At 71.1% G+C, this 896,925-nt stretch carries 863 protein-coding genes, 15 tRNA genes, 1 other RNA gene, 3 pseudogenes and 1 riboswitch (2 of these 883 cut by a window edge); of the genes and pseudogenes, 368 read left to right on the top strand and 514 right to left on the bottom strand.

Annotated features, from left to right (window positions below; genetic code table 11):
* The 3 genes in view from FHX33_RS06495 to tkt are tightly spaced (at most 27 nt apart) and all read right to left on the bottom strand, a layout consistent with a single transcriptional unit that may run on beyond the window.
* A protein-coding gene (locus FHX33_RS06495; RefSeq protein ID WP_183428282.1) for a glucose-6-phosphate isomerase crosses the window boundary here: on the bottom strand, window positions 1-687 show its beginning. The gene continues 924 nt to the left of window position 1, outside the view; the window shows 687 of its 1,611 coding nt (coding positions 1-687); its start codon is at window positions 685-687; the stop codon falls past the left edge of the window.
* The gene (gene tal / locus FHX33_RS06490; protein WP_021764447.1) at window positions 684-1,796 is read right to left on the bottom strand and encodes a transaldolase; all 1,113 of its coding nucleotides are present in this window, start codon (window positions 1,794-1,796) and stop codon (window positions 684-686) included. Before tal ends, FHX33_RS06495 begins: the two co-directional genes overlap by 4 nt.
* Window positions 1,797-1,823: 27 nt before the next feature.
* Window positions 1,824-3,917, bottom strand: coding sequence for a transketolase (gene tkt, locus FHX33_RS06485; protein WP_039923309.1), 2,094 nt, complete (start codon window positions 3,915-3,917; stop codon window positions 1,824-1,826).
* A 334-nt stretch (window positions 3,918-4,251) separates the two neighbouring features.
* On the opposite strand from tkt, the gene FHX33_RS06480 reads away from it, so the two are divergent.
* The gene (locus FHX33_RS06480; protein ID WP_021764445.1) at window positions 4,252-5,172 is read left to right on the top strand and encodes a heme o synthase; all 921 of its coding nucleotides are present in this window, start codon (window positions 4,252-4,254) and stop codon (window positions 5,170-5,172) included.
* Between the two features lie 77 nt (window positions 5,173-5,249).
* Entirely contained in the window at window positions 5,250-5,798 is a 549-nt protein-coding gene (locus tag FHX33_RS06475; protein WP_021764444.1) for a GNAT family N-acetyltransferase, read from the top strand.
* On the opposite strand, the gene FHX33_RS06470 is transcribed toward FHX33_RS06475, so the two are convergent.
* Entirely contained in the window at window positions 5,769-6,713 is a 945-nt protein-coding gene (locus FHX33_RS06470) for a COX15/CtaA family protein (RefSeq protein WP_021764443.1), read from the bottom strand. The genes FHX33_RS06475 and FHX33_RS06470 overlap by 30 nt on opposite strands.
* Window positions 6,714-7,037: 324 nt before the next feature.
* On the opposite strand from FHX33_RS06470, the gene sufB reads away from it, so the two are divergent.
* The 6 genes from sufB (at window position 7,038) to FHX33_RS06440 (ending at window position 12,784) form a co-directional block, all read left to right on the top strand.
* A complete protein-coding gene (gene sufB, locus FHX33_RS06465) occupies window positions 7,038-8,456 on the top strand; it encodes a Fe-S cluster assembly protein SufB (protein ID WP_021764442.1) in 1,419 nt (472 codons plus the stop codon).
* A 1-nt stretch (window position 8,457) separates the two neighbouring features.
* The gene (sufD, locus tag FHX33_RS06460) at window positions 8,458-9,639 is read left to right on the top strand and encodes a Fe-S cluster assembly protein SufD (protein ID WP_021764441.1); all 1,182 of its coding nucleotides are present in this window, start codon (window positions 8,458-8,460) and stop codon (window positions 9,637-9,639) included.
* Entirely contained in the window at window positions 9,639-9,965 is a 327-nt protein-coding gene (locus FHX33_RS06455) for a non-heme iron oxygenase ferredoxin subunit (protein ID WP_021764440.1), read from the top strand. Before sufD ends, FHX33_RS06455 begins: the two co-directional genes overlap by 1 nt.
* Window positions 9,966-9,970: 5 nt before the next feature.
* Window positions 9,971-10,765 (top strand): Fe-S cluster assembly ATPase SufC, encoded by a 795-nt coding sequence (gene sufC, locus FHX33_RS06450; protein ID WP_021764439.1) that lies wholly within the window; start codon window positions 9,971-9,973, stop codon window positions 10,763-10,765.
* A gap of 9 nt (window positions 10,766-10,774) precedes the next feature.
* Window positions 10,775-11,104: a metal-sulfur cluster assembly factor gene (locus FHX33_RS06445; RefSeq protein WP_021764438.1), complete on the top strand. Its 330-nt coding sequence runs from the start codon at window positions 10,775-10,777 to the stop codon at window positions 11,102-11,104.
* A gap of 81 nt (window positions 11,105-11,185) precedes the next feature.
* Entirely contained in the window at window positions 11,186-12,784 is a 1,599-nt protein-coding gene (locus FHX33_RS06440) for an ABC-F family ATP-binding cassette domain-containing protein (protein WP_039923306.1), read from the top strand.
* Between the two features lie 73 nt (window positions 12,785-12,857).
* Here the strand turns inward: FHX33_RS06440 and FHX33_RS06435 are convergent, their stop codons facing one another.
* The 3 genes from FHX33_RS06435 to FHX33_RS06425 are packed head-to-tail and all read right to left on the bottom strand — an operon-like array spanning window position 12,858 to window position 14,265.
* A complete protein-coding gene (locus FHX33_RS06435) occupies window positions 12,858-13,724 on the bottom strand; it encodes an SURF1 family cytochrome oxidase biogenesis protein (protein ID WP_021764436.1) in 867 nt (288 codons plus the stop codon).
* Window positions 13,721-13,963 (bottom strand): hypothetical protein, encoded by a 243-nt coding sequence (locus tag FHX33_RS21505; RefSeq protein WP_021764435.1) that lies wholly within the window; start codon window positions 13,961-13,963, stop codon window positions 13,721-13,723. The genes FHX33_RS06435 and FHX33_RS21505 overlap by 4 nt, the downstream gene beginning before the upstream one ends.
* Window positions 13,960-14,265: a DUF3099 domain-containing protein gene (locus tag FHX33_RS06425; protein WP_081704054.1), complete on the bottom strand. Its 306-nt coding sequence runs from the start codon at window positions 14,263-14,265 to the stop codon at window positions 13,960-13,962. Before FHX33_RS06425 ends, FHX33_RS21505 begins: the two co-directional genes overlap by 4 nt.
* A 64-nt stretch (window positions 14,266-14,329) precedes the next feature.
* Here FHX33_RS06425 and fabG point away from each other — a divergent pair, with 64 nt between their 5' ends.
* The gene (gene fabG, locus FHX33_RS06420) at window positions 14,330-15,040 is read left to right on the top strand and encodes a 3-oxoacyl-ACP reductase FabG (protein WP_021764433.1); all 711 of its coding nucleotides are present in this window, start codon (window positions 14,330-14,332) and stop codon (window positions 15,038-15,040) included.
* A gap of 270 nt (window positions 15,041-15,310) precedes the next feature.
* On the opposite strand, the gene serB is transcribed toward fabG, so the two are convergent.
* Both serB and FHX33_RS06410 read right to left on the bottom strand, forming a co-directional pair.
* Window positions 15,311-16,003, bottom strand: a complete 693-nt coding sequence (gene serB, locus FHX33_RS06415) for a phosphoserine phosphatase SerB (protein ID WP_021764431.1) — start codon at window positions 16,001-16,003, stop codon at window positions 15,311-15,313.
* Entirely contained in the window at window positions 16,000-17,244 is a 1,245-nt protein-coding gene (locus FHX33_RS06410) for a glucose-1-phosphate adenylyltransferase (RefSeq protein WP_021764430.1), read from the bottom strand. Before FHX33_RS06410 ends, serB begins: the two co-directional genes overlap by 4 nt.
* Before the next feature lie 46 nt (window positions 17,245-17,290).
* Between FHX33_RS06410 and glgA the strand changes: the two genes are divergently transcribed.
* The 3 genes from glgA to FHX33_RS06395 all read left to right on the top strand — a co-directional run bounded on the left by glgA (window position 17,291) and on the right by FHX33_RS06395 (window position 19,673).
* A complete protein-coding gene (gene glgA / locus FHX33_RS06405) occupies window positions 17,291-18,472 on the top strand; it encodes a glycogen synthase (RefSeq protein WP_021764429.1) in 1,182 nt (393 codons plus the stop codon).
* 24 nt (window positions 18,473-18,496) lie between these two features.
* Complete coding sequence (locus FHX33_RS06400; RefSeq protein WP_021764428.1) at window positions 18,497-19,297, top strand: ABC transporter ATP-binding protein; 801 nt, start codon at window positions 18,497-18,499, stop codon at window positions 19,295-19,297.
* A 124-nt stretch (window positions 19,298-19,421) separates the two neighbouring features.
* On the top strand, window positions 19,422-19,673 hold the full coding sequence (locus tag FHX33_RS06395) for a type B 50S ribosomal protein L31 (RefSeq protein WP_021764427.1): 252 nt from the start codon (window positions 19,422-19,424) through the stop codon (window positions 19,671-19,673).
* 96 nt (window positions 19,674-19,769) lie between these two features.
* Here FHX33_RS06395 and FHX33_RS06390 read toward each other — a convergent pair whose 3' ends face one another.
* From FHX33_RS06390 to treS, 3 genes are all read right to left on the bottom strand, one after another.
* Window positions 19,770-20,084 carry a DUF4190 domain-containing protein gene (locus FHX33_RS06390; protein WP_021764426.1) on the bottom strand — a complete coding sequence of 105 codons (315 nt, stop codon included), beginning with the start codon at window positions 20,082-20,084 and terminating at the stop codon, window positions 19,770-19,772.
* A gap of 56 nt (window positions 20,085-20,140) precedes the next feature.
* Entirely contained in the window at window positions 20,141-20,824 is a 684-nt protein-coding gene (locus tag FHX33_RS06385; RefSeq protein WP_183428281.1) for a 3'-5' exonuclease, read from the bottom strand.
* Window positions 20,825-20,890: 66 nt separating this feature from the next.
* Window positions 20,891-22,600 (bottom strand): maltose alpha-D-glucosyltransferase, encoded by a 1,710-nt coding sequence (gene treS / locus FHX33_RS06380; RefSeq protein ID WP_021764423.1) that lies wholly within the window; start codon window positions 22,598-22,600, stop codon window positions 20,891-20,893.
* A gap of 135 nt (window positions 22,601-22,735) precedes the next feature.
* On the opposite strand from treS, the gene FHX33_RS06375 reads away from it, so the two are divergent.
* Both FHX33_RS06375 and FHX33_RS06370 read left to right on the top strand, forming a co-directional pair.
* Complete coding sequence (locus tag FHX33_RS06375) at window positions 22,736-23,665, top strand: alpha/beta fold hydrolase (protein WP_039923302.1); 930 nt, start codon at window positions 22,736-22,738, stop codon at window positions 23,663-23,665.
* Complete coding sequence (locus tag FHX33_RS06370) at window positions 23,662-24,762, top strand: glycosyltransferase family 4 protein (RefSeq protein WP_021764421.1); 1,101 nt, start codon at window positions 23,662-23,664, stop codon at window positions 24,760-24,762. Before FHX33_RS06375 ends, FHX33_RS06370 begins: the two co-directional genes overlap by 4 nt.
* Here the strand turns inward: FHX33_RS06370 and FHX33_RS06365 are convergent.
* Together FHX33_RS06365 and FHX33_RS06360 are read right to left on the bottom strand one after the other, a co-directional pair.
* The gene (locus FHX33_RS06365) at window positions 24,743-25,342 is read right to left on the bottom strand and encodes a histidine phosphatase family protein (protein WP_021764420.1); all 600 of its coding nucleotides are present in this window, start codon (window positions 25,340-25,342) and stop codon (window positions 24,743-24,745) included. The genes FHX33_RS06370 and FHX33_RS06365 overlap by 20 nt on opposite strands.
* A 46-nt stretch (window positions 25,343-25,388) precedes the next feature.
* The gene (locus tag FHX33_RS06360) at window positions 25,389-26,234 is read right to left on the bottom strand and encodes a Sir2 family NAD-dependent protein deacetylase (RefSeq protein WP_021764419.1); all 846 of its coding nucleotides are present in this window, start codon (window positions 26,232-26,234) and stop codon (window positions 25,389-25,391) included.
* 80 nt (window positions 26,235-26,314) lie between these two features.
* Here FHX33_RS06360 and FHX33_RS06355 point away from each other — a divergent pair, with 80 nt between their 5' ends.
* Together FHX33_RS06355 and FHX33_RS06350 are read left to right on the top strand one after the other, a co-directional pair.
* The gene (locus FHX33_RS06355; protein WP_021764418.1) at window positions 26,315-27,139 is read left to right on the top strand and encodes a TrmH family RNA methyltransferase; all 825 of its coding nucleotides are present in this window, start codon (window positions 26,315-26,317) and stop codon (window positions 27,137-27,139) included.
* Window positions 27,140-27,158: 19 nt separating this feature from the next.
* On the top strand, window positions 27,159-28,415 hold the full coding sequence (locus FHX33_RS06350) for a D-alanyl-D-alanine carboxypeptidase family protein (protein ID WP_248616283.1): 1,257 nt from the start codon (window positions 27,159-27,161) through the stop codon (window positions 28,413-28,415).
* A gap of 21 nt (window positions 28,416-28,436) precedes the next feature.
* Here the strand turns inward: FHX33_RS06350 and FHX33_RS06345 are convergent, their stop codons facing one another.
* The gene (locus tag FHX33_RS06345; RefSeq protein ID WP_021764416.1) at window positions 28,437-29,228 is read right to left on the bottom strand and encodes an SGNH/GDSL hydrolase family protein; all 792 of its coding nucleotides are present in this window, start codon (window positions 29,226-29,228) and stop codon (window positions 28,437-28,439) included.
* Between the two features lie 139 nt (window positions 29,229-29,367).
* Between FHX33_RS06345 and FHX33_RS06340 the strand changes: the two genes are divergently transcribed.
* Window positions 29,368-31,149 carry a DEAD/DEAH box helicase gene (locus tag FHX33_RS06340; protein ID WP_039923312.1) on the top strand — a complete coding sequence of 594 codons (1,782 nt, stop codon included), beginning with the start codon at window positions 29,368-29,370 and terminating at the stop codon, window positions 31,147-31,149.
* A gap of 45 nt (window positions 31,150-31,194) precedes the next feature.
* Here the strand turns inward: FHX33_RS06340 and gdhA are convergent, their stop codons facing one another.
* From gdhA to FHX33_RS06305, 7 genes are all read right to left on the bottom strand, one after another.
* Window positions 31,195-32,544, bottom strand: a complete 1,350-nt coding sequence (gene gdhA / locus FHX33_RS06335; protein ID WP_021764414.1) for an NADP-specific glutamate dehydrogenase — start codon at window positions 32,542-32,544, stop codon at window positions 31,195-31,197.
* Window positions 32,545-32,630: 86 nt separating this feature from the next.
* Window positions 32,631-36,020, bottom strand: a complete 3,390-nt coding sequence (locus FHX33_RS06330; protein WP_183428280.1) for an error-prone DNA polymerase — start codon at window positions 36,018-36,020, stop codon at window positions 32,631-32,633.
* The gene (locus FHX33_RS06325) at window positions 36,020-37,573 is read right to left on the bottom strand and encodes a DNA polymerase Y family protein (protein WP_183428279.1); all 1,554 of its coding nucleotides are present in this window, start codon (window positions 37,571-37,573) and stop codon (window positions 36,020-36,022) included. The genes FHX33_RS06330 and FHX33_RS06325 overlap by 1 nt, the downstream gene beginning before the upstream one ends.
* Window positions 37,574-38,269 carry a hypothetical protein gene (locus tag FHX33_RS06320; protein WP_183428278.1) on the bottom strand — a complete coding sequence of 232 codons (696 nt, stop codon included), beginning with the start codon at window positions 38,267-38,269 and terminating at the stop codon, window positions 37,574-37,576. It abuts the gene before it with no gap.
* A gap of 107 nt (window positions 38,270-38,376) precedes the next feature.
* Window positions 38,377-39,213, bottom strand: coding sequence for a DUF3097 domain-containing protein (locus tag FHX33_RS06315; RefSeq protein ID WP_021761940.1), 837 nt, complete (start codon window positions 39,211-39,213; stop codon window positions 38,377-38,379).
* Between the two features lie 70 nt (window positions 39,214-39,283).
* Complete coding sequence (locus FHX33_RS06310) at window positions 39,284-39,574, bottom strand: DUF6504 family protein (protein ID WP_021761938.1); 291 nt, start codon at window positions 39,572-39,574, stop codon at window positions 39,284-39,286.
* A gap of 132 nt (window positions 39,575-39,706) precedes the next feature.
* On the bottom strand, window positions 39,707-40,045 hold the full coding sequence (locus tag FHX33_RS06305) for a helix-turn-helix domain-containing protein (protein WP_155828988.1): 339 nt from the start codon (window positions 40,043-40,045) through the stop codon (window positions 39,707-39,709).
* A gap of 356 nt (window positions 40,046-40,401) precedes the next feature.
* Between FHX33_RS06305 and FHX33_RS06300 the strand changes: the two genes are divergently transcribed.
* A complete protein-coding gene (locus FHX33_RS06300) occupies window positions 40,402-40,905 on the top strand; it encodes a DUF1707 SHOCT-like domain-containing protein (protein ID WP_183428277.1) in 504 nt (167 codons plus the stop codon).
* Window positions 40,906-40,916: 11 nt separating this feature from the next.
* Here the strand turns inward: FHX33_RS06300 and FHX33_RS06295 are convergent, their stop codons facing one another.
* From FHX33_RS06295 to FHX33_RS06280, 4 genes are all read right to left on the bottom strand, one after another.
* A complete protein-coding gene (locus tag FHX33_RS06295) occupies window positions 40,917-42,020 on the bottom strand; it encodes a VIT1/CCC1 transporter family protein (protein WP_021756756.1) in 1,104 nt (367 codons plus the stop codon).
* A 10-nt stretch (window positions 42,021-42,030) separates the two neighbouring features.
* Window positions 42,031-42,993 (bottom strand): helix-turn-helix transcriptional regulator, encoded by a 963-nt coding sequence (locus FHX33_RS06290; protein ID WP_021756754.1) that lies wholly within the window; start codon window positions 42,991-42,993, stop codon window positions 42,031-42,033.
* A gap of 40 nt (window positions 42,994-43,033) precedes the next feature.
* On the bottom strand, window positions 43,034-43,984 hold the full coding sequence (locus FHX33_RS06285; protein ID WP_039920861.1) for a cation diffusion facilitator family transporter: 951 nt from the start codon (window positions 43,982-43,984) through the stop codon (window positions 43,034-43,036).
* A gap of 155 nt (window positions 43,985-44,139) precedes the next feature.
* A tRNA-Leu gene (locus FHX33_RS06280) sits at window positions 44,140-44,224 on the bottom strand.
* A gap of 156 nt (window positions 44,225-44,380) precedes the next feature.
* Between FHX33_RS06280 and FHX33_RS06275 the strand changes: the two genes are divergently transcribed.
* Window positions 44,381-45,685 (top strand): M20/M25/M40 family metallo-hydrolase, encoded by a 1,305-nt coding sequence (locus FHX33_RS06275; protein ID WP_039922722.1) that lies wholly within the window; start codon window positions 44,381-44,383, stop codon window positions 45,683-45,685.
* 39 nt (window positions 45,686-45,724) lie between these two features.
* On the top strand, window positions 45,725-46,588 hold the full coding sequence (locus tag FHX33_RS06270) for an undecaprenyl-diphosphate phosphatase (RefSeq protein WP_021763676.1): 864 nt from the start codon (window positions 45,725-45,727) through the stop codon (window positions 46,586-46,588).
* Window positions 46,589-46,628: 40 nt separating this feature from the next.
* Here FHX33_RS06270 and FHX33_RS06265 read toward each other — a convergent pair whose 3' ends face one another.
* Window positions 46,629-47,570 carry a proteasome assembly chaperone family protein gene (locus FHX33_RS06265; protein WP_179702093.1) on the bottom strand — a complete coding sequence of 314 codons (942 nt, stop codon included), beginning with the start codon at window positions 47,568-47,570 and terminating at the stop codon, window positions 46,629-46,631.
* An 88-nt stretch (window positions 47,571-47,658) separates the two neighbouring features.
* On the opposite strand from FHX33_RS06265, the gene FHX33_RS06260 reads away from it, so the two are divergent.
* From FHX33_RS06260 to lnt, 10 genes are all read left to right on the top strand, one after another.
* The gene (locus FHX33_RS06260; protein ID WP_276325276.1) at window positions 47,659-48,369 is read left to right on the top strand and encodes an HAD family hydrolase; all 711 of its coding nucleotides are present in this window, start codon (window positions 47,659-47,661) and stop codon (window positions 48,367-48,369) included.
* Window positions 48,370-48,375: 6 nt separating this feature from the next.
* Window positions 48,376-49,389 carry a tRNA (adenine-N1)-methyltransferase gene (locus tag FHX33_RS06255; RefSeq protein ID WP_021761613.1) on the top strand — a complete coding sequence of 338 codons (1,014 nt, stop codon included), beginning with the start codon at window positions 48,376-48,378 and terminating at the stop codon, window positions 49,387-49,389.
* Between the two features lie 64 nt (window positions 49,390-49,453).
* Window positions 49,454-50,356 carry an FKBP-type peptidyl-prolyl cis-trans isomerase gene (locus FHX33_RS06250; RefSeq protein ID WP_039921639.1) on the top strand — a complete coding sequence of 301 codons (903 nt, stop codon included), beginning with the start codon at window positions 49,454-49,456 and terminating at the stop codon, window positions 50,354-50,356.
* A 19-nt stretch (window positions 50,357-50,375) separates the two neighbouring features.
* The gene (locus FHX33_RS06245; RefSeq protein WP_039921637.1) at window positions 50,376-51,410 is read left to right on the top strand and encodes a helix-turn-helix transcriptional regulator; all 1,035 of its coding nucleotides are present in this window, start codon (window positions 50,376-50,378) and stop codon (window positions 51,408-51,410) included.
* A complete protein-coding gene (locus FHX33_RS06240) occupies window positions 51,403-52,377 on the top strand; it encodes a helix-turn-helix transcriptional regulator (RefSeq protein WP_021761608.1) in 975 nt (324 codons plus the stop codon). The genes FHX33_RS06245 and FHX33_RS06240 overlap by 8 nt, the downstream gene beginning before the upstream one ends.
* A gap of 9 nt (window positions 52,378-52,386) precedes the next feature.
* Complete coding sequence (locus tag FHX33_RS06235) at window positions 52,387-52,740, top strand: hypothetical protein (protein ID WP_021761606.1); 354 nt, start codon at window positions 52,387-52,389, stop codon at window positions 52,738-52,740.
* Window positions 52,740-52,961 carry a Sec-independent protein translocase subunit TatA gene (gene tatA, locus FHX33_RS06230; RefSeq protein WP_021761604.1) on the top strand — a complete coding sequence of 74 codons (222 nt, stop codon included), beginning with the start codon at window positions 52,740-52,742 and terminating at the stop codon, window positions 52,959-52,961. Before FHX33_RS06235 ends, tatA begins: the two co-directional genes overlap by 1 nt.
* A gap of 43 nt (window positions 52,962-53,004) precedes the next feature.
* Window positions 53,005-53,757, top strand: coding sequence for a twin-arginine translocase subunit TatC (gene tatC / locus FHX33_RS06225; RefSeq protein ID WP_021761601.1), 753 nt, complete (start codon window positions 53,005-53,007; stop codon window positions 53,755-53,757).
* 9 nt (window positions 53,758-53,766) lie between these two features.
* Window positions 53,767-56,199 carry a DEAD/DEAH box helicase gene (locus tag FHX33_RS06220; RefSeq protein WP_021761599.1) on the top strand — a complete coding sequence of 811 codons (2,433 nt, stop codon included), beginning with the start codon at window positions 53,767-53,769 and terminating at the stop codon, window positions 56,197-56,199.
* A gap of 37 nt (window positions 56,200-56,236) precedes the next feature.
* Window positions 56,237-57,787 (top strand): apolipoprotein N-acyltransferase, encoded by a 1,551-nt coding sequence (gene lnt / locus FHX33_RS06215; protein ID WP_021761597.1) that lies wholly within the window; start codon window positions 56,237-56,239, stop codon window positions 57,785-57,787.
* A gap of 24 nt (window positions 57,788-57,811) precedes the next feature.
* Here lnt and FHX33_RS06210 read toward each other — a convergent pair whose 3' ends face one another.
* From FHX33_RS06210 to FHX33_RS06195, 4 genes are all read right to left on the bottom strand, one after another.
* Window positions 57,812-58,183: an RNA polymerase-binding protein RbpA gene (locus tag FHX33_RS06210; protein WP_039921634.1), complete on the bottom strand. Its 372-nt coding sequence runs from the start codon at window positions 58,181-58,183 to the stop codon at window positions 57,812-57,814.
* A 116-nt stretch (window positions 58,184-58,299) separates the two neighbouring features.
* Window positions 58,300-59,052, bottom strand: coding sequence for a glycerophosphodiester phosphodiesterase family protein (locus FHX33_RS06205; protein WP_183428276.1), 753 nt, complete (start codon window positions 59,050-59,052; stop codon window positions 58,300-58,302).
* Window positions 59,049-60,026: an SPFH domain-containing protein gene (locus FHX33_RS06200; RefSeq protein WP_183428275.1), complete on the bottom strand. Its 978-nt coding sequence runs from the start codon at window positions 60,024-60,026 to the stop codon at window positions 59,049-59,051. The genes FHX33_RS06205 and FHX33_RS06200 overlap by 4 nt, the downstream gene beginning before the upstream one ends.
* The gene (locus tag FHX33_RS06195) at window positions 60,023-60,541 is read right to left on the bottom strand and encodes an NfeD family protein (protein ID WP_021764637.1); all 519 of its coding nucleotides are present in this window, start codon (window positions 60,539-60,541) and stop codon (window positions 60,023-60,025) included. Before FHX33_RS06195 ends, FHX33_RS06200 begins: the two co-directional genes overlap by 4 nt.
* 115 nt (window positions 60,542-60,656) lie before the next feature.
* Here FHX33_RS06195 and FHX33_RS06190 point away from each other — a divergent pair, with 115 nt between their 5' ends.
* The gene (locus FHX33_RS06190; protein ID WP_021764636.1) at window positions 60,657-61,427 is read left to right on the top strand and encodes an SDR family oxidoreductase; all 771 of its coding nucleotides are present in this window, start codon (window positions 60,657-60,659) and stop codon (window positions 61,425-61,427) included.
* Between the two features lie 9 nt (window positions 61,428-61,436).
* On the top strand, window positions 61,437-63,434 hold the full coding sequence (locus FHX33_RS06185; RefSeq protein WP_183428274.1) for a S9 family peptidase: 1,998 nt from the start codon (window positions 61,437-61,439) through the stop codon (window positions 63,432-63,434).
* Between the two features lie 68 nt (window positions 63,435-63,502).
* Here the strand turns inward: FHX33_RS06185 and FHX33_RS06180 are convergent, their stop codons facing one another.
* Both FHX33_RS06180 and FHX33_RS06175 read right to left on the bottom strand, forming a co-directional pair.
* Entirely contained in the window at window positions 63,503-64,117 is a 615-nt protein-coding gene (locus tag FHX33_RS06180; protein WP_021765752.1) for an HdeD family acid-resistance protein, read from the bottom strand.
* Window positions 64,118-64,250: 133 nt separating this feature from the next.
* The gene (locus tag FHX33_RS06175) at window positions 64,251-65,342 is read right to left on the bottom strand and encodes a DUF998 domain-containing protein (protein ID WP_051337094.1); all 1,092 of its coding nucleotides are present in this window, start codon (window positions 65,340-65,342) and stop codon (window positions 64,251-64,253) included.
* Window positions 65,343-65,507: 165 nt separating this feature from the next.
* On the opposite strand from FHX33_RS06175, the gene FHX33_RS06170 reads away from it, so the two are divergent.
* From FHX33_RS06170 to FHX33_RS06160, 3 genes are all read left to right on the top strand, one after another.
* A complete protein-coding gene (locus FHX33_RS06170) occupies window positions 65,508-65,981 on the top strand; it encodes a hypothetical protein (RefSeq protein WP_039924462.1) in 474 nt (157 codons plus the stop codon).
* 63 nt (window positions 65,982-66,044) lie between these two features.
* Window positions 66,045-66,548 (top strand): hypothetical protein, encoded by a 504-nt coding sequence (locus FHX33_RS06165; RefSeq protein WP_021765749.1) that lies wholly within the window; start codon window positions 66,045-66,047, stop codon window positions 66,546-66,548.
* Window positions 66,545-67,090, top strand: coding sequence for a hypothetical protein (locus tag FHX33_RS06160; RefSeq protein ID WP_155829216.1), 546 nt, complete (start codon window positions 66,545-66,547; stop codon window positions 67,088-67,090). The genes FHX33_RS06165 and FHX33_RS06160 overlap by 4 nt, the downstream gene beginning before the upstream one ends.
* Window positions 67,091-67,917: 827 nt before the next feature.
* Here FHX33_RS06160 and FHX33_RS06155 read toward each other — a convergent pair.
* The 4 genes from FHX33_RS06155 to FHX33_RS06140 all read right to left on the bottom strand — a co-directional run bounded on the left by FHX33_RS06155 (window position 67,918) and on the right by FHX33_RS06140 (window position 70,855).
* Window positions 67,918-68,091: a hypothetical protein gene (locus tag FHX33_RS06155; protein ID WP_021765746.1), complete on the bottom strand. Its 174-nt coding sequence runs from the start codon at window positions 68,089-68,091 to the stop codon at window positions 67,918-67,920.
* Window positions 68,092-68,126: 35 nt separating this feature from the next.
* Complete coding sequence (locus tag FHX33_RS06150) at window positions 68,127-68,657, bottom strand: RHS repeat-associated core domain-containing protein (RefSeq protein WP_081704165.1); 531 nt, start codon at window positions 68,655-68,657, stop codon at window positions 68,127-68,129.
* Window positions 68,658-68,900: 243 nt separating this feature from the next.
* Window positions 68,901-69,407, bottom strand: a complete 507-nt coding sequence (locus tag FHX33_RS06145) for an RHS repeat-associated core domain-containing protein (RefSeq protein WP_021765743.1) — start codon at window positions 69,405-69,407, stop codon at window positions 68,901-68,903.
* Between the two features lie 215 nt (window positions 69,408-69,622).
* A complete protein-coding gene (locus FHX33_RS06140) occupies window positions 69,623-70,855 on the bottom strand; it encodes an RHS repeat protein (RefSeq protein ID WP_155829213.1) in 1,233 nt (410 codons plus the stop codon).
* A 963-nt stretch (window positions 70,856-71,818) separates the two neighbouring features.
* Here FHX33_RS06140 and FHX33_RS06135 point away from each other — a divergent pair.
* Window positions 71,819-72,427, top strand: a complete 609-nt coding sequence (locus FHX33_RS06135; RefSeq protein WP_051337093.1) for a hypothetical protein — start codon at window positions 71,819-71,821, stop codon at window positions 72,425-72,427.
* 46 nt (window positions 72,428-72,473) lie between these two features.
* Here the strand turns inward: FHX33_RS06135 and FHX33_RS06130 are convergent, their stop codons facing one another.
* From FHX33_RS06130 to FHX33_RS06120, 3 genes are all read right to left on the bottom strand, one after another.
* Window positions 72,474-72,737: a hypothetical protein gene (locus tag FHX33_RS06130; protein ID WP_021765737.1), complete on the bottom strand. Its 264-nt coding sequence runs from the start codon at window positions 72,735-72,737 to the stop codon at window positions 72,474-72,476.
* Window positions 72,738-72,799: 62 nt separating this feature from the next.
* Complete coding sequence (locus tag FHX33_RS06125; RefSeq protein ID WP_169730369.1) at window positions 72,800-73,543, bottom strand: L,D-transpeptidase; 744 nt, start codon at window positions 73,541-73,543, stop codon at window positions 72,800-72,802.
* A gap of 180 nt (window positions 73,544-73,723) precedes the next feature.
* Window positions 73,724-74,305: a hypothetical protein gene (locus tag FHX33_RS06120; RefSeq protein WP_155829211.1), complete on the bottom strand. Its 582-nt coding sequence runs from the start codon at window positions 74,303-74,305 to the stop codon at window positions 73,724-73,726.
* Window positions 74,306-74,751: 446 nt separating this feature from the next.
* Here FHX33_RS06120 and FHX33_RS06115 point away from each other — a divergent pair, with 446 nt between their 5' ends.
* On the top strand, window positions 74,752-75,837 hold the full coding sequence (locus tag FHX33_RS06115) for a linear amide C-N hydrolase (RefSeq protein ID WP_051337092.1): 1,086 nt from the start codon (window positions 74,752-74,754) through the stop codon (window positions 75,835-75,837).
* A gap of 24 nt (window positions 75,838-75,861) precedes the next feature.
* Here FHX33_RS06115 and FHX33_RS06110 read toward each other — a convergent pair whose 3' ends face one another.
* Window positions 75,862-77,232 (bottom strand): HupE/UreJ family protein, encoded by a 1,371-nt coding sequence (locus tag FHX33_RS06110; protein WP_021765733.1) that lies wholly within the window; start codon window positions 77,230-77,232, stop codon window positions 75,862-75,864.
* Between the two features lie 38 nt (window positions 77,233-77,270).
* A complete protein-coding gene (locus tag FHX33_RS06105) occupies window positions 77,271-78,470 on the bottom strand; it encodes a DUF3500 domain-containing protein (RefSeq protein ID WP_211235436.1) in 1,200 nt (399 codons plus the stop codon).
* A gap of 41 nt (window positions 78,471-78,511) precedes the next feature.
* On the opposite strand from FHX33_RS06105, the gene FHX33_RS06100 reads away from it, so the two are divergent.
* Window positions 78,512-79,093, top strand: coding sequence for a dihydrofolate reductase family protein (locus FHX33_RS06100; protein ID WP_039924448.1), 582 nt, complete (start codon window positions 78,512-78,514; stop codon window positions 79,091-79,093).
* Here FHX33_RS06100 and FHX33_RS06095 read toward each other — a convergent pair.
* The 3 genes from FHX33_RS06095 to FHX33_RS06085 form a co-directional block, all read right to left on the bottom strand.
* The gene (locus FHX33_RS06095; protein WP_021765730.1) at window positions 79,075-79,350 is read right to left on the bottom strand and encodes a hypothetical protein; all 276 of its coding nucleotides are present in this window, start codon (window positions 79,348-79,350) and stop codon (window positions 79,075-79,077) included. The two genes, FHX33_RS06100 and FHX33_RS06095, sit on opposite strands and share 19 nt — an antisense overlap.
* A 65-nt stretch (window positions 79,351-79,415) precedes the next feature.
* A complete protein-coding gene (locus tag FHX33_RS06090; protein WP_183428273.1) occupies window positions 79,416-79,721 on the bottom strand; it encodes a hypothetical protein in 306 nt (101 codons plus the stop codon).
* 62 nt (window positions 79,722-79,783) lie between these two features.
* Window positions 79,784-80,386 carry a TetR/AcrR family transcriptional regulator C-terminal domain-containing protein gene (locus tag FHX33_RS06085; RefSeq protein ID WP_021758084.1) on the bottom strand — a complete coding sequence of 201 codons (603 nt, stop codon included), beginning with the start codon at window positions 80,384-80,386 and terminating at the stop codon, window positions 79,784-79,786.
* Between the two features lie 128 nt (window positions 80,387-80,514).
* Between FHX33_RS06085 and FHX33_RS06080 the strand changes: the two genes are divergently transcribed.
* On the top strand, window positions 80,515-80,736 hold the full coding sequence (locus tag FHX33_RS06080) for a hypothetical protein (protein WP_021758085.1): 222 nt from the start codon (window positions 80,515-80,517) through the stop codon (window positions 80,734-80,736).
* A gap of 1 nt (window position 80,737) precedes the next feature.
* On the opposite strand, the gene FHX33_RS06075 is transcribed toward FHX33_RS06080, so the two are convergent.
* The 5 genes from FHX33_RS06075 to FHX33_RS06055 form a co-directional block, all read right to left on the bottom strand.
* A complete protein-coding gene (locus FHX33_RS06075) occupies window positions 80,738-80,956 on the bottom strand; it encodes a hypothetical protein (RefSeq protein ID WP_021758086.1) in 219 nt (72 codons plus the stop codon).
* A gap of 48 nt (window positions 80,957-81,004) precedes the next feature.
* The gene (locus FHX33_RS06070) at window positions 81,005-81,778 is read right to left on the bottom strand and encodes a CPBP family intramembrane glutamic endopeptidase (protein ID WP_021758087.1); all 774 of its coding nucleotides are present in this window, start codon (window positions 81,776-81,778) and stop codon (window positions 81,005-81,007) included.
* Window positions 81,779-81,821: 43 nt separating this feature from the next.
* Entirely contained in the window at window positions 81,822-82,304 is a 483-nt protein-coding gene (locus tag FHX33_RS06065; protein WP_021758088.1) for a DUF1801 domain-containing protein, read from the bottom strand.
* Between the two features lie 38 nt (window positions 82,305-82,342).
* Window positions 82,343-82,933, bottom strand: coding sequence for a hypothetical protein (locus tag FHX33_RS06060; RefSeq protein ID WP_021758089.1), 591 nt, complete (start codon window positions 82,931-82,933; stop codon window positions 82,343-82,345).
* A 70-nt stretch (window positions 82,934-83,003) separates the two neighbouring features.
* On the bottom strand, window positions 83,004-83,795 hold the full coding sequence (locus tag FHX33_RS06055) for an SDR family NAD(P)-dependent oxidoreductase (RefSeq protein WP_021758090.1): 792 nt from the start codon (window positions 83,793-83,795) through the stop codon (window positions 83,004-83,006).
* Window positions 83,796-83,902: 107 nt separating this feature from the next.
* Between FHX33_RS06055 and FHX33_RS06050 the strand changes: the two genes are divergently transcribed.
* Window positions 83,903-84,394, top strand: a complete 492-nt coding sequence (locus tag FHX33_RS06050) for a MarR family winged helix-turn-helix transcriptional regulator (protein ID WP_021758091.1) — start codon at window positions 83,903-83,905, stop codon at window positions 84,392-84,394.
* A 10-nt stretch (window positions 84,395-84,404) separates the two neighbouring features.
* On the opposite strand, the gene FHX33_RS06045 is transcribed toward FHX33_RS06050, so the two are convergent.
* Complete coding sequence (locus FHX33_RS06045; RefSeq protein ID WP_183428272.1) at window positions 84,405-85,031, bottom strand: dihydrofolate reductase family protein; 627 nt, start codon at window positions 85,029-85,031, stop codon at window positions 84,405-84,407.
* Window positions 85,032-85,185: 154 nt separating this feature from the next.
* Here FHX33_RS06045 and FHX33_RS06040 point away from each other — a divergent pair, with 154 nt between their 5' ends.
* A complete protein-coding gene (locus FHX33_RS06040) occupies window positions 85,186-86,079 on the top strand; it encodes a hypothetical protein (protein WP_021758095.1) in 894 nt (297 codons plus the stop codon).
* A gap of 10 nt (window positions 86,080-86,089) precedes the next feature.
* Here the strand turns inward: FHX33_RS06040 and FHX33_RS06035 are convergent, their stop codons facing one another.
* Window positions 86,090-86,998 carry an NADP-dependent oxidoreductase gene (locus tag FHX33_RS06035; RefSeq protein ID WP_183428271.1) on the bottom strand — a complete coding sequence of 303 codons (909 nt, stop codon included), beginning with the start codon at window positions 86,996-86,998 and terminating at the stop codon, window positions 86,090-86,092.
* A gap of 123 nt (window positions 86,999-87,121) precedes the next feature.
* On the opposite strand from FHX33_RS06035, the gene FHX33_RS06030 reads away from it, so the two are divergent.
* Window positions 87,122-88,552, top strand: a complete 1,431-nt coding sequence (locus tag FHX33_RS06030; protein ID WP_021763716.1) for an amidohydrolase family protein — start codon at window positions 87,122-87,124, stop codon at window positions 88,550-88,552.
* 10 nt (window positions 88,553-88,562) lie between these two features.
* Here the strand turns inward: FHX33_RS06030 and FHX33_RS06025 are convergent, their stop codons facing one another.
* Window positions 88,563-89,363, bottom strand: coding sequence for an MBL fold metallo-hydrolase (locus FHX33_RS06025; RefSeq protein WP_021763715.1), 801 nt, complete (start codon window positions 89,361-89,363; stop codon window positions 88,563-88,565).
* A gap of 99 nt (window positions 89,364-89,462) precedes the next feature.
* Here FHX33_RS06025 and FHX33_RS06020 point away from each other — a divergent pair, with 99 nt between their 5' ends.
* Window positions 89,463-90,722, top strand: coding sequence for an MFS transporter (locus FHX33_RS06020; protein WP_021763714.1), 1,260 nt, complete (start codon window positions 89,463-89,465; stop codon window positions 90,720-90,722).
* Here FHX33_RS06020 and FHX33_RS06015 read toward each other — a convergent pair.
* Complete coding sequence (locus FHX33_RS06015) at window positions 90,719-91,516, bottom strand: phosphotransferase enzyme family protein (RefSeq protein ID WP_021763713.1); 798 nt, start codon at window positions 91,514-91,516, stop codon at window positions 90,719-90,721. The genes FHX33_RS06020 and FHX33_RS06015 overlap by 4 nt on opposite strands.
* Before the next feature lie 182 nt (window positions 91,517-91,698).
* On the opposite strand from FHX33_RS06015, the gene FHX33_RS06010 reads away from it, so the two are divergent.
* A complete protein-coding gene (locus FHX33_RS06010) occupies window positions 91,699-92,208 on the top strand; it encodes a MarR family winged helix-turn-helix transcriptional regulator (protein WP_021763712.1) in 510 nt (169 codons plus the stop codon).
* On the top strand, window positions 92,136-92,702 hold the full coding sequence (locus FHX33_RS06005; RefSeq protein WP_021763711.1) for a YbhB/YbcL family Raf kinase inhibitor-like protein: 567 nt from the start codon (window positions 92,136-92,138) through the stop codon (window positions 92,700-92,702). Before FHX33_RS06010 ends, FHX33_RS06005 begins: the two co-directional genes overlap by 73 nt.
* Window positions 92,703-92,715: 13 nt before the next feature.
* Here the strand turns inward: FHX33_RS06005 and FHX33_RS06000 are convergent, their stop codons facing one another.
* Window positions 92,716-92,973: a hypothetical protein gene (locus tag FHX33_RS06000; protein ID WP_155829049.1), complete on the bottom strand. Its 258-nt coding sequence runs from the start codon at window positions 92,971-92,973 to the stop codon at window positions 92,716-92,718.
* Between the two features lie 201 nt (window positions 92,974-93,174).
* On the opposite strand from FHX33_RS06000, the gene FHX33_RS05995 reads away from it, so the two are divergent.
* The 4 genes from FHX33_RS05995 to FHX33_RS22080 all read left to right on the top strand — a co-directional run bounded on the left by FHX33_RS05995 (window position 93,175) and on the right by FHX33_RS22080 (window position 98,781).
* Window positions 93,175-94,125 carry an isoprenylcysteine carboxylmethyltransferase family protein gene (locus FHX33_RS05995; protein ID WP_039922746.1) on the top strand — a complete coding sequence of 317 codons (951 nt, stop codon included), beginning with the start codon at window positions 93,175-93,177 and terminating at the stop codon, window positions 94,123-94,125.
* A 55-nt stretch (window positions 94,126-94,180) separates the two neighbouring features.
* The gene (locus FHX33_RS22085; protein WP_183428270.1) at window positions 94,181-96,850 is read left to right on the top strand and encodes a LuxR C-terminal-related transcriptional regulator; all 2,670 of its coding nucleotides are present in this window, start codon (window positions 94,181-94,183) and stop codon (window positions 96,848-96,850) included.
* Window positions 96,851-96,940: 90 nt separating this feature from the next.
* The gene (locus tag FHX33_RS05985; RefSeq protein ID WP_021760490.1) at window positions 96,941-97,510 is read left to right on the top strand and encodes a DUF6790 family protein; all 570 of its coding nucleotides are present in this window, start codon (window positions 96,941-96,943) and stop codon (window positions 97,508-97,510) included.
* A gap of 50 nt (window positions 97,511-97,560) precedes the next feature.
* On the top strand, window positions 97,561-98,781 hold the full coding sequence (locus tag FHX33_RS22080; protein WP_021760488.1) for an alpha/beta hydrolase family protein: 1,221 nt from the start codon (window positions 97,561-97,563) through the stop codon (window positions 98,779-98,781).
* Between the two features lie 10 nt (window positions 98,782-98,791).
* On the opposite strand, the gene FHX33_RS05975 is transcribed toward FHX33_RS22080, so the two are convergent.
* From FHX33_RS05975 to FHX33_RS05965, 3 genes are read right to left on the bottom strand one after another with little or no spacing between them, the layout of a single operon-like run.
* Window positions 98,792-99,256, bottom strand: a complete 465-nt coding sequence (locus tag FHX33_RS05975; RefSeq protein ID WP_021760486.1) for a hypothetical protein — start codon at window positions 99,254-99,256, stop codon at window positions 98,792-98,794.
* A 25-nt stretch (window positions 99,257-99,281) separates the two neighbouring features.
* On the bottom strand, window positions 99,282-99,854 hold the full coding sequence (locus tag FHX33_RS05970) for a DUF1697 domain-containing protein (RefSeq protein ID WP_021760484.1): 573 nt from the start codon (window positions 99,852-99,854) through the stop codon (window positions 99,282-99,284).
* Window positions 99,851-100,726 (bottom strand): helix-turn-helix domain-containing protein, encoded by an 876-nt coding sequence (locus tag FHX33_RS05965; protein WP_183428269.1) that lies wholly within the window; start codon window positions 100,724-100,726, stop codon window positions 99,851-99,853. The genes FHX33_RS05970 and FHX33_RS05965 overlap by 4 nt, the downstream gene beginning before the upstream one ends.
* Before the next feature lie 128 nt (window positions 100,727-100,854).
* Between FHX33_RS05965 and FHX33_RS05960 the strand changes: the two genes are divergently transcribed.
* Complete coding sequence (locus tag FHX33_RS05960) at window positions 100,855-101,889, top strand: NAD-dependent epimerase/dehydratase family protein (RefSeq protein WP_021761342.1); 1,035 nt, start codon at window positions 100,855-100,857, stop codon at window positions 101,887-101,889.
* Window positions 101,890-101,916: 27 nt separating this feature from the next.
* On the opposite strand, the gene FHX33_RS05955 is transcribed toward FHX33_RS05960, so the two are convergent.
* Entirely contained in the window at window positions 101,917-102,612 is a 696-nt protein-coding gene (locus tag FHX33_RS05955; protein ID WP_021761345.1) for a hypothetical protein, read from the bottom strand.
* A 131-nt stretch (window positions 102,613-102,743) separates the two neighbouring features.
* Here FHX33_RS05955 and FHX33_RS05950 point away from each other — a divergent pair, with 131 nt between their 5' ends.
* The gene (locus tag FHX33_RS05950) at window positions 102,744-104,057 is read left to right on the top strand and encodes an acyltransferase family protein (protein WP_021761348.1); all 1,314 of its coding nucleotides are present in this window, start codon (window positions 102,744-102,746) and stop codon (window positions 104,055-104,057) included.
* 20 nt (window positions 104,058-104,077) lie between these two features.
* Here FHX33_RS05950 and FHX33_RS05945 read toward each other — a convergent pair whose 3' ends face one another.
* On the bottom strand, window positions 104,078-104,467 hold the full coding sequence (locus FHX33_RS05945; RefSeq protein WP_039921619.1) for a RidA family protein: 390 nt from the start codon (window positions 104,465-104,467) through the stop codon (window positions 104,078-104,080).
* A 264-nt stretch (window positions 104,468-104,731) separates the two neighbouring features.
* On the opposite strand from FHX33_RS05945, the gene FHX33_RS05940 reads away from it, so the two are divergent.
* Window positions 104,732-105,220, top strand: coding sequence for an FBP domain-containing protein (locus FHX33_RS05940; RefSeq protein ID WP_021761352.1), 489 nt, complete (start codon window positions 104,732-104,734; stop codon window positions 105,218-105,220).
* 22 nt (window positions 105,221-105,242) lie between these two features.
* On the opposite strand, the gene FHX33_RS05935 is transcribed toward FHX33_RS05940, so the two are convergent.
* From FHX33_RS05935 to FHX33_RS05905, 7 genes are all read right to left on the bottom strand, one after another.
* The gene (locus FHX33_RS05935; RefSeq protein WP_021761354.1) at window positions 105,243-106,085 is read right to left on the bottom strand and encodes a class II glutamine amidotransferase; all 843 of its coding nucleotides are present in this window, start codon (window positions 106,083-106,085) and stop codon (window positions 105,243-105,245) included.
* 91 nt (window positions 106,086-106,176) lie between these two features.
* Window positions 106,177-106,677 (bottom strand): universal stress protein, encoded by a 501-nt coding sequence (locus tag FHX33_RS05930; protein ID WP_021761356.1) that lies wholly within the window; start codon window positions 106,675-106,677, stop codon window positions 106,177-106,179.
* A gap of 13 nt (window positions 106,678-106,690) precedes the next feature.
* A complete protein-coding gene (locus tag FHX33_RS05925) occupies window positions 106,691-107,116 on the bottom strand; it encodes a VOC family protein (protein ID WP_021761359.1) in 426 nt (141 codons plus the stop codon).
* A 72-nt stretch (window positions 107,117-107,188) separates the two neighbouring features.
* A complete protein-coding gene (locus FHX33_RS05920) occupies window positions 107,189-108,259 on the bottom strand; it encodes a zinc-ribbon domain-containing protein (RefSeq protein ID WP_183428268.1) in 1,071 nt (356 codons plus the stop codon).
* 38 nt (window positions 108,260-108,297) lie between these two features.
* Window positions 108,298-109,053 (bottom strand): DUF1295 domain-containing protein, encoded by a 756-nt coding sequence (locus FHX33_RS05915; RefSeq protein WP_021763791.1) that lies wholly within the window; start codon window positions 109,051-109,053, stop codon window positions 108,298-108,300.
* Window positions 109,054-109,168: 115 nt separating this feature from the next.
* A tRNA-Val gene (locus tag FHX33_RS05910) sits at window positions 109,169-109,241 on the bottom strand.
* 40 nt (window positions 109,242-109,281) lie between these two features.
* On the bottom strand, window positions 109,282-109,755 hold the full coding sequence (locus FHX33_RS05905) for a peroxiredoxin (protein WP_021763792.1): 474 nt from the start codon (window positions 109,753-109,755) through the stop codon (window positions 109,282-109,284).
* A 225-nt stretch (window positions 109,756-109,980) separates the two neighbouring features.
* Here FHX33_RS05905 and aceE point away from each other — a divergent pair, with 225 nt between their 5' ends.
* From aceE to FHX33_RS05875, 6 genes are all read left to right on the top strand, one after another.
* The gene (gene aceE, locus FHX33_RS05900) at window positions 109,981-112,707 is read left to right on the top strand and encodes a pyruvate dehydrogenase (acetyl-transferring), homodimeric type (RefSeq protein ID WP_021763793.1); all 2,727 of its coding nucleotides are present in this window, start codon (window positions 109,981-109,983) and stop codon (window positions 112,705-112,707) included.
* 8 nt (window positions 112,708-112,715) lie between these two features.
* Entirely contained in the window at window positions 112,716-113,924 is a 1,209-nt protein-coding gene (locus FHX33_RS05895) for a PucR family transcriptional regulator (RefSeq protein WP_021763794.1), read from the top strand.
* 87 nt (window positions 113,925-114,011) lie between these two features.
* Window positions 114,012-114,932, top strand: coding sequence for an acyltransferase domain-containing protein (locus FHX33_RS05890; RefSeq protein ID WP_183428267.1), 921 nt, complete (start codon window positions 114,012-114,014; stop codon window positions 114,930-114,932).
* A gap of 10 nt (window positions 114,933-114,942) precedes the next feature.
* Window positions 114,943-115,947, top strand: coding sequence for a beta-ketoacyl-ACP synthase III (locus FHX33_RS05885; RefSeq protein ID WP_021765216.1), 1,005 nt, complete (start codon window positions 114,943-114,945; stop codon window positions 115,945-115,947).
* A gap of 55 nt (window positions 115,948-116,002) precedes the next feature.
* Window positions 116,003-116,254 carry an acyl carrier protein gene (locus tag FHX33_RS05880; protein ID WP_021765217.1) on the top strand — a complete coding sequence of 84 codons (252 nt, stop codon included), beginning with the start codon at window positions 116,003-116,005 and terminating at the stop codon, window positions 116,252-116,254.
* A 111-nt stretch (window positions 116,255-116,365) separates the two neighbouring features.
* Window positions 116,366-117,601, top strand: coding sequence for a beta-ketoacyl-[acyl-carrier-protein] synthase family protein (locus tag FHX33_RS05875; protein WP_021765218.1), 1,236 nt, complete (start codon window positions 116,366-116,368; stop codon window positions 117,599-117,601).
* Between the two features lie 97 nt (window positions 117,602-117,698).
* Here FHX33_RS05875 and FHX33_RS05870 read toward each other — a convergent pair whose 3' ends face one another.
* Window positions 117,699-118,202 (bottom strand): DUF3145 domain-containing protein, encoded by a 504-nt coding sequence (locus FHX33_RS05870; RefSeq protein ID WP_039923909.1) that lies wholly within the window; start codon window positions 118,200-118,202, stop codon window positions 117,699-117,701.
* Window positions 118,203-118,392: 190 nt separating this feature from the next.
* Here FHX33_RS05870 and FHX33_RS05865 point away from each other — a divergent pair, with 190 nt between their 5' ends.
* A complete protein-coding gene (locus FHX33_RS05865; RefSeq protein WP_021765220.1) occupies window positions 118,393-118,959 on the top strand; it encodes a PadR family transcriptional regulator in 567 nt (188 codons plus the stop codon).
* Between the two features lie 36 nt (window positions 118,960-118,995).
* On the opposite strand, the gene FHX33_RS05860 is transcribed toward FHX33_RS05865, so the two are convergent.
* From FHX33_RS05860 to FHX33_RS05850, 3 genes are all read right to left on the bottom strand, one after another.
* Window positions 118,996-119,844, bottom strand: coding sequence for a DUF1684 domain-containing protein (locus FHX33_RS05860; RefSeq protein ID WP_039923910.1), 849 nt, complete (start codon window positions 119,842-119,844; stop codon window positions 118,996-118,998).
* Between the two features lie 66 nt (window positions 119,845-119,910).
* Window positions 119,911-121,623: a bifunctional 3'-5' exonuclease/DNA polymerase gene (locus tag FHX33_RS05855; protein ID WP_183428266.1), complete on the bottom strand. Its 1,713-nt coding sequence runs from the start codon at window positions 121,621-121,623 to the stop codon at window positions 119,911-119,913.
* A 60-nt stretch (window positions 121,624-121,683) separates the two neighbouring features.
* Entirely contained in the window at window positions 121,684-122,154 is a 471-nt protein-coding gene (locus FHX33_RS05850) for a hypothetical protein (RefSeq protein WP_155829008.1), read from the bottom strand.
* 188 nt (window positions 122,155-122,342) lie between these two features.
* Between FHX33_RS05850 and FHX33_RS05845 the strand changes: the two genes are divergently transcribed.
* Entirely contained in the window at window positions 122,343-122,678 is a 336-nt protein-coding gene (locus FHX33_RS05845) for a 4-fold beta flower protein (RefSeq protein WP_021762860.1), read from the top strand.
* A gap of 15 nt (window positions 122,679-122,693) precedes the next feature.
* Here FHX33_RS05845 and FHX33_RS05840 read toward each other — a convergent pair whose 3' ends face one another.
* Window positions 122,694-123,152, bottom strand: a complete 459-nt coding sequence (locus FHX33_RS05840; RefSeq protein WP_039922093.1) for an NUDIX hydrolase — start codon at window positions 123,150-123,152, stop codon at window positions 122,694-122,696.
* A gap of 50 nt (window positions 123,153-123,202) precedes the next feature.
* On the opposite strand from FHX33_RS05840, the gene FHX33_RS05835 reads away from it, so the two are divergent.
* The 4 genes from FHX33_RS05835 (at window position 123,203) to FHX33_RS05820 (ending at window position 129,419) form a co-directional block, all read left to right on the top strand.
* Window positions 123,203-123,682 carry an NUDIX hydrolase gene (locus FHX33_RS05835; RefSeq protein WP_021762862.1) on the top strand — a complete coding sequence of 160 codons (480 nt, stop codon included), beginning with the start codon at window positions 123,203-123,205 and terminating at the stop codon, window positions 123,680-123,682.
* 66 nt (window positions 123,683-123,748) lie between these two features.
* The gene (locus FHX33_RS05830) at window positions 123,749-124,111 is read left to right on the top strand and encodes a hypothetical protein (protein ID WP_039922096.1); all 363 of its coding nucleotides are present in this window, start codon (window positions 123,749-123,751) and stop codon (window positions 124,109-124,111) included.
* Between the two features lie 44 nt (window positions 124,112-124,155).
* Window positions 124,156-128,106: a Pls/PosA family non-ribosomal peptide synthetase gene (locus FHX33_RS05825; RefSeq protein WP_021762864.1), complete on the top strand. Its 3,951-nt coding sequence runs from the start codon at window positions 124,156-124,158 to the stop codon at window positions 128,104-128,106.
* Entirely contained in the window at window positions 128,103-129,419 is a 1,317-nt protein-coding gene (locus tag FHX33_RS05820) for a M1 family metallopeptidase (protein ID WP_021762865.1), read from the top strand. The genes FHX33_RS05825 and FHX33_RS05820 overlap by 4 nt, the downstream gene beginning before the upstream one ends.
* Before the next feature lie 67 nt (window positions 129,420-129,486).
* Here the strand turns inward: FHX33_RS05820 and FHX33_RS05815 are convergent, their stop codons facing one another.
* From FHX33_RS05815 to FHX33_RS05785, 7 genes are all read right to left on the bottom strand, one after another.
* A complete protein-coding gene (locus FHX33_RS05815) occupies window positions 129,487-130,464 on the bottom strand; it encodes a zinc-binding dehydrogenase (protein WP_021762866.1) in 978 nt (325 codons plus the stop codon).
* 69 nt (window positions 130,465-130,533) lie between these two features.
* On the bottom strand, window positions 130,534-131,511 hold the full coding sequence (locus FHX33_RS05810) for an ABC transporter substrate-binding protein (protein WP_021762867.1): 978 nt from the start codon (window positions 131,509-131,511) through the stop codon (window positions 130,534-130,536).
* Between the two features lie 52 nt (window positions 131,512-131,563).
* Window positions 131,564-132,418: an ABC transporter ATP-binding protein gene (locus tag FHX33_RS05805; protein WP_183428265.1), complete on the bottom strand. Its 855-nt coding sequence runs from the start codon at window positions 132,416-132,418 to the stop codon at window positions 131,564-131,566.
* Entirely contained in the window at window positions 132,415-133,497 is a 1,083-nt protein-coding gene (locus FHX33_RS05800; RefSeq protein ID WP_183428264.1) for an iron chelate uptake ABC transporter family permease subunit, read from the bottom strand. The genes FHX33_RS05805 and FHX33_RS05800 overlap by 4 nt, the downstream gene beginning before the upstream one ends.
* The gene (locus FHX33_RS05795; protein WP_183428263.1) at window positions 133,494-134,546 is read right to left on the bottom strand and encodes an iron chelate uptake ABC transporter family permease subunit; all 1,053 of its coding nucleotides are present in this window, start codon (window positions 134,544-134,546) and stop codon (window positions 133,494-133,496) included. The genes FHX33_RS05800 and FHX33_RS05795 overlap by 4 nt, the downstream gene beginning before the upstream one ends.
* Before the next feature lie 106 nt (window positions 134,547-134,652).
* A complete protein-coding gene (locus FHX33_RS05790) occupies window positions 134,653-136,416 on the bottom strand; it encodes an ABC transporter ATP-binding protein (protein WP_183428262.1) in 1,764 nt (587 codons plus the stop codon).
* Complete coding sequence (locus FHX33_RS05785; RefSeq protein ID WP_183428261.1) at window positions 136,413-137,993, bottom strand: ABC transporter transmembrane domain-containing protein; 1,581 nt, start codon at window positions 137,991-137,993, stop codon at window positions 136,413-136,415. Before FHX33_RS05785 ends, FHX33_RS05790 begins: the two co-directional genes overlap by 4 nt.
* A 105-nt stretch (window positions 137,994-138,098) precedes the next feature.
* Here FHX33_RS05785 and FHX33_RS05780 point away from each other — a divergent pair, with 105 nt between their 5' ends.
* Window positions 138,099-138,860: a helix-turn-helix domain-containing protein gene (locus FHX33_RS05780; protein WP_183428260.1), complete on the top strand. Its 762-nt coding sequence runs from the start codon at window positions 138,099-138,101 to the stop codon at window positions 138,858-138,860.
* Window positions 138,861-138,910: 50 nt separating this feature from the next.
* On the opposite strand, the gene FHX33_RS05775 is transcribed toward FHX33_RS05780, so the two are convergent.
* The 3 genes from FHX33_RS05775 to FHX33_RS05765 form a co-directional block, all read right to left on the bottom strand.
* Window positions 138,911-138,984: transfer RNA gene (locus tag FHX33_RS05775), tRNA-Ile, on the bottom strand.
* 17 nt (window positions 138,985-139,001) lie between these two features.
* Window positions 139,002-140,252 carry a glycosyltransferase gene (locus FHX33_RS05770; protein ID WP_039921028.1) on the bottom strand — a complete coding sequence of 417 codons (1,251 nt, stop codon included), beginning with the start codon at window positions 140,250-140,252 and terminating at the stop codon, window positions 139,002-139,004.
* A 91-nt stretch (window positions 140,253-140,343) separates the two neighbouring features.
* Window positions 140,344-141,309 carry a DMT family transporter gene (locus tag FHX33_RS05765; protein WP_039921027.1) on the bottom strand — a complete coding sequence of 322 codons (966 nt, stop codon included), beginning with the start codon at window positions 141,307-141,309 and terminating at the stop codon, window positions 140,344-140,346.
* A gap of 40 nt (window positions 141,310-141,349) precedes the next feature.
* Between FHX33_RS05765 and def the strand changes: the two genes are divergently transcribed.
* Window positions 141,350-141,916: a peptide deformylase gene (gene def / locus FHX33_RS05760; RefSeq protein WP_021758020.1), complete on the top strand. Its 567-nt coding sequence runs from the start codon at window positions 141,350-141,352 to the stop codon at window positions 141,914-141,916.
* 42 nt (window positions 141,917-141,958) lie between these two features.
* Here the strand turns inward: def and FHX33_RS05755 are convergent, their stop codons facing one another.
* The 16 genes from FHX33_RS05755 to dusB all read right to left on the bottom strand — a co-directional run bounded on the left by FHX33_RS05755 (window position 141,959) and on the right by dusB (window position 159,166).
* Window positions 141,959-142,837, bottom strand: coding sequence for a sensor histidine kinase (locus tag FHX33_RS05755; protein ID WP_021758019.1), 879 nt, complete (start codon window positions 142,835-142,837; stop codon window positions 141,959-141,961).
* Window positions 142,838-142,912: 75 nt separating this feature from the next.
* The gene (locus tag FHX33_RS05750; RefSeq protein WP_021758018.1) at window positions 142,913-143,236 is read right to left on the bottom strand and encodes an SHOCT domain-containing protein; all 324 of its coding nucleotides are present in this window, start codon (window positions 143,234-143,236) and stop codon (window positions 142,913-142,915) included.
* A 140-nt stretch (window positions 143,237-143,376) separates the two neighbouring features.
* A complete protein-coding gene (locus FHX33_RS05745) occupies window positions 143,377-144,039 on the bottom strand; it encodes a response regulator transcription factor (protein ID WP_021758017.1) in 663 nt (220 codons plus the stop codon).
* Window positions 144,036-145,217 (bottom strand): sensor histidine kinase, encoded by a 1,182-nt coding sequence (locus FHX33_RS05740; protein ID WP_021758016.1) that lies wholly within the window; start codon window positions 145,215-145,217, stop codon window positions 144,036-144,038. The genes FHX33_RS05745 and FHX33_RS05740 overlap by 4 nt, the downstream gene beginning before the upstream one ends.
* Before the next feature lie 104 nt (window positions 145,218-145,321).
* Window positions 145,322-145,516, bottom strand: coding sequence for a hypothetical protein (locus FHX33_RS05735; RefSeq protein ID WP_021758015.1), 195 nt, complete (start codon window positions 145,514-145,516; stop codon window positions 145,322-145,324).
* A 141-nt stretch (window positions 145,517-145,657) separates the two neighbouring features.
* Window positions 145,658-145,733 (bottom strand) — tRNA-Asn (locus tag FHX33_RS05730).
* 88 nt (window positions 145,734-145,821) lie between these two features.
* Window positions 145,822-146,838 carry a D-isomer specific 2-hydroxyacid dehydrogenase family protein gene (locus tag FHX33_RS05725; RefSeq protein WP_081703875.1) on the bottom strand — a complete coding sequence of 339 codons (1,017 nt, stop codon included), beginning with the start codon at window positions 146,836-146,838 and terminating at the stop codon, window positions 145,822-145,824.
* 20 nt (window positions 146,839-146,858) lie between these two features.
* Window positions 146,859-147,707 carry an ATP-binding cassette domain-containing protein gene (locus FHX33_RS05720; RefSeq protein WP_021758013.1) on the bottom strand — a complete coding sequence of 283 codons (849 nt, stop codon included), beginning with the start codon at window positions 147,705-147,707 and terminating at the stop codon, window positions 146,859-146,861.
* 18 nt (window positions 147,708-147,725) lie between these two features.
* On the bottom strand, window positions 147,726-149,405 hold the full coding sequence (locus FHX33_RS05715; RefSeq protein ID WP_021758012.1) for a dipeptide ABC transporter ATP-binding protein: 1,680 nt from the start codon (window positions 149,403-149,405) through the stop codon (window positions 147,726-147,728).
* Window positions 149,402-150,481 carry an ABC transporter permease gene (locus tag FHX33_RS05710; RefSeq protein WP_021758011.1) on the bottom strand — a complete coding sequence of 360 codons (1,080 nt, stop codon included), beginning with the start codon at window positions 150,479-150,481 and terminating at the stop codon, window positions 149,402-149,404. The genes FHX33_RS05715 and FHX33_RS05710 overlap by 4 nt, the downstream gene beginning before the upstream one ends.
* Before the next feature lies 1 nt (window position 150,482).
* Entirely contained in the window at window positions 150,483-151,580 is a 1,098-nt protein-coding gene (locus FHX33_RS05705; protein WP_021758010.1) for an ABC transporter permease, read from the bottom strand.
* Window positions 151,581-151,656: 76 nt separating this feature from the next.
* Window positions 151,657-153,285: an ABC transporter substrate-binding protein gene (locus FHX33_RS05700; RefSeq protein WP_021758009.1), complete on the bottom strand. Its 1,629-nt coding sequence runs from the start codon at window positions 153,283-153,285 to the stop codon at window positions 151,657-151,659.
* Window positions 153,286-153,492: 207 nt separating this feature from the next.
* Entirely contained in the window at window positions 153,493-155,346 is a 1,854-nt protein-coding gene (dnaG, locus tag FHX33_RS05695; protein WP_021758008.1) for a DNA primase, read from the bottom strand.
* A gap of 59 nt (window positions 155,347-155,405) precedes the next feature.
* Window positions 155,406-156,620 (bottom strand): DUF4282 domain-containing protein, encoded by a 1,215-nt coding sequence (locus tag FHX33_RS05690; RefSeq protein WP_183428259.1) that lies wholly within the window; start codon window positions 156,618-156,620, stop codon window positions 155,406-155,408.
* Between the two features lie 70 nt (window positions 156,621-156,690).
* A complete protein-coding gene (locus FHX33_RS05685; RefSeq protein WP_039924396.1) occupies window positions 156,691-157,971 on the bottom strand; it encodes a deoxyguanosinetriphosphate triphosphohydrolase in 1,281 nt (426 codons plus the stop codon).
* 4 nt (window positions 157,972-157,975) lie between these two features.
* Window positions 157,976-159,166, bottom strand: a complete 1,191-nt coding sequence (gene dusB / locus FHX33_RS05680) for a tRNA dihydrouridine synthase DusB (protein ID WP_021765680.1) — start codon at window positions 159,164-159,166, stop codon at window positions 157,976-157,978.
* A 33-nt stretch (window positions 159,167-159,199) separates the two neighbouring features.
* On the opposite strand from dusB, the gene FHX33_RS05675 reads away from it, so the two are divergent.
* Window positions 159,200-159,718 (top strand): aminoacyl-tRNA deacylase, encoded by a 519-nt coding sequence (locus tag FHX33_RS05675; protein ID WP_021765679.1) that lies wholly within the window; start codon window positions 159,200-159,202, stop codon window positions 159,716-159,718.
* 386 nt (window positions 159,719-160,104) lie between these two features.
* On the top strand, window positions 160,105-160,773 hold the full coding sequence (locus FHX33_RS22075; RefSeq protein ID WP_183428258.1) for a DUF559 domain-containing protein: 669 nt from the start codon (window positions 160,105-160,107) through the stop codon (window positions 160,771-160,773).
* Between the two features lie 146 nt (window positions 160,774-160,919).
* Here the strand turns inward: FHX33_RS22075 and FHX33_RS05665 are convergent, their stop codons facing one another.
* The 3 genes from FHX33_RS05665 to recO are packed head-to-tail and all read right to left on the bottom strand — an operon-like array spanning window position 160,920 to window position 163,213.
* Window positions 160,920-161,591 carry a DsbA family oxidoreductase gene (locus FHX33_RS05665; protein WP_039924387.1) on the bottom strand — a complete coding sequence of 224 codons (672 nt, stop codon included), beginning with the start codon at window positions 161,589-161,591 and terminating at the stop codon, window positions 160,920-160,922.
* A 42-nt stretch (window positions 161,592-161,633) separates the two neighbouring features.
* Entirely contained in the window at window positions 161,634-162,443 is an 810-nt protein-coding gene (locus FHX33_RS05660) for an isoprenyl transferase (protein WP_021765675.1), read from the bottom strand.
* Window positions 162,440-163,213, bottom strand: coding sequence for a DNA repair protein RecO (gene recO, locus FHX33_RS05655; protein ID WP_039924386.1), 774 nt, complete (start codon window positions 163,211-163,213; stop codon window positions 162,440-162,442). Before recO ends, FHX33_RS05660 begins: the two co-directional genes overlap by 4 nt.
* Before the next feature lie 60 nt (window positions 163,214-163,273).
* Here recO and FHX33_RS05650 point away from each other — a divergent pair, with 60 nt between their 5' ends.
* Complete coding sequence (locus tag FHX33_RS05650) at window positions 163,274-164,038, top strand: trimeric intracellular cation channel family protein (RefSeq protein WP_338092003.1); 765 nt, start codon at window positions 163,274-163,276, stop codon at window positions 164,036-164,038.
* Window positions 164,039-164,128: 90 nt separating this feature from the next.
* Here FHX33_RS05650 and leuA read toward each other — a convergent pair whose 3' ends face one another.
* The 15 genes from leuA to hrcA all read right to left on the bottom strand — a co-directional run bounded on the left by leuA (window position 164,129) and on the right by hrcA (window position 181,996).
* Window positions 164,129-165,904: a 2-isopropylmalate synthase gene (leuA, locus tag FHX33_RS05645; protein WP_021763653.1), complete on the bottom strand. Its 1,776-nt coding sequence runs from the start codon at window positions 165,902-165,904 to the stop codon at window positions 164,129-164,131.
* A gap of 134 nt (window positions 165,905-166,038) precedes the next feature.
* The gene (locus FHX33_RS05640; protein ID WP_021763654.1) at window positions 166,039-168,609 is read right to left on the bottom strand and encodes a bifunctional lysylphosphatidylglycerol flippase/synthetase MprF; all 2,571 of its coding nucleotides are present in this window, start codon (window positions 168,607-168,609) and stop codon (window positions 166,039-166,041) included.
* The gene (locus FHX33_RS05635) at window positions 168,606-169,892 is read right to left on the bottom strand and encodes an alpha/beta hydrolase (RefSeq protein ID WP_021763655.1); all 1,287 of its coding nucleotides are present in this window, start codon (window positions 169,890-169,892) and stop codon (window positions 168,606-168,608) included. The genes FHX33_RS05640 and FHX33_RS05635 overlap by 4 nt, the downstream gene beginning before the upstream one ends.
* Before the next feature lie 102 nt (window positions 169,893-169,994).
* Window positions 169,995-171,428: an ABC transporter permease gene (locus tag FHX33_RS05630; protein ID WP_338092002.1), complete on the bottom strand. Its 1,434-nt coding sequence runs from the start codon at window positions 171,426-171,428 to the stop codon at window positions 169,995-169,997.
* Complete coding sequence (locus tag FHX33_RS05625) at window positions 171,425-172,177, bottom strand: ABC transporter ATP-binding protein (protein WP_021757112.1); 753 nt, start codon at window positions 172,175-172,177, stop codon at window positions 171,425-171,427. Before FHX33_RS05625 ends, FHX33_RS05630 begins: the two co-directional genes overlap by 4 nt.
* Before the next feature lie 82 nt (window positions 172,178-172,259).
* Complete coding sequence (locus FHX33_RS05620) at window positions 172,260-172,952, bottom strand: response regulator (protein ID WP_021757114.1); 693 nt, start codon at window positions 172,950-172,952, stop codon at window positions 172,260-172,262.
* Entirely contained in the window at window positions 172,949-174,829 is a 1,881-nt protein-coding gene (locus FHX33_RS05615) for a sensor histidine kinase (RefSeq protein WP_021757116.1), read from the bottom strand. Before FHX33_RS05615 ends, FHX33_RS05620 begins: the two co-directional genes overlap by 4 nt.
* 74 nt (window positions 174,830-174,903) lie before the next feature.
* Complete coding sequence (era, locus tag FHX33_RS05610) at window positions 174,904-175,797, bottom strand: GTPase Era (RefSeq protein ID WP_021757118.1); 894 nt, start codon at window positions 175,795-175,797, stop codon at window positions 174,904-174,906.
* On the bottom strand, window positions 175,794-177,140 hold the full coding sequence (locus FHX33_RS05605) for a hemolysin family protein (protein WP_021757120.1): 1,347 nt from the start codon (window positions 177,138-177,140) through the stop codon (window positions 175,794-175,796). Before FHX33_RS05605 ends, era begins: the two co-directional genes overlap by 4 nt.
* Window positions 177,141-177,148: 8 nt before the next feature.
* A complete protein-coding gene (gene ybeY, locus FHX33_RS05600; RefSeq protein WP_021757122.1) occupies window positions 177,149-177,610 on the bottom strand; it encodes an rRNA maturation RNase YbeY in 462 nt (153 codons plus the stop codon).
* A gap of 7 nt (window positions 177,611-177,617) precedes the next feature.
* Window positions 177,618-178,691 (bottom strand): PhoH family protein, encoded by a 1,074-nt coding sequence (locus FHX33_RS05595; RefSeq protein WP_021757123.1) that lies wholly within the window; start codon window positions 178,689-178,691, stop codon window positions 177,618-177,620.
* Between the two features lie 7 nt (window positions 178,692-178,698).
* Window positions 178,699-179,061, bottom strand: coding sequence for a histidine triad nucleotide-binding protein (locus FHX33_RS05590; RefSeq protein WP_039920889.1), 363 nt, complete (start codon window positions 179,059-179,061; stop codon window positions 178,699-178,701).
* Window positions 179,062-179,093: 32 nt separating this feature from the next.
* Window positions 179,094-179,822, bottom strand: a complete 729-nt coding sequence (locus FHX33_RS05585) for a 16S rRNA (uracil(1498)-N(3))-methyltransferase (protein ID WP_183428257.1) — start codon at window positions 179,820-179,822, stop codon at window positions 179,094-179,096.
* Between the two features lie 4 nt (window positions 179,823-179,826).
* Window positions 179,827-180,945 carry a molecular chaperone DnaJ gene (gene dnaJ / locus FHX33_RS05580; protein ID WP_183428256.1) on the bottom strand — a complete coding sequence of 373 codons (1,119 nt, stop codon included), beginning with the start codon at window positions 180,943-180,945 and terminating at the stop codon, window positions 179,827-179,829.
* A 31-nt stretch (window positions 180,946-180,976) separates the two neighbouring features.
* Window positions 180,977-181,996, bottom strand: coding sequence for a heat-inducible transcriptional repressor HrcA (hrcA, locus tag FHX33_RS05575; RefSeq protein WP_021757462.1), 1,020 nt, complete (start codon window positions 181,994-181,996; stop codon window positions 180,977-180,979).
* A 162-nt stretch (window positions 181,997-182,158) separates the two neighbouring features.
* Here hrcA and FHX33_RS05570 point away from each other — a divergent pair, with 162 nt between their 5' ends.
* Entirely contained in the window at window positions 182,159-182,641 is a 483-nt protein-coding gene (locus FHX33_RS05570) for a DUF4870 domain-containing protein (protein ID WP_021757460.1), read from the top strand.
* A 180-nt stretch (window positions 182,642-182,821) separates the two neighbouring features.
* The gene (locus FHX33_RS05565; protein WP_021757459.1) at window positions 182,822-183,145 is read left to right on the top strand and encodes a DUF4870 domain-containing protein; all 324 of its coding nucleotides are present in this window, start codon (window positions 182,822-182,824) and stop codon (window positions 183,143-183,145) included.
* Between the two features lie 9 nt (window positions 183,146-183,154).
* Here FHX33_RS05565 and hemW read toward each other — a convergent pair whose 3' ends face one another.
* Complete coding sequence (hemW, locus tag FHX33_RS05560; RefSeq protein ID WP_021757457.1) at window positions 183,155-184,384, bottom strand: radical SAM family heme chaperone HemW; 1,230 nt, start codon at window positions 184,382-184,384, stop codon at window positions 183,155-183,157.
* A complete protein-coding gene (locus tag FHX33_RS05555; RefSeq protein WP_021757455.1) occupies window positions 184,384-185,031 on the bottom strand; it encodes a DUF1990 family protein in 648 nt (215 codons plus the stop codon). The genes hemW and FHX33_RS05555 overlap by 1 nt, the downstream gene beginning before the upstream one ends.
* Before the next feature lie 119 nt (window positions 185,032-185,150).
* Between FHX33_RS05555 and FHX33_RS05550 the strand changes: the two genes are divergently transcribed.
* On the top strand, window positions 185,151-185,768 hold the full coding sequence (locus FHX33_RS05550; protein WP_021757452.1) for a dihydrofolate reductase family protein: 618 nt from the start codon (window positions 185,151-185,153) through the stop codon (window positions 185,766-185,768).
* 6 nt (window positions 185,769-185,774) lie between these two features.
* Here FHX33_RS05550 and lepA read toward each other — a convergent pair whose 3' ends face one another.
* Window positions 185,775-187,625: a translation elongation factor 4 gene (gene lepA / locus FHX33_RS05545; protein ID WP_039920925.1), complete on the bottom strand. Its 1,851-nt coding sequence runs from the start codon at window positions 187,623-187,625 to the stop codon at window positions 185,775-185,777.
* 43 nt (window positions 187,626-187,668) lie between these two features.
* Entirely contained in the window at window positions 187,669-188,889 is a 1,221-nt protein-coding gene (locus tag FHX33_RS05540) for an amidohydrolase (protein ID WP_039920927.1), read from the bottom strand.
* A gap of 76 nt (window positions 188,890-188,965) precedes the next feature.
* Here FHX33_RS05540 and FHX33_RS05535 point away from each other — a divergent pair, with 76 nt between their 5' ends.
* Both FHX33_RS05535 and rpsT read left to right on the top strand, forming a co-directional pair.
* Window positions 188,966-189,856, top strand: a complete 891-nt coding sequence (locus tag FHX33_RS05535) for an NAD-dependent epimerase/dehydratase family protein (RefSeq protein ID WP_183428255.1) — start codon at window positions 188,966-188,968, stop codon at window positions 189,854-189,856.
* Window positions 189,857-189,999: 143 nt separating this feature from the next.
* The gene (gene rpsT / locus FHX33_RS05530; RefSeq protein WP_021760447.1) at window positions 190,000-190,260 is read left to right on the top strand and encodes a 30S ribosomal protein S20; all 261 of its coding nucleotides are present in this window, start codon (window positions 190,000-190,002) and stop codon (window positions 190,258-190,260) included.
* Window positions 190,261-190,388: 128 nt separating this feature from the next.
* Here rpsT and holA read toward each other — a convergent pair whose 3' ends face one another.
* The 5 genes and pseudogenes from holA to FHX33_RS05505 all read right to left on the bottom strand — a co-directional run bounded on the left by holA (window position 190,389) and on the right by FHX33_RS05505 (window position 198,736).
* A complete protein-coding gene (gene holA / locus FHX33_RS05525; protein ID WP_248616233.1) occupies window positions 190,389-191,369 on the bottom strand; it encodes a DNA polymerase III subunit delta in 981 nt (326 codons plus the stop codon).
* Between the two features lie 335 nt (window positions 191,370-191,704).
* A pseudogene (locus FHX33_RS21905) lies at window positions 191,705-193,816 on the bottom strand (ComEC/Rec2 family competence protein); the annotation flags it as partial.
* Entirely contained in the window at window positions 193,816-194,472 is a 657-nt protein-coding gene (locus FHX33_RS05515; protein ID WP_183428253.1) for a helix-hairpin-helix domain-containing protein, read from the bottom strand. The gene FHX33_RS05515 and the pseudogene FHX33_RS21905, both read right to left, overlap by 1 nt.
* Before the next feature lie 122 nt (window positions 194,473-194,594).
* The gene (gene leuS / locus FHX33_RS05510) at window positions 194,595-197,183 is read right to left on the bottom strand and encodes a leucine--tRNA ligase (protein WP_021764967.1); all 2,589 of its coding nucleotides are present in this window, start codon (window positions 197,181-197,183) and stop codon (window positions 194,595-194,597) included.
* A 125-nt stretch (window positions 197,184-197,308) separates the two neighbouring features.
* The gene (locus FHX33_RS05505; protein WP_021764966.1) at window positions 197,309-198,736 is read right to left on the bottom strand and encodes an anthranilate synthase component I family protein; all 1,428 of its coding nucleotides are present in this window, start codon (window positions 198,734-198,736) and stop codon (window positions 197,309-197,311) included.
* Window positions 198,737-198,753: 17 nt separating this feature from the next.
* Here FHX33_RS05505 and FHX33_RS05500 point away from each other — a divergent pair, with 17 nt between their 5' ends.
* Complete coding sequence (locus FHX33_RS05500) at window positions 198,754-199,548, top strand: aminotransferase class IV (RefSeq protein WP_021764965.1); 795 nt, start codon at window positions 198,754-198,756, stop codon at window positions 199,546-199,548.
* Here the strand turns inward: FHX33_RS05500 and cydC are convergent.
* Genes cydC through FHX33_RS05480 form a run of 4 tightly spaced genes read right to left on the bottom strand, consistent with a single transcriptional unit; the run spans window position 199,523 to window position 205,284 of the window.
* Window positions 199,523-201,208 carry a thiol reductant ABC exporter subunit CydC gene (cydC, locus tag FHX33_RS05495; protein ID WP_183428252.1) on the bottom strand — a complete coding sequence of 562 codons (1,686 nt, stop codon included), beginning with the start codon at window positions 201,206-201,208 and terminating at the stop codon, window positions 199,523-199,525. The two genes, FHX33_RS05500 and cydC, sit on opposite strands and share 26 nt — an antisense overlap.
* Window positions 201,198-202,835 (bottom strand): thiol reductant ABC exporter subunit CydD, encoded by a 1,638-nt coding sequence (gene cydD / locus FHX33_RS05490; RefSeq protein ID WP_183428251.1) that lies wholly within the window; start codon window positions 202,833-202,835, stop codon window positions 201,198-201,200. Before cydD ends, cydC begins: the two co-directional genes overlap by 11 nt.
* Window positions 202,836-202,838: 3 nt before the next feature.
* The gene (gene cydB / locus FHX33_RS05485) at window positions 202,839-203,858 is read right to left on the bottom strand and encodes a cytochrome d ubiquinol oxidase subunit II (protein ID WP_021764919.1); all 1,020 of its coding nucleotides are present in this window, start codon (window positions 203,856-203,858) and stop codon (window positions 202,839-202,841) included.
* A gap of 13 nt (window positions 203,859-203,871) precedes the next feature.
* On the bottom strand, window positions 203,872-205,284 hold the full coding sequence (locus FHX33_RS05480) for a cytochrome ubiquinol oxidase subunit I (RefSeq protein WP_021764918.1): 1,413 nt from the start codon (window positions 205,282-205,284) through the stop codon (window positions 203,872-203,874).
* A 96-nt stretch (window positions 205,285-205,380) separates the two neighbouring features.
* On the opposite strand from FHX33_RS05480, the gene FHX33_RS21475 reads away from it, so the two are divergent.
* The 4 genes from FHX33_RS21475 to FHX33_RS05460 are packed head-to-tail and all read left to right on the top strand — an operon-like array spanning window position 205,381 to window position 208,004.
* On the top strand, window positions 205,381-205,749 hold the full coding sequence (locus FHX33_RS21475) for a BlaI/MecI/CopY family transcriptional regulator (protein ID WP_039923651.1): 369 nt from the start codon (window positions 205,381-205,383) through the stop codon (window positions 205,747-205,749).
* Between the two features lie 7 nt (window positions 205,750-205,756).
* Window positions 205,757-206,701, top strand: coding sequence for a M48 family metalloprotease (locus FHX33_RS05470; protein WP_183428250.1), 945 nt, complete (start codon window positions 205,757-205,759; stop codon window positions 206,699-206,701).
* 41 nt (window positions 206,702-206,742) lie between these two features.
* Entirely contained in the window at window positions 206,743-207,333 is a 591-nt protein-coding gene (locus FHX33_RS05465; RefSeq protein ID WP_021762836.1) for a TetR/AcrR family transcriptional regulator, read from the top strand.
* Window positions 207,330-208,004 (top strand): DedA family protein, encoded by a 675-nt coding sequence (locus FHX33_RS05460; protein ID WP_021762837.1) that lies wholly within the window; start codon window positions 207,330-207,332, stop codon window positions 208,002-208,004. The genes FHX33_RS05465 and FHX33_RS05460 overlap by 4 nt, the downstream gene beginning before the upstream one ends.
* A gap of 9 nt (window positions 208,005-208,013) precedes the next feature.
* Here FHX33_RS05460 and FHX33_RS05455 read toward each other — a convergent pair whose 3' ends face one another.
* The 5 genes from FHX33_RS05455 to FHX33_RS05435 form a co-directional block, all read right to left on the bottom strand.
* A complete protein-coding gene (locus FHX33_RS05455) occupies window positions 208,014-208,940 on the bottom strand; it encodes an ABC transporter substrate-binding protein (RefSeq protein ID WP_021762838.1) in 927 nt (308 codons plus the stop codon).
* Window positions 208,941-208,990: 50 nt separating this feature from the next.
* Entirely contained in the window at window positions 208,991-209,740 is a 750-nt protein-coding gene (locus tag FHX33_RS05450) for an ABC transporter permease (RefSeq protein ID WP_021762839.1), read from the bottom strand.
* On the bottom strand, window positions 209,737-210,423 hold the full coding sequence (locus tag FHX33_RS05445; protein WP_021762840.1) for an ABC transporter permease: 687 nt from the start codon (window positions 210,421-210,423) through the stop codon (window positions 209,737-209,739). The genes FHX33_RS05450 and FHX33_RS05445 overlap by 4 nt, the downstream gene beginning before the upstream one ends.
* Window positions 210,420-211,298: an ABC transporter ATP-binding protein gene (locus FHX33_RS05440; protein ID WP_021762841.1), complete on the bottom strand. Its 879-nt coding sequence runs from the start codon at window positions 211,296-211,298 to the stop codon at window positions 210,420-210,422. Before FHX33_RS05440 ends, FHX33_RS05445 begins: the two co-directional genes overlap by 4 nt.
* Before the next feature lie 194 nt (window positions 211,299-211,492).
* The gene (locus tag FHX33_RS05435) at window positions 211,493-212,149 is read right to left on the bottom strand and encodes a TetR/AcrR family transcriptional regulator (protein ID WP_021762842.1); all 657 of its coding nucleotides are present in this window, start codon (window positions 212,147-212,149) and stop codon (window positions 211,493-211,495) included.
* Window positions 212,150-212,360: 211 nt separating this feature from the next.
* On the opposite strand from FHX33_RS05435, the gene FHX33_RS05430 reads away from it, so the two are divergent.
* From FHX33_RS05430 to FHX33_RS05420, 3 genes are read left to right on the top strand one after another with little or no spacing between them, the layout of a single operon-like run.
* Window positions 212,361-213,428, top strand: coding sequence for an App1 family protein (locus FHX33_RS05430; protein WP_021762843.1), 1,068 nt, complete (start codon window positions 212,361-212,363; stop codon window positions 213,426-213,428).
* A 43-nt stretch (window positions 213,429-213,471) separates the two neighbouring features.
* Window positions 213,472-214,551 (top strand): winged helix DNA-binding domain-containing protein, encoded by a 1,080-nt coding sequence (locus FHX33_RS05425; protein ID WP_039922069.1) that lies wholly within the window; start codon window positions 213,472-213,474, stop codon window positions 214,549-214,551.
* A gap of 15 nt (window positions 214,552-214,566) precedes the next feature.
* Window positions 214,567-215,616, top strand: a complete 1,050-nt coding sequence (locus FHX33_RS05420) for an FUSC family protein (protein WP_039922087.1) — start codon at window positions 214,567-214,569, stop codon at window positions 215,614-215,616.
* 24 nt (window positions 215,617-215,640) lie between these two features.
* Here the strand turns inward: FHX33_RS05420 and FHX33_RS05415 are convergent, their stop codons facing one another.
* Complete coding sequence (locus tag FHX33_RS05415; RefSeq protein WP_021762846.1) at window positions 215,641-217,407, bottom strand: proline--tRNA ligase; 1,767 nt, start codon at window positions 217,405-217,407, stop codon at window positions 215,641-215,643.
* Window positions 217,408-217,451: 44 nt separating this feature from the next.
* On the opposite strand from FHX33_RS05415, the gene FHX33_RS05410 reads away from it, so the two are divergent.
* The gene (locus FHX33_RS05410) at window positions 217,452-218,903 is read left to right on the top strand and encodes an RNB domain-containing ribonuclease (RefSeq protein ID WP_021762847.1); all 1,452 of its coding nucleotides are present in this window, start codon (window positions 217,452-217,454) and stop codon (window positions 218,901-218,903) included.
* A gap of 21 nt (window positions 218,904-218,924) precedes the next feature.
* Here the strand turns inward: FHX33_RS05410 and ispG are convergent, their stop codons facing one another.
* The 5 genes from ispG to FHX33_RS05385 all read right to left on the bottom strand — a co-directional run bounded on the left by ispG (window position 218,925) and on the right by FHX33_RS05385 (window position 224,340).
* Complete coding sequence (ispG, locus tag FHX33_RS05405) at window positions 218,925-220,064, bottom strand: flavodoxin-dependent (E)-4-hydroxy-3-methylbut-2-enyl-diphosphate synthase (protein ID WP_021762848.1); 1,140 nt, start codon at window positions 220,062-220,064, stop codon at window positions 218,925-218,927.
* Window positions 220,065-220,152: 88 nt separating this feature from the next.
* Window positions 220,153-221,475 (bottom strand): M50 family metallopeptidase, encoded by a 1,323-nt coding sequence (locus tag FHX33_RS05400; RefSeq protein WP_039922074.1) that lies wholly within the window; start codon window positions 221,473-221,475, stop codon window positions 220,153-220,155.
* A gap of 66 nt (window positions 221,476-221,541) precedes the next feature.
* The gene (locus FHX33_RS05395; RefSeq protein ID WP_021762850.1) at window positions 221,542-222,231 is read right to left on the bottom strand and encodes a hypothetical protein; all 690 of its coding nucleotides are present in this window, start codon (window positions 222,229-222,231) and stop codon (window positions 221,542-221,544) included.
* Window positions 222,232-222,277: 46 nt separating this feature from the next.
* Entirely contained in the window at window positions 222,278-223,369 is a 1,092-nt protein-coding gene (locus FHX33_RS05390) for a 1-deoxy-D-xylulose-5-phosphate reductoisomerase (protein ID WP_021762851.1), read from the bottom strand.
* Window positions 223,369-224,340 (bottom strand): FKBP-type peptidyl-prolyl cis-trans isomerase, encoded by a 972-nt coding sequence (locus FHX33_RS05385; RefSeq protein ID WP_039922076.1) that lies wholly within the window; start codon window positions 224,338-224,340, stop codon window positions 223,369-223,371. The genes FHX33_RS05390 and FHX33_RS05385 overlap by 1 nt, the downstream gene beginning before the upstream one ends.
* 94 nt (window positions 224,341-224,434) lie before the next feature.
* Between FHX33_RS05385 and FHX33_RS05380 the strand changes: the two genes are divergently transcribed.
* A complete protein-coding gene (locus tag FHX33_RS05380; protein ID WP_039922077.1) occupies window positions 224,435-225,781 on the top strand; it encodes an aminotransferase class III-fold pyridoxal phosphate-dependent enzyme in 1,347 nt (448 codons plus the stop codon).
* A 10-nt stretch (window positions 225,782-225,791) separates the two neighbouring features.
* Entirely contained in the window at window positions 225,792-226,649 is an 858-nt protein-coding gene (locus FHX33_RS05375) for a hypothetical protein (RefSeq protein WP_021762854.1), read from the top strand.
* 31 nt (window positions 226,650-226,680) lie between these two features.
* On the opposite strand, the gene FHX33_RS05370 is transcribed toward FHX33_RS05375, so the two are convergent.
* Both FHX33_RS05370 and FHX33_RS05365 read right to left on the bottom strand, forming a co-directional pair.
* Window positions 226,681-227,307 (bottom strand): response regulator transcription factor, encoded by a 627-nt coding sequence (locus tag FHX33_RS05370; RefSeq protein ID WP_021762855.1) that lies wholly within the window; start codon window positions 227,305-227,307, stop codon window positions 226,681-226,683.
* The gene (locus tag FHX33_RS05365) at window positions 227,304-228,494 is read right to left on the bottom strand and encodes a sensor histidine kinase (RefSeq protein WP_183428249.1); all 1,191 of its coding nucleotides are present in this window, start codon (window positions 228,492-228,494) and stop codon (window positions 227,304-227,306) included. Before FHX33_RS05365 ends, FHX33_RS05370 begins: the two co-directional genes overlap by 4 nt.
* 170 nt (window positions 228,495-228,664) lie before the next feature.
* Between FHX33_RS05365 and FHX33_RS05360 the strand changes: the two genes are divergently transcribed.
* The 3 genes from FHX33_RS05360 to FHX33_RS05350 are packed head-to-tail and all read left to right on the top strand — an operon-like array spanning window position 228,665 to window position 231,223.
* Window positions 228,665-229,735, top strand: a complete 1,071-nt coding sequence (locus FHX33_RS05360; protein ID WP_183428248.1) for an ABC transporter permease — start codon at window positions 228,665-228,667, stop codon at window positions 229,733-229,735.
* A complete protein-coding gene (locus tag FHX33_RS05355) occupies window positions 229,732-230,445 on the top strand; it encodes an ABC transporter ATP-binding protein (RefSeq protein ID WP_183428247.1) in 714 nt (237 codons plus the stop codon). Before FHX33_RS05360 ends, FHX33_RS05355 begins: the two co-directional genes overlap by 4 nt.
* Window positions 230,426-231,223, top strand: coding sequence for a lysophospholipid acyltransferase family protein (locus tag FHX33_RS05350; RefSeq protein ID WP_169730355.1), 798 nt, complete (start codon window positions 230,426-230,428; stop codon window positions 231,221-231,223). The genes FHX33_RS05355 and FHX33_RS05350 overlap by 20 nt, the downstream gene beginning before the upstream one ends.
* 13 nt (window positions 231,224-231,236) lie before the next feature.
* Here the strand turns inward: FHX33_RS05350 and FHX33_RS05345 are convergent, their stop codons facing one another.
* The gene (locus FHX33_RS05345; RefSeq protein WP_021764780.1) at window positions 231,237-231,710 is read right to left on the bottom strand and encodes an OsmC family protein; all 474 of its coding nucleotides are present in this window, start codon (window positions 231,708-231,710) and stop codon (window positions 231,237-231,239) included.
* Between the two features lie 37 nt (window positions 231,711-231,747).
* Between FHX33_RS05345 and gabT the strand changes: the two genes are divergently transcribed.
* Window positions 231,748-233,103 carry a 4-aminobutyrate--2-oxoglutarate transaminase gene (gene gabT, locus FHX33_RS05340; protein ID WP_021764779.1) on the top strand — a complete coding sequence of 452 codons (1,356 nt, stop codon included), beginning with the start codon at window positions 231,748-231,750 and terminating at the stop codon, window positions 233,101-233,103.
* 8 nt (window positions 233,104-233,111) lie between these two features.
* On the top strand, window positions 233,112-234,107 hold the full coding sequence (locus tag FHX33_RS05335) for an asparaginase (protein WP_179702227.1): 996 nt from the start codon (window positions 233,112-233,114) through the stop codon (window positions 234,105-234,107).
* Between the two features lie 78 nt (window positions 234,108-234,185).
* Here the strand turns inward: FHX33_RS05335 and FHX33_RS05330 are convergent, their stop codons facing one another.
* The 4 genes from FHX33_RS05330 to FHX33_RS05315 all read right to left on the bottom strand — a co-directional run bounded on the left by FHX33_RS05330 (window position 234,186) and on the right by FHX33_RS05315 (window position 238,386).
* On the bottom strand, window positions 234,186-234,956 hold the full coding sequence (locus tag FHX33_RS05330; RefSeq protein WP_039923088.1) for an ABC transporter permease: 771 nt from the start codon (window positions 234,954-234,956) through the stop codon (window positions 234,186-234,188).
* 95 nt (window positions 234,957-235,051) lie between these two features.
* A complete protein-coding gene (locus FHX33_RS05325; RefSeq protein WP_021764136.1) occupies window positions 235,052-235,972 on the bottom strand; it encodes an ABC transporter permease in 921 nt (306 codons plus the stop codon).
* The gene (locus FHX33_RS05320; protein ID WP_021764137.1) at window positions 235,973-237,172 is read right to left on the bottom strand and encodes an ABC transporter ATP-binding protein; all 1,200 of its coding nucleotides are present in this window, start codon (window positions 237,170-237,172) and stop codon (window positions 235,973-235,975) included. It lies immediately after the preceding gene.
* Window positions 237,172-238,386 (bottom strand): ABC transporter substrate-binding protein, encoded by a 1,215-nt coding sequence (locus tag FHX33_RS05315; protein WP_039923087.1) that lies wholly within the window; start codon window positions 238,384-238,386, stop codon window positions 237,172-237,174. The genes FHX33_RS05320 and FHX33_RS05315 overlap by 1 nt, the downstream gene beginning before the upstream one ends.
* A gap of 361 nt (window positions 238,387-238,747) precedes the next feature.
* Here FHX33_RS05315 and ald point away from each other — a divergent pair, with 361 nt between their 5' ends.
* Window positions 238,748-239,863 carry an alanine dehydrogenase gene (gene ald, locus FHX33_RS05310; RefSeq protein WP_021764140.1) on the top strand — a complete coding sequence of 372 codons (1,116 nt, stop codon included), beginning with the start codon at window positions 238,748-238,750 and terminating at the stop codon, window positions 239,861-239,863.
* A gap of 221 nt (window positions 239,864-240,084) precedes the next feature.
* Here the strand turns inward: ald and FHX33_RS05305 are convergent, their stop codons facing one another.
* From FHX33_RS05305 to FHX33_RS05260, 10 genes are all read right to left on the bottom strand, one after another.
* A complete protein-coding gene (locus FHX33_RS05305; protein WP_021764141.1) occupies window positions 240,085-240,660 on the bottom strand; it encodes a zinc ribbon domain-containing protein in 576 nt (191 codons plus the stop codon).
* Window positions 240,657-242,972, bottom strand: coding sequence for a transglutaminase domain-containing protein (locus FHX33_RS05300; protein ID WP_183428246.1), 2,316 nt, complete (start codon window positions 242,970-242,972; stop codon window positions 240,657-240,659). The genes FHX33_RS05305 and FHX33_RS05300 overlap by 4 nt, the downstream gene beginning before the upstream one ends.
* Complete coding sequence (locus FHX33_RS05295) at window positions 242,969-244,312, bottom strand: DUF58 domain-containing protein (RefSeq protein WP_183428245.1); 1,344 nt, start codon at window positions 244,310-244,312, stop codon at window positions 242,969-242,971. Before FHX33_RS05295 ends, FHX33_RS05300 begins: the two co-directional genes overlap by 4 nt.
* A complete protein-coding gene (locus FHX33_RS05290; protein ID WP_021762983.1) occupies window positions 244,309-245,280 on the bottom strand; it encodes an AAA family ATPase in 972 nt (323 codons plus the stop codon). The genes FHX33_RS05295 and FHX33_RS05290 overlap by 4 nt, the downstream gene beginning before the upstream one ends.
* Before the next feature lie 76 nt (window positions 245,281-245,356).
* Complete coding sequence (locus FHX33_RS05285; RefSeq protein ID WP_039922205.1) at window positions 245,357-251,299, bottom strand: Ig-like domain-containing protein; 5,943 nt, start codon at window positions 251,297-251,299, stop codon at window positions 245,357-245,359.
* Window positions 251,296-252,735, bottom strand: coding sequence for a protein kinase domain-containing protein (locus tag FHX33_RS05280; protein ID WP_183428244.1), 1,440 nt, complete (start codon window positions 252,733-252,735; stop codon window positions 251,296-251,298). Before FHX33_RS05280 ends, FHX33_RS05285 begins: the two co-directional genes overlap by 4 nt.
* 140 nt (window positions 252,736-252,875) lie before the next feature.
* Complete coding sequence (locus FHX33_RS05275) at window positions 252,876-253,712, bottom strand: PP2C family protein-serine/threonine phosphatase (protein WP_021760290.1); 837 nt, start codon at window positions 253,710-253,712, stop codon at window positions 252,876-252,878.
* Entirely contained in the window at window positions 253,709-254,977 is a 1,269-nt protein-coding gene (locus tag FHX33_RS05270; RefSeq protein WP_183428243.1) for an FHA domain-containing protein, read from the bottom strand. The genes FHX33_RS05275 and FHX33_RS05270 overlap by 4 nt, the downstream gene beginning before the upstream one ends.
* Window positions 254,978-255,023: 46 nt before the next feature.
* Window positions 255,024-255,749: a cache domain-containing protein gene (locus FHX33_RS05265; protein WP_021764955.1), complete on the bottom strand. Its 726-nt coding sequence runs from the start codon at window positions 255,747-255,749 to the stop codon at window positions 255,024-255,026.
* The gene (locus tag FHX33_RS05260; RefSeq protein ID WP_183428242.1) at window positions 255,742-256,533 is read right to left on the bottom strand and encodes a GntR family transcriptional regulator; all 792 of its coding nucleotides are present in this window, start codon (window positions 256,531-256,533) and stop codon (window positions 255,742-255,744) included. The genes FHX33_RS05265 and FHX33_RS05260 overlap by 8 nt, the downstream gene beginning before the upstream one ends.
* A 91-nt stretch (window positions 256,534-256,624) precedes the next feature.
* Between FHX33_RS05260 and FHX33_RS05255 the strand changes: the two genes are divergently transcribed.
* The 3 genes from FHX33_RS05255 to FHX33_RS05245 are packed head-to-tail and all read left to right on the top strand — an operon-like array spanning window position 256,625 to window position 260,384.
* Window positions 256,625-257,821 carry a CaiB/BaiF CoA transferase family protein gene (locus FHX33_RS05255; protein ID WP_051337038.1) on the top strand — a complete coding sequence of 399 codons (1,197 nt, stop codon included), beginning with the start codon at window positions 256,625-256,627 and terminating at the stop codon, window positions 257,819-257,821.
* Window positions 257,818-258,984, top strand: coding sequence for an acyl-CoA dehydrogenase family protein (locus tag FHX33_RS05250; protein ID WP_183428241.1), 1,167 nt, complete (start codon window positions 257,818-257,820; stop codon window positions 258,982-258,984). Before FHX33_RS05255 ends, FHX33_RS05250 begins: the two co-directional genes overlap by 4 nt.
* Window positions 258,981-260,384, top strand: a complete 1,404-nt coding sequence (locus tag FHX33_RS05245) for an aldehyde dehydrogenase family protein (RefSeq protein WP_183428240.1) — start codon at window positions 258,981-258,983, stop codon at window positions 260,382-260,384. Before FHX33_RS05250 ends, FHX33_RS05245 begins: the two co-directional genes overlap by 4 nt.
* 97 nt (window positions 260,385-260,481) lie before the next feature.
* Here FHX33_RS05245 and FHX33_RS05240 read toward each other — a convergent pair whose 3' ends face one another.
* Both FHX33_RS05240 and FHX33_RS05235 read right to left on the bottom strand, forming a co-directional pair.
* Complete coding sequence (locus FHX33_RS05240; protein WP_021763304.1) at window positions 260,482-262,002, bottom strand: APC family permease; 1,521 nt, start codon at window positions 262,000-262,002, stop codon at window positions 260,482-260,484.
* Window positions 262,003-262,112: 110 nt separating this feature from the next.
* Entirely contained in the window at window positions 262,113-263,543 is a 1,431-nt protein-coding gene (locus FHX33_RS05235; protein ID WP_021763305.1) for a gamma-aminobutyraldehyde dehydrogenase, read from the bottom strand.
* 89 nt (window positions 263,544-263,632) lie between these two features.
* Here FHX33_RS05235 and FHX33_RS05230 point away from each other — a divergent pair, with 89 nt between their 5' ends.
* The 3 genes from FHX33_RS05230 (at window position 263,633) to FHX33_RS05220 (ending at window position 267,037) form a co-directional block, all read left to right on the top strand.
* The gene (locus FHX33_RS05230; protein WP_021763306.1) at window positions 263,633-264,115 is read left to right on the top strand and encodes an Lrp/AsnC family transcriptional regulator; all 483 of its coding nucleotides are present in this window, start codon (window positions 263,633-263,635) and stop codon (window positions 264,113-264,115) included.
* 2 nt (window positions 264,116-264,117) lie between these two features.
* Window positions 264,118-265,530, top strand: a complete 1,413-nt coding sequence (locus FHX33_RS05225) for an aspartate aminotransferase family protein (protein WP_021763307.1) — start codon at window positions 264,118-264,120, stop codon at window positions 265,528-265,530.
* 118 nt (window positions 265,531-265,648) lie between these two features.
* Entirely contained in the window at window positions 265,649-267,037 is a 1,389-nt protein-coding gene (locus FHX33_RS05220) for an NAD(P)/FAD-dependent oxidoreductase (protein WP_021763308.1), read from the top strand.
* A gap of 100 nt (window positions 267,038-267,137) precedes the next feature.
* Here the strand turns inward: FHX33_RS05220 and FHX33_RS05215 are convergent, their stop codons facing one another.
* The 7 genes from FHX33_RS05215 to FHX33_RS05185 form a co-directional block, all read right to left on the bottom strand.
* The gene (locus tag FHX33_RS05215; protein ID WP_021763309.1) at window positions 267,138-267,689 is read right to left on the bottom strand and encodes a YceI family protein; all 552 of its coding nucleotides are present in this window, start codon (window positions 267,687-267,689) and stop codon (window positions 267,138-267,140) included.
* 127 nt (window positions 267,690-267,816) lie between these two features.
* Window positions 267,817-268,992 (bottom strand): glycoside hydrolase family 3 N-terminal domain-containing protein, encoded by a 1,176-nt coding sequence (locus tag FHX33_RS05210; protein ID WP_183428239.1) that lies wholly within the window; start codon window positions 268,990-268,992, stop codon window positions 267,817-267,819.
* A gap of 16 nt (window positions 268,993-269,008) precedes the next feature.
* Complete coding sequence (locus FHX33_RS05205; protein ID WP_021765149.1) at window positions 269,009-270,004, bottom strand: carbohydrate ABC transporter permease; 996 nt, start codon at window positions 270,002-270,004, stop codon at window positions 269,009-269,011.
* Window positions 270,001-270,939, bottom strand: a complete 939-nt coding sequence (locus FHX33_RS05200) for a carbohydrate ABC transporter permease (protein WP_021765148.1) — start codon at window positions 270,937-270,939, stop codon at window positions 270,001-270,003. Before FHX33_RS05200 ends, FHX33_RS05205 begins: the two co-directional genes overlap by 4 nt.
* Window positions 270,940-271,009: 70 nt before the next feature.
* On the bottom strand, window positions 271,010-272,386 hold the full coding sequence (locus FHX33_RS05195; protein WP_021757613.1) for an extracellular solute-binding protein: 1,377 nt from the start codon (window positions 272,384-272,386) through the stop codon (window positions 271,010-271,012).
* A gap of 36 nt (window positions 272,387-272,422) precedes the next feature.
* Window positions 272,423-274,048: a glycoside hydrolase family 13 protein gene (locus FHX33_RS05190; protein WP_338092016.1), complete on the bottom strand. Its 1,626-nt coding sequence runs from the start codon at window positions 274,046-274,048 to the stop codon at window positions 272,423-272,425.
* A 306-nt stretch (window positions 274,049-274,354) separates the two neighbouring features.
* Window positions 274,355-275,356 carry a LacI family DNA-binding transcriptional regulator gene (locus tag FHX33_RS05185; RefSeq protein ID WP_021758159.1) on the bottom strand — a complete coding sequence of 334 codons (1,002 nt, stop codon included), beginning with the start codon at window positions 275,354-275,356 and terminating at the stop codon, window positions 274,355-274,357.
* A gap of 76 nt (window positions 275,357-275,432) precedes the next feature.
* Between FHX33_RS05185 and FHX33_RS05180 the strand changes: the two genes are divergently transcribed.
* A complete protein-coding gene (locus FHX33_RS05180) occupies window positions 275,433-276,269 on the top strand; it encodes a UbiA family prenyltransferase (protein WP_183428238.1) in 837 nt (278 codons plus the stop codon).
* On the opposite strand, the gene FHX33_RS05175 is transcribed toward FHX33_RS05180, so the two are convergent.
* Together FHX33_RS05175 and FHX33_RS05170 are read right to left on the bottom strand one after the other, a co-directional pair.
* Window positions 276,248-277,639 (bottom strand): MFS transporter, encoded by a 1,392-nt coding sequence (locus tag FHX33_RS05175; protein WP_021758203.1) that lies wholly within the window; start codon window positions 277,637-277,639, stop codon window positions 276,248-276,250. The genes FHX33_RS05180 and FHX33_RS05175 overlap by 22 nt on opposite strands.
* A 52-nt stretch (window positions 277,640-277,691) precedes the next feature.
* Window positions 277,692-279,005 (bottom strand): LCP family protein, encoded by a 1,314-nt coding sequence (locus FHX33_RS05170; protein WP_021758202.1) that lies wholly within the window; start codon window positions 279,003-279,005, stop codon window positions 277,692-277,694.
* 250 nt (window positions 279,006-279,255) lie between these two features.
* Here FHX33_RS05170 and FHX33_RS05165 point away from each other — a divergent pair, with 250 nt between their 5' ends.
* The 6 genes from FHX33_RS05165 to FHX33_RS05140 are packed head-to-tail and all read left to right on the top strand — an operon-like array spanning window position 279,256 to window position 285,569.
* Window positions 279,256-280,428, top strand: coding sequence for an LLM class flavin-dependent oxidoreductase (locus FHX33_RS05165; protein WP_021758201.1), 1,173 nt, complete (start codon window positions 279,256-279,258; stop codon window positions 280,426-280,428).
* Between the two features lie 13 nt (window positions 280,429-280,441).
* Window positions 280,442-281,776 carry an NtaA/DmoA family FMN-dependent monooxygenase gene (locus tag FHX33_RS05160; protein ID WP_183428237.1) on the top strand — a complete coding sequence of 445 codons (1,335 nt, stop codon included), beginning with the start codon at window positions 280,442-280,444 and terminating at the stop codon, window positions 281,774-281,776.
* A complete protein-coding gene (locus FHX33_RS05155) occupies window positions 281,773-282,876 on the top strand; it encodes an LLM class flavin-dependent oxidoreductase (protein ID WP_183428236.1) in 1,104 nt (367 codons plus the stop codon). Before FHX33_RS05160 ends, FHX33_RS05155 begins: the two co-directional genes overlap by 4 nt.
* On the top strand, window positions 282,869-283,285 hold the full coding sequence (locus tag FHX33_RS05150; RefSeq protein ID WP_183428235.1) for an SRPBCC domain-containing protein: 417 nt from the start codon (window positions 282,869-282,871) through the stop codon (window positions 283,283-283,285). The genes FHX33_RS05155 and FHX33_RS05150 overlap by 8 nt, the downstream gene beginning before the upstream one ends.
* Window positions 283,282-284,616, top strand: a complete 1,335-nt coding sequence (locus FHX33_RS05145; protein WP_338092001.1) for an amidohydrolase — start codon at window positions 283,282-283,284, stop codon at window positions 284,614-284,616. Before FHX33_RS05150 ends, FHX33_RS05145 begins: the two co-directional genes overlap by 4 nt.
* Window positions 284,613-285,569, top strand: coding sequence for an ATP-grasp domain-containing protein (locus tag FHX33_RS05140; RefSeq protein ID WP_021758919.1), 957 nt, complete (start codon window positions 284,613-284,615; stop codon window positions 285,567-285,569). Before FHX33_RS05145 ends, FHX33_RS05140 begins: the two co-directional genes overlap by 4 nt.
* On the opposite strand, the gene FHX33_RS05135 is transcribed toward FHX33_RS05140, so the two are convergent.
* The 6 genes from FHX33_RS05135 to FHX33_RS05110 are packed head-to-tail and all read right to left on the bottom strand — an operon-like array spanning window position 285,551 to window position 292,860.
* Complete coding sequence (locus FHX33_RS05135) at window positions 285,551-286,582, bottom strand: LLM class flavin-dependent oxidoreductase (protein ID WP_021758917.1); 1,032 nt, start codon at window positions 286,580-286,582, stop codon at window positions 285,551-285,553. The genes FHX33_RS05140 and FHX33_RS05135 overlap by 19 nt on opposite strands.
* Window positions 286,552-287,676, bottom strand: coding sequence for an LLM class flavin-dependent oxidoreductase (locus FHX33_RS05130; RefSeq protein ID WP_021758915.1), 1,125 nt, complete (start codon window positions 287,674-287,676; stop codon window positions 286,552-286,554). Before FHX33_RS05130 ends, FHX33_RS05135 begins: the two co-directional genes overlap by 31 nt.
* 15 nt (window positions 287,677-287,691) lie before the next feature.
* A complete protein-coding gene (locus FHX33_RS05125) occupies window positions 287,692-289,332 on the bottom strand; it encodes an ABC transporter substrate-binding protein (RefSeq protein WP_183428234.1) in 1,641 nt (546 codons plus the stop codon).
* A complete protein-coding gene (locus FHX33_RS05120; protein ID WP_021763423.1) occupies window positions 289,329-290,993 on the bottom strand; it encodes a dipeptide ABC transporter ATP-binding protein in 1,665 nt (554 codons plus the stop codon). The genes FHX33_RS05125 and FHX33_RS05120 overlap by 4 nt, the downstream gene beginning before the upstream one ends.
* Window positions 290,990-291,904: an ABC transporter permease gene (locus FHX33_RS05115; RefSeq protein WP_183428233.1), complete on the bottom strand. Its 915-nt coding sequence runs from the start codon at window positions 291,902-291,904 to the stop codon at window positions 290,990-290,992. Before FHX33_RS05115 ends, FHX33_RS05120 begins: the two co-directional genes overlap by 4 nt.
* Window positions 291,901-292,860, bottom strand: coding sequence for an ABC transporter permease (locus FHX33_RS05110; protein ID WP_021764828.1), 960 nt, complete (start codon window positions 292,858-292,860; stop codon window positions 291,901-291,903). Before FHX33_RS05110 ends, FHX33_RS05115 begins: the two co-directional genes overlap by 4 nt.
* 265 nt (window positions 292,861-293,125) lie before the next feature.
* On the opposite strand from FHX33_RS05110, the gene FHX33_RS05105 reads away from it, so the two are divergent.
* Window positions 293,126-293,653: a hypothetical protein gene (locus FHX33_RS05105; RefSeq protein WP_183428232.1), complete on the top strand. Its 528-nt coding sequence runs from the start codon at window positions 293,126-293,128 to the stop codon at window positions 293,651-293,653.
* 77 nt (window positions 293,654-293,730) lie between these two features.
* Here FHX33_RS05105 and FHX33_RS05100 read toward each other — a convergent pair.
* The 11 genes from FHX33_RS05100 to rplU form a co-directional block, all read right to left on the bottom strand.
* Window positions 293,731-293,803 (bottom strand) — tRNA-Ala (locus tag FHX33_RS05100).
* Window positions 293,804-293,918: 115 nt separating this feature from the next.
* Entirely contained in the window at window positions 293,919-294,209 is a 291-nt protein-coding gene (locus FHX33_RS05095) for a TFIIB-type zinc ribbon-containing protein (RefSeq protein ID WP_039922936.1), read from the bottom strand.
* A gap of 74 nt (window positions 294,210-294,283) precedes the next feature.
* Window positions 294,284-294,661 carry a ribosome silencing factor gene (gene rsfS / locus FHX33_RS05090; RefSeq protein WP_021763950.1) on the bottom strand — a complete coding sequence of 126 codons (378 nt, stop codon included), beginning with the start codon at window positions 294,659-294,661 and terminating at the stop codon, window positions 294,284-294,286.
* Between the two features lie 55 nt (window positions 294,662-294,716).
* Window positions 294,717-296,090: a hypothetical protein gene (locus FHX33_RS05085; protein WP_183428231.1), complete on the bottom strand. Its 1,374-nt coding sequence runs from the start codon at window positions 296,088-296,090 to the stop codon at window positions 294,717-294,719.
* A complete protein-coding gene (gene nadD, locus FHX33_RS05080; protein WP_021757217.1) occupies window positions 296,087-296,692 on the bottom strand; it encodes a nicotinate-nucleotide adenylyltransferase in 606 nt (201 codons plus the stop codon). Before nadD ends, FHX33_RS05085 begins: the two co-directional genes overlap by 4 nt.
* A gap of 11 nt (window positions 296,693-296,703) precedes the next feature.
* The gene (locus FHX33_RS05075) at window positions 296,704-296,940 is read right to left on the bottom strand and encodes a hypothetical protein (RefSeq protein ID WP_021757219.1); all 237 of its coding nucleotides are present in this window, start codon (window positions 296,938-296,940) and stop codon (window positions 296,704-296,706) included.
* Between the two features lie 54 nt (window positions 296,941-296,994).
* Window positions 296,995-298,263, bottom strand: a complete 1,269-nt coding sequence (locus FHX33_RS05070) for a glutamate-5-semialdehyde dehydrogenase (RefSeq protein ID WP_021757222.1) — start codon at window positions 298,261-298,263, stop codon at window positions 296,995-296,997.
* Window positions 298,264-298,272: 9 nt separating this feature from the next.
* Window positions 298,273-299,115: a glutamate 5-kinase gene (gene proB / locus FHX33_RS05065; RefSeq protein WP_021757223.1), complete on the bottom strand. Its 843-nt coding sequence runs from the start codon at window positions 299,113-299,115 to the stop codon at window positions 298,273-298,275.
* Window positions 299,112-300,668 (bottom strand): GTPase ObgE, encoded by a 1,557-nt coding sequence (gene obgE / locus FHX33_RS05060; protein WP_021757225.1) that lies wholly within the window; start codon window positions 300,666-300,668, stop codon window positions 299,112-299,114. Before obgE ends, proB begins: the two co-directional genes overlap by 4 nt.
* Window positions 300,669-300,750: 82 nt before the next feature.
* Complete coding sequence (gene rpmA, locus FHX33_RS05055) at window positions 300,751-301,008, bottom strand: 50S ribosomal protein L27 (protein WP_021757229.1); 258 nt, start codon at window positions 301,006-301,008, stop codon at window positions 300,751-300,753.
* Between the two features lie 30 nt (window positions 301,009-301,038).
* Window positions 301,039-301,347, bottom strand: coding sequence for a 50S ribosomal protein L21 (gene rplU / locus FHX33_RS05050; RefSeq protein ID WP_025155948.1), 309 nt, complete (start codon window positions 301,345-301,347; stop codon window positions 301,039-301,041).
* Window positions 301,348-301,610: 263 nt separating this feature from the next.
* Here rplU and FHX33_RS05045 point away from each other — a divergent pair, with 263 nt between their 5' ends.
* A complete protein-coding gene (locus FHX33_RS05045) occupies window positions 301,611-301,886 on the top strand; it encodes a DUF4031 domain-containing protein (protein WP_021757232.1) in 276 nt (91 codons plus the stop codon).
* Window positions 301,887-301,929: 43 nt separating this feature from the next.
* On the opposite strand, the gene FHX33_RS05040 is transcribed toward FHX33_RS05045, so the two are convergent.
* Window positions 301,930-304,488 carry an Rne/Rng family ribonuclease gene (locus FHX33_RS05040; RefSeq protein ID WP_183428230.1) on the bottom strand — a complete coding sequence of 853 codons (2,559 nt, stop codon included), beginning with the start codon at window positions 304,486-304,488 and terminating at the stop codon, window positions 301,930-301,932.
* Between the two features lie 302 nt (window positions 304,489-304,790).
* Between FHX33_RS05040 and FHX33_RS05035 the strand changes: the two genes are divergently transcribed.
* A complete protein-coding gene (locus FHX33_RS05035) occupies window positions 304,791-305,408 on the top strand; it encodes a vitamin K epoxide reductase family protein (protein WP_081703950.1) in 618 nt (205 codons plus the stop codon).
* A gap of 73 nt (window positions 305,409-305,481) precedes the next feature.
* On the opposite strand, the gene ndk is transcribed toward FHX33_RS05035, so the two are convergent.
* The 5 genes from ndk to FHX33_RS05010 form a co-directional block, all read right to left on the bottom strand.
* A complete protein-coding gene (gene ndk / locus FHX33_RS05030) occupies window positions 305,482-305,904 on the bottom strand; it encodes a nucleoside-diphosphate kinase (protein WP_021765697.1) in 423 nt (140 codons plus the stop codon).
* Window positions 305,901-306,338, bottom strand: coding sequence for a DUF4233 domain-containing protein (locus tag FHX33_RS05025; protein ID WP_183428229.1), 438 nt, complete (start codon window positions 306,336-306,338; stop codon window positions 305,901-305,903). The genes ndk and FHX33_RS05025 overlap by 4 nt, the downstream gene beginning before the upstream one ends.
* Window positions 306,335-307,711: a bifunctional folylpolyglutamate synthase/dihydrofolate synthase gene (locus tag FHX33_RS05020; RefSeq protein ID WP_021763810.1), complete on the bottom strand. Its 1,377-nt coding sequence runs from the start codon at window positions 307,709-307,711 to the stop codon at window positions 306,335-306,337. Before FHX33_RS05020 ends, FHX33_RS05025 begins: the two co-directional genes overlap by 4 nt.
* Window positions 307,708-311,046 (bottom strand): isoleucine--tRNA ligase, encoded by a 3,339-nt coding sequence (gene ileS / locus FHX33_RS05015; protein WP_021763809.1) that lies wholly within the window; start codon window positions 311,044-311,046, stop codon window positions 307,708-307,710. Before ileS ends, FHX33_RS05020 begins: the two co-directional genes overlap by 4 nt.
* A gap of 224 nt (window positions 311,047-311,270) precedes the next feature.
* Window positions 311,271-311,885 carry an acyl-CoA-like ligand-binding transcription factor gene (locus FHX33_RS05010; protein ID WP_183428228.1) on the bottom strand — a complete coding sequence of 205 codons (615 nt, stop codon included), beginning with the start codon at window positions 311,883-311,885 and terminating at the stop codon, window positions 311,271-311,273.
* Window positions 311,886-311,950: 65 nt separating this feature from the next.
* Between FHX33_RS05010 and FHX33_RS05005 the strand changes: the two genes are divergently transcribed.
* The 5 genes from FHX33_RS05005 (at window position 311,951) to FHX33_RS04985 (ending at window position 317,210) form a co-directional block, all read left to right on the top strand.
* A complete protein-coding gene (locus tag FHX33_RS05005; RefSeq protein WP_021762187.1) occupies window positions 311,951-313,273 on the top strand; it encodes an MFS transporter in 1,323 nt (440 codons plus the stop codon).
* Window positions 313,274-313,363: 90 nt separating this feature from the next.
* Entirely contained in the window at window positions 313,364-315,973 is a 2,610-nt protein-coding gene (gene valS / locus FHX33_RS05000; protein WP_021762185.1) for a valine--tRNA ligase, read from the top strand.
* Window positions 315,970-316,416, top strand: coding sequence for a GNAT family N-acetyltransferase (locus tag FHX33_RS04995; protein WP_021762184.1), 447 nt, complete (start codon window positions 315,970-315,972; stop codon window positions 316,414-316,416). The genes valS and FHX33_RS04995 overlap by 4 nt, the downstream gene beginning before the upstream one ends.
* Window positions 316,417-316,488: 72 nt before the next feature.
* Window positions 316,489-316,944 carry a GNAT family N-acetyltransferase gene (locus tag FHX33_RS04990; protein ID WP_021762182.1) on the top strand — a complete coding sequence of 152 codons (456 nt, stop codon included), beginning with the start codon at window positions 316,489-316,491 and terminating at the stop codon, window positions 316,942-316,944.
* On the top strand, window positions 316,944-317,210 hold the full coding sequence (locus FHX33_RS04985; RefSeq protein WP_021762181.1) for a hypothetical protein: 267 nt from the start codon (window positions 316,944-316,946) through the stop codon (window positions 317,208-317,210). Before FHX33_RS04990 ends, FHX33_RS04985 begins: the two co-directional genes overlap by 1 nt.
* A 30-nt stretch (window positions 317,211-317,240) precedes the next feature.
* Here FHX33_RS04985 and FHX33_RS04980 read toward each other — a convergent pair whose 3' ends face one another.
* From FHX33_RS04980 to FHX33_RS04965, 4 genes are all read right to left on the bottom strand, one after another.
* Window positions 317,241-317,429 (bottom strand): hypothetical protein, encoded by a 189-nt coding sequence (locus FHX33_RS04980; protein ID WP_021762179.1) that lies wholly within the window; start codon window positions 317,427-317,429, stop codon window positions 317,241-317,243.
* Entirely contained in the window at window positions 317,426-318,724 is a 1,299-nt protein-coding gene (locus tag FHX33_RS04975; RefSeq protein ID WP_021762177.1) for an MFS transporter, read from the bottom strand. Before FHX33_RS04975 ends, FHX33_RS04980 begins: the two co-directional genes overlap by 4 nt.
* Complete coding sequence (locus tag FHX33_RS04970) at window positions 318,721-319,359, bottom strand: ArsR/SmtB family transcription factor (protein WP_021762175.1); 639 nt, start codon at window positions 319,357-319,359, stop codon at window positions 318,721-318,723. The genes FHX33_RS04975 and FHX33_RS04970 overlap by 4 nt, the downstream gene beginning before the upstream one ends.
* A 104-nt stretch (window positions 319,360-319,463) precedes the next feature.
* Window positions 319,464-320,270, bottom strand: coding sequence for a class I SAM-dependent methyltransferase (locus FHX33_RS04965; protein ID WP_021762173.1), 807 nt, complete (start codon window positions 320,268-320,270; stop codon window positions 319,464-319,466).
* A 75-nt stretch (window positions 320,271-320,345) separates the two neighbouring features.
* Here FHX33_RS04965 and FHX33_RS04960 point away from each other — a divergent pair, with 75 nt between their 5' ends.
* Together FHX33_RS04960 and FHX33_RS04955 are read left to right on the top strand one after the other, a co-directional pair.
* Window positions 320,346-322,382, top strand: a complete 2,037-nt coding sequence (locus FHX33_RS04960) for a M3 family metallopeptidase (protein ID WP_021762171.1) — start codon at window positions 320,346-320,348, stop codon at window positions 322,380-322,382.
* Window positions 322,383-322,482: 100 nt separating this feature from the next.
* Window positions 322,483-323,790, top strand: coding sequence for an ion channel protein (locus FHX33_RS04955; RefSeq protein ID WP_039921701.1), 1,308 nt, complete (start codon window positions 322,483-322,485; stop codon window positions 323,788-323,790).
* An 18-nt stretch (window positions 323,791-323,808) separates the two neighbouring features.
* On the opposite strand, the gene clpX is transcribed toward FHX33_RS04955, so the two are convergent.
* The 6 genes from clpX to FHX33_RS04925 form a co-directional block, all read right to left on the bottom strand.
* The gene (gene clpX, locus FHX33_RS04950; RefSeq protein WP_021762167.1) at window positions 323,809-325,083 is read right to left on the bottom strand and encodes an ATP-dependent Clp protease ATP-binding subunit ClpX; all 1,275 of its coding nucleotides are present in this window, start codon (window positions 325,081-325,083) and stop codon (window positions 323,809-323,811) included.
* Window positions 325,084-325,278: 195 nt separating this feature from the next.
* The gene (locus FHX33_RS04945) at window positions 325,279-325,962 is read right to left on the bottom strand and encodes an ATP-dependent Clp protease proteolytic subunit (protein WP_021762165.1); all 684 of its coding nucleotides are present in this window, start codon (window positions 325,960-325,962) and stop codon (window positions 325,279-325,281) included.
* A 29-nt stretch (window positions 325,963-325,991) separates the two neighbouring features.
* Entirely contained in the window at window positions 325,992-326,588 is a 597-nt protein-coding gene (locus tag FHX33_RS04940) for an ATP-dependent Clp protease proteolytic subunit (protein WP_021762163.1), read from the bottom strand.
* A gap of 111 nt (window positions 326,589-326,699) precedes the next feature.
* Window positions 326,700-327,182, bottom strand: a complete 483-nt coding sequence (locus FHX33_RS04935; protein ID WP_183428227.1) for a tetratricopeptide repeat protein — start codon at window positions 327,180-327,182, stop codon at window positions 326,700-326,702.
* Between the two features lie 75 nt (window positions 327,183-327,257).
* The gene (gene tig, locus FHX33_RS04930; protein WP_183428226.1) at window positions 327,258-328,709 is read right to left on the bottom strand and encodes a trigger factor; all 1,452 of its coding nucleotides are present in this window, start codon (window positions 328,707-328,709) and stop codon (window positions 327,258-327,260) included.
* Between the two features lie 60 nt (window positions 328,710-328,769).
* Window positions 328,770-328,844 (bottom strand) — tRNA-Pro (locus tag FHX33_RS04925).
* A 98-nt stretch (window positions 328,845-328,942) separates the two neighbouring features.
* Here FHX33_RS04925 and FHX33_RS04920 point away from each other — a divergent pair.
* The 4 genes from FHX33_RS04920 to FHX33_RS04905 all read left to right on the top strand — a co-directional run bounded on the left by FHX33_RS04920 (window position 328,943) and on the right by FHX33_RS04905 (window position 330,343).
* Window positions 328,943-329,016 (top strand) — tRNA-Gly (locus tag FHX33_RS04920).
* Between the two features lie 20 nt (window positions 329,017-329,036).
* The gene (locus FHX33_RS04915) at window positions 329,037-329,408 is read left to right on the top strand and encodes a gamma-glutamylcyclotransferase family protein (RefSeq protein ID WP_021763902.1); all 372 of its coding nucleotides are present in this window, start codon (window positions 329,037-329,039) and stop codon (window positions 329,406-329,408) included.
* A complete protein-coding gene (locus FHX33_RS04910) occupies window positions 329,383-330,081 on the top strand; it encodes a response regulator transcription factor (protein ID WP_021763903.1) in 699 nt (232 codons plus the stop codon). The genes FHX33_RS04915 and FHX33_RS04910 overlap by 26 nt, the downstream gene beginning before the upstream one ends.
* A gap of 49 nt (window positions 330,082-330,130) precedes the next feature.
* On the top strand, window positions 330,131-330,343 hold the full coding sequence (locus FHX33_RS04905; RefSeq protein ID WP_039922913.1) for an antitoxin: 213 nt from the start codon (window positions 330,131-330,133) through the stop codon (window positions 330,341-330,343).
* Between the two features lie 81 nt (window positions 330,344-330,424).
* Here the strand turns inward: FHX33_RS04905 and FHX33_RS04900 are convergent, their stop codons facing one another.
* Window positions 330,425-331,798, bottom strand: a complete 1,374-nt coding sequence (locus FHX33_RS04900) for a sensor histidine kinase (RefSeq protein WP_246396873.1) — start codon at window positions 331,796-331,798, stop codon at window positions 330,425-330,427.
* Window positions 331,799-332,022: 224 nt separating this feature from the next.
* On the opposite strand from FHX33_RS04900, the gene FHX33_RS04895 reads away from it, so the two are divergent.
* Window positions 332,023-332,505: a Dps family protein gene (locus FHX33_RS04895; RefSeq protein ID WP_021763778.1), complete on the top strand. Its 483-nt coding sequence runs from the start codon at window positions 332,023-332,025 to the stop codon at window positions 332,503-332,505.
* A gap of 99 nt (window positions 332,506-332,604) precedes the next feature.
* Here FHX33_RS04895 and FHX33_RS04890 read toward each other — a convergent pair whose 3' ends face one another.
* From FHX33_RS04890 to FHX33_RS04875, 4 genes are read right to left on the bottom strand one after another with little or no spacing between them, the layout of a single operon-like run.
* Entirely contained in the window at window positions 332,605-334,059 is a 1,455-nt protein-coding gene (locus FHX33_RS04890; RefSeq protein ID WP_183428225.1) for an amidohydrolase, read from the bottom strand.
* On the bottom strand, window positions 334,056-334,694 hold the full coding sequence (locus FHX33_RS04885; protein ID WP_021764925.1) for an FMN-binding negative transcriptional regulator: 639 nt from the start codon (window positions 334,692-334,694) through the stop codon (window positions 334,056-334,058). Before FHX33_RS04885 ends, FHX33_RS04890 begins: the two co-directional genes overlap by 4 nt.
* Before the next feature lie 8 nt (window positions 334,695-334,702).
* The gene (locus tag FHX33_RS04880) at window positions 334,703-335,695 is read right to left on the bottom strand and encodes an Fpg/Nei family DNA glycosylase (protein WP_021764926.1); all 993 of its coding nucleotides are present in this window, start codon (window positions 335,693-335,695) and stop codon (window positions 334,703-334,705) included.
* Window positions 335,695-336,183, bottom strand: coding sequence for a ribose-5-phosphate isomerase (locus FHX33_RS04875; protein ID WP_021764927.1), 489 nt, complete (start codon window positions 336,181-336,183; stop codon window positions 335,695-335,697). The genes FHX33_RS04880 and FHX33_RS04875 overlap by 1 nt, the downstream gene beginning before the upstream one ends.
* Window positions 336,184-336,282: 99 nt before the next feature.
* On the opposite strand from FHX33_RS04875, the gene pepN reads away from it, so the two are divergent.
* The 8 genes from pepN (at window position 336,283) to FHX33_RS04835 (ending at window position 346,134) form a co-directional block, all read left to right on the top strand.
* The gene (pepN, locus tag FHX33_RS04870; protein ID WP_039923656.1) at window positions 336,283-338,829 is read left to right on the top strand and encodes an aminopeptidase N; all 2,547 of its coding nucleotides are present in this window, start codon (window positions 336,283-336,285) and stop codon (window positions 338,827-338,829) included.
* A gap of 97 nt (window positions 338,830-338,926) precedes the next feature.
* On the top strand, window positions 338,927-339,838 hold the full coding sequence (locus FHX33_RS04865; protein WP_039923655.1) for an ATP-binding cassette domain-containing protein: 912 nt from the start codon (window positions 338,927-338,929) through the stop codon (window positions 339,836-339,838).
* On the top strand, window positions 339,835-340,674 hold the full coding sequence (locus tag FHX33_RS04860; RefSeq protein ID WP_021764930.1) for an ABC transporter permease: 840 nt from the start codon (window positions 339,835-339,837) through the stop codon (window positions 340,672-340,674). The genes FHX33_RS04865 and FHX33_RS04860 overlap by 4 nt, the downstream gene beginning before the upstream one ends.
* A complete protein-coding gene (locus FHX33_RS04855) occupies window positions 340,671-342,014 on the top strand; it encodes a sensor histidine kinase (protein WP_021764931.1) in 1,344 nt (447 codons plus the stop codon). The genes FHX33_RS04860 and FHX33_RS04855 overlap by 4 nt, the downstream gene beginning before the upstream one ends.
* Complete coding sequence (locus tag FHX33_RS04850) at window positions 342,011-342,688, top strand: response regulator (protein WP_183428224.1); 678 nt, start codon at window positions 342,011-342,013, stop codon at window positions 342,686-342,688. The genes FHX33_RS04855 and FHX33_RS04850 overlap by 4 nt, the downstream gene beginning before the upstream one ends.
* Before the next feature lie 55 nt (window positions 342,689-342,743).
* Window positions 342,744-344,024 (top strand): mechanosensitive ion channel family protein, encoded by a 1,281-nt coding sequence (locus tag FHX33_RS04845; RefSeq protein WP_183428223.1) that lies wholly within the window; start codon window positions 342,744-342,746, stop codon window positions 344,022-344,024.
* Between the two features lies 1 nt (window position 344,025).
* Window positions 344,026-344,433 carry a globin gene (locus tag FHX33_RS04840; protein ID WP_021764831.1) on the top strand — a complete coding sequence of 136 codons (408 nt, stop codon included), beginning with the start codon at window positions 344,026-344,028 and terminating at the stop codon, window positions 344,431-344,433.
* A 33-nt stretch (window positions 344,434-344,466) separates the two neighbouring features.
* Window positions 344,467-346,134 (top strand): FAD-binding dehydrogenase, encoded by a 1,668-nt coding sequence (locus FHX33_RS04835; protein WP_183428222.1) that lies wholly within the window; start codon window positions 344,467-344,469, stop codon window positions 346,132-346,134.
* A gap of 31 nt (window positions 346,135-346,165) precedes the next feature.
* Here the strand turns inward: FHX33_RS04835 and FHX33_RS04830 are convergent, their stop codons facing one another.
* Entirely contained in the window at window positions 346,166-346,852 is a 687-nt protein-coding gene (locus FHX33_RS04830; RefSeq protein ID WP_021763804.1) for a DUF8185 domain-containing protein, read from the bottom strand.
* Window positions 346,853-346,891: 39 nt separating this feature from the next.
* Between FHX33_RS04830 and FHX33_RS04825 the strand changes: the two genes are divergently transcribed.
* The gene (locus tag FHX33_RS04825; RefSeq protein ID WP_081704013.1) at window positions 346,892-347,770 is read left to right on the top strand and encodes an acyl-CoA thioesterase; all 879 of its coding nucleotides are present in this window, start codon (window positions 346,892-346,894) and stop codon (window positions 347,768-347,770) included.
* A gap of 25 nt (window positions 347,771-347,795) precedes the next feature.
* Here FHX33_RS04825 and FHX33_RS04820 read toward each other — a convergent pair whose 3' ends face one another.
* On the bottom strand, window positions 347,796-348,500 hold the full coding sequence (locus FHX33_RS04820; protein WP_021763802.1) for an anti-sigma factor family protein: 705 nt from the start codon (window positions 348,498-348,500) through the stop codon (window positions 347,796-347,798).
* Window positions 348,497-349,009, bottom strand: coding sequence for a sigma-70 family RNA polymerase sigma factor (locus FHX33_RS04815; RefSeq protein WP_021763801.1), 513 nt, complete (start codon window positions 349,007-349,009; stop codon window positions 348,497-348,499). The genes FHX33_RS04820 and FHX33_RS04815 overlap by 4 nt, the downstream gene beginning before the upstream one ends.
* Window positions 349,010-349,150: 141 nt before the next feature.
* Between FHX33_RS04815 and FHX33_RS04810 the strand changes: the two genes are divergently transcribed.
* On the top strand, window positions 349,151-349,609 hold the full coding sequence (locus FHX33_RS04810) for a QcrA and Rieske domain-containing protein (RefSeq protein ID WP_021763800.1): 459 nt from the start codon (window positions 349,151-349,153) through the stop codon (window positions 349,607-349,609).
* Between the two features lie 6 nt (window positions 349,610-349,615).
* Window positions 349,616-350,134 (top strand): hypothetical protein, encoded by a 519-nt coding sequence (locus tag FHX33_RS04805; protein WP_021763799.1) that lies wholly within the window; start codon window positions 349,616-349,618, stop codon window positions 350,132-350,134.
* Between the two features lies 1 nt (window position 350,135).
* Here FHX33_RS04805 and FHX33_RS04800 read toward each other — a convergent pair whose 3' ends face one another.
* The 4 genes from FHX33_RS04800 to FHX33_RS04785 form a co-directional block, all read right to left on the bottom strand.
* Entirely contained in the window at window positions 350,136-350,612 is a 477-nt protein-coding gene (locus tag FHX33_RS04800) for an acyl-CoA thioesterase (protein WP_021763798.1), read from the bottom strand.
* Window positions 350,613-350,631: 19 nt separating this feature from the next.
* Window positions 350,632-352,314, bottom strand: a complete 1,683-nt coding sequence (ettA, locus tag FHX33_RS04795) for an energy-dependent translational throttle protein EttA (protein WP_039922833.1) — start codon at window positions 352,312-352,314, stop codon at window positions 350,632-350,634.
* Between the two features lie 103 nt (window positions 352,315-352,417).
* Window positions 352,418-352,948: a DUF6993 domain-containing protein gene (locus FHX33_RS04790; protein ID WP_183428221.1), complete on the bottom strand. Its 531-nt coding sequence runs from the start codon at window positions 352,946-352,948 to the stop codon at window positions 352,418-352,420.
* 10 nt (window positions 352,949-352,958) lie between these two features.
* Window positions 352,959-353,315, bottom strand: a complete 357-nt coding sequence (locus FHX33_RS04785; protein WP_051336881.1) for a single-stranded DNA-binding protein — start codon at window positions 353,313-353,315, stop codon at window positions 352,959-352,961.
* A gap of 194 nt (window positions 353,316-353,509) precedes the next feature.
* On the opposite strand from FHX33_RS04785, the gene FHX33_RS04780 reads away from it, so the two are divergent.
* Window positions 353,510-354,199: a hypothetical protein gene (locus tag FHX33_RS04780; protein WP_021755479.1), complete on the top strand. Its 690-nt coding sequence runs from the start codon at window positions 353,510-353,512 to the stop codon at window positions 354,197-354,199.
* A 94-nt stretch (window positions 354,200-354,293) separates the two neighbouring features.
* Here FHX33_RS04780 and nadE read toward each other — a convergent pair whose 3' ends face one another.
* Complete coding sequence (gene nadE, locus FHX33_RS04775) at window positions 354,294-355,136, bottom strand: ammonia-dependent NAD(+) synthetase (protein ID WP_021755477.1); 843 nt, start codon at window positions 355,134-355,136, stop codon at window positions 354,294-354,296.
* Between the two features lie 80 nt (window positions 355,137-355,216).
* On the opposite strand from nadE, the gene FHX33_RS04770 reads away from it, so the two are divergent.
* Window positions 355,217-356,434, top strand: a complete 1,218-nt coding sequence (locus FHX33_RS04770) for a cation:proton antiporter (RefSeq protein ID WP_021755476.1) — start codon at window positions 355,217-355,219, stop codon at window positions 356,432-356,434.
* 3 nt (window positions 356,435-356,437) lie between these two features.
* On the opposite strand, the gene FHX33_RS04765 is transcribed toward FHX33_RS04770, so the two are convergent.
* A complete protein-coding gene (locus FHX33_RS04765) occupies window positions 356,438-357,292 on the bottom strand; it encodes a LysR substrate-binding domain-containing protein (RefSeq protein WP_039920771.1) in 855 nt (284 codons plus the stop codon).
* A gap of 167 nt (window positions 357,293-357,459) precedes the next feature.
* Between FHX33_RS04765 and FHX33_RS04760 the strand changes: the two genes are divergently transcribed.
* Window positions 357,460-358,764 carry an MFS transporter gene (locus tag FHX33_RS04760; RefSeq protein WP_021755472.1) on the top strand — a complete coding sequence of 435 codons (1,305 nt, stop codon included), beginning with the start codon at window positions 357,460-357,462 and terminating at the stop codon, window positions 358,762-358,764.
* Window positions 358,765-358,908: 144 nt separating this feature from the next.
* Window positions 358,909-358,984: transfer RNA gene (locus FHX33_RS04755), tRNA-Arg, on the top strand.
* A 175-nt stretch (window positions 358,985-359,159) separates the two neighbouring features.
* On the opposite strand, the gene FHX33_RS04750 is transcribed toward FHX33_RS04755, so the two are convergent.
* Window positions 359,160-359,462, bottom strand: a complete 303-nt coding sequence (locus tag FHX33_RS04750) for a thioredoxin family protein (RefSeq protein WP_021755470.1) — start codon at window positions 359,460-359,462, stop codon at window positions 359,160-359,162.
* 95 nt (window positions 359,463-359,557) lie between these two features.
* Here FHX33_RS04750 and FHX33_RS04745 point away from each other — a divergent pair, with 95 nt between their 5' ends.
* The 3 genes from FHX33_RS04745 (at window position 359,558) to FHX33_RS04735 (ending at window position 361,129) form a co-directional block, all read left to right on the top strand.
* Window positions 359,558-360,373 (top strand): SGNH/GDSL hydrolase family protein, encoded by an 816-nt coding sequence (locus FHX33_RS04745; protein ID WP_021755468.1) that lies wholly within the window; start codon window positions 359,558-359,560, stop codon window positions 360,371-360,373.
* Window positions 360,374-360,383: 10 nt separating this feature from the next.
* Window positions 360,384-361,007, top strand: a complete 624-nt coding sequence (gene orn, locus FHX33_RS04740; protein ID WP_021755461.1) for an oligoribonuclease — start codon at window positions 360,384-360,386, stop codon at window positions 361,005-361,007.
* 49 nt (window positions 361,008-361,056) lie between these two features.
* Window positions 361,057-361,129: transfer RNA gene (locus tag FHX33_RS04735), tRNA-His, on the top strand.
* A 145-nt stretch (window positions 361,130-361,274) separates the two neighbouring features.
* Here FHX33_RS04735 and FHX33_RS04730 read toward each other — a convergent pair.
* Window positions 361,275-361,817: an ArsR/SmtB family transcription factor gene (locus FHX33_RS04730; RefSeq protein WP_081703856.1), complete on the bottom strand. Its 543-nt coding sequence runs from the start codon at window positions 361,815-361,817 to the stop codon at window positions 361,275-361,277.
* 75 nt (window positions 361,818-361,892) lie between these two features.
* Between FHX33_RS04730 and FHX33_RS04725 the strand changes: the two genes are divergently transcribed.
* From FHX33_RS04725 to FHX33_RS04710, 4 genes are all read left to right on the top strand, one after another.
* Window positions 361,893-363,143 (top strand): MFS transporter, encoded by a 1,251-nt coding sequence (locus tag FHX33_RS04725; protein WP_021755457.1) that lies wholly within the window; start codon window positions 361,893-361,895, stop codon window positions 363,141-363,143.
* A gap of 315 nt (window positions 363,144-363,458) precedes the next feature.
* A complete protein-coding gene (locus tag FHX33_RS04720) occupies window positions 363,459-364,229 on the top strand; it encodes an aggregation-promoting factor C-terminal-like domain-containing protein (protein WP_021755455.1) in 771 nt (256 codons plus the stop codon).
* Window positions 364,230-364,275: 46 nt separating this feature from the next.
* Window positions 364,276-365,340, top strand: a complete 1,065-nt coding sequence (locus FHX33_RS04715) for a hypothetical protein (RefSeq protein ID WP_021755453.1) — start codon at window positions 364,276-364,278, stop codon at window positions 365,338-365,340.
* 2 nt (window positions 365,341-365,342) lie between these two features.
* Window positions 365,343-365,696, top strand: a complete 354-nt coding sequence (locus tag FHX33_RS04710; RefSeq protein ID WP_420870872.1) for a metallopeptidase family protein — start codon at window positions 365,343-365,345, stop codon at window positions 365,694-365,696.
* Window positions 365,697-365,727: 31 nt separating this feature from the next.
* Here FHX33_RS04710 and FHX33_RS04705 read toward each other — a convergent pair whose 3' ends face one another.
* The 6 genes from FHX33_RS04705 to FHX33_RS04680 form a co-directional block, all read right to left on the bottom strand.
* Entirely contained in the window at window positions 365,728-365,994 is a 267-nt protein-coding gene (locus tag FHX33_RS04705) for a hypothetical protein (RefSeq protein ID WP_039920768.1), read from the bottom strand.
* Window positions 365,995-366,003: 9 nt separating this feature from the next.
* The gene (locus tag FHX33_RS04700; protein WP_183428220.1) at window positions 366,004-366,609 is read right to left on the bottom strand and encodes a nucleoside/nucleotide kinase family protein; all 606 of its coding nucleotides are present in this window, start codon (window positions 366,607-366,609) and stop codon (window positions 366,004-366,006) included.
* A complete protein-coding gene (locus FHX33_RS04695) occupies window positions 366,593-367,372 on the bottom strand; it encodes an energy-coupling factor transporter transmembrane component T family protein (protein ID WP_338092000.1) in 780 nt (259 codons plus the stop codon). The genes FHX33_RS04700 and FHX33_RS04695 overlap by 17 nt, the downstream gene beginning before the upstream one ends.
* Window positions 367,369-368,880, bottom strand: a complete 1,512-nt coding sequence (locus FHX33_RS04690; RefSeq protein ID WP_183428219.1) for an ATP-binding cassette domain-containing protein — start codon at window positions 368,878-368,880, stop codon at window positions 367,369-367,371. The genes FHX33_RS04695 and FHX33_RS04690 overlap by 4 nt, the downstream gene beginning before the upstream one ends.
* A 17-nt stretch (window positions 368,881-368,897) precedes the next feature.
* Entirely contained in the window at window positions 368,898-369,518 is a 621-nt protein-coding gene (locus FHX33_RS04685; protein ID WP_021765526.1) for an ECF transporter S component, read from the bottom strand.
* 36 nt (window positions 369,519-369,554) lie between these two features.
* Window positions 369,555-369,665, bottom strand: a riboswitch (TPP riboswitch).
* A gap of 14 nt (window positions 369,666-369,679) precedes the next feature.
* The gene (locus FHX33_RS04680; RefSeq protein WP_021765525.1) at window positions 369,680-370,009 is read right to left on the bottom strand and encodes a GerW family sporulation protein; all 330 of its coding nucleotides are present in this window, start codon (window positions 370,007-370,009) and stop codon (window positions 369,680-369,682) included.
* Window positions 370,010-370,114: 105 nt separating this feature from the next.
* On the opposite strand from FHX33_RS04680, the gene FHX33_RS04675 reads away from it, so the two are divergent.
* Window positions 370,115-371,032, top strand: a complete 918-nt coding sequence (locus FHX33_RS04675; protein ID WP_155829190.1) for an endonuclease/exonuclease/phosphatase family protein — start codon at window positions 370,115-370,117, stop codon at window positions 371,030-371,032.
* A gap of 9 nt (window positions 371,033-371,041) precedes the next feature.
* Here FHX33_RS04675 and dinB read toward each other — a convergent pair whose 3' ends face one another.
* Complete coding sequence (gene dinB / locus FHX33_RS04670; protein WP_183428421.1) at window positions 371,042-372,286, bottom strand: DNA polymerase IV; 1,245 nt, start codon at window positions 372,284-372,286, stop codon at window positions 371,042-371,044.
* 87 nt (window positions 372,287-372,373) lie between these two features.
* Between dinB and FHX33_RS04665 the strand changes: the two genes are divergently transcribed.
* Entirely contained in the window at window positions 372,374-373,378 is a 1,005-nt protein-coding gene (locus FHX33_RS04665; RefSeq protein WP_021764982.1) for an aldo/keto reductase family protein, read from the top strand.
* A 25-nt stretch (window positions 373,379-373,403) separates the two neighbouring features.
* Here the strand turns inward: FHX33_RS04665 and FHX33_RS04660 are convergent, their stop codons facing one another.
* The 6 genes from FHX33_RS04660 to FHX33_RS04635 form a co-directional block, all read right to left on the bottom strand.
* The gene (locus FHX33_RS04660) at window positions 373,404-374,060 is read right to left on the bottom strand and encodes a hypothetical protein (protein ID WP_179702311.1); all 657 of its coding nucleotides are present in this window, start codon (window positions 374,058-374,060) and stop codon (window positions 373,404-373,406) included.
* A gap of 50 nt (window positions 374,061-374,110) precedes the next feature.
* Window positions 374,111-374,647, bottom strand: coding sequence for a DUF1697 domain-containing protein (locus FHX33_RS04655; RefSeq protein WP_021764463.1), 537 nt, complete (start codon window positions 374,645-374,647; stop codon window positions 374,111-374,113).
* A 1-nt stretch (window position 374,648) separates the two neighbouring features.
* Window positions 374,649-374,969, bottom strand: a complete 321-nt coding sequence (locus FHX33_RS04650) for a hypothetical protein (protein ID WP_221209322.1) — start codon at window positions 374,967-374,969, stop codon at window positions 374,649-374,651.
* On the bottom strand, window positions 374,944-375,483 hold the full coding sequence (locus FHX33_RS04645) for a GNAT family N-acetyltransferase (RefSeq protein WP_021756652.1): 540 nt from the start codon (window positions 375,481-375,483) through the stop codon (window positions 374,944-374,946). The genes FHX33_RS04650 and FHX33_RS04645 overlap by 26 nt, the downstream gene beginning before the upstream one ends.
* A gap of 5 nt (window positions 375,484-375,488) precedes the next feature.
* A complete protein-coding gene (locus FHX33_RS04640) occupies window positions 375,489-376,262 on the bottom strand; it encodes a YidC/Oxa1 family membrane protein insertase (RefSeq protein WP_021756649.1) in 774 nt (257 codons plus the stop codon).
* A gap of 69 nt (window positions 376,263-376,331) precedes the next feature.
* Window positions 376,332-376,637, bottom strand: coding sequence for a DUF6412 domain-containing protein (locus FHX33_RS04635; RefSeq protein ID WP_183428218.1), 306 nt, complete (start codon window positions 376,635-376,637; stop codon window positions 376,332-376,334).
* Between the two features lie 86 nt (window positions 376,638-376,723).
* On the opposite strand from FHX33_RS04635, the gene FHX33_RS04630 reads away from it, so the two are divergent.
* Together FHX33_RS04630 and FHX33_RS04625 are read left to right on the top strand one after the other, a co-directional pair.
* Window positions 376,724-377,389, top strand: a complete 666-nt coding sequence (locus FHX33_RS04630) for an SDR family oxidoreductase (protein ID WP_039920673.1) — start codon at window positions 376,724-376,726, stop codon at window positions 377,387-377,389.
* Window positions 377,390-377,399: 10 nt separating this feature from the next.
* Entirely contained in the window at window positions 377,400-379,085 is a 1,686-nt protein-coding gene (locus FHX33_RS04625; RefSeq protein ID WP_021754704.1) for a long-chain-fatty-acid--CoA ligase, read from the top strand.
* 27 nt (window positions 379,086-379,112) lie between these two features.
* On the opposite strand, the gene FHX33_RS04620 is transcribed toward FHX33_RS04625, so the two are convergent.
* The 4 genes from FHX33_RS04620 to FHX33_RS04605 all read right to left on the bottom strand — a co-directional run bounded on the left by FHX33_RS04620 (window position 379,113) and on the right by FHX33_RS04605 (window position 382,886).
* Window positions 379,113-379,547: a PaaI family thioesterase gene (locus FHX33_RS04620; protein WP_081703851.1), complete on the bottom strand. Its 435-nt coding sequence runs from the start codon at window positions 379,545-379,547 to the stop codon at window positions 379,113-379,115.
* A 53-nt stretch (window positions 379,548-379,600) separates the two neighbouring features.
* A complete protein-coding gene (locus FHX33_RS04615) occupies window positions 379,601-381,334 on the bottom strand; it encodes an APC family permease (protein WP_021754708.1) in 1,734 nt (577 codons plus the stop codon).
* An 80-nt stretch (window positions 381,335-381,414) separates the two neighbouring features.
* Window positions 381,415-382,332, bottom strand: coding sequence for an oxygenase MpaB family protein (locus FHX33_RS04610; protein ID WP_183428217.1), 918 nt, complete (start codon window positions 382,330-382,332; stop codon window positions 381,415-381,417).
* The gene (locus tag FHX33_RS04605; RefSeq protein WP_021755725.1) at window positions 382,329-382,886 is read right to left on the bottom strand and encodes a YbaK/EbsC family protein; all 558 of its coding nucleotides are present in this window, start codon (window positions 382,884-382,886) and stop codon (window positions 382,329-382,331) included. Before FHX33_RS04605 ends, FHX33_RS04610 begins: the two co-directional genes overlap by 4 nt.
* A gap of 60 nt (window positions 382,887-382,946) precedes the next feature.
* On the opposite strand from FHX33_RS04605, the gene FHX33_RS04600 reads away from it, so the two are divergent.
* On the top strand, window positions 382,947-383,531 hold the full coding sequence (locus FHX33_RS04600; RefSeq protein ID WP_155828938.1) for a hypothetical protein: 585 nt from the start codon (window positions 382,947-382,949) through the stop codon (window positions 383,529-383,531).
* A 69-nt stretch (window positions 383,532-383,600) separates the two neighbouring features.
* Here FHX33_RS04600 and gatB read toward each other — a convergent pair whose 3' ends face one another.
* The 8 genes from gatB to FHX33_RS04560 form a co-directional block, all read right to left on the bottom strand.
* Complete coding sequence (gene gatB, locus FHX33_RS04595) at window positions 383,601-385,100, bottom strand: Asp-tRNA(Asn)/Glu-tRNA(Gln) amidotransferase subunit GatB (protein WP_183428216.1); 1,500 nt, start codon at window positions 385,098-385,100, stop codon at window positions 383,601-383,603.
* Window positions 385,100-386,647, bottom strand: a complete 1,548-nt coding sequence (gatA, locus tag FHX33_RS04590; protein WP_183428215.1) for an Asp-tRNA(Asn)/Glu-tRNA(Gln) amidotransferase subunit GatA — start codon at window positions 386,645-386,647, stop codon at window positions 385,100-385,102. Before gatA ends, gatB begins: the two co-directional genes overlap by 1 nt.
* A 2-nt stretch (window positions 386,648-386,649) precedes the next feature.
* A complete protein-coding gene (gatC, locus tag FHX33_RS04585) occupies window positions 386,650-386,946 on the bottom strand; it encodes an Asp-tRNA(Asn)/Glu-tRNA(Gln) amidotransferase subunit GatC (RefSeq protein ID WP_021765134.1) in 297 nt (98 codons plus the stop codon).
* 62 nt (window positions 386,947-387,008) lie between these two features.
* On the bottom strand, window positions 387,009-388,787 hold the full coding sequence (locus tag FHX33_RS04580; RefSeq protein WP_183428214.1) for an alkaline phosphatase family protein: 1,779 nt from the start codon (window positions 388,785-388,787) through the stop codon (window positions 387,009-387,011).
* A 28-nt stretch (window positions 388,788-388,815) separates the two neighbouring features.
* Window positions 388,816-390,072 (bottom strand): alpha/beta hydrolase, encoded by a 1,257-nt coding sequence (locus FHX33_RS04575; protein WP_248616278.1) that lies wholly within the window; start codon window positions 390,070-390,072, stop codon window positions 388,816-388,818.
* A 192-nt stretch (window positions 390,073-390,264) separates the two neighbouring features.
* Window positions 390,265-392,637: an NAD-dependent DNA ligase LigA gene (gene ligA, locus FHX33_RS04570; RefSeq protein WP_338091999.1), complete on the bottom strand. Its 2,373-nt coding sequence runs from the start codon at window positions 392,635-392,637 to the stop codon at window positions 390,265-390,267.
* 135 nt (window positions 392,638-392,772) lie between these two features.
* Window positions 392,773-393,873: a tRNA 2-thiouridine(34) synthase MnmA gene (mnmA, locus tag FHX33_RS04565; protein WP_183428213.1), complete on the bottom strand. Its 1,101-nt coding sequence runs from the start codon at window positions 393,871-393,873 to the stop codon at window positions 392,773-392,775.
* Window positions 393,874-393,918: 45 nt separating this feature from the next.
* Window positions 393,919-395,097, bottom strand: coding sequence for an aminotransferase class V-fold PLP-dependent enzyme (locus FHX33_RS04560; protein ID WP_183428212.1), 1,179 nt, complete (start codon window positions 395,095-395,097; stop codon window positions 393,919-393,921).
* 69 nt (window positions 395,098-395,166) lie between these two features.
* On the opposite strand from FHX33_RS04560, the gene glgX reads away from it, so the two are divergent.
* The 3 genes from glgX to FHX33_RS04545 are packed head-to-tail and all read left to right on the top strand — an operon-like array spanning window position 395,167 to window position 398,239.
* On the top strand, window positions 395,167-397,242 hold the full coding sequence (gene glgX, locus FHX33_RS04555) for a glycogen debranching protein GlgX (protein ID WP_021763243.1): 2,076 nt from the start codon (window positions 395,167-395,169) through the stop codon (window positions 397,240-397,242).
* Window positions 397,242-397,739: a Cys-tRNA(Pro) deacylase gene (gene ybaK / locus FHX33_RS04550; protein ID WP_021763244.1), complete on the top strand. Its 498-nt coding sequence runs from the start codon at window positions 397,242-397,244 to the stop codon at window positions 397,737-397,739. Before glgX ends, ybaK begins: the two co-directional genes overlap by 1 nt.
* The gene (locus tag FHX33_RS04545) at window positions 397,736-398,239 is read left to right on the top strand and encodes a GNAT family N-acetyltransferase (protein WP_021763245.1); all 504 of its coding nucleotides are present in this window, start codon (window positions 397,736-397,738) and stop codon (window positions 398,237-398,239) included. The genes ybaK and FHX33_RS04545 overlap by 4 nt, the downstream gene beginning before the upstream one ends.
* A 12-nt stretch (window positions 398,240-398,251) precedes the next feature.
* Here the strand turns inward: FHX33_RS04545 and FHX33_RS04540 are convergent, their stop codons facing one another.
* The gene (locus FHX33_RS04540; protein WP_183428211.1) at window positions 398,252-398,926 is read right to left on the bottom strand and encodes a helix-turn-helix domain-containing protein; all 675 of its coding nucleotides are present in this window, start codon (window positions 398,924-398,926) and stop codon (window positions 398,252-398,254) included.
* On the bottom strand, window positions 398,923-400,422 hold the full coding sequence (locus tag FHX33_RS04535; protein ID WP_338091998.1) for an APC family permease: 1,500 nt from the start codon (window positions 400,420-400,422) through the stop codon (window positions 398,923-398,925). Before FHX33_RS04535 ends, FHX33_RS04540 begins: the two co-directional genes overlap by 4 nt.
* Before the next feature lie 199 nt (window positions 400,423-400,621).
* Here FHX33_RS04535 and FHX33_RS04530 point away from each other — a divergent pair, with 199 nt between their 5' ends.
* The 3 genes from FHX33_RS04530 to FHX33_RS04520 are packed head-to-tail and all read left to right on the top strand — an operon-like array spanning window position 400,622 to window position 404,671.
* The gene (locus FHX33_RS04530; RefSeq protein ID WP_039923588.1) at window positions 400,622-402,124 is read left to right on the top strand and encodes an APC family permease; all 1,503 of its coding nucleotides are present in this window, start codon (window positions 400,622-400,624) and stop codon (window positions 402,122-402,124) included.
* Between the two features lie 13 nt (window positions 402,125-402,137).
* Window positions 402,138-404,141 (top strand): primary-amine oxidase, encoded by a 2,004-nt coding sequence (locus FHX33_RS04525; RefSeq protein ID WP_021764824.1) that lies wholly within the window; start codon window positions 402,138-402,140, stop codon window positions 404,139-404,141.
* Window positions 404,138-404,671, top strand: coding sequence for a hypothetical protein (locus FHX33_RS04520; protein WP_183428210.1), 534 nt, complete (start codon window positions 404,138-404,140; stop codon window positions 404,669-404,671). Before FHX33_RS04525 ends, FHX33_RS04520 begins: the two co-directional genes overlap by 4 nt.
* Before the next feature lie 76 nt (window positions 404,672-404,747).
* Here FHX33_RS04520 and glgP read toward each other — a convergent pair whose 3' ends face one another.
* Complete coding sequence (gene glgP / locus FHX33_RS04515) at window positions 404,748-407,321, bottom strand: alpha-glucan family phosphorylase (RefSeq protein WP_183428209.1); 2,574 nt, start codon at window positions 407,319-407,321, stop codon at window positions 404,748-404,750.
* A 58-nt stretch (window positions 407,322-407,379) separates the two neighbouring features.
* Between glgP and FHX33_RS04510 the strand changes: the two genes are divergently transcribed.
* Together FHX33_RS04510 and glgB are read left to right on the top strand one after the other, a co-directional pair.
* Window positions 407,380-409,506, top strand: coding sequence for an alpha-1,4-glucan--maltose-1-phosphate maltosyltransferase (locus tag FHX33_RS04510; RefSeq protein ID WP_420870867.1), 2,127 nt, complete (start codon window positions 407,380-407,382; stop codon window positions 409,504-409,506).
* A gap of 51 nt (window positions 409,507-409,557) precedes the next feature.
* A complete protein-coding gene (gene glgB, locus FHX33_RS04505) occupies window positions 409,558-411,765 on the top strand; it encodes a 1,4-alpha-glucan branching protein GlgB (RefSeq protein WP_183428208.1) in 2,208 nt (735 codons plus the stop codon).
* On the opposite strand, the gene FHX33_RS04500 is transcribed toward glgB, so the two are convergent.
* The 3 genes from FHX33_RS04500 to FHX33_RS04490 all read right to left on the bottom strand — a co-directional run bounded on the left by FHX33_RS04500 (window position 411,749) and on the right by FHX33_RS04490 (window position 415,491).
* A complete protein-coding gene (locus FHX33_RS04500; protein ID WP_183428207.1) occupies window positions 411,749-412,534 on the bottom strand; it encodes an SDR family oxidoreductase in 786 nt (261 codons plus the stop codon). The genes glgB and FHX33_RS04500 overlap by 17 nt on opposite strands.
* Window positions 412,535-412,583: 49 nt before the next feature.
* Window positions 412,584-413,561 carry a tetratricopeptide repeat protein gene (locus FHX33_RS04495; protein ID WP_021765709.1) on the bottom strand — a complete coding sequence of 326 codons (978 nt, stop codon included), beginning with the start codon at window positions 413,559-413,561 and terminating at the stop codon, window positions 412,584-412,586.
* A 70-nt stretch (window positions 413,562-413,631) separates the two neighbouring features.
* Entirely contained in the window at window positions 413,632-415,491 is a 1,860-nt protein-coding gene (locus tag FHX33_RS04490) for a DUF8094 domain-containing protein (protein WP_039924423.1), read from the bottom strand.
* Between the two features lie 184 nt (window positions 415,492-415,675).
* Here FHX33_RS04490 and FHX33_RS04485 point away from each other — a divergent pair, with 184 nt between their 5' ends.
* On the top strand, window positions 415,676-418,444 hold the full coding sequence (locus tag FHX33_RS04485; protein WP_183428206.1) for a DivIVA domain-containing protein: 2,769 nt from the start codon (window positions 415,676-415,678) through the stop codon (window positions 418,442-418,444).
* 20 nt (window positions 418,445-418,464) lie between these two features.
* A complete protein-coding gene (locus FHX33_RS04480; RefSeq protein ID WP_021763583.1) occupies window positions 418,465-419,502 on the top strand; it encodes an AI-2E family transporter in 1,038 nt (345 codons plus the stop codon).
* On the opposite strand, the gene FHX33_RS04475 is transcribed toward FHX33_RS04480, so the two are convergent.
* The 10 genes from FHX33_RS04475 to FHX33_RS04430 all read right to left on the bottom strand — a co-directional run bounded on the left by FHX33_RS04475 (window position 419,499) and on the right by FHX33_RS04430 (window position 427,969).
* The gene (locus tag FHX33_RS04475) at window positions 419,499-420,224 is read right to left on the bottom strand and encodes an alpha/beta hydrolase (RefSeq protein WP_021763582.1); all 726 of its coding nucleotides are present in this window, start codon (window positions 420,222-420,224) and stop codon (window positions 419,499-419,501) included. The genes FHX33_RS04480 and FHX33_RS04475 overlap by 4 nt on opposite strands.
* Window positions 420,225-420,259: 35 nt before the next feature.
* The gene (locus FHX33_RS04470; RefSeq protein WP_039922639.1) at window positions 420,260-420,571 is read right to left on the bottom strand and encodes a hypothetical protein; all 312 of its coding nucleotides are present in this window, start codon (window positions 420,569-420,571) and stop codon (window positions 420,260-420,262) included.
* Window positions 420,572-420,606: 35 nt separating this feature from the next.
* On the bottom strand, window positions 420,607-421,311 hold the full coding sequence (locus tag FHX33_RS04465; RefSeq protein ID WP_039922643.1) for an aggregation-promoting factor C-terminal-like domain-containing protein: 705 nt from the start codon (window positions 421,309-421,311) through the stop codon (window positions 420,607-420,609).
* 71 nt (window positions 421,312-421,382) lie between these two features.
* Window positions 421,383-421,925, bottom strand: coding sequence for a DivIVA domain-containing protein (locus FHX33_RS04460; protein ID WP_021763579.1), 543 nt, complete (start codon window positions 421,923-421,925; stop codon window positions 421,383-421,385).
* A gap of 12 nt (window positions 421,926-421,937) precedes the next feature.
* Complete coding sequence (locus tag FHX33_RS04455) at window positions 421,938-422,936, bottom strand: phosphatidate cytidylyltransferase (protein ID WP_021763578.1); 999 nt, start codon at window positions 422,934-422,936, stop codon at window positions 421,938-421,940.
* Between the two features lie 2 nt (window positions 422,937-422,938).
* A complete protein-coding gene (frr, locus tag FHX33_RS04450) occupies window positions 422,939-423,493 on the bottom strand; it encodes a ribosome recycling factor (protein ID WP_021763577.1) in 555 nt (184 codons plus the stop codon).
* An 86-nt stretch (window positions 423,494-423,579) separates the two neighbouring features.
* Window positions 423,580-424,293 carry a UMP kinase gene (gene pyrH, locus FHX33_RS04445; protein WP_021763576.1) on the bottom strand — a complete coding sequence of 238 codons (714 nt, stop codon included), beginning with the start codon at window positions 424,291-424,293 and terminating at the stop codon, window positions 423,580-423,582.
* Window positions 424,294-424,421: 128 nt separating this feature from the next.
* The gene (tsf, locus tag FHX33_RS04440; RefSeq protein WP_021763575.1) at window positions 424,422-425,252 is read right to left on the bottom strand and encodes a translation elongation factor Ts; all 831 of its coding nucleotides are present in this window, start codon (window positions 425,250-425,252) and stop codon (window positions 424,422-424,424) included.
* A 45-nt stretch (window positions 425,253-425,297) separates the two neighbouring features.
* Window positions 425,298-426,215: a 30S ribosomal protein S2 gene (gene rpsB / locus FHX33_RS04435; RefSeq protein ID WP_021763574.1), complete on the bottom strand. Its 918-nt coding sequence runs from the start codon at window positions 426,213-426,215 to the stop codon at window positions 425,298-425,300.
* 254 nt (window positions 426,216-426,469) lie between these two features.
* Window positions 426,470-427,969 carry a sugar porter family MFS transporter gene (locus tag FHX33_RS04430; RefSeq protein WP_021763573.1) on the bottom strand — a complete coding sequence of 500 codons (1,500 nt, stop codon included), beginning with the start codon at window positions 427,967-427,969 and terminating at the stop codon, window positions 426,470-426,472.
* A 209-nt stretch (window positions 427,970-428,178) separates the two neighbouring features.
* On the opposite strand from FHX33_RS04430, the gene FHX33_RS04425 reads away from it, so the two are divergent.
* Window positions 428,179-428,856, top strand: coding sequence for a murein hydrolase activator EnvC family protein (locus FHX33_RS04425; protein ID WP_246396871.1), 678 nt, complete (start codon window positions 428,179-428,181; stop codon window positions 428,854-428,856).
* Window positions 428,857-428,879: 23 nt separating this feature from the next.
* Here FHX33_RS04425 and FHX33_RS04420 read toward each other — a convergent pair whose 3' ends face one another.
* Window positions 428,880-429,785, bottom strand: a complete 906-nt coding sequence (locus FHX33_RS04420; RefSeq protein WP_183428205.1) for a tyrosine recombinase — start codon at window positions 429,783-429,785, stop codon at window positions 428,880-428,882.
* A 108-nt stretch (window positions 429,786-429,893) separates the two neighbouring features.
* Between FHX33_RS04420 and FHX33_RS04415 the strand changes: the two genes are divergently transcribed.
* Both FHX33_RS04415 and FHX33_RS04410 read left to right on the top strand, forming a co-directional pair.
* Entirely contained in the window at window positions 429,894-430,472 is a 579-nt protein-coding gene (locus FHX33_RS04415; protein ID WP_183428204.1) for an ABATE domain-containing protein, read from the top strand.
* Window positions 430,469-431,092 (top strand): LysE family translocator, encoded by a 624-nt coding sequence (locus FHX33_RS04410; RefSeq protein WP_021765079.1) that lies wholly within the window; start codon window positions 430,469-430,471, stop codon window positions 431,090-431,092. Before FHX33_RS04415 ends, FHX33_RS04410 begins: the two co-directional genes overlap by 4 nt.
* A gap of 11 nt (window positions 431,093-431,103) precedes the next feature.
* Here FHX33_RS04410 and dprA read toward each other — a convergent pair whose 3' ends face one another.
* The 8 genes from dprA to FHX33_RS04370 all read right to left on the bottom strand — a co-directional run bounded on the left by dprA (window position 431,104) and on the right by FHX33_RS04370 (window position 437,253).
* Window positions 431,104-432,363, bottom strand: a complete 1,260-nt coding sequence (gene dprA, locus FHX33_RS04405; protein ID WP_021765078.1) for a DNA-processing protein DprA — start codon at window positions 432,361-432,363, stop codon at window positions 431,104-431,106.
* Window positions 432,360-433,901 carry a YifB family Mg chelatase-like AAA ATPase gene (locus tag FHX33_RS04400; RefSeq protein WP_183428203.1) on the bottom strand — a complete coding sequence of 514 codons (1,542 nt, stop codon included), beginning with the start codon at window positions 433,899-433,901 and terminating at the stop codon, window positions 432,360-432,362. The genes dprA and FHX33_RS04400 overlap by 4 nt, the downstream gene beginning before the upstream one ends.
* Entirely contained in the window at window positions 433,901-434,257 is a 357-nt protein-coding gene (locus tag FHX33_RS04395) for a YraN family protein (protein ID WP_021758185.1), read from the bottom strand. The genes FHX33_RS04400 and FHX33_RS04395 overlap by 1 nt, the downstream gene beginning before the upstream one ends.
* Before the next feature lie 105 nt (window positions 434,258-434,362).
* The gene (locus FHX33_RS04390; protein ID WP_018190696.1) at window positions 434,363-434,686 is read right to left on the bottom strand and encodes a DUF2469 family protein; all 324 of its coding nucleotides are present in this window, start codon (window positions 434,684-434,686) and stop codon (window positions 434,363-434,365) included.
* 29 nt (window positions 434,687-434,715) lie between these two features.
* Window positions 434,716-435,378, bottom strand: a complete 663-nt coding sequence (locus FHX33_RS04385; protein WP_039921122.1) for a ribonuclease HII — start codon at window positions 435,376-435,378, stop codon at window positions 434,716-434,718.
* A complete protein-coding gene (gene lepB, locus FHX33_RS04380; protein WP_021758183.1) occupies window positions 435,378-436,124 on the bottom strand; it encodes a signal peptidase I in 747 nt (248 codons plus the stop codon). Before lepB ends, FHX33_RS04385 begins: the two co-directional genes overlap by 1 nt.
* Window positions 436,125-436,212: 88 nt before the next feature.
* On the bottom strand, window positions 436,213-436,560 hold the full coding sequence (rplS, locus tag FHX33_RS04375) for a 50S ribosomal protein L19 (RefSeq protein ID WP_021758182.1): 348 nt from the start codon (window positions 436,558-436,560) through the stop codon (window positions 436,213-436,215).
* A 195-nt stretch (window positions 436,561-436,755) separates the two neighbouring features.
* Window positions 436,756-437,253, bottom strand: a complete 498-nt coding sequence (locus tag FHX33_RS04370; RefSeq protein ID WP_021758181.1) for a hypothetical protein — start codon at window positions 437,251-437,253, stop codon at window positions 436,756-436,758.
* A 122-nt stretch (window positions 437,254-437,375) separates the two neighbouring features.
* On the opposite strand from FHX33_RS04370, the gene map reads away from it, so the two are divergent.
* Window positions 437,376-438,140: a type I methionyl aminopeptidase gene (gene map / locus FHX33_RS04365; RefSeq protein ID WP_021758180.1), complete on the top strand. Its 765-nt coding sequence runs from the start codon at window positions 437,376-437,378 to the stop codon at window positions 438,138-438,140.
* 27 nt (window positions 438,141-438,167) lie between these two features.
* On the opposite strand, the gene trmD is transcribed toward map, so the two are convergent.
* Both trmD and FHX33_RS04355 read right to left on the bottom strand, forming a co-directional pair.
* Window positions 438,168-438,854 (bottom strand): tRNA (guanosine(37)-N1)-methyltransferase TrmD, encoded by a 687-nt coding sequence (trmD, locus tag FHX33_RS04360; RefSeq protein WP_021758179.1) that lies wholly within the window; start codon window positions 438,852-438,854, stop codon window positions 438,168-438,170.
* A 10-nt stretch (window positions 438,855-438,864) separates the two neighbouring features.
* A complete protein-coding gene (locus tag FHX33_RS04355) occupies window positions 438,865-440,085 on the bottom strand; it encodes an MFS transporter (RefSeq protein ID WP_039921131.1) in 1,221 nt (406 codons plus the stop codon).
* Between the two features lie 89 nt (window positions 440,086-440,174).
* On the opposite strand from FHX33_RS04355, the gene FHX33_RS04350 reads away from it, so the two are divergent.
* Window positions 440,175-440,837 (top strand): GntR family transcriptional regulator, encoded by a 663-nt coding sequence (locus tag FHX33_RS04350; RefSeq protein WP_021758177.1) that lies wholly within the window; start codon window positions 440,175-440,177, stop codon window positions 440,835-440,837.
* Window positions 440,838-440,890: 53 nt separating this feature from the next.
* On the opposite strand, the gene rimM is transcribed toward FHX33_RS04350, so the two are convergent.
* Genes rimM through rpsP form a run of 3 tightly spaced genes read right to left on the bottom strand, consistent with a single transcriptional unit; the run spans window position 440,891 to window position 442,314 of the window.
* A complete protein-coding gene (gene rimM / locus FHX33_RS04345; protein WP_021758176.1) occupies window positions 440,891-441,601 on the bottom strand; it encodes a ribosome maturation factor RimM in 711 nt (236 codons plus the stop codon).
* 1 nt (window position 441,602) lies between these two features.
* The gene (locus tag FHX33_RS04340) at window positions 441,603-441,833 is read right to left on the bottom strand and encodes an RNA-binding protein (RefSeq protein WP_183428202.1); all 231 of its coding nucleotides are present in this window, start codon (window positions 441,831-441,833) and stop codon (window positions 441,603-441,605) included.
* 4 nt (window positions 441,834-441,837) lie between these two features.
* Entirely contained in the window at window positions 441,838-442,314 is a 477-nt protein-coding gene (rpsP, locus tag FHX33_RS04335; RefSeq protein WP_021758174.1) for a 30S ribosomal protein S16, read from the bottom strand.
* A 183-nt stretch (window positions 442,315-442,497) separates the two neighbouring features.
* On the opposite strand from rpsP, the gene FHX33_RS04330 reads away from it, so the two are divergent.
* The 3 genes from FHX33_RS04330 (at window position 442,498) to FHX33_RS04320 (ending at window position 445,200) form a co-directional block, all read left to right on the top strand.
* The gene (locus FHX33_RS04330; protein WP_021758173.1) at window positions 442,498-443,634 is read left to right on the top strand and encodes a glutamate--cysteine ligase; all 1,137 of its coding nucleotides are present in this window, start codon (window positions 442,498-442,500) and stop codon (window positions 443,632-443,634) included.
* A gap of 65 nt (window positions 443,635-443,699) precedes the next feature.
* A complete protein-coding gene (locus tag FHX33_RS04325) occupies window positions 443,700-444,407 on the top strand; it encodes an SGNH/GDSL hydrolase family protein (RefSeq protein ID WP_021758172.1) in 708 nt (235 codons plus the stop codon).
* An 88-nt stretch (window positions 444,408-444,495) separates the two neighbouring features.
* A complete protein-coding gene (locus tag FHX33_RS04320) occupies window positions 444,496-445,200 on the top strand; it encodes a GDSL-type esterase/lipase family protein (protein ID WP_183428201.1) in 705 nt (234 codons plus the stop codon).
* A 19-nt stretch (window positions 445,201-445,219) separates the two neighbouring features.
* On the opposite strand, the gene ffh is transcribed toward FHX33_RS04320, so the two are convergent.
* The 3 genes from ffh to ftsY are packed head-to-tail and all read right to left on the bottom strand — an operon-like array spanning window position 445,220 to window position 448,207.
* Window positions 445,220-446,788: a signal recognition particle protein gene (ffh, locus tag FHX33_RS04315; protein WP_021763463.1), complete on the bottom strand. Its 1,569-nt coding sequence runs from the start codon at window positions 446,786-446,788 to the stop codon at window positions 445,220-445,222.
* 32 nt (window positions 446,789-446,820) lie between these two features.
* Entirely contained in the window at window positions 446,821-447,321 is a 501-nt protein-coding gene (locus FHX33_RS04310; protein WP_021763464.1) for a DUF2004 domain-containing protein, read from the bottom strand.
* Between the two features lie 10 nt (window positions 447,322-447,331).
* Entirely contained in the window at window positions 447,332-448,207 is an 876-nt protein-coding gene (gene ftsY, locus FHX33_RS04305; RefSeq protein WP_021763465.1) for a signal recognition particle-docking protein FtsY, read from the bottom strand.
* Window positions 448,208-448,237: 30 nt separating this feature from the next.
* Between ftsY and FHX33_RS04300 the strand changes: the two genes are divergently transcribed.
* Window positions 448,238-449,008: a CHAD domain-containing protein gene (locus tag FHX33_RS04300; protein WP_021763466.1), complete on the top strand. Its 771-nt coding sequence runs from the start codon at window positions 448,238-448,240 to the stop codon at window positions 449,006-449,008.
* A 57-nt stretch (window positions 449,009-449,065) separates the two neighbouring features.
* On the opposite strand, the gene smc is transcribed toward FHX33_RS04300, so the two are convergent.
* The 6 genes from smc to FHX33_RS04270 form a co-directional block, all read right to left on the bottom strand.
* The gene (smc, locus tag FHX33_RS04295; protein WP_183428200.1) at window positions 449,066-452,620 is read right to left on the bottom strand and encodes a chromosome segregation protein SMC; all 3,555 of its coding nucleotides are present in this window, start codon (window positions 452,618-452,620) and stop codon (window positions 449,066-449,068) included.
* A 102-nt stretch (window positions 452,621-452,722) separates the two neighbouring features.
* Entirely contained in the window at window positions 452,723-453,436 is a 714-nt protein-coding gene (locus tag FHX33_RS04290) for an ABC transporter ATP-binding protein (RefSeq protein ID WP_021759837.1), read from the bottom strand.
* Entirely contained in the window at window positions 453,423-454,319 is an 897-nt protein-coding gene (locus FHX33_RS04285; RefSeq protein WP_021759835.1) for an ABC transporter ATP-binding protein, read from the bottom strand. Before FHX33_RS04285 ends, FHX33_RS04290 begins: the two co-directional genes overlap by 14 nt.
* The gene (locus tag FHX33_RS04280) at window positions 454,316-455,557 is read right to left on the bottom strand and encodes a branched-chain amino acid ABC transporter permease (RefSeq protein ID WP_021759833.1); all 1,242 of its coding nucleotides are present in this window, start codon (window positions 455,555-455,557) and stop codon (window positions 454,316-454,318) included. The genes FHX33_RS04285 and FHX33_RS04280 overlap by 4 nt, the downstream gene beginning before the upstream one ends.
* Window positions 455,554-456,561 carry a branched-chain amino acid ABC transporter permease gene (locus FHX33_RS04275; protein WP_021759831.1) on the bottom strand — a complete coding sequence of 336 codons (1,008 nt, stop codon included), beginning with the start codon at window positions 456,559-456,561 and terminating at the stop codon, window positions 455,554-455,556. Before FHX33_RS04275 ends, FHX33_RS04280 begins: the two co-directional genes overlap by 4 nt.
* Before the next feature lie 113 nt (window positions 456,562-456,674).
* The gene (locus FHX33_RS04270) at window positions 456,675-457,895 is read right to left on the bottom strand and encodes a branched-chain amino acid ABC transporter substrate-binding protein (protein ID WP_021759829.1); all 1,221 of its coding nucleotides are present in this window, start codon (window positions 457,893-457,895) and stop codon (window positions 456,675-456,677) included.
* Between the two features lie 229 nt (window positions 457,896-458,124).
* Here FHX33_RS04270 and FHX33_RS04265 point away from each other — a divergent pair, with 229 nt between their 5' ends.
* The gene (locus tag FHX33_RS04265; RefSeq protein WP_039921432.1) at window positions 458,125-459,204 is read left to right on the top strand and encodes a GNAT family N-acetyltransferase; all 1,080 of its coding nucleotides are present in this window, start codon (window positions 458,125-458,127) and stop codon (window positions 459,202-459,204) included.
* A gap of 24 nt (window positions 459,205-459,228) precedes the next feature.
* On the opposite strand, the gene FHX33_RS04260 is transcribed toward FHX33_RS04265, so the two are convergent.
* The 12 genes from FHX33_RS04260 to FHX33_RS04205 form a co-directional block, all read right to left on the bottom strand.
* Complete coding sequence (locus tag FHX33_RS04260; protein ID WP_021759825.1) at window positions 459,229-459,519, bottom strand: type II toxin-antitoxin system RelE/ParE family toxin; 291 nt, start codon at window positions 459,517-459,519, stop codon at window positions 459,229-459,231.
* Window positions 459,516-459,749 (bottom strand): type II toxin-antitoxin system ParD family antitoxin, encoded by a 234-nt coding sequence (locus tag FHX33_RS04255; protein ID WP_021759823.1) that lies wholly within the window; start codon window positions 459,747-459,749, stop codon window positions 459,516-459,518. Before FHX33_RS04255 ends, FHX33_RS04260 begins: the two co-directional genes overlap by 4 nt.
* Window positions 459,750-459,805: 56 nt before the next feature.
* Complete coding sequence (mutM, locus tag FHX33_RS04250; RefSeq protein ID WP_021759821.1) at window positions 459,806-460,717, bottom strand: bifunctional DNA-formamidopyrimidine glycosylase/DNA-(apurinic or apyrimidinic site) lyase; 912 nt, start codon at window positions 460,715-460,717, stop codon at window positions 459,806-459,808.
* Window positions 460,695-461,423, bottom strand: coding sequence for a ribonuclease III (gene rnc / locus FHX33_RS04245; RefSeq protein WP_021759819.1), 729 nt, complete (start codon window positions 461,421-461,423; stop codon window positions 460,695-460,697). The genes mutM and rnc overlap by 23 nt, the downstream gene beginning before the upstream one ends.
* Before the next feature lie 13 nt (window positions 461,424-461,436).
* Window positions 461,437-461,640 carry a 50S ribosomal protein L32 gene (rpmF, locus tag FHX33_RS04240; RefSeq protein ID WP_021759817.1) on the bottom strand — a complete coding sequence of 68 codons (204 nt, stop codon included), beginning with the start codon at window positions 461,638-461,640 and terminating at the stop codon, window positions 461,437-461,439.
* Window positions 461,641-461,642: 2 nt separating this feature from the next.
* Window positions 461,643-462,140 (bottom strand): YceD family protein, encoded by a 498-nt coding sequence (locus FHX33_RS04235; protein WP_051336915.1) that lies wholly within the window; start codon window positions 462,138-462,140, stop codon window positions 461,643-461,645.
* Window positions 462,141-462,217: 77 nt separating this feature from the next.
* On the bottom strand, window positions 462,218-464,482 hold the full coding sequence (locus FHX33_RS04230) for a transglutaminase TgpA family protein (RefSeq protein WP_183428199.1): 2,265 nt from the start codon (window positions 464,480-464,482) through the stop codon (window positions 462,218-462,220).
* On the bottom strand, window positions 464,475-465,782 hold the full coding sequence (locus FHX33_RS04225; protein ID WP_183428198.1) for a DUF58 domain-containing protein: 1,308 nt from the start codon (window positions 465,780-465,782) through the stop codon (window positions 464,475-464,477). Before FHX33_RS04225 ends, FHX33_RS04230 begins: the two co-directional genes overlap by 8 nt.
* 1 nt (window position 465,783) lies before the next feature.
* The gene (locus tag FHX33_RS04220) at window positions 465,784-466,845 is read right to left on the bottom strand and encodes an AAA family ATPase (RefSeq protein WP_179702370.1); all 1,062 of its coding nucleotides are present in this window, start codon (window positions 466,843-466,845) and stop codon (window positions 465,784-465,786) included.
* A 13-nt stretch (window positions 466,846-466,858) separates the two neighbouring features.
* Entirely contained in the window at window positions 466,859-467,341 is a 483-nt protein-coding gene (gene coaD / locus FHX33_RS04215; RefSeq protein WP_021763406.1) for a pantetheine-phosphate adenylyltransferase, read from the bottom strand.
* Between the two features lie 55 nt (window positions 467,342-467,396).
* Complete coding sequence (locus FHX33_RS04210) at window positions 467,397-469,619, bottom strand: ATP-dependent DNA helicase RecG (RefSeq protein WP_183428197.1); 2,223 nt, start codon at window positions 469,617-469,619, stop codon at window positions 467,397-467,399.
* Window positions 469,616-470,356 (bottom strand): tetratricopeptide repeat protein, encoded by a 741-nt coding sequence (locus FHX33_RS04205; RefSeq protein ID WP_021762546.1) that lies wholly within the window; start codon window positions 470,354-470,356, stop codon window positions 469,616-469,618. The genes FHX33_RS04210 and FHX33_RS04205 overlap by 4 nt, the downstream gene beginning before the upstream one ends.
* Window positions 470,357-470,420: 64 nt before the next feature.
* Between FHX33_RS04205 and rsmD the strand changes: the two genes are divergently transcribed.
* Window positions 470,421-470,993, top strand: a complete 573-nt coding sequence (gene rsmD / locus FHX33_RS04200; RefSeq protein ID WP_183428196.1) for a 16S rRNA (guanine(966)-N(2))-methyltransferase RsmD — start codon at window positions 470,421-470,423, stop codon at window positions 470,991-470,993.
* Window positions 470,994-471,125: 132 nt separating this feature from the next.
* Here rsmD and thiL read toward each other — a convergent pair whose 3' ends face one another.
* Window positions 471,126-472,127 carry a thiamine-phosphate kinase gene (thiL, locus tag FHX33_RS04195; protein WP_183428195.1) on the bottom strand — a complete coding sequence of 334 codons (1,002 nt, stop codon included), beginning with the start codon at window positions 472,125-472,127 and terminating at the stop codon, window positions 471,126-471,128.
* Window positions 472,128-472,153: 26 nt separating this feature from the next.
* Here thiL and FHX33_RS04190 point away from each other — a divergent pair, with 26 nt between their 5' ends.
* Entirely contained in the window at window positions 472,154-472,672 is a 519-nt protein-coding gene (locus FHX33_RS04190; protein ID WP_183428194.1) for a DUF3515 family protein, read from the top strand.
* A 121-nt stretch (window positions 472,673-472,793) separates the two neighbouring features.
* Here the strand turns inward: FHX33_RS04190 and FHX33_RS04185 are convergent, their stop codons facing one another.
* From FHX33_RS04185 to FHX33_RS04150, 8 genes are all read right to left on the bottom strand, one after another.
* The gene (locus tag FHX33_RS04185) at window positions 472,794-473,891 is read right to left on the bottom strand and encodes a D-alanine--D-alanine ligase family protein (RefSeq protein ID WP_021763043.1); all 1,098 of its coding nucleotides are present in this window, start codon (window positions 473,889-473,891) and stop codon (window positions 472,794-472,796) included.
* Window positions 473,788-474,936 (bottom strand): NAD(P)H-dependent glycerol-3-phosphate dehydrogenase, encoded by a 1,149-nt coding sequence (locus FHX33_RS04180; protein WP_039922245.1) that lies wholly within the window; start codon window positions 474,934-474,936, stop codon window positions 473,788-473,790. Before FHX33_RS04180 ends, FHX33_RS04185 begins: the two co-directional genes overlap by 104 nt.
* Window positions 474,929-475,678: a lysophospholipid acyltransferase family protein gene (locus tag FHX33_RS04175; protein WP_021763045.1), complete on the bottom strand. Its 750-nt coding sequence runs from the start codon at window positions 475,676-475,678 to the stop codon at window positions 474,929-474,931. Before FHX33_RS04175 ends, FHX33_RS04180 begins: the two co-directional genes overlap by 8 nt.
* A 58-nt stretch (window positions 475,679-475,736) precedes the next feature.
* Window positions 475,737-477,107, bottom strand: coding sequence for a UDP-N-acetylglucosamine 1-carboxyvinyltransferase (gene murA, locus FHX33_RS04170; RefSeq protein WP_021763046.1), 1,371 nt, complete (start codon window positions 477,105-477,107; stop codon window positions 475,737-475,739).
* Window positions 477,104-477,703 (bottom strand): 3-isopropylmalate dehydratase small subunit, encoded by a 600-nt coding sequence (leuD, locus tag FHX33_RS04165; protein WP_021763047.1) that lies wholly within the window; start codon window positions 477,701-477,703, stop codon window positions 477,104-477,106. The genes murA and leuD overlap by 4 nt, the downstream gene beginning before the upstream one ends.
* Window positions 477,703-479,193, bottom strand: coding sequence for a 3-isopropylmalate dehydratase large subunit (gene leuC, locus FHX33_RS04160; RefSeq protein WP_021763048.1), 1,491 nt, complete (start codon window positions 479,191-479,193; stop codon window positions 477,703-477,705). Before leuC ends, leuD begins: the two co-directional genes overlap by 1 nt.
* A 119-nt stretch (window positions 479,194-479,312) precedes the next feature.
* Window positions 479,313-480,068, bottom strand: a complete 756-nt coding sequence (locus FHX33_RS04155; RefSeq protein WP_021763049.1) for a PP2C family protein-serine/threonine phosphatase — start codon at window positions 480,066-480,068, stop codon at window positions 479,313-479,315.
* Window positions 480,065-481,153 carry a TerC family protein gene (locus FHX33_RS04150; protein WP_021763050.1) on the bottom strand — a complete coding sequence of 363 codons (1,089 nt, stop codon included), beginning with the start codon at window positions 481,151-481,153 and terminating at the stop codon, window positions 480,065-480,067. The genes FHX33_RS04155 and FHX33_RS04150 overlap by 4 nt, the downstream gene beginning before the upstream one ends.
* Window positions 481,154-481,364: 211 nt before the next feature.
* Between FHX33_RS04150 and FHX33_RS22070 the strand changes: the two genes are divergently transcribed.
* A complete protein-coding gene (locus tag FHX33_RS22070) occupies window positions 481,365-481,577 on the top strand; it encodes a KTSC domain-containing protein (RefSeq protein ID WP_021763051.1) in 213 nt (70 codons plus the stop codon).
* A 145-nt stretch (window positions 481,578-481,722) separates the two neighbouring features.
* Here FHX33_RS22070 and FHX33_RS04140 read toward each other — a convergent pair.
* From FHX33_RS04140 to FHX33_RS04130, 3 genes are all read right to left on the bottom strand, one after another.
* Window positions 481,723-481,798 (bottom strand) — tRNA-Glu (locus FHX33_RS04140).
* A gap of 80 nt (window positions 481,799-481,878) precedes the next feature.
* Window positions 481,879-482,781 (bottom strand): YegS/Rv2252/BmrU family lipid kinase, encoded by a 903-nt coding sequence (locus FHX33_RS04135; RefSeq protein ID WP_021763052.1) that lies wholly within the window; start codon window positions 482,779-482,781, stop codon window positions 481,879-481,881.
* 96 nt (window positions 482,782-482,877) lie between these two features.
* On the bottom strand, window positions 482,878-484,950 hold the full coding sequence (locus FHX33_RS04130) for a copper-translocating P-type ATPase (RefSeq protein WP_021763053.1): 2,073 nt from the start codon (window positions 484,948-484,950) through the stop codon (window positions 482,878-482,880).
* 90 nt (window positions 484,951-485,040) lie between these two features.
* Between FHX33_RS04130 and FHX33_RS04125 the strand changes: the two genes are divergently transcribed.
* Window positions 485,041-485,679 (top strand): MBL fold metallo-hydrolase, encoded by a 639-nt coding sequence (locus FHX33_RS04125; protein WP_021763054.1) that lies wholly within the window; start codon window positions 485,041-485,043, stop codon window positions 485,677-485,679.
* The gene (locus FHX33_RS04120; protein WP_183428193.1) at window positions 485,676-487,067 is read left to right on the top strand and encodes an FAD-binding domain-containing protein; all 1,392 of its coding nucleotides are present in this window, start codon (window positions 485,676-485,678) and stop codon (window positions 487,065-487,067) included. Before FHX33_RS04125 ends, FHX33_RS04120 begins: the two co-directional genes overlap by 4 nt.
* Window positions 487,068-487,119: 52 nt before the next feature.
* Here the strand turns inward: FHX33_RS04120 and FHX33_RS04115 are convergent, their stop codons facing one another.
* On the bottom strand, window positions 487,120-487,383 hold the full coding sequence (locus FHX33_RS04115) for a hypothetical protein (protein WP_021762013.1): 264 nt from the start codon (window positions 487,381-487,383) through the stop codon (window positions 487,120-487,122).
* A gap of 39 nt (window positions 487,384-487,422) precedes the next feature.
* On the opposite strand from FHX33_RS04115, the gene FHX33_RS04110 reads away from it, so the two are divergent.
* Window positions 487,423-487,605 (top strand): hypothetical protein, encoded by a 183-nt coding sequence (locus FHX33_RS04110; protein ID WP_021762011.1) that lies wholly within the window; start codon window positions 487,423-487,425, stop codon window positions 487,603-487,605.
* Between the two features lie 64 nt (window positions 487,606-487,669).
* Entirely contained in the window at window positions 487,670-488,431 is a 762-nt protein-coding gene (locus FHX33_RS04105; RefSeq protein ID WP_246396869.1) for a nuclease-related domain-containing protein, read from the top strand.
* Window positions 488,432-488,478: 47 nt separating this feature from the next.
* On the opposite strand, the gene FHX33_RS04100 is transcribed toward FHX33_RS04105, so the two are convergent.
* Window positions 488,479-489,354, bottom strand: coding sequence for an alanyl-tRNA editing protein (locus tag FHX33_RS04100; protein WP_183428192.1), 876 nt, complete (start codon window positions 489,352-489,354; stop codon window positions 488,479-488,481).
* Between the two features lie 47 nt (window positions 489,355-489,401).
* Between FHX33_RS04100 and FHX33_RS04095 the strand changes: the two genes are divergently transcribed.
* Window positions 489,402-490,598 (top strand): alpha/beta fold hydrolase, encoded by a 1,197-nt coding sequence (locus tag FHX33_RS04095; protein WP_338091997.1) that lies wholly within the window; start codon window positions 489,402-489,404, stop codon window positions 490,596-490,598.
* Here FHX33_RS04095 and FHX33_RS22065 read toward each other — a convergent pair.
* Window positions 490,588-492,303, bottom strand: coding sequence for an ABC transporter permease/substrate binding protein (locus FHX33_RS22065; protein ID WP_021764004.1), 1,716 nt, complete (start codon window positions 492,301-492,303; stop codon window positions 490,588-490,590). The genes FHX33_RS04095 and FHX33_RS22065 overlap by 11 nt on opposite strands.
* A complete protein-coding gene (locus tag FHX33_RS04085) occupies window positions 492,300-493,631 on the bottom strand; it encodes a quaternary amine ABC transporter ATP-binding protein (RefSeq protein WP_183428191.1) in 1,332 nt (443 codons plus the stop codon). The genes FHX33_RS22065 and FHX33_RS04085 overlap by 4 nt, the downstream gene beginning before the upstream one ends.
* A gap of 321 nt (window positions 493,632-493,952) precedes the next feature.
* On the opposite strand from FHX33_RS04085, the gene FHX33_RS04080 reads away from it, so the two are divergent.
* Complete coding sequence (locus FHX33_RS04080) at window positions 493,953-494,918, top strand: Dyp-type peroxidase (RefSeq protein ID WP_021761499.1); 966 nt, start codon at window positions 493,953-493,955, stop codon at window positions 494,916-494,918.
* Here FHX33_RS04080 and FHX33_RS04075 read toward each other — a convergent pair.
* Window positions 494,828-495,745 (bottom strand): DMT family transporter, encoded by a 918-nt coding sequence (locus FHX33_RS04075; protein ID WP_183428190.1) that lies wholly within the window; start codon window positions 495,743-495,745, stop codon window positions 494,828-494,830. The genes FHX33_RS04080 and FHX33_RS04075 overlap by 91 nt on opposite strands.
* 39 nt (window positions 495,746-495,784) lie before the next feature.
* Between FHX33_RS04075 and FHX33_RS04070 the strand changes: the two genes are divergently transcribed.
* Entirely contained in the window at window positions 495,785-496,294 is a 510-nt protein-coding gene (locus FHX33_RS04070; RefSeq protein ID WP_021764268.1) for a MarR family winged helix-turn-helix transcriptional regulator, read from the top strand.
* 373 nt (window positions 496,295-496,667) lie between these two features.
* Here FHX33_RS04070 and FHX33_RS04065 read toward each other — a convergent pair whose 3' ends face one another.
* On the bottom strand, window positions 496,668-498,572 hold the full coding sequence (locus FHX33_RS04065) for an FAD/NAD(P)-binding protein (RefSeq protein ID WP_183428189.1): 1,905 nt from the start codon (window positions 498,570-498,572) through the stop codon (window positions 496,668-496,670).
* 156 nt (window positions 498,573-498,728) lie between these two features.
* Here FHX33_RS04065 and FHX33_RS04060 point away from each other — a divergent pair, with 156 nt between their 5' ends.
* The 5 genes from FHX33_RS04060 to FHX33_RS04040 all read left to right on the top strand — a co-directional run bounded on the left by FHX33_RS04060 (window position 498,729) and on the right by FHX33_RS04040 (window position 502,447).
* Window positions 498,729-499,250: a GNAT family N-acetyltransferase gene (locus FHX33_RS04060; RefSeq protein ID WP_021765359.1), complete on the top strand. Its 522-nt coding sequence runs from the start codon at window positions 498,729-498,731 to the stop codon at window positions 499,248-499,250.
* Complete coding sequence (locus tag FHX33_RS04055) at window positions 499,247-500,248, top strand: amino acid ABC transporter permease (protein ID WP_183428188.1); 1,002 nt, start codon at window positions 499,247-499,249, stop codon at window positions 500,246-500,248. The genes FHX33_RS04060 and FHX33_RS04055 overlap by 4 nt, the downstream gene beginning before the upstream one ends.
* Window positions 500,245-501,003 carry an amino acid ABC transporter ATP-binding protein gene (locus FHX33_RS04050; protein ID WP_021763934.1) on the top strand — a complete coding sequence of 253 codons (759 nt, stop codon included), beginning with the start codon at window positions 500,245-500,247 and terminating at the stop codon, window positions 501,001-501,003. Before FHX33_RS04055 ends, FHX33_RS04050 begins: the two co-directional genes overlap by 4 nt.
* 40 nt (window positions 501,004-501,043) lie before the next feature.
* Window positions 501,044-502,063 carry a transporter substrate-binding domain-containing protein gene (locus tag FHX33_RS04045; RefSeq protein ID WP_021763933.1) on the top strand — a complete coding sequence of 340 codons (1,020 nt, stop codon included), beginning with the start codon at window positions 501,044-501,046 and terminating at the stop codon, window positions 502,061-502,063.
* A gap of 102 nt (window positions 502,064-502,165) precedes the next feature.
* A complete protein-coding gene (locus FHX33_RS04040; RefSeq protein ID WP_021763931.1) occupies window positions 502,166-502,447 on the top strand; it encodes a hypothetical protein in 282 nt (93 codons plus the stop codon).
* A 220-nt stretch (window positions 502,448-502,667) separates the two neighbouring features.
* Here FHX33_RS04040 and sufU read toward each other — a convergent pair whose 3' ends face one another.
* Together sufU and FHX33_RS04030 are read right to left on the bottom strand one after the other, a co-directional pair.
* A complete protein-coding gene (gene sufU / locus FHX33_RS04035; protein WP_021763930.1) occupies window positions 502,668-503,111 on the bottom strand; it encodes a Fe-S cluster assembly sulfur transfer protein SufU in 444 nt (147 codons plus the stop codon).
* Window positions 503,108-504,385: a SufS family cysteine desulfurase gene (locus FHX33_RS04030; protein WP_039922929.1), complete on the bottom strand. Its 1,278-nt coding sequence runs from the start codon at window positions 504,383-504,385 to the stop codon at window positions 503,108-503,110. Before FHX33_RS04030 ends, sufU begins: the two co-directional genes overlap by 4 nt.
* Before the next feature lie 138 nt (window positions 504,386-504,523).
* Here FHX33_RS04030 and FHX33_RS04025 point away from each other — a divergent pair, with 138 nt between their 5' ends.
* A complete protein-coding gene (locus FHX33_RS04025) occupies window positions 504,524-505,357 on the top strand; it encodes a DUF1684 domain-containing protein (RefSeq protein WP_021763928.1) in 834 nt (277 codons plus the stop codon).
* Here FHX33_RS04025 and FHX33_RS22260 read toward each other — a convergent pair.
* Both FHX33_RS22260 and FHX33_RS04015 read right to left on the bottom strand, forming a co-directional pair.
* The gene (locus FHX33_RS22260; protein WP_420870865.1) at window positions 505,243-506,106 is read right to left on the bottom strand and encodes a hypothetical protein; all 864 of its coding nucleotides are present in this window, start codon (window positions 506,104-506,106) and stop codon (window positions 505,243-505,245) included. The two genes, FHX33_RS04025 and FHX33_RS22260, sit on opposite strands and share 115 nt — an antisense overlap.
* A gap of 46 nt (window positions 506,107-506,152) precedes the next feature.
* Window positions 506,153-506,662, bottom strand: coding sequence for a hypothetical protein (locus tag FHX33_RS04015; protein WP_183428453.1), 510 nt, complete (start codon window positions 506,660-506,662; stop codon window positions 506,153-506,155).
* On the opposite strand from FHX33_RS04015, the gene FHX33_RS04010 reads away from it, so the two are divergent.
* Genes FHX33_RS04010 through FHX33_RS03990 form a run of 5 tightly spaced genes read left to right on the top strand, consistent with a single transcriptional unit; the run spans window position 506,643 to window position 510,487 of the window.
* Window positions 506,643-507,089 carry a hypothetical protein gene (locus FHX33_RS04010; protein ID WP_420870864.1) on the top strand — a complete coding sequence of 149 codons (447 nt, stop codon included), beginning with the start codon at window positions 506,643-506,645 and terminating at the stop codon, window positions 507,087-507,089. The genes FHX33_RS04015 and FHX33_RS04010 overlap by 20 nt on opposite strands.
* The gene (locus FHX33_RS04005; protein ID WP_179702419.1) at window positions 507,089-508,126 is read left to right on the top strand and encodes a dihydrodipicolinate synthase family protein; all 1,038 of its coding nucleotides are present in this window, start codon (window positions 507,089-507,091) and stop codon (window positions 508,124-508,126) included. Before FHX33_RS04010 ends, FHX33_RS04005 begins: the two co-directional genes overlap by 1 nt.
* Window positions 508,126-509,139, top strand: coding sequence for a hydroxyacid dehydrogenase (locus FHX33_RS04000; RefSeq protein WP_183428187.1), 1,014 nt, complete (start codon window positions 508,126-508,128; stop codon window positions 509,137-509,139). Before FHX33_RS04005 ends, FHX33_RS04000 begins: the two co-directional genes overlap by 1 nt.
* On the top strand, window positions 509,136-510,071 hold the full coding sequence (locus tag FHX33_RS03995) for a Gfo/Idh/MocA family oxidoreductase (RefSeq protein WP_021764007.1): 936 nt from the start codon (window positions 509,136-509,138) through the stop codon (window positions 510,069-510,071). Before FHX33_RS04000 ends, FHX33_RS03995 begins: the two co-directional genes overlap by 4 nt.
* Window positions 510,068-510,487: a GNAT family N-acetyltransferase gene (locus FHX33_RS03990; protein ID WP_021764008.1), complete on the top strand. Its 420-nt coding sequence runs from the start codon at window positions 510,068-510,070 to the stop codon at window positions 510,485-510,487. Before FHX33_RS03995 ends, FHX33_RS03990 begins: the two co-directional genes overlap by 4 nt.
* 25 nt (window positions 510,488-510,512) lie before the next feature.
* Here the strand turns inward: FHX33_RS03990 and FHX33_RS03985 are convergent, their stop codons facing one another.
* Window positions 510,513-511,370 (bottom strand): siderophore-interacting protein, encoded by an 858-nt coding sequence (locus FHX33_RS03985; RefSeq protein WP_039922980.1) that lies wholly within the window; start codon window positions 511,368-511,370, stop codon window positions 510,513-510,515.
* A 58-nt stretch (window positions 511,371-511,428) separates the two neighbouring features.
* Between FHX33_RS03985 and FHX33_RS03980 the strand changes: the two genes are divergently transcribed.
* Both FHX33_RS03980 and FHX33_RS03975 read left to right on the top strand, forming a co-directional pair.
* Window positions 511,429-512,355 carry a Ppx/GppA family phosphatase gene (locus tag FHX33_RS03980; RefSeq protein ID WP_039922975.1) on the top strand — a complete coding sequence of 309 codons (927 nt, stop codon included), beginning with the start codon at window positions 511,429-511,431 and terminating at the stop codon, window positions 512,353-512,355.
* A 173-nt stretch (window positions 512,356-512,528) separates the two neighbouring features.
* Window positions 512,529-512,804 carry a hypothetical protein gene (locus FHX33_RS03975; RefSeq protein WP_039922977.1) on the top strand — a complete coding sequence of 92 codons (276 nt, stop codon included), beginning with the start codon at window positions 512,529-512,531 and terminating at the stop codon, window positions 512,802-512,804.
* Between the two features lie 11 nt (window positions 512,805-512,815).
* Here FHX33_RS03975 and FHX33_RS03970 read toward each other — a convergent pair whose 3' ends face one another.
* The 8 genes from FHX33_RS03970 to FHX33_RS03935 all read right to left on the bottom strand — a co-directional run bounded on the left by FHX33_RS03970 (window position 512,816) and on the right by FHX33_RS03935 (window position 521,416).
* Window positions 512,816-513,502 (bottom strand): SDR family oxidoreductase, encoded by a 687-nt coding sequence (locus FHX33_RS03970; RefSeq protein WP_021764012.1) that lies wholly within the window; start codon window positions 513,500-513,502, stop codon window positions 512,816-512,818.
* 9 nt (window positions 513,503-513,511) lie between these two features.
* Complete coding sequence (locus tag FHX33_RS03965; protein WP_211235414.1) at window positions 513,512-516,043, bottom strand: lysozyme; 2,532 nt, start codon at window positions 516,041-516,043, stop codon at window positions 513,512-513,514.
* Window positions 516,044-516,184: 141 nt separating this feature from the next.
* Window positions 516,185-516,256 (bottom strand) — tRNA-Gln (locus FHX33_RS03960).
* A 58-nt stretch (window positions 516,257-516,314) separates the two neighbouring features.
* Window positions 516,315-517,268, bottom strand: coding sequence for an NAD(P)/FAD-dependent oxidoreductase (locus FHX33_RS03955; RefSeq protein ID WP_021764015.1), 954 nt, complete (start codon window positions 517,266-517,268; stop codon window positions 516,315-516,317).
* Window positions 517,269-517,277: 9 nt separating this feature from the next.
* Entirely contained in the window at window positions 517,278-518,795 is a 1,518-nt protein-coding gene (gene gltX / locus FHX33_RS03950) for a glutamate--tRNA ligase (protein WP_021764016.1), read from the bottom strand.
* Window positions 518,796-518,836: 41 nt separating this feature from the next.
* Window positions 518,837-519,604, bottom strand: a complete 768-nt coding sequence (locus FHX33_RS03945; protein ID WP_021764017.1) for a fumarylacetoacetate hydrolase family protein — start codon at window positions 519,602-519,604, stop codon at window positions 518,837-518,839.
* Between the two features lies 1 nt (window position 519,605).
* Complete coding sequence (locus tag FHX33_RS03940) at window positions 519,606-520,475, bottom strand: ketopantoate reductase family protein (RefSeq protein WP_183428186.1); 870 nt, start codon at window positions 520,473-520,475, stop codon at window positions 519,606-519,608.
* On the bottom strand, window positions 520,472-521,416 hold the full coding sequence (locus tag FHX33_RS03935; protein ID WP_183428185.1) for a LysR family transcriptional regulator: 945 nt from the start codon (window positions 521,414-521,416) through the stop codon (window positions 520,472-520,474). Before FHX33_RS03935 ends, FHX33_RS03940 begins: the two co-directional genes overlap by 4 nt.
* A gap of 81 nt (window positions 521,417-521,497) precedes the next feature.
* Between FHX33_RS03935 and FHX33_RS03930 the strand changes: the two genes are divergently transcribed.
* Window positions 521,498-522,538 (top strand): aminotransferase class V-fold PLP-dependent enzyme, encoded by a 1,041-nt coding sequence (locus FHX33_RS03930; protein ID WP_183428184.1) that lies wholly within the window; start codon window positions 521,498-521,500, stop codon window positions 522,536-522,538.
* A 133-nt stretch (window positions 522,539-522,671) separates the two neighbouring features.
* Here FHX33_RS03930 and FHX33_RS03925 read toward each other — a convergent pair whose 3' ends face one another.
* From FHX33_RS03925 to FHX33_RS03915, 3 genes are all read right to left on the bottom strand, one after another.
* Window positions 522,672-523,805: a branched-chain amino acid aminotransferase gene (locus tag FHX33_RS03925; RefSeq protein ID WP_021763163.1), complete on the bottom strand. Its 1,134-nt coding sequence runs from the start codon at window positions 523,803-523,805 to the stop codon at window positions 522,672-522,674.
* Window positions 523,806-523,843: 38 nt separating this feature from the next.
* Window positions 523,844-524,899 (bottom strand): 3-isopropylmalate dehydrogenase, encoded by a 1,056-nt coding sequence (locus FHX33_RS03920; protein WP_021763162.1) that lies wholly within the window; start codon window positions 524,897-524,899, stop codon window positions 523,844-523,846.
* A gap of 73 nt (window positions 524,900-524,972) precedes the next feature.
* Window positions 524,973-526,505, bottom strand: coding sequence for an MFS transporter (locus FHX33_RS03915; protein WP_021763161.1), 1,533 nt, complete (start codon window positions 526,503-526,505; stop codon window positions 524,973-524,975).
* A gap of 60 nt (window positions 526,506-526,565) precedes the next feature.
* On the opposite strand from FHX33_RS03915, the gene FHX33_RS21900 reads away from it, so the two are divergent.
* Window positions 526,566-527,117 carry a TetR/AcrR family transcriptional regulator gene (locus FHX33_RS21900; protein WP_021763160.1) on the top strand — a complete coding sequence of 184 codons (552 nt, stop codon included), beginning with the start codon at window positions 526,566-526,568 and terminating at the stop codon, window positions 527,115-527,117.
* A gap of 18 nt (window positions 527,118-527,135) precedes the next feature.
* Here the strand turns inward: FHX33_RS21900 and FHX33_RS03905 are convergent, their stop codons facing one another.
* The 3 genes from FHX33_RS03905 to serA all read right to left on the bottom strand — a co-directional run bounded on the left by FHX33_RS03905 (window position 527,136) and on the right by serA (window position 530,513).
* Complete coding sequence (locus FHX33_RS03905; protein ID WP_221209319.1) at window positions 527,136-528,386, bottom strand: sigma-70 family RNA polymerase sigma factor; 1,251 nt, start codon at window positions 528,384-528,386, stop codon at window positions 527,136-527,138.
* 34 nt (window positions 528,387-528,420) lie between these two features.
* The gene (locus tag FHX33_RS03900; protein ID WP_021763265.1) at window positions 528,421-528,786 is read right to left on the bottom strand and encodes a YciI family protein; all 366 of its coding nucleotides are present in this window, start codon (window positions 528,784-528,786) and stop codon (window positions 528,421-528,423) included.
* A 134-nt stretch (window positions 528,787-528,920) separates the two neighbouring features.
* Window positions 528,921-530,513: a phosphoglycerate dehydrogenase gene (gene serA, locus FHX33_RS03895; RefSeq protein ID WP_021763264.1), complete on the bottom strand. Its 1,593-nt coding sequence runs from the start codon at window positions 530,511-530,513 to the stop codon at window positions 528,921-528,923.
* Window positions 530,514-530,653: 140 nt separating this feature from the next.
* On the opposite strand from serA, the gene FHX33_RS03890 reads away from it, so the two are divergent.
* On the top strand, window positions 530,654-531,043 hold the full coding sequence (locus FHX33_RS03890; protein ID WP_021763263.1) for a DoxX family protein: 390 nt from the start codon (window positions 530,654-530,656) through the stop codon (window positions 531,041-531,043).
* A gap of 10 nt (window positions 531,044-531,053) precedes the next feature.
* Here FHX33_RS03890 and FHX33_RS03885 read toward each other — a convergent pair whose 3' ends face one another.
* From FHX33_RS03885 to otsA, 7 genes are all read right to left on the bottom strand, one after another.
* Window positions 531,054-531,791 carry a copper homeostasis protein CutC gene (locus FHX33_RS03885; protein WP_183428183.1) on the bottom strand — a complete coding sequence of 246 codons (738 nt, stop codon included), beginning with the start codon at window positions 531,789-531,791 and terminating at the stop codon, window positions 531,054-531,056.
* A gap of 114 nt (window positions 531,792-531,905) precedes the next feature.
* A complete protein-coding gene (gene ilvC, locus FHX33_RS03880) occupies window positions 531,906-532,934 on the bottom strand; it encodes a ketol-acid reductoisomerase (protein WP_021762445.1) in 1,029 nt (342 codons plus the stop codon).
* Window positions 532,935-533,006: 72 nt separating this feature from the next.
* A complete protein-coding gene (gene ilvN / locus FHX33_RS03875; protein ID WP_021762446.1) occupies window positions 533,007-533,519 on the bottom strand; it encodes an acetolactate synthase small subunit in 513 nt (170 codons plus the stop codon).
* Between the two features lie 5 nt (window positions 533,520-533,524).
* On the bottom strand, window positions 533,525-535,333 hold the full coding sequence (locus FHX33_RS03870) for an acetolactate synthase large subunit (RefSeq protein ID WP_021762447.1): 1,809 nt from the start codon (window positions 535,331-535,333) through the stop codon (window positions 533,525-533,527).
* Between the two features lie 53 nt (window positions 535,334-535,386).
* A complete protein-coding gene (gene ilvD / locus FHX33_RS03865) occupies window positions 535,387-537,081 on the bottom strand; it encodes a dihydroxy-acid dehydratase (RefSeq protein WP_021762448.1) in 1,695 nt (564 codons plus the stop codon).
* Between the two features lie 74 nt (window positions 537,082-537,155).
* Window positions 537,156-537,965, bottom strand: coding sequence for a trehalose-phosphatase (gene otsB, locus FHX33_RS03860; protein WP_021762449.1), 810 nt, complete (start codon window positions 537,963-537,965; stop codon window positions 537,156-537,158).
* A 43-nt stretch (window positions 537,966-538,008) separates the two neighbouring features.
* Window positions 538,009-539,454: an alpha,alpha-trehalose-phosphate synthase (UDP-forming) gene (gene otsA / locus FHX33_RS03855; RefSeq protein WP_021762450.1), complete on the bottom strand. Its 1,446-nt coding sequence runs from the start codon at window positions 539,452-539,454 to the stop codon at window positions 538,009-538,011.
* 222 nt (window positions 539,455-539,676) lie between these two features.
* Here otsA and FHX33_RS03850 point away from each other — a divergent pair, with 222 nt between their 5' ends.
* Window positions 539,677-540,477: a sugar phosphate isomerase/epimerase family protein gene (locus FHX33_RS03850; RefSeq protein WP_039921779.1), complete on the top strand. Its 801-nt coding sequence runs from the start codon at window positions 539,677-539,679 to the stop codon at window positions 540,475-540,477.
* 22 nt (window positions 540,478-540,499) lie between these two features.
* Here the strand turns inward: FHX33_RS03850 and FHX33_RS03845 are convergent, their stop codons facing one another.
* Together FHX33_RS03845 and FHX33_RS03840 are read right to left on the bottom strand one after the other, a co-directional pair.
* Window positions 540,500-541,369: an SGNH/GDSL hydrolase family protein gene (locus FHX33_RS03845; protein ID WP_183428182.1), complete on the bottom strand. Its 870-nt coding sequence runs from the start codon at window positions 541,367-541,369 to the stop codon at window positions 540,500-540,502.
* Between the two features lie 35 nt (window positions 541,370-541,404).
* Window positions 541,405-542,076 (bottom strand): TetR/AcrR family transcriptional regulator, encoded by a 672-nt coding sequence (locus tag FHX33_RS03840; protein ID WP_021765290.1) that lies wholly within the window; start codon window positions 542,074-542,076, stop codon window positions 541,405-541,407.
* 127 nt (window positions 542,077-542,203) lie between these two features.
* Here FHX33_RS03840 and FHX33_RS03835 point away from each other — a divergent pair, with 127 nt between their 5' ends.
* The gene (locus FHX33_RS03835; RefSeq protein WP_183428181.1) at window positions 542,204-545,104 is read left to right on the top strand and encodes an MMPL family transporter; all 2,901 of its coding nucleotides are present in this window, start codon (window positions 542,204-542,206) and stop codon (window positions 545,102-545,104) included.
* Window positions 545,104-547,077: a YhgE/Pip family protein gene (locus FHX33_RS03830; protein WP_183428180.1), complete on the top strand. Its 1,974-nt coding sequence runs from the start codon at window positions 545,104-545,106 to the stop codon at window positions 547,075-547,077. Before FHX33_RS03835 ends, FHX33_RS03830 begins: the two co-directional genes overlap by 1 nt.
* A gap of 30 nt (window positions 547,078-547,107) precedes the next feature.
* Here the strand turns inward: FHX33_RS03830 and FHX33_RS03825 are convergent, their stop codons facing one another.
* Window positions 547,108-548,262: an SLC13 family permease gene (locus FHX33_RS03825; protein ID WP_021757997.1), complete on the bottom strand. Its 1,155-nt coding sequence runs from the start codon at window positions 548,260-548,262 to the stop codon at window positions 547,108-547,110.
* A gap of 78 nt (window positions 548,263-548,340) precedes the next feature.
* Here FHX33_RS03825 and FHX33_RS03820 point away from each other — a divergent pair, with 78 nt between their 5' ends.
* Window positions 548,341-548,559, top strand: coding sequence for a hypothetical protein (locus tag FHX33_RS03820; protein WP_039921017.1), 219 nt, complete (start codon window positions 548,341-548,343; stop codon window positions 548,557-548,559).
* 98 nt (window positions 548,560-548,657) lie between these two features.
* Complete coding sequence (locus tag FHX33_RS03815) at window positions 548,658-549,119, top strand: hypothetical protein (RefSeq protein ID WP_021757995.1); 462 nt, start codon at window positions 548,658-548,660, stop codon at window positions 549,117-549,119.
* Window positions 549,120-549,131: 12 nt separating this feature from the next.
* On the opposite strand, the gene FHX33_RS03810 is transcribed toward FHX33_RS03815, so the two are convergent.
* Window positions 549,132-550,508, bottom strand: a complete 1,377-nt coding sequence (locus FHX33_RS03810) for a glucose-6-phosphate dehydrogenase (RefSeq protein WP_039921019.1) — start codon at window positions 550,506-550,508, stop codon at window positions 549,132-549,134.
* A gap of 29 nt (window positions 550,509-550,537) precedes the next feature.
* Between FHX33_RS03810 and FHX33_RS03805 the strand changes: the two genes are divergently transcribed.
* From FHX33_RS03805 to FHX33_RS03795, 3 genes are read left to right on the top strand one after another with little or no spacing between them, the layout of a single operon-like run.
* The gene (locus FHX33_RS03805) at window positions 550,538-552,313 is read left to right on the top strand and encodes a glycoside hydrolase family 15 protein (protein ID WP_021757993.1); all 1,776 of its coding nucleotides are present in this window, start codon (window positions 550,538-550,540) and stop codon (window positions 552,311-552,313) included.
* Window positions 552,310-552,612: an ATP-dependent Clp protease adapter ClpS gene (gene clpS, locus FHX33_RS03800; RefSeq protein WP_021757992.1), complete on the top strand. Its 303-nt coding sequence runs from the start codon at window positions 552,310-552,312 to the stop codon at window positions 552,610-552,612. Before FHX33_RS03805 ends, clpS begins: the two co-directional genes overlap by 4 nt.
* Complete coding sequence (locus FHX33_RS03795) at window positions 552,609-553,112, top strand: DUF2017 family protein (RefSeq protein WP_021757991.1); 504 nt, start codon at window positions 552,609-552,611, stop codon at window positions 553,110-553,112. Before clpS ends, FHX33_RS03795 begins: the two co-directional genes overlap by 4 nt.
* Here the strand turns inward: FHX33_RS03795 and FHX33_RS03790 are convergent.
* Complete coding sequence (locus FHX33_RS03790; RefSeq protein ID WP_021757990.1) at window positions 553,109-554,230, bottom strand: baeRF8 domain-containing protein; 1,122 nt, start codon at window positions 554,228-554,230, stop codon at window positions 553,109-553,111. The genes FHX33_RS03795 and FHX33_RS03790 overlap by 4 nt on opposite strands.
* Before the next feature lie 189 nt (window positions 554,231-554,419).
* Between FHX33_RS03790 and FHX33_RS03785 the strand changes: the two genes are divergently transcribed.
* From FHX33_RS03785 to FHX33_RS03745, 9 genes are all read left to right on the top strand, one after another.
* Entirely contained in the window at window positions 554,420-556,501 is a 2,082-nt protein-coding gene (locus tag FHX33_RS03785; RefSeq protein WP_183428179.1) for a hypothetical protein, read from the top strand.
* The gene (locus FHX33_RS03780) at window positions 556,498-557,523 is read left to right on the top strand and encodes a LacI family DNA-binding transcriptional regulator (protein ID WP_021762960.1); all 1,026 of its coding nucleotides are present in this window, start codon (window positions 556,498-556,500) and stop codon (window positions 557,521-557,523) included. Before FHX33_RS03785 ends, FHX33_RS03780 begins: the two co-directional genes overlap by 4 nt.
* A gap of 31 nt (window positions 557,524-557,554) precedes the next feature.
* Window positions 557,555-558,862: an extracellular solute-binding protein gene (locus FHX33_RS03775; protein ID WP_021762961.1), complete on the top strand. Its 1,308-nt coding sequence runs from the start codon at window positions 557,555-557,557 to the stop codon at window positions 558,860-558,862.
* 2 nt (window positions 558,863-558,864) lie between these two features.
* Window positions 558,865-559,821 carry a carbohydrate ABC transporter permease gene (locus tag FHX33_RS03770; RefSeq protein WP_021762962.1) on the top strand — a complete coding sequence of 319 codons (957 nt, stop codon included), beginning with the start codon at window positions 558,865-558,867 and terminating at the stop codon, window positions 559,819-559,821.
* Window positions 559,821-560,687, top strand: a complete 867-nt coding sequence (locus tag FHX33_RS03765; RefSeq protein WP_021762963.1) for a carbohydrate ABC transporter permease — start codon at window positions 559,821-559,823, stop codon at window positions 560,685-560,687. The genes FHX33_RS03770 and FHX33_RS03765 overlap by 1 nt, the downstream gene beginning before the upstream one ends.
* A 22-nt stretch (window positions 560,688-560,709) precedes the next feature.
* Entirely contained in the window at window positions 560,710-561,735 is a 1,026-nt protein-coding gene (locus tag FHX33_RS03760) for a glycoside hydrolase family 130 protein (protein ID WP_021762964.1), read from the top strand.
* A complete protein-coding gene (locus tag FHX33_RS03755) occupies window positions 561,732-562,808 on the top strand; it encodes a glycoside hydrolase family 130 protein (protein WP_021762965.1) in 1,077 nt (358 codons plus the stop codon). The genes FHX33_RS03760 and FHX33_RS03755 overlap by 4 nt, the downstream gene beginning before the upstream one ends.
* Window positions 562,809-562,880: 72 nt before the next feature.
* Complete coding sequence (locus FHX33_RS03750; protein ID WP_021762966.1) at window positions 562,881-563,987, top strand: AI-2E family transporter; 1,107 nt, start codon at window positions 562,881-562,883, stop codon at window positions 563,985-563,987.
* A gap of 88 nt (window positions 563,988-564,075) precedes the next feature.
* A tRNA-Lys gene (locus FHX33_RS03745) sits at window positions 564,076-564,151 on the top strand.
* A gap of 61 nt (window positions 564,152-564,212) precedes the next feature.
* Here FHX33_RS03745 and FHX33_RS03740 read toward each other — a convergent pair.
* Window positions 564,213-565,304, bottom strand: coding sequence for a fatty acid desaturase family protein (locus tag FHX33_RS03740; protein ID WP_021762967.1), 1,092 nt, complete (start codon window positions 565,302-565,304; stop codon window positions 564,213-564,215).
* 144 nt (window positions 565,305-565,448) lie between these two features.
* Entirely contained in the window at window positions 565,449-565,787 is a 339-nt protein-coding gene (locus tag FHX33_RS03735; protein WP_021762968.1) for a metalloregulator ArsR/SmtB family transcription factor, read from the bottom strand.
* Between the two features lie 67 nt (window positions 565,788-565,854).
* Between FHX33_RS03735 and FHX33_RS03730 the strand changes: the two genes are divergently transcribed.
* The 5 genes from FHX33_RS03730 to FHX33_RS03710 all read left to right on the top strand — a co-directional run bounded on the left by FHX33_RS03730 (window position 565,855) and on the right by FHX33_RS03710 (window position 570,787).
* Entirely contained in the window at window positions 565,855-566,754 is a 900-nt protein-coding gene (locus tag FHX33_RS03730; protein ID WP_021762969.1) for an NAD(P)H-binding protein, read from the top strand.
* A gap of 9 nt (window positions 566,755-566,763) precedes the next feature.
* Window positions 566,764-567,546 carry an inositol monophosphatase family protein gene (locus FHX33_RS03725; protein ID WP_021762970.1) on the top strand — a complete coding sequence of 261 codons (783 nt, stop codon included), beginning with the start codon at window positions 566,764-566,766 and terminating at the stop codon, window positions 567,544-567,546.
* A 142-nt stretch (window positions 567,547-567,688) separates the two neighbouring features.
* On the top strand, window positions 567,689-568,564 hold the full coding sequence (locus FHX33_RS03720) for an ABC transporter ATP-binding protein (protein ID WP_021762971.1): 876 nt from the start codon (window positions 567,689-567,691) through the stop codon (window positions 568,562-568,564).
* A 1-nt stretch (window position 568,565) separates the two neighbouring features.
* Window positions 568,566-569,807: an ABC transporter permease gene (locus FHX33_RS03715; RefSeq protein ID WP_021762972.1), complete on the top strand. Its 1,242-nt coding sequence runs from the start codon at window positions 568,566-568,568 to the stop codon at window positions 569,805-569,807.
* Window positions 569,807-570,787, top strand: a complete 981-nt coding sequence (locus FHX33_RS03710; RefSeq protein WP_021762973.1) for an NAD(P)H-quinone oxidoreductase — start codon at window positions 569,807-569,809, stop codon at window positions 570,785-570,787. Before FHX33_RS03715 ends, FHX33_RS03710 begins: the two co-directional genes overlap by 1 nt.
* Before the next feature lie 37 nt (window positions 570,788-570,824).
* On the opposite strand, the pseudogene FHX33_RS21455 reads toward FHX33_RS03710, so the two are convergent.
* Window positions 570,825-571,133: pseudogene (locus FHX33_RS21455) on the bottom strand (ribosomal maturation YjgA family protein); the annotation flags it as partial.
* A gap of 83 nt (window positions 571,134-571,216) precedes the next feature.
* Between FHX33_RS21455 and FHX33_RS03705 the strand changes: the two are divergent.
* From FHX33_RS03705 to FHX33_RS03695, 3 genes are all read left to right on the top strand, one after another.
* Entirely contained in the window at window positions 571,217-572,263 is a 1,047-nt protein-coding gene (locus FHX33_RS03705) for an adenosine deaminase (RefSeq protein WP_081703957.1), read from the top strand.
* On the top strand, window positions 572,260-573,090 hold the full coding sequence (locus FHX33_RS03700; RefSeq protein ID WP_183428178.1) for an alpha/beta fold hydrolase: 831 nt from the start codon (window positions 572,260-572,262) through the stop codon (window positions 573,088-573,090). Before FHX33_RS03705 ends, FHX33_RS03700 begins: the two co-directional genes overlap by 4 nt.
* A gap of 169 nt (window positions 573,091-573,259) precedes the next feature.
* Window positions 573,260-574,669 carry an APC family permease gene (locus FHX33_RS03695; RefSeq protein ID WP_021764343.1) on the top strand — a complete coding sequence of 470 codons (1,410 nt, stop codon included), beginning with the start codon at window positions 573,260-573,262 and terminating at the stop codon, window positions 574,667-574,669.
* A 90-nt stretch (window positions 574,670-574,759) separates the two neighbouring features.
* Here FHX33_RS03695 and ssrA read toward each other — a convergent pair.
* Window positions 574,760-575,154, bottom strand: a transfer-messenger RNA (tmRNA) gene (gene ssrA / locus FHX33_RS03690).
* A gap of 128 nt (window positions 575,155-575,282) precedes the next feature.
* Here ssrA and FHX33_RS03685 point away from each other — a divergent pair.
* Window positions 575,283-575,951 (top strand): SIMPL domain-containing protein, encoded by a 669-nt coding sequence (locus FHX33_RS03685; RefSeq protein WP_183428177.1) that lies wholly within the window; start codon window positions 575,283-575,285, stop codon window positions 575,949-575,951.
* Here the strand turns inward: FHX33_RS03685 and FHX33_RS03680 are convergent, their stop codons facing one another.
* The 6 genes from FHX33_RS03680 to prfB all read right to left on the bottom strand — a co-directional run bounded on the left by FHX33_RS03680 (window position 575,952) and on the right by prfB (window position 581,165).
* The gene (locus FHX33_RS03680) at window positions 575,952-576,545 is read right to left on the bottom strand and encodes a hypothetical protein (RefSeq protein WP_183428176.1); all 594 of its coding nucleotides are present in this window, start codon (window positions 576,543-576,545) and stop codon (window positions 575,952-575,954) included.
* Between the two features lie 85 nt (window positions 576,546-576,630).
* Window positions 576,631-577,371 carry a tyrosine-protein phosphatase gene (locus FHX33_RS03675; protein WP_021764026.1) on the bottom strand — a complete coding sequence of 247 codons (741 nt, stop codon included), beginning with the start codon at window positions 577,369-577,371 and terminating at the stop codon, window positions 576,631-576,633.
* 20 nt (window positions 577,372-577,391) lie between these two features.
* The gene (gene smpB / locus FHX33_RS03670; protein WP_021764027.1) at window positions 577,392-577,868 is read right to left on the bottom strand and encodes an SsrA-binding protein SmpB; all 477 of its coding nucleotides are present in this window, start codon (window positions 577,866-577,868) and stop codon (window positions 577,392-577,394) included.
* Between the two features lie 70 nt (window positions 577,869-577,938).
* The gene (gene ftsX, locus FHX33_RS03665; RefSeq protein ID WP_021764028.1) at window positions 577,939-578,844 is read right to left on the bottom strand and encodes a permease-like cell division protein FtsX; all 906 of its coding nucleotides are present in this window, start codon (window positions 578,842-578,844) and stop codon (window positions 577,939-577,941) included.
* Window positions 578,841-579,935 (bottom strand): cell division ATP-binding protein FtsE, encoded by a 1,095-nt coding sequence (gene ftsE / locus FHX33_RS03660; protein WP_183428175.1) that lies wholly within the window; start codon window positions 579,933-579,935, stop codon window positions 578,841-578,843. The genes ftsX and ftsE overlap by 4 nt, the downstream gene beginning before the upstream one ends.
* Window positions 579,936-580,046: 111 nt before the next feature.
* Complete coding sequence (gene prfB, locus FHX33_RS03655) at window positions 580,047-581,165, bottom strand: peptide chain release factor 2 (RefSeq protein ID WP_021762383.1); 1,119 nt, start codon at window positions 581,163-581,165, stop codon at window positions 580,047-580,049.
* Between the two features lie 70 nt (window positions 581,166-581,235).
* Here prfB and FHX33_RS03650 point away from each other — a divergent pair, with 70 nt between their 5' ends.
* From FHX33_RS03650 to FHX33_RS03635, 4 genes are all read left to right on the top strand, one after another.
* The gene (locus FHX33_RS03650) at window positions 581,236-582,501 is read left to right on the top strand and encodes an MFS transporter (RefSeq protein ID WP_021762384.1); all 1,266 of its coding nucleotides are present in this window, start codon (window positions 581,236-581,238) and stop codon (window positions 582,499-582,501) included.
* A gap of 88 nt (window positions 582,502-582,589) precedes the next feature.
* Entirely contained in the window at window positions 582,590-583,627 is a 1,038-nt protein-coding gene (locus tag FHX33_RS03645) for an LLM class flavin-dependent oxidoreductase (RefSeq protein ID WP_039921727.1), read from the top strand.
* Between the two features lie 18 nt (window positions 583,628-583,645).
* Window positions 583,646-583,727: transfer RNA gene (locus FHX33_RS03640), tRNA-Leu, on the top strand.
* Window positions 583,728-583,867: 140 nt separating this feature from the next.
* Window positions 583,868-584,575 (top strand): DedA family protein, encoded by a 708-nt coding sequence (locus FHX33_RS03635; protein ID WP_021762386.1) that lies wholly within the window; start codon window positions 583,868-583,870, stop codon window positions 584,573-584,575.
* Window positions 584,576-584,589: 14 nt separating this feature from the next.
* Here the strand turns inward: FHX33_RS03635 and FHX33_RS03630 are convergent, their stop codons facing one another.
* The 4 genes from FHX33_RS03630 to murI all read right to left on the bottom strand — a co-directional run bounded on the left by FHX33_RS03630 (window position 584,590) and on the right by murI (window position 587,745).
* On the bottom strand, window positions 584,590-585,492 hold the full coding sequence (locus tag FHX33_RS03630; RefSeq protein ID WP_021762387.1) for a cation diffusion facilitator family transporter: 903 nt from the start codon (window positions 585,490-585,492) through the stop codon (window positions 584,590-584,592).
* A gap of 69 nt (window positions 585,493-585,561) precedes the next feature.
* Window positions 585,562-586,152: an RdgB/HAM1 family non-canonical purine NTP pyrophosphatase gene (gene rdgB / locus FHX33_RS03625; protein WP_021762388.1), complete on the bottom strand. Its 591-nt coding sequence runs from the start codon at window positions 586,150-586,152 to the stop codon at window positions 585,562-585,564.
* A 5-nt stretch (window positions 586,153-586,157) separates the two neighbouring features.
* The gene (rph, locus tag FHX33_RS03620) at window positions 586,158-586,898 is read right to left on the bottom strand and encodes a ribonuclease PH (RefSeq protein WP_021762389.1); all 741 of its coding nucleotides are present in this window, start codon (window positions 586,896-586,898) and stop codon (window positions 586,158-586,160) included.
* A gap of 28 nt (window positions 586,899-586,926) precedes the next feature.
* Window positions 586,927-587,745, bottom strand: a complete 819-nt coding sequence (gene murI, locus FHX33_RS03615) for a glutamate racemase (protein ID WP_021762390.1) — start codon at window positions 587,743-587,745, stop codon at window positions 586,927-586,929.
* A 52-nt stretch (window positions 587,746-587,797) separates the two neighbouring features.
* Between murI and FHX33_RS03610 the strand changes: the two genes are divergently transcribed.
* On the top strand, window positions 587,798-589,108 hold the full coding sequence (locus tag FHX33_RS03610) for a nicotinate phosphoribosyltransferase (RefSeq protein WP_183428174.1): 1,311 nt from the start codon (window positions 587,798-587,800) through the stop codon (window positions 589,106-589,108).
* A gap of 37 nt (window positions 589,109-589,145) precedes the next feature.
* On the opposite strand, the gene FHX33_RS03605 is transcribed toward FHX33_RS03610, so the two are convergent.
* From FHX33_RS03605 to FHX33_RS03595, 3 genes are read right to left on the bottom strand one after another with little or no spacing between them, the layout of a single operon-like run.
* Window positions 589,146-589,424 carry a DUF3039 domain-containing protein gene (locus tag FHX33_RS03605; protein ID WP_021764578.1) on the bottom strand — a complete coding sequence of 93 codons (279 nt, stop codon included), beginning with the start codon at window positions 589,422-589,424 and terminating at the stop codon, window positions 589,146-589,148.
* A gap of 22 nt (window positions 589,425-589,446) precedes the next feature.
* Window positions 589,447-590,988 carry a hypothetical protein gene (locus FHX33_RS03600; protein ID WP_021764579.1) on the bottom strand — a complete coding sequence of 514 codons (1,542 nt, stop codon included), beginning with the start codon at window positions 590,986-590,988 and terminating at the stop codon, window positions 589,447-589,449.
* An 11-nt stretch (window positions 590,989-590,999) separates the two neighbouring features.
* A complete protein-coding gene (locus FHX33_RS03595) occupies window positions 591,000-591,944 on the bottom strand; it encodes an ABC transporter ATP-binding protein (RefSeq protein ID WP_246311608.1) in 945 nt (314 codons plus the stop codon).
* A 371-nt stretch (window positions 591,945-592,315) separates the two neighbouring features.
* Here FHX33_RS03595 and FHX33_RS03590 point away from each other — a divergent pair, with 371 nt between their 5' ends.
* From FHX33_RS03590 to FHX33_RS21340, 4 genes are all read left to right on the top strand, one after another.
* Window positions 592,316-593,008, top strand: coding sequence for a phosphocholine cytidylyltransferase family protein (locus FHX33_RS03590; RefSeq protein WP_039922356.1), 693 nt, complete (start codon window positions 592,316-592,318; stop codon window positions 593,006-593,008).
* A gap of 72 nt (window positions 593,009-593,080) precedes the next feature.
* On the top strand, window positions 593,081-593,947 hold the full coding sequence (locus FHX33_RS03585; RefSeq protein ID WP_039922359.1) for an ABC transporter permease: 867 nt from the start codon (window positions 593,081-593,083) through the stop codon (window positions 593,945-593,947).
* Complete coding sequence (locus FHX33_RS03580; RefSeq protein ID WP_021763207.1) at window positions 593,948-594,682, top strand: ABC transporter ATP-binding protein; 735 nt, start codon at window positions 593,948-593,950, stop codon at window positions 594,680-594,682.
* A gap of 139 nt (window positions 594,683-594,821) precedes the next feature.
* Window positions 594,822-595,139 carry a hypothetical protein gene (locus FHX33_RS21340; RefSeq protein ID WP_218876059.1) on the top strand — a complete coding sequence of 106 codons (318 nt, stop codon included), beginning with the start codon at window positions 594,822-594,824 and terminating at the stop codon, window positions 595,137-595,139.
* Between the two features lie 63 nt (window positions 595,140-595,202).
* Here the strand turns inward: FHX33_RS21340 and FHX33_RS03570 are convergent, their stop codons facing one another.
* A complete protein-coding gene (locus FHX33_RS03570) occupies window positions 595,203-595,505 on the bottom strand; it encodes a helix-turn-helix domain-containing protein (RefSeq protein ID WP_039922362.1) in 303 nt (100 codons plus the stop codon).
* Window positions 595,506-595,647: 142 nt separating this feature from the next.
* On the opposite strand from FHX33_RS03570, the gene FHX33_RS03565 reads away from it, so the two are divergent.
* Window positions 595,648-596,571: a hypothetical protein gene (locus tag FHX33_RS03565; RefSeq protein ID WP_021763210.1), complete on the top strand. Its 924-nt coding sequence runs from the start codon at window positions 595,648-595,650 to the stop codon at window positions 596,569-596,571.
* Between the two features lie 7 nt (window positions 596,572-596,578).
* On the opposite strand, the gene FHX33_RS03560 is transcribed toward FHX33_RS03565, so the two are convergent.
* The 4 genes from FHX33_RS03560 to FHX33_RS03545 form a co-directional block, all read right to left on the bottom strand.
* Window positions 596,579-597,463, bottom strand: coding sequence for a glycosyltransferase family 2 protein (locus tag FHX33_RS03560; protein ID WP_021763211.1), 885 nt, complete (start codon window positions 597,461-597,463; stop codon window positions 596,579-596,581).
* Complete coding sequence (locus FHX33_RS03555; protein ID WP_021763212.1) at window positions 597,456-598,274, bottom strand: CDP-alcohol phosphatidyltransferase family protein; 819 nt, start codon at window positions 598,272-598,274, stop codon at window positions 597,456-597,458. Before FHX33_RS03555 ends, FHX33_RS03560 begins: the two co-directional genes overlap by 8 nt.
* 2 nt (window positions 598,275-598,276) lie before the next feature.
* A complete protein-coding gene (locus tag FHX33_RS03550) occupies window positions 598,277-599,320 on the bottom strand; it encodes a glycosyltransferase family 2 protein (protein WP_039922364.1) in 1,044 nt (347 codons plus the stop codon).
* A gap of 119 nt (window positions 599,321-599,439) precedes the next feature.
* Entirely contained in the window at window positions 599,440-601,224 is a 1,785-nt protein-coding gene (locus FHX33_RS03545; RefSeq protein WP_183428173.1) for a S1C family serine protease, read from the bottom strand.
* A 166-nt stretch (window positions 601,225-601,390) separates the two neighbouring features.
* On the opposite strand from FHX33_RS03545, the gene FHX33_RS03540 reads away from it, so the two are divergent.
* Window positions 601,391-602,587: a pyridoxal phosphate-dependent aminotransferase gene (locus FHX33_RS03540; RefSeq protein WP_021762685.1), complete on the top strand. Its 1,197-nt coding sequence runs from the start codon at window positions 601,391-601,393 to the stop codon at window positions 602,585-602,587.
* A gap of 9 nt (window positions 602,588-602,596) precedes the next feature.
* Here the strand turns inward: FHX33_RS03540 and FHX33_RS03535 are convergent, their stop codons facing one another.
* The 7 genes from FHX33_RS03535 to FHX33_RS03505 are packed head-to-tail and all read right to left on the bottom strand — an operon-like array spanning window position 602,597 to window position 608,572.
* The gene (locus tag FHX33_RS03535; RefSeq protein WP_021762686.1) at window positions 602,597-603,403 is read right to left on the bottom strand and encodes a carbon-nitrogen hydrolase family protein; all 807 of its coding nucleotides are present in this window, start codon (window positions 603,401-603,403) and stop codon (window positions 602,597-602,599) included.
* Window positions 603,400-605,208 (bottom strand): sensor histidine kinase, encoded by a 1,809-nt coding sequence (locus tag FHX33_RS03530; RefSeq protein ID WP_021762687.1) that lies wholly within the window; start codon window positions 605,206-605,208, stop codon window positions 603,400-603,402. The genes FHX33_RS03535 and FHX33_RS03530 overlap by 4 nt, the downstream gene beginning before the upstream one ends.
* Window positions 605,205-605,591, bottom strand: a complete 387-nt coding sequence (locus FHX33_RS03525; RefSeq protein ID WP_021762688.1) for a response regulator transcription factor — start codon at window positions 605,589-605,591, stop codon at window positions 605,205-605,207. The genes FHX33_RS03530 and FHX33_RS03525 overlap by 4 nt, the downstream gene beginning before the upstream one ends.
* A complete protein-coding gene (locus FHX33_RS03520; RefSeq protein WP_021762689.1) occupies window positions 605,588-605,743 on the bottom strand; it encodes a hypothetical protein in 156 nt (51 codons plus the stop codon). Before FHX33_RS03520 ends, FHX33_RS03525 begins: the two co-directional genes overlap by 4 nt.
* Complete coding sequence (locus tag FHX33_RS03515; protein WP_248616250.1) at window positions 605,740-606,516, bottom strand: PHP domain-containing protein; 777 nt, start codon at window positions 606,514-606,516, stop codon at window positions 605,740-605,742. Before FHX33_RS03515 ends, FHX33_RS03520 begins: the two co-directional genes overlap by 4 nt.
* A complete protein-coding gene (locus FHX33_RS03510) occupies window positions 606,513-607,511 on the bottom strand; it encodes an ATP-grasp domain-containing protein (protein WP_021762691.1) in 999 nt (332 codons plus the stop codon). The genes FHX33_RS03515 and FHX33_RS03510 overlap by 4 nt, the downstream gene beginning before the upstream one ends.
* Complete coding sequence (locus tag FHX33_RS03505; protein ID WP_021762692.1) at window positions 607,508-608,572, bottom strand: response regulator; 1,065 nt, start codon at window positions 608,570-608,572, stop codon at window positions 607,508-607,510. Before FHX33_RS03505 ends, FHX33_RS03510 begins: the two co-directional genes overlap by 4 nt.
* Before the next feature lie 135 nt (window positions 608,573-608,707).
* On the opposite strand from FHX33_RS03505, the gene FHX33_RS03500 reads away from it, so the two are divergent.
* The 4 genes from FHX33_RS03500 (at window position 608,708) to FHX33_RS03485 (ending at window position 614,530) form a co-directional block, all read left to right on the top strand.
* A tRNA-Met gene (locus tag FHX33_RS03500) sits at window positions 608,708-608,781 on the top strand.
* 75 nt (window positions 608,782-608,856) lie between these two features.
* Window positions 608,857-610,404 (top strand): DUF3375 family protein, encoded by a 1,548-nt coding sequence (locus tag FHX33_RS03495; protein WP_183428172.1) that lies wholly within the window; start codon window positions 608,857-608,859, stop codon window positions 610,402-610,404.
* Window positions 610,401-611,105: a DUF4194 domain-containing protein gene (locus tag FHX33_RS03490; RefSeq protein ID WP_021758167.1), complete on the top strand. Its 705-nt coding sequence runs from the start codon at window positions 610,401-610,403 to the stop codon at window positions 611,103-611,105. Before FHX33_RS03495 ends, FHX33_RS03490 begins: the two co-directional genes overlap by 4 nt.
* The gene (locus tag FHX33_RS03485; protein ID WP_183428171.1) at window positions 611,102-614,530 is read left to right on the top strand and encodes an SbcC/MukB-like Walker B domain-containing protein; all 3,429 of its coding nucleotides are present in this window, start codon (window positions 611,102-611,104) and stop codon (window positions 614,528-614,530) included. Before FHX33_RS03490 ends, FHX33_RS03485 begins: the two co-directional genes overlap by 4 nt.
* A gap of 18 nt (window positions 614,531-614,548) precedes the next feature.
* On the opposite strand, the gene FHX33_RS03480 is transcribed toward FHX33_RS03485, so the two are convergent.
* Window positions 614,549-615,067 (bottom strand): isochorismatase family protein, encoded by a 519-nt coding sequence (locus FHX33_RS03480; RefSeq protein WP_021764756.1) that lies wholly within the window; start codon window positions 615,065-615,067, stop codon window positions 614,549-614,551.
* A gap of 81 nt (window positions 615,068-615,148) precedes the next feature.
* On the opposite strand from FHX33_RS03480, the gene FHX33_RS03475 reads away from it, so the two are divergent.
* A complete protein-coding gene (locus tag FHX33_RS03475; RefSeq protein ID WP_021764757.1) occupies window positions 615,149-616,288 on the top strand; it encodes an ROK family transcriptional regulator in 1,140 nt (379 codons plus the stop codon).
* 12 nt (window positions 616,289-616,300) lie between these two features.
* Here FHX33_RS03475 and FHX33_RS03470 read toward each other — a convergent pair whose 3' ends face one another.
* The 3 genes from FHX33_RS03470 to FHX33_RS03460 form a co-directional block, all read right to left on the bottom strand.
* Window positions 616,301-617,497, bottom strand: a complete 1,197-nt coding sequence (locus tag FHX33_RS03470) for an ROK family transcriptional regulator (RefSeq protein ID WP_021764758.1) — start codon at window positions 617,495-617,497, stop codon at window positions 616,301-616,303.
* Window positions 617,498-617,706: 209 nt separating this feature from the next.
* Window positions 617,707-620,631, bottom strand: coding sequence for a UPF0182 family membrane protein (locus tag FHX33_RS03465; RefSeq protein WP_248616288.1), 2,925 nt, complete (start codon window positions 620,629-620,631; stop codon window positions 617,707-617,709).
* Window positions 620,632-620,746: 115 nt separating this feature from the next.
* Window positions 620,747-621,883: a YlbL family protein gene (locus FHX33_RS03460; RefSeq protein ID WP_039923486.1), complete on the bottom strand. Its 1,137-nt coding sequence runs from the start codon at window positions 621,881-621,883 to the stop codon at window positions 620,747-620,749.
* Window positions 621,884-622,042: 159 nt separating this feature from the next.
* Here FHX33_RS03460 and FHX33_RS03455 point away from each other — a divergent pair, with 159 nt between their 5' ends.
* Window positions 622,043-623,386, top strand: a complete 1,344-nt coding sequence (locus tag FHX33_RS03455; protein ID WP_021764670.1) for a zinc-dependent metalloprotease — start codon at window positions 622,043-622,045, stop codon at window positions 623,384-623,386.
* 897 nt (window positions 623,387-624,283) lie between these two features.
* On the opposite strand, the gene FHX33_RS03450 is transcribed toward FHX33_RS03455, so the two are convergent.
* Both FHX33_RS03450 and nudC read right to left on the bottom strand, forming a co-directional pair.
* A complete protein-coding gene (locus tag FHX33_RS03450) occupies window positions 624,284-626,056 on the bottom strand; it encodes a UvrD-helicase domain-containing protein (protein WP_183428169.1) in 1,773 nt (590 codons plus the stop codon).
* Complete coding sequence (nudC, locus tag FHX33_RS03445) at window positions 626,053-627,072, bottom strand: NAD(+) diphosphatase (RefSeq protein WP_021758230.1); 1,020 nt, start codon at window positions 627,070-627,072, stop codon at window positions 626,053-626,055. Before nudC ends, FHX33_RS03450 begins: the two co-directional genes overlap by 4 nt.
* A 63-nt stretch (window positions 627,073-627,135) precedes the next feature.
* Between nudC and FHX33_RS03440 the strand changes: the two genes are divergently transcribed.
* Window positions 627,136-628,209 carry a phosphotransferase gene (locus FHX33_RS03440; protein WP_021758231.1) on the top strand — a complete coding sequence of 358 codons (1,074 nt, stop codon included), beginning with the start codon at window positions 627,136-627,138 and terminating at the stop codon, window positions 628,207-628,209.
* Here the strand turns inward: FHX33_RS03440 and FHX33_RS03435 are convergent.
* Together FHX33_RS03435 and FHX33_RS03430 are read right to left on the bottom strand one after the other, a co-directional pair.
* Window positions 628,140-631,427 carry an ATP-dependent helicase gene (locus FHX33_RS03435; protein ID WP_246397033.1) on the bottom strand — a complete coding sequence of 1,096 codons (3,288 nt, stop codon included), beginning with the start codon at window positions 631,425-631,427 and terminating at the stop codon, window positions 628,140-628,142. The two genes, FHX33_RS03440 and FHX33_RS03435, sit on opposite strands and share 70 nt — an antisense overlap.
* A 94-nt stretch (window positions 631,428-631,521) precedes the next feature.
* Window positions 631,522-634,677 (bottom strand): ATP-dependent helicase, encoded by a 3,156-nt coding sequence (locus tag FHX33_RS03430; protein ID WP_183428167.1) that lies wholly within the window; start codon window positions 634,675-634,677, stop codon window positions 631,522-631,524.
* A 126-nt stretch (window positions 634,678-634,803) separates the two neighbouring features.
* Between FHX33_RS03430 and FHX33_RS03425 the strand changes: the two genes are divergently transcribed.
* Both FHX33_RS03425 and FHX33_RS03420 read left to right on the top strand, forming a co-directional pair.
* Window positions 634,804-635,028 carry a DUF3107 domain-containing protein gene (locus tag FHX33_RS03425; protein ID WP_021764265.1) on the top strand — a complete coding sequence of 75 codons (225 nt, stop codon included), beginning with the start codon at window positions 634,804-634,806 and terminating at the stop codon, window positions 635,026-635,028.
* Window positions 635,029-635,037: 9 nt separating this feature from the next.
* Entirely contained in the window at window positions 635,038-635,340 is a 303-nt protein-coding gene (locus FHX33_RS03420; protein WP_021764264.1) for a hypothetical protein, read from the top strand.
* Between the two features lie 35 nt (window positions 635,341-635,375).
* Here FHX33_RS03420 and FHX33_RS03415 read toward each other — a convergent pair whose 3' ends face one another.
* Window positions 635,376-636,092: a ferritin-like fold-containing protein gene (locus FHX33_RS03415; RefSeq protein ID WP_039923158.1), complete on the bottom strand. Its 717-nt coding sequence runs from the start codon at window positions 636,090-636,092 to the stop codon at window positions 635,376-635,378.
* Window positions 636,093-636,215: 123 nt separating this feature from the next.
* Here FHX33_RS03415 and FHX33_RS03410 point away from each other — a divergent pair, with 123 nt between their 5' ends.
* Window positions 636,216-637,736: a DEAD/DEAH box helicase gene (locus FHX33_RS03410; protein ID WP_183428166.1), complete on the top strand. Its 1,521-nt coding sequence runs from the start codon at window positions 636,216-636,218 to the stop codon at window positions 637,734-637,736.
* Between the two features lie 70 nt (window positions 637,737-637,806).
* Here the strand turns inward: FHX33_RS03410 and FHX33_RS03405 are convergent, their stop codons facing one another.
* From FHX33_RS03405 to FHX33_RS03395, 3 genes are all read right to left on the bottom strand, one after another.
* Window positions 637,807-638,994: an aggregation-promoting factor C-terminal-like domain-containing protein gene (locus tag FHX33_RS03405; protein WP_183428165.1), complete on the bottom strand. Its 1,188-nt coding sequence runs from the start codon at window positions 638,992-638,994 to the stop codon at window positions 637,807-637,809.
* 78 nt (window positions 638,995-639,072) lie between these two features.
* Window positions 639,073-640,194, bottom strand: coding sequence for an aggregation-promoting factor C-terminal-like domain-containing protein (locus tag FHX33_RS03400; protein ID WP_021764063.1), 1,122 nt, complete (start codon window positions 640,192-640,194; stop codon window positions 639,073-639,075).
* Window positions 640,195-640,253: 59 nt separating this feature from the next.
* Complete coding sequence (locus FHX33_RS03395) at window positions 640,254-641,126, bottom strand: PHP domain-containing protein (RefSeq protein WP_039923014.1); 873 nt, start codon at window positions 641,124-641,126, stop codon at window positions 640,254-640,256.
* Window positions 641,127-641,150: 24 nt separating this feature from the next.
* Between FHX33_RS03395 and FHX33_RS03390 the strand changes: the two genes are divergently transcribed.
* Window positions 641,151-642,674, top strand: a complete 1,524-nt coding sequence (locus tag FHX33_RS03390) for an aminopeptidase P family protein (protein WP_021764065.1) — start codon at window positions 641,151-641,153, stop codon at window positions 642,672-642,674.
* A 47-nt stretch (window positions 642,675-642,721) separates the two neighbouring features.
* On the opposite strand, the gene dhaK is transcribed toward FHX33_RS03390, so the two are convergent.
* The 6 genes from dhaK to FHX33_RS03360 form a co-directional block, all read right to left on the bottom strand.
* Entirely contained in the window at window positions 642,722-643,717 is a 996-nt protein-coding gene (dhaK, locus tag FHX33_RS03385) for a dihydroxyacetone kinase subunit DhaK (protein WP_021764066.1), read from the bottom strand.
* 37 nt (window positions 643,718-643,754) lie between these two features.
* Window positions 643,755-644,402, bottom strand: coding sequence for a dihydroxyacetone kinase subunit DhaL (dhaL, locus tag FHX33_RS03380; protein ID WP_183428164.1), 648 nt, complete (start codon window positions 644,400-644,402; stop codon window positions 643,755-643,757).
* A 39-nt stretch (window positions 644,403-644,441) separates the two neighbouring features.
* On the bottom strand, window positions 644,442-645,218 hold the full coding sequence (locus tag FHX33_RS03375; RefSeq protein WP_183428163.1) for an HAD-IA family hydrolase: 777 nt from the start codon (window positions 645,216-645,218) through the stop codon (window positions 644,442-644,444).
* 4 nt (window positions 645,219-645,222) lie between these two features.
* Window positions 645,223-646,083: a class II fructose-bisphosphate aldolase gene (locus FHX33_RS03370; RefSeq protein WP_021764702.1), complete on the bottom strand. Its 861-nt coding sequence runs from the start codon at window positions 646,081-646,083 to the stop codon at window positions 645,223-645,225.
* A 103-nt stretch (window positions 646,084-646,186) separates the two neighbouring features.
* The gene (locus tag FHX33_RS03365) at window positions 646,187-648,013 is read right to left on the bottom strand and encodes a hybrid sensor histidine kinase/response regulator transcription factor (RefSeq protein WP_183428162.1); all 1,827 of its coding nucleotides are present in this window, start codon (window positions 648,011-648,013) and stop codon (window positions 646,187-646,189) included.
* A gap of 75 nt (window positions 648,014-648,088) precedes the next feature.
* Window positions 648,089-648,745, bottom strand: coding sequence for a YflT domain-containing protein (locus FHX33_RS03360; RefSeq protein WP_183428161.1), 657 nt, complete (start codon window positions 648,743-648,745; stop codon window positions 648,089-648,091).
* Between the two features lie 57 nt (window positions 648,746-648,802).
* On the opposite strand from FHX33_RS03360, the gene FHX33_RS03355 reads away from it, so the two are divergent.
* The 3 genes from FHX33_RS03355 to FHX33_RS03345 are packed head-to-tail and all read left to right on the top strand — an operon-like array spanning window position 648,803 to window position 651,780.
* On the top strand, window positions 648,803-650,125 hold the full coding sequence (locus FHX33_RS03355) for a magnesium transporter MgtE N-terminal domain-containing protein (protein WP_021764483.1): 1,323 nt from the start codon (window positions 648,803-648,805) through the stop codon (window positions 650,123-650,125).
* Window positions 650,112-650,645 (top strand): DUF1003 domain-containing protein, encoded by a 534-nt coding sequence (locus tag FHX33_RS03350; protein WP_039923341.1) that lies wholly within the window; start codon window positions 650,112-650,114, stop codon window positions 650,643-650,645. The genes FHX33_RS03355 and FHX33_RS03350 overlap by 14 nt, the downstream gene beginning before the upstream one ends.
* Window positions 650,638-651,780, top strand: a complete 1,143-nt coding sequence (locus FHX33_RS03345; RefSeq protein WP_183428160.1) for a P-loop NTPase — start codon at window positions 650,638-650,640, stop codon at window positions 651,778-651,780. The genes FHX33_RS03350 and FHX33_RS03345 overlap by 8 nt, the downstream gene beginning before the upstream one ends.
* A gap of 15 nt (window positions 651,781-651,795) precedes the next feature.
* Here FHX33_RS03345 and FHX33_RS03340 read toward each other — a convergent pair whose 3' ends face one another.
* Genes FHX33_RS03340 through FHX33_RS03330 form a run of 3 tightly spaced genes read right to left on the bottom strand, consistent with a single transcriptional unit; the run spans window position 651,796 to window position 655,023 of the window.
* The gene (locus FHX33_RS03340; RefSeq protein ID WP_183428159.1) at window positions 651,796-653,271 is read right to left on the bottom strand and encodes a pyridoxal phosphate-dependent decarboxylase family protein; all 1,476 of its coding nucleotides are present in this window, start codon (window positions 653,269-653,271) and stop codon (window positions 651,796-651,798) included.
* Complete coding sequence (locus FHX33_RS03335; RefSeq protein WP_021755806.1) at window positions 653,258-654,619, bottom strand: MFS transporter; 1,362 nt, start codon at window positions 654,617-654,619, stop codon at window positions 653,258-653,260. Before FHX33_RS03335 ends, FHX33_RS03340 begins: the two co-directional genes overlap by 14 nt.
* A gap of 47 nt (window positions 654,620-654,666) precedes the next feature.
* Entirely contained in the window at window positions 654,667-655,023 is a 357-nt protein-coding gene (locus FHX33_RS03330) for a twin-arginine translocase TatA/TatE family subunit (protein WP_183428158.1), read from the bottom strand.
* Window positions 655,024-655,100: 77 nt separating this feature from the next.
* Here FHX33_RS03330 and FHX33_RS03325 point away from each other — a divergent pair, with 77 nt between their 5' ends.
* Window positions 655,101-655,733, top strand: coding sequence for an O-methyltransferase (locus FHX33_RS03325; RefSeq protein ID WP_021764148.1), 633 nt, complete (start codon window positions 655,101-655,103; stop codon window positions 655,731-655,733).
* Between the two features lie 69 nt (window positions 655,734-655,802).
* Here FHX33_RS03325 and FHX33_RS03320 read toward each other — a convergent pair whose 3' ends face one another.
* From FHX33_RS03320 to dapE, 3 genes are all read right to left on the bottom strand, one after another.
* On the bottom strand, window positions 655,803-655,976 hold the full coding sequence (locus FHX33_RS03320; protein ID WP_021764147.1) for a DUF3117 domain-containing protein: 174 nt from the start codon (window positions 655,974-655,976) through the stop codon (window positions 655,803-655,805).
* 89 nt (window positions 655,977-656,065) lie between these two features.
* Window positions 656,066-657,316 (bottom strand): hypothetical protein, encoded by a 1,251-nt coding sequence (locus FHX33_RS03315; RefSeq protein ID WP_021764146.1) that lies wholly within the window; start codon window positions 657,314-657,316, stop codon window positions 656,066-656,068.
* A complete protein-coding gene (gene dapE, locus FHX33_RS03310; protein ID WP_021764145.1) occupies window positions 657,285-658,367 on the bottom strand; it encodes a succinyl-diaminopimelate desuccinylase in 1,083 nt (360 codons plus the stop codon). The genes FHX33_RS03315 and dapE overlap by 32 nt, the downstream gene beginning before the upstream one ends.
* 17 nt (window positions 658,368-658,384) lie before the next feature.
* Here dapE and dapD point away from each other — a divergent pair, with 17 nt between their 5' ends.
* Complete coding sequence (gene dapD / locus FHX33_RS03305; protein ID WP_021764144.1) at window positions 658,385-659,374, top strand: 2,3,4,5-tetrahydropyridine-2,6-dicarboxylate N-succinyltransferase; 990 nt, start codon at window positions 658,385-658,387, stop codon at window positions 659,372-659,374.
* A gap of 30 nt (window positions 659,375-659,404) precedes the next feature.
* Here the strand turns inward: dapD and FHX33_RS03300 are convergent, their stop codons facing one another.
* The 3 genes from FHX33_RS03300 to pdhA are packed head-to-tail and all read right to left on the bottom strand — an operon-like array spanning window position 659,405 to window position 662,885.
* Window positions 659,405-660,751: a dihydrolipoamide acetyltransferase family protein gene (locus FHX33_RS03300; protein ID WP_183428157.1), complete on the bottom strand. Its 1,347-nt coding sequence runs from the start codon at window positions 660,749-660,751 to the stop codon at window positions 659,405-659,407.
* On the bottom strand, window positions 660,751-661,761 hold the full coding sequence (locus tag FHX33_RS03295) for an alpha-ketoacid dehydrogenase subunit beta (protein WP_021764744.1): 1,011 nt from the start codon (window positions 661,759-661,761) through the stop codon (window positions 660,751-660,753). Before FHX33_RS03295 ends, FHX33_RS03300 begins: the two co-directional genes overlap by 1 nt.
* Window positions 661,758-662,885 (bottom strand): pyruvate dehydrogenase (acetyl-transferring) E1 component subunit alpha, encoded by a 1,128-nt coding sequence (gene pdhA, locus FHX33_RS03290; RefSeq protein ID WP_021764743.1) that lies wholly within the window; start codon window positions 662,883-662,885, stop codon window positions 661,758-661,760. Before pdhA ends, FHX33_RS03295 begins: the two co-directional genes overlap by 4 nt.
* Before the next feature lie 208 nt (window positions 662,886-663,093).
* Here pdhA and FHX33_RS03285 point away from each other — a divergent pair, with 208 nt between their 5' ends.
* A complete protein-coding gene (locus FHX33_RS03285; protein ID WP_021764742.1) occupies window positions 663,094-663,555 on the top strand; it encodes an Lrp/AsnC family transcriptional regulator in 462 nt (153 codons plus the stop codon).
* Window positions 663,556-663,695: 140 nt separating this feature from the next.
* On the opposite strand, the gene FHX33_RS03280 is transcribed toward FHX33_RS03285, so the two are convergent.
* Both FHX33_RS03280 and FHX33_RS03275 read right to left on the bottom strand, forming a co-directional pair.
* Window positions 663,696-665,990 (bottom strand): polyribonucleotide nucleotidyltransferase, encoded by a 2,295-nt coding sequence (locus FHX33_RS03280; protein WP_039923538.1) that lies wholly within the window; start codon window positions 665,988-665,990, stop codon window positions 663,696-663,698.
* A gap of 267 nt (window positions 665,991-666,257) precedes the next feature.
* Window positions 666,258-667,016: a fructosamine kinase family protein gene (locus FHX33_RS03275; RefSeq protein ID WP_338092015.1), complete on the bottom strand. Its 759-nt coding sequence runs from the start codon at window positions 667,014-667,016 to the stop codon at window positions 666,258-666,260.
* Window positions 667,017-667,057: 41 nt separating this feature from the next.
* On the opposite strand from FHX33_RS03275, the gene FHX33_RS03270 reads away from it, so the two are divergent.
* From FHX33_RS03270 to FHX33_RS03260, 3 genes are all read left to right on the top strand, one after another.
* Window positions 667,058-668,272 carry a GAF domain-containing protein gene (locus tag FHX33_RS03270; protein WP_183428155.1) on the top strand — a complete coding sequence of 405 codons (1,215 nt, stop codon included), beginning with the start codon at window positions 667,058-667,060 and terminating at the stop codon, window positions 668,270-668,272.
* A gap of 169 nt (window positions 668,273-668,441) precedes the next feature.
* Entirely contained in the window at window positions 668,442-670,025 is a 1,584-nt protein-coding gene (gene exaC / locus FHX33_RS03265) for an acetaldehyde dehydrogenase ExaC (RefSeq protein ID WP_021758811.1), read from the top strand.
* Between the two features lie 8 nt (window positions 670,026-670,033).
* On the top strand, window positions 670,034-670,420 hold the full coding sequence (locus FHX33_RS03260; protein WP_021758809.1) for a DUF779 domain-containing protein: 387 nt from the start codon (window positions 670,034-670,036) through the stop codon (window positions 670,418-670,420).
* Here the strand turns inward: FHX33_RS03260 and FHX33_RS03255 are convergent.
* Window positions 670,398-670,820, bottom strand: coding sequence for a VanZ family protein (locus tag FHX33_RS03255; protein ID WP_021758807.1), 423 nt, complete (start codon window positions 670,818-670,820; stop codon window positions 670,398-670,400). The genes FHX33_RS03260 and FHX33_RS03255 overlap by 23 nt on opposite strands.
* Before the next feature lie 18 nt (window positions 670,821-670,838).
* On the opposite strand from FHX33_RS03255, the gene FHX33_RS03250 reads away from it, so the two are divergent.
* The gene (locus tag FHX33_RS03250) at window positions 670,839-672,062 is read left to right on the top strand and encodes a low temperature requirement protein A (protein WP_246396865.1); all 1,224 of its coding nucleotides are present in this window, start codon (window positions 670,839-670,841) and stop codon (window positions 672,060-672,062) included.
* Between the two features lie 5 nt (window positions 672,063-672,067).
* Here the strand turns inward: FHX33_RS03250 and FHX33_RS03245 are convergent, their stop codons facing one another.
* Window positions 672,068-672,724 (bottom strand): lysoplasmalogenase, encoded by a 657-nt coding sequence (locus FHX33_RS03245; RefSeq protein ID WP_021758803.1) that lies wholly within the window; start codon window positions 672,722-672,724, stop codon window positions 672,068-672,070.
* Window positions 672,725-672,831: 107 nt separating this feature from the next.
* Between FHX33_RS03245 and FHX33_RS03240 the strand changes: the two genes are divergently transcribed.
* From FHX33_RS03240 to FHX33_RS03230, 3 genes are read left to right on the top strand one after another with little or no spacing between them, the layout of a single operon-like run.
* On the top strand, window positions 672,832-673,995 hold the full coding sequence (locus FHX33_RS03240; protein WP_021758801.1) for an inorganic phosphate transporter: 1,164 nt from the start codon (window positions 672,832-672,834) through the stop codon (window positions 673,993-673,995).
* Complete coding sequence (locus tag FHX33_RS03235; RefSeq protein WP_021758799.1) at window positions 673,992-674,312, top strand: hypothetical protein; 321 nt, start codon at window positions 673,992-673,994, stop codon at window positions 674,310-674,312. The genes FHX33_RS03240 and FHX33_RS03235 overlap by 4 nt, the downstream gene beginning before the upstream one ends.
* 58 nt (window positions 674,313-674,370) lie before the next feature.
* Entirely contained in the window at window positions 674,371-674,550 is a 180-nt protein-coding gene (locus tag FHX33_RS03230; protein ID WP_039921305.1) for a hypothetical protein, read from the top strand.
* A gap of 104 nt (window positions 674,551-674,654) precedes the next feature.
* Here FHX33_RS03230 and rpsO read toward each other — a convergent pair whose 3' ends face one another.
* Together rpsO and FHX33_RS03220 are read right to left on the bottom strand one after the other, a co-directional pair.
* Window positions 674,655-674,924 (bottom strand): 30S ribosomal protein S15, encoded by a 270-nt coding sequence (rpsO, locus tag FHX33_RS03225; RefSeq protein ID WP_021758795.1) that lies wholly within the window; start codon window positions 674,922-674,924, stop codon window positions 674,655-674,657.
* A 114-nt stretch (window positions 674,925-675,038) separates the two neighbouring features.
* A complete protein-coding gene (locus tag FHX33_RS03220; RefSeq protein ID WP_021758793.1) occupies window positions 675,039-675,803 on the bottom strand; it encodes a VOC family protein in 765 nt (254 codons plus the stop codon).
* An 86-nt stretch (window positions 675,804-675,889) separates the two neighbouring features.
* Between FHX33_RS03220 and FHX33_RS03215 the strand changes: the two genes are divergently transcribed.
* Window positions 675,890-676,930, top strand: coding sequence for an NAD(P)-dependent alcohol dehydrogenase (locus FHX33_RS03215; protein WP_021758791.1), 1,041 nt, complete (start codon window positions 675,890-675,892; stop codon window positions 676,928-676,930).
* A gap of 24 nt (window positions 676,931-676,954) precedes the next feature.
* Here the strand turns inward: FHX33_RS03215 and FHX33_RS03210 are convergent, their stop codons facing one another.
* Window positions 676,955-677,554: an acyl-CoA-like ligand-binding transcription factor gene (locus FHX33_RS03210; protein WP_183428154.1), complete on the bottom strand. Its 600-nt coding sequence runs from the start codon at window positions 677,552-677,554 to the stop codon at window positions 676,955-676,957.
* Between the two features lie 92 nt (window positions 677,555-677,646).
* Here FHX33_RS03210 and FHX33_RS03205 point away from each other — a divergent pair, with 92 nt between their 5' ends.
* Window positions 677,647-678,405, top strand: coding sequence for an SDR family NAD(P)-dependent oxidoreductase (locus tag FHX33_RS03205; RefSeq protein ID WP_021760525.1), 759 nt, complete (start codon window positions 677,647-677,649; stop codon window positions 678,403-678,405).
* 36 nt (window positions 678,406-678,441) lie between these two features.
* Here the strand turns inward: FHX33_RS03205 and pdxR are convergent, their stop codons facing one another.
* Window positions 678,442-679,869 carry a MocR-like pyridoxine biosynthesis transcription factor PdxR gene (pdxR, locus tag FHX33_RS03200; protein WP_183428153.1) on the bottom strand — a complete coding sequence of 476 codons (1,428 nt, stop codon included), beginning with the start codon at window positions 679,867-679,869 and terminating at the stop codon, window positions 678,442-678,444.
* Window positions 679,870-679,964: 95 nt separating this feature from the next.
* On the opposite strand from pdxR, the gene FHX33_RS03195 reads away from it, so the two are divergent.
* On the top strand, window positions 679,965-680,405 hold the full coding sequence (locus FHX33_RS03195) for a carboxymuconolactone decarboxylase family protein (protein ID WP_021762497.1): 441 nt from the start codon (window positions 679,965-679,967) through the stop codon (window positions 680,403-680,405).
* An 83-nt stretch (window positions 680,406-680,488) separates the two neighbouring features.
* Here FHX33_RS03195 and FHX33_RS03190 read toward each other — a convergent pair whose 3' ends face one another.
* Entirely contained in the window at window positions 680,489-680,863 is a 375-nt protein-coding gene (locus FHX33_RS03190) for an FKBP-type peptidyl-prolyl cis-trans isomerase (RefSeq protein ID WP_039921815.1), read from the bottom strand.
* A gap of 216 nt (window positions 680,864-681,079) precedes the next feature.
* Window positions 681,080-682,471: an FAD-binding oxidoreductase gene (locus tag FHX33_RS03185; RefSeq protein ID WP_183428152.1), complete on the bottom strand. Its 1,392-nt coding sequence runs from the start codon at window positions 682,469-682,471 to the stop codon at window positions 681,080-681,082.
* Between the two features lie 91 nt (window positions 682,472-682,562).
* On the opposite strand from FHX33_RS03185, the gene FHX33_RS03180 reads away from it, so the two are divergent.
* From FHX33_RS03180 to FHX33_RS03165, 4 genes are all read left to right on the top strand, one after another.
* Window positions 682,563-684,065, top strand: coding sequence for an AlkA N-terminal domain-containing protein (locus FHX33_RS03180; protein ID WP_183428151.1), 1,503 nt, complete (start codon window positions 682,563-682,565; stop codon window positions 684,063-684,065).
* Between the two features lie 35 nt (window positions 684,066-684,100).
* On the top strand, window positions 684,101-684,877 hold the full coding sequence (locus tag FHX33_RS03175; protein WP_338091996.1) for a glycosyltransferase family 2 protein: 777 nt from the start codon (window positions 684,101-684,103) through the stop codon (window positions 684,875-684,877).
* Between the two features lie 97 nt (window positions 684,878-684,974).
* Entirely contained in the window at window positions 684,975-685,850 is an 876-nt protein-coding gene (locus FHX33_RS03170) for a fumarylacetoacetate hydrolase family protein (RefSeq protein ID WP_039922525.1), read from the top strand.
* Between the two features lie 43 nt (window positions 685,851-685,893).
* Entirely contained in the window at window positions 685,894-686,805 is a 912-nt protein-coding gene (locus FHX33_RS03165) for an alpha/beta fold hydrolase (RefSeq protein ID WP_021763398.1), read from the top strand.
* Between the two features lie 11 nt (window positions 686,806-686,816).
* Here the strand turns inward: FHX33_RS03165 and FHX33_RS03160 are convergent, their stop codons facing one another.
* The 5 genes from FHX33_RS03160 to FHX33_RS03140 all read right to left on the bottom strand — a co-directional run bounded on the left by FHX33_RS03160 (window position 686,817) and on the right by FHX33_RS03140 (window position 692,454).
* Window positions 686,817-688,355, bottom strand: coding sequence for an aspartate ammonia-lyase (locus FHX33_RS03160; RefSeq protein WP_039922526.1), 1,539 nt, complete (start codon window positions 688,353-688,355; stop codon window positions 686,817-686,819).
* A 203-nt stretch (window positions 688,356-688,558) separates the two neighbouring features.
* Window positions 688,559-689,959, bottom strand: a complete 1,401-nt coding sequence (locus tag FHX33_RS03155) for an aldehyde dehydrogenase family protein (protein ID WP_021763396.1) — start codon at window positions 689,957-689,959, stop codon at window positions 688,559-688,561.
* A gap of 9 nt (window positions 689,960-689,968) precedes the next feature.
* A complete protein-coding gene (trmB, locus tag FHX33_RS03150) occupies window positions 689,969-690,652 on the bottom strand; it encodes a tRNA (guanosine(46)-N7)-methyltransferase TrmB (RefSeq protein WP_021763395.1) in 684 nt (227 codons plus the stop codon).
* 52 nt (window positions 690,653-690,704) lie between these two features.
* The gene (locus FHX33_RS03145) at window positions 690,705-691,034 is read right to left on the bottom strand and encodes a DUF4190 domain-containing protein (protein ID WP_021763394.1); all 330 of its coding nucleotides are present in this window, start codon (window positions 691,032-691,034) and stop codon (window positions 690,705-690,707) included.
* Window positions 691,035-691,128: 94 nt separating this feature from the next.
* Window positions 691,129-692,454, bottom strand: coding sequence for an NCS2 family permease (locus FHX33_RS03140; protein ID WP_021763393.1), 1,326 nt, complete (start codon window positions 692,452-692,454; stop codon window positions 691,129-691,131).
* On the opposite strand from FHX33_RS03140, the gene FHX33_RS21335 reads away from it, so the two are divergent.
* Window positions 692,444-692,614, top strand: a complete 171-nt coding sequence (locus FHX33_RS21335) for a hypothetical protein (protein ID WP_021763392.1) — start codon at window positions 692,444-692,446, stop codon at window positions 692,612-692,614. The two genes, FHX33_RS03140 and FHX33_RS21335, sit on opposite strands and share 11 nt — an antisense overlap.
* Before the next feature lie 93 nt (window positions 692,615-692,707).
* The gene (locus tag FHX33_RS03135) at window positions 692,708-693,985 is read left to right on the top strand and encodes a uracil-xanthine permease family protein (RefSeq protein WP_021763391.1); all 1,278 of its coding nucleotides are present in this window, start codon (window positions 692,708-692,710) and stop codon (window positions 693,983-693,985) included.
* Between the two features lie 136 nt (window positions 693,986-694,121).
* Here FHX33_RS03135 and FHX33_RS03130 read toward each other — a convergent pair whose 3' ends face one another.
* From FHX33_RS03130 to FHX33_RS03120, 3 genes are all read right to left on the bottom strand, one after another.
* On the bottom strand, window positions 694,122-694,463 hold the full coding sequence (locus tag FHX33_RS03130) for a hypothetical protein (RefSeq protein ID WP_021763390.1): 342 nt from the start codon (window positions 694,461-694,463) through the stop codon (window positions 694,122-694,124).
* Complete coding sequence (locus FHX33_RS03125) at window positions 694,460-695,674, bottom strand: inorganic phosphate transporter (RefSeq protein WP_179699380.1); 1,215 nt, start codon at window positions 695,672-695,674, stop codon at window positions 694,460-694,462. Before FHX33_RS03125 ends, FHX33_RS03130 begins: the two co-directional genes overlap by 4 nt.
* A gap of 132 nt (window positions 695,675-695,806) precedes the next feature.
* The gene (locus tag FHX33_RS03120; protein WP_021763586.1) at window positions 695,807-698,377 is read right to left on the bottom strand and encodes a DEAD/DEAH box helicase; all 2,571 of its coding nucleotides are present in this window, start codon (window positions 698,375-698,377) and stop codon (window positions 695,807-695,809) included.
* 73 nt (window positions 698,378-698,450) lie between these two features.
* Between FHX33_RS03120 and FHX33_RS03115 the strand changes: the two genes are divergently transcribed.
* From FHX33_RS03115 to FHX33_RS03080, 8 genes are read left to right on the top strand one after another with little or no spacing between them, the layout of a single operon-like run.
* Window positions 698,451-699,980, top strand: coding sequence for a molybdopterin-dependent oxidoreductase (locus FHX33_RS03115; protein WP_420870862.1), 1,530 nt, complete (start codon window positions 698,451-698,453; stop codon window positions 699,978-699,980).
* Window positions 699,981-700,029: 49 nt separating this feature from the next.
* Complete coding sequence (locus FHX33_RS03110) at window positions 700,030-701,238, top strand: molybdopterin molybdotransferase MoeA (protein ID WP_183428150.1); 1,209 nt, start codon at window positions 700,030-700,032, stop codon at window positions 701,236-701,238.
* Window positions 701,235-702,272 carry a bifunctional molybdenum cofactor biosynthesis protein MoaC/MoaB gene (moaCB, locus tag FHX33_RS03105; protein WP_183428149.1) on the top strand — a complete coding sequence of 346 codons (1,038 nt, stop codon included), beginning with the start codon at window positions 701,235-701,237 and terminating at the stop codon, window positions 702,270-702,272. The genes FHX33_RS03110 and moaCB overlap by 4 nt, the downstream gene beginning before the upstream one ends.
* On the top strand, window positions 702,269-702,691 hold the full coding sequence (locus tag FHX33_RS03100) for a molybdenum cofactor biosynthesis protein MoaE (protein ID WP_183428148.1): 423 nt from the start codon (window positions 702,269-702,271) through the stop codon (window positions 702,689-702,691). The genes moaCB and FHX33_RS03100 overlap by 4 nt, the downstream gene beginning before the upstream one ends.
* Before the next feature lie 40 nt (window positions 702,692-702,731).
* Window positions 702,732-703,136: a TOBE domain-containing protein gene (locus FHX33_RS03095; RefSeq protein ID WP_039922513.1), complete on the top strand. Its 405-nt coding sequence runs from the start codon at window positions 702,732-702,734 to the stop codon at window positions 703,134-703,136.
* Window positions 703,133-703,939: a molybdate ABC transporter substrate-binding protein gene (gene modA / locus FHX33_RS03090; RefSeq protein WP_021763382.1), complete on the top strand. Its 807-nt coding sequence runs from the start codon at window positions 703,133-703,135 to the stop codon at window positions 703,937-703,939. Before FHX33_RS03095 ends, modA begins: the two co-directional genes overlap by 4 nt.
* Window positions 703,936-704,766 carry an ABC transporter permease gene (locus FHX33_RS03085; protein WP_021763381.1) on the top strand — a complete coding sequence of 277 codons (831 nt, stop codon included), beginning with the start codon at window positions 703,936-703,938 and terminating at the stop codon, window positions 704,764-704,766. The genes modA and FHX33_RS03085 overlap by 4 nt, the downstream gene beginning before the upstream one ends.
* The gene (locus FHX33_RS03080) at window positions 704,763-705,788 is read left to right on the top strand and encodes a sulfate/molybdate ABC transporter ATP-binding protein (protein ID WP_183428147.1); all 1,026 of its coding nucleotides are present in this window, start codon (window positions 704,763-704,765) and stop codon (window positions 705,786-705,788) included. The genes FHX33_RS03085 and FHX33_RS03080 overlap by 4 nt, the downstream gene beginning before the upstream one ends.
* A gap of 11 nt (window positions 705,789-705,799) precedes the next feature.
* Here FHX33_RS03080 and FHX33_RS03075 read toward each other — a convergent pair whose 3' ends face one another.
* The 3 genes from FHX33_RS03075 to FHX33_RS03065 are packed head-to-tail and all read right to left on the bottom strand — an operon-like array spanning window position 705,800 to window position 708,271.
* Entirely contained in the window at window positions 705,800-706,045 is a 246-nt protein-coding gene (locus tag FHX33_RS03075; protein ID WP_021765502.1) for a MoaD/ThiS family protein, read from the bottom strand.
* The gene (gene moaA / locus FHX33_RS03070) at window positions 706,038-707,120 is read right to left on the bottom strand and encodes a GTP 3',8-cyclase MoaA (RefSeq protein WP_021765501.1); all 1,083 of its coding nucleotides are present in this window, start codon (window positions 707,118-707,120) and stop codon (window positions 706,038-706,040) included. The genes FHX33_RS03075 and moaA overlap by 8 nt, the downstream gene beginning before the upstream one ends.
* A 20-nt stretch (window positions 707,121-707,140) precedes the next feature.
* Entirely contained in the window at window positions 707,141-708,271 is a 1,131-nt protein-coding gene (locus FHX33_RS03065) for a ThiF family adenylyltransferase (protein ID WP_183428146.1), read from the bottom strand.
* 62 nt (window positions 708,272-708,333) lie between these two features.
* Between FHX33_RS03065 and FHX33_RS03060 the strand changes: the two genes are divergently transcribed.
* From FHX33_RS03060 to FHX33_RS03050, 3 genes are read left to right on the top strand one after another with little or no spacing between them, the layout of a single operon-like run.
* Window positions 708,334-708,927 carry a sulfite oxidase-like oxidoreductase gene (locus FHX33_RS03060; protein ID WP_021764355.1) on the top strand — a complete coding sequence of 198 codons (594 nt, stop codon included), beginning with the start codon at window positions 708,334-708,336 and terminating at the stop codon, window positions 708,925-708,927.
* A complete protein-coding gene (locus FHX33_RS03055; protein ID WP_021764354.1) occupies window positions 708,924-709,679 on the top strand; it encodes a ferredoxin reductase in 756 nt (251 codons plus the stop codon). The genes FHX33_RS03060 and FHX33_RS03055 overlap by 4 nt, the downstream gene beginning before the upstream one ends.
* Entirely contained in the window at window positions 709,676-709,975 is a 300-nt protein-coding gene (locus tag FHX33_RS03050) for a DUF6510 family protein (RefSeq protein ID WP_021764353.1), read from the top strand. Before FHX33_RS03055 ends, FHX33_RS03050 begins: the two co-directional genes overlap by 4 nt.
* 40 nt (window positions 709,976-710,015) lie before the next feature.
* Here the strand turns inward: FHX33_RS03050 and FHX33_RS03045 are convergent, their stop codons facing one another.
* Window positions 710,016-710,351, bottom strand: coding sequence for a hypothetical protein (locus tag FHX33_RS03045; RefSeq protein WP_021764352.1), 336 nt, complete (start codon window positions 710,349-710,351; stop codon window positions 710,016-710,018).
* An 82-nt stretch (window positions 710,352-710,433) separates the two neighbouring features.
* On the opposite strand from FHX33_RS03045, the gene FHX33_RS03040 reads away from it, so the two are divergent.
* From FHX33_RS03040 to FHX33_RS03030, 3 genes are read left to right on the top strand one after another with little or no spacing between them, the layout of a single operon-like run.
* A complete protein-coding gene (locus FHX33_RS03040) occupies window positions 710,434-711,954 on the top strand; it encodes an SDR family NAD(P)-dependent oxidoreductase (RefSeq protein WP_021764351.1) in 1,521 nt (506 codons plus the stop codon).
* Window positions 711,955-711,996: 42 nt separating this feature from the next.
* Window positions 711,997-714,000 carry an APC family permease gene (locus tag FHX33_RS03035; protein ID WP_021764350.1) on the top strand — a complete coding sequence of 668 codons (2,004 nt, stop codon included), beginning with the start codon at window positions 711,997-711,999 and terminating at the stop codon, window positions 713,998-714,000.
* Window positions 714,001-714,029: 29 nt separating this feature from the next.
* Window positions 714,030-714,437: a DUF1622 domain-containing protein gene (locus tag FHX33_RS03030; protein WP_021764349.1), complete on the top strand. Its 408-nt coding sequence runs from the start codon at window positions 714,030-714,032 to the stop codon at window positions 714,435-714,437.
* Between the two features lie 34 nt (window positions 714,438-714,471).
* On the opposite strand, the gene FHX33_RS03025 is transcribed toward FHX33_RS03030, so the two are convergent.
* Complete coding sequence (locus tag FHX33_RS03025; RefSeq protein ID WP_021764348.1) at window positions 714,472-714,693, bottom strand: PLDc N-terminal domain-containing protein; 222 nt, start codon at window positions 714,691-714,693, stop codon at window positions 714,472-714,474.
* Window positions 714,694-714,830: 137 nt separating this feature from the next.
* Here FHX33_RS03025 and FHX33_RS03020 point away from each other — a divergent pair, with 137 nt between their 5' ends.
* A complete protein-coding gene (locus FHX33_RS03020; RefSeq protein WP_021764347.1) occupies window positions 714,831-715,442 on the top strand; it encodes a hypothetical protein in 612 nt (203 codons plus the stop codon).
* 58 nt (window positions 715,443-715,500) lie between these two features.
* Here FHX33_RS03020 and FHX33_RS03015 read toward each other — a convergent pair whose 3' ends face one another.
* Both FHX33_RS03015 and FHX33_RS03010 read right to left on the bottom strand, forming a co-directional pair.
* Complete coding sequence (locus FHX33_RS03015) at window positions 715,501-716,784, bottom strand: alpha-hydroxy-acid oxidizing protein (protein WP_183428144.1); 1,284 nt, start codon at window positions 716,782-716,784, stop codon at window positions 715,501-715,503.
* A 16-nt stretch (window positions 716,785-716,800) separates the two neighbouring features.
* On the bottom strand, window positions 716,801-717,499 hold the full coding sequence (locus FHX33_RS03010) for a LysR family transcriptional regulator substrate-binding protein (protein ID WP_183428143.1): 699 nt from the start codon (window positions 717,497-717,499) through the stop codon (window positions 716,801-716,803).
* Window positions 717,500-717,532: 33 nt separating this feature from the next.
* Here FHX33_RS03010 and FHX33_RS03005 point away from each other — a divergent pair, with 33 nt between their 5' ends.
* Entirely contained in the window at window positions 717,533-717,931 is a 399-nt protein-coding gene (locus tag FHX33_RS03005; RefSeq protein ID WP_021765153.1) for a DUF5997 family protein, read from the top strand.
* Window positions 717,932-717,946: 15 nt separating this feature from the next.
* On the opposite strand, the gene FHX33_RS03000 is transcribed toward FHX33_RS03005, so the two are convergent.
* The 4 genes from FHX33_RS03000 to FHX33_RS02985 form a co-directional block, all read right to left on the bottom strand.
* The gene (locus FHX33_RS03000; protein ID WP_021765152.1) at window positions 717,947-718,354 is read right to left on the bottom strand and encodes a cupin domain-containing protein; all 408 of its coding nucleotides are present in this window, start codon (window positions 718,352-718,354) and stop codon (window positions 717,947-717,949) included.
* Window positions 718,355-718,363: 9 nt separating this feature from the next.
* Window positions 718,364-719,287 carry an NADP-dependent oxidoreductase gene (locus FHX33_RS02995; RefSeq protein ID WP_179699401.1) on the bottom strand — a complete coding sequence of 308 codons (924 nt, stop codon included), beginning with the start codon at window positions 719,285-719,287 and terminating at the stop codon, window positions 718,364-718,366.
* Between the two features lie 82 nt (window positions 719,288-719,369).
* Window positions 719,370-720,398 (bottom strand): 6-phosphofructokinase, encoded by a 1,029-nt coding sequence (locus FHX33_RS02990; RefSeq protein WP_021758361.1) that lies wholly within the window; start codon window positions 720,396-720,398, stop codon window positions 719,370-719,372.
* Between the two features lie 137 nt (window positions 720,399-720,535).
* Complete coding sequence (locus tag FHX33_RS02985) at window positions 720,536-721,165, bottom strand: CYTH domain-containing protein (protein WP_183428142.1); 630 nt, start codon at window positions 721,163-721,165, stop codon at window positions 720,536-720,538.
* 76 nt (window positions 721,166-721,241) lie between these two features.
* Between FHX33_RS02985 and FHX33_RS02980 the strand changes: the two genes are divergently transcribed.
* Entirely contained in the window at window positions 721,242-721,640 is a 399-nt protein-coding gene (locus tag FHX33_RS02980) for a DUF3224 domain-containing protein (protein WP_021764162.1), read from the top strand.
* 42 nt (window positions 721,641-721,682) lie between these two features.
* Complete coding sequence (locus FHX33_RS02975) at window positions 721,683-721,868, top strand: hypothetical protein (protein WP_021764163.1); 186 nt, start codon at window positions 721,683-721,685, stop codon at window positions 721,866-721,868.
* 81 nt (window positions 721,869-721,949) lie between these two features.
* Here FHX33_RS02975 and FHX33_RS02970 read toward each other — a convergent pair whose 3' ends face one another.
* The 5 genes from FHX33_RS02970 to FHX33_RS02950 all read right to left on the bottom strand — a co-directional run bounded on the left by FHX33_RS02970 (window position 721,950) and on the right by FHX33_RS02950 (window position 727,684).
* Window positions 721,950-724,112: a DEAD/DEAH box helicase gene (locus FHX33_RS02970; RefSeq protein WP_183428141.1), complete on the bottom strand. Its 2,163-nt coding sequence runs from the start codon at window positions 724,110-724,112 to the stop codon at window positions 721,950-721,952.
* 170 nt (window positions 724,113-724,282) lie between these two features.
* Window positions 724,283-724,630: a DUF6804 family protein gene (locus tag FHX33_RS02965; protein ID WP_021764657.1), complete on the bottom strand. Its 348-nt coding sequence runs from the start codon at window positions 724,628-724,630 to the stop codon at window positions 724,283-724,285.
* Between the two features lie 77 nt (window positions 724,631-724,707).
* The gene (locus FHX33_RS02960) at window positions 724,708-725,136 is read right to left on the bottom strand and encodes an RbsD/FucU domain-containing protein (protein ID WP_039923475.1); all 429 of its coding nucleotides are present in this window, start codon (window positions 725,134-725,136) and stop codon (window positions 724,708-724,710) included.
* Window positions 725,137-725,306: 170 nt separating this feature from the next.
* The gene (locus tag FHX33_RS02955) at window positions 725,307-727,463 is read right to left on the bottom strand and encodes a heavy metal translocating P-type ATPase (RefSeq protein WP_338091995.1); all 2,157 of its coding nucleotides are present in this window, start codon (window positions 727,461-727,463) and stop codon (window positions 725,307-725,309) included.
* On the bottom strand, window positions 727,460-727,684 hold the full coding sequence (locus FHX33_RS02950; RefSeq protein WP_021764666.1) for a heavy-metal-associated domain-containing protein: 225 nt from the start codon (window positions 727,682-727,684) through the stop codon (window positions 727,460-727,462). The genes FHX33_RS02955 and FHX33_RS02950 overlap by 4 nt, the downstream gene beginning before the upstream one ends.
* Before the next feature lie 59 nt (window positions 727,685-727,743).
* Between FHX33_RS02950 and FHX33_RS02945 the strand changes: the two genes are divergently transcribed.
* The 3 genes from FHX33_RS02945 to FHX33_RS02935 all read left to right on the top strand — a co-directional run bounded on the left by FHX33_RS02945 (window position 727,744) and on the right by FHX33_RS02935 (window position 729,909).
* Window positions 727,744-728,022: a metal-sensitive transcriptional regulator gene (locus FHX33_RS02945; protein ID WP_021764665.1), complete on the top strand. Its 279-nt coding sequence runs from the start codon at window positions 727,744-727,746 to the stop codon at window positions 728,020-728,022.
* 1 nt (window position 728,023) lies between these two features.
* On the top strand, window positions 728,024-728,551 hold the full coding sequence (locus tag FHX33_RS02940) for an O-acetyl-ADP-ribose deacetylase (RefSeq protein WP_179699407.1): 528 nt from the start codon (window positions 728,024-728,026) through the stop codon (window positions 728,549-728,551).
* An 80-nt stretch (window positions 728,552-728,631) separates the two neighbouring features.
* Window positions 728,632-729,909 carry a M20/M25/M40 family metallo-hydrolase gene (locus tag FHX33_RS02935; protein ID WP_051337022.1) on the top strand — a complete coding sequence of 426 codons (1,278 nt, stop codon included), beginning with the start codon at window positions 728,632-728,634 and terminating at the stop codon, window positions 729,907-729,909.
* Between the two features lie 15 nt (window positions 729,910-729,924).
* Here the strand turns inward: FHX33_RS02935 and FHX33_RS02930 are convergent, their stop codons facing one another.
* From FHX33_RS02930 to FHX33_RS02910, 5 genes are all read right to left on the bottom strand, one after another.
* Window positions 729,925-730,515 (bottom strand): GDSL-type esterase/lipase family protein, encoded by a 591-nt coding sequence (locus FHX33_RS02930; protein WP_039923163.1) that lies wholly within the window; start codon window positions 730,513-730,515, stop codon window positions 729,925-729,927.
* A 78-nt stretch (window positions 730,516-730,593) separates the two neighbouring features.
* Window positions 730,594-731,454 carry an aldehyde dehydrogenase family protein gene (locus FHX33_RS02925; RefSeq protein ID WP_021764271.1) on the bottom strand — a complete coding sequence of 287 codons (861 nt, stop codon included), beginning with the start codon at window positions 731,452-731,454 and terminating at the stop codon, window positions 730,594-730,596.
* Window positions 731,451-732,947 carry an aldehyde dehydrogenase family protein gene (locus FHX33_RS02920; RefSeq protein ID WP_021764272.1) on the bottom strand — a complete coding sequence of 499 codons (1,497 nt, stop codon included), beginning with the start codon at window positions 732,945-732,947 and terminating at the stop codon, window positions 731,451-731,453. Before FHX33_RS02920 ends, FHX33_RS02925 begins: the two co-directional genes overlap by 4 nt.
* 16 nt (window positions 732,948-732,963) lie before the next feature.
* Entirely contained in the window at window positions 732,964-733,986 is a 1,023-nt protein-coding gene (gene deoC, locus FHX33_RS02915; protein WP_183428140.1) for a deoxyribose-phosphate aldolase, read from the bottom strand.
* A 21-nt stretch (window positions 733,987-734,007) separates the two neighbouring features.
* The gene (locus FHX33_RS02910) at window positions 734,008-734,967 is read right to left on the bottom strand and encodes a sugar-binding transcriptional regulator (RefSeq protein WP_081704065.1); all 960 of its coding nucleotides are present in this window, start codon (window positions 734,965-734,967) and stop codon (window positions 734,008-734,010) included.
* A gap of 73 nt (window positions 734,968-735,040) precedes the next feature.
* Between FHX33_RS02910 and FHX33_RS02905 the strand changes: the two genes are divergently transcribed.
* Entirely contained in the window at window positions 735,041-735,991 is a 951-nt protein-coding gene (locus FHX33_RS02905; protein WP_021764623.1) for an ROK family protein, read from the top strand.
* A 98-nt stretch (window positions 735,992-736,089) separates the two neighbouring features.
* Here the strand turns inward: FHX33_RS02905 and FHX33_RS02900 are convergent, their stop codons facing one another.
* Genes FHX33_RS02900 through FHX33_RS02875 form a run of 6 tightly spaced genes read right to left on the bottom strand, consistent with a single transcriptional unit; the run spans window position 736,090 to window position 740,667 of the window.
* Window positions 736,090-737,307 carry an MFS transporter gene (locus tag FHX33_RS02900; RefSeq protein ID WP_183428139.1) on the bottom strand — a complete coding sequence of 406 codons (1,218 nt, stop codon included), beginning with the start codon at window positions 737,305-737,307 and terminating at the stop codon, window positions 736,090-736,092.
* Complete coding sequence (locus FHX33_RS02895; RefSeq protein WP_021763421.1) at window positions 737,304-738,245, bottom strand: bifunctional riboflavin kinase/FAD synthetase; 942 nt, start codon at window positions 738,243-738,245, stop codon at window positions 737,304-737,306. The genes FHX33_RS02900 and FHX33_RS02895 overlap by 4 nt, the downstream gene beginning before the upstream one ends.
* Complete coding sequence (locus FHX33_RS02890) at window positions 738,242-738,715, bottom strand: hypothetical protein (RefSeq protein ID WP_021763420.1); 474 nt, start codon at window positions 738,713-738,715, stop codon at window positions 738,242-738,244. Before FHX33_RS02890 ends, FHX33_RS02895 begins: the two co-directional genes overlap by 4 nt.
* Window positions 738,716-738,764: 49 nt before the next feature.
* On the bottom strand, window positions 738,765-739,133 hold the full coding sequence (locus FHX33_RS02885) for a hypothetical protein (protein WP_021763419.1): 369 nt from the start codon (window positions 739,131-739,133) through the stop codon (window positions 738,765-738,767).
* Entirely contained in the window at window positions 739,130-740,038 is a 909-nt protein-coding gene (gene truB, locus FHX33_RS02880) for a tRNA pseudouridine(55) synthase TruB (protein WP_021763418.1), read from the bottom strand. Before truB ends, FHX33_RS02885 begins: the two co-directional genes overlap by 4 nt.
* Window positions 740,035-740,667 (bottom strand): TetR/AcrR family transcriptional regulator, encoded by a 633-nt coding sequence (locus tag FHX33_RS02875; RefSeq protein WP_021763417.1) that lies wholly within the window; start codon window positions 740,665-740,667, stop codon window positions 740,035-740,037. Before FHX33_RS02875 ends, truB begins: the two co-directional genes overlap by 4 nt.
* 94 nt (window positions 740,668-740,761) lie before the next feature.
* Between FHX33_RS02875 and FHX33_RS02870 the strand changes: the two genes are divergently transcribed.
* On the top strand, window positions 740,762-742,267 hold the full coding sequence (locus tag FHX33_RS02870; RefSeq protein WP_246396862.1) for a DHA2 family efflux MFS transporter permease subunit: 1,506 nt from the start codon (window positions 740,762-740,764) through the stop codon (window positions 742,265-742,267).
* 67 nt (window positions 742,268-742,334) lie between these two features.
* Window positions 742,335-743,342: a 2-dehydropantoate 2-reductase gene (locus tag FHX33_RS02865; protein ID WP_183428138.1), complete on the top strand. Its 1,008-nt coding sequence runs from the start codon at window positions 742,335-742,337 to the stop codon at window positions 743,340-743,342.
* 4 nt (window positions 743,343-743,346) lie between these two features.
* Here the strand turns inward: FHX33_RS02865 and FHX33_RS02860 are convergent, their stop codons facing one another.
* Window positions 743,347-743,925, bottom strand: coding sequence for a nucleoside/nucleotide kinase family protein (locus FHX33_RS02860; RefSeq protein WP_021763789.1), 579 nt, complete (start codon window positions 743,923-743,925; stop codon window positions 743,347-743,349).
* A 42-nt stretch (window positions 743,926-743,967) separates the two neighbouring features.
* On the opposite strand from FHX33_RS02860, the gene FHX33_RS02855 reads away from it, so the two are divergent.
* Complete coding sequence (locus tag FHX33_RS02855; RefSeq protein WP_021763788.1) at window positions 743,968-744,837, top strand: HhH-GPD family protein; 870 nt, start codon at window positions 743,968-743,970, stop codon at window positions 744,835-744,837.
* Window positions 744,838-744,902: 65 nt separating this feature from the next.
* Here the strand turns inward: FHX33_RS02855 and rbfA are convergent, their stop codons facing one another.
* The 4 genes from rbfA to nusA all read right to left on the bottom strand — a co-directional run bounded on the left by rbfA (window position 744,903) and on the right by nusA (window position 749,668).
* Complete coding sequence (rbfA, locus tag FHX33_RS02850) at window positions 744,903-745,373, bottom strand: 30S ribosome-binding factor RbfA (RefSeq protein WP_021763787.1); 471 nt, start codon at window positions 745,371-745,373, stop codon at window positions 744,903-744,905.
* Between the two features lie 80 nt (window positions 745,374-745,453).
* Window positions 745,454-748,264 carry a translation initiation factor IF-2 gene (gene infB / locus FHX33_RS02845; RefSeq protein WP_183428137.1) on the bottom strand — a complete coding sequence of 937 codons (2,811 nt, stop codon included), beginning with the start codon at window positions 748,262-748,264 and terminating at the stop codon, window positions 745,454-745,456.
* 80 nt (window positions 748,265-748,344) lie between these two features.
* Window positions 748,345-748,620 (bottom strand): YlxR family protein, encoded by a 276-nt coding sequence (locus FHX33_RS02840; RefSeq protein WP_081703873.1) that lies wholly within the window; start codon window positions 748,618-748,620, stop codon window positions 748,345-748,347.
* A gap of 34 nt (window positions 748,621-748,654) precedes the next feature.
* Window positions 748,655-749,668, bottom strand: a complete 1,014-nt coding sequence (gene nusA / locus FHX33_RS02835) for a transcription termination factor NusA (protein ID WP_021758001.1) — start codon at window positions 749,666-749,668, stop codon at window positions 748,655-748,657.
* A 129-nt stretch (window positions 749,669-749,797) separates the two neighbouring features.
* Here nusA and FHX33_RS02830 point away from each other — a divergent pair, with 129 nt between their 5' ends.
* Window positions 749,798-750,580, top strand: coding sequence for a DUF1206 domain-containing protein (locus FHX33_RS02830; protein WP_021758000.1), 783 nt, complete (start codon window positions 749,798-749,800; stop codon window positions 750,578-750,580).
* On the opposite strand, the gene FHX33_RS02825 is transcribed toward FHX33_RS02830, so the two are convergent.
* The 4 genes from FHX33_RS02825 to FHX33_RS02810 all read right to left on the bottom strand — a co-directional run bounded on the left by FHX33_RS02825 (window position 750,577) and on the right by FHX33_RS02810 (window position 756,024).
* Window positions 750,577-752,553 (bottom strand): ABC transporter ATP-binding protein, encoded by a 1,977-nt coding sequence (locus FHX33_RS02825; protein WP_183428136.1) that lies wholly within the window; start codon window positions 752,551-752,553, stop codon window positions 750,577-750,579. The two genes, FHX33_RS02830 and FHX33_RS02825, sit on opposite strands and share 4 nt — an antisense overlap.
* Window positions 752,550-754,283, bottom strand: coding sequence for an ABC transporter ATP-binding protein (locus FHX33_RS02820; protein WP_021763460.1), 1,734 nt, complete (start codon window positions 754,281-754,283; stop codon window positions 752,550-752,552). Before FHX33_RS02820 ends, FHX33_RS02825 begins: the two co-directional genes overlap by 4 nt.
* A 10-nt stretch (window positions 754,284-754,293) precedes the next feature.
* Entirely contained in the window at window positions 754,294-754,977 is a 684-nt protein-coding gene (locus FHX33_RS02815) for a TetR/AcrR family transcriptional regulator (RefSeq protein ID WP_248616268.1), read from the bottom strand.
* A 75-nt stretch (window positions 754,978-755,052) separates the two neighbouring features.
* Window positions 755,053-756,024: an aldo/keto reductase gene (locus FHX33_RS02810; RefSeq protein ID WP_021763458.1), complete on the bottom strand. Its 972-nt coding sequence runs from the start codon at window positions 756,022-756,024 to the stop codon at window positions 755,053-755,055.
* A 141-nt stretch (window positions 756,025-756,165) separates the two neighbouring features.
* On the opposite strand from FHX33_RS02810, the gene FHX33_RS02805 reads away from it, so the two are divergent.
* A complete protein-coding gene (locus FHX33_RS02805) occupies window positions 756,166-756,660 on the top strand; it encodes a methylated-DNA--[protein]-cysteine S-methyltransferase (protein WP_021763457.1) in 495 nt (164 codons plus the stop codon).
* On the top strand, window positions 756,657-757,304 hold the full coding sequence (locus FHX33_RS02800; protein ID WP_021763456.1) for a DNA-3-methyladenine glycosylase I: 648 nt from the start codon (window positions 756,657-756,659) through the stop codon (window positions 757,302-757,304). The genes FHX33_RS02805 and FHX33_RS02800 overlap by 4 nt, the downstream gene beginning before the upstream one ends.
* A 288-nt stretch (window positions 757,305-757,592) precedes the next feature.
* Here the strand turns inward: FHX33_RS02800 and FHX33_RS02795 are convergent, their stop codons facing one another.
* The 13 genes from FHX33_RS02795 to FHX33_RS02735 all read right to left on the bottom strand — a co-directional run bounded on the left by FHX33_RS02795 (window position 757,593) and on the right by FHX33_RS02735 (window position 768,421).
* Window positions 757,593-758,411 (bottom strand): YaaA family protein, encoded by an 819-nt coding sequence (locus FHX33_RS02795; protein WP_021763455.1) that lies wholly within the window; start codon window positions 758,409-758,411, stop codon window positions 757,593-757,595.
* Window positions 758,336-758,941: a P-loop nucleotide/nucleoside kinase family protein gene (locus FHX33_RS02790; RefSeq protein WP_246396860.1), complete on the bottom strand. Its 606-nt coding sequence runs from the start codon at window positions 758,939-758,941 to the stop codon at window positions 758,336-758,338. The genes FHX33_RS02795 and FHX33_RS02790 overlap by 76 nt, the downstream gene beginning before the upstream one ends.
* A 1-nt stretch (window position 758,942) precedes the next feature.
* Complete coding sequence (locus FHX33_RS02785) at window positions 758,943-759,203, bottom strand: F0F1 ATP synthase subunit epsilon (RefSeq protein WP_021763453.1); 261 nt, start codon at window positions 759,201-759,203, stop codon at window positions 758,943-758,945.
* 2 nt (window positions 759,204-759,205) lie between these two features.
* Entirely contained in the window at window positions 759,206-760,669 is a 1,464-nt protein-coding gene (atpD, locus tag FHX33_RS02780) for a F0F1 ATP synthase subunit beta (protein WP_021763452.1), read from the bottom strand.
* A 40-nt stretch (window positions 760,670-760,709) separates the two neighbouring features.
* The gene (locus FHX33_RS02775) at window positions 760,710-761,609 is read right to left on the bottom strand and encodes a F0F1 ATP synthase subunit gamma (protein ID WP_021763451.1); all 900 of its coding nucleotides are present in this window, start codon (window positions 761,607-761,609) and stop codon (window positions 760,710-760,712) included.
* A gap of 33 nt (window positions 761,610-761,642) precedes the next feature.
* The gene (atpA, locus tag FHX33_RS02770; RefSeq protein ID WP_021763450.1) at window positions 761,643-763,280 is read right to left on the bottom strand and encodes a F0F1 ATP synthase subunit alpha; all 1,638 of its coding nucleotides are present in this window, start codon (window positions 763,278-763,280) and stop codon (window positions 761,643-761,645) included.
* A gap of 38 nt (window positions 763,281-763,318) precedes the next feature.
* Window positions 763,319-764,110, bottom strand: coding sequence for a F0F1 ATP synthase subunit delta (locus tag FHX33_RS02765; protein ID WP_021763449.1), 792 nt, complete (start codon window positions 764,108-764,110; stop codon window positions 763,319-763,321).
* Window positions 764,110-764,664: a F0F1 ATP synthase subunit B gene (locus FHX33_RS02760; protein ID WP_021763448.1), complete on the bottom strand. Its 555-nt coding sequence runs from the start codon at window positions 764,662-764,664 to the stop codon at window positions 764,110-764,112. Before FHX33_RS02760 ends, FHX33_RS02765 begins: the two co-directional genes overlap by 1 nt.
* Before the next feature lie 32 nt (window positions 764,665-764,696).
* Entirely contained in the window at window positions 764,697-764,918 is a 222-nt protein-coding gene (atpE, locus tag FHX33_RS02755; RefSeq protein ID WP_018190348.1) for an ATP synthase F0 subunit C, read from the bottom strand.
* A 51-nt stretch (window positions 764,919-764,969) separates the two neighbouring features.
* Window positions 764,970-765,767 (bottom strand): F0F1 ATP synthase subunit A, encoded by a 798-nt coding sequence (atpB, locus tag FHX33_RS02750; RefSeq protein WP_021763447.1) that lies wholly within the window; start codon window positions 765,765-765,767, stop codon window positions 764,970-764,972.
* A gap of 173 nt (window positions 765,768-765,940) precedes the next feature.
* Window positions 765,941-766,435: a Cg1360 family ATP-synthase-associated protein gene (locus tag FHX33_RS02745; protein WP_021763445.1), complete on the bottom strand. Its 495-nt coding sequence runs from the start codon at window positions 766,433-766,435 to the stop codon at window positions 765,941-765,943.
* A complete protein-coding gene (locus tag FHX33_RS02740) occupies window positions 766,432-767,700 on the bottom strand; it encodes an MraY family glycosyltransferase (protein WP_021763444.1) in 1,269 nt (422 codons plus the stop codon). Before FHX33_RS02740 ends, FHX33_RS02745 begins: the two co-directional genes overlap by 4 nt.
* A 4-nt stretch (window positions 767,701-767,704) precedes the next feature.
* Window positions 767,705-768,421: an L-threonylcarbamoyladenylate synthase gene (locus tag FHX33_RS02735; protein WP_039922575.1), complete on the bottom strand. Its 717-nt coding sequence runs from the start codon at window positions 768,419-768,421 to the stop codon at window positions 767,705-767,707.
* 64 nt (window positions 768,422-768,485) lie between these two features.
* Between FHX33_RS02735 and FHX33_RS02730 the strand changes: the two genes are divergently transcribed.
* Both FHX33_RS02730 and FHX33_RS02725 read left to right on the top strand, forming a co-directional pair.
* Window positions 768,486-769,118, top strand: a complete 633-nt coding sequence (locus tag FHX33_RS02730) for an HAD family hydrolase (RefSeq protein ID WP_021763442.1) — start codon at window positions 768,486-768,488, stop codon at window positions 769,116-769,118.
* Between the two features lie 3 nt (window positions 769,119-769,121).
* Complete coding sequence (locus FHX33_RS02725) at window positions 769,122-769,733, top strand: HAD-IA family hydrolase (RefSeq protein ID WP_021763441.1); 612 nt, start codon at window positions 769,122-769,124, stop codon at window positions 769,731-769,733.
* A gap of 19 nt (window positions 769,734-769,752) precedes the next feature.
* On the opposite strand, the gene FHX33_RS02720 is transcribed toward FHX33_RS02725, so the two are convergent.
* Window positions 769,753-770,541: an ABC transporter permease gene (locus tag FHX33_RS02720; protein ID WP_021763440.1), complete on the bottom strand. Its 789-nt coding sequence runs from the start codon at window positions 770,539-770,541 to the stop codon at window positions 769,753-769,755.
* Entirely contained in the window at window positions 770,538-771,419 is an 882-nt protein-coding gene (locus FHX33_RS02715; RefSeq protein WP_021763439.1) for a daunorubicin resistance protein DrrA family ABC transporter ATP-binding protein, read from the bottom strand. Before FHX33_RS02715 ends, FHX33_RS02720 begins: the two co-directional genes overlap by 4 nt.
* A gap of 135 nt (window positions 771,420-771,554) precedes the next feature.
* Between FHX33_RS02715 and FHX33_RS02710 the strand changes: the two genes are divergently transcribed.
* The gene (locus FHX33_RS02710; protein ID WP_183428135.1) at window positions 771,555-772,517 is read left to right on the top strand and encodes a TetR/AcrR family transcriptional regulator C-terminal domain-containing protein; all 963 of its coding nucleotides are present in this window, start codon (window positions 771,555-771,557) and stop codon (window positions 772,515-772,517) included.
* A 27-nt stretch (window positions 772,518-772,544) separates the two neighbouring features.
* Here the strand turns inward: FHX33_RS02710 and prmC are convergent, their stop codons facing one another.
* On the bottom strand, window positions 772,545-773,447 hold the full coding sequence (gene prmC / locus FHX33_RS02705) for a peptide chain release factor N(5)-glutamine methyltransferase (protein WP_021761424.1): 903 nt from the start codon (window positions 773,445-773,447) through the stop codon (window positions 772,545-772,547).
* A gap of 124 nt (window positions 773,448-773,571) precedes the next feature.
* On the opposite strand from prmC, the gene cysK reads away from it, so the two are divergent.
* Together cysK and epsC are read left to right on the top strand one after the other, a co-directional pair.
* Window positions 773,572-774,522, top strand: a complete 951-nt coding sequence (cysK, locus tag FHX33_RS02700) for a cysteine synthase A (RefSeq protein WP_021761422.1) — start codon at window positions 773,572-773,574, stop codon at window positions 774,520-774,522.
* Between the two features lie 17 nt (window positions 774,523-774,539).
* A complete protein-coding gene (epsC, locus tag FHX33_RS02695; protein WP_021761420.1) occupies window positions 774,540-775,094 on the top strand; it encodes a serine O-acetyltransferase EpsC in 555 nt (184 codons plus the stop codon).
* A 69-nt stretch (window positions 775,095-775,163) separates the two neighbouring features.
* Here the strand turns inward: epsC and prfA are convergent, their stop codons facing one another.
* From prfA to argS, 8 genes are all read right to left on the bottom strand, one after another.
* Window positions 775,164-776,240 (bottom strand): peptide chain release factor 1, encoded by a 1,077-nt coding sequence (prfA, locus tag FHX33_RS02690; protein WP_021761418.1) that lies wholly within the window; start codon window positions 776,238-776,240, stop codon window positions 775,164-775,166.
* Window positions 776,241-776,343: 103 nt separating this feature from the next.
* Window positions 776,344-778,542, bottom strand: coding sequence for a transcription termination factor Rho (rho, locus tag FHX33_RS02685; RefSeq protein ID WP_183428134.1), 2,199 nt, complete (start codon window positions 778,540-778,542; stop codon window positions 776,344-776,346).
* Window positions 778,543-778,783: 241 nt separating this feature from the next.
* A complete protein-coding gene (thrB, locus tag FHX33_RS02680; RefSeq protein WP_021763360.1) occupies window positions 778,784-779,746 on the bottom strand; it encodes a homoserine kinase in 963 nt (320 codons plus the stop codon).
* Entirely contained in the window at window positions 779,743-780,846 is a 1,104-nt protein-coding gene (gene thrC, locus FHX33_RS02675) for a threonine synthase (RefSeq protein WP_021763361.1), read from the bottom strand. The genes thrB and thrC (FHX33_RS02675) overlap by 4 nt, the downstream gene beginning before the upstream one ends.
* Window positions 780,846-782,201, bottom strand: coding sequence for a homoserine dehydrogenase (locus FHX33_RS02670; RefSeq protein ID WP_021763362.1), 1,356 nt, complete (start codon window positions 782,199-782,201; stop codon window positions 780,846-780,848). The genes thrC (FHX33_RS02675) and FHX33_RS02670 overlap by 1 nt, the downstream gene beginning before the upstream one ends.
* Complete coding sequence (lysA, locus tag FHX33_RS02665; protein ID WP_021763363.1) at window positions 782,198-783,622, bottom strand: diaminopimelate decarboxylase; 1,425 nt, start codon at window positions 783,620-783,622, stop codon at window positions 782,198-782,200. Before lysA ends, FHX33_RS02670 begins: the two co-directional genes overlap by 4 nt.
* Window positions 783,623-783,744: 122 nt before the next feature.
* Window positions 783,745-784,557: an LmeA family phospholipid-binding protein gene (locus tag FHX33_RS02660; RefSeq protein WP_021763364.1), complete on the bottom strand. Its 813-nt coding sequence runs from the start codon at window positions 784,555-784,557 to the stop codon at window positions 783,745-783,747.
* Window positions 784,558-784,561: 4 nt separating this feature from the next.
* The gene (argS, locus tag FHX33_RS02655; protein ID WP_021763365.1) at window positions 784,562-786,250 is read right to left on the bottom strand and encodes an arginine--tRNA ligase; all 1,689 of its coding nucleotides are present in this window, start codon (window positions 786,248-786,250) and stop codon (window positions 784,562-784,564) included.
* 141 nt (window positions 786,251-786,391) lie between these two features.
* Here argS and FHX33_RS02650 point away from each other — a divergent pair, with 141 nt between their 5' ends.
* From FHX33_RS02650 to rlmC, 7 genes are all read left to right on the top strand, one after another.
* Window positions 786,392-787,006, top strand: coding sequence for a hypothetical protein (locus FHX33_RS02650; RefSeq protein ID WP_021763367.1), 615 nt, complete (start codon window positions 786,392-786,394; stop codon window positions 787,004-787,006).
* A 66-nt stretch (window positions 787,007-787,072) separates the two neighbouring features.
* A tRNA-Arg gene (locus FHX33_RS02645) sits at window positions 787,073-787,145 on the top strand.
* Window positions 787,146-787,289: 144 nt separating this feature from the next.
* Complete coding sequence (locus FHX33_RS02640; RefSeq protein WP_039922501.1) at window positions 787,290-787,574, top strand: SAV_915 family protein; 285 nt, start codon at window positions 787,290-787,292, stop codon at window positions 787,572-787,574.
* A complete protein-coding gene (locus tag FHX33_RS02635; protein ID WP_021763369.1) occupies window positions 787,571-787,867 on the top strand; it encodes a hypothetical protein in 297 nt (98 codons plus the stop codon). Before FHX33_RS02640 ends, FHX33_RS02635 begins: the two co-directional genes overlap by 4 nt.
* Complete coding sequence (locus FHX33_RS02630) at window positions 787,864-788,988, top strand: hypothetical protein (RefSeq protein WP_021763370.1); 1,125 nt, start codon at window positions 787,864-787,866, stop codon at window positions 788,986-788,988. Before FHX33_RS02635 ends, FHX33_RS02630 begins: the two co-directional genes overlap by 4 nt.
* A 99-nt stretch (window positions 788,989-789,087) precedes the next feature.
* On the top strand, window positions 789,088-789,771 hold the full coding sequence (locus tag FHX33_RS02625) for a hypothetical protein (RefSeq protein ID WP_155829040.1): 684 nt from the start codon (window positions 789,088-789,090) through the stop codon (window positions 789,769-789,771).
* A 60-nt stretch (window positions 789,772-789,831) separates the two neighbouring features.
* Window positions 789,832-790,956, top strand: coding sequence for a 23S rRNA (uracil(747)-C(5))-methyltransferase RlmC (gene rlmC, locus FHX33_RS02620; RefSeq protein WP_021763372.1), 1,125 nt, complete (start codon window positions 789,832-789,834; stop codon window positions 790,954-790,956).
* 58 nt (window positions 790,957-791,014) lie between these two features.
* Here rlmC and msrA read toward each other — a convergent pair whose 3' ends face one another.
* Together msrA and msrB are read right to left on the bottom strand one after the other, a co-directional pair.
* Window positions 791,015-791,530, bottom strand: coding sequence for a peptide-methionine (S)-S-oxide reductase MsrA (msrA, locus tag FHX33_RS02615; protein ID WP_021763373.1), 516 nt, complete (start codon window positions 791,528-791,530; stop codon window positions 791,015-791,017).
* A 13-nt stretch (window positions 791,531-791,543) separates the two neighbouring features.
* Entirely contained in the window at window positions 791,544-791,990 is a 447-nt protein-coding gene (gene msrB, locus FHX33_RS02610; RefSeq protein WP_039922510.1) for a peptide-methionine (R)-S-oxide reductase MsrB, read from the bottom strand.
* Between the two features lie 228 nt (window positions 791,991-792,218).
* Between msrB and FHX33_RS02605 the strand changes: the two genes are divergently transcribed.
* On the top strand, window positions 792,219-792,947 hold the full coding sequence (locus tag FHX33_RS02605; RefSeq protein ID WP_021763375.1) for an alpha/beta fold hydrolase: 729 nt from the start codon (window positions 792,219-792,221) through the stop codon (window positions 792,945-792,947).
* 39 nt (window positions 792,948-792,986) lie between these two features.
* On the opposite strand, the gene FHX33_RS02600 is transcribed toward FHX33_RS02605, so the two are convergent.
* Window positions 792,987-794,192, bottom strand: a complete 1,206-nt coding sequence (locus FHX33_RS02600; protein ID WP_021763376.1) for a mechanosensitive ion channel family protein — start codon at window positions 794,190-794,192, stop codon at window positions 792,987-792,989.
* A gap of 116 nt (window positions 794,193-794,308) precedes the next feature.
* Here FHX33_RS02600 and FHX33_RS02595 point away from each other — a divergent pair, with 116 nt between their 5' ends.
* Complete coding sequence (locus FHX33_RS02595; RefSeq protein WP_021763377.1) at window positions 794,309-795,304, top strand: SDR family oxidoreductase; 996 nt, start codon at window positions 794,309-794,311, stop codon at window positions 795,302-795,304.
* Window positions 795,305-795,317: 13 nt separating this feature from the next.
* Here FHX33_RS02595 and FHX33_RS02590 read toward each other — a convergent pair whose 3' ends face one another.
* Window positions 795,318-795,857, bottom strand: a complete 540-nt coding sequence (locus tag FHX33_RS02590) for a COG4315 family predicted lipoprotein (protein ID WP_021763378.1) — start codon at window positions 795,855-795,857, stop codon at window positions 795,318-795,320.
* Window positions 795,858-796,036: 179 nt separating this feature from the next.
* Here FHX33_RS02590 and FHX33_RS02585 point away from each other — a divergent pair, with 179 nt between their 5' ends.
* The 7 genes and pseudogenes from FHX33_RS02585 to FHX33_RS02555 all read left to right on the top strand — a co-directional run.
* On the top strand, window positions 796,037-797,233 hold the full coding sequence (locus tag FHX33_RS02585) for an ROK family transcriptional regulator (protein WP_183428133.1): 1,197 nt from the start codon (window positions 796,037-796,039) through the stop codon (window positions 797,231-797,233).
* 69 nt (window positions 797,234-797,302) lie between these two features.
* Window positions 797,303-798,634, top strand: coding sequence for an ABC transporter substrate-binding protein (locus FHX33_RS02580; RefSeq protein ID WP_021762703.1), 1,332 nt, complete (start codon window positions 797,303-797,305; stop codon window positions 798,632-798,634).
* A gap of 1 nt (window position 798,635) precedes the next feature.
* Window positions 798,636-799,619: a carbohydrate ABC transporter permease gene (locus FHX33_RS02575; RefSeq protein ID WP_183428132.1), complete on the top strand. Its 984-nt coding sequence runs from the start codon at window positions 798,636-798,638 to the stop codon at window positions 799,617-799,619.
* Window positions 799,616-800,536 (top strand): carbohydrate ABC transporter permease, encoded by a 921-nt coding sequence (locus FHX33_RS02570; RefSeq protein WP_021765376.1) that lies wholly within the window; start codon window positions 799,616-799,618, stop codon window positions 800,534-800,536. The genes FHX33_RS02575 and FHX33_RS02570 overlap by 4 nt, the downstream gene beginning before the upstream one ends.
* A 4-nt stretch (window positions 800,537-800,540) precedes the next feature.
* Complete coding sequence (locus FHX33_RS02565) at window positions 800,541-801,812, top strand: 6-phospho-beta-glucosidase (RefSeq protein ID WP_039924088.1); 1,272 nt, start codon at window positions 800,541-800,543, stop codon at window positions 801,810-801,812.
* The gene (locus tag FHX33_RS02560; RefSeq protein ID WP_183428131.1) at window positions 801,800-802,804 is read left to right on the top strand and encodes an N-acetylglucosamine kinase; all 1,005 of its coding nucleotides are present in this window, start codon (window positions 801,800-801,802) and stop codon (window positions 802,802-802,804) included. The genes FHX33_RS02565 and FHX33_RS02560 overlap by 13 nt, the downstream gene beginning before the upstream one ends.
* Before the next feature lie 34 nt (window positions 802,805-802,838).
* Window positions 802,839-803,462: pseudogene (locus FHX33_RS02555) on the top strand (protein-L-isoaspartate(D-aspartate) O-methyltransferase); the annotation flags it as partial.
* 36 nt (window positions 803,463-803,498) lie between these two features.
* Here FHX33_RS02555 and FHX33_RS02550 read toward each other — a convergent pair.
* A complete protein-coding gene (locus FHX33_RS02550; protein WP_021763268.1) occupies window positions 803,499-804,239 on the bottom strand; it encodes a gamma-glutamyl-gamma-aminobutyrate hydrolase family protein in 741 nt (246 codons plus the stop codon).
* 144 nt (window positions 804,240-804,383) lie between these two features.
* Here FHX33_RS02550 and FHX33_RS02545 point away from each other — a divergent pair, with 144 nt between their 5' ends.
* The 7 genes from FHX33_RS02545 to FHX33_RS02515 all read left to right on the top strand — a co-directional run bounded on the left by FHX33_RS02545 (window position 804,384) and on the right by FHX33_RS02515 (window position 811,844).
* A complete protein-coding gene (locus FHX33_RS02545) occupies window positions 804,384-806,432 on the top strand; it encodes a TPM domain-containing protein (RefSeq protein ID WP_183428129.1) in 2,049 nt (682 codons plus the stop codon).
* Window positions 806,433-806,506: 74 nt separating this feature from the next.
* Window positions 806,507-807,277, top strand: coding sequence for a PspA/IM30 family protein (locus FHX33_RS02540; protein ID WP_021762434.1), 771 nt, complete (start codon window positions 806,507-806,509; stop codon window positions 807,275-807,277).
* Between the two features lie 7 nt (window positions 807,278-807,284).
* Entirely contained in the window at window positions 807,285-808,229 is a 945-nt protein-coding gene (locus FHX33_RS02535; RefSeq protein WP_179699465.1) for an arginase family protein, read from the top strand.
* Window positions 808,230-808,251: 22 nt separating this feature from the next.
* Window positions 808,252-809,037: a crotonase/enoyl-CoA hydratase family protein gene (locus tag FHX33_RS02530; protein WP_183428128.1), complete on the top strand. Its 786-nt coding sequence runs from the start codon at window positions 808,252-808,254 to the stop codon at window positions 809,035-809,037.
* 55 nt (window positions 809,038-809,092) lie between these two features.
* Window positions 809,093-810,544, top strand: a complete 1,452-nt coding sequence (locus FHX33_RS02525) for a dihydrolipoyl dehydrogenase family protein (RefSeq protein ID WP_021763663.1) — start codon at window positions 809,093-809,095, stop codon at window positions 810,542-810,544.
* Window positions 810,541-810,942: a hypothetical protein gene (locus tag FHX33_RS02520; protein ID WP_021763664.1), complete on the top strand. Its 402-nt coding sequence runs from the start codon at window positions 810,541-810,543 to the stop codon at window positions 810,940-810,942. The genes FHX33_RS02525 and FHX33_RS02520 overlap by 4 nt, the downstream gene beginning before the upstream one ends.
* Entirely contained in the window at window positions 810,939-811,844 is a 906-nt protein-coding gene (locus tag FHX33_RS02515) for an SDR family NAD(P)-dependent oxidoreductase (RefSeq protein WP_021763665.1), read from the top strand. The genes FHX33_RS02520 and FHX33_RS02515 overlap by 4 nt, the downstream gene beginning before the upstream one ends.
* Here the strand turns inward: FHX33_RS02515 and FHX33_RS02510 are convergent.
* Window positions 811,807-812,271 (bottom strand): SIP domain-containing protein, encoded by a 465-nt coding sequence (locus FHX33_RS02510; RefSeq protein WP_021763666.1) that lies wholly within the window; start codon window positions 812,269-812,271, stop codon window positions 811,807-811,809. The two genes, FHX33_RS02515 and FHX33_RS02510, sit on opposite strands and share 38 nt — an antisense overlap.
* A 117-nt stretch (window positions 812,272-812,388) precedes the next feature.
* Between FHX33_RS02510 and FHX33_RS02505 the strand changes: the two genes are divergently transcribed.
* The gene (locus FHX33_RS02505) at window positions 812,389-813,459 is read left to right on the top strand and encodes an ATP-dependent DNA ligase (protein WP_039922711.1); all 1,071 of its coding nucleotides are present in this window, start codon (window positions 812,389-812,391) and stop codon (window positions 813,457-813,459) included.
* A gap of 18 nt (window positions 813,460-813,477) precedes the next feature.
* Here the strand turns inward: FHX33_RS02505 and ligD are convergent, their stop codons facing one another.
* Window positions 813,478-814,497: a non-homologous end-joining DNA ligase gene (ligD, locus tag FHX33_RS02500; RefSeq protein WP_021763668.1), complete on the bottom strand. Its 1,020-nt coding sequence runs from the start codon at window positions 814,495-814,497 to the stop codon at window positions 813,478-813,480.
* Between the two features lie 95 nt (window positions 814,498-814,592).
* On the opposite strand from ligD, the gene FHX33_RS02495 reads away from it, so the two are divergent.
* Window positions 814,593-815,324 (top strand): endonuclease/exonuclease/phosphatase family protein, encoded by a 732-nt coding sequence (locus FHX33_RS02495; protein WP_021763669.1) that lies wholly within the window; start codon window positions 814,593-814,595, stop codon window positions 815,322-815,324.
* Between the two features lie 7 nt (window positions 815,325-815,331).
* On the opposite strand, the gene FHX33_RS02490 is transcribed toward FHX33_RS02495, so the two are convergent.
* The gene (locus tag FHX33_RS02490; RefSeq protein ID WP_021763670.1) at window positions 815,332-815,736 is read right to left on the bottom strand and encodes a sigma-70 family RNA polymerase sigma factor; all 405 of its coding nucleotides are present in this window, start codon (window positions 815,734-815,736) and stop codon (window positions 815,332-815,334) included.
* An 89-nt stretch (window positions 815,737-815,825) separates the two neighbouring features.
* Here FHX33_RS02490 and FHX33_RS02485 point away from each other — a divergent pair, with 89 nt between their 5' ends.
* Window positions 815,826-817,295: a lipase maturation factor family protein gene (locus FHX33_RS02485; protein WP_021763671.1), complete on the top strand. Its 1,470-nt coding sequence runs from the start codon at window positions 815,826-815,828 to the stop codon at window positions 817,293-817,295.
* Between the two features lie 6 nt (window positions 817,296-817,301).
* Here FHX33_RS02485 and FHX33_RS02480 read toward each other — a convergent pair whose 3' ends face one another.
* Together FHX33_RS02480 and FHX33_RS02475 are read right to left on the bottom strand one after the other, a co-directional pair.
* Window positions 817,302-817,934, bottom strand: a complete 633-nt coding sequence (locus FHX33_RS02480) for a hypothetical protein (protein ID WP_021763672.1) — start codon at window positions 817,932-817,934, stop codon at window positions 817,302-817,304.
* A 101-nt stretch (window positions 817,935-818,035) separates the two neighbouring features.
* Window positions 818,036-818,434 (bottom strand): DUF7144 family membrane protein, encoded by a 399-nt coding sequence (locus FHX33_RS02475; RefSeq protein ID WP_021763673.1) that lies wholly within the window; start codon window positions 818,432-818,434, stop codon window positions 818,036-818,038.
* A gap of 111 nt (window positions 818,435-818,545) precedes the next feature.
* Between FHX33_RS02475 and FHX33_RS02470 the strand changes: the two genes are divergently transcribed.
* The 5 genes from FHX33_RS02470 to FHX33_RS02450 all read left to right on the top strand — a co-directional run bounded on the left by FHX33_RS02470 (window position 818,546) and on the right by FHX33_RS02450 (window position 822,869).
* Window positions 818,546-818,848 (top strand): DUF1905 domain-containing protein, encoded by a 303-nt coding sequence (locus FHX33_RS02470; protein ID WP_021763674.1) that lies wholly within the window; start codon window positions 818,546-818,548, stop codon window positions 818,846-818,848.
* A 28-nt stretch (window positions 818,849-818,876) separates the two neighbouring features.
* Window positions 818,877-819,587, top strand: coding sequence for an IclR family transcriptional regulator (locus FHX33_RS02465; RefSeq protein ID WP_179699473.1), 711 nt, complete (start codon window positions 818,877-818,879; stop codon window positions 819,585-819,587).
* 135 nt (window positions 819,588-819,722) lie between these two features.
* The gene (locus FHX33_RS02460) at window positions 819,723-820,550 is read left to right on the top strand and encodes a molybdenum cofactor biosynthesis F family protein (RefSeq protein ID WP_021763914.1); all 828 of its coding nucleotides are present in this window, start codon (window positions 819,723-819,725) and stop codon (window positions 820,548-820,550) included.
* Window positions 820,547-822,217, top strand: coding sequence for an amidohydrolase (locus FHX33_RS02455; protein ID WP_021763913.1), 1,671 nt, complete (start codon window positions 820,547-820,549; stop codon window positions 822,215-822,217). Before FHX33_RS02460 ends, FHX33_RS02455 begins: the two co-directional genes overlap by 4 nt.
* A 58-nt stretch (window positions 822,218-822,275) precedes the next feature.
* Window positions 822,276-822,869 (top strand): TetR/AcrR family transcriptional regulator, encoded by a 594-nt coding sequence (locus FHX33_RS02450; protein ID WP_021763912.1) that lies wholly within the window; start codon window positions 822,276-822,278, stop codon window positions 822,867-822,869.
* Here FHX33_RS02450 and FHX33_RS02445 read toward each other — a convergent pair.
* Window positions 822,856-823,791, bottom strand: coding sequence for an MBL fold metallo-hydrolase (locus FHX33_RS02445; protein WP_183428127.1), 936 nt, complete (start codon window positions 823,789-823,791; stop codon window positions 822,856-822,858). The genes FHX33_RS02450 and FHX33_RS02445 overlap by 14 nt on opposite strands.
* A gap of 19 nt (window positions 823,792-823,810) precedes the next feature.
* A complete protein-coding gene (locus FHX33_RS22060; RefSeq protein WP_039922689.1) occupies window positions 823,811-824,800 on the bottom strand; it encodes a methyltransferase in 990 nt (329 codons plus the stop codon).
* A 118-nt stretch (window positions 824,801-824,918) separates the two neighbouring features.
* Here FHX33_RS22060 and FHX33_RS02435 point away from each other — a divergent pair, with 118 nt between their 5' ends.
* Complete coding sequence (locus FHX33_RS02435; RefSeq protein WP_021763638.1) at window positions 824,919-825,674, top strand: alpha/beta fold hydrolase; 756 nt, start codon at window positions 824,919-824,921, stop codon at window positions 825,672-825,674.
* Window positions 825,675-825,750: 76 nt separating this feature from the next.
* Here the strand turns inward: FHX33_RS02435 and FHX33_RS02430 are convergent, their stop codons facing one another.
* Genes FHX33_RS02430 through FHX33_RS02415 form a run of 4 tightly spaced genes read right to left on the bottom strand, consistent with a single transcriptional unit; the run spans window position 825,751 to window position 829,919 of the window.
* Window positions 825,751-826,728: a glycoside hydrolase family 43 protein gene (locus FHX33_RS02430; RefSeq protein WP_039922685.1), complete on the bottom strand. Its 978-nt coding sequence runs from the start codon at window positions 826,726-826,728 to the stop codon at window positions 825,751-825,753.
* A gap of 14 nt (window positions 826,729-826,742) precedes the next feature.
* Complete coding sequence (locus tag FHX33_RS02425) at window positions 826,743-827,645, bottom strand: carbohydrate ABC transporter permease (protein ID WP_021763636.1); 903 nt, start codon at window positions 827,643-827,645, stop codon at window positions 826,743-826,745.
* Entirely contained in the window at window positions 827,642-828,619 is a 978-nt protein-coding gene (locus tag FHX33_RS02420) for a carbohydrate ABC transporter permease (RefSeq protein WP_183428126.1), read from the bottom strand. Before FHX33_RS02420 ends, FHX33_RS02425 begins: the two co-directional genes overlap by 4 nt.
* Complete coding sequence (locus FHX33_RS02415; RefSeq protein WP_021765246.1) at window positions 828,609-829,919, bottom strand: ABC transporter substrate-binding protein; 1,311 nt, start codon at window positions 829,917-829,919, stop codon at window positions 828,609-828,611. The genes FHX33_RS02420 and FHX33_RS02415 overlap by 11 nt, the downstream gene beginning before the upstream one ends.
* A 158-nt stretch (window positions 829,920-830,077) precedes the next feature.
* On the opposite strand from FHX33_RS02415, the gene FHX33_RS02410 reads away from it, so the two are divergent.
* Window positions 830,078-831,088 (top strand): LacI family DNA-binding transcriptional regulator, encoded by a 1,011-nt coding sequence (locus FHX33_RS02410; RefSeq protein WP_155829135.1) that lies wholly within the window; start codon window positions 830,078-830,080, stop codon window positions 831,086-831,088.
* A gap of 76 nt (window positions 831,089-831,164) precedes the next feature.
* Window positions 831,165-832,991: a glycoside hydrolase family 2 protein gene (locus FHX33_RS02405; protein ID WP_246396858.1), complete on the top strand. Its 1,827-nt coding sequence runs from the start codon at window positions 831,165-831,167 to the stop codon at window positions 832,989-832,991.
* A gap of 86 nt (window positions 832,992-833,077) precedes the next feature.
* Here FHX33_RS02405 and FHX33_RS02400 read toward each other — a convergent pair whose 3' ends face one another.
* On the bottom strand, window positions 833,078-834,052 hold the full coding sequence (locus FHX33_RS02400) for an aldo/keto reductase (protein WP_021765243.1): 975 nt from the start codon (window positions 834,050-834,052) through the stop codon (window positions 833,078-833,080).
* Between the two features lie 99 nt (window positions 834,053-834,151).
* On the opposite strand from FHX33_RS02400, the gene FHX33_RS02395 reads away from it, so the two are divergent.
* Window positions 834,152-834,904: an SDR family NAD(P)-dependent oxidoreductase gene (locus FHX33_RS02395; protein WP_183428125.1), complete on the top strand. Its 753-nt coding sequence runs from the start codon at window positions 834,152-834,154 to the stop codon at window positions 834,902-834,904.
* Window positions 834,905-834,961: 57 nt separating this feature from the next.
* On the opposite strand, the gene FHX33_RS02390 is transcribed toward FHX33_RS02395, so the two are convergent.
* Window positions 834,962-836,425 (bottom strand): amidohydrolase, encoded by a 1,464-nt coding sequence (locus FHX33_RS02390; protein ID WP_338091994.1) that lies wholly within the window; start codon window positions 836,423-836,425, stop codon window positions 834,962-834,964.
* A 113-nt stretch (window positions 836,426-836,538) separates the two neighbouring features.
* Here FHX33_RS02390 and FHX33_RS02385 point away from each other — a divergent pair, with 113 nt between their 5' ends.
* From FHX33_RS02385 to FHX33_RS02365, 5 genes are all read left to right on the top strand, one after another.
* Window positions 836,539-837,660 (top strand): zinc-binding dehydrogenase, encoded by a 1,122-nt coding sequence (locus FHX33_RS02385; protein ID WP_183428123.1) that lies wholly within the window; start codon window positions 836,539-836,541, stop codon window positions 837,658-837,660.
* 19 nt (window positions 837,661-837,679) lie between these two features.
* Window positions 837,680-838,642 carry an aldo/keto reductase gene (locus FHX33_RS02380; protein WP_021765714.1) on the top strand — a complete coding sequence of 321 codons (963 nt, stop codon included), beginning with the start codon at window positions 837,680-837,682 and terminating at the stop codon, window positions 838,640-838,642.
* Between the two features lie 67 nt (window positions 838,643-838,709).
* A complete protein-coding gene (locus tag FHX33_RS02375) occupies window positions 838,710-839,684 on the top strand; it encodes an alpha/beta hydrolase (protein WP_183428122.1) in 975 nt (324 codons plus the stop codon).
* Entirely contained in the window at window positions 839,684-840,664 is a 981-nt protein-coding gene (locus tag FHX33_RS02370; protein ID WP_183428121.1) for an alpha/beta hydrolase, read from the top strand. Before FHX33_RS02375 ends, FHX33_RS02370 begins: the two co-directional genes overlap by 1 nt.
* Window positions 840,661-841,920 (top strand): multidrug effflux MFS transporter, encoded by a 1,260-nt coding sequence (locus tag FHX33_RS02365; protein ID WP_338091993.1) that lies wholly within the window; start codon window positions 840,661-840,663, stop codon window positions 841,918-841,920. The genes FHX33_RS02370 and FHX33_RS02365 overlap by 4 nt, the downstream gene beginning before the upstream one ends.
* Before the next feature lie 16 nt (window positions 841,921-841,936).
* On the opposite strand, the gene FHX33_RS02360 is transcribed toward FHX33_RS02365, so the two are convergent.
* The 6 genes from FHX33_RS02360 to FHX33_RS02335 form a co-directional block, all read right to left on the bottom strand.
* Window positions 841,937-842,338, bottom strand: coding sequence for a hypothetical protein (locus FHX33_RS02360; protein WP_021764975.1), 402 nt, complete (start codon window positions 842,336-842,338; stop codon window positions 841,937-841,939).
* Between the two features lie 123 nt (window positions 842,339-842,461).
* Window positions 842,462-843,757 carry a hypothetical protein gene (locus FHX33_RS02355; protein ID WP_183428120.1) on the bottom strand — a complete coding sequence of 432 codons (1,296 nt, stop codon included), beginning with the start codon at window positions 843,755-843,757 and terminating at the stop codon, window positions 842,462-842,464.
* A 138-nt stretch (window positions 843,758-843,895) separates the two neighbouring features.
* Complete coding sequence (locus tag FHX33_RS02350) at window positions 843,896-844,744, bottom strand: ATP-binding cassette domain-containing protein (RefSeq protein ID WP_021763611.1); 849 nt, start codon at window positions 844,742-844,744, stop codon at window positions 843,896-843,898.
* A complete protein-coding gene (locus FHX33_RS02345; RefSeq protein ID WP_021763612.1) occupies window positions 844,741-846,576 on the bottom strand; it encodes a dipeptide/oligopeptide/nickel ABC transporter permease/ATP-binding protein in 1,836 nt (611 codons plus the stop codon). The genes FHX33_RS02350 and FHX33_RS02345 overlap by 4 nt, the downstream gene beginning before the upstream one ends.
* Window positions 846,573-847,514 (bottom strand): ABC transporter permease, encoded by a 942-nt coding sequence (locus FHX33_RS02340; protein WP_021763613.1) that lies wholly within the window; start codon window positions 847,512-847,514, stop codon window positions 846,573-846,575. Before FHX33_RS02340 ends, FHX33_RS02345 begins: the two co-directional genes overlap by 4 nt.
* A gap of 98 nt (window positions 847,515-847,612) precedes the next feature.
* A complete protein-coding gene (locus FHX33_RS02335) occupies window positions 847,613-849,136 on the bottom strand; it encodes an ABC transporter substrate-binding protein (protein WP_021763939.1) in 1,524 nt (507 codons plus the stop codon).
* A gap of 301 nt (window positions 849,137-849,437) precedes the next feature.
* Between FHX33_RS02335 and hpaH the strand changes: the two genes are divergently transcribed.
* The 6 genes from hpaH to hpaD all read left to right on the top strand — a co-directional run bounded on the left by hpaH (window position 849,438) and on the right by hpaD (window position 856,108).
* Window positions 849,438-850,223, top strand: a complete 786-nt coding sequence (hpaH, locus tag FHX33_RS02330; protein ID WP_021763940.1) for a 2-oxo-hept-4-ene-1,7-dioate hydratase — start codon at window positions 849,438-849,440, stop codon at window positions 850,221-850,223.
* On the top strand, window positions 850,208-851,023 hold the full coding sequence (locus FHX33_RS02325) for an aldolase/citrate lyase family protein (RefSeq protein ID WP_021763941.1): 816 nt from the start codon (window positions 850,208-850,210) through the stop codon (window positions 851,021-851,023). The genes hpaH and FHX33_RS02325 overlap by 16 nt, the downstream gene beginning before the upstream one ends.
* Before the next feature lie 316 nt (window positions 851,024-851,339).
* Window positions 851,340-852,782: a fumarylacetoacetate hydrolase family protein gene (locus FHX33_RS02320; protein WP_021763943.1), complete on the top strand. Its 1,443-nt coding sequence runs from the start codon at window positions 851,340-851,342 to the stop codon at window positions 852,780-852,782.
* Window positions 852,764-853,453: a GntR family transcriptional regulator gene (locus tag FHX33_RS02315; protein ID WP_021763944.1), complete on the top strand. Its 690-nt coding sequence runs from the start codon at window positions 852,764-852,766 to the stop codon at window positions 853,451-853,453. Before FHX33_RS02320 ends, FHX33_RS02315 begins: the two co-directional genes overlap by 19 nt.
* Window positions 853,454-853,481: 28 nt before the next feature.
* Window positions 853,482-854,978, top strand: coding sequence for a 5-carboxymethyl-2-hydroxymuconate semialdehyde dehydrogenase (gene hpaE, locus FHX33_RS02310; RefSeq protein WP_021763945.1), 1,497 nt, complete (start codon window positions 853,482-853,484; stop codon window positions 854,976-854,978).
* 35 nt (window positions 854,979-855,013) lie between these two features.
* The gene (gene hpaD / locus FHX33_RS02305) at window positions 855,014-856,108 is read left to right on the top strand and encodes a 3,4-dihydroxyphenylacetate 2,3-dioxygenase (protein ID WP_021763946.1); all 1,095 of its coding nucleotides are present in this window, start codon (window positions 855,014-855,016) and stop codon (window positions 856,106-856,108) included.
* Between the two features lie 132 nt (window positions 856,109-856,240).
* On the opposite strand, the gene FHX33_RS02300 is transcribed toward hpaD, so the two are convergent.
* Genes FHX33_RS02300 through FHX33_RS02290 form a run of 3 tightly spaced genes read right to left on the bottom strand, consistent with a single transcriptional unit; the run spans window position 856,241 to window position 858,123 of the window.
* A complete protein-coding gene (locus FHX33_RS02300; RefSeq protein WP_183428119.1) occupies window positions 856,241-856,813 on the bottom strand; it encodes a hypothetical protein in 573 nt (190 codons plus the stop codon).
* A 38-nt stretch (window positions 856,814-856,851) separates the two neighbouring features.
* Window positions 856,852-857,397 carry a cysteine hydrolase family protein gene (locus FHX33_RS02295; RefSeq protein ID WP_021764644.1) on the bottom strand — a complete coding sequence of 182 codons (546 nt, stop codon included), beginning with the start codon at window positions 857,395-857,397 and terminating at the stop codon, window positions 856,852-856,854.
* Between the two features lie 48 nt (window positions 857,398-857,445).
* Window positions 857,446-858,123 carry a DUF1345 domain-containing protein gene (locus tag FHX33_RS02290; RefSeq protein WP_021764643.1) on the bottom strand — a complete coding sequence of 226 codons (678 nt, stop codon included), beginning with the start codon at window positions 858,121-858,123 and terminating at the stop codon, window positions 857,446-857,448.
* A 49-nt stretch (window positions 858,124-858,172) separates the two neighbouring features.
* Here FHX33_RS02290 and FHX33_RS02285 point away from each other — a divergent pair, with 49 nt between their 5' ends.
* From FHX33_RS02285 to thrC (FHX33_RS02235), 11 genes are all read left to right on the top strand, one after another.
* Window positions 858,173-858,583: a (deoxy)nucleoside triphosphate pyrophosphohydrolase gene (locus FHX33_RS02285; protein WP_021764642.1), complete on the top strand. Its 411-nt coding sequence runs from the start codon at window positions 858,173-858,175 to the stop codon at window positions 858,581-858,583.
* A gap of 137 nt (window positions 858,584-858,720) precedes the next feature.
* Complete coding sequence (locus tag FHX33_RS02280) at window positions 858,721-860,097, top strand: purine-cytosine permease family protein (RefSeq protein ID WP_021764641.1); 1,377 nt, start codon at window positions 858,721-858,723, stop codon at window positions 860,095-860,097.
* A 61-nt stretch (window positions 860,098-860,158) separates the two neighbouring features.
* The gene (locus FHX33_RS02275; protein ID WP_021764640.1) at window positions 860,159-861,712 is read left to right on the top strand and encodes a hydantoinase/oxoprolinase N-terminal domain-containing protein; all 1,554 of its coding nucleotides are present in this window, start codon (window positions 860,159-860,161) and stop codon (window positions 861,710-861,712) included.
* The gene (locus FHX33_RS02270; protein ID WP_183428118.1) at window positions 861,709-862,821 is read left to right on the top strand and encodes a DUF917 domain-containing protein; all 1,113 of its coding nucleotides are present in this window, start codon (window positions 861,709-861,711) and stop codon (window positions 862,819-862,821) included. Before FHX33_RS02275 ends, FHX33_RS02270 begins: the two co-directional genes overlap by 4 nt.
* Entirely contained in the window at window positions 862,818-863,936 is a 1,119-nt protein-coding gene (locus FHX33_RS02265) for a DUF917 domain-containing protein (RefSeq protein WP_021758072.1), read from the top strand. The genes FHX33_RS02270 and FHX33_RS02265 overlap by 4 nt, the downstream gene beginning before the upstream one ends.
* Window positions 863,937-863,998: 62 nt before the next feature.
* Window positions 863,999-865,027: an S-methyl thiohydantoin desulfurase domain-containing protein gene (locus FHX33_RS02260; protein ID WP_021758071.1), complete on the top strand. Its 1,029-nt coding sequence runs from the start codon at window positions 863,999-864,001 to the stop codon at window positions 865,025-865,027.
* Window positions 865,024-866,538 carry a helix-turn-helix domain-containing protein gene (locus FHX33_RS02255; protein ID WP_183428117.1) on the top strand — a complete coding sequence of 505 codons (1,515 nt, stop codon included), beginning with the start codon at window positions 865,024-865,026 and terminating at the stop codon, window positions 866,536-866,538. The genes FHX33_RS02260 and FHX33_RS02255 overlap by 4 nt, the downstream gene beginning before the upstream one ends.
* Window positions 866,539-866,551: 13 nt before the next feature.
* Window positions 866,552-867,586, top strand: a complete 1,035-nt coding sequence (locus FHX33_RS02250) for a zinc-binding dehydrogenase (protein WP_183428116.1) — start codon at window positions 866,552-866,554, stop codon at window positions 867,584-867,586.
* A gap of 141 nt (window positions 867,587-867,727) precedes the next feature.
* Entirely contained in the window at window positions 867,728-868,336 is a 609-nt protein-coding gene (locus FHX33_RS02245; RefSeq protein ID WP_183428115.1) for an HD domain-containing protein, read from the top strand.
* 33 nt (window positions 868,337-868,369) lie between these two features.
* Entirely contained in the window at window positions 868,370-869,251 is an 882-nt protein-coding gene (locus FHX33_RS02240; RefSeq protein WP_183428114.1) for a 3-methyladenine DNA glycosylase, read from the top strand.
* 54 nt (window positions 869,252-869,305) lie between these two features.
* Window positions 869,306-870,730 carry a threonine synthase gene (thrC, locus tag FHX33_RS02235; RefSeq protein WP_021760985.1) on the top strand — a complete coding sequence of 475 codons (1,425 nt, stop codon included), beginning with the start codon at window positions 869,306-869,308 and terminating at the stop codon, window positions 870,728-870,730.
* A 25-nt stretch (window positions 870,731-870,755) separates the two neighbouring features.
* Here the strand turns inward: thrC (FHX33_RS02235) and FHX33_RS02230 are convergent, their stop codons facing one another.
* Together FHX33_RS02230 and FHX33_RS02225 are read right to left on the bottom strand one after the other, a co-directional pair.
* Window positions 870,756-873,281 (bottom strand): penicillin-binding protein, encoded by a 2,526-nt coding sequence (locus tag FHX33_RS02230; RefSeq protein WP_039921585.1) that lies wholly within the window; start codon window positions 873,279-873,281, stop codon window positions 870,756-870,758.
* 99 nt (window positions 873,282-873,380) lie between these two features.
* Window positions 873,381-874,397, bottom strand: a complete 1,017-nt coding sequence (locus tag FHX33_RS02225) for a butanediol dehydrogenase (RefSeq protein ID WP_021760990.1) — start codon at window positions 874,395-874,397, stop codon at window positions 873,381-873,383.
* A 70-nt stretch (window positions 874,398-874,467) separates the two neighbouring features.
* On the opposite strand from FHX33_RS02225, the gene FHX33_RS02220 reads away from it, so the two are divergent.
* The gene (locus FHX33_RS02220; protein WP_221209318.1) at window positions 874,468-875,382 is read left to right on the top strand and encodes a substrate-binding domain-containing protein; all 915 of its coding nucleotides are present in this window, start codon (window positions 874,468-874,470) and stop codon (window positions 875,380-875,382) included.
* 95 nt (window positions 875,383-875,477) lie between these two features.
* Here the strand turns inward: FHX33_RS02220 and FHX33_RS02215 are convergent, their stop codons facing one another.
* Window positions 875,478-878,021 (bottom strand): ATP-dependent Clp protease ATP-binding subunit, encoded by a 2,544-nt coding sequence (locus FHX33_RS02215; protein ID WP_021765649.1) that lies wholly within the window; start codon window positions 878,019-878,021, stop codon window positions 875,478-875,480.
* 209 nt (window positions 878,022-878,230) lie between these two features.
* Here FHX33_RS02215 and FHX33_RS02210 point away from each other — a divergent pair, with 209 nt between their 5' ends.
* Complete coding sequence (locus FHX33_RS02210) at window positions 878,231-878,632, top strand: DoxX family protein (protein WP_021765648.1); 402 nt, start codon at window positions 878,231-878,233, stop codon at window positions 878,630-878,632.
* Window positions 878,633-878,725: 93 nt separating this feature from the next.
* Here the strand turns inward: FHX33_RS02210 and FHX33_RS02205 are convergent, their stop codons facing one another.
* The gene (locus tag FHX33_RS02205; RefSeq protein WP_221209317.1) at window positions 878,726-879,325 is read right to left on the bottom strand and encodes a TetR family transcriptional regulator; all 600 of its coding nucleotides are present in this window, start codon (window positions 879,323-879,325) and stop codon (window positions 878,726-878,728) included.
* Window positions 879,326-879,400: 75 nt separating this feature from the next.
* Here FHX33_RS02205 and FHX33_RS02200 point away from each other — a divergent pair, with 75 nt between their 5' ends.
* A complete protein-coding gene (locus FHX33_RS02200; RefSeq protein WP_021764177.1) occupies window positions 879,401-880,201 on the top strand; it encodes an SDR family NAD(P)-dependent oxidoreductase in 801 nt (266 codons plus the stop codon).
* 146 nt (window positions 880,202-880,347) lie between these two features.
* On the opposite strand, the gene FHX33_RS02195 is transcribed toward FHX33_RS02200, so the two are convergent.
* Entirely contained in the window at window positions 880,348-881,235 is an 888-nt protein-coding gene (locus tag FHX33_RS02195; RefSeq protein ID WP_021764178.1) for an aldo/keto reductase, read from the bottom strand.
* 105 nt (window positions 881,236-881,340) lie between these two features.
* On the opposite strand from FHX33_RS02195, the gene FHX33_RS02190 reads away from it, so the two are divergent.
* From FHX33_RS02190 to FHX33_RS02180, 3 genes are read left to right on the top strand one after another with little or no spacing between them, the layout of a single operon-like run.
* Entirely contained in the window at window positions 881,341-882,054 is a 714-nt protein-coding gene (locus FHX33_RS02190) for an alpha/beta fold hydrolase (protein WP_183428112.1), read from the top strand.
* Window positions 882,051-883,130 (top strand): FAD-dependent oxidoreductase, encoded by a 1,080-nt coding sequence (locus tag FHX33_RS02185; RefSeq protein ID WP_221209316.1) that lies wholly within the window; start codon window positions 882,051-882,053, stop codon window positions 883,128-883,130. Before FHX33_RS02190 ends, FHX33_RS02185 begins: the two co-directional genes overlap by 4 nt.
* Window positions 883,127-884,224: a DNA glycosylase AlkZ-like family protein gene (locus tag FHX33_RS02180; protein ID WP_021764922.1), complete on the top strand. Its 1,098-nt coding sequence runs from the start codon at window positions 883,127-883,129 to the stop codon at window positions 884,222-884,224. Before FHX33_RS02185 ends, FHX33_RS02180 begins: the two co-directional genes overlap by 4 nt.
* 289 nt (window positions 884,225-884,513) lie before the next feature.
* On the opposite strand, the gene FHX33_RS02175 is transcribed toward FHX33_RS02180, so the two are convergent.
* Window positions 884,514-885,293 (bottom strand): SDR family oxidoreductase, encoded by a 780-nt coding sequence (locus tag FHX33_RS02175; RefSeq protein WP_039923654.1) that lies wholly within the window; start codon window positions 885,291-885,293, stop codon window positions 884,514-884,516.
* A 101-nt stretch (window positions 885,294-885,394) separates the two neighbouring features.
* Between FHX33_RS02175 and FHX33_RS02170 the strand changes: the two genes are divergently transcribed.
* Together FHX33_RS02170 and FHX33_RS02165 are read left to right on the top strand one after the other, a co-directional pair.
* Window positions 885,395-886,234 carry a helix-turn-helix transcriptional regulator gene (locus FHX33_RS02170; protein WP_183428111.1) on the top strand — a complete coding sequence of 280 codons (840 nt, stop codon included), beginning with the start codon at window positions 885,395-885,397 and terminating at the stop codon, window positions 886,232-886,234.
* A gap of 10 nt (window positions 886,235-886,244) precedes the next feature.
* Window positions 886,245-887,153 (top strand): hypothetical protein, encoded by a 909-nt coding sequence (locus FHX33_RS02165; RefSeq protein WP_039923263.1) that lies wholly within the window; start codon window positions 886,245-886,247, stop codon window positions 887,151-887,153.
* On the opposite strand, the gene FHX33_RS02160 is transcribed toward FHX33_RS02165, so the two are convergent.
* Complete coding sequence (locus FHX33_RS02160) at window positions 887,150-888,751, bottom strand: SulP family inorganic anion transporter (RefSeq protein WP_021764383.1); 1,602 nt, start codon at window positions 888,749-888,751, stop codon at window positions 887,150-887,152. The two genes, FHX33_RS02165 and FHX33_RS02160, sit on opposite strands and share 4 nt — an antisense overlap.
* Before the next feature lie 70 nt (window positions 888,752-888,821).
* Window positions 888,822-889,520 carry a MerR family transcriptional regulator gene (locus FHX33_RS22055; RefSeq protein ID WP_183428110.1) on the bottom strand — a complete coding sequence of 233 codons (699 nt, stop codon included), beginning with the start codon at window positions 889,518-889,520 and terminating at the stop codon, window positions 888,822-888,824.
* Between the two features lie 37 nt (window positions 889,521-889,557).
* Here FHX33_RS22055 and FHX33_RS02150 point away from each other — a divergent pair, with 37 nt between their 5' ends.
* From FHX33_RS02150 to FHX33_RS02130, 5 genes are all read left to right on the top strand, one after another.
* Window positions 889,558-890,016 carry a DUF6194 family protein gene (locus FHX33_RS02150; RefSeq protein ID WP_021758223.1) on the top strand — a complete coding sequence of 153 codons (459 nt, stop codon included), beginning with the start codon at window positions 889,558-889,560 and terminating at the stop codon, window positions 890,014-890,016.
* Between the two features lie 75 nt (window positions 890,017-890,091).
* Window positions 890,092-890,562: an SHOCT domain-containing protein gene (locus FHX33_RS02145; protein WP_179699532.1), complete on the top strand. Its 471-nt coding sequence runs from the start codon at window positions 890,092-890,094 to the stop codon at window positions 890,560-890,562.
* Window positions 890,563-890,601: 39 nt separating this feature from the next.
* Window positions 890,602-892,311 (top strand): SulP family inorganic anion transporter, encoded by a 1,710-nt coding sequence (locus FHX33_RS02140; RefSeq protein WP_338091992.1) that lies wholly within the window; start codon window positions 890,602-890,604, stop codon window positions 892,309-892,311.
* A complete protein-coding gene (locus FHX33_RS02135) occupies window positions 892,298-893,506 on the top strand; it encodes an AI-2E family transporter (protein ID WP_021763870.1) in 1,209 nt (402 codons plus the stop codon). The genes FHX33_RS02140 and FHX33_RS02135 overlap by 14 nt, the downstream gene beginning before the upstream one ends.
* 3 nt (window positions 893,507-893,509) lie before the next feature.
* Complete coding sequence (locus tag FHX33_RS02130) at window positions 893,510-894,181, top strand: GAP family protein (RefSeq protein ID WP_021763869.1); 672 nt, start codon at window positions 893,510-893,512, stop codon at window positions 894,179-894,181.
* A 24-nt stretch (window positions 894,182-894,205) separates the two neighbouring features.
* Here FHX33_RS02130 and FHX33_RS02125 read toward each other — a convergent pair whose 3' ends face one another.
* Together FHX33_RS02125 and FHX33_RS02120 are read right to left on the bottom strand one after the other, a co-directional pair.
* A complete protein-coding gene (locus FHX33_RS02125) occupies window positions 894,206-894,763 on the bottom strand; it encodes a hypothetical protein (RefSeq protein ID WP_021763868.1) in 558 nt (185 codons plus the stop codon).
* Window positions 894,760-895,851: an ATP-binding protein gene (locus FHX33_RS02120; RefSeq protein WP_021763867.1), complete on the bottom strand. Its 1,092-nt coding sequence runs from the start codon at window positions 895,849-895,851 to the stop codon at window positions 894,760-894,762. The genes FHX33_RS02125 and FHX33_RS02120 overlap by 4 nt, the downstream gene beginning before the upstream one ends.
* Window positions 895,852-895,927: 76 nt before the next feature.
* Between FHX33_RS02120 and FHX33_RS02115 the strand changes: the two genes are divergently transcribed.
* On the top strand, window positions 895,928-896,080 hold the full coding sequence (locus FHX33_RS02115; RefSeq protein ID WP_021763866.1) for a hypothetical protein: 153 nt from the start codon (window positions 895,928-895,930) through the stop codon (window positions 896,078-896,080).
* 168 nt (window positions 896,081-896,248) lie between these two features.
* Window positions 896,249-896,440, top strand: a complete 192-nt coding sequence (locus FHX33_RS02110) for a hypothetical protein (RefSeq protein ID WP_021763865.1) — start codon at window positions 896,249-896,251, stop codon at window positions 896,438-896,440.
* On the opposite strand, the gene FHX33_RS02105 is transcribed toward FHX33_RS02110, so the two are convergent.
* Window positions 896,389-896,733 (bottom strand): hypothetical protein, encoded by a 345-nt coding sequence (locus FHX33_RS02105; protein ID WP_021763864.1) that lies wholly within the window; start codon window positions 896,731-896,733, stop codon window positions 896,389-896,391. The genes FHX33_RS02110 and FHX33_RS02105 overlap by 52 nt on opposite strands.
* 100 nt (window positions 896,734-896,833) lie before the next feature.
* Here FHX33_RS02105 and FHX33_RS02100 point away from each other — a divergent pair, with 100 nt between their 5' ends.
* On the top strand, window positions 896,834-896,925 hold the beginning of the coding sequence (locus tag FHX33_RS02100) for a DUF2252 domain-containing protein (protein WP_183428109.1). Its footprint extends 1,300 nt past the window's final position; only the first 92 of its 1,392 coding nucleotides appear in the window; it begins with the start codon at window positions 896,834-896,836; its stop codon lies off the right edge, out of view.

The raw sequence follows: 896,925 nt of genomic DNA, 5'->3' as shown, positions 1-896,925 counted from the left end.
CACGGCGAGCTCGATCGACGTGGCCTCGGCCTCGTCGAGCAGCTCCGCGATGTCCACGCCGGCGAGGCCGGACGGCACGAGGCCGAACGCGGTGAGCGCCGAGTAGCGGCCGCCCACGTTCGGGTCGGCGTTGAAGACGCGGTAGCCCGCTTCCCGCGCCGACTGGTCGAGCGGGGAGCCCGGGTCGGTCACGATGACGATGCGCTCGGTCGGGTCGATGCCGGCGTCGCGGAACCACTTCTCGTAGATGCGCTTCTGGCTGTCCGTCTCGAGCGTGGAGCCCGACTTCGACGAGATGACCACGGCGGTCCGGTCGAGGCGGTCGCGGAGGGCCGCGAGCACCTGGCCGGGGTCGGTCGAGTCGAGCACGGTGAGCTCGGCCTCGGCCGTCCGGGTGATCACCTCGGGCGCGAGCGAGGAGCCGCCCATGCCGCCGAGCACGATGTGGTCGACGCCGCGGGCGTGCAGCTCCTCGCGGAGCGCGACGATCTCGGCGACGAGCGGCCGCGAGATCGCGACGGCCTCGGTCCAGCCGAGGCGCTTCGACGCCTCGGCCTCCGCGTCGGGGCCCCAGAGGGCCGGGTCCTGGGCGGTGATGCCGGACGCGACCTTGTCGGCGACGAGCTGCGGGACGACGGACGCGACCGCGTCGGCGGCGGCGCCGGTGACGTGGATGCGGAACGTCACTTGGCCGCCTCCAGAGCCGTCTTCACGGTCTCGACGAGCTCCGACCACGACACGTTGAACTTGTCGACGCCCTCGCGCTCGAGGGTGGCGGTCACGTCGTCGTAGTCGACGCCGAGGCCGGCCAGCGCGTCGAGCACGCCCTGCGCGTCGGCGTAGTTGCCGGTGACGGTGTCGCCGGTGATGACGCCGTGGTCGAAGGTCGCGTCAAGCGTCTTCTCCGGCATCGTGTTGACCGTGTTCGGCGCGACCAGCTCGGTCACGTAGAGCGTGTCGGGCAGGCTCGGGTCCTTGACGCCGGTCGAGGCCCAGAGCGGGCGCTGCTCGTTCGCGCCGGAGGCCACGAGGGCCTTGGCGCGATCGGTGGCGAAGGCCTGCTCATAGACCTCGTAGGCGAGGCGGGCGTTCGCGATGCCGGCCTTGCTCTTGAGCGAGTTCGCCTCGTCGGTGCCGATGGCGGTCAGGCGCTTGTCGATCTCGGTGTCGACGCGCGACACGAAGAACGAGGCGACGGACTGGATGCCCGAGAGGTCGATCCCGGCGTCCTTGGCCTTCTCGAGACCGGTGAGGTACGCGTCGATGACGGCGCGGTAGCGCTCGAGGCTGAAGATCAGCGTGACGTTGACGCTGATGCCGGCCGCGATGGTCTCGGTGATGGCCTCGAGGCCCTCGACCGTCGCCGGGATCTTGATGAGAACGTTCGGCTTGTCGACCTTGGTGGCGAGCTTCTTGGCCTGCTCGATGGTGCCGGCGGCGTCGTGCGCGAGGCCCGGCTCGACCTCGATCGAGACGCGGCCGTCGGTGCCCTCGGTCTGCTCGTAGACATCGTGGAAGATGTCGCTGGCGGCGGCGACGTCGTCGGTCGTGATCTCGAAGATCGCGTCCTCGACGCTGGTGCCGGCGGCGGCGAGGCTCTTCACCTGGTCCGCGTAGGCCTCGCCCTTGGAGAGCGCGGCCGCGAAGATCGTCGGGTTGGTGGTCACACCGACCACGTTCTTCTCGGCGATGAGCTTCTGGAGGCCGCCCGTGGCGATCCGCTCGCGCGAGAGGTCGTCCAGCCAGATGCTGACGCCCGCGGCGGAGAGCTGTGCGGTGGGAGTGGTGTCGGTCATTTCTCTTCTATCTCCTCATGCCCGCGCTCAGAGCGACGCGAGCGATTCCTTCGCGGCGGCAACGGCGTGCTCGGTGGTCATGCCGAACTCACGGAACAGCGTCTTGTAGTCGGCCGATGCACCGAAGTGCTCGATCGAGACGCTGCGACCGTGGTCGCCGACGATCTTGTCCCAGCTGAGGGAGAGGCCGGCCTCGATCGAGACGCGGGCCTTCACCGACGCGGGGAGGACGTGCTCCTGGTACTCGGCGGACTGCTCGTGGAACCACTCGAGCGACGGGGCCGAGACGACGCGGGCGTTGATGCCCTCGCCGCGCAGGACCTCGCGGGCCTCGAGTGCGATCTGCACCTCGGAGCCGGTGGCGATGAACAGGACGTCCGGGGTGCCGTTCGGCGCCTCGGCCAGGACGTATGCGCCCTTGGCGACGTTCTTGGCGGACGCGAGGGTGTCGCCGCTGGCGTCGCCCTCACCGCGCTCGAACACCGGGATGTTCTGACGGGTCAGCGCGATGCCGGCCGGTCCCTTGCGACGCTCGAGGATGGTCTTCCAGGCGTAGGCGACCTCGTTCGCGTCGCCGGGGCGCACGACGTCGAGGTGCGGGATGGCGCGGAGGGTCGACAGCTGCTCGATCGGCTGGTGCGTCGGGCCGTCCTCGCCGAGGGCCACGGAGTCGTGGGTCCAGACGAAGATCGACGGGACCTGCATCAGCGCGGCGAGACGAACGGCCGGGCGCATGTAGTCGCTGAAGATCAGGAACGTGCCGCCGAACGGGCGGGTCGGGCCGTGCAGGACGATGCCGTTGAGGATCGCGGCCATCGCGTGCTCGCGGATTCCGAAGTGCAGCACGCGGCCGTACGGGTTGCCGGTCCACTCGTGGGTCGAGTGCTCGCTCGGGACGAACGACGCGCCGCCCTCGATCGTGGTGTTGTTCGACTCGGCGAGGTCGGCGGAGCCGCCCCAGAGCTCGGGCATGATCGGCGCGATGGCGTTGAGCACCTTGCCGCTGGCGGCGCGGGTCGAGACGTCCTTGCCGGGCTCGAAGACCGGGAGGACATCCTCAACGCCCTCCGGCAGCTCGCCGGTCAGCAGGCGGTCGAGGAGCTGCTTGCGCTCCGGGTTGGCGGCGGCCCAGGCGTCGAAGCCCTTCTGCCACTCGGCGCGCTGCTCGGCGCCGCGCTCGACGGCCTTGCGGGTGTGCGAGAGGACCTCGTCCGCGACCTCGAAGGTCTGCTCGGGGTCGAAGCCGAGCACCTCCTTGACGGCGCGCAGCTCGTCGGCGCCCAGGGCGGAGCCGTGGATCTTGCCGGTGTTCTGCTTCTTCGGGCTCGGCCAGCCGATGATCGTCTTGAGGATGATCAGCGAGGGCTTGTCGGTGACGCCCTGCGCCGCGACGATCGCGTCGTTGAGCGCCTGCACGTCCTCGGTGTAGACGCCGGTCTTCTTCCAGTCGACGACCTGCACGTGCCAGTGGTAGGCCTCGTAGCGGGCCTTGACGTCCTCGGTGAAGGCGATGTTGGTGTCGTCCTCGATCGAGATCTGGTTGCTGTCGTAGATCGCGATCAGGTTGCCGAGCTGCTGGTGGCCGGCGAGGCTCGAGGCCTCCGAGCTCACGCCCTCCTGCAGGTCGCCGTCGCCGGCGATCACGTAGACGAAGTGGTCGAACGGGCTGGTGCCCGCCTCGGCCTCGGGGTCGAACAGGCCGCGCTCGTAGCGGGCCGCGTAGGCGAAGCCGACCGAGGAGGAGATGCCCTGGCCGAGCGGGCCGGTGGTGATCTCGACGCCGTCGGTGTGGCCGTACTCCGGGTGTCCCGGGGTCAGCGAGCCCCAGGTGCGGAGCGCCTTGAGGTCGTCGAGCTCGAGGCCGTAGCCGCCCAGGTAGAGCTGGACGTACTGGGTCAGCGAGCTGTGGCCGGCCGAGAGGATGAAGCGGTCGCGGCCCAGCCAGTGCTGGTCGTGCGGGTCGCGGCGCATGACCTTCTGGAACAGGAGGTATGCGGCCGGGGCCAGGCTCATCGCCGTGCCGGGATGACCGTTGCCCACCTTCTCCACCGCATCGGCCGCGAGGACGCGAGCCGTGTCTACTGCTTTGTTGTCAATGGGATCCCACTGCAGAGCTGCCACGTGAAAACTGACCCTTCGTAGATGTGGTGAGGGTCGTCGTGAACCCGCACCGGTTGAGGTAGTGCGCGCCGTGGACGTCATCGGCGCCGGGCCCTCGTCTGCGTGATGAGTCCTACAAACGGCCGCACGGGAAACGGGCTCCGGCTGGCGAGCACCTCCAAGTATAGGTAACACGCACGAAACGTGGCGTCTTCCCTCAGCGGGTTGTGCGCCGGCTCCGAGCGGGGTAGCGCCGCAGAGGTGTCGTAGACTTGCTGAGGACTGCGATCAGAGAGCCGGATGCCCGCTCAGGGGCGCCGCCCGCAGCCGCACCGAGCGAACATCACGAGGAGCAATGGACGTCGCTGTAGAGAGCCGTGTCGATCCGGGCCGCATCGGCTTCGCACGCAAGGTCAAGGCGTACGTCTCGCTGACCAAGCCGCGCGTGGTGGAGCTGCTGCTCGTCACGACCGTCCCGACGATGATCCTCGCCGCAAACGGGATCCCGAACCTCTGGCTGGTCCTGGCGACCGTCGTGGGCGGCTACATGTCCGCGGGATCCGCCGGCGCGTTCAACTGCTACATCGACCGCGACATCGACCGCGTCATGCGGCGGACCAAGAACCGTCCGCTGGTCACCGGCGAGCTGAGCGACCGCGAGGCGCTCGTCTTCTCGTGGGCGCTGGGCATCGCGTCCGTCGTGGTGCTCGCGGTGTTCACCAACTGGCTGGCCGCGGCGCTGTCCGTCGTCGCGATCCTGCTCTACGTCGTCTTCTACACGCTCATCCTCAAGCGCCGCACCCCGCAGAACATCGTCTGGGGCGGCGTCGCCGGCTGCATGCCGGTGCTCATCGGCTGGGCGGCCGTCACCGGGTCGCTCGACTGGGCGCCGTTCATCCTGTTCGGCATCATCTTCCTCTGGACGCCGCCGCACTACTGGCCGCTGTCGATGAAGTACCGCGCGGACTACAAGGACGCGGGCGTTCCGATGCTCGCTGTCGTGCGCGGCCGTGCCGCGGTCGGCCTCCAGGTCATCCTGTACGCCTGGGCGATGGTCGCGTGCTCGTTGCTGCTCATCCCGGTGGCGCACATGGGCCTCTTCTACATCGCGGTCTCGCTGGTCGCGGGCGGATGGTTCATCTACGAGTCGCACCGGCTGTACAACCTCGCCATCCGGCACGAGTCGGTGTCGCCGATGCGCGTCTTCCACGGCTCGATCGCGTACCTGACGCTGATCTTCCTCGCCGTGGCGATCGATCCGCTGCTGCCGTTCTGATCGCGGGGGAGCACCGCGATACGGGTGCTCCGACACGGTCTGGTGCGTGCTGACGGCGCGCTGCTAGCGTCTGCAGCGTGCTCACCCTCCGGACGCCGCGGCTCGTGCTCGACGCTCCCCGGGAGAGTGACATCCCCGCGGTGTTCGCGGCCTGCCAGGACGAGCAGACCCAGCGCTGGGTGCCGTTGCCGCACCCGTACACGCGCGCCAGCGCCGAGTTCTTCGTGCGGAGCTACTGCCCGCACGGGTTGGCCGGCGGGCAGTACACCGTCTGGGCGATCCGCCCTGCCGAGTACGCCCCGCTGGTGGGCGTCGCCGAGGTGCGGCGCGACGAGGCCGCCGGTTCGGCATCACTGGGCTGCTGGCTCGAGCCGGGCTCCCGCGGACGAGGCGTGATGCACGAGGCACTCGTCGCCGTGACCGCGCACGCGCTCGCACCGGAGGGGCTCGGCTTCACGCGGCTGCGCTGGGAGTACCTCCCGGGCAACGAGCAGAGCAGGCGGCTCGCGGAGGGCGTCGGGTTCGGCTTCGCGGGCGCGACCCCGCACCGCGTCCGCTTCCACGACGTGGAGCGCGACGCCCTCGTGGGCGTCTTGCTACGCGGCGACGGCCCCGCTGACGGCTGAGCCCTCGGGCGCGGCCTCGTCGGCGACCGGGGCCTTGAGGGACATGATCACCGCGGTCATCGCGGCGGCGAGGGTCGCGGCGAGCATCATGTGGATGCCGACCAGGATGCCGGGGAGACCGGTGTTCGCCTGGATGAGGCCGACCGCGATCTGCAGCACCTCGACCGCGAGCAGGTACATCGTGTACCGGTGCACCCGGGTGGTGCGGATGCGCAGCGAGGCGATCACGAGCACGAGCGTGAGGGCGAAGGTCACGTACGCGGGGATCGCGTGCACGTGCTGGAGGATCTCGGGGTCGAGACCGTTGCGCGTCGCCTTGCTGTCGCCGGAGTGCGGTCCCGAGCCGGTGGTCAGGATGCCGACGACGATCGTGACGGCCACCACGAAGCTGGTCAGGTGGGCGATGCCGGCGAACCACCCGGGCACGGCGCGGACGCGCGGGCCGGGGACCGCGTACAGGCGGAGCAGGAAGGCGGTGCAGAGGGCGACCAGCACGGTGGAGATGACGAAGTGGAGGCCGACGACGTACGGGTTCAGGTCGGTCAGCACGCTGATCCCGCCGATGACCGCCTGCGCCGGGATGCCGAGGCCGGCGAGCAGGGTGAGCCAGAAGAGCTCCGGGCGCGACTTCCGCAGCTTGAGGATCATGAGGAACGCGACGATCGCGATCAGGCCGAGCAGCACACCGAGCAGTCGGTTCCCGAACTCGATGAACCCGTGGATGCCCATCTCGGGCGTGTTCACCAGGGAGGCGTCGGTGCACTTGGGCCAGGTCGGGCAGCCGAGGCCGCTGGAGGTCAGGCGGACCAGGCCGCCGGTGCCCACCAGCACGATCTGCCCGACGAGGTAGACCCACCCGATCACCTTCAGCCGAGTGTCGACGCGGTCGGGCAGCCAGGCGATGATGCGCTTCATGTCTTCCTTGGTGCTTTCTCAGTGTGAATCGGATACTCGGCCAACGCGCAGGGCGCGTCTCTACTTTTACCGGTCCGCACCTGTAGAATCGATGGGTTCGAGACGCGCGCTCCCTGTGCGCGTGTCCGCACTGCGCCCCTGCCGAGAACGGCAGTCCGACGCAGGGCGGCCAAGGGCACAGTCGCCCGTCGTCCTCGATCATTTTAGGTACGCACACCAGCCACCCGCACAATCAGGACGCCCGAACGGCAGGCGCATGCCGTCCGTCCGGGAGGAATGAGCCGGACTGATATCCGGTTACGAGTGGTAGGAAACGAGGTAGATATGTCAGACATCCTGATCGACCGGCCAGAACTCGCCAGCCTGGGGCAGTACGAGTTCGGCTGGGCCGACTCCGACGCGGCGGGCTCGTCCGCGCGTCGCGGCATCTCCCCACAGGTGGTGAAAGACATCTCGGACCTGAAGGGCGAGCCGGAGTGGATGCTCCAGCGCCGCCTGAAGGCGCTCCAGCTCTTCGAGCGCAAGCCGATGCCCACCTGGGGCGCCGACCTGTCGGAGATCGACTTCGACAACATCAAGTACTTCGTCCGCTCGACGGAGAAGCAGGCCCAGAGCTGGGAGGACCTGCCGGAGGACATCCGCAACACGTACGAGAAGCTCGGCATCCCGGAGGCGGAGCGTCAGCGCCTCGTGGCCGGCGTCGCGGCTCAGTACGAGTCCGAGGTGGTGTACCACCAGATCCGCGAGGACCTCGAGCAGCAGGGGGTCATCTTCCTCGACACCGACACCGCGCTCAAGGAGTACCCCGAGATCTTCGAGGAGTACTTCGGCACCGTCATCCCGTCGGGCGACAACAAGTTCGCCGCGCTGAACACCGCCGTGTGGTCGGGCGGCTCCTTCGTGTACGTGCCCAAGGGCGTCCACGTCGAGATCCCGCTCCAGGCCTACTTCCGCATCAACACGGAGAACATGGGCCAGTTCGAGCGCACGCTGATCATCGCCGACGAGGACAGCTACGTCCACTACATCGAGGGCTGCACCGCCCCGATCTACAAGTCGGACTCCCTCCACTCGGCCGTCGTGGAGATCATCGTCAAGAAGAACGCCCGCGTGCGCTACACGACGATCCAGAACTGGTCGAACAACGTCTACAACCTCGTCACCAAGCGGGCGACCGCGGCCGAGGGCGCGACGATGGAGTGGATCGACGGCAACATCGGCTCCAAGGTGACGATGAAGTACCCGTCGATCTACCTCATGGGCGAGCACGCCAAGGGCGAGACGCTCTCCGTCGCCTTCGCGGGCCCGGGCCAGCACCAGGACGCCGGCGCCAAGATGATCCACATGGCGCCGTACACGCAGTCGTCGATCGTGTCCAAGTCGATCGCGCGCGGCGGCGGTCGCGCCGGCTACCGCGGCGAGGTCCGCGTCGACGCCAACGCGCACCACGCGGCGAACACCGTCCGCTGCGACGCGCTGCTGGTCGACAGCATCTCCCGCTCCGATACCTACCCGGCGATCGACATCCGGGTGGACGATGTGCAGCTCGGCCACGAGGCCACGGTCTCGCGCGTCAGCGAGGAGCAGCTCTTCTACCTGATGTCCCGGGGCATGCCGGAGGACGAGGCGATGGCCATGATCGTCCGCGGCTTCATCGAGCCGATCGCTCGTGAGCTCCCGATGGAATACGCACTCGAACTCAACAAGCTCATCGAGATGGGCATGGAAGGCTCTGTCGGCTGATATGACGTCCAGCACCCCCACGATCGACCAGACGGCGGTCGCGCCCTCCCACATGCGCGCCCCGGTCCCCGTCCAGACCCGCTCCGAGCGCTTCACCTCGACCGACGTCACCGCCTTCCCGGCGGTGACCGGCCGCGAGGTCATGTGGAAGTACACCCCGGTGGCCCGCCTGAGCGAGCTGCTCACGGGTGAGCTCGACGGTTCCACGTACGCCTACGACACCGTCGAGGTGCCCGGCGTGACCACGTCGTGGATCGCCCGCGACGACGCCCGGATCGGCACCGCCGGCCTCCCGGAGGACCGCGTGTCCGCGAACGCGTGGTCGCGCTTCGAGCAGGCGCTCCTCATCGGCTTCGCCGGAACCGAGGACACCGAGGCGACGATCACCCGCTCCGCGCTCGGCAGCGGCCCCCGCGCCGCGCACACCGTGGTCGAGATCGCCCCCGGCGCCCGCGGCACGCTCATCCTGCAGAACCGCGGGTCGGCCCACCTCGCCGAGAACGTCGAGTTCCTCGTCGGCGCCAACGCCGACGTGACCGTCGTCTCGGTGCAGGAATGGGACGACGACGCCATCCACATCGCCGCGCACTTCGCCCGGCTCGAGGAGGGCGCACGCCTCAAGCACGTCGCCGTCACCCTCGGCGGCTCCGTGGTCCGGCTCAACCCGTCGGCGCACCTCGCCGGCGCTCGGTCCGACGCCGAACTGCTCGGCGCCTACTTCGCCGACGCCCACCAGCACCTCGAGCAGCAGGTCTACGTGCACCACGACGGCGCGGAGACCCGCAGCCGCGTCACCTACAAGGGTGCACTGCAGGGCGAGGGCGCGCGCACGGTCTGGATCGGCGATGTGCTGATCGGCCCGAAGGCCGTCGGCACCGACACCTACGAGCAGAACCGCAACCTCGTCCTCACGGACGGCGCCCGTGCCGACTCCGTCCCGAACCTCGAGATCGAGACCGGCGACATCGTCGGCGCCGGCCACGCCAGCGCCACCGGCCGGTTCGACGACGAGCAGCTCTTCTACCTCCAGTCGCGCGGCATCACCGAGGAGGAGGCGCGCCGACTGGTCGTGCGCGGCTTCCTGTTCGAGATCGTCCAGCAGATCGGCTCGCCCGCCCTGCAGGAGCACCTCCAGACGGCGATCGAGGCGGAGCTGACGGCGTCCGTCGTGGCGGCCGGCTGATGGCTGCGTCGCGCGTGCTCGCCGTCGCGGAGCTGGTGGAGAACCAGGCCTCCCGCGTCGTCGTCGACGGCGTTCCCATCGCGGTGGTCAAGGACTCCGCGGGCGACGTCCACGCGATCGGCGACACCTGCACCCACGGCGAGATCTCGCTGTCCGAGGGCTTCGTCGAGGGGGAGACCCTCGAGTGCTGGGCGCACGGCTCCCAGTTCTCGCTCCTCACCGGCAAGCCCCTCAACCTCCCGGCGTACGAGCCCGTCCCCGTCTACGCGGTCGAGCTGATCGACGGCGACGTCTTCATCGACCCGAACGTTACGAAAGAGATTTGAACACCATGTCTGTCCTCGAGATCCGCGACCTGCACGTCACCGTCGAAACGGACCAGGGAACCAAGCCCATCCTGAACGGCGTCGACCTGACCATCCGCGAAGGCGAGATCCACGCGATCATGGGCCCCAACGGTTCGGGCAAGTCCACCCTGGCCTACACGATCGCCGGCCACCCCAAGTACACCGTCACCGGCGGGAGCATCACGCTCGACGGTGAGGACGTCCTGGCGATGACCGTCGACGAGCGCGCCCGCGCCGGCCTCTTCCTCGCCATGCAGTACCCGGTGGAGATCCCCGGCGTCACCAACACCAACTTCCTCCGCACCGCGAAGACCGCCATCGACGGCCAGGCGCCCGCGATCCGCACCTGGGTCAAGGACGTCCGCGAGAGCATGGCCGCGCTGCGCATGGACTCGTCGTTCGCCGAGCGCAACGTCAACGAGGGCTTCTCGGGCGGCGAGAAGAAGCGCAACGAGATCCTCCAGCTCGAGCTGCTCAAGCCGAAGTTCGCCGTGCTCGACGAGACCGACTCCGGCCTCGACGTCGACGCGCTGAAGATCGTGTCGGAGGGCGTCAACCGCGCCAAGGCCAACACCGGTCTCGGCATCCTGCTCATCACGCACTACACGCGTATCCTCCGCTACATCAAGCCGGACTTCGTGCACGTGTTCGTCGCCGGCCGCGTGGCCGAGCAGGGCGGCCCCGAGCTCGCCGACCGTCTCGAGGAAGAGGGCTACGACCGCTACGTCGACGCCCCCGAGTCCGCCAGCGCCACCGCGGGCGACCTGGCCGAGGCGTAGGCTCCCACCATGGTCGCCACGCTCAGCCCGGCCCTCTTCGACCAGGTCGAAGAGGCGCTGAAGAACGTCATGGATCCCGAGCTCGGGATCAACGTCGTCGACCTCGGCCTGATCTACGATCTGGGCTGGGACGACGAGAACGACGCCCTCATCATCTCGATGACGCTGACCAGCGCCGGCTGCCCCCTCACCGACGTGCTGGAGGAGCAGACCGCCGAGTCGCTCGACGGCATCGTCGAGGCGTTCCGCATCAACTGGGTGTGGATGCCACCGTGGGGCCCGGAGCGGATCACCGACGACGGCCGCGACATGATGCGCGCGCTCGGCTTCGCCATCTGACCCGCACCCCACAACAACACCTGCATCCGCCCCGGACCCGTCGGTCCGGGGCGGATGACCTCTGAAAGAGAAGGATTCATCGTGCTCAGCGTCCAGGGCCTCGAACTGCGCGTCGGCGCCCGCCTCCTGATGGAGGATGTCAGCTTCCGCGTCGCCGACGGCGACAAGATCGGCCTCGTCGGCCGGAACGGGGCCGGCAAGACCACCCTGACGAAGGTGCTGGCCGGTGATCTGCTGCCGACGGCGGGGAAGGTCGACCGCAGCGGCGAGCTCGGCTACCTCCCGCAGGACCCGCGCTCGGGCAACCTGGACGATCTCGCGCGCACGCGCATCCTCGACGCCCGTGGGCTCGGATCGATCGTGCTCGGGATGCAGCAGTCGACGCTCGACATGGCGAGCGACGATGCGGCGGTGTCGGCCGCGGCGATGAAGAAGTACGGCCGGCTGGAGGAGCAGTTCCACATGCTCGGCGGGTACGCGGCCGAGGCCGAGGCGGCCTCCATCGCGAGCAACCTCAACCTCCCGGACCGCATCCTGGACCAGCCGCTCAAGACCCTCTCGGGTGGCCAGCGCCGCCGCATCGAGCTGGCGCGCATCCTGTTCTCGGACGCGCGCACGATGATCCTCGACGAGCCGACCAACCACCTCGACGCCGACTCGGTCGTGTGGCTGCGTGAGTTCCTGAAGGGGTACTCCGGCGGCTTCATCGTCATCTCGCACGATGTCGAGCTCGTGGGGGAGACCGTCAACCGCGTCTTCTACCTCGACGCCAACCGCCAGGTCATCGACATCTACAACATGGGCTGGAAGAACTACCAGCGCCAGCGCGCCGCCGACGAGGAGCGCCGCAAGAAGGAGCGCGCCAACGCCGAGAAGAAGGCGACCGCCCTCCAGCTCCAGGCCGCGAAGTTCGGCGCCAAGGCGACGAAGGCGGCGGCGGCCCACCAGATGGTGGCCCGTGCCGAGAAGCTGCTCTCCGGCCTCGACGAGGTGCGCCAGGTCGACCGCGTGGCGAAGCTGCGCTTCCCGACCCCCGCCGCCTGCGGTCGCACCCCGCTCACCGCCTCCGACCTGTCGAAGAGTTACGGCTCGCTGGAGATCTTCACCGCCGTCGACCTCGCGATCGACCGCGGGGCGAAGGTCGTGGTGCTCGGGCTCAACGGTGCGGGCAAGACAACGCTGCTCCGGATGCTCGCGGGCGTCGACAAGCCGGACACCGGCCAGGTCGAGCCCGGCCACGGCCTCCGCATCGGTTACTACGCCCAGGAGCACGAGACGATCGACGTCGAGCGCTCGGTGCTGCAGAACATGGTGTCGTCGTCGCCGAACCTGACCGAGACCGAGGCGCGCAAGGTGCTCGGCTCGTTCCTGTTCACCGGGGATGACGCGCACAAGCCGGCGGGCGTGCTGTCCGGTGGCGAGAAGACGCGTCTCGCCCTGGCGATGATCGTCGTCTCGGGCGCGAACGTGCTGCTGCTCGACGAGCCGACCAACAACCTCGACCCCGCGAGCCGCGACGAGATCCTCGACGCCCTGGCGCACTACGAGGGTGCGGTCGTGCTCGTGAGCCACGACGAGGGTGCGGTGGAGGCGCTGAATCCCGAGCGGGTCCTCATCCTTCCCGACGGCGTCGAGGACCACTGGAACAAGGACTACCTCGACCTGATCTCGCTGGCCTAGCCCCGCAACGATTCGTGCCGAATGTCGACTCTGAGACGCTCAGAGTCGACATTCGGCACGAATGTGCGCGGGGTCAGCGCGAGGAGGCGTCGAGCAGTTCGTCCTCGACGTCGGAGTCCGTGCGCTTGAGCGCCCGCTTGCGGTCGCGCTCGGCGGCGCGGGCCTTCTCCGCGGGGTCGTTCTCGTTGAGCTTGCGGTACTCCGTGCGCAGCGCGTAGCCGAGACCGAAGAAGCCGATGAGCGCGAAGATGATCCACTGGATCATGTACGACCAGTGCAGCCCCTCGTCCTGCGTGGGCGGCTCGGTGACGGTGGGGGTGGGTGCGGATGCCGGAGCGGGCTTCTCGCTGTCCAGGAGGCCGTACGCGCCCGTATAGACGGCACCCGTGTCCATCTTCTGCTTCACCACGGAGAGCTGGATGGTGCCGACCTGTCGGCCGACCGCCGTGCGCCCGTCGATGGCCGGCTCGCTGGCCTTGAGGCGCGCCACGACGGTGACCGTCCCGGACGGGGGAGCGGGGACGTGGTCGGGGTCGTCGGAGTCGTTGCCCGTCGGTACCCAGCCGCGATCGACGATGAAGAGCGAGCCGTCCGCGGTGCGCAGCGGCGTCAGGACCTCGAAGCCCGGGTTGCCGTTGAACGGCCGGTTGCGCGCGAGGAGCTGGAGGTCTGGCTCGTAGGTGCCGGTCACGGTGACGCGGGTCCACTCCTGGCCCTTCGAGTACGACGTGAGCGTCGGCAGCTCGCTGGTGAGCGGCACCGGTTTCGAGTCGAAGTTCTGGGAGATCAGGGCGTTCGCCGCCGCGGCCTCCTTGCTGCGGGCGAGCTGCCAGTTCGAGAGGAATCCGCAGGCGATCGCGAAGGCGATGGCGAAGGCGAGGTAGCCGAGCCAGCGCTTCGAGAAGGCGAACTTCCAGCCGCCGCCGTTCGCGCCGCTCACGCCGTCGTCCGTTCGCCCGAGGCGGCCGCCGTCTCGTCCACGGGCTTCACGGCCACGGGGAACTCCCGAGCCGCCAGGAACTCCCGGAGGAACTCCTCGTGCTCGTCGCACGCCAGCCACACCTTCACGCGGTCGGCGGTGTGGATCTTCGGGTTGCGCCATTCGATGCGCCAGGTCGCCGTCTCACGGCATCCCGCGCGCGAGCACGTCAGAGGATCCGGCTCTCCGAGTCCGATCACTGGCCCTCCTGCTTCGGGTCGCCGCCACCGGGCGGCGGAGGCGTCATGGGAAGGATATTGCCCGGACGCTGGGCTTCTCCTCGACGCGGGTCGGCGTGGACGTTCGCGAGGACCACGGCGATGTACGGGAGGAAGATCGCGGCGATGATCGGCACGGCCGCCCACCATCCCGGAACCAGCACGGCCACGATCAGGCAGACCACACGGATGCCCATCGCCACCGAGTATCTGATCATCCGGTGATGCCGTTCCTCGTCCGGCGAGAGGCCGAGGTTCGTGATCGTGGGGCGTGTGGTTTTCATGAGGATTCCCCTCAAGCGTACGTCCATAGACTGGTACCCGTTCGATTCGAGAGGAAATCACCACATGACCACGCAGCGCACCGTGCTCGTCACCGGCGGAAACCGCGGGATCGGCTACGCGATCGCCGAGGAGTTCGTGGCCCAGGGCCACCGCGTCGCCGTCACCGCCCGCTCGGGCGAGGGGCCGGAGGGAGCGCTCACCGTGCGCGCCGATGTGACCGACACCGCGTCGATCGACGCCGCGTTCACCGAGATCGAGCAGAAGCTCGGCCCGGTCGAGGTCGTCGTGGCGAACGCCGGCATCACCAAGGACACCCTGCTGATGCGCATGACGGACGAGGAGTTCGACAGCGTCATCGAGACGAACCTCGGCGGCGCGTTCCGCGTCGTCAAGCGCGCGAACAAGGGCATGCTGAAGGCCCGGTTCGGCCGTATCGTGCTGATCTCGAGCGTCGTCGGCCTGTTCGGCGGCGCCGGTCAGGTCAACTACGCCTCGTCGAAGGCCGGCCTGGTGGGCATGGCGCGCTCGATCACCCGCGAGCTGGGCGCCCGCGGCATCACCGCGAACGTCGTCGCGCCGGGCTTCATCGAGACGGACATGACGGCCGCGCTGCCGGAGACGCAGCAGGCCGAGTACAAGAAGAGCATCCCCGCCGGCCGCTTCGCGTCGCCGAGCGAGGTCGCGAAGGTCGTCGCGTGGGTCGCGGGGGACGACGCCGGCTACATCTCCGGCGCGGTCATCCCGGTCGATGGCGGCCTCGGGATGGGGCACTAGCCACTCGGGCGCCGTATGTTTCGAACGGAGGACGATCCGCCAGTTCACGGGCGGATCTCCTCCGTTCCCTGCGTTTCAGGCTCGCCACCCTGAAAACTCCTCCGTTGCCGGCGACGTGGGTAACGGAGGAAGCGTGGCGGGACACGCCCGGGAATCGCAGGTTACGGAGGAGATTCGCGGCGGAGGGCGCGACATGTCCTCCCTTCCCGGCGCGCGGTAGGGGGCGGGCCGAGGCTGCGAGTCCGGGGTGAGCCGGCCAGCGCCACTCGCTCAGCCGCGGAGGCCGAGCAGGGGGAGGACCTGGGCGAGGTCCTGACGGTCGACGACGAGGTCCGCCTCGGCGCGCACGCGCGGCTTGGCGTTGAAGGCGATCGAGAGGCCGGCCTCCGCCATCATCACGAGGTCGTTCGCGCCGTCGCCGATCGCGAGGGTGCGCCGGAGCGGAACGCCGGCGGCGTCGGCCCACTCGCGCAGAGCCTCGGCCTTGGCGGCGGCGTCGATGATCGGGCCCTCCACCTCACCGGTCAGGAGGCCGTCGCGCACGGCGAGCCGGTTGGCGCGCCAGTGGTCCAGGCCGAGCCGGGCGCCGAGCGGGTCGAGGAGTTCGTGGAAGCCTCCCGAGACGACGCCCACGCGTCCTCCGGCGGCCTGCACGCCCGCGACGAGCTCCGGGACGCCGTCGGTGACGCGGATGCGCTGACCGACGCGCTCGAACACCGACACGGGCAGGCCGGCCAGCGCGTGGACGCGCTCGCGCAGGCTCTGGGCGAAGTCGAGCTCGCCGCGCATGGCGCGCTCCGTGATCTCGGCGACCTCGGCGCGCGCGCCCGCCTCGTCGGCGAGGAGCTCGATGACCTCGTCGTGGATGAGGGTCGAGTCCGCGTCGAGGACGACGAGGAATCGTTGAGGACTCTCAGGAACGGACGGCCGGGGGGATTGCGGTTGTGTACGTGCGGACGTCATGGAACGACGTGGACTCCCTTGCCGACGACGGTGATGCCGGACTCCGTGACGGTGAAGCCGCGTGCGCGGTCCCTGGCCGGGTCGACGCCGATGCTGGCGCCCTCGGCGACCACGACGTCCTTGTCCAGGATCGCGCGGCCCACGAACGCGTTCGGCTCGATGACGGCGCGCTCGAACACGACGGAGTCGACGACCTTCGCCCCGGAGTCGACCTTCGCCCACGGCCCGAGCACGCTGCGCTCCAGGTGGGCGCCCGAGATCACAGAGCCGAGCGAGACGATCGAGTCGATCGTGGTGCCCAGGGATCCGCGGCCGTCGCGCACGATCTTCGCCGGCGGCGAGTTGAGCACCATGCTGAAGATCGGCCACTCGCGGTTGTACAGGTTGAAGACGGGGAGGGCCGAGATGAGGTCCTGGTGGGCCTCGAAGAACGAGTCGATCGTCCCCACGTCGCGCCAGTAGTAGCGGTCGCGGTCGGTGGATCCCGGCACGTCGTTGCGGCTGAAGTCGTAGACGCCCGCCTCGCCGCGCGCGACGAAGTCCGGGATGATGTCGCCGCCCATGTCGTGGTTGGAGTCGGGGCGGTCGCCGTCGCGGATGACGGCGTCGATGAGGGCGTCCGCGTCGAAGACGTAGTTGCCCATCGAGGCCAGGACCTCGCCGGGCGAATCGGGCAGGCCCACCGGGTCGCTCGGCTTCTCGCGGAAGGCCGCGATGCGGTCGGGGTGGGCCGCATCCACCTCGATGACGCCGAACTGGTCGGCGAGCGAGATCGGCTGGCGGATGGCCGCGACGGTGGCCGCCGCGCCGGAGTCGATGTGCGCCTGGATCATCTGCGCGAAGTCCATGCGGTAGACGTGGTCGGCGCCGACCACGACTACGATGTCGGGCTTCTCGTCGCGCAGCAGGTTGAGGCTCTGCAGGATGGCGTCGGCCGAGCCGCTGAACCAGCGCTTGCCGAGACGCTGCTGGGCGGGCACCGACGCGATGTACGAGTTGAGCATGCCGTCGAGGCGCCAGGTCTGCGAGACGTGGCGATCGAGGCTGTGGGACTTGTACTGGGTCAGCACGACCATCTGGCGCAGCTGGGAGTTGATGAGATTCGAGAGTGCGAAGTCGATGAGCCGGTACTGTCCGCCGAACGGGACGGCGGGCTTGGCCCGGTCGGCCGTCAACGGCATCAGCCTCTTGCCCTCCCCGCCCGCGAGTACGATGCCGAAGATCTTCCTGCCTGCTGCCATGCCACCACAGTAGAGGCAACCGGAGGGCTGTACTAGCGTTCAGGACATGCGCGTTGATCTTCTGACCCGGGAGTACCCGCCGGACATCTACGGCGGCGCCGGGGTGCACGTGACCGAACTGGTGCGCGCACTGCGCGCGGACATCGAGGTGGTGGTTCGCTGCTTCGGCGAGCCCCGCGATGCGCCGGACACGGTCGCGTACCGTGTGCCGGCCGAGCTGCGGGAGGCCAACGGCGCGCTGGCGACGCTCGGCGTCGACCTGCAGATGGCGCAAGACTGCGGGGGAGCGGACGTGGTGCACTCGCACACCTGGTACGCCAACGCCGGCGGCCACCTCGCCAAGCTGCTGCACGACGTGCCGCACGTGGTGACCGCGCACAGCCTCGAGCCGCTGCGGCCGTGGAAGGCCGAGCAGCTCGGCGGCGGGTACCGCGTGTCGAGCTGGGCCGAGAAGACCGCGTTCGAGGCGGCCGACACCGTGATCGCCGTGAGCGAGGGGATGCGGCGCGACATCCTGAACGCCTACCCGTCGCTCGACCCCGGGCGTGTCACCGTCGTGTACAACGGCATCGACCTGGAGCGCTGGACGCCGATCTCGGACGACGACCGCGCGCGTGCGCTGGGCATCGATCCGTCGCGGCCCGCGGTGGTCTTCGTCGGCCGCATCACGCGCCAGAAGGGCCTGCCGTACCTGCTGCGCGCGGCGCGCCTCCTGCCCCCGGATGTGCAGCTCGTGCTCTGCGCGGGTGCGCCGGACACGCCCGAGATCCTCGCCGAGGTGAGCGGACTCGTCGCGCAGCTGCAGGCAGAGCGCGACGGCGTCGTGTGGATCGACCGGCTGCTCACCAACGAGGAGCTGCGCGTCGCGCTGACCGCCTCCACGGTCTTCGTCTGCCCGTCGATCTACGAGCCGCTCGGGATCGTGAACCTCGAGGCGATGGCGTGCGGCCTGCCCGTCGTGGGCACTGCCACCGGCGGCATCCCCGAGGTGATCGTCGACGGCGTCACGGGCCGTCTCGTGCCGATCGAGCAGCTGCAGGACGGCACCGGGACCCCGACGGACCCGGAGGCGTTCGTGCACGATCTCGCGGCGGCGCTGACGGAAGTCGTGAGCGACCCCGAGCGGGCTGCCCGGATGGGCGAGGCCGGTCGGCAGCGCGCGGAGACGTCGTTCAGCTGGTCGGCCATCGCCGAGCAGACGCGCGACGTCTACCGGTCGGTGAGCTAGCGCCGAGTGGGTAGGCTAGGAGGCATGGCCAGCAGTGTTCTCCAGCTCTCAGACGTGTCCGTGACCCGGGACGGCACCGCCGTCCTCCAAGGAGTCGACTGGACCGTGGAGCCGGACGAGCGCTGGGTCGTGCTCGGCCCGAACGGCGCGGGCAAGACCACCCTGCTGCAGATCGCGGCCGCGGCCCTGCACCCGTCGTCCGGCGAGGCGATCGTCCTCGGCGAGACGCTGGGCCAGAGCGATCTCGCGGAACTGCGTCCGCTGCTCGGCTTCGCGTCGAGCGCGCTGGCCCGCCGCATCCCGCGCAACGAGACCGTGCTCGACGTGGTCATGACCGCCGCCTACGCCGTCACCGGCCGCTGGAACGAGCTCTACGAGGAGATCGACGAGCGCCGTGCCCTGCGCGTGCTCGCCGAGTGGCGCCTCGAGCACCTCGCCAAGCGCACCTTCGGCAGCCTGAGCGACGGCGAGCAGAAGCGCGTGCAGATCGCGCGGTCGGTCATGACCGACCCCGAGATCCTGCTGCTCGACGAGCCGGCCGCGAGCCTCGACCTCGGCGGCCGCGAGGAGCTCGTCCAGCTGCTCGGCGGCTACGCCAGCGACGCCAAGTCCCCGGCGATCGTCATGGTCACCCACCACGTCGAGGAGATCCCGCTCGGCTTCAACCGCGCGCTCCTGCTGAAGGACGGCCGGGTCACCGCGCACGGCCCGATCGGCGAGGTGCTGACGAGCGAGAGCCTGAGCGAGACCTTCGGGCTCGACATCGAACTCGTCGAGAGCGACGGCCGTTACACCGCCCGGGCGCGTCAGACGACCGCAGGCTGAGTCATCTGCTAAACTCGATAGCTGGCTCCCGAGTCATTCTGCCTCGTGGCGGCCGAGAGCTTTCCGCCCGTGCCTCTGGCGTGCGGGCCTGACCGACCGAAACCAACGCAACAAGGAAGTCCTGATGAAGACTGGCATCCACCCCGACTACGCTCCGGTTGTTTTCCGCGACCTGGCCTCGGGTGCGACGTTCCTCACCCGTTCCACCGTCTCGAGCGAGAAGACGATCGAGTGGGAGGACGGCAACAGCTACCCGGTGATCGACGTCGAGATCTCGTCCGAGTCGCACCCGTTCTACACCGGCAAGCAGCGCATCCTCGACTCGGCCGGCCGCGTCGAGAAGTTCAACTCGCGCTACAAGAACTTCGGCAAGTAGTCCGCACGGCTCCGGCCGTCGCGACCGAAGAGGCCCCCGTCACACGACGGGGGCCTCTTCGTGTCGATCCAGCGGGTCGATCCAGCGGGATGCGGGTCAGTAGTTGTTGTAGTTGGCGGCGGCGACACCCAGCGACGCGATGACGATGATCGTGATGATGATGCCGAGCACGATCTCCACCAGGCCGATGATGACGGCGGCGAGAGCGAGGCCGCGACCCTGCTCACCGGTGCGCTTGATCTGCGAGAGGGCGACGAAGCCCAGGATGACGCCGACGATGCTCACGAAGAAGGCGAGGATGAAGCCCACGATCGCCATCGTGTTGTAGCCGGGCTGCGCGGACGGCGCGCCGGCGTACTGCGGCTGCTGCTGCGGCGGGAGGGGCTGAGGGTTCAGGTTGGGATCGCTCATGCCGACGACACTAGCGTTCGGCGTGTCGGGGGAGAACCCCCAGCCCGGGAGGCGTGCTAGCGCAGCGGCCAGTCGCCGGAGGCGGTGAACTCGGGGTCGCGGACGCGCCGCATGTACTCCTGGAAGTCGGCGGCCTGCTCCCTGCACCAGTCGATCTGCTTGAGGTGCAGTTCGGCGGCCTCGATGGCGAGGTGCTCGGCATGCCGCTGGGCCATCGCCTGCGCGACCCGGCCGGCGGCGATCGCGTCGGCGCCCGCGTCGTGCGCGTCGATCAGCGAGACGCCGTAGTGGCCCGCCGCGACCGTCAGCGTGCGCTTGCCCGGGCGGAACTTGTCGACGGCGCGGTCGATGACCAGCGGGTCGATGATCGGGCCGGGGGAGTCGAGCGGCTCGATGCCGTGGCGCTTCGCCTCCCGGTCGAGCAGCGTGAAGTCATAGGGGGCGTTGTAGGCGACCACGGGGACGCCGCGGGCGAAGAGCCGGCGGAGCTGGTCCACGATCGCCGCGACGCCGGCAGGAGCCGCCATGCCCTTCTCCCGCGCGAGCTGGGTGGTGATGCCGTGCACGGCCGTCGCCTCGGCCGGGATCTCCATCCCGGGGTCCAGCAGCCAGTAGCGGCCGTGGACGACCTCGCCCTGCTCGTTCAGCAGGCCGACGTGCGCGGTGACGATGCGGGCCGTCTCGACGTCGATGCCGGTGGTCTCCAGATCGAAGACGCCGAGCTCGTGATGCCAACCCATGTGTTCAGGGTACGAGGAGCGGCCGACACCGCCCGGTCGCCACACCGGGCGGGTCGCCGACGCGCATCAGTCGTGACGCGGCTCGATGTGCAGCCAGTAGAAGTTCTGGGTGCCGAGCGTGAGCGTGAACCGGCCGTCCTCCGCGACGGTCGGGAACTCCGCGCCGCCGAACATGTCGTACAGGGTGCGCCCGGCGAGCTCCGGGGCGTCGAGCGTCACCGAGATCGGGTTGTGCGCGAACGAGAAGACGCAGAGCACGTCCTCCGGCTGGTCGCCGAAGTGCGTCCCGCTGCCCTCGTAGGAGCGCACGAACGCGAGCACGGACTCGTGGTCGGTCTCGAGCACGCGCATCGAGCCCAGGCCGAACACGGGGTGGGCCTTGCGCACGTGGATGACGTTGCGCACCCAGTGCAGGAGCGAGCGGGACTGCGCGAGCTGCGCCTCCACGTTCACCTGGTTGTAGTGGTAGACCAGCGACTGCACGATCGGGAGGAACAGCTTGCCCGGGTCGGCGGTGGAGAAGCCGCCGTTGCGGTCGGGCGTCCACTGCATCGGGGTGCGGGAGCTGTCGCGGTCGGGCAGCCAGATGTTGTCGCCCATCCCGATCTCGTCGCCGTAGTAGAGGAAGGGGCTGCCGGCGAGCGAGAAAAGCAGGGCGTGCGCGAGTTCGAGCTCGGCGCGCGAGTTGTCGAGCAGCGGCGCCAGGCGGCGCCGGATGCCGATGTTGGCGCGCATCCGCGGGTCGTACGCGTACCAGCCGTACATCGCCTGCCGGTACTCCTCGCTGACCATCTCGAGCGTCAGCTCGTCGTGGTTGCGCAGGAAGACGCCCCAGGCCGCGCCGTCGGGCGTGTCCGTCGTCTCGGAGAGCACGCGGACGAGCTCCGTCGCCTGCTGCGAGCGCAGCGCGTAGAAGATGCGGGGCATGACGGGGAAGTCGAAGGCCATGTGGCACTCGGGCTCCTCGTCGCTGCCGAAGAAGGCTGCGACCTCGCGGGGCCACTGGTTCGCTTCGGCGATCATCATGCGGCCCGGGTACTCGCGGTCGACCATGGCGCGGAGCTTCTTGATGAACTCGTGCGTGGGGGGCTCGCCCTCGCCGTTGCCCTCCTCCGACTCGTAGAGGTACGGGATGGCGTCGAGCCGGAAGCCGTCGACGCCGAGGTCGAGCCAGAACCGGACGATGTCGTACATCGCGTCGTGCACGGCCGGGTTCTCGAAGTTGAGGTCGGGCTGGTGCGAGAAGAAGCGGTGGAAGTAGTACTGGCGCCGCGCCTCGTCGAACGCCCAGTTGGAGTCCTCGGTGTCGACGAAGATGATGCGGATGTCCGGGTACTTGTCGTCGGTCTCGTTCCAGACGTAGAAGTCGCCGTACGGGCCTTCGGGGTCGGAACGCGACTGCTGGAACCACTCGTGTTGGTCGGAGGTGTGGTTCATCGGCAGGTCGATGATGATGCGCATGTTGCGCTCGTGCGCCTTGGTGACCAGGTCGCGGAACTCGTCGATCGTGCCGAACTCGGGGAGGATCGCCTTGAAGTCCGACACGTCATAGCCTCCGTCGCGCAGGGGCGACTGGAAGAACGGCGGAAGCCAGAGCGCGTCGATGCCGAGCCACTGCAGGTAGTCGAGCTTGGAGGTCAGCCCGGCGAGGTCTCCCGAGCCGTCTCCGTTGCTGTCGACGAACGAGCGGACCATGACCTCGTAGAAGACCGCGCGGCGGTACCACTGGGGGTCGAGGGTGAGCCCGGGCAGCGTGATGGGCGCGGTGAAACTCACGGTTCTCCTTCTGGCGCGAGGCCGTATGCAAGCGGTTACAACCAGTGAAGTCTAGGGGGTCTGCGCAGTGGCCTGTCCAGTCCGCTCTGGACATTCACGAAGTGGATGCCCGCGGCTTGCCTAGACTTGTCTGCGATGACCACCTCGACGAGGAACACAGCCTCACCATACGCCGACGCCCTCGATCGCATACCCGTGCGCCAGGGCGGGTTCGACCTCCTGGGCGGGACGACCCGGTACTGGGACTACGGCGACCCGGATGCGGCCACGACCGTCGTGGTCGTCCACGGGTTCCGCGGCGACCACCACGGCCTGGAGCCGGTGGTGGCGCAGCTTCCCGGGCTGCGGATGATCTCGCCCGACCTGCCGGGGTTCGGCGAGTCCACGGCGCTGACCGAGGCGGCGCACGACATCCCCGGCTACAGCCGCTGGCTGCGCGGCTTCGTCGAGGCGCTCGACCTGCCGGGCCGCGTCGTGCTGCTGGGTCACTCGTTCGGGTCGATCGTGGTGGCGGGCGCGCTGGCGACACGGGAGGCCGGCGATCCCTTGCGCCCGGAGTCGGTCGTGCTGGTGAACCCGATCGGTCAGCCGGCGTTGAAGGGCCCGCGCGGCATCCTCACGCGCCTGGCGATCTTCTACTACTGGCTGGCGTCCGTGCTCCCGGAGCGCCTGGGCTTCGCCCTCCTGCGCAACCGCCTGATCGTCCGCGTCATGAGCGAGGCCATGGCGAAGACGAAGGAGCGCGGGCTGCGCGCGTGGATCCACGACCAGCACCACCGCTACTTCTCCGCCTTCAGCGACCGCCGGGTCGTGCTGGAGGCGTTCCGCGCGTCCGTCTCGCACGACGTGAGCGAGTTCGCCGCGCGCATCCCCGAGCCGACCCTGCTCGTGGCCGCGGTCGACGACGACATCACGCCGATCGAGGCCGAGCGGCGCCTGCAGACGCTGTTCCCGGATGCGCGGCTCGTCGAGATCGCGGACGTCGGGCACCTGATCCACTACGAGAAGCCGCTCGAGGCGGCGGCGGCGATCCGGGAGTTCCTGGCCGGGGAGGACGCCGCGTGAAGGTCCTCTTCGACTGCCGCTACACCCGCATCGGCCGCCACGACGGGATCAGCCGGTACACCGCCGGCCTGGTGAGCGCCCTGGCGGAGCGTCACGCGGTCACCATGCTCATCAGCGACCGCCGCCAGCTCGAGATGCTGCCGGACCTGCCGTGGGAGCTCATCGGCTCGCCGACGGCCGTGGGCGAGCCGTGGATTGCGCGCCAGGTCAACCGGCTGGCGCCCGATGTGGTGTTCACGCCGATGCAGACGATGGGCGGCTTCGGTCGCCGCTACCGGCTCGTGCTGACCGTGCACGATCTCATCTACTACCGCCACCCGACGCCGCCGCGCGACCTGCCGGCGTTCGTGCGCGGGCTGTGGCGGCTCTACCACCTCTCGTGGTGGCCGCAGCGGATGCTGCTCAACCGCTCGGACGCCGTGGTGACGGTGTCGCAGACGACCAAGAAGCTCATCGCCGAGCACCGGCTGACGAAGCGCCCGGTGTACGTCGTGCCGAACGCGGCGGACATGCCCGCGATCCCGGAGGAGCGCGCCTCCCGCAGCGCGCCGGAGACGAAGAGCCTCGTCTACATGGGCTCGTTCATGCCGTACAAGAACGTGGACACGCTCGTGCGCGCCGCCGCCCTCCTGCCGGAGTACGAGCTGCACCTGATGAGCCGCGTCTCGGACACCGAGAAGGAGCGCCTCGCCTCCCTCGCGCCCGCAGCCCGCCTGGTCTTCCACGACGGCGCGAGCGACGAGGAGTACGCGGAGACCCTCGCGGCGGCGACCGCCCTGGTCACCGCGTCCCGCGACGAGGGGTTCGGCATCCCGCTGGTGGAGTCGATGACGCTCGGGACGCCCGTGATCGTCAGCGACATCCCGATCTTCCGCGAGATCGGGGGAGAGGCGGCGCTGTTCTTCGAGGCCGACTCCGCCGAGCAGCTCGCGCAGCGCGTGCGGCAGCTGGAGGAGGACGGCGTCTGGGCGTCGCGCTCGACGGCCTCCCGGGCCGAGGCGGCGCGCTTCACGTGGGAGGGGTCGGCGGAGCACCTGCTCACAGTGCTGACCGCCACGACAGCGCGGGCCGACCGCGTCACATCACGGAGGCGGTGAGCAGGTCGCGGTCCTCCGGGCCGAGGTTGAAGCGGTCGAGCCGGAGCACGCCGTCGTCGTAGACGAACCGGTGGACGGAGCCGTTGGGGATGACCTCGCCCGGGCCGGGCAGCGCGTGGTCGGTGACGTGGCGCACGAGCGAGCCGATGACGCCGCCGTGGCTCACCACGATGAGGCTCTCGTCGGGATGGGTCTCGCCCAGCTCCAGCAGGGCCGGGAGGGCGCGCCTCACGACGTCGTCGCGCGACTCGCGGCCGGGGACGGGCGTGCCCTCGGGCCAACGCTCGAGGATCTGGGCTCCGGTGAGCCCCTCCGCCTCGCCATAGTTGCGCTCGGCGACCGCGGGCAGCGCCCCGGGCTCGCCCAGCCCGAGGTGCGACGAGATGATGCGCGCGGTCTCGAACGCGCGGCCCAGCGGGCTCGCGTAGATCGCGTCGAACCGGCCGCCGGCGAGCGCGCGTCCGGTCGTCTCCGCCTGAGCGCGCCCGGTGTCGTTCAGAGGGATGTCGCTGGAGCCCTGGATGCGCTTGGCGAGGTTCCAATCGGTCTGGCCGTGCCGAACGAGGGAGATGAAGGTCACGCGCGTCCTTTCGCTGCAGGACGTGCCTCGGCGGCTGTGCGGAGTGCTAGGCCAGCCGCCGGGAGAGCTCGACGAGCGTCTCCGTCGTCCCGGCATCCAGCTTAATGGCCGCGCGCAGGTCGCCCTTGGTCTCGCCCCGGTTGACGATGACGATCGGCAGCCGCCGGCGCCGCGCCTCCTCCAGCAGGCGGATGCCCGAGTTGACGATGAGCGACGAGCCGGCGATCAGCAGCGCGTCCGACGCGCGGACCATGGCGCTCGCCTCGCGGTACTTCTCGGCCGGGATGAACTCGCCGAAGAAGACGACGTCGGGCTTGAGGTGGCCGCCGCACACCGTGCAATCGGGCACGACGAAGGAGTCGATGTCGGTGACGATCGCGTCGCCGTCGGGGGCGATCTCGACCGCGCCCTCGGTGTCGATCCACGGGTTGGCGGCGTCGATGCGCGCGGTGATGGCCTCGCGGGCGAAGACCTGGCCGCAGACCAGGCAGACCACGCGGTCCATCGAGCCGTGCAGGTCGACGACCCGCTGCGAGCCCGCCTGCTTGTGGAGGCCGTCCACGTTCTGCGTGATGACGCCGTTGGCCGCGCCCGCCGCCTCCAGCGCCGCCAGCGCGCGGTGGCCGGCATTGGGGCGCGCGGCGGCGAAGCGGCGGTAGCCGAGGTGACTGCCCGCCCAGTAGCGCTTGCGGTACCGGTCGTCGGCGAGGAACTGCTGGAACGTCATCGGCGTGCGCTTGGGCGCGCCCTCGCCGCGGTAGTCGGGGATGCCGGAGTCGGTCGACACGCCCGCACCGGTGAGCACGGCGAAGCGCCGGCCCGAGAGCAGGTCGACCGTCTCGTCGATCGCTCGCGCGAGCTCGGGCGTCAGCTCCGTCGTCAGCGTGTCCACAGGCACCTCCCGGTCGTCCCCTCCCGAGTCTAAACACCCCAGTTTTCCGAATTGTTTCCGGCGACTGGCAATCTTGAGGGGTGCAGATCCATCGTGTGACCGACCTGACGGCCGACGGCCTCGCCGACTACTCCCGTTTGACCGACGTCGCGCTGCGGCGCGTGAGCGAGCCGGAGGGCGGCCTCTACATCGCGGAATCGACCAAGGTCATCACGCGCGCTCTCGCTGCCGGGCACCGCCCTCGGTCCGTACTGCTGCAGGAGCAGTGGCTGCCCGACGTGGAGCCGTTGCTCGAGCAGTACCCGGACGTGCCCGTGTTCGTGGGCGAAGCGGGCGTGCTCGAGCAGCTCACCGGGTACAACCTGCACCGCGGCGCGCTCGCGGCGATGCACCGGCCCGTGCTGCCCGATCCGCGCGACCTGCTCCGCGATGCGCGCCGGGTCGTGGTGCTGGAGGACATCGTCGACCACACGAACGTCGGGGCGATCTTCCGTTCGGTCGCGGGCCTCGGTGCGGACGCGGTGCTCGTGAGCCCGCGGTGCGCCGACCCGCTCTACCGGCGCAGCGTGCGCGTCAGCATGGGGACCGTGCTCCAGGTGCCGTGGACGCGCATCCCGGAATGGGACGAGGCGACCGGGATCCTGCACGATGCGGGCTTCGACATCGCGGCCCTCGCCCTCGCCGACGACGCAGTCACCCTGGACGAGTACGCGGCCGCACCGCCCGAGCGCGTCGCGATGGTGCTCGGCTCCGAAGGGGACGGGCTCTCGCGCCGGGCGCTGGCCTCCGCGGACACGGTCGTCACCATCCCGATGCTGCACGGCGTCGACTCGCTGAACGTCGCGTCGGCCAGCGCCGTGGCGCTCTGGGCGTTGCGGGCGCGTTCTCAGGGGATGCCTGAGTAGTCACGCTTAGAATTCCAGCGTGTCCCCGCAAGTGCCTGTCGATCCGTCGCGCCGTGTGTCCCGGACGGTCTACCGCCGTCGTCGCTTCGTCGTGTTCGGGATCGGCGGGACGCTGCTGCTCGCCTTCCTCTACATCGCCGGCTCGCTGCTGACGCCCGTCCCGGCGACCGCGGCCTCGGTCACGCACGAGAAGTCGATCGTGCAGCCCGCCGCCCAGCTCGCCTGGCCCGGATACGGCTCGTCCGCCGTCACCGCACCCGACTACTCGGGTGCCACGATCTCCCACGGGAGCGACGCCAGCGTGCCGATCGCGAGCGTGACGAAGGTGGTCACGGCCCTCCTGGTGCTGGACGCGAAGCCGCTGAAGGGCGACGACCAGGGACCGACGATCGACTTCACGCAGAAGGACGTCGACATCTGGAACGAGGTCATCGCGGAGGGCGGCTCGTGGGCGCCGGTGCAGGCCGGCACGTCGATGACCGAGAAGGAGGCGCTCACCGCGATGCTGCTTCCCTCGGCCAACAACTACGCGATCTCGCTCGTGAACTGGGCGTACGGCTCCACCTCGGCCTACGTGGACGCGGCCAACAAGTGGCTCGCGGCCAAGGGCTTCACCGGCACGAAGATCGTCACGGCCGACGGGCTGGACCCGGGCAACGTGAGCACGACGAAGGACCTCCTCGGTCTCGGGCAGCTCGTGCTCGACTCGCCCGCGCTGTCGTCGATCGTCTCGCAGAAGACGGCGACGCTCCCCGGTGCGGGCGCGCAGGACAACACGAACACCCTCCTGGGCTGGGAGGGCATCGACGGACTCAAGACCGGCAACACCGACGAGGCGGGCAACTGCCTGCTGTTCTCGGCCGAGGTCGCCGTGGGCAAGTCGAAGGTGCGGGTGCTGGGCGTCGTGCTCGGCGCACCGACCCACGACGACCTGTGGGCGGGCGTCAAGGCGCTGCTGACCAGCGTGAAGGCGGGCTTCCACGAGGTCTCCGCCTCCACGAAGGGCCAGGTCTTCGGCTCGTACAGCACGCCGTGGAAGGCGAGCTCGGATCTCGTGGCCACGACCGCGACGACGTTCGTCGTGTGGTCCGATCAGCCGGTCGAGGTGGCGCTGGAGACGCGTCCGGTGCAGTCCGGTTTCGCCGGCGACGTCGTCGGCAAGGTGACGTTCACCTCCAACGGGAAAACGCAGACGACCGACCTGGCCCTCGCGAAGGACGTCCCCGACCCCGGATTCGGCTGGCGCCTGGCGCACCCCGGCGGGCTCGGGACCTGACCCGACGGGCCGGGAACGCGCTCAGTCCTCGGTGCGGATGAGGAAGGGCCCGGCTTCCGGCCGCTTGGGCAGCACGTGGTCGCCGGAGGACTGGTGGCGGATGCGCCGCACCACCCACGGCACGAGGTACTCCCGCGCCCACGAGATGTCCTCCGAGCGCGCCTGGCGCCAGGTGCGGGCGGGCAGCGGCTCGGGGTCGAGCGGCTGGAGGTCGTTCTCCACATTGAGGGCCGCGAGCACCATGCGCGCGACGGTGTGGTGGCCGAGCGGCGCGAGGTGGAGGCGGTCGGGGGCCCACATCCGCTGGTCCTGGATCTCGGTCAGCGCCCACTGGTCGGCCACGATGCAGTCGTACCGGGCGGCGACGGCGCGGACGTTCTCGTTGTAGATCGCGACCTTGCCGCGGATGCCGCGGAACACGGGGGAGAACCCGACATCGACGCCCGTGAACACCACGATGGTCGCGCCGTCCCGGCTGAGGCGGGCCACCGCCTGGTCGAAGAGCGCGGCGATCTGGTCGGGGTCGGTGCCCGGGCGGATGACGTCGTTGCCGCCGGCGGAGATGGTGATCAGGTCGGGGCGCAGGGCGAGCGCGGGCTCGACCTGGTCGTCCAGGATCTGCTTGATCAGCTTGCCGCGCACGGCCAGGTTCGCGTAGGCGAAGTCGTCGGTCTGGCTGCTCAGCACCTCGGCGACTCGGTCGGCCCAGCCGCGGTGCCCGCCGGGGCTGGCGGGCTCGGGGTCGCCGATGCCCTCCGTGAACGAGTCGCCCAGGGCGACGTAGCGGGACCAGGGATGCTGAGCTTCGACCATTCCTCCATTCTGCATCCGGTGGACCGTCCGTCCAGGCGGATGTCGGACGGAGCGGGTAGATTTGATCCACGTGGAAACGACAGCTGCACCCCTCCCCGGGTTCGAACCGGACGCCGAGTCCGGCGACGAGTCGGACGCCATCGGGGTACACGCGGGCAGCTTCGCGGCCGAGCATCTCTCGCCGTCGTTCCCGGAGCGCGCCGCTTGGGGAACCGCGGGAAAACTGCGCGCGTGGCAGGCCGAGGCGCTCGACACCTACTTCCGGGACGAGCCGCGCGACTTCCTCGCCGCGGCGACGCCGGGCGCCGGTAAGACGACCTTCGCCCTGCGCCTCGCGACCGAGCTGCTCAACCGCCGCGTCATCGAGCGCGTCACCGTCGTCGCCCCCACGGAGCACCTGAAGCGCCAGTGGGCGGAGGCCGCCTCCCGCGTCGGCCTCAACCTCGATCCGGACTTCAAGAACGCCGATGGCCGATACGCCCGGCACTACAAGGGCGTCGCGGTCACCTACGCGCAGGTCGCCATGCGGCCGAGCCTCCACAAGGACATCACCGAGTCGAGCCGCACCCTGGTCATCCTCGACGAGGTGCACCACGGCGGCGACGCGCTCAGCTGGGGCGACGGCATCCGGGACGCGTTCGAGCGCGCCACCCGCCGGCTCTCGCTCACGGGGACGCCGTTCCGCTCCGACACCGCACCGATCCCGTTCGTGACCTACCTGCCCGACAAGCAGGGCATCCGCACGTCGCTCACCGACTACAACTACGGCTACGGCCGTGCCCTGTCGGACGGGGTCGTGCGTCCCGTGATCTTCATGGTCTACGCGGGCCACATGCGCTGGCGCACCAAGACCGGCGACGAGATGGAGGCGCGGCTCGGCGAGGGCAACACCAAGGACATCACCTCGCAGGCCTGGCGGACCGCGCTCGACCCGAAGGGCGAATGGATCCCGGCCGTGCTCAGCGCGGCCGACCGGCGCCTGACCGAGGTGCGCGGCGCCATCCCGGACGCCGGGGGTCTGGTCATCGCGACCGACCACTACACGGCCCGGGCGTACGCCGACATCCTGCAGCAGATCACCGGCGAGTCCGTCACCGTCGTCCTCTCGGACGAGAAGGAGGCGAGCGACCGGATCGAGGAGTTCTCGAAGGGCACGTCGCGCTGGATGGTCGCCGTGCGCATGGTGTCGGAGGGCGTGGACGTGCCGCGGCTCGCGGTCGGCGTGTACGCGACCAGCGCCTCCACCCCGCTCTTCTTCGCTCAGGCGATCGGCCGCTTCGTGCGCGCCCGCCGCCGTGGCGAGACCGCCTCGGTGTTCCTGCCGAACGTGCCGATGCTGATGGCGCTCGCCAACGCGCTGGAGCTCGAGCGCGACCACGCGCTCGACCGGCCGACCGACGAGAATGCCGAAGGCGACCTGTGGAACCCCGAGGACGCGATGGTGGCCGAGGCCAACCGCGAGGAGCGGGCCTCGGAGGCGCTGACCGAGGAGTTCGCCTTCGAGGCGCTCGGTTCGGAGGCCAACTTCGACCGGGTCGTGTTCGACGGCAAGGAGTTCGGCAGCTACGCGGTGCCCGGCACCGACGAGGAGCACGACTTCATCGGCCTCCCCGGCATCCTGGAGCCCGACCAGGTGCACGAGCTGCTGCTTCAGCGGCAGCAGCGCCAGTCGCGGCGGTCGTCGGCGCGTCCCGCTGCGGCCGAGGGACACCCTCCCGCACCGCTGCACCGCACCCTGAAGGAGCAGCGCCAGCTGCTCAACAGCCTGGTCGGCCTGTACTCGAAGAACTCGGGGGAGCCGCACGGCCTCATCCACGCCGAGCTGCGCCGGGTCTGCGGCGGGCCGGCCGTCGCCCAGGCGAGCGTCTCGCAGCTGCAGGCGCGCATCGAGTACCTGCGCAAACGGCTCGGCCGGCACTGAGCCGACCGAGCCGTTGACCCGCGCGGACGCGGTGGGGTCTGAACGCTAGATGACGCCGAGCGCCAGCATGGCGTCGGCGACGCGCACGAAACCGGCGACGTTGGCGCCGAGCACGTAGTCGCCCGGCTCGCCGTACTCGGCCGCGGTCTCCGCGCAGCTGTCGTGGATGTTCGTCATGATGTCGGAGAGGCGCTGCTCGGCGTACTCGAACGTCCACGCGTCGCGCGAGGCGTTCTGCTGCATCTCGAGCGCGGAGGTGGCGACACCTCCCGCGTTCGCCGCCTTGCCCGGGGCAAACAGCACGCCCGCCGCGCGGAGCACGGCGACGGCCTCCGGGGTGCAGGGCATGTTGGCGCCCTCGACGACCGCGGCGACGCCGTGGTTCGCGAGGGTGGTCGCCGCCGTGGCGTCGAGCTCGTTCTGGGTCGCGCAGGGCATGGCGACGTCGACGTGCGTCGTCGCGGCGAGCGCCCAGATGTCGCCGTTCGGGAGGTACTCCGCGCCAGCGCGGCGGGCCGCGTAGTCGCTGAGCCGGCCGCGCTCGACCTCCTTGATCTGCCGCAGCAGGTCGAGGTCGATGCCGGCCGGGTCGTGCACGACGCCGGAGGAGTCGGAGCAGGCGATCACGGTGCCGCCGAGCTGGTGCACCTTCTCGATCGCGTAGATCGCGACGTTGCCGGAACCCGAGACGAGCACGCGCGCGCCGTCGAGGTCGCGGCCGCGGGTCGCGAGCATCCGCTGGGCGAAGAAGACCGCGCCGTAGCCGGTGGCCTCGGTGCGGACGAGCGAGCCGCCCCAGCCGACGCCCTTGCCCGTGAGCACACCGGACTCGTATCGGTTCGTGATGCGCTTGTACTGGCCGAACAGGTAGCCGATCTCGCGGCCGCCCACGCCGATGTCACCGGCCGGGACGTCGGTGTGCTCGCCCAGGTGGCGGTACAGCTCGGTCATGAACGACTGGCAGAACCGCATCACCTCGGCGTCGGACTTGCCCTTGGGGTCGAAGTCGCTGCCGCCCTTGCCGCCGCCGATCGGGAGGCCGGTGAGTGCGTTCTTGAAGATCTGCTCGAAGCCGAGGAACTTCACGGTGCCGAGCGTGACGCTCGGGTGGAAGCGCAGACCGCCCTTGTACGGCCCGAGCGCGGAGTTGAACTCCACGCGGAACCCGCGGTTGACCCGCACGCGACCCTGGTCGTCCGTCCACGGCACCCGGAAGATCAGCTGGCGCTCCGGCTCGGTGAGGCGTTCGAGCACCGCGGCCTCGGCGTAACGCGGGTGACGGTCGAGGACGGGACCGAGCGAGCCGAACACCTCCCGTGCCGCCTGGTGGAACTCCGGCTCCCCGGCGTTGCGCCGGAGGACGTCGTCGAGCAGGGAGATGAGAGCCGTGGTCAAACGCGTACCTTCTTTCGCACAAGGTTTCTGAGTCTACTCTCACGTTTCGTGCGTGTTACGCCTGCGCAGGCCGACCGCGGGCGGTCTCAGCGGAAGTCGCGGGAGGCCGTGCGGATGCCGGTCTGCAGCGGTTCCAGCCGGTCGGCGATCACGTTGACCACGCCCTCCTCGCTGCGCTCCAGGATGCCGCGCACGATCATCGCGGGCGCCTGCCGGGCGACCCGCCGGTAGCGGTTCCACACCCCGACCGGGCAGACCACGTTCACCAGCCCGGTCTCGTCCTCCAGGTTGAGGAAGGTCACGCCGGCCGCGGTCGCCGGGCGCTGCCGGTGGGTGACCACCCCGCCCACCTCGATGCGCCGCCCGGACTCCGACGTCGCGAGCATCGCCGCCGTGCGCACCCCGCGCGAGGCGAGCGCCGGCCGCAGGTAGCGGATCGGGTGGTCGTCGGTCGAGATGCCGGTCGCCCAGAGATCGCTCGCCAGCTGCTCCGCGGGGCTCAGCAACGGCAGCAGGGGCGGCTGCACGGTGATCGCGGTGCCGGCGAGGTACTCGGGCCGGTCCTGCGCCGCGTTGCCCGCCTCCCAGATCGCCTGCCGCCGGTCGAGGCCGAAGTCCTCGAACGCGCCCGCCGCGGCGAGCGCCTCCAGCTGGGCGACGGTCAGCCCGACCCGGCGCGAGAGGTCGGCGAGGTCCCGGTAGGGGCCGTCGGCCTCCCGCTCGGCCACGATCCGCTCGGCCAGCTTCTCGCCGATGGAGGTCACCCCGGCGAGCCCCAGCCGCACGGCGTGGCCGGCGTCGCGGCGATGCGCCGTGTAGTCGAGCGGAACGCGCTGGTCGAAGGGGGCGATGGGAGGCTGCTCCTCGGCCAGGCACGGGTCCATGCCGGTCGGGCCCGGGCGGGCGTCGTCGAGCGGCTCGAGCAGCGGGAACACGCCCGAGCGCTGGATGTCGGGCCGGTGCACCACCACGCCGTGCCGCCGGGCGTCGGCGGTGAGGGTGCGCGGCGAGTAGAACCCCATCGGCTGCGCGCGCAGCAGGGCGGCGAGGAACGCACCGGGGTAGTGCAGCTTCATCCACGAGCTCACGTAGACCAGCAGCGCGAAGCTGATCGCGTGGCTCTCGGCGAAGCCGAAGTTCGCGAACGCCTCGATCTTGGCGTAGATCGCGTCGGCGTCCTCGCCGGTGATGCCGTTGCCCGCCATCCCCGTGTAGAGCTTCTCGCGCAGGGCGCCGATCTTCTCCACCCCGCGCTTGGAGCCCATCGCCCGGCGCAGCAGGTCGGCGTCCTCCGCCGTGCAATCGCCCACCGCGACCGCCATCTGCATCAGCTGCTCCTGGAAGAGGGGGACGCCCAGCGTGCGCTTCAGCACCGGCTCCAGCGCCGGGTGCAGGTAGGTGACCTCCTCCTGGCCCAGCTTGCGCCGGATGTACGGGTGCACGGCGCCGCCCTGGATCGGGCCGGGGCGGATCAGCGCGATCTCGATCACGAGGTCGTAGAACGAGCGGGGCCGCAGCCGGGGGAGCGTGCCGATCTGCGCCCGGCTCTCCACCTGGAACACGCCGATCGAGTCGGCGCGGCAGAGCATGTCGTACACGCCCTGCTCCTCCTTCGGGATGGTCTCCAGCGTCCACTGCTCGCCGAGCGCCGACGCGATCGCGCGCATCGAGTAGTCGAGCGCGCTCAGCATCCCGAGCCCGAGCAGGTCGAACTTGACCAGGCCCATCCACGCGCAGTCGTCCTTGTCCCACTGCAGCACCGTGCGCCCCTCCATGCGGGCGTGCTCGATCGGGCACACCTCGCCGACGGGCCGGTCGGTGAGCACCATGCCGCCCGAGTGGATGCCGAGGTGCCGCGGGAACTTCAGCACCTGCTGCGCCAGCTCCACCACCTCGTCCGGGATGTCGTGGTCGTCGGTGGTCTGGACGTGCGACCACGAGTCGATCTGCTTGCTCCAGGCGTCCTGCTGGCCGGTGGAGTGGCCGAGCGCCTTCGCCATGTCGCGCACCGCGTTCTTGGGCCGGTAGGTGATCACGTTGGCGACCTGCGCCGCGTTGTGCCGGCCGTACTTGCTGTAGACGTACTGGATGACCTCCTCGCGGCGGTCGGAGTCGAAGTCGACGTCGATGTCGGGCTCCTCCTCGCGCATGCTGGAGAGGAAGCGCTCGAACGGCAGGTCGTACTTGATCGAGTCGACCGCGGTGATCCCGAGCAGGTAGACGACCGCCGAGTTCGCCGCCGACCCGCGGCCCTGGCACAGGATGCCCTGGCTGCGGGCGAACCGCACGATGTCGTGCACGATCAGGAAGTAGCCGGGGAAGTCCTTGGCCTCGATCACGTCGAGCTCGCGCTCGATGCGCTCCCGCTTCGCCGGGTTCTCGTCGAGGTCGCGGTAGCGCTCGGCCGCACCGCGCCAGGTGAGCTCGCGGAGCCAGCTCATCGGGGTGTGCCCCTCCGGGACCTCCTGCTTGGGCAGCCGCGGGCGGGCGCTGCGCAGCCGGAAGGAGAGGTCGTCGGCGACCTCCACGGTCCGCTCCACCGCGCCGGGGTAGCGGGCGAACCGTCTGGCCATCTCGGCGCCGCTGCGCAGGTGCGCGGCGGCGGACGCGGGCAGCCAGCCGTCCATCTCGTCCAGGCTGCGCCGGGCGCGCACGGCCGACACGGCGGTCGCCAGCGGGTACTGCGCGGGCGAGGCGTAGTGGACGTTGTTGGTCGCCACGACGGGCAGGCCGAGCCGGCCGGCGATCCGGGCGAGCGCGTCGTTGTCGGTGGTGTCGTGCGGGTTGCCCTGGTCGATCAGCTCGACCAGCACGTTGTCGTGGCCGAACAGCTCCGCCAGGCGCGCCACCTCGTGCTCCGCTGCGCGCTCGCCCTGCTCGGCCAGCGCCAGGCGCACGTCGCCCTTGCGGCAGCCGGTCAGCACCATCCACTCGCCGCCGGCCTGCTCGGCCAGCTCGGGCAGCCGGTAGACCGGGCGCCCCTTCTCGCCGCCCGCGAGCTGCCCGGCGGTGATCGCGGCGGCGAGCCGGTGGTACCCCTCCTGCCGGCGGGCGAGGACGACGAGGTGGCTGCCCTCCGGGTCGGCCTCGCCGTTCTGCGGGCGGCTGAGCGCGAGGGAGAGCTCGGCGCCGAACACCGTCTTCACCCGCTCGTACGCCTCGGCGGCCTCGGCCAGATGGACGACGCCGTAGAGCCCGTCGTGATCGGTGAGGGCGAGGCCGTGCAGGCGCAGGCGAGTCGCCTCCTCCAGCAGCTCCTCGGGCGAGCTCGCCCCGTCGAGGAAGCTGAAGTTGCTGTGCGCGTGCAGCTCCGCGTACGCGACGTGCCCGGTCTCCGGCTCCTCCGGGATGGGCTGCGGCACGTACTTCTGCCGCTTGCGCGAGGAGGGGCGCTCGACGGCCTGCTCGCCGGTGCGACGGCCGGAGAGCCGCCGCTCGAACTCGGCCCACGGGATGGGCGGGTTGTCCCAGCCCATCAGTCGTACCTCGCCTCGGCGAACCAGCCGCCGGAGGCCAGGCGCAGCAGCCAGGCCGTCCCGTCGGCGTCGACCAGCTGGAACCGGTGCATCGCCCGGGCGAGCGTGGCGTCCCACCAGCGCTCGCGCACCGGCCACGGCCCCGCCCACGAGCCCACTTCGCGGGCGTCGTGCGGGCGGCCGGTGGGGGAGAAGAGCGCGATCGGGGCGGTGAGGTCGCCGCGGTCGGTCACCTCGACGGTCTCGCCCTCGACGGTCAGCACCGCCACGGGACGCGGCACCTCGAAGACGGTGGAGGGTGCGGGCGCGGGCAGCGACCCGGGCCACGGCTGCTCGGCCCGGGAGGCGCCGACCGGCCGGTCGCCCCAGGGCACCAGCACCTGCCGCTCGGTGAGCCCGCGACCCCCGCCGATCGTGGCGGTGAGCACGGCCTCGTGCCCCAGCATGCTCTGCACGCGGGTGAGGCCGTGATGGATGCGCTCGTCGGCTCCGCCGCCCCACAGGCCGTCCTCGTGGTGGCCGATGTCGTCCACCGCTTCGGGCACCAGGCCCACCCGCACGATCGGCGAGGCGAGACCGGGGTCGAGGGCGCCGGAGCCCTGCAGCTGCCAGCGCACCCGGTCGACGACATCCCCCGCCGTGAACAGCCGCGGGTGCAGCCAGCTGCGCTCGCTGATGCGGCCGGCCTCGTCGGTCACCTCCACCCGGAGCGTGGTGCAGACCAGCCCGGCCTTCGTCAGGCCGCCGACGAACTGCTCGGCCGTGCCGCGCACCGCGAAGGTGACCTGGTCGACGCGGTCGAGGGGAGGCTCGAACTCGATGGTGCGGTCCAGCTGCTTCGGCGGGGTGCGCGGCACGACCGCGGCACCGTCGAGGCCGCCGGCCAGGTCGTGCGCGTGCTCGCCGCGCTCCCCGAACCGTTCGCGCACGTCGAGCCGGTCGAGGGCGGCGAGGTCGCCGAGAGTGTGCAGGCCGAGGCGGCGCAGCAGCGGGGTCAGCTCGGTCAGCCCGAGCTGGGCGACCGGCAGCGGGGCGAGGAAGGCGGCCGACCCGCCCGCCGGGATCACGCGCACGCGGGCGGCGCCGGTGGAGCGGGCGGCCTGCCCGGCGGCGAACGGCCCGTCGGCGATGCCGGCGCGCGCATCCGGCAGCCCCAGCCCCTCCAGGCAGCGCAGCAGCTCGGCTGCGGCCTGCTCCTCGCCGCCGTAGTAGCGCGCCGGTCCGCGCGCCCGCAGCAGGAAGGTGCCGGGGCGCAGCGGCTGCACGCCGGGCGCGAGCTCCTCGATGGCGGCCAGCACCGGCTCGAAGGCACGCTCATCGAGCACGGGGTCGTAGGGGAGCACCTCCAGCTGCGGGCAGCGGGACTGCGCCTCGCGCATCCGCAGACCGCGCCGCACGCCGTCGGCGCGGGCCGTTGCCGAGCAGGCGAAGACCACGCCCTTCTCCATCAGGGCGATCGGGGTGTCGTCGGCCAGGCCCGGATCCGCCCGGCGGGCGGCGATCACGGGCCAGTCCGGGCACCAGAGCACGATCGCGCGGGTGACCTCGCGCATCTAGCCCACCGCCTCCAGGCGCGTCGGGCCGGACGGGCGGAAGCTCTCGTCGGGCGCCGGCAGCCACAGCTCCGCACGCCGGCGCGGTCCCGAGCCGCCGCGCGGGGCGGACTCGACGGTCACGCGCCGGGACGAGAGGTAGCCCGCTCCGGTGCCGAGGCCGTCCCAACCGCTGCGCGCCACCGAGAGCGTCGCCTCGGCCTGCGGCCAGTCGCCCGCGACGATCAGCGTCGACTCCCGCTGCCGCAGCCGGGCGCCCAGCCGGGCGACGTCCCCGTCTTTCGCACGGGTCGGCGGGGCGACCGCCACGACCGCGAGCACGTCGACCACGGCCGCCGTCACGGTCAGCCACTGGTCGCCGGGATGCGGCACGAACACCAGCCGCTCCAGGTCGATCCCGAACCGGCCGGCCGCCTCGGCGCCGAAGTCGGGCATGCCGATCACCCCGCACCACGCGCCCGCCGCACTGGGGCCGGCGAGCAGCGCCATCAGCAGGGTGGTGGAGCCGTGCACCGCGTAGGCGGCGCCGGCCTTGAGCGCTCCGCCCGGCAGCAGCGGCCCGAGCGCGGGATGCGTCTCGAACGTGCGGCTCTCGAGCTTCGTCGCCTGCATCTGCCGGATGCGCGACTGCAGCTCGTGCACCTGCGCCCGGTCGACGACCGGGTCGGCGAAGGCGGGTGCGGATGCCGGGGACATGCATCCATTTTCGAACACATGTTCGAACAGCGCAAATGCATTCTGGGGTACAAACGCTGTGGGGTACAGGCGCTGTGGTGCAAACGCTGTGCCCCGGTGGACGGACCCTACGCCGGTTCGGTCACGAAGTCGATCAGGTGCTCCACCCGGCCGAGCAGCTCCGGCTCCAGGTCGGCGAACGTGCGCACCTGGCCCAGGATGCGCTTCCAGGCGCGCGCGATGTCGGCCTGGTTCTCGTGGGGGAGACCCAGCGCTGCGCAGATCCCGCGCTTCCACTCGATCGAGCGCGGGATCGACGGCCACGCCTCCAGGCCGACCCGGGCAGGCTTGACCGCCTGCCAGATGTCGATGAAGGGGTGACCGACCACGAGCACGTGCGCGCCGTACGGGCCGCGCGCGACCGTCTCGGCGATCCGGCTCTCCTTGGAGCCGGGGACCAGGTGGTCGACCAGCACGCCGATGCGGCGCTCCCGTGTGGGGGCGAACTCGCGCACGATCGCGTCCAGGTCGTCCACGCCCTCCAGATACTCGACGACGACGCCCTCGACGCGCAGGTCGTCGCCCCACACGCGCTCGACGAGCTCGGCGTCGTGCCGGCCCTCGACGAAGATGCGGCTCGCACGGGCGATGCGCGCCTTCTGCTCGCCGACCGCGAACGAACCGGATGCCGTGCGCCCCGGGCCACCCGCCGTGCGCTTCGGCACGACCAGGCGCACCGGCTCGCCGTCGATCAGGAACGCCGACCCGAGGGGGAAGACGCGCTTCTTGCCGAAGTAGTCCTCCAGCTCGACGGTCTGCGCCTCCAGGCGGGTGATCGCCCCGCAGAAGCCGGTGGCGGACTCCTCCACCACCAGGTCGCGCACCGCCTCGACGTCGGGCACGGGCTTGCGCCCGGCCGTCTTCCATCCGGGTGCCAGCACATCGGATCCGTAGCGGTCGTCCATCACCCCAGGAGGCTATGCGATGCGCCCGGGCGTCCGCGGGAGGCACGCCCGCCGCCCGGGAGCCGGCCGGTCAGTCGAAGACGCGCACCAGGCGCCAGGTGCGGTCGACGGCGTCGTGCCGCACGTCGAACACGTGGGCGTCGCCGGTGTCGCTGGTCGCCTGGAACCGCCAGCCGCCGATCTCGCGCGGCAGGGCGCCGACGTCGTAGCGGTGCTCGCCGAACGGCCGCCACCAGGCCGGCGCCGCCGCCCAGACGGTCGGCATGTCGCTCACCCGGTAGCGCGTCGACCGCCAGACCAGCCGCAGCGGGATGCCCTCCTCGGTCGTCCACACGGCGACCGCTTCGTCGACATCGGTCATCGCCGCCACCTCCTCGATTCGAACGGATGTTCGAATGCGAGTGTAGACCGATCCGGGGACAATTTCCGTCTCAGGACATCGGTGACACGTCGGCCCTGTCGGGAGTTGTGTCCGACTGCGGTGATGTGGCTCTCACCATGTGGCGGGATGCACGAAATCCGTTGCCGGCCTCCCCAGCCATTGCGTGAGCCGCATGGCGAGGTCCATGTCCGCGAGGCGGGCGGTGCGGAGGTTCGTCACGCGGCTCGGAGTGCATCCCAGCTGTTCAGCCAGGATCGCCCAGGTGAGTCCGCGATCGCGCCTCTGATCGTTCACGGCCTCATAAAGCTGAGGGAGATCCCAACGTAGGCGAACGTCGGCCCCGACAGCCGGCAGACGTGTGTCTCCCACCGCTCGACTCCGCCCGAACAGGAACTCCTCAGGAGAGCGGTCCAGCCATTGCAGCAGCATGAGCGCGTACTGGCAGGACATGGAGCCGCGTCTCACCGTCCGAACGAGCGCACCCGAGCACACTGCATGGTCGTTCAGCGCGGCCCTCAGGCCGGCCGACTGTTCTGTGAGCTCCTCCGCCAAAGCCGGCCACCCCAGGCCTAACCGGACTCGGCGGGAGTCGAGTTCAGAGACCAACGCGGCCCCGTTGAATATGGGAGCAATCGGCATACGTGAAGTGAAGCACGAGCTACAGATTCCGGGAAGAGCCAAGGCGCGCCCAGGAGATTTCAGCGCTGCCGTCGTCAACCACGACCGCCAATTGTCACCGATGTCCTCAGACGCGAACCGTCACGGATGTCCTGCGGCAGAACTCCTGCCCCTGGCATACTGTCCGCATGACCGACCTCAACGACCCTTCCGGCGCCTCGCTGCGCCTCAGCACGGACGAGCGGGAGCGCGCGGTCGCGGCCCTCCAGGCGCACGCGAACGCCGGGAGGCTCGACGGAGCGGAACTGCAGTCGCGCGTCGCCTCGGCGCGGTCGGCGGTCACGCGCGGCGACCTCGCGCCGCTCTTCGCGGATCTGCCCGGCGGCGTGCAGCTCGACGACCACGCGGGGCAGCCCGCGCAGCCCCTTCCTCCCGCGCAGCCGGTGCCGCCGGCAGGGGCGTACGCTCCCGGCCCGGCCGCAGCGCCGCCCGGCGATCCGTACGCGGAGCAGCGCTACCGCCCGAACAACCGCTGGGGCCTGCTCGTCGTCTCGGTGATGCCGTTCATCGCGGTCATCCTCTTCTTCGTCACCAGCGGGATCTGGGGCTACCAGTACAGCTGGCTGTGGTTCCTGCTGATCCCGCTCTCGGGCGCGCTGGTCTACGGCATCGACGGCCCGCGCCGGCGCTAGTCGCGCGGGGACTAGCCGAGTGCGGTCCCGAACAGCAGGCCGAGCACGTAGGTCGCCGCTGCGGCGCCGTAGCCGATCGCGAGCTGGCGCAGCGCGCGCTTGAGGGGCGACCCTCCCGAGAGCAGGCCCACGATGGCTCCGGTGGCGAGCAGCACGATGCCGACCAGCCCCGCGGAGACGAGCACCGCCGCCGTGCCGCCGAGGCCGAACAGGTAGGGGAGGATCGGCACGAGCGCGCCCGAGGCGAAGAAGCAGAAGCTCGACACGGCGGCGCTCCAGCCGTTGCCGACCGCCTCGTGCTCGTCCTCGACGGGAGCCGAGGCAGCGCCAGGCGTGGTGACGGGGATCTCGCTGGTGTACGCCTCCAAGGTCCGCAGTGTCTCGGAGGCGCGGGCCTGCGCGTCCGCGGGCGACATGCCGCGAGCGCGGTAGACGAGCGTCAGTTCGTTGGCGTCGACATCCAGATGCGGGAGGGCGGAGCGCGTCGCGGGGTTGGGGCTGGAGGCCTCCAGCAGCTCCCGCTGCGACCGCACGGACACGTACTCGCCCGCACCCATCGAGAGGGCGCCCGCGAGGAGCCCGGAGACACCGGTGAGGAGGACGACGTGGGTCGCGACGCCGCTCGCGCTCACGCCGAGCACGAGGGCGAGGTTGCTCACCAGGCCGTCGTTGGCGCCGAAGACCGCGGCGCGGAACGTGCCCGAGAGGCGCTGCCGGCCACGCGCGGCGAGGGCGCGCACGACCTCCTCGTGCACCTGCTCGTCGGCGGCCATCTGCGGCGTCGCGTCGGCATCCGTCGCGTACGGGGAGCGGGCCTCGGCGCGCTGCGCCAGCGCGAGCACGAAGACGGAGCCGAAGCGGCGGGCGAGGAAGCCGAGCATGCGCGTGCGGATGTCCCCGCGGAGCGGCTTGCCCACCTGGTCGCCGAGCAGGTCGAGCCAGTGCTGCTCGTGGCGGCCCTCGGCATCGGCGAGCGCGAGGAGGATCTCCCGCTCCTCGCCGGTGCGGCGCTGGGCGAGATCGCGGTAGACGGAGGCCTCCGCGCGCTCGTCGGCCAGGTAGCGCCGCCAGCGCCGGATGTCGGCGGGGGTGGGGGTGCGCTCGGTGCTCGTCATCGCGAGAAGTCTAGGCGACCCCCGTCGCGGCGTCGCGGAAGCGGTCGGCCCAGACGGCGGCGAGTTCGCGCACCGCGTCCGGCCCCTCGATGATGAAGGGTGCGCCGGCCGCAGCCAGCCCGAAGAGCGCCCACTCGGCGCTCTCGACGGTCAGCCGGACCCGGGAGGTCGCGTCGCCGGCGGGGGAGACCGTCGCCCAGCGGCCGATGGCCTCCTCCACCCGGTCGTAGGGCGCGCTGACGACGGCGTCGACGACGAGCGGAGCCGCCGCGGGGGAGAGGGAGGCGCGGACGTACTCGGCCGCATCCTCTGCGGGCAGCTCCCGCGGCCGGAAGCGCGCGCCGGTCACGCGCGGCTCGGTCAGCCGGTCGAGGCGGAAGCTGCGCCAGTCGAACCGGGTCAGGTCGTAGGCGACCAGGTACCAGCGGCGCCCGACAGAGACGAGCCGATGCGGCTCCACGGTGCGTCGCGTCTCCTCCCCGCCGCGGGCGACGTAGGTGAACTCGAGCCGCTCCTCATCCCGGCAGGCCTGGGCGACCGTCGTCAGCGTCGTGGCGTCGGCGACGGGGCCGCCGCGCATCGCCGTCGCGAGGGTCGCCACCCGCAGGGCGTCGACGCGACGCTTGAGGCGCGGCGGCATGACCTGGACCACCTTCGCGAGGGCACGCACCGACGCCTCCTCGACCCCCGCGATCCCGCTCTGCGCGGCCGTGCGCAGCCCGACGGCGAGAGCGACCGCCTCCTCGTCGTCGACCACGAGCGGAGGCAGGGACGCGCCCGCCGCGAGCTGGTAGCCTCCCGCGACACCACGGGTGGCATCGACGGGGTAGCCGAGGTCGCGCAGCCGGTCCACGTCACGCCGTAGCGTGCGCGGGGACACGCCGAGCCGCTCGGCGAGGTCGTTGCCGGGCCAGTAGCGATGGGTCTGCAGCAGCGAGAGCAGCTGCAGGGTGCGCGATCCGGTGCTTGCCATGCCTCCCAGTGTGCACCGGGATGCGGACGGATCGTGACCGCTATTGCGCCGCGTCTGGGAGGAGCGCCTCCGCCCCCGGCCGGGACAGCGTGAGGACCACCTCCGTGATGTGCTCGTCGCGCTCGAGATCGGCCTCCACCGCGGCGAGGTCCGCCGCGACGGCGGATTCCCGGTCGTCGCCCGCGAGGTCGATCGCGGCGACGACGAACAGCCGCTCGGGGCCGACGAACTCGAGGTGCAGGTAGGTGACCTTCTCGACCTCGGGATGCGCGAGGATCCTGGCGAGGAGGGCCTGCCGGGCGCGCTCGGGCGCCTGCTCGCCGAGCAGGAACCGGCGGTTGCGGTCGATGAGCACCACGGCCACGACCGCGAGCAGCACGCCGACCAGGATGGAGCCGAGCGCGTCGTAGACCGCCTGCCCGGTGAGCTGGTGGAGCAGGATGCCGGCGAAGGCGATGACGAGGCCGATGAGCGCGGCCGAGTCCTCCGCGAACACGGCGCGCAGGGTCGGGTTGGAGGTGCTGAGGACGTGCTCGACGGTGCTCGTGCCGCGCTCGCTGGCCAGCTTGTGCGCCTGCCGGTACGACTGGAGGAACGAGATCCCCTCGAAGACGAACGACACCGCGAGCACCCCGTACGCGATGGCATAGTCGGCCTCGCGCTCGTTCGACCCGAGCTCGGAGACGCCGTGCATGATCGACACGACCGCGCCGGCCGTGAACAGGCCGACGGCGGCGAACAGGCTCCAGACGTACGACTCGCGCCCGTAGCCTCCCGGATGGGCGGAGTCGCGCGGGCGGGCGGCCGAGCGCTCCGCCTGCAGCAGGAAGATCTCGTTGCCCGAGTCGGCCCAGGAGTGCGCGGCCTCGGCGACCATGGAGGCGGAACCGGTGAGCGCCGCCGCGATGGTCTTCGCGATCGCGACCAGCACATTGGCGCCGAGGGCGAGGATCACGGTGAAGACGCTGGACGATTCCCGCTTCGAGGCCATGGCGGCCACGATAGTCCCCGTTTCCGCCGCGCACATTCGTGCCGAATGTCGTGAATGCCAGCGCCATTCTCGACATTCGGCACGAATGTGCGCGAGGGGGGAGACGTCGCCGGGAACGACGAAGGCCCCGGTCGTTCGACCGGGGCCTTCCGCTGTGTCCGAGGGGGGACTTGAACCCCCACGCCCTATACGGGCACTAGCACCTCAAGCTAGCGCGTCTGCCATTTCCGCCACCCGGACGGGTGTTTGCGGCTTCCGGACGAACCGGCTGCCGAAGAAAGACATTAGCACGGATACCCGGCCCGGATTCACATCGGCCGAGCATCCCGGGCGTGGCGCGTCACTCGCCGTCACGACGGGGCGGTCGCAGGGGCTCCGCCGGGTAGCGTGGAGGTCATGACCGACGACTCCACGCTGGACGAGACCGCGATCATCGCCCGCGACCTGATCCGCTTCGACACGACGAACTACGGGGAGGGCAAGTCCAACGGCGAGAAGGACGCCGCCGAGTACGTCGAGGCGCGATTGAGCGCGCTCGGCCTGAAGCCGCAGCTCTTCGACTCCGACCCCGGACGCACCAGCGTCGTCGCCCGCGTGGCCGGACGCAACCCGGAGAAGCCGGCCCTCGTCGTCCACGGCCACCTCGACGTCGTGCCCGCCGACCCGCGCAACTGGAGTGTCGACCCCTTCGGCGGCGTCATCAAGGACGGCCTGCTGTGGGGGCGCGGCGCGGTCGACATGAAGAACATGGACGCGATGATCCTGACCGCGGTCGGCGACATCCTGAACGCGGGGGAGCAGCCCGAGCGCGACCTGGTCGTGGCGTTCTTCGCCGACGAGGAGGACGGCGGCCGCCGCGGCTCCCACCACCTCGTCGACAACCACCCCGAGCTCTTCGCCGGCGCGACCGAGGCGATCAGCGAGGTCGGCGGGTACTCCATCGACCTCGAGGGCCGTCGGGCCTACCTGCTGCAGACGGGGGAGAAGTCCCTCGTCTGGATCAAGCTGATCGCTCGCGGGAAGGCTGCCCACGGTTCGCGGCTGATCCGCGACAACGCGATCACCCGGCTCGCCGAGGCCGTCGTCGCGATCGGCCGCACCGACTGGCCGATCCAGCTGACCGCGACCACCACGCGCCTCATCGAGGAGCTGGGCCGGCTGCTCGACGTCGACCCCGAGCGCGTCGGCCCGGACGAGGTCGTCCTCCGCACCGGCACGGCCGCGGGATTCATCCTCGCGACGCTGCGCGCCACCACCAACCCGACGCTGCTCGAGGCCGGCTACAAGCACAACGTCATCCCGGACACGGCGGAAGCGCTGGTCGACATCCGTACGCTGCCCGGCGACGAGGACCGCGTGCTCGCCGAGGTGCAGCGCCTCGTCGGCGACGACGTGGAGGTGCAGATCATGCACCGCGACATCGGCCTGGAGGCGCACTTCGGCGGCGAGCTGATCGACGCGATCACCGGCACACTGGAGCGGCACGACCCGGGCGCGCCCGTGCTCCCGTACCTCCTCTCGGGCGGCACCGACAACAAGGCGCTCAGCAAACTCGGGATCACCGGTTACGGCTTCGCCCCGCTGCGACTGCCGAAGGATCTCGACTTCCCCGGCATGTTCCACGGCGTCGACGAGCGCGTCCCGCTCGACGCGCTAGTGTTCGGTAGAGCCGTGCTCCGGGACCTGCTCAGCAGCTACTGAGCCGCGGCCCCCGATCCACCGACCTGGCGAAAGCGACGCATGGAGTTCATCAACGCCCTCATCCTCGGGCTCGTCCAGGGACTCACGGAGTTCCTCCCGATCTCGTCGAGCGCGCACATCCGCATCGTCGGTGAGCTGCTCGGCACCGGGGGCGACCCGGGCGCGCGGTTCACCGCGATCATCCAGCTCGGCACCGAGGCCGCCGTCCTCCTGTATTTCTGGAAGGACATCACGCGGATCATCTCGCGCTGGTTCCTGGCGCTGTTCGGGAAGATCCCGCGCAACGACCCCGACGCCAAGATGGGCTGGCTGGTCATCCTCGGCAGCGTGCCGATCGTGGTGCTCGGCCTCTTCTTCCAGGACGCGATCGAGACGACCTTCCGCTCGCTCTGGATCGTGGCAACGACGCTGATCGTGTTCGGCATCCTGCTCGGCATCGCCGACTGGGTGGGCGCGAAGACGCGCCGCCTCAAGGAACTGACCTGGGGCCACGGCATCATCTTCGGCTTCGCGCAGGCGCTCGCGCTCATCCCGGGCGTGTCGCGTTCGGGCGGCACGATCACCGCCGGGCTCTTCATGGGCTACCAGCGCCGCGCGGCCGCACGCTACTCGTTCCTGCTGGCACTGCCCGCGGTGTTCGGCAGCGGCTTCTACCAGCTCTACAAGGCGATCAAGGAGCCGTGCACGGAGGCGCTGGCGAAGGCCGGGACCTGCACGGTCGAGGTCTTCGGGCCCGCGGAGACCGCCGCGGCGACCCTCGTCGCCTTCGTCGTCGGCCTGCTGGTCATCGCGTTCTTCATGGGCTACATCTCGCGCCGCAGCTTCCTGCCGTTCGTGATCTACCGCGTCGCGCTCGGCGTGCTGCTGATGATCCTGCTCGGCACGGGCGTGCTCGCCGCCTGACCCAGGCAGCCAGGCGCGGGCCGGCCTGAGCGGACCGCTCTCAGCCTCGGCGCGGGTCGTCCGGCGCGCGTCCGGCGGTCCCGCCGTCGCGGCCGTCCTTGCCGTCGCGGCGGCGCAGGTAGCGCTCGAACTCCTGGGCGATGGCCTCGCCGCTCGCCTCGGGGGAGTCGACGGTGTCGCGCGCTTGCTCCAGCTGCTGGATGTACGCCGCCATTTCCTCGTCGTCGGCCGCGAGCGCGTCGATGCCCGCCTCCCACGCGCCGGCCTCTTCGACCAGCGAGCCGCGCGGGATGGTCACGTCGACCATCTCCTCGAGCTTGTCGATGAGGGCGAGCACGGCCTTCGGGCTCGGCGCGTTGTGCACGTAGTGCGGCACCGACGCCCAGATCATGATGGTCGGGATGCCGACGTCCTCCGCGCCCTCGGCGAGCGCGCTCAGGATGCCGACCGGCCCCTCATAGCTGGAACGCTCGACGCCCAGCTGCGCGCGGACGGTCGCGTTCTCGCTCGACGCGAACACGGAGATGGGGCGGGTGTGCGGCACGTCGGCGAGCATCGCGCCGAGGAAGACGATCGCGCCGACGTCGGCGGCGAGCGCCACGTCGATGATCTCGGCGGTGAAGCTGCGCCAGCTGCGGGAGGGCTCCGTGCCGACCAGCAGGAAGATGTTGCCGGCGTTGTCGCCGGTCACGCTCAGGTCCGCGTCGTCGGCGAGCCCGTCCGGGACGTGCCCGGGGAGCGCGGGGCCGTAGACGATGGCGGACGGCCAGACCAGGCGGCGGCGCCCGTCGAGCTCCTCGACCACCGGCCGGTTGAACTGGAAGTCGAAGTAGAGCTCGGGGTCGACCTCGGCGATGGGCACGACGTCGAGCTGCTCCTTGAGCGTCTTCACCGCGCCGCTGGCCGCTTCGCCGGCGTCGTTCCAGCCTTCGAAGGCGACCACGAGGATGCGCCCGTCGAGAATGCTGTCTGCGTCAGTCACTTCAGCTGTACCTGGTCCTCTCCACGCGACCGTTCGACCGCCGTCCCTCCAGAATAGGCCCGAGTGCGTACGGATAGACTTGTGGCCCGTGACTGCACCGATCCCCGACACCGCCTCCGACCGCTCGCTCCTCCCGGCCGCCGTGCTCTGGGACATGGACGGCACGCTGGTCGACACCGAGCCCTACTGGATGGCGTCCGAGGAGGAGCTCGTCTCCTCGTTCGGCGGCACCTGGACCCACGACGACGCGCTCCTGCTCGTCGGGCAGGGCCTGTGGACGTCCGCGGAGATCCTCCGTTCGCACGGCGTCGACATGGAGGCGGACGCGATCGTCTCCTGGCTGACCGACCGGGTGCAGCAGAAGCTCGACACCGAGGGCGTCCCGTGGCGGCCCGGCGCGCGCGAGCTGCTGTCGTCGCTGCGCGAGCGCGGCGTGCGCACGGCGCTCGTGACGATGTCGGTGCGGAGGATGGCGGAGCAGGTCGTCGCCCACATCCCGTTCGACGCCTTCGACCTGATCGTCAGCGGCGACGAGGTCGAGCACCCGAAGCCCCACCCGGAGCCGTACCTGCGCGCCGCCGACCTGCTGGGCGTTGACCCGCGCGACGCGGTCGCCATCGAGGACTCGCTCGTGGGCCTCGCGTCCGCTGTCGCCTCCGGCGCGATGGCCATCGGCGTGCCGCACATCGTGCCGATCCCGGAGTCGGACGGGCACACCATCTGGACCACCCTGGACGGCCGCACGGCCGACGACATCGCCGCGGTCGTCGCGGCCCGCACGCAGACCCCGAAGGCGTAGACACCGATGAACGAGACACGACGCAGCTCCGGCCCCTTCCGCGCGGGCGACCGCGTGCAGCTGACCGGCCCCAAGAACCGCATGAACACCATCACGCTGGTGCCGGGCAAGCTGTTCCACAGCCACCGGGGCGTGCTGGAGCATGACGCCATCATCGGCCTCCCGGACGGCTCGGTCGTCACGAACAACGCCGGCGTTGAGCACCTGGCGCTGCGCCCGCTGCTCACCGACTTCGTCATGTCGATGCCGCGCGGTGCCGCGATCGTGTACCCGAAGGATGCTGCGCAGATCCTCGCGCTGGCGGACATCTTCCCCGGCGCGACCGTCGTCGAGGCCGGGGTCGGCTCCGGGGCGCTCTCGCTCTGGATCCTCCGCGCGATCGGCCCGGAAGGGCGCCTGCACTCGTTCGAGCGGCGCGACGAGTTCGCCGAGGTGGCGCGGGACAACGCGGCAACCTTCCTCGGCTCCGACCCGGAGAACTGGACGGTCACCGTCGGCGACCTGCAAGAGGCACTGCCCGCCGCCGTCGAGCCGGGCTCGGTCGACCGCGTGGTGCTCGACATGCTCGCCCCGTGGGAGACCCTCGACGCCGTGACGACGGCGCTCAAGCCCGGCGGCGTGGTCATCTGCTACGTCGCCACGGTCACGCAGCTCTCCCGTGTGGCCGAGGCCATCCGCGCGACCGGGAACTTCACGCACCCGCAGTCGAGCGAGACGATGGTCCGCGGCTGGCACGTGGAGGGGCTCGCCGTGCGCCCGGACCACCGGATGATCGCGCACACCGGCTTCCTCTTGACCGCGCGGAGGCTCGCCCCCGACACAGTGCTGCCGGAACTCAAGCGCCGCCCGTCGAAGAGCGACTACTCGGACGCCGACGTCGAGGCCTGGACGCCCGGCGCGCTCGGCGAGCGTCAGTCCAGCCCGAAGAGCCTGCGCAAGCGGGTGCGGGAGGCCGCGACGAGCGCCGAGCTGGCCAAGGCCCGCGACGAGGCGGACGAGGACGCCCCGACCGTCGACTAGCATGAGGAGGTCGTGAGGTCTCGTACCTCCGGCCTCCCCACCGATTCGCATCGAAAGAGGACCCGTGCGCAGAGCTACCGCACTCGTCGTGGCCGCCGGCCTGCTGGCCGTCGCGCTGACCGGCTGTTCGTCGAACCCGAACGCGAGCTGCGACGGGGCACTCCCGTCGGGCAAGGCCTCCGACCTGGTCTCCGCGACCGGCAAGATCGGCGGCACGCCCAAGATCGAGGTGCCGGCGCCGATCGACACCACGACCTCGCAGCGCACGATCCTCACCGAGGGCACGGGCGAGAAGGTCCAGCGCAACCAGATGCTCGAGGTCACGTACAGCGTGGTCAACGGCGAGACGGGCGAGGTCGCGGGCAGCAGCTCGTCGAAGCAGCTCTTCGCGACCGGAACCGACGCGATCAGCAAGGGCCTCCTCTGCGCCCCGGTCGGCTCGCGCGTGGCCATCGTGGTCTCCCCGAAGGACTCCGGCGCCGACGCGGGCTCCGGCTCCCCGTCGCCGGTCTACGTCATCGACGTCGTCAAGGCGTTCCTCCCGGCCGCGAACGGCGCCGTGCGCCCGTCGGTCTCGGGCTTCCCGACCGTCGTGCTCGCGCCGACCGGTCAGCCGGGCATCACCATCCCGTCGTCGGGCGGCGCGCCCACGAAGGTGCGCAGCGAGCTGCTCAAGCAGGGCGACGGCGCCGTGGTGAAGAAGGACAGCCAGGCCGTCCTCCAGTACACCGCCGTGGGCTGGGAGGAGAAGAACGTCGTCACGAGCAGCTGGACGACCTCGCCCGACCTCGTCGACATCGCGAGCGGCCAGAGCTCGCTCCAGAACCAGTCGAGCTCGGTGCTCCCGCAGGCGATGCTCAAGGAGCTCGTCGGGCAGAAGGTCGGTTCGCAGGTCGTCATCGAGACCCCCAAGGACAGCGCCTTCCCGGCCGCCGCGTGGGTCGTCGACATCCTCGGAGTCCGCTAGCCGCGACTAGGATGGACGGGTGCCGAAAACCTCGTCCTCGCCGTCGCGCGTCCCTGTCGAGGAGCGGTTGTTCAGCCTGGTGCTGGCACTGCTCGCGACGGAGACGGGGCTGACGAAGAACGAGATCCTGTCGACCGTGCAGGGCTACCGCCAGCGCTACGCCGCCCACGGCGACAACAGCAGCCTGGAGCGGCAGTTCGAGCGCGACAAGGACGACATCCGCGAGCTCGGCGTCCCGCTGGAGACCATCGAGTCCCCGGAGGCCTCCGGCAACAACCAGCTGCTGCGGTACCGCATCCCGAAGGGCGCGTACGACCTCCCGCAGGACGTCGTCTTCTCCCCGGAGGAGATCACGCTGCTCGGTCTCGCCGCGACCGTCTGGCGCGAGGGGTCGCTCTCGGGCGAGTCCCGTCGAGCGCTGATGAAGCTGCGCTCCCTCGGCGTGGAGGCGGACGAGCCGATCGTCGGTTACGCGCCGCGTCTGCGCGTGCGGGAGGCGGCGTTCGAGCCGCTGAGCCAGGCGCTGGAGCGGCACGCGATCGTGCAGTTCCCCTACCTCAAGCCCGGTGAGACCGCCTCGCGCCTGCGCACGGTCGCGCCGCTCGCGCTCGTGCAGCACCAGGGCCGCTGGCACCTGCAGGGCATCGACCAGGACGCCCAGGGGTCCCGCACCTTCCTGCTCTCGCGCATGGTCGGTCCGGTGAAGGTCACGAACCGCACGTTCGAGCCGGAGGGCGACGGGTTCGCCGAGCGCGCCCTGGCCGACCTCGACGCGATCTGGGAGGCGAACGTCGCCGAGATCCGCGTCGACGCCGGGACGGACGCCGCCACACGCCTGCGCAAGCGGTACGGCGACGCGGTGCCGGTTCACGGTGACGGCGAGGCCTTCACCCTGACCGTGAACTTCTCGGACATCAACATCCTCGCCGACCAGCTGGCGAGCTTCGGGCCCGAGGTCCTGGTGGTCTCGCCGCCGGAGCTGCGTCAGCAGGTGCTGGACCGGTTGCTCGCCACCGCGCGCGCCCACGGAGCAGGGGAGGAGCACGATGGCTGACCGCCGCCGGCCGATGCAGGCGCAGGACAAGCTCGCCTTCCTGCTGGCCCTGGTGCCGTACCTGATGGACCGCGACCGGGTGAGCGTGACGGAGGCCGCCGCGCACTTCGGCGTCGAGCCGGACCAGCTGCGCGACGCCGTGCGGCTGATCGCCGTCTCCGGCGTGCCGGGCGAGACGAACGCGTACCAGCCGGGAGATCTCTTCGACATCTCCTGGGACGACTTCGAGGACAACGACCGGATCGTCCTCACGCACCAGGTCGCCATCGACGACTCGCCGCGGTTCTCGGCGCGGGAGGCGGCGGCGCTGATCGCCGGCCTGCAGTACCTCACGGCGCTTCCCGAGAACGCGGACCGCGACGTGATCGGCTCCCTGATGGCGAAGCTCGCTCGCGGGGCCTCCGGTGCCCCCAGCGAAGTCGCGGTCGCGCGCTCCGAGACGGACGAGGCGCTGGCCGCGATCCGGGATGCGGTGATCGCCGGCACCCGCCTCGACTTCGACTACCGCAACTCCCGCGGCGAGCGGGAGCGCCGCAGGGTCGACCCGCTGCGCGTGGAGTCGATCGACCAGGACTGGTACCTGCGGGGCTGGGACCACGCGCGCACCGCGCTGCGGACCTTCCGGCTCGACCGCATCGAGAACCTCACCGCGACGGACGTGCCGATCGCGTACAGCCCGGGCGACGTCACCCTCCCGGAGACGCTGTTCGAGGGCACGCCGGACGACCAGCTCGTCACCGTCGAGGTGTCCGCCTCCGCGGTGCCGCTCATCGAGGACTACATCCCCGAGGGCGCCGAGCGCCGCGAGCACGACGGCGTCGTGCGCACCAGCGTGCGGGTGGCGCACTTCCACGGCCTCAAGCGGCTCGCCGGCGGCCTCTCGGGCGTGCTCACCGTGCTCGACCCGCCCGAGGCGCGTCGCGTCGTCGGCGAGTGGGCCGCCGCCGGCGCAGCGCGGTACCGGTAGGCTTCCGGCATGCCGTGGTGGTCGTGGCTCGTGATCTGGACCGTGCTGGTGCTCGGTCTGCTCGGCATGCTCGCCTACTTCGCCTGGAGCCTGTTCCGCAAGCTCATGGCGGCGGGCCGGGAGGCCACCGCGCTGATCGAGAAGGCGGAGATCCTGCAGTCCCGCGTCGACGACCTGCGGGAGGAGCCTTTCCATCCCGCCGTCTTCGCCGACGCCGCCGCGCTCCGCCAGGAGCGCACGCAGGCCCGCGCCGATCGGGAGTTCGCAAAGCAAGCTCGCAGGGATGCGCGCGTGCGGCGCGGTAAGCTACTGGTCAAAGCGGACCCCTCGCGCTTTGAATACGTGACTCGAAGGACTCCATAATGCTCGGTGGACTCACCGGATGGCATCTGCTCATCATCCTCGCAGTGATCCTGCTCCTCTTCGGTGCGCCGAAGCTCCCCGCGCTCGCGAAGAGCATCGGTCAGTCGATGCGCATCTTCAAGGGCGAGGTCAACGAGATGAAGAAGGACGGCAAGGACGCCGACGCCTCGTCCGAGCCGACCGTGACGGACTCGTCGGCCGAGACCAAGCCGAAGCCGTAACGCGGTGGCCTCCACCAAGCGAGGCAAGAACCGCGAAGGGCGGATGTCGCTCGCAGAGCACTTCGTCGAGCTTCGCAAACGCCTCTTCCGGTCGGCGATCGCTCTCCTCGTCGGCGCCGTCATCGGCTGGTTCCTCGCCGATTTCGTCATGGACGCCCTGCGCGGTCCGATCACGCAGATCGCCGAGCAGCAGGGCCGGGACGCGACCCTCAACTACGACAGCATCACGGGTGCCTTCGATCTGAAGATGCAGGTCGCGGTGACGATCGGCGCGATCATCTCCAGCCCCGTCTGGCTCTACCAGGTGTGGGCGTTCTTCGTCCCCGCGATGACCCGCAAAGAGCTGAAGTACGCCTTCGGCTTCTTCTTCACCGCCGTCCCGCTGTTCATCGCGGGCGGAGTGGTCGGCTGGATGCTGGTGCCGCACATCGTCAGCCTCCTCACGAGCTTCGCGCCCGAGCAGGACGCCGCCATCATCGGCGCCAAGACCTACTTCGACTTCATCATGAAGCTGGTCCTGGCGGTCGGGATCGCCTTCGTGCTGCCGGTGTTCCTCGTGCTGTTCAACTTCGTGGGGATCCTCAGCGCCAAGTCGATCATCGCGTCGTGGCGCTGGGCGCTCATCCTGATCGTGCTGTTCACCGCCATCGCCACCCCGGCGGCCGACGTGCTCTCGATGTTCCTGCTCGCGATTCCTATGGTGGGCCTCTACTTCGCCGCCTATGGCGTCGCGTGGCTGCACGACCGCCGCGTGGCGAAGGTCGCGGATCGGCTGGAGGCCGAGCTGGCGGCATAGTCTGGACGGGTGACCGACCAGCAGCTCTCCCCGGCCGAGCGTTTCGCCGCCTCGCGCCAGCGCGCCACCCAGCCGATCCTGGAGAACTTCCGGGCCGGGCTGCGCTTCGATCTCGACCCGTTCCAGCGGGAGGCGTGCGCGAGCCTCGAGGAGGGCCGGAGCGTGCTGGTCGCCGCCCCCACCGGTGCCGGAAAGACGATCGTGGCGGAGTTCGCGGTCTTCCTCGCGATGCGGGAGGCCAACGCCAAGGTCTTCTACACGACGCCGATGAAGGCCCTGAGCAACCAGAAGTTCCAGGAGTTCGTGGACGCTTACGGACCGGACTCCGTCGGTCTGCTCACCGGTGACACGAACATCAACTCGCACGCCCGCATCGTCGTGATGACGACCGAGGTGCTGCGCAACATGCTCTACGCCGACTCGGACCTCCTCTCCGACCTGGCGTACGTGGTCATGGACGAGGTGCACTACCTCGCCGACCGCTTCCGCGGCGCCGTCTGGGAGGAGGTCATCATCCACCTCCCGTCGGAGGTCCGGATGGTGTCGCTGAGCGCGACGGTGTCGAACGCCGAGGAGTTCGGCGACTGGCTGCAGGCGGTGCGCGGCGACACGGACGTGATCGTCTCGGAGGAGCGCCCGGTGCCGCTGGAGCAGCACATCCTCATGCGGTCGAAGCTGATCGACCTGTTCGACTCCTCGGGGCTGGCCGCGACCAACCGCGTGAATCCCGAGCTGGTGCAGATGGCGCGCTACGGCGGCCGCGTGCTCAGCAGCCGGCAGACGCGGGATGTCGGGCGCTATCACTCGCGCGGCGGCCGGCCGGAATCGTTCCGGATGGAGCGGGCTGCGTTCGTGGAGCTGCTGCGGGAGCGCAACCTCCTCCCGGCGATCTTCTTCATCTTCAGCCGCAACGGCTGCGACGCCGCCGTGCGGCAGACCTTGCGGTCCGGCCTCCGGCTGACCGAGAAGCACGAGCGCGACGAGATCCGCGCGATCGTGGAGGAGCGCTGCCGCACCCTGCTCGACGAGGACCTCGCCGTGCTCGGCTACTGGGAGTGGCTGGAGGGGCTGGAGCGCGGCGTCGCCGCCCACCACGCGGGCATGCTCCCGGCATTCAAGGAGGTCGTGGAGGAACTGTTCCGCCGCAAGCTCGTGAAGGTCGTCTTCGCGACCGAGACGCTCGCGCTCGGCATCAACATGCCCGCCCGGACGGTCGTGCTGGAGAAGCTGGAGAAGTTCAACGGCGAAGCGCGCGTGCCGATCACGCCGGGGGAGTACACCCAGCTCACCGGGCGTGCCGGGCGCCGCGGCATCGACGTCGAGGGGCACTCGGTGATCCAGTGGGAGGACGGCCTCGACCCGCAGTCGGTGGCCTCCCTCGCCTCCCGCCGCAGCTACCCGCTGAACTCCAGCTTCCGCCCGACCTTCAACATGGCGGTGAACCTCATCGACCAGTTCGGGCGACCGCGCACGCGCGAGATCCTGGAGTCGTCGTTCGCGCAGTTCCAGGCCGACCGCGCCGTCGTGGACCTCGCGCGCAAGGTACGGCAGCAGGAGGAGTCGCTCGCGGGCTACGAGCAGGCCATGACGTGCCACCTCGGCGACTTCCGCGAGTACTCGCGCATCCGCCGCGAGCTCACCGACCTGGAGCGCAAGGGCGCCAAGCTGGACAACACCTCCCGCGCCGACCGCGACAAGCGGCAGCGCCAGCTCGCCGCCCTGCGCAAGCGGATGAAGGACCACCCCTGCCACCGCTGCCCCGACCGCGAGAAGCACGCGCGCTGGGCGGAGCGCTGGTGGAAGCTGAAGCGCGAGACCGACCGGCTCAGCGCCCAGATCCAGTCGCGCACCGGCGCCGTGGCGAAGGTGTTCGACCGGGTGTCGGACGTGTTGCTGGAGCTCGGCTACCTCGTCGAAGAGGACGGCGGCACCGCCCTCACCGTCCACGGGCGCACGCTGAAGCGCATCTACGGCGAACGCGACCTGCTGGTCGCCGAGTGCCTCCGCCGCGGCGCGTGGAAGGAGCTGGACGCCCCGAGCCTCGCGGCGATGGCCTGCGCGCTCGTCTTCGAGCCGCGGCGCGACGAGGGGCTGGCCCACGAAAGGACGCTCCCGCGGGGCGCGTTCCGGCCCGCGCTCGACCGCACGATCGAGCTGTGGAGCAAGCTCGACGACCTGGAGCGCGAGAACCGGCTCTCGGGCAGCGAGCCGCCTTCGACCGCCCTCGCGCTGGCGATGTACCAGTGGGCGCGCGGCGCCGCACTGGACTCGGTGCTGCGGGAGGCCGACATGGCCGCGGGCGACTTCGTGCGCTGGACGAAGCAGACGATCGACCTGCTCGACCAGCTCTCGCTCGTCGCCCAGGGGAACGTCGGACGGACCGCGCGGCAGGCGCTGGACGCGATCCGTCGCGGCATCGTCGCGTACTCCGCGGTTGCCTGAGCGGGGTGCCGAGCCGGATGCTTTAGGCTCTCCCTTCGTGACCCGTACGCCCCGCGCCCCGCTGCCGCTCTGGCTCGCGGTGCTGCTGGCCATCGCCGCCGGACCGGTGCTCGACGCCGGGTTCCCGGACAAGGACTGGTGGCCGCTGACCTTCGTCGGGATCGCGATGGTGCTGCTCGCGCAGCGCGGCCGTCGCGCCGGCTCCGCCTTCCTGGTCGGCTGGCTCGCGGGGGAGTCGTTCTACCTGGTGCACGTCGCGTGGACGGCCCTCTACCTCGGTCCGGTGCCCTGGGTGGCCCTGTCGACCCTGGAGGCCCTGTTCTGGGGCGTGGGCGGCATCCTGATCACGCTGGCCTACCGCTGGGTTCCGCGCGCGTGGCCGGGCGTGTGGGGCCGCGTGGGACTGCTTCCCGTGATCGTCGCCGGGCTGTGGGTGCTGCGGGAGTACGTGACCGGCAACTGGCCGTACGGCGGCTTCTCGTGGGGCCGCGTCGCGGAGTCCCAGTCGCTGAGCCCGTTCGCGCCTCTCGTCGCGTGGCTCGGCATCTCGGGTCTGAGCTTCGTGATGGTGTGGCTCGTGGCGCTGATCGTCGAGCTGGCGTTCGCGATCGACCTCCGCGCCGCGTCCCGTGCCGGGCTCGCGATCGGCGCCGTGGCGCTCGTCCTGGTGATCCCGGCCTGGCCGACGCCGACGCACGGCACCACCCGCATCGCGGCCGTGCAGGGCAACGGGCCGGCCGGGTACTTCGACGATGCGCCGGTGGGCGCGGTGCTCGACGCGCAGGTCGCCGAGACGCTGAAGATCGCCGACCAGAAGGCCGACATCGTCGTGTGGCCGGAAGGCGCGGCGCTGCCCGACCCGACGCGCGATCCGGCCTCGGCCGCCATCCTCGATGCGCTCAGCCGGCGGATGGACGCGACCTTCGTCGTCGGGACCATCACGGCGCGCGACGGCAAGTACTTCAACTCCTCGCTGCAGTGGGTGGCGGGCAAGGGCGCCGTCGACTACTACGACAAGAAGCACCCGGTGCCGTTCGGGGAGTACGTGCCCGACCGGGCCTTCTGGCGACCGTTCGCCCCCGACTTGATCGACCTCATCGGCCGCGACTACACGCCCGGGACGCGGGACAACGTCTTCGACATCGACGGGGTGCGCGCCGGCATCTCGATCTGCTTCGACATCGTCGACGACCAGCTCCTGACGGACATGATGCAGGGCGGCGCGCAGGTCATCCTGGCGCAGACGAACAACGCCGACTTCGGTCAGACGGACGAGAACCAGCAGCAGCTCGCCATCGCGCGCCTCCGCGCGATCGAGGCGGGTCGTGCGCTCGTGAACATCTCGACCGTCGGCAGCAGCCAGATCATCGCGCCCGACGGCAGGACGATCTCGGAGATCCCGCCGTTCACGCCCGGGAACATGATCGCCGACGTACCGCTCGGCACCACGACGACGCCCGCGACCCTGCTCAGCCGCGGGATCGAGTTCCTGGTCGCCGGGCTGGGGCTGTTCGGGCTGCTGATCGCCGCGGGCGCACGGCGCAACCCGGCTCCGGACACGAGAAGGCCGCTCCCACCGGTGCGGTGAGAGCGGCCTCGAGTCGTGACGGGGTCAGGCGCTGTGCTTGCGCTCCCCGGTGCCGCGACGGGCACGCAGGTACTGCAGGCGCTCCTCCAGGAGCTCCTCCAGCTCGGCGCGGGTACGGCGCTCCAGGAGCATGTCCCAGTGGCTGCGCGGCGCCTTGACGTCGGAGTGGTCGACCTCGACGGGGGTGTCGCCGACCAGTCTCCGGGCCTCGTGTCCGCAGTGGCGGCACTCCCAGGTGTCGGGTGCCTCGGCCTCGGACGAGAACACGGTCTCGGTCTCGTTGCCGCACTCGGGGCACAGGTAGGTGTAACGGGTACGCGGTGAGTAGACGACGCCTTCTTCGCTCTGTAAGCTCTGGGCGCCGAGTCTCATTCCGCGCAAACTGCGATCTGCCATCGTGTGGTCTCCTCTTCGCGCGAATCCTCACAGTTATAAACCGTCAAGCTGGGGATTGTCTTTCCGGGGCGCCGGATCTCTCAGGACGCTCACAGCCTCCCAGAAGACTCCCAGCGTCAGACGGCGCGGGAGCGAGCCAGACCGACGAGCAGATCGCAGCGATCCGTGACGATCCCGTCGACGCCGAGATCGAGCAGCCGGGTCATGTCGGCGGGGTCGTTGACGGTCCACACGTGGACCTCGGCGCCGGCGGCCTGGATCGCGCGAACCGTGCGCGCGCTGACGACGCGGAGCGGCCCCTGGCGCTCGGGGACCTGCACCGCCGCGAAGCCGCGCAGCGCACGCCGCACCAGGGGAGCGAGACCGGCCTTGGCGGCGGCGAGGGCCGGTGCGAACTCGGGGACGGAAGGCGAGGTGGCGACGCCCGGCAGCTCGTCGACGACGGCCAGCCGTCGCGCTTTCGAGAAGCTCGTGATCAGCACGCGGTCGACGGCTCGCGCCTCCCGGATCGCGGCGACCGTGGAGGCCGCAGCGCGCTCGTCCTTCACGTCGATGTTGAACCGGGCCTCGGGGAAGGTGTCGAGCGCCTCCGCGAGGGAGCAGAACTGCTGGTCGTGGCCGAGCTCCACGCGCCGCAGCTCCCGCATCAGCATCCCGTCCACACGTCCGGGGCGGCCGGCGACGCGGTCGAGCTCGGGGTCGTGGCTGATGACGGCGACACCGTCGGCGGAGGCGTGCACGTCCGTCTCCAGGTGTGTGGCCCCCGCGTTCAGTGCTGTGAGAAACGCGAGCAGGGTGTTCTCCGGCGCGTCGATGGCCAGCCCGCGGTGCGCGATCACGCGCGGCCGCGGGCCGTCGAGGAAGCTCACGCCGGGGGAGCGGGCGGGGCGGCCGGGGGAACGGGCGTCGCGGTCCCGTCGGCGACGGCTGCGGCAGCGGCGGCGGCACCCTTCTCGCCGAACGCCTGGCCGATGCCCTTGAGCGCCTCGGTCAGCTCGCTCGGGATGATCCAGAGCTTGTTGGCCGGACCCTCGGCGATCTTCGGCAGGGTCTGCAGGTACTGGTAGGCGAGCAGCAAGTTGTCCGGGTTGCCCTTGTGGATGGCGCTGAACACCGTCTGGATGGCCTGCGCCTCGCCCTCGGCGCGCAGCACGGCCGCCTTGGCGTCGCCCTCCGCGCTCAGGATGGCCGCCTGTCGGCGCCCTTCGGCGTTCAGGATCTCGGACTGCTTGTTGCCCTCGGCGGTCAGGATGACGGCTCGGCGGTCGCGCTCGGCGCGCATCTGCTTCTCCATCGAGTCCTGGATCGAGAGGGGCGGGTCGATCGCCTTCAGCTCGACGCGCGAGACGCGGATGCCCCACTTGCCGGTGGCCTCGTCGAGCACGATGCGCAGCTGGCCGTTGATGTTGTCGCGGCTGGTCAGCGCCTGCTCGAGGTTCAGGCCGCCGACCACGTTGCGGAGGGTGGTGGTGGTGAGCTGCTCGACGGCGCCCAGGTAGTTGGCGATCTCGTACGTCGCCGCGCGCGCGTCGTTGACCTGGAAGTAGACCACCGTGTCGATCGAGACGACGAGGTTGTCCTCGGTGATGACCGGCTGCGGCGGGAAGGAGACGACCTGCTCGCGCATGTCGATGAGCGGCCGCACCTTGTCGACGAAGGGCACCACGACGTTCAGACCGGGGAGCAGCGTCTTGTGGTACCGGCCGAGCCGCTCCACGACGCCGGCGCGCGCCTGCGGGATGATGCGGATCGCTCGGAACAGGGTGACCAGCACGAAGATCACGATGACCGCGATGATCACGATGACCACGATGGTCGTGACGAGCTGACTCGAATCGTTCACGACGCACTCCTCTCGGTGATGCCGTCGGCGCCCGAGGGCACCGGGGCAGGGGTGACGACGGCGGTCGCACCCTCGATGGACACGACCACGACGTGCTCGCCAGGGACGAGTTCGGTGGCCGGGGACGCGACGACGGCGCCGTCGGCAGCGGTGGCGAGGCGAGCGGTCCACGTCTCGCCGATTGCGAGCTTCACCAGCCCGCCGGTGCGCGAGACGGTGGAGACGACCAGGCCGCCCATCCCGATCAGGGCCGCGACGTTGCTCTTGGCCGGATCGCCACCGCGCTTGAGCGCGCGGAGCAGCGGAGGCCGGATGAAGAACAGCAGGACGATCGAGAGCACCGCGGCGACGATCAGCTGACCCCACCAGGGGGTGCCGACGAGACCGGAGATCAAGCCGCCGACGCTGCCGATGGCGATCATGAGGAAGACCAGGTCGAGCGTGAGCATCTCGATGATGACGAAGATCAGGATCAGCACCAGCCAGGCGATCCAGGCGAAGGATGTGATGTCCATGATGGGCCCCCTTCCCTGCGCGTCCTGACTCGACGTTATCAGGTGCCCGACGCCTGTGGACGGAACCCACTTGGTAGTCTCAGGATGCAGTTTTCCGCACACGCAAGGAGTTTTCGTGTCCAACCCCCTCGCCCCCGGCTCGCTCGCCGGCAAGCGCGCCCTCGTCACCGGATCGTCCCGCGGCATCGGCGCCGACACCGCGCAGTACCTGGCCGAGGCCGGTGCGAGCGTCGTGATCAACTACCGCAACAAGGAGGCCCGCGCCGTTAAGCTCGCGGACGCCCTCCGCGCGAACGGGGCCACCGCACTGACGGTCGGCGCCGACCTCACCGACCCGGCCTCCGTGGCCGGGATGTTCGACACCGTCGGCAGCGAGTGGGGCGGCCTCGACATCCTCGTGCTCAACGCCTCCGGCGGCATGGAGTCGGGTATGGCCGAGGACTACGCGATGCAGCTCAACCGCGACGCGCAGGTCAACGTGCTGACGGCGGCCCTGCCGCTGCTCGGCGCCGGGTCCCGCGTCGTCTTCGTGACGAGCCACCAGGCGCACTTCATCCGCACGACGCCGACGATGCCCGAGTACGAGGCCGTCGCGCTGAGCAAGCGGGCGGGGGAGGACGCGCTGCGCGAGCTGCTGCCGACCCTGGAGGAGAAGGGCATCGAGTTCGTCGTCGTCTCCGGCGACATGATCGAGGGCACCATCACCGCGACGCTGCTCAACCGGCTCAACCCGGGCGCGATCGACGCCCGCAAGGAGGCCGCGGGCAAGCTCTACAACGTCAGCGAGTTCGCCGCGGAGGTGGCGGCCGCGGCCGTCGACCCCATCCCGGTCGGCCACACGCGCCTCGTGGGCGACGTCTCCAGCTTCACGCCGGTCGACGAGTAGGGGGCGGCCATGAAGGCGAGCGATCTCGACCTGCTGACCGGCGTCTCCGCCCCGACCGTGCACCCCGGGGGCGGGCGCGCGATCGTGTCGGTGACGCATCCCTCCCTGGCGGCGGACGCCTCCGTCGGCCAGCTGTGGAGCATCCCGCTGACCGGCCACGCCGCACCCCGGCGGCTCACCCGCGGGTTCCGTGACAGCGCGCCGCGGTTCTCGCCGGATGGACGGCTGCTCGCCTTCGTACGATCCGTCCCGAAGTCCGCGCCGCAGCTCTACGTGATGGACGCCGCGGGCGGCGAGCCGGTGCAGGTCACGGACCGTAAGCTGGGCGTGTCGCAGTTCGCGTGGTCTCCGGACGGGCGGTCGATCGCCTTCGTCAGCCGCGTGCCCGAGCAGGGCCGCTACGGCACCGTGGAGGGGATCGACGCCGGGAGCGAGCGGCCGCGCCGCTTCGACACTCTGAACTACCGGGCGAACGGCCTCGGCTACATCACCGACCGCCGCGCGCACGTCTTCCTCGTGCCGGTGCCGGATGTGTGGGCCGAGCCCGCCGTGACCCCGGTCGCCGAGGCCGACGGCTCGACCGAGCCTGCCCCGGCCGTCCCGGAGGCCGCGCAGCTGACCTCGGGCCCGTGGGACGACGGCCCGGTGGCGTTCTCGCCCGACGGCGCCACCCTTGCGTTCGTCTCGGCCCGCCATGAGTCGCGCGACGACGACCTGCGCGCGAACGTCTTCCTCCTCCCGGTCGACGGCTCGGGCGAACCGGTCGACGCGACCGGCGCCCACGGCGACTATTCCGTCGGCGAGCTCGCGTACGGACTCAACGGCGCGCTCTACTTCACCGCGCAGGACGTGGGGGAGAGCGGGCGCGACTTTGTCGGCCGCAACGCCGCGCTGTACGTCATCGAGGGCCAGGACGCCGCACCGCGCCCGCTGACGGATGCGGAGAGCCAGGACTACACCGAGTCGGACATCGTGGCGTACCGGGACGACTCCGTGCTCGTGCGCGACCGCAGCCGGGGCGCGCTCGTGCTCACCGAGGTGACGGCGGACGGCACGGCCACACGCCTGACCGACGACACCACCGTCGTGAACGGCGTCGGGGTGGCCGGGGACGTCGTGGTGCTGAGCATCGCGGACGCGGACACCGCGGGCGATGTCGCCTTGCTGACCGCGGGCGGCCTGCGCCGGCTCACCGACTTCTCGGCGCCGCTTCGTGCGACAGGCATCGTCGCGCCGCGGGAGATCACCGTCACGGCGCGCGACGGGTACCCGGTGCACGGCTGGGTTCTCGTCCCGGAGGGGGAGGGGCCGCATCCCGTGCTCCTCAACATCCACGGCGGTCCGTACGCGGCATACACCGGCGCGCTCTTCGACGAGGCGCAGGTCTACGTCGCGGCCGGCTACGCCGTCGTGATGTGCAACCCGCGCGGCGCCGCCGGCTACGGCCAGGAGCACGGCCGCGTCATCCGCCAGCGGATGGGCACCGTCGACCTCACGGACGTCCTCGACTTCCTCGACGGGGCCATCGCCGAGACGCCCGGACTCGACGCCGGGCGCGTCGGCATCATGGGCGGCTCGTACGGGGGCTACCTCACCGCCTGGACGATCGCGCACGACCACCGGTTCGCAGCCGCCATCGTCGAGCGCGGGTTCCTCGACCCGGAGGCGTTCGTCGGCACCAGCGACATCGGCAGCTTCTTCGGCGACGAGTACACCGGCACCGACCCGGAGCTGATGCGGTCGCAGAGCCCGCAGGCCGTGGTCGGGCAGGTGACGACGCCGACGCTCGTCATGCACTCGGAGGACGACCTGCGCTGCCCGCTGCCGCAGGCGGAGCGCTACTACGCGGCGCTGAAGCGCAACGGGGCCGAGGCCGAACTGGTGATCTTCCCGGGCGAGGATCACGAACTGAGCCGGGGTGGCCGGCCGCGCCACCGCCGGGAACGGTTCGACATCATCCTCGACTGGTGGGCGAAGCACCTCCCGTCGGAGGTCAACCGCCCGTAGCCGCCGATCCGCAGACGACGACGGCCCCGCCTCTTCCCGAGGCGGGGCCGTTCCGTTGCGCGCGCGGGCTACTTCGCGGCGGCCAGCACGTCGCGTCCGAAGGTGAACGCGCGAACGACGCCGATGATGCCGAGCACGATCAGCGCGATCGCCGAGAACAGGATGAGGAACGCGGCCGAGGACGCCGGCAGGACGAGCACGACGATGCCGGCCAGGATGCTCAGGATGCCGAAGGCGATCGCCCAGCCGGAGTTGGGCGTGCGGCCCGACTCGGCCAGCGCCATCACGCCGTCGATGATCCAGCCGACACCGACGAACGCGATGGCGAAGATCACGAGCACGGTCGCGGCGGTCGCGACGTTCTTGAGCGAGACGACGCCGGCGACGACCAGCAGCACGCCCAGCAGGATGTTCAGCGTGCGCAGGCCGCCGCCGATCCCCTTGCTGAAGATGCCGATCGCGAGGCGCATGACGCCGGCGACGACGAAGTAGATGCCGAGGAAAACGGCGAGGACGGCGATGGTCTTCACCGGCCAGAACAGCAGCACGATGCCGAGGATGAACGCCACGGCGCCGCTGATGCCGATCGTCGCGCGGATACCGTTGATCGCGGAGCGGGTGAGGTTCTTCGCGTCGAGGGAGAAGTCGTGCAGGACGGTGTCGACGGGATCGGTGGACGTCATCGTGGTGCCTTTCGGTGGAGGGGGCGCGCCATGCGTCCCGTGCACGACATTAGCGCCCAGGCGTCGCCGTGCGAAGGGGTGATCGCGTGCGGCGCGTCACCGCTGGGCCACGCGGATCTGAGGTGCCCCCGCCCTACGGCTCCGGCGCTCCGCCCGCCTGGGCGGCGCCGCTGACGCGGAGGTAGACGATGAGCCAGCTGAACACGAGGACGCCGGCCACCAGTTCGGCCGCCGTCAGGACGTAGTACCCGACGACGAAGAAGACGAGCACACCGACGATCGTGGCGAAGAACACGTAGCCCAGGACGAAGAACGCCGGGGGCGCCTGGGGGAGTGCGGCCCGCACCCAGAACACCAGGAGTGCGAACACCAGCACCATTCCGACCGCCGACACGTTGTGCAGGATCTGCGAGACGTTGAGGGGGAAGACGCCGACGCCCGCGAGCAGGATGCCGATCAGCAGCAGGCACACCCGCACCCGGACGAGCCCGTGGCGGCGACGGGGGTCGTCGACGTCGCGGAGATCCGTGGCGTAGCGGGCGATCGCCGTGACGATGACGCCCGTGACGATGAGGGTGAGGTTGAAGGTGAGGGAGGAGACGCTCGAGGTCATCCCGAGCGCGCTGAGATGCAGCCGCCACCAGTCGGGATCGGGCGCGCTGAGCATCGCGGTCAGGATGCCGACCACCGCGAACACGGCGAGGACCGTCGACAGCCGGAGGATGTCCATCCCGGCGCCGGAGAGGAACACCGCGTAGGCGGTCACGCCGGTGACGGCCGCGGCGAGGACCACGGCCGCCAGGAAGTACACGAGCGCGCCCTGGAAGGCATCGGCGAGCACGGCGCCGAGCACGATCCACAGGAGCAGCGCGATGACGCCGTGCGCGAAGGCGATCACGACCGTGTCGAAAACGTCGGCGCCGGAGGCGCGAGGGCGGGGTTCGCCTGGATCTCGGCGCCCGAACGGTGTGAGGCCTTCGCGTCGCCAGAGCCGCCCGACGGGATAGGCGAGGATCGCGAGCACGCCGGCGGCGATCGCAGTGAACTGCGAGATCGACCCCGGACCGGCGATCGGGAGGGTCTGGCCCCAGAACGACGGCAGCGCGACCAGTGCCGTCAGCACGAACCCGGCGGCGCCCGCGACGATCGCCGCTCCCTCCTCCCGGAGCGCAGGAGCGGACGGCGCCTCCGCCGACCTGGACGGTGTGCGATGCGCCTCGGTCATGGCGACCTCCCCATCGACGCTCCCGGTGCCGCTCACCGCGTCGACGGCCCGAGTATCGCCGCTGGCCGGTGGTTTGGGTAGTACGGGGCGGGGGAGGGAGGGATGCCGCGGGCGCTGTTCCCCGCTACGGTGTTCCCGTCGATCCCGATCCGAAGGAGTGGGCGCGTGGGTTACTTCATCCTGGTCATCGCACAGACGGTGGCGCTGCCGATCATCTCCGGCATTGTGGAGCTGGCGGTGGCCGGTGGCGATCCGGTGCTCGTCTTCGGCAAGTGGTGGGTGTTATGGGGGGTCGGGACGCGGCTGCTCGTCGCCGGGATCGCCCAGGTCTCCGGCAAGGGGCCCACGACCGAGATCCTCGGGGCCGCTGCGCCGACCGTGCCGGAGAAGCAACTCGTCCGCGAGCTCGGGATGGCGAACGTCGGGATGGGTCTCGCCGGGCTGCTGGCGCTGGTGCCGGGATGGGCGCTGCCGGCGGGCTTCGCGGGCGGGATCTTCCTGTTGATCGCGGGCGCGATGCACGTGCCGAAGAAGGGCAAGAACGCGCAGGAGGCGCTGGCGACCTGGACCGATCTGGTCGTCGGGCTGGTCGTCGTCGCGCTGGCGGTGGACGTGCTCGTGCGGGCCGTCTCCGGCTGAGTCACTCGTTCGCGCCCCCGGCGGACCTTGTCGCTCCCTCCGCGCGGCGGATAGTCTCCACGCATGGAGATGGGGGACGCTTCGGGAGCGACGCGGCCGCGGCCGCGCGGTCCGCTCGGGCTGTTCCTCGCCTACGGGGGAGTCGTCGCAACGCTGGCGGCCGGGCCCGCGATCATGTGCGTCGGGCTCGTCGCGGGTGCGGACTGGTGGATCCCGATGCTCGTCGGCGCGGCGCTCAGCGTGTTCGTCATCCCGTTCGCGCTCGCCAGGTGGCGGATGATCGGGCGTCAGCAGCGGGAGGCCGGGTTGCTTGGCGACCGGGGACGGCTCGCGCAGGGTGAGGTCGTGGCGATCGGGCCGGCGATGTTCGCTGACGAGGACGGCGTCACCCTCACGCTGCGCTTCGCGGACCTTGGCGTTCCCGCGTTCGAGATCGAGTACGTCTGCGCATCGGCGCGCGGGTACGAGGTCGGGGACCGCATCGAGGCGCTCGTCGATCCGGAGACCGGGCTGTTCGCCGTCCCGAGCGAGCGGCAGCGCCGCGCACTCCGCGGAACCGTCTCGTGACCGGAGCAGCAGATCCTGCCGCGGCTGACGCGGTGTCCGCCTTCCTCGACTACTACGCGCAGCAGCGTCCCGAGGAGGCGCGATTCGCCCGGCTGCTGCTCGACGACGGCGGCCTGGTGGTCTCCGCGTGGGGACCGGAGCAGATGGCCGTGTGGCACCTCGAGGTGCAGCGCGGCGACATGCTGGTGATGTTCCACAGCGAGCGCGGCTACGCGGAGTGGCCGCGCGTCGTTCGGTCCGCCGTTCCCCGGCCGCACTGGGATGAGTACCGGCCGATCGGCCTCGGCGTCTTCGCGTGGGCGCGTGCGCACGGAGTGCCGTTCCGCCTCGACGACCCCGACGACGTCGATCACGACCTCGTGGCCCACGGCCGGGACGCGCTCGACCGGCTGGACCGCGGTGGTGACGCGCCGTTGCAGCGGGTGTACCAGGCCTGGATCGGCGACCGGCTCACCCGCCGCGCGGGGGACGCTAGCCGGCCGCGGTCTCACGCGGTCGCCGCGATGGAGGCGGCGGCCGCCGGCGAGCATCTCGAAACCTGAGCGAAGATCAGGAAACGCCGAAGGGTGCACCCATAGGGGAGAGGGATTGCACACGGCCCCTCGTCACATCCACCGAGCCCCCCTGGCCGCGGCAGGAATACGATCGGCCGTGCGCAACTCGACCAAGTTTACGAGGCGGGACGGCTGGACGTGGGCCGGAGGCGTACATCCTTCGTGACAATCGCGACAGCGTCGTTATGTCAGCTTCGTGTCGTTCGTGCCAGGTGAGAGATGCGGTGCCGAGCTGGACGCCGGGTTCACGTTGGTGCGGTCGGTTGCCGGGCCGCCGCGGCGTTTGTGCCGCTGGCTGCTGACGCGATGAGTAGCTCGCCGACCGCGCGTCCCGTGACGATGGAGCGGTGTCGTCGCCGGGGCGAATGCAGGGACGAACCCCATCCCTTGCCCCGTGTATCGCGCCGCTGATAATGCACATTATGTCAGGTAGGTGCGCTTGACGCGCTCTAAGGGGCGCTTACCTACCACGCAAAGCCACCAGCCGCAGAACGCAGAAGGCCGTTACTACCCCGAACACGATCGTCAACACTATTCCGACTGCAGGCGCCGTGGCGAAGAAGATCGTTGCGGCGAGGAATACGGTGGCGATCGCGCCCAGTAGAGCTCCGAGGCTAAGGAACAATCTCTGGAACTGTATGTTGCCGCTCGATCGCCCAGCCATCATGATCCCTTCTCCATCAAGAGTTCTCATCAACATACGTGTCGATCAGTAGCTGCCCGGTGCGGCCGCTAGAACCGCGAGCAGCATCAGAAGCGGCGGAGCGGTACGACCGGTAGCCACCCCGTGGATCGGATCCCGGCGATTGCGGAAGTCACCGGCGTACTCGTAGCGCAGCGTAAAGGATCCCACCGATACCTGCCAGCGTCAGCGCGATCCCGACGACGATGACTAGCCACTGCAGGCCGTCCGGCGGAGGGGCAGCAACCCCGAGCGCGATGGCGCCGAGTCCGAAGATGAACGCGAACGAAATCTGGATGTACAACATCCCACCATTTCGACGTTGAGCCACGATTCGACTCCTCAAAGAAGCACGGCACCGGCGATATAGATGAGATCGATTCCGAGCGCGGTACTCTCTGCAGACTCGATTTCGTCACCATACTCTGTTCCTTCGTACACATCGCTGAGTATTCCGACGCCGCAGCCAACCACTCCCCCGATGAGCGATGAAGCTCCAGCTGTATCCGCGTCGCTAATGAGACCTGTTATTGCACCCATAGCCCCCTCTCTCGCGCAATCAAGGACTGCCTGGCCTCCGTCGGAGGTTCCCGCGGGGTCGTTGCCGTTGATGGGGTCGCCGCCCGCGTATGCGTATCGGTTTGCGTTGGCGGGGTCCAGGGGTGCGTCCAACGTGTCTTGTTGGGTCCATGTCCCGGTGGTGGGGTTGTACCAGCGCAACCCGAACTTCACGAGGCCGGTGGCGCGGTCTTGGATGCCCGCTTTGAACAGATAGTCGGCCTGAGCCTGATGGATTCGCCATGCTGCATCGACAGCCCTCTGGCTGGTGCCGGCGTAGGTGGAGGTGACTCCCCCGCTGACCGCCTGGGTCATCTGCTGGGCGCCGTTGTTTCTGTAGGTGGAGCCCGGGGAGCGGTGAGGTTGCCCGCCCCGTCGTGTCGGCTCCGAGCGCCGTGCCTACATCACGTTCGCTTTCGCGTGCGGTAGACCTGCAGTCCCCCGAGCGCAACGATCAGCACCCCGAAGATCAGGGACCAAGCGGAACCAAGAGCCATCCCGAGGATAACGAGAACGACCCCCACACAAATGGCCGCGATCGCTAGAGCCATTTGAACGTTAATCTGTCGACCCCAATCCACACTGAAGGTCGGCGTCGCCGACCGCGCTCGTGAATAGTATGACCGATCCGACAGTCGCCAACGTGTCCCCTCCTCCGGTAGCTATTTCTCCCCCAATCAGGGAAGCGAGAAGTAGGCCGGATCCGACGGTTGCCAGCACTCCGGTCACACATCCTCCAGCGTCGTGCCCGGTGGGGTCGTTGCTGTTGATGGGGTCGCCGCCGGCATACGCGTATCGGTTTGCGTTGGCGGGGTCCAGCGGCGCGTCCAACGTGTCTTGTTGGGTCCAGGTGCCCGTCACCGGGTTGTACCAGCGCAACCCGAACTTCACGAGGCCGGTGGCACGGTCTTGGATGCCGGATTTGAACAGGTAGGGGTTCTGTGCTGCCCCGTTGCCGGTGCCGCCGGCGGTGAGGTTGGCCGCCCCGTAGGGGTCGAAGGTGTACGTGTAGGAGCTCAGGGCGAAGTCGGTGATCAGGCCGACGGGGTTGCCGATGCCGTCCATCTGAGGGCCGGCTCACTGGCCCTGAAGGAGAAGGTAAACCCCGAATCCGATGGCCACGAGCATGAGCGCGCTCACGACGGCGACCGTGACTGGGCCACCGCGGTTGACACGGCCAGTTCTTGCTCGTTGCCTTCTGCCGAGCCCGCCCGTCACGAACCAACCGCCGGCGGTGAGCAAGAGGAGGAAGACGGGGACGAGGACCCAGGCCCAGCCGGTCACAAGGGAAACCGAGCTGCGAGGTTGAGGCCCAATTCGATGCCCGTAGCGCCGATGTCTGCGTCAGTTCCTTCGTACGAGTCGGTCGCCTCGTCGATGGCGGTGGATGCGACCCCTTGCGCACAGCCAATCGCAAACGCTGCGCCGAGCCCTACGCCCGTCCAGTCAGGTCCCACCAGTCCAACGAGCACGTCTACGCCACCACTGACCAAACAACTTCCCGCATAGTCACCCAGTGTGGCATCCAGTCCACCCGGGTCGTTGCCGTTGATGGGGTCGCCGCCGGCGTACGCGTATCGGTTGGCGTTGGCGGGGTCCAGCGGTGTGTCGAGGGTGTCTTGTTGGGTCCAGGTGCCCGTCACCGGGTTGTACCAGCGGAGGCCGAACTTCACCAGGCCGGTGGCGCGGTCTTGGATGCCGGATTTGAACAGGTAGGGGTTCTGTGCCGCCCCGTTGCCGGTGCCGCCGGCGGTGAGGTTGGCCGCCCCGTAGGGGTCGAAGGTGTACGTGTAGGAGCTCAGGGCGAAGTCGGTGATCAGGCCGACGGGGTTGCCGATGCCGTCCATGACGTAGAGGCAGTCCTGGTCGGCGCTGGTGGAGAGCATGATCGGTTGCCCGGTCTTGGGGTCGCTGAGCAGGTAGGCCTGGTTGCCGTTGACGTTGTAGCCCTCGATCACCGGGAGCCCGTTGCTGTCGGTGCGGCCGTAGGTGATCTTGTAGGTGCGGCCGGAGTACGACTCGGACGGGACCTGGTTCTGGCCGGCGCCGGCGTACGTGTAGGTGGAGGTGACTCCCCCGGTGACTGCCTGGGTCATCTGCTGGGCGCCGTTGTAGGTGTAGGCCGCTCCGGGGGCGGCGGTGAGGTTGCCCGCCCCGTCGTAGGAGTACCCGGTGGTGGTGATCTGGTTGGCGGCGTTGTAGGTCAACGTCTGCGAGGAGGGCGTGGCTCCGGTGACGACGGCGGTGAGCCGGTTGCCGCGGGCGTCGTAGGTGTAGGCGTAGGTGTTGTTCGCCGTTCCGCCGGTTTGGGTGGCCGACTGCAGGCGGCCGGAGCCGTCGTAGGCGTACGCGGTGACCTGTCCGCTCAGGTTGTCCTTCGACCATTGCAGCTGTGACCGGTCGGTGGTCGTGCCGGTGGCGCAGGTGGGCGCGGCCGATGCGGTGTTGTAGCAGTAGCTGGTGTCGAACACGGCGGTGACGGTGGTCGGTGCTGGCCCGGTTTCTGCCTTCACGTGGGTGACCCGGCCGGAGGGGTCGTAGTCGTAGATCTACGTGGATGCACAGCAGCTTGCTTCGCTCATGTTCATCGATGTCCGTCGGAAGAACCCCGGACGCGCTTTCGCCGGGCGGCAGCCAGCCACCCAATCTCAACCGTGACCGCCACGAGTCCGACGACGATCGAAGCTGTCTGAACCGGCCCACGGGTGAGAATGGCGCATATCGCGGCACCGATGGCGACGAGCGGAAGAGCAAGGAGCCGTACCAGAAGTCTCCCCGACGACTCTGATCTGTAGTCACGTCGCGGCTCGGGAGAGACATTCATCGAGCGATACTCCCGCAATTCCCACTCCCGCGCCAAACGTCGGTGCGGCAGAAGCAATCGATCCGAAGGCGTCCAGTGATGCCTCCACGACACCCGACACAACCAACGCCGCGCCGAATGCAATGTGGCGTCCGCTGTGACGCGGTCACCCGAGGTCTCTGGTGGTGAACTTCATCACGAAGATGGCTTACATCATCCCGGCGACCACGACGATCGCCGGGATGACGTATCGGAAGATGACCTTCACCTGATTCGCTCCCCGCCGGCTCTCCGGTAGGCGATGCCGGCGATCAGCCAGAGCAATATCCCCGCGATCATGAGCACCGCGGCCGCGATCGCAAGCCATAGGCCTGCGTGTACAAAGCCGATTACTCCCAGGGCAATGAGCCCGACCACGATGAGGATCGAAGCGACGTACATCGTCGGTCGAACCCAACTGGGCTGCTGATGAGCAGTCAAGCGCATCACCCTTCGCTCGCGGTCACCAGTTCGACTCCCCCGGTGCCTGCGGGACGGCAGCCTATCAGGCGAGCTGCCCGCGTTCAGAGAAGCGTCGCCACACGCCCGTTCGCGCGCTATCGTGTGCGGCGAAGCCGGAGCCCGAACTCCGGCAAGGACGGAGACGACGATGTCTGGACGTTCGCGTACACCCGTGGCAGTCGCCGGAGCGGGCGTGGCCCTCGCGGTGGCGTCGCTGACCGGTTGCACTTCCGGGCCGCCGGCCACACCGGCGACCGTGACGGTCACCGTCACCGCCGCCCCGGGCGGTCCCACCACGGTGACCGACGAGCAGCTGGAAAGCCTGACCGCCCCCGCGATGTGCGAACGCGATGCCGGGCAGCTGGTCGACGGGAGACTTCCGATCGACGAGTCTGAGGGGGCGACCATGCTCGCCACGGACGATGAGAACAACTATCTGTGGGATCAGTCCACGGACCCGAAGGGGAACCCGTCGTTCGCGGTCGCGTTCGCCTGCCACCTCGGAGGTGTGAACTGGCCGCACGTGCTCGGGTTCTACGGGCCCAGAGGCGACCTTCTCACCAGCTTCGACTTCGGCAGTTTCGACCACAACGAACACTCTGTCGTCACATCGATCCGGTACGCCGGCGGTGTCTTCCACATCGATTGGCTCACCTACGACGGTGCCGAATTCGGGCCGTGCAACCAGACCAAGCCGGATGAGATGTCAGCCGACTTCTACCTCTCCGACGGGAAGGTCGTCTGGGCCGACTACGAGGCGCCCTGCTCCCCCGGCGACTGACGAACGACTCGAAGCAACCGGGAGCGGGCCACGGATGCCTGATCGGTCACATGTCATTCGGATGGTCGATCGAGCGTCGCGCTCGTGTTCGCAGTGCCTGCGTGAACGTCAACCACGTCGCGGGCCAGGAGAACAACGGCCCCAGGATCGCCGCCACCAGATTGACCGGACGCAGTTCGAAGAACACCCCGAAGCCGAACGCCAGGAAGAACACCGACCCGATCATCTGAGGGATCCAGCCCCAGCGATGGAAGAGGCGCCTCGTGGCCGGCCCCATCAAGCGCTCTGCGAACTCGATGTCGGGCCTCATAGTGGCGCCACCACGACAGATACGCAGCGTGCGAAGGGGTACTTGTGCACGGGTGCTCCGTCCTACGAGACGATGATGATCGGGGTGCCGAGTGCCAACGCGTCGACGGCGGTGATGGCTTCCGCGCCGAGGCGGATGCAACCGTGAGAGATGGCGCCGGACGAGTCGGACTCGTAGTGGATGCCGATGAGCCCACCGTCCGAGCCGCCGTACGGCTCGTCCGCTGCCGTCGCGTGCAGCGAGCTGAGTTGGATGCGATGGGTGCTCTGGCCTTGGGCGGGGTCCAGATACTGCGCCTCGAGGTACCCGGTCACCCCGACGGGCGTCGGCGTTCCCGGAGCGCCGACCCCCACCGCGATCGTCTGTTCCGGTCGCCCGCCAGCATCGGTTATCGTCAATGACTGAGCGGAGACCGAGACGACGATGCGATTCCGCACGGTGGCGCCGGGAGTCAGCGCGTTCGTGGGCAGCCAGCCAGCGCTCTGAGCCGGCGCCGACTCCCCCGCACCCGCCTGCGAGGGCAGGAGCTGCCTGCTCGGCACGAGCACGAGGGACCACGGCCCGTCGACGGCGACCCTGACAACCACGGACGGCTCGCCCAAGAAGTCGCGAGACTCGAATCGGGCGATCGGAGCGGTCCGGTCGGCCCCGAATAGCGGGGTGTCGGACTGCAGCTCGAAGACCGACATCCACATCGCGGTGGGCGGCGCGGGCACAAGGCCCGGGATCACCGCCCGGTAGTCCGCCGGGGTGAGGGCGGCAACCTGATCGGCGCTGAGGATCGGAGGAGCAGGAGCCTGCGTCATCGGTGTCGTGGGCTGGGCCGCACCGGAGGGAGTCGAGGACGAGTGGGACGCGGACGGCAGGGAAGACGACCCCGTGGATACCGCGGGCCCAGAAAGCGCGACCGCGAGCACTCCGGCAACGGCGATGACAACGACGGAGGCGGCGACCGCGAGCGCGGCGCGCGTCCTACGCCTCATCGCTCAGCCGCTGACGACAGGAAGGGCACGCGCCGTCGGCTTTGCGACGGCCTCAGGATCAGACGTCCCGCCCTGACCACCTGGAGTAGTGGAACCGCCGATGGTCGGCCCGGTGATGGCCACAGTGGTGCCCCACTGCGAGGTTGCGCCGGCGGTCTCGATGACGACGCTTCCGGCGGCTGTGACCCCGGTGCGCACGTACTGCCACGCGACGGAACCGTACTTGTCCGCGACCAGCGACGCCGGCGCGGGAAGACGTGTGCCGTTGTAGACCGCCGAGAATGCGACGGTCTCACCCGGCGTGAATCCACTGGCCTGAACGAAGAGGCCGATGGCGGCATCCATGAACTGCGCCGTCGTCAGGGTCGGCGCATTCGTCTCAATGCCGGGCGTGCTGCGGACATCGAACGCCACCGCGTTCGATGTATCCCCGGAATCGCTCGTGGCCGAGAGGGTGAGAGTGGAATCGGCCCAGATGCCCGGCGCCATCGCGGGCACCCATCCGGTGACGGAGATGATGCCTGACGCGCTCGCGGGCGTCGTCCTGTCGCCGTAGTGCACCTTCGTCCCGTCGCTGTCGCGCACCCAGTCGATCGAGAGCGTCACCGTCGAACTCGGGGTGAAACCACCGCCGATGACATCGATTCCGCTTCCCCAGGAGTCCGAGTAGACGACCGGTACGGTCACCCCGATCGACGCGGTAGCCGCCTGCGCGGGAGCCGACACCAGTATGCCGCCGGTGACCAACGCTGCAACCGTTGTGACGAGTGCCCACCGTGAGCGCGCGGAACCGATCATGTATTTCCCCCCCGAGGTATGTGGCCCGAAGACGGGCGTGACAACCCTATGAGGGCTGATTGATCTCCGTCAACGAAATCTCGCCGCCCGTCGCCCCCATTTCAGGGGTGCGCCGCCGACCCGACCACTGCTCCCGAAATCACCTATTCGGTCCCGGCGGCAGTGCCTTCAGGATGGGGAGTGCCCGCCCCTCCGAATCGCCGAGGGGCGGAATGAGAGAACGGATGCGATGTATGTGCACACGAGTTGTCTGGCCCGACGCCAACGGATCGGTGATCGTCGGACGGAACATGGACTTCCACATGGACCTCCTGACGAACCTGTGGAAGCTACCGCGCGGCATCGAGCGCTCGGACGGCGTGAACGGCACTCTCACCTGGAAGGCGAAGTACGGCAGCGTCGTCGCCACCGCCTTCGACCTCATCGCGACCGACGGCATGAACGAGGAAGGCTTCGCCGGTCACATCCTGTGGCTCGCGGAGTCCGACTACGGAAAGCCGGACGCCGACGCCACCCAGCTGAGCCAGGCCGTCTGGCTGCAGTACTACCTCGACAACTTCGCGACCGTCGCCGAAGCCGTCGAATGGACAAACGCCTCGCAGGTCGGGATCGCGCAGCTCTTCGACCCCACCGGCCACATCGTGCCCACACTCCACCTCGCCATCAACGACGCCACCGGCGACTCGGCGATCATCGAGTACACCGACGGCAAGCCGACGGTCTATCACAGCCGCGACTACCTGGTCATGACCAACTCCCCCACGTTCGACAAGCAACTCGAGCTCGTCACGGAGGTCGAGGGACTCGGCGGTGACAAGCCGCTCCCCGGTTCGACGCTCGCGACCGATCGGTTCGCGCGTGCCTCGTTCTATGTCGCGCACCAGGTGCAGCCGAAGACGCAGATCGATGCGATGGCGGCCATGTTCAGCATCATCCGCAACGCCGCGCAGCCCTTCCGTACGCCCGAGCCGGGCAAGCCGGACGCGTCGCAGACGATCTGGCAGGTCGTGCTCGACCTCACCAACAAGCGCTACACCTTCGAGTCGACGACCCGGCCGAACATCGTCTGGGTCGACTTCGACAAGGTCAGCTTCACCGAGGGCACGAAGGTCCTCAAGCTCGACCTGGTCGGCCGGCTCGCGCTCGAGGGAGGCCTCACCGGTGACGCCAGCCACAAGTTCACCGACCCGGGCGAGGTGACGCAGGACCTGCTCGCGGTCGGGCTCGACGCCCTCGAACTCGTCGCGCGCAAGCAGGACGAGTTCGCCGCAGTCACGAAGGCGGTGCAGGAGCTGGTCGGCACGCATCAGGCGGCGTAGACGCGGGCGTGCCCTCGAACGCTCCTACATGTTTTCCGAGGGCCGCTGGCTGACAACCACCGCGGTGTCGGTCGGCGCGGCCGAGTTCGTCCCGGCCGATCGAGAACCGCGGTCGCCTCGTGCGAACCGCTCGATGATGTAGGCGGTGATCGCGGCTGCCCAGAGCCCGATGACGATCCACGGCGAGGCGAGCCCGAGTGTGTCTGCGGCTGCGCCGAAAACGTTCGGTACCCCGACCCGGGCGAGCAGCCAGCCGGTCGCCGCCGCCGCGGTCAGCACGGCTGCGGTCACGCGCAGCGGGGTGTAGGCCCGCGTCCGGGCGAGCAGGACCAGGGGCGGCAGCACGAGGAGGACGACGACCAGCTGCATGACCTCGATGCCGAGGTTGAACCCGAGCAGGCTCAGCACCAGCTGGCCGCCACTGAGGTCGAGGGCAGAGAGCGTCGCCGAGAACGCCATCCCGTGGATAAGCCCGAAGAGACCGGCGATCAGGGGTTCGCGTCCGGGGAAGAGCGGGCGGATGGCGTGAGCTGCGGCGATCAGGATGCTCACCGCGATCAAGGCTTCGACAGGCTGCTGCGGCACCGGGAGGCCGAGCGCGCCGAGGGCCAGCGTGATCGAATGCCCGATCGTGAACGCGATGGTGATGGCAGTGATCCTGCGCACCGCGCTCCTGGCCGGCGCGACTTCCTTCCACCGTCGGCCGACCGCGAGCAGGGGTGCCGGGAGCAGCAGCGTGAGCAGGAACAGTTGATGATCGGTGCCCTCGGCGATGTGCCCGATCCCGAGGGTCAGCATGCCGACGAACCCGTTCCACGGGCTGCCGTCCTCGAGGTCGACGGTGAGGGGCGGAACCGTGCCGGAGACGGTGTCGACCTGGATCGCCCCGAGAGTGCGCGCGCCCTCCACCTGCCCGGTCGCCCAGTCACTGTGGAGGATCACGTAGATGTCGGCGCTCTCGACCTGGTGGATGATCGCGTCGTAGTCCAGCGTGAAGGAGCGGAGGTCGGACGCGGCGGCCGGGGTGAGAGTGGCGGTGGCGGTGATCGCACCGAATGTCCCGGTCCCCCACTGTTCGGTGTCGGTCTCCGCGACATCGGCGACATCCACCGTCCAGTGATCGGTGCCGGTGGTGACAGCGAAGTGTTTTTCGAGGTACGACGAGACGGCGCGGGCCGCTGACGCGCCGACCGCGTCCGTGCTGGTGAGATCGGTCCCGCTGGCGGCGACCAGATCCTCTTTCGGCAGAGTGAGGGCGGCGGTGATGTCCGCTTCGTGCACATCCAGCTCGATCGTCGTCGAGGGGACGACGTGGGCCGAGGCCGGGGAGGCGCCGAGCAGCACGGCCGCGCCCGCGAGCAGCGCCGCGGACGCGACCATGATGCCCCGGCGCATCAGGACTTCGTTCCGCCGTAGTCGGTCACCTTGTCGCGCTAGACGGCGTGCGGGTGGGCGCCATCGAGCACGATGCCGTGCTGCATGGAGAACTCGATCCACACCGACGGGCCATCGATCCGCACGTAGTCGTCGATCTCGGTCACCGTCGTCGAGCCGGAGAAAGAGAAGTACGTGTCGTCGAGCTGAGACTTGTACTTCGCCAGGATCGTGGCGGCATCCGCGTCGTCGACGTCGTCCACGTACGTGTCGATGGCGGCCAGGACGAGAGCCTTCTGATCGGCGGTGAGGTCGGAGCCCTTGATCCCCTCGGATGTGGTGGGGAAGGCCCAGTCGTCTCCCGGCCCGAGCAGGATGTCGTTGTAGGTCTTCGAAAGCTTCGCCGCGGCCTGCTGCTCGGTGGTGAGTGAGGCGATGACGGCGGCGAACGCCTTCTGTTCCTGCTGCTCGGGCTGCACGGTCACGCCGTCCTGCGTGACCGTGGTGAACGGTTCGATCCCTCGGAACGACGGGGTCGCTCCAGCCAGCTCGCCGTCGGTGTAGGTGTTCGCGAGGGCGAGGTGGTGGCCGCCGAACTGCAGTTCCCAGGTGCCCGAATCAGACGGTGTGCCGAGGAACGCGATGTAGAAGTTGCCGCGGCCGTAGTCGCTCCCGCCTCCGTTTGCGGAGAGGTAGTCGTCGGCGGCGAGATGCTGGAGGATCTCGTCGAAGCCCTCGTTCGCGGCCGAGCCCGTCGCTGCTGCGATGAGGTTCTCCAGCGCCGACCACTGGGCGTCCGAGAGCGACGAGGTCTGGAGGCCGACGCGCCCGGTGGAGCTCTGCCCGCCGCCGGCGCCGCTTGGTGCTGCGCCTCCCGCAGGCGCACCGCTGGGTGCTCCCCCGCCGGGTGCTCCGCCGCCGGGGGCTCCCCGCCGAACCCGCCCCCGGTCAGCAATGCTTGCGGGAGGTTGGACCAGTCGGACGCATTCGCGAAGGTGTACTTCTGCTGAAGCTCGGTCGTCTGGTCGTCGCTCAGCGTCGCGGCGAAGGCTTTCGCGAGTGCGACGACATCGCCGCTCCCTGCCGTGGCGGTGCTGGTCATCGCCGACGTCGGCGACGCCGTGTCGGCAGCGGTGCAGCCCGCGAGCGCGAGAGAGATCGCGAGCGCCGAAGCGGTCCCGATCCAGAGCGTCCGTCGGCGTGCCGGAGTCGGCATCTGTGATTTCATACAGGTGAGTAGAGCAGTGCGTGCCTATCAATTGGCTCGATATCCGGGCCCCTGCGAGCGAAGGACCGATACGTGGGTCACGTCGTCATGTACGCCTCGGTGTCGGTGGATGGGTTCATCGCGGATGACCGCGACCAGCCCGGGGCGCTGTTCGACTGGTTGCTCGGCGGCGACGTCCCGCTGGATGAGAGCGGCGTGCTGAAGGTCTCGCAGGCCTCGTACGACTACGTGCGGCCGTACTGGGACCGGATCGGCGTGACCGTCGCCGGGCGTCGCGTGTTCGACCTGACCGACGGGTGGGACGGCACCCCTCCGAGCGGGATCGATCACGTGGTCGTCGTCTCGCACCGTCCGGCGCCCGACGGCTGGGATCCCGACGCGCCGTTCCGCTTCGTCGACGGGATCGCGGAGGCCGTCGCCGCCGCGCAGAACCTCGCGGGCGACCGGATCGTCGAGGTCGCCGCCGGGGATGTCGGAGGCCAGGCGTTCGCGGCGGGACTGGTCGACGAGGTGCGCATGGATGTCGTTCCCGTCGTGATCGGCTCCGGCATCCGCTTCTTTGGCTCCGTCGACGCGCAGCACCTGCTGGGCGGACCCGAGGAGGTCGTCCAGGGCGACGGAGTGCTGCACCTGCGCTATCGCGCGCGTCGCTGAGCGCGGCGTCGGCGCATCCGGGCGAGGCGCAGCCGGACGCGCAGTCGCCTGCGGGCGCGGCGCAGCTGATCGCGGAAGACCCAGACGAGCGCGAGGGACACGATCACCAGCGGCAAGAACTCCGGGGCGAGGATGAAGGCCCCGAAGACGATGTCCAGCATCTCGAAGCCGATCAGGGATCCGGCGGCGACCCAGGTCCAGCCGCTGAAGAGGGTGGCGCGCGTGTGCAGGCGTCGCCAGAGGGAGGTGTGGTGCATGGTGTCCGTCCGTGCTCAGAGGGAGATCGGTCGTCTGCCGATCGCTCTGCGGGCGGACGAGATCGTCAGAGCGCGCGCAGGGGCCGGCGGAGCACGTCGCCCGGAGCGCGCGGAGCCGGAAGCCCGGAGAGCGGGATGCGCCAGACGGCACCGGGCGGCGCGGGCGGAGTCGCTGCGAAGCGGCGCGCGGGAATCGTCGCCGTGACGGTCGTCGCGGCCGAACGGACCGCGGTCCGCGCCGCGCTCGCGATGACGACCGCAGCGAGGCCGAAGGCCACGAGCACGGTCGAGACCACGACGAGCGCCGAGACACGTCCGACCGGATCGGCCGACACGGCGAGCTCGAGCAGCGCCCATTCGATCGTCGCCATGCCCTCCCCCGTCGTCCGGCTTACCGTCGACCTCGAGCCTAGCCCGCGCAGTGGCCCGGCGTTCAGCCGCGCAGGATGAGCCGGATCTCGTCGTCGAAGAGGTCGTCGGCGGTGCGGCCGGGCTCGAAGTAGGCGATGATCGCCGCGGTCAGGTTCGGGAGGCGCGCCATGAGTTCTGGGGGGTCGACCTCCGCTCCCCCGTCATCCGGCGGTGCCGACTGCTCCTCCAGCACGTAGCCGACGGTGAAGCGCTCGACGGCCAGGACCGTCAGCCTCGCCTCGGGCAGGTTCACCCCGGCGCCGATCAGCGCGGTGACGGCGCGCTCGGAGAAGTCCGCGCGGCGGAGGGATGACCGGGCGCTGGCCACGATGCGGGCGCCGTCGGTGTGCGCGAGCAGGCCGGCGCGCAGACGGCGGGCGGCGTCCAGCATCCACGCGCGCCACTCGATTGTCTGATCGGGGATGCCGAGACTCGCGAGCACCTCGTCCATGATCCTGTCCCCCAGCGCGTCCAGCAGGTCGGCCTTGCTGCGCACGTGCGTGTACAAGGACGGTGCCTGAACACCCAGGGCCGCCGCGAGCGCGCGCAGGGTGACGGCCTCCGCGCCGTGAGCGTCGGAGAGCGTCAGGGCGGCGGAGACGACATCTTCTCTGCTGAGTGGCATCGGGCTCCTTGACATCGCAGCCTAACACCGTAAGGTTAACATCCTTACAGCGTTAGGACGGTGAACATGTACGCAGCTGTTGTCGAGGTCGTCGACGCCGCCGGCATCACCGAAGGAGAGCACCGACCATGATCAGCGAACGATTCCACACCCTCACCCACCGCATCCCGGGCGTGCCCGAACACGATGACAGCCGTCCCGCGCAGAACCGCTCCCGCACCGTCCGAGGACACCAGGGGCGCGGCAACCACCCGCACCAGCCGCACCAGCACACGGCGGAACCGCGGGTTCTCGTGCGCTGGCAGCGGTGGATCGCCTCCCTCGGGCCGCAGGGGCGGACGCACGAATGACCTACTGATCCCCTGCGCCGTCGGGATCGTAGGCGGGGTCGAACACCGGGTCGGAGCGGTACCAGAGCCCCCATCCCGCCGCGAATACTCCGGTGCCGGCGAAGAGCAGCAGTGCTCGTAACCAAGCGAGGTGGCTCTCCGGCGCGACGAGGTCGACCACGACCGCGCTGAAAGAGACGACAGGTCCGACGGTCCACGCGGCGACGGCGAAACGGCGCATCCGTCGCGTTCGACGCGGAATCTCCGGGTTCATTCGTTGGCCCCGTCCTCACGCGGTGAACGACAGCGCCAGCACGCCGACGATGGCGTTGTGGACCCCGTGAGTGACCACCGCGGGACCCAGCCGGCCTGTGCGCGTGGCGAGGTAGCCGGCGACGATCCCGAGCAGCAACGTTCGGAGGCCGAGGTTCGCGATGCCCGCGAGGGTGGAGACCTCGTAGAGGTGGGTCGCTGCGAAGATGACCGCCGAGATCAGCACGCTCGCGTGGATGGCTCGGGACGGTTGGGCCTCGGGTCGGCGCCGCACGATCCAGATCCGGATCCAACGCATCAGCAGACCGCGGAACAGCAACTCCTCCACCGGCGCGGCGACGATCGTGGGCAGCAGGAAGACCCTGATCGTGTCCCACACGTGGTCTCCGGTGAGGTGGACGTTGGTCTGCGGCGTGCCGAGCGCCCGAATAGCCGGCGCCATGACTGCCGCGAGGCCGATCAGCAGCACCGCAGCGGCCGCTCCGATCAGGATGTCGACGGGCTCGATCGTCCAACCGAAGTCCTTCTCGAGGGACTTCAGCCCGCGGACGCGCGACGCGACGACCAGGGTGGCCACCATCCATGCGTAGCTCAGCACGACGGTCGCGACGCTCACGGGAAGCGCGACAGGCTGCGGCAGCGCGACGGGCAGGACGCGGAAGAGGACGGTCAGAACGACCGGAAGTGCGCCGGCGGCGAGGAACCACCACCCATTCCACCGGATCGCGGCGGGCGGTCGGTACTGCGCGTCGGCGTAGGAGTCGCGCGTCGTCCCCCGGGTCCCGCTCATCGGGTCGCTCGGCGACACGGCTGCGGCGCGGATCCCCTCGGCGTCACCGCCTCCCGCCTCCGACGCCGGGCGCGGAGGTGACCTGCCGCATCCACTCGGCCACCTGCCGCTCGTCGAGGTCGTCGATCGAGGCCAGCTCAACCCCGCGGGTCGCCTTGCCCATCCCGATCGGGGTCACCGGCGGCACCGGGTCGAGGGCGGTGCCGTTGATGAACATGAGTTTGACGTGCCCGGCGAAGCCGCCGCTGGAGAAGCACCAGCCGTCACCGACCCCGTAGTACGCCATGCCCCATTTGACGGAGCGCTGGAGGTTCGGGAGGGTCGCCGCCGCCAGGGCGTCGACCGCCTCTGCGATTCCGCGCTGCGGCTGGGGCAGGCTCGCGATGTAGGCGAAGACAGGCTTGTCGCCGACCGCCGCCTTCGCCGGGCTCGCGCGACCGGTCATGGCCTCCGGCAGGGCGAAGTCCCCGCCTGACTGCTCGTCTGCGCCGGACTGCTCGTCCCCACCGGTCTGCTCAGCTGGCATGGCGCGATGCTAATCCGCTTGAGGCAGGGAGGCCAGGCTCACCCGAAGCCGAGATACGCCCCCGGTTTGCCGGGCTCGACGAGCTCGAACCGCAGGCGCAGGTCGCCGGCGCGCAGCAGCTCGGCCTGGTGCGTGAACCGCTCGCTCGCGACGAAGACCGGGTGCGCGACCCGCCATTCGTCGACGAGCCACGAGCGCAGGGCGGCGAGCAGCCGCGCGTCCATGCCCTCGGGGGTCCTGGCGCGGCGCGTCCAGAAGTAGACGACGAGCTCGACGTCCGCCCATACGGCGTCGCCGACCGGGGTGACGGTCGCCTTCGTCAGGAAGGTCGCGGTCGTCGGGAACAGGTAGACGCACCCCCAGCACTCCCCCGTCGCGGGCGCCAGGACCGTGTAAGTGAAGGCGCGGCCGGCGGCATGACGTTCCTCCAGCGACCGGAGGTCCTCCCGGTTCGCCTCGATGGTGAAGTCGTCCTCCGGCCACGAGGTCTGCTCCCAGAGCCGCAGGTCGTCCCGCGTGTCCATCACTGCTGCGTGGTCGTTCGCCGCATCGTCCGCGGTGATCGGACGCAGGACGAACTCCGTCGTCGACAGTCCGGCGGCCACGGGGCCCGCGTAGGTGTCCGGCACGTGCGCCTCCTTCGGTCCGCCCCTGACGGTACTCCTCCGGACGGGACGGACGACCTGGCGACGCGTGCCGTCAGAGCATCCCGGTGAGCACGCCGCCGTCGGCACGCAATGCGGCCCCGTTCGTCGCCGACGCCAGCGGGCTCGCGAGGTACGTCGCGAGACTCGCGATCTCCCGCGGTTCGATGAAGCGCTCCAGGAGAGTCGTGCCGTTCTGCCCGATGATGGCCTGCTTCATGGCCTCGGCCGGGAGGGACTGCGCCTCGGCGATCGCCTCGACCGTCGCGGCGACGCCGTCCGAGTAGGTGGGGCCGCCCAGGATGGCGTTCACCGTGACGGCCGTCCCGCGCGTTCGCTTGGCGAGACCGTTGGTGAGCGCGAGCATCGCGGCCTTGGTCACGCCGTAGTGCACCATGTCGGCCGGCACGTTCACACCGGACTCGCTGCTGATGAAGAGGATGCGCCCCCAGCCGCGCTCGAGCATGCCGCCGAGCAGATGCCGCGCCAAGCGCACGCCGCTCATGACGTTGACCTCGAAATAGCGGGCCCACTCGTCGTCGTCGACGTCCTCGAACGGGGCCAGGCCGAAAAGCCCGACATTATTGACCAGGATGTCGACGTCGCCGAGGGCCTCCAGCAGCCTCCCCACCTGCTCCGGAGAACCGAAGTCGGCGACGAGACCCGACGGCTCCGACCCCGGATGCTCGCGACGGAGCCGCTCGACCGCCGCGTCCACTCGCGCCGCGTCCCGGCCGTTCACAGTCACGCGCACTCCCTCGGCGGCCAATGCCGAGGCGATGGCGTAGCCGATCCCCTGCGTCGATCCGCTGATGAATGCGCTCCTGCCCTGCAATTGCAGTTCCATGCTCTCCCCTGGTCCGGATGGCGCCGAGTGCGCCATTCACTTGCTCAGGAAAGTGACTGTACGCGGCGTGACTTGCTTGAGCAAGTCAATCGCCCTACGCTGACGTCATGTCGAAGCCGTCGGAGTCAGCTGGATGGAGCGCGGAGAAGCTGGAGGTCTGGGCCGCCCTGGCCACGATGCTGGAGCGGTTGCCGGCGGCGCTGGACGCCCAGCTCCAGCGCGACAGCGGGCTCACGCACTTCGAGCACGGGGTGCTCTACGCCCTCGATACGGCGCCGGATCGCACGCTGCGGATGAGCACGCTCGCCGGCTACGCCAGCTCCACCCTCTCCCGGCTCTCCCGCGCAGTCACCCGGCTCGAGAAGAAAGGCTGGGTCCGCCGCGTCGTCGACCCGTCCGACGGACGGTTCACCCTCGCCGTGCTCACGGACAGCGGGCACGAGAAGGTCGAGGAGTCCTCGCCCGCGCACGAGGAGCTCGTCCAAAGGTTGGTCTTCGACGCCCTCACCCCGGCGCAGGCACGACAGCTCGGTGTCATCGCGCGCCGGATCTCACAGGCGGTCGACGGCACGCCCGCCTGGACCCCGCCCGTCCCGTGACGTCGCCGTCTCAGCGCGTGAACGTGACGTGGATGACGCCGCTCTCGGCGACCTCCGACGTCGCGGTGTAGCCGAGGTCGAGGTCGCTCAGACCGTCCCAGAGCCGGGTGCCCTCGCCGAGGATGATGGGCGAGACGGCGACGTGGATGCGGTCCACGAGCCCCGCGGCCAGGAAGGTGCGGACGACGTCCGCTCCCCCGCCGATTCGCACGTCGGCGTCGCCGGCCAGCGCCGTGGCGCGCTCCAGAGCCGCCTCGGGCGTCGTGGCGAGGAACTCGAAGCGCGTCCCGTTGGCGAACTCGATCGGGGGCCGCTCCCGGTGCGTGAGCACGAGCACGGGCGCCTGGAACGGCGGCTCGTCGCCCCACCAGCCGCGCCAGTCGGGGTCGTCGGGGTAGGTGTGCAGGCCGAACATCCCGGCGCCCATGATCTCGGCGCCGATGCCCTCGAAGTACGCGGCGGCGTAGCGGTCGTCCACACCCGTGGTCCCGGCGCCCGACGTGTCGTGGAACACGCGCTCGTGGAAGGTGCGGGTCGCGGTGTAGTGCTCGACCAGCCGTCCCCACTCCGCGCCCATCGGATCCTCCGGCACCACGACGCCGTCGAGGGAGATGTTGAGATCGACGCGAACGGTCATGTGAGCCTCCGGGGGTGAGCGGACGGAATCCAACCTGACAGACCGGAGGATGCCCGTCAACTGGCTGTTGCCGCGCGGCGCGCCGCGGGCTTAACGTGTCGCGCGAACGACCCGAGCCTGTTCGTGAGATGCACGCAGCTCTGTGGAGGTCCCCATGTCCAGCCAACCGGAGAACACGAGAACGGCGGAGGAGAAGCCGGACGAGCCGGAGGCGTCTCTGGCCCTCGACCGCTTGTTCGACCGTGAGGTGCGAAAGTCTCGCAACGCGTACCTCCGCGCGTCTCGCCGCGCCGAGGTGGTGGGCCAGGCGCTGCGCGGCGACGAGCGCATCGCGGAGCTGACGCGGGCGCTCGGACGCCTGGAGGCTCCCGTCGCCGTGCCGCGCGAGGTGCAGCCGTCCCCCGGCGAGCTGCACACGCTGAGCCTGGTCACCACGGGCACGAGCGACCGGCTCTCCTTCGCCACTCCGCCGTACGACGCGACCTGGACGACCTTCCAGCCGCCCGGTGCGGCCGGAACCGCGGCGCACGGTCCGAGCGTCTACAAGCAGCAGGCGAGCATGTTCATCGACCTCACCGAGACCTACGTCGACCGTCCGGTGGCCGAGGGCGGGTGGATGTATGCGGGCGCCGGTCTGGGGCTGTGGTTCAAGCCGAAAGCGCCCTCGACCTACGTGCGCGTCTCCGGACTGGTGGACTACGAGTACGACTGGGCCGACAGCTCGAGCCTGCAGGTCGCCCACAACCGCGCCCAGCTCTGCGTGATGGTGCAGCACCGCCGCGGGCCGGGCGACCTGGAGACGATCCTCGACACCCGCGACCAACTGTGGGCCGACGGCACCTCCTGGTACGAGGACCACAGCGACAGCGGAGGCGGCTACTGGCCGAACCAGAACTACTTCTGGGCGAGCAGCAACGACTGGTATCTCGTCTGGTTCTGGATGAACGGCGGCATCGACTTCTCGACCAAGGACACCTTCGGGTCGAGCAAGGCGTTCCAGACCTGGCACGCGCGCGTGCCGTTCATGGTCTTCGAGCAGTGGGCGTGAGTCGAGCCCGCTACACCAGGACGATCTTGTCGCGGGTCTCCCCGGATTCGAGGAGGCGGTGCGCCTCCGCCGCGTCGGCGAACGGGACGGAACGGTTGCGCTTCAGGCGCAGTGAGCCGTCCGCGAGCATCGGCAGTGTCACGGCCAGTGCGTCGGGGGCGCGGTCCGGGCTCGGGTTCGACATGGTCGCACCCGTGGCGGCGGCGCCGGCGTGATCGGCGAGCGTCACGACCCGCGAGGGGTCGCCGGTCGCCCGCACCGCCTCCGGGAGGCCGCCGTGCCCGGCGACGTCGACCACGGCATCCACACGCTCGGTCACAGCGGAGACCCGGTCGAACACGCCCTCGCCGTACGGGACGAATTCCGCGCCGAAGGAGGTGATCAGCTCCTCGTCGCGCGGGGATGCGGCTCCGACCACCCGGACACCCCAGGCGCGGGCGAGTTGCACGGCGATGACGCCGACCGAGCCGGCGGCCCCGAGCACGACGAGCGTGTCGCCCTCGGCGGCGCGGACCTGCCGCAGCACCCCGAGGGCGGCCTCCGCCGATGCGGGCAGTGCGGCTGCCTCCTGCCAGCTGACCTCTGCGGGCTTCGCGTGCCAGACCGAGGCGGCGACGAGCTCGCCGTAGCCGCCCTGACCGGGGAGGTACACCGCGACCTCGTCGCCCACCGCGACATCGTCGACGTCGGCGCCGAGCTGCTCGACCACTCCCGCCGCCTCGAACCCGAGGACGGATCCGGGGCCCTGCGGGAAGACGTTTGCCAGGTGACCGGCGCGGATGGCGAGGTCGGTCGGGCCGACGCCCGCGGCCTTCACCCGCACGAGGATCTCGCCCGGCCCGGCGGACGGCGTCTCCACCTCCCGCCACTGCAGGACCGCCGGCCCTCCGAATCCGGTGAGTACGACAGCGTGCGACATGGTGTCCCTTCGTTCGTCGACACCAGGCTACGGCTCGCTCGTCGCCCGCGCAGGATGGCGAGCCATACGGAGTAGCGTTCGTGGTGCTCCCCCGCCGTCATCCGTCCCAGTACTGGAGGAACGATGCGAGTCACCGGCCCACTGATCCTGCGCGGCGTCACCGTCGTCGACGTGCTCGCCGGCGGTCTGCGCCCGGAGGTCGACCTCCTCCTCCGCGACGGGGTGATCGAGCGCATCGCCCCGGCGGGCACGCTTGGCGACACTGACGCGGAGGTCGTCGATGCGAGGAGTAAGTACGTCGTCCCCGGCTATGTCGACGCCCACGCGCATCCGCTCGGGCTCGCCGACGCGGCGGCCGCCCTGGAGCTGATGGGTGCGTTCGGGATCACCGGGTTCCGTCAGATGAGCGGGTCGACCGCCTTGCTCGCGGAGCGGGCACGGTCCGCACTGGGTCTTCCCGACGGCGGGCCGGCGCTGCTCGCGCTACCCGGCGACCTGCTGATGCCGATGAACGCCGGCACGGTCGACGCCGCGCTGACGACCATCCGGCAGCAGAAGGACGCGGGCGCCGACTTCGTCAAGGTGGTCGCGGTGACGCCCGAGGTGCTGCTGGCGCTGCTGGACGAGGCGGCGGTGCTGGGCCTCCCGGTCGCGGGCCACCTGCCGAACGGCATCGACGTGCGGGAGGCGTCCCGCCACGGGATGCGCTGCATCGAGCACCTCGGCCCGGGCGTGGGGATCACCGCCGCGACGGCCGACGCGGAGTCGAGCATCCGCGCGGAGGCCGCGGCGGGGGCGCGCAGCCTGAAGGTCCCGTCCTTCACCTTCCCCGGAGCCGCGCGGCTGATGGGCCGGCTCCTGAAGAAGATCGTCATCAACCCGGTCACGATGAACAAGCCGCGGGACATCGAGCTGCTCGCGCGTGCCGACGACACCTTCGACGAGGCGAAGGCGCGCGCGGTGGCGGCCGTGTTCGTCCAGAACGAGACCTGGCAGTGCCCGACGCTCATCCGCGTGCGCACGCAGGAGCTGGCGGACGACCCGCGGCACACGGCCGACCCGGAGCTCCGCTACATCGCGGAGAGCACCGTCCGGTCGTGGAAGCGGGCGAACGCGAAGTATGCTGAGCAGGGTGAGAGTGCGCACGCGACCTACCGCCGCACGTACGACCTCCAACTGCGGCTGACGAAGATCTTCGAGGAGGAGGGCGTCAAGCTCCTCACCGGCACGGACTCGTGCGGAGCCGGTTGGGTCATCCCCGGTCATTCGCTGCACCAGGAGTTCGACGAGCTGGCGGGGGCCGGATTGTCGCCTCTGAGCGTCCTGCGGGCGGCGACCTCGAACGCGGCCGAGTTCTTCGGCACGACGCAGGACCAGGGGTCGGTCGACGAGGGAATGCGCGCCGACCTCGTGCTCCTGGAGGCGAACCCTCTCGAGAGCGTCGACGCGCTCCATCGGATCGCCGGGACGGTCCGGGGCGGCCGCTACCGGGATGCCGCCGAGCTCGACGCCGTGAAGTCCCGCATCGCGGGGACGCGCGCCATCACCGCCTGACCGGGCCCGGTCAGCCCGCGTTCGTCGCGCCCAGGCGAGCGACCTGTCCCGTGTGGACGTCGGCGACCCACTCCCAGCCCGGTTTCGCCGAGGGGCCGATCCGCGGGTCGTCCGGGGTGCGGCCGTCCCGCAGAGCGAGCAGGTACGCGTGGTCGAGCGCGATGCGTGTGCGCAATTCGCCGGCGTCTCCGACCGAGCCGTGCCCCGGGATGACGACCTCGGCGTCCGCTGCCGCGTTCTCGAGAAGATCGAGGGCGGCGAGGTACTCGCCGATCGGGTCGGCGGCGCTGTTCAGATCGAGCATCGGGATGAGGACGTCCGAGAGCATGTCGCCGGCGACGAGCACGGTTCCGTCCCCGATCAACAGCGCCGCGTGGCCCGGTGCGTGCGCGCGGTGCTCCACGATCCGGACGCCGGGACCCGCCCACGACAACTGCGTCGCGCCGTCCGGGACGCCGACCGTTCCCCCGAGCAGGCCGAGGGGTGCCTCCTCGGGGATCCCGAACCGCTTCGCATCGATCCCGCCGGCCAGTCGCTCGTGGGCCGTCGACGCGGCGACGGCCGTGGCGTAGCGGGGCGCGTCGCCGAGCGAGGCGTGCCAGAGTAGATGATCCCAATGCGGGTGCGTCGAGAACCCGGCGACGACCTCCTGCCCCGCCGCGGACAGATCGCGGGTGAGGCAGGCGAGCTCGTCCTCCAGGATGCCCGGATCGACGAGCAGCACCCCCTCCTCGCCCTGCACGACGATCGTGTTGCTCTGGCAGAACGTGCTCTCGTGGACCAGCACGCCCGGTGCGACCGTCGTCAGCATCCCGACCTCCCTCGACTCGTACCGGCATCGTCCCCCATGCGGCGCAAGGGAGGGAAGGGGTTTCGCTACTCTGGTCGGAAGAGCCAGCGAGGGGGCAGCATGCCGGATCCGGGGAGACGCGACGTCTTCCGGGTGCGCGGGTTCGTCGCCTTCTGGGCGTCGTACACCGTCTCGGGTTTCGGCACCTACGTCACGACGCTGGCGCTTCAGGTGCTCGTCCTCGCGGATCTCGGCGGCACGGCGATCGACGTCGGCCTGATCAACGCGGCACGGTGGCTCCCCTATCTTGTCCTCGGACTGGTCGTGGGCGCGCTGGTGGATCGGCGGCGCAGACGACCGCTCCTCATCGGGTCCGACCTCGGTCGTGCTGCCGTGCTGCTGCTGATCCCGCTGCTCTTCCTTCTCGGAGTGCTCGGCATTCCGGTGCTGCTGGGGATCGTCGTCGTGGTGGGAACGCTCTCGCTGGTGGGCGATGCCGCCTCGCAGTCGCTGGTGCCGAGGATCGTGCCGCGAGCGCAGCTCGTCGCCGCCCACGCCCGGACGGACCAGAGCGATGCCGTCTCCCAGACCGCGGGCCCGCTCGTGGCTGGCGCCCTCGTGTCTCTCGTCGGCGCCGCGGCCGCCATCGTGGTCGACGCGGCCTCGTACGTCTTCTCTGCGATAGCGATCTGGCGTGTCCGCGTCGAGGAGGCACCGGCACGATCCGTCCCGGCGTCCAAGCTGCGGGGCGAGATCGGCGAGGGCCTCCGCTGGGTGTACGGCCACCGGGTGCTCGGACCGATGTCCATCGGGACGCACGCCTGGTTCTTCTTCAACAGCATCCTGGGCACCGTCTTCACCACGTTCGCCCTGCTGGGACTGAACCTCACCGCGTTCCAGCTGGGTGTCGCGCTGGCGGGCGCCGGCATCGCCGCCCTGCTGGGGAGTTCCGTCTCGCTGCGGGCGGGCCGCCGGTGGGGCGCGGGACCGGTCGTGATCGCGAGCAACCTGGTCATGGTCGTCGGCTGGACGCTGATCGCGCTCGCGCCTGCCACGGCCGACCGGTGGGTGGTCGTCACGATCCTCACACTCGGGCAGGCGTTCTACGGTCTCGGGCTCGGCCTGAGCAATGCCAACGAGATGGGCTACCGGCAAGCGGTCACGCCCGACGCGTTGCAGGCGCGCACGAATACGACGATCCGTTCGGCGAACAGGGCGATGATCGTCCTCGGCGCACCACTGGGAGGGGTGCTCGCGACCGCCGCCGGCTATCGTCCGGCGCTGTGGGTCGCGATCGCCGGGATCCTGGCGGCGACGGCCTTCCTCGCGCTGTCCCCGTTCCGCACCGCGCGGCACGTGGAGGACGGGGTCAGCGACTAGGCACGTCCTCCTGCGCCACCACGCGGCGCCTCTCGGGGTGCGTGCACTTCGAGGGCGCGCCGCCAGACCTCTTCGTGCGCTGTGACGTACTCCGTCGCCGCGCGCCAGTGCTCGCCGTGCCCCTCGACGTACATGGTGCCCCACGGCTCGCGGCCGGTCTCGTGGGCGGTGCGGAGCAGCGAGTGCATCGCTGCCGTGCGCTCGCCGAGGGTGCGTGGCAGGGCTGCGCGTAACGCTCTGTCGGGACGGTAGCCGTCGAGGAAGGCGGCCAGGCGCGCGGCGGCCTCGGCCGGTGGCTCCGTGACGTCGTTCAGGGTGAAGGCCTGGGCCGCGTACGCGAGATCCCAGAGGCGGGTGCTCGGGCCCGCGCCGTCCCAGTCGATGAAGACCCAGCGCTCCCCCACGATGAGATTCCACGGGGCGAGGTCGTTGTGGCAGACGAGGTCCGCATCCGGTACCGGGATGAGCACGTCCCATTCGGCATCCGACGGTGGCGTGAACCCGGCCGCCGCATCGTGGATGCGCCGCACCAGTCGACCGACTCGAGCCAGGTCGTCGAGACCCAGCCGGTCGGAGTCCATCGCCAGAGGGCCGGCGACGAACTCGCTGACCTGACGCCCCCGGTCATCGCGCCCGAGCGGCCTCGGCACGTCGACTCCGTGCCCGCCCACCCACTCCGTGAAAGCGGTCACGGCGGGGCTGGCGGCTGTCCACGGCTTGCGCACGGTGTCGCCGACCCGCACGACACCGAGGGAGGCGTTCCCTCCTGCGAGCGGGATCTCGTCGGCAGGCATGGGGCCAGGCTACCGCCGGCACCGGCTCCGGCTCCGTCTGCGTGCGACTGCGGCGCCTCGGTACGTCTGCGCGGGCGCGCGCACGGGCAGATGTCCCTAGCGAGCGCAGACGCGCTCGCCGAGGCCGATGCTATGGTCTACTAAGCAATTAGTTCGGTCTACTAAGCAATCGGAGGTGCGGGATGGGCGCAGAGGTCGACGACGTCGGCGCCGAACTGCGGCGCGCGGTCACCCGGCTCTACAGCCGCTTCCGCTCGGAGCGGGTCGAGGGCGAGGTCTCCGAGGCGGCGCTGCTCGTCCTCGTGGTGCTCGGCAAGCGCGGGCCGATGAGCCTCAGCGACCTCGCCGACGCCGGCCGGGTCACCCTCGGCTCAGTGAGCCAGACCGTGCGGCGGCTCGAGGAGCTCGGCCACATCACGAAGGCACGCGCGACCGACGACCGGCGCAAGGTGATCTTCACCCTGACCGAGCAGGGCCGGGAAGCCGCCGACGCCTCCCGGCGCCACCGCGAGGACTGGCTCAACCATCGCCTCACCCAGCTGACCCCCGGGGAGCAGGACGACATCCGACGCGTCGCTTCGCTCCTCCTCCACATCGCCGACTCAGGAACAGGAACACCATGCATCCCGTCGAAGCCCTCTTCGTCCCGCTCGGCCGCGCGCTGCGCAAGCGCCGCCCCGACGAGGCATTGAGCATCGCCAACGCCCCCGAACTCACGACCGGCGGCCGGCTCACCCTGACGTCGCCGGCGTTCGCCGACGGCGGCATCATCCCGGCGAAGAACTGCGGCGCGCTGATCGGTACGAGCATCTCCCCCGCGCTCGAGTGGAGCGCACTGCCGGACGGGACGGTCGACCTCCTGCTCGTGTTCGAAGACCTCGACGTCCCGGGACCAGTGCCGGGCCTGCACACCGTCGTCGCGTTCCCGCCGACCGGCGGTGTCGAGGAAGGCGCCATCCGCGCCGACGATCCGCGCTTCCGCTTCCTTCCGCTCCGGCTCGGTGTCGCACGGTACGTCGGGCCGCGCCCCCTGCCCGGCCACGGCACGCACCGCTACCGGTTCCACCTCTACGCGCTCGACGCCCCGGTGGACCTCGCGGCACTCTCCTCCCCCGCCGAGCTTCCCGGTGCACTCGCCGGGCACGTGCTCGCCTCGGGCACCCTGCTCGGCACCCGCACGACCTGAGGACCGTCCGCCCTCACTGCCGAAGGTCTCCGTCGGCGGTGAGGGTCAGCCTCGCGCCCCATTGCCCGCAGCCGTCTGGAGCGACAGAGGCCGTCTTCACCATCGTACGGACGACGGTAGAACCACTGATCGCGTCGACCTCGACATCGACGGTGCTTCCCTGCTTGAAAGGAGTCGACGGCATCGCGCCGTCGACGGTCACCTCGTTGAACCCGACGGCGCACTCACCGCCGACGCAGACACGCACGTTGGTGTCGGGATGCTCGGTCACCCACGCCTTCACGGAGACGCTGACCTGCGGCCTGGGTGTGATCGCCCCTGCGCAGTTCCCCACAGTGGTGCACCCCGCGAGGCCCGTGCCGCACACCAGCACGGCGATCAGAACTCCTGCACTCCCCCAGCGGCGCATAGCCAGACGGTACCACCGCGTCCCTCCCGCGCACCGGTCGTGCCGCCTGCCAGAATGTGCTCGATGGGGGTCTCATTCGTTCTGCCGCGCCGCTGGGGCCGCGCGTACTTCGCGCTCCAAGCGCTGGCCGGCGCTGTCTGGTGGGTGGCCGTGTTCGCCTGGCCGCTGGTGCGGACGTCGACGCTGGGCGCCCTCGACCCGGTGCCGGTCGCGGCCGCCGACATCCCGCTGTTCGTGATCGCCTCGGCGATCGCGGCGGCAGGGGTACGCACCGCGGTCGTGATCGCGACGGTCTGGACGTGCGTCGTGAGCGTGGCGCTCGCCGTCTACGCCACCGTCAGCACCCTGGCGGGATGGGGAGTGCTGCTCATGCTGGCGGCGGCCGGCTGCTCGGTCGTCGCTCTCTGCGCGATGCTCCTGGGCAGGCTCCCGGCCGAGTGGATCGTGCAGGGGCCGTTCCGGTTCCGTCCGGCGTCTGCGCATCGATCGACGGCAGCCCACGTCGTTGCGACCTTCGGCCAGATCGTCGTCTTCTGGGGCTTCTTCCTCGTCGTCCTCCCGGTCGTGATCGCCCTCCTCGAGAGCCGTTGGGGCTTCCGCCTCGCCTTCCCGCCCGGAGCGGTCGCGCTCGGCGCCATGGTGCTGATCCTCGCCAGCGCGCTGGGCATCTGGTCGGCCATCTCGATGTCCACGCGGGGCGGCGGCACACCGCTGCCGGTGGCGATGCCGAACCGCCTTGTCGTCGCGGGCCCGTACCGCTGGGTGCGCAACCCGATGGCGCTGGCCGGCATCGTCCAGGCCGTCGCGGTCGGTCTGCTGGTGCAGTCGTGGATGGTCGTCGCCTACGCGCTGATCGGCTCACTGGTCTGGAACCACCTGGTGCGGCCGTTCGAGGAGGCCGATCTCGCCCAGCGCTTCGGCGACGCGTTCGAGGGCTACCGCCGCAGCGTGCGGTGCTGGCTGCCACGACTCTCCCCGTGGACGCCGGTCGGTGAATCGGTACAATCGCCCTGACGATGCGGCCGGAGGGGCGACCCGACCGGCCGGACGACAGCGGCGGAGGGCACGCGTGCACTGGTCGGCGGGGATCGAGGCGGCGGTCGACGACGCGGTCGCGCGCGCGACAGCGGGCATTCCGACCGTGCTCGACATCGAAGGGCAGGCCGGCTTCGGCAAGACCCAGCTCGCCCGCACGGTCGCCCAGCGGGTCCCCGCCGGAGCCGTGGTGCGAGCGACGGCGTACGAGGACACGCAGAGCGACCCGCTCGGTCTGCTCGATCAGCTCGGCGTCGAGACTGCGGGCCTGCCGTCGAACGCGCTGAGTGCCTCCCGGGCTCTCGGCGCCCACCTCGATGCGCTCGCCGGGGACTCTCCCCTCGTCGTCGTGCTGGACGACCTGCACTGGGCCGACCCCGAGTCGCTCGACGCCGTCGGCGTCCTCATGGAGCGCATGGCTGGCGACCGCGTGCTCCTGGTCGCCGCCCACCGCCCCGACGGTGCACGCCACGCGCGCTGGCGCTCGCGGCTCGCGGACATCCCGTCCGTCGTCGGCGTCGTGGTCGACGGGCTCGACGACGACGCGACCCTGGAGCTGATCCGGGAGGCCGCACCCGACGCGGGTCCGGGGCTGGCCCGGGCCCTCCGCGCGCACACCGGTGGCAGCCCGCTGTTCCTGCGCTCCCTGCTACACGAGCATGACGCCACCGAGCTGTCCGCGCTCGCCGAGCGCAACGAGCTCCCGGCGTCGAGCGACCTCATCGCCACGATGGGCGAGCGGCTCGCCCGACTCGACCCGGACGCGGTGGCCGCGCTCAGCGCGATCGCGGTGCTCGGTGGCGACGGCGCCGAGCCGTTCGTCCTCAGCGCCGTCGCCGACGTGCCCGACATCGGGCCGGCCCTCGACCTCCTGACGCGCGAGCGGCTGGTGGTCACCGATCGCACCGGCGCGACGCCACGGGCCCGCATCTTCCACGGTGTGGTGCGGGCCGCGGTCTACGACAACATCCCGCCCGCCACGCGCGAGCGGATGCACGCCGCCGCAGCGGCACGCGTCCCGTCGCCCGGCGACCGCCTGCGGCATCGGGTCGCGGCCGCCCGCGGATCCGATGACGGACTCGCGGCCGACCTGCGGATGTTCGCCGACGCACTCCACGAGCGCCTGCGGTACCGCGAGGCCGCGCGATTCCGCCGGTACGCCGCCCGCATGGCCGCCGGACCCGAGGATGCCGAGACGGACACGTTCGCGGCCGACTTCGAGTCGATCCTCGCCCTCGATCTGGAGGACATCAGCGTGCGGCAGGACGACGTGAGCCTCGAGCCCCGGGCCCGGTTCCTCGTCGGCGCGACGTTCGCCGCCGAGAAGCGCTTCGTCGCCTCGAGCGACGTGCTCGAGACGCTGACGGAGGAGGAGCTCGCCGCGGTCGACCCGCTGACGGCGTACCGCGCCCGGGTGCTGCGCGCCTGGTCGACGGTCGCGGCGGGGCGGTCGCCGCAGCGCGCGCTCCACGATCTCGACACGGCGAAGGAGGGCCCCGTCACCGACCCGGCCGTGCAGGGATACTTCGGTCTCGCCCACGGGCAGGCGGCGCAGCGCGCGGCTCCGGTCGACGAGCGCATGTCCATCCCCTCGCTCCTCTCCGTCGACCGGGCGCAGCTGGCCTCCACCCCCCTCGGGACGGTCAGCCTCGCGTGGCGTGGCGCGGTGATGTCGCTGACCGGGATGCCGGAGCAGGCGATCGGGGACCTCGGTCTCGTCACCTCCCGCTTCGGGGACGGGCTGATGGACTTCGGCGACGGTGTGTTCCACGCGCTGCAGGGGTTCGCCCACTTCGTCAACGGGCAATGGCCGCGCGCCGCGATGATGATCGATCTCTCGCGCGCCGGGACGCTGCGCAACGCGGCGCCGTTGACCGCGGCGATCGAGCCGTTGGCCGGGGTCGTCGCGGGCGATCCCGAGCGGGTCGGCGCAGCACTCGCGGAGGCCCGGCGCATCCGCGTCGCGGGCCCGCAGCCGGCCGCCGTGCACGCCGGGGACATCGTCGACGTGCTCGCGCTCGCCTTCGTGGGGACGGACGCCCAGCGGGCCGCCTGGCTCGAAGGCCGCATCCGCGACCTCGGCGATCCCGGGGATTGGGCCGAGGAGCAGGTCCCCCACCTCTGGTACGCCGCTCAGGCGATCGGGGCGGGATGGGCCGGTCGACCGGGGGACGCGCCCGGCTGGGCACACCTCCTGCGCACCGTGGATCCGCCGCCCTGGTCCGATGTCGTCGCCGACTGGCTGGAGGCGCGGGTCGACGAGTCGCCGGCCGGTACCGCGCGGCTGCTGGAGGTCGCCGCGCGCGGCATCCCGTCGCTTCCCGCCATCGACGCGCTCCTGCGATTCGACGTCGCCGCCCGCACTGCGGAGGACTCCCGAGGCGCGGAACTCCGGCGCTCGGCGGACTCCGCCTTGCGTGGCATCGGCGCCGACCTCCTTGCAGATCGGCTTTCGAGCGGCGCCGGACACGACGCGGGCACGCAACCGGAGCCGACGCATGCGCCCTCACTCTTCGCCGACCTGAGCGAGCGCGAGCGGGAGGTCGCGGCCCTGATCCTGGAGGGCCTGAGCTACACACAGATTGCGAAGGAGCTGTTCATCACCCGGTCGACCGTCTCGTTCCACCTCTCGCGGATCTACGCCAAGACAGGCACCGCCTCCCGGCACGAACTGGTGGAGGCCGCGCGCCGCAGCGGGGACTAGGCGCAGGACTGTGCACTTCGTACAGTCGGCCTCGACGGCGCGCTGGGAAGACTGGATGCATCATCCCGCTCCCCGTCCCGGAAGGACCCCATGATCGCGCACATCATCGCCGGACTCATCGGCAACTACATGACCACCCTCTTCGTCGTCGGCCTCATCGTGGCCCTGATCCGCGTGCTCGCGCACCGCGGCCCCCGCAGCGCCGAGTTCATCAGCGGCACGTTCCTCAACTCCTTCGTGATCTGGGCCGTCGGCGTCGCGCAGACCGTCAACTTCGTCATGCACTCCGTGTTCGGCGACTACGCCGCGAAGACGATCGGCTGGGCGCAGAGCCCCTTCCAGTGGGAGCTCGCCGTCAGCAGCCTCGGCGTCGGCGTGATGGCGTTCATCCTCGGCCGACGGAAGGCCCCCTTCATCGGCAAGGCCGCCATCGTGCTGGCGACGGTCATCTTCGGGCTCGGCGCTGCCGGCGGCCACGTTTACCAGATGATCGTCAACCACGACTACGCCGCCAACAACACCGGCCTGCTCCTGATCTCCGACATCGTCATCAACCTGATCGGCCTCGCCTTCGTGATCTGGCACGCCGTCGCGACCAACCGTGAGCCCGACACCACCGACGCCGAACTCGTCCGGACCGACGCCGTCCGCAGCGCCTGACCGCCGACTTCAACCGACTCAATCCGAAGCCCCGACCTGGAAGGACCCCCGTGAAGCACTCCATCGCCCCCTTCTCCCCCGACCCCGACCACGACTTCGAGATCCGCACCGCCCTCGGGCTGGCCGCGGAAGGCAGCACCGAGCCCGGCGAGGTGCTCGCGGCGACCGCCGGCATCCGTCGGGGCGACCACCAGGCATGGTTCGACGCCTGGAACGACCTCGCGACCCGGACGGCGGCCGTGGCCGAGGAGGCGGAGCAGGCCGGCCACCGGGTCAGCGCCGCCGAAGCCTCCCTCCGCGCCTCCACCTACTTCGGCGTCGCGGTCAACGCGCTCAGCGGCCTGCCGGACTCCGACGACCTGGTCGCCACTTTCCGCAAACAGCGGGCGGCGTGGGAATCGTTCGTGTCCCACTCGTCGACACGAGCGGAGCGCGTCGACATCCCGTTCGGTCTCGGCTCGCTGCCCGGCTACCTCTTCCGGCCGTCGCAGGATGCGCAGCCGACCGGCGCCACGCTGGTCGCCGTCAACGGGAGCGACGGATCGCTCGCCGCCCTCTGGGCGACCTGCGTGTCACCGGCACTGAAGCGCGGCTGGAACGTGCTGGTCTTCGACGGGCCGGGCCAGCAGTCGCAGCTGTTCGAGCGCAACACCTTCTTCCGCCCGGACTGGGAGAACGTGCTCACCCCCGTCTACGACTTCGTCGCACGCCAGCAGGGCGTCGACCCCTCGCGGATCGCCCTCTACGGCATCAGCCAGGCCGGCTACTGGGTGACGCGCGCCCTCGTCTTCGAGCACCGCTTCGCGGCGGCGATCGCCGACCCGGGCGTCGTCGACGTGTCGACGTCCTGGACCAGCCACCTCCCGAAACCGCTGCTGAAGGCGCTCGACGACGGCGAGACCGAGAAGTTCGACAAGGAGATGGCGCTGGGGCTGACGTTCGCCGGCGACACCGCCCGCACCTGGCACTTCCGCGCCCGGCCCTACGGGACGACGGGGTACGCCGAGACCATCGAGGCGGTGCGCACGTACCGCGTCACCGAGGAGCAGGCCCGGCAGATCACCACGCCCCTGTTCATCACCGACCCCGAGGGCGAGCAGTTCTGGCCCGGTCAGTCGGAGCAGCTGGCGCAGTGGACCGCGGGGGTCTCGACCCTCTCCCGCTTCACCGCGGCGGAAGGAGCCGACGGCCACTGCGAGCCGCTCGCCCGCACCGTGACGGCGCAGCGGATGCTGGACTGGCTCGATACCCGGGTCGCCGCATCCCGCTGACGCGATCCGGTCAGTACTCGCCCTTGATGACGAAGAACGAGCCGCGGATCTCCCCGGCGAGCTTCGACTTCTGCCGGGCGAACTTGAAGCGCTCGGCGAGCTCGGCCGGCACCTCCATGCCCTGCGAGAGCTTGAACCCGACCGCGCGTTTGCCCGCCGGGTCGAGCGCGTACATCACGTTGATCGCGAGGCCGGACTCGTAGAACACGTAGTCCATCCGCAGCCCGTCGACCTCGAACGTCGTCGCCTGCAGCGGCCGGGAGGCGATGTGGATGTCGCGCTCCTCGGCGAGCACGCGCGTCAGCCGCTCGACGGCCTCCGTCTCCTCCGCGGCCGGGCCGACCGCGAAGTCGTGGTCGTACTTGTTCTTGTAGTAGCGCGCCTCGTTGGCGCGCAGCCCCGCCAGCGCCTCCGCCACCGGGCTGGACTCCAGCCCCGCCGTGGACACGTTCACGAAATCGACGATCTCCCGCATGAGGCCTCCCAGCCGTCCGTTCCCCTCACGATAGCCGTCCGTCCGCGCCCGGCTCCTCCAGCCCGTCCAGCTTCTGGAGGAGGCGGGTCGTGGTCTTCCACGACCGGACGGTCATCGACTGGAACACCGGCATCGCCATCAACCGGGTGATGCGCGTCTTCGTGGCGAGGGCGGCGACCCGCGAGAAGTAGAGGGCGCCCGGTCCGGGGGCGACGGCATCCACGCCCTCCCTCAGCTCCGGAAGCTGGGCGAGGACCTCCTCGGCGGTCAGCGGCCGCTTGAGGAAGAACACCTCGCTTCGGAGTTCGGCGGAGCCGTGATCGCGCGGAGCGGCAGCGACCGTCGCGGCGAGTTCGTCGTGCGATCGGACGAGCGTGGGGATGGCGAAGCCGAAGCGTTCCGCGAGCCTGGTCTCCAGCGCCTCCTCCAGCCGCCCCGGTGTCGTGGACGGCGCCGCGAACAGGACGTTCCCACTCGCCGAGTGGGTGCTCACGTCCGTGTTCCCGAGCCCCTCGACGAGGGCGGCCAACTCCGTCATGTCGACGGCGTTGCGCCCGCCGACGTTGATCCCGCGGAGCAGCGCGACGTACGCGGTCACCGGGCCCGGCCCTCCCGCTCGACAGTGGAGGCCGGGTCGGCCGCCTCCGCGGCTCCCGCCTGCAGGGACCCGAGCAAGGCGAGCTTCTCCGCCGCCTCCGCAGTGGCCGGGTGGTACAGCACGAGCACCAGACCGTCGGTCCCCGTCACCTGCAGCTTCTCGCGGTGCACGCTCAGAGCACCGACGACGGGATGCTCGAACGTCAGCGTGCCGCCCTGCCGCTCGCGGACGTCGTGGCGGCTCCACAACCGACGGAACGTCGGGCTGGCGATCGACAGCTCGCCGACCAGCTCGACCACCCGCGCGTCGTCGGCGTCCGCTCCGACCGAGCGGCGGAACCCGGCGATCAGAACCGCCGATGCCGCCTCCCAATCGGGGAACAGCGCCTGCTCGGCCGGGTCGAGGAAGACGTCGCGCATCCGGTTGCGGCCCGCGACGAGCCGCGGCGAGAGCGCCGTGGCGAGTGCGTTCGCGGCCAGCACGTCGAGGTAGCGCCCCTCCACGAACGCGGGGAACGGCAGCTGCGGCACGAGGGAGGCGATGCTCGCCGGCAGCGTCTCGGCGCGCGGCCGCCGCGGACGACGCGGCCGCTCGTCGGCCCGGACGAGACCCAGGAGGTGCGCGGTGGCCTCCTCGTCGAGCTGCAGTACGCGCGCGACCGACCGGAGCACCTGACCCGACGGGTTGCGATCGCGGCCCTGCTCGAGCCGCAGGTAGTACTCGGCGCTGATGCCGGCGAGCATCGCGACCTCCTCCCGCCGCAGCCCCGCCACGCGCCGGGTGCCGTGCACCGGGATGCCCACCGTCTCGGGCGAGACCAGCTCGCGCCGTGCACGGAGGAACTCCCCCAACAGGTTCTGCTCGCCGTCCATGCGCCCACGCTACCCACCGCGCGTCCCGCTGTGCCTGTTCCTGCCGGTACCAGTGTCACGGGAGCACTGGCTCGTGTGCGGGCGGAGGACGACGATCGGACGGTCAGCACTCCACGAAGGGAAACACCATGTCGACCCAGCGCGTCCTCGTCACCGGCGGCTCCGGCTTCATCGCCGGTCACATCATCCTGCAGCTCCTCGACGCGGGCGCGTCCGTCCGGGCGACCCTCCGCTCACTCGACCGCGAGCCCGAGGTGAGGAGGGTGCTCCGCGACGCCGGCCTGACCCGCGACGACGCCCTCGAGTTCGTGGCGGCCGATCTGCTCGCCGACGCCGGATGGTCGGATGCGATGAGCGGCGTCGACGGCCTGCTACACGTCGCGTCGCCCGTGCACCTCGGCCCGGTCGAGGACGAGGAGGAGGTCATCGCTCCCGCACGGGAGGGGACCCTCCGCGCCCTCCGGGCGGCCCGGGATGCGGGGGTGTCGCGCGTCGTCGTGACCTCGGCGTTCCACGCCGTCGGCTTCGGCCACCCCCCACTCGACCGCGCCTTCACCGAGGACGACTGGTCGGTGCTCGACGGCCCGGGAATGGACGCCTACGGCCGCAGCAAGGTGCTCGCCGAGCGCGCGGCCTGGGAGTTCATCGCCGCGGAAGGCGGGAGCACCGAGCTGGTGACGATGCTGCCGGTCGCGGTCGTCGGCCCGCTCCTCGGCGACGGGCTCTCGGGCGCCAACCACCTGGTCCACCGCGTGCTGACCGGCGAGCTGCCAGGCTACCCCGACTTCGCGGTGCCGTTCGTGGATGTGCGGGATGTCGCCGCCGCCCACATCGCCGCCCTCACGGCGGACGACGCAGCTGGTGAGCGCTTCCTGCTCACCAGCCAGGAGGACGCGGTCCCCCTCGCCGACGTCGGAGCCGAACTGCGTTCCGCCCTCGGCGACCGCGCCCCGAAGGTGCCGACGGCGCTCCTTCCTTCCGACGCGGTCCGCGCGGCGGCCGAGGCCAACCCGGGGATGCGTCCGATGGCCGCCGAGCTGGGCTACCGCAAGAAGGTGTCGAGCGAGAAGGCGCGCCGCCTCCTGGGCTTCCGCCCGCGCACCTGGCAGGAGGCCGTCGCTGCCGCCGGCGAGAGCATGCTCGCGCACGGCCTCGGCGACTGAACCCCGCGGTCGCGCGCGTCGCCCCGCTCAGCCGATGAGCGAGACGGCCCGCGCGATCACCAGGGCGAGCAGCACGAATCCCGAGAACGACTCCAGCGCCATCAGCAGCTTCGCCCGGTGCGAGAGCGGCATCGCGTCCGTCGCGCTGAAGGCCATCGAGTTCGACAGTGAGCTGTAGAAGTAGTCGATGTAGTTGGGCACCCAGTCGAGGCTCTGGCTCGACCCGCGAGACACCTCCTCCACCGTGTCGCGGTCCTCGTCCTGCGGGAACCGGAAGTCCGCCAGCGGCAGGGCGTGGCGCGCCCGGGTCACGCGGGAGACCGGGCCGCCGCGGTCCATGACCCAGAAGACGAGGGCGAACGCGATGACGTTCGTCACCCAGACCTGCACGGAGGCGAGCAGGATCTCCGAGCCGTTGCCGCTCTTGTTCAGGAGGCGGATGACGGTCTCGACGAACGCCACCTGGTTCGCCACCAGGATGAGCAGCGCCAGCGCGAACTCCAGCCAGCGCGACCACCGCGACTCGCGGGACAGCCGATGCGGGTTGTAGACGACCAGCGCCACCAGCATCAGCAGGCACACCCCGACGACCAGGTACCGCTCGAGCGCGGGCACCACGCTCGGCAGGAAGGCGTAGGAGGCGAGCGCGAGGAGCGTCGCGATCACGGCGGGCCAGCGGTGCTCCGGCGCGACGTCGCGCGCTCTGCTGTCGTCTTCGTCCACCCGCCGACCTTACGCCGAACCGGCATCGCACCGTGCGCGGAACACGGTGCGCGGTTCCGTGACAGCACGGTGCCAGGGGTTCCGGACCGCCTCATAGGCTGACGCGAACGACCCTGAACCTGGAGGCCGCCGTGATCAGAACCGCCGCATCGACCCGTCCCCGCCGTTCCCGTCCCGCCGCCCCCGACCTGGCCGGCCGCGACCTCGCCGTCGACGGGGTGCGCGTCTTCTGCGTGCTGATGGTGGTCGTGGCGCACCTGCTCATGGTGGGTGTCGGCGTGGACGCCTCGGGCGCGCTGACGATCAGCAAGCCGGTGACCGAGCAGAGCTGGTTCCCGCTCGCCACGTGGTTCGGCCAGGTGATGCCGCTGTTCTTCGTGCTCGGCGGCTTCGCCTCGTTGACCGCGTGGCGGTCGTCCCAGCGCCGGGGCGCCACCGGGGCGGACTACGTGCGCAGCCGCCTCGTCCGCCTGATGCGCCCGACGGTGCCGGTCTTCGCGTTCTTCTCGGTCGTCATCATCGGCGCCCTGGTCGCCGGAGCGTCGGCGTCGCTGGTCGCCGGGGTCGCTCAGGGGGTCGGAACGCCGCTCTGGTTCCTCGCGGCGTACCTGCTCTGCCAGTGGTGCGTGCCACTGATGGCCCGGCTGCACGAGCGTGCACCGCTGCGGACCCTCGTCGCCCTCGCCGCCAGTGCCATGCTCGTCGACGCCGTGCGCGTGGCGACGGGCGTCGAGGCCGTCGGCCTGGTGAACGTGCTCTTCGTGTGGGTGTTCGTCCAGCAGCTCGGCTTCCTGTACGCCGACGGCGTGGTGCTGCGGGCCTCCCGCGGCGTGCTCGTGGGGATCGCGGCCGCCGCCCTCGCACTCCTCGGAGCGGGCGTCGCCACCGGCCTCTACTCCCCCGACATGCTGACCAATCAGTACCCGCCGCTGTTCGCCCTCGGCCTGCTCGGGATCGCGCAGCTGTGCGTCCTCGCGCTGCTCCATCCGGCGCTCACCGCCCTGATGCGCACGCGAGCGGCGCGCGCCCTGACGTTCGCGGTCGGCAGCCGGCTCATGACCGTCTACCTCTGGCACCTCACCTGCATCATCGCGGTGACGGGGATCTGCCTGCTGCTGCCGTTGCCCCTGCCTGCGCCCGGCAGCGCCGCGTGGTGGGAGACGCGGCCGTTGGTGCTCGCCGCCGCCCTCGTGCTCGTCGCGGCGCTCTCGCTGGTGCTGGCGCGCTTCGAGCGGGCACCGCGACCGGATCCGTCGCGCACCCGTCGTCCCGCGACCTGGCGCGTCCAGCTCGCGGTGCTGCTCGCCGCCACCCCGCCGTTCCTCATCATGTGCTTCGGCTTGGACGGCTCCCTCGCGGTGCTCGGGCTTATCGGCGCGGTCGGCGCGCTCCTGCTGTGCCGCTCGGGGCGCGTCACCGCGCCTTCCCTCAGCTCACGGGCGTAGACCGCCGACCGGCCGCTCGTTCAGCCGCGCAGCACGGCCACCGCCTCGATCTCGACGAGGGCGCCGGGATTCGCGGGGGCGACCGCGAGCACCGTCACGGCCGTGCGATGGTCGCCCCAGACCGTCCGGGTGGCCGCGTAGGCGTCGGTCGGGTCGATCGACGGGTCGAGGTGGATGGTGAGCTTCACGACGTACTCCGGGCCGGAGCCGGCGGCGTCGAGCACCGCGAGCACGTTGCGGAGCGCCTGCTCCGTCTGCGGGCCGAGGCCGTCGCGGAGGACGCCGTCGCCGTCGATGCCGTTCTGGCCGCCGACGTAGAGGGTGGGGCCGGCGGGGGCGATCATCCCCTGGGCGAAGGCCGGGCTGCGGACGAGGGCGGGCGGGTCGACGGGTGTGGGGAGCGCGGACATTCTGGTGAGTCCCTTCTCTCGATCGTTCTGGTCGATCGTTCTGGTGCCGGCCATCCTCCTCCCGACCGCCGACGGCGGCCAGGCTCTGGGCGTAGACTCGCGGTCGTGTCTTCCACTCCTCCCCTTCGGCCCATCGGGCGTCTGGAGGTCGTCGGCGCTCTCAGCGCCGGCGTGAGATAACCCTGTCCCCCACTCGGTGACCCCGGGTGCGCCGTTCCGCGCACCCGTTTTCAGGACAGAATTCTCGACACGATAGGCCTACCCATGCATCCCATCTCCGACGCGCGCATCCGCGCGTCCTTCGTCAACGCATCCGTCCGCGAGCGCAAAGAGCTCACCCTCCCCGACCTCGACGCGGTCGCCTGGGACGACATCGACTTCCTCGGCTGGCGCGACCGCAAGCTCCCGAACGTCGGCTACGTCGTCGCCGAGATCGACGGCGAGCCCGTCGGCGTGCTGCTGCGCCGCGCCGAGGGCTCCGTCCGCTCGCGCCCGCAGTGCTCGTGGTGCGAAGACGTGCACCTCCCCAACGAGGTCGTCTTCTTCATCGCGAAGCGCGCGGGCAAGGCCGGGCGCGACGGAAACACCGTCGGCACGCTCGTGTGCTCGGCCTTCGAATGCTCGGTGAACGCGCGCAAGCGCCCGGCGACCGCCTACATCGGCTTCGATGTGGAGGCGGCGCGCCGGCAGCGCATCGAGACCCTGCACGAGCGGGTCGACGCGTTCGTGCGGCGCGTGCTCGGCGACGCCTGAGCCGCGTCCCGCGCCCTCGCGCTCACTCGCCGTCGTCGAGGAAGTGCTCGTGGCGGTAGCCGGAGTCGTCCAGGATGGCGACGGTCGACTCCGGCACCTCCACGAATGCGCCGGGCAGGTCGTTGAGCGGTTCCGAGACGATGACCTTCGCGTGGTCTCCGAACAGGTGCAGCCGGTCCGCGTCCGGGTACATCTGGCGCAGCTCGGGGATGGCAGCCGAGTGGAAGAGCGTGCGTGTGCGGTGCGCCGTGGAGTAGCGGAAGGCCCAGAGGGTCGCCCCGTCGGAGAGGGCGATCGTCCCCTGCATCGGGAACGCGACCCCCTTCGCCTCGCCGACCTTCTCGATCTGCCGCACGGCGCGTCCCATCGCACCGATCGGGTCCTCCTCCAGACCGAGCGTGAGGGCGAGGTAGAACAGCACCTCGGAGTCGGTGGTCCCGCGGATGTCCAGGTACAGCGAGGGGTCGACCGCGAAGGTCAGGTCGCGCTTCATCGCCTCGAAGCCGCCGAGGAACCCGTTGTGCATGAACATCCAGTTCCCGTGGCGGAAGGGGTGGCAGTTCGTGCGCTGGATGGGTGGCCCCGCGGCGGCGCGCACGTGCCCGAAGAAGATCGGGCTGGCGATCGAGTCGGTCAGCTCCCGCAGGTTCTCGTCGTGCCAGGCGGGCTCGATGCTGTGGAACAGGGCGGGCACGCTCCCGGCGACGGAGCCCTCGGGGTACCACCCGAAGCCGAACCCGTCGCCGTTCACGGTCTCCGCCCCGAGCGGCGAGTTGAGGGACTGGGCGACCAGCGAATGCTGTGCGTCCAGGATGAGGACGGAGGGCTTGAGGGGCTCTCCGGAGTACGCGAGCCAACGGCACATTGCGACCACCTCCCGGTCGGGTCGGCTCGACCATAGCCCCGGCCCGGTGCCCGCGGGAATGCCCGGCGTCGGATGCGCCGGAAGTCCGGCCTCAACCGAGCAGGTCGTCGGCGCCGCCCGCGGGGACGGGGATCACGACGACGGGCCGCTGCTGGTCGTGTGCCAGCCGTGTCGCCACCGATCCCGACAGCAGCCCCTCGACGGCGTGACCGAAGCCATGTGGATGCGCTCCGACCACGATGAGTCGCGCATCCACCTCGGTCGCCAGACGGGCCAGCGCGTGCCGGGGGTCGCCGGCGAGCACCCGGAGGGTCCATTCGGGCGCGTCCGCGCCAAGCGCGTCGCCGACCGACCCGGCCAGCGCCAGCGCGATCGCGTGATCGTCGGAATCCATCCCGGCCGGATGCAGTGAACCCTGGTCGCGGCCGTCGGCGGGGTCCCATTCCTCGAGATAACTGTCGGCGGCGACCATCGCGCAGAGCAGCGCGCGCCCCAGCTCCTCGGCCAGGGCCGCCGCCTCCTGGACGACGACGCGATGCTGCCCGGCGTGCACGCCCACGACGACCGGGCCCGCTGCGGAGGCGGAGGTCACGGTGCGGCCTCGCTCAGCTCTGCGCGGGGGCTGCTCCCGCGATGTTCACGAGCCACTGCGTGCCGAACTTGTCGATCGCCATCCCGAAGCTGTCGCCCCACGGCGCCTTCGAGAGGGGCTCGAGCACGGTGCCGCCGTCGACGAGCTTGTCGTAGTAGCCGGTCAGCTCCGCCTCGTCGTCGCCGCTGAGCGAGATCGAGATCGTGGAGCCCGGCTTGAGGTCCATGTGCGAGGGCACGTCGGCGGCCATCAGCGTGAAGCCGGCCGTCGTCGTGATCTGCGAGTGCATGATCCACTCGGCTTCGGAGGGCTCCTGGCTGACCTGGAACTCGGCGAACGTGCTGCGGGTGACCTCGCCGCCGAACACCGAGGCGTAGAAGTCCATCGCCTCCCGGGCCTGGCCGCGGAAGTTGAGGTAGGGGTTGAGCGTCGATGACATCGGGATCTCCTTCGTCCGTCCGGTTCGCCTCCCAGGGTAGCCAGCGGGGCGCCCGTGCACGAGGGCGGAGTTTCAGCGCCGGTAGGCGGCGACGAGCAGCTCGCCGCGGATCTCGCCGAGCCTGTCCAGGATGCGGTCGACGACCGTCGCCGAGACTCCCCCGGCGACGATGTCGTACGGCCCGAGCGGCTGGAGCTTTCCGCAGCGCACCCGCACGACCTCCCAGCCCGCGGCGCGGAGCAGGCGGTCCTTGGTGCGGTCGGACGCCTCCCTGGGCCCGACGTGCTCCAGCCCGTGCCGGCCGGTGGTGTCGTACTCGATCGCCACCTGCAGCTCCGGGATGAGGATGTCGGGCCAGACCTCCAGATGCGAGTGGAACGGGCGCGCCACCCGCACCGCGTTGCGGCTCAGATCGACGTCGAGGCGCTCGGCGAGCCGCTGCTTCAGTTCGGGCTCGGCGGCGGAGGCCGGGGTCGGGGCGAACCGGCTGTGGAAGGCGGCACCCACGGGCAGCTGCCCCGCGCCCTCCTTGGCGTGCCGGCACACCGGGCAGCGGCGGCCGTCGATGATGCGCTCGATGCTCGCGCGGAACGCGGGATGCCCCTCCGCGCATTGCCAGGAGTGAGTCGCCGCCGAGCTGTTCTCGTTCGTCACCGCGACGCGCGAGCCCGGGGCGGCGAGGGCGACGAGCTGCTCGCGGGTCATGCTCGTGCGATCGAGGCGGCGGCAGAGCCAGCAGCGGTCGTCGTCCGGGTCGTGCTCCAGCCGGCGCGGATCCCGCGGATGCCCGCAGAGGTGGGGGCGCGCCTCCGGGTCGGCGGCCGGCCGCACGCGCCGGGGAGCCGCGGCCTCCGAGCAGAACGGGCACCAGGCGGAGCGCCGCCGGGTTCCGCCCGGACGTGCCCGCTGCTCCGCCGGCGTCGCGATGAACTGGTGCCCGGAGTCGCACTCCCACAACAGATAGACGTCCGCCCCGGGCGGCACCTGCGTCAGCACGATGCCGTGGTTGAGGTCGGGATGGTACTGGCGCACGAGCGTGGGATAGCGCTCCCAGTCGGGCCGGTAGCGTCCGACGGCATACGGAACCGCGGTCCCCTTGGACCACTGGCGGCGCGCCCACCACTGCTCGACGTTCTCCGGCACGCGGCCACCCTACGGGCGGCCACCGTCATCCGGACCCGTCAGAGCACGTACGGCAGCAGAGCGCGGCGGTCGGCCGGATAGTCCGGAAAGGAGTCGCGGTACCAGCGGTGGTTCGCCATCGCCCGCGGCGCGAGGTTCGCGATCGTGTAGAGGGCGAAGGAGGCTCCCGCCAGCGACCAGGTGGCGATCGCCCAGCCCGTCCACTCCACGATCTCGCCCAGATAGTTCGGGCTCGACACGAGGCGGAAGCCGCCGCCGTGCGGGATGCGGTAGCCGCTCGACCCGTCGCCGCGGAGCTTCCGGAGGATCCGGTCGGAGGACACGTTCAGCACGTAGCCGACCACGAACAGCACCACGCCGATCCAGAACCGCGGGTCCGCCAGCCACGCGACGGGATAGGACCCGTACTCGGAGATCCAGCGCGCGTTCACCCACGCGTTGAGCAGGTTGAACAGGATGGCGAGCAGCATCACCGCGACCGGCATCCGCGATCCCGACCGCATCAGCAGCGGGTAGATGAACGCGCGCTGCACGTAGTGCGCCTGCCACAGGAGCAGGAAGAGCAGCGGCACGAGCTCGCCGCGGTGCTCCCCCAGCAGGTAGAAGACGAGGAACAGGATCGACGCGGGCGCCTCCATGACGACCCAGCCGACCCGCGCCGGAACGGTCGGTCCCCATCCCGTACGCCCGTGGCGGCCGCCGTACGGCGCGACGATGAAGCAGAGCGCCACGAACGTGACGGCGGCGAGAACGAGCTCGGCGTAGACGAACCAGCGGTACGCTCCCTCGGGCATGCCGCGAGTCTAGCGAGGGCCTCCGCAGTGCCTCACATTCGGCACGAATCGCGGGAATGCGCGCCCCATTCCCGATATTCGGCACGAACGTGGACGGCGGTGGAGGTGAGGTGGGTGGGCCCTGCCGGGATCGAACCGACGACATCCACGGTGTAAACGTGGCGCTCTACCAGCTGAGCTAAAGGCCCTGGTGCCGGTCCAGCCTAGCGGGACGCGGCCGGGGCGGCGTCAGCCGACGTGGACGGGCAGCAGCTCCAGTGCGGCGCGGTAGGCCTCGATCGAGCGGGCCTCGCCGGGGGCGGTGATGAAGGAGGCGCGGATGATGCCCGACTCGTCGATGAGGAAGGTCGCGCGGTTCGCGAAGCCCTTCTCGGCCAGGAAGACACCGTACTCCTTGGCGATCTCGCCGTGCGGCCAGAAGTCGGCGAGGAGGCTGAAGTCGTAGCCCTCCTGCTCGGCCCACGCGCGCAGCGTGAACTTGGAGTCGACCGAGATGCCGAGCAGCTCGACGCGGTGGTCGTCGAAGAGGGCGAGGTTGTCGCGCAGGGCGCAGAGCTCGCCCGTGCAGGTGCCGGAGAACGCGAGCGGGAAGAAGACCAGCGCGACCGCCTTGCGGCCGCGGAAGTCGGAGAGCCGCACGGGCTGTCCGTGCTGGTTGAGGAGCTCGAAGTCGGGAGCCTGGGTGTCGTTCTCCAGAGCCATGAGGTGTGTGTCGTCCTTTCATCGCCTGCGTCGCTCTCGCAGCAGCAGAGCCTCGCGCCGGCGCACGAGGAGACAGCCTAGACCCGTCCGCTCCGAGTGCCAAGGACGCGGTCACGGGGAGGGCCGGAGTGAGGCTAGGCTGAACGATGGTGCCCGCTCGTTTGTCGTGAACCGACAGCGGTGCGAGCCGTCCACGATCCATCCGACACAAGAAAGAGGTCGAGGGTGACTGTAAACGACCAGGACCCGTACTCGGTGAACAACATCGACTCGGACCCGGAGGAGACCGCCGAATGGCAGGAATCCCTCGACGCACTGGTTGCGGCTCACGGCCACGAGCGCGCTCGTGAGATCATGCTGAGCCTGCTCAAGCGCTCCAAAGAACTGCACCTCGGTGTTCCGATGGTCCCCACCACGGACTACATCAACACCATCTCTCCCGAGAACGAGCCGGAGTTCCCCGGCGACGAGGAGATCGAGCGCCGCTACCGTGCGTGGATCCGCTGGAACGCGGCCATCCTCGTGCACCGCGCGCAGCGCCCCGGCATCGCCGTCGGCGGCCACATCTCGACGTACGCGTCGAGCGCGGCCCTCTACGAGGTCGGGTTCAACCACTTCTTCCGCGGCCAGGACCACCCCGGCGGCGGAGACCAGATCTTCATCCAGGGCCACGCCTCCCCCGGCACCTACGCCCGCGCGTTCCTCGAGGGCCGGCTCAGCGCCGACCAGCTCGACGGCTTCCGCCAGGAGAAGTCGCACGCCGGCGGCGGCCTGTCGTCGTACCCGCACCCGCGGCTCATGCCGGAGTTCTGGCAGTTCCCGACGGTGTCGATGGGTCTCGGCCCGATCAACGCGATCTACCAGGCGCAGCTCAACAAGTACGTCACCAACCGCGGCATCAAGGACGCCTCCGACCAGCACGTCTGGGCGTTCCTCGGCGACGGCGAGATGGACGAGGTCGAGTCGCGCGGTCAGCTGCAGGTCGCGGCGAACGAGAAGCTCGACAACCTGACCTTCGTCATCAACGCCAACCTCCAGCGCCTCGACGGCCCGGTGCGCGGCAACGGCAAGATCATCCAGGAGCTCGAGAGCTACTTCCGCGGTGCGGGCTGGAACGTCATCAAGGTCATCTGGGGCCGCGAGTGGGACGACCTGCTCGCCCGCGACGCCGACGGCGCGCTCGTCAACCTGATGAACCAGACGCCGGACGGCGACTACCAGACCTACAAGACCGAGAACGGCGCCTACGTGCGCGAGAACTTCTTCGGTCGCGACCCGCGCACCCTCAAGCTCGTCGAGGACTACACCGACGACCAGGTGTGGGGCCTCAAGCGCGGCGGCCACGACTACCGCAAGGTCTACGCGGCCTTCAAGGCGGCCGTGGAGCACAAGGGCCAGCCCACCGTCATCATCGCGAAGACCATCAAGGGCTACGGCCTCGGTCCGAGCTTCGAGGGCCGCAACGCGACCCACCAGATGAAGAAGATGACGCTGGACAACCTCAAGACGTTCCGCGACGCGATGCGCATCCCGGTGACGGACGCGCAGCTCGAGGAGAACCCGTACCTGCCCCCGTACTACAACCCGGGACCGCAGGACGAGGCCATCCAGTACCTGCACGACCGCCGTCGCGCGCTCGGCGGGTACCTGCCGGAGCGCCGTGCCAAGTACACGCAGCTCAACCTCCCGGACGACTCCGCGTACGCGATCGCCAAGAAGGGCTCCGGCACGCAGGAGATCGCCACCACCATGGCGTTCGTCCGCCTGCTGAAGGACCTGCTGCGCGCGAAGGACTTCGGTCACCGCATCGTCCCGATCATCCCGGACGAGGCGCGCACCTTCGGTATGGACGCGTTCTTCCCGAACGCGAAGATCTACAACCCGAACGGCCAGCACTACACGTCGGTCGACCGCGAGCTGCTCCTGGCCTACAAGGAGAGCCCGCAGGGTCAGATCATCCACGTCGGCATCAACGAGGCGGGCGCCCTCGCGGCGTTCACCAACGTCGGCACCTCGTACGCGACGCAGGGCGAGCCGCTCATCCCGGTCTACGTCTTCTACTCGATGTTCGGGTTCCAGCGCACCGGCGACGCGATCTGGGCCGCAGGCGACCAGATGGCGCGCGGCTTCATGATCGGCGCCACCGCGGGCCGCACCACCCTCACGGGTGAGGGCCTGCAGCACGCCGACGGCCACTCGCTGCTGCTCTCGTCGACGAACCCCGCGGTCCTGTCGTACGACCCGGCCTACGGCTACGAGATCGGGCACATCGTCCGCGCCGGCCTCGAGCGCATGTACGGCGGCAACCACCCCGACCCGAACGTCATGTACTACCTGACGGTCTACAACGAGCCGATCGTGCAGCCGGCCGAGCCCGAGGGCGTGGATGTGGACGGCATCGTCCGCGGCATCCACAAGCTCAGCGCGTCCGACGCGGCCGGGCCCAAGGCCCAGCTGCTCGCCTCCGGTGTCTCGGTGCCGTGGGCGCTCGAGGCCCAGCACCTGCTCGCGCAGGACTGGGGAGTGTCGGCCGACGTCTGGAGCGTCACCTCGTGGGGCGAGCTGCGCCGCGACGGCCTGGCGGCGGAGGAGCACAACTTCCTCTACCCGCAGCAGGAGAAGCAGGTGCCGTACGTCACCCGCAAGCTCGAGGGCTCCGACGGCCCGTTCGTCGCGGTCACCGACTACATGCACGCGGTGCCGGACCAGATCCGTCAGTTCGTCCCCGGTGAGTACGCCACGCTCGGCGCCGACGGCTTCGGCTTCTCGGACACGCGCGCGGCCGCCCGCCGGTTCTTCAAGATCGACGGTCCGTCGCTCGTCGTCCGCACCCTCGAGCTGCTCGCAGCCCGGGGTCAGGTGGACCCGAACGCGCCGGCCTGGGCGATCGAGAAGTACCTGCTGCACGACGTGAACGCCGGCACCACCGGCTCCGCGGGCGGCGAGTCCTGACGACTCCCGTGCCGAGTTCAGTCGAGAGGACCAAGGCCGAGACCCTTGCGTGGCTGCGCAAGATCTCGGGCGAGCTCGCCACGACCACGCTCAAGCGGCTCGAGGACACGCTCCCCTGGTATCGCGACATGCCGCCCGGCCGCCGCAGCGCGGTCGGGCTGGTCGCGCAGGCGGGCATCTCGTCGTTCATCTCGTGGTTCGACGACCCGCGCTCGACGCCCTGGATCGCGGCCGACGTCTTCGGGGCGGCTCCTCGTGAGCTGCTCCGGAGCGTCAGCCTCCAGCAGACCCTCCAGCTCATCAAGATCACCGTCGAGGTGGTCGAGGAGCGCGTGAAGGTCGGCGGAGGCGAGGCGCTGCGGGAGGCGATCCTGCTCTACTCGCGCGAGATCGCGTTCGCCGCCGCCGACGTCTACGCCCGCGCCGCCGAGGCACGCGGGCTGTGGGACGCGCGCCTGGAGGCCCTCGTGGTCGACAGCATCCTCACCGGCGAGTACGACGACGAGCTGCCTAGCCGGATCGCCGCGCTCGGCTGGCACGGGCACGGCGAGGTCAGCGTGCTGGTCGGCACCGCGCCGCGCATGCTCGACGTCGACCAGCTGCGGCGGACCGCCCGGCACATGTCGGCCGACGTGCTGATCGGCGTGCAGGGCAACCGGCTCGTCCTGGTGATCGGCCGCGCCTGGCCGAGCGACAGCGTCCCGGAAGATGCGATCGGCGCGACGCCGGCCGTCAGCTTCCTCGAGATCGCCCAGCAGCTGGAGCCGGAGTTCGGCGCCGGGCACCTGGTGCTCGGCCATGAGGTGACGAGCCTGGTGGACGCGTCCAAGAGCGCGAAGGCCGCCCTGGCCGGGTTCGCCGTGGCGAAGGCGTGGCGCAACTGCCCGCGTCCCGTGCACGCCGACGACCTCCTCCCGGAGCGTGCGCTGGCGGGCGACGGGCTGGCGCGCGCGACCCTGATCAGCCGCATCTACCGCCCGCTGCAGGCCCACTCGACCGAGCTGCTCACCACCCTGTGGTGCTACCTCGACAACGGGCGCTCCCTGGAGGCGACGGCTCGCGAGCTGTTCGTCCACCCGAACACCGTCCGCTACCGCCTGAAGCGCGTCTCGGACGTCATCGGCTGGGATGCGACGGGAGCCCGTGAGGCGCTCATCCTGCAGGCCGCGCTCATCGTCGGCTCGATCAACGAGCCGGAAGCGTCGCGTCGCACCTGAGTCTTTGTAGACTTCCACAGAGCTTCGTTCGATACTTCGTATCCATTCGACACATCCGCACGGCGGAAGATTGGCAGACTTAGTCAAGTGATTGTGATCGTGTGCCCGGGCCAGGGCTCCCAGACCCCCGGCTTCCTCGACCCCTGGTTGACGGAGACGGCCTTCCGCGACCAGCTGACCGGCATCTCCGACGCGGTCGGCATCGACCTCGTCGCGCACGGCACGGTGAGCGACGCGGACACCATCCGCGACACCGCGGTGGCGCAGCCGCTCATCGTCTCGGCCGGGCTGCTGACCCTGTCGGCGCTGCTGGCCGACGGCCGCCGCGAGAAGGTCGGCGGCATCGCCGGGCACTCGGTCGGCGAGCTGACGGCTGCCGCCGGCGCGGGCGTCCTGAGCGAGACGGACGCCGTGGCGTTCGTCCGTGAGCGCGGTGCCGCCATGGCCCGCGCCGCCGCCGAGACCCCGACCGGGATGAGCGCCGTGATCGGCGCCGATGAGGCAGAGCTGCTCGCGCAGCTCGAGACCCTCGGCCTCTCCCCCGCCAACTACAACGGCGGCGGCCAGATCGTCGTCGCGGGTGCCCTCGACGCGCTCGCGGCCCTGAGCGAGAACCCGCCGGCCCGTGCCCGCGTCATTCCGCTCCAGGTGGCCGGTGCATTCCACACGCGATACATGGCCCCGGCCGTGCCCGTGCTGGAGCAGTTCGCCTCCACCCTGTCCACGCAGGACCCGACGCTGCCGCTCTGGACGAACAAGGACGGCTCCCGCGTCACCGACGGCGCCGAGTTCCTCCGCCTGCTGGTGGGCCAGGTCTCCTCGCCCGTCCGCTGGGACCTCACCATGCAGTCGTTCCAGGAGGCCGGCGTGACCGGCATCATCGAGGTCGCCCCGGCCGGCGCCCTCGTCGGGCTCGCGAAGCGCGGCCTCAAGGGCGTGCCGAGCGTCGCCATCAAGACGCCCGACGACCTGCCCGCCGCGTTCGACCTCATCGACCAGGCCGCCTAGGAGGACCCGGATGACCCACCCCACTCTGCAGCAGTCGCACGGCCCGCAGTACACTCGCATCCTCTCGATCGGCGCGGCCCGCGGCGACCGCGTGGTGCCCAACGACGACCTCGTCGGCCCGATCAACTCGTCGGACGAGTGGATCCGCCAGCGCACCGGCATCATCACGCGCACCCGCGCCAGCCATGACATCGGCGCGGTCGACCTCGCGACCGAGGCGTCGAAGGAGGCCATCGCGAAGTCGGGCGTCGACCCGAAGCTGATCGACGCGGTCATCGTCGCCACGATCTCCAACCCGCGCCAGACGCCCTCGCTGGCCGCCGTGCTCGCCGACCGCGTCGGCGCCAACCCCGCCGCCGCGTACGACATGAACGCCGCCTGCGCCGGCTACGCCTACGGCATCGCCCAGGCCGACGCCCTCATCCGCACCGGCGTCGCGCACTACGCCCTCGTCGTGGGTGCCGAGAAGCTCTCCGACGTCGTCGACCCGACCGACCGCACCATCTCGTTCCTCCTGGGCGACGGCGCGGGCGCGGTCGTGGTGGGCCCGAGCGAGTACCCCGGCATCTCGAAGACGATCTGGGGCTCCGACGGCTCGAAGGCCGACGCGGTCGGGATGGACAGCACGCTCACCGAGTTCCGCGACGGCGAGAAGCCGTGGCCGACCTTGCGCCAGGAGGGCCAGACGGTCTTCCGCTGGGCCGTGTGGGAGATGGCGAAGGTGGCCAAGGAGGCGCTCGACGCCGCCGGCGTGACCCCCGACCAGCTCGCCGCGTTCATCCCGCACCAGGCGAACATGCGGATCGTGGACGAGTTCGCCAAGCAGCTCAAGCTGCCCGAGACGGTCGCGATCGCCCGTGACATAGAGACGACGGGCAACACGTCCGCCGCCTCCATCCCCCTCGCCACGCACCGGCTCCTCCAGGAGCACCCGGAGCTGTCCGGCGGTCTCGCGCTGCAGATCGGCTTCGGTGCCGGTCTGGTCTTCGGCGCGCAGGTCGTCGTACTGCCGTAGGCCCTGCCCTAGACTGATCAACGGTCAAAACGACACCCCTCAAGGAGATAACACCATGGCATTGTCCACCGAAGAAGTTCTTGCCGGCCTGGCCGAGCTCATCAACGACGAGACCGGCATCGCGACCGACACCGTCGAGCTGGACAAGTCGTTCACGGACGACCTCGACATCGACTCCATCTCGATGATGACCATCGTGGTCAACGCCGAGGACAAGTTCGACGTCAAGATCCCCGACGAGGAGGTCAAGAACCTCAAGACGGTCGGCGACGCGGTCGAGTTCATCGTCAAGGCGCAGGACGCCTAGGCCCCGCAAGAATCGTCCTCCGCGCGGGCGGCGCGCCCTCCGGCCGCCGCCCGCGCGAGTTCTCGTGCGCCCGCGCGAGTCCGACGTACCGAACAACGGAGAGTTGTCGTAATGACCAAGAAGATCGTCGTCACCGGCGTGGGCGCTACCTCCCCGCTCGGCGGCACCGCCCCGGAGAGCTGGCAGGGCCTGCTCGCCGGTGAGTCCGGAGCCCGCACCCTCGAACACGAGTGGGTCGAGAAGTACGAGCTGCCCGTCACCTTCGCCGCCGAGGCCAAGGTGCGCCCCGACACCGTGCTCGAGCGTCCCGTCGCCAAGCGCCTCGACCCGTCGAGCCAGCTCGCCCTCGTCTCCGCGATGGAGGCCTGGGCCGATGCGGGCTCGCCCGAGGTCGTCCCCGAGCGTCTGGGCGTCGACTACGCCACCGGCATCGGCGGCGTGTGGACCCTGCTCGACGCGTGGGACACCCTGCGCGAGCGCGGCCCCCGCCGCGTCCTCCCCATGACCGTGCCGATGCTGATGCCCAACGCCGCGTCGGCCGCGATCTCCATGCACTTCGAGGCCCGCGCGTTCGCCCGCACGGTCGCCTCCGCCTGCGCCTCCAGCACCGAGTCGCTCGTGAACGCGTACGAGCACCTGCAGGCCGGCCTCGCCGACATCGTGATCGCCGGCGGCAGCGAGTCCGCCATCCACCCGATCACGATCGCCTCCTTCTCGTCGATGCAGGCGCTCTCGCGCCGCAACGACTCCCCCACCACGGCCTCCCGCCCCTACAGCGTCGACCGCGACGGCTTCGTCATGGGTGAGGGCGCCGGCGCCCTGGTGCTCGAGACCGAGGAGCACGCCCTCGCCCGCGGCGCCCGCATCTACGCGGAGGTCGTCGGCGGCGGCGTCACCGCCGATTCGTACCACATCACCGCGAACGACCCCGAGGGCCGCGGTGCGAGCCGTGCCGTGCGGCTCGCACTGGAACAGGCCGGCGCTTCGCCCGACGAGGTCACCCACATCAACGCGCACGCGACCAGCACGCCCGTGGGCGACCCGGCCGAGTACGTCGCGCTGCGCGAGGTGTTCGGCGACCGGGTGCACAGCATCCCCGTGTCGGCCACGAAGGCGTCCACAGGTCACCTGCTCGGCGGCACCGGCGCACTGGAGGCCGTGTTCACGATCTTCGCGATGCGCGACCGCGTCGCCCCGCCGACGATCAACCTCACCGAGCAGGACCCGGCGATCCCGCTGAAGGTCTCGGGATCGGCCCAGCCGCTCGGCGACGGCCCGCAGCTCGCGATCAGCAACTCGTTCGGCTTCGGCGGACACAACGCCGTCGTCGCGTTCCGCTCGGTCTGATCCCGGCGCACGTGAGAAGGCCCCGGTCCATTGGACCGGGGCCTTTCCCGTTTCACCGCGGGCGGGCGGCGTTCGCCGGGCCCGCCGCGGGATCCTGTCAGCCGACCTTGTGCAGCCAGATGACCGAGGTGTTGTCGTGCGCGTGCCGGAACGGTTCGAGCTCCTCGTCCCAGGCCTGGCCGAGGGCGAGACGCAGCTCGCGCTGCAGCTCCTGCGCGTTGCCGCCCGCGAGCTCCATGGCGTAGCGGATGCGATCCTCCGGCACGACCATGTTGCCGACGGTGTCGGTCTGGGCGAAGAACACGCCGAGATCGGGGGTGTGCATCCATCGGCCGCCGTCGGTGCCGAGTCCGGCGTCCTCCGTGACCTCGAAGCGCAGGTGCTCCCATCCGCGCAGAGCGGTGGCGAGGCGCGCGCCGGTGCCCTGCGGGCCGTCCCAGAAGAACTCGGCTCGCTGGGCGCCCTTCAAGACCGGCTGCGTCTCCCACGTGAAGTTGACGGCGCGACCGAGAGCGCGTCCCGCCGCCCACTCGATGTGGGGGCAGAGCGCGCCAGGAGAGGAGTGCACGTAGAGCACTCCCCGACTTGCGTGACCCGTCATGGTTTCCTCCGATCGCTTGGTGCGTCTTCCCCAACGACCAACGAGCGGATGTGCCATGACTGCGTATGAAGTTTGCGGGCCCCACCGGGGCCTCTGCCACGATTATGCCGGACAACGCGCCGGAGTTACAAGATTGTGATTCGGCGATTCCCGCGTGCCGTGCGCGCCGAGGCGGAATAGCATACCGAGTATGTCCGTCCAGAATGGTTTCCTCGCCGTGCTGACGCAGGGCGCCGCGTACGGCTCGCAGCTGCAGAACGAGTTCCTGGCGCGGGCGGCCCACCGTCGCCAGCTCAACGCCGGACAGGTCTACTCGACCCTCGACCGCATGACCGACCAGGGGCTGATCGAGCCGGCGGGCGCGACGGAGGACGGCCTCCCGCTGCACGCGCTCACCGAGGAGGGCGAGGCGCAGGCGCGTGCGTGGCTGTCGACGGGACCGCGGGACACCGAGCCGGACTGGGACGAGATGCAGGATCAGGTGCTGATCGCGGCCTCCATCGCGGGCTCGGACCCCGCCGCGATCGTGGCCGATTACCGCGCGGCCTACGCGGAGCGCATCCGAGCGCTGACCCACGACGCCGACTCGCGTGCACTGCTCGCCGCCAACCGGGCCGCCGAGCTGGGGGCGAACGCGGCGATCGAGTGGCTCGACGAGGTCGCCGCCGCTCTCAGCGCGCACCCGGAGGTGCTGCTCCAGCCGCGTTCGCCGGAGCGTCCGCGTCGTGGACGGCGACCGGCGGCGGAGTCGGCCTGAACGCGATCAGCCGGACCAGTCGCAGCGCGACGCGCCTCAGTGGAGGAGCTCGCCCTCCTTGTTGAGCACGTTCTTCTCGCCCGCCTCGATCGGCACGGCGAACCGGTTCTGCGCGGGCGGCAGCGGGCAGTTGAAGTTGTAGCTGAACGCGCAGGGCGGCAGCACGGCGAGGTTGAAGTCGAGGGTGACGGTGCCGTCCTCGTTCGGGACGACGAAGAGGAAGCGCCCGACCGAGTAGGTGCTGTCGCCGTTGGTGCTGTCGGCGAAGACGAGCTGCAGCGCGCGACCGGCCTTGAAGGCGGCGAGGTTGTAGTCGACGCCGTCCTTGCTGAAGGTGATCTCGCCGGGGATGACCATCTCGCGGGTCTTGCCGTCGTCCTTCAGGTGCTCGAAGCCGACGGACTTGCCGCCCTCGATCGGGCTGAAGGCCGCCTGGATGATCCACTCGCGGTTGAACGGGAAGGCGTCGATGGAGCCGAACTCCTGGATCGCCTCGGAGTTCGCGTCCCAGACGCGGAGCGCGTAGTCGCCCTCTTCGCTGGCGATGACGAAGCCGCTGACAGTGTCGCTGAAGGTGATCGCGCTCGGGTTCGCGTCGTCCTTGCCGCGGACGATGGCCTCGCCGTCGACGAGCGTGCCGTCGACCGTGATGCCGTCCGCCGGGGTGGCGGTGACCTTCAGGCCGGACTGCCCGGCGGGGAGCGGCGACCACAGGCCGGGGACGCCCCAGACGGGCTGCGCGGGAGCCTCCGGGTCGCCGGTGATCCACTGCGTGTTGACGAGCGCGAGGTTGCCCTGCGGGGCGGTGACCACCTGCTCGCGGCGCTGCCGGTACCGGGCCAGGACGGCGTTGGGGTCGGTGGGGGCGGCGGCGGTGTCAGTCATGGTCTCCATCCTCGGTCAGGTCGCCACTGACAACCAACTCCGACACCCGGGAATTCCGCGCCGGCGTCACTTCGCTTCGGCGTACGAGTCGACGACGGCGGCGGTGACCGGGAAGTCGACGGGGAACGCGCCGAAGAGCAGCCGTCCCGCGAGCCGGGCGGATTCCTCCACGGCGGCCGCCGTCTCGGACGCGAGCTCGGCGGGCGTGTGGACGATCACCTCGTCGTGCAGGAAGTAGACGAGGTGCGGGGAGTCGGTCAGGGGCCGGCCGGGTGCGAGGGCAGTGAGGCGGTTGCGCAGCTCCGCCATCCAGCACAGCGCCCACTCCGCCGCGCTCGCCTGCACCACGAAGTTGCGGGTGAAGCGTCCCCAGTCGCGGGCCTGGCTGCGCGCGCGGCGCTCGTCGACGGCGGTCGAGTCGGCGGAGGAGGCAGCGGACTGCGTCGTGCGCCAGGCCGCACTCGGCGGCGGCGAGCTGCGGCCGAGGCGGGAGGTGACGATCGCACCGCGCTCCCCCGCCCGGGCGGCTTCCTCCACCAGCCGGATGGCGCGCGGGAAGGCACGGGTCAGGCGGGGCATGAGTCGCCCGCTCTCGCCGGTCGTCGCCCCGTACATCGCACCCAGCATCGCGACCTTGGCGTGCGCGCGTTCGTCGACGGCGCCCGACTCCACGATGCCGGCGTAGAGATCCTTTCCGCGACCGGCCGCGGCCATCGCGGTGTCGCCGGCGAGGCCGGTCAGGATGCGGGGCTCGAGCTGCGCGGCGTCGGCCACGACGAGCTTCCAGCCCGGGTCGGCCACCACGGCGCCGCGGACCTGCTTGGGCAGCTGCAGCGCGCCTCCCCCGCGCGTCGCCCAACGACCCGTGACCACGCCGCCCGGCACGTAGTCCGGCCGGAACCGGCCGTCGTGCACCCAGCTCTCCAGCCAGGTCCACCCGTTGGCGGTGAGCAGCCGCGAGAGCTTCTTGTAGCGCAGCAGGGGCTCGATGACGGGGTGGTCGAGCTCGCGGAGCTCCCACGAACTCGTGGAGGTCACCAGCATCCCGGCGCGCTGCAGGGCCTTGAGCAGCGCCGGCGGGCTGTCGGGGTTGAGGTCCGGGGCGTCGAGCTCCGCGCGGACGCGGGCGACGAGCTCCTCCAGGACCGCAGGACGGCCGTAGGCGGGTCGGGGGCCCAGGAGCCCGGTGAGCAGGTCGTCGTGCCGCTCAGCGCTGTACGGGAGGCCGCAGAACCGCATCTCGGCGGCGATGAGCGCACCCGCGGACTCCGCGGCGAGGAGGAGGCGCAAGCGGCCGGGGTCGGCGCTGCCGGCGATCGCCTCCTGCTGAGCGGCGAACTCGGTGACGGCGGAGAGCGCGTCAGCGTCACCGGCCGTCGATTCGTGCTCGAAGTCGAAGAGGGCCGAGTGGGTGGGCTCGGGGGCATCCTCCAGCACCGTCGCGGTGTCCCACGGCCCGACGGGCGCCGTGGCGAGGGCCGAGTCGGCGGTGAGCGCCGAGTTGCGGAGGATGGTGTGCGAGAGCGTCAGGTCGACGCAGCGCTCGACCCGCACGCCGGCCGCGAGGAGGGCCGGGTACCAGGCGCGTGTGTCGCTCCAGACCCAGCGGGGGCGCTCACCGTCGGCGGGCGCGTTCTCCCGGGCGGCGACGTAGTCCGGGAGGTCCGCGCCGGTCAGCTCGTCGGCCTCGCCCGTCGCGTGCCCAGCCTCCCCCGGAACGGGAGCGGGGACGGCGACCGCGCGGATGTCGCGGCCGACGCGTTCGAGGACGATGTGCACGGTTCCATTCTCCCGGGAGCGGGTGACATCCCCGCGCGTCGCTTGCCGCGGGCGAACCCCTCACGTCGCTCCGCGGTTTCGGCGCCGCGAAGCCTCGATGACGACTCCGACGCTCGCCACGACGACGAGTCCCGCGAGTATGGCCACCCCGAGCAGCACCCGGTGGAGCACGCCATGGTCGATGAAGAGCCCGGCGAGGAAGGACAAGACCCCGACGATGGCAGCAATCCACGCCACCGTCGACCAGCGTGGTCTGCCACTGCCACCGCCATCGCCACCATCGTTGCTCGACAGGTTCGCCCTCCCCTCCTCAGCGAGCGTGCGCCGGCTCCTCAACCATCGCGCTTGCAGGGCCACGAAGAGCAGGAACGATGCTGCCACGGCCGCGGCGGTGAGGACCGGCCAGTTCGGCTTCCCGAGCGCGCCCAGGACGCCGAAGTAGACCAGGCCTGCGCAGGCGACGGCGAAGGCGATCCAGACGATCGCCGCCAACACACGGGCCGCACCGCTTTCACTCGTGCTCGATGGCATCCCACTCCTCCCGACAGCAGCTCTCACGGAGGTGGGCGAACTCGGAGGGCTCAGCCGCCGAGTATGGACTCGCCGCTCCACCCCGCGCAAGCCACCCGCTGCGAATCCCCCTGCGCGTCGCTTGCCGCATCGCGCCATGGTGAGGATAATTCAACGGACGACGATGCCGACCCGAAAGGCGATCGACGATGACCGTATATCTGCACGACAGTCAGGGAGTCTGGATAGCGTTCCGCAGCGACCCGCGCGGGCGGTACCTGTTCAATCCCGACGGCGACTGGATCGGGTGGTTCCCGTGGGACGACGATGAGGTCGTGACCCCGAGCGGGAGCTACCTCGGGACGGTGCGTGGCGACCGGCTCTTCACCGAGGACGGGCACCGGTACCGCGGTGATCCGGGTTACCCCGGGGCGCCGGGCTACCCCGGCCAGGCGGCGTACCCGGGAGCGGCGTCGTTCGCGAGCCTTCCGGCCGGATGCCAGGACGTCGCCGGGGCATTGCTCTGGCCGCGCCTCGCCTCCTGAACCGTCGGGGCGGGGTCAGTCCGCCAGGCCGGACAACCGCGCGCGCAACTCGGGCCAGGAGGCCCCGAAGCCGGGGTGCAGCGGGAGGTCGGCGACCTCCCCTACCGGCACCCAGCGCAGCTCGATGCTCTCGACGTCGGCCATGCGCGCCTCGAACGGCCGCACCGCCTGCGTGACGACGGTCGTGTACGACCAGAAGCCGAGGTCGAGCACGCTCTCGAAGAGCACGCGCACGGCGTCGGGCGGCACGTCGGCCTCCTCGTGGGCCTCGCGTAGCGCGCCCTCGACGGCGGACTCCCCCTCGTGCCTCGCCCCGCCCGGCAGCCCCCAGGTGCCGCCGAAGTGGCTCCAGTCGGCGCGGTGCTGCAACAGGATGCCGCGCTGGAGATCGTGCACCAGCAGCCCGGCTGCGCCGAACCGTCCCCAGAAGCGTTCGCCCTGAGGGCCTTCAACCCACGCGTCACCCGAGTTCACGGTTCCACGTTAGCCGCCCGGACGAGCGGAGGCGGACGTAGGGTCGCACTATGACCGTCCGCAGCGCCGCCCTCCTGCTCCACCGCCGCTCGTCCACCGGGCCGGAGATCTGGCTCGGGCACATGGGCGGGCCGTTCTGGGCGCGCAAGGACGACGGCGCCTGGTCGCTGCCCAAAGGGATCGTCGAGGCCGGGGACACGGACGAGCTGGGCGCCGCCCGCCGCGAGTTCGCGGAGGAGATGGGCGTGGAGGCGCCGGATGCGGACTACCTGCCGCTGGGCGACTTCCGGACCTCCGGCAAGGTGATCGTCGTGTTCGCGGGTGCAGCCCCCGACTTCGAACTCACGGAGGTCCGGAGCAACACGTTCGAGCTGGAATGGCCTCCCCGCTCCGGCCGCACGCAGGCGTTCCCCGAGATCGACGACGCGCGCTGGTTCACGCTCGACGTCGCCGCCGAGAAGCTCACGAAGGGCCAGCGGCCCATTCTGGACGCGCTGCGCGAACTTCTCGCGACTGGGGAGGGCGCATGACCCCCGAGTGGACGTATGGTGAGCGCGACAGGGCTGTCCGGGATCCGAAACGCGCAAGGAGGAACCGTGAGCACGAAGAAGGCGGAGAAGGAGGCGGAGCGGTTGCTGGTCGCCGCCCGCGCCGCGGTGGACGAGGCCGAGCGAGCGGTGAAAAAGCTCGACAAGCGCTCCCGCAAGACGGCCGAGGAGCTCTCAGCCCGGCTGGAGCAGGCCGCGAAGGACGCGAAGAAGGCGGTCAAGCGCACCGAGAAGACCGCGCGTGCCGCAGCGGCCCAGGCCGATGCGGTGAGCAGCGGAGGCGTCGCCGCGACGCCGTCCAGCGGCATCCCGACGTTCCACGGGCTGCGCGACCGCGCCAAGGCCCAGGGCATCCAGGGGTACTCGCGCATGAACAAGGCGCAGCTGCTGCACGCGCTGGGCGAAGGCTGACCCGTTCACCGGCCGGTAACCGCACCGGCCTAGCGTGAACGCCCGTGACTGACCCCGACGGATCCGCCGCTCCCGGCCTGCTGCTGAGGTCTGCCCTCGCGCCGGCGCCCCGCACCCTGATCGACATCCTCCGCGCGTCGGTGGCCGCCGATCCCGAGGCCTCGGCGATCGAGGACGCGCGTGGCGCGCTGTCCTACCGGGAGCTGCTGGCGAACGTGCTCGCCGCCGCCGGTCGCCTGAGACTCGCGGGCGTGCGCCCCGGCGACCGCGTGGGCGTGCGGATGACGTCGGGAACGCGCGAGCTGTACCTGGCGATCCTCTCGGTGCTCGCCGCGCGCGCCGCGTACGTGCCGGTGGATGCCGATGACCCGCAGGAGCGCGCCGACCTCGTCTTCGGCGAGGCGGCAGTGCGGGGAGTGATCGGGGACGACGGCTATCGCGCCACCGGAGCCGACGAGGCCGTCCCGCTGTTCGGCGTGGATGCCCCGCACCCGAGCACCGCGGCCGTCCCGCTCGTCGACCCGCCGGTGCCCGACGACGACGCCTGGATCATCTTCACCTCCGGCTCGACGGGCACGCCGAAGGGCGTGGCGGTCCGGCATCGCTCGGCCGCCGCGTTCGTCGACGCCGAGGCGCGGGTCTTCCTGCAGGAGGAGCCGATCGGGTCGCAGGACCGCGTGCTCGCCGGGCTCTCGGTCGCCTTCGACGCGTCGTGCGAAGAGATGTGGCTGGCCTGGGGGCACGGAGCGTGCCTGGTGCCGGCCCCGCGCTCGCTCGTGCGCACCGGCATGGACCTCGGCCCCTGGCTGGAGGCGCACCGCATCACGATCGTGTCGACCGTCCCGACCCTCGCCGCGCTGTGGCCGGCGGAGGCGCTCGACAACGTGCGGTTGCTGATCTTCGGCGGGGAGTCCTGCCCGCCCGAGCTCGTGAACCGGCTCGCCATCGAGGGCCGCGAGGTCTGGAACACCTACGGCCCGACGGAGGCGACGGTCGTCGCGTGCGGCACGGCACTGACCGCGGGCGAGCCCGTGCGGATCGGCCTTCCCCTCGACGGCTGGGACCTTGCGGTCGTCGACGCCGACGGCGTCCCGGTCGGTGACGGCGAGACGGGCGAGCTGGTCATCGGCGGCGTCGGCCTCGCCCGCTACCTCGACCCGGCGAAGGACGCCGAGAAGTATGCCCCGATGCCGACGCTCGGCTGGGAGCGCGCCTATCGCAGCGGCGACCTGGTGCGCTTCGATCCCGCTGGGCTGTTCTACCTCGGCCGCGCCGACGACCAGGTGAAGGTCGGCGGCCGCCGCATCGAGCTCGGCGAGGTGGAGGCCGCCCTCCAGGCACTGCCGGGGGTCTCGGGTGCGGCCGCGGCCGTGCGGAAGAGCGCGGCGGGCAACGACATCCTGGTCGGCTACCTCGCCGTCCCCGAGCGCGACGCCTTCGATCGTGCGACGGCGCTCGCTCAGTTGCGGGAGGAGCTGCCCGCGGCGCTCGTTCCGCTACTGGCCGTGGTCGACGACCTCCCGGTGCGCACCTCCGGCAAGGTCGACCGAGCCGCCCTCCCCTGGCCGCTCGACGACACGGCCGACGGTCCCTCCCCCGCCGGCGACGACCCGGTGGCCGAATTGCTCGCCGCCGACTGGCGCAGCGTGCTCGGGCTGCCGGTGACCGGGCCCGACGACAACTTCTTCGACCTCGGCGGTGGGTCGCTCGCCGCCGCCCAGCTGGTCTCCCTGGTGCGTCACCGCCACCCCGACATCAGCGTCGCCGACGTGTACGCGCATCCGCGGTTCGCCGCGATGGCGCAGGCCCTCGCCGAGAGCTCGCCTCTGCCGTCGGCGGCCTCGACCCACGTGGTGCCGCGCACCCCGCGGCGCATGCAGGTCCTGCAGACCGTGCTCGGCCTCCCCCTCTTCATCCTCAACGGGGTGCGCTGGCTGCTCTACCTGCTCACGGCCGCGGCCATCCTGCGTCCGTTCGGCGGCTTCGACGCGCTGCCGGAGGTCGACCTCGTCTGGCTGATCGTCGGCCTCCTGATCTTCGTCACGCCCTGGGGCCGGATGGCGATCGCGGTCGTCGCCGCGCGCCTCCTGCTGGCCGGTGTGAAGCCGGGCGACTACCCGCGCGGCGGCGGCGTGCACCTGCGCCTGTGGCTGGCCGAGCAGGTGGCGCACCAGATCGGGGCCGCGAGCCTCGCCGGGGCCCCGTGGATCAGCTACTACGCGCGAGCACTGGGCGCGAAGATCGGCCCGGGCGTCGACCTCCACACCCTCCCTCCGGTCACCGGGATGCTGCGGATCGGCGCCGGCGCCTCCATCGAGCCCGAGGTCGACCTCGCCGGCTACTGGATCGACGGCGACCTCGTCCGCATCGGCGAGCTGCGCATCGGCGCGGGCAGCACCGTCGGAGCACGTAGCTCCCTCATGCCGGGGGCCAAGATCGGGCGCGGTGCGACCGTGGCTCCGGGCTCGGCCGTCTTCGGACGCGTCCCGGCCGGGCAGACGTGGGCCGGCTCCCCCGCCGTCCGGGTCGGCCGCTCGCACGAGTGGTGGCCGAAGGAGCGTCCGCCGCGCCGCACGCGCTGGGTCTTCGCCTACGCGGTCGCGTCGCTGGTCGTCTCTCTCGCGCCGGTCATCGCCTTCGCAGCGGGTGCGCTCGTGCTTGCAGCGGCGATCCGGGGCGCGGCGAGCATGGCGGACGTCGCCGGGCGCGCGTTCGCCGCGCTGGTCCCCGGCACGCTGGTCGCCGGGCTGGTGCTCGCGGGTCTCGTCGTACTGATGGTGCGGCTGCTCGGCATCGGCATCGAGGAGGGCGTGCACCCCGTGCGCAGTCGCGTCGGCTGGCAGGTGTGGTCGACGGAGCGGCTCCTCGACATGGCGCGCACCATCCTGTTCCCGCTGTACGCCAGCCTCTTCACCCCGGTCTGGCTGCGGATGCTGGGCGCGCGGGTCGGGACCGACGTGGAGGCGTCGACCGTCCTCCTGCTCCCCGCGATGACGCGCATCCGCGACGGTGCGTTCCTCGCCGACGACACGCTCGTGGCGTCGTACGAACTCGGCGGCGGCTACGTGCGCATCGCCCGGGTCGAGATCGGCGAGCGTGCCTTCCTGGGCAACTCCGGGATGGCGGGCGGCGGAAACCGCGTCCCCCGCGACGGTCTCGTCGCCGTGCTGTCGGTCGCGCCCCGCAAGGCCAAGGCGGGCTCGTCGTGGCTGGGGTCCCCTCCCGTCAAGCTGCGGCGCCGCGTGCAGGAGGCCGATGTCTCGCGCACCTACGCGCCCTCCACGGGCCTGCGGGTCGCCCGCACGACGTGGGAGCTGCTGCGCATCGTCCCGGTGCTCGTGACGTGCGCGATCGGACTCGGCGTCGTGCTGGGACTCGGTGCGATCGTCGAGGCGTGGGGCGTGTGGTGGGCCGTGCTGCTCAGCGGGCCCGTGCTGCTCGCCGCCGGAGCCGGGGCCGCCGCGATCAGCTCCGCCGCGAAGTGGGCGCTGCTCGGGAGGCTGCGCGCGGGCGAGCATCCCCTGTGGTCGTCCTTCATCTGGCGCAGCGAGGTCTCCGACACCTTCACCGAAATGGTCGCCGCTCCCTGGTTCGCGTGGGCCGCCGCGGGAACGCCCGCGCTCGTGTGGTGGCTGCGCAGCCTGGGAGCGCGGATCGGGCACGGCGTCTGGATCGACAGCTACTGGCTCCCGGAGGCCGATCTCGTCTCCCTCGGCGACGCGACGACGGTCAATCGGGGTTGCGTCGTGCAGACGCACCTGTTCCATGATCGAATCATGAGCATGGACGAGGTCATCATCGAGCGCGGCGGCACCCTGGGCCCGCACAGCGTCATCCTCCCGGCGGCCGCGATCGGCGCGGAGGCGACGGTCGGCCCGGCCTCCCTGGTCATGCGCGGCGAGACGGTCCCCACCGGAAGTCGCTGGAGCGGCAACCCGATCGGTCCCTGGCGCGAGGTCGTGGTGCGGCAGTACCAGACGCGGGCGGCCCGATGACCGGCGCCACCGCCGCGACGGTCCCGCACACCTACCTCCCGCGCTCCGGCACCGACGACTACGCGGTGCTCTCCTACGACCTGACGCTCGACTACCGGGTGACGACGAACCGCCTCGACGCGGTCGCCGTCATCACGGGCCGCGCCGCCGCGCCGCTCACCGCGATCGTGCTCGACCTGGTGCACCTGCGCGCCAAGAAGGTGCGCCTCGACGGGGAGAAGCGCACGAAGTTCTCGCAGAACCCGACCCACCTGCGCGTGACGCCCTCCACTCCGATCGCCGCGGGCGACGAGTTCCGCGTCGAGATCTCCTACGACGGCTCCCCCGCCCCGCGCCGCACCCGCTGGGGCACCCTCGGCTGGGAGGAGCTGACCGACGGCGTGATCGTCGCCGCGCAGCCGTCGGGCGCGCCGACCTGGTTCCCGTGCAACGACCGGCCGTCGGACAAGGCGTCGTACCGCATCCGGATCACGACGGAGGCGGCGTACACGGTGCTCGCCACCGGTGAACTGGTCGAGCACAGCGTCGGCGCCGGCCGCGGCACCTGGCTCTTCGAACGCTCGGAGCCGACCGCGACCTACCTCGCCGCCGTGCAGATCGGCCGCTACACGCTCGAGCCGCGACGCACCGGCGACGTGGAGGTCGTGCTCGCCTACCCGGCCGCGCTCGCCCGCCGCGTGCTCGCCGACTTCGCTCCGCTCTCCCGGATGCTCGACTGCTTCCAGGAGCGCTTCGGTCCGTACCCGTTCCCGTCGTACACGGTCGTCGTCACGGAGGACCCGCTGGAGATCCCGCTGGAGGCGCAGGCGATGGCCACCTTCGGCGAGTCGCACGTCGACGGCCGCGGCGGCTCCGAGCGCCTGATCGCGCACGAGCTCGCTCATCAGTGGTTCGGCAACAGCGTGGGCCTCGCGAGCTGGCGCGACATCTGGCTCAACGAGGGTTTCGCCTGCTACGCCGAGTGGATCTGGTCGGAGGCGTCGGGTGGCCCGTCCGCCAACGCACTGGCGCGGACTCATCACGCGCTGCTGCGGGTGAAGGCGCACGACCTCGTCCTCGGCGATCCGGGGCCGGACGCGATGTTCGACGACCGCGTCTACAAGCGGGGCGCGTGCACGCTGCACGCGCTGCGCAAGCGGATCGGCGACGAGCGGTTCTTCGACCTGCTGCGCGCCTGGTGCGCGTCGAACCGGTTCGGGACCGTCGACTCCGGGATGTTCGAGGAGCTCGCGGCCGAGTTCGCGGAGGAGCCGCTCGACGAGTTCTTCGACGCGTGGCTGCGCGGAACCCGCTTGCCGTCGCTCTCCGCCTGACGCTCGTGGCGGCCGCTGCAGGCGGGCGGTCCGGACGACGCGCGAGCGCCTCCCGGACCGCGTGACCTTACGGCTTCAGGAGCACCTTGCCGACACGGCCCTGGCGGTCGCTGGCGTGCACGGCGTCGTGGATGTCGTCGAACAGATAGACGCCCGCGACCGGCAGCGTGATGCCGCCGGAGATCGCGGCCGTGATGAGCTCGCCGAACAGGGCGTTCCGCTTGTCGGCGGGCATGGAAGCGCTGACCTTGCTGCCCCAGAAGCCCTTCACGGTCGCCTGCTTGAAGATGACGTCGCCCGACGAGATCGACATGGTGTCGGATCCCATCGCACCGAACGACACCAGCGTCCCGCCCTCGACGAGCAGGTGCAGCAGGTCGCCGCTGGACTCGCCGCCGACGGAGTCCACCGCGGCCGCGATCGGCGCCCCGCCGGTGAGCTCGGCGACGTGCGTGCGCCAGTCGTCGTGCGCGGTCGCGACCACGTTGCGGATGCCTGCCTCGGCGAGCACTGTCACGTCGGCCTCCCGCCGAACGAGCCCGATGACGTTGACGCCGCGGGTAGCGGCGAACTGGGCGAGCAGCCGGCCGACGGCGCCGTTGGCGGCGTTCTGGATGATCCAGTCGCCCGCCTCCACCTCGAGGAAGTCGAGGAGGCTGAGCGCACTGAACGGCATCGCCACGAGCTGGGCGGCGGTCTCGTCGCTCAGGGCTTCGGGCACGGGGATGAGTCCCGCGGCCTTCGCCACGAAGTACTCGCTCCACACCCCGAAGGTGCCGCCGGTGACGACGCGCTGGCCCACCGCCGGAGACTCGACGCCCTCGCCCAGCGCGTCCACGATGCCGACGGCCTCGGTGCCCGCCTGAGCCGGCAGTTCCGGCTTGAAGCCGTAGGTACCGCGGGCGGTCCATAGGTCGTGGTTGTGGATGGGCGAGAGCACGGTCCGCACACGGACCTGCCCGGGCCCCGGTTCCGGGAGCGGTCGCTCCTCCACACCGAGGACCCGGGCAGGGTCACCGAATTCGTGCTGGACGAGAGCGCGCATGGAAGCTCCTTGGCTCGGAAGGACAGGGTCCTCTCCAGCCTAGGCCGCGCACGCCGTGCGTCCGCTGGGCTACTTGAACGTCTTCAGGTTCTTCTCGATCGCGTCGATCACCCCGAGGGCGTCGGAGTACGAACCGGGCAGGAAGTCGGGGGTGCCGACCGCGTGGCCGCCGGAGACGGCTGCCAGGTCCTGGTAGCTCTGCAGGGCGAACAGCTTGTCGATGTTGTTCGCCGGCGTGCCGTCGTTGTTCGTGTAGTAGATCAGGGCGTCGGCGTCGCTCAGCAGGTCGGTCTTCTCGTACGAGACCGACTGGTTGTCGCCGGCCGTGGTGGCGGCGGTGGCCGAGGCGAACTGCGCGCCCAGCTCCTTCAGGATCGCGCCGACGGGCGACGTCTCGCTGTAGATCCAGTAGTTGCCGGCGTCGAAGCCGCCCTGGATGACATCCCACTTCACGGTCGCGAGCTGGGATGCGTAGGTGGAGGAGACGGACGTCACCCGGTCCTCGTACGTCGCCTTGAGTGCGTCGTATTCGTCGGTGACGTTCGCGAAGTCGGCGGTGTACTTCGGGTAGTCCTGCCAGGTGGCGTCGTCGTCGAACGGCGCGAACGCGGTCGGGGCGATCGCCGAGAGCTTCTTGTACGCCTCCTTGAGGTACGGCACGTCGACGCCGATGATCAGGTCCGGCTTCAGGGCCGCGATCTTCTCGAAGTCGATGGTTCCGCCGTCGGTGACCTTGTCGGTCTTCTTCCAGTCGGCGAGGTAGCGCTCGGGCACGTACTGCTCTCCGCTGTTCTCGACGCCGACCGGGGCCACGTCGAAGTCGAGCAGGGACTCCGTGGTCCACGAGTGCACCGACACGATGCGCTTCGGGTGCGTCGGGATCTTCACGGTGCCTTCGGGGGTCGAGACGCTCCGGGTGTCGGAACTGCTTCCGGAGTCGCCGGTGGCGGGGGCGCTGCAGGCCGCGAGGGCGAGCGCGAGGGCGGCGCCGGTGATGGCCAGTGCGACGCGGCGGAGTCCGGGACGGCGGTGGGGGTGCTGTGTCATGTGTCCTTCGATCGGTGGATGGAGCGGGTGGAGGTGGAGAGGGAGTAAGGGCTCAGCGCGCGGAGGTCGGGCGCGCGGAGGGCGGCGGCGCGTCGGCGAACACGCGGCCGGGCGGCCCGAGCGGCACGACGAGCGGGGTGCCCGAGATCGGGTCGGGCAGCACGTGCGCGGGCAGACCGAAGACGTCGTGGACGAGTGCGGCCGTCACGACGTCGGCCGGGGCGCCCTGGGCGACGATGCGGCCCTCGTTCATCGCGATGATGTGGGTCGCGTAGCGGCTGGCCTGGTTGAGGTCGTGGAGCACGGCGACGAGGGTGCGCCCCTCGAGGTTGAGCTCGCGGAACAGCTCGAGCAGCTCGAACTGGTGGGCGATGTCGAGGAACGTCGTCGGCTCGTCCAGCAGGAGGATGCCCGTCTGCTGGGCCAGCGCGAGCGCGACCCAGACGCGCTGGCGCTGCCCGCCCGACAGCTCGTCGACGCGGCGGCCGGAGAGCTCGGTGATGTTCGTGGCGCGCAGCGCGGCGGCGACGGCGGCCTCGTCCTCTGCACTCCAGGTGCGGAAGGCGCTCTGGTGCGGATGGCGGCCGCGCGCCACCAGGTCCGCCACCGTGATGCCGTCCGGTGCGAGCGAGGTCTGCGGGAGCAGGCCGAGTCGGCGGGCGACCTCCTTCGTGCGGTAGGCGTGGATGTCGCGCCCGTCGAGCAGCACCTGGCCGGCGGTCGGGCGCAACAGGCGGGCGAGGCCGCGCAGCAGGGTGGACTTGCCGCACGCGTTCGGCCCCACGATGACCGTGAAGGACCCGTCCGGGATCGCGACGTCGAGGCCCTCGGAGATGGTGCGCCCGTCGTAGCCGAGGGTGGCGCCGGTCACCGCGAGCGGCGCCACGGCAGGGGTGGTCTCGGTCATCGGCGTCGCCCTTCCGCGATCAGGAGCCAGACGAAGTAGCCGCCGCCGAGCACGACCGTGACGAGGCCGACCGGCACGGCCGCCGGGAGGGCGTGCTGCGCCACCCAGTCGGCGGCGAGGAGCAGCACGGCACCGGTCGCGGCCGACACACCCAGGGTCACGCCCGCGGTGCCGGCCAGGCGGCGAGCGATCTGCGGCGCGCTCAGAGCGATGAACGCGATGGGACCGGCGAGGGAGGTCACGGTCGCGCTCAGCGCGACGCCGACGATCGTGGCGGCCAGCCGCGTGCGCTCGACCGGGACGCCGAGCTGGGCGCCGGCGTCGTCGCCGAGCTCGAGCATCCCGAGTCCGCGCGCGAGGGCCGCGGCGCACGGGAACAGGACGATGAACACCCCGCCCGCGAGCAGCAGCTGCGGATACCCGGCGCTGTCGAGCGAGCCCGCGCCCCAGAAGGCGGCGCCGATGGCCTCCATGGTGTCCGTGTGCAGGAGCATCCAGGTGTTGACGGACGTCAGCATGGCGGTCACCCCGATGCCGACGACGATGAGGCGGAAGCCCTGCATCCCGCGCCGGTACGCCAGCGCGTAGACGACGCCCGCGGTCGCGAGGCCGCCGGCGATCGCTCCCCCGGTGACGGCCAGCGACGAGCCGGCGTGGAAGCCGAGCATCACGATCAGCGCGCCGGTGTACGCACCGGTGTCGAAGCCGATGATGTCGGGGCTGCCGAGCGGGTTGCGGGTGAGCGACTGGAAGATCGCGCCGGCCGCTCCCAGGGCGAGGCCGAAGAGCGCGGCGAGCAGGACCCGCGGCAGCCTCCACTCGACCACGATGGTGTGCACGATCCCGCTCTCGCGGCCGGTGAGGGCGCCCACCACCTGGTCGACGCCGAGTGCGTAGGAGCCGGTGGCGAGGGAGAGCAGCGCGATCGCCACGGAGACGGCCGTGAGCACCACGACCGTCACCACCGTGCGGCGCGGCAGCCGGAACGAGAAGCGCCGGCGGCGAACGACGACCTGGCGGGCGCCGAAGTCGACCGCGGCGTCGGCATCGGCTGCCGGGACGCGCGTGCCCGCGGTCACAGGGTCACCGCCCGCGACCGGCGCACGAGGGCGATGAGGACGGGCGCCCCGACGAACGCGGTGACCAGTCCGACCGGCAGCTCGGCCGGGCTCATCACGACGCGGCCGAGGATGTCGGCGCCGAGCAGCAGCACCGGACCGAGCACGATGGAGTAGGCCAGGATCCAGCGCTGGTCGGGCCCGACGATGGCGCGGGCGACGTGCGGGATCATCAGGCCGACGAACGCGATCGGACCGACAGCGGCCGTGGCCGCGCCCGCGAGCAGAGTGACCGCCACCACCGCGAGGGTGCGTGTGACGGCGGCGCGGCTGCCGAGTGACGCCGCCAGGTCGTCGCCGAGCGCGAGGGCGTTGAGCCCGCGGGTCGCGATGGCGGCCACGACCAACCCGACCAGCACGACCGGCGCTACGACCGCGGCAGCCTGCACCGGCTGTGCCACGAGGCTGCCGGCCGACCACCCGAGCATGCGCTGGAACGCGGTCGGGTTCGCCAGCTGGATGGCGGAGGTGATGCCGCCGAGCACGGCCGCGACGCCGATCCCGGCCAGTGTCATCCGGAGCGCGGTCGCCCCTTCGCGGGCGCTCATCCCGATCAGCGCGACGACCACGGTGGCGACGACCGCGCCGAGCAGCGCGAGCCACAGGTACTGGCCGATGTCGTGCATCCCGAGCACGGCGACGCCGAGCGTGACCGCGAGCGCCGCGCCGGCGTTGACGCCGAGGATGCCGGGGTCGGCCAGCGGGTTGCGGGTGAAGGCCTGGATGACGCCGCCCGCGACGCCGAGCGCGGCCCCCGCGAGCACGCCGAGCAGGGTGCGCGGCACCCGCAGGCCGGTGATCACGAGGTCGTCGTCGGAGCGACCAGGATGCAGCACTGCCGGGAGCACGTGGTCGAGCGGGATCGCCTTGGCCCCGACCGCGATGCTCGCGCCGAGCAGGACCACCAGGAGGGCGAGAGCGACGAGCAGCCAGCCCAGCCGCCAGGTCAGCGGCCGGGCGGTGCGCTCGCGTCGCGCCTCCGAGGGGGCGATGGGGGCGCGAAGGGACACGGGCGACTCTCTGAGGGGGGGCGACGTCGGGAGGCGGCTCGAAGTACTTAGGTAAGGCTAACCAAAGCGGCCAGAGGTCAGCGTATGTCACCGCGCGGGGTCCGCGCTATCGGGGATCCGACACGTCGTATCGCGAAGCCGCCACGTTCCACAGCGCGGCGAAGTGACCGCCGGCGGCGACGAGGTCGGCGGGAGACCCCGCCTCCACGATCGCGCCGCCCTCCATCACCACGATGAGGTCCGCCTCCGCGGCCTGCTCGAGGCGGTGGGCGACCACGATCGCCGTGCGTCCGGCGATGGCCGCGCGGGCCGCCGCGTCGAGGGTGCGCGCCACGTCGCTCCCCGCCTCCGCGGTGGCCTCGTCGAGCACGGCGACCGCCGGGTCGACCAGCAGCAGCCGTGCCAGTGCGAGGTGCTGCGCCTGCTGCGGGGTCAGCGGGTGGCCGCCCGCGCCGATCCGGGTCGCCGCGCCGTGGGGAAGCGCGTCGATCCAGGAGGCCGCGCCGGTCGCATCGAGCGCCGCTCGCATCTCCCGCTCCCCCGCCGTCGGTGCGCCGAGCCGCAGGTTGTCGGCCACCGTGCCGGCGAAGACGTGGGTCTCCTGTGAGACCATCGCGACGGTCGCCCCTCGGTCGGTGGGCGCGATCGCTCCGACGTCGACGCCGTCGTGGCGGACGCCGCCCGCGTCCGCGGAGCGCACGCCCGCGATGAGGGACGCGAGCGTGCTCTTGCCGCTGCCGGTCGTCCCGACCACGGCGACGTGCGTGCCGGCTGCGATGGTGAGCGAGACGCCCTCCAGCAGCGGGAGGCCGTCGTAGCCGAAGTGCACGTCGCGCAGCTCGACGGATCCACCACCGGGCGGCCGGGATGATCCGGCCACGGTGCGGGACCCGACGTCGACGACGCCCACCAGTCGCGCCAGGCTGGCCGACGCACGCTGGAGGTCGTCGGCGGTTCCGAGCGCGTCGTTGATCGGGTTGAACAGTCCGGCGAAGAAGAGGGCGGCGGCCGTGGCCTGCCCGATGTCGGCTCCGGCCGAGCGGACGAGCAGGAACGCCACGGCCAGGATCGCGCCGAGCCCGAGGAACTCCGCCAGGTTGAGGCGGCCGTAGAAGCGCGTCATCGTGCGCGTGGCCTCGAGCTCCACCTCCACCGCCTCCAGCGACGCCTCGTGTGCACGGCCCGCTCGCTCGCCGTGCAGCCCGAACGCACGGATGGTGGGCAGCGCGGCGAAGGTCTCCAGCAGAGTGGCGGCGCGGCGACCGGCCGCGCGCCGACCGTCCGCGTAGATGCGGCCCGAGCGGCGCAGATACCAGCGCACCGTCACCGCCTGCACGGGCACGGCCACGAGGGCCGCGAGGGCGAACCGGGGATCGAGCCCGGCCAGCCCGACGAGCGTCACCGCGATGGTCACAGCCGCGGTGAGCAATCGGCCCAACGCCCCCTGTGCGACCTCCGCCACCTGCTCCACGTCGTCGGTCACGCGGGAGACCAGGTCGCCCGACCCGGCCTCGACGTCGGCCAGCGGGAGGGTGGCGGCGGCCCTGACCACCTCCTCCCGGAGCCGGCCGAGCGGGGGCAGCACCGCGTGCGCGAGCAGGATCCCGGAGGCCCACGCCGCCAGTCCGCCGACGACCGCGCACCCGGCGAGCAGCCCGAGCGGCGCGACGAGCGCGAGCGGTTCTGCGCGATCGGTGAGCAGCTGGGCGATCCAGCCGATGCTGCCCGGGATGCCGAGACCGGCTGCCGCGCCGACGACGAGGGCGACCGCGGTTGCGGCCAGCGTCGAGCGCGAGTGCGCGAGGGCTGTGGCGGCGAATCGGCGCACCTCGCGCGGGGAGGCGACGGGGAGGAGCGTCCGCCGGCTCATCGTGCAGCCTCCATTCGGTCGCCGCCGTCGACGGGCACGACCTCGTCGCAGCGCGCCAGCCAGGCGGGCGACGAGGTCAGGACGACGGTGGTCCGCCCGTTCCGGAATGCGCGCACCCGCTCGGCGATGACGTCCTCGGTGGCAGCGTCGATCGCGGTGGTCGGGTCGTGCAGCACCAGGATCGGCGGATCCGCAGCGAGGGCGCGGGCCAAGGCGACGCGTTGCCGCTGGCCGCCCGACAACCGCAGGCCGCCCTCCCCCACCTCGTCGGCGACGATCTCGTCGGCGAATGCGGCATGGAGGGCCGGCCCGACCCGATCGGCGGGGCCGACGACGGCGACGTTGTCGCGAGGCGAGCCCTGGAAGAGCGCGGACTCGTGCGGCGCGATGAGGAGCCCGGGTCGGGACGCTCCCGCCTGCCGCAGCGCCGCGAGCATCGCGGCCGCGTCCGCCGCACTGGCGGTGGGGATGCCGACCATCGCGCCGCCCGGCACGGTGAAGGTACCGGCGGGCCCGTCGACGTGGAGCGCGGCGGAATGGTCTAGCGCCTCATCCCGCGCCGCCGCAGGTGCGGTGTGCGGGGCGCTCGCGTCGGCACGCAGCAGTCCCAGGATCCGCGTCGCCGAGGCACGTGCCCGGGCGGCCGCCGCCGGGACGGCCGCCAGCGTCTGCAACGGTCCCGCGAGGAACTGCGCGAGACCGAGGGAGGCGATCAGGCCGCCCAGGGACAGCGCCCCGCTCAGGGCGAGCCACCCGCCGACGCCGACCACCAGCAGCAGGTAGAGCCCTGTGGTCATCACGGTCACGCCGTCGCGCAGGGAATGCGCGCGCACGGCCCGCGTCGCGGCGCCTGTCGCCGACCTGCTCGCGTCCGTGTAGCGGCGGGAGGCCGTCGTCTCGGCCGCCAGACCCTTGACGACGCGCAGTCCGCGCACGAGGTCCTCCGCCAGTACCGCCGCGCGTCCCGCCTCTCGCTGCTCGTCCCCGCTGCGCGCCTCCACCCCGCGGGCGATCGCCGCGTTGGCGACGAGCACCGCGACGGTCCCGATCACGATCACCAAGCCCAGCAGCGGAGACGATGCCAACAGGACGACCGCGGCAGCGACCAGCGCGACGGCCGCAGCCAGCGCCGAGGCGATCACGCCGACGAAACCGCCCACCCGGTCGGCGTCGCTCGACGCGCGGGTGAGCAGCTCGCCCGGCGCGTGCTCGTCGACCGCGCCCGGGCGGGCGTCGAGGATGCTTTCGACTACGCGCATCCGGAGAGCATGACCGGCGTGCTGTTTCGCCCGGGCGCTGGCGCGAGCGCCGAAACGGTACGACGAGGAGAGAAGGGCGAAGTCCGCCGCGAGGACGGCCAGCCAGAACCCCAGTTCGAGCGGCGTCCCGCCGGCGATCGCCCCGCTCACGGTGGCGCCGATCACGACCGGCACCAGTGCTTCGCCCATCTGGTGCGTGCTGTAGAGCAGACACGCCAGAGCCATGTCCCGGCGGCGGGAGCCGACAGCCCACGTCAGCAGCGCGCGCGGCGAACGCGGGATCGGAGCCGGGCGAGCAGACGGAATGGAGCGTGGCACCCTCCGACCCTAGGCGCCGGGTCAGCTGACGGGTGAGCGCTATGCTGACAATGCATAGCGCGGAATCGCCACCCGTCCGGTTCCCGCACGAGAGGAGCCACGGGCGTGAGCACCGACGTCATCGAACTGCACCGCTTCGCGCTCGACCGCGGCGAAGGCTTCGAGCCGCACCGTCATGACGACCACCAGCTCATCTGGGCCTCATCCGGCGTCCTGACCGTCGAGGTCGAAGGCCGCTACTGGGTGCTCCCGACGACGCTCGGGCTGTGGATGCCCGCGGGCGTGCTGCACGCGCCGCTCGCCGTGCGCGATTCCGTGATGGAGGGCATCTACTTCGACCCCGAGCGCACGCCCGTCTCCTGGACCGCGCCGACCGTCGTGCGGATGAGCCCGCTCAGCCAGTACCTCGTCGCCTACCTCGGCGACGACCTCGGCGCCGAGGAGCGCGCCCGCGCCGAGCGCGTCCTCGTCGACACCCTGCGTCCGGTCGGCAAGCGCGCCATCGCCGTGCCCCTCCCGAGCGATCCCCGCGCCCGGGACGTCGCCCGCCTCCTGCTCGCCGACCCGGCCGACCGCCGCAGCCTGGACGAGTTCGGCCGCGAGGTCGGCGCCAGCGCCCGCACGCTCCTCCGGCTGTTCCAGGCCGAGACCGGCATGAGCTTCGGCACCTGGCGCACGCACGCCAAGCTCCAGGCCTCCGTCGCGCTGCTGGCCGAGGGCGAGACCGTCTCCCGCGTCGCCTACCGGGTCGGCTACAGCACGCCCAGCGCCTTCATCTCGGCGTTCCACCGCGTCGCGGGTCACACGCCGGGCGCCTACTTCGCGCCCGGAGCGGACCGCCCCGGCGAGGCGCGAGCGGAGCACTAGTCGCACTCGAGGCCGAGCGGTATCGGACCGCGACCGCAGTCCGTCTCCAGTAGGGCGGACGGGACTTGAACCCGTGACCGGCGGATTATGAGTCCGATGCTCTAACCAGCTGAGCTACCGCCCCGGTCGTGTGCCGCCCGGTCACTCCGGGGCGGGCACGCTGTCGGCCGCGTCCGTCACCGGGTCGGCCACCGGCTCACCACGATACAGGCTCTCGAAGGTCGAGATCGTGCGCTGGATGTCGTGCGAGGCGACGATGCGGAGCGACGCGTTCTTGAGCACGTCGAGCTGCTCCTGCGGCAGGGTGAGCACGCTCTCGAGCTTGTCGGCGAGGTCCTGCGCGTCGCCCGGGCGGAACAGGTGACCGTTCTCGCCGTCGTGCACCAGGTGCGGGAGTGCCATGGCGTCGGCCGCGACGACCGGGAGCCCGGAGGCCATGGCCTCCATCGTCGCGATCGACTGCAGCTCGGCGATCGACGGCATCGCGAAGACGGTGGCGCGCGTGTACGCGGCGCGGAGCTCCTCGTCGGTCACGTAGCCGAGGAAGTTCACCCGGTCGGCGATGCCGAGCGTCTCGGCCATGGCCTGGAGGTTCTTGAACTGGTCGCCGCCGCCGACGATCTCGAGCTGCGCGTCGAGGGAGGCCGGGAGCAGGGTGATCGCCTTCAGGAGCACGTCGATCTGCTTCTCGCCGGTCACGCGGCCCACGAAGAGGATGCGGTTGGCCGTGCGCGGGGTGAAGTCGGGGGTGTAGTTCTGCGCGTCGATGCCACACGATATGGCGTGCACGCCACGCAGGCCGGTGGCCTTCTCCAGGAAGTCCGCGGCCTTGCGCGTCGGCGTCGTGACGGCCTCGGCGCGATCGAAGCTCTTGCGCGCGTCCCGCCACTCGAGGGCGACGAGCACTCGCTGGAGGAACTTCGGGATGACCGTGAACTCCATGATGTTCTCGGGCATGACGTGATTGGTCGCGATGATGCGGATGCCGCGCTTCTGCGCCTCGTAGGCGAGGCCGCGGCCGACCACGATGTGCGACTGGAAGTGAACGACGTCCGGCTTCACCTCGTCGAGCACGCGGCGCGCGTTCGCCTTACTCATCCACGGCAGCGCGAAGCGGAGCCAATCGTGGGGATACCAGCGCCAGCTGCGCAGGCGGTGCGCGGTCATCTTCTGGCCTTCGTGCTCCTCGACCCACGTGCCGTGCTTGCGGCTCGCCGCGGGCGCGACGACGTGGACATCGTGGCCGTGCTCGACGAGGCCGGCGGAGAGCCGCTCGGCGAAGCGGGCGGCGCCGTTCACGTCGGGGGCGAAGGTGTCGCACCCCATGAGGATGGTCAGCGGCTTGCGGGCCGGGGCGGGCGGCGTGTCGTTCGTTCCGCTCGGATCTGGCACGTGGTTGGTCCCTACTGTCGTGGGCCGGGTCGGTGGTCCGGCGACGGTTTCGGCGTGCCGGGCGGTGGTCCGCTCCGGCCGATTCAACGGCTTAGTCTAGGCCGGATTCCGTCGAGGTCTCTGCGACGCGCGCGGCGGGCGGCGTCTCGGAGGAGGCCTGAGGGTGGTATTTCGCCAGCTGGAAGACGCCGTACATAGCGACCGCGCCGGTCAGCGCGAAGCCGACCATCGCCCACCAGGGGGCGCCGGCGGCCTCGTCGAGGACCACGATTCCGATGGTCACGGCGACGAGTGGATCGATGACCGTGAGGCCGGCGATGACCAGGTCCGGCGGGCCGGACGAGTACGCGTTCTGCACGAAGTACGCACCGAGCCCGGCCGCGGCGAGGAGGGCGACGATGCAGAGCACCAGCAGCCAGTCCCACTCGTTGTTCGAGACGCGGTCGATGACGACCTTCGCCAGCGTCGCCACGAAGCCGTAGAGGACGCCGGCGCCGACGATGTACATGATCGCCTTGAACCGGTGCCGCAGGAAGAAGAACAGACTCCCGAACACGAGCAGCACGAACGCCAGGATGATCAGGATGATGATCAGCGACCGGCTCGTGACGGGCACGTCCCGCGCGAACACCGCCGCGATCAGCACGAACGCGCCGACACCGCCCACGCAGAGACTGACGGCGACCACCGAGCGCCGGTTGAGGCGCACGCCGCTCACTCGTGCGTTCAGGATGCTCGTGATCACGAGCCCGACCACACCGAGCGGCTGGACCAGGATCAGCGGCGACAGCTTGAGGCTCACGAGCTGGAAGACGATCGCCAGGCCGAGCAGCAGCGTGCCGATCACCCAGGACGGCCGCGCGAGCAGCAGTCCGAGCTGGCGCAGGTTCAGGCCGGACGACGCGTCGCTGGTCTGCGACTCCACCTTGGCGACGCCGTGGTGCTGCAGCTGCGCGCCGATCGAGAGGAAGCACGCGCCCACGAGCGCGATGGGGATGCCGAGGAGCTGGCTCGGCTGGTACGTCAGCTCGAGCGCGTCCATCAGTTCCGTTCCCACCCCACGACCCTACCCAACATGCAGCCGATAGTCTTGCCGAATGGCCGTCCTCCCCATCCGGATCACCGGTGACCCCGTCCTGCACTCCCCCGCCGCACCCGTCACGGAGTTCGACGACGAGCTGCGACAGCTCGTCGAGGACATGTTCGAGACGATGGACGCGGCCCCGGGCGTCGGCCTCGCCGGCCCGCAGGTCGGCGTGCCGCTGCGCCTCTTCGTCTTCGGCTGGACGGACGACGACGACGTCCTGCACCGCGGCGTGGCGATCAACCCGGTGCTCTGGCAGAGCCCGCTCTCGATCGACGAACTGGACGAGGACGAGGAGTCCGAGGGCTGCCTGTCGTTCCCGGGCGAGCGCTTCCCGCTGCGCCGGGCCGAGTACGTCATCCTGCGCGCCGTCGATCTGACGGGCGAGCCGTTCGAGATCGAGGCGGACGGCTGGCTGGCGCGCATCTTCCAGCACGAGTTCGACCACCTCGACGGCGTGCTCTACGTCGACCGCCTCGCGCACCCGTACGCCAAGACCGCGGCGAAGACGCAGCGCAAGAACAGCTGGGGCGTGCCCGGACTCAGTTGGCTGCCGGGTCGCGACCACCTGGAGGACTGACCTCCGTCGGCTCCCGCCAGCGGCGTTCGGAAGCGTGGCCTCCTAGCGGCGCAGCTCCACGCCGTGCACGCCGTTGTGGTGGCGCAGGGCGGGGAACACGACCGCCAGGGTGAAGCCGACGCCGGGGACGGTCTTCGCATTCAGCACCCCGCCGAAGAGCGCGGCGCGATCGCGCAGCTCGTTCAGACCCGCGCCCTCGTAGTACGCGGTGACCGCTCGCAGGTCCTCCTCGATGGAGTACGCGGTCGCCGCATCCACTCCCTCGCGGTCGAGGCCCTGGCGCCGGGCGGCGGCGCGGATGCCGTCGTCCTCGACGCTCACCTGCAGGCCGTCCTGGGTCCAGACGAACGAGACGGAGACCCGCGTGCCGGGGCCGCCGTGCTTCAGCGCGTTCTCCAGGCTCGTCTGCAGGATGCGGAAGACGGCCAGCTCGGCGCCCTGGCGGAGGGCGAACGACTCGCCGGTCTCGGTGAACGTCACCTCGATGCCGGCGTCGCGCATGATCCGGAACAGGTCGCGGGCGGAGTGGAGGCGCGGCTGCGGCTGAGCGGCGTCCTGCCCTTCCCGCACGACGTTCTGGAGGCGGCGCAGGTCGCCGAGCGCATCCCGGGCGGCGGTCTCGAGCGCCGGAGTGGACCGGGCGGCGGCGGCCGGATCGGTGGAGGCGGCGTAGCGGATGCCCTCTGCCTGCGCCACCAGCCGGGTCACGGTCTGCACGGCCACGTCGCCCAGCTCGCCCGCGATGCGGAACCGCCCCGCCTGCTCGGCGAGCTCGAGTTCACGGTCGATGCGGTCCCACTCCGACTCCTCGCGGGAGTCGCGGAGGCGGCGGTAGCGGCGGTTCTCGAACAGCCAGAGGGTCAGGAGCGCGAGCGCCGCCACCAGCAGCACGGCGCCGATGATCAGAGCGAGCGGGGTCATCACGGTCCTTCCTCGGCCGCCTGCGCGGCCCGGAAGATCCTATCCCGGGCCGCGCGAGGGGGCTGCCGGCGCCGGTCAGACGCCGTCGGAGCGGTTCGCTCGCAGCACTTCGAGCCGCGCGCGGTACTCGACCTCGTCGATGTCGCCGTTCGCGTAGCGCTGGGCGAGCGTCTGCTCGGCGGAGCGGGTCGCGGAGTGGGCCCATCCGGGCCCGCCGAAACCACCGCGGGCGGCCGCGGCACGACGCCAGCGACGCCCGGCCAGGCTGAAGATGAGCACGAAGACGGCGATCCAGAAGAGGGGGATGAGGAGGAACAACCAGCCGAACCCGAAGCCGGGACCGGCCCAGACGGTGCAGGGAGCGGCGGCCAGTGCGGTCGCGACGGCGGAGCTGAACATGGTGGGTCCAATCGGTCGATGCCGCCCGCGGCTCTCGCGGACGGTGACTCCAGCCTCCGCGTCGCACCGGTTCCGCGAATCCGCCCCGGGGAGTGACCTGGCCTACTCCCCCGGGAGCAGCGTCGGCCCGAGGCTCGGCGTCACACCTGACCCGGCCGCACCAGGCCGGTCTCGTAGGCGAGCACCACGAGGTGCACGCGGTCGCGCGCGCCGAGCTTCGTGATGATGCGCGAGACGTGGGTCTTCGCGGTCAGAGGGCTCAGGTACAGCCGCTCGGCGATCTCCGCGTTGGTCAAGCCGTGTCCGACCAGGGCGAGCACTTCCCGCTCGCGCTCGGTCAGCACCGCGAGGCGCTCGAGGTCCGGCGCCGGCCCCAGACCGCCCGCGACCCGGGAGAGGAGGCGCCGTGTCGCGCCCGGGGACAGCAGGGCATCCCCCTCGGCGACGACACGGATGGCGCGCAGCAGTTCGACCGGCTCGGTGTCCTTCACCAGGAAGCCGCTCGCGCCCGCGACGATCGCCTGAGCGACGTACTCGTCCAGCTCGAAGGTCGTCACGATCACGATCCGGGTGCCCGCGAGGGCGGGGTCCCGCACGATCTCACCGGTCGCCCACAGACCGTCGCCGTCCGGCATCCGGATGTCCATCAGCACCACGTCGGGCGCGGTGCGGCGGATGACGTCGACCGCCTCTCGCCCTGTCGCGGCCTCCCCGACGACCTCCAGGCCGTCCTCCGCCTCGAGCAGAGCACGGAAGCCGGCCCGCACCAGATGCTGGTCGTCGGCCAGCACGACCCGGATCATGCGGCCTCCGCCGGTCGCGCCGGGAGACGCGCCTCGACGGTCAGGCCACCGCCGTCGGTCGCGCGCGTGCCGAACCGCCCTCCGAGCAGCTCGGCGCGCTCGCGCATCCCGAGCATCCCCTTGCCCTCGGTCACGGCGTCATCGGGCCGCCCGCGCCCGTCGTCGGCGATGGTGAGGACGTACCAGCCGTCGACCTCCGCGATGCGGATGTCGACGTGCTGCGCCTGGGCGTGGCGCCCGGCGTTGGTCAGCGACTCCTGCACGATGCGGTAGAGCGCGTGGCCCGTGGCCGCGGAGGCGCCGTGCGGCAGGGTGTTCTCGTACGTGACCTCGAGTCCCGCGCGGCGATAGGTCTCGACGAGCACGGGGATCCGCGAGACGTCGGGCTCGGGAGACCGGTCGGCGTAGCCGTCCGAGCGGAGGAAGCCGAGCACGCCCCGCACCTCCTCGAGCGCTTGACCGCTGGTCGTCTTGATCGCCTCCAGGCTCTCGCGCGCCTTCTCGGGCCGGGTGTCGAAGAGGTGGAGGCCGACGCCCGCCTGCACGCTGATCTGCGAGAGCGAGTGCGCGAGCACGTCGTGCAGCTCGCGGGCGATGCGCAGCCGCTCCGCCTCGGCCGCTGCCTCGCGGCGTGCGGCGAGGGTGCGGGACACCTCGCGGAAACGCTCGCGGCGGTTGCGCAGCGCCTCCCCCACGCCCAGCAACAGGACCAGCACGAGCGCGAGGATCAGCGGACGGATGATGGAGGTCGGCCGTGACGTCAGCAGGAACGCGGCGAGTGGCGCTGCGACCGCGAAGGCGGCCAGCGTCCACCAGGCCCACACGCGTGCGCCGCGGACCACGGCGCCGACCACGGCGAAGGCCAGCGGCAGGGCGCTGAGCGGCGGGCCGTTCGTCAGAGCGATCGCCGGCACGCACAGCACGGCGATGGCGACCACGACGGGTCCGGGATGCGCCCGGCCGAGCGCGAGCAGGCCCGACGAGAGGAAGGCGATCAGCATCGCGACCGCCGTGAGCGGGTGTCCCGCCGCGTCGAAGAACGCGATCAGCAGCCCGGGCAGCTGGAGCAGCGCCACGACGACCACCGGGAACCAGCGCGTGCCGCGCGGTCCTTCCCGATCCGTCCAGGGCGGCGTGCGCGTGCCGACGGGGGTCTCGTCACGCGGGGAGAGGGGCATCTCCCCATGCTAATCACGCGTCGGGCCGCGGTCGTGCGCCCGGGGGTGGCTGCCGGGTACTCCCGGCTACTCCCCCGGGAGTACGCGGCTCACGTACGGCCGCCTCACGGGTTGTGCTCGGCGTCGAACCCGCCGTCGTCCTGGACGGGTTCGAACAGCGTGCCGAACGCCGGTCCACCGAAGGCGGTCAGGCCCGCCTCCTCGACCCGCGCCGCCTGCGCGTCGTCGTCGTCCTCGAACTCCTCGTACGGCTCGTCGGGTTCCTCCGGCGTACCCGCATCCTCGCGTCCCTCGCTCATGGCGCCCTCCTCTGGTCAGAGCCGCTGCTCTAGGGTCGGAGGGTAGACCCGGATGGTGAACGGAGGATGTATTCCGTGCACGGCATGGAAAGCGAAAGATCCCGGTCACACCGCCCTGCTGGGCGGGTGACCGGGATCCGGTGGCTCCCCGACTTGGACTCGAACCAAGAACCTGCCGGTTAACAGCCGGCTGCTCTGCCAATTGAGCTATCGAGGAATGCTTGATCAGCGAAGCCACTGTAGCAAGGATTCGGGCCGGTTGAGAAATCGGGCCCGCATCTCGCGCGCGTCGCGTGCGTCGGCCGCTAGTAGCCGGCCTCCGGGTCCACCAGGCCGACGAAACGACCGTCTCCGAGGAACGCCGCGACGTTGAGCCGGACGCGCTCCGCGAGCAGCGGGGCGACCATCTCCGGGGTGTCCGCCTGGTGCGGCGTGATGAGGCAGTTCGGCTCGTCCCAGAGCGGATGCCCGTCGGGCAGGGGCTCCGGATCCGTCACGTCGAGACCCGCACCGGCGAGGCGGCCCTCGCGCAGTGCGGCGAGCAGGGCATCCGTGTCCACCAGTCCACCGCGGGCGATGTTGACCAGCACGGCCGACTTCTTCATCGCCGCGAACTCCTCCTCGCCCAGGAGGTGCCGGGTGCCGCCGGTGAGCGCGGCCGCCACGACCACGACGTCCGCGGACGGCAGCGCCTCGCCGAGCCGGTCGGTCGGCAGGGTCCGCTCCGCGCCCGCTACTGGATCGGACGAACGGCGCACGACCGTGATCCGCACGCCGAACGGCTCCAGGAGGCGGATGAGCTCGAGCGCGATGCCGCCGGCGCCGATGATCACCACGTCCATCCCGTAGAGCGAGCGGCCTTCCGGCTCGGTCGCCCAGCTACGCGCACGCACGCGCGTTGGGAGCACGCGCAGCAGCGCGAGTGTCAGGGTCAGGGCGTGCTCGGCGACCGGCTGGGCGTAGGCGCCCTTCGCGCTCGTCCAGATCAGCCCCGGTCGCGCTTCGGCGGCGATCGTGCGGGCGAACGCGTCCACGCCGGCGAACGGCAGCTGCACCCAGCCGATCGCGGGATGCGACTCCAGCGCCGCTGCGAACCCCTCGGGATCGCGATAGTCGAGCCAGACGAGGCCGCGGGTCGCGTCCGAGATCGGCTCGACGGCTCCTCCCGACGCCTCGACGGCATCGATGAACGCCTGCTCGGCGTGCGGGAGCACGGCGATCGGGCCCGGTTCGGGCCGCTGGTCCTCGGGCAGCGGCTCGGCCTCCACCGCGAGCACGGCGCGGTGCTGACCGGCCCCTCGGCCGGTGTTCGCTTCGGGCATGTCGGACTCCTGGTTCTTGATCAATCGGCGGTGTGCTGCGGGCGCCGTTCGGTGCGGCGCGAGGTGGTGCCGAGCGCGCGGGCGAGACCGGCGACGAAAGGGTGAGCGGGATCGGCGAGAACGTCTTCGATCGGGCCGTAGCCGACGGTCCGGCCGCCCTGCAGCACGAGGCAGGCGTCCGTCGCGCGGCGGAGCACCGCGGGATCGTGGCTGACGATGACGGCGGAGAAGTCGTCGTGTCCGCGCAGCTGGGCGAGCAGGTCGATCACGGCGTCGCGGACGGTCGCGTCGATCCCGGCCGTCGGCTCGTCCGCGACCAGTACGCTCGGGCCGAGCACGAGGGCGCGCGCGAGCGCCACCCGCTGTCGCTGCCCTGCGCTCAGCTCGTAGGGGTACTTCGCCAGCACGCTCAGCGGCAGGTGGACCGTGTCGAGGATGGTGGCTGCACGCTCCCCCGCCGCCCGGCGGGAGTAGTGCTGGTCGCGTTCGAAGATCGGCAGCGTGACGTTGTCCTGCACGCTCAACGACGGCTCGAGCGTGCTCGCGGCGTCCTGCGGGAGGTACCCGACGTGGAACGTGACCTCGGCGAGGTCGCGCTTGCGCGCCTTGCGCAGTGGGTGGCCGAGCACCGTGGCCTCACCGCCGCTGATCCGCGGACCGGGATCGGCCGAGCGCGCGGGCAGCACGTGCCCCGCCAGGACCTCGGCGAGCGTGCTCTTGCCGGAGCCGGTCTCGCCCAGCACGCCCAGGATCTGCCCCGTCTCCAACCGGAAACTGACCCCGCGCAGGGCGACGCACGACCGGCTGACGCCCCGCGCGGGGTACTCGACGGAAAGGTCGCTGACGAGGACGGCGGGATCGGAACTCACAGATCGACCCTAGGCGGTCTACCCCCGCAATGTGCGCAGCGCCTCGCGCCGCTCGGCCTGTTCGATCGGATCGGGCACCGGGAGCGACGCCAGGAGGCGCTGCGTGTACGGGTCCTGCGGGTCGCCGAGCACCTGCTCCCCCGTCCCCTCTTCCACCAGCAACCCGTGGTGGAGCACCGCGATCCGGTCGGCGAGCAGATCGACGACCGCCAGATCGTGGCTGATGAAGAGGGAGGCGAACCCGAACTCGCGCTGCAGCTCGGCGAAGAGCTCCAGCACGCGGGCCTGCACCGAGACGTCGAGCGCCGAGGTCGGCTCGTCCGCGATCAGCAGCGACGGCTCCAGCGCGAGAGCGCGCGCCAGGCTGGCGCGCTGCCGCTGACCACCGCTGAGCTCGTGCGGGAAGCGGTCGCCGTAGCTGCGCGGCAGCTGCACCGCCTCCAGGAGCTCGTCGACCCGCATGCGCGCATCCGCCGGGGAGTCGGCGCGGCCGTGCACCACCAGCGGCTCGGCCACGCAGTCCGCGATGGTGAGCAGCGGGTTGAAGCTCGACGCCGGGTCCTGGAAGACGAACCCGATGTCGCTCCGCACGGGCCGGAACTCGCGTTCGCGGACCCCGTTCATCTCGATCCCGAGCACCTTCAGCGACCCGCTGCTGACCTTGGTCAGCCCGGCGATGGCGCGTCCGATGGTGGTCTTGCCCGAGCCGGACTCGCCCACCAGGCCGAGCACCTCCCGCGGCCGGATCTGGAAGTCGACGCCGTCCACCGCCACGAACCCGGGGCGGCCGAGGCGGCCCGGGTACTGGATGCGCAGGTCCTGCGCCGTGACGACGGGTGCGACGTCGGGCGCCGCCTCCCGCGCCTCCGCACGCTCGCGCGTCTGCACGGCGCCTTGGCCGATCTTCGGCACGGCCGCGAGCAGCTTCTTCGTGTACTCCGCCTGCGGCGAGGCGAACAGCGTGCGCACGTCGGCCTGCTCGACGAGCTCGCCCTGGTACATCACCGCGACGCGGTCGGCCAGGTCGGCGACGACGCCCATGTTGTGGGTGATGAGCACGATCGCGGCCCCGAACTCGTCGCGGCAGCGGCGCAGCAGATCGAGGATCTCCGCCTGCACCGTCACGTCGAGGGCCGTCGTCGGCTCGTCCGCCACGATCAGGCCGGGGTTCAGCACGAGGGCCATCGCGATGACGATGCGCTGCTTCTGGCCGCCGGAGAACTGGTGCGGGTAGTACTTGACCCGCTTCTCCGGCTCCGGGATGCCGACGCGCTCGAGGATCTCGATCGCCTTCGCCCGGGCCTCCTTCTTGGAGATCCGGCCGTGGGCGCGCAGGCCCTCGGCGATCTGCCAGCCGACGGGATAGACCGGGTTGAGCGCCGTCGACGGCTCCTGGAACACCATCGCGACGTCGGTGCCGCGCACGGCCCGCAGCTGATGCTTGGTCAACGAGACGACATCCGCCTCGCTCGTCCCGTCCTTGCTCCGGAGCACGACGGCGCCCGAGGCGGTCGCCGTCTCCGGCAGCAGGCCCAGGATGGTCTTCGCCGTCACGGTCTTGCCCGAGCCGGACTCGCCGACGATCGCCAGCACCTCTCCCGGTCCGACCCGCAGGGTCACGTCGTCGACGGCCTTCACCGGTCCGGCGTCGGTCGCGAACGTCACCGACAGGTTGTCGATCTGCACCACGTCGCTCATGGCTTGACCTCGATTCCGTGCTCGTCGAAGGACTCGCCGCCCTCCAGTCCATCCAGCCCCGCAGGACCCGCGGTGAGCGGGCCTCCGGCGACCACCGACGTCTCGGCCACCAGGCCCGACGCCGCAGCCGCCCGGCGGCGCCCGCGCAGTCGCGGGTCGGCCAGGTCGTTGAGGCTCTCGCCGACCAGGGTGATGCCGAGCACCACGAGCACGATCGCCGCGCCCGGGAAGACCGAGGTCCACCAGATCCCGCTGGTCACGTCCGAGAGGGCCTTGTTGAGGTCGTAGCCCCACTCGGCCGCAGCGGTCGGCTCGATGCCGAAGCCGAGGAAGCCGAGGCCCGCCAGCGTGAGGATCGCCTCGGAGGAGTTGAGGGTGAAGATCAGCGGCAGTGTGCGGGTGGAGTTGCGGAGGACGTGACGGAACATGATCCGACCGTTGCTCGCTCCTACGACCCGCGCCGACTCGACGTACGCCTCCGACTTGATGCGCACCGCCTCCGCGCGGATCACGCGGAAGTACTGCGGGATGAACACGACGGTGATCGAGATCGCCGCCGCGAGGATGCCGCCCCACAGGCTGGACTGGCCGCCGCTCACGACGATGGCGACGATGATCGCAAGCAGCAGCGACGGGAACGCGTAGATCGCGTCGCAGATCACGACGAGGACCCGGTCGAGCCAGCCGCCGAAGTAGCCGGAGACGAGACCGAGGACGACGCCGGCGAAGATCGACAGGATGACCGCGACGATGATCACGAGCAGCGCAGTCTGCGCACCCCAGATCGTGCGGGAGAACACGTCGTAGCCGCCGACCGTCGTGCCCCAGATGTGCTGGGCGCTCGGCGGGTTCTGCGAGCCGAACTGACCGCCGGGACCGCTCAGCTGCGAGAAGCCGTAGGGGGCGATGATCGGCGCGAAGATCGCGACGAGGATGAAGACGCCGGTGATGACGAGACCGGCGATGAGCATCCCCCGCTGCAGCCCGACGCTCTGGCGCAGCTGGTGGATGACGGGCAGACGCGACCAGAAGGAGCGCTTCGGCGTCGGCTGGGTGGTGTGAGCGGTCTGAGTCATCTCAGTACCTCACTCTCGGGTCGATGAGGGCCGCGATGACGTCGACGATGAAGTTCGTCAGCGCCACGATGACCGCGAGCAGCGCGACCAGGCCCTGCACGGCGACGAAGTCGCGCGCCGACAGGTAGTGGAAGAGCTGGAAGCCGAGCCCCTTCCACTCGAACGTCTTCTCGGTCAGGATCGCGCCGCCCAGCAGGAGCGCGATCTGCAGGCCGATGACCGTGATGATCGGGATGAGCGCCGGGCGGTAGGCGTGCTTGCGCACGAGCCGGCTCTCCCGTACCCCGCGCGAACGCGCCGCGTCCACGTAGTCGGTCGACAGCGTCCCGATCACGTTGGTGCGCACGAGCCGGAGGAAGACGCCGGCCGTCAGCAGGCCGAGCGCGATGCCCGGGAGCACCGCGTGCGCGAGCACATCCCCCACAACCGCCGGATCGCCGGTCTGGATGGAGTCGATCAGGTAGATCCCGGTCTTGCTGTCCAGCGTCTGCATCTCGATCTCGGAACTGGTGGACGCGCGTCCCGCAACCGGGAGCCAGTCGAGCCAGACGGCGAACACGAGCTTCAACAGCATCCCGGCGAAGAAGACGGGCGTCGCGTAGCAGATGATCGCGAACACGCGGAGGACGGCGTCCTGGCCCTTGTCGCGGAAGTACGCCGCGACCATCCCGAGCGGGATGCCGACGATGAACGCGACGATGAGGGCGTAGAACGCCAGCTCCAGCGTCGCAGCGCCGTAGGTGATGAGCACCTGGGTGACGGGCTGGTGGTCCGTGAAGGTGGTGCCGAAGTCGCCCCGCAGGATCTGGCCCAGGTAGTCGAAGTACTGGACGATCAGGGGGCGGTCGTACCCGGCCTCGTGGATGCGGGCCTGCAGCTGCTCCGGAGGCAGCTTGCCGCCGAGGGCGGCCGTGATGGGGTCACCCGTCGAGCGCATCAGGAAGAAGACGACGGTGACGAGGATGAAGATCGTGGGGATGATGAGCAGCGCACGGATGATGAGATAGCGGCCGAGGCCGCCTCCCGATCGTCGCTTCGCCTTCGTGCGCTCCGGCCCGGGGGCGGTGCCCGGCGCCGGCGTGCTGACAGTCGCGGTCATGGAAGCCAATCGTGGTGGTTCGTAGGAGGGGGCGGCCCGCACTCGGCGGACCGCCCCCGGTTGCCAGAAGTCTGGCTCAGCCCTTGGTGAGGGCCGCGTAACGGAACTTGAACGACGCGTCGAGCGTCTTGTCGGCGCCCGAGACGCCCTTGCCGACGACCGCGACCTGCGCACCCTGCAGCAGTGGCAGCGTGCTGAGGTCGGCGCCCACCTTGGCCTGGATCTCCTCGATCAGCTTCGTGCGGGCGTCCTTGTCGGTCGTCCCGAGCTGCTGCTCGATCAGGGACTGGACCTCGGCGTTGTCGTAGTGGTTCGCCAGGAAGTTGTCCTTGATGAAGAACGGCGACAGGTAGTTGTCGGCGTCGGAGTAGTCCGGGAACCAGCCCAGCTGGTAGGCCGGGTACACGTCGGCGGTGCGGTCCTTCGAGTACTGCACCCACTCGGTCGACTGCAGGTTGACCTTGAACAGGCCGCCCTTCTCGAGCTGCTCCTTGACGAGCGCGTACTCGTCACCGGAGGAGGGACCGTAGTGGTCCGGGTTGTACTGCAGGCTCAGCGCGACCGGCGTCGTGACGCCCGCGGCCTCCAGGGTCTGCTTCGCCTTGTCGAGGCTCGGGCCACCGTTGCCGTCGCCGTACAGGTCCTTCAGCACGGTGGTGGCGCCGGTCAGGCCCTCCGGGACGAAGGAGTACAGCGGCGTGTACGTGTCCTTGTAGACCTGCTTGGCGATCGCCGCGCGGTCGACCAGGTCGGCCGCGGCCTGGCGCACGGCCAGTGCCTTCGCCGGGTCGGCCTCGGGGGTCGTGGCGCCGTACGGCTGCGTGTTGAAGTTGAACACGACGTAACGGATCTCGCCGCCCGGGCCCTTGATGACCTTGACGTTCTTGTCGCTCGACAGGCTGTCGATGTCCGTGGCCGAGAGGCTGCGGTACGCGACGTCGATCGAGTTCTTTTGGATGTCGAGCTTCAGGTTCGACGAGTCGGCGTAGTACTTGACGTTGACCTTCGACGTCGCCGGCTTGCCGAGCAGGCCGTCGTAGTTCGGGTTCGCCTTGTACGCGATGAGGTTGTTGAAGTCGTAGCTCGAGATGTCGTACTGGCCGGCGAACGCGTGGGCCTTGACGATGTCGGCGTCCGGCGTCACCTTGTCGGCCGAGAACACCTGCTCGTCGACGATGGGGCCGGCCGGGCTGGAGAGCACCTGCGGGAACGTCTGATCGTTGGCGACCTTCAGCTTGAAGACGACCGTCGTGTCGTCCGGGGCCGAGACGCTGTCCAGGTTCGCGAGCAGCGAGGCGGGGCCGTTCGGGTCGTTGATCTTGAGCTGGCGCTCGAAGGTGAACTTGACGTCCGAGGAGGTCAGGTCGTGACCGTTGGCGAACTTGAGGCCCTTCTTGAGCTTCACCGTGTACTCGTTCGGTGCGGTGAAGGAGGCGCTCTCGGCGATGTCCGGCTTGACGTCCGGGCTGCCGTACGGCGTGTTCAGAAGGAACGGGTAGACCTGGTTCATCACGGCGAACGAACCGTTGTCGTACGAGCCGGCCGGGTCGATCGACGTGATCTTGTCCGTCGTTCCGATGGTCAGCGTGCCGCCGCCGCCGGAGCTGCTGTTGCTCCCGGAGCAGCCGGCGAGCACGAGCGCCGACGCCGCGAACGCGGCCGAGACGGCGAGGATGCGCCGACCGCGGGTGTGTGCGGATCTCATATCCGAATACCTCTTCCTGGTGTGGGACAGCCGACACGGCGAGGCACACGAGAGCCTCGATGCCGAATCGCGTACCCATTTCCTAGCATGGATCGGGCGTCAGGCGGGCATCGAGGAGCGGATCGGACCGAATTCTTTACGTGCGCGCAACATTTCGCCGCTCATCCGCGCACAGCGGGACGGAATCCGTCGTGGGGCCCTGTGCGGCTATTCGGCGCGCAGGCGCATGCGCTCCTGGTCGATCGACGACAGCGCGATCTGGAGGGAGCGCCGGAGCTCGGCCTCCTTCTGATCGGTGCGCGCGAGCCGGGAGGTGAGCTCGGCCTTCTCGCGCAGCAGATCGCGATCGATCAGGCCGTCGAGGATCGACCGCGCGTAGCGGCCCATGTCTCCGCCGGCCTGCGGCAGCGCCGCGACGGCGAGGCCGTTGACCGTCGGCGCGTAGGCCGCCGGGACCTCGGCGAGCACGCGCTCCACCCAGCCCGGCTCGGTCATCGTGGTCAATTGGGTGGCGATGGCGTCGCGCACGACGGCATGGGTCGGGTTCACGAACGGCACCTGCACGGCGCGGGAGGCCCGTTCGGCGCCGATCTCCCCCGGCAGCTGGAGGAGCACCATCAGGCACTCGCGCTCCGTGCGCTGGGTGGGGTCGTTCGGGTCGGCGGCCGGGACGGGCATCGGGGCGTCGTCGCGACCCATCGTGTCCGCTGGGCCACGGCCCGGCTGGTCGCTGCGGGATCCGCGCTGTGCCGAACGGACGGCGCGCACCGCATCCTGGAGGTCGGCGCCGGAGAGCCGCGCCAGCTCGCGCATGTAGCCGTTCTGCGAGGCGGGGTCGCGGATCGTCGCGACGATCGGCGCGCCCGCGCGCAGCGCCCCGGACCGCCCCTCCACGCTGTCGAGGTCGAAGCGCTCGACCACCTGGCGGATCATGAACTCGAACATCGGCTTCTTGGCGTCGATCATCCGGCGCACCGCGTCGTCGCCCTTCGCCAGCCGGAGGTCGCACGGGTCGAGGCCGTCGGGACCGACCGCGACGTAGGTCTGGGCCGAGAACCGCTGCTCCTCGCCGAAGGCGCGGGCCGCGGCCTTCTGGCCCGCCGCATCCGGGTCGAAGGTGAAGATGACGGAGCCCTGGCTGGTGTCGTCGCCCATCACGCGGCGGATCACCTTGATGTGGTCGATGCCGAAGGAGGTGCCGCAGGTCGCGACGGCCGTCGTGATCCCGGCGAGGTGGCACGCCATCACGTCGGTGTAGCCCTCGACGACCACGACCTGGTCGTTGCGTGAGATGTCGCGCTTGGCGAGGTCGAGGCCGTAGAGCACCTGCGCCTTCTTGTAGACCGCCGTCTCGGGGGTGTTGAGGTACTTCGGACCTTTGTCGTCGTCGAGCAGGCGGCGGGCGCCGAAGCCGATGGTCTGGCCGGTGACATCGCGGATGGGCCAGACGAGGCGGCCGCGGAAGCGGTCGTAGACGCCGCGGTCGCCCTGCGACACCAGTCCGGCGGCGACGAGCTCGTCCTGGGTGAAGCCCTTGCCGCGGAGGTGCTTGGTCAGCTCGTCCCAGCTCTTGGGTGCGAAGCCGACGCCGAAGTGCGCGGCCGCGGCGGCGTCGAAGCCGCGCTCACCGAGGAAGCGGCGGCCGGGCTCCGCGTCGGGTGCGGTGAGGCGGTCCTGGAAGAACTCCTCGGCGGCACTGTTGGCGGCGAGCAGCCGTGCGCGGTTGCCGCCGCCGCTCTCGGCGGGGCCCCCGCCCTCCTCGTAGTGCAGCTGGTAGCCGATCCGGCCCGCGAGACGTTCGACCGCGTCGGTGAACGACACGTGGTCCATCTTGAGCAGGAACTCGTAGACGTCGCCGCCCTCGCCGCAGCCGAAGCAATGGTAGCGACCGACGCCCGGGCGCACGTAGAAGCTGGGGCTCTTCTCGTCGTGGAAGGGGCAGAGCCCCTTCAGCGCGCCGACACCGCCGGTCTTCAGGCTGACGTAGTCACCGATGATGTCGCCGATGTTGGTGCGTGACTTGACCTCTTCGATGTCGCTCTGTCGAATCCGGCCTGCCATACCTCGATTCTAGTGAGCCGCACCGACTCCGGTTCGCGGGAGCCGCGAACCGGGCCCGCTCAGTCGCGCGGCGGGCGCCGTCGGCCGCGCGTGTTCTGGGCGATCTCGATGATCGCGACGAACACCTCGATGCCGACCCTCAGCAGCAGGACGGCCATCACGGCCGCCACCAGCGTCACCAGCACACCCAGCAGGAACGCGAACGCTCCGGCCGGCGACTGCGTGGAGACCGCGATCGCGAGGCTCTGCGAGAACCCGACCAGGATGCCGAGGGCGATCAGCACGAGTCCCACCACGTACACGGGGCCGGCGAGGCGGCGCGTCACGTAGCTGGTGAAGGTGAAGTCGAACAGCGCCGAGAAGAAGCGGGAGTCGTCGAGGCGGTCGGCGAAGTCGACGACGGTGCGGCGCGGGCCCTCGGCTCCGCGGGCGTCGGCCTGCGGGGCTCCGGTCGGCGGGGCGTCGGCCTGCGGGGCGTCGGCCTGCGGGGCGTCGGCCTGTGGAGCCTCCGGCTGCGGTGCTCCTGTCGGCGGCACGTCTGCTCCTGGTACTTCGGTGACCGGTGCTTCCGTTCCCGGGAGCGCGCAGGCCGGGGCCGTTGCGGTTGCGGCCGGCGCCTCCTCCGTGATCACGGTGGCGGTCGCCGACTCAGCGGCGGGCGCGGCACCGGGCTGCACGGTCGCGCCGGTGCTGGTCGTCGCAGCCTCCACCGGGGCGGGTGCCTCGGGAGTCAGGGAGGCCGAAGAAGCGGGCGAGGCCGAAGAGGTCGCCGGGGCCGAGGGAGCGGATGCAGCCGAGGCGGGTGCCGCCTCCGCTCGCGGCGCCTGCGCTCCGGCCGTGTCCTGCGCGCCGGTCGTGCCCGCGAGCGGGGTCGACGTGCCGAGCGTCGCGTCCATGATCCCGGGGGCCTCGCCGACGGGCGACGGCGGCGCAGGCTTACTGGCGCGCTTGCGCGGCGTGGTCGTCCTCGGTGTCGTCGCCTTGGGCGTGGCCGACGTGGTCTTTGCTGCCGTGGTCTTCGCGGCGGTCGTCTTGGCCGGGGTCGCCTTCGCCGTGGCCGCGTCGGAGTTGCCCGTGCTCGTTGCGGGCGTCTTCCTGACGGGTGGCTTGCGCGGCGCAGGCCCCTTCTTCACGGCGGGCTCGGCCGCTGCGGCGGGCGTAGCCGCTGCGGCGGATGCGACATCGGGTGCTGCGTCCGCCGTCGGCTCGACGGGTGCGGACAGGTCTGCCTCGTCCGGGCGGTCTCCGCTCGACGGGGGCTGTGGGGTACTCATTGATGTCCTTCCGATGCCGTGACCTCAAGCATTCTGCACCGGCGACGGGTATACAAGCCCGCGCGCCGCGTCAGTGCTGAACGAGTCGTTCGAACCAGCTGAGCGCGGACTGGTCGGTCAGGCTCGCGACCTGGTCCACGACCACTCGTTTGCGCTCCGCGTCGCTGCCGGCGAGCCGCCAGTCCTCCGCGAAACCCGGGTCGAGCGCGGATTCCCCGCGCTCGTAAAGGGTGTCGGAGAGGGCCGTGAGGATCTCCCGCTGCTGCACGTAGATCGGCTGCCGGGTGTTGCGCGACATGACGAACGTCGCGACGATGCCCTTGAGCACCGCGATCTCGGCGCGGATCTCGTCCGGCACGACGACGTCGGCGCCGAACCGGATGAGCCCGCTGCTGCCGGAGGCCGCCTTCGTGGCGTGCACCGCCGCGTGCGCGAACCGGCCGATCAGCTGGCTGGTGAGGTTCTTGAGGTGCGCCTGCGCGCGCCGGCTGCCGTCCCAGGTGTCGATCCAGATGTCGAGGCTGTCGAGCCGGTCGAACGCCGCGATCAGGTCGTCGTGGCCGATCTCGCCGCCCACCCACTCGTACATCGAGCTCACGAGGTCGTCGTGGTCGACCCGGCTGCCGAGGGCGGCCACGTCGATGTACCCGTTGACGATGGCGTCCTCGAAGTCGTGCACCGAGTAGGCGATGTCGTCCGAAAGGTCCATGACCTGGGCCTCGATGCACTGCTGACGCGCGGGAGCCCCCTCCCGCAGCCAGGCGAACACCGGCTCGTCGTCGGCGTAGAAGCCGAACTTCGCGCGACCGCTCGGGTCGGCGACGGAGGAGGTCGCCGGCCACGGGTACTTGCAGCTCGCGTCGAGGCTGGCCCGCGTCAGGTTCAGGCCGTAGGGGCGGCCGTCCCGGCCGAACACCTTGGGCTCGAGCCGCGAGAGCAGCCGGAGGGTCTGCGCGTTGCCCTCGAAGCCGCCGATGTCGGCGGACCAGGCGCTCAGCGCCCGCTCGCCGTTGTGCCCGAACGGCGGGTGCCCGATGTCGTGCGCCAGGCACGCGGTGTCCACGACGTCGGGGTCGAGGCCCAGGCTCGCGGCCAGCTCGCGGCCGACCTGCGCCACTTCGAGGGAGTGTGTGAGCCGGTTGCGGGCGAAGTCGAGTCCGGCCGTCGGGCTCAGCACCTGCGTCTTCGCCGCCAGGCGGCGCAGCGCGCTCGAGTGGAGCAGGCGCGCGCGGTCTCGGGCGAAGTCGCTGCGGCGGCTCGCGTGCTGCTCAGGAAGCCAGCGGTCCCGGTCGCGGTCCGTGTAGCCGAGCTCGTCGGCCGGGCCGTCCACGGGCGAGCCCGTGCGGGCGATCACGCTATCCACCACTGTTGTGCACCTCCGCCTCGGCGACCTCCGCGCGCTGCGCACCGTCGACCTCCCGGCTGTCCAGCCACCCGTCGGGCAGGGCGGTCCGCTTCGGCGACCCGGCGCGTCCGCGCTGACCCTCCGCCGCTTCTCCCGGGTACTCCTGGTCGCCGTCGAGCGTGGCGAGCAGGTCGTCCAGGTGCGCGAGGGTGTCGACGGTCGCCAGGCTGGCGCGCAGGTCGCCGCCGACCGGGTAGCCCTTGAAGTACCAGGCGACATGCTTGCGGATGTCGCGGCAGCCGCGCTCCTCGCTGTCGAAGAACTCGACGAGCAGCTCCGCGTGCCGGCGGAACGCCGCCGCCACCTCGCCGAGGGTCGGGTGCGCGAGTGCACGCTCGGCCTCCTCGGCCGAGATCAGTCCGGCGCGCGCGTGGAATGCCGCGGCCAGGTCGCCGAAGAGCCAGGGGCGGCCGAGGCAGCCGCGACCGACGACCACGCCGTCGCAGCCGGTCTCGTCCACCATGCGGAGCGCGTCGGCGGCCGACCAGATGTCGCCGTTGCCGAGCACTGGTGTGGAGGTGATCGTCTCTTTGAGGGTCGCGATGGCGGACCAGTCGGCGTGTCCCGAGTAGAACTCGGACGCCGTCCGGGCGTGCAGGGCGATGGAGGCGACCCCGGCACCCTCGGCGGCCTTGCCCGCCTCCAGATACGTGAGGTGGTCGCTGTCGATGCCCTTGCGCATCTTGACGGTGAGCGGGATGTCGCCGGCCGCCTTCACGGCGCCCTCGACGATCTCGCGGAAGAGACCGAGCTTCCAGGGGAGCGCTGCTCCCCCGCCCTTGCGGGTGACCTTGGGGACGGGACAGCCGAAGTTGAGGTCGATGTGGTCGGCGCGGTCTTCGGCGACGAGCATGGTCACGGCCTCGCGGACCGTCACGGGGTCGACACCGTAGAGCTGGATCGAGCGCGGCGTCTCGGACTCGTGGTGGGTGATGAGGCGCAGCGACTCCGGGGTGCGCTCGACGAGCGCGCGGGACGTGATCATCTCGCTCACGTAGAGGCCCGCTCCGTACTCGCGGCAGAGCCGGCGGAACGCGGTGTTCGTGATCCCGGCCATCGGTGCGAGCACGACGGGGACGTCGAGGGCCAGCGGACCGATGGTCAGCTGGGGCGCGTGGCTTAGGGTGGCAGTGGTAGACATCTGACTCGATTCTCCCAGAAAGCGTGCTGAACCATGGCCGAGAGCCCCGAATCCGTGGATAACAGCGCTTCGAGCGCTCCTGTGGAGAGCGGACGAGCCCGGGTCGAGGCCGACGCGGCCTCCCGTGGCGTCCCGATCGAGATCGTGGCGCGTCCCGCCGCCCGCAGCCTCGACGAGGCCGCCTCGCTGCTCGGGATCGCTCCCGGCGACATCGTCAAGACGCTCGTGGTCAAGCGGAGCGACGACACCTTCGTCTTCGCCCTCGTCCCGGGCGGCCGCAAGATCTCCTGGCCCAAGTTGCGCGCGCTGCTCCAGGTCAACAAGCTCCAGCTCCCCGACGCCTCGGTCGCCCTGGCCGCGACCGGCTACGAACGCGGCACGATCACGCCGTTCGGCAGCACCACGGCGTGGCCCGTCGTCGCCGACGCGTCCATCGCCGGGCGTCGCGTCTCCATGGGTGCCGGTGAGCACGGCTACTCCCTCTTCGTCGACGCCGACGAGGTCATCCGCGCCTACGACGCCACCGTCGCCGACATCACCGATCCCGAGTAGCCCCCCACCGGCGCTCAACCGACAACTGGTCGTCGCAACACGCCGTCCCGTCCGCTCCACAGACGGCATGTCGCGACGACTAGATGGCGGCCCTGTGGAGAACCGTCCCGGCGGGCCGGCGCGGATGGCAGGGTGGCGCGATGCAGCCATCGACATTGCCCACCGAATTCCGGACCCAACCGTTCACGGTCGCGTCCGCTCGCACCGCCGGCGTCTCGCCGTCCCGCCTCCGGCGCTCGGACCTCGCGCGCCCCTTGCACGGCGTACGCGCTCATCCTCGCTCGAGCGACGGTGAGCTGACGGCACGTTGCCGCGCTCTGCGCCCGCTCCTCCCCGACCACGCCATGTTCAGCCACTCGACAGCGGCCGCGCTTCACGGGCTGCCGGTGCCGACGCGAACGCTCGACCGGCTCCACGTGTCCGCGCCCCGACCCGCGCGCGCGATGCGTCGCACCGGCGTCGTCGGCCACCAGTTGGATGTCGTGCGACCGGTCGGCCATGACGACCTCCCTGTCGCCGAGCCCGTCGAGTCCTGGGTGGAGCTTGCCTCGATGCTGGAGGTGGACGACCTCGTGATCGTCGGCGACGCGCTCCTGCGGCGGATGCGCCCGATCAGCGACCTTCCCGCTCTCCAGGAGGCCGTCGATGCGGCCTCGGGACGACCCGGCATCCGACGTCTGCGCCAGGCACTGCCGCTGGTCAGGCCGCGCACCGACTCCCCGATGGAGACCGTGCTGCGACTGGCGATCGTGCGCGCAGGCCTTCCCGAACCGAACGTCAACCACGTCATCCATGCCGCGGATCGCAGCTATCACGCCGACCTCGCCTACCCGACGGCCCGCATCGCGATCGAGTACGACAGCGAGCAGCACCGGACCGACGACCGCCAGTATCGCGTGGATATCGACCGGATCTCGAGCATCCAGGACGCGGGCTGGCGCGTCGTGCGGGTGAATCGCACCCATCTCGCGAACGGGGCTGACGGGGCCATCGCGCGCATCCGGGCCGCTCTGCCGTCCAGACATCACAACACGCCGCTCACCACGGGGTGGTGACGGCGTGTTGCGACGATCAGATCAGGCGGGGAGGGCGCAGGAGTCGCCGTCGCACGCGGCGGCCGAGGCGTCGCCGAGCGGGATGAGCGTGAAGGGTGCGGGTGCACTCGCCGTGGGCGCTCCCTCTGTCGCAGGTGCCGCGCCGCTCACGCGGTCACCGCCGAGCGCTCGCCCCAGACCTGCTCGAGCACCTGGGCGAAGGTCGAGGCGTCCTGCGCGCCGGAGACGCCGTACTTGCCGTCGATGACGAAGAAGGGGACGCCGTTGATGCCGAACTCGGTGGCCGTGCGCTGGTCCTCGCGCACGTCGGCGAGGTACTGCTCCGACTCCAATGCGGCGACGGCCTCGGCGCGGTCGAGGCCGACCTCGGCTGCCAGATCTGCGAGGTCCTCGATGCGGCCGACGTGGCCCCCCTCGACGAAGTAGGCCTTGAAGAGGCGCTCCGCGAGCTCGAGCTGCTTGCCGTGCGCCTTGGCGAAGTGGAGGAGCTCGTGCGCCTTGACGGTGTTGGTGTGCTTGAGGTTGTCGAAGTCGTAGTCGAGTCCGACGGACGACGCGATGCCGCCGACGCGCTCGAGCATCTGCCCGACCTGCTCGGCGGGGATGCCCTTGTGGCCGGCGAGGAAGTCGACCTCGCTGCCGTCGAAGTCGACCGGGGTGTCCGGCGACAGCTCGAAGGAGTGGTACTCGACCTCGACGTCGCGGCCGTCGCCCGCGCCGGCGAAGAGGCCGGTGCCGGCCTCGAACTTGCGCTTGCCGATGTAGCACCACGGGCACGCGATGTCGGACCAGATGTCGATCTTGATGGGTTCGCTCACATCAGGCCCAACGTCGTACGGCGTCACGACTATTCCGCGGGTCTACTCCGAGGCGGTGGGCGTGTCGACGGCCCCGCCGAACCGGCGGTTGCGGCGCGCGTACAGGTCGACGGCCTCCCACAGGTCCGTGCGGCTGAAGTCGGGCCAGAGCGTGTCGAGGAACACCATCTCGGCGTACGCGCTCTGCCAGAGCAGGAAGTTGGAGGTGCGCTGCTCCCCCGAGCTGCGCACGAACAGGTCGACGTCGGGCATGTCGGGCAGGTAGAGGTGGCGCTGGATGGTCTTCTCCCCCACCGCGGACGGCTTCAGCCGCCCCGCCGCGACCTCCTCCGCGATGCCGCGCACGGCGTCGGCGATCTCGGTGCGGCCGCCGTAGTTGACGCACATCGTCAGGGTGAGGACGTGGTTGCCGGCGGTGAGCCGCTCGGCGTACTGCAGCTCCTTGATGACGGACGACCAGAGCCGCGGCTTGCGGCCGGCCCAGCGCACGCGCACGCCCCATTCGTTGAGCTGATCACGGCGGCGGTGCAGCACGTCCCGGTTGAACCCCATGAGGAAGCGCACCTCGTCGGGCGAACGCTTCCAGTTCTCGGTCGAGAACGCGTACACGCTGAGGTGCTTGACCCCGAGCTGGATCGCGCCGGCGACGACGTCGAGCAGGGACGCCTCCCCCGCGCGGTGCCCTTCGATGCGTGTCAGCCCCTGGCGATTGGCCCAGCGGCCGTTGCCGTCCATCACGATCGCGACGTGGTTCGGCACCGCCGCGGCCGGGATCGCCGGCGGATAGACCCCGGTCCAGTCGAGCGGGCGGTACTCGACCGCGTCCTTGTGCGTGTACGGCTTGGGGCTCATGCCCTCCCCTTCTCATCGATACCGGCGGCGGGAGCGGACGTGGGAGTGTCGTGGTGCACGTGCTGCAGCGACCGGAGGCCGCGCTCCAGATGCCACTGCGTGTAGGCGGAGACGACCCCGTTCGCCTTCGACCGGGTGGACTCGTCGGCGGCCTCGGCAGAGGCCCAATCACCCGTCAGGAGCGACCCGAGCAGCCCGATGGTGGCCGGATCGACCCGCGGGGCGCCGCTGGGCGCGCAGTCCGGGCACACGACGCCGCCGAGCTGGACGACGATGTGGTCGTGCGGGCCCGGCCGTCCGCAGCGCGAGCAGTCCTGGAAGCTGGGTGCCCAGCCGGCCAGGGACAGAGCGCGCAGGAGGTACGAGTCGAGGGTGAGCGTCGGCGGATGCTCGCGCCGCGACAAGGAGCGCAAGGCGCCGACGAGCAGCAGGTACTGCTGGAGGGAGGCCTCGGCATCCGTCAGGCGGTCGGCGGTCTCGACCATGGCGTTCGCGGCCGTGTAGCTCGCGTAGTCGTCCGCGATCAGGGCGCCGTAGGCCCCGAGCGACTCGGCCTGGGTGATGACGTCGAGCGTGCGGCCCTCGTAGAGCTGCAGGTCGGCGACCATGAAGGGCTCGAGCCGCGACCCAAACCGGGAGGCCGTCCGGCGCACTCCTTTGGCGACCGCGCGGATCTTGCCGTGCTGCCGGCTCAGCAGCGTGACGATGCGGTCGGCTTCACCCAGCTTGTGGGTGCGCAGCACGACGGCTTCATCCCGGTAGGTTGGCACGCGTCCAGTATCTCTCGTCTGGCCGACAGCCTCGCGCAGCGCCGCGTGGTACAAGTGACTGTGAGCACCACCGCCGCCCTGACCATCCCCCTCTGGGGCGACCTCGTCGCCGTCGGCATCGGCAGCCTCCAGGGCGCGATGTTCGCCTCCGGATTCCGGGATCGGCGGCTCGATCTGCTGGGCGTCGCGATCATCGGCGTCGCGACCGGCGTCGGCGGCGGCCTCCTGCGCGACCTGTTCCTCAACGTCACCCCGGTCGCGCTGCAGTCGAACTGGTACCTGCCCGCGACGGTCGTCTCCGCACTGCTCGGGATGCTGCTCGTGCGGCTGTTCCGGAGGCTCGACCCGCTCATCACCTTCCTCGACGCCCTCACGATCGGACTCTTCGGCGCCATCGGAGCGAGCAAGGCGCTCTCGCTCGGGCTTCCGGAGGTGCCCGCGATCTTCGTCGGCGTGGTCGCCGCGGTCGGCGGCTCCATCCTGCGCGACGTGCTCCTCAGCCTCCCCATCGCACTCATGCACGTGGGTTCGCTGTACGCGGTCGCCGCGGGCGCCGGGACGGTCGTGCTCGTCGTGCTGATCGACCTGGGCGTCCCGCTCAGCATCGCGGCGATCCTCTGCGTGGTCGTCACGCTGATCATCCGGCTGCTGGCGGTGCGCTTCGGCTGGAGCCTGCCGGAGCAGCGTGAGCTCGGCCGCCTGCCGCGCGTGCGCTGGCCGCGGCTCGCCCGCCGCCCCGCCGAGACCCACGTGGACGAGCGCACCGACACCGGCGCGATCCCGCGCTACCGCATCGACAAGCCCGACGCCGACACCGACGTCTGACAGGGGCATCGGACCGGAGCATCGGACCGGAGGCGGCCCGGAACGACGGAACGCCGCCCGCGAGGCGGATGGCGTTCCGGTGACAGCTGGTCAGGCGTTGACGAGCTCTGCGCTCTCGGCGTGCCCGGCCGAGGCGCGCACGGCGCGGTTGACCGCGGAGACGACGGCCTTGAACGACGCCGTGGTCGTGTCGGCGTCGATCCCGACGCCCCACAGCCGCACGCCGTCCACGTCGAGCTCGATGTACGCGGCCGCGAGAGCGGACTCGCTCGCCGACAGCGTGTGCTGCGAGTAGTCGTACAGGTGGGCGTTGATCCCGCGTGCGTTCAGGATGTCGATGAACGCCGCGATCGGGCCGTTGCCCTCCCCGGTGACCTTGGAGACGGTGTCACCGTCGCGCAGGGTCGCCGTGAGGGTCACGTGGTCGCCGGACTCGTTCGTCGTGGACGTGCTGCCGAGCTCGAAGCGGCCCCACTTGGCGTCCGCCTCGGTGGCGGGAGCCGGCAGGTACTCGTCCTGGAAGACGTCCCAGATCTGCTCGCTGGTGACCTCGCCGCCCTCGGCGTCGGTCTTCGCCTGCACGACGCCGGAGAACTCGATCTGCAGCTTGCGCGGCAGGTCGAGCGCGTGGTCCGTCTTCAGCAGGTAGGCCACGCCGCCCTTGCCGGACTGCGAGTTGACGCGGATGACGGCCTCGTAGCTGCGGCCCAGGTCCTTCGGGTCGACGGGCAGGTACGGCACGGCCCAGACGAGGTCGTCGACCTCCTTGCCGGCCTCTGCGGCCTCGGCGGCCATCGCCTCGAACCCCTTCTTGATGGCGTCCTGGTGGGAGCCGCTGAACGCGGTGAAGACCAGGTCTCCGCCCCACGGGCTGCGCTCGTGCACCGGCAGCTGGTTGCAGTGCTCGACGGTGCGCTTGATGCCGTCGATGTCGCTGAAGTCGATCTGCGGGTCGATCCCCTGGGTGAACAGGTTGACGCCCAGCGTGACCAGGTCGACGTTGCCGGTGCGCTCCCCGTTGCCGAACAGGCAGCCCTCGATCCGGTCGGCGCCGGCCATGTAGCCCAGCTCTGCCGCCGCGACGGCGGTGCCGCGGTCGTTGTGCGGGTGCAGCGACAGGATGACGTTCTCGCGGTGGTTCAGGTGGCGCGACATCCACTCGATCGAGTCGGCGTAGACGTTCGGCGTCGCCATCTCGACCGTGGCGGGCAGGTTGATGATGACCTTGCGCTCCGGAGTGGGCTCGAAGATCTCGATGACCTGGTTGCAGATGTCGGCGGCGAACTCGAGCTCGGTGCCGGTGTAGCTCTCGGGCGAGTACTCGTAGTAGATGTCGGTGCCGGGGACCAGCGACTCCATCTGACGGCAGAGGCGCGCGCCGTTCAGCGCGATGTCGATGATGCCCTGCTGGTCGGTGCGGAAGACGACGTCGCGCTGCAGGACGCTGGTCGAGTTGTAGAGGTGCACGATGGCCCGCTTGGCACCGACGAGGGACTCGTACGTGCGCTTGATCAGGTGCTCACGCGCCTGGGTCAGCACCTGGATGGTGACGTCGTCCGGGATGGCGCCCTCTTCGATGAGGCTGCGGACGAAGTCGAAGTCCGTCTGGCTGGCGCTCGGGAAGCCGACCTCGATCTCCTTGTAGCCCAGGCGGACGAGCAGGTCGAACATGATCCGCTTGCGCTCGGGGCTCATCGGGTCGATCAGGGCCTGGTTGCCGTCGCGCAGGTCGACCGCGCACCAGCGAGGCGCGACGGTGATGCGGTTGTCCGGCCAGGTGCGGTCCGGCAGATCGACGCGGATCTGCTCATGGAACGGACGGTACTTGTGGATCGGCATGGCGCTCGGCGTCTGCGTGTTCTTCATGGTCTGTTTTCTCCTCGCGGGGTGGTGTGGAGAGCCGACGACGAACTCCGCGACGAGGGAGGCCCGGAACTAGGACTCGTCGCGGCAGCTAAGAAGGAGCAGACCGTACACAGGAACGAGGGTACCACGGACCCTCAGGAGCGCCCGCGCGCCAGCGTCGCCGCCTGACGCACGGAGAGGTCCGGCAGATAGGCGCGGACCAGCCCGATGCCGATCTCCGGGAGCGCGACCGGGTCGGGGTAGGCCATGATCAGCGGGTGCAGCTCGGGCTGGAACTTCTGCTTGAAGTTGAGCAGCGAGCGGAAGCCGTACACCGGCTCGAGCGAGGTGCTCAGATAGCCGAGGATGCGATCCATCCCGCTCTTCTCGGCGTCCGGCGTGCCCGCGGTGTGGGCGAGCGGCGCGGCCGAGAGGCTCATGAACTCGACACCGTCGGCCTTCATCCGGGTGGCCGCTTCGGCGATGAGGAACTCCATGACGCCGTTGATGCTGCCCGGGCGCCGGCGCATGAAGTCGAGCGTCCAGCCGATCACGACCCCGTCGCGCCAGGTCGGCAGCCAGCTGGTGACTCCTTCGATGCGGCCCGCCTCGTCGACGGCGAGCATGAGCCGCACCGCCGGGTCGCGGAGCTCGTCGATGCCGCCGAGGGTGAAGCCCATCTCGGGCAGATCCTTCTCGGCCACCCACTGCTCCGAGATGTCCGAGATCTGCACCGTCGCGCTGAGCGGGAGCGCCGCGTACGAGGTCCACTCGGCGCGGATCCCGGCCCGTTGCGCGCGGTTGATGGAGGTGCGGACGTCCTGCCACTTCTTGCCCGTCGTCGCCCAGTTCTGCGGGCGGATGACCGTCTCCTCCGCGACCGTCATCGTCGACCAGCCCATCCGCTCGAAGAGCGTCTCGTACTCGTCCTCGACGCTGTAGAACACCGGGATCCAGCCGTTGTCGTCGCAGAACCGGGCGAAGCGCTCGATCGTGCCGTCGTGCGGCGGCGGGGCGCCGAACGGGCCCCCGGTCGTGATCGCGACCCGGCCCACGACGCGGTAGGCGATCGCGCCGCCGTCCGGTCCGTCGAACCAGTGGCTGGTGCCCGGCCAGGTCGCCATGAACGAGAGGGCGTCTCCGCCGCCCCGGGTCAGCAGCGCGCGGACGCGGGTCGCCTCGTCGGCCGGGTTCCTCGTCACGCTGCGGCCGAGCATGGGCGGGATCGCCGCGGCGATCGCGATCAGCCAGAACAGCGTGCCGATGTTGTGGTAGACGATCGTGGCCAGCGGCGTCGTCGGCAGATATTGCACGGGCTCCCGGCGCAGGAAACTCACCGGGACGAACCGCTCGAAGACGTCGTCCAGGAGGTCGCCGATGTCGATGGGACGGGTGAAGCCCGTGTCACGCTGCAGCCAGCCGACGAGCACGTACACCGCGGCGAGGCCGACCCCGGCGATCACGACCGTGAGCAGGTAGCGGCGCACCGCGCGCGCCGACGGCAGCACCGGGAAGTGCCGGCGCAGCACGATCAGCAGGATCGCCATGACGAGCGGCACCGCCGAGGAGATGGCGAGGATCGCCGTGACCTCCCAGTACCGCGGCGAGACAGGGCCGTTGTGCCCTCCGGCGACGGGGAGGATGCCGAAGTACAGCATCGAGAGCACCGCGAGCAGCCCGTTCACGCTGACCGCCAGCCAGACCGCGAACCGGCGCCCGCGCAGCAGCCCGAACGCCGCGACCAGCAGCACGAGCAGCGGCAGCACCGACAGGAGCACCGGCCCGAACCCGTTGATGCGCTCGATCGTGATCTCGCGCACGCACTCGCGGGTGACGGCGAACGCCTGGCAGCGCTCGAGGATGTTGCCGCGGTTCGCGACGTCGTCGCTGAACAGCAGCGCGATCGGCGACAGGAGGCCGTAACGCGAACGCGTGAGCAATCCGATGACGGGTCCGATGGCCGTGACGGCGACCGCCGACGCGAGCAGCACCCGGATCTCGTGATGGGAGGAGCGCTGCCACCCGCGCGCCCGGGCGCCGCGGTTCAGGATGGCTCCCAGCGCGAGCCCCGTCAGGACGGCGAGCAGACGGTCCAGGTCGGAGGGGAATCCGGAGTAGAGCACGAACATGATGGCGACGAGGAGCGTCAGCACACGGATGCGGCGGCGCCAGAGCGCGCCCGCGAACGCGCTGGCCGTCATGATCGTGCCGCCGATGGCGGTCAGGGGGTCGAGGGAGACGAGCCCATGGACGTTGCGCGACCACATCTCCCCCGTCTGGCTGCCGATGAGCTGGACCGCGGAGCCGACGACGATGCCGACCACCGGTGTCACGACGAAGGCGAGCGCCGTCCGCCAGGTGCGCATCAGATGCTCGGAGGCACCGACGAGGAACAGGAGGAGCAGCAGGCTGAGGATGAGCTCGGCGAGGTCGCTCGTGAACAGGACGGCGGTCAGCGGCGACCACCAGTGGCCGTCCGCGATCTGCGCGGCGCCCGTGCCCACCCAGATCCGCAGCGGGCGGTGCGGGCCGTGGAGCGGGCCGGTGACCAACGCGAGCACCAGCACCAGGGCCGTGACGCCGAGCGTGAACGGGTAGCGCGCGATGATGCGGCCGATGCGCTGGATCGGACGCTCCCCCGTCTGCACGGCGAGCGTCCCGGTCAGTGGGAGCGGTTCGCGCGGCCGCTCGGCGGGCACGGTGGCGTTCCCCTGCTCGTCGCTCACCGGTCGAGTCCCATCTGCCGCGCGATGGCCGGGAAGCCGTCGGCCAGTGTGTGTCTCACCGTGTTCCAGTCGTGGGCGGTGCCGGGCGAGATCAGCAGTTCGCTGTGGATCCCGGCCTTCGTGGCCGCCGCATCCAGGGTGCGGGCATAGGCGGTGTACTTGGCGTCGTTCTGGCCGACGCCGAACACGATGGTCGAATCCTTGTACGGCTTGTGGGCCGCCATCATCGCGAGGGGCTGCGCCGCCTCGAAGGCCGCCGCCGAGCCACCGAAGCCGGTGGCGATCGTCTGGGCGCGGTCGCCGAGGGTCGGGCCGAGCTCGCTGGACGAAGCGAGAGCGGATCCGAACAGCTCGGGATGCCCGGTCGCGAACTGCACGGCGCAGGTCGCGCCCTGCGAATAGCCGAACACTCCCCAGGCGGCGGGGTCGCTGCTCACCCGGAGGTGCGACGAGACCCAGGTGCGGACGTCCTTCAGGAGGTAGGTGGCCGAGTCGCCGTACGCGCGCGAGTCGACGCACATCGGGTTGCGGCTCGGGCCGCCCAGCTGGTCGGCGGCGACGACGATCGGCGCGTAGCCGTCATGCTCGGCGGCGAACGCATCCATCGCCGGTGCGAGATGTCCTGCGGTGAACATGTCCGCGGGCGCGCCGGGCTGGCCGGAGAGCGCGTACAGCACAGGGAGCGCCGGCGGGTTCGCCGTCAGCGCGATCGGCGGCAGGTAGACGACGGCTTTGCGGGCCGGGAAGCGGGATTCCGTCGCCGGGATCCGCACCGTGCCGACCTGGCCCTTGGCGGGCACCGTCGCCCCCGGCGTCGCCGTCGAGGCGTAGTCCGTTCCGATGTCGAGCACCTCCCCCCGTTCCGCGTGGAGGTCGAGGGCCCCGTACGGCACCACCCCCAGTGCGTCGTTCAGATCACGGTACGCGCCGAAGTCGACGTTCACGCCCGCACCCGCCGTCGCGAGGAAGACCGGGATGCTGACGACGGCGATCGCCTTGCGCCACCAGCGGGAGCGGAAGAGGTTCGCGATCGCGAGACTCACCCCGGCGAAGCCGAGCACGGCCCACATCGTCGTGACCGGCGTCAGCCCGACGCCGAAGACGTTGTACACGTCGTCGGCGAGCCACACGATCAGCCAGCCGAGCAGGCCCCCGCCGACGGCGGCGATGAGCCCCGCGACCATCCGTCGGCCGGTGGGGCGCACCAGGAGGTAGAGGGCGAGCAGCGCCGCGATCACGTCGAGGGTGACGAGGAACGGCGGCTTGTCGATCCTCAGCGTCATGAGCCAGTTCAGGGCGGGTCCTCTCCTCGGTGCGCTGCCATTATCCGGGGCACAGGTGGTGCAGGGCTGGAGCAGTGCTCAGGTTCAGGGAATTCGGAGGGGCTAGTCGACGGCGAGGGCGGCGACCGGGGTGATCCGCGTGGCCCGGCGCGTCGGCGCCAGCGACGCGAGCACGGCGAGCACGGCTCCCGCTCCTGCCACCAGCGCGAGGTACGCCCACGGCAGCACCGGGATGACGAACCCGCCACCCGGGATGCCGGCGAGCAGCGACTGTGCACCCGCCCAGCCGTACACGCATCCCAGCAGCAGCCCGGTGACCACGCCCGCGACGGTGAGCTGCACGCTCTCGGACAGGATCATCCGGCGCACCTGCCCGCCGGTGAAGCCCAGTGCGCGCAGGAGGCCGAGCTCGCGCGCCCGCTGCAGCACGCTGAGGGCCAGGCTGTTGACGACCCCGACCGCCGCGATCACGGCGGAGAAGCCGACGAGCACGCTGAAGACCACCATCGTGACAGTGAGGATATTCTCAACCCCCGCGTAGGCCTCGGGCTCCGATGCGGCGGCACGGTGGATCATCTCCAGCCACGACTGCGCGGCGACGACGAACATCGTGACGAGGGTCACCCCGATGACGAGCCCGATCGCCGTGCGCGAGCTGCGCTCCGGGTTCCGCATCGCGTTGGCGGCGGCGAGCCGCGAGGCCGCGCCGCGTCCGAGCACCATCCCGACGCCGCGGAGGACGACGGGCAGGAAGATCGGGCCGGCGAGCACGATGCCCGTGAACGACAGGATGCCGCCCGGCAGCGCCACGAGCACGCCGTACGGTCCGAGTCCGGCGAGAGCGGACACTCCCGCGAACGTGCCGAGGCCAAGGAGCACGCCGAGCGCGAGCAGCGCCGCTCCGAGGGCGATGAGCACGAGGGCGACGACCGCGCGGCCTCGGCTGCGGACGGCCGCGGCCGGACGCTCCTGCGCGGCGCCCAGCGCCTGCACCGGCGAGACGCTCAGCACCCGCCTGCTGCCGATCCACGACGCGAGCCAGGTCGTGAGCACGACGACGACCACCGGGACGAGCAGAGACGGGGTGAGAACCGGATACGGCACATCCGGGAGCGGTCCGGTGAGCGTGAGCAGGCGCGTGGCGAGCAGGGACAGCGCAGCGGCGCCCGCTCCCCCGGCGACCGCGCCGATCACCCCGACGGCGAAGCCCTCGCCCGCGACGGATCGGCGCTGCGCCTGCGCGCTCGACCCGATCAGCCGCAGCAGCGCGATGGTGCGGGTGCGGCCCGCGATGATCGTCGCGAAGGTGTTGGTCGTCACGATCGCGCCGACGTAGACCGCGATGACGAAGAAGATGCCGGACACGACCGAGAGCGCGATCTGCACCGTCGTGCTCTCGCCGAAGTCGCTGGCACCGATGTACGCGCTGAGCACGTTCGTGCACGCGAGGAGCGCGACGCCGAACGCGGAGCTCAGCGCCGCGACGAGGATGCTCGCGCGGTGCTCGCGCGCGTTGGCGCGGAACGCCCGGATCACGCGAGCGCCTCCATCCCGAGCATGTAGGCGGAGATCTCCTCGGCCGACGAGCGTTCCCGCTCGGCGACCACACGGCCGTCGGCGAGGAAGACGATGCGGTCGGCGAAACTGGCGGCGACGGGATCGTGCGTCACCATGGCGATGCTCTGGCCGTAGGTGTGGGCCGCCTCCCGCAGCACCGCCAGCACCTCGCGCCCGGTGCGCGAGTCGAGGTTGCCGGTCGGCTCGTCCGCGAAGATCAGGTCGGGCCGGGTCGCCAGCGCCCGCGCGATCGCGACCCGCTGCTGCTGCCCGCCCGAGAGCTCGTGCGGCCGGTGCGTCAGGCGCGCCCCGAGGCCGAGCGACTCGACCAGGTGGTCGATCCACTCGCGCTGCGGCGGCGTCGGCTTGCGTCCGTCGAGCTCGAACGGCAGCAGGATGTTGCCCTGCACGTCGAGCGTCGGCACGAGGTTGAACGACTGGAACACGAAGCCCACGCGGCGCCGCCGCAGGAGGGTCAGCTCCCGGTCCGGCAGCGCGGTGATCTCGGTGTCGCCGAGGAAGACGCGCCCGCTGGTCACGGTGTCGAGCCCGGCCATCACGTGCATGAGCGTGGACTTGCCCGAACCGCTCGGCCCCATGATGGCGGTGAACCGGCCGGCGGGGATCCCGATGGTCACGCCGTCGAGCGCGGCCACCCGGCCGGCCCCCGATCCGTAGGTCTTCGTCGCCGCTTCGACGCGGGCGACGGGAGCAGTGGTCTCAGTCATACCTCCACGCTAGGAAGGCGCGGCCGCCGGCGGATCGCGCTGGGGGCCCATCCGCCATCCCTCCGGAGGATGATTCGGGCGGCTACGCCCCCGCGCCCCCGGTCAGCCCGTGCTCGAACGCGTAGACCACCATCTGCACACGGTCGCGCAGGCCGAGCTTGGACAGGATGCGGCTGATGTGAGTCTTGACCGTCGCCTCGCTGAGGAACTCGGAGCCGGCGATCTCGGCGTTGCTGAGGCCACGCGCGGCGAGCACGAAGATCTCGCGCTCGCGGGCGGTGAGGGTGGCGAACTCGACGGGCTGCGGGCGTTCGGCCCGGCCTTCGGAGAAGTACTGGAAGAGTTCGCGGGTGGCGCCGGCGGCGATCACCGCACTTCCCGCGTGGACCGTGCGGATCGCGGCGAGCAGGAACTCCGGCTCGGCGTCCTTGAGCACGAACCCGCTCGCGCCGGCGCGGATCGCACGGGCAGCGGCCTCGTCGAGGTCGAAGGTGGTCAGGACGACGATGCGGGGCGGCGTGCGCCCCTCCCGCTCCGCCTCGGCGATGATCGTGCCGGTGGCGGCGATGCCGTCCATGACGGGCATGCGGATGTCCATGAGGACGACGTCCGGTGCCGCGGTGCGCGCCAGCTCGACGCCCTCCTGGCCGTTCGCGGCCTCGCCGACGAAGTCGAGGTCGGGCTGGGACGACACGAGCATCCGCACGCCCGCGCGGAACAGCGCCTGGTCGTCGACCAGGAGCACGCGGATCGGCGCGCTCTCGCCGCCGGTCATGCCGCTCCCCCCGCCGGGAGGAAGGCCGAGACGACGAAGACGCCGTCGGCCGGCCCCGCCGAGAGCGTGCCGCCGGCGAGGGAGGCGCGTTCCCGCATCCCGGGCAGGCCGTGGCCGATGCGCGGGAGCATCCCGGTCGAGGTCTGTTCGGTGGACGGGTGCTTCATGGTGTTCCTCACGGTGATGACGATGCCCGGTCCGCCGTCGGCGGGAGCGGCCTCGGCCAGGACGACGATGGCGGGCTGGGAGGTGTCGCCGTGCCGGAGGGCGTTGGTGAGCGCCTCCTGCACGATGCGGTACGCGGCGATCTGCTGCGCGGAGCCGAGCCCGTCGTGCGAGCCGATCCGCTCCAGCACGACGGGCAGGCCGGCCGCGCGGATCTGATCGACCGTCTGGACGACGTCGTCGAGCCCCGGCTGCGGGCCCTCCGGCTGCGACTGCCGCAGTTCGGCGAGCAGGATGCGCACGTCGCCGAGCGCGGAGCGGGCCGTCGCAGCGATGGTCGTCAGCGCTTGGTCGACCGCCTCCGGGTCTGCGTGCCGCGCATAGCGGGCGCCGTCGGCCTGGGCGATCACGACCGCGAGCGAGTGGGCGACGACGTCGTGCATGTCGCGCGCGATGCGCGTGCGCTCCTGCTCGACGACGACGACCTCCTCCGCCCGGTTGCGGTCGAGCTCGGCGATCGTCTGGGCGTAGCGCGAGAACCGCGCCGCGCGCCAGGTGCGCATGAGCAGGCCGAGCACCCAGGACAGCCCGAGGACCGTCGCGCTGACGACGAACAGGAACGCGAACTGCAGGGCGATGCTCGTGATCGCCGACGACAGCAGATCGAAGTAGCCCTGGGCGAGCGCGGCCGTCACGGACAGGTAGAGCGCCGCGACCAGGGCGCCGAGCCCGGAGGACACCAGGCCGACCCACCGCACGACGCGGTCGCCGTACGCACCCGTCGCGTAGAGCACGAGCAGTACACCGAGGTCGCTCGCCAGGATGGTGTTGCCCGTCGTCATCTGGATGACGGCGGCCAGCCAGGCGAACGAGAGCGCGACGGCCGGGGACATCCGCCGCAGTGCGACGGCGACGGTGAACACAGCGAGCACGACGACGCCGGAGCGACTGCCGTCGAGGGTGGCGCCGAACACGTTCGCCGAGTCGATCAGCAGGCACACCACTGCGAACGCCGCCGCGCCGGCGATATCGAAGGTCAGCTCCGTGCGGCTGAGGCGCCGTACGAGCCGGGGCCGGTCCGGATCCTCCTCGGTCACGGTCGCCCCGCCCGACGAGGCGAGCCAGACCAGCACCGATCCGCGTTGGGTCTGCCCGCCCGTCGTGGCTCCGGCCGGCTCGAACGCGCGCTGGCGGGCGACGAGGTAACCGAGCAGCCAGGCGATCAGGAAGGCGACGATCATCAGGAGGCTCATGAGCAGCAGCCCGACGCCCTGGCTCGTGTAGTAGCCCGCGATCACGGGCCCGAACTGGAGGAACTTGAGCTCGCCGCGCACCGTGAACAGGTACGCCATCGCCGGCCCGAGCAGGATCGCCGAGCCGAACGCGAACCAGCGGAGCACCCGCCCGCCGTGGGCGGCGATCCCGAAGACCGTGGCGAACACCGCGACGCTGCCGATCACGCGGAACGCGCCCGGCAACGGATCGGGCTCGGTCAGCTCCAGCAGGATGGCGACCCACACGATCCCGAGCGCCACACCCGGGAGCACCCGCGACAGCGCGACGGCCGCGCAGTAGAACAGCACGGCGAGCCCCGAGAGAGCGGTCGGCAGACCGGCCAGCAGCCACGAGACGAACAGCAGCACCGCGACGGCGGGCTCCAGCACCCAGCGGTGCGGCGCGAGCGCGCTCAGGAGGCGGGTGCGGTCGGGCATGCCTCTACGGTACGGTCCCGGGCGCGCCGGAGCCGCATCCTGACGTGCGAATCATCCTCGGGATGTACGGCGCGTCAGAAGCCGAGACGCCCCAGCTGCTTCGGGTCGCGCTGCCAGTCCTTCGCGACCTTCACGCGGATCGACAGGAAGACGTGGCGTCCGAGCAGCGCCTCGATCGGCGCCCGTGCGGCCGCTCCGACATCCCGCAGCCGGCTGCCGCCCTTGCCGATGACGATGGCCTTCTGGCTGTCGCGCTCGACGAACAGGTTGGCGTAGACCTCGACGAGATCCTTGTCGTCGCGCTCCACGATGTCGTCGATCGTGACGGCGAGCGAGTGCGGGAGCTCGTCCTGCACGCCCTCCAGCACGGCCTCGCGGATGTACTCCGAGATGCGGTCCTCGAGGCCCTCATCGGTGATCGCGTCCTCCGGGTAGAGCGGGCCGGGCGACGACGGGAGCAGCTTCATGAGCTCGCCCGTGAGGGTGTCGAGCTGGATGGCGCTGGTGGCGGAGATCGGCACGATGGCCTCCCACTCCCGCAGCTCGGCGAGGGCGAGCAGCTGCTGCGCGACCTGCGGTCGGCTCGCCTTGTCGATCTTGGTGACGATCGCGACCTTCTTCGCGGACGGGTAGTCGTCGAGCTGCTCGTTGATGAAGCGGTCCCCCGGGCCGATCTTCTCGTCGGCGGGCACGCAGAACCCGATCACGTCCACATCGCCGAGCGTCGACTGCACGAGCGTGTTGAGACGCTCGCCGAGCAGGGTGCGCGGGCGGTGGATGCCGGGGGTGTCGACCAGGATGAGCTGGCCGTTCTTCTGGTGCACGATGCCGCGGATGGCGCGGCGGGTCGTCTGCGGCTTCGAGCTGGTGATCGCCACCTTCTCGCCCACGAGGGCGTTGGTGAGCGTGGACTTCCCGACGTTCGGGCGGCCGACGAACGACACGAATCCGGCGTGGTACTCGGTCACGGGCGTACTTCTTTCTCGTGTCTGTCGTGCTTCTGGCGCTTCTCGTCCGACCGGTGCGCGAGCACGCGGTCGTCGGGCGCCGGGAGGAGCGCGGTGTCGCGCTCGACCAGGACGGTGCTGACGTGCTTGTGGCGGCCCTCGATGCGGTCGACCGTGAACCGGAGCCCCTCGATCGACACCGTCGAGCCGACCTCGGGCAGACGGCCCAGGGCTTTGGCGATGAGGCCGCCGACGCTGTCGACGTCGTCGTCGTCGATCTCCAGGTCGAACAGCTCGCCCAGGTCGTCGAGCGGCAGGCGCGTCGCGATGCGGTAGCGGCCCTCGCCGAGCGGCTGGACCAGCTCGACCTCGTGGTCGTACTCGTCGGAGATGTCGCCCACGAGCTCTTCGATGAGGTCCTCCAGGGTGACGAGGCCCGCGATGCCGCCGTACTCGTCGACGACCATCGCGAGGTGATTCGACTCCCGCTGCATCTCGCGCAGCAGGGCGTCCGCCTTCTGCGACTCCGGGACGAAGAGCGCCGGGCGGGCGATCTCCCCCATCGTCAGCTCGTCGGCGCCGAGCGGGCGCTCGAAGCTGAGCTTGGCGACATCCCGCAGGTAGAGCACGCCGACGACCTCGTCGGGATCGCCGTCGATGACGGGCATGCGCGAGACGCCCTTGCTGAAGAACAGGCCCATCGCCGTGCCGAGACCCGCCGACGTGTCGAGCGCGATCATGTCGGTGCGCGGGATCATCACCTCGCGCACGACCGTGTCGCTGAACTCGAAGATCGAGTGGATGAGCTCCCGGTCGTCCTCCTCGAGCACGTCGAACTCGGCGGCCTCGTCGACGATGCTGAGCAGCTGCTCCTCACTCGTGACCGGCGCCGAACGCGCGCGGGACGGCGTCACCCGGTTGCCGAGCGCGACCAGTCCGCCCGGGATGGGGCCGAGCACGACGCGCACGAAGCGCACGAGCCCCGCCGTGGTGCGCAGCAGCACGGTCGAGTTGGCGCGTCCCACGCTGCGCGGGCTGACGCCGACCAGCACGAACGACACGCCCGTCATGATGAGCGCGGCGAGGATCAGCGAGATCCACCACTCGTCGAAGATCTGCTCGAACGCGAGCGTGACGAGCACGGCGGCCGTGGTCTCCGCGATGATGCGGCTGAAGTTGACCGCGTTCAGGTACGGGCCCGGGTCCTCGGAGATCGCCAGCAGCGCCTTCTTCGACCGGGAGGTCTCCGCCAGGTCGGCGATGTCGCCGCGCGACTGCACCCCGAGGGCGGAGTCGACGGCGGCCATCAGACCGCCGAAGGCGACGAGGACGAACGCGACGATGAAGAACAGCGCCGGGAGCATCGTGCCTCCTAGCGCTGTCGGTCGTAGCGGGCGAAGCCCACCAGGATGTCGCGCTGGATCCCGAACATCTCGCGCTCCTCGGCCGGCTCCGCGTGGTCGAAGCCCAGCAGGTGCAGGATGCCGTGGGTCGTCAGCAGGAGCAGCTCGTCCATCAGGGTGTGCCCGGCCGTCTCGGCCTGCACCTGCGCCACCTGCGGGCAGAGCACGACGTCGCCGAGCAGCCCGGCGGGCGACGGCTCCTCCTCGGTGCCGGGACGCAGCTCGTCCATCGGGAAGCTGAGGACGTCGGTGGGGCCGGGCTCGTCCATCCACTGCACGTGCAGCTGCTCCATCGCGGCCTCGTCGACGAGCACGATCGCGAGCTCGGCGTCGGGGTGGACGTGCATGATGTCGAACGCGTACGCGGCGAGGCGCTGGAGCGCGGCCTCGTCCACCTCGATCGCGGACTCGTTGTTGATCTCGATGCTCATGGCGGCCCTATCGTCGCTTCGGGAGGTGGTCGCGCGCCGCACCGCGGCGCTCGGCGCGGTTGGCGAACTCGGCGGCCTTCTCGCGCTCGTACAGGCGCGCCTGCTGCTTGGCGTCGTACTCGGTGTACGCGTCGACGATGCGGCCCACCAGGGTGTGGCGCACGACGTCCTCGCTGGTCAGCTGCGCGAAGTGGATGTCGTCGACGTCCTTGAGCACGCGCGTCACGAGCCGCAGACCGCTCGCCGCGTTCGGGAGGTCGATCTGCGTGATGTCGCCCGTCACGACCATCTGCGAGCCGAAGCCCAGCCGGGTGAGGAACATCTTCATCTGCTCCGGCGTCGTGTTCTGCGCCTCGTCGAGGATGATGAACGAGTCGTTGAGCGTGCGGCCGCGCATGTAGGCGAGCGGGGCGACCTCGATCGTGCCGGCCGCGAGCAGCTTGGGCACGAGCTCCGGATCCATCATCTCGTTGAGCGCGTCGTACAGCGGGCGGAGGTACGGGTCGATCTTGTCCGTGAGCGTGCCGGGCAGGTAGCCGAGGCGCTCCCCGGCCTCGACGGCCGGACGCGTCAGGATGATGCGGTTGACCTCCTTGCGCTGGAGGGCCTGCACCGCCTTAGCCATCGCGAGGTAGGTCTTACCCGTTCCGGCCGGGCCGATGCCGAACACGATGGTGCTCTCGTCGATCGCGTCGACATACTTCTTCTGCCCGAGCGTCTTGGGCCGGATGGTCTTGCCGCGCGTGGTCAGGATCGCCTGGCCCAGCACGTCCGCGAGACTCGTGGCATTGTCGTTGTCGAGGATCTTAGCCGACGTGGTGACCTCGGCCGGGCTGATGTCCTGCCCGTTGCGGACGAGCTGCAGCAGCTCCTCCAACAGCCGCCGGGCGGCCTCCACCTGCGTCGCGTCGCCGCTCAGGGTGATCTCGTTGCCGCGCACGTGCACGCTGACGAGCGGGTACTGCCGCTCCAGCGTGGTCAGGAGCCGGTCCTGCGGCCCGAGCAGACGGACCATCTGGACGCCGTCGACGTGCAGACGCGCCTCGGCGGCCCCGTTCGACGCGGCGCCCGCCTCGGGCATCGGTTCGCTAGTCGGCAAGGCTTCCTTCCTCGAGCGACCCGCCGGGGCCGGCGCTCAGTACGTGGGCGTGCACGTGGAACACGGTCTGTCCCGCGCCCGCACCGGTGTTGAAGACCAATCGGAAGTCGCCTCCCGCCTCGGCGGCGAGGCGCTTCGCGACGGATACGATCTCGGCGAGGAGCGCGGGGTCGCCGGCGGCGAGCTCCGTCACGTCGCGGTACTGCTCGGTCTTGGGGACGACGAGGAGGTGCACCGGCGCCTTGGGCGCGATGTCGCGGAACGCGATGATGCGCTCGCCGTCGTAGACGATGTCGGCCGGGATCTCGCCCGCGACGATGCGCGAGAAGATCGAGGGCTGTGCGCTTTCCATGGAGTCCATCCTATTCGCCCGCCCTGAGGGGTCTACCAGCGACCGAGGGAGGCGTTCAGCACGGCGAGGGCCGCGGGGCCGGCCGTCGAGGTGCGGAGCACCGTGTCGCCGAGGCGCACGACGCCGGCGCCCGCGGCGCGGAGCACCTCCAGCTCGCCCGGGGCGATGCCGCCCTCGGGGCCCACGACGAGCACGAGTTCGCGCTCGCCCGGGGTGAAGGCCGTCAGGGCCGAGTCTCCCGTCGGCTCCAACACCAGCACGTCCGCGCCGTCGGCGAGAGCGGCGACCTGCGCCGTCGTGGCCAGTTCGCCCACGTCGGGCACCCAGGCGCGGATCGACTGCTTGGCGGCCTCCCGGACGATCGTCGACCAGCGGTCACGACCCTTCGCGATCTTCGCGCCCTCCCAGCGGGACACCGAACGCGAGGCGGACCACGGGACGACACGGTCGACGCCGAGCTCCGTCGCCGCCTGGATCGCGAGCTCGTCGCGGTCGCCCTTCGCCAGCGCCTGGACCAGCGTGATGCGCGGGGCGGGCCGCTCTTCCCGCCGGACCGAAGCGACCTCGATCGTGAGCTCGGCGCCGGTCGCGACGACGACCTCGCCCGACGCGACCAGGCCGCGGCCGTTGCCGATCGACACCGTCTGCCCCGGGCGCGTCCGGTTCACGGTCGCCGCGTGCTTGGCCTCGGGGCCGGTCAGGGTCAACCGTGCGCCGGGCTCGGCCGCCTCCAGGTCCTCCCGCAGATAGAGCGAGCTCATCGGGTCAGAAGTTCAGGAACCGGTCGCGGAGCTTGGCGAAGAGCCCCTGCTGGAAGCGCGCGAGCGACGGCTCCACCGAGTGGTGCGTCGCCGCGAACTTCTTGATGAGCTCCTTCTCCTTGTGGTCGAGCTTCGTCGGCGTGACCACCTGGATGCCGACCTTCAGATCGCCGCGGCCGCTGCCGCGCAGGTGCGTGATGCCGCGGTCCTTGACCGTCACGATGTCCGCGCTCTGCGTCCCGGCCTTCAGCTCGAGGCGGATGTCGCCGTCGAGCGCCTTCACCGAGGCGGTCGTTCCGAGGATCGCATCCGTCATCGACACCTCGAGGGTGCAGAGGAGGTCGTCGCCGTCGCGGCTGAAGACGTCGTGGTGCTTGACCTTGATCTCGAGGTAGAGGTCGCCGTTCGGGCCGCCCGCGGGGCCGGCCTCGCCGCTGCCCGGCATCTGCAGGCGCAGGCCGGTGTCGACGCCGGCGGGGATGTCCACCGGGACGGTGCGGCGGGCGCGCACGCGGCCCTGGCCCTGGCAGGTGACGCACGGGGTGGCGATGACGGTGCCGTAGCCGCGGCAGCTCCCGCAGGGGCTCGAGGTCATCACGTTGCCGAGAAGGGAACGCACCGAGCGCTGGATGCTGCCGGTGCCGTGGCAGATGTCGCAGGTGACCGGTGCGGTGCCGGGCTGGCAGCAGGAGCCGTTGCAGGTCTCGCAGACGACGGCGGTGTCCACCTCGAGGTCGCGGTGGGTGCCGAAGACGACCTCGTCGAGGTCGATCTCGACGCGCAGCAGGGCGTCCTGCCCGCGCTCGCGCCGGGAGCGGGGGCCGCGGGAGGCGCCCCCTCCTCCCCCGAAGAACGTCTCGAAGATGTCGCCGAAGCCGGCGAAGTCGCCCTGGCCGCCCCCGCCTCCGCCGAAGCCCGTCGGGCCGCCGAGGTCGTACTGCTGGCGATGCTTCGGGTCGCTGAGCACGTCGTACGCGTGCGTGACGAGCTTGAACCGCTCCTGGGCCTCGGAGCTGGGGTTCACGTCCGGGTGCAGCTCGCGCGCGAGCCGGCGGTACGCCTTCTTGATCTCGTCGGGGGTGGCGTTGCGCTCAACGCCCAGTACTTCGTAGTGGTCGGCCACGTAAGGCTGTTCCTTCTCGTTTGTCGTGGTTCTAGTCGCCGAGGAGGCGAGAGAGGTAGCGGGCGACCGCGCGGACGGCGGCCATGTTGCCCGAGTAATCCATGCGGAGGGGGCCGAGGAGCCCGATGCGGGCCACGTCGGAGCCGGCGGCGCTGTAGCCGCTGGACAGGATCGACGCCTCGCTCAGCCCGAGGACGGCGTTCTCGCGGCCGATGCTGACGGCCACGCCGTGCTGGTCGTGCGCCATCTCGTCGAACAGGCGCAGCAGCACCACCTGCTCCTCGATCGCCTCGAGCACCGGGGTGATCGTGCCCGGGAAGTCGGTCTCGGTGCGGACGAGGTTGGCGGCCCCGGCCATGACGAGACGCTCCTGCCGGTTCGCCGCGATCTGGTCGAGCAATGCGCTCGCGACCGGCGAGACCAGCTCGCGGGTGCGCTCGGTGAGCGCGTCCGGCAGCTGGCGCAGCCGGGCGGTCGCGTCGGGCAGGGAGAGCCCGGCCGCCGCTCCGTTGATCGCGCCGCGGATCTCGGCGATCTCCTGGTCCGTCAGCGCCGCGTTCAGCTCGATGACGCGCTGCTCGACCGCACCGGAGTCCGTGATCAGCACGCTCAGGAGGCGGTGCGGCGCCAGCGAGACCAGCTCGATGTGCCGGATGCGCGAGCGAGACACCGACGGGTACTGCACGAGCGCGACCTGGTTGGTCAGCTGCGAGAGCAGGCGGACGGTCCGCGCGAGCACGTCGTCCAGGTCGATCGACTCGCCGAGGAACGCCTCGATCGCCGTGCGCTGCGCCGTGGTGAGCGGTCGCATCTCGGAGAGGTGGTCGACGAACAGCCGGTAGCCCTTGTCGGTCGGCACGCGCCCGGACGAGGTGTGCGGGGCCGCGATCAGCTCCTCCTCTTCGAGGAGGGCCATGTCGTTGCGGATCGTCGCGGCCGAGACGCCGAACGAGTGCCGCTCGACGATGCTCTTCGAGCCCACCGGCTCGCGGGAGGCGACGTAGTCCTGGACGATCACCCGCAGGACCTCGAGACTGCGCTCGGAGACCATGACACCCTCCCGTCGACCGAATTCACTTAGCACTCAGCGTTCTTGAGTGCTAATCATATCGCGCGAACGGCCGACACGAGTTATTGTCCGCGAGCGCGCGCGGCGGTACCTTATGCGCACCGGGTCGACTCCGTCGCATCCGATCACGAAAGGGCAACACGCATGTCCGACCCGAACCAGCCCGTGGACCCGAACAACGGCGTTCCTCCGCAGCAGCCCTACGGCAACGTGCCTCCGCAGCAGCCGTACGGTGCCGCTCCCCAGCAGCCGTACGCCGCTCCCGCGGCCCCACTCACCGCCGAGCAGGACAAGCAGTGGGCGTCGTTCGCGCACCTCGGCGGCATCCTCTGGATCCTCCCCTCCCTCATCATCTGGCTGGTCTTCAAGGACCGCGGCGAGAAGACGAACGTGGAGGGCAAGGAGGCGCTCAACTGGCAGATCACCTGGATCATCGCGTGGGTGGCCTCCCAGATCATCGGGATCATCATCGGCGGCTTCACCGTCGGCATCGGCTACCTGCTGTTCGGCCTGCTCGTGCCGTGGGCGCTGTACATCGTGAACCTGGTGTTCTCGATCCTCGGCTTCGTCAAGGTCAACGGAGGAGGCTCGTACCGCTACCCGGTGAACTTCCGCTTCATCAAGTAGCGCGCCGCTTCGGGCTGAAAAGCTCTCGGCTTCTTCTCAGACTCGGGCCTCCGGCCCTAGGCTGTGTGGGTAATCGTCCGCCGATCAGCCCGGGACGCTCCCGGGCTCTTTGCAAGGAGACTCCATGTCCGCAACGCCCCACCGCCGCCTCAGCAGCCGTACGGAGGCGCCTCTCAGCAGTTGAGCCCCTCCGACGAGAAGCTGTGGGCGACGCTCGTCCACGTCGGCGGGATCCTCTTCGGATGGCTCCCGGCACTCATCGGGTACCTCGTGCTCAAGGAGCGCGGCCCGTTCGTGCGCTCCCACACCGCCACGGCGCTGAACTTCCAGATCACCCTGTTCATCGGCACCGTGGTCGGCTGGATCACGAGCTTCGTCGTCGTCGGGATATTCATCCTGCTGGCCGTCTGGGTCGTGAACATCGTCTTCAGCATCATCGCCGCGCTCAAGGCGAACCGCGGCGAGTACTACACGTACCCGATCGCCATCAAGTTCGTGAGCTGACGCTCCCGATCACACCTCGGCGAGCAGCCGTCGCACGACGGCGTCCGCCAGAAGCCGTCCTCGCAGGGTCAGCGTCACCGACCCGGCGAGGGCGGCTTTTCCGTCGATGAGGCCGTCGGCGATGAGCCCCGCGATCTCGCGGCGGCCCTCCGCCGACAGCTCGGCGGTGCGGATGCCCTCGCGGATGCGCGTGAGCAGCAGCACCCGCTCCACCCGCCGCGTCTCGGTATCGAGCGTCTCCCGGCCGGCGGCGGGCGACTCCCCCGCGAGCACGCGCTGGGCGTAGGCGGCGGGATGCTTGACGTTCCACCACCGCACACCGCCGACGTGGCTGTGCGCGCCCGGCCCGATTCCCCACCAGTCGTGGCCGAGCCAGTACGAGAGGTTGTGGCGGGAGCGGTGGTCGCCGTCGCGGGACCAGTTGCTGACCTCGTACCAGTCGTAGCCGGCCGCGGCGAGCCGCGCGTCGGCCAGTTCGTACATGTCGGCCTGGAGGTCCTCGTCGGGCTCCGGGACCTGCCCGCTCTTGATCTGGCGGGCGAGCTTGGTGCCCGCCTCGACGATCAGCGAGTATGCCGAGAGGTGGTCGGGGGCACAGGCGAGCGCCGTGTCCAGGCTCCGCTCCCAGTCGGAGAGCGACTCCCCGGGCGTGCCGTAGATCAGGTCGAGGCTCACCTGGAGGCCGGCCTCCCGCGCCCATTCGACGACGAGCGGGATGCGCTCGGGGTCGTGGGTCCGCTCCAGCGTCGCGAGGACGTGCGGGACGGCGGACTGCATCCCGAACGACACCCGCGTGAATCCGGCGTCGGCGAGGCGGCGCAGGTCGTCCGCATCCACCGAGTCCGGGTTCGCCTCCGTCGTGACCTCGGCCCCCGGCGCGAGGCCCCAAGCGTCGCGGACGGCGCCGAGCATCGCGCCGAGATCCGACGGCGGCAGGAGCGTCGGCGTGCCACCGCCCAGGAACACGGTCGACACGGGTCGCTGCGGCAGTCCGCTCGCCGCCAGTGCGCGGGCGGCGAAGCCGACCTCGGCGACCGCGTGGCCCGCGTAGTCGGACTGGCTCACACCGCGGAGCTCGGTGGCCGTGTAGGTGTTGAAGTCGCAGTACCCGCAGCGCACCCGGCAGAACGGCACGTGCAGGTAGACCCCGAAGTCGCGGTCCGCCGCGCCATCGAGCGACGACTCCGGGAGGATGCCGTCGGCGGGCGCGGGGTCGCCGAGTGGGAGCGCGCTCGGCATCAGGCCGACCGTGCGGGGAGGAGCGAGCGCAGGTACTTCGTCGTGAACCGGTTCTGGACCAGGCGGAGCACCGGCGACACGAACCGGTAGAAGCCGGTCGACGGGCGCGAGAACGACCGCAGGACGAACCACACGGTGCCGTCCTCGTGGCGCTCCACGAAGAACGCCTCCTCGCCGCTCTCCGGGTGGCCGCGCAGAGTGCCGTACGCGAAACCCGCCCGGTCCGGCTCGTCGACGACGTACACGACGCGGATCGGCGCGGAGACCTTGAACGGACCGAACGGCACCTTGAGCACAGCCGTCATCCCGTTGCGGATGTACGGGGAGCCGTCGTCGGCGAACACATCCTCTTCGACGCGGTGCTCGCGCATCCCCTTCGGGGTGCCGTCGACGTCGTACTCGATGCCCTCGTACTGCACGCCCGTGCCCTCGTTCACGTCCGTGACGAGGATGCCGCTGCCGCGCTGCACGCCCCAGGTCATCAGGGCCGTGGCGGCGGTGTCGAAGCGCTCGTCGCCCGAGCCGAGCCGCGTCCGCTTCTGCAGCGGCCGGTAGCCCTTCGGCGGGTAGTAGAGCAGATCCGGGGCCTGCGTTCCGCCGACGGCGCCGTACGTGACGGGCTGGTCGGTGAAAGTGGAGCGGCGCATGGTGTCTATCCTCCGCCAATCCGCGCCCCAGCGCGAACCGGAGCGGATTCCCGGCCGGGTCTGGCGCGGGGCCGCCGGGGCGACGACACTGGGGCCGAACGCGACCGAGGAGGATCGGCATGAGCAGCATCGTGGTGCAGGAGTTCATCACCCTGGACGGCGTCATCCAGGCGCCCGGCGGATCGACGGAGGACGACGAGCGCGGCTTCCCCTACGGCGGATGGCAGATGGACTTCGATCGCGAACGCGGCGGCGGCGACGCGGACGACAACGTGGTCGTGGAGTGGGAGGAGCGCACCGAGGCGCTGCTGCTCGGCCGCCGCACCTACGAGATCTGGTCGCAGGCCTGGGGCGTCTGGCCCGAGGACGCACCCGGCCTGCAGGGCGAGTTCACGCGCCGCTACAACCGGGTGCCGAAGTACGTCGCCTCCCGCACCCTCACCGAGCTGGGCTGGAAGAACTCGCAGCTCCTCGGAGACGACGTGCCCGGCGCGGTCGCCGCCCTGCGGGAGCAGCCCGGCGGCGAGATCCGCGTCTGGGGCAGCGCGAACCTCATCCAGACCCTCGGCGCCCACGGCCTGGTCGACGAGTACCGGCTGATGGTCTATCCGATCGTGCTCGGGACGGGCAAGAAGCTCTTCCCCGACGGATTCCCCCGCACGACATTCGACGTCGCCGAGACGCGCACGCTCGCCTCCGGCGTCCAGATCAACGTGTACCGGAAGACGGGCGCATAGCCTCGTCTACTTCGCGTCCTTCTTCTCCGTGTCGCCCGAGAGCGCGGCGATGAACGCCTCCTGGGGGACCTCGACGCGGCCGACCATCTTCATGCGCTTCTTGCCCTCCTTCTGCTTCTCGAGGAGCTTGCGCTTACGCGTGATGTCGCCGCCGTAGCACTTGGCGAGGACGTCCTTGCGCATGGCCCGGATGTTCTCGCGCGCGATGATGCGGGCGCCGATGGCGGCCTGGATCGGCACCTCGAACTGCTGACGCGGGATGAGCTCGCGCAGCCGGCCGGCCATCATCGTGCCGTAGGCGTAGGCCTTGTCGCGGTGCACGATGGCGCTGAACGCGTCGACCGCCTCGCCCTGCAGCAGGATGTCGACCTTGACGAGGTCGGCCTCCTGCTCGCCCGCGGGCTCGTAGTCGAGCGACGCGTAGCCGGCCGTGCGGCTCTTGAGGTTGTCGAAGAAGTCGAAGACGATCTCACCGAGGGGCATCGTGTAGCGGATCTCGACGCGGTCCTCGCCGAGGTACTCCATGCCGAGCAGGGTGCCGCGGCGGCTCTGGCAGAGCTCCATGATGACGCCGACGTAGTCCTTGGGCGCGAGGATGGCCGCCTTGACGATCGGCTCCTCCACCTTATCGATCTTGCCGCCGGGGAACTCGCTCGGGTTGGTGACCGTGATGGTCTTCTTGTCCTCGGTCGTGACCTCGTAGACCACGCTGGGCGCGGTGGTGATGAGGTCGAGGCCGAACTCGCGCGAGAGGCGCTCGGTGATGATCTCCAGGTGCAGGAGGCCGAGGAAGCCGCAGCGGAAGCCGAAGCCGAGCGCGACCGAGGTCTCGGGCTCGTAGACGAGCGCGGCGTCGGAGAGCTTCAGCTTGTCGAGGGCCTCGCGCAGCTCGGGGTAGTCGCTGCCGTCGATCGGGTAGAGGCCCGAGAAGACCATCGGCTTGGGCTCGGTGTAGCCGGGAAGCGCGACCGTCGCCGGCTTCGACGCCGTCGTGATCGTGTCACCGACCTTGGACTGGCGCACGTCCTTCACACCGGTGATCAGGTAGCCGACCTCGCCGACGCCCAGACCCTTCGACGGGGTGGGCTCGGGCGAGGAGACGCCGATCTCGAGGATCTCATGCGTGGCCTTGGTCGACATCATCTGCACGCGCTCGCGCGGCGAGAGCTTGCCGTCCACCATGCGGACGTAGGTGACGACGCCGCGGTAGCTGTCGTACACGGAGTCGAAGATCATCGCGCGGGCGGGAGCGTCCGCGACGCCGACCGGGGCCGGGATCTCCTGAACGACCCGATCGAGGAGCGCATCGACGCCCATCCCGGTCTTGCCCGAGACGCGCAGCACGTCCTCCGGACGACCGCCGATGAGGCTCGCGAGCTCGGCCGCGTACTTCTCGGGGTCGGCGGCGGGGAGGTCGATCTTGTTCAGCACCGGGATGATCGTCAGATCGTTCTCGAGCGCCAGGTACAGGTTCGCGAGCGTCTGCGCCTCGATGCCCTGTGCGGCATCCACCAGCAAGATGGCGCCCTCGCACGCGGCGAGGGAGCGGGAGACCTCGTACGTGAAGTCGACGTGGCCGGGCGTGTCGATCATGTTGAGCGCGAAGGTCGAGCCCTCATGCGCCCACGGCATGCGGACGGCCTGGCTCTTGATCGTGATGCCGCGCTCGCGCTCGATGTCCATGCGGTCCAGGTACTGGGCGCGCATGTCCCGGTCGGCGACCGCGCCGGTGATCTGCAGCATGCGGTCGGCCAGGGTCGACTTGCCGTGGTCGATGTGCGCGATGATGCAGAAGTTGCGCAGGAACGCGGGATCGGTGGCGGCGGGCTCGAGGGCCGTCAAAGCTCGTGGTGACATCGTGCCGCCATTCTCCCATGAACGGCCGAGCCCCTCCGACCCGTCAGGCGAAGCGCTCGGAGCGCTCCACGACCCGTCCGACACCGTCCGCCCAGGAGTAGACCTCGGTGCCCTCGATGAAGACGCGCTCGGCGCGCGAGTTCACGTCGAGCGGGTCGCCCGACCAGACGACCACGTCGCCGTCGCGTCCCGGAGCCAGGGCGCCGATCCGCTCGTCGAGACCGAGGAAGGCCGCCGGGTTGACGGTGAGCGCCTCGAGCGCGGTCTGGTGCGGCAGGCCGTCCTTGACGGCGAGGGCAGCCTGGTAGACGAGGAAGTTGATCGGGACCACCGGGTGGTCCGTCGTGATCGCGACGCGGACGCCCGCGGCGGCGAGGGTCGCCAGGTTGGCGATGGCGCGGTCGCGGAGCTCGACCTTGGAGCGGGAGGTGAACATCGGCCCGAAGATGACCGGGATGTCGCGCTCGGCGAGCACGTCCGCGATCTTGTGCGCCTCGGTACCGTGGTTCACGACGAGCTTGTAGCCGAACTCGTCGGCCAGGCGCAGTGCCGTCGCGATGTCGTCGTGGCGGTGCGTGTGCTGGTCCCAGTAGAGCTCGCCGTCGAGCACCCGGACGAGGGTCTCCTTGGTGAGGTCGCGGGCGAACGCCTTGCCGTCGCGCTCGGCCTCGTCGCGCTGCGCACGGTAGTTCTGCGCCTCCACGAACGCCTGGCGGATGATCATCGCGACACCGAGACGCGTGCTCGGGGTGACGTTCTTCGCGCCGTAGACACGCTTCGGGTTCTCGCCCAGCGCCGACTTCACGCTGACGGCCGCCTTGATGACCTGCTCGTCGATCGTCCGGCCGCCCCAGGACTTGATCGCGACGGTCTGGCCGCCGATCGGGTTGCCGGAGCCCGGCTTGACGACGATGGAGGTGACGCCTCCCGAGAGGGCGTCGCGGAAGCCCTCGTCGTCGATGTTCACCGCGTCGATCGCGCGCACGGCGGCCGTGTTCGGCGTCGTCATCTCGTTCGTGTCGTCGCCGGCGGGGCCGTTGGCCTCCTCGTGGATGCCGACGTGCCCGTGCGACTCGACGAAGCCGGGGAGCACCCACTTGCCCGTGGCATCCACGGTGGCGACGCCGTCCGGGATGCTGACCTCGCCCGCCGCACCCACGGCTTCGATCACACCGTCGCGGATGAGTACCGTGCCCCCTTCGATCGGCTCCCCGAGCACGGGGACGACGCGGGCGTTGACGATGGCGATGGTCGAAGCAGTCATGGTGTCGAGCCTACGCTCGCCGCCGCACGGGGACCGTCCCGGGAATGCGCGGCCCGCGTCGGTGTTGGATGGGAGCATGAGCATCCTCCTGACCGGCGCGACCGGCTACATCGGCACCTCCGTCCTCCCCCGCCTCATCGAGGAAGGGCACGCGGTGACCGCCCTCGTCCGCACCGCCGAGAAGGCGGCGATCGTGGAGGCCGCGGGCGCCACGGCGCTCATCGGCGACGCCGCCGACAGCGACCTGGTCGCGGAGGCGGCCCTCGCCAGCGACGGCGTCGTGCACCTCGCGTCCGGCGAGGACGTCGACCCGGTCTTCATCACCGCCGTACTCCGGGGACTCGAGGGCAGCGACAAGCCGTTCGTGCACACCGGCGGCATCTGGACGTACGGCTCCAACGCCGACATCACGGAGGACTCACCCGCCGCTCCGCCGGCGCTCACCGCCTGGCGCGGTGCGAACGAGGCGCGCGTCCTCGGCGCCGAGGGCGTGCGCGGCATCGTCGTCGTCCCGTCGATCGTCTACGGTCGCGGCGCCGGCCTCGCGCGCCTGATCGTCGACGCTCCGCGCGGAGACGGCGTCGCTCCGGCCCTGCACCTCATCGGCGACGGGGCGCAGCACTGGGCGACCGTGCACGTCGACGACCTCGCCGCCCTCTACGTGCTCGCGCTCGAGCAGGGCGACGCCGGCTCCGTGTACCTCGGAGCGAGCGGCGCCAACCCGACCGTGCGCGAGCTCGGGGAGGCCGCTGCGGCCGTTGCGGGCATCGCCGGCGGCGTGGTCGCCGAGACGGTCGAGGAGACCTCCGAGCGCCTCGGTGCAGGACTCACCGGGGCGCTGCTGCTCGATCAGCAGTCCCGCGGGTCAAAGGGTCGCATCGACCTCGGCTGGGAGCCGAACGGCCCCACTCTGGTCGACGAGATCGCCTCCGGTTCGTACGCACCGGAGTCCGTCGACGCCCACTGATCCCGCTGCATTTGGCGCAGGGGTGGCCCGCTGGTAAAGTTGTTTGTTGGCTTGCGTGTGGGTGTACCCGCACGAACGCCGGGAAGCGCCCTCTCTCGCTGAACGGCACATCCGATACTCACTTCGAACGAAAGTAACCATTCGTGGCAAACATCAAGTCGCAGATCAAGCGCAACCGCACCAACAAGAAGGCGCAGGAGCGCAACAAGTCCGTCAAGAGCGAGCTCAAGACGGCCATCCGCGCGACCCGTGAGGCCGTTGTCGCGGGCGACAAGGACAAGGCGACCGCGGCGCTGCGCGTCGCGTCCAAGAAGATCGACAAGGCGGCCAGCAAGGGCGTCATCCACCAGAACCAGGCGGCGAACCGCAAGTCGGCCATCGCCAAGCAGGTCGCCGCTCTCTGAGCCGCTGACCTCCGCGGGAGCTGATCCCGCGCTGCGACGAGCCCTCGCTCCGAGGACCTCAGGTCCGAGGGCGGGGGCTCGTCGCGTGTGCGGTCGCTGTCGCAATCGCGCGAAGCGCCGAGGGGGTCTCAGCCGCGTCCGCGGCCGCTGACGATCCGGATCATCCGCTCCAGGGCGAAGACCGGGTCTCGGCCGCCGCCCTTCACGTTCGCGTCGGTCTCGGCGAGGACCTCGATGCAGCGGCCGAGGCCGTCCTCCGTCCAGCCCTGGAGGTCGCGCTTGGCGCGGTCCACCTGCCACGGCGCGAGGCCGAACTGCTGCGCCAGCTGGCCGGAGCCACCACGCGCTCCGGACACCTTCGCCATCGTGCGGATCTTGCTGGCGAACGCGGCGACCATCGGCACGGGGTCGGCGCCGGACGCGAGGGCGTGGCGCATGGTGATCAGCGCTTCGCCGTGGCGTCCGGCGATGGCGGCGTCGGCGACCTGGAACGCGTTGGTCTCGACGCGGCCGCCGTAGTACTTGTCGACGGTCGCCTCCGTGATCTGCTCGGCTGCGTCGGAGATGAGCTGCTGGCATGCCGCGGCCATCTCCGCGAGGTCGTCGGAGAAAGCCGAGGTGATCGCCCGGAGCGCGCCGGCCGTCACCTTGCGGCCGGCGCTCGCGAACTCCGCCTGGGCGAATTCGTACTTCTCGGCGTCTTTCTTGAGCTCGGTGCAGACGATCTCGATCCCGCCGCCGGAGCCGGCCCGGATCGCGTCCAGGAGCTTCTTGCCGCGCACGCCTCCGCCGTGGCGGAGCACGACGACCGTGCCGTCCGCCGGCGTCGCCAGGTATTCGAGCGTTTCAGTGAGGAACGCGTCGGTGCACTTCTCGACCGCATCGACCCGGATCAGCCGCGGCTCCCCGAAGAGGGAGGGGCTCGCGAGGGTGATGAGCTCGCCCGGGGCGTAGTCGGCGGCGGAGATGTCGCTGATCTCGAGACTCGGATCCTCCGCCTTGAGCGCGTCCCGCAGGGCGCGAATGGCGCGGTCGGCGAGGAAGCCCTCGGTCCCCGACACCAGCACCACGGGGGCGGGCCGGATCTGGTTCCAGGGAAGCTGCGGGATCGCACTCGCGACCGCGCGGGCCTTGCTGGCACCGGAGCGGCTCGCGCTGCTCCGGCCGGTGTTCCTGGTGGCCACGTTCCTCCTCGTTCCCTTCCAGGATACGGGCGACCACCGGCATCGGCGGTCTCGGGGCGCTCCGTCCAGACGCGCGGCCCGTCCGCGCCCGGCGACACGAGGATGAGCCCGCGCGTGTCGGTGCGTACCGCGACAGCCCCCACCTCGCCGAGCACGTCCAGAGAGCGGCGGGTGGGGTGGCCGTACCCGTTGTCCGCTCCGACGGACAGCAGCCCGATCCGCGGGGACGACACCGCGTAGAGGCGCTCGCTCTGATCGGCGGAGCCGTGGTGGGCGACCTTCACCACGTCGACGCGGCCGATCCCGCCCGCGCCGAGGAGATCATCCTGCGCCCGCTCGCCCAGGTCGCCGAGGAACAGGCCGGTCAGGCCCGCGCCGGACGTCCGGAGCACGATGCTGCCGTCGTTGCCCGCCGGTACCTCGTCACCCGCTCCACGGGGCCACAGGACGTCCCAGCGCAGGCGGCCGAGCGTGCCCGCCATCCCCGCCAGCGCCCGCTCCACGCTCGCTCCGTGGGCTTCGAGGGACGCGACGACCTGCTCGTCGGACTCACGGTCGGGTCTCCCGACGAGCGCCCGCTCGACGCGTTCGACGACGCCCGGGAGCCCCGCGACGTGATCGGCATCGAAGTGGGTGAGCACGAGCAGGTCGATCCGTGCGACACCGAGGCGGTCGAGGCACGCACGCGCGGCCTCCGGGGTGCGCCCCACGTCGATCATCGCGACCGCATCGCCATCGCGGAGCAGCAGCGCATCCCCCTGGCCGACGTCGCAGGCGGCGATCTGCCAATCTCCCGGCGTGGCGATCACCCGCGCCACCAGACCTCCGGCGAGGACTCCGCCGTACGCGACGACGGCACCGCCGAGGCCGAACGCTGCGGTGACGACGACCGGCCTCGGCAGGTGCACGCGCGCGACGAGGACGCCCACCGCCACGAGAACGCACACGCAGAGGACGACGCCGGCGATGCCGTCGACCCACGGCAGCGCCGCTCCCGGGAGGGACGCGGCCGTGTGCGCGATCCGGGCGATCCACGCCGACGGCAGCCAGGCGAGCCGGACGAACAACTCCCCCAGCCATGGAGCCCAGGGCAGCGTGAGACACGCGAGGCACCCCAGGACGGTCGCCACCGGCGCCGCCGGTTCGGCGAGCAGGTTCGCCCCGACCCCGTACAACGGGATCGTCGGTGTGAGCAGCAGCAGGATCGGCTGGCACGCGAGCTGCGCCGCCGCCGGCACCGCGATGGCCAGTGCGACGGCGCGGGGCATCCACCGGGTCAGCAGCAGGGCGAGCGGGCCGGCCAGCAGGAGCAACCCCGCCGTGGCCGCGACCGAGAGAGCGAACCCGTAGTCGCGCGCCATCCACGGATCGTGCACGAGCAGGAGGACCACGGCCAGCGCCAACGACGGCACGCCGTCCGCTGGTCGACCACGGGCGAGCGCGAGCAGCACGACGGCGGCCATCACGGCGGCGCGCAGGATGCTGGCGCCCGGCCCGACGAGCACGACGAACGCCAGCAGCGCCGTCGCTGCGATGAGGACGCGCATCCGACGACCCGCGCCGACCCGAGCGGCCACGACGAACACGAGCCCGGTGACGAGGGCGCAGTTCGCTCCCGACACCGCTGTGAGGTGGCTCAGCGCACTCGCCTTCATCGCTGCGTCGAGCTCCTCGGAGACGCCGGACTCGTCGCCGATCGCGAGGCCGGGCAGCAGGGCTCCGCCGTCACCGGGGGTCTCCTGGGCCGCCCGGGCGAACGCCGAGCGCACGGGCTCGGTCCACCCCAGCCAGGCAGGCGCGTCGGCGACCACCGACGCCGGGTGCGACGCGGAGAGCCGGAAGCTGGTCGACTCCCCCGGCTCGTTCGCGCGCAGTGCTCCGGAAACGGCCACGACCGACCCGAAGGAAGGAACGGCAGCGGATCCGTCCGCGACCGTGAACACCGTCACCGGCACGCTGATCCCCCGCACGGCAGATCCGGCGCCCGCACCATCCACTCCCAGGGCCGTTCCTTTCCAGCTCCACCGCTCGGCACCGTCGAACCCGGACGCCACCCGGCGACCCGGGCTCTCGGCCCGCACCTGCACCGTCACCTCCTGCCGCTCCTGGGCCGCCCGCTCCAGGACGTCGGCCGTCCGGCCGGGTGCGTGGACCGCCGACACGGCGCAGCCCAGCGCCCCGCCCGCGAGGACGACGCCCACCAGAACCGCACCCGTGCGTCGACGGGCACGTCGCGCGGCCGAGACGATGAGGACGGAGGCGAGGACACCGCCGGCGGGGGCGGCGATCGCCGCGACGTCCGGCGCACCGATCGCCAGAGCGCACGCGATCCAGAGGGCAGCGGCGGGGAGGGCGAGACGCAGGTCGGGCATCAGACGCTCACCCGGTCTTTGAGACCGTCGAAGACCTTGTCTCCGATCCCCGCGACCTTCAGCAGGTCGGTCGGCGCACCGAACCGGCCGTTCGCCGCCCGCCAGTCCAGGATGCGCTGGGCCAGCGCGGGCCCGATGCGCGGGAGCGTCTCCAACTCCGCCTGTCCCGCGGTGTTGATGTTCACGAGTCCGGTGCCCGCCGCGCCGGAACCACCGCCCGAGCCGGTGGGCGCGGCGGGAGGCACCTCCCCCTCCTTCGGGACCACCAGTTGCTCGCCGTCGGAGACGAGACGCGCGAGGTTGACGCCGGCGGGGTCGCCGTCGGGCGCGAGGCCGCCCGCCGCCGCGATCGCGTCGACCACGCGTGCACCGGCCGCGAGCGTCACGAGTCCCGGGCTGACCACGGCACCGGAGACGTGGACGAACAGCTCGCCTCCGCTGTCATCGGGCTGCGCACTCGTCTCTGCAGCTCCCGACGCAACCGACGTCGTGCGCGAGGCCGGCACCTCCACGTCGCTCCCCTGCCCGGAGAACGCCGACGCCAGGATCGCCACCACGAAGACGCCGAGGAGCAGCACGATGGCCGCGCCGACGCCGAGCCGCAGCCGTCGGCGCGCGCCCGGCTCCACGTCGGAGGCCTCGGCTCGGTGTCGCATGACCACACGCTACGAAGCAGCGGGGCGCGCTCGGCCGTCGAGCGCGGATCGGTGGGAAACGACGATCGGCGGCCCTCCTGTGGAGGACCGCCGATCGGCTCAGATCAGTTCAGATCAGCCGTTCAGCCCTTGGGTCGCGTGGCGATGTTCACCAGGCGCGGGGCGCGCACGATCACGTTGACGATCTCGCGGTCGCCGACCGAGCGCACCACGGCCTCCGAGGCGCGGGCGAGAACCTCGAGCTCGTCGCCCGAGATCTTCGGCGAGACCTCGACGCGGTCGCGGACCTTGCCGTCCACCTGCACGACGGCCGTCACCGACTCCTCGATCAAGAGGGTCGGGTCGGCCTTGCGCCACTGGGCCAGCGCCACCGAGGCCTCGTAGCCGAGGATCTCCCACATGTCCTCCGCGGTGTACGGCGCGAACAGGTTCAGGGCCATCGCGGTGACCTCGGCCGCCTCGCGGACGGCCGCGTCGGCCGGGCCGGCGCCGGTGTCGATCGCCTTGCGGGTGGCGTTCACCAGCTCCATCAGGCGCGCCACGACGACGTTGAACTTGAACGCCTCGATCAGGCCGGGGGCGTCGGCGAGGAAGCGGTGGGTCACGCGACGCAGGGCCGAGTCGCCGTTCTTCCAGACGACGTCCGGAGCGCTCGTGACGTCGTGCGCCACGCGCCAGGCGCGCGCGAGGAACTTCGCACTGCCCGACGGCGAGACGTCCGCCCAGTCGATGTCGTCCTCGGGCGGGCCGGCGAACGCCATCGTCAGGCGGACGGCGTCCACACCGTGCTCGTCGAGCTGCTCCGACAGCTTCACGATGTTGCCGCGCGACTTCGACATCGCGGAGCCCTCCATCAGCACCATGCCCTGGTTCAGCAGCGCCGTGAACGGCTCCGTGAAGCTGATCGACCCCATGTCGAACAGCACCTTGGTGATGAACCGCGAGTACAGCAGGTGCAGGATGGCGTGGGTCACGCCGCCGACGTACTGGTCGACGGGCGCCCACTTCTCGGCCTCGCGCGGGTCGAACGCCTGGGTGTCGTCCTTCGGGGACAGGAAGCGCAGGAAGTACCAGGAGCTGTCGACGAAGGTGTCCATCGTGTCGGCGTCGCGCTTGGCGGGCCCGCCGCACGTCGGGCACGACACGTTGACCCAGTCCTCCGCCGCACCCAGCGGGCTGGTGCCCTTGGGCTTCAGGTCGAGACCCTCCGCCGGCGGCAGCAGCACGGGCAGCTCCGACTCCGGGACGGGCACCTCGCCGCACTTCTCGCAGTGGATGATCGGGATGGGGGTGCCCCAGTACCGCTGACGCGAGATCAGCCAGTCGCGCAGGCGGAAGTTCTTCGCCGTCTCGCCCAGGCCGGAGCCCTGCAGCGCCTCCGTCACGCGACGGATCGCGTTGGACTTGCTCAGCCCGTCGAACGGACCCGAGTTGATCAGTCGGCCCTCGCCGGTCAGAGCCACGCCGGTCTCCGACGGGTTCTCCAGCGGGGCGTCCTCCGGCATCGTCGGCTCGCCGGTCTCCGGGTCGACCGGGATCACGGGGATGACGCCGGTGACGGGCTGGTTGGTGTCGACCACCACGCGCACCGGGAGGTCGAAGGCGCGGGCGAAGTCCAGGTCGCGCTGGTCGTGCGCGGGCACGGCCATGATCGCGCCGTGACCGTAGTCGCTCAGCACGTAGTCGGCCGCCCAGATCGGGATGCGCTCGCCGGTCAGCGGGTTGATCGCGTGCCGCTCCAGGAAGACGCCGGTCTTCTCACGCTCGGTGCTGAGGCGGTCCATCTCGGTGGTGCCGCGGACGGCCGCCAGGTACTCGTCGAACCGCTCACGGACCTCCGGGCGCGCACCCTCGACCAGCTCGGCGGCGAGGTCGGAGTCCGGCGCGACGACCATGAAGGTCACGCCGTAGAGCGTGTCCGGCCGGGTCGTGTAGACCGTCACGGCCTCGTCGCGGCCCTCGATCGCGAACTGCACGTCGGCACCGGTGGAGCGGCCGATCCAGTTGCGCTGCATGCTGAGGACCTTGGACGGCCAGGCTCCCTCTAGCTGCTTCAGGTCGTCCAGCAGCCGGTCCGCGTAGTCGGTGATGCGGAAGTACCACTGGGTCAGCTTCTTCTTGGTGACCAGGTTGTCGCAGCGCTCGCAGCGGCCGTTCACGACCTGCTCGTTCGCCAGCACGGTCTGGTCGAAGGGGCACCAGTTGACCTGGCTCGCCTTGCGGTAGGCCAGGCCCTTCTCGTACAGCTTCAGGAACAGCCACTGGTTCCAGCGGTAGTAGTCCGGGTCGCAGGTCTGGATGACGCGGTCCCAGTCGAAGCTGGGCGCATAGCGGCGCATACTGGCCTTCTGCTGCGCGATGTTGTCGTACGTCCAGTCGCGCGGGTCCAGGTTGCGCTTGATCGCGGCGCCCTCGGCGGGCAGGCCGAAGGCGTCCCAGCCGATCGGGTGCAGCACGTTGAAGCCCTGCTGGCGCCAGTACCGGGCGATCACGTCGCCCAGCGCGTATGCCTCGGCGTGGCCCATGTGCAGGTCGCCCGACGGGTACGGGAACATGTCGAGCACGTACTTGCGCGGACGCTTGTCGTCCGGGTCGGCCGTGGCGAACGGCTTGAGCTCGTCCCAGATCGGGAGCCACTTGCTCTGGATCGCGGCGAAGTCGTACTGCGCGCCCTCGACGGGCGTGCTCCCTGAATCGTGCTCGTGTGCCACGGGACTCCTGTTTTTCTCGCTAGCGCTGTGTCGATACCGCCGGCTCGACCGCACCGCGACGGCGGACCGTCGGGCGGGGTGGCTGGCGAAGCAGACTCCGGGCACAAGCCCGGGACTCCAGACTACTAAACGTCGGAGGCGTCCAGTCCGTTCCCAGCGGGCGTCAAGCCGCTCGGGAGGCGGAGCCCCGCGGAGCGGAGCAGCGGCGCCGCCTTGATCCGGACCTCCTCGAGCTCCTCGTCCGGCACCGACAGTGCGGTGATCCCGCCGCCGGCGCCGACCTGCACCTCGCCGTCGCGGAACCGGAGGCTCCGGATGACCATCGCGAGATCGGCGGACCCGTCGGCCCCGATGAGGCCGAAGCAGCCCGCGTACGCCCCGCGCGGGCCGTTCTCCAGGCGGGACAGGATGCGCATGGCGCTGAGCTTCGGCGCCCCCGTCATCGAGCCGGCGGGGAAGCACGCCGCGATCGCGTCCACCGCGCCGAGCCCGTCGCGGAGCCGCCCCTCCACCGTGCTGACCAGCTGGTGGACCTGGGCATAGCTTTCGACCGCGAGCAGGTGCCGCACCTCGACCGAGCCGACCGTGCAGACGCGCGCCAGGTCGTTGCGCATGAGGTCGACGATCATGACGTTCTCCGCGCGCTCCTTGTCGCTCGCCTCGAGCTCGGCGCGGAGCGCGAGATCGGCGGCCACCGTCGCACCGCGCGGTCGTGTTCCCTTGATCGGCTTGGTGCGCACGCGGCCGTCGGTGGACACCTGGAGGAACTGCTCCGGCGAGGAGCTGACGAGAGCCTCCCCCGCGATCCGGAGGAACCCGCCGTGGTGGGCCGGGCTCATCGCGCGCAGCCGGAGGTGCACGGCGAGCGGATCCGCGGCGGTGCGCGCGGTCGCCAGGTTGGTCAGGCACAGCTGGTAGGCGTCTCCCTCCCGGATCGCGGCGAGACAGTCCCGGATCAGCCCCAGGTACGCGTCGTCGCCGTGACGCCACGTGGCCTCCGCGTCGGGCACGGGATGAACGGCGCCATACGCCGCTGCCGCGCCGGCACAGCCCGCGAGGACCTCGCGCACTTCCTCCGCCCACGCTTGGCCGTCGCCCTCCTCCGCCGCCGCGATGATCTCGACGCGACGGGAGGCGTAGTCGAAGACGACGGCCCGGTCCACCAGGAGCAGCGCGGAATCGGCGCCGTCGCCCGTACGGTACGGGACACCGAGCGGACGCGCACCGGTCTCGTAGCCGAGCCAGCCGATCCACCCGAACGGCGCGCCCGGGATGCTCGGAGCCTCGCCGGCAAGTTCGTCGCGCAGAACGTCGAGCACCTCCCCCGCGCGCTCGACCCCGTCGATCGTGATCGTGCCCCGAGCCGCGGAGGCGGTGAGAACACGACGCCCGGTGGCGATGATGCTGCGCCCCTCGGTCGCCTCAGGCCCGCTGTCGAGCCACACGGCATCGTGGCCGTCCCTGCCCGCGGCCGGGTCGCCGAAGAGCGCGACGAAGGCGTCCGCCGGATCGATCCAGTGGTCGAGCGGCAGCGCGCGGAGCGGGAGAACCACTGGGCTAGCCTAGGCGAATGGACGCGAGCAGCACCCTCTTCGACTGGGCGGGCGGCGAGCTCGTCGCCCGCGACTCCTGCGAGGTGGCGGAGACCGACCTCCTCGTCGCGGACTCTTTCCTCATCGCCGACGGCACAGCGCTCGCTCGGGGCCTGCACTCCGCGCGCTTCCAGGATTCGGCTCGGCTGCAGGGGCATCCCGACCGGTCCGAGCTCCAGGAGTTCTGGGACGCGGGCGTCGCGGCGCTGCCCCGCGAGGGCTCGTGGTTCCCCCGGTTCGAGCTCGTGCGCACGCGCGACGCCCTGCGTTTGCGGTTCCGGCTGCGGACCGCCCCGCCGCTCGGCGAGTCCCTCGTCGTGGCGACCGCCGCCTCCGACCCGCGCACCGCTCCCGACATCAAGGGCCCGGACATCGACCGGCTCTCCGTACTGCGTCAACGCGCCCAGACGCAGGGCGCACAGGAGGCCGTCATCCTCGACGAGGGTTTCGTCGCCGATGGGGCGACGACGGCGCTCCTGTGGTGGCGCGGCGACACGCTCTTCACCCCTCCGCTCTCCCTCGCGCGCGTCGACAGCGTCGCGGCGCGGACCGTCCGCGGGATCGCGGCGGCCCTCCGGGTGCCGGTGGACGAGGAGGAGGTCCGGCCGTCGCAGCTCGACGGCGCGACCCTGTGGGCGGTGAACGCTCTGCACGGCATCCGCGCGGTGACGGCGTGGGTCGACGGCCCGACGCTCGCGCAGGATCCGGCCCGCACCGAGGCGTGGCGGTCACGCTTCGCGGCGCTGGCTAGGCCGCTGCCGCCGCGTCCGTGATCCGGCCGTCCTCCAGGGAGACACTGCGGGTGATGAGCTCTCGCGGAACGTCCGTGTGCGAGATGAGCAGCACGGTGCGCCCGTCCTCCGCTGCGGTGCGCAGGATGTCGCGCACCACCCGGTCGGCCGCCATCACGTCGACGTTCGCGGTCGGCTCGTCCACCACCAGCACGGGGAAGTCGGCGAGCAGGGCGCGTGCCAGCGCGATCCGCTGCGCCTGACCACCCGACACCAGCGCTCCCCGTTCGCCCACGCTCGTCGCGAGCCCGTCGCGCTCCCGCGCCCAGTCGGCCAGCCCGACACGCTCCAGCACGGCGAGCAGTTCGTCGTCGGTGGCGGTCTCGCGCGCGAACAGCAGGTTCTGCCGCAGGTCGGCGTCGAAGAGGTACGGCTGCTGCTCGCACAGGCCGACGACCCGGCGCACGTCGTCCTGTCGCACGCCCCGCGTCTCGACACCGTCGACGGAGTAGCCGCCGTCGTGCTCGAGGAAGCGCACCAGCACGTGGGCGAGTGCCGTCTTGCCGGCTCCGGTCGGACCGGTGAGGAGGACGCGCTCCCCCGGCAGGAGCTCCAGGTCGATGTCGCGGAGCACCGGACGGTCGACGCCCGGCCAGTGGGCAGAGACTCCCGAGAGCCGGACGACGGGGACGCCGTCGACGACGAGCGGCTCCGCACCGTCGGCGTCGACGGGGATCCCGTCGGGCGCGGCGGCGGGCGCCGCGTCGGCGATGCGTCGCGCGCTCGCCTGGACCTGCCGCCACGCGCCGAGCGCGAGCGGCACCATCCCGAACACCTCGAACACGGCGAGCGGGAGCAGGGCGATCACGGCGAGGACGGGCCCCTCGATCCGGCCTGCTCCGAGCGCAGGGATCCCGGAGACGAGGCCGAGGACGGTCGCGCCGCCCGCGAGGAGGGAGACCGCCCCGGCGGTGAGGCCGAGGCCAGCCGCGCGAGCGCGAACGGCACCGGTCAGGCGAGTGCTCGCCTCGCTCACGCGCCGCTGCGCAGCGGGCAGCGCTCCGTACGCGGTGAGCACATCCACGTTGCGGACGAGGTCGAGGATCGCATCGGAGAGCTCGGCGCGCAGCGGAGCGATTCTCCGTTCGGCGGAGCCGGCCGCCCACGAGTTGACGAGGGAGCCCGCGACCACGGCCAGCACCAGCATCACCAGGAGGGCGACCCCTGCCTCGGGGAGGAGCAGGAAGGCGACGACGACGCTCGCCAGTGCGATCAGGCCCGACGTCACGAGGGGCTGCACCACCCGGAGCGAGTAGTTCTGCAGTTCGTCGACGTCGTCGGCGATCCGCGAGAGCAGGTCGCCGCCGCGCGCGCCGCGCAGGCCGTCCGGTGCGAGGGGCACGAGGCGCGCGAAGAGCGAGGAGCGGATGGCGGGAAGCTGGCGGAAGGCCGCGTCGTGCCCGGCGAGACGCTCCAGATAGCGGAAGAAGGCCCGCCCCAGCGCGAACGCACGCACGCCGACCACGGCCATCGATAGGAACAGGACCGGGGGCTGCTCGGCGGCATAGGTGATCAGCCAGGCGCTGACGCCGAGCAGCGCGACGGCGCAGGCGGCGCTCAGCGCGCCCAGGGCCACCGCGGCCCACAGCCGGCGGGCCGGCGGGAGGGAGAGCCGCAGGATGCGGCGGACGTCAGCGGACACGATCGGCCGCCTCCACTTCGAAGATCACGTCGGCCGCGGCGACCACGGCCTCGCGGTGGCTGACGACGAGCACGGCCGACCCGGCGTCCGCGATCCGCCGGAGGCTCGCCATCAGCGCGGACTCGGTCGCGGCGTCGAGCGCGGAGGTGGGCTCGTCGAGGATCAGGACGGGGCAGTCGCGGGTGCGCAGCCGGTACAGGGCGCGCGCCACCGCGACACGCTGCGCCTGTCCGCCGGACAGCCCTGCTCCCCCGGCGTCGACGCTCGCGTCCGGGTCGAGCTCGCCGGCGGCCGCGTCGTGCAGGGCGTCGAGCACGGCTGTGCGCTCGGGATACGGGTCGCCGAGCGCGACGTTCGAGGCGATCGTGCCGGCGATCAGCCCGGGCCGCTGTCCGGCCCACGCGATCGCGGATCGCCGCCCCTCGGCGTCGCGCCGGCGTCCCGCGACGATCCTGCCCTCTGCGTCCGCGAAGCCGAGGGCCGCGGAGACGAGGCTCGACTTTCCGGCGCCGCTCGGGGCGCTCAGCACGGCGAGCCTCCCCGGGGCGACGACGGCGGTGAAGGGACCGACCACGGGCTGCCCGTCGTAGCGCACCACGACCCCCGCGAAGGCGAGCCCCGGCTCGGCCGGTGCTCCTCCCTCCGTCGGGGCCGGAGCGCTCGCGCCGACCCCCTCCGCGGCCTCGATCACCGCGAATGCGTTCTCGGCGGCCTCGATGCCCTCGGCCGCCGCGTGATAGCTCGCGCCGACGTTGCGCAGCGGGAGGAAGGCCTCCGGCGCCAGCAGCAGGACGAAGAGTCCGACGGACAGCTCCATGTCGCCCGCCACCAGCCGGAGGCCGATGGTCACCGCGACGAGCGCGACGGACAGGCTGGCCGCCAGCTCGAGCACGAAGCCGGAGAGGAACGACATCCGGAGCACCTTCATGGTGTGCACCCGATAGTCCTCGCTCACCGAGCGGATGCGCCCCTCCTGGCGGTGCTGCCGCCCGAACAGCTTCAGGGTGGAGAGCCCGCCGACCACGTCGAGGAAGCCGCGGGACAGGGTCGAGAGGGCCTTCCATTGACGCTTCTGCGCGGCCTGGGTCGCCCAGCCCACGAGCACCATGAAGAGCGGGATGAGCGGGAGGGTCAGCACGATGATGATGCCGCTCGTGAGGTCCTGCCAGCCGATCACCAACACGAGGATGGGAGTGGCCACGGCCGTCATGATCAGCTGCGGCAGGTACTTGCCGAAGTACCCGTCGAGCGCCTCCATGCCGCGTCCGGCCACCAGGGTGACGTCGGCGGAGTTGCGCGATGCCGTCCATCCCGGCCCGAGCGTCGCGACGGCGGACATCAGCCGCTCCCGCAGCTGCCCGATCACGCGAGCCCCGCCGCGGGCGGCGACCGCGTCCGCGAGCCAGAGCACAACGCCCCGCCCGATCACGACGAGCACGAGGATCGCGATCAGACCGCTCAGCGCGGCAAGATCCTCGCCCGCGATGGCGCGCACGATCAGCTGCGTCACGAGCCAGGCGAACGCCAGGCCGGCGGCGGTCTGCACGATGGCGAGCAGACCGCCGGCGGCGAGGGCCCCCCGGGACGCGGAGGCGTACCGCAGCAGGCGGGGATCGAAGGGCTTCACGGGTCAGGCGTTCACGGGCTCGGGGGCCTCGTCCGGGATGCTCGCCCGGGTGACCCGCTTGCGGAACACCCAGTAGGTGAAGCCCTGGTAGAGCAGGATCAGCGGCAGGAAGATCGCCGCGACCCAGGTCATCACCGTGAGCGTCGCGGTCGTGCTCGACGCGTTCGCGATCGTCAGGCTGTTCTCCGGGTTCGGGGAGGACGGCATCACGTTCGGGAAGAGTGCGGCGAACAGCGAGATCACCGCGAAGGCGATCGTGGCCGCCATCAGGGCGAACGACCAGCCCTCCGCGCCGCGCAGGTTGGCAACCCACGACGCGATCAGGGCGACCGCCGCCAGCGCGGCCAGGACCAGGAACACGACCGAGAAGTGCGCGATGCCGGTCCAGAGCAGGAATGCGGCGGCGACGACGATGGCCGCGGCTCCCGACTTCACGGCCAGCGAACGCGCCCGCTGGCGGATCGCGCCATCCGTCTTCAGCGAGATGAACACGACTCCGTGGGTGAAGAACAGCAGCAGGGTGGTCAGACCGCCCAGCAGACCGTATCCGTTCAGGAGGTCGAACAGCGTGCCCGTGTAGTTGTGGCCCGAGTCGAGCGCCACGCCCTGCACGATGTTCGCGAAGGCGCATCCCCAGAGGAAGGCCGGCGCGGCCGAGCCGAAGACGATCATGCCGTCGAACCACTTCTTCCAGCGCGTGCTGTCCCGCTGGTGCCGGTACTCGAACGAGACGCCGCGCAGGATGAGCGCGATCAGGATGAGCAGCAGAGCCAGGTAGAACCCGCTGAACAGCGTCGCGTACCACTCGGGGAACGCCGCGAACAGCGCGGCCCCGCCGACGATGACCCAGGTCTCGTTGAGGTCCCAGACCGGGCCGATGGTGTTGATCATGACGCGGCGGTCCACGTCGTCCTTGCCGAGGAAGGGCAGCGCCATCCCCACGCCGAAGTCGAATCCGTCGAGCACGAAGTAGCCGACGAAGAAGAAGGCGACGATGCCGAACCAGAGAACTGCGAGATCCATTTTCCGTCTCCTCCTAGTAGACCGTCGCGACCGGGACGTGTTTGCCCTCGTCGTCGAGATGCTCCTCGACCGGGGCCGGACCCTTCTGGGCCGCACGCTTGATCAGCTTGAACTCGACGACCGCGAGCGCGCCGTAGACGAGGGTGAAGGCGATGATCGAGATCAGCACCTCGAGCCCGGTGGTGTTGGGCGAGACGCCGTCCGCCGTCTTCATGAGGCTGAAGACGATCCAGGGTTGGCGTCCCATCTCGGTGAAGATCCAGCCGACGATCATCGCGGCGAGCGAGAGCGGCATCGCCCAGATGGCGAGCTTCCACTGCCACTGGCGCGTGGGCATGCGGCCCTTGCGCGTCAGCCAGAGGCCGACGACGGCGACGAGCACGTGGAGCATGCCCAGGCCGATCATCCAGCGGAACGCCCAGTAGGTGATCCAGATCGTCGGGGTGTAGTCGCCCGGGCCGTAGAGCTGCACGTACTGGGCCTGCAGGTCGTTGATGCCCTCGACCGTCCCGTTCAGCGTGTGCGTCGACAGGAACGACAGCAGGTACGGCACCCGGATCGAGAATAGCTCGTGCACGCCGTCCGGTGTGCCCAGGGTGAAGATCGAGAACGAGGCGTCTGCTCCCGTCGACGTCTTGTACAGCGCTTCCGCGGCCGCCATCTTCATCGGCTGCGTCTGCACCATCGCGAGCCCGAGCTGGTCGCCGCTGAGCACCGTGCCGATGCCGGCGACCACCATCATCCAGAGGCTGAACTTGAGCGCAGGGCGCATGGTCTCGAGGTGCTGGTTGCGCGAGAGGTGCCAGGCCGCGACCGTGATGATCAGACCCGCCGACACCATGAACGCGCCGAAGATCGTGTGCGGGAACGCGGCAAGCGCCACCTTGTTGGTGAGCACCGCCCAGATGTCGGTGAGCTCCGCCCGGCCGCGCTCCGGGTTCAGCGTGTAGCCGACCGGGTTCTGCATGAACGCGTTGGCCGCGATGATGAAGTAGGCCGAGAGGATGCTGCCGGCCGCGGTCAGCCAGATGGTCGCCAGGTGCAGGCCTCTGGGCAGCTTGTCCCAGCCGAAGATCCAGAGGCCGATGAAGGTCGCCTCCAGGAAGAACGCGAGCAGGCCCTCCAGCGCGAGCGGGGCGCCGAAGATGTCGCCGACGAAGCGCGAGTAGTCCGACCAGTTCATGCCGAACTGGAACTCCTGCACGATGCCCGTGACGACACCCATGGCGAAGTTGATCAGGAAGATCTTGCCGAAGAAGTGGGTGAGCTGCAGGTAGTGGACCTTGCCCGTGCGGTACCAGCAGGTCTGGAAGATCGCGACCACGGTGACGACGCCGATCGTCAGGGGCACGAACAGGAAATGGTAGATCGTTGTGAGCCCGAACTGCCACCGCGACAGCAGCAGCGGGTCCAAGAGATCGTGCACGGCGTCTCACCCTTCGATCGGTCTTCTACACGGTGTAGAAGTGCATCTTCTACAGAGTGTAGAACATTCTCAGCCTCATCGCGGTACGCTTGTCCCGTGGCGAATCTCGGAGAACTGGAAAGGGCTGTCATGGACGCCCTCTGGGCGGGCGACGCCCCGATCACCGCCAACGAGTTACGCGACAAGCTATCGGCCGCCCGCGGGGAGGGCAAGCCTCCCGCTCTCACCACCGTGCTGACCGTGCTGTCCCGTCTCGAGCAGAAGGGCATGGTCGACCGGGAGCGCGACGTGCGCCCGCACGTCTACTTCGCGACCCTCAGCCGCGCCGGTCACGTCGCCGATCTCATGCGCGAGGTCCTCGAGTCCTCGTCCGATCGCACTGAGGCGCTCGCCTACTTCGTGGGAACCGTCGACGAGTCGGAGGCGCAGGTGCTGCGCCGCCTGCTCGAGGCCCGCACCTCCTAGAGCGACCGTGCTCCCCGTCAACGAGACGGCCATCGTCCTCGGCCTGCTGGCGATCGCCCTGGCCTGGCCCGTGCCGCTCCTCCTCGCACGAGCGACCTGGCCCCCTGCCGCGCCCGTCCTGGCCGTCGCCCTCTGGCAGTCGATCGCCCTCGCGGGTGGCATCTCGATGATCGGCTCCCTGCTCCTGGCGGGCCTGCAGCCGTTCGGCGACGACCTCTGGAGCCGGATCGGCGGCGCCGCGCGCACGATCTTCGCGGGCCCCCTCCCCCCGGGCGTCAGCCTGCTCAACGCCTTCCTGCTGAGCGCGGCGGTGCTGCTCACCGCCCACCTGCTGCTGAACCTCGCCCTCACCTCGGTGCGGAGCCGTCGTCAGCGCCACCAGCACATGGAGCTCCTGCGCCTGCTCAGCTCCCCCCTGCCGGATGTGCCCAGCACCCGGGTGATCGACCATCCCGCGCCCGCTGCGTACTGCCTGCCCGGCGCCCGCAGCGTCACTGTGCTCTCCGAAGGGATGATCGCGCTTCTGAGTCCCGAGGAGCTGGACGCGGTGATCGCCCACGAGCGCACCCACCTGCGCCAGAAGCACCACCTGCTGTTGGACGCGTTCCGCTCGTGGAAGCGCGCTCTCCCCTGGTTCCCCATCGCCACCCGCGCGCAGGACGCGGTCGCGCTCCTGCTCGAGATGCTCGCCGACGACACCGCCCGCCGGTCGTCGGGCGATCCGGTGCTCGCGGGCGCCATCCGCATCGTCGACGAGACCGGGAGTGCGGGGTCTGCCCTCGGCGCGCCGAAGGACCGCCGCACCCCCGAGCAGCGCCGGGACGCCCTGCTCGCCCGCGAGGCCCGGCTCACGACCGGCCGCCGCACGGTCGGGCCGGCGCTCCGCCTCACCATCGCCGTCGTGACCGTCCTTCTCGTCGTGGTCCCGCCCGTCCTCGTGCTCACCAGCTGAGCGGCCCGCTCTCCCAGGCGCGGCCCAGTAGCATCGTCCCTATGCCGAAGAAGGGCTCGTACGCCAAGGGGATCGCCAAGCGCGAGGAGATCTTGTCCCGCGCGCTGGAGGTGTTCGCCGACAAGGGGTACCGCAAGGCGTCGCTGCGCGAGATCGCCGAGTCCGTCGGGCTGAGCCAGGCCGGTCTGCTGCACCACTTCTCCTCGAAGGAGGAGCTCTTCTCGGAGGTGCTGCGCAAACGCGACGAGGTCGACACCGGCGGCGCCGAGCTCGGCGACCAGTGGGCGGATGCAGCGGACGGGCTCGTGCGCGTCATCCGGCACAACGCCGAGGTGCCGGGGCTCGTGCAGCTCTACGCGACACTCTCGGCCGAGGCGTCGGACCCCGAGCATCCCGGTCACGACTACTTCGTCGAGCGCTACGAGCGGATCGTCGGCGGCCTCGAACAACACCTGCGCGCCGAGCAGGCCGCGGGCCGGATGACCGACGCCGTCGACGCCCGCCAGCTCGCACGCCTCGGGATCGCCGTCGCCGACGGCATGCAGGTGCAGTGGATGCTGGACCCGTCCGCCGACATGGCCGACGCCCTCACGGCGTTCTGGAGCCTGGTGCGGACGGCGTCCACCCCGTGAACGACGCGCTCACCTGGATCCTCGACCTCGTCCAGAGCGTGGATCCCGTGCTGCGCACGCTGCTCGCGGGCGTCGGGATCATGCTGGAGACGTCCATCCTCGTCGGCCTGATCGTTCCCGGTGACACGATCGTCCTCGTCGCCAGCACGGCGGTGGAGGGACCCGTCGAGTACTTCGCGATGGTGATCGCGGTCGTGATCGGCGCCCTGTGCGGCGAGTCGATCGGCTTCGCCCTGGGGCGCTGGTTCGGGCCGCGCATCCGCGCCAGCAAACTGGGCCGCAAGCTCGGCCAGGACAACTTCGACAAGGCGGAGGCCTATCTTGCGCGCCGCGGCGGCATCGCCGTCTTCCTGTCGCGCTTCCTGCCGGTGCTGCACTCCCTCATCCCGCTGACCGTGGGGATGAGCCTGATGCGCTACCGCACGTTCATGGCGTGGACGGCACCGGCCTGCGTGCTGTGGGCGTTCTCGTACGTGAGCGTCGGGGCGCTCGCCGCCGGTAGCTACCGCGAGCTCTCGCGGGAGCTGCACTGGGCCGGATACATCTTCGTGGCCATCATCGCGGTGTTCGTCCTGCTCGTCTTCCTCGTCAAGAAGATCCTGCAGAAGCGCGAGGCGGCGCACATGGGTGCGGCGGCCCGGTCTCCCGAGCCGCCGCACGACGGAGAATGACGCCCGCGCCTACTTGACGGGGTGGTCCTTCAGCCAGTTCTTCGCGACCACGTCGGGCGCGGTCTTGCTGTCGCCCTGGTTCTCGCTGTTCATCTCGATGAGGTCATCGGTGGTGAGCTCGGCGGAGACCTTGTTGAGGACCTCCTTGACCTTGTCGGAGGCCTTGGAGCTGTTGATCAGCGGAACGATGTTCTGCGCCGCGATCAGGCTCTTCGGGTCCTTCAGGGTGACGAAGCCGTTGTCCTTGATGGCCGGCGTCGTCGTGTAGATGTCGGCCAGCTGCACGTCGCCGTTCTTGAGCGCCGTGACGGTCAGGGGTCCGCCCGAGTCGCTGATCGGCTTGAGGGTCGCGGTCACGCCGTAGGCCGACTTGAGCCCCGGGATGCCGTAGGGGCGCGTCTCGAACTCCGGGTTCGCGCCGACCGTCAGCGGGTCGGTGACCTTGGAGAGGTCGGAGAGGCTGGTGACGCCCCACTTGTCCGAGAACTCCTTGGTGACGTTGTAGGAGTCGGCGTCCTGCGCCTCGGCCTGGTCGAGCACCTCGTAGCCCTTGGGGAGAGCCGACTTCAGTGCCGTGTAGACGTCGTCGCTGGAGGTCGCGGTGGCGTCCTTCTTGTAGAACTGCAGCAGGTTGCCGCTGTACTCGGGGATGAGGTCGATCGAGCCGTCCTGCAGCGCCTTGAGATAGACGTCGCGCTGGCCGATGCTCGGCTTGTAGTTGACCTTCACGCCGTTGGCGGCCAGGGCCTGGCCGTAGACCTGCATGAGGATCTCGGACTCGCCGAACGCCGCGGAGCCGATGGTGACGCTGTCGCTCGACGAGGTCGAGGTGTTGCCGCCGAGCGCGCCGCCGCCGGACGAGCACGCGCTGAGAGCCAGGAGGGCTCCCGCCGCCACCACGCCGGCCGCGATGCGGCCTCTCTTGGATGCGAACATGTTGGTTTCTCTCTTTCGGTGGGTGCTATGGATCTTGGTGGGTCCGGGGGTTACGAACTGTTCCCGACCGGCTGGTGGGGAACCGAGGGTCCGATGGGCCTCCAGGGGTCCTTCGACCGGACGTCCTGGATCTTGCCGGCGGTCACGCCGCGCGGCACGACGAGGCGCTGCACGATGGCGAACACGCCGTCGGTGACCAGCGCGAGCGCGATCACGAGGATCGAGCCGCCGAGCATCTCGTCGTAGCGCTGCACGGCGAGTCCGTCGAACAGGAAGCGGCCGAGGCCGCCGACGGGCAGGATCGCCGCGACCGTCCACGTCGCGATGACCTGCAGTGCCGCGGACCGGATCCCGCCGATGATGAGCGGGAGCGACAGCGGGATCTCGACCTTGAACAGGATCTGCAGCTCGGTCATCCCCATGGCGCGCGCCGCGTCGATCGTGCGCCGGTCCACCGATTCGAGCCCGGAATACGCGCCCGCCAGCACGGGCGGGATCGCCAGGATGGTCAGCGCGATCAGCGGGGGGATGATGCTGAGGTTCAGGGTGATGAGCGCGAGGTAGACGACGAGGCCGAGCGTCGGGATCGCGCGCAGGGCGCCGGAGACGCCGACGGCGAGTCCACGGAACCGGCCGGTGTGGCCGATCGCCAGTCCGATCGGCAGGGCGATCACCGCGGCCAGGATCAGCGTCAGGAGGGAGTACCAGGCGTGCTCGCCGAGGCGCGCGAGGATGCCGCTCGGTCCGGCCCAGTTGGCCGGGTCGAACACCCAGGCGAACGCCGCGAGGATATCGGTCATGCGCCCGTCACCGCCCTCAGCGCCGCACGGCGGCTCGCGCGCTTGGTCGTGCCGAGCCGGGTCCACGGCATCAGGAGCCTCCCGAGGAGCACCAGGGCCAGGTCGAAGACGAGAGCGATGATCACGATCGCGACGATGCCCGTCACCACCTCGGCGTTGTTGTACTGGTTCAGGCCCTGCACGAACATCGTTCCGAGGTTGCTCACGCCGACGAGCGATCCGACGCTCACCAGGCTGACCGTGCTCACCGAGACGACCCGCAGGCCGGCGAGGAGCACGGGGCCGGCAAGCGGCAGCTCCACCGACCAGAAGCGGCGCCAGGTGCTGAAGCCCACCGCGGTCGCCGACTGCAGCACGTCACCGGGGACGCTCGCGAGCGCGTCGGAGGTCGTGCGCACCATCAGGGCGAGCGCATACAGGCTGAGGGCGACGACCACGTTCTTCGGGTCCAGGATCTGCGTGCCGATCAGCGCCGGCATCGCCACGAAGAGCGGCAGCGATGGGATCGTGTACAGGATGCCGCCGATCGTGAGCAGCACCCCCCGGCTCCCGCGATAGCGGTTCGCCACCCAGCCGATCGGGATGGAGACGAGGAAGCCGATGACGATCGGGAACACGCTCAGCGTCACGTGAGCGACCGTGAGATCCCAGACGAGGCCGAGGTTCGACCACAGCCAGCTCACGACGCTTCCTCACCCTGCGCCGAAGCACCCACGACCGGGAGGGTCGTGGCCTTTGCCTCATCGGACGGGGTCAGCACACCGGCCGGCCGTCCTTCGCTGTCGACCAGCACATCGCCGGTCGGGGTCTGCTCGACGTGGAGGGCACGGCGTCCGCGGTCCGCGCCGATGAACGAGGCGACGAACTCGTCGGCCGGTGCGGCGAGGATCTCGGAGGGCGTGCCCTGCTGCGCCACGATCCCGCCCTTGCGGAAGATCACCACCTGGCTGCCCAGCCGGAACGCCTCGTCGATGTCGTGGGTCACGAAGACGACGGTCTTGTCGAGTTCGCGCTGCAGATGCAGCAGCTCGTTCTGCAGTTCGTCGCGCACGATGGGGTCGACCGCACCGAAGGGCTCGTCCATCAGGAGGATGTTCGGGTCGACGGCGAGCCCGCGGGCGACGCCGACGCGCTGCTGCTGGCCACCCGACAGCTGGCTCGGGTAGCGGTCGGCGAGGGAGCGCTCGAGGCCGACGGTGTCCATGAGCTCGAGGGCGCGCTCCCGCGCCTCCCGCTTCTTCACGCCGCGGAGCAGCGGGACGGTCGCGATGTTGTCGACGACCTTGCGGTGCGGCAGGAGCCCGGAGTTCTGCATCACGTAGCCGATGCTGCGCCGCAGGTTCACGGGCCGGAGCTGCTGGACGTCCTCGCCGTCGATCTCCACCGTGCCGCTGGTCGGGTCGACCATCCGGTTGATCATGCGAAGGATGGTCGTCTTGCCGCTGCCGGAGGATCCGACCAGCACCGTGATCTTGCGCGATGGGATGACGAGCGAGAAGTCGTCCACCGCGACGGTGCCGTCGGGGAACTGTTTGGTCACCGAGCGGAACTCGATCATCGCAGGGGCCCATTTCTGTCGGTCAGGTCCATCCATTCCACCCAAACAGCGTTCTGCCCGTTTGGCAACGGATGCGTCCTTTTATGGCGGAAATCGGAAGAGATCGTCGATCTCCCCGCCTTGTTCGGAGCGCAGCCGTCGATGGATGTCAGCGTTGCGCGCACCACCGACATTCCCGCGAGGAGCGAGATGCCTCAGTCCTCGCTGCCGTACCGCTTCTCGAGGTACTCGCGAGCGACGACGCGGGCCTCGGCGATGTAGCGCTCGTCGCCGGCCGGATCGTCGCGGAAGGCGCGGTTGATGAGGGAGTCCATGATCTCGACCACGATCTCGAGCCGGAACGCGAGGTCGTCGCCGGCCGGGAGGCTGTACTCGTCGGCCAGGATGTCGGCGAACTGCGCCGCGAAGGAGACGTCGCGCACGACCTCCTCGCCCGGCACGCCCGAGCGCTCGGCGTCGGTGAAGCGGATGATGCGGAAGCCGGCCTCGTCGCGGAACATCGTGACGAACGAGTCGATGGCCGCCTCGACGGCGTTCCACCAGTGCTCGGGCTGCTGCTCGTGGATCGCGGCCACGACGGCCCGCCGGTAGCGGAGGACCGCGCGGTCGCGGAGCGCCTGCAGGAGGACGATGCGGTCGGGGAAGTACCGGTAGACGGTTCCGATGGAGGCGCCGGCGCGTTCGGCGACCATCGCGGTCGTCAGCCGGTCGAAACCGATCTCGTCGACCACCTCGGCGGCCGCGTCCAGCAGCGCGTCGACCCGGGCGGCGCTGCGCTCCTGGATCGGCTCGGTGCGCACGAGCGCGGCTCCGACGGTGTTCTGTCCAGCGACGAGGTCGTTGATGGGCACGATCGCAACTCCTTCTTTCCGGTCACTACGTTACGTGTTGCGGTTCCCCAACCCGGGCGCGACGTCGCGCGTCACGCACTCCATTCGTATCGATCATATTCGTGGAAAGCTCACTTCTTGCGGGGAATTCGCTTCAACTCGCCGTGGATCGCCCCCCAGATCTGGGGACTGTGGAAACCGTTCCTGCACTCCATGAGAGACTTGAACCTCTATGACCGCAACTCCGGACAAGCGCAGCGCCGCCGTGGAGCCCATCATGCACCGGGCGGCGCGCATCGAAGACGCGTTCCACGAGTTCCGGGCCCGCCGGGCGCGCAAGCGCGGCTATCTGGCGACGGTCCTGCCGTACACCGGCTACGGCGCTCCCACCTGGGTGCGCATCCTCGGCCGCGTCGTGCTGGCGAAGGAGCCCAAGCCTGGCAGCCGGGCCGAGCGCAAGCACCGCAAGCGCGAGGAGTCCATCCGCGGCTGGCGCTCGTTCGTCAGCGTCCCCGTGTCGGATGTCACTGTCACCGTCGAGATCGAGGGCGAGACCCACACGGTTCGGCCCGACCGCGGCGGTGTCATCGACACGGTCCTCCCCGTCCAGCTGGCCCCCGGCTGGCACACGGTCCGGCTGTCGACCGTCGAGTCCTCCCGTGTCTTCGAGGCGCCCGTCTACATCGTGGATCCCAAAGCCGAGTTCGGCATCATCTCCGACGTCGACGACACCGTGATGGTGACGGCACTCCCCCGGCCGCTGCTCGCCGCCTGGAACACCTTCGTGCTCGACGAGCACGCGCGCGTCCCCACGCCGGGCATGGCCGTGCTCCTGGAACGTCTGGCCTCCACGCATCCCGGCACGCCCGTCATCTATCTCTCGACCGGCGCGTGGAACGTGGCGCCGACGCTGCGCCGGTTCCTCTCGCGCAACCTCTTCCCGTCCGGCCCCCTCCTCCTCACCGACTGGGGCCCGACCCATGACCGCATCTTCCGCAGCGGCCGCGAGCACAAGCGCACCAACCTGGAGCGTCTCGCCTCCGAGTTCCCCGGCCTCAAGTGGCTGCTCATCGGCGACGACGGACAGCACGACGAGCTGCTCTACGGGGAGTTCACGACGGCGCACCCCGACAACGTGACCGGGGTCGCCATCCGTCAGCTCTCCGGAGGAGAGGCTGTGCTCGCGGGTGGCCGCTCGAAGGCCGAGAAGCACAGCGAGCTCTCGGGCGTCCCGTGGGTCTACGCGCCGGACGGCGCGGGCCTCAGCGAGCAGCTGAGCGACCTGGGCATCCTGCCGTAGCGCGCCTCGCGCCGGTGTCGGTGCGCTGGGGCAGACTGGACGCATGCCAGCACGCCGTGCCGACGTGCTCCGGATGCGACGCCTCGCGCACGCCATCGACGGCGATCCCGAGAACAGCCCGGTCGATGCGACACGCCGGATGCTCGCGGTGCAGGCGCAGGACTTCGCCGCCGCCTGCTGGGCGTTGGCGCTTCGCACGCCGTCCCCGTCGCGCAACGCCGTGCTCGCAGACCTCGACGCCGGCCGCATCGTGCGGTCGTGGCCGATGCGCGGGACGCTGCACTTCGTCCCCCCGGAGGATCTCCGCTGGATGCTCGGGATCACCACCGAGCGCATGATCGCCGGGCTGACGCGCCGGCACCGGGACCTCGAGCTCGAGGCACCCGACTTCACGCGCGCCCGCGACCTCCTCACCGGGGCCCTCGCCGGAGGCGGGAGCCTGAGCCGTGCCGAGGCCATGGAGCTGTGGGAGGCCGCCGGCATCGCCACGGGCGGCCAGCGCGGCTACCACCTCCTCTACTACCTGGCGCAGACCGGGGTGATCTGCTGGGGCCCGACGCACCGCACCCAGCAGGCGATCGTGCTGCTCGACGAGTGGGCACCGCTCGCGGACGCGCACACCTACGAGCCGGACGAGGCGATCGCGGAATTCCTCCGTCGGTATCTCGCGGGCCACGGTCCCGCCACTCTCAAGGACTTCGTGTGGTGGACGAAGGGCACCGTGGCCCAGGCCCGCGTCGCCGTCGCGGTGCTGGGCGACGAGATCACCACGCTCGAGGTCGACGGCGTCGAGTACCTCGTCACGACCGCGCTCGCGGACGCGGCGTCCGCACGCCCGGCGACCCGGGCCGAGAGCGCCGCCGTGCACCTCCTCCCCGGCTTCGACGAGTACCTCCTCGGCTATCAGGATCGCGACCCGGTGATCGACCCGGAGCACTTCGAACGGGTCGTCCCGGGCAAGAACGGGATCTTCTCCCCCGTCATCATCGCGGGCGGCCGCGTGGTGGGCACCTGGCGGCGCGACGGGACCGACATCGAGCCGCGCCCGTTCCTGCCGTTGAGCGCTGCGCAGGAGCGCGGAGTCGCGCGGGCGGCGGATCGGTACGGCCGCTACGCGGACTAGCCTGGAAGCGTGGCACTGAAACTCCCCGCGAACATCCGAGCGACGAGCCGCACGCCCTTCCTGCAGGTGCTCAAGACCGCCGTCGCGATGATTCTGGCGTGGCTCGCTGCGAGCCTGATCGTGCCCGGGGAGCTGCCGGTGTTCGCCGCGATCGCGGCCCTGCTCGTGGTGCAGCCGAGCGTGAACCAGTCCGTCGGCCGTGCGATCGAGCGCTCCCTCGGGGTGATCGTCGGCGTGCTGGTCGCCTACGCGGTCGGCCTGGCGTTCGGGATGAACAGCTGGATCGTGCTGGTCGCCGTCGTCGTGTCGGTGCTGCTCGCCTGGGTGCTCAAGCTGACCCCCGGCAGCGCCAACCAGGTGCCGATCAGCGCCATGCTCGTCCTCGCGATCGGCGCCTCCAACCCGGAGTATGCGCTCGCGCGCATCGGCGAGACCATCGTCGGCGCGGTGATCGGCGTGATCGTCAACATCGCGGTCGTCCCGCCCGTGCTCACGGCGCCCGCGCGCACGGCGGTCCTCGCGCTCGGCAACGAGCTCGCCGCGACGCTCGACCGCCTCGCGCGCGCCATCACCAGCACACTCACGCCGGGTGAGCTGGACGCCCTCCTGATCGAGGCGCGCCTCCTGCGACCGATGGAGGCCAAGGCCGGAACAGCCCTGACCGCGGCCGAGGAGAGCCTGACGCTGAACCCGCGGCAGGGCAAGCACCGGCTCGTCCTGGCCCACGACGAGGCGCTGTTCGCGCGCCTCAAGCCCATCGTCACCCGCGCCGTCGGCATGACGCGCGCCTTCCACGACCACTACGACGACGGGCTCACCGGCGAACCGACGATGATCGCCATCGCCGAAGAGCTGCGGCGGGCGGCGCACGACCTGCGCCTGCTCAGCCGCGACCCGGACCAGCCGATCGTCGAGCCCGACACCGCGACGGCGAACATCCCGGCCCTCACGGCGCCGCTGGTGATCTCCACGCCCGATCCGCGCCACTGGGTGCTGCTCGGGTCGCTCGTGGAGGATCTGCGCCGCATCCACTCCGAGATCACCGGGGACGACGAGGCCGCCTGAGCGGCCCCGCCGGCGCCCGGATCGTTATGCGATGAGCTGGGCGATCGCCTCGGTCAGCGGGAGCGTCTGACGCTCGCCGGTGCGGCGGTTCCAGAGCTCCACCTCGCCGTCGGCGGCGCCGCGGCCGGCGACCAGCACGCGCGGCACGCCGATGAGCTCGGCGTCGCCGAACTTGACGCCCGGGGAGACCTTGGGACGGTCGTCGAGGAGGACCTCGAGCCCGGCGCCCTCGAGCTCGGCAGCGGCCTGCTCGGCCACGTCGAACGCGGCCTGGTCGCGGCCAGCCGCGACCACGTGCACGTCGAACGGCGCGACGGACTCGGGCCAGATCAGGCCCTTGTCGTCGTTGTTCTCCTCGGCGATGATCGCCAGGATGCGAGTCACGCCGATGCCGTACGAGCCCATCGTGACGGTGACGAGCTTGCCGTTCTCGTCCAGCACCTTGAGGCCGAGAGCCTCCGCGTACTTGCGGCCGAGCTGGAAGACGTGGCCGATCTCCATGCCGCGCGCGAGCTCCACGGGGCCGGAGCCGTCGGGCGCGGGGTCGCCCGCCTTGACCTCGGCGACCTCGACCACGCCGTCCCAGGCGAAGTCGCGGCCCGCGACGAGTCCGAAGACGTGCTTGCCGTCGACGTTCGCGCCGGTGATCCAGCCCGAGCCGTCCACGACGCGGGGGTCGACGACGTAGCGGATGCCGGTGGCCGACTCCTCGCCGAGCACGGCGCCCTCGGCCGACCAGGGGCCGATGTAGCCCTTGACCAGACCGGGGTGCTTGGCGAAGTCGGCCTCTGTGGCGGGCTCGATCTCGGCGGGCGCGAAGGCGACCTCTGCACGCTTGGTGTCGACCTCGCGGTCGCCGGGCAGGCCGACGACGACCAGCTCGCGGCTGCCGTCGAGGTGCGTCAGGGCGAGCACGACGTTCTTGAGCGTGTCCGCGGCCGTCCAGGCGCGGCCGTCCGGGCGCGGGTGCTTCTCGTTGGCGACGTCGACCAGCGTCTGGATGGTCGGCGTGTTCGGCGTGTCCAGCACCTCGGCCGGGGTGAGCTTCTCGTAGCCGCGCGCGGGAGGCGCGACGGTCGTGAACGCCTCGACGTTCGCGGCGTATCCGCCCTCCGAGCGCACGAACGTGTCCTCGCCGACGACGGTCGGGTGCAGGAACTCCTCGCTGCGCGAGCCACCCATCGCGCCCGCGTCCGCCTGGACGATGACGTAGGAGAGGCCGAGGCGCTGGAAGATGCGCTCGTACGCGTCGCGCTGCGCGAGGTAGCTGGTCTCGAGGCCGGCGTCGCTGGCGTCGAACGAGTAGGCATCCTTCATCGTGAACTCGCGGCCGCGCAGGAGGCCGGCCCGGGGGCGCGCCTCGTCGCGGTACTTGTCCTGGATCTGGAAGATCGTGAGCGGCAGGTCCTTGTACGACGAGTAGAGGTCCTTCACCAGGAGGGTGAAGACCTCTTCGTGCGTCGGCGCGAGCAGGTAGTCGGCGCCCTTGCGGTCCTGCAGGCGGAAGAGCCCGTCGCCGTACTCCTCCCAGCGGTTGGTGACCTCGTACGGCTCCCGCGGCAGCAGGGCCGGGAAGTGGACCTCGTGCGCGCCGGCGGCGGCCATCTCCTCGCGGATGATCGTCTCGATGCGGGCCTTCACCCGCAGACCGAGCGGCAGCCAAGCGAAGATCCCCGGCGCCTGGCGCCGGATGTAGCCGGCGCGGACCAGCAGCCGGTGGCTGGTGACCTCGGCGTCGGAGGGGTCTTCGCGGAGCGTGCGGAGGAAATAGTTCGTCAGGCGTGTAGGCACCGTTCCATGTTAGAGGGCGCGGAGGGGTGGCATAGTGTGACGGCATGCCCGACCGCCGGACCTCCATCGCCCCGTCCGCGGCGCAGACCGAGCTCGCCCGCTCCCTCGCCGACCTGCGCGCATCGCTCGACCTGCCGGACGGGTTCGCCCCTCCGGTCGAGGAGGAGGCCCGTCGGGCCGCCGCCGATCAGGTGCTTCCGGAGGCGGATCTGACCGCTGTCCCGTTCCTCACGATCGATCCGCCCGGCTCGACCGACCTGGACCAGGCCCTGCACATCGAGCGCAGCGGCGCCGGGCACCGGGTGCGGTACGCGATCGCCGACGTGCCCGCGCTCGTGCGCCCCGGCGGGGCCGTCGACGAGGAGGCGCGGCACCGGGGACAGACCCTCTATGCACCGGATGGGCGCGTCCCGCTGCATCCCGCGGCCATCGGCGAGGACGCCGGCTCGCTCCTGCCGGACGCCCTCCGGAGCGCCTACGTCTGGGACATCGTCCTCGACGCCGACGGGCTCGAGGTGTCGGCGTCGGTCGCGCGGGCGCGCATCCGCTCCCGCCGGCAGTGGACGTACGCGGAGGCTCAGGAGGCGCTCGACAGCGGCACCGCGCCGGAGCCCCTCGCCCTCCTCTCGGAGGTCGGACCCGCACGCATCGCGCAGGAGCGGGCCCGCGGCGGCGCGAGCCTGAACCGCCCCGACGAGGAGATCGTCTTCCGCGACGGCGCGTACGCGATCGAGCGGCGCGCGACGCTTCCTGTCGAGGAGTGGAACGCCCAGCTCTCGCTGCTGACCGGGATGGCGGCCGCCCGCGTCATGCTCGACGCGAAGGTCGGCATCCTGCGCACGATGCCCGCGCCCGGCGCGGAGGCGGTGGAGGCGTTCCGCGCCCAGACCGTCGCGCTCGGCCTCCCCTGGCCTCAGGGTGTCGACTACGGCGAGTATCTGCGCACCCTCGATCACGGTGAGCAGCGTGCCGCTGCGGTACTCCAGGCGGCCGCCGGTCTCTTCCGAGGCGCCGGCTACGTCGCCATGGACGGCGAGGCTCCCGCCGACCCGGACCAATCCGCGATCGCCGCGCCCTACGCGCACACGACCGCGCCACTGCGCCGGCTCGTGGACCGCTGGGCGCTGGTGGTGTGCGACGCACTGTGCGCCGGTCGGCCGGTGCCCGATTGGGCGCGGGAGTCCCTCGGCGCGCTGCCGTCGATCATGGGCGCCTCGAACCGCCTCGCCGCGAAGCTCGACGCCGGAGCGCTCGATCGGGTGGAGGCGGCGCTCCTGGCCTCCCGGATCGGCGCCGTGTTCGACGCCACGGTTCTCGCCGTGCGCAACGGCACGGTCACGGTCCAGCTCGCCGACCCCGTGGTGACGGCATCGCTCCCCCGGCCCGACGGCGTGCGTCCGGGCGACCGGCTGCGGCTCCACCTCGTGGCGGCGGATATCCCGAGCGGGACGATCCGCTTCGACGCCGTCGACCCGGCCGGCGGCGTGGCGCGCTGACGACCCGCGGGCCCGAGTGGCTTAGTGCGCGCCGACGGTGACGACGGGCTCGCCCGACGGGCCGCCCTCCTCACCCATCTCGGCGGCGATGCGGTTGGCCTCGGCGATCAGGGTCTGCACGATCTCGGCCTCGGGCACGGTCTTGATGACCTCGCCCTTGACGAAGATCTGGCCCTTGCCGTTGCCGCTCGCCACGCCCAGGTCGGCCTCACGGGCCTCGCCGGGACCGTTCACGACGCAGCCCATGACGGCGACGCGCAGGGGCACGCTCATGCCCTCCAGGCCGCTCGTGACGTCGTTCGCGAGCGTGTAGACGTCGACCTGCGCGCGGCCGCAGCTCGGGCAGGAGACGATCTCGAGCTTGCGCTCGCGCAGGTTCAGCGACTGCAGGATCTGCAGGCCGACCTTGACCTCCTGCGCCGGCGGGGCGGAGAGGGAGACGCGGATCGTGTCGCCGATGCCCTCGGAGAGCAGGATGCCGAACGCCGTCGCGGACTTGATCGTGCCCTGGAACTCCGGGCCCGCCTCGGTCACACCGAGGTGCAGCGGCCAGTCGCCGCGCTCGGCGAGCTGGCGGTAGGCCTTCACCATGACGATCGGGTCGTTGTGCTTGACCGAGATCTTGAAGTCGTGGAAGTCGTGCTCCTCGAAGAGGCTGGCCTCCCAGACGGCGCTCTCGACGAGCGCCTCGGCGGTGGGCTTGCCGTACTTCTGCAGCAGGCTGGGCTCGAGCGAACCGGCGTTGACGCCGATGCGGAGCGAGACGCCTGCGGCCTTCGCGTACGCCGCGATCTTGCCGACCTGGTCGTCGAACTTGCGGATGTTGCCCGGGTTGACGCGCACGGCCGCACAGCCGGCGTCGATCGCCGCGTAGACGTAGTTCGGCTGGAAGTGGATGTCGGCGATCACCGGGATCTGGCTCTTCCGGGCGATGATCGGCAGCGCCTCGGCGTCGTCACGGCTCGGCACGGCGACGCGGACGATGTCGCAGCCCGAGGCCGTCAGCTCGGCGATCTGTTGGAGCGTCGCGTTGATGTTCGTCGTCGGGGTCGTGCACATCGACTGCACACTGACGGGGGCGTCGCCTCCGACGAGGACTTTGCCGACACGGATCTGGCGGGACGTGCGACGGGGTGCGAGGGTCTCGGGGACTTTGGGCATCCCCAGATTGATTGCTGCCACCCGACAATCCTACGCGGGCCGGTGGGAACCGGCTGGACGCGGGCAGGGAGTCCGCTTGCCGCTCGACCTAGCCGAACAGGTTGACGGGCTTGACGATGTCCGCGTAGGCGAGCAGCAGGCTCATCGCGCCGAACACGATCACGACGGCGAAGGTCAGGGGCATGAGCTTGGCGATGTCGACGGGCCCGGGATCGCGGCGGCGGAAGATCTTCGCCCACGTGCGCCGCACGCCCTCCCACAGCGCCCCGGCGATGTGGCCGCCGTCGAGTGGGAGCAGCGGGACGAGGTTGAAGACGAAGAGGGCGATGTTCAGCGATGCGAGCATCCCGACCATCGTGTAGGCCTTGTCGACGACGGGCACGCCGTCGAGCGCCGTCAGCTCGCCCGCGGCGCGGCCGATGCCGACGACGCCGATCGGGCCGTTCGCATCGCGTTCACCGGAGCCGAAGGCGGCGTTCCAGACGTCGACCATGCGCTGCGGGAGGTGGATGAAGACGTTGAAGACGGCACCGACCTGGGTGCCGACGGCGGGCAGCACGGCCGTGACCGGCTGCGGGACGAGCTCCTGCACGGCCCCGATGCCCGCGAAGCCGGCCGCGAACGTCGCCACCTTCCCGTCGGAGGTCTTGACCACCTGGCCGTCGGAATCGGTCTTGGCGACCTGGTTCGTGGTGGGCGTCAGCGTGACGGTGCGCTCTTCTCCGTCGCGCCGCAGCGTCACCGAGAGGGACCGGTTCGCCGAGTCCCGGATGATCGCGGTCGACTGCGCCCAGGAGGTGATCGGGGTGCCGTCGATGCTGACGATCGTGTCGCCGGGCTTCAGCCCCGCCGCGGCCGCCGGGCCCGCCGGGTCGTTCGACGAGCAGGTCTGGCTGGTGCTGGAGGCCGGGAGGACGCACTGGCTCACGGACGCGATGGTGGTCGAGTTCTGCGGTGTGCCGAAGCCCATCAGGAGCACGCCGAACAGCACGACGGCGATGAGGAGGTTCATGAACGGGCCGCCGAACATGATGATGACGCGCTTCCACACGGCCAGCTTGTAGAAGGTGCGCTCCTCCTCGCCGACCGCCACCGTCTCGGCGCTGGCCGCGCGGGCGTCCGACGCCATGGACTGCATGAAGCCGGTCGTCGCGTTGCGACCGGCGCCGCCCTCCTTGGCCGGGGGGAACATCCCGATCATCGAGATGTAGCCGCCGAGCGGGAGCGCCTTGACGCCGTACTGCGTCTCGCCGCGACGGAACGAGAACAGCGTCTTGCCGAAGCCGATCATGTACTGCGTCACCTTGACGCCGAAGAGCTTGGCGGGCACCAGGTGCCCGATCTCGTGCAGCGCGATCGAGACGGCGAGGCCGATCAGGATGATGACGACGCCGAGGACGAACAGGAGCACGGTTTCCACGGACTCAGGGTACTGTCGCCCAGCTTGGAGCCAGCCGCTAGCCGCCTATGTGGGCGATCAGGCCCCGGCGAACTGCGTCGGGGCACTCAACCGAGTGATCGGCCCCGGCCACGTTTCTGCCGAGGCAAGCACGCCGACCGCGGTGCTGACGCCGTCGGGGACGAGCACCGAGCCGGAGGACGCCTCGACCAGGATGTATGCGGAGGCCGCGCCGTTCACGGTGACGACGTCCAGCCGGTCGGCGTCAGCGTGGCCCGGGATGTCATCGACGGATGAGCCGACCGCGACTCCGGTCGAGGTGGCGATGCTCACCCCGCCGACGGCGGCGGCCTTCGTGGACACGGTCCAGACGGGGGCCAGGAGCACATCGTTGTCGACGGCGCCCGAGTAGTGCTCTTCGTAGATCGTGAGCGCGCCGAACTCGTGCGCGGTCGCGGGGACCGTGTGGTTGGTGCCCGCCACCTCCGTCGTCCCGGTCTGCGGCCCCAGCGAGTGCTCCACCGCGCTCAGCACGTCGGCGACCGGCTCGGCGTAGCCGAACCCGCGTTCTCCGCCCGTCGCATCGACGAAGCGGAGCTCGTCGCCACCGATGACGATCGCGGTCGTCTTCGGCGCGGGCGACGTGGTCGGCGAACCGGTGGGCGAGGTCGATGGCGTCGTGGACGCTCCAGGATCTGCTGCCCCTGCGCACCCCGCCAAGGCGAGTACGACGCTGATCGCTCCGATGAGCGCGCTGAACGTCTTCATGAATCCCCCGATTCCCGGCCGCGTTCCGGCCTCATGTCCGAACCTATCAGCCCGCGATCAGCGCGTCCGCCGCGGCCCGCGCCCAGCGCTCCGCCTCAGCGAGGGACTCGCGGGTGAGCTCGACGGCGGGCTCGTGGGCATCGACGACGCGCTCGACGGTGTCGAGGATGTCCAGGTAGCCGATCGCGCCCGCGTGGAAGGCGGCGACCGCCTGCTCGTTGGCGGCGTTGAAGACGGCGGGATACGTCGACCCCGCGGTTCCGACGCGCTTCGCGAGGGCCACCGCCGGGAACGCCTCGCCGTCGAGCGGCTCGAACGTCCAGGTGTGGGAGGCCGTCCAGTCGAGCGGGACGCCGACGCCGGCCACACGGTCGGGCCAGCCCAGTCCGAGCGAGATCGGCAGGCGCATATCGGGCGGCGACGCCTGCGCGATGGTCGAGCCGTCGACGAACTCCACCATCGAGTGGATGACGGACTGCGGGTGGACCGTCACGTCGATCCGGTCGTAGGGCACGTCGAACAGGAGGTGCGCCTCGATGACCTCGAGACCCTTGTTGACGAGGGTCGAGGAGTTCGTGGTGACGACGAGGCCCATGTCCCAGGTCGGGTGGGCGAGCGCCTCGGCGGGGGTGACATCCCGCAGCGAGTCCTTGCTCCGCCCACGGAACGGGCCGCCGGACGCGGTCAGGACGAGCCGGCGAACCTCGCGCGGCGCGCCCGAGCGGAGTGCCTGCGCGATGGCGGAATGCTCGGAGTCGACGGGCACGATCTGCCCGGGAGCGGCGGCACGCTTCACGAGCTCGCCGCCGACGATCAGCGACTCCTTGTTGGCGAGCGCGAGGCTCGCGCCGGTCTCGAGCGCGGCGAGCGTCGGGCCGAGCCCGACCGAGCCGGTGATGCCGTTGAGCACGACATCGGCTTCGACCGAGCGGACGAGCCGCTCGGAGTCGTCGGCGCCCAGCGCCGTGTCGCGCACGCCGAAGCGCTCGGCCTGAGCTGCGAGCCCATCCGCGTCGCGACCGGCGGTCAGGCCGACGACCTCGAAGAGGTCCGGGTTGGCCGCGATGACGTCGAGCGCCTGCGTGCCGATGGAACCGGTCGAGCCCAGGAGCACGACGCGTCGCGGCCGCCCGGTCATCAGCGGGCGGTCTTCAGGATGTCGATGACGAACACGATCGTGTCCGTGCCCTTGATGGCGCCGTTGCCCGCGTCGCCGTAGCCGTCCGCGGGCGGGATCACGACGAGCACCTGGGAGCCCACCTTCTGACCTTCGAGGGCCTTCTTGAAGCCGGCCACGACCCCGGTGGTGGGGAACGACGTCGGCGCGCCGCGGCTCCAGCTGGAGTCGAACATCTCTCCGTCGCGCCAGATCACGCCCTTGTACTGCACGGTCACCGTGTCGCCCGCCTGGACCGTCTCGCCGTCGCCCTGTTTGAGGACCTCGAGCTCGGTCTGGGTCGGCGGGTCGGCCTTCGGGATGGTGATCGTGGGCTCGCCGGTCTTCGAGAGCTTCACGGTCGGGAACCCGGCCTTGGGCGCGACCGGGGTGCCGTCGGCGCGGGTCGGGGGCAGGTCGACGAGGTCGGCGACGAACACCACCGTGTCGGCCGCTTTCAGGCCGAGCTGGGTGAGGTCGGCGTTGCCGAACGCCTCCTTCGCCGTGCCGGTGAGCACGACGCGTGAGCCGACCTTGAGGCACTCCACGGCGCGCACGAGCCCGGGGACGTACTGGGTGTCGTCCAGGGTGATGGTCTGCGCGGCCTGGTCGTCGAATCCGGCGGCGGCGGTGAGCTCCTTGCCCGTCGCCCCGCTGTAGGCGGCCAGGGCGATGTCGACGGTGGAGCCGGCCTTGGCCTCGGCGCCCTTGCCCGTGATGACGACGCTGCGCTGCAGGTCGGTGGCCTTCAGGGGCGTCGCGAACGTGACGGTCGGGGATTTGCGGAAGTCGCCCTCCACCTTCACCGCCTTGGAGGTGTCGCCTGATTTCAGGTTCTGGCAGGTGGCGGCTGCCGTCGTGCTCGTGGCGGACGGCTCCGGAGACGAGGAGCTGCAGGCGGCCAGCCCGGCGACGACGAGGGCGGCGGTGAGGAGGGAGAGTGATCTGCGCACGATCGAACAGTCTGCCGCATCCGCCTCTGCCTCCGCTGACAGTCCGACCAGAGGGCGGCCCCGGCGCACGGTTCCGCACCTGGCGCCGCCTACGATGGAAGGCATGACTCGCGAATTCTCGGTTCCCCAGTCCCGCCACGTCGCCACGGCCCTCCCGGGCCCGCGCTCGCAGGAGCTGCAGCGACGACGCGAGGCGGTGGTGAGCCGGGGTGCCGGGACGCTCGCGAACATCTACATGGAGTCGGGCTCCGGCGCGATCCTGGTCGACGTCGACGGCAACCGTCTGATCGACCTGGGCTGCGGCATCGGCGTGACCACCATCGGCCACGCCCACCCCGAGGTCGCGGCCGCCGCGGCCGCGCAGGCCGCCAAGCTGACCCACACCCTCTTCACGGTCACCCCGTACGAGAACTACGTGCGTGTGGCCGAGAAGCTCGCCGAGATCACCCCCGGCGACTTCGAGAAGCGCAGCATCCTGGTGAACTCGGGCGCCGAGGCCGTGGAGAACGCGGTCAAGATCGCCCGCAAGTTCACCGGCCGCCGCGCGATCGCGACGCTCGACCACGCATTCCACGGCCGCACGAACCTGACCATGGCGATGACGTACCGCCCCTGGCCCGAGCGCGCGGGCATGGGCCCGTTCCCCGGCGAGATCTACAGCCTCCCGATCAGCTACCCGTTCCGCGACCCCGAGGGGATGACGGGCGAGGAGGCCGCCGAGCGCACGATCGACTACATCCGCACGCACATCGGCGCGACCGAGCTCGCCGCGTTGTTCGTCGAGCCGATCCAGGGCGACGGCGGCATCATCATCCCGGCGCCGGGCTACTTCCAGCGCCTCTCCGAGTTCTGCACCGAGAACGGCATCGTCTTCGTGGCCGACGAGATCCAGGCCGGCATCGGCCGGACGGGCACCTGGTACTCGATCGAGCACCACAGCGTCGTCCCGGACCTCGTCACGAGCGCGAAGGGCATCGCCGGCGGGTTCCCGCTCGCGGCGGTCACCGGCCGCGCGGACATCATGGACGCCGTCCAGCCCGGCGGCATCGGCGGCACGTTCGGCGGCAACCCGGTCTCCACGGCCGCGGCCCTGGCCGTCTTCGAGGCCTTCGAGAAGGAGGATCTGCTCGCCGAGGCCCGTCGCGTCGAGGCGGCGCTGTGGGCGCGCATCGGCGATTGGGCCGAGCGCTTCGCGGTCGTCGGCGAGGTGCGCGGCAAGGGCGCGATGTTCGGCATCGAACTCGTCGTCCCCGGCACGACGAAGCCGAACCCGGAGGCACTGAAGGCCGTGCTCGCGCACGCGACCGCCAACGGCGTCATCCCGCTCGACGCCGGCAGCTGGGACAGCGTGCTGCGCCTCCTGCCGTCCGTCGTCATCAGCGAAGAGCTGATCGACGACGCGGCGAGCGTCATCGAAGAGGCGCTGGCGAAGCTCGGCTGAGGGCCACGCCGTGCTGATCAGGCGCTGGCGGTCGATCGCGGCCGCCGCCGTCGCCGCCCTCGCGCTCGCCCTGGTGCCGGCGACGGGCGTCCTGGGTGCCGAGCGCGCTTCGTTCGACCCGGGCGACATCATCAGCGACGACAGCTTCTTCAACCCGGACGCGATGACGGCCGGCGAGATCCAGTCGTTCCTCGAGGACCGCACGTGCAAGCCCACGGACGGCTCGCCGTGCCTCGCCGACTACCGGGTCGACGTGCCGCGCATCCCCGCGTCGGCCGGGCGCTGCACGGCGCTCCCTGCGCAGAAGGACGAGCGCGCGAGCAGCATCATCGCCCGGGTCGCCGAGGCGTGCACGATCAGCCCGCGCGTGCTCCTCGTGCTGCTGCAGAAGGAGCAGTCGCTGCTCACCGCGCCCAGCGCCTCCGGCTACCAGAAGGCGACGGGCTACGCCTGCCCCGACACCGCCGAGTGCGACAAGCGCTACTTCGGCTTCGTCAACCAGGTGTACCGGGCCGCGTGGCAGTTCCGTGAGTACACGGTGCACCCCGGCGACTGGCGCTACGGCGTCGGGCGGAACGACATCCAGTTCCACCCGGACGTCTCCTGCGGCTCCAGCCGCGTGACGATCGTCAACCAGGCGACGGCGAACCTCTACAACTACACGCCGTACCAGCCGAACGACGAGACCCTGGCCGCCCCGACCGGTCCGGCCGGCGACTGCTCGACCTACGGCAACCTCAACTTCTCCCGGCTCTACACAAACTGGTTCGGCGACCCGCGCACTGAGCGGTATCCGGCGTTCATGCTGCCCTGCCTGAACTACGCGGGCGGCTTCGGCTGCGCTCCCACGCCGGGCCTGCGCGGCTGACCGGAGTCGGGCCCGAGCGCTCGCACGCCCGTCAGCGCAGAATGCCGCGCTCGCGGGCGGCCGCGACCGCTGCCGTCCGGGAGGTCACGCCGAGCTTCGTGAAGATGTGCGCGAGGTGCGACTTGACGGTCGTCTCGCTGACGAAGAGCTCCGTCGCGACCTCGGTGTTCGTGCGACCCGCGGCGACGAGCCCGAGGACCTCGATCTCGCGCGCGCTCAGGCTGACCCGCGGCGCGCGCAGGCGGTCGAGGAGGCGGGAGGCGATGACGGGCGCGAGCGCGCTCTCCCCCGCCGCCGCTGCGCGGACGGCGGCGATCAGCTCGTGCGGCGGCGCGTCCTTCAGCAGGTAGCCGCTGGCTCCGGCCTCCACGGCGCCGAGGATGTCCGCATCCGAGTCGTAGTTCGTGAGCACCAGCACGTACGGTGCGGCGTCGAGCGCGCGGATGCGACGGGTGGCGTCGGCTCCGCCGCCCTTCTCCCCCGCGCCGAACTGCAGGTCCATCAGCACGACGTCCGGGTTCTCCCGCTCAGCCGCCGCGACGGCCTCGTCCGGCGTCGCCGCCTCGGCGACCACCGCGAGGTCGTCCTCGGACGAGAAGAGCGCCACGAGACCCGCGCGGACGATGGGGTGGTCGTCGGCGATCACCAGCCGGATCACGAGGCCTCCGCCGTCGCGAGCAGCACGGTCAACGACGTTCCCCGGCCCGGCGCCGACTCCACGACGAGGGTGCCGCCGAGTTGCTGCACCCGCTCGCGCGCCGCCTGCAGGCCGAAGGAGTCCGAGGTCGCGCCGCCGTCTCCCGACTCCGCCGCCCGCAGGTCGAACCCGTCGCCGTCGTCCGACACGGCGAACCGGAGCCCATCGGCATCCGCGACCAGCTCGATCACCGCGCTGTCGGCGTGCGCGTGCTGCACGACGTTCGCGATGGCGCCCTGGGCGATCCGCAGCAGCGCGGTCTGCACGTGCATCGGCAGCGGGACGGCGTCGGCGACGCGGACCTCCACCGCCAGCCCCTGCGCTGCCCACTGCGTGCGGGCGAGGCGCCGCAGCGCTCCCCCGAGGCCCTGGTCGTCGAGGTCCGGTGGGGCGAGCTCGCGGATGAACCGGCGCGCGTCGGCCAGTCCCGTCGCCGCGGTCTCGCGGGCGAGCCGGATGTGGTCCACGCCCGGACCGTCGGGGGCGGCGCGCTCGGCCGCGTGCAGGAGGAGCTGGATGCTCGAGAGCCCCTGCGCGAGGGTGTCGTGGATCTCTCGCGCGAGGCGCGCACGTTCCGCGAGCACCCCGGACTCGTGCTCGGTGACGGCCAGCTGGTCGCGCGTGTCGAGCAGCTCGCGCATCAGCGCCTCACGTTCGGCCGCCTCCCGCGCCAGCGCCTGGTAGCCGAGTCCGATCAAGAGGGCGACACCCGCGCCGACCAGCGGGCCGACCACGCCGCCGACGGTCCAGCCGCCGTGGAGGCCGAGGGCGACGATCGCCGCCGCGGTGGAGAGCAGGATGGCCACCGCTCCCCACCGGCCGCCGAGCAGATGGAGGTAGAGGAAGAACAGCGGGAAGACCAGATAGGCCGCCTCAGTGCTCAGCCAGAGCAACGTGGCCCATTCGACGGTGAGCAGGGTGAGCCAGATCAGTCCGGCCGCACGTCCGCGCGCCCCCGCGCCGCGGGCCAGTGCCGCCCCCACGAAGTACGTGGCGATCAGCACCACCGCGACCGCCACGATCGCGATGGTCGACGACGACGGCACGACGAGCGCTCGCACGATCACCAGGCCGGCGAGCACGACGAACAGCACGTGCAGCCCGGTGCGCAGGCCCACGAAGACCGGAGTGAGCGCGGTGTGGGCCATGTCTGGACTCTACGCGGGAGCCGGGAGCGGCGGCATCGTCCAAAAGGTGGAGCGGCGGTTCGCCCGATCGGTCGCGCAGGCCTGTTCCGACGGCCGATGCCCGGATCGGCGCGGGTGGCGAGGCTGGAAGCACCATCCCGTCCCGTCTCTCAACGCTCGAAAGGCCTCCCATGTTCGTCGCGCTCCGCGACCTGCGCTTCGCCCGCGGCCGGTTCCTCCTCATCGGATCCGTCGTCGCCCTCATCACCGTGCTCGTCGGCTTCCTGAGCGGCCTCACCGGCGGGCTGGCGACGCAGAACGTCTCCGCCGTCCTCAGCCTCCCCGGCGACCGGCTCGTCTTCTCGGCACCGCAAGCCGGCGACGCCGGGGCCTCCTTCGCGGACTCCGCCGTCACCGCCGACCAGTCGGCTGCATGGTCGCGGACGGCCGGCGTGAGCTCCGTCGAGCCGATCGGCATCGCCCAGTCGCGCGCCGAGGCCGGCAGCACCCGCACGGCCGTCGCGCTGTTCGGGATGCCTGCCGACAGCGGTGACGGCGGCACGCTCACGGACGGCTCGGTGTCGCTCTCGACCGGCGCAGCGTCCGCCCTCGGCGCCTCGCCGGGCGACGACGTCACCATCGGCGGCACGTCGTACTCCGTGGGGTCGGTCGCCGGAGACGGCTGGTACAGCCACACCCCGGTCATCCGGATGACCCTGACCGATTGGCAGCGGTACTCCGCGGGCACCGGCAATCCCGACGCCTACGCGACCGTGCTCGCCGTCACCGGCAGCCCGGATTGGACGGCGGCGGACTCCGCCAACGACACAGTCTCCGAGACCACCATCGGGTCGCTGACCGCCCTGAGCTCGTTCCGCTCTGAGATCGGGTCGCTCCTGCTGATGATCGCCCTGCTGTTCGGCATCTCCGGACTGGTCGTCGGCGCCTTCTTCACCGTGTGGACGATGCAGCGCAAGGGGGATGTCGCCGTGCTCAAGGCGCTCGGTGCCAGCACGCCGGCCCTGGTGCGGGACGCGCTGGGCCAGGCGCTGATCGTCCTCCTGCTCGGGATCGGTGTTGGACTCGTCGTCGTCGCCGGGCTCGGAGCCCTGGCCGGGAGCGCACTGCCGTTCCTGCTCAGCCCGCTCACCACCCTCCTCCCGGGCGCGATCCTCGTCGTGCTCGGTCTCGCCGGGGCCGCGTTCGCGCTCCGCTCCGTCACCTCCGCCGACCCTCTCACCGCACTCGGGAGCAACCGATGATCCAGCTCGACGACGTCACCCTCACCTTCCCCGACGGCGCGACCCGCGTCACCGCCGTCGACCATGTCAGCCTGACCGCCCGCCCGGGCACCGTCACCGCGGTGACGGGTCCCAGCGGCTCGGGCAAGTCCAGCCTCCTCGCGGTGGCCGCGACCCTCATCCGACCCGACTCCGGCCGGGTGACGATCGGCGACGTGGACGCCTCGGGACTCGATGCGGCCGCTGCCGCCGAGCTGCGCCGGACGGGCATCGGCATCGTCTTCCAGCAGTCGAACCTGCTGCCCTCCCTCACCGCGAGCGAGCAGCTCCGCGTGATGGGCGAGCTCGGCGGCAAACGCCGTGCCGGAGCCCGCGCCGCCGCCACCCGCCGCGCCGACGAGCTGCTCGACGCCGTCGGCCTCTCCGCCCACCGCGACAAGCGCCCGCACCAGCTCTCGGGAGGCCAGAGGCAGCGCGTGAACATCGCCCGGGCCCTCATGAACGATCCGTCGGCGCTCCTGGTGGACGAGCCGACGAGCGCGCTCGACCAGGAGCGCGGAGCGGAGATCATCGACCTCATCCTGCGCCTCAGCACCGAGCGCGACGCCGCGACCCTGCTCGTCACGCACGACGTCGTCCACCTGCCGCGTATGCACCGCGTGGTCCGGCTCGTCGACGGGCGGCTGGAGGCCGCCCAGCCCGTCGCCGCGCATGCGCCGGGTGGCATATGAATCGGACTACCCTCGAAAGGTGACGATCCACGAACCCGACGACGGGCCGGCCCCGGTGCAGCGGCCCGGCCTCACCTACTATCTCGGGCGCTGGATCATGGCGCCCATCGCCAAGATCGTCTACCGGCCCCGCGTCATCGGCCGCAAGAACGTCCCCCGCCACGGCAAGGTGATCCTCGCCAGCAACCACCAGTCGTTCATCGACTCCATCCTCATCCCGCTGATGTCGCCGCGACGCGTGCAGTTCCTCGCCAAGTCGCACTACTTCGAGGGGACCGGGCTCAAGGGCCGCATCTCCCGCTCCTTCTTCACCGCGATCGGCGCCGTGGGCGTGCGCCGCGGCGCCGGGCAGGCCGCCCAGGAGGCGCTGGAGCAGTCCCGCCGCATCATCGACACCGGCGCGGCGTTCGCCCTCTACCCCGAGGGCACACGCTCGCTCGACGGCCGCCTCTACAAGGGCCGCACCGGGGTCGGCTGGCTGGCGCTCACCACGGGCGCGAAGGTCGTCCCCGTCGGGCTCATCGGCACCGACGAGATGCAGCCGGTCGGCGCGAAGTTCCCGCGCGTGCGCCGCGTGACGGTCGCGTTCGGCGAGCCGCTCGACCTGGCCCACTACGGTCCGCCGGAGTCGGGCCGCGCCCGCCGCCAGGCCACCGACGAGATCATGGCCGCCATCCACGCCCTCACGGGCCAGGAGCTCGCGGGCACCTACAACGAGGCGCCGCCGGCCAACCCGGTCGAGCGCGTCAAGCGGGTGCTCCACCCGGAGCGCCTCTAGGCCTCCCGAAGGGTCAGGCCAGGGTGAGCAGCTCCGGTTCGTGGCGGACGGGGAAGTTCACGCTCGCCGCGATGAAGCACTTCTCCGACGCCGGTCCGTGCAGAGCCGCCGCGAGCTCCCGCTGAGCCGGGTCTGCGACGGTGACGCGCGGGTGGAGGACCGCCTCGGTGAAGTGCCCGCCGCCGTTCGCGGTCTGCTCCATCGTCCCGGTCGCGGCGTCCGCGTAGCCGACGACCACCACACCCGCGCGAGCCGCCTCGGCGAGGTAGCTGAGCATGTGGCACTGCGAGAGGGCCGCGAGCAGGAGCTCCTCCGGGTTCCAGCGGTCCCGGTCGCCGAAGAACGCCCGGTCGGCCGAGCCCTCGAGCGGATGCTTGCCCTCGGCGCTGATCACGTGATCCCGGCCGTAGTCCTTGTAGCCGCTGGTGCCGGTGCCGCGATTGCCGGTCCACTGCAGATCGATCGCGTACTGGTGCTCGAGTCTCATGGTCCGATTCTGACACCACGGTTAGAATCGATCCATCATGACTGACACCCTGAACGCGCCCGTCTACACCGTTCCGCAGGAACGCCGCATCGTCACCGCCGTACCCGGCCCGGCCTCCCAGGCGCTCCACCAGCGCCGCCTCGCCGTCGTGCCGACGGGTGTCTCCTCCGCGCTCCCCGTGTACATCGCCCGCGCCAACGGCGCCATCCTGGTCGACGTCGACGGCAACCAGTTCGTCGACTTCGGCGCCGGCATCGGCGTCACGACGGTCGGCCACACCGAGACCGCCGTCGTCTCCGCCGCCGCCGAGCAGCTGCAGGACGTCATCCACACGCTCTTCACCATCACGCCGTACGAGGAGTACGTGCGCGTCGCCGAGCTGCTCGCCGAGCACACCCCCGGCGACCACGCCAAGAAGACCGTGCTCGTGAACTCGGGCGCCGAGGCCGTCGAGAACGGCGTGAAGATCGCCCGCAAGCACACCGGCCGCCGCGCCGTCGCCGTGCTCGACCACGCCTACCACGGCCGCACCAACCTCACGATGGCCATGAACTACAAGGCGGCGCCCTACGCGACCGGCTTCGGCCCGTTCGCCGGCGACGTCTACCACGCCCCCAACTCCTACCCGTACCACGACGGCCTGTCCGGCGCCGAGGCCGCGGCCCGCACGATCGCCTACCTCGAGAAGGTCGTCGGCGCGTCCGATCTCGCCTGCCTCGTCGCCGAGCCCATCCAGGGCGAGGGCGGCTTCATGGTCCCCGCCGAGGGCTTCCTGACCGCCCTCCAGGAGTGGTGCACCGCCAACGGCGTCGTCTTCATCGCCGACGAGATCCAGAGCGGCATGGCCCGCACCGGCGCCTACTTCGCGAGCGAGCACTTCGGTCTCGTGCCCGACCTGGTGCTCAGCGCCAAGGGCATCGCCGGCGGCCTCCCGCTCGCCGCGGTCACCGGCCGCGCCGAGATCATGGACTCGGCGCAGCCGGGCGGACTGGGCGGCACCTTCGGCGGCAACCCGGTGGCCGCGGCCGCCGCGATCGCCGTGTTCGACGAGATCGAGAAGAACGACCTCCTCGCCGAAGGACGCCGCATCGAGGCGTCGCTCACCGCGGGCCTGCGCGGCCTGCAGGAGAAGTACGACATCATCGGCGAGGTGCGCGGCATCGGGGCGATGATCGCGATCGAGCTCGTGCAGCCGGGGACCGCGCAGACCACCAAGCTGCCGAACGCCGACGCCGTCTCGAAGATCGTCGCCTACGCCGCGCAGCAGGGCGTGCTCCTGCTCAACGCCGGCACCTACGGCAACGTGCTCCGCTTCCTCCCGAGCCTCGCCGTCTCCGACGAGCTCATCGCCGACGCGATCTCCGTGATCGACGACGCGTTCGCCGCCCTGTGAGCCCGGCCGTGAGCGCCGCCGTCTTCTCGGGCGCCGAGGCCGTCGAGCTCGCGGTCGTCGAGCGCAGCGGTTTCGTCGAGTCGCGGCACGTCGGCTCGGCCGTCGTGCTCGGGCCGGACGGCGCGATCGCCCGCTCGCTGGGCGCGCCGGAGAAGCCCGTCTTCCCGCGATCGACGATGAAGCCGTTCCAGGCCGTCGCGATCCTCGGGGCCGGAGTGGCGCTGGAGGGTGCGCGTGCCGTGCTCGCCACCGCCAGCCACGCGGGCACGCCGGCGCACCTGTCGGTCGTGCGTACCATCCTGGCTCAGGCGCAGCTCAGCACCGACGCGCTCCTCTGTCCGCCGGACTGGCCGCTCGACTCCGCGGCGCGGGACGACGCGATCCGCGCCGGCGAGCAGAAGCAGCCGCTCTTCATGAACTGCTCCGGCAAGCACGCGGCCATGCTGGTCGCCTGCCGGGTCAACGGCTGGCCGCTCGAGAGCTACCTCGACCCGCAGCACCCGCTGCAACACCACATCCGCGACACCGTCGAGCGCCTCACCGGCGAGAAGGTCGTCGCGACCGGCGTCGACGGCTGCGGCGCCCCCGTGCACGCGATGTCGCTCGTGGCGTTGGCCCGCGGCATCCAGCGCATCGCCACGGCGTCCGACGGCTCGCCGTTCGCGCTCTACCGCAATGCGGCGCTGCTCAAGAACGCGGTGCTCGCCGACGGCTGGGCGATCGACGGCCCCGGGCGCGCGAACACCGTCGTCATCGACGAGCTCGGCGTCTTCGCCAAGGGCGGAGCCGAGGGCGTCATGGTCATGGCCGCGCCGGACGGCACCACCGTCACACTGAAGATGCTCGACGGCAGCCTCCGTGCGGCGACCGTGGTCGGCCTGTCGCTGCTCGCCGACGCCGGAGCGGTCGACCGCGCCGCCGTCGACGCGCTGCTCCCCCGGCTCGACCTCGCGGTGCTCGGCCGCGGCGAGCCGGTCGGCGAGATCCGCGCCGCGTACGTCTGAGCGGATCCCTCCGCACACCGAACGGGCCCGGCAGCTTCCGCTGTCGGGCCCGAACGGCTTTGGGGGTCTCGGTCGCGCCTACTGCGTCGAGCGGGCGAGACGGCGGGCGCGGGCGGCCGCGGTCAGCTGCGAGATCAGCACCACGAGGATCGTCAGGATGAACACCGCCGACGCGATCACGTTCGCCTGGGCCGGGATGCCGCGCGACGCCGCGATGTAGATGTACATCGGGAAGGTCGTCACCGCGCCGGCGTTGAAGTTCGTGATGATGAAGTCGTCGAAGCTCAGCGAGAACGACAGCAGCGCCGCCGAGAGGATGCCCGGCAGGAGCAGCGGGAAGGTGATGCGCCAGAAGACCGCGTTGGGCGACCCGTAGAGGTCGCGCCCCGCCTCCTCCAGCGCCGGGTCCAGGCTGGCGACCCGGGCCTTGACCGTCACGACCACGAAGCTGATGCAGAACATCACGTGGGCGATGATGATCGTGCCGAAGCCCTTGTTGACGCCGAGGCTCAGGAACTGGGCCGCGAGTCCCGCACCGAGCACGACCTCGGGGCTCGCCATCGGCAGGAAGAGCAGGAGGCTGGTCTGCGAGCGGAAGCGGAACCGGTAGCGCATCAGCGCGATGGCGATCATCGTGCCGAGCACGGTCGCGATCACCGTCGAGATCAGGCCGATCACGATGCTCGCCATGAACGCGTCGCAGATACCGGCGGCGTCGCACACGTTCGTCCAGTTGCGCAGGGTGAACCCGCGCCACGCGATGTTGTTCTTGATCGCGTCGTTGAACGAGAACACGAATGTGTAGACGATCGGGATCAGCAGGAACGCCAGCGCGAGGAAGGCGTACACGCCGAGGCCGAGGCCCGCGAACCGGCGCCGCGGCGGTCGTGGGGCAGCGGACCGCGAGCTGGTGCTCGTGCTCGTCCGGTTCGGGAGGGTCGTGGTCACAGCAGGTCCTCCGTCCCGCTCCGCCGGACGTAGACGCCGACGATCACCAGGATCACCGCCATCAGGACCACCGACATCGCCGCGGCCGCCGGATAGTTCTGCAGCACGAGGAAATTGCTCTCGATGACGTTGCCGATCATCGAGGTGTCGGCGGCGCCGAGGAAGTCCTGCGACGCGTTGATGTAGTCGCCCGCTGCCGGGATGAAGGTCAGCAGGGTCCCGGACACGATGCCCGGCATCGACAGCGGCACGGTCACCTTGCGGAACGTGGTCCAGGCGTTCGCGTACAGGTCCTGCCCCGCCTCCAGCAGCCGCACGTCCAGCCGTTCGAGGGTCGAGTAGAGCGGCAGGGTCATGAACGGGATGAAGTTGTACGTGAGACCGAAGATCACCGAGAACGGCGTGCCCGTGATGTGCGCGTCCGGCGGCAGGACCGAGATGGCGCGCAACGCGCTCGCGACCACGCCGTCGTCGCTCAGGATCGACTTCCAGGCCAGGGTGCGCAGCAGGAAGCTGATGAAGAACGGCGCGATGACCAGGGTCATCAGCAGGTTCTGCGCGAGCGGCCTCCCCCGCATCTTCACCCCGATGAAGTAGGCGAGCGGGTAGCTGATCACCAGCGCGGCCGCCGTGGCGATGAGCGCGTAGGCGAACGAGCGGAGGATCTGGGGCCAATACTCCGAGATCGCATCGGTGTAGTTGCTCCACTGGAAAGCGGCCTGGTACTGGCCGATGTCGCCATCGGGCACGGGCGTCTGGAACGACGTGATGATGAGCGAGACGAGCGGCGTCAGGAAGAACAGCACGAGGTACGCGACGCCCGGCAGCAGGAGCACGAGGGCGATTCCGCTCTTACGGCGGACCGCCGGCTCGGTGTCCTGGGTCGGCGCCGGACCGGTGAAGGCGGCGAGGGCCATCTACGCCTCCTCCAGCTCCGCGAGCATCCGGTCGCGGGCCTGGGCGGCGATCGCCTGGGTGTCAGCGTCGTCCGCGAAGCGGCCGTCCGCCGGCGGCTCGTCGGCCAGCACGAAGGTGTGCGACGCGTCCCAGGCGACCCAGACCGAGGCGCCGAGCGCGGCGACCGGACCGCTGTGCATGTTCTGCGCGAACACGATCACGCTCCCGAGGCCCGGGATGTCGACCAGGTATTGCGTGCTGACTCCGCTGAACGAGACGTCGGTGACGCGCCCCGGGCCGAGGCTGTTGGCCCCGGACGGGATCGTGTCGGGCGTCTCGTGCAACGTCAGCTTCTCCGGCCGGACCCCGATCGTGACGAACCCGGCGTCGCGTTGTGCGCGGGACCGCGGGACGCGGATCGGGTTACCCGCGACCTCCACCCCGATCGTGTCGGCGCCCGACTCGCGCACCGGCCCGACGAAGAGGTTCGACTGGCCGAGGAAGTTCGCCACGAACACCGTCGACGGCAGCTCGTAGAGCAGCTCCGGAGCGCCCATCTGCTCGATGCGTCCCTTGTTCATCACGGCGACGGTGTCGGCCATGGTCATGGCCTCCTCCTGATCGTGCGTGACGTGCACGAAGGTGAGACCGACCTCGGTCTGGATGGACTTCAGCTCCAGCTGCATCTGCCGCCGCAGCTTGAGGTCGAGCGCGCCGAGCGGCTCGTCCAGCAGCAGGAGGGCGGGCCGGTTGACGATCGCGCGGGCCAGCGCCACCCGCTGCTGCTGGCCGCCCGACAGCTGGGAGGGCCGACGCGCTGCGAGATGGTCCAGCTCGACCAGGCGGAGCGCCTCGTGGGCCTTCGCCACGGGATCGCCGATCTTGCGGCGGCGCAGCCCGAACGCGACGTTCTCGAGGATCGTCATGTGCGGGAAGAGCGCGTAGCTCTGGAACACCGTGTTGACCGGCCGCTGGAACGGCTTGGTCCGGGTGACGTCCTTGCCGCCGATGAGGATCTGCCCCTCCGTCGGCTCCTCGAGGCCCGCGACGAGACGCAGGGTCGTGGTCTTGCCGCAGCCGCTCGGGCCGAGCAGCGCGAAGAACGAGCCGGCGGGGATGGTGAGGTCGAGCTCCTCGATGGCGGTGAACCCCGGGAAGCGCTTGGTGATGCCGGCGAGACGCAGGTCGGCGCCCGAGTCGGCGAAGACTCCCTTCGGCATCAGGCCCCCAGGATCACTTTCTGGAACGCGGCCTGGTACTTCTGCTCCTCGGCCGTGCTGAGGGAGCGGAAGATGTGCGCCTGCGACAGGGTGTCGGCGTCGGGGAAGATCAGTTGGTTGTCCGCCAGGGCGGGATCGATGGCGACCGCTGCCGCCTTCGCGCCCTCCACCGGGGTGATGTAGTTGACCCAGGCCGCCACCTCCGCCGCGACCTCCGGCTGGTAGTAGTAGTCGATCAGCTTCTCGGCGTTCGCCTTGCGCGTGGAGCCGATCGGGATGACGAAGTTGTCGCTCCAGAGCGTGCCGCCGGCCTCCGGGAGCACGAACTCCCAGTTGTCGCCGGCTTCCGCGTTCAGCTGCGTGATGTCGCCCGACCAGCAGATGGCGGCGAGGGTGTCACCGCTCTTGAGGTCGTTGAGGTACGAGTTGCCCTTGATGTTGCGGATCTGGCCATCGCTGACCTTCTTCGTCAGCGTGTCGATGGCCGTGTCGAAGTCGGCGTCGGAGAAGGTCTTCGAGATGTCGACGCCCTGCTGCAGGAGGAGCAGGCCCATCGTGTCGCGCATCTCGCTCAGAACGCCGACCTTGCCCTTGAGTTCGGGCTTCCAGAGGTCGTCGACCGACTTCAGGCCCTGCGGCAGTTTCTCCTTGTTCCAGCAGATGCCGGCGAAGCCGCTCTGCCAGGGCAGGGACTTCTTCCGTCCCGGGTCGAAGTCGATGTCCTGCAGGTTGGCCACCAGGTTCTTCTTGTTCGGGATGGCGCTCTCGTCGAACGACTGCACGTAGCCGAGGCGGATCCACCGGGCGATCATCCAGTCCGTCAGGCAGACCGTGTCGGCGCCGATGTCCTTGCCGAGCGCGAGCTGGTCCTTGACCTTCGCGTAGTACGTGTTGTTGTCGTCGACGGCGACGTCGTACTTGACCGTGATCCCGCTCTGCTTCTGGAACGCCTCGAGCGTCGGGTATCCGCCGTCGTCGTCCTGGTCGAGGTAGGCCTGCCAGTTCGCCCACGTCATCGTCTTGTCCGTCGACGAGTTGTCCTTCGCCGGGGTCGGCTTGCCCGAGGCGCCGCCGGTGGAGCAGGCGGCGAGGGCGAGCGTGGCGGCGCCGGCGCTCAGCCCGGCCAGCAGGCCGCGGCGCGAGAGCTGGGATGCACGTGCGGACTGCACGAGCTGGCGGATCATCGGGTCTTGCGGGAGGGGCCTGGGATTCACTGAGGTGCTCCTTCGGGGCTCGAACACGGACCACTGGGCGACGCCTGACCGAGACACTCCGGCGTGCCGTCGCGGTGGGTCGATACTGGCACAGGACGCAGCGGTGCGCACCAGAAGAAGGGCAAAACGTCGGATCCGAAACATGATCTTCACGAAATCCGTTCCGATCGAGGCGATTCACCCGGGAAACCGCACATCGCGGCTCCCGGAGGGCGTGCGCGGGAGCATGACGGACGATATCCACGTCGCGCATCACACCAGAATGCGGAATCCGCGGAGACAGATCGAAATCACTATCGAAATCCTCCGTCGAGGCGGCTAGGGTGAGAGGGAATCACCACGTCGATGTGAGAGGAATCCCATGAAGGTCGCGATCCCCCGCGAGATCAAGAACAACGAGTTCCGGGTGGCGATCACCCCGGCCGGTGTGCACGACCTGGTCGGAGCCGGGCACGAGGTCTACGTCGAGGCGGGTGCGGGCGTCGGCTCCTCCATCCCCGACGAGCTCTACGCGAGCGCCGGGGCGACCATCCTCCCGGACGCCGCGGCCACGTGGGCCGCCGGCGACCTGATCCTGAAGGTCAAGGAGCCGATCGCGAGCGAGTACGGCTACTTCCGTGACGGACTGGTGCTCTTCACCTACCTGCACCTGGCGGCCGACGAGGCCCTCACGCGTGCGCTCATCGCCTCGGGCGTGACCGCGATCGCGTACGAGACCGTGCAGCTGCCGAACCGCTCCCTCCCGCTGCTCGCCCCGATGAGCGAGGTCGCCGGACGACTCGCCCCGATCGTGGGCGCCAACACGATGCTCAAGCCGAACGGCGGCCCGGGCCTCCTGGTCCCCGGCGTTCCCGGCACGCACCCGGCCGTCGTCACCGTGCTCGGCGGCGGCGTCGCCGGCACCAACGCCACCTCGGTCGCCGTCGGCCTGGGCGCCGAGGTGACGGTGCTCGACACCAACATCGCCCGACTGCGGGAGCTCGACGCGCTCTACGCCGGCCGGATCAAGACCATCGCCTCCAACAGCTTCGAGATCGAGAAGGCGGTCGTCGCCTCCGACCTCGTCATCGGCTCGGTGCTCGTCCCGGGAGCCAAGGCGCCCAAGCTGGTCAGCAACGACCTCGTCTCGCGGATGAAGCCGGGCAGCGTGCTCGTCGACATCGCCGTAGACCAGGGCGGCTGCTTCGCCGACTCGCACCCGACCACGCACGCCGACCCGACCTTCACGGTGCACCAGTCGCTGTTCTACTGCGTCGCGAACATGCCCGGCGCGGTGCCGCACACCTCCACGTACGCGCTCACCAACGCGACCCTCCCCTACGCCCGGGCGATCGCGAACCGCGGCTGGCAGGCGGCACTCCGCGCAGACGCCTCCCTCGGTCTGGGCCTCAACGTGCACAGCGGCCAGGTCGTCAACGCGGGTGTCGCCGAAGCGCACGGCCTGCAGGCCGCCGAGATCGCGGAGGCGCTCGTCTAGCGACTGCTCCACTCCGAAGGGAGGGGTTCGCACCAGGTCCGGTGCGATCCCCTCCCTTCGCTGCGTTCAGCGGTGCGACGAGAACGGAGGAGATGGCGGGCAGGACCCCCGCAGAACGCAGGGAACGGAGGGGTTCGGGGTCTGGGGAGGGGAAATGTCCTCCGGTAGCCACCGTCCGTGGGCGGTGCCGGCCGGAACTCCTCCGGTGGCGACGGGTCAGCTCAGCTGACGTCGAACCACTGATCGCCGATCTCGACGCGGGTGCCGCGGGTGACGCGGTAGCGGCGGCCGGCCTCGCACTGGCGCGCGGTCGCGCCCAGCGGGCGGGCGACCGTGCCGTTGCCGGAGTAGCGGTCGCAGATCCAGAGGTCGTCACCCTCCAGCCCGAACTCGAGGTGCGTCTTGGACACGCTGCGGGCCGGGTCGGAGACCACGACGAGCTGGTCGACCTCCTCCCCCGGCTGCGTGATCGGGCGACGGCCGACGAGACCGGATCCGGACACCGTCACGGTCTCCCCGGTCGAGAAGCTCAGGGTGTAGGGCGCGACGGCCGTCGCGACGGGCGGTGCCGTCTCGATCGGCAGGACGGCGACGGCCTCGGTGGGAGGCAGACCGTCCTCGTCGAGGAAGACGCCGGCCACCGCGGGCTTCGGAAGCCGCTCGACGATCGTCGTGTCGGAGGGACGCGGGTCGGCGACCTCGGGCTCACGCACGCGCGTCGCGGTCACCGAGCTCCCGCACCGGCCGCAGAACAGCGTCCCCTCGCTCAGCTCGGCTCCGCACACCCGACAGTTCATCGCCCGTCTCTCCTCTCACGCCTTCCTCCACGGTATCCGAGGGAACGCAACGAGACGGCCGCCAGCACCCTCTTCCAGCGCGTGTCGCGCCGATCGAGCTGCCCGCGCAGGTCGTCGACGGCCTTCCAGACCGAATCGGCCTCCTCCGGCGTCGGCGCGGTGGGGCTGTAGACGGCGCGGTCGGCGACCTTCGCGAGCGCGGCGGCGCGGTTGCCTCCGATGGTCTGCGCGAACTCCACGCGGGTCGCGGCGGGCGGCGGGTCGTAGCCGTGATCGACGGCCGCGTCGGCGAACTCGCGCCACCCTCCGACGATGCGCTCCGACGCGGTCGAGGCGGACCTCCGCAACGCCCGGCGCCGCCACTTGGCCGCGAGCACGGCGAGGAAGGGCGCCGCGAGGACCGCCAGGATCAGCAGCGTCCAACCCACCACCACCAGGATCGCGAGCAGCGTCTCGACCAGGGGGTTCGGCGGCTGCTGATCGGTGGTGTCGACCTGCGCCTGCGGCGGCTCGTCGTTCTGCTGGGGGTTCTCGTCGACGGGCGGCTGCACGTTGGTCTGGGGCCGCGAGATCTCGGTGGGCTGCTCCGGCTGCTTGGGCGGGACGGGCCGCACGGGCGGGGTCGGGTCCACCGTCACCCAGCCGTCCGCGGTCTGCACCTCGATCCACGCCGAGACGTCCGATCCGGTGAGGGTGACCGTGGCGCTCGAGGCGGCATCCGCCGGTGCGATGAATCCGAACACCACGCGCGCGGGGAAGCCCAGCTGGCGCGCCATCAGGGCGGCGGTCACCGCGTACTGCTCCTGGTCCCCGAGCATCGGCACGTCCGTGAGGAGCTCCGTGATCCGGTCCGCGCCGTGTCCGGATCGGCTCGCTGGCTCGTCGGGGCCGATCCCGTGGCTGATGTAGCCGTCCTGCGCGAGACCGCGGAGCGCCGCCGCCAGCTTGGCACCGGCACCGGTCACGCCGGCGGTGTACTTCTGGAGCACCGAGGCGAGCTCGTCCGGGATCACGGTCGGCTTCGGCACCGCATCGGACCCCGGCTCCGCCTTCTCCAGCCCGGCCGCCGTGACCGTCGGCTTCACCACCGAATCGGCGGTGTAGCTGTCGCCGGACCGCAGCGCCGTCGTCAGCGCTCCGGTGCCGGTCACGTCGTTGTAGAAGAACGCACCCGCCAGCGTCGACGCGTCGCCCCCGTGGAACGCGATCTGCTCCAGCTGGCCGGTGCCGGGCACCCAGGGACCGCGGTAGTCGCGGACGGTGACCGTGACCGTGTGGTCAGTACCGCGTACGCGCGACTGATCGAGCCGGTAGGGCACACGGGTGAACGATCCGGACGCACTGGTCGTCCCATCGCTGCCGACCGAGTAGGTGACGCCGTCGTAGGTGTCCAGGGTCGCGATCCGCAGCCGTCCGTCCGCGGGGAGGCCGGAGACCGTGAGCATCGGCTCGTCCGCGCGCGGGTTCTCGAGGTACGACCGGAACCCGCTGAGCGGGCTGGGATAGGCGCGCGGATCGAACGGCTGCTCGACGGCCGTGCGCACGACCTGGCGGTCGGTGGCGGGAGGCACCGCGACCGCGGCGGCGATACCGACTGCGGACGCGCCGACCAGCATCACGAGCGCGCCGACACCGGTGAGGAGGGCCGTGGACCGTCGTTCGCGCGGCGTCTCGACGGAGAGGCCGCTCTGCTCCCCCAGCGCACGCAGCGCGGCGGACCGGCGCCGCAGCCGGAACCGGATGAGCCAGACCAGAAGGAGTGCCAGGAGCCCCAGCACCAGCCAGAGCGGGACCGCCGACGTGCCCGAGCCGAGGGCGATGCCCGCGAGCAGGAGGAGCGCCGGCGGCAGCGTCGCGGTCTCCGGGGTGCGGGCGCGCAGAGCGACGCTCACCGTGACCACGGTGGTCAGCAGGATCAGGATGAACGCGGGCACGAGGAGGGCCTGGTACGACCCGACGGGGACGGAGATCGTGACCAGCTGCTTCCAGCTCAGCCAGGTCGCCTGGACGAGGTCGACGAAGCCCGCGCCGGTCGGGAGGACGCCGCCACCGGTGGCCTCGGTCGGGACCGCGAGCTGCACTCCGGCGCCGAGGTACACCAGCGCCACGGCACCGGCCACGACGATGCTCGGCCAGCGGAAGGCGGCGCCGAGCACACCGACGGCCCCGCCGAGCACCAGCGTCGCCGCGAGGAGGACGACGAACGCCGCCGACTGGTAGACCGGCCAGAACGACCAGGCGGCGAGCCCGACGGCCGCCAGGGCGATCGCCGTGTCGACGCTCGCGCTTCCCGCGCGCAGCCGGACGCTCATGTCGCCAGCCGTTTCGCGAGACTGTGCTTGAGGTCCTCCAGGTAGCCGATGGTCAGCACGCTCAGGTCCGCCACGCGCCGCAGCGACGGCACCGCGCCCGCGTCGCAGACGATCGCGACCACGTCGACTCCGAGCGGGAAGTGCGCGGCGGCGGCGCGCAGCTGGGCCGCGGTCGGTGCCGACCCCGCGATCAGGAACGCGATCGACGTGCCCGCGGCGTCGTCGACCGAGACGCGCGCGAGCTCCGGGAGGCGGAGGGCAGCGGCGGTCGTCTCGACGCCGGCCAGGTCGTCGAGCAGACGGCCGCGGTTGACGGTGCTGAGCCGCCGGGCGCTCAGCACCATTCGCTTGGCGAAGTCGGGGGTCGCGGCGCTGGCGACGACCGAGACCGTGCGCGAGTCGAGCATGGCGCGCACGCCGAGGGACCCGGTGGCGCTCACCGCGAGCTCGAACTCCTCGTCCGACGCGTAGTCGGCTGCCGACAGGCTCAGGGCGACGAGCAGGTGGCTGCGCCGGGTCTCCTCGAACTGGCGCACCATGTAGCTGCCGGTCTTCGCGGTGCTCTTCCAGTGGATGTAGCGCCGCTCGTCGCCCGGCTGGTACTCCCGCAAGGCGTGGAACGCGATGTCGCTCGACGTGAGGTCGCGCGTCGGCGCCCCCTCCAGATCACGCACGAAGCCGGTGCTCATGCTCGGGATGGCGACGGTGCGCGGATGCACGAACAGGTCGAGCGAGTCGGCCCAGACGACCTCGCGGCGCAGCAGGCCGATGGGGTCGGCGCGGACGGTGCGGACGGGCCCGATCGGGACGATGCCGCGCCGGGTGGTCGGCACGACGAACACGTCCGAGTGCTCCTCGCCGACCGCCAGGGCCGGGGAGGCGAACTCCGCGAGCCCCTCGCCGACCGGCACCTCGATCCGCACGCCGGAGAGACGCCGACGACCCGGGTTGCGCACCACGACCTCGCCGGGAGCGCGATCCCCCACGACGACGCGGTTGGAGGGCAGCGACAGACCGACGTCGAAGCCGATGCGTCCGGCCAGGTAGCCGGTCGCGATGACCAGCAGCGCGGCCGCGGTCCACCCCGCCACCACGGCCTCCGTCCAGCCGAACACGTACCCGAGCACGAGGGCCGCCACCGCGACGGCGCCGAGCGACCAGCCCAGCGGGGTGACCACCGAGCCGGCCCTGCGCGCGACGCGGGCGATGGCGCGCCCGACGACGGAGGTGGTGCGCACGATCCACACGATGGCGTCGGCCATCGCGCCCTCGCGCTCGCCGACGATCCGGGCGCGCGCGTTGGTGAGCTCGGCCTGCGTGCGGGTGACGGTGCTGGTCACACGGTGACCCGATCGCTCGGCGGCGGGATCTCGATGAGGAGCTGACCGACGACGCTGGATGCCGAGACGCCCTCGAACTCCGCCTCGGGGTCGAGCACGAGCCGGTGCGCGAGCACGGGCTCGGCGAGAGCCTTCACGTCGTCGGGCGTCACGTAGTAGCGGCCGTTCGACGCAGCGAGAGTCTTCGCCGTGCGCACGAGCGCGAGGGCGCCGCGCACGCTGACGCCGAGCCGGATCTCCTCGGCGGCGCGCGTCGCGTCGACGAGGCGGGCGACGTAGTCGTTGATCGTCGCGTCCACGTGCACCCCGCGGGCCATGGTCGCCATCTCGACGACCGTCGCCGCCGAGACCACCTCGGGCACGACGACCTCGTGGGCGCGGTGCTCCGCCCCCTCCAGGATGCGCAGGGTCGCCTCGTGATCGGGATAGCCGATCGACGCCTTCATCAGGAAGCGGTCGAGCTGCGCCTCCGGCAACCGGTAGGTGCCCGCCTGCTCGATCGGGTTCTGCGTGGCGATCACCATGAAGGGCGCCGAGACGGTGTGCCGGACGCCGTCCACGGTCACCTGCTGCTCCTCCATCACCTCGAGCAGGGCCGACTGGGTCTTCGGGCTCGCCCGGTTGATCTCGTCGGCGAGCACGATGTTGGCGAAGATCGGGCCGCGGTGGAAGTCGAAGGCACCGGTGCGCTGGTCGTAGATGTTGACGCCCGTGATGTCGCCCGGGAGCAGGTCGGGGGTGAACTGGATGCGGTTGGTCGAACTGCGCACGCTCTCCGCGATCGCGCGCGCCAGCGACGTCTTGCCCGTGCCCGGGAAGTCCTCGAGCAGCAGGTGGCCCTCGCTGAGCATCGCGGTCAGCGCCAGCCGGATGACGTGCGACTTGCCCAGCAGCACGCGGTCGATGTTCTGCACGAGCCGGTCGAACACGCCCGCGAACCAGGTGGCCTGCTCAGGGGTCATCGTCATGCGCGGGCCTCTCGTGGTGGGGTACGGGACGCGGACCGCCGCAGGCCGGTCCGGTCATCAGTATGACGGTGCCGGGTCATTGCATGCCCGAAGCGGGATAGGGGGTACTGTACGTGTCGCCCGCGGAGCGCGTCACGGAGATGACGAGCGAGGGGTCGGGGTCGGTTCCGGGCGCCTGGCAGCTCGCGGTCTGGCCCGTCGCCGGCATGTCGGCAGCGGTGTCGCCGCAGCTGAAGCGGACCGCGGAGTAGCCGGATCCGGTCGGCCACGCGGTCCAGGTGAAGGTGCGCGTCGCCGCGTCGTAATGCTGGCCGCCGATCGCGGTGGACACCGCGACGCCGAGCGGGAAGCTGTTGGGGTTCTGGTCGGTGCACAACTGCGACCCGTCCCCGTATGTCTCGCAGATCCTCGTGATCGTGATGGCCAGGTCCATCCCGTAGTGCGGTCCGTTGGAACCCGCGGCGATCCGGTTCGTGCTCGTGAGGACGCCGCTGTCGATCGCGCTGCCGCCCGAGGTGAGCGTGTACGAGACCGACGCCGTCGTGCCGCTGCCGGCCGCGTACGCCACGTTGGCGATCGAGAAGTCGAACAGGTTCTGGGCACTGGAGACGAGCGACGGGTCGGCCGAGACGTCGGAGACCTGCCCGGGCGCACGCCGCTGGGTCGCCGTGACGACGGTGCTGGCCGTGCAGCCCTGGCCGTTGTAGGCGTAGACCACGAAGCTGTAGGTCTGGTTCGGCTGCAACCCGGCGAAGTCGACGCTCCCGGCCTGGACCTTCTTGAACGACCCGGACGTCGGGTCGACGTGCAGGACGGCGTTTCCGCTCTCCACGCCGGTCACGGAGCAGCTCGGCTGGGCTCCGCCCTGGTAGACGCCGGCGTAGTAGGCGACGATCGCCCGGCCGTTGTCGCTGAAGACCCCCGGCCAGCTGAGCGTGGCGGTGCTGCCGTCCGCCGTGTTCGGCGACGCGGTCGGCGCCACGCCGGTGACAAGCGGGGCGCCCGCGGGGACGCCGCTGCTCTGCGTCTGGTTCCAGGTCGTCCGGCCCTGGTAGAACTCGTTGCGCGCGGCGACCGTGATCCCCACCGAGATCCCGTTCGCGAGCGTGCCGTCGGTCACGTTCAGCGCGTAAGCGGTGCCGACGGCGTCCGACCCCGAGACCTGCAGCGAGCTCGTGACGCCGCCCACGGTGACCAGGTACGACGTGATCGGGCTGGCGCCGGCCGCGTTCGCCGGCTTGGTCCACATCACCCGGAGCCCGTTGTTCAGGGAGGTGGAGGAGACAGCCGCCGGTGCGTTCGGGATCACGTCCGACCAGGTCGCCTCTGCGTACGGCGTGGGGTCCGAGAGGCCGAGCGCGTTGCGCGCGCGCACGCTGAGCTGCACGGCGTTGCCGGGCCCGTTGCCCGGGGTCTGGACCGCGCAGGAGGTCGTCGTGCACGTCGTCGTCGACAGTGTCGCGCCGCTCGTCGCCGACGTCATGGTCACCTCGAAGCCGGTGATCGCCGAGTTGTTGAAGGCCCCGGGGATCCAGCTCACCGTCAGGCTGCGGTCGCCGATCGCCGTGATCTGCACGTTCGACACCGGCGAAGGCCGGTCCTGCACGGAGATCGTGATCGTGCCCCAGGTGTACCTGTCCGGGTCTCCCGTCGCGTCCGCGACCTCGTACTGCAGCGTGGTGTCCGCCGGCGCTGCGGTCGCCGATACGGTCACGTCGAGCGTCGCGTTGTCGGCGCTCGGAGTGATGCTCACACCGCTCGGGAGCGCGCCGCCGAGCCCGCGCACGGAGACGACCCGCAACGGCTTGCCCGGGAACGGGTTGGTCGCGGCGTCGTTGGCCAGCACGTCGACCCGGGTGGTCTGGCCGCGCGGGGCGATCACGCGATCCGGCTGCGGGCTCGCGAGCGGCCGCGTCGACGGCACCACACTGATGTCGATGCGCCCGGCCTGCCCGGCGTTGACGGCATCCTTCACCCCGATGGAGATCGACGGGGTGGATCCCTTCTGCGCCCCGGCCGCCACGGTGACGGTCAGCTTCTGACCGGCGAGCGAGGTCGTGACGCCCGCCGGCTGCGGGTTCTGGACGGAATAGGTGAGCTCGCCCTGGTCCTTCGCGTAGGGGTAGCTCGTGAGCTTCGTGAGATCGATGGTCTTGCTCTGCCCGGGCTCGAAGTCGATCAGCGCTCCGGTGAACACCGGCGGCTGGTTCTCGCGCGGGGTCACGTCGATCGGCAGCACGATCGTCGCGACGTTGCCCTGCGGGTCGGTGGCGCTGGTGCCGTCCGTGACCTGGAACGAGATGGAGGCGGGGCCGAAGTACCGCGCCGACGACGTGTACTGGAGAGTGTCTCCGCTCAGAACGAGGTCGTCGCCGTTCGCGTGGGTCGCACGCACCGTCGCCGCATCCGTCAGCCGCACTTTGCGCCCGCCGACGGCCACGATGTAGTCGTTGAGGCGGATGGTCAACGACTTCTCGCTGACGACCGAGAGCTTCGGGGCACCGCGCTTCACCTGCGGGAGCGCGTCGTCGTACCCGGGGACGTGAACGAAGCCGTACGCCACGACGGAGGGATCCTCCGGGTTCGCGACGGCGAACGGGATGATCTGGCTCTTCGCGCCGATCGTCACGCGCACGCGCTTGCCCGCGGTGACCTGCGCGCTGTCCCCGTAGCCGGGCACGACGGAGAGCTTCAGGGTCGAGACGGCGCCGTCGGCGAAGAACACGTTCGCCAGCACGTTCACGTCCACGTGATCCTTGCCCAGGATGTCGGAGAGACCGAGCGTCGTGTCGTCGACGAGCGGACGGGCGGGCGGGGCGTTCGCGTCCACCGTCACGCGCAGGAACGCCTGGCTTGTCCCGCCGCGCTCGTTCTGGATCGTGTAGAGGAAGCCGTAGACCCCCTCCTTCGCCGGCGCCGAGACGACGACGATGTCGCCGGTCACTTTGGCCTTCGCCTTCCCGTCGAGCGACGAGACGCCGGTCACGGCCAGCGGGCTGCCGTCGGGGTCGCTGTCGTTGGCGAGCACCTGCACGCTGAGCGTCTTGCCGGGGCGCGTGGTGACGTCGTCCTCCACCGCGACGGGGTTGCGTGCGCCCTCCACCCGCGCGGCGATGCCGACGCGCACCGTGCCGGTCGCGCGGGCGCCGAGGGCGTCGACCACCGCGTAGGTGAAGGTGTCGGTCCCCGCGGCGTAGTCGCCCGCCTGGAAGTCCATCCAGTCGGGGCCGGAGGCGATCACCGCGCCCTTCTGCGGGTTCGTCTCCTGACCGATGAACTGGACGGAGTCGCCGTCCGGGTCGATGCCCGACAGCGGCACGGTGATGCGGACGACGTCGCCGGCCAGCACGCGCGCGGTCACGGTCTTGGGCACGGGCGGGTTGTTGGTCGCCGCGTCGCGCTCGCGCACGGCGATGGTCACCTCGGCCGTCGCCCACTGGCCGTCCTCGCCGACCACCTTGTACGCGGCGGTGTAGTTGCCCGGCTTGGTGGGCGCCAGGTAGCGCAGGTGGTCGCCGCTGGCGAAGAGCAGGCCGGCCCCGGCGGGCAGCGGTGACGCCAGCGTCGGGTCCAGGATCAGCTTGTCGCCGTCGGGCTGCACGTCGTTCGCCAGCACCGGGATGTCGACGACGTCCCCCACGCGCACGGCCACCGAGTCGGGGGCGGCGATCGGAGGCTGGTGCACCGTGAGCGGCGGCAGCTGGACGACGGTGACCGTGCCCGTGGTCTCGGCGAGGCCGTTGCTGAGCCGGTAGTGGAAGTCGATCGGACCGGCGAGCGGCCGGCTCAGCGTGACCCGCAACGTGCGCTGCTGCAGCACCTGGACGTGCACGCCGGCGCTCGCCTCGGGCTCGGTCGCGCCCGTGACGAGCAGCACGCCGCCGGACGGGTCGATGTCCGTGGACAGCACGTCGACATCCTGGGTCGCCTGCTCCCGGATGAACGCCGTGTGCGGCACGGCGATCGGCGCGGTCTTCGCCCCCGGCGGCGCCTTGACCTCGACCCGGACCAGCCCCGTCGACGTAACCACGCCGTCCGTCACCGAGTACTCGATGTTGTGGGTGCCGGGCTGGTCGGAGTCGAACCGGAAGGTGCCCCCCTGGTAGTCGGCGGTGATCGTCGCATCGGCCTTCGTGGGCACCGTCGCGAGCCGCACGGTGCCGTTGCCGCCGCGGACGTGGTCGAGGGGCTGGATCGTGACCTCCTGCCCCTCGTACGCGAGCACGGCGAACGGATCGGCGATGATCGGCACCTGTCCGGGCGCCCGCACCGTGACGGCGAGCAGGCCGCTGCCCTCGGCGCGGCCGTCGGAGAGGATGAGCGCGACGTCCTTGAGATCGCCGCCTTCGCCGTGGTCGGAGAACGCGACCTGGCCCTGCGGCGTGAAGGTCACGGCGTCCGGCGCGGGCACCGTCGCGCCGGCCAGGTAGAACGAGTCGCCGTCGGGGTCGTAACAGTCCCCCAGCACGTCGGACGTCACGCGTCCGCCGGTCTGCACGACGGCTTTCGCATTGCGCACGCACACCGGCGGCGAGTTCTCCAGCGCCCCGCGCACGGTCACGGTGACGTGCGCGGTCGCCGTCCCGCCGCGCCCGTCGGAGATCGTGTAGTCGAAGGCGATCGCGCCGGTGGCCGTGTCCGGCAGCGAGATCTGCAGCTGCTGGTCGAAATTGGTCAACTCGATCGTGCCCTGCTCGTCCGGGATGGAGGTGAAGGAGTCGATCGCCAGGACGTCGCCGTTGGGGTCGTAGTCGTTGAGCAGCACGGGCAGCGGCGTGACGCGGCCGGGGCGCGCGCCGAACTGGTCGTCGACCGCGACGGGCGGCTGCTCCTGCTTCTCGAACTGCGGTGCCGTGTCCTGCTTCGACTGGTCGACCAGCTCCTGCGTGGTCTTCTTCGCGACCAGCTCGTCCCAGTTGTCGATGCGCGTGTTGCCGCTCTGCACCGCCCAGGAGATGCCGGACCGGGTGTCGTTCAGCACCGCGCGGTCCCCGTTGACGCGGAACGCGAGCGTCGCCCCGGACGGCACGTTCGCCAGGGTCGACCGCTGGCCGGATCCGGAGGCGTCGCACGAGCGCCAGGCCGTTCCGCCGTTCCAGCCGGCGTAGGTGCACTCGCCCACCGTTACCGGCGCCGCCGCGGCTCCGGAGGCGGAAGCGAAGGGCGTGGAGGCCGCCGTTCCGTCGAGCGGCACCCGGATCAGCCCCGTGGTGGTCCCGATCCAGACCGCGTCGCCGGTCGCCGACGGCTGCTGCAGCACGGGGTCGGCGTTCGCGCCGAGGCGCGAGGACAGGCTCACGGAACGACCGTCGAGCCACAGCCGTCTCTCGTCCGGGTCGAGCAGTGCCCAGTGGCCGGCGACCGTCGTGAGCGACACGTCCGCCCCGTCCCCGCTGGTCGCCACCTTCGTCGTGGTGGTCGACGGCTCGCTGCCGCTCAGCTCGATCCGCACGACCGAGCGCGTCGACGGCTGGTAGGTCACGAGCGCAGCCCCGGTCGGGTCCATCGCCGCGACCGTGCGGCCGCCCAGGTCGACGGTCGCGGCCGAGCCGGAGTTGAACTGGTCGAGCTGCGCGACCGTCGTCAGCCAGAGCTGCCCGGTGGTCTGCGAGAGCAGCGCGACCCGGTCGCCGGCGAGGAACACCTGCGGCGACCGCGGGGGCAGGGCGACGGATTTGCCGGCCTCCGCGGTCGCGGGGTCGACGACGGAGACCGTGTTGGCCTCCCGGTCGATCAGCAGCACGTTCTCGCCGTCCTGCACCACCTCGAGCGCTTCGCCCGTGGCCGCGACGACCGAGTTGAGCTTGTCGATCTCGGTGTTGGCCCGGCCGAGCGACTTCTTCGCGTCGCTGGCGACCCAGACCGACGCGTCGTCGAGCTGGAGGTGCTGGGCGCTGTAGCCTCCCGACACCACCGCGAGGGTGGTCACCAGAGCCGCGACCACCGTGCCGCTCACCGCGGTGGCGGCGATCGACTTGTGCGCTGCGACCCAGGTCCAGGCGGCGCCCAGGCGGCTCACGACCCGCCGCTCCGCTCCACGCACTTCTCCCCGCTCGCCGAACCGGTCTTGCCGTCGCGGTTCACCGTCACGGTGACGCAGACCGTCTGACCGGCTCGCGCATCCACCCGGAACTCGGAGGTGCGCTGGCTCGCGGGCGGCTGGTCGTCGACCGTCACCTGGTAGACGTCGCCCGACTGCAGGCCCGGGTCGCTCCAGCTGAACACGACCGTGCTGCCGTCGACGCGGCCGCTGAGGTCACGCACGGTGGGGATGTCGTCTGACGCGCCGGCGCGCACGAGCACGATGGCGGCCGTCACCCCGAGGACGACGACGAGCACCGCGCACGCGACGAGCGAGTAGACGAGCGCACGCGACGGACGGGCAGGAACGGCGGGGCCGGTGCCGGGCGCGCTCCCCGCGCTCCCGGCGTTCTCGCGCACGATCGTCCGGGTCGGCGACCGCGTGGTGGTGGCCGACGCCGGGGCGCGCCGGCGCCGACGGGCCGTGCCGGTCGGGTCGACCGCGACGACGCCCTTCACGCGCGTGCGGTCCTCGGGGTCGACGGCCGTCGCCCGCGCCCAGTCGTCGGTCGCGACCTCGACCGGGGTCTGCGGCAGTCCGAGCTCCTGCTCCACCGCCTGCAGCTCCCGCACGAACTCGAGCGCGGATCGCTGACGCTGGGCGGGCTTGCGCGCCATCGAACGCAGGAGGACCTGCTCCAGGCGCGGCGGCACATCCGGCCGGTCGATGGGCTGCGGGCGTCCTTTGGTGATGCGGTGGATGAGCTCGGCGGAGGTGTTCTCCTTGCCCGGCACCTCGAACGGCGACCGCCCCGCGATCAGCGAATAGACGGTGGCGCCGAGGGACCACACCTCGCTGGCGACCGTGCCGCTGGTCTCGTCGAGGAGGACCTCGGGCGCCGACCACGGGATCGACAGGCCGATCGCCTCGGTCACGTCGGCCTCGCTCAGCGTCGCCGCGATCCCGAAGTCGCTCAGCACCGGATGGCCGTACGCCGTGGTGAGGATGTTGGAGGGCTTGATGTCCCGGTGCAGCACGCCGGATCGGTGCGCCGTCTCCACCGCGCTCGCGATGCGCACGCCGACGTTCAGCGCCTCGGCGACCGGGAGCGGTTCGCTGCGGTAGCGCTGTCCGATCGCGGACGAGCACAGCTCCATCACGAGGTAGGGGCGCCCATCCCCCGAGACGCTCGCCTGGTAGACCGTCAGGATCGACGGATGCGTGCTGAGCTGGGCCATGAGGTTGGCCTCGGCCTGGAACATCTGCTTGACCTGGCTGGTTACGACCTCGGCGAGCATGACCTTGACCGCGACCTGTCGACGGGGCATGTTCTGCTCGTACAGGAACACGTCGGCGAAGCCGCCGGAACCGAGGACCCTGACGTACGAGAAGCCGGGGAGGTTCGGCGGCTGGGACGGCAAGCGCCGGGCCACAGGGCTCCTCCGTTCAGCGTCGAGAGCGTTCGCGGGTGCGAGCGTTTCCCAATTGTAGGCAGCGGGATGGGAGGCTCAGCTGGCTGTGACCCGTGCGTGACACCGGGGAGCACCCCCACTCCGGGGGGCACGCGCAGGGCTCAGTGGCGGCGGGCGGCGCGCCGGGACGAGCCCTCGCGGTGAGCGCCGCTCTCGGGAGTCGCCAGTACGTCGACGACGACGACGGTGACGTTGTCGCGGCCGCCGTTGCCGAGCGCCGCATCCATGAGCTGCTGGGCCGCGTCGAACTGGGACGAGCCCTCGCCGAGGTAGTACCGGATGCCGTGCTCGGTGAGCTCCTTCGTCAGGCCGTCGGAGCAGACGAGCAGGCGCGAGCCGGCGACGATCGGGAAGAGGAAGAAGTCCGGGACCGGGTCCTCGTTGAAGCCCACCGCACGGGTGATCACATTGCTGTGGGGATGCACCTCGGCCTCGGCCGGCGTGATGGCGCCGGCATCGAGGAGCTCCTGGACGATGGAGTGGTCGACGGTCAGCTGCTCCAGCGTGCCGTCGCGATAGCTGTAGACCCGGGAGTCCCCGATGTTGAACACCAGCCAGTACGGCGAACCGTCCACGAGGGTGAGGGCGGCGCCGGTGACCGTCGTGCCGGTGCCGAGGTCGGTGTGCCCGACCCCGCGGCCCATGTCCCCGACGGCGGAGCGCAGCGCTCCGGTCAGTGACTGCTCACCGACGAACTCGGTCGACACCTGCTCGGCGAGCCGGGTGACGACGGCGGACGACGCGAAGTCCCCCGCGGTGTGACCGCCCATCCCGTCGGCCACGGCGAAGATCGGGGAACGGGCCAGGAGGCTGTCCTCGTTGACGCTGCGCCGGTAGCCCTTGTCACTGAGCGCCGCCCAGGCGAGGCTGATGCGCGCGTCCGGGGTTCCGGGCACGGCCACGGTGTGGCGCCTGTTGCTGCGACCGATCTGGGTCACTCGCGTCCCTCTTCGTCTCGGTGCCCGTCCGTGCCCCCAGTGCCCCCCGGCGCGGCGGTGATCTCGATGATATTACCGTCGCCGATCTCGACCGTCGCCCCCGCGAGCGCGACCGTGGACTCGCCGGGCCGCAGGCGGAAGCCCGCTCCGCCCGGTGCGATCACGCGCGTGCCGTTGGTGGAGCGGAGGTCGGTGACGACCACTGCGTCCCCCGATTGCTCGATGCGGACATGGGTGCCCGACACCTCCTGGGTCGCCGACACAACGGAGACGAGGCGCGGAGCGACGCCCGACTCGACCCGGGAAGCGGAGGGATGCCGGCCGAAGACGACGGGGGTGTCCAGGGGCAGGATGTCCCCCGCCCCGAGGCGGACCGCGAAGGTCGCGGGCGCCGGCGGGAGCACGACCGGCTCGGTCGGCGGCTGCGCGGACTCGACCGGGGAGAAGGTCAGCGCGTCCGGCGTGTCGGGCCCGGATGCCGGGGTCTCGATGTCGACGGCGCCCGGCAGCTCGTGCGCGACCGGCCGCTCGATGAGAGGAGCCACCTCGCCGCCCGCAAGCGGGACCGGCGTCAGGGCCGCGGACGTGGACGGCGCCCCGGCGTGGCCGAACAGGCTGCCGCCGCGCTGCGGGATGATCGTCTCCCCCGCCGCCGCATCGGGCTCGGTGCCGGCCTGCGGGCGCACGGTGGGAGCGGCCTCCGGAGCGGCGCTGCGCTCGACGCGCTCGATCGGCGCGAGCGACCAGGTCAGCAGTTCGCCGTCGACGACGCCCAGGCCGAGCGGCAGCGAGCCGATCGACAGGCGGGCGACGGGACCGGTCGGCGCGTCGTCGGCGCCCAGGACGAGACCGGTCACGCTGCGGAACTCCGCGAGCACCCACGGCTGCACGCCCGCCGCCGCGAAGCGCCGCGATCCGCCGACGGAGAAGATGTCGATCGCGGCGGACCCGCGCACCACGGCCGTCACGACCACGTCGCCGGTGGGGCCAGGGCGGCCGATCTCGGCGACCGCGAACGAGCGGACGCTGTCGGGGCCCGCCAGGGGGAACGCGCCCACGACGGACTCGATGGTCGCGAGCTCGGATCCGGCCAGCCACCAGACGGCGTCGATGATCTCGTCGGAGACGGTGCTCTCGACGGCGGCGACGAAGCGGCGTCCGGCGATCAGGAGCCAGCGGGACGGACCGGCGGTCGGTGCGTAGCGGACGAAACCGTTCGCGGCATCGGCGGCGCGTGCGACGGCCGACGTCGGATCGGAGCTCACGCGGCGCCCCCCTCTCGTGGTCACGGCGGCCACCTGCCGCGGCGGCCTATCCGAGTGTAGTCGTCGGGAGGAGCCGGAAGGGCGTGCCCGGGCACGACTGCGCGCGTGCGTCCGCGTGGTCGAGGGGCTGGACGGTCCCCGGGAGCACAGCCGGATCGGTCGAGACCATCACGCGGCCGTCGGCGTTGACCAGCACCAGGGGCGACCCGGTCGCCAAAAGAGCCGGGAGGAGCTCGTGCTCGAGACGCTTGACGAAGACGTCGACGCCGACGACACCGATCATCCGTCCGTCCCGCTCCACCGGCGCGGTCACCGTCACGATGTAGTCGCAGGTGCAGAGGTGGTCGACGTACGGGCCGGTCACGTGCGTCCGGTGCGTCGATTGGGGGACGCGGTACCACTCGAGCGAGCGGAAGTCGCGCAGATAGTCGGTGTACGAGCGCGTGCCGAGGTCGAGCTTCGTCGGCCCGGACGTCGCGCCGTAGACGGGGTTCTCCTCCAGCGGACCGAGCCACCACGAGAAGTGGACGGCGTCGGTTCCGGTGAGCTCGGGCGCCGCGATGAACCCGGCCCCGATGAAGAGCGCGCCGGCGTCGCCGAGCTCGGGCAGCACGAGGTCTCCGGCCACGGCGTCGAGCGTCGCCGTCGAGGGGCGGTCCGGCGTGGCGTCGAGCACGGCGTCGCGCCAGCGGGCCAAGGTCTGCTGGATGCGGGAGAAGAGGTCGCCGACGCGCCGCGCCGCTCCCACGAGGTCGGTCGTCTGCTCAGGCATCGCTCCCCCCTCCACGCTCCAGGCGCGCCTTCGCCGCGAGCAGCCACTCGGTGACCGACGCGACCAGCTCGGTCACCGCCTCCCGGGCGACCGCACGGTCGCGCTCCGCGACGGCGGCGGCGACCGCCCGCATGGCGACGACGGCGCGCTCGCGCGGGGCGTCGTCGTGCAAGCCGATCCACAGCAGCGGCCCGTACTCGGCCTGGAGCCGGATCTGCTCGCGCACCAGCCGGGCGGACTGGCTGAGCACCGCGAGCTCGAGCAGGAAGCCGCCCGCGTTGCGCCGCGCATCGGCGGGCGTCGTGAACGAGGCCGCGTCGAGCCACGCGGCGAGCCGGGCGCCGTCGGCCGGCGTGGCGCGCTCGGCGGCCCGGTCGGCGCACCCCGCCGCGATCGCCGTCACGTAGACCCCGAGATCGGCCAGCTCGACCTGCGACAGGCCGTGGAGTCGCGCGGTGAGCAGGGCGTCCTCCCCGCCGTTCGGCGCGACGACGAAGCTGCCGCCGTCGCGACCGCGACGCGTGTCGACCAGCCCGGCCTCCCGCAGCATCCCGAGCCCCTCGCGGGCCGTCACGAGGGCGACCCCGAAACGGCGAGCCAGCTCCGCCTCGCTCGGGAGGCGCTCGCCCGGTACGAGGACGCCGAGCACGATCGCGTCGGCGATCCGGCGCGACACCTGCTCGGCGCGGCCGACATCGGCGAGCTGCGCGAACACCGCGTCGCGGGCGCCCGGGGACACCCCTGCGGGCCCGGTCGTCCGGGTCGGTTCGGTCGCGCTGGTCACCCGCCCACGATATCCCGCCGCAATCATTCGGTATAGGATGAATTCACGACCGCGGCGCATGGAGGCGCCCGGCGGCGGAACGGAGCGCAGCATGGCCGACGGAGTCCTCGCCGGAGTGCGCGTCGCGGATTTCTCCCGCGTGCTCGCCGGCCCCTACGCCACGATGATGCTCGCCGACTTCGGCGCCGACGTCGTGAAGATCGAGAGCCCGGCGGGCGACGACACCCGCGCATGGCGGCCGCCGGTGGATGCGTCGGGCGAGTCCACTTACTTCGCCTCGGTCAACCGCAACAAGCGTTCCGTGGTCTGCGATCTGCGCACGGAGGCCGGGCTGGCGGATGCCCGCCGGCTCGCCTCGACCGCCGACGTCGTCGTCGAGAACTTCCGGCCCGGCGTCATGGAGTCGTTCGGCCTCGACGAGGATTCGCTGCGCGCCGGGAATCCTGGCCTCGTCTACTGCTCCATCACCGGCTTCGGGCGCGAGGCCGGAGCCGCGCTGCCCGGCTACGACCTGCTCGTGCAGGCCGTCGGCGGCCTGATGTCGATCACGGGTGCACCCGAGGGCGAGCCCAGCAAGGTCGGCGTCGCGCTCGTCGACATCCTCACCGGGCAGAACGCGCTCGCCGGCATCCTCCTCGCTCTGCGCGCCCGGGACGAGAACGGCCGGGGATCCCGGGTCGACGTCGACCTGCTCGGCTCCCTGCTCGCTGCTCTGACGAACCAGGCGTCCAGCACGCTCGCCACCGGGACTCCCCCGCCGCGCCTCGGCAACGCGCACCCGAGCATCGCACCGTACGAGCTGTTCCACGCGGCCGACCGGGAGTTCGTGGTCGCCGTGGGGAACGACCGGCAGTTCGCCGCCTTCGCCGAGACGATCGGGCTCCCCGGGCTGGCCACAGACGATCGCTTCGCGACGAACGAGGCGCGCGTCGGGCATCGCGCCGCGCTGCGCGCGCTCCTGGAGCCCGCACTGGCCGGGCGCTCCGCAGCGGACTGGGTCGAGGCGTTCGGGCGCGCCCGCGTTCCCGCCGGCCTGGTCAACTCGATTGCCGAGGCCTTCGCCTTCGCGGACGCGCTCGGGCTGTCCCCGGTCGTCGAGACCCGCGACCCCGCCTCCGGACGCAGTAACCGCCAGCCCGCGACGCCGATCCGGCTCGACACCGCTCCGGCCCTCCATCGCATGCCGCCACCCCTGCTCGGCGAGCACGAGCCGTACTGGCTCGACGACGCGGCGACCTCCACCACGACCACGACGCCATCCACCACCGACGATAGGGACACACCGTGACCGCATCCTCCCTCGACGAGGCCTTCAGCATCGACCACCTGCTCAGCGACGAGGAGCGCTCCTGGGCGGCGAAGGCCCGCGCGTTCGCGACCGAGCGCATCCGCCCGGTGATCGAGCAGGACTTCGAGGACAAGCACTTCCGCCGCGAGCTCGTCGCTGAGCTCGGCGCGCAGGGGTTCCTCGGCATGCACCTGAAAGACGAGGGGTGCGCCGGCGCGGGCGCGGTCAGCTACGGGCTGGTCTGCCACGAGCTCGAGGCCGCCGACAGCGGCTGGCGCACCTTCGTCTCGGTGCAGGGCTCGCTCGCGATGAGCGCGATCTCGAAATTCGGCTCCGACGAGCAGAAAGCCGAGTGGCTGCCGCCGATGGCGCGCGGCGAGCGGATCGGCTGCTTCGCGCTCACCGAGCCCGACGGCGGCAGCGACCCGGCGGCGATGACCACCCGCGCGCGGCGCGACGGCGACGACTGGGTGATCACCGGCGTCAAGCGCTGGATCGGCCTCGCCGCCCTCGCCGACGTCGCGGTGGTCTGGGCGGGCACCGACGACGGGGTGCGCGGCTTCCTCGTGCCCACCACGACGCCCGGCTTCTCCGCCACCGCGATCGACGGCAAGCTCTCGATGCGGGCGTCCGTGCAGTGCGACGTGGTGCTCGACGAGGTGCGCGTCCCCGCGTCGGCGCAGTTGCCCGGCGCGCGCGGACTGTCCGGACCCTTCTCCTGCCTCAACGAGGCCCGCTACGGGATCGTCTGGGGCGCGATGGGCGCCGCCCGCGACTGCCTGGAGGTGTCGATCGCGCGCGCGACCACGCGTCAGGTCTTCGGCCGGCCGATCGGCGCGACCCAGCTCATCCAGGAGAAGCTCGCGAACATGCTCGTCGAGTACGAGAAGGGCATGCTGCTCGCGCTGCACCTCGGACGGCTCAAGGAGGCGGGTCGCCTCACGCCCACCCAGATCAGCGTCGGCAAGCTCAACAGCGTGAGGGAGGCGCTGGCGATCGCGCGGGAGGCCCGCACCATCCTCGGCGGAGACGGCATCACGAACGCGTTCCCGGTGATGCGCCACATGGCGAACCTGGAGTCGGTCCGCACCTACGAGGGCACCGACGAGATCCACACGCTCGTGCTCGGTCGCGCGCTCACCGGTCTGGCGGCCTTCGCATGAGCGCCGCGGTCGAGACCGTCGACGCGGCGGCGACGGCCGCGACGGTCGCCTCCCGCTCGGTCACCACGCGCGCGGAGCGGGCCGGGTGGCTGGAAGCGCTCGCCCTCGAGCTGGAGGCCGACCGCACCGAACTCGTGCGCATCGCCGCCGCCGAGACCGGGCTCTCGGACACGCGCCTCGACGGCGAGGTGACGCGCACCGCCTCGCAGCTGCGGTTCTTCGCGGGCGTCGTGCGCGAGGGCGGCTACCTGGAGGCCACGCTCGACTCCCCGGACCCCGCGCTCATCCCGCCCCGCCCGGACCTGCGCCGCATGCTGCGGCCGCTCGGTCCGGTCGCCGTGTACACGGCGTCCAACTTCCCGTTCGCGTTCTCGGTGCTGGGCAACGACACGGCCTCGGCGCTCGCCGCCGGCTGCCCGGTCGTCGTCAAGGCGCATCCCGGGCACCCCGAGCTCTCCCGCCGCACCGCAGAGATCGCGCAGAGCGTGCTCCCGGCCGGGATGTTCACCCTGGTCGAGGGGATGGAGGCGGGCGTCGCGCTCGTGCAGCATCCCGCGATCACGGCGGCGGGCTTCACCGGCTCGGAACGCGGCGGCCGCGCGCTCTTCGACCTCGCCTCCGCACGCCCGAAGCCGATCCCGTTCTACGGCGAGCTGGGGAGCATCAACCCGGTCGTCGTGACAGCGGCCGCGGCCGCGGTCCGCGGGCCGGAGATCGGCGCCGGCCTGGTCGCCTCGTTCACGCGCGACGCCGGGCAGTACTGCACCAAGCCCGGGCTCGTGTTCGTGCCCGTCGGCGGTGCGGTCGAGGGGGCCGCGCGGGAGGCCCTCCGAGGCGCACCGGCGTCGCGACAGCTGACGCCGGGCATGACCGACGCCTTCTCGACCGGCGTCGAGGCGTTCGACGCACTCCCGGACGTCGAGGTCGTCCGCGGTCCGGCGACGGCGGACGGCGTGTCCGCTCCCGCGCTCGTCCTGACCGACGCGGGCACCTTCCTCGCCCAGGCCGACACCTTCCTCGCCGAGTGCTTCGGCCCGGTCAGCGTGCTCGTCCGCTACCGCGACACCGAGCTGGACGCCCTCGTCGCCGCGCTCGAGCCCTCGCTGACGGCGACGATCCACCGCGCACCCGGCGAAGACGTCAGTGCGCTCGCTGCAGCTCTCGGCTGCATCGCAGGCCGCCTGCTCTTCGACGGCTGGCCGACCGGCGTGGCCATCGGCTGGGCGCAGCACCACGGCGGCTCCTGGCCGGCGACCACCGCCTCCATCCACACATCGGTGGGCGCGACGGCGATCCGGCGGTGGCTCACGCCGATCGCCTACCAGGACGCGCCGCAGGAGGTGCTGCCTCCGGAGCTCCGCGACGGCAACCCGCTGGGCATCCCGCGCCGCGAGTCCTGAACGACGACCCACGCACGACCAGGGGTCGCGCCCCGTCGCTCAGCCGAGGCAGGAGCGACGGGATGCGACCCCTCTGTGCGTCAGTCGCGTCTATGCGTCAGTCGCGCGGAGCCCCGGCCCCGGAGCGGTGCGCCCGCAGCAGCTCGGCGACCCGGATCGCGTCGCCCTCGGGGGCGTCGGACTTGCGGTCCGGCCGCGCGATCAGCAGGTACAGCCCGCCCGCGACCACGACGATGCCGAGGCCGATCAGCACGATCCAGTCGTTGAAGGCGTTGCCCGTGGAGGTCGGCCACGCGAGCAGGATCATCGCGCCGATGCCGTAGAGCAGGGCGATCGCGTTGATCACGATGCCCGCGCCGCCGAGCGAGAACGGCCCGGCCGGCCGCCACCCGCGCAGCCGCTGGCGCAGCGACGCGAGCACCACGGACTGGAACGCCACGTAGATGCCCAGCACGGCGAACGCCGTGACCTGGGTGATCAGCCCGTCCGGCCCGACGTAGACGATCAGCGTGATGATCACCGGGATCGAGCAGGCGACGATCAGCGCGTTGACCGGCACCTTGCTGCGCGGCGAGACCTTGGCCAGCCAGCGGTGCGCGGGCACCATCCCGTCGCGCGCGAACGAGAACAGCAGGCGGCTCGCGGCGGCCTGGAGGCTGAGCACGCACGAGAGGAAGGCGGTCACCGCGACGACCAGGAAGATCTTCGCGCCGACCGGGCCCAGCGAGGACTGCAGGATCTCCGGGATGGGGTCGACGTCGTCGCCCGCGACGATCTTCTGGAGGTCGGGAGCGGCGAGCACGTAGCCGCCGAACGCGAACAGGGCCGAGACCCCGCCGACCAGGATCGTCATCATCATGGCGATCGGGATGCGCTTGGCCGGGTTGGCCACCTCCTCCGCCACGTCGCCGCACGCCTCGAACCCGTAGAAGAGGAACAGTCCGGCCAGCGCCGCGCCGAGGAAGGCGACCAGGTACGACCCGTTCCCCTGCACGCCCATCGAGTCGAAGAAGACGGAGAACTCCTGCTTGCGCTGGAAGATCAGCAGGTAGATCCCGACCGCGATCACGCCGACGAGCTCGGCGGCCAGGCCGATCCGCGCCACCGTGGCGAGCGTCTTGGTGCCGGTGAAGTTGAGCGCGAGGGCCACGATCAGCAGCAGCACGGTGAGCCCGAGCGTGACCTCCTTGGTCGCCGGGAGGCCGAACAGGCTGGCGAGGAACCCGCTGCCGTAGGACGCGACGGCGGTGATCGTCACGATCATCGCCCAGATGTAGACCCAGGCCGCCATCCACGCGTACCGCCGGCCCCACAGCCTCCTGGCCCACGGGTAGATGCCGCCGTGGATCGGGTACTGCGACACCACCTCGCCGAACACCAGCGAGACCGTGAACTGCCCGGCGCCGACGATGACGATCCACCAGATCGAGGGCGGACCCCCGGTCGCCAGCGCGGTGGCGAACAGCGAGTACACGCCGACCAGCGGCGAGAGGTAGGTGAACCCCAGGGCGAAGTTCGCCCAGAGGGTCATGGAGCGGTTGAACGAGTCCTCGTAGCCGAGGACGGCGAGGTGCTCGCCGTCCCCGAGCTCCGACGAGGTCGAGGGTTCTGCGGACATCGGATGCCTTCCGGATCAGCTCCACACGGCGATGTGTGTGGGGGCAGCGTACCGGAGGTCGTGGCCTAATACCTATAGGACAGGATGATTGAATCCGCCCGCGTGTCGCGTCACTCCCCGATGTAGCTCATGACGTGCTTGATGCGGGTGTAGTCCTCGAAGCCGTACTGCGAGAGGTCCTTGCCGTAGCCGGAGTGCTTGAACCCGCCGTGCGGCATCGCGGCGACGATCGGGATGTGCGTGTTGATCCATACGCAGCCGAAGTCGAGCCCCTTGGCGAAGCGCATGGCGCGGCCGTGGTCCTTGGTCCAGACGGAGGAGGCGAGGCCGTACTGCACGCCGTTCGCCCACCGCAGCGCCTCGGCCTCATCGGTGAAGCGCTGAACGGTCTGCACCGGGCCGAAGATCTCGTTCTGCACCGCGTCGTCGTCCTGCCGCAGCCCCGAGACGATCGTCGCCTCCCAGAAGTAGCCGCGGTCGCCCTGCCGCTTGCCGCCGAGCTCGACCGTCGCGTGGTCGGGCAGGCGGTCGACGAAGCCGCTGACCTGCGCCAGCTGGTTCGCGTTGTTGACGGGGCCGTACAGGATGCCGTCCTCGCGCGGTCCGCCGGTCAGGGCGTTGGCGCGGGCGTATTCGGCCAGGGCGGCGACGAACTCGTCGTGGATGCCGCTCTGCACCAGCAGGCGCGTCGCGGCGGTGCAGTCCTGGCCCGCGTTGAAGTATCCGGCGGCGACGATGCCCTCGACGGCCTTCTGGATGTCGGCGTCGTCGAACACGATGACCGGCGCCTTGCCGCCCAGCTCGAGGTGCACGCGCTTGAGGTCGTACGACGCGGCACGGGCGACCTCCATGCCGGCGCGCACCGATCCCGTGATCGAGATCAGCTGCGGGATCGGGTTCTCGGTCATCGCCGCGCCCGTGCTGCGATCGCCCAGCACCACGTTGAGCACACCCGCGGGAACGAACTCGGCCGCCACCTCGGCCAGCAGCAGCGTCGAGAGGGGGGTCGTGTCGGACGGCTTGAGCACCGTCGTGTTGCCCGCGGCCAGCGCCGGGGCGAACTTCCAGACCGCCATGTTCAGCGGATAGTTCCAGGGCGTCACCTGTCCGACGACGCCGATCGGCTCGCGGCGGATGAACGAGGTGTGGTCGCGCATGTACTCCCCGGCGGACCGCCCCTCGAGGTTGCGCGCTGCGCCCGCGAAGAAGCGGATCTGGTCGACCGAGAGCAGGATCTCGTCGTCGACCAGCGTGGAGCGCGGCTTGCCGGTGTCCTGCGACTCCGCGTCGGCGAACTCCTCCGCCCGCTCCTCCATCGCGTCCGCGATGCGGAACAGGGCCAGCTGGCGCTCCGCCGGGGTCGTCTCACCCCAGGTCTCGAACGCGGTCTGGGCCGCACGGTAGGCGTCGGCCACGTCTTCCGCGGTGGACACCGGGGAGGTCGCGTAGACCTCCTCCGTCGCCGGGTCTATCAGGGGCAGGGAGGCCTCCCCGCGCGCCTCCACGTGCGTGCCGTTCACGAAGTTCTTCAGCTCGGTCATGGGCGGGAGTCTACTGATTTCGTCATCGAATACGCCAGGAATGTGCGGAATCGCTTGCCAGAGCGCATCGCCACTGACAGAATCGCTCCATGAGTACCCCTCGGGCAACGAACGGCGCGAAGGCTCCGCAGATCGACGACGTCTCCAAGGCGATCATCGAGCAGCTCCAGGTGGACGGCCGCAAGTCGTACGCCGAGATCGGCAAGGCCGTCGGTCTGAGCGAGGCAGCGGTCCGCCAGCGCGTGCAGAAGCTGACCGAGTCGGGTGTGATGCAGATCGTGGCCGTGACCGACCCGATGCAACTCGGGTTCTACCGCCAGGCGATGATCGGCGTCCGGGTCTCCGGGGACACGCGCGTCGTGGCCGACAAGCTGGCAGCGATGCCCGCCGTCGACTACGTCGTCCTCACGGCCGGGACGTACGACATCCTCGCCGAGGTGGTGTGCGAGAACGACCTCGACCTGATCACCATGCTCAACTCCGAGATCCGGACCCTCGACGGTGTGCTGTCGACCGAGACGTTCGTCTATCTCAAACTCCACAAACAGTTCTACAACTGGGGAACACGATAACCATGACAACCGTAGAAACGTTCGGCGAGCCGATCACCTCCGACGAGGCGACGCTCCAGGCCAAGGCCAAGGACCACCTCTGGATGCACTTCGCCCGCCAGTCGGTGATGGAGGACGGCGGCGGGGTGCCCATCATCACCCGCGGCGAGGGCCACCACATCTGGGACTCGCACGGCAAGCGCTACATCGACGGACTGTCCGGTCTGTTCGTGGTGAACGCGGGTCACGGCCGCAAGCGCCTCGCCGAGGCGGCGGCCAAGCAGGCCGAGCAGCTCGCCTTCTTCCCGATCTGGTCGTACGCGCACCCGAACGCCATCGAGCTCGCCGACCGGCTCGCGCACTACGCGCCCGGCGACCTCAACCGCGTCTTCTTCTCGACCGGCGGCGGCGAGGCGGTCGAGACCGCCTTCAAGCTCGCCAAGTACTACTGGAAGCTGCAGGGGCGCCCGACCAAGCACAAGGTGCTGTCGCGCAACGTCGCCTACCACGGCACCCCGCAGGGCGCGCTGGCGATCACTGGCATCCCGGCCATGAAGGAGATGTTCGAGCCGCTGACCCCCGGTGGGTTCCGCGTCCCGAACACGAACTTCTACCGCGCGGGAGAGATGGGCGCGCCGACCGACGACATCGAGGCCTTCGGCGTCTGGGCGGCCAACCGCATCGAGGAGATGATCCAGTTCGAGGGTCCCGAGACCGTCGCTGCGATCTTCCTCGAGCCGGTGCAGAACTCCGGCGGCTGCTTCCCGCCGCCTCCCGGCTACTTCCAGCGCGTGCGCGAGATCTGCGACAAGTACGACGTGCTGCTCGTGAGCGACGAGGTCATCTGCGCCTTCGGCCGCATCGGACACATGTTCGCGTGCGAGCAGTACGGCTACGTGCCCGACATGATCACCTGCGCGAAGGCGATGACCTCCGGGTACTCCCCCATCGGCGCGACGATCATCAGCGACAAGCTGTACGAGCCGTTCAAGCACGGCAACACGTCGTTCTACCACGGCTACACCTTCGGCGGTCACCCGGTCTCGGCCGCGGTCGCGATGGAGAACCTCGACATCTTCGAGGAGGAGGGCCTCAACGAGCGCGTGCGCGAGAACTCGCCGCTCTTCCGCGCCGAGCTCGAGAAGCTGCTCGACCTGCCGATCGTCGGGGACGTGCGCGGCGACGGCTACTTCTTCGGCATCGAGCTGGTGAAGGACAAGAACACCAAGGAGACGTTCGACGACGACGAGTCGGAGCGCCTGCTGCGCGGGTTCCTCTCCAAGGCGCTCTTCGACGCGGGCCTGTACTGCCGCGCCGACGACCGTGGGGACCCCGTCGTGCAGCTCGCCCCGCCGCTGACGATCGGCCCGGACGAGTTCGTCGAGATCCGTCAGATCCTCGAGTCCGTCCTCACCGAGGCGAGCAACCACCTGTAAGACGCAGCACCCGGTTGTCAGAGGCGGGTCCGGTCTCCGCGCGAGCGGAGGCCGGGCCCGTTTCTCGCACCCGGCCACCGTTCCGCCCGACACGGCTGTTCCACCGACAGGGAGACGCATGGACTACCGCAGCACCGGCTTCTGGTTCGACTCGATCGCGGAGGCCGAGGGCGGCTTCGTGCCGCGCCCCGGCCTGTCCGAGGATGTGGAGGCCGACGTCGCCATCGTAGGGGCCGGCCTGACCGGCCTCTGGGCCGCCTACTACCTGTTGCAGGCCGATCCGTCGCTTCGGGTCGTGCTGCTGGAGAAGGAGGTCGCGGGATTCGGTGCGTCCGGTCGCAACGGCGGCTGGTGCTCGGCGCTCTTCCCGTGGTCCGCCTCCAAGCTCGAGGAGCGATACGGGTTCGACGCCGCGGTCGCGCAGCGGCGGGCGATGGTCGGGACTGTGCACGAGGTCGGCCGCGTCGCGGAGACCGAGGGCATCGACTGCGACTACCGCCTCGGCGGCACGGTCACGTTCGCACGCTCGCGTCCGCAGGTGGGGGCCGCCCGCGCCGAGTTCGCGGAATCGGAACGCTTCGGCGTCGACCGCGTCGCCCTCTGGGGCACCGAGACCGTGCGGGGTCGCTTCGGGGTGCCGGACGCGATCGCGGCCACGTACACGCCCGACTGCGCGCGCATCCACCCCGGCAAGCTGGTACGGGGGCTGGCTCGCGTCGTGGAGCGGGCGGGTGGCACCATCGCCGAGGGCACCGAGGTCGTCTCGTGGTCCGACGGCGTCGTGCGTGCCCGATCGGGTGGCGCGGAGCGCACCGTGCGCGCCGGGGTCGTCGTCAACGCCACCGAGGGCTACGGCTCGCAGGTCGAGCAGGTCGGCCGCCGCATCCTCCCCCTCTACTCGCTCATGATCGCCACCGAGCCGCTGCCCGACGCGGTCTGGGAGCGGATCGGCATCGAGCACGGTCAGACCTTCACCGACTTCCGGAACCTGATCGTCTACGGCCAGCGCACGGCCGACAACCGCTTCGCCTTCGGTGGCCGCGGGGCGCGCTACCACCTCGGCAGCACCATCCGCACCGAGTACGACCGCTCCCCCCTCGTGCGCGACCACCTCGTGCGCACCCTCTTCGAGCTGTTCCCGGATGCGGTCGGCGCGCGCGTCACGCACCACTGGGGCGGCCCGTTGGGTGTCCCCCGGGACTGGCACGCGAGCGTCGGCCTCGATGCCGGCCGCAAGGAGGCGTGGGCGGGAGGCTACGTCGGCGACGGCCTCAGCACCACGAACCTGGCCGGCCGCACGCTCGCCGACCTCATCGGCGGCCACGACACCGCGCTGACGCGCCTTCCCTGGGTCGGCCACCGCTCCCGCGAGTGGGAACCGGAGCCGCTCCGGTTCCTCGGCGCGAACGCGGGCCTCGTCGCGATGGAGGGCGCCGACCTCGAGGAACGCGTTACCGGCCGCTCCTCCCTCGTCGCCCGCGCCGTCGCCCCGCTCATCGGCCACTGACCCCTTTCTCCCACCGCCGAGTACGCAGAAAGTACGCAAAAAACCGCCGAGTACGCAGAGAATCTGCGTACTCGGCGGTTCGGGTTCCGCGCGGGTCGGGTCAGGCCTGCTGGAGGACTGCCTGGAGCTCGAGCGTGATGGTGACGTCCTCGCCGAGGAGGACGCCGCCGGTCTCGAGGGCCGCGTTGTAGGTGAGGCCGAAGTCCTCGCGGTTGATCTTGGTCTTCGCGGTCGCGCCGGCCTTGTAGTTGCCGTACGGGTCCTGGCCGAAGCCGCCGAAGTCGAACTCGAACGTGACCGGCTTGGTGACGCCCTTGATCGTCAGGTCGCCGTCGACGAGGAAGTCGCCGTCCTCGTGGCGCACACCGGTCGACACGAAGTCGATGGTGGGGTGCTCCTCGGCGAGGAAGAAGTCGCCGGTGCGCAGGTGCGCGTCACGGTCGGCGTTCTTCGTGTTGACGGAGGCGACGTCGGCCTTGGCGGTGACGGTCGACTCGAGCGGGTTCTCGGCGGTCACGAAGGTGGCGTCGAAGTTCTCGAACGTGCCCTTGACCTTGCTGATCATGAGGTGACGGATGCTGAAGCCGACCTCGGAGTGGGTGGGGTCGATGGTCCAGGTGCCCGCCTTGTAGCCGGGGATGTCGATGGTCATTCGCTGATCTCCTTGAGGATCGATGGTCTCGCTTGCGGAGCGGCGGACGATGCTACGCCCCGCTCAGGTACATGCAAGCGTATGGACCCTGGGGATATTCCGAATCCTCGAAAAAAAAGTTGACGCGTCACTCTTTCAGGGCGATCGAATGCCGCAGCACGAGGAGCGCACGCGCATCCGCGTCGATCTGCGCGGGCGGGATGCGCCCGCTCTGCACGGCGGCGACGACCGCGTCGATCATCGCGCCCGGGTCGGATCCGGTCGGGATGACGTCGAGCACCATCGTGTTGCCGGCGGCGATCGCCTGCACCGCGTTCTCCCCCGCGTCCTGGTACTGCGGCAGTGCGGTGTCCTGCAGCATCCGGAGGTCGTCGGTGATCGTGACCCCGTGGAAGCCGACCTCGTCCGCCAGGATGCGGTGCCACGTCGGCGAGAGCGACGCAGGCAGCGCGTCGACCCCGCTGTAGATCAGGTGCCCGAACATGACCACCTCGGCGCCGGCGTCGACGCCCGCACGGAAGGACGGCAGATCCCGCGCCTCCCACTCGGCACGCGTCGTCGGAGTCGTGGGCACGACGAGGTGCGAGTCCGCATCCGTCTCCCCGTGGCCCGGGAAGTGCTTCAGGGTGCTGAGCACCGTCCCGTGCTCCCCCGACACGGCCGCAGCGGCCCGGGCGGAGGAGGCCGCCGGGTCCGTCCCGAGGATGCGATCGGCGATGAACGAGCTGGGATCGGCGGTCACGTCCGCGACGATCCCGAAGTTGACGCTCACGCCGGCCTGCTTCAGGAGCGCGGCCCGGGTGGCGAACGCCTGCCGCGCGGCGTCGGGGCTCTGCGCGCGGAGCGCCTCGCCGCCGGGCTGGCCGTCCCAGGGCAGGCGGGTGACGTCGCCGCCCTCTTCGTCGATGCCGATGAGCGGCGGCAGCGTCGGGTCGGATGCCCGCATCGCCGCGGTCTGCGCGGCCAGCGCCTCGGGTGACGCCGGGACGTTGTCACCCATGAGGATCATCCCGCCGAGCCCGTACCGGTCGGCGAATCCGCGCAGGGCGGCGCCGTCGGTGCCGGGCGCGTGGAGCATGAAGAGGCTCGCGACCTTCTGCCGCAGGGTCATGTTCGCGAGCCGGGCGGCCGCATAGGCGGCGACCGGATCGGCCGTCGGCGTCGCGTCCGGCTCGCCGCTCGGAGCATCACTCGCCGCGCGCGTGCCGTGCGCGGGAGCGGGCCCGGCCGACGCGCATCCCGCGACCCCCGCGACGAGAGCGGCGGCGACGCCCAGCACCGCCCACCGTCTCGTCGTCCGCATCCCCCGATGCTAACCGTCAGCCCTTGACGGCGCCTCCGAGCCCGGCGCTGCGCAGGAAGAGCCCCTGGAAGATCAGGAACAGCACGATCGGGATCAGCGTCGAGATCGCCAGCGCCGCCAGGTACACGTCGAGCTGGATCGCCGCCTGCAGGGTGGGCAGCCGCACCGACAGGGGCTGGATACCCGGGTCCCGCAGCACGAGCAGCGGCCAGAGGTAGTCCTTCCACGCCGCGATGATCGCGAACACCGACACGACGCCGAGGATCGGCTTGGACATCGGCAGCACGATCGACCAGAACAGCCGGAACGGCCCCGCGCCGTCCGTGCGGGCCGCCTCGAACACCTCCCGGGGCAGGTTGTCGAAGAACCGCTTGACGAGCACGACGTTGAAGGCGCTCGCGCCCGCGGGCAGCCAGACCGCCCAGAAGGTGTTGATCAGGGACTGCCCGAGCAGCGGCGGGTTCAGGATGGTGAGGTACAGCGGCACGAGCAGCACGACCGACGGCACGAACAGCGTGCAGAGGATCATCCCGTAGAGCACCTTGCCGTACTTCGGTCGCAGCACGCTCAGCGCGTAGCCGGCGGTCGTCGCGACGAGCACCTGCGCGGCCCAGGAGCCGGCGGCGACCCAGATGGTGTTCACGAACTGCACGTCGATGTGGACCGTCGACCACGCCGTCGAGAGGTTCGCCCAGTCGACGCCGTTCGGGAACAGCGCCATCGGGGTCTTCAGCGTGTCCGCGGTCGGGGTGATGGCCGACTTCGCGAGCCACAGCAGCGGACCGAGGCCCACCACGATCAGGACCACCAGCAGCACGGCGTTGATCACGCGCGAGCTCCAGCGGACCCCCGGGCGCCGTCGGTCGGAGATCGAGAGGATGCCGCGGTCGGCGTCCGCCTGCGGGCGACGACGACGGCGGCGACGGCGCGGCGGCTCCGGGCTCGCGCCGTCCTCGACGACAGCGGTCACCACGGAGGCGACCTCGGGCGGGATCTGCGTCGACGTGCTCAATTCTGGCTCCAGGACTTGGTGAGGCGGAAGTACACGAGGGAGAGCACCGCCAGGAACGCGGCGAGCATCAGGCTGAGCGCCGTCGCCGCGCCGTAGTCGCCTCCCAGCGAGTTCTGGAACGCGTAGCGGTATATCAGCAGCAGGATGGTCACGGTCGAGTTGACCGGGCCTCCGCTGGTGAAGAGGAAGGGCTCGAGGAAGACCTGCGCCGTCCCGATGATCTGCAGGATCAGCGTGATGAGCAGGACGCCGCGCAGCTGCGGCAGGGTGACGTGCCAGATCTTGCGCCAGATGCTGGCGCCGTCGACCTCGGCCGCGTCGTACAGCTCCGGTGAGACGCCGGTGATGGCCGCGAGGTAGATGATGATCGTGCCGCCGGCCGCGGCCCAGGTGGCCTCGACCACCAGCGACGGCATCGCCTGCGTCGCATCCTGGATCCACGGCTGTGGCGGGATGCCCACCCAGCCGAGGATCGTGTTGAAGACGCCGGTCGGCCGGGCGTCGTAGAAGAACTTCCACAGCAGCACCGCCACCACGGGCGGCACCACGACGGGCAGATAGGCGAGGGCGCTGTAGAGCCCCTTCGCGCGCTTGACCTCGCTCATCAGCACGGCGGCGATCAGCGGGATGGGGTAGCCCAGGATGAGCGCCAGCAGCGCGAACCAGGCGGTGTTGCCGACGGCGGTCCAGAACAGCGGGTCGTTCGCGACCTGGACGAAGTTGTCCCAGCCGACCCAGGTCGGCGGGCTCACCAGGTTCGTGTGCTGGAAGCTCATCACCACGCTGCGGACGATGGGCCACCAGGAGAACACGCCGAAGATCAGGAGCATCGGCAGCAGGAAGAGCAGGTTGCTCACGCCGCCACCGCGGATCCAGGTCAGGGGCGTGCGCCGGGCTCGGCGGACGGCCGGGCGGTTTCGGTCGATCGCGGTCATGCGCGGGTCACTCTCTCGGATCGGACGGGCGGCCGGCGGCGCAGGGCGCGCCGCCGGCCTCCCCTCGGTGTCACTTGTCGGCGTCGACGAGCTTCTGGATGTCGGCGTCGACCTTGCTGAGCAGCTGGTCGATGTCGGCGTTCTGGTCCGTCAGCACGGCCTGCACGACCGTGTCGAGCGCCCCGTAGAGCTCCTGCGTGTGCTTGTTCGGCTCGGGAACCAGGGTCGCGTCGAAGATCTTGTCCGTGAACGGCGCCACGTTCTCCTGCGGCACGTTGATCTCGTCCTTGATCCAGTCCATGTTCTGGTCGTAGGTCGCCTTGTCGAAGACGGGCAGCGTCGGCACGCCGACCGGCTGGCCCGACTTCACGAGCACCTTCGCGTCGGCGACGGCCTGGTCCTGGTTGAGCAGCTTCTGCATGTAGTAGAAGTCGATCCACTTGACCGCCGCGTCCTTCTGCGCCTGCGACGACTTCGGGCTCACGGCCGCGACGTTTCCGCCGGCGAGCACGCCCGCGTCCTTGTTGCTGGTATCGATCGGCAGCATGGTCAGCCCGTAGTTCTTCGGGTCGACCGCGTTCTGCTGCACGAGCGAGGTCAGCACGTCGGAGCCGGACGGGTACATGGCGATCTGACCGGCGCCGAAGGCCTGGTTGATGCCGGACCAGTCGAGCAGGAAGTTGCTGCCCACCGAGTTGTCCTTCCAGCGCAGGTCCTTCAGCCACTGCAGGGCTTCCTTGGTCACCGGGTTGTTGGTGGTGACCTTGGTCTTGCCGCCCTCGGTGGTCTCCATCCGGCCGCCGCGGGCGTACACCGTGGTGGTGAGCTCCCAGCCGCCGGTGTTGCCCTGCGTCATCTGCATGTAGCCCGCGACGCCCGGCACCTTCTCGGAGATGGTCTTCGCGTCGGCGCGCACCTCGTCCCACGTCGTCGGGGGCTTGTCCGGGTCGAGGCCGGCCTTGGTGAAGATGTCGCGGTTGTACGACAGGCCCATGGCGTACGGGCCGTACGGGATGCCGTAGATCTTGTCGCCGTCCTTGGCGACCGCGAGCACGTTCTCGTTGAACTTCGACGCGTACGGAAGCTTGTTCACTTCCGCGGTGATGTCGGCGAGCTGGCCCGCCTGGATCAGCGACTGCGAGTCGGTGAACGGCACGTTGAAGACGTCCGGGAGGGTGCCGCCCGCGAGCTGCGTCGCGAACGTCGGGCCCGTCCACTGGTACTCCTCCGACTTCACGACGATGTCGGGGTTGGCCTTCTCGAACTCCTTGACGCGGTCGTCGAAGGCCTTGAAGGCGGCCTTGTCGCTGCCCGGGATGAGGCTGGCGACCGTGATGTGGACCTTGCCGTCGTTGGCGTCGGAGCCGGCGGACGAGCAGCCCGCCAGGACGCCGGCCCCGGCGAGGGCGACCGCGGCGACGGCCGCGATCGTGCGTGGTGACTTCATTGTCGGTGTTCCTTCCAGTGAGTGGTGAGGGATCTCTCAGTGAGTGGTGCTGGTCTCCGGCGGCCGCTGCTGTGTTCGTAGCCACGCCGTGGAGTCGGGAGGCAGCAGGCCGTCGTCGAGCGGGCTGCTGCTGAGCAGGATCGCGGTGTTGTCCGGCAACGGGACGGGCACCGCGGACAGGTTGGTGACGCTGACGAAGCGGTCGCCGCGGGCGAAGGCGAGCACGCCCTCGGGGGCGTCGAGCCAGGTGAACGGACCGTCGCCGAGGCCCGCCTCAGCGCGGCGGATCCGGAGGGCCTGGCGATAGAGCCAGAGCATCGACGCCGGGTCGCTCTGCTGCGCCTCGACCGTCAGCCCCGCCCACGAGGCGGGCTGGGGCAGCCACGGCTCGGCCGTCGCACCGGCCGGGCTGAACCCGAACGGCTCGGCCGCCCCGCGCCACGGCAGCGGGACGCGGCAGCCGTCGCGCCCGGGGTCGACGCCGCCGGAGCGGAAGTGCATCGGGTCCTCGAGGCGGTCTGCGGGCAGGTCCTCCACCTCCGGCAGGCCGAGCTCGTCGCCCTGGTACAGGTAGAGCGAGCCCGGTAGCGCTGCGGTGAGAAGGGCTGCGGCGCGGGCGCGACGGCGGCCCAGCTCGAGGTCCGTCGGCGTGCCCCGGCGCTTCTTCACGAACGCGAAGGACGAGTCCTCCCGCCCGTACCGCGTCACCGGCCGGGTGACGTCGTGGTTCGAGAGCACCCAGGTGCTCGGTGCTTCCACCGGCGCGTGCGCAGCGAGCGTCTCGTCGATGGAGGTGCGCAGCTCCTCGGCGTCCCACGGCCGGGCGAGGAAGTCGAAGTTGAAGGCGGTGTGCAGCTCGTCGGGGCGCAGGTACATCGCGAACCGGTCGATGTCGGGCAGCCAGATCTCCCCCACCAGCACCCGCGTGCCGGGGTAGGAGTCCGCAATCGAACGCCAGGAGCGATAGATGTCGTGCAGCTCGTCCCTGTCCTGGTTCGGGTGCTCCCCCGCTTCGGGGTGCTCCGGCACCTCAGGCAGCGCCGGGTCCTTGACCAGGAGGGCGGCCGAGTCGATGCGCACACCGGCGACCCCTCGGTCGAACCAGAAGCGGAGGATCTCCTCGTGCTCCCGGCGCACGTCGGGGTGGTTCCAGTTGAGGTCGGGCTGCTCGGGGCTGAAGAGGTGGAGGTACCACTCGCCGGGCGTTCCGTCGGCGTCGGTGGTGCGCGTCCACGTGTCGCCGGAGAAGTTGGAGACCCAGCTCGTCGGCATCTCCTCGCCGTGCTCACCGCGGCCCGGTCGGAACCAGAAGCGCTCCCGCTCGGGTGAGCCGGGTCCGGCCGCCAGCGCCGCCTGGAACCACGGGTGCTGGTCGGACACGTGATTCGGGACGACGTCGATGATCGTCCGGATGCCGAGCGCCAGGGCGTCCGCGATGAGCGCCTCCGCTTCGGCCAGGTCGCCGAAGGCGGGGTGGATGCGGCGGTAGTCGGCCACGTCGTAGCCGCCGTCGGCGAGGGGCGAGACGTACCAGGGGGTGAACCAGAGCGCGTCCACGCCGAGATCCTTGAGGTAGTCGAGGTGCTGCCGCACACCCGCCAGGTCGCCGACGCCGTCGCCGTTGCCGTCGGCGAAGCTGCGCGGGTAGATCTGGTAGATCACCGCGCTGCGCCACCAGGCGGGGTCGTCGCCGGCCGGCGCCGGAGCCGGCGTCTGTGCGGCGGCGAGGCCGGTGGCGGCCGCGTCGGCGGTGCGGTGCCCGGCATGGGAGCCGGTCAGCACGGAGAGGTCCACGGTGAGCCCTTCGCATCGGGCGGCCCTCTCGGTGGGGCCGCGTCGGCCGCGACGCTGCCCTCGGCATCATCGCTGCTCACCGAAATGTAGCTAACGCGACAAGATGATGCAAGAACTCAACAATGAGTAATTCACTTGCGTACTTTTGCGCGGGTTTGCACTCCGCGCGGGCGATCAGGCGGGCGCCGTGGAGCCCCGCACGACCAGCTCCGGCTCGAAGAAGAGCTCGTCGCGGATGGCCGAATCGCTCGAGATCTGCCGCAGCAGGAGCTCGATGACGGTGCGTCCCATCGGCTCGATCGGCTGGCGGATCGTGGTGAGCGGAGGCTCCGTGCAGTTCATCAGCGCGGAGTCGTCGTAGCCGACGATGGAGACATCCCGCGGCACCGAGAGTCCAGCCCGCCGCGCCGCCCGGATCGCCCCGAGCGCCATCGGATCGCTGGCGCAGACGATCGCGCTGACCCCGGCGGCGAGGAGGCGCGCAGCAGCGGCTTGCCCTGCTTCGAGCGAGTAGAGCGAATGCACGACCAGCCCCTCCTCCAGCGGCGTCCCCCACTCCTCGAACAGACGGCGCGCGGTCGCCAGCTTGCGCATGGACGGCACGTGGTCTCGCGGGCCGAGGAGAAGCCCGATGCGCTCGTGGCCGAGCGAGCGCAGGTGGCCCAGCGCCTGCGCCGTCGCCACGGAGTCGTCGCACGACACCGTGGCGAAATGCAGCTCGTCGACGGGCGCGTTGACCAGCACCGTCGGGAGGTGGAGGTCGCGCAGCCGGTCGTAGTGCTCGTGCGAGGCGCCGACCTGGGCGTACGCCCCTCCCACGAACACCACGCCGGAGACCTGCTGCTGAAGGAGCAGCTCCACCCAGTCCGCCTCCGAGATCCCGCCGGCGGTCTGCGTGCAGAGCACCGGCGTGTAGCCGTTCTGGGCGAGCGCTCCCCCGATGATCTCGGCGAAGGCGGGGAAGATCGGGTTCTGCAGCTCCGGCAGCACCAGGCCGACGAGCCGGGCGCGCTCCCCGCGGAGCTTGGTCGGGCGCTCGTAGCCGAGCACGTCGAGCGCGGTCAGCACCGCCTGCCGGGTGGCGCCGGAGACCCCGGGCTTGTCGTTGAGCACACGACTGACGGTGGCTTCGCTGACTCCGACCTTGCGCGCGACCTCGGCGAGACGTTTCGACATGCAGAGGATTCTACGCAATTGCTTGCAGAATCGCGCAAGTATCTTGCAAACGCCCGAGCGGTCTACGATGACGGACATGGCGACGCGCGCGACCTCCCTCCTGCTCGCCTCCCATCCCGGTCCGACCCTCGTCGTGACGGCCATCTCCGCCGGCCTCGGGCTCGGTCTCGGCTACCCGCCCGGCCGCCTCGTCCTGCTCGCCCTCGCGGTGCTGCTCGGGCAGCTGTCGATCGGCTGGTCGAACGACTGGCTGGATGCCGCGCGCGACCGGGCGGTCTCCCGAGCGGACAAGCCGGCTGCGCGCGGAGACATCTCCCCCACTGTCGTCCGGGCCTCCGCATTCATCGCCCTGGCGCTCGCCCTGGCCGTGACCGCGATCCTCGGGCCCGGTGCGCTGCTGGCGCACCTGATCGCCATCGCGGGAGGCTGGGCGTACAACCTCGGTCTCAAGTCGACCGTATGGTCGTTCGTGCCGTTCGCCGTGAGCTTCGGCCTCCTGCCCGCGATCGCGACGCTCGGTCAGGAGACGCCGGCGTGGCCCGCGCCCTGGGTCCTGGCCGCGGGCGCCCTGCTGGGCGTCGCCGCGCACATCACGAACGTGCTGCCCGATCTGGCCGACGACGCCGAGACGGGCATCCGCGGGCTGCCGCACCGGCTGGGGGCGCGTCGCAGCGGGCTCGCCGCGTTCGCCTGCCTGGCCGTCGCCACCGCCCTGGTCGCGTTCGGTCCCGGCTGGCCGGTCCGGCCCGTGCTAATGGTCGGGCTCCTGCTCGGTCTCGCGGCGGTGGTCCTGGGCGTCGTCCTGCTCCTGCGGCGCAGCCCGACCCGGCTGCTGATGCAGCTCATCATGACGTGCGCCCTGATCGACGTGGTGATGCTGGCCCTGGCGGGTCAGTCGGTCGTCACCGCCTGAACCGGCTCGGCGACCGGCTCCTTGTTGCGGATCCCGATGGCCGAGACGATGCCGCCCGCGAGCAGCAGCGCCGCCGTCGCGATCATCGCGCGGTGCAGGCCGTCGACGTCGAGCTGCTGCCCGATGATCAGGCCCGCCAGGGCGACCGTGATCAGCCCGGCGATGCGCGAGACCGCGTTGTTGGCGGCCGAGGCGATTCCGGCCTCGGCGGGGTGGATGGCGCCGAGGATCGCGCTCGTGAGCGGCGCGACCGTCATCGAGAGCCCGACGCCGAAGAGCAGGACGGCCGGGAGGAGGCCGGTCCAGTAGTTCACGTGGGCGTCGGCCAGCAGCAGCCAGAGGAAGCCGACGGAGGCGACGACCGGCCCGACCGCCATGAAGAACCGCGGCCCGTACTTGCCGGCGAGCCCGCCGAAGAAGCCCGAGAGCAGGAGCATGCACAGGGTCGACGGGATGAACACGAATCCGGCCGCGATGGCGGAGAACCCGGCCACCTGCTGGAGGAACAGCGTCACCATCAGCGGGCCGAACGACAGCGCGCCGTAGACGAACGCCGTGGCGATGTTGCCCACCCAGAAGTTGTGCACGCGGAACAGCGCCAGCGGCAGCATCGGCTGCGCGACCCTGCTCTCGACCACGAAGAAGGCGGTGAGGGAGAGCAGACCGACGACGAGCGGGATCCACACGCGCGGACTCCCCCAGCCGAACGCGCCCTGCTCGATGAGGGCGAACACGGTCCCCGCGAGGCCGACCGAGCCGAAGATCGCGCCCAGGATGTCGACGCGGCCGCCCGTGCCGTGGTCATCCTCCTTCAGCGTGAGCATCAGCGCCAGGGTGATCGCGATCGGCACGACGTTGATCACGAACACCCAGCGCCAGGACAGCGTGTCGACGAAGATCCCGCCGATCACCGGCCCGGCGATCATCGCGATGCCCGTCCACGCCGTCCAGCGACCGATCGCCTTGGCCTGGGCGGCTCCCTCGAAGCGGGAGATGATGATGGCCAGTGAGCTCGGCACCAGCAGGGCGCCCGCGACACCCTGGAGCGCGCGGGCGACGACCAGGAACACCCCGGTCGGGGCGAAGGCGCACAGCAGCGAGGTGACGCCGAAACCGATCAGTCCGGCGTAGAGCACGCGTTTGCGGCCGAACACGTCGGACAGCGAACCGGCGAGCAGGATGAACGACCCCAGCGTGACCAGATAGCCGTCGACCACCCACTGCTGCAGCGGCAGGCCGCCGCCGAGCTCCTTGTCGATCGCCGGCAGAGCCACGTTGATGACCGCACCGTCGAGGAAGGCCACGAAGCTCGCCAGGATCGCGATGATCAGGACTCTCAGCTGGAGCGAGCTCATGCGTTCGGTGGCCATGTGCCCATTCAACGGCCCACGGGACCACCGGTGCAAGCGCGCACGTGCGCGGCTAGTTGTTGCCCTTGGTGCACGTCTGCTGCGCGGCGGTCTGCCCGGTGATGCTGGAGGGGAGCTCGACCGCGGTCGACGACGGATCGGGCGCGGGCGTCGCGGCGGCGTCCGTCGTCGGTGCGGCCGGCGCCTCGGGGGCGGTCGAATCCGACTCCGTCGGGTCCGGGGTCGCCGTCGCGTTCGGGTCCTCCGCCGCGCGTCCGGTCGAGCCGGTCAGCTTCACAGCGACGTCGTTCACCAGCGCTTCGTTGAGCGCCCGCGCAGCCGACGACTGCGGGACGACGCGGTTGACGTTGTCCGGGTCGGTCACGGTCGGGTACTGCACGAAGACCATGTTCTCGAGGCCGGTGTCCTTCACGGCCAGAGCGATCTGCACGAGAGTCGTGGGATTGCTGAGGCTCTCGGACGGCGTCACGCTGTTCACGGCCGCCTTGGCCAGGCCGTAGAGCTGCACCGGGTTCGAGAGCACGCCGCCGCTCACGATCTTGCGCGCGAGCGCGGAGAGGAAGACCTGCTGGTTCGAGATGCGGCCGAGGTCGCTGCCGTCTCCGACGCCGTGGCGGCTGCGCAGGAACGAGAGCGCCTCGTCGCCGACGAGCTCGCTGTTGCCGGCCGGGAGGTCGAGCGGCGGGTTCGTGTACTCGTCCTCGACAGGAGAAGCGAGGCAGACGGTGACTCCGCCGACTGCGGTCGACATGGCGCTCACGCCGGCGAAGTTGATCACCGCACCGAACGGGATGGTGAGCCCGGTCATCTTCTCGACCGTGAGCACGACGCAGGCCAGCCCGCCGCGGGAGAGGGCGGTGTTGAACTGGGCGTAGTCACTGCCGTCGACCGTCCCGTCGCCGTTCTGCGCAGGGCAGTCCGGGATGGCGATCATGAGGTCGCGCGGAAAGCTGACGACCATCATGCTCTTGTGGTCCTGCGCGATGTGCAGCAGCATCGTGACGTCGTTGTTGCCCTCGCCGCTGCTCGCGTCCTGCTCATCGTCGGACTCGTAGATGCCGCCCAGACCGGAACGGCTGTCGGTGCCGGCGATGAGGACGTTGATCCCACCCTCCATGGCGGCGACGTCCGGGATGGCCTGCTGCGTGTGCCCGGGGGCCGAGACCAGCTTCACGCCGGTCTTCACCGAGCGTGCGACATCCCACACCGCGTACGCGCCGACGCCGCCGATGCTGACGAGCACGACCGCGAGTGCGCCGGCGATCAGCCCGAAGACGGTTCCGATCGCCCGGCGACGGCGCAGCTGGCCGTGGCGGACGGGGAGCGGGCCTCGAGCACGCTGATGCCGTCGCGGCAGGTCCGTCATGCCATGCCTTTCGCTGTCGGGAGCACGGGGGATGCGGGAAATCCTAGCGATGAATCCTTTCGACCGGCTGCGAGACGCGCCCGGGGCGCGACGCGGCGCACCCCCGATGCAGGGGGTGCGCCGGCCCATTCCGCAACCCCGCGTTACCCGCGGTGACAGTCGTGACGCCGCGTGACGGGGCGTCTCGACCGCGGCGCGCGCCCTCTGCGAACCTGCGTGGCAACCGTCGAACAGGAGGGTGGTTCCAGACATGAGCGACCAGCTGATCCTCGCCGTCGCGCTCGAAGGAGCGGGATGGCACCCGGCCGCATGGCGGGACGCGGGCATCTCCGCGTCCACCGTGTTCCGGCCGTCGTACTGGGTGGACCAGGCGCGCAGCGCCGAGGACGCCGGCGCCGACTTCCTCACCTTCGAGGACGCGCTGAGCGTCGCGACGCCGACGCGGGCGGACCGCATCCGCGGCCGGCTCGACGCCGTGCAGCTCGCGAACTTCGTCGCGCGGCGCACCGACCGCATCGGCCTGGTGCCGACCACGAGTGTGTTGGAGTCGGAGCCGTTCCACGCCTCCACCCAGCTCGCGACCCTCGACTACACCAGCGAGGGTCGCGCCGGCTGGAAGGTGCAGCTCGGACGGCCGGGCGAGACCGCCAACGTCGGGCGCCGCGCGCTGCCCGAGCTGGGTCCGGCCCTCCTCACCGACCCGGACGGTCCCGAGCAGCTCGCCCGGCTGTTCGACGAGGGCGCCGAGTTCGTCGCCGTCGTGCGCCGACTCTGGGACAGCTGGGAGGACGACGCCGTCATCCGGGATGTGACGACGGGACGCTACCTCGACCGGAACAAGCTGCACCATGTCGATTTCGAGGGCTCGGCGTTCCGCATCGCCGGGCCGTCGATCACCCCGCGTCCGCCGCAGGGGCAGCCGCTGGTCACCGTGCTCGCGCACGCCGACATCCCGTACCGACTCGCCGCGCGCTCGGCGGACCTGGTCTACGTCACCCCGGCGGACGCCGCGGACGCGGCACGCATCGTGCGGGAGGTGCGCGCGCTCGAGAAGACGGAGCGGTTCGAACCGGAGCCCCTGCGCATCCTGGCCGACCTGGTGGTCGTGCTCGAACCGAACGCGCGGGATGCGCGCCGCCGCCTCGCCGAATGGGACGCCCTCGACGGCGAGACCTTCGAGAGCGACACGGCGATTCACGCCACGGATCCCGAGTCGCTCGCCGACCTGATCGGCGATCTCGCCGGAGCCGGGATCGAGGGCGTCCGTCTGCGGCCCGCCTCGGTCCACCGCGACCTCCCCGCGATCGGGGAGCTGCTGGTCCCGGAGCTCCGCCGCCGCGGACTGCTGCCCGACCAGCCGCGCGAGGGGACCCTCCGTGACCGGCTGGGTCTCGACCGCCCCCGCAACCGCTACGCCGCGTGACCCGAGGAGAGCCATGACAGCACAGAACAAGCGCCGGCTCCGGCTGGCGGCCGGGGTGCCCGGCGTCAACCACTGGACCGTGTGGGGCGCCCCCGGCGCCGGCAGCCAGATCGACTTCAGCACCTTCGAGCACGTCGCCCGCACCGCCGAGCGCGGCTTCTTCGACTACTTCTTCCTCGCCGAGGGGCTGCGGGTCCGCGAGCACAAGGGCCGCATCCACGAGCTGGACGTGGCGGGACGCCCGGACAACCTCTCGGTGCTGGCCGCGGTCGCCGCGGTCACCGAGCACATCGGGCTGGTCGGCACGGCCAGCGCGACCTACAACGAGCCGTACGACCTCGCCCGCAAACTCGCCTCGCTCGACCACCTCTCCGGCGGCCGGGCGGGCTGGAACGTCGTCACGTCGTCCGACGCCTTCACGGGTGCGAACTTCCGCCGCGGCGGCTACCTCGCGTACGAGGACCGCTACCGTCGCGCGGAGGAGTTCGTCGAGCTGTCGCGCCTGCTCTGGGACAGCTGGTCCGCCGACGGTCCCGAGCCCTACCGGTTCGCGGGCGAGTTCTTCGACACGCACGGCTGGTTCCCCGTCGAGCCCGGACCGCAGGGACGCCCGGTGCTCGTGCAGGCGGGCGACTCCCCTGCCGGCCGTGACTTCGCGGTGCGCACGGCCGACGTGATCTTCAGCCGCCACGGCGAGCCGACGGCCGGGCGGGCGTTCCGCTCCGACGTCCGCTCGCGGGCACTGGCGGCCGGGCGCGACCCGGACAGCCTCCTGGTGATTCCCGCGGTGAGCGTAGTGCTCGGCGACACGGAGGCCGAGGCGGTCGAACGCGCGCGCGAGATCTCCTTCCAGCAGGTGACCCCGCAGACGGCGATCCACCTGCTGGAGCAGGTGTGGGGCGAGGACCTCTCCGCGCACGACCCGGAGGGGCCGGTGCCCGCACCGCCCGCCGCCGCGGGCGAGCAGCTCACGCAGGGCCAGGCCCGTCGCGTCGACGACCCGCTGGCCGCCGCGCGCGAATGGCACGCGCTCGCCCAGGAGCACGGCTGGAGCATCCGGGAGCTCGTCGTCAGCCAGACGACCAGGCACGAGTTCATCGGCACGCCCGACTCGATCGCCGCCCAGCTCGACGACGCCGCCCAGACCGGAGCGGCCGACGGGTACGTGCTCTCGGGATCGGTGGTCCCGCACGGGATCGATGAGTTCGTCGACCGCGTCGTCCCGCTCCTGCAGGAGCGCGGCGTGCTGCGCACCGAGTACGAGCACCCGACGCTGCGCGGGACCCTGGGCCTGAGCGATCCCGACGAACGCACGGGTGCGGCCCCGCGGGTGGAGGTGGCATCGTGACCGCGATCCCGCTGGGCATCCTCGACCTCGTCCCGGTCTCGAGCGGCTCCAGTCCGAGCGACGCTGTGACAGCCACGCTCGATCTCGTCCGCCGCGCAGAAGCCGCCGGGTACGCGCGCTACTGGTTCGCCGAGCACCACTTCAACCCCGGCGTGATCGGCTCCTCACCGGCGGCGCTCATCGCGCTGGCGGGAGGCGTCTCCGAGCGCATTCGGCTCGGCTCCGGCGCCATCCAGCTCGGGCCGCAGAGCACCGAGGCGACGATCGCCGAGGAGTTCGCGCTCCTCGATGCGGCGCTGCCCGGCCGGATCGACCTCGGGATCGGCCGCTCCGGACTCGCGACCGGCGGCCCGAGCGCACCCGAGACCGCTCCGGAGACCGTCACCGGCGGACTCCTCATCCCCGAGCCCTTCCGGTTCGAGCGCGTCTTCGCCGCCCCCAAATTCCGCACGCTCGGCGCCCTGCTGACCCGCGGCGAGGGCGGACCGGCGTTCGCCGACCAGGTCGAGACCATCCTCGCCCTCCTGGGAGGCGGCGTCGGCGACGGGGACGAGCGGGTGGCGCTGGGCGTGGACGGCTCCGGCCCCGAACTCCGGCTGTTCGGCAGCGGGACGCTCACCGCGCGTCTCGCCGGCCGGCTGGGGCTCCCCTTCGCCGCGAACTACCACAGCGCCCCGAGCGGCGTCCTGATCTCGGTCGAGGGGTACCGGAGCAGCTTCGTGCCGTCGGATCGGCTCGCGCAGCCGCACGTCGTCGTCTCCGCCGATGTGGTCGCCGCTGGCACGTCCGACCGCGCGCACGAGCTCGCAACGGGATACGGCGCCTGGGTGCGGAGCATCCGCACGGGTGCCGGGGCGATCCCGTACCCGTCGCCCGCCGAGGCCGCCCGCCTCCCTTGGACCGACGAGGACCGCCGGCTCGTGGACGACCGCGTCCGCACCCGCTTCGTCGGGACGGCGGTCGAGGTCGCCGACCGGCTCGAGACGCTGCGAGACGCGACCGGCGCCGACGAACTCGTGCTGACGACCATCACGCACGACCCCGACGCGCGTGCCGCCAGCCACGAGGCGATCGCCCGGGAGTGGGTGCGCCGTGGCTGAGGTGCGGTCGGCGATCGACGTCCACCGGTCCCCCGCGGCGGTGTTCACCGCGCTCACCGACCCGGCCCGGCTGAGCAGGTGGCTGGGCGACAGCGTGCGGTTCGAGTCCCGGGCCGGCGGCCGGGTCGCCGCGACCGAAGCGGGAGTGACGACCACCGGGCATGTGCTGGAGGTCGTCCCCGCCCGTCGGCTGCTGATCGCCTGGGATCCGGCGCAACCGGCCCCGGCGGACGCACCGCCCGCGTTCGCGCCCGGATCGCGACTCGAGCTGACCCTCGCTCCGGAGGAGGGTTCGACGCATCTCTCCGCCATCCACTGGTACCTCCGCGCGGAGGCCGCACCCGCCGCGCAGCGCGACCTCGACCTGCGCCTGGGCCGCCTCCGCGCCCTCCTGGAGCCCGCGGCGTGACGACCGCGCGCGACCTGCGCCGCCCGACCACACCCAGCACCCGCTACCTCGACGCCCTGCGGGAGCGCACCGAGGAGCGGGCGCTCGTCGCCGCGCCCCTCAGCTCGCCGCACCCGGGCGCGCCCGACGCGCTGCGCACCGCCGTCACCGACGCCGTCACGGCGCGGGAGGAGCGGATCGTCGCGCTCGCGCGCCGCATCTTCGCGGATCCGGAGGAGGCGTTCGCCGAGCACCGAGCCGCCGCCGCGGTCGCCGAGGAGCTCCACCGCGACGGACACGAGGCGGAGGTCGGCCGGTTCGGACTTCCCACGACCGTGCTCGCCTCGGCCGGTCGCGCGTCGGGAGGCCCGGTCATCGCGGTGCTCGCCGAGTACGACGCGCTGCCCGGGATCGGGCACGGCTGCGGCCACAACATCATCGCCGCGGCCGCGGTCGGCGCCTTCCTCGGCGTCGCCGCCGTCGCCGATCGCCTCGACGGCCGGGTCGTCCTCCTCGGCACGCCCGCAGAGGAGGGCAGCAGCGGCAAGGAGCTCATGGCGCGCGAAGGCGCGTTCGACGGCCTCGACGCGGCGATCATGGCGCACCCGTTCGGCTACGACGCCGCCGACCATCCCTTCATCGGCCGCCGCATCCTGCGGGTCCGCTACCTCGGAGTGCCCGCGCACGCCTCCGCCGCTCCCTTCATGGGGCGGAACGCCCTCGATGCGGCGACGCTCCACTATCAGGCGGTCGCGCAGCTGCGACAGCACCTGCCGCCCGGCGACCGGGTGCACGGCGTGCTCTCGGGCGGCGACCGGCCGAGCGTTGTGCCGGCGCACGCCTCCCTCGAGTACTACCTCCGCTCGCCCGAGGCGGCGACCCTGCGAGAGCTGAGCGACCGGCTCACCGAGATCTCCGAGGGCATCGCCATCGCCACCGGCACGGGAGTCGAGCTCGACTGGGACCCGCTGCCCTTCACCCTCCCGAGCCGATTCAACCGGCCATTGAACGAGCGCTGGGCGGTCAACCAGGAGCAGCGCGGCCGCCGGGTGCTGACGCGGGAGGTGGTGCCGTCGGAGCTCGCGGCCTCGACCGACTTCGGAAATGTGAGCGTCCGCCTCCCGGGCATCCACCCGGTCATCGCCGTCGCGCCGCCGGAGGTCGCGCTGCACACCGCGGAATTCGCCGCCTACGCTGGTGGGGAGGCGGGCGACCGGGCCGCGGTGGATGCGGCGCACGGTCTCGCCCTCACCGCACTCGACTTCCTCACCGACCCCGCCCTCCGTGCGGCGGTCGCGGAGGACTTCGCCGCCGCGGGCGGACCGCTCGACGTCGAAAGGTACTTCTCATGACCAGCACCCATTCCACCCCGGCCGTCTACGCCCTCCACGAGAACCCCGACTGGTTCGAGCCGTTCCGCCGGGCGTTCGAGGAGGAGGGCGTTCCCCTGGTCGAGTGGCTGCTGGTCGACGGCACGCTCGACCTCGACGCCGTTCCGCCGGAGGGCGTGTTCTGGTCGCGGATCAGCGCGTCGTCGCACACGCGCGGGCACGGCCTCTCGAAGGACTACGCCCGCAGCGTGCTCTCCTGGCTGGAGTCCCACGGCCGCCGCACGGTGAACGGGCGCCGGGTGCTGGAGCTCGAGGTCAGCAAGGTCGACCAGCTCACCGCGCTGCGGGCCGCCGGCATCGACACCCCGCGCACTGTCGCCGTCATCGGCGTCGATCGGCTGGTGGAGGCGGCGCGCGCCTTCCCGACGCCCTTCCTCACCAAGCACAACCAGGGCGGCAAGGGCCTCGGCGTGCAGCGGTTCGACTCGGCCGACGAGCTGGCTGCGACGATCGACGCCGGACTGTTCGAGACTCCGGTCGACGGGATCGTGCTGCTGCAGGAGCTGCTGGTGGCGGCCGAGCCGGCCATCACGCGGGTCGAGCTGGTCGACGGCGAGCTGGTCTACGCCGTGCGCGCCGACACCGAGCTGGGCGGCTTCCAGCTGTGCCCGGCGGACGCCTGCGTGATCGACCCGGTGACCGGCGCCGAGCTGCCGCAGCAGCTGTTCCGTCTGCGCGAGGGGTTCGACCATCCCCTCGTCGAGCAGTACCGCGCCTTCACCCGTCGCACCGGCATCGAGATCGCCGGCATCGAGTTCATCGAGACGGTCGACGGCCGTGCCGTCACCTACGACGTCAACACCAACACCAACTACAACGCCGAGGTGGAGGCCGCGGCCCCGTCGTCGGGGCCGCGGCAGATCGCCCGGTTCCTCGGGCGCGAGCTCGCGTCGCTCTACGCGGCGGTCGGCTGAGGCTCCGCCGCGCGACGACCCAGTGCGGGCGCGACGACGGTCAGCACGTCGTGCAGGACCTGCTCGTAGTCCGCCTCGGCGAATTCGTAGGGCAGCTCCAGCCGCAGCTCGTCGACCTCGGCGAGGGCCGCGTCGGCGAGGAGCGTCTCCACGATCTGCTCCGTCGTGCCGACGATGTCCGGCGCGAAGAGCGTCCGTCGGTCACCGTGCGCGACGCCGACGCGGGCATCCCGCTCGCGCTTGTACGCCCGGTAGCGCTCGGCGGAGGCACGGTCAGCGCTGTCGGTGGGCAGGATCACCCGGCCCAGGGCGACCCGCAGGTCGTCCGGCCGCGTGGTGAGCGAGCGATGCAGCCGGATCAGGTTCACCTGGGCCGTGACGAAGTCGTCCGTCCCCTCGCCTGAGATGACGTTCCCCGTGAGCAGGTGGAGGCCGTGCCCGGCCGCCCAGCGGATCGAGCGGGAGCTCCCGCCGCCGTACCAGAGCCGGCTGTCCAGCCCGGGGCTGTACGGCTGCAGGCGCGGCCGCTGCACGTTCCCGGGCGAGTGGATCACCGTCCCCTCGTCGCCGAGATAGGCGCCGGAGAGGTGGTGCTTCAGCCGTTCGATGCGCCCGTGCCCGAGGTCGTACGACGTCCAGTCTCCGTCGAACACGTGCGCGCCCAGCAGCTCCGCGTGCGGTGGCGTCCCGGCGCTCAGCCCGACCGCCAGGCGGCCGCCCGAGAGCACATCGGCCGTGGCGAGATCCTCGCCCAGCCGCCACGGGCTCTCGTAGCCGATCGGGATGACCGCCGTGCCGAGCTCGATCGTGCTCGTGCGCTGCGACGCCGCGCCCAGCACCACGGCCGCCGACGAGATGCCGTGCTCCAGGTGGCGCTGACGCACCCACGCGCCGTCGTAACCCGCCCGTTCCCCGAACGCGATCAGCCGGAGCGTCTGCTCCAGGCCGCCGGCCGGGTCGTCGTCGTCGTAGTTGCCGGGCGTCAGGAACGAGATGCTGCGGAGGGCTGCCATGCGCGGCCTTTCGGGATCGTGGCGGCCGGCCAGGCCGGGTCGCCGATGCGTTCGCGGAGCGTCGGGGCGACCTCCGCCTGGAAGAGCTCGAGCGAGTCGACCCACTGCGTGCGGCCGAGATGACCGGGATGGCCGCCGACCGAGATCACGCTGTTGCCGAACGCCTCGTGGTAGCGGCCGACCTTGTCGATCACTTCCTGCGGGCTGCCGACGAGCGCGGACGAGCGCGCGAGGTAGTCGTCGTAGTCGGCGTAGTCGGTGCGCGTGCCCGGGAGGGAGTGATCGGCCTGCGCGACCGCGGCGACGAACTCCTCGTACACCGGCCGGTAGGCGGCCTTCGCCTCCTGCGAGGTCGGCGCCACGAAGAGGGCGTGCCCGGCCCCCACCGTCGCCTGGGCGGGATCGCGGCCGGTCTCCGCCCACACGGCACGGTAGTGCCGAACCAGGGCGGCGTACTGCTCGATCGGGTTCATGGCGTTCGCCGAGAAGATCGGGTCGCCGTGCCGGGCGGCGAGCTCGACGGACGCCTCCGACGTCGCGGAGCCGTGCCAGATGCGGATGCGCTCCTGCAGCGGGCGCGGCTGCACGTCCGCCTCCACCAGCGGCGAGGTGCGGATGCTGGGAACGCCGGGCGTCGGCTCCCACGTCACCGCGCGCGACGACCACAACTGCCGCAGTAGCAGGTAGTTCTCGCGCAGCGTCTCCCACGCCTGCGTGCGCCCGATGCCGAACAGCTCGGCCTGCTCGGGCCCGTTGCCCTTGCCGATGATCAGCTCCAGGCGTCCGCCGGAGAGGTGGTCGAGCGTCGCGTAGTCCTCGGCGACGCGCACGGGGTCGAGCACCGAGAGCAGGGTGACCCCCGTGAAGAGCCGGATCCGGCTCGTCGCCGCCGCCAGATAGCCGAGCAGCACGGTCGGCGAGCTCGACAGGAACGGCGCGTGGTGCCGCTCCCCCACAGCGAACCCGTCGAAGCCGAGCTGCTCGAAGAGCACGGCGTTGTCGACGACCTCGCCGAAGCGCTCCGCCGCGAACGGCGGCTCCTCGCCCGGGTGGCGCGGCGGGTTGGCGATCAGATCCAGTCCGATGAACTTCACGAGGGTCTCCTCCTGCTATTTCGTCTTGTACGCGTCGACCAGCGAGCCGAGGCGCGAGTCCGCCCCGAGCACGATGCCGTGCACGTTCTGGGCGGTCCCCAGCACCGTCGTCAGCTCGACGACCGGGATGTAGTAGGCCAGGTCGACGATGCGCGCGTTGGCCTTCTGGGCGATCTCGGCGCGCTTCGTCTGGTCGGCCGTCGCGAGCTGGTCGGTGAGGTCCTGCTGCAGCTCGGGGTCGGTGTACCCCTTGGCCGCGTTGCTGGGCAGTGCCGACGAGAACTGCGTGCGGAGCACATCCCCGTCGGCCCGCGAGAGGTTGCCGTAGGCGAGGTCGAAGTGCCCGGCGCTCGCCTCCGCGAGGTACTGCGGTACGGTGCCCGTCCAGACCTCGACCGTGATGCCGATCGCCTTCAGCTGCTGCTGGATGAGCTCGATGATCGACTGGTTCGGGTTGAAGTTGGCGATGTAGCCGAGCTTCAGGTCGAGCTTCGTGCCGTCCTTCTCGCGGATGCCGTCGCTGCCCTTCTTCCAGCCCGCCGCGTCGAGCAGCTTCTCGGAGGCCTTCGTATCGAAGCCGAGCTGCGTGCTGAGGTCGACGGCGCCGGGGGTGTTGGCGGCGAGCACGCTGGTCGCGACCCTGAACTCCGGGGTGAGCGCGGACTGCTGGATGAGGTTCCGGTCGAGCGCGGTCAGCAGCGCCTTGCGCACCGAGACGTCCGCGAGTGCGGAGCCCTCCTTGATGTACGTCGAGAGACCGAACGCGATGCCCGGGTTGGCCCGGACCACCAGCGGGGTGTTCTGCGCCTGCAGGCCCGCGATGTCCTGCGGCAGCACGCCGCCGATCGCGTCGACCTGCTTCGAGCTGAGGCTGCCCGTGCGCACGCCGGCCTCCGGGACGATGGTGAACGTCACCGTGTCGAGGTGGGCGGCGCCGCGGTTGGTGTAGTCCTCGGGAGCCCACGCGTAACCGTCGCGCTTCGTCAGCACCACCGAGGTGTTCTTGGTGTAGCTCTTCAGCACGAACGGCCCGGTCCCGCTGAGGCCCGCCCCGGTGGCGCGGTCGTCGTACGGGATCTCGAGCGATTTCGGCGACAGGAGGCCGAGCGCGACCGACGACGCGGCCTGCGGGAACGCGCCGTTGGGCTTCGAGAAACTCACCGTGAACGTCGAGTCGTCCACCACCGTGGTGCCCGCGTAGTTCGGGAGGGCGGTGATGGCGTTCAGCGCCTTGGTCGCGTTGGCGACGATGTCGTCGAAGTTCGCCTTGACCACCGCCGCCGTGAGCGGCGTTCCGTCCGAGAAGGTCACACCCTTCCGCAGGGTGAACGTGAACTGGGTCGCGTCGGCGTTCGCCTCCCACTTGGTCGCGAGCCACGGCACGATCTTGCCGGTCTTCGGGTCCTGCTCGGTCAAGGAGTCGAACAGCTGGCGCTCGACGTAGAGGGTGTCGTTGCCGCTGCCCGTCGCGGTCGGGTTCAGCGTGATCGGGTCGTTGCCGAGCGCGAAGGTCAGGGCGCCGCCGTCGACGGGCGTGGCCGCCGCGGACGACGAGGCGCCGGGAGCGGATGTGCCCGCGCAGGCCGACAGGAGCAGGCCGGCGGCGGCCGCGGTCGCGATGCCGGCGGCGAGCCGGCGGAAGGTCGGTGTTCTCATGCTGTTCTCCTGATGCTGGGATGGGGGTCGGGGATGTGGGCGTGGGAGTCGCGACCGGGGATGGCCTCCAGCAGGTCGCGGGTGTAAGGATGCTGCGGGTCGCCGAACACGGCGCTCACCGGTCCGGCCTCGACGACGCGGCCGGCGCGGAGCACGGCCACCTCGTCGGAGATCTGGCGCACGACCGCGAGGTCGTGACTGATGAAGAGGTAAGCCACGCCGTGCTCGGCCTGCAGCTCGGCGAGCAACTGCAGGATCTGGGCCTGCACGCGCACGTCGAGCGCCGAGACCGCCTCGTCGAGCACGATCAGCTCGGGGCGCAGCGCCAGGGCACGAGCGATCGCCACCCGCTGGCGCTGGCCTCCCGAGAGCTCGGCCGGCCGGCGGTCGAACGCGTTCGCGGGAAGCCCGACCTCGTCCAGGAGCACCCGCGCGCGCTCGGCCTGGGAGCGGCGGTCGCCGACCCGGAGCGATCGCAGCGGCTCGGCGATCACGTCACCGATCGACAGCCGCGGGTTCAGGGAGGCGTACGGGTTCTGGTACACGACCTGGATGCGCCGGCGCAGCTGCCGGAGCCGCCCGCCCGCGAGCGCGGTGACGTCCTCGCCGTCGAACACGATCCGTCCGGCCGTCGGCTGCTCGAGGCGCAGGATGAGCCGGGAGGTCGTGGTCTTGCCCGAGCCGGACTCCCCCACGAGCGCGAGGGTCCGGCCGCGCTCGATCGCCACGCTGACGTCGTCGACCGCGCGCAGCCCGCCGAACTCCTTGACCAGTCCGTCCGCCCGCAGCAGAGCCTCGGGCGCGGGCGCCGTGTCGGTCGTCGCGACCGCGTGGCGCTCCCGAGCACGGGTGAGGAACGTCCCGCCGGTCGTGTTGAGGCTCGGCGCCGCCGCGATGAGCGACCGCGTGTACGGGTGCTGCGGATCGCCGAGCACCGCGACGGGCGTCCCCTCCTCGACCAGCTCGCCGTCCGACAGCACGAGAATGCGGTCCGCGCGTTCCGCGGCGATCCCGAGGTCGTGGGTGATGAGCAGCGTCGAGGCGCCGACCTCCTCGGTCAGCGCGTCGAGCTGATCCAGGATGCGGCGCTGCACGGTGACGTCGAGGGCGCTGGTCGGCTCGTCCGCGATCACGAGAGCGGGGCGGGCGGCCAGGGCGATCGCGATCAGGACGCGCTGCCGCTGTCCTCCCGAGAGCTGGTGCGGATATTGCCGGGCCCGCAGCTCGGGGCGATCGATGCCCGCGCGCTCCAGCGCCTCCACCGCGTCGAGCAGGGCCGTGCGCCGGTCGGCCAGCTTGTGGATGGTCAGCACCTCCGCCACCTGCTGCCCGATCGTCTTCACCGGGTTGAGGGAGACGGTCGGGTCCTGCGGCACGTAGCCGATCCGCCGGCCGAGCAGTGAGCGGAAGGCCGCCCCGCGCAGGCCGGAGAGATCCTCTCCGTCGAAGTGGATGCTGCCGCCGACGGTCGCGTTCGGGGCCAGCAGGCGCACGATGGCCGCGGCCGTCGTCGACTTGCCCGAGCCCGACTCGCCGACGACCGCGACGCGCTCCCCCGCGGCGACGCGGAAGCCGATCCCTCGCACCGCGTCGACGACGCCTCCGCGGGTGCGATAGCCGACGCGCAGGTCGTCCACCCGCAGCAGTTCCGTGTCGGTCACCGTGCTCCTCCTGCCGAGCCGAGGTTCGACAGCCCGCGCGAGATCCGGTTGCCGGCGAGCACCGTGAGCGCGATCACCAGGCCGGGGATGGTCGTCATCCACCACGCAGTCGCGAGGAAGTCGCGGCCGTTCGCGACCAGGGCTCCCCATTCCGGCGTCGGCGGCTGGGCGCCATAGCCGAGGAAACTGAGCGCCGAGATGGCGAGGATCGCGCTGGAGAAGTCGAGCGCCACCAGTGCGAGCAGCGGCGAGATCGAGTTCGGCAGCACGTGCCGCAGCAGCACGCGCAGCCTCCCGGCGCCACCGGCGACCGCGGCCTCCACGTACACGCTCGATCGCACGCGCAGCACCTCCGAGCGGAGCACGCGGGCGTTGGACGCGACGGAGGTGACACCGACGGCGATCGCGACGTTGACCGTCCCGAAGCCGAGGGCGACGACGAAGGCGAGTGAGAGCAGCAGTCCCGGGATGGCGAGCAGCACGTCGGTGAAGCGCATGAGCACCGCGTCCACCCACCCGCCGCGATATCCCGCGACGAGCCCGATGACTGTGCCGGCGAGCAGCCCGACGACCACCGCGATCGCGGCGGCGCCGAGCGACAGCCCGGCTCCGTGCACCACGCGCGAGAAGAGGTCGCGACCGATCGCGTCCGTCCCGAACAGGTGGGCGAGCGACGGTGCTTGGCGCACCGGGCCGGTCGTCTCCAGCGGGTCCACCGGCGTGAACAGGGTCGGCGCGACGGCCGCGACGAGCAGGAGCAGGATCCAGACCGCCGAGACGACGAGGCCGGGGCGGCCGAGCAGGTCGCGGACGGTGGAGGCGCCGCGGGCCGCTCGGCGCGAGCGAGCGGCGCCGGTGGCCGTGGGAGTGCCGGAGGCGGCCGCGCGGTCGAGGGCCAGCGTCTCGGTCATGCGGTCACCGCCGGGATGCGGACGCGAGCGCGAGCGGTCACGATCCGCGGGTCGAGCAGCGGGTACACCAGATCCACGATCAGGTTGACGACGACGAACACGAGCGCGCCGAACACCACGACGCCCTGCACGACGGGGATGTCCTGGGCCGCCACCGCATCCGCCGTCGTGCGCCCGAGGCCCGTCCGGCCGAAGACCGTCTCCGTCACCACCGATCCGGCGAGCAGGTTGCCGACCACCAGCCCCGCGATCGTGAGCGCCGGCAGCGCCGCGTTGCGGAAGGCGTGGCCGAGCTGCACGCGGGTGGTGGAGGCTCCCTTCGCCCGCGCCGTGTCGGCGTAGGGCTGGGCGAGCTCGCGGTCGAGACCCTGGGCGAGCAGCTGTGCGATCAGTGCGCTGGTCGGGATCGCGAGCGTGATGGCCGGGAGCACGGCGCTGCCCGGGCCGTTGCCGGTCGCCGGGAACAGGGCCAGCTGGAACGAGAAGAACTGGATTAGCAGGAGCCCGAGCCAGAACGACGGGATGGCGACGCCCAGCGGCGGCAGGCCGAGGAGCAGCCCGCGCAGCCAGCGCGCCCGGGTGCGCGTGGCCGCCAGGGCGATCCCGGTGCCGAGCAGCAGGGCGAAGAGGAAGCCGAGGCCCGCGATCTGCGCCGTCGCCGGGAGGCTCTCCGCGATCAGGGCGGAGACCGGGCGCCCCGAGACGAACGACCTCCCGAAGTCGCCGGTGAGCGCGTGGGCGGCCGACGTCAGCAACCGGACGACGACCGGCTGGTCGAGGCCCCATTCCGAGCGGATCGCCGCGACCTGATCGGCGGTCAGATCACTGGACTGGCCGCCGGTGAGGCTCGCGAGCGCGTCGCCGGGCAGCGCCCAGAGCACGAGGTAGCTCGCCGCGTACGCGACGGCGAGCACCAGGGCCGCCTGTGCGAGGCGGCGCAGGATGTACCTGCCCATGTCGGCTCCTTTCACGAGGAAGCGGTGGAGGTGGTGGATCCCATTCCCCCAGGAACTCGCGCATCGCTCCCCCTCGGATTACCGACTGTGTCCGTTCTTACGCACCGTTACCGCGACCCTCGCTTTTCTCTCGCTGGGGGCGCTACGCGCGCGCCGTATTCGGCACGAATGTCGACTTACGGCGCCGCTTTCACGACATTCGGCACGAATGTCGGCGCCCGCTCGGCACTATCGCCGGGGCGTGGGAGGCGTACCGTGACCCGGCATGAACACAACCGGATGGATCATTCTGATCGTCGTCATCGTGGTGATCGTCATCGCGATCATCGTGGTCGCCCTCACCGCCGGGCGTCGCCGCAAGCTGGAGCACGACCGCCAGCGCGCGCAGGAGCTGCGGGCCGACGCGCGCGACGACGACTTGGCCGCTCGCGAGCGCGAGGCCAAGGCGGCGCAGGCGACCGCGGACGCCAAGCAGGCCGAGGTCGAAGCCGAGCAGCGCCGCCGCTCGGCCGAGGCGCACGCCACGGAGGCCGCCGAGGCCCGCTCGTCGATCGACGAGAAGCTGGCGAAGGCCGACGCGCTCGACCCGGACGTCCGCACCGATCGCAATGGCAACCGCGTCGGCGACCAGCGCCCCGATGCGCCTCGCACAGACACGGCTCACACGGACGGCGCCCGCCCGGTCGAGACGCCGGTGAATGACGCCAACGAGAGCCCAGCCCGGCACGCCGAGCCCCGCATCGACACCGGCCGCGACGGCACCTCCGACGTTCCGCCGCCGCCCGCACGCTGACACTGCACGCACGCCGACACTGCACGCACAAAAAAGCCCGGCTCCTGCGTTCTCACGCGGGAGCCGGGCTTCGTGGGTGGATCTGAGGGGACTCGAACCCCTGACCCCCTGCATGCCATGCAGGTGCGCTACCAGCTGCGCCACAGACCCATGTTCAGTTGAAATTCACTGCCCCGGTTCCCCGCGACAACTCATCCAGCGTACTACACGGACGCGCCCAGGAAAAAATCCTGATCCTCCCCCGGGCGCGTCGTGCGATGACGTGTCAGTCGAAGAGCTCGCTGAGCCAGTTCTCGCGCTTCTTCTTGTACGGCCGCTGACCCTGCGGCGCATAGCCGGGCTGCTGATAGCCCTGCTGAGGGTAGGCCTGCGGCGGGTAAGCGGGCTCCTGATACTGCGGCGCCGGCGCGGCGGGCGCCACCGCTCCCGCGCGGTCGATGATCTTGTCGAGCTCGCCGCGGTCGAGCCACACGCCGCGGCACTCCGGGCAGTAGTCGATCTCGATGCCGTTGCGCTCGCTCATGACCAGGGTCGCGTTGTCGGTGGGACACTTCATGGCCACAGTCAACAAGGCGAACATGAGAGAACTCTCATGCGCAACCGGGAAACCGCCGTGACGGCGGCGACGGCCTACTGAGCGGCGTCGTGGACGGGCAGCTCGATGGGGAGGACGGGGCAGTCCTTCCAGAGCCGTTCGAGCGAGTAGTACATGCGGTCCTCCTCGTGGAAGACGTGCACGACCAGGTCGCCGAAGTCGAGCAGCACCCAGCGTCCCTCGGAACGGCCCTCGCGGCGCAGCGTGCGCACGCCCGCGTCGTTGAGCTGGTCCTCCACCTCGCCGGCGATGGCCATGACGTTGCGCTCCACCCGCCCGCTCACGAGCAGGAAGGCGTCGGTCAGGGGCAGCGGACCCGAGACGTCGAGGGCGACGAGGTCCTCACCGCCCTTCGAGTCGGCGGCCGTGGCCGCGATCTGCAGGATCTCGAGGGCGTGCGGGGATGCGGTCACGGTCGTGCCTCCGGTGCGGTGACGATGTCTGGTGTCGAGGTGGCGGAGCGGAGGATCAGAACACCTTCAGCCAGTAGGCGGCGACGAGCAGTCCGATGACGCCCACCGCGAGCACGCCCGCGACGACGATGAGCACGGTCGGCAGGGCGTTGCCGCGCTTCTTCGGCGGGGTGATGACGCCGCGCGTGGACGTGTGGGTGCTGATCGCCCGGGAGGCACGCACAGGGGCGACCTCCGAGGTGTTGAACTCGTTCTCTTCTCCGTCGAGCAGGTTGTCGATGTCGGAGGAGTCGAGGTGCTCCGGGTTGAGCCCGGTCGACCCGACGCCGCGCGGCAGGTCGATGGAGCCGGTCACGAGGATCTCCCCCGTGCTCGTGAGAGGGGCCGTCGCATCCGGTCGCGGGATGGACGGCAGGATGAGCGCGTTGGTGGTGGTCGCCGCGGTGGACTGACCGACGTTGCGCGAGATGATCGGCTCGCTCGCGTCCTCCACCTCGGCCGCGGTCGACCAGTGACCGGTCGGCGGCGTGAACGGGCGGCGCTCCTGCGCGGAGGTGTCCTCCACCTCGGCGGGCTTCGGCGTCGCGGCCGACGAGGGCGCGAGACCGAAAGCCGTGAAGGGCGAGGTCGGGGCGGACGTCTGCACCGGCGGCGCGGCCGGCGTCGGGACGAACGGCGCCTCCGTCTGCTCCGACGTGCCGGTCGAGTTGGAGGGCGTGAGCGGCGCGAACGGCCAGGCGGCTTTCGCGTCGTCGGCGGGAGCCTGCTCGACGGGCGTCTCGTCGGTCGACTCCTGCGAAGCGGGCGTGCCGGGCGCGTTGAAGGCGATCGGGACGACGGGCTCGGCCAGGTGCGGCGTGTGATTGGCCTGCTGGTTGGCCTCCTGCGCCTGCATCATCGCGCGCATCTCGCGACGGGTGAGCGTGCGCTCGCCCGATCCGGTCGTGGCGGCGGGAGCGGGAGCCGGCGGGACGACGGCGACAGGCTGGGTGACGGCCTCGGGCTTCGACGGATCCGCGGCCTCGCGGAAGAGGGAGGACGGCGCGGAATCGTCGCGCTCATCCGAGGACTCATCGGCGGGCGCCGACGCACCGGGCTCGGCGAAGAGGAGGGCGTCGAAGTCGTTGCCCCCGGTCTGCGGGCGCGACGGCGAGACGACTCCCGGATCGGCGAACGCCGACGCGGGGATGGCGGGAGGCTCGTTGGCGGGAGCGGCGGGAACCGGCGCGGCGGGAACCGGCGCGGCGGGAACCGGCGCGGCGGGCGCGCTCCCCTGGTTCGTGAGGACCGGGATCTCCCCGCCCGGGGTCGGCTCCGCGGTGCCGGCACGGCGCGACTCTTGCCGCGCTGCCGTGCGCTCGCTCTCACGTGCCTGTCGCCGCGTCAGGGGCGGCTGGCCATCCGCGGGCTGCTCAGGCCACGAAGTCATGCAACACTCCGATACAAGTGGTGTTTCGAGATGTACTGGACGACACCGTCCGGCACGAGGTACCAGACCGGGAATCCCCTGCTCACCCGGCTCCGACAGTCGGTCGACGAGATCGCCAGGGCCGGGACTTCCAACAAGCTTACGTCTCCCGACGGCAATCCAGAAATACTCAAGTCATGTCCCGGGCGACTCACAGCCACGAAGTGGGCGAGCTCCCAGAGCTCGTCGACGTTCCGCCAGCTGACGATCTGCGCGATCGCGTCAGCACCCGTGATGAAGATGAGATCGGCGTCCGGCCGCTGCGCGCGCAGGTCGCGCAGGGTGTCGATCGTGTAGGTCGGGCCGGCCCGATCCACATCCACGCGGCTGACGGTGAACCGCGGGTTGGACGCCGTGGCGATGACCGTCATCAGGTAGCGGTGCTCCGCCTCTGTGACGGGTCCCTTCTGCCACGGCTGCCCGGTCGGTACGAAGACGACCTCGTCGAGGTCGAACGACTGTGCGACCTCGCTGGCCGCGACCAGGTGACCGTGGTGGATCGGGTCGAACGTGCCGCCCATCACACCGATGCGCGGTCGCCGGCTCTCCTCCGTGAGCTCCATGCCCGGAAGGGTCAGTGCCCCTGGTTCGGGTGTCCGCTGCCGTGGTGCGTCGCACCGGGAGCGCCGGCGTGCGACGCGGCGTCCGCGGCGGCCTTGTGGCTGTGCCGGTTGGCGACGTCCTTGTAGCTGAACACCACGATCGCGAGCACCGCGAAGATGGCGAGGGCGATGGCCCCGTAGGCCCAGGTCGGCATGGGCAGCTCGACGTGGGTCTCGGCTTCAGCGAGGACGGTCGTCAGAAATGACATCTCGGGTTCTTCCTTTCCGGTGGGCGCTGGCCCGCCGACCAGTCTAGCGGGCGCTCAGCCGCGGATCTGGCCGGACCCGCGCACGATCCATTTGGTGCTGGTCAGCTCGGGCAGGCCCATCGGACCGCGCGCGTGGAGCTTCTGGGTGGAGATGCCCACCTCGGCACCGAAACCGAACTCGCCGCCGTCGGTGAAGCGGGTGGAGGCGTTGACCATGACGACCGCCGAATCGACCTGCGCGAGGAAACGCTCCGCGTTCGCCAGGTCGTTCGTGATGATCGACTCGGTGTGCTGCGTCGAGTACCGGCGGATGTGCTCGATCGCCTCGTCGAGGTCGTCGACGACCTTCACCGAGATGTCGAGGCTCATGTGCTCCGTCGCCCAGTCCTCCTCGGTCACCGGCACGCCGTCCGTCGCGTAGGGCAGCGCGCGCTCGTCGGCGTGCACGGTGACGCCCGAGGCGGCCAGAGCGCCCAGCACGGGCGGCAGGAGGCGCTCGGCAGCGTCCCGGTGGACCAGCAGGGTCTCGACGGCGTTGCACACGCTCGGGCGCTGCACCTTGGCGTTGCGGACGATGTCCACGGCCCAGTCCTCCCGGGCGCTCTCGTCGAGCACGATGTGCACCACGCCGGCGCCCGTCTCGATGACGGGGACGGTGGACTCGGTGACGACCGTGCGGATGAGGTCCGCGCTCCCCCGCGGGATCAGCACGTCGACGTAGCCGCGGGCACGCATCAGCTCACCGGCGCCCGCACGGCCGAACTCGTCGATCGTCTGCACGGCGTCGGCGGGCAGCCCGGCGGTCGCGAGGGCCTCCTGGATGACGGAGACGAGCACACGGTTCGTCTCGATGGCCGCGCTCCCCCCGCGCAGCACCGCCGCGTTGCCGCTCTTGATCGCGAGCGCGGCGATGTCGATCGTGACGTTCGGGCGCGCCTCGTAGATGGCCCCGACGACGCCGAACGGCACCCGCACCTGCGAGATCGCGACGCCGTTCGGGAGGGTGCTCCCCCGTACCGACTGACCGATCGGGTCGGTGAGGCCGACGACCTCGAGCACGGCGTCCGCGAGACCCTGCAGGCGCGCGGTCGAGAGCGTGAGCCGGTCGAGGAGGCCGGTCGTCAGGCCGTTCTCGCGGCCGTTGGCGAGGTCGAGCTCGTTCGCCGCGAGGATCTCGTCGGCGGACGACACGACACCCTCCGCGATGGCGGTCAGCGCGGCGTTCTTCTGCAGCGAAGTCGCGGTCGCGAGGGCGATCGAGGCGTGCTTGGCCGCGGCCAGCTTGTCGACGAGCGCGACGGGCGCGACGGTGGTCTGAGACATGGTCCCAGTCTAGGACGCGGCAGCGCCCGGGGTGATGGCCGAGAGGGCGCCCGTGACGCTCGGGACGCCGTCCGGAGCGGGGACGAACCAGGTGCCGACAGCCTCCCCGCGCAACGCCTCGGACACGAGCGAGGTGGCGGTGAGGATCACGGCCGTGCCGCGCTCGGCCGCCTGCCGCGCAGCGGACACCTTGGTGAGCGCTCCCCCGGTGCCGACGCCCGAGAGGCCGGTGGCGCCGATCTCGACGCCGGCCAGTTCGTCGTCGTACGCGACCCGGTCGATCCGCTCGGCTCCGGGCTCCTGCGGGGGCTTCGTGTAGAGCGCGTCGACGTCCGAGAGGAGAACCAGGAGGTCCGCCTCCACCAGCAGCGCGACGAGGGCCGCGAGCCGGTCGTTGTCGCCGAAGCGGATCTCGTGCGTCGCCACGGTGTCGTTCTCGTTGACGATGGGCAGGATGCGCAGGTCGAGCAGCCGCTCCATCGCCCGCTTGGCGTTGCTGCGGTGGGTCGGCGTCTCCATGTCGCCCGCGGTCAGGAGCACCTGGCCGGCGACGATGCCGTACCGGTCGAGGCTGTCCTGGTAGCGGTTGATGAGCACGTTCTGCCCGACCGCCGCCGCGGCCTGCTGGGTGGCGAGGTCGGTGGGGCGCTCCTGAAGCGACAGGTACGGGATGCCCGTCGCGATCGCCCCGGAGGAGACGAGGATGACCTGCGTGCCGCGCCCGTGGGCCTCGGCAAGCGCGTCGACCAGCGGCTGGATCTGCCCGGCGTTCTCCCCGCTGATGGAGGAGGAGCCGACCTTGACGACGATGCGTCTGGCTGCAGGGATCCCGCTGCGGTCGTCGATGGTCATTCCTTGCCCGTCTCCTCGCTGCCGGCGCCTCCGTCGACGCCGTCGTTGTAGTCGTCGTCCTGCCACAGGCCGGACTCGCGCTCGCGGATGAGCTCGGCGCGGGCCTCCGCCTTCGCGTCCATCCGCTCGAAGTACTCCTCGCGGCGCTGGTTGCGCGTGGGGCGGTTGTTCGCGTCGAGTCGCGCGTCCGTGCCGCGCGGCGCCGTCATGAGCTCGGCCGTGGAGGTGAGCGTGGGCTCCCAGTCGAACACCACGCCGTTGTTCCGGCCGATGACGACGGTGGAGCCGCCCACGGCGCCCGCCTTGAAGAGCGAGTCCTCGACGCCCAGCTTCGCGAGCCGGTCGGCGAGGTAGCCGATGGCCTCCTCGTTGGCGAAGTCGGTCTGCGCGACCCACCGCTCGGGCTTCGCGCCCAGGATGCGGTAGACCGGGCCGTCGCTGCCCCCCTCGACCTTGACCACGTAGCCGGAGTCGTCCACGGCCTTCGGCCGGATCACGATGCGCGGGCGCGCCTCCTCGAGGGCGACCTGCTCCGCACGCGCGCCCTCGACGAGCTCGCCGAGCGCGAAGGACAGCTGCCGCAGTCCCTCATGGCTGACCGTCGAGATCTCGAACACGCGGTAACCACGGGCCTCGAGGTCGGGGCGCACCAGCTCCGCCAGGTCGCGGGCCTCGGGGACGTCGATCTTGTTGAGCGCGATCAGCTGCGGGCGGTCCAGCAGCGGGAGCTGCCCGTCCGGCACCGGGTACGCGGCGAGCTCGCCGAGGATGACGTCGAGGTCGCTCAGCGGGTCGCGGCCGGGCTCCAGGGTGGCGCAGTCGAGCACGTGCAGCAGCGCCGAGCAGCGCTCGACGTGGCGCAGGAACTCGAGGCCGAGGCCCTTGCCCTCGCTCGCGCCCTCGATGAGGCCGGGGACGTCGGCGACGGTGTAGCGCACGTCGCCCGCCTGCACGACACCCAGGTTCGGGTGGAGGGTGGTGAACGGGTAGTCGGCGATCTTGGGCTTGGCCGCCGAGAGCGCCGCGATCAGGCTCGACTTGCCGGCCGACGGGTAGCCCACCAGGGCCACGTCGGCGACGGTCTTGAGCTCGAGGAGGACGTCGCCCTCCCAGCCGGGCGTTCCGAGCAGCGCGAAGCCGGGAGCCTTGCGCTTCTGGTTCGCGAGCGCGGCGTTGCCGAGGCCGCCGATGCCGCCTGCGGCCGCGACGACGCGCATGCCGGGCTCAGTCAGGTCGGCGAGCTCCTCCCCGTCCTCCGACTTGACCACGGTGCCGACCGGCACGGCCAGCTCGAGGTCCTCGCCGGTGTGACCGCTGCGGTGGTCGCCCATCCCGAAGCCGCCGCTGTCGCTCGACCGGTGCGGTGCGCGGTGGAAGCCGAGCAGCGTGGTGACCTGCGGGTCGGCGACGAGGACGATGTCGCCGCCGTTTCCGCCGTTGCCGCCGTCCGGGCCGGCCAGCGGCTTGAACTTCTCCCGACGGACCGAGACGCACCCATTGCCGCCGTTGCCGGCGCGCAGATGCAACGTCACGCGATCAACGAACGTCGCCATGTGGTGCTCCCTACTTGTGTCCTAAACAGCGGATGGGCGGGCCGAAGCCCGCCCATCCGGAAAGTGGTGCTGGTGGTGGAGGCTAGGCCCCGACCGCCACGATGTTGACGACCTTGCGGCCGCCCTTGTTGCCGAACTCGACCGCGCCCGCCGCCAGAGCGAACAGCGTGTCGTCGCCGCCACGGCCGACGTTCACGCCGGGGTGGAAGTGGGTGCCGCGCTGGCGGACCAGGATCTCACCGGCGTTGACGGTCTGGCCGCCGAAGCGCTTGACGCCGAGGCGCTGCGCGTTCGAGTCGCGGCCGTTGCGAGTGGAGCTCGCTCCCTTTTTGTGTGCCATGTCTTCTTCTCCTCGGGAGGTCCGGGTCGACTACTTGATGCCGGTGATCTTGACGCGCGTGAGCTCCTGGCGGTGGCCCTGACGCTTCTTGTAACCGGTCTTGTTCTTGAACTTCTGGATCACGATCTTCGGGCCGCGGAGGTCGCCGAGGACCTCGGCGGTGACCTTCACCTTGGCGAGCGACTTGGCGTCGGACGTGATCTTGTCACCGTCGACAAGCAGCACCGCAGCCAGCTCGACGTTGCCGTCCTTGTCGGCCTTGATGCGGTCCATCGTGACGATGGTCCCGATCTCGACCTTCTCCTGCCGGCCACCGGCGCGCACAACTGCGTAAACCACTTTCACGTACCTTTTTCGTCGGGGAACAGTTCCCGGCGGCCTGACGGCCCGGACCTGGTCCTACTTACTGTTCTCGGAAGTCACTGGCGAGTCCGACGCCCCGGGGACCGGGAGCGGCTCTCAGAAAACCATGATGGCGAATCGGGCGACGCCCAACACACACCAGCGGTCAACTTTACCTGAGGCCGCTCGTCACGTCAATTCAACGCGGGGGCTCCAGGACCGTGCGGCACCGTCGATGGCACCGTTCCTACAATCATTGTATGACGGTCTTGATCGATCCCCCGGCATGGCCCGCCCACGGCATGTTGTGGTCCCATCTGGTCAGCGACGCGTCCCTGGACGAGCTCCACGCCTTCGCGGCCGCGAACGACATCCCGGGGCGTGCGTTCGACCGCGACCACTACGACGTCCCCGACCGCCGCTACGACGAGCTGGTGGCCGCAGGAGCCCTCGCCGTGCCCGGCAAGGAGCTCGTCACGCGGCTGATCGCCAGCGGACTGCGCGTGAAAGCACGAGACCGCGTGCGGAGGCACTGACACTCGGTCGGCGCTCCGCACGCGGTCTCGGATGCGGGAGGGGCTACTCGGTCTTCGGGGCGATCTCGCCGCCCGCGATGACCGCGGTGCTGGCGCGACGGCTGCGGCTGCGGCCCTGGCCCGGCTCCTTCGGCTGCGGGAGCGAGTCGAGCACCGAGCCGAGCAGCTGCTCGGTCTCCTCGGCGGAGGGGCGCACGGCCGGCTCGGCCGGTTCGTGCGGTTCCGGCAGGTCGAGCAGCGGCAGGAGGGCGGACGCGTCGTCCACGGTCCCGTCCGCAGCGGTCTCGGCCGGCTCGACGGTCTCGACGGTGACGGTCTCGACGATCTCCTCGGCGACAGCGACCTCGTCGCGTCCGGCGTCCTCGGTCGCCGGCGCTGCGGCGTTCGAGGTCTCCGCGTCGCTCTCCTGTTCGGCGGACGCGCCGCCCTTGCCCTTGCGGCGGCGCTTCTTCGGCGCCGAAGCCGACTCGGGAGCCGCGGGTGCGGCCTCCCCGTCCTGGGGGTGCGGGTGGATGGTCGACGCGGCGATCTGCGCGAGCGCGTTCTTCGCGTCGTCGGTGATGGCGTGGGTGCCGCCGTTGCCGGTGTGCGACGGGGCGCTCGCGGGCGCGGAGGCGGAGGATCCGCCGCCGTTGCCGCCACGGCCGCGGCGACGCTCGCCGGACGGGGCCTGCTGCTGCGGCTGACGGTGCTTCACGACCGGGTCGTGGTGCACGACGACGCCGCGGCCGGCGCAGACCTCGCACGCCTCGCTGAAGGTCTCCAGCAGGCCGAGGCCGAGCTTCTTGCGGGTCATCTGCACGAGCCCGAGCGAGGTGACCTCGGCGACCTGGTGCTTCGTCCGGTCGCGGCTCAGGCACTCGATCAGGCGGCGCAGCACGAGGTCGCGGTTCGTCTCGAGCACCATGTCGATGAAGTCGACGACGATGATGCCGCCGATGTCGCGCAGCCGCAGCTGGCGGACGATCTCCTCGGCGGCCTCGAGGTTGTTCTTGGTGACCGTCTCCTCCAGGTTGCCGCCGGAGCCGACGAACTTCCCGGTGTTGACGTCCACGACCGTCATCGCCTCGGTGCGGTCGATGACGAGCGAACCGCCCGACGGCAGCCAGACCTTGCGCTCCAGCGCCTTCTCGATCTGCTCCGTGATGCGGTGCTCGTCGAACGCGTCGCGCTCGCCCGTGTACGCCTCGACGCGGTCGAGGAGGTCGGGGGCGACCTGACGGAGGTAGTTCTCGATCGTCTGGCGCGCCTCGTCGCCCGCGATGACGAGCTTCTGGAAGTCCTCGTTGAAGACGTCGCGGATGATCTTGATGAGCAGGTCGGGCTCGCTGTGCAGGAGCGCGGGCGCCTGCTGCTTCTCGACCTGCTTGCTGATGTCGGCCCACTGCGCGGTGAGGCGGTTGACGTCGAGCGTCAGCTGCTCCTCCGTGGCGCCCTCGGCGGCGGTGCGCACGATGACGCCTGCGCTCTCGGGGAGCACCTCCTTGAGGATCTTCTTCAGCCGGGCGCGCTCGGTGTCCGGGAGCTTGCGGCTGATGCCGTTCATGGATCCGTTCGGCACGTACACGAGGTAGCGGCCGGGCAGGGAGATCTGGCTCGTGAGACGGGCGCCCTTGTGTCCGACCGGGTCCTTGGTGACCTGGACGAGCACGCGGTCGCCCGGCTTCAGGGCGAGCTCGATGCGGCGGGGCTGGTTGCCGGTCTCGACCGCATCCCAGTCGACCTCGCCGGAATACAGCACGGCGTTGCGGCCGCGGCCGATGTCGACGAACGCGGCCTCCATGCTCGGGAGCACGTTCTGCACGCGGCCGAGGTAGACGTTGCCGATGAGCGACGCCTCCTGCGAGCGTGCGACGTAGTGCTCCACGAGCACCTTGTCCTCCAGCACGCCGATCTGGATGCGGCCGCTCTTCTCGCGGACGATCATCTGGCGGTCGACCGACTCGCGGCGGGCGAGGAACTCGGCCTCCGTGATGACGGGGCGTCGGCGGCCGGCGTCGCGGCCGTCGCGGCGGCGCTGCTTCTTCGCCTCGAGACGGGTGGAGCCCTTGACCTTCTGGGGCTCGGTGATGAGCTCCGGCTCGCGCGGCGTGCGCACCTTGACCACGGTGTTCGCGGGATCGTTGGAGCCCTCGCGGCCGCTCTCGCCCGCGCGGCGGCGGGCGCGGCGACGGACGCCGCCGGTCGGCTCCTCGTCCTCGTCGCCGGGGAGCGGCGGGAGGGGGACGATGTCCGGCGCCTGGAAGAGCAGGGTCGTCGGCGGAAGGCCGGGCACGCCCGCGAGGGGCGCCTCGGTCTCCGCGAGCGGCTCCGGGAGGGCCGGCGGCTCGTGCGCGCCGCGCTCGGCGACGGCGACGACCGTCGTGGCCGCCTCCTGCACCGTCTCGGCGGCCGGGGACTCGGCCGCGACGGCCTGTCCCGCACCGTCGGCGGTGTCGCCGGCGGACGCCTGCGCCTCGGGGGCCGCCGTGGCACCCGCCTGCTGGACCGGAGAGTCGGTGGTGCGCTTCACCGCGCGTCGCGCTCCGAAGAGCCCCTTGCGCTTGCGCCCTCCCGTCTCCGTGTCGTTGCCATTGCTGTCGATATTCTCGTTTTCCACCATCGCTGGTGCACTCCTCGACCGGCTGCGGTTCCCCGCTCACCGGGTACTTTCCGTCGGAGCCGACTCAGGCCGGCCCCGTAATCCTTGCTCGGACACGGCCGGCTCGTGGCGCGGCGCGCATCCGGCTCTGTCTTCGCCGGCCTTCGCGGCCGACCCTCACCGGGCGCCGGGGGCGCCCTCAAGCCTTCATTCGTCCGTCTCCGGCAGGGCCGGATCGACGTCCAGAGACGATTATCGCATGATGAGCGATCGGATGCCGGTGCTCCCAGGACCGCCCGCGTGGCGCATGCCATAATCCGAGGGTGTCTGAACCTGCCGTCGCGGTGCCGTACCGCCGCCCGACCGTCCTGGCGATCTTCCTGATCGTCGCCGGTGTCATCGGCCTCTGGGCCGCGTTCATGCTGACGGTGGACAAGTTCCACCTGCTCGAGAACCCCGACGCTCAGCTCTCCTGCAACTTCAGCGTCCTGGTGGGCTGCTCGAAGAACCTGAACTCGTGGCAGGGATCGCTGCTCGGGTTCCCGAATCCGGTCCTCGGCCTGGGCGGCTGGACCGCGACCATCGCGGTCGGCGTCGGCCTGTTCGCCGTGCGCGGTCGGTTCGCCCGCTGGTACTGGATCGCGTTCAACGTCGGCGTCGCGCTCGCCCTCGCGCTGGTGATCTTCCTGATCACCCAGTCGCTCACCGTGCTGAACGTGCTGTGCCCGTGGTGCATGGTGACGTGGGTCGTGACCATCCCGACGTTCCTCGCCGTCACCCTCTACAACCTCAAGGAGGGCCACATCCCGCTGCCGGAGCGCGCCCGCCGGTTCTTCGGCGCGGCCTACGGCTGGGTGCCGCTCATCACCATCGTCTGCTACGCGATCGTGGCGATCCTGGCGCAGATCCAGCTGGACTGGATCCACCGGGCGTTCGTCTGATCGACGTCGTCCGTCGACGAGAAGAGGGCCCGTGGCGATCGCCACGGGCCCTCTTCTCGTCGATGGGTACGGCTCAGTCGAACCAGAGCGCGAGCTCGCGCTGCGCCGACTCGGGCGAGTCGGAGCCGTGCACGAGGTTCTGCTGCACCTTGAGGCCCCAGTCGCGGGCGAGGTCGCCGCGGATGGTGCCGGGCGCGGCCGTGGTCGGGTCGGTGGTTCCGGCGAGCGAGCGGAATCCCTCGATCACGCGGTTGCCCGCGACGCGCAGCGCGACGATCGGGCCCGACTCCATGAACTCGACGAGCGGCTCGTAGAACGGCTTGCCCTCGTGCTCGGCGTAGTGCTTGGCCAGCAGATCGCGGTCGGCCTGCAGCATCCGGATGTCGACGAGCGAGTACCCCTTCGCCTCGATGCGGCGCACGATCTCACCCGTCAGGCTGCGGGCGACTCCGTCCGGCTTGACGAGGACGAGGGTCTCTTCGACGGCGGTGGTCATGGGTTCTCCGTTCCGTTGTGGGCCGCGGCGGCCCGTTGGTTGCGGTCGATGCGGGCGGCGGCGATCATGCAGTAGGTCCACATGGCCGTGAAGATCGCCCCGACGATGAAGAAGGCGGGCACCAGGAAGCCGGCGGCCACGACCGTCAGCTGCACGATCCAGCCGAGGACGACGCCGACCGGCCAGCGGAGCGTGCCGACGGCGAGGATCATGAGCACGATGACGGCCGCTCCCCCGCCGAGCGCGATGGCGGGCGGCAGCGCGCCGAGCCCGAAGAGCACGAGGGCGCCGAGGAAGACGATCACGAGCTCGAAGGCGAGGAGGATCGAGCCGAGGCTCTCGCGCAGGCTCCGCTGGCGGCGGGCTCGCGGCGCGGAAGCCGGGGCCTCGTCGGGCGTGCCGGGGGTGTCGGGCGTGCCGGGGGCGTCGCTCACGCGCCGGACCCCTTCCACTCCTGCTCCTCGGCGTAGGCCATCGCGGCGCCGACGAGCACGATGGAGCCGGTGACGACGACCGCGCGACGGCCGGCCTCCCCCGCCCACTCGCGCGCCGACTCCAGGGCGTCGAGGGCGTCGCTGTACACGATCGTCGCCTCATCGCCGACCTCGTCGCGCACGATGTCGCCGAGCTCCTCGGCGTCCAGTGCGCGCTCGCTGGCGGGCTGCGTGACGAAGAACTGCGTGGCCACCGGCGCGAGGGCACGCACGACGCCGCGCGTGTCCTTGTCGGCGAGGGCGCCGAGCACGAAGGTGAGCTCGTCGAAGTCGAAGTAGCGGCGCAGGGCGTCGGCGAGCGTCGCCGCGCCTGCCGGATTGTGCGCGGCGTCGACGAGGATGGTCGGCTCGATCCCGATCAGCTGCAGACGGCCGGGCGACGTGGCGGTGGCGAAGCCCTCCTCCACGAGGTCGGCGTTCAGCGGCTGCGAACCGCGACCGAGGAACGTCTCGACCGCGGCGACCGCCACGGCGGCGTTCTGGGCCTGGTGGTCGCCGTAGAGCGGCAGGAAGACGTCCTCGTAGGTCGCCGCGCGACCGCGGACGGTCACGAGCTGGCCGCCGACGGCGACCTTCGTCTCGGCGACGTCGAAGTCGCGCGGCTGCAGAGCCAGGCTCGACTCGGTGAGCGCCGCGGCCTCCCGCAGCACGTCGAGCGCCTCCGGGACCTGCGCCGAGGTCACGACGTCGGCGGACGGCTTGATGATGCCGGACTTGGTCCGCGCGATCTCCTCGACCGTGTCGCCGAGAGCCTTCGTGTGGTCGAGCGAGATCGGCGTGAACACGGCCACCTGGCCGTCGCCGACGTTCGTCGAGTCCCACTCTCCGCCCATGCCGACCTCGATCACGGCGACGTCGACGGGCGAGTCGGCGAAGACCGCGTAGGCCAGGGCCGTCAGCGCCTCGAAGAAGGTGAGCGGCGGCTTGCCCGCCTCTTCCAGCTCGGCGTCGACGATCTCCAGGTAGGGGCGCACATCGTCCCAGTTGCGGACGAGCTCCTCGTCCGAGATCGGGTGCCCGTCGATCACGATGCGCTCGTTGAACCGCACGAGGTGCGGGCTGGTCAGCAGGCCCGTGCGCAACCCGTAGGCGCGCAGCAGGCTCTCGATGATGCGACTCGTCGACGTCTTGCCGTTCGTGCCCGTGATGTGCACGATCGGGTACGCGCGCTGCGGGTCGCCCAGCAGCTCGACGGCGCGGCGCGTCGCATCGAGGCGGCGCTCGGGAGCGCCTTCGCCCACGCGGGCGAGGAGCGCCTGGTAGACGGCCTCCGCCTGGTCGCGCCAGTCGTCTTCGGGAATGGCGTCGCTCACGACTCCTCCATCTTGGTCACGCCGACGGTGAACCCGCCCGCGTTCGCGAACTGGCCGGCCGTGAAGGCCTTCTCGTATCCGGATGCGGCCGCGCCGACGACCAGCTCGAGCGCGAGGGTCTCGGTGGCGATGTCGACGTCCGCGGCGAGGTCGAGCGCGCGGGCGTCGTCCTCGTGCTCGAATGTGAGGGCGAGGCGGATGCGGTCGCTCACGTCGAGCCCGGCCGCCTTGCGGGTGTCCTGCACGGCGCGGATGACGTCGCGCGCCAGGCCCTCGGCCTCCAGTTCCGGCGTGGTGCGGGTGTCGAGCAGCACGAAGCCGCCGCCCGCCAGCAGCGCGAGGGCACTGGACGACTCCTCGTCGGCCTGCGCGGTCTCGAGCACCAGCTCGTACTCGCCCTCGACCAGCTCGATGCCGCCGACGGTCACGACGCCGTCGTGCTCGCTCCAGTCGCCGGCGCGGGCGGCGCCGATGACCTGCTGCACCTGCTTGCCGAGGCGCGGGCCCGCGGCACGCGCGTTCACGGTCAGCTTGCTGGTGATGCCATAGGCGGACGCACTGTCGTCGTGGAGCTCGACGAACTCCACGGACTTCACGTTGAGCTCGTCGCGCAGGATCGCCTCGAACGGCCGCAGCGCGTCCGCGTTCTCGGCGACCACGGTGAGCGTCGCCAACGGCAGCCGCACGCGCAGCCCCGCCTGCTTGCGCAGCGAGAGCGTGGTCGAGCTGATCGCGCGGATGCGGTCCATCGCGTCGACGAGCGCGTCGTCGGCGGGGAACTCGGCGGCCTCCGGCCAATCGGTCAGGTGGACGCTGCGGCCGCCGGTCAGACCCTTCCAGATCTGCTCCGTGACGAGCGGAAGGAGCGGCGCCGCGACGCGGGTGAGCGTCTCGAGCACGGTGTACAGGGTGTCGAACGCCTCGCTGCCGCTGCCGTCCTCCGCCACGCCCGTCCAGAACCGGTCGCGCGACCGGCGCACGTACCAGTTGGTGAGCACGTCGGCGAAGTCGCGCAGCTTGGCTGCGGCCAGCGTCGAGTCGAGGCCCTCCAGGTCGGCCGTCACGGCCTCCACCAGGTCGCGGGTCTTCGCGAGGAGGTACCGGTCGAGCACGTCCGTGGAAGCCGTGGAGCGCTTCGCCTCGTAGCCCGTGGCGTTGGCGTAGAGCGAGAAGAAGTACCACGTACTCCACAGCGGCAGCAGCACCTGGCGGACGCCCTCGCGGATGCCCTCCTCGGTGACGACCAGGTTGCCGCCGCGCAGCACCGGGCTCGCCATCAGGAACCAGCGCATCGCGTCGGAGCCGTCGCGGTCGAAGACCTCGTTGACGTCCGGGTAATTGCGCAGCGACTTCGACATCTTCTGCCCGTCGCTGCCCAGCACGATGCCGTGGCTGATCACGTTCGAGAAGGCCTGACGGTCGAACAGCGCGGTCGACAGCGTGTGCAGCAGGTAGAACCAGCCGCGCGTCTGGCCGATGTACTCGACGATGAAGTCCGCCGGGCTGTGGGTGTCGAACCAGTCCTGGTTCTCGAACGGGTAGTGCACCTGGGCGAACGGCATCGACCCCGAGTCGAACCAGACATCGAGCACGTCCGGGATGCGGCGCATGGTCGACCGCCCGGTCGGGTCGTCCGGGTTCGGGCGGGTGAGGTCGTCGATGAAGGGGCGGTGGAGGTCGGGCTCCCCCGCCGCGTTCTGCGGAAGGCGGCCGAAATCGCGCTCCAGCTCCTCGAGGGAGCCGTACACGTCGGTGCGCGGGTACGCCGGGTCGTCGCTCTTCCACACCGGGATCGGCGAGCCGAAGTACCGGTTGCGGGAGATCGACCAGTCGCGGGCGCCCGCGACCCACTTGCCGAACTGGCCGTCCTTGACGTTCTCGGGCACCCAGTTGATCTGCTGGTTGAGCTCGCCCATCCGGTCCCGGAACTCCGTGACGCGGACGAACCAGCTGGAGACCGCCTTGTAGATCAGCGGGTTGCGGCAGCGCCAGCAGTGCGGGTACGAGTGCTCGTAGCTCGCCTGGCGGAGCAGGCGGCCCTGGTCCTTCAGGAGCTTCGTCAGCGGCTTGTTGGCGTCGAACACCTGCAGCCCGGCGACGTCGCTGACGGCGGGCAGGAAGCGCGCGCCGTCGTCGACGGAGATGATCATCGGGATGCCGGCGGCCTCGGTGACGCGCTGGTCGTCCTCACCGTAGGCGGGCGCCTGGTGCACGATGCCGGTGCCGTCCTCGGTGGTGACGTAGTCGTCGACGAGGATGCGCCACGCGTTCTGCGTCCCGTAGGTCTCGGCGTCCGCGTAGTAGTCCCAGAGGCGGTCGTAGTGCACGTCCTCCAGCTCGCTGCCGAGGACGGTGCGCGAGACGGCGGCCTGCGCGTCCGCGGCGGACTCGTAGCCGAGGTCCTTCGCGTAGTTGCCCAGCAGGTCGACGGCGATGAGGTACTCGCCGCTCAGCACGTCGTCCTCGGAGCCGCCGTGCGTGTCCGCGGCGCCGTTCGGGCCGGCGGGCACGACCGCATAGGTGATCGCGGGTCCGACGGCGAGGGCGAGGTTGGTCGGGAGGGTCCAGGGCGTGGTCGTCCAGGCGAGGGCGCGCACGCCGGTCAGCCCGAGCGCCTCGGCCTTCGACCCGACCAGCGGGAAGGTGACCGTGACCGTCTGGTCCTGACGCATCTTGTACACGTCGTCGTCCATGCGCAGCTCGTGGTTCGACAGCGGCGTCTGGTCGCGCCAGCAGTAGGGCAGCACGCGGTAGCCCTCGTAGGCGAGGCCCTTCTCGTGCAGCTGCTTGAACGCCCAGATCACCGACTCCATGTAGGTGACGTCGAGCGTCTTGTAGTCGTTGTCGAAGTCGACCCAGCGCGCCTGGCGGGTGACGTACTCCTGCCACTCCGCCGTGTAGCGCAGCACCGAGTCCTTGGCCGCCTGGTTGAAGGCGGCGATGCCCATCTCCTCGATCTGGCTCTTGTCGGTCAGTCCGAGCTGCCGCTCCGCCTCGAGCTCCGCCGGGAGGCCGTGGGTGTCCCAGCCGAAGCGGCGGTGCACCTGCTTGCCGCGCATGGTCTGGAAGCGCGGGAAGACGTCCTTGGCGTAGCCGGTCAGCAGGTGCCCGTAGTGCGGGAGGCCGTTGGCGAACGGCGGCCCGTCGTAGAACACCCACTCGGGCGCACCCTCGCGGTTCGCGACGGAGGCGCGGAAGGTGTCGTCCTTCTTCCAGAACGCGAGGATGCCGGTCTCGATCTCAGGGAAGACCGGGCTGGCGGCCACCTCGGCGCGGCTCGGGGTCTCCGAGCGCTCGGGCTCGGCTGCGTCCGGTGCGGACTTGGGGTACGGCATCTCACTCCTGGCAGGTTCGCTGGTCTGCACGAGGACGCCGGACGCTCGCGCGCCCGTCGCGGTACCACCCCGCTTGCCCCATCCACCGGCGTCGCCGGATGCGGCCTCTCCTTCTTCGGCTGTGACGGGCCGGCACCGTTCGGTTCTACTGAGCGCCGCCGGAGCGACGCGGTTCTTCCGAAGACTCGCCGGTGATGGCCGGGTCGTAGTCGTTGCCGTCGATTCTACCCGGTTACGAGAGCACTCGCGTAGCCCCGGCAGACCGGCTCGACGGCAGCTCGCACGAGCGGCGCGAGCGGGCCGCGGCGGACGCCGGCACGCGCCCACACGGTGGCGGCGGCGACCGCGGCTCCCACGACCGCGGTCGCCGCCGAACGGGGCACCAGGGCGTCCGGGTCCTCGCCGATCCGGGTGCCGATGGCCGCCGCCACCACGCGCACCAGTTCGAGGAAGCGCGGGAGGCCGGAGGCCTGCAGCTCCGCGTCCGTGCCCATCAGCTCCACCTGGGTGACCGCGAGCGGCAGGCGGTCCGGGCCGAACGCCTCGGCGAGACGGACGACGGCGTCGAGCACCGCATCCATCGGAGCGAGGGAGGCGTCCGCCGCCGTCAGCGTCGCGGCGAACCGGTCGAGCGACTCGTCCACCTCCAGCCAGAGCAGGTCGCTCTTGGCCGGGAAGTAATTGAAGAAGGTGGCGCGACTCACGCCCGCGCGCCGCGCGATGTCGTCGATGGTGGTGCGGGCATAGGTCTGCTCGAGGAAGAGCTCGCCCGCGGCCTCCGCCAGCATCCGCCGCGACGAGGCACGGGGGCGGCCGGAGCCGGAATGCGGTGACGTCATCGGGTGTTCCTCTCGAATGCCTATTATTGGACCCGGTCCACATATTAACGAATCGAAGGACACCCGTGACTACCACCCCCACCGCCGTGCGCAGCGAGACCGACCGCCCCGGCATCACGCCCGGCACCGCGCGTCGCGTCACGATCGCCTCGTTCGTCGGCACCTCGCTCGAGTCGTACGACTTCTACCTGTTCGCGTACTTCAGCGCGTTCTTCGTGGGCCCCCTGTTCTTCGAGCCGCTCGGCCCGTTCGGCGGCGTCCTCGCCGGGTTCCTCACCATCGCGGCCGGGTTCGTCATCCGCCCGATCGGCGCGATCGTCTTCGGCCACCTGGGCGACCGCATCGGCCGGCGACCCACGCTGCTCATCACGATCGCCATGATGGGCGTCGGCACCGGCCTCGTCGGGGTGCTGCCCACCTACGCGCAGGCCGGCTGGTTCGGCGCCATCGCCCTGGTCGTCCTGCGCCTGGTGCAGGGGCTGTCGCTCGGCGGCGAGTGGGGCGGCTCCATCCTGCTCGCGACCGAGTACGCGAACCCGAAGCGCCGCGGCTTCTACGCCGCGCTCCCCCAGCTCGGCTCGCCGGTCGGCTCCATCCTGAGCGCCGTCGTCTTCATCGCGATGACCGCGCTGATCCCTGCCGACCAGATCGCGGCCTGGGGATGGCGCCTGCCGTTCCTGACGGCCATCCCGCTGCTGCTCGTCTCGCTCTACCTGCGCTGGTCGATCGACGAGACCCCGGTCTTCAAGCAGCTGCTCGAGACGGGCACGCGCGACCGCTTCCCCGTGCTCGACGTGTTCCGCAAGGCGCCCTCCGGCTTCGTCATCGCGATCGGCGCGGCCGTGCTCGGCATCGGCTCCTACTCCCTGATGAACACCTACATGGTCGACTACGGCACCGCCACGCTGCACTTCAGCTTCCAGGACCTCCTGGTCGCCACGACCATCGGCGGCCTCCTGCAACTGGTCACCATCCCGCTCTTCGGGGTCTGGGCGACGCGGATCGGCTCGGCGCGCGTCGTGATGATCGGCGCGATCGGGACGCTGATCATCGCCTTCCCGATGTACTTCCTGCTGCAGTACGCGACCTTCCCGATCCTCGTCGGCAGCATGATCATCGGCGGGATCCTGCCCACGCTCTCGTGGGCGGGCCTCGGCGGCCTGATGTCCGACCTGTTCCCGAGCGCGGTGCGCTACAGCGGCCTGTCGGTCGCCTACAGCCTCGCCGCGCTGCTCACGGCGTTCGTGCCGGCCCTCACCCTCCTGCTCGGCGGGGCGACCGGCAACGCCTGGTGGCACCCGGGTGTCGTGCTCGCCCTGATGAGCGCGATCACCCTCGTCGCCGCTCTCGTCGCCGCCCGGCGGAAGCCCATCGTCGACGAGGTCTGAGCGCCCCGCTGCGGTCCTCCGGTACGCTTGTACGGTCGCACACTCAGGCACCCCGATGACACGGTGCCGCACATATCGAACCGGAGGACCATGAGCGCCGCGAACCCCGTGCCCGAGAAGCCCGCCCTCGAAGGGCTGGAAGCGAAGTGGGGCGACCGCTGGCAGCAGCAGGGCACCTTCAGCTTCGACCGCGACGCCGCGCTGGCCGCTGGACGGGAGTGCGTCTACTCGATCGACACCCCGCCGCCGACCGCCTCCGGGTCGCTGCACATCGGGCACGTCTTCAGCTACACGCACACCGACGTCGTCGCGCGTTACCACCGCATGCGCGGCGAGCACGTGTTCTACCCGATGGGCTGGGACGACAACGGCCTGCCCACCGAGCGCCGCGTCCAGAACTACTACGGCGTGCGCTGCGACCCGACCCTCCCCTACGAGGCGGACTTCGTCCCGCCGTTCGAGGGCGGCGACAACAAGAGCAGCAAGGCGGCCGACCAGAAGCCGATCTCGCGCCGCAACTTCATCGAGCTGTGCGAGCGGCTCACCGTCGAGGACGAGAAGCAGTTCGAGGCGCTCTGGCGCTCGCTCGGCCTCTCCGTCGACTGGTCTCAGACCTACCGCACCATCGGGCACGAGTCCCTGCGCACGTCGCAGCTCGCGTTCCTCCGCAACATCCAGCGCGGGGAGGCCTACCAGGCCCTGGCGCCGACCCTCTGGGACATCACCTTCCGCACCGCCGTCGCCCAGGCCGAGCTCGAGGACCGCGAGCAGCCGAGCGCCTACCACCGCGTCGCGTTCCACGGCGCAGACGGCCCCGTCTACATCGAGACCACGCGCCCGGAGCTCCTCCCGGCGTGCGTCGCTCTCGTGGCCCACCCCGACGACGAGCGCTACCAGCCGCTGTTCGGCACCACCGTCCGCACGCCGGTCTTCGGCGTCGAGGTGCCCGTGGTCGCCCACCACCTCGCGCAGCCCGACAAGGGCAGCGGCATCGCGATGATCTGCACCTTCGGCGACATCACCGACGTCACCTGGTGGCGGGAGCTCGACCTGCCGAACCGCGCGATCATCGGCTTCGACGGCCGCATCGTCAGCGAGCCGCCCGCGGCCATCGAGAGCGCCGAGGGCAAGGCCGCGTACGCGGAGCTCGCCGGCAAGACCACGTTCTCGGCCAAGCAGGCCGTGGTGGAGCTGCTGCGCGCCTCCGGCGACCTGATCGGCGACCCGAAGCCCATCCAGCACCCGGTCAAGTTCTTCGAGAAGGGCGACAAGCCGCTCGAGATCGTCTCCACCCGCCAGTGGTACGTCAAGAACGGCGCCCGCGACGAGCATCTGCGCCAGCGGCTGATCGAGCTGGGCCAGGAGATCGACTGGCACCCCGACTTCATGCGCGTGCGCTACGAGAACTGGGTCAACGGCCTCACCGGCGACTGGCTCATCTCGCGCCAGCGCTTCTTCGGCGTGCCGATCCCCGTCTGGTACCCGCTCGACGCCGACGGCAACCCCGTGCACGACCAGCCCATCCTGCCGACCGAGGAGCAGCTCCCGGTCGACCCGTCGTCCGACCCGGCCCCCGGCTACGACGAGGCGCAGCGCGGCCAGGCCGGCGGCTTCGTCGGCGAGCTCGACGTGATGGACACCTGGATGACCTCCTCCCTCACCCCGCAGCTCGCGGGCGGCTGGGAGCGCGACGGCGACCTGTTCGACGCGGTCTACCCGTTCGACCTGCGCCCCCAGGGCCAGGACATCATCCGCACCTGGCTCTTCTCGACCCTCCTGCGCTCGCAGCTCGAGAACGACGTCGTGCCGTGGCGCAACGCCGCCATCTCCGGCTTCATCGTCGACCCCGACCGCAAGAAGATGTCGAAGTCGAAGGGCAACGTCGTCACCCCCGCCGACATCCTGGAGCGCCACGGCTCGGACGCCGTGCGCTACTGGGCGGCCTCCTCGCGCCTCGGCACCGACGCGGCGTTCGACCCGCAGAACCCGACGCAGATCAAGATCGGCCGCCGTCTGGCCATCAAGCTGCTCAACGCGGCGAAGTTCATCCTCGGCTTCGAGGCGCCCGCCTCCCTCGATCTCGGGCAGGTCACGAGCCCGCTCGACGTCGGGATGCTGCAGAACCTCTCCGACGTGATCGGCGACGCGACCGCCGCCCTCGACGCGTACGACCACGCCCGCGCCCTCGAGATCGTCGAGACGTTCTTCTGGACGTTCTGCGACGACTACCTCGAGCTCGTGAAGGAGCGCGCGTACGGCGAGGCGAACGCCGAGCAGGTCTCGGCCGTCGTCGCCCTCCGCGTGGCCCTCTCGGCCTTCCTGCGCCTGCTCGCCCCCGTGCTGCCGTTCGCGGCGGAGGAGGCGTGGAGCTGGTCCGCCGAGGGCTCGGTGCACGTCGCACCCTGGCCGACGGCTGACGAGGTCGCCCCGCAGACCGCCGACCAGCGCCCCGTGCTCGCCATCGTCGGACGCGCCCTGACGGGCATCCGCGGCGCCAAGACGGCCGCGAAGGCCTCCCAGCGCACCGCCGTGGATTCGGCCGTGATCGCCGGCCCCGCGGCCGAGATCGCCGCGATCGAGTCCGCCGCCGGCGACCTGCGGTCCGTCGGCAGAATCGCCGAACTGCGTTTCGCAGCCGCCGATGAGCTGGCTGTGACCGATATTCTGCTTTCTCAGGCCCCGAGCGAGGAGAAACGATGACGGCGACCGTCCGCAAGGTGGAGGACAACGAGTTCTTCACCTGGCTCGACCTCTACGCGGGCTACGGGGAGTTCTACGAGAACCCCGTGACCGACGAGAAGGCGCTCCTGGTGTGGAGCTGGATCACCGACTCCGGCAACGAGCTGGAGGCGTACTTCGCGATCGACGACGAGGGCAACCCGGTGGGCGTCGCGCATGTCCGCGAGTTCGTCCGGCCGCTCGACGGGAGCAAGGGCCTCTACCTCGACGACCTGTTCGTGTCGCCGGATGCGCGCGGAGAGGGAGCGGGCAGGCAGCTGCTCGAGTTCCTCCGCGATTCTGCCCGCGAACGGGGCCTCTCGGTGGTCCGCTGGATCACCGCGAAGGACAACGAGACCGCGCGTCGTCTGTACGACGCCGTGGCGCAGAAGACGAAGTGGGTGACCTACGATCTCGTCCCCTGATCAGGATCGGGATATGGTCGGAACACGCAGACGGCTCGCGTGGCCGTGCGGGGAAGGCGAAGGGAGTAACCCATGACGATCGAGGTCCGACCGGTCAGGGACGGAGATTTCTTTGCCTGGCTTGAGCTGTATTCGAAGTACGCGGAGTTCTACGAGACCGAGCTGACCGACCAGAGGGCGCTCGTGCTCTGGTCGTGGCTCACGGCTCCCGAGCACGAGGAGCAGGGCTTCGTCGCCGTCGACGGCGACCGCATCGTGGGCCTGGCGCACGTACGGGAGTTCGCGCGGCCGCTGGAAGGCGACCGCGGACTCTTCCTCGACGACCTGTTCGTCCTGGAGAGCGAGCGCGGTTCGGGCATCGGCCGCACGCTGATCGATCACGTGCGTTCGCTGGCCGTGGAACGCCGGCTCGGCGTGGTCCAGTGGATCACCGCCCAGGACAACACGAACGCCCAGCGCGTCTACGACGCCGTCGCCTCCCGCACCTCGTGGGTGACGTACGAGATCGATCTGGCCGGTCAGAGCTGATGCAGCTCGGTACCCGGTGGGCGGTCGGAGCGACCCCGCCCGAGAACCTGCCCGAGGTCGTCACCTATGCGGTGTCGACCGTCGAGGAGGAGCTCGTGGCCACGGATGTGGCGACCGAGGGCTGGCGCTGGACGCTCACCTGGCTGGAGGGCCGCCCGGTCGTCGAGCTGGATGACGGCACCGTCGTGCGGTACAACCCGCAGGAGGACTCCGCCACGATCACGCAGCCGGTCGAGCAGCAGGCCACCGACTACGACGAGGTCTGACGCGACCTCCGCCTCCCTCGTCGGCATCGGCTAGCGCGGGAGCTGCGGGAGGAGGCGCGCGGCGCTGTCGCGCGTGGCCTCGACGAGATCGACGCGCTCGGCGTGGTGCGACGAGCGGCGGACGGGGCGTGCGCCCCAGGCGGTCAGAGCGGCTCCGATGCGGAGTGCGGTGCGGTGGGTCCACGATCGGTGGGCCGGGAGCACATAAACGGTGGTCATGAGGCGGATCCTTCCGGGACGGGCTGGGGCGCGGGCTCCGTGGCGCCGGCGTCGTAGGTGCGGGCGCTGAACAGGAGGCGCGTGCACAGGAGGGTGAGGACGACCACCGCGCCGCCGCCGATGACGAACGGCAGCCGGAGGTCGATGCGGGCGACGAACCCGCCGAGCACGGTGGCGATCGGGGTGAGCCCCCAGCCGATCGTGCGGACGATCCCCATCGCACGGCCGAGCATGTCGCCCGGGATGAGGACTTGGCGGAGCGCACCCCAGGGCACGTTCCAGACGGCGACGCCGAAGGCGCCCACCGCGTAGCTGAGGATGGCGACGACGACGTTGGCCGTGACGCCGACCCCGAGGATCCCGATGCCGCTGACGAGGATGGACCAGAACATGATCCGTCCGCGGCCGAAACGCGCGACGAGCGCGCTCGAGATGAGAGCGCCCACGAGCGCCCCGACGCCCACGCCGGCGGTCACGACGCCGATCAGCGCCTCGGGCACCGAGAACGTCTGCAGGAGCAGGAGCACGACGCTCCCCTGTGCAAAGGCCAGGGCCGACGCGGTGAGCGACGTCAGGATGATCATCTTGCGGAGGAAGCGGTGCCCCGTGAGGAAGCGGACGACCGCGCCCATCCCGGGCCGGGCGACCGCCGCTCCGGACGCGAGCTCGGCCTCCGTCGCCTGCACATGCGCCCGGGCGGCGGCGACCGGGATGGTCAGCGCGAGCAGGCCCGCGATGAGGAAGCCGGACCCGGTGAGCCAGACGGGCAGCACGAGCGCCACCGCGAACAGGAAACCCGCGATCGGTGTGGCGACGAAGTTCTGCACGACGATCTCGGCCGACTGCATCCTGCCGTTCGCCCGGTCGAGCTGATCGCGGCCGACGAGACTCGGCACGACCGTCGTGGTCGCGTTGTCGAACACCGTCTCCCCGAGGCCGAAGAGCAGCACGCAGGCGTACAGCCACCAGATGGTGAGCGCGTCCGCGGAGATCAGCGCCGCGAGCAGTGCGGCCACGGCGAACCGCAGGCTGTTGGCGACCGCCATCGCGATGCGGCGGTCGACCCGGTCGAGCAGCATGCCAGCCGGGATGCCGAACAGCAGCCACGGCAGGAACGTCACGGCCGTGACACCCGCGATCAGGGCGGGGTCGCGTGTCAGGGTGGTGGCGATGAGCGGGACCGCCGTGCGCCCGATGCCGTCGGCGAGGTTGCTGGCGATGGCGGCGGTCCACAGGCGGTTGAACCCGGCCCCCATCGGCGACCGGCGCACGCGCGGCTCGGGCGCGGCGGTCATCGCTCGCTGGCCTCCACCAGCGGGAACGCGTTGAACTGCACCTGGACGCGCTTGCGCCCCTCGGTGTCCTGGGTCTTCCACTTCTCCTTCAACCGATCCTGCAGCGCGTAGTACTCGCGGCCGAACTCGGCGAGCTGGTCGATCGTGAGCTCGAGGTGCGAGGTGGAGAGCGTGCTCGCCTGCATCCACTCGGCGCCGTACACGTCGAGGCCGCGGCGCACGAAGGCGGTGAGGCGGCGCTCGTTGTTCTGCTGCCACTCGCGGGAGATGAGCTCGTTGGCCTCGCGGCCGGCCGGCGTGGCCAGCGTCTCGAGAGAGCCGATGGTGACGCCGCCGGGAGCCATACGCCACCAGCGCTCGCGACCGGAGCCGCGCTCCGCGTCCTCGACGATGATGTTGTGCTTGGCGAGCTGGCGCAGGTGGTAGCTCGTGGAGCCGCTCGACTCCCCCAGGCGCTCGGCGAGGCCGCTGGCCGTCGCCGGTCCGAAGTCGGACAGCTCGTTCATGATCTCGACGCGCAGCGGATGGGCGAGCGCACGCAGCGCCTCCATCCCGAGGGCGTCGTGCATGGGGTGCGAGATCGCCGGCGGCTTCTGCTCGGCCGGGGTCGACTCGCGCTCTTCATCGGTGGACATGTGACGAGAATACAATCGCAAAGACTTCTTTGCAACTACTTCTTTGCAATTGCTTCTTTGCAACTACTTCTTTGCAATGGGCCCACCCCCGCACACCGCCGACGTCAGACGCGGGCCACGATCTCCCCGTGGGGCATGCCGTACCAGCCCGACGGCGTCCGCACCCACTCCAGCCACGCGGCGGCGATCTCGTCCAGTTCGGCACTGCTCGCGATGCCGTGATCGAGAGCATGGCGGGCGAAGTCGGAGTCCACGACCCGGACGCTCCAGGACTCTCCCCACCATCGCCGGTCGTCCGCCGACGCGAAGCACCAGATCGACGCCGAGCTGCTCACCTCCTCGAAGCCCGCCTCGAGCGCCCATCCTCGCAGCAACCGACCCGCGTACGGCTCGCCGTGGTTCGCCCGCTGAACGGCCTGGTTCACGCGCATCCACGCGCTCAGGCCGGGCAGCTGGGGCGCCCACATGGTCCCGCCCCAGTCGACGTCCCGAGCGACCACGTGTCCCCCGGGCTTCGTCACCCGCCGCAGCTCGCGGAGCACGGCCACCGGATCCCCCATGTGCTGCAGCACCTGGTGCGCGTGGACGACATCGAATGTCGCGTCCGGGAACTCCAGCGCGTAGGCGTCGCCGACCGAGAACGTGACGTTCTCCACACCGCGCTCGGCGGCCGACCGTGTGGCGTGCTCCACGATGTCCGCGCTCGCGTCGATCCCGACCACCGGCCCGGGTGCGACGCGGGCGGCGATGTCGAACGTGATCGTGCCGGGACCGCTGCCCACGTCCAGCACAGCCGCTCCGGGATGCAGCAGCGACGCGAAATAGGCGCCGGAGTTCTCCAGCGTCCGCCACTCGTGCGACCGGAGCACGCTCTCGTGATGACCGTGTGTGTAGCGTTGCTGAGCGTCCATGCTGACATCGTATGCACGGCGGCGGAGGCCTCCGCGCCACGTTACATGGACGTCCGCTGGCCGTAGGCTGGACTGATGGCAGACACGAATCCGTTCTTCTCCCCCAGCGCCCTCCCCTACCAACTGCCGCCGTTCGCCGAGATCCGGGACGAGCACTACCGCCCCGCCTTCGAGCGCGGATTCGCGGAGCAGCTCGCCGAGGTCGAGGCCGTCACGGCCTCCCCCGAGCCGGCGACCTTCGAGAACACGTTCCTGCCGTTGGAGCGCTCGGGAGGCGTGCTCCAGCGCGTCGCCGAAGTCTTCTTCAACAAGAGCTCCTCCGACAGCACGGACTTCACCAACGCGCTCGAAGAGGAGATCGCGCCGCAGCTCGCGGCCCACCAGGACGCCATCCTGCTGAACCCGGCGCTGTACGCCCGCATCGCCGCCGTCCATGACCAGCTCGACGACCTCGGCCTGGATGCGGAGTCCCGCTACCTCGTCGAGCGGTATCACACCGAGTTCACTCTCGCCGGGGCCGGCCTCGATGACGCCGACAAGGAACGCCTGCGCGAGTACAACCAGCGCCTCTCGACCCTGACGACCCGGTTCGAGAAGAACCTGCTCGCCGACACGAACGACCTCGCGGTCGTGCTCGACTCGACCGACGAGCTGGACGGCCTCGGCGAGGGTGAGATCTCGGCCGCGGCCGAGGCCGCGCGCGAGCGCGGACTGGACGGCAAGTACGTCGTCTCCCTCGTGCTCCCGACCGGTCACCCGTGGCTCGCCTCGCTCACCCGCCGCGACGTGCGGGAGCGGATCATGACGGCCTCCCGCTCGCGCGGCATCCGCGGGGGCGACAACGACAACCGCGCACTGGTGCTCGAGATCACCCGGCTGCGGGCCGAGCGTGCGCGCCTGCTCGGCTTCGACACCCACGCCGCCTTCGTGACCGCCGACCAGACGGCCCGCACCCCGCAGGCGGTCGCCGACATGCTCGGCCGGCTCGCCCCTCCCGCCGCCCGCAACGCCCGGGCCGAGCAGGACGACCTCGAACGACGGCTCCCCGAGGGCGACTCCGTGCAGAGCTGGGACTGGGCGCACCTCACCGACGCGGTGCGGCAGGAGAAGTACGACGTCGACTTCGCCGCCATGCGCCCCTACTTCGAGGCCGAGCGCGTGCTGCACGACGGCGTCTTCCACGCCGCGACCAGCCTGTACGGCATCACGTTCGAGGAGCGACCCGACCTCGTCGCCTACCACCCGGAGGCGCGCGTCTTCGAGGTGCGCAACGAGGACGGCAGCGAGCTCGGTCTCTACATCCTCGACCTCTACACCCGCGACTCCAAGCGCGGAGGGGCGTGGATGAACCCGCTCATCTCGCAGTCCGAGCTGCTCGGCACGCCGACGGTCGTGGTCAACAACCTCAACGTGCCGAAGCCCGCGGCGGGCGAGCCAACCCTCCTGACCTACGACGAGACGAACACGCTCTTCCACGAGTTCGGCCATGCGCTGCACGGGCTCTTCGCCCACGTGACCTACCCCAAGTTCGCCGGCACCAACGTGTTCCGCGACTTCGTGGAGTTCCCGAGCCAGGTCAACGAGATGTGGATGCTCTGGCCCGAGATCGTCGAGAACTACGCCGTGCACCACGTGACGGGCGAGCGGATGCCGCAGGAGCTGGTCGACCGCCTCCACGCCTCCGAGTCGTTCAACGAGGGCTTCGCGACCAGCGAGTACCTCGCCGCCGCTCTGCTCGACCAGGCCTGGCACGCCATCACCGCCGATGACACCGTGGAGGACGTCGCCGCCTTCGAGGCCAAAGCACTCGCGGACGTCGGGCTCGATGCACCGGCGATCCCGCCGCGCTATGCGAGCACGTACTTCGCGCACACTTTCTCGGGCGGCTACGACGCGGGCTACTACTCGTACATCTGGAGCGAGGTGCTCGACGCCGACACGGTGGAGTGGTTCAAGGAGAACGGCGGGCTCAGCCGCGCCAACGGCGACCGCTTCCGTTCGCGCCTGCTCGGCGTCGGCGGTTCGAAGGACCCGCTGGAGGCCTACCGCGACTTCCGCGGGCGCGACGCGGTCATCGAGCCGCTGCTGAAACGGCGCGGTCTCGGCGGCTAGCCGGGCTCCGCTCTCCACCGGGCTCCGCTCTCCATCGGTACTAGCCCCCTTCCCGCGGCTGGCCCTAGCCTGGGCGCAGACTCCGCGGGAAGGGGGCTCCATGAGCGCAGCCGGTCCGGAGCGCCCGATGCCGGCACCCACGGTCCGTATGCTGCTGCTCCTCAGCATCCCGGCCCTCCTCATCGGGGTGCTCTCCGCGCTCTCCCTGTGGCTGCTCGACGAGGTCGCCGACCTGCTGCAGAAGGCCGTGTGGACGGCGCTGCCCGGCGCGATCGGTGTCGATGGGGCGTCCGGATGGTGGATCTTCCTGGTGCTCACGGTCACCGGCGCCGCGGTGGGGCTCGTCGTCTGGCTGCTCCCCGGCCATGCCGGCCCCGACTCCGCCACGACCGAGCTGGTCACGACGCCGCTCCCGCCCGCGGTCGTGCCGTCCCTCGCGCTGGCAGCGGTGCTCGGGCTCGCCGGCGGCGTCAGCCTCGGGCCGGAGAACCCGATCATCGCCATCAACGCGAGCCTGCTGGTCGCGCTGGTCCTGCGGCTCTGGAAGCGGGTGCCCGCACAGCTGGTGCTCCTGATGGCCGCCTCGGCCACCATCGGAGCGATGTTCGGCACCCCCGTCGCCGCCGCGCTCGTCTTCACCGGGATCGTCGCGGCCGCGCCCGGAGGCGGGGCCCTCTGGGATCGACTGTTCCTCCCCCTCGTCGCCGCTGCAGCGGGCTCCGAGACGATGGTCCTGCTCTCGCACCCGCAGTTCGGCGTGCCGCTGCCGGCCTACACCGACGTGCACTGGCCGGACGTCATCTCGGCTCTCGTGATCGCGACGGCGGCGGCGCTGCTCGGGGTGCTGGGTGCCACGGCCTTCCCGGCCGTGCATCGCGCGTTCCACAGCCTCCGGAACCCGCTTCTCGTCTCCCTCGCCGGTGGCGTCGTGCTCGGCGTCCTCGGGGTCATCGGCGGCCCGCTCACGCTGTTCAAGGGGCTGGAGCAGATGGGCGAGCTGATCCACGACCGGGCCGACTATTCGGCGGTGCAGCTCGTGGTGATCGTGGTCGTGAAGATCGCAGCCCTGCTCGTCGCGGCCAGCGCCGGGTTCCGCGGGGGTCGCGTGTTCCCGGCCGTGTTCATCGGGGCGGCGATCGGACTGCTCGCCGCGGCCCTCGTGCCGGGCATCCCGCTCGCCGTCGCCGTGGCCGCGGGGGTGCTCGGGATGACGGTCGCCGTCGCGCGGGACGGCTGGATCGCGATCTTCGTCGCGCTGGCCGTGACGCAGAGCGTGGCCGTGCTGCCGATCCTGTGCCTGGCCATCCTGCCGGCGTGGCTGGTCGTGACGCGCTCGCCCCAGTGGCTCATCCGACCGCGCGTCAGCGCCGACGGACTCACCGCTCCGACGCTCCGCCCGGAGGCGTGAGCGACCGGAGGGAGCCGGTCAGGCCGACTTCTCCTCGCGCCGCGGGCGGTGCGGGACGATCGTGGGGGCGGCGTTCTCGAGCACGGCCTCCTTGGTGACGACGACACGGGCGACCTCGGAGCTGGACGGCACCTCGAACATGATCGGGCCGAGCACCTCCTCCATGATCGCGCGGAGGCCGCGGGCACCGGTCTTGCGGAGCACGGCCAGGTCGGCGATGGATTCGAGGGCGGCGTGCTCGAACTCGAGCTGCACGCCGTCGAGCTCGAACATCCGCTGGTACTGGCGCACCAGCGCGTTCTTCGGCTCAGTCAGGATCTGCATGAGCGCGGTCTGGTCGAGCTGCGTGACGGTCGTGACGACGGGCAGACGGCCGATGAACTCCGGGATGAGGCCGAACTTGTGCAGGTCTTCCGGCAGGACCTCGCTGAAGAGGTTGATGTCGTCGCCCTTGGAGTGCAGCGGGGCGCCGAAGCCGATGCCCTTCTTGCCGGCGCGGGACGAGATGATCTCCTCCAGGCCCGCGAAGGCGCCCGCCACGATGAACAGCACGTTCGTCGTGTCGATCTGGATGAACTCCTGGTGCGGGTGCTTGCGGCCGCCCTGCGGCGGGACGGACGCGACCGTGCCCTCGAGGATCTTGAGCAGCGCCTGCTGCACGCCCTCGCCGGAGACGTCGCGGGTGATCGACGGGTTCTCGGCCTTGCGGGCGATCTTGTCGACCTCGTCGATGTAGATGATGCCGGTCTCGGCCCGCTTGACGTCGTAGTCGGCGGCCTGGATCAGCTTGAGGAGGATGTTCTCGACGTCTTCGCCGACGTATCCGGCCTCGGTGAGAGCGGTCGCGTCGGCGACGGCGAACGGCACGTTGAGGCGGCGCGCGAGCGTCTGTGCGAGGTAGGTCTTGCCGCAGCCGGTGGGGCCGATCAGCAGGATGTTGCTCTTGGCGATCTCGACGTCGTCCATGGCGTCGGCCGCGGTGATGGTCTGCTTGGCGCGCACGCGCTTGTAGTGGTTGTACACGGCGACGGCGAGCGACCGCTTGGCGGCCTCCTGGCCGATGACGTACTCCTCGAGGAACCCGAAGATCTCCTTCGGCTTCGGCAGCTCGAACTCGCTGGCGGCCTCTTCGCCGGCTTCGGCGAGGCGCTCCTCGATGATCTCGTTGCAGAGTTCGACGCACTCGTCGCAGATGTACACGCCTGGACCGGCGATCAGCTGCTGGACCTGCTTCTGGCTCTTGCCGCAGAAGGAGCACTTGAGCAGATCGGCGCTCTCCCCGATTCGTGCCATCCCTCGTCCCCTCCCACTACACGGGTGTCTTCTCAACGAGCCTAACCTGTGCGGGCGACAATGGTGCGCACCGGCGGGTCGATAACGTCACACGGGCTTCTGCCCAGAGCAGACAGCGCGGTGCAGATCCGGCCGCCGAGACGCAGAAGGGCGGGGCGGTCGATGCGACCGTCCCGCCCCTCGGCGTGGAGCTGCTTACTTGACCAGTGCCGGCAGCGTCTTGCGGCTGGTGAGCACCTGGTCGATCAGGCCGTACTCGAGGGCCTCGTCCGCGGAGAGGATCTTGTCGCGGTCGATGTCCTTGTTGACCTGCTCCTGCGAGCGGTTCGAGTGGCGCGAGAGCGTCTCCTCGAGCCACGTGCGCATGCGCAGGATCTCGCGGGCCTGGATCTCGATGTCGGACGCCTGGCCCTGGCCGGCCTCGCCGACGGCGGGCTGGTGGATCAGGATGCGGGCGTTCGGCAGGGCGAGGCGCTTGCCGGGGGTGCCGGCGGCGGTGAGGACCGCGGCGGCCGAGGCGGCCTGGCCGAGGACGACCGTCTGGATGTGCGGGCGGATGTACTGCATCGTGTCGTAGATCGCCGTCATCGCGGTGAACGAGCCACCGGGCGAGTTGATGTACATGACGATGTCGCGGTCCGGGTCCTGGCTCTCGAGCACGAGGAGCTGGGCCATGATGTCGTCCGCGGAGGCGTCGTCCACCTGCACGCCGAGGAAGATGATGCGGTCCTCGAAGAGCTTCGCGTACGGGTCCTGGCGCTTGTAGCCGTAGGCCGTGCGCTCCTCGAAGCTGGGCAGGATGTAGCGGGAGCCGGGCGCCTGCACGCCGCCGAGGGCCTGGCCGCCGGTGGGGGCCCCGCCGAGCATGGGGATGTTCATTGTGTTGTCCTTAGTCCTTTCGGCGTCCGCTACTTGTTCGAGTCCGGGTCGGTGCCGCCGCCGCCGGCGACGTCGAGCGCCGACTCGCGGATGTGGTCGACGAAGCCGTAGTCGAGCGCCTCCTGGGCGGTGAACCAGCGGTCGCGGTCACCGTCGGCGTTGATCTGCTCGACGGACTTGCCGGTGGCCGACGCGGTGATCTCGGCGAGGCGCTTCTTCATGTCGAGGATCAGCTGCGCCTGGGTCTGGATGTCGCTCGCGGTGCCGCCGAAGCCGCCGTGCGGCTGGTGCAGCAGGACGCGGGCGTTGGGGGTGATGTACCGCTTGCCCTTGGTGCCCGCGGTGAGCAGGAGCTGGCCCATCGAGGCCGCCATGCCGATGCCCACGGTGACGATGTCGTTCGGCACGAACTGCATGGTGTCGTAGATCGCCATGCCGGCCGTGATTGACCCGCCGGGCGAGTTGATGTAGAGGTAGATGTCGCGCTTCGGGTCCTCTGCGGCCAGGAGCAGCAGCTTCGCGGCGATCTCGTTCGCGTTCTCGTCCCGGACCTCGGACCCGAGCCAGATGATGCGGTCCTTCAGCAGTCTGTCGAAAACATTGGGCTGGATACCCAGGTCGGCCATGTTCGCTCCGTTTCCTTGTCGCTTGGAATCGAATCTATCGGAGCGCCACGGCCATTTCGGTGGTGTTCGCCCTGGGCAGAGAGCCGTGGCGCGGGAGGCGCGGGGCCGGAGTCACTCGTCGTCGAGCTCGGCGGCGTACGCCCCGACGGCGCGACCGTAGCGGCCCATGTGGGGCGACAGGGCCGCGAGCGCCTCCCGCAGGGCGTCGGCGTGGAGGCCGAGGTCGTACAGCGCGAGTGCGGCGAAGGCGTGCGCGTCGGCCGCGAGCGGGTCGCCCGGCCGCGCGTCGAGGAGGTCACGCAGCAGTTCCACGGCCTCCTCCGGGCGGTCGAGATTGCGGAGTGTGCTGGCGAGCTGGATCGTCGCGCGGGTGCGCTCCGGCTCGGCCAGCCCCGCGTCGAGGGCGCGGCGGTAGAGCGGCTCGGCTTCGGCCTCCCGGCCCGCGTAGTCGTAGGCGCCGGCGGTCTCGTACATCCCGAGCGCGTCATCGGGCCGTTCGGCCGCGAGGGCCAGGATCGCGGCGAGTGTCGCATCCTCACCGCGGGTCGCGGCTTCGTCCCACACGGCGTCGACGCGTCGCTGCCAGTCGTCCATCGTCGTCCCCTCGTCCTGATCCTGGAAACGACGAAGGCCGGGCGCATGCGCACCCGGCCTTCGTCGTCGATGGGATTACTCCGCGTCCGCGGCCTTCTTGGCGGCCGGCTTCTTGGCGGGAGCCTTCTTGGCGGGAGCCTTCTTGGCGGGAGCCTTCTTCTTCGGCTTCTCCTCGGCGGCGGGGGCCTCGGCGGCCTCCTCGGCCGGAGCCTCGGTCGCCTCGTCGGCGGCCTCGTCCTCGTCGTCACCGGAGGCGACGGCGGTGAACTCGCTGAGGTCGACCGGCTTGCCGTTGCTGTCGACGACCTTCACCTTGCCGAGGACGATCGCGAGGGCCTTGTTGCGGGCGACCTCTCCGACCATCGACGGGATCTGGCCGTTCTCGCTGAGGATCTTGACGAACTCGTTCGGGTCCATGCCGTACTGCGCGGCACCCTGGATGAGGTACTGGGTGAGCTCGTCCTGGCTGACCTTGACGTCCTCGGCGCTGGACACCTCGTCGAGGAGGATCTGCGTGCGGAACGTCTTCTGGCTCGACTCGGTGACCTCGGCGCGGTGCACGTCGTCCTCGAGGCGGTTCTCCTGCTCGAGGTGGCGGTGGACCTCGTCCTCGACGAGCTGCTCGGGGACCGGGATCTCGACGAGCTCGAGGAGCGTGTCGACGAGCTGGTCGCGGGCGGAGGTGCCCTGGCCGAACGCCTTGGAGCGCTCCACCTGGGTGCGGAGGCTGTCGCGCAGCTCGGCGATGGTGTCGAACTCGCTGGCGATCTGGGCGAAGTCGTCGTCCGCCTCCGGCAGCTCGCGCTCCTTGACGGCGTTGAGCGTCACGGTGATCTGCGCGTTCTCGCCCACGTGGTCGCCGCCCATGAGCGGGGCCTCGAAGGTGGTGGTCTCGCCGGCGGTCAGCGTGTCGAGCGCCTCGTCGATGCCCTCGATGAGCTCGCCGGAGCCGATCTCGTAGGAGATGTTCGCTGCGGTGTCGACCTCTTCGCCACCGATCTCGGCGGTCAGGTCGATCTGTGCGAAGTCGCCCTTCTTGGCCGGACGGTCGACGGTGACGAGCGTGCCGAAGCGGCTGCGCAGGTTGTCGAGCTCCTCGTCGATGTCACTGTCCGCGATCTCGGCGGCGTCGACCGTGATGGTGATGTCGTCGAGCTTCGGGAGCGTGATCTCGGGGCGGACGTCGACCTCGATGGTGAGGAGGAGGTCGCCCGAGAAGTCGGCCTCGGCCGGCCACTCGGTGATGTCGGCGGAGGGGCGGCCGAGCGGGCGCACGTCGTTCTCCTCGACGGCCGCACGGTAGAAACCGTCCAGACCCTCGTTGACGGCGTGCTCCAGCACGGCGGCCTTGCCGACTCGCTGGTCGATGATCGCCGGCGGGACCTTGCCCTTACGGAAGCCGGGGATGCTGACCTGCTCGGCGATGTGCTCGTACGCGTGGGTGATGGAAGGCTTCAGCTCCTCCGGCGTCACCGAGATGGTGAGCTTTGCGCGGGTGGGGCTGAGCTTCTCGACCGTGGTCTTCACGATGTCTGGGTTCTCCTGAATGTTCGAACGGTGGTCTTCTCGCAAGGAACGAGGTCCTCGTCGGGGCGACAGGATTCGAACCTGCGACCTCCCGCTCCCAAAGCGGGCGCTCTAGCCAAGCTGAGCTACGCCCCGGCTAAAACGGTGCGAAAGACCACGCGCAAGTCTACTGCACACGAGGTGGCCCCCGCGTGTACTACGATGGTCGTCGGCCGTCGCAGTGCAACGGCTTCGGGGATGTAGCTCAATGGTAGAGCCTCAGTCTTCCAAACTGATTACGCGGGTTCGATTCCCGTCATCCCCTCCATCACCTGACACGATGTCTGTATGACCGCGTCGACTCCGGCCCCGCATCGCGTCTTCTCGTACGGCACGCTCCGGCAGCCCGAGGTGCAGCGCGCGCTCTATGGACGCGAGGTGCCGACCGTCGCCGACACGCTTCCCGGATACCGGCTCGACTGGCTCGTCATCACCGATCCGGACGTGATCGCGACCTCCGGGTCGGATCGGCACCCCATCCTGCGGCGAGGAGAGACGACCGACGTCGTCGAGGGCGCCTTCCTCGAGCTCGACGGCACCGAGCTCGCCGCCACCGATGCCTACGAGGTCGCCGACTACGTCCGGCGTGTCGTGACGCTCGCGTCCGGCGTCGAGGCGTTCGTCTACGTCGCTGATGACGAGGGCGACGCCCGCCCCTAGGCTGATCCCCGTGCCGAACACCGCCTCCGCTCCCCTCCGCCTCGTCGTCGCCGACGACTCCGTGCTGCTGCGGGAGGGACTGATCCGGCTGTTCGACGAGGCCGGGTTCGAGACGGTCGGCGCCTACGGCGATGCCGAGTCGCTGCTCGCGGAGGTCGGCGAGGTGGCGCCTGATGTCGCGGTGCTGGATGTGCGGATGCCGCCGACGTTCCGCGACGAGGGGGTGCGCGCGGCACTGCGGTTGCGCGCCGAGCACCCCGGCGTGTCGGTGCTGCTGCTCAGTCAGTACGTCGAGGGGACGTACGCGCAGGAGCTGCTCGCGAGCGGGCAAGGCGGCACCGGCTACCTCCTGAAGGACCGCATCGCGTCGCTCGACGAGCTGCGAGATGCGGTGACGCGGGTGGCGCAGGGCGGCACGGTGCTCGATCCGGAGGTCGTCCGCGAACTCCTGACGCGGCGGGTCGATCCCGTGGCCGCGCTGACGCCGCGCGAGCGCGAGGTGCTCGGGCTGATGGCGGAGGGACGGACGAACTCGGCCATCGCAGCCCAGCTGGTGATCGGGGTGGGCGCGGTGGAGAAGAACGTGACCGCGATCTTCCAGAAACTCGGCCTCGAAGACTCGGGCGACGACCACCGGCGGGTGCTCGCGGTACTGGCGTTCCTGCAGCGGTGAGGACAGAATGGCGCGTGAACCGCTCATCGACGACGAAAGCAGGTGCACCGTGGCAGGACTGGACGACATCACCAACAAGGCCAAGGAATTCCTCGACAGCGACACCGTGAAGAACGCGCTGAAGTCCGAACAGGCCGAGGACATCAGCGACAAGCTGCTCGACGGCGTCGCCGACGCCGCCAACAAGGTCACCGGCGGCAAGTTCGAGGGCCAGATCGACGGCGCCCGCGACGCCGCCGACAAGGCGGTCGGCACCGAATAGGGCCGACGCAGCACACGACAGACACCGCGAAGGGCGGGTGACGGGAGACCGTCACCCGCCCTTCTGCGTCGCGGCGGCCGATCAGGCGAGCGGGAGGCGCGTGCCGATCCGCGTCGGGCCGCCGACCGGGCTGTCGACGACGAGCTCACCGCGCATGCCGCGCACGCGCTCGCTCAGCCCGCTCAGACCGTGACCCGGCGTCAGAGTCGCTCCCCCGGATCCGTTGTCCGTCACCCACACGCTCAGCCACTGCGCTCCGGACGGCTCGGCCGTCCGGTCCAGGAACAGCCGCGCCTCCGTCGCCCCCGAGTGCTTCGCGACATTGGTCGCCAGCTCGGCGAGCACGTAATAGGCGTTCCGCTCGGTCTCCGGGCTGAACCGCTCCCCCGGCGCGAGCGACGACTCCAGCCGCATCGGGACGGTGCTGCGCGCGGCGAGCGACTCCGCCGCGGCGACCAGTCCGCGATCCTGCAGCAGGGGCGGTGCGAACCCGCGGGACAGCGCCCGCAGCTCCTCGAGCGTGTCGCCGGCCTGCTGCCGGGCCTCCGCGAGCAGCGCCGCCGCCGCGTCGGGATCGTCGGCGAGCTTGCGCTCGGCGGCCGCGATGTCCATCTGCAGGCGGATCAGGCGCTGCTGCGGGCCGTCGTGCAGATCGCGCTCCAGCCGGTGCAGCGCCTGGTCCTCGGCGGCGACGGCGGCACCACGCGAGGCGGACAGGTCGGCGACCTCCCGCTGCAGCGTCTCCGACGGCCACGCCCCGAGCAGGCCGCGGGCGATGGCGTCGTGCATCAGGGTGAGGCCGCGCGTGACGAACGGCAGGGTGGCCGCGAACAGCACGCCGGCGATGAAGTACAGGATGCGGTCGCCCACGATCGGGTCGAACGTCGAGCTCGACTGCGACGCCCAGTCCACGATCACCCGCGACAGGAACACCGTCTGCCCGTCGTGCGGGAGGAAGCCCTCCCAGATCCACCCGGTCAGGCCGCCGAGGGCCACCGACGTCCAGACGATCGTGACGGTCCAGGAGACGATGCTCACGATCGGGTTGATCAGGATGCCGTGCAGCAGGTACAGCCAGTAGTGGCCGTTGACGAACGGGCCGAAGGCGGAGCGCCAGAACGTGCGCGGCTTGTCGGCCGGCTCCCACAGCGGACGGCGGATCTCCGGGCGACCCGCCCAGCGCAGCCGCTCGACCTCCACCGCACCGAACCCGCGCGCGGTGTAGAAGGTGCCGATCAGGATGAACAGGCCGACGTAGATGACGAGGGTGCCGACACCCGTCCAGAACAGGGACTGCAGCACGGACAGGCCGACGATCGCGATCGGCATGGTCAGGAGCAGGAAGCCGAGCTCGCGCGGGACGCCGCGCCAGAGGGAGCCGTACGTGGTGCGGTCGGCGGGCGGAGCGGGGCGTGCGGTCACGGGATCCAGCATGGCGGATGAGGCGGAGGTCATGGTCTTCTCCAGTCGGGGACGATGACTCCAGCCTCCCGTCGGCGGCCTCCCGTCGGTATGCGGGTGGCAGGCGAATCCCGGCGGGGGTTATCCCCCGCACCCGGACCGGCGGCGTTCGGCCGCCACCCAGGCGAGGCTCAGCTTAGTTAGCGCAGCCTCAGCTTCGTTGCGGAATTCCGCGGGCTGAGTAGCGTTGAAGCAGGCACGAGAAAGGACGCCAAACAATGACGGACATCGCCGCAAGCCAGAGTGTTTCCAACCCGGACGTCGCCGCCGGAGTCGCCCAGTTCCTGAGCCCGGTGGTCATCGACCTCACCGCGCTCGTCGTCAACGGAAAGCAGGCGCACTGGCACGTGCGCGGCGCCAACTTCATCGGCGTGCACGAGCTGCTCGACACGATCGTCGACCACGCGCAGGAGTGGGCCGACCTGGCCGCCGAGCGCATCGTCGCCCTGGGGCTCCCGGTCGACGGCCGCCTCGGCACGGTCGCCGCGAAGACCACCACCCCGGAGCTGACCGCGGGCTTCCGCCCCTCCAACCAGACCATCGCCGAGGTCATCGCGCAGATCGACGCAGCCCTCGCGGCCGTCAACACCGCCGTGAAGGAGCTCGACGAGCTCGACCAGACCAGCCAGGACGTCGCCATCGAGATCGCCCGCGGCCTCGACAAGGACCGCTGGTTCCTGTTCGCGCACATCAGCGAATAAGCACGTCACCGCGCCACGAACGCGCCTGAAGGGCCGTCCTCCACTCCGGAGGGCGGCCCTTCGCCGTCACCGGCGCCAGAACTAGTCAGCGATCCGCGACTACCGCAGCGTGTCGTGCGTGAAATGGCCGGCCAGGAGCGTCGCCGCGACCGGAAGGGCGCGGAGCTCCTCGTCCGTCGCCGCGGCGGGGTCGAGGTCGAGAACCGCGAGGTCGGCCGGCTCTCCGGCGGCGATCCGGCTGCGCACCGACGCCTCCAGCGCAGCGGAGAACGGGATGCGCTGCTCGGGATGCCAGGGCTCGCGCCCCTCCCGCGACCGGTTCACGGCCGCCGCGATCGCGATCCACGGGTCGAGCGGCGCCACCGGAGCGTCGGAGCCGAACGCGAGCCGCACCCCGTGCCGTAGGAAGTCCGCGAGCGGGAACGCGCGGTCGGTCCGCCCCTCCCACAGCCGGTCGGCGACATCCCGGTCGTCCATGGCGTGCTCCGGCTGCACGCTCGCGGTCACACCCAGGCGGGCGAACCGGGCGACGTCGGCCGGGTCGACCAGCTGCGCGTGCTCGATGCGACCGCGGGCGCCGACGCGCTCGAACGCGTCCAGCGCGCGGCGGTTCGCCTCGTCGCCGATGGCGTGCACGGCCGGCTCGATCCCGTGCTCGACGGCGAAGCGCATCGCGGCGACCAGCTCGTCCTCGCCGAGGTTCGCCACGCCGTGCCCGCCGTCGGGGTAGGCGTGGCTGCACAGGGCGGTGCGGGTGTTGAGCGAACCGTCCGAGATGACCTTGAAAGGTCCTGCGGTCAGGAGGCCGGCCGTCCCGTCGATCGGCCGGCCGGTGCGCAGCCCGAGCGTCGCAGCGCGCTCCAGGTGGTCGCCGTAGATCCCGAACTCGACGCGCACGCGCGGCTCGGCGGCGGAGAGCCTGCGCCGCCAGGTCTCGACATTCCAGCCGTACTCGAGGTCGACGACACCGACGACGCCCCTGCTCGCCGCGACGGCGGCGGCATCGGCGGCCCAGCGGTCCATCGTCGCGTCGTCCGCGGTCGTCAGCGCGCTGGAGACGGCGAAGCTCGCGTCCTCGCGCAGCACCGCGTCGTCCGACTCCACGCCGAGGCGGCGTGCGGCGGCCGTGTTGAGCCACGAGCAGTGCAGGTCCCCGGCGATCAGGACGACCGGACGCTCCCCCGCGGCCGCATCCAGCAGCTCCCGAGTCGGGAGGTCGGGCCAGAGCGCGTCGTGGAAGCCGAAGCCGACGAGGAGGTCGTCCCCATCCTGATCCCGGGCGGACACGCGCCGCCGCACCAGGTCGGCAGCCTCCGCGGCCGAGGAGGCCCGGGACACGTCGAGCCGGCGCGCGGTCTGCGCCCACTGGGTGAAGTGCACGTGCTGATCCCAGAGGCCGGGGACCAGCCACCTGCCGTCGAGGTCGAGCTGCTCCGCACCGGCCGCGTCGATGCGGCCCGCGAGGTCGACTGCGTCGATGCGGCCGTCCGCGATCCGCACGTCCACCACACCCTCCGAGCCGGGGATGCGGGCCCCGGTCAGCAGGAGGCTCATCGAGCGGCGCGGCGGCGGTCGTGCACGATCGTCATCTCGCGCAGCAGCCCGTCGCTGGCGTACGGGCCGTCGCCCGCGAGCTCCAGCAGGATGCGGTCGACGATGTGGTCGGGCCGGTTCTGGCTCATCTTCTGCTTGGCGCTGATCCGCGTGGGCGTCAGCCGCAGGCCGACGGTCCCGGAGGAGATGCGCTGCGCGTATGCCGAGTCGGCCTCCGTGCCCGCCATCTGCCGGGGCTCCGGCAGCTCGCGCTCGAAGTGGTCGACCAGCCGGGCGAGCACCTCGAGGTTCTCCTCGTCGCTGAGGATCTCGGGCACACCCGAGAAGTGGGCCGAGATGAAGTTCCAGGTCGGCACGGCCGGCTTGTCGTCGTACCAGCTCGAGGAGATGTAGCCGTGCGGGCCCTGGACGATGATCATCAGCTCGTGCTCGCCCAGCTCGTGCAGCTGCTCGTCGGGGCGGCCGACATGGCTCAGAAGGCTGATCTCCTCCCGCGTGTCGTCGAGGATGACCGGGTAGTGCGACGCGACCAGGCCGGCGTCGGTGTGGCTGACGAAGGTCGCCCACGGGTTCTCGCGGACGAGCCGCTTGAGCTCCTCCGCGTCGGTGAGGGTGAAACTCGGGTTCTGGCGCATGCCGTCTCCTAGGCCTGATCCTTCGGGCACCAGTACAGCTTGCGGCCGCCCAGTTCCTCCATCACGATGTTGGTCCCGCAGACGCGGCAGGGCAGGCCCTCGCGCTTGTAGACCCAGTGCCGGTCGTCCCGGCTCGCCATCGCCTTGCGGTACGACTCGTCGTCGAGGTCGTCCATGGTCATCATCTGACCGGTGGCGACGCCGATGCGCAGCAGCTTCACCCAGTCGTGCCACAGCTCGCGCACGGTGTCCTCGGGGACCTGCTTGCCCGGCGTGTGCGGGTTCTGGCGGGCGCGGAAGAGCAGCTCGGCGCGGTAGACGTTGCCGATGCCGCTCACGACGCTCTGGTCCATCAGCAGCAGGGCGATGGCCGTCGGCTTGCGGCGGACGGTCGACACGAACCGCTCCTCGGCCTCGGGGCCGTCGTCGAGCATCGGGTCGGGCCCGAGCTTGGCGATCACCGCATCCACCTGGGCCGGGTCGAGCACCTCGCACGCGGTCGGGCCGCGCAGGTCGGCGACGGCGGTGTCGGTCAGCAGGCGCACGCGCACCTGCCCGACGGGCTCGGGCGGGAAGCTGGTGATCTCGGCCTCGAGCTTCTCGGACTCGGCCATGCGCAGCCGCGTGCGCCGGGGCGCGCCGATCGAGTGCAGGGAGTTCTCCCCCGCGTCGTCGAACACCCGCGCAGCGTCGGCGTCGGTGCCGCGCTGGTTCGTCTGCCCCATGCGGCCGTTGGCGGAGGCGATGGTCGGGTCGACGCTGATCTCGCCCGCGAAGTCCCACGCGCCGTAGATGCCGAGGTGGATGCGCAGCCAGAGCCCGTTCTCGAACTCCAGGAACATCTGCTTACCGACGGCCTTCGCCGCCGTCATGACCTGCTCGTCGATCCGCGCGGCGCCCTCGGCGAACCGGCCCTGCGGCGACGAGACCGTCACCCGGTGGCCGACGAAGTTCGTCGCGAACTGCCGGGCGATGCGGTGGACGGAGTGGCCCTCAGGCATCAGCGGTCCACGTTCCGGCCCGCGATGTCGCCGGTGGCCTCGAACTCGGCGAGCTGGGCGATGCGGCGCACGTGCCGCTCCTCGAGCGAGAACGGCTCGGCGATGAAGACGTCGATGAATCGGGTGGCCTCCTCGACGGTGTGCTGCCGGGCGCCGATCGAGATCACGTTGGCGTCGTTGTGCTGCCGGGCGAGCTGCGCGGTGCTCTCGTTCCAGACCAGGGCGGCGCGGACGCCGAGCACCTTGTTGGCCGCGATCTGCTCGCCGTTGCCCGACCCGCCGAACACCACGCCGAGCGCCTGCACGCCGGCCTGCTGGTCGCGCACGACCGCCTTCGCCGCGTTGATGCAGAACGCCGGGTAGTCGTCGATCGGGTCGTACTCCACCGGTCCGTGGTCGACGACCTCGTGCCCCGCTGCCGCGAGGTGCTCCTGGAGGTGCCTGCTGAAGTCGAGGCCGGCGTGGTCGGTGGCGATGTGGATGCGCATGGAGCAAGTCTAGGGAAGCCCACCGACCCGGGCGCACGGGTCACTAAGGTGGATCGGGTGGACACGATCCACGCGAATCTCGTCTTCAAGGAGTCACCGTTGCCCGGAGAAAACCTCACCCGCATCGAAGCACAGGAGCGCGCGTCGCTCGTCCGCACCCACGCCTATGACGTCGTCCTCGACCTGACGACCGGCCCGGAGACCTTCCGCAGCACGACGACCGTGCGCTTCTCCGCGACCGAGGGCGCGTCGACGTTCATCGACGCGATCACCCGCACGGTCCACTCGGTCGTGCTCAACGGCGTCGAGCTCGACCCGGCGCAGGTCGCCGACGGCGTGCGCATCCGGCTCGACGGCCTCCAGGCCGAGAACGAGCTGACGGTGGACGCCGACGCGATCTACACGAACTCGGGCGAGGGCCTGCACCGCTTCGTCGACCCGGTCGACGGCGAGGTGTACCTCTACAGCCAGTTCGAGGTGCCCGACTCGCGCCGCATGTTCGCGGTCTTCGAGCAGCCCGACCTGAAGGCGACGTTCGCCTTCACCGTCACCGCTCCCGAGCACTGGGCCGTCGTCAGCAACTCCCCGACCCCCGAGCCCGTCGCGGCCGGGGACGGGAAGAAGACCTGGACCTTCGCCCCCACCTCCGTCATCTCCTCCTACATCACGGCGCTCATCGCCGGCCCGTACGAGTCGGTGCACAGCGAGCTGACGGGCAGCGACGGCCGCACCATCCCGCTCGGCGTGTACGCGCGCAAGAGCCTGGCCGGCTTCCTCGACGCCGACTACATCTTCGAGAAGACCCGCGAGGGCTTCGCGTTCTACGAGGAGCGCTTCGACGTCCCGTACCCGTTCGAGAAGTACGACCAGCTGTTCGTGCCGGAATTCAACGCCGGCGCGATGGAGAACGCGGGAGCCGTGACCTTCACGGAGACCTACGTCTTCCGCTCCAAGGTCACCGACGCCATCAAGGAGCGCCGGGTCGTCACCATCCTGCACGAGCTCGCCCACATGTGGTTCGGCGACCTCGTCACGATGAAGTGGTGGAACGACCTCTGGCTGAACGAGTCGTTCGCCGAGTACGCCTCCACGCTCGCCACCGCCGAGGCCACCGAGTGGCACGAGGCGTGGACGACCTTCGCCGCCATGGAGAAGAGCTGGGCGTACAAGCAGGACCAGCTCCCCTCCACGCACCCGATCGTCGCGACCATCAACGACCTGGAGGACGTGCAGGTCAACTTCGACGGCATCACCTACGCCAAGGGCGCCTCGGTGCTCAAGCAGCTGGTGGCGTGGGTCGGCCAGGACGACTTCCTCGCCGGCGTCTCGGAGTACTTCAAGAAGCACGCGCACGGCAACACCGAGCTGCGCGACCTCCTGGTCGAGCTGGAGGCCACGAGCGGCCGCGACCTCACCGACTGGTCCGCCAAGTGGCTCGAGACGGCCGGCGTGAACACGCTGCGCCCGGAGATCGAGGTCGACGCCGACGGCGTCATCACGTCCTTCGCGGTGCTCCAGACGGCCGCGGCCGACTACCCGACCATCCGCCCGCACCGCCTCGCGATCGGCTTCTACGAGCTGCGCGACGGCGCCCTCGTGCGCGACCACCGCATCGAGCTCGACGTGGACGGGGAGCGCACCGAGGTCGCCGAGCTGGTCGGCCGTGCCCGCCCGGCCCTCGTGCTGCTCAACGACGACGACCTGGCGTACGCCAAGATCCGCCTCGACGACGCGTCGCTCGCCGTCGCGATCGAGCACCTCGGCGAGATCGAGAGCCCGCTCGCCCGCTCCCTCGTCTGGGGCGCGGCCTGGGATGCGACGCGCGACGCCGAGAGCAGCGCGAGCGACTACGTGCGCCTCGTGCTGGGCAACATCGCCTCCGAGACGGAGTCGACCACCCTGCGCACCACGCTGAACCAGCTCGGCCTCGCCGCCGGCAGCTATGTCGCACCGGAGCGCCAGAAGGAGACGATGCAGACGGTCGCGACCGCGCTGTGGGAGCTCGCGAAGCAGGCCGAGGCCGGCAGCGACGCGCAGTTCCAGTTCGTCAAGTTCTTCGCGGCCTACGCCTCCACCGACGAGCACCTCGCCGAGATCGCCGCACTGCGCGACGGCTCGCGGTCGCTCGAGGGTCTCACGGTCGACACCGACCTCGCCTGGGAGCTGCTGATCGCCCTCGTCGCCGGCGGCACGGCCGGCACGGCGGAGATCGACGCGGCCCTGGAGGCGGACAACACCGCCAACGGCGGCCAGTTCGCCGCCCAGGCCCGCGCGAGCATCCCCACCGTCGCGGGCAAGCAGGCGGCGTGGGACTCGGTGTTCGGATCGGACGACCTCCCGAACACGATCGTGCGCTTCACCGGGATCGGCTTCCAGCGGGCGGCCGACGCCGCGGTGCTCGAGGGCTTCGTGGCGCCGTACTTCGCCGCACTGCAGGACATCTGGGCCTCCCGCTCCTACAAGATCGCGGAGTACCTGGTGTCGGGCATGTACCCGGCACCGCTGGCGAACGCCGCGCTGCGCGACGCGACCCGTGCCTGGCTCGACGCGAACCCCGAGCCCGCCGCGCTGCGCCGCCTCGTCGTGGAGAACCTCGCCGGCGTCGAGCGCGCGCTCGCCGCGCAGGAGCGTGACGCGCAGGCGTAGCCGTCACCGAACGACGTCGAGGAGGGGACCCTCGTCCGACCCGGCCTGGTACCACGGGCCGATGGCGGACGGGGGCCCCTCCCTCTACGTTGGAACCATGATTCAACTCGACCGCCTCACCAAGAGGTTCGGCCCCAAGACGGCCGTCGACGGCATCACCGCCACCGTCCAGCCCGGCAAGGTCACCGGCTTCCTCGGCCCGAACGGCGCCGGCAAGTCGACGACCATGCGCATGATCATGGGTCTCGACCGTCCGACCTCGGGCGGCGCGATCGTCAACGGCAAGCGCTACGCCGACCTGCGCTCCCCGCTCACCGAGGTGGGTGCCCTGCTCGACGCGAAGGCCGTGCACACGGGCCGCACCGCGTACGGCCACCTGCTGGCCATGGCGGCGACCCACGGCATCCCGAAGAGCCGCGTGCACGAGGTGATCGGGCTCACCGGGCTCGACTCCGTCGCCAGCAAGCGCGTCGGCGGCTTCTCGCTCGGCATGGGCCAGCGACTCGGCATCGCCGCCGCGATGCTCGGCGACCCGGCCACCCTCATCCTGGACGAGCCGGTCAACGGCCTCGACCCGGAGGGCGTGCTCTGGGTGCGCCAGTTCGCGCGGCACCTCGCCTCGCAGGGACGCACCGTGTTCCTCTCCTCGCACCTGATGAGCGAGATGGCGCAGACCGCGGATCACATCATCGTGCTCGGCCGCGGACGCATCCTCGCCGACGCGCCCGTCGACCAGATCCTCGCCGGGGCGACCAGGAACGCCGTGCGCGTCCGCACCCCGCAGGTCGAGGAGCTCGCCCGCGCGATCGCCTCCGCCGACGTCACCGTGACGGGCGTGGAGTCCCAGCTCATCGAGGTCTCCGGCCTCACGGCCGCCCAGGTCGGCGACGCCGCTGCGCGCAGCGGAGTCGTGCTGCACGAGCTCACCCCGCTGAGCGCCTCGCTCGAGGAGGCCTACCTCGAGCTCACCCACGACGAGGTCGAGTACCGCACGGAGGTCGAGAAGTGACCACGACAGCCCCCGCCCACCCGCACGAGCACTCCGCGCTCGGCCGCCTCACCTTCCCGCGCGTCGTCCGGTCCGAATGGATCAAGCTGCGCACGCTCCGCTCCACCTTCTGGACGCTCGCCAGCGTCGTCGTCCTGGTCGTCGGCTTCGCGACTCTGCTCGCCGCCTTCGTCCCCGAGGCATCGACCCTCGGTGAGCGCGTGCCGAAGGACCAGCTCTCGCAGCTCGTGACGAGCACGGCCACCGCCGGTCTCACCTTCGCGCAGCTGGTCGTCGCCGTCCTCGGCGTGCTGGTGATCAGCGGCGAGTTCTCGACCGGCATGATCCGGTCGTCGTTCGCCGCGGTCCCCCGCCGGTTCCCCGTCCTGGCGGCGAAGGCCATCGTGCTCTTCCTCACCTCGTTCGTCGTCGGGCTGGTCAGCTTCGCCGCCTCCTGGGCGATCGCCGTCCCGCTCATGACGGGCAAGGGATACACCGGCGACTTGATCTCGGAGCACACGGTCTGGGCCATCCTCGGCTCGGCGGCTTACCTCGGACTGGTCGCGGTGTTCGCGCTCGGCCTCGGGACGATCGTCAAGGCCAGCGCGGGCGGGATCGCCGCGGCCCTCGGCGTGCTCTTCCTGCTGCCGATCATCGCCGGCATCGTGCAGTCGCTGCTCCCCACGGCGGAGTGGATCCGGGACGCGACCCACTACCTGATCGGCAACGCCGGCCAGGGGATGTCGGGGCTCGAGAACGGCACCTTCGAGCCGTGGCAGAACGTGCTCACGGTCGTCGTCTGGACCGCCGTGTCGTTCGTCGTCGGCGCGATCCTGCTGCAGCGTCGGGACGCATGACCCAGCCCCTCCCCGCATCGGAACCGGCCCCGGCCGGCCTGGAACTCCCCAGGCCGCCCGGGGTCATCCGGCGTTTCCTGGCGGCGCACCCGCTGCTGCTCGACACGGCCGTCGTCACCGTCTACTTCGTCCCGTCGATCCTGCTGACCGTGGTCACACAGATCACGACCCCGTCCGTCGGGGCCGCACTGGCCATCGTGCTCGTCGTCCTGGCCGGTGCCTCGCTCTACTTCCGCCGCTACCGGCCGCGCATCCTGTTCGCCGTCGCCACGGTCGTCCTGATGGGCAGCACCGTCATCGGCGAGACCGTCGACTTCATCCCCTTGCTCTTCGCGCTCTACGCGCTCGCGGTCTACCGTTCGACCCGGTCGGCGTGGATCGGGTTCGCCATCACGGCCGTCGCGACCGTGGCCTCGCAGTGGGCGCTCGCACTGCTCGAGCACGCCGGCTTCTACAGCTCCGATCGCACCGACCTCACGGCCTCCACGTTCACCGTGCTCTCGTTCTCTCTGGTCGCGGTGCTGATCGGCAACAACATCGGCGGGCGTCGTCGCTACCTCGCCGCGCTCATCGACCGCGCACGGCAGCTGGCGCGCGAGCGCGACCAGCAGGCCGTCATCGCCGCCGCCGCCGAGCGCAGCCGCATCGCGCGCGAGATGCACGACATCGTCTCGCACAGCCTCACCGTCATGATCACCCTCTCGGAGGGGTCTGCACGCCTCGCCGAGTCCGCGCCCGAGCGCTCCGCCGACACGATGCGGATGGTCGCCGAGACCGGCCGCTCCGCGCTCGGCGACATGCGCCGCCTGCTGGGCGTGCTGCGCGCGGACGAGGGCGAGACGGCCGAGCACCAGCCCCAACCCGGCGTCGGTGAGCTGACCGAACTGGTCGAGCGGTTCCGCGCGGCAGGCATGGCCGTGCGCGTCACGATCACCGGAGACGCGCCGACCGACATCGGGCAGCAGCTCACTGTCTTCCGCGTCGTGCAGGAGGGACTCACCAACGCCCTGCGCTACGGGCGCCTGGCGAACGTCGTCGAGGTCGTCATCCGGTACCGGCCCGACCGCATCGCGATCACCGTCGAGGACGATGCGGCCGTGCACGAGCAGCCGGCCGGCGGCTCCGGCCGCGGACTGATCGGGCTGCGCGAGCGCGTCGCCCTGTATGGCGGCACCCTCGACGCGGGGCCGCGGAGTCCCGTGGGCTGGCGCCTCCACGCCGAGTTCGACGCGGTGCGGCCGCCCTCCGCGTCCGCGACATCCCCTTCCCCTTCCCTGCCCGCCGTCCCTGAGGCGACGGGCGCGACCGGCACCACCATCAGCTCCGAGGAGACGCCATGACCGACACCACTCCCCTGCGCATCCTGCTGGTCGACGACCAGTCGCTCGTCCGGCTCGGGTTCCGGATGGTCCTCGAAGCGGAGCCCGACCTGCACGTCGTCGGCGAGGCGGCGGACGGGACGGAGGCCGTGCGGCTCGCCGTCGAGACGCGGCCCGACGTGATTCTGATGGACGTGCGCATGCCGTCGATGGACGGCATCGAGGCGACCCGGCGCATCGTCGCGGCCAACCCCGACGCCCGGATCATCATCCTCACCACGTTCGACCTCGACGAGTACGCCTTCGGCGGGCTCCGTGCGGGCGCGAGCGGGTTCCTGCTCAAGGACGCCCGGCCGGACGACCTGATCGCGGCCATCCGGGCGGTGGCCGCGGGCGACGCCGCCGTCAGCGGCCGCGTGACCCGCTCGATGCTCGAACTGTTCGCCGATCGCCTGCCGCAGGGCGCGTCGCCGTCCGCGGCCGGCGACGATGCCGCGGCCGCGCTGACGCCGCGCGAACGCGAGATCCTGCTCGCGATGGCCGACGGGCTGACCAACGGCGAGATCGGCGCGAAATTCTTCCTGACCGAGTCCACGGTCAAGACCCACGTCGGCCGGGTGCTCTCGAAGCTGCACCTGCGCGACCGGGTGCACGCGGTCATCTTCGCCTACGACAACGGGCTCATCGATCGCTGACACCACTCCTGGATCCAGCCCGCACCAAGGCGGCCCTCGCTAGGCTCGGACACGTATGGGAATTCTGAAGAGCACATTCTGGACCGAGATCGGCACGTGGGCGATCGCCGCCGGGTGGAAGGTCTTGACCGCCGTCCTGATCATCGTGGGCGCCTTCCTGCTCAGCTGGCTGCTGCGCGTGGTGATCCGCCGCGTGGTCAAGCAGATCGTGAGCGGAGTGAAGAAGGGGCAGAGCGTCACCGACACGCAGGCGCTCGTGGCCTCCCCGCTCGCCGCCGTCCGCGTCGTCCAGCGCACACGCACGCTCGGTTCCGTCCTGAGCAACATCGTGAACGTGACGATCGGGATCATCGCGATCATCCTCGTCATCAATGTCTTCGCGTCGGAAGTGCTGGGCTCCTTCGCCTTGCTGACCGCCGCGATCGGCGCCGGTCTCGGTTTCGGCGCGCAGAACATCGTCAAGGACGTGCTCAACGGCCTCTTCATGGTGATGGAGGACCAGCTCGGCGTCGGCGACGTCGTCGACCTCGGCTCGGCGACGGGTGTGGTCGAGTCGGTCGGCATCCGCGTCACCCAGGTGCGGGATGTCAACGGCACGCTGTGGTTCGTCCGCAACGGCGAGATCGTCCGGGTCGGCAACATGTCCCAGGGCTGGTCGCGGGTCATCATCGACCTCGCGGTGCCCTACGACACCGACATCGAGGCCGTGCAGGAGAAGATGCTCGCCACCGCCACGGCGCTGGCGACCAATCCGAAGTGGCGCTCGCGCATCCTCGAGAAGCCCGAGCTCTGGGGGCTGGAGTCGATCTCGGCCGACGCCATGGTCATCCGCATCGTGCTGAAGACGCGCACGACCGCGAAGGACGACGTGTCGCGCGAGCTGCGCATCCAGCTCAAGCAGGCGCTGGACGAGATGGGCGTGAAGCTGCCCTCGCTCTCCGCCGTCGTGCTCAGCGGGTTCGACAGCGCGGGCAGCGTGAGCGGGGCCAAGCCGCCGCGCACGCGCCCGGTGCAGGCCGTGCCGGAGAAGCCGCTCACCGGTCGCAAGGCGCGTGCCGCGGCCAAGCGTGCCGCCGTGAACCCCAACGCGATCCGGATCACGCCGGGCGCGTCGGCGGCCACGCTGCCGCGCACGCCGAAGCAGCCCGCCGCGGAGAAGGCTACGCCGGCCCCGAAGAGCGGGCCGACGGACAAGGCGAAGCCGACGGACAAGCCCGCATCGGACAAGCCCGCATCCGGCAAGCCCGCGCCCGACGCGCCCGCGTCCGACGCGCCTCCTGCGACGCCGAAGCCGCGCACCTCCCCCAAGCCCCCGACCGAGCCTCCCGCGGAGTGACATGACCACCATCCCCGTCGGGCCGCCCTCCGGCCCGTCCTTCTACGAGCAGGTCGGCGGCCACGACACCTTCCGCCGGCTCGTGGACGCGTTCTACCGCGGGGTCGCCGCCGACCCGGTGCTCAAGCCGATGTACCCGGAGGAGGACCTCGGCCCCGCCGCCGAACGCCTCACCCTCTTCCTCGAGCAGTACTGGGGCGGACCGGGCACGTACAGCGCCGAGCGCGGGCACCCCCGTCTCCGGATGCGGCACATGCCCTTCAGGGTCAACCCCGACGCCCGCGATCGCTGGCTGACCCACATGCGTGCGGCCGTCGACGAGCTCGGGCTGCCTCCACTGCAGGAGGAGACGCTCTGGAGCTACCTGGAGCGCGCTGCGTTCGCTATGGTCAACACATTCGAGGAGTAGCCCTCGAGCCCGACGTGCCGAAGGAGACACGCCATGCCGTCTGAATCCGACAAGCACGCCGCCCCCGACGCCCTCGTGGTCGGGGCCGGCCTGGCCGGTCTCGTCGCCGCCTCCGAGCTGCTCGACGCGGGGCGCCGCGTGACCATCGTCGAGCAGGAGCCCGCCGCCTCCCTGGGCGGACAGGCGTGGTGGTCGTTCGGCGGGCTCTTCCTCGTCGACTCGCCGGAACAGCGTCGGATGGGCGTGCACGACTCGCTCGCCCTCGCCCGGCAGGACTGGTTCGGCTCCGCCGGCTTCGACCGCGAGGAGGACCACTGGCCGCGCCGCTGGGCCGAGGCCTACCTCCAGTTCGCCGCCGGCGAGAAGCGCGCCTGGCTGCACGGGAAGGGCGTGCGCTTCTTCCCGGTCGTCGGCTGGGCGGAGCGCGGCAGCGGGGCGGCGGGCGGCCACGGCAACTCCGTCCCCCGCTTCCACATCACCTGGGGCACCGGCCCCGGCGTCGTCGCCCCCTTCGTCGCGCGCGTGCAGGCGGGCGTCGCGGCCGGCCGCGCGCGCATCCTGCACCGCCACCGCGTCGACGAGCTCATCGTGGAGGACGGGCGCGTCACCGGCGTGCGCGGCGCCGTCCTCGCCCCGGACACCGCCGCGCGCGGGGCCGCGAGCAACCGGGAGGTCACCGGCGACTTCGAGCTGCGCGCGCCCGCGGTCATCGTGACCAGCGGCGGCATCGGCGGCAACCACGACCTCGTCCGCGCCGCGTGGCCCGAGCGCCTCGGCACCCCGCCCGACTTCATGCTCTCGGGCGTGCCGGCGCACGTGGACGGCCGGATGCTCGGGATCGCCGAGAAGGCGGGCGCCCACCTGATCAACGGCGACCGGATGTGGCACTACACCGAGGGAATCCAGAACTGGGACCCGGTCTGGGCGCGGCACGGCATCCGCATCCTCCCCGGCCCGTCGTCGCTCTGGCTCGACGCCCGCGGCGAGCGGCTGCCCGCCCCGCTCTTCCCCGGGTTCGACACCCTGGGGACGCTCGAGCACCTGCGGCGGATCGGCTCGGACTACAGCTGGTTCATCCTCACCCAGAAGATCATCGAGAAGGAGTTCGCGCTCTCCGGCAGCGAGCAGAACCCCGACCTGACCGGCAAGGACGTGAGGCTGCTCGCCAAGCGCGTCGCGCCCGGCGCGCCCGGACCGGTCGAGGCGTTCAAGGAGAAGGGCGCCGACTTCATCGTCGCCGACACCCTCGACGAACTGCTCGCCGGGATGCAGCGCCTCAGCGAGGTGCCGCTCGACACCGAGCTGGTGACCAGGCACGTGCGCGAACGCGACCGCGAGATGGACAACGACTTCGGCAAGGACCTCCAGCTCGCGGCCATCCGCGGCGCCCGCGCCTACCGCGGCGACAAGCTCATCCGGGTGGCGAGCCCGCACAAGCTGCTCGACCCGAAGGCCGGCCCGCTCATCGCGGTGAAGCTGCACATCCTCACGCGCAAGAGCCTCGGCGGCATCGAGACTGATCTGGACGCGCGCGTCCTCGGCTCCGACGGCGAGCCCATCCCCGGCCTCTACGCGGCGGGCGAGGCGAGCGGTTTCGGCGGCGGCGGCGTGCACGGCTACCGGGCGCTGGAGGGCACCTTCCTCGGCGGGTGCCTGTTCTCCGGGCGCACAGCCGGACGAGCGGCGGCGCGGGCGGTCTGAGCCCACGCCGCGCCCCCGCGGGGCGCCGGAGCTACATCCGGAGCGACCAGGCCTGGCGCTTGATGAGCGTGTGGCCGCGCTGGGTCGTCAGGCGCGTCCACGTGCCGGTCTCCAGCACGGTCACCGGCTCCTCCGGGTCGAGGAAGCCCAGGCTCTCCGCAGCGAACGCGGCTCCGGCCGGGACGTACTCCAGGCCGTCGATCGGACGGCCCCACACCTCGGCCCGCACGCGCTGGACGAGCTGCTCGCCCGTGCCCTCCGGCAGGGCGTCCGCGATCTCGGCGATGCCGGCGCGCGCGGTCGCCTCCATCAGCTCGTAGGTCGTCTCGCCCACCGGGCGCCAGCCGCCCCGGGGCGGCGAGATGCCCGCCCAGGTGACCGTGGACACCTCGAGCGGCAGTCGCACGCCCACCGGTCCGGCGGGTGCGTCGTCCGCCTCCGCAGCCTCCCGGACCCGGGCGAGCCGATCGAGCAGCGAGCGGATCGGGACCACCGCGTCGAACGACACCTCGTCATCCGTCGCGAACGTCCGCAGGCCCAGCACGGTGGGGGTCTGATCGAGCAGCCCCCTCGGATAGAGGATGGCGGTGTACACCGCCAGCACGCCGGATCCTGCGATCAGGCGCACGGAGCCCTCCTCGACACGGGCCGCTCGAGACAGATAGGTCTGGAGGTCGGCGACGGCGAGGCTGTCAACGAGGGAAAACGACTGGTTCATCGGACCTCTAAACTACTAGAGACATCGGACGGAGACACTGTGAGCGAGCCATTGGCATCCCTTCTGACCGCCCTCGATCTCACCGACACCGGTGCGCGCACCAGTGAGGACATCTTCACCGGGCCCTCCCAGTGGATGCCGCTGGGCCGCGTGTTCGGCGGCCAGGTGCTCGCGCAGTCGATCGTCGCGGCGACCCGCACGGTCGGAGACGACCGCCCCATCCACTCGATGCACGGCTACTTCCTGCGCCCGGGCGACGTGAACCTGCCGATCACCTTCTCGGTCGACCGCATCCACGACGGCCGGTCGTTCTCGACCCGGCGCACCCAGGCCTACCAGAACGGCCTCCCGATCCTGTCGATGATCGCGTCGTTCCAGGATGAGGACGAGGGGCTCGAGCACCAGGTCACCATGCCGCAGGGTCTGCCGGAACCCGAGTCGCTGCCGTCGTCGGCGTCCAGCCTGGAGGACGTGCGGCATCCCGTCGCGCAGTACTGGGCGAGCGAGCGGCCGTTCGACATGCGCCACGTCACGTCACCCGTCTACCTGAGCGTCGAAGGCGAGCACGTCGCGCAGCAGGCGGTCTGGTTCCGCGCCATCGGTGAGCTCCCCGACGACCCGGCGTTGCACCGAGCGGCCCTCGCCTACGCGAGCGACTACACGATCATGGAGTCGATCATGCGCCGCCACGGCGTCGCCTGGGCCGACCCGGGACTCAAGGCCGCGAGCCTCGACCACGCGATGTGGTGGCACCGCCCGGCCCGCGTCGACGAGTGGCTGCTGTACACGCAGGAGTCGCCCAGCGCGAGCGGCGGCCGCGGCCTGGCCCAGGGCCGCATCTACAGCCGTGACGGCCGTCTGGTCGCGAGCGTCGCCCAGGAGGCGATGATCCGCGTGCCGGCCGAGCGGCGCGACTGAGCTCGGAGCCTCCGCCGGGCGCGCGTCAGCCGAAGCTGCTGCGCAGGAGCACGGTGCCGTCACCCGCGGACCGGATGTCGATGGCGGCGATGTCGGCCACCGCGACGCTGGTCGTCGCCGTCGGGACCACGGTCGTCCCCTCCTCCGCGGTCCACGTCGAGATCTGCGTCTCGTGCCCCTGCCGGTCGGTGACGACCATCGCGTAGGTCCACGAGTGCGTGCCCTGGTCGTCGCCGACCCGTGCGTAGCTGCAGCGGGACGTGATGCGCGTGCCCCAGGGCTCGGCGGTCAGCCGCAGATCCGCGGTGAGCGCGCTGGGCTCCACCTGCTCCATGGTGATGGCCTTCGCCTCCTGTGTCGTCGGCGTGAGCACGGACGGCAGGACGAAGGCGAGCACCCCGACGAGGAACACCGCGGCAGCTGCCGCGATCCCGGCGGTGAGCCAGCGGGTGCGCACGCGGTGGCGGCGCGCGCGCTTCACCAGGAGGGGCAGCACCTCGGCGCCCACTCCGGCAGCCTCGGGAGCGGGCGAGGGCTCCGTGAGCGCCGCGAGGCCTTCCTCGCGCGGCAGCAGTCCGAGGAGCCCGGGCATGCCGGCCAGTTCGGAGACAGCGGCCGCGCAGCGATCGCACTCCCCCAGGTGCTCCTCGTAGGCCCGCCGGTCCGCCGGCGACAGTGCGCCGAGGACGTACGCCGCGTCCCAGGTGGCGAACTCGTCGTGCGTCGTCATCGCTCCGTCACTCCCTTCTCCTGCAGTGCGAGGCGCAGTGCCCGCAGCCCGTAATGGAGGCGGGACTTCACCGTGCCCTCGGGAACGTCCAGCTCCCGCGAGATCTCCGCGATCGAGCGGCCGCCGTAGTACGCGTGCACGATCACGGCGCGGTGCTCGTCGGACAGCTCGGCCAGCGCGTCCGACACCAGCCAGGCGTCGAGCACCGCGTCGGACTCGCTGGCGGCGGACGTCACCTCGGGCAGCGTGTCCGTGCCGAACTCGTGCTGGTCGTGCGCGCTGCGCTTCGTGTCGATCACCAGGTTGCGGGCGACCGTGAAGAGCCACGCGCGTGCCGAGTGCTGCGACTGGTCGAGCACGGCGGGACGGCGCCACGCGCGGAGCAGGGTCTCCTGCACCACGTCGTCGGCCAGTGCTCGGTCGCCGGTGAGGTGCACCACATAGCGCCACACGGCCTGCGAGTGCTGCTCGTGCAGCTCGCGCAGCAGACGCGCGTCGTCGTCCGGCATGCCTCACCTCCCGTCCCCGTCGAGGATGACACGGTGCACGCGTGCAGAAAGTTCAACGGATCCGCAGATCGGATGAACCGTCCGGCGCGCGCATCCGTGCCTATGGTGAAGAAGACGCTACGCCGACCGAGAGGACTCCGCATGAACGACGCCACACCCCTCACCCGCCGCACCCTCGTCCACATCGGCGGGGTGACGGCCGCCGGGGCCGGCGCGCTGCTGCTCGCCGCCTGCACTTCCGACGGCCCCTCCGACGCGGGCGGGTCCGGGTCGGGTGGATCCGGGTCGGTCGGTTCAGGAGGCGGCGGGACGACCACGGTCGCCCTGTCGTCGATCCCGGTCGGCGGGGCCGTCTCCGCGTCGATCGGTTCGGCCCCGGTCGTCGTCTCGCAGCCCACGGCGGGGAAGGTCGTCGCGTTCAGCGCGGTCTGCACCCACCAGGGCTGCACGGTCGCCCCGCAGGGCAAGGAGTTCGACTGCCCCTGCCACGGCTCGAGATTCGACGCCGCGACCGGGGACGTGCTGAACGGACCGGCGCGCGATCCCCTCCCGAAGTTGACGGCGACCGTGAGCGGCGACACGGTCACGGTGACGAGCTAGCCGATCATGGAGGTCAACGGTCTTCCGCTGCACGTCCTCCTGGCGCACTTCGTCATCGTGCTGGTGCCCCTGACCGCTCTGTGCGCGCTCGCGGTGCCGTTGTGGCCGGCCGCACGGCGACGGCTCGGGATCGTCACGCCCTTGCTGGCACTCGCGAACGTCGTGCTGGTGCCGATCGTGACGGATGCCGGCGAGTGGCTGGAGGCGCGCGTCCCCTCGACCCCGCTCATCCAGCAGCACGCGGCGCTCGGGAAGGGCCTCTACCCCTGGGTCATCGCGCTCTTCGTCTTCACGGCGCTCCAGTGGGCGTGGTTCTTCTTCGTCGACCGGCCCGGCCGGGCGCGGCGGCCGTCGACGACGGTTCGGACGGTGGTGATCGTCGTTCTGGCCGTCATCGCCGCGGTGCTGGCCGCGGGGACGATCGTCGACGTCGTGCTGATCGGGGAGGCCGGCTCCCGCGCCGTCTGGGAGAACTCGTTCGCGCCGACTCCCGTGCCGACGCCGGGCACCACTTCGACGCCGTAGGTCAGCCGCGCTTGGTGAACTGCACCGGCTCGTCGAGGTAGGGCGTCCACGCGGCGCGCTCGGTTTCGTTGATCCGGCGCGGCCGCTGCGTGCCGGCGTCGACGAGCACGATCGTGGTCGCGGCGCGGGTAAACAGGGTGCGCGGCTCGGTGCCCTCGGGCGACCACACCTCGTAGCAGACCTCGAGGCTGGCGCCCCCGAGCCGGCCGAGCCAGAGCTGCACGTCGAGCGGCGGCCGCAGGTACGGGATGGGCGCGAGGTACTCGATCTCCTGCCGCGCGATCAGCGTGAGCGTGTCGGCGCCCGGTCGCCCGTCGAGGACGGCGGTCGATCCTCCGACCGCCGCCTCGGCGTCGTCGGTGACCCAGAACGCCTCGATGCGCGCCTCTTCGAGCAGGCGCAGCATCTCGGCGTTGTTGACGTGCCCGTACGCGTCCAGGTCGCTCCAGCGGAGCTTGATCGGTACGTGCAGTCGCATGGGTCTCCTCCGGTGGTGACTAGTCGCGCGTGAGCTTGCGGTACGCGGAGCGGTTCGGCTTCGCGGCGTCCGGGCCGAGGCGCTCGACCTTGTTCTCCTCGTACGCCTCGAAGTTACCTTCGAACCAGTACCAGTTGGCCGGGTCCTCGTCGGTGCCCTCGTAGGCCAGGATGTGCGTGGCGATGCGGTCGAGGAACCACCGGTCGTGGGTGATGACCACGGCGCAGCCGGGGAACTCGAGCAGCGCGTTCTCGAGGCTCGAGAGGGTCTCGACGTCGAGGTCGTTGGTCGGCTCGTCGAGCAGCAGGAGGTTGCCGCCCTGCTTGAGCGTCAACGCGAGGTTGAGGCGGTTGCGCTCACCACCGGAGAGCACGCCCGACTTCTTCTGCTGGTCCGGGCCCTTGAAACCGAAGGTCGAGACGTAGGCGCGCGACGGCACCTCGGTCTTGCCGACCTGGATGTAGTCGAGCCCGTCGGAGACGACCTCCCAGACGTTCTTGTTCGGGTCGATGCCGCCGCGGCTCTGGTCGACGTACGAGATCTTGACGGTCTCGCCGACCTTCAGGTCGCCGCCGTCGAGGGGCTCGAGACCGACGATCGTCTTGAAGAGCGTGGTCTTACCCACGCCGTTCGGGCCGATGACGCCGACGATGCCGTTGCGCGGCAGCGTGAAGGTCAGGCCGTCGATGAGCGTGCGGTCGCCGAAGCCCTTCTGGAGGTTCTTCGCGTCGATGACGATCTGGCCGAGACGCGGTCCCGGCGGGATCTGGATCTCCTCGAAGTCGAGTTTGCGTGTGCGCTCCGCCTCGGCAGCCATCTCCTCGTAGCGCGCCAGACGCGCCTTCGACTTGGCCTGTCGACCCTTGGCGTTGCTGCGCACCCAGTCGAGCTCCTCCCCGAGGCGCTTCGCGAGCTTGGCGTCCTTCTTGCCCTGGACCTCCAGGCGCTCGCGCTTCTTCTCGAGGTAGGTCGAGTAGTTGCCCTCGTACGGGTACAGGTGACCGCGGTCGACCTCGGCGATCCACTCGGCCACGTGGTCGAGGAAGTACCGGTCGTGGGTCACGGCGAGCACGGCACCGTGGTACTTGGCCAGGTGCTGCTCGAGCCAGAGCACGCTCTCGGCGTCGAGGTGGTTGGTGGGCTCGTCGAGGAGCAGGAGATCGGGCTTCTGGAGCAGGAGCTTGCAGAGCGCGACACGGCGCTTCTCACCACCGGAGAGGGTGTTGACCGGCCAGTCGCCCGGCGGGCAGCGCAGCGCGTCCATCGCCTGCTCGAGCTGGGAGTCGAGGTCCCACGCGTCCGCGGCGTCGATCTGCTCCTGCAGCGTGCCCATCTCGGCCAGCAGGGTGTCGAAGTCGGCGTCGGGGTCGGCGAGGAGGCCCGAGATCTCGTTGAAGCGGTCGACCTTGCCCTTGATGTCGCCGACGCCCTCCTGGACGTTCTCCAGGACCGTCTTGCTCTCGTCGAGCAGCGGCTCCTGCATGAGGATGCCGACGGAGTATCCGGGGGTCAGCTTCGCATCGCCGTTGGACGGCGTGTCGAGGCCCGCCATGATCTTGAGGATCGTGGACTTACCGGCACCGTTCGGGCCGACCACACCGATCTTGGCACCCGGGAGGAACGCCATGGTGACGTCGTCCAGGATGACCTTGTCGCCGACCGCTTTGCGGGCGCGCACCATCGAGTAAATGTATTCGGCCACGTTTCTTCTCTAACTCCCTGTCGTCCGCTCGGCGCGCGTCGGAGCACATCCCGATCGCCGCCCTGTACGAGGATACCGGCTGCGACGCGCCGGAGCCCGCCCGCTACCAGTCGATCGGCCGCGTCTGGCCGATGAGGCACGCGCCGCCGACGAGCACCGGCGTCGTCTCGCTGTTGTAGCCGCCCGCGTCGGCGCCGTTCTGCCCGATCAAGCAGGCGTCGCCCATCTTGACCGAGAACTGGATGCTGTTCGCCTTCAGCCCGATCGTGGTCGTGTCCACCGTGACCTGCATGTCGGCCTTCGTGAAGCCCGCCGCCACCAGGGCGTCGATGAAGTCGCGGCCCTTCGCGTCGGGGTTCGCGGCGAGCGTCGCCTGGTTGACCTTGTTGAAGAAGGGCAGGTTCTGTTCAGCCGTGCCGCCGGGCACGAGCTCGGGTGCGGCCGCGCCCGTCGCGGTCGGAGTCGGGGTCGACGTGGGCGTGGGGCTCGCCGACGGCTTCGCGCCTGGGGTGCATCCGGTCAGCGCGAGCGCGAGCACGGTGGCGGCGAGGGCGGCCGATGCGGCGCCGGTCCGGGCTCGGGAGGCACGCGTGCGGGGCGTGGGCCGGCTGCGGAGGACAGGGCGTCGCGTCATGGGGTACACGTTATCGATCCTTCGCTGGAGATGCGTCGGGAGACACCCGCGCACGCACGAATGCCGACCGGCCTCCGGCGAGGTCGTGGCCGATCGCCATCGCCTCCACCTCCGCCGTGACACCAGGCTGCTCCCCCGCCCACTCGCGGATGACCAATCGCCCGACGACCAGCACGGGGTCGCCGGCCTCCAGCGAGCCGGCCGCCGCGACCGCGAGCCGACGGAGCGCACTCACCGTGAACCAGCTGCCGTCGCGCGACGCCGCGGCGGACAGCAGGCGGAAGGTGGTGACCGCCAGCCCCTCCGCGGTGACCAGGTGACGAGGCCGCGAGGCGACCACGCCCCGGACCGTGAACGATGCGTCCATCCATCCATCCCTCCTGCCGTCCGACCGGTGCCGGGCGTGGTCCCAGCCTGGCGCGGCCCCCATCCCCGACGACCCTCACGTCGGTATCCGTGGAGAACCCGCGGGCAGAACGTCCTGTGGAGAGCCGCACGCGGATGCGCGACACAGCGCGGCGGCTGCGCTCCACAGCTCCCACCCGCGGTTACCATCGGCGCATGCACTGGTGGAATGACTTCGTCGATTGGTTCTTCGCACCGGCCACCCGGCCGGTCATCTTCTACGGCGCCGTCCTCGCGGTCGCCGTCATCGTGTCCGGCCTGCTCGCCGCCTGGATCGCCCGCGGAGCCCTCAAGGGTCTCCTCTCGCGCACCGACCGGCAGCAGAAGGCGTCCGCGATCGCCGCGCTCGTCGACGCCGCGACCGAGGCCTCCGTCTGGAACTCCCTCACCCCCGCCGAGCAGATCCTCTCCGACCGCGCGGTCGGCCAGGCCGACATCCTCGTGCGCCTCCTGCCCATCAAGGGCTCGGGCGTCGCGGCCAACTGGGCCGGCCACCAGCTCGCGGAGATGAAGCGCGCCTCCGCGACGTTCGGCTACCAGCTCGACCCGGCCATCGCGGAGTTCCGCGACCGGCTCATCGAGTGGCAGAACAAGCCGGGCCGCGCACGCAAGATCTTCCAGAACGACCTCGAGCGCTGGCGCTTCGAAAACACCGATGGCGAGCGCAGCGTCCTGCAGCAGCAGGATGCGTGGGTCGCCCAGCAGCACCACGAGCAGTATGCGGCGCCTGCCGCGTCGGAGCAGACGACGGCCGACAGCGGCCCGCTCAGCGCGCTGACGACGCCGGTCGACACCGGCGAGGGCAACGACACCGCCCCGACCTCGCGCCTCGGTCAGCCCGTCTGATCACGCCTCGACGCGTCACCACCCGAACGAGAGGGGGCGCCGGCTTCGTGCCGGCGCCCCCTCTCGCGTTCCACGGCGGCGCCGCGGGTCGACCTCACTCGGAGTAGTCGCCGCGCTCCTGCCACCAGGAGTCGAACATGCTGGCCGGGACGCGCCGCTTGTGCTCCGTCGCCAGGTACCGGGCTTCGATGGCCGCCGCGTTCTCCTCCGGGACCTCCCGCCCCTCCAGGAAGTCGTCGATGATCGCGTAGCTGAGGCCGAGGTTGTCCTCGTCGGTCTGGCCCGGGTTGTGGTCCAGGAGGTCCGCCGTCGGCGCTTTCTCGTACAGGCGCGCCGGGGCGTCCAGCTGCTGCAGGAGCGCCTTGCCCTGCCGCTTGGTCAGGCCCGTCAGCGGAAGCACATCGGTCCCGCCGTCGCCGTACTTCGTGAAGAAGCCGGTCACCGCCTCCGCCGCGTGGTCGGTGCCGACCACGAGCAGGCGGCGCTGGCCCGCGATCGCGTACTGCGCGACCATGCGCAGCCGCGCCTTCACGTTCCCCTTCGTGAAATCCGTCATCGCATCGCCGACGGCGTCCGCGTACTCGTCCTGCACGCCGTCCGTGCCGCGCTGGATGTTGAACGTCACCGTGCGCTGCGGCCGGATGAACGAGAGCGCGAGCTGCGCGTCGTCCTCGTCGTGCTGCACCGCGTAGGGCAGGCGCACGGCGATGAACTCCGCCTCGACGCCGCGCTCGGCGAGGCGCTCGACCGCGAGCTGGCAGAGCCGCCCCGCGAGCGAGGAGTCCTGGCCGCCGCTGATGCCGAGGACGAAGCCGGAGGCGCCCGTCGCCGTGAGATAGCGGACGAGGAAGTCGACCCGCTTCTCGACCTCGGCGGCCGCGTCGATGGTGGGGCTGACGTTCAGTTCGTCGATGATCCGTGCCTGCAGTTCGCGCATGTGCCAACGATATCCCCGGCTCGTTTCGGCCGTGTGAACGGGCCTTCCAGATCGCGAGAGGCTGCGGATACCATCAGCGCATGTCCCCCGACATCGCCACCGTCGTGATCGTCCCGCTGCTCGCGGTGGCGGCGCCGATCCTGGCGCGGCTGGTCGGGCGGGTGGCGGCCATCCCCCTCGTCGTGTTCGAGATCGTGCTGGGGCTGCTGGTCGGGCCGAGCGTGCTGGGCTGGGTGCCCGCGAGCGACGCGCTGCACGCCGTCTCGAACTTCGGGCTCGCGTTCCTCTTCTTCATGGCGGGCAACGAGATCGACTTCCCCGCCATCGCGGGCCGGCCGTTGCGGCGCGCGTCACTGGGCTGGCTGATCTCGCTGGTGGCGGGCGTCCTCATCGCCGTCCTCCTGTCGCCGTCGTTCGTCACCGCCGTGTACGTGGGCATCGCGCTCACGTCGACCGCCCTCGGCACACTGATGCCGGTGCTCCGGGATGCGGGCGAGCTGCGCACACCGTTCGGGCGCGCCGTCACCGCGGTGGGCGCGGTCGGAGAGTTCGGGCCGCTGCTGGCGATCTCCCTGTTCCTGAGCGGCCGCAAACCGCTCGCCGCCGCCCTCGTGCTCATCGGGTTCGCGGTCGTCGCCGGGGCCGCCGTCTGGTTCGCGTCCCGCGGCGCGCATCGCGGTTTCCATCGGCTGGTGCGCGCGACGCTGCACACGAGTGGTCAGTTCGCGGTGCGCTTCGTCGTGCTGGTGATCGCCGCGCTCGTCGGCCTCAGTCTCGCGCTCGGTCTCGACATGCTGCTCGGCGCCTTCGCGGCCGGCGTCATCTGCCGCGTCCTGCTCTCCGGGGGCGACGAGGAGGACGCCCACCAGATCGAGGGCAAGCTCGAGGCCGTGGCGTTCGGCGTGCTCGTGCCCGTGTTCTTCATCACGACGGGCATCACCTTCGACCTGCGCGCGCTCGTCTCCGACCCGCACGCGCTGCTCCTGCTGCCGATCTTCCTCGTGCTGCTGCTGGTGGTCCGGGGGCTGCCCGGCTCGCTCGCCGCGCCGCCCGGATCGACGTTCGCCGATCGCGCGTCCATCACGCTCTTCAGCGCCACCGGCCTCCCGATCATCGTCGCCGTCACGGGGATCGGCGTCTCCGCGGGCGAGCTGGAACCGGGTACGGCGACTGCGCTCGTCGGCGCCGGGATGCTCTCGGTGCTGATTTTCCCGCTGGTCGCGCTCGTGCTCCGCAAGCGCTCCTCCGACGGGGGCGAGCGGCCGGCCGACCCGGATCACGTCCCGGTCGTCGGCTGACCGCTACGGGACGCGGGTGACCGCGCGCGCCAGGATCGCCGTCGTGAGGGCCTCGATCGGCTCGCTCGCCGCGGCCGGGTTCGACAGCAGCGTGAAGTCCACGTGTCCCAGCTCCGGCAGCGCGAAACGGTTCGTGACCTTGACCAGATCGGTCGGGATGAGGGACCGCGGGAACACCGCCACGCCGATCCCCGCGCGCACCGCCGCGAGCACCCCGTTGACCTCGCGGGTGTTGCACGTGATCCGCCAGGTGCGGCCCGCCTCCTCCAGCGCGTCGATCGCGACCTGCCGGCTGAGGCTCGTGCCCTGGTAGGCGATCAGCGGCAGCGGCTGGTCGGGATCGAAGACCGTCTTCTCCTGGCCCATCCAGACGAGTTCGTCGGTCGCGACGACCGTGCCCTCGGTCGTCCCGGGGTTCTGCTTGATGAAGATGAGGTCGAGGTGCCCCGCCTTCAAGCGCCGGTGCAGCGGACCCGACTGGTCGACGGTGAGCTCCAGGTTGATCTGGGGATGCTGCTGGCGGAAGTGCCGCAGGATGCGCGGCAGCGTGGTGATCGCCAGGTCGTCGGCGGCGCCGAACCGCAGCCGGCCGCGCATCGCGGACCCGCTGAAGTAGCGGTCGGCCTCCGCGTGGGCCGCGAGGATCGTGCGGGCGAACCCGGCCATGGCGTCGCCGTTGTCGGTCAGCCGCACCTCGCGGGTGTCGCGGGCGACCAGCTGACGTTTGGCCGCTTCCTCCAGCCGACGCACGTGCTGGCTGACGGTCGGCTGGCTGATGCCGAGCCGCCCCGCCGCGCGCGTGAAGCTGCGCGTGTCGGCCACGGCGAGGAAGGTGCGGAGCAGCACGGGATCGAACATCATCCATCCATTCGGAAAGCCAATAGGAGTTATAGCTTCGATTGGACCAAACAATACCCCGCCGCGACGTACAGTCGAAGGAGCCCATATACGGAACCAGACATCTCGATACACACGCAAGGAATCTCGTGGCGACCTCCACAGCAGCAGCCCCGCCGACCGGCCCCATGCCCGTGCTCAGCACGCGGCCCCCGTGGAGGGAGACCTTCGTCTCGCTCCGCGTCCGCAACTACCGCATCTTCGCCGCGAGCAACCTCGTCGCCAACACGGCCGTCTGGATGCAGCGCATCGCGATGGACTGGCTCGTGCTCCAGCTGTCCGGGAGCGTCGCGGCGGTCGGCATCACCGTCTTCATGCAGTTCACGCCGATGCTCGTCCTCGGCCTCTACGGCGGGGTGCTGACCGACCGCTACTCGAAGCAGCGCCTGCTCATCATCACCCAGTCGGCGGCCTCGGGCCTCGCCGTCGCGCTCGCGGTCCTCACCCTGACCGGGAGCGTGCAGGTCTGGCACGTCTACCTCATCTCGTTCCTGCTCGGACTCGTCACCGTGGTCGACAACCCCGCGCGCCAAGTGTTCGTCAACGAGCTCGTCGGGCCGAAGTACCTGCGCAACGCGATCAGCCTCAACTCGTCGATCTTCCAGCTCGGCGGGCTCATCGGTCCCGCCGTCGCCGGCCTGCTGATCACGGCGGTCGGTGGAGGCTGGTCCTTCGTGATCAACGCGGGCGCCTGTCTCGCCGTCGTCGCCGCCCTCTGCACGCTGCGCCGCGACCAGCTGCACCGGTCCCCCGCCGCTCCCCGCGCCAAGGGCCAGCTGCTCGAGGGGATGCGCTACGTGCGCCGCAAGCCCGTCATCTTCTGGACCGTCGTCATGGTCGCGATCATCGCCGTCTTCGCCTTCAACATGCCGGTGTTCCTGGCCGCCTACGCCAATAACGTCTACGACGTCGGCGCGCAGGGCTACGGTCTCTTCAACGCTCTCGTCGCCGCCGGTGCACTCGCGGGGGCGCTCGCCTCCACGCGCCGCACCAGCGTCCGGCTCTCGATGGTGGTCGGCACGGCCGCCGCGCTCGGCGTCGTTCAGGCCCTCGCCGGCTTCGCGCCCAGCGAGATCGCCTTCGGCGTCCTGCTCGTCGGCATCGGCGTCGGCAACCTGCTCTTCATCACCGCCGCGAACTCCCTCGTGCAGATGTCGTCGAACCTGCAGATCCGCGGCCGCGTGATCTCGCTGTACATCCTCGTGCTCCTCGGTGGCCAGGCGATCGGCGGACCGGTCATGGGCTGGCTGGTGGAGGCGATCGGCCCGCACCTCGCCATGATGATCTCCGGCATCGTGCCCGCCCTCGCCGCGATCGTGATCGGCGTGCTCATCGCCCGCCAGGCGAGCCTCCGTCTCCGCTTCGGCCTCCGCGGCCGCCGCCCCGTCATCGCGATCGTGACACGCGCGGGAAAGAGCGGCGCGACGCTCTGACGCGCGCTCGCGTCGCGGGCGCCAATCGGGCCTGAGACGTCACGACACGCCCTTTTGCGCGACCTTTCGGGCCGCTGGAGGGCGTGTCGCGAGGTCTCGCAGCGCGCCAGGGTGGGAGGTGGCCTGCGGTATCCTTGTGGGCGCGCCCCCGTAGCTCAGCGGATAGAGCAGGAGCCTTCTAATCTCTTGGTCGCAGGTTCGATTCCTGCCGGGGGCACCACTGTGCGAGGTTTCCGCCGCACCACCTCTCGTGGTGCTTCTCATCTCTTGGTCGCAGGTTCGATTCCTGCCGGGGGCACCAGAGTGCCGGAACAGCTCTCGTGGTGCTTCTCATCTCTTGGTCGCAGGTTCGATTCCTGCCGGGGCACCACTGTGCCACGCGCTCTCGCGCAGCTTCAGACCGCCTTCGCCGCCGCCACGAGCACCTGCTGCAGCGTCGGCACCCCCTCGGCGCGGAAGACCTCGGCGCCGTCCGATCCCAGGACGATCACGGTGGGGGTCGAGCGGATGCCGTCGCGTTCCGCGCGGTCGAGGGCGCGCGTCACGTCGAGCTCGGTGACGGACAGCGCCGGAACGAGCCGGGCCGCCTCCGCGAGCACGGCGCGGGTCTGCATGCACGGTTCGCAGAAGGCCGACGTGTACAGGGTGAGTGCGATGCCCTCGGTGACGTCCCGGGCAACGGACGGTGACGAATCCACGCTGTCAGTGTACGTCGGGCGAACGGGCGACGACGATCGCGTCTCCCGGGGCGAGATGTCACCCGCGCGTCATCCGTGGCACCGAGAATCGCACCGTGAGCCGGTCCAGCTTCTCTCGGTACATCGCCCTCGGAGACTCGATCACCGAAGGGCTGTGCGACGCGGCCCCCGGACGCCAGGGCAGCTGGCTGGGCTGGGCCGACCGGCTGGCCGGCATCCTCGACGGGGACGCGCGGCTCGCCGGCCACACGCTCGAGTTCGCCAATCTCGCCGTGCGCGGACGCCGCATCGCCGACGTCGTCGCCGACCAGGTGCCGCACGCCGTCCGGCTGCGGCCCGATCTGGTGTCCGTGCTGATCGGCGGCAACGACCTGATGAGCGCGAAGGCCGATCCCGACGCGCTCGCGGCCGAGCTGGAGACCGGGGTGCGGGCACTGCGCGCAGCAGGATCGAACGTCCTGCTCGCCAACCTCTTCGACCCGCAGTTCGCGTTCTTCCTCAAACCGTTCCGCGGGCGGGCCGCCGTCTTCAACGCCAACATCTGGAGCATCGCCCGCGACCAGCAGGCGACCGTCCTCGACGTGTGGGGCGTGCGCGAGTTCCAGGAGGCCGGGATGTGGGCCTCCGACCGCGTGCACCTCAGCTCCCGCGGCCACCGGGCGCTCGCCAGCCTCGCCGCGCACACCCTCGGCATCCCCTACGCCGAGACGGCACCGCTCGAGGAGGCGACATCGGCCCCGGCCGCGGCTCCCGACCCTGCGCCGGACGAGATCCCGTTCCGCACCTGGTTGCGCGTGTACGCCATCCCGTGGGCCGGCCGCCGCCTCCGCCACATCTCCGCCGGCGACGGGATGGATCCCAAGCACCCGGTCCCGCGCCCGGTGCCGTGGGCCGTCGGAGGGCCGCACTAAGATCGAAGGCATGTCTAACTCCTCGGATCGACTGGTCTGGATCGACTGCGAGATGACCGGGCTCGACCTCGAGGTCGACGAACTGGTCGAGATCGCCGTCGTCATCACCGACTTCGAGCTGAACGTCCTCGACCCCGGGCTCAGCATCGTCATCAAGCCGGACGCCTCCGCGCTCGAGAACATGAACGACTTCGTGCGCGACATGCACACCACCTCGGGGCTCATCGAAGAGATCCCGAACGGGAAGAGCCTGGCCGAAGCCGAGTACGAGGTGCTGGAGTACGTGCTGAAGTTCGTCCCCGGCGCGCGCACCGCGCCACTGGCCGGCAACACCATCGGCACCGACCGCATGTTCCTCGCGAAGTACATGCCGCGCCTCGACAACCACCTCCACTACCGCAGTGTCGACGTCTCCTCGATCAAGGAGCTCTCCCGCCGCTGGTTCCCCCGCGTGTACTTCAACGCGCCCGGGAAGAACGGCGGACACCGCGCGCTCGCCGACATCCTGGAGTCCATCCGCGAGCTCGACTACTACCGCGCCGCAGCCTTCGTGGGCGAGCCGGGACCCACCACGGAGCACACCCAGGAGGTCGCCGCGGCCGTGGTGGAAAAATGGGCGCCGCGGATGTACTAGAATCGATGAGTTGCCTCGGCCGGATCACCTGAAACGGTCGCAGGACATGGTGGGTATAGCTCAGCTGGTAGAGCGCCTGGTTGTGGTCCAGGAGGTCGCGGGTTCAAGCCCCGTTACTCACCCCGAACGAAAAGCCCCGGTCTAGCGACCGGGGCTTTTCGCATACGCCCGGTTACCGCACGGAGCGAGTGCGGTGTCGCGGTACGTTTGCGCGTGCTCGACGGGGCGCAGACGTTCCGGGAGGGCGCAGTCGCGCTGGGCCGCGGCTCACTCCGGGCTGCGGTGCACGACGAAGAGGCCGCCGTGCAGCGGCAGGTGCGCACGCTCCGCGTCCGTCTCGACGAACGCGTCGATGACGGCGACGATGCGGCGATCCAGCTCGGCGACATCCTCCTCCGACAGGTGCAGGGCGAAGCGGGCGTAGGTGGCGATCGAGCCCGGCCCGGCCTCGGCCAGCTCCTGCTGGAACGCGTCCACCGGGGCCAGGCCCTCGGTCGCGTCGACCTCGTCCACGCCGACCGACAGCCACCAGCTGCGCCCGGTCGACCGGTAGGGCTTTTCCAGCGCGCCGCTCTCCCCCGTGCGCGCGGCCACGGGCTCCAGGAAACCGGCCTCCACCAACAGACGGACGTGATAGAGCGCCGTCCCCGGGTCGACCCCCAGCCGGTCGGCGAGCTGCTTGTTGGTCAGTTCCCGGTCGCCGCACAACCGGATGATCCGCATGCGCAGCGGATGCGACATCGCCTTGATCTCCGTGACGGTCGCCGGACGCCGCTTCGCTTCCGGGTCGATGCTCTGGTCGCGCTCCATGCCGCACACGCTACCGCTGATTGACTTCTCCCGCATCGATTGAATTCTGTCAATCAGTGTGCGAGGCTGCTCTGCGTGACCGCGAAACGACTCGGCGCCCCGTACTGGACGCTCTGGAGCTCGGCCGGCTTCTCCAACCTCGCCGACGGCGTGATGAAGGTCGCCCTCCCGCTGGTCGCGGTCCGCTACACGGACTCGCCGCTGCTGATCGCGGGCCTCGCCTTCGCGTTCTCGTTGCCGTGGCTGCTCTTCGCGCTCACGGCCGGCGCGCTGGCCGATCGCTGGGACCGGCGGCGCCTGATGATCGGCGCCAACATCGCGCGTGCCGTCCTGCTCGCGGCCCTCACGATCGCGGCGATCGCGGGCGCCGGCTCGATCTGGCTGCTCTACGTCGCCGCGATCTTCGTCGGGACGGCGGAGACGATCTACGACACGTCGTCGCAGTCGATCCTGCCCCAGCTCGTCGGGCGTGACGCCCTCTCCCGCGCGAACGGGCGACTCTACGCGGCCGAACTCACCGCCAACCAATTCATCGGGCCGCCCCTCGGCGGGTTCCTCGTCGCCGCGGGCGTCGGGCTGGCCTTCGGAGCGCCGGCCGCCCTCTGGCTCGTCGCCATCGGCCTGCTGCTGCTCCTTCGCGGAAACTTCCGCGCCGATCACCCCGGCACGACCACGATCCGTGCCGACATCGCCGAAGGGCTCCGCTTCCTCTGGAGCAGCACCCTGCTGCGCGTCCTCGCGTTCATGGTGGGCGGCTTCAACTTCGCGAGCAACGCGATGTTCACCGTGTTCGTGCTCTACGCCGTCGGCCCGGCCTCGCCGATGGGCCTCGACGACCCGGCCTACGGCCTCCTGCTCACCGCGTCGGCGCTCGGCAGCGTGCTCGGCACCTTCCTCGCCGAGGGCGCCGAGCGTCTCGTCGGCCGCTCCCGAGCACTCGCGATCTCGATCGCGGGCTCCGTGCTGACCGTCGCGACGCCCGCGTTCACCACCAGCCCGTGGATCATCGGCGCCGCTTTCTTCGTGGGCGGCGTCACGGTGTCCCTCTGGAACGTGATCACCGTGTCCCTGCGCCAGCGGGTGACCCCGCACCGGCTGCTCGGCCGCCTCAACAGCGCGTACCGCCTCCTGGCCTGGGGCACCATCCCGCTCGGTGCGGCGGCCGGAGGGATCGTCGCCCAGGTCTTCGGGCTGCAAACGGTCTTCATCGGCGCCGGCGTCGTCATCCTGTGCCTCCTCATAGGGATGATCTGGGTCACCGACGCGCGCATGGCCGAGGCGGAGGGGACCGTGCTGGAGCCGGAAGCGCGCGGCACCGAAAGGTGACGCGTACACGACTTTGCCAGGGATCGCACCCGAACCGTCCAGAGTGACCGCCTAACGTGGCCTGCTGACGACATCGAACGCCGTCCGTGCCACGCCGCGCGCGTCCTCGCCAGTCTTTCCCCCTCCTGGACGCCGCTTCGCGCGTTGCACACCCCGCGCCGCACGCAGCGCCCTTCCGGACCACGGGTCCATCGGACGCTTCCGTGCGTGTCGGCACGGGTTCCAGCCCGCCCGCCGTGCCCCCGCACGGCACGGCCACGCCCGCCGGAGCACTCCACGGGCCCGCCAGGCGGGGAAGCCCGACCCAGGAACCGAATGCTCAGCACCCTTCGCAACGCCATCCAGAAGTCCGACGTCCCGTTCGGCCGCATCGTCACCGGTGCCGCCGCCGTCCTCATGTCGGCCAGCCTCATCGGCCCCGCCCTGAGCGCGCAGCAGCAGAGCGAGCGCTCCACCCGCGAGCTCTCGGAATCGACCGGGATGCACCGCGAGCAGCTCTCGATCTACGACAAGATCGTGCGCGACCGCCTCGAGGCGGAGGCGAAGCAGACGCTCGCCACCGCGCAGGCGACCGTCGCCGCGAACGAGACGAAGACCGACGCGTCGGCAGCCAAGACCGCCATCGCCGGACTCGGCTCGTACACGAAGCTCGACGACAGCAAGCTCCGCTCGACCATCGACTCCACCACGGCCGCCACGACCGCCCTGGCCGCCGCCGGAGCAGAAGCCGATCGCGTCGCCGCCGAGGCCGCAGCCGCAGCAGCAGCCGCCGCCAACACGCCGGACGGCGCGAAGGCCGCCGCCCGCTCCATCGCCGCGTCGCAGTACGGCTGGGGCGACGACCAGTTCCAGTGCCTGAGCAGCCTCTGGCAGAAGGAGTCGAACTGGAACTACCAGGCCTCCAACGGCGGCAGCGGCGCCACCGGCATTCCCCAGGCGCTCCCCGGCAGCAAGATGGCCTCCTTCGGCTCCGACTGGGCCACCAACGCCACCACCCAAGTGAAGTGGGGGCTCGACTACATCTCGCGCTCGTACGGCACTCCGTGCTCGGCCTGGTCGCACTCGCAGTCCGTCAACTGGTACTGAGCGAGCGCCGTCCGCTCACCCGCGCGACGCCGGTAGACTCGCGCGGGTGAGCACCGTTCCCGCCTCCCCCTCCTCCAGCGCCGCGGAGGTCCGCGGCGCCCACCTCGTCGGCAGCGTCAACCTGCCCGATGCCGAGACCGTCTTCCGCACGGTCGGCGAGCGACTCGGCGACCGGATGCGCCGCATCCCGGACGGCGAGGTCGGCGAGCGGTTCTACTGGATCCAGTTCCAGACGCGGCGCTTCGACACGATGTCCGGGCTCTCCCGCATCGCCGTCGAGCCGTTCTATCTGCGCGAGCAGTTCGACGCGCGCCCGTTCCAGCTCGACGAGGGAGTCTCCGCCGACGACCTCGTCTTCCCCGACCTCGGCTACGCGGCCGCCGCGCTCGAGTCGTACGCCACCTTCGCGCGGCTCGCCGACGAGGGCGTCTTCGCTCCGGGGACGCGCTTCCAGGTCTCGCTGCCCACGCCCGCCGCGATCGTCGGCGCGTTCGTGGTCCCGCAGGACCGTGCCGCGTTCGAGCCCGCGTACGAACGCGCCCTGTTCGGCGAGCTCGACCGCATCGTCGACGGGATCCCGCACGAGCGCCTCGCCATCCAGTGGGACACGGCGGTGGAGTTCGGACTGCTGGAGGGACGCATCGAGCCCTGGTTCGACGACGTCCTGGGCGGGGTGGTCGCCCGCGCCATCCGGCAGGCGCAGGCCGTTCCGTCGGACGTCGAGGTCGGCTACCACCTCTGCTACGGAGATGTGGAGGAGGCGCACTTCGTGCAGCCCGCGGATGCCGGCTGGCTCGCGTCCGTCACCAGCGGCATCCTCGACGGCGCCGGCCGGCCGGTGGCGTTCGTCCACCTGCCGGTGCCGATCGAGCGCGACGACGACGCCTACTTCGCTCCGCTGGCCGACGTCGAGATCCCCGAGGGGACCGAGCTCTATCTCGGCCTCCTCCACCACGAGGACGGCACGGAGGGCGCCGCCCGGCGCATCGCGGCCGCGTCGACCGCTCAGGCGACGTTCGGCGTCGCGACCGAGTGCGGCTTCGGCCGCGGCCCGAGCGAGCGCACCGCGGGTCTGCTCGACCTGCACGCCGCCGTCGCGGACGCGTGGTGACCGTGCCGCTGCAACTGGATGCGGACGCCTTCGAGACGCTCGTCACCGACGAGCTCGACGAGCTGCCCGACGAGATGATCGACGGCCTCGAGAACGTGGTGTTCGTCGTCGAGGACCGTCCCGAGGACGGCTCGCTCGACCTCCTCGGCCTCTACGACGGCGTCGCACTCACGGAGCGCGACTCGTACGGCTTCGGCGAGATGCCCGACCGCGTCATCCTGTACCGGGAGCCGCTGCTCGCCATCTGCGAGACCGTCGACGAACTCCGGGACGAGATCCACATCACGCTGGTGCACGAGATCGCGCACTACTACGGCATCGACGACGAGCGTCTGCACGAACTGGGCTGGGCCTAGCGGCTCGAACCCGTCGCCGATACCGGACGGGTCAGAGGGACTCTTCGTCCTTGTCGGCCTCGACCGGGTCGCTGTCCGGGGCGTCGAAGTGGTAGCTCACGTGCTTCTCGCCGTTGATCTCGCGCTCGTCGCCGGCCACGTACCAGAACAGCGACTCGAGACCCTCGACGGCCGCGACCGCGCCGATCCGCTCGTCCACCTTGCCGTCGACCAGGTAGCGGCGCTCGGCGGTGCCGACCAGGGGGCCGTCGGCGTACTCGACGATGTACTCGGGATCGTGGGCCTGTGCATCACTCATGGCTCAACGTTAGTCCCCCGCGTGACGCACGCGAGCCGGGCCGAGCGGCCAGTCGGTGACATCGAGCCGGAGGGAGGCGGCATCCCGCGGCTGCTCCCGCCGGAGGTACCCGTCGAACTCCGCTTGCCAGCGGTCCCAGTTCTGCGCGAAGGTCGCGCCGTCGCGGTCGAGCGCCCGCCGCTTGCGCAGCGTGTCGTCCGCGTCGAGCCACAGCGCGAGGTCCGCTGCGGCGACGTTCGCGCGCGCGAGCGTGCCGCATCCTTCGACGATCAGCGGTTCGGTGCCGCGCACCTCCACCCACTCCGCCGGGCGGTCCGCGGCCCAGTTCCACCGCCGCCAGCGGCCGGATCCCGTGCGGCGGAGCGGCAGCAGGAGGTCGCGACCGAGCGCGTCGCTGCCGGCGTCCAGACCGTCCCAGCCCGGGTACAGATCGTCCATGCGCACCAGGCGCGGAGCCCCCTCCCCCGGCCAGTCGTTCAGGAGGTCGTCGGCCAGCGAGCTCTTGCCTGCACCGCTGGGGCCGTCGATGAGCACGACAGGCGCGTGCCCGCGCGCGTCGGCGACGGCGGCCCGCACGGCGTCGGCGAGCCGCTCGCGGTCAGCGGCCCAGGACATTCCAGCTCCCCACGACGACGGCGACCGTGACCGCGATGGCGGCGACCAGTGCGGCGATCCCGAGCGCGGCCCAGTCGCGCCCCCGGAACACCGACGGCCGCGCCCACGTCCGCGGAGTGGGCGAGCCGAAGCCGCGCGCCTCCATCGCGGTCGCGAGCTTGCTGCCGCGGCGGATGGAGAGCACGAAGAGCGCGAACGACTGCCCCAGCATCCGGCGCACCGCCCCGCTCTCCGCGATGCCCCGCGCCCGGCGCGCCAGTGTCAGTGCACGCCAGTCCTCGGCGAAGAGCCCGACGAGGCGCAGCCCCGCGAGCCCCCCCAGCACGAAGCGCGCGGGCAGGCGGAGCAGCTGGGCGAGGCCGTCGGCGAGGTCCGTCGGATCGATGGTGATGAAGAGCAGCACGGCGGGGAGGCCGATGGCCAGGATGCGGAGCATCGTCGCGAGCCCGAGCTGCAGCGATCCGTCGCTGACCTCCACCGCCCACCACTGCAGGTAGATCGTGCCGGACGCGCGGCCGTAGAGGGCCGTCGTGAGGCCTGCCAGCGGGGCCGCGATCCAGATCGGCGCGGTGCGGACGACGAGCGTCCGGAGCGGGATCCCCGAGAACGCGACCAGCACGAGCTCGAGTGCGAGCGCGACAGCGGCCGAGACCGGGTCGATGGAGACGAGCAGCACGACGGTGACAATGAGCGCGGCACCGAGCTTGGCGACCGGGTTGAGCGTCGCGAGCGGTCCGGTGCGGACGGGTTCGAGCATGGTCACGCCGCCACCTCCCGTCCCGCGCCGAGTTCCAGCGTGACCGCGCCGACGGCGGCGACGAACTCGGCGTCGTGGGTCGCGGTGACGATCGCGTGCCCCGCGGCGCGCAGCTCGGCGATCGTGCGCACCATCCCACGCCAGGTGTTCGCGTCCTGTCCGAAGGTGGGCTCGTCGAGCACCAGCAGCCGCGGCCGGGTCGCGAGCGCGGTTCCGACGGACAGCCGGCGCTTCTGACCACCCGACAGGGTGAACGGGTTGGCGTCGGCGACGGAAGAAAGCGCGAGGCGCTCCAGGAGGTCGTCCACGCGTTCGGCGATCTCGGCCTCGTCGAGTCCGAGTGCCCGCGGGCCCGCCGCGAGCTCGTCTCGCACCCGCGAGGCCACCAGCTGATGCTCCGGGTTCTGGAACACGCTGCCGATGCGGGTCAGCAGCTCACGCGAGCGCCACGATTCCGGAGACGGTCCCGCCTCGCCGGCGAGAGCCGGCTCGGCGCGGAGGGTCCCCCCGAGCACGGGAAGGAGGCCGCCGAGGGTCAGCGCCAGCGTCGACTTGCCCGCGCCGTTGCGCCCGGTCAACGCGAGGGCCGACCCCTCGGCGAGATCGAGGGAGACGCGCTCGGGAAGCGCGACGCCGCTCGGCGTCCTCCGGGAGGCGCGGCGCCGACGGCGAGCCACCGCCGGGCCGCGACCGAACGCCAGCTCGCGGGCGGTCAGCAACGCGGCACCGGGCGCGACGGGCTCCGCCTCCGGCACGGTCTCGTCCGGCAGCCAGACGCCCGCCGCGCGCAGCGTGCTCGACGCGTCGGCCAGGACAGCGTCGGGATGGCCGTCGGCCAGCACACCGCCATCGGCCGCGAGCACGATCACCCGATCGACGAGGTCGCGCCACACGGCGACGCGATGCTCGACGACGACCAGCGTCGCCCCGGAGGCGTCGAGCGCGGAGGCGACCGCATCCCGGACCTCCCGGACGCCCGCCGGATCGAGGTTGGCCGTCGGCTCGTCCAGCAGCAGGAGCCCCGGACGCATGGCGAGCAGCCCCGCGAGCGCCAGCCGCTGCTTCTGCCCGCCGGACAGCTGGGCGGTGGGATGGTCGAGCGGCACGTCGAGGCCGACCGCGTCGAGCGCGGCGCGCACCCGCGGCCAGATCTCCTCGCGCGGCACGCCGAGGTTCTCGCACGCGAAGGCGATGTCGTCGCCGACGCGCGCCAGGATCACCTGGGCGTCCGGGTCCTGCAGCAGCAGCCCGGCCGTGCCGCGGGCGTCTGCCGGTGGGCGCCCCGCCACCGCGAGCGCACCCTCCGTCTCGCCGTCGTCGTCGCCACCGAGCACGCCGGCCAACCCGGCGAGCACGGTGGACTTGCCCGCGCCCGACGCGCCGAGGAGCAGCACACGCTCTCCCGGCTCGATGGACAGGGTGAGGTCGCGGACGGCCCAGGCCGCCCGGCCGGAATAGCGCCAGCCCCAGCCACCGACCCGAACGGCGGCCGGGACCGGCGGTCCCTGGGTCACGGGATCGTGAGCGATGGTCAGACCCGGCCCGTCGCCTCGCGACCGGCCGCGAACCGGCTCAGGGCCCCCGTCCGCGCCAATGCCCGCACCAGCAGCCAGGAGAGCAGGCCGGCGACCAGGGCACCCGAGACGGTGGTGGTGATGGCGTAGACCGCCGCGAACTCCGGCTTGGCCCCCGGGTACCAGTACAGGAGGTCGAGGATCGACTCCGCGAGTCCGGCTCCCGCTCCGGCGAGGATCGCCGGCACGAGCTTCCAGTTGGCGTAGAGGAAGATCGCGAAGACGATCTCCGCGCCGAGGCCCTGCACGACGCCCGAGAGCAGGGTCGCGAAGCCCCACTGGGTGCCGATCAGCGCGGAGACGATCGCCGCGACGAGCTCGCCGTAGAGGGCGGCGCCGGGCTTGCGCACGATGAGCGCCGTGAGCACTCCCGCGAACAGCCAGGGGCCGTTGAGCAGTCCCTGGAAGCCGGGCAGCACGGCGCTGACCGGGCCGGAGATGGGGTTCTGGACCTGTCCCCAGACCCAGAAGACGACGCCGGCGGCGACGGCGACGACACTGGCGACGACGATGTCGACGACGCGCCAGCGGAGGACGCGCGCCGGGCGCGTCGCGGACGGGGTGATGGTTGCGTGCACTGTTCGTGCCCTTTCGCGTAGTGGAAAAGAGGGCACGGGATTGTGAGATGGCCTCCCTGCGCTGGCATGATCCAGATCAGGTTCGACGGTCGAAGCTTGGAGAAGCTTCCTCTCAGCCCGGCTCACCGGACTCCCGTGTTCGCGACCAGTCTAGTGCGACATCACTTCTTCAGCGCGCGGATGACACGCGACCAGGCGTGGCCCGCCACCCAGAGGAACGGGATGCCCACGGCGAGCAGGGTGATGAGGTTCGGCCGGAAGCGCACGCCGTCGGCGTCGCTGACGTAGGCGCCGAACGGGATGGACACGCCACCGCCGCCCGCGCCGCCGGGGCCGTCCTCGCTGTCGGAGCCGGTGCCGGCGCCGAAGCCGAACTGCACGGCGGCCACGGGGACGAGAGTCGTGCCGTCGATGACGACCGGCTCGCCGTAGACGGACTTGATGCCGGACGAGCTGATGGTCTCGGCGAGCTTGAGCGAGATGTTGGTCATGCCCTCACCGTACCCGCCGCACTCCCAGCATGACCAGGGCGGTTCGCAGGCTCCTCCCGGCGTTCGCGGCGGGTTCTCAGCGGGAGGGCCGGAATAATCGATCGGGTGCCACTCAGCCGATCCCGCCGCCGACCCCGAGGGGTCCTGACCGGGATCGCGGCCCTGGCGGTGGCGGCCTTCCTGCTCTGGCACGGGATGCTGCCCGACATCGGCGGCGCGGCCTCCCTCGTGGAGTCGTTCCTGCCCTGGGCGTTCGCCCTCATCGCCGTGCTCGGCCTCTCGGCCCTGCTGCGCCTCTCCCTGTTCGCCGGCCTCAGCGTGGCGGCGGCCTCGGCCGTCTGGTGGTCGCTGTTCGGTGCCGCGCTCCTCCCCGCGGCCTCGGTCGGTGCCCCGGCCTTCACGGTCGTCAGCGAGAACCTGCGCGCCGGGAACCCGCAGGCCGCGGCGATCGCGCACGACCTCGCGGCGCGGAAGCCCGACCTGATCGCCCTCCAGGAGCTCGACCAGACCACCCGCGAGACGGTGGCGGACGTGCTGGACGCCGACTATCCGTACAGCGCCGTGGTCGGCACCGTCGGCCTCTGGAGCACCCACCCCCTCCACGACGAGGAGCGGCTCGATCTCGGCCTCGGCTGGGACCGCGCGCTGAGCGTCGACGTCGACACCCCCGGCGGCACGACCCGCGTCTACGCCGTGCACCTCGCGTCGGTGCGGCCGGGCGAGAGCGCGGCCCGCGACGAGATGATGAAGGAGCTCACCAGCACCATCGCGGACGACGATGCCGCCCGCCTCCTGGTGGTCGGCGACTTCAACACCGCCACGACCGATCGCACGCTCGCGCCTCTCTTCACGGAGCTGGGCGAGAAGCCGGACAGCGAGCTCGGCCTGGGCTTCACCTGGCCGTCCGCGTTCCCGGCCGCACGGTTGGACCACGCGCTCGTCCGCGGGCTCTCCACCGTCAGCAGCATCGTGCTGCCCGCCAACGGGAGCGACCACCGCGGCATCGAGGTCGGCCTGCGCTGACCCGGTGCGCTAGTCGCTGACCCAGCGCGGGTTGCGGCCGTCCTTGGACTCGTCGTCGGCCTCCCGGGCGCGCTTCACGAGCGAGGCGGGCCCGATCGTCCCGCGGCCGAACCGGGCGCTCACCGCGTCGAGCGCGCGCTCGGTCTCGCGCCACTCCTCGTCCGGGTCCCAGAGGGCGAGCGCGTCGCCCCCGGCGTCCAGCAGCTGCTCGGCGCGGACGCCGATGAGCCGGATCGGGGTCTGGCGCACGTCGAGCTCCAGCGCCTCGAAGATCTGCCACGCCTCCTCGAAGAGCCGGCGCCCGACGTTGGTCGGCTCGGCGAGCGTGCGGGACCGCGTGATGGTGCGGAAGTCGGAGAAGCGCACCTTGATCGCGACCGTGCGGCCGACGAGCGCGTGCGTGCGCAGACGCTCCCCCACGCGTCCGGAGAGCCGGAGCATCTCGCGGCGCAGTTTGTCCGGGTCGTCGACGTCGACACCGAAGGTGTTCTCGTGGCCGACGCTCTTCTCGCGCGACTCCGTGATGACGCGGCGCGAGTCGCGGCCGTTGGCGAGGTCGTGGAGGCGGCGGGCACCGGCGTCGCCCACCGCCCGCTGGAGCACGGCGATCGGGGCGTCGGCGAGATCGGTGACGGTCCGCATCCCCATGCGCTCCAGCGACGCTTGCGTGCTCGCGCCGACACCCCAGAGCGCGCCGACGGGCAGCGGCCGCAGGTAGGCGATGGTCTCGGCCGGTGGGATGACGAGCAGGCCGTCGGGCTTCGCCCGCCCGGAGGCGAGCTTCGCCATGAACTTCGTCCCTGCCGCACCGACCGAGCAGGTGAGCCCCGTCTCCTCGAAGACCCTGGCGCGGATGAGCTCGGCGATCCGCCGCGGCGAGCCGAGCAGCCGTCGCGCGCCGGCGACGTCGAGGAACGCCTCGTCGATGCTGAGCGGCTCCACGAGCGGCGTGACCTCGTGGAAGATCTCCATGACCCGGGAGGAGTACTCCGTGTACTTCTCGTAGTGCGGTGGCAGGATGATCGCCGTCGGGCAGAGCCGGAGCGCCTGCGACATCGGCATGGCGCTGCGGACGCCGAACCGGCGGGCCTCGTACGTGGCGCTCGTCACCACGCCGCGGCCGCCCGCGTGACCGACGATCGCCGGCTTGCCGCGCGCGTCGGGACGGTCGAGCAGCTCCACCGAGGCGAAGAAGGCGTCCATGTCGACGTGCAGCACCGTGGCCGCGGAGTCGTCGACGTCCGCGGTCGTCACCCGCCGATCGCTGCCGTCCGCACGTCCCACACCCTCCAGCATGCCACCGTCCGCCGACAGCGGGCTGCGACGAGTAGCGTGAACGGCATGGAATTCAGATACCTCGGCAACTCCGGGCTCAAGATCTCGGAGATCATCTACGGCAACTGGCTGACCCACGCGTCCCAGGTCGAGAACGACATCGCCGCCCGCAGCGTGCGCGCCGCCCTCGACGCCGGCATCACCACCTTCGACACCGCGGACGCGTACGCGAATACCGCAGCGGAGAAGGTCCTGGGCGACGCCCTCGCGGGAGAGCGCCGCGCCTCCATCGAGATCTTCACCAAGGTCTACTGGCCGACCGGCCCCAAGGGGCACAACGACGTCGGCCTCTCGCGCAAGCACATCTTCGAGTCGATCGACGGCTCCCTCGAGCGGTTGGGCACGGACTACGTCGATCTCTACCAGGCGCACCGCTTCGATTACGAGACGCCCCTCGAGGAGACGATGCAGGCCTTCGCCGACGTCGTCCGCGCGGGCAAGGCGCTCTACATCGGCGTCAGCGAGTGGAACGCCGAGCAGCTGCGCGCGGGTCACGCCCTGTCGAAGGAGCTCGGCTTCCAGCTCATCTCGAACCAGCCGCAGTACTCGATGCTGTGGCGTGTGATCGAGAAGGAGGTCGTCCCCGCGTCGGCCGAGCTCGGGATCTCGCAGATCGTCTGGTCCCCCGTCGCCCAGGGCGTGCTGACCGGCAAGTACGCGCCCGGCGAGCAGCCTCCGGCCGGCAGCCGCGCCGCGGACGAGAAGGGCGGCGCCAACGCCATCAAGAGCTTCTTGCGTGACGACGTGCTCACGGCCGTCCAGGGTCTGCGGCCGATCGCCGACGAGCTCGGCATCACGATGGCGCAGCTCGCCGTCGCGTGGGTGCTGCAGAACCCGAACGTGGCCGGCGCGATCGTAGGCGCGTCGCGTCCCGAGCAGGTCGCCTCCAACGCCGCCGCCGCGGGCATCCGGCTCTCCGGCGATGTGCTCGCGCGCATCGACGAGGCCGTCGGCGACGTCGCCGAGACCGACCCGGCGCAGACCATCTCGCCGGCGAAGCGCCCGGCCTGATCCACGTCCGCCCGCTGGTGCCGCCTCAGACGAGCGCGGCCACCAGCGGGCGGAACCAGTCGCGGAACGCGGGAGAGTCGTCGCGCAGGCTCGCACTCACCACCACCGTGTGCGGCCCGACGATCCAGGCGCCGGAGCTCGACAGCGGGAGCACGTCGAGGTCGAGGCGGAAGTAGCCCGCCTGCCGGCGCAGCTCGTATTCGCGCTCGCGCACCACGTCGACGATGTCGGCCGCCCGGCGGGCGTGGTTCAGGAGGCTGGCCTGCACGTACTCCGCGTGACGCTCGTGCGCCCAGCTCGCCGCCGCCTCGTAGTGCTCGATCACGACATCCTGCAGCTCGATCGCGCGGTCGAAGACCTCGAAGTGCGGCGGATGCAGCATCCCGCCGATCGGGCGGCGCTCGCGGTCGACGGCCACGTCGAACCACGCCCGCCACTGGTCCGCGAGGGAACTTCCGTCGCCCGCACCCGGTTCGGGACGCCGCCTGCGCCCGCCTGCCGGGAGCACGGGATGCGCCCCCGTGTTCGCCCGCAGAACCGGCGCGAGTGCTGGCGCCAGGCGCGGCAGCGGCGGCTCACCCGCCGCGGCGAGACCGGCCAGGTCGCGGATGGCGAGCGCCATCAGCAGGTCCCACGGACAGTCCTCGGTGACCTGCCATCGAAGCGTGCCCTCGACGAACATGCCGCAATTGTAGGTTCGCGGGGCTCGCCGGAACAGAGGTGGCGCAGGTCTCAGCCCCGACGGTCGAGTTCGGCGAGCAGGCGCGTCACCGTGCGCTGGTTGCGGGCCGTCGCCACGGGGCCGACGGCGCGCCAGAACGCGGCCGGGACGACGGACTTCGACACGCCGAGCGGACACCACTGGTAGAGCGCCCGGTCACCGGCGCGGATGAGCTCGGGAGCCGTCTCGTCGTCGGCGGGCAGTGCCACGGAATCCGGGAGGTCGTGGTCGAGGAACGTCACGACCAGGCGGGAGTCGTCGTCGGCCACCGCGACCAGCGGGTTCGCCGCGGCGACGGCCCGGAAGCGCTCCTGCGTCAGCAGCAGCACGCGGGCCGCGACACCCGAGCGGGCCTCCAGCGCCGCCTCCACCGCCGCCGCCGTGGTCGCGGTGAGCTCGTCGTCGGCCGTGAACACGGCGTTGCCGCTCTGGAGGAGCGTCACCACGTCGTGCAGGCCGGCATCCTCGAAGGCGGCCACGAGGTCGCCCTTCGCGACGCGCGTCGAGGCGCCCACGTTGATCCCGCGCACGAGCCCGACGCCGAGCACGTCAGTCCTCCGCGGGCTCGGCCGCGACCAGCCGCGAGGCCGGGATGGTCGCCGTCTCGGCGGGCCCGCGGCCGTCGCGCCGGTACTGCGGCTCGCCGAACGCGACGACCCAGGTAGTGAGGCGGTCGGCCGGGAGGGACACGCTGCGCAGGCTGCGCTCCCCCGGCGCCACGATCACGCCGGTCGGCTCGCCGACCCAGTCGTCGCCCGCGGGCGGGTCGCTCTCGCGGACGTACACCTGCACGCCGACTCCGAGCGATCCGGCCGCCGCGTCGGCGCTCCGGGCGCTCTCGCCATCAGGACTCGTCTTGCGTCTCCACATGCGACAAGCATCCCATCACCACGGCGTCGACCCACTCGCCCTCCCACAGCAGCGCATCCCGCCGCCGACCCTCGACCACGAACCCGGCCTTCTCGTAGGCGCTCTGCGCGCGCGGATTGAACGCGAACACCTCCAGTTCGACGCGGTGCAGGCCGACCGACGCGAACGCGTGCCGCAGCACCGCCCGCGTCGCCTCCGTCCCGTACCCCTGCCCGAACCAGCGCGGGGCGCCGAGCGCGATCCGGAAGCCGGCCGAGCGGTTGTCCGCGTCGAGGTCGTTGAGCACCACCTCGCCGATGTGGGTGCCGTCCTCGGCCCGGAGGATCGCCCAGTCGGCCCGATCGTCCTGGTCGGCGAGGCCGGCGAGCCACGCGGCGACGCCCTCACGGGTGAAGGCGGCGTGCGTGCCGGTGAGGCGCATCACCTCCGGCTCCTGGAGCGACGCCCAGGTGCCGGCGAGATGATCGGGACCGAGTGGGACGAGGCGGAGGCGCTCCGTCGTCAGCGCGGGCACGGGCTTCAGTGCGATGTGGATGGCGTCGTCCTTCCGTCGGTGCCCGTGCGGGCGGGGACGAGCAAGCGGCGGAGCAGCCAGCGCTCCGCCACCGTCCACGTCGTCGAGGTGAGGATGTACACCGCGGCCGCGAGCGGCACGAACGCCGCGAAGACCACGGTCACGTAGGGCAGGAAGGAGAGCGCGCGCAGCATCCCGGTCGGCGACGTGCTCCCCTCGGGCTGCGGCAGTGCCAGCACCCGCCTGGACACGGTCGTGACGACGGCGATCAGCGCGAGGACGGCCAGGTAGACGGCCATCGCGGGCCACACGGGCCCGGCGCCGGTCAGGCCGACGAAACTCGTGCCGAGCGGAGCACCGAACGCCCGTTCCCCGAGCAAGTCGTTCGCGTGCCCGGCGATCATCGGATGGGTGAAGACGGCGTAGACGAGCGAGATGACCGGGATCTGCGCGAGCAGCGGCAGCATCCCGGCGAACGGCGAGGTGCGTTCGCGACGATAGAGGTCCATCGTCGCCTCGGCCAGCTTCTCGCGGTCCGCGCCGTGCTTCTTCTGCAGCGCGGCGATCTGGGGAGCCAGCCGGCGCCGGGTGTATTCGGCGCGCACCTGGCTGATGCCGACGGGGAGGAGGAGGGCGCGCACGAGCACCGTGAGGATGACGATCGCGACGACGCCGGCTGCGGTGCCGACGATCGGGTCGACGGCGGCCGAGAGGCCGGTGACGAGGCGGTACGCCGCGTCGAGGAGGGCCGCGACGGGCGGCCAGGAGAAGAGGTCCATGAGTGTGTTTTCCCTGCTGTCGGACGGACGAGGAGTCGTCTGGCCGCGGGCAGGGGCGACACGCCCCGGCTAGGCGGCCGGCAGGAGGGATCCCGGCGCTCGGGGGCGCGGGCGGCCATCGGTGTCGGGATGCGACTGGCTCTCGGTGAGCCGGTCGACGGGCGACTCCGCGGGACGCGACCAGACGGCCCGTCCGCGCAGAGAGGCCGCGAGCGCGGCGACCGAGCGGAGGGAGGCCGCGGCGACGACGGCCACGAGGCCGATGGCGCCCGCCACACCGGCCACGGCGATGGTGCCGACGGGCGAGCTCGCGTTCCAGGCGGTGCCCAGAGCGGACGCGACGAGATGCGCGAGGAGCTCCAGGACGGCCGACATGGTGCCGACGCTAACAAACTCCGCGCCGGAAGTGTGTGCACGTTCGCCAGGAGCGCACGCCGCCCGGAAGGGAGCAAGATGGAGTCATGTCTCGAGTAGCGATCGTCGGTGCCCACGGAAAAGTCGCCCAGCAGCTCATGCGGGTGCTCTACGACCAGGGAGACGACTTCGTCGGGATCGTCCGCAACGACGATCACGCGGAGGACGTCTACCGTCTGGGCGGTGAAGGGGTGCTGGTCGACATCGAGTCCGCGACCGCCGACGAGCTCGCCGCCGCGATCTCCGGCTGCGACGCGGTCGTCTTCACGGCCGGCGCCGGCGGGGGCTCCGGTGTGGAGCGCAAGCGGACGGTCGACTACGGCGGCTCGGTGAAGTCCGCCGAGGCCGCGGCGAAGGCCGGCGTGCGCCGGTTCGTGCAGGTCTCGGCCTGGGGCGTCGACTCCCCCGTCGCCGACGACGCCGAGCCCGATTGGCGCGCCTACGTCGACGCCAAGCGCGACGCGGACACCGCCCTGCGGCAGTCGGGCCTGGACTGGACCATCCTGCGCCCCGGCGCGCTCACGTTCGACGACGGCACCGGTCTGGTCACGCTCGGCGAGTCCGTCGAGCGCGGCAGCATCCCGCGCGAGGACGTCGCCCGGCTGATCGCGGCCTGCCTGGATGAGCCCGGCACCATCGGCAAGACGTGGGAGGTCGTCTCGGGCGACACACCGATCGCGGAGGCCGTGCAGGCGCTGGGGGCGCCCGCGTAGGCTTGCCGGCGTGAGCATCTACAGCGAACGCCCCTGGGTCGCGAGTTACGCACCGGGCGTCCCGGCCGACGTCGACACTCCCACCGGCTCCCTCGCCCACCTGATCGACGAGTCCGTGTCGACCTACGGCAGCCACGTGGCGCTGGAGTTCTTCGGTGCGACGACCACGTACGCCGAGCTGGGCGATCAGATCGCCCGCGCCGCGGAAGGGCTGCGCAAGCGCGGGGTCCGCAAGGGCGACCGCGTCGCGCTGGTGCTGCCCAACTGCCCGCAGCACGTCGTCGCGTTCTACGCGGCCCTGCGGCTCGGCGCGGTCGTGATCGAGCACAACCCGCTCTACACGCCCCGCGAGCTGCGCCACCAGTTCGAGGACCACGGCGCGACCGTCGCCATCGTCTGGGACAAGGTCGCGGCGACCGTGCAAGACCTCCCGGCCGACCTCGGCGTGACGACCGTGATCTCCGTCGACCTCACCACGGCCATGCCCGCGGGCAAGCGCTTCGCCCTCCGCCTGCCGATCCGCAAGGCACGGGAGGCGCGCGAGGCGCTCACCACGAAGGTCTCGGGCACCGTGACCTGGGAGCAGCTCGTCTCGGGCCGCAAGCTCAAGGCCTCCTCGCCCCGGCCGCAGGCGGACGACCTCGCGCTCATCCAGTACACCAGCGGCACGACCGGCCTGCCGAAGGGCGCGATGCTGTCGCACGCCAACCTGACCGTCAACGCCGCGCAGTCCCGCGCCTGGGTGCCCTCGGTCGAGCGCGGCACCTCGGTCGTCTATGCCGTGCTGCCGCTCTTCCACGCCTACGGCCTCACCCTCTGCCTCACCTTCGCGATGAGCATGGGCGCGCGCCTGGTGCTCTTCCCGAAGTTCGACCCCGACCTCGTGCTCGACGTGGTGAAGAAGCGTCCGGCGACGTTCCTGCCGGCCGTCCCGCCGATCTACGACCGGCTCGTGCAGGCCGCCGACAAGCGCAGGGTCTCCCTCGAGGGCATCAGCATCGCCATCTCCGGCGCGATGAGCCTGCCGCAGGACATCGTCGGCGAGTGGGAGGAGCGGACCGGCGGCTACCTCGTGGAGGGCTACGGCCTCTCTGAGTGCTCGCCCGTGCTCATGGCGAACCCGGTCAGCGACGGGCGCAAGGCCGGCACGGTTGGCCTCCCGCTCTCCAGCACCGACCTCCGCATCGTCGACCCGGAGGATCCCGGGACCGACCGCGCCTTCGGCGAGGAGGGCGAGCTGATCGCCCGCGGTCCGCAGGTGTTCTCGGGGTACTGGCGCAAGCCCGACGAGACCGCGAAGGTGCTCACCGCCGACGGCTGGTTCCGCACCGGCGACATCGCCACGATGGACGAGGAGGGCTTCGTCCGCATCGTCGACCGGATCAAGGAGCTCATCATCTCCGGCGGCTTCAACATCGCGCCGACCGAGGTGGAGGACGCCCTGCGCTCCTTCGAGGGCGTCGCCGACGTCGCGGTCGTCGGCCTCCCGGACGCGCACAGCGGCGAGAAGGTCGTGGCAGCCGTCGTCATGCAGCCCGGCGCCTCGTTCGACGAGGCGGCGATCCGCGCCTACGCCCGCGACTCCCTCACCGCCTACAAGGTGCCGAAATCCGTCGTGCAGGTCGACGACCTCCCGCGCTCGATCGTCGGAAAGGTGATCCGCCGCAAGGTCAGGGACCAGCTGCTCGGCCGGTAGCCGCGCGCACGGCGGAACGGACCCGCATCACCCGATCGGGAAGACCAGCAGCGATCCCGTCGCGGTCGCCACGACCTTGCCCGAGGCGTCGGTCACGACCCCGTCGGCGAACGCGACCCGGTTGCCGGGCTTGGTCACCGTCCCGACGCAGGTGAGCGGACCGGAGTCGGCGAGCACCGGGCGGAGGTAGTTCACCTTGATCTCGATCGAGGTGTACCCCTGCCCCTGCGGGAGCGTGGTCTGCACCGCGCAGCCGAGCACCGAGTCCAGCAGGGTGCTGACGAGGCCGCCGTGCACCGTGCCGATGGGGTTGTAGTGCGACTCCCCCGGCTCGCAGACGAACGTCGCCGTGCCCGGGCCCGCATCGACCAGCGTCATGTCCATCAGGCTCGCGATCGGCGGCGGCGGAAGCACCCCGTCGATCATGGCCCGGAGGTAGTCCAGACCGCTCAGCGTCGGCATCACCGCCACTCCCGGAGCCGGGTCCTCCCATTCGACGATGCGCTGGCGTTCCGTCACGTGCCGTCCTCTCGCGGGGCCGTCGAGCCGTTCTCCGGCTCGACCGGCTCCAGTGTCTCAGCATTCAGCGGGATCTGCCCAGGGGGCAGATTCGAGCGGTCGGGCGCGATCACGGTGCGCGCGGGAGTGGAGTCGGGGAGCCCGAACGTCGGCACGCCGGCCGGGGCGAGCACCAGCGCGTGCGAGCGCATCGGGAGGGTCTTGCCGCGGAAGTAGTCCGGCTTGCGCCACCACCAGATCGCCATGAGGACCGCCCCGATCAGGAGGCCGCCGACACCCACCACGGCCTCGGCGCCGAACCCGAAGATCGTCACGTTCTTGCCGTCATCGTCGGTCAGCCAGTCGGGGGCGGCGAAGCTGATCAGCCCGTAGACGAACACCCCGAGCAGCATCACGCCGCCCAGCAGGGGGAACACGCCGCGCATGATCACGTGGCGGAACGAGGTGAAGAGCGTCCTCCGGTAGAACCAGACACAGGCGAAACCGGTCAGGCCGTAGTAGAAGGCGATCATCAGGCCGATCGACCCGATCAGCGCGTTCAGCAGCACCGGGCTGATGAAGGTGAAGATCAGGTAGAAGACCGCCGACACGATCCCCATGCCGATCGTCGCCCAGGTCGGGGTGAGGAAGCGCGGGTGGATGCGGGCGAACTGCGCCGGGATGGCCTTGTACGCCGCCATGGAGAGCGCGGTGCGCGCCGTGGGCAGGATGGTCGTCTGGGTCGACGCCGACGCGGAGGTCAGGATCGAGAAGCCGAGGAGGGCCATCAGGATCGACCCGACGACTCCCCCGCCGAACAGCGTGGGACCGATCGCCGAGAACACGTCGCCCGAGTTGTCCGGGTTCGCGAGCCCGATGCCCTTCTCGCCGACACCGGCGAAGGCGACGGTCGCGACCGTGACGACGGCGTAGGTCGCGAGCAGGAGCAGGGTGCTGATGATGGCCGCGCGGCCCGGGGTCTTTCCCGGGTCTTTGGTCTCCTCGTTGATCGAGACCGCGGTGTCCCAGCCCCAATAGATGAAGATCGCGGTCAGCATCGCGGGTGCGATCGTCTTGGCGAAGTCGAGGGTGAACGGGTTGAACCAGTCCCACTGCGGGATCAGCGAGTACGGCTCGGCGTTGCCCGTGTAGACCTTCACGAGCGCGAACACCGCGAAGAAGATCAGGATGAGCACCTCGAACGACAGCAGCACGTACTGCAGCCGGGCCGAGATCTCGATGCCGCGATAGCAGATCCAGGTCATGATGGCGATCCAGAGCAGCCCGGCGATCGTCGTGGCCACGACGTTGCTCGCGAGCGCGGAGACGGCGGGCAGGCCGAAGCTGCCGACGAACGTGAAGGAATACGACCCGGCGATCTGCGCCAGGTTGGCCATCACGATCACGTCGGCGACGATGATCCCCCAGCCGCCCATCCACCCGGTGATCGGCCCGAACGCCCTGGTCGCCCACGTGAAGGTGGTGCCGCAGTCGGGCTCGGCCTTGTTGAGCTCCTGGTAGGCGACCGCGATCAGGTACATCGGGATGAAGGCCAGGAGCACGATCCCCGGCGCCTTGACCCCCGCGGCCAGCGTGCCGCCGACGACGATGAAGCCGAGGCTCGCCGCGAGGCTGTAGGCCGGAGCGGTGGATGCGACGCCGACGACGACGCTGGAGACGAGCCCCAGCGCACCGTCCTTCAGGCCCTTGGACTCCACGTCGTCCGGCTTGGATGGGACTGTCGCGGTCATGTGCACCTCCAGAGATGAGGTCCGCTCATCTATGGGCGGGCGCAGGACTCAGCGTAACTCCGATCGGGCCGAATGCGCGGTCACGCTTCGCCGCGCGGTTCTGCAAGTCCGCTCAGCCGGCGGCGGGCGGAGAGCTCGGCCTGAGGGACCGGGCCGAGCAGCGCACCGGCGCCGCCGAGCACGGCCGCCGTGGCGCGATCGATCGGGACGAGCCGGTCCGTGGCCCGCTGGCGGAAGCCGAGCAGCTCCCGATGGCGCGGCTCCAGGGTCGACACGGCCGCCCGGAACAGCACGCGGTACGACGGGCGCAGCATCCGGCGCAGCGGGGGCCGCCGGATGAATCGCACGATCTCGTCGACCTCCGGCCCGCCCCGTAGCTCCCCGGCGTCCGTGACCGCGTCGATGGCGGCCCGCAGCTCGGCCGCGGTCGCGGGCGCATTCTCGACACCCATCAGGCGCGCCGCGCGCGTCCACTCGCCGACGTAGCCGTCCGCTCCCCCGGGGATCGGGGCGCCCCAGCGCTCGTGCGCCGTCAGGAAGGCATCGGTGAACGCCAGGTGGACCCAGGAGGCCAGCTCGGGGTCGTTGGCCGAGTACGGGCGTGTGACGCCGTGCCCGTCGACGAAGGTCCCCGCCACACGCTTGTGCAGGGAGCGGACCATCGCGGAGCCGGCAACGGCCTGCTCGGTGCTGCCGTAGGTGACCGTGTGGATCCAACGGATCGTCCCCGCGAGACGCCCCAATGGATCCTCCCGGTAGCGCGAGAACTCCCGCACCCCGGCCAGCGCGCCCGGGTGCAGCGCCTGGAGCAGCAGCGCGCGGATGCCGGCCACCAGGGTCGGCATGCCGCCGTGCACCACCCACGCCGCGCTGCCCGGCCCGAAATAGCCCTCGTCCTCGCCGCGCTCGAGCTCCAGGATCCACGCCGGCACGACGTCCGATCTGCCCGCAAGGGTCTCGATCAGGCGCGAGCGCACCGGCTGGAGGAGTCCGGTCATGCGGTGGGGATCTCCAGCCCGAGCCCGTCGATCACCTGCGCGTGCGGCAGCGACGCGAGCAGCCGGCCCGGAACGAGGATCTTCGAGCGGCGCACACCGGAGCCGACGATCACGACCTCCGCCTGCTCGACCCGGGAGTCGACCAGCACCGGCCAGTCCGCGGGCAGGCCGATCGGCGTGATGCCGCCGTACTCCATCCCGGTCAGCTCGACCGCGCGGTCCATCGGCAGGAACGACGCCTTGCGCACGTCCAGCAGGCGCTTGACGGTGCCGTTGACGTCGGCACGGGTCGTCGAGAGCACCACGGACGCGGCGATGCGTTCGACGCCCTCGCGCTTGCCGCCGACGACGACGCAGTTGGCCAGCGTCGCCGCATCCAGCCCGAACACCTCGCGGGTCGCAGCCGTGTCGGACACGTCGGGATCGATCTCGACCACGCCGACGTCGTCGAGCCAGCCGAGCGCGTTCAGCGCGTCGAGCGCGGCCGGAGCGAGCAGATCGGTGCGGGAGGAGGCGGGGACCGAGGTCAGCCCGCCGAGAGTGAAGACGCCCATACGGCTACTCTCCGACGGACGGTCCTGGCACCGCAAGCCGAGCGGCGGTATCCTGTGCCCGTGAGCACACTATTTCAGGTGCTGCGGGGGCACAAAACATGGTTCTTCGGCGCGCTGACCGCCATCGCCATCCTCGCGTTGACCATTGTCACGGTGACGTATTCGGCGGGGCGCGCGGCGGAAGCCGACGCGCGCGCGACGGCGACCCGTGCCGCTGCGGAAGCGGCGGTCCCTGACGCGCTCCGGCATGACCAGGCGAGCTTCCGGGCCACGCTCGACGACCGTTTCGCGGAACAGGCCGCGGCGCAGACCCAGGCCGCTGCGGACGCGCGAGCGGCAGCCGAGACCCAAGCCGCTGCGGAAGCGGCGGCGGCACTCGCGGAAGACTCGGCACTCGCGGAAGACTCTGGGACGGCGTCCGGAGGCCAGGCCGGGGCGGCCGAGGGCACCGGAGCCGAAGCCACGAACGACGACGCGACCACGACGCCGCCGGACCCGGCGCCCTCGGACGACTCGTCGGGATTCACCTGCGACCCGCCGAACGTCGCCTACTACGACGACGACGGCCAGCTGGCGTACTGCGAACCGTATTGGCAGTGCGTGCAGCACGACGACGACGGCAACTGCACGACCTGGATGCTCTGACCAGGTCCCGGTTGCTCTGACACCGGGTGAGCGCTCCTGCGGGATCCGGAGCGCTCACCTCGTGTCGCGCTACTGCGCGGCGCGCTCCAGGACGAGCTCGCGCACGCGCGCGGCGTCGGCCTGGCCCCGCATGGCCTTCATGACCGCGCCGATGACGGCGCCGGCGGCCTGCACCTTGCCGTCGCGGATCTTCGCGAGCACGTCCGGCTGAGCGGCCAGCGCCTCGTCGATCGCGGCGACGAGCGCGCCGTCGTCCGAGACGACCGCGAGACCGCGGGCGTCCACGACCTCCTGCGGGCGGCCCTCGCCGGCGACGACGCCCTCCAGCACCTGGCGGGCGAGGCGGTCGGTGAGCGTGCCCGCCTCGACCAGGCCGGCCAGCTCGGCGACGTGCGCCGGGCTCACCAGCGTGCCGGCGGGGACGTTCGACGCGTTCGCCAGACGGGCGATCTCGCCGGTCCACCACTTGCGTGCGGCCGCGGCGGTGGCACCGGCGGCGACCGTCGCCTCCACCTCGTCGAGCAGGTCCGCGTTCTCGACGTCCTGGAACTCCAGGGCGGTGAAGCCCCAGCCTGCCGCGAGGCGCTTGCGGCGCACCGACGGCTGCTCGGGCAGCGTGCCCCGGAGCTCCTCGACCCACTCGCGGCTCGGTGCCACGGGCACCAGGTCGGGCTCCGGGAAGTACCGGTAGTCGTCCGCGTCGCTCTTGGGACGGCCGGCGCTGGTGGTGCCGGTGTCCTCGTGCCAGTGGCGGGTCTCCTGGGTGATCGTGCCACCGGCGGCCAGGATGGCGGCCTGGCGCTGGATCTCGTAGCGCACGGCGCGCTCGACAGAGCGCAGCGAGTTGACATTCTTGGTCTCGGTGCGGGTGCCCAGCGTGCCGGAGCCGCGGGGACGGAGCGACACGTTCGCGTCGCAGCGGACGTTGCCCTCCTCCATCCGCGCGTTCGAGACGCCCAGCGCCTTCACGATGTCGCGGATCGCCCGTACGTAGGTGCGCCCGATCTCCGGTGCGTCCGCCTCGGCGCCCTCGATCATCCGCGTCACGATCTCGACGAGCGGGACGCCGCCGCGGTTGTAGTCCACGAGCGAGTAGTCGGCGCCCTGGATGCGGCCTGCGGCGCCGCCGACGTGCGTCAGCTTGCCGGCGTCCTCCTCCATGTGCGCGCGCTCGATGAGCACGGTGACCTCGCGGCCCGACTCCAGCTCGATGGTGACCGAGCCGTCGTGGGCGATCGGCTCGTCGTACTGCGATGTCTGGAAGTTCTTCGCCGTGTCCGGGTAGAAGTAGTTCTTGCGGGCGAAGCGGCTCGTCTCGGCGATGCCGCAGCCGAGCGCGAGGCCCAGGCGGATGCTCGACTCGATCGCCTTCTCGTTCACCTGCGGCAGACCGCCGGGCAGGCCCAGGCAGGTCGGGCAGGTGTTCGTGTTGGCACCCGAGCCGAACTCGTTGGCGCAGCCGCAGAACATCTTCGTCTTGGTGTTGAGCTCGACGTGCACCTCGAAGCCGAGCACCGGCTCGAACAGCTCCAGGGCCTTGTCGAAGTCCATCAGTTCCGCACCGGCCATCAGACGGCTCCCTCTTCGCTCGCGAACATCTCGGTGGCGGCCAGGTCAGGGGCCTGGCTCAGCAGGGTGCGACCCCACTTCTCCTCCAGCAGCCGCTCGAGGGCGGCGCCGATCGTGTACAGCCGGGCGTCGGCACGGGCCGGCGCCATCAACTGCATGCCGACGGGGAGGCCGTCCTCCGGCGCGAGGCCGATCGGCAGGCCCATCCCGGGCACACCGGCGAGGTTCGCCGGGATGGTGGTGATGTCGTTGAGGTACATCGCCATCGGGTCGGCGAGCTTCTCGCCGAGCTTGAACGCGGTGGTCGGCGCGCTCGGGCTGACCAGCACGTCGACCTTCTCGAACGCGGCCGAGAAGTCGCGCTGGATGAGCGTGCGGACCTTCTGCGCGCTGCCGTAGTAGGCGTCGTAGTAGCCGGCGCTCAGCGCGTAGGTGCCGAGGATGATGCGGCGCTTCACCTCGGGGCCGAAGCCGGCGTCGCGGGTGGCGGCCATGACGCGCTCGACCGTGACCGGGCCGTCCGTCGGGTCGACGCGGAGTCCGAAGCGCACCGAGTCGAAGCGCGCCAGGTTGCTGGACGCCTCGGCGGGCAGGATCAGGTAGTAGGCCGAGACGGCGTACTCGAAGCTCGGCGCGCTGACCTCGACGACCTCGGCGCCGGCGCTCTCGAGCAGGGCCACCGCCTCGTCGAAGCGCTGCTTCACGCCGGCCTGGAAGCCGTCGCCGGAGATCTCCTTGATGACGCCGACGCGCACGCCGCGCAGGGCGCCGTCCGTCTGACCGGCGAGGGCCGCTGCGGCCATCGACGGCCAGGTGTCGGAGAGCGAGGTCGAGTCGAGCGGGTCATGGCCGGCGATCACGTCGTGCAGCAGTCCCGCGTCGAGAACCGAGCGGGAGACCGGGCCGACCTGGTCGAGCGAGCTGGCCAGCGCGATCGCGCCGTACCGGCTCACGCCGCCGTAGGTCGGCTTGACGCCGACGGAGCCGGTGACGGCGGCCGGCTGGCGGATCGATCCGCCCGTGTCCGAGCCGAGGGCGAACGGCGCCTCGAAGGCCGCCACGGCCGCGGCCGAGCCGCCGCCGGAGCCGCCCGGGATGCGCTCCAGGTCCCACGGGTTGCGGGTCGGGCCGTACGCCGAGTGCTCCGTCGAGGAGCCCATCGCGAACTCGTCCATGTTGGTCTTGCCGAGCGGGACGAGGTCGGCCTCCCGCAGCTTGCGCACCACGGTCGCGTCGTACGGGGGCAGCCAGCCCTCGAGGATCTTCGATCCCGAGGTCGACGGCATGTCGTTCGTCGCGAGCACGTCCTTGATCGCGACCGGGACGCCGGCGAGCGGCCCGAGGGCATCGCCCGCGGCGCGGCGGCCGTCGATCTCGGCCGCGGTGCGCAGGGCCTTCTCGCCCGCCACGTGCAGGTAGGCGTGCACGTCGGTGTCGACCGCCTCGATGCGCTCGAGGTGGGCGCGGGTCGCCTCGACGGACGACACCTCGCCGGTCGAGAGCAGGTCGGCCAGTGCGGCGGCGCTGAGTCTGGTCAGGTCCGTCATGGTCACTCCTCGTCCAGGATGGCGGCGACCTTGAAGCGGTCGCCGTCGCGTGCGGGGGCGCCCGAGAGCGCCTGGTCGACCGTCAGGGACGGCACGACCTCGTCGCGCCGGAAGACGTTCGTCAGCGGCAGCGGGTGGCTGGTGGCCGGCACCTCGGGTCCGGCGACCTGCTGCACCTTGGCGACCGACTCCACGATCTGGCCGAGCTCGCTCGTGAGGCTCTCGATCTCTTCGGGGCTGAGGTCGATCCTGGCGAGACTCGCCAGGTGCGCGACCTGTTCTGCGCTGATTTCGGACATACGTCTCCGTCGGTGCTGGTGTGTTGAGGTGCCGCGGGTGCGCCCGGCGGCCTACGACGATTCTATTGCTCGCCGAAGAGCCCGAGGCCGAGCCGGCGCACGGCGTCGTACGCCTCCTGGTACGTCACCGGGACGGCGTCGCCCGGCTTGCCGTAGCGAGCGGTCAGCAGACCGACCAGTCCCACCCCGGGCGGGCTCAGCGGGCGGTCCTGGTCGCCCGGGGCCGGGGCGTCGGCCTCCGGGTTCGCCGGGAGGTACTGCGGATGGGTGTCCGGCCAGGTCCCGGGCTGCCGAGGCGTCGACAGATTGATGGCGTCGCGCAGGGTGCGCGCGCCGCGATCCCGCTCCGTCAGGTTGTCGAGCCCGTACTTCTCGCACAGCGTGGCGATCACCGCGGCGTGGTGCATCTCCTCGTGGAGGATCGATCCGCGCTCGGTGTACGCCGAGATCGCGATGGCGGGGACGCGCAGGCCGAGCCGGTCGAACAGGAAGCCGTTCTCCCCCGGCCCGGACTGGTCGGGCGGCGTCGCCGGCCCGGGCGGCACGTGGTCGTACGTGCCGCCGTGCTCGTCGAAGGTGACGAGGAGCATCGTGTTCAGCGCGTTGGAGCCCTTGGCGCTCCGCGACGACCGGATGGCGGAGTAGATGTTGTGGAGCAGCAGGTCGCCGGCACGGACGTCGGAGATGGCGCCTCCGACGATCACTTCGCCCCCGACCTCCTCCTCGGTCGTCGGACCTCCCGGCGGGTGCATGTCGTTGTGGTCGTAGAGCAATCGCGGCTCGACGAACGCGTAGTCGGGCAGGGTGCCCTCCTCGACGTCCTTGTAGAAATGGGACATCGTGCGGAAGTTGGTGCGCCAGTACGGCTCCAGCGCGGGCGCGTGGATGAAGCCCGTCAGGGAGATCAGCTGACGGTCGTCGAAGTAGACGCGCCAGCTGCGCCCGGCCTCCTCCAGCCGATTGAAGATCGTGGGCGCATCGTTGGCCGGATCGAACCACTTGCGCAGGCCCCCGTCTCCGGCGTTGTCGACGTAGCCGTGCGAGGTCGAGGCGTGGAAGAACGACCGGTTGCAGAACGTCTGCGACGGCACGGCGCAGTGCCAGTCGTCGTAGACCGCGAACTGGCGCGCGAGCGTGGAGAACACCGGCAGCATGTCCGGGGTGAACGACCCCATGATCCTGCGGTAGTCGTCGGCCACCGGCTCCTGACCGGTGTCCTTGCGGAGCACGCCGATGTAGTCGCGGACGAAGCCGTCCATCCCCGGCTTCTGCCCCGGCACCGGCGCGTTGTAGGGCGGCTGCATGTCCTTGACGAGCGCGTCCGCGTTCGACGGCGGATCCACGATGTCGAAGAGCTGGGTGTTGACGTGGGGGTAGACCTCGCCCGGGTCGGGCGACGGCTGGCGCATCACGAAGTCGGTCGTGCCCTCGTACGCGTGCACGGGGATGTCCGGACCGCCGTTCGGGTCCGGGTTGCGGTAGTCGCCGAAGGCCAGGCCGTCGAACCGCTTGCCCTTCGGCAGGTTCTTCTCGTCGTAGAGCCAGCCCAGGAGGTTGTCGAACGACCTGTTCTCGTACATGAGCACGACCAGGTGGTCGAAGCCCGGCTTCGCCCGCGGGGGAAGCGGCGGGTACTCCTCGCCCGGCTCGGCGCGCGGAGCCTCCCCGGCCACCGGTCGCGAGGCGTACGCGGCTCCCGCGGCCGCTCCCCCGGCGCCGCCCGCCACCGCCCCGGCGGCCACGAGGCCCGCACCCTTCAGGAAGTCGCGGCGCGACGACCCGCGCTTCTCGTGCTGCACGTCGTCCTGCACGCCGTCCTGCTGCTCGTCGTCCGATCCCATCCCGTCCATTATGCGGGCCGCGGACGGGTCAGAGAACGAGGCGCCCCTGGTCGATCCCGATCATCGCGAGGTTGCGCATGCATTCGGTGCCCGCGGTGAAGTACTCGTTGTGCCCGCTCGACCCCGCGAGCGTGCGGTGGGTCAGCGGGTCGACGGCGCCGCCGACGCCCATCTTCTTCGCGCCGTACGACGGCGATCCGGGATCGCTGCCGAAGAACGCGCTGTCGACGATCGGGTCCATCGGAGCCTCGCCCACCCAGACGTTGCCGCCGCGCACCGAGAGGTCCTTCACGGACTGCGCGTCGCTTCCGGGCGAGCCCATGAGAGCCAGCGCGTCGACCTGCACGTTGCCGCGCTCCAGCGCGAGCAGTGCGGCGGTCGAGCCGTACGAGTGCGCGAAGACGCTGAGGTACGGCGGATCGGCGGCCCGCAGGCTCGTGATGCCCTCCAGCGTGCGCTCCAGGCTGTCGGCCCCCTGCTGCGCGAGCGCCAAGCCGCCGATGTTCGTGAGCACAGGCGTCTGGTAGCCGATCCAGGCGACCACGGCGACCCCGGGCGTCTTCGATCCGCTGCCCTGACCGGCGATGCGCTTCAGGAATCCGGCCTCCTGATCGTGCAGGTCCTGCGCGACCTCCGCCCAGGCTTCGATCTGCTCGCCGACGGACATGTACATGCCCGGCACGAGCACGCTCACGTACTTCGCCGTGCTCAGGTCACCGACGACGATGGCCGCCTTCGCGTCGGAGGAGGTGTCGAGCGACACGAGGGTGCGGGTGACGCCATCCTTCTTCTCGAGGGCGTCCTTCACGTTGCCGAGGGTGGTGAGCTGACGCTGGAGGACGAGACGCTGGGTCTTGCCGCGCTCGGTCTTGAGGTCGGTCTTCGCGGTCGCGATGGTCCGCTTGAGGTCGAGCGCGTTCGCGCGGCCGCGCACGGTGTAGGGGACGCCTTCGAGGTTGCCGATGAGGTGCGGGGCCTCCTTCAGGAGCACCGCCTGCTGCTTGGCGTCGAGGATCGACCAGACCCGGCTGACGTCGGTCGCCGCGGGCGGATCCGCGATCAGCTTGTCGATCTCGGCATGATGCCCGGTGAGGTAGGCCGGAAGGGCGGAGGCGCTCACTCCGGCGAGCCGGCCGAGGGTGGAGGTCGCCGTGACATTCGAGGCTCCCGAGACGGGTGCATCCGACGTGATGCCGGCGGCGGCGACGGTCTGCGACGCGGGCGCGATGGAGGCGTCGGCGGGTACGACGAAGGCCCCGGTCAGTCCTGAGACTGCCGAGGTCACAATGGAGACAGCTGCAAAGCCGACCAGCACTCCGTCCGGGTCCCTCCGAGAGCGAGCGAGCTAAGCCCTTGCAGTGCGCATCGGGTGAGCGCACCTCTGCATGCTATCGGGGAAAACATGGACGTCGGCAGGCCGTTCTACCCCCGATTCAGGGGGAGACTTCGGATCCTGTCCGCGCTTTGACTGACAGGTTCAGGCCTCTCCGAGGGCATCCGGGCCCTGTTCGACGAGGATGCGGAACTGAGCGGCGTCGAGGACCCGGAGTCCGAGCTCCTCCGCCTTGGTGAGCTTAGACCCCGCGCCGGGTCCGGCGGCGACGAAATCCGTCTTCTTCGAGACGCTCGATGCGGCCTTCCCGCCCGCGGCGATGATCGCCTCCTGGGCGCCCTCGCGCGTGTACCCCTCCAGCGAGCCGGTGGCGACGACGGTCAGCCCCGCGAGCACGCCGCCGGCGTCGGCCGCGGCGCCCGGACCGGGGTGGCCGGGCGTCGAGAACTGCACGCCCGCCTTCGTCCAGCGGTCGACGATGTCGACGTGCCAGTCGACGCCGAACCAGTCGATCACCGCGTCGGCGATGATGCCGCCGACGCCGTCGACCTCGGCGAGCTCCTCCCTGCTCGCTGCGCGGATCGCGTCGAGCGATCCGAAGTAGTCGGCCAGCGCGCGCGCCGCGACGGGGCCGACGTGGCGGATGTTCAGGGAGACCAGGATGCGCCACAGCGGCTTGGTCTTCGCCTTCTCGAGCTCGGCGAGCAGCTTCGTCGCCGCCTCCGAGGGCAGGACGACCTGGTGGTCCTTGCGGATGCCCAGACGTCGGCGCTCCGCCGGGTCGAGGTCCTCGGTGCCGGGCGGGTACGTCTTGGCGCCGAGGCGCTGGAACGGCGAGCGGCGGATCGGCTCGCCCGTCACCTCGTCGAGCTTGATCTCGCCCGTCTCGGAGTCGCGCACGAGCACCTCGATCGGGACGAGCTCGTCGATCTCGAGGTCGAACAGCCGGGCCTCGGTCGCGAGCGGCGGGGTGGCCGGCACGACCGGCTGGGTCAACGCCGCCGCCGTGACTTCGCCGAGCGCCTCGATGTCGAGGCCGCCCCGCGATCCGATGTGCTCCACGCGCCCGCGCACCTGCGCCGGGCACGACCGGGAGTTCGGGCACCGGAGGTCGATGTCGCCCTCCTTCATCGGGCGCAGCGGGGTGCCGCACTCCGGGCACACCTCGGGCATGTGCCACTCGACCTGGGTGCCGTCGCGCTGCTGCTCGACGGCTCCGAGGATCTCCGGGATGACGTCCCCCGCCTTGCGCAGCACGACGGTGTCGCCGATCATGACGCCCTTGGCACGCACCACCTCCTGGTTGTGCAAGGTGGCCTGCCGCACGGTCGAGCCGGCGACCTTCACGGGCTCCATCACGGCGTACGGCGTCGCGCGGCCGGTGCGCCCCACCCCGACGACGATGTCGAGGAGCTTCGTGTGCACCTCCTCGGGCGGGTACTTGTAGGCGATCGCCCAGCGCGGGGCACGGCTGGTGGCGCCGAGCTCCACGTGGAGGTCGAGCTCGTCGACCTTCACCACGATGCCGTCGATCTCGTGCTCGACGTCGTGCCGGTGCTCGCCGCGGTCGGCGATGTAGCCGGCGACCTCCTCCACCGAGTCGAACACGCGCGAGTGCGGCGACACGGGCAGGCCCCACCCGGCGAGCAGCCCGTAGATCTCGGACTGGGCGACGACGTCGGGATGCTGCCACGCGCCGATGCCGTGGAGGTAGAGGGAGAGCCGCCCGAGCCGCTCGCGCATGAGCTCCAGCTCGAAGGCGTTCTTGTTCTCGCGGCGCTGGCGCAGGCTGCCCGCCGCGGTGTTGCGGGCGTTCGCGAACTCGGGATACCGCGTCTTGATGCGGTCCTCGGGGCGCCCTTTCGCCCGCTCGTCGTCCTCGTAGGCGGCCTGCAGGTCGCGCTGGCGCTGGTTGAGCGCCTCGAAGTCGACGGTGCGCAGGAAGACCTCGCCGCGCACCTCGAAGAACGCCGGGTAGCCCGTGCCGCTCAGCTGCCGCGGGATGGTTGGTATCCAGTCGATGTTCTCGGTGATGTCCTCGCCGACCCGGCCGTCGCCGCGGGTCGTCGCCGTCTCGAGCACGCCGTCGCGGTAGGCGAGGCTGATCGCGAGGCCGTCGATCTTGAGCTCGGTGAGCCAGCGCACCGGGCGTCCGGCGGCCGCGGCCGTCTTGGCCGCCCAGTCGCGGAACTCGTCGATCGAGAAGACGTTGTCGAGGCTGAGCATGCGCTCGGCGTGCTCGTGCTCGGGGAAGCCGACCGAGGCCACGACCGCGCCGACCTGCTGGGTGGGGCTGTCCTGCCCGGCCAGTTCGGGGAACGCCCGCTCGATCGCCTCCAGGCGGTGGAAGTCGGCGTCGTACTCCGCGTCGGAGAGCGCAGAGTCGCCGTCGCCGTAGTACGCCACGCGCGCGCCCTCGATGCGCTCGGCGAGCCGGTCGGCCTCCGCCCGCGCCGCCTCGAAGTCGAGGTCGCCGAACTCGACCGGGGTGTCACTCGTCTCAGAGATATCGCTCACGGACCAATACTAGGCAGCGCCGCCGACACCGCCGCGGCGCCTCCCCGGCCCGTGCACATTCGGCACGAATCGCGGGATACCGCGCCCCGAAGCCGCGATTCGTGCCGAATGTGCGCGGGAGGAGGCGGCCGCGCCTCAGGCCGGGACGGCGGAGACGGTGCGGTCGATCGTGGTCTGGCCGAGCACCCGCGTGCCGACGTACACGACGGCGGTCTGACCGGGGGCGACGCCGTCGAGCGGGGTGTGCGGGCGCACGACGAGCTCGCCGTCCGCGACGAAGGCGACGGCGGGCACGGGGTCGGAGTGAGCGCGGATCTGCACGTCGCAGTCGAAGGGCGTGGCCGGATCGGCGGGCGGGAGCCCGGCCCAGGTGAAGCGCGACCCCGCGATCTCCGCGATGTCGAGCGCCTCCTTCGGGCCGACGACGACCGTGTTGTCCTTGGGCCGCACCTCCAGCACGAAGCGCGGACGGCCGTCGGCGGAGGGGTAGCCGATGTTGAGCCCCTTGCGCTGTCCGACCGTGAACGCGAGCGCGCCCTCGTGGCTGCCGATGCGGTTGCCGTCGCGATCCAGGATGTCGCCGGTCTCGGCTCCCACGCGCTCGGCGAGCCAGCCGCGGGTGTCGCCGTCCGGGATGAAGCAGATGTCGTGCGAGTCGGGCTTGTTCGCGACACTGAGGCCGCGCGCCTCGGCCTCCGCGCGGACCTCCGCCTTGGACGGCGTCGCACCGAGGGGGAACATCGCGTGCGCGAGCTGGTCGGCCGTGAGCACCCCGAGCACGTAGGACTGGTCCTTGGCCCAAGCGCTGGCGCGGTGCAGCTCGCGATTGCCGTGCTCGTCGGTGACGACGGCGGCGTAGTGACCGGTGCACACGGCGTCGAAGCCGAGGTCGAGGGCTTTCTCGAGCAGCGCGGCGAACTTGATCCGCTCGTTGCAGCGCATACAGGGGTTGGGCGTGCGCCCGGCGGCGTACTCGGCGATGAAGTCGTCGACGACGTCGAGCTTGAACCGCTCGGAGAAGTCCCACACGTAGTACGGGATGCCGATGATGTTCGCGGCGCGCTGGGCGTCCATCGAGTCCTCGATGGTGCAGCAGCCGCGGCTGCCGGTGCGCAGCGTCCCGGGCATCCGGCTGAGGGCGAGATGCACGCCGACCACGTCGTGCCCGGCCTCGACCGCGCGCGCCGCCGCCACCGCGGAGTCCACTCCCCCGCTCATCGCTGCCAGAACCTTCACCCCGGGATTCTACGCCGTCGGGGCTGAGGGTCGGCCGGGCGGCGCTCAGGCCAGGCGGGACGCCCGTTCGGCGTGTCCGGCGCGGGCCGCCTGTGCGTAGGCCGCCGGGAGAGCATCGAGCAGCGCGGCCACGTCCGCTTCCGTGGAGGTGCGGCCCAGGGTGAACCGCAGCGCGCTGCGGGCGTCGAGCTCGCTCCGGCCCATCGCGAGCAGCACCTGCGACGGCTCCGGGATGCCGGCGGTGCACGCCGACCCGGTGGAGACCGACAGACCTGCCATGTCGAGCAGGAAGAGCAGGGAGTCGCCCTGCGCCCCGGGGAAGACGAAGTGCGCATTCGACGCGACCCGCTCCCCCGACGCCGGCTCCGGACCGCTCAGCACGGCCTCCGGAACGGCCGAGCGCACGCCGGCGATGAGGCGGTCGCGCAGCACCCCGAGTCGCGCGGCCTCGGCGGCGCGCTCGGCCTCCGCCGCCCGGGCCGCGACCGCGAACGATACGGCCGCCGCGACGTCCTGCGTCCCGCTGCGCACCTGGCGCTGCTGGCCGCCGCCGTGGATCAGCGGCACGACCGTGGAGGTGCGGCTCAGCACGAGCGCGCCGATGCCGACCGGCCCGCCGATCTTGTGGGCGGACACGCTCAGCGCATCCACGCCGAGCGCGGCGAAGTCGATCGGCAGGTGGCCGTAGGCGGAGACCGCGTCGACGTGCACGGGCACGCCCGCCTCCCGCGCCGGAGCCGCCAGGTCGACGACCGGCTGGATCGTGCCGACCTCGTTGTTGACCGCGAGGAAGGTGAGCAGCGCCGTCTCGTCCGGCGCGGCGATCGGCGCGGTCACGATGCGCCCCTCGGCGTCGAGGTCCAGCCACTCCGCGCGGGCGTCCTCCGCTCGCTCCAGCCACTCGATGGTGTCCGTCGTCGCGTGGTGCTCCCCGCCGGGCACGAGGATGCGCGGCCGCCGCGCCTGCGCGTTGCGCGCCCAGTAGAGGCCCTTGACCGCGAGGTTGATCGACTCGGTGCCGCCCGACGTGAAGACGACCTCGATCGGGTCGCAGCCGAGCGTGGCCGCGACCGCCTCCCGCGCCTCCTCCAGCATCCGCTTGGCCTGCTGGCCCTGGCTGTGGATGCTGGAGGGGTTGCCGACGACGCCCATCGCGTCGGCGAAGGCGGCGATCGCCTCGGGGCGCATGGGGGTCGTCGCGGCGTGGTCGAGATAGACCGGCACCGGGCCCTCCTCGGTTCGCGGGTGCGGCGCCGGACGGATGCCCGGTCGCCTGTCACTACTCTAGATCGCATGACCTCCGCCGATCCTCTGCGCAATCTGGGCGTCCGCGTCGGGCCGAACGGCGGCGAGCTGCGGGTGTTCTCCGCCAACGCCGACGCGATGGAGCTGTGCCTCTTCGACGAGCGCGACCCCAACTGGCTCGTGAAGACGCGCCCGATGACCCGCGACGCCAACGGGGTCTGGTCGGTGCGCTCGCGCTCGCTGACCGTCGGAAGCCGCTACGCGGTCCGCGTCTCCGGCCCGACGTCGCCGCAGAACGTGTTCAACCCCGAGACGCTCCTGCTCGACCCCTACGCCCGCGGAATGGTCCGCGCCGGGTCGGACGCGTGGCGGGGCGTCGTGATCGAGGACGGCTTCGACTGGGGCGATGTCGTCAAGCCCGCCACCCCGCTCGACCACACCGTGGTCTACGAGACGCACGTCCGCGGCTTCAGCAAGGTCAACCCGGCCGTGCCGGAGGAGCTGCGCGGCACGTACGCCGGGCTCGCCCACGAGTCCTCGATCGGGTACCTCCGCGATCTCGGTGTGACGGCCGTCGAGCTGCTGCCGGTCCAGACGTTCGTCTCGGAGCAGCGCCTCATCCAGCAGGGCCTCACCAACTACTGGGGCTACAACACCCTCAACTTCTTCACCCCGCACGCGCCGTACGCCTCGCGCGGGGCGCAGGCGGCCGGCCCGGAGGCGATCCTCGCGGAGTTCAAGGGGATGGTGAAGCTGCTGCACCAGGCCGGCATCGAGGTCATCCTCGACGTCGTCTACAACCACACGGCCGAGGAGGGGATCGGCGGCCCGCGCACGAGCTTCCGCGGCATCGACAACGCCACCTACTACCGCCAGGACGAGCAGGGCGTCTACATCGACGTCACGGGCTGCGGCAACACCGTCGACTTCGGCAAGCCCGTCCCGCAGCGGCTGGTGCTCGACTCGCTGCGCTACTGGGCGAACGAGATGCAGATCGACGGCTTCCGGTTCGACCTGGCCGCGACGCTCGGCCGCGGCGCCGACGCCTCCTACTCCCCCGATCACCCGCTCCTGCACGCCGCCATCGAGGACCCGGGTCTCCAGGGTGTGAAGATGATCGCCGAGCCGTGGGATGTCGGGCTCGGCGGCTGGCAGACCGGCAACTTCCCCGACGGCTGGTCCGAATGGAACGACCGCTACCGCGACCGCGTGCGCAACTTCTGGCTCGCCGACATCGCCGAGGCGCGCCGGAACGGTCAGGCTCCCGTCGGCATCGGCGGGTTCGCGACGCGCCTGGCGGGCTCATCGAACACGTTCGCTCCGGAGCGCGGCCCGCTCGCGTCCGTCAACTTCGTGACCGCGCACGACGGCTTCACGATGGCCGATCTCACCGCCTACGACGTGAAGCACAACCTCGGCAACGGCGAGGACAACCGCGACGGCACCGACAACAACCGGTCCTTCAACCACGGCGCCGAGGGGCCGACCGTGGACGAGAGCATCCTCCTCGCTCGGCACAAGGCGATGCGCAACCTGATGGGGACGCTGCTGCTCTCGGCCGGTGTGCCCATGATCACGGCCGGCGACGAGTACGGCCGCACCCAGCGCGGCAACAACAACGCCTACTGCCACGACAGCGAGCTCACCTGGCTGAGCTGGCTGCGCTCGCGGGAGCAGCGCGAGTTCGAGGAGACGACCAAGCGCCTCCTGGAGCTGCGGCGCACCAACCCGGCACTGCGGCCGAGCCGGTACGCCGTCCTCGGCGAGACGACCCCCAACGCGAGCCACATGGACTGGTACGACGCGACGGGCAGTCGGATGGACGACGAGGACTGGAACTCGCCCGAGAACCGCACCCTGCAGTACCTGGTCGCCTCGACGCCCGACAGGGAGGAGTTCAACCGCGTGCTCCTCATCGTGCACGGCGTGGAGGACGACGTGGAGGTGTCCCTGCCGGTCGCCCCGGGCGTCGAGTCGTACCAGCTGCTCTGGGACAGCGCGACGGAGGTGCCGATCGCGGAGGACCCGACCCTGCTCCTGCCCGGCTCGACGCGTCTCGTCGGCGGCGCGTCGATGCAGCTGTTCCGCGCCAACGGCCCGCGCGTCACGGAGCCGGGCGCCTGATGGCGAAGCCGAAGGCCTCGGCGGGGACGCCGGCGACCGTCGCGCTGACCGTGGCCGGACTGCCGTTCTCCCTGCATCCGTACGAGCACGACCCGGCCGCCGCGTCGTACGGGCTGGAGGCCGCGGAGGCGCTCGGCGTCGAGCCGGACCGCGTGTTCAAGACCCTGCTCGCCGACACCGAGCTCGGCCTGGTCGTCGGCGTCGTGCCGGTCACCGGCCTCCTCGATCTGAAGGCCCTCGCGGCGGCCGTCGGCGCCAAGCGGGCCGGGATGGCCGACCCGGCCCTGGCCGAGCGGCGAACCGGCTACGTCGTCGGCGGCATCAGCCCGATCGGCCAGAAGACGCGGCACGTCACCGTGGTGGACGAGACGGCGCAGCTCTTCGAGACCGTCTTCGTCTCGGGAGGCAAGCGCGGCCTCGACATCGAGCTGGCGCCGGACGACCTCCTGCGTGCGACCGAGGGCACGTATGCTGCCATCGCCAAGGAGACGGCGTGACCGCCGGAGTGCCCGCGGTCACCGTGCGTGCGGCGACGGCGGACGACGCTCTCGGCATCGCACAGGTCCACGTGACGTCCTGGCGGGAGGCGTACGCCCGCCAGCTGCCGGCCGACCTGCTCGCCGGGCTCGATGTGCAGCGGCGCGCGCAGGTGTGGACCGGCATCATCGAGTCGGGTGACACGAGGGTCTGGGTCGCCGAGACGAATGGGGCGATCGTCGGCTGGGCGAGCGCGGGAGCGGGTCGCGACGACGAAGCGCCCGTCCCGCTCGAATTGGAGGGCATCTACCTGCTCGCGAGCGCGCAGGGTTCGGGCGCCGGGCAGAGCCTGCTCGACGCGGCCGTGGGCGCGGCCGACGCCTACCTGTGGGTCATGGCGGACAATCCGCGGGCGCACGCCTTCTATCGGAAGAACGGCTTCGCCGCGGACGGCGCCGCGAAGGTGGAGCAGGTCGGCGAGGCCGCTGTGGAGGTCGTGCGCCTGGTCCGGGCCCGCTGACGCCGCGAACCGTCACACCCGCTGCAGCAGCGACCCCAGCCGGATCGCCGTGTCGGCGACCAGCGAGACCAGACCGTCGCGGTCCGCGAGGCGCGCGGCCGGGAGGGCCAGAGCGAGGCCCGCGATGAGGCGGTCGTCCTCGCCGCGCACGGGGACGGCCAGGCAGCCGAAGCCGGGCGTCAGCTCCCCCTCCTGCGTGGCGTAGCGCGTGGGCGACGGGACGGTGCGCGCCGCCTGCTCCGCCAGCAGCAGGCGGCCCAGCGCGGAGACGCTGAGGTCGCTCCCGATCCGCTTGGGGTCCGAGAGCGGGAAGTCGGGGTCGACGTCGACCGGGACGACCCGTCCCTCCCGGTAGACCGCGAGATGCACGCCGCCGCGGATGTGAGTGCGCAGGTCGGTGACGGCCTCCCGCGCCGTCGCCGCGGCATCCTGGGCCTGGGCCACGTCCGCCAGCTCGGCGACCTTGCGGCCGAGGGCGAAGCCGCGGAGGTCGGGCATCCGCACCAGGTACTCGTCCTGCACCAGGAGGTTGAGGAGGCGGTACGCCGTGGCGCGCGGCAGGCCGAGCCGCACGGAGATCTGCTGCGCCGTGATCCCGGGCCCGGAGCGCGCGACCTCCTCCAGCACGGCGAGGGCGCTGTGCACCGCGCCGGGCTGCCGCCCGCTCAGCTCCGGGATGGCGTTCATGGCGCGCCGCCGAGCACGTCCCCCGTCGTCGGTTCGTCGTAGAGGCCGATCCGCCCCAGGGCGTCCGCCCGGCGCCTGCGGCAGAGCAGGTAGAGGATCGCCGCGATCGCCGCCACCGCGGCGAGCAGCACCACGGCGAGCCAGCGCGTTCCCGAGACCTCGAGCCACAGGTCCAGCCCGAGCGCGGCGATCAGCCCGGCGGCGGCGATCCCCGCGGCGACGGCCGGGCCGATCGTGAGTTCTCCGATCCGGCGCAGGAAGAACGGCGTCGCGACGCACACCAGCGCGTAGGCGGTCATGTAGCCGGCGGCCGCGCAGACGACGATCACGCCCATGGCCTGCCAAGCGCCCATCCCCGAGGCGACGAGCACCGCCGGTACGGCCACCTCGGCCGCCAGTCCCACGGCGAGCGCGATGTGCGGGGTGCGGAAGCGGCGGTGGGTGCGGCCGAGGGCGCGCGGCGCGATGCCCTCGCGCCCGAGGGAGAACAGCACGCGGGCGAGGGCCGTGGTGGAGGCCAGTGCGCAGGCGAGGAAGGAGCAGGCGAGTGCTGCATCCAGCAGGAGCCCGATCCATTCGACTCCGGCGCGGGCGGCGAGGTCGTTGACGGGGCTGTCGCTGCCGGCGAGGTCTCCGCCCAGGGCGTCGAAGCCTGCGAGCTGCGTGTAGGCGGAGAGCAGGTAGAGCACACCAGCTGCGATGACGGTCCAGCGGATGGTGCGCGGGATGGTGGCGAACGGCCGCCGGGACTCCGCTCCGAGCGTCGCCGCGCTCTCGAAGCCGACGAAGGCGGTCACCGCCACCGTCGTCCCGGCCGCCAGCTGCGGGAGGCCGACGTCGCGCGGCAGGGCGACGTTCCAGAACGACGATCCCGGCACGCGCACGAGCAGCACGGCGATCAACACGAGGATGGCGGCGATCGAGAGCAGCTCGATGACGAGCGTGACACGCGTGGAGAGGCGGATCCCCCGCCACAGGACGAGCAGGCAGAGCGCCCCGAACCCGACGAGGAGCAGGAGGACGAGCCCGCGCGAGCCGGCCAGGCCCGGCGACGCGTGGGAGAGGAGGGTGAGCGAGTAGTACGCCGCCCCCAGGAGGGCGAACATCGCGACGAACCCGTAGCCGACCAGCATCGCGGCGCTGGTCGCGAAGCCCGCGCGCACCCCGAGCCCGCGTGCGGCGAACGTGTACAGGGATCCCGTGGCGGCCATGCGTCGCGTGAACTGGTTGACGGCGTACGCGACGAGGGCCATCAGCACGGCCGCGAGCAGGAACGCCAGCAGCGTTCCCGACCCCGCGCGCGCCGCCACCAGCACCGGACAGGTCGCGGCCGCCGCCGAGGGCGCCACCGCGCCGACCGACTGGGCGAGCACATCCACGAAGCCGAGGCTGCGGCGGTCGAGCCCGGCCAGGGGCGAGCGCGCGGGCAGGCCGTCGACCGGCCGCGGATCGGCGATCGCCCGGCTCAGGGCCGTCACGGGTGGGTGTGCTGTCACGGGGTGCTCCTCGCTCGCGAGGCTACGTCGCGTGTGTTGCGTCCCGGTTTCGGCCGCGTCACGGGATCGTGACCGGCGAATGCGACACAGGTCGTCCCATTCGGCGAGCGCCGACTCTTCACGCGTGCGGAACGGCGGCGCAACACCGTGTCGTGAGACTGGCCGCACCATCCCCTTTCCCGTCTCCTTGGAGGAACTCATGACCGCAGCACAGGAGCCGCAGGCTCTGCTCGGCGATCCGCTCGCGCTCCGCGGCGCAGGCGCGTCGCGTCAGCTGTCGGGCCGGCTCGGCGTCGGCTCCATCGTCTTCATGGTGGTCGCCGCGGCGGCTCCGCTCACGGTGATCGGCGGCGGCTTCCCGGTCGCGGTCCTGCTCGGCAATGGGGCGGGGGTGCCGAGCATGTTCGCGATCGGGGCGATCATCCTGTTGTTCTTCGCGGTGGGGCTGAGCGCGATGAGCCGATTCATCCCGAAGCCCGGCGCGTTCTTCACGTACGTCGGGTACGGGATGGGGCGGCCGCTCGGACTGGCGGCGGCATACCTGGCGCTGCTGACGTACACGACCGTACAGGTGGCGGTGTACGGCTACCTGGGGGCGACGCTCGAGTCGTCGGTCGTCGCGCTGCACGGGCCGGACCTCCCCTGGTACGTGTACTCCCTGGCGATGATCGCGCTCGTGGGCGTGCTCGGGTACCGCCACATCGAGCTGAGCTCGCGGGTGCTGGGCGTGCTGCTGATCGCGGAGGTCGGCATCGTGATCGTGCTGAGCGTCGTGATCATCGGCACGGGCGGCGCGGACGGGCTGTCGCTCACCCCGTTCGAGCCGAGCACCGTGCTCTCGGGCTCCCCGGGCATCGGGCTCATGTTCGCGCTCGCCGGGTTCATCGGGTTCGAGTCGACCGCCATCTTCCGCGACGAGGCGAAGGAGCCGGAGAAGACCATCCCGCGGGCGACCTACATCGCGGTCATCGCGATCGGCGTCTTCTACACGTTCGCCTCCTGGGCGCTCGTGATGGGCTGGGGCCCTGCACAGATCGTGGACGTGGTGGCGAAGGACACCGGCGGCTTCATCGTCAACACCGCCGTGCACTACCTCGGCTCCGTGGGCGGGGTCATCGTGAACGTGCTGCTGATCACGAGCCTGTTCGCCTGCGTCCTGTCGTTCCACAACGTCGTCACCCGCTACCAGCACTCGATGTCGAACGCGTCGGTGCTCCCGGCCCGGCTCGGCCGCGTGCACGGCACCCACGCCTCCCCGTACATCTCGTCGCTGGTGCAGACCGTGACGGCCGCCGTCCTGATCGGCATGTTCGCGCTGTTCCACCTCGACCCGGTGCTGCAGGTCTTCACCTGGTTCAGCGGCATCGCGACGCTGGCGATCGTGGTGCTGATGGCGCTGACCTGTCTCGCGGTGATCGTCTACTTCGCCCGCACCAAGACGGGCGCGGGACCGTGGCGCACCGTGATCGCGCCCGTCATCGGGCTGATCGGCCTGGTGGGCGTGACGGCCATCATCGTCGACAACTTCCCCCTCCTCATCGGCGACGTGGATGCGCAGGGCACGCCGGTGCTGGGTCCGCTCTCGCTCGCCTTCTTCGCCGCCATGCTCGCCTTCCCGGTGATCGGCGTGGTGCAGGCCCTCGTCCTGCGCCGCAGCAAGCGCGACGCCTACGAGAACATCATCGACACCATCAGCGCCTAGGAGACGTAGCACCATGACCACCGAGCTTCCCCTGACCCTGCCCGCCGACGAGACGGCCGCCACCGGCCCGCTCTCCAGCCTGACCGCCGCAGAGATCGAGACCGCGGCACGCATCCTCCGCGACGCCGGAGCGGTGACGGACTCCGCGCGCTTCGTCTACGTCGGCCTCCTGGAGCCCGACAAGGCCGACGTGCTGGCCGCCCGCGCCGGCACGGCCCCGGCTCCCGACCGCGAGGCGCGCCTCCTCCTGCTCGACGTCGCCACCGGCGAGAGCACCGACGCCGCCGTGTCCCTGACGCGCGGGGAGGTCGTCGCCCTCGTCCCCATCGACGGCGAGCGCGGTCAGGTGCCCATCCTCGAGGAGGAGTTCGAGGCGATCGGCGGCATCCTCGTCGCCGACCCCCGTTGGCTGGCCGCCCTCGAGAAGCGCGGGCTCACGGCCGAGCAGGTCGTGTACGCGCCCCTCTCGCCCGGCTCGTACGACATCCCGGGCGAGGAGGGCCGCCGGATCATCCGCGTCTTCGCCTTCCGGATGGACCACGCCGAGGACCACCCCTGGGCGCACCCCGTCGACGGCCTGTGCGCGTACGTCGACATGATCGCCCGCGAGGTGACGCAGGTCGTGGATGCTGCGGAGCACCCCGTGCCCGAGGAGCCGGGCAACTTCCACCTGGAGTCCGAACGCCCCGCACCGCTGGACACGCTCAAGCCGATCTCCATCACCCAGCCCGAGGGCCCGAGCTTCGCGGTCGACGGGGACACCGTCACCTGGGCGAACTGGTCGTTCTCGCTCGGCTTCGACGCCCGCGAGGGACTCATCCTGCGCGACCTCGCCTTCGCCGATCCGGATCAGGACGGCGCGGTGCGTCCCGTCATCTACCGCGCCTCCATCGCCGAGATGGTGGTGCCGTACGCCGACCCGTCCCCCACCCGCTACTGGCAGAACTACTTCGACACGGGCGAGTACCTGTTCGGCCGGTTCGCCAACTCCCTGACGCTCGGCTGCGACTGCCTCGGCGAGATCCGCTACTTCGACGCGGTGATGGCGGACGAGTTCGGCCGGCCGAAGACCGTCTCCAACGCGATCTGCATGCACGAGGAGGACTACGGCACGCTCTGGAAGCACACCGACATGTTCACCTCCGCCAACGAGGTGCGGCGGTCGCGGCGGCTGGTGATCTCGTTCTTCACCACCGTCGGCAACTACGACTACGGCTTCTACTGGTACCTGTACCTCGACGGCACGATCGAGTGCGAGGCCAAGCTCACCGGCATCCTGTTCACCTCCGCGTACGTGGAGGGGACGCAGACCGCCAGCGAGGTCGCGCCCGGCCTCGGCGCCCCGTACCACCAGCACCTGTTCTCGGCGCGGCTCGACATGATGGTGGACGGGCTGGCGAACGCGGTCGAGGAGGTGGATGCGGTCCGCCTCCCGATCAGCGCCGCGAACCCGTACGGGAACGCCTTCACCAAGCGGGCGACCCGCATCGCGAGCGAGGCGGAGGGCGCCCGCGACGCCGACGCGTCCGTCGGCCGCACCTGGCACATCGTCAACACCGAGAAGACCAACCGGCTCGGGCAGCCGACCGGTTACGTGCTCCACGCCGAGCAGAACCCGACGCTGATGGCCGACCCCTCGGCGACGGTCACGGCCCGCGCCGCGTTCACGACCAAGCAGGTCTGGGTGACGCAGTACGCGAGCGACGAGCGCTACCCCGCGGGCGAGTTCGTCAACCAGAACCCGGGCGGCGACGGCCTCCCGGCGTACATGGCGGCCGACCGGCCGCTGGACGGCGAGGACATCGTGCTCTGGCACACGTTCGGACCGACCCACTTCCCGCGGGTCGAGGACTGGCCGGTGATGCCGGTGGACTACGCCAAGTTCACGCTGAAGCCGTACGGCTTCTTCGGCCGCAACCCCGCCCTCAACGTGCCCGCCGCGGAGCCGGCGCACTGCGCGCCCGGCCATCACGAGCACGGCCACCACGCGCACGGCGACCACTCGCACCACGGATGATCGAGGCCCTCCACCTCGGCAGCATGCTCCCGGCGACGCTGGGAGCATGCTGCGTCGCCGGGGGCGCCGACCGCCGCTCCCCGCTGGCGTGGCTCGGGATGCTGGCGATGCTCGCCGCGATGGCCGACACGATGCTGCTCCCCCGGCCGGTTCTCGCGCCGGTCGTGTGGGCGGCGCTGCTCGTCGCGCTCGCCCTCGCGACGGCCCTGCGGCAACGGCTGCGGCCGCGTCCGACGGCCGGCGGGCCGAGCGACCACCCGGTGCGCGCGATGGCCGTCCACCGCTCGCTGCAGGCGGTGCTGATGGCCGGACTGATCGTGGTCGGTTCCGGCCACCACGCCACGGGAGGCGAGGCGCACGCCGGCCACGGCCTCCCCGTGGTGCTGCTGCTCGGGGTGGCCGCGATGGTGTTCGCGTTCGCCTCGGGAGCCGTCGCCCTGCGCCGCGGTCTCCCGCCGCTGCCGCGTGCCGAGGCCGCTCTGGGAGCGGCCTCCGTCGCCCTCATGGCGCTACCCCTGCTCGCCGCCTAGCCGAGGTTCACGTCGTGGCGCTCATTCGGGCTCCGATGAGCGCCACGACGTGAACCTCGCGCGGGGTCTGGAGGCCCTAGGAGGCGACCGAGACCAGGCCGAGCTCGGCGGTCGACAGCAGGAGGTCGTTGACCGGCACCACACGCACCGTGTAGCCGAACGAGCCGGCCCAGGCCAGCGTGACGGTGCCGACGTACTCGTGCGCGACGGACGGGTCGTCCGTGCCGGGCACGCCGTCGTCGAGGTCGAGGCGCTGCTGCCGCACGTCGACGAGGTCGTCGCCCTCCTGGCTGCGGCCGTAGACGACCTGCACCTGGACGTCCTCGGGCTTCAGCCCGTTCAGGTGCACGAGCGCGCGCACGTGCAGCTGGTCGCCGACCTGCGGCACCGCGTCCACACCTCCCGCGTCGACGTGCGCGACGTTCACGCCGGGCCAGGCCGCGCGCACGCGGCCCTTCCAGGCGGCGAGTCCGCGCGCTGCGGCGAAGCCGTCCGCGCTGAGCCGCTCCTCGTTGCGCGACGCCGGGATGTAGAGCCGCTCCACGTACTCCTTCACCATGCGCTCGGCGCTCAGCGCGGGCGACAGGGTCGACAGGGTGTGCCGGATCTGGCCGACCCAGGTGGAGGGCACGCCGTCGCCGTCGCGGTCGTAGAAGCGCGGGGCGATGATGTGCTCGATGAGGTCGTACATGGCCTCGGCCTCGAGCGCGTCCCGCTCCGCTCCGTCGCCGGCGGCGTCGGCCGACGGGATCGCCCAGCCGTTCTCGCCGTCGTAGAACTCGTTCCACCAGCCGTCCAGGATCGACAGGTTGAGCGCCCCGTTGAGCGCCGCCTTCATGCCGGAGGTGCCGCAGGCCTCGAGCGGACGCAGCGGGTTGTTCAGCCAGATGTCCGTGCCCGGATAGAGCAGCTGCGCCATCCCGATGTCGTAGTCCGGCAGGAAGACCATGCGGCCGCGGATCTCCGGCTCGGAGGCGAACTGCACGAGCTTCTGGATGAGGCGCTTGCCCTCGTCGTCGGCCGGGTGCGACTTGCCCGCGATCACGAACTGCACCGGTCGCTCCGCGTGGAGCAGGATGTTCCGCAGCCGCTGCGGGTCGTGCAGCATCAGCGTGAGCCGCTTGTAGGTCGGCACGCGCCGGGCGAAGCCGATCGTGAGCACGTTCGGGTCCAGGAGGTCGCTCATCCACACGGGTGCGATCCCGCCGGGGTTCTGCTCCTCCCACGCGGCCTGGAGGCGCTGGCGGGCGTCCTGCACGAGCTGCTCGCGCATCCGGTTGCGCACGGACCACAGGTCGCCGTCGCTCACCGCGCCGGAGTTCGCCCAGTCGGCGTGCGTGGTGTCGTCGGTGCCGAGGCGGTCCAGCGCGAGGGCGCGCAGCATCGGGTCGGTCCAGGTCGGCGCGTGCACGCCGTTGGTGACCGAGTCGATCGGCACCTCTTGCGGGTCGAAGCCCGGGTAGAGGCCGTTGAACATCTGCCGGCTGACCTCGCCGTGCAGCTTGGACACACCGTTGGCGTGCTGACCGAGCCGCATGCCCATCACGGCCATGTTGAAGACGTCAGGCGAGCCGCCCGGGTAGTCCTCCGCGCCGAGGGAGAGCACCTGCTGCACCTCCACGCCGGGGAGGAGGGAGGTGGAGAAGTAGCGCTCCACGAGCGGCCGGTCGAACCGGTCGATCCCGGCGGGGACCGGGGTGTGGGTCGTGAAGACCGTCCCGGCGCGCACGACCTGCAGCGCCTCGTCGAAGCTGAGACCGTCGCCGATGAGGTTCGCGATGCGCTCCAGGCCGAGGAAGCCGGCGTGGCCCTCGTTGGTGTGGAAGACCTCGGCCGCCGGAGCGCCCGTCAGCTCGGACCACGCCTCGAGCGCGCGCACACCGCCGATGCCGAGCAGCAGCTCCTGCAGCAGACGGTGCTCGCCGCCCCCGCCGTACAGCCGGTCGGTGACGGAGCGCAGGCGCTCCTCGTTCTCGGGGATGTCGGTGTCGAGCAGCAGCAGCCGCACGCGTCCGACCGCCGCCTGCCAGACCCGCGCGTGCAGCACGCCGTCCGGGAGGGCGAGGGAGATCTCGACGGGTGTGCCGTCCGGGGTGCGCAGCACGCTCAGCGGGAGGCCGTCGGGGTCGAGCGACGGATAGGTCTCCTGCTGCCAGCCGTCCGGCGTGATCGCCTGGGAGAAGTAGCCGGACCGGTAGAACAGGCCGACGCCGACCAGCGGGACGCCGAGGTCGCTGGCCGCCTTCAGGTGGTCGCCGGCGAGGATGCCGAGGCCGCCCGAGTACTGCGGCAGGGCCGCGGCGATGCCGAACTCCGGCGAGAAGTACGCGATCGTCCGCGGCGCCGACTCGCCCAGCGTCTGATACCAGCGCGGGTCGTGCTGGTAGGCGCGCAGCTCGTCGCGGGTGTGGTTCGCCCAGTCGACGTACCCCTGGTCGGCGGCGAGCTCGGCTAGGCGGCCGGGATCGACGGAACCGAGGAGCGCGACCGGATCATGCTCGACCTGGTGCCACAGCTCCGGGGAGATGCGGGCGAAGAGCTCCTTGGTCGGCTCGTGCCACGACCAGCGGAGATTGCCCGCCAGCTCCTCCAGCGCGGAGAGGGTGTCGGGCAGGACGGCTCGGACGGTGAATCTACGGATGGCCTTCACCCGCCCCACCCTACGGGAGGCTCATGTCGTGCAGGTTAATGAGTGTACGGTCGGGGTTGTGGGAAAGAGCGCAGCGACCAGCCCGTCCGCCGCAGCGGCACCGGGGGCCACCGTCGATCACCTCCCGGAGGAGGGGTCGCGGCAGACGACGGCCGAGACGGCATCGGCTGCCGAGAGAGAGCCGCAGGCCGAGTACGTCCCCCTGTTGACACGCATCCCGATCCTCGGCCTCTCGCCGCAGGTCGACGAGGGGCACTGGCCGGCGACCGCCTTCCGCGGCGAGGTCGTCCCGTTCCGCGCGACGTCGTTCCGCGAGGGCCACGACCGCATCGGCGTCGACCTGCTGCTGCTCGACCCGGCCGGCGTGCAGACCGAGCACCACATGCATCCGATCAACCCGGGCACCGACCGGTGGGAGGTGGAGGTCCAGCTCGAGACGGAGGGCCTCTGGCGCTACCGGGTCCAGGCCTACGCCGACGACTACGCCACGTGGAAGCACAACGCCGAGGTGAAGGTCCCCGCCGGGATCGACGTCGAGCTGATGCTGACGACCGGCCGCGAACTGCTCGCCGGCGCCGCGAAGGACAAGCGCCGCAGCCCGGCCGAGCGCCGCCACCTCGGCGAGGCCGCGAAGGTCGTCGCCGACGCCGCTCTGCCCGTCGCCGAACGCTTCGCTGCCGCGACCGACGAGCGCATCGTCGGCATCCTGACCGAGCGTCCGATCGTCAGCCTCCCGTCGCTCTCCGAGACCCGCGCCGTCACCGTCGAGCGCACCCGCGCCGGCGTCGGCAGCTGGTACGAGTTCTTCCCGCGCTCCGAGGGGGCGAAGAAGCTCGCGGACGGCTCGTGGAAGTCCGGCACCTTCCGCTCGGCGGCCAAGCGCCTCCCCGAGGTCGCCGCGATGGGCTTCGACGTGGTCTACCTGCCGCCGATCCACCCGATCGGCCGCACGTTCCGCAAGGGGCCGAACAACTCGCTCGAGGCCGGACCGAACGATCCCGGATCGCCGTGGGCGATCGGGTCCGCGGAGGGCGGCCACGACGCCATCCACCCGGATCTCGGCACCGAGAAGGACTTCGTCTACCTCCTCGGCAAGGCCAAGCAGGCCGGCCTGGAGATCGCGCTCGACCTGGCCCTGCAGGCCTCCCCCGACCACCCGTGGGTCACCGAGCACCCCGAGTGGTTCACGACGCTGCCCGACGGCACGATCGCCTACGCCGAGAACCCGCCGAAGAAGTATCAGGACATCTACCCGATCAACTTCGACAACGACTACGACGGCCTCCGCGCCGAGGTGCTCCGCATCGTGCGGCACTGGATGTCGCTAGGAGTGCGCATCTTCCGCGTCGACAACCCGCACACCAAGCCGCTGCACTTCTGGGAGTGGCTCATCCACACCGTCAACGCCACCGATCCCGACGTGGTGTTCCTCGCCGAGGCCTTCACCCGCCCGGCCCTGCTCCACACGCTGGCGAAGGCCGGCTTCCAGCAGTCCTACACCTACTTCACCTGGCGCAACACGAAGGAGGAGCTCGAGGAGTTCCTCACCGGGCTCGCCACCGAGACGGCCGACTTCCTGCGGCCGAACCTGTTCGTGAACACGCCGGACATCCTCACCGAGTACCTGCAGTTCGGCGGGCCGGCCGCGTTCAAGATCCGTGCGGCGGTCGCCGCGACCGGTGCTCCGACCTGGGGCGTGTACTCCGGGTTCGAGCTGTTCGAGAACGTCGCGCGCCCGGGCGCCGAGGAGTACATCGACAACGAGAAGTACGAGTACCGTCCGCGCGACTACACCCGCGCCCAGACGCTCGGCCGCTCCCTCGCGCCCTACCTGACCATGCTGAACCGCACCCGCAGCGAGCACCCCGCCCTGCGCCAACTGCGCAACCTGCACGTGCACCGCAGCGACGACGACGCCATCCTGGTCTACTCGAAGCACCTCCCCGGCGCGTTCACCCGCAGCGGCAAGGCGGACACCGTGCTCGTCGTCGCGAACGTCGACCCGCACTCCGCCCGCGAGACCATCGTGCACCTCGACGTCGCCGCACTCGGGCTTCCGCCCGAGTCGTCGTTCGAGGTCAAGGACGTCGTCACCGGCCAGCGCTGGACGTGGGGAGCCGACAACTACGTCCGCCTCGACGCGTTCACCGAGCCCGTGCACATCCTGGTCGTCAAGCCGCTCTGAGGCGCGGCCTCCCCGCCGCACCCAACGACCACACCCCTCCGAAGGAGTCCGATGAGCCCGATCCCCGAAGGCGCCGCCGCCGTCGACCTGCCCACGCTGGACGACGGCCTGCTCCTCGCCGTCGCGACCGGCGCGTACCACGACCCGCACGTGGTGCTCGGCCAGCACCAGGTCAGCGCGCCCGGCGTCGCCGACCCCGTCACCGTGATCCGCGTGCTGCGGCCGCTCGCCACCGAGGTGTTCGCCATCCTCCCGACCGGAGCCCACCTCGAGCTCGCGCACCTCGCGCACGGCATCTGGCAGGGCGTCGACATCGTCGGCCCCGGCGCCTACGAGATCGAGGCGCGCTACGCCGACGGCAGCACCTGGACCGCCGACGACCCGTACCGCTTCGCGCCGACGATCGGCGAGCTCGACCTCCACCTCATCCGCGAGGGGCGGCACGAGCAGCTCTGGACCGCGCTCGGCGCGCACGTGCGCGACCTCGGCGGCGTGGTCGGCACCGCGTTCACCGTCTGGGCGCCGCGCGCCAAGGCCGTGCGCGTGGTCGGCGACTTCAACGGCTGGGACGGCACCCAGCACGCGATGCGCACGATGGGCGTCTCCGGCGTCTGGGAGCTGTTCGTGCCCGGGCTCGGCGACGGCGAGCTGTACAAGTTCGACATCCTCGGCCGCGACGGCGCGTGGAAGCGCAAGATCGACCCGATGGCGCAGACCGCCGAGATCCCCCCGGCGACGGCCTCCGTGATCACGACCTCCCACCACGACTGGCAGGACGGCGAATGGATGCGGCGCCGCAGCGAGACCGACCCGCACTCCGGCCCGATGAGCATCTACGAGCTGCACTTCGGCAGCTGGCGGCCGGGCCTCGGCTACCGTGACGCCGCGGACCAGCTGATCGACTACGTCGTCGCGCTCGGCTACACGCACGTCGAGTTCCTGCCCCTCTCGGAGCACCCCTTCGGCGGCTCCTGGGGCTACCAGGTCACCGGGTACTACGCCCCGACCAGCCGGTTCGGCTCCCCCGACGACCTCAAGCACCTGATCGACCGCCTCCACCAGGCCGGCATCGGCGTGATCATGGACTGGGTCCCCGGCCACTTCCCCAAGGACGACTGGGCGCTCGCCCGGTACGACGGCGAAGCCCTGTACGAGCACCCGGACCCGCGCCGGGGCGAGCACAAGGACTGGGGCACGTACATCTTCGACTACGGCAACTCGCAGGTCCGCAACTTCCTGGTCGCCAACGCGCTGTACTGGCTCGAGGAGTTCCACGTGGACGGACTGCGCGTCGACGCCGTCGCCTCGATGCTCTACCTCGATTACTCGCGCAACGCGGGCGAATGGGAGCCGAACATCCACGGCGGTCGCGAGAACCTCGAGGCGATCGGCTTCTTGCAGGAAGTCACCGCGACCGCGTACAAGCGCAACCCCGGCACCGTGATGATCGCCGAGGAGTCGACGAGCTACAGCGGGGTGACCGCCCCGACGTCGTCGGGTGGCCTCGGCTTCGGGCTCAAGTGGAACATGGGCTGGATGCACGACTCGCTGCAGTACATGCACGAGGACCCGATGTGGCGGTCGTACCACCACAGCGAGCTCACGTTCTCGTTCGTGTACGCGTGGAGCGAGAACTTCCTCCTCCCGATCAGCCACGACGAGGTCGTGCACGGCAAAGGCTCCCTGCTCGGCAAGATGCCCGGCGACCACTGGCAGCAGCTCGCCAACGTGCGCGTGTTCCTAGCCTTCATGTGGTCGCATCCCGGCAAGCAGCTGCTCTTCATGGGCCAGGAGTTCGGGCAGCCGTCCGAATGGAGCGAGGAGCGCGGTCTCGACTGGTGGATCCTCGACCAGCCCGCGCACCAGGGGCTGTGGAACCTCGTCGCCCAGCTCAACGCGGTGTACCGCGCGCACCCCGAGCTCTGGGCCCTCGACAACGAGCCCGCCGGCTTCGAGTGGATCGACGGCTCTGACGCCGCGGGCAACGTCATCGCGTTCGTCCGCAAGGATCGCGACGGCTCACCACTGGTCGCCGTCTTCAACTTCTCGGGCGCACCGCACGACGGCTACCGCGTCGGCCTCCCTTTCGCCGGGGAGTGGGAGGAGCTGCTCAACACGGACGCGGACGCGTTCGGCGGTTCGGGCGTCGGCAACCTCGGTGGCGTGACGGCGGCGGACGAGCCGTGGATGGGCCGGCCGGCCTCGGCGGTGCTGACGCTGCCGCCGCTCGGCGCTCTGTGGCTCAAGCCCCGGCGCTGAGCCAGGCGGCGTAGTCCGCGCCGTCGACGGCGTGCTCGGGCGCCAGGTTGTGCCCGGCACGCCAGGTCGCACCCAGCGGGCCGCCGAGACGCAGCGGGAGGATGGGGCGGCGAGAGCCTTTCGCCGACTTCCACTGTTCGGCGAGGGCGCGGGCGCTCTCGACCGTCGGGCCCCCGATGGTGCGCAGCGAATCGTGTGCACCCTCGAGCTCGGCATCGTCGAGAAGCGCCCGCGCCACGTCGTCGACGGCGATCGGCTGGAACCGAGTGCCGGCCGGCGCGATCAGCGCGCCGAACGGGCGGCCGCGTTCGAAGACCGCGGACACGAAGTCATGGAACTGCGTCGCTCGGACGATGTGCGTCTCGAGGGGTGACTCCGCATACACGCGCTCCTGCGCCAGCTTGGCGCGGTAGTACGGGTAGCGGGAGTCGTCGATCCCCGCGATGGAGAGCAGCGCGGCGCGGTGCACGCCGAAGCGGGCCGCCGTGTGGAGCAGGTTCTGGGAGCCCACCGCGAAGACGTGCGCCGCCTGCTTGCCCGACCCGTTGCTCGTGTCGATCAGCACGTCGACGCCGTCGACCGCCTCTTCGAGACCCGCTCCCCCGACGAGGTCGGCCGTCACGTACTGTGCGCCCTCGACGTACGCGGGGGCGTCGTCGTCGGGAACGCGTCGCGAGGCGACGACCACGTCGTGACCGCGCTCGACGGCTTCGGAGGTGACGGCGCGTCCGGCCAGGCCGGTCCCGCCGACGACGAGCACGCGGGTCATGCAGTGCCTTTCGGGAGGGGGACGGGTGCCGCCTCCGACGCAGGCGACGTCAGTACAGCAGCGACGTCAGCCTAGCCCGCGCCCTGGCGACACGAGGGTCGTCCACCCCGACGATCTCGAAATAGTCGAGCATGCGGGTCCGGACGGTGTCCTTGCCCGCGGCGTCCAGCGTCGGGAAAAGGGTGAGCAGTCGGTCGAACGCGTCCTCCACGTGGCCGCCGGAGAGGTCGAGGTCGGCGACATCCAGCTGGGCCTGCGCGTCACGCGGGTCCGCGGCCGCGGCGCCGCGGATGGCGTCGAGCGTCTTGCCCGCCAGGCGCGCGAGGAGGCTCACCTGGGCGAGTCCGGCGACGGCCATGGCGTCGCGCGGGTCTTGCGCGATCGCGGTCTTGTACTCCTGGATCGCGGTGTCGTAGTCGCCGCGCTCGATGGCCTCGTAGGCCTCGGCGTGGTGGGGAGGCAGCGGCTCGGGCTCGGGCTCGGCCTGCTCGGCCTGCTCGCCGTCCGGGGCCAGGCCGGCGTCGCCGTCGACCGTCACCGTACCGGTGACACCGTTCTGCGCCGCGAGCTCGAGGAGCTGGGCGAACACGTCGCGCACCTCCTGCTCGGGAAGCGCCCCGACGAAGAGCTGCACCGGGCGCCCGCCCACGAGGGCGGCGACCGCCGGGATGGACTGCGCCTGGAAGGCCTGCGTGAGCTGCGGGTTCGCATCCACGTCGACCTTCACGAGCACCACGCGCCCGGCGTAGTCGGCGACGACGCGGTCGAGGATGGGGCTCAGCTGCTTGCACGGGCCGCACCACTCCGCCCACAGGTCGACGACGATCGGCACCCGCATCGACAGGTCGATGAAGTCGTTGAAGTTGGCGTCGGTGCCCTCGAAGTAGAGGCTCGGCAGCGCGAGCGCCTCACCGGCCGCGGCAGGCGCACCCTCCACGGGGGCCGCGGGAGCGGCCGGACGGTTGACCAGCGAACTCAGGTCGACGGCGCCCCGCAGGTTCGTGGGCGGGGGTGGGATCTGACTCATGACACCTCCAGAAGGCGGACCGGGTCCGCGTGAGCACAACTCTCAACGATACGCGGCGCGAGCCGCCGGATCACTGGATCTCTTTGGCCGCGACCATGCCCTGAGCGAAACCGAGCAGGGTGATCTTGGCGTCCGATCCTGCCGGCGGCACGTAGAAGGCCAGCTGGTAGCCGTACGTCGTCTCGATGCCCGTCTTCGAGCTCGCGACGCCGAGAGCGGCGGCGGTCGGCCCGGCGTTCACCTCGGCGCCCGCCTCGACGACCTTCAGCTGCTGAGCCTCCTGGAGGTCGACCCAGACGATCGCGCCGGAGTCGTTCGTCGCCAGGGCCACGTCGGGGTTCGGGCCGACGGCGGTGGTGAAGGTCAGCGATGCCGTCGCCGGGACGGCCGCCTTCTGCTTGGCCTTCCATTCGGCACCGACCGCCGTGCGCAGCGTGTCGCCGTCCGCGCTGAAGAGGCTGGCGTACTTGCTCTGGTCGCCGTTCATGAGCACGTCGCCGTACGCCGCCGCCACCTGGTTCGGCGGAAGGGCGAGGAGCTTCGAGTCGGGCCGGACGGCGGCTGCGCCGATGCTGGCCGGCGCGAGGTTCGGGACCTTGGCCTTGGGCTCGAGGGAGACCGCGTACTCGATCATGTAGTTGTCGCGCGGCGTGTCCTGGACGAGGGTGAGCGCCTGCGGCGCCTGGTCCTTGCCCGCGGCGTCCTTCGGCATCTCGATCACGGCGACGACGGTGCGCGGCCAGGAGTCGGTCGACTGCGGCAGGGAGAGCACGATCGGATCGGCGGGGATCGCGGGCAGCGCGGGCTCGTCGGCCTTCTTCGCCCGGATCGCGTAGTTGGCCTCGCGCAGCTGGAGCGCCGGTCCGGTGAAGCGCTGCTTGGCGAGGGCCGGGTCGGCCTTCGCGTCGGCATCGCCCGCGGAGACCGAGATGCGCTTGATGATCCGCTCGAGCTGCGGGACGGTCACGGCCGGCGGGAGCTGGTTCACCGGCTTCGGAACCGACGTGGAGGTGGACGTCGACGTCGGCGTCGGCGTCGGGGTCGGCGTCTCGTCGGCGAAAGCGGCGCCCGCCCCGATGCCGGAGAGCGTCAGCGCTCCGACGAGGACGGCGGGGGCGATCACGCGGGAGCGGCGCGTCGAGCGGCGTCCGCGCGACGTGACCTCCACATCGGCGCTCGGCTTGTATTTGGGTGCTTTGGGGAGTTTGGGCATTTTAGGTCCGCTCTTCCGGCGCGGTCCGCGCGATTTGCGGTGGGTGTAGAGCCCCCAGAGGTAGAGGGCGATTCCGATGACGAGCAGGACGAGGCCGCCGATGATCAGCGGGAACGCCCACGGGGTGCTGGAGTCGACGGGCCAGGTGAGGAGGATCTTCGACGGAGCCGGCTTCGTGCCGTCGGAGGCCACGAGCACGCTCACCCCGTCGGGGATGCTCATGCGGGTGACCTGCGCGTCCGCGCCGTCGTACTCCTCCAGCCACAGATCGGAACCCGTGGGGTTGGGGCCCGCCGCCTTGTCGCCGGCGCCGCCCGCCGGGGCGGACGCTGTCGGCGCGGGGGTCGGGGTGTCGGTCGAATCCGTCGAATCCGTCGACGCCTTCGGCGTGACCGTGCGGGTCGTCAGCTTGTCGGCGGTCGAGTCGTACCCGACCGCCACGTACTTCTCCGTGCCGAGCCACGCCGTCACATCCTCCGTGCGCCCGATCGCGACGACCTGCGACTTCACGTCGGGGGCACCGCTGACCGAGAGCGTCTGCTGGCCGCTGTGAGCGTTCAGCGCCGACCCGGCGATGACCACGTAGCGGGCGTCGTCGGGCACCGTGGCGCTCGCGGTCAACTGCGAGGGAGGTGCGAAAACCGTCCGCTGGGCGATGCCGGCGACGATCATGACGGCGGCCACCACGAACGCGACGATGGCGAGTACGAAACGCAAACAGATCTCCTCGTGTGCCGGGAGGGGGGCGGGCACAGACACTCCACGATAGTCGAGCACCCTGAAAGGCATCTAACCGTTCCCTGCACGGGAGTGCAGTCCCCCATGCGGGTACCCGGCGCCAAATGTAAGATCGATGCGGCGTGCGAGCAGCTCGCGTCCGGACATTTCAGGAGTAACACACGTGGCCATCGATGAATCGAACTTCACGCAGGTCTTCCGCGGGTACGACAAAGACGAAGTCGACAAGGCGGTTCAGGAGCTGCGGCGCGAGCTGATCAAGTCGAACACGCAGGCTTCGGACTCGACCAAGGAGATCAAGCGCCTCCAGCTCCGCATCGACGAGCTGAGTGCGGAGATCGAAGAGGTCGGCAGCCCCACCTACTCGGGGCTCGGCACCAAGCTCGAGAACACCCTCCGGGTCGCCGAGGAGCAGTCCACCCGCCTGATCGCCCAGGCCGACATCGACGCCGAGAAGCTGCGCGCCGGCGTCGCCGATGAGATCGAGAAGGTCAAGAAGGCCGCCGCCCAGCAGGCGGAGCGCCTGATCGCCGATGCCACCGCGCGCGCCACCACCGCCCTCGAGGACGCCCAGATCGAGGCGACCGAGCTCCAGGCGAAGACGCGCGCCGACAAGGAGACCCTCCTCAACGACGCGATGCGCGAGGCGGCGGGGATTCGCGGCGCCGTCGCCACGGAGGCCGCGGAATTGCGCGCCACGAGCAAGCGCGAGGCGGCCGCCCTGCGCGCCGAAGCCGACCGCGAAGCCGCCGAGCTGAAGGCCGTCGCGTCCCGCGAGGCCGAGGCCGCGCGCGCAGAGGCCGCCGAGCTGGAGCGCACCATCGAAGCCCGGCGCGGTGAGCTCGAGGGCGCGTTCGCCCAGGATCGCGCCGCATTCGAGCGAGAGGCGGCGCAGATCCGCCTGGACCTGGACCGTCGCGTGGCCGAGACCGCCGACCGGCTGGCGGCCGACGAGGCCCGGCTGCGCGCCGAGCTCGCCGCCGAAGCGGCGCAGACCCGCGCCGACCTCGCTGCCGAGGTCGAGCAGCAGCGCGCGACGCTGGCGGCAGAGTCCGCTCAGACGCGCGCCGACCTCGCCGACGAGGACGCCACCACGCGGCTCTCCCTGAAGACCGAGGTGGAGCAGACCACGAAGGCGCTCGCCCTCGAGGTCGAGCAGACGAAGGCCGCCCTGGCCGCCGAGGTGGAGCAGACCCGCTCGGCGCTCGCCGACGAGGTCACCACCACGCGTTCGGCCCTGACCGACGAGGTCGATCGCGCGCGCACCGAGCTCGCGGACAAGGTCACCCGGACGCAGTCCGCCCTCGCGGAGGAGGTCACCCGCACCAAGTCCGAACTCGCGGACGAGGTCACCCGGACGCAGTCCGCCCTCGCGGAGGAGGTCACCCGCACCAAGTCCGAGCTCGCGGACGAGGTCGAGCGCACGACCACGCAGCTCGCCGACGACACCCTGCAGACGCGCACGGCCCTCGAGAAGGAGTCCACGGAGACCCGCGCTGCGTTGGAGGCCGAGCGCACCGCGACCGCCGCCGAGCTCGCCGCGGACCGGGAGCGGAGCGCCAGCGAGCTCGCCGCCGCCGCGGAGACGTCCCGTGCCGAGCTGGAAGCCGAGACCGAGCGCCGGCGCCGCGAGCTGGACGCCGAGGCGACCCAGCTCCGCGCCGATCTCGCCGCCGAGGTGGATGCCGCGCGCACCGCCCTCGCCGACGAGCTCTCGCAGGGACGCAGCGCCCTCCAGGCCGAGGTCACGTCGACGCAGGCCCGGCTCGCGGCCGAGGTGGAGTCGACACGGGCCGCGCTGGCCGCCGAGGTGGAGCAGACGACGTCCACCCTCGCGACCGAGGTCGCGTCCACGAAGTCCGCCCTCGCCACGGAGGTGGAGCAGACGAAGTCCGCCCTCGCGGCAGAGGTTGAGCAGACGAAGTCCGCCCTCGCCGCCGAGGTCGAGCAGACGACGACGAAGCTGGCCGCCGACACGGAGCAGGCCCGTTCCGCTCTCGAGACGGAGATCAGCACCACGAAGTCGGCCCTGGCCGCCGAGGTCGAGCAGACGAAATCCGCGCTGGCCGCCGAGGTCGAGCAGACGTCGTCGCGGCTCGCGGAGGAGACCGAGCGCAGCCGCACCACGCTGGCGGAGGACGCCCGGCGCACGGCCGTCGAGCTCGCCGACCAGCGCGAGTCCACGGCGAACGAGCTCGCCAACGAGCGCGAGCAGCAGAGGATCGCTCTGGAGGCGGAAGCGGAGCAGACGCGTCTGACCCTCGCCGACGAGACGCAGCAGGCCCGCGTCGCCCTCGAGAAGGAGACCGGAGAGGCCCGCACGGCCCTGGAGGCCGAGGTGGCGGAGGCGCGCACCGCCCTCGCCGCCGAGATCGCCGAGCGCACCGCCGAGTTCGAGCAAGAGGCAGCGGACGCGCGGGCCGCGCTCGAGACCGAGCTGACGACGCTGCGCACGAGCACGCTCGCCGAGCTCGACGCCCGCACGCACGAGGTCCAGCAGGCCCGCATCGACCTCGACGTCGAACTGCGGGCCCGCCGTGACGAGGCCGAGAAGGAGTACCTGACTCGTCACCAGGAGGCCGTCGCCCAGACGCAGAAGTACCTCGACGACGCGAACGCGCAGCTCCAGGAGGCCACGAAGCGCACGGCGCAGGCGCGCTCGGAGAGCGAGTCCCTCGAGGCCGAGGCGCGCGAGACCATGAAGAAGGCGCGCAAGGAGGCCGAGCAGACCGCTGCGGCGATCGTGCGCGACGCCGAGGAGCGCGCGGCCGCCCAGCTCGACGAGGCGGAGGAGCGCAGCAAGCGGCTCGTGGCCGACGCCGAGGAGAGCCTCGCCAAGATCAAGATCGAGCGCGAAGCCGTCGCCGGCTACTTCGAGAACCTCCGCGGCATGCTCCAGCAGGCCGAGAGCGTCACCACCGAGCGCGACTGACCGACCGGACCGGGGGAACCATGAAGATTCAGAACGCTTTCCGCGTCGGACTGATCGGGACGCTCGGCGTCGGGCTGGGCATCCTCATCCTGACGTCGATCGTCAGCCTCGCGACGATCATCACCTACATCGGCGCCGCGCTGTTCCTCGCGCTGGGGATCGAGCCGCTCATCTCCTTCCTGGAGCGGCGGCGCTTCCCACGCTGGCTGGCGCTGACCATCACGCTCGTCGTGATCATCGGCGCCTTCGTCGGAGTGATCTGGGCGATCGTGCCGGTCGCGATCTCCCAGGCCACCCAGCTCGTGAACAACACGATCAGCTGGGTGAACAGCGGCGGCGCGGAGGACTGGTTCCAGAGCCTCCAGCACCAGTTCCCGTCGGTCATCAACGATCAGAACATCAACGCCGTCACGCAGTGGCTGCAGCAGAACCTCCCCGACATCACCTCGAAGGTGCTGCAGACGGCCTCGGGCATCGTCCAGGGTGCCTTCGGGGTCATCATCGTGATCATCCTCACGATCTACTTCACGGCGTCGCTGCCGAGCATCAAGCGCGCGGCCTACCAGCTGGTGCCGGCCTCCCGTCGCTCCCGCTTCGCCGATCTGGGCGACCAGATCACCGACTCGGTCGGCAAGTACGTCATGGGCCAAGTGTCGCTCGCCCTGGTGAACGGCGTGCTGAGCGCCATCTTCCTGACGATCATCGGTGCCAAGTTCCCGGTGCTGCTGGCGACGATCGCGTTCTTCTTCTCGTTGATCCCGCTGGTCGGCACGATCACCGGCTCCGTCATCATCGTCGCGGTGTGCATCCTGTCCGGCCCGCCGACGGCGATCGCCGCCGCCATCTACTACCTGGTCTACATGCAGGTCGAGGCATACGTGCTGAGCCCGCGCATCATGAACCGCGCCGTCTCCGTGCCCGGCGCTCTGGTGGTGGTCGCCGCCCTCGCCGGCGGCACGCTCCTCGGCATCCTGGGCGCGCTCGTCGCCATCCCGTTCGCGGCGGCCCTCCTGCTGATCATCAAGCAGGTCGTCATCCCGCGGCAGAACGAGCTCTAGGCTCCGGCCCACTCGGTCGGGAGCGGGAGCGCGGCCGGGTTCAGGCGCGCGACGATCTCGTCGAGCACGCGCCGGGTCTGGTTCTCCCCCACCCACAAGTGCTTGCCGCCGGCCACGTCGACGAGCTCGATCTGCGGCAGCGGGGCGAACCGCTGGGCGGCCTCCGCGGGCTGCAGGTAGTCGTCGTGCTCCGGGATGAGCGCCACGATCGGCCGGGTGTCCCCCGCCCACGCGGCCAGGTGCTCGGGCTTCGCGCGGTGCAGCGGCGGCGAGAGCAGGATCACGCCGTCGACCGGGCACTCGCGTCCGTACATGAGGGCGAGCTCCGTGCCGAACGACCAGCCGAGCAGCCACGGGTGTGGGAGGCCACGCTCGGTGACGAACGCCATGGCCGCCTCGACGTCGTAGCGCTCCTCGACGCCGTGCCCGAACTCGCCCTCACTGCGACCGCGCGGGGATGCCGTGCCGCGCGTGTTGAAGCGCAGGACGGCGATGTCGGCCAGTTCGGGAAGCCTCCCGGCCGCCTTGCGCAGGATGTGGGAGTCCATGAACCCGCCGGCCGTGGGGAGTGGGTGCAGGGTGACGAGCGTCGCGACGGGCGGCCGGTCGAGCGGGGTCGCGAGCTCCCCGACGAGCGTGAGACCGTCACGGGTGTGCAGCTCGATGTCCTCGCGGTGCGCGGGCAGCTCGATGCCGCCACGGATCTCGGTGGTCGTCGTCACGTGATCGTTCTCGTCTCTCTCGGCGGCGCGAGCCGTCAGGCGATCTTCCAGCAGGCCTCGTGCCAGTGCCGGCGCGCGGCCAGGTCGGCGGAGTCCCCCAGCACGCCGTCGGCGCGCCACGCCACCAGGTGGGCGACGCCCGGAACGATGTCACGGCCGCAGCCCGGGCACACGTAGCTCTTCTGCGCCTGAGCGGCCGAGACGGGCTGGACGTTCCATTCGGTGCCGCGACGGGTCTCGGTGCGACGCCAGCCGGCCATCAGCCGGTCGAGACCGTCGTTCTGATGGTCGTCGACATGGCCGCGCCCCTGGCCATGACGACCTCGGGGACGGTTGCTGCGCGGCATCCGACCAGTCTAAACCGACCGCGCCCGGGTTCCGGTCAGTACCAGCCGGAGGACTCCGAGTGATCCCAGGCGCCGCACGGGGTGCCGTAGCGACCGGTGATGTAGCCCAGGCCCCAGGTGATCTGCGTGGCGGGGTTGGACTCCCAGTCGGCGCCGGCGGAGGCCATCTTGCTGCCGGGAAGGGCCTGCGGGATGCCGTAGGCGCCGCTGCCGCCGTTGTGGGCGTACACGTTCCAGCCCGACTCACGGTTCCAGAGCGAGACGAGGCAGCTGTACTGGTCGTCGCCCATCCCGCGTGCCTGGAGCATCTCGTAAGCGATCGCCTTGGCCGTGCCCGGGTCGGGCTTGCCCGCGGCCGGAGCGGCCGACGAGGACGACTTGCTGGTCGACGGAGTCGGCGTGGGGGTCGGAGTCGGCGTCGGCTTGGCCTTCACGCTCACGGCGTCGCGCTGGACCGCCGTCGTGTACGAACCCGGCGCGGTGAGCGACTGCGTCGGAGCGCCTCCGAAACGGGAGGTCGTCTGCGGGCTGGGCAGCGTGTCGGCGTAAGCCGGGGCGGCCGTCGAACCCGAATACGGGTCCACGACGTTCACCAGGGCGAAGCCCACGGCGGCGCTGAACGCGAAGCCCCAGAGCAGGGCTCGCGACCGGATGTGCGGTCGTCGGGATCGCTTGAATGCGACTCCGACCGGGTTGGCCGGTGTCAGCGGAACGATCTCTGCTGTTTCTCGTCTACCCACGATCACAAGACCATAACGGACTTCGGCGGACAATCCAAGAAACCGCGCCCTCCCTCAGGCAACAGCCAGCCTCACCGGACGGCGAGCATCACGTCCGTGACGCTGTCGAGGAGCAGGTCGACCTGCACCTCCCGGTACCCTCCGCGCTGCTCGCGGAACGTGGCCGTGCGCACCTCTTCGACGCTCATCGGACGCCCGTCCTGGAAGTACTTCACGAGCCGATTCGCGAACCGGTCGACGTCCTGACGGTTGTAGCCGAGGGTCAGGATGCTCACGCGGTCGAACCGGTGCCCCACGGGCCGGTCGAGACGGTTGAGCACCACCTGCGCCGTCGTGCGGGCATCCGCGAACCAGGCCTCGTCGCCGGCGGCCTGACGCGACTGGTCGCGCTCGCGCTGGGCGAAGGCGTCCTCGAGGCGCTCGAGGGCCGCGTCGACGTGCGTCGTCGAGTAGCCGCCCTTCTGCATCGAGAAGGCCGTGCGGCGGATGTCGGCCGACGTCATCGGCGCGGAGGCCTCGTCAGCGTCGTAGGCGCGCCGGGCGGTCTGCAGGAACGCGTCGACCTGCTCGACGTCGTATCCCTGCTTCTTCGGGGTGCGGGGGAAGGTGCTCACGCCCCCATTCTGTCATCGGAAGATGAGGAACAGCACGTACGTCGCCGCGGCCGACGGCAGGATCGAGTCGAGCCGGTCGAGGAACCCGCCGTGACCGGGCAGCCACGAGCTCATGTCCTTGATGCCGAGGTCGCGCTTGATCAGCGACTCGGCGAGATCTCCCGCCGTCGCCGTGAGGAGCAGGACGACGCCGAACACGACACCGAACCACCAGGGCTGGTCGATCATGAACAGGGACAGCAGCACGCCCGCGACAACGGCGGTCGTCGCGGCGCCCGCGAAGCCCTCCCAGGTCTTCTTGGGGCTGATCGTCGGCGCCATCGGGTGCTTGCCCCAGGACAGGCCGGCCGCGTAGGCGCCCGTGTCGACCGCCACCACGATGATGACGAACGCCAGGACCCACCACTCGCCCCCCGGCTCCGCGAGGAGCAGCAGGACGAAGCTCGCGAGCAGACTGACGTACAGCTGGACGAGGATGCTCCAGGTCAGGTCTCGACCCAGCGCGGCACCCCCGGCACGCCGGGCGGGGACCGCGAGCTCCTCCACGAGGCGCCACACCACGACCAGCGCGATGCCCGCGGACAGCGCGACGAGCTGACCTCCCGCGTGGAACCAGAACGAGGCCGGGATGATCGCCACCGCGGCCAGGACCGTCGGGATGCGCGGGATGCGGCGGCCGGCGCTGCGGAACGCCTGTGTCAGCTCGAATGCCGCGAACCCCGCCATCGCCATCCCGAACGGGATGAAGAGCTCCTTGATGAAGACCAGGCTCCCGACGACGATCACGCCCGCCACGAGCCCGATCAGGATCGCCAGGATGAGATTGCGCCCGGTCCGCTGCTCGATGAGCTCGTTCGTGGCGTCCAGCTGCGCCTTGCGCGCCTGCACCTGCCGTTCGAAGTCGGCGCGGGTGGCCTGGACCTGGGCGCGCAGCTCTTCACGCGAACGCGGCTTCCCCCGCCTGCCCGTCTCCGGCGTGCGGGGCGCGCCGGTGCCGCTCCCCTCGCTCATGGTTAGACCTCGAGGAGCTCGGCTTCCTTGCGCTTCAACGCCTCGTCGACGGCCTCGACGTGCGTGCGCGTGATGGTCTCCAGCTCCTTCTCGCCACGCGCCACCTCGTCGTCGCCGACCTCGCCCTTGAGGGCGTCCAGGTCGTCCTTGGCCTTGCGGCGGATGTTGCGGAGCGCCACCTTGGCGTCCTCGCCCTTGCCGCGGACGATCTTGACGAACTCCTTGCGGCGGTCCTCCGTCAGCTCGGGGAGCGTGACGCGGACGATCTCGCCGTCGTTGCCGACGTTCGCGGAGAGGCTCGGCATCGCGACGATGGCCTTCTCGATCTCCTTCAGCGCCGACTTGTCGTAGGGCGTGACGAGCAGGACGCGGGCCTCCGGGTTCTGCAGACCGGCCAGCTGGGCCAGCGGGGTCGGCGAGCCGTAGTAGTCCACGAGGACCTTCTGGAAGAGCGCCGGGTTGGCACGGCCCGCGCTCACGGTGCCGAAGTCCTCCTTCGCCGCGTCCACGGTCTTGCTCATACGCTGGCGGACGTCGGAAATCACATCGGCGATCACGGTTTCTCCTTCAGATCGGTCAATCGGGTTCTAGTCTAGAGCCCCGGCACCGCGCCAGGCGGCGGGGCGGGCCCGGCGAGGGCCGGTCAGCCGAGCAGGGTGCCGATCTCGGCGCCCAGCAGCGCGGCCGTGACATTGCCGGCCGGCTCGATGCCGAAGATGCGCATGGGCATCCCGTTGTCCATGCAGAGGCTGAGCGCGGTCGAGTCGACGGCCTTCAGGTTCTGCTGCAGAGCCTCCTGGTGGCTGATGTGGTCGATCTTGCGCGCGTCGGGGTTGGTGCGCGGGTCGTCGTCGTACATCCCGTCGACACCGTTCTTGGCGACGAGGACGACGTCGGCGCTGATCTCCAGCGCGCGCTGGGCGGCGACCGTGTCGGTCGAGAAGTACGGAAGACCGGCGCCGGCGCCGAAGATCACGACGCGGCCCTTCTCGAGGTGGCGCTCGGCACGGCGCGGGATGTAGGGCTCGGCGACCTGGGTCATCGAGATCGCCGACTGCACGCGGGTCTCGGCACCCGCCTGCTCGAGGAAGTCCTGCAGCGCCAGCGAGTTCATCACGGTGCCGAGCATGCCCATGTAGTCGGCACGCCCGCGGTCCATGCCGCGCTGGGAGAGCTCGGCCCCGCGGAAGAAGTTGCCCCCGCCGACGACGATCGCGATCTCGACGTCCTCGGCGGCCTGGGCGATCTCGCGGGCGATGCCGCTGACGATGTCGGGGTTGACGCCGAGCTGCCCGGCGCCGAACGCCTCGCCGGAGAGCTTGAGAAGGACCCTGCGCCTCTTGGTTGCTGCCGACATGCGTGATTGGTCCTTCCGTGACTGATTCGTTCTTACGCTAGTGCGTGGTGTGTCGTGCGCCTATGGGTGGGCGCACAGAAAAGGAGTCCGGATCGCTGGTGAGCGATCCGGACTCCTTCATCGGTGCTTTAGGCGCCGACCTTGAACCGGGCGAAGCCGGACACGGTGAGACCCGAGTCCTTCAGCACCTGGGCGATGGTCAGCTTGTTGTCGCGGGCGTACTCCTGCTCGAGCAGGGCGACCTGCTTGAAGAACGCACCGAGGCGACCCTCGATGATCTTCGGGAGCGCGGCCTCCGGCTTGCCCTCGTTGCGCGAGATCTCCTCGACGATGCGACGCTCGTTCTCGACCTCGGCGGCCGGGACGTCCTCGCGGGTGAGGTAGGTCGGGTTGGCGAACGAGATGTGCTGCGCGATGCTGCGGGCGGTCTCCGCGTCGTCGCCGGCGTAGCCGACCACGACACCGACCTGCGGCGGCAGGTCCTTGGAGGTCTTGTGCAGGTAGATCGCGAAGTGCTCGCCCGAGACCGAGGCGACGCGGCGGAGCTCCACCTTCTCGCCCAGGATGGCGGCCTCGTCACCGATGAGCTCGGCGACGGTCTGGCTGCCGGCGGGGGCGGCCAGGGCCTCCTCGACGGTGGTCGCGCCCGCGGCGGCCGCCGCGTCCAGGACCTTGTCGGCCAGGGCGATGAACTTCTCGCCCTTCGCCACGAAGTCGGTCTCGCACGCGAGCTCGATCATGGTGGCGGAGCCGTTGCCGTTCTCCTTGGCCGCGACGAGGCCCTCGCTGGTGGAGCGGTCGGCACGCTTCGCGTTGCCCTTCGCACCCTTCAGGCGCAGGATCTCGGTCGCCTTCTCGATGTCGCCGCCGGCCTCTTCGAGCGCCTTCTTGGTGTCGACCATGCCCGTGCCGAGCTGCTCGCGCAGGGCCTTGATGTCAGCGATGCTGATGTTTGCCATGTTCTGACTGGAACCTTCTTGTCGAAAGCGGGTGTGGGGTGGGGACTACTTGGTCTCGGCCTCGGCGTCGGCAACGGCCTCCGCCTCGGCTGCGACCTCAGCGTCCGCCTCGCCCTCGGCGATGACCTCGGCGGAGTCCGCCTCGGCCTCGGCGAGGTCGGCGTCGGCCGCCTTCTCGGTCTCGGCGCTCGACTGCACCTCGGCCTGGCCCTGGAGCAGCTCCTGCTCCCACTCGGCGAGCGGCTCGGCCGGCTCGGTGCCCTCTTCGGGCTTCTGGTGACGCTGGATGAGGCCCTCGGCCGCGGCGTCGGCGACGATGCGGGTCAGGAGGCCGACCGAGCGGATGGCGTCGTCGTTACCCGGGATCGGGTACTGGACCTCGTCCGGGTCGCAGTTCGTGTCGAGGATGGCGATGACCGGGATGCCCAGCTTCTTCGCCTCGTCGATCGCGAGGTGCTCCTTCTTGGTGTCGACGACCCAGAGCGCGCTCGGGGTCTTCGTCAGGTTGCGGATACCGCCGAGCGACTTGTGCAGCTTGTCCAGCTCGCGCTTCTTGATCAGCAGTTCCTTCTTGGTGAAGCCGCTGGTGGTGCCCTCGAAGTCGAGCTCCTCGAGCTCCTTCATGCGGGCGAGGCGCTTGGACACGGTCTGGAAGTTGGTCAGCAGACCACCCAGCCAGCGCTGGTTGACGTAGGGCTGGCCCACGCGGGTCGCCTGCTCGGCGATCGCCTGCTGCGCCTGCTTCTTCGTGCCGACGAAGAGGATGGTGCCGCCGTGGGCGACCGTCTCGCGGACGAAGTCGTAGGTCTTGTCGATGTAGGTGAGCGACTGCTGCAGGTCGATGATGTAGCTGCCCGAGCGCTCCGTGAGGATGAATCGCTTCATCTTCGGGTTCCAGCGGCGGGTCTGGTGTCCGAAGTGGACGCCGCTGTCGAGCAGCTGGCGCATGGTGACGACGGCCATTGCCGTTTCTCCTTGTGTTTGACGCGCCCGGCGTGATCTTCGACGCGCGGGTGCGGTGTGCGGTTGTCCACGGCGGCCGGCGGCCACCGCTCCTGGTGCCCCGCGCACCTCCGCTCCCCGTTCGTCCCGCGCGGAAGAACCGCGAGGAATTGGGAGGGAGACCGGTGGAAGTGCGCCCCACCCTGCGGGTGTCCGGGCACGCGTAGTCACTCCGACGAGCGGAGTGCTTCGCACATCCTATCAGGAACGGTGGGTCACGCGGAGTCGCCGCTGGAGCGCACCTGCGGCCCGCGACCGCGGCCCTTCGCGTTGGTGAAGAGCGTCTCCGCCTGCTCGAGCGCCATGCCGTTCGTCTCGGGGATCTTGAAGAACACGAAGAAGAACGACAGGGCGGCGAAGAACGCGTACATCCCGTACGTGAACACCAGGGAGAAGTCGGCCATCGGCGGGAAGGACACGGTGATCAGGAAGTTGGCGATCCACTGGGCCGCCGCCGCGAGTCCGAGCGCCTTGCCGCGGATCTTCGTGGGGAAGATCTCCCCCAGCAGCACCCAGACCAGCGGGCCCCACGAGGCGCCGAAGCAGATCACGAAGATGTTGGCCGCGACGAGGGCGATGGGCCCCCACGCGCCCGGCAGGCTGACGGCGCCGTCCGCTCCCTTGTCCGCGAAGGCGAACGCGAGCGCCATCGTGCCGAGCGAGACCGCCATGCCGACCGAGCCGGTGAGGAGGATGGGGCGGCGACCGATGCGGTCGACGAGCAGGATCGCGACCACGGTGACCACGACGTTCGTGATCGACGTGATCACACTGATCGTCAGCGAGTCCGCCTTCGTGAAGCCCACCGCGCTCCACAGGGTGGTCGAATAGTAGAAGATCACGTTGATGCCCACGAACTGCTGGAACACCGACAGGATGATGCCGATCCAGACGATGCCCTTCAGTCCCAGCACATTGCCGCGCAGGGTCGCCTTGAGGCCCTCCTTGTCCGTCTTGATCGAGTCCTCGATGTCCTTGATCGAGCGGTCGAGGTCCTCCGCGGGCACGAGCGTCTGGAACACCTTGCGCGCTTCGTCACGACGGCCGGTCGCGAGCAGGAAGCGCGGCGACTCCGGGACGGTCAGCGCGATGATGCCGTACACGGCCGACGGGATGACGCCGACGAGGAACATCCACCGCCACGCCTCCAGCCCGAACCAGATCTCGCGCGACGGGTTGCCGTTGGCGAGCAGCGCGTCGGAGAGGAGCGCGGCGAAGATACCGATGGTGATCGCCAACTGCTGCAGGGAGGCCAGCCCGCCTCGACGCTGCCGCGGTGCGATCTCCGCGATGTACGCCGGCGCCACGACGGACGCGATGCCGATGCCCAGGCCGCCCACCACGCGCCACAGCCCGAGGTCCCAGACCGAGAACGCCAGACCGGCACCGATGGAGCTGACGAGGAACAGCCCGGCGCCGAGGAGCATGACCTTGAGCCGGCCCCAGCGGTCGGCGAGTCGACCGGCGACGTAGGCGCCCAGCGCGCAGCCCAGGAGGGCGACGGCCACGACGAAGCCCTTGACGAACGCGTTCAGCTCGAAGTGCGTGCCGATCGAGTCGACCGCTCCGTTGATGACAGACGAGTCGAAACCGAAGAGGAAGCCGCCGACGGCCGCCGCGATGGCCAGTCCCGTCGCCTTGCGCCGCATCGCGCCACTGGGCTGGTGGGTGACCTCGTTCCCGGCCTCGTCGGTGCCGCTGCGTTGTCCTGACATGTCTTCCCCTTGTTCGGTTGTGTGCCGCCGTCGTCCGCTGGCCCGCCCTGGCGAGCGCGAACCGGCGCTAGACACGGTACGCCCGGATCGCCGCAGGGCAATATCGACATGCGTCGGATGTGCAGAATGACCGTTCTCCACCGTTCGCGCTCGCGACCAGCCGTCAACCCGGTGCTCCACGACGGTGGAGGTGACGGGAGGGGCGAGCGATGGGACGACGGGGCAGGGAGATCGTGGGCGGTGCGGCCCGGCGGGTACGGGCGTGGCGGGTGCGGGCGTGGCGGGTGCGGGCGTGGCGGGTGCGGGCGTGGCGGATGCGGGCTCTCGGCTTGCTCGTGGCGGGGGTGGTGGTGACCGGTGCGCCGTCGGGCGCCGCGGCCGTGCTCGCGCCCGGTCCTGCCGTTGCGCGCGCGGCACCCGAGCCCGCTCAGGCCCCGTGGACGCCGGCGCGCGCCGCCGTGCCCGGCTCCGCGCCGCGATGGGCATGGCCGGTCATGCCACCCCAGGTGGTCGGCGCCTACGCCGCTCCCCCGACGCCGTACGCCGCCGGGCACCGCGGCATCGACCTGGCCGCGACGCCCGAGCTGCACGTGACGGCGCCGGCCGATGCGACGGTCCGGTTCGCCGGGGTCGTCGTGGACCGGCCGGTACTCACGCTGGACCACGGCGGCGGCGTGCTCTCGAGCTACGAGCCGCTGGCGACGGACCTCATCGCCGGTCAGTCCGTCGCGCGCGGCGCTGTGATCGGCCTCCTGGCATCGGGTGGACACTGCGGCGACTCGTGCCTCCACGTCGGTGTGCGGGTGGACGGCGCCTACGTCTCGCCGCTGCTGTTCTTCGACCGGGTGCCGCCGTCGGTGCTGCTGCCCCTCGGCCGCGACGGGTGACGCGAGTGTCAGAGGCGGGCGTATCAGGCGCGCGGGTGCGCGATCCGGTAGCTCTCCTTGAGCCGCTCCGTGGAGACGTGCGTGTAGATCTGGGTGGTGCCGAGGCTGGCGTGGCCGAGGATCTCCTGCACGGCGCGCAGGTCCGCGCCTCCGTCCAGGAGGTGCGTGGCTGCGGTGTGGCGGAGGGCGTGCGGTCCCGCCGGACCTGATCCCGGGATCCCCTCGAGCAGCCCGGCGACGAGTTCGTAGACGGCGCGGGTGCCGAGGCGACCGCCGCGCGCACCGAGCAGCAGCGCCGGTCCGGAGCGCGCGACGGCGAGGGCCGGCCGCGCCTCCGCGAGGTAACGGCGGAGGATGTTGCGGGCGGGCACGCCGAACGGGACGACGCGTTCTTTCGCACCCTTGCCCAGCACGCGCACCGTGAGCCGGTCGAGGTCGACGTCGTCCACGTCGAGCCCGGTCAGCTCGGATACGCGCACGCCCGTGGCGTAGAGCAGCTCGATGACGGTCAGGTCGCGCAACGCGCCCGGATCGCCGTCGGCTGCGAGGGCGGCGAGCGCTGCCAGGAGCTCGTCCATCTGCGCCCGCGTGATGACGCGCGGGAGGGTCTTGTCCGCCCGGGGTGCCCGGAGGCGCGCGGCGGGGTCCACGGTCTCGCCTCCGGTGCGGGTCACCCAGGCGCTGAACCCGCGCGCTGTCGCGGAGCGTCGCGCGAGCGTGGCTTTGGCGAGACCGCGCTGGGATCCCTCCCAGAGCCAGTCGCGCAGCACGTCGAGGGTGAGTCCGTCCGTGTCCGCCACCGTGCGTTCGGCGGCGAACGCGGCGAGCGCCGCCAGGTCGGACCGGTAGGCGCGCACCGTCTGAGCGGAGTACCCGCGCTCGACCTGGAGGTGGCGCGCGTACCCGTCGATCGCGTCCGGGAGTTGCACTCCTCCAGCATCCCCCGCGTCTGCGTGCCTCGGCTGCAGCGACCCTCGCTGATCCGTTCCGTGTAATGGTTTTTGCACAACTTGGCATTACGGGGTCATGATGTCGGGGTGATTCCTCGCAGACGTTGGATGTGGCTGGGCGACCATCTGGCCGTCGACTTCGTCAATACGACGATCGGCCTGGGCGATCACCGGGAGGAGCTCATCGGCACCGTCGACGAGTTCCTGGGCTGGGTCGACGCCGAGCCGGCCTGGTTGCCCGCTCTCGCCGGCGACCGGGTGGACCTCGCCGTGGTCGTGGCGCAGCGGGACGCCACAAGTCGGCTCTTGCACGCGGCCGCGCTGCACGCCGACCTCGACGCCGACGATGTGGACCTCATCAACGACCGTGTCGTCGCGGCCGGCGTGACGAGGCTTCTCGGGAGCGGGACCGGTGCCGGCGCGAGCCGGTTGGCGGCCGGGACCGGCTTCCCGGCCCTTCTCGGCGTTCTGGCGGCGGCGACCGTCGACCTCCTCGCCCGCGATGATCTGGCGGCGATCGCGGTGTGCGAGGCTCCCGGCTGCGGTCAGATCTTCCATCGGTCGCGGCGCAACCAGCGGTGGTGCAGTCCGGGGTGCGGCAACCGTGCGCGCGTCGACCGGCATCGGCATCAGAACCCCGCCGCCGGCGCGGCGCTCTCGCCGTGATCGACGTCACGGTCATCCCTGTCTTCCTCCTTGCCAGCCTGTTCATCTGCATCGCACCGGGCACCGACATGGCGTACATGCTCGCGGTCGGCATCACGGGAGGCCGGGGCGCAGCGCTGCGCGCCTCGGCCGGGGTCGCCCTCGGCGTGCTGGTCTACTCCGTGGTCGTCGCGGCCGGAGTCGGAGAACTCGTCCGCCAGTATCCGTGGTCATTAGGCGTGATCCGCGTCGTGGGCGGCGTCTATCTGATCTGGTTGTCCGCCCGAGCATTCCTCGATGCGCGCCGCGGCGCGTCGTTCGCGGCCAGCCCGCGCACGACGCGCTGGTTCCGCCAGGGGCTCGTGGTGAATCTCACCAACCCGAAGATGGCGTTGTTCTTCCTGGCCTTCCTCCCGCAGTTTCTGGGCTCGGCCACGTCGAGCGTCGCGCAGTTCATCGTGCTCGGCCTCTGCTTCATGCTCATCGGCTACATCGTGGACACGGCCGTCGGCCTCCTGGCCAGCACGCTCCAGCGCCGCCTGGCCGCCAAGCCGTCCGCAGGCCGAACGCTGAGCGTCGCGGCGGGAGTGGTCTACCTCTGCCTCGCGGGTGTCGTCGCCTGGGAACTGGTCGCGGGCTAGCCCTGTCGGCGTCACCGGGTGGCCTCCCAGCCCGTCACGGTGGAGCGGACGGCGCCGGAGAGGCTGAGGCGCCCGAGCGCGGCGACCACCGCAGGGAGTGCGAGCCCTGTCACCTGCGCCAGCTCGTCCGTCTCGCGACCGCCGCGGATGGACGCAGCGGCGAGCACGGCGCGGTCGTCCGCGCTGCTGCCCGACCCGTCGGCATCGTCCCCGTCGTCCGGCACACCCGACGCGCCCAGCGGGTCGGCGAGCTCGGCCATCTCATCGACCGTGGTGACACAGGTCGCGGCGTATTCGCGGATGAGGCGGTGGCAGCCCGCCGACGCCGGCGAGGTCACCGGACCGGGTACAGCGCCGAGCGGCCGACCGATCTCGGCGGCGTGCCCGGCGGTGTTGAGGGAGCCGGAGCGGTGGCCGGCCTCGACGACGATCGTCGCGCCGCTGACGGCGGCGATGAGCCGGTTGCGCATCAGGAAACGCCATCGCGTCGGTGTCGAGCCGCACGGCAGCTCGCCGACGAGGAGCCCGGTCTCGGCGACCCGGCGCAGAAGGTCGCTGTGGCCGGCCGGATAGAGGCGGTCCACTCCCCCGGCGAGGAACGCGACGGTCACGTGCCCGCTGGCGACCGCCGCGCGGTGCGCGGCACCGTCGATCCCGTACGCACCGCCCGACACGATGGCGAAGCCCCGGTCCCCGAGACCGGCCGCGCTCTCCATGGCGACGTGCTCGCCGTACCCGGTCGCGGCGCGGGCACCGACGAGGGAGACGGACCGCTCCAGCGCCGTGAGCCGCTCCGGGTCCCCACGGAGCCAGAGGGCGAGAGGCTCGCCTGCGCCCAGTGCGGACAGCCCCTCGGGCCATCCGGTCGCCTCGGGTGTGAGAAGACGAGCGCCCACGTGCGCCGCCATCTCGAGCGCTCTCACCCCGGTCTCCGGCGATCCCTTCGCACGCCAGCGCGTCAGGGCGTCCGTCATCCGCGCACGCTGACGAGCGCTGGATGCGTCGCCTCCGATGCGGCCGAGCACCTCTCGACCATCCAGCTCGTCGACGACGCAGAGGAGCGCCGCCGCGGGACCGAGGGCGTTCACGAGCGCGCCGGCATCGGTATCGCCGGGTTCGATCATGGTGCCGAGCGACACCCGGGCGAATTCCGCCTCGAGCGCCGCTCGCTCGGAGGACGGTCCGCCCTCCACCGCTCCCGCCGAGACGACCGCCAGAAGTTCTGCGATCGTACGGTGCGGGATGCCCGCGAACGTTGCGACGCCGCTCATGCGCCGATCCCCCTGCGCAGGAACAGTGCACGACCGATGTGGTCCGCGGACGGTCCCGCGGCGCCGTCGAGATCGGCGAGGGTCCACGCCAGCCGGAGCGCGCGGTCGTACCCGCGCATCGTGATCGCACCCCGCTCCAGGGCGCGGTCCAGCGGGCCGATCGCTGCCGGCCCGATCCGGCGTGCGCCCGCCCGCAGCCACGTGCCCGCCACATCGGCGTTGCGCCGCCATCCCGTGCCCGCGAGGCGGGACCGGGCGACCTGACGTGCTGCCTCCACGCGCTCTCGGAGGACCGCACTGGTCCGTGCGGCACACTCCCCGTCGGCGCCGGAGCGCAGAGCGGCCAGCCCGAGCCGCCGCACCGTGAGGTGGATGTCGACCCGATCGAGCAACGGACCCGACATCCGCGCCAGGTAGCGGCGGCGGGCGATCGGGGTGCAGGTGCACTCCTCGTCCACGGAACCGTAGCGCCCGCACGGGCACGGGTTCGAGGCCAGCACGAGCTGGAAGCGGGCGGGGAACGTCGCGGCGCCGCTCGCCCGGTGGATGCTGACCGCTCCCGATTCGAGGGGCTGCCGCAGCGCGTCGAGGACGGAGGGCGGGAACTCCGCCGCTTCGTCGAGGAAGAGCACGCCATTGGTCGCCCGGACGATGGCGCCGGGAACGATGCGCCCGCTCCCGCCACCGACGAGCGAGACGGCACTGGCGGTGTGGTGGGGCGCTTCGAACGGCGGACGACGCACGAGCCCGCCGCCGATCCCGAGTCCGGCGAGCGAGCGGATGGAGGTGGACTCCAGCGCCTCGGCGCCCGTCAGGTCCGGCAACAACGAAGGGAGACGCCGGGCGAGCATCGTCTTACCCGCTCCCGGCGGCCCGACCATGGCGACGTGGTGCCCGCCCGCGGCGGCCGCGACGAGGGCGTCCACCGCTTCGTCGTTGCCGGCGACATCGGCGAGGTCCGGTTCGTCCGGCTCGGCCGCGTCGAGGGCGGACCCCTCGACGGGGTCGAGGTCGATCGGATCGAGTTCGGCGCCGTGGGCGATCGCTGCGGCGCGCAGTCCTGCAACCGCCACGACATCCACGCCGTCGACGAGTTCCGCCTCCGCCGAGTTCGCGGTCGGGACGAGGACGCGCCGGAACCCGGCGTCGCGCGCGGCAAGCACGGCCGGCAGCACTCCGGGCACGGGGCGAAGGCGCCCGTCCAGGCCCAGCTCGCCCAGATGGACGGCACGCGAAGCCGACTCCGCCGGGACGTCGCCCGCGGCGGCCAGCGCGGCGATCGCGATGGCCAGGTCGAACCCGCTGCCCTGTTTGCGCAGCGATGCCGGCGACAGGTTGACGGTGAGCTTGCGCTGGGTGAGCGGGCTCCCCGCGTTGACCGCTGCCGCACTCACCCGCTTGCGCGACTCGCCGAGAGCGGCATCCGGCAACCCGATGAGGACGAACGCCGGGAGCCCGGCGGAGATGTCGGCCTCGACCTCGACGATGTCGCCGCGGACCCCGGTCAGCGCGACGGCGAACGCCCGAGCGAGCGCCATCACGCCACCCCGCGCAGGTGCTCGATCGCCGGCTCGCTGCTCCACGCGTCGATCACGGCGACCGCGTCGATCCTGATCGCTCCCGAGACCGGTCCGTTCGCCTGGCACCACTCGGCGACCAGCCGCCGCAGTCGCGCTCGTTTGGCCGCGGTGATCGCCTCGAACGGATGACCGTACGCGACCGATGTGCGCGTCTTCACCTCGACGAACACCGTCGCGGCGCCCTCGCGCACGACGAGGTCGATCTCCCCCGCCCTGCACCGCCAATTGCGCTGGAGCACGACGCACCCCGCCGCCTCGAGCCACTTCGCCGCCACCACTTCACCGCGGCGACCGAGTTCGTCCTTCTCTGCCATGTGTTCCTCCCGCCACCAGCCTCGGTGGAGGGAGCCCCGGGCGGGCGCGGAAACGAAGATCAGTGGAGAGAGCGCAGCTCGGCGCGAGGTGTGGAGCGGAACGCGCTACTCGTCGAGCGCGAGCTCCTTGGGGAGCTCGAACTCCTTGCTCGAGAGCTCCTCGATGTTGACGTCCTTGAACGTCAGCACCCGCACCGACTTCACGAAGCGGTCGGCACGGTACACGTCCCACACCCACACGTCGTTCATCGTCAGCTCGAAGTAGAAGTCGTGCTCGGTGTCCCGGCGCACGAACTCCACCTCGTTCGCGAGGTAGAAGCGGCGCTCCGTCTCGATCACGTACTTGAACTGCGAGACGACGTCCCGGTACTCGCGATACAAAGCCAACTCGACCTCGCGGTCGTAGTCGTCGAACTCGTCTTCATCCATCGTTCGTCAAGTCTATGCCGGTCCGGGCCTCAGAACGGAATGTCGAGCGTCGCGGTGTCCTTCAGCCAGGTGAGACGGTGCAGTGCGCTCGGCCCGAGCTCGGACAGCGCCGCGAAATGCTCGCGCGACGAATAGCCTTTGTTGCTCGCCCAGCCGTAGCCCGGATACTCCGTGTCGTGCTGGATCATGAGCCGGTCCCTGTGCACCTTGGCGATGACGGACGCGGCCGCCACCGACGCGCAGTCGCGGTCGGCCTTGATCCGGGTGACGACACGGGCGGGCCGCATCAGGGACGGGTTGAGGTAGTCGTAGTTGCCGTCGAGGATGAGCGTGCTGTCGCGCACCTGGGCGCCCTGCTCCTCCAGCTGGGCGAGCGCGCGGGCGCCGGCGAGCCCCAGGCACTTCATGATGCCGAGGGAGTCGACCTCCGCGGCAGACGCAAGGCCGACCGCGTGGAACATCGCCCAGCGACGGCAGGCCGGGTCGAGCGCCTCCCGCGCCGGCTCGGGCAGCAGCTTCGAGTCGCGCAGCCCGACCGGGATGCGCTTCACCGCGGTGTCGATCACGACCATCCCGACCGCCACCGGGCCGGCGAGGGCTCCGCGGCCGACCTCGTCCACCGCGACGATCGACGTCACGCCGTCGCGGTACAGCGCCTTCTCGAACCGGAGAGTGGGCGTCACCGGGGCCATCATCCTGACTTCTCCTCCACACGTGCGAAGACTTCAGGATAGTCGTCCAACCACGTCCATCGGCTGGCAGGCCAGCTGATCACGAACGCGCGCCCGACCACGTTCGCGAGGGGCACGAACCCGTGCCCCGGGAGCGCCTGGTTGCGGGACGAGTCCTGCGAGTCGTACCGGTTGTCGCCCATGACCCACAGCTCGCCCTTCGGCACGGTGACGTCGAACGCGAGCGTGGCCGCGTCGGTCTGACCGGCTGGGACTTCGATGTAGGGCTCGTCGATCGCGACGCCGTTCACCGTCAACCGTCCGCCGGCGGTGCAGCACGCGACCCGGTCGCCCGGCAGGCCGATGATCCGCTTGACGAGGTGGTCGTCGCTGTCGGAGGCGGAGAGGCCCACGAAGGTCAGCGCCGTGTCCACGGCCTGCCCGATCGCGTTCTGCCTGGTCGGCGGTGCCTTCGGCAGCCAGCCTCCCGGGTCTCGGAACACGACGACATCGCCGCGCGCGAGCGGGAACAACGACGGCTGCAACTCGTTGACGATGATCTTGTCCTGGATCTGCAGCGTGTTCTCCATCGATCCGGAGGGGATGTAGAACGAGCGGACGACGAACGTCTTGACCAGGAAGGAGACCAGCAGCGCGACCACCACGATCACAGCGATGTCACGGACGTACCTCAGCACCGAGCGCTGCCGATCGCGCTCTCCCCCTGACGCCTGCTGTGCGCCGGTGGGTACCGTCTCTTCCGTCATTTAACCGCCTGAACTCCCGGTCCAGTGTAGGACCGGGAGCTCAGGACGACGGCTACGGAGTGCCGCGCGAGTCGCTGCTGGGAGCAGCTCAGTTGTCGCGCTTCTCCTTGATCTTCGCCTTCTTGCCGCGCAGCTCGCGCAGGTAGTAGAGCTTGGCGCGACGGACGTCACCGCGGGTGACGACCTCGATCTTGTCGATGACCGGCGAGTGGACCGGGAAGGTGCGCTCGACGCCGACCTGGAAGCTGATCTTGCGGACCGTGAAGGTCTCGCGGACGCCTTCGCCCGAGCGGCCGATGACGACGCCCTGGAAGACCTGGACACGCGAGCGCGTGCCTTCGATGATGTTGACGTGCACCTTGACGGTGTCGCCGGCGCGGAACGCGGGGATGTCTGACTTGAGGGACGCGGCGTCCACGTGGTCGAGGATATGCATGGATATTCACTCTCTGTACCCGCCGACAGGTCGGGGACGGATTCAGGGCCGCCTCGCGCTCACGCGGAGACGGACGATCATTCGGTTGGGGTGTGCGCGAGAGATGCTGGCTCCCCTGTGGCAGAGCCTGGCCGCGGCACAATCAACAATTCTGCCATGCCGACCCCTCGATCGCCAAAGCAGGCCGGTCGCCGGTCAGCGCTGCTCGTCGTGCCGTTCTTCGACGACGATGTACTCCACGCTGTCGAGGGGAGGCTCGGGCCGGCGCACCTGCTGCGGCTGCGCCGCGCGCTCGTAGGCGGCGAACGTCTCCTGGACGCGCGCCCGCATGTCGGTGACCAGCTCCCAGAGGACGAGCCAGAAGGTGCCGAGGAAGAACACGACCGCGAGGACGGCCAGCCAGCCGGAGGCGCCCGCCGGGAAGAAGCCGAACGCGATGACGGAGGCGTGCCAGCCCGTCAGCAGGGCGACATCGGCCCAGGAGACCGCGCGCACATCCCGCGCGCTGCGCCGGGCGACGGTGATGCCGCTGACGGCGAGCTGGGCGAGGAAGAGGATCGGGCACAGGATCAGCAGGCCGAAAAAGCTCCAACCGCTCCCCTGGCTGAACGCCGCCCAGCCGATCAGCAGCCACACCGGAAGCACCACGGCGGACGGGAAGAGCCACCAGTAGAACGCCTTGCGGATGATCACGCGACCAGCGTAGCCGCGCGCGCCTGTGCAGCGGCTGCGGGTTCGCCGAGGGCCGAAACCCCGTGGAAGACTGGGACGCACCGGGCGCACGACGCGCGCCGCGACTGGAGGAGGACGCACCCGTGATCGAGCTGAGGACCCCCGCCGAGATCGAGCAGATGCGACCCGCCGGCCGGTTCGTGGCCGAGGTGCTGGCCGAGACCGCTGCCGCCGCGAAAGTCGGCGTCAACCTCCTGGAGCTCGACCGCATCGCCCACGACCTCATCCGCCGCCGCGGTGCGGAGTCCTGCTACATCGACTACCACCCCTCGTTCGGCGCCAGCCCGTTCGGCAAGGTGATCTGCACCTCGGTGAACGACGCGGTGCTGCACGGCCTCCCGCACGACTACCGCCTCCGCGACGGCGACCTCCTGAGCCTGGACTTCGCGGCGAGCGTCGACGGCTGGGTCGCCGACTCGGCCGTCTCGATCGTGGTGGGCTCGGCGCGCGACGAGGATCTGCGCCTCATCGACACCACTCGCCGTGCCCTCACGGCCGGCATCGCCGCCGCGCAGCCCGGCGGCCGGATCGGCGACATCTCGGCCGCGATCGCCGCGGTGGCGCACGCGGAGGGCTACTCGATCAACACGCAGTTCGGCGGTCACGGCGTCGGGCGCACCATGCACGGCGACCCGCACGTGCCCAACGACGGCCGCGCCGGCCGCGGGTTCCCGCTGAAGCCGGGCCTCGTCATCGCGATCGAGCCGTGGTTCCTCGAGACCACGGACGAGATCTTCACGGACCCGGACGGCTGGACCCTCCGCAGCGCGGATGGCTCGCGCGGCGCCCACTCCGAGCACACCGTCGCCATCACTGCGGACGGCCCGCTGGTCCTCTCCGCCCCGTAAGAGACAGAGGGCTGCGGCCGCGGGAGGCTACGGCAGGAGGTCGGGCCGCACACGCCGCGTGCGCTCGAGCTGCTGCTCGTGACGCCAGGTCGCGATCGCGCCGTGATTGCCCGAGAGCAGGACGGGCGGCACGGCGTGGCCGCGCCATTCGGCGGGCTTCGTGTAGCTCGGGTACTCCAGGAGCCCGTCCTCGTGCGACTCCTGCACCAGGCTCTCCGGGTTGCCCACGACACCCGGGATGAGCCGGCCGACGGCCTCGATCATGGCCATCGTGGCCACTTCGCCGCCGTTGAGGACGTAGTCCCCGATGCTCATCAGCCGCACCCGGGCGCGCGCGGCCGTGTCGTCGAACACGCGCTGGTCGATGCCCTCGTAGCGGCCGCAGCCGAACACGAGGTGCTGCTCCTGGGCGAGCTCGCGCGCGATCGCCTGGGTGAAGACCTCCCCCGCCGGCGAGGGGAAGATCACGACCGGATCGTCCGCGCCGTCGCCGAGGACGTGGTCCAGCGCCTCGCCCCAGGGCTCGGGCTTCATCACCATGCCGGCGCCGCCGCCGTACGGCGTGTCGTCGACGGTGCGGTGCCGGTCGTGGGTGTGGTGGCGCAGATCGTGGACGCCCAGCTCGATGATCCCGGACTGCCGGGCCTTGCCGAGGAGGGAGATGTCCAGCACATCGAAGAACGTCGGGAAGATCGTGACGATGTCGATGCGCATGGAGACGAGTCTATTCGGGCACGACGGCCAGCTCCCGATCGCGCGGGACGAGCGGGGTCGCCACGGCCGGGCAGAGCGCGACGAGCGCGAACGCGACCGGGTAGCCGAGCCAGCCGATCAGGCCGCCGACGGCCGGCCCGACGACGGACGCGGCCAGGAACTGCCCCGTGTTCTGCGCGCCGAGCGCGCGTCCCGACCAGAACGGCCCGGCGATCTCGGCCACCGAGGTGTAGGCGAGCCCGTTGTCGGCCACGGTGACGATCGCCGCGACGATCAGGATCACCGCGGCGGGCACCGAGCCCAGCGCGGAGGCGGCCGCCATCAGCAGCATCACCGCGACGGCGGTGAGCGACACCCAGCGCAAGGGACGCAGGTGGCTGCCCACCCGGTCGCTCAGCACGCCCACCCCGATCCTCCCGATCGCGCCGGCGAACTGGCTCACGCCGATCACGATGCCGGCCGCCAGCGACGAGAAGTGCAGCTGGGTCACCAGCCACACCAGCCCGAACGTCGAGACGGTGAACTGCGGGACGACCAGCAGCATGGAGACCGAGTGGATGCGCCACAGCAACGACGTCTCACGGTACGGCCGCCACGCGGCCTGACGGTGCGGGGTCTCCCCCGGCGCCGATGTGCGGGGCGGGCGGGGCGGGTCGACGATCCCCACAGCGCACAGCACGGCGGAGACCGCGCACAGCACGGTGGGCACGACGAGCGCGGCGGCGATCCCCCCGCTGGCTGCGAGCAGCGGGATGGAGAGCGCGGCGATGGCGACGCCGAGGGGCTGGCACATCTGGCGGATGCCCATGGCGAGTCCGCGGCGCTCCTTCGGGAACCAGCCGATCACCACGCGGCCGCTCGCGGCGTTGGGGCTGGCCGCCGCCATCCCGCCGAGCAGGAAGAACGCGCCGAGCGCGAGGTAGGACGACACGAACATCGCGCCGAACCCGGCGAGGGCCGTGAGCGCCAGTCCCGAGGCGATCACCCAGCGCTCGCCGATCCGGTCGCTCAGCGCTCCCCATGCGATCAGGGTGAGGACGAGCCCGAGCGTCGGGGCCGACGCCAGGAGACCGGCCTGGGCGAGGCTCAGCCCGCGCTCGCTGTGCAGGAGCGGGATGAGGAACGCCGGCGTCGACACGAACACCGTGGAGCTCGCCTGGGCGAGGACGCCGAAGCCGAGCATCAGCCAGGGGCGGGGCTGGCGCAGGCCGGATCGTTGAATGACGGGCATCATGCGGTATACCCTAGTGGTATACCAAGCTGGTGCGCCAAATCGGTACGCCAGTATGGACGCAGCGCCCCGCGTTCCGAGAGGACTCCATGACCGAGCAGCCGACCGCATACGAACGCCTGCGCGCCGAGATCCTCGACCTCGACCGCGTCCCCGGATCCCGCCTCACCGAGCGCGGGCTGGAGACCGATCTCGGCGTCTCCCGCACCCCGTTGCGGGCCGCCCTTCAGCGTCTGGAGAGCGAGGGCCTGGTCGAACGCGACGGCCGCGCGTGGCAGGTCTCCCCCATCGACCTGGGTGAGATCGCCCGCCTCAGCGAGCTCCGCGATGCGCTCGAGACGGCGGCCGTGCGACTGACCTGCGCGCGCGCGTCCGACGACGGCATCGCCGCCCTCGCCGAGCGACTGGGCGGGTACGACCTCGGGCGCACGCACGAGGACGCGATCGGAGCGGGCACCGGATTCCACGTCCGGCTCGCCGCCCTCAGCGGTAACCACTTCTTCGCCGACTCGGTGGACTCTGCCATGACCCGGCTGGCCCGCACCCGCTGGCTGGAGGTGCGCAGCGAGGAGTCGCGGCGAACGGCCTGGGAGGAGCACCGGCGCATCGTCGAGCTCGTCGCCGCGCGCGACGCGGACGCCGCGGCCGAGCACATCCACCGGCACATCGTCGCCACCCACGAACGGCTGGCGAACGCCCTGGGCTCCGACGCCCGCGGCCTGCGGGCACGCGGCCTCGCGATCGTCGGCTGACACGCGAAGAGCCCCGACCAACGGGTCGGGGCTCTTCGCAGTGCGTGGTGGGATCAGCCCTCGGTGGACGACTCCTCGGTGGGAGCCTCCTCGGTGGGAGCCTCCTCGGCGGACGTCTCCTCGGGTGCGGCTTCCTCGGCGGGAGCATCGCTTTGCGCCGGCTCTTCGACCATCTCTGCCTCCTCGTCGTCCGGGAGCTCTTCGAAGAGCCCGGGCGGCGGGGTGAGGGTGACGGTTCCGGCGGCCAGGTCGACCTCCGGAACGATCGCCTTCACGAACGGCACGAGGACCTCGCCGGCGTCGGTCTTGATCGCCAGCAGATCCTGCGCCGGGAAGTGGTCGACCCGGGCGACCGTGCCGACCGGATCGCCGTCGCGGACGGCGCTCAGCCCGACCAGCTGGTGGTCGTACCAGGCGTCCGGCTCCTCGGGGAGCTCCTTGACGTCCTGGCTGACCCACAGGATGGCCTTGACCAGGGTCTCGGCCTCCGTGCGGTCGTCGACGCCCTCGAAGAACCCGACCGCGTGGCCGTTGTACCAGCGCAGTTCGATGAGCTTCAGCGTCTTGCCGTGCCACTTGGATGCCGTGGGCACCTGGAGGGTGAACTCGGCGCCCGGGACGAACCGCTTCTCCGGCTCGTCCGTGAACAGCTCCAGCTTGAGGGCTCCCTTGAGCCCATGCGCCTTCGTGAGCCGGCCGATGCGGAGCTCGGTCTGATCCGGCCGCGGGGCGACGTCCTTGCGGGGCAGCTTGTGGTCGGCCACCTCAGTCGTCGACGACGTCGACGCGGACGCGCCGGCCGTCGGCCAGCGCGGACACGAGCGTGCGGAGCGCCTTGGCCGTGCAGCCGGAGCGGCCGATCACCCGGCCGAGGTCCTCGGGATTCACACGAATCTCGAGGACCTCGCCACGCGGCGAACCTTTGGCCACGACGTGCACGTCGTCCGGGTGGTCGACGATGCCCTTGACCAGATGCGTGAGCGCGGGTGCGAGCAAGGTGTTACGCCTTCTCGCCGTCGGCGTCGGCGACGATCTCTTCGGCCTCGGCGACGACCTCGGCCTCAGCGGCCTCCTCGGCCTCGACCTCGGCCTCGACGACGGCCTCGGCCTCGGCGACGACCGGCTTCTCGGCCTTCGGCTTGAGGACGGGCTTCTTCTTGTCGTCGGCGACGAACGCGACCTTCTCGTCGGCCGTCTTCACGGTCGAGACGGCGTTCTTGTCGCCCTTGAACTTGCCCCAGTCGCCCGTGAGCTTGAGGAGCACGAGCACCTGCTCGGACGGCTGAGCGCCGACGCTGAGCCAGTACTGAGCGCGGTCGGAGTCGACCTCGATGCGCGAGGGCTCCTCGGTCGGGTGGTACAGACCGATCTCCTCGATGACGCGACCGTCGCGCTTGGTGCGCGAGTCGGCGACGACGATGCGGTAGTAGGGAGCGCGGATCTTGCCGAGGCGCTTCAGACGGATTTTGACAGCCACAATTCTCCAGTGTTGATGAGTGCGTTTCGTCGAACTGACTGCCGTGGGCGTGGGGGCACACTCGGCAGGAGGTCTATTGGTATTCCGCCGAACCGGATAGAGGGTCGGGTAAGGCGGAACTCAACTAGCTATTCTGTCAGATACTGCCCTGCTTTGAACAATCGGACGGACGGGACGACACCCTTGCAGATCGAATTCTCGGAGTCCGAGCGCTCCACCGTCGGCATCGAATGGGAGATCGCCCTCGTGGACGGCGCCACCGGCGACCTCGTCCAGATCGCCGACGAGGTGCTCCGCGAGCTCGGGACGCCCGACGGGCGCGAGCACCCGCAGATCACCCACGAGCTCCTCCTGAACACGGTGGAGCTGGTGAGCCGCGTGCACCGGACCGTGCCCGCGGCGGTCGCCGATCTGCAGGAGCTGATCGGGCTGGTGCGGGAGGTGACCGACCCGCTCGGCGTGGAACTGCTCTGCGCGGGGACGCATCCCTTCGCCCAGTGGTACGACCAGAAGGTCACACCGAACGAGCGTTACGACCGCCTGCTCGACCGCACCCAGTGGTGGGGGCGCCAGATGATGATCTGGGGCGTGCACGTGCACGTCGGCGTCGACGAGCGCGACAAGGCGCTGCCGATCGTGAACGGCCTGCTCAGCTACTACCCGCACCTGCAGGCGCTGAGCGCGTCGAGCCCGTACTGGGCGGGCGCCGCCACCGGATACGCCTCGAACCGCGCCCTGATGTTCCAGCAGCTGCCCACCGCCGGTCTGCCCTGGCAGTTCGGCTCGTGGGCCAACTACGAGGAGTACGTGCAGGATCTGGTGACCACCGGTGTCGTCACCGACCACTCCGAGGTGCGGTGGGACATCCGCCCGTCGCCCAAGTGGGGCACTGTCGAGATGCGCGCGTGCGACGGGCTCTCCACGACCGACGAGGTCGGCGCGGTCGCCGCCCTGATCCACTGCCTGACCGACCGGATGTCCGGCGATCTCGACGAGGGCGTGGAGCCGGTGACCCTGCAGCCGTGGTTCGTGCGCGAGAACAAGTGGCGCGCCGCGCGCTACGGTCTCGACGCCGAGATCATCGTGGCGCCCGACGGCAGCGAGCGGCTGGTCTCGGAGTCGCTGCGCGAGCTCGTGGACGAGTTGCAGCCGACCGCCGAGCGCCTCGGCTGCGAAGAGGAATTGAGAGGCGTGCTGCGCATCCTGGACGGCGGCGCCAGCTATCAGCGACAGCTCGCCGTCGCCGCGGCGAACGGCGGCAGCCTGCAGGCCGTCGTCAGCTCGCTGACCCACGAGCTGCGCAGCGGACTGACCCGATGATCGCGCACAGCGACGTCCGGGGACGCCCATAGCGGGCGCATAGGATCCGTTCCTACGCTGGCAGCATGTTCGCTCACCGCCCGCTCGCCGCATTCGCCGCCGCCGTCACCGTGGCGACGGTCGGGGCGCTGGTGCTGAGCGGATGCTCCTCCACGGTGCCGCTGGCCGCGATCGGAACGGCCGTACCGGACGCGCACGCGCGGGTGGCCGTGATCGGCGACTCCATCGAGGCCGGGCTCGGCCTGACGGCGGGCGAGGCCTGGCCCGAACTGCTCGCCGTCGATCGGCGATGGGCGCTGGACAACCTCAGCGTCTCCGGCGCCGGCTTCATGGCGACCGGTTCGAGCGGCGACACCTTCGACGCCCAGGTGGACGCAGCGATAGCCGACAAGGCCCAGCTGGTGCTCGTCGGCGCCTCCGACAACGACCTCGGCCAGGACCTGGACTCCGTCTCGGCCGCGATGGCGACCGCCATCGGCCGGATCCGGGCGGCACTCCCCCAGGCCAGGATCGTCGGCTATGACGCGCTCTCCGGCGCCGCCTCGGACGACGAGCTCGCTCCGCTCGACGCCGCGCTCGAGACCGCGGTGACGTCGGACGGCGGCGTCTGGATCGATCTGGGCGAGCCCTACCGCGGGCAGGACGGCCTCGTGCAGGCGGACGGCGAGCATCCCACCGTCGCCGGCCAGCAGGCCATCGCCGCGGTCGCTCTGAGCCGCCTGGACGACCTCGTGGAGGCGCGAGCGACACGCGCGGCGGCAGCGACGAGCTGATCGTCCCGAATCCGCGCCTGACCGGGTGTTCGGACGCGCCGAACCGCACTCAGCATTCACGCAACTTCGACGCTCTATCCTGCACTTCGTGCAGATCACCCGCCCGCGCGCGCGTCGCCCTCTGAGGCTCGCGCTCACCCTCGCCGCCCTGACCGTGGCCGCCACCGCTCTGGTGGGCTGCGCGGCGACCGCCCGACCCGTCGCGGCCGAGGCCGCTGCCGCTCCGGCGGCGGAGCAGCGCCCGTCCGCGGTCGCCATCGGGGACTCCATCGCGTTCGGCAAGGGCGTCGGCCCCGGCGAGTCCTGGCCGGCGATCGTGGCGGAGCAGCACGGATGGCGCCTCGACGACCTGGCCGTCTCGGGTTCAGGCTTCGTGAAGGCGGGCTGGAACGGCACGACGTACCGCGATCAAGTGGCGAGCGCCCTCAAGCTGCACCCCCAGTTCATCCTCATCGCGGCCACCCGCAACGACCGCGATCAGGACCCGGCCGCCGTGACGGCCTCCGCCGACCGTCTGCTCGGAGAGCTGCGCGACACGTTCCCGCACGCGCACATCATCGGGATCACCGGCATCTGGGGAGCCGACGCCCAGCCCGCCACCCTGGATCGCGTCGACGACATCGTCCGGGCCGCCGTCAGCGACGTCCACGGGGACTTCCTCGACCTCGGCAGCCCGCTCCAGGGCAAGGCCGACCTGCTGCAGGCGGACGGGATCCACCCGAACGCCGCGGGTCAGCGGGCGGTCGCCGCCCGCGTCGAGAGCCGCCTGGCGCCGCTCGCCGCGACGCTGTAGCGCCTCACGCCGCTCGCGCCTAGCGGCCCAGGAACTTCTGCAGCGAGGCCAGCTCCTCCTCGGAGGGCCCGCCCTTCTGCGCTCCCCCGCCGCCGAGCCCGAAGCCGCTCCCCGCGGCCGCCGACGAGGCGTTCGGGTCGACGCCCGAGGCGAGGGCGGCGTTCTCCGCCGCGCGCTTCGCCGGGTTGCCGGAGCGCGAGCCCTTCTTCTTCTTGGCCTGCGGCTTGCGCCCACCGAAACCGGCGCCCGGGATCGGGCCCATGCCGGGGACGTTCGGAACGCCGCCCTTGGCGACGGTCTTCATCATCTTCGCGGCCTGCTCGAAGCGGTTGACGAGCTGGTTGACCTCGGTGACGGTGGTGCCGGAGCCCTTCGCGATGCGGAGGCGGCGCGAGCCGTTGAGGAGCTTCGGGGTGGTGCGCTCGGCCTTCGTCATCGACTGGATGATGGCCTCGGTGCGCACGATCTCGCGCTCGTCGAAATTGTCGAGCTGCTGCTTCATCGCGCCGGCGCCGGGCAGCATGCCCATCATCTTCTTGATGGAGCCCATGTTGCGCAGCTGCTGCATCTGCTTGAGGAAGTCGTCGAGCGTGAAGGTGTCGGTCGCGAACTTCTCGGCGACCTTGCGCGCCTCCTCCTCGTCGAAGGCCTCCTGGGCCTGCTCGATGAGCGTGAGGATGTCGCCGAGGTCGAGGATGCGCGACGCCATGCGGTCGGGGTGGAACGGCTCGAAGTCGTCCAGCCCCTCGCCGGTGGAGGCGAAGATGATCGGGCGACCGGTGATGGAGGCGACCGACAGGGCCGCGCCACCGCGCGCGTCGCCGTCGAGCTTGGAGAGCACGACGCCGGTGAAGTCGACGCCGTCCTGGAAGGCCTTGGCCGTCGCAACGGCGTCCTGACCGATCATCGCGTCGATGACGAACAGCACCTCGTCCGGGTCGGTCGCCTTGCGGATGTCGGCGGCCTGCTTCATCAGCTCGGCGTCCACGCCCAGACGGCCGGCGGTGTCGATGACGACCGTGTCGTACTGCTTGGTCTCGGCGAACTTCAGCGCGTCCTTCGCGACCTTCACGGGGTTGCCGACACCGTTGCCCGGCTCGGGCGCGTAGACCGGGACACCGGCCTGCTCGCCGACGATCTGCAGCTGGTTCACGGCGTTGGGGCGCTGGAGGTCGGCCGCGACGAGGAGCGGCGTGTGGCCGTCCTTGATGAGCCACTTGCCGAGCTTGCCGGCGAGAGTCGTCTTACCGGCGCCCTGGAGGCCCGCGAGCATGATGACCGTCGGCGGCTTCTTGGCGAACTGCAGCCGGCGCTGCTCGCCGCCGAGGATGGCGACGAGCTCCTCGTTGACGATCTGCACGACCTGCTGGGCGGGGTTGAGCGCCTTGTTGACGTCGTCGCTCAGCGCACGCTCACGGACCTTGCCGGTGAACTCCTTGACCACGTCGAGGGCGACGTCGGCGTCGAGCAGTGCCCGACGGATCTCACGGACGGTGCCGTCGACGTCCGCCGGCGACAGCTTGCCCTTGGTGCGCAGGTTCTTGAAGGTGTCCGCGAGACGGTCGGACAGCGTGCCGAAAGTAGCCATGATCCGACAAGTCTACCGGGCGCGGCAGAGTGTCAGCCCTGCGTGTCGACCGCCACGACGTCGCCGCGCACGTCGAACGCGACCGTCAGGATCGCGTCGGTGTCGTCGGGGCTGATCGAGTAGTCGAACGTGGCGAAGACCTCGTCCTCGCCCGCGTCGTCCGGCTGGAGGACGACGTGCAGCAGCTGCAGCGACCGCAGGACGTCGACGGCGATGTCGCCCGAGTTGTGCACCAGGAGGTCGACGAGGCTCTCGCCCAGGCTGTCGACGTGCTGGTCGATGTACGTGGAGGTCGCCGACTGTCGCGAGCTGAGCTCGGCGACGAGCGCATCCCGCGCACGCGCATCGAAGCCCTCCAGCGCCTGGATCAGCGCGGCGGCCGAGTCGAGCGCGTACTCGGTGACGGCCGTCTCGTCGTCGGCCAGCAGCTCCACCTCCACGGCCTGGTCGGCCATCTCGACGGTGTCCGACCAGGCGAGGCCGCCGGACGCGGTCTCGTCGATCACTCCGAAGTAGTCGTGCTCGATCGCCATGACGTGCCTCCTAGCCGACCAGCTGCTGTGCGAAGACGTGCGGGGTGAAGCCGGTGAGGTCGTTGATCCCCTCGCCCTGGCCGACCAGCTTGATCGGGATCCCGGTGCGCTCCTGCACCGCGAGCACGAAGCCGCCCTTGGCCGAGCCGTCGAGCTTCGTGAGCACGAGGCCGGTGACCCCGGCGTGCTCGAGGAACGCCTCCGCCTGCGCCAGGCCGTTCTGCCCGGTCGTGGCGTCGAGCACGAGCAGCACCTCCGAGATCGGCGCCTGCTTCTCGACGACGCGCTTGATCTTGGAGAGTTCGTCCATCAGGCCGCCCTTGGTCTGCAGGCGGCCGGCGGTGTCGATGATGACGATCTCGGTGCCGTCGTTCTTGGCCTTCTCGACCGTCTGGAACGCGACCGAGGCCGGGTCCTGCCCCTGCTGCTGCGGCCGGACGATGGAGGCGCCCGCGCGCTCCGCCCAGGTGGCGAGCTGCTCGACCGCGGCGGCGCGGAAGGTGTCGGCCGCACCAACGACCACCGTGCGGTCGTACGTGCGCAGGAACTTGGCGAACTTGCCGATGGTGGTGGTCTTGCCGACCCCGTTCACGCCGACGACGAGGACGATCGCGGGGCGCTCGCTGAGCTTCAGGGTGGTGTCGAGCCGGGAGAGCCGCTCCTCGAGCGTCTCGCGCAGCATGCGCTGGAGGTCGGCGGGGTCGATGGTGTGATAGCGCTCCACCTTGGCGCGGAGGTCGTCGACGATCGCCTCGGTCACGTCCGGCCCGAAGTCGGCGGTGATGAGTGCCGCCTCCAGGTCGTCCCAGGTGTTCTCGTCGATGGTCTTCTTGGCGAACAGCCCGCGGAGGGCGCCCGACAAGGACCAGGGGGTACGGTCTGCCATGCCACTCAGACTAGTTGCTAGCGTGGGGCCATGTTCTCCCTCGTGGCGGTGTCGGCCGAGCTCGCCGAGCAGCTCGTGGCGATCGAGTCGGGCGGGGAGGACGCCGTGCACCAGGCACGGACGCGCGTCCGGCGCCTCCGCAGCGTGCTCTCGGTCTACCGGAAGGCGTTCGAGCCCGAGGAGACCCGGCGGCTGCGCGCACGTCTGAAGACGCTCGGGACGCGACTCGGCGACGTACGCGACCGGGAGGTCAGGGCCGACGCGCTGGACGACCTGCTCCGCGCGGACGACGACCCGACGGTGATCGACGGCGTCGAGGCGCTGGCAGTGCGCGCCCGCGCCGATCATGACTCAGCGTCGACCGCGCTGCTGGAGCACCTGCGCGGCCGGTCGCAGCGCCGGCTGCTGGCCGACCTCCAGGCGTTCGTCGCCGATCCTCCGCTCACCTCGAACGGGCGGAAGCATCCGCGGAAGATCACACGACACGGCCTCGCGAAAGCCGTGCAGCGCGTCCACGCCGCCCACGGCGAGTCCCTCGACGAGAGGCACGCGACGCGCAAGGCCGCCCGTCGGCTGCGCTACGCGGCGGAGGCCGTGACCGACGACCTCGGGCGCGACGCCGTGCGCCTGGCGTCAGCGGCGGAGGTGGTCCAGGATGCGCTGGGGGCGCACCGCGACGACACGCTGCTCGCGGACTTCCTCCGCGAGCACGGGCTCGACGCAGCTGCCGTGCGCTGCGAGCGGCGCGCGGGCGAGGCGCTGGAGGGGCTGGACGGCAAGCTCGCCGCGATCGACCTCTGACCCGCTCCGGTCAGGGCGTCGACGGGAGAGGTCGCGCGGGGCGTCGCCTCCTCCTCGTTACGACGCCGCCTCCTGCGCGACGCGCTGGCCGACGACGGCCGACACCCCATCCTGGCGCATCGACACGCCGTAGAGCGCGTCCGCGATCTCCATGGTGCGCTTCTGGTGGGTGATGACGATGAGCTGGCTGCTCTCGCGCAGGTCCTCGAAGATCGTGAGCAGGCGGCCGAGGTTGGCGTCGTCGAGCGCCGCCTCCACCTCGTCCATGATGTAGAACGGGCTGGGACGGGCCTTGAAGATCGCGATCAGCAGGGCGACGGCGGCCAGCGACCGCTCACCGCCGGAGAGCAGCGAGAGCCGCTCGATCTTCTTGCCCGCCGGCTTCACCGACACCTCGATGCCCGTGGTGAGGAGGTCGTCGGGATCGGTCAGCGCGATGCTGCCCGTGCCGCCCGGGAAGAGGATCGGGAACACCCGGCCGAACGCCTCCTTCGTGTCGGCGAAGGCGGATTCGAAGATGGTCTGCATCTTCTCGTCGATCTCCTCGATGATCGTCAGGAGATCCGTGCGGGTGTTGGTGAGGTCGGTCAGCTGCTCGGTGAGGAATTTGTGCCGCTGCTCCAGGGCCGCGAACTCCTCCAGTGCGAGCGGGTTGACCCGGCCGAGCTGGGCGAGCTTGCGCTCGGCGGTCGCGAGGCGCTTCTGCTGCTGCTCGCGCACGAACGGGATCGTCGGCTGCTCCTCGTCGGAGCCCCCGTCGCCCTCCTGCTGCGTGTCGCTGTCGCGCTCGATGGGGATGCCGACTTCCGGGCCGTACTCGGCGACCAGCACGTCCTCCACGAGACCGAGCTCACTGCCGACACGCTCGAGCAGGCTGGAGAGGTGCAGCTTCTTCTCGTAGATCTGCAGCTCCAGCCCGTGGACGCTCTCGGTCACACCCTGCAGCCGTTCCCGCAGGGCGCTCTCCTCACGGCGCACGGCGGCGAGCTCCTCGTTCTGGCTGGCGCGTTCCGCTTCGGCGGTGGCGAGTTCGAGTCGGGCCTGTGCGACGGAACGGTCGGCGGAGGCGAGCACGGGAGGCAGCACGTCGACGACGCCCTGAGCGGCGTCCAGCTGGCGACGACGGATCACCGCGCGTCGAGCGGCCTCTTCGGCGGCGGCGCGCTCGGCCTCCAGCTGACGGGCCAGGGCCTCCCCGCGCGCCTGCTCGGCACGGACGCGCTCCTTGGCCGTCTCGACCCCCAGCCGGGACTCGACCTCCGCCTCGCGCGCGGCGTCGAGCTCGGCCGAGAGCGCATCCCGCGCGCTGACGTCGAGGATGGGGCGGGGCCGCGACCGGGCGGTCTCCAACTCGGCCTTCGCCTTCTCGGCGGCGGCCTCGGCCTCGGCGACGCGCTCGGCGGCCTGCTCGTGCGCGCGGCCGAGGCGCTCGGACTCGGCGAGGGCGCCCTCCAGCTGCACCTTCACGCGGTTGAGCTGCTCGGTGCGGGCGGCGAGCTTCGCGTCGAACTCGCGGAGGGCGGCGAGAGCGGCCTGCGACTGCTCCTTCGCGACCTGGAGGACGCCGCGCTGCTCGGCGAGGGTGAAGCCGGCGCGCTCGATGTGGGAGGTGACCTCGCCCAGGCGGTCGGCGGCGGCATCGCGCTCGGCGATGAGCTCGATGCGGCTCTGCTTGGCGCCGGAACCGCCGCGCAGCACGTAACGGGTCAGGACGTCGCCGCCGCGGGTGATCAGGGTCACCGGACCGCCCAGGTCGCGGCGGGTGAACTCGTCCGCGGCGGCGCGAGCCGCGTCGAGGTCGTCCGCGATGGCCGTGAACGCGAGGATGCCGAGCACCCCGGGCGGCGCATCGACGACACTGCGCGCCGGCACGACGCCCGCGATTCCGCTGAGATCGACGTCGGGGACGACCGCTTCGGCGAGCACGACCTCCACCCGGCCGAGATCGTCGCCGGCGGCGTGGGCGACCGCCTCGAACGCCGCCTCGCGGTCGTCCGCCAGCACGGCGTCGGAGAGGGAGCCGAGGGCTGCGGCGATGGCGGCCTCGTAGCCGGGGTGCACGCGGATGTGCTCGGCGACAAGCCCGCGGACGCCGGAGAGCCGGGCGGAGACCAGCGCGGCCGAGCCGTCCTTCTGGTCGAGGGCGAGCGAGAGGGCGCCGGTGCGCGCGGCGAGGGCGTCGCGCTCGCGCTCCAGCGTGTGCAGCTCCTCCCGCAGCCGTTCGATCTCGCCCTCGGCCTCGAACACGTCGGCCTGCGCGAGCTCGTACGCCTCGTCGAGGGAGTTCTCCCCCGCGTCGGACTCCTCGGCCTCCGCCTCGCGCTGGTCGAAGGCGTGCTGCGCCTGCGCGAGCCGCTCGGCGGCCGCGTCGAGGGCGTTCTGCTGACGGAGCACCTCGCCACGCACCGCGGCCAGGCGCTGGGCGGCGGCGTCGGCCTGTCCGCTCAGCTTCGAGATCTCGAGGTCGTGCCGCGAGACGAGCGCGCTCTGGGCGGCGATCTCGTCGTCCACGGCGTCCAGGCGGTCGCGGGCGGCCCGGGTCGCGCCTTGCGCCGCGATCCACGCCGCCTCCGCCTCGGCGACGACCGCGCGCAGGCGTTCGGCCTCGTCGTGGGCGTCCTGCACCATCTGCGGGCTGACCCGCGGCCCGTCGTCGGTCGACTCCGCCTGGCTGCCCAGCAGGGCGAGCCGCTGCGTGGCGAGCGTGTAGAGCGAGCGGAGGCGATCCTGGACCGACTCGAGCGCGAACGCCGTGCTGCGTGCGACGTCGACCGCGTCGCCGATCTGCGCCTGCTCGAGGCGGGTGCGCCGCAGCTGCTTCTGCTCCAGTTGCTCCTGCAGCACGATCTGCTCCGTGTGCCGTTCGGCCTCCGAGCGGGTGTGCACGTCGAGCACGCGACGGAGCCCGACGACTTCGTCGGCCAGCAGGCGGGCGCGCGCATCCCGCACCACGGCGGCGATGGTCTGCGCCTCGCGGGCGATCTCGGCCTGGTGCCCGAGCGGCTTGAGCTGACGGCGCACCTCCCCCGCCAGGTCACTGAGACGTGTCAGGTTGGCCTGCATGGCGTCGAGCTTGCGGAGCGTCTTCTCCTTGCGGCGCCGGTGCTTCAGGATGCCGGCCGCCTCCTCGATGAAGCCGCGGCGCTCCTCGGGGCTCGCCCGCAGGACGGCGTCGAGCTGCCCCTGCCCCACGATCACGTGCATCTCGCGCCCGAGACCGGAGTCGCTCAGCAGCTCCTGCACATCGAGCAGGCGGCAGGACTGGCCATTGATCGCGTATTCGCTGCCGCCGTTGCGGAACAGGGTGCGCGAGATCGTGACCTCGGAGTACTCGATCGGCAGGGCGCCGTCGGAGTTGTCGATGGTGAGCTGCACCTCCGCGCGCCCCAACGGACCGCGGGTCGAGGTGCCGGCGAAGATGACGTCTTCCATCTTGCCGCCACGAAGCGTCTTGGCGCCCTGCTCGCCCATCACCCACGCCAGAGCGTCGACGACATTGGACTTGCCGGAGCCGTTCGGCCCCACCACGCAGGTGACGCCGGGCTCGAAGGCGAACGTCGTCGGCTGCGCGAACGACTTGAAGCCCTTGAGCGTCAGACTCTTCAGATACACGCAGGTGAATTTACCGGACGTTCATGCCTGCGCCGCGCTGCGCGGCGTGAGTCGCCGCGCTAGCCGCCCGATGGCGGTCACGCGGCGACCCACGCCCGGGCATCAGCCGACGCCCAGGTACGCCTCTTTGATGGCGGGATCGGCGAGCAGTTCACGTCCCGTGCCGGACCGCGTGATGCTGCCCGTCTCGAGCACGAACGCCCGGTTCGCCCGCGCGAGCGCCTGGTTGGCGTTCTGCTCCACGAGCAGCACCGTGGTCCCCTGCTGGTTGATCTCGGAGATGATCGTGAAGATCTGCTTGATGAACTGCGGGGCCAGCCCCATCGAGGGCTCGTCCAGCAGCAGCAGTCGCGGGCTCGACATGAGCGCGCGGCCGATCGCCAGCATCTGCTGCTCGCCGCCGGACATCGTGCCGCCGACCTGCGTCTTGCGTTCGGCCAGCCGCGGGAAGAGCCCGAAGACGCGCTCGAAGTCGGCGGCCATCCCGCTGCGGTCCTTGCGGCCGAACGCCCCCATGTCGAGGTTCTCCATCACCGTCATGCCCGGGAAGATCCCCCGGCCCTCCGGCGCCTGCGAGATCCCGCGCACCACCCGGATGTGCGCCTTCATCTTCGTGATGTCCTGGCCGTCGAAGTGGATGGTGCCCTGCGACGGGTTCAGGATGCCCGAGATCGTTTTCATCGTGGTCGACTTGCCCGCGCCGTTCGCACCGATCAGGCTCACGATCTCGCCCTCCTCCACGGAGAAGGACATGTCGTGGATGGCCTCGATGCGTCCGTAGGCGACGCTCACGTTCTTCAGCTCAAGCAACGTCATCTTCGGGCTCCCCCAGGTAGGCGGCGATCACGCGCGGGTCGTTGCGGATCGCGGTCGGAACGTCGTCGGCCAGCTTGCGCCCGAACTCGAGCACGACGATGCGGTCGGTGACTCCCATCACCAGGCGCATGTCGTGCTCGATCAGCAGCACCGTGTAGCCGTCGGCCCTGATCGTGCGGATGAGGTCCATCAGGTCCTCCTTCTCCGCGGGGTTGAAGCCGGCGGCCGGCTCGTCGAGGCAGAGCACCTTCGGGTCGGTCGCCAGGGCGCGGGCGATCTCCAGCCGGCGCTGGTAGCCGTAAGGCAGCTGCCGGGAGGCCGTGCTCGCGAGGTCGGCGATGCCGACGAACTCGAGCAGTGCCATGCCGCGCTCGATCGAGGACTTCTCCTCGCGGATGTGCCGCGGAGAGCGCACCAGGGCGCCCGGCACGCTGGTGCGGTGCCGCGCGTCGAGCCCGACGACCACGTTCTCCAGCGCGCTCATCTCGCCGAAGAGGCGGATGTTCTGGAAGGTGCGCGCCAGGCCGAGCCGGGTGATCTGGTGCTGCTTCTGTCCCTTGATCGACGTCCCCTCCAGCAGCACGTCACCGCTGGTGGGTTTGTAGACGCCGGTCATCGCGTTGAAGCAGGTGGTCTTGCCTGCACCGTTCGGGCCGATGAGACCGAGGATCTCGCCGCGCCGGATGTCGAAGCTCACGTCGTCGAGGGCCGTCAGCCCGCCGAACTTCACCGTGAGGTTCTTCACCTCGACGAGCTTGTCGCCGACCCCGACCGCGATCTCACGGTCCGGCGCGGCCGCTGCCGCGACCTCCAGGTCGACGTCGAGGTCGGTCAGCGCCTCCGGGTCGGCACCATCGGGCAGCTCTTCGCGGGCGTCGGTCATGATGCGCCTCCGTTCGGCGTGACGGGCGTGCTCGGCGGAGCGGGCGGCGCCGGCGGTGTGGGCGACGAGGAGGGCGTGCTCCCGGTCGTCGGCGGTGGCGTCGGTTTGCTCACCAGGTACTTGTACGCGTTGCGCCCGTAGGCGAGCAGACGCTGCTTGGCGGGCACGAGGCCCTTCGCGCGGAAGATCATCAGCACCACCAGGGCGACGCCGAAGATCAGGTACTTGTAGTCCGCGATGGCGGTGAAGCGCAACGGGATGTACGCGACGATCGCACCGCCGAGCAGGGCGCCGACCTTGTTGCCCGTGCCACCGAGGACCACGGCGGCGAGGAACAGGATCGAGGTCTGCACGTCGAACTTCTGGTTGTTCACGAAGCCGACCTGACCGGCGAAGAGGGCTCCGGAGAGACCACCGACCGCCGCACCGATCGCGAACGCCCACACCTTGTACTTGAAGGTGGGGACGCCCATGATCTCGGCGGCGTCCTCGTCCTCGCGGATGGCGATCCACGCGCGGCCCACGCGGCTGCGCTCCATGTTGCCGACCAGCAGCAGCACGATGATGATGATGACCAGCGTCAGCCAGTACCAGGGGATGCCGTTCGAGTTCGAGAAGATCGGCACGCCCTTCGCGGTCTCCCCCGGCGGGTGGCCGACGTTCTGGAAGCCGACCTGCCCCTTCAGCGCCGGGATGATCGTCGCGAGGATGCGCACGATCTCACCGAAGCCGAGCGTCACGATGGCGAGGTAGTCGCCGCGCAGGCGCAGCGTCGGCACACCGAGCACGACGCCGAAGATCATCGCGACGACCATGGCCACCGGGATGGTCCACAGGTACGGGATCTTGACGAACGGCGAGTCCGGGCTGGTCAGCATGGCCGCCGTGTACGAGCCGACCGCGAAGAACGCGACGTAGCCCAGGTCGAGCAGTCCGGCGTAGCCGACCACGACGTTCAGACCGACCGCGATGAGCGCGTACACCGCCATGCTGAAGCAGGCGAGCGCCCAGTCATTGCCCGGCTCGGTCGTGAGGGGGAAGAAGTTCAGGTAGGGCAGTGCGAAGGCGATCGCCACCACGATGAGCATCCACAGCCATTGGATCGGGCGGGGAAGCCGGTTCCATCGGTCGCGGAAGCCCTGCAGCGGGCCGCCCTTCTTCTTGCGGGATTCCTCCGCGTCGATCGCCTGTGCGCTGCGCGCATCCGGGAGGACCCGGGGTCCGTCTGACGTGCTCATGCTCTGCTCCTCCCCAGCGAGGTACCGAGGATGCCCGTGGGCTTGATCAGCAGCACCAGCACCAGCACCACGAAGGCGATGACGTCGGTCCACTGCGAGTCGCCCAGCAGGATCTGTCCGTAGTTTCCGATCAATCCGAGCAGGAGTCCACCCAGAAGGGCGCCGCGCACGTTGCCGATGCCGCCCAGCACCGCCGCCGCGAACGCCTTGATGCCCAGCACGAAGCCGCCCGTGTAGATCACGCCGGAGGGCACCAGCATCACGTAGAAGAGGGCCGCCGCACCGGCGAGGATGCCGCCCAGCACGAACGTGATCACGATGATCCGCTCCTTGTTCACGCCCATGAGGGTCGCGGTGTCCGGGTCCTGCGCGACGGCGCGGATGCCGCGGCCGGTCCGGGTCCGGCGGATGAACATGTCGGTGAGGATCATCAGGACGACCGCCGCGATCACGATGATGAGCGACTGGTTGTTGATGATCGTCCCGAAGACGTCGAACACGGCGACCGGCCGGAACATGGTCACCGCGGGCTCGGCGTTCGCTCCGCGGATCACGAAGATCAGCGACTGGATGGCGAACGACGCGCCGATGGCGGTGATCAGGAACGCCAATCGTGGCGCATTCCGTTTTCGCAGCGGCCTGTAGGCGATGCGTTCGAGCAGGAAGGCCGTGACCGCCGACGCGAGCATGCCGACGAGCAGCGCGAGCAGGAGGTCGCCGACGATCGCCGGCAGCGACAGGTTCGGGATCGACGGGCCGAAGCCCAGCGAAGTGAGGGTGATGACGACGCCGTAGGCGCCGACGATGAAGACCTCGGAGTGGGCGAAGTTGATCAGGTTCAGCACGCCGTAGACGAGGGTGTAGCCGACGGCGATCAGGCCGTAGATGGCGCCGAACGTGAGGCCGTCGAACGTCGCGCCCCAGAAGTTCTGTATGAGCGAGGGGACGTCGAAGTTGATCCAGGAGTTGTCGATGACCGGGTGGAGGACAAGCATTTCGAGCATTCAGGCATCCAGATCCATCGTGAAGGGATCGCCGTCGATCCCAATCGGAGCGGACAGTGGGGACGAAGGATGCCGCGGGCCACGGTGGCCCGCGGCATCCTCATGGTGTCGCGCTATCCGATGGTGCCGATCGGCACGATCTTTCCGCCCTCGACCTTGTAGCCGTAGACGGTCGGGGCCTGGAGCTCGCCCTTGTCGTCCCACTTGTAGTGCTTGCTCAGACCGTCGGCGTCGTAGTTCTTCACCCAGTCGACCAGGTCGGCGCGGGTCGTCTTGCCCTTGTCGATGCCGGCCAGCAGCACGGTGGTGGCGTCGTAGCCCTCGATCGAGTAGGTGCCCGGCTCGGAGCCCGAGAGCTTCTTGTAGGCGGACTCGAAGTCGGGGATGAGCTCACCCGGGATGCAGGGGCAGGTGAAGTACGCGTTGCTCGACGCGTCGCCGGCCAGCTTGATGAACTGGTCGTCCTTCACACCGTCCGGGCCGACGAACGTGCCGGTGAAGCCCTTGTTGACCAGCTGCTGGTCGAACGGGGCGCCCTCGGCGTAGTAGCCGGCGTAGTAGACGGCGTCCGGCTTGGCGTTCAGGATCTTCGAGACCACGGCCGAGAAGTCCTTCTGGCCGGTGGTCACCTTGTCGGTGCCGACCAGCGCGTCGCCCAGCGCCTGCGAGGTCTGGGTGCCCAGGCCGATGCCGTAGTCGGAGTCGTCCTGCACCAGGTAGACCTTCTTGGCCTTGAGCTGGTCGGTGAGGAACTTCGCCGCCGCCGGGCCCTGCACGGCGTCATTGCCGAGGCCGCGGAAGAAGGTCTTCCAGCCGTTCTCCGTCAGGCCGGGGTTGGTGGCCGACGGGGTGATGTGGACCAGGCCCTGCTGCTCGAAGATGTTGCCGGTGGCCTTCGACTCGCCCGAGAAGGGGAGGCCGACGACGCCGACGATGTCGGCCTCGTTGACGGCCTGGGTGACCGGGCCGGTCGCCTTGTTCGGGTCGCCCTCGGTGTCGAACTTCTTGAAGCCGACCTGGCAGTCCTTGTTCGCCTCGTTGTGCTGGTTGATGGCGAGCTGGATGCCGTTGTAGATGTTGATGCCGAGCTGGGCGTTCGGGCCCGTCTCCGCTCCGACGTAGCCGATCGTCAGGCCCGCGGGGCAGGTCGCCTTGCCGTCTCCGGCAGGGAGGACCGCGTCCTTGGGCGTGTCGATGGAGGTGATCGCCGGGATGTCGACTTTGGAACCGCTGCTGGTCGATCCGCCGGTCGAAGGCTGGTTGGCGCAACCAGCCAGGAGGAGCGCGACCGACGCTGCAACGGCCGCACCGATGGTGACTTTCTTTCGTAACATCTTCTGCCTCTCGACGTGAAATGCGTCACGAACGTGGCGTAGTTGCCACGTCGCACCACGAATATGTGTGCTGAGACTACATGCTGCGCAAGCTTTTGCAACCAGGTCGGACAGCGGGATTTACACGATCGAAATCAAACGGGCCCGTGGTCTTCCCCCACGCCACCGGCCGGATTAGGCTCGGTAGTTCCGGCCCCGGCGATGACGCCCCGGGCGCCCGTGGGGGGAGGTGTGCAGGTTGGAGATCCGTCGGCTGACGCTCCCGGACCGGCTCGGCACCCCCGAGTCCGCCGCCTTCGAGGAGCTCGTCGGAGTGCTGAACGGCATCGTGTACGCGCTGTGGGGCGACGACGACTTCGTCGAGACGGCGGAGGAGGCGCTCGCTGCGCTCCGCGAGCAGGAGTACCACGAGAAGATCATCCTGGTCGCGGTCGAGGAGGGCGCCATCGTCGGCCGGGTGGAGGCCGACTTCCCGCTCGACGAGGACGCCGAGACCGTCGCGCTGCTCGTCGACGTGGTGCCCGCCCTGCGGAGCCGCGGGATCGGAGCCGCCCTGCTCGCCGCCGGGGAGGAGCTGGCCGCGGACGGCGGCCGCACGGTCGTGACCACCTATACCGAGCATCCCGTGCACGCGCTGCCCGAGGAGGGCGCCTGGGTGCACGCCCCAGTCGGCACCGCCGGCCTCCCCGCCGAGGACCCCGGCGTGCGCTTCGCCCTGCGTCACGGCTACCGGCTCGGCCAGATCGAGCGCTCGAGCGAGCTCGAGCTGCCCCTGCCGCCGGTGCGGGAGGTCGCCCTCGCGAGCACCGCCGCCACCGCGGACGGCTACCGCGTCGTCTCCTGGTTCGGCTCAGCCCCGGACGAGCTGCTGGAGGCCTTCGCCGCCCTCAAGGAGCGCATGGTCGTCGACGTTCCGCAGAGCGGCATCGCGCTGGACCGGGAGGAGTGGACCGGCGACCGGGTGCGGGCGCAGGAGCGCGAGCTCTCCGCGCGTGGCGAGCCGCTGCTCGTGACCGTCGCCCAGCACGTCGGCTCGGGCGACCTCGCCGCCTACACGGAGATCGCAGTCCCGGCCGACGGCGAGAAGGCCGAGCAGTACGACACGCTCGTCGCGTCGGCGCACCGCGGGCACCGGCTGGGGACCCTGGTCAAGCTCCACAACATCCACGAGCTCTCCCTCCATGCCCCGCACATCCACCGGCTGCTGACCTGGAACGCCGACGAGAACACGCCGATGATCGCGATCAACCGCGCGTTCGGATTCCGCCCGCACGCCCTCACCGGGACGTGGCAGAAGACGCTGACGTGACGGGTGCGCGCGCCGGCGACCCGCTCACACGTGAAGGGTCGGGTCCATTCGCTGGTGCAGGATGCGGATCACGTCGACTCCGTCGGCTCTGGGGACGTAGAACAGGAGGTGGCTGCCGATGCCGTAGCGCCGGTACCCCTCGCGGATCTCATCGCAGGCGCGTCCACGCAGAGGATCGTCGGCGATCCGCTCGATGGCCGCCCTGATCTCGGCCAGATACGTCTCGGCTTGACCGGCGTCCCAGCGTTCCGCCGTGAAGTCCCAGATCGCCGAGAGATCACGCTGCGCGGCCGGGGTGAGGCGGTACTGCGTCACGATTTCTTGGTCGCGATGAACGCGTCGAAGTCGAAGTCCTCCGGCGCGCCGCTCGCCTCGCCCGCTGCGAGAGCGGCGCGAAGCGCGGTGAGCTGCGTCTCCTGATCTTCCAGCAACCGGAGAGCCGACCGGATGACTTCGCTGGCCGAGCGATAGCGCCCTGACGCGACCTCTCGGGCGAGGAACTCCGAGAAGTGGTCGTCCAGACTGATCGAGGTGTTCTGAGCCATGCCTCAACGATACCAATCCTTGGTATGTCGAGCCAGAACCTCGCAGACGTCGTCCCTCACCGCAGCCGCTGGCACCTCGGGCAGAAGTGCGAGGAGCGGTTCATGAACTTCTCGCGCACGATCGGGGTGCCGCAGCGCGGGCAGGGGCGGCCCTCCTGGCCGTAGGCGTTGAGGCTGTGCGCGAAGTAGCCGGAGTTGCCGTTGACGTTGACGTACTGCGCGTCGAAGCTGGTCCCACCCTCGGCCAAGGCCTTCTCGAGCACGTGCCGCACCTCGCTGAGCAGAGTGCGGACCTTCGCCGGGCTCAGCGAGGAGGCGGGCTGTTCATAGTGGATGCGCGACGCCCAGAGCGCCTCGTCGGCGTAGATGTTGCCGATGCCGCTCACGAGCGTCTGGTCGAGCAGGGCGCGCTTGATGCCCGTGTTCTTGCGGCCCAGCGCCGCGGCGAAAGCGCGATCGTCGAACGCCGGGTCCAGCGGGTCGCGGGCGATGTGCGCGACCTGGGTCGGCACCAGCGCCTCATCGGTGCCCAGGCCCGCCGCCGCGCCGTCCGCGGTCGGGATCAGCGCGTCGACCGCCATCGACCCGAAGATGCGCTGGTCGACGAAGTGCACCCAGAGCTCGCGGCGCGACCCGTCGGGCTGCACCGCGGTCTCGATGTGCAGGCGGATGCGGAGCAGACCGGCCTCCACGGCGCCCGGGTCGCGGAGCAGGATCTGCCCGCTCATCCCGAGATGCGCGACGATCGCCTGCCGGGGCTCCCCGTCCAATGGGATCCAGAGGAACTTGCCGCGACGCGCCGGCGTGCGCATCGTGCGGCCGAGGAGCAGCGCCTCGAACTCGCCGGCGACGGGGTCGTGACGCTTCAGCGAGCGCGGTTCGAGCACCTCGACGCCGAGGATGGTCGCGCCGGAGACGGCGGGAGCGAGCCCGGCGCGGACGACCTCAACCTCGGGAAGCTCGGGCACGTCGGCTCGTGAGCTCGGTCCACGCCGTGAGGGCCGCGGCCATCTCGGCCTGCTTCTTGCTGGTGCCCTCGCCCTCCGCGGTCACGAGCTCGCCCACCGAGACGGAGGCGTGGAAGACCTTGGAGTGGTCGGGGCCCGTACTGGTGACGGTGTAGACCGGGAGCCCGGCGCCACGGTGGGCAGCGGCCTCCTGCAGGCTGGTCTTCGGGTCCATCGCGGCACCGAACCGGTCGGGATCGCCGAGCAGCGGCTCGACGAGACGCAGCACGAGCGCCGTCGCCTCGGTGCCGCCCAGATCGAGGTACGCCGCTCCGATGATCGCCTCGACCGTGTCGGCGAGGATCGATGCCTTCTCACGGCCACCGCTCTGGTTCTCGCCGCGTCCGAGCAGGAGGTACTCGCCGAGGCCGATGCCCCGCGCCACCTCCGCCAGCGCGACGGAGCTGACCAGGCTGGCCCGGCGCTTCGCGAGCTCGCCTTCGTCGAGGTCCGGGTTCTCCCGGAACAGCTTCACCGTGACGGCCTGCCCGAGGATCGAGTCGCCGAGGAACTCGAGGCGCTCGTTGTTCGGGATGCCGCCGTGCTCGTACGCGTACGAACGATGCGTCAGCGCAAGCCCGAGAAGCTCGGGGTCGATGTCGACCCCGAGCTTCTCGATGAGTTCAGTGCGGTCGGGGTTCTCCCCGGCCAGACCGTGCCCTCTCATTGCTGAGGGACGATCAGACGTCGGCGACCTTGCGGCCCTTGTACTCGAGGAACAGGGCGGTGCCTGCGGAGTCCTCGACGACCTTGGCACGGTGCGGGAGGCTGTAGGTCACCTTGCCGCCTTCGACGGTCTTGACGAGCGTGGGGACCTCGGCCTTCCACTGCGAACGACGGGCGCGGGTGTTGGCGCGAGACTGCTTCCGCTTCGGAACGGCCATGACTATCTCTCTTCTGTGTTCCCGGTGGACGGGGTGGATTCATCGGTGTCGGAAGCCTGGAAAGCCGCAAGCGCAGACCAGCGGGGATCGACGGTCTGGGTGGGCTCCTGGTCCGGTTGATCCGCCAGCCGCTCGCCGGTCTCGGGGTCGAGACCTGGGCAATCCGGCCGGCACACCGGCTGAAACGGCAGTGACAACACCACCGTATCCCTGATCAGAGGTTCAAGATCCACGTGGTCGTCGTGAACCTCATAATCGAAAGCTTCTCCAGAAGGATACGCGAAAAGTTCCTGGAAATCGACTTGGACAGGCTGTTCGATGTCGATCAGGCACCGCCCGCACACGCCGGTGGCGGTGGTCGAGCCCTCCGCGGTGACCAGGATCCCCTCGTGGACGGACTCCAGGCGGAGGTCGAGATCGAGGTCCGCACCCTCCTGGACGGCGAGCAGGCCTTCGCCGAGCTTCTCCCGCACGGGGATGCTCAGCTCCTGCTCCTTCATCGATCCGGGACGGTGCACGAGGTCGTACACGCTGACCGTGTATGGGGTGTTCTTGAACGAGGTCACGGTCGGCTAGTCTACGCGGCGCTTCCCGGGCTCGCAGCGATCGGCCAGCCTGCTGGCAGCAACGACACAGGCAGCAGCAGCGCCCGCAGCCGACGCGACGGCCCGGCGCTCGCCTCCAGCGCGTCGAGGACCCGCTGCAGGTCGTCGGCGAGTCCCACCGTCGACCCGCGCACCGGCGGCCCGTAGGAGTCGCGCTCGCGCACGGCCAGCAGGCGGAGCACCGCCTCCTCCCCCGGCGTTCCGGCGATCTCGTCGGCCAGGCGCCCGGCGAAGGCGCGGGGCGTCTCGGTCGCGGGCGCGACCCAGCCCAGATCGCGCACCGTGTCGCGGAGCTCGGACCACACGACCGCCGCGCCCCCCGACGCCTCGGACAGCCGTCTCAGCCGATGTCGTCGCCGCACCCGGCGGACGACCGCCGGGATCAGGAGCACGGCGAGCACCAGGACGGCGATACCCAGCCCCGAGAGCACGGGCTGCAGCGGGGACGGGGCCGTGGCGCCCCGAGCGCCGGCGACCTGCGCGGGATCGGTCGGCACGATCCGCTTCGGAGCCGTGGTCGCGCCGGAGGCCGGAGCGGACGTCGGCGCGGCGGCCGCGGTGTCGGCCCGCGTGTAACTCGGGATCGTGCCCCGGCCCACGGTCGGCTCGAACGGCACCCAACCGACCCCGGCGAAGTACAGTTCCGGCCAGGCGTGCAGGTCGTCGCTCGTGACGGTGTACTCACCGGGGTTGCTCGCCGATCCCCCGCCCGACGCCCCCGGCAGGTAGCCCTCCGCGACGCGGGACGGGATGCCGAGCGAGCGCGCCATCAGCGCCATCGCGGAGGCGAAGTGCACGCAGTAGCCGCTCTTGGCCTCCAGGAACGCGGCGATGACGCGGGCGCCGTCGCCGTCATAGCCCTGCTTCAGCGGGGTCTGGGTGGAGTACACGAAGCCGTTGTCGCGGAAGTAGTCCTGCAGGGCGACGGCCTGCTCGTACTCCGATGTCGCCCCTTCGGTCGCCGCGATCGCGGTCTTCTCGATGATGGCGGGCATGTTCGTGGGCAGGAACAGATCGCGCTGCACGTCCTCCGGCACGACCCCGCCCGCGGCCTTCAGCTGATCGGCCGTCGGCTGCAGGAGGAGGCTGGTCGCCGTGTAGTCCTGGCCCTGGGTGGTCGCGTTGATCCCACCGATGGTGAGGTCGTCCGGATCCCACGACCAGGTGCCGGTGAGGCCTTTGACCGACTGCACGGGCGCGGGCACCGGCAGCCAGCGGCTCTGCATGTTGTCGATCGCGACGGTGGTGGTGATCTTGGAGGTGGGCACGTCGGCGGACAGCCCGGCGACCGGGCCGATCGGCGTCCCCTCCGCGAGGCGCTTCGTGTCGCGCTCGCGGTGCTTCCAGACCGAGCCCGTGAACTGGTCGAGCGACGCCAGCTTGAGGTACTGGCCCGTCGGCGCGGAGGTCGTGTACGTCAGCGCGCGCACGGCCGTCGGGCGGCGGAGGTCCTTGCCGAGGTCGATGAGCGGGGTCACCGTGCCACCGATGTTGATGCCGCCGGCGGTGAACGACGTCGCTCCCCCGCGGTCGAAACCCGGTGCGGTGCCGGCGAGCAGCAGCGCGACCACCGTCGCGGCTGCGCCGACGGCCAGCGCGGCGCCGGGTCGTGGCGAGCCCGGGCGCCGGGTGCGCACGTCCGCCCGCAGCAGCCACAGGTAGGCGATGGCCGAGAGCGCGAGCGCACTGGGATCGAGCCCGTCTCCGAGCAGCGCGCCGGGGACGACGAGCACCGCGCCCACGCCGACGGCGGTGAAAGCGGGCGCGCGGACCGCGACGGCGAGCGTGTCGAGCACGACCGCGATGAGACAGGCGCCGCCGACGACGAGGAAGAGGAACTCGGGAAGGCTCTCGGCCGGCGTGCCCTGCTGGTAGATCGACAGCATCGCCTGCTGCAGGAGCTGCCACCAGTGCACGAAGGTCGCGGGCGTCGGGATGATGCCGAGCAGCCCGGTGCCGCCGCCGAAGACGGCCGTCATGATCATCGCGCCGAGGACGAGCTCGAGCAGCGGCACGAAGCCGCGGTGCACGCCGAGCGTCCGCAGCCCGGCTCCGGCGACGAGCAGGAACGCGGAAGTCAGGATGAGGGCGAACCACCAGCCGGCGCCCTGGATGAGGCCGACCAGCGCGACGCTGGCCGCGAGCATCTGCAGCACCATCGCCCCGGTCAGCCGCCAGTAGCCGACGCGGCGGCGGACCGTGCGCGGAACGGCGAGAGCGATGGACTCGCTAGCCATTGGACACGGCCCCCTGTCGCGCGAGCGCGCGCTGCCACGAGGCGGCCGGACCGTCGCCGGGCGCGCACTGCAGGCAGAGCCAGCCTGCGTCGACGAGCACCTCCTCCACCTCCGGCGGGGTGGAGGGTGCGAGGAACGCGACGGCCGGGTCGCCCATGGACCGCAACGCAGCCAGCGAGCCGAGCTCGCGCGTGCCGCCGAGCAGGAACGCGAACACCGGGACGGAGCGCCCCGCGCGCCGCAGCCCGGTCGCGAGTTCCGCGACCGCGTCGTCGCGCGGCTCGACGCCGGGCTCGATGCTCGCGAGGTCTGCGAGCAGCAGCCGATCGGCGCCGCCGAGGTCGTAGGTGGGGCTCATCGCGCCCAGCGTCCCGGAACGTCCCGCCCCGCTCCGGCCGTTCAGCTGGCGCTCGGCGGTCTCGACCGCGCTCACCGCGAAGCCCTGGTCCAGGAGGTGGACGCCGACCGACGCGATCAGGTCGACCTGGTCCTCGAAGGCGGCCTCGCCGGCGATCCCGCCCCGCGTGTCCAGCAGCAGCCACGCCTCCGGGTTGCTGCGCTGCTCCTCCTGCCGCACCATGAGCTGGTCGTGGCGGGCCGTCGCGCGCCAGTGGACGCGGCGCAACGGATCGCCCGGGCGGTACTCGCGCGCGATCAGCTCGTCGGCGCTCGGGATGCTGTGCCGCAGCAGTTCGTGCTCGGTCCCCTCGCTGTGCGCGACGTCGAGGACGCCGTTCGCCAGCGGCACGACCCGCGGGGTGACCAAAAGCGTCCGTGGCTGCCCGAGGGCGTACTCGCCGTAGGCGATCCCGAACGGATCGGTCCGGCTGATGACGAGCGGGCCGACGGGGTGCGACCCGCGCTTGTCGGCCGTCACGTCCTGACGGAGGACGGCCGTGTCTCGTCCGTGCGCCGCGTTCGCCTCGTGCGGGCCCAGCCGCGGGAAGGGCGCCCGCCGCTGCACGTCGATCGCGGCCGGGGCGAACTCCCGCCAGCGCGCCGCCGGGCTGGGCCGCCCGACCAGGTTGCGGGCCGTCGTGACGATGGTCGTCTTCTCCCCCACCGCGATCACATCGGGGTGGAAGCTGCGCGTCACCCCGAGCCGGGGCCGGTCCCACGTGACGGAGATCATGGCCGCCAGCGGCAGCACGGTGAGGAAGACGCCGACGAAGAGCACGTCGGTCCGCCCGAGGAAGGCGGAGGCGGCCAGGGCGACGATGCCGATCGCGCCCAGGGTCCACCCGCGCGCGGTGGGCCGCGGCTTCGTCAGCGGGCTCGACGCCCGGCCGCGGGGAGGCACCCTACCGCCCGCCCGCGCCGATCGCGCCGGAGCCGACGGGCACCGGCGTGGAGGCGACGATGCGCCGGACGATGTCCGCGATCACCGGGGCGCTCTCGTGGTGGTGGCCGAGCGCCCGGCTCGTCGGCAGGAGCCGGTGGCCGAGCACGGGGACCGCCAGCGCGTCGATGTCGTCGGGGAGGACGAAGTCGCGCCCGTCGAGGGCGGCGAGTGCCTTGGCGGCGCGGATCAGCTGCAGCGTGGCGCGGGGGCTCGCCCCGAGCCGCAGGTCGCGGTCCTCGCGGGTGGCGCGCGTCAGGTCGACGGCGTACTGCTTGACCGGGGTGGAGGCGAAGACGCTGCGCGCCGTGGTCATCATCGACCGCAGCTGCTCCGAGGTGACGACCGGCCCGATCCGCGAGAGGGGGCTCGAGGTGTCGCGCGTCGTGAGCATGGCGAGCTCGGACTCCTCGTCCGGGTAGCCCATCGCGATGCGCGCCATGAAGCGGTCGCGCTGGGCTTCGGGGAGGGCGTAGGTGCCCTCCATCTCCACCGGGTTCTGCGTGGCCACGACGATGAACGGGGCGGCGAGCGGATAGGTGGAGCCGTCGACGGTGACCTGGCGCTCCTCCATGCACTCCAGCAGGGCGGACTGCGTCTTCGGGCTCGCACGGTTGATCTCGTCGCCGATGACGATGTTGGCGAACACGGCGCCCGGCTTGAACTCGAACCGGCGCTCGGCCTGGTTGTAGACGGACACGCCGGTCACGTCGCTCGGGAGCAGGTCGGGGGTGAACTGGATGCGGCTGACGGTGCAGTCCACCGACTTCGCGAGCGACTTCGCCAGCATGGTCTTGCCGACGCCCGGGACGTCCTCGATGAGGAGGTGGCCCTCGGCCAGGAGCACGACGAGGGCGGTGCGCACGGCGTCGTGCTTGCCGTCGATCACCGACTCGATGTTCGCCGTGATCTGCTCCGCGGCGCGGCGCAGCCCGGCCAGGTCCATGGTGGGCTCGGCGCTGCCGTGCTCCTCCTCCGGTGCGACCGAGGGTTCCGTGGGCTGGCGCGTCGCGTAGCTGTTCATGGCTCCTGCACTCTCATCTCGATGACAGCAGTTCGAAGACCGCGGGCGGGACGTACGGGCTGACGTCGCCGCCCAGCGCGGAGACCTGGCGCACCAGCGAGCTGGACACGTGCGCGTTCGCGGGGTTGGGCAGCAGGAAGACCGTCTCGACGTCGGCGAGGTGGCGGTTCACGATCGCCATCGGCGTCTCGTACGCCACATCCACCTGCGAGCGGATGCCCTTGACGAGCACGTGCGCCCCCACGTCCGTGCAGTAGTCGACCAGGAGGCCCATCGACCAGGAGGCGACGACGATCGTGCCGACGATCCCGGCCTCCTCGATCGACCTCTCCAGCAGGGAGACGCGCTGCGCGATGGGCAGCAGGGCCGACTTGTCCGGGTTGTGGACCACCACGACGTGGACCTCGTCCCAGAGCCCGGCAGCGCGCTCGATCACGTCGAGGTGACCGAGGGTGACCGGGTCGAACGATCCAGGGACTACGGCGATCCTGTTCATAGGGCACCAGACTATCCCGCGATAACCGTCATTTCGTTGTGAATCCGTTACCTTGTCACGACTTGCCGAGGTAGGCCCGCTCGGCCTCGTCGAGCCGCCGGGCCAGCGCGGCCTGCAGGGCGGGGACGGCGGCCAGGCCGCCCTCCGCGTCGAGCGTCTCGGCGGCCGCGACGCGCGCCTCGCCGATGAGCTCGCCGTCGGAGGCGACGCGCAGGAGGCGCAGCGACGAGCGGCCCCCGGACTGACGGCTGCCCAGCACATCCCCCTCGCGGCGCAGCTCCAGGTCGACGTTGGCCAGCTCGAACCCGTCGAGCGTGGCGGCGACGGCCTCCACGCGCTCGCGGGCGAGCGACCCCTCTTCCGCGGCGGTGACCAGCAGGCAGAGCCCGGGCACGCCGCCACGGCCGACGCGTCCGCGCAGCTGGTGCAGCTGCGACACACCGAACCGGTCGGCGTCGAGCACCACCATGGCCGACGCGTTCGGCACGTTGACGCCGACCTCGATCACCGTCGTGGCGATGAGGATGTCGATGTCGCCCGCCGCGAAGGCGCGCATGACCTCGTCCTTCGTCTCGCTCGGGAGCTTGCCGTGCAGCACGCCCACGCGCGCGTCCGCGAAGAGCGGGTCGGCGCGCACCTGCGCCGCGACGGACTCGACGCTCGCGACGGCGCGGGGCGGCGCGTCGCCGGCGCCCTCCTGCTCCGCGGCGGATGCGGACTCCTCCCCGTCGTCCTCGGCCTCCTTGCCGGTGATCGCCGGGCAGACGACGAACACCTGCCGTCCCTTCGCGATCTCCTCCGAGGCGCGCTCCCAGATGCGGCGCTCCCAGCCGGGACGGTCCGACAGCGGCACGACGAAGCTCTCGATGCCCTGGCGCCCGGCAGGGAGCTGGGCGATCGTGGAGACGTCGAGGTCGCCGAAAACGGTCATGGCCACCGTGCGCGGGATGGGCGTCGCCGTGAGCACGAGCACGTGCGGCGGGGTGCCGCCCTTCGCGCGCAGCGCCTCCCGCTGCTCCACGCCGAACCGGTGCTGCTCGTCGACGACGACGAGCCCCAGGTCGAAGAAGGTGACGGCGTCGCCGAGCAGGGCGTGCGTGCCGATGACGATGCGGGCCTGGCCCGAGACGGTGCGCAGCAGCGCGCGCTTGCGCTCCTGGGCGCCGAGTTGGCCGGTGAGGAGGGTCGGCATCAGCTGCGCCGACAGGTCCGGGCCGAGCATCGCGGCGATCGAGCGCAGGTGCTGGGCGGCGAGCACCTCGGTCGGCGCGAGCAGCGCGGACTGACCACCGGAATCGGCGACCGCGAGCATCGCCCGCAGCGCCACGAGGGTCTTGCCCGAGCCCACCTCGCCCTGCACCAACCGGTGCATCGCGGCCGTCCCGGCCAGATCGTGCGTGATCTCGCTGCCGACGAGCGCCTGGTCGTCGGTGAGCGAGAAGGGCAGCGCCGCGTCGAAGCGCTCGAGCAGACCTTCGGGCTCCGCACGCCGCGGCGTCGACGCCACCGTGCGCGCCTCGGCCCGCTGCTGCAGCAGGGCCGCCTGGAGCACGAACGCCTCCTGGAACCGGAGCGCGTCGCGCGCCCGCTGCCACTGCGAATCCTTCTCGGGGCGATGGACGCCCTCCAGCGCCTCCCGGTACGACAGCAGACCCCGTTCGGCGGCGAGGGAGGCCGGCACCGGGTCGGGCGCGGAGTCGAGGGCGTCGAGGGCGAGCTCGACGGCCTTCTGCACCTGCCAGCTCGCCACCGTGCCGGTCGCCGGGTAGATCGGGATGGGCGTCTGCGCCCACTCCTTCGCGGCGGCGCTGCCGGGCACCACCGCGTTCTCGGAGTCGGGCGCGAACAGTTCGTAGTCGGGGTGCGCCAGCTGGAGGGCGCCGCGGTACGCGGAGACCTTGCCCGCGAAGATCCCGCGTACGCCCGGCACCAGGTCCTTCGAGCGCCACGACTGGTTGAAGAACGTCAGCGTCAGGATGCCCTCGCCGTCGGAGATCTTCACCTCGAGGATCGAACCGCGGCGGGCGCGCATCGAGCGTTCCTGCACCCGCAGGACCTCCGCGATGATCGTGACGTTCTCGTCCAGCGGGAGGTTGGCGAGAGCGGTCAGCTCGCCGCGGCGTGCGTACCGCCGCGGGAAGTGGTGCAGCAGGTCGCCGACCGTGCGCATCCCGAACGCCTTCTCGAAGGCCGAGGCCGTCCGGCCGCCGAGCACGCCGCTCAGCCGCGAGTCGAGCGTGATCGCGCCCTCGACGGCCGGGGCGGAGGCGTTGGTCATGATTCGATCGTAGGCGCAGCCCCCGTCAGCGCGGCGATCTCGGCCTCGACGTGCGGGTCGCCGGGGCGTTCCTCCGCCAGTACCCGCTGCCGTTCCAGCGCCTCGTCCGCGCGTCCGGCCGCCCGCATCCCTCGCGCGACGGCCCAGCGCGCGAGGAAACGCTGGTCGGCGGTGCCGTACGCGTCGGCGGCATGGAGGGCGTGCTCGAACTCGTCGACCGCGGCCGTGGGGTCGCCGTCGTCCAGCAGCGCCCAGCCGCGGTTGTTGTGGAGCGCGACGCGCCAGCGCAGCGTGCGCGGATCGTCGGACTGCGCGAGGTCGGCGAACGCCTCCTCCGTCCACTGCTCGCTGCGGACCCGATCGACGATCGCGAGCATGTGCGCGGCGTCGGCCGCGAGGAAGGTCTCGCTTTCCCGGCGCGCCGCCTGCAGGGCCTCCTCGAGGACCTCGACGGCCTCGGCACCACGACCTTCGCTGGCGCGCAGGCGGCCGCGCTCGAGCAGGATGCGCACGTGCAGGCGCCCGCTCGCCGGCTCCATCGAATCGAGCAGCGCATCGGCCTCGGCGAAGCGTCTCTGGAGTCCGAGCGCCCGCGCCCGCTGCGTCTGCAGCTCGGCCCGCACCAGTTCGCCCCGGAAGGGCTCGGCGGCCGCGGACGCGATCCGCTCCCCGGAACCCACCGGATCGTCGAAGTCCCACAACGCGTCGAGCTCGGACTGAGCGAGGCGTTCCTCCATGCCCCTATCTTGCGGGCGCGGGCGCGGAAAGGCGAGGGCGGGATGCGGCTAGGCTCGGATGGCCATGACCCGAATCGTCTCCGGATATGCCGGCTCGCTCAGCCTCCAGGTGCCGAAGAGCGGCACGCGGCCGACGAGCGACCGGGTGCGCGAGGCCGCGTTCTCCGCCCTCGACGCGCGCGGGGCCGTGCACGGCGCGCACGTGCTCGACCTCTACGCCGGCTCCGGCGCTCTCGGCCTCGAGGCGGCCAGCCGCGGCGCCACCGTCGTGACGCTCGTCGAGCGCAGCCCGGCCGCCGCGCAAGTCTGCAAGCGCAACGCGGCCGCCGTCACCCGGGCGGCGCCGCCCTCTGCGCGCCCGTCGGTGGAGGTGCGCGCGGTGAGCGTCCAGTCGTACCTCGCGGGCGCGTCCGGACCGTTCGACCTCGTGTTCATCGACCCGCCGTACGACGTCGACGACGCCGAGCTGCTCGGGGTGCTCACGTCGCTCGTGCCGCTGCTGGCTCCGCACGCGTCCGTCTGCGTGGAGCGCAGCACCCGCACGGGCGAGCCGACGCTCCCCCACGGCCTGGAGCTCGTGCGCCGCAAGGACTACGGCGAGACCGCCCTCTTCTGGCTGGAGCCGGCCGAGGCGTAGCCGCGGGCACTCCGGCCGTACCGGTGGTCACGACATGCCGCTGGCCTCGAACGGTTTGTCAGAACACGCCGTCAGCGCACCCTCCTGGACGGCGTGTCGTGACGACTGGATTGCGAGGGAAGGCGCCGCGGGTCACCCGGCGGCGCCGTCCCACTCCAGGTACGGGTCCCAGCCGCCGCGCTCGTCGAAGGGGCGGCCGTCGACGAGGAGTCCGGCACCCTCCCGCACCACGCCGATCCGGCGGAACCCGCCTGGCAGCACCGCGGACGCCGGGAAGGCGGCGAAGAGGCTGTGGTCCTCTCCCCCGGTCAGAGCCGAGCGGACGTCGTCGCCGAGCCCTGCGCGGTCCAAGTCGATCGCCACCCCGCTGGCCTCGGCCACCCGTCGTGCATCCAGCGCCAGCCCGTCGCTGAGGTCGAGCATCGCCGTCGCGCCGGCGTCAGCCGCGCGCGGCCCGTCGGCGATGGGCGGACGCGGACGCAGCTGCGCGCCGACGGTCTCGGGATGCGCGGCGTAGACGTCGGCGAACCGCTCGCGACTCGGGACGCCCTGTTCGTCCACCGCCTCCGCGAAGAGCAGCCGGAGCCCCTCCGCGGCGGCGCCCAGCACACCGGACACGGCGACGACATCCCCTGGACGTGCACCGCTGCGCAGGACGGGGGCGCGGCCCTGGAGGTCGCCGAACGCGGTCACCGCGAACGTCAGCGTCTCGGATACGGACAGGTCGCCGCCCACCACCCCGCAGCCGGGGGCGAGCTCCTCGCAGGCGAGGCGGAAACCGTCGGCGATCGCCTCCAGGTCGGCGACGGGCATCGTCGAGGGCGCCGCGATCGCGACGACCAGGGCGGTCGGGACCGCGCCCATCGCCGCGACGTCGGACAGGTTGGTGGCCGCGGCCTTCCAGCCCAGGTCTTCCGGCGACGACCAGGCGAGGCGGAAGTCCGGGCCGTGCACCATCATGTCCGTGGTCACGACGTAGCGGCCGTCGGGCGCAGCGAGCACGGCCGCGTCGTCGCCCGGTCCGACCAGGGTGGCCGACGATCCGGGCAGCCGCGGGAAGATGCGGCGCAGTGCCTCCCGCTCGGTGGTCTCGCCCATCGTCGCGCCGGCCGCCGTGCTCTCAGACATTCCCATGTCTGGAAACGCTAGCCTGAATCATCGTGACCGTTCGCCGCACCGCCCTCGCCGCCGTCCTCGCCGCCGCAGCCCTCGCCCTCGCGGGCTGCGCGCCCACCGTCTCGCTCGAGCCCGGCGCCGCCGCGAACGACCCGGGCTGCGCCGAGATCAGCGTGCGCCTGCCCGACACGGTCGCCGACAAGGACAAGCGCGTCACCGACGCGCAGGCGACCGGAGCGTGGGGCGATCCGGCCGCGGTCATCCTGCGCTGCGGCGTCCCGCCGATCGGGCCGACGACGCAGCCGTGCGTCAACGTCAACGGCGTGGACTGGGTGCTGATGACCGACCCGACGGCCAAGACCATCGTCTACCAGACGTTCGGGCGCACGCCGGCGACGGAAGTCGTGATCGACCACGTCTCGGGCGTCTCCGACTCGTCGGTGCTGCCGGAGTTCGCGTCGGCGGTCTCCACGATCAAGCAGACCCGTCAGTGCCTGTCGACGCTGGACACCAGCCTCACCCCGACGGCGACTCCGACGCCGACCCCGACTCCGACGCGCTGACACCGCTCCGCGACTGCTACGCCACGGGACGAGTGCTGTCGCGCGCCGCGCAGCATTCGTCGCGTGGCGCAGCAGAACCGCTGAGCGGACGCGAGCGGAGGGGCGAGCGGAGCGGACGGCCTCAGGCCGCCGCGCGGGCCAGTGCGACCTGGATCAGCTCGTCGATCAGGTCCGGGTACGACAGCCCCGACTCCTGCCAGCAGCGCGGGAACATCGAGATCGGCGTGAAGCCCGGCATGGTATTGATCTCGTTGATCACGAAGCCGTCGGCCGTCAGGAAGAAGTCCACTCGCGCGAGCCCCTCGCCGCCGATCGCGTCGAACGCGCGCACGGCGAGATCCGCCATCTCGGCGAGCTCGGCATCGCTCAGCTCCGCCGGACAGATGAGGTCGATGCCCGGTGCATCCAGGTATTTCGCCGCGAAGTCGTAGAAGTCGCGGCCCGAGACGACGACCTCGCCGGCGACGGAGGCACGGGCGGGCTCGCCCGGGCGGCCGCCGAGCACCGCGATCTCGACCTCGCGGCCGACCAGGGTCGACTCGATGAGCACCCGGTCGTCCTCGGCGAGGGCGATCTCGATGGCCGCATCCAGGTCGGCCCAGTCCTTGACCTTGGTGACGCCGACGCTGGAGCCGGCGCGCGCCGGCTTCACGAACGCGGGCAGCCCGAGCGCGCGGGCCTCCTCGCGGACGGCCTCGGCCGTCGTGCGCCAGCGGTGGGCGGTCACGGTCTGCCACGGCGCGACCGGGATGCCCGCCTGCTGCAGCACGGTCTTGGTGAAGTGCTTGTCCATCCCGAGCGCGCTCGCGAGCACGCCGCTGCCGACGTACGGCAGGCCGGCCAGCTCGAGCAGACCCTGGATCGTGCCGTCCTCGCCCCAGGGTCCGTGCAGGATCGGGAAGACGATGTCGACGTCGCCGAGCGACTCGACCGTGCCGTCCGGATGCGTGACGGTCAGCTCGCGCGTGGCGACGCTTTCCGGCCAGTGGACGCGGGTGCCGTTGTCCTCGACCTCCGGCAGCACCTCCGCGTTCAGCGCGAACCGCGCGGCCTCGTCCGGCTGCAGCGTGAACGCGCCGTCGTGGGTGATGCCGATCGGGATGACGCGGTACGCGCTACGGTCGATCGCCGCGAGGACCCCGGCCGCCGTTGCGCAGCTGATCGAATGCTCGCTTGAACGCCCCCCGAAGAGAAGAGCCACCGTGGCCGTGTCCGTCATCCGTCGTCCTTTCGCCTTGCGGCTCGTCCGAGTCCGTGGTCAGGTGCGGCGCGATGTCCTTGGGATCGAGCGTGCCGGCGAGCACCTGGCTCACCTGCCGCACGATCGGCATCTCCACCCCGCGCGCCTCCGCCAGGCTCAGCACGGGGGCGACCGAGGCCAGCCCCTCCGCCGTCTGGTTCATCTGCTTCACCACGTCGGTGAAGCTGTAGCCCTGGCCGAGCAGTCGCCCGGCGGTGTTGTTGCGGCTGAGCGACGACTCGCAGGTCGCGATCAGGTCGCCGAGGCCCGCGAGCCCCGAGAGCGTCTGCGCCTCGGCGCCGTACGCCACGGCGAAGTCGGTCATCTCGACCAGTCCGCGCGTGATGATCGACGCCTTGGTGTTCTCGCCGTAGCCGACGCCGTCGACGATTCCGATCGCGACGGCGATGAGGTTCTTCAGCACGCCGCCGAACTCCGTGCCGATCACGTCGGTGTTCACGTAGCTGCGGAAGTAGCGGTTGGTGGCGGCCATCGCCACCGTCTGCGCGGTCTCCAGGCTCGCCGACGACACGACGGCGGCGGTCGGCTGCTCGCGCGCGATCTCCAGCGCCAGGTTCGGTCCGGACGCCACCGCGATCCGCTCGGGCTCGATGGGGAGCCCCTGCGCGATCACCTCGCTCATCCTCAGGCCGGTGCCCTTCTCGACGCCCTTCATCAGGCTGACGACGATGGTCGACGGGCCGAGGTACGGCTTGATCGCCTCGAGGTTGCCCCGGAGGGTCTGGCTCGGGATGGAGACGAACACGACCTCCGCATCCCGCATCGCCTCGCCGAGCTTGGAGGTCGCCCGCAGGTTGCGCGGGAGGTTGATGCCCTCGAGGTAGTCGCTGTTGCGCTTGACCTCGTTGATCTCACGCGCCAGCTCGGGACGACGTGCCCAGAGCACGACGTCCGAGCCGCCGTCGGCGAGGATCTTCGCGAATGTGGTCCCCCAGCTCCCGGCGCCGAGCACCGCGATGCGTCGCGGCGGCGTGGGCGGGGCCTTGCGTGCCGTCTTAGCCATCGAAGCGGCCGGTCTCCTTCTGGTTGTGCTGGGAGGGGTCCCAGCGCTCCGCGGGCGCCTTCTCTCCGCGGAGGTCCTCGAGCAGAGCGGTGATCGCCGCCATGATGACGGCCGTGGCCTCGGCCAGGGTCGCGCTGTCGAGGTTGCGGCCCTCGAAGGCCGAGAGGTCGACGGGGTCGCCGAACTTCACGTCGATCGTCTTGCGCGGGAAGAAGCTGATCTTCTTCGAGTAGCGCGCCATCACCTGCTGGGTGCCCCAGTGCGCCATCGGGATCACCGGGATGCCGTGCTCGAGCGCCATGCGGGCAGCACCCGTCTTGCCGCGCATCGGCCACATGTCGGGGTCGCGGGTCAGCGAGCCCTCCGGGTAGACGACGACGATGCGGCCCTCCTCGATGATCTTCTGGGCCGCGTCGAGCGTCGTCGCGCCCCGGGCGCCTCCTCCGCGCGCGACCGGCACCTGGCCGGACTTGCGCAGGAACCAGCCCACGACCGGGATCCGGAACAGGCTGTCCTTCGCGAGGAAGCGCGGCAGCCTCCCGAGGTGCCACAGCACCATCCCGACCATGACGGGGTCGATCTCGCTGTAGTGGTTCGGAGCGACGATGTACGCGCCGTGGCGCGGCATCTTCTCGCGGTCGACCATGCGGAACCGGGCCATGAGGCTGCCGATCGGGACGACGAGGCCCGCGAGGACCCAGAAGATCGACGGGCGGCTCTTCTCCGAACGCTGGCGCTTCATCGGGGGACGCTGGACGGCGGGATCTTCGGGATGTGACACATCCCTATTATCCGTGCCGTCACCCTTCGAGGACGAAGTCCGCTCCGAGCTGCTCCAGCTTCGTGATGAAGTTCGCGTATCCGCGGCTGATGATGCCGACGTTGCTGACGGTCGAGGTGCCCTCTGCGGTCAGTGCCGCGATCAGGTGGCTGAAGCCGCCGCGCAGGTCCGGGATCTCGATGTCGGCGCCCTTGAGCTGCGTCGGGCCCATGATGACCGCGGAGTGGTTGAAGTTGCGCTGACCGAAGCGGCACGCGTGTCCGCCCAGGCACTCCTTGTGGACCTGGATCTTCGCACCCATGTCGATGAGCGCGTCGACGAAGCCGAAACGCTGCTCGTACACGGTCTCGTGCACGATCGACACGCCCTCCGCCTTCGCGAGCGCGATGACGAGCGGCTGCTGCCAGTCGGTCATGAAGCCGGGGTGCACGTCCGTCTCGATCACGACGGGCTTGAGGGTGCCTCCCGGGTGGAAGAAGCGGATGCCGTCGTCGTGGATCTCGAAGGCGCCGCCGACCTTACGGAAGACGTTGAGGAACGTCAGCATCTCGGGCTGGCGCGCACCGCCGACGTAGATGTCGCCGTTGGTGGCCAGCGCCGCGGCCGCCCAGCTGGCGGCCTCGTTGCGGTCGAAGAGCGCGGTGTGGCTGTAGCCGACGAGCTTCTTGACGCCCTCGATGCGGATCACGCGGTCGGTGTCGACCGAGATGATCGCGCCCATCTTCTGCAGCACGTTGATGAGATCCATGATCTCGGGCTCGATCGCCGCGCCCGAGAGCTCGGTGATGCCGTCTGCGCGGACCGCCGTCAGCAGGACCTGCTCGGTGGCGCCGACGCTCGGGTACGGGAGCGAGAGCTTCGCGCCGTGGAGGCCGTTCGGGGCGCTCAGGCGGATGCCGGTGGGGCGCTTGTCGACCACGGCGCCGAACTGACGCAGCACGTCGAGGTGGTAGTCGATCGGGCGGTCGCCGATGCGGCAGCCGCCGAGATCGGGGATGAACGCCTCGCCGAGACGGTGCAGCAGCGGCCCGCAGAACAGGATCGGGATGCGGCTGGAACCGGCGTGGGCGTCGATGTCGGCCATGTGGGCCGACTCGACGGCGCTCGGGTCGAGCAGGAGCTCGCCGTCCTCGCCGCCGTCCGTCACCTTGACGCCGTGGACCTCGAGCAGCCCGCGCACGACGCGGACGTCGCTGATGTCCGGCACGTTCCGCAGGACGCTCGGGCCCTCGCCGAGGATCGCGGCGACCATCGCCTTGGTGACGAAGTTCTTGGCCCCGCGGACCTCGATGCGGCCCCGGAGCGGGATGCCGCCGTTGATCGTGATGCGGTCGCCCTTGAGGCCGACGCGTGCTCCAGCTGCCTGAGCGTCCTGAAGAAGTGAGTTCAAAGTTTCACCGGGAGTGTCTTGGGCCGCCAACCAGCGCGGCCGCTTTCGTATTCGGAGATGCGCGCCTCGTCGCGCAGGGTCAGAGCGATGTCGTCCAACCCTTCGAGCAAACGCCAGCGAGTGTAATCGTCGATGTCGAAAGACACCTGGACCTCACCGATCGTCGCAGTCTTGGCAACCAGATCCACCGTCGCCGCTATTCCCGGCTGAGCCTCGATGGCCGCCCAGAGACGCTCGGCGTCCTCCTCCGTGATCTGCCCGGCGAGCAGTCCCTGCTTGCCGGAGTTCCCGCGGAAGATGTCGGCGAAGCGCGGGCTCAGCACGACGCGGAAGCCGTAGTCGCGCAGCGCCCAGACGGCGTGCTCACGCGACGAGCCGGTGCCGAAGTCGGCGCCGGCGACGAGCACGGACGCACCCTGGTACGGGGCCTGGTTCAGGATGAAGTCCGGGTCCTTGCGCCACTCGTGGAAGAGGGCGTCGTCGAAGCCGGTCTTGGTGACGCGCTTGAGGAACACCGCCGGGATGATCTGGTCGGTGTCCACGTTGGAACGGCGCAGCGGGACGGCCACGCCGGTCACGGTCTCGAACTTCTCCATCAGGCGCCCACCTTCTCTCCGGCGCGGGTGTCCACGCCGTCGCCGGACGGCGTGTCGCCGCCATCGTTATCCAAATCCCAGGGACTGGACAGGGTGCCGCGGATCGCGGTCGCCGCCGCGACGAGCGGCGAGACCAGGTGCGTGCGTCCGCCCTTGCCCTGGCGGCCCTCGAAGTTGCGGTTGGAGGTGGAGGCGCAGCGCTCCCCCGGTGCCAGCTGGTCCGGGTTCATGCCCAGGCACATCGAGCAGCCCGCGAAGCGCCACTCGGCGCCGAACTCCTCGACGATCTTGTCGATGCCCTCGGCCTCGGCCTCGATCCGCACGCGGGCGCTGCCCGGCACGACCATGACGCGCACATTGTCGGCCTTCTTCCGGCCCTTGATCAGGGAGGCGAAGGCGCGGAGGTCCTCGATACGGCTGTTGGTGCACGAGCCCATGAAGACGGCGTCGACGGGGATGCTCTTCATCGGCGTCCCGGCCTCGAGGTCCATGTACTCCAGCGCACGCTCGGCGGCGGCGCGGGCGTTCGCGTCCTCGATCTGCGCCGGGTCCGGTACGGACTGGCTGAGCGACACGCCCTGCCCGGGGTTCGTGCCCCAGGTGACGAACGGCTCGATGTCGGCGGCGTCGAGGTAGACCTCGGCGTCGAACACGGCGTCGTCGTCGGTGGCGAGGGTGTCCCAGTAGGCGACGGCCTCGTCCCAGTCGGCGCCTTCCGGCGCGTGCGGGCGGCCCTTCAGGTACGCGTAGGTGGTCTCGTCGGGGGCGACCATGCCCGCGCGGGCGCCGGCCTCGATCGACATGTTGCAGATCGTCATGCGGCCCTCCATGGAGAGCGAGCGGATGGCGCTGCCGCGGTACTCGAGCACGTAGCCCTGTCCTCCGCCGGTGCCGATCTTCGCGATGACGGCCAGGATGATGTCCTTCGCGGTCACGCCGGGGCGCAGGTCGCCCTCGACGGTGATCGCCATCGTCTTGAACTCCTTCAGCGGGAGCGTCTGCGTCGCCATGACGTGCTCGACCTCGCTGGTGCCGATGCCGAACGCCATCGCGCCGAACGCGCCGTGGGTCGACGTGTGGGAGTCGCCGCAGACGACGGTGATGCCCGGCATGGTCAGACCCAGCTGCGGGCCGACGACATGGACGATGCCCTGCTCGACGTCGCCCAGCGAGTGCAGGCGCACCCCGAACTCCTCGGCGTTGCGCCGCAGGGTCTCGATCTGGGTGCGGCTCGTGAGGTCCGCGATGGGGCGGTCGATGCCGATGGTCGGCGTGTTGTGGTCCTCGGTCGCGATGGTGAGGTCCGGGCGCCGCAGCGGGCGCCCCGCCATCCGCAGGCCGTCGAAGGCCTGGGGGCTGGTGACCTCGTGCACGAGGTGCAGGTCGATGTAGATCAGGTCGGGCGACCCGTCCTCACCCTTCACGACCAGGTGGTCGCGCCAGACCTTCTCGGCGAGGGTCAGCGGAGTGCGATCGGTTTCGGTCGTCATTGTGCTCGTTCTCCTTAGCTTGCGTGCGGATCAGCCGTCGACGGACTCCGCGGCGAGGGTGGCCTGAGAACTAGGACTCGCCGCGGCGGCTAAGGAGGAGAAGACCCGCGTGCACGGACTCAGGATATCACCGACGGTCCGTCGGCCTCGTCCGCCGCGATGACGAGCACCGTCACATTGTCGTGGCCGCCTGCCTCGACGGCCGCCTCGACCAGCTCGCCCGCGGGGTCGTCGGGCTGCTCGGCCAGGATGGCGGCGATGCGGCTGTCGCTGAGCTCCCGGGTCAGACCGTCGGAGCAGATCACGAACACCCGGTGCTGCGCGTCCGGGAGCAGCTCGGTGTCGGTGTCGACGAAGTCTTCCGCGCCGAGCGCTCGCGTGATGATGTTGCGCTCGGGGTGGACGGCCGCCTGCGCCTCGGTGATCAGTCCGGCGTCGACGAGTTCCTGCACCGCGGAGTGGTCGACGGTGAGCTGGGTGAGCGTCGTGCCGTCCCAGGCGTAGACCCGGGAGTCGCCGACGTTCACGACCATCCACTGCTCCGTCGCCCGCTCCGGCACGCGCACGCGCACGACGCCCGCGAGCGTCGTGCCCGCGACCGCGGCGCCGGACTCATCCACTCCCGAGAGGGCGCGGACGGCCGCGTTGGCCTCGTCGATCGCGGCGACGACCTCATCCGGCGTCGGCCGGCTACCCGGCTGCAGCGTCCGCGCGAGGCTCTCGACGGCCGTCTGGCTGGCGAGATCGCCGCGGGCATGGCCTCCCATGCCGTCGGCGACGACGAACACCGGGTCCTCCGCGAGGAAGCCGTCCTCGTTCACGTGGCGTACCGCCCCGATGTCGCTCCGGGCGCTCACGCCGACGTGTGAGGTCATGTGCGGGGGTCCTCCTGCTGATCGCGCGGGACCGCGACCTCTCCGGTCCCGGCCTCCGGGGCCTCGGCGGCCTCGTCGTCGTCATCGCCGTGGATCGCCTCGGCGAGCGTGGATCCGCTCATCCGGAGCTTCACCAGACTTGCAATGGTAGCGACAACCATCGACCCCACGATGACCGCGAGCGACGTCCAGGTGTCGATGTCGGGCGCCCACTCGATGTGGTGGCCGCCGTTGATGAAGGGCAGTTCGTTCTCGTGCATCGCGTGGAACACGAGCTTCACGCCGATGAACGCGAGGATGAACGCGATCCCGTACTTCAGGTACACCAGCTTGTCGAGCAGGTGCCCGAGCAGGAAGTAGAGCTGACGCAGCCCCATCAGCGCGAAGACGTTCGCGGTGAACACGATGAAGGGGCTCTGCGTGATGCCGAAGATCGCCGGGATGGAGTCCAGGGCGAAGAGCAGGTCCGTCGTGCCGAGGGCGATGAAGACGATGATCATCGGGGTGAACATCCGGCGGCCGGCGACCGTGGTGCGCAGCTTGTTGCCCTCGTACTGGTCGGAGACCTTGAGGCGCTTGCGCGAGAAGCGGATGAACCAGCTGTCCTTCTGGCCCTCGTCGTCGTGGTTGCCGAAGGCCTGGTTGATCGCCGTCCAGAGCAGGAACGCGCCGAAGATGTAGAAGATCCAGCTGAAGCTCGCGATGAGGCTCGCCCCGAGCACGATGAAGACCCCGCGGAAGATCAGCGCCAGGATGATGCCCACCATGAGCACCTCCTGCTGGTACTTCCTGGGCACCGCGAACCGGCTCATGATGATCACGAACACGAACAGGTTGTCGATGCTCAGGCTGTACTCGGTCAGCCAGCCTGCGAGGAACTGCCCGGCGTGCTCCGCGTCGCCGATGAGCAGCATCAGGAGCGCGAAGACGAGCGCGAGCGCCACGTAGAACGACACCCACAGCGCCGACTCCTTGGGGCTCGGGATGTGCGGCCGCTTGAAGACGATCAGCAGGTCGAACGCGAGGACGAGCAGTAGCACGACCATCGAGCCGATCTCGAACCAGAGCGGGAGGGCGAGTTCCATGGAGGGACCTTTCGAAGGGCATCGTAAAAGAGCCGAAAGTCTCTCCCGCACCCTGTCGGGTGCCGCTGTGCCCGGGTCCAGAGCGGACCGTGATGACGTTCACAGCGCCGGCGGCGGTGCGTGCACCGCGGCCGTCCGGGATACTCCCCTTCGCGATGGCCTATCTTACCGGACTCGCCGCGGTCCCGTGCACCCGCGTACAGTGCGCCGCGTGGAGTGGGTCGAGTTCGAGAGCGCCGTCGTGGCGGCGGCGGGCTTCGACGACGGCGAGCACGTCCTCGAGATCGTCTTCATGTCCGGCGCGCGGTACCGGTACCGCCTGGTCTCGGAGCGCGTGTGGCGCGAGTTCCGGGCGGCGCCGTCGGCAGGGCAGTACTTCTCGGAGCGCATCCGGGATCACTTCCCGACCGAGTGGCTTCCCTGACTCCACGTCCCGCAGCGCTTTTGCCGGCGCACATTCGTGCCGAATGTCGAGAATGGCGGCGCTATTCACGACATTCGGCACGAATGTCGTGACCTGAACGACGAAGAAGCCCTCCCGGACATGGTCCGTGAGGGCTTCTTCTGAGTGGTGACCCCAGCGGGATTTGAACCCGCGTTACCGCCGTGAGAGGGCGACGTCCTAGGCCGCTAGACGATGGGGCCGTGTTTTACAACTCAATGATCATGCCACAGTTCTGGTTCTTCCTCCAAAACGAGCGCGAAATCCGGGTGTGTCGCGGGCATCACACCAGCACGCGGAGCGCCCCCGGGACGATTCCGACGTCGACCGGGAGCGGACCGATCCGCTCGCCGTCCGCGTAGGCGACGACGCCCTCCGCCTCGATCCGCGCGGACGTCAGCGGACGGAACGCGACCTCCGGCAGGTCGGTGTGCTCGCCGCGGAACACCTTCGGGAACATGCGCAGAAAGCGCGCCTTCGACATCCGCCGCACGATGAAGAGGTCGAGTCGGCCGTCGTCGAGGGACGCGTGCGGGACGATGCGCATGCCGCCGCCCAGGGAACGGTTGTTGGCGACGGAGACGAGCATCGCCTCCGTCTCGAGCACCTCCCCGTCCACCACGATCCGGTACGGGCGCGGTGCCAGCGTCGCGAGTTCACGAAGGAGCGCGAGGATGTACCGGCTGCGGCCGCGCGGGCGGGTCATGAGGTTGGCCCGCTCGTTCACCGTCGCGTCGAACCCGGCCGAGAGGACGCCGCCGAACCAGGTGGAGAGATCGCCGTGCCTGACCACGCCGGCGTCGATGGTGCGCGGCTCGCGGTCGAGTGCGGCCAGGAGGTGGGCGATCGCCCCCTCGGTGTCGCCGACCGGGATGCCGAGCCCGTCGGCGAGATCGTTGCCCGTGCCGCTCGGGACGATGCCGAGGGGCACCGCGGTCTGCGCGACGATGTTGATGCCGAGGTTCGCCATCCCGTCGCCGCCGACCACCACGAGGGCGTCCGCGCCCGCCTCGACGGCCCGGGAGGTCTCGCGCCGGAGCAGCTCGATGTTCGCCTCGTCGACGGCGATGGCGACATGGCCGGCGTCGCGCAGACGCTGGACCACGAGCGGACCGACCTCGCGGCGATGACCGAACGACGCCATCGGGTTGATCGCGACCACGACGGTCCTCTGGTGTGCGGCCATAGTGCACGATGATCGCACACCGCGGCGCCCCGCCGTGGACGCCGTGAGCGACGGCGGCGGGGCGACCGCGGTGAGCCGACCGTGATGGGGCACGGATCAGAGGCGCACGCGCCGCAGCAGTTGGGCGTTGAGGGCCACGACGATGGTGGAGACCGACATGAGCACGGCGCCGAAGGCGGGCGAGACCACGACTCCGATGCCGATCGCCACGCCCGCGGCGAGCGGAAGGGCGATCACGTTGTAGCCGGTCGCCCACGCCAGGTTCTGCAGCATCTTGCGGTACGTCGCCCGCGAGAGTTCGACGACCTTCGCGACGCCGCGCGGATCGCTGGAGGCGAGCACGATCCCCGCCGACTCGATCGCGACGTCCGTCCCGGCGCCGATCGCGATGCCGACGTCGGCCTGCGCGAGCGCCGGGGCGTCGTTCACCCCGTCGCCGACCATCGCCACGCGCGACCCGTCGCCCTGCAAGCGTGCGACCGTGCCTGCCTTGTCGCCGGGCAGGACCTCCGCGTAGATCTCGTCGATGCCCAGGCCCGCTGCGACGGCCTCCCCCACGGCGCGGGAGTCGCCGGTGAGCATGGCGACGCGGATCCCACGATCGCGCAGGGCGCGGACAGCCTCCGCGGATTCGGGACGGACGACGTCGGCGAGGGCGACCGCTCCGGCCACGCGCTCGCCCTGCAGCACGTACACGACGGTCTGCCCGAGGCGGGCGGCTTCTTCGGCCGCGGCAGCGACGCGGTCACCGGCCGTTGCTCCCCGCTCCACGAGCAGCCGGGGTGCGCCGACGACGACCCGCTCCCCCGACACCGTGGCTGCCGCCCCGCGGCCACCGAGCGCCTCGAAATCAGTCACCGGCGGGATGGTGATCCCACGCTCCCGGGCCGCGGCGACGATCGCGCGGCCGATCGGGTGCTCGGCGGGGGCCTCAACGGCTGCGGCGAGCGCGAGGAGGGCGTCTTCGTCGTCCTCCGCCGTGACGGAGGCGACGCCCTGACGACCCTCGGTGAGCGTTCCCGTCTTGTCGAAGAGGACGACGTCGATGCGGCGGGCGTCCTCCATGGCGTGGCGGTCGCGGATGAGCAGGCCGTTGCGGGCGCCGATCGCCGTGGAGATCTGGGCGACGAGCGGGATGGCGAGGCCGAGGGCGTGCGGGCAGGCGATGATGAGCACGGTGACGACACGCTCCAGGACGAAGGCGGGGTCGCCGGGACGCAGGAGCACCCACACGACCAAGGTCACCGTCGCCACGGCGAGGGCGACGTAGAAGAGCCACGCGGCCGCGCGGTCGGCGAGGATCTGCGTACCGGACTTGCTGGCCTGGGCGTCCTCGACGAGACGCATGATCCCGGCGAGGGCGGTGTCGCCGCCCGTCTTGCCCACGCGCACAACGAGGGAGCCGCTGCCCGAGATGCTGCCGGCGACGACCTGCTCGCCGGGCCCGCGCGTGATGGGCTTGGACTCGCCGGTCAGGAGGGACTCGTCGAGGTCGCTCCGGCCGTCGACGATCTCGCCGTCGACGGGCACTGCGGCACCCGGACGCACCCGCACCAGGTCTCCGATGCGCAGGTCGGCCACCGGCACGACCTCGGGGTCGGCGTGCGGACCGGCGACCCGCTCCGCCGTGTCGGGCAGGAGCTTCGCGAGCTGCCCGAGGGCGTCCTGGGCGCCCATGACCGCGGACATCTCGATCCAGTGCCCGAGCAGCATGATCAGGATCAGGGTGGCGAGCTCCCACCAGAAGTCCATGCCGGGAAGGCCCAGGGTCACCGCGAGGCTGTAGCCGAAGGCGACGACGATCGCGAGCGAGATCAGGGTCATCATTCCCGGACGGCGGCTGCGCAGCTCGTCGACGGCGCCGCGCAGGAACACGAGGCCGCCATAGAAGAAGATCGCGATGCCGAAGACGGCGGGGATGTACTGGCTGCCGGGGAACCGAGGACCGGACAGGCCGAGGATCTCCTGCAGGCCGTGGGAGAACACCAGCGTCGGGATGGTCAGGACGAGGGTGAGCCAGAACTTGCGCCGGAAGATCGCGGGGTCGTGCCCGGCGTGGCCGCTGTGGTCGTGCCCACCGTGGCTGTCGTGCCCGGCGTGCGCATCGTGCCCGGCCGAGTCGTGCTCGTGGGCCGTGTGCTGGTCCTCGTGTGCGTTCATGCTGTCCATGTCATCCCGAACGATACCCCTCCCGGGTATATTCCACCACCCCGGAACGGTCGGCTTGCACGCTCCGCCGGATCGGTATTTCCTAGTGACATGAGACTCACGAAGTTCGAACACGCCGCCCTGCTCCTCGAAGACTCCGGCAGGAAGCTGTTCGTCGACCCGGGCAGCTTCACGACGCCCCTGACCGACACCGCCAACACGGTCGCCGTCGTCATCACGCACGAGCACGCCGACCACTGGACCCCCGAGCAGCTCAAGCGGGTGCTCGACATGAACCCGGACGCGAAGATCTTCGCCCCCGAGGGCGTCGCCCGGGCGGCGGCGGACTTCGACGTGACGGTCGTGCACGCCGGAGACACCGTGGAGGCCGACCCGTTCACCCTGCAGTTCTTCGGCGGGACGCACGCCGTGATCCACTCGAGCATCCCCACGGTCGACAATCTCGGCGTGCTGATCAACGGCCAGCTCTACTACGCCGGCGACTCGTTCACGATCCCCGAGGGCATCGAGGTCGATGTACTGGCGGCACCGGCCGGCGCGCCCTGGATGAAGGTCGCCGAAGTGATCGACTACGTGCTCGCGGTGAAGCCCAAGCGCAGCTTCCCCACGCACGAGATGGTGCTCTCGCGAGCGGGCAAGGACATGTCGAACGCCCGCATCGCCTGGGCGACGGAGCAGAACGGCGGCGAGCACTTCCCGTTGGAGCCCGGCGACACCATCGACCTGTGAACGCGGCCACCCGCGACGACCGGGAGCACGCCCCGGTCGTCGTCTGGTTCCGCGACGACCTCCGCGTGGCCGACAACCCGGCTCTGCGCGCGGCCGCCGATTCGGGACGCCCCGTGCTCTGCCTCTACGTCTGGGACGTCGAGTCGGAGGGCGTGCGGCCTCCCGGCGGCGCCGCGCGGTGGTGGCTGCACCACTCGCTCACCGCGCTGGCCGAGGAGCTCGACCGGCTCGGCGCGCGCCTGACGGTGCGGCGCGGGCCGGCCGAGCGAGTCGTCGCGGACGTGCTGCGGGACTCCGGCGCCGGCGCGGTGTTCTGGAACCGCCGCTACGGCGGAGCCGAGCGCCGCATCGACGAGGCGATCAAGACCGCCGCCCGCGACGGCGGGCTCGAGGCCGCGAGCTTCGCCGCCTCCCTGCTGTTCGAGCCGTGGACGATCCGAACCGGCGCGGGGACCCCGTTCTCGGTCTACACACCGTTCTGGCGCGCCTGCCTCGCGGCTCCCCCGCCCCGCAAGCCCCTCCCCGCCCCGCAGGAGCTGACGGCGGCCGACCCCGTCGACGGTGAGAGCATCGACGACCTCGCTCTGCTGCCGACGGACCCCGACTGGGCCGGCGGGTTGCGCGAGGCGTGGGAGCCGGGCGAGCGCTCCGCCCGGCGACGCCTCGCCGCGTTCCTCGACGAGGATGTGGCCCGCTACCGCGACGACCGGGACGCGCCCGGCATCGACGCGACCTCCCGGCTCTCGCCACACCTGCGCTGGGGCGAGCTCAGCCCGCACCAGGTCTGGCACGCGACCGCCGAGGCCCGCGACCGGGCGAACGCGGAGGGCGCGAGCACCTTCGTCAGCGAGCTCGGCTGGCGCGAGTTCGCCTACCACACGCTCTTCGCCCATCCCGAGCTGGCCACCGTCAACATCCATCGCGAGTACGACTCCTTCCCCTGGCCCCGCCTGCACCCTGCGGCTCTCCGGGCCTGGCACCAGGGTCGCACCGGCATCCCGCTGGTGGACGCGGGGATGCGGGAACTGTGGACAACGGGAACGATGCACAATCGCGTGCGCATGGTGGTCGCGTCGTTCCTCATCAAGAACCTGCTGATCGACTGGCGGCGGGGCGAGCAGTGGTTCTGGGACACCCTGGTCGACGCCGACCCGGCGAGCAACCCGTTCAACTGGCAGTGGGTCGCGGGCAGCGGCGCGGACGCGGCGCCCTACTTCCGCGTCTTCAACCCCGAGCTGCAGCGCACCAAGTTCGACCCGCACGGCGACTACGTGCGGCGCTGGGTGCCGGAGTGGGACACGGCCGGCTATCCGGAGCCCATCGTCGACCTCGCGGAAACGCGAAGGGCCGCCCTCGCCGCCTTCGACGCGGTGAAGAAGGCGCGATGAAGAAGGCGCGGTGAAGACTACGCGCTGACGGAGCGGCCGGCGTGGGCCCCGGTCAGCGCCCGTGCTCGGCGAGGATCTGATCCACGTCGATGTCGGCGAGCAGCGCACCCCAGTCGAGGTTCCGCGCCACGTCGGCCTGCGCCTCCTCGGCCAGCACCTTGCCGCTGCGTTCGACGATCACGCCGTCGGGCAGGCGCCGGTTGAGCTCGGCGAGGATGGCGTCGTCGACGGCCTCGGTGTCGAAGTCGGCGCCGACGCGGGCGAAGTAGTCGCCGGAGACGGTGTAGGAGACGATCCCGGTTTCGATGCGGCTCATGGGGCGCATGCTACTCCCGGGGCGCGTACTGTGCGCCGTATGACCGATCGAGACGAATTCCGCACCGACGACGACGATGAGGACCTGACGCGCGCGGAGGCTCTGGCCGAGGCGGTGTCGGGCCTCGGCCAGACGCCGGAGGACCAGCTGGAGGCCGTGGCCGACCGCAACGACTCGCTCGAGGAGCGGCTGCCGGGATCCGGCTCCCCCGACCAGGGGTAGGCCGCCCCGGAGCGGCCCGGAGTGGGGACTCCCGGGCCGGTCGCGCCCCGGATAGCGTGGCGCGATGGACAGCGGGCGGATGAGCGACCGGGCACCCGGCGCGGCGGTGATGGCGCAGGTCGTGCGCCTGCACGACGCCGCCCCTCCTCGCTCCCCGCTCGCTCGCGCCCTCGGGGTGACGCCGCTGGCGGACGAGACGGTCCCCTGGTTCGTCGGCGCGCTCGGCGAGCGCGAGATCGGCGCCCGCCTCGCCCACCTGCCCGGCGGGTGGCGCGTCTTCCACGCGCTGCCCGTCGGGAACGGGGACGCGGACCTGGACCATCTGGTGGTGGGCCCGGGCGGCGTCTTCGTCGTCAACACGAAGCATCACCGCGGCGCCCGCGTCTGGGTCGCCGATCGCGCGCTGCTCGTCAACGGCGCCAAGACCGCCTACCTGCGCAACGCCGACCTGGAGACCTCGCGGGTGCGCGGCCTGCTGACCGCCGCGGGCATCGAGGCTCCCGTGCGCGCTGTGGTCGCGATCCTCGGCGCGAAGGAGCTGCGGGTGCGCGCGCATCCGCGCGCCGTCGACGTGGTCCGCGGTGAGGCCCTCGCCCGCTGGCTGATGCGCCGGCCCGCAGTCCTCGACGCAGACACGGTGGAAGCCGTCACCCGGCTCGTCGACGCACCCGGGACGTGGCGCGCGGCCGACCCGCGGACCGACGTCGCCGACCGGTTCGCGGTGATCGAGAGGGAGGTGCGCAGCGCCCGGTTCGTGCGTGTCGGCTGGGCGATCGCCGCCGGGCTGGGGCTGCTCGCGGTGGCGCTGCCGTTCCTGCCGCACTGAGCCTGCCGCTGAGCGGCCGGGTCGCCCCTTCTCGGGCCGTGTCCTATCTACCGCGCCGGGCGCGCCGTCGTGGTCATGACGACGGTCAGGGCGCCGTCGGCCTCCGCGGCCTCCAGCGCGATCTCCACGGCCGCGAGCTCGGCCAGCGAGCGCAGGTGCGTGCCGCCGCACGGGATCGAGGCCGTGCCGTCGGGCAGCGCGCACGTCCACAGGCGCCGGTCGCCGAGGCCGTCGGACTCCCGCTGCACCGACACCGGGGCGCCGGACGCGACCCAGTCGGCGAGCAGCGCGTTCGCCGCGGCGACGACCTCGTCGAGGCGGCCGGGAAGCTCGGCCGCGGGGAAGCCCTTCTTCCGCAGGCTCTTGCCGATGCGGTACTCGTCGCGCGAGCCGTCCGGGAGGATGCGGGACGACACGATCGCCAGCCGGTCGAAGTCGGGACGTCCGCGGCCGTCGCCGGGCACCTCCTTCGTCCACAGCGGCGCGAGCGCCTCGTTGAGGGCGAGCGAGGCGAGGTGGCAGGCGGTGTGTCCGGCGGACAGCGCACGGCGCACCTCCGGATCGACGTCGACCGTCACGGTCGTGCCGGTCTCGATGCCGGTCGCGTCGTCGACGAGGTGGCAGACCACGAACGCCCATCCCTCGGTGCCGGTGCGCGCGGGCGCGTCGCCGACGTGGAACGTCTCGCCGTCGGTCGCCCCGACCACAGCGTCGACGATCGGGCGGGAACGGCCGTCGACGGACAGGGTCCCGACGTCCGCGGGCTGGTCGGGCCACACCGGGTCGACGGCGTGGAACGCGGTGCGGTCCAGCACGACGGCGGTGCGCCCGTCGGGCAGCGGCGCCGTGTGGACGACGGTTCCGGTGGAGGTGAGAGCGCCGTCGGGGTAGGTGACGACCGTGTCGGTCCGCGGGAGGGTCATCCCCCCAGCGTACGTGGAGTCCGCGCAGCGGCCAGTAGGCTGACGCCGTGATCAGACGAGCCACCCGCGCGCTGACGGTGCTCGCCGTCGTCGGGCTCCTGGCCGCGTGCACGCCGGTCCAGGCGGAGCGGCTCGAAGACGACGCCGCCTCGGCCCCGGCCGTCGCCCGGTTCTACGAGCAGCCCGACCCGTTGCCCGCAGGCGGTCCGGGCGCCGTCATCCGCTCGGCACCCACGCTCGGCGCGCCCGCCGGCTCCGTCGCGACGCGCATCCTGTTCCACTCGACCGATCTGAACGGCCGTCCGGTCGTGAACTCGGGGCTGCTGGTCGTGCCCGACTCCCCCGCACCCGCGGGAGGACGCACGATCGTCTCGTGGGGCCACCCCACGACCGGCGTCGCCGAGGACTGCGCGCCCTCGCGGTCCGTCGACCCGTACGACAGCGTCGAGGGGCTCACCGACTTCCTGAACCGCGGGTACGCCGTGGTCTACACGGACTACACCGGGATGGGCACCGCCGGCCCCGACTCCTACCTCGTCGGCGACACCGAGGGTCGCAACGTGCTCGACGCCGCGCGTGCCGCCCGCGCCGTGCTCGGCGAGGACGGCAGCGACCGGGTCGTGCTGTGGGGGCACTCGCAGGGCGGGCAGGCGGTGCTCTTCGCCGCGCAGCTCGCGCACACGTACGCGCCCGAGCTCGACGTGCGCGCGGCGGCCGTGGCCGCGCCCGCCACGGACCTCGCCTCGCTGCTGCGCGACGACATCGGCGACGTCTCGGGCGTCACGATCGGCTCCTACGCGTTCCAGGCGTACTCGACGGTCTACGACGAGCCGCTCGACAGCATCCTGACCCCGCACGCGATCACCGCGCTACCGGCGATGAACGAGCTCTGCCTGCTCTCGCAGAACAAGGAGCTGCACACGATCGCCCAGCCGCTGGTCGGCCGGTTCCTCACCTCGGATCCCGAGACGGCCGAACCCTGGGCCGGGCTGCTCGCGCAGAACACGCCGGGCGGCACCGCGCTGGCGATGCCGCTCTTCGTGGCGCAGGGCGAGAGCGACAAGCTGGTGCGCCCCTCCGCGACCGACACGTTCGTTGCGGCCGCGAAGGCGGACGGCACGACGGTGACGTACGACCGGATCCCCGGTGCGACGCACGCCACCGTCGCGCTGCGCTCGCTCCGCTCCCTCTTCGACTGGCTGCACGCCGTCGGAGTGAGCGGGACGCCCGACGCTACGAGGTGAGCGACTCCACGTACTCGGCGTGCTCGTCCATCCACTTCGACACGATGCCGTCGTACTGCGACGACTGCGCGCCGCTGTTGAACATGACGTTCTCGAGCGAGTAGAGCAGGTCGGAGTCGAGCGAGAAGCCCTTCACCCAGCCTGCGACCTCCGGGAACTTCTTGGCGAAGTCCGCGCTGCCGATCGAGTGGATGGACTCCGCCTCGCCGAGCGCGCCCTTCGGGTCCTTGAGGTCCTTGAGGTCGAATTCGTCGTAGGCCCAATGCGGGCGCCACAGGGTCACGGCGACGTCGTCGCCCTTCTTCATCGCGGCGGTCAGCTCGGCCAGCATGGCCGGCGTCGACGAGGTGACGAAGTCCATCGAGCCGAGGCCGTAGCCCGGGATGACCTTGTCCTGCGTCGCCTGCGTGAGGCCGGCGCCCGGCTCGATGCCGACGAGGCGGTTGCCGAAGTCGGACGAGTGCGCGGCGAGCTCGTCAAGCGAGTCGATCGGCGCGTCCTTATTCACGGCGATGGTGAGCTTGGCTTCCGTGTTCCACGCACCGAGGTCGGCGAGCTTCGAGCCGTACTTCTTCATGTACGCCTCGTGGGTGGTCGGCAGCCAGCCATCGAACGCCACGTCGTAGTCCCCGGTGGAGAGACCGGCGAAGGCGGGGCCGGCATCCGCGTACTCGAAGTCCACGGTGTAGCCCTCCTTCTCGAGCACGTGCTTCCAGAGGTACGAGGCGGCCTCGCCCTCGGGCCAGCCGTTGAAGACGGCGACCTTCACGGTGCCCTTGTCGCCGGTGGAGGCGGTGGAGGCGGCCGTCACGGCCGTGCCGCCGACCGCGACAAGCACGGCTGCGCCGAGCACGGCGAGGGCACGCTTGGGCATGCGCAGGCGCGCGCGGCCGACCGAGGCGGTGAGGCGGTCGAGGATGATCGCGAGGATCACGACGGAGACGCCGGCCTCGAAGCCGAGCCCCACATCCACCCGGCTGAGCGCCTGGACGATGTCGCGCCCGAGCCCGCCCGCGCCGACCATGCCGGCGATGACGACCATCGAGAGCGAGAGCATGATGACCTGGTTGACGCCGGCCAGGATGGACGGCATCGCGAGCGGAAGCTGGATCTGGCGCAGGATGCGGCGCGGCGGCGAGCCGAACGCGCGCCCGGCCTCAACCAGCTCCTTGTCCACGCCGCGGATGCCGAGCTCGGTCAGGCGCACGCCCGGCGCCATCGCGAACACGATCGTCGCGACCATGCCCGGCACGACGCCGACGCGGAACAGGATGAGGGCCGGGATCAGGTAGACGAACGCGGGCATCGTCTGCATGAAGTCGAGCACGGGGCGGATGATCGCCGAGGCGGTCTTGGACCGGGCGGCCAGGATGCCGAGCGGCACGCTGATCGCGATCGCGATGGCGGCCGAGACGAGCACGAGCGCCAGCGTGTCCATGGCGTTCGACCACTGGTCGACGCTCGCGATGACGAGCAGTCCGACGACCGTGCCCACGCCGAAGATCCAGCCGCGCAGCCACACGGCCAGCACGGCGAAGATGAGGATGATGGCCCAGAACGGCGGGGTCTGGAGCAGCCAGTCCATCCCGTCGAACATGCCGGTGAAGATCATCCGGATGACGTCGAAGAAGCCGCCGAGCGTGGTGGTCACGAAGTCGACGACGTGGTCGGCCCATTCGCCGAGCGGGAGGCGGAAGCCGTTCACGCGGGCACCTCCTCACCGCGGGAGGACGGTTCGTCCCCGGCGGTCTCGCTGAGAGCGAGGGTCATGGCGTCGACGGAGACGGTCGCCGGCGGCTCGACGATGACCGGGATCTCCATCGTGTCGCTGGAGACGTTGCCGAGCGCCGCGAGCAGGGTGACGCGCGGGATGACGCCGAGCAGGCGGGTCTTGTCGTCGACGACGGCGAGCGGGAGGTCGCTGCCGACGGACGGCTCGACCAGCTCGCTCAGGACCTCGTCCCGGTCGACGGAGGCGATGTCCTCGCGGATGACCTCGCGCAGGTCGCTGCGGCCCTCGCGCACCTGGCGCATCACGTCGCGGTCGCGCACGGCGCCGAGCAGGGTGCGGCCCTGGCCGACGACGAAGGCCGCGGAGGTCTGGAGGTCGCGCATCGTGCGCATCGCGGCGCGCGGTCCGCCGGCGACGGTCACCAGCGCGCGGGCCGGCTCCATCACACTGGCGGCGGTGAGCACGCGGGCGCGGTCGACGTCCTGCACGAAGCTCGCGACGTAGTCGTTGGCGGGATCGGTGAGGATCTCCTCCGGGGTGCCGGTCTGCACGATGCGGCCGTCGCGCATCACGGCGATGCGGTCGCCGAGGAACATGGCCTCGTTGAGGTCGTGCGTGATGAACACGATGGTCTTGCCCAGCGATGCCTGCAGCTCGAGGAGCTGCTCCTGCATCTCGCGGCGGATCAGCGGGTCGAGGGCGGAGAACGCCTCGTCCATCAGGAGGACGTCGGTGTCGGCGGCCAGCGCCCGGCCGAGGCCCACGCGCTGCTGCATGCCGCCGGAGAGCTCGCTCGGGAGCTTGTCGCCCCAGCCGCCCAGCCCGACGAGCTCGAGGACCTCCTCGGCGCGGGCGCGGCGCTCGGCGCTCGGCGTGCCGCGCACCTCCAAGCCGTAGGCGATGTTGTCGAGCACGGTGCGGTGCGGGAGCAGGGCGAAGTGCTGGAAGACCATCGAGATGTGACGCTGGCGCACCTCCCGCAGCCGCTTTCCGGTCAGGCCGGTGATGGTGGTCCCCATCACGTCGACCTCGCCGGCGGTCGGCTCCAGGAGGCCGTTCAGCAGGCGGATCAGGGTCGACTTGCCGGAGCCGGACAGGCCCATGACGACGAAGATCTCGCCGCGGTTGACCGTCAGTCCTGCGTCGATCACGGCCGCGGTCCCCTGACCGGAGACCTCCTGCCGGGTGGCGCCGTCCCGGAGACGGCGGACCGCATCCTGGGGCTTGCGCCCGAATACCTTGTAGATGTTCCTCGCCTCGACGGCGACAGACTCGCTCACTTGCTCTCCGCAGGCACGCATCGCACAGGCGCGATGTCGGCCGGTGGTTGCGCCCGGGTGGTGGGCGTGCTGCGGTATCCGGGCGACTCGAGCGCGGACCCTCCGCGCGAATCACCACCGCCGGCGCGACCATCGGGGTGCGCCCACGCCCAGCCGACCGTACGTCCCGGGCGGGCCGAATACACGGTCCCGCGCCCGGGTCGCGGGCTGGGTTCACGGCCCCGTTCCGTGCTGTCGGAGCACACCGGGGCGCTTTCGACCGTATCAGCGGACGCGGGTCGGATGCCAAATCGCTTCCGCCGCCGATGCGTGATACGGGCCCGATGCGGCAGAGTGGATGTCATGGCCGACACCTCCGGAGACCACAGCTGGCAGCGCGTCCCGATCGAGCCCCAGAGCGTGGACGCCCCGCTCCCGCGGGCGGCCGTCTTCCTCGTCGTGACGGTGGGCGATTCACCCGATGCCGTCGCCACAGTGAAGGACGTGCTCGGCGACCTCGCGGGGCTGGTCAAGACGGTCGGGTTCCGCGACCTGAACGCGCACCTGTCGTGCAATGTCGCGATCGGTGCGGCCGTCTGGCCGCGGCTCACCGACGTCGCACCGCCGCGCGAACTGCACGCCTTCCGGGAATTCCGCGGGGTGCACACGGCGGTCGCCACCCCCGGCGACCTGCTCTTCCACATCCGGGCCGAGCGCGGCGACTTCACGTTCGAGTTCGAGCGCCTGCTGCTCGCAGGCCTCGGCGACGCGGTGACGGTCGTCGACGAGGTGACCGGCTTCCGCTACTTCGACTCGCGCGACCTGCTGGGCTTCGTGGACGGCACCGCGAATCCCACCGGTTCCGAGATGGACGCTTCGGCCATCGTCGGCGACGAGGATCCGGTGCACGCCGGCGGCAGCTACGTCGTCGTGCAGAAGTACCTGCATGACCTCGGCGCCTGGAACGCGCTCGGCACGTCGGAGCAGGAGGCTGTGATCGGCCGAACCAAGAGCGACAACGTCGAGCTCGACGACGTGACCGACGGGCGCAAGGCCCACAAGACCCTCGCGACCATCACCGGCGAGGACGGCGTCGAGCACGACATCCTGCGCGACAACATGCCGTTCGGGCGGCCGGGTCAGGCCGAGTTCGGCACCTACTTCATCGGGTACTCGCGCGCGCTCTGGGTGATCGAGCGGATGCTGGAGCGGATGTTCGTCGGCGACCCGGCCGGCTCCTACGACCGCATCCTGGACTTCTCGACCGCCGTGACCGGAACGACGTTCTTCGCGCCGACCCGCGGCTTCCTGGACGCCTTGGCCGACTGACCCACCGCGATCCCGGCGAGCACGATCGCGAGACCGAGCAGCTGGCGGCCGGTGAGCGTCTCCCCCGCGATGAGCGCGCCGAGCAGCACTCCCGTGACCGGGTTGAGGAGGCCGATGAGCCCCACCGTCGCCGGGCCCAGGTGGCGCAGTCCGCTGAACCAGGCGAGGAACGCGACCGCGGTCGCGATCACGGTGACATAGGCGAAGCCCGCGATCGCGGGGCCGTCGAGTGCGGGAGGCGCACCCTCGAACACGAGCGCGAGCGGGAGCATCAGGAGGCCGCCGGCGATCAGCTGCCAGGACGTCGCGGAGAACACGTCCACCTCCCCCTCCCAGCGCGTCGCGAGCACGTAGCCCACGGACGACAGCAGCATGGCCGCGATCGCGGCGACCACGCCGAGCGGATCGACGGCCTTCGCGGCGCCCAGCAGCATCACGGCCACGCCGATCGCCCCGGCGATGCCGCCCGCCAGCGCGAGGAGCCGCGGGCGCTGGCCCAGCACCAGCCAGGCGAGACCCATCATGGCGAGCGGCGAGGCCGCCATGACGGTGGAGGCGACGCCCGACGGCAGCAGGCGGGCGACGGCGTAGACGAGGGCGAAGAACCCGCCCGAGGTCAGGACGCCGAGCACCGCCGACCTCCACCACCACGCCCCGCGCGGGAGGCGGCGCTTGACCAGCAGGAGGAGGAGTCCGGCCGGAAGCGCGCGGAGCACCGCGCCAGACAGCGGCTCTCCCGGGAGGACGGCCCGGGTGACGACGTAGGTGGAGCCCCAGGCGATCGGGGCGATGGCGGTGAGGGCGACCCAGCCCCATTTAGCTTCCATGGAAGCTACTTTAGCTTCCTCGGAAGGTATTGTGAAGGCATGGAGAAGTCGATCCCGGCACACCCCGATCACGTCGCGCGCATCCAGCAGGAATGGCGCCGCGAACGTCCCGACCTCGACGTGTCGCCGCAGGGTGTCATCGGCCGGTTGCATCGCGTGGCCGCCCGGCTGACCGAGGAGCTCGCCACCGTCTACGCCGAGCACGGCCTCGGAGAAGGTGATTTCGACGTGCTCGCCGCCCTCCGGCGCGCGGGCGAACCCTTCGAGCGCACGCCCGGAGAGCTCGCCGAGCACACCATGGTCACGACCGGAGGCATGACGAAGCGCCTCGACCGGCTGGAGCACGCCGGGCTCGTCGCCCGGCGCGCGGCAGACGGCGACGGGCGCGGGAGGGTCGTCGCGCTGACGCCGCTCGGCCGCACGACGATCGACGCCGCGTTCACGGCCCACATGGCGAACGAGAAGCGCCTCCTGGACGAGCTCGCGCCCGACGACGCCCGCGCGCTGGAGGGCATCCTGACCCGCTGGCTCGGGACGCTGGAGGGGTGAGCGGGCGCGGTGGTGCGGTGTACGCGCCGCCCGCCCGCCCGCCCGCGAAGGGTGAGTTGTTGCGGGTAAAGGGGGCCCGATACCCGCAACTACTCGCACCTCGCGAGACGCTGCGTGGGGGGGCTCCCGCGGGGTGTGGAGAGGCTCCCGCGAAGGGTGAGTAGTTGCGTGTAAACGGGGCCGAATACCCGCAACTACTCTCACCTCGCGAGACGCTGCGTGGGGGGGGGGGGGCTCCCGCGAAGGGTGAGTAGTTGCGGGTAAGGGGGGCCGAATACCCGCAACTACTCGCACCTCGCGAGGCGCGGGTGTGGAGAGGGTCCCGCGAGGGGTGACTAGTTGCGGGTGACGGGGGCCCAGCACCCGCGACTAGTCACGTCTCGCGAGATGCGGCGGCGGGTGCGGGAGTGCGCGCAGTCAGAGCGTCGAGCACCGCGCGCGCCACGCGGTCGTTCTCGCGGAAGGCCAAGGCGTTCGTGCCCGGGCGCGAGAAGGCGCCCGCGAAAGGCGCGGTCGTGAAGGGGCCGATCGCCCAGCGGGCGGGATGCGGCGAGCTGTCCGGGCGCAGCAGCCGGGAGTCCTCGGTCGAGACACGCACCTGGCCGTGGCGCACCGACCCGGCGCCCGAGGCGACGAGGTCGAGCAGCGCGGGTTCGTCGCTCGTCTCGGCGCTGGCGACCGGCAGCCAAGCGTCGATCAGGGCCGTGACCTCCGTCTCATCCGGAACGCTCGCGCTCCCGACCCGGAACATTCCGGCCTCCTCGTCAGCCGTCACCCGGATCCCGGCGCCGGCGAAGCGGACGATCCCGGCCTCCGACAGCGCGATGAGCTCCTCCAGCCGATGCCCGGGAGGTCCGGAGGCGACGTAGCTGAAGTACCCCGGCCACCACCCGACCACGTCGCGACGGCGCGACTCCTCGGTCCAGAGCTCACCCGCGAGGTGCGGGGCGATCGCGAAGAGCGCGTGCAGCAGGGCCGTGAAGAGTCCGAGGGTCGCGCTGTGGTCCGGGTGGGTGCGGTGGTGCAGATCGGTGCGGAGATGGGTGCGGACCCACTCCTGCACGGCCTCGGCGTCGTCGAACCGGGCGCCGTCGAGGGGCCGGTCGAACGCGTCCAGGTGCAGGGCGTCGTCGGGATGCCGCAGGGCACGCGCGACCAGCGCGCGGTAGCCGCCACCCTCCGGTCCGACGCGATCGAGCTCGGCGACGAACGTGGACCACGGGAGGCGGACCCGCTCGGGATGACCGGTGAACAACTCGCGGTAGTAGCCGTGCACGAGCTCCCGGGCGATCAGCGGCCAGACGTCGTCGCGGAAGTCGAGCCGCTCCGGCGAGGCGGCCAGCGCCGCCACGGCCTCCGGCGTCAGATGGCGGAGCGCGGGAGGCTCGCCGACCAGCTGCGACGAGATCTTCGACCGGTACGGGACGCCGCGGCGCGAGCCGATCAGGAGGTGCGGCTCCAGGCCGCTCGAGACGTAGCGCAGGCCGGCGCCGGCGTCGCGCACGAAGAGGCCTCCCCGCCCCTCCGTCAGCAGCACGATCAGATCCACCGCGGCCAGGCCGAAGCCGCGCACCGCGACAGTGCGGCCGGCTCCGAACGCGTCAAGGTCAGCGTCGGCGGTGAAGGCGGGGGCGAGGTAGTCGAGGCGGTGCCGGGCGGCGAACGCCTCGAACTCCGCCGACTCCCCCACCGGCTCGCTTCCCGCGTGGCCCAGCGCGTAGACGACCGCGTCGACGGTCAGGCCGGCGCCGCTCGCGAGATGGACTGTCTGCGGACCCTCCACACCCTCCACCGCGCGCACGCGGTCGCGATGGAGGACGACGGTCACGCCGGTGTCGAGAGCGGCGACGGCCCGGCGGAGGAACCAGTCCAGGTAGTGGCTCTGCAGCCGCCGCGTCGGGAAGTCCCCGCGCCGCAGACCGCGCAGTTCGGCCGCCACGAGCGGGTCCTCGATCTGGGCATCGTCGAGGGATCCGGCCCGCACGGCCTCCACCCACTCCAGCAGCGACGGCCCTGGTCGCACCGGTCCCTCGATCGTGCACGAGTCGTCGGTGAACATCGTGACGTCCTCGACCATCGAGTTGAGCTTGAGGAGGGGCGACTGGTCGCGCCGCCAGATGCGACCGGCTCCGTGCGGGAACGGGTCGATCAGGTGCACGGTCACCGCGGGCCGATCGTCGCGCACCGACCGCGCGGCGGCGAAGCGCTCCAGCCAGCCCGCGGCGCGCGGACCGGCTCCGACGAGGGCGACGGAGGCGGGCGGGGCGGTGGACGGCATCCGAGCAGCGTCGCCCGCCGACAGCCTGCTGCCAAGCCTCCGTTTCGCCGTGTGACGCCCGCGTCGCAAACCGTAACGGGAGCTCCCGCCCGCTTGACGGCCGCCCGTACGGTCGTCGGCAACCGTTCCGCTCCCCATCCGATTGGAGGCCCGTCGATGACCACATCCCCCGTCATCGCCGACGAGTTCCGGTACGTCGACGCCACCGACGAACTGGCCCGACCGCTGCTCGCCGAGCTCGAACTCGAGTACGACACCCGGTACGGCGACTTCTTCGGCGAGCGCGCCTCGACCGAGCTGAGCCGCTACCCCGCCGAGGAGTTCGCGGCGCCGCACGGCGCCTTCGTCGTGCTGCTCCGTGACGGGACGCCCATCGCGGGCGGCGCGTTCAAGCGCTACGACGAGAGCACCGCCGAGCTCAAGCGCATCTGGACGAGCTCGGCCCATCGCCGCGAGGGTCTCGGGCGCCGGGTCGTCGCCGAGCTGGAGTCCGAGGCCGTGCGCCGCGGCTACACCCGGGTGTATCTCACCACCGGGCCGCGCCAGCCGGAGGCGAAGGGCCTGTACCTCGCCGCGGGGTACACCCCGCTGTACGACCCGGCGCTGACCGCCGAGGAGGTCGGCATCCACCCGTTCGAGAAGACGCTGTCGGCGCGCTCCGCAGGCGGCCGACGATGAGCGCGACCACGACGGCCGCGCCGGCGACGGCGGACGCCGCAGTCACCGCCCCGGGATCGACGCTCTCCGGACGCGCGCCCCTCCCCGACTCCGCCGCCCTGCGCCGCCTGGCCGACCGTCCGGTCCTCGCCCTCCGCCACCCCGGCCGGTGGCTGGGCGCCGCCCTGGTGCTGCTGCTGCTGGTGAACGCCGGGCAGTCGCTCTTCACCAACCCGTCGTGGGAGTGGGCGAAGGTCGGAAAATGGCTGTTCAGCCCCGCGATCCTGACGGGACTCCAGCTCACCCTCACCGCCACCGCGATCAGCGCCGTCGTAAGCTTCGTCGGCGGTGTCGTCATCGCGCTGGGCCGCCTGTCGCCCAACCCGGTGCTCAACACGGTCAGTTGGCTGTACGTCTGGCTGTTCCGCTCGGTGCCGCTGATCCTCGTGCTGATCTTCCTGTACAACCTGGGCAGCCTCTACCCGTCGATCGGGATCGGGATCCCGTTCGGCCCCCAACTCACGGTGCCGACGGTGACGGTGCTCTCCGATCTGACGCTCGGCGTGATCGGCCTGAGCCTGAGCGAGATCGCGTACGCCTCCGAGGTCGTCCGCGCCGGCGTGCTCGCCGTGGACCCGGGCCAGCAGGAGGCCGCGAAGGCCCTCGGCCTCTCCCGCGGCCGGCAGTTCCGCCGGGTCATCCTCCCCCAGGCGCTGCGGTCGATCGTTCCCGCGTACGTCAACCAGATCATCGGCCTCCTGAAGGCCAGCTCCCTGCTCTTCTACGTCTCGCTGCTCGACCTGTTCGGCGTCGTCCAGAGCATCGGCAGCACGAACCCCGGCGACATCATCCCGCTGCTGGTCGTCGCCACCATCTGGTACCTGGTCCTGACCAGCGTCGTCTCGACCATCCAGTACTACATCGAGCGCTACTACGCCCGCGGATCGGTGCGCGCCCTGCCGCCGACCCCCCTGCAGCGCGTGCGCACCTGGGCACGCGGGATCGGACCGACGATATGAGCGCCGGCATCGAGATCGCCAACGCGACCAAGGCCTTCGGAGATCATCCCGTGCTGCGCGGGATCGACCTCACGATCGAGGCGGGCACGGTCACGGTCGTGCTCGGCCCGTCCGGCTCGGGCAAGTCCACGCTGCTGCGCGCCATCAACCACCTGGAGCCGCTCGACGAAGGCTATGTGGTCGTGGGCGGCGAGCTGATCGGCGTGCACGTGCACCGCGGCCGGCTGAAGGAGCTCAGCGAGCGCCGCATCCTCGCCCAGCGTGCCCGGATCGGATTCGTCTTCCAGAGCTTCAACCTCTTCCCGCACCTGACGATCCTCGAGAACGTGACCGAGGCCCCGATCGCGCACGGCGTCGCACCGGCGGCCGCCCGGGAGCGGGCCCGCACCCTCCTGGCGCGTGTCGGCCTCGCCGAGAAGGAGGCGGCGTACCCCCGCCAGCTCTCCGGCGGCCAGCAGCAGCGCGTGGCGATCGCCCGGGCGCTCGCCCTGGAGCCCGAGGTGCTGCTCTTCGACGAACCGACCAGCGCGCTCGACCCCGAACTCGTCGGCGAAGTGCTCGCGGTCATCCGCTCGCTCGCCGGCAGCGGCGCCACCCTCGTGGTCGTCACGCACGAGATCGGCTTCGCCCGGGAGGTGGCCGACCGCGTCGTCTTCCTCGACGACGGCGTCGTGGTCGAGGAGGGCACCCCGGCCGACGTGCTCGACCACCCGCGCGAGAAGCGCACCAGAGAGTTCCTGAGCCGCGTGCTCTGAACACCACCCGCACACCGCCAACCGCACCCTGGAGAAACCCATGACACAGCACATCCCCCGGCGCCGCCGACGGACCATCGCGTCCGCCGCGCTCGTCGCCACCGCGCTCATCGCCTCCCTCGCGGCCTGCTCCGGACAGGCGTCGGCGAGCGGCACGAGCGACGGATCCGACAGCGTCACCGTCGGCGCCCACTCGAACGGCGTCGCCACCGAGACCACGGTCGAGCTGAAGCAGGTCGACAGCATCCGCGACACCCTGCCCGAGAGCGTGAAGAAGAGCGGCAAGCTGGTCGTCGGTCTCGGCGCGCTGCCCTCCGGCTTCCCGCCCATCACCTACATCGGCGACGACCAGAAGACGTACACCGGCACCGACCCCGACCTGGCGCGCCTCGTCGCGAAGGTGCTCGGCCTCCAGCCGGAGTTCAAGAACGCCACCTGGCAGAACCTTTTCGTCGGCATCGACAACGGGACCATCGACACCGGCTTCTCGAACATCACGGTGACCGAGGAGCGCAAGCAGAAGTACGACTTCGCCTCCTACCGCCAGGACATCCTCGCGTTCGCCGTGCTCAAGAAGAACACCTGGCAGTTCGACGGCGACTACGAGAACCTCGCCGGGCTGACGGTCGCGACCGACCGCGGCACCAACCAGGAGAAGATCCTGCTCGAGTGGCAGCAGAAGCTCCAGGCCGAGGGCAAGACGCTCGACGTCAAGTACTACCCGGACACCAATGCGGTGTACCTCGCGCTGAACTCGGTCAAGATCGACGCCTACTTCACGCCGAACCCCTCCGTCGCCTACCAGGAGACGCAGACCGCGAAGACCGCCAACCCCATCCGCACCGCCGGCACCTTCTCGGGCGCGGGCGAGACCGTGAAGGGCCTCATCGCCGCCACGTCGAAGAAGGGCAGCGGACTCGCCGAGCCGGTCGCGGCGGCGCTGAACTACGTCATCGAGCACGGTCAGTACGCGAAGGTCTTGAAGGCATACAACCTCGCGAACGAGTCCGTGCCGACCTCCGAGGTCAACCCCGCGGGGCTCCCGCTGAGCAACCAGTGACACCGCGCGGGCGGCCCGGTCGCCTCCTGCGGCCGGGCCGCCCGCAACAGGCCGTCATCTACCTGGCGACCGACCCCGCGAGGAGGGTAGAAACGAGCGATCATGTCGCGCATCTTCACGAGTAAATTCAACCCCGGCAAAGCCCGGTGGGAGCTGGTGGTCAGCCCCCGGGGCGACGTGTACGCCTTCCCGCTCACGCTGCCCATCGCCCAGCGCCAGGTCCTGGGCGGCCACAAGCGGTATCTGGTCGGCAAGGTCGAGCGCGGCAGCGCAGCGTGGACGGCGGCCGGCCCCTCCGGGCTCGTCTACGGCACGACCTTCCCGTCGCTGCCGTCGGCCCTGGAGGCGATCGCCGACGAGGTCGACCTGGCGCCGGTCCCGTAGCGCTCGCCCGACGCGGCGCGCGGAACGGAGGATGGATCGGCCCCGCGGGGCCGGTTCTCCTCCGTTCCCGGCGTTTCGGGTCCCTTCGCGACCCGATCTCCTCCCGTGGCCACGTCGTGGGCAACGGAGGAGTTTTCGCTCGACACGCCGGCCGCGGGCCGGTAACGGAGGGGATCCTGAGCCGTTGGGCCCGGATCTCCTCCGTCGGCGACCGAGCGGATCAGGCGGACTTGAGGAGGGCGTCCTCGAGGGCGACCCAGGGCAGCATGGCGCACTTGACGCGGGTGACGTACTTGGAGACGCCGGCCAGCGCGACCGCGTCGCCGAGCACCTCGTCGTCGCCCTCCAGGGCGCCCTTGGAGTGCATCAGCTCGCGGAACGCGGCGACCGCCTCCGCCAGCTGCGCGCGGTCGACATCGTGCACGAGGTCGCTCAGGAGGGACGCCGACGCGGTCGAGATCGAGCAGCCGTGACCCTCCCAGCTGATCGCTGTGATGCGGCCGTCGGCGGCGGGATGCACGCCGACGGTGACCTCGTCGCCGCAGGTCGGGTTGAGCTGGTGCGAGCTCGCGGCCGCGTCGTCGCGCAGGCCGTAGCCGTGCTTCTCGCGTGCGTGATCGAGGATCACCTGCTGGTAGAGGTTCTGCAGATCGCTGGAGGTCATGCGGCCACTCCGAAGAAGGCGCGGGCGTCGGCGACGGCGGCGACGGCCGCATCCACCTCGTCCGCGGTGTTGTACAGGTAGGTGCTGATGCGCGTGCTCGCGGTGGCGCCGAAGCGGCGGTGCACGGGCTGCGCGCAGTGGTGGCCGACGCGCACGGCGATGCCGCGGTCGTCGAGGAACTGGCCGACGTCGTGCGAGTGGATGCCCTCGACGACGAAGCTGGCGAGGCCGACCCGCGGCGTTCCCGCACCCGGGCCGAGTACGCGGACGCCGGGGATCTCGTCGAGCGCGGCGAGCATCCGCCCGCCCAGCGCCTCCTCGTGCTCGGCGATGGCGGCCATCCCGACCGCGTCGAGGTAGTCGACGGCCGCGGCGAGCGCGACCGCCTGCGAGACGCGCTGCGTGCCCGCCTCGAAGCGCTGCGGCGCCGGGAGGTACTCGGCGCCCTCGAGTGTGACGGTCGTGATCATGGAGCCGCCGGTGAGGAAGGGCGGGAGCGCGTTCAGGAGGTCGGCGCGGCCGTAGAGCGCGCCGACGCCGGTGGGGCCGAGCATCTTGTGGCCGGAGAAGACCGCGAAGTCGACGTCGAGCGCGGCGACGTCGACCGGCAGGTGCGGGACGGACTGGCAGGCGTCGAGCACGACCAGCGCGCCGTGCTCGTGCGCGAGCGCGACCAGCTCGGCGACGGGGGCGATCGCGCCCAGCACGTTGGAGACGTGGGCGAACGCCACGACCCGGGTGCGCGGGCCGATCAGCTCGGCGGCCTGGTCGAGGCGCAGGGTGCCGTCGTCGTGGAGGCCGATGATGCGGAGGGTCGCACCGGTGCGCGCGGCGAGCTCCTGCCACGGCACGAGGTTGGCGTGGTGCTCGGCCTCGGTGGCGACGATCTCGTCGCCGGGCCCGAGCCGGAAGCGCGCCGACTCCGCACCGCCGCGGCCGAGGGAGGCGTTCGACATCCCGTACGCGATGAGGTTCAGCCCTTCGGTGGCGTTGGAGGTCCACACCAGCTCGTCGGGGCGCGCTCCGACGAAGCGCGCGACGCGTTCGCGGGCCTCCTCGAACAGCTCGGTGGCCTCGCCAGCGACCGTGTGGGCGCCGCGATGCACCGCCGAGGTGTAGGTCTCGGCGAAGGCGCGTTCGGCGTCGAGCACCTGGCGGGGCTTCTGGGAGGTGGCCCCGGAGTCGAGGTAGACGAACGGGTGGCCGTTGACCTCGCGGGCGAGGATCGGGAAGTCCGCGCGCAGGCGGGCCGTGTCGAGGATGTCGGTGCGCATACGGTCCTCAACCATACAAGCGGCTCCTGCAATCCCGCCGTGCGTTCTGCAACCCGCGTGACCCCGGATGACGGGGGTTACGCCGCGTGTCGGCGACTCTTGCCCGCCCCCGGTGGGCCGCCGGTAGCGTCCTGCGGCATGAGCATCGCATCCGACATCGACACCACCGCCTTCGCGGCCGCGTGGCACGCCTGGCACGACGCGCACGAGGCCGCGCGCGCCGACGCCCACGGCTTCCTCGCCATCACCTCCCTCCGCTGGCTGACCGCGGAACCGGAGCGCTTCGACGACGTGCCCGGCGCGTGGTCGACGGGCGAGGACGGCCCGGTCGTGCAGCTCGCCGACGGCGAGCAGCTGATCGTCGACGGCGCCCTCGTCACCGGCCGGTACGCCTTCGGGCCGATCGCGGAGCGGGACCAGCGGATCGTCTCGTTCGGCGACGCGGTGGTGGAGGTCGCACGCCGCGGCGGGTCCGACATCGTCCGCCCGCGGCATCCCGACGCCCCCATCCGCTCCGCGTACGAGGGCACGCCGACCTACGCGCCCGACGAGCGGTGGGTGATCGCCGGCCGGTTCGAGCCGTTCGCCGAGCCCCACGACGTCACCGTCGGGTCGGTGGCGGAGGGCCTGGAGCACGTGTACGCCGCACCGGGCGAGGTCGTCTTCGAGCACGACGGCGCCGAGCACCGGCTGACGGCCTTCGACGGACGGACCCCAGGTGCCCTCCACGTCCTGTTCCTGGATGCGACGAGCGGCGTCACGACGTACGCCGCGAACCGCTCGCTCGCCGTCGCGGCTCCCGCGGCCGACGGCTCGGTCGTGCTCGACTTCACGCGCGCCGTCAACCTCCCGTGCGCTTACACCGATTTCGCCACCTGCCCGCTGCCGCCGGCCGGCAACCGCCTGCCGTTCGCCGTGACGGCCGGCGAGCGCATCCCCGTCGAGCGCGGCGGAGAACGGGGCCACGCATGACCGGCCTCGTGCTCGGCGTCGAACTCGACGGCGACGGCGCGCATCCCGCCGCCTGGCGTGCCGCGTCGCACGCTCCCGCTGATCTGCTCTCGGGGTCGGTCGTCGCAGGGCGGGCGCAGCTCGCCGAGCGCGCGGGGTTCGCCTTCGCGACGTTCGACGACGCCCCCATCGCGCCCGGCCACCCCGGCGGTCCGCAGGCGCGCCTGGACGCGGTGCTCCGCGCGGCCTACGCGGCGCCGCTGACCTCCGCGATCGGCCTCGTCCCGACGGTCCACGGCGTGTACGGCGAGCCCTTCCACGTCGGCACCCAGCTCGCCAGCCTCGACTACGCATCCCACGGGCGCGGCGGCTGGCTGGTCGCGGCCGACCCCGACGCCCGTGCCGCCGCCGTGTTCGGCCGTCCGTCCGTCTCCGCGTCCGTCGCGGTCGACCGCGCCGCCGACGCCGTGGAGGTGTCGCGCCGCCTCTGGCTGTCCTGGGAGGCGGACGCGGTCATCGCTGACGTGCCCACCGGTCGCTACCTCGACCGCGACCGCGTGCACCACATCGACTTCGCCGGGGACGACTACCGCGTGACGGGTCCGTCCATCGTGCCGCGGCCTCCGCAGGGCCTGCTGCCGGTCTTCGGGCCAGTCGGCCGGTCCCCAGTTCTTCGCCCGGATGCCCGTCGGCGGTGTGACGTCCCGGCGGGCGACGCCCACGGGGGCGTCGGTGCGCGGGACGGCGAGGCGTGCGCCCAGCTCGGTCATGCGTGCTCCGTTCGATCGATGGCGGGTGAGGCGGCGGCGATGCCGGTCACAGGTAGTCCCCGGTCCAGTGGAAGGCGCGGGGATGGTCGAGGGTCTCGCGCACCGTCGCGGCGTCGGCGTCGAGCGGGTGGAACATCCCGGTGTCGTCGGGAACCGGGACCGGGTCGGCGACGATCCGCGCGACGAGGTCGTCGTACGGCGCGCCGGTCGGGACCTCGATGGACACCGTCGCTGCTCCGGCGCGCACGAGCTCGTCGCGGATCACGTGCCCCAGGGCTGCGAGCGCGGCGCGGTCGCCCGCCGCCTCCAGCAGCGCCGGTTCGTCGCCGACCCGCGTGACCGCGTACGCCGCCGGGGTGCCGTCGGGCCCGTCGAGCAGGTGGATGCGGCAGCCGGCGTACCACGAGAGGGCGCGACGCCAGCCGAGCGCGTCGCGGACGGCGGTCAGCGGCCGGTCCGCGTCGCGGTCGTGCAGGGCGGCGATTCCGGGAGCGGCGAGCAGCTCCGAGTTCGGCGCCGTGACGCGCGGGACCCGGGTGTCGATCGTGCGCCTCAACTACGCCGTCGACCTGCGCTACGGCGTGCTCGCCGACATCGGGTCGACCGTGCTGTCGGGGGCGCCGGTCGATCTGACGACGGGCGCCGTGAACGTCGTGTGGCAGGGCTACGCGAACGAGGTCGTGCTGCGGTCGCTCGGGCACGCCAGCGACGCCGTCTTCACCGTCAACCTGACCGGTCCCGAGCTGCTGAGCGTGCGGGGCATCGCCGAGCGCTTCGGCGCGCTGTTCGACCGCGAGGTCTCCTTCGTGGGCGAGCCCGCGCCGTCGGCGCTGCTCAACAACGCCGGGCGCTGCTTCGAGCTGTTCGGCTACCCGACGGTCCCGGCCGGGACGCTGATCGAGTGGCAGGCCGGCTGGCTGCGGGAGGGGCTCCCCACCTCGGGGAAGCCGACCAAGTGGGCCGTCCGGGACGGGAAGTTCTGATGGGCGCGGAGCTCCTCGCCGAGGGACTCGTCGTCCCGGCGCATCCCCTCGCCCTCACGGCGGAACGCCGGCTCGACGAACGCCGCCAGCGCGCCCTGACCCGCTACTACCTGGCGGCGGGCGCGGGCGGGATCGCCATCGCGGTGCACACGACGCAGTTCGAGATCCATGAGCCGGACCGCGGACTCCTGGAGCCCGTGCTCGCGCTCACGGCCGACGTGCTGGACCGCGAGGCGGACCGGGACCTGGTGCGCATCGCCGGCGTCGTCGGACCCACCGCGCAGGCGGTCGCCGAGGCCGAGCTCGCCGCCCGGCTCGGCTACGACGCGGTGCTGCTGAGCCCGCGCCTGGCCGGGGCGACGGAGGACGCGCTGATCGAGCGCGCCCGTGCGGTCGGCGAGGTGCTGCCGGTGATCGGCTTCTACCTGCAGGAGGCGATCGGCGGCCCCGTGCTCTCGCGCGACTTCTGGCGGCGGTTCGCCGATCTGACCGCCGTGGTCGCCGTGAAGGCGGCGCCGTTCGACCGGTACCGCACCATCGAGCTCGTCCGCGGGGTGGGGGAGTCCGACCGCGCTTCCGACGTCGCGCTCTACACCGGCAACGACGACGCGATCGTCGCCGACCTCACTGCGGTGCACCGGGTGCAGACCGCGACCGGCACGCGGGAGCTGCGCTTCCGCGGCGGCCTGCTCGGCCAGTGGGCCGTGGGCACCCGCGCAGCCACCGGCGTGCTCGCCCTCGCGAAGCGGGCGCAGGCCGGCGACGCCGCCGCGGCCCTCGAGCTCGCGGACCTCGCCGCCGATCTGACCGACCTGAACGCGGCGGTCTTCGACCCCGCCAACGGGTTCGCCGGCGTGATCGCCGGAGTCCACGAGGTGCTGCGCCAGCAGGGGCTCCTGGAGGGGATCTGGTGCCTGGACCCGGAGGAGACGCTCTCGCCGGGGCAGGCGGCGGAGATCGAGCGGGTGCGCCTGGCCTACCCGCGGCTCAGCGACGACGCGTTCATCGCCGAGCACCGGGACGAGTGGCTGCGCTGATGGCCGCTCCCGTCGTGCTCGTCGCGGTGCCCGCCGCGCTGCGTCCGCAGTTCTTCGCCGACGGCGACGAGCGACGGCTCGCGGAGGCGGCGGAGCGGCTCGGGGGAGCGCTCGCCGTGACTGAGTCGCTCGGCGACGCGCTGACGCAGCTCGACCTCGCGGCCGTGCGCGTTCTCGTCGTCGCGTGGGGCGTCCCGCCGCTCGATGCGGACCTCCTGGACCGGTTGCCAATGCTGGCGGTCGTGGCGCACTGCGGCGCGAGCATCCGGCCGTTCGCGACCCCGGAGCTGTTCGCGCGCCGTGTGCTCGTCACGCAGGCGGGCGCGGCGATGGCGCGGTCGGTCGCCGAGGTGTCGCTTGCGTTCACGCTCGCGCTGCTCCACCGCCTCCCGCGCTTCGATCACGCGCTGCACGCCGGTGCCGAGTGGGAGGCGGCGGAGAGCGCGCCTGTGCAGCACGAACTGCTCGACGCCCCGATCGGAGTCGTGGGCGCCTCCCGCACCGGCCGCGCGTACCTGGGACTGCTGGGCGCGCTCGGCGCCCGCCCGCTGCTCGCGGACCCGACGATCGATGCCGGCGAGGCGCTGGCGCTCGGCGCAGAGCTGGTGACGCTCGACACGCTGCTCGCGAGCAGCCGCATCGTCGCGCTGCACGCCCCGAGCCTGCCCGAGACCGATCGGATGATCGGCGCGCGCGAGCTCGCCCTGATGCCCGACGGTGCGGGCCTCGTGAACACGGCGCGCTCGTGGCTGGTCGACGAGGATGCCCTGCTCGCCGAGCTGCGCAGCGGTCGCCTCGATGCCGCGATCGACGTCTTCGACGACGAGCCGCTGCCCGTCGACAGCCCCTTCCGCACGCTCCCGAACGCGCTGCTCGTGCCGCACAAGGCCGCCGGAACGCGGGAGGGGCGGCTGCGACAGGGCGCGACCGTCGTGGACGAGGTCGAGCGGTACGCCGCGGGCCGTCCGCTCGAGCACGCCGTCAGCGAGCAGGACCTGGAGCGGATGGCGTGAGCGGGCCGACGGTGGCGTTCGCGGGTGCGGCGCACTCCCATCCCTTCGCGGACGCGGCGAACCTGAGCGCCCGCGGCGCGACGGTGACCGGTATATGGGAGATGGACGATGCCGGGCGGCGCCGCGATTTCGCGACACGGTTCGGAGCGACCGAGCACGACACGCTCGAGCAGCTGCTCGCCGACCGTCCAGACCTCGTCGTCGCCACGCCCCGGACCCCCCGCGCCCCCGAGGTGCTGGCGGCCTGTACCGCGGCGGGGATCCCCGTCTTCTTCAACAAGACCGTCGCCGCCTCCGTGGGCGCGCTGACGACGTTCGACGCGGCAGCCGCGTCAGGAGCGCGCGTCGCGTCGTCGTCCGTGCTGCGCTTCGCACCGGCGGTCGTCGCCTTCGCCGCCGGCCTCGCCGGCAGCCGGGTGCGGGCGGTGGAGGTGATCGCGCAGCACGACATCGCAGGCTTCCTCGTGCCCGAGCGCGCCTGGCAGGACGATCCGGCCGGCGGCGGTGGCACCCTGCTCTCGATCGGCGTGCACGCTGTCGATCTCGTGGATGCGGTCCTCCCGGCCGGGGAGGCTGCGCCGCTTGCGGAGGCGACGCTGGTCGACGCCCACGCGACGGCCGGTGACCTCGTAACCCGGTCGGAGGTGGTCGCCGTCGTGCGAGCGGAGACGGCCGGCGGCATCCCCGTCACCGCGACCGTCAGCGGTGTGCCGGGTCCGGACCGGTACGCGGTGCGCGTCGTGGCCGACGACGGCCTGCACGAGCTGGCGCTCGGCGACGGCGACGACCTCGGCTACGCCGGTCTGGCCGATGCGCTGCTGGCCTTCGCGACGGGAGGGCCTTCGCCCGTTCCCTGGCACCGCACCTCCGCCGGCTACCGGCTGCTGCTCGCCGCTGCGGCGCGCACGCGCGGAACGGAGGACGTCGCATGACGGAGATCCGCGTCGCGACGGCCGCCGACGAGCCGGGAATCCTGGCGGTGTGGGACGAGGCCTTCGGCGAGCCCGGCATGGCCCCGCGTTGGTGCCTCGACCCGAACCGTCGCTCCTGGACCCTCGTCGCCGTCGACGGGGCCGACGTGCTCGGCGCGGTCTCCCTCGTCGACCAGCGGCGGCGCAGCGCGAACGGCCGGATCGCCCCCGTGCTCGGCCTCGCCAACGTCGGCGTCGCCGTGTGCGCCCGCGGGCGGGGGCTCGCTCGTGCCATGACCGACGCGTCCGTCGCGTTCGGGCGCCGTGCCGGCTACGACTGGTCCCTGCTCTTCACCGGGACGCCCGGTGTCTACGCTCCGAGCGTGTCGCACGCGAACGACGCCGACGCCGACCGCGCCGCCGACCCCGCCGTCTGACGCTCGCGGCCGGCGGAGTCCGCCGTCAGGCGAACAAGTCGCCGACCGGCAGCCGCTTCTCGGCCTGGAACGTGTCCTCGGCGCGACCCAGCGCCCAGTAGGCGGACAGGGAGAAGTCGTCGCGGGTGAGGCCCCAGCCCTGCAGCACGGCGCGGATGCCCTTCATCGCGGTCCGCTCGCCGTGGGCGAAGACCTTCACGGCTCCGGTCGGGCGCGGGAGAGCCTGGGCCGCCTCCACCAGCCGCTCCCCCGCCGCCGCGTCGTCGCGGTGCACCCAGCGCACCTCGATGCCCTCCGGGTGCACGAACGGCAGTCGATCCGTGGCGCCGCCGACCTCGATCAGCGCGAGGCCCCGGGCGTGCGCGGGCATCGCTTCAAGCGCGGCCGCGATCGCAGGGAGCGCGCTCTCATCGCCGATCAGCAGGTGCTCGACCGCCTCGTCGTCGCTCGGCGCGTACATCCCGCCCGGGCCCGAGAGCGCCAGGAGGTCGCCGGGCTGCGCGGAGGCCGCCCACGGTCCGGCGATCCCCTCGTCCCCGTGCACCACGAAGTCGATCGCCAGCGTCTTCTCCGCGGCGTCGAGCGCGCGGACCGTGTAGGTGCGGCGCACCGGCACATCCTCGGGCGCGAGCTCGGCCCGCAGCGCCTCCAGGTCGTACGGCGGACGCAGGCCGAGCCCGGGCTTGGCCATCAGCAGCTTGACGTACTTGTCCGTCTTCGCGAGCGTCACCGGATCCGCCTCCGCCACGAAGGCGTCGAACGCCGGGCCGCCGACCACCACGCGCACGAGGTGCGGCGTCAGCCGTTCGGTGCGCACCACCTCGAAGACGTGCTGGCTGCGCGCCGGGCGCGGAGGACGGGTGTCGGAGCGCGGAAGGGTCATGATTTCGATCGTATCGCGCATGTATTTCGGTATGCCGAGTGCCCACTACTGTCGAACCATGCGCCTCGGAGTCCTCGACGTCGGTTCGAACACCATCCACCTCCTCGTCGTCGACGCGCACCCCGGCGCGCGCCCGATCCCCGCCGCCACGCACAAGTCCGTGCTGCGTCTCATGCGCTACATCACCGCGGACGGAGCCATCAGCGACGAGGGCTGCGCCGCGATCCTCGACGCCATCGCAGCCGCCATGCGCGTCGCCGGGCAGGAGGGCATCGAGGAGCTCCTCCCCTTCGCCACCTCCGCCATCCGGGAGGCCGCCAACGGTCCCGAGCTGCTGGAACGCATCCGCACCGAGACCGGCGTCGACCTGCAGGTGCTCTCGGGCGAGGACGAGGCGCGCCTGACCTTCCTGGCCGTGCGCCGCTGGTCGGGCTGGTCGTCCGGCAGCATCCTCCTGCTCGACATCGGCGGCGGCTCGCTCGAGATCGCGTCCGGATCGGACGAGTACCCCGAGGTCGCCGTCTCCGTGCCGCTCGGCGCCGGCCGCAGCACGATCGGCTTCCTCCCCGACGACCCGCCCCGGGATGACCAGCTCGACGCACTCCGCGACCACGCACGCACGACCCTCGCCGCGGCCGTCGACCGGTTCTCCCGCCGCCGCTCGGACGAGCACGTCATCGGCACCTCCAAGACCATCCGCTCCCTCGCCCGCCTCGCCGGCTCCACCACCGCCGGCCCGGGCGGCACCGAGCGCACGGTGCTCCGCCGCACCGACCTGTCCGACTGGGTCCCGCGGCTGGCGAAGATGAACGCCGAGTCGCGCACCGCCCTGCCCGGCATCACCGCCGACCGCACCTTCCAGATCGTCGCGGGCGGCGTCGTCCTCCGCGAGACCATGCGCGCGTTCGGAGTGGACGAGCTGGAGGTCGTGCCCTGGGCCCTCCGCGAGGGCGTCATCCTCCGCTACCTCGACCACCTCGACTAGCCCCCTCCGCCGAGGTTCACGTCGTTGCGGTCAAAACCCGCGGAATGAACGCCACGACGTGAACCTCGACCGCCGGGATGAGGGTGCACCGGGCGCGCATCGTCTCCCGGTACGACACGAGTCGGCACCCGCGGCCGATCCGCGGCAGCCGCCCGGTCCGTAGCGTTGACGACATGACCACCACAACTGCTCCCACCCCGATCGGCACCGGACGCGGAACCGCGAGCCTCGTGCTCGGAGTCTGCTCCCTGCTGGTCGGCTGGACCTTCTTCGCTCCCGTGATCGGCCTCGTCCTGGGCGTCTCGTCCCGGGGACGCGAGCCCTATGCCCGCGGCCGCGCCGGCTGGGGCATCGCCCTCAACCTGCTCGCCATGGGCGTCTGGATCCTGCTGGCGATCGTCGTGATCGCGCTCGGCGGCTTCGCCGCTGTCCAGAGCCTGATCAACTGACGCCGGATCGCTCAGCGGCGGTGCATCGGCCGCACGCTGAGCGACTCCACCGTCCCCGACGGCGGCAGGTCGACGGCCGTCCGCACGGTCGCGGCCACCATCTCCGGCGTGATCGTGAACGTCGTGTCGTACGCGTGCCCTTCGCGGGCGACCAGCGCCCGCTGCATGTCCGTGTCGACGCGGCCCGGGTGGATGCTGCTGACGCGCACCCCGTGCGGTCGCTCCTCCTCGCGCAGCGCGTCCGTCAGGGCGCGCGCGGCGAACTTCGACGCCGCGTACGGACCTCCGCCCGGTCCGCTCACCAGACCCGATCCGCTGTTGATGACCACGACCAGTCCCTCCGCCGCACGCAGGGCGGGCAGCGCGAGCCGACTGAGCTCCGCCACGGCGAACACGTTCACCTCGAACAGGCGCCGCCAGGTCTCCAAGTCGGTGTCCCCCACCGTCCCGCCGTCCTCGAGTCCAGCCGAGTGGACGAGCACGTCGAGACGTTCCGGCAGGGGCGGCAGCTCCCCAGCGGCCAGGTCGCCGACGAACGGTTCCGCCGACGGCAGCTGCGCCACCACCGCATCCACAGCCTCCGCATCCCGACCGCCGACGAGCACGTGGTGCGTGCGCCCGAGGTCGAGGGCGATGGCCTTGCCGATGCCGCGCGAGGCGCCGGTGACGAGTGCGAGGGGGCGGGAGGTCGACGTCATCCTTCGAGCCTAGGCGGCCGGCCCGGTCGTGATGCTCGCGGCGAACGACGCGACCACGTCGATGTACGGCTTCCCCGCTGCCAGCTGGTTGAAGCGCGCCATCGAGGAGATCGGGTGCTTCTGGCCGCCGTTGAGGTAGAAGATCGAGCCATCGGGCGTGCGGATGAACGCCGTCGCGTCGATCCCCTTCGTGAGCAGAGCGCACGTGAACGTGTCGAGCTCCACGTAGGTGAAGGGGTACTGGGCCAGCAGTGCGGAGCTCACCGCATGGATGCTTCCACCGGCGGAGACATACTTCTGGCTTCCGCAGATCACACCGAAGCCGAGGAGCGTCTTCGACGTCGGGTAGCCGTTCAGCCGGTCGTCGGTGGTGAACGTGAACTGGGTGAACCCGGCCTGCGTCGGCGGATCGAAGCTCGAGAACGGGATCTTGTTGGTCACGCCGTTCACGAGGTAGACCGTGGCATTGCTGGCGTTGCGCACCATCGTCCCGGCCTGGAGGGCGACGGGCCCCTTCGGCAGGGTGGCGATCAGCGCCTGCGGCACCACGGTGATCGTGGGCGTCGCGCCCGCCGACAGCGCGACGAGCGAATCCCACGAACTGATCGGCCGGATGTCGTCCGGCATCACCAGGTAGACCGTCCCGCTCGCCGTCGACATCACCGCGGCGCCGGCTGCGATCGCGGGCTTCGCGGGCGACCCCGTCAGCAGCGACGAGGGGACGGTCAGCGGCTGGAATGCGGCTCCGCCGACGCCTGCCGGCCACGCGTGCAGCCCGTCGGAGGCCACGACCTGGATCGTGGAGCTTCCGCTGGCCTTCACGGCGCCGGTGTACGGTGCGCCTGCCGGGAGCTGCGCGATGCTCTCGGTCGCCAGCGAGCCGACCGCCTTGCTCGCCAGGCCGATCGTGGTGGCGGCGTTGGCATCGATGGCCGACGCCTTCCCGCCGGTCAGCAGGACGCCCTCGCTGGTTCCGCTGCGCTTCACGTAGACGTCGTCGCGGACGAGGGGTTTCCCGGCCGGCATCGTCGTGAGCGCTGTCGCCGACAGCGTGTTGAAGGAGCCCGTGACCCCGGCCTGCTGCTGGGAGACGGCGTCGAGGACCTCATGGCGCTGGCCGCCCTGGACGTAGAACAGCGGGCCGCCCTTGGAGTTCATGAGCGGGGTGACAGCGGGTCCGGTGGCGAAGCGGGCTGCTTGCGGACTCGTCAGCTGCACGTATCCGCTGGCGTCGCAGGTCCCGCCGTAGTCGGCGACCAGTCCGCACGACCCGAACGGCAGCTTGATGCCGGAGTCGTAGAAGTAGATCGTGCCCTGGGGATCGCGGATGACCCGTCCCGCGACCTGCTTCGTCGCGAATTGATCGAGGTAGCTCTGCGCCACGAAGGCGACCTGCCCCAGCGGCGCGAGCGCCCCGAGTGTCACTCCATTGCTGATCGGGTACTTGTTGGTGCCTGCTATCAGGTAGACGGTTGCGTTGTTCACCGTGCGGGCCAGGCTGGTGCCGAGGCCGTACATCTGGAGGTCGGTGAGCGATCCGTTGAAGACGTCCGAGTCCCCCGGGAAGGGTCCCGTGCTCGAGTACTGCCAGAGGGTGTACGCCGACCACCCTGCCGGCAGCGTGCCCGCGCCGTCAGCGATGTTGTTGGGGTAGCGCGCGATGAAGAGGGGGTGCGCCGAGAACGCGGAGGAGTTACCGGTGCACTGGATCCACCAGTTGGTGGTGGAGTAGATCGCCGGGAGCTTGCCCGTGCGGGCGACGATGGTGTTCGAGAAGTCCTGGATCCACGAGACCATCGCGGCCTGGCTCAGCCCGTAGCAGGTGGCGCCGTAGGGGTTGTACTCGATGTCGAGCAGCGGCGGCATCGTGCGGCCGTCCTGCGTACCCTGTCCGCCGTGGTTCAGGAACCACGTCGCCTGCGCGGCACCGCTCGATGTGTTGGGTGTCGCGAAGTGGTACGCGCCGTGCAGCAGCCCGGCGTTGTACGAGTCGTTGTACTGCTCGGTGAACTGGCTGCTGACGTAGTCGGTGGCCTCTGTCGCCTTCACGTACGTGAAGCGGGCTCCGCTGGCGTAGACGCTCGCCCACGTCGACGCGTTCATGACCTGCCAGCCGCTGACATCCAGCCCGGGGACGCCCGGCGGCGTCGCTGCCGCCTGGACCGCGAAGCTGCGGGCCTTCGACAGCGGCTGCGGCTCGTTGGCCGCGATCGTCGACCCCATGCTGTGGTTGCGCGCTTCGTTCTGGACCGTGAGCGACGGATCCTCGGCCAGCCCGTCGGCCGACGACGCGCCGGGCTCCTGCGCGACCGGAGCCTGCGGATCCGGAGCAGGAGTGGTGCTCGGGTCCGGCGTCGCCGTCGGTGCCGGCGTCGCCGTCGGTGCCGGTGTCGCGGTCGGATCCGGCGTCGCGCTCGCGGACGCTGTCGGCGACGTGTCGGTCGGGGACGCCGCGATCGACGGTGCGGCCGCGGTCAGGACACCCGCGATCATCGCGAGACCGGTGGCGCCGACGACGGCCAGCCGAGTGAAGGAAGGCATGAGCTGATCCCCTTTAGTAGCCGTTTGATGGGCAGACTAATACGTCTACATGCATTCTGCAGTGTCGACGCGCTGATTTCGAAGGGGGCACCTGTCACTCCGGACAGCAAAAAAGCCCCGGATGAACCGGAGCTTGATTTGCTGGGGTACCTGGACTCGAACCAAGAACAACGGTACCAGAAACCGCCGTGTTGCCAATTACACCATACCCCAAGGGCTTCGGGCCTAGACCCGGGCACGAGAAACAACTCTAGCCTACGCGCGCGACGAACTACAAAACGGCGCGCTCGTCGACCTGCATGCCGATCAGATCGCGGTTCACCGCCGAGGCGACGACCGCCCCGGAGCCCGCCGCGACGATGAGCTGCTGCGGCCCGGGAGCCGTCGTCTCCCCCGCTGCGTACACGCCCGGCAGGGACGTGCGGCCCTGCCGATCGGTCACGAGGTAGCCGTCCCCGTCGCGGTCGAGGTCGAGACCGTTCACGAAGGCGAGGGCCGGCGCCCACGCGGGCCGCACGAAGCCTCCCGCACGCTCGACGACGGTCCCGTCGGTCAGGCGCACGCCGGTCATGACCCCTTTGTCGCCCACCAGATCGTCGATCGGGCGCCGCTCGACCCCGACTCCCAGGCTGGCCAGGGCGCGCTCCTCGTCGGCGCTCACGGGCGCGACCCCGTTGGTGAAGACGACGAGGTCGTCGGTCCACTGCGTGAGGAGCAGGGCGCGCTCGGCGAGGTCCGCGGACTCGCCGATGAGCGCGAGCGGCTCGTCGGCCTTCTCGAAGCCGTCGCACTCGACGCAGCTGTGCAGCTGGGTGCCGTAGTAGGCGCGGATGCTCGGGATCGCCGGCATGGTCTCGGTGACGCCGGTGGCGAGCACGAGCGTGTCGGCGAGCACGTCGACGTCCGCTCCCCCGCGCACACCGCGGGCGCGGACGCGGAAGCCGGTGCCCTCCACCTCCACCGAGCCGACCTGCGCGAAGACGACCTGCGCGTTGTCGTACGCGTCGACCTCCTCACGGCCGAGGCGGCGCAGCTCCAGCGGCGGCACGCCGTCCCTGGTCAGGAACCCGCGCGCGATGAGCGTCGCCGCGTGCCGCGGCCGGTTGCCGTCGACGACGAGCACCCGGCGCCGGGCGCGAGCCAGGTTGAGGGCGGTCGACAGGCCGGCGGGTCCCCCGCCGACGACGACGACCTCGACGGAGTCGGGCACGCTCTGGTCCGGCACCGCTCCCCCTCAGACCAGGGACGCCGAGAGCCGGTCGAGCCGCGCGATCGTGTCGGCCTTGCCCAGGATCTCCATGGACTCGAACAGGGGAGGCGACACCCGGCGACCCGAGACGGCGACGCGCAGCGGCCCGAAGGCGACGCGCGGCTTGAGTCCCATGGTCTCGATCAGGGCGTCGCGCAGCGCGCTCTCGATGGCGTCGTGCGTCCACTCGGCCACGGGGATGTCCTCCAGGGCGCCGAGCGAGGCCGCGAGCACCTCGCCGGTGTTGGCCGGAAGGGAAGCGCGCGCGTCGTCCTCGACGACCAGGGAGGCGGTGCCGGTGAACAGGAAGCCCAGCATCCCCGGCGCCTCGCCCAGCAGCTGCATGCGCTCCTGGACGAGCGGCGCAGCCTCGGCGAGGACGGCGCGCTGACGCTCCGTCAGCGGCTCGGTGAGCACACCCGCGGCCACGAGGTACGGGATGGTGCGCTCGGCGAAGTCGGCGACCTCCAGCAGCCGGATGTGGTCCCCGTTGATCGACTCGGCCTTCTTGAGGTCGAAGCGGGCCGGGTTCGGGTTCACGTCGGCGACATCGAACGCGGCGACCATCTCGTCGATCGAGAAGATGTCGCGCTCGTGACTCAGGGACCAACCGAGCAGCGCCAGGTAGTTGACGAGGCCCTCGGGGATGAAGCCGCGATCGCGGTGGTGGAAGAGGTTCGACTCGGGGTCGCGCTTGGAGAGCTTCTTGTTGCCCTCGCCCATCACGTACGGGAGGTGGCCGAAGCGCGGCACGAAGGTCGTCACTCCGGCGTCGATCAGCGCGTGGTAGAGCGCGATCTGGCGCGGGGTGGACGACAGGAGGTCCTCGCCGCGGAGCACGTGCGTCACGCCCATGAGCGCGTCGTCCACCGGGTTCACGAACGTGTAGAGGGGCTGCCCGTTCGGGCGCACGACGACGAAATCGCTGAAGGAGCCGGCGGGGAAGGTGATCTCGCCGCGCACCAGGTCGTCGAAGCTGAGGTCGTCGTCGGGCACGCGCAGGCGCAGGGCGGGCTCGCGGCCCTCCGCGCGATACGCGGCCTTCTGGTCGTCGGTCAGCTCGCGCTCGAAGTTGTCGTAGCCGAGTTTCGGGTCGCGGCCGAGCGAGACGTTGCGCGCCTCGATCTCCTCGCCGGTGGCGAAGCTCTCGTAGATGTGCCCGGAGGCGACCAGGCGCTCGATGAGGTCGCGGTAGATCTCCCCGCGCTGCGACTGCCGGTACGGCCCGTGCGGGCCGCCGACGTTCACGCCTTCGTCCCAGTCCAGCTTCAGCCAGGTGAGGGCATCGATGATCTGCGCGTAGCTCTCCTCGCTGTCGCGAGCCGCATCGGTGTCCTCGATGCGGAAGATGAGCTTGCCGCCGGTGTGCCGCGCGTACGCCCAGTTGAACAGGGCCGTGCGGATCAGCCCGACGTGCGGGGTGCCGGTCGGCGACGGGCAGAAGCGGACGCGGACGTCCGAGCCGGTGGCCGTGGAGAAGGGGTGCGAAGCGTTGTCTGACATACCGCTCCCAATCCTACTGGGGAGCGCCCTGCGCGCGAGCCCTACTTGGGAGCGCGGACGGGGTTGACGAGGGACCCGACGCCCTCGACCTCCACCTCGACGGTGTCCCCCGCCACGAGCGGGCCGACCCCGGCCGGCGTGCCGGTCAGGATGACGTCGCCCGGCAGCAGGGTGAACACGCTCGAGGCGTAGGCGATGATCGACGGGATGTCGTGCACCATCTCCGACAGGCGCGCCTCCTGCTTGAGCTCGCCGTTGACCCGCGTGCGCAGGAACGCCTCCGGGTCGAGCTCGGTCTCGATCACCGGGCCGAGCGGGCAGAAGGTGTCGAAGCCCTTCGCGCGCGTCCACTGCCCGTCCTTCTTCTGCAGGTCGCGGGCGGTGACGTCGTTGGCGACGGTGTAGCCGAAGATGTGCTCGTGCGCCTTCGCCTCGGGCACGTTGCGGGCGATCGTGCCGATCACGACGGCCAGCTCGCCCTCGAACTCCACCTGCTGCGACTGCGGCGGCAGCAGGATGGCGTCGCCCAGTCCGATCACCGAGGTGTTCGGCTTGAGGAACAGCAGGGGCTCCTCCGGGGCCTCGCCACCCATCTCGGCGGCGTGCTCCCGGTAGTTCTTGCCCACCGCGACGACCTTGGAGCGCGGGATGACCGGCGCGAGCAGGGCGCCGACCTTACCGAGCGGCACGCGCTCCCCGGTGGTGTCGAATCCGGTGAACAGGGGGTCTCCGGCGAGGACGACGAGGGCGTCCTCGTCGACGATCCCGTAGTCGATGGCGCCATCGTGGCTGAACCGTGCGATCTTCACCCTACGAGCCTAGCGCCGCCACGATGCGGGCGATGGCGGGCGTCGGGACGCCGTGCCGCTCGCCGATGCGCAGGAGCGCCCCGCCGATCGCGTCGAGCTCGCTGGGCGCACCGGCCGCGAGGTCCTCCTGGAGAGAGGTGCGCATCGCGCCCGGGACGCTGCCGAGCACCCGCATGACGTCGAGCGCCGTCGCCGGCACCCCCTCGGCGGTCGAGCAGGCCGCGATCTCCGCGACGACAGCCTCCGTGAGCTCGGGATCCTCGCTCAGGGCGCTCCCGGCCGGCTGGCGCCAGTACGACGTGAGCAGGGCGAGACCGGCGAGCATCCGGAACTTCGCCCAGAGCACCTCGGGCTCGGTGCCCTGCGCGCGGACGCGCGGGCCGGCGCCGTCGAGCGCGCGCACCGCGGCGAAACCGGCCGCCGTCTCCGGCGCCTCGATGTTGACGAACGGGCTGCGGTGGTCGATCACGGTCGGCGACAGGCGCAGCGCGGAGACCGCGACGGACGCGCCGGCCACGGGGATTCCGGGGAGCGCCGCGCGCAGCGGACCGACGTGCTCGACGCCGTTCAGGAACGAGACGACCTCGACGGGCCGGGAGGCCGCGATGTCGGGCAGCACGGCGTCGAGGCCGTAGGCCTTCGTCGCCAGCAGCACGCTCGCGCCCGCGGGCACCACCGTGTCGGCGGGGACGCGCTCGACGCCGTCGCCGAACTGCGCGCTGCGCACCTCGATGCCCTCGGCGCGGATGGCCTCGACCGTCGCCGGGCGGCCCACCGCCACGACGTCCTGCCCCGCCCGATGCAGCAGCCAGGCCAGCAGGCCGCCGACGGCGCCCGGGCCGACCACTGCGAAAACCGTGTCGTCGCTCATCCCACCGATGCTAGCCGCCACTCCTCGACCGCGAGCCCGGCGATCGCCTCCGCCGTCGCCGCGATGGCCGGCACGACGTCGGCCCCCGCGGCGCCGACGAGATTGATCGTGCGGTGGTCGCGGTTGCCCGTCGCGCGCAGCACGACACCCGGCTGCACCCCCGCCGAGCCGACGGCGAGTCCCGGGAGCAGTGCCACGCCCATCCCCTCCGCCACCATGCGCAGCACGGCGACGAAGTTGTCGGTCTCGTAGGCGATGCGCGGCTCGTAGCCGCGCCCCGCCGTCAGCTCCAGGAGGTGGCCGCGGCAGCGCGGGCAGCCGCCGATCCAGGCCTCTGCGGCGAGATCCGCGAGGTCCACCCGATCGTTCGCTGCGAGCCGGTGCCCGGCCGGCAGCGCGACCAGCATCTCGTCGTGCCAGAGGGGCGCGACGGCGAGGCCGCGCGCGCTCTCGCGGTGCGGGTCGACCCGGTCGCCCGGGTAGCTGAAGGTGATGGCCAGGTCGGCGGTCTGCGCGCGGACGGCGGCGACGGCCTCGGGAGGCTCCGCCTCCAGGTACGTGATCCGGACGCCGGGATGCGTCGCCTCCATCGTGCTGAGCAGGCGCGGGACGATCGAGGACGAGGCGGACGGGAACCCCGCCAGTCGCACCCGCCCGGTGCGGAGGCCGCGCAGGTCGTCGAGCTCGCCGGCCGCCGCGTCGAGGGCGGTGGTGACGGTCAGCGCGTGACGGGCCAGCACGCGTCCCGCCTCCGTCAGCCGCACCCCGCGACCGGCGCGGGAGACGACCGGCAGACCGATGCGCGCCTCCAGCCGGCGCAGATGCTGGCTGATGGCGGGCTGGCTGTAGCCGAGGGCGTCCGCCGCGCGCGTGATCGAGCCCTCGTCGGCGATCGCGCGCACGACGCGCAGGCTGTGGGAGTCGAGGTCGTCGGGGAGCATGCGGCAATCATAAGCAGAGCTGATGATTTCGATTCAATACCTGCTCTGGTGCGATGGGTCGTGGTCCTCCACCGTGGACTCATGCTCACCCTCCAGAACCGCTTCCCTGCCGGCTCGGGTTATCTGGCCGCCTGCACGCAGGGGCTGCCGACCCATGAGACGGTCGCCGCGGGACGCGCCGACCTGGAGCGCTGGGCGGCCGGAGCGTCGACGCCCGCCGACTACGACGACGCCGTTCGACGCGCACGCGCTTCTTTCGCCCGCCTCGCCGGCGTCTCCGTGGAGGCCGTCGCGATCGGCTCGCAGGTCTCGGTGCTGGCGGCTCTGGTGGCGGCGTCGGTGCCGGACGGCGCCACGGTGCTCTGCGCGGACGGGGACTTCGCCTCGATGGTCGCCCCGTTCCACGCACAGGCCCATCGCGGGGTGTCCGTACGATCCGCGCCGCTCGAGGCGCTGGCGGACGCCGTCGACGAGCGCACGTGGCTCGTGGCCTTCTCGCTCGTCCAGTCCGCGACGGGAGAGATCGCCGACGCCGATGCGCTGCTCGCCGCCTGCGCACGCACGGGCACACGCACCTTCGCCGACCTCACCCAGGCGCTCGGCTGGCTGCCGGTCGACGCCTCCCGCTTCGACGCGACCGTGACGCACGCGTACAAGTGGCTCTGCGCGCCCCGCGGGTCGGCGTTCCTCACCGTCGGCGGGAGGATGCTCGACGCCCTCAACCCGGTGCAGGCCGGCTGGTTCGCCGGGGAGGACCCGTGGAGCTCGTGCTACGGCCCGCTCGCGGCCCCCGCCTCCAGCGCACGCCGGTTCGACGTCTCCCCCGCCTGGCCGGTCTGGCCGGGCACGGCCGCAGCGCTGAGCCTGTTCGACGAGCTGGACGCCGCCGACGTGCACGCCCACGCCACCGGCCTGGCCGCCGCCTTCGCCGACGGGCTGGGCGTGGACGCCGGCGGGAGCGCGATCGTCAGCTGGCCGGACCGCGAGGGCACGGCGCTCGCGGCGCTCACCGCCGCGGGCCTCCGCGCATCGGGACGCGCCGGTCGCGCCCGCGTCGCCTTCCACCTCTGGAACTCGCCGGACGACGTGCGAACCGCCCTGCACGCACTCGGCCGTCGCTAGCGGAGGATATCCCGTCCCCGGGTGCCGCCCGCACCCACAAACGGAGGAGATCCCGCCCGATTCGGGCGGGATCTCCTCCGTTGCCTGCGATCGCCCGGCGTGCCGGGCGAGGACTCCTCCGGTACCGGCTGGCTCAGCCGTCCAGGCGCGTCATCCAGTTGTGGCGGTCGCGCACGCGGCCGTACTGGATGTCGGTGAGCTCCTGGCGCAGCGCCATCGTCAGCTCGCCGGGAGGCGCGGTGATGTCGCCCACCGTGAACGTGTCGGACTTGAGCTCGCCGATCGGGGTGATCACCGCGGCCGTGCCGCAGGCGAAGACCTCGACGATGTCGCCGCTCTCCACACCGTCGCGCCACTCGTCGATGGTCACCTTGCGGCGGTGCACCGCGTGGCCGCGGTCGCGGGCGAGCTGCAGGATCGAGTCGAGCGTGATGCCGTCGAGGATGCTGTCCGACTCGGGCGTCACCACGGTGCCGTCCTTGTAGACGAGCACGACGTTCATCCCGCCGAGCTCCTCGAGGTACTTCCCCTCCACCGAGTCGAGGAAGAGCACCTGGGCGCAGCCGTGCTCGGCCGCCTCGGCCTGCGGCAGGAGGCTGGAGGCGTAGTTGCCGCCGGTCTTCGCAGCTCCCGTCCCGCCGTGGCCCGCGCGGGACCAGCGGTCGGAGAGCCAGATGGAGACGGGTGCGACGCCGCCCGAGAAGTAGGCGCCCGCGGGGCTCGCGATCAGGTAGTACGCGACCTTGTTCGCCGGGCGCACCCCGAGGAACGCCTCCTTGGCGAACATGAACGGACGCAGGTAGAGGCTGGTCTCGGGCGCCGTCGGCACCCAGTCGCCGTCCACCGCGACGAGCTGCTTGATCGAGTCGAGGAAGTGCTCGACCGGCAGCTCGGGCAGCGCGAGGCGGTAGGCGGAGCGCTGCATGCGGGCCGCGTTGGCCTCCGGGCGGAAGGTCCAGATCGACCCGTCGGCGTGACGGTACGCCTTCAGTCCCTCGAAGATCTCCTGCGCGTAGTGCAGCACGGCCGCCGACGGCTCGAGCTGAATGGGGCCGTAGGGCGAGACGCGCGGCCGGTGCCAGCCTCCCTTGGCGGACCAGCAGATGTCGACCATGTGGTCCGTGAAGTAGTTGCCGAAGCCCGGGTCGGCGAGGATCTCCGCACGCTCGGCCGCGCTGCGGGCGGCCTCATTGCGCGTGACCTGCCAGAGGAGACCGCTGGTCTCGGTGGGGCCGCTGGTGAGGGTGATGCTGGTGGAAGCGTTCATGAGAGTCCTTTGCGCTGCATGCGGTGAAGCACGGTGATCTAATTCTGCGCCACCCGGGCGGCGATCGCGTCGCCGATCTCGGCGGTCGTGCGCTGCGCCCCGCTGCGGGAGGCCAGGTCGGCGGACACCGCCTGCTCCACGCGGGTCGCCTGCTCCTGGGCGCCGAGGTGGCGGAGCAGGAGTGCGACGGAGAGGATCGCGGCGGTGGGGTCGGCCTTCTGCTGGCCGGCGATGTCCGGAGCCGATCCGTGAACCGGTTCGAACATGCTCGGGAATGCGCCGGCGGGGTTGATGTTGCCCGACGCTGCCAGCCCGATGCCGCCGCTGATCGCGGCCGCGAGGTCGGTGAGGATGTCGCCGAAGAGGTTGTCCGTGACGATCACGTCAAATCTAGCAGGATCGGTGACCAGGAAGATGGTGGCGGCGTCCACGTGCAGGTAGTCGACCGCGACCGACGGGTGCTCGGCGGCGACCGCGTCCACGATCCGCTTCCAGAGCCCGCCGGCGAAGGTGAGCACGTTGGTCTTGTGCACCAGCGTGAGCTTCTTGCGGCGCTGCTCGGCCTGCTCGAACGCGAACCGGACGACGCGCTCGACGCCGTACGCCGTGTTCACGGAGACCTCGTTCGCGATCTCGTGCGGCGTGCCCTGGCGGATGGCGCCGCCGTTGCCGACGTACGGGCCCTCCGTGCCCTCGCGGACGACGACGAAGTCGACCTCGCCCGGGTTCGCCAGCGGGCTGGCGATGCCGGGGAACAGGGTCGTGGGGCGGAGGTTCACGTAGTGGTCGAGCGAGAAGCGGAGCTTCAGCAGCAGACCGCGCTCGATGTTCGCACCGGCCAGCCGCGGGTCACCCGGCTTGCCGCCGACGGCGCCGAGCAGGATCGCGTCGTGGGACGAGATCGACGCGAGGTCCTCGTCCGTCAGCACGTCGCCCGTCGCCAGGTAGCGGTCGGCACCGAGCGAGAAGTGGGTCTTCTCGAACGCGAGGCCGCTTCCCTCGCCGACCGCATCCAGGACCTTGACCGCCTCGGCGATCACCTCGGGGCCGATTCCGTCTCCGGGGATGACGGCGAGCTTGACGGTCTGGGACATGGCACTCCTGCGTGGTCGATGCGGGCGGACACCCCCACATTACCGGCCGGCCGGCGCTCCCCGACGCCGTCCGTCAGCCGCGGACCGTGCGGAGCGAGACGACCGCGAGCACTGCGGCGGCGACCATCAGACCGACCCCGATCCCGGCCGTCAGCCCGACGCCCGAGTCGAAGGCGGCGCGCGCCGAGGCGAGCAGTTGCTCCCCCAGGCCGGCCGGAAGCTGACCGGCGACGGTGGTCGCCCCGCCGAGGGTCTCCCCCGCCGCGTGCGCCTGCGCCGCCGTCAGGCCGTCGGGCAGGGCGACAGCCGACCGATAGGAGGCGGTGAGGATGGTGCCGAGGGTCGCCGTGCCGAGCACCGCGCCCAGCTCGTACGCCGTCTCCGAGACGGCGGAGGCCGCCCCGGCCTTCTCTGCGGGCGCGCTGGTCAGGATGAGCTCGTTCGAGACGGTCTCGGCCGCGCCGATCCCGAGCCCGAGCAGCACGAACGACAGCATCAGCGTCCCGGTCTGCGCGTCCCCGCCCGAGAGGGCGATGACGAGGTAGCCGACGGCCGAGATCGTGAGGGCGACGGGCACGACGATCGACGGACGCACGCGTCGCGCGATCGGCACGACGACGAGACCGGCGACGATCATCGTCGCGAGACCGGGGACGAGCACGAGACCGGATTCGATCGGGCTGAGCCCGAGGACGAGCTGGAGGTGCTGCGAGACGAAGAAGAGGTACCCGACCAGCGACACCACGCTCAGCAGGTTGATCAGCACCGCGCCGCTGAACGACGCACGCCCGAAGAGACGCATGTCGAGCATCGGGATCGGGCGCCGCAGCTGCCGGCGCACGAACAGCCAGCCCGCGACGACGCCGATCACGATCGCGAGCACACCGCTCCAGGCGAAGCCGTCCGAGGCGAGCGTCTTGATGCCATAGACGATCGGGGCCATGGTCAGCAGCGAGAGCAGGATGCTGGGAACGTCGATGGGACCCGGGTTCGGGTCGCGCGACTCGCGGACGAGCAGCGGGGTCAGCACCAGCAGCGGGATGAGCACGGGCACGGCCAGCAGGAACACGGAGCCCCACCAGAAGTGCTCGAGCAGCACACCGCCGACGATCGGGCCGAGAGCCGAACCGGCGGCGAAGCCGGAGGCCCACACCGCGATCGCCAGCCGGCGCTGCTCGCGGTCGGTGAAGACGCTCCGAAGCAGGGACAGGGTGGAGGGCATGAGCATCGCGCCGAAGAAGCCGAGGCTGGCGCGGGCGGCGATCAGCAGCTCGGTGGTCGGGGCGAAGGCGGCGCCGATGGAGACGATGGCGAAGCCTGTCGCGCCGATCAGCAGCAGCTTCCGGCGGCCGATGCGGTCGCCGAGGCTGCCCATCGAGACCAGGAGGCCCGCCAGCACGAGCGGGTAGGCGTCGATGATCCAGAGCATGCCGGTGCCGCTCGGCTCGAGGGCCTGGGATATGGAGGGCAGCGCGAAGCTCAGCACGGTGTTGTCGACCGAGACGAGGAGCACCGGCAGCATCAGAACGGCGAGCGCCACCCATTCGCGCACGCCGGCGCGCGGGGCGGCGGAGGGCGCGGGCAGGGTGATGTTCGTCGTGGACATGGCATCTACTGTACCGTCTGGACGGTACAGTAATCAACTCCGAGCGGCTAGCATGGCCGCATGGCCGAAACCCCCTCCGCCCGTGACCGCATCCTCGACGCCTTCGAGGAACTGCTCGGCGAGCAGAGCGAACGCGCGGCGACCCTCGACGCCGTCGCGGCTCGCGCGGGGGTCTCCAAGGGCGGCCTGCTCTACCACTTCGCCTCCAAGGACGCGATGGTCGACGGCGTCCTCGCCCGGCTGAGCGGCCACGTGGAGGCGGACCTGGAGCGGATGCGCACGGCGCCGGAAGGCCCGGTCGACTACTTCATCCGCACCTCCATCCCGACCGACAACGACCTCGAGCGCTCGATCGTGGCCGTCGCGCGGCTGGCGCAGAGCGCGGACAGCCGGGCACGGGATGCACTCGCCTCGATGCAGCGCTCCTGGCTCGGCATCCTCGAGGCCTCGGTGGGCGATCCCCTCGTCGCCCGGATCATCATGCTCATCGGCGACGGGATGTACTACAACACCGCTCTGCTCCCGGACACGAACGCGGTGCTCCGCGGCGAGACGGACCTGGACCGGGTGATCGAGCTCGTCAAGCGGCTCGCCGACGACCCCGCCGAGTGATCCCGGCCGAGACGGGACTCACGCGCCCTGCTGCTCGGCGAGACGGCGTGCGAGGAAGCGTCTGACCCGCTCGTCGGTCGTCGCGTCGAGCGCGTGCGCGTAGGCGGCTGCGGCTCGCTCCGGGCGTCCCGCCGCGCGCAGCAGATCGGCCCGCACGGCGAGGGCCTGGGCGGCGATGACGCCCTCGAACAGCTCCGGCCGCGCATCCAGTTCGGCGACGGCCGCCTCCGGCCCGATGTCCGGGCTGTACCCGCGCGCGACGGCTCGGCCGAGTTGCGCGGGCGCGGACGGCCACACGCGCACCAGTCCGTCGTACAGGCGGGCGATGGCCGGCCAGTCGGTCGTGGCCCACGTCGGCGCGATGCCGTGGAGGCCGGCGATCGCAGCCTGCAGGGCGAAGCGGCCGGGCAGCTCCCCCGCGCCGTCGGCCAGCGCGGCCGTGGCCAGCCGCTCGCCCTCGTCGAGCAGCGCGCGGTTCCAGTGCGAGCGGTCCGCCTCGGCGAGCGTCACGAACTCGTCGACCTCGGACAGCCGGGTCGTCTGGCGTGCCTCGGTCAGGAGGAGGAGCGCGAGCAGCCCCGCCGCCTCCGGATCGTCGGGGCGGATGCGGCGCGCATCCCGGGCGAGCTCGATCGCGTCCGTCCGCAGCCGGCCGTCGGCGCGGGCGTGCCCGACGGTGTAGAGCAGGTACACCGTCGTCAGCGCGTCGGGCAGCCGCGCGGTGAGGTCACCCGGATCATCGGCCGCGAACCGCAGCCGCGAGTCGTGGATGCGCTTCTTCGCCCGCGTCAGCCGCGCTGCCATCGTCGGCTCCGGCACCAGGAACACCTCGGCGACCTGCGCCGTCGGCACCGCACACACGAACCGCAGCGCGAGCGCGACCCGCGTCTCCTCCGCCACCTCGGGGTGGCACACCAGCAGGATGAGCTCGAGCCGCTCGTCCCCGGTGAACACGTCGTCCATCAGCATGTCGGCCTCCGCCGCGTGCGCCGCGGCCTCCCGCCCCGCCTCCTCGGCGGCGAGCACGGGGAGGGCGCGTGTCGCCGTGGCCTCCCGGCGCCGCAGATCGACGGCGATCCGGCGCGCGACCGTGGTGATCCACGCCGCGGGATTCGACGGCTCGCGCCCGGCGGAGGCCTCCGCGACGGCGCGCGCGAACGCCTCCTGGACCGCATCCTCCGCCAGCTGGAGGTCGCCGACGGATCGCGCGACGGCGCCCAGGATGCGCGGCGCCTCGGTGCGATACGCGCGCTCGATGGCGGTGGTCACAGCTCATTCAAACAAGCTGCGACCACCGGCACAATCAGTTCACGCGGTCCAGGACGAGCACCGGGTAGAGCTCCACCCAGCCCTCGGTCGGCACCAGCGCGGCGAGCTCGCGCGCCTGCTCCGGGCTCGACGCGGTGAATCCGTAGAAGCCGGTGACGACCTCCCGGGTCTCGCCGAACGGGCCGTCCGTGAACAGGGGCGCCTCGCCGGCGCGCGGGGTGATCTTCGTCGCGGCGCTCACGGGCTGCAGGGCGTTGCTCGCGAGGATCTTCTCGCCCGCCGCCTCCACCGCCTCCTGGAATGCGCGGTGACCGGCCATCCCGGCCTCCCACTCCTCCGCGGTCATCGCCGCCGGATCCCAGTTGGGCTCCTTGATGAGCAGGACGTACTCCTCGGCCATGATGTCTCCTTACGTCTCGAGCGCCGGTGCGCTCTTCCGATGCGAACACCAGTACGACGTCAGTCAACCGCGGAAATCGACAGCCCGCCGGAAAAACTTCTCCGGCGGGCTGTCGTACGGTCGATCGGGATCGATCAGGACTCCGTGATGTCGATCTCCTGCATGAGGTCGGCGTCGATCGCGACGCGCACCTTCTCGAGCAGACCCTCCGGCACGCGCGAGTCGACGGTCAGGACGCTGAGCGCCTTGCCGCCGGCCGAGGTGCGGGCGATCTGCATGCCGGCGATGTTGATGGACGACTCGCCGAACTCGCGGCCGTAGACGGCCACGATGCCGGGGCGGTCGTCGTAGACCATGACGATGAGGTGCTGGGCGACCGGCACCTCGACGTCGTAGCCGTTGATCTCGACGATCTTCTCGATCTGCTTCGTGCCGGTGAGCGTTCCGGAGACCGAGACCTGCGAGCCGTCGCTGAGGGCGCCGCGCAGGGTGATCAGGTTGCGGTACTCCTCGCTCACCGAGTCCGTGATGAGGCGCACCTCGATGCCGCGCTGGTCGGCGAGGAGCGGCGCGTTCACGTACGAGACGGTCTCGCTGACGATGTTGGTGAAGATGCCCTTCAGCGCCGCGAGCTTCAGCACGCTGACGTCGTAGTCGACGAGCTCGCCGCGCACCTCGACGTCGATGCTGGTCAGCGGGCTGTGCGCGAGACCGGAGAAGACCTGGCCCAGCTTCTCCACCAGCGGGATGCCGGGGCGCACGTACGGGTCGATGACGCCGCCGGCGACGTTGACCGCGTCGGGGACGAGCTCGCCCGAGAGGGCGAGACGCACCGAGCGCGCGACGGAGACGCCGGCCTTCTCCTGGGCCTCATCGGTCGACGCGCCGAGGTGCGGGGTGACGATGACGTTCTCGAGTGCGAGCAGGGGCGAGTCCGTCGGCGGCTCGCTGACGAACACGTCGAGGCCGGCGCCGGCGATCGCACCGGAGGTCAGGGCGCGGTAGAGGGCGTCCTCGTCGATCAGGCCGCCGCGGGCGACGTTCACGATGTACGCGGTGTCCTTCATCAGCGCGAGCTGGTCGTCGCTGATCATGCCGGTCGTCTCGGGCGTCTTCGGCATGTGGATGGTGATGAAGTCCGCCTCGGCGAGGAGCTCGTCGAGCGTCACCAGCTGCACGCCGAGCTGCTGGGCGCGGGCCGAGGTGACGTACGGGTCGTACGCGATCACCTTGGTGCCGAAGGCCTGCAGGCGGGCGGTGATCAGGGCGCCGATGCGGCCGAGGCCGATGATGCCGATGGTCTTCTCGTAGAGCTCGACACCCGTGTACTTCGAGCGCTTCCACTGCCCCTGCGCGAGCGCGCTGTGCGCCGCCGGGATGTGGCGGGCGAGGCTCAGGATGTGGCCGACGGTGAGCTCCGCGGCGGAGATGATGTTGGAGGTCGGTGCGTTCACGACCATGACACCGGCCGTGGTGGCCGTCTTGATGTCGACGTTGTCGAGGCCGACTCCGGCGCGCGCGACGACCTTGAGCTTCGGCGCGGCCGCGATGACCTCGGCGTCGACCTTGGTGGCGGAGCGGACCAGGATCGCGTCGGCGTCGGCCACGGCGGTCAGGAGAGCCGGACGGTCGGTGCCGTCGACGTTGCGGATCTCGAAGTCGGGCCCCAGGGCGTCGACGGTGGCGGGCGAGAGTTCTTCGGCGATCAGGACGACCGGCTTTGTCACGTGGCAGATTCCTTCGAGATGCAGGGCTGGCTTGGGAAAGAAGAGCGCCACTGTCGTCGGGGCGCGGGTCCGGCTTAACTCTAGCGGGCGCGCGGGGCGTGCTTTCGCCGCGTTACGCCCGGTCGGGAGAGGATGGGGCGGTGACCGTCTTCGAGATCGTGCAGCTGGTGATCAGAGTGGCCCTGGCCCTCGTCTTCGTCGTGATGGGCGCCCTGCACTTCGTGCCGGGACCGGCGCGCGGGATGGCGGCGATGATCCCGCCGGGCCTGCGCGGCACCGGCGTACTCGCCCCTCGGGTGCTCGTCGCGTTCACGGGGGTCTGCGAGCTGGCGGGAGGCGTCGGCCTGCTCGTCCCGGCGACGCGCGTCGCCGCGGCCGTGTGCCTGATCGTGTTCCTGATCGCGGTGTTCCCGGCGAACGCCTACGCCGCGCGGCACCCGCAGAAGTTCGGCGCTTTCGGCACGCCGCTCATCCCGCGCGCGCTGCTGCAGCTGCTGCTGATCGCACTCTGCGTGGTCTGCGCGCTCTGACGGTGGCGGTCTAGGCGCCCGCGGCCCGGGCGGCCGCCACCGCGGCCCGCACCACCGACGGGTCGGTGATGTCGTAGGCGGCGTCCCCGCCTCCCGGCCCGCTGGGTGCGCCCTGCACCGAATCGCGCGCCGACAGGTGCACGGCGTCGACGCCGGCGGCGGTGAGCGCCGGGATGTCCTCCACGCGCACTCCCCCGCCCGCCATCACCTGGATGCGTCCCGCGGCGCGCTCGGCGAGGGACGCGAGCACATCGACGCCGTCGATGCTGCGGGAGGCGCTGCCCGAAGTCAGCACGCGGGTCACCCCGCGGGCGGCCAGCGCGTCCAGCGCGGCGGCCGGGTCGGACACGATGTCCAGAGACCGGTGGAACGTGACGGCCAGTCCGTCGGCCGCGGCGACGAAGCGCTCGACGGCGGCGAGATCGATCCGGCCGTTGTCGTCCAGGGCTCCGATCACGACACCGGCGACGCCGGTCTCGCGGGCGAACCGGATGTCGGCGACCGTCGTCGCGAGCTCGTCCTCGTCGTAGACGAATCCGCCGCCTCGCGGGCGGACGAGCACGTGCACGAAACCGGGTCGGGAGGCGGCCTCCGCCGCCTCGACAGCGGCGCGCAGCAGCCCCGCCGACGGCGTCAGCCCACCGAGCCCGAGCGCCGAGCACAGCTCGATGCGGTCGGCTCCCTCGGCGAGGGCGATGCGCACGCCGGGCACATCCTGCACGGCGATCTCGACGGCCGGACGGGGCATGGGGCGATTCCTCTCGACGACGAAGGGGTGCCGCGCTCTCATCCCGTCGGAACGGGAGGAGGGCGGCACCCCTCAGGCTAGCGTGCCGTCAGACGGCAGCGGTCGTGCGCTGGATCAGCGCGCGACCTCGCCGTCCACGTAGTCGTCGTCGTTCGAGGCGTTCCACGCGAAGAGCTTGCGCAGCTCGCGGCCGGTGGCCTCGATCGGGTGCTGCTCGCCCTTCTTGCGCAGGGCGAGGAACTCCGGCGCGCCGGCGTCCTGGTCCGCGATGAAGCGCTCGGCGAAGGCACCGGACTGGATGTCCGCGAGCACGGCCTGCATGTTCTCCTTGACGTGCGGGTCGATGACGCGCGGGCCCGAGACGTAGTCGCCGTACTCGGCGGTGTCGGAGACGCTCCAGCGCTGCTTGGCGATGCCGCCCTCCCACATCAGGTCCACGATGAGCTTGAGCTCGTGCAGCACCTCGAAGTAGGCGACCTGCGGCTGGTAGCCGGCCTCGGTCAGGGTCTCGAAGCCGTACTGGACGAGCTGTGAGACGCCGCCGCAGAGCACGGCCTGCTCGCCGAACAGGTCGGTCTCGGTCTCCTCGGTGAAGGTGGTCTTGATGCCGCCGGCGCGCAGGCCGCCGATGCCCTTGGCGTAGCTGAGGACGAGCGGCCAGGCGTTGCCGGTCGCGTCCTTCTCGACGGCGACGATCACGGGCACGCCGCGGCCGGCCTCGTACTCGCGGCGCACGGTGTGGCCCGGGCCCTTCGGGGCGACCATGATCACGTCGACGCCCTCGGGCGCCTCGATGTAGCCGAAGCGGATGTTGAAGCCGTGACCGAAGACGAGCGCGTTGCCCTCTTCGATGTTCGGCTGGATGTCCTCCGCGTAGAGGTGGCGCTGCACCTGGTCGGGGGCGAGGATGACGACGACGTCGGCCCACTTGGCGGCCTCGGCGGCGCTGAGGACGCGGAAGCCCGCCTCCTCGGCCTTCGGCTTCGACTTCGAGCCGTCCTTCAGGCCGATGACGACCTCGACGCCCGAGTCGCGGAGGTTCTGCGCGTGCGCGTGACCCTGCGAGCCGTAGCCGATGACGGCGACCTTCTTGCTCTGGATGATCGAGAGGTCCGCGTCGTTGTCGTAATAGATCTCAGCCACTGGTGGATTCTCCTTCGTAGGTGGTTCTGACTAACTCTGAGTTCTGACTGCTGGTGCCGCCGGGAGGGCGGGTCAGTTCTTGAAGACGCGCTCGGTGATCGACTTGGAGCCGCGACCGATCGCGAGCAGGCCCGACTGGGCCATCTCTTTGATCCCGTAGGGCTCCAGCACCTTGAGCAGCGCCTGGGTCTTGCCGGAGTCGCCCGTGACCTCGATCACGAGCGCGTCCGTGGCCACGTCGACGACGCGGGCCCGGAACAGGTTGACCGCCTCCAGCACCTGGGAGCGGGTGGAGTTGTCGACGCGCACCTTGATGAGCAGGTGCTCGCGCTGGACCGACTGGGCCGGGTCCAGCTCCACGATCTTGATGACGTTGATCAGCTTGTTGAGCTGCTTGGTGACCTGCTCGAGCGGCAGGCCCTCGACGTCGACGACCACGGTGATGCGCGAGAGCCCTTCGACCTCGCTGGTGCCCACCGCGAGCGAGTGGATGTTGAAGCCGCGCCGGGCGAACAGGCCGGCGACGCGGGTCAGCAGGCCGGGCTTGTCCTCCACGAGGAGGCTCAGGACGTGTGTCGTACTCACTGGGGTCACTCCTCTCCGAAAGCGGGGCTGTGGTCGCGGGCGTACTGGACGTAGCTGTTGCTGACGCCCTGCGGCACCATCGGCCACACCATGGCGTCGGCGCTCACGACGAAGTCGATGACGACCGGGCGGTCGTTCGTCTCCAGCGCGAGCTTGATCGCGGCGTCCACCTCTTCCTCCTTCGTGACGCGGATGCCGAGGGCGCCGTACGCCTCGGCCAGCTTCACGAAGTCCGGGACGCGCACGGTGTCGTGCCCGGTGTTGAGGTCGGTGTTGGAGTAGCGGCCGTCGTAGAAGAGCGTCTGCCACTGCCGCACCATGCCGAGCGACGAGTTGTTGATGATCGCGACCTTGATCGGGATGTCGTTCAGCGTCGAGGTGGCGAGCTCCTGATTGGTCATCTGGAAGCAGCCGTCGCCGTCGATCGCCCACACCACGCGGTCGGGCTGGGCCACCTTGGCGCCCATCGCCGCGGGGACCGAGTAGCCCATGGTGCCGGCGCCGCCGGAGTTGAGCCACGAGTTGGGACGCTCGTATTTGATGAACTGCGCGGCCCACATCTGGTGCTGGCCGACGCCGGCGGTGTAGATCGCCTCCGGTCCGGTCAGCTCGCCGATGCGCTTGATCACGTACTGCGGCGCCAGGAGGCCGTCGCTCGTCTCGGAGTACCCGAGCGGGAACTCCTCGCGGAGCCCGTTCAGGTACGTCCACCACTCGACGAGGTCGGGCGCTCCGGACGACGCGGACGCATCCTGGAACGCGGCGGTCAGATCGACGATGACGTCCTTGGCATCGCCGACGATGGGGACGTCGGCGACGCGGATCTTCGAGATCTCGGCAGGGTCGACGTCGACGTGCACGATCTTCGCGTTGGGCGCGAAGAGGGAGGTGTTGCCGGTCACGCGGTCGTCGAACCGCGCCCCCAGCGACACGATGAGATCGGACTCCTGCAGCGCCAGCACGGCCGGGACCGTGCCGTGCATCCCGGGCATGCCGAGGTGCTGCTGGTGGGAGTCCGGGAAGGCGCCGCGCGCCATCAGCGTGGTGACGACCGGCGCGCCGATCGCCTCGGCGAGCTCGAGCAGCTCCTGCGAGGCGCGCGAGCGGATGACGCCGCCGCCCACGTAGAGGACCGGCTTCTTGCTCTCGACGAGCAGCTGGGCCGCGGCGAGGATCTGCTTGCCGTGCGCCTTGGTGATCGGCCGGTAGCCCGGCAGGTCCACCTTGGGCGGCCACACGAACGGCGCGGTGTTCTGCTGTGCGTCCTTGGTGATGTCCACGAGCACGGGGCCCGGGCGGCCGGTCCCGGCGATGTGGTACGCCGCCGCGATGGTCGCCGGGATGTCCTCCACGCGCTTGACCAGGAAGGAGTGCTTGGTGATCGGCATGGTGATGCCGACGATGTCCGCCTCCTGGAAGGCGTCCGTCCCCATGAGGGTGGAGAACACCTGGCCGGTGATGAACACGACGGGCACGGAGTCCATGTGCGCGTCCATGATCGCGGTGACGAGGTTCGTCGCGCCCGGGCCGGAGGTCGCCATGGCGACGCCGACCTTGTTGGACGCCGACGCGTAGCCCTCGGCGGCGTGGCCGCCGCCCTGCTCGTGGCGGACGAGGATGTGGCGGATCTTGGACGAGTCCACGATCGCGTCGTAGATCGGCAGGATCGCCCCGCCCGGGAGCCCGAAGACGTCGGTGACGCCGAGGAGCTCGAGGGTGCGGACGACCGACTGCGATCCGGTCAGTTGTTCGGGCGACGCCTTGCCAGGCGCCGCGGACGGCAACACGGAGTTGGGGGTTGCATCCGAGGACATGCCTTATCGGTCCCTTACGTACGAAACGGTTGATACTGCTGGAGAGCGAAGAGCTACCCCGTGACCGCGCCTTCTGCTGCAGAGCGCACGAGCTTGGAGTACTTCGCGAGAACGCCACGGGTATAGCGCGGAGGAAGAGGAGCCCAGCCGTCACGGCGGGCGGTCAGCTCTGACTCGTCGACAAGTAGGTCGAGGGAGCGAGCCGCGATATCGACCCGTATCAGATCACCATCGCGCACGAAGGCGATGGGACCTGCGTCCACCGCTTCGGGTGCTATGTGGCCGATGCACAGGCCGGTTGTGCCGCCTGAGAATCGTCCGTCCGTCAATAGTAGTACATCCTTGCCGAGGCCCGCGCCCTTGATGGCCGCGGTGATGGCGAGCATCTCGCGCATGCCCGGGCCGCCCTTGGGTCCCTCGTAGCGGATGATGACCACGTCGCCCGCGTTGATGCGGCCCTCGGTGAGGGCGTCCATCGCGGCGCGCTCGCGCTCGAACACGCGCGCGGGGCCCTCGAAGACCTGGGCGTCGAAGCCCGCGGTCTTCACGACGGCCCCCTCGGGTGCGAGCGATCCCTTGAGGATCGTGATGCCGCCGGTGGCGTGGATGGGGTTGTCGAGGGTGCGCATGACCTCGCCGTCCGGTGCGGGCGGGTTGATCTCGGCGAGGTTCTCGGCGACGGTCTTGCCGGTCACGGTGAGGCACTCGCCGTGCAGCAGGCCCGCGTCGAGCAGGGCCTTCATGACGACGGGGACGCCGCCGTGGCGGTCGACGTCGTTCATGACGTACTTGCCGAAAGGCTTCAGGTCGCCGATGTGCGGCACCGTGTCGCCGATGCGGTTGAAGTCGTCGATCGTGAGGTCGACCTCGGCCTCGCGGGCGATGGCGAGCAGGTGGAGCACGACGTTGGTCGAGCCGCCGAACGCCATGGCCACCGCGATCGCGTTCTCGAACGCCTCCTTGGTGAGGATGTCGCGGGCGGTGATGCCGAGCTTGAGCAGGTTGACGACGGCCTCGCCCGAGCGGTGCGCGAAGTAGTCGCGGCGACGGTCGGCCGACGGCGGAGCGGCGGAGCCCGGGAGGCTCATGCCGAGGGCCTCGGCGACCGAGGCCATGGTGTTGGCGGTGTACATGCCACCGCAGGCGCCCTCGCCCGGGGCGATGGCGCACTCGATGCGCTTGAGGTCCTCTTCGCTCATCTTGCCCGCCTTGCAGGCGCCGACGGCCTCGAAGGAGTCGATGATCGTGACGTCCTTCTCGGTGCCGTCCGACAGCTTGACCCAGCCGGGGGCGATCGAGCCGGCGTAGAGGAACACGGCGGAGAGGTCGAGCCGGGCCGCCGCCATCAGCATGCCCGGGAGCGACTTGTCGCAGCCGGCGAGGAGGACGGTGCCGTCGAGGCGCTCGGCCATCATGACGGTCTCGACCGAGTCGGCGATGACCTCGCGGGACACGAGCGAGAAGTGCATGCCCTCGTGGCCCATCGAGATGCCGTCGGAGACGGAGATGGTGCCGAACTGCAGCGGGTACCCGCCGCCCGAGTGGACGCCTTCCTTGGCGCCCTGCGCGAGCCGGTCGAGCGACAGGTTGCAGGGGGTGATCTCGTTCCACGAGCTGGCGATGCCGATCTGCGGCTTCTCCCAGTCGGCGTCACCCATGCCGACGGCCCGGAGCATGCCCCGGCTCGTCGTGGCTTCGATTCCGTCGGTGACGACGCGCGAGCGCGGCTTCCAATCGATCTCTGGCATGGGACAACTCTAGAACGTCTCGCATGCCCCTCCGACCATGCGCCGCGGGATCGGTGGAGAGCCGGCCCGGCGGCTCAGGCTGTGGAGGACTCGCGCGCCTCCGCGAGCAGCGTGAGCAGGGTCGCGACGGCCCGTTCGTCCGCCACCCGGTACTGCGCCGCCGTGTCGCCGGGGCCGACCTTCACGCCCATGTCGCCCTCCTGCGGCCGGAGGACGCGCAGGCCGTCCTCGTCGGTGACGTCGTCGCCCGCGAACAGCACCGCCGTCGCGTGGGTGTACTCCCGCAGCCGCTCGATGCCGTCCCCCTTGTTCGCCTCGCGCACGGAGAACTCGATGATGTCCTTGCCGTCGCGCACGGTCAGGGCGTCGCTCACCGCACCGGCGACCTCGTAGGCGCGGCGCACGACCTCTTCGCCGCGGTCGCCCTCCACCGTGCGGTAGTGCACGCCGAAGCCGACCGGCTTCACCTCGAGCTTCGTGCCGGGGAACGCGTCCACCAGCTCCTGCAGCGCCTCCCCCAGTCGCGCGAGCGTGGCGCGCTCGTCGTCGTCGAGGTCGAGCGAGACGCCGTCGCGGCCGAACCGGATCTCGACGCCGTGCGAGCCGATCAGCAGGGCGTCCTCGTCCGCCTCCGTCACGGTCTCCAGGCTGGCGAGCGGCCGCCCCGACACGTAGGCGACCCAGGTGCGCGGCAGCTTCTCGAGCCGGTCGAGGGCGGCCTTCGCCTCCGGCAGCGCACGGGCGCCGCGCGGGACGTCGACGAACGGCGCGAGCGTGCCGTCGAAGTCGAGCGCCAGCAGCAGGCGGTCGGTCTCGGCCAGCCGACGGATGGCGGCGGTGAGAGCGAGGGCGGAATCGGACGGGACGGACGGCGTTTCGGTCATGCGGCTTTCCGGTTCGGTGCGGGAGGACGGCGGAGGCGGACGCTCAGCGCCGGTTCACCAGCGGGTTCTGCAGCGGGTGGTCGCCGTGCGCGGCGCGCGTGAGGGCATCCAGGAAGGAGGCGGACCAGCGCGCGACGTCGTTCGTCACCACCTTCTTGCGCAGGGCGCGCATCCGCCGCGTACGATCGCGCTTCGGCATCGCGATGGCCTGGAGGATGGACTCCTTCAGCCCCTCGATGTCGTGCGGGTTGATGAGGAGCGCCTGCCGCAGCTCGTCGGACGCGCCGGCGAACTCGCTCAGGATGAGCACGCCGTCGTCGTCGACGCGGGAGGCGACGTATTCCTTGGCGACCAGGTTCATCCCGTCGCGCAGGGCCGTGACGAGCATGACGTCGGCCGCGAGGTAGAGGGCGACCATCTCCTCCCGGGGATAGCCGTGGTGCAGGTAGGCGATCGCGCTGTGGCCGAGGGTCGAGTAGTCGCCGTTGATGCGCCCGACGGTCAGCTCGATCTCGTCGCGCAACTGCCGGTAGGTCTCGACGCGCTCGCGGCTGGGGCTCGCGACCTGGACGAGGGTGACGTCCTCCGCCGACAGCGCGCCGTCGCGCAGCAGCTCGCCGAACGCCTTGAGGCGGTGGCCGATGCCCTTCGTGTAGTCGAGGCGGTCGACGCCGAGCATGATCGTCTGGGGGTTGCCGAGCTCCTCGCGGATCTCCTGTGCGCGCGCCTGGATGTCGGGGCGGCGCGCGAGCTCCTGGTACTTCTCGGTGTCGATGGAGATCGGGAACGCGCGGGCGAGCACGGTGCGCGCCAGACCGCCGTGACGGTTGGTCGTCACGTGGCGGTGCGAGCCGGCCTCGGGATCGTCGCTGTCGATCGGGACCTCGATGATGGGGCCGCGGGTCTCGTAGCCGCGGAGGCGACGGACGGCACGGGAGAAGTTGCCCGCGTCGGCCACGCGCTGGAAGCCGATGACGTCGGCGCCGAGCAGCCCGTCGATGATCTGGCGCCGCCACGGCAGCTGGGAGTAGATGCCGTACGGCGGGAACGGGATGTGGTTGAAGAAGCCGATGACGAGGTCGGGGCGCAGCTCGCGCAGCATCGCCGGGACGAGTTGCAGCTGGTAGTCGTGCACCCACACCACCGCGCCGTGCGAGGAGGCTTTGGCGGCCGCATCCGCGAACCGCTTGTTCACCTTCACGTAGCTGTCCCACCACTCGCGGTGGAACGTCGGCTGCGCGATCACGTCGTGGTAGAGCGGCCACAGGGTGTCGTTCGAGAAGCCCTCGTAGTACTCCTGCAGCTCCTGCTCGCTCAGCGGGACGGGGATGATGCTGATGCCGTCGGCCTCGAACGGCTCGATCTCCTCGCCGGAGACGCCGGCCCAGCCGATCCAGACGCCGTCCTGCGAGCGCATGACCGGTTCCAGCGCCGCCACCAGTCCGCCGGGCGACGGGCGCCAGTCGGCTTCGCCCGCGTCGTCGACCACGCGGTCGACGGGAAGGCGGTTCGAGACGATGACGACGTCGTAGGTCTCGGTCGTGGTGGCGGAATCGGGTTGCGCTGAGATGGTGGATCCTCTCCCTCAGATGTCGATGGGGGTGGTTCTCGCCACAGTACCAGCGTCGCTTCCGCGCGTCCGGGCCCTGGACGGGGCGGCCGTTCGGCGGTACGTCACGCGTCGTTCAGTGCCCGGGGTTAGAGTGCGCCTGTGATGCGTATCGGCATGGGAACGACCTGCGTCTACCCGCTCGGGCTCGAGGAGGCGTTCCGCACCGCCGCCGAACTGGGGTACGACGGCGTCGAGGTCATGGTCTCGCGCGACGACGCGACGCAGTCGGCCGCGCCCCTGCGCGCCCTCGCAGAGAGGTATGGGATCCCCGTGCTCAGCATCCACGCTCCGGTGCTGCTGCTGACGCACTTCGTCTGGGGGCGCGACCCGCAGGTCAAGCTGGAGCGCTCGGCCGCCCTGGCCGCCGAGCTGGGCGCGGACACCGTCGTGGTGCACCCGCCCTTCCGCTGGCAGTCGGGATACGCCGAGGGCTTCCTCGACATCGTGCGGCAGACGGCCGAGCGGTCCGGCGTGACCGTCGCGGTCGAGAACATGTTCCCCTGGAAGGTCGGCGGCCGTTCGATGGCGGCCTACTCCCCCGGCTGGAATCCGCTCGGGATGGACTGTGACAAGGTGACCCTGGACTTCTCGCACGCCGCCCTCAGCGGCATCGACGGCCTGCGTCTGGCGGAGCAACTGGGCGGGCGCCTGCACCACGTGCACCTGTGCGACGGCTCGGGCACGCCGGATGACGCGCGGGTCTTCGACGAGCATCTCGTCCCCGGCCGGGGAACGCAGCCGGTGGCGGAGGTCCTGCGGATGCTCGCCGGCTCCGGCTGGACGGGGTCGGTGGTCGCCGAGGTGAACACCCGCAAGGCGCGCAACCGGACGGAGCGGCTCGCCCTGCTGCGCGAGACCCTCGAGTTCGCGCGCGAGCACAGCCGAGCCGCGGCCTCCTGACGCCGTCGGGCGCCCCGGGGCCTCAGCCCGCCGTGCCGAGACGGCGGACGAGCTGGCGGGCGTACTCCGCGTACCCCGCGGCGGTCGGATGGAACGCGTCGACCCCGCTGGTGTGCACCCACGGCTTCGCGTCGCCGATCGCGTGCCCGGCGAAGTCCACGCCGACATAGGTCATCGGCGCGCCTTTGGCCCGCTCGGCGTCCACGGCGTCGTCGATCACCTGGTTGAGCCCGATGGTCGCCGCGTTGATCGCGGCGGCCATCCCGAAGTCCTTGGCGTTCGGGTCGGAGGCGTCGTACATCAGGGCGTAACCCGTCACGACGATGCGTGCGTTCGGCGCCGCCTGGACGATCGCGTCGTACACGGTCGCGAGGCGTTCGGGCAGGACGTTGAGCAGTGAGAGCGCGGACGTGAGCTGGCTGCGGCAGGAGGCCGCCTTGCCCGCGGCGCAATCGGCGGCGATCGCCGCGACGCCCAGGTCGTTGCCGCCGATGCTGACCGTCACGAGGTCGGTGCGGTCGTCGAGGGAGATGAGCTGCTTGCGCAGGAGGTCGGAGGTCGTGGCGCCCGAGCAGGCCGCGTTGACGATGAGGTCGACGCCGGATTCCCGGGTGAAGACGGAGGGATAGCTCGCGCTGCTGGAGCGGCACTTGCCGGTCTCACCGCCGCCGCCCATGCCCGCGGCGAACGAGTCACCGAGGGCGACGTAGCGGGTGCTCGTCGTGAGCGGCCGGCGCGGGAACGGGTCCGGGGTCGCGGAACGCGTCGCCGTCGCGGCGGCACGGGGCGAGGCCGCGGGCGTGTCGGCCGGCCCCGCGCAGGCGGCGACCAGGGTCAGCACCGCGGCGGCCAGTGCGCCGGCGAGCGCGATCGGGAGTGCTCTGCGTCGCATCTGATCGAGCGTAGCGAAGATGCCTTGGTGTTCGGTCAGACCCTTTCGGTGAGGGCCAGAAGCACGGCGGGCACGCTCTCCGACAGGCGCTCGGCGAATTTGCGCTCGTCGCCCGCGAGCAGAGCGTGCGCCTCGCCGCTGGCGCAGAGCTCGGCGATCACCCGCACGGCCTCGGCCGGGTCGATCGTGAACCGCCGGTGCGCGCTCGCCAGGGCGGCGATCACGATCTCGGTCAGGTCGCGGTAGAACCCATCCTGGAACGCGAGGTAGCCGCCGGCGATCGTGGCGTCGCGCAGCGCCAGCAGCTGGAACTCGGACTGCACCAGCCACCAGCGCCGGTCGTCGGACTGCAGCTCGAGGATCTTCGTGACGATGTCGATGACCTGCGCGTCGTCGATCTCGGTGACACCCGACTCCACGAGCGGGGCGAGGTGCTGGGCGAGGCCCTGGCCGAGCTGCTCGAGCCGCATCTCCTTCTCGCGCTCCATGAGGGCGAAGAAGAGCTCCTCCTTGGTGGAGAAGTTCGAATAGAACGCGCCGCGGGTGAAGCCGGCGGCTTCGGCGATCGTCTCGACGCTGGCGGCGCGGACGCCCTGCTCGGCGAAGACGTCGAACGCGGCGTCGAGCAGCCGGGCCCGGGTCCGCTTCCGGCGCGCGGACTCCGCGGGAGCGTCCTCGCGCCCGTCTCTGAGAGCTGTGCTGTCCAAGCTGAAACCTTCCTGAGTCGAGTTCCAGATACACGAGTGTATCCGATACAGTCGAGCATCGGATACAACAGTGTATCGAATCCCTTCATTCCGTGACGCTGCTGGTCACTTCACCGCTGGAGAACGTGTGTCCTCACTCCTGTATTCGATCGGCCGCTGGGCCTTCCGCGCCCGCAAGCTGGTCGTCTCGCTCTGGCTGCTGGTGCTGGTGCTGCTCGCCGGCGGCGCCGTCGCCTTCAACCAGGGCACCGACAACACCTTCAGCATCCCGGGCACCGAATCCCAGGAGGCCCTCGACACGCTGAGTCGCACGTTCCCGCAGGTCAGCGGCACGAGCGCGCAGATCGTGGTGGTCGCCCCCGACGGCGAGACCGTCGACCAGGCCGGCATCAAGAACCCGGTCGAGGACACGGTCGACCACCTCGCGAAGGTCGACGGGGTCTCGGGCGCCACCTCGCCGTACAGCACGACCGTCAAGAACCTGATCTCGGACGACCGCACCGCGGCCATCATCACGGTGCAGCTGAAGGGCCAGCAGACCACCGTCACGGCGGAGACCAAGACCGCCCTCCAGGACGCGGGCGCCGACCTGCAGAAGCAACTGCCGCACGGGTCGCAGGTCGCCGTCGGCGGTCAGCTGTTCTCGCAGAGCCTACCCACCCTGTCGCTCACCGAGCTGGTCGGCGTCGGAATCGCCCTGGTCGTGCTGATCGTCACGTTCGGGTCGTTCATCGCGGCCGGGATGCCCCTGCTGACGGCTCTGCTCGGCGTCGGGCTCTCGATGGCCCTGATCTTCATCGCGACCGTGTTCGGGCCGATCTCGTCGACCACTCCCCTGCTCGCCCTCATGCTCGGGCTGGCGGTCGGGATCGACTACTCGCTCTTCATCATCTCCCGCCATCAGAGCCAGCTGAAGGCCGGTGTCGATCCGGAGGAGTCGACCGCGCGATCGGTCGCCACGGCCGGATCCGCGGTGCTCTTCGCGGGCATCACCGTGATCATCGCGCTGGCCGGTCTCGCGGTCGCGAACATCCCCTTCCTCACCACGATGGGCTTCGCCGCGTCCGCCGCGGTGGCGATCGCCGTGCTCGTCGCGCTGACCCTCACGCCCGCGCTGCTGGGCTTCGCCGGCGCACGCATCACGCCGGGGCGCCGGGCATCCCGTCGCGCGGAGAAGCGGGCCGCGCGGGCCGCCACGAACGCCGGTACGGCCGCCGCTGCGACCGCCGCGTCCGAGCCCGCTCCGGTCGCCGCGCCCACCGCGGCTCCCGCTCGCGCAGCCGCACCGAGCCTCGCGCACGCCGCCACCGCCGAGATCCCGAAGGGCTTCTTCCGCGGCTGGGTGCGCGCGGTCACTCGCTTCCCGATCGTGACCGTCGTCGCCGTCATCGTGGCGCTCGGTGTCGCGGCACTACCGGCGCTGCAGTTGCGGCTCGCGCTGCCCGACGCCGGGTCGCACGCCCCCGACGACCCCGCGCGCATCACGTACGACCTCATCTCCGAGCACTTCGGTCCCGGCTACAACGGTCCGCTGATCGTCACCGGCTCGATCATCTCCAGCACCGACCCGGTCGGCCTGATGGACAAGATCGGCGCCGAGATCGCGGAGATGCCCGGCGTCGCCGCGGTCCCGCTCTCCACGCCGAACGCGACGGCCGACACCGGCATCGTCCAGGTCATCCCGACGACCGGCCCGGACGACCAGCGCACCGCCGACCTCGTCGCCGAGCTGCGCGCCAAGCACCAGCACTTCCTCGACGAGTACAAGGTCGATCTGAAGGTCACGGGCACCACGGCCGCGCAGATCGACGTCTCCAACCGGCTGGCCGGGGCACTGCTGCCGTTCGGCATCCTCGTCGTCGGGCTCTCCCTCGTGCTGCTCACCATGGTGTTCCGCTCCATCGCCGTGCCGATCAAGGCCGCGCTCGGCTATCTGCTCTCGGTCGGCGTCGCCTTCGGCGCCGTCACGGCCGTCTTCGAGTGGGGCTGGTTCTCCGACGCCCTCAACGTCGACAAGACCGGGCCGGTGATCAGCTTCATGCCGATCATCCTGATGGGCGTCCTGTTCGGGCTCGCGATGGACTACGAGGTGTTCCTGGTCAGCCGCATCCGCGAGGACTACGTGCACGGCGGTGACGCCCGGCGCGCGATCCAGAGCGGGTTCGTCGGCTCCGCGAAGGTGGTCACGGCCGCCGCGATCATCATGATCTCGGTGTTCGCCGCGTTCGTCCCCGAGGGCGACACGTCCATCAAGCCCATCGCCCTCGGGCTCGCCGTCGGCGTGTTCGTGGACGCGTTCATCGTGCGAATGACCCTGGTACCCGCCATCCTGCAGTTGCTCGGCGACAAGGCGTGGTGGATGCCGCGCTGGCTCGACCGCATCCTCCCCTCGTTCGACGTGGAGGGCGACGGGCTGCAGAAGGAGCTCGAGCTCGCCGACTGGCCGGAGAACGGCGCGGGCGTGGTGGCCGCGGCCGACGGCCTCTCCGTGAGCGTGCGCCGCCGCCCCGTCCTGCACGACGTGTCGTTCCGCCTCCGGGACCGCGAGGTCCTCGTCGTGCACGGCGGCGACCGGATGGCCGCCCTCACCCTCCTGATGGCGGTGACCGGACGCACGAAGGCGGACTCCGGGACGATGAAGGTGGCGGGGCTCGTTCTGCCCACCCGCGGGTCCGGCGTGCGCTCGCGCACCTCGGTCGTCCGGCTCGGCGCCTCCGACACCCCCGTCGACGACGTGCGTCGTGCCCTGGCGAGCCGTCCGCAGCTGCTCGCCCTCGACGCGGCCGACGCCGTGACCGATCCGGTCGAACGCCGCCGGATCCGCGCGGAGCTCTCGGCCGCGCTCAGCCGCGCCCACGTGGAGGACCGGCCGTTCGCCCTCGTGGTGAGCTGCGTCGACCCCACAGGACTCGACGACATCCTCCCCGACGGCGCCGAGACGGGCACGGTGCTCCTGCCCGACGACCCCACCGCTTCCCCCGACCGCACGGCCCACACGCCGGCCCACCTCGAGAAGGCGAACGCCTGATGACCAGCCCGTCCCCCCTCCGCCGTCCCGGCTCCCTGTTCTCGCTCGAGCGCATGCGCTCCGACAAGCGGATCACCTGGCTCACGGTCGTCGGCATCATCCTGGTCCCGCTCGCCATCGGCGGCCTGCTCGTCTGGGCACTGTGGAACCCCACGGACCGACTGGATTCGGTGAAGGCCGCTGTCGTCAACCTCGATCAACCGGTGAAGATCGGCGACCAGACCGTGCCCCTCGGGCGGCAGCTCTCCGCCGGGCTGCTCGACAGCTCGAAGGACAACTTCAGCTGGGTGCTGACCGACGAGAAGGACGCCGCCAGCGGTGTCGCCGACGGGCGCTACGTCGCCGTCGTCACCATCCCGAAGACGTTCTCGAAGGCCGCGACCTCCCCGTCGGGCGAGGCGGCCGACGCCACCCAGGCCACCATCGACGTGCGAACGAGCGACAAGTCGAAGCTCGTCGACCCGGCGATCAGCCAGGCCGTGACCACCACGGCCACCACGGTGCTCAACAAGCAACTCACCTCGACGTACCTCGAGAACGTGTACGTGGGCTTCAACACCCTGCACGACCAGATCGGGCAGGCGGCGACCGGAGCGGACCAGCTGTCGAGCGGACTCACGCAGCTCGCGAGCGGCACGCACCAACTCAACGACGCGGCCGGGCAGCTCGCGAGCGGGGCGTCGTCGCTGTCGAGCGGCATCGGCCAGCTGTCCTCGGGGGCGAGCGGGCTCTCCAGCGGGCTCGGGACGCTGTCCGGCGGGACATCGCAACTCGCCGGCGGTCTCCAGACGCTCGCCGATGGAACGAAGGACCTCCCGGCTCAGACGGCCCAGCTCTCCGCAGGGGCGTCGGGAGTGTCCACCGGGGTATCGGCCGCCGCCGCGTCGGCGAAGACCGCGCTCGCGACCTGCATCGCGGATCACGGTGCGACCGACGCCACCTGCACGGAACTGTTGACGGTGGTCGGGACGCTGACCGCCCCCGTGTCGGCCGGGCAGTCGATCGAAGACATCGCCAAGCAGGTCGCGACCGGGACCAGTGCCCTCGCCTCCAGTGCCGGATCGCTCGCCGGCGGAGTCGCGCAGTCGGCCTCCGCCGCGCAGCAGCTCGCCGCGGGCACGCAGCAGTCCGCCTCGGGCGCCGCGCAGCTCGCTGACGGCGCCGCTCAGAGCGCGTCCGGAGCCTCCCAGCTCTCGGACGGCGTCTCCCAGCTCGCGACCGGCATCACGCCGCTCGCGACCGGCGCCGACCAGTCGGCGTCCGGGGCGGCCTCCCTCGCCTCCGGGCTCAAGACCGCGGTGGCGCAGCTGCCGAGCTACGACAGCGGCGAGCGCACCAACCTCGCCTCGGTCGCCTCCGAGCCGGTGACGCAGAAGGCGTCGGGCACGGCCGCGTTCGGGGCGACGAGCATCCCGCTCTTCGCGTCCGTGGCGCTCTGGCTGGGCGCGCTGGCGTCGTTCCTGGTGCTGCAGGCCGTCTCGCGCCGTGCGCTGCTGACCTCCCGCGCCGCCGGTCTCATCGCCCTCGACGGGTTCGTCCCGGCCGCGGTGCTCGGAGCCGTCCAGGGCGTGCTCGTCGCCGCGATCATGCAGCCGGCGCTGCACCTCGACGCCGGCCACTGGTTCGGCTTCGCCGGCGTCGCCGTCGGGGTCGGGATCGCCTTCGCCGCGGTCAACCACGGTCTCGTCGCGCTCCTCGGTGGCATCGGCCGGTTCCTCTCGATGCTGGTGGTGGTGATCACCCTGGCGTCGGGGATCGTGTCGACGGCGCCCGCCTTCTTCGACGGCGCCCTCCCCTGGCTGCCGACCTCACCCGCGATCACCGCACTCCAGGGCGTGATCGCGAGCAGTTCGGATCTCTGGCGCGGTCTCGGCGGGCTGCTCCTCTGGGCGGCGTTCGGCTTCGGGCTGGCGCTCATCGCCATCGCACGCAAGCGCGTCGTCCGCGCCTCTCAGCTGCTCCCCGCCGAATAGCCGCAGCGCCGCTCGCGTTCGTGGTCCGGCTCAGCCGGTGACCGCGAGCGCGAGCGTGGCGAGCACGACGGTGACCGGCGCAACGATGGCGCCGAGCAGCACGTAGCGCTTCCACCGCAGCTCCACGTCGAACGACGTCAACCGCTGATGCCAGAGCAGGGTCGCGAGGGACGCCCACGGCGTGATGAGCGGCCCCGCGTTGACGCCGATGAGCAGGGCGGCGAGCCGCACCGGGGATCCCGCCACCGGCTCGAGAGCCAGGTAGGCGGGGAGGTTGTCGATCGCGTTCGCCCCGACCATCCCGGTGAGCGAGAGCCGCAGCAGCGCAAGCGGCGACTCCCCGGTCCCCGAGACCGCGGCGAGCAGAGCGCCGAGCCCGACGGCGTGCAACGCCTCGATGAACAGGAACAGGCCGGAGGCGAGCACCACCAGCTGCCACGGGACCAGCCCGAAGCGGAGCACCGACCGCCGCCGCACGAGGAACACCACACCGAGCACGATCGCGGCGGCGGAGGCCGGCAGCCAGACGGGAAGACCGGAGACGAGCAGCGGAACGAGGGCGACGACGACGACCGCGCTCGTCGCGAAGAGCACCCGGTCGCCGACCGGCTCCTCCTCGCCCGGCTCGTAGCGCACGACGAGCGACCGCCGCGCGATGACGAAGACCGCCACCATCGGCACGATCATCGCGACCAGCGCCGGTGCCCACATCAGCGCCGCGAACGCCGCCGGCGACGGGTCCCCCATGGCGTGCTGGGCCAGCAGGTTGGTCAGGTTCGAGACCGGCAGCAGCAGCGAGCCGGCGTTCGCCATCCACACCGTCGTGAGTGCGAACGGCAGCGGGTTGAGCCCGGCGTGCCGGGCGAGCACGATCACCACCGGCGTCAGCAGGACGGCCGTCGTGTCGAGCGAGAGGAAGATCGTGCACAGCGCGGCGACGAGCACCACGAGCAGCCAGAGCACCCAGGCGCGCCCGCGCCCCCAGCGCGCCGCGCGCTGAGCGACCCAGGTGAAGAGGCCCGCCTCCGCGGCCAGCTCTGTGACGACCGTGACCGCGACGACGAACAGCAGGATGGGCCACACCCGGTCCCACAGCACCGCGACCTCCGGCAGCGGCAGGATCCCGACCGCGACCGCGATCGCGCCCAACACGAGGAGGACCGCCCCGACGACGGCAGTGCGCATCCCGAATCCCTTTCCGCAGGGCCGGGTCCCCCCGGCGCCGTAGGCAGCGTACGCTACGGGAAGAGCGAAAGGATGCGGATGCGCAAGTACGTCTTCAACGGCGCGGTGCTCTCGGCCATCATGGGCCTGTGGACCACCATCCAGTCGACCAGGAGCGGGGTGCGGGACTGGCGTGTCCCCCTGCTCTGGATCAGTGCCGCCCTGTCCTTGGCGATCGCCATCGGCACCGTGGTGGAGGACTCGAAGGACGCCGCCGAGCGCGAGGCGAAGCCGCTGGGCTCCCGAAAGGGCTCCTGACCGCGGAATTCCGCTGATCAACCGGCGTGTCCGCGCCGCAGACAGCCCGTTCCTCCCCGACACTGGTAACGACGGAGAGCCAGGGAAGGGGTATCGCGATGTTTGGACGCAGGCGGCACGCCGCGGCAGAGGTTCCGGCGGCGCCGGTCCCTCAGTTGACGGACGCGCAGATCCTCGAGATCGTGCACGGCAAGATCGCCGAGCTGATCGGCGAGAGCGGCGAATGGACGGTCTCGCGCCGTTCGGCCGACGACACCGACACCATCTTCCACTCCGTGCTCGCGCAGTCCGTCTCCGTCGGCATCGCCGCGGCGCTCGTCGACGCGCGCAATCGCCTCGAAGCGGGCGAGATCGGCGCGGTCACCGAGCCGCAGCACCTGGCACCCTCCGAGAGCGCGCCCGTCGCCGAGAGCATCGAGACCGACGAGACCATCGCCGCCGACGAGAGCGACGAGCCGGCCGCATTCGGCTGGGAGCCCGCCCCCATCACCGTCTGGACCGACCTCCGCAAGCCCGTCACCGGCGAGATCCCCGCGATCGTGGAGCGCAACGCCGCCTGACCCGCCGCGGGCTCAGCCGATCCGCTTCCAGGATGCTGGGCCCTCCGACCCCGCGCGGTAGTTCTGCAGCGGGACCTCGTCCTTGCGCCACTCCGTCAACACCGGTGCGACGATCCGCCAGCAGTCGACCGCGGTGTCGCCGCGCACCGAGAGCGACGGATCCCCGTCCAGGATCCCTTCCAAGACCTCACCGTACGCGAGCAGCTGGCCCGGCCCGAACGAGACGCTCAGCGCCGCGCGCTCGATCTCGAACGGGTCGCCCGGACCGTTGACGTTGAGCTCCAGCGACATCTCGTCGGGAGCCAGCATGATCCGGAGCTTCGTCGGCTCCTTCGTGCCCTTGAGACCCTTGGGCACGTGGCGGGCCGGCTTGAACGTCACCACGACCTCCCGGCGCCGCTCCCCCAGCGCCTTGCCGGACCGCAGCGTGAACGGCACACCCGCCCAGCGCCACGTGTCGATCTGCAGGGTCACCTCGGCGAGCGTCTCCGTGCCGCGGGAGGGGTCGACTCCTGGCTCCTTGACGTACGACGGGACCGTCTCGCCCTCGACCTGGCCCGCGGTGTATCGCGCCCGCCTGCTCGACTCGACCGGGCTGTCCTTCCAGACCCGGGTCGCGCGGAGCACCGTGGCCTTGGCGTCGCGGAGGTCGACCGCGTCGAGCGTCGACGGCGGCTCCATCGCCACCACGGCCAGGACCTGCAGCAGGTGGCTCTGGATCATGTCGACCAGCGCACCGGCGTTGTCGTAGTAGCGGGCCCGGCCCTCGAGCGCGAGCGACTCGTCGTAGACGATGTCGACCCGCTCGATGTGGTCGCTGTTCCAGAGCGGCTCCAGGATGCTGTTCGCGAACCGCAGCCCGATGAGGTTGAAGACGGTCGACCGGCCGAGGAAGTGGTCGACGCGGTGGATGCGGTCCTCCGGCACCAGGGTGGCGAGCTGCTTGTTGAGGGCGATGGCGCTGCGCTTGTCCGTGCCGAACGGCTTCTCGAGGGCGAGCGTCAGCCCACGTGGGAGGTCCATCGTGCCGAGCACGCCGCACGCCTTCGCGGTGATCGCCGGCGGCAGGGCGAAGTACAGGGCGGGCGCGCCCTCGCAGGCGGCGAAGATGCGTTCGAGGTCCGCGGCCTGCGTGACATCGGCCTGCACGTAGACGGTCTCCTTGAGTACTTCCTCAACGGCCGGCCCCGTCGCCTTCATGGTCTTGAACGACGCGCGCACGACGGAGCGCCAGTGCGCGTCCGTCCAGTCCTCGAAGCCGGCGCCGACCAGACGGAACCGGCGATCCGGGTGATCCGACAGGAGCTGGCCGATGGCGGGGAGCAGCAGGCGGGCGGAAAGATCGCCGCTCGCTCCGAGAATCGCGAGAGTGTCGACGGTCTGCGTCATGAACATCACAGTACGGCCATACTGGGGATATGTCGCTCCCCATCGAGGAATACGCCCTGATCAGTGACTGCTTCACCGGAGCGCTCGTGGGCAAGGACGGCAGCATCGACTGGCTGTGCCTCCCCCGCTACGACTCGTCGTCGATGTTCGGCGCCCTCCTCGGCACCGAGGATCACGGCCGCTGGCTCGTCGCGCCCGTCGACGCCTCCGCCAAGAGCACACGTCACTACGAGGGCGACACGATGACGCTCATCACGCGCTGGCGCACCGGCGACGGGGAGGTGGACGTCACCGACACGATGCCGATGGGCGACCATCGAGCCGACGTGATCCGCCGCGTGCGGGGCGTGAGCGGCACCGTGCGGATGCAGCAGGAGCTGCGGATCCGGTTCGGCTACGCCTCCGCGACGCCCTGGGTGCGCAAGGACACCGCCGAGCACCCGTCCGCGCTGGTCGCGGTCGCCGGGCCCGACGCCATCGTCGTGCGCGGGCCGGTGCTCCACGCGACCGATCACGCCCACCACGGGGAGTTCGCCGTGAAGGCCGGCGAGACCGTCGACCTCACCCTCACCTGGTTTCCCTCGCACCGCGCGACCCCGGAGGCGCTCGACGTCGACCACGCGCTGGAGCAGACCCGTACCTGGTGGACCCGCTGGGCCGAGGGCTGCAACCATGACGGGCCGTACCGCGACGAGGTCGTGCGCTCCCTGCTGCTCCTCCGCGCCCTGACGCACCTCGAGACGGGTGGGATCGTCGCGGCCGCGACGACCTCCCTCCCCGAGGCGTTCGGCGGCGAGCGCAACTGGGACTACCGCTATGTGTGGCTGCGCGACGCGTCCCTGACCATCGGCGTGCTGCTCGCCCACGGCTACGACGACTACGTCGACCACTGGCGCGACTGGCTGCTGCGCGCCATCGCCGGCGACCCCGCCGACCTGCAGATCATGTACGGCCTCTCCGGCGAGCGTGACCTGGCCGAGCGGGAGCTCACCTCCCTCCCCGGATATCAGGGCGCGCATCCGGTGCGCATCGGCAACGGCGCGTCGACCCAGTTCCAGGCCGACGTGATCGGCGAGGTGATGATCGGCCTCGACCGCGGGCGCCGGCTCGGCAACGGCGAGACGCGGTTCTCGTGGGCGCTGCAGCGCGCGCTGATGGGATACCTGGAGGAGCACTGGCGGGAGCCGGACCACGGCATCTGGGAGATCCGCGGCGAACCGCAGACGTTCACGCACTCGCGGGCCCTCGTCTGGGCGGCGTTCGACTGCGCGGTCCGCGCGGTGGAGCGCGACGGGCTCGAGGGCCCGGTGGTCCGCTGGCGCACCCTGCGCGACGAGGTCAGGGCCGACATCGAGGCGAACGGCTTCGACCGGGTGCGCGGCACCTACGTGCAGCACTACGGCACGCGGGAGGTGGATGCGTCGCTGCTCCAGCTCGCCCAGGTCGGCTACGTCGACTGGGAGGATCCGCGCATGCTCGGCACGGTGCGCGCGATCGAGCAGGACCTGCTGCGCCACGATCTCGTGCTGCGCTACCGCACGGAGCAGGGCGTCGACGGCCTCCCGCCGGGTGAGCATCCCTTCCTCGCCTGCTCGTTCTGGCTCGTCGAGCAGTACGCGCACTCGCACCGGCTCGACGACGCGCGCCGGCTGATGGACCGGCTGGTGTCCCTCGCCAACGACGTGGGCATGCTCTCGGAGGAATACGACGTCGAGGGGCGTTCCCAGGCCGGCAACACCCCCCAGGCGCTCACGCACCTCACGCTCGTGCGGGCGGCGGACGCGATCGCGGCGGCGAGCCGATGACGGATGCGGGACCGGCGGAGCGGACCGAGGGGTCGGTCGGCCTCGAGGAGCGCCTCGAGCTCGGCGCACCCTGGGTCACCATCGTGTGGAACGACCCCGTGAACCTCATGTCGTACGTCACCCACGTGTTCCGCACCTATTTCGGGTATCCCCGCACGGAGGCCGAACGCCTGATGATGCTGGTGCACAACGAGGGTCGCGCCGTCGTCGCGACCGGCACCCGCGAGGAGATGGAGCGGCACGTGGAGGCGATGCACGACTACGGACTGTGGGCGACGCTGACGAAGGCGGACGCATGAGGCTCTTCCATCCCGTCGGCCACGGCCGTGTCGCCGCTCGGTTCGAGGCGGAGGAGGCGGAACTGCTGCTGCGCCTCGCCACCGACGCCGCCGAGCTGGCATCCGAGGCGGCGATCGAGGACGACGAGCTCCGCAGCGACCCGGCGCTGATCCGGCTCATGCCGGACGCCTACCCCGGCGACCCGGCGGCCTCCGCCGAGTTCCGGCGGTTCACGGCGGACGGCATCGCGGAACGCAAGGCGCTCAACGCCCGCATCGTCGTCGAATGCCTCGCCCGGTCCGATGCCTCCCGCGTGGACGTCACGCTCGACGAGGCGCAGGCGACTGCGTGGCTCCGCTGCCTGACCGACATCCGCCTCGTGCTCGCCGCCCGGCTCGGGATCCTGCAGGACGGCGACGAGGGAGACCTGCACGACGAGGAGTCGCAGATCCGTCGCACGGTCTTCGACTGGCTCGCCGTCGTGCAGGAGTCCCTCGTGCTGTCCCTCAGCCGCCGCTAGACCGGGAAGCGCACCGCCGCGGCGACGGCACCGCCGCCCGGCACGTCCTCCGCGCGCACGGCGTAGACCTTCGCCTTCGAGGCGAGGGAGCGGCGGATGATCTCGTCCACCACGCCGTAGTAGCCGGGCGCGTCCTCCGGGGCGAGGTCGATCGCGCCGCTCTCGTCGTCGACCGTTCCCGGCACGCGCCGGTCGATGTCGAAGACCAGCGACTCGACGGCACCGAACGTCGCCGCACGGGCGATGTCGCTCAGGTCGACGAGGGCCGTCCCGGCCGCGATCCGCGCCTCGAAGTCGTCCTTGAGCTCGTCGGTCTTGCGGGCGTAGACGGCGTCGAGCACGCCCCGCGCCGCCGCGGAGAGCTCCTCGTCGGTCTTCTCCTCCGGGTTGCCGCCGATGGTCTCCTCGACGAGGTGGGGGTAGGTGCTCGCGCCGCGGAAGATGCCACTGAGCGGCTCCGCAGCGGCGAGGATGAGCGGTTCCGTGCTGTTCGCGAGCAAGGGATGCAGCGCGCGGTCGATCGCCTGCACATACTCGAGCATCCGCACCTTCTGGCCCTCGGAGCCCTGGACGCGGCCGTCCGGCGAGCGCCCGCTGATCGACGGCAGTCCGGCGGCGGAGGCCACGTCCTGCGGCATCCCCTCGACCTCGACGGGTGTGGGAGGCGCCTCCGCGGCGATCCGGATCAGGCGGACGGAGTTCTGGGCGAGCGCCAGGATGAGCGCGGACTGCGGGAAGGTGACGGCGCGCAGCAGCGGCTTCACGTAGAACCGGTCCGCGACCTCGCACGCGCTGTTCAGACGGTTCGGCAGCCGGAAGGTCTGCGCCACCTCGCCGTCGAGGAACACGGCGAGCGAACGGGACTGATAGCGCCAGAAGTCCCGGTCGTCGAGGATCACCTCCCCCTCCGCCTGCACCGCTTGGATGCGGGCCTTCGCGACGCCGAGCGCCTCCAGCGCCCGCACCGCCTGGCTGAGATGGTTCTTGAGCTCGATGCGCGCGCGATCCGCTTCGGGCGGTGTCGTGCCGGTGGGCAGGTAGATGCTGACGCATCCCGGCTCGCGCAGAGCGGCGATCCTCTCGATGTCGGCCTTGGTGGGAATGTCCTTGTACTCCACGGTTCCTCCTCGGTCGTCGCCGGCGGCGGTCGTCCGCGACCGGTCCGTTCAGTCTCGCCTCCCGCCACCGGTGCCACAAGCCCCCGAGCACCTGGAGCGGGAACGCCTGTTGACATCTCCCTTCAACCCGCCTACGGTGCGTTAAACCGGTTTAGGTCACCCGCCGGGACACCAGACGAAGGAAACGCAATGAAGCGGATCACCCTGCTCGCCGTCGCCACCGCGACGCTCGTGACGGCGGCGCTCGCCCTCCCCGCGGCAGCGGCCACCGCGACGGCCGCGGACAGCAGTCGCACGGCCGCCGCGCCCGCGAAGCTGACGAACCTCGCCCACCTCGACTTCCTCCTCGACGACGTGCCGCTGCTCACCGGCATCGCCGGGCACACCACCTACCGGCAGGACACCGAACCGTCGGCGCGCGCACCCTGGGTGTACGCCGACCGGCAGACCGACGGCACCTTCTCCCGGGTGGGAGGCGGACCCATCACGGACGCCGCGCGCGGTTGGTACGCGCAAGGCGCGTTCGACGCCGACGACATCTCCCGCGCCGCGGTCGTCTATCTGCGGGACTGGAAGCAGAATGGCACCGCCTCGAGCAAGCAGAGCGCCTACGAGCTGCTGCGTTCCCTCACCTATCTGCAGACCGACTCCGGCCCGAACGCGGGCAACGTCGTGCTCTGGCAGCAGTCGGACGGCACCCTGAACCCGTCCGCCATCCCCGTCGAGCTCCCCGACCCGAGCGACTCCGCCGAGTCGTTCTGGCTCGCCCGCACCGTGTGGGCGCTCGGCGAGGGCTACGCCGGTTTCCGTGACGCGGACCCGCAGTTCGCGGGATTCCTCGCCGACCGCCTCGGGCTCGCCCTCGGCGCGCTGGACCGCCAATCGCTCAGCAAGTACGGCACGACGACGACCGCCAACGGCGTCACCGTCCCCGCCTGGCTGATCTCGGGGAGCGCGAGCCCGACGGCGGAGGCCGTGCTGGGCCTCAGCGCATACGCCGCCGCCGCCCCCTCTGACCAGACCGCGCGTACGGCGCTCGCCCGGTACGCCGAGGGCATCGCGAAACTCGCGAGCGGCGGGATCGGCCAGTGGCCGTTCGGCGCTCTCCTGCCCGAGGCGAACTCCCCCACGTTCTGGCACGCCTGGGGCGCGATGCAGCCGGCGGCGCTCACCGCCGCGGCGAGCGTCCTCGGCGACGCGTCGCTGCAGAAGGCGGCGACCACCGACCTCGCCCAGTTCACCGCCCAGCTGCTGGCCTCCGGCGGTCCGGACAACGGATGGACGCCCACCCCGGCCGACCGCACGCAGATCGCCTACGGCGTGGACTCGCGGGTCGAGGGCCTCGTCGCCGCGTCCGACGCGACCGGCGCCGCGGGGCTCGCCGCTCTGGCCGGAGCCCAGGCCGCCTGGTTCTTCGGGGCCAATCCGGCCGGCACCCCGGCCTACGACCCGGCGACCGGCGTGTGCGTCGACGGCATCGCCGCCGACGGCACGGTTAACCGCAACTGCGGCGCCGAGTCCGTCATCCACACCCAGCTCACGATGCTCGCGCTCGACGCCAATCCCTCCATCGCCCGCGCCGCGACCAGCCTCACCCGGACGACGGCGACCGATGGCATCCAGGTGGTGGAGGCGGAGTCCGGCCGGCTCACGGGCTCGGCGTCCGTCGTCACCCCGGCCTCGGCCTGGACCGGATCGGCGAACTGGTCGGGCGGCGCGTACGTCGCCGCCGCGTCGGGCGCCACGGTCACCGTGACGCTGCCCACCGGTCACCCGGCGGCCCGCCTCCTCCCGATCGCCGACCTCGGCCCGGGCGACCCCACGACCGGGCTGCCGGCCGGCTCGGGGAGCACGCGCTGGACCGCCCAGCTCGGCCGGGTGAGCGTGCCGCTCGGCTCGACGGCCAACGTGCGGGCCGGCGCCGCCCAGGGCAGCGGCGCGAGCCCGGTCCTCCTGCTCCCGCAGACGCTGACGCTGCCCGTGCTCGCCTCGACGACCTCTGTCACGGCCCACGTCTCCGGCTCGGCGAAGCTGGACGCGGTGCTGGTACAGCCCGTCGTCTCCCATCTGGCCCTCACCGGCTCGTCGAGCCTCGACGTCTACGTCAACGCGACGAAGCTCCCCGTCCCCCAGCGGCTGAGCACGTCGGCGCCGGCGACCGTCGTCCGCTACGACAGCTCCGGCCGCCAGGTCGGCGGCGCGCAGACCGTCGGCGCCCGCGGATTGATCGCGGTCGAGCCCGGCGGCTTCACGACGGTCGTCCCCCGATGACGCCCGGCACCGTCACCATCAACGACGTCGCGCGCGCAGCGGGCGTGAGCAAGGGTCTCGTCTCCCTCGCCCTCAACGAGCGACCCGGCGTCGCCACCGAGACCCGTGAGCGCATCCTCGCGGCCGCCCGCGAGCTCGGCTGGACGCCCAACCCGAGCGCCCGGGGCCTCACGACCCGCCGCGCCTACGCACTCGGCCTCATCCTCCGCCGCCCCGCCCGCACCATCGAGGTCGACCCGTTCTTCGCGGCCTTCATCGCCGGCGTCGAGACCGTGCTCGCCGAGCGCGGCCAGGTGCTCGTCTTGACGGTCGTGCCCGACCCGGAGGCGGAGGAGCGCGCGTACACCCGGCTCGCCTCCGACAAGCGGGTGGACGGGTTCCTCCTCACCGACCTGCTGGCATCGGACGACCGGATCGGACTGATCGAGCGGCTCGGCTCGCAGGCCGTGTCGCTCGGCGAGCCGGTCGGCGGCAGCCCCTTCCCCGTCATCACCCGGGACTACGACGCCGGCATCGACGAGCTCGTCGCGCACCTGGTCGACCTCGGCCACCGCCGCATCGTGCACGTCTCCGGCGACGAGCGGATGCTGCACGGGCTGCGCCGTCGCGAACGCTTCGACAGCGCCATGCGCGCGGCGGGCCTCGACCCCGTCGTCGTCGCCACCGACTTCTCCCCCGAGCAGGGCGCCGCCGCGACGGCCTCCCTGCTCGACGCCCCCGAACCCCCGACCGCCATCGTGTACGGCAACGACCCGATGGCCATCGCGGGGATGGGGGTGGCGCACGAACGCGGTCTGCGGCTTCCGCACGACCTGTCGATCACGGGCCTCGACGGGTCCCAGATCGGCACCTACATCTATCCCTCCCTCACGACGCTCGACAACGACCCGGCCGGCTGGGGCATCGCCGCCGCCACCGCATTGCTGCGGCTGGTGGAGCACGACGAAGCGGCCGACGTCGACCTGCCCCGAGCGCGGCTGGTGGTGCGCGCATCCACCGCTCCACCCGCCGCCGATCGATAACGCGAACACCCCACTCACGAAAGAGAACCCCATGCGAACACGCAGAACAGCCCTCCACCGGGCCGCGCTGGCGGTCGTCACCGCCGGCATCGTCGCCGGAACCCTCGCCGCGTGCGGCTCCAGCGGCGGCGGATCGTCCGACGCGATGAAGGCCCACGGCCCCATCACCATCTGGTACTCGAACAACGAGCAGGAGGTGCAGTGGGGCAAGTCGATGGTGTCGGCCTGGAACTCCGCGCACCCGGACGAGAAGATCAAGGCCCAGGAGGTTCCGGCCGGCAAGAGCACCGAGGAGGTCATCGGCGCGGCCATCACCGCGGGCACCACTCCCTGCCTCGTCTTCAACAACCTCCCTGCCGCCACGGGGCAGTGGCAGAAGCAGGGCGGTCTCGTCGACCTGTCGAAGTTCTCCGACGGCGCGAAGTACATCGAGGCGCGCAGCGGAGACGCAGCCGACCAGTACAAGTCCTCCGACGGCGACTACTACCAGATGCCGTGGAAGCAGAACCCGGTCATGATCTTCTACAACAAGGCGATCTTCGCCAAGGCCGGTCTCGACGCCGACAACCCGGACCTCTCGACCTACTCCTCCTTCCTCGCCGCCGCGCAGAAGATCAAGGACTCGGGAGCCGCGCCGTACGCGATCTACCCGGCTCCGACCAGTGAGTTCTTCCAGGTGAACTTCGACTACCTGCCGCTGCTCGCCGCGCAGACCGGCGGCAAGACCTTCATCGAGGACGGCAAGGCCGCCATCACGACAGACGACGCCCTCGACGTGGCGAACTTCTGGAAGACCGTCTACAGCGACGGCCTCGCCGGCAAGGAGCAGTACCAGGGCGACGCGTTCGCCGACGGCAAGGCCGCCATGGCGATCGTCGGCCCGTGGGCGATCGCGTACTACGGCGACAAGGTCCAATGGGGCTCCGTCCCGGTGCCGACCAAGGACGGCAAGCCGGCCGATCAGGTCTACACCTTCCCGGACGCCAAGAACATCGGCATGTACTCCTCGTGCAAGAACCAGGGCACCGCCTGGGATGTGCTCAAGTTCGCGACCAGCAAGGACCAGGACGGCAAGCTCCTCGACGTGACCGGCCAGATGCCGATCCGTACCGACCTCGCCACCACCTTCGCGTCGTACTTCAGTTCGCACCCGGACTACAAGGAGTTCGGCGACCAGAGTGCGCGGACGGTGGACGACCCCACCGGCAGCAACACCATCGCCCAGATGCAGGCGCTGCGCGACGCGTACAGCAAGGCCGTGATCAACGGCAGCGGCTCGGTCGAGGACGCCTTCAAGGCCGCTTCCGACAAGATCGACAAGCTCCAGGCGCAGAAGTAGCCATGAGCACCGTCTCCGCTCCCCCCGCGGCGGGCACCACGCCCGCCGCGGGGCCGCCGCCCCGACGGCGACGCCCGCTCGTCCAGCGGATCCTGGGGAAGAACCCGCTCGGCTGGCTGTTCGGCGCGCCGTACCTGCTGTTCGTGCTGGTGATCTTCGCCTACCCGCTCTGCTACGCCGTCTACATCTCGTTCTTCGACTACTTCTTCGCCGCCCCCGGCGCGAACGTGAACCAGCCGTTCGTGGGCTTCGACAACTACGTGCAGGTGGTCACCGACCCGGCGGTGCTGCAGTCGTTCCTGAACGTCGGCATCTTCCTGATCATCAACGTGCCGCTCACGGTGATCCTGTCGCTGGTGCTCGCGAGCGGGCTGAACAGCATCACGCGGTTCCGCACGTTCCTGCGGGTCAGCTACTACGTGCCGTACGTGACCGCGAGCGTCGCGATCATCGGCGTGTGGCTCTTCCTGTTCAGCGGGAACGGCCTGGTCAACCACATCCTCGGGCCGCTGGCGCCGAACCCGACCTGGTTCGTCAACCCGTGGCTCGCCATGCCGACCATCGCGATCTACGTGACCTGGAAGCAGCTCGGGCTGTACATCCTGCTGTACCTCGCTGCGCTGCAGAATGTGCCGCGGGAGCTGTACGAGTCCGCGGCGACGGACGGCGCGGGCAAGGTCCGCCAGTTCTTCTCGGTGACCGTGCCGGGCGTCCGTCCGGCGACGGTACTGGTGCTGCTGCTCTCCACCATCACCGGTGCCAACCTCTTCACCGAGCCTTACCTGCTCACCGGCGGAGGCGGCCCGGACGGCCACTCCACGTCGCCCGTGCTGCTCATCTACCAGCAGGGCATCCAGCAGGGGCACCCCGGCTACGCGGCGGCGATCGGCGTCGTCCTCGTCATCCTGGTGCTGATCATCGGCTGGCTGCAGAACCGATTCGCGGGAGGACGAGACTGATGGCACGCAAAGACCTGGCGGCATCCCGAGCGCTCAGCCGCCCGCAGGCGATCCTGCAGGGCGTCGTGCTGACGATCGGCGCGATCGCCTTCCTGTTCCCCTTCTACTACATGCTCGTCGGCTCGCTGCAGGCGACCCCCGACACGTCGATCGCCGGTGCGTTCCCGAATCCCGCGAACCTCACACTCCAGAACTACGGGGCCATCAACTCCCGGATCAACCTGTGGTCGGGGCTCGCGAACTCGGGGATCTTCACGGGCGGAGTGCTGCTGTGCACCGTCGTGTTCGGCGTGCTGGCCGGATACGCGCTGTCGGTGCTGCAGTGGAAGGGGCGCGGCACGACGTTCGCGCTCGCCCTGCTGGTGCAGACCATCCCGTTCCAGCTGCTGATGATTCCGCTGTACGTGCTCATCGCTCGCAACTACGGGCTGGCGGACAACTACCTCGGGATGATCCTGCCGTTCGCGATCAACTCGGCCGCCGTGCTGATCTTCCGTCAGTACTTCCTCCAGCTGCCGCGCGAGCTCTTCGACGCTGCGCGCATCGACGGGGCGGGCGAGTTCACCGTGCTGTGGCGGGTGGCGCTTCCGCTCGTGCGTCCCGCGTTGGTGACTGTGGTGTTGCTCACCTTCATCGGCCCGTGGAACGAGTTCCTCTGGCCGTTCCTGATCACGAAGGAGGCGAGCATGCAGCCGCTCGCCGTCTCGCTGGCGAACTACATCAGCACCGTGGCGGCCTCCACGAGCAACCCCTTCGGCGCCATCCTGGCCGGGGCGGTCGTGCTCGCCGCACCCGTCGTCGTGCTGTTCATCGTCTTCCAGCGCTACTTCACCTCGACCGACATCGGCTCGTCCGTCAAGGGCTGAGCCACCCACCCCAAGGAGATCCGTGGACACCGTGGACACCGTCCCCGTCACCGTCGACGCCTTGCGCGCCAGCTATCAGGAGGCCCTGGAGCACACGAACGCGCTCACCGACCGCATCTCGACCGACCAGTTCTCGGCCCATTACGAGGACCGGCCCGAGTGGGTGATCGGGCCGTTCGAGCGGGACGACCGGCTGACCTTCCGCCCGCAGGGCCAGTGGGAGGACCCGACCGGCGTCGGCTGGACCAGCGACTCGGTCTTCAACCCGACCGTCATCGAGGCCGGCGACGAGCTGCACCTCTTCTACCGCGCGTCGCCGCGCAAGGAGTCGACGGCGAGCCGGATCGGGCACGCCGTGCACCGCGACGGCGTCTGGCGCGACGATCCGGCCAATCCGATCGTCTACCCGACGACCGCGAACGAGGCGCTCGGCTGCGAGGACCCCAAGGTCTACGAGGCGGACGGGCGGTACGTCCTCTTCTACAACGCGATCTGGCGTACCGACGACGGTGAGGTCGCCTGCGATGTCATGTCCGCGGTCTCGGACGACCTGACCACCTGGCGCAAGCTCGGACTCGCGGTCCCCTACGCCGTCTCGCAGGGCTGGGCGAAGGGCGCGGTCGTGCCGCGGGACGAGCACGGTCGCGCGGTGCGCATCGGCGGCGAGTACCTGATGTTCCTGTCGGAGGGATGCGGCGGTCGCCCGATGGTCGGGCACTCCGACGACCTCCTGAGCTGGCGGTTCGAGGAGCAGCCGTACCTCGATCTCTCGTCGCTCCCCGGTTCGCTGTACGAAGTGGCGTGCGCCGCCGTCGACGGGGACAGGATGGTGCTCGACTTCTTCTACGCCGACGCCGCCGGCGACTTCGCCGCGGCGCAGGCGCTCTACACGCTCGACGCCCCCTACACCCAGCTCGCCCTGCACCGCGGCGGCTCGCTGGCGTGGGGCGGCCTCCAGAAGCTCGGCGGCCGCTGGTCCTTCGCGCAGGGCTGGGACGCCGCCCCCGGCGAGCGCGAACTCTTCTTCTACCGGGAGGTCGTCCGATGACGAGCACACCGTTCCCCTACCGCCTCGTCCGGGAGGGTGTCGTGATGACGCCCGCCCCCGGCGATCCGCTCGAGGCCGAAGGGGTGCTGAACCCCGCGTCCGGTCGCGGACCCGACGGCGAGCTCTACCTCCTCCCCCGGCTGGTCGCCGCGGGCAACGTCTCGCGGGTCGGGCTCGCCCGGGTGGAGGTCGAGGACGGCGTCCCGGTCGGCGTCGAGCGCGTGGGCGTCGTGCTCGAGCCGGACCGCGAGTTCGAGCGCGGCACGAGCAACGCGGGCGTCGAGGATCCGCGCATCACGTTCATCCCCCGGCTCGGCCTGCACGTGATGACGTACGTCGCGTACGGCCCCCTGGGCCCGCGCACGGCCGTCGCCGTGTCGGAGGACCTGCGCGGGTGGAGGCGGCTGGGCCCCGTGACCTTCGAGTACGACGACGCGATCGGGACCGACCTCGCCCTCTTCCCCAACAAGGACACGGTCTTCTTCCCCGAACCGGTCACCGCTCCGGACGGGACGCCGAGCCTCGCCGTGCTGCACCGGCCGGTCTGGGATCTCGACGAGATCCGTGCCGGGGAGGGCGCCCATCCCCCGGCCGCCCTGGCCGAGTCGCGGCCCAGTATCTGGATCGCGTTCCTCCCCCTCGACGCCGTCCTCGCAGACGTACGCGAGCTGACCCGGTGGCGACAGAACCGGTTCCTGGCCGGCCCGGAGCATCCGTTCGAGGAGCTGAAGATCGGTTCCGGGCCGGCGCCGATCCGCGTGCCGCAGGGCTGGCTCCTGCTGCACCACGGCGTCACCGGCCGGCTCGAGACGGGTGTCGCCCAGCAGCAGAACGTCAACTACGCCGCGGGCGCTATGATCCTCGATGCCGACGAGCCATGGCGGGTGCGTGAGCGCACGGCCGAGCCGCTGCTGGCGGCGGAGACGGACGACGAGCGCAGCGGCATCGTCCCGAACGTCGTGTTCCCGACCGCCATCGAACGTGTCGGGGATGTCGACTGGGTCTTCTACGGGATGGCCGATTCGAAGATCGGCGTCGCGCGGCTGTCGCGGAACGATCCAGCAGCACCCTGACGGCGAGCGTGTCGTGCTTGTCGCGCGCGACGTGCGACCCGTACGCTCAGCGGGAACCTGAAGGAGGGCGCGATGCGCTTCACCCGTCCGCCGGCGACCCCGGCCTCCCGAGCCGTCGAGGAGCGACGCAGCGAACCGCTCCTCAATCGCAGCCCCCTGCTCTTCGGGTACCTCATCACCCTCGGCGCCGTCGGCGCCGTGCTCACCGGCCTCATGCTCTACGGCCTGCGCTCGATCATCTTCTCAGTGTTCCTGGCCGCGTTCGCGACCGTCGGCCTCGATCCGTTGATCCGCTGGTTCCAGCGCCGCGGCATGAAGCGGGGCTGGGCGATCGTGACGGTCAGCCTGCTGCTCATCGGCGTCATCGTCACGATCGTGTGGGTGGTGCTGCCGCTCGTGATCGAGCAGATCCAGTCGCTCGCCGTCTCGATCCCTAAGCAGATCTCGGCTCTCAAGGCGCAGGGCTGGTTCGATCCCGCGAACGAGACCAGCAACGGCACGCTGTCCGCCGTCTTGAACTGGATCGCGCAGGAGGTGCAGGACCCGCAGCTGTGGGCCAGCATCGGCTCCGGTCTCGTCGGGTTCGGCCTCTCGGTCGTGAACGGTCTCACCACCGGGTTCTTCATCGCCATCCTGACGCTCTACTTCATCGCCTCGTACGACACGACGAAGGCGTCGCTCTACCGGCTCGTCGCCCGCTCGCATCGCGACTCCTTCACCAAGTACACCGAGCGCATCCTGCAGAACTTCGGCAAGTACCTCAGCGGGATGGTCGTGCTCGCGTTCTTCAACGCGGTCTACAGCACCATCCTGCTGCTGGTGACGGGCGTGCCCGGCGCGTTCCTCATCGGTATCGCCGCCTTCTTCATCACCCTCATCCCGCTGATCGGAACGGTGCTCACGACCGCGGTCATGACCGTGCTCGCGCTCATCCACTCCCCCGTCAGTGCGGTCGTCGTGCTGATCTTCATGCTCGTGTACATGCAGGTGGAGGCGTACATCCTCACCCCGAAGGTGATGGGCAAGGCCGTGCAGGTGCCCGGCTCGGTCGTCCTGATCTCGGCGCTGGCCGGTTCGACGCTGTTCGGCCTGCCCGGAGCGCTCGTCGCCATCCCGATCTCCGCCGGCATCATCCTGATCATCAAAGAGATCGTGATGCCCCGCAAGGAACTGCGCTGACCCTCGACACACCCGAGGATCACTCGATTGGCGAAGCGGCCGAAACCGATGCTAATGTTGAGCCTCGGTTCGGGTTACCGAATCGAATGCGCCTCTAGCTCAATCGGCAGAGCAATTGACTCTTAATCAATGGGTTCAGGGTTCAAGTCCCTGGGGGCGCACCACCGGAAAGCCCGGTCAGATCGCGAATCTGACCGGGCTTTCCTGCGTCGTGGCACGCCATCCTCATGCGGTCCGCGGAGGTTCGGGCGTCGACGACACCTGACGCAGCTCGAGCAGCGGGCAGCTGAAGGGATCCTTGTCGCCGAGGCCCACCCGGTTGATGTGGCGCGTCACGATCGCGTACGACTGCAACAGCCCGGTCTCGGTGTACGCGATCTGCCGCTCCTCGCAATAGGCGCGGATGATCGGCGCGGCGCGGCGCAGATGCGGGCGCGGCATCGACGGGAACAGGTGGTGCTCGATCTGGTAGTTCAGACCGCCCATCAGGAAGTCGAGGGTGCGGTTGCCGCGGATGTTGCGGCTCATCAGCACCTGGCGGCGCATGAAGTCCAGTTTCAGCCCGTGCGGCACCAGCGGCATCCCCTTGTGATTGGGCGCGAACGACATCCCCATGTAGAAGCCGAACAGCCCGAGCTGCACGGCGAGGAAGACGGCGGCGATACCCGGCGACAGCACGACGAAGACGAGGGTGAGGAAGCCGACGATGCGCACGGCGAGGAACGCGATCTCCACGGGCCGGCGCTTGACGGCGCCGCGGGAGAGCACGCGACGCACGCTCGATGCGTGCAGCGACAACCCTTCGAGCAGCAGGATCGGGAAGAAGAACCAGCCCTGATGGCCGATCAGCCAGCGGACCGCCGGTGTGCGCTTCTCTGCGGCCTGGCTGGGGGTGAAGGAGATCACCGGCAGATCGATGTCGGGGTCGGCGCCCTCCTGGTTCGGGTTGGCGTGATGGCGCGTGTGCTTGTGTTGCCACCAGCCGTAGCTCATCCCGACGAACAGGTCGCCGATGAGGAGGCTGATCCAGTCGTTCCAGCGTCCCGATCGGAAGATCTGCCGGTGCGCGGCGTCGTGGCCCAGGAAGGCGATCTGGGTGAAGACGAACGCGAACACGACGGCCGTCGCGACCTGCCACCAGCTGTCGCCGATGACGATGAACACGGCGATCATGGCAGCTGTCACCACCGGCACGAGGATCAGCTTCGTCCAGTAGTAGCCGTACCGCCGGTGCAGCAGGCCGGATTCCCGGACGACGGTGGCGAGAGCGGAATAGCCGCCGTCGCGCGTCGTGGCACTTCCAGAGAGTTGCGACATCGCACACCTCGACTCGACTCGGATTCGGATCGCGTCGATGGTCTGGGGCGCTGTGCACACGACGATACGCCGCGCGGCGTCGGGGTCAATCGGAGGGGGCTGTGACCGCGGGAACTCGCAGCGAACTCCCGACGACGTGGCGGCTCAGGCCTCGACGGCGCGGCCGCCCTTCGCGCCCGAACCGCGCTTGCGCACCTCGCGGAGCACGATCTGCTCCGGGCACACCGTCGAGAGGAAGTCCCCCACCGAGAGGGCGAGCCGGTCCCCCACCAAGGAGTACAGGATGCGGTTGCCGTCGCGCCGCTCGGAGACCAGTCCCGCCTGGCGCAGCACACTCAGGTGCCGGGAGATGGTCGGGCCGGTGGCGTTGAACCGGGCGGCGATCTCCCCCGCGGCGAGCTCGCCGTCCTTGAGGTCCTGGAGGATCTGCCGCCGCGTCGGGTGCGCGAGAGCGGAGAACACGTCGGTCGCACTGTCGGTCATGGTTGCAATATAGCACCGTTGCTATATACAGTTTCGCTATATTGCTAATAAGCGAAGGAGCAACTTCATGCGCGTAGCCATCACAGGCGGCACCGGGTTCGTCGGACGGCACCTCGCCGAACGGCTCGACCCCGCCGAAACGGTCATCATCTCGCGGCGCACGGGTGTCGAGATCGACGACGTGGACGCCCTGGCCGCGGCCTTCGCCGGCTGCGACGCGGTCGCCCACTGCGCCGGCATCAACCGCGAGCTCGGTGACCAGACGTTCCAGCGCGTCCACGTCGAGGGCACGCGGGCAGTCCTCGAGGCGGCCCGCCGCGCGGGTGTGCAGCGGATCGTCCTGGTCAGCTTCCTACGCGCCCGGCCGGACTGCGGCTCGCCGTACCACGAGACCAAGTGGGCGGCGGAGGAGCTGATCCGCCACTCGGGGATCGACCACACCATCCTGAAGTCCGGCATGATCTACGGCCCCGGCGACCACATGGTGGACCACGTGACGCGCGCGGTGCGTACGCTGCCGCTGTTCGCGACGGTCGGCTTCCGCGAGCGGACCGTGCGCCCCGTCCCGCTCGACGACGCGATCGATGTCCTGGTCGCCGCCCTGGAGGGCCGCATCCCGGAGCCGACGGTCGCGGTCATGGGCGCCGACGAGATCACGCTCGGCGAGGCCGTGCGACGGATCGCCCGCGTCGCCGACCGGCGCCCCGTGTTCTTCCCCGCGCCGGTCTGGGCCATCCGCCTGCTCGCCCGACTGACCGAGTGGGCGATGGTGGTCCCGCTCGTCGCCAGGGCGCAGGCACGGATGCTCGACGAGGGCGTCAGCGAGGCCGCGCCGTTTGCGCCCGAGCCGCCGGTCGGCATCCGTCCGGCGCGGCCGTTCGACGACGCGAGCATCCGGGCGGCGCTCCCGGACGGACGGTTCTCCCTCCGGGACCTCCGGATCGCCCGCCGCAAGCTCGCCCGGTAGGCTCGTCCCGTGACCCGCCACAGCGACGACCTCGCCCTCGCCCTGCGCCTCGCCGACACCGCCGACCGGATCTCGTCCGAGCACTTCCGTGCCCAGGACCTCCGGATCGACACCAAACCCGACCGGTCCTTCGTGACCGAGGCCGATCTGGCCGTGGAGCGGGCGCTGCGCGACCTGATCGCCGCGGAACGGCCGGGCGACGGCATCCTGGGCGAGGAGTACGGCACCGAGGGCGACGCCACCCGGCAGTGGATCCTCGACCCGATCGACGGCACCGCGAACTATCTGCGCGGCGTGCCCGTGTGGGGCACCCTGATCGCGCTCGCGGTCGACGGCGTGCCGGTGGTGGGCGTCGTCAGCTCCCCCGCACTCGGCCGCCGCTGGTGGGCGTCGACCGGCGAGGGCGCGTGGACTGCGGACGAGACCACCGGCGAGCCGCGCCGGCTCCAGGTGTCGGGCGTCTCGGAGCTGGAGCACGCCTCCCTCAGCTTCCAGAGCATCGCGCAGTGGGATGACGCCGGCTACCTCGACAAGCTCATCGCGCTGACCCGCGCGGTGTGGCGCGACCGCGCCTACGGCGACATGTGGTCGTACATGCTGCTGGCCGAGGGCGTGCTCGACGCGGTCGGAGAGTTCGACGTGAAGACCTACGACCTGGCCGCCCTCATCCCGATCGTGCAGGAGGCCGGGGGCATGTTCACCTCGGTGGACGGCACCCCCGGTCCCGGGAACGGGTCGTCGCTCGCCAGCAACGGGCACCTCCACCCGGCGCTCCTCGCCGCCCTCGCCTGACCCGCGCACGCCTGACCCGCGCAAGCCCGACCCGCGTCTCCCGGCGCGGGCGTGGCCCCGACCGTGATCGCGGGGCCACCCCTAGGCTGTACGCGTGAGCGCATCGACACTCGAACCCCTCGTCCACATCCAGGGATTCCGGATGGACTTCGGCCGCACGACGGTGATCCGCGACCTCTCGTTCGACATCGAGCGCGGCGAGACGTTCGGCTTCCTCGGCAGCAACGGATCCGGCAAGACAACGACGATCCGCGCCCTGCTCGGCATCTACCAGCCGACCGCGGGCGTGCTGCACATCGACGGCAAGCCGTTCTCGCCCGAGACCGGCGAGCGCCTCGGCTACCTGCCCGAGGAGCGCGGGCTCTACAAGAAGGAGTCCGTCATCGACGTGATGGTCTACTTCGGCCGGTTGAAGGGGCTCGGAGCCGAGCAGGCCCGCCGCTGGTCGCGCGAGTACCTCGAGCGCGTCGGCCTCCCCGACAAGGAGAAGACGCGCCTCGACAAGCTCTCGGGCGGCCAGCAGCAGAAGGTGCAGCTGGGCGTCACGATCATGAACGACCCCGAGCTGCTCATCCTCGACGAGCCGACGAAGGGCTTCGACCCGGTCAACCGGCGGCTGCTCATGGACATCATCGCCGACCAGAAGCGCGCGGGCTCCACCGTCATGATGGTCACCCATCAGATGGAGGAGGTCGAGCGCCTCTGCGACCGCGTCATCCTGCTCAAGGACGGCGTCTCGCGCGCCTACGGCACGGTGCCGGAGGTGCAGGAGCAGTTCGGCGGGACGATCATCCACGTCGACCACGACGGATCCGTCCCCGAGTCCCCCTCCTACCGGATCGCCTCGGACGCCGGCGGCCGCGCGGAGCTCGAAGTCGCGAACGACGCCGACGACGCGGCCATCCTCCGCGGCCTGCTCGACGCGGGCCTGAACGTCACCCGCTTCGCCCCCACCCGCAAGTCGCTCGACGACATCTTCGTCGAGGTCTACGGCGCCGAAAGCCGCCAGGAGGACTGACATGGCCCGCCACAACCTCTCCACCGTCATCTCGTTCGAGTTCAAGCGAACGGTCACCAAGCGGTCGTTCTGGGTGGTCACGCTCATCCTGCCTCTGCTGGTCTTCGGCCTCGGTGCCCTCATCATCTCGGCCAACGTCTCGACGTCGAACTCGGCCGACGCGCAGAAGAACGCGCGCTTCGACTTCCTCTACAGCGACGCCTCCGGGCTCGTGAACCCGACGATCGCGCGCGAGTACGGCGGCAAGCTGATCGAGAGCGACGCGGAGGGCGTCGAGGAGGTCCAGATCGGTGGGACCAAGGCGTACTTCGACTACCCCGCCGACCCGAAGACCGAGACCATCAAGGTCTACGGCGCCGACGCCGGCGTCTTCCAGAACGGCAAGTACTCCTCGGTCGCCGAGTCCCTGCTGTCCGCGAGCGTGGAGCAGCGGCTCGACTCGCCGACCGACGTCGCCATCCTGCGCGGAGAGGTGAACACCTCCACGACGACCTTCAAGGACGGCGCCCTGGCGCCCGGATTCGAGGCCATCATCCCGGCCCTCATCTTCCTGGCGGCGTTCTTCATCGTGATCGTCTTCCTCGGCAACCAGATGCTGAACTCCACTCTGGAGGAGAAGGAGAACCGGGTCACGGAGATGATCCTGACCACGATCAACCCGACGAACCTGCTGATCGGCAAGGTGATCTCTCTCTTCGCCGTCGGGCTCATCCAGATAGCGGTGTTCGCGCTGCCGGTGCTGGTCGGCTACATCTTCTTCCGAGATCAGCTGAACATCCCGAACCTCGATCTCAGCGGACTGGTCTTCGACCCCCAGAAGATGATCGTCGGCTCGCTGATCCTGATCGGCGGCTTCGCCCTGTTCACCGGCACGCTGGTCGCGGTCGGCGCGGTGATGCCGACCGCGAAGGACGCCGCCCCGGTGTTCTCCGTGGTGATCTTCGCCGTCGTCATCCCGCTGTACGCGTCGAGCTTCGCGATCAGCGCTCCCGAGTCGCCGATCGTGCAGGTCCTGGCGTACTTCCCGTACACGGCGCCGATCACCGCCCTCATCCTGAACGCGTTCGGGTCGCTGCCGCTGTGGCAGGCCATCGTGATCATCGTCGAGCTCTTCGTGCTCGCCGCGATCGTGCTGCGGCTGGCGGTGCGCCTCTTCCGCTACGGCTCGATCCAGTACTCGAGCCGGGTCAAGATCCGCGACGTGCTCAGCGCCCGCAGCGACGCGGAGCGGGTGACCCGCTGATGCGCGCCGTGACCATCGCCGAACCGGGAGACCCGAGCGTCCTCCGGATCAGCGAGGTCGCGGACCCGGTGGCGCGCGACGGCGAGGTCGTCATCCGCGTGGCTGCGGCCGGCCTCAACGGCGCCGACCTCAGCCAGCGGCGGGGCTTCTACCCACCACCGCCCGGCGCTCCGGAATGGCCCGGCCTCGAGGTGTCGGGGACGATCGCCTCGGTCGGCGACGGCGTCGAGCGCTGGCAGGTCGGCGACCGCGTGTGCGCTCTGCTGCCCGGTGGAGGCTACGCCGAGCTCGTCTCCGTGGATGCCGGCCTCGTCCTGCCGGTGCCCGCACAGGTCGATCTGGTCGAAGCCGCGGGCCTGCCGGAGGCGGTGGCCACCGTCTGGTCGAACGTCTTCCGGATCGCTCGCCTCGCCACGGGCGAGACGCTCCTCGTACACGGCGGATCGAGCGGCATCGGCAGCACGGCGATCCAGCTCGGCCGGGCCTTCGGGGCGCAGGTCATCGCGACGGCGGGCAGCGACGTCAAGACCGCCTTCTGCCGCGACCTCGGCGCTGACGCGGCGGTCGACTACCGCAGCCAGGACTTCGTCGAGGCCGTGCTCGCGGTCACGGACGGGCGCGGCGCCGACGTCGTCCTCGACATCGTCGGCGGCTCGTACATCGCCCGCGATCTGGATGCCCTCGCCGTCGGCGGCCGCATCATGTCGATCGCCATCCGCGACAGCGCGCCCGCCGCGCTCGACGTCGGTCTGCTCATGCGCAAGCGCGCCCTCATCCACGGCACCACGCTGCGGGCGCGCCCGATCGCCGAGCGGCGGGAGATCATCGCCGACGTCGAAGCGCAGGTGTGGCCGCTGCTCAGCGACCGTCGTCTGCGCCCGGTGATCGACTCGGTGTTCCCGCTGGCCGATGCGGCGCAGGCGCACCGCCGGATGGAGTCGTCCGCCCACCTCGGGAAGATCCTGCTGCGCGCCGACTGAGGGCGTCCACTCCGGCCGCCGCACCGACGCCGACGGCGTAGGCCAGGAGGTCGATCGACTGGAAGGTACTCCCGAGCACCAGGTACGCCCCGGGCACCGCTCGGGACAGCACGGCGGAGACGCCGGTGAGCTGGAGCAGCTCGATCCCCCAGCAGAAGGTCAACGCGGCGCCCGCGGTGAGCAGCAGGGGCGCGCGCGGGGCGATCAGCGAGACGAGCAGGAAGATGAGGACGGCGTAGAGCGCGTCTCCGGTGAAGGCGCCGAGCCCGCCCGGCACCCACTCGTACACGCAGAGGCCGACGGCCAGCACCACGATGGCGCAGATGAGCAGGAGAAGACGACGCATCCTGCGACGCTACCGAGCCCCGCGGCGTCCGGTCATCGGCCGGACGGATGATCAGCCCCCGCCGCAGGTGGGAGGATCGTTGCATGACCGACGCCGTACCCGCCGCCTCCACCGCCCCCTCCCCCTCCCCCTCCGACTCCGCCCTGATGGCGCTGCCGAAGGCCGAGCTGCACCTGCACATCGAGGGGACGCTGGAGCCCGACCTCGCTTTCGAGCTCGCGGGCCGCAACGGGGTCTCGCTCCCCTACAGTTCGGTCGAGGAGCTGGCCGCGCAGTACGACTTCGCGGACCTCCAGTCGTTCCTCGACCTCTACTACGCCACGATGGATGTGCTCCGCACGCGGGACGACTTCGCCGAGCTGACGCGCCGCTACCTCGCGCGCGCCGCCGAGCAGGGCGTGCGGCACGTCGAGCTGTTCTTCGACCCGCAGGCGCACGTCGCCCGCGGGCTGCGCATCGGCGACGTCATCGAGGGGATCGGCGCGGCGCTCGACGAAGCGGAGCGCGACCTCGGGATCACGAGCGGACTGATCCTCTGCTTCCTGCGCGACGAGTCGGTCGACTCGGCCGAGCAGATTCTGAGCGCCGGGCTCAGCCACACCGACCGGATCGTCGGCGTCGGCCTGGACTCCGCCGAGGTCGGCTACCCGCCGTCGCTCTTCGAGGGCGTCTACCGACGCGCTCGCGAGGCCGGCCTCCACGTGGTCGCTCACGCCGGCGAGGAGGGTCCCGCCGAGTACGTCCACGAGGCGCTCGACCTGCTCGGCGTCGAACGGATCGACCACGGCATCCGCTCGATCGAGGACCCGGCCCTGGTCGCCCGGCTCGCCGCCGACCGCATCGCGCTCACGGTGTGCCCGCTCTCGAACCTGCGCCTGCGCGCGGTGCCGAACCTCGCCGACCATCCGCTCCACCGGCTCGATGAGGCCGGCGTCGCCGTCACCATCAACTCCGACGACCCCGCCTACTTCGGCGGCTACGTCGGGGACAACTTCATCGCCGTGCGGGACGCGCTGGGGCTGACGGCCGATCAGGCCGCGCGATACGCCCGCAACTCGATCGAGGCGTCGTTCGCGAGCGACGACCGCAAGGCGGAGCTGCTGCAGGAGCTGGAGGCGTGGCGGGGATGAGCGCCACCGAGCCGCGGTCCCTGGCCCTCCCGGACGGGCGGCGCGTGCGCTGGTTCGACACCGGCGGGGACGCGGACGCCCCCGTGCTCGTCTGGCATCACGGCACGCCCCAGACGGGCGCCGTCATCGCTCCGATCGCGGCCGCGGCGGCGGCACGCGGACTGCGGGTCATCTCGTGCGCCCGGCCCGGCTACCCGGGCTCGGACCCGCTCCCGGGCCGGTCGGTCGCGGATGCCGCGGCCGACGTCGTCGCCGTGCTCGACCAGGTCAGCGTCGACCAGGTGATCGTCGCAGGAGCCTCGGGCGGCGGCCCGCACGCCCTCGCTCTCGCCGCGATCGCTCCCGACCGGGTGCGTGCCGCCGTCGTGCTGGCCGGCATCGCACCGTACACGGGCTCCCCCGACTGGTTCACCGGCATGGCGGACCCATCCGGCCTGGGCGCGGCGCTCGGCGGTCGCGACGAACGGCTGGAGCACGCGCGGACGGCCGAGTTCGACCCCGACAGCTTCACCTCCCGCGACTTCGAAGCGCTGAACGCGGACTGGGCGCCCCTCGGCGCGGACGCCGGGGCCGGCGCCGGCGAGGGTCCGGACGGCGAGGTCGACGACGACATCGCCTACGTCTCCCCCTGGGGCGTCGACCTCGCGGCCGTGCGCTGCCCCGTCCTGCTCGTGCAGGGCGGCGCGGATCGGGTGGTCCCGCCGGGCCACGCGGCACAGCAGCTCGAGCGCCTTCCACGCGGCGAGCTCTGGCTGCGGCCCCGCGAAGGCCACGTCTCCGTGCTCACCGGCTTCGGCGTCGGCCTCGACTGGGCGCTCAGCCGTTAGGTCCCGCCGGGCTCGGTTCCTGCGATTCGTCGGTCGGATCGTCCGGAATCCCGCATCGTCCTGACGGTGTGTGTGGCGCGTGTCCCTCCGCCGCTCTGCCATGATGGCTGTCACTGCTCGCGGACGAACAGAGTCGCTCGTCCGCACGCCACGTCGGTAAGGAGAGACTGTGACGAGTACATCCGCTCCCGCGATCACGAAGTCGGGGAACCTCAAACGGAGTCTCGGCCTCTGGGCCATCGTGGGCCTCGGCCTCGGCTACATGACACCGACAGTGGTCTTCGACACGTTCGGGATGGTGGCGCGCGACACCGACAACGTCGTCCCGTCCGCCTACCTCGTCGCCCTGGTCGTGATGATGTTCACCGCCATCAGCTACGGCAAGATGGCGGGCGCCATCCCGAGCGCCGGTTCCGCCTACACGTACGTGCGCGAGTCCATCCACCCGAACGTCGGCTTCATGGTCGGCTGGACCTCGCTCATCGACTATGTGCTCCTCCCGATGGTGAACTGCCTGATCATCCGCAGCTACCTCGAGGCGATCTTCCCCGACGTGCCCGGCTGGATCTGGGTCGTCATCTACTGCGCCGTCGTCACCACCGTGATCTACCTGACGATGCGCGGCACGTCGAACATGAACATGCTGCTGCTGGTCTTCTCGATCGTGGTCATGGCCGTGTTCGTCATCATGGTCATCGCGCAGCTCGCCCAGGGCCAGGGCGCCGGCACCGTCGCCTCCGTCCAGCCGTTCTTCCACGACGGCGTCACCCTCGGCGCCGTGCTCATGGGCGCCACGATCGTCTGCTTCTCGTTCATCGGCTTCGACGCCGTCACGATGTACGCGGAGGAGGCGAAGCACCCGAAGATCATGCCGAAGGCCATCCTCTTCACCGTCATCATCGGCGGCGCGATCTTCCTCGTCGCGGCCTACTTCACTCAGCTGCGGTTCCCCTCGTCGTCGGCGTTCCCGAGCGACGCGATCGAGGACAGCACGCTCCCGCAGATCGGCCTCCAGGTCGGCGGTCCGGTGCTCCAGGCGGTCCTGACCGCCGCCGGCTTCGCCGCGACCCTCGCGTCGGGGCTCGCCTCGCACGCGTCCGTGTCGCGCATGCTGCTCGTGATGGGACGCAACAACGTCCTCCCGAAGCGCCTCTTCGGCTACATCAGCCCCAAGACGCACACCCCGACGTTCAACATCGTGCTCGTCGGCGTCATCAGCCTGCTCGCCGCGGCGTTCACCCTCGAGCTGATCGCCGCCTTCATCAACTTCGGCGCTCTCATCGCGTTCACCTTCGTGAACATCTCCGTGATCGCCTGGTTCGCCATCCGCAAGGGCCGCCGCAAGACCCCGAAGGACATCTTCACCTTCATCGTCCTGCCGGGGATCGGCATGTTGATGACGGGCGTCCTCTGGGCCAACCTCCACACGGACGCGCTGGTCGGCGGTGTCATCTGGGCGGCGATCGGCTTCGTCTACCTGCTGGTGCTCACCCGCGGCTTCCGTCGCAAGGCCGCCGCCTTCGACGAGGCCCAGCCCGTCACCGGCTTCAACAAGGCGATCACGAAAGACGACGACTGACAGTTTGCCGCGAACCACGAAGGCCGCCCCGGTTACGGGACGGCCTTCGTGGTTCTGCGCCTGGTCGAACAACGCGCGACAGCGGCCTGATGGTGGAGATGGGGGGAATCGAACCCCCGTCCACTGCTGTGGTCATGTGCCTTCTACGGGTGTAGCCAGTGAAGGCGTGTTCTCGGCCCCGGATCTTGCCACTGGCACCTGATCCGACGGGCCCAGCATCAGTTGAAGTCCCTCTGCGCCCTGATACTCAACGCAGAAGCTAGTCCTCTAGCTGACGCCAGGATCCGGGTAGAAGACGGTTCCCGGTCTGACGGTCTCTTAAATGGCGGAGGTGAACTTACGCCGCGAGGGCGAAGTCGGCCTTGGCCGAGACAGTGCTCTTGGAATTGGCACTTATTGTTTTGCATGCGTCGTTAACGAGATAAGCATGCATCCTCGACCCGCTTCTCACAGTCACGCAGACAATGTCGAAACCGATCATCCCCATGCGCAGCCTGGTATGGCTGGGTCGCTGTCGCGCGCTGTTGAATTGTCCAGATGCAGATCTCGCCGCTGCCGGCGAGCTTCTCATCATACAACAGCGGTGAGGGTCGTTCTATGCCACGATCGGTCCATGTCGGAGACGATCATCACAGTCCAGGGCGAGCACGAGGAACGGCGGGCCGCGGAACGCGGCACGGTGAGGCTTCTGGTCACCTACGACGGCGACTCCCGCCACGAGACACTGGCGCTCGCGACCGAGCGGCACGCGGAAATCGCGGCCGGGCTTCGCGAGATCCACGACGCGCAGAACGGTCCGGTGCTGCGCTGGTCCTCCGATCAGCTGCGGGTCTGGGGCGACCGGCCCTGGAGCCAGAACGGCGAGCAACTGCCGATCGTCCATCACGCCCAGGTCGGGATCGAGGCAGAGTTCTCCGACCCGGCTGCCCTGTCCGACTGGGTGGGCACGGTCTCCCTCCGCGATGGCGTCACAGTGGAGGGGGTGACGTGGAGGCTGTCCGACGAGACCCTCCGGCGGCTCACCGCGCAGGTGTCGCAGCGTGCGGTCGAGGAGGCCGTGGCGAAGGCACGCCGCTACGCGTCCGGTCTGGGGCTGACCGACCTCCGCCCGGTCGCGCTCAGCGACCCGGGACTGCTGGGCGATGCCGGCGCTCCCCCGCAGCCCGCGCCGCCGTTCGCGGCGCGCATGATGGCGGCGGACGCAGGCGGCGCCTCCCTCGCCCTCAAGCCGGATGAGATCCGCGTGGCCGTGCAGGTGCACGCCCGCTTCGCAGCCTCCTGATCAGGGTGCGCCGTTCCCCGGCGTCGGACCGGGAGTGGAGCGCGGGCGCGGGAAGTCCGCGAGCTTCAGGATCCGCGTCGCCGTGATGGTATCGCCGCTGCGATCGGTCCCGACCACGACGACCTCGTCGCCGGTCGCGAAATCGGACTTCGACGCCGCTTGGTTCGGGAGGCCGTACGCGGTCGACGAGGTGACCTTCACCGTCACGGTCGTCCCGGAGGTGGTCTTCACGCTCCACTCGGCGCCCGAGGCCGACTCCAGCGTCCCGCGGACGAGCTCACGCTGCGTCCCGCCGGTGCCGCCCTGCGTGCCGCCCGTGCCGCCCTGGCCGCGCCCGCCGTTGTCCCGACCCGGACCCGGCACGGTGCGCTCGCCCGGAGCGGCATGGTTCAGCGCGGAGACCGAGTGCGTGACCACGTTCACCGCGACGACGGTCCCGGCTCCGACGATCCCGACCAGGACAACGATCCCGAGGACCAGGGCCGAAATGGCGAACGCGAGGCCGTGCCGCTTGTAGAACGGCTCGGCCGCCGGTGGCGCCGACGGCTGCGGCTGCGCCGGCGGCAGCGGCTGCGTCGGCTGGTTCTCATCCATGAGCACATGGAAGCATGCGCAGCCCGCGATCGGACTGCGAGCGCATGATGACTTCCCTGTGAATCAGGCGCCGAGTCTGAGAGGGTCAGGCCGGCTGGATGAGCACCGAGCGCAGCTTCGCCAGCTCCAGCTCGTCCAGGCCCGCGTCGAGCAGGTAGGCACGCACGCCGCCGAAGTCGCGCTCGATGAGGTCGAGCATCGCCGCCAGCGCCTCGCGCGGGCTGCCGCCCATGATCACCTGGAGGTCCGGCGTGATCTCGACGCCATAGCCCCGGACGAGGGCGAGCATCCCCTCGAGCCATTCCCCGGCGAGATTCGCCTGGGTCGCGGCGTAGTCGTCGAGGACGGTCTCGCGGTCGACACCCACCGCCAGCAGGGCGAGCGCCACGACGACGCCGGTGCGATCCTTGCCCGCCGTGCAGTGGACGACGACGGGCTCGTCGCCGGTGTCCGCGATCTCGCGGAGCGCGCGTACGACGACATCCCGATGCTGGAGGACGATCTTCTCGTACAGGTCGGCCAGCGTGGCGCCGATGGTCGCCTGAGACGCCCCCGAGCCCTCGAACACTGGCAGCCGGAGCACCTCCACGTCGAGGCCGTCGAGGTCGTCGGGCAGCGAATCCACCTCGAAGTCGTCGCGCAGGTCGATGACGACGCGCACACCGAGCTCGCGCAGGGACTCCTTGCCCGGCTCGCCGAGGCGACCGAGCGCGTCGGCCCGGAAGAGCTTGCCCGACCGGGTCTCGCCGCCCTCCACCCCGTATCCCCCGACATCGCGGAAGTTGTACGTGCCGGGGACGGAGATGCGCTGCGGAGAGACGGTCATGCCCTCAGTCTGCCAGGAGGCTACTCGCCGAGATGACGACGACTCGACATGGCCCGCTCTGCCTCGCGGTTGTCCTGCCGCTCACGCAGCGCCTGGCGCTTGTCGTAGTCCTTCTTGCCCTTGGCGATGGCGATCTCGACCTTGGCGCGGCCGTCGTTGAAGTAGATCTGCAACGGGATGATCGTGTACCCGCCCTGCTTGACCTTGTTCTCGATCTTGACGATCTGGGCCTTGTGGAGCAGCAGCTTGCGCTTGCGGCGCGGGGCGTGGTTGTTCCAGGTGCCGTCGGCGTACTCCGGGATGTGCACGGCATCGAGCCACGCCTCTCCCCGATCGACGAAGGCGTACCCGTCGACGAGCGACGCCCTGCCCATCCGCAGCGACTTCACCTCGGTGCCGGTGAGGACGAGACCGGCCTCGAAGGTGTCCTCGATGAGGTAGTCGTGACGGGCGCGACGGTTGGTCGCGACGACCTTCTGTCCCTGCTCCTTGGGCACGGCTCACTCCTGACGTTCGACGGTGGTGCTGCCCGGCGCATCGCCGGGCAGCAGACCAGTCTATCGTGCGTCAGACCTTCAGATAGCGCTTGATGGCGAAGTTGGCCGACGCCGCCGCCAGAAGGACTCCGACGAGGACGATCAGCGGGATCACCGGCCACGCCTGGGACATCGAGACGAAGTTGATCGACTGGATGCTGTTCTGCAGCGGTCCGCGGACGAACAGCTGCACGATCAGCACCAGGACGGTCGCCGCGAGCAGTGCCCCGATGAGGGCTGCGAGCACGCCCTCGATGATGAACGGCGTCTGGATGAACCTGTTCGACGCCCCGACGAGTCGCATGATCCCGATCTCCCGCCTTCGCGAGAACGCCGAGAGCCGGATGGTCGTGGCGATGAGGAGCACCGCCGCGACCAGCATCACCACCGCGACGACGAGCGCCGTGGCGCTGGCGGCGCCCAGGATGCTGAAGATCTGATCGAGGTAGCTGCGCTGGTCGACCACGCTCTGCACGCCGGCGGATCCCGCCAGCGTCTCCGTGAGCACCGCCGACTGGTTCGGGTCCTTGAGGTTGACCCAGAACGTCTGCGGGATCATGTCCGGCGTGACGAAGTCGGCGATCTGGTTGCCCTTGAACTGCTGCTTGAACTCGTCGTAGGCCTGCTGCTGGTTCTGGAAGTAGAACTTCTGGATGTACGGAGAGAGCTCCGGAGACTCCAGCTGCTTCTTGACCGCCTCGACCGTCTGATCGGTGGCGGCGCCGCCCTGGCAGTTGTCCGCCTCCGTGCACATGTACACGGCGACCTGCGCCCGGTCGTACCAGTAGTTCTTCATCTGGCCGATCTGCACCTGCAGGAGCACGGCCGTGCCGACGAAGGTCAGCGAGATGAACGTGACGAGGATGACCGAGATCACCATCGAGAGGTTGCGGCGCAGGCCGTTGCCGACCTCGGACCAGATCAGTCCGAATCTCATTTGGTCGGCCCCACATTCTGCTCGCCGTCGCGGTCGGTGTTCTCGCGCAGGCCCCGCAGGTCCAGGTTCGCGGTGAAGTTGAGGTGGTCCGGCAGGGACTCGCCGGCGGGGGCCGGCTCGACCGGCTGCTGCTGGACAGGTGCGGCCTGCGGCACGACGGGCTGGGCGACGGGAGGCGGCGCGACCGGCTGGTACGCCGCGGGCGGGTACGCAACCGGCTGCGGCACCGTCGGCTGCGGCCCGGTGGGCTGCGGCACGGAGACGGGCCCGGTCGGGTTGCCGACGGGCGTGTTCGGTCGCGTCATCGGCTCCGAGGCGAAGGGCGCAGCCGGAGCGGGGGCTCCCACGGGGACGGGCACGCCCTGGGCGGGGACCGTGAGCTGCTCTCGCTGGATGGGGACGGCCGCGGTCACGCCGTAGCCGCCGTGACGCTCGTCGCGAACGATCTGGCCGCCGACGAGCTCGATCACGCGTCGCTTCATCTGGTCGACGATGGCGGCCTCGTGGGTCGCCATCAGCACGGTGGTGCCGCCGGCGTTGATCCGCTCGAGCACGGCCATGATGCCGGCGCTCGTCGCGGGGTCGAGGTTTCCGGTCGGCTCGTCCGCCAGGAGGATCTGGGGCTTGTTGACGACGGCGCGCGCGATCGCGACGCGCTGTTGCTCACCGCCGGAGAGCTCGTGCGGCAGGCGCTGGGCCTTGCCGTCGAGTCCGACCATCTTGAGCACGTCCGGAACGGCCTCCTGGATGAAGCCACGGGACTTGCCGATGACCTGCAGGGTGAAGGCGACGTTCTGGAAGACGTTCTTGTTGGGGAGGAGGCGGAAGTCCTGGAAGACGACACCGAGGTTGCGGCGGAAGTACGGCACCTTGCGGGAGGAGATCGAGCCGAGGTCCTGCCCCAGCACGTGGATGTTGCCCTTGGTGGGCTTCTCCTCTTTCAGGATGAGGCGCAGGCAGCTCGACTTGCCCGAGCCGGACGCGCCGACGAGGAAGACGAACTCACCGCGCAGCACCTCGAGGTTGATGCCGTTCAGCGCCGGGCGGGTCGTGCCCGAGTACTGCTTGGATACGTGTTCGAACCGGATCATGACCTCTAGAGACTATGCATCTTCGGGCGCATCCGCCGTATCAGCGCGGGCGTGGCGCGAGCCTGACAGCGCGCCGAGCACGGGGTCCGTGCGGGGTCAGAGCCGGATCGGCTACGCCTGGGCCTCTGCTTTGGCTCCGGCGCGCCAGCGGATGCCCGCCGCGATGAAGCCGTCGAGGTCGCCGTCGAAGACCGAGCTGGGGTTGCCGGACTCGTATCCGGTGCGCAGGTCCTTGACGAGCTGCTGGCCGTAGAGGAAGTAGGAGCGCATCTGGTCGCCCCAGCTCGCCGTGATGGTGCCGGCGAGCTCCTTCTTCTTCGCGGCCTCCTCCTCCTTCTGCAGCAGGAGCAGGCGGGTCTGCAGGACGCGCATGGCGGCGGCGCGGTTCTGGATCTGCGACTTCTCGTTCTGCATGGAGACGACGATGCCGGTCGGGAGGTGGGTGAGGCGCACCGCGGAGTCGGTCGTGTTGACCGACTGGCCGCCGGGGCCGGACGAACGGAAGACGTCGACGCGGATGTCGCCCTCGGGGATGTCGACCTGCACGGCCTCCTCCATGAGCGGGATGACCTCGACGGCGGCGAAGGACGTCTGGCGCTTGTCCGCCGAGCCGAACGGGCTGATGCGCGCGAGGCGGTGGGTGCCGGCCTCGACCGACAGCGTGCCGAAGGCGTAGGGCACGTCGACCTCGAAGGTCGCGGACTTGATGCCCGCTCCCTCGGCGTACGAAGTGTCCATCACCTTGACCGGGTACTTGTGGCGCTCGGCCCAGCGCAGGTACATGCGCAGCAGCATCTCGGCGAAGTCGGTGGCGTCGTCGCCGCCGGCGCCGGAGCGGATGGTCACGATCGCGGCGCGCTCGTCGTATTCGCCGTTCAAGAGGGTCTGCACCTCGAGGGAGCCGAGCGCCTTCTGCAGCGCCTCCAGCTCCGCGCGGGCCTCGACGGCGGACTCCTCGTCGTCGCCCTCGACGGCGAGCTCGACGAGCACCTCGAGGTCGTCGAGGCGCTGCTCGATCGCGGTGATGCGGCCGAGCTCCGACTGCCGGTGGCTGAGCGCACTGGTCACCTTCTGCGCATTCGCGGTGTCGTCCCAGAGGTCGGGCGCACCGGCCTGCTCGCTGAGTGCGGCGATGTCGGCGCGGAGCTTGTCCGGGTTGACGACGGCGGTGATGTCGCCCAGGGTCGAGCGCAGCTCGGCGATCTGCGGGGTGAGGTCCAGTTCAATCATGTCGGCGTCCAGCCTACCGGCCGGGCGTGCGCGACGGGGCGGCACCGGGAAGTTGTACGGTGTTAAGGAGATGACTTCCGACGAGCGCCCCTTCAGCTTCCGCTCCGTCGCCCTCGCGGCCTTCCTTCCGACGCTCCTCTTCTCCATCGGAGAGGGCGCGATCATCCCGATCATCCCGATCGCCGCCGGCAACCTCGGCGCCTCGCTCGCGATGGCCGGATTCATCGCGTCCATGGTGATGCTGGGCGAGCTGGCGGGCGACATCCCGAGCGGCTGGGTGGTGTCGCGCTTCGGCGAGCGCCGCTCGATGATCGCCGCGGCGCTGGTCGCGATCGGGGGCATCGCGGTGTGCCTGCTCGCGCCGAACTACTGGGTCCTGATGGTGGGGATCTTCCTCGTCGGTCTCGCGACGGCGGTATTCGCGCTCGCGCGGCACGCCTTCATGACGACCTACGTCCCGCAGCGGTATCGCGCGCGGGCGCTCTCCACGCTCGGCGGGATCTTCCGCTGCGGCTGGTTCGTCGGGCCGCTGATCGCCTCCGGCATCATCGCGCTGACCGGATCGACGCAGTCGGTGTTCTGGATCTTCGTCGTCGGCTGCGTCGGCGCGGTGATCGTGCTGGTCGCCCTGCCCGATCCGGAGAAGATGTTCGGGCCGAGCCCGCGCACGACCGACGCCGCGGGCGACCGCGTGACCGCCGGCGAGGAGGAGGCCGAGGAGCGGACGCACGGTCTGTTCCAGACCATCTGGGCGTTCCGGGCCATCCTGGTCCGGATGGGCTCCGGCGTCGCGCTGGTGAGCGCGGTGCGCTCGGCCCGGACCGTGCTCCTCCCCCTGTGGGCGGTGTCGATCGGGCTCAGCGAGGCCAACACCGCGCTGATCATCGGCATCGCCGGTGCCGTCGACTTCGCACTGTTCTATGCCAGCGGCCAGATCATGGACCGCTTCGGGCGGATGTGGAGCGCCATCCCGTCGATGATCGGGCTGGGACTCGGCTTCCTGGCGCTGTCGTTCACGCACGACCTGGACGCCCGCGTCGCCTGGTACATCGGCGTCTCCCTCTTCCTGTCGATGGCGAACGGGATCGGGTCGGGGATCGTGATGACCCTCGGCGCCGACCTGGCTCCGCGCGATGCACCGGCGGCTTTCCTCGGGGCGTGGCGATTCTCCAGCGATGCGGGCCAGGCGGCCGCTCCACTCGTGGTCTCGCTGCTCACCGCCGTCGTCTCCATCTCGTTCGCGGGCGGGGTGATGGGTGTGCTCGGCCTGCTCGGCGCCGGGATGCTCGCGCGCTACATCCCGCGCTATGTGCCCCGCAAGGTCCGCACGGCCTGACCGGGGCCTGCGCGACGGAGGGACGCGGGAATAGGCTCGGCGCCGAGGCCGTTCGGCTTCATGCAAACGCATGAATGTGAGGACTGACATGGCGACCAGGATCGAACTCGGGATCGACACCTTCGGAGACGTCACGCGCGACGCCGACGGCGCACCGCTGAGCCACGCGCAGGTGCTGCGCAACGTGGTCGAGGAGGGCGTGCTGGCCGACCAGGTCAGGCTCGACTTCATCGGCGTCGGCGAGCACCACCGCGAGGACTTCGCCGTCTCGGCCCCGGAGGTCGTGCTCGCCGCGATCGCAGGCCGCACCGAGCGAATCCACCTCGGCTCGGCGGTCACCGTCCTGAGCTCGGACGACCCCGTGCGGGTCTTCCAGCGCTTCGCGACCCTCGACGGCGTCTCGAACGGGCGCGCCGAGGTCATCCTGGGGCGCGGCTCCTTCATCGAGTCGTTCCCCCTCTTCGGCCTCGACCTCGGGCAGTACGAGGAGCTCTTCGAGGAGAAGCTGAACCTCTTCGCCGAGCTGCGCAAGCAGGAGCCGGTGACCTGGGAGGGCAGTCTGCGCCCCTCGCTCACCGGGCAGTCGGTCTACCCGCACCTGGAGAACGGCCCCCTGAAGACCTGGATCGGCGTCGGCGGCAGCCCCGAGTCGGTCGTGCGCGCCGCCCACTACGGCCTCCCCCTGATGCTGGCGATCATCGGCGGCGGCCCGATGCGCTTCCAGCCGCTCGCCGAGCTCTACCGCAAGGCGCTCGACCAGTTCGGGCAGGACACCACCCTCCCGATCGGCGTGCACTCCCCCGGCTTCATCGCCGCGACCGACGAGGAGGCCAAGGAGATCCTGTGGCCGCACTACGAGGCGATGACCAACCGGATCGGCCGGGAACGCGGTTGGCCGCCGGCGTCGCGCGCCCGCTTCGAGCACGAGGCCGGGGAGGACGGCGCCCTCGTCGTCGGCTCGCCCGAAACGGTCGCACAGAAGATCGCCTACACGGCCCGCGGTCTCGGCATCGAGCGGTTCGACCTCAAGATCAGCAACGGGACGCTCGGGCACGACCACCTGATGCGCGCCATCGAGCTGTACGGCACCGAGGTCGCCCCGCGCGTGCATGAGCTATTGTCGTAGCCGCGCCCAGCGCGCGCCGCGGGAGTGGTGAAACTGGCAGACACGCAGGATTTAGGTTCCTGTGCTTCACGGCGTGAGGGTTCGAGTCCCTTCTCCCGCACATCAGGCCGTCGGTCCGGCAAAGACGCCGCACAGTCAGACCACAGGATGATCTTCGGCCGCGCGGTGAGAATTCGCACGGTTCGTGCAGCTTCCGGACACTAAACTCGGCTCCGTACCCCGAACCCCGTCTGGAGCGTCTTGATCCATCACGCCGGCCTCATCCCGTGGCTCGACCCGAACACCATCATCACGGCCGCCGGGCCGTGGGCGCTCGTCGTCGTCTGCGGCATCATCTTCGCCGAGACCGGGCTCCTGATCGGTTTCCTGCTCCCGGGTGACACACTGCTCGTCATCTCCGGCCTGCTGACCCACACGTCGCTCGTGTTCGGCGTCGACATCTGGTGGGTCTGCCTGGCGATCGCGTTCGCCGCGTTCCTCGGCGGTGAGGTCGGCTATCTGATCGGGCACAAGGCGGGGCCGAGGGTGTTCGAACGCCGGGAGAGCGGCCTCTTCAGCATGGAGAACGTGCGCCGCACGAACGCCTTCTTCGACCGCTTCGGGGCCCTCGCGATCATCCTGGCCCGCTTCGTCCCCATCGTGCGCACGTTCGCTCCGGTCGCCGCCGGTGTCGGGCACATGAACTACAAGAAGTACTCGCTGTACAACGCCATCGGTGCCCTCATCTGGGGCGCGGGTCTGACGCTCTTCGGGTACCTCATCGGCTACATCCCGCCAGTCGCGAAATTCGTGTCGAGCTACATCGACATCATCCTCATCGGGGCGGTGGTCATCACGCTCATCCCGACGCTGTTCCACTACTTCCAGTCACTGCGCAAGGCGAAGAAGAAGCGTCTCGCGGAGGCCGACGAGGCCGCTGCTCACCCCGCGCCGACCCCCGAGGTCTGAGACCGCGCTCGCGGCTACCGGTGGAACTCGTCCTCGTGCTCGGCGTGCTCGGCGGGCTCCAGCTGGAAGGTCGAGTGCTCGACGTCGAAGTGCTCCGTGAGGCAGCCCGACAGCTCGTCCAGCAGGGCACCCGTCCCGCCTGAGCGGAACACCTCCGGCTCGACCACCACGTGCGCCGTGAACACCGGCGCCCCCGAGGTGATCGCCCAGACGTGCACGTCGTGCACGGCCACGACGCCCTTCGTCCGCAGGATGTGGTCCCGGATCTGGGCGACGTCGGTGTCCGCGGGCGCGGACTCGCTCAGCACGTGCACCACATCGCGCAGGAGCAGGTAGGCGCGCGGCACGATGAAGGCCGCGATCAGCAGCGAGGCGATCGCGTCCGCCGGAGCGAACCCCGTCGTCATGATCACTACGGCGGCGACGATGACGGTGATGGATCCGATCAGGTCGCCGAAGACCTCCAGGTACGCCCCGCGCATGTTGATCGAGTGCCCGGCCGCCGGCCGCAGCAGGAGCAGCGCGACCAGGTTCGCGACCAGGCCGATCGCCGCGACGATGAGCATGGGGCCGCTGTGGACCTCCGTCTCCCCGCCGGTCAGACGCCCGATCGCGCCGATCGCGACGCCGACCGCGACGACCAGCAGGATCAATCCGTTGATGAGGGCACCGAAGACCTCGGCCCGGCGGTAGCCGAACGTCTGGCGGTCGGTCGCCGGGCGCGCGGCCACGATCGTCGCCACCAGCGCCACGATGAGGCCGGTGAGGTCGCTCAGCATGTGACCGGCATCGGCGAGCAGCGCGAGCGAGCCGCTCAACCAGGCGCCGACGATCTCCACGACCAGCACCGTCGAGACGATGCCGATCGCGATCAGGAGGCGGTTGCGGTTGGCGGAATGCCCGTGGTCGTGACTCATCGCTTCTACGGTAGACACACTGCCGCTCGCGAAGCCAGCGATCGCGCTAGATAGGAATGAGTGCCGTTCTCAGCTGGCGAGCGCGCGCAGCGCGGGGACGATCGCGGCGAACGCCCGAGCGCGGTGGCTCTCGCGATTCTTCACGTCCGGCCCCAGCTCCGCCGCGGTCCCGTCGTGCCCCTCGGGAACGAAGATCGGGTCGTAGCCGTGCCCGTGGCCGCCCCGGGCGTGGCGGGCGATGCTGCCCGGCCAGACGCCCTCGACGATCACCGGCTCCTCCCCCGGCACGACGAGCGCCAGGGTCGCCGTGAAGTGCGCCGTGCGGGAGCCCTCCGGCATGTCGGAGAGCTGGTCGAGCAGCAGCTGCAGGTTCGCCTCCGCGTCGCCGTGGTGCCCGGCCCAGCGCGCCGAGAAGATGCCGGGCGAGCCGCCCATCACGTCCACACAGATGCCGGAATCGTCCGCCAGCGCGGGCAGGCCGGTGTGCTCGGCCGCTGCGCGCGCCTTGATCAAGGCGTTGGCGGCGAAGGTGGAGCCGTCCTCGACGGGCTCCGGACCGTCGTAGCGGACGATCTCGAGCCCGGGCACGGCGTCGCCGAGGATCTGCTGGAACTCCAGCGCCTTGTGGGCGTTGTGGGTGGCGAGGACGACGCGGACCATCCGGCTCAGGCCTTCTCGCCCAGCGCCGCGGTCTGGATGCCCGCGAGCTCGGTCGTGCCGAGGAGCGCGAGGTCGAGCAGCGAGTTCAGCTCGTCGCGGTCGAAGGGCGCGCCCTCCGCGGTGCCCTGCACCTCGACGAACAGGCCACGGCCTGTGACGACGACGTTCATGTCGGTCTCGGCGCGCACATCCTCCACGTAGGCGAGGTCGAGCATCGGCGTGCCGTCGATGATCCCGACCGAGACCGCCGACACGGAGTCGATCAGCGGGGTCGCCTTCTGGCCGATGAAGCGGTGCTCGCGGCCCCACTCCAGCGCGTCGGCGAGTGCGACGTAGGCGCCGGTGATCGCGGCCGTGCGCGTCCCGCCGTCGGCCTGCAGCACGTCGCAGTCGAGCACGATGGTGTTCTCGCCCAGCGCCTTCATGTCGACGACGGCCCGCAGGCTGCGGCCGATCAGGCGGCTGATCTCGTGGGTCCGGCCGCCGACCTTGCCCTTGACGGCCTCGCGGTCCATCCGGTCGTTGGTCGAGCGCGGGAGCATCGCGTACTCGGCGGTGACCCAGCCGCGGCCCTTGCCGGCCATCCAGCGCGGCACGCCGTTGGTGAACGAGGCGGTGCAGAGCACGCGGGTCTCCCCGAAGGAGATCAGGGCCGATCCCTCCGCCTGCTTGCTCCAGCCGCGCTCGATGGTGATCGGGCGGAGCTGATCGGCGGTGCGCCCGTCGGCGCGGATGATGTCGGTCACGTGGATCTCCTCGTGTGGTGTGGGTGGATCAGAGCGGAAGGTCGATCACGCCGGTCTGCACCAGGTCGACCCGGGAGACCTCCGGACCGATGAAGCGGTGCGCGAGGCGCAGGAAGTTGTCGGCGTCGAGACCGGTCGCCTCGTAGTGGATGGTCGGCGGCTCCGCGGAGCGACGCTCCAGGCCACTGACGACGAGCGTGCGGTAGACGTCCTTGGCGGTCTCGGTGTCGCTCGAGACGAGGGAGACCCCCTCGCCCATGACGTACGAGATGGCGCCCTTCAGGAACGGGTAGTGCGTGCAGCCGAGGACGAGCGTGTCCACGTCGGCCTCCCGGAGCGGCTGGAGGTACTCGGCCGTGACGCGCAGGACCTCGTCGCCGCTGGTGATCCCCGCCTCCACGAACTCCACGAACCGCGGGCACGCCTGCGTGAACAGCTGCAGGGTCGGCGCGGCGGCGAACGCGTCCTCGTAGGCGCGGGAGGCGATGGTCCCGACGGTCCCGATGACGCCCACGCGGCCGGTGCGGGTGGCGGCGACCGCGCGGCGCACGGCGGGCTGGATGACCTCGATGACCGGCACCGAGTAGCGCTCGCGGGCGTCGCGGAGCATCGCGGACGAGGCCGTGTTGCACGCGATCACGAGCAGCTTGACGCCCTGCTCGACGAGCAGGTCAAGGACCTCCAGGGAGTAGCGCCGGACGTCCGCGATCGGCTTCGGGCCGTACGGGGAGTGCGCGGTGTCGCCGATGTAGAGGATCGACTCGTTCGGGAGCTGGTCGCGGATCGCGCGGGCGACCGTGAGCCCGCCGACTCCCGAGTCGAAGATCCCAATCGGCGCATCCGTCACAGCGATCCAGCCTACCCCGCCGTCCGCGACGGCACGCCGCTAGGCTGATCGCGTGACCGAGTCATCCGCGCTCCTGACCGACCGTTACGAGCTCACCATGATCGATGCGGCCCTGCTGAAGGGCACGCACGACCGGGAGTGCGTCTTCGAGGCCTTCACCCGGCGGCTGCCCGCCGGGCGCCGGTACGGCGTGCTCGCGGGCACCGGGCGCCTCCTGGAGCTGCTGCAGGAGTTCCGCTTCCGCGACGAGGAGCTGGACTACCTCCGCGACAACTCCGTGGTGCGCAGCGAGACGCTGGACTGGCTCGCCGGATACCGCTTCTCGGGGACGATCAGCGGCTACCGCGAGGGCGAGGTGTTCTTCCCCGGCTCCCCGTTCCTGGTCGTCGACGCTCCGTTCGCCGAGGGAGTGGTGCTCGAGACGCTCATCCTCAGCGTCTTCAACTACGACTCGGCCGTCGCCTCCGCCGCCGCCCGCATGGTCTCGGCCGCCGGCGGGCGCCCGCTCGCCGAGATGGGCTCCCGGCGCGCCAACGAGCGCAGCGCCGTCGCCGCGGCACGGGCCGCGTACATCGCCGGCTTCGGTGCGACCTCGAACCTCGAGGCCGGCCGCACGTGGGGCGTCCCGACCATGGGGACCGCCGCCCACGCCTTCACGCTCCTTCACGACAGCGAGGAGGACGCGTTCCGGGCGCAGGTCGACGCGCTCGGCCCGGGGACCACCCTCCTCGTCGACACCTACGACGTGGACCAGGCGATCGAGACGGCCGTGAAGGTCGCCGGGCCGGAGCTCGGCGCCGTCCGGCTCGACTCGGGCGACCTCCCCAAGCTCGTCCGCCGCGTGCGGGACAAGCTGGACGGCCTCGGCGCGACGAAGACCCGGATCACGGTCACGAACGACCTCGACGAATTCACCATCGCCGCGCTCGCGGCCTCGCCCGTCGACTCCTACGGCGTGGGGACATCCGTCGTCACAGGATCCGGATCCCCCGCCTCCGGGATGGTCTACAAGCTGGTCGCACACCGCTCGGCCGACGGGACGGGCGACTGGGTGCCGGTGGCGAAGAAGTCGGACGGCAAAGCGAGCGTCGGAGGCCGCAAGCACCCGGTGCGGCGTCTCGACGACCGCGGGGTGGCCGTGGCCGAGGTCGTGCACATCGTCGAGAGCGGGGACCGCCCCGACGACACCGGGCGCGACCTCCTCGTGCCCCTGGTCACCGACGGCGAGGTGCACCCCGAGCATCTCGGCGCCGAGGGGACGCGCCGCGCGCGAGAGCACCGCGAGCTCGCGATGCGGGAGCTGCCGGAGCAGGCGTTCCGCGTGAGCCGCGGCGATCCGGTGCTTCCGACGATCTTCGCCTGAGCGCCACCGGCTGCGCGCCGGAGCCGCTCGCGCCCGTCTACTCGTCGCGGAGCTTGGCGTAGATCTCTTTGCAGGTCGGGCAGACGGGGAACTTCTCCGGATCGCGTCCGGGCGTCCACATCTTGCCGCACAGCGCCTTCACCGGCTTGCCGGTGATCGCCGACTCGAGGATCTGCTCCTTCTTCACGTAGTGCGAGAAGCGCTCGTGGTCGCCCGGCTCGACGTTCTGGAGGAGCTCCTCGAGCTCGCGGTCCAGCGTCGCCGCGCCGCCGCCCGAGGGCAGGCCGCCTGGTTCGGAGATGCTCGCCTCGTTCATCGTTCCAGTGTAGACGCGCGGCTCAGCCGTTGCGCGTGGCGAAGGCCATCAGCTCCGGACCGCGACGGTCGAACAACCGGGCGCCCGCCCACAGCCCCGCGAAGAGCGAGACGAAGCCGATGACCACCGCGACGATCGGAGCGATCCCGAGCCAGAACGGGCTGACGGTCAGGCCCAGCACCAGGAAGACGATGACCGGGGAGGCCAGGATCAGGATCGCGAAGAAGCTGAGCGACTGCACGAGCGCCGCCGACGCACCGGAGGTCTGGGGCTGCGTGAACGCGCTGTCCCCCGGCTTCGTCGCCGGGTACGGGAAGAGCACCGACGAGATCGACGAGAGTCCGAGGCCGATCACCAGGATCGCGCCGCTCAAGGCGGCGACCGCCGGCAGGAGCGCCCAGTCCCCGTAGGCGATCACCGTCGCGATCGAGCCGATGGCGATCACCGGGATCCCCACGACGACGGGCGGGAAGAGCCGCCCCACGCGGTCGGCGATGCCCTTGGTGCCAGAGACGACGTGCAGCCAGATGGCCGTGCCGTCGAAGGCGATGTCGTTGTGGATGCTCCAGCCGAGGAACAGGCACACCAGCGGCAGCGGCACGAGGGAGACGTAGTGGGCCGGCAGGCCGGCGAGGAGCAGGGCGACGAGCACGAAGACCGGGATGACCGGGATCATCACCAGCGACACCCAGTAGCGGGGGTCGCGCCCCCAATACGTCATGGAACGTGCGGCGATCGCCGCGGTCGGGCCGCCGTGCAGCCGGCCGAACCAGCCGGTGCCGTGGTACGACTTCACCCGAGATTGCCGCGGAGGGCTCACCAGGACGGTGCGGACCAGCACATCCCACACCAGCCAGAGCGCACCGGCCGTGGCGGCGGCGATGAGCAGCTGGAGCAGTGCGGTGCCCCAGTCGCCGGCAGCGGCCGCGCCGGGAGCGCCCCAGACGGCGCCGAGCGGCGTCCAGGCCAGCCAGGAGGCCGTCGCATGGAGGGAGGCCAGGCCGTCGCGACCCCAGTCGACCGTCACGAGCAGCAGGATGGCGGGCGCGAGCAGGACCAGCAGCAGGGCGGCGACGACGCCGCCTGCCTCGCGCGAGCGGCGCGTCGCGAGCAGGAACGATGCCAGCGCCGTCGACACGCGCGACGCCAGGACGCAGGTGAGCACGACGAGGGCGGCGCAGATCACGGCGACCAGCGTCGTGCCCGGATCCCGGGACCAGGTGACCACGGTCGCCGCGCTGCAGATGATGAGCACGAACGAGGGGATGCCGATCAGCCCCGCGAGGAGGAGCCCCGTCGACAGCACGCGGTTCGGGATGCCGAACAGTGCGAACTTGCGCGGGTCGAGCGAGTCGTCGACGCCGAACATCAGCGGGAGCAGCAGGAAGCCCACCACCACGATCGCACCGAGCACGACGAGCACGTCGCGTACCGCGCCGACGTCGGGCACCAGCCGCGCAGCGATCAGAGCCGCGACCGCGAGCACCGTGATGAAGCCGCCGTACACGACGCCGAGCACCAGTCCGAACACCTGCCAGGGGCTGCGCCGGAAGGCGTTGGCCATCAGCCGGACTTTCAGTCCGAGAAACTGTGCAACCACTCCATGCCCTCCGCTGCCTTGCGCCCCCCGGCGAGGTCGACGAACCGCTCTTCGAGCGTCTGCTCGCCGCGCACCTCGTCGATCGTTCCGGATGCGAGGACCTGCCCGCGGACGATGATGGCGACGCTGTCGCAGACGCGCTGGATCATGTCCATGCCGTGACTGGACAGGACGACCGTGCCGCCGGCCGCCGTGTAGCGCTGGAGGATGTCGACCACGTTGGCCGCGGAGACCGGGTCGACGGACTCGAAGGGCTCGTCGAGCACCAGGAGGCGCGGCGAGTGGATCATCGCGGCCGCCAGGGCGATCTTCTTGGTCATGCCGGCCGAGTAGTCCGTCACGAGCCGGTCGAGGGCGTCCTCGATGCCGAAGGCGGCGGCCAGATCGCCCGAGCGCGCGCGCACCGTCTTCGCGCTGAGACCGCGCAGCGTGCCCGCGTACTGCAGGAACTGGGCACCCGTGAGACGGTCGAACAGCCGCAGCCGGTCGGGCAGGACGCCGATCACGTGCTTGGCGCGCACCGGCTCGGCCCACGCGTCCACGCCGTGTACGACGACGGAGCCGGCGTCGGGGCGCAGGAGGCCCGTGATCATGGAGAGGGTCGTGGTCTTGCCCGCGCCATTGGGACCGACGATGCCGTAGAAGGATCCCTCGCGGACATCGAGGCTGACGTCGTCGACGGCGACGGTGTCGCCGAAGCGCTTGCGGAGGCCGGCGACCGCCAGCACGGTCGGACGCGGGTCCGGCACCGGCTCGCTCTTCGCAGCGCTCGTGGCGCGCGTCTTGGCGGTCGTGCTCCGCTTGCGCGGCGCACGCGTGCTCGTGCCCGCCGCGGCCGCAGCGGTCTTCGCCGGCGTGCGCCGGGGCGCCGACCGCGGCTTCGCCGGAGCGTCCGCCCCGTCCGTGCTGCTGTCCGTCATACTCTCCCCCGTGTCCCCCTGGACGATCATGCGCTCGACGGGGACGACCGTGCCCTCGACGGGCTCGGCGTCGTCCTGCTGCGCACGCTCGAAACTCACCCCGCTAACGTACCAAGACGCTCGGCCTTGGGGAGCCCTCTGGGCGATTCCGGCGCGATGCGGGACCTCTGAAACACCTGTGAGGTACATAACGACCCCACAACGACATCCGTCAACCCCTGCCCCCGGACAGGGGCCCTCGCTATTCTGGTCGAGGCATGAAGGGGTGTCGATACGCGTAAGCGCGGATGAACCCTGGGTGAACCATCCCAGTCCCGGCGGACAGCTATGAAGCTGCATCGCCCGCCCGTGCGGATACCAAGGAGATGATTGTGACGACCCAGGTAGTGATCCTCGCGGCCGGGATGGGCAGCCGCCTCGGCCGCAGCCTTCCGAAGCCGCTGACCGAGCTGAACGACGGCCGCACGATCATGCAGCAGCAGTTCGACAACATCCACGCCGCCTTCGGCAAGGACGCCAAGGTCACGATCGTCGTCGGCTACAAGCTCGAGCACATCATCGAGGCGTTCCCCGACGCCGAGTTCGTCTACAACGAGCAGTACGACCAGACGAACACCTCCAAGAGCCTCATGCGCGCCCTGCAGGCCTCCGCACCCGGCGGCGTGCTCTGGATGAACGGCGACGTCGTGTTCGACCCGGCCGTCCTCGTCCGCGGCGCCGCGATGGTGAACCGCGACCAGACCTTCGTGACCGTCAACACCTCGTCGGTCGCCGACGAGGAGGTCAAGTACACGACCGGCCCCGAGGGCTACATCAACGAGCTCTCCAAGACCGTCAAGGGCGGGCTGGGCGAGGCCGTCGGCATCAACTACATCTCGAGCACCGACAAGGCCGCGCTCCTGCGTCAGCTGCAGCGCGTCGCAGACCAGGACTACTTCGAGCGCGGCATCGAGCTCGCCATCGAGCAGGACCGTCTCCTGGTCGAGCCCGTCGACATCTCCGACCTGTACGCCGTCGAGGTCGACTTCCAGGAGGACCTGGAGCGCGCGAATCTTTTCGTGTAGTCGTCGCTGCGTGAACGTGTCACGCAGCTTCGATCAATACGATGGGTGATCGTGACCAGTTCTTCGCTTGAGGTGCGCCCTGCGCAGCGGACGCGTTTCACGCGCTACCGGCACTCTCTCTGGCTGCTGACGAAGCGCGACCTCCGCGTCCGCTACTCGACCAGCGCCCTCGGCTACCTGTGGTCGATCCTGGATCCGCTCGTGATGAGCGGCATCTACTGGTTCGTCTTCACGGTGATCTTCCACCGCGGCGTCGGCGAGGATCCGTACATCGTGTTCCTCCTCGCGGCGCTGCTGCCGTGGATGTGGTTCAACGGCGCGGTCTCGGACAGCACGCGCGCGTTCCTGCGCGAGGCCAAGCTCATCCGCTCGACGATGATCCCCCGGACGATCTGGGTCAACCGGATCGTCGCCTCCAAGGGCATCGAGTTCCTCCTGTCGCTGCCGGTGCTCGCGGTGTTCGCGATCGCCACCGGCGCGAAGGTGAACATCGACATCCTGCTGTTCCCCCTGGCGGTGATCATCCAGACCGTCCTCACCGTGGGCATCGGTTTGCTGATCGCGCCCCTCGTGGTGCTGTTCCGCGACCTCGAACGTGTGGTGAAGCTCGCTCTGCGGTTCCTGTTCTACGCGTCGCCCATCATTTACAGCGCCCGTGACCTCCCCGGCGGCTGCGGCGGCGCGACGGTGGCGGCCAAGCACTGCGCCGCCTACGTCGCCGCGAATCCCGGCGCGCAGGCCGACACCCTGTTCTCCTTGCACTTCTGGTCGGCGTTCAACCCGCTGACGGGCATTTTCAGCCTGTACCGGGCCACGTTCTTCGCCCAGGAGCTCGACTGGTTCCTCGTCGCCGTGAGCGCCGGGATGTCGCTGCTGATCCTGCTCATCGGCTGGCTCGTGTTCAAGCGCTTCGAGCGCGATGTGCTGAAGGAGATCTGAGTGGCCGCCGTCATCGATGTCAGCGGGCTGGGCGTACGTTTCCGCCGCAACCGCGGTGCGCGCCGGTCATTCAAGGATCTGTTCGCCTCGCGCGAGCGCCGCACCCGACCTGACGACTTCTGGCCGCTCCGCGACGTGTCCTTCCGCGTCGACGCAGGCGAGGCCATCGGGGTCGTCGGCCGCAACGGGCAGGGCAAGTCGACGCTGCTCAAGCTGGTCGCCGGCGTCCTGCTTCCCGACGAGGGCACCGTGCGCGTGCACGAGGGGGTGGCTCCGCTCATCGAGATCACGGGCGGGTTCGTCGACGACCTGACCGTGCGCGACAACGTGTACCTCACGGCCGGTCTCCACGGCATGACGCGGGCACAGATCGACGCGCGATTCGGCGAGATCATCGACTTCGCCGAGATCGGCGACTTCGTCGACACCCCGTACAAACATCTCTCCAGCGGCATGAAGGTGCGCATCGCCTTCTCCGTGATCTCGCAGCTGGAGGAGCCCGTGCTCCTGGTGGACGAGGTGCTCGCGGTCGGCGATCGCGGGTTCCGCGAGAAGTGCTATCGGCGCATCGACGAGCTCCTCGCCGGAGGCCGGACGCTGTTCTTCGTCTCGCACAACGAGAAGGACCTGCGCCGGTTCTGCGCCCGCGGACTCTACCTGGACAAGGGCCGGCTGGTGTTGGATGGACCGATCTCGGACGTCCTCGACCTGTACAACCAGGATTACGGAAGCTGACGAATTCCCTGATCAGGGCACCTTTCCTCGGAGGCATGAATCCCTCCACAGAAAGAATTCCGTCGAGTTGTCCACCGATGTGGCTTATCTGCCCGATGAGGGGCCGGGAGCGTCGGACGGGGTGGCTATCGTCGGCGGCATGAGAAACCTTCGCACCCTTCACAGCCCTCGTCCCGCACCCCGACTCCGGCGGCTCGCCTACCGGGTTCCGTGGAGCGTCGACCGCAGCACGGCGCCGCACTACCGACTCGTCAACACCAGCCGTGAGGTGCTCCGCGGCGTCAGCGTCAGCATCGCCGGCAGCTCTCGTCTGCAGGTCAGCGGGCCTGCCTCCGTCCGTCCCGGAGAGTCCGTCCGGGCGAGCCTGTCGGGCGGCGACCCTGCGCGCGACACCCTGCTCGTCGTCCGCTGGTTTCCGCCGGACGGCCGGGAGTACCTCTGGCAGATCGCCTTCTGACCGGCCCGTGCGGCGCAAGGAGCAGCCCCGGCCGTCTCCCGCGCCGCACGGACGGGCGGCGATTCAGCCTGCTGCGCGCTCCCGGGCCCGAAGGAAATCGGCCGCCGTGAGCACACCCAGGTCGTCTGGCAGATGCTCCGCGGTGATGCCATCCGTGAGCGCCGCCAGATCCTGACCGAGCACACTCGCGATGCGGAGCACGGTGAGGAAACTGGGATTGGCCGTACCACGCTCGATCTTGCCGAAATTGGTCACATGCATCTGGGCGAGCTCGGCGACAGCCTCCTGGCTGAGGCCGAGCTCCAGGCGGACGCTGCGGATCCGTTCTCCGAAGATGCGCGCGGCCGGCGAGAGTGGTTCGATCATCCACCTATTACTCATCACGAAGCCCTCGCGAGGCCAGAGCGCGAGGGCCTCCCACCCTCCAGCCTCAGGATGTAAGTGCATGAAACACAAGTATTGACAAGGGGTGCGGACGCTTCAGGTCCAGCGCCTACACTCGGTACCGATGGCCAAGAAGCAGCAACCGTATGTGTCCGTGACCGGCGGCGCACCGCAGGGTGGAGACACACCGCGGTTCGTCGATGCGACGCTCGACCGGTTCCTGGGGATCCAGCGCCCTGCGGTCGTGGCGCACCTGCGCACTCTGCGCCGACGGCATCCCGACGCGACCGGACCGGAGCTCGCGGCGATCCTCGAGCGCCGCTACCTGGCCGCCGTGACGACCGGTGGCGCGGCCGTGGGCGCGACCGCGGTGATCCCCGCGATCGGGACAGGGATCACGCTCGCGCTCTCCGGTCTCGAGACGGCGGGGTTCCTGGAGGCCACCGCACTCTACGCGCAGTCGCTGAGCGAACTCCACGGGATCGCGGTCGACGATCCTCAGCGCGCACGGGCGCTCGTGCTCACCATGATGCTCGGCCGGGAGGGGTCCGACCTGGTCCGCCAACTCGCCGGGCAGGTCGGTGGCGCGAGCGTGACGCGCACGGCGTACTGGGGCGAGCTCGTCACCTCCACGCTGCCGTCGATGGTCGTCGGACCGCTCGTCGATCGACTCAAGAGCGTCTTCGTGCGCCAGTTCGCCGTGCGCGGCGGCGCCGGGATGCTGGCGCGCGCCATCCCCTTCGGTGTCGGGGCGGTCATCGGCGGTGCCGGCAACAACATCCTCGGCCGGCGGGTCGTGCAGAATTCGCGCCTCGCCTTCGGCGCCGCACCGCTGCACATCCCCGAGGCGCTTCGGCCGGTGGACGGCCCCGGCGTCACACTGAGGCTGGGCCGGGCGACCAGCGCCCGCGTCCTGCGCGTCGGGACGGTCGTGCGAGGCGCGCTTCCCCGCCGCCGCGCCAAGGACGATCAGAAGCCTCTGCCCGAACTGGAGGCCGGGGCGGGAGTCGACGAGACCGAGGGACCCGAGCGGCCGGTCGCTCCCTGAGTCGCGCTCAGACGATCGGCGGTCGCCCGGCGCGCGTCATACGCCAGACGGTGCGCCAGCGGATCGGACGTCGCTCGCCCGGATCGGTCCGCCACCCCTCCCACCAGCCCGCGAACCACGCGCGGAGGACGGCGGGCTTGCGGAACCAGCGGAGCAACTGGATGCCCGTCCACGATCCGACATAGAGCGGCACGAGCACGGCGGGGAGATTCCTCCGCGCCAGCCAGACCCGGTTGCGGGCGTTGAGCCGATAGTAGTAGGCGTGGCGCGTGGGCGACACCGACGGGTGCTCGGCCAGCAGGTCGCCCGCGTACCAGACGCGGCGACCCTGGTCCCACACCTTCCAGGCGAGGTCGATCCCTTCGTGGGCGTAGAAGAACGGGTCGGCCCACCCTCCCGCGCGCTCGAACACCGCGCGCGGCAGGACGATCGCCGCTTCGAGCACCGAGAACACATTGCTCGACGTCGTGGGTTCGCCCTTGCGGATCCGAGGGATCCAGCGACGCGGCGAGTCTCCGCCGTCCGGGTCCGCGAGGCGCGGCTGCAGCATCCCGATCGACGGGTCGTCGGTGAGCGCTCGGATCGCGTCGGCGAGGAACCGCGGCGACGGGATGCTGGCGTCGTCGTCGAGGAAGAACAACCACTCCCCCTCCACCAGCGGTACGCCCTTGTTGCGACCGGCCGGGATGCCGATGTTCTCGGGCAGCGCCAGCGTCGCGACTCCCACGGGGAGCGGCGGATCCGCCGTGGCAGGGTCCCACCCGTTGCCGACGACCACGATGTCGATGCTGACCCCCTGCTGCGCCGCGACGGAGTCGAGACCGTGCCGGAGCTCGACGGGCCGCGTGCCCTGCGTGAGCACCACCACGCCGACCGAGGGCAGCTCAGCCACGGACGCGCCGGGAGGCCATGATCGCCACGAAGTGCCCGATGACCGCCAGGAGCGCGAGCGGCACGAGCACGGAGAGCAGGATGCGATCGGCGAGCACCGGGCCGATGAACAGTCCGACGATCGCGAAGACGAAGATCATGATGGTCAGCTCGACCGAGTGGTACAGGCGGTGGAACGGCAGGAACCGCGCAGCGCGGCGGAGCCGGGCGATCAGGCCGTTGGTCGGCGCGTAGGCGGCCTGGGTGTCCGCGAGCTTCGGGAGGCCGGCATTGGCGCGCGCGACCCTCACCATGTCGTTGAGGGCCTTGTTCAGCACGATGAGCAGGGCGAGCAGGGTGCCGAGGTTGGTCCAGAGGAAGTCCTGCGGAGCCTCGAACGGGAAGCCCGCGGCGCGGATGCCGAGCACGATGGCGATCAGCGTCTCCGTCGTGTAGTGGCCGACGTTGTCGAGGAAGATCCCGGCCGGTGAGGAGGTCTGGCGCCAGCGGGCGACCTCGCCGTCGCAGCAGTCCACCAGCATCTGCAGCTGGCCGAGGATGAGTGCGAGGGCCGCTCCGCCGATCCCGGGGATCAGCAGGCTCGCCGCCGTCGCCCAGCCCGTCAGGATCATCAGCCCGGTGACCCCGTTTGCAGAGATCGACGTCTTGAGCAGGATCCACGTGAGATATGGGGACAGGTTGCGCAGATACAGCGACGCCGTCCAATGCTCGGCGTTGCGTCGTCCGCGGACCTCCGGCGGCTGTGCGACGGCCCTCAGCTCGGCGATCGAGGCCGGTCGCGTGGTCCGCGGCCCGCTTCCCTGTGCTGACATGCCTACCTTCCCGTGTGGGCCGTGATGTTGCGCGTGAGGGAGAGGTATCCGAGGACGAACCCGATCCCCCAGCAGAAATGGATGCACGGCAAGACTACGAGAAACCAGAGGAACGGGCGAAAACCGTCCCGTCTCCCCCAGAGCAGCGCCGACACGACGTCGATCAGCACGTAGAACGCCGGTGCGGCGAATCCCCAGAGCAGCCACGGTGCCGCCCCCAGCACGGCCTGGACGATTCCGGCGATGCCGAGGAGGGTTCCGAGCGCGACGCCGAGCACCATGACCGGGGGCGCGAAGTAGCGCAGACCGTTCGAGGCCGGGTAGCGACGCGCCAGCTCGCCGCGCCAGATCCCGGTCGAGAAGAACTGGCGACCGAGGCGGTACAGGTTGGGGCGCGGACGGTAGGTGACCGTGAGCCGCGGCGTGAACCAGACGGTGCCTCCGGCGGCGCGGATGCGGCGGTTGAGCTCCCAGTCCTGGCCGCGCTTGATCTCCTCGTCGAACAGACCGACCTCCAGGAGGCGGTCGCGGCGGAACACGCCGAGGTAGACGGTCTCGGCCGGGCCGGCGTCCCCGCCCACGTGGAGCTTGGTGCCGCCGAGGCCGACCCTGCTTCCGTAGGCGCGGGCGACCGCGCGCTCGAAGTCGGTGGTGCCCTGGGCGTCCATGAGGCCGCCGACGTTGTCCGCTCCGGTCTCGAGGATCGTCTCGACCGCGATGCGGGTGTAGTCCGCCGGCAGCACGCTGTGGGCGTCGACCCGCACGACGATCGGGTAGCGGGACTCACGGATGGCGAGGTTCAGCCCGGCGGGCGTCGACCCCACGACGTTGTCGACGATCCGGATGCGCCCGTCGACGGCGGCCAGCTCGGCGACGAGCTCCGTCGTGCCGTCGATACTCGGGCCGAGGGCGACGGTGACCTCGATCGGGCCGGCGTAGTCCTGGTCGAGCAGGCTGTCGACCGCCGCGCGGACGTGCGTCGCCTCGTTCAGCACGGGCATCACATACGAGACACCGGGAAGGGTGTTCGGGGTGTCGTCCGGCATGTGTTCCATTCGTGTTTCGGGTCCGCACGAGCCTACCAGCCGCTTGCTGGGCGCCCCCGGCACGCGACGGAAGGCCGCCTCGTGCCGAGCACGGGACGGCCTTCCGGTCGCGGGGCGGATCAGTCGGTCGCGAGCGAGCCGAGCGTGACCGTGGCGGTCTTGGTCTGACCGTCGCGGGTGTAGGTGACCTCGGCGGACGCGCCGGCCGCGAGGGCCCGCACCTGAGCAGTGAGGTCGGTCGCGTCGGTGATCGGCACGCCGTTGAAGTTCACGACCACGTCGCCGGCCTTGAGGCCCGCGTTGGCGGCCGCGCCGCCCGAGGTCACGTCCTTGATCAGGGCGCCGACCGTGGTCGCCTTGGTGTCCGAGCTGGCATCGGCGACGGAGGCGCCGAGCAGACCGTGCGTGGCGGAGCCGTTCTTGATGAGCTCGTCCGAGACGCGCTTGGCCAGGTTGGCCGGGATGGCGAAGCCGACGCCGATGCTGCCGGACTGGCCGCTCGAGTCGCTGCTGCTGCCGCTGGCACTGGCGATCGCGACGTTGACGCCGATCAGCTCGCCCTTGCTGTTCAGCAGCGCACCACCGGAGTTGCCGGGGTTGATCGACGCGTCGGTCTGGATGACCGGCAGCGAGATCGTGCCCTGCGTGGTGGTCTGCTGCTGCGAGCCGCTGCTGCCGCCCTGGCCGGGGAAGTCGAAGTTGAACGGGTTCTGCGAGCTGCCGTCGCCCTCGGAGGATCCGTCGCTCGACTTCGGCGCCGCCGAGGAGGCGATGCTGATGCTGCGGTTGAGGGCGCTGACGATGCCGTCGGTGACGGTGCCCGAGAGTCCGAGCGGGGCGCCGATCGCAACGGCGGTGTCACCGACGTTGAGCTTGCTGGAGTCTGCGAACGTCATCGGCGTCATGCCGGACGCTCCGTCGAGCTTGATCACCGCGAGGTCGGTCGTCGGGTCGGTGCCCACGATCTTCGCCGAGTAGATCTTGCCGTCGTTGTCCGTGACGCTGATGGAGACGTCGGACGACGCCCCGTCCAGCGTGACCACGTGGGTGTTCGTCAGGATGTAGCCGTCCGAGGTGAGGACGATGCCCGAGCCCGTGCCGCCCTCGCTGGAGGCGGTGACCGAGATCGTGACGACGCTCGGGGAGGCCTTGGCGGCGACCGCGGTGACCGTGGTCGCGTTGTTGGCGTCGTTCACCGTGATGTTCTGCGGGCCGGAGACCGTCTTGATCGTCGCGTTGTTGGACGTGGTGGCCGAGTAGATGCCCACGCCGGCACCGGCGCCGGCGAGACCGCCCACGAGGGCGCCGATCGCGAGCGTGGCGATGATCAGTCCGGTGTTGCGCTTCTTGGCCGGACGGTCGGCGGTCGCGGCGCCCGGGGCACCGGGAGCCGGGGGCACCGGGGTGCCGGGAGCGGCAGCGTAGGCGTGCTGGTGGGGGTGCGGCGCGTACGGGCCGGCCGGTGCGGCGCCGGCGTAGGCCGGCTGGCCGAACGAGCCGTTGCCGTAGTCGGGCTGCTGCGCGGTCGGCTGCTGCGCGGTCGGCTGCTGCGCGCCGTAGGGCTGCTGCGGGGCGAGCGGCTGGGTGGGCTGGGTGTGCTGCGCTGCCGGAGTGTTCTGCTCGGCGGCGGGTGCGGTCCATCCGGTGGGCGCAGCGGGTGCTGCGGCGGCCGGAGCGGCCGGCTGCTCGACGACGAGCGGCGCCGGGGTCTCGACCACAGGGGCGGCCGGAGCGGCCGGGGTCTCGGCGGCGGGCGGGGTCGGGGCGGTGGTCGCGGCCTCGGTCGAGGCGGTGTTCGCGGTCGCGGCGTCGGTGGAGGCGGTGCTGCCAGCATCCACGACCGCGTCGGTGTCGGCGTCGTGCTGGGCCTTCGCGGGCTCCGGGGTGATCGGGGTGTCGGTCATGGTGTTGCTCCTTCCAAGCAGGAACAGCTTGGGACGCGAACCTGGGTGTTCTATTTGCGCCCCCTGTGGGCTGCCTTCCGCCTGTCGATGACTCTCCTTAACGTAGTCGACGGCTCCGACGTGGCCGAGGCCGTAGGTTGGAGGCGCACACGAGGAAGAGGTGGACATGACGGTCTCGGGAGCATGGCGGCGGGCGGCGGGCGGAGCCGGACTCCTCGGCGCGGACGGGTCGGTCCGCCCGACGATCTTCGCCGAGATGAGCGCCCTCGCCGCGCGCACCGGCGCGATCAACCTCGGTCAGGGCTTCCCCGACGAGGACGGTCCCGCTGCGGTGCTCGACGCCGCGGTCGACGCGATCAGGAGCGGGGCGAACCAGTATCCGCCCGGGCCGGGCACGCCGGTGCTGCGTCACGCCGTCGCGGAGCACCAACGGCGCTTCTACGGGATCGAGCTCGACCCCGATCGCGAGGTGCTCGTCACGGCGGGTGCCACGGAGGCGATCGCGGCGACCTTGCTCGCCCTGCTGGAGCCGGGCGACGAGGTCGTGACCTTCGAGCCCTTCTACGACGAGTACGGCGCGGTGATCGCTCTGGCCGGCGGTCGCCACGTGACGGTCCCCTTGGAGCCGCCCGCGTTCCTCCCCGACCCCGACCGGCTGCGCGCGGCCGTGACGGACCGCACCCGCGTGATCCTCGTGAACACGCCGCACAACCCCACCGGCACCGTGTTCGACCGAGAGCTGCTGCAGACGATCGTCGAGCTCGCCGAGCGGCACGACGCGATCATCGTCACCGACGAGGTCTACGAGCACCTCACGTTCGGTCCCGAGCACATCCCCGTCTCCACGCTTCCCGGGGCGCGGGAGCGCACCGTCAGCATCTCCTCCGGAGGCAAGACCTTCAACACGACCGGCTGGAAGGTGGGCTGGCTCACCGCGCCGCCCGAGCTCGTGACGGCCGTCCTCGCCGTGAAGCAGTTCCTGACGTACGTGAACGCGGCGCCGTTCCAGCCCGCCATCGCGGCCGGCCTCGCGCTGCCCGACGCGTACTTCACGGGCATCGCCGCCGACCTCGCGCACAAGCGGGACATCCTGTCCGCCGGTCTGCGCGCGGCGGGCTTCGGTGTGCTCCCCACCGACGGCACGTACTTCGTCGTCGCGGACGCGGCCCCTCTCGGCCATCCGGATGCGGTCGAGTTCTGCCGCGCGCTCCCCGACCTCGCCGGCGTCGTCGCGGTGCCGCTGGCCGCGTTCTGCCGCGACGAGTACGCGGATCGCACCGCGTCGCTGGTGCGCTTCGCCTTCTGCAAGCGCGTCGGCGTGCTGGAGGAGGCGGCCGGACGGCTCGCCGCCCTCCGCACCTGATCCGCGGGCTCAGTCGCGGGGAACAACCCGGTATCGCCGCAGCGCCAGGGCCGGGTTGACCTCCCTGACCCGCTCGATCCGCTCCTGCGAGACCTCGGCGACCGCGATCCCCGTGGTCTCGGCGAGGCCGGCGATGGTGACGCCCATCGGGTCGATGATCGCACTCGCCCCGACGCCGATGGGCGGGGTGTGGTCGGCCGCGGCGACGTAGAGGGTGTTCTCGATCGCGCGCGCCTGCAGGAGCGTCGACCAGTGGTGCTCCTTGAGCGGCCCGCGCACCCACTCGGCCGGGATGGCGACGAGATCGGCTCCCGCGTCGGCGAGCAGCCGGGTGACTTCGGGGAAGCGCAGGTCGTAGCACGTCTGCAGGCCGACCCTCAGCCCATCGACCTCGAACAGCTGGGGCTCGACCATCTCACCGGGCACCACCCAGTCGGACTCGCGCGAGCCGAAGGCGTCGTAGAGGTGCTGCTTGCGGTAGACCGCGACCAGGTCCCCGCTCGGCGCCACGGCGACGAGGGTGTTGGCGAAGCGGTGCCGCTCGTCGGTTCGCTCGACCAGCCCGGCGACCACGTGGACGCCGTGATCGCGTGCCGCTCCCGCGAGGGCGTCCACGAACTCGCCGTCCAGCGTCTCCGCGTTGTGCGCGAACGAGGGACCCAGCGGGTCCGTGAAATAGGACGAGTACTCGGGGAACACGATCAGCCGGGCACCGCGCTCGGCGGCGACAGCGACCAGCCCGGCGACGACCTCCCGGTTGTGCGCCTTGTCGTCCCGCGGCGTGAACTGCGCGACGCCGACGGTGACCGCCGTCACGACGCCGCCCCGCGCAGAGAGCCGGCGGACGGGAGGGAGTCGGCTCCGGGAAGGGCGTCCACCACGGGCTGCGGCGTCTCCACCGGGAGCACGATGCTGATGGAGGTGCCGACGCCTTCCTCGCTCGCGATGTCGAGCCGCCCGCCGTGGGCCGTCACGATCGCCTTGGTGATCGTGAGTCCGAGGCCGACACCGGGGACGGCGTTGCGCGTGGCGGTGGAGGCGCGGAAGAAGCGCTGGGAGAGCTGGCTGAGCTCGACGGCCGGGATCCCGATCCCGGTATCGGTCACGGCGATCACGTCCTCCGCGGCGCCCGGCTGCAGCGCGACCGTGACCGTTCCGCCCGAGGGGGTGAACTTGACCGCGTTCGAGATGAGGTTGTCGACGGCCTGGCCGAGGCGGACGGCGTCGCCACGGACCTCGGCCCGCTCCTCCGGCACCTCGCTGACGAGCGTGACTCCGGCGGCGGATGCGATCGGGCGCGCGGTCTCGACCGACGCGGCGACCACGGAGCCGAGTTCGACGTCCTTGATGTCGAGCGGGAACCGGCCGGATTCGACCTGCGCCGTGAAGAGCAGGTCGCCGACCAGCCGCAGCAGCCGGTGCGCGTTGCGCTCGGCGACGGCCAGGTACTGCAACTGCTCCTCGGAGAGCGGCGACTCGTCGTCGTCCCGCATGAGCTCCAAGTAGCCCAGGATGGAGCTGAGGGGCGTGCGCAGTTCGTGCGAGATCAGGCCGACGAACTCGTCCTTGAGGCGAGCGAACTCGCGGGCCTGGGTCATGTCGGTGGCCACGAAGATGAAACCGACGCGGTGGCCGTTCTCGTCGATGCGGGGCGTCGCCGCCACCTGGACGGGGACGCGCTTGCCGTCGGGGCGCACGTACGTCCAATCGCGCACGTCGGCGTAGCCGGCCCGCACGGTGTCGACGAGCGCGGAGAAGTCGTCCGCACTGGCGACCGTCGTGAACCGGGCGTCCATGTCGCGGAGCCGCTCCTCCAGCTCGGACGCCAGGTGGAACTCGACGACGTGGCGCTCACCGTCCACGACCTGCTTCTCGGTGAGACCGAACATCTTCTCGGCGCCGGGGTTCCACACGTCGATGAGACCGTCGAGGTCGGTGCCGATCACGGACTGCTCGGTCACCGCGTTCCAGATGCTCTGGATCAGCCGGTTCGCGGTCTTCAGGCGGGCCTCGTTGAGCACCAGCTCGTCCTGGGCGGTGACCGCGTCGGCGAGGAGCTCCGCGCGCTGCTCCGCCGCGGCCTTCGTGACGGCCAGCTGCGCTCGCAGCCGGTGCGCGATCTCGTTGATGACGGTCGCGACGATGAAGTAGATGACGGGCGAGAACAGCGCGCGCACCAGGTCGACCGCGGTGCCGGGCACGCCGGTCACGTAGAGGGGTGCGAGGAGCACGACGAACATCCCGGCCGTGGCGATGAGGATGTTGCGGCGCCCCTCCTCTGTCGCGATCCAGATGAACGGGAGGAGCAGGACGACCGCGATCGGCGAGGTCGAGCCACCGGTGCCGAGACGGAGGAGGCCGATCGCCAGCATCGACAGCACCGGCACGACGGTGATCCAGCCGGCGTTGATCCGGTGCCACGGGAGCACCCCCGCCAGGATCGTCGCGACGGCGATGACGGCGATGGAGGCCCACACGTAGTCGGGATGCTCCACCGGCACGAAGTCCGGGATGAGCACCACGGCGACCGCGAGCAGGAAGCCGACCAGGGTCGGCAGCTGCTTCATGAACACCGACGGCGAGTCGATGGGGAGGCGGCTCAGCAACCGGTCGATCGTCACGCGCTCACCTCGATGCCCAGCATCGCGCGGATGCGTTCGGTCAGCACGCGGGGGCTGAACGGCTTGATGATGAAGCTGTCGGAACGCTCGGCGACCACGCCGTGGTCGGTGAGCAGCTGGACGGAGGCGGAGACCATCAGGATCAGGGTGTCCGGCCGCTGCGCGCGGACGGCTTCGGCGACCTCCACCCCGTTGAGTCCGGGCATCGAGATGTCGAGCACGGCGAGGTCGACGTCCTCGGAAAGGAGCGTGTCGAGGGCGGAGCGGCCGTTGTCGACGGCGGCCACGACCTCCACGCCTGCGCGCTTGGCGGCGATGATCATGAGGCCGCGGATGTCGTCGTCGTCGTCGGCGATGACGACGCGCGGGACGCGCCCGGTCACGAGAAGAACACCACCCGCACCACGACGATCGCGGCGAGCACGAGCAGAGCGATCCCGGCGTACACCGGCAGCCGACGTTCCCAGCGTCGGTTCTGGTCGATCTCGCGCTGCATCTCGGCGCGCTGCGCGCGGTTCAGCTCGATGGGGCTCATCGGTCGTCCTCACCTTCGGGCGCGAGACGGCGGGCCGCTTCCGTGAGGAGGGCGGTCACCCGGTCGTACCGGCCGACGTCGGTCGCGATGTGACTGTCGGTGGAAGCAACGATACGCGCTCCGGCCCGCTGGAGGGCGACGATCGCCTCCACGCCGGGGCACGCCCACTTCTCGTTCACCTCGACGATGGTTCCGGTGGCGGCCGCGGCCTGCGCCCAGGCCGCGAGCCGGTCGGCGCCGAGCTGCGCCTCGTCGAGCCCGACCTTGGGCAGGATCGAGAACCAGTGCGCGAGCTGCGCCTGCGGGGTGCGCTCCATCGCCCGGATGCTGGCCGTGACGAGCAGGTCGAGCGCGTCGTCCGCGGAGAGACCCGCGTCGAGCCGGTCGCGGGTGGCCTGCGGCGACCACGGGCCGTCCGTGCCGGGGAACTGGTGGTCGCCGATGACGATCGTGTCGACACCGCCCGCTCCGACGACGAGGTCGGCGGGGATGTCGACGGCGCCCGTCGCGTCCAGCAGCTTGGTCTCGACGCCCGTGACCACCGTGAGGCCCGAGGGGATGCGCTCGGCCGCGACGGCGGCGACGAACTCCGGCACCCAGGTCGTGGACGCGCGCACGTGATCGTTCAGCCGCAGATGCTCCAGACCCGCCGCCTCCGCGGCCGCGATGTTCTGCGCCAGCGTGCTGACCGCGTCGTCGGAGAACGTGGAGTGCACGTGGAAGTCGCCGCGGAGCAGCTGGGAGACGTCGATCACGGGAGGTGCGGCTGTCACTCGTCGAGCTCGTCGGCGTGCGCCGCGTTCTCCGAGACCAGCACATCGGCCGGATCGAGGAAGACGTCCTCGAGGAAGCGCACGTTGGCGAGCTCGCGGAAGTCGACCGTCGCGGGCACAGGGCGGCCCAGCACGAGGTCCAGCAGGAGCGACGGCATGTCGACGCCGGCCGCGATGGTGAGGGGCATCGCTCCCGGGAAGCGCGGGTTCACCTCGAGCAGGGCGGGGACGCCCTCCACGCTGTAACGCAGCTGCACGTTCGCGACACCGGTGAGACCGATGGACCGCGCGACCGCGGCGGCCGTCTCGGAGAGCTCGGCCCGCTTGACGGTGCGACCGGCGATCGAGACGCCGGAGTCGACGCGCTCGCGGGAGCGCGGGACGGCGGCGATGACGGAGCCGTCCAGGCCGGCGAGCACGTCGACGGAGAACTCTTCGCCCGGCAGGTTCTCCTGGATCAGGATGCTGTCGTCCAACGGCACGGACTCGAGCGCGGCGCGGTCCGGGATGAGCCGGACGCCGCGCGAGCCCGCACCGCTGCGGGGCTTGATGATGACAGGGAAGTCCCAGTCCTCCGCCACACCGTCGGCGGTCAGCAGCCGGGTGCGCGGGATGCGGGCCGAGCCCTCCACCCGCTCCGCGAGCCGGTACTTGTCGAGGCAGGTGACGAGGGTCTCGTGGCTCGGCGCGGCCAGCGCGGTGCCGACCGCCTGCAGCTCGTCGCGACGCGCGGCCAGCCCCGGGAGTTCGACGTCGACGGTCGAGAACAGCACGTCGACGTCATCGGCGTCGCACATCGCGATCAGCTCATCGACGAACGTCTCCGACCGGCCGGCGGGCACGATCCGGCGATTCGCAGCGGGCACGAGGTAGAGGCCGCTCGCCCAGCCGTCCATGTCGGCGGCGAGCACGTCGACGTCGTCCCTCGCGAGCAGCGAGCGGATCACGGCGACGCCCGCGGGGCCGCCCGCGCCTGTCACGAGAACTCTGGTCATTCGGCGGTCCTTCGGAGTCGGGCCTCGGTCGAGATCGTCGAGGCGGGGATGGAGATGTCGGCGGTGTCCCGCATGACTTCGAGCGGCTCGCACATCGTGCCGCCGCCGAACCGCGACCAGTAGCGCGCGGTCGCGAGCACGAAGTCGTGCTCGAGGTAGGCGCGCAGGTCCTGCGAGCGGAAGCAGTCGATCAGGGCGAGCTTGGCGTCCGTGAAGCCGTCGATCGGGACGAAGCGCGTGGGACGGAAGTCGATGGTGGCGCTCGGGCTCTGGAAGCAGCAGACCGTCCGCACGTTGCGGGTCGCCACGCTGACCGCGGCGTTCACCGCCCGGTGGTCCTGGTGCCGGTCGTGTGCGGAGTGCGTGTAGACGATGTCGGGCTCGACCTCCCGCACCACCCGCTCGATGATCGACACCGTCGGGTCGGCCGCCGAGATGTGCGTGTCCTCGAGGTCTTCCAGGAACAGCCGGGCGCCGAGCAGCTCCGCCGCGGCGAGCGACTCGTGCTGGCGGTCGTCCGCATCGCCGCCGCGCGCACCGCGCGACAGGGTCAGGATGACGACCTGGTTGCCGGCGTCGCGGTGCGCGGCGAGGATGCCGCCGACACCGATCTCGACGTCGTCCGGGTGCGCGCCGATGGCGAGCACGACCTGCTGCCGCGAGGCGGACCGCTTGGTCCGCCCCTCCTCCGCCAGACGCGTCACGATCGACACGAGGTCGGCGGACGCCACCGGCTTCGTCAGGAACTCGTCCGCCTGGCTGCGCAGGGCGGCGACGGCGTAGTCCACCGACACGTGGGCCGTCATCACCACCACCGGCATCCCCGGATACTGCGAGCGCAGCTCCTTGAGCAGATCGAGGCCCGAGATGCCCGGCATCTCGATGTCGGTCAGGACGAGATCGGGCTCGAAGTCCGCGATGGCGGCGAGTGCCCGGGAGGGATCGGTGATCGCCGTCACCACGGCGTCCGCCCGCTTCTCGAGCACGGTCTTCATGAAGAAGGCCACATCCGGGTCGTCCTCGATCACGACCACCCGGTACTTCTGAGTGCTACTCGCCATGCCCTGTCCCCTACGTCTTGAACCCGACTTTAGTGGGACGGGCGGTCTACCACCGGGAGGAGCGCGCCGGACGCGCCCGGGATACGGGTTCGATTTCCCACCCCCTCAGAGCCGTGCTAGAGTCATTTCTTGTGCCGCGGGGTGGAGCAGCTCGGTAGCTCGCTGGGCTCATAACCCAGAGGTCGTAGGTTCAAATCCTGCCCCCGCAACCGGACAGGCCCGGACTCGAGGAGAAATCCCCGGTCCGGGCCTTTTTTTGATCCCGAACCCCAGCGCGGAGGAATATGGACGAGGCCCTCGCCGCCGACGCGGTCGCGGACGCCTGGGAGGAACATCCCACGTGGGCGCTGCTGCGCAGCCACAACGGGCGGTGGATCCTCCCCTTGTTCTCGCGGCACCTCGAGTTCGCCGACGGCCCCGTCTCCGCCGACTGGTTCCACCAGAAGGTGGCGGAGGCGCTCGGCGCCGTCTCCGAGGGCGAAGCCGCCCCGGCCTCCGCCGACGTCGCCGACGCCTCCGCCGAGGATCCCGCGCTCCCCCGCCGCTCGGCGCCCGCCGACTACTGCCGGGGATGGGTGGACAACCGCTGGCTCGTCCGCTCCCGCCCCCATGACCGCGAAGGCCGGGCCGAGTACCGGCTGTCGCAGTACTCGCTCCAGGCGCTCCGCATCGTGCGCGAGCTCGTGGACGCCGACTCCGTGGTGTCGGAGGCCCGGTTCGGCAGCATCGCCCACGCCGTCCACCAGCTGGCCGACATGACCGACCCCGATCCCGACGCGCAGCTCGCGCGCATCGACGACCAGATCGCCCAGCTGCAGGCGCGCCGCGCGCGCATCGCGGCGGGCGGCGTGGAGCCGGCCCCCGGCGAGGCGGTGCGCCGCCAGCTCCGCGAAGTGCTCCGGCTCACCGCGTCGCTCCCGGAGGACTTCCGCCGGCTCAGTGCGATGGTCGAGCAGCGGCACCGTGAGGTCGCCCGACGCGCGACCGAGGACCAGGTGGGCAAGGGAGCGCTGGTGGAGCAGTACCTGCGCGACAACGACCTCCTCGAGCAGACGCCGGAGGGGCGCGCGTACCGCGGTTTCGCGTCCATGCTCTCCTCCCACGGTCTCGACGGGATGCGTGCCGACCTGGAGCGCGTGCTGGCGCAGCCGCTCGCGATCGCCGAGATGACCGAGCGTCAGCGTCTGCAACTGGAGACCCTGATCGGCTCGCTCCTCGCCGAGGAGCAGACCGTGCAGGAGACGTACGTGCGCTGGATGTCGTCGCTGCGCCGGTTCCTCAGCCGGTCGGGCGCCGAGAAGCACCAGCGCCTCCTGTCCCTGGCCGACCAGGCCCTCGCGGCCGGCGCCCACTGGGCCCAGGTGCGCCCCGGGCCCGTCTCGGTGCCCGAGGACGTGCTGAGACTCGGCCCGTGGGCGCTCACCGACGTCACCCAGACGCAGGTCTGGCGCGGCGGCGAGCGGCCCGACATCGCGGTGGCCGTCACCGAGAGCCGGGACGCGCTGCCGGCATCGGAGCGCGCCGCCCTGCGTCTCGCGGTCGGCACCAGTCCGGACGCGGTGCAGGAGACCATCGAGCGCCTCCTCGCCGAACGCGCGCAGGTCTCCGGCGCGGAGGTCTACGCCGCGACCCCTCCGGAGTTCCGGCGACTGGGCCTCCTGGTGAGCCTGCTCGACGCCGCTGCCGAACGGGACTCGGTGCTCGACGGCGTCGACACCGTGCGCATCGCGGTGGAGGGCGAGACCGAGCGCGAAGTGACCTTCCCGCGCACCCGCTTCGGCGGCGCGGACGATGAGACGGCCGCGACACGCGGCGGGAGGACGGAGCGATGACCGACACGATCGCCGACGACACGGATCTCGACGACCGGGCGGAGGCCGTGACGGCCGACGCGTTCGGCGACGCCGCCGACGAGCGGCTCCCCCTGCCCGCCCGCCGTGCTCTCGTCACCCTCCTGACCAGCCGGTTCATCACGCGGGCCACCCATCCCGAAGCATGGAGCGGGCTCGTCGACTACGAGGAGGACGTGCGCGGCCGGCTGGAGGAGCTCTTCCTCACCCTGACGATCGATCGCGACCACGAGGTCGCCTTCAAGCGGCAGAGCGCCGAGGACGGCGCCCCCGTGCTCCTCCGCCGCGAGAAGCCGCTCTCCCGTGACGCTTCCCTGCTGCTCATCCTGCTGCGCCAGGAGCACGCGTACACGGACGCAGCCGACGATGCCGTCACCGTCAGCCGCGACCACATCGCCGAGTTCCTCGGGCGCTTCCAGACGGACGCGTCGAACGACGAAGTGCGCGTCGACCGCCGCATCCGCGCCGCGATCGCCGCCATGGAGCGCCTCGGGCTGCTGGTGCCCGAGTCCGACGACCCCGACCTCTACGTGGTCTCGCCGGCCGTCGTGCCGCTGGTCACCACGACCGAGCTGGCCCACCTGACGCGACTGTTCCAGGAGGCGAGCGGAGCGGAGCTGCGCGAGGACGCCGCCCCGGAGCCCGCCCACGCCCACGTCGACGCCCCGGAGGTGGACGAGTGACCGACCTGATGACCGCCGAGCACGACGAGCTGGAGGAAGACCTCCCCCTCGCCGACGGCCTGATCCACAGCGGCCAGTTCCGCATCGAACAGGTGCAGCTGCTGAACTGGGGCAGCTACGACGACCTCCACACCATGCCGGTCGGGCGCGGCGGCCTCGCCATCCTCGGCCCGACGGGCCGCGGCAAGTCGACCGTGCTCGATGCGATGGCCGCGGTCATCATGCCCAACCCCCAGGAGTTCAACCGCGCCGCGCGCGACGACACCCGTCAGCGCTCCGAGCGCACGGTGTACAGCTACGCCCGCGGCAAGACCGACGAGGTGCGCGAGGCGGGCTCCGACGTCACGACCACGCACTTCCTCCGCCCCCTCGGTACCGCGTTCGCGTCGGGCGCCGCGATCACCTGGCGCACCGAACTCGGTGAGACCATCACCGCTGCCCGGCTCGCGTGGCTCGGCCGCGACACCGCCACGCAGGACGAGGTGACCTCCTCGACCGTCTACGTGTTCGTGCACGGGGAGTTCCCGCTCACCCGGCTGGCGGAGCTGCGGCCCGAGCCCGGCAGCTCGTCGCCGCTGACGCGGGGATCGCTCGGCCGGCTCGTGGACCCGGTGCGCGACCTCGTCACCGGATCGCAGCCCGAGTTCCGCGTGCGCCTGTGCGAGGAGCTCGGCATCGGCGGCAGCGACGAATCCCAGCTGAAGGCGCTCACCCTGCTGCGCCGCGCTCAGGCGTCCAAGGGCGTCTTCTCGATCGACGAGCTGTTCAAGCAGTTCGTGCTCACGGAACCCCGCGCCCTCTCCCGCTGGGAGACGACGCTGAGCAGCTACCGCGAGGCGTCCGCCCTGTACGACGTCTTCGAGACCACGCGGCGCAAGCTCGACGTGCTCTCCGACGTACCGGTGCGCGCCGAGCAGTACCGCGCTGCGCTGGAGGACGCGACCGGCAAGCGCCGGCTGCTCGCGCCGCTGGACGGAGAGGAGAGCAGCCGGCTCTGGGTCTGGCTGTCGGCGAGGGTCGCGGACTGGGTCCGCGGCGAGGTCGACCGCGTGCGCGACGCCAAGCGCGAGCAGGAGGCCCTCCGCCGCGCCGCCGCGGACGAGGAGACCGCCGCCCATCGCGCCCACAAGGACGCGCTCGACCAGCTGGCCGCCGTCGGCGGCGACCCGTCCGAGGCGATCCGGCGCGAGCAGGAGGTGGCGGGCATGATGCTCGCCCAGCTGGAGCGCGAGCGCGACCGCGCGGCACGCATCCTGACCAGTGCCGGGCTCGAGCTTCCGCTCACGGCGGACGAGCTCGCCGCATCGCAGGAGCGCGCTGTCGCCCTGCTGAGCGCGTCCACCGAGGCCGCCGACGACCGGTCCGAGCGCTGGGAGCTGGCCGCACGGGTGGAGACGGTCAAGCGCACCCTGGCCGAGAAGACCGCGCAGAAGACGTCGTACGAACGCCGCCGCAGCAATGTGCCGCCCGAGGCCGACGCGCGACGGCGCCGGATCGCCGAGGGCATCGGCGTCGCGCCCGAGGCGCTGCCCTACGCCGGAGAGCTGTTCGAGGTCGCTCCCAGACGACGCGACTGGTCGCGGGCCGTCGAGCGCGTGCTCGGCGACCTCGCGACGAACCTCGTGGTGGACGAGCGCCGCTTCGCCGACGCGCGCCGCTTCGTGAACGACAACGACATGCGCGGTCGTGTCGTGCTGGTGCCCGCCGAGGTCGGTGCGCCGGCCGAGCGCTCCGCGATCGACGGCACGGTGCCGGCGATGCTGACCTTCGACGAGCAGAGCCCGTTCCACGGCTGGCTGCACGACGAGATCGTCGCCGACCGCAGCATCCTGTGCGTCGAATCGGCGGACGAGTTGGATGCGACCCTCCCGATCGGCGTCAAGGGCGCCGTGACCCGCGCCGGCCTCCGCACCGGCTCCCGCGACCGTGTCATCAAGGACGACCGTGCCGTCGACTCCTGGATCGGCCTCGACAACGCGCCTCGCGTCGTCGAGCTGGCCGACGAGATCGAGCGGCTCGGGACCGAGCTCGACGAGGCCCGCGCCGCCTCCGACGCGGCCGAGGCACGATCCGCCGGCGAGCGGCACCGACGGGAGGCCCTCGCCGCGGTCGCCGACCTCGACTGGGCGTCGATCGATGTCGCACCGGCGGCCGACCGGGTCGCCGAGCTCGCCGCCCGGCTGGAGCGGGTCGCCGTGGAGCGGCCCGAGGTCGCCGAGCTGACGGCGACGGCCGACCGCGAGGACGAGGCACGGCTCGCCGCAGCGCGCCGCGGAGCCGGGATCCAGCGCGTGATCGACCAGCTCGACGCCGAGCACGCCGCCCTCGCCGACATCGAGGACGAAGTCTCCGACCACCTCGACGCGACGGCGCTCGACGACGCCGAGCGCGCCCTCCTCGGGTCGCTGCCCTTCGCTGCTCCGCGAGAGGCGGCCGACGTGCGCCGCCGCTACACCGACGCGGAACGGCTCGTCCGCGACCAGATCGATGTGCACGACCGCACCGTCGAGCAGTCGGAGTCCCTGCTCCTCAGCGCTTTCGAGCGCTACCGGGAGCTGGACCCGTCCGCCGAGCTCGACGCGTCGATCGACAGCCTCCCCGCCGCCCTCGCCATTCAGCGCTCCCTCGTCGAGGACGACCTCCCGCGCGCCAAGTCCGACTGGCTCGCCAAGGCCGGCGCCAGCATGGGCGACAGCCTGCGTGCGCTGCTGACGCAGATCGAGGAGGACGGCCGCGCCATCCGCCGCGGTGTCCGGCCCATCTCGGCCGCGCTGCACGGCATCGAGTTCCGCGAGGGCTCCACCCTCGACATCGACCCGCGCCCCACCACCAACAGCGATCTGGCCGAGTTCAAGCGCACGCTCCGCAAGCACACCGCCGGTGAGCCGGGCGAGAACCGCGACCCCGCCCGCGTGGAGCGCGACTTCCTCTCCCTGCGCGCCGATCTCGGCCGGCTCGAGGAGCGCTCGCGCATCGGCGAGGCGTGGCGCCGCCGCGTGCTCGACGCGCGTGAGCACTTCCAGTTCCGTGCGATCGAGACCCGCCGCGACGGCGCGCAGATCGTGCACGAGGGGGTGGCGGGCAAGTCCGGCGGCGAGGGCCAGGAACTCATCGCGTTCGTCCTGGGCGCCGCGCTGCGTTACCGGCTCGGCGACGGCACCGACCGGGTGCCCGTCTACGCGCCCATCGTGCTCGACGAGGGCTTCGTCAAGGCGGACAACGAGTACACCGGCCGGGCGCTGTCCGCCCTGCGCGGGCTCGGCTTCCAGCTGATCGTCGGCGCCCCGCGCGACAAGGTGAACGCGTTCGAGCAGCACGTGGAGAGCGTCGCGTACGTCACCGGCGACCCGGCGCGGCCCGGCCGATCGCGGATCTACGCCCTCAGCATCCGGGAGGCGGTGGAGCTGGAGCGCGACGCCGGCTGAACCGGGCGGTCCGGCCGCTCAGCGGAACCTCACCTCGTCGAGCTCGACGACCTCCACTCCGGCTGCGTCGAGCTCGAGGGTCACCCGCGCCACGATCTCGTCGGCCGGCACATCGCCATCGAAGGTGGCGTGGGCACCAGAGGGAACGACGACCGCGAATCCCCGCTCCAGTGCTCCGAGAGCGGTCGCCTGCACGCAGACCTCGCTCTGGAGCCCGGCGACGACCAGCGTGTCGACCCCCATCGCGTGCAGCACGTCCGCGAGGGCGGGGTTGGACAGGAACGTGTCGGGGTCGTCCTTGCGCACCACGGGCTCACCGGGCGCCGGCGCCAATACGGACTCCCAGCCGCGGGTGCCCGGCTCGTCGGGATCTCCCGGCGCCCCGTCGTTCTGGACGTGGACGATGGGCACACCCGCGTCGCGCGCCGCCTCCAACAGCCCGGCAAGGACGCGCCGGAATTCGTCCGCACGCGCGATCGCGGTCTCGCCCTCCAGCATGTTGCGCTGTACGTCCACCAGCATCAGTCCATACCCCATGACCCCATCTTGCGCCCCATTCGCTAGGGTCGTAAGGGCAGGACGCGCCGCGATCGGCGCACGGCGAGGACGGCAGGAGCAGTGGCAGACGATCACGGCAAGGCGACGCAGGCCGCCGTGCGCGAGAAGAACCTGACGACCGCTCTCCAGCTCGTGCTCTCGGGAGGTGGCACCGCGACCAGGGCGAGCATCGCGCGCCGCACGGGTCTCACCTCGGCGACGGTCTCGTCTCTGCTGGCCGGGCTGATCGCCGACGGCCTGGTCTCCGAAGGGCAGCTCGCCGAGAGCACCGGAGGCAAGCGCGCGACCACCCTCCGCGTGGACACGGAGCGGCAGGTGCTGCTCTCGGTGCTCGTCCAGCCGGGACTAATCCGCGGAGCCGTCCTGAGCATGCTCGGCGACGAGCTCCACCGGCTCTCGCACCGGCCTTCCGCGACAGGCTCCGTCGATGACGTCCGAAGCGTGATCCGCAGGCTCGCCGCTTCCACCGACGCGCGGGTCGCGGCGATCGGCGTGCAGGTGCCGGGGATCACCGACGGGCCCCTGATCCGTGAGAGCGTCCAGCTCGGCTGGAGCGACCTCGACCTGGCCGGCGCCCTCGCCGGTGTCGTGGACGCGCCGATCCATCTCGTCAACGACGCGGACGCCGAGGCCATCGCCGACACCTCCGCCGACGACGGCTTCGGAGCCAACCGCCTCTTCGTCTCGCTGAGCACCGGCGTCGGGGCGGCGGTCATGGTCGACGGCGTCGTCGTGGCCGGGGCGGCCCATCGGGCCGGAGAGATCGGCCACGTCCCCGTGCTCTTCGGCGACGACGCTCCCCTGTGCGCATGCGGCAACCGCGGCTGCCTCGAAGAAGTCGTCTCGGTCACCAGCCTGCTCGGACTCCCCCACGGCGCCGACCTCGAAGCGGTCGACATCGCCGTCCTCGCCTCGACACCGGAGGCCCGCGCCCGCATCGCCTCGGGCGCACGCATCCTCGCTCGTGCGCTGCTGCTCGTGAGCGCGGCGCTGGACGTACCCAATATCGTCCTGGGCGGCGCATCGGCCGAACTCGGACCCGAGTTCATCGGCCATCTGCGCGCCGAGGCCGCGCGACATCCGGTGCGCGCGGCGATGCCGCTCAGCTTCCGCTACGCGCGCTCCGCTCTGGACGAGCCGTTCCGCGGCGCCGCGCAGCACGCCCTGCAGTCGACGCTCGGCGTCAGCTGGGCGCGCTGACGCCCCACGTCGTCAGGAGACGCCGAGCTGTGCGGACATGACCATGATCACGCACCCGCGGAGAACGATGTCGCGGCCCTGACTCGTCATCCGGATCGCCGTGGCCGAGTGGAACCCCACCATCGTCCGGTTGTCCAGTGTGGTTCGGACGGCGCCGAGGAGGGCACCCTCCAGCAGCTCCTCCGGCCCGCTCAGGACCACTTCGGCGAGGTCGAGCGCACCGACGATGGGCGCGAGCGCCACACCGAGCCGCTGACCGGCCTCCCGCAGCACCGGCTCGATGGGATCACCGGCGATCGCCGCCGCCGCGACGCGGGACTCGAGACGGGGCACGGCAAGCCACGCCTCCAGTACGCGGTCTCGGTCGTACGGCGCCTCGGCGCCATCGTCCGTCCCGACCATGACCTGACCGATCTCGCCCGCCGCGAAGCGGCTCCCCACCACCATCGCGCCGGCCACGAGGAGTCCCGAGCCCACGCCGTGGCCGACCTTCACGAGCATCATGTCGCCGCGGGCGGCGCCGAAGCCGTGCTCGGCGAGCACGGCGGCGTTCGCGTCGTTGGCGACGAACACCGTCCTCCCCGTCCGCTCGGCGACCAGGCGCTGGAGTGGCACATCGGCCCAGCCGAGGTTCGGAGCCGCGACGACCGTTCCCGACGCGTCCACGACGCCCGGGGAGCCGATGCCGATGCCCAGGACCGGCACCGTCGCGAGCTCGACGAGCCGGTCCACGAGCTCTAGCGCTTTGGCGAGCGCCTCGGCGCCGCGGCTGCCGGCCAGCGCGATCTCCGCGCTGTGGAGCACACGACCGTCGATGTCGAGCACGGCTCCGCGGAAGACGGCGTGCTCGCTCAGGTCGACCCCGATGATCTGGGTCGCTCCCCGATCCATGTCCAGGAGAACGGCGGGCTTGCCCGGACGTGCGTCGTCTCGCTGCCCGAGCTCGACGACGAGGCCCTCGGCGATGAGTTCTCCGACGAGGTCGGAGATCGTCACCCGGGTGAGGCCCGTCCCGCGCGCGAGGTCGGCGCGGCTGGCACGACCGCCGCGATAGAGCGACTGCAGCACGAGCGATCGGTTGTGGTTGCGAGCGTGCTCGGGCAGCACCTTGGTGCGCGGTCGCAGTGCCCGCCCCGGGATCATCGGCCCGTCGAACGCCGGCGGGATCGGATCGAACGCGGGCGGACGACGTACATCATCGAGGAGCATGTTTGTTAGTAAAGTGGACAATCAAAGTTCTGGCAAGCGAGATGCTGCGAGTCGCTCCGCATTGACAGCGGATCCATGGGTGCCCGCTGCTGCGGTGCACGATCTCGAGACCGCTTACAGCGGCGTCCGAGCATAGTGCCCGGACAACGCGACGGCGGCCCGTGCGTTTCGCACGGGCCGCCGTCGGTATGGCTGGGATGGAGCGGGAGCTACTTGCCGCCCTCGGCCGCGAGAGCGTCCTGCAGGGCCTGCTGCAGGCGGGCGTCCGCCTGACCGTAGGCCGTCCAGTCGCCGGCCTTGAGAGCGGTCTCGCGGTCGGCGAGCGCCTGCTTGGCCTGCTGGAGAGCCGCTTGCAGGGCCGCGTTCGTCGTCGTCCCCGTGCCGGTCCCGGTTCCGGTTCCCGTCCCGGAATCGGTCCCTCCCCCGCTGCCGCCGCCTCCGGCCTCGGAGCCCGGCACGTTGTTGTCGCCGGCCGTCGCTCCCGAGTCGCCGCCGAACAGCGAGTCGAGCGCTTGATCGAGGGTGTCCTCGAAGGCGATCTTGTCGCCGAACGCGACGAGCACCTTCTGCAGCAGCGGATAGCTGGTCTCACCCGTCGACTTGACGTAGACCGGCTGCACGTAGAGCAGACCGCCGCCCACCGGCAACGTCAGGAGGTTGCCGTTGATCACATCCGTCTTGCCCTGGCGCAACAGGTTGAGCTCCTGCGACACCGTGGGGTCGGAGTTGAACGTGTTCTGTACCTGACCCGGCCCCGGTATGGTGTCGCTGGAGGGCAGGGACAAGAGTCTCAACTTGCCGTAACCGGCGGCGACCTTCCCCTTGGTGGAGCCGGCGTCGGCATCGACCGCCAGATAGCCCTTCAGCACCGATCTACTGGCCTCGCTGGATGCCTGGGGTATGAAGGTCGTGTAGAGCGAGAAGCTCGGCGAGGTCTGGCCCGGCATCTGCAGCGTCAGATAGTACGGCGGCTGCAGCGTCGGGTCGGACGACGACGAGGTCGGGTCCGGCGGGGTCGTCCAGGCGTCCTCGCGCGAGTAGAACGAGCCCGCGTCGGTCACGTGATACTGCCCCAGCACCGAGCGCTGCACCTTGAACAGGTCGGCCGGGTAGCGCACGTGGCTCAGCAGCTGCGCGCTCATGTCGGCGATCGGCTTGACCGTGGACGGGTAGACCTTCTCCCACGTCTTGAGCACCGGGTCCTTGGCGTCCCAGGCGTAGAGCGTGACGGAGCCGTCGTAGGCGTCGACCGTGGCCTTCACCGAGTTGCGGATGTAGTTGATGTCGTCGAAGGCGTACGCCGGCTTCGGCGTCTCGGTGTCCGCCGTGGCGTCGCTCAGGCTGCCGACGTGGGAGTACGGGTACTGGTCGCTCGTGGTGTAGCCGTCGATGATCCACTTGACCCGGCCGTCGACGACGGCGGGGTAGGCCTGCGAGTCGAGCGTCAGGTACGGAGCGACCTTCTGCACGCGCTTGATGGGGTCGCGGTCGTACAGGATCTGCGAGTTGTTGTTGACGGCGTCGGACAGGACGATCTGCTCGTCCTGGAACTTCAGCGCGTAGACCAGGCGCTTGAAGATGTTGTCGAGCTTGGGTCCGCCGTTGCCGTCGAAGGTCGTGTACGTCTGCTGGGCGCCGTCCGCGCCGCCGGGGTAGTCGAGCTCGACCGACTTCGACCCCTTCGGGGCTCCGACGATCGAGTAGGTCGGCGACTGCTGGCCGAAGTAGATGCGCGGCTCGTACTCGCCCAGCGTGCCCTGGGTCGGGATGCCGTACTCCATGAAGACCGGCTGGCCGTCCGACGAGCGCTGGTTGCCGTAGGCGGCGACCATGCCGTAGCCGTGCGTGTAGACCAGGGTGTTGTTGTACCAGTTGCTGGCGCTGGTCAGACCGGACTGCTGGAGCTCGCGGACCGAGACCACCGCGTCCTGCTCGCTGCCGTTGACCGTGTAACGGTCGACGTTGAGGGTGTTCGGGAACGCGTAGTACTGGCGGAACTGCTGCAGCTGGCGGAACGACGGGCTGACGATCGCCGGGTCGATGATGCGGATCTGCGCGGTGGTCTGCGCGTCCTGGCGGAGAGCGCCCGCCTCGGCGTCGGTCTTGGCGTCGTACGGGATGGTCTCGATGTCGCTCAGGCCGTACGCGGCTCTGGTGGCGTCGATGGAGTCCTGGATGTATGGCGTCTCGAGCGTCTTCTGGCTGGGCTCGACCTGGAAGCGCTGGATCACCCACGGGAAGATCGCGCCGACGACGAGGGCGGCAACGATGAGCAGCGCCGTGCCGACGAGCGGGAACCGCCACCGGCCGACGAACGCCGTCACGATGAAGAGGATCGCGACGAAGACGGCCGCGCCTGCCAGGATCGCGCGGCCCGGGATGGTCGCGTTGACATCGGTGTATGCGGCGCCGTTGATCGAGTCCCCGACGTTCGAGTCCGTGACCGTGGCGTAGCGGTCGAGCCAGATGCTCACGCCCTGCAGGAGCAGGTAGAGCGCCGCGACGACCGAGATCTGCACGCGGGCGGCCTTGCTGATGCGCACCTCCCGACCGGAGACGCGGATGGAGCCGTAGAGGTAGCAGGTCGCCAGCGTGGCGATCAGGGCGATCAGCACGACCGCCGAGGCGAAGCCGACCGCGCTGCGGTAGAAGGGCAGGGCGAAGACGTAGAAGCCGATGTCGATCTTGAACAGCGGGTCGGTCTTACCGAAGGGCGTCCCGTTGATCCAGGCCGCGGCCAGCTGCCAGCGGCTCGACGCCGAGACGCCGGCGAAGATGCCGAAGACGATCGGGATGCCGTACATCGCCAGGCGGCGCAGCGGCTCGATGACCTGCTGGTAGCGGTCGAGCTGGCTGTTCAGCTTGGCGTAGACCGGACGCAGCCGGTAGGCGAGCTGGATGCAGGCCCACAGCGGGAGCGCCATCGCCAGGAACCCGACGAAGAACATCGAGATCGCGCCGAACCACTGCGTTGTCAGCACATTCAGGAAGCCGACCTGCTGGTACCACAGGATGTCCGCGTACAGTCCGGCGAAGACGAAGAACAGGATCACCAGGGCGACGATCACTCCGAGAGTGATCCAGACGGCCGCACGGCGGCGTCCTGCTGGTCGTGCGGCGGTAGTAGAACTCACGTGCGGCCCTCTTGCTCTCGCGTGATGTGCAGATCGGATCCATCCTAGGCGCGCGTCGCTTGGAGAACGCCGTGCCCGGCGCTGGGCCATGCCCGCCCGGGAGTGTCAGAGCGCGTCAGGAGGCGGGGCAGGTCGGCAGGCCGGAGGTGCTGCCTCCCGTGCTCACCGCTTTCAGGACCGCCAGCGAGTCGGAGAGGGTCTTCACGGCGAAGACCTGCAGGCCGGCCGGGATGTGGCCGGTCACCTCGTCGCAGTTCGAGGCCGGGGCGAGGAAGTACTCCGCCTTGCCGTCGTCGCGCGCGGCGTACATCTTTTGCCGGATGCCGCCGATCGCGCCGATGTTGCCCGCGTTGTCGATCGTCCCGGTCCCGGCGATCTTCTTGCCGCCGTTCAGCTCCCCCGGCGTCAGCTTGTCGATGATGCCGAGTGCGAACATCTGGCCCGCGCTGGGGCCGCCCACGTTGTCGAGCTGGATCTTCACCTCGAACGGGAAGGTGTAGTCCATCCCGGCGCCGATGCCGAGCACGGCCCGCCCCGCCGAATCGACCGGGGTGATGGCGACGGTCTGGGCGCTGCCGTCGCGGAGGATGCCGACCTGGGCGGCCTTGTCGGTGCCGTTCTTCGCGATCGCGTCCCGGAGGGCCTGGACGCTCTTCACCTCCGCTCCGTTGACGGTCGTGATCTCGTCCCCTTCCTTGAGGGTCTTCGAAGCCGGCGTGTCCGTGATCAGCTGCTTCACGACCACGGCCTGGGGGAAGTCGTAGCCGAGCTCGTTGAGCGCGGCCGCCACGGCGTCCTGCTGCGAGTCCACCATCAGGGCGGCGTTCTCGGCGTTCGACTGCTCGGTCGTCGTTCCGGGAGGGAAGACCGAGTCGATCGGGAGGACCGCGCGGCTCGGCTGGAACCAGGAGGAGACGATCTCGAACCAGCTGGGCCGCGAGTCGGGATTGCCGACGACGGAGACCGTGAGCAGATCGAGGGAGCCGGCCGTGTCGTAGGTCTTCTGACCCGGGATCGTGATGAGCTCCTTGGCGTCGCCGCTCTTCTCGGCGCCGACCTGCTGATCGGTGCCGAGGGTGTTGAAGACCGGTCCCGGGATCTCGATCACGAACGGCGCGGGAGCCAGGGCAAGCACCAGCGTCAGCGCGAACGCGACGAGCACGGAGGCCCAGCCGATGACGACCCGTCGGGACGGCCGGATCGGCTGGTGAGGCTCCGCCACGGCGTGCTCGTCGTCGGTGAACAGGCTCACGCGGCAGGTCCCTTCGGTCGTGTTCGCCACGGGCGCACCGCGCGCCGGGCAACCGGGGCGGATTCCCACCCGGCTCTTGGAGATCAGGAGCTAGCGTAGATGGCGAGCCTGAAAGCCGCACACCGCAGCGGCACAACTTCGAGACGAGGGGCGCCCACGATGGCCGACGAGCCGAACAAGGAGCCGGACGACGAGTTCCGGGACATGTTGCGCGAGTTCCTCTCCGGAGACTCGTCGATCGACCCGAGCCAGCTGGCCGGGGCCGCGGGTCTGCCGAACGACCCGGCGAGCATCCAGAAGCTGCTCGGACAGCTGCAGAACGCGCTGGCGAACCCCGGCGGCGGCATCAACTGGGACATCGCCGAGCAGCAGGCCCGCACCCTGGCCGGCGAAGGCGCCCACGCGGTCACCCCGGCCGAACGGGCGACGCTCGACCAGGCCTTCAACGTGGCCGGCCTCTGGCTCGACCAGGCGACGTCCGTCGCCGGTCTCTCCGGCACGCCGGAGCTGATCGGCCGGGCGGAGTGGGCGCGGCAGACGATGCCCTTGTGGACGCAGCTGGCCGAGCCGGTCGCCCTCAGCATCTCGGACGCGCTGACCCGTGTGCTCGCCGAGCAGGCCCCGGAGGAGATGCAGGGCATGCTCCAGAACGCCGGGCAGCTCATGCGCTCGATCGGCGGCGCGCTCTTCGCCATGCAGCTCGGCCAGGTGGTCGGTCAGCTGGCCAAGGAGGTCGTCTCGGGCGGCGACATCGGCATCCCGCTGCTCGCCGACGGCACGGCCGCACTGATCCCCCAGAACGTCGCCGAGTTCGGTGCAGGACTGGACATCCCCGAGGACCAGGTGCAGCTCTACCTCGCGGTGCGGGAGCTCGCCCACGCGAGCCTGTTCCGTCACGCCAAGTGGCTGCGGCTCCAGCTGATCACGCAGATCACGGCGTTCGCGAAGGGCATCACCATCGACACCGACCGGCTCGAGTCGCTCGCCGAGAGCTTCGATCCGGCCAACCCGGAGGAGCTGCGCGAGGCGATGGTGAGCGGCGCGCTCATCCCGCCGAAGACGGAAGAGCAGCAGGAGGCCCTCGCCCGTCTGGAGACCGTGCTCGCCCTCGTCGAGGGCTGGGTCGACGTCGTCACCGCGAGCGCGACCCGCCTCCTCCCCCGCGCCGACGCCATCGCCGAGACGGTGCGCCGTCGGCGTGCGTCCGGCGGTCCGGCCGAGTCGGCGTTCGCGACGCTCGTCGGTCTCGAGCTGCGCCCGCGACGACTGCGCGAGGCGGCGGCAATGTGGCAGGCCGTGACGGACGCGGTCGGCCAGGACGCACGCGACGGCCTCTGGTCGCACCCGGACCTCCTCCCCCAGGCGGCCGATCTCGACGACCCGTCGGCGTTGGTCGCGCGGCTCAGCGCGGCTGCCGCCGGCACCGAGCCGGAGCGGGATGAGCTCGATCAGGCGATCGAGGACCTCCTCCGCGATGACACGGAGCGCCCCACCGAGGACTGATCCGCGGCGCCTCCGGCACGTCGTCTGGGGATGACGGCCGGAGCCCCGGGCCCCCTGTGGATAACGGCCGGAGACGGTCTCGCTGCGGGCAGGATGACGGGATGGTCCTCGCACTCGATCCCCGCATCCCCCGGGTCTGGCGCACGCCCGACACCCTCCAGTTCGGCGTCGATGCGCCGCGGCTGGTCCTGCACCCGGTGAGCGTGGCCGAGGAACGCATGATCACGGCTCTCGCCGACGGCGTCTCGGTCGCCGGGTTGCGCATGATCGCCAGACGGTCGCGCGCGGCACCCGATTCGGTCGACGCTCTCCTCGCGAAGGTGGCCTCCGTCCTGGAGCGGTCGCCGGTCGACCCGGCGCCCACTCCACTCGTCATCGTGGACGGCGAGGGACGGACGGCCGGACGGATCGTCGGCCATCTGCGCGCGGAGGGCGTCGACGTGCGCAGCGGCCTCGCGTGGAGCGATCCGCTGGTCGAGTCGGCGATGCTCGCCGTGATCGTCGGTTCGTACGCGATCGAGCCGTCGCGGCACGGCCCCTGGTTGCGCCGCGACATCCAGCATCTCCCGGTCGTCTTCAGCGACGGCGGTGTCGACGTCGGCCCCCTCGTCCGGCCGGGCCGCGGAGCCTGCGTGCGCTGCGTCGACCTGCACCGCGCCGATGCCGACCCGGCGTGGCCCGCGATGGCGGCGCAATTGCACGGCCGCCCGCGGCCCGGCGAGACCGAGCTCGTCTCCGAGGCGGTCGCCGCCGTGGTGGCCGCGCTGGTCGTCGCCGCCGTGAACGCACCGAACTCACTCGGGGCTGGCTGGGGCAGCCGGTTCGAGGCGGGAGCAGGTGGATGGATGCCACGAAAGCATATGCCGCATCCGGAATGCGGCTGCCTGGGCCTCCCCGTCACCCCTCGGGAGACGCCTCCGCCGTCGCCGCCACCCGGGCCGGACGCGCGGGCGGAGCCAGCTCCGCCAGGAAGCGGGACGGCTGGCGAGACACCGGCCGGCCGGGATTCGAGCCACGATGCGCCCAGCTGAGCCGCAGGCGTCGGCGCGCGCGCGTGATGCCCACGTACAGCAGACGGCGCTCCTCGTCGATCTGCTCGAACCCGGTCGCGTAACTGATCGGGACCAGCCCCTCGCTCAGGCCGATCAGGTAGACCGACTCCCACTCGAGGCCCTTCGCAGCGTGGAGGGTGGCGAGCGTGACCGCCGAGAGCGTGGGCTCGTGCTGACCGGCCTGACGCGCCAGCAGCTCGTCCGTGAAGCGGCGGAAGGTGGCGCCGGGCGGCATCTCGTCGACGAGGCCCATGATCGCGTTCAGCGACTCCCAGCGCTCCCGCACCGCGCCGCGGCCGGCGGGAGGCTGGACCGACCAGCCCAGGGTGCGCAGCACGTCACTGACCGATTTGAAGAGCGGCTCGTCGGTCGCCGCGACGCTCGCCGCCCGCAGCGTCATGATCGCCTGGCGCACCTCCGGGAGATCGAAGAACCGCTTCGACCCGCGGATCTGGTAGCTGATGCCGAGGTCTCCGAGCGCCTGCTCGAGCACGGCGGCCTGCACGTTGACGCGATACAGGACGGCGATGCTCTCGGGGCGCGCCCCGGCCGCGAGCTCGGCCGCGATCTGCTCGGCCACGGCACGCGCCTCGGCGCGGTCGTCGGCGAAAGCCGCCGGCTGCGCGACATCCGCCGTGTCGCGAGCCGCGTCGGAAGGGCGCTGCGTCGCCGCGGCGTGCAGGGTGAGTGCTCCGGAACGGCCGCGCATGAGCCGGTTCGCCGTGGCGATCACGCCGGGCGTCGAGCGATAGTTCTGCTCCAGGCGCACCACCGTCGCGCCCGGGTGCTCCCGCTCGAAGCCGAGGAGGTACTCGCTGCGTGCGCCCGCGAAGGAGTAGATGGTCTGGCTGGCGTCGCCGACGACGCAGAGGTCGCGCCGGCTGCCGAGCCAGAGCCCCAGCAGCTGATGCTGCAGCGGCGAGACGTCCTGGTACTCGTCCACCACGAAGTAGCGGTACTGCTCGCGCACCTGCATCGCGACGGAAGGCTCCATCTCGATCATCCCGGCGCAGACCAGCAGCACGTCCTCGAAGTCGATCTGCTTGCGCTCGTCCTTGAGCTCCTCGTACGTCCGGTGCAGGTCGATGAGCTGCTCGGCGGAGAGGGTGCCGGGCAGCGGGCGCGTCGCGAGCGCGGCCGCGTACTGGTCGAGCGTCAGGCCGGAGACCTTGCGCCACTCGATCTCGGCGGCGATGTCGCGGAGCATCGCGGTGTCGACGCGCAGGGAGAGCTTCTCCGCCGCGTGGCCGAGCACCCGCCCCTTGCCGTCGAGCACGCTCGGGAGCTGGCCGCCGGTGACCTGGGGCCAGAAGTAGTTGAGCTGCGCCAGGGCAGCAGCGTGGAACGTCCGGGCAGCGACGCCTCCAGCGCCGAGCTGGCGCAGACGGCCCCGGAGCTCGGCGGCCGAGCGGTTGGTGAACGTGAGCGCCATCACGCGGTTGGGCGTGAACGCTCCAGAGGCCACCCCGTACGCGATCCGGTGCGTGATCGCGCGGGTCTTGCCCGTGCCCGCACCCGCGAGGATGCACACGGGGCCGAACAAGGCCTCCGCCGCCACCCGCTGCTGGGCGTCGAGCCCGGCGAGCAGGGCCGCCGGAGTGGCCGGTCCCTCGGTCACGGCACCGCCGGGGGCTCGTCGAGGGACCCTCCGTACCAGTCCTCGATGAGGGCACGGGCGATCGACGACCGGCCGGGCAGGATGACCTGTTCGCGGGCCGCCCACAGCTCGGCCCGGCTGAACCAGCGCAGGTCGAGGATCTCCTCGCCGTCCGGGGCGAGCGCGGACGCTGCCTGATCATCGGCGAGCCGCGCCGTCATCCCGACCATCACCGAGGCGGGGAACGGCCACGGCTGGGAGCCCTTGTACTGCGCGTCGACCACGCGGATGCCGGCCTCCTCGAAGATCTCGCGCTCGACGGCGGACTCGAAGGACTCCCCCGGCTCGACGAAGCCCGCCAGGAGCGAGAACCGCGTGTTCTCCCACATGGCGTTCGAGCCGAGCAGGAGGCGGTCGTCGGCGTCGAGCACGGTGACGATGACCGCGGGATCGGTGCGCGGGAACACTTCCGAACCGTCCTCGAAGCAGTGCCGCACCCAGCCGGCCTGCTGCACGACCGTCGGCGTCCCGCAGCGCGGGCAGTGGGTGTGGGAGGCGTGCCAGTTCGCGATGGCGAGTGCCTCGGTGAAGAGTCCTGCGTCCCGATCACTGAGGGCAGTGGCCACCGTGCGCAGATTGCCCCAGCGCGCCTCATCGGGCTCCAGCTCCTGAGCGGCCGCGTCCGTCAGCACCTCCAGGACCACGGCGGTGCCCGCCGGCTCGGTGGGCGTGGCCACGAGGGTCCGGCCCAGGTAAACGCGCACCAGTGCGGACGTGACGCGCTCGACCGGAAGGAGGTCGAGAGCGGCCTCGCCCGCATCCGGCGCGCTCCAGCCGTCCCCGGACGGCGTCGCGGCCGGGATGCTCTCGGGCGTCAGAAGCGCCCGGCCCTTCCACAGGGCGAGGACGCGCGTGCCCGGCTCCTCCCACAGCTCGTCGAACAGCGCAGGACGCGACCGGGCGGCGTGATCGCGGTCGACGGCGTGACGGGAGAGCGGGAGGTCGCGCAGCGAGGCGGAGAGGGGTGCGGACGACATCGAGAACCTTTCAAGGCGTGGCGATCAGAGCCCACGCGCGGATGTCCATTTAGCCTAGGAACCATGGCCAGATCCCACCTCACTCTAGCCGCGCTGGCCGCTTCGGCCGTGCCCGACCTCGTCGTCTCCGGCGCCCGCAGCTACTCCCGGGACGGCGCAGGCGAGTTCGATGCCGCGCTGCTCGACGAGCGCGACGGCCGCGTCTGCATCGTCCGCGTCCCGCTCTCCCAGTCCGCCGAATCGGAGCAGAGCGCCGACCTCGTGGCCCTGCGCGCGCTGACCGCGGGAATCCGCAGCCGGCTGCCCTTCGACGTCCCGCAGTACCTCGGGCAGGCACCCGTGGGCGGCACCCGCGCCCTGGTCTACGACTTCCTCCCCGGCGAGCACGTCACGGTCGAGGAGGTGCCGCCGGGAGACGGCCTCGCCGGCTCGATCGGTCACGCCATCGCCGCCATCCACACCCTCCCGACCAGCTTCGTCGGCGAAGCGGGACTCCCCGTGCTCTCGGCCGCCGACTCGCTCGGCTCGGCCACCTCCCTCATCGAGGCCTCCGCCGCCACCGGCCTACTGCCGACCGCGCTCCGTGACCGCTGGCGCGACGCCACGGCGGACCACTCGCTCTGGCAGTTCCAGCCGACCGTGATCAACGGCGCCCTCACCGCCGACTCGTTCCTCGTGGACGGCGACTCGGTGACCGCGGTCCTGGGCTGGTCTGCGCTCCGCGTCGGCGACCCGGCACGCGACCTGCACTGGCTGCTCGCCATGAACCCCGAGGCGACCGACGGCGCGCTCACGGCCTACGCCTCCGCCCGTCAGGTCGCGACGGATCGGCAGTTCACGCAGCGCGCCATGCTCTACGCCGAGCTCGAGGTCGCACGCTGGCTGCTGCACGGCCGCGAGGTGCGCGACCAGGACATCGTCGACGACGCGGTGACCATGCTCGACGGGCTGGTGGATCGGGTGCACAGCAACGCGGTGAACCCGCTCTCGAACGCGACCGGCCCGATCATGGCGATCGGCGACGTCGAGGCGATGCTCGACCGCACCCCCGGCGACCGAGCGGAGGGCTACGGCCGTTCGGGCGGGATGAAGCCGGTGGCAGAGGACCAGAGCGAGCGCAGCTCCTCCTCCTCGTAGAGCCGTTCCGGCCGGACCACCTGGTCGTCCGCGACGAAGTAGAAGACGGCGTCGATGAGCGCCGGATCGACGCCCGAGTACCGGGCGAACGCGAGCCGGTAGAGCGCCAGCTGCAGCTGCTTGCGCTCGAGGTCCTCGGCGTCCCGCGGCGCCTTTCCGGTCTTCCAGTCGACGATCTGGTACTCGTGCACCCCGTCATCGCTGCGGTAGACGGCGTCCAGCTTGCACACCACCACCTGCCCGGCGAGGGTCACGTGGATCTCGAGCTCGACCTCATCGGGGCGCCTCCCCGCCCACGTGCTCGCGGCGAACGTCGCCTGGAGCTCGGCGAGCCGGTCGGCCTCCAGCAGCTCGGCCGCCGGATCGTCGAGCTCGGTCGCGGCGGCGTCGAGTTCGTCCGCCCCGCCCGCGGGTGCGCCGAACCGCTCCTCCACCCACCGGTGGAAGAGCGTGCCGAGACGCGTCTGCCGGTACGGCCGCTCGGGCATCGGTCGACGCAGCGTCGCCGCCACGGTCTCGGGGTCGGAGATGTAGTCCTTGAAGCGCGAGGCCGGGATGCGGGTGGGCAGCTCGACGAGACCGGCGTCCTGTGCGCGCCGGGCGCGTTCGGCGAGCAGCAGGTCGAGGTCCCGCGCGTAGACGCCGCCCGTCGATGCACCGCGTTCGCGGCGCTCGCGCACCGCCTCCGCCGCGGCCTGCACCCGGTCGCGGCGCGTCCCGAGCGGGTCGAGCGGCCAGGTGAGGGTCTGCGCGGTCAGGGAGAGCGGGTTCTCGTCGGGCTCGTCGCAGTCCGGGAAGGCGTCCTCGGGCAGGAGGCCGGCGGCCTGGAGTTCGAGCAGGTAGGCGCCGGGGCCACGCGGCCGGGTCTGGGTCGACCAGTAAGAGCCGGTGAGGAGGAGACGCTTGCGCGCCCGGGTGACGGCGACGTAGATGAGCCTGCGCTGCTCCTCCAGATGACGGCGCAGGTTCTCCGCCTCGAACGCGTCGATGGACTCGTCGATCTGCTTCTGGTCCTCGGCGTTCCGCCAGGCGAGCACGGGCAGCTCCGCGGAATCGCCGCGGAACTCGTTCGGCAGTTGACCGAACGCGAGCCAGCCTTTGCGGCTCTGCGGCGGCCCGGGCAGTTCGCCGTCCACCAGGCGCGGGACGGCGACGACGTCCCACTCGAGTCCCTTGGCGCCGTGGATGGTCAGGATCTGGACGGTGCCGGGCTCCGGGTCCTCGCTGCGCGGTGCCAGGTTGTCGCGTTGCTCGGCCTCGGCGAGCCAGGCCAGGAACGAGCCGAGCGTCGCCCGGTCGTCCGCGGCGAGGTACGAGGCGACCTGCTCGGCGAAGGCGTCGAGGCTCGCCTGGCCGAGCTGCGCCGACTCGTTGGCGGCGACCTCGACGTCGAGCAGGAGCTCCTGCTGCACGAGGGTGACCAGATCGAGGAGGTCCAGGCCGACACGCGATCGCAGCCGGTCGAGCAGGCGGCCGGCGTCGCGCATCCGCTCCAGCCCGACCGCGCTGATGTCCTCGAGCTTCGTATGGCCCTCCGGCGCCTCCACAACGAAGTCGAGGGCGTCGACGAGCGACGCCGACTCCTCCCCCGCGACGGATCGCCGTAGCCGGTCCCGCACCTCGGGGTCGAGCTCCTGGAACCGGTGGTCGCGCGTCGAGAGCCAGGACGCGACCCGGCGGAGCCCGGCGATGTCCTTCGGGCCGACCCGCCAGCGAGCACCGGTGAGGAGCCGGATGAGCTCGGACCCGGCCGTCGGGTCGTGCATCACGCGCAGGGCGCTCACGAGGTCGGCGATCGCCGGCTGCTCCAGCAGACCGCCGAGGCCGAGCACGTGGTACGGGATGCCGCGGCGCGCGAGGGCCGCGGTGAACACGTCGATCTTCTTGAGCGAGCGGCACAGCATGGCGGCGCTCGGCGGCACCCCATCGGCGTCGCGGTCCGCGATCCGCTCGCCCAGCCAGGCCGCGACCGACTCGGCCTCGTCCGCCACGGTCTGCCCGAACTCCGCTGTCAGCTCGCCGGTCACCGCGCCGGGCCGAGGCTGCAGCAGCTCGACGTGCACCGGGGCCGCCGCCGAGAGCGGGGCGACCAGGGTGTTGGCCGCGTCGAGGACGCGGGTGGGGTTGCGCCAGCTCGTGCTCAACGCGTATTCGTCGGCGCCGCCGTGCTCGACGCCCGGCCGCTGCCCGGTGAAGTCGGCCGAGAACCGGCCGAGGTTCGCCGCGCTCGCACCGCGCCAGCCGTAGATGGACTGGTGCGGATCGCCGACGGCCATGACGGCCTGCCCGGCGAACAGGGTCGAGAGCAGCCGTGTCTGGACGACGGAGGTGTCCTGGTACTCGTCGAGGAGGACGACCCGGAAGCGGCGGCGGTAGTCGTCGACCACGGCGGGGAGCCGCTCCGCGATCGTCAGGGCGAGCGCCACCTGGTCGGAGTACTCCACGAATCCGCGGCGCCGCTTCTCGTCGGCGAACGCTTCGGCGAGCGTGAGCAGGGGCGGCAGGGAGCCGACGGCGGCGACCGCAGAACGGACGGAGGCGTACACGTCCTTCACCCGCCCGTTGCCCGTCGGCAGCTCGACGATGCGCGAGAACCCCTCCACCATCCGCTCGACCTCGGCGGCGTCCGCGACGTTCTCGCTGAGCGCCCGGCTGAGCGACAGGACCGCACTGGTGACGGCGTCCACACCGCGCTCCAGGTCGACGAGACGCTCGTCGGTGCTGCCGACCACGAGTCGGCGGGCGAGCTGCCACGCCGACGCCTCGCTCAGCACGGCGGACTCGGGCTCTCGCCCGATCAGCAGGGCGTTCTCGCGGAAGATCGCGTTCGCGAACGCGTTGTAGGTCGCCACCTCGGGCGCCTCGAACGGATCGAACGCGATGTCGGTCAAGCCCGAGGCGACGAGCTGCTCGATCCGGGTGCGGATGCGCGCGGCGAGCTCGCCCGCCGCTTTGCGGGTGAAGGTGAGGCCGAGGATCTCGGGGACGCGGGCGTGGCCGTTGGCGAGCAGCCAGACCACGCGATTCGCCATCGTCTCGGTCTTGCCGCTGCCCGCCCCGGCGACCACGATGGCGGGACGCACGGGCGCCTCGATCACGGCCTGCTGCTGGAGGGTCGGCTCCGGCAGGCCGAGCGCGCGGGCGATCTCCACGGCGCTGACCGGGCGCACCGCACGCTGCTCGCGCTCGGTCCCGGCCTCCGGCTCGTCGAGGGTCATGGCCTGCTCGACCAGGTCGAGGTCGGCCTCCGCGGCGGCCCACTCCAGCACGTTCTCGTCGTTCACGCCCGTCCCTCCGTCATCGCGCCGCCGGTCATGCGCTCACCGCCGGCACCAGGTGGATGCGGTACTCGTACTTCGCGTGCGGGTCGCGGTCGCCGAGGTCGACGACCCCGGCGAACGTCGCCGCCGCCATGCCGGTCGCCGCGTCGGCGACCCGCTGCTTGAGACGCTCCAGACCCTCGGGATCGACCCGGTCCTGGGCGACCTCCCGGTATCCCTTGCCGCGCACGCCCTTGGCGACGAACAGCAGTTTCGCTCCACCCGACGGCAGGCCGTCCGCGACCTCGATGGCGCCGTGCTCCAGCGCGAGCTGGTAGGCCCCGAGCTGCGCGTGCTCGGCGGCCTCCGCCGCGGTCGGCGTGCGATTGCCCGTCTTGAGGTCGACGATCACGACGGTGCCGTCGGCCGTGCGTTCCACGCGGTCGATCGTGCCGCGCACCAGCGCCCGGCCGATCCGCAACTCGAATTCGCCCTCCGAGCCGAGGAGCGCGCCGCCGGCGCGCTCGAAGTCGCGCAGGTACTCGGAGACGCCGTGGGCGAGCGTGCGGGTGCGCCGCCGCTCCTTCTCCTCCAGCCACGGGGACTCGAAGCTGAGCTCGCTCCAGCGCCGCTCGATGCCGCCCCACAACCGCTCGACGCTCAGGTCGCGGTCCTCACTCGTGCTCGCCTCCTCCATGACGGCGTGCACCACCGTGCCGATGCCGGCCGCCAGGCCGCTCGGCGACGAGGCCATCGAGTCGACGAACCAGGCCAGCGGCGACTTCTCGAACGTCTCGAGTCGCGACGGCGACACCCGCACGACGGCTTCCTCGTCGCCGAGGTCGACGAGCGGATCGCTCGTCGACGGCTCGATGAGGCCGTACCAATCGGCGGGGTCGGCTCCTTCGACGTCGGCATCCGCCAGTCGCGCGAGCGCCTCGGCGGCGTCGGCCGAGCCGGTGGTCGCGAGCCGGCGGCGCAGCCGGCCGACCATTCCGCGCAGCGACAGCGGGTGGATGCCCTCGTCGCGGTCGTCGACCGACAGCTCGCCGGGCAGGCGGAGGAACGGGGACGGCTGCTCGTCGTCGTTCGCGGTGGCGGTGAGGATGACCTGGCCGCGGGCACGGGAGACCGCCAGGGCGAACATGCGGAGCTCGTCGCCGAGCACTTGGGCGCGCTGGTCCTCCGTGGCGGTCTCGCGCCCGTCGAGGGCGTCGGCGAGTTCCTGGGGGTGCAGCAGGGAGCCGCGCAGCCGGAGGTTCGGCCAGACGCTCTCCTGCAGGCCGGAGACGGCCACGACCTCGAACTCGCGACCCACCGTCGCGCTCGGGGTGCAGACCAGCACGGCCGGACCGGCGGTCTGCGCGGCGAGGGTGTCCTCCGGGACCTCGGCACCCAGCAGCTCGACGACGAAGTCGGCGGCCGGACGCTCGGGGTACCGCTCGACGAATCGCCGGGCGGCCGTGAACAGGGCGACGACGCCGTCCAGGTGCCGGTTGGCCTCGTCGGCCACGATCCCGCTCCGCTCCGACTGCTCCAGCCAGCGGCCGGCGAGGCCGCTGCGCTCCCAGGTGTGCCAGAGGAGCTCCTCGATCGTCGCGCCGGAGGCGGCCTTCTCGCGACCCGCGCGCAACGTCTCGGCCAGGCGGCCGGCACGGCGGGCCGGCGACGAGTCGATGGTCGCGAGGTGCGCCGGGTCGGCGAGCGCCTCCACCAGGAGGTCGTCACCGGACCGGTTGCCGTCGCCCGCGAGCTCCTCCTGACGGAGGGCGAGGCGCAACCGTCGCAGGCTGACGGCGTCGAGCCCGCCGAAGGGGCCGAGGAGCAGTTCGGTGGCGACCGCGGGGGTCGGATCGACGGCTCCCACCTCGACGCCGGCGACCGTGATGAGCTGCCGGGCGGCGTAGTCGTCGCGGAGGGCGCGCCCCGCGATGCTCGTCTTGGTCGGAACCTCCGCGACCGCCAGCGCACGCGCCAGACCGGGCACGTGCGCCCCGGAGCGCACGACGACCGCCATCTCGTCCCACGAGACCCCGTCGAGCAGGTGGCGCTCGCGTAACCGGCGGGCGAGCCGTGCCGCTTCGGCCGGCGCGGACGCGGCGAGGATGCGCAGCACCTCCGGGGGCGCATCGTCGTCGGACGGCGTCCGGTCGTTCGCGCCGGAATCGGCGGGAGCCGGGCGCGCGGACGCGGCCAGTCGCTGGACTCCGGCGGCCGCCGTGCCGATGCGCTCCGTCACGCGCACGGTGAGCTCGCGCAGCGCCGGGGTCTGCCGGTGTGCCGCACCGAGCACGAACCGTTCGACCGGAACGCCGACGCGGGACCCGAGCTGCCCGATGGCACCCGTCTCCGCGCCGCGGAAGGTGGTGGAGGCGACGTCCGGGTCGCCGAAGGCGATGACGGCGACGCCGCGCTCGGCGAGCGCTCGCAGGAGGGCGACGGTGGCGACCGTCGCCTCCTGCAGGTCGTCCACGAACACCGCGCGCAGCCGGTCGAGCGCGCTGCCCTCGCGGACCACGGCGACCGCGGACGCGATGAGCTCGGCCGAGTCCACGAACCCGCCGCGGTAGCTGTCGACGACGGCCTGGTACTCCGCGAGGAACCGGGCGGCGGCCCTCCACTCGTCGTGCCCGGTGATCGCCCCGAGCTCCGAGAGCCGCGACGGCGTCACTCCGTGCTCCGCGCATCGCGCCATGAGCTCGCGCAGCTCGGTGCGGAATCCGCGGAGCGAGCGGACCTCCTCGACCAGCGGCTCCGGCCAGACGGGTCCGGTGCCGTCTTCGACGTGGCCCGCGAGCAGCTCCGCGATGATCTGGTCCTGCTCGCCGCCGGTCAGGAGCCGCGGGGGCTCCTCACCCAGGCGACGGGACCGCGCTCCGACGAGCTGGAAGGCGAGGGAGGTGGCGGTGCGCGCGAGCGGACCGTTCGTCGGCACGCCGAGCCGCAGCGCGATCCGGTCGCGCAGCGCGGTGGCGGAAGAACGGGAGGCGCTGAGCGCGAGGACCTCGTCGGTCCCGTAGCCGCGGCCGAGCACGCGATCGGCGAGCGCCTCGACCAGTGTCGTGGTCTTGCCGGTGCCGGGAGCCCCTAGAACGGCCGCGGACGCGCCGTCCGCCAGGCGCAGCAGGGTGGACTGGGTCTCGTCGAGGACGGGGTCGCCGCTCGCCCTGCGCCGGTCGGCGCGCGGGCGGAAACCTCGGGTCGTCATGTCCTTCACGGTATCGGCGTCCGCCGACAGAGAACGTGACCCGGCGCCGCGAGCCGTGTGCCGTAGTCTGAACTCACATCGGGCGGTCGGTTTCGAGACGGCCCAGACACACCGGAAAGGCACGTCGTGGAGATCCGCATCGGAATCGTCAACGCCCCCCGCGAGCTGGGATTCGAGTCGGCGCAGTCGCCCGACGAGATCGCCCAGCAGGTGGAGACCGCCGTCAACAACGGCACCGGCGTCCTGCGCATCACCGACGACAAGGGCCGCATCTACGTGGTGCCGACCGCGGGCATCGCCTACGTGGAGATCGGCGCCGAGGAGTCGCGCCGTATCGGCTTCGTCGGCTAGATTCCCGTCGTGGAACTCCTCTTCGTCGCTCTCGGCGGAGCCGTGCTCGGACTCGGCGCCCGCTACCTGCTCCCCGGCCGTCACACGCACGGCGCCGTCCTCATCCCCGCCCTCGGCGTGATCGCCGCGAGCGCCCTCTGGGTCGCGCTCACCTGGGCCGGGCTGAAGTGGAACGGCGGCTGGATCTGGTGGATCACGCTGCTCGGCACGGCTGCGATCGTCGCGGTCGTGGACCTCGTGATCGGGCGCGTGCGCGCCGATCACGACGAGAAGCTGCTGCACACGCTGGCGAAGGGCGCCGTCGCACGCTGACCCGCTCCGGCGGCGCACCGCACGGGCGGTGAGGCTCAGGCGGTCAGGCCCAGCGCGTCCATGCGGCGCGTGTGCGCGGCGATCAGCTCGGTGAAGATCGGCTCGATCCGCTCGTCGTCGGTCGCACGATTGCCCGAGAGGTGCAGGGCCGACCGTGCCACGAGGAGGGTGTCGCCGACCAGGCGCCGCCCCCACATGGCCAGTCGCGAGGGCAGCTGCGGGTCGGCCTCGATCTCGGCGCGCAGCACCTCCAGCACACCCTCCTGACCCGAATCCGAGCCCAGGAGCTGCCCGACGCGCGGGCCGATGTCGCCCGGGAGCCCGGCCGCCAGCCGGATGAAGAAGTCGTCGAGCAGTCCGCCCGTCACGAGGGCGGAGAGCAGCGTCTCGCGCCAGTCCGAGCCCACGATGAGCGCGCTGAAGCCCTCGATCTCGTCGGCGAACGGCTTCATGACCTCGCCGGGGTCGTCGCCGCGGCGACGGATCTCCGCCACGATCCCCTGGTGCTTCGACAGGGCGTTCCCGGCCGCGGCCGCCACCAGTTCCTTCCCGCGCAGCGAACCGCATTCGGCCGCGACGCGCGACAGGGTCTGGAACTGCTCCAGCTGCAGGTACGCCGCTTGGCCGAGATACGGCAGCAGATCGGGCATGACCTCGTGGAGGTCGACCCGCACGGCCGGCGCGCGATCGGCGCGAGGGGCGAGACGGGGCAGCTCGACCGTGGAGCGTCGGCGCGTGAACCAGGTTGACACGTACAGCAGTGTAACGGGGTCGTCCAGTAGGCTTGTCGTGTCCGTCGGCGTTGGATCGACGGCTCCTACGCCTGCGACACGAACAGGGCGTAGACCTTACGCAACGAACGACAGGCATACCTTTTGACTTTCTCCGAACTCAACATCGACCAGGACATGGTGGACGCCCTCGCCGCGAAGGGCATCGTCGAACCGTTCCCCATCCAGGCGCAGACCATCCCCCTCGCGCTCAGCGGCCAGGACATCATCGGCCAGGCCAAGACGGGCACCGGCAAGACCTTCGGCTTCGGCCTCCCGATCATCCAGCGCATCGGCATCGACCCCGCGCCCGGCGTGAAGGTGCTCGTCGTCGTCCCCACCCGCGAGCTGTGCGTGCAGGTCGCCGAAGACCTCGAGCTCGCCACCTCCAACCGCTCCACCTCGGTCGTCAGCATCTACGGCGGCAAGGCCTACGAAGGCCAGGTCGAGCAGCTGAAGGCCGGCGCCCAGATCGTGGTCGGCACCCCGGGCCGTCTGCTCGACCTCGCCGGTCAGCGCCTCCTCGACCTGAAGCAGGTGCAGGAGGTCGTGCTCGACGAGGCCGACAAGATGCTCGACCTCGGCTTCCTCGCCGACATCGAGAAGATCTTCCAGCAGGTCCCCGCGACGCGCCACACGATGCTCTTCTCGGCGACGATGCCGGGCCCGATCGTCGCCCTCGCGCGCCGCTTCATGACGCGTCCGGTGCACATCCGCGCGACGGACCCGGACGAGGGTCTGACCCAGGCCAACATCAAGCACGTGGTCTACCGCGCGCACTCGCTCGACAAGGACGAGGTCATCGGCCGCATCCTGCAGTCCGAGGGCCGCGGCAAGACCGTCGTCTTCACGCGCACCAAGCGCGCCGCGGCGAAGCTGGTCGAAGAGCTGAACGACCGCGGTTTCAACGCCGCCGCCGTGCACGGCGACCTGAACCAGGAGCAGCGCGAGCGCGCGATGGCCGCGTTCAAGGCCGGCAAGAAGGACATCCTGATCGCCACCGACGTGGCCGCCCGCGGCATCGACGTCAACGACGTCACCCACGTGATCAACCACACGGTCCCGGACGACCACGACACCTACCTGCACCGCGCCGGCCGCACCGGCCGCGCGGGCAAGACCGGTATCGCGGTCACCTTCGTCGACTGGGACGACCTGCACAAGTGGGCGCTCATCAACCGCGCGCTCGAGATGGGCCAGCCGGAGCCGGTCGAGACCTACTCGTCGAGCCCGCACCTCTACGAGGACCTCAACATCCCCGCCGGCTCCAAGGGCCGCCTGAAGAGCACGCCGGTCGTCAAGACCGAGGGCTCGCGCTCCGGCGGCTCCCGCTCCGAGGGCTCGCGCTCCGGCGGAGCCGCCCGCGACGGCGAGCGTGCCGGGGGCAACCGCAGCCGCCGCCGCACCCGCGGCGGCGAGGGCTCGGCCGAGGCGACCACCGCCGACGCCGGCGCCACGGCGAGCACTGCGACGGCCACCGCCGAGGGCGGCGACCAGAACGTCGCGACCGGCACCCACGACGGGGGCGGCTCCCAGCACCGCGACGGCAACAGCGCACCGCGCCGCCGTCGCCGCCGTTCGCGCGGCGGAGCGTCGAGCGCTCCCAGCACTCCCCCCGCGAACTGAGCTCCGATTCGCAGTGAAAGGCGGCGGCCCCGAGGGGGTCGCCGCCTTCTGCGTCAGTACCTGTTCCGCGTCAGTACCAGTTGTGCCCGAGGTGGAACGACCAGGCCGCACACGGGCTGCCGTAGCGGCCCGAGATGTAGCTGAGACCCCAGTTGACCTGCGTGTCGGCGTTGGTCATCCAGTCGCCGCCCGCGCTCGCCATCTTGCTTCCGGGGAGGGCCTGCGGGATGCCGTACGCGCCGCTCGACCGGTTGTAGGCGTCGGCGCGCCAGCTCGATTCCTTGGTCCAGAGCTTGATGAGGCAGCTCATCTGCTCGCCTCCCCAGCCGTAGGCGGGCAGCCGGCTGGCCGCGTAGGCCTGCGCCGCGGCGGGATTCACGACCACGCCGGGAGGCGGTGCCGAGCTGTCGGCCCCGCCGCCCGAACCGCCGCCGGTGGAACCGCCGCCGCTGCTTCCACCACCGCCGGAGCCACCGCCGCCGCCGGTGCTGGCCGGCTGTTCGGCGGCCTTGCGGGCGGCCTCGCCCTCCGCGTACTGCCGCTCGACCGAGGCCTGGGTGTTCTTGAGCGAGGCGAGCTGCGCGTACAGGGTGTCCGCGCGGGTCTGCTGATCGGCGAGAGCGGCGTCGGCCGCGGCTTTGGCCGAGGCGGCAGTGTCGTACGCCTTCTTCGCGTCGGCGTCACGCTGCTGCCGGACGGTCTGCGCGGCGGCGGCCTGGGTGCTGAGCGACGACGCCAGGTTCCTCTGCGCCGTGGCCCGCTGGAGGAGTGCGTTGGATCGCTCGGCGAGCTTGGACACCGCGCCGAGCTGGTAGAGCAGGGAGTCGGTTGTCGCCGTGCTGTCGCTGAGGAACAGCCGGACGGAGACGTCCGAGCCGCCGCCCCTGCTGAGCTGGGCAGCGAGAGTGCCGCTCTGCTTGCGCAGCGTGTCGGCCGCCGACGTCGCGGTCGCCGCCTGGGAGGCGAGGTCCGTCGCCTTCTGAGCGGCCGCCTGCAGGGCGGCTTGGGCGGCATCGAGCTCGGCGGCCCGCTGGATGGCGGCGTCGGCTGCGGTGTTCGCACTGCTCTGCAGCCCGGCGAGCAGGCCGTTGATGCGGTCGACCTGCGCCTGGGCCGAGGAGGCGTTCGCCTTGGCCGCGGCGACCTCGTCCCAGCTCGGATAGGTCGTCTCGGCCACTGCGGGGCCCGTCACCTCGGCGGTCACGAGACTCGCGACCAGCACGCCGACCGCCGCCGACCGCGTCAACACCCGTCTCACCCGCACGCCCTCCCGGCTCACCCCTGTGCCCCAGGCTATGCGACCCGCCGGCCCAGCGTCGACTCGGGCCGCTACGGCTCAGTACCAGTTGGGGTCGTGGCTCATCTCGAAGTTCCAGGCGGCGCAGGGCGATCCGTAGGCCCGGTTGATGTAATCCAGCCCCCAGTTCACCTGGGTGTTCTGATTCGTCATCCAGTCGGCCCCGGCCGACGCCATCTTGCTGCCCGGCCACGACTGCGGGATGCCGTAGGCGCCGCTCGACGAGTTGTACGCGTCCGCGCGCCAGCCCGACTCGTGGTTCCACAGCTTGATCAGGCATCCCATCTGGTCCTGGCCCCAGCCGTAGGCGGCGAGGCGGCTCGACGCGTACGCCTGCGCGGCGGCCGGGTCGACGACCATGCCCGGCGGCGGCGCGAAGCCGTCGGAGCCGCCCCCGGGATTCGCCGCGGCTTCGGCGGCAGCCTTCGCCGCCTCCCCCGCCGCATAGCTCTGCTCGACCGAGGCCTCGGTGTTCTTCAGCGTCGCGAGCTGGGAGTAGAGGGTGTTCGCGTGCGACTTCTGGTCGGCGAGTTCGGCCTCGGCCGCCGCCTCGGCGTCCTTGGCGGTCTGGTACGCCTTCTTGGCGTCGGCATCGAGCTTCGTGCGCACGGTCTCCGCCGCCGCGGCCTGGGTGCTGAGCGCGGCGGCGACGTTCTTCTGCTGGTCGGCCGCGGCGAGGAGCGCCGTAGAGCGCTGGGTGAGCTTGGACACCGCGCCGAGTTCGTAGAGCAGCGACTTCTGATGGGTCGTGCTGCTGCCGAGGAAGAGGCGGAGGGTGACGTTCGAGCCGCCGGCGCGCACCAGCTGCGAAGCGAGGGTGCCGCTCTGCGTGCGCAGGGTGTCGGCCTGGGCCGTCGCGGCCGTCGCCTGCGCCGACAGGTCGTCGGCCTTCTGCGTGGCCGCTTTCAGCGCGGTCTCGGCCGCGCCGTACTCCCCGGCACGCTTGATGGCCAGGTCGCCGGCCGCGTTGGCCGCGGTCTGCAGCCCGGCGAGCAGCGCGTTGATGCGGTCCACCTCGGCCTGGGCGGCCGTGGCGTTGGCCTTCGCGGCCTGCACGTCGTCCCATGAGGGGTAGGACGTGTCGGCGGCGGCCGGTGCCGCTCCTCCCGCCAGCACGAGCGCGCCGATCAGCGCCGTCGCCGCAGCAGAAGCCGTCCACATCCGTCTCACCCGAGCACCTCGCCTTTCCGTCCCCCGCGGTCCAGGCTAAGCGCACCTGGTCACGGAGCGTAGAAGGGCGCCGCGCCTGTCGCTTCTTCGATCATCCGGTCGAGGACCGCAGGATCGGTGGTGTTCTCCCCCAGCCGGTTCGGTTTGCCCGCCCCGTGGTAGTCGCTGGAGCCGGTGAGGGCGAGGCCGTAGCGTGCGGCCAGCTCGCGCAGGCGCGCCTTGCCGTCCTCCGTGTTCTCGCGGTGATCGACCTCGAACCCGAAGAGCCCGGCATCGACCAGGCGGCGCAGGCGGTCTTCCGGTATCACCCGGCCGAGACCTCCCGTCGCGGGATGCGCGAGCACCGGGATGCCCCCGGCCTCCCGGATCAACCGCACGCCCGTCAGCGGTTCGGGGGCGTAATGCGGCTGGAAGTACCCGCTGCGCCAGTGCAGGATGCCCGCGAAGGCCGCGCTGCGGTCGACGGCGAGACCGCGGGCGACGAGGGCGTCGGCGATGTGCGGGCGGCCGACCGTGGCGCCCTCGGTGGCCTGGGCCATCACGTCGGCCCAGGTGATGTCGTAGTCCTCGCCGATGCGGCGCACCATGTCCTCCGCGCGCCGCATCCGGCCGTCGCGGATGCGCTGCGTCTCGGCGACGAGGGCAGGGTTCGTCGGGTCGAAGAGGTAGCCGAGCATGTGGACGCTGGCGAACTCGATCCGCGTGCTCAGCTCCATGCCCGGGATGACGGTGATCCCGGCCTCGGCGCCCGCGACGGCCGCCTCGGCCCAGCCCGCGGTGGAGTCGTGGTCGGTGAGGGCGACCGTGCCGAGACCGGCGCGGGCCGCGGCGTGCACGAGCTCCGCAGGGGTCTCCGTCCCGTCCGACACGCTCGAGTGCGTGTGGAGGTCGACGGGACCGCGGAACCGTCGCTCATCAGCCATGCACTCCATCCTAGGAGTGGGAGAATGGTCGCCATGTCGTCCCAGCAGTCCACTCCGTCCCCCGCCGAGACCGAAGAGGCCCCGCGCGCCACCGCGAACCGCTCGACCACACCGGGCTCCGCCGCTTTCAAGGAGTTCATCGGCAGCGGCTGGGCGGAACGGCCGGAGGTGCTCCCGGGAGCACGCGAGCAGGCCGCCTTCGCCGCCCGGCGCAGGGAGCGCGTGTCGGAGCTCTTCCGCGGTCAGCGCGTCATCATCCCGGCCGGCCGCCTCAAGCAGCGTTCCAACGACACCGACTACGCGTTCCGCGCCCACTCCGCGTTCACCCACCTCACCGGGTGGGGCTCGGACTCGGAGCCCGGCAGCGTGCTGGTGCTGGAGCCCACCGCGTCCGGACACGAGGCCACCCTGTACTTCCGGGAGCGCGCCGGCCGCGACTCCGACGAGTTCTACGCGAACCCCGAGATCGGGGAGTTCTGGATCGGCCCGCGTCCCTCGCTCGGGCAGGTCGCGAGCGACCTCGACCTCCCGACGCGCGGGATCGGCGACGTCGCCGCCGTGCTCGACGCCGTCGACGGCCGGACGGTGGTCCTGCGTGAGGCCGACCCCGACCTCACCGACCGTGTCGACACCGCGCGCCTCGTGCTGGCGGAGGACGCCGACCCGGAGGACCACACCGAAGACGACCGGCTCGCCCGCGAGCTCTCCGAGCTGCGGCTCGTCAAGGACGACTACGAGATCGGTGAGCTGCGCGCCGCCGTCGCCGCCACCGCGCGCGGCTTCGACGATGTGATCGCCGACCTCCCCCGCATCGTCGCGCACCCGCGCGGCGAGCGCCTCGTCGAGGGCGTCTTCAACGGGCGCGCGCGGGCGGACGGCAACGCGGTCGGGTACGACACGATCGCGGCGAGCGGGCCGCACGCCTGCATCCTGCACTGGACGCGCAACGACGGTCCGGTGGTCCCCGGCGACCTCATCCTGCTCGACGCGGGCGTGGAACTGGACAGCTACTACACAGCGGACATCACGCGGACGCTGCCGGTCGGCGGCACGTTCACCGAGACCCAGCGCCTGGTCTACGAGACGGTGCGGGAGGCCGCGGACGCCGCGTTCGCCATCGTCCGCCCCGGGATCCGCTTCCGTGAGATCCACGCGACCGCGATGGGCGTCATCGCCCGCCGCACCGCCGAGTGGGGGCTCCTCCCGGTCAGCGCGGAGGAGGCCCTGGAACCCGAGAACCAGCAGCACCGCCGCTACATGGTGCACGGCACGAGCCACCACCTGGGACTCGACGTGCACGACTGCGCGCAGGCGCGGCGCGAGCTGTACATGGACGGCGTCCTGGAGCCGGGCATGACCTTCACGATCGAGCCCGGGCTGTACTTCCAGCCCGACGACCTGACCGTGCCCGAGCGGTTCCGCGGGATCGGCGTGCGGATCGAGGACAACATCCTCGTCACCGCCGACGGCGCCGAGAACCTGTCGCTCGCCATCCCGCGCACCGCGGACGACGTCGAGGAGTGGATGGGCCGGCTCGGCGCACGCTGAGCCGGCCGCTCCGCTCGTTCTGACGCCCGGGACTCGGGCGCCGGGCGTCAGAAGATCCGCAGGCCGATCTCCGCTGGGGCGGCGAGCAGCGACTCGATCTCGTCGTCGAGCCGGACGAGCGTGATCGAGGCGCCGGCCATGTCGAGCGACGTGCAGTACTCGCCGACATAGCTGCGGCCCACCGTGATGCCCTTGGCCGCGAGCGACTCGTGGGCGTGGCCGTAGGCGATGTAGAGCTCGCTGATCGGTGTGCCGCCGAGTCCGTTCACCATGAGGGCGACGCGGTCGCCGCGCTCGAACGGCAGATCGGCCACGACGGGCTCGAGCAGCTCGTCCACGAGGGCGTCCGACGGTTCGATCTTCGCGCGGCGGCGTCCCGGCTCGCCGTGGATGCCCACGCCGATCTCGATCTCGTCGTCCCCCAGCTCGAACAGCGGCGAGCCCTTGGCCGGCGGGGTGCACGCGGTGAGCGCGAGACCCATCGTGCGCGTCACGGAATTGACCTTCTCGCCGATCCGGACGACCTCGTCGAGGTCGGCCCCGGCCTCGCTCGCCGCGCCGACCGCCTTCATGACGAAGAAGTTGCCCGCGACGCCGCGCCGGCCGACGGTGTAGGTGGAGTCCTGGACGGAGACGTCGTCGTCGATGAACAGGGTCCTGACCGTCACGCCGTCGGCGAGGCTCATCTCCTGGGCCATGTCGAACGCCATCCGGTCGCCGGTGTAGTTGTTGACCAGCAGCAGCACGCCCTTCGGCGACGCCAGCAGCTTGGTCGTCTCGTAGACGTAGTCCATCGGCGGAGCGGCGAACACGTCCCCGGGGCAGGCGCCGTCGAGCATCCCGCGGCCGACGGTCAGCACGTGGGCGGGCTCGTGCCCGGAGCCGGAGCCCTGGATGATCGAGACCTTGCCGTCGTTCGGGGCGTCGGCGCGCATGATCAGGTTGTACTCCGGCACGTAGCGCAGCGTGTCGGGGTTGGCGAGGGCGATGCCCTTGAGCATGTCGGGGACGTACTTCTGCGGGTCGTTGACGAACTTCTTCATGGCGCTCTCCAGTTCGGGTGTTCGGGTTCGGATGGGTTCAGGATTCGCGAGGCCGGTCCGGCCAGGCCGGGGCGAGCCGCTCGAGGATGACGGCGACCGCGACGGCGCCGGGGTCGGGCGAGCCGATGCTGCGCTCGCCCGTGTACGCGGCCCGGCCGCGCTTGGCCTGCATGGTGACGGTGGCGTCGGCGGCGGTGCGGGCCGACTCGGCGGCGACGGCGACGATCTCGTCGCTGCTCCCGCCCGCGGCGAGCCGGGCTTCGATCGCGTCGGTCATCGGGACGAGTGCGTCGAGCAGGGTCTTGTCGCCCACGTCGGCGTTCCCGCGGGCCTTGATCCCGTCGATCGCCGCGTGGAGCATCGCGACCACGTCGTCGCCGGTCAGCGTGTCCTTGCCCTTGGCGACGGTCGCGGCACGGAGGAACGCGGTCCCCCAGATCGGCCCCGACGTCCCGCCGATGCGGCTCGTGATGGCGACCGCGATCTTCTGCAGGAAGGTGCCGATGTCGGCGCGGTCGTAGGAGTCCCAGTCGGCGAGCACGATCTCGAAGCCGCGCGCGAGCGAGAAGCCGAAGTCGCCGTCGCCGACGACCGAATCGAGGTCGCCGAACTCCCGCTCGTTGTCGACCGCCGTCTGCGCGATCGTGCGGACGACGAACTCCGTGTCGTCGAAGCTCTGGGTCATGGCTGCTCCTTCGGGATGTGTCGGGTTCGGGTGTGCCGGTCAGGGTCGCGGCCGCGCGAGCACGGCGGCGAGGTCGTCCAGGGTCACCAGCTGCTGCGGGACGACGCCGGCCGGCGCGGCGATCACCTCGGCCGGCTCTCCCGGATCGCCGAGCGAGCTCACCACGAGCGACGCGCCGGAGAAGTCCTCGTCGACCGTGTAGGCGCTGACGGTGACGACGACCCGCAGTCCCGCGTCGACCGCCGCGCGCACGCCGTTGCCGCTGTCCTCGATCACCACCGCGTCGTCCGCGGCGAGCCCGAGGCGGTCGAGGGTGAGCAGGTAGATGTCGGGCGCCGGCTTCTTGTGCGGGACGATGTCGCCCGCGAAGACGGCGAAGCCGCTCGCGAGCTCGTCGCCGACCGCGTGCTCGAGCACGGCGCGGACCGAGGGCTCCGCCGAGGTGGAGGCGACGGCGAGCGTCCAGCCGGCCCCTCGCGCCGCCTCGACGATCCGGCGGATTCCCGGGCGGCCGGGCAGCGCGCCCGACGCGACCAGTTCCGTGTAGATGGCCGTCTTCCGCTTGTGCCACTGAGCCAGGAGGTCGCGCTGGCCGTCCGCATCGGACGGCAGACCGTTCGCGGCGACGAACTCCGGGGTCAGGATGCTCGCCATCCGCTCCTTGCCGCCGCCGATCAGCACCTTCTCGCGGTAGTCGTCGTCGCTCCACCGCACCGGCACGCCGAACTCGGCGAACGTGCGGTTGAACGCCGGCAGGTGCCCGTTGCGCTCGGTGTCGGCGAGCACGCCGTCGCAGTCGAAGATCAGCGCCGGCACGGCGTCACCACGCCCGTCCCGCGCTGCCGAAGGTGGCCGCGAGGCCGGTGGTCAGGTCGACGATGTGCCCGCGCACGTCGCGGAAGAGCGACGGCGGATCCCATTTGTCGGCCTCCTCCGCCCCCTTGAGGAAAGCGAGGCTCGACCGCATGAACTCGATCTTGAGCGCCGTCGAGATGTTGACCTTGGCGCAGCCGCGCGCGATGAGGTCGCGGAACTGCTCGTCGGTCATCCCGCTGCCGCCGTGCAGGGCGATCGGCACCCTCGTCCGCTCCACCAGGTCGGTCACCCGCTGGAAGTCGAGCGCGGGCGTCGCGGAGTAGACGCCGTGCGCGTTGCCGATCGACGGCGCGAACACGTCGACCCCGGTCTCCTCGATGAAGGCGACCGCCGTCTCCAGGGTCTGCCGCTGCGGCTCGGTGTCGGCGCCGATGCCGTCCTCGACCCCCTTGATCGCCTCGATCTCCCCCTCGACGTGGGCGCCGTGCCGACGGGCCTCGGCGACGACCTCGACGGTCTGCCGCTGGTTCTCCTCGACGGTCAGCGTGGAGGCGTCGAAGAGCACCGAGTTCCAGCCGCGGTCGAGGCACTCGGTGATGACGGCGCGCTCCGGGCAGTGGTCGAGGTGGAGCGTGACCGGCACCTCGATGCCGGCGGTCATCGCCTCCCACATCGCGAAGAGCACGTCGGAGCCGATCGACTTGACGGTCTTGACCGAGGTCTGCACGATCACCGGCGAGCGCGCCTCCACTGCTCCCGCGAGGACCGCCTCCAGCGTCAGATCGTTGACGATGTTGATGGCGGGGACGCCGTAGCGCTCCGCGAACGCCCGGTCGACGATCTCCTTCAACGACACGACAGGCATGGGATCCTCCTCGTTCCACGCTCAGGGTAGGCAGCAGGCGCGGACGGGCGACACGGGGAGTTCCCCCATCCCGGCGGTAGGGATTCCCCGCAGAGGGCACCGGTCAGCGGCGGGCAGCGAGGACCGTGCGGTTCGCCGCGCCGGTCTTGCGCAGCAGCGCGCCGACGTGCTTCTCGACGGTCTTGACCGAGATGTGCAGGGTGGCCGCGATCTGCTTGTCGGGCATCCCCTGCTCGACGAGCGCCCGCACCTCCCGCTCGCGCGCCGTCAGAGGTTCGTCGCCTCCGGTCAGCGAGACGGCGAACCGGCTGAGGAACTCGGGGCTGAGGAGGAGGTCGCCTCGCGCCGCCGCCACGACCGTCCGCGCGATCGCGGCGGGGTCGGCGGTCGCCTCCACGAACCCGGCCGCGCCGACCCGGGTGCCGCCGAGCAGCCGGTCGTCGGCCACCGAGCCGATCAGGAGCACCACCCGGGCCTCGTCGTCGGCCGCGCGCAGGTAGGAGGTCAGCTGCACCCCGTCCACGTGCGGGAGGTCGAGATCGGCGAGCACCACGTTCGGGCGCAGGAGGTCGTACGCCTCCACCGCCGACTGCGCGTCGGCGACCTCGGCGACGACCTGGATGTCCGGTTCCGCGAGCGCGAGCGACCGCACCAGGCCGGAGCGGATGAGCGGGCTCGCGTGGGCGACGAGCACCCGCCAGCGCGCGTGCTCATGCTCCCGGGCGGCCGCGGCGACCGGCAGTTCCGCCCGCACACGCGTGCCCCACTGCGGCGTCGACTCGATGTGGATGCTGCCGCCGAGGTGCTCGGCCCGTGCCGCGAGCCCCTGGAGGCCGAGCCCGCGGAGCGGTCGGCTCGGCGCCTTCGCGAGGCCGCCGACGTCGAAGCCGCGCCCGTCGTCCTCGATGAGGGCGGTCACCTCGCGCTCCCCGTAGACGATCCCGACGCGCACCTGGCGCGCCGAGGCATGCTCGACCACGTTGGTCAGCGACTCCTGCACGATCCGGAAGAGCTGGCGCACGGTCTCGGGCGCGAGCGGACCCGGCTCCCCCACCACGACCAGACGCGTGGACAGTCCGGCGGCGGACTCCGCCCAGGCCAGCTCGAGCCCGATCGCCTCGCCCAGCGACCGGCCGTCCAGCTGCTCGGGACCGAGCCCGAGCACCGTCCGCTGCGTCTCGCTCAGCGCCGAGCGCGCGGCGCGGCGGGCCTGGGTCAGCGCCGCGCGCGGATCCTCGCCGGCGGCCGTCCGCCGCTCGGCCTCGTCCAATCGCAACAGGATGTCGGCGAGCCCGCGGCCGACCGTGTCGTGGACGTCGCGGACGACACGCTCGCGCTCCGTGGCGACGGCGGCCTCCTGCGCCCGCTCCGCCGCGACCGCGTGCAGGCGGGCGTTCGTGATGGCGATGCCCGCGTGGGCGGCGAAGCTCTCGATCAGCTGGGCCTCTGGACCGCTGAACCGGCGGCCCGGATCGCGGCTGAAGACCACCAGAGCGCCGATGATCGCGCCGTTCCAGCGGATCGGCACCCCGATCGTGGCGTGCAGCAGGTCGCGGTCGGCACCGTCGATGTGCCCGCCGCGCACTTGGGCGTACTCGTCGAACACCACGGTCCCGCGCGCCCGGACGACTTCCCCGGTCACGCCCTCGTCCAGCGGGAACGTCGCGCCCGAGCGGCAGCCGACGCCGAGGTCTGCATCCTTCCGGTAGGTGCCGGATGCCTCGTCGACGGTGCAGATCGACCCGCTGTCGCAGCCGAGAAGCTCGAGGGTGTGGCGGAGGATGCGCTCCAGGAGCGGCCCGAGCGCGAAGTGCCCGGCCAGGTCCTCCGCCAGGGCGGCGAGGGTGTCGAACGGCGCGCTCAGCCGCGGGGCGGGCGCGACGGAGTCGCGGGTCGTGCGGGTGTTCGGGTCCGGGTCTGCGGCTTCCATGCGGTCCTCATCGACGTCGACGGCGATGCCGTCTCCATCATGCGCCCGCGCGAGGGCGCGCCGCCACCCCGGGGATCAGGCCCGCGGAGCGGGTGGCGCCGTCGGGTCCTCCGGGCCGTCCACCGGCGGCTCCGGCTCGACCGGCGGCTGCGGCGCGGGCGGCTGCCACGCGCTCGGCGGGTCGCTGGGGTGCGGGGCGGCCGGCGGGTCGCTCGGGTGCGCGGCGGCGGCCTGGGGCTGCTCCGTCGGCCGCCCGTCGAGCAGGTTGCGCGCGCGGTTGCCGAGGTCGCCGTCGACCAGGACCGAGTAGCTCGTGGCGATCACCTGCATGACCGAGGTGTAGTCCTTGCGACGCCGGTTGATGGCGTACGAGACGATGCCGAAGAGCATCCCGAAGCCGGCGCCGATGAGCACGGCGGCGATCACGAAGGCGAAGCTGACCGTCGGGGAGAAGATCACGAGCAGCAGCCCGAAGAAGATGCCGAGCCAGGCGCCCGAGGCCGCACCGGCGAGCGCGACGCGCCCCCAGGTGAGCTTGCCGGTCACGCGCTCGACGCTCTTGAGATCGCTGCCGATGATGGAGACCTTGTCGACCGGGAAGTCGGCGCGGGCGAGCACGTCCACCGCCTCCTGGGCGGCGGGATAGCTGTCGAAGGTCGCGACCACCTCACCGCGCGGGAGGGTCGGGAACAGGATCCGGTTGCGGCCGCCGAGAGGGCTTGGGGAGCTCATCGCCCCATTGTTCCATTCTCACGGCCCCTGCGGCGGGAAGGGCATAGGTTTATACACGTGAGTAGCACCAGGATCTTCGTCGCCCGGCTGGCCGGGACCAGCGTCTTCGACCCGGTCGGCGACCGGGTCGGGCGCGTGCGCGACGTGCTGGTGGTCTACCGCAAATCGGATCCGCCGACGGTCGTCGGACTGATCGTCGAGATCCCCGGCAAGCGCCGCGTCTTCGTCTCGATCGGACGGGTCACCAGCATCTCCCCCGGCCAGATCATCACCACCGGCCTCATCAACGTGCGGCGGTTCGAGCAGCGCGGCGGGGAGGTGCGCGTCATCGCGGAGCTCCTCGGCCGCAAGGTCGACTTCGCCGACGGCACCGGCGAAGCCACCATCGAGGACGTCGCCATCGAGGAGTCCCCCACCGGCGAGTGGGCGGTCGGCCAGCTCTTCGTGCGTCGCCCCAAGACGGGTTCGTCCCCGTTCGGCAAGGGACCGACCACGTTCGTGTCGTGGAACGAGGTGCGCGAGCGCCTCCGCGGCGGGGAGGCGCAGTCGGCGGAGCAGCTGATCGCCACCTACTCCGAACTGAAGCCGGCCGACCTCGCGAACACGCTGCTCGACCTTCCGCCCCAGCGGATGCTGGAGGTGGCGGAGGAGCTCCCCGACGACCGCCTGGCCGACGTGCTCGAGGAGATGCCCGAGAGCGAGCAGGTGCAGATCCTCACCAAGCTCGACGACGACCGCGCCGCCGACGTGCTCGACCAGATGGAGCCGGACGACGCCGCCGACCTCATCGCCCAGCTCTCCGACGAGCGCGGCGAGCACCTCCTGGAGCTGATGGAGCCGGAGGAGGCGGAGGACGTCCGCATGCTCCTCAGCTACGCGCCCGACACCGCCGGCGGTCTGATGACGACCGAGCCCATCATCGTGTCGGCCGACGCCACCGTCGCCGAGGGCCTCGCGCTCATCCGCCGCCACGAGCTCGCCCCCGCCCTCGGCGCCGCCGTCTGCGTGACGCTGCCGCCCTACGAGTCGCCGACCGGCCGGTTCCTCGGCATCGTGCACTTCCAGCGGATGCTGCGCTACCCGCCGCACGTGCGTCTCGGCACCCTGCTCGACCCGAGCCTGGAGCCGGTCACCGCCGACACCTCCGCGGCCGAGGTCTCGCGCATCCTGGCCAGCTACAACCTCGTCTCGGTCCCCGTGGTCGACGACAAGCACCGACTCGTCGGGGTGGTGACCATCGACGACATCCTCGACTATCTGCTCCCCGACGACTGGCGGAGCCAAGACGAGGACGAGCCCGTGAAACGCACGGCCTCGTCCGACGAGACCGGCAGCATCCCGATCGTGAACGGAAGGAGGGGTTCGAATGGCACGAGGTAAGCAGGACACCCGTCTCGATGCGCCGAAAGGTCTGCGCACACCCGTCCTGGGGTCGTCGTCGCGACGTGGGCGGGCCGAGCAGAGCGACCGCTTCGGACGGTTCACCGAGTGGATCGCGCGCGCCATGGGGACGCCGTGGTTCATCCTCGGCCTCACCGTCTTCGTCGTCGCCTGGATGGCGTGGAACACCCTCCTCCCGACCTCGTGGCGGTTCGACTCCGCGGCGCTCGGCTTCATCGCCCTGACCCTGGTGCTGTCGCTCCAGGCGTCGTACGCCGCGCCGCTCATCCTGCTCGCCCAGAACCGGCAGGACGACCGCGACCGTGTGCAGATCGAGCAGGACCGCCAGCGCGCCGAGCGCAACCTGGCCGACACGGAGTACCTCGCCCGCGAGGTCGTCGCCCTGCGGCTCGCGGTCAAGGACATGGCGACGAAGGACTTCATCCGCGCCGAGCTGCGCGCCCTGCTCGAAGACCTCGAGGAGCGGGACGCGGAAGAAGGCGAGACGACCCGTGCCTGAGCTGGCGGACGCCGTCGGGCGTGCGCTGGCCGCCGTGCTCGACCCCGAGATCCGCAAGCCCATCACCGAGCTGGACATGGTGGGTGGGGTGGAAGTCGCCCCCGACGGGCACGCGACGGTCGGCATCAAGCTGACGATCGTCGGCTGCCCGGCCGCCGACGCGATCGAGCGGGACGTGCGCGCCGCGACCGCGAGCGTCCCCGGGGTGACGGACGTGACCGTCGACGTCTCCGTGATGACCCCGGCCGAGCGCCGCGCCCTCACGGAGCGCCTGCGCGGCGGCAAAGCCGAGCGGACCGCTCAGTTCGGCCCGGACTCCCTCACCCGCGTCTACGCCGTCACGAGCGGCAAGGGCGGCGTGGGCAAATCCACCGTCACCGCGAACCTGGCGGTGGCGCTCGCGGAGCGCGGGCTGCGCGTCGGCATCGTCGACGCCGACGTGCACGGCTTCTCGATCCCCGGCGTGCTCGGGATGACCGACGAGAACGGCGTCGCGCCGCGGCCGACCCGGGTGGACGACATGATCCTCCCGCCCGTCGCCTACGGCGTGAAGGTCGTCTCGATCGGGATGTTCGTCGACTCCGCGTCCGCGGCGGTCGCCTGGCGCGGCCCGATGCTGCACCGGACCATCCAGCAGTTCCTCGGCGACGTGTTCTTCGGCGACCTCGACATCCTGCTCCTGGACCTCCCGCCGGGCACCGGAGACGTGGCCATCTCAGTCGGGCAGCTGCTCCCCCAGGCGGAGGTGCTGGTGGTGACGACTCCCCAGCCCGCCGCAGCCGACGTCGCCGAGCGCAGCGGCGTCGTCGCCCGGCAGACCGGCCAGAAGGTCGTCGGCGTGATCGAGAACATGGCGGGCCTGGTGCAGCCCGACGGCAGCATCCTCGACCTCTTCGGCAGCGGAGGCGGAGCGGAGGTCGCCCGCCGCCTGTCGGCAGGCCAGGACGAGGAGGTGCCGCTGCTGGCCTCCGTGCCGCTCAGCATCCCGCTGCGCGCCGGCGGGGACGTGGGCGCGCCGATCGTCGTGACCGACCCCGCCGATCCCGCGGCGGCCGCGATCCGCGCCGTCGCCGAACGGCTCGCCACCCGCGCGCGCGGTCTGTCGGGCCGCAAGCTCGGGCTGAGTCTCAAGTAGCGCGCGACCCGGCGGCTAGACCGGCTCGACGATGCGGGCCAGCAGTTCGACCAGCAGGCGCTCGGTGAGCGGGCGGGGCAGCGCCTCGATGAGAGCGAGCAGCGGAGCCTGCTCGTCGGGGAGCCGCCCGTCGCCTCCCCCGCCGATCCCCACGGCCTGCAGCACCGCTGCGGCCGTGTCGGAGTCGAGCGGCCCGTCGGCCAGCCCCGGCGGGAGCGCGCCGAGAAGGCCGGACGGATCGACCGGAGGCACGCCGCGCACCTCGTCCGCGGAGGCGCGCAGGGCGGCCTCCAGCTCGTCCAGACGGCTGCCGGTGACCGGGGTGATCGTGAGGTGGGTCGTGTGCGGGAGGTGCGTGCCGTCCTCCTGTGTCAGGCCGGGCTGCAGCTGGAGGTGCCAGCCGCGCAGGCGGGCGCGGTCGGCCCAGTGATGCGGGTCGACGCGGCGGTCGGCGGACACGGAGTCGTCGCTGGTCACCGCGAGCAGCGGCCCGGTCGGCGTGCCGAGCACGCGCAGTCCCTCGATGTCGCCGATCAGGTCCGCGATCGCGGCCGTCGAGCGCAGGCAGGATTCGCCCAGCTCGGCCAGCCCGCGAGCACCCAGGGCCTGGGTGATCGCCCACGATGCGGCCAGGGCCGCAGCGGACTTGGAGCCGAGGAGCGTCGGGTTGACGACCGGATAGCCCGGCCAACCGGTCGTGGCGAAGTACTGCAGGCGCTGGCGGTCGCGTCCGCGCTGGAGCAGCACGCTCGCACCCTTCGGCGCGTAGCCGAACTTGTGGAGGTCGGCCGAGATGCTCGTGACGCCCGGCACGCGGAAGTCCCACAGCGGCAGGGCATCCCCGTCGGCACCGCGCCAGAACGGCAGGATCCAGCCGCCGATGCAGCCGTCGACGTGCAGGGCGACGCCGGCCTCTTCGCAGGCGGCGGCGACGACCTCGACCGGGTCGAGCGTGCCGAACGGGTAGGAGGGCGCGGAGACGACCACGAGCGCGACGTCCGGACCCAGGCGGTCGAGGAGGCGGTCCGGGTCGATCACGCCGGTCTCCGGGTCGACGGGCACCAGGTCGAGCGCGAGGTCGAAGTACTCGGCGGCCTTCTGGAACGCGGCGTGCACCGTGACCGGCGCGAGGAGCCGCGCTCGGCCCTCCCCGCCCGCGGCGCGCCACGCCTCCCGCGCGGTCTTGACCGCGAGGAGGCACGACTCGGTGCCACCCGAGGTGACCGAGCCGACCACGTCGTCGCCCCCGTGGAGCAGCTCGCGCGCGAAGCCGATCACCTCCCGCTCCATCACGGCGACGGAGGTGAAGGTCGTCGGATCGAGGCCGTTCACCGGCTGCACGAGCCGCATGGCCTCGGCGGCCAGCTCGTCGATCTCGGCGACGCCCGAGTCGTACACGTAGCTGAGCACGTGGCCGCCGTGCGTCGGCGCGTCGGCCGAGCGCAGGGCGGCGAGACGGGCGAGGACCGCCCTGGCGTCAAACGAGACCATCGATGTCGTCCTTCCGGAGGCGGTAGCGGCCGAGCGGGATGAGGCTGAGGGCGAGCAGGACAGCGGGCACCGCACTGAACGCGAGCACGATGCCGGCGACGGCCGGGGCGGGCTGCGTCGCCCCGGCCACGAACTGGGTGGGGTCGGAGGAGCGCACGACGTAGCCCGTCACGGCGAGCACCACGGTGAGCACGGTCGCGCCCAGCGCCATCCCCGTCGTCTCGCCCGCGGTCCACATCCCGCCGAACGTCCCCGCGCGGCCCGGCCCGTTGCGGCGCGCGTCGTGCGAGATCACGTCGGGCAGCATCGCCATGGGCAGGGACTGCATGCCGGCGTAGGCGGCACCCGCCACGGCCACGGGGAGGTAGACCCAGGCTCCGGGCGCCCAGAGCAGGGCGACCATCGAGAGGGCGGCGAGCCCGAAGAGCACGCTCGCGGCGATGAAGCCGCGCTCCTTGCCGACGCGCCGGGCGACGACGCCCCACAGCGGCGTGACGACGAGGGCCGGTCCGATGAGGGCGAGGAAGAGGAAGGTGACGGCGTCCTCGGAGTGCAGCACCCAGGTCGCGACGTAGTTCGCCCCGGCGAGCATGAGGCCGGTGGCGAGTCCCTGCAGCAGGAACGTGAGCAGCAGCGCCCGGAACGGCTGGCTGTCCCGCAGCACGCGCACGCCGGCCGCATAGTTCGTGCGCAGTGTCACGAGCACCGACTCGCGGGGAGGGGCGACCGCGGCCGGAGCGTGCCGCGGCGCCACGAAGGCCGAGATCAGCATCCCGCCGCCGATGACGACGCCGGCGATGAGCGCCATGACCGGGTAGCCGCCGAGCGAGCGGAGCGCCGGTCCGCCTGCGCCGAACAGCAGGATCGCGAACGTCAGAACGACCACCCGCCAGGTGAGGAGGCGCGTCCGCTCGTCGTACCCGCCGGCCAGCTCCGCGGGCAACGCGATGTACGGCACCTGGAACAGGCTGAACGACGTGGCGGTCAGTACGAAGGCGATCAGGACCCAGGTCGCGGCGACACCCTCGGGCATCCCGGCCGGCACCGCGAACGTCAGCAGGAAGAACACCGGAAGCGTGGCCGCGCCGAGCACCATCATCGCCCGGCGGGATCCGCGTACGGCGAGCATCCGGTCGCTGCGGGCGCCGATGACGGGGTCGATGATGACATCCCACACCTTGGCCACGGTCACGACGACGCCCGCCACCAGTGCGGCGACGCCGAGGCTGTCCGTCAGGTAGTAGACGAGGACGAGACCGGGGAGCGTGGAGAAGCCGCCGGTGCCGAGCGAACCGATGGCGTAGCGTGCGACCGTCGGCCGGGTGAGCGTCTGCTCCGATGCGATCATGTCGGAATCGTATTGGATGCGCGGCCCGCGGGCCGCCGCGACGCGGGCTAGGTGGATTCGGCGTCGAACGGCGGCACGGCGCCGGCCGGGAGGGCGCGCTGGGCGGCCGCTGCGGGACTCGCCGGCTTGATCGAGCTCGTGGGGGCGGGGGCGTCCTCCAGGAGGGCCTCGCGGATGATCCGGCGCGGGTCGTACTGGCGCGGGTCGAGCTTCTTCCAGTCGACCTCGTCGAACTCCGGGCCCATCTCCTCGCGCATCCGCGACTTCGCGCCGTTCGCGAAGTCACGCAACGAGCGCACGAACTGGCCGAGCTTGCCGGCGTACAACGGGAGGCGTTCCGGACCGATGACGAACGCCGCGATCACCGCCACGATGAGCAGCTTGTCAAAGGTCAGTCCGAACACGCATCAAGAGTATCGCGCCGGGCTTGCGCGGATGCTGGGTCGGCGGGCCGTATCCTGGACCGGAGGCAAGGAGCACTGTGTCAGACAAGGACTCGAACTGGAGATTCTCCGACGACGTGATCGTCGAGAGCGACGTGATCGCGCGGGCGCGCCAGCAGTCGCTGGAACTGGGAGTCGAGCCGATCGCCCCCAGCACCGGCGCGCAGGCGGCCATCGTGGTGGCCGCGACGGCCGCCGAGAACATCGTCGAGATCGGCACCGGGGTCGGGGTGTCCGGGCTCTGGCTGCTGACCGGCGGCGCGAACGCGCAGCTCACCTCGATCGACCAGGAGCTCGACCACCAGCAGCACGCGCGCGCCTTCTTCACCGAGGCCGGCGTCGCATCGAACCGCGTGCGCCTCATCACCGGCCGCGCGCTCGACGTACTCCCCCGGATGAACGAGAACTCCTACGACATCGTCTTCATCGACGCCGACCCGCAGTCGGTCATCGAGTACGTGGAGCACGGTCTGCGTCTCGTGCGCCCGGGCGGCACCGTCCTGGTCGCGCACGCCCTGTGGCGCGGCCGCGTCGCCGATCCCGCTGCACGCGACGACGTCGCCACCGGCTTCCGCACCCTCATCACCGAGACCGCGCGCTCCGGGGCCGTGATCAGCGCGCTCTCCCCCGCAGGCGACGGCCTGCTGCAGCTGACCAAGCTCGCGCCGTAGACACATCCCAGAAACTACGAACGGACCCTGAGCATTCAGGGTCCGTTCGACGTGTTACGTGTTATTCGTTCAGGAGGCACTCACGACGCTCGCGAGAGCATCGTGCAGTTCTTTGGCTTCCGCGTCGTTGACGGAGACGACCAGGCGCCCCCCACCTTCGAGCGGGACACGCACGATGATGAGCCGTCCCTCCTTCACAGCCTCCATTGGCCCGTCCCCGGTCCTCGGCTTCATGGCCGCCATGCAGCTCCCCTTTCGTGGATGTCCCCCTATTATCCGACATCCGCGGCGACCTGTGGAAATCGGCACCCACCCCGAGCGGGTGCCACGGGTCACGGCGGCGACCAATCCGCGCCGTCGACGCCCCAGCAGATCGCGATCCAGCCGACCTGCATCGCCAGGAACAGCACGACCAGCGTGACCCGGTAGACGCGGCTCCGCGGCAGTGCCAGCGCGCCCAGCAGCGGGAAGAGCGGCATGAGGAGGCGGAACGTGCTCGACTGCGGGAAGAACACCGCGAAGAGGTACACCGAGTAGGCGATCACCCAGAAGAGCAGGTCGGGACCGAGTTTCCGGACCGCCGGCGAGAAGAGCACCACGGCGTACAGGGCGACGATGACGACGAGCACGACGATGCCGATCCAGCCCGGCAGGCCGAGCATGACGGTCGTCCACCACTCGGCCCCCTGGAACCACGCCGCGAACGGGACGAGGTGCTGGTAACCGATGTACGCCGCGCGCCAGGCGAGCTCGGTGTCGGTGTAGGCCGTCCACGACCCCGTCGCGATACCCGCGATCGCCGGCCAGGCGAGACCCGCGAGGCCGCTGAACACCGTCAGCGACACGCTCAGGACCCGCTCGCGGACCGGGAAGGGGTCGTCGCGGCGGCGCACCCAGCGGTACACGACGTGCAGTCCCAGGGCGAGCGCGAAGGCGAGGCCGCTCGGCCGGGTGAAGGCCATCACGAGCGTCACCGGGAACAACCAGCCGTACCGGCGGTCGACGAGCAGGAGCAGGGCGACGGCCAGCAGGAGGAGCTGCAACGACTCGGCGTACGCGAGCTGGAAGAGCGGGGACACCGGCGCGACGCAGAACAGCACGACGGCGAAGAGCGTCGTCGACTCGGACAGCCCGACGCGCCGGAGCAACCGATGCAGCACGAGAGCGGCCCCGGCAGCGCAGACGACCGACACGAGGACGGCTGCCGGCGCCCAAGAGAGCCGCGTCACGAACATCACGGCGTCGACGACGCCCGGGTACACGGGCATGAACGCCCAGGCGTTCTCGGTGACGTGCACGCCGTCGGTCGGCAAGGACGCCGGATAGCCCGACACCGCGATGATGTTGTACCAGAGCCCGTCCCAGATGGTCGCGAACGAGAAGTAGTCGGGCTTCGGGCCCGTCCACGGGTTCTGCCCCTGGTTGGCCGCGAAGATCAGCAGGACGACGGTCGTGAAGACCCTGCTCGCGACGAAGATCGCGAGCACCCGGACCCACCAGCGGGTCCACCATGAGCCGGGCTGCGCCGCGGAGTGGACCGCGGCGGCCTCGTCAGCGGGCGCCGGAGCCGGTGAGCCAGGCACGGAGTCCGGCCTCCACGGCCACGATCTGCTCGACGTCGACGCGCTCGTCGTCGGCGTGGGCCTTCAGCGGGTCGCCGGGGCCGTAGTTGACCGCGGGGATCCCCATCGCGCTGAACCGAGCGACGTCGGTCCAGCCGTACTTCGGCTTCGCGACACCGCCGACGGCCGCGACGAACTCCTGCGCCAGGGGCGCGTCGAGCCCGGGGCGGGCGCCGTCGGCCCGGTCGACCACGGTGATCTCGTAGTCGCCGAACAGCTCGTGCATGTGGTCGATGGCCTCCTGCGAGCTGCGGGAGGGGGCGAACCGGTAGTTGATGTGCACCATGCACTCGTCGGGGATGATGTTGCCCGCGATGCCGCCGGTGATGCCGACCGCGTTGAGGCCCTCGCGATAGACGAGGCCGTCGACCTCCACCTCCCGCGCCTGGTACGCGGCGAGGATGTCGAGGATGGGCGCCGCCTTGTGGATGGCGTTGTCGCCGACCCAGCCGCGCGCCGAGTGCGAGCGCAGGCCGTAGGTGCGCACCTCGACGCGGAGGTTGCCGTTGCAGCCGCCCTCGACGACACCGTTGCTGGGCTCGCCCAGGATGGCGAAGTCGCCGGTGAAGAGGTCGGGGCGGTTGCGGGAGAGCCGGTTGAGCCCGTTGAGCTCGGCGTTGACCTCTTCGTGGTCGTACCACATCCACGTCACGTCGATCGCGGGGTCGGTGAGCTCGGCGGCGAGCTTCAGCTGCACGGCTGTGCCGGCCTTCATGTCGACGGTGCCGCGCCCCCAGAGGTAGGTGACGCCCCCCTCGGTCTCGAAGCGCGTCGGGAGGTTGCCGTTGAGCGGGACGGTGTCGATGTGCCCCGCGATCAGGGCGCGACGCTCACGACCGAGGTTCGTGCGGGCGACGATCGTGTCGCCGTCGCGGATCACCTCGAGGTGCGCGAGACCGGAGAGCGCCTCCTCGATCGCGTCGGCGAGCTCCTTCTCGTTTCCGGACACCGACTCGATGTCGCAGATCTGGCGGGTGAGGTCGGTGGAGGTGGCGGTGAGGTCGAGAGGCACCCTACTAATCTAGAGCCATGCCTTCCGAGATTGCTGACGAGTCCGCCGCGCCCGCCACCTCCCGCACCGCGTGGGGCTACGGACTCGCGACCGTGGCCGGCGACGGCACCGTCCTCGACACGTGGTTCCCGTCGCCGCAGCTCGGCCGCATCCCGGCCGGCCGCGAGCCCTGGATCGCACCGGCCGAGCTGGAGGCCCTGGCCGGCGAGGACGCCCGCCGCAACGTGCGCATCGACACCGTCACGGTCGAGATCGACCTCGACGCCGCACCGGCCTCCACCCCGGACGCGTACCTGCGCCTGCACCTGCTCTCGCACCTCCTCGTCGCGCCCAACACCCTGAACCTCGACGGGATCTTCGGCCACCTGCCGATCGTCACCTGGACGAACGCCGGCCCGGTGCTCCCGGCCGACTTCGACCGCTTGCGTCCCGCGCTCCAGCGCGCCGGCATCCACGTCACGGGCATCGACAAGTTCCCGCGCCTGCTCGACTACGTCACGCCCGACCGCGTGCGCATCGCGGACGCGTCGCGCGTGCGCCTCGGAGCGCACCTCGCGCCGGGCACCACCGTGATGCACGAGGGATTCGTCAACTTCAACGCGGGGACGCTCGGCTCCTCGATGGTCGAGGGCCGCATCTCCCAGGGCGTCGTCGTCGGCGACGGCTCCGACATCGGCGGCGGCGCGTCCATCATGGGCACCCTCTCCGGCGGCGGCACCCAGCGCGTCGCGATCGGCGAGCGCGCCCTGCTCGGCGCCAACTCCGGCATCGGCATCTCCATCGGCGACGACTCGGTCGTCGAGGCGGGCCTGTACGTCACCGCCGGCACCAAGGTCGTCGTCGTCGACGCCGCCCCCACTGCCGACGGGCGCCCGCAGACCGTGAAGGCCGTCGAGCTCTCCGGCGTGCCCGGGCTGCTGTTCCGCCGCAACTCGGTCTCCGGCGCCGTCGAGGTGCTGCGCCGCGCCGGCTCCGGCGTGGAGCTCAACGCGGCGCTGCACGCGTAGCCGCCCCTCCTCGGCGACGCGCCCCTCCGATCAGACGAACGCGAGAACCGACGCCGGGTCGCTCAGGATGCGACCGAGGTCGGCGAGCAGCACCGACGCCTGCTGACCGTCCACGATCCGGTGGTCGAACGACAGCGCCAGCGTGAGCACGTCGCGCAGCGCGATGCCGCCGTCGTGCTCCCACGGCTGACGGCGCACCGCACCCAGCGCCAGGATGGCGGCCTCCCCCGGCGTCACGATCGGCGTGCCCGCGTCGACGCCGAAGACACCGACGTTCGTGATCGTGATGGTGCTGCCGGAGAGGTCGGCGGGAGCCGTCCGGCCGGAGCGCGCCGTCTCCGCGAGGGTGCGGATCGCGCCGGCGAGGTCGGCGAGCGGGAGCAGGTCCGCATCCCGCACGACCGGGACGAGCAGCCCGCGCGGCGTTGCGGCGGCGATGCCGAGATGGACGGCGCCCGACTGCACGATCTCCTGCGCATCGTCGTCCCACCGCGCGTTCACCTCGGGAGTGCGCCGGATCGCCAGGCACAGGGCCTTCGCCACCACGGTGAGGAGCCCGGGACGGGCCTCGCCGTCCGCGGTGCGCGCGCGCAAGCGCTCGACGAGCGCGGACGTCGCGGACACGTCGACCGTGAGGAACACGGTGGCCTGCGGCGCCGAGAACGCGCTGCGCACCATCGCCTCAGCCGTCGCCTTGCGCACCCCGCGGATCGGGATGCGCACGTCGCCGCGGCCAGTGTCCACCGCAGCGGTCGACGTCGCGGACACGGGAAGGCGGTGCGATCCACCCGCCGTCGCCGGACCTCCCGTCGCCACGGCGTCGAGATCCTGACGCGTGATCAGGCCGCGCGCTCCGGTCCCGGTCACGGCGCTGAGGTCGATGCCGCGCTCGCGGGCCAGCTTGCGCACCGGCGGGGTGGCGCGGGGGCGCTCGGCCAGGGCCGTCGCCGTGGCCGCCTGCGCGGCTGCGGGCGCTGCCTCCCGTGCCTGTTCGACCGGGGCCAGGCCGGGACGCGCCCGACGTGCGGGCCGGGTCGTCGCATCGGGCCGCGCGCCGTAGCCGACCAGCGTCGGCTCGGGCGCGTCGGCGCGATCGTCCGCGCCGTCCGGAGCGCCCGCAGGCTCGGGCTCCGCTCCCGCCACCTCGAACGCGACGAGCGGCTCCCCCACCGCGACCGTCACCCCCGGTTCGACATAGAGGCGCGACACGCGACCGTCGTACGGCGCGGGCAGCTCGACGAGCGCCTTGGCCGTCTCCACCTCCGCGATGATCTGGTTGAGGTGGACGCTGTCGCCGACCGCGACCTTCCAGCTCACCAGTTCCGACTCGGTGAGGCCCTCGCCGAGATCCGGCAGGGCGAAATCCTTGACCGCCATCAGTCCTCCACCCCCGAGAGCGAGTTCGGCCGGTCCATGACGCGGTCGATGCCGTCCAGGATGCGGTCGAGGTCGGGCAGGTGCGCCGACTCCAGCCGGGCGGCCGGGTAGGGGATGTCGTGCCCGGTGACGCGCACGGGCGCGTGCTCGAGCTCGTAGAAGCAGCGCTCCGTGATCGACGCCGAGATCTCCGCCCCGAGCCCACCGGACAACGCCGCCTCGTGCGTCACCACGAGCCGGCCGGTCTTGCGCACCGAGGCGACGACCGTGTCCAGGTCGAGCGGCGACAGCGAGCGCAGGTCGATCACCTCGACGGAGACCCCCTCGTCGCCGGCCGCCACGGCCGCATCCCGGGCCAGCTGCACCAGGCCGCCGTATGTCACCAGGGTCACGTCGCCACCGGTCGCCATGACGCGTGCGGTACCCATCGGGCGCGCGTCCGCCAACGGGGCGGCCTCGTCCACCTCGCCCTTGGCGTGGTAGCGGCGCTTGGGCTCGAAGTAGAGCACGGGGTCGTCGGAGGCGATGGCCTGCTGGATCAGCGTGTACGCGTCCTGCGGATCGGAGGGGCTCACCACCCGCAGCCCGGCAGCGTGGGCGAAGTACGCCTCGGGCGAATCGGAGTGGTGCTCGGCCGCGCCGATCCCGCCGGCAAAGGGCACCCGGATCGTAATCGGCATGCGCACGGCGCCGTCCGTCCGGTAGTGCATGCGCGCCACCTGGCTGACGATCTGGTCGAACGCGGGGTAGACGAACCCGTCGAACTGGATCTCGACCACCGGGCGATAGCCGCGGTACGCCATCCCGACCGCGGTGCCCAGGATGCCGGACTCGGCCAGGGGCGAATCCATCACCCGGCGTGGGCCGAACTCGGTCTGGAGGCCGTCGGTCACCCGGAACACGCCGCCGAGCGTGCCGATGTCCTCCCCCATCAGCACCACATGCGGGTCGCCCGCGAGCGCCTTGCGCAGCCCGGCGTTGATGGCCTTCGCCATCGTGAGGGTGGTCACCGTCCGTCACCCCCGACGAACGTGCGCAGGTAGCGGGAGTAGTGGTCGCGCTGACGGGCGATCCCGGTGTGCGGCTCGGCGTAGACGTTGTCGAAGACCGTGAGCGGCTCCGGGTCGCGCAGGGCGAGGCAGCCCGCGCGCATCTCCGCGGCCACGGCGTCGGCCTTGGCATGGATGCTCGTGAGACGCTCCTCGTCGAGGCGGCCCTGGGCGTCGAGGTACGCCTCGACCCGGGAGATCGGGTCACGGCCGCGCCACTCGTCCAGCTCGGACGGGTCGCGGTAGCGGGTGGGGTCGTCCGCCGTGGTGTGCGGGCCCATCCGGTAGGTGACGGCCTCGATGAACGTCGGACCGCCTCCCGAGCGGGCGCGGTCGAGGGCGGCGCGGGAGGCCGCGAGCACCGCGAGCACGTCGTTGCCGTCGACGCGGATGCTCGGCACGCCGAACCCCGGGGCGCGCTCGGCGATCGGCCGCTGCGCCTGCAGCCCGACCGGCTCGGAGATCGCGTACTGGTTGTTCTGACAGAAGAACACGACCGGGGCGGCGTAGGTCGCGGCGAAGATCAGGGCCTCGCTCACGTCGCCCTCGCTGGTCGCGCCGTCGCCGAAGTAGGCGACCGCGACGGCGTCGGTGCCGTCGGCCTGGATGCCGAGCGCGTATCCCGTCGCGTGCAGCGTCTGGGCGCCGATGATGACCTGCGGGGTCGCCATGTTGATGTCGTACGGGTTCCAGCCGCTCTGCGCCGTGCCGCGCCACACGCGCAGCAGATCGACGAGTCCGGCGCCACGGCAGTAGGCGACGCCGTGCTCGCGGTAGCTGGAGAAGACGAAGTCGTCGGAGCGCAGCGCGCGTCCGGAGCCGATCTGGGAGGCCTCCTGGCCGAGCAGCGGCGGCCAGAGGCCGAGCTCGCCCTGACGCTGGAGAGCGGTGGCCTCCGCGTCGATGCGGCGGATGACCACCATGTCCTCGTAGAGGTCGAGCAGCTGGTCGGGGCCGATGTCGGAGACCCACGCGTCGTACCGGTCGTCGCTCAGCCGCTCCCCCGTCGGCGTCAGGAGCTGGACGGTGTCGGCTCCCGCGGGGAGTCGCACGTCGTCGAGGCCGCCATCGCGGCCGAGGTGCACACCAGGCTGATTGTCGATCGTCACGGTTCACGCAACCTTCACTCTCATGCCCGGGGCGGCTCGCTCGTGACGGGCCGCTCCGGCCTCCGGCCCCTTTGCCGGAATTAATCGGAAGGCTACGCTGTGCGATCAGGACGCACAACCAGCGGCGTGTCGACCGTGCACACTGCCCTATTCACGGCGTGGCCGCGGTGCTACCTTTCACACTATGCGCACGTTCGACAGCACAGACCGCCGCATCCTCGTCGCCCTCGCGGACGACCCGCGGTCGACCAACGTCTCCCTCGCCGACCGCCTCGGGCTCAGCCGGAACACGGTCCAGGCGCGCCTCGCCGAGCTCGACCGCAGCGGCGCGTTCCTGTCGTTCGAGCGACGCATCGACGCCCGCGCCGCCGGCTATCCGCTGGCCGCCTACGTGACGGTCCACGTGCAGCAGCAGCTGCTCGCCGCGATCGTCGAGCACCTCACCGGGATCCCGGAGATCGTGGAGGCGCACGGCCTCTCCGGGTCCTCTGATCTGCTCCTGCGCGTGCTGGCGCGCGACGCGGAGGACCTCTTCCGCATCACCGGCGCCATCCAGTCCACCGAGGGCGTCGTCCGCGCCGAGACCTCGCTCGACATGGGCGAGCTCATCCCGTTCCGCCTGCGCCCCCTCCTCACCCGCGACTGACCCGCGCCGAGACGGCGAACTGTCCGCCGCCTCGGCGCATACGCGTGCACTTCGTGCCGCCTCGGCGGCCGGGAACGCGCGAAGGCCGCGTCGACCAGAGGGTCGGCGCGGCCTTCGTGTGCTGGATCAGCGAGCGGGGATCAACCCTCCGCCGGCTCCGAGGGGCCCTCGGAAGCGGCGTCGCGGCCGTGCGTGTCGGCCTCGTCGGCGATCACCGGGGCGAGCGAGAGCTTGCCGCGGTCGTCGATCTTGGTGATCTCCACCAGGATCTTCTGGCCGACGCCGAGCACGTCTTCGACGTTCTCGACGCGCTTGCCACCGGCGAGCTTGCGCACCTCGGAGATGTGCAGCAGGCCGTCCTTGCCCGGCAGGAGCGAGACGAACGCACCGAACGCGGCGATCTTGACGACGGTTCCGAGGAACTGCTCGCCGATCTCCGGGTTGGTCGGGTTCGCGATCGCGTTGACCTGGGCGCGTGCGGCCTCGGCCGACGGACCGTCGACGGCGCCGATGTAGACGGTGCCGTCCTCCTCGATGGAGATGTCGGCGCCGGTCTCGTCCTGGATGGCGTTGATCGTCTTGCCCTTCGGGCCGATCAGCTCGCCGATCTTGTCGACCGGGATCTGGACCGAGATCACGCGCGGCGCGGTCGGGGCCATCTCGTCCGGCGCGTCGATCGCGGCGTTGAGCACGCTCAGGATGGTCGTACGAGCATCCTTCGCCTGCGTCAGCGCACCCGCGAGGACCTCCGAGGGGATGCCGTCGAGCTTGGTGTCGAGCTGGATCGCGGTGACGAACTCGCTCGTGCCGGCGACCTTGAAGTCCATGTCGCCCAGCGCGTCCTCGGCGCCCAGGATGTCGGTGAGGGCCGCGTAGCGGGTCTCGCCGTCGACGACGTCGGAGATCAGGCCCATGGCGATGCCGGCGACCGGGGCGCGCAGCGGCACACCGGCGTTGAGCAGCGACAGGGTGGAGGCGCAGACGGAGCCCATCGACGTCGAGCCGTTGGAGCCGAGAGCCTCGGACACCTGGCGGATCGCGTAGGGGAACTCGTCGCGGCTCGGCAGCACCGGCACGAGGGCGCGCTCGGCGAGGAAGCCGTGCCCGATCTCGCGACGCTTCGGCGAACCGACCCGGCCGGTCTCACCGGTCGAGTAGGGCGGGAAGTTGTAGTGGTGCAGGTAGCGCTTCTTGGTGACCGGCGACAGCGAGTCGATCTGCTGCTCCATCTTGAGCATGTTCAGCGTGGTGACGCCCAGGATCTGGGTTTCGCCGCGCTGGAAGATCGCCGAGCCGTGGACGCGCGGGATGACCTGCACCTCGGCGTCGAGCGGACGGATGTCAGTCAGGCCGCGGCCGTCGATGCGGATGCCCTCGCGCAGCACACGGCCGCGCATGACCACCTTCGAGACGGACTTGTACGCCGCCGAGAACTGGGTGAGGACCTCGGCGTCCAGGACGCCCGCCTCCACCTTCTCGGTGAGGGCCGCCTTGACGCGGTCCTTGAGGGCGTCGTCGGCGTTCTGGCGCTCGATCTTGTCGGCGATCTGGTAGACGTTCACCAGCTCGTCGTAGGCGAGGCCGGCGACGTTGTCGTAGGACTCCTTCGAGTAGGGCAGGAACACCGGGTAGTCGGCGATCGCCTTCGCGGACTGCTGCGCGATGACGTTCTGGGCGCCGACGAGCTGGCGGATGAAGGGCTTCGCCGCCTCCAGGCCCTGTGCGACGACCTCTTCGTTCGGCTTGACGGCGCCGCCCTGGATGAGGTTCCAGCTGTGCTCGGTGGCCTCCGCCTCGACCATCATGATCGCGACGTCGCCCTCGGAGCCGTCCGCGTTGGTGAGGACGCGGCCCGCGACGGTGAGGTCGAAGACGGCCTCCTCGAGCTGCGAGGCCTTCGGGAAGGCGATCCACTGGTCGGCGTGCTGGCCGTTGCCGGGGATGAGCGCCAGGCGCACACCCGCGATCGGGCCGGAGAACGGCAGACCGGAGATCTGGGTGGAGGCGCTGGCCGCGTTGATCGCGAGAGCGTCGTAGAACTCGTCCGGGGCGATGCTCAGGACGGTGATGACGATCTGGACCTCGTTGCGGAGACCCTCGACGAACGAGGGGCGCAGCGGACGGTCGATCAGACGGCAGACGAGGATCGCCTCGGTCGAGGGGCGGCCCTCACGACGGAAGAACGAGCCGGGGATCTTGCCGGCGGCGTAGGAGCGCTCCTCCACGTCGACGGTCAGCGGGAAGAAGTCGAAGTTGTCCTTCGGGTGCTTGCTGGCGCTCGTCGCGCTCAGCAGCATCGTCTCCTCGTCGAGGTACGCGGCCACGGCGCCCTGCGCCTGCTGGGCGAGGCGTCCGGTCTCGAACCGGACGGTGCGGGTGCCGAAGCGGCCGTTGTCGAGCACGGCTTCGGCGAATTTGATTTCGGGACCTTCCAAGAGGTCTTTCTCCTTTGTTTAACGTCGCGGCCCCGTGTGGGCGCGACTCTCCAAGGAGCGAGCAGGCAGATCGACACGTCCGACGTGTACGCGGCATCCCATGCGGGTGCGTGGGCTGAGCCCGTCTGGCCATCAGTAGAAATACACGGCTGCGCTCGTCGCGCATCCGGATACCACCACCGAGGACCAGCTCCTGCCAGCCTGCTCCGGCGGCCGGCACACAGCCGACCACGAGCATCCTATCAGTCGCACCCCGCCGAGCGGCGGTCAGAGCGCCAGCGTGGCCCGCGCGGCCTCGGCGAGCGCCCGCCCGTACGCCGCGCCGTGGCCGGCGGCGTGCACCGCGAGGGGGTGCAGCTGGTGCAGCGGGATGCGCTCGCGCCAGCCCGGCCGCAGCGGGCGCGCGGCGTCGTAGCCGGCCAGCACGTCGTCCAGGAACGGGAGGCCGAAGAGCACGAGCATCCCGAGATCGGTCTCGCGGTGGCCGCCGTGCGCGGCCGGGTCGATCAGGATGGCGCCGTCGGCCGCCCAGAGCACGTTGCCGTTCCAGAGGTCGCCGTGGAGGCGCGCGGGAGGCTCGCCGTCGTCGAGCTCGCCCGAGGCGACGCGCTCCACCGCCTCCCGGATGACGGGGAGCTGGGCGGCCGTGACTCCCCCGACCTCCACCGCGATGTCGAGGTACGGCTGCACGCGGTCCCGGGCGTAGAAGCGGCCCCACGACGTCTCGTGGGCGATGGGCAGCGGGCGGCGGCCGATGTAGAGCGGGCCGTCCCAGCCGTCCGGCGGTGCGCCGAACGCGGCCGCCCCGGATGAATGCGTCGCGGCGAGCGCCGCGCCGAACGCCCGAGCGTCATCGGCGGTCGGCCGCGACTCGGCGATGCGCTCCAGCTCGATGCGGCCGGGCTCGACGGAGGCGACGCGGACGATGCGCGCGCCTCCCTCGCCCTCGGCCGCGGCGAGCCAGCGGAGACCCGCCGCCTCCGCCTCGAAGAACCGGTCTGGCGCGTCGGGGTGCTCCTTCAGGATCGTCTGCACCCGTTCCACGGTACCCGGCGTACGATCTGCGCATGGACGAGGGAGTCTCCCGGCGGGTGCGGCCGGTCGTCGGCGCATCGTGGCAGCGGGCCGAGCAGGCGCGGCTCGATCCCGAGCGGATCGTCGCTCCGCTCCTCCTCGACGGTCCGGGCCTCGAGGACGCGCGCCGCTCGCATCCCATCGCCGCGGCCCTCCCCGTCATCCGTCAGCTGCTGGTGCGGGAGGCCGAGCAGGACAGCCGCGTGGTCGTCGCCGTCGGGGACGCGCGCGGCCGGCTGCTGTGGGTCGAGGGCGATCCGGAGCTGCGCCGTCAGGCCGAGGGGATGCTGTTCGTGCCGGGCGCGGCCTGGGCGGAGGGCGACGTCGGCACCTCTGCGCCGGGGACTGCCCTGGCGATCGGGGGTGGGGTGCAGATCCGCGGGGACGAGCATTACGCGTTCGAGGTGAAGCCGTGGAGCTGCACCGCCGTGCCGGTGCGGGACCCCGAGACGGGCGAGATCATCGGGGTGCTCGACGTGACCGGAGGCGACCAGGTCGCCGCGCCGCACGTGCTGCCGATGCTGGAGGCGACCGTCGCAGCCGTCGAGCGGGAGCTGCTCATCGAGCGGTTGCGGGAGTCGAGCGCGCGCGGCCGCAGCCGTCGCGAACGACCGCGACCGGCCATCCCGTCGCTGCGGATCCTGGGCCGGGACACCGGCGAGCTCACCGGCACGAACGGCCGGTCGGGCACGCTGAGCAGCCGGCACAGCGAGCTGCTGACCCTGCTCGCCTGGCACCGCGAGGGCCTGTCCGCCGAGCGGCTCGCCGAGCTCGTCTACGGCGACGCCGCCAGCACCGTCACGCTGCGCGCCGAGATGGTGCGGCTGCGCCGGGTGCTCGCGTCGCTCGCTCCCGAGCTCGGACCTCTCGCCCGCCCGTACCGGCTCGCGGCTCCGCTCGAGACCGATATCGGCGGGGTCGTCGACCTGCAGCGGCGCGGCGCGCACCGCGCGGCGGTCGCGGCCTACGGCGGCGGCCCGCTCCCCGGATCCGCTGCGCCCGGGCTCGAGGAGCTGCGGGACGACGTCGTCGCCCGGCTGCGGGAGGCGCTGCTCGAGTCGGGCTCCGCCGACCTCCTGATCGCCTGGGGCGAGACCGAGCGCGGCGCCTTCGACGACGAGATCTGGCGCGCCGCCCTGCACGCGCTGCCGCCGCACTCCCCGCGCCGCGCGCAGGTCGTCGCGCGCCTCCTCGCCCTCGAGTCCTGACCTCGCGCCGACATTCGTGCCGAATGTCGTGATTGGCGAGTTCAACGCCCACATTCGTGACGAATGTACAGAGGGCAGGCGCGTGCAACGGGATGCAACGTTGCGCTGCGTAGCGTCGGACGCGACGGTGCGCGATGGACGCGCGCCGCGCGAGTCAAAGGAGACTTCGATGACGTTGAGCCCCGAGCAGACCGCCGCCCAGGAGGCCCAGGAGGCCGCGAAGGAATCGCCGAGCGTCTACGCGCAGCCCGGCACCGACGGGTCCGTGGTCAGCTACGCGAACCGGTACGACCACTACATCGGCGGCCGCTACGTCGCTCCCGCCGGCGGCCAGTACTTCGAGGACATCACGCCGGTGACCGGCCGTCCGTTCACCGAGATCGCCCGCGGCACGGCCGCAGACGTGGACCGCGCCGTCGAGGCCGGCTGGGCCGCCTTCCCCTCCTGGAGCACGACCTCCGTCGCCGAACGCGCCCTCATCCTCACCCGCATCGCCGACCGCATGGAGGCGAATCTCGAGCTGCTCGCCGTCGCCGAGACCTGGGAGAACGGCAAGCCGGTGCGCGAGACGCTCGCGGCCGACATCCCGCTCGCGATCGACCACTTCCGCTACTTCGCCGGAGCGATCCGGGCCCAGGAGGGCGGGATCAGCGAGATCGACCACGACACGATCGCCTACCACTTCCACGAGCCGCTGGGCGTGGTCGGGCAGATCATTCCGTGGAACTTCCCGATCCTGATGGCGACGTGGAAGCTCGCGCCCGCGCTCGCGGCCGGCAACTGCGTCGTGCTGAAGCCGGCCGAGCAGACGCCCGCCTCCATCCACGTGTGGCTGGACCTCGTGCGCGACCTGCTCCCGGACGGCGTGCTCAACATCGTGAACGGCTTCGGCTTCGAGGCCGGCGCTCCGCTCGCCTCCCACCCGCGCATCCGCAAGGTCGCGTTCACCGGAGAGACGACCACCGGGCGCCTGATCATGCAATATGCGAGCGAGAACCTCATCCCGGTCACGCTGGAGCTGGGAGGCAAGAGCCCGAACGTGTTCTTCGAGGACGTCGCCGCCGAGCACGACTCGTTCTACGACAAGGCCCTGGAGGGCTTCTCGTTCTTCGCGCTCAATCAGGGCGAGGTCTGCACCTGCCCGTCGCGCGCGCTCGTCCAGCGCTCGATCTACGACGGCTTCGTCGCCGACGGCCTGGAGCGCGTCAAGCGCATCAAGCAGGGCAACCCGCTCGACGTGTCGACGATGATCGGCGCGCAGGCGTCCAACGACCAGCTGGAGAAGATCCTGTCGTACATGGACATCGGCAAGCAGGAGGGCGCCAAACTCCTCATCGGCGGCGAGCGCGCCGACCTCGGCGGCGACCTGGCCGGCGGGTACTACGTGCAGCCGACGGTCTTCGAGGGCCAGAACTCGATGCGCATCTTCCAGGAGGAGATCTTCGGACCGGTGCTCGCGCTGACCAGCTTCAGCGACTTCGACGACGCGATCTCGATCGCCAACGACACCCTGTACGGCCTGGGCGCCGGCGTGTGGAGCCGTAACGGCGCGCAGCTCTACCGCGCGGGCCGTGCCATCGAGGCCGGCCGCGTCTGGTCGAACACCTATCACCAGTACCCGGCGCACGCGGCCTTCGGCGGCTACAAGCAGTCCGGCATCGGGCGGGAGAACCACCGCATGATGCTCGACCACTACCAGCAGACGAAGAACCTGCTCGTCTCGTACGCCGACGGCCCCATGGGCTTCTTCTAGGAGTCGCGATGACGGACCCGCACGAGACGCGGGTGGATGTCACGGCCGCCGCAGCGGACATGCTGCGGCGGCTGGCCGCCACCCACGGACCGCTCATGTTCCACCAGTCCGGCGGCTGCTGCGACGGCTCCTCGCCGATGTGCTTCCCGGTCGGGATGTTCCGGGTGGGCGCCTCCGACGTTCACCTCGGCGATCTCGACGTCGACGGGATCGACCCGGTCAGCGTCTACATGTCGGCGTCGCAGTTCGAGTACTGGAAGTACACCCACCTCACGATCGACCTGGTCGACGGCCGCGGCAGCGGTTTCTCGGTGGAGGCGCCCGAGGGCAAGCGGTTCCTGATCCGGTCCCGGATGCTCACCGACACCGAGCTCAGCGCGTTCGGGCTCGTCTGACCCGGGCGGCCGAGGCCATCAGCACGATCGCGATGCCCACGACCGTGCCCAGCGTGTTCGCCAGCAGGTCGCGCGGGTCGCTGAAACGCGCAGGCAGGAACAGCTGCACGAATTCGATGGTGAGGGTCGCGACGACGCCGAGCGCGAGCGCGAGCCACCAGTGCTCGCGGCCGAGCAGCAGCGTCAGCAGCACGCCCATCGGCACGAACATGACGATGTTCGCGCTGAACTCGACGACGTCGTAGGTCACCCAGGCCAGCAGCGGGGTGTCGGCGAACAGCGCGAGCAGCGAGGTGAGCAGGCGGTTGCCGTGCGGGTCCGGCGGGAACGGGTTCAGCGTGATCCACGCGACGACGAGCAGGTACACGGCGGTGACGGCGGCGAGGACGCGACGGGGCATCCTCCTATGCTTGCGCACATGAGCATCGCGTTCCGCATCCCGATGTCCGGTCGCTCGACGGAGGAGCGGCACCGCGTCTCCAGCCCGCTGGAGCTGCTCTTCGATCTGACCTTCGTGGTCGCGATCGCGCAGGTCGCCTCCCAGCTCGCCCACGCCGGCGAGGAGGGGCACGCGCTCGAGAAGCTCGGCCCGTACCTGATGGTGTTCTTCGCCATCTGGTGGGCGTGGATGAACTTCACCTGGTTCGCCTCCGCCTACGACACCGACGATGTGCCCTACCGGCTGATGACGCTCGTGCAGATGGGCGGCGTGCTGGTGCTCGCCGCCGGAGTGCCCGCCGCGTTCGCGCAGTCGGATTTCACGGCGATCATCGTCGGCTATCTGATCATGCGACTGGCCCTCGTCGGGCAGTGGGTCAGGGCCGCGATCGAGCACGCCGACGGCCGCACCACGGCCGTGCGGTACGCGAGCGGGGTCGCCGCGGTGCAGGTGCTGTGGGTCGCCTGGGGCTTCCTGCCGCCCGGGATGCGCCCGTGGCTCTTCCTGCTCGGCGTCGTGCTGGAGCTGTCGGTGCCGCTGTGGGCGGAGCGGACCGGGATGACCTCCTGGCACCCGCACCACATCGCGGAGCGCTACGGGCTGTTCACGATCATCGTGCTCGGCGAGTCCGTCTCGGCCTCCGCCATCGGTGTGCAGAAGGGGCTGGCCGCGCACGGCGTCTCCGCCGCCCTGGTCGCCATCGCGATCGCCGGCCTCGTGCTGCTGTTCGCCCTCTGGTGGCTGTACTTCCTCGAGCCGGCGGCCGAAGGGCTGGAGAGCAAGCGAGGGCGCTCCTTCTACTGGGGGTACGGCCACTACTTCGTGTTCGCCGCGCTGGCGGCGCTCGGCGCGGGGCTGGAGGTCGCGGTGCAGGCGGGGGCGGGGCACCACGCCGCGTCCGACGCGGCCGTCGGGTACGCGGTCGCCATCCCGGTCGCGGTGTTCCTGCTCATGCTCTACGTGCTGCACGCCCCGCTGGTGCCGGAGGTCGTCATCCGTCCGCTCAAGACCGCGGCGGCGATCATCCTCGTGCTGGTGCTCCCCCTCGCGTCGCCGCTCATCGGCCTGGTGGGTGTCGTGATCGGGATCGCCGTGGTCGCGGCCGCGCTCGTCGCGGCGACGCTGGTCGACCGGGCGATCGCCGCGCGCGCGACCATGGACGCGGGGCACGCGCCGGACGGACCCGTCGAGCCGACCGCGTAGCCGCGTCAGCCCAGGGCCGGAACGAGCGCGGCGGAGCGCGCGCGGCGCACGACGCCGAACGCGATCAGGCCCTGCGCAGCGATGTACGTGACCATGATCGCGAGATCGACCTGCGGCATCGAGAAACCGGGCAGGAACCGGTCGAGGCCGAGGAGGCTGTCCGAGACGACGAAGCAGGCGGACCCGGCGGCGATCCACGGCGAGCACGCCGACCCTGCGACGCCGAGCACGGCGAGCGTGAGCCCGTAGACCGCGAGCGGCACGAGCAGCGCGCCCGCGTGAGGCGCAAGCACGACGAGCAGCGCGACGAACCAGACCGCGTAGACGGCGGACCACCAGCGCGGACGCCCGGCGCGCATCCGGCGCACGAACAGCACGATGTACGCGATGTGACCCAGCAGGAAGAAGCCGAGCCCGATCAGGAAGCCGATCCCGGCGTCCATCAGCGACACGTCTCCCAGCCAGCCGGACAGGATGCCGAGGCCGGCCCAGAGGGCGGTGCCGGAGCGGCGGGCGGCAGGCGGGAGCGCCAGGAGCAGCGCGAACAGCAGAGCGGGCATGAGCAGCGGCTTCGTCGCGGCGACGGCCCCGTCGGCCCCGACCGCGATCGCGACGAGATGGACGATGCCGACGACGACGTACGGCAGAAACGGGAGTGCCACGACGCCGACACTAGCAACCGCCAGAGTTCACCCCGCGTTCACACGCGGCCGCCGGATCCGGCGTACTCAGGAGACCGTAACGGGAACCTGACGGAAGGCGGACGCAGATGGATGTGCTCATCACCGTCGTGCTGGTCGTCGTGATCGCCCTCGTGTTCGATTTCACGAACGGCTTCCACGACACGGCCAACGCGATGGCGACCTCGGTGGCGACCGGGGCGCTGAAACCACGGGTGGCGGTCGCCATCTCGGCCGTGCTGAACCTCGTCGGGGCGTTCCTCTCGACCGAGGTCGCCAAGACGATCTCCGGCGGCATCATCCAGGAGGGCGGATCGGGCGTCGAGATCACACCGACCCTGATCTTCGCGGGTCTGGTCGGCGCCGTGCTGTGGAACCTCACGACCTGGTACTTCGGCCTCCCGTCGAGCTCGACCCACGCCCTGTTCGGCGGGCTCATCGGCGCCGCGATCATCGGCGGCGGCCTGAACGCCGTGAACTGGGGCGTGCTGCTGACGAAGGTCGTCATCCCGGCGCTGCTCTCGCCCGCCGTCGCCGGCCTGGTGGCGCTGCTGGCCACCTACGCGGCCTACCGCATCACCGCGAACGCACGGGCGCACGGGGCGGAGGCGGGGTTCCGGCACGGACAGACCGTCTCGGCCTCGCTCGTTTCCCTGGCGCACGGCACGAACGACGCGCAGAAGACGATGGGCGTCATCACGCTGACCTTCATCGCCGCGGGCTACCAGAGCGCCGATTCCGGCCCCGAGCTGTGGGTGATCCTGGCCTGCGGACTCGCGATCGCCCTCGGCACCTACCTCGGCGGCTGGCGCATCATGCGCACCGTCGGCAAGCGCATCACCGACGTGAAGTCCCCGCAGGGTTTCGCGGCCGAGACGAGCGCCGCCGCGACCATCCTCGTGTCGTCGCACCTCGGCTTCGCGCTCTCGACGACGCAGGTCACCTCGGGCGCGGTGGTCGGCAGCGGGCTGGGCAAGAAGCTCGCCTCCGTGCACTGGGGCATCGTCGGACGGATCGCGACCGCCTGGGTCGTCACGCTGCCGGCCGCCGCGCTCGTGGGCGGTCTCGCGGCCTGGGTCGCGTCGACCAGCGTTCTCGGGCTGGTCGTGGTCGCGGTGGTCGCCCTGCTCGGCGGCCTGGGGCTCTACGCCCTGGCGCGGCGGCACCCGGTCACGCGCGAGAACGTGAACGACGTGGACGAGCAGACGCCCGACGCGCGCGCCACCGCGTCGGCGGGGACGGAGGCACGATGAACGCGACACACATCCTGCACGCCGCGGACGACCCGGGAGCCGGCCAGTTCCTCGGGGTCGACTGGGGGTCGTTCGTCGTGGTGCTCCTCGTCGCCCTCGCCGCGACGGTGGTGATCGTCTGCTTCTACGCCCTCGCGCTCCGGCTGCTGTCGCTCGGTGCTCCCCTGGACGGCTCGGACGAGCGCTCGACGGCCCCGGCCGCCGCCGCGACGTTCCACCGGCCGCCGCTCGCCACCGTCGCGGCCGTGGTGTGCATCGCCATCTGCGTCGCTGCGGTGCTCTACGGGATCTGGCTGGTCATCCCGCAGTTCCACTAGGGGTTGTCGGGAGGGCCGTGGCGCGGGATGGTGGAGTCCGACCGACCCGAGGAGCACCATGGCTGAAACGCCCGACCACGACGACGCCCGCACCGACCAGCTGACCACCGCGCCGAAGGCGACCGAGGAGGATGCCGCACCCCGCATCGAGGTCGGCGAAGGCGACGAGGGCCGCACGCGGATCGACCTCCGCGACGACTCCCCCGTGCGGCCGGGAACCGATCCCGAGCACCGCTGACCTCGCGGACGACGTCCGCGCACACAGAACGGGCCGCCACCCGAAGGTGACGGCCCGTCCCGAAGAAGTTCGCGGTGTCAGCGAAGAGCTGACATCTGCGGAGACTAGCGACGCAGTCCGAGGCGCTCGATGAGCGCACGGTAGCGGTTGATGTCGATGTCCGACAGGTAGCCCAGCAGACGACGACGCTGACCGACCAGGAGAAGCAGGCCACGACGCGAGTGGTGGTCGTGCTTGTGCTCCTTGAGGTGCTCGGTGAGATCCTTGATCCGCTTGGTCAGGATCGCGACCTGGACCTCGGGGGAACCGGTGTCACCGGGGTGGGTAGCGTACTCTTCGATGATCGCCTTCTTGATATCAGCATCCAGTGCCATAGACGGGATCCCCTTCCTGTTCGTTGCGCGGTGCCCGGGGCCTGATGCCTGGGCTCTCTTTCTCCGCGGCCGTTAGACGGCAACCTGAGGAGTCTACCAGACGGTGCCGGTGTCTCAGCCCGCCGGGCGCTCCGGCTCGAGCAGCGCGAACCCGCCTCCCTGCGGGTCGGCGACGACCGCCCAGCGCCCGACACCGGGCGCCGCGATGGGCTGCTCCAGCACCGTCCCGCCGAGGGCGACGAACCGCTCCAGCGCCTCGTCGAGCTCGGCGACGGTGAAGTAGACGAGCCAGTGCGCGGTCGTACCCTCGGGGGCCTCCGTGGCGCCCGCGACGCTCGTCGTACCGACGTCGAACAACCCGTACGGGGCGTCGCCGACGCGCATCTCGCTGACGCTCACGCCCAGCACGGAGACGTAGAAGGCGAACGACCCCTCCACCCCGTGCTCGACGAGCTCCAGCCAGTCGACGGCACCGGGCTCGTCGCGCAGCCAGGGCGAATCCTGCTCCCGCTGCCAGAGGCCGAAGACGGCACCGGCCGGGTCGGCGACGATCGCGAGCCGGACGCCGGGTGCGAGGTCGCCCGGCGGAAGCAGCACGGCCCCACCGCCGGCCGTCGCGGCCGCGGCGGACGCATCGATGTCTGCGACGGCGAAGTAGAGCGTCCACACGGACCGCTCGACACCCGCGGGGAGCGGACCGATCGCGGTGACGGGGATGCCGCGAAGGGTCGCGATGGAGTAGCCGCCGGTCTCGGCGGCGGCGTCGGGCGCATCCCACCCGAAGAAGGCGCGGTAGAACGCGACGGCGCCCGGCTGGTCGGACGACTGGAGGTCGACCCAGATCGGCGTGCCAGGCGGGAAGCTCTCGATGGTCGTCATGCGCACACGGTACCGCCGCGCGGGTGGACGTGGGGAGCCCGTCGCGGTCCTAGAGCGGCGCGATCCCCCGGAGTAGCGTCCTGACCATGAAGGCATTGCAATATCGCGAGATCGGCTCCCGTCCCGTCGTCGTCGAGGTCCCCGATCCGGAGGTCGGGCCCGGCCAGGTCCTGCTGAAGGTCACCGCCGCCGGGGTGTGCCACTCGGACGAGTTCATCATGGGCCTCCCCGCCGAACAGTACGTCTACGGCCTGCCCCTCACCCTCGGGCACGAGGGCGCCGGGATCGTGGAGGCCGTGGGCGCCGGCGTCACGGGCGTGCACCCCGGCGACGCGGTCGCGGTGTACGGGCCGTGGGGCTGTGGACGCTGCCACATGTGCGCCCAGGGCAAGGAGAACTACTGCCTCAACGCCCAGGCGGAGGAGATCCGGCCGCCCGGGCTCGGAGCGCCCGGCTCGATGGCGGAGTACATGATCGTCGACAGCGAGCGCCACCTGGTGCCGCTCGACGGCCTCGACCCGGTGAAGAACGTCTCGCTCACCGACGCCGGCCTCACGCCGTACCACGCCATCAAGAACTCGCTGCCGAAGCTCGGAGCCGGCACGACGGCCGTCGTGATCGGGACGGGCGGCCTCGGCCACGTGGGCATCCAGATCCTGCGCGCCATCAGCGGGGCGACCGTCATCGCGCTCGACGTCAACCAGGAGAAGCTCGACCTCGCGACCGCGGTCGGCGCGCACCGCACGTTCCTGTCGAACCCGGACGCGGTCGCTTCGGTGAAGGAGCTGACCGGAGGGCGCGGCGCGGACGCGGTCTTCGACTTCGTCGGCGTGCAGCCCACGGTCGAGCTCGCCGGCGCGATGGCGGCGGCGGAGGGAGACGTCACCATCGTCGGGATCGGTGGCGGAGCACTCGCGGTCGGCTTCGGCCGCATCGCGTACGACGTGGCGGTGCGCACGCCGTACTGGGGCTCGCGCGCCGAGCTGATCGAGGTGCTGGACCTGGCGCGCGCCGGGCAGGTGGAGGTCGAGATCGAGACGTACTCGCTCGACGAGGCCCCGACGGCGTACGAGCGCCTGCACGAGGGGAAGATCCGCGGGCGCGCGGTCATCCTCCCGAACGGCTGAGGCCGAGCCGGAACGAGCCGCGGGTCAGAACCCGCGCAGCAGCTCGTCGAGGGCGGCCACCGCGATCGCAGCGGGGTCGCCCTCGTCGTTGCGCGCCCACCAGATCAGCGCCGAGAAGTTGGCGGAGCCGAGGGCGCCCGCGAGCACCTGCACCCGCAGGCCGTCGACGGGCTCGCCGAGCCGGCGCGCGAGGAATGCCGCGACCATCCCCTGGTCGGCGCTCAGCCGCGCGAGGCCGAACGCGATGAGCGCCGGGTCGGAACCGAGCAGGCGCAGTCGCCGGCGGGTCGCCTCCACGGCGTCGGGGGCGAGGTCGAGGGAGGCGGTGATCGCGCGGGCCAGCGCATCCCGTACCGGCTCGTCGTCGGGCGCCGTCTCGAGCACGGCGTTCATCCGCTCGACGACCGGCTCCATCCCGCCCCACACCAGGGCGGGCTTGCTCGGGAAGTAGCGGAAGAGGGTGCGCCGGCCGATGCCCGAGAGCTCGGCGATGTCGTCCATGGTCGTCGCCTCGTAGCCGTGCTCGTCGAAGTGCCGCAGGGCGAGGAGCGCGACGCTCTCCGGGTCGACGTCGGCGGGACGCCCGCGGCGGCGGGGAGCGGGATCGGCTGTCGGCGAACTCATGGGTTCCATTATGGCACCGAGTGCTATAAATAGGTCGACGCCCGGTGCGGGCGTCGCAGGTTCCGTCGAGGAAGACCCGAGGAGAGAACACCATGAGCACCACCACGCCCGGCCGTTTCGCCGGCAAGACCGCCATCGTCACGGGAGCCGGCTCCGGCATCGGCAAGGCCACCGCGCTGCGCCTCGCGTCCGAAGGCGCCCGCGTCATCGGCAGCGACATCTCGGCCGAGCGGCTCGCCGCGCTGGTCGACGAGAACCCCGGCCTCGAGATCGCCACCGTGGCGGGCGACGTCTCCAGCGAGGACACCATCGCGAAGCTGCTGGAGGCCGCGGGCGGCCGGGTCGACGCCCTCGCGAACGTCGCCGGCATCATGGACGGCTTCCTGCCGCCGGCCGAGGTCGACGACGCCACCTGGGACCGCGTGTTCACCGTGAACGTCACGGCGATCATGCGCCTCAGCCGCGCCGTCCTGCCGCTCATGGTCGAGGCGGGTTCCGGCTCGATCGTGAACGTCTCGTCCGAGGCGGGCCTGCGCGGCTCCGCCGCCGGTGCGGCGTACACGGCCTCCAAGCACGCCGTCATCGGCCTGACCAAGAGCACCAGCGTGTTCTACGCACCGAAGGGCGTGCGTGCGAACGCCGTCGCCCCCGGCGGCGTCGCGACCAACGTCGAGGGCACCATGCGCTCCGCGTGGGCCGGCGAGCGCCTCGGACCGCTGCTGCAGACGGTCGTCCCGCCGGTCGCGCAGGCGGAGCAGCTCGCCGCCTCCATCACCTGGCTGCTGAGCGACGACTCGGCCAACGTCACCGGCGCCGTGCTCGCCTCGGACGGCGGCTGGTCCGCGATCTGATCCCGGCGCCAGGCGCCCGGAGTCCGGACGCGCGGTTCACGGCCGCGGCTGCTCGCGCGACACCGCGTCGGCGAGCAGCCGCAGGCCGTCCGGGATGTCCTCGGCTGAGATCGCCCCGAAGCCGAGCAGCAGCCCCTCCCTCCGCTCGCCCGCACTGAATCGCGGGAGCGGCTGCACCGCGACGCCCGCCGTCGCGGCACGGGCCGCGACGCGATCGGAGTCGAAGCCCGGCCCGCGGGGACGCAGCGCCAGGTGCAGACCGGCGACCGACGGGACGACCACCAGGCGATCGCCCAGCACGCGCCCCGCCTCCTCCACCACGATCCGCTGCCTCCCCTCGTAGACCCGGGTCGCCTGGCGCACGTGCCGCGCGAATCCCCCGGAGTCGAGGAAGCGCGCCATGGCGTGCTGCGAGACCGGCTCGCCGTGCCAGTCGGTCAGGCGCTTCGCGTCGCGCAGGGCCGGGAGCAGCGAGGGCGGCGCCACGAGGAAGCCGAGCCGGAGGGTCGCGAGCATCGTCTTCGAGAACGTGCCGACGTAGACCACGCGGCCGTCCGCGTCGAGACGCTGCAGCGGATCGAGCGGCCGCGAACGGAAGCGGTACTCGCTGTCGTAGTCGTCCTCCACGATCACCGCGTCGTGCCGTGCGGCCCACTCCAGCAGCGCGACCCGGCGGTCGATCGGGAGCACGCCGCCCAGCGGGAACTGGTGCGACGGCGTCACGTAGACCAGGCGCGCCGGGGGCAGGAGGTCCACCCGCAGCCCGTCGTCGTCCACGGGCACCGACACGACCCGGGCGCCCATCGTCTCGAACAGCTGCCGCACCGGAGGGTAGCCGGGATCCTCGACCGCGACGGTGTCTCCGGGCCGGAGCACGACCCTCCCGATCAGGTCGAACGCCTGCTGCGCGCCGCTGGTCACCAGCACGTCGTCGGGATCGGCGACGACCGAGCGGGCCAGCCCCAGGTGCCGCGCGATGCCGGATCGAAGCCGCTCGGCCCCGGCGGGGTCGCCGTAGTGCGCCGTGCGCAGGAGCCGCCCGCGCAGCTCGGCGTCGACGTAGCGCCGCCAGTCCGCGAGCGGGAAGAGCGCGGGGTCGGGGGTCCCCACGCCGAAGTCGTAGGCGACGGGATGCGGTTCGCTCCAGAGCGGGTCGGCGCGCCCTTGCCAGGCCGGAGCCGGGAGGGCGGCTCCCGGGGTGGACCGACGGATGCCCGGAGCACCCGTGACCGCCGCCACGAAGGTCCCGGACCCGACGCGCGAGACGAGGTACCCCTCCGCCGTGAGGCGCTCGTACGCCGTGGTCACCGTCGCGCGGGCGACCTCCAGCCGCGCGGCGAGCTCCCGCGTCGGGGGCACTCGCTCCCCCGGGCGCAGGCGGCCGTCGAGGACGGCGTCGCGGAGGGCGCGGTAGATCCGGTCGGCGCGGTCGCCCCGTCCCTCCAGCGCCACGTGCAGTTCCATCGCGCCTCCAGGAGTCGGTCTGTCGAAAATCGGTCTGTTCGCAATCGCTCGAATTGGAACTTACACCGAACCAATGCCGCTCCTAGCGTGGAGGCATGACAGAACGGATCCAGATATCCTCCCTCGCCCGCGAGGGCTACCGCGCGGTCGTCGCGCTCGACAGCTACGTCGGCGAGCACGTCGATGCCCCGCTCGGCGACCTCATCAAGCTGCGCGCCTCGCAGCTCAACGGCTGCACCTTCTGCGTCGACATGCACTCGGTCGACCTGCAGGGCGGCGGTTACCCGCTCCGCAAGGTGTTCGCGGTCTCCGCCTGGCGCGAGTCGACCTGGTTCACGGAGCGCGAGCGGACCGCCCTGGAGCTGACGGAGGCCGTGACCCTGATCCACGACGGCGGCGTCTCCGACGAGCTCTACGACCGGGCGCTGGCCGAGTTCGGCGACGAAGCGCTCGCGAACCTGATCCTCGCGATCGGCACCATCAACATCTGGAACCGCATCGCCATCCCGACCCACATGCACCCGCCGGCGCTCTGAGTCGTCCGATCGATCCCACACCCCGAACGACGAAGCGCTCCCTGCGGCCATGCCGAGGGAGCGCTTCGTGCCGTGCGGTCGGATCAGCTGACGCCGAGCAGGTCGATGACGAAGATGAGGGTCTTGCCCGAGAGCGGGTGACCGCCGCCGGCCGGACCGTACGCGAGCGCCGGCGGGACGGTGAGCTTGCGGCGACCGCCGACCTTCATGCCCGGGATGCCCTCCTGCCAGCCCTTGATGAGGTTGTTGAGCGGGAAGTTGATGGACTGCCCGCGGCTCCACGAGGAGTCGAACTCCTCGCCGGTCTCGTACTCCACGCCGAGGTAGTGCACGTCGACCTTGGCGCCGGGCGTCGCCTCGGCGCCGGTGCCCTCGACGATGTCGACGATCTCGAGCGTCGCCGGAGCCGGGCCCTCGGGCGCGTCGACTTCGGGCTTCTGGTTGGTGTTCTCTGCCATGTGCTCCATCCAACCGGTGACGGAGCACCGCGTCAAAGCCCGTTCGCTCTGCGCGCAGTCGGTCTGCGCGCGAGAAAGGTCTTGCGGTTCTCGCCGTGGAGGGGCACCCTAGTCGTATAACTCGACGTCCCGGGAGCGTTGCAGGCATCGCCGCACCACCGGGCGTCGAGTCTGTTAACGGCCCTGTCTCTGTCGACGGCCCTGTCGAGCTCGGCCCTAGCCGAACACCTTGCCGGGGTTGAGGATGCCGAGCGGGTCGAAGACCGACTTGAGCTTCACCTGGAGCTCGTACGAGTCCGGGCCGAGCTCGTCGGCCAGCCAGCGCCGCTTCAGCACGCCGACGCCATGCTCGCCGGTCAGTGTGCCGCCGAGCTCGACGGCCGTGCGGAACAGATCGCCCGCGGCCTCCCAGACCGCTGCCGGAGCCTCCTCCCCCTCGTAGACGAAGTTGGGGTGGAGGTTGCCGTCCCCGGCGTGCGCGACCGTCGGGATCGGGATGCCGTACCGCTGCGAGATGCTCTCGATGGCTGCGAACATCTCGGGCATGCGCGAGCGTGGCACCGCGATGTCCTCGATGAGCACCTCGCCGCTCCCGGCGAGCGCCGGATGGAAGGCGCGGCGGATGGCCAGCAGCCGCTCGCCCTCCGCGGTGTCGGCGGCGACGCTCACCGTGCCGCCGCTCTCAGCGATCAGGGCGCCGGCGGCCATCGCATCGGCGCCCGCCGACGGGCCGTCGAACTGCACGAGGAGGAAGCTGCCGCCGCCCGTCGTGCCGAAGGCGTCGGCGATCGTCTGCTCGCCGAGGTACGCGGAGATGCGTTCGAGCGCCGGGCCGTCGATCAGCTCCATCACCGCCGGGCGCAGCCGGGCGGCGGAGACCCGGGCGGCCGCCGCGGCCGCGGTGCGGACATCCGGGAAGATCGCCCCGAGGGTCCGCGGCTCCCCCGCCGGGATCGGGAGCAGGCGCACGGTCGCCCCGACGATCACGCCGAGCGTGCCCTCCGAGCCGACGAAGAGGGCCGTGAGGTCGAACCCCGTCACGCCCTTCACCGTCCGGTGGCCCGTCCGGATGAGCCGGCCGTCGGCCAGCACGACGTCGAGCGCCAGCACCGCCTCCCGGGTCACGCCGTACTTCGCGCAGAGCAGGCCGCCCGCGTTGGTGGCGATGTTGCCGCCGATGGTCGAGATCGCCCGACTCGCCGGGTCGGGCGCGAAGAACAGCCCGTACGGCTCGAGCGCATCGTTCAGGTCGGAGTTCACGACGCCGGGCTCGACCACGGCGAGCTGGTCCTCGGCGGAGATCTCGACGATGCGGTCCATCCCCGCGACCGAGAGCACGATCGCGCCGTCCGTGCCGTTGGCTCCGCCGGCCAGCCCCGTCCCGGCACCGCGCGGGACGACGGGGATGCGGAACTCGCTCGCCGCGCGCAGGGTCGCCTGCACGTGCTCCACCCGGGTCGCGTTCACGAGCGCGAGCGGCGCGCCGTCGGCGATCCAGCCGGAGCGGTCGGTGCGCACCGCGTCGAGGAGCACGGGATCCGTCGTGAGAACACCCGCCGCGATCGCCTCGTCGCCGAGGGCCGCGGTCAGCCAGTCGAGTACGTCCATCCGCCCAGGCTAGCGACGGCGGCGGGTGCGGCCGATCACTCATGTCCGTTTTCCGCTATCCGATGTCGGCGGCGCGTGTCAGGCTGAGGCCATGGCACGCACCACCGGCCCCACCTCCGACCCCCTCGAGGACCCCGTCTTCGCCGAGCGCTACCGCGCGATGAACGCGCGCGACACCCGTTTCGACGGCCAGTTCATCACCGGGGTCCACTCCACCGGCATCTACTGCCGCCCCAGCTGCCCCGCCGTCAGCCCGAAGCCGGGCAACGTGACCTTCTACCTCACCGCAGCCGCCGCACACGAGGCCGGGCTGCGCGCGTGCAAGCGCTGCCTCCCCGACGCCGTGCCCGGCTCACCGGAATGGAACATGCGCGACGACCTCGCGGCGCGCGCCATGCGCCTGATCTCCGACGGCACGGTGGAGCGGGAGGGCGTCCCCGGCCTCGCGCACCGGCTCGGCTACACGCCGCGCCACCTCGGGCGCGTGCTCACGGCCGAGCTCGGCGCCGGACCGCTCGCCCTGGCCCGTGCGCATCGCGCGCAGACGGCGCGGCTGCTCCTGACCGGCACCGATCTCCCGATCACCGATGTGGCGTTCGCCGCGGGATTCACGAGCGTCCGCCAGTTCAACGAGACGATCGCCGAGATCTACCGCACCACGCCCGGCGGCATCCGCGCGGCGGCCCGCCGCCCGGCAGCGGCCGCCCAGACCGAGGCGGGCGCGGCGACGCTGAGCCTGCGGCTCCCGGCCCGCGCACCGTTCGACGGGGCCTCCCTCCTCGCCTTCCTCTCGGCACGCTCCGTGGCGGGGATGGAGTCGGGAGGCGACACCTCCTACTCCCGCGCACTGCGCCTTCCGCACGGCCCGGCCGTCGTGCGGCTCGCCCTCATCGGCACCGCCGAGGCACCGGCCGTCCAGTGCGATGCGACCCTCGCCGATGTCGCCGACCTGGCGCCGCTGGTGGCTCGGGTGCGGCGCCTGCTCGACCTCGACGCGGACGCCGCCGCGATCGACGCCGCGCTCTCGGCGGATCCGGCTCTCGCCGCGAGCGTCCGCTCCGCCCCGGGCCTGCGCGTGCCCGGCGCGGTCGACGCCGAGGAGATCGTCTTCCGCGCCCTCATCGGCCAGCAGGTCTCGGTGCCGGCCGCCCGCACCGCGCTGACCCGGCTCACCGACGCGCTCGGGGAGCCCATCGATCTCGGCGGCTTCACCCGCCTTTTCCCCACCGCGGCCGCGATCGCCGAGCGCGGCCACGAGGTGCTGCGCGGTCCGGCTCGCCGCGTGGAGGCGATCATCGGCGTCGCCCGCGCCCTCGCGGACGGCTCGCTGCACGTCGACGTCGGCGAGTCCCGCGACGATCTGGAGGCGCGCCTCCTCGCCCTGCCCGGCATCGGCCCGTGGACCGCCGGCTACATCGCCCTGCGCGTGCTCGGCAGCCCGGACATCCTGCTCACCGGCGATCTCGCCCTGCGGCAGGGCGCCGCCCGGCTCGGTCTGCCCGGCGAGGCGCGAGCCCTCGCGGCGTACGGCGCCCGCTGGGCCCCGTGGCGCAGCTACGCCGGAATGCACCTCTGGCGGTCGAGCAAAGCGTAGGATCGCATCACAACCGGTCGGACGAGGTGGGAGGGGTGACGCCAGAAGTGCCCACGATCACCGTCGTCATCCCGGCCCTCGACGACGCGGAGATGCTCCGGCGCAGCCTCGGCGACCTCGCGACGCAGCTGCGTCCGGCCGACGAGATCATCGTCGTCGACAACGGCAGCACCGACGACACGGCGGCCGTGGCCCGCGCCGCCGGCGCCCGCGTCCTGGAGCAGCCCGTGCGCGGCATCTGGCCCGCGGCCGCTACCGGCTACGACGCGGCCACCGGCGACATCATCGCCCGCATCGACGCCGACTCCCGCCCGCCCGTCGACTGGCTCCTGCACATCGAGGCCGAGTTCGTGGACGCCCCCGAGATCGGCGTGCTCACCGGCCCGGGCGTCTTCTACGACGGCAACCCGTTCGTCGCCGGCCTCGGCCAGGTGCTCTACATCGGCGGCTACTTCTGGTCGATGGAGATCTGGCTCGGGCATCCCCCGATCTTCGGCTCCAACTTCGCCATGCGCCGGGAGGTCTGGGCCGACGCTCGCAGCCGCGTCCACCGCGACCTCCGCGAGGTGCACGACGACCTCGATCTCGCCTTCCACCTCGACCCCGGCGTGATCGTGCGCTACGACGAGCGGCTCACGGTCGGGATCTCGGCGCGCCCGTTCTCGACCTGGCACGGTTTCGGCCGGCGGCTCTCCTGGGCGTTCGGGACGCTGTGGATGCACCTGCCGGAGGAGTCGCCGTGGCGGCGGCGCGCTGCCCGCCGCCGCTGGCGCGAGGAGCACGCGGAGGACGCGACCGGCGCGGTGGCCTGAACGCTCTCTCACGTTCGACACCGCGTCGACCGGACAGCCTTCGAACCGACTGCCTGTCGAGTACCGCGGCCCCCTCCTCCCCGATAGGTTGGAGGGTGTGAGATTCTCGCACCTCAGCACCACCCCCGACGCGACGCCGCGCCTGGCCGCCGTCGTGGCCGACGGCGCCCTCTTCCTCGACGAGGTCATGCCCGACGCCCCGCGCGACCTCCAGGACCTCATCGAACGCGGGGAGGGCGCCCTCGAGCAGGTGCGCTCCATCGTCGACGAAGCGGTCGCGACCGGTCGTCCGCTCGCCCCGGTGACGGAGCTGCGGCACGCCTCGGCCGTGCTGCGACCCCCGCAGGTCATCGCGATCGGCGCCAACTACGCGGCCCACGCCTCGGAGCTCAAGCTGCGCAGCGAGAAGGCGGCGACCGTGTTCTCGCTCTGGCCGAACTCGCTCGCCGGGCACGGCGGCACCACCTCCTGGCCCGAGGACCTCACCACGCAGGTGGATTACGAGGCCGAGCTCGGCGTGATCATCGGGCGCCCGGCGCGCAACGTCTCCGCCCGCGACGCCCTCGACTACGTGTGGGGGTACACCGTGGTCAACGACATCACGGCGCGCGACCTCCAGTTCTCCGAGGCGCAGTGGTCGCGCTGCAAGTCGTTCGACGGCTTCACCCCCAACGGGCCCGTCGTCGTCACCGCCGACGAGGTCGCCGACCCGCAGGATCTGTGGCTCACCACCAATGTCGACGGCACCATCCTGCAGGACGCCTCGACGGCCGACATGGTGCGCTCGGTGGCGCAGATCATCGAGTTCCTCTCGCACTCCGCGACCATCCAGCCGGGCACCCTGATCTCGACCGGCAGCCCGGGCGGCGCCGGCTACTCGCGCACGCCCCCGGTGTTCCTCCGCGACAAGTCCACCGTGACCGTCTCCATCGGCGGGATCGGCTACCTGACGACCTACTGCCGCGTCACGTGACGCGGTGACTGCAATCACGCCCGCCGTCGGCTAGCGTGAATGCATGTCCATCGGAGAGCGCCGGCCCGGCATCACGGGAGACGGCGGCGAGGCCGCACGTCTCGACGCCGCTCTGCCTGACATCGACTGGTCGATCGCGCCCGTCGGCACGGTCTTCTCGCGCTTCGCCGCGCCCAGTGGTGAGCTGGCGGTCGCCTCCCTCGGCGACCCGGCGGACCCGCGCGTCGTCATGGTGCCGGGAGCGACCGGGTCGAAGGAGGACTTCTACCTCCTCGCCCCCATCCTGGTCGCCGCCGGCTACTACGTGCAGAGCTACGACCTCGCCGGGCAGTACGAGTCGGCTGACGCCGGGCCTCCCCCGGGCGGTCACTACACGTACGACCTGCTGGTCTCGGACTTCGTCGCGTTCCTCCTCGACGGCGGCGCGGCGCACGTGCTCGGTTACTCCTTCGCCGGCATCGTGGCGCAGCTCGCGCTGGTCGAGCATCCCGAGCTGTTCCGCTCCCTCACGCTGCTGACGACGCCGCCGGAGCCGGGGCAGGCCTTCCGCGGCGTGCGGGTGATCGGCTGGCTCAGCTGGCTCCTGAACGGGCACCAGGGCGCGGGGCTGATGATCTGGGGCATCGTCACGAACAAGAACAAGGTCCCGCCCAGCCGTCTCGCCTTCGTGCGCTCCCGCTTCGACCTGACGCGGCGGTCCAGCGTGGATGACATGGTCGGCCTGATGAAGCGCGTGCCGGACGTGCGCGCCCGCGTCGCCGCGAGCGGCATCCCGGTGCTGGTGGCAACGGGCGACCACGACCTGTGGCCGACGCCTCTCCACGCCGCGAACGCGGACGCACTCGGCGCACGCCTCGCCGTCTACCGCACCGGGCACAGCCCGTGCGAGACGGCGCCCCACCAGCTCGGGCGCGACATGATCGCCCTGTTCCGCGAGGCGGACGCGCGCGCCTGAGCGCCCGGGCGCTAGTCCGTCGCCGCCTCCACGTCGATCACCGGGATGGCCGTGGTGACGGTCTCCAGTCCGCTCAGGCGGGCCGGCGAGAGCAGGCGGGTGACCTCCTCGCGGCTCATCAGCTTCGCGTCCACCACGAGGTCGGCCACGTTGTGGCCGGTCAGCAGCGCCGACTTGGCGAGGGCGGCCGCGGCCGCGTAGCCGATGTGCGGGGTGAGTGCGGTGATGACGCCGACCGACGAGCCGACCATCGCGCCGAGCCGCTCCACGTTGGCCGTGATGCCGTCGACGCAGTTGACGCGCAGGGTGTGGAAGGCCTGCGTCATCCACGTGATGCTCTGCAGCAGCGAATGGGCGATGACGGGCTCGAACGCGTTGAGCTGCAGCTGACCCCCCTCGGCCGCCATCGTGACGGTGACGTCGGCGCCGGCGACGGAGAAGGCCACCTGGTTGACGACCTCCGGGATGACCGGGTTGACCTTGCCCGGCATGATGCTGGACCCGGCCTGGCGCGGCGGGAGGTTGATCTCGCCCAGCCCCGCCTGCGGGCCCGAGGAGAGCAGCCGGAGGTCATTGCAGATCTTCGAGAGCTTGATCGCGCTGCGCTTGAGCGAGCCGGAGAACGACATGAACGCGCCCGCGTCGCTGGTCGACTCGATCAGGTCGGGCGCGGATTCGAGGTTGAGACCGGTGATCGCGTTGAGATGGCGCACCGCGGCGGCCGCGTATCCCGGGTCGGCCGTGATACCGGTGCCGATGGCGGTCGCACCGAGGTTGATCTCGGCGAGCAGCCACTTGGTCTCGGTGAGACGCGCGTGGTCCTCCGTGAGCGTGGTGGCGAAGCCGTGGAACTCCTGGCCGAGGGTCATCGGGACGGCATCCTGCAGCTGGGTGCGGCCTACCTTCAGGATGTGCCGGAACTCCTCCCCCTTGCTCGCGAACGAGTCGCGCAGCAGGGCCAGCTGGTCGAGGAGATGGGCGAGAGCGAACGTGAGCGCGATCTTGATCGCCGTCGGGTACGTGTCGTTCGTGCTCTGGCTGCGGTTGACGTCGTCGATCGGGCTGAGCGTCGCGTAGTCGCCCTTCGGCCGGCCGTCGAGCTCGAGCGCGACGTTGGCGATGACCTCGTTGGCGTTCATGTTCGTCGACGTGCCGGCACCGCCCTGCATGACGCCGACCACGAACTGGTCGTGGAAGCGGCCGTCGATGATGAGCTGGCAGGCGCGGTCGATCAGGTCGGCCTTGTGCGGCTCCAGGACGCCGATCTCGAGGTTGGCGCGAGCGGCCGCCTGCTTGACGCTGGCGAGCGCGACGATCAGATCGGGGTAGACCGAGATCGGTCGCTTGGCGATGGAGAAGTTCTCGAGCGCACGGGAGGTGTGCACGCCCCAGTAGGCGTCGGCCGGGATCTCACGGCTGCCGAGCGAGTCGGTCTCGGTGCGGGTCGGCCCGGTCGCCGCGCTCGGATCGGGCACGTCGGACACGTTCTCCGAGGCGTCGACGATCGACGCCGGGATCACGGGAACGGGCTGGGTCTGGGGATCATCCATCATGGTTGGCGGGTTCACGGTTGGCACCGTTGCCTCTCGTTGTGCGGTTGGCTCGCCGGACGGACCGGCGCGGGGGTGTCGGCCGTTCGTGGCCGCCGACAGCACCAACCTACCGCGGGGCCCTGGAGGCGCGGTGGACGATCCGTCTCGAATCCGAGACACCGCCGAGCGAGCTGCTCGTGCGTGCCCGCTCGGCCGGCCGCTCAGCCCAGCTTGCGCAGGAGGCCGCGGGCGAAGCGGTCCTTGCCCTCCGTGTACGGCGGGTAGATCAGCTTCATCGTGTCGGGTGCGAGCGGCTTGCTCAGCACGGCCTTCTCGTGACTGAAGACCCGCAGCGACCGCTCGCCGTGATAGGCGCCGGCCCCGCTCTCCCCCACGCCGCCGAACGGCAGTCCGCCGACGGCGAGGTGCGCCGCCGGGACCCCGAAGCCCACCGCTCCGGAGCTCGTCTCGGTCAGGATGCGGCGGCGCACGGCGGCGCGCTCGGTGAAGGCGTAGAGCGCGAGCGGCTTGTCGCCCGCCCGGATGAAGCGGATCGCGTCGTCGAGGCCGGTCACCGGCACGATCGGGAGGATGGGGCCGAAGATCTCCTCCGCCATCACGGCGGCGTCGCGCGGCACGTCGGTGAGCACCGTCGGGGCGAGATAACGGCTCGCCGCATCCTGACCGCCTCCGACCGCCGTGGTCCCGGCGCCGTCGAGGAGGCCGGCCAGCCGCGTGAACTGGCGGTCGTCGACGATGCGCCCGTAGTCGGGGCTCTGCGCCGGGTCGTCGCCGTACAGCTCGCGGATCGCGACGCGCAGCGCGTCGGCCAGCCGCGCGGCGACCGACGACGTCGCGAGGACGTAGTCGGGGGCGACGCAGGTCTGCCCGGCGTTCATGAACTTGCCCCAGGCGATGCGGCGCGCGGCGGCCGCGATGTCGACCGAGTCGTCGACGTAGACCGGCGACTTGCCGCCGAGCTCGAGGGTGACCGGCGTGAGGTGCTCGACGGCCGCGGCGGCCACGATGCGGCCGACCCGGCCGTTCCCGGTGAAGAAGATGTGGTCCCAGCGGAGCGCGAGCAGCTCGGTCGTCTCGGGCACCGCACCCTCCACGACCGCGACCGCCCGCGTGTCCAGGTACTGCGGGATGAGACGCGCCATCGCGGCGGAGGTGGCCGGAGCGAGCTCCGACGGCTTCAGCACGACCGCGTTCCCGGCCGCCAGCGCCCCGACGAGCGGGGCGAGCAGCAGCTGCACCGGGTAGTTCCAGGGCGCGATGACGAGCACGACGCCGACCGGCTCCAGCATCGTGAAGGCCTTTCCGGGGAGCAGGGCCCCGGGAACGCCCACGCGCTTCGGCCGCAGCCAGCGGCGCAGGTTGCGGAGCATGTGGTCGATCTCGCCGACGACGAAGCCGATCTCGGCGATCTGCGACTCCGTCGGGTTCTTCGCGAGGTCGGCGAGGAGCGCGTCCTCCAGCTCCGCGGCACGCTCGGTGAGCAGTCTCCGGAGGGCGCGCAGCTGCGCCACCCGCCAGGCGAGGGGCGTGGTCGCCCCGCTGTCGAAGGTCGTGCGCAGAGCGTCGGCGGTCTGCCCGATGGCGGTGAGCCCAGTGGTCATGCGCCCATCCTACGGACGAGGGCGGTACTCCAGGTCGAAGATCGCGTGGCCCAGCTTCTCTCCGCGCCGCTCGAACTTCGTGACGGGGCGGTCCTCCGGGCGCGGGACGAAGTGCGCGTCACCCGCGACGTTCACCAGCGCGGGCTCGGCGTCGAGCACCTCGAGCATGTGCTCGGCGTACGGTTCCCAGTCGGTCGCGAGCCGCAGCACGCCGTCGGACGAGAGCGCCGGGAGGATGATCTTCACGACGTCCGGCTGCACGAGCCGCCGGCGGTGGTGGCGCACCTTCGGCCACGGGTCGGGGAAGAAGATCAGCACCTCCGCCACGCTGCCCGCGGCGAGCCCGGTGTGGAACACCTCCACCGCGTCGTGCCGCACCACCCGGATGTTCGTGAGCCCGCGGTCGCGCATCCCGGCGAGCACACGACCGACACCGGCACCGTGCACTTCCACGCCGAGGAAGTCGCGCTCGGGATGCCGCTCGGCGAGGGTGAGCAGGTTCTCACCGTTGCCGAAGCCGATCTCGACCGTGCGCGGCGCCGTGCGGCCGAAGATCGCGTCCAGGTCGAGGGGCGAGCCGTCGAAGTCCACGCCGTAGTCGGGCCAGAGCTCGTCGATCGCGCGCTGCTGCGCTTCGGTCTTCCGTCCGCGCACGACGTAGCTGTGCGGGCGGACGAGGTGAGGCTGTTCCATCCGTCCATTCTCTCAGGCGATGAGCGCCGCCCTGATCAGAGCGCCTCCCGCGTCAGAGGAAGGCGAACGGCAGGAAGGTCAGGCCGAGGCCGATGCCGGCGAGCGCGAGCACGAGGCCGAGGAGGACACCGAACAGCATGAGCGCGTTCAGCACGATCCCCCAGACGGCGAAGGTCCGGCCGAGCGGTTCGCGGCCGAGCGCGATGATGCCGACGACCAGGCCCGCGATCGGGGCGACGAAGGTCCAGCCGAACACGATCGAGGCGAGGCCGAGCACGAAGCTCGTGACGCTGAGGGTGCGGTAGTCCGCCGAGTTGGTCGGGGCCGCGGTCTGCGGGTAAGCGTGCGGGGAACTCGGGCTCTGCGTGTCCGTGCTGGTCATGCGTCCAGTCAAGCGGGCGGCGTGTTTCGCCGGTATCGGGGAAACCCCCGGATCCGGCTCGGGGGTTTCCCCGAGCCGGATCGCGCGACGCCGCCTAGTGCGGGAGGAACGCCTCGATCGGTCCGCGGGCGAAGTAGATCAGGAAGCCGGCGGCCACGACCCACAGCAGCGGGCTGATCTCGCGGGCTTTGCCCGACAGCGACCGGACCAGCACCCAGCTGATGAAGCCGACGCCGATGCCATTGGCGATCGAGTAGGTCAGCGGCATGACGATGATCGTCAGGAACACCGGCAGCACGCTCGAGAACTCGCTGAAGTCGATGTGGCGGATCTGCACGACCATGAGCGCACCGACGATGACGAGCGCCGCGGCCGCGACCTCCAGCGGGACTACCTGGGTCAGCGGGGTGAAGAACATCGCGAGCAGGAAGAGCACACCGGTGATGACCGATGCGAAACCGGTCCGGGCGCCCTCGCCGATGCCCGACGCGGACTCGACGAACACCGTGTTGGACGACGAGGAGGTCGCACCGCCGACCACCGCACCGACGCCCTCCACGATGAGCGCGGGCTGCAGGCGCGGGAACGTGCCGTCCTCCTTCGCCAGCCCGGCGCTGCGCGCGAGGCCCGTCATCGACCCCATGGCGTCGAAGAAGTTCGTGAAGACGAGGGTGAAGACCAGCATGATCGCGGCCAGCGCGCCGATGCGGCCGAAGGAGCCGAAGATGTCGACCTGGCCGACGAGGCCCAGGTTCGGCAGCGAGACGAGGGAGCTCGGGAGCTGCGGGACCGTGAGGTTCCAGCCGCCGGCGTTCTTGCCGCCCATCGACGGGCCGACCGGCCAGATGGCCTCCACGATGATCGCGACGACGGTGGCCGCGACGATGCCGATGAGCAGGGCGCCCTTGACCTTGCGGGCCATGAGCACGCCCATGATCACGAGGGCGAGCAGGAAGATCAGGGTCGGGACGGTCGCGATGGAGCCCGCCTCGCCGAGCTGCACGGGCGGCGACGACATGTTCGTGCTGCGCACGAAGCCGCTGTCCACGAAGCCGATGAACGCGATGAAGAGGCCGATGCCGACCGTGATCGCCGTCTTGAGCTGCGCCGGGACGGCGTTGAAGATCAGCTTGCGCAGGCCGGTCGCCGACAGCAGCACGATGATGAGGCCGTTGATGACGACGAGCCCCATCGCCTCCTGCCAGGTGAGCACCTGCACCACGTTCACCGCGAGGAACGAGTTGATGCCCAGTCCGGCGGCGAAGGCGAACGGCAGACGCGCCACAAGACCGAACAGCACCGTCATGACGCCCGCGCTCAGCGCGGTGACCGCGGCGACCTGTGCGCCCTGCAGCGAGTGGCCGGAGACGTCCGGCGTGCCGCCCAGGATGAGCGGGTTCAGGATGACGATGTACGCCATCGTCACGAACGTCAGCACGCCGCCGCGGACCTCGGTGGCCCAGGTCGTGCCGCGCTTGGTGATCTCGAAGAAGCGGTCGAAGCGACCCGTGGCGGTCGGCTCGGTCGGCTCGGTCGTGGAGGTCGGAGCGGAAATGATGGTCTCCCGTAGTATCTCGTAGGGCGGTTCACCGGGTGTTCACCGGATCGGACGGCCGATGGGCGCGACGCGCCGTGTACCAGCCTAATTCCAAGCCACCTACCGGAGGACACACATGGCCCTGCCCTGGACGCTGCACGGCGACGGGAAGAACGTCGGCGCCCACGAGATCGTGCTCCCCGGCGAGCGTCTCACCTGGCCCCGCACCATCGGGCTCGGCGCCCAGCACGTGGTCGCGATGTTCGGTGCGACCTTCCTCGTCCCGGTGCTCACGCACTTCCCGCCGAGCACGACGCTGCTCTTCTCGGGCGTCGGCACCATCCTGTTCCTGCTGATCACCGGCAACCGCCTCCCGAGCTACCTGGGCTCGTCGTTCGCCTTCATCGCGCCGATCACCGCCGCGACGGCCAGCAACGGGATGGGCAGCGCCCTGTTCGGGATCGTGGCCGTCGGTGTGCTGCTCGCCATCGTCGGCGGGATCGTGATCCTCACCGGCACGGGCTGGATCGACACCCTCATGCCGCCCGTCGTGGCCGGTGCGATCGTGGCCCTGATCGGGTTCAACCTGGCGCCCGCGGCGAAGAACAACTTCGTGCAGGCGCCGTGGACCGCACTCGTGACGCTGCTCGCCGTCATCCTGTGCACCGTGCTGTTCAAGGGCCTCCTGGGTCGGCTCTCCATCTTCGTCGGCGTGGCCGTCGGGTACGTCTTCGCCGCGTTCGCGGGCGAGATCGACTTCTCCGCGGTGGCGAAGGCCGACTGGATCGGGCTGCCCACCTTCGCCCTCCCGGCCAACCCGTTCGAGAACCCGGGCGCCACCTTCGGCATCCTCCCCGCCTTCCTCCCCGTCGTGCTCGTGCTCGTCGCCGAGAACGTCGGGCACATCCGCGGCGTCGCCCAGCTGACCGATCCCTCCGTCAACAAGCTCACCGGCCGCGCGCTCTTCGCGGACGGTCTCGCGACCACCGTCGCCGGCTTCTTCGGCGGTTCGGGCACCACGACGTACGGCGAGAACATCGGCGTCATGGCCGCGACCAAGGTCTATTCGACCGCCGCGTACTGGGTGGCCGGCATCGTGGCGATCCTGCTCGGCCTCTCCCCCAAGGTCGGCGCCGTCATCAACACCATCCCGGCCGGCGTGCTCGGCGGCGTGACGACGGCCCTGTACGGCCTCATCGGCATCATCGGCGTGAAGATCTGGCTCGACAACAAGGTGGACTTCTCGAAGCCCGTCAACCAGTTCACCGCGGCCACCGCGCTCATCGTCGGCATCGCGGACTTCACGCTGAACCTCGGCCAGCTGACGTTCAACGGCATCGCCCTCGGCACCATCGCCGCGATCGTCGTCTACCACCTCATGCGCACCGTCGCCCGCCTCCGCGGCACGGACTGAGCGCGGGCGCGTCCGCGGCCGCGCCCGCACCGCGCGCCCGCACCGCGAAGGGTGAGTAGTTGCGGGTAAGGGGCGCGGAATACCCGCACCAAGTCACCCCTCGCGAACCGCACAGGCAGGGCGCGCGGGGCGCGCCTCAGGAGGCGTGGAAGAAGGGGATGATCAGGTACAGGCCGTAGAGCACGGCGCAGCCGGTCAGGACGAAGCAGACGTACGCGCCGGTGAGCGCCAGGCGCTTCTGTCCAGCGGTCAGCGGGTTCTTCCTGCGGGCCTTGGCGGCCTTCCGCTGGGCCTTGGCGGCCTCCTCCGGCGTGATCACCGTGATGGCGTCCGTGAACTCCACCGGCTCGACCACGAGGGCGCGGCCGGCGACGGCCAGGAGCCGGGTGCCGAGGGCGTAGAGGCTCACGACGACGCACGCGCCGACGATGGCGGCGGCGAAGACGATGACGAACGCGACCCAGTCGATGCCGATCATGCGGACTCCTTGCGCGTGCGCTCCTTCTTGAGCGGCTTGACCTTCTTGATCTTCACGGCCCTGGCCGACGCGGCGACCTCGCTCTGACCCTGGACGGGGGCGGGCTCGACCGCGTTGTCGCTGTGCACCTGGTTGCGGCGCGACAGCCAGAAGATGAGGGTCACGACGCCGACGCCGAGCACGGTGTCGATGAGGATGCCGACGGGCCCCAGGCCGGCGATGAGGGCGGCGACGGCGCCGACGATGCCCGCGGCGGGCAGGGTGAGCAGCCAGCCGATGGCGATGCGCCCGGCGGTCCCCCAGCGCACGGACGACCCGCGGCGGCCGAGGCCGGAGCCGATGACCGATCCGGAGGCGACCTGCGTGGTCGAGAGGGCGAAGCCGAGGTGGCTGGAGGCGAGGATCGTCGCCGCGGTGCTGGTCTCGGCGGCGAAGCCCTGGGCGGGCTTGACCTCGGTGAGGCCGCGGCCGAGGGTGCGGATGATGCGCCAGCCGCCCGAGTAGGTGCCGATCGCGATGGCCAGGGCGCAGGAGACGACGACCCACAGCTCGGGCCCAGTGCCCGCGGTCTGGAGGCCGGCCGCGATGAGCGTGAGGGTGATGACGCCCATCGTCTTCTGGGCGTCGTTGGTGCCGTGCGCCAGTGCGACGAGCGAGGAGGAGAAGATCTGGCCGTAGCGGAACCCGCCGCGGCCGTCGGGCCGGCCGTCGTAGCGGCGGGTGATCCAGTAGGCGAGCTTCGTCGCGGAGTACGCGACCACGCCGGCCGTCACCGGCGCGATGAGCGCAGGCAGGATGACCTTGTCGAGCACGACGAGGAAGTCGACCGCACCGATCCCGGCGCCGACGATGGCCGCGCCGATGAGCCCGCCGAACAGCGCGTGGCTGGACGAGGACGGCAGGCCGAACAGCCACGTGACCATGTTCCACACGATCGCGCCGACCAGTCCGGCGAAGATCAGCTCCGGCGTGATCTGCACGCCGCCCGATCCCTCCTTGATGATGCCGCCGGAGATGGTCTTCGCCACCTCCGTCGAGAGGAAAGCGCCGATCAGGTTGAGGACGGCGGCCAGAGCCACGGCCACCTTCGGTTTCATCGCACCGGTCGCGATGGGGGTCGCCATCGCGTTCGCGGTGTCGTGGAAACCGTTCGTGAAGTCGAAGAACAGGGCCAGCGCGATGACCAGCACGATGATGAGGGTGAGGTCCACCGGATTCTTTCTCGTGTGGGGGATGCGATCCACCCCGATACAACCGTTCACCGGGATGTCATGCAAGTGACCTGGCGCGCGATCAAGCGACCGTGTAGATACTCACACGGCGGCGGTCCGCCGTCAAAATCGCTAGAGCCGCTCGACGCCCGTCACCCGCACCACGGCCACCCCGGCCCGGGCCGAGGCCTCGAGCAGGATGTCCGCGCTGATGCCCCAGTCGTGGTCGCCGGCCGGGTCGGCGAGGATCTGCCGCACCCGCCAGACGCCCTCGGACGCGGCGGGGGTCTCGTCCACGACGATCATCGTCGCCGAGCGCGCGGCGGCGTCGGTGAGGATCTCGTCGTGCTCCTCGTAGTAGTCCTCGAGGGCCGCATCCCACTGCTGCTCGGTGAAGGACGGCACCGCGGACTCGGCCAGCGCCGCGGCCTCCGCCTCGAGCGTCCCGAGTTCCGGCACCCGGTCGAGGGCGGCGAGCTGCACGCGTCGGAACAGCTCGTTGCGCACGAGCACGAAGAACGCCCGCCGGTTGGTGGTGACGTTGCGCGGCGCGGGAGGCGCGAGCTCGGTCGACTCGGCGGCGTGCCGGGCGGCGTCGGGGTGGATGAGCTCCTCCCACTCGTCGAGCAGGCTCGAGTCGACCTGCCTGACGAGTTCGCCGAGCCACTCGATGATGTCGCGGAGGTCCTCGGTGCGCAGGTCGAGCGGCACCGTCTGCCCCAGCGCGCGGTACGCGTCGGACAGGTACCGCAGCACGACGCCCTCGGAACGCGCGAGCTTGTAGAAGGCGATGAACTCGCCGAACGTCATCGCCCGCTCGTACAGGTCGCGCACGACCGACTTGGGGCGCAGCTCGAAGTCGGCGACCCACGGCTGGCTGGAGGCGTACGTCGCGAAGGCCTCGTGGAGCAGCTCGTCGTGCGGCTTGGGGTGCGTGACCTCCTCGAGCGCGGCCATGCGCTCGTCGTACTCGATCCCCTCGGCCTTCATGGCGGCGACGGCCTCGCCGCGCGCCTGGAACTGCTGGGCGGAGATGACCGGGCGCGGGTCGTCCAGCGTCGACTCGACGACGGAGACGATGTCGAGCGCGAACTGCGGCGACTCGGCGTCGAACAGCTCGAACGCGGCGAGCGCGAACGGCGAGAGCGGCTGGTTGAGGGCGAAGTTGGGCTGGAGGTCGACCGTGAGCCGGATCTCCCCGCCCACGTTCTCGATCACCCCGGCGGTCAGGAGCGAGCGGTACAGCTCGATCGCGCGGCGGGCGAGGGCGAGCTGCCGCTTCCACGGCTCGTGGTTGTCGAAGACGAGGGCGCGCACGTGGCCGTAGACGTCGCCCCCGCGGCCGATCACGTTGATGAGCATGGCGCTCGTGATCTGCATGGAGGAGGTGAGCGTCTCGGGCTCGGCGTCGATCAGCTTGCGGAAGGACGGCTCGCCCCAGGAGACGAAGCCCTCCGGCGCCTTCTTGCGGACGATCTTGCGCCGCTTCTTCGGGTCGTCGCCGGCCTTCTCGATCGCTTTGAGGTTCTCGCTCTCGTGCTCGGGGGCCTGCGCGACGACGGTCCCCGCGGTGTCGTATCCGGCGCGCCCGGCCCGACCGGCGATCTGATGGAACTCGCGGGCGTTGAGCTGCCGCATCCGCGTGCCGTCGAACTTGGTGAGCGCGGTGAGCAGCACGGTGCGGATCGGGACGTTGATGCCGACCCCGAGGGTGTCCGTCCCGCAGATCACGCGGAGCAGGCCGCGCTGGGCGAGCTGCTCGACGAGGCGGCGGTACTTCGGCAGCATCCCCGCGTGGTGCACGCCGATCCCCTGGCGGAGGAGGCGCGAGAGCGTCTTGCCGAACGCCGTCGTGAAGCGGAAGTCGCCGATCAGCTCGGCGATGCGGTCGCGCTGCTCGCGGTCGGCGATCTTCGCGCTGGAGAGCGACTGGGCGCGTTCGAGCGCGGCGAGCTGAGAGAAGTGGACGACGTAGATCGGCGCCTGCCCGGTGTGCAGGAGGTCGTCGATCGTCTCGTGGATGGGCGACAGCTCGTAGAAGTAGTGCAGCGGCACCGGGCGCTCGACGCCCGTGACCGTGGCGGTCTCGCGGCCGGTGCGCCGGGTGAGGTCCGCGGCGAGCGCCGTCACGTCGCCGAGGGTGGCCGACATCAGCACGAACTGGGCGTGCGGGAGGGTCAGCAGCGGGACCTGCCACGCCCAGCCGCGGTCGGGGTCGGCGTAGAAGTGGAACTCGTCCATCACGACCTGGCCGACCGGGGTGTCCTCGCCGTGACGGAGGGCGAGGTTGGCGAGGATCTCGGCCGTGCAGCAGATGATGGGCGCGTCGGGGTTCACGGCGGAGTCGCCGGTCATCATGCCGACGTTCTCGGCGCCGAAGATGTCGACCAGGGCGAAGAACTTCTCAGAGACGAGTGCCTTGATCGGCGCCGTGTAGTAGCTGCGCTCGCCGCGGGAGAGGGCGGCGAAATGCGCGGCGACGGCGACGAGCGACTTGCCGGTGCCGGTCGGCGTGCTCAGGATGAGGTTCGCGCCGGCGACGATCTCGATGACGGACTCGTCCTGCGCCGGGTAGAGCGAGATGCCTCCGGCCTCCGCCCAGGCGACGAACGTCTCATAGACGGTGTCCTCGCTCGCGGTGCCCGGGCCGGTGTGGCCGGGGATGTCGTCGACGAGGAGCCGGACGGGTGCAGGAGACGTCATGATGCCTCCAAGGCTCTCATGCCGCGCCCCGCCTTCTCTTCCGACGCACAGCCGGCGCCCCTACGCTTCGATCATGATGTCGATGCGCGCGCGGGCGGCCCTGGCCGGTGTCGCGGGCGTCGTGGCCGGCGTCGGGGCCGCCGAGCTGGTGAGCGCCTTCGTGGTGCAGGACGGCAGCCCGGTGCTCGTCGTCGGCTCGCTGGTGATCGACCTGGCTCCCGGATGGGTGAAGGAGGCCGTGATCGCGGTGTTCGGCACCGGCGACAAGGCCTTCCTGATCGCGCTGCTCGCGGTGCTGGTGCTGGCCGGAGGTGCGCTCGCCGGCTGGCTGGAGCTGCGCCGTCCGCCGTTCGGGCGGGTGCTCATCGCGGCGGGCGGCGCCGTCGGCGTGCTGGCCGCGCTGACCCGGTCCGGTGCGGGGATCGTCGACGCCGTGCCGTCGGTCCTGGCCGCGCTGGTGGGCGTCCTCGTCCTCGCCTGGCTGATCCGGCTGCTGCGCGGCACCGAGCCGACGAGGGTCGCGCCGCAGGGAGAGGTGACCAGGCGTCGTTTCGTGCTGGCCGCGTCGGGCACGGCCATTGCGGGGGCGATCGCGGTGGTCGCCGGCCAGGTCGTGGCGGCGGGCTACCGGGCCGCGGCGGCCGCCCGCGCGGCGTTCCATCTGCCGACGCCCGCGACGACGGCGCCGCCCATCCCGGCCGGGGCGTCGTTCCCCATCCCCGGCCTCTCCCCCATCGTCACGCCCGCCGCGGACTTCTACCGGATCGACACCGCCCTCCAGATCCCCGGCATCCAGCCCCAGGACTGGCGCCTGCGCATCACGGGGATGGTCGAGCACGAGGTGGAGCTGACGTACGCCCAGCTACTCGCCCTGCCGCTCGAGGAGTCGGTGACGACGCTCACCTGCGTCTCGAACGAGGTCGGCGGCGACCTCATCGGCAACGCGCGCTGGCTGGGCTACCCGATCCGGCACCTCCTGGCCCGGGCGAAGCCGACGGCGCGGGCCGACATGGTGCTCTCGCGCAGCCAGGACGGCTGGACGGCGAGCACACCGATCGAGGCGCTCACCGACGAGCGTGCGGCGATCCTGGCGGTCGGGATGAACGGCCAGCCCCTGCCGCTCGAGCACGGCTACCCGGTGCGGATGGTGGTGCCGGGTCTCTACGGCTACGTCTCGGCGACGAAGTGGGTGGTGGAGCTGCAGGTGACCCGGTTCGACGCCGTCACCTCGTACTGGACGGATCGGGGATGGTCCGAGCGCGGCCCGGTCAAGCTGTCGTCCCGCATCGACGTCCCGGCGGCGGGCCGCCAGGTGAAGGCGGGGACGGTGGCGGTGGCCGGCGTCGCCTGGTCGCAGCACGTCGGAGTGAGCGCGGTCGAGGTGCGGGTCGACCACGGTGACTGGGTCCCGGCACAGCTCGCGGACGCCATCTCCATCGACACCTGGCGGCAGTGGAAGTACGAGTGGGCCGCCGAACCGGGCACCCACACGCTGACGGTGCGCGCCACGGACGCCCGGGGAACGGTGCAGACCGCGAAGGAGCAGGACGTCGTGCCCGACGGTGCGACGGGCCTGCATACGATCACCGTCACGGTCGCCTGACCCCCCGAGGCTCTCGCGGGTCGCGGGGCGAAGCACGATACTGGGACCCATGAGCCCGACCGTGGACGAGCACGCCGAGACCGTCGCGAGGCTGCTCGCCCCGCTGGCCGCCGAACCGACCGTGGAATCGGTGCCGTTGTCAGAAGCGCGCGGTCGCGTCACCGCCTCCGACGTGCGCTCGGAGGTCGACCTCCCTCTGTTCCGCAACTCCCAGATGGACGGCTTCGCCGTGCGGGCGGCCGACGTCGCGCACGCGCCAGTGGCGCTCGAGGTGGCCGGCGACATCCCCGCCGGGCACGCCGTCGCGGTGACCCACGCCGCCGGAACCGCCATCCGCATCATGACGGGCGCTCCGATGCCGGACGGCGCCGACGCGGTCATCCCCGTGGAGGACACCGAGCTCGTCCTCGGCCGCGACGACGACCTCCGCGGCGCCGTCGTCGAGATCCGCCGGCCCCGTCGCCGCGGCGAGTACGTGCGTGAACGCGGCAGCGACGTGCATCGCGGCGAGGTGCTGGTGCCCGCCGGCACCCGGCTCGCCCCCCGCCATCTGGCCGCGCTCGCCGCCGCCGGCGTGCGGAGCGTGCCGGTGCGGTCGCGGCTGCGGGTAGGCATCCTGACCACCGGCTCCGAGCTCGTGACCGACGGCGGCCCGGCCGCCTTCGGCCAGATCTTCGACGCCAACGGCGTCGCCCTGGCCGCCCTGGTCGAGGAGGCCGGTGCGGTGGTGTCGTCGCGGGAGGCGAGCGACGACGACCCCGCGACGTTCGGCCGGCTCCTCGATGCGGCCGTCGCGGTCAGTGACCTCGTCATCACATCGGGCGGCATCTCCCAGGGTGCCTACGAGGTGGTGAGAGAGGTGCTCGAGCCGCGCGGCGCGGTCGTCACCACGGTGGCGATGCAGCCGGGCGGACCGCAGGCGACCGCGGTGGTGGACGGCGTTCCGGTGTTCTGCTTCCCCGGCAACCCGGTGAGCACGCAGGTGTCGTTCGTGGTGTTCCTGCGTGGGCCGCTGCGCGAGGCGGCCGGACTGCCGCCGGTCGCACCGTCGAGCACCCGGCTCGCCGAGCCCGTGCGGTCGGTGCCGGGGAAGCGCCAGTTCCTGCGGGCCCGATCGGCGGAGGGTGCCGTGACGCCCGTCTCCGGGCCGAGTTCGCACCTCGTCGCCGCGATGGCCCGCGCCGACGTGCTCATCGACATGCCCGCCGAGGTGGAGTCCCTGCCCGCGGGGGCCGACGTGACAGTCTGGACCCTATGACCGAGCTCAGCCACCTGGATGCCGACGGACGCGCGCGCATGGTCGACGTGGGCGGCAAAGCCGAGACCGACCGGGAGGCCGTCGCGCGCGGCCTGCTCCGCACCACGCCCGCTGTGGTCGCGGCGATCGCCGCGGACGATCTCCCCAAGGCCGACGTGCTCGCCACCGCCCGCATCGCGGGGATCGCCGGCGCGAAGCGCACGAGCGACCTGATCCCCCTGTGCCACCCCCTCCCGCTCACCTCGGTGCGCGTCGACTTCACGCTCGACCGCGCGGAGGGGTCCGTCGCCATCGAGGCGGTGGCGCGCACGCACGGGCGCACGGGCGTGGAGATGGAGGCGCTCACCGCCGTCGCCGTGGCGGGGCTCACCCTTCACGACATGGTCAAGGCCGTGGACCCCGCGGCGATGCTCACCGATGTCCGCGTGGTCACGAAGAGCGGCGGCAAACGCGGCGAGTGGCGACGCGACGGGGAGGCCGGCACCCAACCGTCCCCGGAGGCCGCGGACCACCCCGCGCAGGCCGCTCCCCCGGCGCCTGCCGCGATCGTGCTCGTCGCCTCGACCCGGGCGGCCGCCGGGACCGCGGAGGACGCCACCGGTCCCGTGATCGCCGCCTGGCTCGCCGAGCGCGGGCTTCCCGCCGACGTGCGGGTGGTGCCCGACCGGGCGGTCGGCGATGCGGTGCGCGCGGCCGTCGACGAGGGCCCCCGCGTCCTGCTCACGACCGGCGGCACCGGGCTCGCGCCCGACGACCTCACACCGGAGGCGACGGCGGCCGTCCTCGACCGGGAGCTGCCGGGCGTCGCCGAAACGCTCCGGGCCCGCGGCGCGGCGAGCACGCCGCTCGCCGCCCTCAGTCGTGGGCGAGCGGGCGTCGCGGGCGCCACCCTCATCGTGAACCTGCCGGGGTCGCGCGGTGGGGTCGCAGACGGTCTCGCGGTACTCGCCGAGCTGCTGCCCCACCTGCTCGACCAGATCGCCGGCGGCGACCACGCCGGAGGCCGCGGCGGCCGTCACGGCGGCGAGCGATGACGGCCGAGTACGCGGTGCTCGCCGACATCAGCGCCGACCCGCTCGATCCCGCGGTCGTGGACGAGTTCGTCTGGCGCGCGGAGGCGGGAGCCGTGGTCTCCTTCCAGGGCATCGTGCGCGACCATGACGGCGGCCAGGCGGTGGTCTCGCTCGACTACCGCGCGCATCCCGACGCCGAGGCCTTCCTCCGCACCTGCTGCGAGGAGGTCGCCGCACGCACCGGACTGCGCGTCGCCGCGCAGCACCGGGTCGGGTCGCTGACGGTCGGCGACCTCGCGCTCGTCGCGGCCGTCGCGGCGCCGCACCGGGCCGAGGCGTTCGCCGCGTGCGCCGAACTCGTCGAGGCGATCAAGGCCGGCGTGCCGATCTGGAAGCGGCAGCACTTCGCCACCGGCGCGTCCGAATGGGTCGGTCTCTGACCCCTCCCCGAACCGCGGATGCGACCCTAGGATGGCTGCCATGCCGCAGATACGGGTGAAGGACGCAGCGCTGTTCCTCGGCGTCTCCGACGACACGGTGCGCCGCTGGATCGAGGGCGGACTGCTGTCGAGCGAACGCGACGACGCCGGCCGCACGGTGGTCGACGGTCTGGAGCTCGCGGTGCTCGCCAAGCAGAACGCCGTGCTGCCGGTCGACCCGTCCGGGGTCGGCCGGTCGGCCCGCAATCGATTCGTGGGCATCGTCACCGACATCGTCGCCGATCGCGTCATGGCGCAGGTGGAGCTGCAGTGCGGCCCGCACCGCGTCGTCTCGCTCATGAGCAGCGAGGCCGTGCGCGAGCTCGGGCTGGAGCCCGGCTCCGTCGCGGTCGCCGTCGTCAAGGCCACCACCGTCATCGTCGAGACCCCGGGAGCACCGTCATGACCGCATTCGGCCGCCTCACCGCCGCAGCCGCCTCCCTCGCCGTCCTCCTCCTCGCGGTGACGGGCTGCTCGGCCTCCGGCTCCCCCTCCGGCACCGCCACTCCCACCTCGTCCGCGACCGGCGGGGCGACGGGGACGATCACGGTGTTCGCCGCGGCGTCGCTCACGAGCACGTTCACCGAGCTCGGCAAGCAGTTCGAGAAGGCGAACCCGGGCAGCTCCGTGACCTTCAGCTTCGCGGGCTCGTCCGACCTCGTCGCCCAGCTGACGGCCGGGGCGCCCGCCGACGTGTTCGCCTCGGCGGACGGGGCCACCATGCAGAAGGCGGTCGCGGCCGGCGTCACCGAGGGCGACCCCGTCGACGTCGCCACGAACGTGCTCGCGATCGCCGTGCCGACCGGCAACCCCGCGCACATCGAGAGCTTCGCCGATCTGGCGAAGCCGGGCGTCGCCACGGTCGTCTGCGCACCGCAGGTGCCGTGCGGGGCGGCGACGGCGAAGGTGGAGGCCTCCACCGGCACCACGCTCACGCCGGTCAGCCAGGAGTCGTCGGTCACGGACGTGCTCGGCAAGGTCATCTCCGGCGAGGCGGACGCGGGTATCGTCTACGCGACCGACGTCCGGGGCGCCGGCGACAAGGTCGACTCCGTGCCCTTCCCCGAGGCGAAGGATGTGGTCAACACGTACCCGATCGTCGCCGTCGGGCAGGGCGCCAACGCTGCGGGCGGGAAGGCCTTCATCGCCTTCGTGACGGGCCCCACGGGCCAGAAGGTGCTGCGGGCCGCGGGATTCGGCGCGCCGTGACCACGAGCGCGCGGTCGTCCGCGTCACGTCGGCCCGCCACCTCCCGGCCCGCCACCACGGGCGTCCCCGCCTGGCTCCTCGTGATCGCCGCGGTAGGTGCCCTGTTCGTGCTCCTGCCCGTGGCGGCGATGGTGCTGCAGGTCGACTGGGCGCAATTCCCGGCTCTGATCAGCTCGCCCTCCTCGGTGGACGCCCTCCTGCTCAGCCTGCGCACCTCCCTCACGGCCACCGCCGCCTGTCTCGTGCTCGGCATCCCGATGGCGGTGGTCCTGGCGCGCGTTCCCTTCCGCGGGCGCGGCCTCGTGCGGGCCATCGTGCTGCTGCCGCTCGTGCTGCCGCCGGTCGTCGGCGGCCTGGCGCTGCTCGCGCTCTACGGCCGACGCGGTCTGCTCGACGGCGCGCTGCCGGTGGCGTTCTCGACACCCGCGGTCGTGATCGCCCAGACGTTCGTCGCCCTCCCGTTCCTCGTCCTGAGCCTGGAGGGCGCTCTGCGCACGGCGGGCGATCGGTACGAGGCGGTGGCCGCCACCCTCGGTGCCGGCCCGTCGACCGTGCTGTTCCGGGTCACCCTGCCCCTCGTCGTACCCGCCATCGTCTCGGGCGCCGTGCTCTCGTTCGCCCGCGCCCTCGGCGAGTTCGGCGCCACCCTCACCTTCGCGGGCAGCCTGCAGGGCGTCACCCGCACGCTACCGCTGGAGATCTACCTGCAACGGGAGACCGATCCCGACGCGGCGGTCGCTCTCTCGCTGGTGCTCATCGCGGTCGCGATCGCCGTCGTCGCGGTCGCACACGGAGCGGGCGAACCGCTCCGCAGGCGCACCGCATGAGCCTGCGGCTGACGGCGTCGCTCGCCGAACGCGGGGTCTCGGTGGACCTCGCGCTCGCCTCCGGGGAGACCCTCGCCCTGCTCGGCCCGAACGGCGCGGGCAAGTCGACAGTGCTCGGGATGCTCGCCGGCCTCGTCCGCCCCGACGAGGGCACGGCCGCGCTCGACGGTACGACCCTGTTCGACCTCCCGTCGACCTGGCTCGCGCCGCACCGCAGGGGTGTCGCTCTGCTCGCCCAGGAAGCGCTGCTGTTCCCGCACCTGACCGCGCGCGGCAACGTCGCCTTCGCGGCACGCGCGACCGGCCTCGCCCGCGCGGCGGCTCGCGATCGCGCCGACGACTGGCTGACCCGCACCGGGGCGGACGCCGTCGCAGAACGGCGCCCCGCCGAGCTCTCCGGCGGCCAGGCCCAGCGCGTCGCGATCGCGCGGGCGCTCGCCGCCGAACCACGCCTGACGCTGCTCGACGAGCCGCTTGCCTCCCTCGACGTCGGCGTCGCCGCCGAACTGCGGCTGACGCTCGCTGAGGTGCTGGCCGACCGCACCGCCGTGCTGGTCACGCACGACGTGCTCGACGCCTACCTGCTCGCCGACCGCGTCGCCGTGCTGCACGAGGGGACGGTGGTCGAGCAGGGGCCCACCCGGGAGGTGCTGGCCCGCCCACGCCACCCGTTCACGGCGGAGATCGCCGGCCTCAGCCTGCTGACCGGCCGGCGCACCGATCACGGGATCCGCACGGACGACGGGCTGGAGCTCGCCGGCACGGAGTCGGAGCCGATCGGCGCCGGGATGCCCGTGACGGCGGTGATCCGGCCCTCCGCGGTCGGCCTCCACCCGGCCGGGTCCGGCGGTATCCCCGCTCGGGTCACCGCGCTCGAACCCCGAGACGACCTGGTGCGGGTGCGCACCGACCGGCTCACCGCGCTGCTTCCGGCCGCCATCGTCGCCGAGCTGCGTCTCGCACCGGGGACACCGGTCGCGTTGCGTGTCGCGCCCGGTGACGTGGCGATCGCGCCCGCCTGACGGAAGGCGGGTCAGCCGCCGGCGAACGGAGGCAGCACGTCCACCCGCTCGCCGAGTGGACGGCCGGCGTCGCGCGCGACCACGCCGTCCACGAGGAACGAGCCGCTCCGCAGCACGCGCTGCATCGGTTCGCCGTAGCGGGCGACGAGCTCGACGCGCAGTGCGCCCAGCGTCGGCTCGGCGAGGCGGATGCGCTCCTCCGCGCGTCCCGCCGCCTCCTCCGCCGCGGCGAAGTAGCGCACCAGCACCTCAGCCACCGATCGCCCCCATGCTCCGGACGGGAGGCAGGAACCCGGCCGCGTCGATCCCGTGCCCCGCCTGCTTGCCCCACATCGCGCCGCGCCACCAGAGGGCGATCTCGGCGTCGTCGGCTCCGCCCCGGAGGAGGCCGCGTAGATCCGTCTCGTCGTCGCCGAACAGGCAGGAGCGCACCGTCCCCTCCGCCGTGATGCGCGTGCGGTCGCAGGCGCTGCAGAAGGAGCGCGTGACGGAGGCGATGATACCGACGGTGGCCGGACCGCCGTCGACCAGCCACTCCTCGGCCGGGGCGGAGGGGTCGTCGCGGCCCGCTTCCGTGAGCGCGAAGCGGGTGCCGAGCGTGTCCAGCAGCTCGCTCGCCGACACCATGTTGTCCCGCAGCCACGAGCGGTCGGCGTCCAGCGGCATCTGCTCGATGAATCGCAGGCGGCAGCCGTTCTCGAGCGCCCACGCGAGCAGCTCCGGCGCGTCGGCGAGGGTGTCCCGCATCATGACGGCGTTCAGTTTGAGCGGCGTGAGGCCGGCATCGTGCGCCGCCCGGATGCCGGCGAGCACCGCGGGCAGGCGGTCGCGGCGGGTGAGCGTCGCGAAGTGCGCGCGGTCCACGGTGTCGAGCGAGATGTTCGCGCGGGTGAGGCCGGCCGCGACGAGCGCGCCCACGCGGCGGTCGAGGCCGATCCCGTTCGTCGTGATGCTGAGGTCGATGCCGGGCGCGACCGCGGCCGAGCGCGCGACGATCTCGGTCAGGTCGGCCCGCATGAGCGGCTCGCCGCCGGTGAACCGCACCTCCCGGACCCCCAGGTCGCGCACCCCGATGCCGACCAGCCGGGCGATCTCCGTCGCGGTGAGCAGGCTCTCGCGCGGGATCGCGGGCAGGCCATCGGCCGGCATGCAGTACGTGCAACGCAGCGAGCACTTCTCGGTCACCGAGACGCGCAGGTCACGCGCCACCCGCCCGAAGCGGTCGACCAGCCCCGGGTGGTCGGGACGACCGGCGAGGCTCGGCGCCGCCGCACCGGAGCCCTCGGCGCGCACGGGAATCCGCACGGGCGAGCCGAGGTTGACGGCGGTCATCTCCTCACCCTAGTCCGCGGTCAGTAGCGCGGGATGGCCGGATCGATATCGCGCGACCATGCGTCGATGCCGCCGGCCAGAACAAGCCCGGGCGCCCCGGCCTCGGCCAGCAGGCGCCGTGCCGTCTCGGCGCGCACACCGTGATGGCAGACGATGACGAGCGGGTCGGCGCCGAGCCGCGCCGCGACACCCGCCGGGTCCCGTTGCACCACCCCGAGCGGCACCAGCAGCGAGCCGGGGATCTCCGCGACGTCGGCCTCCCACGGCTCGCGCACGTCCAGCAGGGTGTGCGGTTCACCGGCGAGCAGGCGGGCATGCAGCTCCGCCGCCGAGACGGTGTCCGTGACCCCGCAGAACAGGTCGTAGTCGATCAGCCCGGTGACGGGGACCCCCGCCGGATCCCGCTCGTACGCGAGCTCGCGGAAGGTCCCCCGCAGCGCGTCGTGCACGATCACCCGGCCGAGCAGCGGCTCGCCCGTGCCGGTGACCAGCTTGATCGCCTCGCTCACCATCAGCGAGCCGATGGTGCCGCAGACGCTCGGCAGCGCGCCGGCCTCCGCGCAGCTCGGGATGCTGCCGGGCTCGGGCGGCACGGGGAAGAGATCGCGGTAGTGCGGCCCGTGCGCCGCCCAGCTGAGCCCCGCCTGGCCGCCTGCCTGGTGCACGGCGCCCCAGACGACCGGCAGGCCGCCGAGCAGGGCGGCGTCGTTCACGAGGTACCGGGTCGGGAAGTTGTCGCTGCCGTCGAGCACGAGGTCGAAGCCGGCGAGGATTCCGCTGGCGTTGGCCGCCGTCAACCGCTCGGCGAACACCCGCACCTCGGTCTCGGGATCGAGGGCGCGCACCGCCTCGGCGGCCGACTCCGTCTTGAGGCGGCCGACATCGGCGGGCGTGTGGACGGTCTGGCGCGGCAGGTTGCTCGGCTCGACCCGGTCGTCGTCCACGATCCCGATGGTGCCGAACCCGGCGGACGCGAGCAGCGGCAGGATGGCGGAGCCGAGCCCGCCCGCCCCCACCACCAGCACGCGCGCCGCGTGCAGCCGGCGCTGCGCGAGCATCCCGAAGCCAGGGAGGCGTGCGGTGCGGGCGTATCGCGCCTCGCGCTCCGCTGGGAGCGCCGGTGCGGGTTCGATGAGCGGCGGGAGGGCCATACGCACAGCCAACCATGCCGCGGGGTCTCGTGTCCCGCGGCCTCGCGCAATATGCTTCGCGCATGGGCATCGTCTCCTCCGGATTCCTGGGGCGTCGCAGAAACGACGACCCGCGCGTTCCGCCCGGCCAGTACGCCACGGACGGGTTCCCCGTGCTGTCGGCCGGTCCCACGCCCCGCATCTCGAAAGAGGACTGGGCGTTCACGATCACCAACGAGACCGGCGACGTCCGCCGGTGGAGCTGGAGCGAGTTCCTCGCGCTCCCGCAAGAGGACGTGAGCACCGACATCCACTGCGTCACCAGCTGGTCGAAACTCGGGACGTCGTGGCGGGGAGTCGCCCTCGACACCCTGTTCGCGGAGGTGGACACGACCTTCGAATACACGATGGCGCACTCCTACGGCGGCTACACGACGAACGTCCCGCTCGCCGATCTGCTCGACGGCAAGGCGTGGGTCGCGCACAGCTTCGACGGGGAGGACCTCGCCCCCGAGCACGGCGGCCCCGCCCGCCTGCTCGTGCCCCACCTGTACTTCTGGAAGAGCGCCAAATGGGTCAGCGGGCTGCAGATGCTGCCGCAGGACCAGCCCGGGTTCTGGGAGCAGAACGGCTACAACATGTACGGCGACCCCTGGAAAGAGCAGCGCTACTGGTGAGCACCGTCTGGCGCGTGGCCGACGTCGTGGACGTGCGGGCCGAGACACCGTCCGCGCGCACCATCCGTTTGCGCATCCCGGGCCTCCACGGGCACCTCGCCGGTCAACACGTGGATGTGCGGCTGACGGCTCCCGACGGCTACCAGGCGGTCCGCTCCTACTCGATCGCCTCGGCGACCGGCGCGAACGGCGTGGCGGAGGACGAGCTGGAACTGACCGTGGAGGAGCTCCCCGACGGCGAGGTGTCCCCCTACCTCGTGCACGGGCTGATGGTCGGAGGACAGCTGGAGGTGCGCGGCCCGGTCGGCGGCTGGTTCGTCTGGCGCCCGACCGACACCGGTCCGGTGCAGCTCATCGCCGGCGGTTCGGGGGTCGTGCCGCTCATGTCGATGGCGCGGGCGCACGCCGCCTCCGGAAGCGCGGCACCGTTCCGGCTGCTCTACTCGGTGCGCACGCCGGAATCGGGCTTCTATCGCGGCGAACTGGAGCACCTGAGCCGGGACGCCGCAGCGCCGCTCTCCGTCGACTACGTCTACACCCGCACCGCGCCGGCCGGTGCCGCGACGCCGCCGGGCCGTCTGACGGCGGACGCGCTCTCCGCCGCCGTGGTGCCCGCGGCCGAATCGCCCACGTTCTATCTGTGCGGGGCGACGCCCTTCGTCGAGACGGTCTCGGGATGGCTGGTGGACGCCGGTCACGCGCCCGAGCGGATTCGCACCGAGCGCTACGGCGGCATCGGAGGTGCCTCATGACCGACCAGAACGAGCAGGCCGAGCAGGCCGACCCGGCCGAGCCCGGCTACCTCGACGGCAACGCGGCCGCCGGTCTCCTCTCCGAGATCTTCGCCGTCGACGTGACCGCGGCCCGCGGCCGCTGCGCCCACTGCGGCGACGAGAACGTCGTCGCTGCGGCGCGCCTCTATCCGCACGGCACGGGGATGGTGCTGCGCTGCGCCGTCTGCGGCGAGGTGCTCGCCCGGGCGACCGAGATGGAGGACTCCGTGTGCCTCGACCTGAGCGGCCTCGCCTGGCTGCAGGTGCGGATCTGACGAAAGCTCTCCGCCGACCGCCGTCGTCGGCAACGCGCTCCTAGGAACCGAGGTACGAGCCGGACATCGAGTATCCGCCCTTCGGGTTCTCCGACGGTCGCGGCTCGTCGAACCCCGGATTGGCCTTGCCAGGAAGGCTCGCAGGCACGGCCCGGGACCGGGCGGCGGCCACGATCGCCACGACGCAGGCCGCGAGCAGCACGAGCCCGAGGGCGGCGAGCGCCCAGCCGATCGGCTCACCAGCGACCACGAGGACGACCCCGTACGGCCCGGCCAGCCAGGCTCCGACACCGGCCACGATCGCCCCCGCGACCAGCAGCCCCACACGCGAGCGGCGGCGTCGCGCCTGCTCGAACTCCTGCATCAGCACACTCATCGTGCACCCCCTTTTCGGAAGGCTAGCATCCGGGCCCCGGCGCAGGCAGGGACTGTGCAGGAGGGCACCGTAGAATTCTCCGGTGCCCTCCACGACCCCTCCCTCCGACTCCCCCGCCGTCGGCATCGATCCCGCCGACCTGGAGATCACGCTGCGCGTGCTCGGGAGCCTCCACGAGTTCGACCGCGAGCACCCCGACTTCGTGGCCGTCCGCCAGGCCACCGGCCACATGTTCAAGGCCGTCAAGCAGGCGCGTCGCCGCGAGCTGCGCGATGCCGTCGCCGAGGCCGACCGCGCCGTCGTCGCGGCCACCGCGACCGGCGCCCCCGACCGGATCGACGACGAGACCCGCGGTCGTGAGCTGACCTCCGGCACCACGCCGTCCACCACCGCCGGCACGCTGCTCAAGGCGCACGCCTGCTACATCTGCAAGCAGGACTACACCGAGGTCGACTGGTTCTACCACCAGCTCTGCCCCTCCTGCGCGGCGTTCAGTCACGCCAAGCGCAACGCGCGCACCGACCTGCGCGGCAAGCGCGCCCTGCTCACGGGCGGCCGCGCCAAGATCGGCATGCACATCGCGCTACGGCTGCTGCGCGACGGCGCGCACCTGACCATCACCACGCGCTTCCCGCGCGACGCCGTGCGCCGCTTCTCGCAGCTGCCCGACGCCGGCGAGTGGCTGCACCGGCTGCGAGTGGTCGGCATCGACCTGCGCGACCCGTCCCAGGTGATCGCGCTGGCCGATTCGGTCGCGGCGCAGGGACCCCTCGACATTCTCATCAACAACGCCGCCCAGACGGTGCGCCGCTCCCCCGGCTCGTACTCGCTGCTGGCGGAGGCCGAGTCGCAGCCGCTGCCCGACGGTCCCCTGCCCGAGATGGAGACTTTCGGTCACACCGCCGACCCGCACCCGCAGGCCCTGGAGGCCTCGGTCGCGGCCCACCCGCTGCTCTCGCGCACCACGATCGCCGGCACGATCGCGGAGCTCGGCGGTCAGGGCGGCATCACCGCGCACGACCTGGCGACGCTCGCGATGGCGCCCGGTTCGTCGTCGCTGGCCAAGCACGCCGACGGCACCGCCATCGACGCGGGCGGCCTCGTGCCGGACGTGAAGACCGTCAACAGCTGGACCCAGGCGATCGGCGACGTGGACCCGCTCGAGCTGCTGGAGGTGCAGCTCTGCAACACGACCGCGCCGTTCATCCTGATCGACCGCCTGCGCCCCTCCCTCGCGGCGACGGAGTCGGGTCGCGCGTACGTCGTCAACGTCTCGGCGATGGAGGGCGTGTTCGGCCGCCGCTACAAGGGGCCGGGTCACCCGCACACCAACATGGCGAAGGCGGCGCTCAACATGCTCACGCGCACCAGCGCGGGCGAGATGTTCGAGACCGACAACATCCTGATGACGAGCGTCGACACCGGCTGGATCACCGACGAGCGCCCGCATTACACGAAGGTGCGCCTCGCCGAGGAGGGCTTCCACGCCCCGCTCGACCTCGTCGACGGCGCCGCCCGCGTCTACGACCCGGTCGTGCGCGGCGAGGCCGGCGAGGACGTCTACGGAGTGTTCCTCAAGGACTACCGCGCGTCGGCGTGGTGAGCGAACTAGTGTGAGGTCGTAGGCCCAGCACGAGGAGCGACGATGTCGACCACACCGGCGGACGGCGCACCCGCGCCCGTCCCTGTCCCCGGCCAGACGCACCCTGGCCGGGCCGCGGCATCCAAGGCGGGCCGCTTCCGGCACTGGCTGCTCTCGGGGCTCGTCGACGAGCGCGGGACCCAGCAGGGACCGCACGGCCGCAATCCCGAGCGCACGCACTCGTGGTGGCAGGTCATGTGCCTCACCGGCGTCGACTACTTCTCCACCCTCGGCTACCAGCCGGCGATCGCGGCCCTCGCGGCCGGGCTGATCTCGCCGTTCGCGACGCTCGTGCTCGTGGCGCTGACGCTGCTCGGCGCCCTCCCCGTCTACCGCAGGGTCGCCCGGGAGAGCTTCCGCGGCTCCGGGTCGATCGCGATGCTGGAACGGCTGCTCCCCTGGTGGGCGGGCAAGCTGTTCGTCCTCGTGCTCCTCGGCTTCGCCGCCACCGACTTCATGATCACGATCACGCTGTCGGCGGCGGACGCCACGGCGCACGCGATCGAGAACCCGTTCGCGCCCGACTGGTTCCACGGGCAGAACGTCATCATCACGCTCGTGCTGCTCGCCCTGCTCGGGGCCGTGTTCCTCCGCGGGTTCCGGGAGGCCATCGGGATCGCCGTCGTGCTGGTGGCGGTCTACCTCGCGCTCAACGTCATCGTCGTCGGCACCTCCATCGTCGAGGTGTTCCACCACCCCACCGCGATCTCCGACTGGTGGGGGATGCTGTTCCGGCAGAACGGCAACCCGCTGATGATCGTCGGCGTCGCCCTGCTCGTCTTCCCGAAGCTCGCCCTGGGCCTCTCCGGCTTCGAGACCGGTGTCGCCGTGATGCCGCAGATCAAGGGCAAGCCCGACGACGACCCCGCCTACCCGGTCGGACGGATCCGCGGCGCCCACCGGCTCCTGACGACCGCTGCGATCATCATGAGCGTCTTCCTCATCACGTCGAGCTTCACCACGACGCTGCTCATCCCGCAGAAGGAGTTCCAGGCCGGCGGCTCGGCGAACGGCCGCGCTCTCGCGTACCTCGCGCACGAGTACCTCGGCAACGTGTTCGGCACGGTCTACGACATCAGCACCATCCTCATCCTGTGGTTCGCCGGCGCGTCAGCGATGGCGGGCCTGCTCAACCTCGTGCCGCGGTACCTGCCGCGCTACGGGATGGCGCCGCAGTGGGCGCGCGCGGTGCGACCCCTCGTCCTCGTCTTCACCGCGATCGCGTTCCTCATCACCCTCGTCTTCCAGGCCAACGTCGACGCCCAGGGCGGCGCGTACGCGACCGGCGTGCTGGTGCTCATCACCTCGGCCTCCTTGGCGGTGGCCCTCTCGGCGCGGCGCAAGAAGCAACCGCGCCGGTTCGTGCTCTTCGGCATCATCACCGCGATCTTCGTCTACACGACGATCGTCAACGTCATCGAGCGCCCGGACGGCCTGCGCATCGCCACGCTGTTCATCCTCGGCATCCTCGTCGTCTCGATCGTCTCGCGCGTCGGGCGGTCGTTCGAGCTGCGGGCCACCTCCGTGACGCTCGACGTCACGGCCCTCGACTTCGTGCTGGAGGACGCGGAGGAGGGCGAGATCCGCATCATCTCGCACGAGCCTGACGTCGACACGACGACGGAGTACGCGCAGAAGAACAAGGACGAGCGCAAGTTCAGCCACATCCCGCAGCGCGCCCGCACGATCTTCCTCGAGGTGCTCCGCTCCGACTCCTCCGACTTCGAGGAGGATCTGGTGGTCCACGGCGTCGTGAAGCACGGCTACCGCGTGCTGCAGGTCAAGAGCGGCAACGTCCCGAACACGATCGCGGCCGTGCTGCTCGAGATCCGTGACATCACCGGCATCGTGCCGACGATCTACTTCGAGTGGACCGAGGGCAACCCGATCTCGAACATGTTCCGCTTCCTCATCACCGGCGTCGGCGAGGTCGCCCCGGTCACGCGCGAGGTGCTGCGCGAGGCCGAGAAGGATGTGAAACGGCGACCGGCCGTCCACGTCTCCTGATCCGCGCCGCCCTGTGGCACCATGACCGCATGAGCGGACACGCGTTCTTCGAGGCCATCGGCGTCGCCTTCGAGTTCGCCGGTGTGCTGGCGATGGCGCTCGGCTTCGTCGTCGCGGTCGTGATCTCCCTCGTCGCCTGGCGCCGGCACCGCAGCGGGACCGTCGCGTTCCGCACGCTGCGGGAGACGTTCGGCGGGGTGATCCTGCTCGGGCTCGAGATCCTCGTCGCGGCCGATCTGGTCAAGACGGTGACCTCCAGCCCCACCCTGACCGACGCCGTCGTGCTCGGCATCATCGTGCTGATCCGGACCATCCTGAGCTTCTCGCTCCAGGTCGAGATCGACGGCGTCGCGCCCTGGAAGCGCGCGCTCGTCACCGGGCCGCAGGTGCTGGCGCAGGCTGCCCGCCGCGCCGGCGAGCCTCCCGCCACCAGCTGAACGCGCCGGCGACTGCGGGGTGGCGGGACGGGTCTCAGCGCTTGATCTGCGGCGCGCGAAGACCCAGCGGATGCGGTCCCAGCAGGAACCAGACGATCGGTCCGGCGAGAGGGAATGCGATGACGGCGAGGATCCAGACGAACCGTTCGATCCGAGTGAGCTGGTCCGTGCGGATGATCCGCATCACCGCGTACACGAGAGCGGCGAGATAAAGCGCACCGGCGAGAGCGGCGAGAATCAGGCCCAGGATTTCCATCTCAGCTCCTTCGACGAAATGTAGTCCGCACACTAGCAGCAGATACTCTGCGTTGCGTGCATGATACTTCAGATGCGATGGTGAGGGTGTACCGGCAAGGTGCCGAGTACTCGCTTGACAATCAAAGGAGATCAGTCATGCACGTTCCCACTTTCCGTCGCATCAGGGTCACCGGTTTCGGCATCCTCGCCGGGTCCGCGCTCATGCTCTGCTCCGGCCTCCCGGCTCATGCGTCGACTCCGCAGGCAGCCATCGACCTCATCGCCCCGGGCGAATCGAGAATGTACGAGAGTACGGACGGCATCTCGACTGTCCTCTCTCTCGGCGAACCGGTTGCTGTGACCGCCGAGGACATCGCACGGGACTCCGGGCTGAGTCCGCGCGCGAAAGCCGAGCTGACCGCGGCGGCAGCGTACGCCGGAGTCTCGTCGAACCACTGGAGCCAATTCGCCACGGGGGCGGCCTACACGCAGACCCAGAACGGCACGTTCTACTACAACGGCTCCCGCGTCTGGGTCAGTGAGAGCTATGCAGGATATCGAGGCTCGCACGCCTGCTTCACCAACTACGTGGTCTGGCCGTGGTCCATCTCCAACGTCGCCAAAAGCGAGTGGGGCGGCACCGGCAGCCGGTCGATGAACTGCACGTGGAACGTCGGTCAACCGGGGTATCTGACGACGAGCTGGGGAATGACGGCGACGGTGTACTCGAACGGCACGATCTCCGGTGCCGGAGCCACGCGGGGATGATCGTCTCCCACCACCCGGCCCGGCCGTCCACCCGAGCGGTCGGGCCTTGGGACGTCGATCATCGGCCCTCCAGCACCTCCTCGCCCAACTCCCCCAGCGATCGCACCCCCGCCAGCCCCATGGTGATGTCCAGCTCGGCGATCACGTTGCGGAGCAGCTCGCGCACGCCCGCCTCTCCGGCGAGCGCGAGCGCGTAGACGTACGGGCGCCCGATCGCGACGGCGCGTGCTCCGAGGGCCAGCGCGATCACGGCGTCCGCGCCGCCGCGCACGCCGCTGTCGAACAGGACCGGGAGGCTGTCGGCGACCGCCTCCACCACTCCCGGCAGCGCATCCAGGGCCGCGACCTCCCCGTCGATCTGACGGCCGCCATGGTTCGACACCTGAACGGCGTCCACCCCGGCGTCCACCGCACGCCGCGCGTCGTCAGGATGCAGGATGCCCTTCAGCACGATCGGCAGCCGCGTGCGCTCGCGCAGGAAGGCGAGATCGTCCCAGCTCAGGGACGGGTCGGCGAAGACGTCCAGGAACGTCTCGACGGCCGCCAACGGCTCCGGCGACCGGAGGTTCGCGCGCAGACCGCCGGGATGGTGGCGCAGGATGCTCGCGAACGCCGCGATCGCGGCCGGTGTCACCCGGGTGGGCTCCCGCTCCCCACCCGCAGCGACCCGCTCCGCCACGAGCCGCCGGAATACCGGGTCGCTGGTGTACTGCGCGATCCCCAGCCCGCGGCTGAACGGCAGATAACCGAGATCGAGATCGCGCGGGCGCCAGCCGAGCACGTGGGTGTCGAGGGTGACGACGATCGCCTCGCACCCGCTGCGCTCGGCGCGCTCGACGAGGCTCGCGACCAGGTCGCGCGACGAGCTCCAGTAGAGCTGGAACCAGCGGGGCGCTCCCGGCTGCACCGCGTCCATCGCCACGGCGACGTCCTCCATCGGGGCCGACGCCTGGTTGGAGAGCACGGCGGGGATGCCGAGGGAGGCGGCCGCGCGTGCCGCGAGGGCGTCGCCTCCGCGCCGCGCGAGCTCGAGCACGCCGATCGGGGCGAGCAGCAGCGGGGTCGGGCGGCGCACGCCGAAGAGCTCCACCCCGAGGTCGCGATCGGCGACGTCCCGCAGCACCCGCGGCACGATCCGGCGCGCCCGGAAGGCGTCGAGGTTCGCCTGCGCGGTGCGCTCGGCCCCGGCCGAACCCGCGACGTAGGCGAACGCCGCCCGCGACATCCGCCGCTGCGCCGCGCGCTCCAAAGCAACGGGACCGACCGGGATGCGCGGTCGGCTCCCGCTCACTCCCGCACGGTAGATCTCGGACTGGGCGTCGCGGCCCGCACTGGCTGCCATGCCGCCATTCTGCCCCTCAGCGGCGCTTGCGGCCCCGCGCGGCCCGCGGCGCGGGCTTCCCGCTGGTCCGTGGCCGGGCCTTGCCTGCGCCGCTCGTGCCGGCACCGCCCTTGCTCGCCGCACCCGTGCCCGACGCCGGTTTCCCGGCCCGCTTGCCCGTCGCCGCCTGCTCCGCGGCGACCTCCGGGTTCCGCGAGCTGTGCGCGGTGCGTCCGCGTACGATACCGATGAACTCGTCGACGAGGGGATGCTGCCCCTCCCGCGGCCAGGTCAGGCCGATGCTGCTCTGCTCGCCGTCCTCCAGCCGCACGGCGACGACGTCCTTGCGGCGCAGCGCCTTGGCGACGGAGGCCGGCCACAGGGCGATGCCCTCGCCCTCCGCGATGCGGCGCATCAACGCCTCCGACGGCTCCCCCTCGACGCGCGGCTCGTCCTCCAGATCGGCGAGGTGCAGCTTCTTCTCGAGGGTGAGCAGATGCTCGTGGTGCATGACGAGCACGACGTCCTCCGCGTACAGCGGGATGAGGTGCCGCGCGTCGTCGGGCTCGGCGTCTCGGGCGAACGCCATGTCGGCCTCCCCCGCCGTCAACGCGGCCACCGGATCGGCGCTGGGGGCCACGACGAGCTCGACGTGCGGGTGCCGTCGCTCGAACTCGCGGGTCCACTTGCCGACGGCGACGCCCCGCGGGAACGACAGGGCGAATCGGGAGGTCATCCCCCGAGCGTACCGAACGGTAACCTGGAACCCATGAGTGCCGAGAAGCGACCCCAGACCATGAAGGCGGCCACCGCCGCCAAGAAGCTCGGCATCTACCTGCCCGCCGCCCCCGCCGAGTTCCGCGAGCGCGAGATCAGCCGCACCGAGTTCGACGCGCTGAACGCCGAGCCGCCGGCGTGGCTGCAAACCCTGCGCGCCGAGGGGCCGCACCCGCGCGACGAGGTCGCCCGCAAGCTCGGCGTCTCCAACTCCGGTCTGGCCCGCGGCGGCGTCGACGAGGCGCTCACGACCGCCGAGATCAAGGCACTGCTGGCCGACCCGCCGGAGTGGCTGGTCACCGAGCGCGCCACTCAGGCCGCCGTGCGCGCCGAGAACGCGCGGGTCAAGGCCCGCGACGCCGAGCGCGCCGCCCGTCGTACTGACGCCTGAGGCCGGCCGCCTCTCTCAGTCGATCGACGCCCCGATGAGGGCGAGCAGCGCCTGCGCGTAGGCGGTCGCCGGGTCGTCGTGCTCGAACATCCGCTCGGCCCCGCCGAGAACCGTCGTCACGCGGTAGCCGTCGGCCGTGCGCGCCAGGTGCCGGAACGAGCCGCCCAGCAGCTCGCGCAGCTGATCCTCGCGCGGGATCCAGAGGGCGTCCTCCACGGCCAGCGAGTCGAGCGCCCATTCCGTCGTGCCGTTGAAGCCGAGGATGGTGCCGCTCTCGAAGTGGTGCGGTTCGATCGTCATCTCGCTGACGGTGAAGCGCTCGCCGGCCATCCCGGGCCGGTCGATGGCGAAGGTGTCGCCGGACTGCGGCTGCCAGCGCAGCCCCGCCTGCCGCAGCAGCCGTGCGGTGTCGTCGTCGATCATCCCCACCCCTCAGTCCGTCACGACGACGATCTTGCCGCGCAGGTGCCCGGCCTCCAGCCGCCCGTACGCTTCGCCCGTCCGCTCGATCGGGTAGATGGAGTCGATGGGGAGGACGAGCTCGTTCTCGGCCAGGAGGGACGCCAGCTCGGCCAGCTCGTCGTTGCCGGCGGAGGCGCCGCCGACGTTCTGCGCCCCGTGCGCGTCAGGGCCGAAGACGGCGATCGTGTTGATCCGTTCGACGGGCACCCCGAGCTCGAGCGCGGCCTCGATGGTCCCGCCGCCGTGGTTGTCGAGTGCGGCGGTGACGCGGTCGCCGTCCAGGAGGTCGCGCACCCGCTCGGCCAGGCCGTCGCCGTAGGTCACGGGGATGACGCCCAGCGTCTCGAGGAACTCGTGATTCTCCTCCCCCGCCGTCCCGACGACGGTCGCCCCCGCCCGCACGGCGAGCTGGGCGGCGAGCACGCCGACGCCGCCCGCCGCGGCGCTCACCAGCACGGTGTCGTGCTCGCCGAGGCCGAGGGAGCGCGTGGTCGCCATGGCGGTGCGCCCGACGACGCCCAGGGAGCCGGCGACCTCGAAGGTCAGCGGCTCGGGTTTGGCGACGACCTGGCCCTCCTCCGAGACGACGACGAAGTCCGCGACCGCGGCGAACGGAGCCGTGCCGAACACGGCGTCACCGGCCGCGAAGCGGGTCACGCCCTCGCCGACGTCCTCGACGTACCCCGCGAAGTCCTGGCCGATCCCGCTCGGGAGCGTGACGCCCATCCGTCCGGCCGACCGCTCGTCGCGATAGGCCTTGTAGTCCATCGGGTTGAGCCCCGCCGCCATCACCCGCACGAGCAGCTGACCCGGCCCGGGCCACGGTCGCTCGCGTTCCACCACCTGCAGGAAATCGCGCGAGCCGAACTCCTCGAACTGGACGAATCTGGGCATACGGCATCCCTTCACTCTCGTAGGAGGGAGCCTAGACCCGCCACCCGTGCGCCAGAAGTGCCCGTCGCGCGGGAGGCCCGACTCAGCCGAACAGCAGGGCGGCCTCTTCGTAGCGCGCGTCGGGAACGGTCTTGAGTCCGCCGGTCGCGTCCGCGATCGAGACGTTGACGACGTCCGTGCCGCGCAGGGACACCATGGAGCCCCAGCGGCCCTCGTAGACCGCGTCGACCGCGGCCATGCCGAGGCGCGTCGCGAGCACGCGGTCGTAGGCGCTCGGGACGCCGCCGCGCTGCATGTGGCCGAGGACGGTCGCGCGCGATTCGATGCCGGTGCGCTCCTCGATCATCGGCGCGAGCATCTCGCCGATGCCGCCGAGGCGGGGGCGGTTGAAGGCGTCGAGACCCTTGTGCGAGTGCGCCTCCTCCATCGTGTCGAGGTGGAAGCCCTCGGAGACGACGAGCACGGGGGCGCGGCCGCGGTCGCGCACCGACTCCACCCACTCGACGACTTGCTCGATGGACTGCGGCCGTTCCGGGATGAGGATGGCGTGCGCGCCGCCCGCCATGCCGGAGTGCAGCGCGATCCAGCCGACGTGGCGGCCCATGACCTCCACGACCATGCAGCGCTGGTGCGACTCGGCCGTGGTGCGGAGGCGGTCGATCGCCTCGGTGGCGATCTCGACCGCGGTGTCGAAGCCGAACGAGTAGTCGGTGGCCGCGAGGTCGTTGTCGATGGTCTTCGGGACGCCGACGATCTTCAGTCCGGCGTCGGTGAGGCGGCGGGCCGCGGTGAGCGTGCCCTCGCCGCCGATCGCGATGATCGCGTCGATGCCGTTCTCGTCCATCATCCGCTGGATGTTCTCGGGGCCGCCGTTCTCGCCCTCGAACGGGTTCGTGCGGCTGGAGCCGAGGATGGTGCCGCCCTGGCGCGAGAGGCCGCGGACGCTGTGGCGGTCGAGCGGCATGATGTCGCCGTCGACGACGCCGCGCCAGCCATAGCGGAAGCCGGCGAACTCCGAGCCGTGCACGCGGTCGCCCTTCAGGACCGCGCCGCGGATGACCGCGTTGAGTCCGGGACAGTCGCCGCCGCTGGTGAGGATGCCGATCTTCATGGTGCTCCGTCTCTCGCCGTTTCTGTAACGCCCCTAGGCATCATGCCCGACCTCCCGCCGCAGCACAAAAGCGCACTGGACTTCGGGGGGACCGTGAGGTATCGCGCGCACGTGGACCGCTCCGTCCACTGCGCGGGTCAGAGTTCGAGCACGTGCTGCAGCTTGGAGCCGCTCGCCGACGGCCGTGCGCCGGCCTCCAGCAGCCGCTCCTCGACGCCGTCGAGCAGGGCGGTGCGGCCCGACCGCGTGTCGGGCGCCCCGCTCAGGAGCTCGACCTCCCACTCGCGCCACTCGTCGCGGCCGCCGCTGCGCAGGTTCTCGCCGCGCACGTGGTCGTCGCAGAGCTCGGCGAGGTCGAAGCCGGCCGCATCCCGCAGCACGGTCGTCACCCGCGTGTTCACGATGCGGGCGATCGGGACGAGCTGCACGTCCCCCAGCGCCGACCCGAGGGCTTCGGCGACCGCGTCCCGCAGCTCCTGCGGCTCGCGCTCGCCGTCCCCGAGCGGCCAGTGGAGTTCGACGCGCCCCTCGTCGCCGGGCGCGAGCTTGACGTGCCAGCCTTCGTCCGCACCGCCGCGGCGGGCGCGCACAGCGATGCGGTTGCGGGCGAGGGTCAGGTCGCCCGTGTCGTAGTAGGTGGCGACGAGCTCCGCCGTCTCGGGCTCCGCCACGACCGCGACCGCACCGACGCCGACGAGGTCGGGCGGAACGGTGTCCTCTGCGACGTCGTACTTGCGCTCGATCTCGACCTGGCTCTGGTGCTCCATGCCCCCTGTCTAGCCCACTTCGGCCGTGTCGCGAAATCACAAGAGCGCCGGGGAGCGCAGTGCTTAGGCTCGGGGCATGGACACCACGGAGACGATCACCGCCCGATTCGAGGTCACCGGCTGGGACCCGGAGCCGCTCGCCGGACTCGACGGCGACTGGGTCGGCGCCATCGTCATGCGCAAGCGCTACACGGAGGGGCTGGTCGGCGAGTCCGTCGCGCACTTCGTGTCGTCGGGGACGGAGGAGGGCGGCCGCGGCTACCTCGCCGCGGAGCGGGTCACCGGCGCGCTGCCGGACGGCCGGAACGGCTCCTTCACGGTGCACCACGGGGCGCTGCAGCATCCCGACGACCCCTCGGCCTTCGGGTACATCGTCCCGGGCACCGGCACCGGGGACTTCGCCGCGTTCCGGGGCGAGGCGCGCATCCTGCACGACGAGCGCGGCCCGTTCTTCGTGCTCTCGCTCGCGGGCTGAGCACCCTCGACCCCGCCCGGCGCGAGCGGTACCCTCGGTGTCATGAGCGACCGACGCGACGAGGATCTGGACGAGTTCCGGGAGTCGCAGGAGGGCGATTACGAGCCCGATCCTGTGCTCCACGACGCCGACGACGTCCCCGTGACGGACGACGAGGAGGCCGACCGCATCCTCCCGGACGACGATCGGCCCGTGCCACTCGACCCGGACGACGCCGGCATCGCCTGACGCCGCCCGGCACATTCGTGCCGAATGTCGAGAAAGCGCGCGCCATACCCCACATTCGGCACGAATGTGCCGACGCCGCGCCTAGTCGAGCGCGTCCGTGAGCAGGTGGATGAGCGCGTCCAGCTGCACCGAGTCGGCCGATCCCGCCTCGACGTCGCTGCCGTCGAGGGCCCGGGCCGCGAGGCCCTGCTTGGCGTCGATGAGCTCGGCGATCTTGGAGTCGATGGTCTGGGCGGCGATGATGCGCCACGCGGTGACCGGCTCCTCCTGACCGATGCGGTGCACGCGGTCGATGGCCTGCGTCTGCTCCGCGGCGGTCCAGGACAGCTCCGCCAGGACGACGTTCGACGCGGCCTGGAGGTTGAGGCCGACGCCCGCCGCGGTGAGCGAGCAGACCGCGACCGAGACGTCCGGGTCGTTGTTGAAGGCGTCGATCTCCTTCTGCCGCGACAGCGCGCTCTGGTCGCCGCGGATGGAGATGGTCTTCAGCTCGCGGGCCGCGAACGCCTCCTCCGCCTGGTCCATCACGTCGATGTGCTTGGCGAAGAACACGACCTTGCCGACCGAGCGTGCGAGCTGCGCGGTGTAGTCGGCGGCGAGGCCGGCCTTCGCCTGGCCGATCTTGCGGACCATGGTGAAAACGTTGTCGCCGGTCTTGGCCGACTTCGACTCCTCGAGCTCGGACTGGGCGACCAGCCGGATGAGGTGGCGGCGGTGCGCCTCGTCGTCGCCATCGAAGGTGTCCGGCCGGCCGGCGGCCGCGGCGCGGTGGAACCGGGCGACGAGGCGGTCGGCGAGCTCCTTCTCGGCCTGGCGGATGGAGCGGCCGAGGTCGCCGTCGAGCTCGACCGGCAGGTCGACGACACGGCGGCTGGGCAGGTCGGCGGCGACGTCGAGCTTGCGGCGGCGCACGATGCCCATGTCGATGACGGCCTCACGGGCGGCGGCGTAGAAGCCGAACTCGGCCGGGGTGAGGCCCGTCTCCTCGAGGCGCTCCATGAGCTGCGCGGTCGGCTTGCTGCCGTCGATCCAGCCGAGCAGCTGCCAGATGGCGCGGAAGTCATCGATGTCGTTGATGAGCGGCGTGCCCGTGAGGGCGAGCAGCAGCGGGTCCGGCGTGTTCGACCGGATGGCGTCGGCCAGTCCCAGGACGAGGCGGGAGCGCTGCGAGTGCAGGTTCTTGATGAAGTGCGCCTCGTCGACGACCATGCCCTTGAAGCCGAGGGTGCTCAGCCAGGAGAGGTGGCGGTCGAGCACCTCGTAGTTGACGATGACGACGTCGGCGAAGGCGTCGAGGCCCTCCCCGTCGCCGTGGATGACCGTGGCGCGGCGCTGCGGCGTCCAGCGCTCGACCTCGCGCGCCCAGTTCATCTTCACGACGTTCGGCACGACGGCGAGCAGCGGGTACGCCCCGGCGACGGAGGCGGCGAGGACCGACTGGGCCGTCTTGCCGAGGCCCGGCTCGTCGGCGAGGAGGAACGTGCGGTGGCCCTGGCGGACGCTCTCCACGAAGCGGGCCTGGTGGTGCATGAGCTCCAGCCCGGGAGGCGAGTAGCGGTCGATCGCGGGAGCCGGCGGGAGGTCCATGCTCGCCGCCTGGCCGCCCGCACCGTACTCGAACGACTTGAAGAGCGGCCCGAGCAGCTCCCACGAGTCGAGCCGGCGACGCGGCGTCGGCTGCGCCGGCGTGAGGCGCGAGAAGTCGGGGGCGAGGAACGGGTTGGACAGCTGGCGCGCCTTCACCGACTGCGGCACGACCTGCTTCTCTGCGAGCTCCGGCGGGATGACGCTGTCGGTCTTGGCGGCGGGACGCTCGATGGTGATGATCAGGTCGTCGGGGCTGAGCTCGGTGCCCGACTCGAGCAGCCAGTCGCGCCGCATCTTCTGGGCGGTGGCGGTCGGCGGGGCCTCGCTCTCGAGCAGCGAGATCAGGGAGGTGTCGCGAGCCGCGGTCTTCGCGAGGATCGTCGCGATGCCGTCGAGCCGCTTCAGCTGCTCCGCGCGCGCGGCGTCGGTCAGCTCGCTGTCGGCCTTGGCCCTGGCGCGCTCCTCGCGCATGAGGAACGCGATCACCTGGAACTTGGTGCGGTTCGTGGGGCCGAGCTTCTTGCCGTCGGCGGCCTTCGCCTCGACCTCGCGCACCTTGCGGGCGAGGACCGGGATGAGTCCGTCGTTGTTGGCGTGCCGGTTCCGGCGCTGCTGCTGCGGGCGCGACGAGCTGGTGCGCTGACCGGAACGAGACATGGTCCTCCATGAAGGTGCGCCGCGCGCTGTCCGAGGGCACGGCGCCTAAGGCGTGAGGGCCGGCGCGACCTCCGATCGGAGGACCGAGTGGCCCCGACCGGGCGTCGGGGACGCCGGGAGCGCGGCACAGGAATCGCCGCGCACATCCATTTTACCGGATGCGGGGCCGTTCAGCGACGAGTGTCGGCCGGGATCTTGATGAGCGTCGCCGCGCAGACCAGGAAGACGGCCGCGACGACGTGCAGCGCGCGCAGGATCGTGTCGTCGATCGTGATCGGCCAGACCGGGTTCCAGACGACGGCGATCGGGACGAGACCGACGAGCCACCACCACTGCTTGGCCTGACCGGCGAAGACGCACATGATCAGCGCGAGGATGGCGACCGCGTACTGGACGTAGAGGTACCAGGGGCCGCCGATCAGGGCGAGGCCGGCGAGGAGCACGATCGCGCCGATGATTCCGGGCGCGAGCGCCGCCCGATTGAAGGCCGGCGGCTGCGGAGTGCGGGGTGTGGACATCCCCACCACCCTAGCGGCACCCGCTCTCGAGACGAGACCTCCTCGAGGAGCGGATGCCGCCGGGAGCGGCTAACCCGTCAGAGCGCTCCCCTGCGGAACAGGAAGGCGCACGGCGGGGCGTCGGAGCCGACGCGGACGACCACGGAGGACGAACGGGCCTGCTCGAGGAACTCCTCGAGGCCCAGACGCTCCATCGGGACGCGCCGCAGCTCGGCATCGGAGGCGATGCCGTTCACGGCGAAGGCGACGTCGGGGACGTCGTAGGACTCTCCTGTCAGGTCGAGGAATGCGATCGGGGACGGGTGGATGTTGTCGAGCGGGAACACACTGAGGATCGCTTGGGCGGCGTCCTCGGTGGTGGTGTCGTCCTCGAGGCGGACGATGGGCGCGGTGATCGTGTTCTCTGGATAGCCGCTGCCGACGAGGGTAAGCGTCTCGCCGTCGTTCATCGAATCCAGTGCGCTCAAGAGTGCACCGGACAGCAGCGGGCTGAGGTTCTTCAGCAAAGTCGGGCCTTTCCTGCAAAACGAATATTTCTCAACCCCTGCGCTGAGGATAGACCCGGTTGTATGTCCTCCCCTACCCCCCTTTAAGGGGAGACCGGGTGGACGCGCCGTGCGACATCCCGATTCCGCGGTTTCGCACCTGCTATCGATCCGCTGTGCGCGGCCGGGGCTCAGAACCGCCGCAACCGCAGACTGTGCAGCACCACGAACACGCTGGAGAACACCATCGCCGCTCCCGCGATCATCGGGTCGAGGAGGCCGAGGGCGGCGATCGGGAGGGCGGCCACGTTGTAGGCGAAGGCCCAGAACAGGTTGCCGCGGATCACCGCGAGCATCCGGCGCGAGAGCCGCAGGGCGTCCGCCACCAGACTCGGCTCGGGCCGGAGCAGGGTGAGGTCGGCCGCCTCGATGGCGATGTCGGAGCCTGTGCCCAGCGCGATGCCGAGATCGGCCGTCGCGAGCGCGGCGGCGTCGTTCACGCCGTCGCCGACCATCGCCACTGCGCGGCCGCCGGCCTGCAGGCGGGCGATCTCCGCCGCTTTGCCCTCCGGTGCCACACCGCCGACGGCGCGCACGGTGCCGAGGCCCGCCACGGTCGCCCGCACGGTCGCCTCGTGATCGCCGCTCAGGACGACGGGCTCGGCGCCGAGCGCGCGCACGCGCTCGACGGCGTCCGCCGCGTCCGCCCGGAGCGGGTCGCTCACGGCGAGCACGGCCATCGGCGCGCCGTCGATCGACACGGCGACCGCCGTCGCCCCCGCGGCCCGGATCTCGCTGACGGCGCCCTCCAAGAGAGGGGGCAGTCCGTCGGCCGCTCGTGCGACCACGACCTCCCGGCCGTCCACGACCGCAGTGACGCCGAATCCTGCCACGGCGCGGAAGCCCGCGACGACGGCATCGGACGGAGCGGCCTCAGCGATCGCCCGGCCGAGGGGATGCTCGGAGCCGCGCTCCGCCGCGGATGCCAGCCGCAGGACCTCGTCGAGGGACGCGTCCGGCGCGACGACGGTCCGCGCGACGGACATGCGACCGGTGGTCAGTGTGCCGGTCTTGTCGAAGACGACCGTGTCGATGCGTCCGGCGCGTTCGAGGGCCTCCGGTCCGGAGATCAGGATGCCGCGCTGGGCGGCGCGACCGGTGCCCACGAGCAGGGCGGTCGGGGTCGCGAGGCCGAGGGCGCACGGGCAGGCGACGATCAGCACCGCCACCGCCGGCGAGACGGCCGCAGCCGCGTCGCCGGTGACGAGCCACCACACCGCGAACGTCAGCACGGCGAGTCCGATCACGATCGGCACGAACACCGACGACACCCGGTCGGCGGAGCGCTGCGCCCGGGTTTTGCCGAGCTGAGCCTGCTCGACCAGGGCGGCGAGGCGGGAGACGCGCGTGTCGGCGCCGACCCGCACGGCACGCACCACGAGCATGCCGCCCGCAGCGACCGTCCCGGCGGTGACGTCGTCGCCCGCGGACACCTCGACAGGCACGGACTCGCCCGTCATCGCGGACGCGTCGACCGCGGCCTCCCCCTCGAGCACCTCGCCGTCGGCGGCGATCCGCTCGCCCGGCCGCACCACGAAGCGGTCTCCGGCCGACAGCAGAGCCACCGGGATGCGCCTCTCGTTCCCCGACTCGTCGAGCAGGGAGACCTCGCGCGCCGACGCCTGTGCGAGCCCGCGCAGCGCCTCCCCCGCCCTGCGGCGCGAGCGGGCCTCCGCGTAGCGGCCGACCAGCAGGAAGGTCGTCACGACGGCGGCGACCTCGAAGTAGACGTGACCGCCCGCACCGAGCAGGAGCACGACGAGCGACCACGCGTAGGCCGCGAGGGTGCCGAGCGAGACGAGCGTGTCCATCGTCGTCGCGCCGTGCCGCAGGTTCACGGCGGCGGACCGATGGAACGGCCAGCCGCCCCAGAGGACCACGGGCGCGGCCAGCAGGAGCGAGACCCACTCCCAGCCGGGGAAGTGCAGGGGCTCGATCATCGCGATCAGGACGATCGGCACGCTGAGCGCGGCGCTCACGAGCATCCGCGGCACGAGGCGGCGGCCGTCCCGGGCCTCCCCCGCGTCGTCGGGGCCGGAGCCGGCGGAGGCGTCCCGCTCATCGTGGAGCAGGCGGGCACCGTATCCGGCCTTCTCGACCTCGGCGACCAGGGCCGCGACATCGAGATCCGCGGGGACGAGGGCGCTGGCGCGCTCGGTGGCGAGGTTGACCGTCGCGGTCACGCCCTCCACGCGGCCCAGCCGCTTCTCGACGCGCGCCACGCAGCTCGCGCAGGTCATCCCCTCGATCGCCAGGTCGACCCGGGCGAGGCTCTCGACGGCCGTCACAGCAGGGGAAGCCGGTCGGGGCGGCCGAGGGTGTAGCCCGCCTCCTCGACGGCGGCGCGGACCGCGTCATCGCCGAGCGGCTGGGTGTGGGCGACCGTGGCCCGGCCGGCGGCCACATCCACCTCGACGCGTTCGACCCCGTCGAGGGTCGAGAGTTCGTCTGTGACGGCCCGCGCGCAGTGTGCACAGGTCATGCCGAGGATGTCGTAGGTCGTTTCCATGTCCACCACCGTAGCACATACCCCATAGGGGTATATGGGATGCGGGGTATCCTGGAGGGGTGATCGCGGACATCAAGAAGCGTGCCCTCCACCGCACGCGCATCCTGGAAGGCCAATTGCGGGGCCTCGAGAAGATGATCGAGAACGAGGACTACTGCGTCGACATCATCACGCAGTCCCTCGCCATCCAGAAGTCGCTCGGCTCCCTCAACAAGCTGCTGGTGGAGAACCACCTGCGGACCCACGTGTCCGAGATGTTCGAGGAGGGCGGCAGCCAGCGCGACGACGCGATCCTCGAGCTGCTGAAGGTCTACGAGCTCTCGAACAACCGGGGCTGAGATGACGGACCCCATCGAGATCGTCCGCGGAGACATCACCGACCAGGCCGTGGACGCGATCGTCAACGCGGCCAACAGCTCGCTGCTCGGCGGGGGCGGTGTCGACGGCGCCATCCACCGGCGCGGCGGCCCCGCCATCCTCGACGCCTGCCGCGAGCTGCGCGCGACGACGCTGCCCGACGGGCTGCCCACCGGCCAGGCCGTCGCCACCACGGCGGGCGACCTGCCCGCGCAGTGGGTCATCCACACCGTCGGCCCGGTCTGGACCGACGCCGAGGATCGCACTCCCTTGCTCCAGAACGCGTACCGCTCCTCCCTGCGCGTCGCACGCGAGCTGGGTGCGGTGACCGTGGCCTTCCCCGCCGTGTCGGCAGGGGTCTACGGCTGGCCGATGGAGGATGCCGCACGCATCGCCGTCAGCACCGTGCGCGCCGTGCTCTCCTCCGGTGTCGGCTCGGTCGAGCTCGTGCGCTTCGTGCTCTTCAGCGACGAGGCCCTGGCGGCGTTCCGCGCGGCGGCCGGCGAGTGAGCGCCGTCGACCAGGCGCCGGTCGCGGCGCGCGAGGACGCCGCGCTCGACCGGTTCCGCACCCTCCTGCGCATCCCGACGATGTCGCGCAACGACGTCGAGCTGACCGACTGGGCGGCGTTCGACGCGTTCATCGCGGCACTCCCCGGCCTCTACCCCGCCGTACACTCTGCGCTCGAGCGCGAGCAGCACGGCCACTCCCTGCTCTACCGCTGGGCCGGGAGCGCCCCGACCGGCCGCCCGACGATCCTGATGGGCCACTACGACGTCGTCCCGGCCACCGACGAGGGCTGGCAGCACCCACCGTTCGCGGCCGAGATCACCGGCACCGGCGACGGCCGGGTGCTGTGGAACCGCGGGACCCTCGACGACAAAGGCGCGGTCGTGGCGATCCTGGAGGCCGCGGAGCGTCTGCTCGGCGAGGGCTTCACCCCGACCGAGGACGTCTACCTGAGCTTCGGCCACGACGAGGAGACGGTCGGCACGGGTGCGCAGACGATCGTGGCGGCGCTCCGCGAGCGCGGCATCCGCCCGGCGCTCGTGCTCGACGAGGGCGGCGCGATCGTGGAGCGCATCTTCCCCGGCGTCACGCGCCCCATCGCGGTCGTCGGCGTGAGCGAGAAGGGCATCACCTCCGTGCGACTCACGGTCGAGCAGCACGGCGGCCACGCCTCCACTCCCCCGAAGATGACCGCCACGGTGCGCCTCGCCCGCGCCATCACACGGCTCAACGCCAAGCCCTTCCCGGCCCGCCTCACCGAGACGAATCTGCGGATGGTGGAGACGCTCGGCGCCCACGCCTCCGGACCGCTGCGCGCCGTCTTCACCCGGGCGCGACGGCTCCAGCCGCTGCTCCGCGCCGTCTTCGGCCGGCTGAGCGACGAGACCCGCGCCATCGTCCGCACGACCACGGCGGTCACCCAGCTCCGCGGCAGCCTGGCCGCCAACGCGCTGCCCGAGACGGCGGAGGCGATCGTGAACGTCCGCATCGCCGTCGGCTCGACGGTCGCCGAGACGATCGAGCACATCCGGCGCGCCGTCCGCGACCCGCAGGTGCGCATCGAGGCCGTCGACGCGAGCGAGCCCTCCCCGGTCTCACCGAGCGAGGGAGCGGAGTGGGACCGCGTCGCGGGAGCGCTCGCGCAGGTCCATCCGCACGCGATCGTGACGCCGTACATCATGCTGGGCGCGAGCGACAGCCGGCACTTCACCGCCATCGGCGACACCGTCTACCGGTTCACCCCGTTCGAGATGAGCACCGAGGAGCGCGGGACGCTGCACGCGCGCGACGAGCGCATCCACGTGCGCACCTGGCTGCGCGGCATCGACGTCTACGCTCTCCTGCTGCGCTCCAGCTGACGCGGGCCGAGGGGCCTAGGCCGCCCCGCCGAGGTCCGGCAGCTCGATCGCCCGGGTCGACGGCGGCAGCTCCCGCACGACTTCGAGCGCCGGGATGAGCTCGCTCGCCCACACCCGGTAGCCTTCCGCGTTCAGATGCAGCCGGTCCTCGGTGAAGGCCGGGTTCAGCTCGTCCTCCACCGCCATGGCCGGCCACAGGTCGAGCCAGCCGGCGTGCACCGTCGGCGCGAACTGCCACAGGTGCCGGTTGATGTCCTTGATCTGATCAGCGAACTCGGCGCCCCGCGGCAGCACGGACTGCGCCAGGATGCGCGCCTCCGGCAGCTCCTTGCGCATCGTCACGAGCGCGGTCTCGACATTGCGGACCACGTGCTCGGCCGAGCGTCGCCACGCCAGATCGTTCGTCCCGATCAGCAGGGCCACCGTCGCCGGCCCCGAACCGATCACATCGTCGAGACGCGCGAGCACGTCGTCCGTCGTGTCTCCGGCGACGCCGAAATTCCAGACGGTCTCGCCGGGCAGCAGAGCCGCCCAGTCACCGCCCTGCGTCAGGCTGTCTCCGATGAGGGCGAGCGGGCCTCGCCCCGTTTCCCATTCCTCCGGCATCCGTACCATCCTCCCCGGCTCCCTCCATCCTCCCCCAGATCGGGCGAGGAGGCGAGGGGGTCGGGGAGGCCGGCGCGGTCAGACCAGCGACTTGGTGTGCCAGACGGTCTTCGTCTCCGTGAAGAACGCGATGCGGTCGAGCGAGGGCGCTGCGGCGTCCGGCCCGTTCTCCGGGGTGAGGGCGCGCTTGAGCGTCTCCGCCGCGGCGATCTGCAGGTCGACCCACTCCAGCGCGCCCGCACCGACGAGGTCGAGCGCGTTGACGTCGGCGTGCGAGGCGAGCCACGGCGCGATCTCCGCCGGGGACCCGGTGAGGATGTTGACCACGCCGCCGGGGACGTCGCTCGTCGCGAGCACCTCGCTCAGGCTGATCGCCGAGAGCGGGAACCGCTCGCTGGCGACCACGACGACGGCGTTGCCCGCGACGAGCGCCGGAGCGACGGCGCTCACGAAGCCGAGCAGGCTGGAGTCCTGCGGCGCGATGATGGCGACGACACCGGTCGGCTCCGGCACGGAGATGTTGAAGTACGGCCCGGAGACCGGGTTGGCGTTGCCCACCACCTGCGCGAACTTGTCGGCCCAGCCGGCATACCAGACCCAGCGATCGATGGCTTCGTCGACCTGCGCGCCCGCGGCGGCGGCGGAGACGCCCTCGGCGTTCTGGATCTCGTCGACGAACTGAGCCCGGCGACCCTCCATCAGCTCCGCGATGCGGTAGAGCACCTGTCCGCGGTTGTACGCGGTGGCGCCGGCCCAACCCGAGACGGCGCCGCGGGCGGCGACCACGGCATCCCGGGCGTCCTTGCGGGAACCCTGGGCGGCGTTCGCCAGGAACGCGCCGGAGGCCGAGAGCACCTCGTAGGTGCGGCCGGACTCGCTGCGCGGGAACTTCCCGCCGATGTAGAGCTTGTAGGTCTTCGGCACGGCCAGGCGGCTCATTTCGTGGCTCCCTTGCGGGTCGAGCGGGTGGAGGAGGTGACGGCGGCCGGCAGCGCGCGGCCCGGCACGAGGTACGCGCCGAGGCCGTGACGGCCTCCCTCGCGCCCATAGCCGGACTCCTTGTAGCCGCCGAACGGACTCGCCGGGTCGAACCGGTTGAACGTGTTGGCCCAGATCACACCGGCGCGGAGTTTGTCGGCGACCGCGAGGATGCGGCTGCCCTTGTCGCTCCAGATGCCGGCGGAGAGGCCGTACGGCGTGTTGTTCGCCTTGGCGATGGCCTCGGCCGGCGTGCGGAAGGTCAGCACCGAGAGGACAGGGCCGAAGACCTCCTCGCGGGCGATCCGGTGGCTCGTCGACACGTTGTCGAAGATCGTCGGCGCGAACCAGAACCCGTTCTCGGGGATGGCGCAGTCGGCGGTCCAGCGCTCGGCACCCTCCGCCTCCCCGATGTCGGAGAGCTCGCGGATGCGCTGCAGCTGCTCGGCGCTGTTGATCGCGCCGATGTCGGTGTTCTTGTCGAGCGGGTCGCCCAGGCGAAGCGTCGAGAGGCGGCTCTTCAGCCGGTCGACGACCTCGTCGTGGATGCTCTCCTGCACCAGGAGGCGGCTGCCCGCGCAGCACACGTGGCCCTGGTTGAAGAAGATGCCGTTGACGATGCCTTCGATGGCCTGGTCGATCGGTGCGTCGTCGAAGACGATGTTGGCCGCCTTGCCGCCGAGCTCCAGCGTGAGCTTCTTGTCGGTGCCGGCGACGGAGCGGGCGATCTCGCGCCCGACGGCGGTGGAGCCCGTGAAGGCCACCTTGTTCACGTCCGGGTGGGCGACGAGGTCGCGGCCGGTCTCCCCCGCGCCGGTGACGATGTTCACGACACCGGCGGGCAGGCCCGCCTGCTGCACGATCTCGGCGAAGAGCAGCGCCGTCAGCGGCGTGGTCTCGGCGGGCTTCAGCACGACGGTGTTGCCGGCGGCCAGCGCGGGCGCGATCTTCCACGCGAGCATCAGCAGCGGGAAGTTCCACGGGATGACCTGGGCGGCCACACCGAGCGCGCGGGGCGCGGGGCCGAGACCGGCGTGCTCCAGCTTGTCGGCCCAGCCCGCGTAGTAGAAGAACCACGCCGCGACGAGCGGGACGTCGACATCCCGGCTCTCCTTGATCGGCTTGCCGTTGTCGAGGCTCTCGGCGACGGCCAGCTCGCGGGCGCGCTCCTGCACGAGGCGGGCGATGCGGAACAGGTACTTGCCGCGGTCGGTGCCGCTCATCCGAGACCAGACCTTCTCGTAGGCGCGGCGGGCGGAGGCGACCGCCGCGTCCACGTCCGAGGTGTCGGCGGTCGCGATCGTGGCGATGCGCTCCTCCGTCGCCGGGGAGATGGTCTGGAACGGGGTGCCGTGGCCGGCGACGAACTCGCCGTCGATGAAGAGGCCGTACTCGTCGCGGAGGCTGAGGATCGACCGCGACTCCGGGGCCGGAGCGTATTCGAGGAAACTCATTCTGGGTCTGCTTTCGTCAGTCGATCGTCACGTAGTCGGCGCCGGAGTAGTGTCCGGTCGCGAGCTTCTGGCGCTGCAGGAGCACGTCGTTCAGGAGGCTCGACGCGCCGAAGCGGAAGAGGTGCGGCTGCAGCCAGTGCTCGCCGACCGTCTCGGCGACGGTCACCAGGTACTTGATCGCGTCCTTCGAGGAGCGGATGCCGCCCGCGGGCTTCACGCCGATCTCCTCGCCGGTGAGCCGGCGCCAGTCGCGCACGACCTCCAGCATCAGCAGGGTGACGGGCAGCGTCGCCGCCGGGGAGACCTTGCCGGTGGAGGTCTTGATGAAGTCGCCGCCGGCGAGGATCGCCAGCCACGAGGCGCGGCGGATGTTGTCGTACGTGTTGAGCTCGCCGGTCTCGAGGATGACCTTGAGGTGGGCGTAGCTGCCGTCGGTGCGGCGGCAGGCCTCCTTCACGGCGACGATCTCGTCGAACACGAGGCCGTAGCGGCCCGAGAGGAAGGCGCCGCGGTCGATGACCATGTCGATCTCGTCGGCGCCGGCCGCGACCGCGTCGGCGGTGTCGGCCAGCTTGACCGCGAGGGAGGCGCGTCCGCTCGGGAACGCGGTCGCCACGGCGGCCACGGCGACTCCGGCCGGGGCCTCGGCGTGCGACGAGCCGAGGGCCTCGACGGCGTACGGCACCATGTCGCCATACACGCAGACCGCGGCGGGGCGCGGCGTCGACGGGTCGCCGGCGTCCGGCGTGAGCGCCTTCGCGACGAGCGAGCGCACCTTGCCGGGGGTGTCGGCCCCCTCGAGGGTGGTGAGGTCGATGAGCTCGATGATCTTGTCGAGCGCCCAGCGCTTGCTGGTGGTCTTGATGGAGCGCGTGCCGAGGCCCGCCGCCCGCTGCTCGAGCCCGACGGCGTCGACACCCGGGATGCCGTTCAGGTAGCGCCGCAGGGACGCCTCGGTGAGGTCGCCGCCGAGCACCTCGACGGCACGTGCCGCCGGCGCGAGCGTGCGCGCGGGCGGGACGGTGGTTTCGATGGTCACGTCATTCCTTACTGGTTCTGCTCACGAGCCCGGCTGGCTGCGGCCGAGGAGGTCGTTCGCGGTGGCTTCGTCGGTGATGATGGTGGTGCACAGGCCGCTCGCGACGACGGCGTGCGCGACCTGGTGCTTGGCTTCGCCCGCGATGACGGCGATGCTCGTGCGCGCGTTCCGCAGCTCTTCGAGCGAGAGGCCGAGGGTGCGGCCGTCGAGCTCGGGATCGGCAACCTCGCCGGTGCCGGTGATGAACCGGCCGACGACGTCGCCGACGGCACCCTTGTCCGCCAGGCCGGTGACGTCCTCCGGGGAGAGGTAGCCGGAGTCGACGTGGACGGAGCTGGTGTCGACGACACCGGCGCTGAAGAGGAAGGCGCTCGCGCCGCGCGCGAGGTCGAGCACGGACTGCACCGAGCGGTCGGCCTCGATCGCGCGGCGGGTGGCCGCATGCTCGAAGATCGCCGGGCTCGGCAGCAGCGTCGCGGTGCCCTGCGCCTTGCGCGCGATGACGACCGCGGTGTCGGCCGCCGCCGTCGCCTGGCGGGTGCTGGACACGCTGCCGTTGATCTGCACGGGGTTGACGCCGACGGCCCAGCCCGGGCGCAGCCGGGCGGCGACCGCGTGCAGCGTGCGGCCCCAGCTGACGCCGAGCGTCCGCGGCACGGGACGGAGGGTGGTGAGGTAGTCCGCAGCGGCCTGCGCGACGCGCGCCTGCGTCTCGGACTCGGTCTCCGCGGCGGGGACGACGACTGCGTCCTCCAGGCCGTAGAAGCCGCACAGCTCACGCTCGAGGGAGAACCGCCTGGCGCTCGGATGCACGATCTCGATGCGCACGAAGCCGTGCTCGCGCGCCGCCACCAGGAGCCGGCCGACCTTCCATCGGCTCACGTTGAGGGCGACGCCGATCTCGTCCTGCGTCTTGCCCGCCTCGTAGTACAGCTCTGCGGCTTTGACGGCGAGGATCTCGTCGGTATCGTTCAGGGCCACGTTCACAGCCTAAGACGTGAGCAACCTTTGCGCACGCGTTGCTCAAATGAGCAGGAGGGGATCGTCTAGGGTAATGGTCGTGTCCACACCCCTCGCTCTCGCCGTCGACTTCGGCGGCACGAAGGTCGAGGCGGCGCTCGTCGACGCCGACGGCCGGCTCGTGCCCGACTCCCGCTTCCGCCGCCCGACCGGCCGCACCGCGACGGTCGACGATCTGGAGGCCTCCGTCGGCGGTGTCGTGCGCGACGCGCTCGCCTCCCTCCCCGAGGGGGCGGAGATCGTCGGCGTCGGCATCGGCTGCGCCGGACCGATCGACCGCGTCCGCGGCCTGGTCTCGCCGCTCAACGTGCCGCACTGGCGCGACTACCCCATGCGCGACTTCATCGGGGCGGAGGTCCGCTCAGCCGGCCTCGACGTCCCGGTGACGCTCGAGATGGACGGCGTCGCGATCACGATGGCCGAGCACTGGGTCGGCGCGGCCCAGGGCGTCGACAACGTCATGGGGATGGTCATCTCGACCGGCATCGGCGGCGGCCTCATCGTCGGCGGCCGGGTCATCACCGGCCCGACCGGCAATGCCGGGCACATCGGGCACGTGGAGGTCGGCGACATCCGCGGCGAGGACACCTTCGGCAACCCGTACGCACTGGAGGCCATGGCCTCCGGCCCGCACACCGTCGCGTGGGCGCAGAAGCACGGCTTCACGGGCACGACGGGCGAGGAGCTCGCCGCGGCCTACGCCGCCGGCGACGAGATCGCCCGGCACGCGATCGCCCGCACCGGGCGCGCGGTCGGCCACGCCATCGCCTCGGCGACGGCCCTCCTCGATCTCGAGCTCGTCGCCATCGGCGGCGGCTTCTCGCACTCGACTCCCGACCTCTTCACGCACATGCGCGAGGTCATCGAGAAGCACTACTTCCCGTTCGTGCGCAAGGTGCGCATCGTCCCGTCGGCGCTTTCGTCCGAGGGGCCGCTCATCGGAGCGGCAGCCCTCATCCACCGAGCGAACCTGCTCCCCGCCTAGCGGACACCCCCACCCTCGCCTCGCCTCGCCTCGCCGAGACGGCACGAATTCGCGCGAACGGTGCCGAGACGGCGGAGAATCCGCCGCCTCGGTGCGCGTCAGCGGTCTTCGAGCGCGCGCGGACGCGCGACGACCGCCCCCGCGGCCGCGGCCGCGAGCGCCGTCACCGTGAGGACGATCAGCGGTACGGTCCAGGCGCCCGTCGTCTGGTGCAGGAGGCCGACCACGAGCGGACCGAGCGCGCCCAGCGTGTAGCCGACACCCTGCGTGAAGCCGCTCAGCGCGACCGACCCGGCGTGCGTGCGCGTGCGCATGTTGATCAGCACGAGCACCAGCGGGAAGAGCAGCGGGCCGAGCCCGGCGAACGTCACCCACAGCCAGGTGGCGGCGCCCGGCGCGAGGATCAGCCCGAGGTACCCGGCGACGAAGAACGCGACGGCGAGATAGATCAGCCCGGCGACGCTGCGCAGCCGCGCGGCGAGCAGGGGCACCAGCAGTCCGGCCGGGATGCCCATCCCGGCGTACACGGAGAGCAGCGCTCCCGCCTCCGCCGGCGGGGTGCCGGCGACGTCGTGCAGGATCTGCGGCAGCCAGGCGAACATCGCGTACGCGTTCAGGCTCGAGACGGCGAAGACGATCGCCATCGCCCAGGCCAGCGGCGAGTGCCAGACCTTCCCGACCATCGCGGGCGGGGCGCCCTCCACCTCCACGTCGTGCGCGGGATGCGCCGGGCGGTGGGAGATCAGGATGCGCAGCCACGGCAGCACGGCGAGCAGGCTGACGGCCGCCCACATCCCGACCGACACGTGCCAGCCCGCCGCGTCGGCGACCGGCACCGCGATGAGCAGGGGCAGCAGCGTGCTCACCGACATCACGGTCGCGTAGAGCGACGTGACGAGGCCGATGCGGTCCGGGAAGTAGCGTTTGACCAGCGGGGGCAGCAGCACGTTCCCGACGCCCATGCCCGCGAAGGTGAGGGCGGAGCCGAGCGCGAGCACGACGAAGGACGGCGCCGAGGCGCGCAGCAGGTGCCCGGCCAGCATGACGCCGAGGGCGCTCAGCATCACCGCCTCGAGGCTGAGCCGGCGGGTGAACGTCGGCGCGATCAGACCGAACACGGCGAAGCAGATCGGCGGCAGCATCCCGAGCAGCCCGACGCCCAGACTGCTGACCGGGAACTCGGTGCGGATCTCGGCGTAGATCGGCGACAGGGCGGCGACGGCGGTGCGGAGGTTCGCGGCGACGAGCAGGATGCCGATGAGCGCGATGGCGCGCCCGTGCCAGAGCGGCCGCGCACCGGGCGCGGGGGCGCTCACGCGGGCTCGGCCGAGAGGATGCCGCGCGCCTTCTCGACGTCGTCGGCGATCTGGGCGATCAGCGGTTCGACGCCCTGGTAAGCGACCATGCCGCGGATGCGCTCCACGAACGAGACCTCGACGCAGTGGCCGTAGAGGTCGAGCTCGCGGTCGAGCACGTAGGCCTCGACCTGCTTGTGCGGCACGCCCTCGAAGGTCGGGTTGTTGCCGACCGAGATGGCGGCGGGATAGGTCTCGTCGCCGTCCGTCAGCCAGCCGGCGTAGACGCCGTCGGCGGGGATGAGCCCCTCGGATTCGGGCGACAGGTTGGCCGTCGGGTAGCCGAGCTCGCGGCCGCGGGCCGCACCGTGCACGACGACGCCGCGCAGGGTCGGTATGTGGCCGAGCAGCTCGGCTGCGTGCGCGACATCGCCGTCGGCGAGGAGCTCGCGGATCCAGGTGGAGGAGACGCGCCGGCCGTGCTCGGGCCGCACGTCGTCGATCAGCTCGACCGCGAAGCCGTACTTCTCCCCCAGCTCGCGCAGCAGGCGCACGTCGCCGGCGCCGCGGTGGCCGAAGCGGAAGTCGCTGCCGACGAGCACCTCGGCGGCGTGCAGCCGGTCGACCAGGATGCGGTGGACGAACTCCTCCGGCTCGAGGGCGGCGAGCGCCTGGTCGAAGGCGACCATCAGGGTCGCGTCGATGCCGGTGCCGGAGAGCAGGTCGAGCTTCTGCCCGTTGCTCACCAGCGAGGCCGGGCACTTCTCGGGGGCGAGCAGCTCGAGCGGGTTGCGGTCGAAGGTGATCACGGCGGCGGTGAGCCCGCGGTCGGCCGCGACCTCCCGCAGCCGGCCGATGACCGCGCGGTGGCCGGAGTGCACGCCGTCGAACTTGCCGATCGTGACCGCGCTCGGGCCGAAGCCGTCCGGCACCTCCTCGACGGAGCGGAAGACCTTCACGAGGCGTCCGTCCGGGGGCGGTGGCCGCGCAGCCAGATCAGGCCGAGGATCGGCAGTGCGAGCGGGATGAACAGGTAGCCCATCCCGTAGACCGACCAGACCGTCGCGTCACGGCCGAACGGGTCGACGTCGTGCAGCCCCAGGGCCTCGGGGGCGAACAGGCTCAGCGAGCCGACGACCAGCACGCCGACCAGCTCGAAGGTGATCGTGATCCACGCGACCCGGTACCAGACGCGGCCGGGCGCGACGAGGGCGATCGTGGCGACGATGTAGACGACGGCGGCGACGGCGGAGAGCGTGAAGGCGACGGGCGCCTCGTCGAAGCGGTCGATGATCTGGAAGACGCTGCGGCCGGTGGCGGCGAGCGCCAGCACGCCGTAGACGAAGACGAGCACCCGGCCGATGCCGGAGATGCGCCGCTTCGACGGGCGCTGCACGCGCTCGCTCGCGGACTCGGTGAGGGGAGACATCGAAGACGATTCTATTCGCGTCCGCGGCGGGCTCGCGGCGCGCGCGGGCTCAGGCGCCCTGCACGAACCAGATCTGCCCCATCCGGTACACCATGACGGCGATGGCGAGGCAGACGCCGCCCAGGATGACCGTGCTCCAGCGGTTGCGCTCGATGAGGGCCCAGAAGCCGCCGGCGGCCGGGAGGATGAGCGCCGAGATCAGGTAGATGTAGAACTCGGGGAGGCTGCCGCTCGGCTCGTTCCCGACTGCGGGCGACACGATCGTGACGACGAGCTGGGCGATCAGCAGCAGTTCTACCAGCGCGACGGCGCCCATCGTGAGGTCGTTCGGCACGCGGCCGGCGAAGCCGAGCACGAGGCACAGGAGGCCGGCGGCGCAGGCGACGATCACCTGGACCGTGGTGAACCACTCGATCATGCCGTGGCGATCTCGTCCGTCGGGAAATTCACGAGGGTGCGCGCTTCCTTTCCGCGGAACTCGACGAGCCCCACCAGGTGGCCGGTCGGCGCGACGGCGGCGACCGGGACGCCGCCCGGTCCTTCCCGGTCGGCGAGGTGGATGCGGCGGCCGTGCGTCAGGTCGATCGCCTGCTGCTCGGTGAGGTCGAGGCGCTCGAAGAGCGCCGTGGCCGCGTCCACCGCCGGCAGCAGCGCCGTCTCCGGATCGAGCGTATCGAGGTCGTGGGCGTCGCGCACGTCGTAGTCGCCGACGCGGGTGCGGCGGAGGGCGGACAGGTGGCCGCCGACCCCGAGTCCGGCGCCGAGGTCGCGGGCGAGCGAGCGGATGTAGGTGCCGGACGAGCACACGACGCGCACGTCCAGGTCGATCGCGTCGGCCGAGCGCCGCTCGTCGAGGAGCTCGAACTCGCTCACGGTGACCGCACGCGGCTCGAGCACGACCTCCTCCCCCGCCCGGACGCGGGCGTAGGCACGCTTGCCGTCGACCTTGATGGCGCTGACGGCGCTCGGCACCTGCTGGATCTCGCCCGTCAGCTCGGCGATCCCGGCGCGGATCGCAGCGCCCTCGACCGCGGCGATCTCCCCGGCATCGGCGCGGGCGGTCTCGTCGCCCTCCGCGTCGTCGGTCGTGGTCGTGGAGCCGAGGCGGATGGTCGCGAAGTACTCCTTGTCGGCGCCGACGATGTAGGTGAGGAGCCGGGTGGAGGAGTTCACGCCGACGATGAGGAGGCCGGTCGCCATCGGGTCCAGCGTCCCGGCGTGGCCGACCTTGCGGGTCCCGGCGAGGCGTCGCACCCGTGAGACGACGTCATGGCTCGTCATGCCGCCGGGCTTGTCGACCAGGAGCAGCCCGCTGCCGGTCACGCGTCGGCCCCGGTGGTGTCGAGCACGAGCTGGAGCTTGGTGCGGAACGTGCTCTCGAGCAGCTCGGTCGCGCACGGGTCGTCGCCGTACTCGTCGGGCAGGCGCAGCCCCAGGAGGGTGTTCAGCAGCATCCCCTCGGCCAGGAACGATCGCGCCTCGTCTGCTTCGAATCCGGCGTCCTCGCGGAGCATGCGGTAGATCGCGATGAAGCCGGCGCGCGCCTTGCCGCCGATGACGGGGTCGTGGCCCATCCCGAACGCCTGCATCAGGGAGAGGAGGATGCCGCGGTCCTCGATCAGGTTGACGTACGTGAGCCCGAGGCGGCGGCTGATCTCCTTGCGCTCGCTCTCGTTGTCACCGGCCGGGCGGCCCTGGGCGTTCCACTCCCCGATCGTCTCGGTGAAGGCGACGAGCAGCGTGTCGAGCGCGCGGCCGAGCACCTCGACGAAGAGGTTCTCCTTGCCTCCGAACATCCGCACCACGTAGGGCTGACTGATGCCGGCCGCCTTGGCGATCTGGTCGGTGGTCGCGCCGAAGTAGCCGCGTTCGCCGAACACGCGCCCCGCGGCGCCGAGGATCTGCTCCCGGCGCTCGGCCGAGGGGATCCGCTCGCTGATCTTGTCCGTCACGCTTGACAGGTTATCAGTCGATTACTAAAGTGCGGAGTAATCATTCGATTACAACATTGATTCGGCACCCGATCCGCGAACAGGAAGCCCGCCCATGACCGCAACAGACTCCGCACCGGCCCGCACCATCGCGGGCCACCGCATCCCGGTGTGGCTCGCCATCGTGGCGGCCTCCCTGCCGATGTTCATGGCGACCCTGGACAACCTCGTCGTCACGAGCGCCCTCCCCGTGATCGCCCGCGACCTCAGCGCCTCGATCGAGGAGCTCCAATGGGTCGTCAACGCCTACACCCTCAGCTTCGCGACGCTCATGCTCATGGCCGTCGGCCTGGGCGACCGCTTCGGCCGCCGCAGCGTCTTCCTCGGCGGCATCGTCGTCTTCACCCTCTCCAGCGCGGCGGCGGCCCTCGCCACCGAACCGTGGATGCTCATCACGGCGCGCGCCGTGCAGGGCGCCGGGGCCGCAGCGCTCCTCCCGCTCTCCCTCACCCTGCTCGCCGGCAGCGTGAGCGCGCGCCTCCGCCCGGCCGCCATCGGCATCTGGGGCGGGATCTCCGGCCTCGGCGTCGCGCTCGGCCCGCTCATCGGCGGCGCCGTCGTCGAGGGATGGAACTGGCAGGCGATCTTCTGGCTGAACGTCCCGCTCGGCGTCATCGCCGTGCCACTGGTGCTCCTCGCGCTGCCCAACAGCTTCGGCGCCCGCGTGCGCTCCGACATCGTCGGCCTGCTCCTCGCCGCCCCCGGTGTCTTCGGACTGGTCTACGGCATCGTCCGCGGCAACGACGCGGGCTGGGACAGCGCGGAGGTGCTCATCTCCCTCATCGGCGGCGGCGTGCTGCTGGTGGCGTTCGTGCTCTGGGAGTCGCGCACGCCAGCTCCGCTCCTCCCCCTGCGCCTCTTCCGCGACCGCAGCTTCACCGCGGCGAACCTCGTCGGCATGACGTTCAGCTTCGGGATCTTCGGGGCCGTGTTCATCCTGATCCAGTTCCTCCAAGTGGTGCAGGGGCACACGCCCCTCGAGGCCGGTGTCATGACGATGCCGTGGACGCTCGCCCCGATGATCGTCGCTCCGCTGACCGGTCTCGTCTCGTCGCGGACCGGCACCCGCCTGCCCATCGTCGTCGGACTCGTGCTGCTCACGGTCTCGATGGGCTGGATCGCCCTGACCCTCTCCGCCACCGTCGCCTACTCCGAGATCTGGCCGCCGTTCCTGCTCGCCGGCATCGGGATGGGGCTGGTCTTCGCCCCGAGCTCGACCGCCGTCCTCGCGAACATGCGCCCGGCCGACCACGCGAAGGCGTCCGGAACGAACTCCACCCTGCGCGAGATCGGCGTCGCCCTCGGCGTCGCGGTCCTCACCGCGGTGTTCACGGGGGCGGGTGGCACCCTGACCCCGACCGGCTACGTGGACGCGGCCATCCCGGCCGTCTGGGTCGGCGCGGCCGTGCTCGCCCTCGCCGCCGTGATCGCGCTCGCCCTGCCGGGGCGTCGGCTCGCCGCGCGTCTGGCCGCGGCCGCCGCCGACCACGAGGCGGAGGACACCGCGTCGGGATCCGCCGCCGCTCCGGTCGACGCCCCCACGGCCATCCCGATCGCCTGACCGTTCCGATCGCCGACCACCGATCCGCACGCCGTCCGGCCGACGCACTCGTCGTAGGCTGGACGTCGTGCGGATCGGCGTCATCGGAGCAGGAGCGATCGGCGGCGCCGTCGCGGCGCTGCTCGACCGCGTCGGACATCTCGTCGAAGTGACCGCCCGCGGCGACCACCTCGCGGCCATCCGCGCGGACGGGCTCCGCCTCGACGGCGGCTGGGGCGAGCACATCGCCCGCGTGGAGGCGGCGGAGACGCTGCAGACCGCACCCGAGCTGGTCTTCCTCTGCACGAAGGCGCAGGACGCCCGAGCCGCCATCGAGGAGAACGCACACCTCCTGCGCGGCATCACCGTCGTCGTCGTCCAGAACGGCCTCGCCGGTCTGCGCCAGGCCGCCGAGCTGCTGCCGGACGCGAACTGCGTGGGCGCCCTCGCCCTCTACGCCTCCAGCTACCTCTCCCCCGGCCGCATCACCGTGACCACGACCGCCAACACCTACCTCGGCGCGGGCGACGGACCGCCTCCCGCTGCCGCGGTGGAGGCCGCGCGCATCCTCGACGCCGCGATGCCCGCCTTCGCCGTCGAGAACTTCACGGGCTGCCAGTGGACCAAGCTCATCGTCAACCAGGTCAACGCGATGCCCGCGATCACCGGGCTCAGCGCGCAGGAGACACTCGGCGACCGGAGGCTGCGGGCCGTCATCACGGCGAGCATGCAGGAGGCGACGCGAATCGGCCTCGACCGCGGCATCCGCTACGGCAGCATCCAGGGCCTCGATCACCGCATCCTGCGCTTCGTCGCCGGCGCCCCCCGCTGGGCCGCGCAAGCCGTGCCGCTGCTCATGAGGCGGCGGATGGGCGCGACGCCCAACCCCGGCTCGACGCTGCAGAGCATCCGGCGCGGACAGCGCAGCGAGATCGACTACCTGAACGGCGCCGTCGTGGCCGAGGCGGCGGCCATCGGTCGCGCGGCCCCGGTGAACGCCGCGCTCACCGCGCTCGTGCACGAGGTCGAGAGCTCCGGCGCCTTCATCCCGCCGGAGGCGGTCGCCGCGCGCCTCCGCCCGCTGCTGCAGCGCTGAGACGTCAGCGGGCCACGCGCACCGGATGCGCCGGGTCGGAGTCGTCCACCAGGATGTCCGCCACCTCGGCCGGCCGCGCCTCCCGCTCGTACAGCTCCCACTCGGGCGCGTTCACCAGCAGCACCGACGCGCTCCATTCGCCGCGCAGCTCGGGTCGCAGCAGGAACTCGCCGTCGATGACGAGCACGGCATCCGGCCCCGCCGACTCCCAGCGGCTCTCGACCGGCACGTCCCGCTCCTCGTCGAAGGCGGCGGTCTGGAAGCCCGCGCTGCCCGCCAGGCGGAACGGGTCCAGCAGCACCCGCCGCAGGGTCACGTAGTCGAACGACGACCGGTAGTAGTCCTCGGGCGTCTCCGGTCCGAGGCGGGTCCGCGCGGCACGCGAGCGGTGGAAGTCGCCGATGGAGGCGCGGAACGTGTCCGCGCCCGCCTCGCGGAACACCTCCGCCAGATCGTCGGCGAAAGCAGCCGTCCCGCCACCGCCGTCCACCGCGACGACGACCCGGCCGAGCGGAGACGCCGCACGGATCGCCCCCACCACCTCCCGGAGGAGCAGCACGCGCGGGGTCGGCGGGAGTCTCATGCCCCGAGCATAGGCCGACCGCCCTGGCACTACCCTCGAAGGATGCGTGACACCTTCGCCGAGACCGTCGTCGACTGGTACCGCGCCAACCGCCGCGACCTGCCGTGGCGCCGCGACGGCTTCACCGCCTGGGGCACCTTGGTCAGCGAGTTCATGCTGCAGCAGACGCCGGTGAACCGCGTCATCCCGCGTCTCGAAGAGTGGCTGGAGCGCTGGCCGACTCCGGCCGACCTCGCCGCCGTGCCGCCCGGCGAGGCCGTGCGCGCCTGGCAGTCCCTCGGCTATCCGCGCCGCGCCCTCTGGCTGCACGCCGCGGCGGTCGCGATCACGGAGCGGCACGGCGGTGTGGTGCCCGACGATGTGACCGAGCTGCTCGCTCTCCCCGGCATCGGCGACTACACCGCCCGCGCCGTCGCGGTCTTCGCGTACGGTGAGCGCCATCCCGTCGTCGACACCAACATCCGGCGCGTGATCGCCCGCGCCGTCGAGGGGCAGGGCGAGCCCGGTCCGCCGAGCGCGCGGCGCGACCTCGCGGCGATGGAGGCTCTGCTCCCGGACGATCGACCGGCTGCGGCCGCCTTCAACGCCGGCATGATGGAGCTCGGCGCGATCGTGTGCGTCGCCCGCACCCCGCGCTGCGACGGATGCCCGCTGGCAGCGACGTGCGCCTGGCGGGCGGCCGGCTATCCGGCCTACGACGGGCCGCGCAAAGCCGTGCAGAAGAAGTACGAGGGCAGCGACCGCCAGGTGCGCGGACTCATCATGGCCGAGCTGCGCGCGTCGCACATCCCGGTGACCGCAGCCGAGCTCGATGGCGTCTGGCCCGACGCGGCCCAGCGGGACCGCGCGCTGGCGGGCCTGCTCGCCGACGGTCTGGCCGTCGAAGCGCAGGGCGGCTACACCCTTCCCTAACCGAGGTTCACGTCCTTGCGGTCAAACCGGCCGGAATGAGCGCAACGACGTGAACCTCGACGGGGTCATTCCTCTTCGTCAGCCTCGTCGGCCTCGTCAGCCTCGTCGTCGTCGAGGTCGCGCGGCTTGACGTACGGGTCCTCGTCGCCGGCGTAGACGGCACCGGCCGCGAGCCCCGCCACCGCGGTGTCGCGCTCGCGCGCCTCGCGGAGCAGGTCCTCGATGTGCGCGGCGTTCTCCGGGATGGCGTCGAGCTGGAACTCCAGCGTCGGCGTCAGCCGGGCGGTGATGTTCTTGCCGACCTCGGTGCGGAGCAGGCCGGTCGCGGCCTTGAGCGCCGCCGCCGTGCCCTCGCGCTCCTCGTCGGTGCCGTAGACCGTGTAGAACACGGTCGCGTGCTGCAGGTCACCCGTCACCTGGACGTCCGTGATCGTCACGAAACCGAGACGGGGATCGCGCAGACCGCGGTCGAGCCGCTTGGCGATGATGACCTTGATTCTGTCGGCGAGCTTCCTCGCGCGTGCCGGGTCGGCCATGAGTGCTTCTCCTTCGTTTCGCAGTGGTGGCGAAGCCGGAAGGCCCGGCGGATGAACCGCCGGGCCTTCTGAGCATCGATCTAGACGCGGGGCTTCTCGCGAAGCTCGGTCGTCTCGATCTCGTCGCCGATCTGGATGTCGTTGTACTTGCCGAGGCCGATACCGGCTTCGAAGTCCGTACGCACCTCGGTGACGTCGTCCTTGAACCGGCGCAGCGACTCGATGGCGAGGTTGTCCCCCACCACGACGCCGTCGCGGATGACGCGCGCCTTGGCGTTGCGCGTGATCGTTCCGGACCGGACGATGACACCGGCGATGTTGCCGAACTTGGAGGAGCGGAACACCTCGCGGATCTCGGCCACACCCGACTGGACCTCTTCGAACTCGGGCTTGAGCATGCCCTTGAGCGAGTTCTCGATGTCCTCGATCGCGTTGTAGATGACCGAGTAGAAGCGCACGTCGACACCCTCGCGGGCAGCGCGCTCGCGGGCCTTGACGTCCGGGCGGACGTTGAAGCCGATCACGATCGCGTTGTCGATGGTCGCCAGGTCGATGTCCGACTCGGTGATCGCACCGACGCCGCGGTGCAGGATGCGCAGCGACACCGAGTCGTCGACCTCGATCTTCATGAGCGACTCCTCCAGCGCCTCCACGGCACCGGACACGTCGCCCTTGATGATGAGGTTGAGCGCCTCGACCTTGCCCTCTTCCAGAGCACGGGTGAAGTCCTCGAGCGAGATGCGCTTGCGGGCCTTCGCCAGCTGCGCGTTGCGCTCGGCGGCCTCGCGCTTCTCGGCGATCTGACGCGCGGTGCGGTCCTCCTCGGTGACGAGGAAGGTGTCACCGGCGCGCGGGACGCTGGAGAGACCCTGCACCTGGACCGGACGCGACGGGGCGGCCTCGAAGACCGGGTCGCCGTTCTCGTCCGCCATGGCGCGCACGCGGCCGTAGGCGGTGCCGGCGACGATCGCGTCGCCGACGCGCAGCGTTCCGGACTGGATGAGCACGGTCGCGACCGCACCGCGGCCCTTGTCGAGCTTGGCCTCGATCGCGACGCCGCGGGCGTCCTTGTTCGGGTTCGCACGCAGGTCGAGACCGGCGTCGGCGGTGAGGAGCACCGCGTCCAGGAGGTCCTGGATGCCGATGTTGTTCCGCGCGGAGACGTCGACGAACATGACGTCGCCGCCGTACTCCTCGGCGACCAGACCGAACTCGGTCAGCTGCTGGCGCACCTTGGCCGGGTTGGCCTCGGGCTTGTCGATCTTGTTGACCGCGACCACGATCGGCACACCGGCCGCCTGGGCGTGGTTGAGCGCCTCCACCGTCTGCGGCATGATGCCGTCGTCGGCCGCGACCACGAGGATCGCGATGTCGGTCACCTGCGCACCACGGGCACGCATGGCGGTGAACGCCTCGTGACCCGGGGTGTCGATGAAGGTGATGGCGCGCTCGATGTTCTCGTGCTCGGTCCACACCTGGTACGCACCGATGTGCTGGGTGATGCCGCCGGCCTCGCCCTCCACCACGTTCGCACTGCGGATGGCGTCGAGCAGTCGCGTCTTACCGTGGTCGACGTGACCCATGACGGTGACCACCGGCGGGCGGATCTCGAGGTCCTCGTCGGACTCGTTCTCCAGCTCGGCGTCGAGGTCGATGTCGAAGCCCTCGAGGAGCTCCTTGTCCTCGTCCTCCGGGGAGACGACCTGGATCTTGTAGCCCAGCTCCTCACCGAGGATCTGGAAGGTGGCCTCGTCGAGAGACTCGGTCGCGGTCGCCATCTCGCCCAGGTGGAAGAGGACGGTGACCAGCGACGCGGGGTTCGCGTCGATCTTGTCGGCGAAGTCGGAGATCGAGGAGCCGCGACGCAGCCGGACGACGGTGTTGCCGTCACCGCGGGGAACGGACACGCCGCCCAGCGACGGGGCCTCCCGCATCTCGAATTCCTGACGCTTCGCGCGCTTCGACTTGCGTGCCTTGCTCTTGCCGCCACCGCGACCGAACGCGCCGGCCGTGCCGCCGCCCGGTCCACGACCGCGACCGCCGCCACCGCCCGGACGGGGACCGGAGAAGCCTCCGGCCGTGCCCGGTGCGCCGCCGGGGCGCTGGAAGCCCGCGCCGCCACCGGCGCCGCCGGGGCGCTGCTGGAAGCCGGGACGAGCGCCGCCGCCCTGGCGGTTGCCGCCGGGACGACCCTGGCCGCCACCCTGACCCGGCGCGCCGATGCGCGGCGAGCCCGGACGCGGCGGAGCGGGGCGCGGGATGTTGCTGGGGGTCGGACGCTGGCCCATGCCCTGCGAGCTCGAGAACGGGTTGTTGCCCGGACGCGGGGTGCTCGGGCGCTGGCCCATGCCCTGGTTGGACGAGTACGGGTTGTTGCCCGGGCGCGGGGCGCCGGGACGCGGGATGCTGCTGTTGCCGCCGGCGCTGCCGCCGGGACGGGGAGCCGACGACGGCTTCACCGCATCGGACGGACCGTCGGCCGGCGTGCCGGCCTGGGGCGCGGCCTCCGTGGCGGTCTGAGCCGCGGCCTTCTCTGCAGCGGCCTTCTCAGCCGCGGCCTTCTCGGCAGCAGCCTGACGCTCGGCGACGGACATCGGCGCCTGCGGCTTCGGAGCGCCGGAATCGGCCTCCGCCTCGGCGGCCTGCGGGCGCGGGCCCGGAGCAGCCGGGCGCGGGCCGGGAGCCGGCGCCTTGGGAGCGGCGGCAGCCGCCTTGTCGGGGGTGAAGCCTTCGGCCTCGAGGGCGGCACGCAGCTTGCGTGCGACCGGGGGCTCGATGCTGGAGGACGGTCCCTTGACGAACTCGCCCATCTCCTTGAGCTTCGCGAGCGCGACCTTGCTGTCGACGCCGAGCTCGCTCGCGACCTCGTGTACGCGTGGTTTTGCAGCCACAATTCTCCTGTCTGGGGCCCACCCCGGACAGGGCAGGCGTTAGTAGCGGACGGAACTCATTTCGAGCCGCTCATCGGTTGTCACTCATGTGAAGTCACTGGTTCTTCAGCCTGTTCTCTCAGTGCGGCCCGGATGGCCGTCGGGTCGAGTGCTCCCTCCACCCTCAGCGCACGCCCGAAGGCCCGCCGCTTGAGGGCGATGTCGAGACACTCGTCGACCGGATGCAGCCACGCGCCTCGCCCGGGGAGCGTGGCGGAGTGATCCACCACGAGTTCCGAATTCCGGGCGACGACCCTCAGAAGAGAGGATCGGGGAGCGCGAGAACGGCATCCGACGCACGTTCTGACAGCTTCCATCTTACACCCGCGCGCCCGGTGACCCGGCGCGCACCTACTCGCGATCGAGGATCGAGTCCGGCTGGATGTCGATCTTCGCGCCCGTGAGCTTCGCGGCGAGGCGGGCGTTCTGCCCCTCCTTGCCGATCGCGAGCGACAGCTGGTAGTCGGGGACGAGCGCGCGGACCGCCTTCAGCGACTCGTCGATGACGAAGGCGCTGGTGACCTTGGCCGGCGAGAGCGCGCTCGCGACGAAGGTCGCGAGGTCGGGCGAGTAGTCGACGATGTCGATCTTCTCGCTGTTCAGCTCGGCGGTGACGGCGCGGACGCGCTGGCCGAGCTCGCCGATGCAGGCGCCCTTGGCGTTCACACCGGGCTCGGTCGCGCGCACGGCGATCTTGGTGCGGTGACCGGCCTCGCGGGCGAGGGAGACGATCTCCACCACGCCGCTGGCGATCTCCGGCACCTCGAGCGCGAACAGCTTGCGGACGAGCGCGGGGTGCGTGCGCGAGACGGTGATCGACGGACCCTTCGGGCCCTTCGCGACGCTCGTGACGTACACGCGGATGCGCGAGCCGTGGGTGTACTCCTCGCCCGGCACCTGCTCCTCGGGCGGCAGGATGGCCTCCACGCTGCCGAGGTCGACGTGGATCATCCGCGGGTTGGGGCCCTGCTGGATCACGCCGGCGACGATGTCGCCCTCGCGGCCGCGGAACTCGCCGAGCACGGCGTCGTCGGCGATGTCGCGCAGACGCTGGTTGATGACCTGCTTGGCCGCGAAGGCCGCGATGCGGCCGAAGTCGCTGGGGCTGTCCTCGGCCTCGCCGATGACGTTGCCCTCGTCATCGAGCTCGGGTACGTAGACGGTCACATGGCCGGTCTTGCGGTCGAGCTGCACGCGCGCGGCGGGGGCCTCGTCGGTGTGGCCGTGACCGTGCTTGTGCTCGGCCTGGTTGGTGTGCTTCAGGTAGGCGGTCAGGATCGCCTGCTCGATGATGTGCACCAGTTCGTCGAACGGGATCTCTTTCTCGCGCTCCATGAGACGCAAGACGCTGAGGTCGATGTCCATGCCGGCCTCCTCTATTCACATTGCGCCGCTGCGCGACGGCGCGGCGGACTCGGATATCTACGGTACCTGAGTTTCGGCGGCGGCGGGACCCTCGTCCGCTCCCGCCTCGAAGCGGGTACCGTGCCCCTCATGACCGCACCGACCCGAACCGCCTCCCGAGCCGAGCGCAACCCCGCCGTGCGCGCCCTCGCCCGGGTGGGGCTGGCCACCATCGGCCTGCTCCACATCCTGATCGGCGGCATCGCCCTCGCGATCGCCTTCGGCGGCACCGGCGACGCCGACCAGTCGGGCGCGCTGCAGGCGATCGTCGCCGTCCCGGGCGGCTTGTTCGTCGTCTGGCTCTGCGTCGCCGGGCTCATCGTCCTCGCCCTCTGGCAGATCCTCGTCGCCGTCACGGTGCAAGGCGCGGGCAAGCGGCTCACCGAGCTCGGCAAGTGCGTCGTCTACGGGTTCCTCGCCGGTGTCGCCGCTTCGATCGCCCTCGGCGGGGGCCACGACGCGTCCTCCTCCGAGAAGACGATGAGCGCGCGCCTCCTCGCCATGCCGGGCGGCGTGTTCGTGCTCGCCCTCGTCGGCCTCGGGATCGTGGCCGGCGGAATCGTCTTCCTCCGCAACGGGATCACGCACCGGTTCGAGCGCGACCTGCGCCTGCCGCCGAACGCCATCGCCGGGATCACGACGACGCTCGGCCGCGTCGGCTACATCGCGAAGGGCATCGCGCTGGTCCTCGTCGGCGGCCTGGTCGTCACCGGTGCGATCACCTACGACCCGCAGAAGGCCGGCGGGCTCGATGGCAGCCTCAAGGCGCTCGTCGGACTGCCGTTCGGTCCCGTGCTCCTCGCACTGATCGCGCTCGGGCTGATCGCATACGGCGTCTTCTGGCTGGTCCGCTCGGTCGCCGCCCGCCTCTAGGCCTCCTCCGCCGGCGCCGCGAACTGCGCGTTGTACAGCGTGTAGTACGCACCTCCCCGGGCGAGGAGCTCGGCGTGCGTGCCCTGCTCCACGATGCTCCCGGCCTCCATGACCAGGATCAGGTCCGCGTCCCGGATGGTCGACAGACGGTGGGCGATGACGAACGACGTGCGGTCGGCCCGCAGTGCGCTCATCGCCTTCTGCACGAGCAGCTCGGTGCGCGTGTCCACCGAAGAGGTCGCCTCGTCGAGGATGAGCACGCTCGGCTGCGCGAGGAACGCGCGCGCGATCGTCAGCAGCTGCTTCTCCCCCGCCGAGATGTTGCCGCCCTCGTCGTCCAGCACGGTGTCATAGCCGTCGGGCAGGGAGCGCACGAAGCGGTCGACGTAGGTCGCCTTCGCGGCGTCGACGATCTCGTCCTCGGTCGCTCCCGGGCGGCCGTACGCGATGTTGTCGCGGATGGTGCCCTTGAACAGCCAGGTGTCCTGGAGCACCATGCCCATCCGGCTGCGGAGGTCGTTCCTGGTCATCGCCGCGATGTCGACGCCGTCGAGGGTGATCCGCCCGCCGTCCAGCTCGTAGAACCGCATCATCAGGTTGACGAGCGTGGTCTTGCCCGCACCCGTCGGGCCCACGATCGCGACAGTCTGCCCGGGTTCGGCCACCAGCGAGAGATCGTCGATGAGGGGCTTGTCGGGACTGTACCGGAACGACACGTCCTCGAACGCGAGCCGGCCCTTGGTGCCCTCTGGGCTCTGCGGCCGCTCGGGATCGGCGGACTGCTCGTCCGCGTCGAGCAGCTCGAACACGCGCTCGGCGCTCGCCACCCCGGACTGCAGCAGGTTCGCCATCGACCCGAGCTGGGTCAGCGGCTGGGTGAACTGGCGCGAGTACTGGATGAAGGCGGTCACGTCGCCGAGCTGCATGGCGCCGCTCGCGACCTGGAGACCGCCGACGACAGCGATGGCGACGTACATCAGGTTCCCGACGAACATCATCGCCGGCATGATGATGCCCGAGATGAACTGGGCGCCGAAGCTGGCCTCGTACATCTCCTCGTTCTTCGTGCCGAACCGGGCCTCCACCTCTCGGTGACGGCCGAAGACCTTCACGAGGGAGTGCCCGGTGAAGGCCTCCTCGATCTGGCCGTTCAGCTCGCCGGTGCTGCGCCACTGCGCGACGAAGAGCTTCTGCGAACGCTTGGCGATCAGCGAGGTCACGAGCAGGGTGAGGGGGATGGTGATCAGCGCGATCAGGGCGAGCAGCGGCGACACGACGAACATCATCACGACCACGCCGACCACCGTGAGCAGGGAGGTGAGCAGCTGGCTCATCGTCTGCTGGAGCGTCTGCGAGATGTTGTCGATGTCGTTCGTCACGCGGCTGAGCAGCTCGCCGCGCTGCATCTTGTCGAAGTACGTCAGCGGGAGGCGGTGGATCTTCGCCTCCACGTCCTCGCGGAGCCGGTAGACGGTGCGCTGGGTCACCCCGTTCAGCACGTACGCCTGCAGGTAGCTGAAGACGGACGAGGCGATGTAGAGCGCGAGCACCCACATCAGCACGTGGCCGACGGCGACGAAGTCGATGCCGGCGCCGGGCGTGAACGTGGTGCCCGAGAGCAGGTCCGCGAACTGGCCCTGGCCGTCCGCGCGCAGCTTGGCGATCACCTGCGCCTGCGTCACGCCGCTCGGGAACTGCTTCGAGAGCGCGCCGGCGAAGACGAGGTTGATCGCGTTGCCGAGCAGCTTCGGCCCGAGGACGGCGAAGAACACGCTGACCACCGCGAGCAGGGTGACGAACACGATCGCCCATCGCTCGGGCCGCAGCCGCCCGGCCAGCCTCCGGGCGGAGGGGCCGAAGTTCAGGGACTTCTCCGCCGGCATCCCCATGCCGCCGAACGGGCCGCCCCCGCCGGGGCCGCGCCGGACGGGCGGGCGCGCGGGCGCCGGACGGTCTTCGGTGTCCTGGCTCATGCCGCCTCCTCCGCGGTCAGCTGCGACGAGACGATCTCGGCGTAGGTCGGATTGTTCTCGACGAGCTCGTCGTGGGTGCCGCGGCCGACGACGCGCCCGTCTTCGAGCACGATGATCTGGTCGGCGTCGACGATGGTGGAAACGCGCTGAGCGACCACGATCATCGTGGCGCCGGCGACGTCGCGGGCGAGGGCCGCGCGCAGTCGCGCGTCCGTCGCGGTGTCGAGCGCCGAGAACGAGTCGTCGAAGACGTAGATCTCGGGCCGCTTCACCAGCGCGCGGGCGATCGCGAGGCGCTGCCGCTGACCGCCGGACACGTTGGTGCCGCCCTGGGCGATCGGCGAGTCCAGCCCCTCGGGCATCGCCCGGACGAAGTCCTCTGCCTGCGCGACCTCGAGCGCGTGCCAGAGCTCCTCGTCGGTCGCGTCCGGTTTGCCGTAGCGGAGGTTGGTGGCGACCGTCCCGGAGAACAGGTACGGCTTCTGCGGGACGAGGCCGATGCGCGACCAGAGCAGCTCGGGGTCGAGCTCGGCCGCATCCACCCCGTCCACCAGGACGAGACCGCTCGTCGCATCGAAGAGCCGCGGCACGAGGTTCACCAGCGTGGTCTTGCCGGAACCCGTGCTGCCGATGATCGCCGTCGTCTCGCCGGACCGGGCGAGGAAGGTCACATCGCTGAGCACCGGCTGCTCGGCGCCGGGGTAGGCGAAACCGACGTCCACGAACTCGACGGTGCCGTGGGCGGGCAGCTCGGTCACCGGGTTCTCGGGGGCACGCACCGACGCCTCGGTGCCCAGGACCTCGCTGATGCGATCGGCGCAGACGGCCGCGCGAGGCACGAGCACCGCCATCATCGTCGACATCATGACGCCCATGAGGATCTGCATGAGGTACTGGAGGAAGGCGGTGAGCGTGCCGATCTGCATCGATCCGTCGTCGACCCGGAAGCCGCCGAACCAGATGACCGCGACGCTGGAGACGTTCAGCACCAGCATGACGATCGGGAACATCAGCGCGAACAGCCGGCCGGCCTTGAGCGCGGTCTCGGTGACCTGGTCGTTGGCGACCGCGAACCGGTCGGTCTCGACGTCCTCCCGGACGAACGCGCGGATGACGCGGATGCCGGTCAGCTGCTCCCGGAGGACGCGGTTGACGCGGTCGATCCGCTCCTGCATGCGGCGGAACAGCGGGACCATGCGCGAGATGATCAGGCCGACCGCGATCAGCAGCACGGGCACGCTCACCGCGATGAGCCAGGAGAGCTCGATGTCCTGCTGCATCGCCAGGATGATGCCGCCGATTGCCAGGATCGGCGCGGAGACCAGCAGGGTGCAGGTCATCAGCACGAGCATCTGCACCTGCTGCACGTCGTTCGTGTTGCGGGTGATGAGCGAGGGCGCCCCGAACCGCGAGACCTCGCGCTCCGAGAACTCCCCCACCTGGTGGAAGATGGCCGTCCGCAGGTCGCGGCCGACCCGCATCGCGACCTTGGCGCCGAAGTAGACCGCGGCGATCGAGCACGCCACCTGCACCAGGGTCACCCCGAGCATCTCGGCGCCGACCATCAGGATGTAGCCGGTGTCGCCCTTGGCGATGCCGTTGTCGGTGATGTCGGCGTTCAGCGTCGGCAGCCAGAGCGACAGCAGCGACTGCGCGAGCTGGAACACGACGACTCCGACGAGGAGCCGCCAGTGGGGCCGGAGGTACCGGCCGAGGAGTTTCAGGAGCATGTGCGACCTCCTATTCGTGCGCCGCGTCGGCGCCGCTGGTGCTGGTGGTGATGCCGGTGGGTGCGCCCGCGGGCGTGAAGACGACGAACGGCCGTCCGGCGACGCCGAGGAGGGCGATCCGGGCGAGCTCGTCCACGCTGAACTCCATCCCCTCGTTGAGGGCGGGGAACGCGGACGCGAAGCTGAGGAGCCGGAGCACGTAGGCGACGCGCTCCGGCGGGAGGTTGAGGGCCGCCGCCTCCGGCTCGATGATGCGGGCGATGATCCGCGCGAACTCGTGCCGCTCCTGCGGCACCGCCGGGCGCTCGGCACCGATGACGGCCATGATGCGCATGACGCTCTGGAAGCGCTCGCGCATCAGGAGGATGACGGCCCGGACCTTGTGCTCGAGAGGCAGGGCCGGGTCGATGGCGCGGAGCGCGTCGCGCAGCGGCTCGGGGTCGAGGTACTTCTCGATCGCCGCGGTGACCAGGGTCTCCTTGTCGCCGAAGGCGCGGAAGACGGTCCCCTCGGCGATGCCCGCCGCCTCGGCGATCTGACGGGAGGTGACCGCGCGTCCGTGCTCGATCAGCAGCGGGATGACCGCGTCGATGATCATCGCCTTGCGCTCGTCCGGAGACAGGGGCTGGGCACGTTGGCGCGGGGACGCGTCGACGACCTCATCCTGATCGGGCACGACTTCTTCGGGAATCACGGAGCGACTCTACGCGGAGTGAGTGCTCACTCACAACGATGTGACTGTTCGCTCGGAGCGAACGCACCCGCTGGTCTAGTCGGTGGTCGCGAAGATCTCCGAGATCCGGGCGACCTCGTCCGCCGTCGGGGTCCAGCTCGTGGCCGCGTCCGCGTTGGCGACGATCTGCTCCGGCTTCGTCGCGCCGGCGATCACGCTCGTGAGCCCCGGCTGGGCGAGCAGCCAGGCGAAGGTCGCCGCCAGCATGCTGACGCCGCGCTCATCGCAGAACGCCCGGTACTCCTCGATGCGGTCCCAGGGGGCGTCGTCGAGCAGGTGCTTGCGGATCGACATGATGCGGCTGTCCGCCGGACCGCCGTCGCGCGAGAACTTGCCGGTGAAGAGGCCGTTGTAGAGCGGGAAGAAGGGCAGGAAGCCCAGGCCGTAGGCGTTGACGGCCGGGAGTACCTCGCGTTCCGCGTCGCGCACCAGGAGGCTGTACTCGTTCTGCGCCGAGATGAACTTCGGGTGACCGTGCAACCGGGCCGTGAACTCGGCCTCGGCGATCTGCCAGCCATCGAGGTTCGAGTGGCCGATGTAGCGGATCTTCCCCTCCGCGATGAGGTCGTCCAATGCGTCGAGGGTCTCCTCGATCGGCGTCACGCCGTCCGGGCGGTGCAGCTGGTAGAGGTCGATCCAGTCGGTGCGCAGCCGGCGCAGGGAGGCCTCGACGGCCAGGCGGATGTAGCGTCGAGAGCCGCGGGCGCCCCAGTCCGGACCGTTCGTGCCGGCCATGTCCATCCCGAACTTCGTCGCCAGGACGATGCGGTCGCGCTTGCCGGCGAGCGCCTTGCCCATCAGCGACTCGGAGAGGCCGCGCTCCGCTCCGTAGATGTCGGCCGTGTCGAACAGCGTGACCCCCGCGTCGATGGCGGCGCCGATCACGGCGTCCGTGCCCTCCTGGGTCTCCGTGGCGGTCCCCGTGCGGCCGAAGTTGTTGCAGCCGAGACCGATGGTCGAGACGACGAGGCCGGAACGGCCGAGGGTGCGGTATTCGATGTTCGCCATGGTCCGAGTCTAGGCCGGGCTCCGGGCCACGCCGGAGCCCGAGGGGGCATCGTTCGCTCCACAGCCGGGAGCGATCGGAGAGTTCTCCCCGATGTCCGATTTCCGCGAGACTCCGTCGGTGGCTGCTTCTAGAGTCGACTCATGACCAGCTTCGCGTATCTCCTTCGCACACCGAGCCCGATCGGGCGGATCGAGCTGACGAGCGACGGTGAGGCGGTGACGTCGCTCTCCATCGAGCGCGGCGGCCGCCTCCCGCTCGACGAGCACCCCGAGCGCGGTACCGCCGTGCTCGACGAGGCGGTACGGCAGCTCGACGAGTACTTCGCCGGCGACCGGCGCGAGTTCGACGTCCCCGTGCGGTTCGAAGGGACCCCCTTCCGCGTCGCCGTGTGGGAGCGGCTGCAGAGCCTCGAGTTCGGCACGCTGACCTCGTACGGCGAGCTCGGGCTCTCCCTCGGCTACGCCGGCTACGGCCGTGCGATCGGAGGGGCCGTCGGCGCGAACCCCGTCCCCATCATCGTCGGCTGCCATCGCGTGCTGTCGACGAGCGGCAAGATCACCGGCTACAGCGGCGGCGAAGGGGTGCCGACCAAGCTGTGGCTGCTCGAGCACGAAGGGATCATGCTGGCCGCATGAGCACCGACGACACGACCACCGCCGGTTCGACGACCACCGAGACCACTCCCCCGCCCTCCGCGCGCGCCGCGATCATCCACGGCGACGACGGGCTCGACCGCTGCTCCTGGCCGGGCGCCGATGCGGAGTACCGCCGCTACCACGACGAGGAGTGGGGTCGGGAGCAGCGCGACCCCCGCGCGCTCTACGAGAAGCTGTGCCTCGAAGGCTTCCAGGCCGGGCTGTCCTGGATCACCATCCTGCGCCGGCGGCCGGCGTTCCGGGAGGTGTTCCACGGTTTCGATCCGGAGCGCGTCGCGGCGATGACAGAATCGGACGTGCTGCGCCTCCTGGGCGACGAGCGCATCATCCGGCACCGGGGCAAGATCGAGGCGACCATCTCGAACGCGCGGGCGACCCTGGCGCTCGACGTGCCACTGGACGAGCTCATGTGGAGCTTCGCACCCCCTCGAGCACCCGAGAGCGCGCGCCCGCGCGCCTGGTCGGACGTCCCCGCGGTCACCCCGGAGTCCACGGCGATGAGCAAGGAGCTGCGCCGGCGCGGGTTCCGGTTCGTCGGCCCCACGACCATGTACGCGCTCATGCAGGCGACCGGGATGGTCGACGACCACTTCGTCGGCTGCTTCCGCGCACAACATCGCTAGGCGCAACGAAAAGTCGGGCCGACACTCTGTCGATGGGATCGTTCTCGCTGGCGATGGGAGCGTCCGCTCGTGCCCGACCGCACGCGGCTCTCCGCTCCCTCACACACGACCCCGACGTCGACGTGGGATGACACGTCGAGAGCTTCGTCGGCCCGACTATTCTGCGAGTCGCGCTGACACCCCCGCGGCGTCCCGCTTCTCGGGTCTTGGAGGACCCTCTCGCTTGTTGTGAGCTTATCTCACTTTTGCGTCGATGCAAGAGGAAAATGCTCCGCACGAGCGAAATCGTCAGGCGCCTGCCGTGCGCAGGACGGCCATGAGCTTTCCCGGCGAACCTGCGACCTCGGGCACCACCAGCTCGAGGTCCCCCGAGCCGTCCGTGGTCTCGGTCAGTTCGTATCGCTCGGACGCCGCCCAGTCGAGCAGTTCCGCGGTCGTGGCGAAGTCGACGCCGGCCTCCACCAGAGCGCGCGTGAGCAGCCCCTTGGCCTGCTTGTTGAAGTGATTGAGGGCGCGCACGTTCCCGCTCTCGTCCCGCGCCAGCACGCGCACGTAGTGCGCACCGTCGCGCCTCGGGATGGGACCGAGTGCGGCATATCCTTCCGACCGCAGGTCGAGGATGAGGCCGCCATGCTCCTGCAGAGCGGCGCCGGAGGCGGGCGCCCACCGCTTCTTGAGCGACGGCACCCCGCGCTCGAGCGAGAGCCGCGAATCGAACGACAGCCGATAGGCCGGGATGAGGTCGGCCGCACCGACGAAGCCGAGCAGCGCCGACTTCACGGCGACGGTCGACGCGGCGAAGCGTTCGGCCTCCGGAGACAGCGTCTCGGGCGAGAGAGCGTCGTAGAGCACGCCGGTGTAGCGGTGGAGCGCCGGCATCGTCGGCGACGTGAGGATCGCGCGATTGCGGTCGACCTCCCCCGCCTGCTTCGGGCCCAGCTTGAGCGCACGCACCGCGGTGTCGCGATCAGCGGAGAGTGCCAGGACCGCATCGATGATCTCGCGGCGGACGGGTGCGAGCGCGGGGAAGCTCAGCGCATCGAGATCGAGAGGCGCGCCGGAACCCCCGTCCCTCTTCGTCTCGGAGGGCGGAAGGAGGATGAGCACCCTAGCGCTCCACGAAGGCGATCGCCGCCTCGACGTTCTGGCCCAGCGGGCGCCGCAGCGGCGCCCCTCCACTCGTCGTACTCCTCGATGCTCTGCTCGACGGCATGGCCCGAGATGGGGACGTCGCGCTTGCCGAGGCGGTCGCGGTGCAGTTCGTCGTCGGAGCAGACGGTCTCGACGACGTTCAGCCGCACGCCGCAGCGCTCCGCGAGGTCGCGCCACTGCAGACGCGCCGGCTCGACTGCGTTGACCGCGTCGACGACGACGGACCGGCCGGAGACGAGCACCTGCTCCGCCAGGGTCTCCGCTACGAGATACGCGGCGAGCCCGGTGGGCTGATCGGAGTCGATCCCGGCACGCAGGATCGACACCTCGATCGGGTCGACCGAGATCAGGGTTGCGCCGATGCGCCCCGCCGTGATCTCCCCGATCGTGGATTTGCCGGAACCGGGCAGCCCCGCCATCACCACCAGCACGGGGACGCGGACGTCACCGAACTGGCGGTCGAGCGGGGCTGCCTGGTCGGACATGTCAGACCAGCTCGGCCTGACGGGCCACGATGGTGACCGTGTTGTTCTCCACGGAGAGGAAGCCGTCGTCGGCCTGCGCCGAGATGGACTCCCCACCGTTCAGGGTGACGCGCACCTCGCCGGTGGCGAGGATGGCGAGCAGCGGCTCGTGGCCGGGCAGGATACCGATCTGCCCCTCCACGGTCCGTGCCACGACCATGCTCGCCTCACCGGACCACACCTCGTGGTCCGCGGCGACGACGCTCACGTTGAGGACAGCCATGATCAGCCGTTCTCCTTCTGGATCTGCGCCCACTTCTCCTCGACGTCGGTGATCGCACCGACGTTGAAGAAGGCCTGCTCGGCCACGTGGTCGAACTCGCCCTTGGCGATGGCGTCGAACGACTCGATGGTGTCCTTCAGCGGGACGGTCGAGCCCTCGACACCGGTGAACTTCTTCGCCATGTAGGTGTTCTGCGAGAGGAACTGCTGGATGCGGCGCGCACGCGACACCGTGATCTTGTCCTCTTCGGAGAGCTCGTCGACACCGAGGATGGCGATGATCTCCTGCAGTTCCTTGTTCTTCTGGAGGATCTGCTTGACCGTGGTGGCGACGCGGTAGTGGTCGGCGCCCAGGTAGCGGGGGTCGAGGATGCGCGAGGTCGAGGTCAGCGGGTCGACGGCCGGGTAGAGACCCTTCGAGGCGATCTCTCGCGAGAGCTCGGTGGTCGCGTCCAGGTGGGCGAAGGTGGTCGCCGGCGCCGGGTCGGTGTAGTCGTCCGCGGGGACGTAGATCGCCTGCAGCGAGGTGATCGAGTGACCACGCGTCGAGGTGATGCGCTCCTGGAGGAGGCCCATCTCGTCGGCGAGGTTCGGCTGGTAGCCCACGGCGGAGGGCATGCGACCCAGCAGGGTCGAGACCTCGGAGCCGGCCTGCGTGAAGCGGAAGATGTTGTCGATGAAGAGCAGCACGTCCTGCTTCTGCACGTCGCGGAAGTACTCCGCCATCGTCAGGGCCGACAGGGCGACGCGCAGACGCGTTCCCGGCGGCTCGTCCATCTGGCCGAAGACGAGGGCGGTCTTGTCGAAGACGCCCGCCTCCTCCATCTCGTGGATGAGGTCGTTGCCCTCACGGGTGCGCTCGCCGACACCGGCGAACACCGACACACCGCCGTGGTCCTGCGCGACGCGCTGGATCATCTCCTGGATGAGGACGGTCTTGCCGACGCCCGCACCACCGAAGAGGCCGATCTTCCCACCCTGCACGTACGGGGTGAGGAGGTCGATGACCTTGATGCCGGTCTCGAACAGCTGAGTCTTCGACTCGAGCTGGTCGAACGCCGGCGGCTGGCGGTGAATCGGCCAGCGCTCGGTGATCTCGATCGTCTCGCCCGGCTCGGCGTTGAGGATCTGGCCGGTGACGTCGAACACCTTGCCCTTGGTCACGTCGCCGACGGGCACCGAGATCGGCGCGCCGGTGTCGCGGACCTCGCCGCCGCGGACGAGGCCGTCCGTCGGCTTGAGGGCGATGGCACGGACCAGGTCGTCACCGAGGTGCTGAGCGACCTCGAGGGTGATCTCGGTCGAGTTCTCACCGATGGTGATGGTGGTCTTCAGAGCGTTGTAGATGCCCGGGATCGAGTCGTGCGGGAACTCGATGTCGACGACCGGACCGGTGACGCGGGCGATGCGTCCCACGCCGGCCGGCTGCGCGGTCGAAGCCTGGGCCTCGGCGGTAGCGGTAGTCATGATTCGTTCTCTTCTCGTTGTGAAACTTCTCGGCCGGGTGTCACTTGGCGCCGCTCAGCGCGTCCGCGCCGCCGACGATCTCGGAGATCTGCTGGGTGATCTCGGCCTGACGGGCGTTGTTCGCGAGTCGCGTGTAGTCGGTGATGAGTTTGTCGGCGTTGTCGCTCGCCGCCTTCATCGCCTTCTGCGTGGCCGCGTGCTTGGAGGCAGCGGACTGGAGCATGGCGTTGAAGATGCGGCTCTCGATGTACACCGGCAGCAGCGAGTCCAGCACCGTGCCGACATCGGGCTCGAACTCGTAGAGCGGCAGGACCTGCGTGCGGTCCGGCTCCTCCACGCCTTCGACGACCTCGAGCGGCAGGAGGCGGACGACCTGCGGCTCCTGGGTCAGCATGCTGACGAAGCGGTTGTAGATGATGTGGATCTCGTCCACCCCACCGTCCGCCGAGTCACGCAGGAAGGACTCCAGGATCGCGTCGCTGACCTCCTTGGCCTGCTCGTACTCCGGGGCGTCCGTGTTGCCGACCCAGACGCGCTCGAACGCGCGGCGGCGGAAGCTGAAGTAGCCCTGCGCCTTGCGTCCGACGAGGAAGTAGACGACGTCCTTGCCCTGGCTGCGGAGCAGCTCTGCGAGCTTCTCCGACTCCTTGAGCACGTTCGAGTTGAACGCGCCCGCGAGTCCACGGTCCGACGAGAAGATGACGATCGCTGCGCGGTCGATCTTCTCCGGCTCGGTGGTCAGCACGTGCTCGACGTTCGAGTAGGTCGCCACCGCCGACACCGCGCGCGTGATCGCGCGGGCGTACGGCGAGGAGGCGGCCACTCGCGCCTGTGCCTTCTGGATGCGTGAGGCGGAGATCAGCTCCATCGCACGGGTGATCTTCTTGGTCGTCTGGGCAGACTTGATCTTCTGCCGGTAGACCCGAAGCTGTGCTCCCATGTGTCTCCTAAGTACCTAACTGATCGCGGTGGATCAGCGCTTCGCCTTGACGATGCGCTCCTGGTCGACGTCCTCTTCCGCGATGGCCTCGAACTCCTCGCGGCCGACCGAGGCGAGCGGCTTGCCCTCGCCGGTCTGGAACTCGAGCTTGAACTTGTCGACCTCGGCGCCGAGCTTCTCCACGGTCGCGTCGTCGAGCACGTTGGTCTCGCGGAGCGTGCCGAGGATGTCGGTGTTGCGGCGCAGGTGGTCGAGCAGCTCGGCCTCGAAGCGCAGAACGTCCTCGACGGCGACCTCGTCCAGCTTGCCGTTGGTGCCGGCCCAGATCGAGACGACCTGCTCCTCCACCGGGTACGGCGAGTACTGCGGCTGCTTGAGCAGCTCGGTGAGGCGCGCGCCACGGGCGAGCTGACGGCGGCTGGCCGCGTCGAGGTCGGACGCGAACATCGCGAAGGCCTCGAGCGAGCGGTACTGGGCGAGCTCGAGCTTGAGCGTGCCGGAGACCTTCTTGATCGACTTGACCTGCGCGTCGCCGCCGACTCGGGAGACCGAGATACCGACGTCCACGGCGGGGCGCTGGTTGGCGTTGAAGAGGTCCGACTGGAGGAAGATCTGGCCGTCGGTGATCGAGATCACGTTGGTCGGGATGTACGCGGAGACGTCGTTCGCCTTCGTCTCGATGATCGGCAGACCGGTCATCGATCCGGCGCCCAGCTCGTCGGAGAGCTTGGCGCAACGCTCCAGCAGACGGGAGTGCAGGTAGAAGACGTCACCCGGGTAGGCCTCGCGTCCCGGCGGACGGCGGAGGAGGAGGGACACGGCGCGGTAGGCCTCGGCCTGCTTCGACAGGTCGTCGAAGATGATCAGGACGTGCTTGCCGCCGTACATCCAGTGCTGGCCGATGGCCGAGCCGGTGTAGGGGGCGAGGTACTTGAAGCCGGCCGGGTCGGAGGCGGGAGCCGCGACGATGGTGGTGTACTCCATCGCGCCGGCGTCCTCGAGCGCGCCCTTCACCGAGGCGATGGTCGAGCCCTTCTGGCCGATGGCGACGTAGATGCAGCGCACCTGCTTGTTGACGTCGCCCGACTCCCAGTTGGCCTTCTGGTTGATGATCGTGTCGATCGCGATCGCCGTCTTACCCGTCTGGCGGTCGCCGATGATCAGCTGACGCTGACCGCGGCCGACGGGGATCATTGCGTCGATCGCCTTGATGCCGGTCTGGAGGGGCTCGTGCACCGACTTGCGCTGCATGACGCCGGGGGCCTGGAGCTCGAGCTCGCGGCGGCCCTCGGACGCGATGTCGCCGAGGCCGTCGATCGGGTTGCCGAGCGGGTCCACGACGCGGCCGAGGTAGCCGTCGCCGACGGGGACGGAGAGGACCTCGCCGGTGCGGGTCACCTCCATGCCCTCGACGATGCCGTCGAACTCGCCGAGCACGACGACGCCGATCTCGTTCTCGTCCAGGTTCTGGGCGAGGCCCAGGGTGCCGTTCGAGAAGCGGATGAGCTCGTTGGCCATCACGCCGGGGAGTCCCTCGACGTGCGCGATGCCGTCGGACGCGTCCAGGACGTGTCCGACCTCGGTGGTGCCTGCCTGCGCCGGCTCGTAGTTCGAGACGAACTCCTTGAGCGCATCCCGGATCTCGTCGGGGCTGATCTGAATGTCTGCCATCGTTAGTTCCCTACCTGGGTTTCTCGTATAGAGGGCGGTCAGCCCGCCAGCTGAAGTCGAAGTTCGGAGAGGCGCGAGGCGATGCTGCCGTCGATGACGTCGTCGCCGATCTGCACGCGCAGCCCTCCGATGATCGTCGGGTCGACGACCTGGTTGAGCTTGAGGTCGCCGTACCGCGCGGCGAGGCTGGCACGCAGGCGCTCGACCTGCGCGTCGGGCAGGGCCGCCGCGGTCACGACCGTGGCGATCGTCTGGCCGTCCTGTGCCGCGACCGTCCGCGCCGCGGAACGGAGCGACTCGCGGATGCTGCGGCCACGGGGCTGCAGCGTCAGCTGGCGCACGATCGCGACGGTCTGAGCCGACGCCTTGCCGTCGAGCAGGCGCGACACGAGGTCCGCCTTCGCCTCCGGCGCCGCGAGCTTGCTCCGCAGCGCGAGCTCGAGCTGCGCATCGGAGGTCACGGCGCCTCCGAAGGCGAGCAGCTCGGCCGCGATGTCGAGGTTGCGCGGTGCCGAGGCGGCGATGGAGCGGATGCCGAGCTCCTCGATCGCGTCGAGCAGGTCGTCATGACCGGACCAGCGCCCGGAGGCGACCGACACCAGCAGCTCGACCGCCGGAGCGGAGAGCGAGCCGAACACGCGCTTCACGAGCGCGGTCTTGCCGGCGGCGTCGGCCGAGGGGTCGCTGAGGACCGCTCGGAGCTGGGCGGAGTCGGCGACGACTCGTCCTGCGGCGAACAGGTCCTCGGCCGTCGCCAGATCGGCCTTGGATCCCAGGCCGGCGAGAGCCGACACGGACCGGGCCAATGCTTCTCTGGTGGCGCTTCCCATTACTTGCTCGATCCTGCCTTCTCGCCGGCCTCGAGGTCCGCCAGGAAGCGGTCGACGATCGCCTGCGACTTCTTGTCGTCGGTGAGCGCCTCGCCGACCACGCCGGAGGCGAGGTCGATCGCGAGGGAGCCGACCTCGCTGCGCAGCGACACGAGAGCGCCCTGGCGCTCCGCCTCGATCTGCGCCTGCGCGGTGGCGGTGACGCGGGCGGCCTCGGCCGTCGCGTTGTCCTTGGCCTCTGCGACGATCTTCTGTCCGTCCGTACGGGCGGTCTCGCGGATCTTCGCGGCCTCGGCGCGGGCGTCGGCGAGCTGCGCGGTGTACTCCTCGAGCAGCGCCTCCGCCTTGTGCTGGGCCTCGTCGGCCTTCGCGATGTTGCCCTCGATCGCCTCAGCACGCTCATCGAGCAGCTTCTTCATGCGCGGAAGCACGAGCTTCCAGAAGAAGAACAGGATGATGATGAAGCAGATCAGCGAGCCGATGATGTCCGGCCACTCGGGAAACAGCGGGTTGTGTTCCGCCTCCGAGGCCGCGATCACGACGCTCCTGAGCATCTTTCCTCCTTATTGACGAGGGATAAAGAGGATTACTGGAAGATGAAGTAGGTAGCGATACCGATGAAGGCGAGCGCCTCGGTGAACGCGATACCGATGTACATCAGGACCTGGAGACGGCCGGCCAGCTCAGGCTGACGGGCGACGCCCTCGATGGTCTTGCCGACGACGATGCCCACGCCGATGGCCGGGCCGATGGCCGCGAGGCCGTAACCGACGGTGGCGATGTTGCCGTTGATTGCAGCGATGTCCACGTTATGTGTTTCCTTCCGTGATGGCGATCCGTGCGGGTGCGCGGATCGTTCTTAGTGTTCCTCGGCGACTGCGAGCTGAATGTAGACAGCGGTGAGCAGTGCGAAGACGTAGGCCTGCAGGACTGCGACCAGGATCTCGAACAGGGTGAAGACGAAGCCGAAGGCGAAGGTGCCGATCCCGAAGAGCGACCACCAGCTGCCGGCGGTGAAGAAGAAGAACGAGGTGGCCGTGAAGAACAGGACCAGCAGAAGGTGCCCGACCACCATGTTCATCAGGAGTCGGAGCGTGAGCGTCACCGGGCGCAGGATGAACGTCGAGACGAACTCGATCGGCGTCACGATGATGTAGAGGAACCACGGCACGCCGGGCGGGAAGAGCGCGTTCTTGAAGAAGTTCTTGGGGCTCTTCTTGACACCGGCGTAGATGAACGCGATGTACGCCACGATCGCCAGCAGCAGGGGCAGCGCGATGACCGATGTGCCCGCGATGTTGAGGAACGGGATGATGCCCGTCAGGTTGAAGAACAGCACCATGAAGAAGATGGTGGTCAGCAGCGGGAGGAACCGGCGGCCGTCCTTCTTGCCCAGCAGGTCTTCGGCGACGTTGACTCGGACGAAGTCCAGCCCCATCTCGACCACGGACTGGAAGCGTCCGGGGATGAGACGCATCTTGCGCGTCCCGAGCCAGAAGACCAGGATCAGGGCGAGCAGGGCGATGAGCCGAACCACGATGATGCGGTTGAACTCGAGTCCGCCGATGGTGAACAGGGTCGGTGGGAAGAACTCGTTGATCGAGGGACCGTGGAAGCTACCATCATCGGAGCTTGCGGCCTGGACCAGCAGGTTCACAGCGTTAGCTAACAGCGCTATCTCCTGTTTCGGGGCGTCGAGCTGAAAGCCCTCGCGACGACGAACAAGTGGACACCCGAAAAGATGCGCAAGTGGAGCAGGTGAGCGCGTTCGGGTGGGGGATCACTGACAACTCTACAAGAGTTTTCGCAGCGTAACGAATCGGATACGGCTCAGCGCTTCTCACCCGGCAGCGACACGTCGCTGACGTAGGGCACCCGCGACCGGAACACCACGATCATGTCCACCACGAGGGAGCCGATGACACCCGCGATGAGGCTCAGGAAGAGCACGGTCGGGTTGATCCACGGCTGATCGCGCAGCAGGATGGCGAGCACGAGGAACAGCACGAACTTGACGATCCAGCCGCCCAGCACGATCCCGAAGAACAGGCCGACGAAGAGGTCGGAGCCGATGAAGCGGTTGGCGATCAGGATGCTGAGCGCGGTGATGCTGAGGAAGACCGCGGCGATGACGGTGCCGATGAGGGCGCTCGTCACTCCGATCCACCCGGCGAAGATCCCGCCGAGGAGCGCACCGACGACGGCGATCACCAGCGCGAGGATGAGCCCGTACTTGAGGACGTCCTTGAGGACGGGCGTGGAGGTGGGCTGCGCGGGCGGGCCGGTCGGCTGGGGCGTGGGGGCGCCGTCCTGGGGGGCGGTCATCGTGACTCCTCGTGGGTGGGGGCGGGTGGCCCGACGGCCGGCGTCGGGTCGGAGTAGGGGTGCCGCTCGCTGGCGGCGTCGAGCTGGTCGTACCGGGCCGTCTCGGCGGCCTCCTCGGTGCCGGCAGGCGCGAGCTCGGCGGCCGCTTCGGTGAGCTTGCGACGGCTGAGCGGCGCGAGGGTGAACACGGTGCACACGACGAGGCCGATGGCGAGGAAGACGATCGCGATCCAGTACGGGTCGAAGAAGAAGAGGAGGGAGCCGATCGCGACGACCGCGGTCCACGCGTAGAAGATCAGCACGGCGTGCAGGTGCGAGTGCCCCATGTCGAGCAGCCGGTGGTGGAGGTGTTTGCGGTCGGCGCTGAACGGGGACTTCCCCGCTCGGAGGCGGCGGACGACCGCCAGCCCGAAATCGAGCAGCGGCACGATCAGCACCGCGAACGGCAGGATGATCGGGATGAACGCCGGCACGAGCGAGGACTTGCCGAGGGTCTGCAGCGTCTCCGGATTGATGGTCCCGGTCACCGAGATGGCCGACGTCGCCATCAGCAGACCGACCAGCAGCGCACCCGCATCGCCCATGAACATCTTCGCGGGGTGCCAGTTGAGCGGCAGGAACCCGGCGCAGGCGCCCACCAGGATGGCCGCGATCACGCCCGCCAGGCTGAAGTAGTTCTGCGGGCTGATCTCGCGCTGCAGCAGGTACGTGTAGATGAGGAACGTGCCGTTGGCGATCAGGGCGACGCCTGCGACCAGGCCGTCCAGGCCGTCGATGAAGTTGATCGCGTTCATCACCAGGACGATCGCGAACAGCGTGATGACAATGCTCATGATCGGCGAGCCGACGGTGAGGCCGCCGATCGGCAGCGACAGGATCTGCACCCCGCCCAGCCAGCCGATGAGTCCGGCCGCGACGAACTGGCCGGCCAGCTTGGTCATCCAGTCCAGGTCCCAGATGTCGTCGGCGACACCGATGACGACGATCAGGAGGCTGGCGCCGAGGATGGCCAGGATCGGCCCGCTGTCCGAGAAGATCAGCGACAGCACGCCGAACTGGCTCGAGAGCAGCCACGAGACGCCGAAGGCGACGATGATGCCCAGGAACATCGCGATCCCGCCGAGTCGCGGCGTCGGACGGGTGTGCACGTCGCGCTCGCGGATCTTGGGGTACAGCCGGTACTTGAGGCTCAGCTTGTAGACGACGAGCGACATCCCGAAGGTGATGACCGCCGAGATCAGCGCGAGGGCGAGGAGGAGGATCACGGGATCAGCTGTCCGTGGCGGTCTGCGCCGGCGCGTCGTCCGGCTCGAGGGCGTCGCCGACGACGTCGCGCAGCTGCTCGGCCGAGATGACGCCGTGGCGCAGGATGCGCAGCTTGCCGGCGCCCGAGGCGAGGGCGGTGGCGTCGACGATGGTCGACGAGGAGTCCTTGCCCTCGACGCGCTCGTAGGAGGCTCCCGCCTCTCCCCCGTCGAGGTAGACGGAGATCGAGTCGCCGAGCATGGCCTCCGCCTCCGCTGCGGTGCGGGCGGCGGGACGACCCGTCAGGTTGGCGGAGGAGACGGCGAGCGGCCCGGTCTCCGACAGGAGTTCGAGGGCGATCGTGTCCTGCGGCATGCGCAGGGCGACGGTGCCACGGGTCTCCCCCAGGTCCCAGACCAGGGAGGGGGCGGCGGGCAGGACGATGGTCAGCCCGCCCGGCCAGAAGGCCTTCACGAGGGCGTCGACCTCGGGCGGCACGGACTCCGCCAGCGCGGCAAGCGTCGGGATGCCGGGCACGAGCACGGGCGGCGGCGACTGACGGCCGCGGCCCTTCGCGTCGAGGAGCCGCTGCACCGCGGCGGGCGAGAACGCGTCGGCGGCGACGCCGTAGACCGTGTCGGTGGGGATGACGACGAGTTCGCCGCGTCCGATGGCCGAGCGGGCCAGACGCATGCCGGAGAGGAGCTCGGAGTCGACCGAGCAGTCGTAGATGGGTGCCATGACGGCACCCATGATAGTTGAGCCGCTGCAAGGTTCCCTGCGTTCACGGTCGATACTGGTACGGATGGACGTCTACTTCTTCGACTGCGACAAGACGCTCTACGACTACGACTTCCACCGGCGGCTCCCCCGGCTGGCCGAGCTGAGCGGCGTGAGTCAGTACCGATTGGCCTCCACCTGGTGGGCAGGAGGGCACGAGCGCGCCGCCGAGATCGGCGAGTACTCGACCAGCGAGGAGTACCTCGAGGCGTTTGCCGACGTGACGGGGGCGCGCCTCACCCTCCCCCAGTGGCAGGACGCCCGCAAGGCCGCCATGACCCCCATCCCCGGCTCGATCGCGGCTCTGCACGAGGCGGCGACGCTCGGCACGGTGTCGCTGCTGTCGAACAACCCCATCCCGTTCAAGGACTCGCTGCCGGTGCTCACGCCGGAGATCGTCGACGTGCTGCAGAACAACGACCTGGTCTCCGCCGTGCTCGGCGCGCGCAAGCCGGAACGGCGCATCTACACCCGCGCCCTCGGCCGGTTCGGCGTCGAGCCGCAGAACGCCATCCTCTTCGACGACTCCCTCCCGAACGTCGAGGGTGCTCGCGAAGCGGGGATGCACGCCCACCACTTCACCAAGCGGGAGGACGGCTCGTTCGACACGGACGCGCTGCTCGACGCCATCCACGCCTTCGCAGAGCGGGGGCACTGAGCGGTGCTGTTCGTCTTCGACATGGACAACGTGCTCTACGAGTACGACTGGCGGCGGCGCATGGCCGGGATGTCGCAGCTCACGGGGCTCAGCCTCGCCGAGCTGCGCGAACGGTGGTGGCATCGCGACGGCGAGTGGGCGGCGGAGGCCGGGGCTTTCGCCGACGAGGTGGAGTACCTGGACGCGCTCCGGGCGGCGCTGCGCGTCCCCGTGAGCGAAGAGGACTTCCTCCGCATCCGCGGCGACGCGATGACGCCCTGGCCGACCTCGCTGCGCGCTGTCGAACGCGCCCAGGATCTCGGCACGGCCACCCTCCTGACCAACAACGGCCCCCTCGTCGCCCGCCGGCTGACCCGCCTCGCCCCCGAGCTCGTCCCCATCCTCGGGGTCGAGCACCTGCGCGCCTCGTCCGACTACGGCGCGCGCAAGCCCGACCCGGTGGTGTACGAGCGCGTGCTCGAGCGGTACGGCGCGGAGCCCGGGGAGACGTTCTTCGCGGACGACATGGTGGAGAACGTGGAGTCGGCGGCCGCCCTGGGGATCCACGCGCACCTCTTCCGCACGCCGGACGGCCTGCTCGACGCGGTCGAGCAGGCCGGCGAGCTGGTCGCCTGATCCCTCGGAGTCTCCCGGCTCAGCGCCGCCCCGCCTTGCGCCGGAACAGCCACGCCGCCCAGACGTAGGCGCCCGCGATGATGAGTGCGCACCACCCCAGCGCCCACCACAGTTCCGAGCCCGGGTCGTCGCCGAACAGGAACGCACGGATCGTCTCGATGATCGGCGTGATCGGCTGGTTCTGCGCGATCCACTGCAGCCACTGGGGCATCGTGTCGGTCGGGACGAACGCGCTCGACAGGTACGGCAGGAAGAGCAGCGCGAACCCGTAACCGGAGGCGGACGTCGGGTTCTTCGCGGCGATACCGATCCCGGCGTAGAGCCAGGTGATCGCGAGGATGAAGAGGGCGACGACGGCGAGCGCCGCGACCCACTCGAGCACGTTCGCCGTCGGCCGGAACCCGACCAGGAGCGCGACCGCGATCACGACGCCGGTCGCGACGAGGTTGCGCAGCAGACTCGCCACGACGTGCCCGGTGACCACACCCCGGGAGCGGAGCGGCATGGTCCGGAAGCGGTCGACGATGCCGTCGCTCATGTCCTGCGCGATGTCGACGGCGGTGCTCGACGCCCCGAAGCCGGCGCACAGCAGGATGATGCCGGGGACGACGTAGTCGACGTAGCCTCCGCCGCTGTCGAGCGCGCCGCCGAAGACGAACGTGAAGAGCAGCATGAGCATCACCGGCAGGACGATCGCCATGGTGAGGGCCTCAACGTTGCGCAGCGAATGGCGGATGCTGCGCCCGATGAAGACGAGGGTGCTCGTCAGCGGGGTGACGGTGGTGCGGGTGGGTGCGAGGGCGGTCATCGCACGGCCTCCTTCTGGTTGGTGAGGGCGAGGAAGGCGTCGTCGAGGCTCGGCTTGCGGATGCCGATGGACGCGCCGGGGAGTGCGAGGTCGTCGAGCTCCTCGATCGCGGCGCGCAGGCCGTCGACCGTGCCGTCCGTCGGCAGCTCGCGGAGCACCTCGTCGTCGGGACCGCGCAGCTCGACGACCTCGCCGCCGACCAGCGCCTTGAGTTCCGCGGCGGTCCCCTCGGCCACGATGACGCCGTGGTCGAGCACCGCGATCCGGTCGGCCAGGTGGTCGGCCTCCTCCAGATACTGCGTGGTGAGGAGGATGGTCGTGCCGGCGCGGGCGAGGCCGTCGATGATGTCCCACAGCGCCTGGCGGCTGCGGGTGTCGAGGCCGGTGGTGGGTTCGTCGAGGAAGATCACCGGGGGTGTCGCGACCAGGCTCAGAGCCAGGTCGAGCCGGCGGCGCATCCCGCCCGAGTAGGTCGCCACGCGCTTGCGCGCCGCGCCTGTCAGGTCGAAGCTCTCGAGCAGTTCGCTCGCGCGTCGCCGCGCCCCCGTCGCCGAGAACCCGGAGAGGCGCGCCATCATGCGCAGGTTCTCCTCCCCCGTCAGCACCCCGTCCACGGCCGCGGACTGGCCGGTCAGACTGATCGACTCCTTCACACCCTCCCGGTCGGCGACGACGTCGTGCCCGCAGACGGTGGCGACTCCTCCGTCCGGGTCGACGAGCGTGGACAGGATGGAGATGAGCGTGGTCTTGCCCGCTCCGTTCGGGCCGAGCAGGGCGAAGACGCTGCCCGCCTCCACCCGCAGGTCGATGCCGTCGAGGACGGTCTGCGTGCCGAAGGACTTGCGCAGCCCCTCGACCTCGATCGCCGCTGTCGTCATGATGCTCCCTTTCTGTGTATCAACCAAACTGTTTATGCTGCATACGATTTCGTTTAAGTGATACACAGTTCTAGGATGGATGTCAACGACCGATCCCGGATCCCTCCCGGACCGGCTGCGAGGAAGGCGGAGCAGATGCCCGATGCCGTCGAGGATGCGCTCCCCCGCGCCGTCGCCCTGAGCTGGGGTGTCGCCGAACGACCGCAACGCGGCCCCAAGCGCGAGTTGAGCATCGAGCGCATCGTGGAGACCGCGATCGCGATCGCCGACGCCGACGGCCTCGGCGCCGTGTCGATGAGCAGGATCGCCGGCGACCTCGGGTTCACGACCATGTCGCTCTACCGCTACGTCACCAGCAAGGACGATGTGCTCGCCCTGATGCAGGACACCGTCTGCGACGTCCCGATCCCTCCGGAGCCCGACCCGGACGCGTCACGGGATTGGCGTCAGGGCCTCCGGGAGTGGGCGATCGCGAGCATCCACATCATCGAGGCGCACCCGTGGTTCCCGGACATCCCGATCACCGGCGCCCCGATGATGCCCAACAACCTCGCCGTGCTCGACTGGGGTCTGCGCGAGATGCGGGGGTTGCCGCTCGCGGACGCCGAGAAGATGTCCGTCGCTCTCCTGCTGTCGTCGTACGCCCGGGCCGTCGGCATCGTGGAGCGGGACCTGCGGCTGTCCCGCCGCGACGACGCTCCCCCGCAGAACGGCGAGGCCTTCGCCGCCGCCCTCGGCGAATTGGTCACGCCGGAGCGGTTCCCCGATCTCGCACCGCTCATCCGCTCGGGCGCGTACACGGAGGACGGCGAGGACGGCCAGGATGACTTCGCGTTCGGCCTCGAGCGGATCCTGGACGGCATCGAGCGCTACGTCGCCGCGCGCGCGTCCGGCGAGCCGATCACCGCCGCCGAGCCGCGCCCCGAGGAGATCCCGAACGACAAGGCGGTCCGGGAGGCGACCAAGCTGCGCCGCGAGGCCGAGAAGGCGCTGCGGGAGGCGCGCAAGCGGGAGCGGGAGGCCATCGAGCGGGCCCGCGAGCGTGCGCAGCGCGAAGCCGAGAAGGCGGCCAGGGAGGCCGAGCGGCGCGGACGCTGAGCGCCGACGCGGAGCTGAACCGCGGTCTCAGCGCAGCGCGATCGTCGCCCGGTCGCGCGTGGTCAGGTCGCGATGCGTCGCGGCCGCCCGCCAGCCGTCGGCGGTGAGGAGCGCCCGGATGGCGGCGCCCTGCAGCTCACCGTGCTCCAGCACCAGGGTGCCGCCGGGGTGGAGCAGCCGCTGGGCCACGCGGGAGATCACTCGCACGACATCCAGGCCGTCCTCCCCGCCGTAAAGAGCGGCCGCCGGATCGAACAGCCGCACCTCCGGGTCGCGCGGGATGGCCGCATCCGGCACGTAGGGCGGGTTGGAGATGACGACGTCCACCGTGCCGTCGAGCTCGGGCAGGGCGTCGGCCAGATCGATGAACACCGGTCGGATGTTCGTCGCGCCCGTCTCGTCGACGTTGCGCCGCGTCCAGATGAACGCCTCGGGCGAGTTCTCGACGGCGAACACGCGCGCGTGCGGCACCTCCGTCGCGAGGGCGAGCGCGATCGCGCCGCTCCCCGTGCCGAGGTCGACGGCGATCGGCTCGGCCGAGGGCACGGAACGCAGCGCGTCGATCGCGAACTGCGCCACCTGCTCGGTCTCGGGGCGCGGCACGAAGACGCCGGGGCCGACGGCGAGCTCCAGTGAACGGAACGCCGCACGTCCGGTGATGTGCTGCAGCGGCTCCCGGGCGGCACGACGCTCGGTCAGCTCCCGGACGCGCTCGGCCTCCTGCACCTCCACGGACGAACCCATCACGGTGAGGGCCTGCACCCGCCCCCGGCTCACCCCGAGCACGTGGCCGACGAGCAGCTCGGCGTCGACCTCCGGGTCGGGCACACCTGCGGCGGCGAGCACCGTCACAGTGCGTTCGAGCAGGGAGCGGACGGTGGGCGCCGCGGACGCGTCCGGGCGGTCGGCGGCAGGGGTCTCGGGAGGCATGGCCCACCGAGCCTATCCTCATCGGCGACCGCCCATCCCGCGCCGTCACAGTGGTCCCGGCGACAGCGACGCGGATTAGAGTGGGACACGCTCCCCGTCCACTCTCCGCCACGAGGAAGAGGCCATGTCAGAACAGGTCAAGGGTCACATCTACGCCGACGTCACCGAGACGGTCGGCCGCACGCCGCTCGTCCGGCTCAACCGGCTCGCCGAGGGCACCGGCGCCACCGTGCTCGTCAAGCTCGAATTCGACAATCCGGCCGGCAGCGTCAAGGACCGCATCGGCGTCGCGATCATCGACGCCGCCGAGAAGGCCGGCGCGCTCCGCCCCGGCGGCACGATCGTCGAGGGCACCAGCGGCAACACCGGCATCGCGCTCGCGATGGTCGGCGCGGCCCGCGGCTACAAGGTGATCCTCACCATGCCCGAGACGATGAGCAAGGAGCGCCGCGTGCTCCTGCGCGCGTTCGGCGCCGAGATCGTCCTCACCCCCGGCCCGGACGGCATGCGCGGCGCAGTCGAGAAGGCGCAGGAGATCGTCGCCTCCTCCGACAACGCCATCTGGGCGCAGCAGTTCGCCAACGAGGCGAACCCCGCCATCCACCGCGCCACCACCGCGGAGGAGATCTGGGCCGACACGGCTGGCGAGGTCGACGTCTTCGTCGCCGGCGTCGGCACCGGCGGCACGGTCACCGGCGTCGGCCAGGTGCTCAAGGAGCGCAAGCCCGACGTGAAGGTGGTCGCCGTCGAGCCGCTCGACTCCCCCATCCTGAACGGCGGCAAGCCCGGCCCGCACAAGATCCAGGGCATCGGCGCCAACTTCGTCCCCGAGATCCTCGATACCACCGTCTACGACGAGGTCGCGGACGTCTCGTTCGACGACGCGATCGAGGTGGCCAAGAAGCTCGCGAGCCAGGAGGGCATCCTCGCCGGCATCTCGTCCGGTGCGATCGTCTGGGCCGCACTGGAGCAGGCGAAGCGCCCCGAGAACGCGGGCAAGACCATCGTCGCCATCGTCTGCGACACCGGCGAGCGGTACATCTCCACGCCGCTGTGGGCGGACCTGCAGGACTGACGTTGCCCTTCGGACGCATGCGGGAGGACATCCGCAACGCACGCCGGCACGACCCGGCCGCACGGAACACCACCGAGGTCGCACTGGCGTACTCGGGGCTCCACGCGGTCTGGGCGTACCGGGTCGCGCACCGGATGTGGCGGGGCGGGCTGCGGACGCCCGCCCGCCTCCTCTCGCAGGCCGCCCGGTTCCTCACCGGGATCGAGATCCACCCCGGCGCGCACATCGGCCGCCGGTTCTTCATCGACCACGGGATGGGCGTCGTCATCGGCGAGACCACCTGGATCGGCGACGACGTGATGATCTACCACGGCGTCACGCTCGGCGGTCGCGGGAGCGGGCACGGCAAGCGGCACCCCACCATCCACGACGGCGTGATCGTCGGAGCGGGCGCGAAGGTGCTCGGCGCCATCACGATCGGCGAGCGCACGGTGATCGGCGCGAACGCGGTCGTCACGAAGGACGCCGAGCCGGACTCGGTGCTCACCGGCGTCCCCGCTCGCGCTCGTCCGCGCTCGGGCCACGAGCAGATCGCCGGCGACGACTGGCTCGACCCCGCCCTCTACATCTGACGAACCGCCGAGTACGCAGATTCTCTGCGTGCTCGCCGGTTTCAGCCGGAGTTTCTGCGTACTCGGCGGTTACTCGTTGCCGAGGTCGGCGAGGCGCGCCTCTTCGTCGGCGAGGATGTTCGACTCGATGACGGGCTCGAGCGCGCCGTTCATAACGGCGTCGAGGTTGTACGCCTTGTAGCCGGTGCGGTGGTCCGCGATGCGGTTCTCGGGGAAGTTGTACGTGCGGATGCGCTCCGAGCGGTCCATCGTGCGGATCTGCCCCTTGCGGAACTCCGCGGCCTCGGCGTCCGCCTCCTCCTGCTGCTTCGCGAGCAGGCGGGCGCGCAGCACGCGCATCGCCGCCTCGCGGTTCTGCAGCTGGCTCTTCTCGTTCTGCATCGAGACGACGATCCCGGTCGGCACGTGCGTGATCCGCACCGCGGAGTCGGTCGTGTTGACCGACTGGCCGCCGGGGCCCGACGACCGGAACACGTCGATCTTGAGGTCGTTCGGGTTGATGTCGACCTCCTCCGGCTCATCCACCTCGGGGAACACCAGCACGCCCGCGGCGGAGGTGTGGATGCGCCCCTGCGACTCGGTCGCCGGCACGCGCTGCACGCGGTGCACGCCGCCCTCGTACTTCAGGTGCGCCCACACGCCCTCGGCCGGGTCGCTGGACGAACCCTTGAACGCCACCTGGACATCCTTGATGCCGCCCAGGTCGCTCGAGGTCTGCTCGATGATCTCGGCCTTCCACCGCTTGGAGTCGGCGTAGTGCAGGTACATCCGCAGCAGGTCGCCGGCGAAGAGCGCGGACTCCGCGCCGCCCTCGCCCATCTTGATCTCCATGATCACGTCGCGGCTGTCGTTGGGGTCGCGCGGGATGAGCAGACGGCGCAGCTTCTCCCCCGTCTCCTCCACGGACTGCTCGAGGCCGGGGATCTCCTCGGCGAACGCGGCGTCCTCCGCGGCCAGCTCGCGTGCGGCCTCCAGATCGTCCGAGAGCTGCTTCCACTCGTTGTACGAGGCGACGATGCGCGAGAGCTCGGCGTAGCGGCGGTTCACCTTCTTGGAGCGGGCCGGGTCGCTGTGCAGCTCCGGGTCGGAGAGCTGCTGCTGGAGGTCGTCGTGCTCGGCGATGAGGCTGTTCACGGATTCGAACATGGGGACTGCTTTCTCGCGGGTGGGATCCCGGACCGTCGAGGTCCGGGAACGGAAAAGTGCCCGCCCGGCACGCGCGCGGCGTGACGGACGGGCACTCTCTCAGCTAGCGGTGGTCGTTCTCGTGACCGTGCGAGTGGGCGGTGCCGTGGCCGTTGGTCGGCTGCGGCATCGACTTCTGCACCTGCATCAGGAACTCGACGTTGCTCGAGGTCTCCTTGAGGCGGCCGAGGACCATCTCGAGGGCCTGCTGCTGGTCGAGCCCGGCGAGGGCGCGGCGCAGCTTCCAGGTGACCTTGACCTCGTCCTGCGCCATCAGCATCTCCTCGCGGCGGGTGCCGGAGGCGTTGACGTCGACCGCGGGGAAGATGCGCTTGTCGGCCAGCTGGCGCGACAGGCGGAGCTCCATGTTGCCGGTGCCCTTGAACTCCTCGAAGATCACCTCGTCCATCTTGGAGCCGGTCTCGACCAGCGCCGAGGCGAGGATGGTCAGCGAGCCGCCGTGCTCGATGTTGCGGGCGGCGCCGAAGAAGCGCTTCGGCGGGTACAGCGCCGCCGCGTCCACGCCGCCGGACAGGATGCGCCCCGACGCCGGAGCGGTCAGGTTGTACGCGCGGCCCAGGCGGGTGATGGAGTCGAGCAGCACGACCACGTCGTGGCCCAGCTCCACCAGGCGCTTGGCACGCTCGATGGCGAGCTCGGCGACGGTGGTGTGGTCCTCGGCGGGGCGGTCGAAGGTGGAGGCGATGACCTCGCCCTTCACCGTGCGCTGCATGTCGGTGACCTCTTCGGGACGCTCGTCCACCAGGACGACCATGAGGTGCACCTCAGGGTTGTTCGTGGTGATCGCGTTGGCGATCTGCTGCATCACGATGGTCTTGCCGGCCTTCGGGGGCGCGACGATGAGACCGCGCTGGCCCTTGCCGATCGGGGCGACCAGGTCGATGATCCGCTGGGTGACCTTGGTGGGCTCGGTCTCCAGACGCAGGCGCTCCTGCGGGTAGAGCGGGGTCAGCTTGCCGAACTCGACGCGGCTGGCCGCCTCCTCCACCGTCTGGCCGTTGATGGAGTCGACCTTCACCAGCGCGTTGTACTTCTGGCGGCTGTTGTTCTCGCCCTCGCGCGGCTGGCGGATGGCGCCGACCACGGCGTCGCCCTTGCGCAGGTTGTACTTCTTGACCTGGCCGAGGGAGACGTAGACGTCGCTCGCACCCGGGAGGTACCCGGTCGTGCGGACGAACGCGTAGTTGTCGAGCACGTCCAGGATGCCCGCGACGGGCAGCAGCACGTCGTCGTCGGCGAGCTCGGGCTCGAACTCGTCGCCGGGGCCGCCGCGGCGCTTGCGGTTGCGGTCGCGGTAACGGCCGGAGCGCTCGCCCTCGGCGTCCAGCTGCTGCTGGCCGCGGTTCTGCTGGCGGTCGCCCTGCTGGCGGTCGCCCTGCTTCTGCTCGTCGCCGCCCTGGAGGTCCTTGGGCTGACCCTGCTGACGGTCGCCCTGGTTGGCCTGGTTGCCCTGGCCGTTCTGGTTCTGACCGTTCTGGCCCTGGCCGTTCTGGTTCTGGCCGTTCTTGTTGCGGTTGCGGTTGCGGCGGCCCGAGCGGGACTGCTGCTCGCCCTCGGCCGGCTGCGCGTCGCCCTGGTCGGCGGGAGCGGTCTGCGCGGCCTCGGCCTCACGGCCCTGCTCGGCCGGCTGCTGCAGCTGCTCGCCGTTCTGCTCCTGCTGGGCGCCCTGGCCACGGCCACGGCGACGGCGTCCGCCGCCCTGGCCGTCGCGCTGCGCCTGCTCGCGCGAGGCGAGGGCGGAGTCGAGGAGGGCGTCGACGTCCGGGATGAGCGACTCGACACCGGTCTCGCCGGAGTTGACGTGTCCGGCGGCGTTCAGGCTCGTGCCGTCCGGGCTGGAGGCGCGACGCGAGCCGCGACGACGCGGCTCCTGCGCCTGCTGACCGGCGGGCGCGGCGTCCGCGGCGGCGGTCTGGGAGGCGGGCTCGACCGACTCGGCGGCGGCCGGCTCCGCGATGAGCGGCTCGATGAGCACCTGGGAGGCGGCGGTCGCGTGGTCGGCGGCCGGCTGCTGGGCGGGCACGGTCTCCGCGACCACCTCGACCGGGGCGGCGGACTCGACCGCGACCTCCGGCAGGGTGGCGGCGCGGGCGGCCGCGATCGCCTCGACGAGCTCGCCCTTGCGAAGCTTGCTTGCGCCCTGGAGGCCGAGCTGGGAGGCGAGAGCCTGGAGCTCCGCCACCTTGAGCGAGGTCAGGTCGCTGGTATCCACGCCCCCGGCGTGGAGTTCGACATCAGTCACTGAAGAGGATTCCTTTCCCCCGACGCGCTCTCTGCGCGTCGCTGTGGAGCACTCGTCACATGAACTGCCTTGACCGAGCGGCGTTCTGATCCGCGCTACGGTGCGCCCCGGACATCCGGGCACGCAGGCAGGAATGACGGCATGATTGCTATGAGATCACCCGGAAGCTGAATTCGCTCGTGAGGCGGGTTCTTCACGGGTGCACGCACAGTTTACCACCTCGCCCCCAGCGTTTTTGACGCTAGGCGGCGGGCGTGTCCGCGCTCTCGACGGCGAGCGGGGTGACCGTCGCGCCCTTGAAATCGACCGCCAGCATCAGCGGCTGCCAATCGGTCTCGGCTTCGCTCGCCACGAGCTCCGCGGCGGCGAGCCGCTGGCTCGGGTCGCTGCAGAGCACAAGGATCGAGGGGCCGGCACCGGAGACGACCGCCGCGAAGCCGCGCGCACGCAGCAGCGTGATGAGACGGTTGGTCTCGGGCATCGCCGACGCGCGGTAGCTCTGGTGGAGCTTGTCCTCGGTGGCGGCGTGCAGCAGCTCGGGGCTCTGGATGAGAGCGGCGACGAGCAGGGCGGAGCGGGAGACGTTGAAGACGGCGTCCTCGTGCGGCACGGACTCCGGCTGGAGGCTGCGGGCCAGAGCCGTCGACATGACGTGCGAGGGGACGAGGACGAGCGGAGAGACGCCGCGGTGCACGATCAGCTTCTTGAACTGCGGCCCCTCGGGGGTGACCCACGCGATGGTCAGGCCGCCGAAGAGGGCGGGCGCGACGTTGTCGGGGTGTCCCTCCATGTCGTTCGCCAGCGCGAGCAGGCTCTGCGCGTCGAACTCGACGACGCCCTCGAGCAGGCCCTTGGCCGCCATGATGCCGGACACGATCGCGGCGCCGGAGGAGCCCATCCCCCGGCCGTGCGGGATGCTGTTGCGCGCGACCAGCGAGAGTCCGGGCAGCGGGTGGCCGACCGACTCGAAGGTGTGCGCGATGGCGCGGACGACCAGGTTGGTCTCGTCGGTCGGCACCTCGCCGGCGCCGACGCCGATGACATCGACCGTCGCGCCCGGCTCGTCGCGGACCGAGACCTGCAGCTCGTCGTAGAGGGCCAGCGCCAGGCCGAGGGTGTCGAACCCGGGGCCGAGGTTGGCGCTGGTCGCGGGGACCTTGACCTGGACGGAGCGGCCGCGCAGCGCGCCGGCCGAGAACGTCACGCCGTCACCCCGCTCGGGACGAGGCCGAGCACCTCGGCGATGGTCGCGGTGTCGATCGGGACGACCGTCGGATGCACGTCGGAGCCGTCCGCGGTGCGGAGGGCCCACTGCGGGTCCTTCAGTCCGTGTCCGGTGACGGTGAGGACGACCGTCGCGCCGGCCGGGATCACGCCGGCCTCGGCGCGCTCGAGCAGGCCGGCGACGCTGATCGCGGACGCCGGCTCGACGAAGATGCCGACCTCGGACGACAGGATGCGGTGCGCCTCGAGGATCTTCGCGTCGTCGATCGCTCCGAAGTAGCCGTCGCTGTCGTCGCGGGCGTTGAGCGCGAGCTCCCACGAGGCGGGATTGCCGATGCGGATCGCGGTGGCGATGGTGTCCGGGTCCGCGACGGGGTGGCCGAGCACGATCGGGGCGCTGCCGGCCGCCTGGAAGCCGAACATCCGGGGCAGCTTCGTGGTCTCGCCGCGCTGCAGCTCCTCGGTGTACCCGCGGTGGTGGGCGGTGTAGTTGCCGGCGTTGCCGACGGGGACGATGTGGAAGTCCGGCGCGTCACCGAGCGTCTCGACGATCTCGAACGCGGCCGTCTTCTGGCCCTCGATGCGGTCGGGGTTCACCGAGTTGACGAGGTGCACCGGGTAGTTCGTCGCGAGTTCGCGCGCGATGTCGAGGCAGTCGTCGAAGTTGCCCTGCACCTGCAGCAGCTGCGCGTTGTGGGCGATGGCCTGGCTGAGCTTGCCCATCGCGATCTTGCCCTCCGGCACGAGGACGACGGCCTGGATGCCGGCGTGCGTCGCGTAGGCGGCGGCCGAGGCGGAGGTGTTGCCGGTGGAGGCGCAGATCACGGCCTTCGCGCCGTGCTCGACCGCCTTCGAGATGGCCATGGTCATGCCGCGGTCCTTGAAGGAGCCGGTCGGGTTCATGCCCTCGAACTTGACGTAGACGTCCGCACCGGTCCTGGCCGAGAGCGCAGCGGCCGGGATGAGCGGCGTGCCGCCCTCGCCGAGCGTCACGATCGGGGTCGCCTCCGAGATGTTCAGGCGGTCCGCGTACTCGCGCAGGACGCCACGCCACTGACGGCTGTAGGACTTCTCGGGCATTACGATCCTTCGACTCGGAGAACGGAAGAGATGGCGGTCACGACATCGCTGGCCGCGAGCGCCTCCACGGTCGCCGCCAGAGCGGCCTCCTCGGCCTCGTGGGTACCGATGACCAGGGTAGCGGTGGGCGCGCCCGCGCCGTGAATCGCAGCGTTACCCGAGATGACGACGGCTCCCGTCGTGCTCGGCACCGACTGCTGCATGGTCTCGACGCTGACCCCGCCGTCGCTCAGGATGCGCGCGACCGACGCGAGCACGCCCGGCTGGTCGGTCACATCGAGCGTGATCTGGTAGCGGGTCACCACGCGGCCGATGTCGAGCACGGGGAGGTCGGCGTGCGTGGACTCCGCGACGCCGGGGCCCCCGACGACGTGACGGCGGGCGGCAGAGACGACGTCGCCGAGCACGGCGGAGGCCGTCTCGACGCCGCCGGCGCCTGCACCGTAGAACATGAGGTCGCCCGCGGCGCCCGCCTGCACGAAGACGGCGTTGTGCGCGCCGTGCACGGCGGCCAGCGGGTGGTGCCGGTCGATCAGGGCCGGGTAGACGCGGGCCGAGACGCCCTCCTCCCCCGTCTCCGGATCGGTCATGCGCTCGCAGATCGCGAGGAGTTTGATGACGGCGCCGGCCTCGCGGGCGGCATCCACCTGCGAGGTGGTGATGCCGGTGATGCCCTCGCGGTAGACCCGGTCGAGCGGGACGGTGGTGTGGAACGCGAGACTGGCGAGGATCGCCGCCTTCTGGGCCGCGTCGTAGCCGCCGATGTCGGCGGTCGGATCGGCCTCGGCGTAGCCGCGCTCGGTCGCGGTCGCGAGGGCGTCCTGCAGGCTCTCGCCGTTGACGTCCATCCGGTCGAGGATGAAGTTCGTCGTGCCGTTGACGATGCCCAGGATGCGGTTGACGCGGTCACCGGCCAGGCTGTCGCGCAGCGGCCGGATGATCGGGATGGCACCAGCGACGGCGGCCTCGTAGTAGAGCTGTGCGCCGACCTGCTCGGCGGCCTCGAACAGCTCCGGGCCGTGGGTGGCCAGCAGGGCCTTGTTGGCGGTGATGACGTCGGCGCCGGAGTTGAGCGCCTCCAGCACGTAGCCGCGCGCCGGCTCGATGCCGCCCATCAGCTCCACGACGATGTCCGCGCCCAGGATGAGCGAGCTCGCGTCGGTGGTGAACAGCTCTCGCGGCAGGTCGACGTCGCGCGGGGCGTCGACGTCGCGGACGGCGATGCCGACGAGCTCGAGCTTCGCGCCGACGCGCGAGGCGAACTCGTCGCCCTGCTCCAGCAGCAGGCGCGCCACCTGCGACCCGACGGACCCGGCCCCGAGCAGGGCGACGCGGAGGTTGCGGTACTCGATCATCGGTTGACTCCTTCACCGGCGGTGCCGTCGTACGCGGCATCGCGCGACAGCAGATCCGCCTCGGTCTCGCCGCGCACGATCACGCGGGCGTCGCCGTCGCGCACCGCGATCGCGGGCGGACGGCCGAGATAGTTGTAGTTGCTCGCCAGGGACCAGCAGTAGGCGCCGGTGGCGGGGACGGCGAGCAGGTCGCCGGGCCGCACGTCGGCGGGGAGGTATTCGGCGTCCACGACGATGTCACCGCTCTCGCAGTGCTTGCCCGCGACGCGGACGAGCGCGGGGGCGGCGTCCGAGACGCGGCCGGCGAGGCGAGCCGAGTAGTCCGCGCCGTAGAGCGCGGGGCGGGCGTTGTCGCTCATCCCTCCGTCGACGCTCACGTAGCGGCGGACCGCGGTCTCGCCGTCGTCCTCGGCCGCGACGAGTACGTCCTTGGTCGTGCCGACCGTGTAGAGGGTGAGGCCGGCGGTGCCGATGATCGACCGGCCCGGCTCGAACGCGACGACGGGCGTCGGGATCTCGAGCTCGGCGCATCCCGCAGCGACCGTCTCCGCGATGCGGCGGGCGAGGTCGCCGATCGGCGCGGGGTCGTCGACGGACGTGTAGGCGATGCCGAAGCCGCCGCCGAGGTTGAGCTCGGGGACGTCGCCGCCCGCGAGGAGGTCGCGGTGCACGGCGAGCAGCCGGGCGGCGGACTCGACGAACCCGTCGGCGCCGAAGATCTGCGAGCCGATGTGGCAGTGGAGGCCGAGGAAGTGCAGGTCCGCGTGCGAGCGGATGCGCGCCACGGCGTCGGCCGCGTCGCCGAGGGCGATGCCGAACTTCTGGTCCTCGTGGGCCGTGGCCAGGAACGCGTGCGTGTGGGCGTGGACACCGCTGTTCACGCGGAGCCGCACGCTCTGCACGCGACCGTGCCGCTCGGCGGCCTCGGCCACGCGATCGATCTCCTGGAGGCTGTCGATGATGATCGCGCCGATGCCGACGGAGACGGCGCGGTCGATCTCGGCGGCCGACTTGTTGTTGCCGTGGAAGCCGAGCCGCTCGGGGTCGACGCCCGCCGCCAGCGCCACGGCGAGCTCGCCGCCGGAGCAGATGTCGATGTTCAGGCCGGCCTCGGCCATCCAGCGCGCGACCTCGATGGAGAGGAACGCCTTGCCCGCGTAGTAGACCTTGGCGGCGGTGCCGACCTCGGCGAAGGCGGTCTGCAGCGCGTCGCGCACCTCGGCGGCGCGCTCCTGCGCCTCCCGCTCGTCGACGACGTAGAGCGGGGTGCCGAAGCGGGCGGCCAGGTCGGACGCGCGCACGCCTCCGACGGTGATCTCACCGTCGTCGCGCACGACCGTGCGGGACCAGAGACCGGGGACGAGCGCGTTGGCATCGTCCGGAACGTGCAGCCACGGGGGTGCGAGGGGATTCGGAGCCATAGGGAGAACCTCACGGGAACGACGAGTGGGAGTCTCTCAGGCGAGCGGACCCGGATTGGCCCCTGAAGCCGGTGGAGAAGTACGAGAAGTCTACCGATGCCGCCGGGAGCCCCCGGACAGTGTTACGTACAGCTCCCCTTGCTGCCGAGGAACTTCTCGTCCATCACGAAATCGTGCGCCGTCAGCGTGACGGTGGCGTGGCCCGGGGTGATCGCGATGTCGGAGACCTCCACGCCGTCCGGGAGGTACTGAGCCGCGCAGACCGGGAACGGGCCTCGGTCGGTGAGAGCCTGCAGCAGCCGGGTGAGGTTGACGTCGGCGCCGGAGCCCGTGTCGAGGGAGGCCTTGTCCGGCTGGAGGAGCACGGTGTCGCCGTCCGCCTTGGGCGTGGCCGTGACCGCGTAGCCGACGGGGAGACCGAGCAGGTCGATGCTCCCCTTGTATCCGAGGACGCCGTCGCCCAGGGTGATGTCGCCGGTCGCACCGGGGATGGTGACCAGCTTGTTGAGCGACGCCTGCGAGATGCTGAGCGTGCCCGTCGCCGTCGAGATGGGCTTGCTGAAATCGGTGGGGACGCCCGTGGCGACGATGGAGGCGCTGAGCGGCGCGCCCTTCGCCGTCAGCTTCGGCGCATCCAGCTCGACCCGCTGGAATGTGCCCGCGAGGTACTGCTGCAGCACCGACACCCCGCCGATGTGCACCTGGACGTCGCCGGAGATCTCCGGAGGCAGGCTCTTCTCGATCTCGGACGAGACGCGCTGCTCGGCGTACGCGCGCGCCACCACGTCGGCCACGACGAGCAGGACGGCCAGCACGACGAGCGGGATCAGTATCCACAGGAGCACCCGCACCCAGCGGGGCCGACGGGTGCGCGCGGACGTCTGGCCTGGCGTCGCCGCCGGCTCGGGGAGGATCGCGGTGGGCTGCTCGCTCATCGGGTCACATCCGCTCGGGAGCGGACACCCCCACGAGCCCGAGGCCGTTGCGGATGACCTGGCCGGTGGCGTCGTTCAGCCAGAGGCGGGTGCGGTGGGCGTCGGTGACCGGCTCCTCGCCGAACGGGATGACACGGGTGGAGCCGTCGCGGACCGCGTACCACGCGTGGTACAGCCCGGCGACCTCCTCGATGTACCGGGCGACGCGGTGCGGCTCGCGCAGTTCGGCGGCCTGCGCGACGACGCGCGGGAACTCCTGCAGCGCGCCGAGCAGCGCGCTCTCGCTCTCGTGCGTGAGCAGCTCGGGGCGGAACACGCTGCGGTCAACGCCCGCCTTCGCGGCGTTGGCCGCGACGGAGCAGGTGCGCGCGTGGGCGTACTGCACGTAGTAGACGGGGTTCTCGTTGCTGCGCTTGCTGAGCAGGTCGAGGTCGATGTCGAGCTGCGAGTCGGTGGAGGACCGCACCAGCGAGTAGCGGGCGGCGTCGACGCCCACCGCGTCGACGAGGTCGTCGAGGGTGACGATCGTGCCGGCGCGCTTGGACATCTTCATCGGCTCGCCGTCCTTGACGAGGTTCACCATCTGGCCGATGAGGATCTGGAGGTTGACGTTCGGCACGTCGCCGAAGGCCTCCGTCATCGCCATCATGCGGCCGATGTAGCCATGGTGGTCGGCGCCGAGCATGATGATGTTCTGCTCGAAGCCGCGCTCGCGCTTGTCGAGGTAGTAGCCGAGGTCGCCGGAGATGTAGGCGGGCTCGCCGTTGGAGCGGATGATGACGCGGTCGCGGTCGTCGCCGAAGGTCGTGGTGCGCAGCCAGATGGCGCCGTCCGCCTCGAAGATGTGGCCCTGTTCGCGGAGGCGCTGGATCGCGCGCTCGACGGCGCCCGACTCGTGCAGCGAGTCCTCGTGGAAGAAGACGTCGAAGTCGACCCCGAACGAGTGCAGGCGGTTCTTGATCTCCTCGAACATGAGGGCCGTCCCGCGCGAGCGGAAGACCTCCTGCTGCTCGTCGCGCGGGAGGGAGGCGAGGTCGCCGTCGAAGCCGGCGGCCACCGTCGCGGCGATCTCGCCGATGTAGGCGCCGCCGTAGCCGTCCTCCGGCGTGGGCTCCCCCAGGTACGCCGCGAGCAGGCTCCGCGCGAAGCGGTCGATCTGCGAGCCGTGGTCGTTGAAGTAGTACTCGCGCGTGACGTCGGCGCCGGCGGCCTGGAGGATCCGGGCCAGGCTGTCGCCGACCGCCGCCCAGCGCGCGCCGCCCATGTGGATGGGGCCGGTCGGGTTGGCGGAGACGAACTCCAGGTTCACCAGCAGGCCGTGGTACACGTCGCTGTGTCCGTACGCCTCGCCGGCCTCCAGGATCGTTTGCGCCAGCTGCCCTGCCGCGGCGGCGTCGAGGCGGAAGTTGATGAAGCCGGGTCCGGCGATCTCGGCCGAGGCGACACCGTCGATGGAGGCCGCGGCCTCGGCGATCTCGGTCGCGAGCTCGCGCGGGTTCGCTCCCACCTTCTTGGCCAGGCGCATGGCGACGTTCGACGACCAGTCGCCGTGCTCGCGGTTCTTCGGCCGTTCGAGCGGCACGTCGTCGAGGGTGACCGTCAGCTCGCCGAGGTCGGCTCCCCCCGCTCGGCGCCGGTCGACGACCGCGGTCACGATGTCGAGCAGGGCGGCGGAGAGGTCTGCGGGAGTCATGAGGACCGATTCTACCGGGCGCGGGAACGCATCGATTGCCTAACGAAGCGGTCGCCCGTCCCGGACCGGCAGGAGGCGCCGCACCACCGCTTGGTAGTCTCGACGGGACGTACACGCCGACACGGAAGACCGAGCGCCACCATGCCATTCACCGCCCGATCCGCTCTCCGCACCGTCACCGTCGCCGCCGCCCTCACCGGAGCGCTCGCGCTCGCCGGATGCGCCCCCACCGCGACCTCTCCGTCCTCCTCCCCCACGGGGACCGCCGGCGGCGGAGCGGCGACGACGAAGCCGACGGTCACGCCGACGCCGACGCCGACCGAGCCCGCCACGCCGGTCACGCTCAGCTGCGACCAGCTCATCACGGCCGACCAGCTCTACGCCTACAACCCCAACTTCGGCCCCAACCCTGATTACAAGCCCGCGGACGGCAGCCTCGAGGCGAAGATCGCCGACTGGCAGGGCCTCACCTGCGCCTGGCTCAATCAGACCAGCGGCGACGTGATCCAGATCGCCGTCGCCCAGCCTCCGGCGAGCCAGCTCGACGGGCTCAAGAACGCCGCGATCACCGACGCGCAGCCCGTCCCCACTTACGGCGCACCGCCCATCGAGGGCTACTTCAAGACCGGCGAGTCCGGCCAGGTGCAGATCTTCCGCGGCGGCTACTGGATCGTCGCCGAATCCACGGCCTTCTTCGAGCCCGGCGACGCCGCGCCCCTCATGGAGAACGTGCTGGGGAACCTGCCCGCCAGCTGACCCGGCGGAGCCCCGGTCCGTGCGAGCACCGCGGAAAAGTGATGCTAGCCTGGACGGGCACTCCTGGCCCCCATAGCTCAGGGGATAGAGCGTCTGCCTCCGGAGCAGAAGGCCGTAGGTTCAAATCCTACTGGGGGCACCGCAACATCGAACGAAGGCCCTTCTCCTGCGGGAGAGGGGCCTTCGTCGTGTCCGGGACCGCGTCGCGTTCCACATTTCAGGTTTCTGCGCGTCCTTGATAGGGTCTGACCCTGGGACGCACACACGCAACACTGGGGGAAACGTGGACGCCTTCGACAACGTCATACCGCCGATGCTCTACTTGCCGGTCTCGGACCATCCTGACGGCGGACACACCGCGATCGTTCGCGAGTTGTCGGACGGGAGATCGGGGCTTCTGGCCTACACCGCGCTCGATCGACTCGTCAGAAGATGCGGCCCGAATCAGCCATGGATGCTCTTGGCCACCGCCGACCTCGGCAGCGTGAAGCAGTCGACGCCGTTCGACGTCATCACGTTCGATCTGGACATCCCATCCGCGCTACTCGCCGACGGGCGCCTCCGATGAGCCGAATCAGTGTCGACCGGTACAACATGAATCGGCGACTTCGCGACCTGGTTGATCGCATCGACGACATGGATCGCGAGCTCGGTCGCACGCCGAACGTCCCCGATGGCGGAATTGCGAGCGCATCGATCGCGCTGATCACTTCGTCGGCTTCTGAAGCCGTCGGGCTCGCGGCCGACTCGATGCGGGCGCTATCGGCCATCACACATGATGTGCTCGCTGACCAGGCTCTGACCGAGCAGAAGATCATCGAATCGATCACGGCGCTCGAGAAGGGGGTCGAATCTCGATGACCATCGACCTGACGGTTCCTGGGGACACTGCTGCGATCCGCTCCGTCGCCGACTGGCTCGACCCAGGGCTCAGGGGAGCCGCAGTCGCCGCTGACCTTGAACTCGCATATGTCTGGGGCGACTCGCAGACGTACTGGACAGGTGAAGCCGGTTCGGCGTTTCGGGACACAGCTCAAGCAGTTCGGAACAGCACGGGGATCACACACGCATACCTCAGCGACGCCGCCGAAGTCTTCCGCGCCTATGCTGGCAGACTTGAGCGCGGACAAAGTGAGCTCGACAGCATCGGACGACAAGCATCGACCCTCGGCTTGAAAGTCCACCGTCGAAAGGTCTCCCGTCCCGCTTCGACCCTCACCTACTGCCCAGCGCCCGGAGAGAGCGACGATCGAAGGGCCTATGACACGTTCCTCGCCCTAGTCGACCTCTATAACGATGTCGCGACACGAGTCGGGACGTGGTGGGGCGAAACCGAATCCTGGGTTGCGGAACATATTGTTCCTCTCACCGTCAGAATCGACGACCTCAACTCTGTCTCCACCCTGCTGAGCAAGCTCACTGTCCACAACGAGGACGTCGTCCAGACAGCTCTCGAGTACGCAAAGCAGCGTACCGACCGCGACATGAGCTGGTTTCGCCAGAAGGCAACCGTCATGCAAGCTGACGCGGACGCCATAGCAAAGGGCCTACGCTCGGGAAACCCGGCGCTGCGTGCGGCGGCGGAAGCGGCTAGTCCCCGGGTTGTCCGCGAGGGTTTGGAAGAGCTGACACGTTCGATCGCCGGTGTCGCCAGATTCTCCAAGGTGATCCCGGTTGCGGGCGCGATGGTCGACGTCGTCTCGGCGGGCGTGGAGCTCGCCGATGGAGGCTCGGTCTCGTCAGTCGGCGCCGGGCTTCTCGGTGGCGCAGGCGGCGCTGCCGCCGGGGCGGCTTTGGCAGGGACATGGACGCTTCCGCCGGTAGGGGCAGCGGTGTCGATCGGTGTGGGCGCTGCCGCAGCCGGGGCCGGAGCGCATTCCGCCTGGGAAGCGTGGGTACCTCTCGATGTCAGAGAGGCGATCGATGACTTCTTGCGTGGCTCACGACCCGCGCTTGTCCCTCACCTGACGGAGTCGCGATAGCTGATGGGCGCGATGTCTACTTCCGTCCTCACCCCTCGTGTGACCACCTTAGGGGCGCCTCTTGTCGCGGTACGCGCGAGCGGCTATAGCCCTCTCGGGGTGACCGCGTTCTTCACGCTGGCCGCCGCCGTCAGCGCGTTGATCGCAATCTTCGTCGAACCCGTCGCGCTAAGGATCGGTATGGGCCTGCTCGCGGCGGCGATGATCGGTGCCGGTGCCGGAATCCGCCGAGTGATGGAATCGACCTCCGCGCGCACTATCCGTATCGATCCGGCAGCCGGCTCCGTTCGCTTCATTTCAACCCGCGTGGTGCGCTCGACCTTTCTCACAGTCGGATTCCTCCTGATCGCGCCTGGGCTCACCTTCCTCGTCCTCCAGTACCTGGCGATCCCGCCCGGGAACCCGGTCGATTTCAAGCGCTGGTACATCCTGGGGCTCGGGCTGTTGGGACTCTGCATAGTCGCGCACGAGTTGTGGATCCTCCGTATCCCGGCGGGGCTCACACTGACCGAATTCGGCATCTCAGGAACCCGAGGCGTCCGTCTGATCCGCCTGACCTGGGATGAGATCGCAACGGTCGGTGTCGTCGACATGCGCGGCGCTCATCTCCTCCTCAAGACCACATCGGGCGAACTGATCCGCATCGCACCGTACTGGATCGGCTCCGACCCGAATGTGGTTGCGCCGATCGTCTGGTACTTCTTGCACAATCCCGGTCAGCGACACCTGCTCACCGACCCGCGCGCAGCCATACAACAGGTGGAAGAGGCAACGGTCGAGTAGAAGTCCGGCTGCGAACCACTCTCGAACCGCAGGTCCGGGACCGCGTACCATTGACCGGTCATGGACTGCTCGTACTTCGATGCCGGCGTGTGCCGGTCGTGCACGCTGATGGGTGTGCCGTACGCCGAGCAGCTGGCGGAGAAGGACCGGTCGGCTCGCGCGCTGCTGGCGCCCTTCGGGGACGCGGCGTGGCTCCCGCCGGTCGCGAGCGCGGAGTCCGGGTACCGCAACAAGGCGAAGATGGTCGTCGGCGGCACTCTGGAGCAGCCGACGATCGGCATCCTGGACGAGCGCGGACGCGGGGTGGACCTGCAGGAGTGCGGGATCTGCGCTCCGGGCGTGCGCGCCGCACTGCCGGTGCTCGCCCGCTTCATCACCCGCGCGCGGCTGGTCCCCTACAGCGTGCCGGAGCGACGCGGGGAGCTGAAGTACGTGCTCGTCACGCTCTCCCCCGACGACGAGCTGATGATCCGTTTCGTGCTGCGGGACGAGTCGGCGGTCGCGCGCATCCGGCGCGAGCTGCCCTCGCTGCTCGCGGAACTGCCGAACACGCGCGTAGTTTCGGCCAACATCCAGTCCGAGCACAAGGCGGTCGTCGAGGGCGACCGGGAGATCGTGCTGACGCCCGACGCGTCGCTGGTGATGCGCGTCGGCGGGATGAGGCTGCGGCTGCGCCCGCAGAGCTTCTTCCAGACCAACACGGCCGTCGCCGAGGAGCTCTACGGACAGGTGAGCGGCTGGGTCGACGAGGTGTCGCCCGCGAGCGTCTGGGATCTGTACTGCGGCGTGGGCGGCTTCGCCCTCCACTGCGCGGCGCCGGGGCGGCGCGTCGTCGGCGTCGAGACGAGTCGGGAGGCGGTGAAGAGCGCGCGCTCCACCGCCGCTGCTGCTGGGCTCCCCCAGCTCGCGTTCCGCGCCGAGGACGCGACCGCGTTCGCGCTGCGGGCGAAGACGGCCCCGGAGCTGGTGATCGTGAACCCGCCACGGCGCGGCATCGGCACGGAGCTGGCCGACTGGCTCGAGGGCTCCGACATCCCGCACGTCGTCTACTCCAGCTGCAACCCGAAGAGCCTCGCGACCGATCTGGCCCGCATGCCGTCGTATCGCATCCGCACCGGCCGGGTGCTCGACATGTTCCCGCAGACCGGCCACCTGGAGGTGGCGGTCCTACTCGAGCGCGCCTGACGGGCGCGCGCACGCAACGAGGGGCGCGTCTCGCGACGCACCCCTCGTGATCCGATCATCAGCTCGCGAGCGACTCCGACCGCTTCGGGAGCACCCAGCCCGGGCGCGCGAAGTGGCAGGTGTAGCCCCACGGGATGCGCTCCAGGTAGTCCTGGTGCTCGGGCTCGGCCTCCCAGAACGGGCCGGCGGCCTCCACCTCGGTGACGACCTTCGCGGGCCAGAGCCCGGAGGCGTCGACGTCGGCGATGGTGTCCTCCGCGACGCGGCGCTGCTCGTCGTCGGTGTAGTAGATCGCCGAGCGGTAGCTGGTGCCCACGTCGTTGCCCTGACGGTTCTTCGTCGACGGGTCGTGGATCTGGAAGAAGAACTCCAGCAGCTCACGGTACGAGGTGCGCTCGGGGTCGTACTCGATCTCGATGGCCTCGGCGTGGGAGCCGTGGTTGCGGTAGGTGGCGTTCGGCACGTCGCCGCCGGTGTACCCGACGCGGGTGCCGGTGACGCCGGGGCGCTTGCGGATCAGATCCTGCATGCCCCAGAAACAGCCTCCGGCGAGGATCGCCTTCTCGGTCGTCATTCGTTCATTCTCCTTACTTCTCGAAAAGCCGGCGGTAGACGCCGTAGCCCTGCTGCTCCAGCTCGGCGAGCGGGACGAAGCGGAGCGCGGCGGAGTTGATGCAGTAGCGCATGCCGCCGTCGGCGACGGGACCGTCGTCGAACAGGTGGCCCAGGTGGCTGTCGGCCTGGCCGGAGCGCACCTCGGTGCGGCGCATGCCGAACGTGCGGTCGGTGTTCTCGACGATCTCGGCAGACTCGATCGGCCGGGTGAAGCTCGGCCAGCCCGATCCGCTGTCGTACTTGTCGGTGGACGAGAACAGCGGCTCGCCCGAGACGACGTCGACGTAGATGCCGTCCTCGTGGTTGTTCCAGAACTCGTTGCGGAAGGCGGGCTCGGTCGCCGCCTCCTGGGTCACGGCGTACTGCCGCTTGGTGAGGCGCCCGATCGCGGCCGGGTCCTTGGTGTAGCGCGGTGTCACGTTCTCCTGTGTCACGATTCCTCCTCGGTGCGGTTGCCGCCTGCTGCGGCCCGCACTGAGGAGAACAGCGGAAGGGCGTCGGTTGGTCCCGCTGATGCTGAGTCTTCACTGTGAGCGGTCGCGGGGCTAGCCGCGGGAGGACCTGTCCCCTACTCTGTGGCTGTTCCACCGCCTCTCCCGCACGATCCCACTCCCCTCGTCCCGGTACGGCACCACGGAAGGAACCACGTGTCTCCGCTTCCCACCATCGTCCTCGTCCATGGAGCATGGGCCGACGCCTCCAGCTGGAACCCCGTCATCACGGCACTGCGCGAGCGCGACTTCACCGTGCTCACCGTGCCCAACCTCCTGCGCGGGGTCGCCGGCGACGCCGCCTACGTGTCGTCCGCGATCGCCCAGCGCACGAGCGGGCCCGTCGTGCTGGCCGGGCACTCCTACGGCGGAGCCGTCATCAGCGGCGCGGCGCTCGGCGGCGGGGACGTGCGCGCCCTCGTCTACGTCGACGCGTTCCTGCCCGACGACGGGGAGACGGTCGTCGGGCTGCTCGGCGGCACCGGGTCCGCGCTCGACGTGCCCGATCCGACCACCGTGCTCGACGTCGTCGGCTATCCGGGAGCCCCCGAGGGTGACGCGGACGCGTATCTGAAGGCGAGCACCGTGCACGAGTCGTTCGCGCAGGACCTCGACCCCGACGTCCGCGAGCTCGTGTTCGCCACGCAGCGCCCCATCGCGCTGGCCGCCAACGTCGGCCCCGCCGGGCCTCCCGCGTGGCGTCAGCTGCCGAGCTGGGCGCTCGTCGGCACCGAAGACCGCATCATCCCGCCCGCGGCCCAGCGTCGCATGGCCGAACGTGCCGGCTCCACGATCGTGGAGACCCCTGCCGGACACGTCTCCATGCTGGCAGCGCCGGATGTCGTCACCGGGGTGATCGTCGCCGCCGCGGAATCCCTCGGCTGAGCGACGCCGGCCGTGACGGACGACGTCCCCCACGCGTCCTCACGGCCGGGCCTGCTCCTCGTCGCCGTCGACGCCCGGCTGGATCACCGGGATCGCCTCGGTGAACTGCGCACCGCGCTGCTCCTTCTCGGGCGAACCGCCGAAGAGCCGCGCGTCGTCGTTCGTCTGCGCCTGCGCCCGCGCCGTCGGCACGGAGGGGGCGGGAGGCTCGACCAGCTCCACGCGCGACCGCGGGAGCGACGCCGGTGCGTACCGCTGCATCCAGTCGATGAGGCGCTCGCGCACGAGGCACCGCAGGTCGAACAGGGTCGGGGCGTCCTTCGCCGTGACCAGCACGCGCACACGCACCCAGCCCGCGACCGCGTCCGTCACCTGCAGGACGCCGGTGCGGCCGTCCCACAGGTTGGTGGTGGCCAGGATGCGGTTGAGCTCGGAGCGCATCCCGCCCGGTGAGACGCGCCAGTCGAGGTCGAACTCGACCGAGCCGAGGAGCTCGCTGTGCTGGCGGGTCCAGTTCTCGAACGGCTTGGTGGTGAAGTAGGTCGACGGCAGCACGAGGCGCCGGTCGTCCCACACGTGCACGACGACGTAGGTGAGGGTGATCTCCTCGATCGTGCCCCACTGCTGCTCGACCACGACGACGTCGTCGAGCCGGATGGCGTCGCTGAAGGCCAGCTGGATGCCCGCGAACAGGTTCGCCAGGCTGGACTGCGCGGCGACACCGGCGATGATGCCGATGACGCCCGCGGACGCGAGGAGGCTCGCCCCGGCCGCCTGCAGCGCCGGGAACGTGAGCAGCACCGCGCCGAGGCCGATCACCACCGCCGCCACGACCGTGAGGCGCCGCAGGATGAGGACCTGCGTCCGCACCTTGCGCGCGTAGCGGTTGTCCGGCACGTCGAGCCGGTAGCGCGCGAGGCCCAGATCCTCCACGAAGACCACCATCGCCGCGGCGAACCAGACGCCGGTCACGATGGCCAGGATCAGCATCGTGTGGTGGATGCCCTGCTGCCAGCCGCCCGGGACCTCCGGCGGGAGGGAGATCGTGACGGCGATCCACAGGACGACGACGAGCAGGAACAGCCGGAACGGCACGCGCGCGTTCCGGATGAGCAGTTCGGGCCAGGTGCGCCGGCGGGCGACCGCCCGCAGGACGGCGCCGACGATGGCGGTGACGACGATCGCGAGCACGACGGCCACGACGCACGCGACCGCGAGCCCGGGCCAGGTTCGGAGGGCGGACACGGCGGGAGGAGCTCCTTCGGGTTCGGGACGGGGGTGCCGTGGAGTGTACGCCCCGGCCGCGCTACGCTGAGGGCTTCGGGGGAATCGGTCGGTCGGCGAGGGAGCAGGAGACAGGCATGGCAGCGACACGGACACTCTTCGTCGGCGGCACGGGGGTCATCAGCTCCGCGTGCGTGGCGGAGGCACTGGAAGCGGGGCACGAGGTCACCGTGGTGAACCGGGGATCGAGCGGCACGCGTCCACTGCCGGAGGGTGTCGAGGTGCTGCACGCCGACGTCCGCGACCCGGAGAGCGTCCACGCGGTCCTCGGTGAGCGCAGCTTCGACGTGGCCGCCGAGTTCCTCGCGTTCACGCCGGAGCACGTCCGCACCGACTTCGACCTGTTCGAGGGCCGCGTCGGCCAGTACGTCTTCATCAGCTCCGCCTCCGCCTACCAGAAACCGCCGTCGCGCTCCCCGGTGACGGAGTCCACGCCGCTGCGCAACCCGTTCTGGCAGTACTCGCGGGACAAGATCGCGTGCGAGGACCTGCTCGTCGAGGCCTACCGGGAGCGCGCGTTCCCGGTCACGATCGTGCGCCCGTCGCACACCTACGACCGCACCATGATCCCGACCAGCGGCCACTGGACCGACCTCGAGCGGATGCGCCGCGGCGCCCCCGTCGTCGTGCACGGCGACGGCACCAGCCGGTGGACGATCACGCACAACACCGATTTCGCCGTCGCCTTCACCGGCCTGCTGGGCCGCCCGGAGGCCGTGGGCGACACCTTCCACATCACCGGCGACGAAGCCCCCACGTGGGACCGCATCTACTGCGACCTCGCCGAGGCGCTGGGCGTCGAGGCCGAGCTGGTGCACGTCGCCAGCGAGTCCATCGCGGCCGTCATCCCGGAACTCGGTCCCGGCCTCCTCGGCGACAAGGCGCACTCGATGCAGTTCGACAACAGCAAGGTGCGCGCGCTCGTCCCGTCGTTCCAGCAGAAGGTGCCGTTCGCCCGCGGCGCCGGCGAGATCGTCGAGTGGTTCCTCGCCGACGCGTCCCGGCAGCGGGTCGACCCCGACCTCGACGCGGCGTTCGACCGCCTGGTCGACCACGCCCGCGCGTTCGGGTGACCCGCGCCGCTCCTTATTTCGAGTAGCCGGAGCTCGCCCCTCCCGAGGTGGAGGTCGCGGCGGCGGCGATCTTCGTGCCGTCGGGCATGACGGCCCACCAGATGCCGCCCACGCCCTGCCCGGTCACGTCACCGGCCGACGAGTCGCCCGCGAACGTGTAGAGCGGCCAGCCGTCGAGGGTGACCTGCTTGCCGCCGTCGGCGCCCGTGATGGTGCCGACCGTGCCGGTGACGCCGGTGACGTCCGGCTTCGCGGAGTCGGTCTCGACGGCGGGCCACTGGGCGGCGCAGGCGCCCGAGCACGAGCTCTTCCCGGAGTTCTGCGTGTCCTTGTCGAACACGTAGACGGTGAGCCCCTTGCCGTCGACGACGACGGTGCCGAGGGAGGTGTCGCCCGTCTTCAGAGCGGCCGCCGAGGCCGAACCGGACGTGGAGGCGGAGCTCGAGCCGCTTCCTGAGCTCGACGTGGAGGTTCCCGTGCCGGCCGAGCAGCCGGCCAGGGCGATCAGCGCCACCGCGGCGGCGGCGGCGAGTGCGGCGATTCTCGTTCTCATGATGGTGTTTCCCTTCCAGGAGTGGCACGAGACGGACCCGCCTCCCGGTTCACCGCATCCCGGACCCCTCGCGATTTGTGCCAAATGTGCGGGAGGGTCGCGACGAAACACACGCTTTACTATTAAGAAACTTTCCTGATACATTCCCGTCAGATGATCGTTCCGACGGAGGGATGAGGATGGCCGACAGACCGGTTCGCGGCACGCCAGCATGGCTGCGCGAGACGAACGACCGCACGGCGCTCTCGCTGCTGCTCGAGCACGGCGTCCTCACCCGCAGCCGGATCGGCGAGCTCTCGGGCCTGTCGAAGCCGACCGCGGCGCAGATGGTGTCTCGCCTCGAGACCGCCGGCCTCATCCACGTCGTCGGCGAGGTCTCGGGAGGCCGCGGACCGAACGCGGCGAGCTACGCCGTGCGCACGGACCGGATGCTCGGCGTCGCGATCGACATCGATGCGACGGCGCTCCGCTCGACCGTGGTCGACGCCGCCGGCGGCGAGCACCCCATCGCCCTGACCCCGCTCGCCGCGCGCACGCCGGAGGACGACGTGCGCCTCGCCGTCGCTGCCGCCTGCGAGGCGGCCGACGTCGACGCCGAGCGCGTCCGCGCCGTCTGCATCGGCGTACAGGGCGCGCTCGACCCGCGCACCGACGAGCTGACCTACATCGAGACGCTGCCGGAGTGGCCCAAGCAGGGCATCCTCCGCCGCCTCCAGGACGCCCTCGGCTACGACGTGCACATCGACAACGACGCCAACCTCGCCGCCATCGCCGAACGCGCCGACGGCGCCGGTCACGACGCCGGAGGCTTCGCGCTGCTCTGGATGGGCGACGGCCTCGGCCTCGCCGTCGACCAGGGCGGCGCGGTGCACCGTGGGGCCTCGGGCGGCGCGGGCGAGATCGGCTACCTCCCGATCCCCCGCGAGGCGGCCGAGCTCGACCCCGGCGCCCACGACCTCCAGGACCTCGTCGGCGGCCCCACGGTCGCGCGCCTCGCGGCCGCCCACGGCGTCACCGGGTTCGGGACGAGCGGCGATGCGGGCGCATCCGACTCCCCCGCGTCCGGCTCGTCCGCCCCCGACTCCCCCGCCCTCGACGCGCTGATCGCCGAGCTCGCCCCGCGCGTCGCCGTCGGAGTCGTCCCCGTGCTGGCCCTCCTCGACCCCGAGCGCATCGTGCTCGGCGGCCCGACCGGCCGCGCAGGCGGCGCCCTGCTCGCCGAGCGCGTCACCGCGCTGCTCCGCGAGAAGTGGGGCTGCCCCACCATCGTCGCCACCGGCGTCCCCGCCCACCCCGTGCTCCGCGGGGCGCGGGAGCACCTCCTCGGCGAAGTGCGCGGCGCGCTCTTCGCCGAAGTGTCCCGGATCACCGTCTAGGGCACCGCACCACGGCACCACGCTCCGTCCACCTCTGCATCACGACCGGAATCAGTGAGGAAACCACCCGTGAAACACCGTCACATCGTCGCCGCGATCGGCATCGCCGCGGCCGCAGCACTCACCCTCGCCGGCTGCTCCGGCGGCTCCGGCGGCACCGCCTTCTCCGACACCACCCCGAAGGAGCTCTCGGGCACCGTCTCGTTCTGGCACTTCTTCTCCGACCGGGAGGCGGACGTCATCCAGTCCGTCGTCGACGACTTCGAGAAGAAGAACCCGAAGGTCAAGGTCGACGTCCACTCCGGCCAGGACGACGAGAAGCTCCAGAAGGCCATCGCCACCGGCAGCAAGGTCGACGTCGGCCTCTCCTACTCCACGGACATCGTGGGCAACTTCTGCTCGAACGGGGCGTTCCGCAGCCTCAACAAGGTGATCGAGCGCGACGGCGTCGACATGAGCCAGTTCTCCGACACCGTGAAGTCGTACACCGAGTTCAAGGGCACCCGTTGCGCGATGCCGATGCTCGCCGACGTGTACGGCCTCTACTACAACACCGACCTCCTGCAGGCCGCCGGCTACACCGCGCCGCCGAAGACGCTCTCGGAGCTGGAGGCCATGGCCGACAAGCTCACCACCTTCAACGCCGACGGCTCCATCAAGACGCTCGGGTTCAACCCGACGATGGGCTGGTACGAGAATTCGGCCGCGCACTACGGACCCGCTGCGGGCGCCGAGTGGCTGAAGGACGACGGCACGAGCGCGATCTCCTCCAGCCCCGGCTGGAGCGAGCTCATCCAGTGGCAGAAGGCCTACGTCGACAAGATCGGCTGGGACAAGCTCAACGCCTTCACCTCCGGCCTCGGCCAGGAGTTCTCGGCCGACAACGCCTTCCAGACCGGCCAGGTCGCGATGAACTTCGACGGCGAGTACCGCACCGCGTTCATCGCCGACCAGGCGAAGGGGCTCAACTACGGCACGGCCCCCTTCCCGACCGCGGACGACCACACCGACCTGTACGGCGGCGGCTACATCACGGGCAACATCATCGGTATCTCCAAGGGCTCCAAGCAGCCGGAGCTGGCGTGGGCGCTGCTGAAGTACCTCACCACCGACACCGACGCGGTCGTCAAGCTCGCCAACGGCCTGAAGAACGTGCCGACCACGAAGGACGCGCTCACGTCGCCCGAGCTGGAGGTCTCGGACCAGTTCAAGACGTTCCTCGACATCTCGTCCGACAAGAACGTGCAGACGACGCCCGCCAGCCCGCTCGGCGCCGGCTACCAGAACTCGTTCCAGGACTTCTGGAACAAGTATCAGAGCCAGGGCGGCGACCTCCAGGCCGGCCTGAAGGACGTCGACAAGCAGATCGACGACGCGCTCGCACTGACCACCGGTCCGTGAGATGACGTCCACCGTCGAACGCGCGGGGCGGGTCGCCGCCCGCCCCGCGCGGTCCTCCCGCTACCGCCGGCGCCGCAACCTGGTCACCCTGGCGTTGCTGGCGCCGACGCTCCTCGGCCTCGCGATCTTCTTCGTGTACCCCCTGATCGCCTCCGTCTACTACTCCTTCACCCGGTACGACCTCGTGTCGGCCCCGCAGTGGATCGGGCTGCGCAACTACGAGTACCTGTTCACGCAGGACCCGAACGTGTGGAAGGCGACGCTGAACACGCTGTGGTTCGTGGTCATCTGGGTGCCCGTGAAGACGGTGTTCGCCCTCCTGATCGCCGGCCTCCTCGCCCGGGCCAAGCGGGCGTCGGGATTCTGGCGCACGGTGTTCTACCTGCCGGCGCTCGTGCCGCCGGTCGCCAGCGTCGTGGCCTTCGTGTTCCTCTTCAACCCGGGCACGGGCCCGGTCAACCAGGTGCTCGCCTGGTTCGGGATCAAGGGGCCGCTCTGGTTCAACGACCCGGCCTGGTCGAAGCCGTCGCTGGTGCTGCTCGGCATCTGGGTGATGGGCGACGTGATGATCATCTTCCTCGCCGCGCTGCTCGACGTGCCGAAGGACCAGTACGAGGCGGCCTCGCTCGACGGGGCGAACGGCGCCCAGAAGGTGCGCTTCATCACCATGCCGAGCATCGCTCCCGTGCTGATGTTCGCCGCGGTGACGGGGGTGATCGCGGCCATCCAGTACTTCACGGAGGCGGCCGTCGCCTCCTCCGTCGCGTCGGGCAAGGCCGTGGTCGGCGAGGGCATCAGCAACAACCTCGGCTACCCGGACGGCTCGCTGCTCACCTACACGCAGTGGCTCTACGTGCGCGGCTTCGGCACGTACCAGCTCGGCTACGCGTCGGCCCTCGCGGTGCTGCTGTTCGTCGTCGCGGCCGTGCTGCTCATCCTGATCCTGCGCCGATTCAAGGCGTTCACACCGGAAGGCGCGCAATGACCACCGCCACCTCGTCCACCCCTCCGCTGGCACCCCCGGCGTCGAAGCGGCCCTCCCCCGCGAAGGGCGGGATCCCGACCCCGCGCTCGCTGCGCACGCGCCGCGTGCTGGGCTGGATCGCCGAGCACGCCGTCCTGGTCGTGCTCGCCGTGCTCTTCCTCGCGCCGGTCGTGTTCGTGCTGCTCACGTCGCTGATGTCGAGCCAGCAGACGCTGACCGCGTCGCTCTGGCCGCAGCCGTTCGCCTGGGACAACTACACGAAGGTCTTCACCTCCGTCCCGCTGGCGCAGTGGTTCGGCAACTCGGCCCTCTACGCGGTGCTCGCCACGCTCTTCATGCTGGTCTCCAGCGTGCCGGCGGCCTACGCCCTCGCCAAGATCAAGTTCCGCGGATCCGGCGTGCTGTTCACCGCGATCATCGTGGCGATGCTGCTGCCGCCGCAGGTGACGGCCATCCCCGTCTACGTGATGTGGTCGCAGCTCGGCCTCACCGGCACGCTCTGGCCGCTCATCCTGCCGAACCTGCTCGGGGACGCGTTCTCGATCTTCCTGCTGCGGCAGTTTTTCCTCACGATCCCGAGCGAGTACGCCGACGCGGCGCGCATCGACGGCAACGGCGAGTTCGGCGTGCTCTGGCGCGTCGTGCTGCCGATGGCGAAGCCGGGGATCGCGGCGACCGCGATCTTCATGTTCTTCGCCTCCTGGAACGACTACTACGGCCCGCTGCTGTACACCTCCGAGAACCCCGCCTCCTGGCCCGTGGCGTACGGACTCGCCTCGTTCCGCGGGGTCCACGGCACCGACTGGGGGCTGACGATGGCGATGACCATGCTCGTCACCATCCCGGTCGTGATCATCTTCTTCTTCGCCCAGCGCGTCTTCGTGGAGGGCATCACTCTGACCGGCGTGAAGGGATAACGCGGTGAAACTGGCAGTCGTGGGTGGCGGATCCACCTACACCCCCGAATTGATCGACGGCTTCGCGCGGATGCGCGACGTTCTCCCCATCGAGGAGCTCTGGCTCGTCGACACCGACCAGGAGCGCCTGCGCCTGGTGGGCGGGATGAGCGACCGGATGTTCCGCGCCGCAGGGCACACCGGCCGCATCGTCCCCACCTCCGACCTCGTCGCGGGCGTCGCCGACGCCGATGCCGTGCTCATCCAGCTCCGCGTCGGCGGCCAGGCCGCGCGGCACGGCGACGAGACCTTCCCGCACGAGTGCGGGTGCATCGGGCAGGAGACCACCGGCCCCGGCGGGTTCGCCAAGGCGCTGCGCACCGTCCCCGTCGTGCTGAGCGTCGCCGACGTGATCCGGAGGCACGCCAAGCCCGACGCGTGGATCGTCGACTTCACGAACCCGGTCGGGATCGTGACCAGGGCGCTGCTGAACGAGGGCCACCGCGCCGTCGGTCTCTGCAACGTCGCCATCGGCTTCCAGCGGCGCTTCGCGAACCTCCTGGGCGTGGACCACACGCAGGTGCAGCTCGGACACGTGGGGCTCAACCACCTCACGTGGGAGCGCTCCGTCACGGTCACCGATGGCAACGGCGCGCGGGATGCGCTCCCGGCGCTCCTCGGTGCCCATCTCGGCGAGCTCGCCGAGGAGATCGAGCTGCCCGCCTCCCTCCTGTCCCTGCTCGGGAACGTGCCGAGCTACTACCTGCGCTACTACTACGCGCACGACGAGGTGCTGCGCGAGCAGCTCGACGCGCCCACCCGGGCCGAGGCCGTGCAGCGGGTCGAGCGCGAACTGCTGGAGCTGTACGCGGACCCCGCCGTCGACTCCAAGCCGGAGCAGCTGTCGCAGCGCGGCGGTGCGTTCTACTCGGAGGCCGCCGTCGACCTGATCGCCTCGCTCACGAGCGACCGCGGCGACGTGCAGGTCGTCAACCTGCGCAACGACGGCTCGCTGCCGTTCCTGCCGGACGACCACGTGATCGAGGTGCCCGCGACCGTGGGCGCCGCCGGGCTCGCCGCCCTGCCGATCGAGCCGCTGCCGGACGACATCCGCGGGCTCGTTTCGCACGTCGCCGGTTACGAGCGGCTCGCCCTCGACGCCGCGGTGCACGGAGGCCGAGACCGGGTCGTCCGGGCGATGCTGGCGCATCCGCTGGTCGGCCAGTACGACCGCGCGGAGAAGCTCACGGACCTCCTGATCGCCGGCAACCGCGAGCACCTCGCATGGGCGAAGTGACCGGAGCGGCGCGCCCGATCGCGATCGCGGTCGACGGCGGCGGCTCCAAGACGGACGCGGTGGCGCTCGAACTCGACGGGACGATCGCGGCGACGGCGCGCGCCGGGACCTCCAGCCCGCACCTGATCGGGATGGACGCCTCCGCGCGCCTGGTGGACGACCTGATCGAGCGGCTGCTGGAGCAGACCGGCCCGCGCCCCCTCGCGAACGCCGGCATCTATCTCTCCGGGCTCGACCTCCCGGCCGAGGTCACGGCGTTCCGCGCGGGCATCGCCGGCTACGCGTGGGCGGACGCGGTGGTCGACAACGATCTCTTCGCCCTCCTGCGCGCGGGCACGAGCGAGCCCGACGCGGTCGCCGTCGTCTGCGGCACCGGCATCAACTGCGTCGGCGTGCGCGCCGACGGCGAGGTCGTGCGCTACCCGTCGCTCGGGATGACCTCCGGCGACTGGGGAGGCGGCTGGCACCTCGGTGAGCAGGCTCTGTGGCACGCCGCGCGTGCGGTCGACGGCCGCGGACCGGCGACCCTCCTGAGTGCAGCCGTGCCCGTCGTCTTCGCGCTCCCCGACGTGCAGGCCGTGATCGAGGCCATCCACTTCGGGCGTGTGCCGAACGCCGACCTCGCGCGCATCGCCCCGTCGGTGTTCGCGTGCGCGCAGGACGGCGACCCGGTCGCCGTCGGGCTCGTCGACCGGCAGGCGGAGGAGATCGTGGCGTTCGCGGCGACGACTCTGCGGCGGCTGTCGCTGCTGGAGCGCCCCGTCCCCGTCGTGCTCGGCGGCGGCATCGTCGGGTCGCGGGATGCCCGTCTGCTGGACCGTGTGGAGAGCCGGCTCGCCGAGCGTGCGCCGCTCGCCCGCATCGAGCTCGTGACGGCGGCGCCCATCCTCGGCGCCGCACTGCTCGCGCTCGAAGGCGCCGGAGCGGACGCCGCCGCCCTCGAGATCGCGCGCGCGGGTCTGGCCGTGCGTCCGGCCGCGGTGGTTCACTAGGGGCACGGACAGCGAATACCTCACCGAGCGCCGCCGGATGGTCGAGAACCAGCTCGTCTCCCGCGGGATCGCGGACCAACGGGTCCTCGACGCGATGACCCGCGTGCCACGGCACGAGTTCGTCCCCGAGAGCCAGGTGCCGTACGCCTACGCCGACCGGCCCCTCCCGCTCGAGGACGGGCAGACGATCTCGCAGCCCTACATCGTCGCGCAGATGCTGGAGGCCGCACGCATCGGGCCCGAGGACCGAGTGCTCGACGTGGGCACCGGCTCGGGATACGCCGCCGCGGTCGCCGCGGAGCTGGCGCACCGGGTGATCAGCGTCGAGCGCATCCCGGACCTCGCGGTCACGGCAGCGGCGACGCTCGAAGCGCTCGGCTACCGGGTCGAGGTGATCACCGGGGACGGCACGCGCGGCTGGCCCGACGCGGCGCCGTACGACGCCATCGTGGCCGCGGCGACCGGCCCGTCCGTCCCGCAGGCGTGGCTGGACCAGCTCGCCCCCGGCGGCCGCATCGTCATGCCGGTGGGGCGCAGCGGGGGCGTCCAGCGGCTCGCGGTGTTCGAGCGCGACGCGGCGGGTGCGCTGCACGAGACGAACCTCGGCGCGGTGTCGTTCGTTCCGCTGGTCGGCGAGAGCGCCTGGCCGGAGGGCTGAGCTCCGGACGGGGCCGTCGAGCGGGATGTCCCGCCGTCAGGCCGCGACGGCGATGCGGGCGCGCAACGTGCCGAGCAGCGCGGAGAGCTGACCGGCGGGTGCGGCGACGTCTTCCGGGTGCCACTGCACGGCGAGCACGGGGGCGTCGGTGTGCTCGATCGCCTCGACGTGGCCGTCCGGCGCGCGGCCGGTGACGACCAGTCCCTCGCCCAGCGCGTCGACCGCCTGGTGGTGGGCGCTGCGCACGTCCACGACCGCCGAGCCCAGGAGCTGCGATACGCGGCTCCCCGGCTCCAGCAGCACCGGATGCGTGGTCAGCACGTCGGGGATGGGCACCCCGCGGTTGACGTGCGGGGTGTGCTCGCCCAGATCCTGGACGAGCGTGCCGCCGAGGGCGACGTTGACGATCTGGAGGCCGCGGCAGATGCCCAGCAGCGGCGTGCGGCGCTCGACGGCCCGGCGCGCGAGTGCGAGCTGTGCGGCGTCGGCGACCTCGAGGTGACGGCTCTCGTGCGCGTACCCGCCGGCGGCCCCGTAGAACCGCGGGTCGATGTCCTCGCCCCCGACGATCACGATCGCATCGGCGGTGTCCGTGCGTGCGAGCAGCGCTTCCTCGCCCGCGTCGGCCGCGAGGCGGCTGACCGCCCAGCCCTGTGCGCGCGCCTCGGCGATCACGGCGCCGACCAGCAGCTGGACGTACGCGTGGTACTCCGGGTCGTGACCGCGGAAGCGGGTCGCCTCGACGACGGCGAGCGAGCGGGCACCGGATGCGGACACGGGCTCCTCCTCTCGCCGGGATGCGTCCGTCCATTCTGCGAGGGCCGCGCCGGGCGCGCATCCTCCTCCGTAACAGGCTGAAACAGTGACACCGTCGCACGGCCCCCATAGACTCGGCACGAAGTGTTCCTGGAGAGTGGGTGGATGCTCTTGCGACGTGTTCTGACCGGGGCCCTGCTGGCCGTCGCCCTCGTCGCGGGCCCGCTGGCCCTCGCGGCGCCGGCCTCTGCGCAGGATCCGGTGGACCTGGGCGCGAGCCACGTCGACGACGTCGCGGGCGTGCTCACCGACAGCCAGGGCGACGCGGTCGCCGCCGCCGCCGCGAAACTCGCCGACGACCACAAGATCGACCTCTTCGTCGTCTACGTCGATCGGTTCACGAACCCGACGGACGCCGCCGACTGGGCCAACGAGACGGCCGCCCAGAACAACCTCGGGCCGAACGACTACCTCCTGGCCGTCGCGACCGACGGCCGCGCCTACTACCTCTCGGGCGACGACGAGGGTCCGGTCAGCGCCGATCAGCTGGACCGGATCGAGCAGAACGATATCGAGCCCCAGCTGCGGGCCGGCGATTGGTCCGGCGCGGGGATCGCCGCCGCTCAGGGGCTCTCGGACGCGGTCGGCGGAGGCGGTGGCGGCTTCTTCTGGTTCTTCATCATCGCCGTCGTGGTCGTTGGGCTCATCCTCTTCTTCGTCCTCCGTTCGCGCCGCAAGAAGAAGGCGGGCGGGGCCGTCGCCGGCGCGCCGGGACAGCCGCAGAGCGAGCTGCAGACCATCCCGATCGAGGAGCTCCAGCGTCGCGCCGGATCGGCCCTGGTGCAGACGGACGACGCCATCCGCACCAGCGAGGAGGAGCTGGGCTTCGCGACGGCGCAGTACGGGGCGGACTCCGTCGTCCCGTTCCAGGCCGCGCTCGACCAGGCGAAGGGCCAGCTGCGGGAGGCGTTCACCCTCAAGCAGAAACTGGACGACGCCGAACCGGACACCGACGAGCAGCGGCGCGGGTGGAACATCCGCATCGTCGAGCTCTGCGCGGCGGCGAATCAGGCGCTCGACGCCCAGGCGGACGCCTTCGACGAGCTCCGGTCGCTCGAGAAGCGCATCCCGGCGGCCTCGACGGAGGTGGCGACCGCCGCTCAGGAGCTCACCGCCCGCGTCGAGCAGACGCGCGCGACCGTGGCCGCGCTCGCCCAGCGTTACACGGACGCCTCACTCGCGACCGTGAGCGACAACGTCGACCAGGCGACGCAGCGTCTCGCGTTCGTGCAGACCGCGCTCGCGGCCGCGGCGCAGAAAGCGGGCGCGGGCGACACCAGCGCCGCCGCGATCGGCGTCCGCGCCGCGGAGGAGTCGGTCGACCAGGCCAAGCTGCTGCTCGACGCCGTCGACCGCGTCGCGGCCGACCTGGCGAAGACCCAGCAGTCGATCGACACCGTCCTCCCCGAGCTCGAAAGCGACCTCGCCGAGGCACGGGCACTGGCCGCCACCGGCGATCCGGGCGGCACGATCGCGGGTGTCATCGCGAGCACCGAGCAGACCGTGACGGACGTGCGGGCGAAGCTGGCCGCGGGCCCGATCAACCCCCTCGAGATCGCACAGCGCCTCGACGGGGCCAACCGCTCGATCGACGGCGTGCTCCAGGGCGTCCGGGACGCCCGGCTGCAGACCCAGCGCGCCCAGTCGGCGCTCCAGCAGACGCTGCTGGCAGCGAAGGCGCGCGTATCGGCCTGCGAGGACTTCGTCACCGCCCGGCGCGGCGCCGTCGGCCCGGAGGCACGGACCCGCCTCGCCGAGGCCGGACGGCTGGTCGTGCAGGCCGAGCAGACCGCCGCGTCCGATCCGGTGACGGCGCTCGCCCAGGCCCAGCGCGCGGCGCAGCTCGCCGACGAGGCGACGCAGCTCGCCCAGCGCGACGTGGGCGGCTTCCAGCCGCAGCAGGGCGGCCTCGGCGACATCTTCGGCGGCGGCACCACCCAGAGCCAGAGCGGCGGCGGCAACGGCGCGATGGGCGCCATCCTCGGCGGCATCCTGATCAACTCGGTCCTGAGCGGCGGGATGTTCGGCGGCGGCGGCGGGGGCGGCGGCTTCGGCGGAGGCGGCGGCGGTCGTGGAGGCGGCGGGGGCGGCTTCAGCTCCGGCAGCTTCGGCGGCGGCGGAACGCGCACCCGGCGCGGAGGCGGACGCTTCTAGACGCACCAGACGGACCCAGCGCCCCACCCGGGGCGGGAGACGCCTCCTTCGGGGGGAGAGGAAAGGAAGAGCACATGGCAAAGCAGTCCATCTTCGGGCGCATCTCGCAGCTCCTGAAAGCGAACATCAACTCCCTCCTCGACCAGGCGGAGGATCCGGAGAAGATGCTGGACCAGATGGTCCGCGACTTCACCAACAGCATCGCCGACGCCGAGAGCGCCATCGCCGAGACCATCGGCAACCTGCGGCTACTCGAAGACGACCACCGCGAAGACGTGGAGGCCGCCGAGGACTGGGGCCGCAAGGCGCTCGCCGCGAGCAAGCAGGCCGACACCTACCGCTCCTCCGGCGACACCGCGAACGCCGACAAGTTCGACAACCTGGCCAAGGTCGCTCTGCAGCGGCAGATCTCGTCCGAGAACGAGGCGAAGGCCGCCGAGCCGCAGATCGCCGCCCAGACCGAGGTCGTCGACAAGCTCAAGTCGGGCCTGAACGGCATGAAGGAGAAGCTCGAGCAGCTCAAGAGCAAGCGGTCGGAGCTGATCGCGCGCGCGAAGAGCGCACAGGCGCAGGCGCAGGTCATCGACGCGGTCAAGAGCGTCGACATCCTCGACCCCACGAGCGAGGTCTCGCGCTTCGAGGAGAAGATCCGGCGCGAGGAGGCCCGCGTCCGCGGCGCCCAGGAGCTGGCCGCGTCGAGCCTCGACGCCCAGTTCAACGACCTGGACGACCTCGGCGAGCTGACCGAGGTGGAGGCCCGCCTCGCCGCGCTCAAGACCGGTGGAGCGCAGCCGGCGGTCACGGCCGACCCTGCTCCCTCCGCTCCCTACACCCCGGGGCAGTGACCGCCCGGTGACTGCAGCATCCTTCCTGGTCGTTCCGCAGTGGCAGGGCTCGGGATCGTCGCGCGCCATGCGGCTGATCGACGGTGCGGAGGCCATCCGCGGCGATCTGCCGGCGAGCGCCACCCACACGGTCTCCGTGCCCTCCGCGGCGGGCGACGCGCTGGGCACCGGCGTGCACCGGTTCTCATCGCTCACCCTCGTCCGTGAGCTGGCGACGGCAGAGCTCTCCCTGCTCGAGGCGCCGGTCGTGACGGTCGGCGGCGACTGCGCCGCCGACCTCGCGAGTGTGCAGCACGCCGTCGCGGCGCATCCCAGCGGCGCCGTGGCGGTCGTGTGGTTCGACGCCCACGGCGACCTCAACAACGTGTCGACCTCGCCCTCCGGAGCCTTCCACGGGATGGTGGCGCGGGCGCTGCTCGGCGACGGACCGGACGGCCTGGCCTCGGCCGGCGCGGCGCGGCTGCCGGCCGCGAACCTGGTGCTCGCCGGCACCCGGTCGCTGGACGACGGCGAGTCCGCGTTCGTGGATCGCGCCGGGATCCGGGTCGTCGCGCCCGGCGAGCTGGATGACGCGGACGCCGTCGTCCGCGCCGTCGAGGCGACCGGTGCGACGGCCGTGTACGTGCATGTGGACCTCGACGTGCTCGATCCGGCGCACATCGACGGCATCGGCTACCCCGAGCCGTTCGGGGTGACGCCGGCCGCCCTGTGCGATGCCATCCGGGCGCTGCGGGCGCGGTTCGAGCTCGCCGGGGCGGGGGTGACCGAGTTCGCTCCCGAGTCGCCGGAGGCGGCGGGACGCGATATGCCCGTGATCCTGCGCATCCTCGGTGCGCTGACGGGCCCGATCGGCAGCGGCGGACCCGCGGCCTCCAGCAGCACGTCGTCATCCACAGGGGCCGGGCCACGGCACGCCTCCACAGATCCCGACCTCCCGGATGACGCCCTCTGACGCGGCGGGTAGCTTGGGATCCATGAGCGAACCCAAGATCCGCACCGAGCGCAGGGGCCATGTCCTGCTCATCGGCTTCAACCGCCCCGAGAAGCGCAACGCCGCCGATTACGAGCTGCTCTCCGCGCTCGCCGACGCGTACGGCGAACTGGAGCGGGATCCGGATCTGCGGGTCGGACTCGTGCACGCGGTCGGCGACCACTTCACGGCCGGGCTCGACCTCGCCGACCTCGGACCGCGGATCGGGCCCGACGGACTCTCGTTCGTCCGCGAGGGCGGTCTCGACCCCTGGCAGGTCTCGGGGACGTCCCTGACGAAGCCGGTCGTGGTCGCCGTCCAGGGCACGTGCCTCACGCTCGGTATCGAGCTCATCCTGGCGTCCGACATCACCGTCGCCGCGCGCGCGACGACCTTCGGCCAGATCGAGGTCACCCGGGGCATCCTGCCGTTCGGCGGCGCGACGCTGCGCTTCCCGCGCGCCGTCGGGTGGGGCAACGCCATGCGCTACATCCTGACCGGCGACACCTTCGATGCCGCCGAGGCCCATCGCATCGGCCTCGTGCAGGAGGTCGTGGACGACGGCGAGCAGTTCGACCGCGCGCTCGCCATCGCCGAGCGGATCGCGGCGCAGGCGCCGCTCGCCGTGCAGGCGGCGCTGGCCAACGCGAAGCGCGCCGTGCGCGAGGGCGACGCGGCAGCGGAAGCGGAGCTGCAGCCGACGCTGGTGCGGCTCGTCACGAGCGAGGACGCCCGCATCGGCATGGAGGCCTTCCTCTCCCGCACCGAGGCGCGGTTCGTCGGCCGTTGACCCCCGCACCGCAGCCAGCTCGACACGACAGCCCGACACGACAGAAGGAGACAGCATGACCAGCACGGAGTACGACGTCATCGTGATCGGGGCCGGCGCGGTCGGCGAGAACGTCGCCGACCGCGCCGTGCAGGGCGGGATGCGCACCGTGATCGTCGAGGCCGAGCTGGTCGGCGGCGAGTGCTCCTACTGGGCGTGCATGCCCTCCAAGGCCCTCCTGCGCAGCGGCGCCCTGCTCCGGGCGGCGTCCCGGGTGGGCGGGACGCGCGAGGCGATCACCGGACCGCTCGACGTCGAGTCGGTGCTCAAGCGCCGCGACCAGATGACCAGCGACTGGAAGGACGACGGCCAGGTCTCCTGGCTCGAGAGCGCCGGGATCGACCTGGTGCGCGGCTGGGCGGTCATCACCGCCCCGAAAGAGGTCACGGTCACCGCGGAGGACGGCACGGTCACCGTGCTGACGGCGAAGCACGCCGTCGCGGTCAGCACCGGCTCCGCCGCCCTCCTCCCGGACATCCCCGGACTGCGCGACAGCGAGCCCTGGACGAGCCGCGACGCGACGAGCGTGCAGCGCGTGCCGGTGTCCCTGGCGATCCTCGGCGGCGGAGTCGTCGGGGTCGAGATGGCCACGGCGTACGCGGGCTTCGGCACCGAGGTCCACCTCATCTCCCGCGGCGCGCTCCTGGCGAACGACGAGCCGTTCGCCGGCGAGGCCGTGACGACGTCGCTGCGCGAGCTGGGCGCGAACGTGCACCTCGACGTCTCCCCGACCTCGGTCGAGCGGATCGACGGTGACCGGTTCCGCATCGTGCTCGACGACGGCAGCACGATCGAGACGGACGAGTTCCTCGTCGCGACCGGGCGCCTCCCCCGCACGTCGGGCCTCGGCCTCGACGCCTTCGGGCTCGATGACGGCGGCTGGCTGCAGGTCGACGACAGCATGCGCGTGGTCGGCGCCGACGGCGAGCCGGCGGTCGACGGCGGCTGGCTCTACGGTGTCGGCGACGTCAACCACCGCGCACTGCTCACCCACCAGGGCAAGTACCAGGCCCGCGCGGCCGGCGACGCGATCGCGGCACGCGCCCACGGCACGGACGTCTCCCTGGAACCGTGGGGAACCTACGTCGCGACCGCGGACCACCGGTCCGTGCCGCAGGTGACCTTCACCGACCCCGAGGTCGCGTCGGTCGGGCTGACCGCTGCCGCGGCGGAGAAGGCCGGCTACCGCATCCGCGTCGTCGACTACCAGATCGGCTCGGTGAGCGGGGCCTCCATCGCCTCGGACAACTACGAGGGCCAGGCGCGCATGGTCGTCGACGAGGACCGCCAGGTCGTGCTCGGCGTCACGTTCGTCGGTCAGGACGTCGGTGAGCTGCTGCACTCGGCAACCATCGCGGTCGTCGGCGAGCTGCCGCTGTCCCGGCTGTGGCACGCGGTGCCGTCGTATCCGACGATCAGCGAGGTCTGGCTGCGTCTGCTCGAGACCTACGGCCGGCCCACCTCGTGAGCACCCGCGACCGGATCGGCGACGCGATCGACCGGAGCGCACTGGGCCGCCTGCTGTTCGACTCGCCGATCAGCTGGCTGGGCTACCTCTACGCCACGGCCGTCGGCCTGACCTGGGGCTTCATCTGGAGCACCGGCCGGGTCGAGCGCCGCGCCGGGCTCTTCGTCTTCCGCGGGATGCCCCCGCGGACGTTCGGCCGCGGCGGATCGTGCGTCGGCCAGTGCTACCTCACCGACCAGAACGTGAGCGACGACATCCTCGAGCACGAGGCCGTGCACAAGCGGCAGTGGCAGCGCTACGGGATGGTGTTCCCGCTGCTCTACCTGCTGTCCGGGCGCGACCCCCTGCGCAATCGATTCGAGATCGAGGCGGGCCTCGAGAAGGGCGGATACCGATGAGCGACGCGGCCGAAGCGGAGCAGACGGAGCAGTCGAAGCGGGCGGAGGGCGCATCGCGGCGCCGCACCATCGTGCTCACCGGAGCGAGCTCCGGGATCGGCACGGTCGCGGCCGAGCAGCTCTCTGCCCTCGGCAACGAGGTCGCGGTCGTCGGGCGCAACCCGGAGCGCACGCGGGCGATCGCCGAGCGGATCGGGGCGACGCCGTTCCTCGCCGACTTCGAACGGCTCGACGACGTGCGAGCCCTCGCGGATGCACTGCTCGACCGGTACGAGACGATCGATGTGCTCGCGAACAACGCCGGCGGCCTCAACCACCGGCGTGAGCTGACCATCGACGGGCACGAGCGCACGATCCAGAACAACCACCTGGCGCCATTCCTGCTCACCCACCTGCTCCGCCCGCGCCTGGAGGAGACGGCGGCCCTCGGCCGCGACGTGCGGGTCGTCAATACCGCCAGCCTCGCGAACCGGTTCGGCAGCCTCCGCCTGGACGACCTCGACTGGGAGCGCCGCCGCTGGGCCGGCGGCTGGCGGGCCTACGGCACGGCCAAGCTCGCGACGATCCTGTTCACGGTCGAGCTCGCCGAACGCCTCACCGGGACGGGTGTGACGGCGTACTCGTTCCATCCGGGGACGATCGCCACGAACTTCGGGCGCACCTCTCCGCTGATCCGCTTCGGCGCGCTCGTGACCCGCGGCACGTACGGCATCCCGGTCGAGGAAGGGGCGGCACCGCTGGTCAGGCTGGCGGCGGAGTCACCGGTGCTCGCACCCAGCGGGACCTACTTCGACCGGTTCACCGTCAACGGAGCCACCACGGCGCAAGCGAAGGACGCACAGCTCGGGCGCGACCTCTGGACGGTCACACAGACGCTGGTCGGTGTGGGCGCTCCGGTGTGACGACCGCGTCGCGATCCATCCCGACCTCCGCCTGGAGCAGCTCGCGCACCTCGGTCACGAGGGAGAAGCCGCCGGTCACGATCGCCTGAGTGGCGCCGGGACCATCGCACAGCATCTCCGTCGCCCACGCGCGCACCGCACGGGTGGCCGCCGCGCCGCGGGCGCAACGCTCACCGGTCCCGGGACGGCCGGAGCGCGTCGCGCGCGTCAGCCAGGTCACCGTCATGCGGATCGGGGCGGAGATCGGCGCGATGTGGTCGGCGTCCTCCACCTCCAGGAACACGCGGCCGCGAGCGCAGAGCGGGAGCAGAGCGAGCTCGGCCTCGACCTCGGAAAGGGAGGTCTCGTCGCCCACCACGAGGAACTGCACGCGGTCATCGTGGTGCGCCGTCTCGGCGGTGTGGGAGGAATGGTCGGGTCGGTGCATCTCGCTTTCGAGTATAGGGCAGGCTTACCTAAGCTCAACTGCGGGTTCCCGACCTCGAAGCCGACATCCAGACAGCGCGCCCTTCCCCTGCTCCGGCGCACGCGGGAAGATCGAGGCATGCGCCCCAGTCCGGACTCCCCCGTCGCACCGATGCTCGCCAAGGCCGTGCCCACGGTCCCCGACCCGGACTCGGTGGAGGGCGGTCTCAGCTACGAGCCGAAGTGGGACGGCTTCCGGGCGATCGTGTACGCAGAGCCCGGCGACGGGGAGACCATCGGTACGGTCGAGATCGGCAGCCGTGGCTCCAAGATGCTGACCCGGTACTTCCCGGAGCTGGTCGAGGCGTTCCGCCGGCTGCTGCCCGGGCCGTGCGTGCTCGACGGCGAGATCGTCGTTCCGACCGGCGAGAGCGGGCGCCAGCGGCTCGACTGGGAAGCACTGTCGCAACGCATCCACCCCGCTGCGAGCCGCGTGAAGCTCCTCTCCGAGGAGACGCCCGCCACCTTCATCGCGTTCGACCTGATCGCCCTCGGCGACGAGTCGTACCTCGACCGTCCCTTCGGCGAGCGCCGTGCAGCGCTGGAGGAGTTCGCCGCCGACCTCCCAGCGCCGATCGCCCTCACCCGGACCACCACCGATGTGGACCTCGCCCGCGAGTGGCTGGTCGAGTTCGAGGGCGCGGGGCTCGACGGCGTCGTCGCCAAGCCGCTCGCCGGGCCGTACGCCCCCAACAAACGCACACTGCTGAAGATCAAGCACCACCGCACCGCCGACGTCGTGGTGCTCGGCTACCGCATCCACGCCAGCGGCCGCGGTGTCGGTTCCCTGCTGCTCGGCCTCTACGACGCCGACGGCACGCTCCGCAACGTCGGCGGCGTCTCGGCCTTCAGCGACGCGACCCGGCTCGCGCTCATCGACGAGCTGGAACCGCTGGTCGAACGCGACGAATCGGGCGAGGCCGTGAAGGGCGAGACGGAGCGCAGCCGGTTCTCCGCCGGCAAGGACGTGTCGTTCGTGCGGCTGCGTCCCGAGCGGGTCCTGGAGGTGCGGTATGACCAGATGGAGGGGATGCGGTTCCGCCACACGGCGCAGTTCGAGCGCTGGCGCCTCGACCGGGAGGCGCGATCGTGCACCTTCGAGCAGCTCGACCGTCCGCTGGCCTACGACCTCGGCGACGTGCTCACCTGAGCCGATCCGCTCCTGCCGCTAGGACTTCTTGGCGCGGCTCGGCTGGACGCGCGGCGGCTCGCCGGGCATCTTCGGGTAGTCGGGCGGGAAGGGCAGCTCCCCCAGCCCGGAGTCCAGATCGCGCTGCCACCACTCCATGAGCACGTCGATGCTCCCTGGCTCGTCGCCGAAGTGCTCCCACGGGTCGCCGACCGTGGCGAGCCGGTCGGGCAGGTTGAGCACGGTGAAGTCCCGCGGGTCGACCTCGGGCAGCTCGTCCCAGGTGATCGGCGTGGAGACCGGGGCGTGCGCGAGAGCGCGCGGACTGTAGGCACCGGCCATCGTGCGGTCGCGATTGGCCTGGTTGAAGTCGACGAAGATCTTCTCGCCGCGCTCCTCCTTCCACCACGCCGTCGTCACCGCGTCGGGCATGCGCCGCTCGAGCTCGCGCGCCGCGGCGATGACCGCGTGCCGGACGTCGAGGAACTCCCGCACCGGCGCGATGGGGGCGAAGACGTGCAACCCGCGGTTGCCGGAGGTCTTCACGAACGCGTCGAGCCCGGCCTCCCGCAGCACCGTGCGCAGCTCCAGCGCCGCCGGGATCGCGTCGGCGAACTCCGTCCCCGGCTGCGGGTCGAGGTCGATGCGGAGCTGATCCGGGTTGTCGGAGTCCTCCGCGCGCGACGGCCAGGGGTGGAAGACCACGGTGTTCATCTGCGCGGCCCAGACCGCCGCCGCCGGCTCGTCGATGACGAGCTGCGGGTGCGAGCGGGCGCTCGGATAGACGACCATCACCGAGCGGACGTAGTCGGGGGCGCCGCGCGGCGGGTTCTTGGAGAAGAACTGCTCGCCGTCGATCCCTTCCGGAAAACGCTGCAGGGATACCGGCCGGTCTCCGTTCGCTCGCACGAACGCGTCGCCCACGGCGACCAGGTAGTTCGCCAGATCGAGCTTGGTGATGCCGAGCTCGGGCCAGAGCACCCGGCCGGGGCTCGAGATGCGCACCTCCCGGTCGCCGTTCGGACCCGGGACGGTGAGGACAACCGCGTCGCCTGCCATGGCTCCACCGTACCGCTCGAACTCCCGATGACCAGGGTGTGAATTCCATGTGGGATGCGGCCCGTCCTCCGGCGTCGCCGCCGAGTTGGGCCAGAATGACAAGCGCGTCCGACCACGGCCCCGAGCGGCCGGACCACGAGATGAGGTGCATCGCCCTGAGGATCATCAGCTACAACCTCCGCAAGCATGCGGCCGGCCACGAACTCGCCGATATCGCCCTGAACCACGAGGTGGATGCCCTGTGCCTCCAGGAGGCGGACACCGACGTCCTCCCCGAGCGCCTCCACCACCTGAGCCTCGCCGACGCGACGCGCGCGAACCGCCTGGGCCTGGCCGTGTACGTGCGCGACGACCGCTACGAGATCCTGAATACGCAGGTCTTCGCCGTGCACAAGTCGTTGCACGACCGGGTGCTCGCCCCGGCGCACGAGCGTCTGCTCGCCGTGCACCTGCGCGACCGCGACAGCGGCGACAACGTGCTGGTCGGCTCCTTCCACGCCGCCCCGCTGACCGCCTCCAACTCACTGCGGCGCAAGCAGATCGCCGCCGCCCACGAGGGGATGCGCTCGCTCGCCCCCGACACCCCCGCGATCATGGTCGGCGACTTCAACTACCCCTGGTTCATCAACGGCCTCGAGCGGAGTCTGACGACGAGCGGGTACACGCTCATGCGCAGCACCGAGCCGACGTACCTGCGGTACAAGTTCTTCACCGGCTATTTCGACTTCGTCACCTCGACCGGCTTCGAGATCGAGCGCGTCGACGTGCTCCCCGCCGGCGCCTCCGACCACCGCGCGATCAGTCTCGACGCGGAGCGCGCGGCCTGAACCGCGCCTAGCCGGCGACGGGGAACCGCAGCCGATCCGTCGCCTCCGGCTCGATCAGGCCCAGTGCGATGAGCCGCGCCCGCACGCCGCCGACGCGGCGCCCTGCGGCCGCCGCGATCTGCTCGAACGTGTCACCCCGGTGATACGCCTCGACGACCGCGGCCTCCTGCTCGGGCGTCCAGCGCCGGAACGCGTTCGGGTGCTCCGGACTGGAGCGCGACGACGCGGGCTCGGGCTCGGGCTCGGCGACCAGCGGCTGCACGAGCTGGACGCTCAGCACCTGCTCCAGCCCGTAGCGGGCCACCGGCTCCTCCCCCGCCGCGGACCAGCAGACGAGCGTCGCGTCGTCGATGGTGATCAGTGTCGCGTCGACCTCCGCGAAGGCGTCGCCGACCATGGATACGTGCAGCATGAACTCTTCCCCCGATTGTGTTGCCTGTGGTTTCGAGCGTACGAAGGAGCCGAGAGGCCGGCCAGAGCGCGGACGCGAGGTGGTGACGGATGGATCTGCTGGGGTGGCTCGCGGGCGGCGAGTACACGATCGCGCGGGAGATCCTGCAGCGCGGCGTCGCCCTGCTCTACGTCGTGGCATTCGTGTCGGCGGCGAACCAGTTCCCGGCGCTCCTGGGCGAGCACGGCCTCCTGCCCGCACCGCGCTTCCTGCGCTCCGCGTACGGCCGCGCCCAGCCGACGCTGTTCGGCTGGCGCCGGAAGGGCGAGGCGATCTACTCCGATCGGCTCGTGCGCGCGATCGCCTGGACGGGCGCCGCCCTCTCCGCCCTCATCGTGCTCGGGCTCCCGCAACTCCTCCCCAGCTGGCTGTTCGTCCCGCTGTTCCTCGCGATCTGGTACCTCTACCTCTCGATCGTGAACATCGGCCAGACCTTCTACGGCTTCGGCTGGGAGAGCCTCCTGTGCGAGGCGGGGTTCACGGTCGCCTTCCTCGGAGCCGCCGACACGGCGCCGCCGATCACGATCATCGTGCTGCTGCGCTGGCTGGTGTTCCGGCTGGAGTTCGGGGCCGGGATGATCAAGATGCGCGGCGACCGGGTCTGGCGCGATCTGACCGCGCTCTACTACCACCACGAGACGCAGCCGATGCCGAACCCGCTCAGCCGCACGGCGCACCTCCTGCCGAAGTGGTTCCACCGCATGGAGGTGCTGGGCAATCATTTCGCGCAGCTCGTGGTGCCGTGGCTGCTGTTCCTGCCGCAGCCCGTCGCGAGCGCCGCGGCGGCGGTCGTGGTGCTGACGCAGCTGTGGCTGGTCGCGACGGGCAACTTCGCCTGGCTGAACGTGATCACGGTCGTCCTGGCGTTCTCGGCGGTGAGCGATCCGGTGTGGTCCTGGGCGCTCGCGTGGATGGACGGGGGCGCCCGGCTCGGCGGCATCGGCGCCCCGGGAGTCCCGCTCTGGTACGCGGTGATCGCCGTGCTCGTGACGGCGGGCCTGCTGGTGCTCAGCTGGGCGCCGCTCCGGAATCTGTTCCGGCGGCGCCAGCTCATGAACGCGAGCTTCAACCGCTGGCACCTCGTCAACGCCTACGGCGCGTTCGGCAGCGTGACCCGCGAACGCTACGAGGTCACCGTCGAGGGGACGGCGGACGACCCGCTCGATCCGCACGCCGACTGGCGCGAGTACGCCTTCAAGGGCAAACCCGGCGACGTGCGCCGGCTCCCGCGCCAGTTCGCGCCGTACCACCTGCGCCTGGACTGGCTGATGTGGTTCCCCGCGCTGGGATCGCGCGACTCCCCCTGGTTCCAGGTCTTCCTGCTGCGGCTGCTCGAGGCGGATGCCCCGACCCTGCGTCTGCTGCGCGCCGACCCCTTCGGCGGCGATCGTCCGCACGCTGTCCGCGCGACGATGCACCTCTACCGGTTCACGACGCACGCCGAGAAGCGGGCGACCGGCGATCGCTGGGTGCGCACGGAGGTCGGGCTGCTGGTGCCGCCGGTCTCGCTGCGCGGATGAGCCGGGTCAGTACCCCGTGCGCTCCTCCTGGAGCTTCGCGAGGTCGCGCCAGATGAGCAGCTTGAGCCGCGCGGGCTTCTCGCGCTCGTAGTCGTCGCGGAGGGCCTCCACGCCCGAGAGCGCGTCGAGGCCGGCCTCGATCGCTGTGCCGACGTCGTCCCAGGCGTCTTTCCGGCCGCGCTCCACCAGCGCCAGCAGCTGCTCCTCGGAGTCGGCCTTGGCGCGCAACTGCTGGGCGAGCTCGAGAGCGGCGGACTTGCGCAGGTTCAGATTGGCGAGGTCGACGTCGCGGTAGTCGTGCGGATGCGTCGCGTCCCCGCGCAGTCCGGTCGCGACGGCGAGCTCCTCGTCGATGCGCCCGGCCGCCTGGCCCTGCTCGGAGGCGAGCTCGCGCAGGATGCGGGCGGCCTCGCCGGTGTGACGCGCGGGGTCGAAGTCGTTGCCGTACTGGATGGTGTCGACGACGATGTGGTTCTTGATCGCCATGCGCGTGGCGTATTCCGCCAGCAGCATGCCCTCCTCGACGGACTGGTCGAGGGTCGGCGCGGGAGGCGCGGTCAGGGCGTCCTCGTCGAAGGGACGGGTGCGCACCGTCTTCTTCTTCGGGGCTCCGCGGTGGAACCACGTCGGCCAGCGCATCGTCTTCCACCTTCCCTCTCGTCGTGCGGGAGCGCCCGCGGACGACGCGGCGGCGGCGCCCGAGACCATTCTCTCCGATCCGGCCGGGCAGCCGGGACGGCTCAGGCCGACTGCCCGTTGAAGAACGCGTTGGCGCGGCGCGTGAACAGCAGGGAGAGCACGATGATCACCCACACGATGTCGACGACTCCGCTGAAGACCTGCAGCGTGAAGAGCAGCAGGACGCCGTTGATCAGGTTGAGGATCATGACCAGCGTCACGAGAGCGCGCGAGACCTTGCTGCCGTTGAGGAGGCCGCGGGCGACGATCAGGATGACGATGCCGAGCACGATCGAGACGATCGCCGAGGTGGTGATGCCGGCCAGGCCGCCGGCCGTCTCAGCGCCCGGCGCGGACTCGCGCGTGAAGAGCACGACCACGCCGCCGATGATGTTCAGGACGCCGTTGATGTAGGTCAGCACGGCGACGAACGTCACCGATCCGGGGCGCGTGGCGGACATGGGGCCTCCTCGGGGACGGACGCGGTGTCGATCCGATCACGGTCACCCTATCGGCCGGGATGCGTCCGACGGGAGGGGGTGGATGTCGGTGGTCCGTGCCAGGGTGGAGGGATGGCGGGAGTGCGGTACGAGTTCGAGGCCGAGCTGTTCCGGTGGGAGGCCCGGCGCGACCTGTGGGTCTTCGCGCGGCTGCCCGACGACGTGTCGGAGGAGATCCGGCTGGAGCCGCATCCCCCGGCCGGGTTCGGTTCGGTCAAGGTGATGATGACGCTGGGCTCCTCGCGCTGGTCGACGTCGATCTTCCCCGAGAGCGCGGAGGGCGCGTACATCGTGTCGATCAAGGGCGACATCAGGAAGGCCGAAGGCGTCGGGCTCGGCGACCGGGTGCGGCTCGGGGTCGAGACGCTGCTGTAGCCGTTCCGGGATGGGACAGAATGGCTTCATGGACCGACCGGGCGAGCAGAGCGCGCCGCACTCGCAGACGCTCTCGCGGGGCATCCGGCTGCTGGAGGTCCTGGCCGAGTCCGAGGATCCGATGACGATCGCGGCGCTCGCCGACGCGCTCGGGGTGCACCGCTCGATCGCGTACCGCATCCTGCGCACGCTCGAGGATCACGGGCTCGTCGTCCGCGACGCGGCCGGCGCCGTACAGCTCGGGCCGCGCATGGCCACGCTGGCGCGCTCCGTCTCGCGCGACCTGCAGTCCGCATCCCTGCCGCAGCTGACCGCCATCGCGAACGACCTCTCGATGACCGCGTTCGTCGCCGTGCTCGACCGGACCGAGGTCGTCACGCTGGTGAGCGTCGAGCCGTCGCACGCTCACGCGACGGTGGTGCAGCGTCCCGGCACGCGGCATCCCCTCGGCTCCGGCGCGCCGGGCATCGCGATCCAGTCCGCGCTCACCGGCTCGCAGTGGCGTGCCCTGCCCGACGAACACCCGCGGGACGAGGCCGCCCAGGCGCGCGAGCGCGGGTTCGCGACCAGCCACGACGAGGTCATCCCGGGTCTCGCGTCGGTCGCGGTGCCGCTGGTGCTCCCGGACCGCGCGCCCGCGGCGGTGGCCGTCGTGTTCGTGGCGAACGGACGCGAGGTGGAGGCGGTGGCCGAGCGGCTGCGCCAGGCCGCGCAGGCCATCGCGGCCGAACTGCGCTGACCGGGCACGCCGACCCGAGCCCGCCGACTTGGCGACGCCGGAACGAGGGTTGACCGCAGCCGCACATCCTCCGCCGCACGCTTTCCCCCCGCGCAGACCGCTGCCGATACTGGGCGGACGACGGAAGGAACCGCAATGCCCATCGACGACCTCACCAACACCGCCACCTGGCTGCCGCTCGACGGCCTCGCCCCCGGCTTCGACGCGAGCAAGGCCCCGCACTCGACCGATCTGGCCGGCCGGACGGTGACGCTCGTGGACGATCGGGGCACGCGCATCGCGCACACCTTCGACGCGCACCGGGTCGAGTGGGAGTACACCCCGGGTGCGGGCGACCCCATCCCGCAGACGTCCAGCTCCGACGACTACGAGGCGTTCCTGGTCGACGACGAGCTCTATTTCGTGCAGTTCCACCACGAGTACGAGCCGGCGGAGGCGGTCTCGCTCGTCCTCGACCTGCGCTCGGGGCGGGCGTTGTCCATCGTGCAGGCGATCGGCGGCGACCTCCCCGGCAACACCGCCGTCAAGCAGCTCTTCGTGCCGTCGGTGATCGAGGAGCTCGAGACCAGTGGTCCGGCCCCCGCGCCCTCCACGACCCTGGTCGGCCGGCGGGTGCTGTGGGAGTACAGCGCCGAGCACGCGTACGAGCACATCTACCTCGGGCCGCAGTGGTACACCTGGCAGTGCCTCGCCGGCCCCGAGCGTGGCCTCGCCGACACGGACGAGTGCTCGGTGTGGGAGGTGCGGCCCGGCATCCTCGTCTTCACCTGGCGCGAGAAGGTCATCCCGTGCGCCTCGGTGACGATCGCGGACCACCGTGATCAGCGCGCCCTCCGCTCGCACGGGGTGCTCTTCGGTCTCGACGAGAGCGGGAACGTGCCGACGCACTTCACCTTCGGCGCGCACGGCCGGCTCCTGAGCAACACCGTGCACCCGGCCGAGTACGACCCCGCGACGGCATGAGCCCCGCCGACCAGGGCACCGCCGACCTGATCGTCACCGGCGGCGTCGTCTACCCGGTCGACGCGGCTCGGTCGCGGGCCGAGGCCTTCGCGGTGCGGGACGGCCGCATCCTCGCCGTCGGGACGGCCGCCGAGATCGAGCGGTTCCGCGGCGCGGAGACGCAGACGGTCGACCTCGCCGGGGGATTCGCCATGCCGGGTCTCGTGGACGTGCACAACCACCACGCCCACGCCGGGCGGGCGGAGCTCTACGAGCTGACCTTCCCCAACACGGCCTCGCTCGACGAGATCGTCGAGGCGGTGCGCGACCGGGCGGCGACGCTCGGACCCGACGAGTGGATCGTCGGCAGCAGCTGGGGCACGGGACTCCTCGACACGCTCGGGCGCGCCACGGCGCGACACGCGCTCGACGCGGCCGCCGGGGGCCGTCCCGTGCTCCTGACGGACGACAGCCACCACAACCGGTGGGCGAGCGCCCGCGAGCTCGAGCTCGCCGGGATCGACGCGACGACGCCCGACCCGGCCGCCGGGTCGATCCTCCGCGATCCCGAGACCGGCGAGCCGACCGGCGTGCTGCTGGAGGCGGCGGGGCTGCTGGTGGAGGCCGTCGCGGCTCCTGCCGTCGCCCTGACGCCCGAGAAGGATGTGCGCGCGTCGGCCCGCGGGATCGAGATCCTGCACACCTACGGGATCACCGCGTTCCAGGACGCCGCGATCTCGCTGCCGCAGATGCGCGCCCTCGCCACGCTCGACGCCCGCGGCGAGCTCGACGCCTGGGTCGTCTCGTCGATGACGGTCAACGACCAGATCTTCGGCTACGAGGAGCTCGGCGACGCCCTCATCGCGCACCGGGACGAGCTGGCGGGCGAGCACCACCGGCCTGACTTCGTGAAGATCTTCCTCGACGGGACCCCGCCCGCCCGCACCGGCGCCTTCCTCGAGCCGTACCTCCCCGCCGACGAGCACGACAGCGCGCCCTGGCACGGCGGGACCACCATGCCCGCCGACGAGCTGCTCGACTGGCTGCGCCGCACCGCCGCGCTCGGCATCTCCGCGAAGATCCACTGCACCGGCGACGCCTCGGTGCGGATGGTGCTGGATGCCGTGGAGGCCGTGCGGGCGGAGGGGCACACCGAGCCGATCTACCAGATCGCGCACGGCCAGTTCATCGCCAAGGAGGACCTCCCCCGGTTCGCTCGGCTGGGGGTGGCGGCGGACATCTCACCGTTCCTGTGGTTCCCGGGCGTGATCGCCGACGCGCTCAGCACGGTGCGCCCCGCCGATGAGGTCGCGGGTCTGCAGCCGAACCGCTCCCTCATCGATTCCGGCGCCCTCGTCGCAGGTGGCTCCGACTGGCCGGTGAGCGAGACGCCGAACCCGTGGGAGGGCATCCAGGGCCTCGTGACGCGCGCCGACCCGTCCGGCCGTCGACCCGGCACCCTCGGGCCGGAGCAGGCCATCACGCTGGCAGAGGCGATCGAGGTCTTCACCGTCAACGGCGCCCGCGCGATGGGTCTCGCCGACACGACAGGCTCGCTCGCCCCCGGCCTTTCGGCCGACTTCGTGGTGTTCGACGACGATCCCTTCGCCCTCCCGGTGGACGAGCTCGTCGGGCTGCGCCCGCGCGCGACCTACTTCGCCGGGCGCGCCGTGCACCGTCGGGAGTGACGCCTTTCCCCTACACTTGTGGACGAACAACGACGTGCCGTCCCACGAGTGGAGGACCATGCCCAAGGTGATCGACCACGATCAGCGACGCTCCGACATCATCGACGTGACCTGGGGGCTGATCGTCAAGGGCGGCCTGGAGGCGGCGACGATGCGCGAGATCGCCAGCGAGGCGGGCTTCGCCAACGGCGCGCTGAAGCACTACTTCCCCGGCAAGGACGAGATCATCCAGGGCACGTACGAGCGCGCCCTCGGCATGATGAGCGGCGGCGTGGAGCAGGCGGTCGGCGACAAGACCGGCCTCGAGGCGCTGCGCGCGATCGTCGAGGCCTCCGCCCCGACGACTCCGGAGGCCATCACCGCCGGCCGCGTGCTCCTCAGCTTCTGGGAGCGCGCGCTCTCGAACGAGGAGCTGCACCAGGCGTACCGGGATCACCTCGTCTCGTGGCGCGCGGGTCTGGCCTCCTACATCGCCCAGGGCCGAGCGGACGGCGACATCGTGACCGCGACGCCGGACGAGCAGCTGGTCGACGAGATCGTGCTCATCAACGCGGGCGCGAACATCATGAGCCTGATCGCCCCCGACCTGTCGACGCCGGCCCTGCTGGAGGCGCAGATCGAGGCGTTCTTCCAGCGCCTCACCACGCGATAGGCGCACCCGACCGCACGAAGGCGCGGTGCATCGCGGTCTGCGCGAGGGCTGACGCGAGCGTGAACCCGGCGAGGGCGGACCATCCGCCCGTCCACGTCATGCCCCGCGCGAGCTCCCAGATCGTCGCCTGCGGATGCGCGCGGAGGGCATCCCGGACCTCCCGCGCCCGGCGCAGATGGTGCTCGGCGAGCGCGGCGCAGCGGTCGTGGAGGTTCGGGAACGGGTCCTCGTGGCCGGGCAGGGCCAGGCGGTCGAGGTCGGCGACGCGGCGCAGCGAGCGCAGGTAGTCGCCGATCGGGTCGTCGGCCGGGCCGCCCAGGCCGAGTCCCGGGTTCACCGTGGGGAGCACGTGGTCACCCGTGAAGAGGAGGCCGTGGTCCTCGTCGTCGAAGGAGAGGTGGCCGCTGGTGTGCCCGGGAGTCCAGAGCGCGCGGATGCGGCGGCCCGGGATGTCGAGGAGCTCGCCGTCCGCCAGCACCGCGTCCGGCGCGGCGACGCCGGCGATCGGGAGGGCGGGCTGGGCGAGCAGCTCGGGCCTGCGATCGCCGGGGACGCCCCAGGCGTCGAGGGTCTCGGCATCCGGCCCACCGGAGGTCGCCGCCCCGGCGAGTGCACCCCGCTCCCGCTCGTGCATCAGCACCCGCGCGCCCGTCGCCTCCCGGACCGCCGCCGCCGCACCGGCATGGTCGGAGTGGAGGTGCGTGATCAGGATCGACGCGACGTCGTCGAGCCGCCGGCCGACGCCGCGGAGCGCATCATCGATAACGGCCACGGCGTCCGGCCCGGGAGAACCCGGGTCGATCAGGTGGACGCCACCGGCCGCATCCTGCAGCAGATAGCAGAGCGAGAAGGGCAGGCCGCCGCCGGGCATCGGGATGCGCACCATGTGCAAATCGGGTCGGATGCTCTCGAGGGCGGCCATGCCCTCACGCTAGCCGAGCTCAGACGGCGGTCGCGAGGAGGATCCGCGGGCTGCCCGGCAGGGCGACCGTCCGCTCGGCGCGCCAGCCGGCCGCCTCCAGCCAGTCGCGCACGGTCGCCTCCGGGTACACGACCGTGCCGTCGATGTTGTAGTACTCCCCCGCGTGCAGCGCGTCGATCTTGCGTTGCTGCGGGTCGTCGTCCAGGAAGAAGTCGAGCACGACGAGCGTCGCGCCGTCCGCCGCGGCCGCGCGGGCGTTCGCGAAGATCGCCCGGTTCTGGGCGTCGTCGAAGCGGTGGATGACGTGGTTGACGAGCACGAGATCGTGCTCCCCGCCGGGCTGCGCGGTCGCGGTGTCGGCGCCCTCGACCGTGGTGCGGTCGCCGTAGCCGGCCGCCTCGACGGCCTCCCGGACCGAGTCGACGGAGGCCGGGTCGAAGACGAAGCGGACCTGCAGCTCGGGGTTCGCCTTCAGCCCCTCCACCGCGAAGGCGGGGCTGAGACCGCCGAGGTCGAGTGCCGAGCGGTACGGGCTGAAGTCGAAGGCGTCGCCGAGCATCGCGGCGTGCAGCTCGTTGTAGCGCATGACGCCGGCGAGGAAGTCCCCCCAGCCCGCCTCGTCCAGCTCCAGCACGCCCGGGGCGTCGGTGTCGACGGTGGAATCGTAGCCCAGCCACTGCGTGTAGCTCGTCGTGCCGAGGAAGGCGAGGAAGGGGGCGAGGTCGAGCTCGGCGTCCTCCCCCGTCAGGAAGGCGCGGGCGTCGGGCTCGAGGTCGTACCGGCCGTCGGTGCGGGTGAGGAGGCCCTGAGCGGCCATGCTGTCGGCGAGGACGCGCGCCTGACGAGGCGGCACTCCGGTGGCGGCGGCGAGGGCGTCGGCATCGAGCGGGCCGTCGGAGAGGGCGGCGAACAGGCCGACGCGGCTGGCGGCGAAGAGCTGCTTCGCGCCCATGAAGCCGATCGCGATATCGACGATGGCCTCGGGCGTCACTGGACGGGTCGTTGTCACGTTCACGCTCTTTCTGTCAGGTGGCGGACGGTGGAGTCCGACGGGATCGGGATGACTCTACCGATGGAGACGTTTATTTTCTACTATCATAGAAAAACAATTCACCCGGAGGTCGACGATGCCCGCTCCCACGCCCCTGTCCCCGCTCGCGGTCCGCCGCCTGGCCGCCCCGACCGGGTCCGCCTCGGCGACCGCTCTGCCTCCGGTGCTGCTCATGCACGGCTTCGCCTCCTCCTCCGCCGAGGACTTCGGCGACTGGGCCGACGCGCTGGCCGCCGCCGGGCGCGAGGCGTACCTGGTCGACCTCCCGGGGCACGGCGGCTCCCCCGCGGTTCCGGGCGCCGACGCGGGAACGACGAGCGCCGTCGTGGCGGCCCTCGCGGACGTCGTCCGGTCGATCGACGCCGAGCGAGTCGACGTGATCGGCTATTCGCTCGGTGCCCGCCTCGCGTGGGAGCTCCCCGCGGCGACCGGACGCGTGCGACGGCTCGTGCTCGGCGGGCTCAGCCCGTTCGAACCGTTCGCCGGGGTCGACATCGTCGCGATCGCGCGCGCCGTCGACGGCGAACCGCCGGCGGATCCCTTCGTCGGGATGATGGCCGGCATGGTGTCGGGCACGAGCCGCGACACGGATTCGCTGCTCGCCCTGATGGCCGGCCTCGGGTCGGAGCCGTTCTCACCGGAGGATCCCGCAGCCTCCTGCCCGGACGTACCGACTCTGCTCGTCGCCGGCGCCGACGACCCCATGACGCAGGGCCTGGAGGGGCTCACCGCGGTCGTCCCGGACGCGCGCCTCGTCCGCGTGCCGGGCGACCACCTCGGCGCCCTCCACTCCCCCACGTTCCGCGAGGCCGCCCTGACGTTCCTCGCCTGAGCCGCCCCGCACATTCGGCACGAATGTCGCGAATGGCCGCGCTATTCACGACATTCGTGCCGAATGTCGCGAGAGGTCAGCCGAGGACGGGGGTCGCGCCGTCCCAAGTCAGCGGGCGCACCAGCATGCCGCGGTAGGCGTACGCGTCGTCCCAGGTGTGGAAGACGAGGTAGTCGCGCCCGTCGAACGTGACCACGTTCTGGCCGCCCGGCCCGTGGAAGGTCCCTTGCTTCGACGCGGAGGTGAGGAACGGCTTCTCCTGCGAGGTGAACGGCGCCGTCAGTGACGACCCCGTCGCCGTGCCGATCGCGTAGTCGTCGCCGCCGTAGTCGTTGGCGGAGAAGAACAGCACGTACACGCCGTCGCGCTTCACCAGGTCGGGCGCCTCGACGAGCGCGCCCTCCCACGTGCGGTCCTGCTTCAGGAGCTTCACCGGCGGTCCCGTCAGGCTGAGTCCGTCGGCGGAGAGCGGGGCGGTCTCGATCCAGGTGTCGAGATCGCAGCAGTTGCCGTCGGTCTTCCAGAGCAGGTGGAGGCTGCCGTCGTCGTCGCGGAACGTCGCGGCGTCGATGGCTCCTCCCGCCTCGACCGGGCAGACGAGGGCAGTGGCGGAGGCCGGGGTGAACGGGCCGCCCGGCGAACTCGACGTGGCCGTGCCGATGCACTGCCGGCCGGACGCGGCGTCCTGAGCCGTCAGGTACAGCACGAACGCTCCGGGCGAGACCTCGGCGACTTCGGGCGCCCAGGTGCGGCCGGGCTGCGCCCAGGCCGGCAGCGCCTCGAGCGCGTCCGACTCCGAGACGGTCCAGTCGCGCATGTTCGTGGACGTCGCCGAGCGAACCAGGAAGCCGGGCGTGTTGGTCGCGAACGCATACGCCGTCCCGTCGTGGACGAGCACGTCCGGGTCGGCGAAGTCCTGATCGATCGCGAACCCCGGAGCCGCCTCCGTGGCAGTGGCCGACGCGGTCGGGGCTTGCGCACCTCCCGAGCAGCCGCTCAGCGCCGCGAGAGCGACACCGGCAGCCACCAGCGCTCCCGCGACACGCGCGGCCACGGCCGCGGCCGACCTCACCCCTTCACTCCCGAGCTCGCGACGCTGTCCACGATGTGGCGCTGCGCGATCGAGAACAGGATCAGCACGGGGATGGAGGCGATCACCGCGCCCGCCATCACGATCGCGAAGTGCGTCGAGTACGCGCCCTGGAGCTGGGCGAGACCAGGCTGCAGCGTCAGGTTCTCCGGGCTGAGGAGCACGTACACCGGCCAGAGGAAGTCGTTCCAGTTGGCGAGGAAGCTCAGCACGGCGAGGGTCGCCAGCGCCGGCCGCGCCAGCGGGATCACGATCTGCAGGAAGATCCGGATGTCGCCGGCGCCGTCGATGCGCGCCGCCTCCTCGATCTCCACCGGCAGCCCGATGAAGAACTGCCGCAGGAAGAACACGCCGAACGCGCTCGCCGCCCCCGGGATCGAGATGGCCCAGATGGTGTCGAGCCAGCCGAGGTTCTGCACGATCAGGTAGTTCGGGATGAGGAAGATGACCGGCGGGACGAGCAGGGTCGCGATGATCGCGCCGAACACGATCTTCTTGCCCCAGAACTCCAGGCGGGCGAGCGCGTACGCGGCGGCGGAGGCGGTCACCAGGATGATGGCCGTCTGCAGCGTCGCCGCGAGCAGGCTGTTGAGGAACCAGCGGAAGATCGGCTGCTGCCCGCTGGCCAGCGTGATGTACGCATCCATCGACCACGGTGCGGGGAAGGCGGAGAACGGGTTGCGGATGGCGTCGCTGTCGGTCTTGAACGACGTGAGCACGATCCACACGAGCGGGAGCACGATGAGGAGGGTGACCAAGGCCAGCACGACGTACAGGACGACCCGGCCGGCGGTCCGGCGGGGAGACCGCCGCCGGGAAGGCCGCGTGCGCGGAGCCTCCTCGTCGCCGGCGACAGGCTTCTGGGAGGTGAGGGACGTCAACGCGGTGCCCTTTCCGTGCGCTCCCGCTGCAGGCGGAAGTTGATGACGCTGATGATCGCGAGGAACACGAACAGCACGTAGCTCATGGCGGACGCCGCGGCCATGTTGTTCTGCGACAGGCCCTGATCGGAGATGTACATGATCGCGGTGCGGGTCTGGTTGCCCGGGCCGCCCTTGGTGAGGATGTACGACTGCCCGAACATGTTGGCCGACGCGAGGATGGTCACCGTGACGACGAAGGTCATCACCTGGCGCAGTCCCGGCAGGGTGACGCTGAAGAACGTGCGGAACGGGCCGGCGCCGTCGAGCGCGGCCGCCTCGTACAGGTCGGCGTTGATGCCCTTCAGCCCGGCCAGGATGATGACGGTGTTGAAGCCGAGCGTCCACCAGACGGTGACACCGACCAGCGAGACCCACACCCAGGGCACGTTGACGGTCCACGGGATGTCGGACGGCAGGCCCAGCATCCCGAGCACGTGGTTGACGATGCCCGACTGGGTGTCGAGCAGGTACTTCCAGATCACGCCGATGACGGCGACGCCGAGCACGTAGGGCGCGAAGAACACGGCACGGAACACGGTGCCGCCGCGGATCTTGCGGTTGAGCAGCTGCGCGATCAGCAGCGGGATGACCAGGAGGAACGGGACGCTGGCGACCGTGAAGATCCCGGTGGCGCCCATGGACTGCCAGAAGTCTCCGGAGGTCGCCGAATCGGGGGTGAAGAGGTCGATGTAGTTCTTGAGCCCGATGAATTGCTGCGTGTCGCGGAACGGGCTCCAGTTCGTGAGGCTGATCCAGAGGCCGAAGACGGCCGGACCGGCGACGAAGACCAGGAACAGGACGAGGAACGGCGCCAGGAACAGGTAGGCCGTCTTCGTCCGGCGCGGCGCAGCGAGGGTGCTGCGCCGGGCGCGCCGAGGCGGCACCCCGGCGCGGGGCCGGGATGCCGCCTCTACAACGAGCTCATTCGCCATAGGTCTGCTGGTTCTGCTTCAGCAGCGTGTTGGCCTTCTCGACGGCGTCGTCGAGGGCCTGCTTGGGCGACTTCTTGCCCGTGACGGCCTCGTTGACGGCCGTGGTGACGGTCGCGGTGACGCTGGTGATGCCGGGGGCCGAGGTCTCGTAGTGCGCGTACGGGAGCTCGTCGAGGAACGGCTTCAGGTTCGGGTACTTCTGCACCAGAGCCGGGTCGTTGCGGACCGTGTTGCTCGCGGGCAGCTCACCGGTGTCGGGCCAGCTGGCCGAGTTGTCGTTCATCCACTTGACGAACGTCGCGGCGGCGGCGGTCTTGTTCTTGTCCTGGCCCTTGTTGTTCATGAACATCCAGTGCGTCGACGAGGACCACACGGCCTTCTCGGTGCCGATCTGGGGCACCGCGACCGCGGTCCAGGCGAGCTTGTCGAACGCGGTGTTCGTGGTCTGCCAGACGCCGTTCCAGTTGAACGCGGTCTTGCCCGCGATCAGGGCGTTGATGTTGCCGTCCTGCGCGACGTTGGCCGGGCTGTAGCCCTCCTTGATCAGGTCGACCATGTGGGTGAGCGCCTGCACGCCGGCGTCGGAGTTGAAGGTGGCCTTCGTGACGTCGTCGTTGAAGAGGTCGCCGCCGAACTGCCAGAGCAGCGACTCGAACTCGAACGTGCCGGTGAAGACGTAGCCGTCGACCCACTCGCCCTGGATGCCCGCGGTCTTGAGCTTGGCCAGCGCATCCATGTACGAGGCCTTGTCGGCGGGGATGGTCGTCGGGTCGATGCCCGCCTGGCTCAGCACGTCCTTGTTGACGTAGAGACCGAGCGGGGTGACGCTCCACGGGATACCGTACTGGGCGCCCTTGTACTCGCCCGCCTTCATCAGGCCCTCCGGGAAGTCGGAGGCGCTGTAGCCGAGCGACTTGACGATGGAGTCGCTCTTGAGGAGCAGCCCCTGGGCGGCGTAGGTGGCGATGTCGTCACCGTGCGCGACGGCGACGTCCGGTCCCTTGCCGGCCTTGACGGCGAGCGGCATCTTCTTCGCCAGATCCGCCCACTCCATCGGGACGTCCTTGACGACGATGTTCTTGTGCTCGGAGTTGAACTTGTCGACGAGCTTGGGGACGAGCACCGGGGCCGCGCCGCCGGTCCAGCCGTTCCAGAAGGTGACCGTGACCTTGGGCCCGGAGTAGTCGCCGGACGCCACCTCTCCGCTCGATCCGCCGGAGCTGCCGCAGGCGGTGAGTGCGAGACCGACGCCCATGACCACGGCGGCGGCCAGGATCCGCGCTGCAGATCGCTTCTTCATGTGATTTCTCTCCCTTGAGTGACAGGCGCGAGGCGCGGACGAGGCCGCGTTCGTCTTGAATTTACAGCGCTAGAAATTTGCTGTCAAGCGATTGCGGGTGTTCGGCGATCGTGCCCACCGGAACGCGCAGTAGAGTTTCCCCGACGAGAGGAGTCGCAGTGGCGGGTGTGCGCTTGCAGGACGTCGCGGAGCTCGCGGGGGTGTCGATGAAGACCGTCTCGAACGTCGTCCACGAGTATCCGCACGTCAGCGACCGGATGCGCGAGCGCGTCCAGAAGGCCATCGACGAGCTCGGCTACCGGCCCAACCTCCTGGGGCGCCGGCTCGCCACCGGACGCACCGGACTGCTCGCGCTGGCGTTCGCCGACGTGACGCTCCCCTACTTCGCCGAGCTGGCCCGCCGGGTCTCCGACGTGGCCGAGGAGCAGGGCTACCGTGTGCTGCTGGAGCAGACCGACGCGACGCTCGAGGGCGAGCGGGCCGCCGTCTCCGGCATCGAGGCCGGGATGGTCGACGGCATGATCTTCCAGCCGAGCGTGATGAGCTCGGCCGAGCTCGCCCAGACCAGGAGCTCCCTCCCGATGGTCATCCTCGGCGAGGGCGCGGCACCGCTGAGCATCGACCGCGTGATGATCGACAACATCGCCGCCGCCCGCGAGGCGACGGCGCACCTCCTGAGCCTCGGCCGCCGCCGCATCGCCTTCGCCGGCCACGAGCCGGAGCGGCTGTCGCGCACGTCGGAGCTGCGCATCGCGGGGTACCAGTCCGCTCTGGAGGACGCGGGCATCACCCCCGACCCCGACCTCCTCATCCCGAGCAACGCCATCTCGCCCGTGGATGGCGCCGCCGCGATCGGTGCTGCTCTGGATGCCGGCCTGCGGATCGACGCGATCATGTGCCGCGACGACCTCGCCGCCATCGGCGCGCTGCGTGCATTGCAGGAGCGCGGGCTGCGCGTGCCCGAGGACGTCGCGATCACGGGATGGGACAACACGCTGATGACGGCGGTCACCTTCCCCAGCATCACGACGGTCGCGCCCGACCTCACGGCGCTCGCGACGCAGGCCATCGCGATGCTGGTGGAGCGGATCGACGGGCTGGGTTCGATGGGCAGGCACGTGCTGGTCGACCACCGCCTGGTGACGCGGGAGAGCGCGCCGGCCGCCTGATCCGTCATCCCATCGCCGGGACGCTCTCGACTTTTCCTGTTTTACAGCGCTGCATTTCTAGTGCACGATGGTGTCCATGACTCTTCCCCCTGCCAGCACGCTCGACGGAACCTACCCGCGCCCTCAGCTGGTGCGCGAGCGCTGGTGCGACCTCGGCGGCGTCTGGGCCTTCGCGTACGACGACGCCGACGAGGGCGTCGTGCAGTCCTGGTTCGCCGACGGCGCGGGCGACCGGTTCGACCGCGAGATCGTGGTCCCGTTCCCCCCGGAGTCGCCGTCGTCGGGGATCGGCGACACCGGCTTCCATCCCGTCGTCTGGTACCGCCGCGCGATCGGCGCGACCGAGCTCGACGCCATCGGCGTCGGCGACGACGCACCCCGGGTGATCCTGCACTTCGGCGCCGTGGACTACCGCGCGAAGGTGTGGGTCGGCGGCCGGTTCGCCGGCGAGCACGAGGGCGGAGGGTCGCCGTTCTCGTTCGACGTCACCGAGCTCCTCGCCACGGCACGGGCGGATGCCGGTGACGCCGGCGTCGCGATCGTGGTCCGCGCCGAGGACGACCCGGCCGACCTCTCGCAGCCGCGGGGCAAGCAGGACTGGCACCGCGAGCCGCACTCGATCTGGTACCACCGCACCACCGGCATCTGGCAGCCCGTCTGGCTCGAGGCCGCCCCCGCCGTGGCGATCGAGCGCATCCACTGGACGCCCGACCTCGTCGCGGGCACGGTGGAGGCGCGCATCCGCCTGAACCGCCCGGCACCGGACGACGCGGAACTCTCCATCGCCCTGACCTACCAGGGTCGGCCGCTCGGTGCCGTGACCGTCCCCGCCGCCGGCCGGACGGTCGAGGCGACCGTTCCCCTGCCGCAGCAGCGCAACGGGCAGGCGTACGAGGAGCTGCTCTGGTCTCCCGAGCACCCGCGCCTCGTGGACGCCGTCGTCTCGATCGGAGCCGACACCGTCCGGTCGTACCTCGGGCTGCGCTCCGCGGCGGTGGCCGCCGGCCGATTCCTGCTCAACGACCGCCCGTACTACGTGCGCTCGGTGCTCAACCAGGGCTACTGGCCCGCGTCGCACCTCGCGGCCCCCTCGGTGGAGGGCCTGCGCGCGGAGGCCCGGCTCATCAAGGACCTCGGTTTCAACGCGGCCCGGCTGCACCAGAAGTACGAGGACCCGCGGTTCCTGTTCTTCGCCGACACGCTGGGCCTGCTGATCTGGGGCGAGACGCCCGCCGCGTACGAGTTCACGCCGACGGCCGTGAACCGGACCGTCCGCGAGTGGACCGATATCGTCGACCGCGACTACTCGCACCCGTCCATCGTCACCTGGGTGCCGCTGAACGAGAGCTGGGGCGTGCAGCACCTCGCCCACGACGGCCGGATGCGCGAGTTCGCCGCCTCCCTCGTCTCGCTGACGAAAGCCCTCGACCCCACCCGGCCCGTCATCTCCAACGACGGCTGGGAGCACGTCGGCTCCGACATCCTCTCCATCCACGACTACGAGGCGTCCGGCGAGGTCGTCGCCGCCCGCTACGGGTCGGCGGAGGCGATCGACGCGCTCTTCGACGGCCTCGGGCCCGCGGGTCGCCGCATGCTCGTCCAGGGCGAGCGCGACCTCCAGGCGCCCGTGATGCTCACCGAGTTCGGCGGCGTCTCGTTCGTCGACCGCGCCCACGAGGTGGACGGTGCGTGGGGCTACTCGGCCGCGTCGAGCCCGGAGGACTTCGCCGAGCGCGTCGGCGCCCTGCTGGCGGCGACGCACGCGAGCCCCGTGCTCGCCGGCTTCTGCTACACCCAGCTCGCCGACACGGGGCAGGAGACCAACGGTCTCGTGACCGACGACCGCCGCCCGAAGGCCCCGATCGAGCGCCTCCGCGCGATGGTGCTCGGCCGCGCCTCCTGAGCCTGCGCCCGCACATTCGGCACGAATGTCGGCAATGGCGGTGCCAAAGCCGCGATTCGTGCCGAATGTGACCCGGGGGGCCGGGGTTACGGGGCCCAGGTGCCGTCGGGGGCGACCTCGCGGTCGAGCCAGAGGTGCGCGGTGCGCTCGCGGATGACGTCGGCGCCGACGCGGTCGAGCAGGGCCAGGGCGCCGAGGTTGTCCTCGAACTGGTCGAGGCGGCTGACCCCGAAGAGCACGTTGGCGGCGGCGGGATGCGTCAGCACGAACGCGAGTCCCAGCTGGGTAGGCGTGGCGTCGAGGGAGGCCGCGATCCGTTCCACGTCGGGGTAGGCGGCGACGATGCGCTCGCGGATCCCGCCGACGTCGGCGCCGATCTTGCGGGCGGGAGCCAGCTTGCCGGCCAGGATGCCGCCCTCGAAGACGTCGGAGGCCTGCAGCGCGAGCCGCCCGTCGGCGAAGAGCGCGCCGTAGGGCTCCCCCTCGGCCATCGACCGGCGCACGAGGCCGTACTTGAGCTGCGCGAACGTCGGCGGGGTGAGCCCCTCCTCCTCCGCGACGTCGAGGGCGAGGCGCACGTCGCCGATCAGCCAGTTGTTGACGCCCCAGGAGTCGAAGCGGCCCTTCGCGATCTCGGCGGCGACGTCGCGCACGATGCGGCGCACATCCACCTCCCCGAAATAGTCGCCGACGACGACGAGATCGGCGCGGTCGACGCCGATGCGGTCGAGGGAGACGGCGAGCTGGTCGGCGAAGGAGGTCTGCGGGTACTCCCAGAGCCAGAGCTTGCCGCAGAGCAGGTAGTCCTCGCGCGCCAACCCGGCGGCGCGCACGGCCTCGCCGAACAGCAGGTCGGTGCGGGCGTTCTCGGCGTGCGGACCCATGTTGTAGTGCGCGACGTCGAAGAAGGCGGCGCCGACCTCGTGGGCGCGGTGGATGAGCGCGACGGCGTCGTCCGGCGCCATCCGGTCCCAGGTGTTCCAGGAGCCGAGCGAGAACACGGGCACCTCGGGGCCGTTCGGGCCGAGCGGGCGGGTGGGGATGGTTCCGGTCTCGGGCACGAGGCCTCCTTGCGTCGAGCGGGCGATGTCGGTTTTTCTACACTCGTATAATATAACCACGCGCCGCGATCGCGCGGCCAGGAGCAGAGAGGCCCCACCATGACCGCATCCCCCTCCCCCGCCCGCACCGTCGTCGTCACTGGCGGCGCCGGCGGCATCGGCCGCGGAATCGGCCGCGCCTTCGCCGAGCTGGGCGACCGGGTCGTGCTCGCCGACGTCGACGCCGACGCGGTGGCCGCCGCCGCGAGCGAGCTCGGCGTCGCGGCCGTCGCCGTCGACATCACCGACCCGGAGGCCGTCGCCGCGATGGTCGACCAGGTCGCCGCCGACCACGGTCCGGTCGACGTGCTCGTCAACAACGCCGGCGTGCTCTCGGTGCACGGCCGCCTCACCGAACTCGCGCCGAGCGACTACGACCTCATCGTGCGCGTCAACATCCTCGGCACCTTCACCGTGACCCAGGCCGTCGCGCGCCACATGACCGCGACTGGAACCCGCGGCTCCATCGTCAACATCTCGTCGATCGGCGGCCGCCAGCCCACGCCGGGCATGGGCGCCTACGAGTCGAGCAAGGCCGCCGTCGACTCCCTCACCCGCTGGGCCGCGATCGAACTCGCCGCCGACGGCATCCGCGTCAACGCGGTCGCGCCCGGGCCGGTGCTCACCCCGATGCTGCAGCTCGGGATGCCCGAGGGCTCGCCGGAACGCGCCGCCTGGTCGTCCCGCATCCCGCTCGGCCGCCTGGCGGAGGTCGACGACATCGCCCCAGCCGTGGTGTTCCTCGCCGGGGCGGACGCGGCTCACATCACGGGCGTCAGCCTCGCGGTCGACGGCGGGCAGCTGCTGGTCTGAGGCGGGGTCGCCCGTTCCGGCGGGCGACCCTCCTGACGGTCCCCTCCCGCCCCGTCGTCACACTGACGAGACCGGCACCCGCTCGAACACGACGTCGCCGTCGACCACGGTGAGGTCGACGCCCACCGACGGCAGGTCGGCCGGGGCGAGGGTCAGCGGGTCGGCCTCCAGCACGCAGAGATCCGCGGCCTTGCGCGGCTCGAGCGAGCCCTTCCAGGCAGCGGCGCCGTCCTGCAGCGCGGGAACGGTCGTGTACGCCCGCAGGAGGGCGAGCATGCGGTCGCGCTCCTCACCGGGCGCGGGCGCACCGATCCAGGCGTCGGCGTCGGCGATCCCCTGCCGCCAATCGGGGGCGAGGATGGGCGCGTCCGAGCTGAGGGACACCGGCACGCCGGCCTCCCACGCCGCGCGGATCGGCCACGCGGAGGCCGCGACCTCGTCGCCGAGCACGGCGGCGACCCAGGAGGCGGTGTGCGCGGCGATCCCGGCCTGCACGTTGAGCCCCATCCCGAGGCGCGTCATGCGGGCGAGAGCGTCGGGGCTCACGAGGTCGCCGTGGATGATGTAGTGGCCGAGGTCGGTCCTGGTCTGGGCGAGCGCCTCCTCCACCGCCTCGACCACGGTGTCGATGGTGCGGTCGCCGGTCGCGTGCACGCCGACCTGCAGGCCGAGCCGGTTGGCCTCCCGGATCATCCGGCGCAGGGCCGCGGCGCGCTCGTCGGGGTCGGCTCCGTCGATGAGGAGGCCGCCCTGCGTGCCGTCGGGATAGCGGCGGTGCGTCCACGCCTGATGCATGGGCGGGATGCCGTCGGCGAAGATCTTGACCCCGGCGACGCGCAGCCGGCTGGGCCGCGCGGTCTCACGCCGCAGCTCGGGCAGCCCGGCGAGCACATCCCGCAGCGAGCTGGGCCCGTCGAGCACGCCGAACAGGCCGAGGACGGTGACGCGCGCAGTGAGGGCGCGTTCGGCCTCCAGCTCGGCGTAGGCCTCGAAGACGTCCTGACCGAAGCAGCCGGTCGCACCGTCGTCTTCGCCAGGGCCCAGGCCGGGCTCGGTGTAGCTCGTGATGCCGAGGGAGGCGACGAGCTCGCCCGCGCGCAGGATGGCCGAGCGGCGCTCCTCGCGTGTCGTGAGCAGCGGGGCGGCGCCGGAGGTGTCGTGCGGGTCTCCGGTCGCCTCGATCGCGGCAGGGTCGGTCCCCTCGGGAGCGGCCGCACCGAGCGCGCCGGCGTCGGGAGCCCCGCCCGGCCCGAACACCGTCTGCGGCCACATCGCGCCGAGCCAGGCGGCGTGCAGGTGCGAGTCGTTGATGCCCGGGAGTACGGCGCGGCCGTCGAGGTCGATGACGCGCGTGCCGCGGACGATCGTCTCGGCGACCTCGGCGTCGCTGCCGACGCGCAGCACGCGACCGTGCCGCACAGCGATGGCCTGGCCGGTGGTGCCCGCGTCGTCGAGCGCGTGGACGACGCCGCCGCGCAGGACGAGGTCCGCGCTGCGGTCGGGGGTGGCTGCTGGCTGCACGGCTCCTCCTCGAGACGACCGGAGGGAGGCGGGATGCCCTCTTCCGATTTTGGTCAACGTATGTAGAATAACCCACACCGACGACATCCGCGCGTCGAGATCCGGAGCAATCGATGACGATCCCCCTGACTGTCCCGCGCACCACCCGCGCCGCCGTCCTCACCGCGCACGGTGAGCCGCTCGCGCTGCAGACCCTGCCCCTCCCGGAGGCGATCGAGCCCGGCGCGGCCCTCGTCCGCATCTCGTGCGCCACGCTCTGCGGCACCGACATCGAGATCTGGTCGGGCGCGATGACCTTCCCCGGGATGCTGCCGCTCGTGCTCGGGCACGAGATGGTCGGCGAGGTCGTCGCTGTTGGCGAGGGCACGCGCGACGCCCTGGGCCGCCCGATCGCCGTGGGCGACCGCATCGGCTGGTCCGAGGCGACCTGCGGCGAGTGCTTCGGCTGCACCGTGCTGCGGGAGCCGGTCCACTGCTTGCGCCGCGGCTACGGCTTCCTGCAGCGCTCCGACGTGCCGCCCTACGCGACCGCGGGGCTGGCCGACCACGCCTACGTCGTGCCCGGTGCCGCCAAGCTGCTCCTGCCTCCCGAGGTCAAGGACACCTGGGCGTCGATGGCGGGCTGCGCGGCGAAGACCGTGCTGCGCGCCTTCTCCCGCGCGGGCGGTGTGCGCCCCGGGTCGCGCGTGGTCGTGCAGGGCTCGGGGGCGCTCGGCATCTTCGCGACGGCCGTCGCCCATCTCTCGGGCGCGGGCCAGGTCATCACCGTCGGGGCGCCGGCCGACCGGCTCGCGGCGGCCCGCCGGTTCGGCGCCGACGAGGTCGTGGACATCGCCGGCGGATCGGAAGCGACCGTCGAGCGCGTCCTCGCGCTCACCGACGGCGCGGGAGCGGACCTCGTGCTCGACTTCGCCGGGGCCCGCAGCGTAGGCCCGGAGGCTGTCGCGATGGCCGCCACTCGCGGCACCTTCGTCGTCGTCGGCTCGACCGGACCGGTCGGCGACCCCGTCGCGCTCAGCGCGATCATGGGCAAAGAGCTCACCGTCGTCGGCTCCCTCAACGGCGACATCGGCGACTACGCCCGCGCCGTCGACTTCTTCCGCGTCTTCGCCGACCGGATGCCGTGGGACGACCTGTTCAGCGCCCCGGTCGGCCTCGCGGAGGCGTCGGATCGCATCGCGACCATGGCCGCACTCGGCGAGATCAAAGCCGTCATCGACCCGCGCCTCGGCTGAGCGCAGAAGGAGCAGCAGCGTGACCTCCCGCATCCCCACCCGCCCCATCGGCACCTCCGGTCTGGAGGCGAGCGTGCTCGCGCTCGGCTCGTGGCACACCTACGACCGGATGGACTTCGCCGACGCCGTCGACATGGTCTCCTTCGCGGTCGAGCACGGCGTGAACCTGTTCGACGTCGGCGTCTACGGCTTCCGCGGCATGCAGCCGCCCGTCTTCACCGACGTGCTGTTCTCGGCGATCGTGCGCGCCGCCGGCATCCCGCGCGAGCGCTACCTGCTCTCGGAGAAGCTCTGGCTCGAGGGCTTCGGCGAGGGAGGCTTCCGCCCCCAGCTGGAGCACGCCCTCTTCCGCGTCGGCAGCGAGCACGCGGATCTCGTCATCCTCGGCGACCTGCGGCGCGACGACCTGGAACTGCGCGACCTGGTGCTCGACCTGGCGCAGCTCGCGGAGGCCGGGCTCATCCGCGCCTGGGGCGTCAACAACTGGTCGGCGACGAACATCCAGTCGCTCATCGACATCGCGGCGGCCGAGGGCGTGCCCGGGCCGCAGCTGGCGCAGCTCAAGTACAGCGTCGCGCGCCGCTCCATCCCCGACGGCGCCCCGTTCGCCCGACTCTGGGAGCAGGGCCTCTCGATGCAGGCGTCGGACGTGATGGAGGGCGGCATCCTCGCCGGCAACACCACGCCGGGCCGCGAGGTCGGCCGCGACCCCGGTGCGGTGCGCGAGCGGATCGTCGCCGACGTGCCCGCCTTCGTCGCGCTGGCGGACGAGCTCGGGACCACCCCGGCGCAGCTCGCCGTCGCGTTCACGCTGACGCACCCCGCCACGGCGACCACCCTCTTCGGTGCCAGCCGGCTGGAGCAGGTGCAGGCCAACCTCGAGGCCGTCGCGCTGCTCGAGACGATCGGCGCCGACGTCATCCGCGAGCGGGTCGCGCCGTTCTGGGCCGACAAGGATGCGGTCGACCCCGAAGGCCCCTGAGTCCCGAGCCGCTCCGCGCCACACCCTCCATGCCCACCCTCCATCCACCACCGCTGAGGAGTCACCGATGATCCCCGTCCCGTTCGACCCCGACATCGCCCCCGTGCTCGACGCGATGGCCGCCGACCCGCAGCCCGCGCTCAGCCGGGAGACCATCCCGCTCACCCGCGACGGGGCGGCCACGGCCTTTCCGAGCGCGGAAGAGGTCATCGGCGACCTCCCGATCGATGCCCACGACCGCGTCATCCCCGGCCCGGCCGGAGCGCCCGACCTCGAGATCACGGTGCTGACCCCGCGCGGCCACGACGCGACCAAGCCGGCGCTGCCCGTGCTCTACAACATCCACGGCGGCGGCATGATCGTCGGCCACCGCAGCTGGGAGACGGGCCGCCTGGTGCAGCTCGTCGACGAGCTCGGGGTGATCGCCGTGAATGTCGAGTACCGTCTCGCCCCCGAGGACCCGTACCCGGCCGGCGTGGAGGACTGCTACGCCGGCCTCGTCTGGCTCGCCGCGAACGCCCGCGAGCTCGGCGCGGATCCCGACCGCATCGTCGTGATGGGCGGCAGCGCGGGCGGCGGGTTCGCCGCCGCGATCTCGCTGCTCGCCCGCGACCGCGGCGGCCCCGCGCTCGCGGGCCAGCTGCTCCTGTGCCCGATGATCGACAACACCAACACGACCGTGTCCAGCCTGCAGTACGCCGGGATCGGCACCTGGACGCGGGAGGCGAACCTGCTCGCGTGGGAGTGCGTGCTCGGCGACGAACTGGCGTTCAGCGCCGAGGCCCCCGCCTACGCCGCGCCGACCCGCGCGGACGACCTCTCGGACCTCCCGCACGCCTACATCGAGGTGGGCGCGGCCGAGCCGTTCCGCGACGAGGACGTCGAGTACGCCTCCCGCATCTGGGCGGTCGGCGGCGCGGCCGAGCTGCACGTGTGGTCGGGAGGCTTCCACGGCTTCGACATGTACGCTCCCGCGAGCGAGCTGACCCGGGCCGCGCTCGACGCGCGGTTCTCCTGGCTGCGCCGGGTGCTGGGCCTCTGATGACCGCCGCACCGCCTCCCGTGCCGTACGACCGGGAGCTCGAACCCGGCCTGGCCGCCTTCCTCGACCTGGTCGAGCGCATCCCGCTGCGGGAGGACACGATCCTGGCGAACCGGGCGCACTTCGCCACGATCATCCCGCCCGTCGAGCAGCAGGTCGCCGGCGCGCCCGTCGCGTGGGAGGACCGTGTCATCCCCGGTCCCGCGGGTGCGCCCGAGGTGGCCGTCACGATCATCCGGCCTGTGGATGCGGCACCCGGCGCGCCCGGCGTGCTCGGCATCCACGGCGGCGGGCAGGTGCTCGGCACGCGCTTCTTCGGGACGGGCGAGCTGATCGACCTGGCCGTTCGGCACGGCGTCGTGGGCGTCGCCGTCGAGTACCGGCTCTCACCCGAGCATCCCGGGACCGCCGCGGGTGAGGACTGCTACGCCGCGCTGGTGTGGATGGCGGAGCACGCCGACGAGCTGGGCATCGATCCCGCCCGCCTCCTCGTCTCGGGCGCGAGCGCGGGCGGCGGCCTCTCCGCCGCCGTGGCGCTGATGGCGCGCGACCGCGGCGGCCCGGCTCTGGCCGGCCAGCTGCTGAACTGCCCGATGCTCGACGACCGCAACCGCACGCCGTCGAGCCGTCAGTACGACGGCATCGGCGCCTGGGACCGCAACAACAACGACACCGCGTGGAACGCCATCCTCGGCTCCGACCGCTTCACCGACCGGGTCTCGCCGTACTCGGCTCCGGCCCGCGCCGCCGATCTCTCGGGACTGCCGCCCGCGTACGTCGAGGTCGGCGCCGCCGAAGTGTTCCGGGACGAGTCGATCGACTACGCGACCCGCATCTGGGCGACGGGGGGCGAGGCCGAGCTGCACGTCTGGTCGGGCGCGTACCACGGGTTCTCCGGCTTCTCGCCGGACGCGATCGTCTCGCGCGCCGCGCTCGACGCCCGCGACAGCTGGGTGCGGCGCGTGCTGCGGCTGCCGTGAGCGGGCTGCCGGGCGTCGACGCGGGAGGGGCCTCCGCCTCCGGCGCCGGTGCGGGCGGTGCTGCCGGCCCCGCGATGAGCGTGCGGCGCAGCATCCTCGTGCTCGGCGTGCTGGAGGCGTTCGGCCCGCTGTCGATGGACCTCTACCTCCCGCAGCTCCCCCAGCTCGCCGGCAGTCTCGGCACGAGCGACGCGCTCGCTCAGGCGACGATGTCGGTCTGCATGGTCGGGCTGGGCGTGGGCCAGCTCGTCGCCGGTCCGCTCTCCGACCGGTTCGGGAGGCGCCGGCCGTTGCTGGTCGGGGTCGCGCTGTTCGCGATCCTGTCGCTGGTGTGCGCGCTCGCCCCGACCATCCAGGTGCTGCTGGTCGCTCGCCTGCTCCAGGGGCTTGCGGGGTCGGCCGGGCTCGTCATCACGATGGCGGTCGCGCGCGACATGTACAGCGGCGTCGAGCTGTCCAGGATGCTGTCGCTGCTGGCGCTCGTCAGCGCCTCCACCCCGATCATCGCGCCGGTCATCGGCGGCGCGCTCGCCCTCGTGCTCGACTGGCGCGGGATCTTCGGAGTGCTCGCCGGGATCGGCGCCGCACTGTTCATCCTCGCGCTCACCGGCCTGCGCGAGACCCTGCCGCCGGGGCTGCGGCACGGCGGCGGGCTGCGTCGGACGGCCGCCGACTTCCGGGCGCTCTCGCGCGACGGTCTCTTCCTCGTCATCGTCGTCGCCGCGGCGGCCGGTGGGGCCGCATTCTTCGGGTACCTCTCGATGTCGAGCTTCGTGCTGCAGGACGAGTTCGGCCTCAGCCCGCAGCAGTTCAGCCTGTTCTTCGCCCTCAACGCCCTGGCCAACCTGGCGGGCGCTCAGCTCAGCCGGGTGCTGGTCCGCCGCCTCGGCCCCGCGCGGCTGTACCTGATCGGGCAGGTCGCCACCGTCGCGGCCGCGCTCCTGCTGCTGGCCGGGGTGCCGCTCGGCTGGGGCGTCGCGGGCGTGCTGACGGCACTCGCCTGCTTCCTCTTCGCCTCCGGCGTCGGCGGACCGAACGGCACGGCGCTCGCTCTCAACGGGCACGGGATGCGCGCGGGCACGGCCGCCGCGGTGCTCGGCACCGTGACCTTCACCGTCGGCCCCATCGTCGGCCCGGTCGCCGCGCTCGGCGGAACGACCGCCCTGAGCATGGCACTCACCATCGCGATCGCCGCGACCATCGCCGGGGCGTGCGCGTTCTCGGCGGCGCGACCGTTGCTGGCGGTGGGGCGGTAAGGTCTGCTCGTCTTCGCTACGTCGTGCGCCGAAGCCGGAGTGAGGAGTTGAGATAGGCCGCGGCCAATCCGAGGGAGAGCACCACGGCGACGATGTACAGAGGGGCGAGCCGCTGCGCCGACGCAGCGTTGATCGCCGTCGACGCCGCCTGCAGGATCAGGAGGATCGCCAACACGAAGCCGGCCGTCGGTCGTGCTGTCATGCGCCACATCGGTCGCGTCCCGTTCGGGTCCTCGCCCTCGCCTCGGAACAGGCGGGTCCCGCACCAGACGAGGAGCACGACGACGACGGAATACACCACCACTCCGACCACCGGACTCGCCGCCAACGCCCCGACCACCGCGGCGGTCAACGCGACCACGTACCCCACGACGACGTACGTGACCTTGCCCTGAGGTGAGGTGATCCGATACTGCACGAGCTCTCCTGACCGACACGCGGAGGTAGGGAGCGAGCGCCCCGCGCTTTGATATCAGACTTTACTGCTCGAATATCCTCAGCGCTTGTCGTCCTGCGCACGCTCGTGCGCACGAGGGATCGCCTACCCCGCGTCGCGTCCCCGGCGCGCCCGGATCACCAGCAGCACGGCGCCGCCCACGACGAGCACGGCCGCGACGACGACGATGATCCACGGGACGCTCGAGCCGGTCGCGGCCAGGGTCGCCGCTCCCGGAGCGGCCGGGTTCGCAGCGGTCGCGGCGATCGCGGCGACGGTCACCGGCGCCGTGCTCGCGACGACGGCGGTGCCGGCGACGATCTGGACCGGGAAGGAGCCGGCGCGCTGCGTGTTCGCCAGGACGAAGGAGAAGGTGGCGGCGCCGTTCGCGTCGGAGGTCCCGGAGAACACGGTGGTACCGTCGAAGGTCCCGGTGAAGGCGACACCGGCGGGCAGGCCGGTCACCGACACGGGGACGGTGGCGCCGGGCAGCACGGATGCGACCGTGGACGCCGTCGTCGTCGCGGCGGGCGAGAACGACCAGGTGACGGTGACCTCGGCGATGCCCGGGTTGCCGGGGTTCGCGGTCGCGGTCAGACCGGGAGCGAGGTAGCCCGAGCCGCCGCCTCCCGGGGCCACGACGTCGATGTCGAGGTCGCCGTTGGAGACGTTGCGCATGACACCGCCCGCGCCTCCTCCGGCGTATCCGGCGCCGCCTGCGCCGCCGGTGCGGTCGAAGGCACCGATCGCGATCGTGCTGCCGATGCCGCCGGCCACGGGGAGGCCGCCCGCGGGCGACAGGCCCGCGGTGCCGGGAGCGACGCCCGTTCCGCCGGCGCCGCCGACGGTGCTGCCGCCGATGCCGTTGGCCGGAAGGGTGCCGAAGGCCGCGCCGGAGCCGCCGGGCGTGACGCCGGTCGTGGCGGGCGCGCCACCCGCGCCTCCCGCGTAGGAGGCGAACACCTGGTCGGGCAGGGTGAGGAGGCCCGCGTAGCCCGCGCCGCCGCCACCACCGGCGATGGCGAGCGTGCTGCCGGCGGCGGAGATCGAGCTGCCGCCGCCGACGCCGCCGACCGTGAAGCCAAGGACCTTTCCGGCGTACGCCGCGCCCAGGTCGATGGTCGCGCTGCCGCCGGTGCCACCGACGCCGGCGGGGTCGGGGCTGATCTGCGCGGCCACGGGCGCGCCAGCGCCTCCGGTCACGGTCGCCGACACGGACGTGACGCCGACCGGGATCCCCACGATGCCGGTGGAGGGCGTGTCGAACGTGACGGTGCAGTCCGTGATGCAGACCGGAGCGGGGGCACCGACGGCCGCGGTCGGCGCGACGGCCAGCAACGCGGCGGTCGCGACCGCTCCGAGGACGGACAGGGTGGCGGGCAGGAGGCGGCGTCGACGCACGGGGATCCTTCGGGTCGGGCGGGAGTCTGGTGACGAGAGCGGATCCCGGCGGCCCAGCGAGACGGACACGCCCGGGAGACGGCGCTCGTCGCTCAGCCTAGTGGCCCCGTGGCACGCCCTCCGGTGCTCGTTCGGAGGTCACGCCGCGCTCTCGCGCAGCCGCAGCCAGGCCGCCCGCCGCTCCGCCTGCTTGGCCGGGTCGGCGATGGGCGACGCCGTGAGCAGCCGGCGCGAGTAGGGATGCTGCGGGTCGCGGGTGATCTGCTCGCCGTCGCCGGTCTCCACGATCTCGCCGTGGTACATGACAGCCACACGGTGGCAGATGCGGCGCACGACGCCGAGATCGTGCGAGACGAAGAGATACGAGACGCCGGTGTCGCGCTGCAGCTCGATGAACAGGTCGATGATCGTGGCCTGCGTCGTGAGGTCGAGCGCGCTGACGGGCTCGTCGCAGACGATCAGGCGCGGCTTGCGCACGAGCGCCCGGGCGATCGCGATGCGCTGGCGCTGGCCGCCGGAGAACTCCTTCGGGTAGCGGTCGACGACGGCCGCCGGCAGCTTCACCCGGTCGAGCATCTCCTGCACGGTCGCGCGGGCCTCCTTGCGCCCGGCGCCCGCGGTCGTCAGCGGCTCGGCGAGGATCTCCCCGATCGTCATGGCCGGGTTCAGCGACCCGTACGGATCCTGGAACACGACCTGGATGCTCGACGCCAGCTCCCGCCGCTTCGCACCCTTCAGCCGGGTGATGTCGCGCCCGTCGAAAGCGATGGTGCCGCTCGTGACGGGGACCAGCCCGAGGATCGCCTTGCCGAGCGTCGACTTGCCCGACCCCGACTCCCCCACCAGCCCGACGCACTCGCCGGCGCCGACCTCGATCGACACCTCTTTCAGCGCCCGGAACGAACCGCGCCGCTGACCGTAGTCGACGACGACGTTCTCGGCCCGGAGCAGTGGAGTGCCGGGTACCGGAGTGGATGCGGCGGTCATGCCAGCACCGCCTTTCGCGTGTCGGAGGTGCCCGCAACGTCCTGCGCGGCATCCAGCTGGGCGCGGCTCTCGGCCCCGTCGAGGGAGGCCGCGATGAGCTCGCGGGTGTAGTCACTCGTCGGCTCGGCGAAGATCCGGTCGACGGCGCCGATCTCGACGATCGCGCCGTCGCGCATCACCACGACCCGGTCGCAGATGTCGGCGACGACGCCGAAGTTGTGGGTGACGATGACGAGCGCCATGCGGTACTCCTGCTGCAGCTCGCGCAGCAGCTCGAGCACCTCCGCCTGCACCGTCACGTCGAGCGCGGTCGTGGGCTCGTCGGCGACCAGCACCGACGGCTTGCCCGCGATGGCGCCCGCGATCAGCACCCGCTGGGCCATGCCGCCGGAGAGCTGATGCGGGTACGACTTCATGACCCGCGGCGGGTCGACGATGCCGACCTTCTCGAGCATCTGGAGCGCGCGGGCGCGGGCCTCGCTCCGGGAGAGCTTGTGCACGGTGCGCAGCGGCTCCATCAGCTGCGAGCCGATCGTGAACGACGGATCGAGGTTCGACATCGGCTCCTGCGGGATGTAGCCGACCTCGTGGCCGAGCAGCCGCTGGCGGTCGCGATGGTTCAGCCGCGTGACATCCCGGCCGCCGATCCAGATGGCGTCGGCCGTGCAGGCGCCACCGGCGGGCAGCAGGTCCAGGATGCTGAAGACCGTCTGCGACTTGCCGGAGCCGGACTCCCCCACGATGCCGAGCACCTCGCCCGGCGCGACGTCGAGGGTGATGCCGTGCACGACCTCCACCTCGCCGCCGTCGGGCTTCGCGTACGAGACGTGCAGGTTGGTGAGCTGCACCGCCGAGTCGACGGACTTGTGGGCGACGGCTCCGGTGGAGGTGGTGACCGCCGCCGGCTCGGAGCCGGGCGTCCGACGCAGGCGGCGACGACGGGCGACGGGCGTCTTCACGCTGACCACGTCGGCGAGCGTCGAGCCGAGCACCGCGAGCGCCGCGATCGTGATGCCGAGCGCGAGCGAGGGCCAGAGGAGCAGGAGGGGGCTCGTCATCATGGTGCGGAAGCCCTCGTTCATCATCGCGCCCCAGCCCGGCGTCTTGCCGCCGCCGATCCCGAGGAACTGCAGACCCGCCTGCATGCCCATCGCCAGGCCCGCGGTCAGGGCGGTCTGGATGATGACGGGCGCGTAGACCGCCTTGACGATGTGGCGCGACATGATCCGCAGATCGCCGAGACCCGAGACGCGCGCCGCATCCACGTACGGCTCATTGCGCACGGCCAGCACGGTCGAGCGGGTGAGGCGGAAGTACCCGGGCGCCATGAACACGCCGAGCGTGGCCATGAGCACGGTGAAGTCGTTGCGGGTGCCCGCGGCGACGATCAGCAGGATGATCATCCCGGGGACGGCCTGGAGGGCGTCGCTCACCCAGGTGGCCGTGCGGTCGAAGGCGCGGCCGTAGTATCCGGCCGCGAGTCCGGCGGGCACGCCGACCAGGAGCGCGACCACGATCGTGACGAACGCGCCCCAGAGGGTGGACTGGGTGCCCCAGATCAGCCGGCTCAGCACGTCCCGGCCCGAGCTGTCCCCGCCGAGCGGATGGGCCGCGCTCGGCGGCGCCTTCGTGAGGGCCAGGTCGACGAAGTTGGGGTCGTGCGGCGAGAGCGGCGGGGCGAAGACCGCGACGAGGAGCACGAGCACGAGGATCCCGAACGACACGGCGCCGGCGGGACGCTTCAGGAAGCGCACGAACGTGGAGCCGCGGCGCGGGGTGGCCGCCGCCTTCGCGGAGTCCCGCGGGTCGATGATCACTTCGGTCGCCGTCATTGCACACGCGCCTTCGGGTTGATCCAGCCGAGCACCACGTCGAGGAGGAAGTTCACGATCACCACGAAGATGACCGTGACGACCGTGATGCCGAGCAGGATGGGGATGTCGCCGTTCTGGGAGGAGCCCGAGGTGAGGGCGCCGATCCCCGGCAGGGAGAAGATCTGCTCCACCACGATCGCGCCGCCCAGCAGGCCGACGAACATCAGGGCGAGCACGGTGAGGGCGGCGGGGGCCGCGTTGCGCACGAGGTGCACGACCACGCGCGGCTGCGAGAGACCGCGGCTGCGCAGCGTGCGCACGTAGTCCTGGCTGTTGGCGGAGATGATCGCGTTGCGCAGCTGCTCGGCGATCATGACGATCGCGCCGAGCGACAGCGCGATGGCCGGGAGGGTGATCGACCGCAGCCAGCCCTCCACGCTCAGCGCCGGCTGCACGTAGCCGACGGCGGGGAACCACTTGAGGTCGACCGCGAACCAGATCACCAGCACGAGGCTCACCCAGAAGCCGGGGAGCGCGAAGAGGATGACGGACGCGGCCTTGACGACCTTGTCCAGGACGCTGCCCGGGCGCAGACCCGCCGCCACGCCGAAGACGGCGCCGAACACGGCCGAGAGCAGCGTCGCGGCCGTGACGACGGAGAGGGTGACCGGCAGCTTGAGGGCGATCTGGGCGCCGACCGGCTGGAAGTTACGCCAGGAGGTGCCGAAGTCGCCGACGGCGGCGTGGCTCGCCCAGTCCCAGAACTGCACGAGCAGCGGCCGGTCGGTGCCGATCTTGGCCGCGAGCGCCGCCTGCTGGGCGGGCGTGGCCGCGCTGCCGAGCAGGCCCGCGGTGGGGTCGCCGATCGCGAGATGGGCGAGGAAGAAGGTGCCGACGGAGACGGCGACCAGGAGGATCACGCCCGAGACGAGCCTCTTGACCGTGAATCTGATCATGTGCGGGGTTCCTGTCGATGCCGGTGGCGGTCGATGGCGGTGGTGGAGCGGAGGGGCGGAGGGGCGGGCCGCGCTGGTGGCGCGGCCCGCCCCTGCTGCTATCCCTTGACGGCGATCTGCCGCAGGGTGGGGAACATCATCCCGACGACCGGGGTCACCTGGATGCCGGAGGTGCTGACGTAGCTGTTGTTCGCCTGGTACCAGACCGAGTACCACGCCTTCTGCGTGACGAGGGTGTTGAGCGCCTCGATCTGCTTCTCCTGGTCGCTCGGGTCCGCGGTGAGCACCTTCTTCACCGCGGCCTCCACGTCGGGGAACTGGTCGACCTGCGGGGTCGGGTTGTACCACTGCGGCAGGTTGATCTGGCGCTGAACGGTGGCGACCGGGTTGGCGTCCATCGAGAGGAAGGCGACGAACATCGGGTAGGTCGGGGCGTTCTTCTGGTAGTCCATGTACTGCATGTCGTCCCAGGTGACGGTGATCCCGAGGTCCTTGAAGACCTGGTCGGCGACGGGCTGCCAGACCTGGAAGACCTGCGACATCGGCATGTGCAGCTCGAAGCCGTTCGCGTAGCCGGCTTCGGCCAGCAGCGACTTCGCCTTGCTGATGCTGGTCTTGTACATGTCGTCGAGCGAGGTCAGGTTGCCCGGCAGCCCGGCCGGGAAGACCTGGTTCGAGACCTTGCCCGCCCCGTTGCCGACCGACTTCAGGATGTTCGCGCCGTCGAACGCGTAGTTCAGCGCCTGGCGCACCTTGACGTCGCCGAGCGGCTTGAACTTCGATCCCGTGCGGTCGGTGAACTGCAGGCCGACCCAGCCGGAGACCTTCGCGGCCACGTTCCAGCTGTTCTCCGACGCCTGCTTGAGCGCGGTGTCGTCGGCGTAGTTGACGTTGATCTGGCCGGAGAGCATCGCATTGTCGCGGGCGGTCGCATCCTGGATCGGGTAGATCGCGAGCGGGTCGAACGGGAACTGCTTGGCGTCCCAGTGGTTCGCGACCTTGGTGAAGTGGTACTCGGAGCCCGCGACGCTCGAGGAGGCGAGCGTGTACGGTCCGGAGCCGACCGGCTCCTTGGCGAGGGTGCCGGCGGCGATCGCCTTGGGCGCCATCATGTAGCTGCGGCCGATCCCCATGAAGTACAGGAGGGTGTCGTCGCGCTGCGTCAGGTCGATCTCGACCGTCGTGGGGTCGACCGCGACGAACTTCTCGACGTTCTCGTAGGCCTCGCCGCTGCGCGCTCCCTGCTTGAGGTAGTCGAGGCTCTTCACGGCCGCGTCGGCGTCGAACTTCTCGCCGTCGGAGAACTTCACCCCGGTGCGGAGCGTGAGGGTGACCTTCTTGAAGTCGTCCGAGACCTTCCATGCTGTGGCGAGGGCCGGGACGGGCTTGCCGTCGCCGTCGGAGGCGATCAGCGGGTCGTAGACGGCGGACAGGTACGGTCCGTCGAAGCCGATGTCGGCCAGCGAGGGATCCCAGCTGGTGACGTCGGCGAAGTTGCCGATGTTGAGCGGTCCGCCGGCGGCGCCGGTGGTCGATTTCGTGTCGCTCCCCCCGGAGCCGCAGGCGCTCAGCGCCAATGCGGTCGCGGCGGCCAGGGCCACCGCGATCAGTGCCTTCTTCATCTTGTCTTCTCTCGGTTCGCAAGGCGGGTGTGGAACTCGAAACAGCACAGTGGAGACGGTCGTCGACCGGGGTACGGCTGACACTCCGCTGTGTCGTGGCGGTAATTCTACAGTTGTTGACAAGAAAGGCAACCAGTGGAGAAAAACAACGGGAGAAGCCTGACATGGCGCGGCCTGGAACAGGAAATCCACGCATCCCCGTTGCCGGATCGCGCACGACCCGTGGCCAGGGTGTACGGGATGATATACGATCCCACCAGGGTCTGATCGGCCCTCCTCCGACGTCGAAGGGAGCCCCGCGGTGCTCGACACCACGACCATCCAGGCCATCGCCGACGAGCTCGCGGCCGCCGAGCGCGACCGCACGACGGTGCCGCTGCTCACCGCGCGGCACCCCGACATGACGGTGGAGGACTCCTACGCCGTGCAGAAGGTGTGGGTCGAGCGCGGCCTCGCCGCCGGCCGCCGCCTGGTGGGCCGCAAGATTGGCCTCACCTCCAAGGTGATGCAGCAGGCGACCGGGATCACCGAGCCCGACTACGGCGCGATCTTCGCCGACATGGTCTACGAGACCGGCTCGGTCATCCCCTTCGACCAGTACTCGAACGTGCGCATCGAGGTCGAGCTCGCCTTCGTGCTCGGCGCGCCCCTCGAGGGCCCGAACATCACCCTCTACGACGTGCTCGACGCGACGAAGTACGTCGTGCCGGCGCTCGAGATCCTCTCCTCCCGGATCGAGATGCAGGGTCGCACGATCGTCGACACGATCTCCGACAACGCCGCGATGGGCGGCATGGTGGTCGGCGGGCGCCCCGTCCCGGTCGACGCGGTCGACCTGCGCTGGGTCGGCGCCCTGCTCTACCGCAACGAGACCATCGAGGAGTCGGGCGTGGCCGCGGCCGTGCTCGACCATCCCGCCAACGGCGTGGTCTGGCTGGCGAACAAGCTCGCCCAGCACGGCACGCGCCTGGAGGCCGGGGACATCGTGCTCGCCGGCTCCTTCACCCGCCCGATGTGGGTCGAGCGCGGCGACACCGTCCACGCCGACTACGGAACCCTGGGAGCCGTGACATGCCGATTCGTCTGACCGCCACCCCGACCTTCGCCGACCGGTTGGGGGCCGCCGACCGCGTCCAGTACGGGCAGTGGGTGTGCTCCGGCAGCCCGCTGGTCGCCGAGATCGTCGCCGGCAGCGGCACCGACATCGTCGTGATCGACGGCGAGCACTCCCCCATCGGGCTGGAGTCCGTGCTCGCCATCCTGCAGGCCGTCGCCGCCTACCCGGTCGCCCCGGTGGTGCGGGCCCCGATCGGCGACCCCGTCATCCTGAAGCAGCTGCTCGACCTCGGCGCGCAGAACATCCTCGTGCCGATGGTCGACACCGCCGACCAGGCGGCCGCGATGGTCCGCGCCGTCCGCTACCCGCCCCACGGGGTGCGCGGGGTCGGCAGCGCGCTGGCGCGGTCGTCGCGGTGGAGCCGCATCCCGGACTATCTGGCCCGCGCGAACGACCTCGTCTCGCTCACGGTCCAGATCGAGACCGCCGAAGCCGTCGCGGTCGCCGCGGACATCGCCGCGGTGGAGGGGGTGGATGCGCTCCTCGTCGGTCCCGCCGACCTCGCCGCATCCATGGGCCTGCTCGGCCAGCAGAACCACCCCGACGTGGTGGCGGCCGTCGAGTCCGTCATCGCCGCCGGCCGCGCAGCGGGCACCCCGGTCGGCGTCAACGCGTTCGACCCCGCCACCGCCGATCGCTACGCCGCGGCGGGCGCCGCCTATCTGCTCGTCGGCTCGGACGTCACGTTGCTGGCGCGTGCCTCGGAGACCCTCGCCGAACGGTTCGTGCCGGACGCCGGCTCCGACGGCACGGCTCCCGCGAGCTACTGACGTCGGCAACGGAGGAGATCCGCTCGTGGTCGGCTCGCAGCGCAGGCTCGGGAGGAGTTCCTGCGTGAAACGGCCCGCACCTCCTCCGCTGCCCGCATGTGCGCGCCGCGTCGGCAACGGAGGAGATCGCGGCCCCCGCTCCCCCGATCTCCTCCGCACCCCGCTGTCCGGCCTGGGCCGAGCCCGAATCCCCTCCCTTCCCCACACTCATCCTTGAACGACTTCCGCGGATCGTATACAATCTCGAATACGGTCTGGGCCGCATGCAGCGGCACCCACCCGCACCACCATCCCCGACGACGAGGAGAACCACCCCGTGAGCCAGCTCGCCCGCCCCGGCAAGATCATCGCGGTGCACCTGAACTACCGGTCGCGCGCCGCCCAGCGCGGGCGCACCCCGGCCCAGCCCTCGTACTTCTTCAAGCCCGCGTCCTCCGTCGCCGCGACCGGCGGCGAGCTGGAGCGCCCTGCAGGCACCGAGCTGCTCGCCTTCGAGGGCGAGATCGCGCTGATCATCGGCAGCACCGCCCGCCGGGTCTCCCCCGAGGACGGCTGGGCCGCCGTCTCCGGCGTCACCGCGGCGAACGACTTCGGCCTGTACGACCTCCGCGCGGCCGACAAGGGATCGAACGTGCGATCCAAGGGCGGCGACGGCTTCACGCCGCTCGGCCCGGATGTCATCCCGGCGGCCGGCGTCGACCCCGACGCGCTCCGCGTGCGCACCTGGCTCAACGGTGAGCTCGTGCAGGAGGGCACCACCGACGATCTGCTCTTCCCGTTCGGCCGACTCGTCGCCGACCTCTCCCAGCTGATGACGCTGGAGCCGGGCGACGTCATCCTCACCGGCACCCCCGCCGGCTCGTCGGTCACGCAGCCCGGCGACACCGTCGAGGTGGAGGTGGATGCGCCGAACGCTCCGGGAGCCCCGACCAGCGGCCGACTCGTCACCCGGATCACCGAGGGCCGCGTCCCGTTCGGCGACTTCGGCACCAAGCCCAGCGTCGACGACCACCAGCGCGCGGAGGCGTGGGGCACGCCCCCGACGCCGGCTGAACCGCCGTTCGTGCTGACCGACGACCTGCGCGCCGCGCTCGCGAGCGTCGCGACCGCGACCCTCAGCTCCCAGCTGCGCAAGCGCGGCCTGAACAACGTCTCCATCGACGGCCTGGCCTCGACCCGGCCCGACGCCCGGCTGGTGGGCACGGCGAAGACGCTCCGCTACATCCCGAACCGCGAGGACCTCTTCGCGAGCCACGGCGGCGGCTACAACGCCCAGAAGCGCGCCTTCGACGCGGTCGGCTCGGGCGAGGTGCTCGTCATCGAGGCCCGCGGCGAGCGTGGCAGCGGGACCGTCGGCGACGTGCTGGCCCTGCGCGCCCAGGTGAACGGCGCGGCCGGCATCGTCACCGACGGCGGCGTGCGCGATCTCGCGGTGGTCGCCGCCCTCGACATCCCGACCTATCACGGCGGCCCGCACCCGGCCGTCCTCGGCCGCAAGCACGTGCCGTGGGAGGCCGACGTCACGATCGCCTGCGGCGGCGCGGCCGTGCAGCCGGGCGACGTGATCGTGGGCGACGCGGACGGCCTGATCGTCATCCCTCCCGCGCTCGTGGCCGAGGTCGTCGCCGACGCGATCGAGCAGGAGCGCGAGGAGGAGTACATCGCCGAGCAGGTCGCGGCCGGGCACCCGGCGGACGGCCTGTTCCCGATGAACGCGGAGTGGAAGGAACGGTACCGCGCATGGCTGACGCAGCGGTGAGGCCCGCAGCCACAGCGCCGAGCAAGTCGCAGCTCGCCTACGAGTTCCTCCGCGCGCGCATCGACGACGGCCGCTACGTCTCCGGCTTCCGGCTCGTGCTCGGGCAGATCGCCGGCGAGCTCGACATCAGCGTCGTCCCCGTGCGCGAGGCGATCCGGCGGCTGGAGGCGGAGGGCCTCGTCACGTTCGAGAAGAACGTCGGCGCCCAGGTCGCCCTGCTGCAGGACACCGAGTACGCCTACACGATGCAGACTCTCGCGCTCGTGGAGGGGGCGGCGACCCAGCTCTCCGCTCCGCTGCTCACGGCCGACCACATCGAGCGGGCGCGCGCGGTCAACGCCGAGATGATCGCCAGCCTCGACCACTTCGTCCCGCACCGCTTCACCCAGCTCAACCAGAGCTTCCACTCGGTGCTGTTCGAGGAGTGCCCCAACCCGCACATCCTCGACCTGGTGCACCGCGGCTGGAACCGCCTGACCGTGCTGCGCGACTCCACCTTCGGCTTCGTGCCCGGCCGCGCCCGCGAGTCGGTGGACGAGCACGAGCAGATCCTGACCCTGATCGAGAGCGGCGCCGACCCGCTCGAGATCGAGCTCGCCGCCCGGCGCCACCGCCTGGCGACCCTGGACGCCTTCCAGGCGTACCAGAGCGAGCACAAGCACACCCACTGACCACCCCACCCTGAAGGAGAGCACGCGCATGGCGCAGCACTACGTCCCCGAGAACCTTCCCGGGAAGATCCAGCACTTCATCGACGGACAGTTCGTCGACAGCGTCTCGGGAAAGACGTTCGACGTGCTCGACCCGGTGTCCAACGAGACCTACGTCACCGCCGCCGCGGGTCAGAAGGAGGACATCGACCTCGCCGTCGCCGCCGCCCGCCGCGCGTTCACCGACGGCCCCTGGCCGCGCATGAAGCCCCGCGAGCGCGCCCGCGTGCTGAACCGCATCTCCGACGCCGTGGAGGCGCAGGATGCGCGGCTCGCCGAGCTCGAGACCTTCGACACCGGCCTCCCGATCACCCAGGCCCTCGGCCAGGCGCGGCGCGCGGCCGAGAACTTCCGCTTCTTCGCCGACCTGATCGTGGCCCAGCGCGACGACGCGTACAAGGTGCCGGGCAGCCAGCTCAACTACGTGAACCGCAAGCCGATCGGCGTCGCCGGGCTCATCACGCCGTGGAACACGCCCTTCATGCTGGAGAGCTGGAAGCTCGCGCCGGCGCTCGCGACCGGCAACACCGTCGTGCTCAAGCCCGCCGAGTTCACCCCGCTGTCGGCGAGCCTGTGGGCCGAGATCTTCCGCGACGCCGGCCTGCCCGACGGCGTGTTCAACCTGGTCAACGGCCTCGGCGAGGAGGCAGGCGACGCCCTGGTGAAGCACCCGGACGTGCCGCTCATCTCGTTCACCGGCGAGAGCCGCACCGGCCAGCTCATCTTCGGCAACGCCGCCCCCTTCCTCAAGGGCCTCTCGATGGAGCTGGGCGGCAAGTCCCCCGCCGTCGTGTTCGCCGACGCCGATCTGGACGCCGCCATCGATTCCACCCTGTTCGGCGTCTTCTCGCTGAACGGCGAGCGCTGCACCGCCGGCTCCCGCATCCTCGTCGAGCGCGCCGTGTACGACGAATTCTGCGAGCGCTACGCCGCCCGCGCGAAGAACATCGTCGTCGGCGACCCGCACGACCCGAAGACCGAGGTCGGCGCGCTCGTGCACCCCGAGCACTACGACAAGGTGATGAGCTACGTCGAGCTCGGCAAGCAGGAGGGCCGGCTCCTCGCCGGCGGCGGCCGCCCGGAGGGCCTCGACCACGGCAACTACGTCGCCCCGACCGTGTTCGCCGACGTGAAGCCGGACGCCCGCATCTTCCAGGAGGAGATCTTCGGCCCCGTCGTCGCCATCACCCCGTTCGACTCCGACAAGGAGGCACTGGAGCTCGCCAACGGCGTGCGCTACGGCCTCGCCGCCTACATCTGGACCAACGACCTCGAGCGCGCGCACACCTTCTCGCAGAACGTGGAGGCCGGGATGGTGTGGCTCAACTCGCACAACGTCCGCGACCTGCGCACCCCGTTCGGCGGCGTGAAGGCCTCCGGGCTCGGCCACGAGGGCGGCTACCGCTCCATCGACTTCTACACCGACCAGCAGGCCGTCCACATCACGCTCGGCCCGGTGCAGACGCCCACGTTCGGCGCCCACTGACCCACGCATCCACTCGACGAAGAGAAAGAACCACCATGAGCAGCCCCATCCCCGCTCCCGCGAACCGCATCCCGACCCCGCAGGCCGCCCCGCCGGACATCCTGCGCTGCGCCTACATGGAGCTGGTCGTCACCGACCTGCAGGCCAGCCGCGACTTCTACGTCGACGTGCTCGACCTGGTCGTGACGGAGGAGGACGAGAACGCCGTCTACCTGCGCAGCTTCGAGGAGTTCATCCACCACAACCTCGTGCTGCGCAAGGGCCCGGTCGCCGCCGTCGCCGCCTTCTCGTACCGCGTGCGCACCCCGGAGGACCTGGACCGCGCCGTCGCGTTCTACTCCGAGCTCGGCTGCCGCATCGAGCGCCGGTCCGAGGGCTTCACGAAGGGCATCGGCGACAGCGTGCGCGTGGAGGACCCGCTCGGCTTCCCCTACGAGTTCTTCTACGACGTGCAGCACGTCGAGCGGCTCGCCTGGCGCTACGACCTCTACACGCCCGGCGCGCTCGTCCGCCTCGACCACTTCAACCAGGTCACCCCGGACGTCCCCCGCGCCGTCGCGTACATGGAGGACCTCGGCTTCCGCGTGACCGAGGACATCCAGGACGAGGAGGGCACCACGTACGCCGCGTGGATGCGCCGCAAGCCGACCGTGCACGACACCGCCATGACCGGCGGCGACGGCCCGCGCATGCACCACGTCGCGTTCGCCACGCACGAGAAGCACAACATCATCGCCATCTGCGACAAGCTCGGCGCCCTGCGCCTCTCGGACCGCATCGAGCGCGGCCCCGGCCGCCACGGCGTCTCGAACGCCTTCTACCTCTACCTGCGCGACCCCGACGGCCACCGCGTCGAGATCTACACCCAGGACTACTACACCGGCGATCCCGACAACCCGGTCGTCACCTGGGACGTGCACGACAACCAGCGCCGCGACTGGTGGGGCAACCCCGTCGTGCCCTCCTGGTACACGGAGGCCTCCCTGGTGCTCGACCTCGACGGCAATCCCCAGCCGCTCGTCACCCGCACCGACGACTCCGAGATGGAGGTCACCATCGGCGCCGACGGCTTCTCGTACACCCGCGCGGGCGACGAGGAGAAGGGCTTCAAGCTCGGCGCGCAGGTCTAGCTCGGCCTCCCACCGCTCGACCCCGGAACTCCGGAGTTCCCGCCCCTGACGGCGCGGACCTCCGGAGTTCCGGCGTTTCGGGCGGCGCGTCGGACCAGATCGCCGTATCTCCGGATATCCGGTTCTCCGGAGTCAGCCGCAGGAGCTCTGCCCCATCACGGAGAAGCCGCCCGTCTCGATGCGGTCGAAGAGCTCGATGACGATGCGGCGGAGTGCCTCATCCGACCGCTGGTACGCCTCGGACTGCCCGGCCGACGCCTGCTCCGGTGTGAACGGAGGCAGCTCGCTCGGGGCGGAGATGACCGTCCCCCAGTCGGTCGTCCGGAGCGCCTCCGTGGCGAGCCCGGCCGCCGCGCCGCCGTCATCGACGACGCCGTCCGGAGCCGCGGCCAGCTGGAGGGTGCAGGTCACCGCCGTCCCGTCCGAGAGGACGAACGTGTGCGTGACGAGCACATCGGGATCGACCAGGTCGACCCTCCCCTGCGAGGGATCGGCCTCCCCCTCCACCTCCGGCGGCGGTTCCGGCGCCTGCGACGGCACGAACGGCAGCGGCGCACCCGGCTGGCGGAACCCGGGCGGTCCGTAGGGCGACCAGAACTGCGGCCGGTCCTGCGCCGGCGCGCACCCGGCGAGCGCCGCGACGACGGTCCCCGCGAGCGCGGCGCCCGCGAGCAGTCGGGCGCGACCGCGTCGTCGTCCCGTCATCCCTCCCCCGTCCCCCGGCGGTCGCATCCCGGCGGCGACTACCCGAACTCGACCTCGGCGGCGCGCTCGACCGCGAACTGCTGGTCGGGGTAGCGCAGGCCGGAGAAGTAGCGGTTGGTGTGGGCGACGATCTGCCGACCCGCGATCTCGACGTCGTCCCATTCGGCGTCGGTCGTGGTGTGGGCGTCCTCGACCAACGTGACGTCGTAGCCGCGCACGGCCGCGCTCTGCGTGGTGGTGCGGATGCAGTAGTCGCTCTGCGCGCCGGCGACGACCAGGCGGGCGGCGTCGAGACCCTCGAGCACCTCGTCGAGGTCGGTGTCGGCGAAGGCGTCGCGGTAGCGCTTGTGCACGACGGTCTCGCCATCGACCGGGTCGAGCCCGTCGGCGAACGCCCATTCGTCGCTGCCGGCGGGCAGATCGTCGGCCTCGTGCTGCACCCAGACCACCGGAGTGCCCGCCGCGCGGGCGCGGTCGACGAGACCCGCGGCGCGGGAGACGACGCCGTCGGCGTCCCAGCAGCCGGGCAGCACCCCCTTCTGCAGGTCGATGACGAGCAGGACGGTCGGGATGGATGCGCTCACCCGACCATCCTGCCAGCCTGCGCCGCCGCACCGCCCGCGGCGCGGACCCTACTTGTTGAAGGAGGTGATCGTGTTGAGCGCCAGGACGATGATGAGGCCGTTGAAGAAGAAGCTCAGCACCGAGTGCCAGAGCACGGTCCAGCGCAGGCGGGTGGTCAGCACCTCCACGTCCGACGCGGCGAAGGAGGTGCCGAGCGTGTACGCGAAGTACACGAACTCCACGAACCGGGGATGCTCTGTCGCCGGGAAGCGCAGGATGGGCACGTCGCTGGAGTAGTACCGCTGGTAGTAGATCTGCGAGAAGCCCCAGTGCAGGAACCCCCACGCGAGCAGCATCGACCAGACGCCCACGATGTCGGTGATCGACCCGACCTCCGGATCGTTGTGGAGGCCGAGCACCTGGATCGCCGCCGTGAAGCCGATGAGGCTGGCGAGGATGGTCGCCGTCATCGACACGAGCCGGGCGATCCGCCCCACCTCGAACCGGGAGGGACGGTCGCCCTCGACCGGCGGGCGCCGCGCGGCCCGGCCGAGCACGATCAGCACGACGATCTCGTACAGGGTGCCGATGGTGCACCAGACGGCGAGCAGCAGGAGGGTGGAGTCGTCGTCCTCGGCGAGCAGCACGAGCCAGACGCCCACGACGATCATCGCGAGCTGCACGAGCAGGCTCAGGGTGAACCCGATCACGATGGGCGCACGCCGCGCGCTGACGGGAGCCGACATACCTGGATGCTAGTGCCCGCCCGACGAGGATCCGGGCAAGGATGGACCCATGCCTCCCTCCGCCGCCGCCTCCGAGCCGTTGCGCGTGGTCGCGGCCGTGATCGCCGACGGCTCGCGCGTGCTGGCCTGCCGTCGCGGGCCGGGGAAGGATGCTGCGGGCCGCTGGGAGTTCCCGGGCGGCAAGGTGGAGGCGGGCGAGACGCCCGAGGAGGCGCTGGAGCGGGAGATCCGGGAGGAGCTCGGCGTGCCCATCCGGGTCGGCGCCCTGCTCGACCGCACGACCACGATCGTCGGCACGCGCGCGATCGACCTCGCCTGCTACGCCGCGGCCCTTACGGGCGCGGTGCCGGAGAGCAGCACCGACCACGACCTCCTGCGCTGGGTCGAGCCCGGCGACCTCGACGCGCTGGACTGGGCGGACGCCGACCGGCCAGTGCTGCGGGTACTCGGCGCCTCCTGACACGTCCTGCGTCTCCACTCTGTGCACACCGCACAGAAACATCCCAACTTCGTGCAGATCGCACATTCCGCGTTGTCGGTGGCCGGTTTACGGTGTTCGAAACCCCCACACCCGTCCCCGTCAGAAGGACTCCCCTCATGGCACGCACAGCTCCTGCCGACGACTTCGCCCTCTCCCGTGTGACCCCCGACGCGCGCAAACCGTGGTTCGGGATCGCGGTGCAGCGGTTCGGCCAGGTCTCGGCCCTCTCGCAGTTCCTGCTCGGGGCCACCCTGGGCTACAGCATGACCTTCGGCGAGGCCGCCCTCGCTCTGCTCCTCGGCTCGGTCATCCTCGAGATCATCATGTGCATCGTCGGCATCATCGGGCAGAAGGAGGGGCTCAACACGGCGCTCCTGGCCCGGTGGACCGGCTTCGGCGAGGTCGGCGCCGCCCTGGTGGGCCTCGCGATCGGCATCAGCCTGATCGGCTGGTTCGGCATCCAGTCGGCGATCTCGGCGCAGTCGCTCGACGCGCTGATGCCGGGCGTGCTGCCGATCTGGGTCTGGAGCCTGCTGTTCGGCCTGGCCGTGACCGCGATCGTGGCCTACGGCTTCGTCGGGATGCAGTGGCTGGCCAACATCACCGTCCCCCTCTTCCTCATCCTCGTCGGCTGGTCCGTGATCAGCGAGCTGAGCAAGCACTCGCTCGGCGACCTCCTCACCTCCCCGGCTCCCGGCCCGACGATGTCGGTCTGGGCGGGCACCGGCATCGTGGCGGGCGGCCTCATCGTCGGCGCGATCATCACCGCCGACATGACGCGCTTCAACCGCAGCAAGGCCGACGTCGTCAAGCAGACCGTGGTGGGCGTGACCCTCGGCGAGTTCGTCATCGGCCTGGCGGGCGTGCTGCTCGCCCACGCGGCGGCCACCGGCGACATCGTCGCGATCGTCACCTCCTCGATCGGCTTCGTCGGCCTCATCATCGTCATCACCGGCACGCTGAAGATCAACGACTGGAACCTGTACTCGTCGACCCTCGGCCTGGTGAACTTCATCTCCACCGCGTTCGCGAAGAACCTCAACCGCGTCACCACGACGATCGTGCTCGGCATCGTCGGCTCGGTGCTCGCGGCGGCGGGCATCCTGTCGCAGTTCACCGGCTTCCTCACGATCCTCGGCGTCGCGTTCCCGCCGATCGCCGGCATCATCGTCGCGGAGTACTTCTTCGTGCGGCGCTGGCGCGGCGACCTGGAGGCCACCCGCGCCGCTGGCCGGCTGCCCGAGTTCGCGCCGCGCGTCGTCCCGGCCACCCTCGTGGTGTGGCTCGCGTCGTCCCTGTTCGGCTACTTCTTCACCTGGGGCATCCCGGCCCTCTGGTCGCTCTTCCTCTCGATCATCCTGTACACGATCGCGGGCAAGCTCGGCTGGGTGCGCGGCGTCGGCCGGGCCCGGACCATCCAAGACGCCCCGGAGGCCGCCGACGGCACCGCCGCGGGCAGCACGCCGGGCTCGGAGGCCGTCGCCTCCAACTGACCAGCTCGACCCGTCTCCACCAGCCCCACCCCGCCGTCACCGCGGCAGAAAGCGAAACACCATGCATATCGGCATCGACGTCGGCGGAACGAACACCGACGCAGTGCTCATGGACGGCCGGACCCCTCTCGCCGGCGTCAAGAACTCGACCAGCCCGGACGTGACCGCCGGCATCATCAGCGCCATCGAGGCGCTGCGCGAGGCGCGCTCGTTCAAGGGCTCCGAGATCCACGCGGTGATGATCGGCACGACGCACTTCATCAACGCGCTCGTGCAAGCGAAGCGGCTCGCGCCGACGGCCGCTCTGCGGCTGGGCCTCCCGGCGACCAAGGCGCTCCCGCCACTGGTGGACTGGCCGGAGGCGCTGATCGAGGCGATCGACGCCCGCAGCTACCTCGCGCACGGCGGCTACGAGTTCGACGGACGCCCGATCTCCCCGCTGGATGTCGCAGAGCTCAAGGGCATCGCCGCCGACATGGCCGCCCACGGCGTCCGGTCGGTCGCGATCTCCTCGGTCTTCTCGCCGGTCAACCACGACGTCGAGACCCGCGCCGCCGCCATCCTGGCCGACGAGCTCGGCGACGACGTCGCCATCTCGCTGTCGCACGAGATCGGCCGGATCGGCCTGCTCGAGCGCGAGAACGCCACGATCATCAACGCGGCGCTGCGCGAGCTGGCGAGCGAGATCGTCGACGGTCTGACCTCGGCGGTACGCGCCCAGGGCATCGAGGCGCCGATCTTCCTCAGCCAGAACGACGGGACGCTGATGGACGAGGACTACGTGCGCCTCTACCCCGTCGCCACGTTCGCCTCCGGCCCGACCAACTCGATGCGCGGCGCCGCCCTCACCAGCGGGCTCGAGACCTGCGCCGTCGTCGACATCGGCGGCACCACGGCCGACATCGGCCTGCTGGTCAACGGGTTCCCGCGCGAGACGGCGAACGAGGTCAAGGTGGCGGGCGTCCGCACCAACTTCCGGATGCCGGACGTGCTCTCGCTCGGCATCGGCGGCGGCTCCATCGTCGACACCGAGACCGCCGAGGTGGGCCCGGAGTCGGTCGGCTACCGGCTGACGACCGAGGCGCTGGTGTTCGGCGGCTCGACCCTCACCGCGACGGACATCGCCGTCGCCGCCGGGCGCGCGCAGGTCGGCGACCCCGCGAAGGTCGCGCACCTCGACCCCGCCTTCGTGCAGCGCGTGCTCGACCGGATCGCCGAGCGCGTCGCCGAGGCCGTCGACCGGATGCGCACCTCCCCCGATCCCATCCCCGTCGTCGCCGTCGGCGGCGGGTCCATCCTCCTGCCGGACGAGCTGCCGATCTTCGGCGCCGTGCACCGGCCGGAGAACTACGCCGTCGCGAACGCGATCGGCGCCTCCATCGCACAGGTCGGGGGCGAGATCGACAAGGTGTACGCCGTCGAGCCCGGCCGTCGCGACGAGGCCATCGCCGCCGTTCGGGCGGAGGCGGTGGACAAGGCGATCGCGGCCGGCGCCTCCCCCTCGTCGGTCGCGATCGTCGATTTCGACGAGGTCCCCATCCCCTACCTGCCCGGCAACGCCACGCGCATCCGCGTGAAGGCCGTCGGCGATCTGGCGATGGAGGTGCGGGTATGAGCTGGACGCTCACCGCCGACGCGATCGGCGACCTCTCCCGCGGCGCCACGGTGCTGGGCACGGGCGGTGGAGGCGACCCCTACATCGACTCGCTGCTGGCGAAGCAGGCGCTCGCCGAGCACGGACCCGTCACCGTCGTCGGGCTCGACGAGGTGCCGGACGACGCGCTGGTGCTCACCGTCGCGATGATGGGCGCGCCGACGGTCATGGTCGAGAAGCTGCCCAGCCTCGACGAGGTCATCGCTCCGGTCGCCGCGCTCGGCACCTACCTCGGCCGCCCGGTCACGCACGTGGCGTGCGCCGAGGTCGGCGGCGTGAACTCCACCATCCCGGTCGCCGCCGCTGCTGCTCTCGGGCTCCCCCTCATCGACGCGGACGGCATGGGCCGCGCGTTCCCCGAGCTGCAGATGGTGCTCCCGACGCTGTACGGCGTCACCGCCTCCCCGCTCGCGTTCGCCGACGAGAAGGGCAACGTCGGCGTGCTGCAGACCGTCGACAACAACTGGACGGAGCGCATCGCGCGCGTGGCCTGCGTCGAGATGGGCTGCTCGATCATGATCTCGGGCTTCCCGATGACCGGCACGGTCGCCCGCGAGGCGCTCGTCCCCGGCTCCCTCGCGCATTGCGTCGCCATCGGATCCGGCATCGCGGAGGCGCGCACCGCCAAGGCCGACCCGGTCGCGGCGACCGTCGCGCTGCTCGGCGGCCGCGAGTTCTTCGGCGGCAAGGTCGTGGACGTCGAGCGCGGCACGACGGCCGGCTTCGCCCGCGGGCGCGCCCGCATCGAGGGCACGGCGACGGGCTCGGCGGCCGACTCGACCCTCGCGCTGTCGTTCCAGAACGAGCACCTGATCGCCCAGGCGGGCGACGAGGTCTTCGTGACGACCCCCGACCTGATCATCGTGCTCGACGCCGAGAGCGGCGAGCCGATCACGACGGAAGCCCTCCGCTACGGCCAGCGCGTCCGCGTGATCGCCGCGCCCAGCGACCCGCGCTGGCACAGCGCCGAGGCGCTGGCGATGGTCGGCCCCGGCTACTTCGGCTACGACCTCCCCTCGCATCGCTTCGACGGCACGGCCGAGCGCACCCTCGAGGAGGCCGCCGCATGAGCTGGACCCTGACCGCCGCGGACCTCCCCGACCTCGCCCGCGGCGCCACCCTGCTCGGCACGGGAGGCGGCGGCGACCCCTACATCGGGCAGATGCTCGTCGCGCGCGTGCTGGATCAGAAGGGTCCCGGCGAGCGCGGCATCACCATCCTCGATCCGGACGAGCTCGACGACGACCTGTTCGTCATCCCCACGGCCCAGATGGGCGCACCGACCGTGATGATCGAGAAGATCCCCGCGGGCACCGAGCCGACCTTGGCGCTGCGCACGCTGGAGGCGCACCTCGGCCGCACCGCCGACGCCACGATGCCGATCGAGTGCGGCGGCATCAACTCGATGATCCCCCTCATCGTCGCGGCCGAGACCGGCCTGCCGGTGGTGGACGCGGACGGCATGGGCCGCGCCTTCCCGGAGCTCTCGATGGAGACGTTCGCGGTCTACGGCGTGCACGGCTCCCCCCTGGCCCTCGCGGGCGAGCGCGGCGAGACCGTCGTGATCGACACCGGCGACGACGACCGGCAGATGGAGTGGCTCGCGCGCGGCGTGACCATCCGTCTCGGCGGCGTCGGGCACATCGCCGAGTACGCGATGACCGGCGCGGACGTGAAGCGCACGGCCGTCCCCCGCACGCTCTCGATGGCGCTCGCGCTGGGAAGGGCGATCCGGGAGGCGCGGGAGCAGCACCGCTCGCCGTTCGAGGCGATCGCGCAGACCCTGTCCACGACCCTCTACTCGGAGGTGCGCGAGCTCTTCTCCGGCAAGGTGACGGATGTGGAGCGGCGCACGACCGAGGGCTTCGCCAAGGGCCGCGCCACGATCTCGTCGCTGGATGCGGGCGCCTCCGAGACGCTGGAGATCCGCTTCCAGAACGAGAACCTCATCGCCCTGCGCGACGGCGAGCTCGTCGCGATCGTGCCCGACCTCATCTGCGTCACCGACATCGAGTCGGGCGAGCCGATCACGACCGAGGGCCTGCGCTACGGCCAGCGGGTGCGCGTGCTCGGAATCTCCACGCCGGAGATGATGCGCACGCCCGAGGCGCTCGCGGCATTCGGTCCGCGCGCGTTCGGGCTGACCGAGGAGTTCGTCCCGGTCGAGACCTCGGCGCTGGTCTGAGCAGCACCACGGCTCGCGGGCGCTCGCGCAGGCGGGCGCCCGCACCGCCTACCCTGGAGGGCATGAGAACCCTCGGGCCGGAGCGCCTGCCCGCGCTCGCCAGGGGGTTCTCGCTGCTCGGCTCGGGCGGAGGCGGCGGCACGACGATGCTCGAGCTGATGGTGCAGGACGCGCCCGCCTGGCCGATCACCCCGCGCACCCCCGCCGAGTTCGATCCCGCGACCCCGTGCGTGGCGGTGGCGTTCGCCGGCTCCACGTACCTGCTCGCCGAGCGCCTCCCGGGCGCCGATGTCTTCGCTCCCCTGGTCGCCGCCGCGGAGCGCTGGACCGGAGTCCGCGCCGCCGCCGTGTGCGCCCTCGAAGGCGCCGGGATGAACGGGCTGACCCCGCTGCTGCTGGCCGACCGGCTCCCCCTGGTCGACGCCGATCTGATGGGCCGCGCCCTCCCCCGTCTGGACCAGGTCTCGCTGCTGGTCGACGCCCTCCCCGGCGTCGTCGCGGTGTGCGACACGGGAGGCGGGGTCGTGGTGATCGACACGCAGCGCCCCGCCGACGTCGAGAGCCAGGTGCGCTCCGCCATCGTGCAGGCCGGTGGAGGCGGCGCGGTGCTCGTCGCGGGCTTCACCGTCGGCGACCTGGCCGAGCACGCCGTCCTGGGGACGTTCGAGCGGGCGCTCGCCCTCGGCGACGCCGCCGCCGACCGCTCCCTCTCTCCGCACGAGCTGGCTGCGGCGACGGGAGGCCGGCTGCTCGGCTCGGGACGGGTGAGCGCCGTCGTGCCGCTGCCGGACGACCCGTACGTCAGCGCCATCCAGCTCGACGGCGACGACGGTGCGCTGCTGCGGCTCGTCGCGCGCTCCGAGCTGCTGGCCGTGGTGCGCGACGGCGAGACCACGGCCGCGAGCCCCGAGATCATCGTGGCCCTCGACTCCATCTCCCGCGACATCCTGCAGGTGGACGGCGTCACACTGGCGCGACACGTGACGGTGCTCGCCCTCCCGGCTCCCGAGTGGTGGACGGCGTCGCCCGATCGCCTGCGCCACGTGACGCCCGCCGGTTTCGGTCTGACCGGTCTGGAGGTGGCCGCGTGAACGACCAGCTCGACCTCGCCGCGCTCTTCGCGCATCCCGCGAACGGCGGACTGCGCCCGATCGCCGCCGCCGATCCCTCCGTCGTGTGGCGGGAGCTGGTCGTCGCGTCGACCGAGTCCGAACTCGCTGCGGACGGAGGAGGCGCCCTCGCCGTGCTCACCGTCGCCCCTCCCGCGACGCCGTGGCAGCAGGACGCCCTCGTGCGCCGCGTGCGCGACCACGGCTACCGCGGGCTGGCGCTGCCCGGCGCGGAGGCGTTCGGCCCCGGCACCCGTTCGCTCGCAGAACGCCTCGGCCTCGCCCTGCTCGACGCCGCGGAGCCGATGGCGCTCGCTCGTGCGGGCTGGGAGCTGCTGGAGGGCCGGGACGCGCTCACCCTCGGCTACGTGCGCCGGGTCGCGCAGTCCATCGAGTACCACGCCGACAACCTCGCCGATCTGCTGCGCCACCTCTCGGCGAGCGTCGGGCACGGCGTCGCCCTGATCGACAGCGAAGGCGTGCTCCTGGAGGCCGGCGAGACCCTGCCCGCGACGGTCCACGCCGCGATCGACTTCGCGCCCTGGGTCGACACCGTCTCGCTGCCCGAGGGCGCTGCGGCATCCGTGCGCGTGGACTCCCCGAGCCGTGCCGGACTGCGGCTGGCCGTCTTCGGGGGCGGGCTCGGACAGCAGCAGCTCAGCGCCCTGGCGGTCGCCGCCGAGGTGGCCATGCCCGCGGTCGCGGCGCGCATCCTCATCGACGAGGTCGCCGACGTCAACGACGCATCCGTGTCGTCCGGCCTGCTGCGCGACTTCCTGGAGCTGCGCGACAGCCGCGACGCGGAGCTCGAGCAGCGGATGGTCGAGCGCGGCTGGCGCACCAGCGGCTACCACCTCGGGTTCCGCCTGATCGGCCGCTCGCGCGTCGACACCCTCCAGCTGCTCCGCTTCGTCACCCGCGAGCTGACCGCGCTGCCGGTCGACTCCCACGCGGCGACGAGCGGGCGCGGGGTGAGCGGCTGGCTCAGCTTCACCGCGCCTCCCGCGCCGAGCCGGGTGGAGGAGAACGTGCGCGCCCTGCACGCCCTGCACACGGCCGCCCGCCGCGTGTTCAACGTCGCGACCGGCGTCGGCACGCTGGAGAGCGGGTCGGCCGGACTGGTCGCGACCATCGACGGTGCCGCGGACGCCGCGCGCATCGCCGCCGACCGCTCCGCGACCGGCCACTTCGTGCGCATCGACGCGCTCGGCCTGGAGCAGCTCCTGCTCTCCTGGACCGAGAGCGACACCTTCGTGCCGGCCGCGGAGTCCCTGCTCGCGCCGCTGATCGCCCGCGGGCCCGAGCTGATCGAGACGCTCACGGCCTACCTCGACCACGAGTCCGGCATCGCCGCGACCGCCGACGCCCTCGGCCTCCACCGCAACACCGTCTCCACCCGGGTCGCCCGCGCACAGGAGCTGCTCGGACTCGACCTCGGCGACCCGGAGACCCGCCTCGCCGTCCACCTCGCCTGCCGCGCCGTGCGGCGCTGACTCCGGGAGCCCCATGAGAGCACTGCTGTACGACACGTTCGCCGGACCGGTCCGGGTGGCGGAGGTCGCCGATCCCGTCGCCCCGGACGGCGGTGCGATCGTGCGCGTCGCGGCGTCCGGTCTCTGCCGCAGCGACTGGCACGCCTGGGCGGGGCACGACGACACCGTCCACCTGCCGCAGGTGCCCGGGCACGAGTTCGCCGGTGTGGTGGAGTCCGTCGGCGCGGGCGTGGAGCGGTGGCGGCCGGGTGACCGGGTGACGGCGCCGTTCGTCAACGGCTGCGGGCGGTGCGAGTGGTGCCGCAGCGGTCAGGCGCAGGTGTGCCCCGACCAGACGCAGCCCGGCTTCACGCACTGGGGCTCGCACGCCGAGCTGGTGGCGGTGCGTGCTGCCGACCTCAACCTGGTCGCCCTCCCGGACGACATCGACGACGCCGCGGCGGCGAGTCTCGGCTGCCGGTTCGCGACGGCCTACCGGGCCGTCACGGCGCGGGCGCGCATCCAGCCCGGCGAGTGGATCGCCGTCTATGGCGCGGGCGGCGTCGGGCTCAGCGCCGTGATGATCGCCGCCGCCCTGGGTGCGCGGCCGATCGCCGTGGACCGTTCACCGGCCGCACTCGAGCTGGCCAGGAGATTCGGCGCCGAGCACACCCTTGAGGCAGGCGACGGGGCTCCCGCGGCGATCGCCGAGCTCACGGGAGGCGGAGCGCACGTCTCCGTCGACGCCGTGGGCTCGCCCGCGACGGCCGGGGCGGCCCTCCACTCGCTGCGCCGGCGCGGACGGCACGTGCAGATCGGGCTGCTGCCCGGCGGCGGACCGGTGCTGCCCCTGGACCGCGTGATCGGCTGGGAGCTCGACGTGCTGGGCAGCCACGGGATGGCCGCCGCCGACTACGCCGGAATGCTCGACCTCGTCGCCTCCGGCGCGGTGTCGCCCGAGTCGCTGGTCGGCTCGCGCGTCGGCCTCGCGGAGGCCGCGCTGCTGCTGCCCGCGGCCGCCTCCGCCCCGCCCGTCGGCATCGCCGTGCTCGACCCAACTCGCGACTGACCCCGCGCCCCTCCCGCTCCCTCCCCCGCGGGCCGCCGAGTGGTCACAAAATCACGCTGTGACCGGACACAACCCGTACTTTTCGACCACTCGGCGGAGGGATGGGTCGAGGGATGGGGCGGGGACGGGCAGGATGGGGGGATGCTGCTCTCCGATCTGCCCGCCGCACCCGACACGCAGGCCGCGCGCGCCGCCCGCGAGCTCGCCGCCGCCTACCACTCCCCCGCGCTGCTCAACCACGTCGTGCGGTCGTGGCTGTGGGCGGAGGCGTTCGCGCAGCTGGAAGGGCGCGACGGCATCGACCACGAGCTCCTCTACGTCTCGGCCCTGCTCCACGACATCGGCATCGTGCCGGAGTTCGACAACGTCGCGCTCTCGTACGAGGACGCCGGCGGCCACGTCGCCGTCGCGCTCACGGCCGGCGCGGGCTGGGAGCCAGGCCGTCGCACCCGCGCGCACGAGGTGATCGTGCGGCACAACTGGCCCGCGGTCGACCCCGCGGTCGACGAGGAGGGCTACCTGCTCGAGACCGCCACGGGGCTCGACATCTCGGGTGCGCGGGCCGACGACCTCCCGCTCGACCTGCGCCGGGAGGTCGTGGCCGCCTACCCGAGGCTCGACCTGGCCGCCGAGTTCGGCGCGGGTGTCGCCGACCAGGCCGAACGCAAGCCCGACACCCAGGCGCACCGCCTGGTGCTCGGCGGCGTGCGCGCGAAGCTGGCCGCGAACCCGCTGGAGTCGCTCGCCTGATCCGTCGTCGCCCGCCTGGCCTATCCTCGAGGGGTGACCACACTGCTCGACCCCGCCGACTGGCGCGCCCGCGAGGCGGCCCACGCCGCCCGCGCCGACGCGCTCACGGCCGGGCATCGCGAGCGCGCGGGGCGGGGCGAGAAGCACCCGGTCGAGGACTTCCTCTTCACCTACTACTCGTACGCGCCGCGCGTGCTGCGCCGGTGGCATCCCGGGCCGGGCGTCGAACTGGCGGAGGCCGCGGGCGATCCGCGCGCCTCCTGGCGCTGGTACGCCCCCGGCACGACCCAGGGCTCCCTCGTGGTGGACCGCGCCGCGTTCGAGGCCGAGAAGACGTCGCTGCTGCGCGGGATCGAGCGCATCCTCCGCTCCACCGCCGCGCGGCCCGGCCAGTTCGGCTGCTTCGGGCTGCACGAGTGGGCCATGGTCTACCGACAGGACGAGACGCGCCACGAGGTCCCGCTGCGCCTCGGCGGCCGGGGCACCGACGAGGTCGTGGAGGCGCACGACCTGCGCTGCACCCACATCGACGCGTTCCGCTTCTTCACCCCCGACGCCGTGCCGCGCAACCGCTTCGCGCCCACCCGCGAGACGCAGCCCGAGCTGGAGCAGCCCGGCTGCCTCCACGCGGGGATGGACGTCTACAAGTGGGCGATGAAGCTCGGCCCGCTCGTGCCGGGCGAGCTGCTGCTCGACGCGTTCGAGCTGGCCCGCGACATCCGCCTGCTCGACATGCAGGCGTCGCCGTACGACATGCGGCCCTGGGGTGCCGAGCCCGTCGCGATCGAGACGCCCGAGGGCAAGGCCGAGTACGTACGCCGTCAGCGCGGGTTCGCCGAGCGCGCGAACGTACTGCGCCGCGCGGTCCTGGCCGCCTGGCTCGGCGAGAGCGCCGTCGCTGCCACGGCCGCGTAGCCGCGTCGCCTAGGCTGAAAACACATCCACACTCGAAGGACGAGGGAACGACACGTGCAGTACATCTCCACACGCGGCGGCCGGCTCGGATCGTATTGCGACATCCTCGTCGAAGGGCTCGCTCCCGACGGCGGGCTCGCGGTTCCCGAGGAGCTGCCGCAGCTCACTGCCGCCGTGCTGGAGCAGTGGCGTCCGCTAGACTACGCCGATCTCGCCACCGAGGTGATCGGGCTGTTCGCGACGGACATCCCCCGCGACGACCTCAGCCGGCTCTGCCACGCGGCGTACCGTCCCGAGGCCTTCGCGTCGCAGGAGGTCGTCCCCCTCCACGCGCTCGACGACGGGATCACGCTGGTCGGCCTCTCCGAAGGGCCGACGCTCGCCTTCAAGGACATGGCGATGCGGTTCCTCGGTGAGGCACTCGACTTCGTGCTCGGTCAGAGCGGCGAGGTCCTCAACATCCTCGGCGCCACCTCCGGCGACACCGGCTCGGCCGCCGAGTACGCGCTGCGGGGCCGGGACCGGCTCTCCGTGTTCATGCTCTCGCCGCAGGGACGCATGAGCATCTTCCAGCGCGCCCAGATGTACTCGCTGCTCGACGACAACGTGCACAACATCGTCGTCGACGGCACGTTCGACGACTGCCAGCGCCTCGTGAAGCGCATCGCCGAGGACGGCGCGTTCAAGCGCGAGCACCGCATCGGCGCCGTCAACTCGATCAACTTCGGCCGCATCTCGGCGCAGATCGCCTATTACATCTGGGCGTGGCTGCGGATCACCGACGCGCTCCCCGAGGCCGAGCGCACGGGCTTCGAGGTGTCGTTCGCGGTGCCGTCCGGCAACTTCGGCAACATCCTCTCGGGGCACTACGCCCGCAGCATGGGGCTGCCCGTGCGCAAGCTCGTGCTCGCCACGAACGAGAACAACGTGCTCGACGACTTCTTCCGCAGTGGCCACTACCGCCCGCGGCCCGCCGCCCGCACCTTCGTGACGTCGAGCCCCTCGATGGACGTCTCGCGGGCCTCCAACCTCGAACGGTTCGTTTTCGACCTGCTCGGCCGCTCGGCCGAGCAGACCGCAGCCGCGTGGCAGGAGCTGGACGCCCGGGACGAGTTCGACCTGACCTCCGAGCTCGACCGGTTCGGCGCCGAATTCGGGATCGTGAGCGGGACGAGCACCCACGCCGACCGGCTGGCCACGATCCGCGCCGTCTCCGAGCGCTGCGGTGTCACCCTGGACCCGCACACCGCGGACGGCGTGAAGGTCGCGCGCGAGCACATCGAGCCGGGCGTGCCGATGCTCGTCCTCGAGACGGCGAAGCCGCAGAAGTTCCCCGAGACGATCGCCGAGGCGCTCGGCAGCGTCCCGAACGCGGACGCCGCCACCCGCGAGCTCCTGGCCGCGCCGCAGCGTGTGACCACCATCGCGGACGACGAGGAGGCGCTGCGGGCGATCATCTCGGAGCTCGCCCTCCGCTGACCGCGGGCCCGGCCGGGCGGGTCGGTCAGCCGCCGCCGTTCCCGTTGCCGTCGTCGTTCCCCGCGCCGGTGCCGTTGTTGCCGTTCCCGTTGCCGTTCCCCGTTCCCGGGCTCGCGGTCGGCTGACTCGTCGATCCCCCTCCCGTGCCGGGCGTCGGCGTCGTGGAGGCCTGACCGCTGCTCAGCTGGATGGTGACGCTCGCGCCTCCCTCGACCGCCGACCCGGCCGCGGGGTCGGTGCCCGCGGCGGTTCCGGCGGGCTGGCCGCTCGCGACCGGCGTCTGGTCGATCGTGACGTCGAGGCCGAGGGCCTCCAGCAGCTTCTGGGCCTGATCCGGGGTCTTGCCGGCGACATCCGGGACGGTGACCCGATTGCCGTAGAGCGAGGAATCCTGCGGGTCCGTGAAGTCGTCGCCGCCGTAGACCTGGTCCAGGGCCTTCTGGATGGGCTTCACGATCGAGAACTTCACGTCGCCTCCGCCGACGCCGTTGAAGCTGAGGCTGCGCAGCGGCGTCTGACCCGAGACGTTGCCCACCCATGTCGCCTGCGCGACCTTGGTGGTGGAGGTGATCAGCCAGTTCTGCAGCGAGTCGTCGGTGGTGCCCGTCTTGCCCATGACCGGCGTGCCGTCCCAGGGGTTGGCGCTGGTGGCGGTGCCGTCGGTCATCACGCCCTGCAGGGCGTAGGTGACGCCCGCGGCGACGTTCTTGTCCAACCCCTGCGTGCACGTGCTGGCGCTCACCTTGTGCGCGCTGCCGTCGGCGTTGAGGACCTTGTCGATCGCGATGGGCGTGCACACGGTGCCGTTGTTCGCGATGCCCGCGTATGCCGTCGCCATGGTGAGCGGCGCGACCTCGTTGGTGCCGAGGATCATCGACGGGTACGAGTTCAGCGTGCCGCCGGTGGCCGCGGTGTGGATGCCGAGAGCCTTCGCCGCGTTCAGGATGGAGCAGAGGTCGACCTTCGTCGCCATCATCGCGAAGGCCGTGTTCACCGACTCCGCCGTCGCCGACATCACGGAGAGCCGGCTCGCCGACCCCTCGTCGTTCGCGACCTGCCAGGACGGTCCGGAGATGTCGCCGCAGGTGCTCGTGAAGTCGGACATCGGGAACGTGTGCTGCGAGGCGTTCACGCTCTCGTACAGGCTGTGCCCGGCCTCCAGCCACGCCGCCAGGTCGAACGCCTTGAACGTGGAGCCCGTCTGGAAGCCCGACGAGCCTCCGTACGCCTCGTCGGTGTTGTAGTTCACCGCCGTCGTGCCGTCGACGGGTTGGTCCGTGTTGTTGAAGGCGCGGTTCTGCACCATCGTGACGATGCGGCCGGTGCCGAGCTCGACCGAGACGTTGGACGCGCCCAGGTCGATGCCGGCCTTCGACGCGGGGATGTAGTTGCTCAGCGACTGCTGCGCGACCGATTGGAGGTCGAGGTTCAGCGTCGTGTAGATCTTGAGGCCGCCGCGGTTGAGGGTCGCCCAGCGGTCGTCGCTGGTCGCGCCGTAGGCGGGGTCGTTCAGGATGGTGTCGCGCACGTAGTCGCAGAAGAACGCGGCGTTGTACTGCTGCGCGGCCGCGCATCCCGAGGTCGTGGGCGTCACGGTCGGCGTGACGGGCGTCTTCTTCGCCGCGTCGCGGTCGGCCGCCGTGATCTTGTGGTTCACGTACATCCGGTCGAGCACGTAGTCGCGCCGCGCCTTCGTCAGCTTGTATCCGTTCGCTGCGCCGTTGGTCTTGCTGTCGGGCTCGTCGATGCGGAGGTTGGACGGGTTGTTGACGATCGCGACCAGCGTCGCGGCCTGCGCCAGCGTCAGGTTGTTCGCGTCGACGCCGAAGTAGTAGTGCGCAGCCGACTGGATGCCGTACACCTGACCGCCGAACCCGACGACGTTCAGGTACCCCATCAGGATGTCCTTCTTGCTGTACTTCTTCTCCAGCCCCACCGCGTAGCGCATCTCCTGCACCTTGCGCTGGAGGGTCTGCCCGGCCGCGTCGTCGTAGCAGGCCTGCACCTTCTTCGCGTCGGTCAGCGCTTCGCACTTCTCGACCTCGACGTTCTTGACGTACTGCTGGGTGATCGACGAGCCGCCCTGCACGTCGCCGCCCACCACGGTCGCCAGCGCACCGCGCACGGTGCCCAGCACATCCACCGCGCCCTCGGAGTAGAACCGCGGGTCCTCGGCCGCGACCACCGCGTCCTTCACGTTCTGCGAGACCGCGTCCCAGGTCACGTCCTGCCGGTTCTGCGCGTAGAACGTGGCGATCGGCACGTCCTGGCCGCCCTGCTTCGCGTACACGGTCGAGTTCTGCGCGAACTGCTGGATCTGAAGGTTCGCGGGCAGCGCGTTGAAGTCGGAGATGCCCGCGGCCGCTGCGACGCCCGTTCCCAGGAAACCCGGAAGAACGAAGAGCGAGCTGAGCACGGCCGCGACGAGCGTGAAGCCCAGGAACTGCCAGATCGCGCGGCCCCGGGTGCGCGGCATGCGCGGCTCGAGCCGCTGGACCGGCGCCAGGATGCGGTCGATCAGCGGCGGACGGTTCGGATCGGGAGTAGACACCCGTCTACGCTTCCAACCCGGCCTGTGGAATCGGTCGGTGCGAGGTGAAGGGAGGTTTGGAGATGTACAGGAAGCGGTCTCCCTCCACCCCGCCCCGCCTCAGTCGAAGACGACCGTCACCTTGTCGGCCGCACCGGGCGTCGCCGCCAGCGCGAGGGCGTCGAGGGCCTTCTCGAACGGCAGGCGGTCGCTGATGATCAGCGCGTACTTCTGCCAGTTCTCGATGATGTCGTCGGTGACCTCGAAGATCTCGGTCGGGTAGCCCATCGACCAGACGATCGTCAGCTCGGTCGGCAGGATGCCGCCGAAGTCGAGCTCGACCGGGCGCTTGTGCACGGCGACGATGCCGAGCGTCGCACCGTGCTTGGCGAAGCCGGCCACGGCCTGCGGGATGGAGCCGACACCGGCGGCGTCGAGGTAGATGTCGGTGCCGGGGCGGACGCCACGAACCATGGCGGTGGCGGCGTCGCCGTGCAGTTCGACGAGGCGCGCGGCGAGGTCCTCCTCGGCGGAGTTGATCACGGCGTCGGCGCCGATCTCGAGCGCCTTCTCCAGGCGGGTGGGGAGGATGTCGACCACCACGATGTGCGACGCGCCGCGGCGGCGGTAGCCGAGCAGAGCGCCCAGACCGATGGGGCCGGCGCCGAAGATGACGACTTTGTCGCCGTCCTGCGGGGCGGTGCGGTTGACGGCGTGATAGGCGACGGCCATCGGCTCGTTGAGCGCGGCGACGTCCCACGGGATGTCCTTCGGGATCACGCGCAGCTGGCGGCCGAGCACCGCATCCCGGACCAGGACGAACTCCGAGAGGGCGCCCTGCTCGCCGCCCGAGCCGAGGAGCCCGTCGGTGAAGGCCATCGTGTCGATGACGACGTGGTCGCCGACGCTGATGCCCTGAACGTCGGCTCCGACCTCGACGACCTCGGCGGCCGGCTCGTGCCCGAGCGGGGTCGCACCCTGCCGGGGCGGGATGCCGCCGAAGTGCGAGTACATGGCATCGGAGCCGCAGATCCCGCACGCCTTGATCGCGAGCAGGACGTCGGCGGGTCCCGCGGTCGGCTTCTCGATGTCGACCCACTCGTTGGTGTCGACACCGGTGACTCGGATGGATTTCACTGCATGCTCCTTCGATCGGTTCTGGTAACCGTAGTTACTAAATCGAATTAGTGCACGTTAGGATCGGCCCGTGAGCGTGACGATCAAGGAGGTCGCGCGGGCGAGCGGCGTCTCCCCCGCGACGGTCAGCTTCGTGCTCAACCGCACGCCTGGCCAGGTGATCCGGCCCGAGACGCAGGAGCGGGTGCGGGAGGCGGCGCGCGCCCTGGGTTACGTGCCGCACGGAGTCGCGCGGGCTCTGCGCGAGGGCACGTCGCGCGTCGTGCTCCTCGACGTGGGCGCACGGCGCGGCGGCCCGATCCTGGAGGGCTTCATCCTCGGGATGAGCACGGAGCTCGCCGCCCACGACCACAGCCTCCTGGTGCAGCACGGCACCCACGACCGCGCGCTGCAGTCGGCGATCGCGGCGGTCTCGCCGCGCGCCGTCGTCGACATCTCCGGACCGTTCCGGCACGTGAACCCGGCAGCTCCCGAGGGCGGCTGGGTCTACGGGCTGGCGTCGCACGCGCTCACCCAGCTCGCGCACCTGCGCGACCGCGGGCACGCGGTGGTCGCGTTCGGGGCGCCGGGTCCGCACTCCGACGTTCCGCACGACCGGCTACCGCACCTCGGGCAGGCGGCCGCGCGTCTCGGCCTCACCGCGGCCGGAGTCGTCACGACCGGGAGCGACCGCGACTCCACGGCCCGCGCGATCGCGGAGCTGCGGCAGCGGCATCCCGAGGTCACGGCCATCGCGGCCGTCGACGACGAGACGGCGCTCGCCATCCTCTCGGCGCTGCCGACGCTCGGGCTGGCCGCCCCCGGCGACCTCGCGGTGATCGGCTTCGGCGACAGCGAGTACGGGGCGCTGTGGGCGCCCGCGCTGACCACGGTGCACGTGGAGGCGGAGCGGCTCGGCGCGCACGCGGCGCGGGTCGCGATCGGCCTGGAGCCGGTCGCGGAGCCGACCACGGGTTCCCGCGTGGTCGTGCGGGAGTCGGCGTAGCCATCCATCAGACGCAACACGCCGCGCCCGCAGAAGCGGACGCGGCGTGTTGTGACTATTCGTTTGGTGCGGGGTGCGGGGTGCGGGAGTCCGGATCAGGCGGCCGCGGCGAAGACGGCCCGCGCGCTCACGCGCAGCTCGCCCTCCACGGCATCCACCACCACGGTGCCACCCTCGGCGACCTCGCCGGTGACCATCAGGTCGGCCACGCGGTCGTCCACCTCGCGCTGGATGACGCGGCGCAGCGGGCGGGCGCCGTACTCGGGCTCGTAGCCCGCGTCGGCGATCCACTCGACGGCCGCCTCGGTGGTCTCGAACGCGATGCCGCGGGAGGCCAGGCGGTGCTCGGTGGCGGTCAGCAGCAGGCGCACGATCGACCGCAGCTGCTCCGCGTCCAGCTTGCGGAAGAGCACGATCTCGTCGATGCGGTTGAGGAACTCGGGCCGCATCGCCTCGCGCAGCTTGCCCATGACGCGGTCGCGCAGGTCCTTCTCAGAGGAGAAGCCGTCCGCGCCCGGTGCGACGAAGCCGAGGGCTCCGCTGCGGGAGGCGAGGAACTCCGACCCGAGGTTGGAGGTCATGATGACGACCGTGTTGCGGAAGTCGACCGTGCGGCCCTGACCGTCGGTCAGGCGTCCGTCGTCGAGGACCTGCAGCAGCAGGTTGAAGACGTCGGGGTGGGCCTTCTCGATCTCGTCGAACAGCACGACCGAGTACGGGTTGCGGCGCACGCGCTCGGTGAGCTGGCCGGCCTCGTCGTAGCCGACGTACCCGGGAGGGGCGCCGACCAGGCGGGCGACCGTGTGGCGCTCGCCGAACTCGCTCATGTCGAAGCGGAGCATGGCCTTCTCGTCGCCGAAGAGCGACCCGGCCAGGGACTTCGCCAGCTCGGTCTTGCCGACGCCAGTGGGTCCGAGGAAGAGGAAGCTGCCGACGGGGCGGCGCTCGTCGCCGAGCCCGGTGCGGTTGCGACGCACGGCCTTGGCGACCGCGGTGACCGCGTCCTCCTGGCCGATGACCCGCTCGTGCAGCTCGGCCTCCAGCCGGGCCAGGCGCTCGCGGTCGGCATCGCCGATGCGCGACACCGGGATGCCGGTGGCGCGGGAGACGATGCCCGCGATCTCGGGCTCGCCCACGACCGCGTCGGGCCGCGGGGCGCGGCCGAGCTCGTCGAGGGAGTGCTGGACGGTCTCGATCTCGTCGCGCAGGCGCGACGCCTCCTCGTAGTGCTCGCCGGCGACGGCGGAGTTCTTCTCGGACTCCAGGGTCGCGAGCTTCTGCATCAGCTCGGACGCATCCACCCGCTTGCCCAGCGACAGGCGCAGTCGCGCGCCGGCCTGGTCGATCAGGTCGATGGCCTTGTCGGGCAGGAAGCGGTCGGAGACGTACCGGTCGGAGAGCTCGACGGCGGCGCGCAGGGCGTCGTCCGTGTAACGCACGCCGTGGTGCTCCTCGTAGGCGCCGCGCAGGCCCTGCAGGATGAGCACCGCGTCCTCGACGCTGGGCTCGCCGACGGTCACCGGCTGGAAGCGGCGCTCGAGCGCCGGGTCCTTCTCGATGCGGCGGTACTCCTTGAGCGTCGTCGCGCCGACCAGGTGCAGGTCGCCGCGCGCCAGGCGGGGCTTCAGGATGTTGCCCGCGTCCATGCCGCCGGACTCTCCGGAGCCTCCGGCGCCGACCACGGTGTGCAGCTCGTCGATGAAGACGATCAGCTCGTCGGTCCCCGCGCTGATCTCGTCCATGAGCGCGGTGAGGCGCTCCTCGAAGTCGCCGCGGTAGCGGGTGCCCGCGACCATCCCGGCCAGGTCGAGCGTGACGACCTTCTTGTCCTGCAGCTGCTCGGGGACGTCGCCGGCGACGATCGCGCGGGCCAGGCCCTCCACGATCGCGGTCTTGCCGACGCCGGCCTCGCCGACCAGCACCGGGTTGTTCTTGGTGCGGCGGGAGAGGATCTCGATGGTCTGCTCGATCTCGTCGAGCCGGCCGACGACCGGGTCGAGCCGGCCCTCGCGGGCGAGCTCGGTCAGGTCGGTGCCGAAACGGTCGAGCATTGGGGTGTCGGACTCGTCCTCGGCGGCCTCGGGCTCGCCCATCCCGCCGGCGCCGACCGTGGCGGTCTGGCGCATGGCGTTGGTGAGGGCGTCCGCGGTCACGCCGGCGGCCTGCAGGACCTGCCCGGCGGGGGCGTCCTGGCCGATCACGAGCGCGAAGAAGAGGTGCTCGGGGTCGATGTACGTCGATCCGGAGGCACGGGCGACCTGGTACGCGTGGAAGAGGGCGCGCTGGGCGGAGGTCGTGATGGAGGCGGCGTCCGCATCCACCATCTCGCCCGACGCAGGGAGGCGCTGCTCGGCCGCGAGCACGACGCGTGCCGGGTCGACCCCGATGCCGCGCATCGCGTCGGCGGCCGGCTCCTCGCCCGCCATGACGCGCAGGATGTGCAGGGCGTCCAGCTCGCGGTGGCCGTGCTCCAGAGCGAAGCGGCCCGCCTCGGCGAGGATCTCCTGCGTGCGCCGGCTCAAGAACCGGCTGATGTCGATCGAGCGCGCGGCGCGCGCACGCTCACCCGCGAGGTAGCGGGCCAGGAACTCGTCGAACGAGCCGTTTCCGCCGCTCTCCGGAGTGAAGTTCTCGGGCACGTGATCTCCTGTTTCTAAAGTTGAGTGATGTGCACTCAAGTTCAACGAAACCGGCGGGAGGATATTCCGGGAGCACGCCCGTGATCCTGTCCGCTTGCAGAGAACGCACGGAAGGCGTTGCATCGGGGTATGACTCGACGCAGCTCCGCCTCCCGCGCCTCCACCACCTCCACCACCTCCGCCGCCTCCGCCGCCCAGAACGCGGCCGCATGAGCGCCGCCCGCACCACCGCCCGCATCCTCCTCGGGGCCGGCCTGGTCTTCGCCGGGGTGAGCCACCTCACCTTCGCCCGCAAGGACTTCCAGGCCCAGGTGCCGGACTTCGTCCCGCTCGACGCGGACACGACCGTGCTCGCCTCCGGCGTCGTCGAGATCGCGCTCGGGACCGCGCTCGCCGTCACCCCGCAGCGGAAGGGACTCGCCAGCCGGAGCACCGTCGGCTGGATCGCCGCGGCGTTCTTCGCCGCCGTGTTCCCCGGCAACGTGTCGCAGTGGCAGCACCACCGCAGCGCGTTCGGCCTCGACACCGACCGCAAGCGGCTGATCCGGCTCGCGTTCCAGCCGCTGCTGATCGCGGTGGCGCTGTACGGGACCAACGACCGCCGCAAGTAGCGCGCCGACATTCGTGCCGAATGTCGACTTCGGGCGCGTCTTTCACGACATTCGGCACGAATGTCGTGGGCGATGCTCAGCGCGCGAGGATGCTCACGGCGTGGTGACGCGGAGCCAGCGCAACGCGGCATCCACCGCGTCGGCGGGGTCGCCCGCGTCTCCCGCGGCCCAGTCGATGAGGGCCGAGCGGCTCGCGGCCTCGTAGGCGGCGGCCACCGCGTTGGCGACGGCGCGGGGCGCCTCCGGCACGCGACCGGCGATGTAGTCGGCGAGGTCGGCGGTCCACGGGAGGTTGCTGCGCTGCCCGAAGGCCGCGAGCTCCGGCTCGGTGGAGACGAGGGTGGCCCACTGGGAGCCGAGGCGGCGCACCGAGTCGTGCGAGACCGAGTTCACGACGGCGTGGCGCAGCACGTCGGCGAGCGGCTCCTCGGGAACGGCCGCGGCGAGCGCGGCGGCGAGCCGTTCGCGCGCCGCATCCACGCCCGTCCAGGCGATGGCGGCGCGGGTCTGGAAGTGCCGGAGCAGCGTGCGCTCGCTGACGCCGGTCGCCTCGGCGAGGTCGCGCCAGGTGGTCTGCTCGTAGCCGCGCTCGGTCCAGAGCAGGATGGCGGCCTCGGCGACGGCGTCGTGGTCGACCACGGACGGGCGGCCCCGGCCACGGGAGGCGGGCGTGCGGTCGGCGGAATCGGTCACGGCGGCGACCTTAGCACTGCGTACCCTTTTTTGGCGTAGTCTGTCAATAATGTTCACCCGTAGAAAGGACATGACATGACACGCACCTACGTCGTCACCGGATCCGCGTCGGGCATCGGCGCCACCACGGCCGCCCTGCTCCGCGAACGCGGAGAGAAGGTCATCGGCGTCGACCTGCGCGGCGCCGAGGTCGAGGCCGACCTCTCCACCCGCACCGGCCGCTCCGAGGCTGCCAAGGCTGTGATCGCCCTCGCCGGAGGCCGCATCGACGCCGTGATCGCCTGCGCCGGCATCTCCGCCCCGATCGCCAAGACCATCTCGGTCAACTACTTCGGCGTCACCGAGCTGCTGGAGGCGCTGCTCCCGGCGCTCCGGGAGTCCGACGCCCCGCGCGCCGCGGTCGTCTCGTCGATGGCGTCGCTGCAGCCGAACTCCGCCGAGATGGTGGAGGCCGCACTCGCCGGCGACGAGCCGCGCGCCCTCGAGATCGCCCAGGCCTACGTGACCGACGACCCGATGACGGGCTACATCGTCTACCCGTCGTCGAAGCGCGCGCTCGCCCGCTGGGTGCGGCGCGAGTCGATCTCCGAGGCATGGGCCGGTTCCGGCATCCCGCTCAACGCGGTCGCTCCCGGCACGGTGGTCACCCCGATGACGGCCGACCTGCTCGCGACACCGGAGGGCGCCGCGATGGTGGACGCGTCCGTGCCGATGCCGCTCAACTACCACCAGCCTCCGGAGTCGATCGCCAACCTCCTGATCTGGCTCACCAGCGTGGAGAACACGCACATGGCCGGCCAGGTGATCTACGACGACGGCGGAGCCGACGCCACCCTGCGCGGTGACGACATCTGGTCTTGGAACGACGCATCCTGAGCTGACGGCGCCCGAGCCTGCGCCTGCGGCCGGTCTCCGGAACTCCGGACACCGGCGCCGACCCGCCGCTCATCTGACCGGAACTCCGGCGAAATCGAGGCTCACGCTCCGGACCGCCGGAGTTCCGGCGGTCCGCAGCCCGGGCCTCAGGCCTCCGGGATGACGCGCTGGAAGAGCTCCTCGCGGAGGACGTCCGGGTCGGGGCCGCTGCGCACGCCGGTGTCCAGCGCGTCGATGCGGGCCAGCTCGTCGCCGGAGAGCTCGAAGTCGAAGACGTCGAAGTTCTGCGCGATCCGCTCGGGGTTCGTCGACTTGGGGATGGCGGAGCGCCCCTCCTGCAGATGCCACCGCAGCATGACCTGCGCCGCGCTCTTGCCGTGGTCGGCGCCGATCGCGGCGAGCTCCGGGTCGTCCATGACGCTGCGCCGCTTGTCGCCCCAGCCGGGGTAGAAGGTGATGCCGCCGATCGGCGACCACGCCTGGGTGACGATGCCGTGCTGCTCGTCGGCCTGGCGTACGTCCGGCTGCGAGAAGTAGGGGTGCAGCTCCACCTGGTTGACGGCGGGCACGACCTCCGTCTCGGCGAGCAGCCGGTCGAGGTGCGCGGGCGTGAAGTTGCTCACGCCGATCGCACGCACGCGGCCGTCGGCGAGCAGCGTCTCGAGCGCCTGGTAGGCGGCGATGGTCGTCTCGAACCGGCTCGGGACGGGCTGGTGCAGGATGACCAGGTCGAGCTGGTCGACACCGAGCTTGCCGGTCGCCTTCTCGAACGCGTGCAGCGTCTCGTCGCGGCCGTAGTCGGTCACCCACACCTTGGTCTCGATGAAGACGTCGGAGCGGTCGAGGCCCGAGCGGCGGATCCCCTCCCCCACTTCGCGCTCGTTCAGGTACGCAGCGGCGGTGTCGATGTGGCGGTAGCCGACCGAGAGGGCGGTCTCGACGGCCGCGCTGGTCTCCGCCGGCGGGCTCTGGAAGACGCCCAGCCCGAGGGCGGGCATGACGACGCCGTTGTTGAGTGTCAGATCGAAGGTCATGGCATCCACGGTAGGCCGCTCGACCGGTGCGAGGGAGGTTGCATCAGTGCCTCCCTCGGCGCGCGGCCCGGGGCGGATGTCCGTCGCCCGGAGTACCGTCGGGGCATGGAGATCGTCCTCGTCCCCGGATTCTGGCTGAACGCGAACGCGTGGGAGCGGGTGACGCCCGCCGTCGAGGCGGCCGGGCACCACACGCATCCCCTGACCCTCCCCGGGCTGGAGGCCGTGACCTCGCCCCGGGCCGGCATCGGCGTCGCCGAGCACGTCGCGGCGATCACGGCGGCGGTCGACGCCGTCGGCGACCCGTCGGCGCGCGACGTGGTGCTCGTCGGGCACTCGGGAGGCGGACCGCTCGCGAACGCGGCCCTCGACGCCCGGCCCGACCGGGTGGCGCGCATCGTCTTCGTCGACTCGGCGCCGCTCGCGCCGGGCGACGTCATCCCGAGTGGGCTGACCCCGGTCGACGGCGAGGTGCCGCTGCCGGACTGGGACGACTTCGACGACGAGGACCTGGTGGATCTCGACGACCCCCTCCGCGAGGCTTTCCGTCGCGCCGCCGTCCCCGAGCCGGGCGGCGTGGTGACCGGCGGGATCGAGCTCCGCGACGATGCGCACCGCCGTGCCGTTCCGGCGACCGTGATCGCGTGCGAGTTCGGGGAGTCCGATCTGCGCCGCTGGGTCGCGGCCGGCGAAGGATTCTGCCGCGAGCTGAGCGCCCTCGACCGCTACGACGTGGTCGAGCTGCCGACCGGGCACTGGCCGATGTTCACTCGGCCCGAGGAGCTCGGGGCGGCGATCGCCGAAGCGGCCGCACGGTGAGCGGAGCGGTCGCGCCCTCGAGCGTGCTGGTGATCGGGAGCGGCGTCGCCGGAGCCGCGACCGCCTTCGCGCTCGCCCGGCGCGGCGTGGCGGTCACGGTCGCCGACGCGGGGCTGACCGGGCGAGCGACGGACGCCGGCGCGGGCATCATCCAGCCATGGAGCTCGGTCGCCGGGGGCGACTTCTCCGAGCTGTACTGCGCGAGCGCCGACTACTACCCCGAGCTGATCGAGCGGCTGGCCGAGGCCGGCATCGACGACATCGGCTTCCGCCGCACGGGCGCGCTGATCGTCAACCGCGATGAGGCCGTCGTGGATGCGGCGGAGGCGCGCGTCGCCGAGCGCGCACCGCAGGCGCGCACGATCGGCGAGGTGCGCCGCATCGACGCGGCCGCGGCGCGCGAGCTCTTCCCGCCGCTCGGGGACGGCTTCCACGCCCTCCACATCGCCGGGGGCGCCCGCGTCGACGGCCGCGCGCTGCGTGCCGGCCTGCTCGCCGGAGCGGAGGCGCACGGGGCACAGCGGATCGACGGCACGGTCTTCGTGGGCGCCGACGGCGTCCCGCGCATCGAAGAGCGCGAGCTGCGCACGGACGCGCTGGTCGTCGCGGCGGGCGCCTGGACCAACCGGGTGCTCGACCGGCTCGGGGCGCGCGTGCCCGTCGAGCCCCAGCGCGGGCAGATCACGCACCTGCGCCTCGACGGGGTGGACACGCGCGACTGGCCGTCCGTGCATCCCGTCGCTCCGCACTACCTGGTGGCGTTCGACGACTCACGCGTGGTCGTCGGCGCGACGCGGGAGACGGGATCGGGCTTCGACGCCCGAGTCACGGCCGCGGGGCAGCAGCAGGTGCTCGCCGACGCCCTGTCGGTCGCGCCCGGCCTCGCCGACGCGACAGTGATCGAGACGCGGGTCGGCCTCCGCCCGCTGCCCGAGGGCGAGCTGCCCTCCGTCGGGGAATTGGAGGGGCATCCCGGCGTCTATGTCAACGCGGGCTTCGGCGCCGCCGGCCTCACGATGGGGCCGCTCGTGGGCGACCTGCTCGCCGAGCAGATCGTGGGAGCGGGCATCGCATGATCCTCCCTCGAGACGAGGCGCGCCGCATCGCCGTGCGGGCGCAGCGCCTCGACGCCGCGAGACCCGAGGGACTGGTGCCGCTGGTCGAGCACCTGACGTTCCTGCAGCTCGACCCCACCGCTGCGGTCGCGCCGAGCGCCGAGCTGATCGCCTTCACCCGGCTCGGGCCGGCCTTCCGCCCCGACGAGGTCCAGACCGCGCTGGAGACCGACCGCCTGCTCTACGAGGTGAAGGCGATGGACGACCCGAAGCAGCCGCCGTTCGCGATGGTGCGGGCCGTCTCCGACCTCGGCATCCACCTCGACCGCATGTCGCACTGGCCCGACGCCGTTCCCGCCTGGGCTGCGTGGCTGACGGCCAACGACGCGTTCCGCACGGACCTCCTCGCCCGGCTGCGCGCCGAGGGTCCGCTGCTGTCGAAGGACATCCCGGACACCGCGGCGGTGCCGTGGCAGTCGAGCGGGTGGACGCACAACCAGAACGTGACCAGGATGCTGGAGCTGCTGCAGGGCCGCGGCGAGGTGGCGGTCGCGGGCCGCGTCGGGCGGCAGCGGACGTGGGATGTCGCCGAACGCGTCTACCCGGCCGGCATCGAGATCGTGCCCGAGGAGCAGGCGAAACCGCTGCGGGACGCCCGCCGCCTCCGTGCGCTCGGCATCGCCCGCGCCGTCCTGGTGGGCGACGCGGGCGAACCGGTGCGGGTGGAGGGCAGCGACCTCGACTGGCGGGTCGACCCGGAGGCGGTGGGCGCGTCGTTCACGGGTCGCACCGCGCTGCTGTCGCCGTTCGACCGGCTGGTGCACGACCGGGTGCGCACGCAGGATCTCTTCGGCTTCGAATACCTGCTGGAGATGTACAAGCCCGCCGCGAAACGTCGCTGGGGCTACTTCGCGCTGCCGATCCTCCACGAGGACCGGCTGGTCGGCAAGCTCGACGCGACCGCGGATCGCAAGGCAGGCGTCTTCCGCGTCGACGCGGTGCACGAGGACGAGCCGTTCACGCCGGCCGTGCGGGATGACGTGGACGCCGCGATCGCCGAACTCGCCGGCTGGCTCGGGCTGACGACCGAGCGCCGCGACCGCTCGTCGCACTAGCCGGGTCCAGGTCGCTCCCACACGCGCCCGTCGCCGGAAGTCCGGAGTTTTCGCGCCATGCCGCCCAGCCCACCGGAGATACGGCGAACTGAGCGGCGTGGCGCCGGTCGGCGCCGGAGTTCCGGTGCGCCACCATCCGACGGTCGGGCAGCGGGATGTCGCCTCCGGAACTCCGGAGATTCGCCACGACACGCCGCTCAGCTCGCCGTTCGGACGGTGATTCGGGATGCGAGGCCGGGATTCTCCGGAGTTCCGGCGGCGGCGGCGACGACGGAGCGACGGACGTGGGCTAGGCGGCGGCGTCCGCCTTGCCGTGCGGGTCGGCGGCGTTGAGCGCCGCCACGACCTGGGCGTAGTCGCCGCGGGCCTCGCCGTAGCGCAGGAACTTCACGCGCTCGACCTGCAGCTCGGTGGCCTCCGGCTGTGTCTCGATGAGGCCCATGACCTCGTCGACGAACTCGTCGAGCGGCTGGGCCACCGGACTGTCCTCCTGGCCCGGCATCAGCCCGGTGCGCACCGCTGGCGGCTCCAGCTCCAGCACCCGCACGGAGGTTCCGGCGAGCTGGAGGCGGATGCTCTCGCTGAGCATGTGGATGGCGGCCTTGGTGGCGTTGTACGTCGGGGTCACGGCGAGCGGCGCGAACGCGAGTCCGGACGAGACGGTGACGATGGTCGCGTCGGGCCGGGTCTGCAGGTGCTCGATGAACGCGCCGATCAGCCGGATCGGGCCGAGCAGGTTCGTGGTGACGATGGCCTCTGCGGTGTCGACGAAGCCGGCCGGGCTGCGCCAATCCTCCACGCGCATGATGCCCGCCATCGCGACGAGCACATTCAGGTCGGGGTGGCGCTCGATCACGGCGGCGGACGCGATGCGGATGCTCTCGGCGTCGGCGGTGTCGATGCGGACCGTGTCGATGCCGGGATGCTCGGCGGCGATGCGCTCGAGCAGCTCGGTGCGGCGGCCACCGACGACGACCGTGTTGCCGCGGTCATGCAGGGCGACGGCGAGGGCGAGGCCGATGCCGCTGGTCGCTCCGGGGATGAAGATGGTGTTTCCTGTGATGTCCATGCCCTCAGCCTCGGCGGTGACGACGCCGACCGGGAGAGACCCGGTGATCGGGGGATCGGCGATCCCTGGTTCGCGGCACGCCCGCGGCGCATGATGGAGGCATGGATCGCACCGCGCTCGCCGACTTCCTCCGCCGCCACCGGGAGGCCTTGCAGCCCGCCGACGTCGGGCTCTCCGCGGGCGCCCGGCGACGCGCCCCGGGCCTGCGCCGCGAGGAGGTCGCCCTGCTCGCCGCGATGTCGGTCGACTACTACACGCGCCTGGAGCAGCAGCGCGGACCGCAGCCCAGCGAGCAGATGCTCGCAAGCCTCTCCCGCGCCCTGCGGCTCACCGCGGACGAGCGGGACTACCTCCACCGGATCGCCGGCCACAACACACCGGACCGGCTCGGCGGGGCGCACGTGCCGCCGGCGCTGCTGCGCGTGCTCGACCGCCTCGACGACACCCCCGCGATGGTCCTCTCCAACGTCGGCGAGACGCTCGTGCAGAACCGGATGGCGGTCGCCCTGTTCGGCGACCGCTCCGGCTTCACCGGCCTGGAGCGGAGCGAGGTGTACCGCTGGTTCGCGCATCCCGAGTCGGCCCGCTCGATGTACCCGGAGGACGACCGGGACCGGCAGAGCCGGGCGCAGGTCGCGTCGCTGCGGGATGCCTACGGCGCTGCGGGCGAGCGGTCCCGGGCCGGCGAGATGGTGCGGGCGCTCCTGCGCGAGAGCCCGGAGTTCGCGGCGATCTGGGAGCGGCACGAGGTGGCCCGACGGTTCGAGGACCACAAGACCCTCCTGCATCCCGAGCTCGGCGCGCTGGAGCTGGACTGCCAGGCGCTCTTCACCGAGGACCTCTCGCAGTGCCTGCTCGTGCTGACCGCGCCCCCGCACACCGAGGCGGCGGAGAAGCTGGCCCTGCTGAGCGTGCTGGGAACGCAGTCCTTCGCGGAGTAGCGTGTGCGCCGTGGACGTGACCTCGTGGCTCCTCGACGGCGACCCCTCGATCCGCTGGCAGACCCGGCGCGACCTCCTGCACGAGCCGGCACCGGCGTGGGCGGCCGACCGCGCCGCCGTCGAGTCCGAGGGCTGGGGCGCCGCCGTGCTCGACGCGCAGGACGCCTCGGGCACCTGGGGCGGCGCGGTGTGGAAGCCCGAGGACTGGGATGCGACCGACGACACCCTGCTCCTCCTTGCGACCCTCGGCGCAGAGCCGGACGGCCCGCGGATGTCGGCTGCGCTCCAGCGCGTGCGCGAGAACGTCGACTGGGGTGAGGAGTGGGGCAACAGCCCGTTCTTCGAGGGCGAGGTCGAGCCCTGCATCAACGGGCGCGTGCTGATCGCGGGAGCGGCCTTCTGCTCCCCCAGTGAACGGATCGTCGGGCTCCTGCTCGCCGATCAGCACGACGACGGCGGCTGGAACTGCTACTCCGAGGACCGGACCGAGCCCGGCTCCTTCCACTCGACGATCTGCGCGCTGGAGGGTCTGGCCGCCTACCGCGACGCCGGTGGCCCCACCGACGTGTCGGCGCAGATCGCCCGCGGTCACACGTACCTGCTGGAGCGTGGCCTGATGCGCCGCAAGAGCGACGGCAGCCTGATCGACGAGGACTGGCTGACGTTCCGCTTCCCGACCTACTGGCGCTACGACGTGCTCCGCGGGCTCGACCATCTGCGCGCGGCCGGCGCGCCGGCGGACGAACGGGTCGCGGAGGCGGTCGCGCTCGTCGAGAGCAAGCGCGCCGCGGATGGCCGCTGGACACTGGAGGCCGTCATCCCGGGCCGCACCACCATCACGATGGAGGAGGTCGGCGAGCCCAGCCGGTGGCAGACCCTCCGAGCGCTCCGCGTGCTGGAGTGGGCGGGAGCCGCTTAGACCACGCGCCCGTCGGCCTCCAGCCCCTGGAACCACGGCGTCTGCGCGGCGATCTCCCGCGCCGCGGAGGGCAGGCCGCGCACGCGGAGCCGAACTCCGCGGCCCGCGAGCTCGCGATCGAGGTCGCGGAACGCCAGGATTACCGTGATCGAGATGTCCTGCAGGGTGGAGCAGTCGAGGGTGAGCTCGTGCAGCGTCGCGACCTGCGCGGCGGCGTCGGCGGCGTCGAGCACCGCCTGCTCGGTCGCCAGCACGTTGGCCGTGTAGAGCGGGCCGAGCAGGGTGACCGCCATGTGCCCGTCGGCGGCGGCCTCCGCGTGGATGCGCGGCTTGTTCATCGCGGCCAGCACCAGGACGAGGGTGAAGAGCACGCCGACGGCGACGGCCGCGAGCAGCCCCGCGGTCAACCCGATGACGGTGACGACGGCCGCGATGGTGAAGTCGCGCTTGCTGATCCGCCACAGCAGCGCCAGATCCTTGACGTCGATCAGGCCGAAGACCGCCACGAACACGAGCGCGGCCAGCGTCGCCTGCGGCAGGAGACTGATCACCGGCCCGAGGAACAGCCCGATCAGGAGGGCGAGCACCACCGTGACGATGGCCGCCAGCTGCGACCGGGCGCCGGCCGCCTTGTTCACCGCGCTCTGCGAGAAGCCGCCCGCGGCCGGGAGGGCCTGGAACCAGCCTCCGACGAGGTTGGCCACACCGATGGCGAAGAGTTCGCGGTTGCTGTCGATGCGCGGATCGTCCAGGTCGCGGATACCGCGCGCGACCGCGGCCGTCTCCAGGAACGCCATCACCGCGATCGCGAGCGCGCCCGGGATGAGCTGGAACACGTGCGCGAACGACGGCAGGACCGGGAGGGGGAACGCCTGGCCGACCGGCGCGATCAGCTCGACCCCGGCCTCCCGCGCCCCGCCGAACGCCACGAGCAGGATGCCCGCGACCACGACGATCAGCGGACCGGGCACCCGCGGCAGGAAGCGCTTGAACAGGAACAGCGCCGCGATCGAGCACACGGAGAGCAGCGCCGTCCACGGATTCGCCTGCGGCACCGCCGCGATGACGGCATTGATCGACCGGACGAATCCCTCGCCCGTCGGCGCCGTCGTCTCCCCCAGCAGCTTCGGCAGCTGACCGACCGCGACCGTCGCTCCGACGCCGACCTGGATGCCCAGCAGCGTCGGCCGGTTGATGATCTCGACGAGCGAGCCGAGGCGCAGCAGCCGCGCCACGAACAGGATCGCGCCGACCAGCAGGGTGAGGGTGACGAGGTCGCGCGGGATCTGGTCCGAGTTCGCGACGACCCCGACCGACACCAGCGTCGTGGCGGTGAGCGTCGCGATGGTGGAGGTGGCGGAGACGCTCATCGCGCGCGAGCCGCCGAGCAGCGCGTAGACCAGCATCGGCACGATCGCCGTGTACAGACCGACCTCGACCGGGAGGTTCGCGATGGTCGCGTACGCCATCGCCTGGGGCACGACGACCGCGCCCGCGGACACCCCCGCGACGATGTCCCGGCCGAGCCACCCGCGCTGGTACCCCGCCAGCGTCGGGAGCAGCCAGGACCGCCGGGCGATGGAGGGTGCGGTGGTCACGGATCCCTCCCTCGTTCTGCCGGCGGCGATCGAACTCTTCCGCAGGCTAGCCGCGCGCTCGGGCGATCGTCTAGACGCGCTCTCGGAGCAGGGCGGCCGCGTCCGCACCGGCCTCCAGCAGAGCGAGCGTGCGCTGCGCGAGCGCCTCGATCCGCTGCCCGAGCGACCGTTCGGGATCGTCGAGGTGCGCCGAGCGGCGGATGGCGTCGATCGTGGAGCGCACGGCGGGGATCCGGTGGCCCGCCGCCCGCAGTGCGGCGACGATGCGCGCCTCCCGAACCGCCGCGGGCGGGTAGCTGCGGGCTCCCCGGGAGGTCACGCGGTCGGGGGCGACGAGCCCCTCCTGCTCCCAGAAGCGGAGCGTGGAGGCCCGCACGCCCAGGGCGTCCGCCAGCTCGGCGATGGTGAGTGCGACGTCGTCCGGCTGCGTGCGACCACGACCCTCCGAGCGGATCGTGCGCAGAGCCCGGAGCGCCGCCTCCGCCTGCTCGCGCTCGCGGGCGAGGCCGACGTGCAGCGCGCCGAGCAGCGCAGCCGCGTCGGCGAGCGGGAGGGTCCATGCCTCCCCCAGCACGCGGCGCGCCTCGACCGGGCCGACCGCGGCCGCGACCCCGCGGTAGACCCGCAGCGCGCGGATGTGCGTCGCGTCGAAGCTCCGGTAGCCGTTGGGCGCGCGCTCGGCCGGCGGGATGACGCCCAGCCGCTCGAGGTCGCGGATCTGCTGGCGGGAGTAGCCGGAGGCCGTCGCGACGGCGGCGATGGATGTCACGAACCCTCCATAAGCACTTCAATCGGACACTTGAACCATGAACACCGACAGTATGGACCGAATCGTCGCCGCCGTCCGCACCCTCGACGGCGCGCTCGTGCTCCAGCCGGAGTCGGGGGACGGCTCGCCCGAGCTCGCCTGGGGCGACGCCTTCTTCTATTTCGCCCCGGACGGCCGGGTCCCGCAGAACACGCAGCCCTACGCCACCATCGTGACGAAGGACTACCCGGAGGACACCCTCTCCCGGCTCGGCGGCGGGCGTTGGCGGGTCAACATCCACGTCGGCCGCGATCGCCTCGCCGCCCTCGTCGGCGAGGGGCCGCACGACCCCGCCGCCGTCGACGTGCTCGTCCCCCACCCGGTGTACGGATCGCTCGGCTGGGTCGCGGTCGTCCTCCCCGGCGAGCGCACCCTCGGCACCGTCCTCGACCTGGTGCGCGACGCGCATGACGACACCCGCCGCCGGGCCGATCGTCGCGCAGCGAGAGACCTCTAGACGCACGCTCCCGCGCGGCGTTACTCTCAGGCCACACCCAGGGTCACGACCGACCCGGGCAAGGAGGGGTACGACATGTCTTTCTGGGACAACTTCTGGAACATCATCTGGCTCTTCTTCTGGAGCTTCGCGTTCATCGCGTATCTGTTCGCTCTGTTCTCGATCATCAGCGACCTGTTCCGCGACCACAAGCTCAACGGCTGGTGGAAGGCCCTGTGGATCCTCTTCCTGATCTTCGTGCCGTTCCTCACCGCGCTGGTCTACCTGATCGCGCGCGGTCCCGGGATGGCGGAGCGCAGCCAGAAGGAGGCGCGCCAGGTGCAGTCGGCGACCGACCAGTACATCCGTCAGGTCGCGGCGGCCAGCCCGGCCGACGAGATCGCCAAGGCCAAGGCTCTGCTCGACGCGGGGACCATCAACCAGGCGGAGTTCGACCACCTGAAGTCGGTGGCACTCGGGCACCAGGCCGCGGCCGGCGCGCACGCCGCCCCGGCTGCTCCGGCGGCACCGGCTGCGCCCACTCCGCCGGCGGCGCCGACGGCGTGAGCATCCGGTACGTCATCCGACCAAGAGAGGTGAGCTGACGTGCCCGAATCCGCATCGGCGGCGCCGACGACCACGCGGTCGCCGGCGCCGCCGCGCATGCGGCCGCTCGCCGGCCTGAACCGGCGCAACTGGCTGCAGGAGGTGCTGGCCGGCGTCACGCTGCTCGCCATCGCCATCCCGCTCAACATCGGCTACGCGCAGATCGCCGGGCTCCCGCCCACCGCGGGCCTGTACGCGCTCGTCGTGCCCGCGGTGCTGTACGCGCTCACGGTGTCGTCGCGGCAGCTCGTCGCCTCCCCCGACGCCGCGGCGGCTGCGCTCGTCGCGTCCTCCCTCGGCGGCATGGCCGTGGCCGGCGGCAAGGACTACATCGTCCTCGCGCTCGCGCAGGCCCTCATCGGCGGCGTGCTCTTCCTGCTCTGCTCGTTCTTCAAGCTCGGGTTCCTGGCGAACTTCCTCTCGAAGCCCATCCTGATCGGCTTCGTCGGCGGCCTCGCGCTCGACATCCTGGTGTCGCAGGCGGCGAAGATGCTCGGCGTGAAGATCGACAGCGGCGGCGAGTTCCTCGAGAAGCTCGGCGGCCTGATCACGGGTCTCCCGAAGCTCAACATCTGGTCGCTCGTCATCTCGCTCGGCGCGCTGCTCGTGCTCCTCGTCGGCCGCCGGCTCGCCGCGGCCGTCCCGTGGGCGCTGATCGTCCTCATCGTCGGCACCATCGTCGTCGTGCTGACCGACGCCCAGAAGGCGGGTGTCTCCGTGCTCGGAAAGGTCGACGCCGGACCGCCGACCTTCACCTGGCCGGTCATCGCCTGGACCGACTGGCTCGCCCTCGTGCCGTCGGCGATCGCGCTCACGATGGTCACCATGGGCGAGGGGCTGCTCGTCTCCCGTTCCTACGGCCAGAAGCGCGACTACCCGACCCGGCCCAACCGCGACCTCTTCGCCTTCGGCGTCGCGAACCTGGGCGCCGGCGTCACCGGCGCCTTCACGGTCGGCTCCTCCACCTCCCGCACCGCGGCGATGGACCAGGCCGGCTCCCGCACCCAGCTGCCGACCCTGATCACGGCGCTCGGCACTCTGCTGCTCCTGATCTTCGGGACGGCGCTGCTGGAGGACGTCCCCTCCCCCGCGATCGGCACCATCGTCGCGGTCGCCGTCGTGCCCCTGCTCGGCATCCGCGACTTCGCCCAGCTCTGGCGGCTGGACCGCTTCGAGTTCGTGATCGGCGCGGTCTGCTTCCTCGGAGCCTTGCTCATCGGCCCCATCGCGGGCATCGTCATCGCGTTCGTCCTGGCCGTGATCAACGTCACCCGCCGAGCGGCCAACCCGCCGATCGACACGCTCAAGGCCGACGGCGACCCGAACGCGTCGCTGCTGGCGGAGGCGCCCAGCGGCGAGCAGACGGCTCCCGGCGTGATCGTGGTGCGGCTCGCGGCTCCGCTCTTCTTCGCGAACAGCACCGTGTTCCAGCAGGCGGTCGAGGGCGCGGTCGGATCGTCGGGCGCCACCCACCTCGTGCTCGACATGGAGGCCGTCACCGACATCGACGTCACCGGTGCCGAGTCGTGGGAGGGGCTGCAGGAGTTCCTGCAGCGGCAGAACGCCGACCTGTCCCTCTCGCGCGTCCGCCCGGGAATCCGGGAACGCATCGAGCACCTCGGGCTCGGCGACGACGTGCGGTACTTCGAGACGAACCGCGAGGCGCTCGCCGCGCTCCGGACGGACGCGGACGATCATGCCCGCCCCTGAATGGTGGCCGTTCCACCGCCGCGCCAAGGCTCCGGAACCCGCCCCACCCTCGGCGGCGGACTCCGGCGGTGACGGCACCGGCGCGGGTGGCGGGCGCGGCGTGCGCATCCTCCTCGCCCTCGCATCGGCGGTCGTGGTGGCGTTCGGGATGGCCGCCATCGGCAGCATCCTGGCGCCCACGCTGCTGGCGCTCGTTCTCACCATCTGCGCCCAGCCGGTGCGGGTGTGGCTCACCCGGCACGGCACCCCCGAGGGCATCGCGACCGGCGCCGTCGCGCTGACCGTCTTCGCGCTCCTCGCCGGCTTCACGGCGGTGCTGATCATCGCGCTCGCGCAGTTCGTGGGGATGCTGCCGCAGTACAAGGGCCAGCTCGAGCAGATCGGCTCCGACATCGGGACGTGGCTGCAGAGCATCGGGGTCGGCCCGCAGGAGGTCAAGACCATCGCCTCCGGTTTCGACCCGGCCAAGTTCCTCGACTTCTTCACCGGGCTGCTCGGGGGCGCCTTCGGGCTCGTCTCGTTCGGCGTCGTCGTCCTGACGATGCTCATCCTGATGCCCGCCGACGCCGCGTACACCCCGACGCTGCTGCGGCAGCTCGAGCCGACGCGTCCGAACCTCGTCTACGCGATGAGCGGCTTCGCGCACAGCGTGCGCCGCTACATGGTCGTCACGACTGTGCTGGGGCTGGTGCAGGGCGTGATCAACGGCTTCGCCCTCTGGCTGCTCGGCGTGCCGGCCGCCCTCCTCTGGGCGATCCTCGCCTTCCTGTGCAGCTACATCCCGAACGTCGGGTATTTCATCGCGATCGTCCCCCCGATCGTCTTCGGTTACCTGACGGGCGGCTGGGGCACGGTCATCGCCGTGATCGTCGTCTACGGGATCATCAACGCGGTCGTGCAGTCGATCGTGCAGCCGAAGGTGGTCGGCAACGCGGTGGCGCTCAGTCAGACGCTCACGTTCTTCTCCGTGCTGTTCTGGGCCGTCGTGCTCGGACCGCTCGGCGCCATCCTCGCCGTCCCGCTCACGCTCCTCGTGCGCGCCGTGCTGATCGACTCCGACCCGCGTGCCCGCGTCTGGCGGGCGGCGATCGGAGACCTGAGCGAGACGAGGGTGCTCATGAAGGAGGAGTCCGCCGCCCGCAAGGCCGAGCGCACGGAGCACAAGGTTCACCACGACGACCGACGAAAGGACTGACACATGGGTGGAGCGATCGGAGACACGCTTCCGTTGGCACTGGGGATCGCGATCAGCCCGATCCCGATCATCGCGGCGATCCTGATGCTGCTGTCGCCGAAGGCGCGCGGCACCAGCGTCGGGTTCCTGCTCGGGTGGCTGCTCGGGATCATCGTGGCGGTGGTCGTCTTCACCCTGCTGTCCGGGCTCATCCCGGCCGCCGATCCCGACGCGTCGCAGCCGATCGGCGGGACGATCAAGATCGTCCTGGGCGTGCTCCTGCTCCTCCTCGCGCTGCGGCAGTGGCGCTCGCGGCCCAAGCCGGGCGAGACCGCGGCACTGCCCAAGTGGATGGCCGCCATCGATCAGATGACCGCGGGGCGGAGCCTGGGGCTCGCGTTCATCCTGGCCGCGGTGAATCCCAAGAACCTCTTACTCGCCGCAGGGGCCGGCGTCGCCATCGGCACCGCGGGCCTGTCGGTCGGCGCCGACGTCGTCGTGATCGTGATCTTCGTGATCGTCGCCGCCAGCTCGGTCGCGATCCCGGTGATCGGCTACCTGGTGGCTGCGGATCGCATCCGCGGGCCGCTGGACTCCCTCCGCGGCTGGCTCGTCGGCAACAACGCGACGGTCATGTCGGTGCTGCTCCTCGTGATCGGCGTCGTGCTGATCGGCAAGGGCATCGCGGCGTTCTGAGGGCGGGACACGACAGGCCCGGCGTCAGTGCAGGGCGATCTTCAGCAGGATCACGACCACGCCGAACAGCCCGGTGATCACGGCGCCGAGGAGGCAGATCCCGACCGGGCGGCCTCGGACGAGGAAGACCAGGTAGCCGAGGAGCGCCAGCATGAGCACCGCCAGCCAGAGCGCGATCGTTACGGCCGTCTCGGCGTCCAGTACGCCGAGCGTCGCCAGCAGCAGCGGGACGCTCGGAATGACCGCGGCCTCCAGCATCCCGGCCGATTCCGCCATCGCATGCCGAAGCGAGTCGCGCAGGCGGTCCCGCACGTGGGCGGCGTCGCCGTGGAACCCGAGCGCCGTCGAGTACACGTGGGCGAGCCAGAACACGACGATGCTGATGAGGCTGAAGGCCAGGATCCGCAGGGCCGAGTCGGGGTGGTCGTGCTCGAGCGACGAGGCCGCCACGACGCTCGCGTACACGATGGTGCCGTAGATCGCCGCCGGTGTGCCCCAGTGACGCCACAGGGCGCGCTGCACGCGGACGGTCTGATCCTCGGACTGGTTCAGGTCCATGGAGGGCTCGGGGTCGACGCTCATCCGACGCTCTTCGCCTGCACGTTCAGATCGCCGCCGCCCTCCAGCGTGAGCCGGCGGCCGATCCGCACCAGCTGCGGCTCGTCGGAGAACCCGCCGGCGAACAGCGCCTCGCCCTTGCGGAAGGTCGGCGACTGCTCGAGCAGGTACGACGGGACGAAGCCGAAGACGTCGGCGATCTCGGCGAGGTCGCGCGGGGCGTTCATCCGCATGAGCCCGAGGTTGTCGCACTGGGAGAGCACGTTGGGGTGGATCTTGCTGGGGCGCTGCGTGGAGAGGAACAGCCACAGGCCGAACTTGCGGCCCTCGGCGGCGATCTGGATGATCTGCTCGGTCAGCTGGCGCTCGATGTCGTTGCGGGCGGTGGGCGGGCAGAAGTTGTGCGCCTCGTCGATCACGATGAGCAGAGGACGGCGGTCCATCCGGTGCTGCCAGAGGTGCTCGAGCACGCACAGAGCCGCTGCCTGCGGCTCGCTCGCGTGCGAGAAGCCCCCCACGTCGAGGACGGTCGCGCGCGGTCGTTCATCGAGCTCGTCGACCACGGAGGCTCGACCGAACGACCAGAGCGGCCACTCCAGGATCTCGAGGTTGTCGATCCGCAGACCCAGACGCCGTCGTGCGGGGTCGTCGGAGCGGGACAGCGCGTCGAGAAAGGCACCCTTCTCGAACTGCGCTGCGCTCTTGTCGAGATGCAGCAGAGCGTTGTACTCCTCCTCGTCCTCGATCGGGTCCAGACGCCCGACGGCGGCCTGCGATCGTACGCTGAGATCCACGTAGCGCGTGTGCAGCTGCGGCTCCTGCATCGTGCTGCTGTGGAACACCCTGATGTCGATACCGGCGTAGCGAGCGGCCGTCTCCGGGTCGACGTCGTCGCGGGTCTCGGCCAGATGCACGAAATCGGCGTTCGGGTCGAGGACCCCCATCGAGAGCTCGGTCTCGAGCAGCAGCTGCTCCAGCACGACGCCGAGCGCGTAGGTCTTGCCCGAGCCGCTCTGCCCGCACCAGAACGTGTGCCGGTTGAACCGGGAGGCGTCGATCACGGCGGGGCGGTCCGGAGCCTCCACCAGGGTGCCGATCGTCAACGGGATCATCGTGTCGCGTCCATTCCGGGCCCCTTCCCTCTGGCGCGATGCTAGTCAGCGGGGTACGCGCGGCACCAGCCCCGGCATGGCGGCCGCGGACACCCACACGAACTTCACCGCCACGGTGCTCGAGGCGGTCGACGCCTACATCGCCGTCCACGACCACACGACGCAGCAGATGATCGACCGGATCGTCACCGAGAACGCCGGGCTGCTCGCGAGGCTCCGCGACGCGTGAGCACGTGCTACGTCACCGTCGAGGAGGCGCTCCAGGCCATCAGGGCGGTCCACGGCGGCGATCCACTGAGGTGCATCCGCGACACGGTGCTCCTGCAGTTCGCCCTCGCCCGGCCGGCCGCCACCCTGTTCGGCCGCGACGCGTACCCGCACCGGATGGGTCCTGTGCGTGCTCTTCTTCCACCTCAACGGCTACGAGCAGCAGTACGACAAGGATGCGCAGTTCGACCTCATCCTGGCCGTCGCGGCCGGGGAGATCGAGGAGATCGGTGCGATCGCCCGACGGCTCGCGGTCTGGTTCACGGCGCCTCAGCGCGACAGCGGTCTCAGCGTGTCCGGGAGCGGGAACGGCAGCGTGTAGTACAGCTGCGGGGCGCCGACCGCGCCGAAGTCGTCCTGCTTGGCGACGATGCGGTTCGGCGAGACCTCGGCCAGGCGCACGCGCAACCAGCTGCCGTCGTCCAGGCGCAGTTCGTAGAGGTCGGCGAGATAGCCGATCCCGATGCCGTCGAGCGTCTCCTCGGCGGTGAGCCAGTCGACGGCGCCCGAGACCTCGCGGCCGAGGAGGTCGACGGGCACGAAGCCCTCGCCCTCCGGCCGCATCCACCCCACGCGTTCGCCGTCCGCCCGGCGGTGCTCGATCCAGTCCTCCACGGGGTCTAACCTATCGGCCGTGCCGGCACTAGGCTGAGCGCGCCCGCGAGCGCATCCCGACGCCTGCAGGCGTCTCGCCACGACGCGAGGAGGGTGCAGCATGGACATCGACACCGTGGGCCTGCGGGCCGAGACGCCGCTCGACGAGGCGGAGCTCGCGGCCGCCGGACGCGCGATGCGTGAGACGATCCC

It is taken from the genome of Leifsonia aquatica (assembly GCF_014190775.1).
GTDB classification, from domain to species: domain Bacteria; phylum Actinomycetota; class Actinomycetes; order Actinomycetales; family Microbacteriaceae; genus Leifsonia; species Leifsonia aquatica.
Note: the sequence above shows the minus strand (reverse complement) of the source record. Positions and strands in the feature narration are given on the sequence as shown.

Excerpts from the sequence above, each read along its gene's own strand:
- FHX33_RS05865 (WP_021765220.1), top strand. The coding sequence starts at position 118,393 with ATGTCCGTCCAGAATGGTTTCCTCGCCGTGCTGACGCAGGGCGCCGCG.
- FHX33_RS02495 (WP_021763669.1), top strand. The coding sequence starts at position 814,593 with ATGACAAGCGCGTCCGACCACGGCCCCGAGCGGCCGGACCACGAGATG.
- FHX33_RS04970 (WP_021762175.1), bottom strand. The coding sequence starts at position 319,359 with ATGTCCACCGATGAAGAGCGCGAGTCGACCCCGGCCGAGCAGAAGCCG.
- FHX33_RS03870 (WP_021762447.1), bottom strand. The coding sequence starts at position 535,333 with ATGTCCTCGGATGCAACCCCCAACTCCGTGTTGCCGTCCGCGGCGCCT.
- FHX33_RS02285 (WP_021764642.1), top strand. The coding sequence starts at position 858,173 with ATGCCTCCCTCCGCCGCCGCCTCCGAGCCGTTGCGCGTGGTCGCGGCC.
- FHX33_RS04005 (WP_179702419.1), top strand. The coding sequence starts at position 507,089 with ATGGGCGCGGAGCTCCTCGCCGAGGGACTCGTCGTCCCGGCGCATCCC.
- FHX33_RS06130 (WP_021765737.1), bottom strand. The coding sequence starts at position 72,737 with ATGAGGCCCGACATCGAGTTCGCAGAGCGCTTGATGGGGCCGGCCACG.
- FHX33_RS05165 (WP_021758201.1), top strand. The coding sequence starts at position 279,256 with ATGAGCGACCAGCTGATCCTCGCCGTCGCGCTCGAAGGAGCGGGATGG.
- FHX33_RS05465 (WP_021762836.1), top strand. The coding sequence starts at position 206,743 with ATGCCGAAGAAGGGCTCGTACGCCAAGGGGATCGCCAAGCGCGAGGAG.
- FHX33_RS02920 (WP_021764272.1), bottom strand. The coding sequence starts at position 732,947 with ATGAGTTTCCTCGAATACGCTCCGGCCCCGGAGTCGCGGTCGATCCTC.
- FHX33_RS04815 (WP_021763801.1), bottom strand. The coding sequence starts at position 349,009 with ATGCCGGACGACGACGCGCGTCTGCTGCGCGAGCTGCACGAGCAGCAC.
- FHX33_RS02435 (WP_021763638.1), top strand. The coding sequence starts at position 824,919 with ATGCCCGCTCCCACGCCCCTGTCCCCGCTCGCGGTCCGCCGCCTGGCC.
- FHX33_RS05870 (WP_039923909.1), bottom strand. The coding sequence starts at position 118,202 with ATGACGGGTCACGCAAGTCGGGGAGTGCTCTACGTGCACTCCTCTCCT.
- FHX33_RS03110 (WP_183428150.1), top strand. The coding sequence starts at position 700,030 with ATGAGCCCGACCGTGGACGAGCACGCCGAGACCGTCGCGAGGCTGCTC.
- FHX33_RS02775 (WP_021763451.1), bottom strand. The coding sequence starts at position 761,609 with ATGGGAGCACAGCTTCGGGTCTACCGGCAGAAGATCAAGTCTGCCCAG.
- FHX33_RS04540 (WP_183428211.1), bottom strand. The coding sequence starts at position 398,926 with ATGAACGCCATCCCGGAGCTGAGCGGGCGGCAGCCCGGCGCGGTGCAC.
- FHX33_RS05555 (WP_021757455.1), bottom strand. The coding sequence starts at position 185,031 with ATGCGCCGCTCCACTTTCACCGACCAGCCCGTCACGTACGGCGCCGTC.
- FHX33_RS02765 (WP_021763449.1), bottom strand. The coding sequence starts at position 764,110 with ATGGGAAGCGCCACCAGAGAAGCATTGGCCCGGTCCGTGTCGGCTCTC.
- coaD (WP_021763406.1), bottom strand. The coding sequence starts at position 467,341 with ATGAACAGGATCGCCGTAGTCCCTGGATCGTTCGACCCGGTCACCCTC.
- FHX33_RS03430 (WP_183428167.1), bottom strand. The coding sequence starts at position 634,677 with ATGACGACCCGAGGTTTCCGCCCGCGCGCCGACCGGCGCAGGGCGAGC.
- FHX33_RS05790 (WP_183428262.1), bottom strand. The coding sequence starts at position 136,416 with ATGAGCCGGCGGACGCTCCTCCCCGTCGCCTCCCCGCGCGAGGTGCGC.
- epsC (WP_021761420.1), top strand. The coding sequence starts at position 774,540 with ATGCGGGAGGACATCCGCAACGCACGCCGGCACGACCCGGCCGCACGG.
- FHX33_RS02485 (WP_021763671.1), top strand. The coding sequence starts at position 815,826 with ATGGATCTGCTGGGGTGGCTCGCGGGCGGCGAGTACACGATCGCGCGG.
- FHX33_RS03145 (WP_021763394.1), bottom strand. The coding sequence starts at position 691,034 with ATGACCAGCACGGACACGCAGAGCCCGAGTTCCCCGCACGCTTACCCG.
- FHX33_RS03570 (WP_039922362.1), bottom strand. The coding sequence starts at position 595,505 with ATGATCGAACCACTCTCGCCGGCCGCGCGCATCTTCGGAGAACGGATC.
- FHX33_RS02135 (WP_021763870.1), top strand. The coding sequence starts at position 892,298 with ATGCCCGCCCCTGAATGGTGGCCGTTCCACCGCCGCGCCAAGGCTCCG.
- FHX33_RS05975 (WP_021760486.1), bottom strand. The coding sequence starts at position 99,256 with ATGCGGGAGATCGTCGATTTCGTGAACGTGTCCACGGCGGGGCTGGAG.
- FHX33_RS02890 (WP_021763420.1), bottom strand. The coding sequence starts at position 738,715 with ATGTCTCCCCTCACCGAGTCCGCGAGCGAGCGCGTGCAGCGCCCGTCG.
- FHX33_RS06270 (WP_021763676.1), top strand. The coding sequence starts at position 45,725 with ATGGAGTTCATCAACGCCCTCATCCTCGGGCTCGTCCAGGGACTCACG.
- FHX33_RS03155 (WP_021763396.1), bottom strand. The coding sequence starts at position 689,959 with ATGACCACTGGGCTCACCGCCATCGGGCAGACCGCCGACGCTCTGCGC.
- FHX33_RS02195 (WP_021764178.1), bottom strand. The coding sequence starts at position 881,235 with ATGACCTTCGATCTGACACTCAACAACGGCGTCGTCATGCCCGCCCTC.
- FHX33_RS04610 (WP_183428217.1), bottom strand. The coding sequence starts at position 382,332 with ATGACCGGACTCCTCCAGCCGGTGCGCTCGCGCCTGATCGAGACCCTT.
- FHX33_RS04770 (WP_021755476.1), top strand. The coding sequence starts at position 355,217 with ATGTCCCCCGACATCGCCACCGTCGTGATCGTCCCGCTGCTCGCGGTG.
- FHX33_RS02290 (WP_021764643.1), bottom strand. The coding sequence starts at position 858,123 with ATGTCGGCTCCCGTCAGCGCGCGGCGTGCGCCCATCGTGATCGGGTTC.
- FHX33_RS03360 (WP_183428161.1), bottom strand. The coding sequence starts at position 648,745 with ATGAGCTCCCCAAGCCCTCTCGGCGGCCGCAACCGGATCCTGTTCCCG.
- FHX33_RS05835 (WP_021762862.1), top strand. The coding sequence starts at position 123,203 with ATGACCGTCCGCAGCGCCGCCCTCCTGCTCCACCGCCGCTCGTCCACC.
- FHX33_RS04665 (WP_021764982.1), top strand. The coding sequence starts at position 372,374 with ATGGAATTCAGATACCTCGGCAACTCCGGGCTCAAGATCTCGGAGATC.
- rbfA (WP_021763787.1), bottom strand. The coding sequence starts at position 745,373 with ATGGCCGACCCGGCACGCGCGAGGAAGCTCGCCGACAGAATCAAGGTC.
- FHX33_RS02190 (WP_183428112.1), top strand. The coding sequence starts at position 881,341 with ATGGAGATCGTCCTCGTCCCCGGATTCTGGCTGAACGCGAACGCGTGG.
- FHX33_RS06010 (WP_021763712.1), top strand. The coding sequence starts at position 91,699 with ATGGGCGCAGAGGTCGACGACGTCGGCGCCGAACTGCGGCGCGCGGTC.
- FHX33_RS05885 (WP_021765216.1), top strand. The coding sequence starts at position 114,943 with ATGACCCACCCCACTCTGCAGCAGTCGCACGGCCCGCAGTACACTCGC.
- FHX33_RS03555 (WP_021763212.1), bottom strand. The coding sequence starts at position 598,274 with ATGTCAGCACAGGGAAGCGGGCCGCGGACCACGCGACCGGCCTCGATC.
- hpaE (WP_021763945.1), top strand. The coding sequence starts at position 853,482 with ATGGCGCAGCACTACGTCCCCGAGAACCTTCCCGGGAAGATCCAGCAC.
- FHX33_RS05875 (WP_021765218.1), top strand. The coding sequence starts at position 116,366 with ATGACCAAGAAGATCGTCGTCACCGGCGTGGGCGCTACCTCCCCGCTC.
- FHX33_RS04580 (WP_183428214.1), bottom strand. The coding sequence starts at position 388,787 with ATGGGATCGGACGACGAGCAGCAGGACGGCGTGCAGGACGACGTGCAG.
- FHX33_RS06080 (WP_021758085.1), top strand. The coding sequence starts at position 80,515 with ATGATCAGCGAACGATTCCACACCCTCACCCACCGCATCCCGGGCGTG.
- FHX33_RS04110 (WP_021762011.1), top strand. The coding sequence starts at position 487,423 with ATGACCGATCGAGACGAATTCCGCACCGACGACGACGATGAGGACCTG.
- FHX33_RS03340 (WP_183428159.1), bottom strand. The coding sequence starts at position 653,271 with ATGGTCTCGTTTGACGCCAGGGCGGTCCTCGCCCGTCTCGCCGCCCTG.
- FHX33_RS06095 (WP_021765730.1), bottom strand. The coding sequence starts at position 79,350 with ATGCACCACACCTCCCTCTGGCGACGCCTGCACACGCGCGCCACCCTC.
- FHX33_RS06240 (WP_021761608.1), top strand. The coding sequence starts at position 51,403 with ATGGCTGACCGCCGCCGGCCGATGCAGGCGCAGGACAAGCTCGCCTTC.
- FHX33_RS02515 (WP_021763665.1), top strand. The coding sequence starts at position 810,939 with ATGAGCGACGCGGCCGAAGCGGAGCAGACGGAGCAGTCGAAGCGGGCG.
- FHX33_RS04150 (WP_021763050.1), bottom strand. The coding sequence starts at position 481,153 with ATGGAACTCGCCCTCCCGCTCTGGTTCGAGATCGGCTCGATGGTCGTG.
- FHX33_RS02575 (WP_183428132.1), top strand. The coding sequence starts at position 798,636 with ATGACGTCCACCGTCGAACGCGCGGGGCGGGTCGCCGCCCGCCCCGCG.
- FHX33_RS03320 (WP_021764147.1), bottom strand. The coding sequence starts at position 655,976 with ATGGCGGCCATGAAGCCGAGGACCGGGGACGGGCCAATGGAGGCTGTG.
- clpX (WP_021762167.1), bottom strand. The coding sequence starts at position 325,083 with ATGGCACGAATCGGGGAGAGCGCCGATCTGCTCAAGTGCTCCTTCTGC.
- FHX33_RS21335 (WP_021763392.1), top strand. The coding sequence starts at position 692,444 with ATGTACGCCATCGTCACGAACGTCAGCACGCCGCCGCGGACCTCGGTG.
- FHX33_RS03015 (WP_183428144.1), bottom strand. The coding sequence starts at position 716,784 with ATGGCAGCCAGTGCGGGCCGCGACGCCCAGTCCGAGATCTACCGTGCG.
- FHX33_RS02735 (WP_039922575.1), bottom strand. The coding sequence starts at position 768,421 with ATGGCACCCATCTACGACTGCTCGGTCGACTCCGAGCTCCTCTCCGGC.
- FHX33_RS06445 (WP_021764438.1), top strand. The coding sequence starts at position 10,775 with ATGGTCGCCACGCTCAGCCCGGCCCTCTTCGACCAGGTCGAAGAGGCG.
- FHX33_RS06400 (WP_021764428.1), top strand. The coding sequence starts at position 18,497 with ATGGCCAGCAGTGTTCTCCAGCTCTCAGACGTGTCCGTGACCCGGGAC.
- FHX33_RS05220 (WP_021763308.1), top strand. The coding sequence starts at position 265,649 with ATGGACTACCGCAGCACCGGCTTCTGGTTCGACTCGATCGCGGAGGCC.
- FHX33_RS03205 (WP_021760525.1), top strand. The coding sequence starts at position 677,647 with ATGAGCACCACCACGCCCGGCCGTTTCGCCGGCAAGACCGCCATCGTC.
- fabG (WP_021764433.1), top strand. The coding sequence starts at position 14,330 with ATGACCACGCAGCGCACCGTGCTCGTCACCGGCGGAAACCGCGGGATC.
- nudC (WP_021758230.1), bottom strand. The coding sequence starts at position 627,072 with ATGTCGTCCGCACCCCTCTCCGCCTCGCTGCGCGACCTCCCGCTCTCC.
- FHX33_RS03080 (WP_183428147.1), top strand. The coding sequence starts at position 704,763 with ATGAGCCTGCGGCTGACGGCGTCGCTCGCCGAACGCGGGGTCTCGGTG.
- FHX33_RS02115 (WP_021763866.1), top strand. The coding sequence starts at position 895,928 with ATGGCGGCCGCGGACACCCACACGAACTTCACCGCCACGGTGCTCGAG.
- FHX33_RS04835 (WP_183428222.1), top strand. The coding sequence starts at position 344,467 with ATGCCGTCTGAATCCGACAAGCACGCCGCCCCCGACGCCCTCGTGGTC.
- FHX33_RS02800 (WP_021763456.1), top strand. The coding sequence starts at position 756,657 with ATGAGCACCGACGACACGACCACCGCCGGTTCGACGACCACCGAGACC.
- FHX33_RS02855 (WP_021763788.1), top strand. The coding sequence starts at position 743,968 with ATGCGTGACACCTTCGCCGAGACCGTCGTCGACTGGTACCGCGCCAAC.
- FHX33_RS02120 (WP_021763867.1), bottom strand. The coding sequence starts at position 895,851 with ATGATCCCGTTGACGATCGGCACCCTGGTGGAGGCTCCGGACCGCCCC.
- FHX33_RS04900 (WP_246396873.1), bottom strand. The coding sequence starts at position 331,798 with ATGACCTCCGCCTCATCCGCCATGCTGGATCCCGTGACCGCACGCCCC.
- FHX33_RS02525 (WP_021763663.1), top strand. The coding sequence starts at position 809,093 with ATGACCAGCACGGAGTACGACGTCATCGTGATCGGGGCCGGCGCGGTC.
- ndk (WP_021765697.1), bottom strand. The coding sequence starts at position 305,904 with ATGACCACCGCCGTCGAAGAGACCCTCGTCCTCGTCAAGCCGGACGGA.
- FHX33_RS06195 (WP_021764637.1), bottom strand. The coding sequence starts at position 60,541 with ATGGACATCACATCCTTCGCCTGGATCGCCTGGCTGGTGCTGATCCTG.
- dusB (WP_021765680.1), bottom strand. The coding sequence starts at position 159,166 with ATGTCTACCACTGCCACCCTAAGCCACGCGCCCCAGCTGACCATCGGT.
- FHX33_RS02950 (WP_021764666.1), bottom strand. The coding sequence starts at position 727,684 with ATGGAAACGACCTACGACATCCTCGGCATGACCTGTGCACACTGCGCG.
- FHX33_RS04955 (WP_039921701.1), top strand. The coding sequence starts at position 322,483 with ATGAGCGCAGCCGGTCCGGAGCGCCCGATGCCGGCACCCACGGTCCGT.
- FHX33_RS05200 (WP_021765148.1), bottom strand. The coding sequence starts at position 270,939 with ATGACCGCGATCGACCGAAACCGCCCGGCCGTCCGCCGAGCCCGGCGC.
- FHX33_RS03830 (WP_183428180.1), top strand. The coding sequence starts at position 545,104 with ATGACCAGCCCGTCCCCCCTCCGCCGTCCCGGCTCCCTGTTCTCGCTC.
- FHX33_RS03365 (WP_183428162.1), bottom strand. The coding sequence starts at position 648,013 with ATGGAAGCCGCAGACCCGGACCCGAACACCCGCACGACCCGCGACTCC.
- FHX33_RS03735 (WP_021762968.1), bottom strand. The coding sequence starts at position 565,787 with ATGACCGACAGTGCGACCGACGTGTTCTCCGCTCTCGCGCACCCGACG.
- FHX33_RS03035 (WP_021764350.1), top strand. The coding sequence starts at position 711,997 with ATGTCGACCACACCGGCGGACGGCGCACCCGCGCCCGTCCCTGTCCCC.
- FHX33_RS04895 (WP_021763778.1), top strand. The coding sequence starts at position 332,023 with ATGACGGACATCGCCGCAAGCCAGAGTGTTTCCAACCCGGACGTCGCC.
- FHX33_RS04630 (WP_039920673.1), top strand. The coding sequence starts at position 376,724 with ATGTCTCGAGTAGCGATCGTCGGTGCCCACGGAAAAGTCGCCCAGCAG.
- FHX33_RS06115 (WP_051337092.1), top strand. The coding sequence starts at position 74,752 with ATGTGCACACGAGTTGTCTGGCCCGACGCCAACGGATCGGTGATCGTC.
- rplS (WP_021758182.1), bottom strand. The coding sequence starts at position 436,560 with ATGCATATCCTCGACCACGTGGACGCCGCGTCCCTCAAGTCAGACATC.
- tatC (WP_021761601.1), top strand. The coding sequence starts at position 53,005 with ATGTCGCTCGCAGAGCACTTCGTCGAGCTTCGCAAACGCCTCTTCCGG.
- FHX33_RS03165 (WP_021763398.1), top strand. The coding sequence starts at position 685,894 with ATGTCCATCGGAGAGCGCCGGCCCGGCATCACGGGAGACGGCGGCGAG.
- FHX33_RS03600 (WP_021764579.1), bottom strand. The coding sequence starts at position 590,988 with ATGGCCAACGCCTTCCGGCGCAGCCCCTGGCAGGTGTTCGGACTGGTG.
- FHX33_RS05425 (WP_039922069.1), top strand. The coding sequence starts at position 213,472 with ATGCCAGCACGCCGTGCCGACGTGCTCCGGATGCGACGCCTCGCGCAC.
- FHX33_RS05175 (WP_021758203.1), bottom strand. The coding sequence starts at position 277,639 with ATGGCCACCGAACGCATGAGCTCGCTCCAGCTGAGAGTCCTGATCATC.
- FHX33_RS02245 (WP_183428115.1), top strand. The coding sequence starts at position 867,728 with ATGCTGCTCTCCGATCTGCCCGCCGCACCCGACACGCAGGCCGCGCGC.
- FHX33_RS03810 (WP_039921019.1), bottom strand. The coding sequence starts at position 550,508 with ATGACGCAGACCGTCGACACTCTCGCGATTCTCGGAGCGAGCGGCGAT.
- moaA (WP_021765501.1), bottom strand. The coding sequence starts at position 707,120 with ATGACCGCCGTCAACCTCGGCTCGCCCGTGCGGATTCCCGTGCGCGCC.
- FHX33_RS06425 (WP_081704054.1), bottom strand. The coding sequence starts at position 14,265 with ATGAAAACCACACGCCCCACGATCACGAACCTCGGCCTCTCGCCGGAC.
- FHX33_RS03685 (WP_183428177.1), top strand. The coding sequence starts at position 575,283 with ATGTCGGAGACGATCATCACAGTCCAGGGCGAGCACGAGGAACGGCGG.
- FHX33_RS05625 (WP_021757112.1), bottom strand. The coding sequence starts at position 172,177 with ATGACTGAGACCACTGCTCCCGTCGCCCGCGTCGAAGCGGCGACGAAG.
- FHX33_RS03440 (WP_021758231.1), top strand. The coding sequence starts at position 627,136 with ATGGCCAGATCCCACCTCACTCTAGCCGCGCTGGCCGCTTCGGCCGTG.
- FHX33_RS04105 (WP_246396869.1), top strand. The coding sequence starts at position 487,670 with ATGGACAGCGGGCGGATGAGCGACCGGGCACCCGGCGCGGCGGTGATG.
- FHX33_RS02710 (WP_183428135.1), top strand. The coding sequence starts at position 771,555 with ATGCCCGATGCCGTCGAGGATGCGCTCCCCCGCGCCGTCGCCCTGAGC.
- FHX33_RS04480 (WP_021763583.1), top strand. The coding sequence starts at position 418,465 with ATGAAGATTCAGAACGCTTTCCGCGTCGGACTGATCGGGACGCTCGGC.
- FHX33_RS05115 (WP_183428233.1), bottom strand. The coding sequence starts at position 291,904 with ATGACCGAGACGCTGGCCCTCGACCGCGCGGCCGCCTCCGGCACTCCC.
- FHX33_RS05390 (WP_021762851.1), bottom strand. The coding sequence starts at position 223,369 with ATGACCGGGCGGCCGCGACGCGTCGTGCTCCTGGGCTCGACCGGTTCC.
- FHX33_RS05305 (WP_021764141.1), bottom strand. The coding sequence starts at position 240,660 with ATGAACTGTCGGGTGTGCGGAGCCGAGCTGAGCGAGGGGACGCTGTTC.
- FHX33_RS05635 (WP_021763655.1), bottom strand. The coding sequence starts at position 169,892 with ATGACGCTGAGGATCGACAAGCCGCCGTTCCTCGTCACCCTCGACGTG.
- FHX33_RS05925 (WP_021761359.1), bottom strand. The coding sequence starts at position 107,116 with ATGTCATCGACGCTCAACCCCTACCTCAACTTCCGCGGCCAGGCCCGG.
- FHX33_RS06315 (WP_021761940.1), bottom strand. The coding sequence starts at position 39,213 with ATGGACGACCGCTACGGATCCGATGTGCTGGCACCCGGATGGAAGACG.
- pdxR (WP_183428153.1), bottom strand. The coding sequence starts at position 679,869 with ATGGAACTGCACGTGGCGCTGGAGGGACGGGGCGACCGCGCCGACCGG.
- FHX33_RS02405 (WP_246396858.1), top strand. The coding sequence starts at position 831,165 with ATGACTCTTCCCCCTGCCAGCACGCTCGACGGAACCTACCCGCGCCCT.
- FHX33_RS04605 (WP_021755725.1), bottom strand. The coding sequence starts at position 382,886 with ATGGGCGTCTTCACTCTCGGCGGGCTGACCTCGGTCCCCGCCTCCTCC.
- FHX33_RS04300 (WP_021763466.1), top strand. The coding sequence starts at position 448,238 with ATGTTCTCCCTCGTGGCGGTGTCGGCCGAGCTCGCCGAGCAGCTCGTG.
- FHX33_RS06410 (WP_021764430.1), bottom strand. The coding sequence starts at position 17,244 with ATGGCAGCAGGCAGGAAGATCTTCGGCATCGTACTCGCGGGCGGGGAG.
- FHX33_RS05170 (WP_021758202.1), bottom strand. The coding sequence starts at position 279,005 with ATGACGGACCTGCCGCGACGGCATCAGCGTGCTCGAGGCCCGCTCCCC.
- FHX33_RS03060 (WP_021764355.1), top strand. The coding sequence starts at position 708,334 with ATGGGCATCGTCTCCTCCGGATTCCTGGGGCGTCGCAGAAACGACGAC.
- FHX33_RS02745 (WP_021763445.1), bottom strand. The coding sequence starts at position 766,435 with ATGACCGCCCCCCAGGACGGCGCCCCCACGCCCCAGCCGACCGGCCCG.
- FHX33_RS02395 (WP_183428125.1), top strand. The coding sequence starts at position 834,152 with ATGACCGCATCCCCCTCCCCCGCCCGCACCGTCGTCGTCACTGGCGGC.
- FHX33_RS03390 (WP_021764065.1), top strand. The coding sequence starts at position 641,151 with ATGGTCGCCATGTCGTCCCAGCAGTCCACTCCGTCCCCCGCCGAGACC.
- tal (WP_021764447.1), bottom strand. The coding sequence starts at position 1,796 with ATGACCGACACCACTCCCACCGCACAGCTCTCCGCCGCGGGCGTCAGC.
- FHX33_RS02505 (WP_039922711.1), top strand. The coding sequence starts at position 812,389 with ATGCGCCCCAGTCCGGACTCCCCCGTCGCACCGATGCTCGCCAAGGCC.
- FHX33_RS03065 (WP_183428146.1), bottom strand. The coding sequence starts at position 708,271 with ATGGCCCTCCCGCCGCTCATCGAACCCGCACCGGCGCTCCCAGCGGAG.
- FHX33_RS05845 (WP_021762860.1), top strand. The coding sequence starts at position 122,343 with ATGACCGTATATCTGCACGACAGTCAGGGAGTCTGGATAGCGTTCCGC.
- FHX33_RS04325 (WP_021758172.1), top strand. The coding sequence starts at position 443,700 with ATGTTCGCTCACCGCCCGCTCGCCGCATTCGCCGCCGCCGTCACCGTG.
- FHX33_RS04290 (WP_021759837.1), bottom strand. The coding sequence starts at position 453,436 with ATGACGTTGCTTGAGCTGAAGAACGTGAGCGTCGCCTACGGACGCATC.
- FHX33_RS04175 (WP_021763045.1), bottom strand. The coding sequence starts at position 475,678 with ATGAAGCGCCAGCGTTCGGAGAAGAGCCGCCCGTCGATCTTCTGGGTC.
- FHX33_RS05365 (WP_183428249.1), bottom strand. The coding sequence starts at position 228,494 with ATGGCCCACACCGCGCTCACTCCGGTCTTCGTGGGCCTGCGCACCGGG.
- FHX33_RS02970 (WP_183428141.1), bottom strand. The coding sequence starts at position 724,112 with ATGTCTCGTTCCGGTCAGCGCACCAGCTCGTCGCGCCCGCAGCAGCAG.
- FHX33_RS03975 (WP_039922977.1), top strand. The coding sequence starts at position 512,529 with ATGACCACCACAACTGCTCCCACCCCGATCGGCACCGGACGCGGAACC.
- FHX33_RS04530 (WP_039923588.1), top strand. The coding sequence starts at position 400,622 with ATGACCGCAGCACAGGAGCCGCAGGCTCTGCTCGGCGATCCGCTCGCG.
- FHX33_RS03030 (WP_021764349.1), top strand. The coding sequence starts at position 714,030 with ATGAGCGGACACGCGTTCTTCGAGGCCATCGGCGTCGCCTTCGAGTTC.
- FHX33_RS04400 (WP_183428203.1), bottom strand. The coding sequence starts at position 433,901 with ATGGCGCTCGCTCGGGCGTTCGCCGTCGCGCTGACCGGGGTCCGCGGC.
- FHX33_RS06020 (WP_021763714.1), top strand. The coding sequence starts at position 89,463 with ATGCCGGATCCGGGGAGACGCGACGTCTTCCGGGTGCGCGGGTTCGTC.
- rdgB (WP_021762388.1), bottom strand. The coding sequence starts at position 586,152 with ATGGTCCGCGTCGTCCTCGCCACCCACAACGCCCACAAGGCGCTGGAG.
- ybeY (WP_021757122.1), bottom strand. The coding sequence starts at position 177,610 with ATGAGCATCGAGATCAACAACGAGTCCGCGATCGAGGTGGACGAGGCC.
- FHX33_RS02125 (WP_021763868.1), bottom strand. The coding sequence starts at position 894,763 with ATGAGCGTCGACCCCGAGCCCTCCATGGACCTGAACCAGTCCGAGGAT.
- FHX33_RS02530 (WP_183428128.1), top strand. The coding sequence starts at position 808,252 with ATGAGCGAACCCAAGATCCGCACCGAGCGCAGGGGCCATGTCCTGCTC.
- FHX33_RS02990 (WP_021758361.1), bottom strand. The coding sequence starts at position 720,398 with ATGAAGATCGGCATCCTCACCAGCGGCGGCGACTGTCCCGGACTCAAC.
- FHX33_RS05500 (WP_021764965.1), top strand. The coding sequence starts at position 198,754 with ATGGACGCGAGCAGCACCCTCTTCGACTGGGCGGGCGGCGAGCTCGTC.
- FHX33_RS04125 (WP_021763054.1), top strand. The coding sequence starts at position 485,041 with ATGAGACTCACGAAGTTCGAACACGCCGCCCTGCTCCTCGAAGACTCC.
- FHX33_RS02925 (WP_021764271.1), bottom strand. The coding sequence starts at position 731,454 with ATGAGCCGCCTGGCCGTGCCGAAGACCTACAAGCTCTACATCGGCGGG.
- FHX33_RS03300 (WP_183428157.1), bottom strand. The coding sequence starts at position 660,751 with ATGGCGGTCAAGGATTTCGCCCTGCCGGATCTCGGCGAGGGCCTCACC.
- FHX33_RS03565 (WP_021763210.1), top strand. The coding sequence starts at position 595,648 with ATGGCCAAGAAGCAGCAACCGTATGTGTCCGTGACCGGCGGCGCACCG.
- FHX33_RS02490 (WP_021763670.1), bottom strand. The coding sequence starts at position 815,736 with ATGCTGCACGTATCCATGGTCGGCGACGCCTTCGCGGAGGTCGACGCG.
- FHX33_RS03510 (WP_021762691.1), bottom strand. The coding sequence starts at position 607,511 with ATGACCAGAGTTCTCGTGACAGGCGCGGGCGGCCCCGCGGGCGTCGCC.
- FHX33_RS04030 (WP_039922929.1), bottom strand. The coding sequence starts at position 504,385 with ATGCGCACCGACATCCTCGACACGGCCCGCCTGCGCGCGGACTTCCCG.
- FHX33_RS04080 (WP_021761499.1), top strand. The coding sequence starts at position 493,953 with ATGGCCGACACCTCCGGAGACCACAGCTGGCAGCGCGTCCCGATCGAG.
- nusA (WP_021758001.1), bottom strand. The coding sequence starts at position 749,668 with ATGGACATCGACCTCAGCGTCTTGCGTCTCATGGAGCGCGAGAAAGAG.
- FHX33_RS03545 (WP_183428173.1), bottom strand. The coding sequence starts at position 601,224 with ATGACCGACACCCCGATCACCCCGGAGCCCGCGAAGGCCCAGCACGAC.
- FHX33_RS02270 (WP_183428118.1), top strand. The coding sequence starts at position 861,709 with ATGAGCTGGACGCTCACCGCCGACGCGATCGGCGACCTCTCCCGCGGC.
- atpA (WP_021763450.1), bottom strand. The coding sequence starts at position 763,280 with ATGGCAGACATTCAGATCAGCCCCGACGAGATCCGGGATGCGCTCAAG.
- otsB (WP_021762449.1), bottom strand. The coding sequence starts at position 537,965 with ATGACCGAAACGCCGTCCGTCCCGTCCGATTCCGCCCTCGCTCTCACC.
- FHX33_RS04135 (WP_021763052.1), bottom strand. The coding sequence starts at position 482,781 with ATGGCCGCACACCAGAGGACCGTCGTGGTCGCGATCAACCCGATGGCG.
- FHX33_RS04270 (WP_021759829.1), bottom strand. The coding sequence starts at position 457,895 with ATGTTACGAAAGAAAGTCACCATCGGTGCGGCCGTTGCAGCGTCGGTC.
- FHX33_RS05125 (WP_183428234.1), bottom strand. The coding sequence starts at position 289,332 with ATGAGAACACCGACCTTCCGCCGGCTCGCCGCCGGCATCGCGACCGCG.
- FHX33_RS03940 (WP_183428186.1), bottom strand. The coding sequence starts at position 520,475 with ATGAGCGACGACACGGTTTTCGCAGTGGTCGGCCCGGGCGCCGTCGGC.
- FHX33_RS02315 (WP_021763944.1), top strand. The coding sequence starts at position 852,764 with ATGGCTGACGCAGCGGTGAGGCCCGCAGCCACAGCGCCGAGCAAGTCG.
- FHX33_RS06310 (WP_021761938.1), bottom strand. The coding sequence starts at position 39,574 with ATGACCGATGTCGACGAAGCGGTCGCCGTGTGGACGACCGAGGAGGGC.
- FHX33_RS03350 (WP_039923341.1), top strand. The coding sequence starts at position 650,112 with ATGGCACGAGGTAAGCAGGACACCCGTCTCGATGCGCCGAAAGGTCTG.
- FHX33_RS02260 (WP_021758071.1), top strand. The coding sequence starts at position 863,999 with ATGAGAACCCTCGGGCCGGAGCGCCTGCCCGCGCTCGCCAGGGGGTTC.
- FHX33_RS03025 (WP_021764348.1), bottom strand. The coding sequence starts at position 714,693 with ATGGAAATCCTGGGCCTGATTCTCGCCGCTCTCGCCGGTGCGCTTTAT.
- FHX33_RS02385 (WP_183428123.1), top strand. The coding sequence starts at position 836,539 with ATGACGATCCCCCTGACTGTCCCGCGCACCACCCGCGCCGCCGTCCTC.
- FHX33_RS04155 (WP_021763049.1), bottom strand. The coding sequence starts at position 480,068 with ATGACCTCACACGTCGGCGTGAGCGCCCGGAGCGACATCGGGGCGGTA.
- FHX33_RS04075 (WP_183428190.1), bottom strand. The coding sequence starts at position 495,745 with ATGGAAGCTAAATGGGGCTGGGTCGCCCTCACCGCCATCGCCCCGATC.
- FHX33_RS04785 (WP_051336881.1), bottom strand. The coding sequence starts at position 353,315 with ATGGACGCATCGTTCACGGTCCGGGGCGTGGTCGCCTCGCGGCCTCGT.
- orn (WP_021755461.1), top strand. The coding sequence starts at position 360,384 with ATGTCTAACTCCTCGGATCGACTGGTCTGGATCGACTGCGAGATGACC.
- FHX33_RS02995 (WP_179699401.1), bottom strand. The coding sequence starts at position 719,287 with ATGCCCAGATTCGTCCAGTTCGAGGAGTTCGGCTCGCGCGATTTCCTG.
- FHX33_RS02570 (WP_021765376.1), top strand. The coding sequence starts at position 799,616 with ATGACCACCGCCACCTCGTCCACCCCTCCGCTGGCACCCCCGGCGTCG.
- FHX33_RS03900 (WP_021763265.1), bottom strand. The coding sequence starts at position 528,786 with ATGGCCGAGGAGTACGTCCTGCTCATCAAGGAGCCCAACTGGGATCCG.
- FHX33_RS05960 (WP_021761342.1), top strand. The coding sequence starts at position 100,855 with ATGTCGACCCAGCGCGTCCTCGTCACCGGCGGCTCCGGCTTCATCGCC.
- FHX33_RS04350 (WP_021758177.1), top strand. The coding sequence starts at position 440,175 with ATGACCGAGCAGCCGACCGCATACGAACGCCTGCGCGCCGAGATCCTC.
- FHX33_RS04995 (WP_021762184.1), top strand. The coding sequence starts at position 315,970 with ATGACGGCGACCGTCCGCAAGGTGGAGGACAACGAGTTCTTCACCTGG.
- FHX33_RS05965 (WP_183428269.1), bottom strand. The coding sequence starts at position 100,726 with ATGGACGGCGAGCAGAACCTGTTGGGGGAGTTCCTCCGTGCACGGCGC.
- FHX33_RS02825 (WP_183428136.1), bottom strand. The coding sequence starts at position 752,553 with ATGAGCCAGGACACCGAAGACCGTCCGGCGCCCGCGCGCCCGCCCGTC.
- FHX33_RS05850 (WP_155829008.1), bottom strand. The coding sequence starts at position 122,154 with ATGCCATCGAGCACGAGTGAAAGCGGTGCGGCCCGTGTGTTGGCGGCG.
- FHX33_RS03045 (WP_021764352.1), bottom strand. The coding sequence starts at position 710,351 with ATGAGTGTGCTGATGCAGGAGTTCGAGCAGGCGCGACGCCGCCGCTCG.
- FHX33_RS02885 (WP_021763419.1), bottom strand. The coding sequence starts at position 739,133 with ATGATCGAGTGGTTCACCACGGTCCAGGTGATCGTCGCCTGCGCCGCC.
- FHX33_RS05710 (WP_021758011.1), bottom strand. The coding sequence starts at position 150,481 with ATGACTCAGACCGCTCACACCACCCAGCCGACGCCGAAGCGCTCCTTC.
- FHX33_RS05095 (WP_039922936.1), bottom strand. The coding sequence starts at position 294,209 with ATGAAGTGTCCCACCGACAACGCGACCCTGGTCATGAGCGAGCGCAAC.
- FHX33_RS06375 (WP_039923302.1), top strand. The coding sequence starts at position 22,736 with ATGACCACCTCGACGAGGAACACAGCCTCACCATACGCCGACGCCCTC.
- FHX33_RS05590 (WP_039920889.1), bottom strand. The coding sequence starts at position 179,061 with ATGGAAAGCGCACAGCCCTCGATCTTCTCGCGCATCGTCGCGGGCGAG.
- FHX33_RS06110 (WP_021765733.1), bottom strand. The coding sequence starts at position 77,232 with ATGCGCCGGGGCATCATGGTCGCGTCCGCGGCGCTGCTCGCGGGCGCG.
- FHX33_RS04915 (WP_021763902.1), top strand. The coding sequence starts at position 329,037 with ATGACCGCGTCGACTCCGGCCCCGCATCGCGTCTTCTCGTACGGCACG.
- FHX33_RS03235 (WP_021758799.1), top strand. The coding sequence starts at position 673,992 with ATGAACGCGACACACATCCTGCACGCCGCGGACGACCCGGGAGCCGGC.
- FHX33_RS02300 (WP_183428119.1), bottom strand. The coding sequence starts at position 856,813 with ATGACGGGACGACGACGCGGTCGCGCCCGACTGCTCGCGGGCGCCGCG.
- FHX33_RS05605 (WP_021757120.1), bottom strand. The coding sequence starts at position 177,140 with ATGCTCCCGGCGCTGTTCTTCATCGTCGCGTTCGTCCTCGTCGCCTTC.
- FHX33_RS02820 (WP_021763460.1), bottom strand. The coding sequence starts at position 754,283 with ATGCTCCTGAAACTCCTCGGCCGGTACCTCCGGCCCCACTGGCGGCTC.
- hrcA (WP_021757462.1), bottom strand. The coding sequence starts at position 181,996 with ATGGTCTCCGAGCGCAGTCTCGAGGTCCTGCGGGTGATCGTCCAGGAC.
- FHX33_RS03715 (WP_021762972.1), top strand. The coding sequence starts at position 568,566 with ATGGCCCGCCACAACCTCTCCACCGTCATCTCGTTCGAGTTCAAGCGA.
- ileS (WP_021763809.1), bottom strand. The coding sequence starts at position 311,046 with ATGCCGTACCCCAAGTCCGCACCGGACGCAGCCGAGCCCGAGCGCTCG.
- FHX33_RS04070 (WP_021764268.1), top strand. The coding sequence starts at position 495,785 with ATGGAGAAGTCGATCCCGGCACACCCCGATCACGTCGCGCGCATCCAG.
- FHX33_RS02420 (WP_183428126.1), bottom strand. The coding sequence starts at position 828,619 with ATGGCGAATGAGCTCGTTGTAGAGGCGGCATCCCGGCCCCGCGCCGGG.
- FHX33_RS05615 (WP_021757116.1), bottom strand. The coding sequence starts at position 174,829 with ATGCCCGACCGCACCCGCCTCCTGAGCGCGCTCGCGCCGCACCGCTGG.
- FHX33_RS02830 (WP_021758000.1), top strand. The coding sequence starts at position 749,798 with ATGACCGCACCGACCCGAACCGCCTCCCGAGCCGAGCGCAACCCCGCC.
- FHX33_RS04235 (WP_051336915.1), bottom strand. The coding sequence starts at position 462,140 with ATGAAGGAGCAGGAGCTGAGCATCCCCGTGCGGGAGAAGCTCGGCGAA.
- rpsO (WP_021758795.1), bottom strand. The coding sequence starts at position 674,924 with ATGGCACTGGATGCTGATATCAAGAAGGCGATCATCGAAGAGTACGCT.
- FHX33_RS05815 (WP_021762866.1), bottom strand. The coding sequence starts at position 130,464 with ATGCGCGCTCTCGTCCAGCACGAATTCGGTGACCCTGCCCGGGTCCTC.
- FHX33_RS03815 (WP_021757995.1), top strand. The coding sequence starts at position 548,658 with ATGTTTGGACGCAGGCGGCACGCCGCGGCAGAGGTTCCGGCGGCGCCG.
- FHX33_RS05860 (WP_039923910.1), bottom strand. The coding sequence starts at position 119,844 with ATGACTGACACCGCCGCCGCCCCCACCGACCCCAACGCCGTCCTGGCC.
- FHX33_RS03825 (WP_021757997.1), bottom strand. The coding sequence starts at position 548,262 with ATGCGCACTGCCGTCGTCGGGGCGGTCCTCCTCGTGTTGGGCGCGATC.
- FHX33_RS04230 (WP_183428199.1), bottom strand. The coding sequence starts at position 464,482 with ATGGCTAGCGAGTCCATCGCTCTCGCCGTTCCGCGCACGGTCCGCCGC.
- FHX33_RS04525 (WP_021764824.1), top strand. The coding sequence starts at position 402,138 with ATGACCACCGAGCTTCCCCTGACCCTGCCCGCCGACGAGACGGCCGCC.
- FHX33_RS05105 (WP_183428232.1), top strand. The coding sequence starts at position 293,126 with ATGAACACAACCGGATGGATCATTCTGATCGTCGTCATCGTGGTGATC.
- FHX33_RS05740 (WP_021758016.1), bottom strand. The coding sequence starts at position 145,217 with ATGCCCCTCTCCCCGCGTGACGAGACCCCCGTCGGCACGCGCACGCCG.
- FHX33_RS02980 (WP_021764162.1), top strand. The coding sequence starts at position 721,242 with ATGGACACCACGGAGACGATCACCGCCCGATTCGAGGTCACCGGCTGG.
- FHX33_RS03495 (WP_183428172.1), top strand. The coding sequence starts at position 608,857 with ATGGACGAGGCCCTCGCCGCCGACGCGGTCGCGGACGCCTGGGAGGAA.
- FHX33_RS02415 (WP_021765246.1), bottom strand. The coding sequence starts at position 829,919 with ATGAAGAAGCGATCTGCAGCGCGGATCCTGGCCGCCGCCGTGGTCATG.
- FHX33_RS03770 (WP_021762962.1), top strand. The coding sequence starts at position 558,865 with ATGAGCACCGTCTCCGCTCCCCCCGCGGCGGGCACCACGCCCGCCGCG.
- FHX33_RS06455 (WP_021764440.1), top strand. The coding sequence starts at position 9,639 with ATGGCTGCGTCGCGCGTGCTCGCCGTCGCGGAGCTGGTGGAGAACCAG.
- FHX33_RS04650 (WP_221209322.1), bottom strand. The coding sequence starts at position 374,969 with ATGTGGAGACGCAAGACGAGTCCTGATGGCGAGAGCGCCCGGAGCGCC.
- FHX33_RS04085 (WP_183428191.1), bottom strand. The coding sequence starts at position 493,631 with ATGCGTGCCTGCGGAGAGCAAGTGAGCGAGTCTGTCGCCGTCGAGGCG.
- FHX33_RS06235 (WP_021761606.1), top strand. The coding sequence starts at position 52,387 with ATGCCGTGGTGGTCGTGGCTCGTGATCTGGACCGTGCTGGTGCTCGGT.
- FHX33_RS02930 (WP_039923163.1), bottom strand. The coding sequence starts at position 730,515 with ATGCCGGAGGAATGGGAAACGGGGCGAGGCCCGCTCGCCCTCATCGGA.
- FHX33_RS05140 (WP_021758919.1), top strand. The coding sequence starts at position 284,613 with ATGACCAGCACCCATTCCACCCCGGCCGTCTACGCCCTCCACGAGAAC.
- hpaD (WP_021763946.1), top strand. The coding sequence starts at position 855,014 with ATGAGCAGCCCCATCCCCGCTCCCGCGAACCGCATCCCGACCCCGCAG.
- glgX (WP_021763243.1), top strand. The coding sequence starts at position 395,167 with ATGACCTCCGCCGATCCTCTGCGCAATCTGGGCGTCCGCGTCGGGCCG.
- sufB (WP_021764442.1), top strand. The coding sequence starts at position 7,038 with ATGTCAGACATCCTGATCGACCGGCCAGAACTCGCCAGCCTGGGGCAG.
- FHX33_RS05595 (WP_021757123.1), bottom strand. The coding sequence starts at position 178,691 with ATGCCCGAGGCGGGCGCCGCGTCGAACGGGGCCGCCGAGGCGCGTCTG.
- FHX33_RS06305 (WP_155828988.1), bottom strand. The coding sequence starts at position 40,045 with ATGTCCTGCCAGTACGCGCTCATGCTGCTGCAATGGCTGGACCGCTCT.
- prmC (WP_021761424.1), bottom strand. The coding sequence starts at position 773,447 with ATGCCTCCCGAGACCCCTGCCGCCGACCGCCCGGACGCGTCCGCGGCG.
- FHX33_RS05660 (WP_021765675.1), bottom strand. The coding sequence starts at position 162,443 with ATGAGCCCCAAGCCGTACACGCACAAGGACGCGGTCGAGTACCGCCCG.
- FHX33_RS04865 (WP_039923655.1), top strand. The coding sequence starts at position 338,927 with ATGATTCAACTCGACCGCCTCACCAAGAGGTTCGGCCCCAAGACGGCC.
- FHX33_RS06005 (WP_021763711.1), top strand. The coding sequence starts at position 92,136 with ATGCATCCCGTCGAAGCCCTCTTCGTCCCGCTCGGCCGCGCGCTGCGC.
- FHX33_RS02170 (WP_183428111.1), top strand. The coding sequence starts at position 885,395 with ATGGATCGCACCGCGCTCGCCGACTTCCTCCGCCGCCACCGGGAGGCC.
- FHX33_RS04975 (WP_021762177.1), bottom strand. The coding sequence starts at position 318,724 with ATGACCGCCGCGCCCGAGCCGCGCGTGCGCCGGTCGCCGATGGGGGCC.
- tatA (WP_021761604.1), top strand. The coding sequence starts at position 52,740 with ATGCTCGGTGGACTCACCGGATGGCATCTGCTCATCATCCTCGCAGTG.
- FHX33_RS06035 (WP_183428271.1), bottom strand. The coding sequence starts at position 86,998 with ATGTCGCACGCTGTCGTACTCACCGGATTCGGAGGGCCGGCGGTCCTG.
- FHX33_RS03550 (WP_039922364.1), bottom strand. The coding sequence starts at position 599,320 with ATGCCGGACGACACCCCGAACACCCTTCCCGGTGTCTCGTATGTGATG.
- FHX33_RS02150 (WP_021758223.1), top strand. The coding sequence starts at position 889,558 with ATGAACACCGACAGTATGGACCGAATCGTCGCCGCCGTCCGCACCCTC.
- dapD (WP_021764144.1), top strand. The coding sequence starts at position 658,385 with ATGCCTTCCGAGATTGCTGACGAGTCCGCCGCGCCCGCCACCTCCCGC.
- FHX33_RS04700 (WP_183428220.1), bottom strand. The coding sequence starts at position 366,609 with ATGTCCTGGGCCGCTGACCGCGAGCGGCTCGCCGACGCCGTGCGGGCC.
- gatA (WP_183428215.1), bottom strand. The coding sequence starts at position 386,647 with ATGACGGACCTGACCAGACTCAGCGCCGCCGCACTGGCCGACCTGCTC.
- FHX33_RS05350 (WP_169730355.1), top strand. The coding sequence starts at position 230,426 with ATGCGCCGGGTGGCATATGAATCGGACTACCCTCGAAAGGTGACGATC.
- FHX33_RS03795 (WP_021757991.1), top strand. The coding sequence starts at position 552,609 with ATGAGGCTCTTCCATCCCGTCGGCCACGGCCGTGTCGCCGCTCGGTTC.
- tsf (WP_021763575.1), bottom strand. The coding sequence starts at position 425,252 with ATGGCAAACATCAGCATCGCTGACATCAAGGCCCTGCGCGAGCAGCTC.
- FHX33_RS05940 (WP_021761352.1), top strand. The coding sequence starts at position 104,732 with ATGCATCCCATCTCCGACGCGCGCATCCGCGCGTCCTTCGTCAACGCA.
- FHX33_RS05620 (WP_021757114.1), bottom strand. The coding sequence starts at position 172,952 with ATGACCGGCGGCGAGAGCGCGCCGATCCGCGTGCTCCTGGTCGACGAC.
- FHX33_RS05225 (WP_021763307.1), top strand. The coding sequence starts at position 264,118 with ATGACAACCGTAGAAACGTTCGGCGAGCCGATCACCTCCGACGAGGCG.
- lepA (WP_039920925.1), bottom strand. The coding sequence starts at position 187,625 with ATGTCACCACGAGCTTTGACGGCCCTCGAGCCCGCCGCCACCGATCCC.
- FHX33_RS02130 (WP_021763869.1), top strand. The coding sequence starts at position 893,510 with ATGGGTGGAGCGATCGGAGACACGCTTCCGTTGGCACTGGGGATCGCG.
- FHX33_RS03845 (WP_183428182.1), bottom strand. The coding sequence starts at position 541,369 with ATGCGACGCAGAGCACTCCCGATCGCGCTCGCCGGCGCACTGGCCGCC.
- FHX33_RS02455 (WP_021763913.1), top strand. The coding sequence starts at position 820,547 with ATGAGCCCCGCCGACCAGGGCACCGCCGACCTGATCGTCACCGGCGGC.
- proB (WP_021757223.1), bottom strand. The coding sequence starts at position 299,115 with ATGACCATCGACGACCGCAGCGGGATCCCTGCAGCCAGACGCATCGTC.
- FHX33_RS06255 (WP_021761613.1), top strand. The coding sequence starts at position 48,376 with ATGAACGAGACACGACGCAGCTCCGGCCCCTTCCGCGCGGGCGACCGC.
- FHX33_RS03400 (WP_021764063.1), bottom strand. The coding sequence starts at position 640,194 with ATGTGGACGGCTTCTGCTGCGGCGACGGCGCTGATCGGCGCGCTCGTG.
- FHX33_RS02985 (WP_183428142.1), bottom strand. The coding sequence starts at position 721,165 with ATGGAGCACCAGAGCCAGGTCGAGATCGAGCGCAAGTACGACGTCGCA.
- FHX33_RS03930 (WP_183428184.1), top strand. The coding sequence starts at position 521,498 with ATGCTCACCCTCCAGAACCGCTTCCCTGCCGGCTCGGGTTATCTGGCC.
- FHX33_RS03190 (WP_039921815.1), bottom strand. The coding sequence starts at position 680,863 with ATGGCAGAGAACACCAACCAGAAGCCCGAAGTCGACGCGCCCGAGGGC.
- FHX33_RS05380 (WP_039922077.1), top strand. The coding sequence starts at position 224,435 with ATGGAAGGCATGACTCGCGAATTCTCGGTTCCCCAGTCCCGCCACGTC.
- FHX33_RS05180 (WP_183428238.1), top strand. The coding sequence starts at position 275,433 with ATGGCGACGCGCGCGACCTCCCTCCTGCTCGCCTCCCATCCCGGTCCG.
- FHX33_RS05345 (WP_021764780.1), bottom strand. The coding sequence starts at position 231,710 with ATGAGACTCGAGCACCAGTACGCGATCGATCTGCAGTGGACCGGCAAT.
- FHX33_RS05755 (WP_021758019.1), bottom strand. The coding sequence starts at position 142,837 with ATGACCCCGCTCGCTCTGATCATCGGCGCCGTGCTGCTGGTGGCGGCG.
- dprA (WP_021765078.1), bottom strand. The coding sequence starts at position 432,363 with ATGAGCGGCGTCGCAACGTTCGCGGGCATCCCGCACCGTACGATCGCA.
- FHX33_RS03230 (WP_039921305.1), top strand. The coding sequence starts at position 674,371 with ATGGCTGAAACGCCCGACCACGACGACGCCCGCACCGACCAGCTGACC.
- FHX33_RS03285 (WP_021764742.1), top strand. The coding sequence starts at position 663,094 with ATGCGCACGTTCGACAGCACAGACCGCCGCATCCTCGTCGCCCTCGCG.
- FHX33_RS06395 (WP_021764427.1), top strand. The coding sequence starts at position 19,422 with ATGAAGACTGGCATCCACCCCGACTACGCTCCGGTTGTTTTCCGCGAC.
- FHX33_RS02335 (WP_021763939.1), bottom strand. The coding sequence starts at position 849,136 with ATGAAGAAGGCACTGATCGCGGTGGCCCTGGCCGCCGCGACCGCATTG.
- FHX33_RS03010 (WP_183428143.1), bottom strand. The coding sequence starts at position 717,499 with ATGACCTCCCGATTCGCCCTGTCGTTCCCGCGGGGCGTCGCCGTCGGC.
- FHX33_RS04180 (WP_039922245.1), bottom strand. The coding sequence starts at position 474,936 with ATGGCTAAGACGGCACGCAAGGCCCCGCCCACGCCGCCGCGACGCATC.
- FHX33_RS02250 (WP_183428116.1), top strand. The coding sequence starts at position 866,552 with ATGAGAGCACTGCTGTACGACACGTTCGCCGGACCGGTCCGGGTGGCG.
- FHX33_RS02650 (WP_021763367.1), top strand. The coding sequence starts at position 786,392 with ATGCCATTCACCGCCCGATCCGCTCTCCGCACCGTCACCGTCGCCGCC.
- FHX33_RS05725 (WP_081703875.1), bottom strand. The coding sequence starts at position 146,838 with ATGCCCGAAGCGAACACCGGCCGAGGGGCCGGTCAGCACCGCGCCGTG.
- FHX33_RS05455 (WP_021762838.1), bottom strand. The coding sequence starts at position 208,940 with ATGTTCGCATCCAAGAGAGGCCGCATCGCGGCCGGCGTGGTGGCGGCG.
- FHX33_RS02785 (WP_021763453.1), bottom strand. The coding sequence starts at position 759,203 with ATGGCTGTCCTCAACGTGAGCGTCGTCGCCGCGGACCACGAGGTGTGG.
- FHX33_RS05745 (WP_021758017.1), bottom strand. The coding sequence starts at position 144,039 with ATGATCCGGGTCGTGCTGGCCGACGACCAGCATCTGGTGCGGGCCGGC.
- FHX33_RS03750 (WP_021762966.1), top strand. The coding sequence starts at position 562,881 with ATGCGCTTCACCCGTCCGCCGGCGACCCCGGCCTCCCGAGCCGTCGAG.
- trmB (WP_021763395.1), bottom strand. The coding sequence starts at position 690,652 with ATGGAACAGCCTCACCTCGTCCGCCCGCACAGCTACGTCGTGCGCGGA.
- FHX33_RS02465 (WP_179699473.1), top strand. The coding sequence starts at position 818,877 with ATGGACCGACCGGGCGAGCAGAGCGCGCCGCACTCGCAGACGCTCTCG.
- FHX33_RS06055 (WP_021758090.1), bottom strand. The coding sequence starts at position 83,795 with ATGGAACTGCAATTGCAGGGCAGGAGCGCATTCATCAGCGGATCGACG.
- FHX33_RS04385 (WP_039921122.1), bottom strand. The coding sequence starts at position 435,378 with ATGGCCCCGGTGACGCCCACTCTCCGGTTCGAGAAGGCGCTGTACCGC.
- FHX33_RS04635 (WP_183428218.1), bottom strand. The coding sequence starts at position 376,637 with ATGTCGGCCGTCCTGGAGCTCCTCGCGCATCTCGTCGCGTCCGCTCTG.
- FHX33_RS04520 (WP_183428210.1), top strand. The coding sequence starts at position 404,138 with ATGATCGAGGCCCTCCACCTCGGCAGCATGCTCCCGGCGACGCTGGGA.
- FHX33_RS05110 (WP_021764828.1), bottom strand. The coding sequence starts at position 292,860 with ATGGGCAGGTACATCCTGCGCCGCCTCGCACAGGCGGCCCTGGTGCTC.
- FHX33_RS04945 (WP_021762165.1), bottom strand. The coding sequence starts at position 325,962 with ATGAACATCCCCATGCTCGGCGGGGCCCCCACCGGCGGCCAGGCCCTC.
- FHX33_RS06185 (WP_183428274.1), top strand. The coding sequence starts at position 61,437 with ATGAAGGCGAGCGATCTCGACCTGCTGACCGGCGTCTCCGCCCCGACC.
- FHX33_RS05160 (WP_183428237.1), top strand. The coding sequence starts at position 280,442 with ATGACAGCACAGAACAAGCGCCGGCTCCGGCTGGCGGCCGGGGTGCCC.
- FHX33_RS02860 (WP_021763789.1), bottom strand. The coding sequence starts at position 743,925 with ATGAGACTCCCGCCGACCCCGCGCGTGCTGCTCCTCCGGGAGGTGGTG.
- FHX33_RS03470 (WP_021764758.1), bottom strand. The coding sequence starts at position 617,497 with ATGCTCCTCGATGATGTACGTCGTCCGCCCGCGTTCGATCCGATCCCG.
- FHX33_RS05440 (WP_021762841.1), bottom strand. The coding sequence starts at position 211,298 with ATGATCGAGTTCCGCTCGGTGACCAAACAGTTCCCCGACGGCACCGTC.
- gatB (WP_183428216.1), bottom strand. The coding sequence starts at position 385,100 with ATGGCCGGTGCGGAACTGATGGACTTCGACAAGGCCCTGGAGCTGTTC.
- FHX33_RS02475 (WP_021763673.1), bottom strand. The coding sequence starts at position 818,434 with ATGTCCGCCACGCGCCCCGGATCGGTGACGTTCGTCGCCGTGCTGACC.
- FHX33_RS02175 (WP_039923654.1), bottom strand. The coding sequence starts at position 885,293 with ATGGACATCACAGGAAACACCATCTTCATCCCCGGAGCGACCAGCGGC.
- FHX33_RS05290 (WP_021762983.1), bottom strand. The coding sequence starts at position 245,280 with ATGACGATGACCCCTGAGCAGGCCACCTGGTTCGCGGGCGTGTTCGAC.
- FHX33_RS06320 (WP_183428278.1), bottom strand. The coding sequence starts at position 38,269 with ATGTCCCCGGCATCCGCACCCGCCTTCGCCGACCCGGTCGTCGACCGG.
- FHX33_RS03250 (WP_246396865.1), top strand. The coding sequence starts at position 670,839 with ATGAGCATCGCGTTCCGCATCCCGATGTCCGGTCGCTCGACGGAGGAG.
- FHX33_RS02275 (WP_021764640.1), top strand. The coding sequence starts at position 860,159 with ATGCATATCGGCATCGACGTCGGCGGAACGAACACCGACGCAGTGCTC.
- rpmA (WP_021757229.1), bottom strand. The coding sequence starts at position 301,008 with ATGGCACACAAAAAGGGAGCGAGCTCCACTCGCAACGGCCGCGACTCG.
- FHX33_RS21900 (WP_021763160.1), top strand. The coding sequence starts at position 526,566 with ATGGCCGAAACCCCCTCCGCCCGTGACCGCATCCTCGACGCCTTCGAG.
- FHX33_RS06325 (WP_183428279.1), bottom strand. The coding sequence starts at position 37,573 with ATGCGCGAGGTCACCCGCGCGATCGTGCTCTGGTGCCCGGACTGGCCC.
- FHX33_RS03755 (WP_021762965.1), top strand. The coding sequence starts at position 561,732 with ATGACGAGCACACCGTTCCCCTACCGCCTCGTCCGGGAGGGTGTCGTG.
- FHX33_RS03100 (WP_183428148.1), top strand. The coding sequence starts at position 702,269 with ATGACGGCCGAGTACGCGGTGCTCGCCGACATCAGCGCCGACCCGCTC.
- ald (WP_021764140.1), top strand. The coding sequence starts at position 238,748 with ATGAAGGTCGCGATCCCCCGCGAGATCAAGAACAACGAGTTCCGGGTG.
- FHX33_RS04025 (WP_021763928.1), top strand. The coding sequence starts at position 504,524 with ATGAGCATCGCATCCGACATCGACACCACCGCCTTCGCGGCCGCGTGG.
- FHX33_RS02730 (WP_021763442.1), top strand. The coding sequence starts at position 768,486 with ATGGACGTCTACTTCTTCGACTGCGACAAGACGCTCTACGACTACGAC.
- valS (WP_021762185.1), top strand. The coding sequence starts at position 313,364 with ATGAGCGCCGCGAACCCCGTGCCCGAGAAGCCCGCCCTCGAAGGGCTG.
- FHX33_RS02760 (WP_021763448.1), bottom strand. The coding sequence starts at position 764,664 with ATGCTCAGGAGCGTCGTGATCGCGGCCTCGGAGGCGGAACACAACCCG.
- def (WP_021758020.1), top strand. The coding sequence starts at position 141,350 with ATGGCCGTCCTCCCCATCCGGATCACCGGTGACCCCGTCCTGCACTCC.
- FHX33_RS03455 (WP_021764670.1), top strand. The coding sequence starts at position 622,043 with ATGGCCGACGAGCCGAACAAGGAGCCGGACGACGAGTTCCGGGACATG.
- FHX33_RS03700 (WP_183428178.1), top strand. The coding sequence starts at position 572,260 with ATGAGCGCCACCGAGCCGCGGTCCCTGGCCCTCCCGGACGGGCGGCGC.
- FHX33_RS03000 (WP_021765152.1), bottom strand. The coding sequence starts at position 718,354 with ATGATCGACGACGACACCGCACGGCTGCTGCGGCAGGCGGGGCTGCGC.
- FHX33_RS03505 (WP_021762692.1), bottom strand. The coding sequence starts at position 608,572 with ATGGCGAGTAGCACTCAGAAGTACCGGGTGGTCGTGATCGAGGACGAC.
- FHX33_RS03970 (WP_021764012.1), bottom strand. The coding sequence starts at position 513,502 with ATGACGTCGACCTCCCGCCCCCTCGCACTCGTCACCGGCGCCTCGCGC.
- trmD (WP_021758179.1), bottom strand. The coding sequence starts at position 438,854 with ATGCGCATCGACATCGTCACGATCTTCCCGACGTTCTTCGATGTGCTG.
- FHX33_RS04615 (WP_021754708.1), bottom strand. The coding sequence starts at position 381,334 with ATGACCGCGACAGTCCCATCCAAGCCGGACGACGTGGAGTCCAAGGGC.
- FHX33_RS03730 (WP_021762969.1), top strand. The coding sequence starts at position 565,855 with ATGCGCGTAGCCATCACAGGCGGCACCGGGTTCGTCGGACGGCACCTC.
- FHX33_RS21340 (WP_218876059.1), top strand. The coding sequence starts at position 594,822 with ATGAGAAACCTTCGCACCCTTCACAGCCCTCGTCCCGCACCCCGACTC.
- FHX33_RS03135 (WP_021763391.1), top strand. The coding sequence starts at position 692,708 with ATGGCCCTGCCCTGGACGCTGCACGGCGACGGGAAGAACGTCGGCGCC.
- ftsE (WP_183428175.1), bottom strand. The coding sequence starts at position 579,935 with ATGATCCGGTTCGAACACGTATCCAAGCAGTACTCGGGCACGACCCGC.
- FHX33_RS02540 (WP_021762434.1), top strand. The coding sequence starts at position 806,507 with ATGGCAAAGCAGTCCATCTTCGGGCGCATCTCGCAGCTCCTGAAAGCG.
- FHX33_RS06015 (WP_021763713.1), bottom strand. The coding sequence starts at position 91,516 with ATGCCTGCCGACGAGATCCCGCTCGCAGGAGGGAACGCCTCCCTCGGT.
- FHX33_RS05690 (WP_183428259.1), bottom strand. The coding sequence starts at position 156,620 with ATGAGTACCCCACAGCCCCCGTCGAGCGGAGACCGCCCGGACGAGGCA.
- ftsX (WP_021764028.1), bottom strand. The coding sequence starts at position 578,844 with ATGAGATTCGGACTGATCTGGTCCGAGGTCGGCAACGGCCTGCGCCGC.
- FHX33_RS05700 (WP_021758009.1), bottom strand. The coding sequence starts at position 153,285 with ATGAGATCCGCACACACCCGCGGTCGGCGCATCCTCGCCGTCTCGGCC.
- FHX33_RS05045 (WP_021757232.1), top strand. The coding sequence starts at position 301,611 with ATGACGGTCTTGATCGATCCCCCGGCATGGCCCGCCCACGGCATGTTG.
- FHX33_RS02350 (WP_021763611.1), bottom strand. The coding sequence starts at position 844,744 with ATGACCGCCGCATCCACTCCGGTACCCGGCACTCCACTGCTCCGGGCC.
- gabT (WP_021764779.1), top strand. The coding sequence starts at position 231,748 with ATGACTGACACCCTGAACGCGCCCGTCTACACCGTTCCGCAGGAACGC.
- FHX33_RS03255 (WP_021758807.1), bottom strand. The coding sequence starts at position 670,820 with ATGCCCCGTCGCGTCCTCGCCGCCGTCACCGCCGTGTACCTGCTCGTC.
- FHX33_RS03370 (WP_021764702.1), bottom strand. The coding sequence starts at position 646,083 with ATGCCTGTCGTGTCGTTGAAGGAGATCGTCGACCGGGCGTTCGCGGAG.
- FHX33_RS06300 (WP_183428277.1), top strand. The coding sequence starts at position 40,402 with ATGACCGACCTCAACGACCCTTCCGGCGCCTCGCTGCGCCTCAGCACG.
- FHX33_RS02470 (WP_021763674.1), top strand. The coding sequence starts at position 818,546 with ATGGCGGGAGTGCGGTACGAGTTCGAGGCCGAGCTGTTCCGGTGGGAG.
- FHX33_RS03920 (WP_021763162.1), bottom strand. The coding sequence starts at position 524,899 with ATGTCCCAGACCGTCAAGCTCGCCGTCATCCCCGGAGACGGAATCGGC.
- rpmF (WP_021759817.1), bottom strand. The coding sequence starts at position 461,640 with ATGGCCGTTCCGAAGCGGAAGCAGTCTCGCGCCAACACCCGCGCCCGT.
- FHX33_RS03005 (WP_021765153.1), top strand. The coding sequence starts at position 717,533 with ATGAGTGCCGAGAAGCGACCCCAGACCATGAAGGCGGCCACCGCCGCC.
- FHX33_RS04210 (WP_183428197.1), bottom strand. The coding sequence starts at position 469,619 with ATGACCAACGCCTCCGCCCCGGCCGTCGAGGGCGCGATCACGCTCGAC.
- FHX33_RS02940 (WP_179699407.1), top strand. The coding sequence starts at position 728,024 with ATGACGGACCCCATCGAGATCGTCCGCGGAGACATCACCGACCAGGCC.
- FHX33_RS02560 (WP_183428131.1), top strand. The coding sequence starts at position 801,800 with ATGGGCGAAGTGACCGGAGCGGCGCGCCCGATCGCGATCGCGGTCGAC.
- FHX33_RS03240 (WP_021758801.1), top strand. The coding sequence starts at position 672,832 with ATGGATGTGCTCATCACCGTCGTGCTGGTCGTCGTGATCGCCCTCGTG.
- FHX33_RS03650 (WP_021762384.1), top strand. The coding sequence starts at position 581,236 with ATGACTTCCGACGAGCGCCCCTTCAGCTTCCGCTCCGTCGCCCTCGCG.
- FHX33_RS03785 (WP_183428179.1), top strand. The coding sequence starts at position 554,420 with ATGAAGCGGATCACCCTGCTCGCCGTCGCCACCGCGACGCTCGTGACG.
- FHX33_RS04500 (WP_183428207.1), bottom strand. The coding sequence starts at position 412,534 with ATGACCCGCGTGCTCGTCGTCGGCGGGACCGGCCTGGCCGGACGCGCC.
- rlmC (WP_021763372.1), top strand. The coding sequence starts at position 789,832 with ATGGACTGCTCGTACTTCGATGCCGGCGTGTGCCGGTCGTGCACGCTG.
- FHX33_RS04940 (WP_021762163.1), bottom strand. The coding sequence starts at position 326,588 with ATGGCCGACCTGGGTATCCAGCCCAATGTTTTCGACAGACTGCTGAAG.
- FHX33_RS02630 (WP_021763370.1), top strand. The coding sequence starts at position 787,864 with ATGACCATCGACCTGACGGTTCCTGGGGACACTGCTGCGATCCGCTCC.
- FHX33_RS03675 (WP_021764026.1), bottom strand. The coding sequence starts at position 577,371 with ATGACCGTCTCTCCGCAGCGCATCTCCGTCCCCGGCACGTACAACTTC.
- FHX33_RS06075 (WP_021758086.1), bottom strand. The coding sequence starts at position 80,956 with ATGCGCCGTTTCGCCGTCGCCGCGTGGACCGTCGGACCTGTCGTCTCT.
- FHX33_RS04980 (WP_021762179.1), bottom strand. The coding sequence starts at position 317,429 with ATGACCACCGTTTATGTGCTCCCGGCCCACCGATCGTGGACCCACCGC.
- sufU (WP_021763930.1), bottom strand. The coding sequence starts at position 503,111 with ATGACCTCCAGCGATCTGCAGAACCTCTACCAGCAGGTGATCCTCGAT.
- FHX33_RS04065 (WP_183428189.1), bottom strand. The coding sequence starts at position 498,572 with ATGCCGTCCACCGCCCCGCCCGCCTCCGTCGCCCTCGTCGGAGCCGGT.
- gatC (WP_021765134.1), bottom strand. The coding sequence starts at position 386,946 with ATGTCCGAAATCAGCGCAGAACAGGTCGCGCACCTGGCGAGTCTCGCC.
- rnc (WP_021759819.1), bottom strand. The coding sequence starts at position 461,423 with ATGAGAGGGCACGGTCTGGCCGGGGAGAACCCCGACCGCACTGAACTC.
- FHX33_RS02450 (WP_021763912.1), top strand. The coding sequence starts at position 822,276 with ATGCCCAAGGTGATCGACCACGATCAGCGACGCTCCGACATCATCGAC.
- FHX33_RS03140 (WP_021763393.1), bottom strand. The coding sequence starts at position 692,454 with ATGGCGTACATCGTCATCCTGAACCCGCTCATCCTGGGCGGCACGCCG.
- FHX33_RS04845 (WP_183428223.1), top strand. The coding sequence starts at position 342,744 with ATGGGAATTCTGAAGAGCACATTCTGGACCGAGATCGGCACGTGGGCG.
- FHX33_RS06295 (WP_021756756.1), bottom strand. The coding sequence starts at position 42,020 with ATGACGAGCACCGAGCGCACCCCCACCCCCGCCGACATCCGGCGCTGG.
- FHX33_RS05135 (WP_021758917.1), bottom strand. The coding sequence starts at position 286,582 with ATGGCAGCCCTCCGCAGCATCTCGTTCCTGACGCCCGGCAACTACGAC.
- FHX33_RS03775 (WP_021762961.1), top strand. The coding sequence starts at position 557,555 with ATGCGAACACGCAGAACAGCCCTCCACCGGGCCGCGCTGGCGGTCGTC.
- FHX33_RS03605 (WP_021764578.1), bottom strand. The coding sequence starts at position 589,424 with ATGAACGAGGCGAGCATCTCCGAACCAGGCGGCCTGCCCTCGGGCGGC.
- FHX33_RS06480 (WP_021764445.1), top strand. The coding sequence starts at position 4,252 with ATGGACGTCGCTGTAGAGAGCCGTGTCGATCCGGGCCGCATCGGCTTC.
- FHX33_RS03185 (WP_183428152.1), bottom strand. The coding sequence starts at position 682,471 with ATGGACGTACTCGACTGGCTGACCGCGGCCCTCGGCGACGAGGCGATC.
- FHX33_RS05535 (WP_183428255.1), top strand. The coding sequence starts at position 188,966 with ATGAGCATCCTCCTGACCGGCGCGACCGGCTACATCGGCACCTCCGTC.
- FHX33_RS06175 (WP_051337094.1), bottom strand. The coding sequence starts at position 65,342 with ATGACCGAGGCGCATCGCACACCGTCCAGGTCGGCGGAGGCGCCGTCC.
- FHX33_RS04880 (WP_021764926.1), bottom strand. The coding sequence starts at position 335,695 with ATGCCTGAGGGCCACTCCGTCCACCGCATCGCCCGGCAGTTCGCGACG.
- FHX33_RS04810 (WP_021763800.1), top strand. The coding sequence starts at position 349,151 with ATGAACGACGCCACACCCCTCACCCGCCGCACCCTCGTCCACATCGGC.
- nadE (WP_021755477.1), bottom strand. The coding sequence starts at position 355,136 with ATGCGCGAACTGCAGGCACGGATCATCGACGAACTGAACGTCAGCCCC.
- FHX33_RS05320 (WP_021764137.1), bottom strand. The coding sequence starts at position 237,172 with ATGCCGAAGGGAGTCTTCGCCGACTCGGGCGCCGACCTGCGTCTCGCC.
- FHX33_RS02375 (WP_183428122.1), top strand. The coding sequence starts at position 838,710 with ATGATCCCCGTCCCGTTCGACCCCGACATCGCCCCCGTGCTCGACGCG.
- FHX33_RS04855 (WP_021764931.1), top strand. The coding sequence starts at position 340,671 with ATGACCCAGCCCCTCCCCGCATCGGAACCGGCCCCGGCCGGCCTGGAA.
- FHX33_RS03020 (WP_021764347.1), top strand. The coding sequence starts at position 714,831 with ATGCACGTTCCCACTTTCCGTCGCATCAGGGTCACCGGTTTCGGCATC.
- FHX33_RS02480 (WP_021763672.1), bottom strand. The coding sequence starts at position 817,934 with ATGCGCTGGCCGACGTGGTTCCACCGCGGAGCCCCGAAGAAGAAGACG.
- FHX33_RS02265 (WP_021758072.1), top strand. The coding sequence starts at position 862,818 with ATGAGCTGGACCCTGACCGCCGCGGACCTCCCCGACCTCGCCCGCGGC.
- FHX33_RS04620 (WP_081703851.1), bottom strand. The coding sequence starts at position 379,547 with ATGCCGACGCTGAGCGGTCTGGACTACCTCCGGGCCATGATCGACGGG.
- FHX33_RS03335 (WP_021755806.1), bottom strand. The coding sequence starts at position 654,619 with ATGATCGCATCGGAGCAGACGCTCACCCGGCCGACGGTCGCACGCTAC.
- FHX33_RS04395 (WP_021758185.1), bottom strand. The coding sequence starts at position 434,257 with ATGGCAGAGAAGGACGAACTCGGTCGCCGCGGTGAAGTGGTGGCGGCG.
- FHX33_RS04470 (WP_039922639.1), bottom strand. The coding sequence starts at position 420,571 with ATGCCGCGCAGCAACCGTCCCCGAGGTCGTCATGGCCAGGGGCGCGGC.
- FHX33_RS03630 (WP_021762387.1), bottom strand. The coding sequence starts at position 585,492 with ATGAGTCACGACCACGGGCATTCCGCCAACCGCAACCGCCTCCTGATC.
- FHX33_RS04255 (WP_021759823.1), bottom strand. The coding sequence starts at position 459,749 with ATGGCTCAGAACACCTCGATCAGTCTGGACGACCACTTCTCGGAGTTC.
- dnaG (WP_021758008.1), bottom strand. The coding sequence starts at position 155,346 with ATGGCAGGCCGGATTCGACAGAGCGACATCGAAGAGGTCAAGTCACGC.
- serB (WP_021764431.1), bottom strand. The coding sequence starts at position 16,003 with ATGACGTCCGCACGTACACAACCGCAATCCCCCCGGCCGTCCGTTCCT.
- FHX33_RS06330 (WP_183428280.1), bottom strand. The coding sequence starts at position 36,020 with ATGGGCTGGGACAACCCGCCCATCCCGTGGGCCGAGTTCGAGCGGCGG.
- FHX33_RS04050 (WP_021763934.1), top strand. The coding sequence starts at position 500,245 with ATGAGCGCCGGCATCGAGATCGCCAACGCGACCAAGGCCTTCGGAGAT.
- FHX33_RS03260 (WP_021758809.1), top strand. The coding sequence starts at position 670,034 with ATGACGGACCCGCACGAGACGCGGGTGGATGTCACGGCCGCCGCAGCG.
- FHX33_RS04730 (WP_081703856.1), bottom strand. The coding sequence starts at position 361,817 with ATGGAGCGCGACCAGAGCATCGACCCGGAAGCGAAGCGGCGTCCGGCG.
- FHX33_RS04220 (WP_179702370.1), bottom strand. The coding sequence starts at position 466,845 with ATGAACAGCTACGCGACGCGCCAGCCCACGGAACCCTCGGTCGCACCG.
- FHX33_RS06165 (WP_021765749.1), top strand. The coding sequence starts at position 66,045 with ATGGAGATGGGGGACGCTTCGGGAGCGACGCGGCCGCGGCCGCGCGGT.
- rsmD (WP_183428196.1), top strand. The coding sequence starts at position 470,421 with ATGACCCGAATCGTCTCCGGATATGCCGGCTCGCTCAGCCTCCAGGTG.
- FHX33_RS05240 (WP_021763304.1), bottom strand. The coding sequence starts at position 262,002 with ATGTCCGCAGAACCCTCGACCTCGTCGGAGCTCGGGGACGGCGAGCAC.
- FHX33_RS05585 (WP_183428257.1), bottom strand. The coding sequence starts at position 179,822 with ATGAGCTCGCTCTATCTGCGGGAGGACCTGGAGGCGGCCGAGCCCGGC.
- FHX33_RS04280 (WP_021759833.1), bottom strand. The coding sequence starts at position 455,557 with ATGAGCACGTCAGACGGACCCCGGGTCCTCCCGGATGCGCGCAGCGCA.
- FHX33_RS03115 (WP_420870862.1), top strand. The coding sequence starts at position 698,451 with ATGATGTCGATGCGCGCGCGGGCGGCCCTGGCCGGTGTCGCGGGCGTC.
- FHX33_RS05215 (WP_021763309.1), bottom strand. The coding sequence starts at position 267,689 with ATGACCATCGACATCCCCGGCTACAAGGCGGGCACCTGGACCATCGAC.
- FHX33_RS05550 (WP_021757452.1), top strand. The coding sequence starts at position 185,151 with ATGAGCAGCATCGTGGTGCAGGAGTTCATCACCCTGGACGGCGTCATC.
- FHX33_RS05905 (WP_021763792.1), bottom strand. The coding sequence starts at position 109,755 with ATGGCTCTGGAGAACGACACCCAGGCTCCCGACTTCGAGCTCCTCAAC.
- FHX33_RS03270 (WP_183428155.1), top strand. The coding sequence starts at position 667,058 with ATGGACGAGGGAGTCTCCCGGCGGGTGCGGCCGGTCGTCGGCGCATCG.
- FHX33_RS05820 (WP_021762865.1), top strand. The coding sequence starts at position 128,103 with ATGACCGGCGCCACCGCCGCGACGGTCCCGCACACCTACCTCCCGCGC.
- FHX33_RS03680 (WP_183428176.1), bottom strand. The coding sequence starts at position 576,545 with ATGGATGAGAACCAGCCGACGCAGCCGCTGCCGCCGGCGCAGCCGCAG.
- FHX33_RS04045 (WP_021763933.1), top strand. The coding sequence starts at position 501,044 with ATGACACAGCACATCCCCCGGCGCCGCCGACGGACCATCGCGTCCGCC.
- FHX33_RS06180 (WP_021765752.1), bottom strand. The coding sequence starts at position 64,117 with ATGACGTCCACCGATCCCGTCGACACCGTCCTGCACGACTTCTCCCTC.
- FHX33_RS03220 (WP_021758793.1), bottom strand. The coding sequence starts at position 675,803 with ATGACGACCATCGAGAGCTTCCCGCCTGGCACGCCGATCTGGGTCGAC.
- FHX33_RS02790 (WP_246396860.1), bottom strand. The coding sequence starts at position 758,941 with ATGTCCGACCAGGCAGCCCCGCTCGACCGCCAGTTCGGTGACGTCCGC.
- FHX33_RS06085 (WP_021758084.1), bottom strand. The coding sequence starts at position 80,386 with ATGCCACTCAGCAGAGAAGATGTCGTCTCCGCCGCCCTGACGCTCTCC.
- ybaK (WP_021763244.1), top strand. The coding sequence starts at position 397,242 with ATGGCGAAGCCGAAGGCCTCGGCGGGGACGCCGGCGACCGTCGCGCTG.
- FHX33_RS22260 (WP_420870865.1), bottom strand. The coding sequence starts at position 506,106 with ATGACCGAGCTGGGCGCACGCCTCGCCGTCCCGCGCACCGACGCCCCC.
- FHX33_RS03985 (WP_039922980.1), bottom strand. The coding sequence starts at position 511,370 with ATGACCCTTCCGCGCTCCGACACCCGTCCTCCGCGCCCGGCGCGCAGC.
- FHX33_RS05570 (WP_021757460.1), top strand. The coding sequence starts at position 182,159 with ATGTCCGACCCGAACCAGCCCGTGGACCCGAACAACGGCGTTCCTCCG.
- FHX33_RS02590 (WP_021763378.1), bottom strand. The coding sequence starts at position 795,857 with ATGAGAACGAGAATCGCCGCACTCGCCGCCGCCGCCGCGGTGGCGCTG.
- FHX33_RS06040 (WP_021758095.1), top strand. The coding sequence starts at position 85,186 with ATGTCCAGCCAACCGGAGAACACGAGAACGGCGGAGGAGAAGCCGGAC.
- exaC (WP_021758811.1), top strand. The coding sequence starts at position 668,442 with ATGACGTTGAGCCCCGAGCAGACCGCCGCCCAGGAGGCCCAGGAGGCC.
- lepB (WP_021758183.1), bottom strand. The coding sequence starts at position 436,124 with ATGACGGAAGAGACGGTACCCACCGGCGCACAGCAGGCGTCAGGGGGA.
- FHX33_RS05540 (WP_039920927.1), bottom strand. The coding sequence starts at position 188,889 with ATGACTGCTTCGACCATCGCCATCGTCAACGCCCGCGTCGTCCCCGTG.
- FHX33_RS05735 (WP_021758015.1), bottom strand. The coding sequence starts at position 145,516 with ATGAGCGAGGGACGCGAGGATGCGGGTACGCCGGAGGAACCCGACGAG.
- FHX33_RS05715 (WP_021758012.1), bottom strand. The coding sequence starts at position 149,405 with ATGAGCGACGTGGTGCAGATCGACAACCTGTCGGTGACGTTCGCGACC.
- FHX33_RS05915 (WP_021763791.1), bottom strand. The coding sequence starts at position 109,053 with ATGCCCGAGGGAGCGTACCGCTGGTTCGTCTACGCCGAGCTCGTTCTC.
- FHX33_RS05255 (WP_051337038.1), top strand. The coding sequence starts at position 256,625 with ATGGCCGACGGAGTCCTCGCCGGAGTGCGCGTCGCGGATTTCTCCCGC.
- FHX33_RS03435 (WP_246397033.1), bottom strand. The coding sequence starts at position 631,427 with ATGACCCTCGACGAGCCGGAGGCCGGGACCGAGCGCGAGCAGCGTGCG.
- FHX33_RS05995 (WP_039922746.1), top strand. The coding sequence starts at position 93,175 with ATGGGGGTCTCATTCGTTCTGCCGCGCCGCTGGGGCCGCGCGTACTTC.
- FHX33_RS05070 (WP_021757222.1), bottom strand. The coding sequence starts at position 298,263 with ATGTCTCAGACCACCGTCGCGCCCGTCGCGCTCGTCGACAAGCTGGCC.
- FHX33_RS04115 (WP_021762013.1), bottom strand. The coding sequence starts at position 487,383 with ATGAGCCGCATCGAAACCGGGATCGTCTCCTACACCGTCTCCGGCGAC.
- FHX33_RS02935 (WP_051337022.1), top strand. The coding sequence starts at position 728,632 with ATGTCGCGCAACGACGTCGAGCTGACCGACTGGGCGGCGTTCGACGCG.
- FHX33_RS04680 (WP_021765525.1), bottom strand. The coding sequence starts at position 370,009 with ATGACCAACATCTCGCTCAAGCTCGCCGAGACCATCAGCTCGTCCGGC.
- clpS (WP_021757992.1), top strand. The coding sequence starts at position 552,310 with ATGACGGATGCGGGACCGGCGGAGCGGACCGAGGGGTCGGTCGGCCTC.
- FHX33_RS06030 (WP_021763716.1), top strand. The coding sequence starts at position 87,122 with ATGCGAGTCACCGGCCCACTGATCCTGCGCGGCGTCACCGTCGTCGAC.
- moaCB (WP_183428149.1), top strand. The coding sequence starts at position 701,235 with ATGACCGAGCTCAGCCACCTGGATGCCGACGGACGCGCGCGCATGGTC.
- nadD (WP_021757217.1), bottom strand. The coding sequence starts at position 296,692 with ATGGAGCTCACGGAGGAGAGCCGGCGACCGCGCATCGGTGTGATGGGC.
- FHX33_RS06285 (WP_039920861.1), bottom strand. The coding sequence starts at position 43,984 with ATGGCCTCGAAGCGGGAATCGTCCAGCGTCTTCACCGTGATCCTCGCC.
- FHX33_RS03195 (WP_021762497.1), top strand. The coding sequence starts at position 679,965 with ATGACAGAACGGATCCAGATATCCTCCCTCGCCCGCGAGGGCTACCGC.
- FHX33_RS06210 (WP_039921634.1), bottom strand. The coding sequence starts at position 58,183 with ATGGCAGATCGCAGTTTGCGCGGAATGAGACTCGGCGCCCAGAGCTTA.
- FHX33_RS03915 (WP_021763161.1), bottom strand. The coding sequence starts at position 526,505 with ATGTCCACGACGAACATCACCCTGCCCGCGCCCTCCGCCGCCCCGCGC.
- FHX33_RS02720 (WP_021763440.1), bottom strand. The coding sequence starts at position 770,541 with ATGACCGCCCTCGCACCCACCCGCACCACCGTCACCCCGCTGACGAGC.
- FHX33_RS05325 (WP_021764136.1), bottom strand. The coding sequence starts at position 235,972 with ATGGCCCTCGCCGCCTTCACCGGTCCGGCGCCGACCCAGGACACCGAG.
- FHX33_RS05355 (WP_183428247.1), top strand. The coding sequence starts at position 229,732 with ATGATCCAGCTCGACGACGTCACCCTCACCTTCCCCGACGGCGCGACC.
- FHX33_RS04455 (WP_021763578.1), bottom strand. The coding sequence starts at position 422,936 with ATGAGCGAGGGGAGCGGCACCGGCGCGCCCCGCACGCCGGAGACGGGC.
- FHX33_RS05185 (WP_021758159.1), bottom strand. The coding sequence starts at position 275,356 with ATGTCGAAACGTCTCGCCGAGGTCGCGCGCAAGGTCGGAGTCAGCGAA.
- FHX33_RS04100 (WP_183428192.1), bottom strand. The coding sequence starts at position 489,354 with ATGACCCTCCCGCGGACCGACACGGTCGTCACCTACCCCGACGGCGCT.
- leuC (WP_021763048.1), bottom strand. The coding sequence starts at position 479,193 with ATGACGACCGAAACCGATCGCACTCCGCTGACCCTCGCCGAGAAGGTC.
- FHX33_RS02585 (WP_183428133.1), top strand. The coding sequence starts at position 796,037 with ATGGCCGACAGACCGGTTCGCGGCACGCCAGCATGGCTGCGCGAGACG.
- FHX33_RS05880 (WP_021765217.1), top strand. The coding sequence starts at position 116,003 with ATGGCATTGTCCACCGAAGAAGTTCTTGCCGGCCTGGCCGAGCTCATC.
- prfB (WP_021762383.1), bottom strand. The coding sequence starts at position 581,165 with ATGATTGAACTGGACCTCACCCCGCAGATCGCCGAGCTGCGCTCGACC.
- cydB (WP_021764919.1), bottom strand. The coding sequence starts at position 203,858 with ATGGATCTCGCAGTTCTCTGGTTCGGCATCGTCGCCTTCTTCTTCGTC.
- FHX33_RS02810 (WP_021763458.1), bottom strand. The coding sequence starts at position 756,024 with ATGGCGAACATCGAATACCGCACCCTCGGCCGTTCCGGCCTCGTCGTC.
- FHX33_RS04130 (WP_021763053.1), bottom strand. The coding sequence starts at position 484,950 with ATGGACAGCATGAACGCACACGAGGACCAGCACACGGCCCACGAGCAC.
- FHX33_RS03925 (WP_021763163.1), bottom strand. The coding sequence starts at position 523,805 with ATGAACGCTTCCACCAGCATCACCCTCACCAGCGGCCCCACCGAGACC.
- FHX33_RS03180 (WP_183428151.1), top strand. The coding sequence starts at position 682,563 with ATGGCACGCACCACCGGCCCCACCTCCGACCCCCTCGAGGACCCCGTC.
- FHX33_RS06155 (WP_021765746.1), bottom strand. The coding sequence starts at position 68,091 with ATGTTGTACATCCAGATTTCGTTCGCGTTCATCTTCGGACTCGGCGCC.
- FHX33_RS04425 (WP_246396871.1), top strand. The coding sequence starts at position 428,179 with ATGGGACGACGGGGCAGGGAGATCGTGGGCGGTGCGGCCCGGCGGGTA.
- FHX33_RS03480 (WP_021764756.1), bottom strand. The coding sequence starts at position 615,067 with ATGGGGTATGGACTGATGCTGGTGGACGTACAGCGCAACATGCTGGAG.
- FHX33_RS05750 (WP_021758018.1), bottom strand. The coding sequence starts at position 143,236 with ATGTTCAGCTCCGCCGTCGCGACCGCACTGGCCGCCGCTCCCTGCACC.
- FHX33_RS04820 (WP_021763802.1), bottom strand. The coding sequence starts at position 348,500 with ATGACGACGCACGACGAGTTCGCCACCTGGGACGCGGCGTACGTCCTC.
- FHX33_RS06045 (WP_183428272.1), bottom strand. The coding sequence starts at position 85,031 with ATGACCGTTCGCGTCGATCTCAACATCTCCCTCGACGGCGTCGTGGTG.
- FHX33_RS04885 (WP_021764925.1), bottom strand. The coding sequence starts at position 334,694 with ATGCGCCAGAACCCGAGTTTCACCCTCACCGACGCGGAGGAGCTCAAG.
- FHX33_RS05410 (WP_021762847.1), top strand. The coding sequence starts at position 217,452 with ATGCCCGACCGCCGGACCTCCATCGCCCCGTCCGCGGCGCAGACCGAG.
- FHX33_RS04780 (WP_021755479.1), top strand. The coding sequence starts at position 353,510 with ATGCACTGGTGGAATGACTTCGTCGATTGGTTCTTCGCACCGGCCACC.
- FHX33_RS05450 (WP_021762839.1), bottom strand. The coding sequence starts at position 209,740 with ATGACCGATATCCTCGCGGCGTTCGCCTGGGTGTTCGACCCGGCCAAC.
- FHX33_RS04890 (WP_183428225.1), bottom strand. The coding sequence starts at position 334,059 with ATGAGCCTCCTGCTGACCGGGGCCCGCATCCCCGGCTCGGAGGGTGTG.
- FHX33_RS02635 (WP_021763369.1), top strand. The coding sequence starts at position 787,571 with ATGAGCCGAATCAGTGTCGACCGGTACAACATGAATCGGCGACTTCGC.
- FHX33_RS04640 (WP_021756649.1), bottom strand. The coding sequence starts at position 376,262 with ATGGACCTCTTCTCCTGGCCGCCCGTCGCGGCCCTCCTCGACGCGGCG.
- FHX33_RS04990 (WP_021762182.1), top strand. The coding sequence starts at position 316,489 with ATGACGATCGAGGTCCGACCGGTCAGGGACGGAGATTTCTTTGCCTGG.
- FHX33_RS04875 (WP_021764927.1), bottom strand. The coding sequence starts at position 336,183 with ATGCGCATCCACATCGCCACCGACCACGCCGGCCTCGACTTCAGCAGG.
- FHX33_RS03160 (WP_039922526.1), bottom strand. The coding sequence starts at position 688,355 with ATGGATGATCCCCAGACCCAGCCCGTTCCCGTGATCCCGGCGTCGATC.
- FHX33_RS02280 (WP_021764641.1), top strand. The coding sequence starts at position 858,721 with ATGGCACGCACAGCTCCTGCCGACGACTTCGCCCTCTCCCGTGTGACC.
- thiL (WP_183428195.1), bottom strand. The coding sequence starts at position 472,127 with ATGGGAATGTCTGAGAGCACGGCGGCCGGCGCGACGATGGGCGAGACC.
- thrC (WP_021763361.1), bottom strand. The coding sequence starts at position 780,846 with ATGCCCGAGAAGTCCTACAGCCGTCAGTGGCGTGGCGTCCTGCGCGAG.
- FHX33_RS04800 (WP_021763798.1), bottom strand. The coding sequence starts at position 350,612 with ATGCGACTGCACGTACCGATCAAGCTCCGCTGGAGCGACCTGGACGCG.
- FHX33_RS02715 (WP_021763439.1), bottom strand. The coding sequence starts at position 771,419 with ATGACGACAGCGGCGATCGAGGTCGAGGGGCTGCGCAAGTCCTTCGGC.
- FHX33_RS04285 (WP_021759835.1), bottom strand. The coding sequence starts at position 454,319 with ATGACCGACGCCCGCGAAGAGCTGCCCGATGGTGCCGACCCGGAGGCG.
- modA (WP_021763382.1), top strand. The coding sequence starts at position 703,133 with ATGACCGCATTCGGCCGCCTCACCGCCGCAGCCGCCTCCCTCGCCGTC.
- FHX33_RS04790 (WP_183428221.1), bottom strand. The coding sequence starts at position 352,948 with ATGACGCGACGCCCTGTCCTCCGCAGCCGGCCCACGCCCCGCACGCGT.
- FHX33_RS04910 (WP_021763903.1), top strand. The coding sequence starts at position 329,383 with ATGACGAGGGCGACGCCCGCCCCTAGGCTGATCCCCGTGCCGAACACC.
- FHX33_RS05805 (WP_183428265.1), bottom strand. The coding sequence starts at position 132,418 with ATGACCGAGACCACCCCTGCCGTGGCGCCGCTCGCGGTGACCGGCGCC.
- FHX33_RS06050 (WP_021758091.1), top strand. The coding sequence starts at position 83,903 with ATGTCGAAGCCGTCGGAGTCAGCTGGATGGAGCGCGGAGAAGCTGGAG.
- FHX33_RS04965 (WP_021762173.1), bottom strand. The coding sequence starts at position 320,270 with ATGGACGCTCAGCAACGCTACACACACGGTCATCACGAGAGCGTGCTC.
- FHX33_RS04840 (WP_021764831.1), top strand. The coding sequence starts at position 344,026 with ATGACCACCATCCCCGTCGGGCCGCCCTCCGGCCCGTCCTTCTACGAG.
- FHX33_RS03215 (WP_021758791.1), top strand. The coding sequence starts at position 675,890 with ATGAAGGCATTGCAATATCGCGAGATCGGCTCCCGTCCCGTCGTCGTC.
- ligD (WP_021763668.1), bottom strand. The coding sequence starts at position 814,497 with ATGGCAGGCGACGCGGTTGTCCTCACCGTCCCGGGTCCGAACGGCGAC.
- FHX33_RS02370 (WP_183428121.1), top strand. The coding sequence starts at position 839,684 with ATGACCGCCGCACCGCCTCCCGTGCCGTACGACCGGGAGCTCGAACCC.
- FHX33_RS03805 (WP_021757993.1), top strand. The coding sequence starts at position 550,538 with ATGTCGCTCCCCATCGAGGAATACGCCCTGATCAGTGACTGCTTCACC.
- FHX33_RS05675 (WP_021765679.1), top strand. The coding sequence starts at position 159,200 with ATGGCCGAGAGCCCCGAATCCGTGGATAACAGCGCTTCGAGCGCTCCT.
- FHX33_RS05945 (WP_039921619.1), bottom strand. The coding sequence starts at position 104,467 with ATGTCCGCGCTCCCCACACCCGTCGACCCGCCCGCCCTCGTCCGCAGC.
- FHX33_RS06290 (WP_021756754.1), bottom strand. The coding sequence starts at position 42,993 with ATGGCAAGCACCGGATCGCGCACCCTGCAGCTGCTCTCGCTGCTGCAG.
- glgB (WP_183428208.1), top strand. The coding sequence starts at position 409,558 with ATGAGCCCGATCCCCGAAGGCGCCGCCGCCGTCGACCTGCCCACGCTG.
- FHX33_RS06470 (WP_021764443.1), bottom strand. The coding sequence starts at position 6,713 with ATGAAGCGCATCATCGCCTGGCTGCCCGACCGCGTCGACACTCGGCTG.
- sufD (WP_021764441.1), top strand. The coding sequence starts at position 8,458 with ATGACGTCCAGCACCCCCACGATCGACCAGACGGCGGTCGCGCCCTCC.
- FHX33_RS04390 (WP_018190696.1), bottom strand. The coding sequence starts at position 434,686 with ATGGATGAAGACGAGTTCGACGACTACGACCGCGAGGTCGAGTTGGCT.
- sufC (WP_021764439.1), top strand. The coding sequence starts at position 9,971 with ATGTCTGTCCTCGAGATCCGCGACCTGCACGTCACCGTCGAAACGGAC.
- FHX33_RS03935 (WP_183428185.1), bottom strand. The coding sequence starts at position 521,416 with ATGCTCCCCGACGACCTCGACTCCCACAGCCTGCGCGTCGTGCGCGCG.
- FHX33_RS06385 (WP_183428281.1), bottom strand. The coding sequence starts at position 20,824 with ATGGGTTGGCATCACGAGCTCGGCGTCTTCGATCTGGAGACCACCGGC.
- ilvD (WP_021762448.1), bottom strand. The coding sequence starts at position 537,081 with ATGCCAGAGATCGATTGGAAGCCGCGCTCGCGCGTCGTCACCGACGGA.
- ispG (WP_021762848.1), bottom strand. The coding sequence starts at position 220,064 with ATGCCCAAAGTCCCCGAGACCCTCGCACCCCGTCGCACGTCCCGCCAG.
- FHX33_RS06065 (WP_021758088.1), bottom strand. The coding sequence starts at position 82,304 with ATGCCAGCTGAGCAGACCGGTGGGGACGAGCAGTCCGGCGCAGACGAG.
- FHX33_RS03740 (WP_021762967.1), bottom strand. The coding sequence starts at position 565,304 with ATGTCGCAACTCTCTGGAAGTGCCACGACGCGCGACGGCGGCTATTCC.
- FHX33_RS03780 (WP_021762960.1), top strand. The coding sequence starts at position 556,498 with ATGACGCCCGGCACCGTCACCATCAACGACGTCGCGCGCGCAGCGGGC.
- FHX33_RS05360 (WP_183428248.1), top strand. The coding sequence starts at position 228,665 with ATGTTCGTCGCGCTCCGCGACCTGCGCTTCGCCCGCGGCCGGTTCCTC.
- FHX33_RS02905 (WP_021764623.1), top strand. The coding sequence starts at position 735,041 with ATGGTCGTGTCCACACCCCTCGCTCTCGCCGTCGACTTCGGCGGCACG.
- FHX33_RS05300 (WP_183428246.1), bottom strand. The coding sequence starts at position 242,972 with ATGAGCGTCCGGCTGCGCGCGGGAAGCGCGAGCGTCGACACGGCGATC.
- FHX33_RS05040 (WP_183428230.1), bottom strand. The coding sequence starts at position 304,488 with ATGGTGGAAAACGAGAATATCGACAGCAATGGCAACGACACGGAGACG.
- obgE (WP_021757225.1), bottom strand. The coding sequence starts at position 300,668 with ATGGCGACGTTCGTTGATCGCGTGACGTTGCATCTGCGCGCCGGCAAC.
- FHX33_RS02510 (WP_021763666.1), bottom strand. The coding sequence starts at position 812,271 with ATGCACCGACCCGACCATTCCTCCCACACCGCCGAGACGGCGCACCAC.
- FHX33_RS02145 (WP_179699532.1), top strand. The coding sequence starts at position 890,092 with ATGTCTTTCTGGGACAACTTCTGGAACATCATCTGGCTCTTCTTCTGG.
- cysK (WP_021761422.1), top strand. The coding sequence starts at position 773,572 with ATGTCAGAACAGGTCAAGGGTCACATCTACGCCGACGTCACCGAGACG.
- FHX33_RS02870 (WP_246396862.1), top strand. The coding sequence starts at position 740,762 with ATGACCGCAACAGACTCCGCACCGGCCCGCACCATCGCGGGCCACCGC.
- FHX33_RS03210 (WP_183428154.1), bottom strand. The coding sequence starts at position 677,554 with ATGAGTTCGCCGACAGCCGATCCCGCTCCCCGCCGCCGCGGGCGTCCC.
- FHX33_RS03050 (WP_021764353.1), top strand. The coding sequence starts at position 709,676 with ATGACCGACCAGAACGAGCAGGCCGAGCAGGCCGACCCGGCCGAGCCC.
- FHX33_RS05235 (WP_021763305.1), bottom strand. The coding sequence starts at position 263,543 with ATGACCGAGCTGAAGAACTTCGTGAACGGCACGCACGTGGAGGCGCGC.
- FHX33_RS03645 (WP_039921727.1), top strand. The coding sequence starts at position 582,590 with ATGGCGACCAGGATCGAACTCGGGATCGACACCTTCGGAGACGTCACG.
- FHX33_RS05245 (WP_183428240.1), top strand. The coding sequence starts at position 258,981 with ATGAGCGCCGCGGTCGAGACCGTCGACGCGGCGGCGACGGCCGCGACG.
- FHX33_RS03120 (WP_021763586.1), bottom strand. The coding sequence starts at position 698,377 with ATGACGTCTCCTGCACCCGTCCGGCTCCTCGTCGACGACATCCCCGGC.
- FHX33_RS03095 (WP_039922513.1), top strand. The coding sequence starts at position 702,732 with ATGCCGCAGATACGGGTGAAGGACGCAGCGCTGTTCCTCGGCGTCTCC.
- FHX33_RS04000 (WP_183428187.1), top strand. The coding sequence starts at position 508,126 with ATGGCCGCTCCCGTCGTGCTCGTCGCGGTGCCCGCCGCGCTGCGTCCG.
- FHX33_RS05935 (WP_021761354.1), bottom strand. The coding sequence starts at position 106,085 with ATGTGCCGTTGGCTCGCGTACTCCGGAGAGCCCCTCAAGCCCTCCGTC.
- FHX33_RS06125 (WP_169730369.1), bottom strand. The coding sequence starts at position 73,543 with ATGACGCAGGCTCCTGCTCCTCCGATCCTCAGCGCCGATCAGGTTGCC.
- FHX33_RS02545 (WP_183428129.1), top strand. The coding sequence starts at position 804,384 with ATGCTCTTGCGACGTGTTCTGACCGGGGCCCTGCTGGCCGTCGCCCTC.
- FHX33_RS03765 (WP_021762963.1), top strand. The coding sequence starts at position 559,821 with ATGGCACGCAAAGACCTGGCGGCATCCCGAGCGCTCAGCCGCCCGCAG.
- lysA (WP_021763363.1), bottom strand. The coding sequence starts at position 783,622 with ATGGCTCCGAATCCCCTCGCACCCCCGTGGCTGCACGTTCCGGACGAT.
- FHX33_RS04705 (WP_039920768.1), bottom strand. The coding sequence starts at position 365,994 with ATGAGTGATGCACAGGCCCACGATCCCGAGTACATCGTCGAGTACGCC.
- FHX33_RS02340 (WP_021763613.1), bottom strand. The coding sequence starts at position 847,514 with ATGATCAGATTCACGGTCAAGAGGCTCGTCTCGGGCGTGATCCTCCTG.
- FHX33_RS04060 (WP_021765359.1), top strand. The coding sequence starts at position 498,729 with ATGACCACATCCCCCGTCATCGCCGACGAGTTCCGGTACGTCGACGCC.
- FHX33_RS03395 (WP_039923014.1), bottom strand. The coding sequence starts at position 641,126 with ATGGCTGATGAGCGACGGTTCCGCGGTCCCGTCGACCTCCACACGCAC.
- FHX33_RS05430 (WP_021762843.1), top strand. The coding sequence starts at position 212,361 with ATGACCGCAACTCCGGACAAGCGCAGCGCCGCCGTGGAGCCCATCATG.
- FHX33_RS04430 (WP_021763573.1), bottom strand. The coding sequence starts at position 427,969 with ATGTCAGGACAACGCAGCGGCACCGACGAGGCCGGGAACGAGGTCACC.
- FHX33_RS03520 (WP_021762689.1), bottom strand. The coding sequence starts at position 605,743 with ATGAGCCCCATCGAGCTGAACCGCGCGCAGCGCGCCGAGATGCAGCGC.
- FHX33_RS05810 (WP_021762867.1), bottom strand. The coding sequence starts at position 131,511 with ATGACACAGCACCCCCACCGCCGTCCCGGACTCCGCCGCGTCGCACTG.
- FHX33_RS02180 (WP_021764922.1), top strand. The coding sequence starts at position 883,127 with ATGATCCTCCCTCGAGACGAGGCGCGCCGCATCGCCGTGCGGGCGCAG.
- FHX33_RS02345 (WP_021763612.1), bottom strand. The coding sequence starts at position 846,576 with ATGACGGCGACCGAAGTGATCATCGACCCGCGGGACTCCGCGAAGGCG.
- FHX33_RS02660 (WP_021763364.1), bottom strand. The coding sequence starts at position 784,557 with ATGAGCGAGCAGCCCACCGCGATCCTCCCCGAGCCGGCGGCGACGCCA.
- gltX (WP_021764016.1), bottom strand. The coding sequence starts at position 518,795 with ATGTCAGACAACGCTTCGCACCCCTTCTCCACGGCCACCGGCTCGGAC.
- FHX33_RS03990 (WP_021764008.1), top strand. The coding sequence starts at position 510,068 with ATGACGGAGATCCGCGTCGCGACGGCCGCCGACGAGCCGGGAATCCTG.
- FHX33_RS03540 (WP_021762685.1), top strand. The coding sequence starts at position 601,391 with ATGACGGTCTCGGGAGCATGGCGGCGGGCGGCGGGCGGAGCCGGACTC.
- FHX33_RS03720 (WP_021762971.1), top strand. The coding sequence starts at position 567,689 with ATGGACTTCGGCCGCACGACGGTGATCCGCGACCTCTCGTTCGACATC.
- FHX33_RS04355 (WP_039921131.1), bottom strand. The coding sequence starts at position 440,085 with ATGCCCGTCATTCAACGATCCGGCCTGCGCCAGCCCCGCCCCTGGCTG.
- FHX33_RS04495 (WP_021765709.1), bottom strand. The coding sequence starts at position 413,561 with ATGAGTCAGATCCCACCCCCGCCCACGAACCTGCGGGGCGCCGTCGAC.
- atpD (WP_021763452.1), bottom strand. The coding sequence starts at position 760,669 with ATGACTACCGCTACCGCCGAGGCCCAGGCTTCGACCGCGCAGCCGGCC.
- leuD (WP_021763047.1), bottom strand. The coding sequence starts at position 477,703 with ATGGAGAAGTTCGAGACCGTGACCGGCGTGGCCGTCCCGCTGCGCCGT.
- FHX33_RS05985 (WP_021760490.1), top strand. The coding sequence starts at position 96,941 with ATGATCGCGCACATCATCGCCGGACTCATCGGCAACTACATGACCACC.
- glgA (WP_021764429.1), top strand. The coding sequence starts at position 17,291 with ATGCGCGTTGATCTTCTGACCCGGGAGTACCCGCCGGACATCTACGGC.
- FHX33_RS03130 (WP_021763390.1), bottom strand. The coding sequence starts at position 694,463 with ATGATCGGCATCGACTGGGTCGCGTTCGTCATCGTCTTCGCCGCCGCC.
- FHX33_RS03595 (WP_246311608.1), bottom strand. The coding sequence starts at position 591,944 with ATGACGGACAGCAGCACGGACGGGGCGGACGCTCCGGCGAAGCCGCGG.
- FHX33_RS03885 (WP_183428183.1), bottom strand. The coding sequence starts at position 531,791 with ATGCCCCGTCCGGCCGTCGAGATCGCCGTGCAGGATGTGCCCGGCGTG.
- hemW (WP_021757457.1), bottom strand. The coding sequence starts at position 184,384 with ATGCCGAGCGCGCTCCCACTCGGCGACCCCGCGCCCGCCGACGGCATC.
- FHX33_RS05195 (WP_021757613.1), bottom strand. The coding sequence starts at position 272,386 with ATGAAGTCACCACGCACGATCGCGGCCGTCGCCGCGGTCGCCCTCGCC.
- FHX33_RS03705 (WP_081703957.1), top strand. The coding sequence starts at position 571,217 with ATGACCGACGCCGTACCCGCCGCCTCCACCGCCCCCTCCCCCTCCCCC.
- prfA (WP_021761418.1), bottom strand. The coding sequence starts at position 776,240 with ATGTTCGAATCCGTGAACAGCCTCATCGCCGAGCACGACGACCTCCAG.
- argS (WP_021763365.1), bottom strand. The coding sequence starts at position 786,250 with ATGACTCCCGCAGACCTCTCCGCCGCCCTGCTCGACATCGTGACCGCG.
- FHX33_RS04055 (WP_183428188.1), top strand. The coding sequence starts at position 499,247 with ATGAGCGCGACCACGACGGCCGCGCCGGCGACGGCGGACGCCGCAGTC.
- FHX33_RS06345 (WP_021764416.1), bottom strand. The coding sequence starts at position 29,228 with ATGGTCGAAGCTCAGCATCCCTGGTCCCGCTACGTCGCCCTGGGCGAC.
- dhaL (WP_183428164.1), bottom strand. The coding sequence starts at position 644,402 with ATGACCCAGAGCTTCGACGACACGGAGTTCGTCGTCCGCACGATCGCG.
- FHX33_RS03490 (WP_021758167.1), top strand. The coding sequence starts at position 610,401 with ATGACCGACACGATCGCCGACGACACGGATCTCGACGACCGGGCGGAG.
- leuA (WP_021763653.1), bottom strand. The coding sequence starts at position 165,904 with ATGAAGAACACGCAGACGCCGAGCGCCATGCCGATCCACAAGTACCGT.
- FHX33_RS06070 (WP_021758087.1), bottom strand. The coding sequence starts at position 81,778 with ATGAGCGGGACCCGGGGGACGACGCGCGACTCCTACGCCGACGCGCAG.
- pyrH (WP_021763576.1), bottom strand. The coding sequence starts at position 424,293 with ATGTCGGCAGCAACCAAGAGGCGCAGGGTCCTTCTCAAGCTCTCCGGC.
- FHX33_RS04275 (WP_021759831.1), bottom strand. The coding sequence starts at position 456,561 with ATGCTCGAAATGCTTGTCCTCCACCCGGTCATCGACAACTCCTGGATC.
- FHX33_RS04985 (WP_021762181.1), top strand. The coding sequence starts at position 316,944 with ATGCAGCTCGGTACCCGGTGGGCGGTCGGAGCGACCCCGCCCGAGAAC.
- FHX33_RS02325 (WP_021763941.1), top strand. The coding sequence starts at position 850,208 with ATGCCGATTCGTCTGACCGCCACCCCGACCTTCGCCGACCGGTTGGGG.
- FHX33_RS05010 (WP_183428228.1), bottom strand. The coding sequence starts at position 311,885 with ATGACGTCACCGCATTCCGGCTCCGGCCGCCCCCGTGCCTCGTCGCGG.
- FHX33_RS03710 (WP_021762973.1), top strand. The coding sequence starts at position 569,807 with ATGCGCGCCGTGACCATCGCCGAACCGGGAGACCCGAGCGTCCTCCGG.
- FHX33_RS04720 (WP_021755455.1), top strand. The coding sequence starts at position 363,459 with ATGCTCAGCACCCTTCGCAACGCCATCCAGAAGTCCGACGTCCCGTTC.
- FHX33_RS05075 (WP_021757219.1), bottom strand. The coding sequence starts at position 296,940 with ATGTCATTTCTGACGACCGTCCTCGCTGAAGCCGAGACCCACGTCGAG.
- FHX33_RS04185 (WP_021763043.1), bottom strand. The coding sequence starts at position 473,891 with ATGACGGACACGGCCACGGTGGCTCTTCTCTTCGGGGGGCGTTCAAGC.
- FHX33_RS03980 (WP_039922975.1), top strand. The coding sequence starts at position 511,429 with ATGCGCCTCGGAGTCCTCGACGTCGGTTCGAACACCATCCACCTCCTC.
- FHX33_RS02965 (WP_021764657.1), bottom strand. The coding sequence starts at position 724,630 with ATGTCCACACCCCGCACTCCGCAGCCGCCGGCCTTCAATCGGGCGGCG.
- FHX33_RS04935 (WP_183428227.1), bottom strand. The coding sequence starts at position 327,182 with ATGGACGACTGGCAGCGACGCGTCGACGCCGTGTGGGACGAAGCCGCG.
- FHX33_RS04960 (WP_021762171.1), top strand. The coding sequence starts at position 320,346 with ATGGCAGACACGAATCCGTTCTTCTCCCCCAGCGCCCTCCCCTACCAA.
- FHX33_RS05705 (WP_021758010.1), bottom strand. The coding sequence starts at position 151,580 with ATGACCGCGACTGTCAGCACGCCGGCGCCGGGCACCGCCCCCGGGCCG.
- FHX33_RS06090 (WP_183428273.1), bottom strand. The coding sequence starts at position 79,721 with ATGGCGACGATCGAATGGGCGCTGCTCGAGCTCGCCGTGTCGGCCGAT.
- FHX33_RS04310 (WP_021763464.1), bottom strand. The coding sequence starts at position 447,321 with ATGGCGATCGAGCACGACTACTTCGGAGTGATCGACGAGACCGCGTCC.
- FHX33_RS03965 (WP_211235414.1), bottom strand. The coding sequence starts at position 516,043 with ATGCCTTCCTTCACTCGGCTGGCCGTCGTCGGCGCCACCGGTCTCGCG.
- FHX33_RS06145 (WP_021765743.1), bottom strand. The coding sequence starts at position 69,407 with ATGGACGGCATCGGCAACCCCGTCGGCCTGATCACCGACTTCGCCCTG.
- FHX33_RS05230 (WP_021763306.1), top strand. The coding sequence starts at position 263,633 with ATGAGTACCCCTCGGGCAACGAACGGCGCGAAGGCTCCGCAGATCGAC.
- dhaK (WP_021764066.1), bottom strand. The coding sequence starts at position 643,717 with ATGAAGAAGTTCGTCAACGACCCGCAGAAGTACGTCCCCGACATGCTC.
- FHX33_RS02840 (WP_081703873.1), bottom strand. The coding sequence starts at position 748,620 with ATGGAAGCTGTCAGAACGTGCGTCGGATGCCGTTCTCGCGCTCCCCGA.
- FHX33_RS02210 (WP_021765648.1), top strand. The coding sequence starts at position 878,231 with ATGAGCGCCGCCCGCACCACCGCCCGCATCCTCCTCGGGGCCGGCCTG.
- FHX33_RS05085 (WP_183428231.1), bottom strand. The coding sequence starts at position 296,090 with ATGACTTCGTGGCCTGAGCAGCCCGCGGATGGCCAGCCGCCCCTGACG.
- FHX33_RS04760 (WP_021755472.1), top strand. The coding sequence starts at position 357,460 with ATGCCCGTGCTCAGCACGCGGCCCCCGTGGAGGGAGACCTTCGTCTCG.
- FHX33_RS04660 (WP_179702311.1), bottom strand. The coding sequence starts at position 374,060 with ATGTTCGTCGAGGGCACGCTTCGATGGCAGGTCACCGAGGACTGTCCG.
- FHX33_RS04040 (WP_021763931.1), top strand. The coding sequence starts at position 502,166 with ATGTCGCGCATCTTCACGAGTAAATTCAACCCCGGCAAAGCCCGGTGG.
- FHX33_RS03820 (WP_039921017.1), top strand. The coding sequence starts at position 548,341 with ATGCGCAAGTACGTCTTCAACGGCGCGGTGCTCTCGGCCATCATGGGC.
- FHX33_RS06150 (WP_081704165.1), bottom strand. The coding sequence starts at position 68,657 with ATGACCCAGGCGGTCAGCGGGGGAGTCACCTCCACCTACGCCGGCACC.
- FHX33_RS04205 (WP_021762546.1), bottom strand. The coding sequence starts at position 470,356 with ATGGAGGAACGCCTCGCTCAGTCCGAGCTCGACGCGTTGTGGGACTTC.
- FHX33_RS04805 (WP_021763799.1), top strand. The coding sequence starts at position 349,616 with ATGGAGGTCAACGGTCTTCCGCTGCACGTCCTCCTGGCGCACTTCGTC.
- FHX33_RS02200 (WP_021764177.1), top strand. The coding sequence starts at position 879,401 with ATGACACGCACCTACGTCGTCACCGGATCCGCGTCGGGCATCGGCGCC.
- FHX33_RS02975 (WP_021764163.1), top strand. The coding sequence starts at position 721,683 with ATGAGCGACCGACGCGACGAGGATCTGGACGAGTTCCGGGAGTCGCAG.
- ftsY (WP_021763465.1), bottom strand. The coding sequence starts at position 448,207 with ATGGCAGACCGTACCCCCTGGTCCTTGTCGGGCGCCCTCCGCGGGCTG.
- FHX33_RS05395 (WP_021762850.1), bottom strand. The coding sequence starts at position 222,231 with ATGAAGACGTTCAGCGCGCTCATCGGAGCGATCAGCGTCGTACTCGCC.
- FHX33_RS02595 (WP_021763377.1), top strand. The coding sequence starts at position 794,309 with ATGGCAGCGACACGGACACTCTTCGTCGGCGGCACGGGGGTCATCAGC.
- FHX33_RS02805 (WP_021763457.1), top strand. The coding sequence starts at position 756,166 with ATGACCAGCTTCGCGTATCTCCTTCGCACACCGAGCCCGATCGGGCGG.
- FHX33_RS02445 (WP_183428127.1), bottom strand. The coding sequence starts at position 823,791 with ATGGCCGCCCTCGAGAGCATCCGACCCGATTTGCACATGGTGCGCATC.
- FHX33_RS04850 (WP_183428224.1), top strand. The coding sequence starts at position 342,011 with ATGACCGACACCACTCCCCTGCGCATCCTGCTGGTCGACGACCAGTCG.
- FHX33_RS06025 (WP_021763715.1), bottom strand. The coding sequence starts at position 89,363 with ATGCTGACGACGGTCGCACCGGGCGTGCTGGTCCACGAGAGCACGTTC.
- FHX33_RS05210 (WP_183428239.1), bottom strand. The coding sequence starts at position 268,992 with ATGCGGACGACGAGACGGTGGGCGGTGCTGGGCGTCGCCGCCGCTCTC.
- FHX33_RS02460 (WP_021763914.1), top strand. The coding sequence starts at position 819,723 with ATGCCCATCGACGACCTCACCAACACCGCCACCTGGCTGCCGCTCGAC.
- FHX33_RS05515 (WP_183428253.1), bottom strand. The coding sequence starts at position 194,472 with ATGCGACACCGAGCCGAGGCCTCCGACGTGGAGCCGGGCGCGCGCCGA.
- FHX33_RS05265 (WP_021764955.1), bottom strand. The coding sequence starts at position 255,749 with ATGCCTGAGCAGACGACCGACCTCGTGGGAGCGGCGCGGCGCGTCGGC.
- FHX33_RS06275 (WP_039922722.1), top strand. The coding sequence starts at position 44,381 with ATGACCGACGACTCCACGCTGGACGAGACCGCGATCATCGCCCGCGAC.
- ffh (WP_021763463.1), bottom strand. The coding sequence starts at position 446,788 with ATGGCTACTTTCGGCACGCTGTCCGACCGTCTCGCGGACACCTTCAAG.
- FHX33_RS04765 (WP_039920771.1), bottom strand. The coding sequence starts at position 357,292 with ATGTTCGATCCCGTGCTGCTCCGCACCTTCCTCGCCGTGGCCGACACG.
- FHX33_RS06390 (WP_021764426.1), bottom strand. The coding sequence starts at position 20,084 with ATGAGCGATCCCAACCTGAACCCTCAGCCCCTCCCGCCGCAGCAGCAG.
- FHX33_RS04830 (WP_021763804.1), bottom strand. The coding sequence starts at position 346,852 with ATGAACCAGTCGTTTTCCCTCGTTGACAGCCTCGCCGTCGCCGACCTC.
- FHX33_RS02670 (WP_021763362.1), bottom strand. The coding sequence starts at position 782,201 with ATGATCGAGTACCGCAACCTCCGCGTCGCCCTGCTCGGGGCCGGGTCC.
- msrA (WP_021763373.1), bottom strand. The coding sequence starts at position 791,530 with ATGACGACCGAGAAGGCGATCCTCGCCGGAGGCTGTTTCTGGGGCATG.
- rpsB (WP_021763574.1), bottom strand. The coding sequence starts at position 426,215 with ATGGCCGTCGTCACCATGCGCCAGCTGCTCGACAGCGGCGTCCACTTC.